This window comes from Pseudomonas sp. J452 (assembly GCF_024666525.1).
Lineage (GTDB): Bacteria > Pseudomonadota > Gammaproteobacteria > Pseudomonadales > Pseudomonadaceae > Aquipseudomonas.
Window position 1 is genome coordinate 3,854,932 of the sequence record NZ_CP088294.1, and the last position, 909,755, is coordinate 4,764,686.

Genomic DNA, 909,755 nt, shown 5'->3' on the forward strand with positions numbered 1-909,755 from the left:
CAAATGATCTCGACGCTTTTCTGCGCGGATTGGATGGCGTCATGCACGGCCCCGAAGGCAGCCTCGCCGTTGATCAGTGGAGTGATCTCGATGCCGGCGCGTGGCGGATAGAGTGCCTTGCGCGCGAACCAGTCCATGGTCGTGTTGCCGTCTTTGTATTGCTTGATATTGAGCTTCAGGGCCTGAGAGCTGTAGTCCGTGGTCATGTTGCTTCCTTGCGTGTACTCACGCCTTTGTTTCACCCGTAGGGTTCCAAGAGGCTAGGCGATAGTCTTCTGCCGACTGCAGCGGCTCCAGTTGTTCGACCTGGGCCTGATAGTCGCGGTAGCCGCGGCGGGCGAGATTTTCTCCCAGTGGTGCGTCGGTCTCTTCCGGCTCTTCGCTGACATCGACGTCGAAGCGGTGACCGTTGACCAGCTCGACCGAGTACTGGCGAGTACCTGGCAGGTGATCGAAGACCAGCAGGCCATCCTTGCCGGTCAAACCTTCCTGGATCTGGCGGCCATCGGCGTACAGGGTGTACGGCTCGTCTTTGTATCCCCGATATCCCGGTATGGGGCTGATCAGCAGGCTCAGTTTGTGGATGACCTCCGGGGCGGGTTGCGATAGGGCCTGCTTGAGCAACTGCCCGGCTTTGTCGGCTGCCGCTGGTAGCGGAATCATCGGCAGCATGCTGGTGTTTCCGCTACCTGATCCCGGCCCGCCACCAGAATTGATCTTCACGGTCGCCCCGCTCAGAGTCACGCCACTGGGATCGAGCTTGAGCCAGCTGCCGCCGCCCTTGGCGGTGAGCTCCATGCCGGCCTCGATCACCACTTTGCTGCCGGCGTGGTAGTGGATTTCGTTGCCGGTCTCGGTGAACTGGGCCGTGCCAAGTTTGATGTGCTGAGTGCTTGCTACTGTGAGGTGGTCATTGCTGCGTGCCTCGACCTTGCGGTCGGAGTGAGTGGTGCGGTGTTCCTCGGCTTTCAGCTCGGTGTAGCTGTTGGCCTCGACCGTGTCGTGACGTTCGTGGCCGATGCGGATCTTCTGGTCGTTTTCGACGTTTTCGTCCCAGTCTTTCTGGGCGTGCAGGTAGATCTGTTCCTGGCCTTTGCGGTCTTCGATGCGCAATTCGTTGTAGCCGCCACCACCAGGCGAGCTGAGGGTCTTGAACACGCTGCGGGTTTTGTTCGCGGGTAGGTCATAGGGCACCACGTGCTCGGCGTGGTACAGGCAGCCGGTGACCAGGGGTTGGTCGGGATCGCCTTCGAGGAAGCTGACCAGTACCTCCATGCCAACCCGCGGGATGGCGATGCCGCCGTAGCGGTCGCCGGCCCAGCTGCTGGCCACGCGCAGCCAGCAGCTGGTCTTGTCGTCGGCCTGTCCTTCGCGGTCCCAGTGGAACTGTACTTTCACCCGACCGTACTGGTCGCAGTGAATTTCCTCGCCTTTGGGACCGGTGACCACGGCCGTCTGGCTACCGAGGACTTTGGGCTTGGCATGTTGCAGGGCCGGGCGGAATGGATCGGCCCAGGGCGTGGCATGGAAGCGGTTGCGGTAGCCTTGGTGGAAGTCGGAGTCGCCTGACGAGCCCTCTCCCCCGGCCCCTCTCCCATGAATGGGAGAGGGGAGAAAGCCGGCGCCGAAGTCGGTGACGGACTCTTCCAGCACCTGGGGCTGCTTGCCTTCGTGCCAGACCTCGCGCAGCAGCCACAGGTCGTTCAAGGGTGCGCTGGGGTGCTGCTGCAGGCTGAGGAAGTGGCCGCAGGCCAGGGATGCATCGCTCTTGCCTTCGGCCTGGGTGTAGTCGCTGCGCAGGCGTTCCAGGGCGCGCTTGGCCAGGTGTTTGCCGCGTTCGCGCTCAGTGAAGCGGCCGGGAAAATCGTAGACCTCCAGGCTCGGCTGGAAAGCGCTGTTCTGCGTGGCTTGCAGGGTTAGGCGCGGCTTCTCGAAATCGTAATCGCGGTAGCTGGCCTGGGTGCTGCGCGTGGCCAATCGCACGTTGAACGCGCGTACCACTGCCTGCTCGGCGGCCAGGCCGCTGTCCTGCTGGTAGTTGAGCGCCAGCAGCTTGCGGAACACCGTCTGGTCGTCACCGAACACCAGCGCATGGGCATTTTCGCTGTGCTGGAAGTGAAAGCTGATGCCCTCCTCTTCGCACAGGCGCTGGATGAAATGCAGGTCGGATTCGTCGTACTGGGTGCAGTAGTCGCGCGGCGGATAGACGCTGCCAACCTGGAACTTGTAGGCGCCCTGTTGGATGCCGTGCTCCTCGAGCAGTTGCGCGATAATCTGCGGCACGCTCAGTTGCTGGAAGATGCGCTGGTTATGGCGGTGTTGCAGGTAGGCCAGCTGCGGTTGCAGGCTGATGCGGTAGCGGGTCAGGCGCTTGCCGGAGTCACCCTGTTCGATGGCGTAGACCAGCCCATGCACGCCGCCATCGGGGCCGAAGGCGAGAAAGGCCGGCTGATTGAGCAGCGCTTGCAGATCCAGCTGCGGGTCCTGGCTGACCAAGTCGATGCTGAACTCATACGGCTGGTTGAGCGCCTCGCGGCCCTCGAACGCCAGTACCTGCAGGTCGCTGGCGACACCCTGAATGCTCAGGGAAATATGCGTTTGATTGGCATCCCTCACGCCTTAACCTCCTTCCTGGAGTTTGCAGAAGGCGCAAGGGTGCCCAAGCGGATGCACAGCTTCAATCGCCGGATTGCCGAATCATGGCCCCGGTCAAAGAAATCGACTAATTAACTGTGCCAGACCCGCTGCAATGGGCGCGAGACAGCCGCGCGCATTGCAGCAGGACGCCCGCCGGCAGCTATTCCTGCCAGACCACCTCGCCGGAACGACTGCCCCAGGCGTGGAAATGCGGACTGTAAGCGCCCTCGACCGAGGCCCGCTTGATCTTCAGGGTCGGCGTCAGGAAGCCGTTCTCCACCGCCCAGACTTCCGGCACCAGCACCAGCACGTTGAGCTTCTCGTGCTTATCCAGCGCCTGGTTGGTTTCCTCCAGCAAGCGCTTGAGGCTGCCTTCCAGCTGCTCGCGCGGCTCCTTGCGCCCGGCCTCGGACAGCACGCACAGCGCCAGCGGCTGCGGCAGGCCATCGCCAACCACGCAGACCTGCTCGATATGCGAGTGCACCGCCAGGAGGTTCTCGATCGGCGCCGGGGCCACGTACTTGCCCTTGCTGGTCTTGAAGATTTCCTTGATCCGCCCGGTCAGGCGCAGGTTGCCATCGGCATCCTGCTCGCCCTTGTCGCCGGTACGCAGGAAGCCGTCCTCGGTCATGGCTTCGGCAGTCTTGCCTGGTTCCTTGAAATAGCCCTGCATGGTCGAGCCGCTGCGCACCAGCACTTCGCCCTCCTCGCTGATGCGCACTTCCACGCCAGGGTTGTTCTGGCCGATCCAGCCCTGCTTGAACTTGCCGGGACGGCAGACGTGCGAGTAACCGCAGTTTTCGGTCATGCCATAGACCTCCTGCAGCTCCAGGCCCAGGCGGCGGTACCAGTTGAGCAGCGCCTCGGGCACCGGCGCCGCGCCGGACAGGCCATAGCGCACGGCATCCAGGCCCAGGCCGCGCAGCACCTTGCGCCCGAACAAACGCCCGAGCAGCGGCAGGGACAAGAGGAAATCCAGCTTGCTGGCGGACATCTTCGAGTACACGCCCATCTGGAACTTGGTCCAGATCCGCGGCACGCCGAAGAACACCGTGGGCCTGGCGCGACGCAGGTCGGCGAGGAAGGTATCCAGGCTCTCGGCGAAGTACACCGTCAGGCCGCTGTACAGCGAATTGAGCTCGACGAACATGCGCTCGGCCACGTGGCACAGCGGCAGGTAGGAGAGCACCCGATCATTATCGGAAACACCGAACAACTCAGTGGCATGACTGGCGGTGAAACCGAAGTTGCCGAAGTTGTGCATCACGCCCTTGGGCATGCCGGTGGTGCCGGAGGTGTAGATGATGGTGGCCAACTGGTCGGCCGCAGGGCGCGGAGTGTCCTGGATCGGCGCGCTGGCCTGCAGATCCTGCCAGGTGCGGTCGAAGCGGCCGTGCGGGTGCAACGGCAGGCACACGGTGATGACGCCCTCGGGCACGCCGGGCGCCATGGCCGGCCAGTCATCCAGCTTGCCGATAAAGGCCACGCGGGCCTCGGCATGCTCCAGCACCTGGCGCACGGAGTCACCGGTGAGGTTGGGATACAGCGGCACCGAGACATGCCCGGCCATCCAGATCGCCAGGTCGGTGACGATCCAGTGTGCGCAGTTCTTCGAGATGATGGCGACCCGGCTGCCCGGCGCCAATTCCAGGCTGCGCAGCCAACTGGCGGCGCGCCGCGCCTGCTCGCCGACCTCGGACCAGATCAGCTCCTCGACCTGGCCATTGCCCTGGGGCTGGATCAGGTACGTCTTGTTCGGGTGACGCGACTCGCGCTCGAAAAATACCTCGAGCGGTAAACGGACTGCACTGGCCACGGGGCCTCCTTGTTTTTTCTTATTGTCACAGGGAGCAACCAAGCACTTGCTTGGTTGAATATTCCACGCGTCAGGAGGGGCGGCAAGTGAAGAAATGTTACAGGAGCGCAGAGCCGCTCTAGTGCGGGTGATGCAGCGACTCTAGAGTCAGCACGCCGGCCAGCAGGTGTTCGCCGGAGAGGCACACCAGACTGGCGGTATGCAGGATGACCGGCTGTTGCAGGTGGCCATGCACCAGCAATCCGGCCAGGGAGCCGAGCAAGGGGTTGTGGCTGACGATCAGGTATTCGTCGCCAGCGTCGGCATCCAGTTGCTGCAGCACGGCGCGTGGATCGTCGTCCGGCGTCAGCCAGTCGAGGGTGGTCAGCGGCAGTTGCAAGCCGAGGGTTTCACGTACCAGTTCGGCCGTCTGCTGGGCGCGCCGATACGGACTGACGAGGATTTTCGTCAGCGCCACGCCACGCAAATGTTTGGCCGCATGGCGGACTTCCTTGCGCCCGTGCTCGGTCAGGGCGCGCTCGGCATCGTTGCGCGCCCTGTGCTCGGCCTCACCGTGGCGCAACAGCCATAGCCTCACAGCTTGGGCTCTTCGTCCACCACAGGATGAGCGGCCGGCGGGATGCTGTGCGGCTCGTTGTCTTGCGGCGCGCGCGGGGTCGGCCAGTCGGCGAACGGCCAGGGTTTCTCTTCAGTATTGAAGGTGCCGAAGCGGCCGATCTGCTGCAGGTACTGGCTGAGGCTGTCGCCAAAACCCTGCAGGCCACCGTTGGGTGCGCCGTAGAACAGGCGGTAGCCCAGCTGCAGCAGCACCACCCCACCGAGGATGATTTCCGCCAGCTGCCAGACGATGGTAAAGATCACCATCCACAGAATGCGCAGCAGGATGGATTCACGCTCCAGTTCTTTGCTCGGTTCGCTCATGTCGCTCTCCCAATCTCGCTAGGTTTCAGAAACCACTGGTGGAAATGAAATCGACGTCGGTCTTCGGCTCTGCACGCATCAGCGCCTCGATCACCTGGGCCAGGGTACGCCCCTCGAAGAGGATGGCATGCAAACCCGTGACCAGGGGCATGTAAATCTGCAGTTCCTCGGCCTTGGCCTTGAGCACCTTGATGGTGTTGACCCCTTCCGCCACTTCGCCGAGCCGGGCCACGGCATCTTCCAGGCTGAGACCTTCGCCCAGGGCGAAACCGACCTGATAGTTGCGGCTCTTGGGCGATGAGCAGGTGACGATCAGGTCGCCGACCCCGGCCAGGCCGAGGAAGGTCATGGGGTTGGCGCCCAGCTTGACCGCGAAACGGGTCATTTCCGCCAGCGCGCGAGTGATCAGCATGCTCTTGGTGTTCTCGCCCATGCCCATCGCCACGGCCATGCCGGCGATGATCGCGTAAACGTTCTTCAGCGCCCCGCCCAGCTCCACGCCGAAACGGTCGCGGCTGGCGTAGACGCGGAAGGTGCGCCCGTGCAGAGCTTCCTGCACGCACAGGCAGAGTTGTTCGTCCTCACTGGCGATTACCGTGGCGGTCAGCGCCTGCTCGGCCACTTCGCGCGCCAGGTTGGGCCCGGACAGCACGCCAATGCGCGCCTGCGGGGCCACTTCCTCGAGGATCTGGCTCATCAGCTTGAAGCTCTGCGCCTCGATGCCCTTGGTGGTGCTGACCAGCAGCTTGCCAGCCAGCGCGCCCGCTACCGGCTGCAGGGCCTGGCGCAACGCCGAGGATGGCAAGGCGACGAATACCAGCTCGCAGGCGGCCAGGGTCTCGGCCAGGTCCGTTACCGGCTCGACGCCCGGGTGCAGCTTGATGCCCTTGAGGTAGCGCGGGTTCTCACGCTGGCTGCGCATTGCGGCGGCCTGCTCCGGATCACGCATCCACTGGCGGACGCGCTGGCCGTTCTGCGCCAGCAGGTTGGCGATGGCGGTGCCAAAGCTGCCGCCACCCAATACGGCGACTGGTTGTTGCTCGGTCATGATCGATCCAATCAGAGCCATCGAGATGGCGAATGGGCGGCATTATTGCGGAGCATCCGCCGACCGACCAGCCCTCAGAGCGCTTGCGCGCAGCGACAGACTGGCAAATACGCGTTTGTCGATTAACATGCGGGGCATTCCGCCCTATAGCAAGGCCGTTGCGTGCACCCGAACCTGTCCTTCCGCAGTCCACCCTACTCCCGCCAGCTGGCTCTGCCGCTGCAGGTCCTGCACCTGTTGGCCGGAGCTGGACGCCCATGATCTTCGGCCGTAACTGGACTATTCATAGTCGCACCCAGCTGATCAGCGTCGGCCCCGCCCTGCTGCTGACCGTGCTACTGATCAGCTTCTTCACCTATGAACGCTTGCAGGACCTGCGCCAGGAACTCAACCGCACTGGCCAGCTGATCGCCAACCAGCTGGCCCCAGCGGCCGAGTACGGGGTCATTTCCGGCAACCTGGAGGTGCTCGACAACCTGCTGAGTTCCACGCTGACGACCTCGCACGTACGCTTTCTCGAAGTGCGCGACCGTGAAGAGAACATCCTGGTCTATGTCGAGCAGCCGAATCACCCGGGCAGCACCTCGGTGGAGGTTTTCCATGCCCCCATCCACCTGCAGCAAGCCGGCCAGCCGGGTATTCGCGACAAACTCAGCGACGACTACCTGGGGCGTGTGGTGGTCGGCATGTCCGGCGAGGCATTCACCAGCCGTCAGCAGGCCATCCTGTTCAAGGCGGCCGTGCTGGGTCTGCTCGCCCTGCTCCTGACTTTCCTCCTGGCGCGCCAGCTGGCACGGCGTCTGGCCCAGCCGATCAGCGACATGGGGCAAGCCCTGCAAGCCCTGCAGAGCGGCAACTACCAGCCGCCGCTGGCGGAAACCGCCACCGGCGAGCTGGGCGATCTGGCCCGGCATATCAACAAGCTGGCGCTCAGCCTGGCCGACGCCAGCCATGAGCAGCAACTGGCCATGACCCAGCTGATCAAGACCCGCGAAGAGGCCGAGCAAGCCAACCGGGCCAAATCGGACTTCCTGGCCATGATGAGCCACGAGCTGCGTACCCCCATGAACGGTGTGCTGGGCATGCTGCAGCTGCTGGAAACCACCGAAATGACCCAGGAGCAGGACGAATACGCCGCCCTGGCCACCGAGTCGACCGAGCATCTGCTCAAGGTGATCAACGACATCCTCGACTTCTCCCGCATCGAGCGCGGTGCCCTGGAGCTGGAGCGTATTCCGTTCAACCTGCTGGAGCTGCTGCAGGGCTCGATCCAGGTGTTCCAGCACAGCGCGCAGCAACATGGTCTGCACCTGACCCTGGAGAACCAGCCGGGTCTGGAACAGTTCGAGGTGCAGGGCGACCCGACGCGGATCCGCCAGATCCTGGTCAACCTGCTGGGCAATGCGTTGAAGTTCACAGAAGACGGCGGCATTCGCATCGCAACCCACTGGCAGCCGCTGGATAACGAAGTGCTGTGGTTCACCTGTGCCGTGCATGACAGCGGCATCGGCATCGCACCGCAGCGTCTGGAACGCATGTTCGACGCCTTCCAGCAGGCCGACTCGTCGATTTCCCGGCGTTATGGCGGCACCGGCCTCGGCTTGTCGATCGCTCGCACCCTGGCCGAACGCATGGGGGGCACCCTGCATGCACGCAGCACGGAGGGCCAGGGTTCGGTGTTCACCCTGGAAATCCCCCTGCCGTTCAGCCTGCGTCTACACCCAGAGGAATCGGACAACCAGCCACTCAACCACTATGGCGAAGGCCAGGAAGTACTGCTGGTAGAGGACAACCCGGTCAACCAGACGGTGATCGAAGCCATGCTGCGCAGCCTCGGCTATCGGGTCAGCCTGGTCAGCGATGGCGTCCAGGCAGTGCACAGTGCCAGCCAGCATCACTATGCGGCCATCCTGATGGATTGCCGGTTGCCGGTCATGGATGGTTACGAAGCCACCCGCCAGATTCGCCAGCTACACACGTACAGTAAGACCCCGATCATCGCCCTCACGGCCAATGCCTTGCAGGGCGATCGCGAAGCCTGCCTGCAGGCCGGGATGAACGATTACCTGGCCAAACCGTTCAAGCGCGCCGATCTCGAGCGCATATTGCTGCGCTGGCTCAGTAAACGGGGCCACTGAGGGTGCTAAAGTCAGAGCTAGAGTGGTCTTGCACGGCTCGAGGATACAAGTGTTCACCGCGGACTGTGACTTTCACCACAACGCAACAGTCTATGACTACGCTGCCGCCAGACGGCAATCAGGATGTAACACATAGCCCCGTGCGGCGGGGCCATTGAGGAGCTCGCATGACCAAGCAAAACGCCTTTACCCGGGAAGATCTGCTGCGCTGCAGCCGCGGCGAGCTGTTCGGCCCGGGTAACGCGCAACTGCCCGCCCCGAACATGCTGATGATCGACCGCATCGCCCACATCAGCGAAACCGGCGGCAAGTATGGCAAAGGCGAAATCGTCGCCGAGCTCGATATCAATCCGGACCTGTGGTTCTTCGGTTGCCACTTCGAAGGTGACCCGGTGATGCCAGGTTGCCTGGGCCTCGACGCCATGTGGCAGCTGGTCGGCTTCTACCTCGGCTGGCAGGGCAACCCCGGCCGCGGCCGCGCCCTGGGTTCGGGTGAAGTGAAGTTCTTCGGCCAGGTGCTGCCCACCGCCAAGAAAGTCACCTACAACATCCATATCAAACGCACCATCAACCGCTCGCTGATCCTCGGCATCGCCGACGGCACCGTCAGCGTCGATGGCCGCGAGATCTACAGTGCCGAAGGCCTGCGTGTTGGCCTGTTCACCTCTACCGACAGTTTCTAAAGGATTTTTCGCATGCGCCGCGTCGTGATCACCGGTCTGGGCATCGTTTCCTGCCTGGGCAATGACAAAGACACCGTTTCCGCCAACCTGCGTGCCAGCAAGGCGGGCATCCGCTTCAATCCGGCCTACGCAGAAATGGGCCTGCGCAGCCAGGTATCGGGTTCGGTCGACCTCAACCTCGAAGAGCTGATCGACCGCAAGGTCCTGCGCTTCATGGGCGATGCTGCGGCGTATGCCTACCTGTCGATGGAACAGGCGATCAAGGACTCCGGCCTCACCCCCGAGCAGGTTTCCAACCCGCGTACCGGCCTGATTGCCGGCTCAGGCGGTGCCTCCACGCACAACCTCATGGAATCCTTCGATACCCTGCGCGAAAAAGGCGTCAAGCGCATTGGCCCATACCGTGTCACCCGCACCATGGGCAGCACCGTGTCGGCCTGCCTGGCCACGCCGTTCCAGATCAAGGGTGTGAACTTCTCCATTTCCTCGGCCTGCGCCACCAGCGCGCATTGCATCGGCCAAGCCATGGAACAGATCCAGCTGGGCAAGCAGGACATCGTGTTTGCCGGCGGTGGCGAGGAAGAACACTGGACCCAGAGCTGCCTGTTCGACGCCATGGGCGCCCTCTCCACCCAGTACAACGAAACCCCGGAGAAGGCCTCGCGCGCCTACGATGCCAAGCGTGACGGTTTCGTCATCGCCGGCGGTGGCGGCATGGTGGTGGTCGAGGAACTGGAACACGCACTCAAGCGCGGCGCCAAGATCTACGCCGAAATCGTCGGCTACGGCGCCACGTCCGATGGCTACGACATGGTCGCCCCGAGCGGCGAAGGCGCAATCCGCTGCATGCAGCAGGCGCTGGCCACCGTCGATGGCCCGATCGACTACCTGAACACCCACGGCACCTCCACCCCGGTGGGCGATGTCGCGGAAATCCGCGGCGTGCGTGAAGTGTTCGGTGACAAGGCACCGCCGATTAGCTCGACCAAGAGCCTGTCCGGTCACTCCCTGGGCGCTGCCGGCGTGCAGGAGGCGATCTACTGCATGCTGATGATGGAAGGCAAGTTCATCGCCGGCTCGGCCAACATCGACGAACTGGACCCGGAAGTGGCCGACCTGCCGATCCTGTGCCAGACCCGCGAGAATGCCGAACTGAACACCGTGATGAGCAACAGCTTCGGCTTCGGTGGCACCAACGCCACCCTGGTCCTGCAACGCTACAAGGGCTGATCACTCAGCCCCACGCAAAACGGCGCCTAAGGGCGCCGTTTTGTTTTCTGTCAGCCTTGCCAACCGCGCATAGAAAAACCCGACCGCGTAAACGATCGGGCTTTATCTACAACGCAGTGAATCAGCGCACCAGGAAGCCCTGCTCCAGCAGCTTGCGATCACCCTGGAACACCATGAAACGCCACTCCCCCGGCACCACTTCATGACGTTCGGTGAACTCGAAGGCCATCACGTCCTGCTCCGCACCGGGAGCCAGCTTCTGTAGCACCTCGATCTTGTCCTGGCGCCGGCCATCCGGCCCGACCAGCCCCGGAGTGAAGTACATCAGAGTCAGCGGCTCACCGCTTTCCGTTTTGCCGGCCAGGCGATAGCGCATGCCGAACTTGGTACCCAGCTGGGCCGGTACCTGTTCCGTCTGCTGGATCTGCTGGTTGGCGCGGGTCAACACCCGCTCACCCGGTTGCGGGTCCTTGAACTGGGTGGCGAACACGCCGTACTCGATCGGCCCCTCGACACGCACATCGGCCATCACCAGGCTGGATGCCAGGCTCAGGGCCAGGGCAGTCAGGCTCAACACTTTCATCTCGTACTCCTTGTTTGGGATGGCGCGAGCCTATGACCAAAGCATGACAGGCTGATGACAAGCCAACGTCCGTCGAACCTGCCCATGACATTCGCCGGCCAACTGGCCAGCAGCCCCGCGAGCAGCCATGCTGAGCAACAAAGCCACTGTCCATGAGTCATCCAATGCCTCGTCTGCTCGCGCTGCTTGCCCTGCTCTGCTGTGGCCCCTTGCTGGCCGGCGAGCGCCTGGTCTACCCGCTGCACTCCAGCGATGCCGACCCCGAGGCCTATGTGGTCGAACTGCTGCGCCAGGCCCTCGACAAGAGTGGCGCCGGCCACCAGTTGGTGCCCTCCAGCCTGGCCATGCCGCAGAGCCGCGCGCAGCAGTCGCTGGAGCAGAACGACAACAGCGTGCAGCTGATGTGGACCATGACCACCAAGGAGCGCGAGCAGGTCCTCCTGCCGATCCGCATCCCCATCTACAAGGGCCTGATCGGCTGGCGCGTGGCCCTGGTGCGCGAGGAAGACCGCCACTGGCTGAAGTCCGTACGCAGCCTGGCCGATCTCAAGCCCATGCGTTTCGGCCAGCGCAGCGACTGGCCGGACACCGCCATCCTGCGCAGCAATGGCCTGCAGGTGGTCACCAGCCAGAGCTACGCGAGCCTGTTCCGCATGCTCAATGCCGGGCGCTTCGACCTGTTCCCACGGGAAGTGGTGGTGGCCTGGGACGAGCAGGCCCGCGCCAATCAACAAGGGTTGCAGTTGGCGGTGGATGAACATGTGGTACTGCACTACCCCACCGCCTTCTACTTCTTCACCTCGCGGGCGCGGGCCGATCTGGCCGCGGATATCGAGCGCGGCCTGGAGCGGATGATCGCCGACGGCAGTTTCGACCAACTGTTCGACAGCCATCACGGTGCGACCATCCGCCGGGCGCAACTGGACAAGCGGCAGGTCATCGAACTGCAGAACCCCGACCTCCCGGAGTTGACCCCTTTCGCCCGCGAAGAGCTGTGGTATCAGCCCGACGCACCAAAGTAGAACGCGCAGCCAACCCGCCACTCGTGTCGCCCGGCGCACACGCAGCCTGTGAACCAGCGCACAGATGCTGGCACCCTGCTTGCACAGCTCCCTGCAGACCATTTAGGGAGATCCAGCATGCTGCAGTTACTGCGCAAACCCACCCAGCGCGCCCGGGACGAAGAAGCCCTCAGCGCCCTGTTCAACCAACACGACCTGACCAGCCGGCTGATCGAAAGCCAGGCCTGGATGGGCCGTCTCAACCGTTTCAGCGACGGCCTGCACCAGCGCATCCGCACCAGCCTCGGCGCCGCCGTCGGCATCGCCGCCCATGCCCCACAACTGGCCAGCATCGCCAGCGCCAACCAAGCCAGCGGGCAGAGCCTGGCGCAATCCTCGGAGCTGATCGCCAGCGCCAGCGAACAGGTGACCACCACCCTGGATGCCGAACTGGTGCCCGGCGCGGCCGAAGTCGCGCGGCTCTCCGGCGAAGTCGCCAGCACCCTGCGCCAGTGCCAGCAAAGTGGCCAGGACGTGCTGCGCCAGGTCGAAGCCATCGGCCAGTGCGAAACCGACCTGAGCCAGGTGATCGGCAACCTCGGCAGCCAGCTGGAAGAAGTCAGCAAGGTCATCGGCGTGATCGCCAGCATTTCCCAGCAGACCAATCTACTGGCCCTCAACGCCGCCATCGAAGCCGCCCGCGCCGGCGAACATGGCCGCGGCTTCGCCGTGGTCGCCGAGGAAGTGCGCCGCCTGGCCGGCCACACCACCGAAGCCACCGGCCAGGTCAGCAGCATCATCGAGCGCTTCCACGCCGGCATGCAGCAACTGGGCAATGCCGGCACGCGCATGCACCAGGCCGTCGGCGACGGCCGCCAGGGCATGCTGCAGGTCGGCGCCGGGCTGGACAGCACGCGCCAGGCCATGGACCGTCTCGACGAGCGCGTCGGCCATATCGCCACCGGCACCGAGCAGATCGGCCAGGCCGTGCGCTCGATCAACGGCGACGTACAGCAGATCGCCCAGGTCGCCGGCGACCTGCTCGGCAAGGCCGGCCAGGTGCTGCGCCACAGCCAGGCCGTGCGCGAAGATGGCGACCGCCTGCTGCAAGGCCTCGGCGGCTTTCGCCTGGAACTGCACCGGGTGATGCAATCGAGCGTCGAGCAACTGGCCAGCCACGCCCAGCTGCGTGGCGATGTGCCAACGGCCGAACACCTGCTCGGCGAAACCCTGCGCCGCGATCCGCGCTTCGAGCTGTTCTACCTGGTCGACAGCAATGGCGTGCAGCTCTCGGAAAACATCTTCGCCAGCGATGTGCCGCATCAAGACGCACCCAGCTGCCGCGGGCGCAACTGGAGCCAACGCCCCTGGTTCCGCACGGTGGCCGATGACCTGCGCAGCCACATCACCCCGGTCTACCGCTCCTCGGCCACCGATGACTTCTGCTTTACCGTCTCGGTGCCGATCCTCGATCAGAGCGGCCGTCTGCAGCGGGTGCTAGGTGCCGATGTGCGCCTATCCGTGCTGGTGTAATCACCTAGCCACCGACACTGTCGCCTCAGTCATTTCACGGGGCGACATATCGGCCATTTTCCGTTCCTTCCTTGCCAGAGATAGCCAAATGCCACCATAGTGATCAGTCACCGCCACATTAGTGACGCCATTAATTAGACGCTTCACAGGAGCACTTGGCATGTCAGGGACATTCACCACTGCACTCGCCAATCTCAAAACCCGCAACAAGCTAGCCCTCGGCTTCTCCCTGGTTTTGACCCTTACCCTGGCCATCGCCGCTCTCGGCTACCTGGCCCTCAACCGACTGCACGCAGGCTTCCTCGAAGCCAACGAGCTGGCCGCTATCAACCTGCATATATACGAGGCCCGGCGCAACGAGAAGGACTTCGCCCTGCGCAACGACGACGCCTATGTCGGCAAGGCGCACGCGGCCATCGCCAAGCTGGACGAGATCGCCAGCGCCAACCTGGACGACGAGACCGACCCGGCCCATATCCAGGTGCTGCAAGGTATACGCGACAACAGCCAGGCCTACGACCAGCACCTGGATGGCTTCGCCAGCGCCTACCGCCAACGCGATCAGGCGCAGAGCTCAATGAACCAGGCCGCGCTGCAGGCCAGCCAGGGGCTCGAAAAGCTGCGCACCACCCTCGACGAGGACACCCGTGGTCAGCTGGAATTCAGCGGTGACAGCCTGGCCCTGGAGGTGTTCAACCTGGCCAGCGGCGCCGGCGCGCTGAACCAACGCCTGATCGCCGCCCGCGACATCGAGCGCCGCCTGCTGCGCGGCGACGAGCAGGCTGGCGCCGCCCTGGAGCAGGAGCTGCAGGCACTGAGCCAGAGCGCCACGCAGCTGCGCGAGCAACTGGGTAACGAGCAGCAGCAACAGCTGATGGCCGCAACCGAACAGGCGCTGCAGCAGTATCAGCAGCAGTTGGCCGTCTACCACGCCAGCCGCGGCGCCTACGGCGAGGCCGAAGGCCTGATGCGCGACAGCGCCCGCGCGGTGATGGAAGCCGCCGACGGCAGCTATAACGAACACTTGGGCGCCCTGGAAGGACAAAGCAATACGGCCGAGCGGCTGATCCTGATCAGCGCCGCCGTGGCCTTCGTCATCGGCGTGCTGGCCACCTGGCTGATCAGCACCCTGATAGTGCAACCGCTGCGCCACGCGGTGAGCGCCGCCCAGCGCATCGCTTCCGGCGACCTCAGTGGCGAACTGGACGGCCGACGCAAGGACGAAATCGGCCAGCTGATGCTGGCCATGGGCGACATGACCCGCAGCCTGCGCCAGCTGCTGCAGCAAATGACCAGCGGCATCACCCAGATCGCCACCGCTGCCGAAGAGCTGTCTGCCGTTACCGAACAGAGCAACGTCGGCATTAACCAGCAGAAGCTGGAAACCGACCAGGTGGCCAGCGCCATGCAGCAGATGACGGCCACGGTGCAGGAAGTGGCACGCCACGCGGAAACCGCCTCCGATTCGGCGCAGCAGGCCGACCAGCGCGCCCGTCAGGGCGACGGCGTGATCGGCCAGACCATCGCCCACATCGAGAGCCTGACCCAGGAGGTACGCCAGTCGGCCGAGGCCATCGGCCAGCTGCAGGCGGAGACCCAGAACATAGGCGGCGTGCTTGACGTGATCAAAGCGGTGGCCGAACAGACCAACCTGCTGGCGCTCAACGCCGCCATCGAGGCCGCCCGCGCCGGCGAACAGGGCCGTGGCTTTGCCGTGGTCGCCGACGAAGTACGCGCCCTGGCCGTGCGCACACAGAGCTCTACCGCCGAGATCGAACAACTGATCGGGCGCCTGCAGAGCGGCGCCGAGCAGGCCGTGCAGCTGATGGACAAGAGCAGCAACCTCGCCGAGCAGTCCAGAAAGGACGTGCACCAGGCAGGTCAGGCGCTGCGTGCCATCACCGACGCGGTGTCAAACATCCAGCAGCTCAACCAGCAGATCGCCACCGCCGCCGAGCAGCAGAGCGCCGTGGCCATGGACATCAGCCGCAGTGTCACCAGCATCCGCGACGTGGCTGAGCAGTCCGCCTCCGCCAGCGAAGAGACCGCAGCCTCCAGCATCGACCTGGCGCGCCTGGGCGGCGAGCTGCAGGTGCTGGTGGGGCAGTTCCGTATCGCCTAAGGCGACTGGCGCGGATCGACGAGGCATGCAAGGCTCTTGGCATCATCCAAGAGCCAGGGAGCGCCCCATGATCCGCATCAGCACAGAGAACGGCCTGCGCCATAGCATCGAAATCGGTGAGCACCTGCTGCACACCGACGTCCCCGTCGAGTTCGGCGGCGAGGCCTCCGGCCCCGAGCCTCACGACCTGTTCGATGCCGCCATCGGTGCCTGCAAGGCGCTGACCCTGATGCTCTACGCCAAGCAGAAAGGCATGCCGCTGGAGAGCCTGGATGTGCACGTCAGCCGCGACGACAGCGAGGAGCGCCAGGGCATCTATCGCCTGGCCGTACAACTGGATCTGCACGGTGCGCTGGATGAAGCCCAGCGCCAGCAGCTGCTGCGCATCGCCGACAAGTGCCCGGTGCACAAACTGGTGACCAGCAGTGAGGTGCAGATCACCACCCAACTCGATGAGGCCTGAGATGGCTAGCCTGTTGCTGATCCAGCCGCGCGCGGAAGACATCGCCGGCCAGCCGATCCTGCGCCCGCTGCCTTCGGCCAAGTGCCGCAGCGTCGGCCCCTTCGTGTTCTTCGACCATATGCTGGAGCAGGCCTACCCGCCCGGCAGCGGGATGAACATCAACCCGCACCCGCATATCGGCCTATCCACCCTCACTTACCTGTTCGATGGCGAGCTGCAGCACAAGGACAGCCTCGGCTCGGATCAGCACGTGCGTCCCGGCGATGTCAGCTGGATGACCGCCGGCCGCGCCGTGGCTCATATCGAGCGCACGCCCGAGGCGCTGCGCCAAACCGGCTCACGCCTGCACGGCCTGCAAGTCTGGCTGGCCCTGCCGCAGGAACTTGAGCAGAGCGAGCCGAGCTACAGCCATCACCCGGCCGCCAGCCTGCCGCGCAGCGAAGCCATGGGCGTGCAGATCACCCTGATCGCCGGCGCAGGCTTCTGCCTCGAGTCGCCCGTGCCCATGCACTCGCCGACCCTCTACGCCGAGTTGAAGCTGCAGGCCGGCGCCAGCCTGCTGATCCCGGCCGAGCAGCGCGAGCGAGCGCTGTACCTGATCGACGGCGAAGCCCGACTGGAAGACGCCGAACTGCCCCGGCACTGCCTGGCCGTACTGCCCGAAGGCGAGGAACTGCTGCTCAGCGCCTGCGGCGAATGCCACCTGGCACTGATCGGTGGCGAGCCGCTGGGGCCACGGCGGATGTTCTGGAACTTCGTCGCCAGCGACCCGGCCCTGCTGGAGCAAGCCAAGCAGCGCTGGGCGGCCGGGGACTGGCCGCAGGTACCGGGCGAATCGCAACGCATCGAGTTGCCGAGCCCGTCGAAGGGAGCCACGCTTAGCTGAGCCAGCCTGGGCCCAGTAGATCTGCCCGGATTCAGTGCGCACCGCCCCCAAGAGAGCCTTATGACCATCACCAGAAAGCTGCTCGCCGCCATCCTTCTAACCCTGCAGATACCACTGTTCATACCGACAACCTGCCAAGCCGAGAGCAAGCCTTTCCGCGTTGGATACTTCGACCTGGCGCCACATACCGGGCTGGGCGCGAACGCCGCCAATCCGGGGATAGCGATCAGCTATTTCGAGCAGATTGCCGCGCGCATGGCCGTCGGCGAAGTCAGCTACAGCAAGATGCCGCTGCCACGCCTGCTGCGCATGCTCGAACGCGGCGAGCTGGACATGATCCTGCTACTGGCCAAGGACGCGGAGCGTGATGCGCGCTTTCTCTACCCGCATCAGGCCCTGCTCAGCACCTCAACGGTGCTGGCCGTACAGGCCGACAACCCCCTGACTGCCATCCACTCCGTAGAGGATTTGCTGCCGCTGCGCATTGGCGTCTGGCAGGCTGGCTATCGCTCGCCCCTGCTGAATGACCCGCGACTACAGCTGCAAACCCTGAGCGGCGATGGGGTGATGGGCAAGGGCCTGAAGATGGTCGCCGCCGGGCGCGTCGACGCCTTCTACTTCCCTGACGACTACGCCCTGCAATACGAAGCGAAAAAACTCGGCAACCAGGCCCAGATCAAAGTGCTGGCGATGCCCGAACAACAGCTGGAGCTGTACTCGGTGTTTTCCCGCCAGAACGGCAACCAGTACCTGGCCCGCTATGAGAAAGCCCTGCGGGACGTGCAGCTGCAGCAGTCCTATGCGGAGTTCTTCAATACGCTCATCGTGGACTGAACCCCGCGGTTCTCCCTGCAGCGCCAAGCCCTACTCGGACTGCGTCCCCGCCTCGTCCTGCTTGAGTGCCACGGCCGCAACCACCTAGCTGAAAACCTGCCAGTACACGAGCATGCTGAACCGCGTACAGAGCTGCTCTATATCCATATGCGGCTGCAAAACCAGCGCTGCCTCGCTGAAAGACCTGCGCTGCTGCAACTGCTCAAGCAGCTCTGCGCTGCTGTTATCCACCTGACGGGTCATCAGCTGCAGCCCCTGGCGCCAGACCAGGACATTTTCGCCCGGCCAGTTATCGTGCGGCAGCTCTGCACTGGACCACAGCGCCCAGAGCGGGTAAGTCGAGCGCAGCAAGGTGACGCTGGGGTGCCATTGCAGACGCAGATCCAGCAGGCGGTGCAGCGCCTCCTCGTCCAGGCCACCAAGTTGCAGGGGCAGCGCATCGGCAGCATGAAAGGCCTGCAAACGGGCCCACTCCAGGCGAGCAACGTCCGCCAGAAAAGGCCAGTCGGCCAAGGGTGGGAACTGTTCGATAAACACCGCCAGATGCGCACCGTACTCATGCAGAACCGCCGAGCAGGGCGGATGCTGACGGCTGAACAGTGCCGCCAACGCCGTGAAATAGTCCGCGCCCAGGAGCCGCTCCACGGCCGGGTAGACTTGGCGCAAGGCCTCGATACGCCCTGCATGCACGGTGTTGCGCAGAATGTTGAAGCGCTGAGCGAAACGCTGCTCTGGCAGGTTGCCCAGTTGCCAGGGGATGCTGGCCTCGGGCCTGTCCAGGGCCTGGGCAAATACGTCCTGATCCTTGGCATTCATAGCGGCACGTCCAGCGCGACCTCTGGCATGAAGGGCACACACTGCAACGAGCGCACACAGTCGGCCTCCGCTGCCAGTACCGGCCAGCTCGGCAGGTTGCGATCCCATTCGACCAGCGTCGGGCACTTGCCGGCGTGGCGCACCCATTCTGCATACAGCTGCCAGGTGGCATCGGCGACCGCACTGCCGTGCTCATCCACCAGCACAGACTCGCCATCGGGCAGCTCAACGCGAGTATGCCCGGCCAGATGCACCTCACCGACTCGCTCCACCGGTAACTGCCGCAGGTAGTCCCATGGCTCGCCGCCACAGTTGTGGCTACTGATCAGCAGGTTGTTCAGATCCAGCAGCAGTCCGCAGCCACTGCGCTGACTCAGGCTGCGCAGAAACTCGACTTCGCTCATCTCGCTGTGCGCCAGGCGCAGACAAGCGGCCGGGTTTTCGATCAGCACCTCGCGCTGCAACGCACACTGCAACTGATCGACATGCTCGACCAGGCGCTCCAGAGTCGCGCGGTCATAGGCAATCGGTAGCAAATCGCCGAGGTAGACGCCCGCATGACCGGACCACGCCAGGTGCTCGGACACCAACACCGGCTGATAGCGCCGGCACAGTTCGGCCAGCCGTTGCAGATGCCCGGCATCCAGCGCCTGGGCGCCGCCCAGGGACAAGCCGACACCGTGCACGGAAAGCGGCAGTTGTTCGCGCAAGGCGCCCATCTGCGCATGCAGCAAACCACCTGCGCCGAAGTAGTTCTCGGCATGGATCTCGATAAAGTCCAGCCGCTGTGGATCGGCCAGCAGAGCCTCGAAATACTGCGGCTTGAACGCCACACCGGCGCCCGCTTGCAGTGGTTTGCAGTTCATCGACGTTTCCTAGCTGCGCTTGAGCGGAGTCAACGAACCCGTGCCCTTGGGCGTCACGATGGTGGTGCAGGTGCCTGTGGGCACCAGCTTCCAGGCATCGCCCTGGTAGTCGACCTTGGACGTTCCGGCACAGGATGTTCCGGGGCCGGCGGCACAATCGTTCTGCCCGGCCAGGGAGATGCCGTAGCACTTTTCCTTACCGGCGTTGACCGCAGTTGACGCGGCACTGACGCTGGTGACGCTGGCCAGCAAGGCACTGGTCAGAGACAGCGCCAGCGTGGCGTTGAAGGTACGACGATCCATATGCAATTCCTCATGCAATCAAGGGTAACGCCAGGCTCACTGCAGCCTGGCAAACGCCCGCTGCACCGCCGGGCGAGCGCTGATACGCGCCACCCAGTCCTGCACCGCGGGAAAACGGGAAAGTTCGACACCGGCGTAATCCGCCACCCGCAACCAGCCGAAATGGCTGATGTCGGCCAGCGAATACTCGGCACCCGCCAACCAGGGTTGTTCGTTCAGACGTGCCTCGAGTACCTCGGTCAGGCGCACGGCCTCGCTGCGATAGCGCTCGATAGCCACAGCAATCGGTTGTGCAGCCGAACGCAGAAACCAGCCCGCCTGGCCGAACATCGGGCCAACGGCGGAGACCTGCAGAAACAGGTATTCCAGGGCACGCCAGCGGGCGAAGGCGTTCTCTGGCAGCAGCCCTGCGCCTTTCTGCGCCAGGTACAAGAGGATGGCCCCGGACTCGAACACCGAGATCGGTTGCCCGCCCGGCCCGTCGAGATCGACGATGACCGGAATGCGGCCATTCGGGTTAAGCGCCAGAAATGCCGGACGCTTCTGCTCACCGGCGGCCAGATCGAGCTTGATCAGCCGATAGTCGAGGCCAAGTTCCTCCAGAGCAATTGGCACCTTTACGCCGTTCGGCGTATTGGCGGTGTACAGCTCGATCATTGCCCCAGCCTCTGAATCTGCTCGGCAAATGCCTCACTCTCACCCGCCATGACCTGCTGGCAGGCACTGTGCGGATGCTGCCGACGCCGCCAGGCGCTGGCGATCAGGTGGTCGATGGAGAGTCGTCCGCCGCCGTGACGGATCAACAGCAGCAAAGCCACCGCCCAGGTGCCGTGGGTAGCCCAGGCATCGGGATAGACCAGGGTCTGAATCACCAGGGTCATACCCAGCAGACCGAGCGCCGCCAAGCGCGTGGCCAGGCCCAGCAGAAGCAGCAATGGCAACAGATGCTCGGCACCCACCGCCAACCAGGCCGCAGTACTGGGCGCCAACAGTGGCAAGCGATACTCCTCCTGAAACAGGTACAGCGCGTTATCACTCAGTTGCCAGCCATCGACCTTGGTACGGCCGGACTGCCAGAACAGCGCACCGGGAAACAGGCGCGCCAGCAACAGCGGAGCGCTGCTGAGCAAGCCAAGCAGACGGGATAGAAGCGGACGAGCACTCATGCTGCATTCCTCAAGCAAGTGAACCGGCCTGGCGCCCGATGGCGCCAGGCCGTTCAGGGGTTACAGGGTGTTGGCGGCCTTGTCCTTGATCAGCGGCCAGTTGACCTCGGCCTTCTGAATGTTGCCCGCCACGTCCTGCGACCACTTCTGGAACACATCGGCGTTGACGTTCAGATAGAGCTTGCCGTCGACCACTTTGAACTGGGTCGGATCCACGTCGAGCTTCTTGCCCAGCGCTGCGCCCATGGCGCAATAACCGCCGTACTGCGGGGCGTACTGGCTCGGATTGGCCTGGAATTTCTGCAGGTTTTCCGCGGAAGCGAAGTAGTAGGTGGCGCCGTCATGTTTGGCGGCGAAGCGCTTGTCACCGAGGGTCGGCATGCCTTTGCTGAAATAGGCCACGCTGTCATAGCCCTTGAGGATGACGGCCTGGGCATCGACGTTGATGGCAGAGGTAGAGGTCTCGTCGTAGGCGTAGCTGCTGGTGACGGTCAGCAGTGCACCGGCACCCAGGGTCAGTGCGGCGGCCAGGGAGCTGGCGATAACGGATTTTTTCAGGTTCATGGGGCGTTTCCTTAGGACTCTGATGAGGTGATCGGGTCGCCGTCGACGGTCATGCCGTCGACGTGGAATCACTCTAAGGAAACAAGAAACGGACAAGAACAGGCGCTTTTTGCAAGGAACAATTGCAGCCAGTGGAATTAATCGACCACACTTGCTGGCCTACAAGGAGCCGCCCATGGACAGATTCCAGGAAATGCAGGTGTTTCTCGCCGTCGCCGAGGAACAAAGTTTCGCCGCTGCGGCGCGCCGCCTGAACCTGTCGCCGCCCAGCGTGACCCGCGCCGTGGCGGCCCTGGAAGAACGCATCGGCACCCTGCTGCTGGCCCGCACCACGCGCAGCGTGCATATCACCGAAGCCGGTCAGCGCTACGTGGAAGATTGCCGGCGCATCCTCGCCGAACTGGAGGAAGCCGAAGAGTCGGCCGCCGGCAGCCATGCCGTGCCACGCGGGCAACTCACCCTCACCGCGCCGGTGCTGTTTGGCGAGCTCTATGTCACCCCGGTGATGGTCGATTACCTGAACGAATACCCGGCGGTGAACATCAAGGCTCTGCTGGTCGATCGGGTGGTCAGCATGGTCGACGATGGTATCGACGTGGCCATCCGCATCGGCAATCTGCCCGACAGCGGCCTGCACACCGTCAAGGTCGGTGAAGTGCGCCAGGTCATCTGCGCCTCACCTGCTTACCTGGCCGACCATGGCCACCCGCAGCATCCCGAGCAACTGCAGCAACACCGCATCGTCATGTCGTCTGCCAGTCACCTGCTCAGCGACTGGCACTTCGCCGGCGTCGATGGCCCCGTGAGCGTGCGTACCGAGCCGCGCCTGATCGTCACCGCCAACCAGGCCGCGATCAATGCGGCCTGCCTGGGCTGGGGATTGACCCGCGTACTCTCTTATCAGGTGGCCGGCAAAGTTGCCGCCGGCGAGCTGGAAGTCGTCCTGCAAGACTTCGAGCAGCCGCCGCTGCCCATCCACGTGGTCTATCAGGGCGGGCGCAAGATCAGCGCCAAGGTGCGCAGCTTCGTCGATTTCTGCGCCGCCCGCCTGAGCCAGGATCTCGCTCTCAACCCAGGGCGCAAGGGCTGACATGGATCGCCATCATGAGATGAGCGTATTTCTGGCGGTGGCCAGCGAGCTGAGCCTGGCAGCGGCAGCGCGCCGCCTGGAGATCTCCGCGCCGACCGTGACCCGCGCCCTGGCCTCACTGGAAAACCGTCTGGGCGTCACCTTGCTGCAACGCAGCACACGCGGCGTCAGCCTCAGCGCGGCTGGCGAGCGCTTTGCCCATGACTGTCGCCGCATCCTGCAGGATGTCAGCGACGCCGAAGCCTCCGCCTGCGGCCTGCATGCCCAGCCACGCGGCCATTTGCACCTGGCCTCGCCGTTGCTGTTTGGCCAGCAACTGCTGATGCCCATCGTGCTGGACTACTTGCACGACTATCCCGAGGTGCAGGTCTTTGCCCACTTTATGGACCGCTTTCCCAATCTGCACGAAGAAGGGATGGACGTGGCCATGCTGGCCGGCGAGCTGGCTGACTCCTCGCTGTTCGCCGTCAGGGTCGGCGACATCCGCCGGATTGTCTGCGCCAGCCCGGGCTACCTGGCTGCGCAGGGCACGCCGCAGCATCCCGAGGAGCTGCGCAGTCATGCGGTCGTTCACTCCAGCGCCGACGCCCGCCTGCCCGAGTGGCGCTTTCGCGAGGGCGCCACGCCTCTCAACATTGCCCTGCGCCCACGCCTGAGCTGTGCCACCAACCAGGCCGCCATCGCCGCCGCCTGCCGGCATGCCGGGCTGACCCGCTGCATGAACTATCAGGTGCATGAGCAGCTCGCCCAGGGCCATCTGGTGCGGGTGCTGCAAGCCTTCGAACCGGCCGCCGTGCCCGTGCACCTGGCCTATCGCGAAGGCCGCAAGGCTGCCGCGCGGGTGCGCAGCTTTGTCGACTTCGCCAGCCAGCAGCTGCGACAACACCCGGCGCTGCGCTGAGCACAGCAGCGCGGCCTGGCGCCGTGCCACATGGCTTTCTTGCAGTTACTGAAATAAAGGATTGTGATTTTTGGTGATTCTGCTGATTCACGCTTAGGTGGAGTATGGCTCCCATCAGCGCGGCCCACTCAGGTAACCCCGGCCCGCTGAACCCTCACTCACTCAAGCGCGGAGCCCAGCATGTCGCACAATCCGATCAAACTTTACCGTCACCCCCTCTCGGGCCATGCCCATCGCGTCGAGCTGCTGCTCTCGCTGCTCAACCTGCCCACCGAACTGGTCTTCGTCGACCTGGCCAAGGGCGCGCACAAGCAGGCGGAGTTCCTCGCCCTCAACTCCTTCGGCCAGGTGCCGGTGATCGACGATAACGGCACCGTGCTCAGCGACTCCAACGCCATCTTGGTCTACCTGGCGCAGAAATACGGCAACGGCCGCTGGCTGCCGAGCGAGCCGCTGGCCGCTGCCAAGGTACAGCGCTGGCTCTCGGTCGCCGCCGGGCAAATCGCCTCGGGGCCGGCCACTGCCCGCCTGATCACCGTATTTGGCGCGCCGTACAACGCCGAGGAAACCATTGCCCGCTCCCACGCCCTGCTCAAGGTCATGGATCAGGAGCTGAGCGCCAGCGCGTTCCTCGCCGGCGACCAGGCGACCCTGGCCGACGTGGCCGGCTATACCTATATCGCCCATGCCCCGGAAGGCAACGTGTCGCTGGCCGACTATCCGCATGTTCGTGCCTGGCTGGCGCGCATCGAAGCCCTGCCCGGTTTCGTACCGATGCAGCGTACGGCTATCGGCCTGCAGAGCGCCTGAGTCCATCGGGCCTGGCCAGCGCCGCGATAGCACGCTGGCCAGTTTCTCCCTGTTTATGGAGACCGCATATGAACCTGCCTCCCGAACCCAGCTCTTCGCCCTGGCATGCCGGGGAGCAGCAGCTGCAAGCCAGCCTTGGGGTCGCCGAGCGCATGGCGGTGTTCGGCAGCAAGGTGATCCGCGATTACATGCCGGATCAGCACCGCAATTTCTACCGACAACTGCCGTTCATTTTGCTGGGGACGGTGGATGCCGAAGGCCGCCCCTGGGCCAGTATTCTCGAAGGCGCAGCGGGCTTTGCCCACTCGCCTGATCCACGCCGGCTGCAGCTGGATACCTCGCCACAGCCCAGCGACCCCGCAGCCCGTGCCCTGCAGGCCGGTGCAGCGGTCGGCCTGCTCGGCATCGAGCTGCACACGCGGCGGCGCAACCGGGTCAATGGCACAGTCGAGCAGCATGGCGATAACGGCCTGAGCATCGCGGTCGAACATGCCTTCGGCAACTGCCCGCAATACATCCAGCTACGCCAGTTGCAGCTTCAACCCCAGGTACCGGCCGCTGCCAGCGCGCCGGCCGAACAGCGCGACACGCTGGATGACGCCGCCCGCGCAATGATCGGCCAAGCCGATACCTTCTTCGTCGCCAGCTATGTCGAACACGCCGACGGCAGCCGCTCGGTGGATGTTTCCCATCGCGGCGGGCAGAGCGGCTTCGTGCGCGTGCAGGGCAATCGTCTGACCATTCCCGACTTCGCCGGCAATCTGCACTTCAACACCCTCGGCAATCTGCTGATTAACCCACGTGCCGGACTGCTGTTCATCGACTTTGCCAGCGGCGATCTGCTGCAGCTCAGCGGGCGCACCGAACTGATTCTCGAAGTCCCGCAGATCACCGCCTTCCAGGGCGCGGAGCGGCTCTGGCAGCTGGATGTCGAGCAACTGGTACGGCGCCCCGCCGCACTCAGGCTGCGCTGGCAATTCGAGGGTTACTCGCCGAACAGCCTGATGACCGGCAGCTGGAGCGAGGCCGAAGCGCGCCTGGCTGCCGAAGCCTTGCGCGAGCAATGGCGCACGCTGCGGGTGGCACGCATCGTCGAGGAAAGCGCCAGCATCCGTTCCTTCTATCTGGAGCCGGACGATGGCGCCGGCTTGCCGATTTTCCAGGCCGGTCAGCATCTGCCGCTGCGCCTGCGCATCCCCGGCCAGGCGCAGCCGCTGATCCGCACCTACAGCCTGAGCAGCGCACCGTCCGACCACTTCCTGCGCATCAGCGTCAAGCGCGAGGGCCTGGTCTCGACCTACCTGCACGAGCAGATCGACGTCGGCAGCCTGCTCGAATGCCGCGCGCCGCAGGGCCGCTTCAGCCTCGACGCCGAGCAGCGCCGGCCTTTGGTGCTGCTGGCCGCCGGGGTTGGGGTCACGCCTCTGCTGGCGATGCTGCGCGAGGTGATCTACCAGAATCTGCGCCTGCGTCGCTCGCGACGGGTGTGGTTCGTCCAGAGCGCCCGGCAGCTGGCCGATCTGGCCTTTCGCGAGGAGCTGCAGACCTTGCTGCAGCGCGGCGGCGAGGCGATCCAGGCCGTGCGCCTGCTCAGCCAGCCGGAAGCGCACGCCAGCGAGGGCGAGGACTTCGAGCTGAGCGGACGCATCGATATCGACCTGCTCAGGCACCTGCTGCCTTTCGACGACTTCGACTTCTACCTGTGCGGGCCGAGTGCCTTCACCCAGGACCTGTACGACGGCCTGCGCGCGCTGAACATCGGCGATGAACGCATCCATGCGGAAACCTTCGGCCCGTCGAGCCTGCGCCGCCAGGTCAGCCAGGCAGCCCCGGCGCCGGAGCAACCGCCAGCCGCCACCACGCCGGTTGCCGTGCTGTTCCAGCACTCAGCCAAGGAAGCCCGCTGGACACCCGGCAGCGGCAGCCTGCTGGAGCTGGCCGAGAGCCGCGGCCTGAACCCGGAATTCAGTTGCCGCGGCGGCTCCTGCGGCACCTGCCGCACCCGCCTGCTCGGTGGCCAGGTGCACTACCCCATGCCACCCGCCGAAGCGCCCGCCGCCGGTGAGGTATTGATCTGCTGCGCCATACCGGCCGGCGACAAACCGCTGCTACTCGATCTCTAACCCACATCAGGACCGTGCCATGAGCCATGCCGAGCAACGCCCACCCCTGCCGCCCTTTACCCGCGACAGTGCCATGCAGAAAGTGCGCATGGCCGAAGACGGCTGGAACAGCCGCGACCCCGAGCGCGTGGCCCTGGCCTATACAGTCGACAGCCGCTGGCGCAACCGCAACGAGTTCCCGGTGGGCCGTGAACAGATCCGCGCGTTTCTCGCTGGTAAATGGCAACGCGAGCAGGAATACCGCCTGATCAAGGAGCTCTGGGCGTTCACCGACAACCGCATCGCCGTGCGCTTCGCCTACGAGTGGCATGACGCCAACGGCCAGTGGTTCCGCTCCTACGGCAACGAAAACTGGGAATTCGATGAACACGGCCTGATGCGCGAGCGCCACGCCAGCATCAACGATCTGGCCATCCGCGCCGAGGATCGGCTGTTCCACTGGCCGCTGGGCAGCCGCCCGGAAGACCATCCGAGCCTCAGCGCGCTCGGCCTGTAACCGTCTTATTGAGCTTCCGCCCAGCGCTCCTTGATTAGCAGGATCTGCGGCATGCAGCCGAGAAACAGCTCGACCAGCTGTGGATCGAAATGCTTGCCGCTCTCGCGCCGTAGCAGCTCCAGTGCCTCTTCCACCGACCAGGCCGCTTTGTAGGGCCGCACGCTGGTCAGTGCGTCGAACACGTCGGCGATGGCGACAATGCGTCCGGCAAGAGGAATGTCTTCGCCCTTGAGGCCATTGGGATAGCCGCTGCCATCCCATTTCTCATGGTGGGTCAGGGCGATGCTACGGGCCATCTGCAGCAGGCCGGAGGGGTGCTCGCCGATGATGTCGGCGCCGATCTGCGCGTGCTGGCGCATCACCTGCCACTCGGCATCGTCGAGCTTGCCGTTCTTCTGCAGGATGGCGTCGGGGATGCCGATCTTGCCCACGTCGTGCATGGGCGCGGCGTTGAGCAGGTCGTCGGCGGCCAGCTCGCTGAAGCCGGCGGCCAGGGCCAGTACGCGCGAGTAATGGCTCATGCGGATCACGTGCAGGCCGGTCTCGTTGTCCTTGTATTCGGCGGCCAGGCCGAGGCGCTGGACGATCTGCAGGCGGGTTTGCTTGAGTTCGTCGACCCGCACCAGCGACAGGTGGGTGCGCACGCGGGCGCGGACGATCGGTGGACTGATCGGCTTGGTGATGTAGTCCACCGCACCGACCTCGAAACCCCGCGCCTCGTCTTCAACATCGGCCAGGGCGGTAACGAAAATCACCGGAATGACCGCCGTCGCTTCACTCTGCTTGAGCCGGGTGCAGACCTCGTAACCGGTCATGCCGGGCATCATCACGTCGAGCAGAATCAGATCCGGGCTCTCACGCTCAGCCAATTCGAGGGCCTTGTCGCCGTCCTTGGCAAAGAACAGGCGATAGTCGTCCTGCAGGACTTGCCGCAACACCTGCAGGTTGGTCGGCTCGTCGTCGACCAGCAACAGCTTGGGACGGCTATCGACGGCTTCGTTCATGTTTGCGTACCTCCGGGCTGCTGCTCGAGCCAGCCGAGCAACTCGGCAAGCAAAACAGCAGCACGCTCAAAATCGAAATCGTTGATCGCTGCGTCGAGGGCCTGTGCCCGCTCAGCCGGCAGCGCGGCAAGCAACGGCTGCAGAGCCTGCTCGGCCAGCTCGCCATGCTGCAGAGCGGCACGGGCCTGCTCGATCAGCGGGCGCAGCTGCAACAGTTCTACTGCGCTGGCGACGGGCTTGTCTAGCGCCGCCGCCAGCTCCGGCAGCACCGCAGGCAGACTGGCCAGGGCCTGCTTCAGCTTGGCCAGCAGTTCCTCAGTCGAAGCCGGCACTGCGCCCTTGAGTGCATGCTCCAGCTGCCCGGCCAGGCGGCTCAGCGGCAGCAATGCCAGGTTGGCGGCAGCACCGCGCACGCGATGGGTCAGCTCGGTGGCTGCGACTTGCTCGCCACCCTGGAGCAAGGTGGCGATCTGCCTGGCCACGTTGGCATGCTCATCAAGAAAACGCCGGATGGCCGCCAGCAGCGCCGTGTCACTGCCCCACAGCTGCACCCCGCGCGGCCAGTCGATGGCGGTTTCCGGTACGTCCTCCGCCAGCGTCAGCGGCCGCAACGGGACTGCCGCCGCCAAGCCGGTGACGGCGGCGATCTCGGCCAGCAGCTTGTCCATCTCCAGCGGCTTGGAGGCGAATCCGTCCATGCCCGCCTCACGCGCGGCGCGCCGGTCCTGTTCCAGCACGCTGGCGGTCAGGGCGATGATCGGCGTCGGCTGAAGGCCATTGACCTGTTCGTGCCGGCGAATCCGCCGGGTGGCTTCCAGGCCATCCACGCGCGGCATCTGCACGTCCATCAGCAACAGATCGAAGCGACCGGCAAAGTACGCAGCCAGCGCCTCCTCGCCGTCATAGGCGGTGACCACCTGATGCCCCAGGCGCTCAAGAATCAGGCTGAGCAATTCGAGGTTCTGCGGCACGTCGTCGGCGGCGAGGATGCGCAGCGGCGGCAGGCCGAGGCCGCTGGCAGTCGGTTCGTGCGAGGTGGCGACACCGGCCGGCAGGCGCAGCCAGACATGGAAGCTGCTGCCCTCGCCCAGCTGGCTTTCGACCTCGATGCGCCCGCCCATCAGCTCGGTCAGCTGGCGGGCGATGGTGGTACCCAGGCCGGTGCCGCCAAAGCGCCGGCTCATGCTCGCATCGGCCTGGGCGAACGGGTCGAAGATGCGCTGCAAGCGATCGGCGGCGATGCCGATGCCGCTGTCGCGCACGGCGAAATGCACTTCGTCGTCCTGCCCGGCTCGCAGTTCCAGGCGCACCCAGCCGCGCTCGGTGAACTTCACCGCGTTGCCCACCAGATTGGTCAGCACCTGCTGGATGCGTAGCGGGTCGCCCTTGAAGTGCTCGCCCAGCTCGGCCGGATAATCCAGCTCCAGGGTCAGGCCCTTGGCCTCGGCGCTCAGGCGCAGGGAGTTGCAGATCTGCTGGCACAGCTCGAGCAGGGAAAAGTCCACGCACTCTAGCTCCACCGCGCCGCGCTCCAGCTTGGCGGTGTCGAGGATGTCGTTGAGCAACCCCAGCAACGAGCGCGCAGCCTGGCGTACGGTGCCCAGGTGGCGGCGCTGCAGGCTGTCCAGCGAACCGCCGAGCAGCAGTTCGGTAAAGCCGATGATGGCGTTCATCGGCGTGCGGATCTCGTGGCTCATGTTGGCCAGGAAGGTGGTCTTGGCCTCGGCGGCCTGCTCGGCGACGTTCTTGGCCTCGCGCAAGGCTTCTTCCATCTCGCGGCGCTGACTGAGGTCGGTAGCGAATTTGACCACCTTGAACGGCTTGCCGTCGGCATCGAAGATCGGGTTGTAGGAGGCCTGAATCCATACCTCGCGCCCACCCTTGCCCAGACGCAGATATTCGCCGGCGTCCAGCTCGCCACGCCCCAGGTGCGCCCAGAACGCCACGTACTGCGGGCTTTCGACATACGCCTGCTCACAGAACATGCGATGGTGCTGGCCCTGGATCTCGTCCAGCTGATAACCCATCAGATCGAGGAAGTTCTGGTTGGCGTCGAGGATGTGGCCCTGCAGATCGAACTCGATCACCGCCAGTGCACGGCGGATGGCGTTCACCGTGCTCTCGAATTCGGCGTTACGCAGCTTGCTTTCGGTGATGTCGAGCAGCACACCGTCGATCCATTTCGGCTCACCGCGCTCGTCGAGCACCGCGCTGCCACTTTCCCAGATCCAATGTTCCGTACCTTGGCGGTCGTAGAGGCGGTATTCGACGGTGTAGTTACGCCCCAGGGCGACCGCCGCCAGCACTTCATCCGCCACCCGCTGAAAATCCTCGGGGTGGTACAGCTCGTTGATCGACTTGTGCCGACTCATGAAGTCGGCCGCCGTCCAGCCCGTCAACTTCTCCACTGCATCACTGATGAACAGCATGCTCCAGTTATCGTCCAGCAAGCAGCGGAACGACACCCCGGGGATATTGCCGATCAGCGAGCGGTACTGCTGCTCGCTCTCGCGCAGGGCCTGCTCCATGGCCTTGCGTTCACTGATGTCACTGATGAACCCGACATACAGGGTCTTGCCCGGCAGGTTGGCCAGGCCAATGGCCAGGCGGATCGGCAACAGGCTGCCGTCCTTGAGCTGCGCCTCCACCTCGCGGCTGCCGCCGACGATGTCGCTCTGGCCCTCGCGCATCACCCTGGGCAGGTAGTCCAGGGCGCCCTGGTGGTAGCTCGCAGGAATCACCGTATTGATATGCCGGCCAACCAGTTCTGCTTTGCTCCAGCCATACAGGCGCTCGGCAGCCGTGTTGAGCCCCTCGATCAAGCCGCGCTCATCGATGATGACGATGCCGTCCACCGCGGTTTCCAGAATCGCCCGCAGGCGCGACTCACTGCCCTGCATCTGCCGGTACAACTGGCGATAACGCAGCAGGCCGTTGGCTGCCGCGACGAAGATGGTCAGCGACACGGTAGCCAGAGCCACGGCCAGGGCAATGAACACACTGTCTGCGTTGTTCTGCTGATCCAGCGGCTCGACGCTGCCGATGAAGCGCGCCGCCGCCATGCCGGTGTAGTGCATGCCGGCGATGGCCAGGCCCATGACCACGCCGCTGGCGAGAATCGCCTTGCCCCCGGAAATTCGCCCGCGCAGGCCGAAGCGCACCCACAGGGCGAGAATCGCCAACACCACCGCCACCACAATCGACAGGGCAAACCAGTAGGGGTCGTAGCGCAGCAGCGGCGCCATCTGCATGGCCGCCATGCCGCTGTAGTGCATGGCGCCGATACCGGCCCCCACCAGCACACCGCTGGTGATCAGCTGCGTGCTGCTGATGCTGCGCCGTGCCAGCAGCTGCAAGGCGATCCAGGAGGCAAACAGGCTGGGCAGCAGCGACAGCAGCGTCAGGCTCGGCGCGTAATCCACCCGCGCGCACAATTGGAAAGCCAGCATGCCGATAAAGTGCATCGACCAGACGCCGCCGCCCAGGGCCAGCGAGCCGGTGGTGATCGCCACCTGCCGATACAGGCGGTTGTCGCTGAGGCGCGCCATGCCCGCCACCTGCAGGGCCATGCCCGAGGCAAAAATCGCGATCAGCAGCGACAGCGCCACCAACCAAGGGTTGTAGCTGCCGTAGAGAAACAGATTGGGATCGCTGGCATCGAGAAACAGGCTGGTCAGATAAGACATGGCTGATCCATCAAGAAAACATCACGGATACGCCAGGCTGGGGCGTCCAGGGCAGACGATAGTAAAGAGCCAGCATTGCTGAATGCCAGTGAAATCCGCTGGCCGGAGCAGCAAAACTGGCTTACCGGTCAGTTATACGATGCAGAAACGACAAGGCCCGCAGCAGCGGGCCTTGTCGTTACGCAACAAGCGTCAGGCGGAGAGTTCCACCAGCAGCTTGTTCAGGCGCTGCACGTAGGCAGCCGGGTCTTTCAGGCTGTCGCCGGCGGCCAGGGCGGCCTGGTCGAAGAGGATGTGCGAGAGGTCGGCGAAGCGCGCTTCGTCCGGCTCGGCGTCCAGCTTCTCGATCAACGGGTGGGCCGGGTTGATCTCGAAGATTGGCTTGGAGTCCGGCACTTTCTGCCCGCTGGCTTCGAGGATCTGGCGCATCTGCAAGCCCAGGTCCTGCTCGCCGATGGCGAGGATCGCCGGCGAGTCGGTCAGCCGGTGCGACACGCGCACCTGGGCAACCTGCTCGCCCAGCGCGCCTTTCAGGCGCTCGACCAGGCCTTCCTTGGTCTTGGCGATTTCTTCCTGGGCTTTCTTGTCCTCTTCCGAGTCCAGCTTGCCGAGGTCGAGGTCGCCACGGGCCACGTCGACGAAGCTCTTGCCGTCGAATTCGCTCAGGTAGCTCATCAGCCACTCGTCGATACGGTCGGTGAGCAGCAGCACTTCGATGCCTTTCTTGCGGAAGACTTCCAGGTGCGGGCTGTTCTTCACCTGGGCGTAGGTTTCGCCGGTGAGGAAGTAGATCTTGTCCTGGCCTTCCTTGGCGCGGGCCAGGTAGTCGGCCAGGGCCACGGACTGCTCGCCATCATCGCCGGCGGTGGAGGCGAAGCGCAGCAGGCTGGCGATCTTCTCCTTGTTGGCGAAGTCTTCCGCCGGGCCTTCCTTGAGTACCTGACCGAAGTTTTTCCAGAAGGTCTTGTACTGCTCGGGTTCGTTCTTCGCCAGCTTCTCCAGCATGTCCAGCACGCGTTTGGTCAGCGCCGTCTTCATCGAGTCGATGACCGGGTCTTTCTGCAGGATCTCGCGGGAGACGTTGAGCGACAGGTCGTTGGAGTCGACCACGCCCTTGATGAAGCGCAGGTACAGCGGCAGGAACTCGTCGGCCTGGTCCATGATGAACACGCGCTGCACGTACAGCTTGAGGCCACGCGGCGCTTCGCGCTGGTACAGGTCGAACGGCGCACGGCCCGGCACGTAGAGCAAGGATGTGTATTCCAGCTTGCCTTCGACCTTGTTGTGGCTCCAGCTCAGCGGGTTCTCGTAGTCGTGGGCGACGTGCTTGTAGAACTCCTGGTATTCCTCGTCCTTGACCTCGGTGCGGCCACGGGTCCACAGCGCGCTGGCGCGGTTGACGGTTTCCCACTCCTGCTCGGCCGGTTTGTCGGCCTCTTCAGCGTGCTGCTCCTTGGGCAGCTCGATCGGCAGGGCGATGTGGTCGGAGTACTTCTTGACGATGTTGCGCAGGCGCCAGCCATCGGCGAACTCTTCTTCGCCGGCCTTCAGGTGCAGGACGATGCGGGTGCCGCGCTCGGCTTTCTCGACGGTAGCGACTTCGAAGTCGCCCTCGCCCTTGCTCGACCAGTGCACGCCTTCGCTGGCGGCCAGGCCGGCGCGACGGCTGAACACGTCGACTTTGTCGGCGACGATGAAGGCGCTGTAGAAGCCCACACCGAACTGACCGATCAGGTGCGAATCCTTCTTCTGGTCGCCGGTGAGGTTCTTCATGAAGTCGGCGGTGCCGGACTTGGCGATGGTGCCGAGGTGGGCAATCGCCTCCTCGCGGCTCAGACCAATGCCGTTGTCTTCGAGGGTGACGGTCTTGGCGTCCTTGTCGAAGTTCAGGCGGATCTTCAGTTCGGCGCCGCCTTCGAGCAGCTCCGGCTTGGCCAGCGCTTCGAAACGCAGCTTGTCGGCGGCATCCGAGGCGTTGGAAATCAACTCACGGAGGAAGATTTCCTTGTTCGAATACAGCGAATGGATCATCAGGTGCAGCAGTTGCTTCACCTCGGTCTGGAAGCCCAGGGTTTCTTTTTGAGTTTCCACACTCATGGTCGTCTAACTCCACATGCAGGACAGGCCGCAAACGCGGCGGATGTCATGCAGATGGGGACTTCAGAATGAATTTCAAGGGCTTGGCGCAAAAGCAGATCAGGGTTCGAGCAGCTCGACCCGGCTGATTTCATCCGGATGCAGGGTAAAGGTGGCCTGTCCGGCACCGCCATGCTGCTGGCTCAGACGAATGCTGCCGTCCGCGTCCAGGCCGGCGAAACGGCCTTCGGCCGTGCCGCCGTTGAGCTTGACCACGCGCATGCTGAGATTCTGGTACTGCTGCGGACTGCTCAACAGACGCAGCAGCGAGAAACGCTGGCGGCGATCCGGCTTCGCCCGCGCAGGCTCGTTGACGGCCACGCTCTCAGTCACCACCGGCTTGGCTACCACGGCACTCGGCAAGCTCAGCGCAGGGTAACGATCATCCTTGACCTGCCAGCCACGCGCGCCCTTCTCCAGCTGCAGATCCAGGCGCTGTTCCTGGCCATTGACCTTCGCCAGCACCGCCAGCGGCACACTGCTGGCCGGGAAGCTCACTGCTGGCAGTTCAAGCAACTGCACGACACGGCTGTTGAAGCGCCGCTGCAGGTAGTCCTCGACCACATGGGCCAGGGTTTCCTGAGAGTCGAATGCGGTATCCAGTTGCCCATCGCGGTAACGCAGGCGATCGGTGAACAACTCCAGGCGACCACTCAGGGTGGTGCCGTATTGTGGCGGCAACACCAGATGGAAATCGCCATTCAGCTTGTTCGGCGGCAGCGCCTGCAGATCCAGGTGCAGGGTGTAGCCCTTGCTCAGGCGGCGCGCCTCGGGCAGATCCTGCTCGGGCAGCAGCCAGCTGACTTCGACTTCGGGCAACTCACCCTGGTCTTCCGGCAGCACATCCAGGCGGATAGGCGCCTGGGTAACCTGCGGCAGGCGAATCTTCACCTCCCGACGGGCAAAGAAATCCTGCCCTTCGCGCAAGCTGAGCACGCCATCGATCAGCTCGGCATGCTGCGGCATAAACGGCTGGTTGTTCAATTCACCGCGCAATTGGATATCCAGCTCAGCAGGAGCCTGCGCGGCAGGTTTCAGCCAGTCCAGGCTGAGGATCGCCTGCAAGCGCTCGGCATCCTTGTTGGCCATCAGCACCAGTCCCACGATCAGCGGGATAAAACCCAGGGCCAGCAGGCCAACAGCACTGCGCGCGCGGCGCCAGTGGCGCAACACATAGATCAGCGTGAGCGGCGGCAGCAGGCTGCCCCAGCCCCACAGCAGACTGGTGGCGAAAGCCCGCATGACCAGCCAGACCAGCCCGCTCAGCATCAGCAGCAGGCCGCCAAGGATCAGCAACGCATCCATCCAGAATTCCTTATCTTTCTTGGTCGCCGCTACTCCACGCGCGGATCAGGGCTCGTCGACCTTGAAGTGTGCGCGGGCGGTGGCAATGGGTTCGGTTTGATTGGTTTGCCAGGCCGTGATGGCGACGTTGGCGACACGCCGCCCCTGACGCCAGACCTGGCACTGGGCATAGGTGTCACGATAATGGCCGGCGCGCAGGTAATCTATCGAGAAGTCGATGATTTTCGGCAAATGTGGGATGCCCATGAACATCAGCAGATGCAGCATGGCCGCATGCTCCATGAAGCCGGCGATTACCCCGCCATGCAGCGCAGGCAATATCGGGTTGCCGATGTTGTCCTTGCTCGCCGGCAGGCGAAACACCATGTCATCCCCCAGGCGCAGGCACTCGATGCCGATCAGCTTGGCATAGGGAATCAGGCTGATCAGGCTGTCGTAGTCATTCTGCTCGTGGGCCTGACGCACCAGGGTATTGAGGTTCAACGCGGCCATCAGGCACCTCCCTTGAGGACGCTATCGCCCTGCGCAGCCTTACCCATACGCATGAAGGCGCCTACCACGTGGGCAATCGGCTCGTCGGGGTTGTCCTGATAGGCATACCCACGGGTGAAGATGATGTTCTCGGTGACCCGGTAGCATTCGGCGAAACCAAACACATCTTTGTGCGGCTGAGCCGGGCGCATGTAGTCGATACGCAGGTCGAGGGTCGGGCAGATCTCGAACTCCGGCAGCACGCAGACCGTGGAAATGCCGCAAGTGGTGTCCATCAGGGTGGTGATGGCGCCGCCGTGGATCACGCCACTCTCCGGGTTGCCGATGATCTGCGTGCTATAGGGCAGACGCAGGGTCAGACCAGACGGCACCGCCTCATGAACGGCAATGCCCAATACCTGGCAATGGCGCAAGGCCGATAAAAAGCGCTCGGCGCGCTCTAGAACAGGGTTATCGCTCATGACTACTTTCCCAGGCGACGTTGCAAAAGGCGCGCATCATACCCGCTCGCCGTTACGGGCAGACAACCACTCCACAGCAATGAATCACCGGCTTGACCATATCCGGCGGAACTTTGGCCAGTCCACCGCCTCTTATCAGTCACGAGGATAGTCCTCGTCAGGAAAGCCACAGAAGGAGTGCTGCCCATGTCCAAGCCCTTTACCTACGCCCTGCTTCTCGCCGCCATGCTCGGCCTGGCCGCCTGCGAAAAAGCACCGGAAGACAAAGTGGAGTCCGCCAAGGAGTCCGCTTCCGAAGCCATGGAGTCACTGGGTGATGCCGCTAAAGATACCGGTGAGGCCATTGAGCAGAAAGCCGATCAGGTGTTGGGCACCGAGCCCACCACTGGCGAGAAAATCCAGGATGCGGCTGACGATGCCGCCGACGCCATCCAGGATGCCGGCGACGAAGCCAAGGACGCCATCGACGGCCAATAACCCATACCCAACAAAAAGCCCGCTCACGCGGGCTTTTTCGTTTCAGCCCAACGCTGGACTGATCATCAGCAGCAGGCTGCACAACAGCCCCACTACCCACACCAAACTGCGCTGCCAGTGCAGGTCCGCCCAATACAGCACCAGATAAAGCACTCGGGCGATGACAAAGGTGACCGCCAGGATATTCACCAGTTGCCCGTGGGTCTGGGTCACATGCGCCATCAACACACCGACGGCAAACAGCGGGAAAGCCTCGAAACTGTTCTGATGCGCGGCCAGCGCGCGCGCACCAAAGCCGGTAAGTCGCGCCTGCTGGGCCCGTGGATGACGGTTGTCGTAACCGCCATCGGCATTCATCGCCTTGGCCACGGGAATCTTCGACAGAAAAATCAGCACAGCACTGATAAAAACACACCAGAAAGGCAGGGTCATTCGGCTTCTCCTTGGCTGACTCCAGTAACAGGATCTAGGTGCAGGGCAGTACACGGAATAGAACTCGCCACGACACAGTACGCTGCTGGGGCACTCGAAGGAATGGATGACGGAGGAGGTTTACCGGCGGGTCGGCGAGATCGTGAACCCGACAAGTGGCAGAAGGTTGCGGAAACGATCTGGAAAGTTGCGGGAACGATACGACCGGCCAGAAACGAAAAAAGCCCCGTAGACGTTAATCTACGGGGCTTTAGTACTGGAGGCCGATACCGGAATCGAACCGATGTACGCGGATTTGCAATCCGCTGCATAACCACTCTGCTAATCGGCCTCAAACGAAGACGCCGCAAAAAGCGGCGTCAACGTCAACAAACTGGAGCGGGAAACGAGACTCGAACTCGCGACCCCGACCTTGGCAAGGTCGTGCTCTACCAACTGAGCTATTCCCGCGTCTTGGTGACGGGCGCCATTCTATACTTTCAGAACGAGCCGTCAACCCCTTGATTCAAAAAAGTTTATTTCTTTTCCGAGCTGCTGCTCAGATGCGGCCAAGCAGCCAGCAGGTACTGCACCATCGACCACAGGGTCAGGCCGGCAGCGATGATCAGCAGGGCGTAGCCGAGACCGACCCAGAAGGTCAGCAGCGGCGGATTGGCCAGCAGGATCACCAACGCCACCATCTGCGCGGCGGTTTTCCACTTGCCCAGCTGGGATACGGCGACATGCGCCCGCGCCCCCAGTTCGGCCATCCATTCACGCAGTGCCGAAACGACGATCTCGCGCCCGATGATGATGGCCGCCGGCAGCGTCAGCCACAGGTTGGCGTGTTCTTCGACCAGCAGCACCAGCGCCACGGCCACCATCAGCTTGTCTGCCACCGGATCGAGGAACGCGCCCAGCGGGGTGCTCTGCTCCCAGCGCCGCGCCAGGTAGCCATCGAACCAGTCGGTGATGGCCGCCAGAGAAAAAATCGCACTGGTTGCCAGATAGCTCCAGGAAAAGGGCAGATAGAAGAACAGGATGATGACGGGAATCAGGGCAACGCGCAGAACGGTGAGCAAATTCGGAATGTTCATCAGGACTACTGGCCAGCAAAGTGAGCGGGCATTCTACTCGCTGTGCAAGGCCGCATAAATCGACTCGGCGAGCTTTTTGCTAATACCTGGCGCCTTGGCGATTTCATCGATGCTGGCGCGGGTCAGCTCCTGCAAGCCGCCAAAATGCTTGAGCAGCTCGCGCCGGCGCTTGGGCCCTACACCCGCCACATCTTCCAGGCTGGAAGTACGCCGCGCCTTGCCACGCCGCGCGCGGTGCCCGGTGATGGCAAAACGGTGTGCTTCGTCGCGAATCTGCTGGATCAGGTGCAGTGCCGGCGAATCGGCCGGCAAGGTGAACTCGTGCTCGGCATCGTTCAGGTACAGGGTTTCCAGGCCCGGCTTGCGCGTCACGCCCTTGGCCACGCCAAGCAGGATCAGATCGGGTACGGCCAGTTCCTGCAGCACGTCGCGGGCCATGGCCATCTGCCCCTTGCCGCCGTCGACCAGCAGGATATCCGGCAGTTTGCCCTCGCCATCTTTCAGCCGACTGAAGCGCCGGGTCAGAGCCTGGTGCATGGCGGCATAGTCGTCACCGGCAGTCACGCCTTCGATATTGAAGCGCCGATAGTCGGATTTGAGCGGCCCTTCCGGGCCGAACACCACGCAGGAAGCCACGGTCGCCTCGCCACTGGAGTGACTGATGTCGTAGCACTCCAAGCGTTGCAGCGGTTCATCCAGGTCCAGCGCCTCGGCCAGTGCCTCGAAACGCGCCGCCACATGCTGCCGGTTGGCCAGGCGCGCGCTCAGGGCCTGCTCGGCATTGGTGATCGCCAGTTGCTGCCAGCGCGCCCGCGTACCACGTACCCGATGACTGATCGCCAGTTCCCGCCCGCGCAGCTCGGCCAGCGCCGCCGCCAGGGTGGGCAAGTCTTCATGCACGACGTTGACGATCAGTTCGCTGGGCAGGTCGCGCTCGTGACTGCTCAAGTAGTACTGCGCGAGGAACGCAGCCAAGACGGCGCCACCCTCCTCCTCGATACCCACCTGCGGGAAGAAGTTCTTGCTACCTAATACGCGACCGCCACGCACGCTGATCAAATGCACACAGGCGCCACCCGGATTGACCATGGCCGCCACCACGTCGACGTCACCGGTACCGCCTTCCATGCTCTGCTGATCCTGCACCCGGCGCAGCAGGCCGATCTGGTCGCGCAACTCGGCGGCCCGCTCGAACTCCAGGTTCATCGCCGCCTTTTCCATCGCTGCGGACAGTTCGTCGGTCAGTGCACTGCTGCGGCCATCGAGAAACATCACCGAGTGGCGAACGTCCTCAGCATATTCCTCCGGCTCGACCAGGCCGACGCAAGGCCCCTTGCAGCGCTTGATCTGGTATTGCAGGCAAGGCCGCGTGCGGTTCTTGAAATAGCTGTCTTCGCACTGGCGAACCAGAAAGGTCTTCTGCAGCAGGTTGAGGCTTTCACGGATCGCCCCGGCGCTCGGGTACGGGCCGAAATAGCGACCCTTCTCCTTCTTCGCTCCCCGATGAATGCCCAGGCGCGGGAACTCGCCATCGGAGAGCAGCACGTAGGGGTAGGATTTGTCGTCACGCAGCAGGATGTTGTACGGCGGCCGCCACTGTTTGATCAGCGTCTGCTCGAGCAGCAACGCTTCGGTCTCGTTGGCCGTGATGGTGGTTTCGACTTGCGCGATGCGCCCCACCAGCGCCGCAGTCTTCGGCGCCAGGCCGGTCTTGCGAAAGTAGCTGGCCAGGCGCTTCTTCAGGTTGGAGGCTTTGCCTACATAGAGCAGCTTGGCCTCGCCATCGAACATCCGGTACACGCCAGGGCGGCCGCTACAGGTGGCGAGGAAGGCACTCGAGTCGAACGGCGCGGACATCTCAGCTGATGGCATCGACCATGCCATGACGCACGGCCAGCAGAGCCAGTTCCACGTCACTGGTGATGGAGAGTTTCTCGTAGATGCGATAGCGGTAGGTGTTCACCGTCTTCGGCGACAGGCACAGCTTGTCGGAGATGGTTTGCACCTTGTGGCAGTTGGCGATCATCAGGGCAATCTGGATTTCCCGCTCGGACAACGAGTCAAACGGCGAACCGCTATTGTTCGGCTGGAAGGACTTCAGCGCCAATTGCTGGGCAATCTGCGAGCTGATGTAGCGCTGCCCGGCAAACGCCATGCGGATGGCCTGCACCATCTCCTCCAGCGCCGCGCCCTTGGTCAGGTAACCGGCGGCACCGGCCTGCAGCAAGCGGGTCGGAAACAGATCGTCCTCGCAGGCAGTGACGGCGATGACTTTCAGGTCGGGATAACTGCGCAGCAGTTTTCGCGTGGCTTCGAGACCGCCAATGCCTGGCATCTTGACGTCCATCAGGACGACATCCGGCTTGAGCTCGCGGGCTTTCTTCAGCGCCTCCTCACCGGAGTCCGCCTGCCCGATCACCTGCAAGCCATCGATATCGGCCAGCATGCGGGTAATGCCTGTTCGAACCAGATCGTGGTCGTCGACCACTAGCACCTTAATCAAGCGACACCTCGCTGCATCAAACACGCCGCTTTTGCGGTCTTTTGGGCATGCAGTCAAATCTGTGAAGACATTCACGAACCTAGCTTGGCGCAAATTCGTCAGAAAGCAAACGCCAAAAAAATGTTCCCGGCATCACTTCAAGGCTAACACCGAACGTGGCAGATACGGCGTTTCCACCGCGACAATCCGCCAAAGTCTACTGGACTGCAGGCTTGCTGTTCCAGTGCAGCATCGAAAGAAAACACCGCCCTCACCGCCGCCAGACCACTCTCCAGCAACAGAGCCAAACAGGCCGCACTGGCACGCACCTGCAGAGCAGCAGATCGGATCGGCTACGCTGAGTGGAAGCATTTTTCAGCTGCAGCGAGGCTCCCGACGTGAGTGCATTGTCCCTGGAACAGCTCGCCAGTTACTGGGCGCAGCCTGAGCTCGCCGTCAATCTCGTCATCATTTTCAATCTGGTCGGCGCTCTACTGCTCGGCCTGGTGGTTGGTTACGAGCGCTCCTATCACGGCCGCGCCGCCGGCATGCGCACCTATGGCATGGTGTGCATGGCATCTGCCGCACTCACGGTGTTTTGCGGCTATCCGGAATACTGGTACGGCGGACATTTCGCCAACAGCACCGGGATCGACCCGACCCGTGTCATTCAAGGGATAGTCACCGGTATTGGCTTTCTCGGTGCCGGCCTGATCATGAAAGACGGCGTAAGCATCAGCGGCCTAACCACTGCCGCCTCGATCTGGTCGTCTTCGGCGATTGGCGTGCTGGTCGGCGTCGGCTTCTATGGCGCAGCGATTCTGCTCACCCTGATATCCGCAGCGCTGATGATGTGGGGTGCCAAAATCGAGGCACGCCTGCCATCGAAACCGGCCATAGCCATCGTCCTGCGCTTCGCCGCTGGCTACGAGAAACCCTCAGCGGAAGTGCTGCGGCAGATCGCCCGTGACCGCGGCTATGTAATAGCCGCCAGCTCTTTCGTGATCAGCTACGAGCAACAGCAACTGGAGTGGCGCTTCGTCGCCGTCGCCATCGACGGGCACAAGAGTGCCCGTATCACCGACATGGCCGATGAACTGTCACGCTTCGAGGGAGTGTCGAAGTTCCAGATGTCCCATGCGCGTAACTGATGGCCGACCACTCGAATAGGCCAATTGGCAGCTACGCCACGCTCAGCGCGGAAAGACAGGACCAGAAACAACAAAGCCCTGGAGACCAGGGCTTTGTTGAGTAATTGGCGGAAGCGGTGAGATTCGAACTCACGGAAGAGTTTCCCCTTCGACGGTTTTCAAGACCGTTGCATTCAACCGCTCTGCCACGCTTCCGGCGCTTGCTGCGGGCGGCAATCTTACCGGAACGCAACACACTGTCAAACTCTCGTAATTGGCAGACTATCGCGGTCTGTTATGATCGACTTGACTGCGGTCACGGACCCAATTTGTCTTTACAGGAGTGTTGTCATGCACGAACAAGATTACGCGCTCAGCCATGCGCAGGTCGACCAGCAGGAAGTCAGCAAAGTCCTGCGTAATACCTATGGTTTGCTGGCCCTGACCCTGGCTTTCAGCGGCCTGGTGGCGTACTTTGCCCAGCAGATGAACCTGCCCTACCCCAACATTTTCGTGGTGCTGATCGGCTTCTACGGCCTGTTCTTCCTCACCATGAAGCTGCGCAACTCGGCCTGGGGCCTGCTGTCGACTTTCGCCCTGACCGGCTTCATGGGTTACACCCTGGGCCCGATCCTCAACCGTTATCTGGGCATGAGTGGCGGCGGTGAAGTCATCAGCTCGGCCTTCGCCATGACCGCTCTGGTGTTCTTCGGTCTGTCGGCCTATGTGCTGACCACCCGCAAGGACATGAGCTTCCTCGGCGGTTTCATCACCGCGGGCTTCTTCGTCCTGCTGGGCGCCACGCTGGCCAGCTTCTTCTTCCAGATCAGCGGGCTGCAACTGGCGATCAGCGCCGGCTTTGTGCTGTTCTCCTCGGCCTGCATCCTGTTCCAGACCAGCGCGATCATCCACGGCGGTGAGCGCAACTACATCATGGCCACCATCAGCCTGTATGTATCGATCTACAACCTGTTCGTCAGCCTGCTGCAGATCTTCGGCATCATGGGCAGCGACGACTGAGTGGTACCTGCTGCAAAGAAGCCCGCTTCGGCGGGCTTTTTCATGCCTGTGACAAGCATCTGCAGCGTTCTGCCTTTATCATGACGGCAGTGTGTTATCGCGGGATTGTCATGAAGTTCGCCATTGCCCTGTTCGCCCCGGCCCACCTGCCCTCCTCGCGCCGCGCCCTGCGCTTTGCCGAGGCAGCGCTTGCCGGCGGCCATGAGATCGTGCGCCTGTTCTTCTATCAGGACGGCGTGCACAGCGCCTCGGCCAATACGGTCAGCGCCCAGGACGAACTGGACCTGCCTGCCGAGTGGCGCGCCTTCGTCGAACAGCAGAAGCTGGATGCCGTGGTGTGCATTGCTGCCGCCCTGCGCCGTGGCGTGCTCAACGAGGAAGAAGCACAGCGCTACCAGAAGCCGGCCGCCAACCTCGGCGCGCCCTGGGAGCTGTCGGGACTGGGTCAGCTGCACGAAGCCAACCAGTTGGCTGACCGCCTGATCTGCTTCGGAGGCCACTGATGAGCAAATCCCTGTTGATCATCAGTCGCCAGGCGCCCTGGGCCGGTCCCAGCGCCCGCGAGGCCCTGGACATCGCCCTGGCCGGTGGCGCCTTCGACCTGCCACTGGGCCTGCTATTTCTCGATGACGGCGTGTTCCAGCTCCTGGCGCAGCAGCAACCCGCGGCTCTGCAGCAGAAGGACCTGACCGCTAACCTGCAGGCCCTGCCAATATTCGGCGTCGAATCGCTGTATGCCGCCAGCCGCAGCCTCAGCGAACGCGGCCTCAGCGAACAGCCCCTGGCGCTGCCGGTGGAGCAACTCGACGACAGCCAACTGACCCTGCTTATCGACCGCTACGACCAGGTGATCACGATCTGATGGCCACTCTGCACCTGCTTTCCCACTCCCCATTCAGCGACAGCCGTTTCGCCAGCTGCCTGCGCCTGCTCGGCCCGCAAGACGGCCTGCTGCTCAGCGGCGATGCGGTCTACGCCCTGCAACCGGGTACCGTTCAGCTGCAAGCCCTGCAGTTGATGCCGGCGGGCATCGCCCTGTTTGCCCTCGACGAAGACCTGCAAGCGCGCCATCTACAAGTGCCAGACCGCGCCCAGGCAGTCGATTACCCCGCCTTTGTCGAGCTGTGCGCCAGCTATGCCAAGGTCAACAGCTGGCTATGAGCAACCTGATAGTTGATGGCCGCAGCATCGCCCTGGACAAGGATGGCTATCTAGCCGAGCTGGCCGACTGGTCGCCAGCCACTGCCGAAGCCCTGGCTGCTAGTGAAGACCTGCAACTGGGTGCCGAACACTGGGAAATCCTCGAGCTGCTGCGCGCCTTCTACAGCGAGTTCCAGCTGTCGCCGGCTACCCGCCCGCTGATCAAATACGTGGCCCTCAAGCTCGGCCCGGAAAAAGGCAACAGCCTGCACCTCAACCGCCTGTTCAAGGGCACGCCCGCCAAGCTCGCCGCCAAACTGGCTGGCCTGCCGAAACCGACCAATTGCCTGTGAAAGTAGCGCCCATGATTCTCGTAGCTCCCCCGGAACATCCCTTCGCCCAGTTCGTGCGCATCCTTGGCAAGGGCAAGCGCGGCGCACGCAACATGAGCCGCGAGGAAGCCCGCGAAGCCATGGGCCTGCTGCTCGACGACAAGGTCGAAGACACCCAGCTGGGCGCCTTTCTCATGCTGTTGCGGCACAAGGAGGAAAGCGCCGAGGAGCTGGCCGGTTTCACCGAGGCCCTGCGTGAACGCCTGGTGACGCCGCCGATTGCCGTCGACCTGGACTGGCCCAGCTATGCCGGCAAGAAGCGTCACCTGCCCTGGTTCCTCCTGGCCGTCAAAGCCCTGGCCGCCAGCGGCGTGCGCATCCACCTGCACGGCGGCGGCGCGCATACCGCCGGACGCCTGTACAGCGAGCAACTGCTGGAACAGCTCGCCATCCCGATCTGCCAGTCGTGGACGGCAGTTGCCGAGAGCCTGGATCGCCACAACCTGGCCTTCACCCCGCTGGGCGCCTGGGCGCCACAGCTGCAACGGATGATCGACCTGCGCAACACCCTCGGCCTGCGTTCGCCGATCCACTCGCTGGCGCGCATCCTCAACCCGCTGGGCGCGCGCTGCGTGATGCAGAGCATCTTCCACCCCGGTTACCAGGCCACGCACCGCGAGGCCAGCCAGTTGCTCGGCGACACGGCCATCGTGATCAAGGGCGAAGGTGGCGAGATCGAGGTCAACCCGGACGGCCAGTGCCACTTGTATGGCACCGCCGGTGGCGAGAACTGGGACGAGGAATGGCCGGCACTGTCCGCCCAGCGCCACGTCAAGCCAGAGCAGCTGGACCCGACGCATCTGCTGGCCTTCTGGAATGGCGAAGCGGAAGACGCCTATGGCCGCCTGGCGGTGCTCAGCACCATCGCCCTGGGCCTGCGCGCCCTGGGTGAGCCGCGCGAAAGCGCCCTGGCCCGCGCCGAAACGATCTGGAACGCACGCGCTCAGTCGGCTGACTGAGCGCCTTCGAACCAGGCCAGTTTCTCGCGTAGCTGCACCACCTCACCGACTATCACCAGGGTCGGCGCATGCACCTCATGCTCGGCCACCAGCTGCGGCAAGTTGGCCAGGGTACCGGTGAACACGCGCTGATTTTGCGTGGTGCCCTGCTGCACCAGCGCCGCCGGCGTATCCGCCGCGCGGCCATGGCGGATCAGCTCGGCGCAGATGGCCGGCAGCCCGACCAGGCCCATGTAGAACACCAAGGTCTGCCCCGGCGCACTCAGTTCGCTCCAGGGCAGGTCGCTGCTGCCGTCCTTGAGATGACCGGTGACGAAACGCACCGACTGCGCATGGTCACGGTGGGTCAGCGGAATCCCGGCGTAGGCCGCACAGCCCGAGGCCGCAGTAATCCCCGGTACCACCTGAAACGGGATGCCGTGGGCCGCCAACTCCTCGATTTCCTCGCCGCCACGGCCGAAGATAAACGGGTCGCCGCCCTTGAGGCGCAACACCCGCTTACCCTGCTTGGCCAGGTCGACCAGGCGCTGGTTGATCTGCTCCTGCGGCACGGCATGCTTTGAGCGCTGTTTGCCGACGTAGATGCGGTCGGCATCACGGCGGCACAGGTCGACAATGGCCGGCGCCACCAGACGGTCATACAGCACCACATCGGCCTGCTGCATCAGGCGCAGGGCGCGGAAGGTCAGCAGATCCGGATCGCCCGGACCGGCACCGACCAGGTAAACCTCACCCAGGGCGCGCGGGGCAATGCCGGCGATTTTCGCTTCGAGCTGACGCTCGCCCTCGCCCAACTTGCCGGCGAACACGCTTTCGGCGATCTGGCCCTGGAACACGTCTTCCCAGAACACCCGGCGCTGCTGCACATCGGGAAACAGGCCACGCACCTGGGCGCGGAATTTCTTCGCCAGCCCGGCCAGTTGGCCATAGGTGGCGGGAATCCAGGTCTCGATCTTGGCGCGGATCAGCCGTGCCAGCACCGGCGCATCACCACCACTGGTGATGGCGACGATCAGCGGCGAGCGGTCGACGATGGCCGGGAAGATCACGCTGCACAGCTTGGGCGCGTCCACCACATTGACCGGAATGCCGCGCGCCTGGGCCTGGGCGGAAATCTGCGCATTCAGCGGCTCATTGTCGGTGGCGGCGATCACCAGGCACACCCCATCCAGATCATCCGCCTGGTAGCCACGCTGCAAAACCTGGGCGCTCGGCCCGGCCAGCTCGCGCAACTCGTCACGAATTTCCGGAGCCACCACGCGCAAGATCGCACCCGACTCGACCAGCAGGCGCGCCTTGCGCAGCGCCACTTCACCACCGCCGACGACCAGCACCAGGCGATCCTGCAGTTTGTGGAACAGGGGAAGAAAATCCATGGCGCACGCTCTCGATCAGGAAAAACAAAACGGGGCGGCTCTAGCCACCCCGTATTCTGCAACTGAAGCCCGGTTTACCCGATGACTTCGATACCGGCCATATAAGGCTTCAGCACGTCCGGCACACGGATGCTGCCGTCGGCCTGCTGGTAGTTCTCCAGCACCGCCACCAGGGTGCGGCCCACCGCCAGGCCGGAGCCATTGAGGGTGTGCACCAGCTCCGGCTTGCCGGTTTCCGGGTTGCGATAGCGCGCCTGCATGCGCCGGGCCTGGAAGTCGCCGCAGTTGGAGCAGGAGGAAATTTCGCGGTACTTGTCCTGGCTCGGCACCCAGACTTCCAAGTCATAGGTTTTTACCGCGCCGAAGCCCATGTCACCGGTGCATAGCGCCAGCTTGCGGTAAGGCAGCTCGAGCAGCTGCAGCACGCGTTCGGCGTTGGCGGTGAGGCTTTCCAGTGCCTCGAAGGACTTGGACGGCTCGACGATCTGCACCATCTCGACCTTGTCGAACTGGTGCTGGCGGATCATGCCGCGGGTATCGCGGCCCGAGGCGCCGGCTTCGCTGCGGAAGCACGGGGTGTGGGCGACGAACTTGAGCGGCAGCTGCTTGGCGTCGAGGATCGCGCCGGCAACGATGTTGGTCAGCGATACTTCGGCAGTCGGGATCAGGTACAGGTCGGCCTGCTCGTCGCGCTGGATCTTGAACAGGTCCTCTTCGAACTTCGGCAGCTGGCCGGTGCCCTGCAGCGCGGAGGCCTGCACCAGGTAAGGCGTATAGGCCTCCTCGTAGCCATGCTCGGCGGTATGCAGGTTGATCATGAACTGCGCCAGGGCACGGTGCAGACGCGCGATCGGCCCGCGCAGCAGGGCGAAACGGGCGCCGGACAGCTTGGCGGCGGTCTCGAAATCCAGCCAGCCATGCTGCTCGCCGAGGGCGACGTGATCCTGCACCGGGAAGTCGAAGCTGCGCGGCGTGCCCCAGCGCGACACCTCGACGTTGCCTTCTTCATCCTCGCCAACCGGCACCGACTCATCGGGCAGGTTGGGGATGTTCAGCAGCAGATTGTCCAGCTCGGCCTGGATGGACTCCAGCTCGCGCTTGCCCTCTTCCAGGTCGCTGCCCATCTTGTCGACTTCCGCCAGCAGCGGCGCAATGTCTTCGCCACGCTGTTTGGCCTGGCCGATGGCCTTGGAGCGGGTATTGCGCTCGTTCTGCAGCTGTTCGGTGCGGGTCTGCACGGTCTTGCGCTGGGCCTCGAGGGCCTCGAAGCGCGCCACGTCCAGCTGGAAGCCACGGGTAGCCAGGCGGTCCGCAATCTCCTGCAGTTGGGTACGAACCAGTTTGGAGTCGAGCATGGGATGTTCTCGTCTAGATCAGAGCTTGGTTAATGTCAGGCCGGCCCAGGTGGCGAGCAGACCGCCCAACACGCTGGCAGTCGCATAGCCGATGGCCAGCGGTGCCTGGCCGCTTTCCAGCAGGCGCAGCGTGTCGAGGGAGAAGGATGAAAAAGTGGTCAGGCCGCCGAGGAAGCCGACAATCAGCCCCGCGCGCAGCTCCAGCGGTACCTCGGGGCGCAGCAGAAACAGGCCGTACAGATAGCCGATCAGCAGGCAGCCGACAATATTGACCGCCAGGGTAGCGCCATAGAAGTGCTGCGGCCAGTTCGCGCTGACCCAGTTGCTGGTGAAGAAGCGCAGCAGGGTGCCGGCCATGCCGCCCAGGGCGACCGCGATAACCACGCCGATCATGACTTTCTCCGCCGGCGCGGGCTGGCGGCATCCAGCGCCGCCAGATGGGCCAGTTTGTCGCGAATCTTCAGCTCCAGGCCACGCGGCACCGGCTGGTAATACGGCTGCGGCGCAAGCTGCTCGGGGAAATAGTCTTCGCCGGCGGCATAGGCATCGGGCTCGTCGTGGGCGTAGCGGTATTCCTCGCCGTAGCCCAGTTCCTTCATCAGCTTGGTCGGCGCATTGCGCAGGTGCAGCGGCACTTCCAGCGAGCCGTGCTCGGCGGCATCGCGCATGGCGGCCTTGAAGCCCATGTACACCGCATTGCTCTTCGGCGCGCAGGCCAGGTAGACGATGGCCTGCGCCACGGCCAGCTCGCCCTCGGGGCTGCCCAGGCGTTCCTGTACGTCCCAGGCGTTGAGGCACAGGGTCAGGGCGCGCGGGTCGGCGTTACCGATGTCCTCGCTGGCCATGCGCACCACGCGCCGCGCCAGGTACAGCGGGTCGCAGCCACCATCGAGCATGCGCGCGTACCAGTACAGCGCGCCGTCCGGGTTGGAGCCGCGCACCGACTTGTGCAGCGCGGAAATCTGGTCGTAGAAGGCTTCTCCACCCTTGTCGAAACGACGGCGACTGTCGCCCAGCAGGTTCTGCAACAGTTCGGCGGCGATCTCGCTGCCGTCCTCGGCCAGGTCGGCGGCATTCTCCAGCAGGTTGAGCAGGCGCCGGCCATCGCCATCGGCGGCGGCCAAGAGTATCTGGAAGCTCTCTTCCGGCAGGCTCAGACGCTGCTTGCCCAGGCCCTTGTCTTCCGTCAGCGCGCGCTGCACCAGCTTGCGCATGGCCGCCTCGTCCAGGCTTTTCAGCACATAGACACGGGCTCGCGAGAGCAGCGCGTTGTTCAGCTCGAAGGACGGGTTCTCGGTGGTGGCACCGATGAAGATCAGCGTGCCGTCTTCCACATAGGGCAGAAAGGCGTCCTGCTGGCTTTTGTTGAAACGGTGCACTTCGTCGACGAAGAGGATGGTGCGGCGGCCGTACTGGGCGGCCTGCTGCTTGGCCACTTCCACCGACTGGCGGATTTCCTTGACCCCGGAGAGCACCGCGGAAATCGTCTCGAAGTGCGCCTCGGAGACCTGCGCCAGCAGCTTGGCCAGGGTGGTCTTGCCGACCCCAGGCGGGCCCCAGAAGATCATCGAGTGCAGCGCACCCTGCTCCAGCGCCTCGCGCAGCGGCTTGCCGTGCCCCAGCACATGCTCCTGACCGACGTACTCGTCCAAGCTGGTCGCGCGCAAACGCGCGGCCAGGGGCTGGGCGACGGGGGCGGAGCGAAACAGGTCCATACCGGGCGGCAGCGGCCTCTTATTCCTGGATGACGTCGGCGCCCTCAGGCACGTCGAAGGTGAACAGCGCGGGGTCGAGCTGCTCGTTCATCTTCACGCTGAGGAACAGGATATTGGTGCGCTGGCCGATGCTGTCGATCAGCTGCATGTCGTTGATCACGCCACGGCGGAACGACAGGCGCAGGTTGTCGAACAAGGTGTCCTGGGCCTTCGGCTTGAGCATGAAGTCGACCACTTCGCCGGCTTCCTTGAAGCTGATCTCGAAGTTCTCGCGGATCTTCGACACATCGCCGGAAAGCAGCAACGCCGGGGTGTGGGTCAGGCGCTGGTCGAGGCTCTGAATGGTCACCTGCATCAGATCCGGGTCGTACAGCCAGACTTTCTCGCCGTTGGAGACCAGCAGTTGCTCCTGCGGCGCATCGGTGTGCCAGCGGAACAGCCCCGGGCGCTTGAGTGCCAGTTGGCCGGCGGTTTCCTGCAGCTGGGTGCCGGTACCGTCCAGAGTCAGCTGGGAGAAACGGGCGCTGATGGTCTGCGCCTGGTTAAGCAGTTCGGTCAGACGTTTGACCGCCGCCTCGTCGTCCGCCTGGGCGGGGATGGCGACAACGGCCAGGGCGGACAGCAACAACATGCGCAGCAGTCGCATGGAAATCCTCTTCATAGACAAACTGGAAATTAGTCCCGCATCGGGCCCGGTGCGATCACTTCGCGCGAGCCATTGGTATTCATCGACGTAACCACGCCGGCCATCTCCATGGCTTCGATCATGCGGGCGGCACGGTTGTAGCCGATCTTCAGCTTGCGCTGCACGGCGGAGATGGAGGCGCGACGGCTCTCCAGCACGAAGTTGACCGCTTCGTCGTACAGCGGATCAGCCTCGCTGCCCTCACCGCCTTCGCTGCTGCTGCCGCCATCGAAGCCGCTACCGGCCTCCTCGACGCCAGCCAGGATATCTTCGATGTAGTCGGGCGAGCCGCGCTGCTTCCAGGCTTCGACCACGCGGTGCACTTCTTCGTCGGAAACGAAGGCGCCATGCACACGAATCGGCAGACCGGTGCCCGGCGGCAGGTAGAGCATGTCACCGTGGCCCAGCAGCTGTTCGGCGCCACCCTGGTCGAGGATGGTGCGCGAGTCGATCTTGCTGGAGACCTGGAAGGCCATGCGGGTCGGGATGTTGGCCTTGATCAGGCCGGTGATCACGTCGACCGACGGACGCTGGGTAGCGAGAATCAGATGGATACCGGCGGCACGCGCCTTCTGCGCGATACGCGCGATCAGCTCTTCAACCTTCTTGCCGACGATCATCATCATGTCGGCGAATTCGTCGACCACCACCACGATGGTCGGCAGGCTCTTCAGCAGCGGCGCTTCATCTTCCATGGACTCGCGGCGGTACAGCGGGTCGGTCAGCGGCGTACCGGCCTCCTCGGCATCCTTCACCTTGCGGTTGAAGCCGGCCAGGTTGCGCACGCCCATGGCAGCCATCAGCTTGTAGCGGCGCTCCATCTCGGCGACCGACCAGCGCAGGGCGTTGGCGGCCTCCTTCATGTCGGTCACCACCGGGCACAGCAAGTGCGGGATGCCTTCGTAGATCGACAGTTCGAGCATCTTCGGGTCGATCATGATCATCCGCGCCTCTTCCGGCGTGGATTTGAACAGGATCGACAGAATCATAGCGTTGACACCCACCGACTTACCGGAGCCGGTGGTACCGGCCACCAGCAGGTGCGGCATCTTGGCCAGGTCGGTGATCACCGGCTTGCCGCCGATATCGTGGCCCAGGGCCAGGGTTACCGGCGACTTGGCGTCGTCGTACTCGCTGGACGACAGCACCTCGGAGAACCGCACGATCTGCCGGTCTTCGTTGGGAATCTCGATGCCCACGGTGGTCTTGCCCGGAATCACCTCGACCACGCGCACGCTGATGATCGCCATCGAGCGCGCCAGGTCCTTGGCCAGGCCGGAAATACGGCTGACCTTGACCCCGGCAGCCAGCTGGATCTCGAAACGGGTGATCACCGGGCCCGGGTGCACGGATTCGACCATGACCTCGACGCCGAACTCCTTGAGCTTGATCTCCAGCAGGCGCGACATGGCCTCCAGAGATTCCGGCGAGTACTGCTTCTGCTTCTTCTCGGCGGCATCGAGAATCGAAATCGGCGGCAAGGTGCCAGCCACGGCGCTGTCTTCGAACAGCGAGACCTGTTTTTCCTTCAGCACACGCTTGCTCGGCTCCGGCGCTTTCGGCGCGGGCGGTGGCGCGATCACGGGCGCCGGTCGGCTCTCGCGCTCGCTCATATGCTTGCTCAGCGCTTCCTCGCGGGCGATCAGGCGCTCCTTGACCTTGGCCTGCTCGCGGCGATCGGGCACCACCGGTGCGGCCACTTCGCTGACGCGGTCGTCGACTTCACGCAGCTTGGCCACCAGTTGCTTGCGCTCGACCCGGGCACTCCACCAGCGGTTGATCAGGCTGTTGATCAGCTCGAACAGGTCCAGGGTGATCTTGCCGGTGACATCCATGACCTTGAACCAGGACAGGTCGGCAAATACGGTCAGGCCAAACAGGAACAACGAGATAAACAGCAGCGTGCTGCCCTGGATATTCAGGGCATTGACCGCCAGCACACTGAGGCTTTCACCCAGCGCACCACCCGCTGAAGCGGGCAAGCCGCTGCCATCCTGGAAGTGGATATCGGCCAATGCAGCGCCGGCCAGCACCAGGAAGACCAGGCCGATCAGGCGCCAGGAAAACAACCAGCCGCTCCACTGCCAGGGCAGATGGCGATTACGGAACACCTGCCAGGTCTTCACCGCCAACAGCAGCGGGAACAGGTAAGCAAAATAGCCGAGCACCATGAACAGGATGTCGGCGAACCAGGCGCCCGCGCGACCGGCGGCGTTCTGCACCTGTTCGACGTTGCTGGTATGGCTCCAGCCTGGGTCGTTCTGGTCGTAGGTCAGCAATGCCATCCACAGATAGAGGCAGAGCGCGCCAAGCGCGATAAGCGCACCTTCCTTGAGGCGGTAGTGCAACTGCTGGCGCCAGAGAGGGACCTGAGCTGTAGAGGTGGAATTCTTCAAAACGCTGCTATTCCTGCGCCCGGAGCGCGACCAACAATCAGTTGAAAACGTAAAGTCGGACCATTGTACGGATTTACAGGTCCGATGCCATGCCAGGCACTGGGCGCGTTTTGCCGCCTTTCCTGCTTCGGTGTAGCATACCGGCCAGCATCTTACGCACCGCTCAATTTGAGCATGCATTCTCTTTTGTGACAAAGGCTTATGAGGTCTTTTTATGAGCGAAGTCAAGCATTCACGCCTGATCATTCTGGGCTCCGGCCCTGCCGGCTACACCGCTGCCGTCTATGCCGCCCGCGCCAACCTCAAGCCCGTCATCATCACCGGCATCCAGCCCGGCGGCCAGCTGACCACCACCACCGAAGTCGACAACTGGCCAGGTGACGTGCACGGCCTGACCGGCCCGGCACTGATGCAGCGCATGCAGGAGCATGCCGAGCGTTTCGATACCGAGATCGTCTACGACCACATCCACACCGCCGAGTTGCAGCAGAAGCCCTTCACCCTCAAGGGCGACAGCGGCACCTACACCTGCGACGCCCTGATCATCGCCACCGGCGCCAGCGCCCAGTACCTCGGCCTGCCGTCGGAAGAAGCTTTCGCCGGCAAGGGCGTCTCCGCCTGCGCCACCTGCGACGGTTTCTTCTACCGCAACCAGGTGGTCTGCGTGATCGGCGGTGGCAACACGGCCGTGGAAGAAGCCCTGTACCTGTCCAACATCGCCAAGGAAGTGCACCTGATCCATCGCCGCGACAAGCTGCGCTCGGAGAAGATCCTGCAGGACAAGCTGTTCGAGAAGGCTGCCAACGGCAACATCCGCCTGCACTGGAACCACACCCTGGACGAAGTGCTGGGCGACGCCAGCGGCGTAACCGGCGTGCGCCTGATCAACACTGCCGACGGCAGCAAGAAGGAACTGCAACTGGCTGGCGTATTCATCGCCATCGGTCACAAGCCCAACACCGAGCTGTTCCAGGGCCAACTGGAAATGCGTGACGGCTACCTGCTGGTGCAGGGCGGCAACGAAGGCAATGCCACCCTGACCAGTATCGACGGCGTGTTTGCCGCCGGCGACGTGGCCGACCACGTCTACCGCCAGGCCATCACCTCGGCTGGCGCGGGCTGCATGGCCGCGCTCGACGCCGAAAAGTACCTCGACGTCTAAGCCGCAGCAGGCGGGCGCCCGGCGCCCGCCCTCCCCCGCATGCTGACCTGGCTGCAACGCGACACCCTCGACTTCCCGCCTCTGGATAAAGCCCTGCGCGAGCCCAATGGCCTGCTGGCAGCCGGTGGCGATCTGTCGCCTGCACGCCTGGTCGCCGCCTACCGGCATGGCTGCTTTCCCTGGTACTCACAAGGTCAACCGCTACTGTGGTGGTCGCCAGACCCACGCACGGTGTTGTTTCCCGATGAATTCCACCTGTCGCGCAGCCTGGCCAAGCTGATCCGCCAGCAGCGCTTCACGGTCAGCTTCGATCGCGATTTCGCCGCCGTCATCCAGGCCTGCGCCGAACCGCGTACCCATGCCGACGGCACCTGGATCACCACAAGCATGCAGAGCGCCTACCTGCACCTGCACCGCCAAGGCATCGCCCATTCGGTCGAAGTCTGGGAAAACGGACAGCTGGTCGGCGGACTCTACGGCCTGGCCATGGGTCAGCTGTTTTTCGGTGAGTCGATGTTCAGCCGCACGGACAACGCCTCGAAAGTCGGCTTCGCCACTCTGGTCGGCAAACTGCGTGAATGGGGCTTTGTCCTGATCGACTGCCAGATGCCCACTCAGCACCTGCACAGCTTTGGCGCCCGGGCGATACCACGCAGCGAGTTCGCGACTTACCTGCAGCGCCATCTCGACCAACCGAATAGCGCCGACTGGCTCGCCTAGGCGACTCCCGCAGCCTGGCATACACTTGTTCAAAGGTTTTCCCGAGGGTTGACCATGACCGAGCTGGCTCGCCTCAAGTTTTACGCCACCCAGCCACATCCTTGCAGCTACCTGCCCGAGGAACAGGCCACCACCCTGTTCCTCGACCCCAGCCAGCCCATGGATGTGCAGGTGTATGCCGAGCTCTCGGAAATGGGCTTTCGGCGTAGCGGTGACCATCTGTATCGCCCGCACTGCCAACGCTGCACCGCCTGCGTACCAGCCCGCATCCCTGCCGACCAGTTCCTGCCCAACCGCCAGCAGCGGCGCATCCTCAAACGCAACGCCGACATTCAGGTGCAAGCCGTACGCCCGGCGTTCAACGAGGAGTACTACGACCTCTACGTGCGCTACATCGAGCAGCGCCACGCAGATGGCGACATGTACCCACCCAGCCGTGACCAGTTCAGCACCTTCCTGGTTCGCGACCTGCCATTCGCGCGCTTCTACGAGTTCCGCCTGGAGGGCAAACTGCTGGCTATCGCCGTCACCGACATGCTGCCCAACGGCCTTTCGGCGGTTTATACCTTTTACGACCCTGATCAGGAACGGCGCAGCCTGGGCCGTTTCGCCATCCTCTGGCAGATCGGCGAAGCCGCACGCCTGGGCCTGCAAGCGGTCTACCTCGGCTACTGGATCAAGAACTGCCGCAAGATGAGCTACAAGACCCAGTACCGCCCCATTGAGCTGTTCGTCAATCAACGCTGGACAGTCCTCACCTGAATACCTTGGCGGCACACTGCATTTTCGGGCACAATGCACGCCGCTTTTGCCTGGGGCCAGTTGCGCCGGGCCATTCATTGGATACCGAGGGCTTTACTGCATGTCGAAAGAAGACAGCTTCGAAATGGAAGGCACTGTCGTCGACACCCTGCCCAACACCATGTTCCGTGTGGAGTTGGAAAATGGGCACGTCGTTACCGCGCATATCTCCGGAAAGATGCGCAAGAACTACATCCGCATTCTCACTGGCGACAAGGTCCGCGTCGAACTGACGCCATATGACCTGAGCAAGGGCCGCATCACCTACCGCGCCCGCTAAGAACCTGCTCAAAGCCTGCTGCGCGCTGGCCATGCCGTGTTGAAATCGGCCTGACTCTAGCTCACGAGCCATTGAACAAGCTCTAAGCCCAGTTGAAATGAAAACGCCCGGCACTGCCGGGCGTTTTCGTTTACCTGTTTTTCAGATCAAGCCGGCTCTGCCGTGGTCTCGAATTCGAAGCGCAGCTCATCGCCAACTAGCTCGATGTGCACTACGCCGCCATGCTCGGCCAGTTCACCGAAGAGGATTTCCTCGGCCAGCGGACGCTTGATCTTGTCCTGGATCAGGCGCGCCATCGGCCTTGCCCCCATCGCCACGTCATAGCCCTTCTCGGCCAGCCAGCCACGCGCCGCATCGCTGACTTCCAGCAGCACATGCTTGTCCTCGAGCTGCGCCTGCAGTTCGGTGAGGAACTTGTCGACGATGCTTTTGATCACTTCGTGACTCAGACGACCGAACTGGATGATGGTATCCAGGCGGTTGCGGAACTCCGGCGTGAAGCTTTTCTTGATCACTTCCATGGCATCGGTTGAGTGATCCTGGTAAGTGAAGCCGATCGACGCCCGTGCCGCGGTTTCCGCCCCGGCGTTGGTGGTCATGATCAGGATCACGTTACGGAAGTCGGCCTTGCGCCCGTTGTTGTCGGTCAGCGTGCCGTGATCCATCACCTGCAACAGCAGGTTGAAGACTTCCGGATGGGCCTTCTCGATTTCGTCGAGCAGCAACACGCAATGCGGCTGCTTGGTGATGGCCTCGGTGAGCAAGCCACCCTGATCGAAACCGACGTAGCCAGGAGGCGCACCGATCAGACGCGAAACAGTATGCCGCTCCATGTACTCGGACATGTCGAAACGTACCAGCTCGATACCCATGGCCTTGGCCAGCTGACGAGCGGCCTCGGTCTTGCCGACCCCGGTCGGCCCGGCGAACAGGAAAGAGCCCACCGGCTTGTCCGGCGCCTTCAGGCCTGCGCGTGACAGCTTGATCGCGGTCGCCAGCGAGTCGATCGCCGCATCCTGGCCGAATACGGTCAGCTTGAGGTCGCGCTCCAGATTGCGCAGCAGTTCCTTGTCGGAACTGGTGACGTGCTTCGGGGGAATCCGCGCGATCTTGGCGACAATGTCTTCGACCTGGGCGACTTCGATACGCTTGGCACGCTTGTCTTCCGGCTGCAGCCGCTGGTAGGCACCCGCCTCGTCGATCACATCGATGGCCTTGTCCGGCATGTGCCGGTCATTGATGTAGCGCGCCGCCAGCTCGGCCGCTGCGCGCAGGGCCTCGTCGCTGTACTCGATATGGTGATGCTGTTCGAAACGCGCCTTCAGCCCGCGCAGGATGCCAACGGTATCCTCGACCGACGGTTCGCTGACATCGACCTTCTGGAAGCGCCGCGCCAGAGCCCGGTCTTTCTCGAAGATGCCACGGAACTCCTGGAAGGTAGTAGAGCCAATGCAGCGGATCTCACCCGAGGACAGCAGCGGCTTGAGCAGGTTGGAGGCATCCATCACCCCGCCCGAAGCCGCGCCCGCGCCAATGATGGTGTGGATCTCGTCGATGAACAGGATCGCATGCGGGCGCTTGCGCAGCTCGTTGAGCAGCGCCTTGAAACGCTTCTCGAAATCGCCGCGGTATTTGGTACCGGCCAGCAAGGCACCGAGATCCAGGGAGTAGACCACGCTGTCAGCCAGCAGATCAGGCACCTGGCCGTCGACAATGCGCTTGGCCAGTCCTTCGGCGATGGCGGTCTTGCCGACACCGGCCTCACCCACCAGCAGCGGATTGTTCTTGCGCCGACGCGCGAGAATCTGCGCTACGCGCTCCACCTCGGGCTCGCGCCCGACCAACGGGTCGATACGGCCTTGGCGAGACAGTTCGTTCAGGTTGCTGGCATAAGCATCCAGCGGATTACCCGAGGAAGCGGACTCGCCCCCCTCGTCATCCTGCATTTCCTGCTCGCTGTCGGAATGATCGGCATGCCCCGGCACCTTGGAGATGCCATGGGCGATGTAATTGACCACATCGATGCGCGCGACGCTCTGCTGCTTGAGCAGGAATACCGCTTGGCTTTCCTGTTCGCTGAAGATTGCCACCAGCACGTTGGCGCCGGTAACTTCGCGCTTGCCCGAGCTCTGCACGTGAAACACCGCACGCTGCAGCACGCGCTGGAAGCCCAGGGTCGGCTGGGTTTCGCGGTCTTCATCGTGCTGCGGGATCAGTGGCGTGGTGGAGTCGATGAATTCCTGCAAATCATGACGAAGCTTGTCCAGATTGGCGCCGCAAGCGCGCAGGACGGTGGCTGCAGCCTCGTTATCCAGCAATGCCAGCAGCAGATGCTCGACCGTCATGAACTCATGCCGCTTGGAGCGTGCCTCCTTGAAGGCCAGATTGAGGGTGACTTCCAGCTCTCGATTCAACATAGCTTCACCTCTTACCCAAGCGTCCGGTATTAACCGTCCTTCTCTATTTCACAGAGTAGCGGATGCTGGCTTTCCCGGGCGTACTGGTTGACCTGCATGGCCTTGGTTTCTGCGATATCGCGGGTATACACACCGCAGATTGCCCGCCCCTCTGTATGGACGGTCAGCATGATCTTGGTTGCCAGCTCACGATTGTGGTTGAAGAACACCTCCAACACCTCGACCACGAAATCCATCGGCGTGTAGTCGTCGTTGAACAGCAGCACCTTGTACATCGGTGGCGCCTGCAACCGCGGCTTAGCTTCTTGGACAGCAAGACCCGAGGAATCATCCTCGTGCGTAGCTGGACGATCTTGATTGAATGTTAGACGAATCTGGCTGCTTGCATGCATGCGAAAGAGGATGCTTCGTGGCTGGGCGAATACAGATGCTAGACAGGTTTATGACTGGCTTCTCAGCCAGCTGCCGGAGCGCCTTGACTAACGGCAAAAGGGTGTTACAAACATTGAATACCCGTCTCGGGTATCGGGGTTCCGCGCCTTCGCCCAACCCGGCTGATTTCATGCGCGGAATTGAAGTGGATGATACTCCAGTGATGGAGTCCTTTGCAGAGGGATATCAGCATGCTTAGCGGTAAGGTCAAGTGGTTCAACAACGCCAAAGGCTACGGGTTCATCGTCGCCGACGGCCGAGATGAGGACCTATTCGCCCACTACTCGGCCATCCAGATGGACGGTTACAAGACTCTCAAGGCCGGCCAGCCGGTAAGCTTCGATATTCTGCAAGGTCCAAAGGGCCTGCATGCTGTGAATATCAGCGCCGCCCTGGCAACCAGTGAATCCCCGGCGACCATCAGTTCGCCACAAAGCACTCCGGTAGAAGCCTGATAAAGAGCTTGCAATAAAAAAGGCCGGTCAAATGACCGGCCTTTTTGTTACCACTCGTCGCTTAATTACATGTGCGCGATCATGGCATCGCCGAACTGCGAGCAGGACAGCAGCTTGGCGCCATCCATCAGACGCTCGAAGTCGTAAGTCACGGTCTTCGCACCGATGGCACCGTTGGTACCTTTGATGATCAGGTCCGCGGCTTCGGTCCAGCCCATGTGGCGCAGCATCATCTCGGCGGAGAGGATGACCGAACCCGGGTTGACCTTGTCCTGACCAGCGTACTTCGGCGCGGTGCCGTGGGTCGCTTCGAACATGGCGATGGTGTCGGACAGGTTGGCACCCGGCGCGATACCGATACCACCTACTTCGGCCGCCAGGGCATCGGACAGGTAGTCACCGTTCAGGTTCAGGGTAGCGATCACGTCATATTCGGCCGGACGCAGCAGGATCTGCTGCAGCATGGCGTCGGCGATGGCGTCCTTGACCACGATGTTCTTGCCGGTACGCGGGTTCTTGAACTGCATCCACGGACCGCCATCCAGCAGCTCGGCGCCGAACTCGTCACGCGCCACTTCGTAGCCCCAATCCTTGAAGGCACCTTCGGTGAACTTCATGATGTTGCCTTTGTGCACGATGGTCAGCGACTCGCGGTCGTTGTCGACGGTGTACTGCAGCGCCTTGCGCACCAGGCGCTTGGTGCCTTCCTTGGAAACCGGCTTGACGCCGATGCCGCAATCCTGGTCGAAACGGATCTTGGTGACGCCCATTTCTTCTTTCAGGAACTTGATGACCTTGGTCGCTTCAGGCGAACCGGCCTTCCACTCGATACCGGCATAAATATCTTCGGAGTTTTCGCGGAAGATGGTCATGTCGACGTCACCCGGACGCTTGACCGGGCTCGGCACGCCTTCGAACCAACGCACCGGGCGCAGGCAGACATACAGATCCAGTTCCTGGCGCAGGGCAACGTTCAGCGAACGGATGCCGCCACCGACCGGAGTGGTCAGCGGGCCTTTGATGGAAACAACGTAGTCGCGTACGGCTTCCAGGGTTTCTTTCGGCAGCCAGGTGTCCTGGTCGTAGACCTGGGTGGCTTTCTCGCCGGCGTAGACTTCCATCCAGGAAATCTTGCGCTCGCCGCCGTAGGCTTTCTCGACGGCCGCGTCGACGACCTTGATCATCACCGGGCTGATATCGACGCCGATGCCATCACCCTCGATGAACGGGATGATCGGGTTGTTCGGTACGTTCAGGGACATGTCGGCGTTGACGGTGATTTTGTCACCGGTCGCTGGCACCTGGATCTTCTGGTATCCCATGCTTGACTCCGTTGTTTTCGTGGTCTGACATTCCGCCGCGCGGATGGCGTGGCGAATGGAACTTTGGGTCTCGGAAAGGTGCCGCATTCTTGTAGTTTTTCTACAGAAAGTCACGCACTTTTCGACATTTCCTTACATCACTGGCGCCTCAAGAGCTGCACCGATACTGCCCTGCAGCCGTTCCTGTAGTCAAACTACAGGGAGCACTACACGGCGCCACAAACTGAACCGACTTTTATCCTAGCAGCTCAGCCCGAGAATGCGCTGATCTGGCCTCCGGCAGAATCTGCCACTAACATCCGCGACCTCATTTACGGAGGTTCCCATGCGCTTTACGCCCCATGTCACGGTAGCCACCGTGGTCGAAGACCAGGGACGCTTCCTGCTGGTCGAAGAGCTGGCTGGCGGCCAGGCGGTATTTAATCAGCCTGCCGGCCATCTGGAAGCAGACGAAAGTCTCATCGACGCCGCCTTGCGCGAAACCCTCGAGGAAACCGGCTGGCAGGTCGAGCTGACCGCCGTGACCGGCATCTACCTCTACACAGCCCCGAGCAATGGCGTCACCTACCAGCGCGTGTGCTTCGCCGCCAAGCCCCTGCTGCATCTGCCAGAGAGCCCGCTGGACGACGGCATCCTCGGCCCGCGCTGGCTGACCCGAGAGGAACTGGCGGCCCAGCCCGAACGCTGGCGCAGTGAACTGGTTATGCGCTGCATCGACGACTACCTGGCCGGCGAGCGCTTCCCGCTGAGCCTGATCCGCGACCCGGCCTGATTCGCCGCCGCACCGCAGCGCCTGTTAGAATCGCCGTCTTTATCGCAGTCACGCCCAGATCCCTATGCCCAGCAGCACCTCCCCCAGCACCCAGCGCGTCATCGTCGGCATGTCCGGCGGCGTGGACTCTTCCGTCTCGGCCCTGCTCCTGCTCGAACAGGGCTACCAGGTCGAAGGCCTGTTCATGAAGAACTGGGAAGAAGACGACGGCACCGAATACTGCACCGCCATGGATGATCTGGCCGACGCCCAAGCCGTGTGCGACAAGATCGGCATCAAGCTGCACACCGCCAACTTCGCCGCCGAATACTGGGACAACGTGTTCGAGCACTTCCTCGCCGAATACAAGGCCGGACGCACGCCGAACCCGGACATCCTGTGCAACCGCGAGATCAAGTTCAAAGCCTTCCTCGACTACGCCCTGAGCCTCGGCGCCGATCTGATCGCCACCGGCCACTACGTGCGCCGTCGCGACATCGACGGCCGCAGCGAGCTGCTCAAGGGGCTCGACCCGAACAAGGACCAGAGCTACTTCCTGCATGCCGTCGGCGGCGAGCAGATCGGCCGCACCCTGTTCCCGGTCGGCGAACTGGAAAAGCCCCAGGTGCGCGCCATCGCTGAGAAATACGAGCTGGCCACCGCCAAGAAGAAGGACTCCACCGGCATCTGCTTTATCGGCGAACGCCGCTTCAGCGACTTCCTCAAGCAGTACCTGCCGGCCCAGCCCGGCGATATCGAGACCATCGAGGGTGAAGTGATCGGCCGCCACCACGGCCTGATGTACCACACCATCGGCCAGCGCCAGGGCCTCGGCATCGGCGGCCTCAAGGATGCCGGCGACGAACCCTGGTACGTGCTAGCCAAGGACCTCAAACGCAACGTGCTGCTGGTCGGCCAGGGCAACGAACACCCCTGGCTGTTTAGCCGCGCCCTGCTCGCCTCGGAGATCTACTGGGTCAACCCCATCGACCTGAGCAGCCCGCGCCAACTGACCGCCAAGGTGCGCTACCGGCAGAGCGACCAGGCCTGCACCCTGGAACAGACCGCAGACGGCTACCGCGCCGTGTTCGCCGAGCCACAACGGGCCGTCACCCCCGGCCAGTCCGTGGTGTTCTACGACGGTGAGGTCTGCCTGGGTGGCGGCGTGATCGAGAGCGCCAAGCCTTGGTTTGCCGGAGCCGGCCTGGTATGAGCCCGATTCAGGAACAACTGACCGCACTGGCCGCCGTCTTCGAAGCCACCACCCTGGTCGACAAGATCGCCCGCACCGGCCAGGCCAGCGAAGCCGACATCACCTGCCTGCTCGGCAGCCTGCTGGTGCGTGAGCCGAAGAACACCCTGGACGTCTACGGCGGCGATGACCTCAACCTGCGCGAAGGTTACAAGGCCCTGGCCAGCGCCCTCGAACGCAACCCGGCGAGCCTGCAGCGCGAGCCGCTGCGCTACGCCCTGGCCCTGCTCGGCCTGGAGCGTCAGCTGGCCAAGCGCGACGACCTGCTGCAGGTGATCGGCAGTCGTCTGGACCAGATCCAGCAGCAGGTCGGCCACTTCGGCTTGACCCACGAGAACGTCATTTCTTCCTGCGGCGCGCTGTACCAGGACACCATCAGCACTTTCCGCCAACGCATCCAGGTGCAAGGCGACATGCGCTTCCTGCAGCAAGCCAACAACGCGGCAAAGATCCGTGCCCTGCTGCTGACCGGCATCCGCTCGGCGCGCCTGTGGCGCCAGCTCGGCGGCCATCGCTGGCAACTGGTGTTCAGCCGCGGCAAGCTGCTCAAGGAACTCTATCCGCTGCTGCGCAGCTGACATGAGCCTCCCGTCGCGCAGCGTAAAACCCCTGCAGGGCGCTCTGCTGCTGGCGTTCTCCGCCCTGCTGTTCTCGTTGATGGGCGTCGGCATCCGCGAAGTCTCGCTGAGCGTCAACAACGAGTCGGTGGTGTTCTTCCGCAACCTGGTTGGCGTGCTGTTCTTCCTGCCGCTGGTACTGCTCAAGGGCACCCAACCGCTGAAGACCGGGCGCCTGAAATCCCACCTGTGGCGCACCACCTATGGCCTGGCGGCCATGTATTGCTTCTTCTACGCCATCGCCCACCTGCCGTTGGCCGACGCCATGCTGTTTACCTACTCGGCACCGGTATTCACCCCCCTGATTGCCTGGTGGTGGCTGAAAGAACCACTGACCCGGCGCATGCTGCTGACCACCGGCATCGGCCTGATCGGTGTGCTGCTGGTGGCCAAACCCAGCCAGGCCCTGCTCGACAGCCAGGCGCTGGTCGGCCTGGCCGCCAGCATCCTGGCCGCCTTCGCCTTCGTCTCGATTCGCGAGATGAGCAATACCGAGCCGGCCTTTCGCATCGTCTTCTACTTCGCCCTGTTCAGCACCCTGATCTCCGCCATCCCGCTGACCTGGGCCTGGCAGGCACTGGATAGCCACGACCTGGGCCTGCTGCTGGTAATCGGTCTGCTCGCCACCGTCAGCCAGATCGTCATGTCCAAGGCCTACGCCCTGGCCCCACCCGGCATCATCGGACCGATCGCCTACCTGGCCATCGTCTTCGCCGGCCTGATCGCCTGGCTGCGCTGGGGTGAAACGCCCGATCTGACTTCACTGCTCGGCGCCGCGCTGATCTTCGCCGCCAGCCTGTTATCCATCAGCCGGCGCTGAACGGTCCATCGCCAATCGCGGCTGCCGTCACGTTTTCATGTATGATGTGCGCCCTTTTCGTTGACCGACAGTCCGAGAACGCCTCCATGCAGCTCTCCTCGCTCACCGCGGTTTCCCCCGTTGATGGCCGTTACGCCTCCAAAACCAGCGCCCTGCGCCCGATCTTCAGCGAATACGGCCTGATCCGTTTCCGCGTCATGGTCGAAGTCCGCTGGCTGCAGCGCCTGGCCGCCCATGAAGGCGTCGCCGAAGTCGCGCCCTTCTCCGCCGAAGCCCAGGCCATCCTCAACGAGCTGGCGGACAACTTCGCCATCGAGCACGCCGAGCGCGTGAAAGAGATCGAGCGCACCACCAACCACGACGTCAAAGCCGTGGAATACCTGCTCAAGGAACAGGCCGCCAAGCTGCCGGAACTGGCCGCGGTCAGCGAGTTCATCCACTTCGCCTGCACCAGCGAGGACATCAACAACCTGTCCCACGCCCTGATGCTGCGCGAAGGCCGCGACGGCGTGCTGCTGCCGCTGATGAAGCAGATCGCCGCCGCCATCCGCGAGCTGGCCGTCAAGTTCGCCGACGTACCGATGCTCTCGCGCACCCACGGCCAGCCGGCTTCGCCGACCACCCTGGGCAAGGAACTGGCCAACGTGGTCTACCGCCTGGAGCGCCAGATCGCTCAGGTTGCGGCCGTGCCGCTGCTGGGCAAGATCAACGGCGCCGTGGGCAACTACAACGCTCACCTGTCCGCCTACCCGCAGATCGACTGGGAAGCCAACGCCCGCCAGTTCATCGAAGGTGACCTGGGTCTGCAGTTCAACCCCTACACCACGCAGATCGAGCCGCACGACTACATCGCCGAGCTGTTCGACGCCATCGCCCGCTTCAACACCATCCTCATCGACTTCGACCGCGACGTCTGGGGCTACATCTCCCTCGGTTACTTCAAGCAGAAGACCGTGGCCGGTGAAATCGGCTCCTCGACCATGCCGCACAAGGTCAACCCGATTGACTTCGAAAACTCCGAAGGCAACCTGGGCATCGCTAACGCACTGTTCCAGCACCTGGCCAGCAAGCTGCCGATCTCCCGCTGGCAGCGCGACCTGACTGACTCCACCGTGCTGCGCAACCTTGGTGTCGGCTTCGCCCACAGCGTCATCGCCTACGAAGCCAGCCTCAAGGGCATCGGCAAGCTGGAGCTGAACGAAGCGCGCATCGCCGCCGACCTGGACGCCTGCTGGGAAGTCCTCGCCGAGCCGATCCAGACCGTGATGCGCCGCTATGCCATCGAGAACCCCTACGAGAAGCTCAAGGAGCTGACCCGCGGCAAAGGCATCAGCCCGGAGGCCCTGCTGACCTTCATCGACGGCCTGGACATGCCAGCCGCCGCCAAGGCAGAACTCAAGCAACTGACCCCGGCCAACTACATCGGCAACGCCGTAGCCCAGGCCAAGCGCGTCTGACCGACGCTTCTTACTTGCACGCCCGGCTGTGCCGGGCGTTTTTATTTCAAAGGCTTGAACATGACTACTGATGTACCTCTGCAACTGCTCGGCGGTCTTACAGCCCGTGAATTCCTGCGCGACTACTGGCAGAAGAAACCCCTGCTGATCCGCCAGGCCATCCCTGATTTCGAAAGCCCGATCAGCCCGGATGAACTGGCCGGTCTGGCCCTGGAAGAAGAAGTCGAATCGCGCCTGGTCGTCGAACACGGCGAGCGCCCCTGGGAACTGCGCCGAGGCCCGTTCGCCGAAGACGCCTTCAGCCAGCTACCAGAGCGCGACTGGACCCTGCTGGTGCAGGCCGTCGATCAGTTCGTCCCGGATGTCGCCGAGCTGCTCAAGCACTTCAACTTCCTGCCCAGCTGGCGCATCGACGACGTCATGGTCAGCTTCGCCGCACCGGGCGGCGGCGTCGGCCCGCACTACGACAACTATGACGTGTTCCTGCTCCAGGCCCACGGCCAGCGCCGCTGGAAGATTGGCCAGATGTGCGACGCCGACAGCGCCCTGCTGCCGCACGCCGACCTGCGCATCCTGGCCGACTTCGCGCAGACCGAAGAGTGGGTGCTGGAGCCCGGCGACATGCTCTACCTGCCGCCGCGCCTGGCCCACTTCGGCACCGCCGAGGATGACTGCATGACCTACTCGGTGGGCTTCCGCGCCCCCAGCGCCGCCGAGGTACTGACCCATTTCACCGACTTCCTCGCCCAGTTCCTGCCGGACGAAGAACGCTACAGCGACGCCGGCACCGCGCCGACCGACGACCCGCACCAGATCCAGCTGGACGCCCTCGACCGCCTCAAAGCCCTGTTGGCCGAGCACATGGGTGACGAGCGCCTGCTGCTGACCTGGTTCGGCCAGTTCATGACCGAGCCACGCTACCCCGAGCTGGTCGCCGGCACCGACGTCGAGGACGACGAATTCCTCGCCGCACTCAAGCAAGGTGCCGTACTGGTACGCAACCCCAGCGCACGCCTGGCCTGGAGCGAGCTGGATGTCGGCCTGGTGCTGTTCGCCAGCGGCCAGAGCCGCCTGCTGCCGAGCAGCCTGAAGGAACTGCTCAAGCTGATCTGCGCCGCCGACGCCCTGCACAGTGACAACCTCGGCCAATGGCTCGCCGACGAAGAGGGGCGTAAGCTGCTCTGTGAACTGGTCAAGCAAGGCAGCCTGGAGTTTGCTGATGAGTGAGATTCACGTCCGCCTAGCCCACTGGCAGAAGGACAATGCCGAGCTGCGGCGCATCCGCGAAGCCGTGTTCATCGCGGAACAAGCGGTGCCGGCAGAACTCGAATGGGATGACGAGGACATCGAGGCCGTGCACTTTCTCGCCCTCGAAGGCGACTACCCGATCGGCACCGCACGCCTGCTGGCCGACGGCCAGATCGGCCGGGTTTCGGTGCTCAAGGATTGGCGTGGCCTGAAAGTCGGCGACGCCCTGATGCATGCAGCCATCGCCGAAGCGGAAAACCGCGGCCAGCGTGAACAGAAGCTCAGCGCACAGGTGCATGCCACGGCCTTCTACGAGCGCCTGGGCTTTCACATCGAAGGTGCCGAGTACCTGGAAGCCGGCATCCCCCATGTGATGATGGTGCGCCATAGCGACTAGAACCCGTTTACGATCTTCTGGCCGTCGGCCATACGGCGTTAAAAACAGCCTCGGAATGCTCATTTACAGCTGCTTCCTCGGCTATTTTTGCCTTGTCTGGCTCTAGTCCAAAAGATCGCAAACGGATTCTTAGAGGTTCGGATGAACGACGAAAACGCCCCGCCCGACGAAATCCAGACCGAATTGCCGGCCATTGATTTTCAGTCGCCGGGGCGTTTTGCCGTGCACAATCCGGCCAGCCCTGGCGCCATCCCGGAACAGCGCGAACCCGCCCCCTTCCAGCTTGGCGAACACCAGGCCCTGCAGCGTTTCAGCAGCGCCGAAGAAGCCCAGGCCCATGCCCTGGCTCTGCTGCAACAGAGCCGCAGCAGCCTGTGTCTGTACACCCCTGACCTCGAACCCTGGCTGTACAACCACAGCAGCGTGCAGGACGCCTGTACCCGCTTCCTCCTGGCCAGCCCGAAGAACCGCCTGCGCATTCTCGTGCGCGATGTCTCGCGCCCGGTCAAGCAAGGCCATCGCCTGCTCAACCTGGCGCAGCGCATCAGCAGCAACCTGCATATCCGCCGCCTCAACCCGGACCACCCCAGCGAGGAAATCGCTTACCTGCTGGCCGACGCGCGCGGCCTGCTGCTGCGCTCGCACCCCGAGGACTACGCTGGCTATGCTTTGTATAACGACCCCGGCCGCTTTCGCCTGCAGCAGGCACTGTTCGACCAGGCCTGGGATATCAGCCTGCTAGACCCTGACCTACGGAGCTTCCTGCTATGACCTTGCGCGCCTGCCTGGCTGCCCTGCTGCTTGTCGTCAGCCTGCCATCACTGGCCGCCACCGAGCTGATTCAGCTGAACTACCGCACCGCCGACGAGGTGATCCCGGTGGTGCAGTCGGTGCTCGACGGCCAGGGCAAGGTCAGCCCCTACGGCAATCAACTGGTGGTCAACGCCTCGCCGGAAAAGATCCAGGAAATCCGCAACCTGCTCGGTCAGCTGGACACAGCGCCACGGCGCCTGCTGATCAGCGTCGATACCAGCGAATCGGGCTACCAGGACAACGAAGGCTATGCGGTCAATGGCTCGGCCAGCATCGGCGACGTCGACATAGAAGCCGGTCGCGGCGAAGTGCATGGGCGCGATCAGGTACGCATCATTCGCCGCAGCACCGACAGCCAGCGCGGTGGGGTGCAGCAGATCCAGACCACCGAAGGCTACCCGGCACTGATCCAGGTCGGCCAGAGCGTACCGCTGACCACCACCAGCACCGGCCCGTACGGCCAGGTCTACCAGAACACCCAGTACCGCAATGTCACTCAGGGCTACTACGTCACCGCCAGCCTGACGGGCGAAATCGTGCACATCAGCATCAGCAGCAACAACGACCGCATCAGCCGCAATCAGCCCGACGTAATCGACGTGCAGAGCACCGACACCCGGGTCAGTGGCAGACTGGGTGAATGGATCACCCTGGGTGGCGTCAGCGAACAGAGCCAGGGCAATAACGATGGCTTCCTGCGTCGCCACTCCACCCAGGGCGCCAACGACATGAGCATGCGCATCAAGGTTGACGCACTGGACTAGCCACAGCGGCCCTATCAGGGCATGTAGTGGCGACGCACGGCCACTACAAAATCGTTGACGAACACCCGTTTGAAGGGCATCATGACCCCGCTCCCGCTAGCCAGGGGCTCTGTAGAAGAGCCTCCAGATCGGCTCCGTACCACCATTCGGAACGATCCGTGTTTTAACAGCCCACAAGGCGTTTCGACGAGGTTGCGACTGGAACGAAAGTTGTCCTGAGGGACGGGGAAGCCTAAGCGTATAAGTAAGACCGCCAGACCAGTGCAGCGCACAGCCCAACGGTTTCCACGAACCGGCAAGCAGCGCCACCTGATCGACGGACTGCTTGCTCGTATCCCCCCTCCTCTCTGCTCCACTCTCGTCTCGGTCGATATTTCGACGTTCTGCTTTGTGTCGCCCGCAACACTGCAAGCTTTTTGCACGTTGGTTTTGGGTGGGAAGTCGGTGCTCAACCAAACTCACACTTTGAAGGATTGACCATGTCAGCTTATCAAAACGACATCAAAGCCGTTGCCGCACTCAAAGAAGCCGCCGGCAGCAGCTGGAGCGCTATTGACCCGGAGTCCGTGGCTCGCATGCGTGCCCAGAACCGCTTCAAAACCGGTCTGGAAATCGCTCAGTACACTGCCGACATCATGCGCAAAGACATGGCTGAGTACGATGCCGACTCCTCCGTCTACACCCAGTCGCTGGGTTGCTGGCACGGCTTCATCGGTCAGCAGAAGCTGATTTCGATCAAGAAGCACCTGAAGACCACCAACAAGCGCTACCTCTACCTGTCGGGCTGGATGGTTGCTGCTCTGCGTTCGGATTTCGGTCCGCTGCCGGATCAGTCCATGCACGAGAAAACTTCGGTTTCCGGCCTGATCGAAGAGCTGTACACCTTCCTGCGTCAAGCCGACGCCCGTGAACTGGACCTGCTGTTCACCGCCCTGGACACCGCTCGCGCTGCTGGCGACAAAGTCAAAGCAGACGAAATCCAGGCTCAGATCGACGGCTACGAAACTCACGTCGTACCGATCATCGCCGACATCGACGCTGGCTTCGGTAACCCGGAAGCCACCTACCTGCTGGCCAAGAAAATGATCGAAGCGGGTGCTTGCTGCATCCAGATCGAAAACCAGGTTTCCGACGAGAAGCAGTGCGGCCACCAGGACGGTAAAGTCACCGTTCCTCACGCCGACTTCCTGGCCAAGATCAACGCTGTTCGCTACGCATTCCTCGAGCTGGGCATCGACAACGGCGTGATCGTTGCTCGTACCGACTCCCTGGGTGCCGGCCTGACCAAGCAGATCGCTGTTACCAACCAGCCGGGCGACCTGGGCGACCAGTACAACTCCTTCCTGGATTGCGAAGAAGTCTCCCCTGCCGACCTGAAGAACGGCGACGTCGTTCTGAACCGTGAAGGCAAGCTGCTGCGTCCGAAGCGTCTGCCGTCCAACCTGTTCCAGTTCCGCGCTGGCACCGGTGAAGCACGCTGCGTACTGGACAGCATCACCTCGCTGCAGAACGGCGCTGACATGCTGTGGATCGAAACCGAGAAGCCGCACGTTGGCCAGATCGCTGCCATGGTTGACGAGATCCGCAAGGTCATCCCGAACGCCAAGCTGGTCTACAACAACAGCCCGTCCTTCAACTGGACCCTGAACTTCCGCCAGCAGGTATTCGACGCGTTCGCTGCCGAAGGCAAAGACGTTTCTGCCTACGACCGCGCCAAGCTGATGAGCGTCGACTACGACGAAACCGAGCTGGCCCAGGTTGCTGACGAGAAGATCCGTACCTTCCAGCGTGATGGCTCGGCTCGTGCCGGCATCTTCCACCACCTGATCACTCTGCCGACCTACCACACCGCCGCGCTGTCCACCGACAACCTGGCCAAAGGGTACTTCGCAGACCAGGGCATGCTGGCCTACGTGAAAGGCGTTCAGCGTCAGGAGATCCGTCAAGGTATCGCCTGCGTTAAGCACCAGAACATGTCCGGCTCCGACATCGGCGACGCTCACAAAGAGTACTTCGCTGGTGAAGCAGCTCTGAAAGCCGGCGGCAAAGACAACACCATGAACCAGTTCAGCTAAGAACCGGTTCATCGGCCAGGGCCACGCCCCGAACCGAATGTGTTGCCAGAAAAACCCCAGCAGCGATGCTGGGGTTTTTCGTTTCTGGCTCAATAACGCCGAATCCAACCAGAGAAAAAGCGCTAGAGAGCATGCAAAGCTCAGCCGAGAAGCGACTCGAACCGTAAAAATCAGTCATTTATCTGTTCTGCAAAAATTCAGAACACACTGATCACAGTCTGGAAAAACCAGCACCTGTAAACAATTACCGACAGATATCTTTCATAAAGGCGTCAAGCTGCTCCAGATAAACGCCAGAAAAGCCATCAGACCAAAGCATTAGAGCCCCTTCCAGCGACCACAGGCCAGGCGCCTCTAGGCCTGCACGACCTCTGCAAGAGCGCAGTCCGTTCATTTTTTTATTCAGAAAAATTTACTTACTACGCCATGCGCGCATAAAATTGCGCCCATACTTTGCAGGGCAACCCGAGCCGGGTTGTACCTCTCCATAATAGAAGGCCGTCCCTTACCCAAGGAGAACCGGCATGCCTGATGCGGTAACGACCATGTCCCACAACTGGGCTTTTGCCATTTTCCTGCTCGGCGTCTTCGGGCTCATCGGTTTCATGCTCGGTCTTTCCAGCCTGCTGGGGAGCAAAGCCTGGGGGCGCAGCAAGAACGAACCCTTCGAATCCGGCATGCTGCCCGTTGGCAGTGCACGCCTGCGCCTCTCGGCAAAGTTCTATCTGGTCGCGATGCTGTTCGTGATCTTCGACGTTGAAGCCCTCTTTCTCTTCGCTTGGGCAGTCTCGGTGCGCGAAAGCGGCTGGGCCGGCCTGATCGAAGCTACAGTTTTTATAGCAATTCTGTTGGCAGGTCTTGTCTATCTTTGGCGTATCGGTGCGCTCGACTGGGCACCCGAGGGTCGTCGTAATCGGCAGGCGAAGCTAAAACAATGAGGCTTTGGCGATGCAATACAAACTTACTCGGATCGATCCGGATGCGCCTAACGAGCAGTATCCGATCGGCGAGCGGGAGACTGTCTCCGACCCGCTGCTAGAAGACCAGGTCCACAAGAACATCTACATGGGCAAGCTCGAAGATGTTCTCAGCGGTGCGGTGAACTGGGGTCGCAAGAACTCCCTGTGGCCGTACAACTTCGGTCTGTCTTGCTGTTACGTGGAAATGACCACCGCCTTCACCGCGCCGCACGATATCGCGCGCTTCGGTGCGGAAGTCATTCGTGCGTCCCCGCGCCAGGCCGACTTCATGGTCATCGCCGGCACCTGCTTCATCAAGATGGCGCCGATCATCCAGCGCCTCTATGAGCAGATGCTGGAACCCAAGTGGGTGATTTCCATGGGCTCGTGCGCCAACTCCGGCGGCATGTACGACATCTACTCGGTAGTCCAGGGGGTCGACAAGTTCCTCCCGGTCGACGTCTATATTCCTGGCTGCCCGCCCCGCCCCGAAGCATTCCTGCAAGGCCTGATGCTGCTGCAGGAATCCATCGGCAAGGAGCGTCGCCCGCTGTCCTGGGTCGTTGGCGACCAAGGCGTTTACCGTGCCGACATGCCGTCGCAGAAAGAACAGCGCCGCGCAGAACGCATCGCTGTAACCAACCTGCGCAGCCCAGACGAAGTGTGATCCGGCTCTTCGAGCCTGCTCACTGACGCCGTACACCGATAGCGACCGAGACCATGACTGCAGACAGCATTCTGTCCATTCCGCCATACAAGGCCGACGACCAAGATGTGGTCATCGAGCTGAATTCCCGCTTTGGTGCCGAGACCTTTACCGTCCAGAGCACCCGCACCGGCATGCCGGTGCTGTGGGTTTCCCGCGACCGCCTGATCAATGTCCTGACCTTCCTGCGCAACCTGCCGCGCCCCTACGTCATGCTGTACGACCTGCATGGCGTCGACGAGCGCCTGCGCACCCAGCGCCGCGGCCTGCCGGGCGCCGACTTCACGGTGTTCTACCACCTGATGTCGGTCGAGCGTAACAGCGACATCATGATCAAGGTCGCCCTCAAGGAAGGTGACCTCAACGTCCCCACCGTCACCGGTATCTGGCCGAATGCCAACTGGTACGAACGCGAAGTCTGGGACCTCTACGGCATCACCTTCCAGGGCCACCCGCACCTGACCCGCATCATGATGCCGCCGACCTGGGAAGGTCACCCGCTGCGCAAGGACTACCCGGCGCGCGCCACCGAATTCGATCCGTTCAGCCTGACCCTGGCCAAGCAGCAGCTCGAGGAAGAGTCGGCGCGCTTCAAGCCGGAAGACTGGGGCATGAAGCGTGGCAGCGAGCACGAGGACTACATGTTCCTCAACCTCGGCCCCAACCACCCGTCTGCCCACGGTGCGTTCCGCATCATCCTGCAGCTGGACGGTGAAGAGATCGTCGACTGCGTACCGGACATTGGCTACCACCACCGTGGCGCCGAGAAGATGGCCGAGCGTCAGTCCTGGCACAGCTTTATTCCGTACACCGACCGCATCGACTACCTCGGCGGGGTGATGAACAACCTGCCGTACGTGCTCGCCGTGGAAAAACTGGCCGGCATCAAGGTGCCGCAGAAGGTCGACGTCATCCGCATCATGATGGCCGAGTTCTTCCGCATCACCAGCCACCTGCTGTTCCTCGGTACCTATATCCAGGACGTCGGGGCGATGACCCCGGTGTTCTTCACCTTCACCGACCGCCAGCGCGCCTACAAGGTGATCGAAGCCATCACCGGTTTCCGCCTGCACCCGGCCTGGTACCGCATCGGTGGCGTCGCCCACGACCTGCCGCGTGGCTGGCAGGGCCTGGTCAAGGAATTCGTCGACTGGCTGCCCAAGCGCCTCGACGAGTACACCAAGGCCGCCCTGAAAAACAGCATCCTGATTGGCCGTACCAAGGGCGTGGCCCAGTACAACACCAAGGAAGCGCTGGAATGGGGCGTCACCGGTGCCGGCCTGCGTTCCACCGGCCTCGATTTCGACCTGCGCAAGGCACGCCCGTACTCCGGCTACGAGAACTTCGAATTCGAAGTGCCGCTGGCCGTCAACGGCGATGCCTATGACCGCTGCATGGTTCGCGTGGAAGAGATGCGCCAAAGCATCAAGATCATCGACCAGTGCCTGCGCAACATGCCGGAAGGCCCGTACAAAGCGGATCACCCGCTGACCACGCCGCCGCCGAAAGAGCGCACCCTGCAACACATCGAGACCCTGATCACCCACTTCCTGCAAGTCTCCTGGGGCCCGGTGATGCCGGCCAACGAGAGCCTGCAGATGATCGAGGCGACCAAGGGCATCAACAGCTACTACCTGACGAGCGACGGCAGCACCATGAGCTACCGCACCCGGATTCGCACGCCCAGCTTCCCGCATCTGCAGCAGATCCCTTCGGTGATCCGCGGCAGCATGGTGGCGGACCTGATCGCGTACCTGGGCAGTATCGACTTCGTTATGGCCGACGTGGACCGCTGATTATGAGCACCCTGATCCAGACCGACCGTTTTGCCCTGAGCGAAACCGAGCGCTCGGCCATTGAGCACGAGATGCACCACTACGAGGACCCGCGCGCGGCGTCCATCGAAGCCCTGAAGATCGTGCAGAAAGAGCGCGGCTGGGTGCCGGACGGCGCCGCCGATGCCATCGGCGAAGTCCTCGGCATTCCGGCCAGCGACGTCGAAGGCGTGGCCACCTTCTATAGTCAGATTTTCCGCCAGCCGGTGGGGCGCCACATCATCCGCGTGTGCGACAGCATGACCTGCTTTGTCGGCGGCCACGAAAACCTGCTCGGCAGCCTCAAGGACAAGCTGGGCATCGTTCCCGGCCAGACCACCGCCGACGGCCGTTTCACCCTGCTGCCGGTGTGCTGCCTGGGCAACTGCGACAAGGCCCCGGCGGTGATGATCGACGACGATACCTACGGCAACCTCGACGCCAAGGGCATCACCCAACTGCTGGAGGGCTACGTATGAGCATCAAAACGCTGACCTCCATCGGCCCGGCCAACACCATCGCCCGCAACGAAGAAACCCACCCGCTGACCTGGCGCCTGCGTGACGACGCCCAGCCGGTATGGCTCGACGAGTACCAGGCAAAGAACGGCTACGCTGCCGCACGCAAGGCCCTGGGCGAAATGGCCCAGGCCGACATCGTGCAGACGGTCAAGGACTCCGGCCTCAAGGGCCGCGGCGGTGCGGGCTTCCCCACCGGCGTGAAGTGGGGCCTGATGCCCGCCGACGAATCCATGAATATCCGCTACCTGCTGTGCAATGCGGACGAGATGGAGCCGAACACCTGGAAAGACCGCATGCTCATGGAGCAGCTGCCGCACCTGCTGGTGGAAGGCATGCTGATCTCCGCGCGCGCGCTCAAGGCCTATCGCGGCTACATCTTCCTGCGCGGCGAGTACGTCGACGCGGCCACTAACCTCAACCGCGCCATCGAAGAAGCCAAGGCCGCCGGCCTGCTGGGCAAGAACATCCTCGGCAGCGGCTTCGATTTCGAGCTGTTCGTCCACACCGGTGCCGGCCGCTATATCTGCGGTGAAGAAACCGCGCTGATCAACTCCCTGGAAGGCCGCCGCGCCAACCCGCGTTCCAAGCCGCCCTTCCCCGCCGCCGTCGGCGTATGGGGCAAGCCGACCTGCGTGAACAACGTCGAGACCCTGTGCAACGTGCCGGCAATCGTCGCCAACGGCGTCGACTGGTACAAGACCCTGGCCCGCCCAGGCAGCGAAGACATGGGCACCAAGCTGATGGGCTTCTCCGGCAAGGTGAAGAACCCGGGCCTGTGGGAACTGCCTTTCGGCCTGCCCGCCCGTGAGCTGTTCGAGGACTACGCCGGCGGCATGCGCGACGGCTACAAGCTGAAATGCTGGCAGCCCGGTGGCGCCGGTACCGGCTTCCTGCTGCCCGAGCACCTAGATGCCTCGATGTACGCCGCCGGCATCGCCAAGGTCGGCACCCGCATGGGTACCGGCCTGGCCCTGGCCGTGGACGACAGCGTCAACATGGTCTCGCTGCTGCGCAACATGGAAGAGTTCTTCGCCCGCGAGTCGTGCGGCTGGTGCACCCCATGCCGCGACGGTCTGCCGTGGAGCGTGAAGATTCTGCGCGCCCTGGAGCGCGGCCAAGGCACCCAGCAGGACATCGACACCCTGCTCGGCCTGGTCAACTTCCTCGGCCCCGGCAAGACCTTCTGTGCTCATGCACCGGGTGCCGTCGAGCCATTGGGTAGCGCAATCAAGTATTTCCGTCCGGAGTTCGAGGCTGGCGTGGCCAGCAGTAGCGCCCCGGCAACGACGGGGCAATTCGCCCCCGCGTGAAGTTTTGCGTGACGGTGGCCACTCACCCGGCCCCGTGACACACCGTGATTCCATTAGCCAAGCCCGCTTCGGTGGGTAAAGAAGAAACCTGAACCATGGCCACTATCCACGTAGACGGCAAAGATTTCGAAGTCGACGGTGCGGACAACCTGCTGCAGGCCTGTCTGTCCCTCGGTCTCGACATCCCCTACTTCTGCTGGCACCCGGCGCTCGGTAGCGTCGGGGCCTGCCGCCAGTGCGCGGTAAAGCAGTACAGCGACGAGAACGACAAGCGCGGCCGCATCGTCATGTCGTGCATGACGCCTGCCACCGACAACACCTGGATCAGTATCGACGATGAGGAATCCAAGGCGTTCCGCGCCAGCGTCGTCGAATGGCTGATGACCAACCACCCGCACGACTGCCCGGTGTGCGAGGAAGGCGGTCACTGCCACCTGCAAGACATGACGGTGATGACCGGCCACAACGAGCGCCGCTATCGCTTCACCAAGCGCACCCACCAGAACCAGCAGCTCGGCCCGTTCATTTCCCACGAGATGAACCGCTGCATCGCCTGCTACCGCTGCGTGCGCTACTACAAGGACTATGCCGGCGGCACCGACCTGGGCGTCTATGGCGCGCATGACAACGTGTACTTCGGCCGTGTCGAAGACGGCGTGCTGGAAAGCGAGTTCTCCGGCAACCTGGTCGAGGTCTGCCCGACCGGCGTATTTACCGACAAGACTCACTCCGAGCGCTACAACCGCAAGTGGGACATGCAGTTCGCCCCGAGCATCTGCCACGGCTGCGCCAGCGGCTGCAACACCAGCCCGGGCGAGCGTTACGGCGAGATCCGCCGCATCGAGAACCGCTTCAACGGTGACGTGAACCAGTACTTCCTGTGTGACCGCGGCCGCTTCGGCTATGGCTACGTCAACCGTGAAGACCGTCCGCGTCAGCCGCTCTTCGGCGAAGCCAAACTGGGCATCGACGCCGCATTGGACAAAGCCGCCGAGCTGCTCAAGGGCAAACGCGTGATCGGCATTGGTTCGCCGCGCGCCAGCCTGGAAGGCAACTTCGCCCTGCGCGAACTGGTCGGCGAGGCCAACTACTACAGCGGCATCGCCGCTGCCGAACTGGACAACCTGCGCCTGATCCGCGACACCCTGCAGAACGGCCCGCTGCCGGTGCCGACCCTGCGCGAGGTGGAACTGCACGACGCGGTGTTCGTCCTCGGCGAAGACCTGACCCAGACCGCCGCGCGCCTGGCCCTGGCCCTGCGTCAGACGGTCAAGGGCAAGGCCACCGAAATCGCCGCCTCGATGAAGATCCAGGATTGGCACATGGCGGCCGTGCAGAACGTCGCCCAGGACGCGCTGCACCCGCTGTTCATCGCTAGCGTCACCCCAACTCGCCTCGACGACATCGCCGAAGCCTGCGTGCACGCTGCCCCGGCCGACCTGGCCCGTATCGGCTTCGCCGTGGCCCACGCCATCGACCCGAGCGCCCCGGCCGTGACCGGCCTGGATGCCGACGCCGCCGAGCTGGTGCAACTGATCGCCGACGCCCTGCTGAATGCCAAGCGCCCGCTGATCGTCTCCGGCGCCTCGCTGGGCAGCAAGGAACTGATTGAGGCCGCGGCCAACATCGCCAGCGCGCTGAAGAATCGCGAGAAGAACGGCTCGATCAGCCTGGTGGTGCCGGAAGCCAACAGCATGGGCCTGGCCCTGTTCCTGGGTGAAGAGATCGGTGGGAAATCCGTGGATGCCGCACTGGAGGCCCTGACCGCCGGCCAGGCCGACGCGCTGATCGTGCTGGAAAACGACCTGTACCACCGCGCCGATGCTGCCAAGGTCGACGCCGCCCTGGCCGCTGCCAAGGTGGTGATCGTTGCCGACCACCAGCAGACCGCGACCAGTGCCAAGGCCCACCTGGTGCTGCCGGCTGCCAGCTTCGCCGAAGGCGACGGCACCCTGGTCAGCCTGGAAGGCCGCGCCCAGCGCTTCTTCCAGGTGTTCGAGCCGAGTTACTACGACAGCAACATTCTGGTCCGTGAAGGCTGGCGCTGGCTGCATGCGCTGCACAGCACAATGCAGGGCAAAGCCGTGGACTGGAGCCAGCTTGATCAAGTGACGGCCGCCGTTGCCGCCAGCAGCAATGTGCTGGCCGGCATCACTGCTGCCGCGCCGAGCGCCTCGTTCCGCATCAAGGGCATGAAGCTGGCGCGCGAGCCGCTGCGCTACAGCGGTCGTACCGCCATGCGCGCCAATATCAGCGTGCACGAACCACGTCAGCCGCAGGACCAGGACTCGGCCTTCGCCTTCTCCATGGAAGGCTACTCGGGCAGCAAGGAAGACCGTCAGCAGATTCCGTTTGCCTGGTCGCCAGGCTGGAACTCGCCGCAGGCCTGGAACAAGTTCCAGGACGAAGTCGGCGGTCATCTGCGTGCCGGTGATCCGGGCGTACGCCTGATCGAAGCCAAGGGCGCCAGCCTGCCGTGGTTTGCCGTGACTGCCGCCTTCAACCCGGCCCAGGGCACCCTGCAGGCCGTACCGCTGCATCACCTGTTCGGTAGCGAGGAAACCTCGTCGCGCGCCGCGCCGATCCAGGAGCGCATCCCGCAGCCTTATGTGGCGCTGGCCAAGGCCGAAGCCGACCGCCTCGGTGTCAACCAAGGTGCCTGGCTCAGCCTGAGCGTTAACGGCCAGGCCCTGCGCCTGCCGCTGCAGATAAACGAAGACATGGCCATCGGCCTGGTCGGCCTGCCGGTCGGCTTGCCGGGCATTCCGGCAGCTATCGCCGGCGCCGTGGTGACTGGCGTTCAGGAGGCCGCGCAATGAGCTGGTTCACTCCTGAGGTGATTGATGTACTGATCGCCGTACTCAAGGCCATCGTCATCCTGCTGGTGGTGGTGATCAGTGGCGCGCTGCTGAGCTTCGTCGAACGCCGTCTGCTCGGCTGGTGGCAGGACCGCTACGGTCCGAACCGCGTCGGCCCGTTCGGCATGTTCCAGATCGTCGCCGACATGCTGAAGATGTTCTTCAAGGAAGACTGGACGCCACCGTTCGCCGACAAGGCGATCTTCATCCTGGCGCCGATGATCGCCTTCGCCGCCATGCTGATGGCCTTCGCGATCATCCCGGTCACCCCGACCTGGGGTGTGGCGGACCTGAACATCGGCATCCTGTTCTTCTTCGCCATGGCCGGTCTGTCGGTGTACGCCGTGCTGTTCGCCGGCTGGTCGAGCAACAACAAGTTCGCCCTGCTCGGTGCCCTGCGCGCCTCGGCCCAGACCGTGTCCTACGAGGTGTTCCTGGCCCTGGCGCTGATGGGTATCGTCGCCCAGGTTGGCTCGTTCAACATGCGCGACATCGTCGATTACCAGGCCGAGAACCTGTGGTTCATCATTCCGCAGTTCTTCGGTTTCTGTACCTTCTTTATCGCTGGCGTCGCCGTGACTCACCGTCACCCGTTCGACCAGCCGGAAGCGGAGCAGGAACTGGCCGACGGTTATCACATCGAATATGCCGGGATGAAATGGGGCATGTTCTTCGTCGGTGAATACATCGGCATCGTGACCATTTCGGCGCTGCTGGTGACCCTGTTCTTCGGCGGCTGGCACGGTCCGTTCGGCATCCTGCCGCAGATTCCGTTCATCTGGTTCGCCCTGAAAACCTGCTTCTTCATCATGATCTTCATCCTGCTGCGCGCCTCGATTCCGCGCCCACGGTATGACCAGGTCATGGCCTTCAGCTGGAAGTTCTGTCTGCCGCTGACCCTGATCAACCTGCTGGTGACCGGCGCAGTTGTGCTGGCTACGGCCCAGTAAGGAGTAATACGCGATGATCAAATACATCTGGGATGTGGTGCATGGCACCTGGACCCAACTGCGCAGCCTGGTGATGGTGTTCAGTCACGGCTTCCGCAAACGCGACACCCTGCAGTACCCGGAAGAAGCCGTGTACCTGCCGCCGCGCTACCGTGGCCGCATCGTGCTGACCCGCGACCCCGACGGCGAAGAACGCTGCGTAGCCTGCAACCTGTGCGCCGTGGCCTGCCCGGTCGGTTGCATCTCGCTGCAGAAGGCCGAGACCCCGGACGGCCGCTGGTACCCAGATTTCTTCCGCATCAACTTCTCGCGCTGCATCTTCTGCGGCCTGTGCGAAGAGGCCTGCCCGACCACCGCGATCCAGCTCACCCCGGATTTCGAAATGGGCGAGTTCAAGCGCCAGGACCTGGTGTACGAGAAGGAAGATCTGCTGATCAGCGGCCCGGGCAAGAACCCGGACTACAACTTCTACCGCGTTGCCGGTATGGCCATCGCCGGCAAGCCGAAAGGCGCCGCGCAGAATGAAGCCGAACCGATCAACGTCAAAAGCCTGCTGCCCTAAGGAGAGGACATGGAATTCGCTTTCTACCTCGCCGCGGGTGTTGCCGTGGCGTCCACCGTCAGGGTCATCACCGCGAGCAATCCGGTACACGCCCTGCTCTATCTGATCCTCTCGTTGCTGGCTGTGGCCATGACCTTCTTCGCCCTCGGCGCGCCGTTCGCCGGCGCCCTGGAGATCATCGTCTACGCCGGCGCGATCATGGTGCTGTTCGTCTTCGTGGTGATGATGCTCAACCTCGGCCCGGCTGCTGCCGAGCAGGAGAAGAAATGGCTGACGCCCGGCATCTGGACCGGGCCGGCGATTCTCTCCGCGATTCTCCTCGGCCAGCTGCTCTATGTGCTGTTCCAGGCTCCGAGCGGCGCGGCCATCGGTCTGGTGACCGTGGATGCCAAGGCCGTCGGCATTGCCCTGTACGGCCCCTACCTGCTGGCCGTCGAGCTGGCCTCGATGCTGCTGCTCGCCGCCCTGGTCGCCGCCTACCACCTGGGTCGCCACGAAGCTAAGGATGCAACGCCATGAATGCAATTCCCATGGAGCACGGCCTGGCCCTGGCCGGCGTGCTGTTCAGCCTGGGCCTGATCGGCCTGATGGTACGGCGTAACATCCTGTTCGTGCTGATGAGCCTGGAAGTGATGATGAACGCCACCGCCCTGGCCTTTGTGGTCGCCGGCAGCCGCTGGGTACAGGCTGACGGGCAGATCATGTTCATTCTGGTGATCACCCTGGCTGCTGCCGAGGCCAGTATCGGCCTGGCGATCCTGCTGCAGCTGTATCGCCGCTTCAACACCCTCGATATCGACGCTGCCAGCGAGATGCGCGGATGAATCTTCTATTCCTGACTTGCCTGTTCCCCCTGCTCGGCTGGTTCTTGCTGGCCTTCTCCCGTGGCCGCTTCTCCGAGAACCTCTCCGCCCTGATCGGCGTCGGCTCGGTCGGCCTGTCGGCGCTCACCGCCGGCTGGGTGATCCTGCAGTTCAACCTCAACCCGCCTGAGGGTGGCGTATTCACCCAGGTGCTCTGGCAGTGGATGAACGTCGCCGGCTTCGCGCCGAGCTTCACCCTGTATCTGGACGGTCTGTCGCTGACCATGCTCGGCGTGGTCACCGGCGTGGGCTTCCTCATCCACCTGTTCGCCAGCTGGTACATGCGCGGTGAAGAGGGCTATTCGCGCTTCTTCGCCTACACCAATCTGTTCATCTTCAGCATGCTGCTGCTGGTGCTCGGCGATAACCTGCTGGTGCTGTACTTCGGCTGGGAAGGCGTGGGCCTGTGTTCCTACCTGCTGATCGGCTTCTACTTCAAGCACACGCCGAATGGCAACGCGGCGCTGAAGGCCTTTATCGTCACCCGCGTCGGCGACGTGTTCATGGCCATCGGCCTGTTCATTCTGTTCCTGCATCTCGGCACCCTGAATATCCAGGAGCTGATGGTGCTGGCGCCGCAGAAGTACGTGGCCGGTGACAGCTGGCTGTGGATTGCCACCCTGATGCTGCTCGGCGGCGCGGTCGGCAAGTCTGCCCAGCTGCCGCTGCAGACCTGGCTGGCCGACGCCATGGCCGGCCCGACCCCGGTCTCGGCACTGATCCACGCGGCGACCATGGTCACCGCCGGCGTCTACCTGATCGCGCGGACCCACGGCCTGTTCCTGCTGACTCCGGACATCCTCGAGCTGGTCGGTATCGTTGGTGGCGTGACCCTGGTGCTGGCGGGCTTCGCCGCCCTGGTGCAGACCGACATCAAGCGCATCCTCGCCTACTCGACCATGAGCCAGATCGGCTACATGTTCCTCGCCCTCGGCGTGCAGGCCTGGGACGCGGCGATCTTCCACCTGATGACCCACGCCTTCTTCAAGGCCCTGCTGTTCCTCGCTTCGGGTGCGGTGATCAACGCCTGCCACCATGAGCAGAACATCTTCAAGATGGGCGGTCTGTGGAAGAAACTGCCGCTGGCCTACACCAGCTTCATCGTCGGTGGCGCCGCGCTGGCCGCCCTGCCGCTGATCACCGCCGGTTTCTACTCGAAGGACGAGATCCTCTGGGAGGCCTTCGCCAGTGGTCACAGCGAGCTGCTCTATGCCGGTCTGGTTGGTGCCTTCCTGACCTCGATCTACACCTTCCGCCTGATCTTCATCGCCTTCCACGGCGAGCAGCAGACCGAGGCCCATGCCGGTCATGGCGTGGCCCACTGGCTGCCGCTGGGTGTACTGATCGTGCTGTCGACCTTTATCGGCGCGCTGATCAGCCCGCCGCTGGCCGGTGTTCTGCCGCAGAGCCTCGGCCATGCCGGTGGCGAGGCCAAGCACAGCCTGGAGATCGCTTCCGGCGCTATCGCCCTGGCCGGTATCGTCCTGGCTGCCCTGCTGTTCCTCGGCAAGCGCAGCTTCGCCACGGCCGTGGCACAGAGCGGCCCGGGCCGTTTCCTGTCGGCCTGGTGGTTCGCTGCCTGGGGCTTCGACTGGCTCTACGACAAGCTGTTCGTGCGCCCCTACCTGCTGTTCTGCCGGCTGCTCGGGCGTGACCCGATCGATCGCAGCATCAGCCTGATCCCGCGTCTGGCCCGGGGCGGCAACGCCCTGCTGGCTCGCAGCGAGACCGGCCAGGTGCGCTGGTACGCCACGTCTATCGCCGGGGGCGCCGTTCTGGTGCTCGGCCTGCTGCTGATTCTGAATTAAGGAAATCCAACCGTCATGATTCTGCCCTGGCTAATCCTGATCCCCTTTATCGGCGGCCTGCTGTGCTGGCAGCTCGAGCGTTTCGGCAACACCCTGCCGCGCTGGATCGCCCTGCTGACCATGGGCCTGCTGTTCGGCCTGGGCCTGTGGCTGTGGGCCACCGGCGACTTCAGCCTGGCTCCCGCACCGGGCGCCGACCCAGTCTGGGCTGCCGAATTCCAGCTGCAGTGGATCGAACGACTCGGCATCAGCGTGCACCTGGCGCTGGACGGTCTGTCGGTGCTGATGATCAGCCTCACCGGCCTGCTCGGCGTACTGTCCGTACTCTGCTCGTGGAACGAGATCCAGAACCGCGTCGGCTTCTTCCACCTCAACCTGATGTGGATTCTCGGTGGCGTGGTCGGCGTGTTCCTCGCCGTCGACCTGTTCCTGTTCTTCTTCTTCTGGGAAATGATGCTGGTGCCGATGTTCTTCCTCATCGCGCTCTGGGGTCACAGCGGCAGCGACGGCAAGACGCGCATCTACGCCGCCACCAAGTTCTTCATCTTCACCCAGGCCAGCGGCCTGGTGATGCTGGTGGCGATCCTCGGCCTGGTATTCGTGCACTTCGACCAGACCGGCGTACTGACCTTCAACTACGCCGATCTGCTGAAGACCAAGATGGCCGCCGGCACCGAGTACATCCTGATGCTCGGCTTCTTCATCGCCTTCGCGGTGAAGTTCCCGGTGGTACCGCTCCACTCCTGGCTGCCGGATGCCCACGCCCAGGCGCCGACTGCCGGTTCCGTGGATCTGGCCGGCATCCTGCTGAAAACCGCTGCCTACGGCTTGATGCGCTTCGCCCTGCCGCTGTTCCCCAATGCCTCGGCCGAGTTCGCGCCGATCGCCCAGTGGCTCGGCGTGTTCGCCATCATCTATGGCGCCCTGCTGTCGTTCGCACAGACCGATATCAAGCGCCTGGTGGCCTTTTCCAGCGTATCGCACATGGGTTTTGTGCTGATCGCCATCTACTCCGCCAGTGAAATTGCCCTGCAGGGCGCGGTGGTGCAAATGATGGCCCACGGCCTGTCCGCTGCGGCACTGTTCATCCTCTGCGGCCAGCTCTACGAGCGTGTGCACACCCGTGACATGCGCGAAATGGGCGGGATCTGGGCGCGTATGCCCTGGTTGCCAGCGGTGAGCCTGTTCTTTGCCGCCGCCGCACTGGGTCTGCCGGGCACCGGCAACTTCGTCGGCGAGTTCCTGATCCTGGTCGGCAGCTTCCAGAGCGCGCCGTGGGTCACCGTGTTGGCCGCCACCGGCTTGGTGTTCGGTTCGGTCTACTCGCTGATCATGATTCATCGCGCCTACTTCGGCCCGGCCAAGGCGGACACCGCCCTACCTGGCCTGAAACCGCGCGAACTGAGCATGGTGCTGGGCCTGGCCATACTGCTGATCCTGCTGGGCGTCTACCCGCAACCGGTGCTCGACACCTCGGCCGCCAGTATGCAAGGCGTGCAGCAGTGGCTGGGTAGCGCTCTCATTCAACCTGTTTTGGCCCGGTAAGCTGCTCAATGGAAAGTCATGCTATGCAACTGACGACTCAACATTTCATCGCGCTGCTGCCGCTGCTGATCACCAGTGCCACTGCGGTGCTGGTGATGCTGGCAATCGCCTGGAAACGCAACCATGCGATGACCTTCGGCCTCTCGGTACTGGGCCTCAACCTGGCCTTGCTGTCGCTGATCCCGGCCCTGGGCGTGACGCCCATCGAGGTCACCCCACTGCTGCTGGTGGACAAGTTCGCCTGCTACTACATGGCCCTGGTGCTGGCTTCGACTTTGGCCTGCGTGACGCTGATCCACGCCTACCTGGGTGGCGAATCGGGCAAGGGCTATCCGGGCAACCGCGAAGAGCTGTATCTGCTGATGCTGTTGTCCGCCGCTGGCGGCCTGGTACTGGTCAGCGCGCAGCACCTGGCTGGCCTGTTCATCGGCCTGGAACTGCTGTCGGTGCCGACCTACGGTATGATCGCCTACGCCTTCTTCAACAAGCGCTCGCTGGAAGCCGGCATCAAGTACATGGTGCTGTCGGCCGCAGGTTCGGCTTTCCTACTGTTCGGCATGGCCCTGCTCTACGCCGAGTCCGGCAGCCTGAGCTTCGCCGGCATCGGCGCCAAGCTGGCTGCTGATGGCCTGCCGAGCATGCTGGCGCAGATCGGCCTCGGCATGATGCTGATCGGCCTGGCCTTCAAGCTGTCGCTGGTACCCTTCCACCTGTGGACCCCTGACGTCTACGAAGGCGCACCGGCTCCGGTGGCCGCCTTCCTGGCCACAGCCAGCAAGGTTGCGGTGTTCGCCGTGCTGCTGCGTCTGTATCAGATCTCGCCGGTGACCGCTGGCGGCTGGCTGAGCGAGCTGCTGACGATCATCGCCATCGCTTCGATCCTGTTCGGTAACCTGCTGGCTCTGCTGCAGAACAACCTCAAGCGCCTGCTCGGTTATTCCTCCATCGCCCACTTCGGCTACCTGCTGGTGGCGCTGATCGCCAGCAAGGGCCTGGCCGTGGAAGCGGTCGGCGTGTACCTGGCCACCTACGTGCTGACCAGTCTCGGTGCCTTCGGCGTGATCACCCTGATGTCGACGCCCTATAGCGGCCGCGATGCCGACGCCCTGTACGAGTACCGTGGCCTGTTCTGGCGCCGCCCGTACCTGACTGCCGTGCTGACCGTGATGATGCTGTCGCTGGCCGGCATCCCGCTGACCGCCGGTTTCATCGGCAAGTTCTACGTGGTCGCCGCCGGCGTGCAATCGCAGCAATGGTGGCTGCTCGGCGCCCTGGTACTGGGTAGCGCGATTGGCGTGTTCTACTACCTGCGCGTCATGGTTACCCTGTTCATGGTCGAGCCCAACCTGCGTCGCCACGATGCGGAGCTGCACTGGGCGCAACGCGCCGGCGGCATGATGCTGCTGTTCGTTGCCCTGCTGGCCTTCTTCCTCGGCGTCTACCCGCAGCCGCTGCTGGAGCTGGTGCAGCAGGCAGGCCTGGTGGCCATCGCCCAGTGAGGCGTTAGTCGCAACGAAGAACCCGGCCAAGGCCGGGTTTTTTGTCTCTGCCGAAAGGGATGCCCGGCCGGCTAACACAGCCCCTAGGCAATGCTCCCGTAGCCCGGATGAAATCCGGGAGCTCTCATCCCCGGATTTCATCCGGGCTACAAAGATTCGCGAGAATGAAAAAGGGCGCCCTGCGGCGCCCTTTTACTAACATCGACTACTCAGATACGGAACTGCCGCACCAGCACGCCCAGGCGCTCACCCAGGCCAGCCAGGCTGCGCGAGGTCGCGGCGCCATGGCGGGTTTCCTCGGCCACGCTGTCCACCGCCACGGCGATCTGGTGCACGCTGCGGTTGATCTCCTCGGCCACCGCCGTCTGCTCTTCGGCGGCACTGGCGATCTGCGCGTTCATCGCATTGATGGTGCCGATCAACTGGGCAATCGCGTCCAGCGAGGCACCGGCCTGGTTGGCCTGCTCGCTGGTAGCGTCACCGGCATCGCTGGAACGGCGCATGGCCGTGACCGCATCGCGAGTGCCGCCCTGCAGACGATCGATCATGCCCTGGATTTCCTGGGTGCTCTGCTGAGTCCGGCTGGCCAGGGCGCGAACCTCATCGGCAACCACGGCGAAACCACGCCCGGCCTCACCGGCACGGGCCGCTTCGATGGCCGCGTTGAGCGCCAGCAGGTTAGTCTGCTCGGCGATGGAGCGGATCACATCGAGCACGCTGACAATCGACTGCACATCCTGCTGCAGGGTGTCGAGGGACAGGCCGCTGCTGCGGATGTCGTCCACCAGGGCATGGATACGCTGGATGCTGCCATCCACCACGCGCTTGGCCGCCTGACCTTCACCATCGGTCTGCTGCGCCGCCTCGGCCGCGCCCTGGGCACTGCGGGCAACCTCATGGGCCGCGGCAGACATTTCGTTGATCGCCGTCGCCACCTGGTCGGTTTCATGGCGCTGACGCTCCATGGCCTGCTCCGAACGCTGCGCCTGAGTGGCGACCTCGCCGACCAGCACGGTCAGTTGGCCGGTCATCTCGGCGATCTGCCGCACCAGGCCGTGGATCTTCTCGACAAAGCGGTTGAACGAACCCGCCAGTTCACCCAGCTCATCCTGACTGGTAACCGGCAGACGACGAGTCAGGTCGCCCTCGCCTGCGGCAATATCATCGAGGTTGGCTTTGATCAATTGCAGCGGACGCAGGAACGCATTGCTCAATGCCAGACCGATAACGCCGAACAACGCCAGCATGATCAGGGCAATCACCAGGATGCTGGTAAGGATGGTGCCGACACGCTCGTCGATAGCCGCCTCCACCTCCGCCACCTGCGCCTCGACGCCATCCAGGTTGACCGCCGTGCCCAGAGCCAGATCCCACTTGGGCAGGTAATAGCTGTAGGCCAGCTTGGGTACCAGCACGCTGTCGTCGGTCGGCAACGGCGAGCTGTACTCGACGTAGTTGGAGCCATCCTTGGCCACGCGCACCAGCTCGCGGTTGACGTAAACGCCGTTGGGGTCCTTGCGGTCAGACAGGTTCTTGCCGACATCCACCGGGCTGGCGCCGCGGAACAAGCGCACGACCTGCGAGTCGTGGCCGAAGAAGTAGCCATCCTTGCCGTACTTGATCTGCGCCAGAATGGCGATAGCCTGCTCGCGGCTGGCCATATCGCCCTGGCTGGCCGCGTCATACAGGCTCTGCACCGAACCCAGGGCAATCTGCATGTAGTGCTGCAGTTCCTGGCGGCTCTCCAGCATCAGACGCTCACGCGTCTCCCTGACTTCATCCTCGGCCAGACCCAGCAGGATCTTGGCCGCCGCACCGCTGAGTACCACGGCGAACAGAATGACTGGCAGCAAGGCCAACAGCAGAACTTTGCTTTTCAGGGTCAGGCGCATCATCCATTCCTCTTATTTGAACCGTCCGAATGCAAAACGGGGTTGCCGACTTATCGGCAACCCCGTCGATAACTTGTGCGACCAGTCGGTCAGCACAGTCTAGCCGGCAATGGCTTTTCTTCCCTTACAGGACCATCGCCGCAACCCAGCCAAAGACCAGCAGTGGCAGGTTGTAGTGCAGGAAGGTCGGCACCACGCTGTCCCAGATATGGTTGTGCTGGCCGTCGACATTCAGGCCGGAGGTTGGCCCCAGGGTCGAGTCGGAAGCCGGCGAGCCGGCATCACCCAGCGCACCGGCGGTGCCGATGATGCTGACGATGGCCAGCGGGCTGAAGCCCAGCTGCACACCCAGCGGCACGAAAATCGCGGCGATGATCGGCACGGTGGAGAAGGACGAGCCGATGCCCATGGTCACCAGCAGGCCAACCAGCAACATCAGCAGTGCGCCGATGGCTTTGCTGTTGCCGATCCAGGCAGTGGAGGCATCGACCAGGGTCTTCACATCGCCGGTGGCGTTCATCACCTCGGCAAAGCCCTGGGCAGCGATCATGATGAAGCCGATCATGGCCATCATCTTCATGCCTTCGGTGAACAGGTCGTCCGCTTCCTTCCAGCGCACCACGCCGGACACCGAGAAAATCACGAAACCGACCAGCGCCCCGACAATCATCGAGTCCAGCCACAGCTGCACGAAAAAGGCCGCCGCCACCGCTACTGCGGCTACCAGCAGGCTCAGCGGGTTATAGGTGACGCTGACCTGCTCGGCCTGTTCGATCTTCGCCAGGTCGTAGACGCGCTTCTTGCGGTAGCTGAAGAACACCGCAATAAACAGCCCGACCAGCATGCCGATGGCCGGAATCAGCATGGCCTCGGTGACGTTGACGCCGGCGACATCCACGCCACCCTTGACCACGTTGGCCAGCAGGATGTCATTGAGGAAGATGCTGCCAAAACCCACCGGCAGGAACATGTAGGGGGTGATTAGGCCGAAGGTGATCACGCAGGCGATCAGTCGGCGGTCGATCTGCAACTTGGTCAGCACATATAACAGTGGCGGCACCAGCAGCGGGATAAAGGCGATGTGGATCGGCAGGATATTCTGCGACGACACCGAGACCGCCAGCAGCAGGCCGATCAGCAGCCACTTGACCTCGCTGGAGCCCTTCGCCTGATTGCGCCCGACCAGGGCCAAAGCCTTGTCGGCCAGGGCATGGGCCAGGCCCGACTTGGCGATGGCCACGGCGAAAGCCCCGAGCAGCGCATAGGACAGCGCCACTGTAGCGCCCGCCCCCAGGCCCTTGTTGAAGGCCGCCAGCGAACCCTCCACGCCCAGCCCACCAAACAGGCCACCGGCCAGGGCGCCGACGATCAGGGCCACCACCACGTGCACCCGGCACAGGCTGAGGATCAGCATGATGCCGACTGCGGCAACAACTGCGTTCATGACTCACTCCCATCAGGACAAGAAAGATCGAGCCCGAAAGCCCGAGAAAAATGCGCAGCACTCTGCCCGATGGGTCAGCTTCTGTCAAAAGCAAAGTCGTGCAGGATACTGAGCAAACTGTGCATAATTCTTGCCTTGGATTTCAGCAGCTCCACCTAAATGCTCATGTAGCTCTCTATTTCGCCATGGCAAGCATCAAGTCTGCTCTGCGCGCACCGATATAGGGCTTGTAGTCTGAACTGATAAGGACCCTGCCGATGCAGTCCCGTAGTCTGTCCATCCAGTGGAAAATCACCCTCCTCGCCGGGCTCTGTCTGCTGGCCATCGTCACGCTGCTGGTCGGCGCCTCGCTGTATCAATCCCGGCAAAGCGCCGAACTGGTCAAGACGTCCAGCTCCAGCATGCTCGAAGAGTCTGCCCGCCTGCGCATGGCTGCTCGCGGCGAGCTGCAGGGCATCCGCATCCAGCGCTACTTCATGGATGCCTACCAGTACGGCAAGGGTTTCTCGCGCCAGGTGCTGTTCCTCAAGGATCAGGCGGAAAAGCGCTTTCTCGATGCCTTCGACCTGCGCGAAGACCTGACCCGCCAGGTGCGCACCGCGCTGGATGCCAACCCCGATCTGCTCGGCCTCTACGTGGTCTTCGAAACCAACGGCCTGGATGGCAAGGACGAACTGTTTACCGGTCAGGCCGAACTGGGCAGCAACGACAGCGGACGCTTCTCCCTGTACTGGTCGCAGAGCACACCAGGCCAGCTGGAGTCCGAGGCAATGGACGAGGCGCAGCTCAACGACACCACTGCCGGTGCCAGCGGTACGGCCTACAACGCCTGGTACACCTGCCCGCGCGACACCCGCAAGGCCTGTGTGCTTGACCCCTATTACGACGACATCAATGGCAAACAGGTGTTGATGACCAGCATCGCCTTTCCCCTGATCCAGAATGACAAGGTCATCGGCGTGCTGGGCGTCGACATCAGCCTGGCAAGCCTGCAAGAGCTCAGCAGTAAAGCCAGCCAGGAGTTGTACGACGGTCAGGGCGAAGTCAGCATCCTCAGTCCGGCCGGCCTGCTGGCCGGGCATAGCCCTAATGCGGGCATCCTCGGCAAGCCTGCAGAAACAGCCTACCCGGGCGAAGGGGGCTCGCTGACCGCCTTGGTGGGTAGCGGCCAAGCGCAGTTCATCGAGCATGAAAGCATGCTGCGCGTACTGGAGCCGCTGCTGCCGATTCCGGAAGCAAAACCCTGGGCCGTGCTGCTCGAAGTACCGCTGACCACCCTGCTCGGTCCAGCCCAGCAACTGGAAGACCAGCTCGACCAACAACGCACCCGTGATACCGCAGTGGCCCTGGCTCTGGCCTTGATTGCCATCCTCCTCGGCGTGCTGCTGATGTGGCTGACGGCTCGTGGCGTGACCCGGCCGATTCTCGACGTGGCCGCCATGCTGCAGAACATTGCCAGTGGCGAAGGCGACCTGACCCGTCGTCTGGAATACGCCAAGGCCGACGAGTTGGGCACCCTGGCCGGCTGGTTCAACCGCTTCCTCGACAAGCTGCAACCGGTGATCGCCGACGTCAAACGCAGTGTGCAGGATGCCCGCAGCACGGCCGACCAGTCCGCCGCCATCGCCAGCCAGACCAGCGCCGGCATGCAACAGCAGTTCCGTGAAGTCGATCAGGTGGCCACCGCTTCCCAGGAAATGAGCGCCACCGCCCATGACATGGCCAACAACGCCGCCCAGGCCGCCGATGCGGCACGCGGCGCCGATGCGGCAACCCGCGAAGGCCTGGCGGTGATCGACCGCACCACGCTATCGATCGAACAACTGGCCGCCGAGCTGAATGCAGCCATGCAGGAGGTCGAAGGCCTGGCCAGCAGCAGCGAGAAGATCGGCTCGGTACTGGAAGTGATCCGCGCTATCGCCGAACAAACCAACCTGCTGGCGCTCAACGCCGCCATCGAAGCCGCCCGCGCCGGTGAGGCCGGGCGCGGCTTCGCCGTGGTCGCCGACGAAGTACGCAACCTGGCCAAGCGCACCCAGGACTCGGTAGAAGAAATCCGCCAGGTCATCGAGGGGCTGCAGAGTGGAACCCGCGAAGTGGTCAGCACCATGCACAGCAGCCACAAACAGGCCCAGGGCAGCGTCGAGCAGGTCGAACAGGCGGTGACTGCTCTGCGCAGCATCGGCGAGGCGGTCAGCGTGATCAACGACATGAACCTGCAGATCGCCAGTGCTGCCGAGGAACAGAGCGCGGTGGCCGAAGAGGTCAATCGCAACGTGGCCAACATCCGTGATGTCACCGAAACGCTCTCTGGCCAGGCCGAGGAATCGGCACAGGTCAGCCAGGCCCTGAACAAACTGGCCAACCACCAGCAGGGCCTGATGGACCAGTTCCGCGTCTAGCAGGTCGTTGAAAACGTAGGCGAGGCAGCCAGCGCAAGGCGCTACGCCAGTAACAGCCTCCGGCTGGTCAAAACGGCGAAAAAGCGCAGTTTACGATCTGTAAATGAGCATTTTGAGCCTGTTTTTAACGCCGCGATGGCAACGCAGGTAGTTTTCAACGGCCTGCTAATGCGCCATGCCTGGCACCGCCGAGGTGCCAGGCTGACGCATTCCGTCGGTGCGCCTGGCGTCATCCCCCTTGCCCCGTCCCAGAGTGCTCGCTAGCCTCTGCGCCCAGTTGTCCCTGATGAGAGTTGCGCATGTTGAATATCGTCCTGGTCGCCGGCTCCAGCCGTCGCGACAGTCAATCCGCCAAGGTTGCCCGCTTTCTCCAGCAACGCCTGATCGACCTGGATCTGGCCAGCGCATCCAGCGTCAGCGTGATCGACCTGGGCGAACAGCCCCTGCCGCTCTGGCCGAGTGATGATCAAGGCCCCTGGGACGCTTATCAGCGGCAACTGCTGGCGGCTGACGCGCTGGTGGTGATCGCTCCGGAGTGGAACGGCATGGCGGCGCCGGCGATCAAGAACTTCTTCCTCTACGCCAGCAAGTTCGAGCTGGCGCACAAACCGGCTCTGCTGGTCGGTGTGTCCTCGGGTATCGGTGGTGCCTACCCGATCAGCGAGCTGCGCGCTTCCGGCTACAAGAACTGCCGCCTGGGCTATCTGCCCGAGCACCTGATCGTGCGTCAGGTGGAAGCCGTGCTGAACGCTGGCCCGGCAGCCAACGAAGATGATCTGCGCATCCGCAAGCGCATCGATTACGCCCTGGATATCCTCAGCAAATACGCCGTGGCCCTGAAGCCGGTGCGCGAATCGATCGATCTGAACATTGCCGCATTCGCCAACGGCATGTGATCCAGCCCGATAATGAAAAAGCCCGGCAAATGCCGGGCTTGTTTATCCGCCTGACTTAGACAAGCCGCGCGCGGGCAGATGAATTGCCACGCGCAAGCCACCCAGGGCGCTGTCGTGCAGGGCGATGCTGCCGCCCCAGACCTCGACGATATCGCGCACTATGCCCAGCCCCAGGCCGTGGCCACTTACCTGCTCGTCGAGACGCACGCCTCGTTCGAGCACATCGCGGCGCAGCGCTTCGGCGATTCCAGGGCCATCGTCCTCGATATCCAGCGTATAACCACCGGCATCACTGGCAACGCGCAACTCGACCCTTGTCTGCGCCCACTTGCAGGCGTTGTCCAGCAGGTTGCCAAGCAGTTCGAGCATGTCTTCCCGATCCCAGGGCAGGCGCAGCCCCGGCGGCGCCTGCCAATCCAGCTGCAGGCCCTGCGGGTGAATCATCTGCAACGTGCTGAGCAATCCCGGCAACTCCTGCGTGCAATCGAAATGTGCACCAGGCAATACGTCGCCGGCCAGACGAGCGCGCCCCAACTCGCGCGCCAGGCGCTGTTCGATCTGCGTCAACTGTTCACGCAAGCCACTCTGCAGCTCCGGCTGCCCCTGCAGCTCTGCACGACTGCTCAGGCTGACCAGCACCGCCAATGGGGTTTTCAAGGCATGGCCGAGGTTGCCCAGGGCATTGCGCGAACGCTTGAGGGTGTCTTCGGTATGGGTCAGCAGGCGGTTGACCTGGGTGACCAGGGGCGCAAGCTCGACCGGTACGCTGGCATCCAGCTCGCTGCGCTGGCCATTCTGCAACTGGACGATCTGCTGACGCACCTGCTCCAACGGGCGCAACGCCGAGCGCACGGTGTAACGCTGTGCCAGCAGGATCAGCAGCAGAGCGCCGCCACCAAGGCCCAGGCCGAGCCACTCGATACGCCGAAAGCTCTGCAGAATCGGGGTGTAATCCTGGGCCACGACAATCGTGAAGCGCTCGCCATAGCGCTGGTAATCCCCGCGCCAGACCAGCAGTTGCTGACCGTGTGGCCCATCGCCCAGCTCCGACTGCAAACCGGCGCTCGGCACCTGGGGCAACTGGCGATCCCACAAGGAGCGCGAGCGCCAACTCTGCTCGGCAAAGTCGATGCGAAAGTACAACCCGGAGAAAGGCCGTTGATAGGCCGAGGTCAGCCGCCGCTCATCCAGCTGCACACCCTGCGGGCCACGCACGATGGCAATCAGCAGGGCTTCGGCTTCATCGCGCAAGCCGCTCTCCAGATAGCTGCGCAAGCTGTGATCGAACAACCAGAGGCTGGCCTGGGCCAGAGCCAGCCCCACCAACAGCAACGCCCCGGCCAGGCCGAGGCTGAGACGACGCTGGATCGACTTCACCCGCTCACTCCGCTGAAGCGGTAACCCTGGCCACGGCGAGTCTCGATCACCTCACGCCCGAGCTTGCCGCGCAGGCGGTTGACATGCACTTCGAGAACATTGGAGTCGCGCTCGGTCTCGCCATCGTAGAGGTGTTCAGCCAGATGGCTTTTCGACAGGAGCTGTCCCGGATGCAGCATGAAATAGCGCAACAGGCGGAACTCGGCGGCCGTCAGCTCGATCTCCTGGCCATTGCGCGTTACGCATTGGCGGCCCTCATCCAGTTGCAGCCCAGCAGCCTCCAGTTGCGGCTGGTTGGCCAGGCCATGGGCCCGACGCAGCAGCGCCTGGATACGCAGAGCCAGTTCTTCCGGATGAAACGGCTTGGTCAGGTAGTCATCGGCACCGGCCTTGAGGCCGTCGATGCGTTCAGCCCAGGAGCCACGCGCAGTCAGAATCAGCACCGGGGTGGCCAGGCCACCGGCGCGCCATTCGCGCAACACCTCAAGCCCGGGTTTACCCGGCAGCCCGAGATCCAGAATGATCAGGTCATAAGGTTCACTGGCGCCCTGGTAAACGGCGTCACGGCCATCGGCCAGCCAGTCCACCGCATAACCTTGGCGGCCCAGGCCGGCGACCAGCTCATCGGCCAGTGGCACATGGTCTTCAACCAGCAGCAGGCGCATCAGTCCTCCACCTCGTCCTTAAGAATGCGCCCATCACGGGCATCCAGTTCCAGCTCGCGCACCGTGCCGTCAGTGCTCAGCAACTCGACCTCATAAACCAGCACATCGTCCTCCTCCTCCAGCTCGGCCTCCAGCAAACGTGACCCCGGATAGCGATCCAGGGCCGTTTGCACCAGTTGCTCAAGAGAAAGGATGACGCCTTTCTGGTGCAGGCGCAGCGCATCGTCGTGCCCCAGGTCGCGGGCCTGTACCTCAAGGGCCAGTACCGCGAGAACCATGACGACAATGCCGCTATAACGTGCCACGAACTTCATTAGTCATCCCGATGATCTTGCAGGACTTGGCCGGTGGTGGCGTCCAGCTCCAGATCCCACTGCTGGTTCTGCGCATCACGCAACTCGACCTGATAGATATAGCGACCGTGCTCATGCTCCAGCTCGGTGTCTTCCACCGTCGCGCCCGGATGCTTGGCGATGGCCGCCGCATTGAGCTTTTCGAAGGATTGAATGGTACCTGCATCACGTAGTTTGAGCGCCTCATCCGGTCCCAGATCACGGGCCTGGGCCAGGCCAGCAGAGGTGACAAGAACAACGGTGGTAAACAGGGCAGTCAGTGTCTTCATGGTGATTCTCCTCGGTAAGCGGTATGTGCTTGCTACGAGAGCCAAGATACCCAAGGCGACTTAACTCAAACTGAATTGGCCCGAAGATGACTGCATCATTCATACGCTGAACCTGCTTGGCGTTGCGACCCAGGCCACTATAATCGCTCGCCTGTCCGTTGGAGACCCGTATGAGCGCCATCCATATCAAGTCACCCGCCCTCAGTTTGCGAGCCGGCAAGCGGGCCCTGGCGCGTATCCGTGAGCGTGGCCTGTTGCCCGCCGATGTCGCCATTCTGCCTGGCGCCGCTGGCGGACCGAAAGGCCTGGGTATTCAGGGACTCGATCTGGCCCTGTTTGGCGATTGGCTGCCACGTGCTCCGCGTGAGCGCACGCTGATCGGCGCCTCGATTGGTTCCTGGCGCTTCGCCAGTGCCTGCCTGCCTGATGCCAGTGCCGGTATTCGTCGCCTCGGCGAGCTGTACACCAGCCAGCGCTTCGCCAAAGGTGTGAGCATGGCCGAGGTCTCGCGCAGTTGCGTCAGACTGCTCGATGAACTGCTCGATGGGCAAGATGCTGCGGTCTTGAACAACCCGCTCTACCGCCTGAATATTGTCGTCGTGAAGAGCCATGGCCTGCTGCGCCATGACCACAGGGGCAAGCTCAGCCTGGGATTGTCCTCGGTGATTGGCAACAATCTGCTCGCCCGCCAGCGTTTGGCCCGCCATTTCGACCGGGTCATTCTCCACGATGTCCGTCAGGCACCACCGCTGGCCAAGCTTGAGGACTTTCGCTCGCACTTCCACACCCTCGACAGCAGCAACCTGCGCCAAGCACTCCTGGCATCCGGTTCAATTCCCATGGTGATGGAAGCCATTCGCGAAATTCCAGGACTGGAGCCGGGCGCCTACCGTGACGGCGGCCTGCTCGACTATCACCTGGACCTGCCCTATGCCAGCGACGGCGTTGTGCTCTATCCGCACTTCACCGACAAGGTCGTGCCAGGCTGGTTCGACAAGGGACTGCCCTGGCGCCGCGGTGACACGCAGCGCCTGCAGGATGTGTTGTTGCTCTCCCCCTCCCACGAGTACCTGGCCAGCCTGCCACACGGCAAGCTGCCGGATCGTAGCGACTTCAAACGCTATCTGGGCAATGACGTCGGGCGCGAGCGCTACTGGCGCCAGGCGATGGCCGAAAGCGAACGCCTCGGTGACGAGTTTCTCGAACTGGCCGATAGCGGTCGCCTCGCCGATCGTCTACAACCGCTCTAACGCGCAGCAGCGCTTCGCAAAGGAATGCCTCGCATGAAATATCTCAGAAGTCTCGGACTTGTCGGCAGCTGCCTGCTTGCTCTTGGTAATGCCGAAGCCGCCCTGAACGCTCAGGGTCAGCAGGAAGTCGTCGAGCTACTTGGCTTTGTCGAGAGCAGTGGCTGCACCTTCATTCGCAACGGCGACGCACACGCCCCCGCCGATGCTCGTGCCCATCTGCAGAAGAAACTCGACTATCTGAATGACAAAGGACTGGTGGACTCCGCGGAAGACTTCATTGCCCGCGCGGCAACCGAAAGCAGCTTCAGTGGCACGGCCTACCAAGTCGATTGCCAGGGCAAGAAACAGCCCTCGGCCGATTGGCTGAACAGTGAGCTACAGCGTTTGCGCAGCAAGCACTGAAGCGACTCTGCGGGGTAAGCTGTTAAACTATCCAACAGTTTTGGCCGCTCCTCGCGGCCACCCCGTCATAGAGCATCAAAGATTGGAACTGTTCAAAGAATTCATTTTCGAATCCGCCCACCGCCTTCCGCATGTGCCAGAAGGCCATAAGTGCGGTCGCCTGCATGGCCATTCATTCCGTGCGGCCATCTACATCGAGGGTGAAGTAGACCCTTACACCGGCTGGATTCGCGATTTCTCCGAGATCAAGGCGATCTTCAAGCCGATCTACGACCTGCTCGATCACAACTACCTGAACGACATCCCAGGGCTGGAAAACCCCACCAGCGAGAACCTCGCCAAGTGGATCTGGCAACAACTCAAGCCAGTTCTGCCAGAACTCTCGCGTGTCTGTATCAAGGAAACCTGTACCAGCGGCTGCGAATACCGCGGCGACTGATCCGGGACACTGCAACGAAAAAAGCCACCTCCGGGTGGCTTTTTTATGTCTTCAGCTCCGTGCTCACAGGAGCGTGTACCGTGTGTCGCCATCACGGTACGAGGCAAGAGCCGGCGCCTGCTCGCCCGCAAGAAAAGCCACGCTTCTTGCCCCGAACTTTTCTAGCGCGCAAAGCCAAACCCCCAACCCGTTTACACGGATTGGGGGTTTGGGGATAGGAGCTTGACGATGACCTACTCTCACATGGGGAAGCCCCACACTACCATCGGCGATGCGTCGTTTCACTACTGAGTTCGGGATGGGATCAGGTGGTTCCAACGCTCTATGGTCGTCAAGCAATTCGTTTGCTGTATCGGTGTTTAGTCGCTACAGCTAATTGGGTATGTGATGTCAGTTGGTAATGCGTGTTCAGGCAAACTTTCGGTCTTTGTCGACTTCTGTCGAGACACACAAACAGCAAATTGTTTGGGTGTTATATGGTCAAGCCTCACGGGCAATTAGTATTGGTTAGCTCAACGCCTCACAGCGCTTACACACCCAACCTATCAACGTCGTAGTCTTCGACGGCCCTTTAGGGAGCTCAAGGCTCCAGTGAGATCTCATCTTGAGGCAAGTTTCCCGCTTAGATGCTTTCAGCGGTTATCTTTTCCGAACATAGCTACCCGGCAATGCCACTGGCGTGACAACCGGAACACCAGAGGTTCGTCCACTCCGGTCCTCTCGTACTAGGAGCAGCCCCTCTCAAATCTCAAACGTCCACGGCAGATAGGGACCGAACTGTCTCACGACGTTCTAAACCCAGCTCGCGTACCACTTTAAATGGCGAACAGCCATACCCTTGGGACCGGCTTCAGCCCCAGGATGTGATGAGCCGACATCGAGGTGCCAAACACCGCCGTCGATATGAACTCTTGGGCGGTATCAGCCTGTTATCCCCGGAGTACCTTTTATCCGTTGAGCGATGGCCCTTCCATACAGAACCACCGGATCACTAAGACCTACTTTCGTACCTGCTCGACGTGTCTGTCTCGCAGTCAAGCGCGCTTTTGCCTTTATACTCTACGACCGATTTCCGACCGGTCTGAGCGCACCTTCGTACTCCTCCGTTACTCTTTAGGAGGAGACCGCCCCAGTCAAACTACCCACCATACACTGTCCTCGATCCGGATAACGGACCAGAGTTAGAACCTCAAAGTTGCCAGGGTGGTATTTCAAGATTGGCTCCACGCGAACTGGCGTCCACGCTTCAAAGCCTCCCACCTATCCTACACAAGCAAATTCAAAGTCCAGTGCAAAGCTATAGTAAAGGTTCACGGGGTCTTTCCGTCTAGCCGCGGATACACTGCATCTTCACAGCGATTTCAATTTCACTGAGTCTCGGGTGGAGACAGCGCCGCCATCGTTACGCCATTCGTGCAGGTCGGAACTTACCCGACAAGGAATTTCGCTACCTTAGGACCGTTATAGTTACGGCCGCCGTTTACCGGGGCTTCGATCAAGAGCTTCGCTTGCGCTAACCCCATCAATTAACCTTCCGGCACCGGGCAGGCGTCACACCCTATACGTCCACTTTCGTGTTTGCAGAGTGCTGTGTTTTTAATAAACAGTCGCAGCGGCCTGGTATCTTCGACCGGCATGAGCTTACGCAGTAAATGCTTCACCCTCACCGGCGCACCTTCTCCCGAAGTTACGGTGCCATTTTGCCTAGTTCCTTCACCCGAGTTCTCTCAAGCGCCTTGGTATTCTCTACCCAACCACCTGTGTCGGTTTGGGGTACGGTTCCTAGTTACCTGAAGCTTAGAAGCTTTTCCTGGAAGCATGGCATCAACCACTTCACGTTCTAAAAGAACGCTCGTCATCAGCTCTCAGCATTAAGCGCCCGGATTTACCTAAGCACTCTGCCTACCACCTTAAACTTGGACAACCAACGCCAAGCTGGCCTAGCCTTCTCCGTCCCTCCATCGCAGTAACTAGAAGTACAGGAATATTAACCTGTTTCCCATCGACTACGCATTTCTGCCTCGCCTTAGGGACCGACTAACCCTGCGTCGATTAACGTTGCGCAGGAAACCTTGGTCTTTCGGCGTGCGAGTTTTTCACTCGCATTGTCGTTACTCATGTCAGCATTCGCACTTCTGATACCTCCAGCAAGCTTCTCAACTCACCTTCACAGGCTTACAGAACGCTCCTCTACCGCATCACCTAAGTGATACCCGTAGCTTCGGTGTATGGTTTGAGCCCCGTTACATCTTCCGCGCAGGCCGACTCGACTAGTGAGCTATTACGCTTTCTTTAAAGGGTGGCTGCTTCTAAGCCAACCTCCTAGCTGTCTAAGCCTTCCCACATCGTTTCCCACTTAACCATAACTTTGGGACCTTAGCTGACGGTCTGGGTTGTTTCCCTTTTCACGACGGACGTTAGCACCCGCCGTGTGTCTCCCATGCTCGGCACTTGTAGGTATTCGGAGTTTGCATCGGTTTGGTAAGTCGGGATGACCCCCCTAGCCGAAACAGTGCTCTACCCCCTACAGTGATACATGAGGCGCTACCTAAATAGCTTTCGAGGAGAACCAGCTATCTCCGAGCTTGATTAGCCTTTCACTCCGATCCACAGGTCATCCGCTAACTTTTCAACGGTAGTCGGTTCGGTCCTCCAGTTAGTGTTACCCAACCTTCAACCTGCCCATGGATAGATCGCCCGGTTTCGGGTCTATACCCAGCGACTAAACGCCCTATTAAGACTCGCTTTCGCTACGCCTCCCCTATTCGGTTAAGCTTGCCACTGAATATAAGTCGCTGACCCATTATACAAAAGGTACGCAGTCACCCAACAAAGTGGGCTCCCACTGCTTGTACGCATACGGTTTCAGGATCTATTTCACTCCCCTCTCCGGGGTTCTTTTCGCCTTTCCCTCACGGTACTAGTTCACTATCGGTCAGTCAGTAGTATTTAGCCTTGGAGGATGGTCCCCCCATATTCAGACAAAGTTTCTCGTGCTCCGTCCTACTCGATTTCATGACTAAGAGATTTTCGCGTACAGGGCTATCACCCACTATGGCCGCACTTTCCAGAGCGTTCCGCTAATCTCAAAGCCACTTAAGGGCTAATCCCCGTTCGCTCGCCACTACTAAGGGAATCTCGGTTGATTTCTTTTCCTCAGGGTACTTAGATGTTTCAGTTCCCCTGGTTCGCCTCTTGCACCTATGTATTCAGTACAAGATAACCATCTTATGATGGCTGGGTTCCCCCATTCAGACATCTCCGGATCAAAGGTTGTTTGCCACCTCCCCGAAGCTTTTCGCAGGCTACCACGTCTTTCATCGCCTCTGACTGCCAAGGCATCCACCGTATGCGCTTCTTCACTTGACCATATAACCCCAAGCAATCTGGTTACTGTCTCAAACGTGAAGACGACATTCGCCGAAAATTTGCATAGAGAACACGCAAATTTTACCTTGACTCGATATGCTGCCAGTGAAAGCAACACATCGGTCTACTTCTATCACATACCCAAATTTTTAAAGAACAGTTCTGGCGCAAAGACCAGAATTCAATGCTTCATACATAAGCATTCAATTCTAAGCTTTCAGCGATTCAAGAGTTAATGGTGGAGCCAAGGAGGATCGAACTCCTGACCTCCTGCGTGCAAGGCAGGCGCTCTCCCAGCTGAGCTATGGCCCCATCTACGGACTGGCCACATCCCTTGACAATTGGTGGGTCTGGGCAGATTCGAACTGCCGACCTCACCCTTATCAGGGGTGCGCTCTAACCAACTGAGCTACAGACCCAATCGTCTTACTCTCGGGTAATAACCCAATCGCTTTTCGCAAGTGAATCAAGCAATTCGTGTGGGAACTTATGAAGAAGCTGAAGTCTTCGATTAAGGAGGTGATCCAGCCGCAGGTTCCCCTACGGCTACCTTGTTACGACTTCACCCCAGTCATGAATCACTCCGTGGTAACCGTCCCCCTTGCGGTTAGACTAGCTACTTCTGGAGCAACCCACTCCCATGGTGTGACGGGCGGTGTGTACAAGGCCCGGGAACGTATTCACCGTGACATTCTGATTCACGATTACTAGCGATTCCGACTTCACGCAGTCGAGTTGCAGACTGCGATCCGGACTACGATCGGTTTTATGGGATTAGCTCCACCTCGCGGCTTGGCAACCCTTTGTACCGACCATTGTAGCACGTGTGTAGCCCTGGCCGTAAGGGCCATGATGACTTGACGTCATCCCCACCTTCCTCCGGTTTGTCACCGGCAGTCTCCTTAGAGTGCCCACCATAACGTGCTGGTAACTAAGGACAAGGGTTGCGCTCGTTACGGGACTTAACCCAACATCTCACGACACGAGCTGACGACAGCCATGCAGCACCTGTGTCTGAGTTCCCGAAGGCACCAATCTATCTCTAGAAAGTTCTCAGCATGTCAAGGCCAGGTAAGGTTCTTCGCGTTGCTTCGAATTAAACCACATGCTCCACCGCTTGTGCGGGCCCCCGTCAATTCATTTGAGTTTTAACCTTGCGGCCGTACTCCCCAGGCGGTCGACTTAATGCGTTAGCTGCGCCACTAAGATCTCAAGGATCCCAACGGCTAGTCGACATCGTTTACGGCGTGGACTACCAGGGTATCTAATCCTGTTTGCTCCCCACGCTTTCGCACCTCAGTGTCAGTATCAGTCCAGGTAGTCGCCTTCGCCACTGGTGTTCCTTCCTATATCTACGCATTTCACCGCTACACAGGAAATTCCACTACCCTCTACCGTACTCTAGCTCAGTAGTTTTGGATGCAGTTCCCAGGTTGAGCCCAGGGCTTTCACATCCAACTTGCTGAACCACCTACGCGCGCTTTACGCCCAGTAATTCCGATTAACGCTTGCACCCTTCGTATTACCGCGGCTGCTGGCACGAAGTTAGCCGGTGCTTATTCTGTCGGTAACGTCAAAGTAGCAACGTATTAGGTTACTACCCTTCCTCCCAACTTAAAGTGCTTTACAATCCGAAGACCTTCTTCACACACGCGGCATGGCTGGATCAGGCTTTCGCCCATTGTCCAATATTCCCCACTGCTGCCTCCCGTAGGAGTCTGGACCGTGTCTCAGTTCCAGTGTGACTGATCATCCTCTCAGACCAGTTACGGATCGTCGCCTTGGTGAGCCTTTACCTCACCAACTAGCTAATCCGACCTAGGCTCATCTAATGGCGCGAGGTCCGAAGATCCCCCGCTTTCTCCCGTAGGACGTATGCGGTATTAGCGTCCGTTTCCGAACGTTATCCCCCACCACTAGGCAGATTCCTAGGCATTACTCACCCGTCCGCCGCTCTCAAGAGATGCAAGCACCTCTCTACCGCTCGACTTGCATGTGTTAGGCCTGCCGCCAGCGTTCAATCTGAGCCATGATCAAACTCTTCAGTTCAATACTGCTTGGGTTTTGAGAAAACCCTAAACTTGGCTCAGCAATCGCAAATAAACTCTTTGAATTCACGAAGAGTTACTTGTGTTGCTGATAATCTTGCGACTAACAGTCTTACTCCACAAGCACCCACACGAATTGCTTGATTCAAGTTGTTAAAGAGCGTTTCGATTAAGTCTTTCGTCTCAACCGAGGCCGCGCATTCTACAGCAGCCTTTCTTTCTGTCAACCAGTTTCGAAGAATTTTTCGTTTCTTCTCAACCGCTTGCGCTTCCGATCTGCTTTCGCTTCACATCAGCGGGAGGCGAATTCTACAGCGTTCAAACTCGCTGTCAACCACCTCCTTCAAGCTTCTTCAGCTCTTTCGAACCGAAGCACTAACAGGATCAAACCACCACCCTGTCAGCCCGGCGCATTCTACTCGAATCCGCCACCATCGCAACCTTTATTTTCATCTAACTTCTTGTTTAGCAAGGAGTTTTCAGATCAGGCTGCGCCGGAAGAGGTGCGCATTATAGGCCCGCAGATTTCGCCGTCAACGCCTTTCTGCTAATCATTTTCAAATTCAGCCAAATGGCCAGTTCAGGCCTGCATTATCCAGCCTTCAACCCCCATTGCCGCCTGACGCAACGCTTCGGATCGAGTGGGATGCGGATGACAGATCAGCGCAATGTCTTCGGCTGAGGCAGCGAACTCCATGGCGACGCAGTATTCGCCGATCATCTCGCTAACACTGGGCCCAACCATGTGTACACCGAGAATCTCATCGCTGCGCTCATCGGCCAGGACTTTGACGAAACCCTCGGTCTCATGATTGATCTTTGCCCGGCTATTGGCGGTGAACGGGAACTTGCCGACCTTATAGGCGCGCCCCTCGGCCTTGAGCTGCTCTTCAGTCTTGCCGACACAGGCCACTTCGGGACGGGTATAGATGACATTGGGGATAACGTCGTAGTTGACCTCGGCCGCCTTGCCCGCTATCTGCTCGATGCAGGCAATCGCCTCGTCCTCAGCTTTGTGCGCAAGCATCAGCCCGGAGGTCACATCACCTATCACCCAGACGCCAGGCGCGCTGCTGCGATGACGCTGATTCTCGAGCATGCCGCGCTTGTCGGCCTGGACACCCACACTGTCCAAACCCAGCCCCTGGGTATAAGGACGACGACCAATAGCGACCAGCACATAATCCACCTGCAGCAGCTGCGCCGCGCCTCCGCTGGCAGGCTCGATACTCAACTCAACACCCGCATCCGTGACGGCAGCAGCAGTCACCTTCGAGCCGAGCTTGAAACTCATCCCCTGCTTGGCCAGTGAGCGCTGCAGGGTCTTGCCCGTTTCTTCATCCAGCCCCGGGCAAATCCGCTCAAGAAATTCGACGACGGTGACCTGGCTCCCCAGACGTCGCCACACCGACCCCAACTCGAGGCCGATCACCCCGGCGCCGATCACCACCAGGTGCTTAGGCACCTCGGGCAACGACAACGCGCCCGTCGAGTCCAGAATACGTTGGTTATCGATGACCACTCCAGGCAGCGGCGTCGGCTCAGAGCCGGTGGCGATAACAATGTCCTTTGCCTGCAACTCGGTCTGGCTGCCGTCCGCCGCCGTGACCAGCACGCGCCCTGCACCATCGAGCCGTCCCCAGCCCTTGATCCAGTCGACCTTGTTCTTGCGAAAGAGAAATTCGACACCCTTGGTCAGGGCCGCCACGCTCTCGTCTTTCTGCTTCATCATCTGCGTCAGATTGAGCTGTGGCTTGACCTCGATACCAAGATTGGCGAACTCGCCGCCCATTGCCGCCTCGTAGAGCTCGGAAGCGTGCAGCAATGCCTTCGACGGCATGCAGCCTACATTCAGGCAGGTACCGCCGAGAGTCTCTCTCCCCTCGACACAGGCAACCTTCAAGCCCAACTGCCCCGCCCTGATCGCGGCGTTGTAGCCGCCCGGCCCACCACCGATCACCACCACGTCATACACGCTCATGGGACGCTCCGACCTTTTCAAGGTTGTTCATGCGCGACCTGCACACCAACCTGACGTGGATGGCGCAGCGCATGGAAGACAAAGAAAGCACACAGCGCAAACAGTACATGCAGGAGAACCATAGGCCAGGCCGTTCCATCCTGCATCGCACTCAGCAACAGACCGCTGCAGGTTGCGCCCAACATCTGGGCAAACCCCATCAGTCCGGCAGCCAGACCTGCGCGATGGGCATTGGGCATCACCGCGCCGGCGACTGCGGCAGGCAGAACCATCCCCCCGCCAAACGTCACCAGCACTTGCGGCAGAGACAAACCAAGGACGGACAGTCCCAGCAACTTATATATAGCTAGCGTAGCGACAGCGCCGACCGCGACAAAACTCACCCCGATGGCTACCAGCCGTTCAGGCCCGACCTGCAGAATCATCCGGCGCGTCAGCAATGCCCCACCAATCAGCCCGGAAACGATAAAACCAAAGGTCAGGCCATATTCGGCGGACGACAACCCGAGCAAACCTATATAGACACTCGAAGATCCTGCGATCACGGCGAACATCGCGCCGTAGGTAAATAGCAGAGCCAGCGCCAACACCCGGCAGGAGCGCCCCTTGAGTAAATCGAGATAGTTGCCCAGCAAACCACGCAACTGACCGGCCTGAGGGTCGAGCGCCTGATTGCTCTCCTTATAAATAGTCAGCACCGCCAGCAAAGCGCCCAGCCCCACTAGCAGCGCCGCAAACACCGGCATCTGCCAGCCGCCCTGGCTTGCCAGGAAGCCACCCAACATAGGTGAAACCACAATGGCGCAGAGCATGCCAATCACCGTCAGCGCCAATGCCGGAGCAGCCTGCGCCTGCCAGACATCGCGCACGATCGCACGCGCCAGCACCAGCGCCGCGCAAGCCCCCAAACCTTGCAGCAAGCGCGCCGCAATGAAGGTTTCCATGCTGCTGGCCAACAGCATTCCTGTGGTGGCCAACAGATAGAGCGATAAACCGCCCAGCAGAACCGGCCGGCGCCCGATCCGGTCGGATAACGGCCCCAGGATCAATTGGCCGACACCAAAGGCCCCCACAAAGACTGCGAGCGCCAGAACACCCGCCCCCGGACTGGCCAGCAGATCCCTTTCCAAGGCCCCCAGGCTGGGAATGATCAACTGCGTCGATATCTCGCCCAGAGCCGTCAAGACCACTAGCAGAATCAGTAAAACTCGCGAAGGAAGCGGATGAGTCGGCATGGCGGCACTCCTGAGCAATGATCCGCAACCGCCTTCCAGTGAAATCCGGTTGCCATTTTGGATTTCAACCATAATATAAAAATAGAATTACATCTATAATTCATCTGACAAACACCCGACGAGACCCGCCATGCCCGACTCATCTCACACTGAAAAACTGAACCAATGGATAGCTGCAGGAGAGGCCGCCCGCGCCCGCCTGGCATCTCCCGGCACCCTCAGCCTTGCTGAAGTCAGCGCCCTGCAGCCGCAGGAGTTCTTTGCACAGATCGGCAGCGGTGAACTGCCCTCCCCGCCGTTCGGCCACCTGGTGGACTTCGTGCCACTGGAATGGTCAAGCGGCTACTTCGTCTTCCAGGGCACTCCAGATACGCGCCACTACAATCCGCTGGGCAGCGTGCATGGCGGCTATGCGGCAACCCTGCTCGACTCCTGCATGGGTTGCGCCATCCACACCCTGCTCCAGCCGGGCCAGGGTTACACCACGACGGATTTGCGCGTCAGTTTTGTTCGTGCCCTGCGAGGCGATGTCGGCCCCGTCCGCGCCGAGGGGCGCATAGTGCATCTGGGGCGCTCGACCGCACTGGCCGAAGGACGCATTTACGATGTCGATGACCGCCTGTACGCAGTCGGTTCAACGACCTGCCTGATCCTCGATATGCGCCGATAGCCAACGGCCTGGTGCCCCTCAATCCGAACCCGATCGACATCGATCATTTTAAATTTCGATCATCATCTATCCGAAAAATAAAATTACACCTATCATTTTAATTATCCACGGTTCATCCCGAACCACGGAGTAGCCCTCCATAACCAAGGAGCATTGTCATGTCGTCCATCGTTATCGCAGGTTTTGCCCGCTCGCCTTTCCACTTCGCCAAGAAAGGCGGACTGATCAATATCCGTCCCGACGACCTGGCAGCCCAGGTTCTCCAGGGATTGATGGGCAAACTCGACCTGGATCCCGCACAAATCGAAGACGTGATCATGGGTTGTGCTTACCCCGAAGCCGAACAAGGCATGAACATCGCCCGCATCGCCAGCTTCCGCGCAGGCTTTCCGGAAACCCTGGGCGGCGCCACGGTCAACCGCTTCTGCGGCTCGTCGATGACTGCCGTGCACTTCGCCGCCGGCCAAATCATGCTGGGCGCCGGCGAGGCATTTATCTGCGCCGGGGTCGAATCCATGACCCGCGTGCCCATGGGCGGCTTCAACATCTCACCCAACCCGACGCTGATGGGCAGCTTCCCGCAGGTCTACATGGCCATGGGGCACACCGCCGAAGAAGTAGCCAAGCGCTTTGCCATCAGCCGCAGCGAGCAGGAAGCAATGGCCGTCGAGTCCCACGCCAAGGCCGCCAACGCCCGTGCGCTGGGCCTGCTGGCAGACGAGATCGTCACCATCGACACGCCAGACGGACAGGTCAGCGAAGATGGCTGTATTCGCCCAGGAACCAACCTCGAGTCCCTCGCCGGCCTCAAGCCGGCCTTCGGCGGCAGTGTCACCGCCGCCACCTCATCGCCACTGACCGATGGCAGCGCCGCCGTCCTGGTCTGCACCGAAGCATTCGCGCGCCAGCACAAGCTGGACATCCTGGCGCGAATCAAGGCCGTTGCCGTGGGCGGTTGCGCGCCCGAGATCATGGGCATGGGGCCGGTAGTGGCAACGCGCAAGGTATTGCAGCGCGCCGGCCTGAGCATCGCCGACATCGACCTGGTGGAAATCAACGAAGCCTTCGCCAGCCAATCGATTGCCTGCATCCGTGAACTCGGCCTGGATATGGCCAAGGTCAACCTGGATGGCGGCGCCCTCGCTCTTGGCCATCCGCTGGGTGCCACCGGAGCACGGATCACCGGCAAAGCCGCCGCCCTGCTCAAGCGCACCGGCGGGCGCTATGCCATTGCCACCCAGTGCATCGCCGGTGGCCAAGGCGTAGCCACCCTGCTCGAAGCGGTCGACAACTGAAGCGTATACGGGGAAGAGCGCGTCGCAGCCCTTCCCCGCCTGCAGACCACACCTACTCGCATCAGTCAGGCATCGACAAAAGAGGTAAGATGACAGGCAGCATCCTAAGAACCTGAAGAGACAAGGCCCACCATGCGCTACTCACAGGAACACAAAGCCCAAACCCATCAACGCATCATCGACGAAGCCGCCCGCCTGTTCCGGCGCGATGGCGTCGGCGCGACCGGCCTGCAGCCCTTGATGAAGACCCTGGGACTGACCCACGGCGGCTTCTATGCTCACTTCAAATCCAAGGATGAGCTGGTCGAAACCGCCCTGCAGCATGCCGTGGAACAGCTGCGAACCGACACCCAGGAAGACATGGCCGATGCTCAGCCGCTGAGTACCTTCATCGCGCGCTACCTGTCCAGCGCACACCGCGCCGACCCCGGCGCAGGCTGTCCACTGCCGACCATCTGCGCCGAACTGGGGCAGCGCGGCCAACCTAGCAGCACCACCGACCAACTCATCCTCGACCGCCTGACCATGATCGAGTCCAAGCTCGACGGCGAGGATGCCGCCGAGCAAAGCGTGCTGATGTTTTCTGCCATGGTGGGGGCCTTGCTGCTGTCACGCAGCGTCAGTGACCCACAACTGTCCGATCGCCTGCTGAAAACCACGCGCAAGTTGCTCATCGAGCAAACCGAAGCCCAGCCAGAGGCTTGAAATAGGCCCAAATGGAAAGCCCTTCCCGCTAACGGAAAGGGCTTCTCATTTTTCCCACGCTTATTTGTAGCGGGCCGCCGCACTGTTGCGCGACAGGTTAGGCCCGAGCTTGGCGCGCGCGCCGACAAATGCCTGCCAGTCAGCAGCATCCGGCAGCGAAGGAATAGTGATCAGCTCGCCCTGATCGAAACCGGCCAGCGCCGCATCGACCATTTCGCCGACCTCCATGATCATCTCTGCCGGCAAAGCCGCTTCATCAACACCCGAACGCTCCCAAATCTCCGTACGCGTCACGCCCGGCAACACGGCCTGAACCTGCACACCCAGCTTGCCGACTTCGCTGTGCAGAGTCTGAGTCAAGCTGAGCACATAGGCTTTGGAGGCGCTGTAAATGGCGTTGAACATTTCCGGGGCCAGCGCCACCACCGAGGCGATATTGATGATGCCCCCACGCCCGGCCGCACTGAAACTAGCCGCAGCTGCAGCAGCCAGGCGGGTCAGCGCAACCACGTTGAGCTGGATCAGGTCATCCGCACGGTCCAGATCGGCTTCGGCAAGGCTACCGTTCAGCGCCACCCCGGCATTGTTGACCAGCAGGCTGATACTGGCGTCACTGCGCAGGCGTTGCTCGACCAAACGCATGTCATCTTTGCGCGTGAGATCCGCCTTGAGCACTTCCACTGCCACGCCATATTCCTGAGCCAGACGCCCGGCCATGGCTTCAAGCCGCTGCAGATCACGCGCCACCAAGAGCAGGTCATAGCCACGCTGCGCCAGGCGCTCAGCATAGGTGGCGCCAATCCCCGACGAAGCACCGGTCACCAGTGCCAAGCCCATCGCATGTTGCTTGTTCATAACCCTTCTCCCGTGCGCAGACTGATCTGTGTGTGCGGCCCTAGCTACAGCCCGCCAGCGTTGGATTTCAATTACCAACCAAATATATGTTAGTCGTAATTTAAACGTAAGAACCGCTGGTCGAGGAACCCAAAGACAGAGATCAAATCTACCGTTTTAGGCTGCAATGGCGGAGACATGCATGCAGTGAAGCCTAGCTGCACTGCTGTGGAGGATCGACAGCCGTCGGCGCGCAACAAGCATTTATGAGAGAGGAACGTCAGAGAAGCACTAACCCCAGTACTGGAGCCACAGCATCTACGAAAAGCACTTAACGCAAATCCAGAAAACAAAAAAGCCCGGTCATTTCTGACCAGGCTTTGATGTTGGGATTATATGGTCGGGACGGAGTGATTCGAACACTCTACCCCTTGCACCCCATGCGAGTAGTCGACCATGTAACCCATTGATTTTAAAAGCACTACTCAGGACGCTCGCTGCAACCGATGTCCTACAGCTCCCCACGATTATTTACGGTTTCCCGCAAAAGTCCCTGGCGCCGCGAATGGCTGTGAGCCGAATACGCAGCACTTTCGGCTCACTTAATGAGCCGAATAAGCCCGGTAATCTACGCACATACGATCAATCACCACGGATGCCCTCTGTGGCTCAAATGATCGCGCGTCAATGGGCCTCCAACTCAGCGATCCGCCGAGATGCTTGGGCCGTAGCAAGTCCTTTGCCGGCTTGAGGGTTGAGCCGATACAAGGCCAGGGGGCAAAGCTCGACAAAAGGCTCGAGGCTGAGCACATGGTGAGCTATTCAGCTTTCTTGCCCGGAGATTCCGCAGGTGCCAAAGTTCGGGTTTTAAGCGCGTTCACTTTGGAATTGTTCGCCATCCCATGACCGAAATAGCCTGCCCCTTCTGCACCCTGCCCTCCTTTCGAGTCCTTGGGGAAAATCTCCACGCTTTCTGGATCCGGGACGGGTACCCAATATCACCTGGGCATAGCCTGATCATCCCCAAAAGGCATGTCGGATCCTTTTTTGAGGCAACGCCAGAGGAACGGGCTGCACTTCTGACGCTCTTGGACGAGGCCAGAAGCAATGTTGAGAAGGAATATCAGCCTGATGGCTACAACATCGGCATCAATGACAGCGCGGCTGCAGGCCAGACCGTTCCACACCTACATATCCATCTCATCCCACGCTTTCACGGCGACATGAAGGACCCCCGAGGTGGCGTACGCTGGATCATTCCGGCTAAAGCGGATTACTGGAGTCAGCGAGAGTGAGCCTGAATACTCCGCCGCCTTCAGCTGACGCACAGTTACTCTTCCTCACGAAGCTGCAAAGACTTTTTGCCGAGGGTGATTTCACCGCGACCTACAAATTCGCTCTTCTCATCGTGCTAGCTGACTTAGCGGTTGAGCTCGGTACTGATAACGGGGACTCACTTGATCTCACTACACGAGAGATTGGTGAACGCTTCATCCAGCTCTACTGGCACCAGACCTCCCCTTATTTGGCCTCGCAACCAGACGCCACGCCCAAAGTGCTCATCCAAAACAACGGAGCACAGGCTGCAGTTGTCTCAGCTATCGAGAGTTTTCGAGCTAGAACGCTTTGCTCAAGCCCTTTAGCTGCATCCAAACATCCGGAATACGCATCTCTACGGGCAACCGTGACTCAGACCGTGTCAGCGCAGCCGCTGACTTACCTCCAAAATTTTGCCGGCGGTACTGATGAATTCATCTATGAAAGGCCGGCACGCGGGCTCGTTCGGCTTAAGAGCGGTGTAGCGTTCTGCTTCCGACGTTTCCAACCCATACTGCAAGAGATTGCGCGCTCAAATTGGGTGAAGCACATCAAGAATAATCGTCTCAACCACATGATTCTGGGCGTAGCTGATGATCTTGAGCAGTTCCTGTTTGAGGCGTCCCGCCAGTCTCTAGCTTCGCTAGCCGTCGGACTCCGAAAGGTTGATGGCAACAACTGCTTCTATTGCGGCGCGCCCTTGAACAAGGTCGACGTTGACCACTTCATTCCCTTCTCACTTTACCCGCGGGACTTAGCCCACAACTTTCTTCTTGCACACCCTGCTTGCAACCGAAGCAAGTCGTCCATGTTGGCGGGCAGGCAGCACCTGGAGCGATGGCTCGAGCGTCTGGCCAAACGTGGCGACGACATTGCGGATATTGGCCTCCAAGCGGGCCTCGTTGTTGACGCTCAAGCATGTCGCCGAGTCGTCAACTGGGCTTACTCCAATGCCTATTCAAGCGGAGCTACCGCGTGGCTCAGGCCGGGCATTTTTGAAACAGTCGACAGGGATTTCTTAAGCTTGGCCGTACTGGGTTCTCCAGGATGACCCGCTTACCAAGCCCGGTCTAAGCCCGCTGAATACTCGACTTAATACGATAGGAATTCATAGTGACATCCCAAAGCACCCCAGCCCTGGTCGACGTAACGCATCTTGCGAAAGAGCTTGAGCAGTTTGCCAATGACCGTAACTGGGCTCAGTTCCACTCCCCCAAAAATCTGGCAATGGCCCTGAGCGGCGAGGTAGGTGAACTCGTGGAGATTTTCCAGTGGATGACTGAAGACGCCTCCAAGGCGGCAGCTGGCAACCCGGAGACATCCCAAGCTGTGAAGGATGAGCTTGCGGACGTGCTTATGTATGTGGTCCGGCTTGCCTCTGTACTCGGGGTAGACTTGAACGCTGCAGCCCAGCAGAAGCTGAAGCTCAACGCTGAAAAATATCCAGTCGCTAAAGCCTGGAACACAAGCAAGAAGTACGATCAGATCTAGACCTGACGTTTGCCAAGGAAGACTGAAGTTGATTGTCTACGAAGCCACGAAGAAGCAGTTCCTTCACGTACATGACAATGAAGACATCGAGGATGTAATCCTCGCCCACTACACCGCCAAAACAGGCAAGCGAGTTGGGCGCTCCGAAATGGAGTCCTGGAGGGGATCTCTCGGCTACATGGCCAAGGTCCTTCGCGATGAAGGGGTACCTGACGATGCAGGTCTCGCTATCGAGCTGCACCTTCCTCAATCGTCAAAACGAATCGACTTCACCCTAACCGGTCACGGCGAGGCCGGCCAAAAAAATGCCGTTCTCATCGAGCTCAAGCAATGGAGCTCATCGAGGCTGTCTGAGAAAGACGCCATCATCGTCACCGCGCTAGGTAAAGGCTTGAACGAGACCGTTCATCCCTCATACCAGGCTTGGTCTTATGCCTCCTTGCTCGAAGGCTTCAACGAGGCCGTATACGACCGCAGCATCGCTCTTCGACCATGCGCCTATCTGCACAACTATGTGCGCGACGGCGTCATTGATGCGCCTCACTACCAGCCTTACATCGAAAAGGCTCCGCTGTTTCTTAAGGGTAAGGACGAGCTCGAGCAGCTGCGGGCATTCATCCGAAAATACATACATTCTGGCGACAGCAAGACTGTTCTATACGAGCTGGTCAATGGCCGTATTCGCCCATCCAAAGCTCTTGCTGACTCGCTGACTGGCCTGCTCAAGGGTAAGCCCGAGTTCGTCCTGATTGACGACCAGAAAGAGGTCTACGAGGCCACGCTTGCCGCCGCAAAATCCTCCTCGAGCGATCAGCCCCGTGTTGTGATAATCGAAGGCGGCCCAGGAACAGGTAAAACCGTCCTTGCGCTGAACCTACTCGTCAAACTGACATCCTTGGGGCTTCTGGGGAAATACGTTTCTAAGAATGCGGCCCCTAGACGTGTTTACGAGACAAAACTGGTTGGGACGATCACTCGAACCAAGTTTTCCCACATGTTCACGGGCTCTGGCTCATTTGTCGATGCCGAGACCAACCTCTTCGACTTCCTGATCGTCGATGAAGCCCACCGGCTCAATGAGAAGAGTGGTCTCTACGCCAACTTGGGTGAGAACCAGATCAAGGAGCTCATCGAAGCCTCCAAGTGCACGGTCTTTTTCATCGACGAGGATCAACGTGTAACCCTGAGCGATATCGGCAGCAAGAAGGCAATACGTCACTTTGCCGAAGCTAAGGGCGCGATAGTCGAAGAGTACGACCTAGCATCGCAGTTCCGCTGCAGCGGCTCTGATGGTTATCTGGCCTGGCTCGATAACGCTTTAGATATCAGGCCAACGGCAAATGAGGTTCTAGATCGTCGCGATTATGACTTCCAGGTCTTCGACACCCCTCAAGCGCTTCATGAGGCCATCGAGGCCCACAACGCAGGCAACAAAGCCCGAGTCGTCGCCGGATACTGCTGGCCATGGCGGAGCAAGAAAGACCCTCTCGCAGACGACATCGTGATCGGCGACTACCGGCGGCAATGGAATCTAAGCGAAGACGGCAGCCTTTGGATCATTGCTGATCAGTCCATTAATCAGGTGGGATGCATCCATACCTGCCAGGGGCTTGAGGTTGACTATATCGGCGTAATCATCGGGCCAGATCTGGTCGTGAGAAATGGAGAGGTCGTCACCTGCCCTTCCGAGCGAGACAAACATGACAAATCGATTCGCGGCTACAAGAAGCTGAGCAAGGAGGACTCGGCCTTTGCTCAGCGGGAGACCGATCTGATCATCAAGAACACCTACAGAACCCTCATGACCCGAGGAATGAAAGGTTGCTATCTGTATTGCACTGATCCGGAGACGACTGAGTACTTTCGAAAGCTTCTTGCGCCGTGACCAATGTCCGGCGTGGCAGTGAAACGGGCCATCGTGGGCTTGGCCTAGATCGCGAGCCTGGCTACCTATTTCCATCACTTGATAAACCTTTACCATGAATTCGATCAGGGACGTCTAAATTGATCCTGCCAAACGCCACTGCTGCCAAGCTCGAACGAGCTATCAAACTGTTCGACCGCGATCTGCGCGACACCCAAGAATGGGATGGTTGGGAAGAAAACAGAGCTCATCGCTATGCGATCAAATGGCAAGACCGCCTCTACCCGGCGAAGAAAATCGTCTCCCTGGCAACAGGAACACCCGTTGGGCATTTTTCCGGAGGCATCCAAACCAACGGCTATCTTCGAGCGCGCGGATTCGAGGTCATTAACCTACGAGGGGCTGAGAACTCCCCGTTCAAGATTAGCTTTGAAGTGGGCGAGATTTACGATCGTAGAGAAGACATCCATGGTCCGTTCGGCGGTAGCAAACAAAGCGGCATTTCCCCCTCGAAAAAAGCGCCAGTCGTTTTTCTGTTTACCGGAGAAAGCGGTAAGCAGTACGGGTACCAGGACCATTTCGATGAAGCCGGCGTATACCATTACACGGGCGAAGGACAATCCGGAGACATGCGTCTTTCGGGTGGAAACAAAGCCGTCTTAAATCATGCACAAGAGGGCCGCTCCCTTCATCTATTCAAGTCTCTCGGCAAGAAGGCAGGCAAAAGCCTTGGCCAAAAATACTTGGGGGAGTTCGTCTGCGCAGACCACTACTGGGCGGAGGGAGAAGACCGCGAGGGGAATCGACGAGCGATTGTGATCTTCCAGCTTGTGCGCCTGAATAGCATGAACGAGGCAGGTATCGAGGATGACGTCGATGAACCTAAGCCTCCTACTCTCGATGACGCTCGCAAGCTGGCCCTGCAGGCAATCGAGTCTGGGGAGCAATCAGCTACAGGAAACGCGCTGCGCAACATCTACAAGCGAAGCGTCAAGGTCAAAAACTATGTACTGATGCGCGCCGCAGGTCTCTGTGAGTCGTGCGGCGAAGATGCTCCATTCAAACGAAAAGATGGTTCTCCCTACCTCGAACCACACCATATCAATCGCCTTTCGGATGGAGGTCTAGATCACCCACGTTTCATTGGTGCGGTATGTCCCGCATGCCATCGGGAGATCCACTATGGTCTTGATGGCGATGCCAAAAACGAAAGGCTGCGAATTTACGTCGATAGCGTTGAGCAAAGCCTTAACTAACACACTATAGATTTTTCTCAGTGTGAGCGAAGCACGTTAGGATACCTTCCATAAGGGAAATATCAAAGAGACACTGAAGACCCTTTGAGCTCATGAGCCGCCTCATCAAGGGCGCTGACTCTACCGCAATGACGGCATTACCATGGGACTTTCAGGAAGTGACTGATCTTTACAATAAGTGGAGATCAGATCTCCTCGATCAATTTTCGCAAAGACAAAATCTCCATCCAACCGTCCCAGCATGTGGCCAGGAGCTGCAATAACATAGGTGGCATTCATTGCATCCACGGTTAATATAAACACCGCTAGATGTTTAGCCTCAAGCCCTCTTACACACCAATTAACCCCTAAACCATTTAGCTCAACGTATCTCTCTGCTTGGTGCCTTGAATAAAACAGCAAAGCATATGAGTCTTCCCCCTGCCTCATTCCGAATGGTGCAAATGTTTTAATGTCATAGATCGTCCAAAATGGCTGCCCTAGCACGTGCGTACCCGGGATAGCGACACTCTCCAACCTCATTCCAAGGAGTCTTCCAATAGAGGGTAACTCGTTTAGTGTTATAGCGATAATCCCGTTATCATTCGCGTATTTTGTCGCACCCTCTTGAAAACCATTAGCAGCCACAATGATTCCCTGCAGGCCAAAGCAGTCCTCAACCTTTCCTTTGAATGTAATCACATCATTACGTTCAACTGCCCGCTTAGTGTTTTTGCACTCTATGGCCACTCTGTGCCGCACGCCGGCAAGCTCAAACTCATAGTACACATCTATTTGATATTCCGATCCATCCCTGCCGCGAACATGCACATTTCGCCCGACGACAGCTTTTTCACCATCTAGATCAATCAAGGTTTGATATACCGCCTGAACATGTTCTTCCAGACCGCTCCAATCTTTAGGGCCAGGGCGTTCTTCACTAGACTTAAGAACCTCTATGAGAGCGGCCATCGATGGACCGTTATCCATAAAAAACTCCACGATTGGAAAAGGAAAATTCAAACTTAGTAAAAAATCTTGAGCGAAGCCGAAGAGCGCTACAATCCCACAGAGCGACTGAGCTTTTCACTTACCCTTCTAAATACTTGCTCTGAAACAGACCCTACGGAATATAGAGGAACACTAAAGCTCCGCTCATAAAGGCCGACAGCTTCCTCCTTAGGATCCAAAACGGGAACCCGCCAATACAAAATTACTGAGACACAGTCCTCGCCGTACTTGCTAAAGAATTTTCTAACCTCTAAAGCTATCCGCTCATCGCCCGCTTTGAGCTGACTTGAAATATTTGAAAACCCATCAATTCTTGTGAACTCGTTATCCGGATTAATCAACGAGGACATATCAATTGCAGCAATGCCTTTCTGATTACGAAAATCACTTGAGCTAAACCTTCCAACCGCTTGCTTTAGAGCCTTCTCAACATTTTTACCAAAGGTATCTTCTTTAGAGGGTCGCTTACACTCTACAAATATCGAATCCTGCTCATCATGAGCATTAAAATCCGCGACCGTTTTAAAATCTATAGAATACCCTGCCCGCTTGAAGCATCTAGCCATATAAAGCTCAAACAAAAAATCCCTTGCAGAATTAGGCTTTGAACCCACCAACTCATCGCTATATCTCTCCTGCCCAGAAATAATCTTCCTTAAACCTTGATGTAGCTCCTCACAGTAAAGCTCAGACAGCTTATCTTTTATCTCTATAACTCCATGCACCTCATAAATAGAGCTCGCATAGTCACGATCGGCAGAAATCTGACTGAAACTCTCACTCCCCCAATTATCAATCAGTCTTTCGTAGTGGGCAGCATACCTACCGTATCTGCTAGCGCGAACATGAAGTCCTTTTGACTCTAGCCAATCCACCGCCTCGCTGTATTTTTCGAGCGTTTTGGACAATGACTCTTTTTTCAATTTTGAATTTACGATTGAAGGCATGCAGCTTTTGCACTCTGAGTAAAGTAACTATAAAAACAGATCCAGTGACACACCAGCCTAAGCCATCAAGCCGCATGTGAAAATCGTTTATTCCGCCTCACTCTTGACAATAAACAATTGGATGTATCCCAGCCTCTTTAGCCGCATGCACGAATGACGACAAAATCCAGTAGAGCTGGGTTATATTTCCAGCCACAGCCTTGCCCTTTTGGATTTTCACAAATTCTTTCTCTATCATTTTTTTAGAAATGAACGAGCAGCAGATAATGCACCTGCGATTGAATCGGTAATCCTGCCTTACTCTATAAAGATAGTCTTCGAACTTACCAGGAAGACTTTTTCTTGTGCGACTTATAAGTCCGCCACTATAGTTTTTTCGAAACTTCTCTTTATATTTCTTTAGAAAAATCTTTGGCTCAATATCCATATTGCCAATGTTTTTAATAGCCTGACCAACGACCTCATGAAGATTGCTTGCTGACCTGCTGGGCTTTCCGTGTTTGGAGTGTATGAAAGACACTGAGAAATCGGCCTGATTGAAGGTGATATGATCAGCCCACTCATTACCCAGGTCATCGCAAAAAATGTAGTCGTCGGCACCATGCGCTCTCTCGACGATGTCGAATATCGAGACGGAATCGAACTTGGTTATCTTCTTCGTGACCTCGCCTTTCTCCGAAGTAGCTAAAGAAAGTGTTGGTAGGACCTTCAGCGTTCGAAGCATTGCAGGAATTTCATTGATCCCTGCACCATCCTCGAAGCACTGTCCCATGAAGTACATGTACCTTGGATCGGAAAATGTGATGGTCGCGAGATTATGCTTCTTTATGTAGGCCTGAAGCGTCGTCTTCTTGCCGTTTTGCTCAAAATTGACACTTCGAAGTGCCAGACTATTTACAGCAATTGAATGCAAATTTTTTTTGAGTTCAGCCTGCCGGAAACTGCCTACGAGCTCATGGTCTGGCGCCGGCCCGATCTCGTAAACTTGCTCCATCTCCGCAATCAAAGATTTTATTTGCTTGGATGTCATCTCGATGACACGACCACTTCTGGCGGTGTAGAAAATTGGAACACCTTGGTTAACTACGTTCTCAACAAAAAAAGAATGCTCCAGCAAAACCGCGTTTGGTGTGCTTGATTTCCAGACCAGGTCTAGATCTATAAATTTGGCAAAATTGTTGAGAAAGTCTTTTTCAGTGGAAGGATTATGGATGTCGTGTAGCTGTGCCCTAGCCCACTCCACGGCGTGATGGATTGATTTACGCTCCGATGCCTCGACCACGCGACCACTTTGCGCGGATATAGTCTTGGTACGGCCTTTTAGTTTCAGCTTGAAGAAGTACGGGATTGACCGCCCTGCAGCATGTACAGACATAAGCCCTTTCAGATCAGAGGCTTCGAAGGCTCGACCACGCATAGCACGATCGGAAACGGTCATGTTGCGGGTTGCCATCTTTTGATACTGCGCATCGACGTCGCTAAATGCGGAGGTTAGCTCACTACTTCGAATCAGCTTCGCATGTTTATCCATGCTTTCCGCTATACTGGCACAAGACTTTTTAAAAATAGCAATACAGCCATCAACAACAACGATCAATATAAATGCATAAATTGTGTCTTTGATCGGCTGCTGCCAAAAATGTACATCGCGGTCTGTCTTGAAGACACGAAGGCTATAGGAAAACTTGCTGCCATCTGGAAGCGTATCCTCATGATCAATAATGTCCGCGATAAGCGCGCTGCCAATTGTCATATTGGAACTAGCAGCTTCGAGGATGACGGTAAGCGTAGCCTTCGTGAAAGGTGCAGTTGGGCGATAGAACTGGGCATTCTGCGTAAGTAGAAGATCTTGCGACATCACGGTCCTTCCTTGGAATTCTGGCAGTTAGTGGCATAACGCCACCTATATCTCTGATGTACGGCATACGCCCCCCCAGCGTCAAGTCAGGCAGCCCTTACCTGGCCAATTCTGGCCGTTCTTTGGACGCAACAGTGGCGCAAGCCCCCCCGTAATCAACCCCTATACAAATGAAACCAAGAGAACTGCACCGTTGACGCTGCAGCAGTAGAAGTGCAGTAGTGCATGAGCTGCCAATGGGCCCGGCCTCAAGCGGGTGCGTCGCAAAAATAGCGCTGTTACGAACACACTGCACCGGCATCCCTTTACCCCTTGCCGCGTGAATCGCGGGTAAGGCTTGGCAAATAGCGAAGAGGGCTGAAGAATGGCCTCGTCGATCACGGAAGGTCACTGAGGCAAAATTTGGTGATTCACGAATCATCCTGGCCGGAAGCTTCAGCGGACTTGTTCCGCCACGCCACGGCGGAAAAGGCAGCCCTCTATCGCGCCATCATGGAGGTGTTCGCGGCTGCCAAGCGCCAGTACCGCCTGCAATTACGGCCCGACGAAGTATTGTCCGAGGCGAAATGGGGTCAACGGACGCCACCGGCTCAGGAGGAGGTTGCCGCTGCATTAGCTCAGTTGGCGGCCTGGGGCAATCTCGAATCGCAGCCGGACATGACGCGTGTATCCACGCTCAATGACTATTACCGGGCACGTTTTCTCTATCGGCTATCGCGCGGCGGCGAGGCAGTAGAGGCAGGGCTGACCGCGTTCGCGCAGAGCCTCCGTCATAGAGCCGAGCTACAAACGGTCGCGCTGGAGGATATCGACAGCCGTCTACAGGCCTTGCAGCGACTAATGCGCGAAGCGCAATCCAGGGATGACTTGGATACTGCCAAGGCACATGAAATTCTGCGTGATCTGGTGCGAGTGTTTGAGGGCCTTGCTGAAAACGCCCAAGCGTTCATGGCTGGGGTGGCGCGTAGTTTGGAATTGCAGCAGGCCGACGCAACCACATTGGTCGCCTACAAGCGACGGTTGATCGACTATCTCGAACGCTTCATGGGCGATCTGATCCGTCGCTCCGACGCCATCGCTCGCACGTTGCATGACCTGTCCACCTCCATCGACTACGTCTTGCGCCAAGTCGCCACACGTGAAGCACGTGATACCGCCCCCGACGGCACTGGCGAACAGGCAGAGGAAGCACAACGCCGCCAGGATATCTGGCGCGAGCGCTGGAAAGGATTACGCGGTTGGTTCCTGGCAACCGGCAACGAACCACCTCAAGCAGAACTGCTGCGTGCAAGGGCACGCTCGGCGATTCCGCAACTGTTAAGTGCCATCGCGACGATCAATGAGCGCCGCAGTGGGCGCAGCGATCGGTCGGCCGATTTCCGAGTATTGGCGCAGTGGTTCGCTGCATGCGACACCGACAACGATGCTCACCGTCTTGCGCATGCAGCATTCGCGCTACAGCCAGCACGCCACTTCTCACTTGAGGTTGCTGACGCAGACGACGTGCCAGCGAGCACCTCTTGGCTGGATGCACCGCCGCTGATCATCAATCCTCGCCTGCGCGAGTACGGAGAAGCCGCACCGCGTGGCGCACTGGCGAAAGTGCGGGATCGTAGCCGGGATCGTGCGCTGATGGCTCAGCAATTAGCGGAGGAATCGCGTCAAGTCGAAGCTGCTCGACGGAGATTGGCGACCGGCAGCCCGACTCGCCTATCGGAGCTAGGTGAGCTCGATGTGCAAGCTTTCGGCCTCTTTCTAGGATTGCTTGGCGAGGCACTGGCTGAACAACAGGACCCGAACAGCCCTGTCGAGCGCCAAACGGGCGACGGTCTGCTGCATATTCGCCTGGAACCTCTGGCTGAAAACAGCCGCGCCCAAATCTGCACGGCCGCCGGCGTGTTCTCCGGCCGGGATCATCTGCTGACGATCCGGCTCACCGAGGACAGATCATGAGCATACCCTCGTCCCGCCGTGGCATCCGACATGTCGGAGAAACACAGAAGGCGCAGCAACAAGACGAATTCCGCCGGGCTCTGCGCAGCCTGCTGATGTGCCCGCTCATGCCGCCAGGGCACGCGGACTTCCCCGCAGTACGTCGCCAAGCCGAGCGCCTGCGCGAGTGGTTCGCCCGCGAGACCGGCTGGCCGCTGCATGTGGACCGCGAGGGTGCCCGCCTGTTCAAGCGCCCGGCCGACCTGTCCGCCCCGACCCGCGGCCTGCCGGACTATGACCGACGTCGCTATGTACTGCTGAGTCTGGCTGCTGCAGTGCTGGAGCGAGCCGACCCGCAGATCACCCTGCGACAGATCGGCGAACGGATCGTACAACAAGCCGCCGACCCGGCATTGCAGACATTGGGTTTCGCCTTCACCTTGCACGGCGCTGCCGAAAGGCGCGAGTTGGTCATGGTGTGCCGTACCCTCCTGGCTCATGGCGTTCTCGAACGTGTCGCTGGCGAGGAAGAGAGTTACGTACAGGACGGCAGCGGGCCACAGTCCGACGCGCTCTACGACATTCACCGGCGCTTGCTGGCCGGCCTGCTGGCGGCGGTGCGCGGGCCCTCGACCTGGAGCACAGAGGAGACTCCGGGAAATACCGAGGCGCGGCTGCATGCACTGGTGACCGGCTTTACAGCGGACAGCGAGCAAGGCAGGCGCGACGCCATACGCCACCACCTGGCGCGACGCCTGCTCGACGATCCGGTGCTGTATACCGACAGCCTGGATGAAGAGACGCGCAGCTATTTCCTCAATCAGCGGGGTGTTCTCGCCAACCGCCTGTGTGAAGCCACCGGACTGGTCGCCGAGCAACGTGCCGAAGGCCTGGCCCTGATCGATGAGAGCGGGCAACTGACGGATGTAGCCATGCCCGCCGAGGGCACTGAGGCTCATGTAACGCTGCTGGTAGCGGAGTACCTAGCTCGGCGTCTGCGGGATAAACGTGCCCCATTGCGAGCGACCGAAAGCGAGATTGCCCTGTTCCTGCGCGAGGCCGCTGGGCGATATGGCCGCTACTGGCGCAAATCGGCGCGCGCGCCAGGCGCCGAACACGAGCTGGCGGAAATCGCCATCGTTCGCCTATGTCGTCTGGGCCTAATGCTGCGTGATATGCATGGCGTACATCCGTTGCCCGCCATCGCCCGCTTCTCCCTCGGACAGACCGAGGTACGCAACGCCCTGGGGGCCGAAACCCTGTTTCTAACCGAGCCTGACGCATGACCAGCGACCTATTCATCACCTCCTCCCGCCCCGCACTGCCCAAACCTCTGCGCGAACGCTGGCAGCCCTTACGTCTTGGCCTCGTCGAACTGTTCCACTACGACAGCGAGGAGTTCTGGTTCCACGATGGTCATTTACTTCTACGCGGCAATAACGGCACCGGGAAATCCAAGGTGCTGTCGCTGACCTTACCGTTGCTGCTGGACGCACAATTGCGCTCGTCGCGCGTCGAGCCCGACGGTGATAGCGGCAAGAAGATGGCCTGGAACCTCCTGGTCGGCAACTATCCCCGCCGTATCGGCTACAGCTGGATCGAGTTCGGCCGACGCGAGCTCGATGGCCGCCCCCGCTACCTGACCCTGGGGGTCGGTTTGTCGGCAGTCGATGGCCGGGCTCAAGTGGACAGCTGGTTTTTCATCGTGGAAGGTGACGGCACGACACTAGACCCACGTATCGGCGAAGATCTCTGGCTTACCACTGCCGAGCGCCAGGTTCTTACTCGCGAGCGCTTGCGCGATGCACTTGGCGGACGCGGTCAGCTATTCGAAAACCATCAGCTGTATCGCCGTGCCGTGGACGAGCGCCTGTTCCAGCTAGGGACACGGCGCTATGACGCGCTGATGGATACGCTGATCCAGCTGCGCCAGCCACAACTGTCGAAGAAACCCGACGAAACCGGCCTTTCCAATGCCCTGAGCGAGTCGCTGCCACCGCTACCACCCGAGCTGCTGGGCGATGTGGCCGAAGCGCTCAACCAGTTGGAGGAAGACCGCACTCAATTGGAAGAAACGCGCCTTCTGGAGCAAACCGTCACCCAGTTTGAACGGCGCTACCGCATCTATACCGGTATGTTGGCGCGGCGCCAGGCACGCGAACTACGCCAGGCTCAAACCCATTTCGACAACGCCAGCGAGGCCCGCAATCAAGCGCAGGCTGAACTCGCCGGCGCACAGAGCGCGCAGGGTGAGGCTTTTGCGGAGCACGAAGCCGCGAAGCTGAAGTATTCGGCGGCCCGGGAGCTGGTAGATACGCTGCAGAGCGATCCCGCCAACCAGGACGCCAACCGTCTTGCCTTGGAAGAGCGCAATGCCACTGAACGGCAACATGCAGCTCACACGGCAGGCCGACAGCGCGATGAAGCACGTAGCAAACTCAATAGCGAAGTAGAACTGAGCCAGCGACGGATCGCTGCGGCCACTCAAGCTCGCGATGAGCTGGACAAGTCGCGTACTCGTACGCTGGACGCGGCCGAAGCACTCGCTATAACAGCAGACCTCGCAATCAACCCACTGCTTAGCCTTGAAGCCGAAGCGCTCGCGGCACATCCGCCCGAGTACAGGGCCGCTGAAGAAGCCCTGCGCGAGCTGGTGAGAAATCGGCGCCAGGACATCGCCCATCTACGTAAGCGTCATGCCGAAGTTAGCCAACACCAAGCGGTACTGGCGGACAAGCAAGAACACGTTCGAAGCATTCGCGGTGAAATGGACATAGCACTGGCGCAACGCGAGCGGGCCGATCAGCACGCCGAACAGGCAGGCAGCGTATTGCTCGGAGCCTGGTCCGAGCACTGCACAAGCCTCGTCCAGCTGCGCTTCGATGCTGAGCAGCCCTTGCTGCAACTGGCCGAGTGGGTGGCCCTTCCGGAAGGCGAAAACCCGGCGCAAGTGGCACTGGACAACGCCTGGCAGACGACGCTGCAACGACACGCCGCCCAACAGGCGGAGCTGGACAGTAACCTTACTAGCCTGGACAAGCAGCGCGCCGATATCGAGGACGAGTGCACCCGCCTGGCCGCTGGCGAAGATGCGCTGCCCGCCGAGCCGACCACCCGGGCCAGTGGTGTGCGCCTGCAACGGCATGGCGCGCCACTCTGGCACCTGGTGGATTTCCACCCGAGCCTGGATGCCGCGCAACGGGCCGGGCTGGAAGCCGCCCTGGAAGCCAGCGGCCTGCTTGACGCCTGGCTGTCGCCAAATGGGGTATTGAGCGATAACGACGGTACGCCGCTGCTGGATAGCAGCTGGCACCAGCGCGCGCCAGTGAACGGTGCCAACCTGAACGCTGCGCTGATTCCCGCATTGCCCGAGGCCTGCCCGATCACACTAGCTACGCTGACTGCGCTGTTGGCGGGCGTGGCTTACGGCACGCAGGAGCCGAGCGATGCCGAAGCCTGGCTGTCGCCTGATGGTCGCTATCGTCTGGGGCCGCTGGCAGGTGCCTGGCAAAAAACCGAGGCAGGCTACATCGGCCGTAGCGCACGGGAGCTGGCGCGACAACGACGGCTGGAAGCACTCGCCACCCTCCTCGCCGAACTCGACATGGCGCAAGCCAAGCTCGAACGACAATACGAAACCCTGGCCGCCGAGCGCAACCAAGCCGAACGGGAACGGAAAAGCGTACCCTCCGAGCGCCAACTGCACGATGCGATTGCTGCCGCGCTGCAGGCCGCCCGTGATGTTGATCGGACCCGGCAGCTGCTGGTGCTGGCCGAAACGCGCAGCCAGGAAGCCAAAGACGCATGGCAATCGGCACGCGAGCAGTTACACCACGACGCGACCGACCTGAGCTTGCCGGCTGACCCCGAGCTGCTACCGGCAACCGAAGAGGCCTTGGAACACTTCGCCAACGTCCAGGCGCATCTGGTCCAGGCGGCGCGCGACTGGCAGCGCGCATGGCCCGATCAGTGCCAGCAGCAACAGCGCGAAGGCGAAGCGCGCAGGGGGCTGGAACAGGCTGAGGAAACCCTGATGGTCGCCGACGAGCAGGCCGAACAGGCCCGGGTCCGCTTGGAGGCGCTACGCCAGTCCATCGGCCAGCAGGTGGAAGAATTGCTGGCAAAACTGGCCACCGCGCTCGCCGGACGTGCGCAGGCCGAGCAGGACGCCGAAACACGCCGCACAGCGCTGGGCGAAGCGGAAAAAAGGCTGGCCGTGACCGCAGCGCACGTCGAACGCACTGAGCAGACTCTGAGCGAGCGTAGCAACGAGCGCGCCATGGCCGTCGAACGCCTTCGCCATTTCAGCGCCAGCGGCCTGCTGGCCGCCGCATTGCCGGACCTGCAATTGCCTGAGCATTGGAGTATCGACCCGGCGCTGAACCTAGCCCGCCGCATCGAACAGGCGCTGGCTGACATCGCCGATGACGAGGTCACTTGGGCCCGCGTACAGAAACAGATCGCCGAAGACCTAAGTGAACTACAGCGCGGGCTGAGCGCCTTGAACCACCAGGCTATCTCAGAACCCAACGATTGGGGCATCACCGTCACAATCCAGTACCAGAACCGTGCCGAGCGCCCCGATACCCTCGCGCTACTGTTGGCCGAGGATATCGCCCAGCGCAGCGAACTGTTGTCTGCGCGCGAACGCGAGGTATTGGAAAATCACCTCCAGGCGGAAATCGCCGCCGAACTCCAGCGCCTGATGCGGGCTGCCGACGACCGAGTCAAGGCGATAAACCACGAACTGCACAAACGCCCAACCACCACAGGCGTACGCTACCGTCTTCTATGGGAGCCGCTATCCACCGAGGAAGGTGCGCCAGCCGGCCTGGAAGCTGCCCGCCAGAGCCTGCTCAATACCAGCGCAGACCTTTGGACGGCCGAGGACCGGCGCGCAGTAGGCATCATGCTGCAACAGCAGATCGCCACCGAACGCGCCCTGGCCGACGCCGACAGCGCCGGCAGTAGCCTGCTCGATCAACTCGCCCACGCGTTGGACTACCGCTATTGGCACCGTTTCCGCATCCAGCGCCAGCAGGATGGTCAATGGCGTAAGCTGTCCGGGCCGGCTTCCAGCGGCGAGCGCGCACTGGGCCTGACCGTACCACTATTCGCAGCCATCGCCAGCTTCTACGGCCACGGCGGCAGTCCCTTGGCGCCACGCTTGATGCTGCTCGACGAAGCCTTCGCCGGTATCGACGATACCGCCCGCGCCCACTGCATGGGCCTGGTGCGGGAATTCGACCTGGACTTCGTCATCACCAGCGAACGGGAGTGGGCCTGCTATGCGGAGCTACCTGGCGTGTCGATCTGCCAGTTACAGCGTCGTGAAGGTATCGATGCGGTGTTCGTCTCGCGCTGGACCTGGGATGGACGGGCTAAGCGACTCGAAGAAGATCCTGATCGCAGGTTCCCCTTGGCATGAAGACCATTCCCGATATACGCCTACAGCGTTTGCTCGGCGAGCTAACCCTGGCAGCCCTACGCCAGCGCTTACGCCGCCGTTTTGAGCTGCTCGATGAAGCGGAGACGCTATCATCGATCCACTTGAACAACCTTAACCCGGTCGAATACTCGGCTCTTTGCCAACTGACTGGTCGTCCCTCGCGTATAGCACGCTCAATGACGCTGGACATTACCGACCTCGATGCTCGGTTGCGTGCAGCCGGGCTCGCCACCTCGCTACAAGATGCCCTAGAGCAGCTGGATGGCCCAATTGTTGCGAAAGCCAGGCTCCGTAAAACGCTATCGGAACAATGGTCAGCCCTGACAACGTCGGCGTCGGCTGAAAGCAGCCCGATTCTCCGCGCCTGGCTGCAAAACTCAGCCACCTCCATGCCCCTGCTAAAGCGTCTTGGGAGCAATCCCGCGCGCGCTCAACAGCTACTGGTAGCAACTGATATTGTGCTCCGCCGCCTACCCGTGGAAGGACTGCCTCGCTCGCAACTTGCCGCCGAAACACTGGGTGATGCCCATGCGCTAGACACCGGCCGCCCTGTAGCGACTCTGGTACTGTCGGCGTGGCGCCTGCACGAGCGCAAGGATGGCCTACAGGAGGATGAAGCAGCAGCCGAGACTGGCGGTGGCGCGGAAGAGCGTCTGCGGGAGGTCTGGTCAAGGGCAGGAGTTCTCGTCAACGAGCTGGCCCGCCCTGCTCTCTTTCTTAACTTGCCTGTAGTTCCAGACGCCCCCCGCACCTGGTTGCCTGGAGAACCCGCCTACCTCTCACTGCGGCAATTGGTTCGCAAGCCATATTCCTGGCAAGTGGAGGGTCGGAATGTCTACGTATGTGAGAACCCGAACATAGTAGCCATTGTCGCCGACCGTCTGGGTGCTGACAGTGCTCCGTTGGTCTGCACCGATGGCATGCCCGCCGCTGCACAGCGAATTCTGCTCGATCAATTGACCTCGGCTGGCGCACGACTGCTCTATCACGGCGACTATGACTGGCCCGGGATCGGCATCGGCAATCACGTGATGCGTACTTGGCAGGCAGTCCCTTGGCGATTCGGTAGCAGAGACTACCTCGAAGCGGTGATGGTAGCGCCGACGCGACCGCGCGATTTGGACATCAACGGGGTCGAGGCTCTATGGGACAAAGAGCTGCATACAGCTATGGACACCCAAGGACTCGCCATTCCAGAGGAGGCGGTTTTCAGCACTCTCTTAGACGATCTGAGCCAAAGGTGAATTAACCCACTCAATCATCAATAGGTCGCCTTAACCCGCATAGTTAAAGGGATCGGCGGCGATCGATTCGGGGTTTACCGCCACTTTTACCGTCAACATCGCTGGAGGCGGCGGGAAAGCAGCGTGGGGAACACCAACACCCTCAACCCGATTGTCGATCTTAACTTGCCGCCAGCTTTCGGGGAGATCCACGACCATAGCCGGCGTTGGCTGAGTTCGAGGACGGGCATCTGCCTGAGGCTGACAGGTTCAATCAAACGAACACCATTACGGGACCCATAGGGCTCAGCCCTTTAAAAGCTCGTAACCAGTAATATCTGCCATATATAAAGAAGGCCCATCTGCTTCCTGTGCCTTTTCCGATGCACGTGAAACGGTGCAACACAAAAAGAGAGAGGACGATGAGCGACCTTTTTGACGTTGATGGTGCCAACCTTGATCGCGGGTTCGAGAACCTAAAAGCCGCCACGAGTACCATTGAGCAGCAACTACGCTTCACATTGCAGGAAATGTGGGAGTCCTACGAGCCTTATGCTGACCCAGATTTCCGGCAAGGCTTCGCACGTGATGTAGACGGCCGCTTCTGGGAAATGTATCTGGGCTGCACCCTACTAGAAGCGGGCCGAACATTACTCCCCGTAAACGAACGCCAGCGAGAAGGTGGACAACCGGATCTTTGCGTTCTCGAAGAGGGTCGCCGAATCTGGATCGAGGCCATCACGCCCGACGAAGGTGCGCCGGGCCCTGACCAGATCGTCCGCCCCATACCGATCAATAAGGGTGGCGGCATTGTCGCCGCGCCCATCCGCCAAGTACAGCTTCGGACCTCTGGAGCCTTTTGGACCAAGGCGCAGAAGATCGCACACTACCTTGAGCAAGACGTAATCGCGCCGGAAGACACCCGCATCATCGCAATTAGCGCGAGCCGCTTCGGTGTCTACGTCGCCGAACAGCCGTTGCCCCTCATCATGACGACACTGTTTCCGATCGGCGATGCCTACTTCTCCATCGACCGCAATACCGGCGATGTCCTTGAAGAAGGCTTCCACTCAGCACCCTTGATCTATCGCGAACGCAGCCCAATCCCGCGCACGGCCTTCCTAGACGAGCGTTTCGCCAACATTTCGGGTGTCATTTGGTCTCGAATCGGCATCGGCAACCTCTCGCGCCAGATCCGCCCGATTACCTATGTCCATAACCCATTGGCGCAGATTCCGCTGCCCACGAACTGGGGCATCTGGGATCGAGAGTTCGTGACGAGCCAGAGCGGCGACCAATGGGAGTTCACCGACATACTGGGCTCAGCAAGCTCGCCGGAAACGTCATGACAATAAAGTCTCGCGCGCATACCTGCAGCCCGCAGGCCCATGAGGTCGGCGATGCCCCTAGCCGATGAGAAGCACCTGATCACGCCAATTAGCCAACGGCAGTTTGAACTGTATGCGCTGTCGCTCGAACGCGGGCCCAATTTCGAGCCAGCACATATTTTCAGAGCCTATCAGGCAGAGCGCAGCAGCACGAGCGGCTGCATCCTACTCGACCCGAAGCTCGGAGTTTTCACCACCTTGGCACTGCGCCGACGCGTCGATCATCGCTGGACCGTCATTAATGAAAGCGGCCCCTACCCTACCCCCCAATCCGCGCTCAGCAGTCTCAGCATTAGCATGCGCGCCGGTGCCCCACCAGAACCCTTACCGCCAGGCTCCAAGCGCCGCCCTCTATTGATAAAACCTGGGCCGCGAGGGACATCCCCGGAGTTCGAGTTGCTGACGAGCACAAACAGCCATCTACCGGCGCTGATGGCGATAGGCGAATGTTATCTCGCGCTTCCTAACCCTGACGCCAACTTTGTTCCTGATTTTCAGACCAACAACTTCTCCTCTCGGCTCTTCGAACTCTACCTTCTCGCCAGCTTGCGCGAACAAGGCGTGAACGTCCTGCAAGACTACGTCTCGCCAGACTTCCTAATCGAGAAAGACAGTATCGAGTGCTGGATCGAGGCGGTAACAGCAAACTCCGAGACTCCACGAGCCGGCGGGATAGGCGAATGGGTACAAGCACCGGAGGATCGTAACGAACGTCTGACCGGAGATCCTGCCGAACGCTTCGCCAAGACGCTGCGGGGCAAGCTCCAACGCAACTATCATGAGCTGGAGCATGTGAAGGGCCGACCATTTGCCCTCGCGCTGGCGGATTTCCACCAATCCGGCTCGATGGTCTGGAGCCGAGAGGCGCTGCCCACCTATCTCTATGGGCTACGCGCCGATATCGAAGGAGAAGGAGCACAACGCAGGGCAGCCGGGACGCCGATAGCCAACCTCTCGGGCAAGCATGGCATCCCTGCAGGGCTCTTCCGTGATCCAGACTTCGCCCATCTTTCCGCCGTAATCTTCAGCAACGCAGCGACGCTCGCTAAGTTCAACCGCATGGGCTTTCTTGCAGGATGGCGACCTCCCGGCCTAACAATGATCCGACGCGGCATCCTCTTCGATCGAACCCCCGGCGCGTTGGAGCCGATCCCGTTCGAGCTGTCGGTCGACAGTCCTGAATATGAGGCGCTCTGGCCATGGGGCGAAGCGTGGTGCCAGGAGCTAGAAGTGTTTCACAATCCACTAGCCACCAACCCCCTATCGCTCCAACTCCTTCCAGGCGCCACTCACTGGTTCGAGCGTCACGGTCACATCGAATGCAGCACAATCTGGGAAAACACGGTTCTCTCCTCAGTAACCATACTTCACACAGCCCCTGGACGGAGCTAGCAAGGCATAAGGAAGTTCGTCCTGCTAGCAGTTGATCCCAGAACTGTTCTCTGACCAGAGGAATATCGCCAACTATGGCAACCACAGCATCCGACAACACAATTATCCTTAATCTTCTGCGTGGAGCCGTACCGGAACGTGCTGATGAGATCAGTGGCCTCTGGAGGAAGTACGGACACAGTGTGGAAATTGCAAAGGATGCGAAGGGCGTGACGATGAACGCCAACTCTAAACGCATAAAGTTCAACATCAAGACGATCGAGATTTATTGGCTACTCGGCTTTAGCGCATGGCGTGCAATCGAAGTTTACTCACCGGCCGTGGTCGTAGCGACAATGACTGGCGCATCGCTTGATGACGCACTTAATATGGACGAAGAACGAGGGCAATTCGAATTCGACTATAAACAGCGCATCGCCAGCGTCCATTCCCTTATCGCGGCCGAGCAACCAGCTGATATTTCTTGGCCAGCGGACATACCCAAACCGATTGATATTCGCGACGAACTTGAAGACGTCCAGCATAAAGCTGCTTTCGATCTGGCAGGGCTCGCGCTCGCATTTTCGATTCTTCACGAGTTTCAACATGTCATGTTTTGCGCCGACAAGAACGCACCTTCACTACGACCTGAAGAGGAAATCGCATGTGACACCTGGGCCCGTGACTTCATGATGAGTGGTCTCGCTGATTATGCAGAAAAGCACGGACACAGCTACACCGAAGTTCAATGGAAGAGAGCAGCCGGAATAACCCTGGCAGCAGTGATCATCCATGCGATAACACCAGGACATGCACGTTGGGGAGATCAAGAATACCCGCCAATTTCCGAACGATTATCGGCGATGATTCGTGGTTACAACCTCCCAAACTCCTCATCTTTCTGGATGTTCACCGCTTGCATGCTCATTGCACTCCTGCGACTGGAAAATAGACTATTAGACATAGTGGCGAAGTCCAACCGAGAAATGTGAATCGCCCCTAGTTTCGTAGACACCTCCGAGCCTCATAATACGGCCCATTAGGAGGTGCCATGAGCAACCCGCGTTATCCCGAAGAATTCAAAATCGAAGCAGTCAAACAGGTGACCGAGCGAGGTCTGCCGGTGGCTGAGGTAGCTGCTCGTTTGGGCATGTCGACACACAGCCTGTATGCCTGGGTGAAGCGCTACAGCAAGCCCCAAGAACAGCGGGCGCAAGAGGACGATCAACACGCTGAGCTACGTCGTCTGCGTGCGGAACTCAAGCGCGTGACCGAAGAGCGAGACATCCTAAAAAAGGCCGCCGCGTACTTTGCCAAGGAGTGCGGCTGAAGTACGCCTTCATTAGTCAGCTATCCGCAGACTATTCGGTTCGCCGCCTGTGCCTGACCCTGAAAGTTCATGCCAGTGGCTACTACGCCTGGCTGGCTGAGCCGAAGTCGGCACGAGCAAAGGATGATCAGCGGCTGCTGGGTTTGATCAAGCACTCCTGGTTAGAGAGCGGTGGCGTCTATGGTTACCGCAAAATCCATGACGACCTGCGTGAGCTGGGAGAACAGTGCGGCAGGCATCGCGTTGCTCGATTAATGCGCCAGGAAGGCCTGCGTTCGCAGACGGGGTATCGGCGACGTCCAGGACGTTATGGTGGCAAGCCTCCAGTGGCCTCACCGAATCATCTTGAGCGTCGATTCAATGTCACTGAACCGAACAAGGTCTGGGTTACGGACATAACCTACATCCGCACCTATGAGGGTTGGTTATTTTTGGCGGTGGTGCTCGATCTGTTTTCGCGGCAGGTAATCGGTTGGTCAATGAAGCCGCAGATGACTAGCGATCTGGCTATTGATGCATTGCTGATGGCGGTTTGGCGGCGTAAGCCAAAGCAGGAAGTGATGATTCATTCCGACCAAGGTAGCCAGTTCAGCAGCGGCGACTGGCAGAGCTTTCTGAAAGCCAACAACTTGCTTGGCAGCATGAGTCGGCGTGGCAACTGCCATGACAATGCGGTAGCGGAAAGCTTTTTCCAGCTGCTGAAGCGGGAGCGGATCAGGCGAAAGATCTATAGCACCAGGCAGGATGCCAGAGCCGATGTGTTCGATTACATCGAGATGTTCTACAACCCAAAACGCCGGCACGGTTTCAACAACCAGCTGTCGCCGGTAGAGTTTGAAAAGCGCTATTTCCAGAGACTGGAGAGTGTCTAGAAAACCAGGGGCGATTCAAACGTCAGCCCTGAGTGGTTTACCCGACCATTGCCAGCCAAGGTGTCTCTCCCTCTGTTCCGAAGCAACGCTTCGGCACATGTCGCCGCCCGGCAAATGCTGGAGGCGCGACTGGAGTGGGCCCAGGACATCTCGATTGCCCTAGAGGAGTTCGTAGACTTCCCTGAGGTCAAGCTGCCCGTGCGGCGGTACGAATCGCCAGAGCAAATCAGTGCTTCGGACATCGAGGAAGCTGCTTGTGAATGTCGAGATCTTTGGGGGCTAGGCCGGCGAGCAATTCCCGACCTTGCGCTAGCTGTTGAGAGTGCCGGGGTAATCCTCGTCCGCGAAGAGACCGGCATTGCGCCTATCGAAGGCTTATCGGCGTGGAGTGAGGCTCTGCAGAGGCCGATGATTCTGCTATCTGCAGACAAGGCAAACGGATTCCGCAGTCGATTCGACCTTGCCCATGAACTTGGTCATCTGGTGCTTCACAAAGGCATAGAGCGCCCTACCGATCCAGTTCGGTACAAGCAGATGGAAGATCAGGCGCATCGTTTCGCTGGAGCTTTCCTGCTGCCTGCTGAAACCTTTGCAGCTGAGGTAAAGACACCAGTTACCTTGGATAGCCTACTGCTGCTCAAACAGCGCTGGGGCGTCTCGGTGGCTGCTATAGTGATGCGCCTTCATGCCCTCGGAATTATCGATCAGGACGAGAAATCGCTCCTGTTCAAACGTCGCTCTGCTCGTTGGGGAGTGAAGTCCGAACCAGGTGACGAGGCTCGTTCTCCTGAGCAACCTCGGCTCCTCAAGAGAACCATCGAGCTTCTCGCTTCGTCAGGCGTTCTGCCTATCGAGGCTGTCCCGAATTACATTGGGCTGGGTGCATTTGATATCGAGCGTCTGACAGGCCTCTCAGAAGGCTATCTGTCCCAAAGTGGAGTTGTGCTGCCCCTGACAAAGCTGAAGGCCATCGTTGCCCGCGATGCGTCCCCTGCTGCGGTTGAAGGCAGCGCTACCGTTCTGCCTTTCAATCGGCGCTGATGTACAGATAGGCATCCGACGTTATGTGGATGCCTTTTTCTGCCATGCAGCAACTTCTCGAATGGCTTCGGCTGCCGAGAACGGTTTCTCAGATGCCTTCGCATCGTCGTATCTCACTACGAACCCTACCGTTGTCCCTCCTGATTTGCCTTGCCCTCGACGTATGTAGCGCGAGAAGAAGGCGACTGGTGCTCCAGGCGTCTTCCAGTTGGTGTAGTCGCAATACTTCGTGAACAACTCCATTAGGAATGCCAGGTCTGCTGGGTCAGTTACGCCGTCTTCGCTATGGGCGTACTTGTCTCGTAGCGAGTAGGTGTATTCCTCTGCGGCGTCTTGTGTCGGGAACACGTGCGAGCCGATGACCACCTGATTTCCCATGTTTAGGCCTCTTGGTTGGACTGATGTTGAAGCTGCAATTTCTGAGAATCAGAGCCGTGCTTCCGAATGAAGCCCTGCATCGCTTCTGATATCGGAGGCTCAATGTAGAAGTCCCCATATCGGCTCAGGAAATCATCCCAGCGAGCCTTCAAAATCCCACCGCGTCTGAACTTCGGAGCAAGCCAGATCCAGTGTAACCCCCACCGCCCAGCCTCCTGACCTGACTCTTCGTGGTAGAAGCCACATGCCCCGGCAATTGTGCCCTTGGAGTCTCCCGCAAAGAGATAGCCATGCCATTCTTTGCTTGCAGGTCTCTCAATGGATCCGTCCCACTGAACTCTGTCATACCGGAACTCGCGCCTGAAAGCCCTGGCACGCTGGAACACTGCTTCGTGCATCCACAGGGGACTGCTCGAATCAACCAGCACCGCCTGTGCGCCGGAAGCCAGTCTTTCGGCGAATCGCTCATCAGGCCCTGGATCAAACAGCTGCTTCGTCCACTCATGCTCAGATGCGTGAATTCGAGCCTCTATGGAGTTGTTCGAGAGGTACTCGTGTTTACAGTAGTCGCAGGTGACGAACTCCTGAGGCAGCGGTTCGACATAGTCCGGCCCCTTTACCTGAAGCTGGATCGCGACGTTTCCAGCCCACGTCATCGTGATCTCATAACCGTTGGCGTCCGTATGTTGGGTCGTCGAGACATCAGACCCGACAGTCTCTAAATCTGCACTCAGTGTAATCCGCTGCTTTCTACGATCTTGGCGGTACCTAACAATCGATAGCTCGCTGTGTGTGAGAAGCCGTTTTTTCTCGAGCTCACGTGCCAGCGCTGCTACCAGATTTTGAGGATGGACTTGGAGGCCAAGGTGCTCCAACTCGATGAGCAGCGCCACTGCATCAATCGCAATCAGCCCTGGATATCCGGAAACCTCATCTTCGGGAAACTCAGGTGAGACATAGACCCACTGCTTCGGAATTTCGAGAGGCTCAAGCATCTCTTCGAAAAGTCGCTCAATCGCATTGTATCCACGCCGCTCGGACAGAATGAGGTAGTCCCCCAGAGGGGTATTCGTGGTCATGCCATCTTCCAGCAGGCGCCGCTCAAAGGCGATCAGCTTGGTCGGCGGCCTGCTGGGCTGGACTGATTCCTTGAGTAGCGTGCAGAGCACTGTCAGCACTTTGCTCTTAACAACTGTAGCCATCGTTGAGCCCTTGCTTTCTCGAGGAGATGCGGCTCAAAGGGCCGCCGCTTGTTGAGCTGGATTCGGGGATTCTAGCGGTGGGAAACAGGGCTCAAACTCCTTGAACAGCTTGCCCATGATTTGTTGCTCAGGAGGTACGCCAGCAATGACCTGAAGCAAACTTCCTGCAAGGCCTAGCAGCCCATTGGAGTGCCACACCTGCATGCACACTAGCTCTAGCGGGAAACCTCGGCTATGGCGATTTACTGCGTGGTTCCCACCGCGCACGTATGAGCTTAGGGGCCGCCAAGAGTAGTGCTTAAACTCTTTCAGCTGCGCTATCGGGACATGAGGGGCATCCCGCTCAATCTCCTCAAGCATCTTGCTGAGCATGGGGATCTTGTCGGCCCGCTTAGCTGACTCTTGGGTGAGCTCCGAAATGATCAGCTCAGCGTCAGCATCTGTAGCGCAGTGCAAGACCCAGATTGCTCGGACTAACGACTCGTACTGAACACGGAGCAAGGCTGCAGATGAGGTGAGTAGCCCGGCTGCTACCAGGTACTTAAGGCTTCGCGCGTGCTCGAACCCCAGGCTCGTGATCGTCAATACAGCTCTTATCCGAGCAGAGGCGATGGGCATCGGCAGAGCAAAGAGCGACTCGATGCGCTCTTCAAGCACTGCTGAGCGCGAAAGTAGATTGTCGAGATCCATGACTCTCCTGTTCGGCAACTGGGTCGAGAGCTAGCCGCTGCGATTGCAGCGAATGGGCGAGCGCCGTATCAAAGCATTGGGCACGACTCACTTGCCTGATAAGTGTCTCTGAACTGTTGATTTTGAAACGCCCAACCTAGCTGCAATCTCAGCATTGTTGAGACCCTCGGCGCGCAACTGCTGCATCCTTTGAAGCCTTTGGCTCGAAGGTGCGACTGGTCGTCCCATGGTGGGTGCGTCCAACGCAGCAGACTTTGCAATCTCCTCGAATGCCCCTGAAGAGTGAAGCTCCACGAGCTGAGACAAGGTCTGCTCAACGTGGTCTTCCACAGGAGCACCATCAGCCGCTGCGGAGAACAGCAGCATCAATGTCGCTGGAGACACCTCCAGCACGGTGGCGATTTTCACAAGCACATCGATGGTAGGGTTTCCCTGCCCCTTTTCAAGATTGGATAGATAGCGCTCCGTGATGTCTGGGAGCTCGATTTGGGTCAGCCCCCTAGCTGTGCGTAGACCTCGAAGAACGGCTGCTAAAGCCTCTCGGTGCTGCATTCCATGCCCTCGAACAAATCGAGGATAAGGCCATATTGCAGCGACCCATAAAAGGAACTATAGTTCTGGTTTATGGGTCGCGAGATATTAACAATCTTTCCTTAGCCTCTTTCTCCGGGACTTTTAGCCCTCTTAGCCTCTGAACTCAATCTAATAATTAAGTAAATATTGACACTCGAAGCTACTGCGCATCGAGCGAACCAGCACGCCCGAAAAGTGCATGAGGAGATTTGTCATTGGCTCGAGAACTACCAGCCGATCTGTCTGCCGTTTGGTCACTGATACCCCTTACGCCGCACGATTTGCTTGGCCTAGAAAAGGCTGCACGTCATCCGTTCCGTGAGCCGGTTACTGCCTATCTAACCGCTGCGTATGGCACCGACGGCGTTTGCATAGGTGTCGTGTGGGGGCATGAGCTGGATGACCAAACTGGGCGTTTCGCAAACGGCCACAGAATCGTTACCTCGCGGATCGTCGCAATCGAGTGGGACGAGGACTTCGCCGTGATTAGAACCCTGAATAGCCGATACGTGGTGATCTCTTTGCATCCCAAATACATGTCGCTCGGAACGACTGTCCATTAACGACTGTTCATTAATACCAGGAGGGCTGCGGAATGGATGTGTTTGGTGGTCGCGACTACTACGAGCGCTTACTCAGGGTGACCCAGGAAGGAGAGTTGATCGATCTTGGGGAGGTGGTCACCTGCCTGCGAGAAGGGGTAACGGAATGGTCAAGGGAGGTCTTTGCGCGGGCATGCAAAATTCCACTAGAAACCCTGGAAGGGATCGAAAACGGCACCTCTGAACTCAGTGTTGATCACGTCAATGCGATCCTCATGCTGTTTGGGCTCCAGGTTGGAATCGCCCCCTATCGACCCGGTGAGTTTGCGACCCTGCCCCAGCGAGTCAAAAGCCGGCGCGAACAGATCTTCACCTTCAAGACTCCGCCTCAAGCGCCTCAAGAGACCGTGCATGAAGAGATCAATGTCGGTCAGTGAGCGTGGAGTTTTCCTTGGTGCGTTTGAAGCCGCGCTCGCCACCGGAGAGCTGACAGACTTTGGTGCTGCTGTCCGCTCTCTTCGGTCTTGCACTGGCTTCGGCCAGCGCAGATTCGCCGCGATGCTGAAGCTTCCCCTAGAGACGCTGCGAGCAATCGAAAGCAATCAATCCACCCCCGACGTTCTGACCCTCAACAGGATCCTCTTTCCCTTCGGTTTCCAAACTGGAATTACCCGCTTCATCAGGTCTACACACTCAAATCCCGAGGCTTACCTCGAGGCCGGCCTGATGGCTAATCATCGCGAGAAATACCCATGAAAACTCAGCCCTTAGATATCAGCGAAGACAAGCGAGTGAACGAAATCCTGGACTTTATTTATGGCGAAGCTCCTGTCATCCGTGGCACCAATCTGAACCGAGAGGAGATCCGTGAGGAGCTGCGGCGGCGGAATCCGAAGAAGCAGTATTGCCTCGTCAAAGATTGGATTTTGGTGGAGCTAGATATCTCCAATGAGGCCCGCAAACAGATCGAGGATGATGGCCTCATAGCCCAATTCATCCATGCCCACGAAATAATCGAAGACTCGTCAAATCGCTGGCCGGCTGGGTATTGGGTACGGACTTCATTGCAGCTGCGGTACGAAAACGACGGGTTCTTCGAAACCCGCTCAACGATATACGTGCTCCTGGGTGATGGCCGCCACAAGCGAGTTCCGGAAGACATCGCCTACAGCATTCGCCCCTAACTGCGTCCGCTGCATGGATACCCAAGAACTCAGAATAGCGATCTGTCATGACGCAGGAGATGGCAGTGGCGACCTGATCTTAGAGATCCCACCATCGATCATTCAGGCGATGGGATTGCGGATTGGGGACTCAGTAGAGCTGGAGATCGTCGACGGGCTGCTAGTGCTGACGCCACTCCGAGATGCCCAGCCGGATGCCTAGCTTCCACCACCAGATCAAATAACAGCCCGGCGATACGCCGGAAGAATCGAGCGCACGATGCACAATCCCGAACAGCTATGCAGTATTTGCGATAGTCCCGCCGTGAACTCTGGAGACATGCCGTCCGGAGCTCTGACGTCGAGCCCGAACTACCCAAAGGAGCGGTACAAGGTCGTCCTTTGCGGGGGATGCTTCATGCGCTGTTTTGCCAATCTGCGCCGCGACCGGCTGGTGCACACCATGTTTTACGAGGTCGCGGAGAACCTGGACAACTTCGCTCGGGTGCCCGCTAGAGAGCTATCCAGTGAAAATGAAGCAGCCCTTGAAGCGCTTTTGGAGGCATTGGCGCGAGACATAGAAGCCAACCCTGAGCGTCTCATGCCGGTTGCAACCGAGCTTGTCGCTCGTATCAAAGCGCTGGTCGATGGATGCGACGTAGACCTAAGCGCCCCACTTCCACCCGATCCCTAGCCACAGCTTTGACAGCCTGCTCTGCTTTCCACTCCACGGCCCACCTCACAGGAGCGACTAGATGCTCGATCCAGGAATCATCAACCACGTACTCGACCTGGTGCTTGAGGCAGGAACCCTAATTCGCGGAGAGCTCCAACGGCCAGGCGGCCCGCGAGGTTGCTGCGATAAAGCGGACGTCGATCTTGAGGTTGAGCTGATGCTCCGACATGGCCTCGAGCAAATCTTCTTCTGCGATTTCCTGGGGGAAGAGACTGGCCGCAAACTCAGCGGCCATAGCTACTGCTGGGTAGTCGACCCACACGATGGAACTGCAGACTTCCTGGCTGGCAGAATCGGATCGTCGGTCTCAGTTGGGCTTCTGCACAAAGGAGCGCCCGTCCTTGGAGTCGTCTATGCGCCAGTCACTTCGCGAGGGCCGGACTGCATAGCCTGGCAGCAAGGTATGAGGTCTCTCCTACGCAACGGCCAGAGTATTGCTCTATCTGCGACAGACCGCGGTCTTCATGGCTCGATAGTGTTTGTCAGTGCCGCCGCCGAATCGAAGCGCGCTGAGAACGATGTTCTGTGCGCCCCAGCTGTATGCGAGCCGATGCCAAGCATTGCCTATCGACTTGCTCGAGCCGCAGCTGGTGACGGCGTCGCGGGTGTTTCGTTGTATGGCGTTTCTCCCCATGATGTCGTAGCTGGCCACGCTCTGCTTCTGGCAGCTGGCGGCAATCTCTTTGACCAAGACGGTCAGCCCATTCGCTACACCACGCCCGCAGAGTTCAGCAGCCCCGTGACACGGTGTTTTGGAGGTGAGAGGGCTGCTTGCTTAACTCTATTGACGCGCCCGTGGAGCACCCTAGTGTCCCCTCCGCGTCCGGAATTGGGAACGGATGTTTAGATCTCGCTGCAGCAGCCTTAACTTGCTCCTAAGCCCAACCCCTCTAGATACGCTCCCATGTACTTTCGAACCAACATGCGCGTGAACGCTACATAGGCCTCCTGAGGTGAGAGTAAAGTCAGAAGATCGTCCAGATCGGCCCCCGGATCACGCCCTTCCTCAAGGGCTGCAACGGTGTGCCGAATCGCAGCCATGACAGTGCGCTGATGGCGAGCTCGCATCTGCAATAACTCGGCCCGTGCTAGACCAAGATAGTGGATGCTTATCTCTCCTTTTTTACTCGCCCGCCCATTCTTCACCGCTGGTTCAACCCTGCCATCCTCTAGGAAAACTAGATGGTCTTCTGGATCATCGATGCATGGATTGAGGAGTAAAGGCGCTTCATTGCGAAGACCCCGGGGGCCAATTGCTCGGGTCGCTTCATCCTCTAAGGGGAAGTAGCTTGCCTTTCCGATGACCCTGGCTCGAGCATCATAATCCAGCTGTGTTCGAGGGCGATTGCAGTCTGCACATGCGATGAGGAGGTTTGGCCAGCTGGCAGCCAGCCAGTAGTAGCCGTCCTTGCGGATCCTGGTTCTGCGTGGAGGAACAGGGTCAATTACTACTTTGCCTTTCGGCCTGAAATGCTCAATGTCTCCCGACTGAGTTCCCGCAAGCAGGGATTCGCAGAACACACATTTGCGGCCAAAGATGACCGTCAGATGAGCCCTCACGGCTGGAGATGAATAGGCAGTGAAGCTGAGCTTCGTTTTCGCGAGCCAAGCAAGGCGGTTGGCTCGGCGCTCGAGTAAGCCTTCTCTCACTAGCCCGTCCGGCGTGCTATCTCTTGGACGATCAATCTTGATCATGGCGCCCCACGTTCCCGATGGCAGGCCGAGGAGAAACCTGATCCATGACATATCGCAAACGGGATACGGTTCTATCTGACATCGCGCGCGCACTAACACTTGGTTGAGCGGGTATGTCATCAATCCCAGAGGAATCCAAGAGTTGCAACGCGAGTCGTTCGCGGCGCGTAGCGCCTAAATAGCGATCATCAGTTAAGCGCTGCACCAACTCTGTAAGCCTCGTCTCTTCATCTTCAGTCCGATCAGGAGTCTCAACCAGAGATTCATACTCACGAATTTCATCCTCCATTTGAGGATCAGCCGTGCTTCGCAATCCAAAATGCTCGGATGACAACAGCTGCTCCACTCGCAGCCTAGATACAGAAGGCAAGTCCTCCAAGGCATAAATATGTCCTAGCTTGTCCCGGCGTAGCACCGCAACCTCTCCTGAATATAGCCCTCTGAGACAGAGCGGGTCATGGGTGCTGTAGAGGAATTGCACGCGTGGAAAGGCTTTGCGGAGTGCGGAGAGACATTGGAGTCGCCATGCGGGATGGAAGTGGTTACCTAGCTCATCAATGATCACCACCCCTTCAGCCGACTCCAATGTTGAGCCTGACCAATAGAGTATCCGCATGATGTCCACCGCCATTCCGAGCATCGACTGATAGCCGTCGCTCAAATGCGAGAACTTCCTGCCAGCCACGCTACCAACCTGCAGAGTTACGGCGCCGGTCTCTGGATCTCGCCTAACCGAAAGCTGGTGCTCCTGAGGCATAAGGCTGGCCAGCACGCTGTTTACCTCTTCCAAGCGATCTACTTCTAGCGTGGATAGCCATTCGGCTGGGTCGCTTAGAGGAAGAAACGGATCGAACAAGTTGTCAATCTTCGCGTGTGCTTCGCCAGCTTTCGGCTTGTGTCGCCCCCTTGGCAGCAACCTAGTCGCTCCGTATGCCAAGACCAAAGAACGAGAGTGGCTAACGTTGAACTCAATCGGCTTGTTACGGTGCAGCTTCATGATTATGTCGTCTTCACCACCGACAATTGAAATTCTCACCTCGCCGTACAAGGCGCCTTCGGATAACAGCTTAGAGCTGCTTAGCTTCAGCTTTTTCGCGTACGCTTTGCCTGATAGCGCTAGTGCTAGAGCACGCAAAACGGTGCTCTTACCAACACCATTTTCCCCCAGCAGTGCGAAGCTGGGCGCCTGGGGAGACTCCGATAAGCTGAGGTCAAGATCGAGCACATTTATAGGCCCGAAGTTCTTGATTTTTACGCGACTGATGTACTGGGATTTGGCGCGATACTCGTCAAATCCAATACCCAACTCGGTATCAATGATTTTTTCAGCCCGCGCGGGTGCCGCCCGCCAATTGGCTCTATTAGCATCGGGTCGCCCAAGACGAACAAGCATTTGTCGCCAAACAGCACAGTGGGCTGTGTGACCTAAAGCTTTAGACGCTCGCTCATGATCGGGTGCGATTCCGAACAGTTTTACTTGTTCTGCACGCGAGACAACCAGTTGTGCCCGATTCAGATCAAGGAGGCCAATTGTTTCGTCCCCACGAACGGTCAACCCCACAACTCGGCCATCATCGAGAAATCGAAGGTGCTCATCGGGATTATCGCGGCATGGATCAAGCAGAGCCGGTTCTTCTAGGTTCAAGAGCTCGTCGTAGGTTGACCCATATGGCGCTGGGTTGCCTAAGAGAGGAAAGCGGTCGGCTTTGTATCTATTGCACGTAGCGCAAGCCCAGTAGAGATTCCTCCAGTCAGCATGGAGGTGCCAATACGAAGGGCCCCGGGCTGAACGCCTTGACTCAGGCCCTCGGGGCCTGAACCTTTCGATAACCCCAGAAGACGCTCGATCAGCGAAGATTTCGCAGTAGCAACAGCGCGCCTCAAACACATCACTAAGAATTGCCCGAAGCCTTTGGCTATCAGAAGCGGAAAATGGTTTGTAGTAACCTCCCCTTTGGGCTTCAGCTGATTGCTCGACGTAGGGCAAGTTGTACAAAGGCAACAAAAAATCAGGGCATTGCGGACGATGGATCGGGGTCATCCTTGCTTCCTTGAGTCCAAATCTACTGGCGCATCACTGTCGACTTCCACTAGACAGGTCTGACCGATTTCACCAGTGAAAGATGAATTTTTATGCGCTAGTAGGGTGAGATTTCAGTACTTGGCAGTAGTATCCCACTACTCCAGCCACGCTCACTAGACTTGGCGCAAAAGATCTATAGGAATCCCTGCCATTTGCATCTTTCGATGCTTATCCAATTATTTCTTGCGAGGTCGACTTGTGTTGGAAAAACGGTGAGAATGATGACTGGACACCCATCCCCCCCATGCCTTAAAACCCTGTGGTTACCTGTTAAATAAACCTTGACTGCTAACTCAGCGCGCAGTGGTCGGGTGATACATGCGGATTTCAGGTTGAACTCCAACCCATCCCCTATGTAGCGTAAAGCTACTCCATACCGACCAAGGAATTAGCATGTCGATTATTGCCGAATACAAAGCCCTCGAAGCCCAGATCGCCGAGCAGCAAAAGCGCCTCGAAGCCCTCAAAGGCGACGAAAAACTGAAGCGCGAGATCGAGTTTGAAACCAAACTGCGCGCTCTGCTCGCTGACTACAACTACTCCCTGCGTAACGTGATCGCTCTGCTCGATCCGAATGCTGCCAAGGGTTCCGTCGCGCCGGTGAAAGGTGCTCGTCGCGAGCGCGCACTCAAACGCTACAAAAACCCTAACAACGGCGAGATTGTGGAAACCAAAGGCGGCAACCACAAGGTGCTGAAGGCTTGGAAAGAGCAGTACGGCGCTGAAAAAGTTGAGAGCTGGCTGCAGTAAGTTGGTTCAGCCGTACCAGAGGGCCGCATTCGCGGCCCTTGTCGTTTTTGGATTAGACGTGACTCGCAATGAAGAGAAGGCGCTCTGGGCAATTGCGCTGACGGAGTACGGTGCCGAATCCCTGGAACGGAAAGTCCTCGGGTTCTTTGTTGTTGAGGCGCCGACCTGTATAAGGTTGAGTCGAAGTCCACTTCCCTTCTGGTGATCTAGATGAAGCAAGCACACGAAGAGGTGAAACGCCGCTCCCGCGTGGCTCATGTCGAGGCCACCAACAACCTTGCGGGCGCTCAGATGAGCCCTTTCATGTCCTCGAAAATGGCTGACTACGTGAAAGGCCGCCTTTCCTCTGCTGAGCTTGTGGCAGCCGCAAAGGCTCGCTACGGAGTCCATGACTGAGCCAGTCGACTGTTTGTAAGCCATGGCCTTTCTAGATGTGATCTCTCACCAGGCTAGGCTACCGACAATGTCTCTCCAGCAGCCACGTCTTTCTCCACGAGACTGACAGTCCAGTGACCACCCTCTTCTCGAACGGGATGAAGTAGGTCGTAGGTCTTTATCATGTCGAGCAAACCGGAATGGCCGTAGATGCTCGGCGAAAACGCAGGATCGGTGCGCTTAAGGTACCCGCCTAGTGAGCTAAGGGTGACCTTGCCTTCGCTGGCCCCACCTGCGAGTAGTGACACAGCCTCGACGACAAAACGAGGCCTACGTTTTACGGCTGGCTTGACCGGCTCTGGCTTGATTTCCGGTTTCGGTATGCAGCCGGTTCTCACTTGCTGCTTAGCGGGTGAGTCTCCAGCGTGTTGCGTTTCGACTTCTGGTCGAACCCACTCAAAGAACTCATCACTGGCATTCCGCAGAGCATCGGGTGTCTTGGGCTCGCCCACAATGCATACGGTTGCCCCCCGTTCGCGTAGTTTCCGGCAAAGGTAGGCGAAGTCTGAATCGCTGGTCACGAGGCAAAACGTATCCGCCCGCTGGTCAAACATTGCCTCCATGGCATCAAGGGCCAGGGCAATGTCAGCGGTGTTCTTGCCTGCAGCGTATTGGTATTGCAGACATGGCGTGAAGGCCTGTCGAACCAAAGCTTCCTGCCATTTGTTGGAAAGAGTGCTGTGATTGCCATACCCCCTGCGAAGGACGACACGCCCGAACTGCGCCACGACACGAAGCGCATGATCGAGAATATCGGGGGAGACGTTGTCGCAGTCCACGAGAACCGCTACGCGTGTTTCTCCACTGGGTAGAAAGCTCATCCATGCTCCTATCAAATCTAGTTACGCTACCGCTTAGGCTTTCTACGCGGCAAGCCGATCATACTGAATACCCTGCTGCATAGGTATCTGGGGTAGATACGACTTGGACTTCTCCGGAGCAGACGGGCATAGGCGAGCTCCTACTTTACCTGGGGCTAACGCAGGCACTTGGATCCAGACGGGTTTGCCCACAACGCCATAGAGTCCACCTTCGGCCAAAAGCGGACTACTCCACAGTGATAAACCAGACCTCTGCTGAGGCTTGGAAGGGCCGCATTCGCGGCTCTTGTTGTTTCGGGGGTAGACAGAATGCTCCCCAGCAGATCTTGGATTTCCTGATGTTTTCTTTTGGCTGCTCATAAAGACGGCTATTGATAGACTGGAAAAATTTAGCGCGCGAAACAAGCGCTAGCAGTAATCAAAAGGAATTCGTTATGTCCGCCCTTTCTGCCCTGCTCGACACCTACCGCTCCGCCTCTGTTACCGAACGCGAAAAAGGCACCTACTTCGAAGAGCTGATCTGCGCCTACCTGCGCAACGAAGCAACCTACCGCGATCTTTACGAAAAGGTATGGACGTATGCCGAATGGGCGAAGGAGCAAGGTCTTAGTGGTAAGGACGCAGGTATTGATCTGGTAGCGCGCACCCAAGGCACCGGTGAGTACCACGCTATCCAGTGCAAGCTTTACGCCGAAGACTACAAAGTCCAGAAAAAGGACATCGACAGCTTCTTCACCGCCTCGGGCAAAGCTCCGTTCACTCACAGGATCATCGTTGCAACCACCAACAACTGGAGCGAACACGCCGAGGACGCATTGCAGGGGCAACACCAGACGATCAATAAGATCGACCTGCAAGCTTTGGAAGAAAGCCAGATCGACTGGGCCAAATACCAGCCCAACCAAACCGTCGCGCTCAAGACCAAGAAGCAACTGCGCGAACATCAGCAAACCGCACTGAACGCCACCGCTGCAGGCCTCAAAGAGGCCGAGCGCGGCAAGCTGATCATGGCCTGTGGCACGGGCAAGACCTTCACCAGCCTGAAGATTGCCGAGCGTCTGGCCGGCAAAGGCAAGCGCGTGCTCTTCCTTGTGCCCAGCCTGTCTCTGCTGTCGCAGACCCTCACCGAATGGACGCAGGAAAGCGAAACCCCGCTGCACAGCTTCGCCGTCTGCTCGGACAGCGATGTAGGTAAGAAGCGCAAGGCCGATGAGGATACCCCGCAGGTCTTCGCTCACGAACTGCGCTACCCGGCCACTACCAAGGCAGATCGCCTAGCGGCGGAAATGCTTAAGCGCCACGATACCGAGCACATGAGCGTGGTGTTCTCCACCTACCACTCCATTGACGTGATCAGCCGTGCCCAGCATGAGCACGGCCTGGCAGCTTTTGATCTGATCATCTGTGACGAAGCCCACCGCACCACTGGCGCGACCTTTGACGATGATGATGAAAGCACCTTCGTGCGCGTTCACGACGCCGACTACATCCGCGCTACCAAGCGCCTTTACATGACCGCCACGCCGCGTATCTACGGTGACAGCGCCAAGGTTAAGGCCGAGTCCGGCGAAGTCACCCTCTGCTCGATGGATGACGAGGCGCTTTACGGCAAAGAGCTGTTCGTCATTAACTTCTCCGAGGCCGTACAGCGCGGCCTGCTCACCGACTACAAGGTTCTGGTACTCACCGTCGAAGAGAGCATTGTCAGTCGTCGACTTCAGGAACTCCTGAAAGACGAAGACAACCAGCTCAAGGTGGACGATGCCGCCAAAATCGTCGGCTGCTGGAAGGCGCTGGCCAAACAAGGGCTAGCTGAAAACTTGGTGGGTGATGATCAGCCTATGAAGCGCGCTGTAGCCTTCTGCCAGGTCATCTCGCCCAACTACAAGGGCACCAAGCACAAGGTCAGCTCGATCAACATCGCCAGCATGTTCCAGTCGGTGGTTGAGGCTTACCAGGAGTCAGAAGACATCGACGAGGCCTCGCGCATCATCTGCGAAGCTGCACACGTCGATGGCGGCATGAATGCCAGTCAGAAGGAAGCCAAGCTCAACTGGCTCAAGGAAGAACCCCCAACCAATACCTGCCGCATCCTCAGCAACGTGCGCTGCCTATCCGAGGGCGTGGATGTACCGGCGCTGGACGCAGTGCTCTTCCTCACCCCGCGTAATTCCCAGGTAGACGTGGTGCAGTCTGTAGGTAGGGTGATGCGCAACGCGCCGGGCAAGAAGCGCGGTTATGTCGTACTGCCCGTGGTCATCCCAGCCGGTATGGAGCCGCACGAAGCGCTCAACGACAACCAGACCTACAAGGTCGTTTGGCAGGTGCTCCAGGCCCTGCGCTCGCACGACGACAGCTTCGACGCCATGGTCAACAAACTCGACCTGATCGGGTCAGACCCGCGCAAGATGGAAGTCATTGCCATCACCGATAAGGCCGATAAGAAGGCGAAGAAAGCCAGCGGCACGAGCAACGGGCAGGCCGGCAAAGGCCAATACGGCATCGGCGAGAAGCGTCCTCGGCACGATGCCGAAGGCCAGATGACTAAGCAGGCCGAGCTGACCTATGAAGTAGGCGAAATCGAAAAGGCCATCTACGCCAAGATCGTCGATAAGTGTGGCAACCGCCACCACTGGGAAGACTGGGCAAACGACATCGCCAAGATCGCCCGCACCCACATAGACCGCATCCAGGGCATTTTGGAAACCCCGGCCAACACACAAGAGCAGGCAGCTTTCAATGCCTTCGCCGCCGAGTTGCGAGACGACCTCAACGACAGCATCAGTGACGGCGAGATTGTCGAAATGCTCGCCCAGCACCTGGTAACCAAGCCAGTGTTCGACGCTCTCTTCGAGGAATACAGCTTCGCCAGCCACAATCCCATGTCCATGGCCATGCAAGGTGTGCTTGACGCGCTCCACGAACACCGCCTGGATAAGGAAGCCGACACCCTAGAGAAGTTCTACACCAGCGTGCGCCAACGCGCTTCTGGCATCGACAGCGCCGCAGGTAAGCAGAAGATCATCGTCGAGTTATACGAAAAGTTTTTTGCTAATGCTTTTCCTCGGATGCGAGACAAGCTTGGCATCGTCTACACCCCAGTCGAGGTAGTGGACTTCATCCTGCACAGCGTCAACCATCTGCTGCAACAAGAGTTCGGCCAGACCCTGGGCAGCAAGGGCGTTCACATCATCGACCCGTTCACCGGCACCGGTACCTTCGTCACTCGCCTGATCCAATCGGGCTTGATCAAGCCGGAAGAGCTTCCTCACAAGTACAAGCACGAGATCCACGCCAACGAACTGGTGCTTCTGGCGTATTACATCGCCGCCATCAATATCGAAGCGGCTTACCACGGCGAAGTGATCGACGAATACACGCCGTTTGAAGGTATTTGCCTGACTGATACCTTCCAAATGTACGAGAAGGACGATTTGGTGGACGCGCTGTTAGAGGACAACAGCGCTCGCCGTAAGCGTCAGAAGGCACTGGATATTCGGGTGATTGTGGGTAATCCGCCGTATTCGGTTGGTCAGGGTGATGCCAACGCCAATAATCAGAATGTGGCTTACCCCCGTCTGGACGCATGCATCCGTTCCACTTATGCAATGCGCTCAACGGCCACACTCAAGAACGCCCTTTATGACAGCTATATTCGTGCCATTCGCTGGGCAAGCGACCGTATCGGTGATGCCGGAATCATCGGTTTTGTCACCAATGCGGGATTTCTGGAAGCCAACACCGCAGATGGTCTGCGCAAGTGTCTAGCCGATGAGTTCTCAAGCCTCTATGTGTTCCATCTGCGCGGCAACCAGCGCACCAGCGGCGAAACTTCGCGCAAGGAAGGCGGCAAGATTTTTGGCAGCGGCAGCCGCGCCCCCATCGCCATCTCCTTGCTGGTGAAAAATCCCAACGCGCAGTTTCGCGGCCAAATCCATTTCCATGATATTGGCGACTACCTCAGCCGTGAAGACAAGTTGGATAAGATCGCCGGCTATGCCAGCGTGGCCGGTATCGAGCATTGGCAAAAGATCACCCCGAACGAGCATGGGGACTGGCTCCAGCAACGTGATGAAGGTTTTTCTGAATTTATCGTGCTGGGAGAAAAGGGAAGCCAAACAACCGAGAAGATTTTCTCTCTACACTCCAGCGGGATAAAAACAAATAGAGATGCTTGGTGCTATAACTATTCTAAAAGAAAACTCTCCAGCAACATGCATGAAACAATTAACTTCTACAACTCAGAAGTCAGAAGGTTTCAAGGCGAGAAAACCACTCAAGGCAAGAGTATAGACTCTGCAAATTTCATAAATACAGATCCAACGAAAATGAGCTGGGATCACGCACAAAAAGTTGGAGTTGAAAAGGGGAGGATGGGCTCATACACCGAGAATGCAATATTTCCAGCAATCTATCGTCCCTTCACAAAATGCTGGTCATATGTGGACAGCTTTTTCAATAATCGCATATACCAGATGCCAAGCCTTTTTCCAGATCAGAATGCAGCGAACCTAGCAATATGTGTATCTGGAAAAGGAGGGAAAGTCGCATTCAGCTCGATGATTACTAGCGTGATCCCCAGTTTGCACATGGTGGACATTGACGGTTCCCAATGCTTTCCGCTGTACCTCTACGACGAAGCCGTTCAAGTCTCGAAAGACGATCTCTTTACCGAGCAGACTAAAGGCGGCTTGTGCCGTCGCGACGCCATAACTGATGCCGGCCTGGCTCATTTCCAGATGGTCTACCCAGGCGAGCAGATCAGTAAAGAAGACCTGTTCTACTACGTTTACGGCATCCTCCATTCCCCGGACTACCGCGAGCGCTTTGCCGACAACCTGAGCAAGGAGCTGCCGCGCATTCCTGCCGTGAAGAAGGCCGCCGACTTCTGGGCCTTTAGCAAGGCAGGCCGCGCCTTGGCAGACCTTCACCTCAACTACGAAACCGTCGAGCCGTATCCACTGACTATCGAGTCCAAGGGCCCGCTGACCAACGCCGATTACCGCGTGGAGAAGATGAAGTTCGCCAAGAAGGGCGACAAGACCACCGTCATCTACAACCACCGCATCACCCTTAAGGGTATCCCCGAGGCGGCCTGGGATTACGTGGTCAACGGTAAGGCCGCGCTGGACTGGGTGATGGAGCGCCAAGCAGTGCGCACCGACAAGGCCAGCGGCATCGTCAACGACGCCAACGACTGGGCTAACGAAACTATGGGCAACCCCAAGTACCCACTGGAGCTGTTCCAGCGCGTGGTCACCGTGAGCCTAGAAACCCAGAAAACTGTCCATAACCTGCCGGCGCTGGATATCTAGCAAACCAAGGGAGATTCAAGCTTTAGGTGCAGTGGTGGCAGTGGCTTCTCAGTTGGAGATCAACCTGACGCTGCTGGCTAAACCAAAAGCTGATCTTCTCCGCCAAGCCTCAGAGTCATAACCTGCAAAGCAGCTGGGCTTGGGGCTGCCCCCGAGACAGAGATCGCCGCCCAGTTCTTAGGCGGCGATCTTGCAATCGTGCCGCTAATCGATGTGAAGAGGCAGGTATAGAAGCTTTCGCATCCTATGCGCCCAAGTCTCTACGGACATTCCCGGCCCGACTCACCTTGCTTCTCGGTTAGAGATCGCACCTTCGTCACAATTTACCGCGCGAGTGCGCAAGACTTTGCACACCCCTCGCGAAGTAACATCGCCGCCGCATGCCTCTGCTTCGAAGGATCGATATGAGCGGCTACGTAGCGAACAACCGGGACGAGCGCCAAGCTCCCGAGATTCCTCAATACAGCGGTGCCTTTGACCAGCAGCCGCTCCGGCAAATGGATAGACCTAGTCCGCTTGCGCCGGAACCTCTTCCCTCTCCACCGGCACAATGTGTCTTTGCCAAACCCAGTTCACTGCCCCTCGGCGCCTTGGACTATCCATCAGTGGTGCCGGCGGAGTTAGCGAGTGCTTATGGCCAGACAGCGATCCTGGCAACCACGGATGTTCAGGCTGCTGGCGGCGGGTTGTTGCTTACGCGTGCAGCTGGCCAACTGTTAGGAGGCGGTACCTGGGCCATTCAGAGCGCTGGCGGTATCGCTACAGGTAGTGGAGCAGCGGGCGCTGCCGGGAGCGGTATTCTCGCAACCGCAGCTACCACCGCTATCGGCTTCGTTGCTTTGCTATGGCCGTCCCCCATGGGCGGAAGCGATCTGTACCGCAAGTCGGAACTTGAAGTTCTCAGTACGGCCAAGACTAGGTTGCGCTTCCACGTCGAGCATGACTGGACTAATGGTTCCATACGTACCTATGGCTTTCACACCAGTTCTCGTAGCGGTTTCGATTCCGTTCCGGTTGTGGCTGCCAGTGCCCAGGGCGATCAGGCTGTTGTGGATCTAGGGGATGGGGTCACCATCCTCTGGACACCTCAGGTAGATCCAACTGCAGGAACTCCACCGCTGCCGGAGCATATTCAGGGGCTGACGGAGACCATTTGGATCTACCCGGTCAGCGAAAACGCGGCTCAGGCTCTTGAAAACCCGATCTACCCTTCGGACTACAAAGACTTCATCATCACCTTCCCGGATCACCCCGGAGTGCAACCAGTTTATGTGGTGCTTAGCACTCAGCTGGATAAGAACAAGGCCAGGGGGCGTGAGTTTGAGGACGAGGTGTATGGCGATTACAGCTCGACTCGCTCGGAGACGGGGCGAGAGGTGACAGTGAAGACAAAGAGCGGCACTCGCACTCGCATCGACATGGTTGGCCGAGAGCCAGACGGCACAATCTCGTGTGTCGAATGCAAGTCCTCTGATACCGCGCCATTAACGCCTAATCAGAAGGTAGCGTTCCCGGAAATCGAGGAGAGCGGCGCGGTCGTGGTTGGAAAAGGGAAGCCTGGTTTCCCCGGGGGAACTGATATACCCCCAACGAAAGTTGACGTTGTGCGACCGAACTAAACGGAGATGACTGGATGTCTGTAGCAGAGGCCGGCGTAATCGACATGTGGGGCATCCCTGATTGGGATAGGAGCAAGATCGAGCTGGTCATCACCGATCACCTCGGCTGGGAACCAGAGGAAGAAATGGAGCACCTCATAATGCTTCAGGAAAAGGTTAACTCCTATATCTCCTTCATTGAGAGCGGGGAAATCAATACGGCAATCCCCTCAGCGGTAGGCAAGGTTCCCATTATCAGAGTGGTTGGAAAGTACGCGCTTTCCAAGCAGGCCGAGGCCTTCGCTGATCGCGTCACCGAGGTTCTGCGCGACGCTGATATCGAGTTCGAATTTGTGCTCAGACAGGGCTAGGGGCGCCTTGGTGTCGGTGCTTAAGGCTGGCAAGGAATGATCAATCTGAAATCCCGCATCACCGACTACAGCGAGGACGAATTCCTCCGACTGATTGAAGAGATCTGCAGCGCTACCGGAAGCGAGAAGTACCAAGATGAGTTGCTGGAGAACTTCATCCAGGTGAGTGAGCACCCCGCTGGCTCCGACCTCATTTACTACCCCGAGTCAGGCGACGCTTCGCCGAGAGAAATTCTTGAAACCGTCGTGGCGTGGCGGCGTGGCAATGGCTTATCGTCGTTTAGATAGCGGTCACTGGATACAAGTGCATCTGCCTTAAAGGGCTATTGAGTCCGCCTTTGGCCGGGCGCGGGAGTGCTGTTGCAGCCTTTTCTGAGGAGCCTCAAGATCCACGAAGAATGCGATCAGCCCAAGGATTGACTTGATGACTACCGAAACCAGTATTTCGCATCCTCTTCCCAAGACACCTGCACTCATCATTATCGATATGCAGCGCGGTATGGCTGATCCCTCAGCTGGTGTACGTAACAACCCCCAAGCAGAACAGACCATTGCTGGCGCTCTACAGGCATGGAGAGAGGTAAACGCCCCCATCGTGCACGTGCGCCACATCTCTAGAACCCCCCGGTTCCCCCTTTTGGCCCGGGCATCCCGGAGTAGAGTTCCAGCCAGAACTACAACCCCTGATTTCAGAGCACGTCGTTGAGAAGAATGTCCCCGACGCATTCATCAATTCGGGGCTTGAGCGGTGGCTACGGGTTAGGGGCATTGATGCTGTTGCTCTAGTAGGTGTCAGCACCAACAATTCGGTAGAGGCTACCGCTCGATCAGCAGGAAATTTGGGTTTCGAGACCTATGTAGTTGCTGATGCGACGTTCGCGTTTTCAAAAGCCGACTACAACGGCTTCATGCGCAGTGCTGACGATGTCCATGCGATGGCCTTAGCGAATCTCCATGGTGAGTACGCAACAGTGATTACCGCTATTGAGCTGCGTGAACTCCTCTGAGGGAACAAGCCTTTCAGTACCGCAGGCCCTGCAAGCTTGGCCCCAACCCTGTTGCCCTGGTAATCATCTGGATCGTCAGCATACCCGTAAGCACTTGCGTTCTTCAGTATCATCGCGACACCTCGCTGAATGGATGGCCTCATGCTCCTGCAAACCCGCAACCATATTCTCGAAGTTCTCGAAAGTCTCGCCATTGGCGACTTCGCTGCACGTCCGTTCGACTGTGCCTTCGAATTGCTCGCAGCCCCACCAAGCCGCAAGCGCCTGATCATGGTCGGCTTCAACGGCTCGCTGGCCGACGCCATCCACACCAATGCCGGTGCAATACGCGCAGGCTATGAACAGCCAATGTTCTCCAATGTTGCCCATGGCCTGGAGGGTGGCTGGGGCCCGAAGACCCTTGCCCGGCGACTTACAGATCTACCCACTGCACTGGGATTTGATTGGCGCGACACCGTCTATACCAATGCCTTGCTGCTTTGCTCACGGGACGCTGTGTCGATACGAAAAGTCGCGGAGCAATCTTCCGCAGCAGGGCTAGAAATGCTGACGCGCAAATCGATGGACTTCTTTAAGCGAGTGACCATGCCACTTGCGGAAGCGGAGCTGATCATTGCCTACAGCAATGGGTTAGGAAGCCCATCGGCTGCCAAGATTCTCTGGGAGGCATTTGGCGATGGGGAGGCCTTGGATCACGTTGACTCGTCCTCGTACCGGGCCACCTATGGCTTCACTGCGACCATTGCTAGGCGGAAGGTGCCGGTAGTCGGTATTCGGCACATGTCCAGATTTGCTCCGAATATTGAGGGGATAAAACTGGCTTGGAGACGGCAGATGGAGAGACTGGCGGAAGGTATTTGACCTGGGCGGATTGGTAGCTGAATTGCACAGAGGCAGCAGTCGGCCAAAGCGGTCATTCGTTGGCTACAAAATTCTGGCCGATTCACTCACAATTCTCTGGCACTGCTCCTGCTTTGGTTAACCGACTGAGTGCAGGAACGCTCACGATCAGGGAGTTTTAATGAGTAAGGTATTTCTGAGCCATAACCACGCAGATAAGCCATTTACAAGGCGCCTTGCCGGTGACTTGCGCCAGGCTGGGCATACTGTCTGGATCGACGAGGCTGAAATCAATATTGGTGACTCTCTGATCGATAAGATTCGAGCTGGTCTAGACGAAGTAGATTTCGTGGCTGCGGTGCTTAGTGAGAAGTCGATTGATAGCCCTTGGGTTCAGCGAGAGTTGGAGATAGCTTCCAACCGTGAAATCGAAGAGCGGCGCGTAGTGGTTCTGCCGTTGATGGTGCAGAAGGTGTCCCTACCGGGCTTCCTCAAAGGGAAGTTCTATGGGGACTTCACAGACCCTGATGCCTACCAGCAGATGTTTGAACTGCTGTTGCGCGCCCTGGGCCCAGCCACGGCACTGACAAAGCCACCTGCGCAGGAGATTGATGCGTTGCGACAAGAGTTGGCCGTTATGAAAGGCGCATTAGACGAGCTGGCGAAACAGAACAAAGCGCATGAACTCATATCGTTGAGGCACAAGAGCGCCAACCTTGCCGCCGCTATTGAGAAAGCCAACCAAAAGTACCCAAATCACGCACCGATCAACAATACATATGCGTTCGAGGTAGGGAGCACCCCCGTTACATTGGACTACTTGCTCTGGGGAATCGGCAAAGCCATGAGAACTGGCGCTCACATTCTCGAGTCACTTCTGTCGATACATGATAAGTGGCCCGATGCCCAGCGCATGATTGAAGCATACGACGACTTGCTGGCTAGTTATGACTGAATCCAATGGCCTTCGCTTCAACGGCCCAGAGGATATCGGGGTGCGCACAGGACTATCCTTTGCTTCAACTTCCCGATCGGCTATTTGGGGCCGGTAGTTGTCAAGAGAGCTTCTTGGCGGCTGATCCAAAGGTTTCAATACTCGACTGGCCCGAAGTGCCCACGATAGCCAACTTGGGTGAGGATAAGGCGATTGATGCACTCGACACTGACCAAGCCACTTTCCCTCGGCCTACCAAATAGGGCGAGATTGCGAATGGTAGTTGCCTCCACATATTTCTCCCGCTCTGGATGGAAGCGACGAAGTGATAGACCATAGGTCGTTTCGAAAGGATGGCTGCCGGTGCGAATCAGGCTGAAAAAGGACGGATAGATCACTCCGTCAAAACCAGCTTCTTTCGCAGCAAGAGCAAGGTCACGGGCGATGTCATATGAGTGAGAACGGGCGAGAAACAGCATATGAATTGCCATATCCAGGCTTTCGAACTCAGTCTCTGTTTCCTCCAAAGGGTGAGTCAGATCCAGTAGCCGGAGATCCTTCTGACTCTTTAAGGTTGCGACATAAAGTTCATCCTCCGTCGATGCCCTACATTCATGGATACAGACATCAAGGTCTTGCGATCCGTACATCACGGAGAAGCCTGGAGAATCCAAACGCCCTTTACCTGCGAACTCTAGAGGTGGACTGTCGTACTCGGACGGCTCTGCTGGATGTCCCGGGTTGACACGCAGACGGTAGAATTTGCTGCCTTTGCTGAGTGTTTTTTCGGGGTATTCCTTCAGGACACGTTCGATGAGCTGAGGGCGTGTCGTGGGATCCTGCAGCGCCTTTAGTGGCTCGACTTCGCCGATCATCCACAATCGTGGGCCGTAATGGAAAAATCCAACTTTAGCGGCCTCCTCAATAAACTTGATGTCGTTCTCAAGCCACGCTGACGGGGCTATGTCGCTCTGGCCATAATGGTACTCGTTGAACTGAATAACTGGCGCTGCGCCGTAGTCACACCGGACGGTAGTTCCGCTCACAAAGAAGCGCCACGCCAGATCTAGAATGTGATCTCGGGACAGCTTTTTCCCATCCGGACTCTGGCAATTCGGACATTCGCCTTGTTGTTCAAGGCCATGCTTTACGGCATCGATCCGCAGCCCTTCATCTGTGAAACAGTTTGAGCAGAGCAGAATCTCACTGGTTGGCTCGGTTATGTCGGACATACAGGCTCCCTGCGTTTTTGTTGCCGGACTTAGCGATTTAATAAGCGAAAATCCTAGACGCCAGATGACCGTTTTTGGCCGGTATCTGCCTGACGTGACAGGCAGATACCGGCCAGTAGCGTACGCTCATAGATATTTACGAAGAATGAGCGATCCAGTCAGCGGGCACCTAAATGATTTCGGAGTTCCCAGAGAGCAGATGTACTACAAACTCTGGTCGGAGCTATAGCTACACGATGTGGCGCCTGCCTTGCCGTTTGCAGATCTAAGCCTAGGCGCGCCACTCCTTAGTCAATCCTCGCGCATGAATTTTTCATAAGAATATGCGTGATAGGAACACAGCCCACCATTGTCCTGGTCGTCTTGCCGCAGGCTCTCCTCACAGATCTCACATTGCGTGTATTCGAGCTCAGCGGCACACCACAGGCAGGACTGCTCATGGATTAGGAACGTGCCCCTCCCGCATTCATTGCAGTCCTCAAGGCTTGGCTCATCACCGTTGCGTGGGTCGTAACTATGGGCTTGCTCCAGCGCGTCGATCATGAGCGGGGCTATCAAGGCTGATTGTCCGCAGGCGATACAGGTGGCCTCAAAACGGTCATCGTTGTATTCAACAGTATCGCCTGCGTCCAAGTTTTCTTGCGCCGGCGCTAACAATGTGGAGCCGCATTCGGGACACTTAGATTCTTTCAGCCAGGGCTCCATTCCTTCTGGCACGCAAGCCTCAGACCAAGCCTCTTCGCATCGTTTTGTGGTATCTACAAAGAAGTTGTGATGTAACAGCATGAGTTGCCAGGCATCCCCAAGGATTGCTGCTGGAGGCTCCTCCAGCTCCATCTGAATGAAATCCCGTAGCACGGGGAACAGCTCCGCCACGAAATCGGCGACCTCACCTAGAGTGTGAGCGGGATGCAGGTGCTCCAGATGGTTACGGCATGCCTGTAGTTTTTCAATCACAGACCAGTCGACATCAATCTCAAAAGATTCGAAACGCTTTTGGATCGTTCCCACATCGATTGTGGTGGGCTTGAACTTGCCCACCGGCACCCATTCGATGCCTCCATCGCCATCTGCATGGGGTAAAACCTCTGGTGGATTGAAAATTAGAGCCGCAGCATCAGCGTGATCATCGACACATGTAGCAATTTTGTACTTGAACAGGAGCAGTATGCCTGCGAAGAGATTACGGATAGCCGAGAGTGCCCGCGCGGGATCGCCCCCGGGATTTCTGCAGCGTTCGAAGTCCTCAACACCTAACCGAATAGAGGTAAGTGCGTTTTCACGAAGCTTGGTGGCATCAAGTCTCGGCATCGGGCGCTTGGGCGTCATATGATGATTATTCTTCACGGCCTTAGATAATTCGGCAGATATTATTTGGTGGGATACATGGATAGCACGCACAAGCTCGATTAGTTTCGTACGAAGCCCACGAGAAGGGGCGTGTTTCCGGCATCACCGACGTCTGCTTTTGGCTGTGGATTCAACCGGTGAACGCAGAAGTCCGGTTCGGCTCAATGAAAGTTTCTACTTCTCACATCCAACCCATCGAGCAGATCACTACGGTCTTCCAGATGCCCCGCAATCAAATGCCTAACCCCGGCCTGATCCTCCAAACTGCCTTTCACCTGGAGCAGCTTCGCCCCTATTAAAGCGGGCCGGTACCGCTCCGCAAGGTCTCGCCACACCACGACGTTAACCATGCCGTACTCGTCCTCAAGGGTGACAAAGGTGACGCCGGAAGCAGTCGAGGGACGTTGCCTGCCAGTGACGATGCCGATCACAGTGACATGCTTCCCGTCCTCTACATGCCCCAGGTCACGGGAGCTCTTGGCTCGCATCGCATGCAAGGTTTCCCGAAGGAGCGACATGGGATGTGGCCCGAGTGTAGTGCCGGTACGAGCGTAGTCAGCGTGCATGTCTTCGACCACCGTAGGGGCCGGAATCGCTATGGGGGATTCGTCGACGCTACAGCTGAAAAGCGGCAAGGGTTGTTGCACGGCAGCGATCTCCCAGCGTGCCTGGTGACGATTGCTCGCAAGCTTCTTCAGCGCATTGGAATCAGCCAGTAACTCGCGCGCCTTGGCATCCAGACTTGCTCTCAAACATAGATCGCTCACGTCCTCAAACGGCTTCTCCTCCCGCTTAACCTCAATCCGCCGGCCTACCTCCTCGGACAGGCCACGGATCATCCTGAGCCCCAGACGAATCGCTGGCAGTTGCCGGCCAGCGTCCTCCAAGGTGCAGTCCCAATCGCTCACTGAGACGTCGACCGGACGCACCTCAATGCCGTGCCGGCGCGCATCCTGAAGAACCTGATCCGGCGAGTAGAAACCCATCGGCCAACTGTTGATGAGCGCGCATGCATATGCGGAAGGCTCGTGGCACTTGAGCCAGCAGCTGGCGTAGGTGAGCAATGCGAAACTAGCGGCGTGCGACTCAGGAAATCCATAGCTGCCGAAGCCCTTGATCTGCTCGAAGATGCGCTCGGCAAATTCTAAGGAGTAGCCACGTTCAAGCATGCCCTCACGCAGGCGTTTCTGGTGGGGCTCCAGGCCACCATGGCGCTTCCATGCTGCCATTGAGCGGCGTAACTGATCGGCCTCCCCTGGGGTGTATCCGGCTGCGACGATGGCCAGGCGCATGACCTGTTCCTGGAACAAGGGCACACCGAGAGTGCGGGCAAACACCTCGCGCAGTTCATCACTCGGATAGGTCACTTCTTCTTCGCCATTGCGCCGGCGTAGATAGGGATGAACCATCTGACCCACGATGGGCCCTGGTCGCACGATGGCCACCTCAATGACCAGGTCGTAGAAGGTCTTGGGCTTTAACCGGGGGAGCATGGACATCTGCGCCCGCGACTCGATCTGGAACACGCCGATGGTGTCGGCCCGGCTGATCATCGCGTAGGTCTCAGGATCCTCTGCCGGGATGGTGGCTAGGGTCAGATAACGACGCTCGTAGGAGCGCAGCAGATCTAGACATCGGCGTATCGCGCTCAGCATGCCCAGGGCCAGGACATCGACTTTCATGAGCCCCAGGGCATCGATGTCATCTTTGTCCCACTGAATGATCGTCCTGTCCTTCATCGCCGCGTTCTCGACCGGCACCAGAGTCGACAGCGGGTGCTCGGAGATCACGAACCCACCGGGGTGTTGGGACAGATGACGAGGAAAACCAACCAGCTCGCCAGTGAGCACGAACACTCGCCTCAGCTCAGGACTTTCCGGATTGAAGCCAGCCTCCATTAGTCGCTCAGGGGTGGGCAGACAATCACTCCATCTGCCGCAGCAATTCGAGAGTGCAGTCAGCTGGTCTGGCGGCAGGCCAAGCGACTTGCCGACATCTCGGATGGCACCGGCAAAGTGGTAGGTGCTTGCAACGGCAGTCAGGGCTGCACGCTCACGACCGTACCGCTCGAAGATGTACTGGATCACCTCCTCGCGACGCTCATGTTCGAAGTCCACGTCGATGTCGGGCGGCTCGTTGCGCTCCTTCGAAATGAAGCGCTCGAACAGCATGCTCATCCTAGTGGGGTCGAGCTCGGTAATGCCTAGCGCGAAGCAGACCGCAGAATTCGCGGCTGAGCCGCGCCCCTGACAGAGGATCTCTTTGCTGCGGGCGAAACGGACGATATCGTGGACAGTGAGAAAATAGCTCTCGTACTTAAGCTCCTCGATCAAGCCCAGCTCCGCCTCGATCTGAGCCCGAGCTTTCTCCGACAAGCCCTCCGGCCAGCGCCATCTGGTGCCTTCGTAAGTGAGTTCTCTCAGCCAGGCCGCCGCTGTTTTCCCCGCCGGCACGACCTCGTGCGGGTACTCGTAGCGCAGCTCGCTCAAGTTGAAGGTGCAGCGCTCCGCGATCCTGACGGTCTCCTCTAGGAGCTGCGTCGGGTAGAGGTTGGCCAGAGAGGAGATCGACCTGAGATGGCGCTCGCCATTGGGAAACAGGTACTGCCCTGCCTCGGCGACGGTGCAGTGATGGCGGATCGCGGTGATGGTGTCCTGTAGAGCCCTCCTACCCCTGGCATGCATGTGCACGTCACCTGCAGCTACGAGCGGAATCTCCAAGCGCTTGCCCAGCTCATAAAGCCTAGCGAGCTTGGCTGCGTCATCGGGGCCACGATGCAGTTCGACGGCAATCCAGCAGCGGCCTGGGAACCTCGACGCAATCCAGCGACCGTGCTCCTCATCCATGCCTGAGCCAGGCACCCAGAGCGCGAATATGCCCTCAGTGGTGCCTGCAAGATCCGACTGATGAAGCTCATAGGTGCCCTTTGCAGAGCGTCTGCGGCCCTGAGTAATCAGCGCACAGATTCGCTGGTAGCCGGCAAGGCTGGAAGCCAGGAGAACCAGCTGAACTCCCTCGACTAGCCTGACCTCAGTACCAGTGATCAGAGCAACGCCGGCAGATTTTGAGGCCTGCCAGGCTCGAACGATTCCAGCGAGCGAACACTCATCTGTAATAGCCAACGCCCGGTATCCGAGACGGCGAGCCTTGAGGAAAAGCTCCTCCGCACTTGATGCGCCTCGCTGGAAGCTGAAATTGCTGAGGCAGTGGAGCTCCGCATACTGAGACGGTGACTGCTCGAGGTCTTTCATGATCGACAACAATAACTGTATGGATATACAGTTTTTGCTATAACCCCCACCAGGGTCAACGGCGAGCTGACAGGAGGAACAGGAGATGTGCGGACGACTTGCGCAGATCCGGGCAGAACAGAAGTACCTCGCCTCTCTGGCCATTCAGGGCCAGCTCCTGCTGCCGCCTTCGCCGGATCCGATCAACCGGTACAACGTAGCGCCTCACTCGCGAGTGGGCTTGCTTCGCAAGGTGGCTCAGGGGTATCTGTGGGCACCGGAACGATGGCGATGGCTGCCGGCCTGGGCAGAAAAGCCGGTGCGCAATGACTTCAACGCAACGCGCGAGAAAGTCGGCAGCAGTCCCTACTACCGAGAGGTTTGGCCACATCGAGCCCTTCTTTGCGTGGATGGTTGGTATGAGTGGTGCTCGGTGGCAGGCCAGAAGACGAAGCAGCCCTACTACATCCGTCGCCACGACAGCGAGCCGCTCTTCCTCCCTGCAATAGGCCAGTTCTCGGAGCCCGGTAACGAGCCCAAACCAGATGATGGGTTCCGAATCATCACCGCTGATTCAGAGGGCGGGATGCTCGATGTGCACGACCGTCGTCCGGTGGTGTTTGATCCGGAAAACGCGAGAGCGTGGATGACGGACATCAGTTCCGAGGAGGCTAGCCGCATGCTTCATGAACAGGCCCTGCCGGTGGACGCATTTCACTGGTATGCGGTGGGACGTGAGGTCGGCAACTATCGGAACGAAGGTGCGGGTTTGATTGAGCCGCTAACGCTGCCCTCCACCTGAGCCTAGGGCAGAACCCACTCATGAGAACCAGCCATGCAACATCAGCTTTCCACCGCCTACGGTGCGAAAGGCCCAGCCTTGTTGACCGAAGCGAGTCTCCACCACGTAGTAGTCGCGGCGCACGTCACCACCATCCCACCAGCCGGACTCAATGCGCTCTGGGCCGGAAAGAATGCGCAGCCCTGACTCAGACAACGGCTCAGGCTCAACCAGCAGCCAGCCTGGGCGTGGTGCGCAAGCTGGCAGAGGAGTCCTGATTTCATCCCGAACCCAGCTCCGCTCAGGGCGGTGATCTGCTCGATGGCTAAGTCCATACACGGCGGCGTCGCCCAGGCGGGCACGAAGACGCTCTCGTAGCTGCTCCCAAGGTTGCGACTGCTGCGGTCTCTCGTCGAAAAGCTGGTGGTGCTGTGGAACGAAAGGTGGCAGATCGCGCGCGACCAACCGTACCGCCAGTACAGGTGCTGGCAGCTGTTGGTGCTCCAGTCGACCACGGCTGAACTCAAACAACATTGCAGCATCACGCTCCGCACTGAGCAGCCCCACCACTACCAAACTGTCGGCTTGGTTGCGGTGCTCCAAGTGCAGAGTAAAACGCTGTACACCACTGTCACGCCCCGCGAGGTAAGCAGCTAAATCTGCCGTCACTCGGCGCAGAGGAAACAGTAACGCTTGGTGCGACTCGACCTCGAAGTTCAACTCAAGGCGTGTGTCGAAAACATCAGGTGGGGAGTAAAACTCCAAGGCAAGCGGGCGGCGACCGAACACAGTGTCGATATGCAGCAACACCTCAGCAGAGAAACGTTTAGCCAAGCTGTCACGAGGCAGATCCAGCAGTTGCTGCAACTGGCGTAGTCCCATCCGACTGAAGGCCGTCGCAGCAGCTTCAGGCAGGCCAAGGCGCCCCACCGGCAGAGGAAGAAGTGCTTGGCGAAGACCCTCGTCATCAAACACTGCCAAGCCGTCACGGGCATTCGCTAGCACTCGGGCTGCGGCAGGGTTGGGCGCTGCAGCGATGCGATGCTGAAAACCCAGGGCCGTGAGCTCTTCGCGCAAACGTGCTTCGAAAACTGGCCAGGGGCCAAACAGACCAAGGCTGGAGTGGACTTCCAGTAACAGACAGCGCGGATAGCGCAGACTGACCTGGGCGCTGAAGCCATAGGCCCAGGCAGCCAGAAACCGCTGCCAGCGATCAACTGCCGCCTGATCGTAATCAGCAGTAGCGAAGTCGTTCGACAGCGCTTGAGCCGCCGCGAACGACTGCCCAGGCCTCAAGCCAAGTGCTCTGGCTGCTGGATTGACGGCTTGCAGAATGCGGCGCTGCGGCGGGCCGTTAAGCAGCGCGAGCGGAGCCTGGCTGTCGGCACGGTGGCGAAGCACACCGTCCATAGCCAGTTGCGGCAGCAGAATGCAGGCCCAGAGCATGACCGACTCAATGCCAGGTGGCTGAGATTGGCCGTGCCGGAGGCAGACCGCCACGGCACTTGAGTATCCGCAGCTGGGCAGGCTTAGCATCGATGGCCAAGCGCAGTGCAGCAGGTGAGGCGTTCGCGGCTTCCTGTTGCGGGCGGTAGGCGAAGGCCAGTGTCTGCCCCGTTTCTGCGGCCACCTGCAGGCGACGCAGTGCCCGGTCATCGGCCTTCTGAGGCCAAAAGAGCACCGCCCCGCAACTGCCTGAGCGCAGGCATTGCTCGGTTGCCCATAAAGCATCACGGCCCTCTGCCTGGACGATGCTTAGATGACGCATATCGATACCGGCGCCGATCCATGCCTCGGGGTATGGCAAGTGAGGAGGACTAACCAGCACCACACGCTCCCCCGCCGAGGTGAGACGCGCCAAGGTAGGCCACAGCAATTGCAACTCACCGACACCTCTGCTGCCGACTAGGATCTCGCTCAGTGCAGCAGCTGGCCAGCCACCACCGGGAAGCGCTGCATCCAAGGCGTGGTGACCGGTAGGTGGGCAGCTCGTTGACGGTGAAGGGCCTGCATGACCGCGCCAAACGCGGCGGGCATCAAGCAGGCGGTCGAGGGAAACCACTGATGACATGCTGGCGAACCAAAAAATACTGTATATGAATACAGTATTTAGTTTGCCTCGGCATCGGTCAAGGAAAGTCGATGAGCTGTCTCAGGCTCACCGCCGCACGTAGCTCTATTCCCCAGCGCTACTCAGCAACCCCCTGACTTCCTGTGCCTCAGCACTCGTGACCTCAAATATGAATGCCGGGGCGCAAGGCGCCTGCAGCACAGTCAACGAGTTTGGCTCTGGAGAAGGAAGGGTCGTTGCGCTTGGCCCACGAAGCGGAGGAGTCTTGGATCCCGCCTCACGTAGCCCGATCAAGTACGGTACCGCCTTCACCGCCTCAGGTTCAGCGAACGTAGAGTTGTCCCAGGTTACCGGAATCACTTGGGACGGCTGCCCAACCAGAACCTGATCCACCACCACCTCAAAGCGCGCGTAGTCGCTTAGGATTTTCTTGCTCTTCGACTTCGCTCTCCAAAACTTAGATCGCTCGTCTGTGGCTTGAACGATCTCGTAATTCTGGATTCTGCCGACAACGACCACACTCGCATACTGGATGTCACCGAGCTCAAGGGCAGCTCGTGCCCTGCAGGCGCTCGCAGGTGAGGCCATCAATAGGACACCAAGGCTCACCACTATGGCTTGAAGACAACTCCGCATTGACCGTCCCCGTACAGCCAAGAGCCTTCGTCTCTGGGCAACTCTGTTCAGCACTGGTACATCATGCATCTCAGCCTCACTGCCTCACGTAGCTTTTCTTACCCGAAGGCGTCAGGCAGTAAACGCCCCCGCGTGGGCCCGTACAAAAGGTACTGGTGCCACACGCACACTCGCTGCTGTCGTGGAGAAACTGCTGCGGGGCGGCAGCCGGAGCGCTGCCCCTGCCCATGTAGGCTGAGCAGCTCTTCTTCGAGCCGCTGATCGAACCGTCATTGCATAGGAACAAGTCGCCATCGCAACCGGCAATCCCACCCTTCTTGCCAGAACACGGCGTATTGGCCGCAACGGCTTCGAGCGAAGACAGGGCAAGCGCCGCTGCAATGACCAAGCACAATCCGAAAGGTACTTTGCGTAACTGTGAGGGAAAGTTATTCATCGTGGCCTACAGAGGGTCGCCGACTAAAACCGCACGGCCTGTGTCGCCCTCGCACCCGGAGGGCGGAGACCAACTCAAAGCAGCGGATTTGTCAGGCATGTGGATTACCAGGCGACGCTCCAAGCACTCCCCCATTGCACGCTCCGCCACGGCCTCAAGCTTCGTCGCGTCCCAGTTGCTGACCTCGTAGTTGAAAACCTGCGCCTCAAGGTCTTCGCCCTCGGTGTGATGCAGAATCGAGGCGACCGCTTCGTGGCAGGTGTTGGTGGTGCGACTGCAGCGAATTTCGACGGCGTTCGTTCCTGGTGTTTGATATCCCTCTACGGTTTTCCAGCCGCCCCAGATTACGAGCTCGTCCTGCTCCTCCTTGAAAATCAGAGATGGGATGGTGGTGTTTTCGATTGGGGCGGGCTTCGCAAACCAGAGTACGACGTAGGTTGCACATAGAGCCGAAGCTAGCGCGATCAGCAGCATGTTGAGGTAACGCATGTAGAGTCCCTTCTGTGGCAGCCGTCCTGGCTGGACTCAATCTTAGAGCACCTCTAGCCATTGAGCTAATTGAAGGGCTGCTTCCGGCCAAAAGCGGTCATTGAGTGTTTATGAATTCAGCTGCAATTCAGGTGGCCGCTTGCGCATCTGGGATTGTGGCGATTCGAAGCTCACCAAGCAGGTGTTTATATCCGGTTAGAAAACGACTGAAACTATGTCCAGAACCGAGAGACCTACGTGACCAACGCAGAGCACTCCATCCGGCATCTATTAGATCGGATGCAGCAAAAACAAATTCAAGCGTATCTGTTAAAAAGGCCAGGAAAGGTTCAATTTTTTCGTATTCAAGCCCATCCAAACTACCATGCACAAAGTAATTTCGAAGTTTGACGGCAATACCAGCAGCGAACGCAAGATCGGGGACTTTATCCCCCAACTGACTCTCCACGATGGTTGCACGGTAAAACACTTTTTTGGGCAGCGATGGCTGCCCCATTCGGCCTAACGCTCCAAGCACGCTATCTCGATCAACACCTTGTGGAATTTTTCTGAGCAGTTCCCTACAAGCTCGCTTTGCCTCAGCAAGTTCTGGAGATAGTTGGTTTTTAGCTGGCGCTGCATCTGCGGGAAGAATGTCGAACATATTCGCAGCGGCCACAAGCCGGTCAAAATCGTAGTTATTTCCTTTTCGAAGGCAGCCTAGATATCGCGTTCGTGCTGTATGCCACGATTCGTGGCGTTCAACCCAGTTGGCCAAGACGGCACGGAACTCTTCTGGGGCATGAATCGGATCTAGTGGCACGTCTCCGGGATGAGGCTTGTAGTACTCGCTTTTCCGACCAGTTTTCCATGGGAAGCAAGGAAATACTGAAAGCACTACTGGAATGCCGTCAACGGACTGCGAAGTTTCTAGTTGAATGTGTTTTATACCTTGAGCGCGCCCTGCCACTACGGAAAGAAAGCAACCAATGTCATACATTCTCTGGAGACTTTCAGAGAATGTGGCTGGCTCGCTGGGCTCTATCGACACAACCATCCTGTTCTTGATGTAGACACCGGCAGGCCCTCCCATGCCATAGCTTGGCCGGTGATGGACTGAAATCTTGCCTATGGACGATGGAGCCTCAATCACACAACCCTTGCCCGTGTAGTAAGAAACTATTGGATGCTCGCCGGCTTGGACAGGACGCATCTTACGGCGCTCTTCGAGAACAGAATCGATAATTGGGAGGGCATTTATAACAGTGCTGAATGCATCAAAGTCATAGAACAGATCCTGCAAATCCGTAGCTGTAAAGTGAATTGCTTTGATGCATGACGCCTCTGGATCAAGATGTGAGGAGCCAATTGATACATAGTGTGGAAGGATGTCAGCGTGATACTGGCATGAGCCATCCGTTGAATAACGCGCCCCATGCCCCGAGCTAAGACAATCGATAAGAGTGATGTAGTCCCCTGTGTAAGCAATCCCTTTTACATGCTCAACGTTTCCCACATGAAGGGGCTCATTGGCATGAATCTTCAAGATTGTGCCTTCTCCATCGAGTGCTAACTCACCGACCAGGTTTTGATCACTGGATATCTGGTAAGTCCCGAGGTAGCGATTAGAAGAGCTTCCTTTCGTCTTTTTCATGGGCATCCTAGTATGGTTACCAAAACCGGTTACAGGCAACACTCAGTCAGAATATTTAGGGCTTACGACAAGCTCAAGTCACCGTTATTATGCCTGCCTTTAGCAGGATCTAACATGTCGCAATAGGCTAGACCCGGCCAGTAGACACAACTCGGACGCATCTAAAAATTTAGAAGTAATTCAGCGGGATAATCGCATGCGATTACATACACCTGTTTACCAGCTCAACTTTTATGTCGTCTTTTGTCTGCTCTTTTAGGAAATCAAGCAACTGCTCTCCAGTGTAAAGATGGAGGGAGATCACGCTTTTCGTCCAGCACAGAAGTTGTGATTCCATGTCAACTCCTCCCGAAGTGAAGTACTCGCGACCAAGATAGCGTATTGGCTGCCCATTTGCATTGCAATCGCGCCAGGGTACAAAAGCGTAGTGAAGCGGTAGCTCATTTATCTCCCCTGCCTGACAGCCAACATATATTTTTTCAAGCTCCAAGGCTGCGGTGCTGTGTACTAAGTCATGACGAAACTGAATTAATGAAGACGCTCCTGGCAAGTCTTCCCATTTGTTAATAATCGCTTTAAAGAAATCTTGAGGGAGAGTGTTTGCTTTTGTCTTATAGAGATCGGAAAAATGTTTTCCTTGGGTTGATTTAAATTTTTCAGCGGGGCGAGAGCTGGCATTAACAAAGTGAATTAGCTTGCTCATAATATCGAGAGATGTGCATAGAGAGATTACACATATCGTAGCAAGGCTTGCCGCTTGATAAGACTTTGGCCCAGAATGAACAATCTCTGAGACGTCCATATGTTCACGAGCCCAGTTTTCCTCAGCTATTGTCGCACGCTGGACTATAAGAAAATCAAGAAGCGACCGAACCGACCGATTAAGAAGAGCCATTAGATCGCTACACATGCGCTCAATTTGAATATGCGAAAGTCTAATGGCTATGCAGCTTGGGGTGAAAGGCACCGTGGAATTAATTGCAGCAGTAGAAATATGTTTATCAATGAACTCTAGGACGTCTTTGCTGCCGCTTCCAAAACCAGTTTCGAAATAAGCTATAGGGAGCATGGCTGATACGCCATCATAAGTCTCCACAAGATTTCTACCCACCTGCCAATATCTATAATGATCTGAAATCTTGGATACATAAAAGTTCTCTAGCTCAAACCAATTGGCGAACTCTGGCGAGGCCATCGGATTTAAGCACTCCTCACTACAGATGATGCTCACGCGCGCGAGAGCACTGATAGTCGCTGATAACTCTTCAATATCTTTGGCTAAGAAGGGGGTCGTGCACACGCCGAATACATCTTCCAATACATAACGTTCTCCCCCTACATTACGGGCGAACAATCCTTTGCTTGTGAGATACCGCATCGCTGATCTTTCTCTGGCTGCCTGGAAACATTAGCAGTATAACCAGGTCATTGCGTAAAAATGCTTCCATCTCTCCGAGGATCAATAAAGGCCACTGAGCTGTTGATCACCTCCACAATGCACTAGGCACGCTCAATAAAAGCTGCTTAGCACCAAGATTAGCATCGCTGACATCAGTTACAGCTTGAGCTCACTCAACGTCAGCAAACTTTGCATAATCATTTAAAGCTAGGACAGGAATGACGTCAGCCAATCCGGCAGGGTGAGGTGTAAATCAATCCCAGGTGCGAGCAAGTTTGTGGACAACCCCATTTCTACCCAATCTCAGTGACCGCTTGTGGCCGATAGGAGCCAGTCGAAGGCGTCCTGGAAATCAGGGGCGATTCATTCTGGTGAAGTCGTTGAGACCAAGGGCGGCAACCACAAAACACTAAAAGACTGGAAAGCCCAGTACAGCGCACAGGAAGTCGAGAGCTGGCTGGCTCAGTAAGACCTTCGAGTGCAAACGAAGGGCTCCTCACGGCGCCCTTTTTATGCAACGGTGACAGCAGGAAGCTGGAAAGTCGAAATGACACATAAAGTTTTGGATTGGCGCAACCGACGCGCCTGGTTACAACACGTCCGGTCATACGCAAAGCCTTTGCTGACGCCGAGTCTGGTAGAGGTATTGGAGCAGCGCAGGCCCCAATGCTGGTCGGACGTTATGGACTGGCTCCCGAATCACGATCACCTAGTACCAGAGTTCTGCGATCGGATGTCCTTGTTCTATACCCATTTCAAAGCATTTCACGGCTGTCGACCTGAGTCGCTTTCGAGCTACTACGAGCACGGGCTTCGGGGGCAGAACGCCGACTCGATCATCAAGAAATTTCGACAGCTTTTTGCAGATCTACCACCGAGCAGTCTCGAACAGGCCATCGAGAAGATGAAGCACCGTGAGTCAAGTGAACGGGGCAAGATTTGGCTGTCCGTGGATGACCACAAGATGGTTAGGGAATTCGGTCACTACATCATCAACGGCAGCGAGTACCTCCTGGCACTGGCAGCGAAACTAGGCGGGGGACGTTACGACGAGGATTATAGGCTCCGGCTGCGGACAATTGGCATTCCGACCGTACTGGAGGTGGACATTCCCATCAAGTTCATTACACCTGCGCAGAGGCTAGATGTAGCGAAAATTATCCTGTCGGAATGGGGGCAGCTTCGGACAAAACGCCCTTTGGGCATATCGTCGTCACCGAGCTACGTGGTGCGCTCAGACATTCCTGCAGAGTGCATCAAAGCACATTACCATCCGACAAAAATTCGGGACTTCCATCACGACATCCCTACCTACATTAACAAGGCTGTGCGATGTGATCACTGCCCACCAGACCCCGAGCCTGCTTAGACCGGAGCCCCAATCCGCTCACAGATCCTGGCCCCAGTACCCCGGCAGGACATTCAGGGCCTACTTGCCTGAGTAGGCCTGATCGTGAAGGAACACGATAGCTGAGGCCGTCAGGTTCATCGCATACCTAGCGATATGCTCAGGCACTACCTTCGCGTTTTCTCCCGCGCCATGGGCTGAGCTCAGCTTGTTGCGAAGCGTGCCCACAACCATCAGCGGTGTCTCCCAAAAGCCCTCCATCTGTGTCTGAGCCATGATGGTTCTCAAAAGCTTTGCAGTGCTATCACCCTCGCTGTAGCCGAAACGCTTCTGGCCACAGATCACTTTCATGACGCTCTCATAACTGGAGTTGCACTTGGCGACACAGTCACCGAATTTCCGATGCCTGTAGTCTTCAAGCGCGGCCATGAACTCGGTGTTGGCATAGCGAAATGCGGGTTGCCGGAGCAACTGAAGTGCCGGCTCAATTGCCGTTTCATGGATCACCTGACTGTCCTTAGGGATCACCTTCGATTCTTCGAGAAGCCTTATTCTCTGGCTACTGCGAAAATCCTCGCCCTGCCAAGGCTCCCAGACCTGCTTGGTGACAAAGTAAGGCAGGTCATCGACGCTCAAGAACTCGTTCAGTCGAGTCACGACGTCCTCTTGCCGCCCGCCCAGACACATATGTGCGTCTGACTGCAGGATGTACTCCACTGCATCGAGAAAGTGGGCATCGCTGCACGTGGTAAGGAACTGCAAAGTATCGTCCTGAGGAGACTGGCCCTGACGTTGGCTCAAAGAGACTCGGCCCACCAAGTAGGTCAGTTTTCCATGAAGGTGCTCAAGAGCCGGAAGAAGGCTCCCGTCACCAGCGTCGCGCAGCAGCAGGAGCGTCCGTTGCCTGAACCCTGGAGTCAGAGGTTTTCTGACTGCCGCCTGGTTTTCCTTCCTGCGGGAAAAAACGTTGAAAATATTCCCTATCACATCATCTTCCTGCTGCTAGTCAACTGAGGAACACATTTCTCACCCGGTAACCGTGCCTCCCAGGCAATTAGGTCAGTCAGGGATCGTTCAACGGGTGCAGTACCATATACCGACCGCCGCTACGCGACCGACTGAACTCCCCGTCTATCACGGCGGTCAGTTCACGATAAGCGTCTCCTTCCCTGTCTCAGGGTCACGAGACCACTTAATGTCGCAAGGGGCATCATTCCCGACCTGGCGAAATAACGAAATCACCTCATCGATACTGATGAAGTACAGGCATTTATCCTTGTCGAGATCTGAGCTGAAGAATGCACCATCCAGTCCGCCACCCTCCGACATACAGGGCGCAAAGACGAAGCTATGAATGATCCGCCCGCATAAAAACATAACATCCCTCCCTTCCTGACTGGCCTTGGAGAGGTCGTAGAGCTCATCTAAGCGGTGGTTGTTACGCCATGTCACGCGCTTCAGATTTGGATGCTTATGAAGAGGGATAGAACGGTGGTGGGTCTTGTCGGTGATCTTGGCAGGGGCCTCTAGGAGCTTCCTGACGGAGTAGAAGCCAATAAAGATGTCGCGTTCCACCTGGGCAAGTTCGTCATCAGACAGGGCACTGGCCGTTTTGAGGTGCTCAAGACGATCTGCCATCTCTAGCAGCGGTTGTTTCCAGTAGCAACTCTCCCAGATCATCTTGTGAGCCCTCTTAAGTCACTTCGATTTCTTGATCAAATAGTTGCTTACCGAGGCGCACAGGCCAACTACGAGCTCTGCGTCTTCGAAAGACGGCTCACGCCCTTCCTGGATGTGCCGCCCGAACTCCGAGGCATACGCCCAGGTTTTGATGACAGCCTGATCCAATGGCGCTGGAATCAGAGTTCGGGAATCATTCATGATCTTCCCGAGGGTCGCTTGTTGGTCGCCAGTGACCTGTCGAGCGACGCACTCCAGCGAAGCCATGGCATGCTGTATCGCCCCCGTTGGGTCTGGAGACGGTCGACGTGAAAGATCAGCAATCGCCTGGTGCAATTCCTTGCTGGCCGTGAAGTGCCCATGTTGATGCTCAGTTTCTTTCGCCGAGGTCAAAACCTGTTCAAAGGATTCAGAGCCACGGATTTCGATGCGACCATCTAGCAGCTTCCACCCTATGCCGTGCTCAATGAAGAACTCGTTCAGCTCTGCAGTGAAGTGCTCGTACACGGCAGAGTCATAGTTACGGTTGCCGAGGAAATCATCGAGCCGCTCAATGACGTCATACACCTTGAACCACTTGCACTGCTCAAGCCGCTGAACGTTTTCCTCATGGATATTGGGCCTCTCACCCCAGTTCTGCTTGTCGGGCAAGACCTTCAAGGTCTGGCAGATGATTTGGCGCAGGTCTGATGGCTTGAGACCACATTCGTAGCTCAATTGAATCAGATACTCCTGCAGCACTTGCGGTGCGTCTTCCCGGACAGTGATTTCGGCTTCATCGACCTGCGAGAAACCGTGACGCCTTGAAAATGAGTCCTTCATCCTTAACCTCCGCCTCACCTAGTCCACTGGCAAATCGCCATAGCGATCTGGATCGATAATGGGGTAGAGCCCCTTGGACAAGAACACTCCTTCGGCTCGATGTGAGCTTACTCGAAAGTGTCCGTGTTAACGGGGTAGAACCCGCCATGGGTTGCTATGCCCCGGACGAAATTGGATGATGAAGTATCAGATCGCCACCTCGGAATAGGTCGCACTGAATCGCCCCTGACTTCCTAGACACATCGCACTGGTTTCATTTTTCTTCATAGAAGATGGCATCCAGCATGGCTGCTCTTCCCTTCCAAGCCTTTAGGTCTTCAGGACTCTTGGGGGGGGGGGCAGACTTCCACCAAGGGGCATCCATGATTCTCAAGGCAACCTCGTTCCAGTACCGCTCATAGCCTAGGTTGCTTTTGATAAATCCAACATCCTTAGACAGCTTGTTGAGATTAGCGCTATCAACACAAAGGAACTGATCTGGCCTCTTCATCGAGAGAAGTCGTGTCGCAGTTCCTATGCCATCTCTTCCATCAGGAAAGGCAGTAATGAATTCAGAAATGTACGCATCGTACTGAGACTTAGTTACGGTGCCGGTGAGAGGAATTTCGTCTAAAGCACTAGAGATAGCCGGGTGATTACTGATAATCACATTTTTGAATTTTCCAGCTCCGATCATGGAGCCGAACCAAGCAGAGTTTTCTATAGCCGTATTATGTATACCCGCTATACCTCTTCTGACTTGCTCATCCATATCCTTGAAGTGTGGCGTGGTAGCAAACTCCCGCTGCATTCGATAAAGCAACTTGAGACGCTCGTTAAAGCCGTGGGTCTTGTCCTGCTTAATACGCTTTAGGAAGGTGGGCCAGTCCATCCCCATGACAACACTCTCAACTGCTGATTTCTTAGCGGGCTTGTCACCGTACTGATCCAACAATCGTTCTCGATCAGGTTTTTTGGCCACCCAGAGACTACGGTAGTTATTAGCATCATCTTGGGTAATAGATTTCGCTTGGCTCGAATAACATTCTAAGAGAGCCCGAATGTCTTGGAGGTGATCGCCATCTTCATGAGAGAGAAGAGTGCCAAGCTCGGTATTTGCGGTCATAGCACCATGGGTTAGATTGGCACTTCCAATGATGGCTTCCCAGCGGCTCTCATCCCAAAAGAGATAAATCTTTGGATGAAAGACCCCTTTAGGCTGGAGAACGAACTTGACGGCTTGAGAACCAATATAGACATCCAGTACATCGGGATGTGTCTGATAGAAATGGATTCCGATGACCCCAATCTTAACCTTGGATTTATGCTTGTTGAGAAGATCAAATGGTTCTGTTCCTGCTGACGCCCACGCCACCCCAAAGGCAATATTCGGGTAGTCCGATATGAGGCGCTTAAGATGTGCCTTGAATGCTGAACCGGCAGTTACGAGCTTCATAATATCCTCATATTTTTGGGGGTGTAGCCAGTTGATTCGTGGCGCAAGGATATTCCATGCGCTTCCCTAGAACATCCCCCCAAGCATAGACACGACCAAACGATTGGCGCTCTTCAGGTTCCCCAAGAGGCCCGCCGAATTTCGGGCCTCTCAAAGCAATCGTTAAACTGAAAGATTCAACTGTGACGGACTATTCTCGAGCGCTCTTTTATGTAGCTCCAGAGCTTGTCTTGCAATTGAATACTCTCGCGCCGCTACATAAGCGAGTAGCCCAATCATAGCCCAAATGAAAATGGCTAGAATTCTTTGTGAGAGCATGGCTTCTTTCAAGACGCTCTCGACACCATCCTCAGTGAGGATGTCGCATACGACCTTCTTGTCATGCTCATCCAAATGAACATTTCCACTTACGCAATCATCCGCAGTTACCCTCCAGCTGAGACCATCCCAGGATCTAACCTCCGAAGTCGATGCCCATATCACGGTACCTGTCTTTTTAATCGTGAGAAGGGCCGCAGGCGCTTGAGCTATTGCCGTTACTGCAGCGCCGAATAGGAACATGACTAACATCGCTCTGTTTAAAAGCTTGTGCGAAATGATCCTAGGGGCTCTGATTGAAACGTCGTTGCTATTGAAATAGCTCTTAACTCGAACGAGCTCTTCCATTCCAATGTCGCGCTCCTGGAGCCAGAGGCGAGCCTCTTCAATCTTTTTGTAGCTTTGGAAGCGAATTCCACGGCTATAGTTATACTTTTCAAAATCACTCAGCCTGTGGTGCTCATCTTGCAGTGAGGGATCATGAAAGTCTTTCTTTCCGCCAAGAACCCTCCAGAGCCTGTCTAATAAAAACACGGCAGAACCGGCCCTTCCCCTTACATAAAGAAATGCAAAAAGGAAGAAGATTACAGTGGAAACACCTGCTATCAGGTCTTTGGCTTGGGCAGCGGTAGAGAAAAAATCTTGGGTGTTCATTTACATCGCCAGGTTAGTTGGTGGGGACTGGCGCTGAATCTGTTGCTTGAAAAAACTTTCGTCAAGCCCCACCCCAGACCGACAAGCCTTCGAGAGAGGGAAAGTTATTGGATACAATATTACTGTATCAACTAAGCTCCCTTGGAACCCCCAATTTCACTGAGCTCTTTAGGGATACAAAAATTAACAATATAAACGCTATTTTCGGGGTGAGCGCACCTACTACTGCGCTGAGATCAGCCGACTATTTGCACTTTCGGCAGATGCGTGGATCCCGCTCAAAGCGCTCAGGGCGGTTCGAGCCTGCGGTCTTCTGCGGGGGATCGGTCATCCGCCAACGGCGGCTATCGCTGTTGGCGGGTAAAGCTGCACAGGGCCACCTAATGAATTGATTCCTCTGAGCCCCATGCTTTCCAGATCGTCTCGAAGTGTTTGGCATAACCCAACGTATCGGGGTAATAGCGGTGGCCGCTGACCCACTTGATCACCTCGAGGCTGTCTATGACCAGTTCATCATCAATATTCCAGAACGACGTGAGGTCGAACCCACCGCTCCCGCCGGCATCCCACCAAGCAAGGAGTAGCTTAGCGATGTGTCGGCTTTGACCTGTGTCGCTTTGAGCCACTTGTATCAGGCGCTCAAGCGCAACGCGTGTTTTGGTATCCATGGCCGGGGAGGTGTCTCGCTCCATTGCTGCGAATATCCGGTCAAGAGTGACATCAGGAAGTTTGCTCATATACACCTCGTCCACTGTAGAAAATCCCCATCCTGCGCAGTAACCGTAACAACAGAGAACACATAACGCAAAGGTGACCATTATTAGTCATACAACTTTCAAGACACCCGACAACACAATACCCGGTCACCCAGGAATGCCCCGTCAATTTCCATATAAATAATTATTGAAATATTGTCATCGCGACTAACGAACTTCGAAACACCTCAAAAAAACCATTAAACCGAGGCACAAAAAAACCGCCATCAGGCGGTTTCTCTGTTCGTCAGCGCAGCCTCTTCTACAGGTTGGTAACCGACGCAATGACGTGGCTTCTTAGAGTCAATGATGCTCAGACTTACGCAGTGTCCCAGGGGCAAAGCGGGATTCGTACTCAAGCGAGTCGGTGACCTGACGTTCGATGTCGTCGAACAGCGGTGCTAGCGAAGGTGTAGTCGCTCGGTGGAGCTCGAGGAACTTGAGCAGTTCCAAAGCGGTTTCCGTCTGCATCTCGAGATCACAGTAAACGGCCATTCCTATCCCCCTGTGCTAGTCCGCTTGCCTCTCAGATACTCGGCCTGAAGCAACAACATCTTTGCTCCCTGGATTACACCCTTCCTCTTCAGCGCAACCAACAGCCGTTCAACCTCATCAAACTCGACATCGTCGCCCGAAAGATTCGTAAGCACCTGCGCCAAGCGGCCATACACATCCCCTTGAGGCGTCACGCCGTGCTCTGCCGCGAGCGCTCGTACATACTCTTCGACGTCTCTCTTCTCGCCAGTCATCGCAGCCCCTCGGGAGATGTTCCCGGGTATCATCACAGTGATCGTCAACCGAGGATAGATCCCCGATGACCTACAAAACGGGTGCGCCCAACCAGAACGTGCACCTCATAGTGAGCGGAGACCTACTTGGTAGAACCAGCGAAGCAGGCATCAACCTTTCCCTCACTCTGGAGCAGGCGTTGGTTCAGGCCATCCAGGTTAGACGGGGCGAGATTTGGTTGGCTGAGAACCGAGAAACGCTCGTGGGGTACAACAAGCACACAGATGAGCACGGCGTGTTTAGCGATGGATTCCGCTGCTTCTGACAGCGCAGTGCACGCCTAGCGCACCAAAGAAAAGGGGCGCAACAGCGCCCCTAGCATATTCAAGCAACTGGCTAAGCTATTAGTCCCCAATGCTCCAGCCAGAAGTGATTGGGTAGCGACGGTCACGGCCAAAGCCACGCTCGGTCACCCGTGGGCCCACCGCAGCCTGGCGCCGTTTGTATTCATTCAGGTCGACTAAGCGAATCACCTTCCTCACAACCTCCTTGTCGAAGCCTTTCTCCGTGATGGCATCAGCAGACAAGTCCTGCTCGATGTACAGGCGAAGGATTTCATCAAGGACTGGGTATGGAGGCAGGGAATCCTCGTCCTTTTGATCAGGAGCGAGTTCAGCAGACGGTGGACGATCTATGACGCGTTGTGGAATGACATGGCCCAGGGTGTTGCGGTATTCGCAGAGTCGGAATACCAAGGTCTTGGGCACATCCTTCAGGACGTCGTAGCCACCCGCCATATCGCCGTACAAGGTCGCATATCCGACAGCCATTTCGCTCTTGTTGCCGGTGGTCAGGACGAGATACCGCTTCTTGTTGGAGATCGCCATCAGCATAGTGCCGCGACACCGGGCCTGAAGGTTCTCCTCGGTAGTGTCCTTACCAAAACCTTCGAACATTGGCGCAAGCGTGGTCAGGAACGCCTCTACCATGGACGCGATGGGCAGTACGCTGTACTTCACGCCCAGAATGTCGGCTTCTGCTTTCGCATCGTCCTGGCTCATCTGGGCAGTGTAGTGGTACGGCATCATCACGGCTTCAACGTTGTCTGCGCCCAAGGCATCCACAGCCACAGCAAGCACCAGCGCCGAATCGATACCACCCGAAAGGCCCAGCACAACGCCTTTGAAGCCATTGCGGTGCACATAGTCCTTAACCCCAGCTACCAGCGCCTGGTATACGCTGGCTTCAAGGCTGAGGAGCTCAGTGGTCTGAGCTGGCACCGGCACCAATGCGCCTTCCTTGATCTCAAAGTCCGAGATAAAGAGTCCCTCTTCAAAAGCAGGGGCACGCTGAGTGACCTTTCCGCCGCCATCCACCACAAAGCTATTGCCATCAAACACCAGCTCGTCTTGGCCACCAACCTGGTTGACGTAGACGATGGGGATGGAGCATTCGCTGGCGCGCTTCGCCAACAGTTCTTCACGCTCAGCCTGCTTACCACGATGGAAAGGCGAGGCGTTGAGGGTAAGCATGACCTGCGCACCGGCATCACAAGCCTGCTTGAGAGGCTCGGAGAACCAGATGTCCTCACAGATGGTGATGCCGACCGGCACGCCGAAGATGTTAACTACGCAGGGGCCGCTGCCCGGTTCAAAGTACCGTTTCTCATCGAAAACACGATAGTTGGGCAGGCGCTGTTTGTTGTAGCAGGCGAGTTCCTTGCCGTCCAAGATCACTGCACAGCTGTTGTAACGCGCGCCATGTTCGACCCAAGGGAAGCCGATTACAGTGACAATGCCTTGAACAGCGTCTTTGACATGCTGCAGCGCTTTTTCAATCCGGCTTTGCATGCTGGAGCGAAGGAGCAGATCCTCTGGTGGGTAACCGCAAAGGGTCAGCTCTGGAAAAACGATGACTTGGGCTTTTAGGTCGTCGCGAGCCTTATGGGCTGCTTCGATGACCTTCTCAACGTTGCCGTATACATCCCCGACGCGGATGTTCAGCTGTGCCATTGCCACTCTCAAACGTTGCTCCATGGTTTCTCCAGAAATGCCTATATCGAGATCATCAAAATGCGACGCTGTCCTGACATCTGCGGTCAAGGAAGCACCATCTGAAGCTCCATGCTAAGCAAGGGGGGGTGCGGATTACTGCTAGCCATTGCGGCGCATCGAACCTAAGTCAGGACTGCCCGGAGGATCGCGGGCATCGTGCGAACTAGGACATTATGCCCTATCCAATCTCAGCTCCCTCTCCCGAAATAGGGTGGTGCTCTGGAAGGTGGGGCACTCCCAATGTTTCGTATTGGGCAGGAGCAAATTCTGCACAAGAGCAAAATCAGCCACTCACTCAGGCAATGAGCTGGATTGGGCACTATTCTGGGGGGAGGAAGGTAATGGGCTTCTTCACCAAGTTCGGCGACGGCGCCTGCGACCTCGCGCCGCTGTCCGGCCTGGTCAAGGGCCAGGTGCGGGCCATCGCCAAGCACCTCGGCGCCCCGGAAAACCTGGTGTTCAAGGTGCCGACGGCCGACCTGGAAGAACTGCGCCCAGGCAAGCCGGACGAGGAAGCCCATGGCGTCAGCTATGCCGAAATCGACGCTTTCCTGCATGGCCAGGCGGTCAGCGAGCACGCCTACGCCACCATCGTGCGCACCTACGACAACACCCGGCACAAGCGCGAGCTGCCCCTGGTACCTTGATTGCATAAGTCGCGGGCTGAAATGCCCGCGGCAGGCTACGCTTCCAGTGTCACGGCCGCGCAGGCCCGGCTACTTAAGGAAGGAAAGCCTCATGTCGACCAATGCCACGCCAGATCAACTGCTCACCCGCACCCTGCTCGACACCCTGATCCGCGCGGGTCTGATCGCCGCCCTGGTGGTCGCCTGCTACCAAGTCTTCAGTCCCTTCCTCAGCCTGATGGTCTGGGCACTGATCCTCGCCGTCACCCTCTACCCACTGCATGGCATGCTCAAACGCCGGCTCGGCGGCGGTGAGGGCCGCGCCGCAACCCTGCTGGTGCTGATTGCCGTCGCCATCCTGCTGGTACCCGCCTACCTGCTCGGCGCCTCGCTGACCGAGTCCGTGCAGAGCGCCATCGGCGTGGTCAAGGAAGGCAACCTGCACCTGCCGGCACCACCCGACTCCGTGGCCCAGTGGCCACTGATCGGCAAGCCCCTACATGCCGTCTGGGCCCAGGCGGCCGCCGACATCAGCAGCGTGCTGCAGCAGATTGCCCCGCACGTCAAAGACACCGCGCTGGGGCTGCTGGGCAAGCTGGCCGGGGCCGGCCTCGGCCTGCTGGCCTTCATCGGCTCGCTGATCATCGCCGGCATCATCATGGCCTTCGGCGAGAGCGGCCACCACAGTGCCCAGCGCATCGCCTCGCGCATCGTCGACCCGAGCCGCAGCGACATGCTGGTCGAGCTGTGCACCGCCACCATCCGCGCAGTGGCCCAGGGGGTGATCGGTATTGCCTTCATCCAGATGATGCTGATCGCCGTCGCCTTCGTCCTCATGGGCGTGCCCGGCGCCGGCCTGCTGGCCCTGGCCGTCTTGCTGCTGGGGATCATGCAGTTGCCGGCCACCCTGATCACCGTGCCGGTGATCGCCTTCGTGTTCTTCAGCGAAGGCGTCAGCCTGCTCACGATCATCTTCGCCATCTACACCTTCGTCGCCGGCCTCGCCGACAACGTACTCAAACCGATGCTGCTGGGGCGTGGCGTGGATGTACCGATGCCGGTGGTGCTGATCGGTGCCTTGGGCGGCATGGTCAGCGGTGGCATCATCGGCCTGTTCATTGGCCCGGTCTTGCTGGCCGTGGGCTACAAGCTGTTCTGGCAGTGGGTCGAGACCCCGTCCTCCAGCAGCCTGGCCGGCTCGCAGGATGGCGAATAATCCAGGGCGCGCCTGGGCCTTGCTGGCCGCAGCCACCCTGGGTGGCTGCGTGCGCCTGGGCCCGGACTTCCAGTCGCCCCAACAGGACTGGATCGACCACTGGGACAGCACTGCCCTGGCAGCGGCCAGCGTGCAGCAACCGCAACCGGATCACCGCCAATGGTGGGCGCAGCTCGAGGATCCGCTGCTCGACCGCCTGATCAGCGCAGCCGATGTGAACAACCCCAGCCTGCGCATCGCCGCCCTGCGCATCCTCGAGGCCCGCGCCCAACTCGGTATCGCCAGCAGCGGGCGCTACCCGCAGGTGCAGCAGGGCAGCGCCGACAGCCTCTACCTCGACCGCAACCAGTACGACGGCGCCCCGGAGCTGGACAGCAACGCCTGGCAATACAGCACCGGTTTCGCTGCAGGCTGGGAGCTGGACTTCTGGGGCCGCTACAGCCGCGCCATCGAGTCAGCCGACGCCAACTACTTCGCCGCCCAGGCCAACTACGAGGATGTCCTGGTGCTGCTGCGCGCCCAGGTGGCACAGACTTACTACGCCTTGCGCACCGCCGAAGCCCGTCTGGGCATCGCCCGCGATAATGCCAAGCTGCAAAAGCGCAGCCTGGACATCACCGAGCGCCTGTTCAACAGCGGCAACAGCGATGAACTCGACCTGCAACAGGCCAAGACCCAGTACCTGGCTACCCTGAGCAGCATCCCCGATCTGGAGACCCAGGTCGCCCAGACCCGCAATGCCCTGGCCGTGCTGGTTGGCCAGCCGCCGGGCAGCCTGCCCGAGTTGAACGCCGAGACCGCCCTGGTGCCGCTGGTCGATCAGGCCCTGCTCGCTGACGTGCCAGCCAACCTGCTGCTGCGCCGCCCGGACGTACGCGCTGCCGAATTGCTGGTGGCCGCTCAGTCGGCACTGATCGGCGTGGCCGAAGCCGATCTCTACCCCTCGATCAGCCTGCTCGGTAGCATCGGCTGGTCCGCCAGCAGCCTGGATGGCAGCCCGCAGACGGTCAGTCTCGGCGGTGGCCCCAGCCTGACCTGGAACCTGTTCGACCACGGCCGCCTGCGCAACAACGTGCGCGTGCAGGACGCCCGCCTGCAGCAACTGATCGAGGCCTATCAAGACCGCGTGCGCCAGGCCGCGCGCGAGGCCGACGATGCCGCCACCGGCCTGAGCAAGGCCCTGGAGCGCGAACGCATCCTGCGCGAAGCCTCATTCTCGGCCAAACGCTCGCTGACCCTGGCCAACGCCCAGTACCGCGAAGGCTATTCCGACTTCCAGCGCGTACTGGACGCCCAGCGCGCCCTGTTCGCCCAGCAGGACGGCTACCTGCTGGCACGCAGTGCCGCGCTGAGCAACCTGATCAATCTCTATCGCGCCCTCGGTGGCGGCTGGTACACCAACCAGCCGCTACTCGACCAAGCCACCTACGAACAGATGAGCCAACGCACCGACTGGGGCGACCTGCTCGACGAGCCACCCGCCCGCCCAGGCCAACACAGCATGCCCGACCAGCCCGCGAACACCCCGGAACCCGCCGCCCAGGCAGATACGCCATGACCGACAAACCCAAGAACGCTCCACCGGCCCCGGCCAAGAGCCAGGATCCCAGCCGCCGCGGCGTGCAGATCACCCTGGCGGTAATCGGCCTGACCCTGATCTGGTACCTGCTGGCCGACCGCTTCACCCCCTACACCCAACAGGCGCGGGTGCAGGCCTATGTGGTGCCCGTGGCAGCGGAGGTGGCCGGCCGCGTGAGCCGGGTGCTGGTGGAAAACAACCAGATGGTCAAAGCCGGCCAGGTGCTGTTCGAGATCAACCCCGAGCCCTACGAGATTGCCGTGGCCAAGGCCCGTGCCGAGCTGCAGAACATGCGTGGCCAGGTCGGCGCCAGCACCGCCGGCATCGACTCCGCCCAGGCCTCGCTGCGCGTCGCCGAGGCTGGCGAACTCGAGGCCAGCCAGGACCGCGCCCGCCTCGAACGGCTGTATCGCGATGACCCCGGCACCATCTCCCTGCGCCGCCTGGAAATCTCCCGGGCCAATCAGGCCAAGGCCAGCAGCCAGGTGGCCGCGGCCCGGGCCGAGGTGCAACGGGCCCGCGAAACCGAAGGTGGCAGCGGCGAGGACAACGCCCGTCTGCGCAGCGCCACTGCGGCACTGGAGCAGGCCGAACTGGACCTGAGCAAGACTCAGGTAAAAGCCGCCTCCACCGGGCTGATTACCGATCTGCGCATCGAAGTGGGCCAGTACGCCGGGGCCGGCAGCCCGCAGATGACCCTGATCGCCCTCAACGACCTGTGGATCAGCGCCGAGATGAGCGAGAACAACCTCGGCCATCTGCAGCCGGGCACACCAGTATCCATAGTCCTCGATGCCCGCCCCGGGCATGTCTACCGCGGACGCATACGCAGCATCGGCTACGGCATCAGCGTCGGCCAGGCACCGCCTCCCGGCAGCCTGCCGACCGTGGAGAACAACCGCGACTGGTTGCGTGCGGCGCAGCGCTTCCCAGTGATAGTCGAGCTCGAGGCCAACGAGCTGGGCGACTACCGCGGCCTGCGTGTCGGCGGTCAGGCCGAGGTGATGGCCTTCCCCAGCGAGGGCAACCCGCTCAACCTGCTCGGCCGCGCCTTTCTGCGCGTGATGAGCTGGCTGTCGTTCGCCTACTGATGGACATGCCCGTGGCCGACCCCCGCCCCCAGCGTGCCCTGCGCCTGGCCTGCGGCGTGGCCTTGGGCACAGCACTGGGCTTCGGCCTGGCGCTGCCGCTGCCCTTCCTCACGCCGATGCTGGTCCTGGTGCTGCTGGTATCGAACAACCAGCCACTGAGCGCCAAGGCCGGCCTGAGCCTGGCCCTGGTGATCACCCTGACCTGCGGCAGCGGTCTGCTGCTCAGCCCGCTACTGCGCCACTCGCCGGTCAGCGGCGTGCTGCTGGTGGCACTCGGCCTGTTCCTGATCTTTCGCTTCAGCCTGCGCGGCGGCAACAGCCTGCTCTCGACCTTGCAGGTGGTCGGTCTGACCATGATCTCTGCCGCCGGCACAGCCTCCCTGGCACTGGGCCAGACGGTGGTCGAGGCGCTGGTCAAGGCGGTGCTGCTGACCACCCTGTGCGTGGCCTTCAGCCACCTGCTGTTCCCCGAGCCACCCGGCCAGGCCGCAGCCGCCAAGCCCGCGCCCATGGCCAACGCACGCTCCGCCTGGATCGCCCTGCGCGCCATGCTGGTGGTGATGCCGGCCTGGCTGCTGGCGCTGATCGATCCGGCCAGCTATATGCCGCTGGTGATGAAGTCGGTCAACCTCGGCCAGCAGGTCTGCAGCACCAATGCCCGCGACGCCGGCCGCGAGCTGCTCGGCTCGACCCTGCTCGGTGGTGCACTGGCGATCGTTTTCTGGACGCTGCTGAGCATCCTGCCGCACCTGTGGCTGTTCTTTCTGCTGATGCTGCTGTTCGTCCTGCTTATGGCTCGCCGCCTGTATCGGCTGAGCACTACGCGCTTCGGCGCCAGCTTCTGGCTGAACACCTGTGCCACCCTGATCATCCTGCTCGGCCAGTCGGTACAGGACAGCGCCTCCGGCAAGGATGTCCACACGGCCTTCGCCATCCGCATGGGCCTGTTCATCCTGGTCACCCTGTACGCCTGTGCGGCGGTCTACCTGATCGACCTGCGCAGCAAAGGCCCAAACGAGGAAATCCCATGTTCATGAATCTGTTGATCGGCCTGCCGGTGACCCTGCTGTGCCTGCTGTTGCAGGCCGTGGTGGTCGCCCTCAGCTTGCGCCGCTATGTCGAGTTCCGCCGCAACCTGCACACCCCCTCGCCAGGCAGCACCATCCTGATCCTGGGCCTGGTGATGCTGCTGATGCTGTTCGGCAACTTCCTGCAGATGGCCATCTGGGCCCAGTTGTTCGTCATGCTCGGCGAGTTCGAGAGCTTTACCCAGGCCCTGTATTTTTCCGGCGTGACCTTTTCCACCCTTGGTTACGGCGATCTGGTGCTGTCCAAGCCCCGGCAACTGCTGAGCGCCCTGGAGGCGGCCAACGGCATCTTGATGTTCGGCGTGTCCACCGCCGTGCTCACCGCCGCCCTGCATGATGTGATCAAGCACTACACCGAGAGAGCCAGTGACTCTTGAGGCGGGGCGCCTCAGTCGGCAGCGAAGCCCAGACTGATGGACACCAGCACCTGCTGCTCGGGATCGTCGCCCAGGTGGTAGTCCGGCGCCGGGCCGTAGCCCAACCAGAGCTGTTGGCCGTTCTTGATCCGCACATCGGAACGCTCGTCGCCATCGCCCTCCAGCCCAGCGAGCAAAGCGCTCACCTGCGCGCGCGGCATGCCCAGGCGCAGCCGGTCATCGACCACGAAGCCTTGCATGTCGGCCCTCGGCTCGACTTGCTGCAACCAGCCGAGGAACAGGTCTGAAGTGAACTGCTCCTGCTTCCAGCAGCGCACCTCGCGCAGCCTCTCACCCTCGAACGTCAGCAGCAGGGCATTGCCATAGAGCAGGCCGCGCCGGCCCTGGCGCAGCGGCAGTTCGGCCGTGGGCGGCCCCAGCCGCTCGACGAAAGCGGCCTTGGGTGCGCTGGGCGGCAGACCGAACACGGCCTTGCCGACATGCACCTGCAACTCGGCGCGAGCCACCCCGGCACCAGCCAACAGCAGCAGGATTGCCACCAGTTTCAGCATGTTCATCGCCATCTCCTTTGACTGTAGTGTTTAAGCAGACACAAAAAAGCCGGGCTAAAGACCCGGCCTTTCTATGCCACAAGCGTAATCAGGTTTTCGGCAGCGTCACGCCGGTCTGGCCCTGGTACTTGCCGCCACGGTCGGCGTAAGACACTTCGCACTCTTCGTCGGACTGCAGGAACAGCATCTGCGCCACACCCTCGTTGGCGTAGATCTTCGCCGGCAGGGTGGTGGTGTTGGAGAACTCCAGGGTCACGTGGCCTTCCCACTCGGGCTCCAGCGGAGTGACGTTGACGATGATGCCGCAGCGCGCGTAGGTGCTCTTGCCCAGGCAGATGGTCAGCACATCACGCGGGATGCGGAAGTACTCGACGGTACGGGCCAGGGCGAAGGAATTCGGCGGGATGATGCACACCGGGCCTTTGACATCGACAAAGCTCTTCTCATCGAAGTTCTTCGGATCGACGGTGGCCGAGTGGATGTTGGTGAAGACCTTGAACTCGTCGGCGCAGCGTACGTCGTAGCCGTAGCTGGAGACCCCGTAGGAAATCAGGCGCTCGGCGCCTTCGGTGCGCACCTGGCGCTCGACAAAGGGCTCGATCATCCCGTGCTCCTGGGCCATGCGGCGAATCCACTTGTCCGATTTGATGCTCATGGCGGGCGTCCTGACTCAAGGTGTGGTGAAAAACTGAGCGCGCATCTTACCGGGAGGCAAGGCGCGCTTCAAAGGCCCCTCGTCTGTAGGAGCCAGCTTGCTGGCGATCAGTGCTCGGTAAGCCCTGGGATCGCCAGCAAGCTGGCTCCTACAAAAGCGGCATCAATCGTCGCTGATCTCGATATTCGGCATCGCACTGGCCCCCAAGCCACTCTGGGCGATGCGCGCACCGACGCAGCGGGCCATTTCCTGGTAGATCATGGCGATCTGGCTTTCCGGGTCGGCGATGGTGGTCGGCTTGCCGCCGTCCGACTGCAGGCGAATAGCCATCGACAGCGGCAGCGAGGCCAACAGGTCGACGCCGTACTGGCTGGCCAGCTTCTCGCCACCACCTTCGCCGAACAGATGCTCGGCATGGCCGCAGTTGGAGCAGATATGCACGGCCATGTTCTCCACCACGCCGAGCACCGGGATATTGACCTTGCGGAACATCTCCACGCCCTTTTTGGCATCCAGCAGAGCCAAGTCCTGCGGGGTGGTGACGATCACCGCGCCGGCCACCGGTACCTTCTGCGCCAGGGTCAGCTGGATGTCGCCGGTGCCCGGCGGCATATCCACCACCAGGTAGTCGAGATTGTCCCAGGCGGTCTGGGTGATCAGCTGCAGCAGCGCGCCGGAGACCATCGGCCCGCGCCATACCACCGGAGTGTTCTCATCGGTGAGGAAGGCCATCGACATGACCTGCACACCGTGGGCTTCCAGCGGCACGAAGAACTTCTCGTCGCGCACCTTCGGCCGAGTGCCTTCGGCGATGCCGAACATGATGCCCTGACTCGGGCCGTAGATATCCGCGTCGAGGATGCCAACCCGCGCACCTTCGCGGGCCAGGGCCAGGGCCAGGTTGGCCGCGGTGGTCGACTTGCCCACCCCGCCCTTGCCGGAAGCCACGGCGATGATGTTCTTCACATTGGCCAGCGCCGGCACCTGGGCCTGCGCCTTGTGCGCCTCGATCACGCAGTCGACCTCGACCTTGGCGCTATCGATGCCTTCGACCCCTTCCAGAGCCATCTGCAGCATCTGCGCCCAGCCGCTCTTGAACAGCCCGGCGGCGTAACCCAGCTGCAGGCGTACCTGGACCTTGCCGCCGTCGATAGCGACATCGCGCAGGCAGCCGGCGCTGACCGGATCTTGATTGAGGTTGGGGTCGGTGAACTGGCGCAGGGTCGCTTCGACCACTTGGCGGGTAACGGCGCTCATGGGGCAACTCCGAAAGGCTGAGCAAAACAGGCCGGCATCTTACCCCAGCAAGGCTGTTGTAGGAGCCAGCTTGCTGGCGATGCTTCTGCACTGCCTGCGCTCGTCCCTACCGCTGAAGGCCGCCACGGGTGAAAAAAAACCGCCGCGCCTATATAGTTGCCGGCTTCCCTCGTAACACCAGTGCAGCCGATCATCATGTCCGAAGCCCGCAAGATTCTCGTTACCAGCGCCCTGCCCTACGCCAACGGCTCGATTCACCTTGGCCACATGCTCGAATACATCCAGACCGACATGTGGGTGCGCTTCCAGAAACTGCGTGGCAACCAATGCATCTACGTCTGCGCCGACGACGCCCACGGCTCGGCGATCATGCTGCGCGCCGAGAAGGAAGGCATCACTCCGGAACAGCTGATCGCCAACGTACAGGCCGAGCACAGCGCCGACTTCGCCGACTTCCTGGTCGACTTCGACAACTTCCACTCGACCCACGCCGAAGAAAACCGCGAGCTGGCCACCAGCATCTACCTCAAGCTGCGTGACGCCGGGCATATCGCCACCCGTTCGGTGACCCAGTACTTCGACCCCGAGAAGGGCATGTTCCTCGCCGACCGTTTCATCAAGGGCACCTGCCCGAAATGCGCGGCCGAGGACCAGTACGGCGACAACTGCGAGAAATGTGGCGCCACCTACGAGCCGACCGAGCTGAAGAACCCGCGTTCGGCCATCTCTGGCGCCGTGCCGGTGCTGCGCGACTCCAAACACTTCTTCTTCAAGCTGCCCGACTTCGAGGCCATGCTGAAGACCTGGACCCGCAGCGGCACCCTGCAGGACGCCGTCGCCAACAAGATCGCCGAATGGCTGGATGGCGGCCTGCAGGAGTGGGACATCAGCCGTGACGCGCCCTACTTCGGCTTCGAGATCCCCGACGAGCCGGGTAAATACTTCTACGTCTGGCTGGATGCGCCGATCGGCTACATGGCCAGCTTCAAGAACCTCTGCAGCAAACGCCCGGAGCTGGACTTCGACGCGTTCTGGAACAAGGACTCGACGGCCGAGCTGTATCACTTCATCGGCAAGGACATCGTCAACTTCCACGCCCTGTTCTGGCCGGCCATGCTCGAAGGCGCCGGCTACCGCAAGCCGACCGCAGTCAACGTGCACGGTTACCTGACGGTGAACGGGCAGAAGATGTCCAAGTCGCGCGGCACCTTTATCAAGGCGCGTACCTACCTGGATCACCTGAATCCGGAATACCTGCGCTACTACTACGCCAGCAAGCTGGGCCGCGGCGTCGACGACCTTGACCTGAACCTGGAAGACTTCGTGCAGAAGGTCAACTCGGACCTGGTCGGCAAGGTGGTCAACATCGCCAGCCGCTGCGCCGGCTTCATCCACAAGGGCAACGCCGGCGTGCTGGTCGATGCCAACCCCGAGCCGGAACTGTGGGCCGCCTTCCAGGCTGCCGCGCCGAGCATCGCCGACGCCTATGAAGCCCGCGATTTCTCCCGCGCCATGCGCGAGATCATGGCCCTGGCCGACCGCGCCAACGCCTGGATCGCCGACAAGGCGCCGTGGGCGCTGAACAAGGTCGAAGGCAAGCAGGCCGAGGTGCAGGAAATCTGCGCCCTGGGCGTCAACCTGTTCCGCCAGTTGGTGATCCTGCTCAAGCCGGTATTGCCGAAGCTGGCCGCCGACGCCGAGGCCTTCCTCAACGTCGCCCCGCTGAGCTGGAGCGATCTGGGCACACCGCTGGCCAACCACCAGCTGAACCCATTCAACCCGCTGCTGACCCGCATCGAACCAGCGAAGATCGAAGCCATGACCGCCGCCTCCAAGGAAGACCTCGCCTCTACCGAAGCCCCGGCCGCACCCTCCGGCAACGGTGAACTGGCGAAAGACCCGCTGGCTGCCGAGATCGCCTTCGACGCCTTCGCCGCCGTCGACCTGCGCATCGCCCTGATCGAGAAGTGCGAGTTCGTCGAAGGCGCCGACAAGCTGCTGCGCCTGACCCTGGATATCGGCGATGAGAAGCGCAACGTGTTCAGCGGCATCAAGAGCGCCTACCCGGACCCAAGCAAGCTGGAAGGCCGCCTGACCCTATACGTGGCCAACCTGGCCGCACGCAAGATGAAGTTCGGCATCAGCGAAGGCATGGTCCTGGCCGCCGGACCGGGTGGCGAAGAAATCTACCTGCTCAGCCCGGACAGCGGCGCCAAGCCGGGGCAGCGGGTCAAGTAAAGGAAAATCGCGTTGCCACCGAGAGCAGTGGCAACGCAATTAGTCAGCTTCCGGCCTAAGAGCAGGTACCGGTGTTGGTTGTATTCACACTGGTCCGCCCCATGGTGGAGACCGTCACCACGCGTTCCTGCGTGCCCACTGACGGGCTTGCCCGGCATACCGTTGCCGAGATTCCAGGCCCCAGGCCATTGGCTGCAAAAGTCAGGCTGGTTGCAGCAGAATTCACAAGATAGCCCGTGTTGACTGCCGGCCAGGCATGCACGACCACGTCGTCACCGCCACCCAGGGCTGCATCCGGCCCTAGACTAACCACCAACCACCCCTGCTCCCAGCTACCGGATGTCGTGCAGCTCACACCATCCGCAGACATGCACAAGCGCACCTGACCATTGCGCTTGAGCGCCTCGCTACGCGCCAAACGAGCCGCAGCAGCAAAATCATTGGAGTAGGTGCGCAAGCGGCTACCCAGGATAAAGCTGTCGAACGCCGGCAAGGCAATGGTTGCCAATATGCCCAGGATTGCCATCGCAATCAGTAGCTCCACCAAGGTAAAGCCACTGCTGCGCTTCAGAGCGGACCAGATACTCATCTGCATGCTCCTAGTGCTCGATGTTCCAGTACACCCGCGACGTCGGCTGAGTCAGCGACGGCGGTGTAACCGGTGGACTACCTTCCAGCGGAGAATCCGGATTGGCGCCAATCACGAAGGGCACGGTCGTGCCATCGTCCAGGGTCACCATACCGGCCACTGGCGAAGGCGGCAGACCATCACCCGCGAGATCCGCGAAGCGAATGCCATCTGGCCCCTCTGCATCCTCGTAGCCGATGTTGTAGACCCGCGACTCACCCAGACTCGAACAGGTTCCTGGCGTCGCCACGGCCGGCTGGTGGGTACTGAAGGTCACCAACCCGAACACGGTAATGGCCGAGGTCACCACCTGCTCGGTAGAGGTCATGCCCAGATACCAGCCCTTTTTAGCAGCCAGATCCGTAGCAGAGGGCGTAGCGTCCGTCAGGATTGGCAGAAGCGAGTCCCGGCAGATCACTGCACTGCCACAGGTGCCACTTTCCGAGGTCAGCCAGGTCGCATCGGCAGGCTGATCCTTAACCATGAAGAAGTAATTGCTCACGCTGGCGGCACCGGTATAGCTGAGCAGCGGTTTTTCACGATCGCCACTGCCCATCAGCACCAGATAACCACCAGCATCGGATACCACATCCGGAGCGAACATGAACTTGCGATTATTCGTGCAGCTGGCCGTGTCATTGCAGCCCAGCGAGGCCAGCTTGGTCATCGACCAGGATGCTGGCGCCAGGTTGCCAATGGTGATGCGATACAGGTTACCGCCCAGGTCTACGGCGTAGGCGTAGATCGCCTTGCCGGAGCTGTCCGGCACCACGGTGACATCGGCAATCACCCCACGGTCGGTGGTGAAGGTCTGCAGCAGGGCACCGCTATCGGCATCCAGCACATAGATCTTGTTGCCCTTGTTGGATGATGTGCAGGTATTGGGATCGCCATCCTCACAAGTGTCGTAGCCACCGCCCATGATCAGCATGTTGCTGGCACCCGCACCATAACCAGCAGACTTGAGTGCTTTCGGCGAAGACCAGGTCTGGCCGATGCCACTGAAACCGGTGGTACAGCCGGTATCATCGACAGTTCCGCTAGTCGGGAAATTACTCGGGCAGCCTTTCTTCCACTTCAGGCTCGGCGCGACCGGGTTGGTCACATCGAAGGCATACAGCACACGCCCGCCACGGCGCATGGTGGCGTACAGCCAGGCACTGCTGCTTTCCCTGATCGCCGTTACCGGGCCATCGAAGCCATAGGGCTTGGGTAATGGCGCCGGGCTGGTGATAGTGGTACCCGCGAAGCTGACGCTGACCGTGTTGTCGTACAGGCGCTTGATGCTGCTGTAGAACTCCGGCGCCATAAATGACCAGATCTCGCGGCCCGCGGCATAGCCGCTAAAACTGCTATCCCGATCGCCATTCACCGCACGTAGCAGGCCATCGTTGCCACCGTAGAACACCACTACATCGGGGCTGGCATCGGTGCCGTAGTTGATCGCCACCGGCCGTGAATGCACCACATCGCCGTGTGCAGAGGCGCGGATATCGGTGGTGATCGGACTTCCGCCACCATCCAGATTGCCATTCTCGTTTTGCAAGTCCTGACCCAGCGCCCAGTTAATCAGGCTGGTTCTTTCCGTGGTACTCGAAGCACCCAGAAGAGCCTGGGTAATGGCACTGTTGGCATCATTGAAGGTAGTCAATGAAGTACAGGAGGCGAAGGTCGGCGAGCAGGTATTGACCGTGCGCGCCGAGCCCTGTCGCAGGCTATAGGCCTGGGCGCCCTTCTCGACGATATTGCCGTCCGGATAGTTGGAGCTAGCCAGGGTAGCCGCGTCAGGCAGGCCCGCGCCCCCCAGGCACTCGCCGCGCGGTGAGAAGCCCCAGTAATTATCGGTCGTATTGGGTGTCCAGAAACTACGGGCGCACTCCAGGATAAAACCGGTACCGGAGTTGATCGCACTGTTGCTGTTGGCATCCAGCAGCCTCAGATCGGTATTGACCAAGCCCAGCTTGTACTGCTTGAGGTTGCCCAGCCAGCGCGGCATACCATCGGCGTCCGGGCGGAACATGCCTACATACACCTGGTTGAGGTAAGTACCCTGGGTATTGACGCTGACCGGCAAGCTGACCGAGGCAAACACGCTGTTGACCGACTGGATCTCGGAGAAGATGGAAGTCAAGGCATCGGCGATCTGCGTACCACTGCTGCTGACGCTAAAATATTTGCCGCTGCTGACCCGCGCCACGCTCTGCAACAACGCGGTCCAACCGGGACCCTGGCCAGTGGTGATCTTGTCGATGTCGACGGTGTAGCTGGTAATGCCCAGGCTGCTCTTCTTCATGAAGCGCGACCACTCGTCAGCCACGTTGTCCTGTGAACCACTGGGTGAAATGGCGATGGCGGTGGTCGCCCCACCCGCAGCAGCCAGCGCAGCGGTAGCCTGATTGATGTCCGAGGTGTTGTCCTGCGCCGCACCGTTGCTGATATAGATGATGAAGTTCTTGGCGCAGCCGGTCACGATCGGGTTGTTGTACGTGGTGGAGGTCTTGCTTGCCAGGGCATTGCCCGCCAGCGCATAGATGGCATTGGATTGTGCGGTGCCGCTGACGTTACCGGTGTAGTCGGTCTTGACCTTGTTGTTACCGGCATGCGGGGTGCCGGCGGAGAAATACAGATATGCCTCCTCCATCGCCTTGCTGATCTTGCCGCCGTTGGACTTGTCACCATTCTTGTTGAGGCTGCCGACCAGATCCTGGAACTTCAACTTGTTGGCCGCCGAAAAGGTACGGATTGCCGCACGCACATAGGCACCGTCATTGCCCGAGTTACCGGCGCCAGTCTCGGTAAACAGCATCAGGCCGATACGGAACTTGTCGGCAGGCAGGGCATTGACCACCGACGTCAATGCCGCCATCTCGTTGGTAAAGGGCGTGTTCCAATTCGCCGTGTTGTCCAGAATGATCAGCACATTGGGCGCATCGGCACCTGACGGCGGATTCGCAACGAACAGATCGATATCTTCGGCCAGCGCCGAGGTACCCGCCCCGAGACTTGCGAGGAGTAGCACCCAACCGAATATGGACTTCATGGCCAATACCTCGTACCAAAACGCATTAATCAGGACACAGGATTTGCTTTTGTGAATCACTGAGCAGCACCCGTACACCCGAGCGCACTTGCACCGCAGCCCCGGTAACTGGGTCATCCACATTCGCCTGCATGGCGAAAACGGTATTCCAGGTGTTGCTGGAAATCCCGATCAGGGTCACGCTGCTGGGAGCGGCGCTGGTCGCCATGGTGGCGCGCGCGCAAACCGGCTCAGAGACCGCAACCTGGTACTCGCTGACGTTGTCCCGGTTGATATCGACGGCCACGGTCTGGGCTTGCGGGGATGTGGTAAACGCCGAGCCAATCACCTGTTCCAGAGCCGTGTCCGCTGCGGCAACCGCCTCGCTACGCCACTGTTGGTTGCTGACCGCATCCAAGCTGCCTGAACTCAAGGTAAAGGCACTGGCCACCAGCAGGGTTACCAGCAGCAACATCACCAGGCCGACAACCAGAACCACGCCCTGTTGCGCACGCTGCAAGGTTTTCATGGCGTTTCCCTCCGGCCGGAGACATTGGTGAGGCGCACACTGGTCGTGTAGACATGGCGCTTGAAGCCATCGCTGAAGGGGCCGAACTCGGCATCACTGTCGCCTGGATCACCAACGAAGTAAGTCTTGTCGGAGGTGTAGCCCTGGGTTTCATTCAGGGTCCTGACCAGCAGGTAGGCCTTGACCATGACCGTATTGATCTGGTCCGCCTGGGTGCAGGGTGTGGCTGAACGGCACAGGGCATCGGCTGCCCCGTCGCCGCGATTGGTCGGCGAGGTACGTATTTCCGTATTGGCCCAGGCCACGGGATCGGTGAGCACCACCGCCAGGCCCGCATCGCTGACCTGATCAACGCCCAGCTCGAAGCGCATGGCTTCGACCCCTTCGATCAGGGCCACCGCCGGTTGCTGAACCCCAGCCGAGAAGCTGGAACGCATCAACGTGGGGATGCCATCTCCCGGCGTGGTCGAGTAAGTGCGCAGGTAATAGATGTTGTTCACCCACTGCCGACGTTCAACCAGGGTGCTGCAGTCCCGCTCAGTCAGCGTGCCGCCTGCCCCCAGTTCGATGGAATAGCGGGCTGCATCACTGTTGCATTGCGAAGCCTGGAAGTAAGCATCTGCCCCATTGAGTGCCGCACAGTTGGCCGCACCCGGTACGCAGGTCTGTGCATAGCGCACAACCAGTACATCGCTATCGGCCACGCGGTCGGGTAACTGGGTCGTGCACCCCGTCGGCACATCGTCGAAGAGCTGTACGGCCATGCCCAGCCGGTTAACCTTTTCGGTGGCTGTCCAACTGGTAAATGCCAGGCAAGGATCTGGCTCAACCGTCGGGTAATCGGTCGGTGCAGCGGAGAAGGTGAAGTCATCGAACTCGGGCACAAAACCGTTCCAGAAGCCGGCGTGCAGCAAGTCCTCACGCAGTACCTGGATGGCCATGCCACCGGCCTCTATCTGCTGATTGACCCGGGCCATGTCCTGATGACTGCGACTGAGGTCGAGGTACAGCTTCAGGGTCGCGCCCATCAGCAACAAGCCGATGGCCATCGCCACCAACAGTTCGATCAGACCGAAGCCTCTGGATTGCGGCCTGGCCGCCAGCATCAGGCTGCTCATAGGGTTGCCACCCGCACGACAGTGGTAACTACGCGGCGGCACAGATCACCAGTACATTCGCTGCCCGCCAGGTTGTAGCTGTTGGCCGCACAGGCAGCGCCACTCGGGGGTGCCGTCAATGCGCCAAGCCCCTGCCATGCCACAGTAATCAGGTATTGTCCCGAGCCCAGCGATTCGACGCAGCCGCGGCCGCCCAGCATGGCGCCGACATTGCCCGTCGTGTCCGTTTCCGCCGCGCCCTGCAGCGCGTTGCACCACTCTGCACGGTCGCGTTCGAGCTGCGTCGTCACCGCGGTCGGACAGGTCATGCCAGCCCCTAAAGGGCTGGTCGGGCCGGTGACATAACTGGCCGCCTGATTGCGATTTGCCGCCAGCCGACTGGCCATGTCCTGCAACAGAATCAGTGCCTGGGTACGCTGATAAACCTCGGCCTCCGACTGCTGCAAGCGCGCCTGCATGCCCATGATGCCGAGCATGCCCACCGCCAGAATGACCAGGGTGACCAGCACCTCGATCAGGCTGATACCGCATTCCTTACGTCTAATGGTCATCATGAGGATCACCATTTATCCGCAGGGGATTTGACGCCAGCGCTAGTCAGCGTGAGATCACCATCGGCCGCCTGCGAGCCAATGGCAGTAAAGGTAATGACGAAGGTAGGTAGAGTGCCGCTGCCAACCGTAATGGCGTAGCTGTAGCGAAAACTGAGGTCAGCCGGCAGCGCATACCCGGAAGCTTCCAGGTCGGTCTTGCTGATATAGGCGCGATTGGCGAGGAGAAACTGCTTCTGCCGATTGGCAATATCCATCATTTCCGCCTGGGCGGCCGCGCGATTGCTGCGCACGATGTACTGCTGATAGTTGGGGAGAGCGATGGCCGCCAGGACGCCGATGATCATGATGACGATCATCAGTTCGATAAGGCTAAAGCCACGTACCTGCTGGGATTCCAATTCTGGCCACTCCTGCGAACTTCGAATGCGCTAGCGCATTTGCTGGAGGCCTTCCTTAGCGATGTTGTTTTACAGCCCATCATTCCGTCGAATTTGAGCTTAGTTACAGCAATTGGCCAGCACACCCTCATACCGACAAATGGTATACCGATTGGAAAGGCGGGCGAATTTCACCCCTGAGCGGTAGTTCACGCCGCTCATTGCGACGGCAGAAGCTCTTCCCGATAATAGGCACCCTTTTCCTCCGGCCTTTCTGCCCGCAACGGTAACTCGATGACCGAACTCGCCTTGATCATGGTCAGTGCCATCCTGGTCAACAACTTCGTGCTGGTGCAGTTCCTCGGCCTGTGCCCGTTCATGGGCGTATCGAAGAAGATCGAGACCGCCATCGGCCTATCGCTGGCCACCACCTTCGTCCTCACCCTGGCCGCCATGTGCAGCTACCTGGTCCAGGAATACGTGCTGGAGCCGCTGGGCCTGGAGTTTTTGCGCACCATCAGCTTCATCCTGGTGATCGCCGTGGTGGTGCAGTTCACCGAGATGGTGGTGAACAAGACCAGTCCCCTGCTCTACCGCGTGCTCGGCATCTTTCTGCCGCTGATCACCACCAACTGCATCGTCCTCGGCGTGGCCCTGGTCAATGCCAACAAGGCCGAGTTCACCTTTATTACCGCCACCGCCAACGGCTTTGCCGCCGGCCTGGGCTTCTCCCTGGTGCTGGTGCTGTTCGCCGCCATGCGTGAGCGCATCGCCATCGCCGATGTGCCGCAGTCCTTTCAGGGAGCCGCCATCGGCATGATCACCGCCGGGCTGATGTCGCTGGCGTTCATGGGCTTTGCCGGGCTAATCAAGCTATGAGCCTGGTGCTGATCGCCGTGCTCGCCCTGCTTGCGCTGTGCCTGGTGTGCGGCGCGATTCTTGGTTATGCCGCCGTGCGCTTCAAGGTCGAGGGCGACCCAATCGCCGAGCAGATCAACGCCCTGCTGCCGCAGACCCAGTGCGGCCAGTGCGGCTACCCCGGCTGCAAGCCTTACGCCGAGGCGATTGCCGGTGGCGACAAGATCAACAAGTGCCCGCCCGGCGGCGAGGCGACGATCCAGGCCCTGGCCGACCTGCTGGATGTCGAGCCCGAGCCGCTGGACGCCGTCGAAGGCGAGAAGCCGCAGATGGTCGCCTTTATCCGCGAAGCCGAGTGCATCGGCTGCACCAAGTGCATCCAGGCCTGCCCGGTGGATGCCATCGTCGGTGCGGCCAAGCAGATGCACACGGTGATCGTCAGCGAATGCACCGGCTGTGACCTCTGCGTCGAGCCCTGCCCGGTCGACTGCATCGACATGATCCCGCTCGGCAGCACCGTGCAGACCTGGAAATGGCAGCTACCGCTGGCCCCCGGCCAATTGATCGCCAGCGACCGGGAGCACGCCGCATGACTGCTTTGATCGACCACGCCCAGCAGATCTGGGACATCCCCGGCGGCATCCACCCGCCGGAGCAGAAAACCCTCTCCAACCGCACGCCGATCCAGCCGGCGCCACTGCCCAGGCGCCTGATCCTGCCGCTGGGCCAGCATATCGGCGCCGCCGCCGAGCCCTGCGTGGCGGTGGGCGAGTACGTGCTCAAGGGCCAGAAGATCGCCGAGGCCAACGGTTTCGTCAGCGCCGCCCTGCACGCACCAACTTCCGGCACCGTCAGTTTCGTCGGCGCACAGCCCTACCCGCATGTCTCCGGTATGCCGGCAGCAGCCATCGTCATCGACAGCGACGGCCTGGAACAGTGGACCGACCTGCAGCCCTGCCCGGACTACCGGCACATGGAAGCCGCCGAGCTGCTGGAGAAGATTCGCCAGGCCGGCATCAACGGCCTGGGCGGCGCCGGCTTCCCCACGGCGGTCAAGCTTACCGCGCGGCCGACGCAGAAGATTCACACGCTGCTCATCAACGGCACCGAGTGCGAGCCGTACATCACCGCCGACGATGTGCTGATGCGCGAACGCGCTGCCGAGCTGATCTCCGGCATCGACATCTTGGTGCAGCTGATCCAGCCGGATCAGGTGCTGATCGGCATCGAGGACAACAAGCCCGAGGCTATCACCGCCGTGCGCGCCGCCCTGGCCGAGCGCAGCTACCGGCTCAAGGTGTTCCCCACCAAGTACCCGTCCGGTGGCGAGAAGCAGCTGATCCAGATCCTCACTGGTGTGGAAGTGCCCAGTGGTGGGCTGCCGGCCGATATCGGCATGCTCTGCCAGAACGTCGGCACCTGCGTCGCCATCCATGACGCCATCGTGCTGGGCAAGCCGCTGATCTCGCGCATCACTACTCTGACCGGCGAGGCGCTGAGCCGCCCCGGCAACGTCGAGGCGCTGCTCGGCACGCCGGTGGGCGAGTTGCTCGACTTCGCCGGGCTGGACAAAGCCAAGCTCAATCGCCTGGTGATGGGCGGGCCGATGATGGGTTTCAGCCTGCCCGACCTAAGCGTGCCGCTGATCAAGACCAGCAACTGCCTGCTGGCCTCGACCAGCGCCGAGCTGCCCGCCCCGCCACCCGCCATGCCCTGCATCCGCTGTGGCGAATGTGCCGAAGCCTGCCCGGCCAGCCTGCTGCCGCAACAGCTGCACTTCTTCGCCCTCGGCCAGCAGCACGAACAGCTCAAGGCACATAACCTGTTCGACTGCATCGAGTGCGGCGCCTGTGCCTATGTCTGCCCGTCGAGCATTCCGCTGGTGCAGTACTACCGCGCGGCCAAGGCCGACATCCGCGACCTGGAACAGAAGCAGCAGAAGGCCGAGCACTCCAAGCAACGCTTCGAACTGCGCCAGGAGCGCCTGCGCCGCGAGGAGGAACGCAAGGAAGCCGAACGCCTGGCCCGCGCAGAGCGTGCCGCCAAGGCCAAGGCGGCCCAGGCCGAAGCTGCCAGCGCCGCGCCGGTTGCCGCCGCACCTGCCGCCGACGACCAGCTCAAGCGCCTGAAGATCGAAGCCAGCATGGCCCAGGTCGCCCTGAAGAAGGCCGAGAAGCAGCTGGCCAGCCACGACACCCCAGAGCTGCAGGCCCAGGTCAGCAGCCTGCGCGCCGCCGCCGAAGCCGCGCAGAAAGCCCTGGAGGCCGCCCAACCCAGCGCCCCGCCAGTTACAGCCGCGCCGCCGGCTGACGAAGCGCTGAAGAAGGCCAAGATCGAAGCCGCCATGCTCAAGGCCCAGCTGCGCAAGCTGGAGAAACTGGAAAGCCCCACGACCGAACAGCAGGCCGAGCTGGCACAGGCCCGCCAGCAGCTGGCCGCCGCCGAGCAAGCCCTGGAAAGCCTGCAAAACGCAGCGCCGGCCCCAGCCACCAAACCGGCCGGCGACGATGCGCTGAAAAAAGCCAAGATCGAAGCCGCCATGCTCAAGGCCCAGCTGCGCAAGCTGGAGAAGCTGGAAAGCCCCACGGCCGAACAGCAGAGCGAACTGGCACAGGCTCGCCAGCAACTGGCCGCCGCCGAGCAGACCGTGGAAAGCCTGCAAAGCGCAGCGCCGGCTCCCGCCGCCAAACCGGCCGGCGACGAAGTGCTGAAGAAAGCCAAGATCGAAGCCGCCATGCTCAAGGCTCAGCTGCGCAAGCTGGAGAAGCTGGAAAGCCCCACGGCCGAACAGCAAGCCGAGCTAGAACAGGCCCGCCAGCAGCTGGCTGCCGCCGAGCAAACCGTGGAAAGCCTGCAAAGCGCAGCGCCGGCTCCAGCGACCAAACCGGCCGGAGACGAGGCGCTGAAAAAGGCCAAGATCGATCTGGCGATGAAACGCGCCGAACTGAAGAAGGCAGAAAAGGCCGCCGCCGGCGAAGCCGAGCTGGCGACCCTACGTGCCGCCCTGACCGCCGCCGAACAGGCCTTGCATGCCGCCGAGGCTGTCTCGAACAAGCCAGCTCCCGAGCTGGTGCGTACCGACAAGGCTCCGATTGATGAAGCCTTGCGCGCCCTGAAGACCGAACTCGCCTTCGCCCGCGCCGACCTGCGCAAGCTGGAACGCGATGAGCAGGCCGCCAGCGAGGCACTCGATGCCGCCCGCGCGCGCCTGACCGCCGCCGAGCAGAAACTGGTGGAGCAACAGAACCCGTAGCCCGGATGCAATCCGGGGCAGGCCACGCGATGCCATCAATGACCTGCACGGCCCGAAAACAAGATAACGCCCCTCTCACGTAATTCGCAGAGGGCCAGGATTAACCGAACGATCTGCGGATCACCCCCGGATTGCATCCGGGCTACAGAACAGCGCTGCGTCGCCCAATGGCTGCGCAACCAGACACGGAGCATCAATGGCCCTGCCCCGCATCACCTCGCCCCACGCCAAGGGCAGCAATCGCACCCAGAGCGTCATGCTGTTGGTGGCCGCCGCCTGCGCGCCCGGCGCCCTGGCCCTGACCTGGCTGTTCGGCATCGGCACCCTGGTCAACCTGGTCTGGGCCAGCGTCGTCGCCCTGGCCGTTGAAGCGGCGATCCTGGCCGCGCGCCAGCGCCCCGTCGCCTTCTTCCTCAAGGATGGCAGCGCCCTGGTCACCGCCGTGCTGCTGGCCCTGGCCCTGCCGCCTTATGCGCCCTGGTGGCTGACCCTGGTCGCGGTCGGCTTCGCCATCGTGTTCGGCAAGCAGCTGTATGGCGGCCTCGGCCAGAACCCGTTCAACCCGGCAATGATCGGCTACGTGGTGGTGCTGATTTCCTTCCCCATCGACATGACCAGCTGGCCCAAGCCGCACACGGTGGGCGCCTGGGACGGCATCCAGCAGATCTTCGGCCTCGCCGCCCTGCCCGACGGCTGGAGCCAGGCCACCGCCCTGGACAGCCTGAAGGTCAACAAGAGCCTGACCATGGACGAGCTGTGGGCGCAGAACCCGGCCTTCGGCGAGTTCGGCGGCAAGGCGGTGGAATGGGTCAACCTGGCCTTCCTGCTCGGCGGCCTGTTCCTCATCTACAAGAAAGTCATCAGCTGGCACGCGCCGCTGGGCATGCTCGGCGCACTGTTCGTCATCAGCCTGCTGTGCTGGAACGGTTCCGGCTCGGACTCCAACGGCTCGCCGCTATTCCACCTGCTGACCGGCGCGACCATGCTCGGCGCCTTCTTCATCGTCACCGACCCGGTGTCCGGCGCCACCAGCAACCTGGGACGAATCCTCTTCGGCGCAGGCACAGGCGTGCTGGTCTATATCATCCGCACCTGGGGCGGCTACCCGGATGGCGTGGCCTTCGCCGTGCTGCTGATGAACCTCTGCGCCCCGACCATCGACTACTACACCCGCCCGCGCACCTACGGCCATCGCAAGCCGGAGCGCGGCTTCAAACTGGGGGAATGACATGGCCCTGCCGGAAATTTCCCGTTCGATGCTGAAGAACAGCCTGGTGCTCGGCCTGTTCGCCGTGGTCACCGTCGGCGTGGTGGCGATCACCCAGCAAGGCACCGCCACGCGCATCGCCGCCGCCGAGCGCGAAGCCAAGGCCCAGGCGCTGGCGCAGATCCTCCCCGCCGGCAGCTATGACAACCACCTGCTGGACCAGCCGCGCCAGGTGTTCGACCCGCTGCTCGGCAACAAGACGCCGACCCCGGCCTACCTGGCCACCCTCCAGGGCGAGCCGGCGGCGGTGATCCTCCAGGCCACCGCGCCGGACGGCTACAGCGGCAGCATCTTCCTCCTGGTCGGCATCCTCGCCGATGGCCGCCTGGCTGGCGTGCGCGTGGTCGGGCACAAGGAAACCCCCGGCCTGGGCGACAAGATCGAGCTGGCCAAGAGCCCGTGGATCAACAGCTTCGTCGGCCAGTCGCTGCAAGCGCCGGACGCCGCAGGCTGGGCGGTGAAGAAAGACGGCGGCCAGTTCGACCAGTTCGCCGGCGCCACCATCACCCCACGCGCGGTGGTCAAGGCGGTGCACAAGGCGCTGCAATACTTCGACAAGCATCGGGACGAACTGCTGGCACCTGTGTCCAGCCAGAGCGGGGAAAACGACAATGGCTAGTTACCGCGAAATCGCCGTCAACGGCCTGTGGAAAAACAACCCGGGCCTGGTCCAGCTGCTCGGCCTGTGCCCGCTGCTGGGGGTGAGTAACTCGGTGGTCAACGCCCTCGGCATGGCCATCGCCACCGCCCTGGTGCTGGCCTGCTCGAACGCTGCCGTGGCACTGATCCGCGGCGCGGTGACCGATGCCGTGCGCCTGCCGGTGTTCGTCATGATCATCGCCGCGCTGACCACCTGCATCGAGCTGCTGATGCAAGCCTTCACCTACGAGCTGTACCAGATCCTCGGCATCTTCATCCCGCTGATCACCACCAACTGCATCATCCTCGGCCGCGCCGAGGCCTTCGCGGCGAAGAACAGCGTCGGCCACGCCGCCTTCGACGGCCTGCTGATGGGCACCGGCTTCGGCCTGGTGCTGCTGGCCATCGGCGCAGTGCGCGAGCTGCTCGGCACCGGCGCACTGCTGGCCAACATGCACCTGCTGTTCGGCCCGCTGGCCGCCAACTGGCAGCTGGTGCTGTTCGCCGACTACCAGGGCTTCCTGCTGGCCATCCTGCCGCCGGGTGCATTCCTCGTCCTCGGCCTGCTGATCGCCCTGAAGAACCGCATCGATGCCGTGGTCGCCGAGCGTGCCAAGGCTGCTCTGCCGGAAGCGGCGCCCGCCGCCAGCCGCCGCGTGCGGGTTACCGGAGTGATCGAGTGAACGCCGCCAAACGCTACGAGATCTTCCGCCGGCTGCACGAAGACAACCCCGAGCCGAAAACCGAACTGGCCTACAGCACGCCTTTCGAGCTGCTGATTGCGGTAATTCTCTCCGCCCAGGCCACCGACGTCGGGGTGAACAAGGCCACGGCCAGGCTGTACCCGGTGGCCAACACCCCGGAAGCGATCTACGCCCTGGGCTATGACGGCCTGTGCGATTACATCAAGACCATCGGCCTGTACCCGAGCAAGGCGAAGAACGTCATCGAGACCTGCCGCATCCTGGTGGAAAAGCACAACAGCCAGGTGCCGGACAACCGCGAAGACCTCGAAGCGCTGCCCGGCGTCGGCCGCAAGACCGCCAACGTGGTGCTCAACACGGCCTTCCGCCAGTTGGCCATGGCCGTGGACACGCACATCTTCCGCGTCAGCAACCGCACCGGCATCGCGCCGGGCAAAAACGTGCTGGAAGTGGAGAAGAAACTGCTCAAGTTCGTGCCCAAGGACTTCCTCCTCGATTCGCACCACTGGCTGATCCTGCATGGCCGCTATGTCTGCCAGGCGCGCAAGCCGCGTTGTGGCAGCTGCCGCATCGAGGACCTGTGCGAATACAAGGCAAAAACCTCCGACGATTGAGCGCCTATTGATTAATCCAATACGTCGATTGAAAAAATCTTTTTTACCCTGCCCCGCTTTGCCGCTATAAGGTCGCCAACATCGCCCCCTGAGTTGGAGTGAACCTGATGAGCACGGACAAAGAAGAACTCGTACTCGACGATGACTTTGTCGCCGAAGAGGCCGAAGAAACCACCGAACGTCCGGTGGTGGAAGTCGCCAAGACCAATCTGGCCAAACGCCGGGTCATCGACAACTACCTGGAAGAGCGACGCCTGCAGAAACAGCTCGGCGACTATGACTTCGATCTCTGAAGGTCAAACATGAAAAAGCCCCGCAAGTGCGGGGCTTTTTCATGTGAGCGAGAAAGCTCAGCTGGCGACCTGCAGGCCTCGCCGCGCACACTTGTTGGCATACATGGCTGCGTCCGCCTGGGTCAGCAAGTTATCCAGCCCAGCGCCGGGACTCAGCGAGGACTCGGCAACCCCGAGGCTGACCGACAACTGCCGCCCCGTTTGCCGCTGAAAGGCCTTAAGCGCCGCCGCCAGTCGCTGCAGAACTTCCTCGCTGCTGACATAGTCACTGGTCAATACCACGAACTCGTCACCGCCCAGTCGCGCCAATACATCGGTACTGCGAAACACCGAGCGCAACACCTGCGCCGCATCGATCAACATGACATCGCCGGCGGCATGGCCATAGCGATCGTTGGTCTGTTTAAGGTAATCCAGATCGGCGTACAGCAGCAGGCAACGACTACGCCGGCGCTGGGCCGCTTCCAACTCGCGCTCGGCCAGCAGGAGAAAGCCGCGACGGTTATGCAGCCCGGTCAGCTCGTCGGTCAACGACAGCTGGCGCACCTCGGCCGCCATCCGCTCACGCTCACGCACTTCGGCGTGCAGACGCCTGTTGGCTTCAGCCAGCTGCGCAGTGCGCTCTTCCACGCGCCGTTCCAGTTCGGCATAGACCTGCACATTCTCCATGGCTATCGATATGGAGTCAGCCAAGGCCTGCAGCAATTCGACCTGCTCCGCTGTTGCCCGGTAGCCACTGGCCCAATAGGCACCAATGGCACCAATCGGCTCGAGGGTACGGATAGGCACCATCACCAGGCTCTTGACGAAGGTCGGCCGATAAGCTGCGTGGGGTATGCGCTCATCCTGGTAGATATCAGGAATCACGGTGGCCTGGCGATTGAGCATGACCCAGCCACTGATGCATGCGCTCATGGGAAAGCGCTGCCCCTTCCACAGCGGCGAGATGGCGTCCTCGTCACGATAGAAACAGCGATCGCCATCACGCAACACGAATGTAGCGCCATCGGCACCACTCAGCTCGCGTGCAGCATGGCGGACGATCTCCGCCACGCTGTCCACATCCCTTGCCATCGACAGCTCCTGCACCACCCGGATCAGATGTAGAGCATGGTTGTCAGCGGCCATGGCACACCTCGTTGAAACTACTGAAATGACTACCTTCCTTGTAAGCGATTACTTACAAAAGCATAGCAGCAATCAATCGCTGCGTTTGGCCGACAACAGCTCGATCTTGTAGCCATCCGGGTCTTCGACAAAGGCCAGAATGCTGGTGCCGTGCTTCATCGGCCCCGGCTCACGGGTGATCTTGCCGCCACGCGAACGGATGTCCTCGCAGGCCTTGTACACATCAGCCACTTCCAGGGCGATATGGCCGTAGCCGGTGCCCAGCTCGTAGCTGTCCACGCCCCAGTTGTAGGTCAGCTCGATCACGCTGTTGTGCGCCTCGTCGCCATAGCCGACAAACGCCAGGGTGAACTGGCCGTCCGGGTAATCCTTGCGGCGCAGCAGAGTCATGCCCAGCACTTCGGTGTAGAAGGCGATGGACTTGTCCATGTCGCCGACGCGCAGCATGGTATGCAGCAGTCTCATTGAATATCTCCTCTTCGCAGCCCGTTGCTCAGGCCCTTGAATGCAAAACCCCGGCTCGTGGCCGGGGTCCTGTGGCTTGCCTGGCAGCTTATCAGAACAGCTTGCGGCCCTTGTTCGCAGCAATACGCATGCGCAGGGCGTTGAGCTTGATGAAGCCCGCAGCGTCGGCCTGGTTGTACGCACCGCCGTCTTCTTCGAAGGTGGCGATGTTGGCATCGAACAGCGAGTCGTCGGACTTGCGGCCGGTGACGATGACGTTGCCCTTGTACAGCTTCAGGCGCACTACGCCGTTCACGTTGATCTGCGAGGCGTCGATCATCTGCTGCAGCATCAGACGCTCCGGGCTCCACCAGTAGCCGGTGTAGATCAGGCTGGCGTACTTGGGCATCAGTTCGTCTTTCAGGTGGGCCACTTCGCGGTCCAGGGTGATCGACTCGATGGCGCGGTGGGCGCGCAGCATGATGGTGCCGCCGGGGGTCTCGTAGCAGCCACGGGACTTCATGCCGACGTAGCGGTTCTCGACGATGTCGAGGCGACCGATGCCGTTCTCGCCGCCGATGCGGTTCAGCTCGGCCAGCACAGTGGCCGGGGACATTTCGACGCCATCGATGGCAACGATGTCGCCCTTACGGTAGGTCAGCTCGATGTAGGTCGGGACGTTCGGCGCGGCTTCCGGCGACTTGGTCCAGCGCCACATGTCTTCTTCGTGCTCGGTCCAGGTGTCTTCCAGCACGCCGCCTTCATAGGAGATGTGCAGCAGGTTGGCATCCATGGAGTACGGCGACTTCTTCTTGCCGTGACGCTCAATCGGGATGGCGTGCTTCTCGGCGTAATCCATCAGCTTCTCGCGGGACAGCAGGTCCCACTCGCGCCATGGGGCGATGACTTTCACGCCTGGCTTGAGCGCATAGGCGCCCAGTTCGAAACGCACCTGGTCGTTGCCCTTGCCGGTGGCGCCGTGGGAGATGGCGTCGGCGCCGGTCTCGTTGGCGATCTCGATCAGGCGCTTGGCGATCAGCGGACGGGCGATAGAGGTACCCAGCAGGTACTCGCCTTCGTAGACGGTGTTGGCGCGGAACATCGGGTAGACGAAGTCGCGGACGAATTCTTCGCGCAGGTCGTCGATGTAGATTTCCTTGACGCCCATGGCCTGGGCCTTGGCACGAGCCGGCTCGACTTCTTCGCCTTGGCCGAGGTCAGCGGTGAAGGTCACCACTTCGCATTCATAGGTGTCCTGCAGCCACTTGAGGATTACCGAGGTATCCAGGCCACCGGAATAAGCCAGAACTACCTTCTTAACGTCCGCCATGCCAATCAACTCCACGGGGTTGTACGGAAAACCCGCGATTCTACCGGCCGCGACCGGCGATTTACAGGGGCGCGACAGGCACTGGCGACAAAGCGACAGATTTATTTAGGGTCTGCTCCTGTTTCGCAGCAGCCGCAACGCAGCCAGGCGACCTCAGGAAGTGGCCGCAGGCTCGGCTGGCGGGCTAGGTTCCGCCGGCGCTGGAGCCGCCTCTTCAGCAGGCTCGGCGACCGGCTCGCGGGACAGGGTCATGGTCACCCGGCGGTTCTTCGCCCGGTTGCTTTCGCTGCTGTTCGGCACCAGCGGGTAACGTTCGCCGTGGAAGCGCACGACGATCTGCTCGGCCGGCACGCCATTGGCCTTGAGGTACTCCTCCACGGCAATCGCCCTACGGCGCGAGGTATCGCGGTTGGTCAGGCGGTTACCGCTGTTGTCGGAGTGACCATCCAGCTCGATGCGATTGACACTGGGGTCGGCCTGGAGAAAGCCGAGGATGATCTCCAGCTTGGCCCGCCCCAGGTCATCGAGCACCGCACCGCCACCGGGGAAGCCGATCTGCGCCTTGCGAATCTGGTCGAAATTGACCGGCAGCAGGCCGGCGGTGCACTTGAGGTAGTCGTTGTAGGCCTGGTTGAACTTGACCGGCAGCAGGCGCACATCGAGGCTGTCGCCGCCCGTGGTGGTGCGGTGCTTGACCAGCGGGCTGCGGCCTTCCATCAAGCCAGTGAGCAGGCGCCCGGCCTGCTCCTGGGAACTGTTGAACGGCACTTCGCCGGCCACCACGCTGACCGGACCGAGGTTGATATCGCCGCGCCCCGGTTGCCAGGGCGCAGCCGCAGCCAGCAAGGTGGCCGAGCCTGCTCCCAGCCAGCGCTCGCGGGTCTTCAGGCGGAATGTTGCCTGCTCGCCAGCGCGGCGGACGAACTCGCCAGTGCCAAAATCCGCGATCGACTGCGACAGCCGGCATTCGAACTTGTCGCCCTCGACTTTCCACTCCACCTTTTCCATGCGCGTCTGGAAAGTGATGGCCGCAGCAGGCTGGCCCAAGGATAGGCAGGCCAGCACGCTCAGCAGGGTCAGATAGGGTTGGCGCACGACAGGCTCCACACGGAGAAACGGCATTCCCCTGAAGTATCGGTCAGCCTCGGGAAAACTTGATAGCCGTGCCGGCGAAGAGCATTTCCGGTAGCATGCCAGCACGTTTTACCCGCCTGGAAACCTCCATGTCCGACCGCATTACCCTGCTGCGCCCTGACGATTGGCACATTCACCTGCGCGACGGCGCTGTACTGCCGCACACCGTTGCCGACGTGGCGCGCACCTTTGCCCGCGCCATCATCATGCCCAACCTGGTACCCCCGGTACGCAACACCGCCGAGGCCGATGGCTACCGCCAGCGCATCCTCGCCGCCCGCCCCGCCGGCAGCCAGTTCCAGCCCTTGATGGTGCTCTACCTCACCGACAACACTTCAGCCGAAGACGTGCGCAGCGCCAAAGCCAGTGGCTTCGTGCATGCCGCCAAGCTCTACCCGGCCGGTGCCACCACCAACTCCGATTCCGGCGTAACCAGCATCGACAAGATCTTCCCGGCGCTGGAAGCCATGGCCGAAGTCGGCCTGCCGCTGCTGGTGCATGGCGAAGTGACCCGTGCCGAGGTCGACGTGTTCGACCGCGAAAAGCGCTTCATCGATGAGCACCTGGTGCGCGTGGTCGAGCGCTTCCCCAGCCTGAAAGTCGTCTTCGAGCACATCACCACCAGCGACGCCGTGCAGTTCGTCAACGCAGCGTCGAGCAAGGTCGGCGCGACTATCACCGCCCACCACCTGCTGTACAACCGCAACCACATGCTGGTCGGCGGCATCCGTCCGCACTTCTATTGCCTGCCGATTCTCAAGCGCAATACCCATCAGGAAGCCCTGCTGGATGCCGCCACCAGCGGCAGCGCCAAGTTCTTCCTCGGCACCGACTCGGCGCCGCACGCCAAGCATGCCAAGGAAGCCGCCTGCGGCTGTGCCGGCTGCTACACCGCCTACGCCGCCATCGAGCTGTATGCCGAGGCCTTCGAGCAGCGCAACGCGCTGGACAAGCTGGAGGGCTTCGCCAGCCACTTCGGCCCCGACTTCTACAACCTGCCGCGCAACACCGACCGCATCACCCTGGTGCGTGAAGAGTGGACCGCCCCGGCCAGCCTGCCGCTGGGCGAGCAAACCGTAATCCCCCTGCGCGCCGGTGAGAACCTGCGCTGGCGCCTGCTGGAGAACCCCGCGTGAGCGAAGAACATTTCGACGACGAACTCGACGGCAGCCTGCCCTCAGGCCCGCGCCACCCGATGGCGGCGCGCTTTCGCGGCTACCTGCCGGTAGTGGTGGATGTCGAGACCGGCGGCTTCAACTGTGCCACCGACGCCCTCTTGGAGATCGCTGCGACCACCATCGCCATGGATGAAGGTGGTTTCGTCTATCCGGACCACACCCACTTCTTCCGCATCGAGCCGTTCGCCGGCGCCAACATCGAGCAGGCGGCGCTGGAGTTCACCGGCATCAAGCTGGACCACCCGCTGCGCATGGCGGTGAGCGAAGAGCACGCGCTGGGTGAAATCTTCAAGGGCCTGCGCAAGTCGATCAAGGCCAATGGCTGCAAGCGCGCCATCCTGGTCGGCCACAACAGCAGCTTCGACCTCGGCTTCCTGAATGCCGCCGTGGCCCGTTGCGAGATCAAGCGCAACCCGTTCCACCCCTTCTCCAGCTTCGACACCGCCACCCTGGCTGGCCTCGCCTACGGCCAGACCGTGCTGGCCAAGGCCTGCCAGACTGCCGGCATAGCCTTCGACGGCAAGGAAGCGCACTCCGCGCGCTACGACACCGAGAAGACGGCCGAGCTGTTCTGCGGCATCGTCAACCGCTGGAAGGAAATGGGCGGCTGGGACGAATTCGACCACTAATCCCGTGCAGCCACAAAAGCAAAACCCGGCCCAGGCCGGGTTTTTTGTGCCTATTGCAAAGCTGGATTAAAGGTTCGCAGCACTCCAACCCTGGTCGGCATCGATCAGACGGGAAAAGCTAACGCAAAGTTTTGACAAGCATTCTCATTAACATTAGTATCCCCTGCCAACAGCAACCCATTCTCATCCGAGCCTGCCCATGTACGTTTGCCTCTGCCAAGGTGTTACCGACGGTCAAATCCGCGATGCCATCTATGAAGGCTGCTGCAGCTACCGCGACGTTCGCGAAACCCTGGGCGTTGCCAGCCAGTGCGGCAAATGTGCCTGCCTGGCCAAGCAGGTGGTGCGCGAGACCCTGAGCGAAGTGCAGAGCAGCCAGGCTGGCCTCGCCTACCCGGCCAGCTTCGTCGCCGCCTGAGTCCTTGCTCCCGGTCAAACAAAGGATGCTTCGGCATCCTTTTTTATTGCCTCCACTTGCAGCCAGCATTGCTCAGCCAGTAGCGTAAAGCCCGAGCCGTTATTGCGGTTTTACTGCTGACACACTGGGAGTTGTTCGATGAAACACTGGATTCTGATTCTGTTCTGCGCAGTTGGCCTGGCTGGTTGCTCCAGCGAATACATCATCACCACCACCGACGGACAGATGCTCACCAGCGATGGCAAACCGGAACTGGACCGCGACACCGGCATGCTCGAATTCGAAGACAGCGAAGGCCGCAAGCAGCAGATTCCGCAGGATCATGTGAAGCAGATGATGGAACGTTAAGAACCTGCCTACGATCTCTTGATCGTCGGCCATGCTGCGTTGCAACGCAGTAACAGCCGCAGGTTGGTCAATTGGGCTCGGAAAGCCGCTTGCGGCTAACGCGCTTCAGCGCGGCCCGAAGGGCGAGTGCAACGAGTACTGCTCATTTACAACTCGTAAACTCCGCGCCCTCGCCCAATTGATTCGCTGGCGCTTACCCTTCGGGCCAGCCTGCGGCTGTTACTCCCGGTGGTCGTTGCGCCTTGCCTGGCTCTAGCTCAAAAGATCTTAGGCAGCTTCTACCCCACCCCACTGCCCCACCAAACCCCGCTCCGGCGGGGTTTTGTTTTTCTGCCGCGCTACTGCTGGCATATCGCTTGCTAGAACGAAACCAGCAGAACTTTCTCCAACGGCGGAGTCAGTTCATAGACAATGGCGTCGTTTCTGGTTACCACCCCGTGGTAGCTGGGGCGACGCCTTTTTTGTTCAACGGCGGAACAACGTACATGAGCGAAATCGAAAGCACCCGTAACGACAGCCTGGCCTGGGTCGCAGGCTCCGATGCACCGGAAAAGAGCGTGCTGGATCTGGGCTTCATGGCCCTGACCGACTCCGCCTCGCTGATCGTCGCAGCCACTCAGGGCTTCGCCCAGCCTTATGGATTGACCCTCAACCTGCAGCGCCAGGCCTCCTGGGCCACCCTGCGCGACAAGCTGCTGTCCGGCGAACTGGACGCCGCTCAGGCGCTGTACGGCCAGGTCTACGGCATTCACCTGGGCCTCAGCGGCCCGGCCACCGACATGGCCATCCTCATGGGCCTGTGCCAGAACGGCCAGGCGATCAACCTCTCCGAACCGCTCAAGCAGGCCGGCGTGACCAGTGCCGAGGCGCTGGCTACACGCGTGCGTCAAAGCGGTGCAAAACTGACCTTCGCCCAGACCTTCCCCACCGGCACCCATGCCATGTGGCTGAACTACTGGCTCGCCAGCCAGGGCATCCACCCCCTGGAAGACGTCAACAGCGTGGTGGTGCCGCCTTCGCAAATGGTCACCCACCTCAAGGCGTCGCGTATCGATGGCTTCTGTGCCGGCGGCCCCTGGGGCGCCCTGGCCGTGGACGAAGACCAGGGCTTCACCCTGGCCACCAGCCAGATGATCTGGGCCAACCACCCGGAAAAAGTGCTAGGCGTCACCCGTGAGTTCGTCGAGCAGTACCCCAACACCGCCCGCGCCCTGACCATGGCGGTCCTGGAAGCCAGCCGTTTCATCGATGAGAATGAAGAGAACAAACGCAGCACCGCGCAACTGATCAGCAGCAGCGAATACGTCGACGCGCCGCTGTCGGCCATCGAGCCGCGCTTCCTTGGCCAGTATCAAGACGGTCTAGGTCATGCCTGGCTGGACGCCCATCCGCTGCGTTTCTTCGCCGAAGGTGAAGTGACCATGCCCTGGCTGTCCGATGGCATGTGGTTCATGACCCAGTTCCGCCGCTGGGGCCTGCTCAAGGACGACCCGGACTACCTGGGTGTCGCCCGACAGATCCACCAGCTCGATCTCTACCGCCAGGCTGCCGAAGCGCTGGGCATCGCCGTACCCAACAACCCGATGCGCAGGGCCACGCTGCTCGATGGCAAGGTCTGGGATGGCAGCGATCCGGCCGCCTACGCCAGCAGCTTTGCCATTCACGCGCGCAGCGGCCTTGCCGCGCCCATCGCCCTGTAACACTGCGAGACGAACGCCAACATGCTACGAATTCTGCTGATCAACGACACCCCGAAGAAGGTCGGACGCCTGAAGAGCGCACTGATCGAGGCGGGCTTCGAGGTCATCGACGAGTCGGGGCTGACCATCGACCTGCCCGAGCGCGTCGAGGCCGTACGCCCCGACGTGGTACTGATCGATACCGAGTCTCCCGGCCGCGACGTGATGGAACAGGTGGTTCTCGTCACCCGCGACCAGCCACGCCCGATCGTCATGTTCACCGACGAGCACGACCCCAGCGTGATGCGCCAGGCCATCCAGTCCGGCGTCAGCGCCTACATCGTCGAAGGCATCCATGCCCAGCGCCTGCAACCGATCCTCGACGTGGCCATGGCCCGCTTCGAGAGCGACCAGGCCCTGCGCGCGCAACTGGTGGCGCGTGACGAGCAACTGGCCGAACGCAAGCGCATCGAACTGGCCAAGGGCCTGCTGATGAAGATGAAGAGCTGCAACGAGGAAGACGCCTACACCCTGATGCGTCGCCAGGCCATGAGCCGTCAGCAGAAGCTGATCCAGGTGGCCGAACAGATCATCGCCATGCACGATATGCTGGGTAACTGACTCAAGCAGCGGCGCCCGGCCCACGGGCGCCATAACTGTACCGGTCAATCTTGCCCTGTTACCCCATCCGTACCGAAGCAGCCGTCAACTGTACGGCTCACTTCCCCTAACTGTGTATCTGCGCTGGCAAGCCGCGACTGGCTAAGGTGAAGGCATCCCCGCCCACCGCCGAGAACGCCATGCCCACCAGCCACGAAGAACGCCAGCTACTGGCCGAAGCGGATCGCCGCGCCCTCGACTATTTCGATGGCATCGACAACCGTCCGGTCTTCCCCTCGCCCGCCGCCATCGCTGCCCTGAAGGCCTTCGAGCAGCAGCTGCCCGAACAGGGCCTGAATGATCAGGAGGTGCTGCGCCAGCTGGACGAAATCGGCTCACCGGCCACCGTGGCCAGCAACGGCCCGCGCTACTTCGGCTTCGTCATCGGCGCCACCCTGCCCGCTGCCGCCGCCGCAGAACGCATGGTGCTGGCCTGGGACCAGTGCGCTTCCTCCTTCGACAATGCCCCGGTCGCCGATGTGCTGGAGCGCACCGCCGGACGCTGGGTGCTGGAAGCCCTCGACCTGCCCCGCAGCAGCGCCGTCGGTTTCGGCACCAGCGCCACCGCCTGCACCCTGGCCAGCCTGTCGGCCGCCCGCCGCGCGCTGCTGGCGCGCAAGGGCTGGGACTTCGATGGCGATGGCCTGATCGGTGCTCCGGAAGTGCGCGTAGTGGTCTCCGCCACTTGCCATATCACGGTGAAGAAGGCCCTGCGCATCCTCGGCTTCGGCATGAACCGGCTGATCGTCGCCCCCACCGACGCCCAGGGCCGCATCGACCCGGCGCAGCTGCCGGCCCTGGATGACCTGAGCATCCTCTGCCTGCAGGCCGGTGAGGTGAACACCGGCGAATTCGACCCCTTCGCCGAGCTGATCCCGCGGGCCAAAGCCGCCGGCGCCTGGGTGCATGTGGACGGCGCCTTCGGCCTGTGGGCCCGCGCCTCTTCATCCGCCCAGCTGAGCGCCGGCGTGGAACTGGCCGACAGCTGGACCTGCGACGGTCACAAGTGGCTGAATACCCCCTACGACGGCGCCATGGCCATCTGCCGCGATGCCGACGCCCTGGCCACGGCGATGAACAGCGACGCCGCCTATGCCAGTGCGAGTAAGGACGCGCAGAAAAACCTGACCCTGGAGTTCTCCCGTCGCGCCCGCGGCGTGCCGATCTGGGCAGCCCTGGCCAGCCTCGGCCGCGATGGCTTGCGCGCGCTGATCGACCGGCATATCCGCCAGGCCAGCCAGCTAGCCGAACGCCTGCGCGATGCCGGCTACCCCGTGCTCAACCGCGTGGTACTCAATCAGGTGCTGGTACGCGGCGATAGCGACGCGCAGACCGTGGCCATCCGCGAGGCGGCGCAGGCCAGCGGCGAGGTCTGGTTCGGCCCGACGATTTGGCAAGGCCGCCCGGCCTTTCGCCTCAGCGTCTCGTCATGGCGCACCACCGATGCCGATATCGAGCTGCTGGCCGACCTGCTGCTGCGCCTGAAGCGGCAGATTCCGGTGTGAACACCTGCGCTGCCAGGGGGCTCGACAAAGCCCCGCCGCAGCGCTTATCTTCGCCGCCTGGCCAGCACACTGGCCAACGTCGCTCGGACGGTTCCGGGCGCTTACGTCTTCGAGGAAAGCATGGCTGAACAAGCTAAGCGCCGTTTTGCGCGCATCGATCGTCTCCCCCCTACGTTTTCAACATCACCGCCGAACTGAAGATGGCCGCCCGCCGCCGCGGCGAGGACATCATCGACTTCAGCATGGGCAACCCCGATGGCGCCACGCCGCCGCATATCGTCGAGAAACTGGTGCAGGTCGCCCAGCGCGATGACACCCACGGCTACTCCACATCCCGTGGCATTCCGCGCCTGCGCCGCGCCATCTCGCGCTGGTACAAGGACCGCTACGACGTCGAGATCGACCCGGAAAGCGAAGCCATCGTCACCATCGGTTCCAAGGAAGGCCTGGCGCACCTGATGCTGGCTACCCTGGATCATGGCGACACCGTGCTGGTGCCCAACCCCAGCTACCCGATTCATATCTACGGCGCGGTGATCGCCGGCGCCCAGGTGCGTTCGGTACCACTAGTGCCCGGCGTGGACTTCTTCGCCGAGTTGGAGCGGGCGATTCGCGAGTCGATCCCCAAGCCGAAGATGATGATTCTCGGCTTCCCCTCCAACCCCACCGCGCAGTGCGTGGAGCTGGACTTCTTCGAGCGCGTGGTGGCCCTGGCCAAGCAGTACGACGTGCTGGTGATCCACGATCTGGCCTACGCCGACATCGTCTACGACGGCTGGAAGGCCCCGTCGATCATGCAGGTAGAAGGTGCCAAGGACATCGCCGTGGAGTTCTTCACCCTGTCCAAGAGCTACAACATGGCCGGCTGGCGCATCGGCTTTATGGTCGGCAATCCGGAGCTGGTCAGCGCTCTGGCGCGGATCAAAAGCTATCACGACTACGGCACCTTCACCCCGCTGCAGGTGGCGGCCATTGCCGCACTGGAAGGCGACCAGCAGTGCGTGCGCGATATCGCCGAGCAGTACCGCCAGCGCCGCAACATGCTGGTCAAGGGCCTGCACGAAGCTGGCTGGATGGTGGAGAACCCTAAGGCCTCGATGTACATCTGGGCCAAGATCCCCGAGCCCTATGCCCATCTCGGCTCGCTGGAATTCGCCAAGAAGCTCCTGCTCGAAGCCAAGGTCTGCGTTTCACCGGGTATCGGCTTCGGCGACTACGGCGACGACCATGTGCGCTTCGCCCTGATCGAGAATCAGGACCGCACCCGCCAGGCCATCCGCGGGATCAAGGCGATGTTCCGCGCCGATGGCCTGGTGCAGGCACCCGCCAGCAAATCGCGCAGCAAGGCTGATAGCTGAGTTAGCAACCGGTAATGCTGGCGAGTGTGCTGCACGCACCCGAGCAAGCGTGAGCAACGAGGCCCCGACAGAGCAATCTGTCGGGGCCTCGTCGTTTCAGCTGGAGTAATCCAGCGCCGTCCAGGCCCGGCTGAGGCCGTTGCCGATCATGCAGTCCGGGCGTGCCAGTTGCTCATTGCCGCTCGGTGCCAGGCGGGTGATCTCGCCGAAGTCGTCGCGTTCGGTGAGCCACTGCAGCTTGCCGCAGTTGGCCGTCTCGATCACATAGCTGGCGGCGATGCTGGAATGCTGGCCGGGCAGCTTGACCACATCGAGTACCCGCCCCGCTTCCTCGACCCGCTTGCCATCGGAAACCAGCACCGCCCAGGCGGCGCCGTCCTCGATTACCAGATAGGCGCCATTGGCCTTGGGCTGTTCCAGTTGTGGCTGCGCGCAGCCGGCCAGCAGGGCCAATAGCAGAAGTGTCATCAGCTTGTGGTGCATATAAGCGGCTCCTCTCTCGGTTGATCCCCTGCGGGGCTGATCCGTAGTGCGTGAGCCCACTATTATCGAATACTGTTTATTTGTACAGTACTTTCTATTACCCTATCCCCACCGCACACCCAGCACCGCGCCACAGGTGCATAGCAGAGGATCGCCACCATGCAGGACGTACTGCTGCTGAAGAAAAAAGTGAACCAGATGCCGCTGGAGAGCGTCCGCGCCATGGTCGAGGAACTGCACCTGGAGGGCCTGGTGACCGGCAGCAAGACCCCGTTCACGCGTGTGCACTTCAACACCTGCTTTGCCGAGATCGAAGCCTTGCTGCAACGCGCCGGCTATCACCGCCAACTGGACGTGGTCGGCTACCAGGGCCAGGCCTATGCCCTGTTCGACCCGACACGCTGGGAGGCAGTGGAAGTCCTGCGTTGGCTGCGCGATTACGTCGAAGCGCTCGCCAGCCAGCCGTTGGCGACCCTGCGCAGCTAGCGCGCACGCCGAACCAAAAGCGCACACGACAGCGCTCCCCAGCACCGCCGTGACTCGCGAAGCAGCCACAACAGCCATCTGCCGACACTCCGCTCAGCGTTTTTCGTAAATCCCCGCAACGCCTCTAACCAATTGATTAAGTTGCACTATTTCAACACCTGCCGAGCCTGTTGAGGCGCTTGGCGGGAACATCGCGCCTGCACCCAATGAAAGCTGGCAAGCCCCTTGCAATACCTCCAGCAGATTCCTGCGCAGCACACCAACGGCGGTGGGCCGCGGATCACGGACAACGGCGTCCGCCAGAGCACCCTCTCCCATCGGGCTCCTCTGGCGTACGCCGTTTTTGTTTGCCCATGAAAAAGGAAAACTCCATGAGTGATCGTGATTCCAAAGACCCGGTTAACAACAACCGCCGTAACTTCCTCAAGCAGTCCATCGCCATCGCCGGCACCGTCGGCGGCATTGCCGCCCTCGGCCTGTCCGCCCCAGGCTTCCTGCGCAGCGCGGCCTATGCCGCCGGCTCCGATGCCCCGGAAAAAGCCGTACTGAATATCGGCTTCATCCCGCTGACCGACTGCGCCTCGGTGGTGGTCGCCGCCACTCAGGGCTTCGCCGCCAAATACGGCCTGACCATCAACCCGAGCAAGGAAGCCTCCTGGGCCGGTGTACGCGACAAGCTGAACACCGGCGAACTGGATGCCTCCCACGTGCTGTACGGCATGATGTACGGCTCGCAGCTGGGCCTGGCCGGGCCGCAAAAGGACATGGCCGTACTCATGGGCCTGAACCAGAACGGCCAGGCCATCACCCTGTCCAAGCAGCTCAAGGAAGCCGGCGTCACCACCGGTGAACAACTGGCCGCACACATCAAGAAAGGCGGCAACCCGCTGACCTTCGCCCAGACCTTCCCCACCGGCACCCACGCCATGTGGCTGTACTACTGGTTGGCGAACTACGGCATCAACCCCTTCACCGACGTGAAGACCATCACCGTGCCGCCACCGCAGATGGTCGCCAACATGCGCGTCGGCAACATGGACGGTTTCTGCGTCGGTGAGCCGTGGGGCGCCCGTGCGGTGTTCGACAAGATCGGCTTCACCGCCACCACCACCCAGCAGATCTGGGCCGACCACCCGGAAAAAGTCCTCGGCTGCTCCCGCGAATTTGTCGAGCAGAACCCCAACACCGCTCGCGCCCTGGTCATGGCCATCCTCGACGCCAGCCGCTTCATCGACGCCAGCGAAGCGAACAAGAAGGCCACCGCCAAGCTCATCTCCGGCAAGGCCTACGTCAACGCGCCGACCGAAGTCATCGAACAGCGCTTCCTCGGCAACTACGAGGACGGCTTGGGCAACAGCTGGCAGGACAAGAACCCGATGGCCTTCTGCAAGAACGGCAGCGTGAACTTCCCCTACCACTCCGACGGCATGTGGTTCCTCACCCAGTTCAAGCGCTGGGGCCTGATCAAGGATGACCCGGACTACGCCGCCGTGGCTGCCGGTATCAACCAGACCAAGATCTACAGCGAAGCCGCCAGCGCCCTGGGCCTGGCCGTGCCGAGCAGTGTGATGCGCTCCAGCACCCTGATCGACGGCAAGGTGTGGGACGGTTCCAACCCGGCCGCCTACGCCAATTCCTTCGCGATTAAAGCCTGATTTTCGGAGGCACTTAGATGAACGCTCCAGTGAAAACACCACTGACAATGGCCACCCCGGTTGCCCCCAGCAGCACTCCGCGCCGGGCCCTGCCTGGCGCGGAGGCCTTCACCAACCTGATCAAGGCAGTTATTCCGCCGTTGCTCGGCATTGCCCTGTTCATCGGCGTCTGGGCCCTGATCGCAACCCGCAGCGAAGGTCTGCCGGGCCCCTTGTCGACCTGGTATTCGGCACTGGAGCTGTTCGCCGATCCGTTCTATGACAACGGCCCGAACGACATGGGCATCGGCTGGAACATCCTGCATTCCCTTGGCCGTGTCGGTCTGGGCTTCGGCCTGGCGGCGCTGATCGGTATTCCGCTCGGCTTCGCCATCGGCCGCTTTGCCTTCCTCGGCAGCATGCTCTCGCCCATCATCAGCCTGCTGCGTCCGGTTTCGCCGCTGGCCTGGCTGCCGATCGGCCTGCTGGTGTTCGAAGCTGCCGGTCCGGCGTCGATCTGGGTGATCTTCATCAGCTCGATCTGGCCGATCATTCTCAACACGGCCGCCGGCGTCGCCAGCGTGCCGCAGGACTACCTCAACGTGGCCCGCGTGCTCAAACTGTCGGAGTTCAAGGTGCTCACCCGCATCCTCTTCCCTGCCGTGCTGCCGCACCTGATGACCGGCATCCGCCTGGCCATCGGCGTGGCCTGGCTGGTGATCGTCGCCGCAGAGATGCTCACCGGCGGCACCGGCCTGGGCTTCTGGGTGTGGGACGAGTGGAACAACCTCAACGTCGAACACATCCTCATCGCCATCATCATCGTCGGCCTGGTCGGCCTGGCCCTGGAGCAAGCCCTGCTCCTGCTGGCCAAGCGCTTCGACTACGCCAGCTAATCAATTTCCGTAGGAGCCAGCTTGCTGGCGATCCACTGCAGCATCGAGTAGCTGATGATCGCCAGCAAGCTGGCTCCTACACCAGACAGGAGAGTTCGCCATGGACAAGTTCGTCGAGCTGACCAGCGTCAGCAAACACTTCGATACCAAGAAAGGCCGCTTCCAGGCGCTCAGTGACGTCAACCTGAGCATCGCCAAGGGCGAGTTCGTCTCGCTGATCGGCCACTCCGGCTGCGGCAAATCCACCGTGCTCAACCTGATCGCCGGCCTGCTGGAAGCCAGCGAGGGCGGGCTGATCTGCAACGGCCGCGAGATCGACGGCCCCGGCCCGGAGCGCGGCGTGGTGTTCCAGAACCACAGCCTGCTGCCCTGGATGACCTGCTTCGGCAACGTCTACCTGGCGGTGGAAAAAGTCTTCGCCGGCAAGGAAAGCAAAGCCCAGCTGAAGGCGCGCACCGAAGCGGCCCTGGCCATGGTTGGCCTCAGCCACGCCACCTACAAGCACCCCAACGAGATATCCGGCGGCATGAAACAGCGCGTCGGCATCGCCCGCGCCCTGGCCATGGAGCCCAAGGTACTGCTGATGGACGAGCCGTTCGGTGCACTGGACGCCCTGACCCGCGCCCACCTGCAGGACGAACTGCTGCGCATCGTCGGCGAGACCCACAGCACCGTGGTGATGGTCACTCATGACGTCGACGAAGCCGTACTGCTCTCGGACCGCATCGTGATGATGACCAACGGTCCGGCGGCGACCATCGGCGATATCGTCAAGGTCGACCTGCAGCGTCCGCGCAACCGCCTGGCCCTGGCCAACGACAGCCAGTACCACGCGTACCGTACGGCGGTGCTGGAGTTCCTCTACCAGCGCCAGCAGCGCCCCGCCGCCTAGTTTTCCGGCCTGCCGGCCCCCTCGAAAGCCCGACCTCGTGTCGGGCTTTCTTTTGCCCGCCATAACCCCAGGGAATCACCGCCATGAGCACTGACGCTTTTACATCGCCGGCGCCTGCCCCTAACCTCGGCGTTAACAAAAACAACTGAGGAAAACCCATGCCCTACAGCGTCTATGTCGCCGCGATCCTGTCCCTGTTGCTGATCGGCCTGTCACTCAACATCACCCGTCTACGCATGCGCCACCAGATCGCCTTTGGCGAGGGCGGCAAGAGCGATCTGCTCAAGGCCGTGCGCGCCCATGGCAACAGCCTGGAACAGTCGGTGCTGTTCATCGTCCTGCTCTACCTGGGCGAAACCAGCGGGCAGATCAGCCCGGCGCTGACCGCGGCCCTCGGCTTCGCCTTCATCATGCTGCGCCTGCTCTACTGCACCGGTCTGTTCGCCCGCCTGCTCCTGCTGCGCCAGGCCAGCCATGGCCTGACCGTGCTGGTACAACTGGCCGTCAGCGTGCTCCTGTTGCTGCCGTAATGAGCAGCGACGAACAGAAGATCGCCCTCTACCGTCGGGTCAACGGCTTCACCGGCCCGCTGGCGCGCAGCGCCTGGCACTGGCGCACGCGCTGGCTGGCGCGCCTGCTGGCGAGCTTCATCTGGCACAAGAATCGTGGTCGACCGCAGCAAGGCACCCTAGGGTCTGTTCCCGTTTCGTTCACGGCCGCGACGGAGCCTGTTTTTGCGCGGGGCTAGGCGCGAGACGCGAGGTTTGGTCGTCCAAATGAGCCGTCGAGTAACGACGTCCCGCGCAAAAACAGGCCCGTCCCTGCGGGTTGCGCGCAAAATCGCGCCATGCGTCGTTGCGGGACTTGGCAAGGGAATGCCATTGCCTGCGTCCCACGCCTAGCCTGGCGCGATTTTGCGCAGCAACGCGGTTCGCGAACGAAGCGGGAACAGACCCTAACCATCGCCGAAGAATGGCGCCGCCTGTTCGGCCTGCCGCAGTTTTGGCACATCCAGCGCCTGGAGGACGACACTGCCTACTGCGAGATCCGCTTCCCCTGCGCGCTGGAAGGCAGCGGTGACGTGGCCGCCTGCCAGCGCCTGATGGAGTACGACCGTGCCTTGCTGAAGAAAATCGGCGGGCAGCTGGTGGTGCTGCAATCGCGCGCCGACCCGCAGGTGCGCGGCGGCTGCCAGGTGGCCATCCGCCGGATCGATGACCTACGCAGCGACCTGATCCCGGCGCGCCTGCTCGACTGAGCGGGCTTGCCCGCGCCCCACACAGCGGAGAAGATGGCGCCGGCAGCCCTGCCAGGGAAATGGAGCCACTTACGTGCGCCTGGAAATGAAACACCTGCGCCTGGTGCGCAGCATCAGCCAGACCGGCAACCTGACCCGCGCCGCCGAGGCGCTGTTCATCTCGCAACCGGCGCTGAGCAAGCAACTGGCCGAACTGGAAGAACGCCTGGGCCTGGCGCTGTTCCAGCGTACGCAGAAGGCCATGCTGCCGACCGAGGCCGGCCTAGCCTTCGATGACCACGCCCAGCGCATCCTCGGCGACGTGGCGGTGCTGGAGGAGCATCTGGCGCGCTTTGCCCGTGGCGACTCCGGACGCCTGCGCCTGGCCATCGACCGCATGCACCTGAGCGACTGGCTGGCGAGCTTCCTACAAGAATTCCGCCGCCGCTTCCCGCAGATCGAGGTGCAGGTCAAACAGGTGCCCAACCTGCTCGACAGCCTGCTAGCCCACGACTGCGATATCGCCATCCTCGGCGAAACCAGCGCGGCCAGCGGAGTCGACTGGCTGGCACTCAACCGTGACGAGATAGTCGCCATCCTGCCGCCGGCCCATCCGCTGGGCGCCAAGCCCTGGCTGGAAGCCAGCGACCTGACTGGGGTCGACCTGCTTTATCACTTCAAGCTGGAGCAGTCCTTGCTCTACCGTCGCTACCTGCACCCGCAGCGCATTGAGCTGGGCTCGCTGCAGCATATCCAGGACATCGCCACGATCATCGCCCTGGTGCGCGCCGGCCTGGGCATCAGCCTGCTGCCCCGGCGCCAGTTACAGGGCGACGAGAGTGGCCTGCTGGTCAGGCCAGTGGGCACCGGCGGCATGGCCTTCCGCTGGCAGGCCGCAGTGGCCAGCGACGAACGCCGGCCCTTCGTGCAGGGCGCGCTGCAGTTGCTGCAGGCGCAGCTGTATCAATCCGCCAATCTCACTACACCGGCAGTTGCCCCAGCCAGCCCTTGATGCTGGCCACCACGCCCTGCGGCGCCTTCAGCCAAGCGCTGTGCGGGTTCTCATGGGGCGGGCGCGGTGACGCCAGCTGCTCGATACGCGGCTCGGCCTGAATCAGCTCGGCCAGGCCCCGGGTCGAGGCCAGCGGGGCGAAGTTGTCGTCAGCGATCTGGATATACAGCGAATTGACCCGACTGTGGCTGGCTGGCGCCAGTGACAGGCCGAGATGGCGATAGTTGCCACTGAACGCCACCCGCCCCCAGTCGCGCATCAGCCGCCGCGGCTCATGGCCGCCGAAGCCGATGCGCTTGCCCGGCAGGTGGCCCAGCGTACTGGCCAGCAGGTTGCACAGCAGTGCCACGCTGGGTGTGAGCAACCGCCCCAAACCTGTCCAGTGGCGGTAGTGGATATTACCGCAGGCCACGCCCACCACTGGCACCCGACTGGCCGGATTGGCCGCGGCATACAAAGTGGCGATATGCCCACCGAGGCTATGCCCCAGCAGCACCGGCTGGGTCTCGGGAAAATGCCGCTGGGCCACCAGCAGCAACTTGGGCAGGAACTCCTCGACCAGTTGCCGGTAGCCGTAATTGAAGCGCCAGCCAGGCCGCGGCAGGCTTTCCCCCTGCCCCGGCCAGTCGGTAGTCAGCACGTTGTAGCCGGCACCCACCAGCACCTGGGCCAGCATCGCGTATTTGCGTGCCGTGACCCCAAGGGCCGGCAGGACGATCACCGTGCGCTGGGCCTGCCGCGCGGGATAACAGGTGACCGGGCAGGTGAACTGGCTGTTGGAAAACTGCAGGGCATCGACCATGTCGCCTTCTCCTGAATACTGTTGGGCGGCTCTGGGCGAATCTAGAGCAACTGCTCTAGCAACTCCAGCACAATCCATGCGGCAACAGCCCAGCACGCGAAGCCAAATCGCAGGCAAAAAAAGCCGCGAAACGCGGCAGAGAAACAAGCACAGCAACTACTTAACTACGAAACATGTTCCACCTTCTGTGTGACAGCCTCATGACCGTCACTCGATGAAGTGCCCCCCTCAAGTGGCAACGGATGTGGCGCGCTGAGCCGCTGCTGCAGGCGCTCGACGAACTGGCCGGCCTCCTGATGCGAAGAAAAAGGCACCACACACAGACCAAGCCGGACGACCCAGCCACGCTCGGCGACTTCGCTCATGCTGATATCCATAGTTGAATCCCCCCTCAGTGAAGATGACGGCAATGCGAGATTAGGCCGCCAAGGTGATAGTTCAAAGCCTGATTTGTTCTAAGCCTATGCACCCAGGTAATGAGCAAAAAACAGGCACGCAGCGCTCTGCAATGCACCTTTTCAGCTCACGCACTGAGCCGCTCACGCAGGCGGCCGAGCATGCCCAGCAGGCTGCCGACCCGCTCCCGTTCGGGCTGCTCGCGCGGCACCTCGGCCAGACGCGTGACCACCTGCTGCGGCTGTGCGCGATAGATCAGCGCCTGTTCGGCAGCGGCACGCAGGCCCTTGTCGAACAGGCCGCGGCGGATCGGCTTGGGCAGGTAGCGAAAGATCTGCGCCTCGTTGATCAGCTTGAGTAGCGCCTGGGTATCGCAGAACGGCGTCACCACCAGGCTGAGCAACTTGGGATGGGCCTGGGCCAGGCTCTTGAGCAGCGGCGCAGTATCTTCACCGGCCAGGCGCAGGTCGCTGACCAGCAGATCGACCCGCTCGCTGTTGAGTACCTGTAGCGCCTCGCTCAGGCTGGCGGCGCGCAGCAGACGGTGGCCACCGGTCATGCAGAAGGCGCCTACACAGTCGAAGGTTTCCTCGGCGTCATCCAGCAGCAGCACGTTCAAGCCCTGCGGCGCGCTTGGCAATGTGGCACGCGCCGGCAGCTGTTGCTGACTCTGGGCAATCTGTGCGGCCTGGCGCAGGGTGAAGGCCATCTCCTGCGGGTCCCAGGGCTTGGTCAGGTAGCGAAAGATGCCGCCATCGTTCAACGCCTCAATCGCCGCCTCCAGGTCGGAATAGCCGGTGAGCAGGATGCGCATGGCGTCCGGCTGCAGCTCACGGGCCTGGGCCAGCAGCTCGGCGCCGCTCATCTGCGGCATGCGCTGGTCGCTGACGATCACCTGCACCTGCTCATGGCGCAGGCGTTCCAGGGCGCGGCGCGGATCGCTCTCGGTGAGCACCTCGTAGTCGCGGCGAAACTGCAGGGCCAGGCTGCGCAGGATGCGCTCCTCGTCGTCGACGAAAAGGATGCGAATCGGTTGGCTCATGGGTCATGCGCTCCGTTGCAGGGCAGCCGCCTGGCTGCACGGCAGGCTGATAAGGAAGCGCGTGCCGCGCCCCGGCTCGGATACCACGCGGATGCTGCCACCGTGGTCCTGGATGATCTTGAAGCTGATCGACAGGCCCAGGCCGGTGCCCTGGCCGACCGGTTTGGTGGTGAAGAACGGATCGAAGATGCGCTTGAGCACCTCGGGCGGCATACCGCGGCCGTTGTCCTGCACGGAAATCAGCACCTGCTGCGCCTGCGCCCAGCTCTTCACCTGGATGCAGCCGAAGCCGTCCATGGCCTGGGCCGCGTTGTTCAGCAGGTTGAGCAGCACCTGGTTGATCTGCGAGGGCGCGCAGGCAATGCGCGGCAGCTCGCCGAGCTGCTGCTGCACCTCGGCCTTGTCCTTGATGTTGTTGCGGGCGATCAGCAGGGCGCTGCGGATGCAGTCATTGAGATCGACCTCCTCGCTCATGGCGCGGTCCAGGCGGGCGAAATCCTTGAGGCCGACCACCAGTTCGCCGATCTGCTGCAGGCCATAGGTGGTGTCGTCGAACAGCTGCGCGAGGTCATCGGCCAGCAGCTCCGGGGCGGCCAGCTCGCGGGCGCGGGCGGCATCAGCGAAGGCCGCCGCCAGCTGCACCTCGTCACAGCCTGGGTCGCTCAGGCAGTCGCCGAGTCGGGCCTGGGCTGCGGCCAGTTCCAGCAGCGGGCTGGTCAGTTCGTGCAGCAGCTGCACATTGTTCTTCACATAGCCCAGCGGGGTGTTCAGCTCGTGGGCCACGCCGGCGACCATCTGCCCCAGCGAGGCCATCTTTTCCGACTGCACCAGCTGCGCCTGGGACTCCTTGAGGTCGATCAGCGCCTTGCGCAGCACCCGGTTGCGTTGCGCCACCCGGCTTTCCATGGCCTTGAGCAGGTCGAGCACGGTGCCCAGGCCGCGATACCGGCCTTGTTCATCGATCAGGATGAAGTCGTCGCGGATCGGCGACTGCAGCTGCGCGGTGATCTGCCGCGCCGCCTCCTCCAGGCTGGTGTGCAGGCTGACCACCAGCGGTGCCGGGTTCATCACCTCGCTTACCGGCTTGCGCCCCCACAGGTCGCGGCCGAAGCGCTGCATGAAGATGTCCTGCAGGGTCGAGCGACTGACCAGGCCCAGGGGCAGGCCCTGCTCATCCACCACCGGCAGCGAGAGGAAGGCCTGGTGCTCGGGCATCAGCAACTGGTCGGCCACATCACTGATGCTGATCGTGGCGAGCAAGGGAGAAATCGGCCGCAGCAAGTGCGTCAGGGCGGGAACAACATCCATGGAGCGAATCCCGAACAGTACGAATGGCCGGCATTGAAACAGCGCCAGGTTGCTGGCGTGTGACAGCCGTCACTACGGGTCGGGTCTCACCGCTCGGACAGGGGTCGCGAACGCACTGCGGCCCCCCCTGCTGCACCACAATGCATCATCGCCCGAGCACTGCCTGACAACGTTATGCTAGCCAGGCCCTGCACCACGCCTGGCCGCGCCGAACCGGCGAACTGGCATGCGCACTGCAGGCTCCACAGCACGTCATTCGCCACCGGGAAGCTCCCATGCCCTACCAGACCACCGTCGGCAGCCAGGTCTATCGCTTCGGCGACCTCAAGACCCTGCTGGCAAAGGCCAGCCCGGCGCGCTCCGGCGACTACCTGGCCGGCCTCGCCGCCGCCACCTACGAAGAACGCATGGCGGCCAAGCTGGCCCTGGCCGATGTGCCGCTGAAAACCTTCCTCAATGAGGCGCTGATTCCCTACGAGCAGGACGAAGTCACCCGCCTGATCATCGACCGCCACGACGCGCGCGCCTTCGCCCCGATCAGCCACCTCACCGTCGGCGACCTGCGCGACTGGTTGCTGCTCGACTCCACCGACAGCGCCACCCTGAGTGCCGTGGCCATGGGTCTGACCCCGGAGATGGTCGCTGCGACGAGCAAGCTGATGCGCAACCAGGACCTGATCCTGGTGGCCAGGAAGTGCCGGGTGATCACCCGTTTTCGCAACACCATCGGCCTGCCCGGCCACCTCTCGGTGCGCCTGCAGCCCAACCACCCGACTGACGATGTACGCGGCATCGCCGCCAGCCTGCTCGACGGCCTGCTGTATGGCTCCGGCGACGCCACCGTCGGCATCAACCCGGCCAGCGATTCGCTGCCGACCCTGATGCGCCTGTGGCAGATGATGGACGAGGTGCGCCAGCACTTCGACATCCCCATGCAGAGCTGCGTGCTCACCCACGTCACCACGCAGATCCAGGCCATCGAGGCCGGCGCGCCGATCGACCTGGTGTTCCAGTCGATCGCCGGCAGCGAGAAGACCAACGCCAGCTTCGGCGTGTCGCTGGCCATCCTCAAGGAAGCCCACGAGGCGGCGCTGAGCCTCAAACGCGGAACAATCGGCGACAATCTGATGTACTTCGAGACCGGCCAGGGCAGCGCGCTGTCGGCCGGCGGCCACCATGGCGTCGACCAGCAGACCTGCGAGACCCGCGCCTATGCAGTAGCCCGCGAGTTCAAGCCACTGCTGGTCAATACCGTGGTCGGTTTCATCGGCCCGGAGTATCTGTACGACGGCAAACAGATCATCCGCGCCGGCCTGGAAGACCACTTCTGCGCCAAGCTGCTCGGCCTGCCGATGGGCTGCGACGTGTGCTACACCAACCATGCCGAAGCCGACCAGGATGACATGGACAGCCTGCTGACCCTGCTCGGCGCGGCCGGCCTCAGCTTCATCATGGGCATCCCCGGCGCCGACGACATCATGCTCAACTACCAGAGCACCTCGTTCCACGACGCGCTGTACCTGCGCTCGGTGCTGGGCCTCAAGCGCGCCCCGGAATTCGATGCCTGGCTGACGCGCATGGCGATCACCGAGCCTTGCGGCGCGCTGCGCGAGATCGGCCGTGGCCACCACCTGCTCAAACAACTGCCCTTCGTTTCAGGAGCCGCCTGATGAGCGATAAGGACCTGACCCAACACAACCCCTGGGACGAACTGCGCGCACACACCTCGGCGCGCATCGCCCTGGGCCGGGTCGGCTGCAGCCTGCCGACCCGCGAAGTGCTCAAGTTCGGCCTGGCCCACGCCCAGGCCCGCGACGCCGTGCACCGCCCACTGGATTTCGCCGAACTCAAACAGCAGCTGCGCCACGCCGGCTTCCGCAGCCTGCAGGTACACAGCAGCGCCGCCGACCGGCAGACCTACCTGCTGCGCCCGGACTACGGCCGTCACCTCAGCGAGGAATGCCGCGTGCGCCTGCTGCACGAGCTGGCCGCACCGGAACTGGCCATCGTCCTCGCCGATGGCCTGTCCTCGGTGGCCATCCAGCGCCATGCCCTGCCCCTGCTCGAGCTGTTTCGCGAGCGCTTCGATACCGACTGGGCCAACACCCCGGTGGTGCTGGCCGAACAGGGCCGCGTGGCGATCGGCGATGGTATCGGCGAGGCCCTGCGTGCGCGCCTGGTCATCGTACTGATCGGCGAACGGCCTGGACTGAGCTCTCCGGACAGCCTGGGCATCTACCTCACCTATCAGCCCGGCGTGGGCAAGATGGACAGCCAGCGCAACTGCATCTCCAATGTGCGCCCCGAGGGCCTGCCCTATGCCCTGGCCGCGCACAAACTGGAGTTCCTCGCCCGCCAGGCCCTGCGCCTGCAACTGTCCGGAGTCGAGCTGAAAGACGACAGCAGCCTGCTCAGTGTGCTGGGCAACTGACAGGTCTGGCGTACGAGGTTATGGTGGGGCTGTAACGGAAGGAGAAACCTAATGCCCTGGTACGCCTGGTTAATCATGATCCTCGCCCTTGGCTCGATCCTCGGCAGCCTGATGCTGTTGCGCGACAGCGCCCGCAAGCTGCCGCTCAGCGAAGAACAGCTCAAGCGCATTCATGAGCGCAATGCCGAACAGGATGCCAAGGACGCCGCGAGCCGCTGAGCCCCTGCCACAGATTCCATCCGGGCTACGTCACAGGGATGGCGCATGCCGCTGCACCTGACCTGCTGCTAGCAGGCTGTTGAAAAACTACCTGCGTTGCCATCGCGGCGTTAAAAACAGGCTCAAAATGCTCATTTACAGCGCGTAAACTGCGCTTTTTCGCCTGTTTTTGCCTTGCGCTGGCTGCCCTGCTAGCGGTGATTGCCCTCACCCTGATTGCAGCCGAAATGGCCGCAGGGCTTGGGGCTATGACCGGCAGTCCACTACAGCGGGCGCCTGAGCCTGGCCATCGCCCTGCACGGCGCGGTCAATCTGTTGCACTGGTTGCTGTTGAGCTACCCACTACGCGAGGTCTGACGGCAATTCCGTAAGGACTGAATATCCGTTCCAGCTGGCCGTTCTCACGCAGCAGCTGCATCAGCTCACGGAAGCGCTCGGCACTGATCGGCGCCTCAGGGCGCAGAATCACATAGTGACGGTAGACCTGATCCACCCATTCCGAGACCAGCAACTGTGACCTCTGCTCAGGGTTGTCGCGCAGGTAGGCGCCGAGCCAGGAGCGGGTGATGGGCGCCACGTCGACACGCCCGCGCAAGACCATATTGAGGTTGCTTTCGTGGGAGTAGGTCACCTGTGCCTGGAAGTTTTCGGCCAGCCACAGCGGGTCGTTGTTGAAGCCGGCAAACCCATAGTGATAGCCGTTGAACAAGGCCATGCGCTTGTCCATCAGGTTGTCGAAATAGGCTTGGCTACGCCCTGGCAGGGCGCGGGCCACGAAAATCTCGGCATCTTCCAGGCCCATGTCGATGCGCGTACCGGCGATGCCCTGCCATTGCCAGTCCGGATTTTCGAAGATGGCCAGGTCGATACGACCCTGCTGGAGGTCATTGAAACGGCGATTGAGCGAAGTCGGCCGCAGGACGAACTGGTAGTCGCCCTGAACCTGGTTGAGCGCAGCGACCAATTCGACCAGCAATCCTTGCGGCACGCCGGTTTCGGGTTTGATCACATAGGGGGGAAGTGGACGGCGGCGACCTGTACTTTTTGTGCAGCGATAACGACATTACTGCCCAGTAGCAGGCAGACCACAAGCCCGACAAAGCAGAATCCCTGTCGCACAAAATCCATGTTGCCCCCACCGACAACTTAACTATTGCCGAGACTAGCCCAGTGCTTCACAGCTGCATAGGGTTGGCCTGTTCATGTTCTTCGCCCGTCGTAGGGCGCAGGTAGTAACGCGCCAGCAGCGCCGGCAGCTGGCCACTGTTCTGCAGCCCTTCGAGCAAGCGCGCCAAGGCATCAGGCCCGAGCGGGCCGCCACGGCGCAACAAGGCCTGATGGTGATAAACCTGATCGGCGCGCTCGGACACCAGCAACTGCTGGCTTTGCAGCGGCTGGCTCTGCTGGTAGAGGCGCAGGTAGGAGCGCGGCACCACGCTGAGTTCGGCCCGCCCATGCAGCAGCATGAGCAGGTTGCTGTCATGGGAATAGGTCAGCACGGCCTTGAAGGTACGGGTGAGGTAGTCCTGGTCGGCATTGAACCCGGCAAAACCATAGTGATAGCCGTTGTAGAGGGCCATCCGCTTGCCCTTGAGGTTATTGAAGTAGTCCTGCCCGCGGCCAGGTTCGGCACGGGCGACGTAGACCTCGGCATCGCTGACATGCAGGTCGAGCTTGTCCAGCTCGATATCCTGCCAGCCCCAGTCCGGCGACTCGAAGAGAATCAGGTCGTAACGCGCCTGGGTGAAGTCCCGATAGCGTCGGGTGACCGAAGTCGGCACCAGCGTGAAGCGATAATCCTGCTGCACCGCATTGAACTGCGCCAGCAGCTCGGGTAACAGCCCGCCAGGCTGCTCGCTCTCCGGTTTGCTCACATAAGGAGGGAAATGGTAGGCGCCGACCCGCACCAACTCTGCCGCCATGGCCAGCGGTTGCAGGCAGAGGCCCAGCGAGATCAACAACAGCCTGACAATCGAATGCAAGGCAAGGCACCTCGGCCAAGATGGAAGCAGGAAGGAACGCGTCACTTCGTCCGGACATCCCTGATCCAGTCACCGGTCGCTGACCAGCACCTGCAGCTTAGCCTATCTCGCTCAGGCTTCCTTGATCACCAGTTGCAAGGCCTCTTCGGCCAGCTGATCGAGGCTCATCTTGCCGTCCGGGCGGAACCAGGTGGTGGTCCAGCTCAGCGCGCCGGTGAGGAAGCGCCGCAGGATGAACGGATCGCCCTTGACGTAGCCGGCCGCGCGCGCCTCGCCGAGTACGTCCAGCCATATCTGCTCGTAGGTGTCGCGCAGGGCGAGGATGTGCGCGCGGCCCTCGTCCGACAGCGAGCGCCATTCATACACCAGCACGCCCATGGCCTCGCCAGTGCCGCCCATGATCGACTGCAGTTCGCAGCGGATCAGCGCCAGCACACGCTCGCGCAGATCGCTGGCATCGGCCAGGGCGGCGTGCATCAGCGCGGTGTTGTAGCGCACCGTTTCCTCCATCACCGAGCGGAGGATTTCGTCCTTGCTCTTGAAGTGGTGAAAGATGCTGCCGGACTGAATACCCACCGCGCCGGCCAGGTCACGCACCGTGGTGCGCTCGTAGCCCTTGCTGCGGAACAGGTGGGCGGCGGTCTGCAGCAGCTTGCCACGGGCGCTTTCCGGGTCGGTCACCTGGCCGCTGGCCACCAGTTGCTGCATCACGGCGCGAGCCTTGTGATCGTCCAAACGCGTTTCTCCGGCTAAAACAGGAAGGCAGGGTTGTGACAACCTGCAGGGATAAGGGCTTTATGGACGAAATTTACGGCTCCCCGGCCACCCAAGCAAGCGCTTGGCTGAAAAGTTACCGACAATGCTTTTCAACCAAGCGCTTGCTTGGTAATGTCTCTCCCATCTTCTGGCGTCGATGGAAATACCTATAAATGAGCAAGACCATCCGCATTGGCTGCGCCTCCGCCTTCTGGGGCGACACCTCTACCGCTGCCGCCCAGCTGGTGCGCGGCACCGAGCTGGACTACCTGGTGTTCGACTACCTGGCCGAAGTGACCATGTCGATCATGGCCGGGGCGCGGATGAAGAAGCCGGACGAAGGCTACGCCACCGACTTCGTCGAAGTGCTCGCCCCACTGCTCGGCGAGATCGCCGCGAAGAACATCCGCGTGATCAGCAACGCCGGCGGGGTCAACCCCAGCGCCTGCGCCGCGGCCCTGAGCGCCGCCTGCGCCAAGGCCGGGGTCGAGCTGAAGATTGCCGTACTGCACGGCGACAACCTGCAACCCAAGCTCGGCGAACTGGCCAAGGCCGGCACCGTGGAGATGTTCACGGGCGCCGCGCTGCCGCCGATGTGCGTGTCGGTCAACGCCTACCTCGGAGCGCCCGGCATAGTCGAAGCGCTGAAACTCGGTGCCGATATCGTCATCACCGGCCGCGTGGTCGACAGCGCCGTGGTCAGCGCGGCCCTGGTGCACGAGTTCGCTTGGGGCTGGAACGACTATGACAAGCTGGCCCAGGCCGCCCTGGCTGGGCACATCATCGAATGCGGCGCGCAGTGCACCGGCGGCAACTTCACCGACTGGCGCGACGTACCGGACTACGAACACATCGGCTTCCCGGTGGTGGAAGTCGCCGCCGACGGCAGCTTCGTGGTCAGCAAGCCGCAAGGCACTGGCGGCCTGATCTCCACCCTGTCGGTCGGCGAGCAGATGCTCTACGAGATCGGCGACCCGCGCGCCTATTACCTGCCCGATGTGGTCTGCGACTTCACCCAGGTCGAACTGACCCAGGTCGGCGCCAACCGCGTCGAGCTGAAAGGCGCCCGCGGCCTGCCGCCTTCCGATCAGTACAAGGTCAGCGCCACCCATCCGGACGGTTTCCGCTGCACCGCCAGCTGCCTGCTCGCCGGCATCGACGCGGTGGCCAAGGCCGAGCGGGTCAGCCAGGCAATCATCGGCAAGACCGAAGAGATGTTCGCCGCGCGCGGCTGGGGCCCGTACAAGGAAGTCTGCATCGAACTGCTCGGCTCCGAAGCCACATATGGCCCGCGCGGCCAGCGCCGCGACACCCGCGAAGTGGTGGTCAAGATCGGCGTACGCCATGCCAAGAAGGAAGCCCTGATCCTGTTCTCCCGCGAGATCGCCCAGGCCGCCACCGGCATGGCGCCCGGCCTGACCGGCATAGTCGGCGGGCGCCCGACCGTGTACCCGGTGATCCGCCTGTTCAGCTTCCTGGTCGACAAGAGCGCCTGCAGCCTGGAAGTGGAACTCGATGGCCAGCGCAGCCCGCTCGCCCTGCCCCAGCTGGATGCCTTCAGCCCGACGCAGATCGCCGCCGAAGTCGCCGTGCCGACCACCAGCGATCAGGCCGACAGCACAGTGCCGCTGGTCAAGCTGGCCGTGGCGCGCTCCGGCGACAAGGGCAACCACAGCAATATCGGCGTAATGGCCAGAAAGCCCGAATATCTGGCCTGGATCGCGGCTGCACTGAGTGAAGGTGCCGTGGCCGAATGGATGCAGCATGTGCTCGACGGCCAGACCGGCAAGGTCAGCCGCTGGTACCTGCCGGGCAGCCACAGCCTCAACTTCCTGCTGGAGAACGCCCTGGGCGGCGGCGGCGTGGCCAGCCTGCGCATCGACCCGCAAGGCAAGGCCTTCGCCCAGCAGTTGCTGGAATTCCCGGTGCCCGTGCCCAGCGCATTGGCCAAGACTTTGTAGGGCGGATGACGCAGCTGGCTCCTACATCAGACAAACAAATCAGGCATCCCGCCGCTGGCGGCACCCAAGCAGATAGAGCCGAAGGACAACAACAATGAGCTACGACTCGGTATTCAAACCTGATCTGTTCAGCGGCCAGACCATCCTGGTCACCGGCGGCGGCAGCGGCATCGGCCGCTGCACCGCCCACGAGCTGGCGGCCCTCGGCGCCCATGTGGTGCTGGTCGGGCGCAAGGCCGACAAGCTGGAAAAGACCGCTGGCGAGATCCGCGAAGACGGCGGTAGCGTCAGCTTCCAGGTTTGCGATATCCGCGATGAAGAACAGGTCAAGGCCATGATCGCAGCGGTGATCGCCGAGCGCGGACCGATCCATCACCTGGTCAATAACGCCGGCGGCCAGTACCCCTCGCCACTCGCCTCGATCAACCAGAAAGGCTTCGAGACCGTGGTACGCACCAACCTGGTGGGCGGCTTCCTGGTCGCCCGCGAGGTGTTCAACCAGAGCATGAGCAAGACCGGCGGCAGCATCGTCAACATGCTCGCCGACATGTGGGGCGGCATGCCCGGCATGGGCCACTCCGGCGCCGCCCGTGCCGGCATGGAGAACTTCACCAAGACCGCCGCCGTCGAGTGGGGCCATGCCGGGGTGCGGGTCAACGCCGTGGCCCCGGGCTGGGTCGCCTCCAGCGGCATGGACACCTACGAAGGCGCGTTCAAGGCGGTGATCCCCACCCTGCGCGAACACGTTCCGCTCAAGCGCATCGGCACCGAGTCGGAAGTCTCGGCAGCCATCGTCTTCCTGCTGTCGCCGGGCGCCGCCTTTATCAGCGGCAACACGGTGCGCATCGACGGCGCCGCCAGCCAGGGCAGCCGCGCCTTCCCGCTGTTCAAGGCCAAGCCGGGGCAGAGTCAGAGCTACAACGGCTTCCACCGGGCCTATCTGCCCGATGTACTGAAGGATCAGGAGTAGTGAGTCTCCCTCTTGGATAAATCACGCATGCGCCGGCGGCCATTTTACCGCATGGCAAGGCGCGAGGAGAGAAGTTTGGTCATTCCAAATAAACGACGAGTAACGCAGCCATGCGGAAAAATGGCCCCGTCCCTCCGGGTTGCGCTCGAAAGCGCGCCAGCCGGCGTTGCGGGATTTGCCAAGGGCGAACCATTGGCTGCATCCCGCGTCTTGCCTGGCGCACTTTCGAGCAGCAACGCAAGTGTGATTTATCCAAGAGGGAGACTCTGATGCCGGTGATCCAATCCGAACTCGACGTCCACGGCGACAGCTTCGCGCAGAACCGCGAGGCCATGCTGGCAACCATCGCCGGCTTCCGCGACGTCGAACAGAAGGTCCTCGACAAAGCCTTCGAGGCCAAGCCCAAGTTCATCAAGCGCGGCCAGCTGCTGCCGCGCGAGCGCATCAACCTGCTGCTCGATTCCGGCGCGCCGTTCCTCGAACTGGCCTCGCTGGCCGGTTACAAGCTGCACGACGACAAGGACGGCACCCAGGCCGGCGGCGGCATCATCGCCGGCATCGGCTACGTGGCTGGCGTGCGCTGCCTGGTGATCGCCAACAACAGCGCGATCAAGGGCGGCACCATCTCGCCCACCGGACTGAAGAAATCCCTGCGCCTGCAGCAGATCGCCGTGGAAAACAAACTGCCGGTGATCACCCTGGCCGAGAGCGGCGGCGCCAACCTCAACTACGCCGCCGACATCTTCGTCGAGGGCGCCCGTGGCTTCGCCAACCAGGCGCGCATGTCGGCCATGGGCCTGCCGCAGATCACCGTGGTGCACGGTTCCAGCACCGCCGGCGGGGCCTATCAGCCCGGCCTGTCGGACTACGTGGTGGTGGTGCGCGGCAAGGCCAAGCTGTTCCTCGCCGGTCCGCCGCTGCTGAAAGCCGCCACCGGTGAAGTGGCCACCGACGAGGAACTGGGCGGCGCCGAGATGCACGCCCAGGTCGCCGGCACCGCCGAATACCTGGCCGAGAACGACGCCGACGGCGTGCGCATCGCCCGTGAAATCGCCGGCCTGCTGCCGTGGAACGCGCAACTACCGGCACGCCCGGCCAAGACTTACAGCGAGCCGCTGTACCCGGCCGAAGAGCTGCTCGGCATCGTCCCGGCCGACGCCAAGAAGCCCTACGACGTGCGCGAGATCATCGCCCGCATCGCCGATGGCTCGGCCTTCCTCGACTTCAAGAACGAGTTCGACAGCCAGACCGTCTGCGGCCACCTGGCCATCGAAGGCCAGCCCTGCGGCTTTATCGGCAACAACGGGCCGATCACCCCGAGAGGGGCTGCGAAAGCGGCGCAATTTATCCAGCTGTGCGAGCAGAGCAACACGCCGATCCTGTTCTTCCACAACACCACCGGCTTCATGGTCGGCACCGAGTCCGAGCAGAACGGTGTGATCAAGCACGGCTCCAAGCTGATCCAGGCCGTGGCCAACTGCACGGTGCCGAAGCTGACCATCGTCGTTGGCGGCTCCTATGGCGCCGGCAACTACGCCATGTGCGGCCGCGGCCTCGACCCGCGCTTCATCTTCGCCTGGCCCAACAGCAAGACCGCCGTCATGGGCGGTGCCCAGGCCGGCAAGGTGCTGCGCATCGTCACCGAGGACAAGCACCTCAAGGCAGGCAACCCAGCCGACCCGAAGATGCTCGACATGCTGGAAATGGCCACCGCGCAGAAGCTCGACAGCCAGTCCACCGCGCTGTACGGCACCGCCAGCCTGTGGGACGACGGCCTGATCGACCCACGTGACACGCGCAAGCTGCTCGGCTTCCTGCTGGATATCTGCGCAGAAACCGCAGTCCGCCCCCTCAAATCCAACTCGTTCGGCGTCGCCCGCCTGTAACCCTTCGGAGAACAATAAAAATGATCTTTACCCAGGAACACGAAGAGCTTCGCCGCACCGTCCGCAACTTCGTCGACAAGGAAATCAACCCGCACGTTGACGAGTGGGAAAAGGCCGGCGGCTTCCCCATGCACGATATCTTCAAGAAAGCCGGCGACCTCGGCCTGCTGGGTATCTCCAAGCCGGAAAAATTCGGCGGCATGGGCCTCGACTACAGCTACTCGGTGGTCGCCGCCGAAGAGTTCGGCACCATCCACTGCGGCGGTATCCCCATGGCCATCGGCGTGCAGACCGACATGTGCACCCCGGCCCTGGCCCGCTTCGGCTCCGATGAGCTGCGCGAGGAGTTCCTCCGCCCCGCCATCGCCGGCGACATGGTCGGCTGCATCGGCGTCTCCGAAGTCGGCGCCGGCTCCGACGTGGCCGGCCTGAAAACCACCGCACGCAAGGACGGCGACGACTACGTGATCAACGGCGCGAAGATGTGGATCACCAACTCGCCGTCTGCCGATTTCATCTGCCTGCTGGCCAACACCAGCGACGACAAGCCCCACGTCAACAAGTCGCTGATCGTGGTGCCGATGAACACCCCGGGCATCAGCCTCAGCCCGCACCTGGACAAGCTCGGTATGCGCAGCTCGGAGACCGCCCAGGTGTTCTTCGACAACGTGCGCGTGCCGCAACGCAATCGCATCGGCCACGAAGGCGCCGGTTTCATGATGCAGATGCTGCAGTTCCAGGAAGAGCGCATGTTCGGCGCGGCCAACATGATCAAGGGCCTGGAGTACTGCGTCGACAGCACCATCGAGTACTGCAAACAGCGCCACACCTTCGGCCAGCCGCTGATCGACAACCAGGTCATCCACTTCCGCATGGCCGAGCTGCAGACCGAGATCGAAGCCCTGCGCGCCCTCGTCTATCACGCCACCGAGCTGTACGTGAAGGGCCGCGACGTGACCAAGCTGGCGTCGATGGCCAAGCTCAAGGCCGGCCGCCTGGGCCGTGAAGTCACCGACAGCTGCCTGCAGTACTGGGGCGGCATGGGCTTCATGTGGGACAACCCCGTTTCCCGTGCGTATCGCGATGTGCGCCTGGTCTCCATCGGCGGCGGCGCCGACGAAATCATGCTGGGCATCATCTGCAAACTGATGGGCACCCTGCCGGGTAAAAAGAAAGGCTGAGGCTGTCGATGGTTCCCACGCTCTGCGTGGGAACCCCTGACGGGACGCTCCGCGTCCCAGCGGCGCAGAGCACCGCACAGCGCATTCCCACGCAGAGCATGGGAACGATCACGAGGAGCCTGTAATGGCTGAACTACCGAATACGCAAACCCTGCTACTGGAGCTGGCTGATGGCGTGCTCTACGTCACCCTCAACCGCCCGGACAGCCGCAACGCCATGAGCCTGGCGATGGTCGAGGAACTGCGCGCCGTGCTGCGTGCAGTACGCGGCGACCAGGCCGTGCGCGCCCTGGTGCTACGCGGCGCCGCAGGCCACTTCTGCGCCGGCGGCGATATCAAGGACATGGCCGGTGCGCGTGCCAAAGGTGGCGACGCCTACCGCGAGCTGAACCGCGCCTTCGGCAGCCTGCTGGAGGAAGCCCAGTACGCGCCACAGGTGCTGGTCGCCGTGCTGGAAGGCGCGGTGCTCGGCGGCGGCTTCGGCCTGGCCTGCGTCTCCGATATCGCCATCGCCCACCAGGACGCCAAGTTCGGCCTGCCGGAAACCAGCCTGGGCATTCTGCCGGCGCAGATCGCGCCGTTCGTGGTCAAGCGCATCGGCCTGACCCAGGCCCGTCGCCTGGCCCTCACCGCCTCGCGCTTCGACGGCGCAGAAGCGCTGCGCCTGGGTCTGGTGCACTTCAGCGAGGCCGACGACCAGGCCGTGGTCGACCGCCTCGCCGAATGCTTGCAGCAGGTACGCCAATGCGCTCCCGGCGCCAACGCGGCGACCAAGGCGCTGCTGCTGGCCACCGAGACGGAAAACCTCGGCAGCCTGCTCGACCACGCCGCCGGCCAGTTCGCCGAAGCGGTGCTGGGTGGCGAAGGCGTGGAGGGCACCATGGCGTTCATGCAGAAACGCAAGCCGAAGTGGGCGCAATGATTCAAGCAAGCCCAGTACTGACCCCCCCTCTCCCATTCATGGGAGAAGGGCTGGGGGAGAGGGCGTGTTGCCTGCCCCCTCTCCCTAGCCCTCTCCCCGAGGGGAGAGGGAACCGATTGAAGTAGCCCGGATGCAATCCGGGAACCGACACCCCGGATTGCATCCGGGCTACGACTAGCAGGAGCACAACGATGCCCGCCTTCAACAAGATCCTTATCGCCAACCGTGGCGAGATCGCCTGCCGGGTGATGCGCACCGCGCAGGCCCTGGGCTACCGCACCGTGGCGGTGTACTCCGCCGCCGACGCCGGCGCGCGCCATGTGCAGCAGGCCGACGAGGCCGTGTGCATCGGCCCGGCGCAGGTCAACCAGTCGTACCTGGTGATCGACAACATCATCGCCGCCGCGCAGAAGACCGGCGCCGACGCCATCCACCCCGGCTACGGCTTCCTCTCCGAGAACGCCGACTTCGCTCGCGCCTGTGAGGCCGCCGGCATCGTGTTTATCGGCCCGACCGTGGAAGCCATCCACCTGATGGGCAGCAAGCGCCTGTCGAAGATCGCCATGCTCGAAGCCGGCGTGCCCTGCATTCCCGGCTACGAAGGCGCCGCCCAGGACGACGAGACCCTGAGCCGCGAGGCGGCGCGCATCGGCTACCCGCTGATGATCAAGGCCAGCGCCGGTGGCGGCGGCCGTGGCATGCGCCTGGTGCACGAGGCCGGCGAGCTGCTGGCGCAGATTCGTACCGCACGCTCCGAGGCGCAGAACGCCTTCGGCTCCGGCGAGCTGATTCTCGAACGCGCGGTGATCCGCCCGCGTCATGTGGAAATCCAGGTATTCGGCGACCAGCACGGCAACATCGTTTATCTGGGCGAACGCGACTGCTCGGTGCAGCGCCGCCACCAGAAAGTGGTCGAGGAAGCGCCCTGCCCGGTAATGACGCCGGAGCTGCGCCAGGCCATGGGCGAGGCCGCGGTGAAGGCCGCCGCATCCGTAAGTTACGTCGGCGCCGGCACCGTGGAATTCCTCCTCGATCAGAGCGGCGAATTCTTCTTCCTGGAAATGAACACCCGCCTGCAGGTCGAGCACCCGGTCACCGAGCTGATCACCGGCCAGGATCTGGTCGCCTGGCAGATCCGCGCCGCCGAAGGCCAGCCGCTGCCGCTCAAGCAGGACGAGATCCGCCTTACCGGCCACGCCATGGAAGTGCGCCTGTACGCCGAGGATTCCGCGCACAACTTCCTGCCGCAGACCGGTGAAGTGCTGCGCTGGGAGCCGGCGCTGCTCGATGGCATCCGCATCGACCACGGCCTGGTCGAGGGCCAGGCCGTCACCCCGTTCTACGACCCGATGCTGGCCAAGGTCATCGCCTACGGTGCCACCCGCGACGAGGCCCGACGCAAGCTGGCGCGCGCGGTCGAGGACTGCGTGTTGCTTGGCGTCAACGGCAACCAGCGCTTCCTCGCCAACCTGCTCAAGCACCCAGAATTCGCCGCCGGCAACGCGACGACCGCGTTTATCGGCGAGCACTTCGCCGACGACCCGAGTCTGACCCCGCAGGCACCGGCTGCCGCCGAGCTGGCTACTGCCTGCGCCCTGCTCTACCAGGCCTCGGCCAATGCCCGCGCACACCAGTCCGACCTGGCCGGCTGGCGCAACGCCGGCGGCGCGCCCTGGCACTTCGTGCTCAAGCAGGGCGAGCAGAAACATGTGGTCGAGCTTGAAGTGCTGCAGTCCGGCGCACAGCCGCTGCTGCGCGCCCAGGTCGGCGAAGTTCAGGTCGAACTGCGCCTGCTGGCCTGCGACGGCCGCTGGGCCAGCCTGGAGCTGGACGGCATTCGTCAGCGCCGTGCCTATCACCTGGCCGGCGAGCACCTGTGGCTGTATGGCCATGCCGGCAATCTGGAACTGACCGACGTCACCCACGAACCGGCCGGCGGGCAGAACGCCGCCAGCTCCGGCACGGTGAAAGCACCGATGGATGGCGCAATCGTCGAAGTGCTGGTCAGCGAAGGTCAGCAGGTCAGCAAAGGCCAACTGCTGGTGGTGCTGGAAGCGATGAAGATGGAGCACCCGCTCAAGGCCGGCATCGACGGCGTGATCCGCCGTGTGCAGGTCAGCCAGGGCGACCAGGTGAAGAATCGCCAGCTGCTGGTGGAAGTCGAGGCCGCCGAAGCCTGACCTGCGAACTTACCCTGTAGGAGCCAGCTTGCTGGCGATCTGGCCCCGCTGATCGCCAGCAAGCTGGCTCCTACAAATGATGCCCGCACACTCCACGTAAGGGTCTCAACAACAAACAACAAGCCACGGAGCATGAGCATGTCCCTGCAAGGCAAAACCCTGTTTATCACCGGTGCCAGCCGTGGCATCGGCCGCGAGATCGCCCTCAAGGCCGCCGCCCAGGGCGCCAATATCGTCATTGCCGCCAAAAGCGCCGAGGCCCACGCCAAGCTGCCGGGCACTATCCACTCGGTGGCCGCCGAGGTCGAGGCCGCCGGCAGCAAGGCCCTGGCCCTGCAACTGGACGTACGCGACGAGGAAGCGGTGAAAGCCGCCATGGCCCAGGCCGCCGCCCACTTCGGCGGCATCGACGCGCTGATCAACAACGCCGGCGCCATCCGCCTCAAGGGCGTCGAGCACCTGGAACCCAAGCGCTACGACCTGATGTTCCAGATCAACAGCCGCGCGGTGATGGTCTGCAGCCAGGCCGTACTGCCCTACCTCAAGCAGAGCAAGGGTCACATCCTCAGCCTGTCGCCACCGATCAACCTCGATCCCAAGTGGTTCGCCAGCTACGGCCCCTACACCACCACCAAGTACGGCATGAGCATGCTCACCCTGGGCATGCACGAGGAATTCAGGAAGTACGGCATCAGCGTCAACTCACTGTGGCCGAAGACGGTGATCGCCACCGCAGCCATCGAATTCGAAGCCGGCGGCCCGGCGGTGATGAAGGCCGCGCGCCTGCCGGCAATCATGGCTGACGCCGCGTGCGCCATCCTCGCCAGCAGCGAGCGCACGATCAGCGGCCGCCTGCTGATCGATGAGGAAATCCTGCGCGAACAGGGCCAGGAAGACTTCGAGCAGTACCGCTACGATCCAAGCGGCAAGCTGATGACCGACCTGTTCGTCGACTGAGGCTTATTCCCTTCGCCCGGCAGATCCTGCCGGGCTTGCTCACGCCCTTATCCATGGCCACGATAGAAAACCGCTGCTTGCCGTCCTCCCCCACCGCCTACCCCGAACACTCCAGAACGCCCTATCTGGCCCTCCGCCCGAATCGACACGCAGGCCATGCCAGCGCTTATTGGCTGCGCTGCACTAAAAAATAGTTCGCCCTCTTCTGGCGACGCAGCGAAGCACAATGCCATTATTCTCCCCTGCTGAACCAAGAGAGTCTGGCCGAACACGCTCGCACATATTCAAGCAGGCAAGTTTTCGCACCAGCACCGAGCCGTTTCGCTACACAACTAGCCATCCATAAAACCCAATAAACTTCGGCGGCAGGCCTATGTGCCAGCCAGCCTTTGGCCGCTTGGCCAGGTTCACGTGAGCCACCTGACAATCCTGAGGACGTCATGAACACAGCTTTTCGCATCGTATGGAGCCACGCACGCCAGGCATTCGTCGTGACTGATGAACACACCGCCGCGCGCGGTAAATGCAGTGGCACACGTCGGATCATTGCCGGACTGAGCCTCAGTCTGTTGGCCGGTGGCGCGCATGCAGTCCCTGGCACCTGCTCTGGAGCCAGCACAACGATCAGCACAGCCGTCACCCACCAGTGCTACCTGCCCAATGGCGGCAGCGTGGCCGTCACCAACAGCGGCAGCATCACTGAGTCAAGTGGCCCGGCCGTCTATGCCTACAACGATTTCGGCACCATCAGCAACGCCGGCAACATTGTCAGCACATACGGTATAAACAACCTCCTACCTCCCGGCGCAGCCATCCTGCTGCAAGCTGGCGCTGGTGCGACCAACGGCATCAGCATCACCAACCTGGCCGGTGCGACTATTCATGGCAAAGAAGCAGGTATTCACGCAGATGGGTGGCTTTATGACATAACCATCGGCCATATCGACAATGCCGGCACTATTGTCGGTGACATTGCCGGGCTGTCCCTGGTCGGAACCACCGTTATCAATGGCATAACCAACACCGGCTTAATTGGTGGTGATCTGTACGCTGTGATGTTGGCCTATGGCAGTACCAACCAAATCAACAACGACGGCATCATTAACGGCAATGAGCATGGCGTTGCGTTGTTCGGCGCAAACGCCGATATGATCAACAACAGTGGCACTATCAACGGCAATACCTACGGCCTCAGTCTGATAGGCGCCTCAAACGTCGGACTGCTCAACAATAGCGGGATCATCAGTGCCGGAATGGTTGCCGTTGAAGTCTGGCACAGCTCGCACATCGACCGGCTGATCAACAGCGGTACGATCAGCAGTGACTATCTCGCCATTGAAGTAGTCGACGACGGCTCCAGCCTCAGCAATATCGACATCACTGGAACCCAGGCGCGCGTGATTGGGGACGTGTTCGCCCCAGCTAGCGAATTTACGCTCAAGTCTGGCGCCTCGTTCAGCAATGAAAACGCCTACGAAGTAGGTAGTTTCATCATCGAGAACGGCGCAGTCCTCAACATGGATATTGGCTCCACCAGCACGGATGAACTCGCTTCAGGTATCACGGCCAGCAATGGCCTGAACAATATTGGTACCTTGCAGCTGGCGGCCGGTGTAACCGGTACCCTGTACGGCGACTACACCCAGGCCACCACTGGCACCCTGAAGATCGGCGTGGCCAGCGACACCAGCTACGGCAAGCTGGTGGTCGATGGCAGCGCCACCCTGGCCAGCAACGCCAAGATCGCGGTGGACGTGACCGAGCCCAACTACAGCTTCAGCGTCCAGAGCCTGCAGGACGTACTGAGCGCCACCACCCTGAATAGCGACGGCACCTTCGCCGTCAGCGACAACTCGCAGCTGTTCAACTTCGGCGCCATCAAGGATGGCAACACCGTCGACCTGACCCTGGCCAGAGCCGCCAGCGTACTGGACAGCGTCCAGAGCACCGGCAACAACCCGGCCGAAGGCGCAGCTCAGGTGCTGGATGAGGTGATCGCCAGCGACCCAACCGGCGAGCTGGCTTCCCAGTTCGTCGGCCTGAGCAGCGAGCAGGAAGTCTCCGACGCCGTCACTCAGACCCTGCCCCTGCTTACCGGCGGTACCAGCGGCGCTCTTAGCAGCACTCTGTCCGGCATCAACCGGGTGATTCAGGCCCGCCAGGCCCACAATGGCGGTCTGTCTTCCGGCGACGCGCCACTGTCCGAAGAAAACCTGTGGATCAAGACCTTCGGTTCCTGGGCCGACCAGGACGAGCGTAACAACGTCTCAGGCTACGATGCTGACAGCAAGGGCCTGGCCATCGGTGCCGATGCAGCGGTATCCGAGCAAACTCGCCTAGGCCTGGCCTTTGTCTATGCCCAGACCGACGTCGATAGCGACTCCAGCATCGCTGCGCAGAATGCGCAGATCGATACCTTCCAGCTGATCGGCTACGGCAGCTACGCCCTGGCCCCCGATACCGAGTTGAACTTCCAGGTCGATGTGGGACAGAACCGCAACGAAGGCACGCGCCACCTGCCGTTCGCCGACAGCATCGCCAAGGCCGACTACGACAGCTACAGCGCCCATGCCGGCCTGGGCCTGGAGCACAGCCTGCGCTTCAGCGAACAACTGACCTTCGTGCCATCGGTGCGTGCCGACTACACCTGGATCGGCGAGGAGTCGTACCAGGAGAAAGGCGCCGGCACGCTGAACCTCGACGTTGACAGTCGCGATGCCGAGGAGCTGATCCTCAGCCTCGATGGCAAGCTCGATTACCGCATCAGCGCCAGCACCGTGCTCAGCGCCAACCTGGGTGCAGGCTATGACCTGATCAACGAGCAAACCGCCATCACCTCTAGCTATGCTGGGGCAGCAGGTGCGGCCTTCACGACCCATGGTCTCGATCCGGAACCGTGGCGGGGCCATGCCGGCCTGGGTCTGAGCCACACCCTGGACAACGGCACCGAAGTCAGCCTGCGCTATGACGCCGAGTCGCGCAGCGACTTCCTCAACCAGGGCGCCTCGGTCAAGGCCCGCTGGGCGTTCTGACGTTCGACCGACTCATTCTTGCAGGATGAGTCGGTGCATTCACCTCTTTGGCCAGGGATCCCCCGCGACCTATGCTGGGTATCCCCTGGTCATGGCGACTCTGCCTGATGCCTAACCTGCGCATACCCACCCTATTCCTGGCGCTGCTACTCGGGGCTTGCACCTCGGTACCGACAGCGGACATGCGCAGGCAACAAGCCATGGGACTGGTTCGCCAGCACGGCTGGCAGAGTATCGAGATCGACACGCCGTCTTTTGCCCTGCAAGCCTTCACCCCTGCACACCTCACCCGCGAGCGACACCTGACGCTGTATCTCGAAGGCGATGGTTTTGCCTGGCTCAACCGTAGCCAACCCTCAAGCGATCCGACTCCGCTCAATCCGCTCGCCTTACACCTGGCGCTGGCTCAGCCGGCTGGCAATGCCGCCTACCTGGCACGCCCCTGTCAGTTTCTGGCAGCTGACCGTGGCACCTGTGCGCAACGTTACTGGACCGATGCGCGCTTCGCCGAAGAGGTGGTCGCCAGCCTAGACCTGGCCGTCAGCCAGCTGAAAGCCAGCGCCCATGCCAAGCAACTCACCCTGGTCGGCTACTCCGGCGGCGCGGCACTGGCCCTGTTGCTCGCCGCACGCCGCGACGATGTGCAACGAGTTATCAGCGTGAGTGGCAATCTCGACCATGCGGCCTGGACCCGTCACCACAAGGTCCAGCCATTGCGCAGCTCGCTCAATCCGGCAGACCTGCGAACCAGGCTGGTGGAAATCAAGCAGGTGCACCTGGTGGGCAGCGCCGACCTGGTTACCCCATCTGAACTGACCGAAGGCTTTGTCGCCGGCTATCCGAGCCGAGCCACGGCCAAGGTCTGGGTTCTGCCTGGCTACGATCACGCACACAACTGGGCTGAGAACTGGCCAGAGCTTTGGCGCCGCATAGAAACCAGTACGCCCTGAACAGGGATGGCGTTAGCCGAAAACACAGCTAGTTGCGGAACTCGAACTGCAGCTCGGCACCTTCCACCGAATCCCAGTAGTCCTCGCTCTGGTCATTGGTGATCAAGCGACCATTGAGCTGGAACGGCCCCGGTTCAGTTGGCTTTTCCACGAACAACGGTGGCAACAAAGGCTCTGCCGGTAATTCCTCTAGCGGCTCGAATTCCATCTGCTCGACCAGTTCGGCCGGCAGACGCAGATCGAGTTTGACCGGTGGTAACGGCTGGGGTTTGACCGGCGGCACCTTGGCGGGGGCGGGTTGGTTCTTGTGCGGCTGGCTCTGCGTTGCAGCAGGTTTGGCGCTGACGGCCGGCTTGCTGGCAGCCGCTGCGGTGATGGCTGGTTCTGCCGGCACACTGGCCGGCGGTTCGCTCGCCGGAGCGGGCACTGCCTCGGTGCGCGACGGGGTCGGCAGCGGCGCGGGGGGTTTGGGTGGTTCGTCGCAGGCCGCGAGCAGGCCCAGCGCCAGCACCAGAGCAGTTAAACGAAAAGCTGTCATGGAAGGCAGGATCGAAACAGGACGCCTTATGCTCACCCCTGCCCGGCGTTATGGCAAGCAGAGCGCCTTGCCCTGATATTGCTAGCTAAGGCGCCAGGGCTGCAGATGGCTGCTATCCAGGCGCTGCCACTGGCCGGCCCGCACGAGTTCCTCCGGTGGCAGCCACAGCGCACCACGGGCCTCGAACTCGACCGAGGACAACGCCAGCAGCTGGCTCAGCTCGATGCGCCGTGCCTGCCATTCGCCGGCCGAGTCCTCATGCTCCCAGTCGCTCGGCAGTACGCGCAATTCGATACCGCCGACGTCGAAACCGAGGAACTGTGGCATGCAGCCGATATGGCTGGCCGTATCGCGCAGGGTGCGCTGCTGTACATCGAGCAGCAGCAGGTGCCACTGATCGGTGTCGACCCGCTCGCTGGCTTCCATGCGCCGGATATAGCGAGTCAGGGCCAGGTAGCGGCCATCCTCCGACCAGATCAGCGACGGCCCCAGGTTGGCCAGGCCCAGGCCGGAAGCGGTCAGTAAACAGCCACCGCCGCGTGGATGACGCTCGCGCAGGTAATGATCGAAAAACTCGCTCTGCGCGCCGAACAGCCACAGTGCATCACGGCCGCCCGGCGCCGGCAGGACGAAGTCGCCATCGGCATTGGCCACCTGAGATCGCTCGACCAGGCGCCAGTTCGGCAGCGCCTGCAGATCCTGTTCAACGACGCGCAGATCCAGTGGCTGATAATAGGGCCGCGTGCTGGCATCCCCCTCGACAAAGCGCGTGGCGCGCTCGGCGGCCGGGGCGGCCTGGTCGAAACGGCGCAGCGGCGTATCGTGCTCATCCCGGCCGAAGCGCCCGAGCACCTCGGCCAGGCGCAGCACGCCGCCACGGAAATCCAGTAGACGCGCCACCAGCGGCTGCCCGGCGTAAGCCAGCAGGCGGCGCTGCTGCAGATCGGCCACATAGACCCGATGCGCCACCGCCGGCGCCTCGGCAAAGGCGACCAGAGCCAGGTAGCGGCCGCAGTCGGAAACCCGGTGATCGAGCAGCCACTCGCCCTCCAGCTGCCAGTCGCCGATACGGCAGGCATAGGCGCCCAGGCGACCGTCCTGGCTGTCGCGGCGCCAGTCGAAGCGTGCTGCGACCTCGCCGAGCAGCGGTTGGCTCAACAGCCCCGCTTCACCGCGTACGCCCTGCCCCGCCAGCGGCTGCAGCAGGGTCAGGCGGCTGCGGCGGTATTCGCCGAGCAGGATGCGCCCCTCGCCATCGTGGCCCACGCCAACCTCGTTATCGCTATAGGTACTGTGCAGGCTGTAACCAAAATGCAGGTGATCGAGATAGGGCGCGTTGAAGCTGCCGGCCAGTTGCAACTGCTCCTGATCCAGGCAAATCGGCGCCTCCCAGAACAGATCCGGCTCGTCTTCGGCCTGGACCCAGCCGGCGGGCAGTTGCTGCCAGCCCTGGTCGGCCTGCCATAGCCACAGCGCGCGCGGCCAACGCCGGGTGGCGGCCAGGGTGATGGCGTGGCAGATCAGGGCCTGACCGTCGGCACGCCACAGCGGCTGCTCGTCGGCATCGATCAGCAGTTCGCTCAACGCGCCATCGATCTCCAGGCGCAGGGCCGGGTAACGCAGCAGTTCGGTGGGGTCGTCCAGCTCACGCAGGTTGTCCGGCAGGTGGCTGATGCCACGCAGGCGATGCTCGCCGGCCGGCGCGGGGAATGCCTTGTCCGCCGACGCCTGGTGCCAGCCTGGTTCCAGCCACAGGTCGCGTACCGCCACCAGATCGACGCCCTCGCTTTGCGCCAGCAGGTCGGCCAGCTGCATGCGATAGCCCTGGTTGCCCACCAGCGGGCTGTGCCGACCGCTGATGGCCTGGTCGGTGAACTCGTCGATTTCCCAGAACTCGCCGATCTCGGCATTGCGGTACACCCGCCGTTCCTGCCGATCGAGGATCAGCAGACCCCAGCCCTCGCGGCTCGGCAAGGGCGCGGCAAAGTAGCGGCCGCTACTGGAAAAGCGCACAGAGGAACCCAGGCCGTCGAGCAGCACGCCATCGGGAAACAGGTAGGTGCCGTAGGTCGGCCCGCCCATGGCGATCTCGCCCATGGACAGACAACGCACCGGCTCGCCCTCAGGAGTCAGCAGATCATCGCCATGCCAGGCGCTGGCCCCGCGCTGCGCGGGCGCCTCGATCGGCTGCGGCTTGGCCTTGGCCAGCCCCAGGTAGCGCTCGTAGCTGCTCACACAAGCCATGCCGACCAGCAGCAGAATCACGCAGACCGGAATACCCCACCAACTGGACATCCAGTTGAACACGGAAAAGCTCAAGCCGATGACCGAGGCAGTCAGCAACCAACTCAGCGCATTGGCAGTTTTCAGCCAATTGAGCCGGGCGCACAGGCCGCTCAGCAGGCCGAACGACAGCACCACAGCCAGCGCCACCAGAGGATGCAGCAGGGCCACGGCTACAATCGGCACGATCAGCTTGGCCAGTTCCCAGAGCAACATCAGGACGATCTTGCTCAGCGATGCCTTGGCCTCTTCCGGGGTTTCTTCGTACGACACGGCGCGGCTCCTTGCGCGAGAAGGAGCCGCATTTTAGCCGTACGTCAGCGCCACTAGCGGGAACTGGCCGGCTTTTCCGTCTCGCCCTGCAGACGCTTGAGCTCGGCGTCCAGATCTCGCTGCGGGTATTCCTGCTTGAGCACCGCCAGCAGCCGATCAGCGTCGGCGTGCATACCCTCCTGACGCAGACGCAGCACATTGTGCAGTTGCAGCTCCAATGGCGGCGCCTCGTCAACAGATGAGTGCCCGAGGGTCTCCGCCAGTTGATCCTCGCTCAGTGAGTCGCTCAGCCCTCCACCTGCCTGCGCCTGTGCATGGTCCTTGTCTCGCGCCTCGGAAGCGGCCTTGGCCTTGGCAAACGCCTGGGCGGCGGCCTGGTCTCGAGCCTTTGCACGAGCCATATCCGCTTCGACTGGCGCCGCGGCGGAATCGGCCAGGGCCTCGGCCGGCGGCGCTGCGGCCGGCTTGGCCGGTGCTGCCTGAGGCTGCAGAGCTGTAACCGGCGGGGAGGCCCTGTAGGCCACGTTGGGGGCGACCGCTCCGGCCATGGACTCGGCGGCCTCGGCCTTCTTGCTCGCTGCCTCGGCTTTTTTGTACTCCACCTCGGCAGACGGCTGGTGAGCTTCGCGGGCCACCTGCGGCGCCATTTCACCCAGCATGGGTGCTGCCGGCGCCTCGGCAGCGACCGGCGCGGGTATATCGTAGGCAGTGGGCGCCTGTTCCTGGGTGCGCCAGGTCAGGCTCAGGCTGATGCCCAGCGTGGCCAGACCGGCAAACGCCACCGACCAGCGGGTACGGCTGCCGCGGCCGAACAGCCAGCCATGCAGGCGCTGGGCGGCGCTCGGCGTAGCCGGCACGACGGCCTGGCGGGCGGCGGCAAGGATCAGCGCATCCACGGCGGCAGACGGCTCACCCTGGCTGTGCTGGCGGTAATGCTGCAGCAGTTGCTGTTCCTGCTGCAGGTCTTTGTCTTGGGGGCTCATGCGGATACCTCCTCGGCCGAAGCCGGATCGGCCAGCAGCCGACGCAACTTGTTCAACGCGTAACGCAGACGACTCTTCACGGTTTCCGCCGGGGTCTGGGTGAGGTCGGCGATCTCGTGCAGTTCCAGATCACCATGGGCGCGTAGCAGGAACACCTCCCGCTGCTCCTCGGGCAGGTCGGCCAGGGCTGCCTGCAGGCGCTCCTGGTCACGACTGAGCAGCAGTTGCTGCTCGGGGCCGGGGCCCGGATCGGCGCTGGCGTGCTGCTGCTCGTCGTACTCATCGAGCTTTCCCTGGTGGCGACCGGACTTGCGCCAGTGGTCGATCAGGCGGTTACGCGCGATCTGGTACAGCCAGGTCTTGAACAACACCGCCTCGCGTTGCTCGCTGGCGCTGCGGATCAGGCTCATCCAGGTGTCCTGGAACACCTCCTCGGCCAGGGCATGGTCGCCACACAGGCCCAGCAGGAAACGAAACAGGCCGAGGCGATGGCGCTCGTACAGCTGCGCAAAGGCCCCGGCATCACCTTGGCGATAACGCCGCAGCAGCGCGGCGTCATCGTCCTTCATGGGTAGGTTCAAGCACGTATGCTCATACATGTGAATGGAGGCTCGGGCAAAACTGAGCGAAGCGCCCCTGACTAGGCGCTTCGCCGCAGGCAGTAGACCGACTACGACAAGGCGGAGCAACAACGTCAGGGCAGTTTTGCATGGGCCTCCGGAGTTTGCAGGCTTTGCGCCAGTTCGACCAGCTGTACGAACTCGGCACGCAGGCCGTAGCGGTCTTCACCCTTGGCTCCACGGGCCAGCTTAGCGCTATCCGCCAGGCCGAACTCGCCGGTGTACTTGCCCTCTTTTAGCTGCTGGGCGAAGGCGGCCACGGCGGCGGCGAAGCGCAGGTCCTCGCTGGCCTGGGCGATCGGGGTCACGCCCTCGCCCTTATCGATCGGCACCTCAACCAGTTTGCTGCTGCCGCCCTCTGGCGCCTTGTAGCGCAGGCGCAGCCAGGCGATCTCGCCGGGTTTGCCCGCGGCCTTGCCGGCCTCGGCGTAGCGCAGCGGCTCCAGCCAGCCCTTGGCGCCGACCGGAACGATTTCATACAGCGCGGTAACCGTATGCCCGGCACCGATCTCGCCGGCGTCGATCTTGTCGTTGCTGAAATCCTCGCGCTTCAGCGCGCGGTTCTCGTAGCCGAGCAGGCGGTATTCGCTGACTTCGGCCGGGTTGAATTCGACCTGGATCTTCACGTCCTTGGCCACCACGGCCAGGGTCGAGCTGAGCTGATCCACCAGCACCTTGCGTGCCTCGCGCAGGTTGTCGATGTAGGCGTAGTTGCCGTCGCCGGCGTCGGCCAGCTGCTCCATCAACTGCTCGTTATAGTTATCGGTGCCGAAGCCCAGGGTGGTCAGCGACACGCCGGTCTTGCGCTTGTCGGCGGCCAGCTGCTTGAGGGTTTCGAAGTCGCTGATGCCGACGTTGAAGTCGCCATCGGTAGCCAGCAGGATGCGGTTGATACCGTCCTTGAGCAGGCCCTTCTGCGCTTCCTGATAGGCCAGCTGGATACCCGATTCGCCAGCAGTGGAGCCGCCGGCGCTGAGCTGGTCGATGGCCGCGCGGATCTTGGCTTTCTCGCTGCCGGCAGTGGACTCCAGTACCACGCTGGAGGTGCCGGCATAGGTGACCAGGGCCACGCGGTCCTGCGGGCGCAACTGATCGACCAGCAGCTTGAGGGTGCTCTGCACCATCGGCAGGCCTTCGCGGCGATCCATGGAGCCGGACACGTCGACCAGGAACACCAGGTTGGCCGGCGGCAGGTCGGCGGCCTGCATATCGGAGGCCTTGATCGCCACCCGTAGCAGGCGGGTCTGCGGGTTCCACGGTGAGCTGGCTAGCTCGGTGCCAACGCCGAATGGGGTGTCGCCACTCGGTTGCGGGTAGGCATAGGGGAAGTAGTTGACCAGCTCCTCCAGGCGCACCGCCTCCTTGGGCGGCAGGCTGCCGTCGTTAAGGAAGCGCCGCACGTTGGCGTAGCTGCCGGTATCGACGTCGATGCTGAAGGTCGACACCGGCTGCTCGGCCACGGCATGCACCGGGTTGTCGGCGACTTTCTGGTACTGCTCGCGGTACACGTCCTGATAGCCAAACTGGGCGCTGTCGGCCAGCGGCGCCGGCGCGATCATCGGCATGCTCTGCGGCATCATCTTGCGCGCCTCCATGGCGCCGGCGACGCTGACCGCTTCGGCCTTGATCTTGGCCGGCGCGCGATAGGCTGCATTGGCGTCCACTTCTTCATGCAGCACGTGCTGCTGCACGACCGGTTCGATCGGTTTGGCCGCGGCTTTTTTCTCGGCGTCGCCAGGGGCGTCGTTATTGGCGGCACTGCAGGCGGCCAGCGCCAGAGCCAGGCCGGCGCTGAAACCGGCGAGCAGGGGTTGGCGGATCAGGGTGCTGAGGTCGGACATGATGGCGGTCTCCTGGGGCGAAAGGTTCATTCGCTCAGGTAGACGAAGCCATCAAATCATTCGGGTTAAGGCGGGTGAAGAATCAGTGGTTCGCCGCGGCCTCCTGGCACAGCTGCCCGGCGAGCATACCGAGGGTCATCATCGCCCGCTCGGCCTCGCGATTCCACGGCACGCCGCAGGTCAGGCGCAGGCAGTTGTTGAACTGCTCGGTGTTGCTGAAGATCAGCCCCGGCGCCACGCTGATGCCCTGCTGCAAGGCCCGCACATGCAATTCCTTGGCACTGACCCGCCCGGGCAGGCTGACCCAGAGGATGAAGCCGCCATGCGGGCGGGTCATCTGCGTGCCTTCCGGGAAGTACTGCTGCACCGCCAGCTGGTAGGCGGTCATGTTCTTGCGGTACTCCTGGCGGATATGACGCAGATGGCGGTCATAGCCACCATTCTCCAGGTAGGCGGCCACACCCATCTGGGTGACGCTGCAGGCCGAGTGGGTGCTGAAGGTCTGCAGGCGCTCGATCTCGTCCTGGTGACGCCCGGCGATGATCCAGCCGATGCGCACGCCCGGCGAGATGGTCTTGGAGAAGCTTGAGCAGTACACCACCTGATCCTCGCGATCGTAGGCCTTGAGCGCCTTGATCCGGCCAGGCTCGAACAGCAGCTCGCCGTAGATATCGTCCTCGATCACCTGGATGCCGTAGTCGGCGGTGAACTTGAGCAGCTGCTTCTGGCGCTCCTCGGGCATGCTGCCGCCCATGGGGTTGCTCAGCCGCGAAGTCAGCACCAGTGCCTTGATCGGCCACTGGTTGGCCGCCAGTTGCAGGGCTTCCAGGCTCATCCCGGTAGTCGGGTCGCAGGGAATCTCGATCACCTTGAGACCGAGCAACTCGGCCAGTTGCAGCAGGCCGTAGTAGGTCGGCGACTCGGCGGCAATCAGGTCACCGGGTTTGGTCAGCACGCGCAGGGCCATGTGGATGGCATCCACGCAACCATGGGTGATCACCACTTCCGACGGATCGACGACCACTCCGGCATCGCGCATGCGGATCGCCACCTGGCGACGCAGCGGCTCGAAGCCAGGGCTGAACATGTAACTGAAGGCACGCGGGCTGTGGAAACGGGTGACCTTGGCCAACTGCTGGTGCAGCGCCCGCGCCGGCAGGTAATCGACGTGCGGCACGGCGGCGCCCAGCGGAAACACGCCGTCCTGACGCGAGTCGGTGAGCACCTGGCTGATGATGCTGCTGCGGGTGACCAGACTCGGTAGCTCGACCCGCGCGATGTCCGGTGTCGAGGCGGTCAGCGCGGCACTCTGGTGCACGTAGAAGCCGGATTGCGGACGGGCGCGGATCAGCCCCTGGTCTTCCAGATTGGCGTAGGCCTGCAACACGGTGGCGTGGCTGACGCTGAGTTGCGAGCTCATCTTGCGTACCGAGGGCACGCGCTCGCCAGGCTGGTAGACGCCGCGGCGGATATCCTCGGCGAGCTGCTGGGCGATGCGTTGGTAAAGCAACAAACTGGTCATGGCGAACACTCACTGAGTTTCTGTACCAGAACAGTAGCCGAACATGGGCAATATCGATGGGTACAGTTAGCGCTTTTCTCGACCGTACAGCACAGTCGCGCTCGTATAGCGCAGGCAACTGTTCCGCCCGCCCCGCCCGCTGCGCGCAGACAGAAAAAACCCCGGTGCCTCGCGGCTACCGGGGTTGTGTCGAGTCTTGCGTGGCTCAGCGACCGGGTTGCAGCTGGCCGGTTTCATCAGAAAAGACGATCTCCACCCGGCGATTCTGCGCACGCCCACGGCTGGAGGCGTTATCCGCGACCGGATAGGCCTCGCCAAACCCCTTCACGCTGATGCGCTGGCTGTCGATGCCCAGGTCGACCAGCACATCGGCCACGGCTTGCGCGCGGGCACGGGACAACTCGAGGTTTTCCTTGGCATCGCCACGCCCGTCGGTGTAACCCTCGATGCGCACAATGCGCCGCGGGTTGAGCTGGAGGAACTGCACCAGCTTGAGCACCGTACGGTTGGCCGACGCCTTGAGCTCGGCCCGCCCGGCATCGAACAGGACATCGCCCAGAGTCATCACCAGACCACGATCGGTCTCGGTTGCCGCCAGGTTGTTGGCCATCTGCTCATCGAACCACTGGCCGTGTTGCTGCAGGCTGAGCAGCTTGGCTTCGCGCAGGGCCAGCTGCAGGCGCTGGCGCTCCAGCTCCAGTTGGACCGCACGTTCCTGGTTCAGGCTCAGCTCGCTGTGCTGGCTGGCGATAGCGCTGTAGCGCTGGCTGAGATAGGCGTAGTGCAGCACATCATCGTTGCTGCCCCAGTAGCTGGACAGGCGCTGCGCACGCGCCAGGGATTCGCCGGCGCGGATCACGTCCTTCGGCGCACTGCGCAGTACGTCCGGGTTTTCCTTGACCTTCTGGAAGCTCGCTTCGGCGGCAGTCAACGCTTCGACGCTGTCCTGGCTGGCACAGCCACCGAGCAGGGTCAGGGACAGCAACACGCTGGCCAGGCCATGAGTACGGGTCACTGCTGATCTCCCAGTTGCTTGCGCAGACGCGTGATGCGGGTATTCAACTCGTCCAGTTGCGCCTGACTCTTCTGCGTCAGCACCTTGGCCTCGGCCAGGCGCGCATCCAGTTCGGCCTGTTCGGCGAACACCCGGGCTCGCTTGAAATCTTCCTCGCCCATGTTCTTTTCCGCGCGGGCGAGTTTTTTCTCGGCCAGCTGCATTTCGACTATCTGCTCATCGGCACCTACCGCACGGGCCTGTTCCACAGCCTTGACGGTGAGTCCCATCTGGGCGGTCGGTGCAGGGTCGTTGGCACAGCCGACCAGAAGCAGCGAGGCCAGGGCGGCGCTTGCAATTAGCTTGTTCACTGAACGGTTCCTACTCACTCGGCGGGACACTGGCGGGTTGCAGCTGCTGGCTTTTCCAACGCTCAAGATTGCGTTGCAACAAGGTTTCCGGCAGCCCGGTGGCGGTCAATTCTGTCATTTTTTTCGCCAACTGTCCGCGCAGCCAGGGATCGTTGCAGGCGGAGTTGTGCGACAGGGTAAGGAACAGGCCCTCACTGGAAATTGGCGGTTCCAGCGCCTGCAGATCTTCCATCAGACCAAGGGTATTGGCCAAGGCCACTCCGGGGTAGCGTTCGTAGAGCACATATTCGGTGCGCCCGAGCAGCAGTTTCTGGAAGGCCTGGGTCAGGCTGGGCACGCTCTCCAGGGTCAGGTTGGCCTTGGCGAAGGCATCGAACTGCTGGCCGAAGCTGTTGTTGACCAGGGTCCCGCCAACGCGACCGCGCAGGTCCTCCCAGCCGCTGTAAGGAAACTCGTGACCCTTGCGCACCCAGACCATGCTCGGCGTGACATAGAAAGCCGGATGCACGTAATCCATGCTTTCCAGGCGTGGCAAGGTGAGGAAGGCGCCGGCCAACAGATCGACGCGACCGGTGCGCACTTCATCCTGGGCCCGCGACCAGGGACCGGTGTGCATGACCTCAATCTCGACGCCGATCTGCTCGCCGATCTGCTGCAACAGATCGGCATTGGCGCCGATCAGCTTCTGGGGGTTCTGTGGATCTCGCCAGAGGTAAGGCGGGTACTCCGGATTACCTGTCGCCACCAGGCGCTCGCACTTGCCTGCCGCCCCGGCCAGCATCGGGGCCAGCAGACTCAGCAGAAGCAGCGAAGACGTAACAAACGACGGAGCGCGCATGGGCAATGTCCCGGCTTGATGTTCAAAGAGGCATGCGTCATATCTGACAGCCCGGAAGCGTATTAACAGGCTGTTGAAAAACTACCTGCGTTGTCATCGCGGCGTTAAAAACAGGCTCAAAATGCTCATTTACAGCTCGTAAACTGCGCTTTTTCGCCTGTTTTTGCCTTGCGCTGGCTGCCTCGCCAACGTTTTTCAACAGCCTGTTAATGCTAGCCTAAAGCCAACCTAAATAATTATTAGCGATAAGGATTCGCCATGAAAAAACTCCTATTCGGTCTCATTTTACTGCTGGCTGCGGGTGCCGGGGCGCTTTACGTGTCGCCGAGCGCACTGATCGGTAGCGTGCAGCTGGTCGAACGTGGCCTGGCCGGCCTCTCCTCCAAACAAGTCCAGGTCGCTAACGGGCAGATCACCTACTACGAGGGTGGCCCGGCAGACGCGGAGACCATCGTGATGATCCATGGTTTCGGCGCCAATCGCGACAACTGGCTGCGCTTCGCCCGTCACTTCACTGACCGCTATCACGTCATCGCCCTCGACCTGCCCGGCTTCGGTGAAAGCAGCAAGCAGGATGCCAATTATGACGTCGGCTCTCAGACCGAACGCCTGCAGGCCTTTCTCAAGGCCCTGAACATCGAACAGGCCCACCTCATCGGCAACTCCATGGGCGGGCACATTGCGGCGCTCTACGCCGCGCGCCACCCGAAACAGGTTGTGACCCTGGCCCTGCTGGACAACTCCGGCGTGACCTCGCCGAAGAAAAGCGAGATGTTCGAGCGTATCGAGCGCGGCGAACCCAACCCGCTGGTGGTACGCAAAGCCGAGGACTTCGAGACGCTGATGAACTTCGTCTTCGTCAGCCCACCGCCCCTGCCCGACTCGCTGAAGCGCCACTTCGCCGAGCAGTCGATGGCCAATCAGGAGCACTACGACCGAATCTTCGCGCAGCTGCGTGAGCGCTATATCCCGCTGGAGCCGGAACTGCAGAAGATTTCAGCCCCAACCCTGCTGCTCTGGGGTGAGCAGGATCGTGTACTGGACGTGTCCAGCATCGCGGTGATGAAGCCACTGCTGCGCCAACCCAGCGTGGTAATCATGAAGGATTGCGGGCATGCGCCAATGATTGAGCGCCCCGAAGAGACGGCCCGGCACTATCAGGCCTTCCTCGAGAGCAAGCGCTACTAAAAGGCAACAAAAAACCCGCTCGATGAGCGGGTTTTTTGTGGGAGCGGGAAGCTGGCTTACACCAGTTTTTCCAGTTCCGGTACGGCTTCGAACAGGTCAGCGACCAGGCCGTAGTCAGCCACCTGGAAGATCGGGGCTTCTTCGTCCTTGTTGATCGCGACGATCACTTTGGAGTCTTTCATGCCCGCCAGGTGCTGGATGGCACCGGAGATGCCGACCGCGATGTACAGCTGCGGTGCGACGATCTTGCCGGTCTGGCCAACCTGCATGTCGTTCGGTACGAAACCGGCGTCGACAGCAGCGCGCGAGGCACCCACAGCAGCGCCCAGCTTGTCGGCCAGGGCATACAGGTGCTTGAAGTTGTCACCGTTCTGCATGCCACGACCGCCGGAAACGACGATCTTGGCAGCGGTCAGTTCCGGACGATCGGACTTGGCCAGCTCTTCGCCAACGAAGGCGGATTTGCCAGCGTCAGCCGCACCGCTCACTGCTTCAACAGCAGCAGAACCGCCTTCGGCGGCAACCGGGTCGAAACCGGTGGAGCGCACGGTGATCACTTTCACGGCAGCCGAAGACTGCACGGTAGCGATGGCGTTACCGGCATAGATCGGGCGCTTGAAGGTGTCGGCGCTTTCAACGGCGATGATCTCGGAGATCTGATCGACGTCCAGCTGGGCAGCAACGCGCGGCAGCACGTTCTTACCGTTGCTGGTGGCGGCAGCCAGGATGTGGCTGTAGCCCTTGCCCAGTTCGGCAACCAGCGGCGCAACGTTTTCCGGCAGCTGATGAGCGTAGGCAGCGTTGTCGGCAACCAGAACCTTGGCCACGCCAGCGATCTTGGCAGCGGCTTCGGCAGCAGCGCCGCAAGCGGCGCCAGCAACCAGAACGTGGATGTCGCCACCGATTTTCGCGGCAGCGGCAACGGTGTTCAGCGTGGCAGGCGCCAGGGCAGCATTGGTGTGTTCAGCGATAACCAGGATAGTCATTTAGATTACCTTCGCCTCGTTCTTCAGTTTCTCGACCAGTTCAGCCACGGACTTGACCTTGATGCCGGCGCTGCGGGCAGCAGGCGCTTCGACTTTCAGGGTCTTGACGGTGGAAGCGGTGGAAACACCCAGGGCGTCCGGGGTAACCACGTCCAGCGGCTTCTTCTTGGCTTTCATGATGTTCGGCAGCGATGCGTAGCGCGGTTCGTTCAGGCGCAGGTCAGTAGTGACGATTGCCGGCAGATTCAGCGCAACGGTCTGCAGACCGCCGTCGATTTCGCGAGTCACGTTGACTTTGTCACCAGCCACTTCGACTTTCGAAGCGAAGGTGCCTTGGCCGTAACCGGTCAGAGCGCCCAGCATCTGGCCGGTCTGGTTGTTGTCGCTGTCGATGGCTTGCTTGCCCAGGATGACCAGCTGCGGCTGCTCTTTATCAACCACGGCTTTCAGCAATTTGGCCACGGCCAGAGAGTTCAGCTCGTCGTTGGACTCGACCAGAATGGCACGATCAGCACCCAGAGCCAGTGCGGTACGCAGCTGCTCCTGAGCGGTGTTCGGGCCGATGGTGACGACGACGATTTCGCTCGCAACACCCTTTTCTTTCAGGCGTACGGCTTCTTCCACGGCGATTTCGCAGAAGGGGTTCATCGACATCTTGACGTTGGCGAGGTCGACGCCGGAGTTGTCCGCTTTGACGCGAACTTTGACGTTGTAGTCGACCACTCGTTTGACAGCTACAAGAACCTTCATGGATTCCTCGTTACTCTCCGGTGAATAAGAATGTCGCCAAGTCGAGCCTGGCCGGTGATGCAGGTCGGCCGGAACCGACGGTCAGCCCATACGGCGAACGCAAAACCGCCCGTATCTTGACCGCAACGCCTTTTTCGGTCAACACGAAAAACCGCCCTTCCATCCGCCGCCAAGCCTTGTCCTGCCGGGGTTTAACAAAATTCAAACAAACGTTTGTATTGGACGTGCCCGAGGCTGTAGATATAATGCCCACGCGCAGGCCAGAGAAAGCCTAGCCCCAAAGCAAAAATCAATAACACCGAAGAGCCTTGAGTAGGAGATTTCTGTGGAACGCGAATTTATGGAATTCGACGTCGTCATCGTCGGTGCCGGCCCGTCCGGTCTGTCCGCCGCCTGCCGACTGAAGCAGAAGGCCGCCGACGCCGGCAAAGAGATCAGCGTCTGCGTGGTCGAGAAGGGCTCCGAAGTCGGCGCTCACATCCTCTCCGGCGCGGTGTTCGAGCCGCGCGCGCTGAACGAGCTGTTCCCCAACTGGCAGGAGCTCGGCGCCCCGCTGAACACGCCGGTCAAGCGCGACGACATCTACATGCTGAAGAGCGCCGAAGGCGCTATCAAAGTCCCCGACCTGTTCGTGCCGAAGACCATGCACAACGAGGGCAACTACATCATCTCCCTGGGCAACCTGTGCCGCTGGCTGGCCCAGCAGGCCGAGGCCCTGGGCGTCGAGATCTACCCGGGCTTCGCCGCCCAGGAAGCGCTGATCGACGAAAATGGCGTGGTGCGCGGCATCGTCACCGGTGACCTGGGTGTCGACCGCGAAGGCCATCCGAAGGAAGGCTACTACACCCCCGGCATGGAACTGCGTGGCAAGTACACCCTGTTCGCCGAAGGCTGCCGTGGCCATATCGGCAAGCAACTGATCCAGAAGTACAACCTGGACAGCGAAGCCGATGCCCAGCACTACGGCATCGGCATCAAGGAAATCTGGGACATCGACCCGGCCAAACACGAGCAGGGCCTGGTGGTGCACACCGCCGGCTGGCCGCTGGACGTGGTCGGCACCGAGAACACCGGTGGCTCCTTCCTCTATCACCTGGAAAACAACCAGGTGGTGGTCGGCCTGATCGTCGACCTGTCCTACGGCAACCCTTACCTGTCGCCGTTCGACGAGTTCCAGCGTTACAAGCACCACCCGGTGATCAAGCAGTACCTGGAAGGCGGCAAGCGCGTGGCCTATGGCGCTCGCGCCATCTGCAAAGGCGGCCTGAACTCGCTGCCGAAGATGGTCTTCCCGGGCGGCGCCCTGATCGGTTGCGATCTCGGCACCCTGAACTTCGCCAAGATCAAGGGCAGCCACACCGCCATGAAGTCCGGCATGCTGGCTGCAGAAGCGGTAGCCGACGTGCTGCTGGCCGACGGTCAGGGCGGCGACCTGCTGAATGGCTACGTCGATGGCTTCAAGGCCAGCTGGCTGTACGACGAGCTGTTCCGCAGCCGTAACTTCGGCCCGGCCCTGCACAAGTTCGGCCCGCTGATCGGTGGTGGCATCAACTGGCTGGACCAGAACATCTTCGGTGGCAAGATCCCCTTCACCCTGCACGACACCAAGCCGGACTATGCCTGCCTGAAGCCCGCTGCAGAATCGAAGCGTATCGACTATCCGAAGCCGGACGGCAAGCTGAGCTTCGACAAACTTTCCTCGGTGTTCCTCTCCAACACCAACCACGAGGAAGAGCAGCCTTGCCACCTGAAACTGGCCGACGCCAGTATTCCGCTGAGCAAGAACCTGCCGCTGTACGACGAGCCGGCACAGCGTTACTGCCCGGCTGGCGTGTACGAGATCGTCACCCAGGAAGACGGCGAGAAGAAGTTCCAGATCAACGCGCAGAACTGTGTGCACTGCAAGACCTGTGACATCAAGGACCCGGCCCAGAACATCACCTGGATCGCTCCGGAAGGCACTGGCGGCCCGAACTACCCCAACATGTAATTCGAGCCGTAGTGAAAGAGCCGCCGCGAGGCGGCTTTTTCTTGCCTGCGATTTGGTGCGCACCGATATGCCCCTCGCCCGCCATCCGGCAGCGGCAAGCGTGCTGGATAGACGCATACCATCCATGGCGTTAGAGGGTGCGCCGTATGCATTTGATGGCTCCGAGGACACCCTGCCGAGCTGATTGCCGAGCGGGCTGATGGTTTGGGTTTCGCCCACCCGCACGAGTCACTTTCCCTTGCTCGCACAAGAGAAAGTAACCAAAGAGAAGTGCGCCCCGGCATCCGGCCCTGCGCTTCGCTCCAGGTTCCCTCCCTCCGGCGCTGCTCCGGGGGCCGGCTTACAAGGGCCATCCATGGCCCTTTAAGCCTCTCGCCGCATCCCTGCGCTGCGCTCGCCCTGCGGGCCAACCTACGGCTGTTACTCCGCTTCGCTACGTTTCGGCCTCCTGACGGGGACTCGGGCTCCGAGCTGCTTGATGGCTCTTTTTCTTGCCGCTACGCGGATTTGCTTTCCACCCTGCAAACCATGGAGCTGCACACCACACGCTAGTGGTACATCGCCAACAAAAAGGGCTCCCGAAGGAGCCCTCTTGTACAGCGCTACAAGATCAGTGCGCGAACAGCGAACCACCGACCTTGCCGGCGAGTTTCTCCGGTTTGATCAGGAAGCGCGCCAGGGCTGGCAGCAGCCACAGGGCACCGAACATGTTCCACAGCAGCATGAAGGTCAGCATCAGACCCATGTCGGCCTGGAACTTGATCGCCGAGAAGATCCAGGTCACCACACCGATGGCCAGGCACAGACCGGTGAACAGTACGGCCTTACCGGTGGACTTCAGGGTCTGGTAGTAGGCTTCCTGCAGGGTCATGCCGGCACGCAGGAAACTCTCCAGGCGGCTGTAGATGTAGATGCCGTAGTCGACACCGATACCCACACCCAGCGCGATCACCGGCAGGGTCGCCACCTTCACACCGATACCCAGCCAGGCCATCAGGGCGTTACCCAGGATGGAGGTGAGGATCAGCGGCAGGATGATGCACAGCATGGCGCCAAACGAACGGAAGGTGATCAGACACATCACCGCCACGCAGACGTACACCAGCACCAGGATGATCAGCTCGGACTTGGCGATGACCTCGTTGGTTGCCGCCTCGATACCGGCGTTACCGGCTGCCAGGATGAACTCCAGGCCGTCCTTGTTGTGCTCCTTGGCGAACTCCTGAGCCACGCCCACGGCGCGCTTGAGGGTTTCCGCCTTGTGGTCGTTGAGGAACACCAGCACCGGCGCCAGCGAGCAATCGGCGTTGTACAGGCCATCGGCACGCGCGATGGAGTTGTTCAGCACGTCCGGGTTGCGCGACAGGGTTTCCCATTTCAGGTTGCCCTCGTTCATGCCCTTGATCACCTGCTTGGACACGCTGACCATGGAAATGGCCGACTGCACGCCCTCGGTGTTCTCCATGCGCCACATCAGCTCATCCATCGGCGCCAGGGTGCCGTGGGTCGAGCAGCCTTCGTTCGGCGTCTTAACCATCACCACCAGTACGTCGGAACTGGTCGAATAGTTGCTGATGATGAAGTTGTTGTCCTGGTTGTAACGCGAGTCCGAACGCAGTTCCGGCGCACCCTGATCGAGGTCACCGATCTGCAGGTTGGCCTTCTGGTACCAGAAGCCACCAATACCCGCCGTCAGCGCGATGACTACCGAGATCGGCGCCACCACCGGATGGGCGAAGTTGGACAGCAGGCGCCAGAACGGATGCTCGCGGCAGGCGTCCTTCTTGCTGCGCTCGACCGCCTTCTTGCTGATACCGATGTAGGAAATCGCTACCGGCAGCAGAATCAGGTTGGTGAAGACGATCACGCCGACACCGATGGAAGCGCCAATGGCCAGCTCGCGGATTACGCCGATATCGATCACCAGCAGGGTGATGAAGCCGACGGCGTCCACCAGGATGGCAATCATCCCCGGCAGGAACAGCTGGCGGAACGTACGACGTGCGGCGGTCAGGGCGTTGTCCGCATCACTCGATTGCAGGGCGATACCGTTGATCTTCTGCACGCCATGGGAAATACCGATGGCGAAGATCAGGAACGGCACCAGCATCGAGTAGGGGTCGAGACCGAAGCCGACCAGGTGCATCAGGCCCAGCTGCCAGATCACCGCGATCAGGGTGGTCGAGACCACCGAGATGGTGGAACGGATACACCAGCTGAACCAGTACAGCAGGACCAGGGTGATGACCAGGGCGATACCGAAGAACGCCACGACCATGATCAGGCCATCGATCAGGTCACCGACCTTCTTGGCAAAACCGACAATGTGGATCTGCACATTGGGGTTCTGTGCCTGGAACTTGGTGCGGATCTTGTCTTCCAGCTCGTGGGAGAACTGGCGATAGTCGAGCTTGAGCAGCTCGCTCTGGTTTTCCGGGTTCGGGTAGGACTCCAGCAGCGGCACATCGACGATGCTGGACTTGAAGTTGTTCGCCACCAGGCGACCGACCTGACCGGACTTGAGCACGTTGCCGCGCAACTCTTCCAGGCTCTGCGGCGAACCGTCGTAGGTCTGCGGGATCACTTCGCCGCCATCGAAGCCCTCTTCGGTCACCTCGGTCCAGCGCACGCTGGGACTCCACAGCGACTTCAAGCCGGAACGATCGACGCCGGAGATGTAGAACACCTCGTCATGGATCTGCTTGAGCGTCTCCATGTATTCCTTGCTGAAGATGTCACCATCCTTGGCTTCCACGGAAATACGCACGGTATTACCGAGGTTGGCCAGGTCGTTGCGGTGCTCCATCATCTTCTGGATGAAGGGGTGATCCAGCGGAATCATCTTCTCGAAACTGGTCGAGGGACGAATCATCGAGGCCTGCCAGAGCAGGAGCGCAGTGACCAGCAGACAGAGCGTGATCACTATCGGCCGGTTGTTGAAAATCAGGCGTTCCAGAAAGGTTGCCTTGTCCTGGTGATGGTTACTCATCGTACTCATACCCTAAAAAGCCCGGCTTATTGTTGTTGGCCCGCTGTGGCGCCATTCTCTGTCGCGAGCAGCGCGCCACCTTGACCGACGAGGACCAGGTTGCCTGCCGCATCATCCGTCACACCGGCCAGCGAGGCACGATCGGAACGGTTGACCACGGAGAAGCTGCGCCCGGCATCCGTGCTCTTCAGCACGCTGCCACCATGCCCAACGATGACCACGGAGCCATCCTTGAGCAGGCTGCTGCCAGCCAGACCGAATTCCAGCACGCCGGAGTCGGAGCGCAGCTGCAGGGCTTGCCAGGTATTACCGAAGTCGGCCGAGCGGAACAGATTGCCACGCAGGCCATAGACCAGCAGGGTGTTCGGGCTGGTCGTGCCTTGCGCGCCAAACAGCGAACCTTCATACGGGCCGGTCACGCGTTCCCAGGTCTGCCCCCAGTCGGCGGAGCGGAACATGCTGCCCTGCTCGCCCACCACGAACAGGCCGGCATCCTTGACGGCGGCAATGCCGTTCAGGTGATAGCCGTCTTCGTTGTCCAGGCGATCACTGACATCGTTCCAGGTCTTGCCGGCATCGCTGGTTTCCAGCAACGCACCATAGGCACCCACGGCATAGCCACGGTTCTCATCCTGGAACCAGATATCCAGCAACGGCGCTTCACGCTCGAGGTCTTCGTGCTGCAGGGTCCAGTTGGCACCACCGTCGGTGGTCGCGAGGATCTGCGCATCGTGACCGACGGCCCAGCCTTTCTTGTCATCGACAAAGAACACACCGGTGAGCATCTGCCGGGACGGCACACGGGCCTGCACCCAGTTGCGTCCGGAGTCGTCGGAAAACAGGATATGACCACGATCACCTACCGCCACCAGACGCTTGCCGGCATGGGCGATGTCCAGCAGCAGGCTGCTGACAGCCTTGGGCGATTCGATGGAGAACACCGCCGAAGCTTCCGCTGCGACGGCCTGCATAGGTGCGGTCAACGCCAGAGCGGAGACGACACCGAGCAAAGACAAAGCCTTTGCCAGCGGTGATAGAAGACGGTTGGAAACCTGAACGGAGTGCAGGTTGCCGGAGCGGGTGGGCCGCAGAGCGGGCTCACGCATAAAACTTCCCCCTTTATTCTTATAGGTGGGTGCATGCCTTATTGGCAGACCCCGCATGCTATACGGCTTTGGAAAAATCTGACAATCGGCGTGACGTTATGTTTTGTTAAGCGCCCTGCCCCGCGCCTCTGCGCAGTTCCGCAGCTTATATGACAAAGGCCGCTACAACTGTAGCGGCCTTTGTGCCTGCCGTGGATGTTCAACGCGTACCGAGGCGCCGCAGGGTTGCCACCGAGAAGTGACTGGCTTGCGGCGTGGGCTGACTGAAGTCACTGGTGCCGCGCTCTTCGTTATCCAGGTTCTGCACGTAATAGCGCCCGGATTGCAGATCATGGAACACATCCAGCGCCGACCAGGTGGTCGGCAACTCGTAGTAGTTCTTCAGATAGGCCAGCGAGACGCGCCACAGTTCGCCGCGACTGTCGTACTGGTCGACGGCGGCGGCCTGCCAGCTGTCCTCGTCGAGGTACAGAGTCCGCTTGCCATACACATGGCGGGCGCCCGCCTTCAGCTTGCCCTCGACCACCCAGACCCGGTGCAACTCGTAACGGGTGTACTGCGGATTGAGATGACCCGGCTTGATCAGCTGCTCGTACTTCACCTGTGGGCTGGACAGTCGGTAGTTGTTGTACGGAATGTAGATCTCGCGCTTGCCCAGCAACTGCCAGTCGTAACGATCCGGCGAGCCGTTGAACATATCCTTGTCGTCGGCGGTCATCAGGTTGTCGGCGGTGGTCAGCGGGGTGTCATACGCCACGTTCGGCGCCCGCCGCACGCGCCGCTGACCGGCGGCATAGGCCCAGGCCTGACGCGCCTGAGTGACCTGATCCAGGGTCTCATGCACCAGCAAAGCGCCACCGGCCAGACGCGCCGGCGCCTTGGTCTCTGCCATGTAATAGAACAGCAGATTGTCCAGATCGGCGACCGAGCCGTTCTGCAGGTAGTAATTGAACAACGCCTCCTGGCGCACGGTCACCAGGCCGTAGCTGCCGTTGCGCTGCACGCTGGCATCCGAGGACTGACGCACCGCATAGGTGCCGCGATAACGCGCGATATGGTTCCACAGCGCTTCGACGCCATTCTGGGCAATCGGAAAGGGAATGCCGCCGTAAGCGCCGGAGAAACCGTTGCCGTCCTTCAACAGGGTGGCTGCGCTGGCGTTCTTGCGCGTGTTGTCATACACCCACTGCGGCGCCGACGCAGTGCGGCGGCTCGGGTAGACCGGAATCTGGAAGCTGTCCGGATAAGCCTTGAACAGGGCGATCTGGCCCGCGGTCAGATTAGCCTTGTACTGTTCCAGATTGGCCTGGGTGATGGTGAACAGCGGCTTATCGTCCGCAAACGGATCGACATGGTGCTGCCCGGCGCCGGCGTAACTGGCCGGCGGCTGGGTAATGCCACCGTTCCAGGCGGGGATGGTGCCTGCGGCATTCGCTGCCTTCTCGCCACCCAGCGGCATCAAGCTGACCCCAAGCTTGTCCGCTTCCTGCGGCGACACGGCCGCCATGACATTCGACAGGCACACCAGCAGGCCCGCCGCGAAAATTCCTTTCAACATTCCGTTGCTCCCTTCGTTCAGGCCAGCTGAGCCAGCCGCTTCTACTCATCACCGCCAGGCTGCGGCGGAAAAACCCATGCGTTCCGGAAAACCTGCCGCGCTACAAGGCGCGCGCATGGTACAGGGCATGGTCGGTGATGACCCAGTGACAAGCTGGCAACCTGCCAGCTCGACCGCGGCGCAGTTAAGCAGATTGGCAGCGGCAAAAGCGCCGAGCAGCGCACGCGCAAAGGCAGCGACCAGAAGGTCCGAAACAGGCTGTTAGGTCAGGAGGAAAAATGTCGGCACGGTCACAGACCGTGCCGCAAAGGGCCACTCGAACGAGCGGCCGGAGTAGCACGTGGACGCGACGCAGGCCAGGCCTGCGCCGGAGGGCAGGAAAACTCAGCGGGTACCGCGGCGACGCAGGGCGGAAGGCGTGAACTGACTGTCCTCGGGGACTTTCTGGAAGAAATCGACGGTGCCCGGCTCCTCGCTATCGAGGTTCTGCACGTGGTAACGGCGCCCCTGCAGGTCGTGGTAGGCCTCCATCGCCGACCAGGTGGTGGGCAGGTCGTAGTAGTTCTTCAGGTAGGCGATCGACACGCGCCACAGCTCGTTGCGCCCGTCGTACTGGTCGACCACCGCGGCCTGCCAGCTGTCCTCGTCGAGGTACAGGGTGCGCTTGGAGTAGATGTGCCGCGCACCGGGCTTCAGCGTGCCCTCGACCACCCAGACCCGGTGCAGCTCGTTGCGCGTCAGTGCCGGATTGACGTGACCGACCTGCAGCAGGTCGCTGTACTTCACCTCCGGGCTGGAGATCTTGTAGTTGTTGTAGGGAATGTAGATTTCCTTCTTGCCCAGCAGCTTCCAGTCGTAGCGATCCGGCGCACCGTTGAACATGTCGGTGTCATCGGCGGTACGCAGCCCCTCGGAGGCGGCAATCGGCGTGTCGTAGGCCAGGTTCGGCGCACGCCGCACACGGCGCTGACCGGCGCTGTAGGCCCAGGCCTGGCGCTGTTCCTTGACCTGATCGAGGGTCTCGTGGACCAGCGCCGCACCACCGGCCAGGCGCGCCGGGCTCTTGGTGAAGGACAGGTAATAGAACAGGATGTTGTCCAGCTCGGCGTAGGCGCTTTTCGGGTCGTAGTAGCGGAACAACGCCTCCTGCTCGGACACCACCGGCGAATAGGCGCCATTGCGCTGCACCGCCACTTCCGCCGAGCGACGCACGATATAGCTGCCGCGATAGCGCACGATATGGTTCCACAGCGCCTCGACGCCGCTCTGCGGAATCGGGAAGGGAATGCCACCGTAGGCATCGGCGAAACCGTTGCCACCCTCGACCAGCTTGGCAGTGGCGGCATTCTTGATGCTGTTGTCGTACACCCACTGCGGCGCCGAGCCCGAGCGCCGGGTCGGGTAGATCGGCATCTGGAAGCTGTCCGGATAGTTGTTGAACAGGGCGATCTGCCCCGCCGTCAGCTGGTCCTTGTACTGCTCCAGATTGGCCTTGGTGATGGTGAACAGCGGCTTATCGTCCGGGAACGGATCGACATGGTGCTTGCCCTTGCCCGCGTACCCAGCCGGGGCCTGGGTGATGCCGCCGGTCCATGCGGGAATGGTGCCGGCGGCGTTGCCGGCCTTCTCTGCCCCGAAGGGGGTCAGGCTGGAACCCAGCTTGGCGATATCCTGCGGTGCGACTGCAGCCAGCGCACCGCCTGCGTACAGGGTCAGGGCCACCGCCGCGCCGATCAGCGAGCGTTTCTTCAACATTGCAATTCTCCGTTAGCGTGCCAACGGCCAGGCCTCTGGAGCCTGACCGCTGCGAAAGGGGTTAGAAGGAATACTTGACGTTGATCCCGACGTTGTCGCGATCACGGCCACTGTTGTTCTGCCCGCCGCCGTAGAACTCGGTGTACTGCAGCTCTGCTTCCAGGCTGTTGAGGTAACTGGCACTCATGCCGACCGTGTAGGCCATGGCCCCTTCGACGAAGTTGCCGGTCTGGTGCGAGTTGCCCTGGAAGTTGTTCTTGAACACGGCGAAAGGCGACAGGTTGACCCCGGCATAGACGTCGTTCCAGGTGCCGTACAGGGCCATGGTGTAGCCATAGGCATCACGGCTGATCTGATCCGCGTCGTCGTAACCGGACACGTAGGCACCATTGGGCCGCCCGGCGAAACCACGTTCGGAGCCGTCGTAGGCGGTGTAGCTCAGGCTACTGGCACGCACATGCTCGGAGGCCAGTTCGGCCACGCCGAACAGCGAGTCGAAACTCAGCCCCGCGCCAAAGTTGTAGATGGTGCCCAGCGAAGCGTTGTAAGCCTCGACCCGTTCGTAGTTATGGAAGATCGGGCTGCGGCACAACTGTTTACCGGAGATAGCCGCACAGGCCTGGTCACCCGATACGCCGCCATCGTAGATGTTGGTCTGGCCGAAGAAGCCCTGCCCCAGCAGGTCACCCAGCAGGTCGTTGGTGGCGCTCAGGCCAACCGGCAGATTGGGCCGGTAAGCCAGCTCGCCGAATACCGACGCCTCGCCGATGGTGGTGTTGAAGCTGAAGCCGTAGACGCGGACGTCTTCGACATACTCGCGGCGGGCGATGGCATTGCTGGCGGCGTCGAGGGTGGCGACCGCCGGGGCGAACGGCCCCTGCGCGGCACCCAGGGCAGCCATGTCGACGCCCTGATAGTCGCCCATGTCCACCGCAATCTGCGGCTCCTTGGCGTGGTAATTGATGTAGTAGAAGCCGAACTCGGTCAGGTTCAGCTCCTCGGCCACATAGCGCAGGGCGAAGCCGTACTGGCCGTCATTCTTGGCGTTGATGTCGCCGCCGACATTGGCCACTTTGAACGTATTGGTAGTGGAATTCAGATAAGCATTCGGCCCGAAGGGTCCGTTGCCCACCAGGCCGGAGGCGGTCTCTGCCTGGTAAGCGGCCATCACTGTGCTGACCAGCGGGTTGTCATACACGGTGTAGGCGGTACTGCCGCCCGCGGCGAACAGATCGGTCTCGGAGAAGTAGGTACCGACCGGGTCGATCGCACTCTCCTTCCAGTTCCACTGGTAGAAGGACTCCAGCGACAGGTTGTCGGTCAGGCCGATATTGAAGTTGAAGGCCTCGACCGGCACCAGCACTTCTTTCAGCTCTGCGCCCGGCAGGCGGAACTTGGCCGCATCCACCGGGTTGGTGGTGTTGATCCCGCCACGGTAGAAGATGCCCTCGCCCCAGTTGAACACCTGGCTGCCGACCTTGACGGTCAGCGGCATATCACCCACATCCCAGTTGCCATACACATAGGCATCGAGGATCTGCGCATCGCGCCCGGCCTTGTGCCGGGTCTCATCGGTGAAGTGGTTGTTGTTCGGGTAACCCTGGCTGGGCCGGTAGTCGTCGTTGTCGTTGCGCTTGTCCATGATCTGCGTGTCATAGAACGCCGTGCCACGCACGAACAGACCGTAGTTCTGGTAGTTGGCTTCCAGCTCGGAGGTGAGCTTGAACACCTCGGAAACCAGACCGGTATCGAAGTTGCGGTTACCGTCGTTGCCGTTGGTGTCGTCGTTGCTCTTGTCCTGACCCTGCACCCGGTACAGCTGGCCATAGGAAACCGTGGTGTCCAGCGAACCGCTGATTTCGTCGTCGGCGACGCTGAATTCCACTGCCTGCGCCGGCACTGCCAGTAGAAAAGGTAAGAGTCCCGCCAGGGCGAAACCCGCACTGGCAGGCGCCAGGCTCAGTGAAGATTTGCGCAAAGGCATATCCATCTTCGGCTCCAATGGTGTGTTGTTCTTGTTATGGGCAGATGACGCCTGCAGCTAGTGCGCGATGAACACGTCGCGTGCAGGCAAGCGGAGTAGCCAATACAAGATCGATACCAGAAGCGCCGAAACCATCGGTGTTTTTTCCAGGCATGGCGAAGGCTGCAGAAGACCCGAAAAAGCCGATCAAAAAATGATCGCCGCCAAAAAATCAGGCGGCTTTGTCCCGATTCGCCCGTGCACTTGGCGCAATCGAACCTTGAGTAATCGAGGGCTTTTTAAGGCGGAGGAAAGCCAGTAAAACCGGGCTTCAGAGGGGATAAAACTGATCAGGCGGAAAGGAAACAGAATGGCGTGTAGCGGTAACAGATAGCGCTACCAAGCAAGCGCTAGGTAACACTCTTTGCGACCCTTCCCTGCCGGCAGGAAAGGGCCGCAAACAGCATCAGGCGAGGCTCTTGCTGACCACCTCGAAGACATCGCTGGACAGCTCGCCGGAGGCCAGGATGCGCTCCAGTTCAGCCTTCATCAGTGCCTGGCGCGAGGCGTCGTACTTGCGCCAGCGCGTCAGCGGGCCCAACTGACGCGAGGCGATCTGCGGGTTCGAGGCATTCAGGCTGATCACCTGGTCGGCCAGGAAGCGATAACCGCTGCCGTCGGCCGCATGGAAGTTGATCAGGTTCTGCCCGGCGAAGGCGCCGATCAGCGCACGCACCTTGTTCGGGTTCTTCATGGTGAAGGCCGGGTGCTGCATCAGCGCCTGCACCCGCGCCAGGCCACCCGGCAAGGTGCTGGCGGCTTGCACGCTGAACCACTGATCCATGACCAGGGCGTTGTCCTTGAAGTGCTCGGCGAAACTCTGCAGCGCCGCGTCACGCTCGCTGGTGAACGACGAGTTGACCAGCACGGCCAGGGCGGCAAGGCGCTCGGTCATGTTGTCGCAGACTTCGAACTGCTCCAGGCAGGCCGCCAGCACCTCGGCCTTGCCGGTCAGCATCAGGTAGGACAACGCGATGTTCTGCAGGCTGCGCCGGGCGAAATGGGTCGACTCGGCGACATAGGCGGTGCTGCGCGACAGCTCGCGGTTGGCCTGGTAGCGCGCCCATAGCGGCGCGAACAGTGCGCTAGCCAGCTCGCTACGAGCGAATTCGCGGGCGGCGTGGATGGCGTCGACATCGGCCACTTCGCTGATTTCGGTGAGGTAGCCCTCGCCCGGCAGCGAGAGCATTTCGGCGACCATGGCCTGATCCAGGCTGGCGTTCTCCAGCACGCTGCGCAGCGCCGTGACCAGGCGCTGATCCAGCACCAGTGCCTCGCCACGCTGATGCTGGCCGATCAGCTCCTGCAGCACCTGCACGGCCAGCTGTTGGCCGGCTTCCCAACGATTAAACCCATCCGAATCGTGCTGCATAAGGAACATCAGCTGATCGCGGCTGTAGGGGAAGCTCAGCTTGACCGGCGCACTGAAGCCGCGCAGCAGCGACGGCAGCGGCTTGTCGGCCAGGTTTACGAAGGTGAAGGCCTGCTCGGCCTGGGTCACCTGCAGCACGCGACTGCTGCCTACCGGCTGGTCCTCGCCTACAAGCTGCAGCGGCAGCTCGCGGCCCTCGGCATCCAGCAGCGACAGCTCGACCGGGATAACGAACGGCAGCTTCTCGGCTTGCCCCGGCGTGGCCGGGCAGCTCTGGCGGAATTGCAGGCGGTAAGTGTTGGCCGCCGCGTCGTAGCTTTCGCTGACTTCCAGGCGCGGCGTGCCGGCCTGGGTGTACCAACGCTTGAACTGGCTCAGATCGACGCCACTGGCGTCTTCCATGGCCTGGACGAAATCATCGCAGGTCACCGCCTGGCCGTCGTGGCGCTCGAAATACAGGTCCGAACCCTTGCGGAAGGTCTCCGCGCCGAGCAGGGTGTGGATCATGCGCAGCACTTCGGAACCCTTCTCGTAGATGGTCAGGGTGTAGAAGTTGGAGATCTCCATGTACGCATCCGGGCGCACCGGGTGGGCCATCGGGCCGGCGTCCTCGGCGAACTGGTGGGTACGCAGGTAGGCCACGTCCTCGATGCGCTTGACCGTGCGCGAGTTCATGTCGGCGCTGAATTCGCTGTCGCGGAACACGGTGAAGCCTTCCTTGAGCGACAGCTGGAACCAGTCGCGGCAGGTCACGCGGTTGCCCGACCAGTTGTGGAAGTATTCGTGGGCCACCACCGCTTCCACGCGCTGGTGCGCGGCATCGGTAGCGGTCTCGGCACGGGCCAGCACGCAGCTGGAGTTGAAGATGTTGAGGCCCTTGTTCTCCATGGCGCCCATGTTGAAGTCGTTGACCGCGACGATCATGAAGATGTCCAGGTCGTACTCGCGGCCGTACACCTGCTCGTCCCACTTCATCGACTTCTTCAGGCTGTCCATGGCGTGCTGCACCTTGTCGATGTTCTCCGGTTCGACATAGATGCGCAGGGTGACTTCACGACTGCTCATGGTGGTGAAGCGGTCTTCCACGCACCAGAGGTCGCCGGCGACCAGGGCGAACAGGTAGGCCGGTTTCATGAACGGGTCTTCCCAGGTCGCCCAGTGGCGGCCATCGCCTTCGCTGCCGGTGGCGATCGGGTTGCCGTTGGACAGCAGTACCGGGTAGCTGTGCTGCTCGGCGCTGACGGTCGTGGTGAACTTGCTCATCACGTCCGGGCGGTCGAGGTAATAGGTGATCTTGCGGAAACCTTCGGCCTCGCACTGGGTGCAGAACATGCCACTGGACTTGTACAGACCTTCCAGCGCGGTGTTGCTTTCCGGGTGGATGCGCACGCTGCTGTCGATGACGAAGCGTTCCTGGGTCGGCTGCAGGGTCAGGTGGCTGTCGTCCAGCTGGTAGTCGGCGGCCGTCAGCTCACGGTCATCCAGGGCCAGGCTCAGCAGCTCCAGCTGCTGACCATCCAGCACCAGCGGCGGCAGGCCGGCGCCGCAAGCCGGGTTGCGGCGCATCACCAACTGGGCATGCACCAGGGTGTGATCCTCGTACAGCTCGAAGGTCAGATGGGTCTCGTCGATCAGGTAGTCGGGGGCCTGATAGTCCTTGAGGTAGATCATTTTCGGCTGTTCGGTACGCATCGGCTTGTGGCCTCTTATTCGGTGAGTACGGCGACCTGGTAGGCCGTGTATTTGCGCAGGTTGATCACGCCCGTGTCGAGAATCAGGTACTGGCCCTTGATGCCCTTGAGGATACCCTCGACCACCGGGGTCTTTTCCAGATCATGGCTGGCGACTTTGCTCGGATAAGCATCGACCGGATAGCGAATTTCCAGCACCTCGACATCGCTGACCGGCTGAATGGCCTGCAAGCCGAAGCGCTGCTGCAGCGCAGCGATGCCTTCGGCGCAGCTGCTCATCAGCTGCTCGCGCACGCCGGCGAGGTCGACGGGCTCGGCATCACCCTTGAGCAAGGCGCGCCAGTTGGTCTTGTCCGCTACCTGGCTGCGTAGCAGGTCTTCGACGAAGCCGGACTGCTGGCGAGTGGCCACGCGGAAGATCGGCAGCGCCTGGCTGGCGCCCTGGTCCAGCCAGCGCGTGGGAATCTGGCTGGCGCGGGTGATGCCGACCTTGATCCCCGAGGAGTTGGCCAGGTACACCACATGGTCGGTCATGCAGAACTGCTCGCCCCACTGCGGCTCGCGACAGGTGCCGGCGTCGTAGTGGCAGCGCTCGGGGCTCATGATGCAGCTGTCGCACTGCGCCAGCTTGGTGAAGCACGGATAGCAGTAGCCCTGGGCGAAGCTCTTCTTGGTCTTGCGCCCGCAGTGGCTGCAATGGATCGCGCCGAGAAACTCCAGGCGGATGCGCTTGCCCAGCAGCGGATTGACCGGCACTTCCTGCTCATCCAGGCGGAAGGCGTACTGCGCCGTCTCGCCCAGGCGTATGGTCATCTTGCTCAGTGCGCCGCGGCCCAACTCGTTCATGGTCTGGGTCATCAGTGCAGGGTGTCGCTGGACTTGAACAACAGGTTCGGGATCGGTTCGGCATGCGACTGGCATTCCTGCGGGCCCATGTAGCCGGTGCGCTGCTCTTCGGGCAGGTTCTGCACTTCCCAGGCGATCATCGCCTGCAGCGACAGCTCCTTCTGTTCCTGGGTCAGCTTGCGGCCGTCCGGCCATTTGCCGATTTCCACCGCCAGTTTGAGGCTCTGGTAGATATCGGGGGTGATGTTTTCAATCATTTCGGCAAACGAGGACATCGCAAACTCCAACAGCAGGAGGCTAGAACAGGCAGGCAGTTTACCGACGCACGCGCGCCAGTGCACCGCCCAACAGGCCGGTGGCGCAGCCGGCGAGCAGGCCACCAACATGGGCGGCGTTGGCGATGGCGCCAAAACCGAGCAGGTCGACAGCGCCGCTCAGGCACACCAGCAGCCAGATCAGCATCATCACCAGCACACCGCGCGGCAATTGATAGGCGGCACTCGGCGCCAGCAGCTGGAAGATCCAGCAGTAGCCGAGCAAGCCGTAGAGCACGCCGGAAAGACCGCCAAACCTACCGGAACCTTCAAACCAGAATTGGGCCAAGTTGGATAGCAGACCAAATAGCAACGTAAGACCGAGCAGTCCCAAACGCCCTTGACGGTATTCGATACGCCTACCCAGCTCCCAGTACCACAATCCATTCATGGCAAGATGCAGCCAGTTCAAATGCAGCAACATGGGGCTAAACAAACGCCACCATTCACCTGCCTTAAGACTGTCGAGCCAGGGCACGAAATAGGCGTATTCGCCATGCACCTGATAGTCCACGAATGTGATCCAGTGAGTGACGGCATGGTTGTCACCAAACTGACTCAACAAGGTCACCACAAGAGTCAGGAGCAGCACCAGCGCGGTCATCCAGCTGACCCGCAGCTGCAAGAAAAAGCCCCGCTGCGTCGGTTGCTCGGGGATCGGAACATCATCCTCCGCGGCGCCCTGCGGATAGCTCAGGTACAGCGCACGCACCTGCTCGGCAAAGGACTCGGCCGGCACCCAAAGCACCTGGGTATCGCGCTCCTCGCTAACCCGGTGCGGTACCTGCAGGCGGCGCAGCAGGGCGACGAAGCCGCTGAGGTCTTCCTGCAACGGCAGGCGCAGCGCCTCCACCGGGCTCATCGTGGCGCCTCCGGTGGCTCGACCTCGACCCAGACGAACTTGTGCGGGTCGATCTGGGTTTCCTGATCCAGGCGGTAAGCCACCAGCTTGCCGGCCATCACCGCGCTGTAGTCCAGGCAGGCCAGGTTGGGGCGGATCGGCGCCGGCAGGCCACGCCGCCAGTAGTGGCCGACAAACAGCATCGGCTGATCCAGGCCGTATTGCAGCAGGCGGTTGCGATCATCCGGCGACAGCGGTGTGCGCGCTACCTCATCGGGCAGGGCATCGGGCTGGAACACCACATCGCCATAGGTTTGCGGGTTGTCTTCCCAGAATTTGGTACGGAAGAAGGCGCGGGTAAAACCTTCCTCGCTGGTCAGGGTCAGGCCCTGCGGCAGACGCATGTCGGTGCCGCGCAGCAGGCGTTCGAAGACCCGGTTGGCGAAGCTGCCGGGCACGCCCGAGGCCTTGACGAAGGCCTCGTCGATGCGGCCATCGCTATGTTCGGCGCGCAGGGCAGCAATCAGCCCGGCATCCCAGCAGGCGTGCACCATACGGAAACGTCCGGCATCGAGAAACAGCGGCAGCTGGTAGAACCAGCCGAGAAAATCCTGCCAGTCAGCCGGGTGGCCCTCGAACTGCAGCAGGGTCTGCTCCAGCAGGCGCTCGTGGCGCGGCGTGTGCTCACGGACGAACTGCTTGCCGCTACCTTCCAGCGCCGGGGTACACCAGCCCAGGGCGTTGTATTCGTGGTTGCCCATGATGCACAGCGCCTGGCCAGCGGCGACCATGTCGTGGACCAGGTGCAGGGTCTCGCGGATGCGCGGGCCACGGTCGATCAGGTCGCCAAGGAACAGCGCCATGCGCTGCGGATGACGCCAGACGCCAGCATGCCGCTGGTAGCCCAGCTGTTCGAGCAGGCGCGCCAGGCTATGGGCACAACCGTGCACATCGCCAATCAGGTCATAGCCGCGCGCGGGGTCGAGCATCTAGTCGTTGCCCCCCAGCCGGCTGCCCCAGCCCAGCTTGGTGCGGCAAGCCTCGTAGTAGTTATGGTCGAGCGGGTGGATCAGGCGCAGCTTGTGCGGCTTCTTGGCCACCGTGATGGTGTCGCCGGGGGCGCAGGTGAAGTGGTTCTGCCCATCGCAGGAAACCAGCGGGTAGATCGGCAGGTCATCCGCCACCACGACCTTCAACTCGCTGTTGCCATCGACCACGATCGGCCGGCTGGACAGGGTGTGCGGGTACATCGGCACGATGACCATGGCATCCAGCTTGGGGTGCATGATCGGCCCGCCGGCGGACAGCGAATAAGCGGTAGAGCCGGTCGGCGTGGCGATGATCAGGCCGTCGGCCTTCTGGCTGCAGACGAACTGGCCGTCGATATACAGCTCGAACTCGATCATCTTGGTCGACTTGCCCGGGTGCAGCACCACGTCGTTGAGCGCATCGCCCTGGCCGATGGCTTCGCCGTGGCGGCGTACCTCGGCTTCCAGAAGGAAGCGGCTCTCCTCGAGGAAATTGCCCTCAAGCACCTCGGCGACCTTCACTTCCAGCTCGTCCGGGCGGATATCGGTGAGAAAGCCCAGGCTGCCACGGTTGATGCCGAGCACCGGAATCTTGTGCCGGGCCAGGGCGCGGGCGGCGCCGAGCATACTGCCATCGCCACCGACCACGATGACCAGGTCGCAGACCTCGCCGAGGATCTTCCGCGAGCTGGTCTGCAGGCCGTGGCCCGGCAGCACTTCAGCGATGGTGTCTTCGAGAATCACATGCAGGTGACGCTCGATGAGGAATTTTTTCAGGCGGCGAATGGTATCCAGCACCTGCGCGCTACCCAGACGACCGATGATGCCGATATTGCGAAATTGCTCCATGGGGCGCTCTGCAACGGGAGGAATTGCCCGGATTATGGGCGAAAGGCCGGCACAGCGGCAAACCGGCCTCGGCTATGCTCGGCAAATGCACAGCCAACCCCACCTCGACGAGCTGCTCGACCAACTACGCCAACCCCAGGTACGCGACCTGGCCTGGGCCCTGCTCGCCCCGCCGTTGCTGCAGGACAGCGCCGCCTTGCCGCTGCGCCATCCGCTGACGGCCAGCCGCTGGCTGCGCGAGCCGCAGCGACTCAGTGACTGGCTGCAGGGCCTGGAACGCGACAGTCATGCCCTGCAACAGTTTCTCGCCAGCGGTTCCAGTCGCCTTGGCCGTTATTACGAGCGTCTCTGGCAATTCGCCCTACAGGCGGCGCCGGATGTGCAGGTGCTGGCGGCTAATCTGCCCATCCGCACCCAGGGCCGCACCCTCGGCGAACTGGACCTGCTGCTGCGTGATGCTGACGGTGTTCACCATCTGGAACTGGCAATCAAGCTCTACCTCGGCCCACGCCGCCATCCCGGCACCGATGCCGGGCACTGGCTGGGCCCGGCCAGCGACGACCGCCTGGGCCTCAAACTGCAGCACATGGCCGCGCACCAGTTGCCGCTATCGGCCACGCCGCAGGCGCGCAGCGCATTGGCCGGCATCTGCGAGCAACCTGCGCAGCCAGGCATGTGGCTAAGCGGCTACCTGTTCTATCCCCAGGCAACACCCTGCCATGCGCCAACCGGCGCCAATCCGCAGCACCTGCGCGGACGCTGGCTGCACCGGCGCGAGTGGGCGGACTTCACCGCGCAGGATCAAGAGGCGCACTGGCAGGTCTTGCCGCGCCAGGCCTGGTTGGCGCCGGCGCGCCTGGCCACAGATCAGCTCTGCTCATCCGAGCAACAGCGCAGTTGGCTGGAGAGCCTGGCGCCAACGGCAGCGGCGCAACTGCTGGTGCGCCTGCAGGCAGGTGCGGAGGGTGACTGGCACGAAGCCGAGCGGGTCTTTCTGGTCAGAGATGACTGGCCGAAGCCAGCCTCCCCGTAGGAGCGAGCTCTGCTCGCGAAGCAAGCCACGTCGCGGCCCTTCGCGAGCAGAGCTCGCTCATACGGGAAAACGCATCCCACGATAAGCGCCCGCCAAGGCGGGCACGCTTCAGTGACTGCGTTCGGTGCGTCCGCCGGAGCGGGCCAGGTAGCCGGGGCCGTTTTCGCAGAGCAGGGCATCACGCTGGATCGGCGGCAACGCATCCAGGCCATCGCGCAGGGCGTAGGCGCTGAAGCCCAGCTGGGAGAGGAGGAACACCGCACTGGCGCTGCGCTTGCCGCTGTCGCAGTAACACAGGTAGGTCTTGCCCTTGTCCAGCAGACGCGTCTTCAGGCGCAGCAGCTGCAACGGCATGTTCAGGGAGTGCTGGGCATGGGAGCGTTCGTACTCGTCCTGCAAACGCACATCCAGCCACTGCGCGCCATTACCCAGCAGACGCGCCGCCTCACCGAAGGAGACTTCGTCGACCACCGGCGCCTTGAGTAGGGAAAAGAAATCCTGGCGATCCAGACGCAGCACCACCCCGGCTTCGATCATGGTGACACTGGCATTGCGGGGCTGATCGGAAAGCAGCGCCTCCTCGCCAAAACAGGCCCCAATCTCCAGTTCGGCCAGTACCTGGCGCGCGCTGTCGGCACCGCGAATCACCTCGGCACGGCCACTCTTGAGGAAATAGCAGCAATCGCCACTCTCGCCCTCGACCAGCACACGACTGTCGGCCGGCAGATCGATCGGGTGCAGGCGTTCGAGCATGGCGCGCACGTTGGCCGGCGGCACCTTGGTGAACAACGGGTTTTCCAGCAGCCGCTCCAGCCATTCGGTGTCTTCACCGTTACCCGCCAGTTCCAGCAGCAGGTCCTGGTAGGCCAGACGCCAGGTCAGCAAGCGCCCGAGGGTCGCGCTATCCAGTGCCAGCACGCTGGCATCGCTGAGCGCACGCGCCTCATGCAGGCGCGGCAGGCTCGGTGAAAGCGGGTGACAGCTGGCTGCAGTGCCGGCCTGCAGGCGCTCTTCCTGGCCATCGGCGCCGCACAACAGCAGCTCGCCGGACAGCAGGTAGTAGGTGGTGCGGGCCTGGTCGCCCTGGCGAAACAGCAACTGCCCGGCCAGCAGGTGCTGCGGCACCAACTGGCTACGCAACTCCCGCCATTGCTGTTCGGACAGCACATTGAGCGGGGTGAAACTGCGCAACTGTTCGGGATTCAGGGGCTCACTCATCAGAACCTATCCTTTGATTATTCTTGCCGGCATCACTGCTCATGGCACAGCCAATTCCTGCATGCGACCCGCGTGAGCCCTGCGCCCCTGCAAACCACCGGTGTGCAGAAACAACAGGCGCGCGCCTCGCGCAAAGTAACCGGCCTCAACCTCGCTGCGCAATGCCAGCAATGCCTTGGCGGTATAGACCGGCTCCAGCGGCACGCCAGATTCGGCTTGCGCCTCGTCGATGAATATCGCCAAGTCGGCGTCCACACGGGCGAAACCGCCGCGACTGGCATCCAGCAGACGATAACCGCCAGCCGCCTGCCCGGCCTCAGCCAGCAGGCTGGCCACTGTATTTTCCACCCCCTGCCCCGGCGGCACGGCCAGCGCTCCATACACGGGATGCCGCCCCGCCTCAGCCAGCACCAGTCCGGCCAGGGTCGTCCCGGTACCGGCCGCCAACCACCAGCCCTGATAATCGTTCCAGCCCAGTTGCGCCAGCTGCGTTTGTGCCATCTCGACTATCGCGGCGCAGGCCCGCGCTGCCGGCAACCCGGCGCCACCTTCCGCCACGGGATACAGGTGTGGATAGCGAGCCAGCCAGGGCTCCCAAAAGCCCGCCTGATGGCGCGCGCGATAACCACCGTAACCCAGCCAGTGCAGGTGCATGCCCATGGCCTGCAAATCATCAGTGGTCGGGGTGTCCTGGGGCTCGCCACGCAGCAAGCCTACTGTCGGAAAAGCGAAGCGCTGCCCAGCCGCCGCCAGCGCATGCAAATGATTGGAGTGGGCGCCGCCCAGGCTGATCAGCCCATCGGCCCCGGCTGCTTCGGCAGCCGCCAGATGCGGGAGTAACTTGAACCACTTGTTGCCAGAAACCAGAGGGTCGAGCAGATCGAGACGCAGCACCGCCACCTCGACACCCGCAGTCACCAGCCAGCCCAGCGACAACCGCTGCAGGGGCGCACTCGGCGCCCAGTGCGGAACGCGCAGCGTCACTAGCTGACGGTACGCAAGCGGCTACCCGCCTTGTGCCGGGCGCAGCAGTTGGAATCGCCGATGACGAAGCGGCTGGGGGTTTCCACCCGGTCGATCGGCATCGCGCAGCGATCACCGGAGGGCAAGGTCGCCTCGCAGGTGGGCTGCTGGTAATGACTCAGCCACTGCCGATACTGCGCCTCGGAGACAAAGCACTTGGCCGCGGCATAGCTCATCGGGTTGTCCTGGTAACGGGCAATATCCTGCAGCGGGATGGTCAGGTGCCCGGCGCCCGGGTGATAGACCACGAACACCACACCGAGCTTGGAAAGGCGCTCGAGAATCTGCCCGCCGCCCTGGCTGGCGAACTCGTCGCGCTCGCGCTTGAGGCGCTCCAGTTCCTGTTGCAGCTGGGTGTCCTGCTCAGTGCGATAGGCCAGTTCGACATCACGAATGGCCACCTGCTCTTTATATTCGGCCACCGACGCCGCCACCTTGGCCTGCAACTCACTCTCGAACTGCGAGCGCAGGATATCCACTTCGGTTCGCCCGTGACGCTCCAGGGCACGCAGCTGCTGGGTCATTTCCTCGCGGCTTTTCTGCAGTGTCGCACCCTGCCCGTTCAGCTGCTCTTTCAGGCTGGCGTTCAACTCTTCCTGCTGACGCAGGGCCTGGTGCAGGTTGTGCACTTCGGTCTGCAGGCTGCGCAGACGCTCTTCGCCGGCCAGCTTGAGGCGGGCCACTTCTTCTTCGTACTGTTTGCCCAGGGTGGTGATGCGCAGCCGCTGCTGCTTGATCAGCTGGGCAGTCTTCAGGCGGTGCTCCTGATCCTTCTGCTCGACCTGTTGTTGCGCCGCCTCACGCACGGCATCAGGCGCCTGCCACTTGTCCTCGGCCACCATCTGCAGGCGCTCGGGCGATACCATCGCGGCGGAATCATCCTCCACCAGCAGGCCCAGGGCGTTGCGCTTGACCGCATCACGCAGCAGCACCAGATCATTCTTGCCCGGCGCCAGGCTCGGATCCCACAGGTGCATCTGGTGCCAAGACACCGGGCACTGGCTGCGACAGGCCAGGCGGATCGGACCGGCGCCCAGGTCGGGGCCGCGCCCGGCGTTGTCGGCCAGATGACGCAACGGCAGGTTCCAGCCCGTATCGGCAGCGCCTTTTTCGTCGAAATCCAGGTAGAAGAACACCACGGAGCGGATCAGCAGGCGCGGGTTAATCAGCAGGTAGGCCATGCGTACCTGCTCGTCGGCGAACTCCGGCATGTTGACCACGCCGTCGAGCAATGCCTCGAACTCGGGAAAGAACATTTCCTTGCAGATACCGCGTTGTTCATTGAAGAACATCACGGCTTCGACCATCTGCGGTTTGTTCTGCATGCTCATGACTTTCCTCGCGACACCTGGCTGACACGTGCTGTCTTGCGAGCCATCTTCCTGGGCACGCGAAACCGGTAAAACAGGCATCACTCCCTGCCTCAGGCAAGTCTAGGGGAAAATGCAAAGCGGGCAATGTGACTGGGTTGGCAGTCACCTGCCGCCAGCCGCAGATGCGCCGGTGGCAGGATCAAACTGTGATGGGGTTTTGCCCAATCAGGCCGGTTTGGCCGCCAGGAAAGGGGCCAGACGCCTGCCCATCTCCTCACCGAGGACCTGCAGGCCGCTCATCGGCCGAATCATCACCTCGAACTCGACAATCTTGCCGGCCTCGTCGAAGCGGATCATGTCGATGCCCTTGAGCTCGCGCTCACCGACCTTGGCGCTGAATTCCAGCACCACGTTGAGGCCATCTTCACTGGCCAGTTCGCGGTGGTAGACGAAGTCGACGAACACCTTGCTCACGGTATTGAGAATCAGCGAGACCATGGGCGCGCCGGCATAGGGCTTGTGCGCCATGGGCGAGCGGAATACCGCTTGCGGGTGCAGCAGAGCTGGCAGCTGACTGAGGTCATTGCGCTGCATCAGGCCATGCCACTGCGCGAGGGTGGTGGCGGCTGCCGGTTGTAGTTGAACGTTATCAGACACGGGCTTCTCCTTGTTGTTGTCAGCCAGATGCAAAACGCCCCGCACTAGGCGGGGCGTTTATCGGTCAGAGTTCGGCGGCGAGGCGCGAGCCCTGGTTGATCGCACGCTTGGCGTCCAGTTCGCTGGCGACATCGGCGCCACCGATCAGGTGCACGTTCTGCCCGGCGGCCACCAGGCCATCCTGCAGCTCGCGCAGCGGGTCCTGGCCGGCGCAGACGATCACGGTATCCACCGGCAGCACCTGCGGCTCGCCTTCAGCGATACGGATGTGCAGGCCGGCGTCGTCGACCTTGAGGTACTCGACCGAGTTGAGCATCTGCACATTCTTGTTCTTCAGGCCGGTGCGGTGGATCCAGCCGGTGGTCTTGCCCAGGCCGTCGCCGACCTTGGATTTCTTGCGCTGCAGCAGGAACACTTCACGCGCAGCCGGGTGCGGATGAGCCTGCACGCCCGCCACGCCGCCGCGGGCTTCCAGCGCGGTGTCGATACCCCACTCCTTCCAGAACTCCTCGCGGTTGAGGCTGGTGGCCTCGCCCTGGTGGGTGATGAACTCGGAGACGTCGAAGCCAATGCCGCCGGCGCCGATCACCGCAACCTTCTGGCCGACCGGTTTGCGCTGCAGGATGGCGTCCAGGTAGCTGATCACCTTGGCGTGCTCGATACCCGGAATGGCCGGGGTGCGCGGGGCGATACCGGTGGCCAGGATGACCTCGTCAAAGCCGCCCTTGGCCAGATCATCGGCCGACACGCGGGTATTCAGGCGCAGATCGACGCCGGTGGTTTCCAGCTTGCGCTTGAAGTAGCGCAGGGTCTCGAAGAACTCTTCCTTGCCCGGCACGCGCTTGGCCACGTTGAACTGGCCACCGATTTCGCTGGAGGAATCGAACAGGGTCACGCTGTGGCCCCGCTCGGCCGCCACGGTGGCAGCGGACAGCCCGGCCGGGCCGGCACCGACCACGGCGATCTTCTTCACGGTAGTGGTCGGAATGTAGTTCAGCTCGGTTTCGTGGCAGGCACGCGGGTTGACCAGGCAGCTGGTCAGCTTGCCGCCGAAGGTGTGGTCCAGGCAGGCCTGGTTGCAGCCGATGCAGGTGTTGATTTCGTCGGCGCGGCCGGCGGCGGCCTTGTTGACGAAATCCGGGTCGGCGAGGAAGGGGCGCGCCATGGACACCATGTCGGCGTCGCCTTCGGCCAGTACCTGCTCGGCGACTTCCGGGGTGTTGATGCGGTTGGTGGTGATCAGCGGGATGCTGACTTCGCCCTTGAGCTTGGCGGTGACCTTGGTGAACGCGGCGCGCGGCACCTTGGTGGCGATGGTCGGGATACGTGCTTCGTGCCAGCCGATACCGGTGTTGATGATGGTCGCGCCGGCCTTCTCGATGGCCTTGGCCAGCAGGACGATCTCGTCCCAGGTGCTGCCGCCTTCGACCAGGTCGAGCATCGACAGGCGGTAGATGATGATGAAGTTCGGGCCCACGGCCTCACGCACGCGGCGGACGATTTCCACTGCCAAGCGCATGCGGTTCTCGTAGCTGCCGCCCCAGCGGTCGGTGCGGTGGTTGGTGTGGGCGGCGAGGAACTGGTTAATGAAATAACCTTCCGAACCCATGATCTCGACGCCGTCGTACTCGGCCTGCTGGGCCAGCACGGAGCAATTGATGAAGTCCTGGATCTGCTTCTCGATGCCTTCCTCGTCCAGCTCTTTCGGCTTGAACGGGTTGATCGGCGCCTGGATCGCACTCGGCGCTACCGATTTCGGGCTGTAGGCATAACGGCCGGCATGCAGGATCTGCATGCAGATCTTGCCATCGGCCTCGTGCACGGCACGGGTGACGATCTTGTGCTTCTCGGCTTCTTCGACTGTGGTCAGCTTGGCCGCGCCGGAATACACGCCGCCCTCATCGTTCGGCCCGATACCGCCGGTGACCATCAGGCCGACGCCGCCACGGGCGCGCTCGGCGAAGTAGGCCGCCATGCGCTCGAAGCCACCCGGTTTCTCTTCCAGGCCGGTGTGCATGGAGCCCATCAGGGTGCGGTTCTTCAGGGTGGTGAAGCCGAGGTCGAGGGGGGCCAGCAGGTGCGGGTACTGAGCGGACATGGGTATCTCCAGAACAAGCATGCAATTCACGGGATGCCGCGATCTCAACAGGACCGCGATCAGTTATGGGGCAGACGATAAAGAGCAGCCACGCGCCGCTCAATGATCGAAACTAACAACTTATTGATCAAAGCTAGCAGCCCGACTTGGCTTTGTCGGCTCGCTCCCCTACCCTGATCGACGAATCCCTCACCAGCATAGCCATGCGTACCCAGCTCTCCCTGCTCCTCGTCGCCCTCCTGCTCGGCCTCGCCGGCAGCTACCTGTTCTGGCTGCGCGACGCGCCACCCGGCCACTACCTCACCGATCTGCGCACCGATATCGCAGAGCTGGGCGGGCCTGCGGACTGGCACGGCAACCTCCTGACCCTCAACCCCGCCCTGTACCCCAGCGACTACAGCAGCCCGCAACAGCTCAGCCGCAAGCTCGACAGCATCCTGCTACAGGCACGCGACAACGCCCTGCTGACGCCGGAGACGGTGGTGATCCTGCCCGCCCAGATCGGCACCTGGCTGTTGCTCAGCCACGAAAAACCGCAGGTCTACAGCGCCCGCAGCCTCGACGAGGTGAAACTGCAACTGGCGCTGAACAATCCGCTCAGCCTGCTGCGCACCTGGCTGTTCACCGATGGCGCCTCCTGGAACGAACTGCTGCTGCGCATGAAGGCGCAACAGGCGGCCGACGACTACCTCAAGGTCTTCGCCCACCTGGCGCGCAAGCACGCCGTGACCCTGCATGCCGGCAGCATCACCCTACCCTCACCGCAACTGCTCGATGGCCGCATCGTCACCGGCTATGGCGAGTTGCAGGCGTTCGGTCTGACCTTCGCCAGCGATGGCAGCATCCTCGGCCCGCCACGCAGCCAGAGCCTGCTGGCCAGCAGCGTTGCACCCCAGCTCATCGAGCAGACCCTGGGCGAGGATCTGCTCAGCACCCAGGGCAATGGCGGCAATGGCCCGCCGCTCGAAATCGTCACCTTGCGGCGTAACCAGAGTATTGCGACCAGCGTGACATTCCTGCGCGGCCGGCTCTGGCCGGTGCAAACCGATCAGCTCAACCTGCGGCTCACAGCAACGATGTCTGACAGCCCCAGCCAGCTGCAGAATTTCTGGATCACCCCATGAAAAGCCAGCGCGTGCGCCTGGGCGACCTGTCTGTGGGTTTCATTCACGGCCTGATCGCCGCCGTGCGCGAAGCCGGCCAGGACCCCGCCCCCCTGCTCGCCCAGTTCGGCCTGGATGCCGCACGCCTGGCCGAACCCCAGGGGCGCCTGTCGATTCCGCGCTACATGCGCTTGGGCCACGCCGCCATGCAGCTATGCAACGACCCGGCCCTGGGCCTGGCCATGGGCCGCCTGAGCCATCTCGGCCAGCTCGGCCTGGCCGGTGTCACCGCTGCCCAGGCACCGACCCTGCGCGAAGCAGCACGCACCCTGACCCGCTTCGAACCACTTTATGCGCACAACTACCGTGGCCAATCGAGCTTCCACGAAGACAATAAGGGCGCCTGGCTGCGCTTCTATTCGATCAGCCCGTACAACGCCTACAACCGCTTCGTGGTCGACTCGGTGCTGGCAGGCTGGCACAGCCACCTGAGCCAACTGGCCGGCGTGGCGTTGAAGGTGGAAAAGGTCGAGATCGAATTCGCCGCACCCAGCTATGCCGAACGCTACAGCGAGGCCTTCGGCTGCCCGGTGGAATTCTCCGCCAGCGCTAACCAGCTGCGCCTTGGCTTGCCGACCCTGGCCCTGCGCGGCCAGGCGCACTGCCCGAGCACCTGGCAGCAACTGCTGGCACTGGGCGAACGCGAACTGGAACAGCTGACCCGCACGCGCAGCCTGCGCGAGCGCATCACGCGCCTGCTAGGACCATTGCTGCATGGCCGGGAACCGGATCTGGAGGAAGTGGCGGCACGCCTGCAACTGCCGGTGTGGACACTGCGGCGCAAGCTGGCGGAAGAAGGAACGCAATACCGGGCGATTCTCAACGATACCCGGCGCGATCTGGCGATGGCTTACATCAGGGACACCGAACTGGCGTTCGGCGAAATTGCCTATCTGCTCGGCTTTGCCTCGGCAGAGGCTTTTCAGCGGGCCTTCAAGCGCTGGAGCGGGCAGACTCCGGGGGAGTTCCGCCGCCACCAGCGCCTACAGCCCTGAAAGCATTCACAGCTCGGTGGCGTCTTCGGCGGGTTCTGCCGGATCGCGCTCATCGGCGTGGCAGTCGAGCAGTTCTTCTACGTAATCATCCATTGGGCTTTCTCCTGTTGTGACGGCATGACCTAAACAAAGACCATGCCAACAGCCTGAAGATTCCCTGTGACAAAGACGTTACGTGAAAAATTTTTCCGCCAGATGCGAAAAACCCCCAGCTCTTGCGAGCTGAGGGCTTCTCTAATATGGCGCAGCGGACGGGACTCGAACCCGCGACCCCCGGCGTGACAGGCCGGTATTCTAACCGACTGAACTACCGCTGCGCGTCGGTTCTCGCAAGAGACTGGTGGGTGATGACGGGATCGAACCGCCGACCCTCTGCTTGTAAGGCAGATGCTCTCCCGGCTGAGCTAATCACCCGAGTAGCCTTGCGAGGTGGCGAAATTTACGCAGCTGGCTCACCTAAGTCAACACCCTGCTTGAAGTTTTTTTCTTGGAGGTGGTTTTAGCGAGCTTTTCCCCGCCCCGCCATCAGGCACGCAGTCGCTGCAGACGGGCGCTATAAGCCCGCCCATTTTTAGTGCAAAGACTGCTGGCAATGCCTCCTGACGGTGATCTTCAGGCGCCACTGCGCAGCAACAGCCGACTGCTCACCAGCTCCTTGTCGGCCCGCTCCAGGCCGGCCTCGTCGACCCGCACGCCCTGCTCTTCCAGGCTCACCAGCCAGCGCAGCAAACGACTGAATTCGGCAGGCTGCAGGCTGACCTGCACGGCACCGTCGCCCTGGCTGTCCAGGCGCTCGACATTCAGGCCATGGCTGCTGGCGCTGGCGGTGACCAGGCCCTGCAGCTGCGCCGGATCGACGCTGACCTGCGGTTTGCCGCTCTGCGCACGCAGCTGCGGCGCATGCTCCTGCAGGTACTGGTGCAAGGCACGCTGCTGCTGCAGGTAGGCACGCGCCTGCACCACCTGCTGCGCCGCCGGGCGCCAGAGCGCCAGGTAGAGCAATGCCAGCAGCAGAAACAGGCCGAGCAGGCCCAGGGCCAGGCGATCACGCGACGGCAGGCCGCGCCAGTACGGCAGCAGGCCAAGCTGCTCCAGACGTGTCCGCAGTGGCTCAGTCAGTCGATTGAAACGGCTCATCCATTACCCCCGATCACCAGGCGCGCACTGACGCCATTGTCCTCGCGACTGGCCGAGCCCATCTCGACCGCCAGTCCAGCCTGCTGCAGGCGCGTACGCAAACGCTCCAGCGCGGCGAAATCCTGGGCCTGCAGGTTCAACGCCAGGTCGCCACGCTGGGAATTGAAATCCAGCTGTTCGACGCGCACCTGTGCGCCCTCGGCGTTGATCGCCTGCGCCGCCTGATCGAGCAGGCCGAGCAACAGGTTCTGCCCACTGCCTTCGGCCTCGGCCAGGTGCTGATCGAACTGCGCACGCAGGTTGATCAGCTTGTTGTCATCCGGGAACAGCTCGCGGTACAGCGCCTCGCTGGCGCTGGCGTAGCCCTCGGCCTCGCGTTGCAACTGCCAGCCCTGCACCAGGTTGAAGCCCCACTGCAGCACCAGCCACAGGCCGAGCAGCGCCAGCAGCGGACGCCAGCGCCCCAGATCATTTGTCGCCTCGCGGCGGGCGAAGGCACCCTGAGCCAGGTTGCCGCCCGCTTTCTGCTGGGCCAGCCAGACATAGGGCTGAGTCAGCTCGTGGCACTCGTCGACCTGCGCCGGTACGGCCTGACCAACCGCCACATGTGCCACCCTTGGCGCCGGACAGAGTGCCTGCAGCTGCGGCCAATCCTGTGCCTGCAGGGCCAGGCGCGCCTCGCCGCTGCCGCCGAGCAGCCAACGTTCGCCCAGGCAGAGCAACTGACTGCCTTCACCACCGAGCAAGTCGGCATCCACCTCGATTCGCTGCGGCAGACAGGCACCGCAGAGCGCCAGCCAGGCGCCCAGCCAGTCGCGGCGCAGGGCATACACTCGCTGACGGCCATCGGCCAGGGTCTCGCCGACGCACAGATGGAACAGCTCGACATCCTCGGCCAGCAGCTCTTCCACGGCGAACGGCAGCGCCTTCTGCAGCCAGCGCGCCTTGGTGGTCGGCAACTGCACGACACACACGGTCACCGCCTCCACCGGCAGGATCAGGCGCCAGGCCTGGTCCGCCGCCGGTACGGCTTTGGCAAACGGCAACTGCTCGACCGCACCACTCTGCACGCGCCGCACCTGCAGCTCGGGGTCGACGGCAGAACAGGCCGTCGGCGGCAGAAACACACAAAGCGCACTCATTGCTTGGACTCCTTGGTGAGCTCAGGCGGCGCAATGCCGCTCTGCCCCAGATCACGCGCCAGCACACGCACGCGCCCATCATTGCCACGTTGCAGATAACTGACCAGCACCTGGCGGCGCTCGCCCAGGCTCGCCTCGCTGATCACCTGAAAATACTGACTGCCGATATCCAAACCCGCTGTCCCCGCTGTCCCCGCTGTATCCGCCGGCACGCCAAGCTGCTGGGCAAAACCGGCGAGGTCACGATAGCCACCGCGTTTCTGCATGGCCACCACCCCATCCAGCGCCGACGCTGAAATATTCTCGCCCAGGCTGGCCAGCACCTGGGCGCTGGCGGTATTCACATTCAGCTTGGCCTCGACCGGCAAGGCGCAGACGAAAGGCAGCAGACGCCGGTACTCGGCCTCCTTCATACCCAGCAGCAGGCGCAGCTCGGACACCTCGCGAATCAGCCCCGGCCCGGTGCGATAGGGCGGTTGCAGCAGCAGGTACTGGGCATCCTCGGCGCCATTGCCGCCTAGGTTTTCCTGGTCCTGATCCAGCCAGTCCTGCAGGCGCTCGGCATATTCGACCGGCATCTGCAGCTGCAGCAGCAGGCGACGCAAACGCTGCAGGGCAATGTCGGCGGTGGTACTGCCGTTGGCCAGGCTATTGAGATTGAAGCGCCCGGACAGGTCGACGATGCGCAGGCGCAGCTCGCCGCCTTCATCCAGGGGAAAACTCAGTTTCGGGTTGGCCCAGGGCTCGCCCAGATGATCCAGCGGCTGGCGCGGATCGCCCTCGCGCAGGTCGCGCTGCAGGATCGCCTTGGCCAGCAGCTCGCCGCCCTCGGCGTAGTACTGCGCCTGGCGCACCAGCAACTGGTTGCCGGTGCTGCGGATGGCCAGCTGCTGGCGCAGTACCAGGCCGGTGCAGACCACGCTGACCAGGGCCACCACCAGCAGCACGGTGATCAGTGCCACCCCACGCTGGCGACTCATGCTGACGGCTCCGGCGCGGGCTCTTCAGGCAGCAACTCGCCGCCGTCACCGCCGTCGCCACCGGGCACGCCCTGTTGCCCCTGTTCGGCGGTTTCCGGCAGACGCCAGAGGCGGCGCAGCTCGCCGTAATGACGCTGTTCGATAACCAGTTCGACAGCCTTGGGCAACAAGGTCAGTGACTCATCGCTGCTGCTATTGGCGGGCGGCCAGTTCTGCAACCAGCGCCCCTCATCATCGAGAAAGCGCAGTTCGAAACGCTGCACCCCGCCAAGCGCCTGCTGCACCCGCGGCTGGCTGTCCTGCGCCTGATCCAGCACCGCCCAGTAACTGCGCTGCCATTGCTCGCCCTGCAGCTGCCAGCGCACCCGCTGCAAGGTGGCGCGATTCAGGCCCAGCGGATTGCGCCAGCCATTGCGGGTGAACTCCAGGTTGCTGGCCGTGCCGCTGTCACCGAGCATGCTCGGCTGCACGTCGCCCAGCGGATCGCGCACCGGCCGCCGCCACACCTGCAGCAGGTCGCGCTCGAAAGCCGCCATGGCGCGGGTCAGTTCGCGCAGGCGCTGCTCCTGGGCACGCTGGCTGCGGTCGGCCTGCATCACGCTGTCGAACATGCGGTAGGTGGCCAGGCCGAGCAGCGCAAAAATGGCGATGGCGATCAGCAGTTCGAGCAGGGTGAAGCCGCCACTGCGCCTCATGGCTCGCTCCCGAGGAAGCCGCTGAGGGTCACCAGCGCCTGCTCCTCGACCTTGCCGCGCAAGCCACTCTCGGGGCGCAAGGCCACCCAGATGGTGACGCGGCGCATGCCCGGATCGCTGGTCGCCTGCACCTGGCTCTGCCACAGCCAGCGCCGCCCGGCGTAGGTTTCTTCGCCCTTCTCGCTGCCGTCGTCCGGCGGCGTCTCGGCCAGTTGCAGCTCCTGCAGGCGGTTGTCCGCCAGCCACAGGGCGAAGGTCTTGTCTTCCAGGCGCGCGGCGGTCTGCAATGAACGCGCAGTGGCGGTCAGCACGCTGGCGGCGACCAGGGCGAAGATGCCCAGGGCCACCAGCACTTCCAGCAGGGTAAAACCGCGCGCGCGCTTCATGGCGCCTTACCCGACGACTTTTCCGCCTCGATCAGCGGCTCGCTGAAGCCGTCGCTGGAAATCAGCAGCGCCGGCCCACCGCGCTCGTTCCCGGACAGGCGCAGGCGGAACGGGCTGAGCTCGCCGCTGGAGAGGATCAGCAATTGCGGCACCGGCATCTTCGCCGCGCCCTTGCCGGTAGGGCTGGGCAGGGTCAGGGCCTGTTCGTCCAGCTCGATGCTCAGCTCCACCCAGTCGGGCAGGCCGTGCACCCTGGCGTCGTCTTCCAGCGCCTGCCACTGACCACGCTGCGGCTCGTAACGCAGCACCTGGTAGGACTGGCGCTCGAAGCGCACACCGTATTCGCGGTTATCCAGCACGGCTTCGTCGAGCAACACGCGCAGCAGGCCGGCCAGGCGCTCGGCCTCGTCGTTCAGCTGGCGCGCCGGGCTGGCGGCCATGCCGCTGCCAAGCACGGCCATGCCGGTCAGGGCGCCGAGTATCACCAGCACCACCAGCAGCTCGACCAGGGTGAAGCCGTGCGCCCGGCGCATGGACGATCAGAGTTCCCAGTTGCCAATATCGGCGTCGCCGCCCTCGCCGCCTTCCTGGCCGTCGGCGCCCAGGGAGTAGAGGTCGATCTTGCCGTGGGTGCCCGGCGCCAAATACAGGTAGGTGTTGCCCCACGGGTCGACCGGCAGCTTCTTCAGGTAGCCCTCGGCGTTCCAGTTCTTCGCCGGCGGGTTGCCGGTGGGTTTCTTCACCAGTGCCTCGAGGCCCTGCTGGGTGCTCGGGTAGTTCTGGTTGTCCAGCTTGTACATGTCCAGCGCGGCGCCGATGGCACGGATATCGTTCTGCGCCACGGTGACCTTGGCCTGGTCCGGCCGACCCATCACCTGCGGCACCACCAGCGCGGCGAGGATGCCGAGGATCACCACCACCACCATGATCTCGATCAGGGTGAAGCCACCTTGTTTGCCCAGCTTGTTCATCGTTTTCAACCCACCAGTTGGTTCAAAGACAGAATCGGCAGGAGGATGGCCAGCACGATCACCAGCACCACCGCCCCCATAAAGACCAGCATGAACGGCTCGAACAACCCGACCAGCAGGCCGATGGTGGCCGCCAGGTCGTTTTCCTGATTGCGCGCGGTGCGCGCCAGCATCTGGTCCAGCTCGCCGGAGCGTTCGCCGCTGGCGATCATGTGCAGCATCATCGGCGGAAACTGCCGGCTGGCCTCCAGCGCCCGCGACAGGCTGCCGCCCTCGCGCACGCGCTGGGTGGCCTGGATCACGTCATGACGGATCACCCGGTTGACCACCACTTCGCTGCCAATCGCCAGCGCCTCGACCAGCGGCACACCGCTGCGTACCAGGATCGCCAGGGTCGAGGCGAAGCGCGCGGTCTCGGTGGCGCGGATCAGCCCGCCGACCAGCGGCACGCGCAGGACGAAGCCGTGCCAGCGCTGACGCATGCCCTCCTCGCGCACCGCGCGGCGAAAGCCCAGCACGCCGAGCACGATCAGGATCAGCGCCAGCCAGCCCCAGCCCTTGACCAGCTCGCTGACCAGGATCAGGCCACGGGTCAGCGCCGGCAGGGTCTGCCCGGAGTCGATGAACACCCGCACCACATCCGGCACTACGTAGCCGAGCAGGAAGCCGACGATGATCAGCGAGGTGATCATCAGGATCAGTGGATAGAGCAGCGCCAGCTGTACCTTCTGCCGCGACTGCTGGCGTTGCTCGGTGTAGTCGGCCAGCTGTTCCAGCACCGGACCCAGGTGCCCGGCATGCTCACCGGCGGCCACGGTGGCGCGGTACAGCTCGGGAAACGCCGCCGGAAACGCCGCCAGGCTGGCAGCCAGACCGTGGCCTTCGAGCACGCGGGCGCGCACGGCCAGCAGCATCGACTGGATCCGCGGCTGGCGCGACTGCGCGGCGGCGGCGCGCAAGGCTTCCTCGATCGGCAGCGCGGCGCTGATCAGGGTCGCCAGCTGGCGGGTGACCAGGGCCAGGTCGCGCGCGGCCAGGCCACGACGCAGGCTGAAGCCACTGCCCTGCGGCGCCTCGCGGCTGCGCATGGCTTCTACCTGCAGCGGTGCCAGTTGCTTCTCGCGCAGCAGCTGGCGCACCTGGCGGGCGCTATCGGCTTCCAGTACGCCTTTCTGCTGGCGGCCCTTGGCGTCGAGGGCGATGTATTCGAAGGCGGCCATCAGTCTGTCCTAGCCATCAGTCTTCTCGGGTGACGCGCAGCACTTCTTCCAGGGTGGTCACCCCTTCCAGCACCTTGCGCCGGCCATCTTCGCGGATGCCGGGGCCGAGGCTGCGCGCGTGGCGGGTCAGTTCCTGTTCGCCGGCGCCGTTGTGCACCAGGGTGCGCATCTGCTCGTCGAAGATCACCAGTTCATAGATACCGGTACGCCCGCGGTAGCCCTGTTGATGGCATTCGCTGCAACCCTGGGCGTGGTAGATGGTCGGTGCGGCCTGCGGCTCGAGGCCGAGCAGGCTGCATTCGGCCGCGTCGGCCGGACGCGCTTCGCGGCAGTGCGGGCAGAGCACGCGCACCAGGCGCTGGGCCAGCACGCCGAGCAGGGAGGAAGACAGCAGGAACGGCTCGACGCCCATATCGACCAGGCGGGTGACGGCGCCGACTGCGCTGTTGGTGTGCAGGGTCGAGAGCACCAGGTGACCGGTGAGCGAGGCCTGCACGGCGATGTCGGCGGTTTCCTGGTCGCGGATTTCGCCGACCATCACCACGTCCGGGTCCTGCCGGAGGATGGCGCGCAGGCCGCGGGCGAAGGTCATGTCGACGCGCGGGTTGACCTGGGTCTGGCCGATGCCTTCGAGGTAGTACTCGATCGGGTCTTCGACGGTGAGGATGTTGCGCGTGCGGTCATTCAGGGTGACCAGGCCGGCGTACAGCGTGGTGGTCTTGCCCGAGCCGGTGGGGCCGGTGACCAGCAGGATGCCGTGGGGCTTGCGCAGGTTTTCGTCGAGCAAGCGGCGGTCGCGCTCACTCATGCCCAGGTGGGTGAGCGACAGGCGCCCGGCCTGCTTGTCGAGCAGGCGCAGTACCACCCGCTCGCCGTTGGCCGAGGGCAAGGTGGAGACGCGGATGTCGACTTCACGGCCGCCGACCTTGAGCGAGATACGCCCGTCCTGCGGCACGCGCTTCTCGGCGATATCCAGCCGCGCCATGACCTTGACCCGCGAGACCAGCAATGCCGCCAGCTCGCGGCGTGGCTCGATCACTTCGCGGAGGATGCCGTCGACGCGAAAGCGTACGACCAGGCGTTTTTCGAAGGTTTCCAGGTGGATGTCGGAGGCGCCGGCCTTGATCGCCTCACCGAGGATGGCGTTGATCAGGCGGATGATCGGCGCGTCGTCTTCCTGCTCCAGCAGGTCGCCGGATTCCGGAGTCATTTCCGCCAGGCTGGCCAGGTCCAGCTCGGCGCCGAGGCCTTCGGCCATCAGGCGCACTTCCGAGGAGTCGCGCTGGTAGGCGGTGGTCAGTGCCTGTTCGAATTCGGCGGGGCTCAGCCAGTGCAGCGGCAGCACCTGGCGGGCAAAGCGCTGGGCTTCCTGCAGGGCGGCCAGGGTCGCGCCTTCGCGCAGACACAGGCTGACCTGGCCGGCGTCTTCGCGCAGCAGCACGCCGTGGCGTTTGGCAAAGGCGAAAGGCAGCGGGCGCAGGGGCACGACTGCCGGAGCCGCTAGTGCGGCGTGAATATCGCTGGACATGCGCGGGCCCGTTCCTGAATGGCGAATTGCATCGGTTCTTAGAACCTGTTTGGGGTCTTTTGAGCTAGAGCCAGGCAAGGCGAAATTGGCCGAGGACGCGGAATTTACAAGGTGTAAATGAGCAGTCCGAGGCCAATTTCAACGCAGCATGGCCGACGGTCAAGAGATCCGAGACAGGTTCTTATTGTTATATGGCGCAATGGAGCGGCCAAGTTAACGGATTCAGTGGAAAAATAAAGGCCCGTGATTACGCTTTGTCGCGACAGTGCGGGCAATCACAGAACGGCACTGGATAAAAAAGGCCCCGGCATAAGCCAGGGCCTGATTTTGCTGGGTAGCTTACGCCACCGGTTTACTTGTCTTCGTGGCGCTGGTGCTTGAAGAACACCCCGCTGTCACCGAACGCCGAGGCGATCAGCGGCGAGGTCAGCTCCAGCTCGCCCACTTTCACCGCACTGCTGCGGCGTTGCTGGGCGTAGGTGCGGCTGGTGGACGGGATGATGGAGGTCTTGATCTCCATCGAGGTGGCGTACACGTCATACAGCTTGGTACCGGCGGTCAGAGTCACCAGATCGTTGCGGAAGTCGTGAGCGGCCGTGGAGAAACGGCTGCGCAGCTCGCTTTTCGGCACGAAGTAGATCTGCGTCGGTGCCTTGGGCGTGGTCACGGCCTGACCGTTCTGCGCGACCTTGGCGAAGTCGTCAACGCGCAGCAGGGTCGGCTTCAGGCTCACCGCCGAGAACAGGATGGTGGTGCCCAGGGTGTCATTGACTTCCGGCACCACGTACTGCGAGAGCTCGTTGGCGAAGAAGTTGTAGTTGCTGCCCTGACCGCTGAGGCTGTACAGCGCGGAGACGTTCTGCGACGGCTTGCCGTTGACGAAGGCCTTCCACGCCAACCCCGGCTGGAAGCCGTTCTTGGCCGGATCACCGGCTACCGACAGGCGCAGCAGGCCGCTGTCGGCACCCTGGAACAGACCGGTGTAGGGGTTGCCCGCGACCGGAATGAACTTGACCTTGGCCATCACGCCATTCGGGTGCATGGCCTTCTCATGGCCCACCGGGGCGACGTCGGTGCGCTCCTGCACCTTTTTCCACAGCACCGAGCCAATCAGCCCACCGACATCCACCGGCGGGATCACCGGCAACTGGCCTTCGGCGTACTGGGTGCGCAGTGCACCGTTGACCCACAGGTTGTCCTGTTTGGCCTGGGCCGGCCAGTTTTCGTAGTCGGCCGGGATGTTCAGACCCCAGGGCTTGAAGGCGTTTTCCACGCCCAGCAGGCTGCTGTCCAGCTGCGGGTTGTGACGCTTGAGCACGTCGACCATGGTGGTGTTCTCCACCCAGGCCAGGCCTTCGGCGGTGTACACCTCGGGACGGTAGTCCTTGGTGAAGAAGCGGTCGGTCATCAGGCGGCGCGAGGCGTTCATGATGAAGATCTGGAACGCCGTTTCACCGAAGGCGAAGCCGTCCGGACGCACGGTTTCGGCGAGCATGCCGACCAGGGTGTCGATCTTCTCGATGTCGTTGCCGTAGACCCGCTTGAGGTTGGCCAGGGCCACCGGCTCAGTGGTCAGGTCCTCGAACTTGGTGATCGGGTTGAGGCCGATCTCGCGGCGGAACTCGTTGTAGCGCGGCACACCACGCTCACGATCACGCAGCACGTCGACGGTCGCCAGGTCGATGTTGCCGACCAGCGGGATCGACAGGTTGCGCAGGAAGTTCGGGTAGTTGTTGAGGGTCAGCGAACCCGGGTTGGTGATACCGAAGGAGTACCACAGGCGCTCCGGGCTTTCGCTGGACAGCAGGTCCTCGGCGTCACCGTCACGGGTATTGGGCAGCGGGATTGAGTTGGCGATCACGTTCGAGCCGATGTCGTAGACATCCACCTTGTCGCGCATCAGCGGGTGCATGCGGTACACGGCGACGAACTCTTCGGTGAGGGTGTACGGCACGCCGTAGTTGTTCGGATTGGTCGAACCGACGATACCGGCCAGGGCGTGGTCGATGGCCGAGCTGCCGGCCTGGCTGCCGTCGATGCCGAGGATGCGCAGGACGAAGGAGTTGGAGCTGGCCAGGTCCTCCTGCAGCATGCGCGCCTCATCCTGGTACTTGTCGCGGTTCGGCCCGGAACCCAGCAGGCCCCACCAGTTGGCGTACATGGCACGCTCGGTGACCGGGTTGGCGATCACCGCCGGGGTCCATTCCACGGTGTGGATCTTGGCCATCAGCGCCGAGTTGGCCAGGCGCGCGCGGTCATACAGCCACTGGTCGCTCTGGCTCGGGTACTTCTGCTTGAGCATGCTGGCGATGGCGTTGTGTTCCTTGGTGAACAGCTGGTGCAGCATGCTCAGACCGACCCACCAGTTCTCGTTGACGCCGGTGATCGGCTTGCCGCTGAGAAACTCGCTGGGCAGGGTGCCATCGGCGTTGATCTTCAGCTTGCCATCGACGAAGGAACGCACCTTGTCGTTGGTTTCCTTGCTGCTGCCGTACAGCTGCGAGCCGTCCCACCAGTGGGTGTTGTGGTTGCGGTAGGTCTGCGGCTTGCCGGCTTCGGCGGCGGTGCGGGTCGGATCGAGCTGGGTGCGGCGTACCGACAGCGCGCCGCTGCCGAAGGCGTCGCCGGCCGGCAGCGGAATCTGGATCGGGTTGTCTTCGGCGTTAGGGCCGTGGTCGACCCAGTCATGGACCATGAACTGGATCCACGAGGCGGCGATGAAGTTGAGGCTCGGCGCCGGCTTGAACTCGCCACGGGCCATCAGCAGGTTACTGACTTCACGCGGATTGGGGCTGAGCAGGGTGTCTGCTTCGGTTTCACCCTGGGTGACCGTCGGGTCGACGTTACGCCCGAAACGCCGGTAGACAGAGCCTTCGGCCGGGTTGGCGAGGATGTTACAGGTGCCATCCTCGGTGCGTGCGCCCTGACTGCGCGCATCGCAGGTGAGGTTGGCGTTGGCCGCCGGCAGGTTGTCGACGTCGAACAGGTTGTTCTTGAACAGCACATCGCGCTCGAGCGCGAGCGTGATCAGGCCGGCATAAATGCCCAGGGTGCCGAGTTTGACCAGACTCGGCCATGTGACCCAAACAGACATGGCTATATCTCCCGATTTTTATTGTATTAGCTACGGTAGGGGGCCGGATTTTCCGGCTGCCGGGAGAGTAGGGATTTGCGCCGCCCCCTCCCCCCCTCCGTGGGAGGGGAAAGTGGCGATTCGACTGCCGTTGGTCGCGGTGATCAGCTACGGGGATGCTGGCTGAGGATGGCTTCGGTGCGGCTGGAGAGGTTGAGCTTCGAGTAGATGTTCTTCAGGTGCCACTTGGTGGTGGACAGGGCGATGCCCATGCGTGCGCTGATTTCCGTGTTGGACAGGCCGCTGAGCAGGCAGTCGAAGATCTCCACCTCCTTGCCGGTCAGCAGACTGGTCAGATCCGGCGCGGGCGCCGGTGCGGTGCTCTCGGCCAGAAGGAACTCGGCATAGGTCTCGCGGTACTTTTCCGGCACGTCCAGCTGCCCCGACTGCAGCAGGCCGAGTACCGCTTCGGCGAAGCCGGGCGCCTCGTCGAACACCGAGCGGTTGATGTTGACGATGCCGTAGTGCTGCACCAGTTGCAGCAGCGCGCGCAGCTGCTCGTCCTTGCTCAGTTGCGGCGCGCTGAGGACCAGCAGGTTGGCCTCGACCACCAGGGTGCGCGCCTTCATCTCGCTGCGCCGCAATGACTCGGCGAGTACCTTGAGGATGCGACAGGCGCGCGGCTGGGCGCCACGCTGCACCAGCCAGTACACGGCGGCCAGGCCATAGCGTTCCCAGCATTCATCGTAGGACCGCGCCCGCTCCCACTCCCCCGCCGCCAGCCGCTCTTCGATGCCCAGGCGCTGGGCCAGGGCATCCAGCGCCGCCGGACGACCGCCGAGGAAGGCCTGACGCATGCTCTCCTGCGCCACCTGGCTGGCGAAGCGGGCGTAGTTGCCCAGCTGCAGAATGCGTGACAGCTGTTCCAGCAGGCGCCCGGCGCGGCCATCGGACTGGCGCCGATAGAGCAGGCGCGACAGGGTGATGTGCACGGTGGCGATGGTCTCGGTGGCCGAAGACGAGCTGACCACGGCCATCAGGTCCTCGCACAGCTGCTGGGCCGCGGCCAGCTGGTTCTGTTCATAGAGCGCCACCACCATGGCCGTGGCCCGGTTGACCCAGGCCGGCGAGGAGCGCTCGGTGCGCTGGTAGTCGTGGTAGACATCCTTGCGCGCGCTGGTGGCGCGACAGGCGTTGCGGTTGCACAGGGCGATGATCAGGTCGGCGTAGCTTTCCAGAAAGCTCTGTCCGGTCTGCTCCAGCAGCGCCTTGGCCTCCAGCGCCATGCTGATGGCCTGCTGCAGGCGGGCGTTGAGCAGGTGGTGATAAGACAGGATGGTCAGCGCCAGCGCGCGGATCTCCGGCGGCACCCCAGCGGCCAGCAGGTCGGACCAGCGTTCGCCGGGGGTGAAACCGAGATCGAACTGGAACAGCTCCAGATTGAGTGCCAGCAACTGCCGGGTCAGCACATCCACCGTCGGCTCGCGACTGGCGCGCGCGCCCAGCTCGTCCAGGCAATAGCGCGCCTGGTGGAAGCGCCGCGACAGGGTCAGCGCGTAGACCATCGGCACCAGCAGGCGTGGGCTGGCGAACAGTTCGCTTTCGCTGAGCGGCTCCAGCCACTTGAGCACCTCGGCGAAATGCCCGGAACGCACCCACTGCTCGCAAGCCTCCTCCAGCATGCGTCGAAACAGTTCCGCATCATTGCTGCGCTGGGCGTGCTGCAGGGCCTGCTCGAGATCGCCGCGCTGCTGGAAGCAGTGCGCCGCACGGCGGTTGAGCGCACCGATGCTCTGCGGCTGCTCGACTGCCAGGCGCGCGGCGAGGAAGTCATGCAGCAAGGCATGGTAGCGATACCAGCCCGGCTGATTGTCCACCGGCAGCATGAACAGCTCGCGCACGGCGATATCTTCCAGCAACAGCGCCGAGCCACTGCGCTCCAGCACGTGATCACACAGGTCGCCATCGAAGCGCTCGAAGATCGCGCTGCACAGGAAGAAGTCGCGCAGGTGCGGCGACAGGCGCTTGAGCACCACATGGCCGAAGTAGTCGACAATCTCCGGCTGGCTGCCATTGAAGCGTTCCAGGGCGATGGTGCCGAAGCGGGCATAGGCCAGCAGCGCCACCTTGACCCCGGCGACCCAGCCCTCGGTCATGGCCATCAGGCTGTCGACGTAGGTCGAGCTGAGGCTCGGCCCGCCGAGGTGGGCATTGAGCTGCTGGATCTGCGCCGCCGACATGCGCAGGTCGTGCTGGTCGATGCACAGCAGCTTGTTTTCCAGCTTCAGCCGGCTGAGGGAGAATCCCGGATGGTTGCGGCTGGAGAGGATCACCCGGGTATCGCCGGACAACCGTTCGAGCATCGCCGACAGCACGTCGAGAATGGTTGGCTGACTGATGTGTTGGAAGTCGTCGAGGACGATGTACAAGCCGCCGGCAATCCGCTCCAGGGCATCGGCCAGGTATTCACCGACTACTTCGGGCGCCTGGTGCATCTCGGCGGCGAAGGGGTTGAACCAGGAGATGTCGAAGTCCTCGACCTGGCCGCGAATGGTCTCCGCCAGGCGGCGAAAGAAACGCACGGGATCATTGTCACGCGCCTGCAGCGGGTAGTAGACCACCCTGCGCCGGGTATCCCCGGCCTGCCAGTGGGCCAGCAGGGTCGATTTGCCCGAGCCCGCAGGCGCCAGCAGCAGCGTCAGGGGGAAATGCTCGCAGTGGCTGAGCAGCTCCAGCAGTTCCTCGCGGGCGAATCCAGGAGGAATGACGGAGGAAGGCTTGCGGTCTTCCATGGCAGTGTCCCGTCGGGCTTATTTTTATTGTTGAACGGAAAGCGCTTGGCGGCCGATGATAACGGCCGGGGGGCGGGAAAATCCGAAGCAGATCACGCTTCTGGCAGCAAAACTGCCCAGTCGCTGACTGACGCAGCGGTACCTTTTATCGTGCCTGGCGGCGCGGACTGCGGAAAACGTCCGGCTGCGCGCTTGTTCACCGCACTGTCAGGGATTTCTGGCTGAATCCCCGAGTGCATGACGGAGCGCGCACAGCCCGAACAGTTGCGGTATGGTTGGCGCTGCTCCGCGCATGATGGGGCGAGCAGGCGCAGCGCGAATACGCCACCTGACTGCATAGAATAAGAAAATCATTGGGGGATGATGCATTGAGCGCAACAGGCACCCGCCTTCCTGGCTGGCTGCAACGCCATGGCGTGAGCGGCCTTTGCCTGCTCGTGGTGGCAGGCATGAGCCTGAGCCTCTCCTGGCAGATTGTCGATCTGCGGCGTCTGCTGCACAGCCCGGCGCCAGCGGCCGACAGCGCCCCCGCTGCCAACCAGAGCCAGCCCCTTGCGGTAGAACCCCTGCAGGGCCTGTTCGGTACGCCCGTACAGCAGAATGGTGATCAACCGGCGCCGCCTACCAACCTGCAGCTGACCCTGCTGGGCAGCTTCGTCAATCCGGACAGCAAACGCTCGACGGCGATTATCCTGGTGGCCGGTGGCAAACCCCGGCGCCTGACCGTCGGCGATGAAATCAATAGCGGCGTGCGCCTGCAGGCTGTGCACCAGGATCATGTGGTGCTGAGCCGCAACGGCCGTGAAGAAAGCCTGCACTTCCCTCGCCTGCGCACGGCGACAGCTGCAGCAGCCACCTACAGCGAACAGTACGATCCGCAGTATGACGCTGCGGAGCCGACCGCCGAACAGCTTGAGCACCTGCAGAGCGAAGACGTTCAGCAGTTGCAACAGCGCATGGAAGTTCTCCGTCAACAAATGGAAGGCGATGGCACCACGCCGCCGACCGAAGCGCCAGAAGCCGAAATCAGCCAATGACCCACTTCAGATCCGCATCGCCAAAACACCTACCTCTCGCCCTGCTCCTGGCCATGAGCTGCCTGGGCAATCCGCTGCCTGTCGCCCTGGCCAACCAGCCCGCTGGCATCACCAGCGAACAGGGGGAAACCTGGACGATCAACATGAAAGATGCGGACATCCGCGACTTCATCGAACAGGTCTCCAGCATCAGTGGCCAGACCTTCGTCGTCGACCCCCGCGTCAAGGGCCAGGTTACCGTGGTATCGCAGGCGCCACTGGGCCTCAGCGAGGTCTACCAGCTGTTCCTTTCGGTGATGAGCACCCATGGGTTCTCGGTGGTCGCCCAGGGTGATCAGGCGCGTATCGTGCCGAATACCGAAGCCCGCGCCGATGGTTCCCTGGAGGGCAGCGCCGCGAACACCCTGGAAACCCGGGTGATCCAGGTGCAGCAGAACGCCGTTAATGAACTGATCCCGCTGATTCGCCCGCTGGTCCCGCAGTATGGCCATCTGGCTGCCGTGGCCTCGGCCAATACGCTGATCATCAGCGACCGCCCGGCCAACATCACCCGCATCGAGCAGGTGGTGCGCCAGCTGGACCAGGCCAACCAGCAGGATTACACGGTCTACGACATGCGCCACGCCTGGGTCATGGATGCCGCCGAGGTACTCAACAGCACCCTCAATCGCGGCCAGGCCAAAGGCACCGGCGGCGCCACCCAGGTGGTTGCCGACAGCCGTACCAATCGCCTGATCCTGCTCGGCCCGCCGGAGGCCCGAGCGAAGATGCTGGCCCTGGCCAAGTCCATCGACACGCCCTCCTCGCGCTCGGCCAATACCCGCGTGATTCGCCTGCGCCACAACGACGCGAAAAGCATGGCGGAGACCCTCGGCGAGATCGGTGAAGGCCTAAAGTCGAGCGAAGGTGGCGGCGAAGCCGGCGCCGGCAAGCCCAAGCAGATGCTGATCCGCGCCGACGAGAGCCTCAACGCCCTGGTGATCCTCGCCGACCCGGACACCGTGAGCATGCTCGAAGACATCGTCCGTCAACTGGACGTGCCGCGCGCCCAGGTACTGGTCGAGGCGGCCATCGTCGAAATTTCCGGTGACATCCGTGATGCCCTCGGCGTGCAGTGGGCAGCCAGGGGCGGCGATGCCATCGGCGGGGTGAATTTCAACAACACCGGTTTTTCGATCGGCACCTTTCTCGGCGCACTGCAAGACCAGAAGATCCCGTCGCCGCTGCCCAGTGGCGCGATCATCGGCATCGGTAACAGCGACTTCGGCGCGCTGATCACCGCGCTGTCGTCCAACAGCAAGAGCAACCTGCTGTCCACCCCGACGCTGCTGACCCTGGACAACCAGGAGGCAGAAATCCTGGTGGGTCAGAACGTGCCGTTCCAGACCGGCTCCTACACCACCTCGACCGACGGGGCGAGCAACCCCTTCACCACCATCGAGCGCCAGGACATCGGTGTAACGCTCAAGGTCACGCCGCACATCAATGAAGGCAACACCCTGCGCCTGGAGATCGAACAGGAAATCTCCTCGCTGGTGCCGGCCCCGGCCAACGTCAACGTGTCCGATGTGATCACCAACAAGCGCTCGATCAAGAGCACCATCCTCGCCAGCGACGGCCAGGTCATCGTGCTCGGCGGGCTGATCCAGGACGACGTCACCCGTAGCGACTCCAAGGTGCCGATCCTCGGCGATATTCCGCTGCTGGGGCGGCTGTTCCGCTCTACCGAAGACACCCACGTCAAACGCAACCTGATGGTCTTCCTACGCCCGGCCGTGGTCCGCGATGCCAACGGCCTGGCCAGTCTGAGCAACAAGAAATACAGCGACATCCGCGTGCTCAGCCAGCCTATCGGCGACGAGCAGAGCCTGCTGCCAAGCGACCCGCAACGCCTGTTCGATCGCCAGGACAGCTACGAGTCGGCCATTGACCTGCGCCCGCAACAGTAAGCGCATAGCAACGCCCTGCTCTGCCCCTTTAGCCGGGCAGAGCAAGGCTGATCAGGCTTTCTTGATCAGGCCGACGATAAACAGCAGCACCAGAGCGCCGATCACCGCCGTCACCAGCGAACCGATCAGGCCGCCGCCCGCCGATACACCCAGATAACTGAACAGGTGACCACCGATCACCGCGCCGACTATGCCGACCACCAGGTTGCCGATCAGGCCGAAACCGCCGCCACGCAACAACTTGCCAGCGATCCAGCCGGCAATGGCGCCGATCAACAGAAAAAGTATGAGACTCATGGGGGCTCCTAGCCTGGGATTGTCATCCCAAGACTAGACCACCACAGGCAGGAGACATTCCCGGCGGCTTGCCCGCCGGGAGCAATGGCTCTTAGAGTGCGGCGAGACCGCGAGCCAGATCGGCTTTGAGGTCGGCAACATCTTCCAGGCCCACAGCCACCCGGATCAGGTTGTCGCGGATACCAGCATTGGCCCGCTCCTGCGGCGACAGGCGGCCGTGGGAGGTGGTCGCCGGGTGGGCGATGGTGGTCTTGGTATCGCCGAGGTTGGTGGTGATCGAAATGACTTTCGTCGCATCGATAAAGCGCCAGGCCGCCTCCTTGCCACCCTTCACTTCGAAACTGACTACCGCACCGAAACCGCTCTGCTGCCGCTTGGCCAGCTCATGTTGCGGGTGGCTGGGCAGGCCGGAGTAGTAGACATGCTCGATGCCCGACTGCTGCTCCAGCCATTCGGCCAGGTGCTGGGCGCTGGCGCAATGCGCCTGCATGCGTACGCGCAGGGTCTCCAGGCCCTTGAGGAACAGCCAGGCATTGAACGGACTGAGGGTCGGCCCGGCGGTGCGCAGGAAACCGACCACGCCTTCCATCTGCGCCTTGCGCCCGGCCACTACGCCACCCATGCCGCGACCCTGACCATCGATGAACTTGGTCGCCGAGTGCATGACGATGTCCGCGCCGAGCTTCAGCGGTTGCTGCAGCGCCGGGGTGCAGAAGCAGTTGTCCACCGCCAGCAGCGCGCCACGGGCATGGGCGATTTCCGCCAACGCGGCGATATCCACCAGCTCGGCCAGCGGGTTGGACGGTGACTCGACGAACAGCAGCTTGGTATTGGCCTTGAACGCCGCTTCCCAGCCAGCCAGATCGGCCAGCGGCGGGTAATCCACCTGGATACCGAAGCGCTTCAGGTACTTCTCGAACAGGCTGATGGTCGAGCCGAACACGCTGCGCGACACCAGCACATGGTCGCCGGCACTGCACAGGCTCATGACGATGGCCAGGATCGCCGACATGCCGGAGGCGGTCGCCACCGCCTGCTCGGCGCCTTCCAGGGCGGCCATGCGCTCCTCGAAGGCACGCACGGTCGGGTTGGTGTAGCGCGAGTAGACGTTGCCCGGCACTTCGCCGGCGAAGCGTGCGGCAGCATCGGCGGCGGTGCGGAACACGTAGCTGGAGGTGAGGAACAGCGCCTCACCATGCTCGCCTTCCGGCGTGCGGTGCTGCCCGGCGCGCACGGCCAGGGTGTCGAAGCCAACGCCCTCGAGGTCGCTGTCCAGCCGTCCTGCATCCCAATCCTGGCTCATCGGCAGCTCCTCGCTATCAGTCGTTGTGCAGATCGATGATCGCACTGACCGCTTCTGCAGTTGATTTGCTGGCGTCATTGCGCGCCTGCTCGATCTTGTTCAGGTAGACCTCGTTGACGTCACCGGTGACGTACTGGCCATCGAACACCGCACAGTCGAAATGCTCGATCTTGACCTTGCCGCCACCGACCGCGTCGATTAGGTCCGGCAGATCCTGGTAGATCAGCCAGTCGGCGCCGATCAGCTCGGCTACCTGCTCGGTGCTACGACCGTGGGCGATCAGCTCGTGCGGGCTGGGCATGTCGATGCCGTAGACATTCGGGTAGCGCACGGCCGGTGCGGCGGAGCAGAAATACACATTCTTCGCCCCGGCTTCGCGGGCCATCTGGATGATCTGCTTGCAGGTGGTGCCGCGCACGATGGAGTCGTCCACCAGCATCACGTTCTTGCCGCGGAACTCCAGCTCGATGGCGTTGAGCTTCTGCCGTACCGATTTCTTCCGCGCGGCCTGGCCGGGCATGATGAAGGTACGGCCGATGTAGCGGTTCTTGACGAAGCCTTCGCGGAACTTCACACCCAGGTGATTGGCCAGCTCCAGCGCCGAGGTACGGCTGGTGTCCGGAATCGGGATGACCACGTCGATGTCGTGATCCGGGCGCTCGCGCAGGATCTTCTCGGCCAGCTTCTCACCCATGCGCAGGCGCGCCTTGTACACCGACACGCCATCCATCAGCGAGTCCGGGCGGGCCAGGTAGACGTGTTCGAAGATGCACGGCGACAGCTGCGGGTTGGCCGCGCACTGGCGGGTGTGCAGGTTGCCGTCTTCGGTGATGTACACCGCTTCGCCCGGCGCCAGGTCGCGAATCAGGGTGAAACCGAGCACGTCGAGGGCAACGCTCTCGGAAGCGATCATGTACTCCACACCTTCATCGGTATGGCGATGACCGAAGACGATCGGACGAATTGCATAGGGGTCGCGGAACCCGACGACACCGTAACCGGTGATCATCGCCACTACCGCATAGCCGCCCTTGCAACGCGCATGCACACCGGCAACGGCGGCAAACACGTCTTCCTCGGTCGGCTGCAGCTTGCCGCGCACCGCCAGCTCATGGGCGAACACGTTGAGCAGCACTTCCGAGTCGGAGTTGGTATTGACGTGGCGCAGGTCGGATTCGTAGATCTCGCGCGACAGCTGCTCGACGTTGGTCAGGTTGCCATTGTGCGCCAGGGTGATGCCGTAGGGCGAGTTGACGTAGAACGGCTGCGCCTCGGCAGAGCTGGAGCTGCCTGCAGTCGGGTAACGCACATGGCCGATGCCGACCTGGCCGACCAGGCGCTGCATGTGGCGCTGCTGGAACACGTCCCGCACCAGGCCGTTGTCCTTGCGCAGAAACAACCGGCCGCCATGGCTGGTCACGATACCGGCAGCGTCCTGGCCGCGATGCTGGAGGACGGTCAGCGCGTCATACAGCGACTGGTTGACGTTGGACTTACCGACAATACCGACAATGCCACACATGTGACGCAACCCCTACGTTGTGAATCAGGCTAGATCTACAGGCTTTCAGGCAGTTTAGGCTGCGAGAAGGCCTCTTTGAACGGCAGATCGGCCGGCGCGCTGATACCGCTCGCCAACCACTGACTGGACAGACCGAGAATCAGGTTCTTCGACCAGTCCGCCACCATCAGAAAATGCGGCAGCAGACTCGACTGCTGCCACCATTTGTCCTGTTGCACCGGCGCCAGGCTGACCAGCCCGACCAGCACCACCACCAGCAAGGCACCACGCGCAGCGCCGAAGACCATGCCGAGAAAACGATCGGTGCCCGACAAACCGGTCACCCGGATCAGTTCACCAATAAGGAAATTGACCAGCGCACCGACCAGCAAGGTGGCGATGAACAAAATGGCGCAGGCGGCGATGACCCGCATCGACGGGGTTTCGATAAATTCAGTGAGGTGCTGTGACAGGGCGCCGCCGAACATCCAGGCCACGACGCCTGCGATGATCCAGGTCAGCAGCGACAGCGCTTCCTTGAAGAAGCCGCGTTTCAGGCTGATCAGACTGGAAATGGCGATGACGGCGATAATCGCCCAATCGACCCAAGTGAATGCCACGATGCTGCCTACAGACGGGAAAGGCGGCGGATTTTAACAGAGCCAGCCCCGCCGGGTAAGCCGGGGCTGCTATATGGTCGCGATAGAGATCAGCCGTTTTCCGGCTGGAAGCGCACCACGAAGCCATTGAGCTTCTGCTGGCGGTTCAGCTGGTCACGCAGGCGATCAGCCTCGGCGCGCTCGACCAGGGGGCCGACGAACACCCGATTCATGCCTTCGAAGGTGCGCACATAGGCGTTGTAGCCCTGGCTGCGCAGTTTTTTCTGCAGGTCCTCGGCGCCACTGCGACTGGACAGACTGGCCAGCTGCACCGACCAGCTAACTGGCAGGCTGCTGGCATCCAGACGCTCGGGCTTGCTCGGCTCGACTGCCGCTGGAGTAGCCGCAGCTGGCTCAGTCGGCGCATCGGCAACTTCCGGAACCTCCAGGGGCTCAACCGGCGGCACCTGCTCCGGCGCAATCGGCTGGGGCACCTCGACCGGATCCAGGGCAACCTCGGGCATGGCAGGCGCCTGCGGCATGGCAGGCGCATCGACTACCACCTGGCGCAGCTCATCCTCGCGGGAAAACAGCATCGGCAGAAAGATCACCGCCAGCGCAACCAGCACCAAGGCGCCGACTATCCGCTGCTTCAACCCTTTATCCAGCACTGCCATTCCCTGCCTCCGCCTGTTGCCCCAGCCATTCCAGGGCCTCGGCCACACAATAGAAAGAACCGAACACGAGGATTTCATCCTCGGCGGTCGCCTGTCGACATTGTGCCAACAATGCCTCGGCAACGCTGTCACAGGCAAGCACGTTGGCGCCGAGATTGCGCAAAGTCGCCTGCAACTCACCGACGGGCCGGCTGCGCGGACTCGGCAAAGGCGCCACCGCCCAGCCCTGCACTTCGCCCAGCAGAGGCGTCAGCACACCCGCCAGATCCTTGTCCTGCAACAGACCGAAAACCGCCAGGCGCCGCCCCACCGGTGGCGTTGCCGCCAAGCGGGTAGCCAGGTAATCGGCGGCATGCGGGTTATGCCCGACATCCAGCAGCAACTGCAGGGTCTTGCCCTGCCACTGCAGCTGGCGGCGATCCAGGCGCCCGGTCACTCGCGTAGCCAGCAGAGCCGCCTGAATCGCACTCGACTGCCAGGGCAGACCCAGCAAGGCGTAGGCCTGGAGGGCCAGGGCAGCATTTTCCATGGGCAGGTCGAGCAATGGCAGATCGTGCAATTCCAGCACGCTACCGGCGGCATTCAGCCCCCACCAGTGCCAGTTCTGCTCGGTAACGGCGAGGTCATAGTCGCGACCACGCAAGAAGAACGGGCAATCGAGCCTGGCCACCTGATCCAGCAGCGGCTGAGGCGGATCGAGATCGCCACACAGCGCCGGACGGCTCTGGCGGAAGATACCCGCCTTCTCGAAGGCCACCGACTCGCGCGTGTCGCCCAGCCAGTCGGCGTGGTCGATGCCGATGCTGGTCACCAGAGCGATATCCGCATCGATCAGATTGACCGCATCCAGACGCCCGCCCAGGCCGACCTCCAGCACTACCGCATCGAGACCGGCGCGCTCGAACAGCCAGAAGGCCGCCAGGGTGCCCATCTCGAAGTAGGTCAGGGAAATTTCGCCACGCGCCGCCTCTACTGCGGCAAACGCCATGCACAGGGACGCATCGTCGGCCTGCGCATCATCGATCAGCACGCGTTCGTTGTAGTGCAGCAGGTGGGGCGAACTGTAGACCCCGACCTTGAGTCCCTGACCACGCAACAGGGAAGCCAGGAAGGCGCAGGTGGAACCCTTGCCATTGGTGCCGGTGACCGTGACCACCCGCGGCGCGGGCTTACCCAGGCCGAGCCGCTCGGCGACCTGGCGGCTGCGCTCCAGGCCCATGTCGATGGCACTGGGGTGCAGCTGCTCCAGATAGACGAGCCAGTCGGCGAGGGTACGTTCAGTCATGCCGTGGCCGGAACCTGAGCAAGGGCAGGTGCCGGCAGGTGCTGCAGCTGCGCCAGCAGGCGGGCCAGGCGCGGACGCAGTTCCTGACGATGGATGATCATGTCGATGGCGCCATGCTCGAGCAGGAACTCGCTGCGCTGGAAGCCTTCCGGCAGTTTCTCGCGCACGGTCTGCTCGATCACCCGCGGGCCGGCGAAGCCGATCAGCGCGCGCGGCTCGGCAACAATCACGTCACCGAGCATGGCCAGGCTGGCGGAAACGCCGCCGTAAACCGGGTCAGTCAGTACGGAGATGAAGGGAATGCCCTCTTCGCGCAGGCGCGCCAGTACGGCGGAAGTCTTAGCCATCTGCATCAGAGAGATCAGCGCCTCCTGCATGCGCGCACCGCCGGAAGCGGCGAAGCACACCAGCGGGCAGCGCTTTTCCAGGGCCACGTTGGCGGCACGCACGAAGCGCTCACCGACGATGGCACCCATGGAGCCCCCCATGAAGCTGAACTCGAAGGCGCAGGTGACGATCGGCATGCCCAACAGGGTACCGCTCATGGAGATCAGCGCATCCTTCTCGCCGGTATCCTTCTGCGCGGCGGCCAGGCGGTCCTTGTACTTCTTGCTGTCACGGAATTTCAGGCGATCCACCGGCTCCAGCTCGGCGCCGATTTCCTCGCGCCCGTCCGGGTCGAGGAAGATGTCCAGACGGCTGCGCGCATCGATGCGCATGTGGTGGTTGCACTTGGGGCAGACATCTTCGGTCTTTTCCAGCTCGGGGCGATACAGCACGGCGTCGCAGGACGGGCACTTGTGCCACAACCCTTCCGGCACCGAGCTCTTCTTGACCTCGGAACGCATGATCGAAGGGATCAGCTTTTCTCTCAACCAGTTGCTCATGCTCACTCTCCGTAGCTGACCCGGTGCGACGCTACGCGCCGGTAAACTCATACTCATGGCCCATGCAGCCCAGCCAAACCGGCCTGCCTGGACGACTCAAAGACTGCTTATGGACGGCAGGCAGGCCCCGCCCGTCACATCAGGCGCCGCGTGCCGCACGAATAAAAGCCCGAACCTTGCCGGCATCCTTGATGCCCTTCGCCGACTCCACGCCACCACTGATATCCACCGCATAGGGACGTACCTGGGCGATGGCTGCCGCGACGTTATCCGGGGTCAACCCGCCAGCCAGGATCACCGGCTTGGGCAGCTCGGCCGGCACCAGCGACCAGTCGAAGGCCAAACCGGTACCACCGGGGACACCCTCGACGAAGGTGTCCAATAGAACGCCGGAAGCACTGGGGTAGCGCGCCATCTGCGCGGCAATATCATCGCCGGCCTTGACCCGCAGCGCCTTGATGTAAGGGCGACCGTAGCCCTCGCACTGCTCGACCGACTCATCACCATGGAACTGGAGGAGATCCAGTGGCACCTGCGTCAGGATCTGCTGCAACTCGGCCCGCGGCATATCCACGAACAGGCCAACCGTGGTCACGAACGGCGGCAACGCCGCAATGATCTGCTGCGCCTGCGCCACGCTGACCGCACGCGGACTCTTGGCATAGAACACCAAACCTATGGCATCGGCACCCGCAGCAGCGGCTGCAAGTGCATCCTCGACACGGGTAATACCGCAAATCTTGCTGCGAACGGCTGACAAGTACTGGCACCTTGTAGGAAAAAATCGATGATAGCAAAACTGCCGGAGTCTTTTCGCCGCAGCAGCCTAGCGCGCGGCCATCACATCCGGCAGGCCGGAGAGAAAATGCGGCCCCAGGTAACGCTGCGGCAATTCGAACTCTGCCGGGTATTCGACCTGCACCAGGTACAGGCCATAGGGGTGCGCAGTGACCCCACCGGTACGCCGCACCCGGCTTTCCAGCACCTCCTCCACCCACTCCACCGGCCGTTCGCCGGCACCGATGGTCATCAGCACCCCAGCGAAGTTACGCACCATGTGATGCAGGAAGGCATTGGCACGAATATCCAGCACGATGAAACGCCCGTGCTCGAGCAGCTCCAGGTGGTGCACGGTCTTGATCGGCGACTTGGCCTGACACTGGCGCGCGCGGAAGGCACTGAAGTCATGGGTACCCACCAGATAGCGGGCCGCCGCACGCATGCGCTCGATATCCAGCGGCCGGTGATTCCAGGTGACTTCCTCAGCCATGTGCGCCGGACGGATCTGATCGTTGTAGATCACGTAGCGATAACGCCGGGCCATGGCACTGAAGCGCGCATCGAACTCACGCGGCATGGCCTTGGCCCAGGTAACGCTGATATCGGCTGGCAGGTTGAGATTGGCGCCCATCGCCCATGAGTGCATGGTGCGCTCGACACTCGTATCGAAGTGCACCACCTGGCCACTGGCATGCACCAGCGCGTCGGTACGCCCGGCACAGCTCAAGATGACCGGCGCACCACCGGCGACCTTGGACAGCGCCTTTTCCAGGCTCTCCTGAATAGACGGAACGCCAGCCCGCTGACGCTGGAAGCCACGATAACGCGAACCCCGGTATTCGACGCCCAGGGCAATCCTGGAAACGCCAACGGCAGCCGAATCGGCTGCCGTTGATGGTATTGCTTCAGACATTTATCAAACCAGTTTGCTGATCAGCTCGCGCGCTTCCTGCTGCTGACCTTCGTTACCTTCGGCGACTACTTCGTCGAGGATGTCGCGAGCGCCTTCGGTGTCGCCCATATCGATGTAAGCACGCGCCAGATCCAGCTTGGTCGCGGTTTCATCGGTCCCTGAAAGGAAGTCAAAATCGTCGTCCATATCCAATCCTGTAGCAGCCGACTCCGGTGCTGCAGCCATCGGCAGTTCGTCAGCCAGCAGAGGCTCATCCAGACCGCCACTCAGCTGCTCCAGCTCGGCACTCACTTCATCCAGCTGAGCAGCGAAACTGTCGGCAGCCGGGGCGCTGGCAACTGGCTCATCGGCCAGCGACAGGTCGAAATCGGCCGACATATCCAGCTCGGCTTCCGCCGGAGCAGAACTCAGCGATACCGCCGGCTCATCTTCCAGGCTGAGCATGAAATCATCTTCGGCCAGCTCGGCAGGCTTGCTGTCGGCCTCCAGATCCAGGCTGAAATCCGCCAGATCATCACCCAACTCCAGAGCATCAGCAGTGTTGTCTGCACCCAGGTCCAGATCGAAATCCAGATCGGCGGCCGCACTGGTTTCAGTGGCTGGCAGATCAAGACTCAACTCATCCAGATCGGACGCGCTCGACGTGGCGGCTTCCTGCAGATCGCTATCCAGGTCATCCAGGCTCAGATCGAAAGCATCATCCAGGTCGGCGCCCTTGGACGGAGCAGCAGGCTCATCCAGGGTCAGGTCATCGAGACTGAAAGAGTCCAGATCATCCAACGCAGCCATGCCGGCGGCAGCACCGACCACCATGGCTGGGTATTTGGCCTTGAGCTGATCAACGGCAGCAGCGCCACCGCCGATTTCGCGCAGCTCCTGCTCCTGACGGGCGAAGCCATCACGATCACCCAGCTCGGCATAGACTTCCATCAGCTTCAGACGCAGATCACTGCGCTGCGGCTCATCATTGATGGCGTTCTGCAGCAGCTCGGCCGCCTGGCTGAATTTGCCGTAAGCAATATAGATATCCGCCTCACCCAGGGCATCGGCAGTCTGCGGAGCAACACGCTCCTGCTCGCGAACTTCGGTGTCCGAGGAAGCACTATCCAGACCGGCAAAGCTGTCTTCCGGCATATCCAGATCAGCTTCGAAAGGGCTAGCGGAGACATCATCACCGGCCAGGCTCTCTTGCAGCTCGGCCTCTTTCATCGCGTTGCGACGGGAAACCACCATCAGGCCAACCAGCAAGGCCAGCAGGGCACCGCCACCTAACGCACCTAGCAGCATCGGATTTGCCATCAGATCATCGATGAAGCTGGTCGGCGCAGGCTCCTGCACGACTACGGGTTTCTTGACCGGCGGCTTCTCCGGCTTGGCGACTTCTGCCGGCTTGGCCGGGGCCACAGCAACCGGCTTGACCGGCTCTACCTTGGGCGCCGGTTCTTCGCTGTAGTTGTAATCAGGTGTCGCCGGCTTGGGCGTCTCGACCTTGGGCTCGGTAACCGGAGCCTTGGCCTCAACCGGCTTGCTTGCGACTGGGGTCTTCGCTTCCACCGGAACCGGCGGCGCCACTGGAGCACTGGCAGCAGGAACGACCTTGCTCTGATTGGCCAGGTCACCCTGCAACTTGGCCAGCTGATTGTCCTTCAACTCGATCAGTTTCTGCAGCTTGTCCAACTGGCCCTGCAGATCACCCATACGATCCTTCAGCTCTTCGTTCTCACGACGCGTAGAATCCAGGCTCTCTTTGGTCACGGCCAACTGGTCATTCAGTGCTTTGCTGTCGCCAGCGCCTTTCTCGCTACCGCCAGCAGACTTGCCGCTTTCGGCAGCAACCAGCTTCAGGCTGTCCTTGCTCTCGGCCTTGGCCGGAGCAGCACCCACTTCGGAGCGTTTGGTCGCATCCAGTTGGCGTGTACCAGTAGCAGCCAGACTGCGACCTTCACGCCAGGCAGTGTTCTGCTCGGTAACCTGGGCAATCGCTTGCGCCTGGCTACGGCTCTTGACCTGTTGTTCATCGGGAAGACGCAACACCTGGCCGCTTTTCAGGCGATTGATATTGCCATCGACGAAGGCGTTCGGATTGAGTTCCTGGATCGCCAGCATGGCTTGATGTACGGAGCCGCTGTGGCGCGAACGCTGGGCAATTTCCCAGAGCGTGTCGTTGGATGTGGTCTTGTACTGATCACCGGAGATCTGCGCGGCGGTGCTGGCAGCAGGCGTCGGCCGCGGTGCAGCCGGAGCGGCCGGAGCAACCGGACGCGGCGTCGGCGCGACGCTCTGCGGACGCGGCGCAGGGGCAGAAACGGGCGCAGATACAGGCAGACGTGGCGCTGCGGCAACCACAGGCTGCGGCGAATACATGGGCGGATCGAGCAGCAGGGTGTACTCACGCAGCAGGCGCCCGTTGGGCCACAGCACTTCTACCAGGAAGTTCAGGTAGGGCTCGCGCACCGGCTTGCTGGAGGTGATGCGGATTACGCTCTTGCCGTTGGGCTTGATCACCGGGGTGAACTTGAGGTCGGTCAGGAAGTACTGGCGATCGACGCCAGCCTTGTTGAACTCCTCGGGGGACGCCAGGGCCGGAACCACTTCGGTAGTGCCGAGATCGCGCACCTCGAGCAATTCGATTTCCGCCACCAACGGCTGGCTCAGCGAAGACTTGAGGGTAACTTCCCCCAGCCCAAGCGCATGCGCCGCACCGGAAGTCATCGCCGAAGCAGCCGCGATTGCCAGCACTAGTTTGCGAACCCGAACCATAGCGTAATCCCTTGTTTTATCTTTTTTCTCGATAATCGAGAGGATCTTGAAGGTCACTGCCTGCACCCGCTTAAAGCGGTTCCCCGTCAGCGATCAGCCAAACCAGTATTGCCAAGCTAGAAAGATTCTTCAAATTTGGGGCTAAGTATCTTTTACAGATAGTGTTTTATCAACAACTCGGCAATTTGCACAGCATTTAGCGCCGAGCCTTTTCGCACATTATCAGACGCAATCCACAAATTGAGTTCTGCCGGGTCGTCCAGCCCCACGCGCAGACGCCCGACATAGACTTCATCCTGGCCCACCGCATCGCCCACCACGCTGGGGTAATCGCCCGCCTCGACCAGCTCGATACCGGCCTGCGCCTCCAGCCCTTGTGCAGCCTTGGCCACATCCACCGGTTGCGCGGCCTGCAGCGAGACCGTCAGGCTATCGCCGAAGAAAACCGGCGCCTGCACGCAGGTTGCCGAGACTCGTAACGCCGGCAGCGCCAGCACCTGCTTCAACTCCTCTGCCACACGCCGTTCGAGAACGGCATGGCCGCCCTCCTCCAGCGTCCCGACTCGAGCCAGCAGATTGAACGCGATCTGCTGATCGAACACCTTGGGCTCCAGCGGGCGCATATTGAGCAGCTCGGTAGTCTGCTTCGCCAGCTCGGCAATCCCTTCCCTACCCTGACTGGAGACCGCCAGCACTGCAGTAAGCGTGACTTTCTGCAGGTCGAGTCGTGCACGCAGCGGTGCCAGCACCAGCGCCAGCGCGGCTACCACCGGCACGGGGCTGGCCAATAGATAAGGCGCTTTGAGCGTAGCCAACAATTCTGCGTTCGCTTCCGGCACCAGGCGCGGCGCCTGCTGTAGCGACAGCCCGGCGCTCAGATCGATTACCGAACAGCCTGCCGCGTGGGCCTTGAGTGCCGACGCCCGACTGATCGCCTCACCCGCACAGAAGAAGGCCAGGCGCACCTGAGTAAAGTCGAAATCCGCCAGCTCGCGCACGCGCAGGTTCTTGCCGCGAAACGGCACGGACTGCCCAGCCGAAGCGCTGCCGGCCAGTAGATGCAGGGTACCGACAGGAAATTCGCGTTCTTCAAGCAGTTGCACGATGGCTTCGCCGACCGTACCGGTGGCGCCGACTACCGCGATATCAAAGGATTGGGACATGGGAACCTTGCACAAGAGAGCCGAATGGGCGGCACTCTACCTGCCGCCCGAAAGGCTGACCACAGAAACAAAAAAGGCCGGTGATCACCGGCCCTTTTCTGCTGCCTGCTGACGGATCAGCGCTCCAGGAGGATCCGCAGCATGCGCCGCAGCGGCTCGGCCGCACCCCACAGCAGTTGGTCGCCAACGGTGAAGGCACCGAGGTACTGCGAGCCCATGTTGAGCTTGCGCAGACGGCCAATCGGCACGCTCAGGGTACCAGTCACAGCAGTCGGGCCCAGATCGCGGATGCTGGCTTCACGCTGGTTCGGCACCAGCTTGACCCAGGGGTTGTGCTGGCTGATCAGGCCTTCGATGTCGGCCAGCGGCACATCCTTGTTCAGCTTGATGGTCAGCGCCTGGCTGTGGCAGCGCATGGCGCCGATGCGCACGCACAGGCCGTCGACCGGGATCGGGCTCTTGTTGCGACCGAGGATCTTGTTGGTCTCGGCCTGACCCTTCCACTCTTCGCGGCTCTGTCCGTTCGGCAGTTCCTTGTCGATGTAGGGAATCAGACTGCCGGCCAGCGGCATGCCGAAATTGTCCACCGGGAAGGCTTCACCGCGCATGGCCTCGGCGACCTTGCGATCGATATCGAGGATGGCGCTGGCCGGGTTGGCCAGATCGTCAGCCACGGCACCATGGATGGCGCCCATCTGCTTGATCAGCTCGCGCATGTTCTGCGCGCCGGCACCGCTCGCCGCCTGGTAGGTCATGGCGCTCATCCACTCGACCAGACCGGCCTCGTACAGGCCGCCCAGGGCCATCAGCATCAGGCTGACGGTGCAGTTGCCGCCGATGTAGTTCTTCACGCCGCCATCCAGCGACTGGTCGATGACCTTGCGGTTGACCGGATCCAGCACGATCACCGAGTCATCGGCCATGCGCAGGCTGGAGGCCGCGTCGATCCAGTAGCCGTTCCAGCCGGCTTCGCGCAGCTTGGGGAAGACTTCGCTGGTGTAGTCGCCGCCCTGGCAGGTCAGGATCACGTCCAGGCCCTTGAGTTCGTCGATGTTGTAGGCATCCTTCAGCGGGGCGACGTCCTTGCCCACGGCCGGGCCCTGGCCGCCGACGTTGGAGGTGGTGAAGAACACCGGCTCGATCAGGTCGAAGTCACGCTCTTCCAGCATGCGCTGCATGAGCACGGAACCGACCATACCGCGCCAACCGATCAGACCTACACGTTTCATAACCACTACACCCTAAAGAAGAAGCAGGCCGCTGCCGCGCAGCGGGCCGCAGAGATTACAGATTGCGCAGGGCCTCGACCACTGCATCGCCCATGCCGGCCGTACCGACCTTGGTCATGCCAGCGGAGAAGATGTCACCGGTACGCAGCCCCTGATCGAGCACCTTGCTCACCGCCAGCTCGATGGCATCGGCGGCCACAGCCTGGTTGAAGCTGTAGCGCAGCATCATCGACACCGAGAGGATGGTCGCCAGCGGGTTGGCGATACCCTGGCCGGCAATATCCGGCGCCGAGCCGTGGCACGGCTCGTACATGCCCTTGTTGTTGGCGTCCAGCGAGGCGGACGGCAGCATGCCGATGGAACCGGTGAGCATGGAAGCCTCATCCGACAGGATGTCGCCGAACATGTTGTCGGTGACCATCACGTCGAACTGCTTGGGCGCACGCACCAGCTGCATGGCCGCGTTGTCCACGTACATGTGAGACAGCTCGACGTCCGGGTAGCCCTTGGCCACTTCCTCGACCACGGCACGCCACAGCTGGCTGGACGCCAGCACGTTGGCCTTGTCCACCGAGCACAGCTTCTTTCCGCGCACGCGGGCCATGTCGAAACCGACCTGGGCGATGCGACGGATCTCGCTCTCGCTGTACGGCAGGGTGTCGTAGGCCATGCGCTCGCCGGTTTCCAGCACCTTGCTTTCGCGCGGCTGGCCGAAGTAGATGCCGCCGGTCAGCTCGCGGACGATGAGGATATCCAGACCCGCCACCACTTCCGGCTTCAGCGACGAGGCGTCGGCCAGCTGCGGATAGAGGATGGCCGGGCGCAGGTTGGCGAACAGGCCCAGCTGCGAACGGATTTTCAGCAGGCCGCGTTCCGGGCGGATGGCCGGGTCGATCTTGTCCCACTTCGGCCCACCGACGGCGCCGAGCAGGATGGCATCGGCAGCCCGCGCGCGCGCCAGGGTTTCGTCGGCCAGCGGCACGCCGTATTTGTCGACTGCAGCACCGCCCAGCTCATCGAAGCTCAGCTCGAAACCCAGGCTGTACTTGTCATTGGCCAGCTGCAGCACCTTGACCGCCTCGGCCATGATTTCCGGGCCGATGCCATCGCCAGGAAGAACCAGAATCTGCTTGCTCATGCTCAATCCTTAAATCACTTGATCGCGCCGAACAGCCAAGGGCTGCTCTGCTGGTGTTTGCCTTCGAAAGCCTTGATCGCCTCGGCGTCCTGCAGGGTCAGACCGATATCGTCCAGACCATTGAGCAGGCAATGCTTGCGGAAGGCGTCGACCTCGAAGCGGTACTGCACGCCATCCGGGCGGGTCACGGTCTGCGCCGCCAGGTCGACGGTCAGCTGGTAGCCCTCGGCGGCCTCAGCCTGCTGGAACAGCGCGTCGACTTCTTCATCCTTGAGGATGATCGGCAACAGGCCGTTCTTGAAGCTGTTGTTGAAGAAGATGTCGGCGAAGCTCGGCGCGATGATGGTACGGAAACCGTACTCTTCCAGCGCCCACGGCGCGTGCTCGCGGCTCGAACCACAACCGAAGTTCTCGCGGGCCAGCAGCACACTGGCGCCTTGATAGCGCGGGAAGTTCAGCACGAAGTCCTTATTGATCGGGCGACCCGAGCTGTCCTGGTTCGGCTGACCGACATCCAGGTAGCGCCACTCGTCGAACAGGTTGGGGCCGAAGCCGCTGCGCTTGATCGACTTCAAGAACTGCTTGGGGATGATCTGGTCGGTGTCGACGTTGGCGCGATCGAGCGGCGCGACGAGACCGGTGTGTTGGGTGAAAGCTTTCATATTCGGTCTCCTCAGGCCTGCATCAGTTCGCGTACATCGATGAAACGGCCGGTCACCGCGGCTGCTGCGGCCATCGCCGGGCTGACCAGGTGGGTACGCCCGCCGGCACCCTGACGGCCTTCGAAGTTGCGGTTGGAGGTGGACGCGCAATGCTCGCCGCTGCCGAGCTTGTCCGGGTTCATCGCCAGGCACATGGAGCAGCCCGGTTCACGCCATTCGAAACCGGCCTCGATGAAGATCTTGTCCAGCCCTTCGGCCTCGGCCTGCGCCTTGACCAGGCCGGAACCCGGCACCACCAGCGCCTGCTTGACGGTGCTGGCGACCTTGCGCCCCTTGGCCACTTCGGCGGCGGCGCGCAGGTCTTCGATCCGCGAGTTGGTGCAGGAACCGATGAACACGCGGTCCAACTGGATATCGGTGATCGCCTGGTTGGCGGTCAGGCCCATGTATTTCAGGGCACGCACAATCGAGTCGCGCTTGACCGGGTCGGCTTCGGCGGCCGGGTCCGGCACACGCTGATCGACGGCCAGGACCATTTCCGGCGAAGTGCCCCAGCTGACCTGCGGCTTGATCTCGGCGGCGTCCAGTTCGACCACGGTGTCAAACACCGCATCAGCATCGGACACCAGGTCGGCCCAGGCGGCCACGGCCTTGTCCCAATCTTCGCCCTTGGGTGAGAACGGACGACCCTCGACGTAGGCAATGGTCTTCTCGTCCACCGCCACCAGGCCGACGCGGGCGCCAGCCTCGATGGACATATTGCAGATGGTCATGCGCCCTTCCAGCGACAGCTCGCGAATCGCGCTGCCGGCGAATTCCAGGGCATGGCCGTTGCCGCCGGCGGTGCCGATCTTGCCGATCACCGCGAGGACGATGTCCTTGGCGGTGACGCCGGCCGGCAGCTGGCCTTCGACGCGCACCTGCATGTTCTTCATCTTCTTGGCCACCAAGCACTGGGTGGCGAGCACGTGCTCGACCTCGGAGGTGCCGATGCCGTGGGCCAGGGCACCGAAGGCGCCGTGAGTGGAGGTGTGCGAGTCACCGCAGACCACGGTCATGCCCGGCAGGGTGGCGCCCTGCTCCGGGCCGACCACGTGGACGATGCCCTGGCGGCTGTCGTTCATCTTGAATTCGAGGATGCCGAAATCGTCGCAGTTCTCGTCGAGGGTCTGCACCTGGATGCGCGACACTTCGTCGGCGATCGACTCCAGGCCGCCCTGGCGCTCGGCCTTGGTGGTCGGCACGTTGTGATCCGGGGTGGCGATGTTGGCATCGATGCGCCACGGCTTGCGCGCAGCCAGACGCAGCCCTTCGAAGGCCTGCGGCGAGGTCACTTCGTGGAGGATCTGCCGGTCGATGTAGATCAGCGACGAACCATCGTCACGGCGCTTCACCTCGTGCATTTCCCAGAGCTTGTCGTAGAGCGTTTTGCCGGCCATCGGAACAATCCTCATCAGCGGTTTGTGGGGCGCAGGGTCTATGGCCCTTTTACCTATGTGGCGATCCTAGGGGCTGGGATCAAATAACTCCAATTCATATTTTTTATTCAAAGCATTCCCAGCCGGAATACAGCAGCGCTAAGCTGCACGCCTGACGTTGCTAGCAGATGTTCGCCATCCTTTATATGGCTGCCGCCCGGAGCTATGCCCATGGATCTCGCCAACCTCAACGCCTTTCTCGCCATCGCCGAATCCGGCAGCTTCTCCGAAGCCGCAGAGCGCCTGCATTTGACCCAACCGGCCGTGAGCAAGCGCATCGCCGGCCTGGAACAGCAGCTCAACGTGCGTCTGTTCGACCGCCTGGGCCGCGAGGTCGGGCTAACCGAAGCCGGGCGCGCCCTGCTGCCGCGCGCCTACCAGATCCTCAATGTGCTGGATGACACACGCCGCGCGCTGACCAACCTGAATGGCGAAGTCACCGGTCGCCTGACCCTGGCCACCAGCCACCATATCGGCCTGCACCGCCTGCCGCCGCTGCTGCGCGCCTTTACCCGCGCCCACCCGCAGGTGGCCCTGGACATCCAATTCCTCGACTCGGAAGTGGCCTACGAGGAAATCCTGCATGGCCGCGCCGAGCTGGCAGTGATCACCCTGGCCCCGGAAACCCGCTCGCCGGTGCGTGCCATGCCGGTATGGGACGACCCGCTGGACTTCGTCGCCGCCCCCGAGCATCCGCTGGTGCGCGGCGCCATCAGCCTGGCCGATGTGGCCCGGCATCCGGCGGTGTTCCCCGGCGACAACACCTTCACCCACCACATCGTACGGCGCCTGTTCGAGGCCGAAGGGCTGACACCCAATATCGGCATGAGCACCAACTACCTGGAGACCATCAAGATGATGGTTTCCATCGGCCTGGCCTGGAGCGTACTGCCGCGCACCATGCTCGACGAACAGGTGGTGCGCCTGCCGCTACCCGGCATCCAGCTGACCCGCCAGCTCGGCTACATCCTGCATACCGATCGCACCCTGTCGAATGCGGCCAAGGCCTTTATGCGCCTGCTCGACGAACAGCGCACAGGCCTTGCCTAGAGGCCTCTCCTGCGGCTAACGTGGGGCCATAACGATAAAAAAGGCCCTGCATGCTCCGGTCCCATCCACTTCTGCGGGTGATGACTTGCCGTGCATAGAACGAGCCCGCGATGTCCAAACCGCCCAAACCGCTGCCCCCCCTGCCGTTCATCCCGGCCCTGGATCCCGCCGAGTTCGAGAAGACCTGGCATGACGCGCCGCGCCTGCTGGCCGCGCTGAACGGCGCTCACCTCGGCGCCTGGTACTGGGACATCGACAGTGGCAAGGTCAGCTGGTCGCGCGGCGCCCAAGCCCTGTTCGGTCTTGACCCCAAACACCCCCTGCAGCAGCGCGTCGACTATATCGAGCTGATCCCCGAGGAAGACCGCGCCGCCGTCCTGCAACTGTTCCAGCAAGTCCTCAGCGGCATTCCCAACCCCGAACCCCTGCGCCACCGCATCCGCTGGCCCGATGGCAGCCTGCACTGGCTGGAAATCAGCGGCCGCCCGCAGGTCGATAGCGACGGCCACAAACGCGTGTTCGGGGTGATCCGCGACATTACCGAACAGCAGGAGCGCGCCACCGCGCTAAGCCAATCGGAACGGCTCTTCTCCAGCCTGTTCCACATGAGCCCCGACGCCGCCCTGTTGATCCGCCTGGCTGACAGTTCGATCTTCGAAGCCAATCAGCACTTCGAAAACCTGTTCGGCTGGAAGCGGGCCGAAATCCAGGGCAAAACCACCCTGGAACTGCAGATCTGGGGCAACCTGCAGCAACGGGACGAACTGCGCTGCGCCGCGCAGCCGGATCAGGAACCGATCGTTCAGGAAGTCCAGCTCAATACCCGCGACGGCCGCCAACTGCATGGCGTGCTGCGCAGCCAGTACATCGAGATCGAGAACGAACCGTGCCTGTTCAGCACCTTCCTCGACACCACCGAGCGCAAGCAGGCCGAGGCGGCGTTGCGCGCCAGTGAGGAAAAATTCGCCAAGGCTTTCCGCCAGACCCCCGACGCCGTGGTGATCACCGACAAGAGCAACGGCGCCTTCGTCGAAATCAACCCGGCCTTCGAGCAGCGCTTTGGCTGGAGCAAGGACGAAGCCATTGGCCGCACCTCCCTGGAGCTGGGCATCTGGAAAAGCCCCGCCGATCGCCAACGGCTACTGGACGCCATGCAGCGTGACGGCAGCTGCCAGAACCTGCAGGCAGAACTGTTCAGCCGCAATGGCCAGCTCAGCCACAACCTGATCTTTGGTGGCGAAATCGAACTGGCGGGCAAGCCCTGCCTGGTTCTGACCGTGCGCGACGTCAGCCATGAGCGGGTGCAGGAACAGGCCCTGCGCGACAGCCAGGAACGCCTGAGCCTGGCCCTGGACTCCGCCAGCCTGGGCAACTGGGACTGGGATATCCCCAGCGACATCCTGTTCGGCTCGGAGCGCGCCGCCCTGCTGCATGGCCTGCCCGCCCAGCAGTACCACGGCAAGTTCCGCGAGTTCTTCAAGCATGTGCCGCTGGAAGATCGCCACAGCATGCGCGTGACCTATAACGAGCTGGTCGAGGGTCGGCGCGACAGCTATCAGGTGACCTACCGCACGCGTTTCAGCAACGGCGCCATCCACTACCTGGAAAGCACCGCCAAGCTCTATCGCGATGACGCTGGCCAGCCCATGCGCATGGCCGGCATTCTCGTCGACATCAGCGAGCGAGTGCAGCGCGAACAACGCCTGGCCGCCTCCGAAGAGAAATTCGTCACCCTGTTCCAGTCCAGCCCGGAACCGATCTGCGTGTCGCGTATTCGCGACGGCGAGTTCATCGAGATCAACCCCAGCTTCAGCGAGACCTTCGGCTGGCTACCCGCTGAAATCGTCGGCCAGAGCGCCCCGCAACTGGGCTTTTGGGTCGATGAAGAGCAGCGCAACCGGCTGTTCAAACAGCTCACCCGCGACCAGGGCCTGAGCAATGAGGTGGCGCGCTTCCACACCAAGGCGGGCAACGAGCTGACCTGCGTGGTCTCCAGCCGCTTCATCCGTGTCGAGCGCCAGCTGTGCATCACCACCACCTTCCGCGATATCAGCGAGAAGCAAAAGGCCGAAGCGGCGCTCAAGGCCAGCCAGGAGAAGTTCGCCAAGGCGTTCCACTCCAGCCCGGACGCCATCACCATCACCGAGCGCGACACGGGGCGCTATATCGAGGTCAACGAGGGCTTCACCCGCCTCACCGGCTACACGGCCGAGGAAGTCATCGGCCGCAGCTCGCTGGAGCTGGACGTCTGGGCCGACCCCAGCGAACGGGTGGCGATGATCGAGACCCTCCAGCGTGACGGACGTGTCTATCACCTGGAAATGCATGGCAAGAACCGCGACGGCAGCATCCGCCTGGTGGAAGTCTCGGTCGAACCGATCGAGCTGGATGGCATCGCCTGCCTGCTGCTCAACGCCCGCGACGTCAGCGAACTGAAGGATGCCCAGGCGCAGATCCAGCACCTGGCCTACCACGACCCACTGACCAACCTGCCCAACCGCGCGCTGCTGATGGACCGCCTGGTCCAGCAGATTGCCCTGCTCAAGCGCCATAACCTGCGCGGCGCCCTGATGTTTCTCGACCTCGACCACTTCAAGCACATCAACGACTCGCTCGGCCACCCGGTCGGCGATGCCGTGCTCAAGCTGGTCACCGCGCGCCTGGAGGCCAGCGTGCGCATGGAGGACACGGTCGCCCGCCTGGGTGGCGACGAGTTCGTCGTGCTGCTCTCCGGCCTGGAGGGCAGCCGCGCGGAGATCAGCCGCCAGGTGCGCCAGGTGGCAGAGAAACTGCGCCAGCTGCTGGCCGAGCCGATGCTGCTCGACGGCCACCACCTGCAGGTGACCCCGAGTATCGGCATCGCCCTGCTGCCCGACCACGGTGACAACCCGACCGACCTGCTCAAGCGTGCCGACATCGCCCTGTACCGGGCCAAGGACTCCGGGCGCAACACCGTGCAGATGTTCCGCAAGGCCATGCAGGACGAAGCCAGCGAGCGCCTGCGCCTGGAGAACGACCTGCGCCTGGCCCTGGCCCGCGGCGAGTTCGAGCTGCACTTCCAGCCCCAGGTGGATGCCCGTAACAACCGCATCATCGGCGCCGAAGCCCTGCTGCGCTGGACTCACCCGACACTCGGCCCGCAGTCGCCCGGGCAGTTCATCCAGGTCCTCGAAGAAAGCGGGCTGATCCTCGAAGCCGGCACCTGGGTACTCAGCGAAGCCTGCCACGCCTGCGCCAACCAGCTGCGCGAGGGCCTGGTGGATGCGCACAGCTTCCAGCTGTGCGTGAACATCAGCCCACGGCAGTTCCGCCAGAACGACCTGGTCGAACTGGTCGAACGCAGCCTGAAGGAAAGCGGCCTGCCGGCGCCTATGCTCAAGCTGGAGATCACCGAAGGCATCGTGATCCAGAACCTCGACGACACCATCGCCAAGATGCACCGTTTGAAGAAGCTTGGCGTCAGTTTCGCCATGGACGACTTCGGCACCGGCTATAGCTCGCTGACCTACCTCAAGCGCCTGCCGGTGGATGTGCTGAAGATCGACCAGTCGTTCGTACGCGACGCCACCAGCGACCCCAACGACGCCGAGATCATCCGCGCCATCGTCGCCATGGCCCGCAGCCTGAACCTGGAAATGATTGCCGAAGGTGTCGAGCAGAACGAACAGCTGGAGTTCCTGCTGCAGGAAGGCTGCCATCTGTACCAGGGTTATCTGTTCAGCAAGCCGCTGCCGCTCGACGACTTCCGTCAGCTGCTGGTGCTCAACCAGCACTAGCGCTCAAGTCATGACTGAGTAGAACACATGAAAAAGGGCGCCCGCAGGCGCCCTTTTTCGTTACTGCAGGAACTCAGCTGTTCAGTGCAGGCTGCCGGCCATTGATCGGGATGCGCTTGGCCTTGGCCTCTTCCGGCACGATACGCACCAGGTCGACATGCAGCAGGCCGTTGATCAGGCTGGCAGCCTTGACCTCGATATGGTCGGCCAGGCGGAACGACAGCTTGAAGCCGCGCTGGGCGATGCCCTGGTGCAGGTAGGTGACGTTCTCCGCGCTGCGCTCGCGCTTGCCGCCGACCACCGTCAGCACGCCGCGCTCGACCTGCAGTTCGAGGTCTTCCTCATGGAAACCGGCAGCCGCGATAACGATGCGGTACTGGTCGTCGCCGTGCTTCTCGACGTTGTACGGTGGGTAGGAGCTGCCGGCCTCATTGCTGCGCAGGGCCGACTCGAACAGGTCATTGAAACGGTCGAAGCCGATGGATTGGCGAAACAGCGGGGCTATGGAAAATGCAGTACTCATGGTATGTCTCCTGAATTTCAGCGAGTGGTTGATTCCGGGGCCCGACTTCGGCACCCCGTACTCAGCTAGATAGGGACAGGCCGAAAAATTTCAAGAGCACCCGCTACCGGCTACCCGGCTCTCGTGGGCAGGCCGTAGCCCGGATGCAATCCGGGAATTACTGCGGCCTGTTCACCCGGATTACATCCGGGCTACCCGAGCGCCATGAATCAACCCAGCAGCTTGCTGGCCTTCAACTCGGCGATCTGCGCCTCGCTGTAACCGATCTCGCGCAGCACCTCGGCGCTGTGCGCGCCCACCGCCGTGCCGGTATGCCGCGGCGGCTCCAGACCTGCGGAGAACTTGATCGGGCAGGCCAGCTGCGCCTGCGCCGGCTTGCCCGCGCGCGGCACGGCGGTGACCAGGCCACGCGCCTGCAGCTGCGGGTGTTCGACCGCCTCGGACAGGTTGAGCACCGGTTCGACGCAGGCATCCACCGCGGCAAAGCGCTGCTGCCACTCGGCCAGATCGTGCTTCTCGATCTCGATCTCGATCTCGCGCTTGAGCGCCTTCTGCTCCTCCGGTTTGGGCGACAGACCGCGCCCAGCCAGCTCCGGACGCCCGATAACCGCGCAGAACTGCTGCATGAACTGCGGTTCCAGGCTGCCCACCGACAGCCAGCGGCCATCGCGGGTGCGGTAGTAGTCGTAGAAGCTGCCGCCATTCAGCGCCTGGTTCTCCATCGCCGGCTCCACCCCGGCGCCGAGGTAGCCGGCGCCGGCCATGGCATGCAGGCTGAAGGCGCAGTCGGTCATGCTGATGTCCACGTGCTGGCCCTGCCCCGTGCTTTGCCGGGCAATCACCGCGGCGAGCAGGCCGATCACCCCATGCAGCGAGCCACCGGCGACATCCGCCACCTGCACCCCCAGCGGCAGCGGTCCCGTGTCGCGGCGCCCGGTGTAGCTGGCCAGGCCGCTCAGGGCCAGGTAGTTGAGGTCATGGCCGGCGCGGTCCTTGTACGGCCCGGTCTGGCCGTAGCCGGTGATGGACACATAGATCAGCCGCGGATTAATCGCCTTCAGCGCCTCGTAGCCGAGGCCGAGTTTTTCCATCACCCCGGGGCGGAACTGCTCCAGCACGATGTCGTACTCGGCCACCAGCTTGTGCACCACCGCCAGCGCCGCAGGATTTTTCAGGTCGAGGGCCAGCGAGCGCTTGTTGCGGTTGAGGTAGGCGTGGCTGGTGCTGCTATCGCCATCGAACGGCGGCAGCACACGCACCAGGTCAACCCGCGTCGGCGACTCGATGCGCAGCACCTCGGCGCCCATGTCAGCCAGCAGCAGCGAGGCGAACGGCCCCGGCAGCAGGGTGGAGAAATCGAGAACCTTCAGCGCAGCCAGCGGGCCCTTCATCAGCAATTTTCCCAATACAGTGGTGGTTTGCCCGGCAAGCTGCTGACCAGCGCGGCGTAGCGCGCCTCCAGCACATTGCGGCGGATTTTCATGGTCGGGGTCATGCAATCGTTGTCCACGGTCCAGGCCTCGCTGACCAGCACCAGATGGCTGAGCCGCTCATGGGGCTGCAACGCGGCGTTGAGCTGGCTCAGAGTCGCCTGCAGAGCGGCGCTGACCTGCTCGCGCGGCTGCTGGCGCGCCGCCGGCGACAGCTCGATCAGGGCCAGCGGCTGGTCGAGGTTGCTGCCCATCAGGCAGACCTGCTCGACCCAGGTGTTCTTGGCGATCTCGCCCTCGATCGGCGCCGGCGCCACGTACTTGCCCTTGCTGGTCTTGAAGATGTCCTTGACCCGCCCGGTGATGCGCAGGTAGCCGTCGCCATCCACCTCGCCCTTGTCGCCGGTGTGCAGCCAACCACCCTCCAGGGCCTTGGCGCTGAGTTCGGGCTCGCGGTAATAGCCCTGCATCAGGGTCGGCCCACGGAACAGCACTTCGCCGTTATCGGCGATACGCAGCTCCAGGTTCGGCATCGGCCGGCCGACGCTGCCGAAGCGCACCTGCCCGGGACGATTGAAGGTGCCATAGGCGAAGTTCTCGGTCATGCCGTAGCCCTCGCAGATCACCAGGCCCAGGCGCCGGTACCAGTCGAGCAGCCCCGGCGAGATCGCCGCCGCGCCGGAGACCAGGATGCGTGCGCGATCCAGGCCCAGGCCGCGCTTGATCTTGCGCGCCAGCAGACCGCCAAGCAGCGGAATGCGCAGCAGCAGATCGAGCTTGCGTTGCGCCAGGCGCTCCAGCACGCCTTGCTGGAAACGCGTCCACAGGCGCGGCACGGAGAAGAATACGGTCGGGCGGATATAGCGCAGGTCGCTGGCGAAGCTGTCCAGCGACTCGACGAAAGCCACTTGGGCGCCGCTGTACAGGCTGTTCATCTCCACCAGAAAGCGCTCCGCGGCGTGCGACAGCGGCAGGAAGGAAAAGAACTGGTCGCGCTCATCGATGCGCAGCTCGGCACAGGAGCTGGCGGCGGCACAAGCCATGGCCTGCGCCGAGAGCATCACACCCTTGGGCTGGCCGGTGGTGCCGGAGGTGTAGAGGATGCTCAGCAACTCGTCGGCCTGCTGCACAGGCGCCGCCTGCAACGGTGCATGGGCCTGCAACTCGTGCCACTGGTAGTCCGCACGCAGGGTTGGATAGGGCATGGCCAGACGCAGCACCTGCGGCCCGATGCCGCTCTCCAGCTTGTCCGGCTCGTCCAGCTTGCCGAGGATGATCGCCTTGCAGGCCGCATGCTCCAGCACATAGGCGATGCTCTCGGCAGACTGCAGCGGATACAGCGGCACGCTGACCAGCCCGGCCAGCTGAATGGCCAGGTCGCTGATAAACCACTCGGCGCAGTTCTTTGCCAGCAACGCCACCCGCTCACCCGGCGCGCAGCCCAGCGCCTGCAAGGCAGCCGCCAAACGCCGGGCCTGGTCGTCGACCTGGCGCCAGGTGAAATCGTGCCAGACCCCGGCAACCGGCTGGCGCAGCCAGATCCTGTCGGGACACTGGGCAACCCAGTACTGGAAACGTTGCAGCGGCAGTTGTTCGGTCATGCGGGGCTCTCTTGTTATTGTTTTGGGAGCAATTCTTTACAGCTTGAAGACGCGTCGGGCGTTACCGCTAAGGAACTTGGCCTCGACCTCCGGGCTCAGCCCCAGCTCCTTGACCTGGGCCATGCAGCGGCTCAGCGACAATTGCGGGAAGTTGCTGCCGAACAGCACCTTGTCCGCCCCGTAGCTCTGCATGAACTGCAGCAGCTGCGCCGGGTAGTAGCGCGGCAGGTAGGCCGAGGTATCGATATAGACGTTGTCGTGCTTCCAGGCCACGCCGATCATCTCGTCGGTCCAGGGATGGCCGATATGCCCGGCGACGATGCGCAGCTCGGGGAAATCCAGCGCCACTTCATCCAGGTAAGGCACCGGGCGCCCGGTTTCCGAAGGCATCAGCGGGCCGGTATGGCCAACCTGGGTGCAGAACGGGATATCCAGCTCGATGCACTTCACATAGAGCGGATAGTACAGACGATGGTTGGGTGGCAGTTGCCACAACCAGGGCACGATGCGCAGGGCCTTGCAGCCCAACTCCAGCACCGCCCGCTCCAGCTCGCGCACGGCGGCCACGGGCTTGCGCAGATCCACCGTGGCCACGCCGACGAAACGCTCGGGAAAGGCGCGGGTGAACTCGGCAATCTCGTCGTTGCTGAACACCCAGCCTTCGGGGCGGCACCAGGCGGCCAGCAGCAATTTGTCGACGCCCGCCTCGTCCATCTGTGCCACCGTTTCTGCGGGGCTCAGCGCCTGGTCGAGCAAATGCCCGGAGCCGGACTTCTCGAACAGCCGCGCCACTTCCGGCATGCGCTGGCGCAACAGGCCGTTGGCCGGCTGGGCCCAGGCATCAATGGCAAACATCGGCAAACTCCTCTGGCGAATGCGGTATCTGCCAAAGGTTAGGTGGCCAGCCCGGCCGCCTCAATGACCCCAGCGCTCGGCGGCATTGACCCAATCGCCCAGAGCGCCTCAGGCGATGCCGCGCGAGCCGAGAAACGCCTGCAGGTAATCGATAAAGGCCACCACCTTGCCGGTAGCCCGGCGGTGGCTCGGGTAGACCGCGAGAATCTGCGGACCGAAGGCATCCGGGTCGATTTCATAGTCTTCCATCAACCGCACCAGACGGCCATCGGCCAGGTAAGGCGCAGCGCTCCACAGCGGCGTGTGCAGCACACCACAACCGGCCAGGGCAGCGGCCAGCAGCAGGTCGTAGTTGTCGCTTTCCAGGCGTGCCTGGCGCGGCTGCGGCATACCGATGCGCTGGCCATCGCGCTCCACCCACCAGACACCACGCCCCAGCGCCGGGTGCTGGTACATCAACCAGTCATGTTCCTCGATACTGTCCGGCGTCAGCGGTTGCGGCTGACGCGCCAGGTACGCCGGGCTGGCGCAAATAGCGATACGGTTCTGCCCGACCACTCGGGCGATCAGCCCCGGCAGGTCGCTGCGGCCCTCGCGCAGGGCCAGGTCGTAGCCGCTTTCCACCAGATCGACGAAGGCATCGCACAGATCCACCTGCAGCCTGATTTGCGGGTACTGGGCGAGAAAGCCGGCACACACCTGATCGAGAAAAGCCCGGCCAAAGGCTAGCGGCGCGGTGATGCGCAGGTTGCCGTGCAGGCCGTGCTGCAGCTGGCCGATTTCCTCGCCCACCTCATGCAGACGCTGCAGCACCTGGCGCGCGGTTTCCAGGTAGAGCTTGCCCGCCTCGGTCAGCACCGTACGCCGGGTGCTGCGCTCGAACAGGCGCGCGCCGAGCTCGGCCTCCAGGTGGCTGACCGCTTTGGTCAGCGCCGAGGGCGTCTTGCCCAGCTGCTCGGCCGCGCGGCTGAAACTGCCGTGCTCGGCCGTGGCGACAAACATGTTCAGAGCACCGAGCTTGTCCATCAGACTCTTTCCAATCTGGCAAAAGGGTTTTGCACGATAGAGCCGTTCTGGCCCCTGGCAGCAATCGCTAGTCTCCGCTGCAACTCAATAAAAACAAGGGGGTTATCGTGAAAAGGTTCGTTCCGAGCTTGCTGGCCAGCGCTGTGGCTTTTTCCTCACTGGAAGCCATGGCGGCCGCCGACCTGGTGCTGTTCAACGCCAAGGTATTCACCGCCGAAGCCGGCCAGCCACGCGCCCAGGCGATTGCCGTGGAAGACGGCAAGATCCTCCAGGTCGGCTCCGACAGCGCCATCCTGGCCCTGGCCGATGCCGATACCCAGCGCGTCGACCTGGCCGGCAAGGTACTGATGCCCGGCATGATCGACACCCACAGCCACCCGGTGATGGGCGCCCTGGACAGCCTGCGCGCCAACCTCTACGACGAGGTCAAACCGCTGGCCGAGCTGGAGCAGTGGATCATCGAGCAGGACCAGGCCGGCACGGCACGCCTGGAAGACATCGTGGTGATCTCCGGGGTCAGCTCGGCCTACTGGCAGCACAGCCGTGAAATGGCCAAACGCTTCAACCAGGGCCGCTGGGCCAACCAGCCGCTGGTGCTGAGTGGCATCGACGGGCATACCGGCTGGGCCAACCAGGCCATGCTGCAGCGGGTCGGCATCGACGCCAAGCTGGTCAAGGGCCTGGACGCCAAAGAAGCCAGCTACATCGAGCATGAAAGCGACCTGACCCCCACCGGCTTCCTCAGCGAAACCGGCTGGGACCGGGTGCGCGGCCAGCTGCCCAAGCCCTCGGCGGAACTCATGCTGAAAGCCGCGCGCGAAGCCGTGCGGGTCAACCTGCAGGTGGGCGTGACCGCCTGGATGGATGCCGCGGCCAATGGCGGCGGCGAGCAGTCGCTGTTCGAAATGCGCCCTACCGCCCAGGACCTCGGCGTGCTGCCGCTGTACCGCCAGCTGGCCGAGAAAGGTGAGCTGAACGTGCACGTCGCCGCCCTGCTGCTCGCCCATCCGCAGAGCAAGCCGGACGACCTCAAGGTGCAGGCCGACGTCATGCAGCAGTTCGCTGGCGTGCCGAACCTGACCTTCCCTGGAATCAAGGTTTTCGCCGATGGCGTGCTCGAATTTCCAGGGCAGACCGCCGCGGTAATCGACCCGTACAACAACAGCCACCAGCAGGGTCAGCTACTGATCGACCCACATGGCTTCGGCAAGCTGATCGCCGCCACCGAGCAGCGCGGCTGGATCACCCATATCCATGCGGTCGGCGACCGCGCCGTGCGCGAGTCGCTAAATGCCGTGCAGTACGCCCGCTCGCTCAAGCCCGCGCCGGTGCCGCACAGCATCAGCCACCTGCAACTGGTCAACCCCAAGGAGTTCCCGCGCTTCAAGGAGCTCGGCGTGATCGCCTCCATGCAGCTGCTGTGGGCCACCGCGGAAAGCTACACCGAGGAGCTGGTCAAGCCGTATGTGAGCGCCTTCACCTACCGCTACCAGTACCCAGCCCGTTCGCTGCACAAGGCCGGCGCCACCATCGCCGGCGCCAGCGACTGGCCGGTGTCCAGCCCCAACCCGTGGAACGCCATCGCCCAGGCCAGCACCCGCAAGGGCCCGCTCGGCGTGCTCAACAGCGCCGAGAGTATCGACCGCGAAACCATGTTCCTGGCCTACACCATCAACGCCGCCAAGGCCCTGCGCCTGGAGCAGCAGATCGGCTCGCTGGCCCCCGGCAAGCAGGCCGACCTGATCGTCCTCGACCGCGACGTGTTCAAGGTCAGCGACGCCGAGCTGTTTGACACCCAGGTAGTGCAGACCTGGTTCGCCGGCAAGTCGGTGTACCAGGCACCCGCCAGTGCCGAAGTCGCCAAAGCTCAATAACAACAACCCTACCGCCCTGCCCTGCGCCTGAGCGCAGCGGCAGGCTGCGGTCTTGCATCAGCTGCCGAACAACAACCACAACAGGGCTCCTCCATGCACGCACGCAAAACCCTCACTCTGGCCATCGCCGCCCTGACCTGCAGCCTGCAGGCCGGCGCCATCGAACTGAACGAGCAGCTGTCGCTGATCGTCACTCCGGCCGTTTTCAGCGACTACCGTTCCAGCGGTATCTCGCAGACCCTCGGCGACCCGGCCGCCCAGCTCGACATCATGCTCAGCCATGCCAGCGGCCTGTATGCCGGGGTGTGGACCAGCAATGTCGAGTACGGCTACGACTGGGAGAACGACGATGACTACGGCACCCGCCAGGAAATCGACTATTACGCCGGTTACTACTGGCAGATCAGCGACGCCATCAGCCTGGACGGTTACTACAACAAGTACACCTACCCGGGTGAAAGCCAGTTCAACGGCGCCGATCTCTACCTGACCCTGGACGCCTACGGCTTCTTCATCGGTGGCAAGCACTCCTTCGACACCGAGGAGAGTTACTTCAACACCTATGTCGGCTACCGCACCCTGCTACCGCTGGAGATCGGCTTGGAGCTGCGCTACGAGAATGTCGACCAGAAAGACGATGTGTTCTTCAACGCCGACTACAGCAAGGCCGAGCAGGACTACAACAACTGGGAGATCAAGCTGACCCGAGACCTGTTCGGCGCCACCTGGGGCCTGAGCTATGTCGACACCGATCTTTCGGATGCCCAGTGCGCCAGCTTCAGCGGCTACGACGACCTCTGCTCCGCCGGGGCGGTGGCCAGCGTCAGCAAGGCGTTCTAGCAGGCTGTAGGGCGGGTGCCACCCGCGCAACCGGGCATCGCGGGTTGCACCCGCCCTACGCAGTAGCAACTGTATGGCTAATTTGAAAGTCAGCTGCGCATTGCACCAGACGGTGGCTGGCGTACCCTGAGCGGCTCTGCCCAAGCGTGCCGCCCGATGAAACCCGCCGACCTGTTCCGCCTCATGCTGCTCGCCGCCATCTGGGGCGCCAGCTTTCTGTTTATGCGCGTAGCCGTGCCGGTACTCGGCAGCATGCCCACCGCCTTCTTCCGCGCCTCTCTCGGCGCCATTGGCCTGCTGGTGTTCCTGCTGCTGGCACGTCCAGCCTGGGCATTTAGCGGCAAGTTCAAGACCTGTCTGGTGCTTGGGGTGATCAACGCCGGCTTGCCCTCGGCCATGTACTGCCTGGCCGCGCAGATCCTGCCGGCCGGTTACTCGGCGATCTTCAATGCCACCACGCCGCTGATGGGCGTGCTGATCGGCGCGCTGTTCTTCAGCGAAGCCATGACCCCGAGCAAGGCGGCTGGCGTGGCCCTCGGCCTGTTCGGCGTGGCGGTGCTGACCCGTACCGGCCCGGTAGCCTTCGACCTGGAGCTGCTGCTCGGCGCCGGCGCCTGCCTGGTGGCGACCACCTGCTATGGCTTCGCCGGCTTTCTCACACGCAAATGGATCGGCCAGCAGGGCGGCCTGGACAATCGCCTGACCGCCTTCGCCAGCCTGTGCGGTGCCAGCCTGTTCCTCCTGCCGCTGTTCGCCGGCAGCCTGGTGCTGCAGCCACCGGCCAGCTGGGGCGGTATCGAGGTGTGGCTGTCGCTGGCGGCGCTGGGTCTGGTCTGCACTGCCTTTGCCTACGTTCTGTACTTCCGCCTGCTCAGCGATATCGGCCCGATCAAGGCCAGCACCACCACCTTCCTGATCCCACCCTTTGGTGTGCTGTGGGGCGCCCTGTTGCTGGACGAGCCGCTAAGCTGGGCCTACCTGCCCGGTTGCCTGCTGATCGGCGTGGCGCTGTGGCTGGTGGTGCGGCCAAGCGCACCCCGCGCGGCACCCGCCAAGGCCTGATTCCCTCTCACGCCAGGAGAGGGTTAGGGTGAGGGGCTTGCGGGCAGTTTCGGTGTTACCTGGAGCCCTCTCCCAGCAAGGAGAGAGGTACAAAAAAGCCGCCAGAAGGCGGCTTTCGTACATCCGTAGCCCGGACTTCAGTCCGGGGGCATCTCCCCGGACTGAAGTCCGGGCTACGGCTAAAACCCTTCTATTGCTGCAATTCCTGCTCGGTGAATAGATCACTGAACAGCATGCTCGACAGGTAGCGCTCGCCGGAGTCCGGCAGGATCACCACGATGGTCTTGCCCTGCATCTCCGCGCGCTCGGCCAGGCGCACCGCCGCCGCCATTGCCGCGCCGCAGGAAATGCCGCAGAGGATGCCCTCCTCCTGCATCAGGCGCAGGGCCATGGCCTTGGACTCCTCGTCCGTGACCCGCTCGACCCGATCGACAATCGACAGGTCGAGGTTGTTCGGCACGAAACCGGCGCCGATGCCCTGGATCTTGTGCGGACTGGGCTTGATCTCCTCACCAGCCATGGCCTGAGTAATCACCGGCGAAGCGATCGGCTCAACCGCCACTGTGAGGATCGGTTTGTGCCGGCTGTGCTTGATGTAGCGCGATACACCGGTGATGGTGCCGCCGGTGCCGACGCCGGCCACCAGCACGTCGATGGCGCCATCGGTGTCGTTCCAGATTTCCGGACCGGTGGTCTTCTCGTGAATCGCCGGGTTGGCCGGGTTGTCGAACTGCCCAGGCTGGAAGTACTTGTTCGGGTCGGAGCTGGCGATCTCGTTGGCCTTCTCGATGGCGCCCTTCATGCCCTTGGCCGGCTCGGTCAGCACCAGCTCGGCGCCCAGGGCCTTGAGCACCTTGCGCCGTTCCAGGCTCATGGAAGCAGGCATGGTCAGCAGCAGCTTGTAGCCGCGTGCGGCGGCGACGAAGGCCAGGCCAATGCCGGTGTTGCCGGAGGTCGGCTCGACGATGGTCATCCCCGGCTTGAGCACGCCGCGCGCCTCGGCGTCCCAGATCATGCTGGCGCCGATCCGGCATTTGACCGAATAGCCCGGGTTTCGCCCCTCGATTTTCGCCAGAATGGTCACGCCCTTGGGGCCGAGGCGATTGATCTGGATCAGCGGCGTGTTGCCGATGGACTGGGCGTTGTCGGCGTAGATGCGGCTCATGGCAGGATCCTTGTGCAGGCTGAGGCAGGACTCTCAAGCCTATGCCGCCAGCTTGAGCACGTCCAGCCATGCAAACGTGGCCGCAGATCGGGTGACCCGCCATTCAGTGACTGAATGGCGCGTCTGCGTTCACAGCCTGCCAGGCAGCGCGGTATAGTCGGTTTTTGCGTTTCTACAGCGCCGGACAAGCAGTTCCGGGGCGTTACCGTTCGAGGATTACACGATGAAGTTCGAAGGCACTCAGTCCTACGTCGCCACCGACGACCTCAAGCTGGCGGTCAACGCCGCCATCACCCTGCAGCGTCCGCTGCTGGTCAAGGGCGAGCCGGGCACCGGCAAGACCATGCTGGCCGAGCAGCTGGCCGAGTCCTTCGGCGCCAAGCTGATCACCTGGCACATCAAGTCCACCACCAAGGCCCACCAGGGCCTGTACGAGTACGACGCGGTCAGCCGCCTGCGCGACTCGCAGCTGGACTCGGACAAGGTTCACGATGTGCGCAACTACATCAAGAAGGGCAAGCTGTGGGAGGCCTTCGAGGCCGAGGAGCGGGTGATCCTGCTGATCGACGAGATCGACAAGGCCGACATCGAGTTCCCCAACGACCTGCTGCAAGAACTCGACAAGATGGAGTTCTACGTTTACGAGACCAACGAGACGATCAAGGCCAAGCAGCGCCCGATCATCATCATCACCTCGAACAACGAGAAGGAACTGCCGGACGCCTTCCTGCGCCGCTGCTTCTTCCACTACATCGCCTTCCCCGATCGCAACACCCTGCAGAAGATCGTCGACGTGCACTACCCGAAGATCAGCGGTGAGCTGGTGGCCGAGGCGCTCGACGTATTCTTCGACGTGCGCAAGGTGCCGGGCCTGAAGAAGAAGCCGTCCACCAGCGAGCTGGTCGACTGGCTCAAGCTGCTGATGGCCGACAATATCGGCGAAGCGGTGCTGCGCGAACGCGATCCGACCAAGGCCATCCCGCCGCTGGCCGGCGCCCTGGTGAAGAACGAGCAGGATGTGCAGCTGCTCGAGCGCCTGGCGTTCATGAGCCGCCGCGCTTCGCGCTGATTGCCTCCCCTCTCCCATTCATGGGAGAGGGGCCGGGGGAGAGGGAACGTAGGCGACGCCGAGTTGCCCGTTCACCCTCTCCCTAGCCCTCTCCCTCAAGGGAGAGGGAATTGTCCGTACATGCCTAGAGGTCCGCAGCCATGCTGCTCAACCTGTTCAATGAAATGCGCGCAGCCAAGGTGCCGGTCTCGGTACGCGAGCTGCTCGACCTGATCAACGCGTTGAAACACAACGTGGTGTTCGCCGACATGGACGAGTTCTACTTCCTGTCGCGCACCATCCTGGTCAAGGACGAACGGCATTTCGACAAGTTCGACCGGGCCTTCGGCGCCTACTTCAAGGGCCTGGAGAACCTCAACCAGCACATCGAGGCACTGATCCCCGATGAATGGTTGCGCAAGGAATTCGAGAAGCACCTGACCGACGAGGAGAAGGCGCAGATCCAGACTCTCGGCGGCCTGGACAAGCTGATCGAGGAGTTCAAGAAACGCCTCGAGGAGCAGAAGGAACGTCACGAAGGCGGCAACAAGTGGATCGGCACCGGCGGCACCAGCCCGTTCGGCTCCGGCGGCTACAACCCGGAAGGCATTCGTGTCGGCGACGCCGGCAAGCGCCAGGGCAAGGCCGCCAAGGTGTGGGACCAGCGCGAGTACAAGAACCTCGACGACCAGGTCGAACTGGGTACGCGCAACATCAAGGTGGCCCTGCGCCGCCTGCGCAAGTTCGCCCGCGAGGGCGCGGCGGAAGAGTTCGACCTCGGCGGCACCATCGACCACACGGCGAAAGACGGCGGCCTGCTGAATATCCAGATGCGTCCGGAGCGGCGCAACACGGTGAAGCTGCTGTTGCTGTTCGACATCGGCGGTTCGATGGATGCCCACGTCAAGGTCTGCGAGGAGCTGTTCTCGGCGTGCAAGACCGAGTTCAAGCACCTCGAGTACTTCTACTTCCACAACTGCGTGTACGAGTCGGTGTGGAAGAACAACCTGCGCCGCACCTCCGAGCGTTTCTCCACCCTCGATCTGCTGCACAAGTACGGTGCGGACTACAAGGTGATCTTCGTCGGCGATGCGGCCATGGCGCCCTACGAAATCACCCAGCCCGGCGGCAGCGTCGAGCACTGGAACGAGGAAGCCGGCTACGTGTGGATCAAGCGCTTCATGGACAAGTACAAGAAGCTCATCTGGATCAACCCCTACCCCAAAGATGCGTGGAACTACACCGCTTCCACCAACATCGTCCGCGAGCTGATCAACGACCAGATGCACCCGCTGACGCTGCGCGGTCTGGAAGAAGGCATGCGCTTCCTGACCAAGTAGAAGCGCGCCGGCCTGGGCAAATTACCCCCGCCCGGATCAACCCGTAACAGCAGAACGCCGCTGCCCCGCAAGGGACAGCGGCGTTTTTGCTAGGGTCGGTGTTTTTACTGCACCGGCAGCTTCTCTCAAGGCGTCGCCAACACCTCGTTCTCGGCCTCCGCCGCCACCTCATGCCAACTGCTGTCCGGATCGAACAGGCGCAGGGCACTCGCCAGCTTGGCGCTGTCCGGGCCCAGGTCTTTCTCGAACACCTGGCCATCGTGACTAATCATGAAGCTCATCACGCCGCTGTCGGCATAGCGGGCCGGCCAGGCGATCAAGGCGAAGCCGCGGCTCATGTTGTCGCCAAGCTGGTAGCCGTAGGCACCGCCCGGCGCCGAAGGCCCCTGGGCGTCGAGGATGCGGTAGTGATAGCCATGCCACTCGCCATCGGGCAGTTCATCGCCGAACAGCGGGCCGAGCGGGCTTTCCTCGATACCCGGTTCCTCGGCCCAGTACAGCCCGTCGTACAGGCCATCGCTGCTGATGAACTGCTGTGCGTATTCGAGCACCCCGTCGCCATCGCGATCGACCTCGGCGTAATCCATCTGCGCATCGTGGTAGGCCAGCGCCGCCTGCACGGTGGCCAATTCGTTGCGGCCGATACGACGCACGCGGACCTCTTCGCCGCCAGCCTTGGTATCGAAGGTCCAACCGGCCTTGTTCTCGAGCAACGGCAAGGGGAAGGTCCAGGGCGTATTACCGACCACCAGGGAAGCCCGCCCTGGCGCAACGGGTTCGATCGCATGTTTCTCGCGGTAGAGGGCGAGAAAGGCCTCGACGTCTTCGCGCTCGACATCATCGGTTGGGATATAGCTTTGCCAATCAGCCCCCAGCAGGGCCGCCAGGCGCTCGGCATCAGCTTTTTCGCTGCCCAGTGCGACCACCAGTGCCTCGGCGGCGGCATCCGCACTGGGATAGGCCTGTTGCGCCTGCGTGACCGGGGCCAGAACGGCCAGCAAGAGGATCGAGAACAAACGGAATCCAGCAATCATGGTGATTCTCCTGTCAGCGCCGACGGCCGCCGCCGCTGCTGCGGGACGGTGCCCTGGCGGCACGTTGCACGGTCTGCCCGCTGCTGCGTGCCGTCTGCGGCCGACTGGCGGCGGCCCGGCTGGTTTGTCCGCGACTGGCTTGGGCGCGCGACTGCGAGGGGCTGCGAGCACCGCTGAAGGCGTTGTCGCGTGCGCGCGGGGTGCTGGCGTGCTGCTGGCGCACCTGCTGGCGGGCCTGCGGATTGCTCGCTGCACGCTGCTGGCGCGCCTGGGCATCACGGTTCGCTGCCTGGGCGCGCTCGCGGGCCTGATCACGACTGACATCACGGCTCGAACCCTGGAGCCGTTCGCGGGCCTGCGGATCGCGGTCAAGCTCGCGGGTCGCCGCCTGGGCGCGGTCGCGGGCCTCGCGGTTGCTGCTGGCCGGCGCTTCAATGCCACGCTCCTGCAGGGACTGGCGCGCCCGTTCACGGTCAGCGGCTTGCGCCGTATCGCGACCACGGAACGCATCGCGCTGCGCACTCCCCTCCAGGCGCCGGTTGTATTGCTCGCGATTGGCGTTGTCGCGGTAGGGCACGCCATCTCGGTTGATCGAGTTGTGCTGCCAGTTGTTCTGGTTGGCATTGATCTGCCGGTTGGAGTTGATGTTGTTGTAGCGATCGACGTCGATATCGATGTCGTCGTTGTCCCAATCGCAGTCACCCCACAGCGAATCGATGATCGCCACCCCCGCGCCGAAGGCCAGGCCCGTAGCCAGCGCACTGCCGAAGTAGTAGCCCGGTGGTGGCGGGTAATACGCCGGCGGCGAAGACGGGTAGGCCCAGGTGCCATAGACCTCGTTGCTGTTGTAGCTGGGCACATAAACGACTTGCGGCTGGGCCGGCTCGATGATGATGGTCGGCGGGACGGCCTCCTGCTGCACTATCACGGTCGACTCGGCCGAGGCCGGAGCCGGCGCAGGGGCAGGGGCAGCGGGTTGCGTGGTCACGCGCTGCTGCTCGTTGGACTCCAGGTTGCCGGCCGCTTGTGCCTGCCGCCGCAGACGCTGCACCGAGTCCATCACTGCGTTGGGGTCGGCGAGGAAGGCATCGCCGACCCGCTGCACCCAGGCCGGATCCTGACCCAGGGTGGCCAACGCCGCCGGGAAGGCCACCAGCGACTGCACGCTCGGGTCCCAGGGCTGCTGCGCGACCGCACGTACGGCCACATCGCCGCTGCTGTCCGGGTTGGCCTTGGACCAGGCCACGGCATCGGCGACATCGCCCGGATAGGTGGCGGCCATCAACACCTGGGCCAGCAGCGCGTCCGGATACAGGGCCAGCGGCGCCAGCATCTGGTCGAGTTGCTCCGGGCTGAAGATGGCATTGGCTGCAGCAACAGGCACTGGCGCAGGGGCCGGGCTGGGAACCGCCGTCGGGGCGGCGACTGCAGGAGCGGCAGCCGGGGCCTGCGCCTGGGCTGGCGTTTCCTCGTCCGAACAGGCGGACAAGGCCACCAGGGCAAGCAGAAGGGTGTAGCGATGAGAAACACGCATGACGCTTCTCCACAGGAAGAAAGCGGGTCTAGACACCGGGCCACGATGATCTCCATCAGCGTGGCCAGATCCGCGAGTCGCGCGCCGAACGGCATGAGGGCACAGCGATCTCACTCAGCCTAGTCAATCAGCACCACTTTGCTGCTTCTGCCTGTGGTTTGTGCCGATAGACCTGCAACAGCCTGGAAGAAGGCAGGGGCGTTCTGACCCAGTAGAAACAACGGGCCCACAGGGGGCCCGTTCTGTTTCATTGACTGCGCATTACTGGAAGTAAATGGTTCTGCTCGGCACTTCCGGCGGCGGGCAGCCCTCGGGACCGGGGCTGGTCTGTTTGCCATTCTCATCGAAGGATTTACGACAGCTGCGCTGCCCGTTCTCGGTGAGCATTTCCCACTGCAATTGGCCGCTCGGGTAATAACAGCGCGAGTCACCCACCTCATCGCTGGTGATGTTGTAGTAAGCAAGGCGCTTGTTATCCACGTCCTCAAACCCGGCAGGCTCAAGCTGCTTGCTGCAGTTCAACTGGCCATTGGGGTGATACGTCTGCACCTCTAGTGCACCGTTAACCTCCTTGCGCTGCTCCTTGAGCGTGCCGTCTTCGTAGTAATAGACGCCCACTTGAGCATCGCCATTTACATAGAAGACCTTGGAGCGCACCGTCCCATCTGCCCGGTACTGCGTCCACTCGCCGCAGTGATAGCGCGTGGCATAAGTACCCTGCAGCCGCTGACAGTAATTACTGTCTGAATACATGAAACCTTCAGCGACATATTGCTGCAGTCGTCCGAATAGCTCGTTGTGACGATAATTACCGATGTTCTCTGGCAAACTAGCCGAGTAATTGCTGCGGAAAGGGCCATGCTTGAGGCCTTCGCGATAGGAAATATCCTTCCTGATGAAGCTGCCATCGTCCGCATAGGTCAGCTGGCGACCATGCAAACGATTAGCCTTGTACTCTTCTTGCAACACCAGCTTGCCGGCATCGTTGTAGCGTTTGAGCAAGCCTTCCTTCATCCCTGCTGCATAGTGTTCCTCAAGCTGTAACTGCCCCTCGCGGTTGAAAACACGCGCCGGGCCCTCCAGCAGATTGAGCTTGTAGCTGCCTTCCCAGCGCGTACCGTCCGGCATGGACTTGTGCCAGGCCCCTTCCCTGAGTCCATTCTGGTACTGCCCTTCGGCGCCTTGGACGTTCCAGAGCCCCTCCGGCCGACCTTCCACATACTCACCACGCGACCTGAAGCGGCCATCTGTCTCGGCGTGCATCCACTGGCCTACCCGCTTACCTAGACGGTACTCGCCGCGCTCATGGATCAGGCCCCGGCTGCCTGAAATCACGAACTTCACCGAATCACCATCGAGCAGCCCTTCAAGCGTCTTAGGCTCTCGCTCCCAGGCGATCTGCTGCAGTACAAAGCGATAATCCTGTTCGTCCGCTCGAACATAGCGCGCAGTCAACCAGCGACCATCGCGCTGCAGAAAAGTCTTCTTGATCAGATGCCGGTCTGACGCATTGGCCTCAAGCGCCCGCCCCTGTTTGTCGAATACCGCTACCACTTCGCCCGCGCTGTGATTCAGCTGGTCGAACGCGGCAATCTCGGTAGAGGCGTAGGTCAGCGAATAGTCGAAAGGCAGCAGCTCGTAAATTGCATTCTTGATCTCCAGCGCCGTGCGCATGCCCCGCCCCAGCGTCAGGGAGTCCAGCAGCCGTTGCGCCGCCGGCATATAGCGCAAGCTGTCGCTAGTGGGGTCCCACAGATAAGCCCGCACACGGGTTTGGCCACGCTCACTGAACATCACCAGGGTGCCGTCGTGTTTGCCCGTCAGGTCGGCATAGAACACCGCATCAATGCGGGCATTGTCGAAACTGTCCAGGTCTTTTAGCAGGCGCTCGCCGGAGTCGTACTGGACTTCATAGCGGCCAACTACCTCGCCACTCTCGCTGAAGAACGCCAGTTTGCCCTCGGCATGTGGACTGGCCTTAACCAGTGGATGGAGTAGCGTCTTGCCGCTGTAGAAGGGGCTATCGGCCTGCGCCTGAGTCGCCGCCAAAATCATGAGGGCACAGCAGATCACCAATCGTTTCACGCAACGTCATCCTTGAAGTCATAAGCAAAAACGCCAAGAGCCGTTTCCGGCCCTTGTCGTACAACCTGGGTGATTAAAAATCTTGGGGGCACCAGCCGTCCTGTACAGATCCAGCGCGCTACTCGCGGTCGGCTGCACGGCCTCGGCAGCCACCGGCTCGGTTACATGCAATAACCTCGCGGAATGCGCTAACTCAGCGCCAGTGGCGTTTTTCCTGAGCGATGACCTTGTGCTTGCGCCCGACGCCGAGGGTCCAGCCGGCGCCCAGTACGAGCAGCTCCACCAGCCAGGCCAGCAGCAGCCCGCATGCCAGCGCCCAGGCAATCGCCTGCGGCGCCAGCAGCACCTGGTAGCTGTAGGCCGCGATGGTTTCGTCGAGCAGCTCGCGGTCCGCCGCACTGAGCAGATGTAAGGCCTGGGCATACCAGGGGCCCTGCATGGCCAGCCACTCGCTTTCCAGCAGTTCGGAGCGGCGCACCAGATGTTCGACACTCTGCGCGTCGCTGCGCATCACCTCATCGCTGCTGGCTCGATAGTGGGCGACCAGGGCGTTGAGGTCACCCTTGAAGAAGCGCGCGGCGGTCTCGCGGAAACCGGTCAGGCTCTCCTCGGATTCGGCGCGGTGCGCAGCCACACGCTTGCCGTAATCGTCGATAAAACCCGGCACCTGAACCCCGATCAGCAGACCCAGGCCGAACAGCACCAGACGCAGATAACCTCGAAACATTGCCCTACTCCCCCATCTGCCCGTGGGCCAGGCGCTCGCCGCGCCGCCACAGGCTCCATTCGCCTGGCTGGAACAGGTTCCAGCGCTCGTTATCGGTCAGCGGCTCGGTGGCAATCACCGTCACCACATCGTTGGGCGTGGTTTCCGCCTGGAAATCCACCAGCACTTCGGCATCCTTCAACCGCGCCGGGCCGAACGGTGCGCGGCGGGTGATCTGCGCCAGCTTGGTCGAGCAGAAGGCGAACAGCCAGTCGCCATTGCTCAGCAGGCAGTTGAACACGCCATGCCGGCGGTAATGCTGGGCCGCCTGGATCAGCACCGGCAGCAAGGCTTCGACCGGCACCGGCTCGGGACAGGCGCCGCGCACACGGTTGAGCAGGTCGCAGAAGGCCGCCTCGCTGTCGGTGTCACCCACCGGCCGGTAGAAGCTGGTCGAGGGGGCGAAGTCGGCCAGCTGGCCGTTATGCGCGAAGCACCAGTTGCGCCCCCACAGCTCGCGCACGAAGGGATGGGTGTTGGCCAGCGAAACCTGGCCGACGTTGGCCTGGCGGATATGGCCGATTACCGTTTCGCTCTTGATCGGGTAGCGCTGCACCAGCCGCGCCACCTCCGACTCGACGCTGGCCGCCGGGTCCTGGAACAGACGCAGGCCACGACCCTCATAGAAAGCGATGCCCCAGCCGTCGCGGTGCGGACCGGTGCCGCCGCCACGCTGCATCAGCCCGGTGAAGCTGAAGACGATATCGGTGGGGACGTTGGCACTCATGCCGAGCAGTTCACACATGCTTGCTAGCTCTCATTGCAGGGCGCTGCGCAGCAACTGTGCCTCACGCTGCAGACGCGCCTCGATGCGCTTGCGGCCCAGCGGCAGGAAGCGGGTAAGGATGCGCCAGCATAGCGCCGCCAGGTCGCCTGTGCGGCGCGGAATCAGGTGCAGATGCAGGTGCGGTACGTGCTGATTGGCGACCGGGCCGTCGTTGATCAGGAAGTTGATCCCCAACACGCTAGGATCGCTGCGATAGAGCGCTTGCCCCACTCGGTCGGCCAAGGCCAGCAGTGCCTCGCGGGCAACCATCGGCAGGTCGGCGAGGAGCGGTGCATGACCCTTGGCGACGATCAGCAGATGGGCCGGGCGCAACGGAAAGATATCCAACAGCACCAGAAAGTGTTCGTCCTCATGGACGATGTGAGCCGGCAGCTGGCCGTCGGCGATGGCGCAGAACACGCAGTTCATGGGCACTCCTTGTCTCTACCTGGCGTAGGTCGCGCAACAAGCCGCGTTACAAGCCGCGTTACAGACGCGGCTCGATGCGCAGGCGGCGGTCGCCGTTGGCATCCATGCGGGTATCGGCCGAGAAGCTGTCGTCGCGGGCCATCATTTCACGCAGGGTCGGCTCGTCTTCAGCCGCCGTGGTGGGCGCCGGCGCACGCCGCGCTTGCCACCAGCGTTCGAGCGGCCAGCGCAGGCCGGCGAAGGCCAGCCACACGGCGAAAGCGATCAGCCCGTACATGGCCAGATCGGCGACCGCACGCCAGGCGTTGTTGCCCACTTTGAGCAGCAGGTCCATGGCGGTGATGGCGATGGCCGGGGCGAACAGCTCTCGGGCCGGATCGACCGGAGTCGGGGTCAGCAACAGCACGGCCACCAGCAGGCGCAGCGGCTCGCGCAGCCAGCGCCAGATCCAGCCGGTCAGCTGGAACCAGACCAGCAGGCAACCGAGTGCGGAAATGGCGTAAATGGCCCAGGCAAGCAGATAGTCTTGTTCAGTCATGCGGGTTGATGGCTTGGCCGGCAAAGGGGCGCTTATGATAACGGCTTTTAAGCGCCCCGGCGCCCCTGCCGTCGCAGACACCACTCAGCCACTCTGGAACCCCCATGCCCAACGCCCCGATTGCCCGCCGCGCAGCCGCTACCGATCCTTACCATTGGTTGGAGCAGCGTGATGCCGCCGAGGTGCTCGACTACCTCAAGGCGGAGAACGCCTATTTGGAAGCCGAGCTGGCCGAACAGGCGCCGCTGCGCGAAGCGCTGTTCGAAGAAATCAAGGGCCGTATCCGCGAGACCGACCTGTCGCTGCCGACGCCCTGGGGCCCCTGGTTGTACTACCAGCGCACCACCGCTGGCGACGAATACCCGCGCCACTACCGCTGCCCATTGCCGGCCGATGGCAGCCTGAGGGTGGACGAGAGCGCCGAACAGCTGCTGCTCGACCCCAATGAACTGGCCGGCGACGGCTACCTGTCGCTGGGCGCCTTCACCACCAGCCCGGACCACCATCTGCTCGGCTACAGCCTGGATACCGCAGGCGACGAAATCTACCAACTATTCGTCAAAGACTTGCGCAGCGGCGCCATCACCGCCCTGCCCTTCGACGACTGCGATGGCAGCCTGACCTGGGCCAACGACAGCCAGACGCTGTTCTTCACTACCCTCGACGACACCCATCGCCCGCACCAGCTGCACCGTCACCGCCTGGGTGAAGCCAGCGCCGAGTTGGTGTTCGAGGAAAGCGACGGGCGCTTCTTCCTCAGCTGCTACCGCACCAGCTCCGAACGCCAGCTGGTGCTATTGCTCGGCAGCAAGACCACCAGCGAGAGCTGGGTGCTGGATGCCGACACGCCACAGGGCCAATTCGCTTGCCTGGCGCCGCGCGAGGAAGGCCACGAGTACTATGTTGATCACGGCAAGGTGGATCACGGCCAGCTGGACGGTGCCTGGGTCTGGCTGATCCGCAGCAACCAGAGCGGCATCAACTTCGCCCTGTACTTCGTCAAAGAGCGCGAAGCAGGCGAGCAACAGCCAACCCGCGTGCAGTGGCAGGAGCTGATTGGCCACGACCCGCAGCGCATGCTCGAAGGCGTCAGCCTGAATGCCGGCGCCTTTATTCTCAGCCTGCGCGAGGGCGGCCTGCCGATCATCGAAGTGCACCCTCAGGGCGCCGCGCCCTACCCGGTGCAACTACCGGACGCCGCCTACAGCCTGCATGTGCAGGACAGCCTGGAATTCGCCAGTCCGGTGATCCGCCTGCGTTACGAGGCGCTCAACCGCCCGGCACAGATCCGCCAGCTGGACCTGCGCAGCGCCGCACAGCAAGTCCTCAAGCAGACCCCGGTGGAAGGCCCGTTCGATGCCGACGCCTACGAGAGCCGCCGCCTGTGGGCCAGAGCTACCGATGGCACGCAGATACCGATCAGCCTGGTGGCGCGCCGCGAGGTGCTCGCTGCTGGCAAGCCCGCGCCGCTCTATCTGTATGGCTACGGCGCCTACGGCGAATGCCTCGACCCCTGGTTCTCCCACGCGCGCCTGTCCCTGCTGGAGCGCGGCTTCGTCTTCGCCATCGCCCATGTGCGCGGCGGCGGCGAGCTGGGCGAGGCCTGGTACCGCGCCGGCAAGCTGGAGCACAAGGAAAATACCTTCGGCGACTTTATCGCCTGCGCCGAGCACCTGATCGCTGCCGGCCTGACCTCGCCCGCGCAACTGGCCATCAGCGGCGGCAGTGCCGGCGGCCTGCTGATCGGCGCGGTGCTCAACCAGCGCCCCGAGCTGTTCGCCGCGGCCATCGCCGAAGTGCCCTTCGTCGACGTGCTCAACACCATGCAGAACCCCGACCTGCCGCTGACCGTCACCGAGTACGACGAATGGGGCGACCCCAACCAGGCCGAAGTCTACGAGCGCATCAAGGGCTACGCGCCCTACGAGAACGTGCGCGCCCAGGCCTACCCGGCGCTGCTTGCCGTGGCCGGCTACAACGACAGCCGCGTGCAGTACTGGGAAGCTGCCAAATGGGTGGCCAAGCTGCGCGCCACCCGTACCGACAACCACCTGTTACTGCTCAAGACCGACCTCGGCGCCGGCCACGGCGGCATGAGCGGGCGCTACCAGGGCTTGAAGGATGTGGCGCTGGAATATGCCTTTCTATTGAAAGTACTGGGGCTGATCTGAGCCCCTGCTCTGAGGACTTTCACGCACTGATCGCGAGGGATCGCCCATGCAAAATCTGCTCTATCGCTGGCTGCTCGCGGTTGGCCTCGGCCATGTGCTGCTTGGCGTCGTCCTGGCCTTCACCGCGCAGCTGCCCATCGCCGCGCCGTACTTCCACTATCTGTATGCCACCGCCGCTGCCAGCCAGGCACCGCCCGAGGAATACCACAACCTGCTGACCACCATGGTGCGCCTGTTCGGCCCCACGGTGGCCAGTTGGGGCTTGCTGTTCAGCCTGCTGGTGTACCTTTACCGCCAGCACGGCCACGCGCTGATCAAACCCGCACTGTTCACCGCCCTGCTGCTCTGGTGTGTACTGGACAGCGCGATTTCCGCCTATTACGGCATCCTTGCCCACACTTATCTGAACACCCTGGCGGCGCTGTCGATTGCCTTGCCATTGCTGCTACTGCGCCCGCTAAACAGGCCACAGCCAGGCTAGTCCAGCTGCTCCGCCGGATGCCGCGGATTGCTATTGCGCTGCGGTTCCAGCTGCGGCAATGGCCGATCCTTGGGCAAGGGTTGTGGCGGCGCCATTTGGCGGTGCTGCGCCGGGCTGTTGAGCAGCGGCGGATTGCGGTTGCTGTTACCCAGCGGGCGAACCTGCGGCTGGCTGTACGGCTGCGGTGTGGCCGTACCGGGTGACCCGGCAGCCGGACGGCCCAACAGATCTGCGGCCGACAGCGGCGCGATCTGCAGCAGCCCGACGCACAAGGCGAATACCAGAAAAAGACGCATGCGGGGACTCCAGCTTCGCGGACTTTGGCTTTATTCTGGCAGCATCGGAACGCCCGCGTTCGCCACCCGACCACAGGTCCTGTCATGAGCAGCAATCCCAGCTACACCCTATCGGCCAAAGCCGAAGCAGACTACCGGCAGAAAGCCCTGAAGATGTACCCGCACGTGTGCGGCCGTTGCGCCCGCGAGTTCAGCGGCAAGCGCCTGAGCGAACTGACCGTGCACCACCGTGACCACAACCACGACAACAACCCGGCGGATGGCTCCAACTGGGAGCTGCTGTGCCTGTTCTGCCATGACAACGAGCACTCGCGCTACACCGATCAGCAGTACTTCGCCGAAGGCTCCACCGCCAGCCCGCAAGCGGCGAAAACCACCTACAAGGCCTTCGGTGACCTGGCCAGCCTGCTGAAAAAGGACTAGCGGCCAGCACAACACTAGGCGCAGCCGTATAATCGCGTCTTTTTTGCGCGAGCCTCACCGTGGCCAACAAACGATACAGCTGCATCGGCCTGTTCAATCCCAAGTCACCGGAGAACGTCGGCTCGATCATGCGCGCCGCCGGCTGCTATGGCGTCAGCTCGGTGTTCTACACCGGCACCCGCTATGACCGCGCCAAGGACTTCGTCACCGACACCAAGAAGGTCCACCAGGACATTCCGCTGATCAACATCGACGACCTGCGCCGCATCGTGCCGCTCGGCTGCACGCCGGTGGCGGTGGAACTGGTGGAAGGCGCCCGCGCCCTGCCCGACTACACCCACCCGGACCGGGCGCTGTACATCTTCGGCCCGGAAGACGGCTCGCTGGACAAGGAAATCCGCGACTGGTGTGGCGACGAAGTGGTGTACATCCCCACCAATGGCTGCATGAACCTGGCAGCCACGGTCAACGTGGTGCTCTACGACCGCCTGGCCAAGGGCAATAACACCCGCTCGGGGCCGCTGTTCTAGAAGCGTGTTTACGATCTTTTGCGCCGCGCCTCCGGTAGGGCGGGTGAAACCCGCGCGGCCAGCGATGCGGGTTTCACCCGCCCTACCCCTGTTCACAATCTCGCCGGTGACCGTTAGCTGCCGGTGTGCGGTGCGCAGAAGCGCCCACCGCCGGACTAGGACCGGCCCGCGAAACGCCTATTTGCGCAACAGGTCGCTATCCAGCACCTCCGACGCGCGGCCCATGACGTTCTCGCTGATCTCGATCAGGTCCTTGGTGCTGGCCTTATCCAGACGCATCAAACCGCGGGTGACGTCGTCCAGCGAGCGCTGGTTGTTGGTGTTCTTGCGGATTTCCCGGTCCAGCTCCTGCAGCAGCAACACCGCGCGGGCGGTGATCGGCCCGCTGGACTCCTCGGTGCGCAAGGTATCGACCGGCTTGCTCCAGCCAATCAGCTTCTTGCGGATGGCCTGGTAGCGGTCTTCGCTCATGCCGCCGGCACGGCGCATCAGTTCGATGGCGTAGTACTCGGCGATGCCTTCGCTGATCCAGTCGCTCTTGTTGGTATCACGAATACGACTGAACACATGCACCAGCTCGTGCACCAGGGAGCTGGTGCCGTTCTCGCTGACCAGTGGGCGGTCGCTGTGCATGAACAGCGAGTTGGGTGCCGACAGGCCGCCGCGCCACATCGGGTCGCCGGCGCCGACGATCAGCAGCTTGGCCGGATCACGCGGAAATACCGCCTGGGCTTCCGGCCAGACAAAGGTCAGCAGGGTGATGATGTCCATCCGCCGCAGCCCTTCGCCTACTGGGGCGGCCACGGTCACGTCGGTATCGCCGAGCTGGGCGCGGCGGCTGCCGATCTTGCCGGCGAGGATCCAGCCGGTCGGGCGGTCCAACTTGCGCGCGGGGTTGTCGATGCGGAAACGGTTCTCGCCGATGCGCGGCCAGCCGGTCTCGACGCCCTTCCAGCCTTTCGGCAGTTCGAACTGCAGGCGCGCGACCAGCTCGATGCTGTCGTCCTTGATCAGGTGCGCGCTGGGCACCAGATTGTCGCCGCGCAGCAGCGCCCAGTCCTCGGTCATCCGCGCATCGAAACTGCCGGATTTGCGCGGATGGCTGATGCGCACCTTGTAGCTGAGTTTGCTCTGGCCCTTGCCCGGCTGCCAGACACCTTTCTCGGCGCCGTCCAGCTGCCAGCTGCCATCGGCCTGGAAGTCGCTGTAGTAGTCCTTGTCGCCCAGATCGAAGGTCAGGCTGCGCACCAGATCGGCCTGTTCCAGCGTCAGGCTGACTTCAGCCTGGTCGCTTTCCGGAAGAAAGCGCACGTGGTAGTCGAGGTCGACTTTCTTCGCCGCCCAGAGCGGTGCGCTCAGGCTCAGCAGGAGGGCGGCGGACAGCAGTTTGAGACGGGCGGGCATTGTGCAAGCTCCATGCGTGAGCAGGTATAGACCTATCGCCAGCGCGAAAGGCTCAACCGGCGCGGAAAATCAGATGATCTTCCCAGTCATCCTCGGCCACGCTGTTTTCGCTGAGCATGCGTCCGGACTGGGAAATGCGTTCGTGGTGCACCGCATCGCGGTCGCCGCAGACCAGATGGTGCCAGAGCGGCAGGTCCTTGCCCTCGCTGACCAGGCGGTAGCCACAGGTCGGCGGCAGCCACTGGAACTGATCGGCCTGCGCCGGCGTGAGCTGGATGCAGTCCGGCACCTGGGCGCGGCGATTGGCGTAGTCGCTGCAGCGGCAGGTCTGCATATCCAGCAGTTTGCAGGCGATACGCGTGTAGTAGACGCTGCCGTCATCCTCGTCTTCGAGTTTCTGCAGGCAGCACAGGCCGCAACCGTCGCACAGCGACTCCCACTCGTCCTGGTCGAGCTGAGCGAGAGTCTTGCGTTTCCAGAAGGGTTCGACTTTGGCGGCCATGACAGACTACGAGGGTGAAAAGGCCGGCAGTCTAGCCCGTGTGCGGGAACGGGCCAAGCGCGGGCGACTGATGGTTGAAAGATCATCCAGGCAAATCCGCAGCGGTTTTTATTCAGTTATTTTACTGACCGCGATTACAGCTTTTTACTGATATCAGGCAGATCTGGTCTAGGCTGAACCCAGCACTGGCCCTTCGCCACGTCTTTACGAAGACTGCCTTTCGTCAAGGAAGATAACCATGAAAAGCTGGAAGATCAGAACCCATCTGTTACTGCTGGTCGTAGCCCTGTTAGCGGGTCTGCTGCTGGTCGGCCTGCTCGGCATGCAGGGTCTCAAAACCACCGTACGCGGCCTGGAAACCGTCTATCTCGACCGCGTGGTGCCATTGCGCGATCTCAAGCTGATCGCCGACCTATATGCGGTAAACATCGTCGACGCCACCCACAAGGCACGCAGCGGCACCCTCACCCCGGCAGCGGCACAAGCGTTGATCGAGCAGGCCGAACAACGCATCGAAGACACCTGGCAGGCCTACCTGGCGACCCAACTGATCACCGAAGAGACGCGCCTGATCGACGAGATCAAACCGCTGATGGCCAACGCCGAGCAGCCGCTAGGCGAGCTGCAGCGCATGCTGCGGCAAAACGATCTCGTGGCTGTAGGGCAATTCGCCGACAGCCGCCTCTACCCGCTGATCGACCCGCTCTCGGCGAAATTCTCCGAACTGATCGAGGTGCAATTGCTGGAAGCCAAACACCAGTTCGAGCTGGGCCAGCGCACCTATAGCAACGACCTGCAGCTGAGCAGTGGCGTACTGCTGCTCGCTCTGCTTTTCGGTGCAGGCCAGGCGCTGTACTTTGCCCGCCTGCTGAAACGCCAGCTGGGTGCCGAGCCGGGCGAGCTGGAGGCCATCAGCGCACGCATCGCCCTGGGCCAACTGGCCACCCAGGCAGGCCTGGAACAGGCCAGCACCGGGGTGATGAAGTCGGTGCAAAGCATGCACCACGGCCTGCGCGACATGATCGGCAATATCGGCGAGGCTTCCGAGCAGATCGAATGCGCCTCGCTGCAACTGGCCGCCTCCTCCGAGCAGGTGCTCAACAGCGCCAATATCCAGAGCGATACCGCCTCGGCCATCGCCGCCACCATGGAAGAGATGGCGGTGAGCATCAGCCAGATCGCCGAGAACGCCCAGCAAACCCGCGACATGGCGCAGAAAGCCGGCAGCCTGAGTGACGATGGCCTGCAGGTGACCGCAGCGGCCATCGCGGAAATGCGTGGCATCGCCGAACTGGTGACGCAGAGCGCGGCGGATATCGAACACCTGGCCGACCAGTCGGCCAACATCAGCGCCATCGTCGACGTGATCAAGGGCATCGCCGAACAGACCAACCTACTGGCCCTGAATGCCGCCATCGAGGCCGCGCGGGCCGGCGAGCAGGGTCGTGGCTTCGCCGTGGTGGCCGATGAAGTGCGCGGCCTGGCCAGCCGTACGGCGCAGTCGACCACGGAGATCGTCGGCCTGGTCGACTCGATCCAGAGCGGCATGCACAAGGCCAAGAGCAGTATGAGCGCCGGACGCGAGCGCCTCAGCAGCGGCACGCAGCTGGTGGAACAGGCCGGCACGGCGATGCAGGACATCCGCACGGCGCTGAGCGAGTCGCTGCAGGCGGTCAACGTCATCTCCATGTCCCTGCAGGAGCAGCGCGCCGCCAGTGAACAGGTAGCGATGAACGTGGAGCGGGTGGCGCAGATAGTCGAGGAGAACTCGGCAGCCCAGGGCGGCATCGTTCAGGCCATCCAGGGCCTGCAGGCCATGTCCGGACGCTTGCAGGGCATGTTGCAGCGCTTCAGTTTCTGAAGTTACGGTACGTACCGCGCAGGCCCTCAGGCCTCCTGAGGGCGCTTGACCGGAAAAGACACGAAAGGCTTGATCTCCTTGAGCACGAACATGCTCTGCATCTCCTTGATGCCGGGCAATTGCCGGACCACCGACATGGCAAAGTCAGCAAACGAATCGAGGTCGCGCGCCACCACCTGTAACAGGAAGTCGGCGTCGCCACCGATGCTGTAGCACGCCACCACATCCTCCAGCTGCATCACTTCCTGCTCGAACTTCTTCGCTTCGGCTTCACTGTGGCGGTCAATGTTGATGCGGATGAACACCATGACCCCCAGCCCGATCTTGCGCCGGTCGAGCACCGCCCTATAACCCTGGATATAGCGATGCTCCTCGAGCTGGCGCACCCTCCGCCAGCAGGGCGAGGCAGACATGCCGATGTGGTCGGCCAAGGTCTGATTGGTGATCCTGCCGTCCTGTTGCAGGGCTGTAAGGATTTTGACATCTGTCAGATTTAGCGCCTGCTCGGTCATAAATTCCACCATCCATTGCGAAGTAGGTAGATTTTACCTATTTCGCTTTTACTGGCAATTGAAATAGAAATTTTTTTCCCGGCCAAAAAGCGTAGCATTTTTCCAACTTCAGAACTTATGAAGTTCATAACTTCGGACAGCCATAACTTCTTCAACCGGGATTACCGCGCCTTACTCTCCTGGGAAACCCTGAACAATATAGCTCCGTGAAATCGCCAGCCTGTACCCGCACGGCTACTCTGGCGCACTCTTCTCTGCGCTTATTTTTCAGATTATTTCCAGGCAAATCGATGCAGGACGCATCGCTAAATAAATAAACCAAAGTTGGTCGCAACCTTTTTGCGACCCCAGGGTGATCAATGATTCTTCATCTGGTTTTTTTCAAGTTCGATGAACCCTATCAATGGTGCGACGACGAAGTCATCGACGCCGAGACAGCAACACGCCAGCACCCAGTGCATATTAACGAGATAGCGGGCTGGGCTTGTGGAAGAAATATCAGCTTGCGCAAACAGGCCATGGACTTCGTGGTGATGGGCTTGTTCGAAAACCAGCAGGCGTTATCTGCGTTCCTCATTCACCCCAACCATCAGCTAGGGGTACAGAAGTGGCAAAAGATTGCCAGCTGGCAGGTGGTGGATATTGACATCGGCAGTGACACTACAAAATTTTTCGGGCTGTTCAATAGCTGGTCTGATTTCAGCCTGACAACGCTCGAAGAATTAAAGGCTTCTTGATAGTCGTGGAGGACTCAATGAATTTCGATGCTGCTGTTCACAAGTGCGTAATCGTAGTCGACAGCGCCCTGGGTCTAGGACATGCCGCCAATGCGGTCAGCGTCATTGGTGTCAGCCTGGGACGTTCGGTCTACGGCCTGGTCGGGCCTGACCTGCAGAGCCATGACAAGGTTAACTACCCCGGCGTTATCTACGCACCGCTGCCCATTCTGCTTGCCAGCAATGAACAGCTGCAGGCACTGCAAGAGAAAGCACTGGCAGACGAGGAAATCCATAGCATGCCATTCAGTGCCCTGGCGCAATCCTGCAAGACCTATCAGGAATATGAGGTGCGCATCTCCGAGGCCGACAGCTCGGCCATCGAATTGGTTGCGATTGGTTTGATTGGGCCACAGAAAAAAATCAGCAAGTTGACCGGTAATCTTCCACTGTTCAAATAGCAAGGAGGTTGTAGTGTACGCTTTATTCAAGCCGGAACTTCTGGAGTTGGCCCGTACGACTTACCAGCAACATGCACTGTTTGAGCGCGGCGGCATTTCTGCCGGGGAGTTGGTGCATATTCAACTTGAGCGCCTTAGACAGATAATCCGCCATGTAAAAACAGAGTCGCCGTTCTACCGAGACAGACTATCTTTTCTGTCCAAAAACGCCATCGACACATTGGACTGGCAGACGTTTCGCAAGTTGCCCTTCACCACCAAGAACGATTTACGCGACGCGGGCCACAACATGGCAGCCGCGTCATTGAAAAAAGCCTGGATCTATTACGAGACCACCGGCACCACGGGTGCAGCGACACCGTGCCCACGCAACGAACAGGATTCGATATTCAATAATACGCCGCTGATATTGCGTTACCGTGAGTTGTTTCGCGCCCACGCTCAGCAACATATTGTCGGCGTAATGGGCCCTACGGAATTGCACTCTACCGGCGACACTTTTGAAGATGTTTGTCGCAGCCTGGGCCACACCGTAGTGAAAATGTGGCCACGCTCACCCGTGGTTGGGCTGGATCGTGCGGTCACCTTGATCCGGGAGCTGAAGATCACCGCCCTGGTCTGTACACCGGCAGTCGCCATCAATCTGGCCAAGCATCTGCTCAAAAAGGGCCAGAAGCCCTCCGCGCTGGGGGTAAAACTGATTTTCACCCTGGGTGAGCTGACTACACCGGCGTTGCTGCGCAATATCGGCGATGTCTGGGGCAGTGCCGTGTACAACTGCATGTATGCCTCGCAAGAGTCGTCGATCCTGGCCGCCAGCGACAAGGACGGCAACCTCTGCACGGTTCCCTTGAACGTGGTCTATGAGGTGATCAACCCACTGACCGGCCAAGTGCTGGAGCCGGTGAACGCCAGAATGACCGGCGAACTGGTGATCACCCACCTTTACCCAGGGCAAAAACCGCTGATCCGCTATCGCACCGGGGATATGGTCAGGGCGCAGGTAATGGATAAGGGCAAGTGGCAGATCATTCCCATCGGGCGGGTCAGGGACACCTTGGTCATCAACGGCCACAACCACTGCGCCTACGACATCGAAGCCGCCCTGTTCGAACACCTTAAAGGCTGCCTGGATTACCACATTCAGGTGGAAACCGTGGCGGGTGTCGATCAGTTGAGCGTCACCTTGGAGCTGGAGCAGAACAGCACAGCCCACAACGACCTGGAGGCCGTTGCCCGCTCCATGCAAGCCAGGCTCGGTGCCCGTACCCAGATCACCCTAGGCTCCACCGATGCCGTAACCGGCACTGCGGCGATGGTCAGCTGGAAGGCTGCCAGGCTCCACGACAAGCGCAGCGGTAGTGACAACCGCGAGCGCGAAACCGCTTTGCAGATTGCGGCGCGGAGGGCCTGAGCATGGCAGACGAGCTCGGCAATAGCACAACGCCTCCGCGCGGCCCTCATCCCTGGGTGTACTTCGAGGGTCAGGTGGTAGCAGCTGCAGAAGCCCTGATACCCGTCACGACCCAAGCCTTCAATTACGGCACAGCGGTTTTCGAGGGCATCCGCGCCTATGTCGCGGACTGTGGAGAGCTGAATGTCTTCCGCTTGGATGACCACCTGAAACGGCTGGAGAATTCGGCCCGGCTGCTGCAACTGGAAAACCTGCCGCGACGCGCCGAGATGAGAGCAATCATCCTCGACTTGCTGCGACGCAACGAGGCGACCTCCGATAGCTATGTCAGGCCCCTGGCCTACAAGAAGGCACTGCTACCAGGCGTTGGTTTTGGCGTGAAGCTCACCGGCGTCAGCACCGGCCTGGTGATCAACACCCTGCCGATGGGCGCCTACATGCCCGCAGGCGGTATTCGCTGCACCATTTCGAGTTGGCGGCGCATACCCGATGTTTCGCTGCCGGCGCGAGCCAAGATCACCGGCAGTTATGCCAATTCGGCGCTGGCCATGGAGTCGGCGCAACGCAATGGATTCGACGATGCCTTGATGCTGAATGTGCACGGCAATCTCGCCGAGTCGACAACCTCCAATGTCTTCGTTGTAAAAGACGGCTGCCTTATCACCCCGCCTCTGAGCGCCCACATTCTTGAGGGCATTACCCGCGACACGGTGATGACCCTGGCTCGAGAAGAACTGGGCTTGAAAGTCATCGAGCGAGACATCTCCTTTTCCGAGCTGTTTTCAGTCGATGAATGTTTTCTGGCCGGTACTGGCGTCGAGATCGTACCCGTGACGCAAATCGACCACTACGTGTTGCAAGAGAGCGGAGTGGGCGAGATCAGCGCTGCGATCAGGAGCCTCTACCTGGAGACGGTAAAAGGCCTGAACAGTAAATACGCCCATTGGTTGAGCCCGGTATCCGATGATTGCTCTGGAGATTGATGACTATGGACAGCAAATTCTTGGATTTGGGTTTGGCCGATTGGCGCGAAGTGGTGATCCACACCTTGGGGCCCAACGGGACCAGCAGTGAAGCGGCCGCTGGCTTCTTCAGTGAATGGTTCGGGCATCGATATCCAGGTTCACGCTTACAGCTCAACCTCAGCGATTCCTACGAGCATGCCCGTACCAGCATGGACGAACACGCCCCAGTGGTGTTGATCGTGGCCAATGCCTATCCGCAGATTCATAACTTCTATATGGACCCGCGGTTAAGCCTGGTGGCGACATTCGTGTTCGACACGCCGTTGTACGGGTTGGCGAGCAAGGGCCCCTTGACCACCAGCAAGCTGACGGTGGCCACCCACCCTGCGCCGCTGCTCCTGATTGAGGAGCTATTGCCTCAGGGCCTGGAGATCAACTCCGTAATCCTCGCCCTGTCCACCAGCGCCGCTGCGGCGGCAGCGGCCAGGGGCGAGGTCGATGTGGCGCTGACCACGGAAGTGGCGGCGAACATCCACGGCCTGCATTTCATCTCGAGCACCCGCCCGATCCGCATGCTCTGGTCTGTCTTCGCGCTTACCCGCTGGAGCGCGCAGTCGGCCGAGGCCAGCTTGCGCTGCAGCTGATCGCTGTGCCCTGCCTGGTCCCGACCGAGGTTGGGCGACCACCTGACTACCACTGATTGAGGTCATGATGCCTGTCTTGAAGCTGCACACACTCGACTCGACCCCGGAAAAAAGCAAAGCGCTCCTGCAGAGCTCCATCGACAACTTTGGCTGGATCCCCAACCAGAGTGCCTACATGTCGGAATCCCCTTCGCTACTGGGCGCCTACCAGCGCGCACATGATCTGTTTATCGACAGCTCGTTGACCGAAGAAGAAAAAGCGGTGGTGTGGATGACCACCGGCGTGGCCAACCACTGCGCGTACACGATCCAGGCCCACGCTTTCATTGCTCTGGGCAAAGGCGTGGATGAGCGCGTGGTCGACGCCCTTGCCCATGCGCCCTCCCGCCTCGATGCGCGCCTGTTGGCGTTGCACGGTTTTACCCTGGAAGTGATTGATTGCCGCGGCAGCCTGAGCAAGCCGGCCATTGATGCATTCCTGCGCGCAGGCTTCAGCAAACAGAACATGCTGGATGTGATTCTCGGCGTGTCGCAGAAGAACATGTCGACCATTTTGAACAGCATTGCCGGCACCGAAATCGACGAGCGCTTCAAATGGCAGGCCTTTCAAGGGCTCAAGAAGACGGCCGAGGCTTGAACGATGCTTCATCTGGACGGCGACTCGGTCAAAAAACTGCTGAATTTCAAGCTCGGCCTGCGTCTCAGCGAGGAAGCTTTCAGGCTGCACTCCTCAGGCCAGGTAGAGCAGCCATTGCGCACCATCGTCCGCGGGCGCGCGAACGAGCTGATGGGGGTAATGCCTGCATACATCAAGTCGGGTCCCTATCAGGGGTTCGGCTTGAAGTCGGTGGTGGTCAGGCTCGACGCCGACGTCCGTGGCCCGTCCCATATGGGCAGCGTATTGATTTACGACGAGGTCGGCGTATCCCCGGTCGTCGCGGTAGACGCCGGGGCGATCACCGAGATCCGCACGGCCGCTGCCTCGGCACACGCGACCCGTATTCTTGCGGCACCCGATGCTCACCGCGTGGCGATTCTGGGCACCGGTTTGCAAGCTCGGGCCCACCTGCTGGCAATGCGGGCAGTGCGGCCCATCCGGCAAGTCTCCGTATGGGGGCGTAGCGAAGCCGCATGCCAGGAGTTTGCCGCCTGGAGCAAACGCACAGGTGATTTGCCGGTCTCGATTTGCGCCACGGCGGCCGAGGCCGTGCACGCCAGCGACATCATCTGTACCACCACGGCCACTCGCGCGCCGATTCTGTCCCGTGCCGATCTGCCGCAGCGTTGCCATGTCAACGCAATCGGCTCTTCGGCTCTCGGTTTCCAGGAACTGCATGAGGACATTTTCCAGGGCAGCGCCTTGTTCACTGACAGCAACCCAGCGGTGCTTGCCGCAGCCGAATGCGTGATCAAGGCCGTGGACAAAGGCCTGTTGCCCGGCCAGGAGCCGGGGATGGAGATCGGCACACTTTCGGCCGATGAGGTACGCGCCCAGGGACAGGGCGTGACGATCTTCAAATCGGTCGGATTGGCGGTGCAGGACCTGGTTTTTTCCCGTGAAGTCATCCGGCAGTGGCTCGCCGCGCCCCGTTGAAACTGCTGACAGTCTTACGTGCGCAGGCGTGAACCTTCGTACAAAACAATAAGAAATAACCTGAGGAGTACCCCATGCTCGACCTGACACAAGTACTTACCTACTCGCTAGCGCTGGGCATTGCTGCCGCCATTCCCGGCCCTGGCATGGCGGCGCTGGTCGCAAGAAGCGTCAGCGGTGGGGCATTATCGGGCTTTTGCCTGCTGTTCGGATTGATCCTTGGCGATCTGACCTACCTGTCCTTTGCCGTTTTTGGCCTGGCGATGATTGCCGAGCACTTCAATGCGTTGTTCCAGCTGGTGCGCTGGGGAGCGGCGCTGTACCTGTGCTACCTGGCCTGGCAATTCTGGTTCGCCAATCATCAGGCTATCGAAGTGGGCAAGCCGGCCAAGAAGAAGGAGCTGCTGTCGGCGGCGGTATCCGGGTTGACCATTACCCTGGGCAACCCAAAGACCATTGCCTTCTATCTGGCGCTTTTACCGCTGGTGATCAACCTGGAAATGGTCTCGCTACAGACCTGGGGGCTGATGCTGGTGCCACTGACCATCGTGGTGCTGCTGGGCGTCGGTGCGCTATTCATTATCGCCGCCGTGCGCATCCGGCACCTGCTGTCTAGCCAACGCGCGCAACAGCAGTTGTTCCGTGGCGCGGCGGCCATCATGGTAGCTGCTGCCGCGTCGATGCTGATTCGCTGAGACGCCGTAGACCTAGTAACCGCGGGAAAAATCCACCAAGCCCCGCAGCGCCTGGCCGGTCTGGAAGCGCTGCAGATTGTCGAGGAACAGGCTGATCATCGCCGCCGGCTCGGTCGGCGCCGAGCTGTGTCCGCTGAGCAGCAGACGCGGCGCGTTCCAGAACGGATGGCCTTGCGGCAAAGGCTCCTGACGGCAGACATCGAGTAACGCGCCTGCCAGCAGGCCGGCATTCAGGGCGGCCAGCAGATCCTCATCGACCACCGCTACGCCGCGCCCGGCATTGATGAACAGGGCCTGCGGCGCCATCCGCGCAAACAGTGCGGCATCATAGATATCACGGGTAGCCGGGGTGTCCGGCAGCAGGTTGATCAGCACCTCGGCCCAGCCGGCCAGCTCGGTCAATCCGTCCATGCCGCGTATCTCGGTGAACGGTTCGATGGCGCGTGGAATACGCGCAATGCCGCGCAGCTCGACGCCGAACGGTGCGAGGAAGCGTGCCACCGCGCAGCCAATATCGCCGGCACCGACGATCAGCACGCGCATGCCGCGCAGGCTGGGCGGCGGCAGAGGATCCCAGCGCTGCTCCACCTGACTGGCCAGGCGTGGCAGCAGACGGCGGCGATGGGCCAGCAGATAGGTCAGCACGTATTCGGCCATGACCTGGCCAAAGATGCCGACTGCCCGGCTCAGCCGGTAGTCGCGCGGCAGGTCGGGCGCCAGCAGTGGCGTGATACCGGCCCAGGTCGACTGCAGCCATTGCGGCCTGTGGCCCTGGCGCAGCAGGGGCACCAGCAGATCCGGCTGTCCCAGCCAGACCGGGCAACTGGCGGCCTGGCGGGCCAGCTCCTGCGCATCGCCACAGACCAGTTGCAGCTGCGGCGCGGCGGCCGTGAGCAGCTCGGCATAGTGCGCCTGGGCCTGTTCGGCGAGCAGGACGCGCATCAGACCGGGTCGTTGCGGCGCAGCAGCTCTTCCGGCAGGTGCTCGATGTAGTCGTCTTCCGGCGGCGGCATCTGCAGGTGATAGCCCTGGGTTTCGAGGTTCTCCAGAACTTTGTGGATATCCTCGCGGGCCAGCGGTTTCTCCGGCGTGAGGATCAGGCTGAAGGCCAGCTGTGGCGTACCGAAAGCGGCCAGCAGGCCTTCCGGCACGCGCTTCAGCGCATCGGCCTTGAGCACGTAGAGGTACATCTCGTTCTTGCGTGGGCTGCGGTAGATCGAACAGATTTTCTTCATTTCAGGCTTCCAGGGCGGCCAATAATGCGGCGCCCATCAATTCACGGCGCCAGCCACGCAGGTTGTCCGGCAGCTGGTAAGGGCCATTCGGGTAACCGCTTTTCAGCAGGGCTTCGAGGGATTTCTTGCGCAGCATCAGTTCCGGGGCGATCTGCAAGCGCTCGGCCTCGCGCTGGCCGACCGCACGCAGCTGCTTCAGCAGCGCGGTGGACTCCAGCGGCAGCGGCTGCGGCAAAGCCTCAGGCCACTGCTCGGGCGGCAACGCACCGGCTTCCTGGATCAGCTGTAGCAGGGTTTCGCCATCCCGGCGCACGGTTTTCGGGTGCATCTCTTCGATGCGCGCCAGGGCCACCAGGTTGTCCGGCTGGGTCTTGGCCAGCGGCCACAGCGAGTGCTCGCGGATGATGTGGTTGCGCGGCTGGTTGCGCACCCGCGCCTGGCGTTCGCGCCAGGCGCACAGGGCACGCATCACCGCCAGCTGCTGGCGCGACAGTTTCCAGGCCAGCTTGGCTTCGCGGTAGAGCTGGTCCGGGTCGACTTCGCGGCGCAGGTTGCTGACCAGCTCGGCGCCATCTTCCAGCACCCAGGCGTGTTTGTCGGCGGACAGTTTGGGCTGCAACACCAGGTACAACTCGGCCAGGTGCTGGGCATCCTCGGCGGCGTAGCTGATCTGGGTCGGCGACAGCGGACGCTGCAGCCAGTCGGAACGGGTTTCGCCCTTGGGCAGCTCGATGGCGAGCACCTCCTGCACCAGGCGCGAATAGCCCATGGAGAAGCCCAGATTGAGGTAGCCGGAGGCCAGCTGGGTATCGAACAGCGGGCTCGGCAGGCTGCCGGTCAGGCGCAGGAACACTTCCAGGTCTTCGCTGCAGGCATGCAGCACCTTGACCACGGCCTGATCTTCCAGCAATTCGGCGAAGGGCGACCAGTCGCTGATGCACAGCGGGTCGACAAGAAAGGCGTGCTGGCCATCGCCCACCTGCAGCAGGCCGGCGATCGGGTAGAAGGTGTCGACCCGCATGAACTCGGTGTCGAGGGCAACGAACGGCAAACGCCGCCAGTCGGCGCAGTGACGGGCCAGGCTGGCGTCGTCGAGGATCCACTGAATATCGATAGCCACGCGGCACTCCTTGGGCAATGCCGCGCAGTATATATGCCTGGCGCCTAGGCCGGGCATTTGCCACCGCAGAACGTCTGGCTTATACCCAGATATCTCAGTAACCCGCAGCGGCCCGCTACTCGGGTTACACTGCCGCCCCACCTCAGTACAGGGAAGAATAACGATGAAAAAACTCCTCGGCCTGCTGGCCCTACTGATCGCTGGCGCGGCGGGCTACCTGGCGCTCACCCCGAACACCATCGACCCGCTGGCCTGGCAACCACCAGTGGCACCGTTGATGACCGGTGCGCTGGAGCCCAACGACACCCTGATGAAGGCCGAGCTGCTGGCCAAGGGCGAGATCCATGGCCCGGAAGACACCGCCGTGGATGCTCAGGGCCGCGTCTATGCCGGCCTGCATGACGGACGCATCGTGCGCATTGCCGAAGATGGCAGCCTCGACGTGCTCACCGCCACCGGCGGCCGCCCGCTGGGCATGGACTTCGATGCCAAAGGCAACCTGATCGTCGCCGACGCTTACAAGGGCCTGCTGCGCATCAGCCCGGCCGGGCAGCTCGAAGTACTCAGCACCGAGGCCGACGGCGTGCCGTTCGTCTTCACCGACGATGTCGACATTGCCAGCGACGGGCGCATCTATTTCAGCGATGCCTCGAGCAAGTTCCAACAGCCGGATTACCTGCTCGACCTGCTCGAAGGCCGCCCCTACGGTCGCCTGTTGCGCTACGACCCAGCCACCGGCAAGACCGAGACCTTGCTCAAGGACCTTTACTTTGCCAACGGCGTAGCGCTGTCGCAGAACGAGGACTTCGTGCTGGTCAACGAAACCTACCGCTACCGCATCACCCGCTACTGGCTGAAGGGCGACAAGGCCGGCAGCCACGATGTATTCATCGACAACCTGCCGGGCATGCCGGACAACCTGCAGGGCGATCGCGCCGGCACCTTCTGGGTGGCCCTGCCCACGCCGCGCAAAGCCGACGCCGACTTCCTGCAGAACCAGCCCTGGCTCAAGGCCCAGCTGGCCAAGTTGCCGCGCTCGATGTGGCCCAAGCCGAAGGATTACGGCCTGGCCATCTCGCTCAACGAGAAAGGTGAGATCGTGCAGAGCCTGCACGACACCAGCGGCACCCACCTGCGTATGGTCACCTCGGTCAAGCCGGTAGGCGACTTCCTCTACTTCGGCAGCCTGGACAACGATCGCATCGGCAAACTGCAATATCGCTGAACTTAGCGAACGGGGCGACAGCAGGTCGCCCCGTGATAAATAGCCTCAAGCCCGCCAACGGAGTCCCCATGCCGCTCGCGCAACTGCTTAGCCCCAGCCAACTACAGGCCCGCCTGAACCAGTCGAGACTGGTGATCCTCGATTGCCGCTTCGCCCTCGACAACCCCGGTTATGGCGCACGCAGTTACGGCGAGGGGCATATCCCCGGCGCGCAGTTCGCCGATCTGGAACGCGATCTCTCCGGTCCGATACTCAAGGGCGTGACCGGGCGCCACCCGCTGCCGGAAGCGTCACAGCTGCTTGAACGCCTGCGTGCCTGGGGCATCAGTCAGGACAATGACGTGGTGCTGTACGACGACGGCCCCGGCGCCTTTGCCGCACGCGCCTGGTGGCTACTGGCCTGGCTGGGCAAGCGCGACGGCGTGTACCTCCTCGATGGCGGGCTGAAAGCCTGGAAAAACGCCGGCCTGCCCCTCGACAGCAACGTATCGAGCCTGCCGCGTGGCGACTTCAGCGGCCAACCGGACAATCGCCTGCTGCTGGATGCCCGGCAACTGCAGCAGCGTCTCGGCAACAGCGAACTGACCCTGCTCGACGCTCGCGCCCTGCCGCGTTTTCGTGGCGAGGTGGAGCCGTTGGACCCGGTCGCCGGGCATATCCCCGGCGCGCAGTGCGCGGTGTTCACCGACAACCTCGGCAGTGACGGGCGCTTCCTGCCGGCCGCCCAGCTGCAGCAGCGCTTCGCCGCCCTGCTCGGCGACAAGCCGGTGGAGGCACTGGTGGCCTACTGCGGTTCGGGGGTGACGGCCTGCCACAACCTGTTCGCCCTGAGCCTGGCCGGCTACCCGCTGGCGCCGCTGTATGCCGGTTCCTGGAGCGAGTGGATCACTGATCCGACGCGTCCGGTGGCCACCGGCGATTAAAGAGTCGGCTATGTAGGAGCGAGCACTTACTGGTTGCGCAGGCGCTTGGGCGTTAGGCCCAGGTAGCGGCGCATGGCCGTGGTCAGCGCGCTCTGGCTGGAGAACCCGCACTCCTCGGCAATCCGTACCAGCGGCAGCGGGCTCTCGCGCAGCAGGCGGGCAGCGCGGTCGAGGCGGGTCTTGAGCAGGTACTGGTGCGGCGTCAGACCAAGGCTGTCCTTGAACTGCGCATGGAAATGGCTCGGGCTGAGGCAGGCCACCTGGGCCAGCTCGATCACCGTGATGCGCCGCGCCAGGTGTTCGGCGATGTAGCGGTCGAGCCGCTCGACATCCAAGGCGCCTGCCGGCGCAGCGGCCTGCTTGCCGAACAGACGCAGGTGCAGGGCGCGTAGCAGTACGCCGCCGAGGGCACGGGCCAGATGCGGGTCGCTGCCATAACGGGCCAGCTCGGCACCGGCATAGCTCAGCAGGTTCTGGAAGTCGGCATCCAGCGCCGGGTAGCGCGGGCTTTCGAACAGTTGGGCCAGCAGCTGCAGGTCTTCCGCCGGGGTGTCCCGCTCATCGAGGTCGAGGATCAGCATGCGGTTCTCGCCCATGCCAGCGAACTGGTGCTCGGCATCGCCCGGCACCAGGCAGGCGCGCATGCGACAAACCTCGCCGCCACGGCCATTGACCTCGAATTCCGCGCGCCCGGAGAGCGACATCACCAGTTGGTGATAGTCGTGGGCATGTTCATGGGCCTGGTTGTCCAGACACAGCAGACGGGCGTTGAGCATTCTCTTCACCGACAAAGAGCAAAAGCGTACTTTATCGGGTTGCACCTAGTTGCAACAAGACATGAGCAGTGGTTGCGACGAATGGAGGCTGGCCAGCATCTTGCTTCGCCCTGAGCATTATTCTGCCCAGCTGGACAACTCTCATGCTCGAACTCGGTATCTATTGCCTGCAACGCTGCGGCCCCATGCGCGCCTTGCTGTTACTGGGGCTGGCACTGTTCAGCACCCTACTGGCGCTGCTCGACCAGAGCACCGCAGCCGTCTGCCTGCTGCTCATCCTGTTTTACCTGGGCAGCGCGCAAAGCCTCAGCTGGCGGCGTCAGCAGCAGGAACAACAGCACCTGCTGCAACAGCTGGCGCAGCTGTTTGGCGGGCAAGCCGAGCGCAGCCACCTGCTGGTCAAATGCGACGATGAACAGCGCGGTGCCGAGCGCCTGCGCAGCGAAGTGCAGTTCGCCGCCCAGTCGCTGGAACAGATGGCCGAACAGACCGAGCAACAGGGAGAGGCACAGAGCCTGCGGGTCAACATGATTGCCACCGCCAGCGAGGAAATCAGCCAGACCCTGCTACATATCGGCGACCTGGCCGAACAGGCACTGCAAGCCTTCGAGCGCATGCACCAAATGAGTGATAGCGGCCGCCAGGACGCCCAATCAGTGGGCAACGAGATGCAAAGCATCCAGCTCAGCCTGGGTCGCACTGCCGCGGCGGTGCGCCAGTTGCTGCAACACAGCGCCGCCGTCGAGCAGTCCGTGCAGCTGATTCAGGCACTGGCCAAGCAGACACAACTGCTCGCCCTCAACGCATCCATCGAAGCCGCTCGGGCCGGTGAGCAGGGCCGTGGTTTCGCCGTGGTCGCCGAGGAAGTGCGCAACCTGGCGCAATCCACCTCGGCCGCAGCCGTGGAGATCACCGGCGCAGTCGGCGCCATCGGCCAGGCCGTGCAGCATGTGCAACTGGAAGTCGACGAACACCAGCAGCTGCTCGCCAACGGCTGCCAGCAGAGCCTGGCACTGGCCAACCGGCTGCAGGAGCAAGCCGACTTCAGCACGCAGAACCTGCAGAGTTTCGGGGTAATGCGCCAGGCTCTCAGCGAACACACCCAGGCCAACCAGTCACTCAACCAGCAGTTGCACGAGATCGGTGCAGCGCTCAGCCAACAGAGCACACAAAACCGCGAGCTGCATGACCTAACCCACTACCTGACGCGCCTGACCCAGGGAGCCAAACCATGAGCCTGACCACCCTGGCCCTGACCGGCACCCTCGCCACCCTGCTGGCGCTGATACTGCTCCAACAATCCATCGCCCGCCGCCACACCCGGCAACGCCAGCAAGCCCTGCAGCAAGCGCTGGTACACAGCCTGGAACTGCTGCAGCGCCTGCAGAAACATCGCGGCCTCGGCGGCCAGAACAGCAACGATGCGCGCAACCAGTGCCGCAACCTGGCCCTGGAACTGGATGGCCTGTGGCGCAGCCTACCCGGCGCCGCTGGCGAACTGGTCGAGCTGCAGCCGGCCTGGCGGGCTCTGCAGCAGCAAACGGGCGACTTCGACGGCCACTGCCGCCTGATCGAGCGCCTGCTGACCCTGATCCAGCTGTTCGAACTGCGCCTGAGCGGCCCGCTGCAGAGCGATCTCGGCATCGCCCGCAGCTGCCGTGAGCTGGAAGAACTGGCGCGCCTGCGCGGCCTAGCCGTGCGTGGCGCCAGCGCCGAGCGCTGCCCATTGCCCCTGCAAGTGCAACTGCGCTACCTGAGCCTGCGCCTGCAGTCACGCGCCAGCCGCAATACGGCCCTAGCCCGGGCGCTGGACAGCCTGCGGCGGCAATTGATCGATCCGCCACGGGTCGCCATAGCGCCGGCGGAATGCTTCAGCCTGCTGACCCCACTGATCGACGAGCAGCTCGGCCAGTTGCGCCAGCGCCTGGCCTGAACGTCCCAATAGCCCCACCGATAAGGCTATGCTGTGCGGGCTTTCGATCGACAGGAGTCCACCATGAGCACCGCCTACCGCCTGCTGCTACCCGCCACCGTCATCCTCCTCGCGGCCTGCACCCATCAGCCGCAGACGAGCCTCAGCGTGCAGGAAAAACAGCTGGGTAACTGTCCGGTGGAACTGAGCAGCGGCCAGACCCTGGTGATATCCCTGCCCAGCAACCCGACCACCGGTTTCCGCTGGGTAGTGGCCGATGCCGCGCCGGGCGTGCTGCGCAGCCTCGGCCCGGAGGTATACACCACCCCGGAAGACGCCGGCCTGGTCGGCAGTGCTGGCCAGTCGACCTGGCGCTACCAGGCGCAACAGAGCGGCAACGGGCGCCTGCTGATGCACTACCAGCGGCCCTGGGAAGTCGACGTGGCACCGGCCAAGACCATCGACTGCCAGATCGCGGTGGACTGACGCCATTGGCCAGGCTCTCTGGCGTGTAGCGCCCTGCTCTGGCGCACCCCAGCAGCAATAATGGGGAAAACAAGAGAGCCTCCCACCATGCGCCCATTGCTTTGCCTGCTTGCCCTCGGCGGCGTCCTGCTGTTTCTCCTCGGCCTGCACCTCGAACTCAAGTGGCTATGCCTGCTGAGCAAACCCTTGCCGGTGATCGCCCTACTGCTGTGGCTGCGCACGACAGCCGCCTCGGCGTACCGACGCTGGATCAGCATCGGCCTGCTGTTCTCCCTGCTCGGTGATGTACTGCTGGAATGGCCAGCCGACCTGTTCGTCTTCGGCCTGGGGGCATTCCTGATCGCTCACCTGGTCTACCTGGTTGCCTACCTCGGCGATAGCAGGCGCCTGGTACCGCTGGCCCTGCTATTGGCGTTCGCGGTAGCCGGCAGCATGTTCATCCTGCTTGCCAACTCCGGCCTGGGTGACCTGCTGATTCCGGTGGCATTCTACAGCCTGGCCATCGGCTGCATGCTCTGGCGCGCCCTCGCCCGCCTGGGCAGCCGCAACATCGCAACGGGCTCGGCGTGGCTGGCAGCCGGGGGCGCGCTGTTGTTCGTGCTGTCGGACAGCCTGATTGGCATCAATCGCTTTGTTGCCCCGTTCGATGGCGCCCGCTACGCCATCATCCTCAGCTACTGGCTGGGCCAGTTGGGCATTGCCGCATCGGTAATTGCGCTGCACTCCGGCACGCCTCAGTCAGCCGATGCATCCTCGCTGGCTGCCAGCACGCACTCGTAGATGCCCAAGTACGGTCTGTTTAACGCCAGAACACACCCAGCCGTCGCCAACACCTACCATTTGTCTAGTTACTGAGACGGCAGGGATCCAGCAAATCGTCTATAGAGAGAAGGCAGGACTTATCAGGAGAGGAAAATGCGCGGCACTACATGGGTCATCGTGCTGTTCCCATTGGTATGTTTGTCGGGCTGCAGCAGTCTGCTGCCCAGCGAGCGCGCCGAGGTGCTTTCCCCCTTCAATGACTATCTCGATGCGGAGATCCGCTACGCCCAGGCGCAACCGGGCACAACCACCCGCTCGGAGCTGTTCTCACTAGGCTTCGACCCGCTGGCCCAGGGCAACGGCAAGATGCTCTCATTCATCGACCTGCGCCTGATGTTCGTGCAACCCAACGTGCCTATCAGCTATCTGCCCGACGGCCTGATCCAGTGCCTGGAAGCCAAGGACCGCTGCATCGGCTACGCCTTCGACTTCAACAAGACCGATACCCAGCGGGTCGGCAACTTCTGGGCCGACGTCCTCAACTTCCGCAAGAGGCGTGAGCTGCAGGGCTGGGCCTTCCGTGCCGTGTTCGTGCTGGTCGACGACACCCTGGTACACAAGGTCAGCAACGGCGAGCCGAACATTCGCCGCTATGAGGTCAAACGCAACCCGCTGGGCCCGCTGCAAGGCGCGGGTGAGTTCTTTTCCGACCAGTTGAAGTGATGGTGGTTGGGCCTGGGCCGGCACTTGGCTAAAATGCCGGCCTTTTCGCCAGAACCACCGGAATCGCCGTGACCACCCAGCCCGACCGCCTCTTCGCCCAGCCGCACTCCGAGTTGCAGGACTTCGCCTTCAACGAGGACGTGGTGCGCGTGTTCCCGGACATGATCAAGCGCTCGGTGCCCGGCTATCCGACCATTGTCGAGAACATCGGCGTGCTGGCCGCGCAGTTCGCCCAGCCCAACTCGCTGCTGTACGACCTGGGCAGCTCACTCGGCGCGGTGACCCAGGCCCTGCGCCGGCATGTGCGCACTGAAGGCTGCCGGGTGATCGCGGTGGACAACTCGCACGCCATGGTCGAGCGCTGCCGCGAGTACCTGCACGCCCAGGACTCGATGTTCCAGGAGCTGCTGCCGGTGGATGTGCAGGAAGGCGACATCCTCGCCCTGGACTTTGCCCCAGCGTCCCTGGTGGCACTGAACTTCACCCTGCAGTTCATCGAGCCCGAGCAACGCCTGCCACTGCTCACACGCATCCGCCAGGCCCTGCTGCCGGGTGGCGCCCTGATCCTCTCGGAGAAGCTGCGCTTCGAGGATGAGCAGCAGCATGCCCTGCTCAGCGACCTGCACATCGCCTTCAAGCGCGCCAACGGCTACAGCGAACTGGAAATCGCCCAGAAGCGCAGCGCCCTGGAAAACGTGATGAAGCCGGACAGCCTGGAGCAGCACCGCGAGCGCCTGCTCGCCGCCGGCTTCAGCCAGGTGGTGCCGTGGTTCCAGTGCCTCAACTTCGCCTCGCTGGTGGCTCTGCCATGATTGCCGCCCTCGACCTCGACACCTTGCAACAGACCCTGGCCGGCAGCCCGCTGCAAGACTGGGCCGCCGACCTGCCGGCACAGATCGACGCCAAGCTGGCGGTCGGCCACGGCGACCTACAACGCTGGTACGCCGCCGTGCAGAGCCTGCCGGCCTTGCCGGTCGAACGCCAGGAACTGCGCGATCGGCTGCTGCTCGACGGCCCCTGCGATGAAGCCACTCGCGCCCAGCTGCTCGGCGCCCTGCAGGGCCTGATCCCCTGGCGCAAGGGGCCGTTCGACCTGTTCGGCGTGCACATCGATACCGAATGGCGTTCGGACTGGAAATGGTCGCGGGTCGCCCCGCATCTGGATCTGAAGAACAAGCGCGTGCTGGATGTCGGCTGCGGCAACGGTTACTACCTGTGGCGCATGCTCGGTGCCGGCGCCGCCAGCGTGGTCGGTGTCGACCCCAACTGGCTATTCCTCAACCAGTTCCTCGCCGTCAAACGCTACCTGCCGGACCTGCCGGCCTGGCATCTGCCGCTGGCCCTGGAAGAACTGCCGGCCAAGCTGGAAGGTTTCGACACGGTGTTTTCCATGGGCGTGCTCTACCACCGCCGCTCGCCCATCGATCATCTGCTTGAGCTCAAAGACTGCCTGCGCAAGGGCGGTGAACTGGTGCTGGAGACCCTGGTGGTGGAAGGCGATGCCCAGCAGGTGCTGGTGCCGGAAGACCGCTACGCGATGATGCGCAACGTCTGGTTCCTGCCCTCGGTGCCGGCCCTGGAGCTGTGGCTGCGGCGCGCCGGTTTCGTCGATGTGCAGTGCGTGGACGTGTCGGTGACCAGCATCGAGGAACAGCGCGCTACCGACTGGATGCGCTTCCAGTCGCTGCCGGACTTCCTCGACCCGGCCGACCACGGCCGCACCCTCGAAGGCCTGCCAGCCCCGACCCGCGCCGTACTGGTGGCGCGCAAGCCCTGATTTAGGGGTTTACCTCAAAGCTCGGCGCCACCTATGAAGAGCCCCGCTGCGGGGTTCAGACCAGCTCGATGCGGTCGTCGTGAATGACGATCAGGCCCTGCTTGAACAGCCCACCGATGGCTCTCTTGAAGTTGCCCTTACTCACCCCGAACGCCTGGGTGATGGCTGCAGGCTCGCTCTTGTCACTCAGTGCCAGGCTGCCACCCTGCTCGCGCAAGCGCGTGAGAATCTGCTCAGCGAGACTGCCGGTCGCCTCCTGGCCAACCGGCTGCAGGCTCAGGCTGATCTTGCCGTCGGCGCGCAGCTCCTTGATGTAGCCCTTCTCCTGCATGCCATTGCGCAGGAACTTGAATACTTCATTCTTGTGGATCAGGCCCCAGTGCTGGTTGTTGATGATGGCCTTGAAGCCCATGTCGGTCTTCTCCACCACCAGCAGATCCACTGCATCGCCGACCTTGTAGCGCGGCGGCGTGTTGTCCAGGTAGCGATCCAAGCGGGCGGTGGCGGTGATGCGCTTGCTGCGTTTGTCGAGGTAGACATGCACCACGCAATAGTCGCCGACCTGCAGCGGGCGCTTCTCCTCCGAGTGCGGCAGCAACAGGTCCTTGGGCAGGCCCCAGTCGAGGAACAGGCCAACACTGTTGATCTCCGCCACTTTCAGGCTGGCGAAGCCGCCGACCTGAGCCTTGGGCTTTTCGGTGGTGGCAATCAGACGGTCCTCACTGTCCAGGTAGACGAACACGTTGAGCCAGTCGCCGATCTCGCTCGGCTCGCCCTTGGGTACGTAACGGTTGGGCAGCAGGATCTCGCCGTCGGCACCGCCGTCCAGATAGAGGCCGAAGTCGGTCTGCTTGACCACCTGAAGAGAGTTGTAGCGCCCGATCAGAGCCATGTTCATCACCTTGTCTGCAAGGTCGGCATTCTACCCGTTGCCACCTGCGCGCGCTGCACCTCGGGGCAAAAGGCGCACGGAAGGCACTAACCGATCATCGCCACGCACGACCATTCCTCGCCCTGAGCCCTTGGTTGCACATTCGCCACTGGCGGTTAGCACAGGCATGTTTCAGAATCATGGCAGGTCGCAACTTCGGCTCGCCGAACTTGTCCTAGCTGTACGGATTCCCGCTGTCCGATCTTGGAGTTCCTTTGCGTCCTTTTGGCCACTGGCTGCCCTACCCTGCCGCGTCGCTCACTGCCCTCGGCCTGCTGTTCATCCTGCTGCCCATTGCCAGTCGCTACTGGCTGGGCTGGTCGGATCTGGCCGGCTATATCTCGGACGTGGGCATTGGCAGCCTGCTCCTGCTGCTCAGTTATCGCCGCCCGCTGCTGGCCCTGCCGCTGATGCTGAGCTGGGGCCTGATGCTGCTCGGCAGCGCCGAACTGGTAAGCGCCGTTGGCCGCATGCCGGAGCCTGGCGATCTCAAATACCTTTCCGATCCGCAATTCGTCAGCCGCTCGACCCAGGGCAGCGGCATCAGCTATCCGCTGCTGGCCATCGCCCTGATCGCGGCTGCACTGGCCTGCCTGCTCACCGGGCGTAAACGCTGGCCAGCCCTGCCACGCTACAGCGCCGTGCTGCCAGCGGTACTGCTGCTGGGCCATGCGGCCGACCAATACCTCAATCCGAGCGAAGTGGACCAGTGGAAGCAGTTCAACCTGCCGCACAAGCTGCTGGCGGAAAGCATCAACAAAGCCCAGCTGGGTATCGAGGACTGGCTCGCCGGCGATAAGGCCAACAGCCCGCCGGATATCGCCGGCCTGGCCCGCCTCGACCTCAGCGGTACACCGCTGCTGGACGGCGCCGGCAAGGCCCGCAACGTGCTGATCATCACCCTGGAAGGCATCCCCGGCGCCTATATCGCGGCCAACCGCGCGGCGATCAACAGCAGCTATACGGAAGACCTGATGCCGCGCCTGAGCCAGTGGGCCGAGCGCAGCATGAACACACCGGACTACGTGCTGCACAGCCACCAGACCATTCGTGGCCTGTACGCCATGCTCTGCGGCGACTACAGCAAGCTCGACTCGGGCACGCCCAAAGGCGTCGAGCTACTGAACAACCCGGCGCGCAGCGAACAGTGCCTGCCGGCGCAGATGCGCTCCCAGGGCTTCAGCACTCACTTCCTGCAGGGCGCCGGGCTGCGCTTCATGGCCAAGGACCAGATCATGCCGCAGATGGGCTTCCAGCAGACCCATGGCCGCGAATGGTTCCGCAACAAGCCCTACCTGGAATTCCCCTGGGGCATGGATGACAAGGCTTATTTCGAAGGGGCGCTGAAGTACGTCGGCCAGCTGCGTCAGAAGAAGCAGCCCTGGATGCTTACCCTGCTCACCGTTGGCACCCACCAGCCCTACTCCGCCCCGCAGGAGTACCTGAGCCGTTACCCGACCGCCAAGCAGGCCGCCATCGGCTACCTGGACGACGCCGTCGCCGACTTCCTCGAAGGTCTGGAAAAACAGGGCGTACTCAAGAACACCCTGGTCATCGTCACCTCCGACGAATCCCACGGCCTGGAGAAGGTGCGCCTGGCCTCGGCCTGGGGCTTCAATCTGGTGCTGGCACCCGACCAGGCCGCCCTGCCCAAAACCAAACCGGGCGTCTATGGCCATGTCGACCTGACCGCCTCGGTACTCGACTACTTCGCCCTGCCGGTGCCGGACAACATCGCCGGGCGCTCACTGTTTCGCAGCTACAGCACGCCGCGCGAGATCATGTCCTACACCAACGGCATGCTGCGCCAGCATGACGGCAAGGTGTTCACCGAGTGCAACTTCCAGCAGGTCTGTCGGCGCTATGCCAGCAGCGGCTTCATTGCCGACAGCGCCGAGTACCTGGGCCGGGTCAGCGGCAAGCAGGCGCGCCTGGTCAGCCAGCGCGCCGCCCTGCTCGACCAGTCGATCAGCGGTGGGCAGATCGGCCAGCGCTATCAGTTCGCCAACCGCGAGCGCATCGACCTCAAGGCGGAGTCACGCGACGACTGGGCCGACAACCTGATCGGCGCGCAATACCTGGAAATGCCCGAAGGCACGCGCACCCGCGTGACCCTGAAGATCGAGGCCGTGCGCCTCGACCGCAACGGCGCCAACCTGCGCCTGAAAACCAAGGAATTCGACCGCGATGTGCAACTGGCCATTCCCGAGCTGCCGGCCCTGCAGCGCGGCAAGTCGGTCGTGTTGAGCTTCGACTTCGACAACCCAAAAACGCGCAAGGCGTTCTCCTTCCACCTGCTCGGCGAAGGCCGCGGCGCCATCCGTATCAGCGACTTCAGCGTGGTCACCGAACCATTGCCGCCGGAGCTGATCGCCGTGCAGGCCCCGGAAGATAGCGTGGAAAACCTGGCGCACTAAGCGCCATGGCACCATCACTAGCCCTCAAGGCGGGGGGCTTCACGCTGGTTTGAATCTTCTGCCCACCCCTAACGCAGCATCTGCATCCGGCGCCTATGCTCTAGGCAAAACAGCCTGTCGGAGACTGCCATGCTGCGTATTGCCCTGAATGGATATGGGCGTATTGGTCGCGCCCTGGTTCGTGCACTGTTCGAGCGCGGACTGGAAAACCAGCTGCACGTCGAAGCGATCAACGAACTCGGCGACTTCAAGACCCTTGCCCACCTGACCCGCTTCGATTCCACCTTCGGCCGCTTCAACGGCCATGTCGGCCTGCACGACGACATCTTGCAGGTGCACGGCCAGTCGATCCGCCTGCTCGGCGAAAAGGACATCACCCATCTGCCCTGGAAGCAGCTGGCCGTGGATGTGGTGGTGGACTGCACCGGGCGCCTGAAAAAGCGCGTGCTGGCCGAACAGCATCTGGCCGCCGGCGCCCCGCGGGTACTGCTCTCGCACCCGCTGGATACGGCCGACCTGACCGTAGTCTACGGCGTCAACCACCACCTGCTGGGCAACCAGCAGATCGTCTCCAACGCCTCCTGCACCACCAACTGCCTGGCGCCACTGGCCCAGGTGCTGCACACCGCGGTGGGCATCCGCCAGGGCCTGATGACCACGGTGCATGCCTACACCAATGACCAGAACCTGCTGGACAAGACCCACAACGATCTCTACCGCGCCCGCGCCGCGGCCCTGTCGATGATTCCCACCAGCACCGGCGCGGCCAAGGCGATCGGCCTGGTCATCCCGGAACTGGCCGGGCGCCTGGACGGCCTGGCGATTCGCGTGCCGACCGCCAACGTGTCGCTGCTCGACCTAACCTTCAACAGCCAGCACCCGACCAGCCGCGAGGCGATCAACGACACCCTGAGCAAAGCCGCCCGGCAATTCCCGCTCGGGGTGATGGAATGCAACGACCTGCCGCTGGTGTCCTGCGACTTCAATGGCTACCCGGTGTCCTGCGTGGTCGACCTCAATCACACCCGCGTGCAGGGCCATGACCTGGTCAAGGTGCTGGCCTGGTACGACAACGAATGGGCGTTCGCCAACCGTCTGCTGGATGTGCTGCTGGCCTGGCTCAAGCCGCAGGGGCCAAGCGTGTAGCACCCTGCGCCTTTACTCAACCTGCAGATAGCACAGCGTGGTGCGCCGCGAGCCATTGGCGCGGCGTTCGGGATCGGCGAAGGTGCGCACCTCGACGAAACCGGCCTTGCGCATCATCCCCGCCGAGCCGGGATTCTCCTCGTGGCGTTCGATGTAGATGTCATGCACGCCCTGCGTCACCAGCTGGCTCACCGCCTCCCCCAGCAGGCGCGAACCCAGGCCCTGGCCAGCCAGGTCACGATGCACCACCGCCTCGCCGATGTAGCCCTGGGGCAGATCACGCCGCTGTGCCGGCTGGTAATCGCGGCAGTTGCTGCTGTGCAGGAAAGTGACGAAACCGACCAGCTCACCCGCTTGCTCAGCCACCACGGCCTGCACACTGCCCTCGACTATGCCGTGCAGATGTCCCAGCACCGCCTCCTGTGGCAGGTAGTTCCAGGGGTTGGCGCCATGCTCGAAGATAAAGGCGGCTAGCGCTGGCACATCCGCAGGCCGTGCCAGCCTACTGGCAGGATTCACAGGCCAGCCCGGCGCAGATGGTCCGGCAAGGCGACACCCTGCTCGGCGCAGGCGGCGACGCAGTCGATCAGCGGCGCCAGTTCGAAGCCCTCGGCCTGCAGCCAGCTGGCAGCGTAGTAGCTGGTGGCGTAGCGCTCACCGCCATCACAGAGAATCGCCACCAGCGAGCCCTGTTCGCCGGCTGCACGCATCTGCTGCGCGGCCAGCAGCGCGCCGATCAGGTTGGTGCCACTGGAAGCGCCAACCCTGCGCCCCAGGCGCTGCGCCAGGTAACGCATGGCCGCCAGCGACAGGGCGTCAGGCACCTTGCACATGGCATCGATCACCTGTGGCAGGAATGACGGCTCGACCCGCGGCCGGCCGATGCCCTCGATGCGCGAGCCGCAGTCCAGGGTCAGGCTGCGGTCACCGCTGACGTAGCTGTCGAAGAACACCGAACGTTCGGCATCGGCGCACAGCACCCGGGTGGCGAGCTGGCGGTAGCGCACGTAGCGCCCGAGGGTCGCCAAGGTGCCGCCCGTGCCGGGGCTGGAGACCAGCCAGTTGGGCTCGGGGAAACGCTCGTGACGCATCTGCTGGAAGATCGACTCGGCGATATTGTTGTTGGCGCGCCAATCGGTGGCGCGCTCGGCGTAAGTGAACTGATCCATGAAGTGACCGCCGTGCTCGGCAGCCAGACGCACGGACTCGGCGTGGATCTGCGTCGGGTCGGCGACCAGATGGGTCTGGCCACCGTAGAAGGCGATCTGCGCCAGCTTCTCGCGGGCCGTGCTAGCCGGCACCACGGCGATAAAAGGCAGGCCGAGCAGACGGGCGAAGTAGGCCTCGGAGATCGCCGTGGAGCCGCTGGACGCCTCGATCACCGGCGCGCCCGGCTTGAGCCAGCCGTTGCACAGGGCATAGAGAAACAGCGAACGGGCCAGGCGATGCTTGAGGCTGCCGGTGGGGTGGCTGGATTCATCCTTGAAGTACAGTTCGATACCGGGAAAACCCGGCAGATCGAGGGGGATCAGGTGGGTGTCGGCGCTGCGCTGGAAGTCCGCCTCGATGATGCGTACGGCTTCACGGGTCCACTGACGGCTATCGCTCATGACTGTTCCTCAATCGAGAATCCCGGCTGGCGGCGGCACACTGCTGCGCCACTGGCTCAGCGCCACGCCGACGAACACCAGCGCCGCGGCCAGGTATTGCAGCGGACTCAGACTCTCACCCAGCAACAGCGCGGCGAAGATCAGGGTGAACACCGGGATCAGGTTGGTAAACCCGGATGCCTGGCTGGCCGGCAGGCTGCTCACTCCATAGTTATAGAGGCCATAGGCGCCCACCGTAACCACCAGGCCGAGGTACACCACCGAGCCGACGCCGAGGACGCTGAACTGACTGGGCAATGGCTCGGTCGCCAGCGCCAGCGGCAGGAAGAACAGCGAGCCGATAAAGGCCTGCATGGCGGTGAGGATGAACGGCGAGTAGCGCTGCGAGAGAAATTTCAGCAGCAGCGTGTAGCCCATGGCGCAGAGCATGGCGAGGAATTCGTAGAAGTTGCCCAGCAGCGGCGCCGGCGCACTGCTGCTGGCCTCGCCGGCCAGGCTCAGCCACACCGCGCCGACCACTGCCAGGAGAAAGCCGGCCAGGGTGGTGCGGGTGATACGTTCGCGCAGGAACACATAGGCGCCCATGGCCACCAGCAGCGGCAACAGCGCGGTGATCATCCCGGCCTGGGCAGCGCTGGTGTTCTGCAACGCCAGGGCTTCGAAGATGAAGTACAGGCAGGGCTCACAGGCCGTCAGGGCGAGCAGGTACTTCCAGTCGCCGGCGCGATAATCGAGCCGTCCACGCCAGCGCCAGGCCAGCAGGAACACCAGGCTGCCGAGGGCCATGCGGCCGAAGATCACCCACATCGGTGGCAGTTCGCTGAAGGCGAACTTGAGGGCGATGAACGAACTGCCCCACAGGGCCATCGCCACCACCAGACACGCCATTGCCACCCACCGTCCCTGCCGGCTCATCGTCCACCTCCGCCAAAGAGGCAAGTGTAGAGCGCCCGTGCAACTCGCCAACAGGCACAGCGGGGCAGCAAAACTGTTTAGAACCTGTTCAATGTCTGCTGCGCCTCGGCCATGCTACGTTGAAATCGGGCTCAGAATGCTCATTTACAACACGTAAACTGCGCTTCTTCGCCCGATTTCTCCTTGCCTGACTCTAGCTCGCGAGACTTTGAACAGGTTCTTACTGCTGCCAGGGTTTGCCGCGGGTCTTCTGTGCCAGCGGCAACTGGTGCAACACCGCGGCCTTGGCCAACATGTAGGCGCTGACCGGCGCGCTGATGAACAGGAACAGGCTGATCAGCAGCTCGTGGGAGCTCAGGGTCTGCTCACCGACGCTGAAGAAGATCAGCGAGGCCAGCACCAGGCCGCCCACCCCCAGGGTGGTGGCCTTGGTCGGGCCGTGCAGGCGCATGAAGAAGTCCGGCAGACGGTACAGGCCGATGGCGCCGATCAGCACGAAGGCGCTGCCGAGCAGCAACAACAGCGAGACGAGGATTTCCAGCCACAGGCTCATTCGATGATATCTCCGCGCAACATGTACTTGGCCAACGCCACGGTGCTGACAAAACCGAGCACGGCGATCAACAGCGCCACCTCGAAGAACAGCTCGCTGCCCTGCCAGATGCCGTAGAGGATGATCAGGGCGATGGCGTTGATGTACAGGGTGTCCAGCGCCAGTACCCGGTCCGGCAGGCTCGGGCCTTTGACCAGACGCGCCGCCGCCAGCAGCAGGGCCAGGCCGAGCATGGCCAGGCACAGCGGGATCACGTAGGCGAGCATGGGAATATCTCCTTGAGCGGCGCCTCGTAGCGCTGCTTGATCTCGTCGATCATGGCTTGCGGGTCCGGCACATCGAGGCCGTGGACCAGCAGGGTGCGCTTATTCAGGCTGAGGTCGGCGGCCAGCGAGCCGGGGGTCAGCGACACCACGCTGACCAGCACGCTGATGGCCAGTTCGTTATCCAACTCGATCGGCACCTCGACAAAGCCGGGACGCAGGGTCTTCATCCGGCCCAGGGTCAGGCGCGCGACATGGAAGTTGGCGACCAGGATGTCGCCCACCACCATCAGCAGGAAACGCAAAAATTTCAAAGGCTTCCAGCCCTTGGGATGCTCGATCAGCAGGCGCTTGAACAGCAGTGGAATGACGATCGCCAGTACGCTGCCGAGCAACCACTGGCCAAAGGCGAAGGTGTCCACCAGCAGCATCCAGGTCAGCAACAGCAGCAGGCTATGCGCCGGGTGCGGCAACCAGCGGCTCATGGCGCGCCCTCCGCGAGAATGGCCCGGTACTGGGCGATGTCATGCAGCTGGGCGGCGGCAGCCTTGGTGTAGTCGATCAGCGGCGCGGCCAGCGCGACCAGAAGCAGGCTGCAGGCCAGCAGCAACAGGGTCACGAGCAGGCGCCCGCGATCCAGCTCGGCGCTGTCCAGGGTACTGCGTCCGACCCGCCAGAACAGCGTGCTGCCGGCACGGCTGAGCGCCACCAGAATGCACAAGCCCGCCCCCAGCAACACGCTCCACAAGACCAGCGCCGGGCCACCGGGCGGCACCGCCTGGAGCAACAGCAGCTTGGCGAAGAAACCGGACAAGGGCGGCAGACCGACCACTGCAATCGCGCCGAAGAAGAACAGCGCGCCGAGCAGCATCGGATGTTCCAGCGCGGGGCCCTGCACCAGCTCGCCGGCCTGGTCGCCGCGCTGGCGAGCCAGCAGGTCGGCCAGCAGGAACAGGCCGCCAGCGACCCAGGTGCTGTGCAGCAGGTAATACAGCGCTGCCGCCTGCGCTTCGGCCGTACCGAGGGCGATCACCGCCAGCAGCGTGCCGGCGGATACCACCACCAGGTAGGCCAGCAGACTTTGCAGGGTACGCGCCGCCAGTGCGCCGCACGCACCCAGCAGCACGGTCGCCAGCGCCAGCGGCCACAGCCAGGCCTGAGCCAGATTGGCCAGCAGGCCGGCGCCTTCACCGAAAATCTGCGTGTACACGCGCAGGATGGCGTAGATGCCGACCTTGGTCATGATCGCGAACAGCGCCGCCACTGGCGCCCCGGCCACCGCATAGGCGCGTGGCAACCAGAAGTACAGCGGCAGCAGCGCCGCCTTGAGGGCGAACACCAGCAGCAGGAGCAGCCCTGCCGCCGCCAGCAGCGGCGCCGTATCGGCCGTCGCGGCAGCCACCTGCACGGACAGGTCAGCCATGTTCAGGGTGCCGGTCAGGCCATACAGCGTACCAACCGCGATCAGGAACAGCGCCGAACCACACAGGTTGAGCACCACGTAATGCAGCCCTGCCCTCACCCGCTGCGCGCCGCCGCCATGCAGGAGCAAGGCGTAGGAGGCGATCAGCAGGATTTCGAAAAACACGAACAGGTTGAACAGGTCGCCCGTCAGGAACGCGCCGTTGACCCCGAGCAGTTGGAACTGGAACAGCGCATGAAAGCGCGGCCCGGCGCGGTCATCGCCGCGCACCGCATAAAGCACCGCGGCGCTGGCCAGCACCGCCGTGGCCAACAGCATCAGCGCGGCCAGACGATCGAGCACCAGCACGATGCCGAACGGCGCACGCCAGTCGCCCAACGCATAGACCTGCAAGGGGCCGCTATCGGCCTGAACCAGCAGGGCCAAGCTCAACGGCAACAGAGCCAGGGTGGCGAGCACCGACAGGCCGCGCTTGAGCCGCTCGTGGGACGGCAGCACCAGCAGCACACCGCCACAAAACAGCGGCAGCAGGATGGGCAGGATCAGCCAATGACTCACGGCGCCGTCTCCTCATCCTGCTGCCCGTCGACATGGTCATTACCCAGGTCGGCAACGCCACGCAGGGCCAGCACCACCAGGAACGCGGTCATGGCGAAGCCGATGACGATGGCGGTGAGCACCAGCGCCTGCGGTACCGGATCGGCCGGAACCCCGCCCTGCCCCAGCACCGCCGGCGAGCCGCTCAGACGGCCCATGGCGAACAGGAACAGGTTGACCGCGTAGGACAACAGCGTCAGCCCCAGCACCACGGCAAAGGTGCGCGCGCGCAGCAACAGGTACACGCCGCTGGCGGTGAGCAGGCCCAGGGTCACGGCAAACAGCGCCTCCATCAGTGAATCTCCTCGCTGGCAGGCGGGGCCAGGCTGACCCGCCCCAGGTTGACCAGGATCAGCAGCGTGGCGCCCACCACCGTGAAAAACACGCCGAGATCGAACAGCATGGCCGTGGCCAGTTCGAACTCGCCCACCAGCGGCAGCTCGAAGTGGCCGAACGCCGTAGTCAGGAATGGCCGGCCGAAGGCCCAGCTGCCCAGCCCGGTGAGCCCGGCGAGCAACACACCGACGCCAGCCATGCGCTGGTAGTTCAGCGGCAGACGCTCCTCGACCCAGGCCACACCATTGGCAATGAATTGCAGGATCAGCGCCACCGCGGTGATCAACCCGGCGATGAAACCGCCACCCGGCAGGTTGTGCCCACGCAGGAAGATGAACACCGAGATCAGAATCGCCAGCGGCAACAGCAGGCGCGACAGGGTCTTGAGGATCAGCGGGTACTTGGCCCAGGCCCAGCGCCGCCCCTGCGGGTCGCAGGTCGGATTGCGCAGATGCAGGCCGTTGAGCATGGCGACGATGCCCACCGCGGCAATCGCCAGCACGGTGATCTCGCCCAGGGTATCGAAGCCGCGGAAGTCGACCAGGATCACGTTGACCACGTTGGTGCCACCGCCACCACTGACGCTATTGGCCAGGAAGAACTCGGCGATCCCGGCATAGGGCCGGGTCAGCACGCCGTAGGCCAGCAAGGCCACCATCACCCCGCAGCCGCCGGCCAGGATGAAGTCGCGCAGACCGCGCAGGCTGGAGCTTTCCTCCGGCGTGCGCGACGGCAGGTAATACAGTGCCAGCACCAGCAGCACCAGGGTTACCACCTCGACCACCAGCTGGGTCAGCGCCAGGTCCGGGGCGGAAAAACGGGCGAAGGCCAACGCCACCAGCATGCCGCCAACACCGAGGATCAGCAGTGCGACCAAACGCTGGCGATGGAAGATCGCGGTCAGCACGCCACTCACCGCCAGCAGCACCAGGCCCAGCGCGGTGATGCCATCCAGCGGCGTCAGCGCGCGTGTACCGCCCAGTTGCATCAGGGGCGCCAGAGCGACGCCGCTCACTACCAGGGCGCTGCCCAGCAGCAGCGCCAGGTAGCGCTGCTGCGAGCCATTTTCCAGCAAACCGGTCAGCCAACGGGCGAAGGCCGTGACCCGCTGCACCTGCTGCTCGAAAACCAGCTTGGCGTCCACTTCCGGCAGTCCGGCATACCAGCGGAACAACGGCTGGCGACAGACATACACGAGAATGCCACCGACCGTTGCCACAGCACTCATCAGCAGCGGCAGGTTGAAGCCATGCCAGACCGCCAGGTCATAGGCCGGCAACGTGCCGCCCAGGCTGGCCTGCGCCGCCACCGCCAGCAGCGGTGCCACGGTGTAGCCAGGCAACATGCCCACCAGCAGGCAGAGGAACACCAGGATCTCAACCGGCACCTTCATGTAACGCGGCGGCTCGTGGGGCGGGAACTTGGGCAGGTTGACCGGTTCGCCATTGAAGAACACGTCGTGCACGAAACGCAGCGAATAGGCCACCGAGAACACCCCGGCCAGCACCGCCGCTGCCGGGATCACCCAATTGAAGCTGCCCAGCTGGGCCTGCTGCAACGCCTCGCCGAAGAACATCTCCTTGCTCAGGAAACCGTTGAGCAGCGGCACCCCGGCCATCGCCGAGGACGCCACCATAGCCAGCACCGCGGTGTGCGGCAGGTACTTCCACATGCCGTTGATGCGGCGCATGTCGCGGCTGCCGGTCTCATGGTCGATGATCCCCGCCGCCATGAACAACGAAGCCTTGAAGGTCGCGTGGTTGATAATGTGGAACACCGCAGCGACGTTGGAAAGCGGCGAGTCGAGGCCGAACAGCAGGGTGATCAGGCCCAGGTGGCTGATGGTCGAGTACGCCAGCAAACCCTTGAGGTCGTGCTGGAACAGCGCCATGAATGCGCCCAGCAACAAGGTCGCCAAGCCAGCGAGGCTGACCAGGTAGAACCACAGGTCCGAGCCGGACAGCGCTGGATACAGCCGTGCGAGGAGGAATACCCCGGCCTTGACCATGGTCGCCGAGTGCAGATAGGCCGACACCGGCGTCGGCGCCGCCATCGCGTGCGGCAGCCAGAAGTGGAAGGGAAACTGCGCCGACTTGGTGAAGGCACCCAGCAGCACCAGCACCAGCGCCACGGGATAAAGGGCGTGGGCGCGGATCAGATCGCCGCTGGCGAGCACCGCGCTCAGCTCGAAGCTGCCGACCATGTGGCCGATCAGCAGGATACCGGCAAGCAAGGCCAAGCCACCGCCACCGGTCACCGCCAGGGCCATGCGCGCGCCCTTGCGGGCGTCGCTGCGCGCGCCCCAGAAGCCGATCAGGAGGAACGACGACAGGCTGGTCAGCTCCCAGAAGGTCAGCATCAGCAGCAGGTTTTCCGACAGCACCACGCCGAGCATGGCGCCCATGAACAGCAGCAGGTAACTGAAGAAGCGGCCGATCGGCTCGCGCTCGGAGAGGTAGTAGCGGGCGTAGAGGATCACCAGCAGGCCGATACCGAGGATCAGCAGGGCAAACAGCAAGGCCAGGCCATCCAGGCGCAGCGACAGATTGAAACCCAGCTGCGGCAGCCAGGGCTGGCTCACCAGCAGCACCTCGCCGGCGAATACCTGCGGAGTCAGCCACAGCAGCCAACCCAGGGCGAGCAGCGGTGCCAGGGCAGTGGCCAGGCTGCAGGCCAGACGGCCATGGCGCTCGAACAGGACGGGAAGCAAGGCGCCGAGAAACGGCAATCCGACGATGAGCAACAGCTCCATTGACTCTCCCCACAGCAGGCCTGCAGCGGCCCGCCGGGTGCCGGCGATGCCTGCGCAGAACCAATCGTCCTGAACGCCTCTGCGCCTTCAGCGCAAAACTAGTCGCCGATTATCCATAACCACAGGGGGCAAGTCATGGACGAATTATTACCAAAATTTATCCAACCACTAGAAGCTGATAGAGCCACTAGTGAAACGGCCCGGCAAATACCGGGCCATCTGGCTATCAGTGAGCGACGCGGCTGGTGCCGTCGACGGTCATGATGCGTACACGCTCACCGACGCGGAAAATCTCGTTCTCCTGCACTTGCTGCACGTAGGCGCGCAGGGTGCCGTCGTCTTCGCGCACGGTGATTTCCACGCCCTGGGTACGGGTCAGACCTTCCTCGGTCATGGAGCCGAGGAAACCACCCGCCAGGGCACCAATCACCGCCGCCACCGCAGCACCGCGACCGTCGCCGATGCCGCTTGCAGCCACACCACCGATGATCGCGCCGGCCCCTGTGCCGATGGGCGACTTGGTCCCCTCAATCTTCACCGGGCGCAGCATTTCGATAGTCCCCAGGCGAACCGTCTGCACCTTGCGCGCCTCGTCACGGCTGTAGCTATCGCCGCTCAGGTTGGAAACGCAACCACCGAGGGTCAGCGCCAGGGCAGCAAAAGCTGCAGTCAACAGCATGGATTTACGCATTTGGTTCTCTCCGTGTAAGACAGTGAACATTAGACCGCGCCCATTGCGCCCTGTCACCGCTGCTCCACTGTGAATTTAGAAGAGAACCGCGACAACAGGCCCGATTCCCGGCGCCACACGCTTTCGTTAGGGTAAGACCAGCAATAGCACAGGATCAGCCATGGATTATTTCATCGTCATCATTACCAGCGCCGCCGGCCTGTATTTTCACTGGTGGCTGTATGTGCGCATCAAGCGCTGGATGGACCGTGACCTGGCACTCTCACTGGCCAACGGCGATCCGGCCAAGCGCGCCTATATGCTCGAACGCCTGGCCGAAGCCAAGACCGCTGGCATCAAACGCCGTGATCTGCCGGCCTGGCTGCAACAAGCCGCCGAGTCCTACCGCGCCGCCTGAGCCAGACGCCACAGGCGAGCCAGGTCGACACTGCGCGCTTCTAGCTCGACAGCAGCGCTGGCGCAGGCCTGCTCCAGGCTGACTGGACCCGGCGTGAGGCTAAATGCCGCGGCAATACCGGCGCCATACAGCGCCTGGTAGTCCACCCCCAGGCTCCCCGCCAGGGCGATCACCGGCACCCCGGCAGCCTGGGCGATGCGGGCGACGCCGACCGGCGTCTTGCCATGCAGGCTCTGCGCATCCAGCCGCCCTTCTCCGGTAATCAGCAGGTCGGCTCCTTGCAGCGCTTGCGCCAGGCCGGACAGCTCGGCCACCAGTTCGATGCCGGGACGAAATCTCGCATGCAGGAACGCCTTGCAAGCAAAGCCCAGGCCGCCAGCCGCACCGACTCCGGGAAAGTCGCGGTGATCCTCCCCCAGGACGGCGGCGACACACTGCGCGTAGTGCGCCAGTGCGCTATCCAGTTGCTCGACCTGCGTCGGGCTGGCGCCCTTTTGCGGGCCGAATACAAAGGAGGCACCGCGCGGCCCGCACAGCGGGTTGTCGACATCGGCCGCGACCTCGACCCGCACCTGCTGCAAGCGTGGGTCCAATCCACTGATGTCCAGTCGTTCCAGCCCGGCCAACGCCGCGCCGCCGGGGGCCAGCTCGACGCCGTGACAATCGAGCAAGCGCACGCCCAGCGCCTGCAGCAGGCCGGCACCGCCATCGTTGCTGGCACTGCCGCCCAGGCCGAGAATGATCCGTGTGGCACCCGCTTCCAGCGCCTCGCGGATCAGTTCGCCGGTGCCGAAAGTGCTGCTAAGAGTGGCATCCCGCTCGGCGGGCGCGACCCAGTGCAGGCCACTGCCGGCGGCCATTTCGAGCACCGCCGTGGCGTTGCCCAGCCAGCCCCAATGCGCGCGCACCGGCGTGCCGAGCGGACCACGCACCTGGCACTCGCGACGTTCGCCACCGACTGCGGCGAGCAGCGCATCGACCGTGCCCTCGCCGCCATCGGCCATGGGTAGCAGGACAATCTCAGCCTGCGGAAACACCTGCCGCCAGCCGCGGCCAATGGCCTCGGCCACCGCGGCGGCGCAGAGACTCTCCTTGAAGGAGTCGGGAGCGATAACGATCTTCATGGCAGCAGGCGCTGACCGCGCGTCAGGGCGCCAGGCGCTCGCGCTGCCAGGCGTCATTCAGCAGGCGATAGTTGAGACGGTCGTGCAGGCGACTGGCGCGCCCCTGCCAGAACTCGATGCGCTCGGGCAGCAGGCGATAGCCGCCCCAGTGCGGCGGGCAATGCGGGGCGCTGTCGAGAAAGCGTCGCTCGGTTTCCGCGAGCAGGCCTTCCAGCTCGGCACGATCGGCGATCACCCGGCTCTGCGGCGAAGCCCAGGCCCCCAGGCGACTGCCCAGCGGGCGCACCTGGAAGTAGGCATCCGATTCCTCGGCACTGACCTTTTCCACCCGCCCCTCGATGCGCACCTGGCGCTCCAGGCTGGGCCAGAAGAAGGTCATGGCGGCAAAGGGGCGAGCCGCCAGCTGCTCGCCCTTGGCACTGTCGTAGTTGCTGAAGAAGGTGAAACCGTGCTCGTCCAGGCCCTTGAGCAGCAGCACCCGGCAATGCGGACGGCCATCGCCATCGACCGTGGCCAGGGTCATGGCATTCGGTTCAACCGGCAGTTGCTCGGTTTTCACCGCATCGGCAAACCACTGACGAAACAGGCTGAATGGCTCAGCCGGCGCCTGCGCTTCACTGAGGCCATCACGCGTGTAGTCGCGGCGCATATCGGCCAGGGACTGGGCCATAGGACTCTCCTTGGAATGATGGCTCAGTTTATTCCACGGCAACCTTCGGACCTTGATCTGCGACAGTCTTGCTCGGTGCGGCCGGCTGGTTGTACTTGGCCAGCAGCGCCACCAGGGTTTTCTGCGGAGTCAGGACAATTTCCACACGGCGGTTCAGGGCACGGCCTTCGTTGCTGTCGTTGGCGGCGCGCGGCATGTTCGAACCCACGCCCTTGAGCAACAGGCGATCACGCTGCAGGCCGCTGAGACGGAAGATCGAAGCGACGGCTTTGGCGCGGTCCTCGCTGAGCTTGCGGTTGTCTTCGACCTGGCCCTTGCTGTCGGCGTGACCAAGGATCAGCACCGCCGTGCGCGGGTCTTTCTCGAGGATCTTGGCTACCCGGGTGAAAGGACCGAGCACCGCCGGCATCAGCATGCTCGGGCGATCCGGGTTGAACGAACTGTCCACCGGGGCCGTAACCACCAGTACGTTCTGTTGGCGCTCCAGCTGCATCTTGCTGCCTTTCAGCGCTTCGCGCAGGCGCGGCTCGTACTCGTCCAGCCAGGCATCGGTGAGCTGGTGATCGACCTTGGGTACTGCCTTGGCTTCGGCTTTTGGCTTGCTCTTCTGCGCGCTGCCAAAGGACCACCAGTTGCTGTCGGCAGAAGCGGATTCATTCGCCTTGTCGGCAGAACCAGCACAGGCAGCGAGACTGAAGCAGAACAGTAGGGCCAGGGAATTTTTATGCATTTCGACCTTCCATAAAACAGGGTTCAAAGACACTGATCCAGCACACGCGCCAACTTCTGCGCACGCGGATCCATCAATACATAGGGGCCAAGGCTGTTGGTGACGAAACCAAAGGCAACTTCGCGCTGCGGGTCGGCAAAACCCACCGAGCCGCCTGCGCCCGGATGGCCAAACGCCTTGCGCCCCAGGCCATAGGTGGCGTTGGCCACATCTGGCTGATCGAGCATGCAACCCAAACCAAAACGGGTTTGGGTGAGCAAAGTCTTATCTTCGCCACAGGCATGCTCGCGGGTCATTTCATTCAGCTGTTCGGCTTCGAGCAGACGCCCATCGAGCAGGCCCGCATAGAAGCCGGCCAGCGCCCGGGCATTGCCGTGGCCATTGGCCGCCGGCTGCTGCATGCGCCGCCACTCCGGTTTGTTGGTGCTGGTGAGGATAGACGGCGGGTTGGCGAACGCGCGCGTACTCATGGCCGCCGGTTCGCTCATCATGCAACGCAGCAGGCGCTGCGCGGCGGCATCGCCCATGTCGCCCTTCTTGCGGGCGATATGCGCTACGCGCTCGAATTCGCTGTCGGCCAGGCCGACATGAAAGTCCAGACCCAGTGGCTTGGCGATGCGTGCCACGATCGATTCGCCCGGGCCACGTCCATCGATCCGCCGCAGCAGCTCGCCGATCAGCCAACCGTAGGTAATCGCGGCATAGCCGTGGCCCGTACCGGGCGTCCACCAAGGCTGCTCGCTGGCCAGGGCCGTGGTCATCTGCTGCCAGTCATACAGCGCCTCGGCCGGCAGCATCTCGCGCAGGGCCGGCAAACCCGCGGTGTGCGCCAGCAACTGGCGCGGGGTGATGCGTTCCTTGCCTGCGGCGGCAAACTCGGGCCAGTACTGCGCCACCGGCGCATCCAGGTCGAGCTTGCCCTCGCCGACCAGTTGCAGGGCTGCTACGGCGGCAAAGGGTTTGGTGCAGGAAAACAGATTGAGAATGGTGTCGCTGTGCCAGGCCTGCTCGCCGTCCTTGTCAGCCACACCGGCCCACAGGTCGACCACGGTTTCCCCGCCGATCTGCACGCAGAGCGCGGCGCCGCGCTCCTGGACATCACTGAATAGTTCGCCGAACGCCTCTTTCAGCGTTTCGAAACGCAGGTCGAAATAGCCCTGGACTTGCAACCTGATACTCCTCGGTCAACCTGGCCGGCATTGTTCCAGTACCAGGCGCTTCTGTGAATCCTGGCTATTTGCCCAAGACTGACTGTTAGACCAACGGTGCCCCCAGAACCTGTATAGGACTCTAAGAACCTGTTTACGATCTTCTGAATTAGAGCCAGACAAGGCAAAAACGGCGGAGGAAGCGCAGTTTACGAGCTGTAAATGAGCATTCCGAGGTCGTTTTTAACGCGGTATGGCCGCGAGTCAGGAGATCGTAAACAGGTTCTAAGGTTGCGTCGCGACCGGCTGCTGGGTCGACTTGAGCACCTTGCCCGGCACCTGCAGGTTGACCTTGCGCACCGCCTCGACGAAGCCCTGCCAAGGTCGATCGGTGATGCCGAGCAGGCCGAGATGGCCGTTCTCGCCATCGAGCAGACGGCCGCTGGCCGGCTGGTCGAGGTACTGGAACCAGTGCACGCCGACAATGCTCGGTTCTTGCAGGGCCTTGTCGAGGAAGTGGGCATAGGCCGGGCCACGCTCCTCTTCCTTGTACACCTCGCTCACTCCACCCCAGAACGGCCCACGATCACGCGAGCCGAAATGGAACTCGCTGATCAGCAGCGGTTTGTCCAGCGCGCGCAACACGGCGAAGTCATAACCATGCTGCGGCTCACGGGTGTAGAAGTTGAAGCTGACCACGTCGCAATACTGCGCGCAGGCGGCAATCGCCTCAGGCGTGGTGATGGCAAAACGGCCGCCGAGCAACAGGTGATTGGGCGCGTGCCACTTCAGCGAATCGGCGATGGTCTTGAAGTAGGTATCGGCCAGCAGGCGCTGGAAGCTCTGCAGATCGACCTCGATCTGCGGGTACTCCGCGCTTGGCAGCGGCGCCTCGAAACCCGGGTCCTCCATCAGCTCCCAGGCCCCCAACTGGATACCCCAGGCCTTGGACAAGCCATTGTGGTTACGGTACTTGTCACGCAGCTGCTTGAGGAACGCACGCTTGGCCGGCACATCGGTGGTCAGGCGCAGGGTGCTGTAGGCCAGCGCATAGCGCGCCTTGGGATCATCGCCCGGTGCGGCCCAGGCCAGTTCATTGTCGGCGAAGAAGCCGAGCAGCCAGGGGTCATCGCGGCGATCACGACTGGCGATCGCAATGGCCCGCTCGGCCGCCATGGCGAAGCGCGGATCGAAGGGATCGGGCATGCCACCCCACCAGTCGAGGCCGGTGCTGATGGTGGCGTAGTCACCGGAAATCGACAGTGGCACGGTGTAGGGCATGCGTTTGGCCACGCCGAGGGTGTCATCGCTCCAGTTGCCCAGGGTATTGAAACCCCAGGCCTGCAGACGGTCGAGGCTGTGTGCGGTCCAACGGGCGGCATCCAGGCCGGGGGGCGGGCACGGTGTGACGTCCTGTTCGACCGGCGCGGGCGAAGCCGCCAGCGGCGGGGCAACTGCCGGGCAAGGCTGCGCATAGCTGCGCTGCAAGTTGGCCCGGTAGAAGTCGAACCAGCGGCCCTGGTCAAACGCGCGGCCGCGATTCGCACCGGTGGCGCTGCGGCTGTTGCTCTTGCCGTAATAGATGGCCAGTTCTTCGCCTTCCTTGGGCAAGGCACTGAACATGCCCTCGCGACCCTCGACATAGGTACGGCTCTGCCAGGCGCTGACCGCATTGACCCCGAGGGAATAGAACGGATGCCCTTCTGGGGTCACCAGATACCAGCGCTCACCCTGCTTCTCGGTGCGGAAGAAGCCCTTGGCCTCGAAGCGCGGGCCGTTCAGCCAGCCGCCATAGCTATCCTGTTCAGTTTTCGGCTGCAGCCAGGTTTTCAGCTGCGCCTGCTCGCGGCCAGCCGCCTCCCGCAATTGCTGGTCACTGCTGATCTTTTCCGGCCACTGGCCGCGGTTGTACTGGCCCCAGGCATCGATGATGCTGCTGTAGGCGGCCTGCTGCACGGCAGCCAGCGGCTGCACACCGAAACGGCCCAGCAGGATGCTCTGCGGCGAATCCGGGTTAGCCAGCGACAGGCTGACCGAGCTGACCTGGGCCGCACTCAGCTCACCGGCCACGTTTTCCGCCAGCAACACCCGCTGCCCGGCGACGGTGATCGGCATCGGCGGGCCGGCACGCATGCCCTGGGCCAGCGGCGATGTGGCAGCCAGCGGCACCAGCAGGGTTTGCGCCGGCCCGGCGGGCAAGGCGATACGGCTGGTGAGCGACTTGCCATCGCGACTGGTGATGCTGACGTCGAGGGTGATTGCCCAGTCCATCGCATTCTGGATCCGCAGGCTCATGGCCTCGGTCTGCGACCAGTCCCAATCGCCACTCTGCGGCGTCAGCGTCAGGCTCGGCCGCTCGGCGGCGTTGAACACCACGCGGCGCAACACCTCGCCGTCCGCTGTGGGCTCGGCCGTCAGTTGCGGCAGGTTGGCCTGCTCGGTAGCGACCTGCACGGCATCCAGCGGACGGACGAAATTGAACAGGGTCTGTGGCTGCGCGGGCGCAGCAAACAGCGGGGCAGACAGCAACAGGGCAAAGGCGGCGGGCAACGAGCGGCGAATCATGTGACGGGCACTCCGGGACGACGCGCCAGTAGACAACAGGTCGGGCCGCTGATGCCAGTCCGAGTTTATTCCGACTAGCGCTCTACCCGGCCCTTTCCATCGCTCCCGGGCAACCCCAGCAGGCAATCGACCCAGAGATCCAGGCGGCGCTGGGCATGCACCTGCCCCGCACCTGGCGCTTCGTCGGCACTGGCTGCCGTCAGGCGCCGACTGGCCGCCGCCAGTTGCTCGGCGAAATGCGCTACATCCCCCCGCCAGACCAGTACCTCATGGCACAGCCCGAGTTCGGCGGCGCGCCGGGCATTGCTCAGTTGCTCTGGTTGATCGCTGACCAGCAGCAGGATCGGCCGCCGATAGACCTGCGCCACCGACAGCGCGGCCATGCCCGGCGCCGAGATGATCAGCGCGCTATGCGCCGCCGCATCGATCCAGCGCGGATCGCGGGCCAGCCAGCCGGCGCGCCCGGCATAGCCCTCGCCCACCCGCAGACTGGCCAGGCCTGCCTGCGCCAAGCCCTTCTCCAGGCCAGCAGCCAGGGCCGGATCACGGAAGTGCGGGTTGAGGTAGAGCGCCACGCACGACGCCGGCAACCCTGCCGGGCGTTCTGCCAGAGCGACCGGTGTCGGCAGATTGAAGCTGCCGGGCGCAGTTTCACTGGCGTCGAGATAGGCGAAGTCATGCTGCAGACGGGCACGCGCACGCCCCAGTTCGAAGGCGATGGCCGCGGCAAAGGCGCGCGCCAGCCAGGCGGGCAGGCGCCCGTGAAAGTTGCTCTGCAGCGCCTGGCGCAGGCTGGCGCCATACACATGGACGATCTTGCGCCGCCAGCCTGGCAGGCAACCCATCACCAGCAGTGCCGGATGGAAGGAGTCGTTGACCAGCAAGTCGACCCTGGCCAGGTAGCGGCGCAACCGCCAGATATCGCGCAGCATCTGGCGTGGATCGAACAGGTAGCGGGCCACGGTGCGGTCGGTCGCCGCACGCTGCATGTTCTGCTGTTCATCAAACTGCACGGCGTAGTGCCGCGACAGCACCTCGGCCGCGATACCGAACTCGGCGAGGAAAGCCACACCCTCGTCGGAGGTGGTCAGCACCGTCACGTCGGCGCCCTTCGCGCGCAAGGCATGGGTGAGCAGTTGCGCACGCATCAGGTGGCCACGGGCATCGGCGGTGGCCAGGTAGAGAATCCGCGCAGTCATCAGTGGCTCCGTCGCCACCCGCCAGCCCGCAAGCGCAGGGCGACTCCAGCCAGGTACATGGCCACGGCAGCGCTGACGCCCCAGGCGCGGTCCACCGCACGGGCCTCGGCCAGCAGCTGTTGCAGACGCGGCTGCTCATGCTCGGCCACGCTCAGGCCGAGGGTACGCATGCACAAGCGCACATGCTTGCGCTCATCGCTGAGCACCCGGCCGAGCAGGCCCTGCAACGGATGGTCGGCGGGCAGTACCGCGCAATGGCGACTCAGCACCCGTTCGGCCATCTGTTCGGCACACAGGCCGATGGCATAGGCCGGCACCAGCAGGCCCTGCTGGAAATGTGGGGCATGACGACGGGCAATGCGCTGCCAGCGGCGGATCTTGGCCTGACTCAGGCGATCGGGGCGCAACTCGCTGGGCGGCTGCATGCCGCGCTCACGCATGGCCGCGGCGAATAGCGCGCTGTGTTCCTGCTCTTCCAGCAGGTGCTGCTGCACCTGGCGCTCCAGCCAGGCCGGCGGGTTCGCCAGCATTTCATGCTGCAGGGTCTGCTCGGTCGCCTCTTCACCGATCAGGTAGATACGCAGCAACAGCAGCTCGCCGGCACGACTGGCATGCAGCTGGCGCAAGGCGGCGCGTTTGATGCGATCGACCAGAAAGGCCTGCAGACGTGGCCAGCCACCCAGCGGCGGCGCGGCGAACAGCGCCTGTTGCACAGCACTCATGGGGCCGTAACCGGCGCCACAGCATGCTGCTGACCACTGAGCACCAGGCCGATGAAGCTGTCCTGGAGGAATGCCTGGGCAGCCACGCCGGCCTGCGGGTAATCGATCTGCTGGCCGCGATAGCTCAGATAGCCTTTGCCATCGCGCGCACCGAGCAAGAGTTTTTCGTGCTTGGCGAAACCCTCGCTCTGCAGTGGCTGCAGCAGTTCGACCTGCTCCATACCGAAGAGGAACAAATCGCGCTGGATCACCGACAGTGGCAGGCGGCTGCGCAGGGCCTGCAGCTCCAGGCTCCAGCTACCGTTGTGCAGGGTCTTGGCCAGGTCAGCATGCCCTCCCGGCACATGCAGGCTGGCACGTAGCGCCGGCAGTGAGGCCTTGCCCAGGCCCAGCGCAATGGTGATGTCGGCATACTCGGCCTTGGCCGCCTCGACCCGGTTGTCACGCACCTGGACGAACTGCTTGGCCAGCCGCGCAGCGGTCGACGGAGAGGTCAGCACCTGCAGGGCATGATCCGGCTGCAGCAGGGATTGACGCTTGCCCGCCACGTCGGCCTGCACCTGATAGAGATCGACCTGCACCTCGCTCAGATCCCCGGTTACCGGTGCATGGGCGTGCAGGCTGGTGCTCCATTCCTGGCCGTCCTTGCTGATCAGCAGATGCAGGCTGACCGGCACCTGCTGGCCATTCTCTGCCCGCGCCCGGCCATGCAGCAGGACATCGCCGATGACCGTTTCATCGGCGTAATCCTGGTTGTTATGTAACACCAGGGTCTTGCTGGCGCTGTCCAGCTGCGCACGGCTATGGGCATCGTCGAGAGCGATGCGATTGCACTCGCTCAGCGGGGTATCCGCCGTGGCCAGGGGACAACCACTGGCGCTGGCGAACTGGAACACGCCGCGACCCTTGAATTCTTCGGCCAGCGTGATGCCACTGCCCAGGCTCAGGGCCAGCAGCATGGTCAAGCGGGGGAAAGCCAAGCGATGGTTAAACGATCTATTCACGGTAATCCCTTCCGTTAGCGAGGAGCACTCAGGCCCGGTGATAAGACAGCGCCTGGGCATCGGCTGCCGTGCGCCCCAGGGTATTGATGCCGACGCCGCGTGCCAGTGCGCCCGCCATGTCGACCAGCGAGAACGCCAGGATCAGGCCCCGCGCAACCAACCCACGCAGGCCACGCAACGGCGGCAGGTCCTGATGATTGAGTGCACGTTGGCTGAAGTACAGCCGCGCCAGAAGGATGGTCAGCGGCGCCAGCGGGCCGCTGCGAGCCAGCCACTGCAGGCGCTGCGGCAGATAGGCACGCAACAGATAGGGGGTCAGGCCGACCGAGTCCTGGCCACGCATCCAGCGTAGTTTGAGCGCCTCGCCCCGGGTATCCGGCAGGCGGTGCTCGGTATGCGCCGCCGCGGCATAGTGCAGGGCGATACCCGCGGCCTGCAGGTTGAGACCCAGCACCTGGCAATGGGCGCGATACACGCCATCCAGGGCCTGATAGGCGTGCTCGGCAAATACCTCACGGCGAAACACCACGTTGTTGGCGTAGAAGTTACGCGTGGCACCGGTGGCCAGCGGACTGGGGAAATACATGAAGTCGATGGTGGTCAGCGCCGTGCCAGCCAGGCTGTTGCTGTAGCTGGTACGCCCGGCCACCACGGCTGGCGGCTGCTCGGCGCACAAGGGCTGGAGCAGTTGTGCCAGCCAGTCAGCTGCCGGAATGCAGTCGGCGTCGGCGAACACCACGTGATCGCAGCGCTCGGCCTGCACGGCGGCAAAGCCCTGGTTCTTCGCCGCGTAGTAGCCGGTCTGCGCATCGATCAGGACGAACTGCAGAGACAGCCCGGCAGCCTGAACCAGCTCCTTGCACACAGTCTCCGGCAAACCGTCATGGGTCACTATCACCTGGGCCAGTTGCGTCAGCGGCAGGCTCTGCCCTTTCAGGTGTTCGAACAGGCGAGCGAGACTGCCGGCCACTCGCTGCAGGTCGGCGCCGCCGCGCAGGTTGTTGGTTTCCAGTACCAGGGCCGTGCGTGCGGCCAGATCGTGCAGGTTCATCCGTGCTCCCGGGCTGCCAGCGCAGCCAATAGATCAGTTACGTCGCGGCCAGCGTAGCAGCACCCGGCAAGCGCCGGCTTGCAGCAGATCACGCCTGGGGCATACCACGCGCTAGACGGTCGAGCGTTTCATGCGATCGAGCCAGCGGTCCGGTAGCAGGCGGTTGAGCACACGGAACAGCTTGGCCGGCACTGTCACCGGGTAGCGGGTACGCGGCACCCGGCGGTGCAAGGCGTGCAGCACCACCTCGGCCACCGCTTCGGCCGGCAGGGTGTATTTGACCGCCGCGCCCTCCTTGGCCAGGCGTTCCTCCATCTGCGCATAGACTGCCGCATGGGCGCCGCGACTAGTGTCGACATGCTTGCGCAGGGCCAGCAGGCTGTTGGCACGGAAGCGCGCGATGATTGGGCCCGGCTCGATCAGCACCGCCTCGATACCGCTGCCGGTCAGTTCCTGGCGCAGGGTATCGACCAGACCCTCGATGGCAAACTTGGAGGCGTTGTAGGCGCCACGCAGGGGCAGCGCGGCATAGCCAAGCACCGAGCTGTTAAACAGAATCCGCCCGTGACCCTGGCGCCGCATGACCGGCAACACGGCGGCTGTCAGCTCGGCGGGGCCGAACACATTGGTCTCGAACTGCTCGCGCCAGGCCGCGCGCGGCAGATCCTCAATAGCCCCGGGCTGGCCGTAGCCGCCGTTGTTGAACAGCGCATCCAGGGTGCCGCCGGTTTGTTCCAGCACCTGGGCCAGGGCGCTGTGGATGCTGGCCGACTCGTCGAGGTCGAGCTGCAGGGCGTGGAAACCTTCACGCTGCAACTGCGCCACGTCCTCGGCCTGGCGCGCCGAGGCAAACACCTGCCAGCCGGCCGCCCGACAGGCCACGGCCGTGGCGTAGCCAATGCCGGTCGAACAACCGGTGATCAGGATGGAACGGGAAGTCTGGGTCATGCGGCCATCTCCTTGGCGGTGGGTGAGTTGCCTTAGAGCCTGCTCACGATCTTTTGGACTAGAGCCAGGCCAGGCGAAATGGGGCGAGGACGCGGAGTTTACGAAATGTAAATGAGCAGTCCGAGCCCAATTTCAACGCAGCATGGCCGACGGACAAGAGATCGTGGACAGGCTCTCAGCTGATTTCGCGACGAAACGGCGGCAAGGCATTGAGAATCGCCTTGCCGTAGCGCTGGGTCACCACGCGACGATCGAGCAAAGTGATGGTGCCGCGATCTTCTTCGGTGCGCAGCAACCGGCCACAGGCCTGCACCAGCTTGAGCGAGGCATCCGGCACGGCGATTTCCATGAACGGATTGCCGCCGCGCGCCTCGATCCATTCGGCCAGCGCCGCCTCCACCGGGTCGTCCGGCACGGCGAAGGGAATTTTGGCGATCACCACGTGTTCGCAATAGGCGCCGGGCAGGTCGACGCCTTCGGCGAAGCTGGCCAGGCCGAACAGCACGCTCTCCTCACCACTGTCGACCCGTGCCTTGTGCTTGTTCAGGGTTTCCTGCTTGGACAGGTTGCCCTGGATGAACACGCGCTTGCGCCATTCACGGTCAACCCCGTCGAACACGTCCTGCATCTGCTTGCGCGAGGAGAACAGCACCAGGGTGCCGCGCGAACCTTCGACCAGGCTGGCCAGGTCACGGATGATCGCCGCCGTGTGCGCCGCCGCATCGCGCGGGTCGGCCTTGAGATCGGGCACCTTGAGCACCCCGGCATCGGCATGCAGGAAGGGGCTGGGCACTACCGCGGTAACTGCCGCTTTGGGCAGGCCGGCGCGCATGCGGAAGCGGTCGAAACTATTCAGCGCGGTCAGCGTGGCCGAGGTCACCAGGGCACCGTAGGCCACATTCCACAGATTGCGGCGCAGGGTCTCGGCGGCGAGGATCGGGCTGGCGTTGACCTCGATATCGAACAGCGCGCCGCTCTCGGCCAGGGTCAACCAGCGCGCCATCGGCGGGCTGTCTTCCGGGTCTTCAGTGGTGAAGGCGGTCCACAGCTCCCAGTTGCCCTGGGCGCGGGCCAGCAGGCTGCCAAACAGCGGGTACCACTCCTCGGCCTGGTGGCTGGCGATGCCAACGGCGCCCTCGCCGTCCATGGCTTCCTTGAGCAATTCGGTGAGGCGGGTGAACACATCGGTCAGCTGCGAGAAGCCTTTCTTCAGCTCGATGCCCAGCTCGCGCAGATGCTCGGGCACCAGGCCGCCAACAAAGCGGTGACGCGGGCGCTCGCGGCCTTCCATGTCCTCACCGGCCTTGAAGTCGGCCAGCTGCTCGCAGGCGCTGAACATAAATTGCTGCTGGGTGCGCAGATCGCGGGCCAGCTCCGGTACTTTCTCGATCAGCCGACCGAGATCACCGGGCAGCGGATTCTGCGCCAGCAGCTTGGTCAGGTTCTTCTCCACCTGGCCGAGCCAGTCGGCAGTGCTGCGCAGGCGGGTGAAGTGGGCGAAGTGGCCGATGGCCTTGTCCGGCAGGTGGTGGCCTTCGTCGAACACGTAGAGGGTTTCACGCGGGTCGGGCAGTACCGCACCGCCGCCCAGGGCCAGGTCAGCCAGGACCATGTCGTGGTTGGTGACGATCACGTCGACCTTGGTCATGCCCTCACGCGCCTTGTAGAAGGCGCACTGGCCGAAGTTCGGGCAATGGCGGTTGGTGCACTGGCTGTGGTCGGTGCTCAGGCGGCTCCACACCGCATCGTCGAGTTCCTCGCTCCAGCTGTCGCGGTCGCCGTCCCAGCGATTGCCGGCGAGTTTCTCGATCATCCCGGTAAACAGCTTCTGGCTGCTCTCGTCGACATCCAGGCGGAAACCTTCTTCAGCGAACATCTGCGCGGTGGCGCCCTGGGCCTCGCCGTCCTGCAGCAGCATGTCGAGCTTGGACAGGCACAGGTAGCGACCACGGCCCTTGGCCAGGGCGAAGCTGAAGTTGAGGCCGCTGTTGCGCAGCAGGTCCGGCAGATCCTTATGGACGATCTGCTCCTGCAGGGCCACGGTCGCGGTGGCGATCACCAGGCGCTTGCCGGCGGCCTTGGCGATGGGAATCGAAGCCAGAGCATAGGCCACGGTCTTGCCGGTACCGGTGCCCGCTTCCACTGCTACCACGGCAGCCTCGCCATCGCGCTGGCCTTCGTCATTGTGCTGGATGGCACCGAGCACCTTGGCGATCTCGGCGATCATCAGGCGCTGGCCATAGCGCGGCTTGAGGCTCTTGGCTTCGAGGAAACGGCTGTAGGCGCCCTGGATCTGGGACTTGAGTTCGGGACTGAGCATGGGCGCGCAATAGAGACTGGATAAATTCTCAGTAGTTTACCGGCAGGTTATGATGCCGCGCCATGCTTAACCGCCGCCTTTACGGAGAACCCGATGACTGCCTTCGCCGCTGTATACGCCCTGCACCTGCTGGCCGCCCTGATCTGGGTCGGCGGCATGTTCTTCGCCTGGATGATCCTCCGCCCCGCTGCCGTCAGCGTGCTGGAGGCGCCGGCGCGCCTGACCCTGTGGGCCGAGGTGTTCCGCCGTTTCTTCCAGTGGGTGTGGTTCGCCGTGCTGGTGTTGCCGGTATCCGGCATGGGCATGCTGCACCTGCGCTTCGCCGGCTTCGAGACCGCGCCGCGCTACGTGCACATCATGATCGGCCTGTATATCGTCATGCTCGCGCTGTTCCTGCGTATCCAGTTCCTGCAATTGCCGGAACTGCGCCGTGCCATCGCGGCACAGAACTGGCCAGCCGGTGGTGAGGCTCTAGGGCGTATGCGCAAGCTGGTGGGCATCAATCTGCTGATCGGCATGGCGCTGATGGCGATTGCCGCAGCACGACCGCTGTTCTGATGACCGGTTCGACTGGAACGAGATTTTGCGTGGGGAAGCCCCTGCGCTACCGGCATGCCGATAGCGCAGGAACAGACTGCAGTACAAACCGCTAGAACCTTTCTACGATCGGTTACACGCTGCCATACGAGTCAAACCGACCCTGCGCGTTCGATCGTAGCCAAGCTCTTAGAACCTGCCCACGAACTCCTGTCCGTCGGCCATACCGCGTTAAAAGCAGGCTCGGATGCTCATTTACAGCTCGTAAACTCCGCTTCCTCGCCTGCTTTTGCCTTGTCTGGCCCTAGTCCAAAAGATCGTGAACAGGTTCTTAGGGCTGTGCCTCGACCGCCGCTTCTACCCGACGGTTGACGGCTCGACCTTCATCGGTTTCGTTGTCGGCAACAGGTTGCGCTTCGCCATGGCCAACCGACGATACCCGGCCTGCTTCTACACCGTACTGGTTGACCAGTACGTCGCGTACGGCATTGGCACGGCGTTCGGACAAGCCCTGGTTATAGGCATCGGAGCCGACGGAGTCGGTATGACCCTCAACCACGGTGGAGGTCTGCGGGTACTGCTTCATGAAGTCAGCAAGGCTCTGGATATCGGCCATGCTGTCCTCCTTGACCACCGACTTGTCGAAGTCGAACTTCACGTCCAACTCGACACGCACCGCCTCGCTCACCTCGACAACCGGCGCAGCGGGTTCCTCGCCGCTCGGATAGACCGGCAGTGGGCAGCCATTATGGTGAACCGGAGTATTGGGTGGGGTATCGGGGCAACGGTCACGACGGTCGAATACACCATCGTCATCCTGATCGCCGTCCTGGGCATAACAAATCAAGGTTCCAATGACCGCACCGGCCACCGCACCTCCTGCTGCCCAAGCAGAACTTTCGATTGCGCCAAGACCGCCTCCGGCCAAGCCACCAATCGCTGTACAAATCGGCCAGTTCCCTTGGTTTAGCGGCGCATCTCCCGTACTGGAAGTAGTGACGCAACCAGAAAGAACACTGCTGACCAAGAGAAGGGGTACTGCAGCCCTTGAGAGTCTTGTTCTCATGGCGGTGATCTCCTGTGTCACCGGTTGATTACCGGTAACACAGGAGTAAAGACCCGTCCCCCTAAGTGTACAAGCCTGCAGTCGCCGAGATATCAGCTATGCAGGCTGGGGACCCGGCATTACGGACGGGCTTCGACCTCGGCCTCAACACGACGGTTGATGGCGCGACCATCGCTGGTAGCGTTGTCGGCAACCGGGCGGCTCTCGCCATAACCGGCAGCGTTGACGCGATCCGGCGACAGGCCGTACTGGTTGACCAGTACATCACGCACGGCATTGGCACGACGCTCGGACAGACCCTGGTTGTAGGCATCGGTGCCCACGGAGTCGGTGTGCCCTTCAACCACGGTAGTGGTTTGCGGGTACTGACTCATGAAGTCAGCCAGTGCCTTGATGTCGCCTTGGCTTTCGTCCTTGACCGCGGTCTTGTCGAAGTCGAACTTGACGTCCAGTTCAACACGAACCGGCTCGGCAGGCTCAGCAACCACTTCCTCGACAACCTCTTCGACAACGGCCACCTGCTCTTCAGCACCGTGGACCCAGCAATAAGCTGCGGCCATACCAGCGCCAAGCACAGCACCACCACCCGCCCAGCTCGAGCTTTCGATCGCGCCCAGAGCAGCGCCACCTACACCACCGACTGCAGCACAGGTGGGCCAATCGGTTTTCTGCAGGCCGGAGCAACCAGTCAACAGGCCGCTTACCAACAACAGGGGTACAGCTTTCCTTGTAATGCTCATCGTTTTTGCTCTCCTGTAAAAATCGGCACCAAACCGACACTCAAGTAGTAAAGACAGGTGTTTTACAATCCGCCAGCTATTAGGAACTTCACTGACCCACGTCATTACTAGGCCAAATCCTTCCAGCGAGTTAGTCTTTACCTACAAGTTTGGAATTTAGCAATGACTGGCAAACATTCTTCGCGCACCCCGCAACAGGCTCTTGCAGCCCTGCTCGACCACCATGTGCCACAACGCCTGCTTCTGGTAGGCGCCAGTGACCTACCCGCAGTACAAGCCTTCCAGGCTGCCCACCCCGAGATAGAGGTGCACAAGGCCGCTGCCGGAGAACTTCCGGCAGACTTGGCGATGCAGCGCTTCGATCTCGCCCTGGTGGTCGACTGCCTGGAGCACCTGCCCAAACGCACAGCCCTGCAGCTACTCGGTGGCATCCGCAACCTGAACGCCAGCCGCATTGCCGTACTGGTCGATATGCAGGCCTGTGACTGGCAGGAAACCGACTTCTTTGCCCTGGCCTTGCAGGCCAGCGAAAGCTTTCAGCGCGATCAGCAAACGCTCAACCTGTTCACGTACGACCTGCGCGATTACAAGCAGGTTCCGGACTGGCTCAATGCCAAGTTCTGGGCCAATCCGGAAAACTTTGGCAAGTACTGGTGGTAATGCCATGAGTCATGCCTGCCCCTGCGGTAGTGGCAACCTGCTGGAACAATGCTGTGGGCGCTATCACGCTGGCACCCCGGCGCCAAGCGCCGAACTGCTCATGCGCTCGCGCTACAGCGCCTATGTACTGGGCCTGACCGACTATCTGCTGGCGACCACCCTGCCCGCCCAGCAGGCAGACCTCGATCGTGCCGCCATCAGTGCCTGGAGCCTGGGCAGCACCTGGCTCGGTCTGGAGGTGGAAAGCGCCGAACTGCTCGGCGGCCAACCGGAGCATGCCTTCGTCACCTTTACCGCACGCTGGCACGATGACGGCGGCGAGCACAGCCATCGTGAACGCTCGGCCTTCGTCCAGTATCATGCCCGCTGGTACTTCATCGATCCAACCGCGCCACTCAAGGCCGGTCGCAATGATCCCTGCCCTTGCGCCAGTGGCCAGAAGTTCAAGAAGTGCTGCGCGCCCTATCTCTCCTGAACAGAAAAACTCGCCGCACAGGAAAACTCTGCTTCATTTGTTAGCGCAGAGCCCGACAGCAAAGGGCTCCCGCCAACAAGGAGAAGTACATGCACAAGCACAGTGGTTTAACCCTCGCCCTAGCGACGCTGCTATTCGCGAGCACGCTCCAGGCCGCCGATGTTCAGGTCAGCCTGGGCAGTGTGGAACGCGTCACTCGCCTGTTCGCCTACCCCAACAATTGCAGTGTGATCTGCTATCGCGACTGGACGCTGGAGCAGACCGTCGTGCACTACCTCGGACAAAGCCTGCAGCGCGACGGCTACGGCAGCGCCCAGGTCAACGTCAGCAGCGACAGCAATGGCCTCTATGCCAACTTCAGTGGTGTTCCTGCTGATTACGGCCAGCCACTGACCGAGCTGCTGGCCGCTGGAGACCTGGCCTACAGCGGCGCCAGCAAGTTGAATCAGGACGGCAAGTGGCAATTCAGCTGGTACCTGTTTCTGCCCCTGGGCATGGCTCTGGATAACCGGCAAAGCGTCGAGCTGCTGCACTTTCCACCGGATTACTCGCTGACCCAGGCGCAGGACTATTTGCAATCCAAGACCACTGACCGCTGGGCCACGCTGCTCACAGAAAACGGCGTGGCGGCAGAACAGACCCCGGCCTTCCAGACCATCATCGACATTGCCCCCATCGCCGCGCCGGCCAGCGCAGGCAGCGAGCTGGAGGGGGTTTACGACTATTTCACCGATTACCAGAAGCAGATGGTCACCCAACTCACCCGCGGCAAAACGGATAGCGCATTACCTATGGTCGCCTTTGGCGGGCCGGTGCGCGCCTGGGTGAAGGCACAGTACGGGGTCACTCTCGATGTCTTGGGCCTGGGCCAGATCAGTCCCGCGCCAGGGCAGACAGTACCGGTATTGGGCTCCAATCATCCCAGCTATATCTGGTACGCCGCCGACCCGGAAAACTACGACGGCGACGAGCAGAAAGCTGATGCGGCGGGCCTCGCGGTGATGGGCCAGGACATCAGTGCCGCCTGCTGGCAGGCCGACATGGGCCTCAAGCCGGACAACGACCCGAGCCAGACCCTCAGTGCCTGCACGCAGAAGTGGCAGGTCACGCAGAAGGTGCAAACCTGCGAGCTGTTCTACACCTCGATACGCAACCTCACGCCCGAGCAGGCGCAAGCCAAGTGCACGACCAGCGACAGCTGAATGAAAGGCCGCTCGGCACTCTCTGAAGAGCGTTAAGGTCTGCTGCCGTTTCGTTTATGGCCGCGACGGCAACAGACCCTAGCAGCTATTACTCCTGCAGTTTCAGATGGGACGTGTCCGGTGCTGGTGCAGCCGGGGAAGCCTTGGCCTGTCCCATATCACTGCCTACCGGTGCCAGGCTGAACTGCGACAAATCAACGGCCGGTGCCTGCGCATCCGGCTTGTGCTCCTGCAGATCGCTACCCACCGGGGCGATGTCGAAATCCGGCGCCTCGACATCGGCGAAGGCCGCCATGTATTCGTCACGCGGAATCACCCGGGCACCTGGGCGACTGCTGGTCGCCGCTGGTGCAGCTGGTGCAGGCGGTGGCGCCAGCTCGACTTCCTCGATCTGCGCATCGAGGGCCTGGACGATGGCGACAGCCCCGGCCCGTTCGAGGGTCGCCCGATATTTTTCCGCGCCGGCTGCATCCAGATTGCTCTTGATCACGATGCGTCGACCGGAAAACAGCAAGGCTATGCGCTGGGCATCGGCCTGAAACAGCCGCGCCAGATTCTCCTTGACCTGCTCCGCCTGGGCGCCCGGCATAATCTGCCCGGCAAAGGCGATCTCATAGAGGCTCATGGTCACACTCCTGTCTATTTATATGCTCAGTATGACCCAGGTTTTTTTAGCGCAACAACCGGTTGCTACCAAGCAGTCGCTTGGTAAACTTGGACGACATGCAGTATTCAAGATTTAATATCAGGCGCAAATGATAAGAATTACTAGCCTAGCATTACTAATTGCCGTGCTGACCAGTCTCTCGGGGTGCGCCTCCTGGTTCACCGGAGATCTGCAGAAGCCCGTTGTGCGCCTGGTCAAGGTCGACGTGGTCAAGGCCAAGCTGCTGGAACAACGCTTCCTTCTGCGCTTTCGCATCGACAACCCGAATGACTCGAGCCTGTCGGTGAGCAGTCTCGACTATCGCGTAACCCTGAATGATGTGGAGTTGGCTGATGGCGCGGCCAGCACCCGCTTCAGCGTGCCGGCGCACGGCAGCCACGAGTTCGAGATTCCCGTACGCACCAATCTCTGGCGCCACCTCAAAGGCATCGTGCGAGCCCTGGAGAAACTCGACCAGCCGATTCGCTACAGTTTCCAGGGCTCGGTCAAAACCGGCTGGCTGTTCGGTAGTCGCGTGCACCTTTCGCGCAATGGCGAGATAATCCCCGGCGATTACATTCCGGAGTGATTCACCGATGAACCAGCAACCCCATGTCCATGGCCCCGATTGCAACCACGACCATGACCACAGCCACGATCACGATGATCACGGCCATGTACACGGCCCGCATTGCGGTCATGCGCACCAGGAGCCCGTGCGTAACCCGCTGAAGGAAGTCGGGCGCAACGATCCCTGCCCGTGCGGCAGCCAAAAGAAGTTCAAGAAGTGCCACGGCGCCTGAACTGAATAACGGCAGGGCCATGGCGCAACGCCGGCCCTGCCTGCCCCACACAGCCCTACCGCCGCCCCCGCCAGCCCTCTACAATCCGCACCAGTATTCCCACCCCTTCTCGCGCCAGGAGCCAGTCCATGGGTTCGCGCCGTGTTTCTCATTCGCTGAAGCTGATCGCCGCTGCCACTGTAGCCAGCAGCCTGTTTCTCAGTGGCTGCCAGTCGTTTCTCAACAGCCGCTACAGCAGCAGCGTGCATCCGGATCAGGGCATCGTCCGCGTCCAGGGCCTGGCGCAGAGCGTGGTGATTCGACGCAACCCGCTGGGCATGCCGCTGATCGAGACCACCACCTTCCACGATGCGCTGTTCGCGATGGGCTACGTGCATGCCAGCGACCGTCTCAGCCAGATGGTCGGCATGCGCCTGCTGGCCGAGGGTCGCCTGGCCGAGATGAGCGGCCCCGGCGTGCTGGAAGTCGACCGTTTCATGCGTGCGGTCAACCTCAAGCGCAGCGCCGAAGTGCTGTACAAGAACGCTTCGCCGCGGATGAAGAAGCTCTTCGAGGTCTATGCCCGCGGCGTCAACGCTTACCTGTTCCGCTACCAGGACAAGTTGCCGATGGATCTGGCCGAATCCGGCTACCGTCCGGCCTACTGGAAACCGGAAGACTCGGTACTGGTTTTCACCCTGCTCAACTTCGGCCTGGCCGTTAACCTCAAGGAAGAAATCGCCGCCCTGACCCTGAATGGCAAGGTCGGTGCCGACAAGCTGGCCTGGCTGCTACCGACCTATCCGGACGAACCGCTGCCCTTCGAGGAAGCCGAGAAGCTGCGCAGCCTCAACCTAGGCGGGCAAATCCAGGGCCTGGCTGCCATCGACCAGGCCGCCGGCCAGGTGAGCGCGCTGAACATGCTCGGCGTCGCCGCCTCGAACAACTGGGCCATCGCGCCGCAACGCAGCACCAGTGGCAAGAGCCTGCTGGCCAACGACACCCACCTGCCGCTGTCCATGCCTTCGGTGTGGAACTATGTGCAGATCCGCTCGCCGAAATTCCAGGCCGCCGGGGTCTCGATTGCCGGCGTACCGGCGGTGGTCGCCGGCTTCAACGGCAAGCTGGCCTGGGGCATGACCATGGTCATGGGCGACAACCAGGACCTGTTCCTGGAGAAGGTCAAACGCCAAGGCAGCCGCCTCTACTACCTGGCCGACGGCAAGTGGCTGCCCGCCATCGAGCGCCAGGAAACCTTCTTCATCAAGGGACAGCGACCGATCCGCGAAACCGTTTTCGAAACCCGCCACGGCCCGCTGCTCAACTCGGTACTGGGTGAACGCAAGCACCCGCTGCAACCGCTGCAGCTGAACAGTGGCTATGGCCTGGCCCTGCGCACCGCGCAGTTCGAGGAGGATCATTCGCTGGATGCCTTCTTCGACCTGTCCCGCGCGCAATCGGTGGACCAGGCCTTCGAGGCCACCCGCGAAGTCCGCGCCATGGCCCTCAACCTGGTCTTCGCCGACGCCCAGCACATCGGCTGGCAGGTCACCGGCCGTTTCCCCAACCGCAAGCAGGGCCTGGGCCTGATGCCCTCTCCCGGCTGGGATGGTGCCTATGACTGGGACGGCTATGCCGACCCCATGCTCCACCCCTACGACCAGAACCCCATGCAGGGCTGGCTGGGTACCGCCAACCAGCGCACCGTGCCGCGCGGCTACGGCATGCAGCTGTCCAACTCCTGGTTCTACCCGGAGCGCGCCGAGCGCATCGCCCAGCTGGCTGGCGCCGGCAAGCACGACCAGCGCAGCATGATCGCCATGCAGTACGACCAGACCACACCGTTCGCCGGCAAACTGCAGGCAATGTTCGACGCGCCCGGCATGGCCCAGCCGCTGCAAAAAGCCATCGCTGCCCTGCCCGCCGCCGAACGCAGCAAGGCCGAGGAAGCCTACAAACGCCTGATGGCCTTCGACGGCCGCATGAGTGCGACCTCGGCGGACGCGGCCCTGTACGGCGCCTTCCTGCACGAAAGCGCACGGCAGACTTTCCTCGACGAACTGGGCCCGGACGGCAATCCGGCCTGGCAGGCGCTGGTGGAGACCGCCAACGACTCCTATTCGGCCCAGGCCGACCACCTGCTCAGCCGCGACGACAGCCCGTTCTGGGACGACGTCCGTACCACGCAGAAGGAAGACAAACCGGCGATCCTGGCCCGCACCCTGGCCGCCGCCGTGACCTTCGTCGAAGCCAAGCTGGGAACCAATCGCCAGGCCTGGCAGTGGGGCAAGCTGCACCAGTACAGCTGGACCAGCAACGCGACCAAGATGGCGCCCCATCTCGGCGCCAGCGAGCGCAGCAGCATCAATGCCCTCCAAGGCTACCTGGACCGCGGCCCCTACCCGGCCGGCGGCGATCACGGCACCCTCAATGTGGCGGCCTACCACTGGGGCCAGGACTTCGACACCTGGCTGATCCCGGCCATGCGCGTGGTGGTCGACTTTGGCCGCGAGGAGCCGATGATCGGCCTCAACAGCTCTGGCCAGTCCGGCAACCCAGCCAGCCCGCACTATGCCGATGGCATCGACGCCTGGCTCAAGGGCGGCTACATGAGCTTCCCGTTCCAGAGCCGCAACATCGACAAGGTCTACGGCAACAAGCGCCTGCTGTTGATGCCGGGGAAGTAGCGCACGCCGATAGCTTACAGGGCGCCTCAGGGCGCCCTTTTTCATGCAGCCCCGCAGCAGCGCGAGCCATACCGGCCATCATTTCGCTATGCGGCGCGGTGCTTTCGTTAATTGCCAGCAGATATATAGGCTTTCACGTAAATCCTTAAACAGTTTAAAAACAGCCCTTTACAGCTGACTTATCGCACTACACTTCACATTGAGCGGCTAACCCCGCTCCCGGCGGGGTCTTTATTAAAATCAAAAACAGCTGCCAAGCACCCGACCCCGCCGGCACCCTCCGCGAGGGCATCATGGGAATTGCCGCTAACGAACTGTGCCAACACGTCATCCGCCCTACCCTGCTCTATCTCGGGCGCCACTCAGCCACCGCCGAAGCCCTGCTCCTGGGCGCTGCCGCCAGCCAATCGGCACTCGGCGCCGCACTCGACGACCCGCATGGCCATGGCCTGTACCGCATCAGCGAACTGCGCCATCAACTGCTCTGGGACCAGCACCTGGCCCATGACCCGGACCTCGCCAGCCTGGTGCGCGGCCTGGCCAGCCAGCATGCCTTTCTCGGCGCCCCGCACCTGGAGCTGATCGTCAACCTGCGCTACGCCACCGCTATCGCCTGGCTGATGATCGAAGTCGAGCACCCGCAGCTGCCCGCCGCCGACGACCTGCACGGTCTGGCGCGCATCTGGCGGCGCGTGTTCCAGCCGCGCGGTCACCTGCGCGACTTCCTGCGCGCCTGGCACCACTGTGTGCCGGAGCAGCCGCGGGCTGCCTGAAGTCAGGCGATGACGCTCCGGTCACTCGGTCGAATACAGGTGCTTATCGATAACCGATCATCGCCCTGCTTTATTTTCTGACCCATCAGACAGCTACATATCCCTGATTTCATTAACGAATCTTCACGAAAAAGACAGACTTAAGCGGTTGGCAAGCCTTCGCAAAACGCGTAGTTTGCCGCCCTCATTTTTGCTGTTCGTGAGCTTGCTAATGAAACAACTCTGGTGCAAAACCACCCTCGCTCTGGCCATCGGCGCCATTTCCACTCACAGCCTGGGCAATGGAGTTGCCATCAACGAACAAAGCGTCAGCAGCATGGGCACCGCCTTTGCTGGACGTGCGTCGTCTGCGCAGGATGCCACTACCCTGTTCGGCAACCCTGCCGGTCTGAGCAAACTCAAGCGTGCCGAAGTGGTCGGCGGCGTCGGCGTGGTCAAGGCCGATGTCGACATCGACGACGCCAGCGCGTCAACCAGCGAAGGCGACATGGTGCCCACCGCAGCCGTGCCGTTCGCCTATTACGCCAGCCCGCTGAACGAAGACTGGCACTACGGTATCGGCCTGTACGTGCCGTTCGGCCTGATCAGCGACTATGAGAAAGGCTTCGGTGGCCGCTACAAGGGCCAGTACAGCAAGGTCGAAGTGGTCACCCTGCAACCGACCCTGAGCTACCGGATCAACGAGCGCGTTTCCGTCGGCTTAGGCCCGACCATCAACAAGATCAAGGGCAAACTGGTCAACCAGCTGGATAACAGCGCCGCATTCGGCAACGGCGAGACCAAGGTCGGCATCAAGGGCGACGACACCGCTCTGGGCTTCAATGCCGGCGTGCTGGTAGATGTCACCGAGCAACTGGCCTGGGGCCTGACCTACCACTCCAAGGTCGATTACACCCTGGAGGGCCGCACCCGCATCACCGGCGGCGACGGCCCGATCTTCGGCCAGTTCAACGGCGAGTACGACGCCCAGCTGGATTTCACCACCCCGGAAATGGTCGACAGCTCGCTGACCTACAAACTGGATGAGCAGTGGACCCTCTACGGGGGCGCCACCTGGACCCGCTGGAGTCGTCTGCAGGAAATCGTCGTGGAAAACCAGGGCACACCCAGCCTTGGCACGCTGCAGCCGATTGCCGAGGTCAGCGAGCAGCTCCAGTGGCAGGACACCTGGTCCTACGCCATCGGCGCCGCCTACCAGCTGAACCCGCAATGGGTACTGCGCACAGGCTTCGCCCTGGATGCCTCACCGGCCGCCAATGACAACCGTACCGTGCGCATCCCCGTGGGCAACCGCAAGGTGTTCTCCCTCGGTGCCGGCTGGTCGCCCACGGCCGACATGACCATCGACGTGGCCTACACCTACCTGCGCGAGAGCGAGGCCTCGGTCAATCAGCACTCCACCGAGCTGGCCGGTGCGGAAATTGCGCCTGGTTTCAGCGCCACCTACAACAACAGTGCTCATGGCCTGGGCGCACAGGTCACCTACCGTTTCTGACGACGGGAACTGCACATGAAAAAGCCGGGCAATTGCCCGGCTTTTGTATTCACGCTTCTCAGGGCTGGCTGGCAATCGCCTTATCCACCGCCTCGATCAGCGCCGCATCATCCGGCTTGGTCAGGCTGGAGAAGCTGGCAATCACCTTGCCATCGCGCCCCACCACGTACTTGTAGAAATTCCAGCGCGGCGCACTGGTCTGCGCGGCCAGCTCGCGGAACAGCGGAATGGCATCATCGCCGCTGATCACCTGCGGCTCGCTCATGGCGAAGGTCACGCCGTAGTTGACGAAGCACACCTTGGCGGTGTCCTCACTGTTGTCCGCTTCCTGCTTGAAGTCATCGGACGGCACGCCGAGCACCTCCAGGCCCTGCTCTTTGTAGCGCTGGTACAGCGCCTCCAGGCCCTTGAACTGCGGAGTGAAACCACAGTTGCTGGCGGTATTGACCACCACCAATGGCTTGCCGGCAAAACGCTGGCACAGATCGATACGCTCCTTGGAACGCAATTGCTGCAGCTCGCCCTGCAACAGCGGCGGGCATTCGGCCGCCAGCAGCGACCCGCTGAACAGCCCGACCAGCAATGCCAGGGCACTACGCGACATGCTCATGATGACAACCTCTGCACTGAATCCAGAGGCAACGCTACTCGCCTTGCCAGCCCGCGGCAACGCTTAGCACAGGCCCATGCCCAGCTGCAGCGCGGCCAGGCCGACCTGCTGCCAGCCCCACCAGGCCAACAGCAGTAAACCGGCAATCCCCAGCGCGCTGAGCAGCGCCGTGGCGCGCACACTCATGCAACGCCTCCCGCCGCCTGCAGACGGGCTACCGGCTGTTCGCGTACCGGCCAGTTGAGCGCCGCGGCGAGCAGGCCGAGGGCGATGGAGATCTGCCAGACCAGGTCGTAGCTGCCGGTGTGGTCGTACAGGTAGCCACCCAGCCAGCCACCGAGGAAGGCGCCGAGCTGGTGGAAGAGAAACACGATGCCGCCCAGCATCGACAGGTTGCGCACACCGAACAGGGTGGCCACGGTGCCATTGGTCAGCGGTACGGTGGACAGCCACAGCAAACCCATGGCGATACCGAAGGCATAGGCGCTCCAGGCGCTCAACGGGGTGTAGAAGAACGCCACGATCACCACCGTGCGCGCCAGGTACAGGGCGGTCAGCAGGCGCGGCTTGGACAGCCGGCCGCCAAGCCAGCCAGCGATATAGGTGCCGAACACATTGAACAGCCCGACCAGCGCCAGCACCGTGGTGCCGACCATGGCCGGCAGGTGCTGGTCGACCAGGTAGGCCGGCAGGTGTACGCCGATAAACACCACCTGGAAGCCGCAGACGAAGAAGCCCAGCGCCAGCAGCCAGAAGCCGGAGTGCGCGCAAGCCTCGCGCAGCGCCTCGCCCAGGCTCTGCTCGGCGCCCAGCGACGGCAGCGGCTCGTCACGCACCAGCAGCGCCAGCGGCACGATCAACGCCACCAGCAGGCCCAGCGCCAGCAGCGCGGCGGACCAACCCAGCCAGCCGATCAGACCGAGCGAGCCCGGCAACATGGCGAACTGACCGAAGGAGCCGGCCGCCGCCGCAATGCCCATGGCCATGCTGCGTTTCTCCACCGGCACGGCGCGGCCGACCACGCCGAGCAGCACCGAAAAAGACGTACCGGACAGGCCGATACCGATCAGCAGGCCGGCGCTCAGCGACAACGACGCGGCCGAGTCGGCATGGCCCATCAACAGCAAGCCGGCGGCATACAACAGGCCACCGACGGCGATCACCCGGCGCGCGCCGAAACGGTCGGCGATGGCCCCGGTCACCGGCTGCGCCAGACCCCAGATCAGGTTCTGCAGGGCGATGGCAAAGGCGAACACCTCACGGCCCCAGCCGAACTCGCTGCTCATTGGCGTGAGGAACAGGCCGAAGCCGTGACGGATTCCCAACGACAGCGCCAGGATCAGCGATGCCCCGAGCAACACCCAGCCACTGGTACGCCATACCGAAGTCATGCTTTATCCCTTATACAAACAGCCAGGCCGGTCGTGGATCAACAGCATCACTGTATATACCCGCATTAAGCCGAACACCCGCTACAGCTAGGCAGCAAGCAAGCGGAACAGTTACGTAGGGCGGGTGAAACCCGCGTCACGCTTACGCGGGTTTCACCCGCCCTAGGTGTAGCGGCTCAGATCAGCGCCAGGGTCAGCAACACCGCGCACTCGGCCAGCTCCAGCAGCGCCCCGGCGGTATCGCCGGTGGTGCCACCCAGGCGGGCGAGGAAGGCGCGGCGCAGCAGGAAGAAAGCCAGCAACGCGCTGCCGATGGCCAACAGCCCAGCCCAGCCAAACAGCAGCATGGCCAGCGCGTTGCCGGCCAGCACTAGCGGCAGTTGCTGACGCGGCAGGTGTTCGCTAAGCGCCTGGCCCAGGCCGCCGGCGCGCACATAGGGGGTGGTGAGGAACAGCAGCGGCAACAGCCAACGCCCCAGCCAGGGCGCCAGCAGCAGCGCGCTCCACTGCCCGGCCTGCAGCAGCGCGACCAGGGCAGCGAACTTGAGCAACAGCAGCAGCACCAGCACCACCACGGCGATCGGCCCGCTGCGCGGGTCTTTCATGATCGCCAGGGTGCGCTCGCGGTCGCCGTAGCCACCGACCCAGGCATCCGCCGTGTCGGCCAGGCCGTCCAGGTGCAGGCCGCCGCACAGGCCGACCCACAGCGTCAGCAGCAGCGCCGCCTGCAGCAACGCCGGCGCACCGTTGAGCAGCAGTTGCGCGAGCAACAACAGGCCGCCGAGCAGAACGCCGACCGCCGGGTACCACAGCAGCGAACGGCCCAGCTGCTGGGGTGCCGGCATGCCCGCCAGGCTCACCGGCAGGCGGGTGAGGAACTGCAGGGCGATCAGCAGCGGCTCGGCCAGGCGCATGCTCAGGCTTCGCGCAGGCTCAGGTCGGCCGCGACCTGCAGGCGATGCAGCGCGGCATGGCCGACCTCGACCTGCAGCATCTGCTGCTGCGGCAGGCCGCGGGCCTGGGCCAGCAGCAGGCGCATCACCCCGCCATGGGTCACCAGCAGCACGCGCTGGCCGGCCAGTTCCTGTTGCAGGCGCTCGATGGCGGCCATCACCCGTGCGGCGAAGTCGCGTACCGGCTCGGCATTCGGTGGGGTGAAGTTGAACGGATCGTTCCAGAAGCTGCCCAGTGCTTCGGTGTCCTCGAGGAGGATTTCCGCGGCATTGCGCCCTTCCCAGTCGCCGAAGTGCAGCTCGCGCAGATCGGCCTCGATGCGCAGTGGCAGGCCCTTGGCCTCGGCCAGCTGGCGGGCGAAGGCCTCGCAGCGCTGCAGCGGCGAGCTGATGATCAGGTCCCAGCCGCCCTGTTCGACCAGGGTCGCGTGCATCTGCTGCCAGCCGCGCTCGCTGAGGGCGTCGTCCAGGCTGCCACGAAAACCGTTGCCGCCGGTGGTCTCACCGTGGCGCAAAAGATCCAGCTGCAAACTCATCAACCTTGCTCCTGTACTGCTGCTTCAGAAAAAGTCGCCATCTGCCCGTGCAGCGCGCACGCCAGGCGCAACAACGGCACCGCCAGCGCCGCGCCGCTGCCCTCACCCAGGCGCAGGCCCAGTTGCAGCAACGGCGCGGCCTCGAGGGCGGCGAGCACGTGGCGATGGCCCGGCTCGGCGCCGCTGTGGCTGAACAACAGCCAGTCCGCCACGCCCGGATTCAGGCGCACCGCCAGCAGGGCCGCGACGCTGCAGATAAAGCCATCGACCAGCACGCTGACACCCTGCTGCGCGCAGGCCAGGTAGGCGCCGGTCAGCGCGGCGATCTCCAGACCGCCCAGGCGCTGCAGGCAATCCAGCGGCGCGCGGGCCTGACCGTGCAGGGCCAGGGCAGATTCGACGGCGCGGATCTTACGCGCCATACCGGCGCTGTCCAGCCCGGTACCGGGGCCGACCAGCTCGTTCAGTTGCTTGTCCAGCAGCACGCAGGCCAGCGCGCTGGCCGCCGTGGTGTTGCCGATGCCCATCTCGCCGCCGATAAACAGCTGACAGCCGGCAGCCGCGGCGCGCTCGGCCACCACGCGGCCGACCTGCAGCGCAGCCAGGCACAGTTCGCCGCTCATCGCCGGCACCTGGGTAAAATTCGCCGTGCCCGGCGCCAGTTGATGCTGGCAGACCCCGGCCATGGCCGGCGCCGGTTCGACCGTGCCGAGGTTGTGCACTTCCAGGGTCGCGCCCAGCTGGCGGGCCAGCACGCTGATGGCCGCGCCACCGCCGGCAAAGTTGCCGAGCATCTGCACGGTCACCGCCTGCGGATAGGCCGACACGCCTTCGGCGACCACGCCATGGTCGCCGGCGAAGATGCTGATCCACACCTGATCCAGCGCGGGACGCACGCGGCCCTGCTGGGCGGCCAGGCGCACCGCCAGCGGTTCCAGCTGGCCGAGTGCACCGGCCGGCTTGGTCAGCTCCGCCTGGCGCTGCAGGGCCTGGGCGGCCACCTGCTGGTCGAGCGGTCGGCAGCTCGCCTGCCACCAGAATGCACTCACAGGCGTTCTCCTTTCAGAAGCATGGGCAGGCCGGCGACGGTGAACACCACCCGCTGGCTGCGTTCGGCCAGGGCCTGGTGCAACCAGCCGGCCTCGTCGACATAACGGCGGGTCAGCTCGCCCAGCGGCACCACGCCGAGGCCGGTTTCGTTACTGACCAGAATGATCCGCCCCGGCAACCCGGCCAGGCCGTCCAGCAGCGCCGCACGCTCGGCCTGCAGACGTGTTTCGTCGTCCAGCATCAGCAGGTTGGTCAGCCACAGGGTCAGGCAGTCGACCAGCAGGCAGCGGCCCTCGCCCGCCTGCTCGCGCAGCACCCGGGCCAGCTCCAGCGGTTCCTCGACCAGCGCCCAGCCGGCCGGGCGCCGCGCCCGATGCTGGGCGATGCGCTCGCTCATCTCGCCGTCCAGCGCCTGGCTGGTGGCGATATAGGTCACCGCCAGGCCGCTTGCCTCGGCCATTTTCTCGGCCAGGCGGCTCTTGCCGGAACGGGCGCCGCCGAGGATCAATTCAACCATCTCTCACTTTCCTCGTGCACCGTGCGCACCGGCAGATGGCCATGGCGCACTGGAGACTATTTCGTCTCTCGAAAACTCCCCTCTCCCACTTGTGGGAGAGGGGCCGGGGGAGAGGGAGTTGACTAACACACCCTCTCCCCAACCCTCTCCCGTAAACGGGAGAGGGGGCCAAAGCAGTTCGCAGCTGTTCTACACACTCTTTGTACTGGTCAACCCATCCCACACAATTCACGCAGCCGGGCGGTATCCAGATGCGCCTCGACCAGATCGGCCAGGCGCTCGATGTCGCGTTCGCGCAGGGCATGGTAGTCCACCGTCTGCACGTCATGCAGGCCGGCCCAGCGCAGCAGCGCGCCACAGGCCTCGCTCGATTCGAACAGCCCGTGCAGGTAGGTGCCGAGCACCTGGCCATCGGCGCTCATGCCACCGTCCAGCCGACCGTCGTCGAGTTGCACCGCGCCATTCAGTCCGGCACCCGTGCTGACTCCAGCATGGATCTCGTAGCCGCTCACCGCCGCCTGTTCCAGGCACAGCCGGCCCTGCACATTGCGCAGCTGCTTCTCCGCCTCCAGCACGGTGGCGAAGTCCAGCAGGCCAAGGCCGGCGCTACTGCCGGGCGCGCCTTCCAGGCCGTGGGGATCGTCGATCTGCGTGCCGAGCATCTGCAGGCCGCCGCAGATGCCGAGCAGCTTGCCGCCGTAGCGCAGATGCTTGTCGATGGCCGCCGGCCAGCCCTGCTCACGCAGGAAGGCCAAGTCGGCGCGCACGCTTTTCGAGCCGGGCAGGATGATCAGGTCGGCCGGCGGGATGGCCTGGCCCGGGCCGATGAACTGCAGGTCGACCTGCGGGTGCAGGCGCAGCGGATCGAAATCGGTGTGGTTGCTGATGCGCGGCAGCACCGGCACCACGACCTTGAGCGATTGCCCGGCCTGGGTCACCTGGCGCGTGGCGATCGCGTCTTCGGCTTCCAGATGAAAGTCCATCAGGTACGGCAACACGCCGAGCACCGGCTTGCCGGTGCGCTGCTCCAGCCAGTCCAGGCCCGGTTGCAGCAGGCTGAGGTCGCCACGGAAGCGGTTGATCACGAAGCCCTGCACCCGCGCCTGCTCGCTCTCGGAAAGCAGTGCCAAGGTGCCGACCAGATGGGCGAACACGCCGCCCTTGTCGATATCGGCGATCAGGATCACCGGGCAATCCACCGCCTCGGCGAAGCCCATGTTGGCGATATCGCCGGCGCGCAGGTTGATCTCCGCCGGCGAGCCGGCGCCCTCGACCATCACCACCGGGTACTGCGCACTGAGGCGTTGGTGGGATTCGAGCACGGCGGCGCGCGCGGTCTGCTTGTAGTCGTGGTAGGCCACCGCGTGCATGTTGCCGATGGCGCGACCGTGGATGATCACCTGGGCGCCGGTGTCGCTGTTGGGCTTGAGCAACACCGGGTTCATATCGGTGTGCGGCGCCAGGCCGGCGGCCTGGGCCTGCACCGCCTGGGCGCGGCCGATCTCGCCGCCGTCGCTGGTGACCGCCGAGTTGAGCGCCATGTTCTGTGGTTTGAACGGCACTACCGCGACGCCCTGGCGCTTGAGCCAGCGGCACAGGGCCGTCACCAGGGTGCTCTTGCCGGCATCGGAGGTGGTGCCCTGCACCATCAAGGTGGCGCTCATCGCGGCATCTCCTGCAGGGCCTGCTCCAGCCGTTGCCAGCCGGCCTCGTCGGCGGGCAGGCCGAAGCGCAGGCAGCGGGTCTCGGCAAACAGACGTACGAGAATGCCACGCCGGGCGAAATAGCCATGCAGGCCGACTGCCTGCTGCTGCGCGACCAGCTGGAACAGCGCGGTGCCACCCGCCGGCGCCAGGCCATGGGCGCTGAGCAGCACGGCCAGGCGCAGACCGTCGGCCTGCAGGCGCTCGCGCTGGGCCTGCTGGCCGGCGCTGTCCTGCAGGATGGCGGTGGCGACCGCCCGCGTCGGGCCGCTGATGGTCCAGGGGCCGAGGCGCTCGTCCAGGCGCTCCAGCAGGGTCGGTTCGGCCAGGACGAAACCCAGACGGATGCCAGCCAGGCCGAAGAACTTGCCGAACGAGCGCAGCACGATCAGCCCCGGCAACTGGCTGAAGGCCGCCAGGCTGTGCTCGGGCGTGCAGTCGATGAACGCCTCGTCCACCACCAGCCAGCCGCCGCGCTCGGCCAGGCGGGCGTGCCAGTCGAGCAGCTGCTGCGGCGCGAGCAGCCGCCCGGTCGGGTTGTTGGGGTTGATCAGCAGCAGCACATCGAGGCGTTCCAGGGCGCGGCCCACCGCGCCTTCGCCGAGCTCGGTGACCTGATGGCCCTCGCGGCGCCAGGCCTCGGCATGTTCGGCGTAGGTCGGCGAAACGATCCCTACCCGCCCCGGCCGGCGCAACTGCGGCAGGGCCTGGATCGCCGCCTGGGAACCGGCCACCGGCAGCAAGGCAGGCACGCCGTAGTAGTCACGCGCCGCCGCTTCCAGGCCATCGTCAGGCTCGGGCAGACGACTCCAGGCCGTCGCCGGAATCGCCGGCAACGGCCAGCCATAGGGCGCGATGCCGGTGGACAGATCCAGCCAGTCGGCCAGGACGATGCCATAGCGCTGCGCCGCCGCACGCAGGCGGCCACCGTGTTCAAGCAAGGTAAAGACTCCCGATCAGTAACAGCGCCAGCCACAGCAGCACGCCGCCATTGACCAGATTGAGCGCCCGTTCGATATCCCGCGCCCGCGCCTGCGGCCCCGCACCCAGCACGGTGCGCACATGCAGCTCGCCATGATAGGTCGCCGCACCGCCCAGGCTCACGCCGAGGGCGCCGGCACCGGCGGCCATCACCGGCCCGGCATTCGGGCTGTCCCACTGCGGCGCTTGCTGCTGCCAGCAGCGCAGGGCCAGGGCGGTCTTGCCGAGCAGCGCATAGGTCAGCGCCACCAGGCGCGCGGGGAGGTAGTTGAGGCCATCGTCGATCTTCGCCGCGGCCCAGCCGAAGCGTTCGAAACGCGGGTTGCGGTAGCCCCACATGGCGTCCAGGGTGTTGCTCAGGCGATAGAGCACCACACCCGGCGCACCGGCGACGAGGAACCAGAACAGCGCGGCGAACACCGCGTCCGAGCCGTTCTCCAGTACCGACTCGGTGCCGGCGCGGGCCACGCCTTCGCTGTCCAGTTCGGCGGTCTGCCGGCTGACCATATAGCCGACGCGCTGGCGTGCCTCGGGCAGATCGCCCAGGCGCAGGGCCTGGGCCACCGGCAGCGCGTGCTCGCCGAGGCTGCGCAGGCCGAGGGCGGCGTACAGGGCCAGCACCTCCACCAGCCAGCCGAGATAGGGCAGGCGCGCCAGCAGCAGGCTGAGCAGGGTCAGCGGCAATACCGCCAGGCACCAGCCGGTGACGCCGTGACTGCGCCAGCCATGACCACCGCTGTTGAGGCGCCGTTCGATGCGCTGCGCCAGGCCGCCAAAGGCCACCAACGGGTGCCAGCGTTTGGGTTCGCCGAGCAGGCCATCCAGGGTCACTCCAGCCAGGGTGGCCAGCAGCAGGCTCATTCCTGTTGCCCCCAGCTGTCGGTGAACAGCAGCTCCTGCAGCGGTCGCGGTGTGGCCCAACCTTCCTGGACCAGCATCGGTTCGCGGTAGAAGGCGGTCACCGGGCCCAGGCAGAGAATAGCCAGCGGCTTGCTGCCGACCGGCATGTGCAGCAGCTCGGCCAGCGCCTGCGGCTCGAACAGCGACACCCAGCCCAGACCCAGGCCTTCGGCGCGCGAAGCCAGCCAGAGGTTCTGGATGGCGCAGGCCAGGGAGGCCAGATCCATTTCCGGCAGGGTGCGGCGGCCAAAGATGTGTTTCTCGCGCTCATCCATCAGCGCCACCACCAGCAGCTCGGCGCAATCGCGGATACCCTCGACCTTGAGCCGCATGAATTCGTCACTGCGCTCGCCCAGGGCCTCGGCGGTGCGCACCCGCTCGGCCTCGACCTGGGCATGGATGGCTTCGCGCAGCGCCGGGCGGGTGATGCGGATAAAGCGCCAGGGCTGCATCAGGCCGACGCTGGGCGCCTGGTGCGCCGCTTCGAGCAGGCGCGCGAGCAGCTCCGGGGCCACCGTGCCGCCGGCGAAGTGGCGCATGTCGCGGCGCTCGGCAATCGCCCGGTAGACCGCGGCACGCTCTGCAGGACTGAAGGCATGCTCGGTCATGGCAACAGCAGCCCGGCGGCGGCCTGCGGGTTGGACGGCAGGTAGAAGTGGATATAGGAGGCGGTCAGCCGACCCAGGCGATAGACCGCCTCGCTGGCCGGGCGCTGGTTCGGGCTGCTGCCACGTGCCAGCGGCTCGACGGGCGAGTCGAGCTGCGAATGGTGGTAGGTGTGGCCGCGCAGCAGGCCTTCCGGCAGCTCTACTTGCTGCAGACCGAGGGCGGCCATGCGCGGCTGCATCTGCGCGTGGCCGGGCAGCAGGCCGAGCAGTTCGGCGCTGTGGCCGACCTTGTCGGTCAGGCGGTCGAGCAGGTAGAGCATGCCGCCGCACTCGGCGAGGATCGGCTTGCCAGCGGCCTGATGCACATGGATCGCCTCGCGCATGGCCAGGTTCTGCGCCAGTTGCTGCAGGTGCAGCTCCGGGTAGCCGCCGGGCAGGTAGAGGCTGTCCACCTCGGGCAACTGGCGCTCGCGCAGCGGCGAGAAGAAGCACAACTCGGCGCCAAGCCGGCGCAGCAGGTCGAGGTTGGCCTGGTAGAGGAAGGCGAATGCGGTATCGCGGGCCACGCCGATGCGCACGCCGGCCAGCAGTGGCTCGAGCGACTGGTCAACCTGCGCGGCGAAGCGCACCGGGTCCGGCAGGGCATCGCCGGCGCTGGCCAGCAGCGCATCGGCCGCCGCATCCAGGCGCGCATCCAGGTCGGCCAGCTCCTCGGCCTGGACCAGGCCCAGGTGGCGGCTGGGCAGCTCCAGCGCGGCGCTGCGCGGCAAAGCGCCGTACCAGCGGATTGCCGGCGGCAGGCTGTCGCGCAGGATCTCGCCATGCCGTGCGCTGCCGGTGCGGTTGGCCAGCACCCCGGCGAACGGCAGATTGTGCTGGAAGTTGGCCAGGCCATAGGCCAGGGCGCCGAAGGTCTGCGCCATGGCGCTGCCATCGATCACCCCGAGTACCGGCACCTGGAAGCGCCGCGCCAGGTCGGCGGCCGAGGGGCTGCCGTCGAACAGGCCCATCACCCCTTCGATGAGGATCAGGTCGGCCTCCCCCGCCGCCTCCCAGAGCAGGCGCCGGCATTCGTCCTCGCCGACCATCCACAGGTCGAGCTGGTACACCGCCTGGCCCGAGGCACGGGCGAGGATCATCGGGTCGAGGAAATCCGGTCCGCACTTGAACACCCGCACACGCTTGCCGGCCCGCGTATGCAGGCGCGCCAGGGCGGCGGTGACGGTGGTCTTGCCCTGGCCGGAGGCCGGGGCGGCGATCAGCAGGGCCGGGCAGCTGCGTGCAGTCATTGCCCTCTCCCCGGCCCTCTCCCGCAAGCGGGAGAGGGGGCGTTAAGGGATAGATTTGCGTGCGCCGCTGCCCTCGCCCATTTATGGACGACGACTGCATGCAGGCGGATCGAGTAGCCCGGATGCAATCCGGGGTGGGCGGCTTCCCGGATTGCATCCGGGCCAGGGTAAACAGGGCTCAAAACTCGATCCCCTTCTGCGCCTTCACCCCGGCCTTGAAGGCATGCTTGACCAGGCTCATCTCGGTGACGGTGTCCGCTGCGTCGAGCATCCCCGGCAAGGCGCCGCGGCCGGTCACCACCACATGTTGCAGTAGCGGGCGCGCCTCGATGTCGGCGAGCACCGCGTCCAGCTCCAGGTAGCCGTGCTTGAGGGCGATATTCAGCTCGTCGAGTACCACCAGGCCGACCTGCGGGTCATTCAGCAGTTGCCTTGCCACCGCCCAGGCCGCGCCGGCCTTGTCGATGTCGCGCTGGCGGTCCTGGGTTTCCCAGGTGAAGCCCTCGCCCATCACGTGGTAGCTGACTTCCTCGGGGAAGCGGCGGAAGAAGCTTTCCTCGCCGGTGCTGGCGGCGCCCTTGATGAACTGCACCACGCCGACCTTGATGCCGTGGCCGAGGGCGCGAGCGACCATGCCGAAGGCCGAGCTGCTCTTGCCCTTGCCGTTGCCGCTGTGCACCAGCAGCAGGCCGTATTCGTTCTGGGCCTGGGCGATCTTTTCGTCGATCAGCGCTTTCTTGCGCTGCATGCGTGCCTTGTGGCGTTCGTCGCGCGCGGCGGACTCGCTCATCTACAACTCCTCGCGACCGGCTGCGGCGCGGCAAAGCAGCAGCACCGCGACCCTCGTCAGGCACGGTGCAGAAGCAGAATAGGGGCAGCAGCAGGACAAGACGCGGGCAGGCCGCACGGACCCACCCACCCGCAAAGCCCGCCGCAATGCCGTGGATCGCTACAGGCCGGTCTCCGGGCTTGTGAGCGGAATCTACAGACTCCCGGTCGCGCCTTCCCATGTCGAATGACACAGTGGCTGGATGCGACCGTTGACTCACCTACCGTTGCGGGGGCAGCGCCGGACTGTTCGACTGAATGAACCGGCTTCCCTGTTTCACCCCGTGGACGCGTCGCGACCGGGGCACCTGATGCTGGCGGCAGGGTAGAGGCTGGGCCGGGGCGCGTCAACGCCGAGCGCGGCCCCGAAGACCCTGTCGCGGATCTCGGATACTCCCCTCTACCACTTGTGGGAGAGGATTGCATGGAGGCCAGCCGAAAGGCTGAGAAGAGGAAGTGGGACTACTCACCCTCTCCCGTAAACGGGAGAGGGGGAAAATCGCATGGCCTAGGACAGGCCCTGCAACAACTCCAGGGCCCGGTCGAAGTCGAAGCTCTCGACCTGCTGTCCCACCTGACGCAGACGCTCGGCCAGCAGCGGATCGAGGGCCAGGCCCTGCAGTTCGTACAGGGCCTCCTGCGCCGCAGTGTCGCTCTCGCCCAGCAGGCGCCTGAGCTTGTCCAGCGACGCCTGCAGCTCGGCGCCAAGCGTGAGTGCCGGTGCCGCTGCGCCGCCCTGTTCCACCTCGACCAGCCCCACCAGGCCTGCCAGCAGCGGCTGCAACTGCCGTTCGACCTCGGCCACCAGCGGCTCCAGAACCGCCTCCGCCGCCCCCTCCTTGCAGGCCAGCTCCAGCGCCGTGGCGGCCTGCGCCAGGCCGCGGGCACCGATATTCCCCGCGCTGCCGCGCAGGCTATGGGCCAGGCGCGCCGCCGCCGAGGCATCGCTGTCCGCGCGGGCGGCGAGGAACTCGGCGCGGAAATCGCCCTGGCTGGAGCGGAACTTGCGCAGCAGGCGCAGGTAGAGATCAACCTTGCCCATGCTGGTGGCCAGGCCGGCTGCCAGGTCGATACCGGGCAGACTCTCGGGCAGGCCCGCCCCTGGTGCCACGCTGGCTGGCAAGTGCCGGGCCGCCTGGGCAACACGCCCGGGCTTGGGATGGATCCACTTGGCCAGGGTGGCGAACATGTTCTCGACGTTGAGCGGCTTGGAGATATGGTCGTTCATCCCGCAGGCCAGGGTTCGCTCGCGGTCCCCGGCCATGGCGTTGGCGGTCATGGCGATCACCGGCAGCTTGGCCAGCTGCGGCTGCTCGCGAATCTTGCGGGTGGCGGTGTAGCCGTCCATCACCGGCATCTGGCAATCCATCAGCACGCCATCGAAATCGGCATCCTCGGCCAGCCGATCGAGCGCCTGCTGACCATGTTCGGCCAGGCACAGCTCGACGCCGGCGCTCTCCAGCAGCTCGCGGGCCAGCTCCCGGTTCAGCTCGTTGTCCTCCACCAGCAACAACCGCGCCCCCTGCAGACTGGCCATGGCGCTGGCGCTCTGATCGGAGCGCGCAGTGGCACGGGTATCAATCTGCGAGGTCTTGCCGAGCATGTTGCCGATCGCTTCCAGCAGGGTCGACGGGGTCACCGGCTTGGTCAGCACCACCGGCAGCTGCAGACCATGCTTGCCAGCCTCCTCCTGAGCCTCCTCGCGGCCGAAGGCGGTGACCATGATCACCGACGGCGTGTGCGCCAGGCTGACGGCATGCATCTGCCGCACCGTCTCCACGCCATCCATGTTCGGCATGCGCCAGTCCATCAGCACCAGGTCGTAGGGCAGCGCCTTGCGCTCGGCCTCGACCAGCATGCTCAGTGCCGAGTCGCCGCTGTCCGCCACGTCGACCTCGACGCCGAAGCTGCGCGCCATGCCGGAGAGAATCTCACGCGCACTGGCGTTGTCGTCGACCACCAGCACGCGGGTGCCCAGCAACTCATCGGCGGTAAACATACGCCGCGGCTGGGTGTCGCGCTGCACGCCGAGACACACCTGGAAGTGGAAGGTGGAGCCGCGCCCAGGTTCGCTCTCGACCCAGATGCGCCCGCCCATCAGTTCCACCAGGTGCTTGGAAATGGCCAGGCCCAGGCCAGTGCCGCCGTACTTGCGGGTGGTCGAGCTGTCGGCCTGACTGAAGGACTGGAACAGCCGTCCGCACTGCTCGGCGCTCATGCCAATACCGCTGTCGTGCACCCAGAAGTGCAGCTGTATCTGCTCCGCGTCGCCACCCTCGCGCTCCACGCCCACCACTATCTCGCCCTGCTCGGTGAACTTGGCCGCGTTGTTGCCGAGGTTGATCAGCACCTGGCCCAGGCGCAGCGGATCGCCAACCAGCGCGGTCGGCAGCTCGGCCGCGACGTTGAACAGCAGCTCCAGGCCTTTGTCCTCGGCCTTCAGGCCGATCATGCTGGCGAAATTGTCGAGCACGTCCTCCAGGTAGAAGGGAATGCGCTCGAGTTCCATCTTGCCGGCCTCGATCTTGGAGAAGTCGAGGATGTCGTTGATGATCCCCAGCAGGTTCTCCGCCGAGCGATGCACTTTCTCGATGTAGTTGCGCTGTTTGTTGTCCAGCTCGGTGCGCAGCGCCAGGTAGCTCATGCCGATGATGGCGTTCATCGGCGTACGGATCTCGTGGCTCATGTTGGCGAGGAAATCGCTCTTGGCCCGCGTCGCCTCCTCGGCCACCGCACGGGCCTCGCTCAGCGCCGTGACATCGATATTCACCCCGGTGGCGCGCAGCGGCTTGCCGTCGGGGGAGCGAATGAAGCGGCTCAGCGATTTGAAGGTGCGCACCGCACCATCGCTTTGCCGCACGATGCGAAAATCGATCTCCTGGCGATCGAGACCGCTGTCGATCGCATGCTCGAACATGCCACTGGCATGCGCGGCGTCATCGGGATGCAGCAGCGCTTTCCAGTGCTCCAGAGTGCCCCCGAAGCCGCCCGGCTCGAGGCCGAACATCTTTTCCAGCTGCGGCGTCCAATAGTCGCGGCCGGAGACCAGATCAACGTCGAACAGGCCGATGTCGCCTGCTTCCTGCGCCAGATTGAGGCGTTCGCTGGCCGTGCGCAGCTTGGCCTCCATCGCCCTGCGCTCACTCACATCACGCACCGAGGCACAGACGCAGACGCCGTACCCCTCCAGAGCCGGCAAACGCGACAGGCCGATTTCCACCGAGAATAGGCTGCCGTCCTTGCGCACCCCCTGCAGGTCATCCAGGTTGGCGCCCATCTGCCGGGTGCTGCCGTGGGCGATGAAGTCGTTGCGCAAACCCACATGGCGCTCGCGAATTGCCGCTGGCACCAGGCGTTCGATGGGTTCGCCACCCAGCTCACCAGCACCGTAACCGAACAGCTGATCCAGTTGCGGGTTGCTCAGCAGGATGCGTCCGTCGGCACCGATCACCAGCATGCCGTCCGGCGCCGCTTCGATGATCCCGCGGAACCAGGCCTCGGTGGCGCGCAGTGCGTTTTGCTGGGCCTCCAGCTCCTCGGCCTGCTGTTCCAGCTGCTGCGCCTGGGCCTCCATCTCATCGGCTTGGCGACGCGTCTCCGTCAGCAGGGCCTGAACCGCCTGATTGCGCTCGAGGATGGCCATGGCCGCAGCCAACCGCGGCAGCGCCTCCTGAAACAGCAGGGCCTCGCGCTCGGCCAAGGGTTGCAGCCCGGCCAGTTCGAGCACGCCGAGCAGGCGCTCGCCGCGCTGCACCGGCTGCAGCAACAGGTAACTGGCCGGGGCTTCGCCCAGTTGCGAGCGCAGCCGCCAGAACTGCTCCGGCAGCCCCTGCAACTGGCGCGCCTGGCGGTCGACCGCGCACTGCCCGAGCAGGCCCGCGCCGAGCGCCACCTCGGCCTCCGGCGGCCGCTCGGGGTCGATGGCATAGCCGCCCATCAGCTGCAGAGTGGTCGCCCCCTCGTGCACGCTGTAGAGCAATCCCTGGCAGATGCCGAGCAGGCGCGCCATATGCTGCAGGAACACCTGCGCCAGCTCCTCGGGCGTCTCCGTCTGCTGCAGCTCGACCTGCAGCTGGCCGATCTGCGCCCTGATCCAGCGTTGCCGCTCCAGCTGCTGGGACTCGGTCTGCAACTGGGCGATGGCGCGGGCCAGGTCGCCGGTCTCGTTGCGCAGTTCGGTATGCGGAATCGGCTGATCCAGCTGCCCGGCGGCCAGCTGATCGACGGCGAAACGCACCCGATTGAGCGGATTGCGGATCGACTGGCTGACCAGCCATGCCAGCGCCAGCGCCAGTGTCAGTCCACCGAACAGGAGCGTATAGGTGAGCGTGGTGCTGTGCTCGGCGAACGCGGCAATCTGCGTGGTGGTGTCGCGGATGGAGGTTTCCTTGACCTCGGCGATGGCATTGAGCAAGGCGTCGGCCTGCTGATCCAGATGCTGGAACTCATCGCTGTCGAGCAGCTGCTGGGCCTGGCCCAGGCGCCCCTCGCCAGCCAGTTGCACGGCCTGCTCGGCATCGTTGCGCAGGCGTTCCAGCAGCAGCTCGAACTCGGTGAGACGGCCCAGGTTATCGCTGCGCTTGAGGGTCGGGCGGACCTGGGCCAACGCCTGATGCAGCCGTTGCTGGGCCTCCAGCAGCTGTTGCCGGGCCTCGCTGCGGACCCCTGCGTTGCTGGTGCTTACCACTCGCTGCAGCGCCTGCACCATATGCGGCAGTTGCACCCGCGCCTCGTGCAGGTGGGCGATGCCGATCAGCTCTTCGCGGTAGAGCTTCTGCATGTCGTGTTTCAGCGACGCTTGGGTACGCAGACTCTGCACCCCGAGCGCCAGCACCAGCACCAGCAGCGCAGAGAAGCCGAGGACCAGTTTGTGCAGCAGCGACAGACGCTCAAGCAGGGCGAGCAATCGGCTCATGGCAGATTCCCAGTAGACACAACAATGAAAGGCCGCAACGCGCTGCTCAGGACTTTTGCTCCATGCGCTCAAGCGCCGCCCTTTGTTTGGCCAGGTCCTGGTCGTTGTCGGCAAACCGTTCGGCGACGGCGCGGAACTGCTCGACGCAGGCCAGGAAGGCGTCGCAGATATCCGGATCGAAGTGCGAGCCGCGGCCCTGGCGAATGATCTCGACGGCCTGTTCGTGGGGCATCCCCGCCTTGTACACGCGCCGGCTGATCAGCGCGTCGTAGACATCCGCCACCGCCATCAGCCGGGCGCTGATGGGAATATCGTCGGCGGCCAGCCCCTCGGGGTAGCCGCTGCCGTCCCACTTCTCCTGATGGCCGTAGGCGATTTCCTTGGCCAGGCTGAGGAAGTCCACGCGGATGCCCAGCTGATCCTCGGCATGCTGGATGGCATCGCGACCCAGGGTGGTATGGGTCTTCATGATCTCGAACTCTTCCGCGGTGAAGCGGCCGGGCTTGAGCAGGATCGCGTCAGGGATGCCGATCTTGCCGATATCGTGCAGCGGCGCCGACTTGAACAGCAGCTGGATCGTCTCGGCGCTGAGGAAGTGGCGGAAACGCGGGTGCTCGCGCAGGTGCTCGGCCAGCACCTTCATGTAGTGCTGGGTACGACGGATATGGTTGCCGGTCTCGTTGTCACGGGTCTCCGCCAGCGAGGCCATGGCCTGGATGGTGACATCCTGAATGGCGACCACCTCGCGGGTGCGGCGCTGGACTTCCTGCTCCAGAAAGTCGTTCTGATCGCGCAGGAAGTCCGCCGCGGCCTTGAGCTTGAGCTGGGTCTCCACCCGCGCCAGGACCAGCGGTGGACTAATCGGCTTGGTGATGTAGTCGACCGCACCCAGCTCCAGGCCGTGGATCTCATCCTCGGTTGCGGACATGGCAGTGAGGAAGATGATCGGGATATGGCGGGTGCGCGGGTCCTGCTTGAGCTGCTCGGCCACCTCATAGCCGGACAGCCCGGGCATCATGATGTCGAGCAGGATCAGGTCCGGCAGCGGGTCGCCCTGCAGCACCCGCAGGGCCTTCTCGCCGCTATTGGCGGCCTTGACCCGGTAGCGATCCTTGAGCAGGTCGGTCATCAGCATCAGGTTGTCCGGCGTATCGTCGACCACCAGGACGGTGGCAGGCCGGTAGACTTCTTGTTCGACACTCATGGCGAGCAACTCCCTTGCCAGATGGAAGCATTGCCAGGGCGGCATAGCCCCAAGGAAGCTTAGCTAGGGTTTGCCGGAGCCGCCGCGCGACTAGCTCAGCGCTTGCGGCAGAGGGTCAGGCCGTCGCCCAGCGGCAGCAGCGACAGATCGACACGCCGGTCGCTCTTGAGGGTGCGGTTGAGCGCCTGGATCGCGCGGGTGTCGGCGCTGTCCGGGTTCTGCTCGAGCACCCGGCCGCTCCACAGCACGTTGTCGAACAGGATCAGCCCGCCCTGGCGCGCCAGGACCAGGGCGTGTTCCAGGTACACCGGGTAGTTGGCCTTGTCGGCGTCGATGAAGATCAGGTCGAAGCTCTCGCCCTGCCCGCCGCGCTCCAGCGCGTTGAGAGTTTCCAGGGCCGGTGCCAGGCGCAGCTCGATGCGTTCCGCCACCCCCGCCTCATACCAGTAGCGCCGGGCGATGGCGTTGTAATCGCCGGGCAGGTCGCAGCAAATCAGCTGGCCGTCGACCGGCATGGCAGCGGCCATGCACAGGGCGCTGTAGCCGGTGAAGGTGCCGATCTCGAGAATCCGTTTGGCGCCCGTCAGCTGCACCAGCAGGGCCATGAACTGGCCCTGTTCGGGGGCGATTTGCCAGTGCGCACTGGCCAGCTGCGCCGTTTCGTCGCGCAGGCGCTTGAGCAGCGGCGTCTCGCGTAGGGAGACATCCAGCAGGTACTGGTAGAGGTTGTCGTCGAGATTGAGGGTGCGCTGAGTCATGGCTGGCGCGCCAGCTGCGCCGGTGCCAGTACGCGCTTGGCGCTGAGGTAGGTCTTCTGCCAGTAGGCCGTGGACAGGGTGTCCAGGCGCACCGTGCCGCCGCTGGACGGCGCATGGACGAAGCGCCCTTCGCCGACATAGATGCCGGCATGGCTGACCTGGCCGCCGCCATTGGTGGCGAAGAACAGCAAGTCGCCGCTCTGCAGGGCATTGCGGCTGACCGTCGGCGCACGCAGGTTGATCATCTCGCGGGTCGAGCGCGGCAGCTGGATGCCGGCCGAGTTGCGGTACACATAGCCGATCAGGCCGCTGCAGTCGAAGCCGCTGTCCGGGGTGTTGCCACCATAGCGATAGGGTGTGCCAACCAGGCCGATGGCACTCATCAGCACATCATCAGCATTTTCGTTGCCAACGATGGGGAAAGGGTCGACGGGGTAATCAGGAGAGGGAGAGTTGCCGGCGCAGGCGGTAAGCAGCGCGGCGAGGGCTAGCAGGGCGAAGCGAGCCGTGAAATGCATGGGCGGGCGATCCTGGCCGGAATGCGCCCTACTCTGCCGCGTGCCGGACACAGGCGCAAGCCCTGTGCCCTCGCGCCCGCACGGGCTTAACGGTTAACCGAACGCTCGCTCTGCAGCTGCGGAGCCAGTGCCAGGGCGCGCTTGGCTTCCATGTAGCTACGGTTCCAGTAGCTGTCGTCCAGGCTGTCGATGCGCACGCCACCGCTGCGGCTGCTGCTGGAGTGGATGAACTGGTCATCGCCCAGGTAGATGCCGGCATGGCTGACACGGCCACGGCCACGGTTGTTGAAGAAGATGATGTCGCCCGGCTCCAGCTCTTCGCGAGCCACCAGCGGGGCATCCAGGTTGATCATTTCGCGGGTGGAGCGCGGCAGCTGCATGCCGGCTTCTTCACGGAACAGGTAACCGATGAAACCGCTGCAGTCGAAGCCGGATTTCACCGAGGTGCCGCCGAAACGGTACTTGGTGCCGACCAGAGACAGGCCCTGACTGAGGATGCTGTCTGCCAACTGGGGCAGCGCATAGGGTTTGTCGTCGGTGATGTCGGCCATCATCTGCTCGTCGCTGATGTACTCGACGGGTTCTGGCTCGACCGCTAGCTGCTCGATCGGCTGCTGCGGAACCTGGCCGGCACAAGCCGCCAGGAGACTAATCAGTGCAAGAGGCACGAGGGGTGCGAAGCGCTTTAGCATGGGCACGACCGTGTTTGTCTGGTTTTTATAAGGGGGCGACTATGCCGTCTGATGAGCGAGATTGCAAATTCAATGCCGAGAAATGTGACTTAGTAGTTTCGGAAAAACATCTAACGCTCTTCCTGACAGACGGACATCCACCCAGCCACTGAGGTCGGTTGTCGCAGGGTTCACTTCCACGGTGAAACCCCCATTCCTGCGGGCTTGCACCACAGGTTCGACGATATAGGGGAAGCTCGCCGTGGTGCCCACCGCCAGCACCACGTCGAAGCCCTTGTGCACCTGGTCATAAAGCCGACCAATGGCATCCTCCGGCAGCATTTCCTCGAACAGCACCACCGGTGGGCGCAGGATGCCCGCGCATTGGGCACAGCGCGGCGGCAAGGGTCGTTGCAGGTGCTCGGCCAGCTCGGGGTCTGCGGCGCCGCAGGACTGGCAATACAGCGGCGCCAGCTGGCCATGGATCTCGATCAGCCGCTCTGCCGGCGAGCCGGCCTGGCGGTGATAACCATCGATGTTCTGCGTCAGCACCCAGCAGCCGGGCTTACGCCGCTGCAGCTCGGCGATCGCCGCATGGCCGGCATTCGGTTGCGCGCCCAGACAGGCCTTGCCCAGCTCGGCCAGGTACTTCCAGCACAGCGCCGGGTCGCGTTGCAGCATCGGCCCGGACAGCGCCGCCTCGATCGGCAGGCCTTCCGGGGTGAGGCCGTTGTACAGGCCACCGAGGCCACGATAGGTCGGCAGCCCCGAGTCAGCAGACAGGCCGGCACCGGTGATGATCAGCATGCGCTCGGCCCGCTCGATGGCCTGGGCGACGCGGATGATGTCCTGTTCCATCGCACTCTCCTGATGAGCCTGTCGATCTCTTAGCGGGTGCGCCCGGCGAGTCCTGGTGCGTTTGGCGCAGCGAGTGGGTAGCCCGAACCACTCGCAATGAGCCCCCTGCTCCGCTCAGTGCGCGGACCAGACCGCCAGCTCGTTGCCATTCGGATCGGCGAACTGGAAGCGGCGGCCACCGGGGAAGCTGAAGATATCCTTGACGATGCACCCACCACCCTCGCGCACCCGCGCCAGCACGGCTTCCAGGTCATCGGCGTAGAGCACCACCAGCACCGAGCCATTGGCGGTGGTGGCGTTCAGGTTGGCCTGGTAGAAGCCACCATCCAGGCGCCCGTCATTGAAGGCGCAATACTCCGGCCCGTAATCGACGAACTGCCAGCCGAATACGCTGCTGTAGAACGTCTTGGCCAGCTGCAGATCCCTGGCGGGCAACTCGATGTAGTCGATCTTGCGGTCTGCGGGCATGACACTGTTCCTCAATGAAATGGATGACGGCCGGCCAATCGATCAGCGCATGGCTAAGCGCCGGCTCTGGCACAAGCTATTGAGCTGCTGCGCCAGCACCTCGGCGGGCAGACCATAGGTATCCGGCAAGGCACTGTGGTAGCCCGACAGCGCCTGCGAAATCGCCGCGCCACGACCGTGCGGCACATGGCCCTGGGCGAAATTCCAGGCCACCAGCGAGTTGCTGCTGATGCGCACCACCGCGAAACCGGTCACCGCGACCCAGGCAATACGGTGCGCACGAAACAGACTGCAGTAGGTGAAGCCCTGCTCATCCAGATGCAGATAAGCAGCACGCGGATGCAACTGCACGAGAAACACCAATGCGCCCAGGGCAAATAGCAGCGCACAGAAATAACCGAGCAGCACGCCGTCGAGCACCATCCATACACCCACCGCGCTGAACGACAGGCACCCCAGCAGCAGAAGCAGGGTTTTCCCGTGCGCGGGATAGAGCACCAGCGGCAAACGCAGCTCTGGCTGCAGAACGGCGTTCATTGACGATTGCCTCCATCCGGCCTGGACAGCACGCGCAGGCGCTCACTTCGCACCCAGACGCCGGCATCCTCCTCGTCGCCAGCCGGGTAAAGGATCTGCGACCAGGAGCCGTACTCAGAATAGATAGAAACCCCATCACCGGGAATGATGAACTTGCCGCGAATCGGGCAGGCCGCATCCGGCGCCGAATGAAACTGCGCGCGCCCCTGGCCGATCACCTCGCCGATATAGGGACGGTGCTCGGCCCCGGTCTTCACCGCAGCGTCCAGCGCCGCACAGTCGACCTGCTGCGCCGGTGCAGCTGAACTGAACAGACAGAGTGCTGCCAGCCACTTACCTTTGTGCATCCCTGCTCCTCCTGTGCCCTCTCAGCGCAGCAAGCCGCCTACCTTCTGCTCTAGCAGGCGCACCAACTCCGTTTGCATGTACTGGTAATCGTCGGGAATACCCAGACAGATCACCCGCTTGCCTTTCAGCGCAGCGGCGAAGCGTTGCTTGAGCCGGCGCCCGTGCACCGCTTCCATGACGAAGATCAGCTCAGCCCACTGCACCTGCTCCAGCGACAGAACCTGCTCGGCATCCGGACTGAGGCCCGCCGAGTCGCTTTGTACACCTGGCCAACTGGCGAACACCTGCTCCGCCGTCGGGCTGCGCAGGCGATTGCGACTGCAGATAAACAATACGCGCGGCAAGCGCTGCTCTCCGAGATCAGGCGCGCCGATGCGCGCGGGCCAGCAGGATAATCCCGAGCAGCGCCAGCGCGCCAATCGACAGGCCATAGCACCAGGGCGCCGGCCCGGAATGGCCGAGTGCCTCGATGCCGATGCTCGTATCCAGCCAGCCCCACAGCGGCAGCAACAGCAGCGTCAGCAAGACCCCGCCACACAAGGCGCCCAGGCCGATGGCCAGCAGCATAAAAAGCACACGCATCACCGACGTCCCAGTGGTTCACGTCAGGCCAGCCTAGCAAAACAGCGCGCATAAAAAAGGGCAGCCAACAGGCTGCCCGAAACACGCGGAGAATCTTGCTTGTTTAGTGTGCGACCGCACCGCTGGCGCCCAGGCCAGTCTGCGAGCGGACGAACTGCGAGTAGAAGCGTGCACGTTCCTCGCCGGCGGCAACGGACTTGTCGGTGATCGAGAAGAACCAGATACCGCTGAAGGCAATCGCCATGGAGAACAGTGCCGGGTACTCGTAGGGGAAGATCGCTTCGGCATTGCCGAGCACCTGCACCCACACGGTTGGGCCGAGAATCATCAGGGCCACGGCGGTGATCAGGCCCAGCCAGCCGCCAACCATGGCGCCACGGGTGGTCAGCTTCTTCCAGTACATGGAGAGAATCAGTACCGGGAAGTTGCAGCTGGCCGCGATGGAGAAGGCCAGACCGACCATGAAGGCAATGTTCTGCTTCTCGAACGCGATACCCAGGCCGATGGCCAGGATGCCGAGTGCCACGGTGGTGATTTTCGATACGCGCAGCTCATCTTTCTCGTTGGCTTTGCCTTTCTTGATCACGCTGGCATACAGATCATGGGATACCGCCGATGCACCGGCCAGGGTCAGACCAGCAACCACGGCGAGGATGGTGGCGAAGGCCACAGCCGAGATAAAGCCGAGGAACCAGCTACCGCCCACCGCGTTGGCCAGATGCACCGCCGCCATGTTGTTACCGCCGAGTAGGGCACCGGTGGCGTCTTTGAAGGCCGGGTTGGTGCTGACCAGCAGGATCGCGCCGAAGCCGATGATGAAGGTCAGGATGTAGAAGTAGCCGATAAAACCAGTGGCGTAGAACACCGACTTACGCGCTTCCTTGGCATCGCTCACGGTGAAGAAGCGCATCAGGATATGCGGCAGGCCAGCGGTACCGAACATCAGCGCCAGACCAAGGGAAATCGCCGAGATCGGGTCTTTCACCAGGCCGCCGGGGCTCATGATCGCCTCGCCTTTCGGGTGTACGGCAATGGCTTCGCTGAACAGCCGGGCGAAGTCGAAGTCGACGTGCTTCATCACCATCAGCGCCATGAACGAGGCACCAGAAAGCAGCAGCACGGCCTTAATGATCTGTACCCAGGTGGTCGCCAGCATGCCGCCGAACAGCACGTAGAGCACCATCAGGATGCCGACCAGGATCACCGCCACATGGTACTCGAGGCCGAACAGCAGCTGGATCAGCTTGCCGGCGCCGACCATCTGCGCGATCAGGTAGAACGCCACCACCACCAGCGAACCGCTGGCAGACAGGGTGCGGATCTGGGTCTGACCGAGGCGATAGGAGGCCACGTCGGCGAAGGTGTACTTGCCGAGGTTGCGCAGGCGTTCGGCGATCAGAAACAGGATCACCGGCCAGCCGACCAGGAAGCCGATCGAGTAGATCAGGCCGTCATAGCCAGAGGTGAACACCAGCGCGGAAATCCCCAGGAACGAGGCCGCCGACATATAGTCGCCGGCAATCGCCAGGCCGTTCTGGAAGCCGGTGATGCTGCCGCCGGCGGTGTAGAAGTCGGAGGTCGAGGTGTTACGCTTCGACGCCCAGTAGGTGATGTACAGCGTGGCGCCGACGAAGGCGAGGAACATGACGATGGCCGAAGTGTTCAGCGGCTGGCGCTGCACTTCACCTTCCAGTGCACCGGCGGCCCAGAGTGCTGGGGCCAGTGCCATCAGGCCGATGGCGGTAAGAAGACGCGCGATCATTTCTGCACCTCGTCGAGAATGGCCTGGTTCAGGCTGTCGAACTCACCGTTGGCGCGCTGCACATAGATACCGGTCAGCACGAAAGCCGAGATGATCAGGCCCACACCCATGGGAATGCCCCAGGTCACCGGCGAATCCGCACTGATGCGGGTACCGAGCAGCTGTGGCTCGAAGGCGATCAGCAGGATGAAGGCCACGTACAGGCCGAGCATGATGGCGGAAAGGATCCAGGCGAAGCGTTCGCGCTTGGCGACCAACTCCTGGAATTGCGGATTCTGTTCAATCCGCTTGTAGATGCTGTCGTTCATTGTTGTTGTCCTCCGCAGCACGGGTTGCTGGTGAGTCCACTCTAGAACGATGGCCAATCCACGACAGACGACCTTAGTCGTAGCCCAGGGGCATTCTCGACCAAAGTCTTAGAGCCCGTGAGATCCATTAGGCGAATCTATCCAACGGATACATAACTGCCATTTCACCGAGCTCCGGACGCCACCTAAGCTGCACACCAAGAAAGAACAATTCTTATTTGAGGTGCGCCATGCTCAAGACCGTCACCTTCACCCTCATGCACTTCTGCATCGCCTTCGGCGTGACCTACGCACTCACCGGCAGCGTGGCAGCCAGTGGCCTGGTGGCGGCGATCGAGCCGTTGTGCAACTCGGTAGGGTTCTATTTCCACGAAAAAGTCTGGCAGCGCTTCGAGCGGCGTGGCCCGCAGAAGGCAGCAATCCCCCAGCATGCCTGGTTGCACCATCAGGCATGAGCTGCCCGCCGGGGCTTCTGATCCGCTAAGATGCGCGGCTTTGTCGCCACGCATCCAGAACCATGAGCCAGCCCAATCGTTCCCCTGCACTGCCCTACCTGTTCGCCAGCCTGCTCGCCATGCTGGCACTTGCCGCCCTCTGGTACGCGATTGGCCGCCCCGTCGTGCTGGCCGATGCGGCCACGCCGACACACAAGTTGCAGTGCGCCTCCTATACGCCGTTCGGCAAGGACCAGTCGCCCTTCCAGCAGCCTTTCGTGCTGCGTCCGGAACTGGTGGATGCCGACTTGGCCCTGCTGGCCCAACGCTTCACCTGCATCCGGACCTACTCGCAGATCGGCCTGGAAGCCATTCCTGAACTGGCGCGCAAGCATGGTCTGAAGATGCTCGCCGGCGCCTGGATCAGCAGCAATCCGGTCGATAGCGCCAAGGAAGTCGCGGCACTCATCGACACCGCCAATCGCTACCCGGACGTGGTCGACGCGGTGATCGTCGGCAACGAAGTGCTGCTGCGCAAGGAAGCCACTCCCGAGCATCTGGTCGAGCTGATCGGCCAGGTCAAGGCCGCGGTCAAACAGCCCGTGACCTATGCCGATGTCTGGGAGTTCTGGCTGGAACACCCCGAGGTGGCGCCGGCGGTGGACTTCCTCACCATTCACCTGCTGCCCTACTGGGAAGATGACCCGAGCAGCATCGAGCGCGCCCTGCACAAGGTCAGCGAAGTGCGCCAGACCTTCGGCAACGCCTACGCGCCCAAGGACATCCTGATCGGCGAAACCGGTTGGCCAAGTGAAGGCCGCCAGCGCGAAACCGCCCTGCCGAGCCGGGTCAACGAAGCGCTGTTCATGCGTGGTTTCGTCAAACTGGCTGAGGAACATGGCTGGCGCTACAACCTGATCGAAGCTTTCGATCAACCCTGGAAGCGCGACAGCGAAGGTGCGGTGGGCGGTTACTGGGGCTTGTTCGATGCTGATCGCGGCGACAAGGGCATCCTCGCCGGCCCCGTCTCCAACCTGCCGCACTGGCCGCTGTGGCTGGCCCTCAATGGCGTGCTGCTGGCGGTGGCCCTGCTGTTCGCCGGGCGTCCGGCTTCGCGCCGCGCCGCCCTGCTGCTGCCGCTTACTGCCGCCCTGGGTGGAGCCTGTATCGCCGGCTGGAGCGAACTGGCCAGCATCACCAGCCGCAACACCGGCGAATGGCTGTGGGCGATCGCCCTGCTGCTGCTCAACCTGATCGTGCTGGCGCATATCAGCCTGGCCCTGTCTGCCCGTAACGGCTGGCGCGCCGGTCTGTTCGTCTGGCTGGAGGCCCGTGGCGGCTGGTGGCTGGCGGCCAGCGGTTTCGCGGGCGCGGTGTTGATGCTCGGGCTGGTGTTCGACGCGCGCTATCGCAGCTTCCCCAGCGTGGCCCTGCTGCTGCCGGCACTGGTCTACCTGTGCCGCCCGGTCCACGGCCCGCGCCGGGAAATCGCCCTGCTCGCCGTACTGATCGGCGCCGGCATCGCCCCGCAGCTGTACCAGGAAGGCACGCATAACCTGCAAGCCATCGGCTGGGCGATCACCGCGCTGCTGCTGGTCGCGGCACTGTGGCGCAGCCTGCGCCTCAAGCGCGGTTGAGAACCGCCTTAAAGACCCTGGCTCCCAAGGTGCGCACGGCGCACCCCGCCCCAGCCTGAGCCGTCCGCTTAGTGGTTGACCGTGTGCGCCAGCATCACTGACAGCTGGCACAGCGGCCGGCCGCTTTCGGCGTGCCACTGGTTGAAGGCTGCCTGCACGGCGGCCAGTTCTTTGAGGCTGGTTGGCACCTTGTCGACGATTTCCTGGGCCTTGAGCGCGGCGACCATGTCGTCGCTGGGGATGAAGGTGTCCTTGCCGATCATGCGCAGCAGACGCGGCGCCGACAGCCCGCCGAGCTGGCTGCCGTGCTTGGCCAGGTACTTCCACAGGCCGACGATATCGGTCACCGGCCAGTCGGCGATCAGCGCGCCGAAGCTGCCTTTTTCCTTCTGCACATCCAGCACGAACTGGGCGTTACGCGGCACGCTCTTGAGCTTGCCCAGGTGGCGGATGATGCGCGCATCCTGCATCAGCCGTTCCAGATGCTCGGCACTCATCAGCGCCACTTTTTCCGGGACGAAGCCGAAGAACACCTCCTCGAAGGCCGGCCACTTGGCGTCCACCAGGCTGTGCTTGAGGCCGGCGCGGAATACGCGCAGGGCGATCAGCGACAGGTAGCGGTCATCGCTGATCTGGCGCAGTTCAGTCGCGCTGCGCGGCTGCGGCAGCATGGCCTCCAGGGCCGCGGGCGAGCCGAAGCGGTTCAGGCAGTATTCGTGGAGCCATTGATAGTCGCGCATCAATCATCCTTAGCAAGTCTGGTGCGGGCGGACCCGACAGAGGCAACAGGGTGCCCGCCCAGCGCGGCATCCGGCAAGCCTGCCGACCCGAGGCGTGTGCCCGCGTCAGCTCCGGAACAGGTGCTGGGTATCGGCGTGGTACAGCGCCGAAGCGGCGAAGTCCTCGGCGCCCAGCACCCGGCCGACCAGGATCAGCGCGGTGCGGCGAAAACCCTTGGCGCGCACTTTGTCCTCGATATCCGCCAAGGTGCCGCGCACCCACTCCTGATCCGGCCAGCTGGCGCGATGGACCACGGCAATCGGGCAGTCGGCGCCGTAGTGCGGCAGCAGCTCGGCGACTATCGCCGCCAGGTGCTGCACGCCCAGATGGATGGCCATCGTCGTGCCGTGGCTGGCCAGGGCACCCAGCGCCTCCCCGGCTGGCATCGGCGAGTTGTGCCCGTAGCGGGTGAGAATCACCGTCTGCGCCACGTCTGGCAGGGTCAGTTCGACCTCCAGCAGCGCCGCGCAGGCGGCCGTGGCGGTGACGCCGGGAACGATCTCGAAGGGGATATCCAAGGCCCGCAGCTCGCGGATCTGCTCGCCGATGGCGCCGTACAGCGACGGGTCGCCGGAATGCACGCGGGCCACGTCCTGGCCGCGGGCGTGAGCCTCGGCCAGCAGGCGGACGATCTCGCCCAAATGCAGCTCAGCGGTATTCACCACCTGCTCGGCGCAATGACCTTCGAGCACCGCCGGCGGCACCAGCGAACCGGCGTAGAGCAGCACCGGGCAGTTGCGAATCAGGCGCTGGCCTTTGACGGTGATCAGTTCGGGGTCGCCGGGGCCGGCACCGATGAAATAGACGGTCATTGCGAGAGCTCTCTATCGATCCGCGCCAGGGCGCAGGTGGCATTGCTACTGTGCTGGCGCGGGCCAAGCAGCTGCGCCATACCCAGGCGCGCGGCGGTGACCAGGGCGCTGGGCTCGGCCACCGCCGTGCTGCCGGTCACGCGCAGGGTCAGCGGATTGGCCGCGGCCTGGCCGGCGACGCTCGCCAGCTCCTGCACCGAGCACCAGGTCATCGGCAGCGCCAGGCGCTCGACCAGCGCCTGCAGGCCCGGTTCGTCACGCTTGTGCGCACTGCTGGCCAGACCCACCAGAGCCTCCAGGCCCAGGCCATGCGCGGCCAGGCACTGCAGCAGCAGGGCTTGCAGCTCGTCCGGAGTACAGCCGCGACGGCAGCCGAGGCCGGCAATCAGGCGAATGGCGGGGCTGGACATGGCGCTCCTGCTGGCAGGCGGAAAAGGCCGCGTAGCTCAGCACGGGCGGCCACCCCGGTCAACCGCGGTTGACCTGCACCCGGTCGCTGCGTAGCCTTCCACCCTTTCGAGGTTCTGCACCCACGCGGGTGCAGCTAAGAGGGAACAGGGTCAACGCCCTGGCTGCCCCCGCAACTGTGAACGGTTCAAGCCCCTTCGATACACCACTGCCAACGGCGGGAAGGTGAAGGGAGCGTGCCCAGCGCACACCGTGAGCCAGGAGACCTGCCTCGACTAACCAGCTAACTGTCCGGGCGGGGTGATCCGGTGGTGCAAGGCCCGCGTCCGCCCGGACACCGGCCTGCCCCTGCCCGTCCGTCTCTTTTTCGACGCTCCGGGGCCCTCCATGAAAACGCTCGCCAAACTTCCCGTCACCATCGTCACCGGCTTCCTCGGCGCCGGCAAAACCACCCTGCTGCGTCACATGCTCGGCCATGCCGACGGCCGCCGCATCGCGGTGATCGTCAACGAGTTCGGCGAGCTGGGCATCGACGGCGAAATCCTCAAGCAGTGCTCGATCGGCTGCAGCGAAGAAGAAGCCAACGGCCGCATCTTCGAGCTGGCCAACGGCTGCCTGTGCTGCACCGTGCAGGAAGAGTTTTTTCCGGTGATGCGCGAACTGGTGGCACGCCGTGGCGAGCTCGACCATATCCTGATCGAGACCTCCGGCCTGGCCCTGCCCAAGCCGCTGGTGCAGGCCTTCAACTGGCCGGAAATCCGCACCGCCTGCACGGTGGACTCGGTGATCACCGTGGTCGACAGCCCGGCCGTGGCCGCCGGCACCTTCGCCGCCTTCCCGGATCAGGTCGATGAGCAACGCAAGCTCGATCCCAACCTGGACCACGAATCGCCGCTGCACGAGCTGTTCGCCGACCAGCTGGCCAGCGCCGACCTGGTCATCCTCAACAAGGCCGACCTGCTCGACGCCGCTGCCCTGGCCGCGGTACGCGCCGAAGTGGCCGAGGAGCTGCCGCCGGCGGTCAAGGTCATCGAAGCCCACGGCGGCGAGCTGCCGCTGGACGTGCTGCTGGGACTGAACTGCGCGACCGAGCTGCACATCGACCAGCGTCGCACCCATCACGACGAGGAAGGCGAGGATCACGACCACGACGAGTTCGACTCCTTCGCCGTCGAGCTGCCCGAGGTCGAGGAAGCGCGCCTGCTGCAGGCCCTGAAGGAGGCCGTGGCCAAGCACGGCATCCTGCGCATCAAGGGCTTCGCCGCCATCCCCGGCAAACCCATGCGCCTGCTGCTGCAGGGCGTCGGCCAGCGCTTCGACAAGCACTTCGACCGCGCCTGGCAAGCCGACGAAGCGCGCCTCACCCGTCTGGTGGTGATCGGCCAGGTGCTGCACCCGGCCGCCATCAGCAGCGAGCTGCAGGCGGCATTGGCGTGAAGCCGCTGATCGCCAGCAAGCTGGCTCCTACGGCGGCAGCGTGCTCGGGCTTGTGTGTAGGAGCCAGCTTGCTGGCAATCCCTTCCCCGGTAGGCGCCTGACATGCACCTGCTGCGCACCCAGCCCGGCAGCCAACTGCCGGTCGACAGCATCGCCGACCTCGGCCAGACCCCGGCCGAGCTGGTGATCCTCTGCACCGGCGACTCGCACCTGTCGTTGCTGGCCGAAGTGGCGCGCAGCCTGCCCGAGGACTTTCCCAGCCTGCGCCTGGCCAGCCCGGCGCAACTGGGCAACCACGCCTCGGTGGATTTCTACGTCGAGCAGGTGCTGCAGCACGCCAAGGTCATCCTGATCTCGGTGCATGGCGGGGTCAGCTATTGGCGCTACGGCATCGAGCGCCTGGTCGAGCTGGCCGGGCGCGGCGCCAAGCTGATCCTGGTGCCTGGCGATGACAGTCCCGACCCCGAGCTGAGCAGCCTGGGCAATGTCGCACCGGCCGACTGCGAACGCCTGTGGCAGTACCTGCGCCAGGGCGGAGTGGACAACGCCCGGCAGTTTTTCCACTGCCTCGCCAACCTCTACCTGCAGCGCGACTACCCCTGGCAGGAGCCGCGCGCCCTGCCCCGCGTCGCTATCTATCACCCGCAGCAGGCCGCAGCCAGCCTGGACCGCTGGCGCGCCGACTGGCAGCCGGGCTGGCCGGTGGCGGCGCTGCTGTTTTACCGCACCCATGTGCAGGCGGCGAACACCGCCTTCGTCGACACCTTTTGCGCGCGCCTGCAGGCCCAGGGCCTGAATCCCTTGCCGATCGCCGTGGCCAGCCTCAAGGAAGCGGCCTGCCTGACCCAGGTCGAGGACTGGCTGGACGCGGCCGAGGCCAGCGTGATCCTCAACACCACCGGTTTTGCCATGAGCAACCCGGAAGCGCCGGACCTGCGCCCTTTCAAACGCGACATCCCGGTGCTGCAGGCCATCTGCGCCCTGGCCAACCAGGAACAGTGGCAGGCCAGCGCCCAGGGGCTGGGCTCGCGCGACCTGGCCATGCACATCGCCCTGCCCGAGCTGGACGGCCGCCTGATCACCCAGCCGATCAGTTTCAAGGGCCTGGCCTGGCGCAGCGAGCGCAGCCAGAGCGACGTGGTCTGCTACCACGCGCACCTGCCGGGCATGGATTTCGTCGCCGAACTGGCGCGCCACTGGTGCGAGCTGGCGCGCCGGCCCAATGCCGACAAGCGCATCGCCCTGGTTCTGGCCAACTACCCGACCCGCGACGGCCGCATCGGCAACGGCGTCGGCCTGGACACCCCGGCGGCGGCGCTGAATATCCTTACCGCCCTGCAGGCCCAGGGTTACCCGGTCGAGGGGCTGCCGGCCAGCGGCACCGCGCTGATCCACCAGCTGCTCGGCGGGGTGACCAACGACCTGGATAACCTGGATGCGCGTCCCTGCGCGCAGAGCCTGGCGCTGGACGACTATCGACGCTGCTTCGCCGCCCTGCCCGAGACCAACCAGCAGGCGGTGCTGCAGCGCTGGGGCGAACCGGAAAGCGACCCGATGTACCGCAGCGGCCGTCTGATGATCGCAGGCCTGCGTTTTGGCCTGTGCTTCGTCGGCATCCAGCCGGCACGCGGCTACCAACTGGATGCCGCGGCGGTGTACCACGACCCCGACCTGGTGCCGCCGCACGGCTACCTGGCCTTCTACTTCTGGCTGCGCCAGACCTTCGCCGCCAACGCGCTGATCCATGTCGGCAAGCACGGCAACCTGGAGTGGCTGCCGGGCAAGAGCGTCGGCCTGTCCGAGCAGTGCTGGCCGAGCGCCCTGCTCGGCCCGCTGCCGAACGTCTACCCCTTTATCGTCAACGACCCCGGCGAAGGCGCCCAGGCCAAGCGGCGCACTCAGGCGGTGATCATCGACCACCTGATGCCGCCGCTGACCCGCGCCGAGAGCTACGGCCCGCTGCGCGACCTGGAGCGCCTGGCCGACGAGTACTACGAGGCCAGCCAGCTCGACCTGCGCCGCGCCGTCGAGCTGCGCGGCGAGATCCTGCAGAAAGTGCGCGAGGCCAGCCTGGATCGCGAACTGGGCCTGCAACTCAACGACGACCCGGACAGCTGGCTGCCACAGCTGGACGCCTACCTGTGCGACCTCAAGGAATCGCAGATCCGCGACGGCCTGCATGTGTTCGGCGAGTCGCCGGCCGGCCAATTGCGCCGCGACACCCTGCTGGCCCTGCTGCGCATCCCCCGCGGCGACGGCCAGAGCGGCAACGCCAGCCTGCTGCGTGCCCTGGCCCAGGACCTGCGCCTGGCCTTCGACCCGCTCGACTGCGCGATGGCCGACCCCTGGCACGAGCCCCGCCCCGCCGTGCTGGCCGAGCTGAGCGACGAGCCCTGGCGCAGCCTCGGCGATACCCGCGAGCGCCTGGAGCTGTTGGCCCTGCAGCTGATCGGCAACCCGGATATCCCGGCCATCGGCCCGGCCAGCACCTTGATTCTCATTGAGCTGCGCCAGCGCATTGCGCCGCTGCTGGATGCCTGCGGCCCGGCGGAAATGGCCGGCCTGCTCGCCGCCCTCGATGGCCACTTCGTCCCCGCCGGGCCCAGCGGCGCGCCGAGTCGCGGGCGCCTGGACGTGCTGCCAACCGGGCGCAACTTCTTCTCGGTGGACGTGCGCAACCTGCCCACGCCGACCGCCTGGCGCATCGGTGTGCAGAGCGCCGAGCGCCTGCTCGAACGCCACCTGCAGGACGAAGGCGACCACCTGCGCCAGCTCGGCCTGTCGGTGTGGGGCACGGCGACCATGCGCACCGGCGGCGACGACATCGCCCAGGCTCTGGTGCTGCTGGGCGTGCGCCCGGTGTGGCAGGCCGGCAGCCAGCGGGTCGAGCGTTTCGAGGTGCTGCCGCTGGAGCAGCTCGGCCGCCCGCGGGTGGACGTCACCCTGCGCGTGTCCGGCTTCTTCCGCGACGCCTTTAGCAACCTGATTCGCCTGTTCGATGACGCCGTGCAGGCGGTGGTTGATCTCGATGAGCCGGAAGACATGAATCCGCTGTCGGCGCGGGTCTGGCGCGAGTCCCTGGCCCTGCAGGACAGCGGCCTGGATGAACACGAGGCGCGCCAGCAAGCCGGCTGGCGGATCTTCGGCGCCAAGCCCGGTGCCTATGGCGCCGGGGTGCAGAACGCCATCGAAGAACGCCTGTGGCAAACCCGCGCGGACCTGGCCGAGGTGTACCTGAACTGGGGCGGCTATGCCTACGGCCAGGGCGCCGAGGGCACCCCGGCGCGCGCGCAGTTCGCCGAGCGTCTGCAGCAGCTGCAGGCGGTGCTGCACAACCAGGACAACCGCGAGCACGACATCCTCGATTCCAACGACTACTACCAGTTCCAGGGCGGCATGCTGGCGGCGGTGGAAACCCTGCGCGGCGCCAAGGTGGCCAGCTACCACGGCGACAACAGCCAGCCGGAGACCCCGCGCATCCGCAGCCTCAAGCAGGAATTGGCCCGCGTGGTGCGCGCCCGCGCGGCCAACCCCAAGTGGATCGAAGGGATGAAACGCCACGGCTACAAGGGCGCCTTCGAACTGGCGGCGACCATCGACTACCTATTTGCCTTCGACGCCACCAGCGAGCTGGTCGACGACCACCAGTACGCCCTGCTTACCGATGCCTACCTGCTGGATACGGACACCCGCGATTTCATCCAGCAACACAACCCCGGCGCCCTGCAGGACATCCTCGAACGCCTGCTCGAAGCCCAGCAACGCGGCCTCTGGGAAAACCCCGGCGACTACCGCGCGGCGCTGGAAAACCTGCTGCTGGATAGCGAGGAATCATGACCACCCCGCCAATCCCCGTAGCCCGGACGCACGCTCTTCTCCCCTCGCCCATTTATGGGAGAGGGGCCGGGGGAGAGGGTCGTCCGTGCGCGGGGGCAACCGAGTGGGCCGACAGCCCTTTTCACTCTCTCCCCAACCCTCTCCCGCAGGCGGGAGAGGGAGCACAGGCCCGTAGCCCGGATGCAATCCGGGGAGATGGCGATAGGCAACCCCGAATTGCATCCGGGCTACAAAGCGTTTCTCCCCTCTCCCATAAATGGGCGAGGGAGCAAAACACCCCGCACACGCAGGAATCGCCATGACCGACCACCACTTCCCCCTCGCTGCCGTCGTCGGCGCCGATGACCTCAAGCTGGCCCTGTGCCTGGTGGCCGTCGACCCGGCCATCGGCGGGGTGCTGATCGAAGGCCCGCGCGGCATGGCCAAGTCGACCCTGGCTCGCGGCCTGGCCGAGCTGCTGCCCAGCGGCCATTTCGTCACCCTGCCGCTGGGCGCCAGCGAGGAACGCATCGTCGGCACCCTCGACCTGGACGCCGCCCTCGGTGAAGGCCGCGCGCAGTTCTGCCCCGGTCTGCTGAGCAAGGCCGATGGCGGCGTGCTGTATGTCGACGAGGTCAATCTGCTGCCAGATCACCTGGTCGACCTGCTGCTGGATGCCGCCGCCAGCGGGGTCAACCATATCGAGCGCGACGGCATCTCCCATCGCCACAGCGCGCGCTTCGTGCTGATCGGTACGATGAACGGCGAGGAAGGCGAACTGCGCCCGCAACTGCTGGATCGCTTTGGCCTCAACCTGGCCCTGGACGGCCAGCCGCAACCGGCCCAGCGCGCCGAGATCATGCGCCGCCGGCTGGCCTTCGACAGCGACCCGCAGGCCTTCCTGCACAGCTGGGCCGCCGCCCAGGATGAGCTGCGCAGCCGCTGCCTGAACGCTCGCGAACGCCTGGCAGGGATTCCCCTGTCCGACGCCGCGCTGGAGGCCATCGCCCTGCGCTGCTTCGCCGCCGGCGTCGACGGCCTGCGCGCCGACCTGGTCTGGCTGCGCGCCGCCCGCGCCCATGCGGCCTGGCGCGGAGCCGAGCGCATCGACGATCAGGACATCGACGCGGTGGCCGACTTCGTCCTGCGCCATCGCCGCCGCCCTGCGCCGCCAGCCCAAACCCCACAGCAACAACAGCCACAACAGCAGCAACCCGCGCCAAGCCCGTCCACCGCCAACGCACCGCCCCAAGGCGAAGGCCAGTGGGGCGAACTGCCAGCGCAGGTCCAGGCCATGGGCGAACGGCGCGAACCGCCGCGCTGGGCAAAAAAGCCCTGAGCATCCGCCCGCGCCAGCCCCTCGGCGCGGATGCCAGAGCGAAACCGGGCAGCCTGAACGGCGGGCGCAATGGCGCCAGCCGCAGCGGCTTGCTGGGCGCCATCGACTGGCCGGCGACCTTGCTCAAGGGCCGCCCGCGCAGCCGTCAGGATCTGCTACGCCGCCCACGCAGCGCGCAGCCCAGCGAACTCTGGCTGGTAATAGTCGATGCCTCCGCCTCGACCCGCCGCCATGGCGCCCTGAGTCAGGCCAAGGGCCTGCTCGCCGAAGTGTTCGAGGCGGCCTACCGCCAACGCGCGCGCCTGGCCCTGCTGCACGCCACCGGCACACAACCGCGCTGGCTATGGCAGGGCCAAAAAACCTCGACCGCCCTGCGCGACTGGCTCGACCAGCTCGGCGCCGGCGGCGGCACCCCGCTGATCGAGGCCCTGCAGCAGGCCGCACGGTGGCAGACACGGCGCCAACGCCGACAACCAGGCGAACAGCAGCACCTGCTGATCCTCACCGACGGCCGCCTGCGCGACTGGCCCGCCCTGCCCGCCAGCCAGTGCCCGGCGCTGCTGGTGGATATCGAACGCACGCCCGTGCGCCTCGGCCGCGCCCACCTGCTGGCCGCGCAACTGGGCGCCGACTACCGCCATATCGACTCGCTGGCGCCCAGCGCCAAGTCCCCCACCTGGAACACACCATGAAAGAACTGCTGCTGGTCGGCATCGGCGCCGGCGACCCCGACTACATCACGATGCAGGCGCTCAAGGCGCTGCGCCGCGCCGACGTGATCTTCCTGCTCGACAAGGGCCCGGCCAAGCACAAGCTCAACGCCCTGCGCCGGGAAATCTGCACGCGCTACCTCGACGGCCACACGCCACGTTTTGCCGAAGGTGTACAACCGGAGCGCGAGCGCGAGGCCGCCGACTACCGCGCCAGCGTGGACGAGCTGAACCGCGACAAGCAGGCGGTGTTCGAGCAGCTGATCGACGCGCAGATGGCCGACGGCGAAGTGGCCGCCTTTATGGTCTGGGGCGACCCCTCGCTGTACGACAGCAGCATCCGCATCATCGAGGCCATCGCCGCCGCGCGCAGCGACCTGAGCTACGAAGTGATCCCCGGCATCACCAGCCTGCAGGCACTCACCGCCCGCCACCGCGTACCGCTCAACAGCATCGGCCGCGCCGTGGAAATCACCACCGGCCGCCTGCTCGCCGAGGGCTGGCCGCAAGGCGTGGACAGCGTGGCGGTGATGCTCGACGCCAAGGACAGCTACCTGCGTTTTGTTGGGCAGGGGCTGCATATCTATTGGGGGGCGTATGTGGGGACGGCGGACGAGATTTTGATTGCTGGAGCGTTGGACGAGGTGGCGGAGCGGATTGCCGCGACCCGCGCGCAGGCGCGGGAGAGGAATGGGTGGATTATGGATAGCTACCTGCTGCGCAAGAGCAGAACGGCGCGGGATTGAGATCGACGGTGGACAAGCAGAGCGTTGTCCTCCTACCCACGATCCAACCCGCGCAGGCTGGATGGCAACCCCGTGGAAAACTGCGCAGCGTTTTCCACCCTGGTTGCCTAGGCTACTTGCTGGTTACGACCCAATCGGCCTTTTAGAACTGGAAGAAACCGCCCCAAAGCGGCCGGGCGCGATAGGCGGGAATCGGCCAAAAGCAGGCCATGGACACGCGGCTAGCGACTTCGTAATCTCCGCGCAGACCATGTCGCTTTTTCTCCCCGCCTCATGTTGCGTTTCCAGCGCGTCTTGCAAGCTGCTGAAGGAGTTATCCATGTACAAGGAACGTCATACGCCACAAAGAGCGCACCGCATTACGCCACTTGTGGCGTCTACTTATAGTTAGGCTCACAGAGGCAGAGGTCATAGCAGGATGCATCCAGACCTAAAATCCCTAATAAGCAAGGGGCGATCCCAAGGCTTCCTACTGAAGTCTGAAGTCCTAGAAATATTGCCTGAAGACATCACACAAGAAGAGCTTATCAATGACATATTGCTGATGATCAGCGATATGGGTATCTCTATAGTCAATGATCAAGCGAGCGCTAACAATGGACACCCAGAAGCCTAACAAATGATTCAAGCCGTTCGCTTCTCTCACTCGGGGCTGGCTAAAGCCGGCCCCTTAGCCAAACGTTAGGCGTAAACAAATGAAATCGCCTTTTAAAGCCACTTTCTTTGCCTTTGCAGCGTGCATTTCTGCAGAAGCTATTCCCGCAAGCTCACTACCTGGGGTGGACAGCGTTCAAGAGCATGAAATTATCGGCCTTGGCACCGTGCGCATAGGGCAAGAGCTCACCCATGCAAAGTTCGGCGTTGGGAAAGTTGAAGAGATCCAACCAGGAGAAGAAGGCATCACGGTTATAAACATAACCTTCCCTTCTGTTGGCTCAAAATGGCTTATTGCAGAGCATGCGAATTTAAAGCAGGTCACCGAGTGAGCCGCCTAACAAATGGTTCAAGTCACTCGCTTCGCTCGTTCGGGACCGCGTTCCGCGGCCCCTTAACCAAACGTTAGGCCTTGTATAGCGCTTTGGACAAACATGGATCATCTACGTTTACGCTTGATGCATAGGGAAGCCATAAGAAGGCTTTCCGACGCGCAAATCTTAGTGGAAGCTGATCCACTTGGGTCTAGGCGCGCTGATTCAGACCATTTGCTCAAACTGCTCGGATTGGAGCTACTTCTCAAGTTTCTGTTTGAAATTGAGCAATCACGACAAGCAGATGAATTCGGCCATGACTACAAAGCCATCTTCTCCGCTCTTCAACCAGAAACCCAAGCGCGGCTGATATCGCTTTGCGGCGAGCGCATAGGGCCATCGGCCTTCACTGCAGAGTCAACAAAAACCCTTGCTGAATGGGGTCGGAATTTCGTTGGTTTGAGGTATCCGTTTGAGCGCTACAAGGGGTTGTCCGAGGAGCAGTACGCGGCAACATCCGCGCGCTGGCTTCAAAAGGGTGCAAAGCTGGAAAGCGCTACTTTTCGGTTCTACCCACAAGAGTTGACTGGAGCGCTGTATGCATTGCAAACCATCGCCAACGAACACGCTCTCCAAATCTTTGGCGAAGAGTTCATCCATGACATCATCTGATAAGCACACGGGATGGGCCAATTCCACCGAAAAGCCTAACTGGTCATTGCACACGGACGCCCATGCTTCGCATGGCGCTGGTGAACTTGGGCGTTAGGCTAAATAATCGGAGCCATGCATCGAAGATGGTAGTGCCACACACAATGCGGATAAGACACACCACACATCTAGACCAAACAACCATCAATCAAACAAGACACAACTGATGCGCCACTATATATTATTACTTCTTTTAATTCTTTGCTCGGGCTGCATTCCAACCAAACAAATAATACCCAGCGACGATGGAGGGCGATTCGTTTTAGAAGAGGATATTTTCGAATTTTATGAAGGACCATTCGGCGATCGATTTCTAGCAGGCCTTACCAAAGGCGAATATATAGCTATCGGCCATGACGAAGATGGCGTCTATTATCGCGGCCCACATAAATGTCTAGTATTTCTCAACGAGGAGCAAGGCTATCACTTTCTCGCCACTGGAGAGCGTCCAGGAACGCTGAGCAACCCCAGAGCAATTAATTTATTTACTGGGGATGAGGGCGGCGTCTTTGTTCCATATGATTTCGAGGATGATGACCCGTGGTACTTTCATTATGCTGATTATCGAAATGCCACAGGAGATGCTGACTCAAAAATCCCCCCGAGGCCCGCATCAAGTATAAATAAGCCAGAGCCGGAAACCACACCGGCCGCGGCAGTTTACATGCTACCCAATGTAAAAATAATTAACGGCGACGACCCCAATGCTCTGCCACCGGCTGAAGCTGTTGTCGGCGGAGCAATAGGAGTGGTAGCCGGACGACAATTGGGATTGGCTGGACTCCGAGATGCGCAAGGCGGAATACTGCCTGGTGTAATGGTTAAAAGTGTGAAAGTTTTGGCAATCATACGCAACCTAAAAACACGCTGATGTGGCGCGGCCTAACAAATGGTTCAAGCCGTTCGCTTCGCTCACTCGGGACCGGCTAAAGCCGGCCCCTTAACCAAACGTTAGGAGAAAGCCACATGCCTGAAAACGGTATTCGTAGCACATACTCTCAATCTCCATTTCAGATTTTTATGTGCGATGACGCTGGCGTCATATCAACAGGTAGTGCATTTTTCTATGAATATGGGGAAGAATGGTTCCTTATTACTAATTGGCATAATTTCAGTGGTCGGCACTTTTTGACGAGAGCTCCACTTAGCGATCCCTCAAGGTTTCCTACATATATTAAGGTGAAGTTATCCACCTACATTGACGGGGATAAATTCACAACTACTGCGCAACAGGTTGATATTTACAAAGATTACGAACCATGCTGGTATCAACACCCTAAGTTAGGCCATACATGTGATGTGGTTGCCCTTCCTTTAAATAGGCCGAAAAGCTGTCCAGAATTCATGCATAACGCGGCCAACTGCATCAGTAAAATAAAAATCCCTGTAAAACCTGGCTGTACAGCGTTCATTATTGGATTCCCTCACTCCTTAAGTGTTGGATTTGGTCTGCCGCTGTGGAAATCTGGTTATATTGCCTCAGAGCCACATTACGATATTGAAATAGGTGGAAGTCTTTCAGAAATTGCAGGGACTCAAGGCGGCACCAAATTGCCGGCGTTCTTTATCGACTCCCTAACTAGGTCGGGAATGTCTGGCTCCCCAGTTTTCGCTGCGTACACTGGAAACTGGGACTCATCAGATCCATACAAAGAATTGAATATGGATGACCCAAATTTTTGGAGTCGAGATGACGTCTTACTCGGTGAAAATCGGATGCAATTTATCGGCTGCTACAGCGGCAGAGTTGGAAGGGAAGAGGAAGGCGCGGCATTGGGCCTCTGTTGGCGAGAAGACGTTATTCAAGAGATATGTAAATCTCGCAATATTGGCGAGCATCCACAAATAACGTCTAGTAACTCCTAACAATTCGCTCAAAGCGCTCACTTCGCTCGCAGGGAGCGGCGAAGCCGGCCCCTTAGCTTAATCGTTAGCTTCTATGGACATACGTCATGTTATTTTCTAAGCGAAAAGGATTATCACCGGTTAAAGATAAAATCCAGAAAGATGGCATGGACGATGCACTAAGGCATGGACTCTGGAACGCATTACATCTGTGCATATGGGAAAAAATTGAATACAACCCTTACGACACTTCATTTCGCAACACCAATCTATATGAGCTATTCCAAAACTACTGGCATAATTTATTTAAGTTTCCACTAGACAACTTACCTAGCTATTTTGAGGAAGCGCATAAGCGAATTCGAAAGTATTTTTTCGAATGCCAGTGGCATGAAGCTTACGATCTCATTGAGTTTACAGCACAAGTGTCCCCCAAAGATCTCAAAGATCAGTACGTAAATTTTTGCAACCACATACTTGAAAAAGAGCTTTCTGCCTATAGATTTATTGACCTACAGCTTACAGATATTACCAGTGAGGAAGAGATTGAAAGCATAGAAACAGCCATCAACGCTACGACCAAGTACACCGGAGCCAATAAACACCTCCGAACATCCTTGAACTTCCTCTCCGATCGCAAGTCGCCCGACTTTAGGAACTCCATTAAAGAGTCAATAAGCGCAGTAGAGTCGCTGTGCGCCTCTATATCCGGCGACCCCAAAGCAACGCTTGGTGCTGCATTAAACACAATAGAACGCTCGCATCAGTTGCACCCTGCATTCAAGAAAGCGCTGTCTAGCTTGTATGGATACACAAGCGACTCCAATGGAATTCGCCATGCTCTGCTGGAAGAGAGCTCTATAAGCTATAGTGACGCAAAATTCATGCTTGTTGCGTGCAGTGCATTCGTAAACTATGTATTAGGCAAGGCCAGTGAAAAAAGCTAAAAAAGCGCTAACTTCGCTCACTGAGACCGGCGAAGCCTGCCCCTTAGCTTAATCGTTAGACGAAAACAGAACATACGGAGCTATACATGTTAACTGCGTATTCAGTGTTTATTGTCGCTATAATTTCTTATCCACTCTTTTGGCTGCATACCTTTAATCCTAATTATCGGGTAGGTATTTTTATCAAAAATAACCTCGATTCAAAGAACGAATTTGCGACTGACACCCCGCCGTCACTTCTCAGCGGTGCAGCAATTTTTTGGGCACTTTTATTTGGATTTGTCTACAGATATTTTCCAGAAAATTGGTCTACCAATGGGTCCAATCTAGGTGGCCTTAGTCTCATTCTCGGCTTGGCTTGTGTCGCGATCACTGGAAAAATATACGTTGGTGCGATAGCGGAAAACCATAAGAGAGTTCTGTTTGATGGAACAAAAATTACTCGCCCTATAAAATGGCGCATTGTCGACATACTTACTGCAATTCCAGTTAATCTTACGGTTACTCCACTTAACAAACTCTTATGGCTTCCTGTTTTTGGTTTGATTGCATGGCTGTTACACCCACTAAATATTCATGCATCCGTGATTGTTCCCGATTATGTATTTTTGGCCGGAGCAATGTTTGTCCTCGGGCGACTATCGAGCATGTACATTAACAGAAAAGCAATTCCACTAGACGTTTCGATGGGCCACTCAAGCAAACATCACTACCAGGGGCTTAAGCTCTTCTTAATTTCGGCATTCTGCATTTCCTCGTTCGTAGTTACCACTTCTTTAGTTGATGCAATACTTCAGAAAAGCGGATTCTCAACAGAGAATTTACCTTCATATTCGTTGCTGCTTGCAGGGCTGTCGGGAATTCCACTTATTACCGTGACTGGTGAATTTATATCAGCTATTTTTGCTGAAATATTTGAGCGAGTAGGTTTCGGATAATTGGCGGTGCGAATCACCAAAACATGCATTCTAACCAAATATATCGAGAGTGCGCAGACACGAAAGGAACTGTTCTTTCCACAAAAATGCGAGGCGCCGCCTAACAATGCGCTCAACTGTCGCTCACTTCGTTCGCTGGACAGCCAAAAGCTGCGCTTTTGCCTGCCCGTTAGCTTAATCGTTAGAGGAGACGCAGCATGGAGCGATTCACGGGCGGTTGCCTGTGCGGCAACGTTTGCATCGTCGCGTCGGGACGGCCCTACCGGGTCGGCCTGTGTCACTGCCTCGACTGCCGCAAGCATCACGGCAGCCTTTTTCACGCTTCCGCGATATTCCCTCAGGATGCGGTGACGATCGAGGGCGAAACACGCGACTACGCCGGGCGGTTTTTCTGTCCGCGCTGCGGCTCGTCCGTTTTCGCCCGCAGCGCCGACGAAATCGAAGTGAACCTGGGGGCCCTGGATACTCCCGACCAACTGATGCCCACCTACGAAAGCTGGATCATCCGGCGTGAGTCCTGGTTGCCGCCGTTTCCGCTCGCCAGACGATACGAGCGCGATCGTGACGCCAGCAGTCGCTTCGAGGAGTAGCGGGCAGGCGCCACGGCGCGGTTGTCCACCCACCCGGTTAGAGGCTAGCCGCGCCCCAACGGCGGAGTCCGCGGCGGCACCAGGCGCTTCGAACCCGTCGCTTCGAACGCCGCCGCCAAACGCAGCAACGCCGAATCGTCATAGGCACGCCCGGCGAAGGTCAGCCCCACCGGCATGCCGATGTCCGCCATCACGCCCATCGGCACGGTGACGGTCGGCACGCCCAGGTGACGGATGGCCAGATTGCCGTTGGCCACCCAGATGCCGTTGCTCCAGGCGATATCCGCCGAGGCCGGGTTCACATCGGCGTCCGCCGGGCCGACGTCGGCCACGGTGGGGAACAGCACCGCGTCGAGGCCGAGGTTGTCCATCCAGTCTTCGAGGTCGATCTTGCGGGTCTTTTCCAGGCCGCGCAGGCCGTCCGGCAGCGTAGCTATCTGATCCCACGACTTGATGCCGCGCTTGGCCATGTTCACGTATTCGTCCATGCCGGCGGCCAGGTCGTCTTCGCGATTCGGCAGCGTGCCCGGGTCGTGGGGGAAGATCAGCGGGCCGTCGACATCGGCGAGCTTGTTCAGCTTGGGATCGCCATTGGCCCGCAGGAAGTCGTCGAACGCCCAGCCTGACAGCTCCCACAGTTCATCATGGAGGAACTCCTTGGACACCAGGCCGCGGTTGTACACGGTCGGGGCGCCAGGGCGGTCGCCCTCGCAATTGGAGACCAGCGGGAAGTCCACTTCGATCACTTGCGCGCCGGCGGCTTCGAGGGCCTGGCGCGCCTGCTGCCACAGCTCGATCACCGTGGCGCGGGTATGAATCCGCTGCCCGGTCGGGCCGCCAATACCGGGCTTCTCGCTGGTGCCGGCCAGCTCATCCTGGTTGATAAACATGCGCGGCACGCCGAAGCGCTTGCCCTTGAGTGCATCACGCGGGGCGGCAAGTTCCAGGTAGGAAGCCGGGCGCACCGCCGAGGCCTTGGGGATCGGCACCCAGGGTTGCAGGCGCCAGAGGTCGCCACGGGTGTCGAGGTCGTCCGCCACCACCACGTCGAGCACTTCGAGCAGGTCGGCCATGGTTCGCGCGTAAGGCACCACCACGTCCATGGTCGGGGTCAGCGGCCAGTTGCCGCGCACCGAGATCACCCCTCGCGACGGGGTGTAGGCGCACAGACCATTATTCGAGGCCGGGCCACGGCCGCTCGACCAGGTTTCCTCGGCCAGGCCGAAGGCGGCATAGCTGGCGGCGGTGGCGGTGCCGGCACCGTTGGACGAGCCCGAGGCGAACGGCGCGGTGAGGTAGGCGGCGTTGTACGGGCTTTCCGCGCGGCCATACACGCCGCGCTGCATGCCGCCGTTGGCCATGGGCGGCATGTTGGTCTTGCCCAGGCAGATGGCGCCGCCAGCGCGCAGACGCTCGACGGTGAAGGCGTCGCGCTGGGCGACCAGGTCCTTGAACGCCGGGCTGCCGGAGGCGGCGGTGAGGCCTTTGACCAGGTAGCTGTCCTTGGCCGTGTAGGGGATGCCGTCGAGCGGGCTGAGGGTAGCGCCACGCGCGCGGCGCGCGTCGGAGGCATGTGCCTCGGCCAGAGCCTCGGGGTTACGCACCACCACGGCATTCAGCGCGGTGGATGTGGCGGGGCCATCGTAAGCATCAATCCGCGCCAGATAGGCCTGGACCAGCTCGACGGCGCTGGTGCGGCCGGCTTCGAGCGCGGCGCGCAGTTCGGCGATGGAAACCTCGGTGACTTCGATCATGCGCTCACCGCCGCCACAGGCTGGCTGACTGGATGTTTACGGCTGGTCTCAGAATGGCTGCTCATAGCGGTTCTCGTTGCACGGCATTACGCGATAGGGTTAGCCCTTCTATTTAGCACCAAGCGCGGCGCAGAGAAATCGCAACGGCGACAATCTGCCCCCGCGCCGGCGACCTGCAGGCCAACAAGCACAGCCTGAAGAATGCCCTGGACCAACAGGCCAGGGCCGCCATAGAACGGCTCGCACGACGCAGTCTCGATCGTGCCGAATCGGCGCCAGGCTCGGGCAAGCTCGCTGCACGAGCCTGCCCCTGAACCGCTAACGCACCCCGGCGTTGCGCAGCGCCGCAGGCGTGAACTCGGCTGCGGACAGGTCGATATCGAACTCGACCCCACGCTTCTCCTCGTTCTTCATGCCGATGGCCAGATAGCGCCCCGCCACCAGGTCATTGAGCGTCTCGAAGGCATACAGGGGAACCTGCGCCTTGTACTGGTGAATCAGCATGGCCTGGCCCACTCGCCACAATTGACCGCGCGTGTCGTACTGTTCGGATAACGCGATCTGCCACGAGTCTTCGTCCAGGAAGAAGCGGCGTTTGGCATAGATATGCCGCTCCCCCGGTTTCAGCACGGCCTCGACTTCCCAGACCCGGTGCAGTTCATAGCGGGCCAGGTCCTGGTTGGTATGCCCGGCTTTGACGATGTCGCTGTACTTGAGGCTGGGCGATTCGAGCTTGTAGTTGTTGTACGGGATATACAGCTCGCGCTTGCCCAGCAGGCGCCACTCGTAGCGATCCGGCGCGCCGTTGTACATGTCCAGATTGTCCATGGTGGCGAGGCCGTCCGCCGCCGTGCCGGGGCCGTCATAGGCGACCTGTGGCGCGCGGCGCACACGACGCTGGCCAGCGTTGTACAACCAGGCCATGCGCGGCTGGCTGATCTGGTCGATGGACTCATGCACCAGCAGCACGTTGCCGGCCAGGCGTGCCGGTGCCGTGACCCGCTGGGTGTAATAGAGCAAGGCATTGGCGGTTTTTTCCGCGTCGAGATCCTTCAAACCCTCGGGAAAGCCGACCTTGTCTTCGAAGCGGACAAGGGTGTAGTCCCCCGAGACCTGCGGCGTGACCTGGACGATGCTGCGGCGCAGGGTACGGCCGCGGTAACGGGTGATGTGGTTCCACACCACCTCAAGCCCATTTTGCGGCAGTGGAAAGGCGTAATAGCGGCTCGCGGAGAAACCTTTCAGGCCATTACCACTGGCGATCGCTTCGGTGTTCAGCGCGCTGGTCTTGATCGCGGCGTAGACAGCGTCGGGCAAGGCGACCGTGCGATGGCTCGGGTAGACCGGCATCCGGTAGCTGTCGGGGTAACGCTTGAACATCGCAATCTGGCCTGCGGACAGGTTCTCCTGGTATTGCGCAAGGTTCTCGGCGGTGATGGTGAACAGCGGTTGCTCATCGGCGAAGGGGTCGTCGAGAAAACCGTCCTGGTTCTCCTGCCCGGCATCCTTGGGCAAACCGCCGTTCCACGCGGGAATGGTGCCGGCACTGTTGCCGGCCCGTACGGCGCCAACCGGGGTCAGGTCCTGGCCCAGGCGCTGGGCTTCAGCGCTGGAAACGGCCGCCTGTGCGTTGAGGCCGCAGAGGCTGCATGCCAGGCCGAAAAGCAGATTGATCATGGCTTTCATGAAGAGGGTATCCGTAGTTCTGGTTTGTCGAGGTGCGGCCTGCCAGCGGGCAATGTGCCGGCGCTGGCGATCCGGCACGCGCCAGTCGTTGGTTGCCAGGGGCTTCAGGTTTCGCTAACGCGTTAGCCAGAGTGGCGATTGGCGGCCAGCAGTGCCTGGATGCCGCTGCGGGCGTTCGCCGCACGGGCCAGCTCGCGCTCTTCGGCACTGGCATAGTCGCGGTCCCAGGCCAGCACCTTGGGCGTCATCAAGTGGTGCCAGAGCGGCGGGATCATGGCCACGATGATGGTGGTCAGGTAGCCGCCGACCATCATCGGCGCATCCGGGAAGGGCTTGAGATCCTGGTAAGGCACTTCGCCCTGGGCGTGGTGATGGGAGTGGCGGGTCAGGTTGAACATGGCCCAGGAGCTGATGCGCTTGTTGGTGTTCCACGAATGCCGTGGCTGCACCGGCGTGGCCGGGTTGCGCACCATGCCGTAGTGCTCCATGTAGTTGACGATCTCCAGCAGCGCCTTGCCCGCCAGGGCACTCGCGACGAAGAACAGTGCGGCCCAGGCGCCGCCGATGGCGTAGGCGGCAACGACCAGCAGCAGGCTCATCAGGTAGCCGCGCAGCACTGCGTTGTGCCAGCCGAACAGGCTGTGGCCCTTGCGTGCCAGGCGCTTCTTCTCGATCGCCCAGGCGCTCAGGTTGCCCTTGAGGGTCGAGGCAAGCACGTGGAAGTAAACGTTGCGCCCGCGTGGCGCGGTGGCCGGGTCCTCGCTGGTGGAGACGTAGCGGTGGTGGCCGTAAACGTGCTCGATGGCGAACACCGTATCGAAGCTGAAGGCCAGCAGCCAGCGGCCGACCAGCATGGAGATCGGGTCCCAGGTGCGGTGGGTCAGCTCATGGGCCGGGATGGTGCCGGTCATGCCGATCATCAGCCAGGTGATGGCCCAGGTGGAGACGTGGTGGCCGGCATCGGTGGCATCGCGGGCGGCGAGCAGGTCATAGCCGCTGAGCCGGCTCAGCGCGGCGCCGAAACCGAGGAAATCCCCGCCGCTGACGCTCCACACCGCCGCGAACACGATAAAGGCCAGCAGCGGCAGAGCCAGCCACAGCTGCACAGTGAGAATGCCGGGATGCTTGAACTGCGGAGTGCTGGTGTCGTCGCCGCTGATGGCATCGCCGATCACGTAGAAGGCCACGATGGCGAGCAGGCCGAGGCTGATCCAGGCGCCACCGGCGAGGATGGCGGTGGCCGCGAGCAGGCCGACGGCGTGGAACAGGAAGTACTTGAGGTAGTGCAGAGCGTTCATGGTCGTCTCTCTTGTTGTGATGACGGGTTCAGGCCGGCACCGGCCGGGCGTCTTGGCAGGTGGTGAAGCGGTCGGCATGGATGTGCTCGCTGCTCACGCCCATTGCGCGCAGCAGGGGCACGGCGCTGTCGATCATGGCGGGCGGGCCGCACAGGTAGGCGTGGGCGCCAGGCTCGAGCAGGACGGCAATCTGCGTGGTGACCAGGCCTCTGGCGCCCTGCCAGGGCGCATCGACGGCCGCCGCAGACAGCACCGGCACGAAGCGGAACGGTGCGCGCCACTGCGCAGCGATCGCAGCGATGGCGTCCAGGGCGTAGAGGTCGCGCTCCTCGCGAGCGCCGAACAGCAGGGTGGCGGGCCGTTTGCAGCCATCTACCAGGGCGTCCTGCAGCATCGCCAGCAGCGGTGCCAGGCCGCTGCCGCCGGCGATCAGCAATAACGGCGCCGCGCCCGGGCGCAGATGAAAGTCGCCCAGCGGGCCGGCGACGGTCACGCCCTGGCCGAGCAGCGGCTGCTCATCGACCAGGCCGGTGAACAACCCGCCGGGCACCCGGCGGATAAAGAAACTGACTTGGCCATCGGCCTGCACCGGGCTGGCGAAGGAGAAGCTGCGTGGCTGCTGCGGCAGGCTGTCGAGCGTCAGCTCGGCATACTGGCCGGCCTGGTACGCCAGGCTGTCGTCGAGCTGGATGACCAGGCGGCTGATATCGTGGGTCAGGCGCTCCTGCGCCACCACCCGGCCGCGCACCTGACGGCGGGCCTGCTGGCGCGCCAGGTCGACCTCGATGCGCACGTCGCCCCTGGGCACGCTCTGGCAGGCGAGGATATAGCCGGCATCCAGTTCCGCGTCGGAGAGGATGTAGCCGCTCTCGGTCAGCTCACGGACCCGCCCCTCGACCAGCCGGCACTTGCAACTGGCACAGCCACCGACCCGGCAGCTGTGCGGGAAGTCGATGCCCTGGCGCAGTGCAGCCTGCAGCAGGGTCTCCCGGGGCTGCACCTCGACGTCGATACCGTTGATCGCGGCCCTGCTCGCGCGCGGCCTGGATAGGAAATAAAACATGCGTCCTCCGCTTCGGATTCCGCACCGAGCGGTGCGGGACGCCTGAATCCTAGGGAGGAACGAGGTGCTGCCGAGAGGTTACGGATTGACATTCAGGGGGTCATTAATTGACATTCGCTACACAAGAAAAATGACGAGACACACGCATGTCCGACTTCCTGCTTCCCGTGCTTTACCTGCGGCAATTCGCCGAACAGCTGCGCATCATGGGCAAGGCCCCCGGCGACTGGCTCGAACAGTGCGGGGTCGACGCGCAGCAGCTGGACGACCCCAGCTTCCAGCCAGGCTATGCCCTGTTCAGCCGGCTGATCGAGCGCGCCGTGCAGCTGTCGGACGACCCGGCGCTGGGCCTGCTGGTGGGCGAGCGGCTGCTGGTCAACACCCACGGCATCCTCGGCTTCGCCGCCCTGCAAAGCGAGTCCCTGCGCCAAACGATCAAACTGCTGGAGCGCTACCTGGCGGTACGCACCACCCTGGTGAGCCTGCAGCATGTGCATGATGCCGAGGCGCAGCAGGAACATATCCAGCTCATCCCTCGCTACCCGCTCGGCGCCATCGAACGCAGCGTGCTGGAGGCGGTGATGCTGGCGATCAAGAACATTCTGGACGCCGCCACCCTGGGCAACGTGCGCCTGCAACAGGTCAGCTTTCCGTTTCCCACGCCCGGCTATGCGCAACTGGCCCAGGCCATGTTCAACTGCCCGGTCGCCTACGCCCAGCCCTGGGCCGGTTTCACCTTCGCCAGCGCCCTGCTCGACCAGCCCCTGCGCATGGCGGACCCGGAGGCCTTTCGCGAAGCGGAGCTGATCTGCCAGCGCGAACTGCGCAAGCTCGGCGAGACCACCAGCCTGGGCGCACGCATCCGCCGCCTGATGCTGGAGAAACACAACGGCTTCCCCAGCCTGATCGTGACCGCCCGCCTGTTCCACCTGACCCCGCGCACCCTGCACCGCCGCCTGCTGGACGAAGGCACCAGCTTCAAGCAGCTACTCGAGGAAGTCCGCCACAGCCTGGCGGTGGAACACCTCAAGGCCGGCCACCTCAGCGTGGAGGAAATCGCCTACTCGCTCGGCTATAACGACGTGGCCAACTTCCGCCGGGCGTTCAAGCGCTGGGAGGGGGTGCCGCCGTCTGAATATGGAGTGGGTGGCGGCTAGAAAGCGGGGCGGATTCTACGGCTCCTGCCCTAGTGCCCTCTGATACCGTTAATTACAGATAGCTATTTTTTAGAAGGCAGCTAGCTGGGCACGCTTCAGACAGCTGATATCGACACAAAACGGGCAAAATAAGGGGATGACTTATATGAATAAATTTTCACCTTTTTATCGAAGCTAAGCACGCCAATGCTATCGCTATATTCCCGCACTTGGGATCAGGCCACTCACCCCATAGTAAAGCCCACCATGCTCTGCTAATTTCCACCTCTGCCTTCAGAGGACCCTGAATTGCCATCCTCCACTTGAGAGCCAACAGAGAGCTCCTCCTATTGGGCATGAGCAAAAAGACAAGTCAAATAACTTAAAACACCATAAAAATTATATTAACTTTTGACGCATAATTACTTAAGAAGTGGATATTTTTAAAGTTAAACCTTCTACCTTTAGACCTTTATTTAGGCAAGCAGGCGAATAGATATATGATTCAATCGAACCCGATTGATGTTTCTGACTGGGGTAGGCACGTGGAATTCTCCGAAGCTTATCCTGAAGGCGCTCGACCGAAACGAATTGTAATTTCCCCTGCTGAGCCAGTGCAGTCGGTTATAAAGCCTAGCTGGCAGTACATGTTTAAACTCTCCGACCCAAAGTATCCAGAACAATTCTGGGCGGAGCTAATTGCTTACCAGATTGGTTTATTACTAAACATTCCGGTTCCACCATCTCATGCCGCATTCGATTCAATGACTGGAGAATGCGGCTCGCTGAGTGAATGGTTCTATGAAGAAGGAGAAGATGTATTTTATGCGGCCGGCTATTTTTTTTATCGCGAAATAAGGGGATTCGACAAGGAGAAAGGCTCACAGCACAATCTATTAACAGCACAACAGCTGAATGTAGACTTCATTGGCAGCGACCAAATTTATGAATTTTGGTCGATGATGTTATTTGACTCCATTATTGGAAACACAGATCGACATCAAGAAAATTGGGGGTATCTACTAAATCTTTCACCAAACTCAAAGAGTGTCGCACGCCGCAAAAGAGAGAACTATAGTGTCAGGCTGCGATTTGCGCCTTGGTTCGACAACGGAACTAGTCTAGGCTATCAAATAATCCCAAGAAAATTTGAACAGTGGGACGATACACGCCTGGACAACTTTATTAAAAAGGGTTGTCATCACATAAGATTTTCCATGGATAATTTAACTCAAATTGGCCACTTGGAATCTATGGAGTTTATCGCCAAGCACAACACTGCTGTGAGATCCCTCCTCCTGAGGAAGCTCAAGGCCTTTGACATGGATAAATTCCGCCAAACAGTTCTGCAGCTTGTTGGCCTACCTATGCCAGCGCATGCTAGACTAACCCAAAGCAGAGCGGAATTTATAATTCGATTAACCTTAAGGCGTATCGAAATGATAACGGACAAATTACATGAACATAATTGATCATATATTTGAACCCAAACGCCTTCTCCTTGTGTGGCATAGTAGCAAAGACGGGACACCGCACCACCGGAGAGTTGTGGGCGAGCTATACAAAGACGCCGACTCTATATCATTTCAATATTTGAAGAACACAAATGATTACAAGGAAGCCGAGAAGGAAGGCTTTATAGGATTTCCGGCCTTTAGTAAAACTTCCAGTATTTTCAACAATGCTATAGATGCATTTATGAGCAGGCTTCCTCCTCGCAAGCGAGCTGACTTCAGTAAATATCTTGCACAATATGCATTGCCAAGTAATTTTTCCGGCTCTGATCTTTCTCTACTAGGGTATACAGGCGCCCGTCTTGCCAGTGATAACTTTGAACTATGCCCAGACTTCTCAGACGCAAATGAGCCTGTAGACTTAGTGCTCGAAGTAAGCGGAGTAAAATACAACATGAATGACACTAGCGCTCTCCTGGAGGGCACTCCCATTCATTTCGAACTTGAGCCGGAAAACAAGTTTGATCCAAGCGCGATAGCAATTCATGCAAAAATCGGAAAGCTGGGATATGTTAGCCGAGCAATAAATAAAGGCTTCAAAGATTTGCTAGACAGATGCCAAGTTCAAGGGAGTGTATTTAAGTCTAGTGTCCGCCAAGGAGGACTGCAGATTCTTATTCTAGTTACTTGCAGATAGCAGAACAATTCCCTCGCACCGGGGTGCCGGCGATTGAGCGAACGAAACCGGAGCGCAGGGCCGGATGGCGGGGCAAGCCCTTTTGGTTCTTTTTGGGGCAACTGCAACTGCCAAAAGGGACCCGCCCAGCAGGGCGGAACCACTGCCTGCGCCGAGAAAGAAATCGGCAAGCACAGATCACTTACTGCCAACACCAAACAGACTGAAAGCCTGTTGCCGAACCCCTGCCCCACAAGCGAGCATCGGTCCTAATCTCGCAGTAAGGAAACGCCCTCATGAATCCCCACCAAACCCAAGTAGACCTGGCCAAAGCCTACCGCCTGCTCAACCACGGCCCCACCGTGCTGGTCTCGGCCCGTCATGCCGGCGTGGACAACGTGATGGCGGCGGCCTGGGCCTGCGTGCTGGACTTCGCGCCGCCCAAGCTGACCGTGGTGCTGGACAAGGCCACCCGCACCCGCGAGCTGATCGAGCACAGTGGCCGTTTCGTGATCCAGGTGCCGACGGCGGCGCAGCTGCAGCTGACCGAGCAGGTCGGCAACCACAGCCTCAAGGATGAACCGGACAAACTGGCCAAGGCCGGCGTGCAGCTGTTCGAGCAGGACGGCCACGATCTGCCCTTCGTCGCCGGCTGTTCGGCCTGGCTGGCCTGCGAGCTGATCGCCGAGCCGCACAACCAGAACACCTACGACCTGTTCATCGGCGAAGTGGTCGGTGCCTGGGCGGATGAGCGGGTATTCAAGGACGGCCGCTGGCACTTCGAAGACGCCGACCCGGCCTGGCGCAGCCTGCACCATGTGGCCGGCGGGCACTTCTATGCCATCGGCGAGGCGCTCAAGGCCTAAGAGCCTGTTTAGGCGCCTCTCCATGAGAGCCAGACAAGACACCACTACCAACGGGAGTAACAGCCGCCAGGCTGGCCCGCAGGGCAAGCAAAGCGCGTTAGCCGCAGGCGGCTTGCCGAGGGCGTTTTTAACGCGCTATGGCCGCGAGTCAGGAGATCGTAAACAGGCTCCAAAGGTAGGCCCGCCCCTCTTTTCTCTCAACACAAAATGACGATAAACATCACTTTCCGTTGAGATAGCAGCTCGAACGGTCTGCCCAACAGCTAGGTTTGCGGATACCAGCGCGGCGTATACACCCACTCGCCGCCCTCGGCCCTCGGGAAGCGGCGGGTCTGGCTGGAGCCGATGATAACCAGAGTGCGCATGTCCACCAGCTCGGCGCTCAGTTCGCCGAGGGTCAGCACGCGCAGCGCCTCGGCCGGGCGGCCGATGTCGCGGCCGAGCACCACCAGGGTTTCTGGCGTGCGGTGCTGGCGGACGATGTCGAGGGCGCGGCCGAGCTGCCAGGGGCGCGTGCGGGAGATCGGGTTGTAGAAGGCCATGGCCAGGTCGGCGGCGGCGGCGTGATCCAGGCGCTTTTCGATCATGGCCCAGGGCTTGAGGTTGTCCGACAACGACAGCATGCAGAAGTCGTGGCCCAGCGGCGCGCCGGCCTTGGCCGCAGTGGCCAGGGCGGCGGAGATGCCCGGCAGCACCTCCAGCTCTACCGCCTGCCAGGCCGCATCGCTGGACGCCTCTAGCGCTTCCAGAACGGCGGCGGCCATGGCGAACACGCCGGGGTCGCCGGACGACACCATCACCACGCGCCGGCCCTGGGCGGCCAGCTCGAAAGCATGGGCGGCGCGCTGCAGTTCCTCGCGGTTGTCGCTGGCGTGCAGCAGCTGTTCGGCGCGGAACGGCCCGGCCATGTTGACGTAGGTTTCGTAGCCGAGCACATCCTCGGCCTGGTCCAGCGCCTGGCGCACGGCCGGAGCCATCAGCTCGGCGCAACCGGGACCGAGGCCGATCACACTGAGGCGACCGCGCGGCCGGCCGGTTTGCGCGGCGGCCTCTGGGCTGGTGGCCAGGTGCAGGCTGACGCCCGCTTGGTCATACACAGCGGCGGGCAAGCTGGTTGCCGTATCGATAAAGCGCAGCGGCACGCCCAGCTCGGCGGCTGCGGCGGCCAGCTGCGGTTGGGCCATCGCGGCGGCATCGACCAGCAACGCGGCCAGCGCCGCCTCGGCCAGACCGGCCTGCTGCAGGGCGGTGCGCACGGCTGTGGGCAGATCGCCGTCCAGCGCGCTGCAACGGGCCAGCACCAGGCGCGGGTGGATCAGCAGCGCACCGCCCTGCTCTGCCCGCTGCGGGCTGATGCGGACGCAGCGACTGGCCTGCGCGTCCAGCGGCAGGTTCGCCGCCTGCAGCCAGGGTGCCTTGCCATCGATGCGCAGCGACTCGCCGCCGAGCAGGTCGCTGACCAGGCGTTTGCCCTGCTCCAGGTCGGCCAGCACGTAGCCCTCCGGCGGGTTGAGCACGCAGGTGCCGAAGCGCAGCTCGCCGCTGGTGGTGATGGCCGGCGCCACGGCCAGCAGCGCGGCAATCTCGCGGGCCATAACATTGACCCCGCTCAGCCCGCCGAGCAGCGGCACCACGGCGCTGCCGTCCTCGGCCACGGCCAGCACTGCCGGCTCGGCGCCCTTCTCCGCCAGGAGCGGCGCCAGGCTGCGGATGACGATGCCAGCGGCGCACAGGGCGATGATCGGCGTACCGGCGCGGTACAGCCCGCGCAGGGTGGCGCCGAAGTCGTCATAGGGCTGCTCGACGCCCGTCACCCGCCCGCGCAGGCCGTGGATCGCGGCCTGCGGGTAGAGGCTCTGCAGGCGGCGGGCGGTGGCCAGGGCAGAGGCGCCGAGAATGACGATGGCCGGGGATGGGGGCATGGCTTGTTCCATTTTGCTGGCATTGCGTGGCGGGTAGCCCGGATGCAATCCGGGAGCGCGGTTGTCCCCGGATTGCATCCGGGCTACGACGAGGAGCGGCGGTTCAGCCGCGCCATTTCTCGCCGGGCACCAGGATCATCGAGAAATACGGCGAGGACATTGGCTCCACTTCATCCAGCGGCACGATGCGCTGGTTGCCCATGGTCGCCCGCTCGACGTAGTGCGCGCGCTGATCCAGGCCCAGCTCCTGCAGCACCCGACGGACCTTGTCGAAGTTGCGGCCGAGCTTCATCACCACGGCGGCTTCGGCGTCCTGCAGGCGGCGCTTGAGTTCGTCCTCGGGTAGCACACCGGAAAGCACGCTCAAGGACTGGTTGCGGTACACCAGCGGGGTGCCGAGCACCGAGGCGCAGCCGAGCATGGAGCACACGCCGGGCACCACCTCGACCTGGTAGTGCGCGCCCAGGCGGTCGTGCAGGTACATGTAGGAGCCGTAGAAAAACGGGTCGCCCTCGCAGATCACCGCCACGTCGCGGCCGGCGTCCAGGTGCCGGGCGATCTGCACCGCGCAGGTGTCGTAGAAATCGCTGATCACATCCTCGTAACTCAGCGGTGGTTCGAGCTTCTCGGTGGTCACCGGGTAGACCAGCGGCAGACGCTGTTGGGCCTCGCTCAGGTGCTGTTCGATGATGCCGAAGGCGTTGCCGCCCTGGCCTTTATTCGCCTTGGCCTTGGCCACGAAGTAGCCAACCACCGGCGCCGACTGCAACAGGCGCAGGGCCTTGAGGGTGATCAGTTCCGGGTCGCCGGGGCCGACACCGAGGCCGAGCAAACGTCCTTTACCCGTCATCACTCCACCTCCGTGGCCAGGGCGTTGACCGCCGCCGCGGCCATCGCGCTGCCGCCACGCCGACCGCGTACGATCACGTAGGGCACGCCTCGGCTGTCAGCGGCGAGCATGTCCTTGGACTCGGCGGCGCCGATAAAGCCCACCGGCATGCCGAGGATCAGCGCCGGTTTGGGCGCGCCGGCATCGAGCATTTCCAGCAGGTAGAACAGCGCGGTCGGCGCGTTGCCGATCACCACCACGCTGCCTTCGAGGTGCTCGCGCCAGCGTTCCAGGGCCACCGCCGAGCGGGTATTGCCCAGTTCGCGGGCCAGCTCCGGCACGCCGGCATCGTGCAGGGTGCAGATCACCGGGTTGTTCGCCGGCAGGCGCGCACGGGTGATGCCTTCGGCAACCATCCGCGCATCGCAGAGGATCGGCGCGCCCTTGGCCAGGGCTGCGCGGCCGGCGGCACCGGCACCCGGCGAGAAGCGCAGGTCCTGCACCACGTCGACCATGCCGCAGGCATGGATCAGGCGCACAGCGAGCTTTTCCAGGTCGGCCGGGATGGCTGACAGGTCGGCCTCGGCACGGATGGTGGCGAAGGACTGGCGGTAGATTTCCTGGCCGTCGCGGATGTAATCGATCATGCAGAAGTTCCTGATGCGGGCTGCGCGGCGAACCAGGCGCCGGCTTCTTCGATACTGAGGGAAGGCGCCAGCAGGCGGCCGAAACCGGCCACGCCCGCGGTGCGCTGATAGAGCTGGTAACGCCCGCCGGGCTGCGCCAACAGGGTGAACGGAGCGGTATGCGCGGCGGCGCAGGAGCGCGGGCAGCCGCTGAGGTGCACCTGCGGCTGAACGCCGCCGGCGCGCAGCAGTGCAGCCAAGTGCAGGGCATCGGCCTTGGTGTCAGCCAGGCCCTTGGCGCAGGCGGTGGAGCCACTGCAGGCGAGTAGTTGGCTCAGCGGCTCGCGGGCATCCAGCAGCAGGCCGATCTCGCCCAGCGCGGCCATCACCGCAGCCTGGCGGGCGGCGGGAATATCCGGCAGCAGCACGCCCTGCCAGGGCGTCAGGCACAGTTCGCCGCTGCCCTCGGCCTCGGCCAGATCGGCCAGGGCCCACAGCTGCACGGCCTCCAGCCGACCCAGTGGCGCAGCGGCCAGCAGCATGACCAAGCCGGTCTGGGCCTGAGGGTGCATGCCGAGCGCTATGGCTGCTGTTTGGGCGCGCGCTGGCAGCGGCATATCGCGCTCCAGAGGCATTGGCAGACGGGCGAGAAAATCCGCCACCGGCAGTTCGGCGAGCAACTGGCGCATCCGGCTGTGCGTGCCGGCCAGCTCAAGGAACAGCTCCAACACGGCCTGCACCAGATGCGGCGCCTGCCCCAGCTCGACCACGCCCAGGACCGCATCACGCGGGCAGCCGGCCAGGCCGAAAGCCAGCTGGGTGCCACCGGGCAAGGCACTGAGCCAGAGGTCGTGGGGGTGGTCGAGCATGGCCAGCACTTCGCCGCCGTCCAGCTGCAGGGCGAACTTGGCGGAAAGGCCGTGGAAGGCGGGCGTGTCCTGCAGCAACGCCAGCAGTTGCTCGGCCAGCGGGCGGGTATCGAGAAAAGCTGCCGGATCGCGGCCGGCGGCAGGGCTGAGCAGCAGGTTGCGCACATCGTCGGCGGCGGCAACGCGCGGGCCGAGGCCGGCGGCCAGCAAGTGCTGCACCAGGGCGGCGTGCTCGCTGTCGCGCACACCGCGAATCTGCAGGTTGCTGCGGTTGGTCAGCTCCAGCACACCGCTGCCGCACAGCCGCGCAGCCCCGGCCACGGCGCGGGCCTGGGCGCTGGAGAGGCGGCCACCCGGCAGCTTGACCCGGCAGATACCGCCGTCCAGCGCGGACACAATGCGCCACAGTCCCGGACAGGCAGACGGCCTGGGAGTGGATGCGACGCAAACGCAGGAATCAGACTTCAAGCGGTCACCGACAAACAACGACGCGGCGACCGAACCAGCGGAATCCACAGACAGGGATTCCTTGGCATCGGTACACCCCGCCCGATGTTGGCACTCGCGACTAGCGTCGTCGGCAGGTCTCCTGGCTGGCAGGTCGGCATCGGTCGCGGCCTTCCCGGTTTCCCAGTGGCATTCAGGCGACAGACTCGCTGCTTACAGTTGCGGGGGCAGCCACGGTTGAATCGCTTCTCCGTGTTCCCTCTTAGGCCCTTGGTGACGTCCGTGAGAACGCCGGGCACCGACGAAGGCGCTATTATGCCCGCTTTTTCCGGCGCCAGGCCAAGCCCACGCGTCGCCCGCAACAGATCAAGGAAACACGCATGACAGCCTGGCTGACGGTGGTGGGAATCGGCGAAGACGGCTACGCCGGCCTGGGCAAGGCTGCGCGCCGGGCGCTGCTGGCTGCCGAGCAGATCGTCGGGGCGCCGCGCCAGCTGGAGCTGCTGCCGCCGTGCATCCGCTCGCCGCGGCAGAGCTGGCCGAGCCCATTCAGCCTGGCGCCGGTACTGGAACGGCGCGGCACGCCGGTGTGCGTGCTGGCCAGCGGCGACCCCATGCTGTTCGGCGTCGGCGCCAGCCTGGCGCGGCAATTAGCCGAAGGAGAAATGCGCGTGCTGTCGGCGCCCTCCTCCTACTCGCTGGCCGCCGCCCGCCTGGGCTGGCCGCTGCAGGAGGTGACACTGCTCTCGGTGGTGGCGCGGCCGCTGGCGGCGCTAAACGCGCAGATCCATGCCGGCCAGCGCCTGCTGATCCTCTGCAACGACGGCTGCAGCCCGGCCGCCATCGCCGCCCTGCTGCGCGAGCGCGGCTTCGGTTCCAGCCGGCTGACGGTTTTGGAACACCTCGGCGGCCCGCTGGAACGACGTATCGACGGTCTGGCCGACAGCTGGAGCATCGACGAGGTCGCCGCCCTCAACCTGCTGGCGGTGGAATGCCTGGCCGACGCGAACGCCGTACGCCTGCCACTGACCTGCGGTCTGCCGGACGAGGCCTACCGCCACGACGGCCAGCTGACCAAGCGTGACGTGCGCGCCATCACCCTGGCTCGCCTGGCGCCGACTCCCGGCGAACTGCTGTGGGACGTGGGCGCCGGTTGCGGCTCGATCGGCATCGAGTGGATGCGCGCCCACCCCAGTTGCCGGGCTATCGCCATCGAGACCGACGGCAGCCGCCAGCAGCTGATCCAGCACAACCGCGACGCCCTCGGCGTGCCGGCCCTGCAGCTGGTGGCCGGCGCCGCACCGCAGGCGCTGGCGGGACTGGAGCAACCCGAGGCGATCTTTATCGGTGGCGGCGTCACCCTGCCCGGCGTGCTGGAGCAGTGCTGGCAGGCGCTCAAGCCCGGCGGCCGGCTGATCGCCAACGCGGTGACCCTGCAAAGCGAGGCCATGCTGGTGGCCTTCCGCGAACAGCACGGCGGCGAGCTGACCCGCATCAGCGTGGCCCAGGCCCAACCGCTGGGCGACTTCGACACCTGGCGCAGCGCCCTGCCGATCACCCTGCTGCAGGTGCGCAAGCCTTGAGCCCACGCATCCTCCTGCTCGGCGGGGTCGGCGACGCCCTGAGCATTGCCCGCCGCCTCGGCCCCAGGCATATCTACAGCCTGGCCGGGCTGGGCAAGGTGCCGCAGGATCTGACCTGCCAGGTGCGGGTGGGCGGCTTCGGCGGCAGCGAGGGCCTGGCACAGTTCATCCGCAGTGAAGGCATCGATCTGCTGCTGGACGTCACCCATCCCTATGCCGCGCAGATCAGCGCCAACGCCGCCCAGGCCGCGCAACTTGCCGGCATTCCCTGCTGGGCCCTGCGCCGCCCCGGCTGGCAGGCCGGCAGCGGCGACGACTGGCGCGAAGTAGCCGACTGGGCCGAGCTGCGCAGCGCCCTGGCGCCCTTTCGCCGGCCCTTCTTCACCCTCGGCCGCGAGCCGCTGGAACACCTTGAGGCGATCCCCGCCGAGCAGTTCTGGACCCTGCGCCTGCTCGACGCCCATCCTGGCAATGCGCGTGCACGGATCATCGCCAACCGCGGCCCGTTCGATCTGCAGGGCGAGCGTGAGCTGTTCGCCGCCGAGAGCTTCGATGTGCTGATCAGCAAGAACAGTGGCGGCGCGGCCACCGAGGCCAAGCTGCAGGTGGCCCGTGAACGCGGCTTGCCGGTGTTGCTGCTGGCGCGCCCGGAACTGCCCGCGGTGGCGCGCGCCTTCACCGATCCCGAATCCCTATGGCAGGCCCTACAGGAACTCCCTGGCGGCCTGGCCTGAGTAACGAGCAATGCAGACCAATACCTACGCCCGCGTGCTGTTCGCCGGGCCAGACCTGAACCAAGGCAGCTTTGCCGAGCTGCTGCGCCGCCAGTTGGCCGAGCACCTTGGCGTCGCCGTGCTAGACGACCTGTGCGATACCGGCGCTGGCTACGACGCGCTGTGGGCACGGGTGCGCAGTTGCCTGGAAGCCGGCGAACTGCCGCTGCTGCTGGTCGATCTCGACCCGCTGGGCGGCAGTCAGCAGCTGGACTGGTTGCGCGATCAACTCAACACCCTGGCTGGCGCGCACGCCGAGCAGGTCTTCGTCTGCGCCGGTGACGTCGAGAAGGTGGCGGCGCTGGCCGCACTGATCCAGCAGCCCGAGCGCCACCTGGGCTGCGTGGAAGTGCCGCAACTGCCGCAGAGCCATGCCTGGTCGTGCATTCCTCCCCACCAGTATCGCGTGCTGCTGTGCAACGGCCCACGCTGCACCCGGCGTGGCGCCCTGCCCCTGTGGAAGCTGTTGCGCGAGGAGTTGAAGGCGGCCGGCAAGCTGGAATGCGCGGGCGGCGTGCATCTCACCCGCACCCAGTGCCAGTTCCCCTGCGACCAGGGGCCGACGCTCAGCGTCTATCCGCCCGGCGCCTGGTATCAGGTACGCAGCGAGGCCGATGTGCAGCGCCTGGTGCAGGAACAGTTCGTCGAGGGCCGCGAAGTGGCCGAGCTGATCATGCGCCAGGCCTAGACTCCCCTCTCCCACTTGTGGGAGAGGGGCCGGGGGAGAGGGTATTGGCAGCCAACGCCCTCTCCCCAACCCTCTCCCATGAATGGGAGAGGGAGCGAAGCGCGCGAGTGGTAACTCAGAGGCTCATCACATCAAGAAAGCGCGGCGTGGCGCTGTCGTCGATCTTCAGGCTCTGGAAATCGAACAGGTTGCGGTCGGCCAGCTGTGACGGCACCACGTTCTGCAGGGCGCGGAACATGATCTCGGTACGTCCCGGCGACTTGCGCTCCCACTCGGTGAGCATCTCCTTGACCACCTGGCGTTGCAGGTTCTCCTGCGAGCCGCACAGGTTGCACGGGATGATCGGGAACTCCTTGAGCACCGAGTAAGCCTCGATGTCCTTCTCGTTGCAGTAGGCCAGCGGGCGGATCACCACGTTGCGGCCGTCGTCGGACAGCAGCTTGGGCGGCATGGCCTTGAGGGTGCCGCCGTAGAACATGTTGAGGAAGAAGGTTTCCAGGATGTCGTCACGGTGGTGACCGAGGGCCATCTTGGTCGCGCCGATTTCGTCGGCGTAGGTATAGAGGGTGCCGCGGCGCAGGCGCGAGCACAGCGAGCAGGTGGTCTTGCCTTCCGGGATCTTGTCCTTGACCACCGAGTAGGTGTCCTTCTCGATGATGTGGTACGGCACACCGACGGACTCCAGGTAGGCCGGCAACACATGCTCGGGGAAGCCCGGCTGCTTCTGGTCCATGTTCACCGCAACGATCTCGAACTGGATCGGCGCCACCTTCTGCAGATAGAGCAGGATGTCGAGCATGGTGTAGCTGTCCTTGCCGCCGGACAGGCAGACCATCACCTTGTCGCCATCCTCGATCATGTTGAAGTCGGTGACGGCTTCGCCGGCCAGGCGGCGCAGGCGTTTCTGCAGTTTGTTCTGGTTGACCGAAAGGCTGGTGGACATGGCGCTGAAGAATCCGGGGGAAGGCGAAAAGCTGGCTATTTTACGCACAAAGCCGCATCACAGCAGCCCATGTTAGGCTCAAACGATGAATAGCGAACTCAACCCCGCCCTCGACCTGGCCGAGCAACTGCACGAACTGCTGCGCGCCGCGCCGGCCGGGATCAGCGAGTACCAGCTGATCCAGCAGCTCAAGCAACAGCATTCCACGCATATTCCCCACCTCGAGCTGACCGACAAGCTGGTGCTATTCCGCACCCACTTCCTGCTGTTCAACGCCCTCTACCTACTGCGTGACCGTCTGTGGCAGAGCCAGGCCGCGCATCTACAGATCAATCCGCTGTGCGTGCAATTGCTGCCCTGGCAACCGGGCAGCCGCGAGTTGGCCGAACACGACCCGTTGCGTGACTACTATCTCAATCTGCAGCATCTGCGCGACACCGCCGAAGCCGATGTGGAAAAGCTGCTGGCCAGCTTCTGGACCCGCATGCAGGGCGGCGACGAGAAGCGCGCGGCACTCGAATTGTTCGAGCTGGACAGCGAGCAAACGCTCAATCTCGCCACTATCAAGCTGCGCTACCGGCAACTGGTGAGCCAGCACCATCCGGATCGCGGCGGTAGCACCAGCCGCCTGCAGTCGATCAACCTGGCGATGGAAATACTGCAGCGCTATTACGGCTGACCTGTAGAGAGCGATTCGCTCTAAAGCCACGACTCACGCGGCCTCCGGCGTTTGCCTATACTGCGTCATACGGTCGCAGTGATTCGGCCTGCACCCGCTGGCGCTGCATACGCGCAGCGGGCGTTGCGTTGGGGGCGATCGACAATAACAAGAGGAGGTGTCTGCATGATCCACCATGTTTGGGGGCTCTTCACCCATCCCGACCAAGAGTGGCAGGAAATCCGTGGCGAGGAAGAATCCATCAGCCACATGTACCTGACCCACGTCCTGATTCTCGCGGCCATTCCGGCTCTTTGCGCCTACTTCGGCACCACCCAGGTGGGTTGGACCGTGGGCGATGGGGCGCCGGTGAAACTGACGGAAGCCAGTGCACTGCAAATGACCATCATGTCCTACCTGGCGATGCTCGCCGGGATCGCCGTGATGGGTGCTTTCATCCACTGGATGGCACGGACCTATGACTCCAACCCCAGCCTGACCCAATGCGTGGTGTTCGCCGCCTACACGGCTACTCCCCTGTTCATTGGCGGCCTTGCGGCGCTCTATCCGAGCCTGTGGCTGGCGATGTTCATCGGTACAGCGGCCATCTGCTACACGGTCTACCTGCTGTACGCGGGACTGCCGACCTTCATGAATATCCCCGAGGACGAAGGCTTCATGTTCTCCAGCTCGATCCTGGCCGTCGGCCTGGTGGTGCTGGTGGCGATGATCGCCTGCTCGGTGATTCTCTGGGGCTTCGGCGTGGGTCCGGTGTACACCAGCTAAAGCCGCTACTTAGAAACCCCGGCCTGCCGCCGACAAAGCCGCCTTCTGGCGGCTTTGTGCTGTCTGGGATACGCACGCACGGGCATAATCGGCATATGCCCGAACTCCTCCACGCCCGCGTCGAAGCCTGCTACCTGCTGGCCGAAGACTTCTTCAAGCGCCGTTTCCGCCGCCCCGAGGTCAGCTTCAAGCTGCGTGGGCAGAAGGCCGGCGTTGCGCACCTGACGGAAAATCTGCTGCGTTTCAATCCCAAGCTGTATGCGGAAAACCGCGAGCACTTCCTCAAGCAGACGGTGGCCCATGAAGTGGCACACCTGATCGCCCATGAAATGTTCGGTGGGCGCATCCAGCCCCATGGCGAGGAATGGCAACTGATCATGCGCGGGGTCTACGAACTGCCGCCGGATCGCTGCCACACCTATGCCGTGGGCCGGCGCAAGAGCACGCGCTACCTCTACCTGTGCCAATGCCCGAACGGTGAGTTTCCCTTCTCCGGCCAGCGTCACAGCCTGGTGCGCCAGGGCCGCCGCTACTTCTGCCGACGCTGCCGGGCAACCCTGGTATTCAGCGGCGAGCAGCGCGTGGAGTGACAGGCTTCGGTGTCGGACGCTTTGTAAGGTGCGCTACTGCTGATGCTCAGGACAGCTCGACATCGGCGACCCGAGCTGTGCTCTGGCAACCGAGCAAGGCATCCAGTCGGTCACAGTCGGTCTCGCGGCGCATGGCAGCGAACAGCGTCTGCGCTTCCGGATAACTGCGGGTGAGCATGGCCAGCCACTGCTTGAGCCGGCCCGGCGCATAACGCGGGGCGATCTTGCGCCGCGCCTGCTGCCAGAAGTCCTGCAGCAGCGGTTGCAGATCGATCCAGCTCAGCGGTGCCAGCTCCTGGCCGGCGCGGGCCGCGGCGATCTGCCGGGCCAGGTCGGGCCGTGAGACCAGGCCGCGACCGAGCATGATGTCCTCGACACCGCTGACTTCGCGGCAGCGCCGCCAGTCTTCGAGGTTCCAGATCTCGCCATTGGCGAACACCGGTACGGCCACCGCCTCCTGCACCCGCGCCACCCATTCCCAGTGCGCGGGCGGCTTGTAGCCATCGGTTTTGGTCCGCGCGTGCACCACGATCTGTCCGGCACCGCCATCGGCCAGCGCCCGTGCGCAATCCAGGGCGCCATCCGGGCTGTCGAAGCCCAGGCGCATCTTCGCCGTTACCGGGATATGCCGCGGCACGGCGCGGCGCACTTCGCTGAGGATCGCGTGCAGCAGTTCCGGCTCCTTGAGCAGCACGGCGCCGCCGCGCGACTTGTTCACCGTCTTGGCCGGGCAACCGAAGTTCAGGTCGATGACCGGCGCGCCCAGTTCGCAGGCATAGGCGGCGTTCTCCGCCAGGCATACGGGATCGGAGCCGAGCAATTGCACCCGCAACGGTGTGCCGCTGCGCGTACGCGCGCCCGTACCCAGCTCCGGGGCCAGCTTGCGAAAATGCGAGGCCGGCAGCAGACGGTCGCTGACCCGGATGAACTCGGTCACGCACCAATCGATGCCGCCGACCCGGGTCAGCACATCGCGGAGGATTTCATCGACCAGGCCTTCCATGGGTGCCAGGGCTATTTGCACGGCGGGAGTCTCGCGAAACGGGGCGGCGATTGTAACGGCCGCCGCCCCGGCTTTACAGGCTGGCCGGGCTTTTGCGCCGAGCGGTAAGCGGGCCGCTCGGCCACACAACCAATCTAGTAAATTGATTGTTTATCCGGATTTTTTGCGCTTTTTATCCATATCAAACAGATAGATCATGCGCCCATCACCTCTGCACGGCACTTGCGCCGCGCAGCAACAGGAGCCTGAACATGATCGAACTGCGCCCCTTCAACTCCCTCGGCCATGCCCAGCACGGCTGGCTGAACGCTCGCCACCACTTTTCCTTCGCCGAGTACCACGATCCGCAGCGGGTCAACTGGGGCACGCTGCGGGTCTGGAACGACGACGAGATCGCCGCCCACAGTGGCTTCCCGCCGCACCCGCACCACGACATGGAAATCATCACCTATGTCCGCGAGGGTGCCATCACCCACCGCGACAACCTGGGTAACCAGGGTCGCACCGAGGCCGGTGATGTGCAGGTGATGAGCGCCGGCACCGGTATCGCCCACTCCGAGTACAACCTGGAGGATGTCACCACCAAGATCTTCCAGATCTGGATCATCCCCAACCAGGTCGGCACTGCGCCGTCCTGGGGTGCCAAGCCTTTCCCCAAGGGTGAGCGCGCCGGCCAGTTCGTGGTGCTGGCCAGTGGTCACGAGAGCGATACCGACGCCCTGCCGATCCGTGCCGACGCCCGCCTGGTGGCCGCCACCCTGGCCGCCGGACAGAGCGCCGAATACCCGCTGGGCCGCCTGCGCAAGGGTTACCTGGTGGCGGCCAAGGGCCTGATCGAGGTCAACGGCATCAGCGCTGGCGAACGCGACGGCGTAGCCATCGCCGGCGAGGAAGTGGTGCGGGTTACAGCGGTCGAAGACAGCGAAGTGATTCTGGTCGACGTGGCCTGAGAACCTGCTCACGATCTCCTGACTGTCGGCCATCCGGCGTTAAAAACGGCCTCGGAATGCTCATTTACAGCCCGGAAACTGCGCTTCCTCAGCCGTTTTTGCCTTGTCTGGCTCTAATTCAGAAGATCGTGAACAGGTTCTGAGCCGCAACGTAGCCCGGACTTCAGTCCGGGGATCATCAGCGCCCCGGCTTGCCCGGGGCCGGCACCCTACTCGCCGGCTTCGTCCAGCAACGGTACGCCAGCAGCGCGTTCGAGCAGTTCGGTCGGCAAGCTCTTGCTGGCGCGGGCGCCGAGCAGCTTGAGGTTCTCGACGCGGTTGATCAGGTTGCCACGGCCTTCGCAGAGCTTGTTGCGCGCCGCCGCGTAGGCCTTGTCCAGCTGCTGCAGACGGCTGCCGACTTCGTCCAGATCACCGATGAAGGCGACAAACTTGTCATACAGGTCGCCGGCACGCTTGGCGATCTCGATGGCGTTCTGGCTCTGTCGCTCCTGGCGCCAGAGGCTGTCGATCACCCGCAGGGTGGCCAGCAGCGTGGTCGGGCTGACGATCACAATGTGCTGCTCGTAGGCCTCCTGGAACAGACCGGGATCGGCCTGCAAGGCCGCGGCAAAAGCCGCTTCGATCGGCACGAAGAGCAGAACGAAGTCCAGACTGTGCAGGCCTTCCAGACGCTGATAGTCCTTCACCGAGAGGCCCTTGAGGTGGCTGCGCAGGGACAGCACATGCTGCTTCAGCGCCGTGGCGCGGCTGTCCTCGTCCTCGGCGGCGACCAGCGCCTGGTAGGCGGTCAGACTGACCTTGGCGTCGACCACCACCTGCTTGTCGCCCGGCAGCTGGATCAGCACGTCCGGCTGGAAACGCTCGCCATCGGCACCCTTGAGGCTGACCTGGGTCTGGTACTCGCGGCCCTTCTCCAGGCCGGCGTGCTCCAGCACCCGCTCCAGCACCAGTTCGCCCCAGTTGCCCTGGGTCTTCTGGCCTTTCAGGGCGCGGGTCAGGTTGGTGGCTTCGTCGCTCAGGCGCTGGTTGAGCTGCTGCAGGCGCTCCAGCTCCTTGCCCAGGGAGAAGCGCTCACGGGCTTCCTGCTGGTAGCTCTCCTCGACGCGCTTCTCGAAGGCCTGGATGCGCTCCTTGAGCGGGTCGAGCAACTGGCCCAGGCGCTGCTGGCTGGTTTCGGCGAAGCGCTGCTCGCGCTCGTCGAAGATCTTCCCGGCCAGCTCGGCGAACTGCGCGCGCAGTTCGTCGCGGGCGGCCTGCAGGTCGCTCAGGCGTTGCTGATGGTGTTCCTGTTGCTCGCGCAGTTCGGCCGCCAGGCCGGCACGCTGGCTTTCCAGCTGACGCAGCTCGCTTTCCTTCTGTTCGCGTTCGCGGCTCCAGCCCTGCGCTGCCTCGCGCGCCGTTTCACGCTCGACCCCGAGCAGTTCGGTCTCACGGCGCAAGGCCGCCAGATCGGCTTGCTGGCGCGCGCCTTCCTGCTGCAGGTGGCGCAGTTCGTCGAGAGTGCTGTCGAGCTGGGCAGACAAACCGTCCTGGGCCAGGCGCGCGGTATTCAGGCGCTCTTCCAGCAACTGCCGCTCGCCACTGTCGAGTGCCTGCTGGCGCTGCAGGCGCCAGGCCAGCAGCGCCAGCGGTGCGGCACCGAGCAGCAGGCCGAGCAACAGGTTGGAAAGGTCGAGGGTAAAGGGCAAAGGCACGGGCGGGCTCGCTGTCTGGTTCGCGGTGCCCGGCAGTATACCTAGGGTCTGTTGGCGTTTTGTCGCGACCGCGACGGAACCGCTCGATCAGGCGCTTTTGGGCAGCCGGCCAAGCAGCCGAGCGGCTTCGTGGGAGCCCTGTGCGGCAGCCAGCTCCAGCCAGTGACGGGCCTGCTGCGGCTCGCGTTGGCGCGGCTGGCTATACAGGCGCCCGAGTTCCAGCTGCGCTCGCGCATCACCAGAACGTGCGGCCTGACGCAGCAGTTCCAGACCGATGCGGCGGTCACGGGTATTGCCGCAATCACGGCAGAGCAACTGGCCCAGGCGGCTTTGTGCCACCACCACCCCCTGGCGCGCCGGCTGCTTGAGCAGACGCCCGGCCAGACGCTTGATGCTGGCACTGTGTCCCAGGCGCGGGCTCTCGAGTAGCCACAAGGCCAGGCGCATCGACAGACGCGGATGTTCACTAGGTAGATTGTGGGCAGTAACGGGCAGTACGCGGGATTTCATGGAAACACGAGCTGGCTGCGGGGCGCGCCACTCTACTCTCTTTTTTCTGCCGGTAAAGACTTGCAAAAAGCCGAGAAAGCCGTGCTAGAGCAAGCGCTCGGGACAATCCACAGAAGCTGTGGATAACTCCGTGGACAACTTGCTGAAAACTCCTCTCAACTCCGATGCCATGGGCCTTCCGCTCAAACTGGTGCTTTTTTCACCAACTAAAAAAGTCTTTATTTTTCATTGACTTAAAAAATCATCATGGATAATCAAGCGGTTACGCTGATTTATGACAGCAGGTTGACAAGCTGCTTCGCAATTGTGCACAAGTGCGCCCGCCTGGGCGGGGCGGCGCCCCGTTTGAGGGCGATTTCCCGGCACCGCAGAGCTCCCGCGGGCTGCAGGCCAGTGGCCCGGCAGAATGCTGGTCAGCCCAGCGCCAGCAGGCTATAAAGCAGCCCTTCACGCACTCCTCGGCAGCCGCCTAGCCATGCCCCACCCCTCTCTTATCGCCGCCTATCAGCAGGCCCTCGACCAGCAGGGTTTCCAGGCAGACGAGGCCCAGTGGCAAACCGTCCACGCACTGCAGAACTGTCAGGATGACCTGCATGCGGGCAACCCTCAGGTCAGCGGGGTGTACCTGTGGGGCCCGGTCGGGCGTGGCAAGACCTGGCTGATGGATCATTTCCACCAGGGCCTGCGCGTGCCGGCACGCCGCCAGCACTTCCACCACTTCATGCAGTGGGTGCACCGCCGCCTGTTCCAGCTCACCGGCACCGCCGATCCGCTGCTGGCCCTGGCCCGCGAGCTGGGCGACGAGGTACGCGTGCTGTGCTTCGATGAACTGTTCGTCAGCGACATCGGCGACGCCATCCTTCTCGGCCGCCTGTTGCAGGCGCTGTTCGAACAGGGCGTGACCCTGGTCGCCACCTCCAACCAGCCACCGCAGCAGCTGTATGCCGATGGTTTCAACCGCGAGCGCTTCCTGCCGGCCGTGACCGCTATCGAGCAGCATATGCAGGTGGTGGGCGTGGACGGCGGCCAGGATCATCGCCTGCACCCGGGCCAGCACCTGCAACGCTACTGGGTAGGTAAAGCGGATCAGGCCAGCGCTCTTGCCGAGGTGTTCCAGCACCTGAGTCGTGGCCAGGCCAGCAGCACGCAGCCGATCATCCTGGCGCACCGCCCGATCCCGGTGCAGCAACGTGCGCCCGGCTTGGTCTGGCTGAACTATGCCGATCTCTGCGAGCAGCCCCTGGCGGCCCTGGATTTCATCGCCCTGTGCGACCAGTTTGCACTGATCCTGCTCGGCGCCGTGCCCAACCTGAGCGCCGCCACCCGAGCGGCGAAGATCGCCCGCGGCACCGAAGATGGCGTCGAGCAGGTGCAGGCCGGTGACCGCCAGTTGCCGGCGCTGTCGGCACGCGACGATGGCGTGCGCCGTTTCATCGCCCTGGTCGACGAATGCTACGACCGCAAGGTGCCGCTCTATATCGAAGCCGAGGTGGCGCTGCAGCAGCTGTACACTGAGGGCCACCTGGCCTTCCCCTTCCGCCGTACCCTCAGCCGCCTGCAGGAGATGCAGCTACGGCGCTTCGCCGACAGTGCCGATGTGGCGCCGCAACAGCCAGCGGCGGAACTCGTCAGCGCCGACTGAAAGATCTGCCCTCGTCACCACGCGCCTATTCGAAACAAGCGCAGCCTAAGTAGAACGCTAACAGCGCTCTCAGGCTGGCAGCGGCAAGTACCCGTCGACCAGGAACAGCTGTAGCGGAAAGATCCGCGGCGTATCCGGGGCCTGGGCATTCTTGAAGGCCACGTAGCCCGGCGTGGTTTCGCACAGCCAGGGCAGCAGGTTGCGCGGGCGCCGCTCGCTGAAGGCCTGCGGCGCATAGAGTGCGACATTGTTGCCCTGCAGCGGGCAACGGGCCGAAGGGAACTCGAACGCTTCCACCCCGGCCTCGCGCATGGCGCTGCCCAGTGCGTGGGTGGCGCGGTAGTCGCTGCGATGGGTCAGCAGCTCGCGGTGCTGATCGAACGGCGGCTGGTGCAGGCGGATGCCGCGCTGCACCTGGTAGCGCGCCTCGAAGGAGGAATGTTCGGAAAGAATCCGTCCGCTCGGTGGCGGCTCGGCCATGCCGTGCCACAACACAAAACGGTAGAAGGCGGTTTCCGCCATCGCCGTTTCCAGCCGGCAGGCGGCATAGAACAGGCTCGGCTCGTGGCGCCGACCGAAGCGCGAACCCCAGCGCAGTGGCGGATAGCGGAATGGCGTGTGTAGCAGGTAATGCAGCGGCTCGTCACTGCGCGGTAGCGGCGGCTTGCTGCTTTCCAGCAGCTGTTCGAGCAGGGCCTGCTCTTCCAGGGTATCGACCAGTTGCAGGGTGGCCACCTGCTCCTGGCTTTCCACCAGGCGCACCAGGCGCCCACGCAACGGGGTGATCTGCTCTGCACCGGCACAGGCCTGCCAGATATCCATATCAATGCTCACTTAGACCAGCTGCTGCAGGTCAGCAAAACGTAGCCCGGATGCAATCCGGGGAACCCTGTGTCACCGCTCCCGGATTGCATCCGGGCTACGCCGGCAGGCAATGCCCCTCTCCCCAGCCCTCGGCTTCGGCTTCCTGCGTCGCTCTACCTCCTGCATCCATGCAGTCGTCTCCCGTGAACGGGAGAGGGGGCAAAAGCGCACCGCACCTACCCTGCATGCCGTTATGGCAATACAGAAAATCGTGGTTCTCAGAGGCTGTTTACAATCTTCTGGATTAGAGCCAGACAAGGCGCAACGACCAGCGGGAGTAACAGCCAAAGGCTGGCCCGAAGGGTGAGCGCCAGCGAATCAATTGGGCGAGGGCGCGGAGTTTACAACTGTAAATGAGCAGCCCGAGCCCAATTTCAACGCGGCATGGCCGACGATCAAGAGATCCTAGATAGGTTCTCAGACTTTGCCGCGAATGGCGTCTAGATACTCCACCACCCGCACCAGCCCCTGTACCTGATTCATCTGCTGCAGCGGCACGCCGGCCAGGTGGCGGTTGTCGGTGCGCAGGAAGTGGCGCATGTCTTCGAGGTTGCCGCCGAACAGGGCGAACAAGGCGCGGTAGGCGCGGATCAGCAGCAGCGCCAGCTCGCCGGTCTTGCTCTGCGGGCGCAAGCCACCGCTATCGCCCCAGCGGCTGATGGCGGAACGGTTGACTCCGACAATGCCGGCCAGCTCGGCCTGGGTCAGGCCCAGTTGCTCACGGGTGCTGAGCAGGGCCTTGAGCAGAACCGCATCGGCGTCGACACCAGGCTTGTTGAGCGCACTCATGGCTGCCTCCTGATTCCTGTTTGAAACAAATCTAGCAAACAATGCAGCAAACAGACACCACAATATGCAGTCACCCGCTCAGCGGCGCACAGGTCGCGCCCATGCGTACAACCTAGCCAGCCATGCGCGCCAGCAAACGTGCCTGCAGCTGCTCCAGCTCTGCCGGGTCGGCCTTGGCGCTGGCATGCACGCCCAGCTTCTCGCCCTCGAAGCGCGGCACGATGTGCATGTGAATATGGAACACCGTCTGCCCGGCCGGCGCGCCGTTGAACTGCGCCACCTGCACACCGGCCGGCTGCAGTTCGTCCACCAGCACGCGGGTCAGGCGCTGCACCACGGCCATCACCTTGGCCAGGCTGGCGCTATCGATATCCAGGATGTTGCGTGCTTGCGCCTTTTTCGGGATCACCAGCGTGTGGCCGTAGGACTGCGGAAACACATCGAGGAAGGCCAGCACGTCGTCATCCTCGTACAGTTTGTAGCAAGGTGCCTCGCCGCGAATAATCTTGGCAAAGATGTTCTGTTCATCGTAATCGCCGTGCAGGCTCATCAGGGGTCTCCAGTAGCAGTGTGCGAAGGGACGAACCATACCGGTTTCAGCACGCCGGGAAAAACCCGAGGCCTGACCGAACAGACATTCGCCGCTATCCTGCCCTTATCCACCACCGCAACCGGAGCGCACATGCCAGACCTGTCCGCCTTCCCCATCACGCGCAAATGGCCTGCCGCCCAGCCTGATCGCCTGCAGCTCTATTCGCTGCCCACGCCCAACGGGGTCAAGGTGTCGATCATGCTCGAAGAGATCGGTCTGCCCTACGAGCCGCACCTGGTCAGTTTCGACAGCAACGACCAGCTCAGCGCGGAGTTCCTCTCGCTCAGCCCGAATAACAAGATCCCCGCCATCCTCGACCCCAACGGCCCGGACGGTCAGGTGCTGGAGCTGTTCGAGTCCGGTGCGATCCTGCTCTACCTCGCCGATAAAACCGGCCAACTGCTGCCCCAGGACCCCGCCGCGCGCTACCAGACCATCCAGTGGCTGATGTGGCAGATGGGTGGGGTCGGCCCGATGTTCGGCCAGGTCGGTTTCTTCCATAAGTTCGCCGGCAAGGACTACGAGGACAAGCGCCCGCGCGACCGCTATATCGAGGAAGCCAAACGCCTGCTCGGCGTGCTCGACCAGCGCCTGCAAGGCCGCGAGTGGGTGATGGGCGATGCCTACAGCATTGCCGATATAGCCATCTTCCCCTGGGTACGCAATTTGATCGGCTTCTATGGCGCGGGCGTATTGGTCGAGTTCGAGCGTTTTGCCAATGTGCAGCGGGTTCTAGAGCGTTTCCTCGCGCGGCCGGCAGTGGTGCGGGGGCTGGCGATTCCGCAACGGGCTTGAGCAAACGACCGCCTGCGGCCAGCTCCATTGACCACCGCCTCTTCAATCACTACGCACCAGCCACTCGACCACGCGCCGAGTCAGTGGACTGATCAGCAGCACCAGCGGCAAGGCCAGCACCCAGGCCGTCAGCCAGGCGCTGAGCCACAGGCTGGCAAAGCCGGGGATCGGGCCCGTGGCGCGGAAGGTGGACAGTCCCGACACCAGCAGAGACATCACCCCTGAGAACCTGCTTACGATCTCCTGGCCGTCGGCCATACGGCGTTAAAAACAGCCTCGGAATGCTCATTTACAGCTCGTAAACTCCGCTTCCTCGGCTGCTTTTGCCTTGTCTGGCTCTAGTCCAAAAGATCGTAAACAGGTTCTGAGAGAATCAGGGCGAACAGCAGCGGGCTGTATTTGCGCGGGATCATCCGACCACCTCCAGGCTCTGCGTCAGCGGGCTGCTGGGTTGCAGGCGCCGCAGGGTGGCGGCGAAGTTCTGCCCGAACAGCCGCGCGGTCTTGATGTCGCCCGGCACAAACGAATCGGCCGACGAGGCCTTTTCCGCCTGGGCCATCAGCCCCGACCAGGAACCCAGACGGTTCGCCGCTTCGTCGTAGGCAACGCCCAGGTGCTGCTCCGGCAGAATCGGATTGCCGACCCACAGCATGCCGTGCTGCATGCAGAAGACGAACATCGACAGCAGCGTCGACTGCTTGTCGCCGGCCGGCAGCGCCGACACCGTGAAACCCGCCGCCAGGCGCCCGCGCAGCTGCTGGCTGCGCCACAGCCCGCCGGTTGCGTCCATGAAGGCCTTGACCTGGGCCGACACCCCGCCGAGGTACGTCGGCGAGCCAAGGATGTAGGCATCGAAGCCGAGCAAGGCCTGCGGCGCCGTGGCCAGGTCTTGCGCCTGCAACAGCTCGACTTCGATCCCCGGCACGCTGCGCACCCCCTCGGCAACGAGGCGGGCGATGTGCTCGGTGTGCCCATGGGCACTGTGGTAAATCACCGCGACTTTGTTCATGACTGGTACTCCAGGTTGGACGTGATGCGTGTCTGCACTCAGCGCAGCAGTGCGCCGATCAATAAGGCGGCCAGGTAAAGGCCCAGGCCAAACACGCTGTGATTGGCCAGGCTCTTGAGGCAGTTACGCAGCGGGGTTGGCGTCTTGGCGGCGGCGAAGCCGGAGCCCATGGCCGGCTGGATCACCAACAAGGGGATGCTGACCGTGGCGACGCCCACCAGCAGCGCGGGGAGCAGCGTCGGCTGCCAGGCCCAGTCCAGGCCGACGATGGCCAGCAGCAGCCCGGCAAAGGCGATGCCGGTGGCGTAATGCATGAGCCAGCCCAGGGCCAGTTCGCCACGGATCGGCGGCGCCTTGGCGATGGCCGCATGGGCCAGCCTGCCGCGCAGCAGATGCCCGACCCAACGGCCGATGAAGGCAAAGTTCAGGGTCGGCACGCCGGCGTATTTCAACAGCATCAGCCAGGCATCCATCAGCGCCGTCGCCAGGATGCCGATGCCGGCCGCCAGGGTTATGAATTGCAGTAAGTTCGTCATAAAGACCTCTTCAAGGTTGACCCGCCAGGGGTTCTGCTCGAATCTACAAGTTCAAGTGAACTTGAGGTCAAGGGGTATCTGATGGATATCGCTGAAGTCGCCAGACGATCCGGCGTACCGGCATCGGCGCTGCGTTTTTACGAAGAAAAGGGACTGATCGCTTCGCTCGGCCGCCAGGGGCAACGGCGCAGCTTTGCGCCGCAGATCCTGGATCAGCTGGCGCTGATCTCGCTCGGCCAGTCGGCCGGCTTCACCCTGGAGGAAATCCGCTCGATGTTCGCACCCGGCGGCGCGCCGGCCATCGACCGGCAGATGCTCGCGGCCAAGGCCGATGAGCTCGATGCCACCATCCAGCGCCTGCAGGCCATGAGCAATGGCTTACGCCATGCGGCGGCCTGCCCGGCACCGAGCCACGCCGAGTGCCCGACCTTCCAGCGCCTGGTGCAAGCGGCAGCCGCCAGCGCCCATGCACGCAAGCACAGCAAGGGCCTGCGCAAGGGCACGCCGCCGACCCGCTAGCCATGATTGCGCCAGTGGACAGCCAAGCCGCGCCGCATGGCGACCTCAGTCGTGCGCTACGCCATAGCGCTTGAGCAGTTGCTTGCAACGCGCGGACAGGTGCAGCACGCGCAGCTGCTTGCCGGCCTTGGCGTAACGCTCGCGCAATGTCTTCAACGCGGCGATGGCCGAGTAGTCGACAAAGCTCAGGTGGCGGCAGTCGAGCACGACCTGCTGCGGATCGTTGGCCGGGTCGAACTGGTTGAGGAAAGGCGTGGTCGAGGCGAAGAACAGCGTGCCGTGCAGACTGTAGAGCTTGCTGCCATCGGCCTGCAGATGGCTGTCGGCATACAGCTCGCGGGCGTGCTGCCAGGCGAAGTTGAGCGCGGCGATGACGATGCCGCAGAGCACCGCAGTGGCCAGGTCGGTGAACACGGTGATGCTGGTCACCGCGATGATCACCAGCACATCGTTGAGCGGCACCCGGTTGAGCACCCGCAGCGAGGCCCAGGCGAAGGTCTGCTGCGCCACCACGAACATCACCCCGACCAGTGCGGCCAGCGGAATGCGCTCGATCAGCGGCGAGAGAAACAGCACGAACAGCAGGATCATCACCCCGGCGACCACGCCGGAGAGCCGGCCGCGACCACCGGAGCTGAGGTTGATCACGGTCTGCCCAATCATCGCGCAACCACCCATGCCACCAAACACCCCGGAAACCATGTTGGCCGCCCCCAGGGTCACGCACTCGCGGTCCGGGTAGCCGCGGCTCTCGGTGATCTCGTCGGTCAGGTTCAGCGTCAGCAGGGTTTCCAGCAGGCCGACCAGGCCCATCAAGATCGCGTAGGGCGCCACGATGCGCAGGGTTTCCAGGGTCCAGGGCACCTGCGGCAGGGCGAACTCCGGCAGACCACCGGCGATATGCGCCATGTCGCCCAGGGTGTGGGTCGGCAGGCCGAGCAGGTACACCGCCAGGCCCACGCCGAGGATTGCCACCAGCGCCGGCGGCACGCTGCGGGTCAGGCGCGGCAGCAGGTAGACGATGGCCATGGTCAGCGCCACCAGGCCCAGCATCAGGTACAGCGCGTTGCCGCTGAGCCAGGCCTCGCCCTGCTTGAAGTGCTCCAGCTGAGCCAGGGCGATGATGATCGCCAGGCCATTGACGAAGCCGATCATCACCGAGTGCGGCACCATGCGAATCAGCTTGCCCAGGCGCAGCACCCCGAACAGGATCATCAGCAAACCGCCGAGCAGCACGGTGGCGAGCAGGTACTGCACGCCATACTCGACCACCAGCGCGACTATCACCACGGCCATCGAACCGGCGGCACCGGAAACCATGCCCGGCCGGCCGCCGAACAACGCAGTCAGGGTGCAGATGATGAAAGCGCCGTACAGCCCCATCAGCGGATTGAGGTGCGCCACCAGGGCGAAGGCGATGCACTCCGGCACCAGCGCGAAGGAGGTAGTGAGTCCGGCCAGGACGTCGGCGCGCAGACGTTTTACTTTCATGCAATGACCCAAGGGCGGACGGGCAAGGCCGGGCCGCGGAGCGTGTGGGGAATGAGGGTCGCGGATGTTACGGAAATGCCGGCGGGCAGGCCAGTGATTGGCCGGGTACCTGAACGGAACGCAAAACCTGAGCCGTACCTCGTAACTCCCCTCTCCCACTTGTGGGAGAGGGGCTGGGGGAGAGGGAATTGGCCCACTCACCTCCTCCCTTCTCCACCATCACCTCGCCGACTGCTCGCCAGCCTCGGCCGCCGGATTAGCCCGCTGCATCTGCTCATGCACCGTGCGCTCCTCCACCCGCGGGTCGAGGGCCGCCGAGAGCGGTGAACTGGTCATGTTGTCCGGCACGGCCACGTGCTGCAGCGGCGCATTCTCCACCGGCTGCATGTGCTTGATGGTGTCCGGACGCACGCGAAAGATCAGCACGAAGGCGCAGAAGCAGACAAAGGCGTAGAGCATGTTCGGCCCCAGCTCGCGCATCAGCAGCCCCGCCGTCAGTGGTCCCAGGCAGGCACCGATACCGAAGGTCACCAGCAGCATGGCCGTCAGCGAAACCCGGTGCTCGGCCTCGATGTAGTCGTTGGAGAACGCCACGGCCAGCGGATACAGGCTGAACTGCAGCAGGCAGAAGACAAAGCCCAGGGGGAACAGCAGCACCAGCGGCAGCTCGGTCAGGATCGCCATAGGCAGGCTGGCCAGGGTCAGCAACACCGCGCAGTTGCGGATCAGCGCGCCGCGATCGTAACGGTCCGACAGCCAGCCCAGCGGCCACTGCACCAGCAGGCCGGCGAGGATGCAGCTGGCCATAAACAGGCCGACCTGCAGGGTACTCAGGCCCATGAGCGAGGCATGCAGCGGCGCCAGACCATAGAAGGAGCCAATCGCCAGGCCCGAGACCAGAATGGTGGTCAGCGACTGCGGCACCCGCCTGATGAAGAACATCGGCTCCAGCGCCACCGGCTGCATCGGCGCCGGGTGGCTACGACGAGTCATGGCCACCGGCACCAGACACAGGGTGAAGCACAGCGCCACCAGCATCAGCAGCTCCAGGCCCAGCGCCGGATGCAGCACCAGCGTGAGCTGGCCGAGCATCAGGCCGAGGTAGCAGGCAATCATGTAGCCGGAGAACACCCGGCCGCGCTGACTGGCATCGGCCTGCTCGTTGAGCCAGCTCTCGATCACCATGTACTGGCACATCATGCCCAGGCCCACTAGCGCGCGCAGCACCAGCCAGGCCGGCAGCCAATCAATCAGGCCGTGGCCGAGCACGGCGGCGCCGACCACGCCGGAGCTGGAAACGAAGGCGCGCATATGGCCGACCCGGGCAATCAGCCGATGGCCGACCTTGCCACCCAGCACCAGGCCGAGATAGTTGGCCGCCATCAGCGCACCGATCCACGCGGTATCGACCTTATCCGCGGCCAGACGCAGGCCCAGGTAGGTACTCAACAGGCCGGAGCCGATCAGCATCAGCAGGGTGGCGAAATACAGTGAGCGAAACGACTTCCAAATACTGGTCATGGACAGCTCGGGGGTTCGATCTGGGAAGCCTGCGCACAGGCTTATCGGGGATGGACTGGAGTATGGTTCAGCCAAGCAGAAGACAGGGGCTGTTCATTGCCGAAACCGACGGTCCATGAACTGAGACCGCCAGGGGCACGCGTAGCGTCACAGCGGCGCGAGGGGAAAGCCGGTACAGCCCCTGGAAGCATTAGCGATATCGCCAGTTTCCCCAGAGTGCGCGACCTGATCAGCCCCTTATAGCGTGGAGGTTTAAACAGTGGGAGTGAAGGCAAGGCTGGCCACGACGGTTAGTTGAGCGGCTGCAATCGGCCAAAGCAGCCCTTCGAGCCAAGCAGCGGTTGACAGAAAAATTTATCCAAAACAGAAGGATTCCTCTTTTATTCACAACCAGATATAGCATTAAGCCATTATCGACCGAGTGCCTTTATGGCAAAATTCCGAAGCACATCTCTGAACAGCAGCAAATTTCTAGCAAAGTAAATTTTTGACAACAAATTTATACTAAAGTCCGCACGAATAGGACTCGTCGTTAAATCGAAGAGGATTTCGAAATATGAAAACCGGCTCTGACAGCACAACTCAAAATATTGTACGTTTCGCCCACTTCACGGATTTGCATGTAGGAATGAATGCACAGCAATGGATGTGGCCTTCGTTCAAGAGAGCATTCCTTGAAGATCTTGAGAGGATGTGCTTTAAGCTAGGCGCTTTGGACTTCGTTATATTCTCCGGTGATCTGACACAAAAATCCAGCAAGACCGAATACGCCAAGCTAACAGAGGTATTGGGTGAAATATGGGGCGTATTTAGCAAATTTGGAAAATCTCCCGCATTGATTCCCGTACCGGGAAATCATGATCTAGCACGCCCACCAGCTCTAAACCCTACTGCGAAAGTATTATCTCAATGATGGGAAATACCAGAACTTCCGCACGCTTTCTGGAAGTCCGAACCTGCCGACTATAGAGCCCTTATAAAGAGCTCTTTCGCAGAATATATGGAATGGCTAGAAACTTTGAGAGAAACCTCCATCCCCCTTCCGAGCCTCACCCACGGGGAGATTCCAGGAGATATTTCTACAGAGATTAATTTTCAAGGAAGGTCAGTAGGGATTGTCGGATTAAACTCTGCATGGCTACAGCTTTGTGATGGGGACTATAAGGAGCGACTCCATGTAGACCCTAGACAACTAATGGCGGTCACTTCGGGAGCTCCTGATGAATGGTGCTCGAACCATGACTTCAACCTACTTGTAACTCATCACCCGCAAGAATGGCTCCACCCATCAAGCCTCTCTTCATGGCGTAGTGAAATATATATACCCTCTCGCTTTGACAGCCACCTCTTTGGCCACATGCATGAGTCAAACAGTACATCTATTTCTGAGGGAGGAGCAGTAAGAAGAAGGCATATGCAGGGAGCATCGCTATTCGGTCTTGAGTTTATCGAGAGAAAGGGGCTAGAAAGAATTCACGGATATTCAATATATGAACTTGAAAACCTAGGCCCTTCTAGAAAAATCAAACATTGGCCTCGAAAATCCCACAGAACAAATGCAGGACACTTTAAATTAATCCAAAACCCTGAATTTGATTGCAATGATGACGGCTACGCAGAGGAGGAATACAAACCATGTTCGGAAACAACGCCTTCACGAACCAAAGCACCAGAGGGATCGACAATTCTGCTCAAACCAGAACTTCAAAAAGAAGCATTGCGCCCCCCTACGAAAAACCCTGCCTAAAGGCATTAATTTCTCCGAAACACGGAATATAGATCGAGCGGAAAGCATTGAAGCACTCAAGGAAAATAGAGCGCTATGGATTGTTTCCGACTGGGGCCTGGGAACGCACGAATTCATTGGAGCGCTACATGAAACCTTGGATACCGGAACGGATCATGTATATCAAATCGACTGCCAAAATTATTTCTCCAAATCAGAGATATGCAATGGCATAGAAGCACAACTGGGAGTTAGCTTTGAACAGCTACTAGATACTTTAGCTTCAGAATCAGCTTGCACTTTAATTTTTGAGGACGCCCCAATATTTGAAGGCAAGGATAAATCTGCACGAGTGCTTCAACAAGAAATTGAGACACTAATCAGTATCGCACTAGATTTTTGTGACAACGCCAGAATAGTTGTTATCTCTAGACTCCCCCCTACTTCTGGAGCCATAAAGTCTGTTGAACTCAAGCCGCTCGACGAGCTTGACACTAAAACTTACGTATCCAACCACGAAAAGGGAGGTGCTGACCTTGCAACTGCGCAGTTCATTTCACGACTACATCGTCATACAGATGGCATTCCATCTCGAATTGACATGGTGCTTCGAGATATACAAATTGTAGGCGCTGCCCAGCTACATAGCCTTAATGCGGACGTGGCCGGGAAGCATGCAGCTACAGAAACAGCTCCCTCGGGTCTAGCTTCGACACTAGATGAGATCAAGAACTCCTCAAATCCCAACATATCAAGGGCCTTCAAGCTCCTAAAGGCTTTAGCAATGTTCCCCAGAGGAGAGCAGCTTGAAACAGTAAAGCGATTCAATCAAACAAATTTGTTCTACCCGCAAGATGCAAGCTATCTGAAAGACTTTGCACTCATTGATTTTGTTGAAATCCCAAGCATTAGCTCTACAAATAGTGAATCAGCAAGAGCAATTGTTGTACGAAGAGCGGTTAGAGAATACCTATACGCAACCCTATCTACTTCAGAGCTTGATAGCTTAGGACGACGCGCGCTCGAAATTTATTTCGGCACAAACTGGGACACAAGAGGAATCAAACTACCCAAAGGAATAAAGTTTAATGATAGAGACTGCAGAGCGTGGAAAATTGGAAATGCTAGCTTACTTATTCTGCGCGCGATTCGAGACTCGGTAGAACACTACACCGCACAAAAATGTCAATCTTCAATTTCTTTGACAACGTCATTTGCCAAGAAACTTTATGAAGGCAATCATTTCCGAGCAGTGATATCTCTTTGCGACGACATACTTCCACTAGTCAAGCTACTAGACACGCCACCAAACACCTCTCAACTGACCCTTGAACTCGCCGAATCTCTACGCATGACAGGAGAGTATGAAAAATCTATAACTCTCTGCTCGGGCTTGATCACACTGTCATGTGATAAAAATTTCTTGCAACGCATTTATCTCTGTTTAACCAAGTCTTACGAGGCACTAAAAAAATCCGACCTCGTAATAGAAGCAGCAAATGAATGCATTAAAATTGACAACAGAAATCACCGTGCATTATCCGCACGCTCTGTGCTAGTTCGGATTGGAAGCAAAACCCCCAGTAAATTTGAAAAGCTTGCACAATTAGAAAAACAAGCCCGGCGGAAAAAATTATTTATTACAGCGAACAACATAAAACTATCCATGGCTGATCGCTGCAATGATCCAGAGCAGAGAGAGTCACTAATTTTACAGGTATCAAAGCATGCCAATTTAGAAGGTGATCTTTACAATGCCATGAGAGCAAACATATCGCTCGCCGAAATATACATAGAAGAGTCAAGAAACATTGAAAGAAATCATCTATTAAAACTCATTGAAATATATCACTACCTATATGGCGAAGGATTAAACTCTTTATTCAACACATGCCACAAGGTTCTTTGGCACGCGTTTACCACAAATAATGATAGCGCCAACTTGCTTCGCCTCTTCAGATGCAGCTCGCTCAGGTGGCGACTAAGTGGGGCGGAGCGTCTAGAGATTGCGCACATCAAGAAACTGAACAGTCACTTAACAACACGCACAGTCACTCAGCCTTTAGAGTCAAGTCGAGAGTTGATTTACCTCATATCAAGAAGCAATCAAACCAATAAATTACTGGCAGACAAAAGCAGCTAGTGATCACCTGAAGAGACCATTATCATAATTAAGCAGGCCTGCAATCGTGCAGCTGTAGGCCTGCAGCTTCGCAAGAGTGATAGCCGAAAAAACCCTCGATAATCTTCCTGTGCTATTTGCAAAAAAATAAACCTTCATCGCGCACCTAGACCTTCAAAGATCACCCAAAATTACCTCTTCAGGTATCCGAGAAAAAGACTCAAATCAGGTTCCTATTTGAGCCAGAAAATTCTCCATTCCCGTAAAGCGGCTAATAGAAAAAAGAAACCACTCTGCATCAATACCAGCGTTCGCGACATCAACGTCGTTAGATAAAATTTACTGGGTAGTCAAAGACACAGAGCCTTGCAGGACTTTGTTGACCAACAATTGATTCAGCTTCAAATTTTACGATACTCGATGACCGCTTCGGGTCGATATATACCCCACACACAGCGCCGCGCTCTTCAGCAACTACGAAGCACTAGCCAGAGCTTCGCGGCCAAAGTCACGCCCACAGAAGTGCCGACGGCAAGCACCGCCACCCTCAGATCGGCGGCGCCGAGCGCAGCATCACCGACTTCAGGGCGAAGGCCGATTTGATCCCGGCGACGCCGGGGATGCAGGTCAGGGTGTGGGTGAGGAAGGCCTGGTAGGCGGCCAGGTCCTTGACCACCACGCGCAGCATGTAATCGGCGTCGCCGGTCATCTGGAAGCAGCTCATCACCTGCGGCGCCTCGACGATGCGCTCCTCGAAACGGGCGAGGTAGTCGCCGGTCTGCTTTTCTAAGGAGACCGAGACGAACACGCTCATCGCCCCGGACAGGCGCTCCTCGTCGAGGCGCGCAAAATAGCCCTGGATGTAGTGTTCGTCTTCCAGACGCCTCACCCGGCGCAGGGTCGGGGTCATCGACAGGCCGACTTTCAGGGCCAGGTCGCGCCAGCTCATGCGGCCATCTTCGGCCAGGGCGCGGAGGATTTTCAGGTCGATGCGGTCAAGTTCGGACATGGCGGCAGGCTTCTACGATTATTGATTTTATTAGTTCAAACATACTAATACAGCCGGGCAAACCTAGTGACTTTGGAGCAAAAAACTAGCAGTCGAAGCATATACTGAAATCACAAGAACAACGACGAGGGCCTCACCATGAGTGATGTCACGCACACCCGCCTCCCCTGCCGCACCCGCCGCGCGCACACCCTTTGCGCCTCCGTTCAGCCTGCCCGGCTGCATCCGCCCAGCCCGCCGTCCGCCCTGCTCATTCGCTGCTGATCCGTTCCCGATCCGAGTTTTTTGGCTGGAGGCAACATGACTGACTACGCACCCTTGCGCCTGCACGTACCGGAGCCCACCGGGCGACCGGGCTGCAAGACCGATTTTTCCTACCTGCACCTGTCCGCCGCTGGCACGGTGCGCAAACCGGCCATCGACGTGGAACCGGCCGCCACCAGCGACCTGGCCTACAGCCTGGTGCGCGTGCTCGACGAGCAGGGCAACGCCGTCGGCCCGTGGGACCCGCAGCTGAGCAGCGAACAGTTGCTGCGCGGCCTGCGCGCGATGCTCAAGACCCGTATCTTCGACGCGCGCATGACCACCGCGCAGCGGCAGAAGAAGATGTCCTTCTATATGCAGTGTCTGGGCGAGGAAGCCATCGCCACCGCGCACACCCTGGCCCTGCAAGACGGCGACATGTGTTTCCCGACCTATCGCCAGCAGGGCATCCTGATCGCCCGCGACTACCCGCTGAAAGAGATGATCTGCCAGCTGCTGTCCAACGAGGCCGATCCGCTCAAGGGCCGCCAGCTGCCGATCATGTATTCCAGCCGCGAGTACGGCTTCTTCTCGATTTCCGGCAACCTGGCCACCCAGTTCATCCAGGCGGTGGGCTGGGCCATGGCCTCGGCGATCAAGGGCGATACCAAGATCGCCTCGGCCTGGATCGGCGACGGCGCCACCGCCGAATCGGACTTCCACACCGCCCTCACCTTCGCCCATGTCTACCGCGCGCCGGTGATCCTCAACGTGGTCAACAACCAGTGGGCGATCTCAACCTTCCAGGCCATCGCCGGCGGTGAAGGCACCACCTTCGCCAACCGCGGCGTGGGTTGCGGCATCGCCTCGCTGCGGGTCGACGGCAACGATTTTCTCGCCGTCTACGCCGCCTCGCAGTGGGCCGCCGAACGCGCCCGGCGCAACCTCGGGCCGAGCCTGATCGAGTGGGTGACCTACCGCGCCGGCCCGCACTCGACCTCGGACGATCCGTCGAAATACCGCCCGGCCGACGACTACAGCCACTTCCCGCTGGGCGACCCAATCGCCCGCCTCAAGCAGCACATGGTTGGCCTGGGCATCTGGTCCGAAGAACAGCACGAAGCACTGCACAAGAAGCTGGAGACCGAAGTGCTGACCGCGCAGAAGGAAGCGGAAAGCCACGGCTCGCTGGTCGACGGCCACGTTTTCAGCGCCGCCAACATGTTCGAGGATGTCTACAAGGAGCTGCCGGAGCATCTGCGCCGCCAGCGCCAGGAGCTGGGGGTATGACCGCCATGACGACGCAACACGAGAACACCCAGGCCGTCACCAGCATGACCATGATCCAGGCGCTGCGCTCGGCGATGGACGTGATGCTGGAACGCGATAGCAACGTGGTGGTGTTCGGCCAGGACGTCGGCTACTTCGGCGGCGTGTTCCGCTGCACCGAAGGCCTGCAGAACAAGTACGGCACCTCGCGGGTGTTCGACGCGCCGATCTCCGAGAGCGGCATCATCGGCGCCGCCGTCGGCATGTGCGCCTACGGCCTGCGCCCGGTGGTGGAGATCCAGTTCGCCGACTATGTGTACCCGGCCTCCGACCAACTGATTTCCGAGGCGGCGCGCATCCGCTATCGCTCGGTCGGCGACTTCAGCGCGGCGATGACCGTGCGCATGCCCTGCGGCGGCGGCATCTACGGCGGGCAGACGCACAGCCAGAGCCCGGAGGCGATGTTCACCCAGGTCTGCGGCCTGCGCACGGTGATGCCGTCCAACCCCTACGACGCCAAGGGCCTGCTGATCGCCTGCATCGAGAACGACGACCCGGTGATCTTCCTCGAACCCAAGCGCCTGTATAACGGCCCGTTCGACGGCCATCACGACCGCCCGGTGACGCCCTGGTCCAAGCACGCGGCCAGCCAGGTGCCGGAGGGTTACTACAAGGTGCCGCTGGACAAGGCCGCCATCGCCCGCCCCGGCAACGCGCTGACCGTGCTGACCTACGGCACCATGGTCTATGTGGCGCAGGCCGCCGCCGAGGAGACCGGCCTGGATGCCGAGATCATCGACCTGCGCAGCATCTGGCCGCTGGACCTGGAGGCCATCGTCACCTCGGTGAAGAAGACCGGGCGCTGCGTGATCGCCCACGAGGCCACCCGTACCTGCGGCTTCGGCGCCGAGCTGATGTCGCTGGTGCAGGAGCACTGCTTCCACCATCTGGAAGCGCCCATCGAGCGGATCACCGGCTGGGACACGCCCTACCCGCACGCCCAGGAGTGGGACTACTTCCCAGGGCCGGCGCGGGTCGGCGCGGCATTCAAGCGCGTCATGGAGGTCTGAATGGGTACGCATGTGATCAAGATGCCGGACATCGGTGAAGGCATCGCCGAAGTCGAGCTGGTGAAGTGGTATGTGCAGGTCGGTGAGACCGTCGCCGAGGATCAGACCCTGGCCGACGTGATGACCGACAAGGCCATGGTGGAGATCCCCTCGCCGGTGGCCGGCACCGTGCTGGCCCTGGGCGGCACGCCGGGCCAGGTGCTGGCCGTCGGCAGCGAACTGATCCGCCTGGAAGTGGCCGGTGCCGGCAATGCCAAGGCCAGCGAGCCGGCACCCAGCGTGGCGCCGCGAGTAGAGCAGCCGGCAGTTACTGAGACGCCCAAGGCCGTGGCCCCGCCGCCAGCCCCCGCTGCCCCGACGCGCCCCGCCGCCAGCCCTGCGCCCGTTCCGAGCGTGCGCCGCGAGCCGGGTGAGAAGCCGCTAGCCTCGCCGGCCGTGCGCCAGCGCGCCCGCGAGCTGGGCATCGAATTGCAGTTCGTCAGCGGCAGCGGGCCAATCGGGCAAATCCGCCATGAAGACCTCGACGCCTATCTGACTCGCGGTCAGAGCAGCGCGCCCCACACCAGCGGCTATGCCGCGCGCCACGACGAGCAGGCCATCCCGGTGATCGGCCTGCGCCGCAAGATCGCGCAGAAGATGGCCGAGGCCAAGCGACGCATCCCGCACTTCAGCTACGTCGAGGAAATCGACGTGACCGATCTGGAGGCCCTGCGCGTGCACCTGAATGGCAAACACGCGCAGCAGCGCGGCAAGCTGACCCTGCTGCCGTTGCTGATCCGTGCCCTGGTGGTGGCGCTGCGCGAGCATCCGCAGCTCAACGCCCGCTATGACGACGAGGCCGAGGTGGTCACCCGTTACGGTGCGGTGCATGTGGGCGTCGCCACCCAGAGCGACAATGGCCTGATGGTGCCAGTGCTGCGCCATGCAGAGTCCCGCGACCTGTGGGGCAACGCCGCGGAGATCGCGCGCCTGGCCGACGCCGCGCGCAGCGGCAAGGCACAGCGCGACGAGCTGTCCGGCTCGACCATCACCCTGAGCAGCCTCGGCGCCCTTGGCGGTATCGTCAGCACGCCGGTGATCAACGCCCCGGAAGTGGCCATAGTCGGGGTCAACCGCATGGTCGAACGTCCGGTGGTGATCAACGGCCAGATCGTCGTGCGCAAGATGATGAACCTGTCCTCCTCCTTCGATCACCGGGTGGTCGACGGCATGGACGCGGCCGCCTTTATCCAGTCGGTGCGCGGCCTGCTCGAACACCCCGCCAGCCTGTTCCTGGAGTGAGCCTGTGAAGCACAACCAGACCCTCGAAACCACCCTGCTGATCATCGGCGGCGGCCCCGGCGGCTATGTCGCCGCCATCCGCGCCGGCCAGCTGGGCATCCGCACCGTGCTGGTGGAAGGCGCCGCCCTGGGCGGCACCTGCCTGAACATCGGCTGCATCCCGTCCAAGGCGCTGATCCATGCCGCCGAGGAATACCTCAAGGCGCGTGAATTCGCCGGCCATTCGGCGCTTGGCATCAGCGTGCAGGCACCGAGCATCGACATCCAGCGCACCGTGGCGTGGAAGGACGGCATCGTCGACCGCCTCACCAGCGGCGTCGGCGCGCTGCTGAAGAAGCATGGCGTCACCGTCGTGCAGGGCTGGGCGAAGATCGTCGACGGCAAGACGGTGGAAGTCGATATCCCCGGCGGCAACAGTCAGCAGATCCATTGCGAGCACATGCTGCTGGCCGCCGGCTCGAAGTCGGTGGAACTACCGTTCCTGCCGCTGGGCGGCAACGTCATCTCCTCCACCGAGGCCCTGGCGCCGCAGACGCTGCCCCAGCGCCTGGTGGTGGTCGGCGGCGGCTATATCGGCCTGGAGCTGGGCACCGCCTACCGCAAACTGGGCGTCGAGGTGACGGTGGTGGAAGCGCAGCCGCGCATCCTGCCGAGCTACGACGAGGAACTTACCAAGCCCGTCGCGGCCGCACTGCGCAAGCTGGGTGTGGAGCTGTACCTCGGCCACAGCGTGCTGGGCCTGGAACCCGGCGGCCACGGCCTGCGCGTGCGCGACGATCAGGGCGCGCAGCGGGTGATCGAGGCCGATCAGGTACTGGTCGCCGTCGGCCGCCACCCCAACACGGCCGGCTGGAACCTGGAAAGCCTGGGCCTGGACATGAACGGCCGCGCGCTGCGCATCGACGAGCAGTGCCATACCTCGATGCGCAACGTCTGGGCCATCGGCGATATCGCCGGCGAACCGATGCTGGCGCACCGCGCCATGGCCCAGGGCGAAATGGTCGCGGAAATCATTGCCGGCAAACGCCGCGCCTTCACCCCCACGGCCATCCCGGCGGTGTGCTTCACCGACCCGGAAGTGGTGGTGGTCAGCCAGTCACCGGAACAGGCCAAGGCCGCCGGGCTGGACTGCATCGTGGCGAGCTTCCCCTTCGCCGCCAACGGCAGGGCAATGACTCTGGAGTCCAGCGACGGCTTCGTCCGTGTGGTGGCGCGCCGCGACAATCACCTGATCCTCGGCTGGCAGGCCGTGGGCAAGGCGGTGTCGGAGCTGTCCACGGCCTTCGTCCAGTCGATCGAAATGGGCGCGCGCCTGGAAGACATCGCCGGCACCATCCACGCCCACCCGACCCTCGGCGAAGCGGTGCAGGAGGCGGCGTTAAGGGCGCTGGGGCATGCGTTGCATATCTGACCGCCGCGGGGCGCAATTCGTAGAAACTGTTATTCAGCACAAACTTTTGTAGGAGCCAGGGGGACGCCTAGTCCTTGCTGGCGATACGCAGACAGTGTCCCGCTGATCGCCAGCAAGCTGGCTCCTACAGAATCAGACCGTGGATGACGCTGTTCTCATCCGCCACGGCCACACTCGGTGGATCGATGAAGCGCGATCCACCCTACGACTCAATCAATCGAGAGCCCTACCAGTCGAGATACGGCTTCTACCTCGACTACCCCTTCATCCGCTCCCTCGGCAAACACCGCGCAGCTTGCCGTGTTACGACCCCGCACACAGTGATAGACCGCGACCACACTGCCCGGCCCAGCGCCACTGTGTCCCGACAACAGCTGGCCGCCCTGCACCGTGCCCTGCATCAGGCCGAGCGCATAACCAGGAGCAATCCAGGGTCGTCCGCCAATCGGTCCGCCGAGAGCTCGCGCAGTGCGCATCTCCCGCAGCAGCCAATCCGGCAGCAGACCCCCGCTCAGCAGGCGATCCAGGCACAACGCCGCCTCGCCAAGCGGCCCAACCAGCAGGCCGTGATAGACCCAGCCCGGGTCATAGGCAGAAGCGGCGCCCATGTGCACGTCATGCAGATCGGCACGCGTACGGGCCAGGCGCACGCGTGACAAACCGAGCGGGGCAAACACCCGCTGCTGCAGCGCCTGTTCCAATGCCAAGCCGGTCACCCGTTCGATAAGCCTGCTGACGAACAGGTAGCCGACATTCGAATAGCGCCAGCCAGCCCCCGGTGCGTAGCGCAGCCGCTGGGCATCGAGGCGCTGCAGCATCTCCTCTACCGACCAGGGCGCGGCATGGGCGGCAACGGCGGTGTGGTAGTCAGCGAGCTCGCCGTAATCGGCCAGCCCGGCCTCATGGCGTAGCAACTGACGCAGGGTGAACGGCCCTTCGAGTAGCTGATCGTCGAGCCCGAGCAGGCCATCGCGCACCAAGGTCAGGGCTGCGGCAGCCAGCACCGTTTTGCTGAAACTCCACCAGGGCACCAACCCCGCGGCCTGTTCGGACGGGCTTGGGGCACCGTTCACGACAAGAGAGAAATGCATGGTCGAAGGCTCTGCGTGAATGGAAGATATGAACGGAGCGGCCGGCCGTTCAGGCACCCGCCTTTTTCACAGCCTCCAGCCACTGAAGATCGAGCCGGTTCTGCTCAGTCTCCAGACCCTGCGCCTGCATCGCCTCGCGATGGACGTCGATCTCGCGCGTCATCTGGCTGATCTCGCTGGTGTTGCCGTCCAGCTGGTGCATCTGGGTGACGCCCAGGTGGTAGAAGCGCAGCAGCTTCATCGCCGCCGGGTCGCCGGCCGCCACTCCAGTTTTTACGTGGTGCATGACGTTGGTCACGCGCATCAGATTGCGCTTGAGCTGCCAGCCATACACCGCCGGCGCCATCCACGGCAGCGCCCACAGCTTGAAGCGCACCAGGGCGATGGTCAGCCCCAGCCCGAGCAGCACACCGATCAGGTTCCAGCGGAAATTGTCGCCGCCTGCGGTGCCGAACACCTGCACCAGCACGGTGGACAGCAGCAGGGCCAGCACGACGAAAGTGGCCGCAATCACCAGGGTGATGCGCCGGGTTTGCCGACGGTAGTCTTCGGGGTTGTGCGGTTTGATCTCGAACATGGGGACTGCGCGACTCCGGGATTGAATGGATGGCGATGCGTGCATTATCAGGTTCTTGCTAGCGGTTGCCGAGCCATTTGCACGGCGCAGTGCGCAACTGGGCTAGTCTAGGACGGACATTGAGCTCCCCCGGAGTAACCCTCTGCAATGAAACGCATCCTGGTCGCCAATGCCAAGGGCGGTTGTGGCAAGACCACGCTGGCCACGCAGATAGCCGGCCACTTTGCCAGCCAGGGCCGGTCTGTGCTGCTGGCCGACTATGACCGGCAGCGTTCGGCCAGCGACTGGCTGGGTTGCCGGCCAGCCAGTTGCGCGCCGCTGACCCTGCATGCGGCCTGGCGCGATCCGTTACCGGAGCAGGGCTACGAGATACTGGTCTGCGATATGCCGGCGGCCATTACCGCGCAGGCGCTGTGGCAGGTGCTGCGCGCCGGCGACAAGTTGCTGATTCCGGTCATGCCCTCGCCCAGCGATATGCTCGCCAGCCTGCGCTTCATGATGGCACTGAACATGGCCGACCTGGCCAAAGCGGGGGTCGAGGTCGGCCTGGTGGCCAACCGTGTGCGCAGCAACACCGAATACACCCGCTCGCTCTACGAGCTGCTGGCCAGGATGGAGCTGCCGTTGGTGGCCAGTATCCGCGACACGCAGAACTACGTGCGCGCGCTGGATCATGGCATCAGCCTGTTCGACCTGCCTCTGCAGCGGGTGCGCAATGACCTTGAACAGTGGCAGGTGCTGCTGCAGTGGCTGGATGGGGACGCCAAGCCGGGGCACAGCATCAACAGCCCTGCCGGTGCAGAAAAGCAGTCCGCCGATAGCGTTTTCTAAGAGCCTCTTCCGGATCACGGAAACTCCCCTCTCCCACTTGTGGGAGAGGGGCTGGGGGAGAGGGGCTTGGTTAAAACGCCCCTCTCCCCAACCCTCGGCTTTAGCTTCCTGCGTCGCTCTACCTCCTGCATCCATGCAGTCGTCTCCCGTGAACGGGAGAGGGGGCAAAAGCGATCCGCATCTATCTCTACGCACCGTTAAATCGATGCAAAGAAGATCGTAAAGAGGTTCTCAAGCTTCGACAGCCGCCCACTGCTTGCTCAAGCGTTTGTCCGACACCGCCATCTTGGTCCCGAGTTGCTGGGCGAACAGCGACACGCGGTATTCCTCCAGCATCCAGCGATACAGCAGCAGGTTGGCGTCATGCTTGCCTTCCTGGCCGTGTTTGCCCAGGCGCGCCTGGTACTGTTCCCAGTAGCCAGCCAGCTCGCCGGCCCAGACGCGGTCGCGCTGCACCTGGCTGCCGATCTTGTCCAGGCGCTGTTCGATGGCCTTGAGGTAGCGCGGTACTTCCTTGAGCCACTCGGCCGGGGTTTCGCGGACGAAGCCCGGGTACACCAGGTTGCTCAGTTGCAGCTTGATGTCGTTGAGGGCCATGGCCTGGGCCAGGTCGATCTTGCCCTTGAAGCGCTTCTGCAGGCCGTGCCACAGCTTGAGGATGTCCAGGGTCAGCTTGGCCAGGCGTTCGGCGTGGTCGGCCCAGGCACCTCGTTTCTTCTCGGCCAGGGCAGCCAGCGCCGCACCATCGCGTGGCAGGGTGGCTTCGCCGTCGAGGATGCAGCTGTCCAGGCTGGCCAGGAGGATGTCCTCGACCAGTGCCTCGACGCGGCCCATGTCGCGATAGAGCAGGCCCAGGTCGGTCAGGCCCGGCAGCTTGTTACGGAGGAACTTGGCGGGCTCGTTGAGCTGTTGCAGCAGCAGGCGTTGCAGGGCGCGACGATGTTGGTACTCGGCCTCGGCCTGGGTCGGGAAGCGTCCTTCCTTGACCACCCCGCCCTCTTCCACCAGCGCCGGGAATACGGTCATGGAGAGCCCGGCGATCTTCTGTTGGGTCTTCTCGGCGACTTCGGCGAAGGCCTTGGCCTGCACCGGCTGCTGCGCCTTGTCGCTCTGCGGAATGGCCAGGGCGGCCTGGCTGGCTTCGGCAAAGCGCGCGCACAGTTCGGCCAGGTCGCGGCCTTCGCCGAGGAACTTGCCCTTGGCGTCGACCACTTCCAGGTTCATCTTCAGGTGGCTGTCGAGCTGCGCTGCAGCCTCGATCCAGGCGTCCTCGGCAACCCGCGCGCCGGTCATGCGCGTCAGTTCGCGACCGAGGTTTTCCGCCAGGCTGCCCTGAGCGAAACTCAGCTTGCTCAGCGCCGCGCCGACGAAGTCCGGCACCGGCACGAAGTTCTTGCGCAGCGCCTTGGGCAGATTGCGCACCAGGGCGATGGCCTTGGCTTCCAGCAGGCCCGGCACCAGCCATTCCAGGCGCTCGGGCGGCAGTTGCGGCAGCAGCGGCGCCGGTACGCGCAGGGTCACCCCGTCGCGCGGGTGATTGGGTTCGAAGTGGTAGGTCAGCGGCAGTTGCAGCTCGCCGATGTGCAGGATGTCCGGGTACTGCTGGGCGGTGACTTCCTTGGCCTCGCGCGCCAGCACGTCTTCCTCGCGCATGATCAGCAGCTGCGGGTGCTTCGCGCTCTCGCTCTTATACCAGTGCTCGAAGGTGGCGGCCTGGTTGATCTCCGCCGGGATGCGCGCCTCGTAGTAGGCGAACAGGGTTTCCTCGTCGGCGAGAATGTCGCGGCGGCGCGCTTTGGCTTCCAGCTCGTCGAGTTTTTCCAGCAGCAGGCGGTTGGCATTCAGGCACTTGGCGCGGCTATTGATCTCGCCGCGCACCAGGCCTTCGCGGATGAACAGCTCGCGCGAAGCCACCGGATCGACCGGGCCGTAGTGCACCGGGCGGCGGCCGACGACAATCAGGCCGTACAGGGTGACCTGCTCGAAGGCCACCACCTGGCCGCGCTTCTTCTCCCAGTGCGGCTCGAAGTGGTTCTTCTTGATCAGGTGGCCGGCCAGCGGCTCGATCCAGTCCGGCTCGATCTTGGCGACCTGGCGGGCGAACAGCTTGGTGGTTTCCACCAGCTCGGCGGCCATCACCCAGGTCGGCTTCTTGCGTCCGATCACTGACGACGGGTGAATCCAGAAACGCCGCTGGCGCGCGCCGAGGTAGTCGCCGTCCTCGGTCTTTTGGCCAATCTGGCTGAGCAGGCCGCTGAGGATCGCCTTGTGCACGGCGGCGTAGCCCTTGGCGCGCTGCGCCGCTTCGCTGGCTTCGGCCTGCTCACGGGCGATGACGTTGACCTTGGTGTCCTTGGTCGGTTGCGGACGGGCGGCTTTGCCGGCATCGCCCTTCTGCCCAGCGTCCGCTGCGGCGCGGGGATTGCCGGCCAGTTGCAGCTCGCGGGCGATCAGCACCAGCTGGCGATGCGAGTCACGCCACTCGCGCAGGCGCATGTAGTTGAGGAAGTTCTTCTTGCACCAGTTGCGCAGCGGACTGCTGCCCAGTTCTTGGCGCTTCTCCTCGAAGCCGCGCCACAGGTTGATCAGCGCGGCGAAGTCGGAATCGACATCCTTCCACTGCGCGTGGGCCTGGTCGGCGGCCTGCTGGCGGTCCATCGGCCGCTCGCGCGGGTCCTGCACGGACAGCGCACTGGCGACTATCAGGATCTCGTCCAGGCTGCCGAGCTTGGCCGCTTCCAGCACCATGCGGCCCAGGCGCGGGTCGATGGGCAGACGCGCCAGCTGGCGGCCAAGCGGCGTCAGCTGGCCCTCGCGGTTGACCGCCGAGAGCTCCTGCAACAGGTTGAAGCCGTCGCTGATGGCCTTGCCATCCGGCGGCTCGATAAAGGGGAAATCCTCGATGGTGCCCAGGCGCAGATGGAGCATCTGCAGGATCACCGCGGCCAGATTGGTACGCAGGATTTCCGGATCGGTGAAGGCCGGGCGGCCGAGGAAATCTTCCTCGCTGTACAGGCGCACGCAGATGCCCGGCTCTACCCGCCCGCAACGGCCCTTGCGCTGGTTGGCACTGGCCTGGGAAATGGCTTCGATAGGCAGGCGCTGAACCTTGGCGCGGTAGCTGTAGCGACTGATACGCGCCGTGCCGCTGTCGATCACGTAGCGGATGCCCGGCACGGTCAGCGAGGTCTCGGCGACGTTGGTGGCGAGGACGATCTTGCGCCCGCTCATGGGCGCGAAGATCTTCTGCTGCTCGGCCGGAGTCAGCCGCGCGTACAGCGGCAGCACTTCGGTGAAACGCAGGTTGGCCTTGCGCAGCACATCGGCTGCGTCGCGGATTTCGCGCTCGCCAGGGAGGAAGATCAGCACGTCGCCGGGGCGCTTGCCCTCGGCCTTTTCATGGGCGGCGATCTCGTCCAGCGCGGCGAGGATGCCCTGGTCAACGGTAAGGTCGTCGAGCAGGCTCTCACCCTCCTCGTCCACCTCAGCCGCCAGCGGGCGGTACCAGGTGTCCACCGGGTAGGTGCGCCCGGAGACCTCGACGATCGGCGCGTCGTTGAAGTGCTTGGAGAAGCGCTCCAGGTCGATGGTCGCCGAGGTGATGATCACCTTGAGATCCGGGCGGCGCGGCAGCAGGGTTTTCAGGTAGCCGAGGAGGAAGTCGATGTTGAGGCTTCGTTCATGCGCCTCGTCGACAATGATGGTGTCGTACTTTTCCAGGTAGCGGTCGTGCTGGGTCTCGGCCAGCAGGATGCCGTCGGTCATCAGCTTGATCAGGCTGCTGTCCTTGCTCTGGTCCTCGAAGCGCACCTGGTAGCCGACCAGCTCGCCGAGCGGCGTACCGATTTCCTCGGCCACGCGGGTGGCGACACTGCGCGCGGCCAGACGGCGCGGCTGGGTGTGGCCAATCAGGCCGTGCACGCCACGGCCGATCTCCAGGCAGATCTTCGGCAGCTGGGTGGTCTTGCCCGAGCCGGTTTCGCCGGCGATCACCAGCACCTGGTGCTTCTCCAGCGCGGCCTTGATCTCGTCGCGCTTGGCGGCGATCGGCAGATTGTCGTCGTAGCGCATCGCCGGCACGCTGCGTTTGCGTGCCTCGACCTTGGCCACCGAGGCCTGGAAGCGCTCCAGCCACTGCGCCTGCTTGGCCTCGTCCGGGTGCTTCTGCAGCTCGTGCAGCTGACGGCGCAGGCGATGACGGTCGGCCAGCAGGGCCTGGTCGAGGTTGTTCAGCAGCGGATCACGGGCGGGAATGGCGTCGGTCATAGAAAACTTTCAGAGGCAAGCAGGGCTCGCGAAACGGCGTGGCTGCACGGATAGCAGACGGGAATCCAGGGACGGGATTGTCGCAGCCCACCGGGGGCTTGCCCAGCCCGCGCAACAACCTTGACCGGGATCAACGGATGCCGGGCACGCCTGCGGCAAGCTGCATGGCCAAATGCCAGCCAAGCTGCAGTAGAAGGTCATCATGGGCGCGCTGATCCGCAATCTCTCGCTGAAATACAAATTCTGGGCGGTCAACCTGGTCGCCTTCGCCACCACCCTGCTGCTGGTGCTGTTCGCCCTGCATCAGGAACAGGCCGGGCGCATCGACGCTGCTCGCGAAGCCGCCCAGGCCCGCGCCGCGCTGTTGGCGCAATGGCCGGGCGCAGCGGCGCCAACCGCCAAGGATGCGCTGCACTTCGCGGCCGGCAGCCGGCCGAGCCTGCCTGGCGTGGACAGCACCGCCCTGCTCGGCGCGCGGGGCTGGGTCGAGCTGGACGGCGACCGTCTGTGGGGCGAGCAGCCCCTGGTCGGCGCCTGGGTGGCGGATGTCGGCACCGGCCAGCGCCTGGCCGTGCTGGCCCAGGCACCGAGCCTGTGGCAACTGTTCGAGCTGCGCGCCGGCAGCTATGCCCTGGCAGTCGCCGGGCTGATGTTCCTGCTGCTCGGCGCCTCGCAACTGCTGATCCGCTTTATCCTCGGCCACCTCAACCAGTTGAAGGACGTGATGCTGCATGTCGAGCACAGCGGCGACCTGTCCGCACGGGCGCCGAGCGACAGCCTCGACGAGGTCGGGCAGATGGCCGGCGCCTTCAACGCCATGCAGAGCGGCTACCAACGCGTGGTCGGCACCGTGGCCCAGGCCGCCGCACGCCTGGACGAAGGCGCCAAGCGCCTGGCCGGGAGCATGGCCGAGGTACGCCAGGGCATGCTCGGCCAACAGAGCGAGACCGACCAGGCGGCCACGGCGATCAACGAGATGTCCGCCACTGTGTTCCACATCGCCCAGCACGCCGCCGACACCCGCGACCAGGCCGCCGAGGCGGATCGCCTCAGTGGCGCCGGCCAGGCAGTGGTGGCCCGCGCCGGCACGGCCATCGCCAGCCTGTCGCAAGGCGTGCAGCAGACCGCCGAGATGGTCGAACGCCTGGCCGAGGACAGCCAGACCATCGGCGGCATGGTCAACGTGATCCACAGCATCGCCGAACAGACCAACCTGCTCGCGCTCAACGCGGCCATCGAGGCGGCACGCGCCGGCGACATGGGCCGTGGTTTCGCCGTGGTGGCCGACGAAGTACGCAACCTGGCCAAGCGCGTGCAGGACTCCACTGACGAGATCACCCGCATGATCGGCAACCTGCAGGCCGGCACCCGCGACGCCCTGGACTTCATGCGCGAGAGTTCGCTCAAGGCCGACCACTGCGTGGAGGAAGCCGGTGCCACCGGCGAGGCCCTGGCCACCATCGCCCAGGCCGTGGCGCTAATGCGCCAGAGCAACACGCAGATCGCCGTGGCCGCCGAGCAGCAGAGCCAGGTGGCCGAGGAAATGACCCGCTCGGTGGTGGGCATCCGCGATGTCACCGAGCAGACCGTGCAGCAGACCATCGGCTCGGCCAGCACCAGTGCCGAGCTGGTGGAGCTGGCGGGTGAGCTGAACCAGGCGATTGGCCGGCTCAAGCTGGGTTAGGCGCTGGATACTCGCTGGGTACACGGGTTGCACCCGCCCTACACCTGTAGTGGCTCAGACGACGGAGGGGGCCGTATGCTTTTGTAGGAACCAGCTTGCTGGCGATCAGGGGCCTGCAAGGGCATCGCCAGCAAGCTGGTTCCTACAGGGGGGGCTCGTGACCTGACGCGGTTTAGAAGCCCTTGCCCCGATAAACCTCTTCGCCGCCCAGCAATGTCCACAGCACCTTGGCCTGGCCAATCTGGTTGCTCGGCAGTTTGAAGATGTCGCGGTCCAGCACCAGCAGGTCGGCCTGCTTGCCCACTTCCAGCGAGCCGGTGTCCTGTTCCTGGCGCAGGGTGTAGGCCGCGCCCAGGGTGTAGGCGCGGATAGCCGCCTCCAGGTTGGGCAGGCCGCGCGCGCCCAGGCCCAGGGCGTTCTGCATGATGCCCAGCGGCGACAGCGGGTTCACGTCCCAGTCGGAACTCAGGGTGACCCGCGCGCCGCTGTCGTACAGCGCGCGCATGGGCAGCATCTGGTAGGCGCGCTGGCCGATCAGCGGCTGGTTGTCCTTGAGGAAGGACGGGGTGAAGTAGCGGCTGGGCTGGAAGTCGGCGATCACGTCCAGCTGGCGGAAGCGTGGCAGGTCGGCCGCATCGACCAGCTCGACATGGGTCAGGCGATGGCGCCCCGGTGTGGCCTGGGCGATGGCATCCAGGGCATCGCGCACCGCCTGGTCGCCGATAGTGTGGATATGCAGGTCGAAGCCGGCCGCCGACAGCTCGCGGGCATAGCGCTGCAGGCGCTCGGGGCTGAAGTAGTAGAGGCCGCGCGGATCGACGCCGGCCAGGCTGTGCTGATAGGGCTGGCGCAGGCGCGCGGTGGTGTTGTGCACGATGCCGTCGACATACAGCTTGATCTGGCTGACGTGCAGCAGGCTGTCGGCGCCGCCGGGGGCGTACAGGGCCTTGAGGTCGGCCAGCTGCTCGTCGTCATCCAGCTGCGGGTAGGCCCACAGGCCGAGGGTGGTACGCGCTTTGAGCTGGTCCTCGCGAGCGGCGCGCTGCCAGGCTTCGAGATGGCCCCGGCGCCAGAACACCCGGGCGTCGGCCACCGAGGTGATGCCGTTGCGCGCCAGCTCGTCCTGGCCGTAGAGCACGGCCTGGTAATACACCTCCTGCAGCGCCTTGGAGGGCGGCAGGGCTTTGTCCATCACCAGGTCGCCGGCGTTGTCGAGCACGATGCCGGTTGGTTTGCCCTGCTGGTCGCGCAGGATCACCCCGCCCTCGGGGTTGCCCTTGGCCGCCTCGATGCCGGCCAGTTGCAGCGCCTTGCTGTTGAGCCAATAGGAATGCGAGGTCTCCTCCATGATGGCGATGGGGCGATCCGCCGCCACCTCGTCGAGCAGCGCGCGCAGGCTGCCGCCGGCCTCCAGCAGGGTATGCAGGGCGAAGCCGCTGCCCAGCAGCCACTCGCCCGACGCCGCCTCGGCGCACTCGCCGATGGCGTCCAGCCACTGCGCCACCCCATCCTCGGTGTCCAGCGGGCAATCGCCCTGGGCCTCGGACGAGGCGTCCAGCACATGTGCGTGGCTGTCCTGGAAACCCGGCAGCACCAGGCGCCCTTCGAGGTCGACGAACTCGGTGTGGTCATCGGCATATTCCTCGACCTGGGCCGCGCTGCCGACGGCGAGGATGGTGCCCTCCTCGTCGATGGCCAGGGCCTCGGCCCAGGGCTGGGCAGCGTTCACCGTGTAGATGCGGGCGTTGTGCAGCACCAGGCTGGCAACGGCTTCGTCAGCCTGGGCCAGGGGAGCCAGGAGTGCCGCGCAGAGCGGCAGACAGCGGAACATGGGTTGATCCTCAAGCAAAAAACCATGCCTGGCATGGGTAGCCAGGCATGGCGTAAAGGAAGGAGGTTGGTCAGCTCCTTCAATGGAGTCCGTAAAGGCTAGACCAGCCGCGGCATGTTCTTGGTCACGCAATGGATACCCCCGCCGCCACCGGCGATCGGGTCGATATTCACCTGCACCACCACGCGCCCCGGATACAGCTTGGCCAGCAGGTCCTTGGCGAACTTGTCGGCAGCGGTGTCGCCGAACTGCGGCACGATCACCGCGCCGTTGATCGGCAGGTAGTTGATGTAGCCCGGGGCGAAGTCCGGATTGTTCTGGGTGTAGACGTTGCTGCGTTTCTTCAGGGGTGGCGGCAGGGTGTGCACCACCAGCTTGCGCCCGTCGGCGTCGGTGGCGGCCTTGAGGATGTTCAGGTGGGTGCGTGTCACCGCGTAGTCGTAGGACTTGGGGTCGTTGTCCAGGTTGGCGATGACCACGCCCGGTTTGACGAAGCGTGCGTAGAAATCCACGTGGGCGTCGGTGATGTCCTTGCCCTTGATGCCCGGCAGCCAGATGATCTTGCGCAGGCCGAGGTTGGCCTTCAGCTCTGCCTCGATCTGCGCCTTGCTCATGCCCGGGTTGCGGTTGCTGTTGATCCAGCAGCTCTCGGTGATGATCGCCGTGCCGTGGCCGTCGACCTCGATGCCACCGCCCTCGCCCACCAGTTGGCTGGAGATATAGCTGGCGTCCAGCTCGTAGCTCAGCGTATCGGCCACCATGGTGTCGTTACCGGCCTGCTGCTTGCCGCCCCAGCCATTGAAGTTGAAGTCGACCAGGCCACGCCCACCCTGCCCATCAACCACGAAGCAGCCGCCGTAGTCGCGCACCCAGATGTCGTCCAGCGGCATGCTGATGAACTTGATATTAGTGGTGCCGCACTTGCTCTTGGCCTGGCTCAGCTGGTTGGCACGACATAACACGGTCACCGGCTGGTACTTGGCGATGGTCTTGGCCAGCAGGGCGATGCAATTGTTGACTGGCGTAGCCCAGTCTTCCCAGACCGAACTGGAGGCGGCGAAGGCGAGTATCACCCGCTCCTGCGGCGCGTGCTCGTCAGGCATGTACCAGCTGCCTGCAAGGGCCGCGCGCACCCGCGGCGCGCTGAGCCCCAGGCCCAGGGAAGCGACGGCACCGAGGCCGGCGGCCAGGCTCAGATGTTTGATGAAATCACGACGTGTAGACATGCTGTGTCCCTCTGTTGTGGTGGATACGGCCTGGCGCAAGCGCCCGTGAAGCGGCTGCCAGCGCGCATGCAGTGCGTAGAACCTCAACGCCCCTCACCCACTTGTGGGAGAGGAGCCGGGGAAGAGGGAATTGGCCCAAGGCCCCTCTCCCCAGCCCTCTCCCGTGAACGGGAGAGGGAGCAAAACTTAAAAGCTGCGATTGACGCCCAACACCAGGGTCGCCGCGCAGACGTCGTCGAAGCCCATGTAGTTGCTGCACTCGCTGTCGCCGAGGTCGGTGTCGACGTAGCTGGCCGACCAGTTCAGGCCGAGCAGTTCCTTGCTCAGCTTGATCTGCCATTCGTCGTAGCTGTCGCGGGTGTCGCCGCTGCCGTCGAGCAGCAGTGGGTCCTTGAGGTCGACCTGGCCGTAGCGCAGGTCCAGCGTCACGTCCGCCGGCAGCTGGGTGCCGTAGCCGACGTAGCTGTACAGGTAGCTCTGGTCGCCGCCGAGGTTGTCCGAGTAGTAGGCGCCCAGCTTGGCGCCATAGGCGCTCAGCTGGCTGAAGTACTCGCCGTAGTTGAGGGCGCTCTGCCGTGGGTATTCGTACTGGAAGTAGGCCGTGTCGAGGCTGATGTCGTCGTTGATCTGCCAGTTGTAACCGGCGTAGTAATCGATCTCCTGGCGGGTCTTGCTGCCCAGGCCGAAGTCGACGTTGGAACTCCACACCCCGGCATACAGGCCGCTGCTGTGGCTGAGGGTGGCCGAGCCCTGCAGGGCCGGGTCGTTCTGTGTCTGCGAGATGCCACGGGTGCGGTAGTCGCTGTAGACGCCGGCATCCAGGTACAGGCTGAGGTCGCGGCTCAGTTCGATGGCCTGGCTCAGGCCCCAGGGGGCGAGCAGGACGGTGGCCAGGGCGGCCGTGGGCAAGTACTTCATCGGGGGTTCCTTTCTTGTTGTTTTCGGGTGAACGGGCATGGCTACGCCGCAACGCCCGGCCGCTCGACGCGGCCGGGACGCCAGTGGCGGGTGCGGCTCAGTTGTGGTTGGCGGTCTTGAAAGTGGTCCAGGCGCGCATGCGCGAGCGCATGTCGCGCTGGGGGATGTCCTTGCCGGGAATCAGCCGCGCGTAGGTGGCGTCATCCACGTAGATATCCGGGTTGTTGCGCATGTCGGCATCGACCATCGGTTTGGCCTTGGCGCTGGCCGTCGGGTAACCGGTGAAATTGCTGATCGCCGCCATGTTCTGCGCGCGCATGACGAAGTTGATGAAGGCGTAGGCGTACTCCGGGTGCTTGGCGTCCACCGGGATGGCCATGTTGTCCATCCACACCGTGGTGCCTTCACGCGGGATGCGGTACTGGAAGTCCACGGCCTTGCCCGCCTCGTCGGCCGCCCGCTGCGCCTGGGTCATGTCGCCGCTGTAGCCGAGCGACAGGCACAGGTCGCCATTCACCAATTGGGTGACCGGCTGCGACTGGAACTTGCGGATATAGGGTTTGATGCCCATCAGCAGCGCCACGGCGGCATCCAGGTCCTCCGGATTGCCGCTGCGCGGCGGACGGCCGAGGTAGTTGAGAACCACGGCCAGCACTTCGTCCGGCGAGTCGATCATGGAGATGCCGCAGTCGGCGAACTTGGCCGCGTTCTCCGGCTTGAACAGCAGGTCGAGGCTGTTCACCGGCGCACCCGGCAGGCGTTTGTTGATCGCTTCGGCGTTGTAGGTGATGCCGATGCTGCCCCAGGTGTAGGGCACAGTGGCATGCCGCGAGTAGGGATACTTGGTCTGCAGGCGCTGCAGGCCGGGCTCGATCTCGTCGAGATGCTCGAACCTGGACTTGTCCAGCTTCTGCAGCGCGCCGGCGCGCATCAGCCGCTCGGCCACGGTATCGCCGGGGAAGATCAGGTCGTAGCCACTATTGCCGGCCATCAACTTGGCTTCCAGGGTCTCGCTGCTGTCCATCACGTCGTAGATCACCTGGATGCCGGTTTCCTTGGTGAAACTGGCCAGGGTGTCTTCGGCGAAATAGTCGGCCCAGTTGAACAGGCGCAGGGTCTTGGTTTCGTCCTCGGCCAACGCCTGGGTGCAGCCCAGGGCGAGGCTCAGAGAAGCGATCAACAGCGGTTTGCCACGGTTCATAGCCGAACTCCTCGATCATTCCAGTGCAGATGGGTGTGCCGACCGTCCAGGCCCAGCAGCGGGCCGTACATTTCCGGACGGCGGTCGCGGTAGATGCCCCACGTCAGGCGTTCCTCACGCATGGTGGCCAGGTCCAGCTCGCGCACCAGCACGCCGCTGCTGTCACGGTCGGCCTCGGCGAGCAGCTTGCCCTTGTGGTCGGTGATGAAGGACGAGCCGTAGAAGCTCATCTGCAACTCCGGATCGCTGGTCGCCATTTCGCGGCCGATACGGTTGGCGGCCACCACCGGGATGATGTTAGCGGCGGCGTGACCGCGCTGGGTGAGCTGCCAGTGGTCACGCGAGTCCAGCGCCGCGGCGCCCGGCTCGGAGCCGATGGCGGTGGGGAACAACAGCACCTCGGCGCCCTGCAGGGCCAGGCAGCGGGCGGTTTCCGGGAACCACTGGTCCCAGCAGATGGCCACGCCGATGCGGCCGAAGGCGGTATCCCAGACGCGGAAGCCCGTGTCGCCGGGGCTGAAGTATTCCTTCTCCTGGTAGCCGATTGCGTTGGGGATATGGGTCTTGCGGTACACCCCAAGCAGGCGGCCATCGGCATCGGCCACGCTCAGCGAGTTGAAGTAGGCGTTGCCGGCCTTCTCGAACCAGCTCAGCGGCAGCACTACGCCCAATTCCTTGGCCAGGGCGGCGAAGCGCTTGAGTACGCGGCTCTGGCCGTACTCCTCGGCCAACGCCAGGTGTTTATGGTTCTGCTCGATGCAGAAATACGGGGTGGCGAACAGCTCCTGCAACAGAATCAGTTGGGCACCCTGGGCCGCAGCCTGGCGCACCAGACGCTCGGCCTGGTCGAGGTTGTCGTCGAGGTTCCAGCTACAGGCGAACTGGGTGGTGGCGACCTTGAGCATGCTCATCAGCTCCACACCGGCCAGGCTGGCTGTTGCTGGGTAATGCAGTGCACCCCACCGCCGCCGTGAGCCAGGCTGTTGATCTGCACCGGCACCACTTCACGGCCGGGGAAGGCCATGCGCAGAGTCGCCGCCGCCTCCTGGTCGGCAGCAATGCCGTAGGCCGGCATGATGATTGCGCCATTGCAGATGTAGAAGTTGGTGTAGGAAGCGCAGAACACCTCGGCCTCGCTATCCACCGCGTCGGTCGCCTCGAACAGCTCGAGCATCTCGAACTGGCGGCCGCGGGCGTCGGTGGCCAGCTCCAGGGCGCGGCGGTTCTCGCGCACCACTTCGGCATACACCGAGGACTGGTCGCGGGTGGCATCCACCAGCAACGCGCCAGGGTGGGCGAAGGCACACACACCATCGACGTGGCCGTCGGTCATGTCGCCGGTCACGTACTGCGGATCACCCGGCAGCCAGATGGTCTTCTTCACCCCGAGCAGGCGAGCGAAGATTTCTTCCATCTCGGCCTTGTTCATCCCCGGATTGCGGTTGGGGTTGAGCAGCACCGATTCGGTGGTGATCAGCGTGCCGTCGCCATCCACATGGATCGCGCCACCCTCGTTGCTCAGCGGCGTGCCGAAGCACTCCAGACCCAGACCATTAAGGACGCGCCGGGCCAGACCCTCGTCGAGATCATGGGTCGACTTGCCGCCCCAAGCATTGAAGCGCCAGCTGACCCCGGCCACGCCCAGTTTCGGGTGGCAGACGAAGCTCGGTCCGGAGTCGCGGCACCAACTGTCGTTGACTGGCAGTTCGATCAGCTCGATGTTGGCCCCGCACAGTTCACGGGCGCGGAACACCGCCGAGGGATCGACCACCATCTTCACTGGCTCGAAGCGGGCGATGGCATTGGCCACGCGGGCGAAGTCGACCTGCACCTCGGCCAGGGTCACGCCCCAGCCGGCTTCCCACAACGGCTGATTGTGCGGCCAGACCATCCAGGTAGCGGCGTGCGGAGCCCATTCGGCGGGCATGAACCAAGCGTTTTCTGCGACTGCGTTATGCTGCATACAAGTGCCTTCAGTTAAGTCTTTGTTATCACTGAAAACCGCGAATGCGGTGATGACTTGCATGCTAGGCCTGTAAAAACGGCGCAACAAACGATAGATTTTGTGTAATTTTGATTAGCAGGACTTATCAGCAATGCTTAAACACTGGCCACCCCTGAACGCCCTGCGCGGCTTCGAAGCCGCCGCCCGCCTGGGCAGCTTCCACAAGGCGGCCGAGGAACTGCACCTCACTCAGTCGGCGATCAGCCAGCAGATCCGCAGCCTGGAGGGCTTCCTCGAACAGCCGCTGTTCTTCCGCAGCGGGCGTAGCGTCAGCCTGACCGATGCCGGCCATGACCTGCTCAGCACCACCCAGTCGCTGCTGCAGCAACTGGCGGTTGGCATCCGCCGCCTGGAGCAGTACCGCAAGCCCAACCAGTTGGTGCTCAACACCACGCCAGCCTTCGCCCGCCACTGGCTGCTGCCGCGCCTGGGCGAATTCCATCACCTGCACCCGGAGATCGACCTGTGGCTGTTCACCAGCGATGAAGTACCAGACATGGCCACCCAGACCATCGACATTGCCGTGCGCGACGACCTTACGGCGCAGGCCGAATGCAGCTTCCGCGTACTGCTGGAAGACCGCCTCTACCCGGCCTGCCACCCTCGCCTGCTGGACACAGCGGCGAGCGAGCGCACTACCCTGCATGGTGAGCGGGAAATGGACTGGAGCCACTGGCAGGTACAAGGCGGCGCGGCCATCGGTCAGCACAGCCACGGCCTGAACTTCTCCGACCCCGGCCTGTTGCTGGATGCGGCCAGTCAGGGCCTGGGCATTGCCCTGGTCAGCCAGCTGCTGGCTGACCAGGCGCGGCGCAACGGCCTGTTGCAACCCCTGGTGGAACAGAGCGTGCGCGGCCCCAACTGGGCCTGGCTGATCCACCGCGACAGCGAGAACGACCCGCTGACCCGCAGCTTCAGCAGCTGGCTGGCACAGGCCCTGCAGGCCAGCAGCACGCCCGACAGGGTTGCCAGCACGTCTTCCAGCTCGTTCGGGTAGACGTTGAAGCCAGACAGCAGAATCATGTCCTTCTTGCGCTCGACGATACGCATGAAGCCGTCTTCCTGGATGATCGCGATGTCGCCGGTCTTCAGCCAGCCGCCGGTATCGAGGATCTCGTCAGTGGTTTCCTGGCGCGGCCAGTAACCCTTCATCACCTGCAGACCCTTGGCGCACAGTTCGCCACGCTCACCAAGCGGCAGGTCGTTGCCGGCGGCGTCGATGACCTTGCACAGGGTCGATGGCACCGGGATGCCGATGGTGCCGATCTAGATGCTCAGGAATGGCTTGACTGATAACGCCGGGCTGGTGCGCCAGGACACCTCGACGATGGGCTCGTCGTTGAAGTGTTTGGGGAAGCGCGCCTTGATTGTCCGGCAAAGTCTCAGTTGCTGACTGGCGTCTTGCGCACCAGGCGCAGCCCCGCCAGTACCACAGCGAACACCGCCAGGCTGGCGCTGTACAGCACCAGGGCCGGCAAACCCAGTAGCAGGGCCAGCACCGCCAGGGCTCGACCACTACGGGCCGGGATGACAAAGGCCAGCAGCGCCACCGCCAGGGCCGACCAGGCGATGACCCGGAAATGGATCAGCCAGCCCAAGCCGGCACGGGCCTGGCATTCCCAGCGCGCCGCTTCGTCGACGCACAGGCCGACCCACTGGCCGTCCTCCATCAGGGCGAAACGTACGCCGTAGCTGGCCGCCAGCCACAAGGGCAGAACCAGCAACAGGACGAGCAAGGACAGATGGCGGGACATGGGCGAACTCCGGTGGTCGAAAAACGGCGCCCAGCTTAATCGGCCTGCTCATTTGTGCAACAACGGCGTTATAGGGTCTGTTCCCGTTTCGTTCACGAACCGCGTTGCTGCGCAAAATCACGCCAGGCTAGGCGTGGGACGCAGGCAATGGTCATTCCCTTGCCAAGTCCCGCAACGACGCATGGCGCGATTTTGCGCGCAACCCGAAGGGACGGGCCTGTTTTTGCGCGGGACGTCGTTACTCGACGGCTCATTTGGACGACCAAACCTCGCGTCTCGCGCGATCCACATGGATGTGGTGAATGCAGCAAGCCCGCCGGGAGCGGGCGCTGCCTAGCCCCGCGCAAAAACAGGCTCCGTCGCGGCCGTGAACGAAACGGGAACAGACCCTAGAATGTTTGGCATGAATAGCCGTCGCCTGGTCTATGCCCTCGCCATCCTGGCCGCGCTCTGGCTCGTCCGGAATTGGCTGCAACCGTCACCGCCGCCGGATTTCGGCCAGCCGAACGGGGCCAGCTATCGCCTGCCCGGCCACACCATCACCCCGCTCCAGCCCTTCCAGCTTGAGGCCCGCGTGCTGGCCCGCGAGGACTACCGCTTCGATCGCGGCGCCAAGGTCGCGCCCATCGACCTGGCGCTGGGCTGGGGCCCGATGGCCGACCCGCAGATCCTCGAACGGATCGAGATCAGCCAGGGCAACCGCTGGTATCGCTGGCATGTGGACGAGTTCCCCATCCCGCGCCGCGAGATCGAAACCCATAGCGCCAACATGCACATGATTCCGGCCAACGCGGAAATCGCCGAGCAACTGGCCGAGATCGAACCCGGCCAGCGCATTGCCCTCAGCGGCCAGCTGGTCGAAGTGGTCGGCGACGATGGCTTCCGCTGGCTCAGCTCGCTGACCCGCGAGGACACCGGCGACGGTGCCTGTGAACTGATCTGGGTAGAGCAACTGACGCGCCTCGACTAGGGCGTATGGCACTCTTTATCCTTGCGCTTGTCCCACCCCTACTATTCACTGCCTCTACTATCTACTGCCCCTACGCCTTCCACAAAGGGACTTGGCCATGTTGCGCTTGCCCATCCTTGCCGTACTCCTCGGCAACCTGCTTTCCATTACTGCAGTGCAGGCTGCCGATATCGATGCCGCCAGCTACGGCTACCCCCTGAGCAACCCGTTCGAGGCGACCATCGCCAGCACGCCGCCGGCCCTGCGCCCCGAGCTGCCTCGCGATGAGGACATCGACCAGGCCGACTACGACCTCAAGCTGCGCCCCGAGCGCGAGTTCGAGTTGCCGGAAAACTTCTGGCCCGTGACCAAGCTGCGCTACCGCATGGCCCGCCAGGATGGTCGCGCCCCGCTGATCTTCATCATCGCCGGCACCGGCGCCAACTATGCCAGTGGCAAGACCGAAGACCTCAAGCGCCTGTTCTATGGCGCCGGCTACCACGTGGTGCAGCTGTCCTCGCCGACCAGCTACGACTTCATGAGTTCTGCCTCACGCAGCGCTACACCGGGTATCTCCCGCGACGATGCGGAAGACCTGTACCGGGTGATGATGGCGGTGCGCGCCCAGCATCCCAAGCTCGAAGTCAGCGACTACCACCTCACCGGCTACAGCCTGGGCGGGCTGCAGGCGGCCTTCGTCAGCGAGCTGGACGAGCGCATGCGCAGCTTCAACTTCAAGCGCGTGCTGCTGCTCAACCCACCGGTCAACCTGTACACCTCGGTGAGCAATCTCGATCGCCTGGTCCAGACCCGTGTCGAGGGCATCGACAGCGGCACCACCTATTTCGAGCAGGTGCTGGAGAAACTTGCCCGCTACTTCGAGAAAGAAGGCCGTATCGACCTCAACGACGCCATGCTGCGCGATTTCCTGCAGTCGGACGAACAGTTGAGCAACGAGCAACTGGCCATGCTGATCGGCAGTTCGTTCCGTTTCTCCTCGGCCGATATCGCCTTCACCTCGGACCTGATCAATCGCCGTGGCCTGATCACCCCGCCGCAGTATCCGATCAGCGACCGCACCAGCCTGACCCCCTTCTTCAAGCGCGCCCTGCAGTGCGACTTCGACTGCTACATGGCCGAACAGCTGATTCCCTTCTGGCGCGCCAAAAACGAAGGCGGCAGCCTGCCGCAACTGATCGACCAGGTCAGCCTGTATGCCCTGGAGGACTACCTGAAAAGCAGCAGCAAGGTGGCGGTGATGCACAACGCCGACGACGTCATTCTCGGCCCCGGTGATCTCGGTTTCCTGCGCCGCACCTTCGGCGAACGCCTGACCCTCTACCCGCTCGGCGGGCACTGCGGCAACCTCAATTACCGCGTCAACAGCGACGCCATGCTGGAGTTCTTCCGTGGCTAAGCACTCTTTCGTACAACCGGCCCTGCTGCTCACCCTGGCGCTGACTGGCGCTGCCGCCCAGGCTGAAACCGATGCCGACGGCTTCACCAACCCGCTGGACCAGCTGCAGTTCAACCCCAGCCTCGACCAGCGTGAGTTCGAACGTTCGACCCTCAGCGCGCTGAACGTCTACGACCCCTGGGAGTCGTGGAATCGCCGGGTCTACCACTTCAATTACCGCTTCGACGAATGGGTATTCCTGCCCGTGGTGGACGGCTACCGCTACGTCACCCCACGGGTGGTGCGCAGCGGTGTGAGCAACTTCTTCAGCAACCTGGGCGATGTGCCCAACCTGCTCAACAGCCTGCTGCAGCTCAAGGGCAAGCGCTCACTGCAGACCACCGGGCGCCTGCTGCTCAACACCACGGTCGGCGTGGCCGGGCTGTGGGACCCGGCCAGCCATGTCGGCCTGCCCAAGCAGAGCGAGGACTTCGGCCAGACCCTGGGCTTCTACGGCGTGCCCGACGGCCCCTACGTGATGCTGCCGCTGCTCGGCCCCTCCAACTTGCGTGACACCGGCGGGCGCGTGGTCGACTTCGCCACGGAAAGCCAGATCAACTACCTGAATGTCAGCGAAGTCAGCAGCGACCACCCGGAAATCACCGGCCTGCGGGTAGTCGACCTGCGCCACACCACCAACCTGCGCTACGGCCAGCTCAATACGCCGTTCGAGTACGAGAAGATCCGCTACGTCTACCGCGAGGCGCGCAAGCTGCAGATCGCCGAGTAACCGCAACACATCAATAAAATCGATTTAATTGTCGCGAATTTCGCGACCATCCATTCAATCGACAGGCATAGCATGGGCACATTCCCACTTCGGAGGTGCCCCATGAGCCAGTTCCGCCAAGTCCTCTCCCAGCATATCGGCCAAGCCACCGCGGACGGCGCCGGCGTGCGCCTGACCCGCGTCTTCGGCGGGGCCGGCATCGAGCGTTTCGATCCGTTCCTGATGCTCGACGAGTTCGGCTCGGATAACCCCGACGACTACATCGCCGGCTTCCCGCCGCACCCGCACCGTGGCTTCGAAACCATCACCTACATGCTTGAAGGGCGCATGCGCCACGAAGACCATCTGGGCAATGTCGGCCTGCTGCAAAGCGGCGGCGTGCAGTGGATGACCGCCGCGCGCGGCATCATCCACAGCGAGATGCCCGAGCAGCAGGCCGGCGTGATGCGCGGCTTCCAGCTATGGCTCAACCTGCCGGCCAAGGACAAGCTCGGCGACGCCGACTACCGCGACTATGCCCCCGAGGAAATCCCGCGCCTGGTCACCCAGGATGGCGTGGCCGTCACGGTGATTGCCGGACAGTTCGACGACGGCCAGGTGCAACAGACCGGCGCCGTGCAGCGCCCACACACCCTGCCGCAGCTGTTCGACCTGCAGCTGCCGCCGGGCGCGCGGATTGACCCGCGCCTGGCCGATGGCCAGCGGGTACTGCTGTATGTGTATGAGGGCGAGCTGGGCGTCAACTGCCATGCCATCGGCAAGAGCCGCCTGGTGCGCCTGTCCGAGCAGGGGGCGCTCGAGCTGGCCAGCGCGTCGGGGGCACGCGTACTGCTGATTGCCGGCACGCCGCTGGGCGAGCCGATCGTGCAGTACGGGCCGTTCGTGATGAATAGCCGCGAGGAGATCGAGCAGGCCCTGCGGGATTTTCGTGACGATAAGCTGACAGCCTAAAGCCTGTCGGACAGGCTCAGAGCCTGCCGCGGATCTTTTGAGCTAGAGCCAGGCAAGGCGCAACGACCAACGGGAGTAACAGCCATAGGCTGGCCCGAAGGGTAAGCGCCAGCGAATCAATTGGGCGAGGACGCGGAGTTTACGAGGTGTAAATGAGCAGTCCGAGCCCAATTTCAACGCAGCATGGCCGACGATCAAGAGATCCGCGGCAGGCTCTCAGCGCGGCGACGGCACCGGCAGCACATCGGCCATGCTTGCTGCCGGCACGGCCACGGCCAGGCCGAGGAAGCTGGCCAGGGCCTCCTTCTGCGCCATGGCGTCCTGGTAGCCCAGTTCGATCAGCTCGTTGCAGTAGCCGGGCTCGAACAGCAGGTAGCTAAGTACCCCGGCACCGCTGGCCTTGGTCGCCCCGGAACCGCGCAGGAAGAAGCGCATCGACTTGGCCAGCTCATGCCGGTGGCGGGCAGCAATCTGGTCCAGCGGCTGGCTCGGCGCGATCACCAGCACCTCCACCGGTTTCAGGCCCAGCCCGCGCGGATGCAGGCCGGAAGGCACCAGGCGACTCATGTGGTTGAGTCGTTCGAGCAGTTCGATATCGCCTTCCAGGCTGTCGATAAAGGTGCTGTTGAGCATATGCCCGCTGATCTGTGCCAGGGTCGGTGGCTTGCCAGTCTGCGGCCGCGGCACCAGCTGGTTGGCCCCACGCCCCAGCGGATTGCCGCTGACCCCGACCACCAGTACGCGCGTGGCCCCCAGGTGCAGGGCCGGACTGATCGGCGCCGACTGGCGCACCGCACCATCGCCGAAATACTCGCGATTGACCTTCACCGGCGGGAAGATCAGCGGAATCGAGGCGCTGGCCAGCAGATGATCGAGGCTCAGGCGGGTCGGCACGCCCACCCGACGGTGGCGGAACCAGGGATCGATGGCGGCACGGCCCTGGTAGAAGGTCACCGCCTGGCCACTCTCGTAACCAAAGGCGGTCACCGCCACCGCACGCAGCTGACGCATGCGCACCGCGGCGGCGATCCCGGAAAAATCCAGTTCACGTTCGAGCATGGCGCGCAGCGGCGAGCTGTCGAGCAGCGCCACCGGCACATCGCCGCCGATGCCCAGCAGACTGTGGCCGATAAAGCGACTGGCCTGGCGCAACACGCCGGGCCAATCGGTACGGTAAACCTGATCGGAGTGGAAGTTCTGCCAGACCTGGGTCAGGCGGCGGATCGCCTCGGTGAAGTGCAGCGCCCCGCAGGCCAGGCCGACCGCGTTGATCGCCCCGGCCGAGGTGCCGACGATGACCGGGAAAGGATTGTGCGCCGCATTCGGCAGCAGGTCGGCAATCGCGCTGAGCACGCCCACCTGATAAGCCGCCCGTGCCCCGCCACCGGAAAGAATCAGCCCTGTCAGCGGGGTGTCGGAATGTACGGCCTGATTCATGGACAATTCCCGTGGGTCTTTTTTGCCAGTATAGGGCGCCGCTATCGACGGCGCTTTTTGTACAGCTTGGGCTCGCCCGGCGGACGGGTCTTGAAGCGCCGGTGGGCCCACAGATACTGCTCCGGGTGCCGGCGAATGGCCTGCTCGATCCACTGGTTGATGCGCAGGCAGTCGGCCTCCTCGCTCTCACCGGGGAAATCGGCCAGCGGCGGATGCACGACCACCCGGTATCCAGAGCCATCGGCCAGGCGCTCCTGGGTAAAGGGGATCACCCGCGCCTTGCCCAGACGGGCGAACTTGCTGGTGGCCGTCACCGTGGCCGCCGGTACGCCAAACAGCGGTACGAAGATGCTGCGCTGGGCGCCGTAGTCCTGATCCGGCGCATACCAGACCACCCCGCCGGCGCGCAGCAGCTTGAGCATGCCACGCACATCGTCACGGCCGATGACCCCCAGCAGGCGCTGCTCGCGCCCGCTGCGCTGGACAAAGTCGAACAGCGGATTCTTGTGCGGACGGTACATGCCGTACATGCCCTGGGCCATGCCGAGCAGGCCGCCGCCCATTTCCAGGGTGGTGAAGTGCAGGGCCATGAGAATCACGCCCTGCCCTTCCGTCTCGGCCTGGCGGATGTGTTCGATGCCCTCGATAGTGCCCAACCGACGCAGGCGCGCCGCCGGCCACCACCAACTGATCGCCATCTCGAAGAAGGTCATGCCGGTGGAGGCAAAGTTCTCCCGCAACAGGTGCTCACGCTCGGCGGCGGACAGCTCGGGGAAGCACAATTCCAGGTTGCAAGCAGCAATCTTGCGCCGCGAGCCGGCCAGGCGGTACATCAGGGCGCCCAGACCACGGCCCAGCAGCATCAGCACCCGGTAAGGCAACAGCGAGACCAGCCAGAGCAGGCCCAGGCCCAGCCACAGCAGCCAAAAGCGCGGATGCAGAAAATAGGCACGAAAATGCGGGCGATCCATGAATCATTCCGGACAAACAACAGGGCCGCGCATTCTACAGGACTCGCCGCGGCTTGCGGCCATGCGGGCTAATCGCTATAAGTCGTGCCCATTCAGTGTGATGGGTAGACCATGAGCCAAGCCGACCTCCTCGACCAAGACCCCGTGTTCCAGCTCAAGGGCAGCATGCTCGCCATCACCATTCTGGAACTGGCGCACAACGACCTGGAACGCCTGGACCGCCAGTTGGCCGACAAAGTCGCCCAGGCCCCCAATTTCTTCCAGAACATCCCCCTGGTGCTGGCCCTGGACAAGCTGCCGGAGGGCGAAGGCAGCCTCGATCTGGTCAAGCTGATGGAGCTGTGCCGCACCCACGGCCTGCGCACCCTGGCGATTCGCGCCAACCGCGAGGACGACATCGCCGCCGCCAATGCCCTGGATCTGCCGGTACTGCCGCCGTCCGGTGCACGCGAGAAGCTGGTCGAACCGGTGGAAACCCGCAAAAAGCCGGAAAAACCCGCCGAACCGCCGCTCAAACCGAGCAAGATCGTCACCACCCCGGTGCGTGGTGGCCAGCAGATCTATGCCCAGGGCGGTGACCTGGTCGTGCTGGCACCGGTCAGTGCCGGGGCGGAACTTCTCGCCGACGGCAATATCCATGTTTACGGTCCGATGCGCGGTCGTGCCCTGGCCGGGGTCAAAGGCAATGCCGAGGCACGGATTTTCTGCCAGCAGATGGGCGCCGAAATGCTCTCCGTGGCCGGCCAGTACAAGACGGCCGAGGATCTGCGCCGTGATCCGTTGTGGGGGCAGTCGGTACAGGTCAGCCTGTCGGGTGACGTGTTGAACATCACCCGCCTTTAACGGATACTGCGGCCACATTTCAGGGACCTAAAAAAGGCATCGGGAAGCCCGTTTTATCGGCTCTTGATTGCCTTATTTTTCATATATTTGGGGTAAATCACCGTGGCCAAGATCCTCGTAGTCACTTCCGGCAAGGGTGGCGTGGGTAAAACCACCACCAGCGCCGCCATCGGTACCGGCCTCGCCCTGCGCGGCCACAAAACCGTGATCGTCGACTTCGACGTCGGCCTGCGCAACCTCGACCTGATCATGGGTTGCGAGCGCCGTGTGGTGTACGACTTCGTCAACGTGATCAACGGCGAAGCGACCCTGACCCAGGCCCTGATCAAGGACAAACGCCTGGAAAACCTCTACGTACTGGCCGCTAGCCAGACCCGTGACAAGGACGCGCTGACCAAAGAAGGCGTCGGCAAGGTCATCGAGGAGCTGTCGAAGAACTTCGAATACGTCATCTGCGACTCGCCGGCTGGTATCGAAACCGGTGCCCACCTGGCCATGTACTTCGCCGACGAAGCCATTGTCGTGACCAACCCGGAAGTCTCCTCGGTACGCGACTCCGACCGCATGCTCGGCCTGCTGGCGAGCAAGTCGCGCCGCGCCGAACAGGGCCTGGAGCCGATCAAGGAGCGTCTGCTGCTGACCCGCTACAACCCGGAGCGCGTGACCAAGGGCGAAATGCTCGGCGTGGAAGACGTCGAGGAAATCCTCGCCATCAACCTGCTCGGCGTGATTCCGGAGTCCCAGGCCGTGCTGAAGGCCTCCAACCAGGGCGTACCGGTGATCCTCGACGAAGAGAGCGATGCCGGCCAGGCCTACGGCGATGCCGTCGACCGTCTGCTGGGCAAGGAAGTGCCCCATCGCTTCCTCGATGTGCAGAAGAAGGGAATCATGCAACGCCTGTTTGGAGCGCGCTAATGAACATTTTCGACTTCTTTCGTGAACGCAAGAAGGAAACCCCTGCGTCGATTGCGAAAGAGCGTCTGTCGATCATCGTCGCCCACGAGCGCGGCCAGCGCAGCCAGCCGGACTACCTGCCGGCCCTGCAGAAAGAACTGGTCGAGGTGATCCGCAAGTACGTCAACATCGAGCAGGATCAGGTGCAGGTTGCGCTGGAAAACCAGGGCAGCTGCTCCATTCTGGAACTCAATATCACGCTCCCCGATCGTTGATTGGTTGAGCGCATGCAACGGCGGCCCAGGCCGCCGTTGTCATTTGTGGAACGCCCATGCCGCTGTCGAATGTCGAAATCCTCCACCAGGACGCTGCCCTGCTGGTGATCAACAAGCCCACCCTGCTGCTCTCGGTGCCCGGCCGTGCCGAGGACAACCGCGACTGCCTGGTGACCCGCCTGCAGGAAAACGGCTACCCGGAAGCGCGCATCGTCCACCGCCTGGACTGGGAAACCTCGGGCATCATCGTCCTGGCCCGCGACGCCGACAGCCACCGCGAGCTGTCCCGCCAGTTCCACGACCGCGAAACCGAGAAGGCCTATACCGCCCTGTGTTGGGGCCAGCCGGAACTGGACAGCGGCAGCATCGACCTGCCACTGCGCTACGACCCGCCAACCAAGCCGCGCCATGTGGTCGACCACGAACAGGGCAAACACGCGCTGACCTACTGGCGCATGCTGGAGCGCTGCGGTGACTGGACCCGCGTCGAGCTGACACCAATCACCGGCCGCTCGCACCAGCTGCGCGTGCATATGTTGTCGATCGGCCACCCGCTGCTGGGCGACGGCCTGTACGCCCACGAACAGGCCCTGGCCGCCTGGCCACGCCTGTGCCTGCACGCCAGCATGCTCAGCCTGACCCACCCGCAGACCGGCGAGCGTATGCGCTTCGAGTGCCCGGCACCGTTCTGATGGCTTTCTCCCCTCTCCCACCTGTGGGAGAGGGGCCGGGGGAGAGGGACTAACCCGCAACCCCCTCCCTCAACCCTCCCCGCCCTTTAGTTGCGTAGCCCAGATGCAATCCGGGGCAATACCGCACAGCCCTTCCCGGATTGCATCCGGGCTACGCCGTACACGGCACACGAGACGCCACGCGCCTGCCAAACGCGCCACGGAATCCGATAAACTCGGGGCATTGCTGTCCGGAGCTGTGTATGCGCAAAGAACTGAACCAGGGCCTGATCGACTTTCTCAAGGCCTCGCCCACCCCCTTCCATGCCACCCGTAGCTTGGCCCAGCGCCTGCAAGCCGCCGGTTACCGAGCCCTGGACGAGCGCGAGCCCTGGCACACCGAAGCCGGTGGACGCTACTACGTGACCCGCAACGATTCCTCGCTCATCGCCTTCAAGCTGGGCAAGCGCAGCGCCCTGGAAGGCGGCCTGCGCCTGGTCGGCGCGCATACCGACAGCCCCTGCCTGCGCGTCAAGCCGCAGCCGGAACTGCAGCGCCAGGGCTTCTTCCAGCTCGGCGTGGAAGTCTACGGCGGCGCCCTGCTCGCCCCCTGGTTCGACCGCGACCTGTCACTGGCCGGTCGGGTGACCTTCCGCGAAGGCGGCAAGGTGCAGAGCCAACTGATCGATTTCGAGTTGCCGATCGCCACCATTCCCAACCTGGCCATCCACCTCAACCGCGAAGCCAACCAGGGCTGGCCGATCAACCAGCAGAACGAACTGCCGCCGATCCTGGCGCAGATCGCCGGCGAAGAGCCGGCCGACTTCCGTGCCCTGCTCGCCGATCGCCTGGCCAGCGAGCACGGCCTCAGCGCCGATGCGGTGCTCGACTACGAACTGAGCTTCTACGACACCCAGAGCGCCGCGGTAATCGGCCTCAACCAGGACTTCATCGCCGGCGCCCGCCTGGACAACCTGCTGTCCTGCTACGCCGGCCTGCAGGCCCTGCTCGCCGCCGAAGGCGACGAGACCTGCGTGCTGGTGTGCACCGACCACGAGGAGATCGGCTCCTGCTCGGCCTGCGGCGCCGACGGCCCGTTCCTTGAACAGGTGCTGCGCCGCGTGCTGCCGGAAGGCGATGGCTTCGTGCGCAGCATCCAGAAGTCCCTGCTGGTGTCGGCCGACAACGCCCACGGTGTGCACCCCAACTACGCCGACAAGCACGACGCCAACCACGGCCCCAAGCTCAACGCCGGCCCGGTGATCAAGGTCAACAGCAACCAGCGCTACGCCACCAACAGCGAGACCGCCGGTTTCTTCCGCCATCTGTGCCTGGCCGAGGAAGTACCGGTGCAAAGCTTCGTGGTGCGCAGCGACATGGGCTGCGGTTCGACCATCGGCCCGATCACCGCCAGCCAGCTGGGCGTGCGCACCGTGGATATCGGCCTGCCGACCTTCGCCATGCACTCGATCCGCGAACTGGCCGGCAGCCACGACCTGGCCCACCTGGTGAAAGTGCTGGCAGCCTTCTACGCCAGCCCTGAATTGGCCTGATGGACTCCCAGCAGCTCGCCAGCCCGCGCCAGCGCCATCCCGCCCTGCCTTGGTCGGAAAAGACCGGCGTTATTACTGCCGGCGCTGCAAGGCGACTTTGAGCTTTACCGGGGAACAGCGACTGGAGTAATCCAGCCGCTGTTTAGCGTTTTACCACCAACTGATACTCGGTGCGCTCGCTGCCGTTGCCGTTGCCGTTGCCGTGGATTACCACATAGCCTTGGTTGCTTGGGGTCAAACCCTGGGCAGCAGCAGCGTCGGCCAACAGGCGCCAGGTGCCTTCGACATCGTTACGCTGCTGATCGAAGTCGGTGCTCAACACCAGGCTCGGCTCGCTGCGAATCACTTTGTGGTTGCTCACCACCGCCGCACCGGCCGACACCGGCAAGCCCAGATCGAACGTCACGCGCTGTGGGCCGTTCGCGGCAAGGTCAGGGAACACCAGGGTCAAGGGGCCGGTGATTTTGACCTTGCCGCGGCGTACCGCCGTCAGACCCAGATTGAGGGCCATCTGGCGAATCTCCACGCCGAAGACCTGCGGCGACATATCGAAATGGCGGACAAACAGGCTCATGGCCGGACGTTCTATTAGTTGTACGGACTGCTGCAACGCCTGCTTGGGCGCTGGGCTGTAAGTCCCGCATAGCGGCGCTCTGAGTTGCTCGCGCGCGCTGCCCTCGAGCCGCGGATTAGTGTCGAGGGCCGCGCAGACTTGTTGCGCATAACCCGGCCACTCCTCACGCAGGGCTCCGCCATCGCGCAAGGCACCTAGCACTTGCGCATCCGCCTGCCTGGCCGCAACCAGCAAGGCGGTTTGCCGCGACTGCATGGCTTCGCTGCGCTCCACGCCGCCGACACCCGCACCGGGAAGCGAGCGGGTCTGACTGTGCACATCGGCGCCGTTGCCGAGCAACAGGCGCACGCTGCCCGCCTGATTGAGCTGCGCTGCGCTCATCAAGGCGGTTTTGCCCCAGGCATTGCTCTGATTGACGTCGAAATCGCTGCGCAACAACAGCTCGAGGCTCTGCGGATTCTGCACCGCTGCCATGGCCGCCGGGCTGCCGTCCAGACTAAGCCCGCGATCCTCGCCGAGGTTCTCGCTTTCGTAGGCGATGAAGTCATTCACCACATGGGCTGGCGCGTTATTCAGCAATACGCTGTGCAAGGTGGCGAAATTGCGTCCCTGCTCCAGCTCACCCGGCGTCGGCGCGACGGCATAGCGCGGGCGATAGTCGGCATGCGGCGGCAGCGGAAGGTCCGGGACTGGGGCCGGCATGACCAGGTACTCGCTGGCCCTGGCCAGACTCTCATACAGCAGCAGATCGGCGGCGCTGCTGGCCTGGGCTGGATCGAGGCCCTGGTCTCTGAATGACTGCTGCAGCTCGCTGTGAGCCGGTTGTAGCATCGGCAGCAAGCGGCGGTAGAAGAGCTTGTTGTCCAGGTTGCGCTCCGACCAGTCGAACAGCCGATTCAAGCTGTCGTCATGACGTTGACGGATCGCCCCTTCGCGCCCAAACGCCTGCAGTTCCTCAACGCCCACCAGCGGCATATTGAGCAGCGTCCATAGCCTTTCCTTCTGGCTCTGGGCTTTGTCGAGGCGCTCATGCTGGGCCACCTCGGCCGGCGGATCGCCGGCCAGGGTGGTCAGCTCGGCTTGCAACGCCGCGAACGCGGGCAAGCCGTCCACCGAACTGCTGCGCGACGGGGTCAGGTAGGCCTGGTACAGGCACAAGGGTTTCAGGCCCAAACCGTCCAGGGCATAGAGCCCTGCATAAGCCGATTCGCCGCGGGCCGCCGGCGAGTAGAAGCCCCAGGTTTCATTGACCAGCACCAGCTCCCGGCCACCCAGGCGGAAGATATCGATAGCGCCGTAGTCGCGGGTCTGCGACGAGGAGACATGGGCACGCCCTCCATAGTTGGGTAGCTCCGCCACCCAGCGCGGCAGAGTGCTGTCGTCGAGGATCCGCTGGCCGTTGCGGCTGAGCCCGCGCGCGCGCAGCTGATAGCTGGCGTAGGGGCCGGCGTCATACAGTTCGACACTGAAGCGCTGACCGGCAAGCTCGACGCTGGCGGCCGGGCCATGGCTGCCGGCTAGCGCCGTGGCGCCCGGCAGGCGCGCCGGCACGGGAAAGCCGTTGCGTTGCAAATCCTGATTCAGCGCCGTTTTCATCGACTCGCACAGGTTGGCATCGCGGCTCTCCGCCAACCTGAATTCGGCGTAGGCGGATAGGCCGTGGGCATCTTGAGGATTCGTCTGCCGGGCTTCGGGCCAGTTGGCCAGGTCGGCGGCGCGCTGGCGGTACAGGGCAGTCAGACAGTCCTGCGCCTGGGCGGCATCGGTCAGCGGGCATTGCCCCGCCCGGCTCAGCAGCCATTGGCGCTGATTGGCCTCCAGCAGCAAGGCGCCAGGCAGATCCAGGCCGCGCAGGCGGCTGCGGTACTGCTCAATCACCTGTTTGTCCAGGCGAGCCAACGCCTCGCTGGCGCAGATCTGCCGATGCAGCACAGGCAATCCGTCGACACAGTCGAAACTGGCCAGGCTCACCGCCTGCGGCTGAACCGGCTGCGCCACGGGCTTGGCGATTGGCTCCGGCGTGGTACAGGCCACAAGCGCGGCGCCCAGGGCAGCCAGCGCGGCCATTCGCGAATACAAGGAAACCGACATGGATCACTGACTCCGGGTCATTTGATGAAGATTGCCGTGCCGTACACGGTGTAGCGCGCAGCACCCTGGTTGGGCGGCGGCGGAAATGGCCCCGCCTTGAGCACGGCCTGCTCGGCAGCTGCATCCAATAGGGGGTCGCCGCAGGGGTCGATCTCGTAGGAGAGCATCTTGCCGCTGCTATCCAGGGTGATCTCATAAGAGATAAGACACTTCCTCTTGAGATCGGCGGGATCGCCCTTGTAGCCGGGTGGCGGCTTGTAAACCGCGCCTTCTGGACGTTTGAGATTGGCGATCACCCGATTCTTCACCGTGTCGGCATAGTCCGACGGGACTTGCCGGCTACGGCTGGCGCTTGGCGCTGGAGTGGGTGGCGCGGCCCAATCGTTATTGGCACCAAACGCATGCACCGGTGGGCCGGCGGACTTGCTTGGCGCGCGCGGTGGCGGTGCAGTTTTTTTCACCACGGGCGCTTTCACCGGGGGCGGCGGCGCAGGCTCCGGTTCAGGAATGGGTTCGGGTTCAGGCGGTTCTGGTTCGGGCTCCGGCTCTGGTTCCGGCACTGGCACAGGCAGCTCAACCATCTGCACGGCAATCGCTTGCGGCTGCTCAGGCAGCGGCTGACGCAGATCAGCGCTTAACAACCAGACCAGCAACGCGCCGTGCAGTGCCAGGGAAACCAGAATAACCAGCAGGCGGATCGGCCAGTGAACTTCGATCCTGGGGCCAGCCATCAGGGCGTCAGCTCTTGCGCTGCCACCAGGCTGATCTGGCTGTAACCGGCTTTTTGCAGGTTATTCATCACCCGCATCAGGGTGCCGTAATCCACCGCCTGATCGCCGCGAAGAAACAGACGGGTATCCAGCCGATTGCCGGTGGCGCCGCGCACCACGCCAGCCAGTTCGGCCAGCGCCACGCCTTGTTCCTGGACGAACAACAGGCCATCGGCCTGCACGCTGATATACAGCGGATCGGTCGGCGGCGGGGTCGGCGCCGCGGCATTGCTCGGCAGATCCACCGGCACATCAACGGTGGCCAGCGGCGCGGCGACCATAAAGATGATCAACAGCACCAGCATCACATCGACGAAGGGCGTGATGTTCATCTCGGCGTTCTGTTGATAGTTGTGGCGTTTGACCATGGGCCCGGAATTGAACTGGATGCTCATGCTCAGTGCACCTCATCCAGCTTGCGCGACATGGCCGCGATCATCTCCGCCGAGAAGTTATCCAGGGCGCCGACGAAGCCGTTAATGTCCCTGGCGAACTTGTTGAAGATCATCACCGCGGGGATAGCCGCAAACAGCCCCAGCGCAGTGGCCAGCAAGGCCTCGGCGATACCCGGCGCGACAATCGCCAGACTGGAGGATTTCATCGTGGCGATATTGGCGAAGCTGTTGAGGATGCCCCAAACGGTACCGAACAGGCCGATAAAGGGTGCCGTGGCGCCTATGGTCGCCAGCACCCCCATCAGGCTGCCCAAGCGCGCCAGATCGCGCTCCTGAACGATGCTCGAAGTCAGCGAGATACGCTGCAACAGGCGGTTGATCTGATCGGCGCTGGCGTCCTTGTTGCACTTGCGGCCGAAGTGTTTGAGTTCGGCCTGGCCGACCTGCCACATACGCGCCATGGCGCTGTTGCTGGCCACGGGACTCAGGTGCTCCAGCTCACCCTTGCGGAAGGCCTCGAGAAAGCGATTGTTGGCGCGCCGGGCACGGGCGAAGACAAACAGCTTCTCGAACAGCACCGCCCAGGTCAGCAACGAGCAAAAGGCCAGGAAGATCATCACCGACTTAACCACCCAGTCGGCTTGCCCGAACATCTCGCGCACGCCGAAGGGTTGCGTCTCGGCAACGGCGCCAGCCAGGCTCGGCGTTGCTGCGGAGGTGGCCGGGGTAGTGGGTACGGGAGTGGCAACGGCGCCAGGCTGCTGCATGCCTGCGGGCGCATCGGCCTGGGCCAATACAGCGTTGGCGGTTACCCCGCTCAGGCCAACAAGCACCAAGAGTGCCGCCAGACGCACTCGCGCCTGCCAGCGCGCCATCGAGAAACCAATAGAACCGAGTTGCATACAACCTCCCTGTCTTTTTATTAGAGCGACCTGCGTGGTTGATCAGGCCGTTGAAAAACCACCCACGCTGCCATAAAAACAGGCTCGGTAAGCCGCTTGCGGCTTAGAACCTGTTCACGATCTTTTGGACTAGAGCCAGACAAGGCGCCACGTCAGTAACAGCCACAGGCTGTTACTAACCTAGCCCCTTGCCTAGGCTGCCTCGCCTATGTTTCAACGGCCGGCTAACAGCGCGGCGACTCATAGTGCCTATGCCGGCAAGCTCAGAAAAGAGGCAAACTCCCTAACTTTCAGCAGATGCAGGCGGGAACATGCTGTCTTGTTAGGCGCAAGGAACGAGCCGCGCCCCCTTCTGAGAACCTGTCCACGATCTCCTGGCCGTCGGCCATACCGCGTTAAAAACAGGCTCGGAATGCTCATTTACAGCTCGTAAACTCCGCTTCCTCGCCTGTTTTTGCCTTGTCTGGCTCTAGTCCAAAAGATCGTGAACAGGTTCTGAGTAAACCATTGTTTGAACTCAGCGATCGGCTTGGGCTTGCACTAAAACGTCAAATTGCAGAGCGGTTCTAGACTTTGTACTGCTGCCGATAGGCGGCGGGGGTCAGCCCGGTGACGTGCTTGAAGGTGCGCCGAAAACTGGACTCATCGCCGTAGCCCAGGGCGGAGCTGATCCGGCTGATCGAATCAGCCGTGAGGATCAGCCGTTCGCTGGCCTGGTTGAGCTTGATCAGGCGCACCTGATCCGCCACTGCCAGCCCTGTCAGCGCCCGCACCTTGCGCGCCAGGGTGCGGGCGGAAACGGCCAGCTCATCGGCGAGCCGCTGCACACCGAGCTGCTGGGCCGGCAGGCGCTCCACCAACAGGTGCAAGCGGCGCAGCAGCGGATCCGTCTGCTGCATCAGGCCGACGGAGCGAAACACCGGCGTCGCCGGCTCCGGGCGCGGCAGCACCATCAGCGTGGCGATCTCGCGATAGACCAGCGCGCCCAGCTGCTCCTCGATCAACGCCCGGGCGATCGGCAGGTAACCGCTGACGCCGGAGGCCGTGGCAGTCAGGCGATTGCTCACCTGGGTCTGCTCGAACTGCCACTCCACCTGGGGAAAGCTCTGCTGCAGGCTGGACGCCAGCCACCAGGTGGCCGTCGCGCGTTCCCCCTGCAAACGCCCGCTCTGCGCCAGCAGACACACACCGGTGCAGTAGCTCCACAGCCGCGTGCTGCGCGGCAACTGGCTCAGCGCCCGAATCAGGCCGCGATTGGCCTCCAGCGCCCGGGCGATCATCGCCTGCGAATCCGCCCACAGTCCGGGAATCAGTACGGCGCTGCACGCGGCCTGGGCCAGGCTGCTCTGCGGTTGCAAGCGCAAGCCCTGGGCACAGTCGACCGGATCCTTGTCCAGCCCCACCCAGCACAGCTCGAAACGCTGTTCACCCGCGCGCCGATTGGCCGCCGTCAGCAGGTCGGCGAAGGCGAACAGGCCCGCGGGCATGCAACCGGGGTACAGCAGCAGGCCGATCTTCTGCATAGGCATGAAATGTCCTATTTATGGCAATTCCTGCCATCTTTATCCCGCAGACGGATTTTTACAATGAGCCCTCCTATCCCGGAGGTCGCCATGCAAATCACCCAACTGCGCAATGCCACCCTGATCGTCGAGTTCGGCGAAGTTCGCCTGCTGGTCGACCCCATGCTGGCCGCCCAGGGCCAGCTGCCCGCGCTCAAGTACCTCGCCCGGCGCCGGCGCAATCCGCTGGTCGAGCTGCCGGACAACTCCAGCGCACAGCTGCAGCGCGTCACCCATTGCCTGATCACCCATTGCCAGAAAGGCCATTTCGACCATCTCGACCGCACCGCCATCCGCTGGCTGCGCGAACGCAATATCCCGGTGCTGTGCATGGCGGAGGACGCGGACTACCTGCGCAAACGCCGGCTCAACGTGCAGGAACTGCCCAGCCAGGCAGGCGGGGCGTTCTTCAACGGCACGATCCAGGCGATCCCCTGCCTACACGGCGAGGGCTTTATCGGCAGCCTGATGGCCCACGGCTATGGCTACTTCATCCAGATCCCCCACGAACCCAGCCTCTATATCGCCGGTGACACCCTGCTCACTGCAGACGTGCGCCAGTGCCTGACACAACTGGCGCCGGCGGTCAGCGTGCTGCCGGCCGGTGGCGCGCGCTTCGATCTGGGCGGCGATATCATCATGGGCCAGGCCGACATTCTCGCAGCGCTCCAGCTCAGCAGCGGCCTCATCGTCGCCAACCACCTGGAAGCCCTCGATCATTGCCCGGTGACCCGCGCCGGCTTGCTGCAGGAGGCCACGCGCCGGGGACTCGGCGAGCGCCTACGCGTACCGCTGGATGGCGAGACCCTGCAGTTCTCGACGGAGAAGCAAAAGCTGGTCGCCATCTAGCTCTCAGAACCTGTTTACGATCTTCTGAATTAGAGCCAGACAAGGCAAAAACAGCCGAGGAAGCGCAGTTTACGAGCTGTAAATGAGCATTCCGAGGCTGTTTTTAACGCGGTATGGCCGACAGTCAGGAGATCGTAAACAGGTTCTCACTCCGGCACTTCGACGCTGACGTGAATGGCGTCATGGCGCCAGAACTCCAGGTCGCAATCGATCAGCCGCCCGTGCTGGTCACGGTTCACCCGGGTGATGCGCAGTGCCGGGCTGCCCAGGGTGGTCTTCAGGCTGTTCGCCGCCTCGGCCGGCAAGGCGGTGGGCAGGATGTCGAAACGCACCCGCCCGTAGTGAATGGCGTACTCGCTGGCATACAGCTCAGTCAGCGAGCAGGTCAGGTCGAACTGCAGGATGCCGGGGAAGTAAGCCGGATTCAGGTAGTGCTCGACGTACAGCACCAGGCGCCCGTCGATACGCCGCGCGCGGCGGATCTGCAATACCGCCGACAGCGCCGGCAACTCCAGCAGCGCGCAGATATCCACCGGCGCCGGGATCAGCCTGGCACTGAGCAGCTCGGTGGACGACTGCCGCCCCTGCTCGCGCACCATCGCATGGAAGTGGCTGCGCACCAGCGGGTTGTAGGCCAGGCGCGGTGGCGAAACGAACCAGCCGCGACGCTCCTCGCGGTAGATCAGGCCTTCGGCTTCCAGCTGCCCCAGCGCCTCGCGCAGGGTAATGCGGGTGGTCTCGAACAGCTCGCTGAGCTTGCGCTCGGCCGGCAGCTGGCTGCCCTGCGTCAGCAGGCCATGTTCGATCTGCTCCTGCAAGGCTCGGCAGATGGCGGTAACGGTACGGGGCGCTTCATCGCGCATGCAAAAACTCCACTCTGGAATAGACCAGCACCAACAAGGGGCACAACCGGTCAAAGATGCGGCCATGCTAGGCAAGCTGGATGACTGCGGGATGACAGTCACAAGCCGCGCCTTTGTGCCTGCATGCGGCATGCCATCTGCCCCTGCAGTCTTTTGGTAAATCAGTTACTTAGCCATGGTCTACGCTTCCAGGCGCAGCGCGCCCCTGGGGAGCAGGGCAATGCGTTGCCATAAAAACGTCATAGAAAGCCTCTAGATTGGCCTGGGTCTTGCTGATCTAGACCAATCTTTCACCCTGCTAAGGAGCTTCACCATGAAACGCCTGCTGCTGGCTTCACTGATGGGATCGGCCATTATTCTGGGTAACCAGGCCATGGCCAACGAGGATGTAAAGAGCCTGGAAAAAGCCGCCCGCGCAGAGGGCGAGGTCAACAGCGTCGGCATGCCGGACAGCTGGGCCAACTGGAAGGACACCTGGGTCGACCTGAACAAACTCTACGGCCTCAAGCACATGGATACCGACATGAGCTCGGCCCAGGAAATCGCCAAATTCGCCGCCGAGAAAGACAACGCCACCGCCGATATCGGCGACGTCGGTGCGGCCTTCGGCCCCATTGCCGTGCAGCAGGGTGTTACCCAAGCCTACAAACCGAGCACCTGGGAACAGATTCCGACCTGGGCCAAGGACGCGGACGGCCACTGGATGCTGGCCTACACCGGCTCCATCGCCTTTATCGTCAACAAGCAGCTGGTCAAGGACGTACCCAAGTCCTGGGCCGACCTGAAACAGGGCAAGTACAAGGTCGCCATCGGTGACGTCAGCGCCGCCGCCCAAGCCGTCAACGGCGTACTGGCCGCGTCCATCGCCAACGGTGGCGACGAGAAGAACATCCAGCCGGGCCTGGACTTCTTCGCCGAGATCGCCAAACAGGGCCGCCTGGGCCTGTCCAACCCGACCATCCAGACCCTGGAAAAAGGTGAAGTGGAAGTCGGCATCGTCTGGGACTTCAACGGCCTGTCCTACCGCGACCAGATCGACCCGAGCCGCTTCGAAGTGCTGATTCCGTCCGATGGTTCGGTGATCTCCGGCTACACCACGGTGATCAACAAGTACGCCAAGCACCCCAACGCGGCCAAGCTGGCGCGTGAGTACATCCTGAGCGACGCCGGGCAGATCAACCTGGCCAAGGGCAACGCCCGGCCGATCCGCGCCGAGCACCTGACCCTGCCAGCAGAGGTACAGGCCAAGCTGCTGCCCAACGAGCAGTACGCCAAGGTCCAGCCGATCAAGGACCCGGCAGCCTGGGAAGCCACTTCGAAAGCACTGCCGCAGCTGTGGCAGGAAAATGTGATCATCGAAATGCAGTAAGCGTTCGCCCACGGCCCGGCACTCGCCGGGCCGTGCTTTTGCTCAAGGAAATCGCTCGATGAAACACAACGTCATCCTGGTGGTACTGGATGGCCTGAATTACGAGGTTGCCCGCCATGCGCTGGGCCATCTGCAGGCCTACTGCGGCGCTGGCCGCGCAGCGCTGTACAAGCTCGAGTGCGAGCTGCCCGCGCTGTCCCGCCCGCTCTACGAATGCCTGATGACCGGCGTGGCGCCGATCGACAGCGGCATCGTGCACAACGACGTGGTGCGCCTGTCCAACCAGCGCAGCATCTTCCACTACGCCCGTGACGCTGGCCTGTCCACCGCCGCCGCGGCCTATCACTGGATGAGCGAGCTGTATAACCGCGCGCCCTTCGATGCCGCCCGCGACCGCCACACCAGCGACACCAGCCTGCCGATCCAGCAGGGCCACTTCTATTACGCCGACCACTACCCGGACTCACACCTGTTCGCCGATGCCGAGCACCTGCGCGTGCAGCACCAGCCGAACTTCCTCCTGGTGCACCCGATGAACATCGACGACGCCGGCCACAAGCATGGCCTCGACTCGGCGCAATATCGCAACAGCGCGCGCCGCGCCGACCTGTTGCTGGCCGAATACCTGCAGCGCTGGCTGGATGCCGGTTATCAAGTGTTGGTCACCGCCGACCACGGCATGAACAACGACCGCTCGCACAACGGCCTGCTGCCTGAGGAGCGCGAAGTGCCGTTGTTCGTCGCGGGCAGCGCCTTCAGCCTGGATGGCAACGCGCAGCCACGGCAAACCGAACTGTGCGGCACCATCTGCACCCTGCTCGGTGCCAGCCACGACAAACCGCTGTGCAAGGAATTGCTCAAGTGACAGCAAGCAAACCCCGCGGTAAATGGCTGGCCCTGCTGTGCCTACTGCCCTTCGCGATCTTCTTTATCGCCTTCCAGATCGCCCCACTGGCGTGGGTCGCGGTGCACAGCCTGAGCGTCGGCGACGCCTGGGGTCTGGGTAATTTCGAGAAGATCTTCAGCTCCAAGTTCTACCTGCAGGCGATCAAGCACAGCCTGCAGATCGCCTTCTGGTCCAGCCTGTTCGGCATCCTCATCGCAGTGCTCGGCAGCTACTCGCTGCGCCAGGTCGACTCCAAGCTGCGCGACTTCGTCATGGCCTTCTCCAACATGACCAGCAACTTCGCCGGGGTGCCGCTGGCTTTCGCCTTCATCATCATCCTCGGCTTCAACGGTGCGCTGACCCTACTGCTCAAGCAGGCCGGGATCATCGAAGACTTCAACCTGTACTCGAAAACCGGGCTGATTGTGCTCTACACCTACTTCCAGATTCCCCTCGGCGTGCTGCTGCTCTACCCGGCCTTCGACGCCCTGCGTGAAGACTGGCGCGAATCCGCGGCGCTGCTCGGTGCCGGCACCTGGGACTTCTGGCGGCATATCGGCATTCCGGTACTGACCCCGGCGCTACTCGGCACCTTCGTCATCCTCCTGGCCAATGCCCTCGGCGCCTACGCCACGGTGTATGCGCTGACCACCGGCAACTTCAACGTCCTGCCAATCCGCATCGCCGCCATGGTCGCCGGCGATATCAGCCTCAACCCGGACATGGCCAGCGCCCTGGCGATGGTACTGGTGGGCCTGATGGTGGTGATCACCGCCGCACACCAGTGGCTGCTGAAGAGGAGCTACCATGTCGCACGCTGATGCCAAACCGGCCGCGCTGTACCACCGTGTGGTGGTCTGGCTGCTGTTCCTGACCCTGCTGTTGCCGCTGGCCGGCACCCTGCTCTACTCGCTATCCACCAGTTGGTCGGCGACCATCCTGCCGTCCGGCCTGACCTTCAAGTGGTATGTGGCGCTGTGGAGTGATCCGCGCTTCCTTGCCGCTTTCGGCCAGTCACTGCTGGTGTGCTTCGGCTCCCTGCTGCTGGCCACCGTATTGATACTGCCGCTGCTGTTTGTGGTGCACTACCACTTCCCCAAGCTCGACGGCCTGATGAACATCCTGATTCTGCTGCCGTTCGCCGTGCCGCCAGTGGTGTCCTCGGTGGGCCTGCTGCAGGTTTACGGTTCCGGGCCACTGGCGATGGTCGGCACGCCGTGGATTCTGATCGGCTGCTACTTCACCGTGGCCCTGCCGTTTATGTACCGGGCGATCACCAACAACCTGCAGGCGATCAACCTGCGCGACCTGATGGATGCCGCCCAGCTGCTCGGTGCCAGCACCTGGCAGGCCGCCTTTCTGGTGATCCTGCCCAACCTGCGCAAGGGCCTGATGGTCTCGCTGTTTCTCTCCTTCAGCTTCCTGTTCGGTGAGTTCGTGTTTGCCAACCTGCTGGTCGGCACGCGCTACGAAACCCTGCAGGTGTACCTGAACAACATGAAAAACAGCAGCGGCCACTTCAACAGCGCGCTGGTGATTTCCTACTTCTTCTTCGTGCTGATCTTCACCTGGGCAGCCACTCGCCTGAACAAGGACAGACCATGAGTTACCTGAGCATCCGCGGCCTGCATAAAAGCTACGGCGCCACCTCGATCTTCAGTGACATCAACTGCGAAATCGCCCAGGGCGAGTTCGTCACCCTGCTCGGCCCGTCCGGTTGCGGCAAATCCACCCTGCTGCGCTGCATCGCCGGCCTCACCGAGGTGGGCGGTGGGCAGATCCTCCTCGCCGGCCAGGACCTGGTGCCACTGTCGCCGCAAAAGCGCGATATCGGCATGGTGTTCCAGAGCTACGCGCTGTTCCCCAACATGAGCGTGGCGCAGAACGTCGCCTTCGGTCTGCGCATGCACAAGGTCGGCAAGGAAGAGAGCGCCCAGCGCGTGCAGGAAGCCCTGGCCATGGTCGAGCTGGGCGATTTCGCCAGCCGTTACCCGCACCAGCTGTCCGGCGGCCAGTGCCAACGGGTGGCCCTGGCCCGCTCGCTGGTCACCCGCCCGCGCCTGCTGCTGCTCGACGAGCCGCTGTCGGCGCTGGATGCGCGCATCCGCAAGCACCTGCGCGAGCAGATCCGCAGCATCCAGCAAGACCTCGGCCTGACCACCATCTTCGTCACCCACGACCAGGAGGAGGCGCTGACCATGAGCGACCGCATCTTCCTGATGAACGCCGGCAAGATCGTCCAGAGCGGCGACGCCGAGACCCTCTACACCGCGCCGGTGGATGCCTTCGCCGCCGGTTTCATCGGCAACTACAACCTGCTCGACGCGCAAACCGCCAGTCGCTTGCTGCTGCGCCCGGTCAGCAGCCGCATCGCCATCCGCCCAGAGGCCATCCAACTGCACCACAGCGGCGCCATCGCCGCGGAAATCCTTGGCCACAGCCTGCTCGGCAACGTCATCCGCTACCGCGTCGAAGCCAATGGCGTGCAACTGGTGGTGGATGTACTCAACCGCCGTGAAGGCGACCTGATCGGCAAGGGCCAGTGCATCGGCCTGACCATCGACGAACAGGCAATCCGGGAGGTGGCATGATGGCCCTGGCAATCTTTGATCTCGACGAAACCTTGATCGACGGCGACTGCGCCTCGCTGTGGGCCACCCATATGGCCGACATCCAGTGGGTCGACCGCGACAGCTTCCTGGCCCGCGAGCAGGAGCTGATGGCGCTCTACTCACAGGGCAAGCTGGCCATGGAGGACTACATGGCCTACACCCTGTCGCCGCTGGTGGGCCGCACCGAGGAGGAAGTCGAGTTCGTCGTCGGCCCCTTCGTCGAGGACGTCATCGAGCCGATCATTTACAGCGATGCCATGCGCTGCCTGGCCCAGCACCGCGCCGCCGGCGACCGCCTGCTGGTGATCTCCGCTTCGGCGCATTTCCTGGTCAGCGCCATCGCCGAGCGCCTGGGCATCGAGGAAGTGCTGGCCATCGATCTGGAGCAGCAGCACGGCCACTACAGTGGCAAGACCCAAGGCGTGCTGACCTACCGCGAAGGCAAGGTCGTCCGCCTGCAAGACTGGTTGGCCGAGCAAGACGAGAGCCTGGTCGACGCACACTTCTACTCCGACTCGCGCAACGACCTGCCACTGCTCTCGCTGGTGGAATACCCCCATGCGGTCAACCCGGACTCGACCCTGCGCGCACATGCCGAGCAGGCGGGCTGGGAAATCCTCAGCTGGAAGTGAGCACGGTATAACGCACAAGGCCCGCTTTTGCGGGCCTTGTGCATGACAGCGCCGGCTACACCAGGCTCTCATCGATCAGCAGCACCACCTTGCCGGCCACCTGATTGCTCGCCAGCGCGGCAAAGGCGGCCTGCACATCCTTGGCCGGGAAGCTCTGCTCCAGTTGTGGCTTCAAGCGGCCCTCGGCAAACAATGGCCAGACATGCTGACCCAGATCGCTGAGCAGCGCCGCCTTGAACTCATCATCGCGATTGCGCAGGGTCGAACCAGTCAGTTGAATGCGTTTGCCGAGCAACAGGGCCATATCCAGCTGCGCCTTACTTCCGCCCATCAGGCCGATATTCACCCAGCGCCCGTCACGCGCCAGCAGCTCGAGGTTGAGCTCGGCGTAGGTCGCACCCACCGGATCGAGAATCACGTCGAACGGCGCGAAGTCGCGCAGGCTGGCCAGGTTCTCGCCGCGTAGCGCGCCGCCCTGGGCACCGAGGCCGGTGCAATAGGCCAGGCGCTCGGTCGAGCCGACACTGACCCAGCACGGGCTGCCGAAGGCCTTGCACAGCTGGATCGCCGCCGAGCCGACGCCACTGGCCCCGGCATGCAGCAGCACCTTCTCACCCGGTTTCAGCCCGGCCAGCTGGAACAGGTTGAGCCAGGCAGTGGCATACACCTCCGGCAGCGCCGCCGCTTCGGCCAGCGACAGGCCTGGCGGCACCGACAGTGCATGACGGGCATCGACCACCACCTCCTCGGCCATGCCGCCACCGGCCAGCAGGCAGCAGACCCGGTCGCCGACTTGCCAGGCACTGCCGGCGCCGACCTCGCTGACCACCCCGGAACACTCCAGGCCGAGCACGTCGCTGCTACCCGCTGGCGGCGGGTACAGACCGGCGCGCTGCAGCAGATCGGCACGGTTGAGCCCGGCCGCCGCCACGCGCACGCGAATCTGCCCTACATCGCAGGCTGGAGCGGGCCGCTCGCACCATTCCACCTGCCCTTCGACGCCTTGCAATGCCTTCATGCTGCCTCCATAGTGAACAAGCCCCCCCGGCGTTGTGTGCCGGGCTTTCTGCATTCTGCCGCCCGGCTCAATGGAACCTGGCGCTCACATGACGGCCTAATATGCGTTATCAATTGCCCTCGCGTCGAATCACCATGCTGCGCTTCTCTTCTACCGCCCTGGCTCTCGTGCTGGGCCTGCAAGCCTTGCCCGCAGCCGCCAAGACCGGCCCGGAGAACTGGGAATACCTGCAGCCCGACCGTGAGCAGGTGATTGCCAGCCTCAATGTAGTGGAGCTGCTCAAGCGCCATCACTACAACAAGCCGCCGCTCGACGATGCACGCTCGCAGAAGATCTACGACGGCTACCTGAAGACCCTCGATCCGGCGCGCAGCTACTTCACCGCCGCCGATATCGGCGAATTCGACCAGTGGCGCAACAAGTTCGACGACCTGCTGAAAAGCGGCGACCTAGAGCCCGGCTTCCTCATGTACAAGCGCCAGCTGGTGCGCGTGCAGGAGCGTCTGGACTACGCCATTCAGTTGCTGCAGGACACCTCCAAACTCGATTTCAGCGTCGAGGAAAGCCTGCTGGTGGAGCGTGAGAACGCGCCCTGGGCCAAAGACCGCGCCGAACTCGATGACCTCTGGCGCAAACGCGTCAAGGATGAAGTGCTGCGCCTGAAACTGGCCGGCAAGGAACCCAAGGCCATCGAAGAACTGCTGAGCAAACGTTACAAGAGACAGCTCAAGCGCCTCGACCAGACCAGCGGCGAGGACGTGTTCCAGACCTACATCAACGCTTTCGCGCAGACCTACGACCCGCACACCAACTACCTCTCCCCGGACAACGCGGAGAACTTCGACATCAACATGAGCCTGTCGCTGGAAGGCATCGGCGCCGTGTTGCAGTCCGACAATGAGCACGTCAAGGTGGTACGCCTGGTGCCGGCCGGTCCGGCGGAGAAGAGCAAGCAGATCGTTCCGGCCGACAAGATCATCGGCGTGGCGCAGGGCGACAAGGACATGGTCGATGTGATCGGCTGGCGCCTGGACGAAGTGGTCAAGCTGATTCGCGGACCGAAAGGTTCCAAGGTGCGTCTGGAAGTGATCCCGGCCAGCAATGCGCCGAGCGACCAGACCAGCAAGGTCGTCAGCATCATCCGCGAAGCGGTCAAGCTGGAAGAGCAGGCCGCCCAGAAGTCGGTGCTCAAGCTCAACCATGACGGCCGCGACTACAAGCTCGGGGTGATCAAGGTGCCAGCCTTCTACCTGGACTTCAAAGCCTTCCGCGCCGGTGATCCGAACTACAAGAGCACCACCCGCGACGTCAAACGCCTGCTCACCGAGCTGGAAAAAGACAAGGTCGACGGTGTCGTCCTCGATCTGCGCGACAACGGCGGCGGCTCGCTGCAGGAAGCTACCGAGCTGACCGGCCTGTTCATCGACCAAGGCCCGACCGTGCTGGTGCGCAACAGCGACGGCCGCGTCGACGTACTGGCCGACGAGGAACCCGGGGTGTTCTACAGCGGCCCGCTGGCTGTGCTGGTCGACCGCCTCTCGGCCTCCGCCTCGGAAATCTTCGCCGGCGCCATGCAGGACTACCACCGCGGCCTGATTCTCGGCGGCCAGACCTTCGGCAAGGGCACGGTGCAGACCATCCAGGAGCTCAACCACGGCGAGCTGAAACTGACCCTGGCCAAGTTCTACCGGGTTTCCGGGCAGAGCACCCAGCACCAGGGCGTGCTGCCAGATATCGCCTACCCGGACATCGTCGACACCAAGGAAATCGGTGAAAGCGCCCTACCCGAAGCCATGCCCTGGGACAGCATCCGCCCGGCGATCAAGCCGGAAAGCGATCCGTTCAAGCCATTCCTGGCCGAACTGAAAGCCCGCCACGAAGCGCGCACGGCAGAAAACCCCGACTTCGTCTTCACCCGCGAGCGCCTGGCCCTGGCCCAGGAACTGATGCAGCAGACCAGCATCAGCCTCAACGAGCAGACCCGCCGCAGCCAGCGTGCCGATATCGAAGCGCGTCAGCTGGCCCTGGAAAACGCCAAGCGCAAGGCCAAGGGCGAGGAGCTGCTCAAGGAAATCAAGGAAGAGGATGAAGACAGCCTTCCCGTCGAACCGGAAAAGACCAAACCGGAAGACGATGCCTACCTGAGCGAGAGCGGACGCATCCTGCTCGACTACCTCGGTATGGATACCCAGGTGGCCAAGCACTGAAGCGGCGTCATCAAAGCGTCATCGTTCTGTCGTGAAATAAAGGGGCCGGTAGCGATACCGGCCCTTTTCTTTTCCGCCCTGCGAGACCCGCCATGACCGTCACCGAGCAGTTGAGCGCGCTGGATCAGATCCTCGCTCACGGCGACCTGCACAGCCTGTTCCAGCCCATTATCGCCCTGGCCGACCGCCGTATCCTCGGCTACGAAGCCCTGACCCGCGGCCCGTCCAACAGCCCGCTGCACTCGCCCATCGCCCTGTTCAGCGTGGCCCGCAACTGCGGACGCCTGAGCGAACTGGAACTGGCCAGCCGGCGCAGCGCCTGCCGTCGTTTCCGTGACCTGCAGCTGGACGGCAAGCTGTTCCTCAACGTCTCGCCAGAGTCCCTGCTGGAACCGACCCACCAGCCTGGGCGCACCCTCAAGCTGCTGCAGGAATTCGGCATAACCCCGGATCGAGTAGTGATCGAGCTGACCGAACAGGCGCCGATCGACGACTTCAGCCTGCTCGACACCGCCCTGCACCACTACCGTGCCATGGGCTTCTCCATCGCCCTCGACGACCTCGGCGCCGGCTATTCCAGCCTACGCCTGTGGTCCGAGCTGCGCCCCGATTACGTGAAGATCGACCGCCACTTCATCGACGGCATCCACAAGGATGCGGTGAAGCGCGAATTCGTCGGTTCCATCCTGAAGATGGCCAAGGCCTCACGCGCCCAGGTGATCGCCGAAGGCATCGAACTGGCAGAAGAACTGGCCGTGCTCAGCGAAATGGGCGTCGACCTGCTGCAGGGCTATCTGCTCGGCCGGCCACAGGAACAACCGCCGCGCGACGCCCGCAAGCTGCTGCCGCAACTGGACAGCAGCGTCACTAGCATTCACGAGGAGAGCACCGATCTTGGTGCCCTGCTCAATGAACAGCAGGCGGTCAGCCACAGCACAGCCACCGCCGAGGTGCTGGAGGCCTTCCGCGCCCAGGCCAACCTCAACTCGCTGGCCGTGCTCGACGAACAACAGCAACCGGTCGGCATCATCCATCGCCACTCCTTGTCCGAGGCCCTACTCAAGCCCTTCGCCACCGACCTGTTCGCGCGCAAGCCGATCAGCCGCCTGATGAGCACGGACTTTCTCGCCGTCGACCTCGGCCAGTCACTGCAACAAGTCAGCCGCCTGCTCACCAGCCGTGCCCGGCAACGCATCGAAGAGGATTTCATCATCACCCAGCAGGGCCGTTACCGTGGCCTGGGACGAGTGATCGACGTGCTCAAGCTGATCACCGAGGTGAAGATCCAGCAGGCCCGTCATGCCAATCCGCTGACCCTGTTACCGGGCAACGTGCCGATTCAGCAATGCCTGAGTCGCCTGCTACAGCAGGGCCGCGACGCGGCGGTATGCTACGTGGATATCGACAGTTTCAAGCCGTTCAACGACCTCTATGGCTATGCCAAGGGCGACGAGGTGCTGCTGTGCCTGGCGCAGTGCCTGAACGAGCGGGTCGACCCGAGCCGCGACTTCGTCGGCCATATCGGTGGCGATGACTTCATGCTGGTACTCGGCTCAGCCGACTGGCGCAAACGCATCCAGCTGCTGCTGGAAGATTTCCAGGGCCAGTGCCGGCGCTTCTACCGCGACGAACACCTACAGGCTGGCTGCTTCGTCGCTCACAACCGCCAGGGCCAGCGCGAGGAGTTTCCGCTGTTGTCTTTGTCCGTGGGGGTCGTGCAACTGCAGTCCGCAGCCTGCGCCAAGCTGGACGCCGGACAATTGGCCAGCCTGGCGTCGGAAGCCAAGCGCCACGCCAAGGCGATTCCAGGCTACAGCCTGCATGTGCTGGACAGCCTATCCGCCTAGGCCAAGTTCGCTGGCGCGCTGCTCGAACTGCTGTGCCAGCGTGGCATCCACTTCTAGGCCCGGCGCACCCTCGCGGTACAGCCGGGCCAGTCGATGGGCTGCCAGCGGGTGACCAGCCTGCGCCGCCTGGGTCCACCAGCGCGCCGCTGCGGCGCCATCCGGAGCCTGGCGAGTATTACCGCTGAGGCTGATCAAGCCCAATTGATAGGCAGCCTTGTCATCCCCGGCAGTCGCCGCCAGACGCAACAGGCGCAGGCCTTCCTCGCGCGCGCCAAAACCCTGGCCGCGAAACAGTAAAAGATGACCGTAGAAACTCTGCGCCGACACATCGCCTTGCGCCGCCATGCGGGCGAACTGGCCCTGCATCCAGGCCCAGGCTCGCGGCTGCTGCATCAGCCAGCGCCAATGGAACAGCTGGCGCGCCACCTGGTACCCCAGGCGGGCGCGCAGGCGCCAGAACACTCAGGCGTCCTCGGCGGGATAACTGAACTCGAAGACGCGGGCAACTTCAGCCGCATGCCAGGATGCCGCGGCGATGCCATCGGAAGGCCCGGAGAAACGCCCGAGGCGGTTCACGCACTCGAAGAATCCGGTGCGCGGCAAACGGCTGGCACCCTGACTGATCACCAGGGCACTGCGCAACGGGCGCTCGGCACGGGCATCCATTGCCGCCAGATGTTCCAGCGCGGCGGTCAGGGTCTGCATCGCCGGGGTCGGCAGCTGCAGGCGCTCGACCAGTGCCCGGTAGGTCAGCAGATGCCGCTGGCGGCGGGCATCCTCAAGCTCGGTGAGCAGGGCCTGCCAATGCTGGCGGTGGATGCGTACGCTCAAGAACCCTGCTCCCAGGCGCTCACACCGAGCACACGGCCCAGCGCACGGAGGATCGCACCATCGGGCTGGCGCTCACCGCTCTCGAACAGATTCAGGTAGTGCGGGCTGATACCCACCGCGCGGGCCAGATCGGCCTGCGACAGGCCTTGCGCCTCACGCAGGGCAACCAGCTCACTTAAGGCTACGGCATTCCCCTGCGGCTCTTGCGGCGCGGCTGCCGCAGTGCGTCCGGCAGCCTGCAGCAACGCCTGGTACTCGGCCCAGGGCAGCACCGCATATTCGGCCTCACCGTCACGCGTGATCACTTGCACACTCATCAACACTCTCCGTGGACTGCAGCGCCGACTGACCCGGCGCCCTCCTTGCAGGCCGCTATCTTAACAACTGGGCCATGGGCAGAGGGTGACCCATAGCGCCCCGCCGTTACAAGTGTTTCGCAACACGCCAGGCAAAAAGCTGTTCAACCGCCCAGGATCATTCCGGCAGACGCTCCTGCGCCGGCACTTGTTCGATCAGCAACAGCTGCGCGGGCGCCTGCACCTCACGCCAAGCGCGATAGGCGTCCAGCTCGCCGCGCCAGGTGCGCAGCACCCAGGCCAGCACTGCCAGATCGTCCAGCAGACCGATGCCCAGCAACCAGTCCGGCAGCGCATCCAGGGGGGTGAGGAAATACAGCAAGGCAGCCACCACACTCAGGAACGCCTGGGTGCCGATAGCCCGGTACTCACCCCGCCACCAGGCCATGCACAAGCCGACCAGGAGTTGCAGGTCTTCGCGCACAGCCCCCAGGCGACCACCCTTGCTGGCACTCTTTTGCAGCACCGCAGCCAACATGCCGGGCAGCTTGCCGCGAGCAAGAAGCGCCTGTGCCGCCTGCAAGTAACGCTTCAAATGAGCGGGAACATTCATCGTCTTTCTCCACAACCCGCATGCCTGCTGGGCTTGTCAGGGTTATCCACCAAAGCTGTGGATAACCTTGTGCACAATTATCCGATAGACCAGGCAAACGCCCGCGCCATGCGGCCTACGTACAGATCGGGCACTTTTTGTTCAGAGCATAAAGTCATTAAAAATCATATAGTTAGCAGCCGAGCAATGCTCAGGAAAAACGTAACAGTCAGCGCCGCACGGGTAACTCGGCGAATGTGCATAACCGTAACACCCGCACCTCGCATCCCCTCCTTTCAGACCAGCAAGTCAGCCCACCGTTCTTCTGTAACCTACAGAAACAACAACGCCCCGACTAGGCGGGGCGTTGGGTGTACCAGCAGGTATTACTGCTGAGCAGCGGGATCCTTGATCGCCAGCAGCTCCAGCTCGAATACCAGCACCGAGTTGGCCGGAATGGCCGGGCTCGGGCTCTGCTCGCCATAGGCCAGCGCGCTCGGGATGTACAGTTTGTACTTCTCGCCGACGTGCATCAGTTGCAGGCCTTCGACCCAACCCGGGATCACGCCGTTGACCGGCAGATCAATCGGGCTGCCGCGCTCGACGGAGCTGTCGAACACGCTGCCATCGGTCAGTTTGCCTTCGTAGTGAACGGTCACCACGTCGGTGGCCTTCGGCTGAGCGCCATCGGCTTTCTTCAGCACTTCGTACTGCAGGCCGGAAGCGGTGGTGACCACGCCTTCTTTCTTGGCATTTTCTTCGAGGAACTTCTTGCCGGCCTTGGCCGACTCTTCGTTCAGCGCCAGCATGCGCTGTTCGGCACGCTGCTGCAGGAAGGTGAAGGCCTCAACCAGCTCTTCGTCCTTCAGCTGCTGCTCTTTCTTGCCCAGGGCGTCGGCGATGCCGGCGGAGATGGCTTTCTGGTCCAGGTCGTCGATACCTTGCTGGGCCAGGCTCTTGCCCATGTTCAGGCCGATGCCGTAAGAAGCCTTCTGCGCCGGAGTTTTCAGTTCGACTTCGCTGGTCTGCGAATCGCAACCGGCCAGTACCAGGCCTACCAGGGCAACTGCCGCGGCTAAACGATGTTGTTTCATGCTTGATCCTTGTTGGAGCGCCCTGAAGCAGGCTATCGGTGAGTGCGCGAGCTTAGCAGCCTGCGCCAATTACTGGCTACGGCAGTAGGAACCGCAGCGCCTGGAATAGTTCAGCCTGTGCGAAAAACCGCACTATCTGTGGCTGCCATATCCGCTGCAGTAAATCGCAGGCAAAAAAAAACGACCTTTCGGTCGTTTCTTCCAGTCTTGGTCTTCAGTCTAACCAAGGCTTATGTATGGCGCAGCGGACGGGACTCGAACCCGCGACCCCCGGCGTGACAGGCCGGTATTCTAACCGACTGAACTACCGCTGCGCGTAACCTCGTGAGCGAGATGGTGGGTGATGACGGGATCGAACCGCCGACCCTCTGCTTGTAAGGCAGATGCTCTCCCGGCTGAGCTAATCACCCTTCACTCTCGAAGTGGGCCGCATTCTAGACAGCGCCCCGAACCTTGGCAAGCTCTTTTTTTAAAAAATTTTGCAGGCGTTCCAAAGGCTTAGCGACAGCTTGGCCAATCGGTCCCGGCAGAGAATAATGCGCGCTTTGCGCAATTGGAGTGTCACCCCCATGTGGTTCCGCAACCTGCTTGTCTATCGCCTGACCCAGGATCTGCCTTTCGATGCCGAGGCACTGGAGGCTGCACTGGCCACCAAGCTGGCACGTTCCTGCGCCAGCCAGGAGCTGACCACCTACGGTTTCATCGCGCCCTTCGGCAAAGGCGAAGACGCCCCACTGGTGCACGTCAGCGGTGACTTCCTGCTGGTCGCCGCGCGCAAGGAAGAACGCATCCTGCCGGGCAGCGTGGTGCGCGACGCCCTGAAGGAAAAGGTCGACCAGATCGAAGCCGAACAGATGCGCAAGGTCTACAAGAAGGAGCGCGACCAGCTCAAGGACGAGATCATCCTGTCCTTCCTGCCGCGCGCCTTCGTCCGTCGCTCGGCCACCTTCGCCGCCATCGCGCCCAAGCTCGGCCTGATCCTGGTCGACTCGGCCAGCGCCAAGCGTGCCGAGGATCTGCTCTCGACCCTGCGTGAAGTGCTGGGTTCGCTGCCGGTGCGCCCGCTGTCGGTGAAGATGGCGCCAACCGCGACCATGACCGACTGGGTCAAGTCGCAACAAGCCGCGCCGGACTTCTTCGTCCTCGACGAGTGCGAACTGCGCGACACCGCCGAAGATGGCGGCGTGGTGCGCTGCAAGCGCCAGGACCTGACCAGCGAGGAAATCCAGCTGCACCTGTCCACCGGTAAGCTGGTTACCCAGCTGTCCCTGGCCTGGCAGGACAAGCTGTCGTTCATGCTCGACGACAAGCTGGTGGTCAAGCGCCTGCGCTTCGAAGACCTGCTGCAGGACCAGGCTGCACAGGATGGCGGCGACGACAATCTCGGCCAGCTGGATGCCAGCTTCACCCTGATGATGCTGACCTTCTGCAACTTCCTGCCAGCACTGTTCGAAGCCCTCGGCGGCGAAGAGGTGCCCGAGGGAATCTGACCTACCTGACAACTTCTGCAACACCTGCCAGGGCTCGTTCGTCCCCGCGAGCTTGCCCTGCGCAGGGCGATGTGCAAAATAACGCACAGCGCAAGGACGACCTTGCCACTCCTCGCGAGTGATCACCTGGGACGGCCCGCACTTATAGTTTTAGAACCTGTTCACGATCTTCTGGACTAGAGCCAGACAAGGCAAAAGCAGGCGAGGAAGCGGAGTTTACGAGCTGTAAATGAGCATTCCGAGCCTGCTTTTAACGCAGTATGGCCGACGGCCAGGAGATCGTGGACAGGTTCTTAATGCGGAGTAATCCATGTCCTGGCTCATCCTGTTGCTCGCCGGTCTGTTCGAAGTAGGCTGGGCCGTCGGCCTGAAATATACCGACGGCTTCACCCGCCCCCTCCCTACCCTGCTTACCGTTGGCGCGATGATCGCCAGCCTGGCCCTGCTCGGTCTGGCGATGAAAGAGTTGCCGCTGGGCACCGCCTACGCCATCTGGACCGGAGTCGGTGCAGTCGGCACGGTGATCGCCGGGGTCATCCTGTTCGGCGAGTCGATGGCCCTGCTGCGCCTGCTCAGCGTCGGGCTGATCGTCGCCGGCTTGCTGGGGCTGAAGCTCAGTCATTGAGACACAGAAAAAAGCCCGCCAATTGGCGGGCTTTTTCATGGCGCTGAAACCTAGCGCACGTCACCCCGCAACTGCGCCACCTGCTCTTGCAGCACCAGGCGCCCGGTATCGGCCGGCATCGGCTGCCCGGCGACCAGAGTGATGCGCGACCAGAAGCGCCTGAACAGGCCCTTGTGCGGCGCGCGACTGAAGAAGCTGCCCCACAGGCCCTGCAGCGCCATGGGGATCACCGGCACCGGGTTGGCGGCCAGGATGCGCTCCACCCCGGCCTTGAACTCGTCGATCTCGCCGCTGGTGGTCAGCTTGCCCTCGGGGAAGATACACACCACCTCGCCATCCGCCAGGTACTGGGCGATGCGCTGGAAAGCCTGCTCGTAGGTTTTCTCGTCTTCGCTGCGCCCGGCGATCGGCACGGTGCCGGCGGTGCGGAAGATGAAGTTGAGCACCGGCAACTGGTAGATCTTGTAGTACATGACGAAGCGCACCGGCCGGCGCACCGCGCCGCCGATCAGCAGCGCATCGACGAAGGACACGTGGTTGCACACCAGCACCGCCGCGCCCTCGTCCGGAATCGCCTCCAGCCCCTGGTGCTTGACCCGGTACATCGAGTGGCTGAGCAGCCAGATAAGGAAGCGCATGGTGAATTCGGGAACGATCTTGAAGATGTAGGCGTTGACCGCGATGTTCATCAGCGACACCACCAGGAACAGCTGCGGGATCGACAACCCGGCGACGTTCAGCAACAGCATCGCCACCAGCGCCGAAACCACCATGAACAGGGCGTTGAGGATGTTGTTGGCGGCGATCACCCGCGCCCGCTCGTTTTCCACGGTGCGCGACTGGATCAGCGCATACAGCGGCACGATGTAGAAGCCGCCGAAGATGCCGATGCCAAGGATATCCGCCAGCAGCCACCAGGCCTGGCCTTGCCCCAGCAGGGTCAGCCAGGTGTAGGGCTCGGCCGCCGTCGGGAAGCCTGCCGAGTGCCACCACAGGAGGATGCCGAAGATCGTCATGCCCATCGAGCCGAACGGCACCAGACCGATCTCCACCTTGCGCCCGGACAGGCGCTCGCAGAGCACCGAACCCAGCGCGATGCCCACCGAGAACACGGTGAGAATCAGGGTGATGACGGTCTTGTCACCATGCAGCAGGTCCTTGGCGAAGGCCGGAATCTGCGCCAGGTAGATCGAGCCGATAAACCAGAACCAGGAGTTGCCGAGCAGCGAGCGTGATACCGCCGGCCGCTGGCCGAGGCCTAGACGCACGGTGGCCCAGGTCTGGCGGAAGATATTCCAGTCCAGCACCAGCTCCGGCAGCGCCGCATGGGAGCGTGGGATGTTGCGGCTGGCCAGGTAGCCGAGACAGGCGACCAGCACGATGGCAGTCGACACCAGCCCGGCGGAATGACTACCGGACATGATCACCCCGGCGCCGATGGTGCCGGCGAGGATGGCCAGGAAAGTGCCCATCTCCACCAGGGCGTTGCCGCCGACCAGCTCCTCCTCGCGCAGGGTGGCCGGCAGGATCGAATACTTCACCGGGCCGAACAGCGCCGAGTGGGTGCCCATGCCAAACAGCGCGAGCAACAGCAACGGCAGGCTGTTGAGAAAGAAACCGGCGGCACCGACCAGCATGATGACGATCTCGGCCAGCTTGATCACCCGGATCAGCGCGTCCTTGGCGAACTTCTCGCCAAACTGTCCGCCGAGGGCGGAGAACAGGAAGAACGGCAGAATGAACAGCATGTGGCAGAAGTTGACCAGCAGGTTGCCGGTCTTGTCCGAGAACGCCATGTTGAACAGGATGACGAAGATCAGCCCCTGCTTGAACACGTTGTCGTTGAAGGCGCCAAGCAGCTGCGTGATGAAGAACGGCAGGAAGCGCCGGGTGCCGAGCAGGGCGAATTGCGAGTGTTGGGTCATCGTCCATGTACCTGGCGGCGGGCCGCCTGCGAGTAGTAATCCAAGAGCTGGCGAGGAATGTGACCTCTCTCCTATTGGATTGCAAGACTGGCCGGGGAGCCACATCCATGCGACTCCACCAAGGCATAACCCAGGCCTCAGTACCGTAGCCCGGACTTCAGTCCGGGGCTGGCTGAGGCGCCCCGGACTGAAGTCCGGGCTACCGGCAGATAGCAAGCCTCGCAGCGACTAGATAGGCAATTGCCCCAACGCCCAACGCAGCAGGAAGAACACCAGCAACCCGCCACCGATAGTCGCCAGCAGATTGCGCGTCAGTGCGGCGACGCCGATGGTCACCAGCCCGGCCAACAGATAGGCGTTGTCCAGGCTCAGGGCCAGATGCTGGCCATCGGGCAACAGCATGCCGGGCACGACGATGGCAGTGAGCACCGCCGTCGGCACGTAATGCAGACCCTGGCGCACCAGCGGTGGGAAGCGCAAGTCGGGGAAGGCGAACAGGCTGTAGCGGGTGGTGAAGGTGATCGCCAGCATGCCGAGAATCAGTAGCCAGTTATCCATCAGAACACCTCATCCTGCAGCAGGCGGTAACGCCGTTCGAGCAACACGCCGACCACAATCCCGGCGCCGGCCGCGGCCATCAGGCCGAGCTGGTAGGGCAACCCGTGGCCGACCAGGGCCACGGCGCCGGCGACCAATGCCGCCGCCACCTGCGGGCGATTGCGCAGCACCGGCACGACGATGCCGATGAAGGTGGCGAGCATGGCGAAGTCCAGCCCCCAGGCGGCGATGTTCGGCACGGCCTGGCCGAACACCAGGCCGATCAGGGTGCACAGCTGCCAGTTCAGGTACATCGCCAGCGCCGCACCGAGGAAATACCAGTGCTTGTACGGCGAGCTATCCGTCTCGGCATAGCGATGCTGGACCACGGCGAAGGCCTCGTCGGTCAGCCAAAAGGCCAGCGGCATGCGCCAGCGCTTGGGCAGATGGCGGACGAAGGGCTGCAGGCTGGCGCTATACAGGGCATGGCGCAGATTGACCACCAGGGTGGTGAGCAGCAGCACGGCCAGGGTCGCGCCACCGCCGAGCAGGCTGAGGGCGATGAACTGTGCCGAGCCGGCGAACACCAGCACGGACATGCCGATGGTCTGCCAGGGGGTGAGGCCGGCGGCGCTGGCCAGGCTGCCGAAGATGATGCCGAACGGCATGGCGCCGAGCAGCATCGGCAGCATGTCGCGGGCGCCCTGCAGGAATTCGTGATGACGGGACATGGAACCTCCTTGAGAGAGCGAGGCTAGCCGGTCGTCCACAGATCGTCTTGAACAATCTTGCGCAATCGGTCAAATGCGCCGCGCCTACAAGAGCACGCAGAGCAAATGACTACGAGAGGGAAACGCCTCAGCCGGCGCAGGCGCTGCGGTATTCGCCGGGGCCGACCCCATAGACCTGCTTGAACTGCCGGGTCAGATGGCTCTGGTCGGCGAAGCCCAGCTGCATGGCCACCGCCAGCGGCATGCAGCCGCTCTTCAGCAATGCGCGCGCCTGCTCCAGGCGCCGCTGCTTGAGCCAGGCATGCGGCGGCAAGCCGGTGGCGCGGCGGAACACCCGGGCGAAGTGGAACGGTGACAGGTTGACGGCCGCCGCCAGTTGCTCCAGCGACGGCGGTTCGGCCAGCTGGCTGCCGAGCAGTTCCTTGGCCCGCGCCACTGCCTGCGGCTCGCGACCGGGCGGCGCAGCCTGGGGAAGCCGCGCGTGACGCTGAAACAGCAACAGAATCGCCTCGCGCCAGGCGGTCTGCTGCTGAAGGGTGTCGGCGCCGCTCTCCAGCAACAGGTGCAGCTCGCCAAACAGCCGATGCAGCTGCGGGTCCTGCAGCACGCTGCTGGCAAACGACGGCATGCCGCCACTGGCCAGGCCCAGCTCAGCCAGCACCCCGCTGACCTGGGCGTTGTCCGGGTAGAACGCGCGGTAACGCCAGCCTTCCTCGTGAGCCTTGGAGCCGGTGTGCAACTCGTCCGGATTGATCAGCACCATGCTGCCGACCGGCGCCAGATGATCGCTGCCACGATGGCGAAAACGCTGGGCGCCGTGCTCGATCACGGTGAAGACGAAGCCTTCATGCACATGCGGGGCGAAGCGCTGCTCGATATAGCGCGCATGCAGCAATTCGACCCCGGCCAGGGCTTCGGCCTGCCAGAAACGGGTCTGCTCGCGCTTGGCCGCCATCGCTGATCAGGCGCCGAAGCGCGCTTCCAGCTGCTGCTTGACCTGCGGCCACTCGCTGTCGGTGATGCTGAACATCACCGTGTCGTCGAGGCGGCCGTCGGCCAGGCGGCGGTGATTGCGCAGCAGGCCTTCACGCACCGCACCGAGCTTCTCGATGGCGCGTTGCGAGCGCAGGTTGCTCGCGGCGGTCTTCAATTGGACGCGCACCAGGCCCCAGTCCTCGAAGGCATGGCGCAGCATCAGGTACTTGATCATGCTGTTCAGCCCGCTGCCGTGCTGACGCGCATCCAGCCAGGTGGAACCGATCTCGGCGGCCGGCAGGGCCGGATTGAAGTCGAAGAAGCGCGTGGTGCCGACCAGCTCGCCAGCCAGGCGGATGGCAAACACCACGGCCTGCGCGGCCTTGTGCTCGGCCAGGGCGTTGCGGTACCAGTCCGGGCGGGTGGTGCCGTTCATGAATTGTTGCGACTCGCGATTGGCCTCGGCCAACTCCAGCAGGCCAGGCAGATCGGCCTCGCTCAGCGGGTCCAGGCGCAGCGCTCCCTGCTGCAAAACGGTGGGTAGTGGCTCGAACATCGCCAGGCTCCAGAAAACTCCACGGCCGGCAACGCTAACAGGGCTCCGGCGGCGGCTCAAGGCGCTTGCGACCATCGTCTGCCTGACGGACGGCAGAACCCATGCGAGACTACAGACTACCCGGAGCGCTGGCGCGCCCTTGTCCCCGTGGAGTCTGCATGTCGTTGTCCGGCGGATTGATCGCCCTGGTCGCTCTGGTCTACATGGCCATCCTGTTCGCCATCGCCTTCTATGGCGACCGCCGCCGCACGCCACTGTCGCCGCGCGTGCGGGCCTGGGTCTACAGCCTGTCGCTGGCGGTGTACTGCACCAGCTGGACCTTCTTCGGCGCGGTCGGCCAGGCCGCCGGCCAGTTGTGGTCGTTCTTGCCGATCTACCTGGGGCCGATCATCGTCCTGCTGTTCGCGCCCTGGGTGCTGCAGAAGATGGTGATGATCAGCAAGCAGGAGAACATCACCTCGATCGCCGACTTTATCGCCGCCAGATACGGTAAATCCCAGAGCCTGGCGGTGGTGGTGGCGCTGATCTGCCTGGTCGGCGTGCTGCCCTATATCGCCCTGCAGCTGAAAGGCATCGTGCTTGGCGTCAACCTGCTGATCGGCGCCACCCCCAGCCCGACCCGCGGCCAGGACACGGCACTGATCGTGTCACTGATTCTCGCCCTGTTCACCGTGCTGTTCGGCACGCGCAACCTGGATGTCACCGAGCACCACCGTGGCATGGTCATGGCGATCGCCTTCGAGTCGCTGGTCAAGCTGCTGGCCTTCATGGCCGTGGGTGTGTTCGTCACCTGGGGTCTGTTCGATGGCTTCGCCGACCTGTCCCGCCAGGCGATCCAGGCCCCCGAGCTGCAGGCGTTCTGGGCGGAAACGGTGAACTGGCCGGCGATGCTGGTGCAGACCGGCCTGGCCATGGCCGCCATCGTCTGCCTGCCACGCCAGTTCCATGTCACCGTGGTGGAAAACATAGAACCCAAGGACCTGCGCCTAGCGCGTTGGGTGTTCCCGGCCTATCTGCTGCTGGCTGCGCTGTTCGTCATCCCTATCGCCCTGGCCGGCCAGTTGCTGCTGCCGGCCGGCGTGCAGCCGGACTCCTTCGTCATCAGCCTGCCGCTGGCCGAGGCGCATCCGGCCCTGGCCCTGCTGGCCTTTATCGGCGGCGCCTCGGCGGCCACCGGCATGGTCATCGTCGCCTCGGTGGCGCTGTCGACCATGATCTCCAACGACATGCTGCTGCCGGTGTTGCTGCGCCGGCAGAACACCGAGCGGCCGTTCGAGGCCTTCCGCCACTGGATGCTCAGCGCGCGGCGCCTGAGCATCCTGATCATCCTGCTGCTGGCCTATGTCTGCTACCGCCTGCTCGGTACCAACGCCAGCCTGGCCACCATCGGTCAGCTGTCATTCGCCGCCATCGGCCAATTGATACCGGCCATGTTTGGCGCCCTGGTGTGGAAACAGGCCAACCGCCGCGGCGTGTTCGCCGGCCTCGCTGCCGGTTGCGCCCTGTGGTTCTACACCCTGGTCCTGCCCTTGGTGGCCGGCGGCCTGCGCTGGTCGCTGGACAGCTTCCCGCTGCTGCCGGAGCTGCTGTATTACCCGGTCGGCTTCGACATCGACCCGCTGACCCGCGGCGTGGTGCTGTCCCTGGCCGGCAACTGGCTGCTGTTCGGCGGCGTTTCCTGGTTCTCGCGCACGCGGGTTTCCGAGCACTGGCAGGCTGGGCGTTTCATCGGCCAGGAACTGAGTGCCAGGGCCGGCTCACGCAACCTGCTGGCGGTGCAGGTGGCCGACCTGCAAGAACTGGCCGCCCGTTTCGTCGGTGAAGAACGCGCACGGCAGAGCTTCCTGCGCTTCGCCTACACCCAGAGTAAGCCGTTCAACCCCACGCAGAACGCCGACAGCGAATGGATCGCCCACACCGAACGCCTGCTCGCCGGCGTGCTCGGCGCCTCCTCGACCCGCGCCGTGGTGCGTGCGGCCATCGAAGGGCGGGAGATGCAGGTCGAGGATGTGGTGCGCATCGTCGACGAAGCCTCGGAAGTGCTGCAGTTCAACCGCGCATTGCTGCAGGGCGCGATCGAGAACATCACCCAGGGCATCAGCGTGGTCGACCAGTCCCTGCGCCTGGTGGCCTGGAACCATCGTTACCTGGAGCTGTTCGACTACCCGGAAGGGCTGATCAGCATTGGTCGGCCGATTGCCGAGATCATCCGCTTCAACGCCGAACGCGGCCTGTGCGGCCCGGGCGAGGTCGACGAACATGTGGCCAAGCGCCTGTACTGGATGCGCCAAGGCAAGCAGCACACCTCGGAACGACTGTTCCCCAACGGCCGGGTCATCGAGCTGATCGGCAACCCCATGCCCGGCGGCGGCTTCGTCATGAGTTTCACCGACATCACCGAATTCCGCGAAGCCGAACAGGCGCTCAAGGAAGCCAATGAAGGCCTGGAGCAACGCGTGGCGACGCGCACCCAGGAACTCTCCCGGCTCAACCAGGCGCTCACCGAAGCCAAAGGCGTGGCCGAGGCTGCCAACCAGTCGAAGACTCGCTTCCTCGCCGCGGTCAGCCACGACCTGATGCAGCCGCTGAACGCCGCCCGGTTGTTCTCCGCCGCCCTCTCCCACCAGCAGGAAATTCTGCCGCGCGATGCCCAGGAGCTGGTGCGCCACCTGGACAGCTCGCTGCGTTCGGCGGAAGACCTGATCAGCGACCTGCTGGATATCTCGCGCCTGGAAAACGGCCGCATCACCCCCTACCTCAGCGCCTTTCCACTGAGTCAGCTGTTCGATGCACTGGGCACCGAGTTCAAGGTACTGGCCCAGGAACAGGGCGTGGACTTCCGCCTGTGCCCGAGCAAACTGCGCATCGAAAGCGACCCGCGCCTGTTGCGCCGGGTGCTGCAGAACTTCCTGACCAACGCCTTCCGCTATGCCAAGGGCCATGTGCTGCTCGGTGTGCGCCGCGAGGGGCAGAACCTGCGCCTGGAAGTCTGGGACCGCGGCCCCGGCATTCCCGAGGACAAGCGCAAGGTGATCTTCGAGGAATTCAAGCGCCTGGACAGTCACCAGACCCGTGCCGAGAAAGGCCTGGGCCTGGGCCTGGCGATTGCCGACGGTCTGTGCCGGGTGCTTGGCCATCGCCTGGAAGTACGCTCCTGGCCGGGCAAGGGCAGCGTGTTCAGCGTCAGCGTGCCGCTGGCCAGCACCGCCCTCGCCCTGCCCGCCAGCGGTCCAGTGCAGGCGCTCGGCGAGCTCAACGGCAAAGCCCTCGGCGGCGCCCAGGTGCTGTGCATCGACAACGAGGACAGCATCCTCACCGGCATGCACAGCCTGCTGTCACGCTGGGGCTGCCAGGTGTGGACGGCGCGCAATCGCCTGGAGTGCGAGCACCTGCTGGACGAGGATGTGCGCCCGCAGCTGGCGCTGGTCGACTACCACCTGGATGAGGGCGATACCGGCACCGAATTAATGGCCTGGCTACGCACCCGCCTGGGCGAACCGCTGCCGGGGGTGGTGATCAGTGCCGACGGCCGCCCGGAACTGATCGCCGCCGTGCATGCCGCAGGCCTCGACTACCTGGCCAAGCCGGTCAAACCGGCCGCCCTGCGCGCCCTGCTCAGCCGGCATCTGAAGCTGGACTGAGCAGCTTGGCTTACAGCGGCAGCGCAGCAGGCTCCAACAACGCCCGGCCATAGCCTTCGACAAATTCCACCGGCATGCGCTTGGGCTTGCCGCTGGACAGCTCGATGCAGACGAAGGTGGTCTGCGCGCGCAGCAGGGTGCTGGCATCGGCCGGGCGCCACAGCTGGAAGTGTCGGGTCATCTTCAGGCGCTGGTCGGACTCGACGATCCAGGTGGCCATCTGCAGCTCTTCGCCTTCGTAGGCGCTGGCCAGGTAATCGATCTCGTGGCGCAACACGGCCATGGCGCGGTCCAGGCGACGATACTCGCTCAGGTCCAGGCCCAGGCTCTGCGAGTGGCGCCAGGCGCAGCGTTCCAGCCAGCTGACGTAGACCGCGTTGTTGGCGTGGCCGAGGCCATCGATGTCCTCGGCCAGCACCTGCAGGTCGATGACGAAAGGGTTTGGCAGATCCCAGCTCATGCCTTGCTCTCCACGCTGGCGGCCAGGGCGCAGGCTTCGCTGGCCAGCAGCGTGATCTGGTCCCAGGCGCGGGCGCGGATCAGGTTGTCCGGGGCGATCCAGGTGCCACCGACGCAGGCCACGTTGGGCAGGCGCAGGAAGCTCAGCAGGTTGTCCACGGTGATGCCGCCAGTGGGGCAGAAACGGATGCCGGTGAACGGCCCCTTGAAGCTTTTCAGCATCTTCACGCTGGCCGCGCCATTGGCCGGGAACAGCTTGAGCGAGCGATAACCGTATTCCAGCGCCAGCAGCACTTCGGACGGGGTCATCACCGCCGGCAGGTACGGCAGGCCGGAATCTTCCGCCGCTGCCGCCAGGCGCTCGGTGCAGCCAGGGCTGACGGTGAACTGCGCGCCGGCATCGCGGGCTTCCTGGAACTGCTCGGCATGGATCACCGTGCCCGCGCCCACCAGCAACTCCGGCAGGGCCTGGCGGATCGCCGCCAGGGCATCCAGGGCACGCGGGGTGCGCAGGGTCACTTCCAGCACGCTGATGCCGCCGGCGTGCAGCGCGCGCGCCAAATCCACCGCCAGCTCGACATCCTCGATCACCAGCACCGGCAATACCGGGCGTGCCTGCTGCAGCACCTTGTCCATTGTCAGGTTCATGTCAGTCCCCTTCATCGAAAATACTTGCGCCCCGGTCTGCCGGGCCGACCAGGCGGCGCTGGCTGGCGAACAGTTCCAGGCCAAAACCGGCCGCCAGCCCAGGCGGCACCTCGGCCAGCGGGCGCGCTGCCAGTTGTGACGGCGACAACTCGACGCGCAGCACACCGGCCGGTGCATCCACTTCGAGCAGATCGCCGTCCTGCAGGCGCGCCAGGGCGCCGCCGGCCGCCGCCTCGGGCGTGACATGCAGCGCCGCCGGCACCTGCCCCGAGGCGCCGGACAGGCGCCCATCGGTGACCAGCGCCACCCGCTGCCCAGCCGCCTGCAGGTTGGCCAGCAGCGGCATCAGCTTGTGCAGTTCGGGCATGCCATTGGCCCGTGGCCCCTGGAAGCGCACCACCAGCACCAGGTCGCCGGTCAGATCGCCGGCCTGGTAGGCGGCCTGCACCGCGGCTTCGCTATCGAACACCCGTGCCGGTGCGCGCACCCGCCAATGGGAAGGCTCGACCGCCGAAGTCTTGAGCATGGCGCACCCGAGATTGCCTGCGAGCAGGCTGAAGCCCCCCTCGCGACTGAACGGTTCGGCCACGGGACGGACGATATCCAGTGCCGGGCTCTGCGCCGGCAATTCGCGCCAGGCCAGGCGACCCTGATCCAGCCAGGGCTCGCGGGCATAGTCGGCCAGGCTGTCACCGGCCGCGGTGGCCACATCGCCATGCATCAGCCCGGCCGCGAGCAGCTCGCGGATGATCCAGGCCGGCCCACCGGCAGCCTGGAACTGGTTCACGTCGGCTGCGCCATTCGGGTAGACCCGCGCCAGCAACGGCACCACCCTGGACAGCGCGGCGAAGTCTTCCCAGGTCAGCTCGTAACCGGCGGCCCGAGCAATCGCCGGCAGGTGCAGGCCGTGGTTGGTCGAACCGCCGCTGGCCAGCAGGGCAATCACCGCATTGACCAGCGCCCGCGCATCGATCTGCCGGCCGACGGGCAGGAAGCGCTCGCCCCTGGCACTGTTGCGCGCGACCAGGCGTGCCGCCTCGTCGTTGAGCGCATCGCGCAGCGGCGTATAGGGGTGGACGAAGGCGCTGCCCGGCACATGCAGGCCCATGGCCTCCATCAGCAGCTGGTTGGTGTTGGCCGTGCCATAGAAGGTGCAGGTGCCGGCCTCGTGATAGGCAGCCAGTTCGGCGCTCAGCAATTCGTCGCGGCTAACCTCGCCGCGCACATAGCGCTGGCGCACGGCGGCCTTGTCCTTGTTGGCTAGCCCGGAGTGCATGGGCCCGGCCGGGACGAACACGGCCGGTAGATGGCCGAACTGCAGGGCGCCGATCAGCAGGCCCGGAACAATCTTGTCGCACACCCCCAGATACAGAGCGCCGTCGAAGATGCCGTGGCACAGGCCGATGGCCGTGGCCTGGGCGATCAGGTCGCGGGAGAACAGCGACAGCTGCATGCCCGCCTCGCCCTGGGTGATGCCGTCGCACATGGCCGGCACCCCGGCGGCGAACTGCGCGGTGGCGCCCTGCCGGGCCAGGGCCTGTTTGAGGCGCTCGGGATAGTCGCGCAGCGGCGCATGGGCGGAGAGCAGGTCGTTGTAGCTGGAGACGATGGCGATATGCGCCGAACCGCCCTGCTTCATGATCAGCCGCGCATCGCTGTCCTGCGCGGCCAGGGCATGGGCCAGGTTGGAGCAACTCAGGGCCTGGCGCGGCGGGCGCTGCAGAGCCTCGTCCAGGCGCGCCAGGTAGCGCGCACGGCGCATAGTGGAACGCTGTTCCAGGGCGGCGGTGACCTGTTCGACAACGGGGTTGAGCATCACGGCATCCGTTTTCACGCTGATAAGCCAGAGTGTAACGGCTTAGCCCCTGCTCGGGGGTTCCCACGCCAGAGCCATTTTCGCTCGTGACCAGTGGAGGCTCAGGGCGCCCAATAGATATTCACGGGCACGTGACCATTGCCTAACAGCGCCTGCACCGGCAATTGCGTGGTACCGGCCAGCGCGGCTTCGATCAAGCTGCGCTTGGTTGTGCCGAAAGCCAACAGGCCCAGCCAGCCTGCCTGACAGAGCAGGCTCAGATTAAGTGACAGACGCTGGCACGGCTCGACCGGGGCCAGCGCCGGCAACGCGGCCGGCTCAGCCGTTTCATCGAGGGCCGCTGTCAACCCGGTCATGCCCGGAAACAGCGAGGCGAAATGGCCATCCTCGCCCATGCCCAGCAACACCGCGGCAAACGGCAGCCAGGGCGTCAACTGCGCCTGCCATTGGCTGGCCGCCCGTTGCGGGCTATCGCCCTGGCGCGGATCTAGGCAATTCGCCTGGGGCAAGGCGGCATGCAGCAGGCGGTAGTTGCTGTGCGGATCATCGCTCGCCACCCAGCGTTCATCGGTCGGCGACAGGTCGATACGTGCCCAGTCCAGCGCCTGCGCGGCCAATTGCGGCAACAGCACCTGCGGACTACTGCCACCCGGCAACAACAAGCCGGCACGTGCCTGCTGGGCCAGAGTCTGATTCAGCACCTGCGCCAGATCGCTGGCCAACTGCTCGACACAACGCTGACGGTCGGCAAATTCGAGAAAAACGGCTGGTTTCATGCTGCGCTGCAAGGCTACGGACAGGCCGCCATCATGCGCCAAGTTGGCCATAGGCCCAAGCAGCGCGACCTGACGACGGACAGGGCCCGCCGTCAGGTTTGGCAACACTCAAGAAGCCAGTGCCGGCCGATGCCCCACACCAGTGACAGCACGACGCGAAGCCGCGGCGGACAGATCGGCGCTGCCGAGCAGCTCCAGCACCGCCTCGGCCAGCTGCGGGTCGGCCAGCAACTTGCTGTGACCACCACTGGACAAATGCAGCAGGCGGCTACCGGACCAGGCGGCATGAATGCTCTGTGCTTCAGTACTGGGCACCATCTGGTCATCGGCGGCATGCACCACCAGACCGGGGAAGTCCAACTGGTAGCGCGCCGCATCCAGTTGCGCCGCCGGCATGCCGGCACTGGTCTCGACCATCCGTACGAACTGCGCCCGCGCCTGCTTGGGCAGCCCGACGAAGTGGGCAAAGCGACGCAGGGCGCCGATGATTCGCGCCGGCGCCGAGATGGTCACCAGGGCTTCGGTGCGCAGTCCCAGTTGAGTGGCCAGCATGGCACTGGCACCGCCCATGGAGTGGCCGATCACCGCCTTCAGCGGCGGCAGCTCGCTGGCAGCCTCCAGCAAGGCACGGGCGAACAGCACCACGTTGGCCTCATGCCCGGGCGAGCGACCATGGGCCGGCGCATCCAGCGCCACCACGCCATAGCCGGCGCGTACCAGCGCCTGGATCAGGTGGGCGAACTGAGTCGGCCGCCCTTCCCAACCATGCATCAACAGCACCGCCGGCCCTTGCCCCCAGCGCAGGGCCGATAGACCGAAGCGCAAGGTGATGCGCTCGGCGGAAGCCAGTAACGGCAACTCCCAGTCGCGCGGCGGCAAGTCGCGCGGGGTGAGGAACGCTCGGTGCATCTTGCTGGCAACCAGTTCAGGCGCCAAACGACCCACAGTGGCGTTGAAGCCACGAACCCAGCTCAGGCTGCTCATTTCGCTTCTCCTCACTCTCAAGCCCGATGATGTCGGGCGCTTCGTCAAATGACCGCCGACTTGGCGGCCCGTAGAACTCGGTCAGACAACTCCCCTTCCCCCAGCGCCCGCGCAATCGCCAGGCCGCCGACCATCAGCGCCAGATCGGCCAGCGCCTTGTCGGCCTCATCGGGACTGCCGGCCATTTCGGCAACCATCAGCTCGATATGCTCGGCCAGGCTGGCGCGAAAGCTCTCCGGCAGGCGCGTCAGCTCACCCAGCGAGCTGGGCAGCGGGCAGCCATCGTCCTGGCTGTCACGGTGCTTGCGCGACAGGTAGAAGGCCGCCACCAGTGCGCGGCGTTCCTGGGCCGGGAGATCGTTATCCAGTTGTTTGAGCAGGCTGCGGCGACGGCCGAGCAACTGGCGGAAGGCTTCCAGCATCAGCGCATCCTTGCTCTCGAAGTGCGCGTAGAAACCACCCACCGTCAGCCCCGCCGCCCCCATTACCTCGCCCACACTGGGCTCCGCCGGACCACGCTGGATCAGCGCGGCAGTGGCGGCGGCAAGGATGCGTTCGCGGGTCTGGGCCTTCTTGTCGCTCATGGCTGCCTCCAAAAATATTATGGTTGAAATATTATGCTCATAATAAATTTGCGCAAGCGCCAAACGCGACCGCTGGTCGGGAGGGTTTTCAAGGGAGAAGAGATTTTTCGCAGGCAGAAAAACAAAAGGGCCATTCCTAAGAATGACCCTTCAAGCCCGCAAAACGCGGAAGAAAAATGGCGTCCCCTAGGGGACTCGAACCCCTGTTACCGCCGTGAAAGGGCGGTGTCCTAGGCCACTAGACGAAGGGGACAAAACCTTCGAAGAACAAGGCCAGCCCTTAGGCTGGCCTGTCAGTGTTTGGTGGAGCTAGACGGGATCGAACCGTCGACCTCTTGCATGCCATGCAAGCGCTCTCCCAGCTGAGCTATAGCCCCAGATTTTGCGTCTCTCGACGTGCAGTGCAAGCACTGCGTTGAATGGCGTCCCCTAGGGGACTCGAACCCCTGTTACCGCCGTGAAAGGGCGGTGTCCTAGGCCACTAGACGAAGGGGACAAAACCTTCATTCACTCGAACGGCTGGAATTCGTTCGGTGGCAATTTGGTGGAGCTAAACGGGATCGAACCGTTGACCTCTTGCATGCCATGCAAGCGCTCTCCCAGCTGAGCTATAGCCCCGTCTTAACGACGGGGCGCATATTAGGTTCGAGGGCCCTGGCTGTCAACACAATTTCTCTCTCGGCCTTAAACTTTTTTGCCGACAGAACAGCCACTTACCCTCGATCCCGCTCAGCGAAAGCTTTCCAGCAGCTTCTTCCACTCCTTGCTTTCACCGTTGCTGACGCCACCCAGCAGCTCGATGGCCTGACGCAGGCGGAAGCGCGACAGGTCGGCGCCGAGGATCTCCATGGCGTCCAGCACCGACACCGAGCTGGCCTTGCCGGTGATGGCCGGGAAGATCAGCGGCATCAGGTCGCGCAGCTTGAGGCCGAGGCCCTCGCAGACGAACTGAATGCTCGCGGTGATCTTCTCCTTGTCCCACTGACGCAGGGCTTCCAGCTCCCACAGCAGCAGCTGCAGGGCCTGGCGCACCTGATCCGGAGAAAGCTTCTTGTGCTCCAGCAGCTTGGCGTCCAGTTGCACGCCACCGCTGAAGAAGAAGCTAGCCAGCGGCGCGATATCGCCGAAGGTTTCCACCCGCCCTTGCACGTGCGGGGCAATCTGCATCAGGTACTGGGAGTTGAACGCCCAGTCCTGCACGCGCTTGGCAAAGTCTTCCACCGGCAGCTCGCGCAGCCACTGGCCATTGAGCCAGGACAGCTTCTCCACGTCGAAGATCGGCCCGCCAAGGGACACGCGCGACAGATCGAAGTGCTCGATCATCTCGGCCAGGGAGAACTTCTCGCGCTCGTCCGGCATCGACCAGCCCATGCGCCCCAGGTAGTTGAGCAGCGCCTCGGGCATGTAGCCCATGCGCTCGTAGAAGGTGATGCAGGTGGGATTCTTGCGCTTGGACAGCTTGGACTTGTCCGGGTTGCGCAGCAGCGGCATGTAGCACAGCTTGGGCTGCTCCCAGCCGAAGTACTCGTACAGCTTGATCAGCTTGGGCGCCGACGGCAGCCACTCCTCGCCGCGCAGGACGTGGCTGATTTCCATCAGGTGGTCGTCGACCACGTTGGCCAGGAAGTAGGTGGGCAGGCCGTCGGCCTTCATCAGCACCTGCATGTCCATGCGATCCCACGGGATCTCCACGTCGCCACGCAGCATGTCCGGCACCACGCAGACGCCTTCGCTCGGCACCTTCATGCGCACCACATGGGACTCGCCGGCGGCAATGCGCTGCTGCGCCACGTCGGGGGCGAGGTGGATGCAGTGACCGTCGTAGCGCGGGGTTTCCTTCTTCGCCATCTGCTCGGCGCGCACCTGATCCAGGCGCTCGGCGGAGCAGAAGCACGGGAAGGCATGGCCCTTGCTGACTAGCTCGTCCGAGTACTTCTTGTAGATCGCGCCGCGCTCGCTCTGCCGGTACGGGCCGTGCGGGCCGCCGACATCCGGGCCTTCGTTCCACTCGATGCCCAGCCAGCGCAAGGCGTCGAAAATTTGCTGTTCGGACTCGCGGGTCGAACGCAGCTGGTCGGTGTCCTCGATGCGCAGGATGAACTCGCCGCCGTGCTGGCGGGCGAAGCACAGGTTGAACAGGGCGATGTAGGCGGTACCGACGTGCGGATCACCGGTGGGCGACGGCGCAATACGGGTGCGGACTTTGGTCATGGCGGGTCTCGAACAAAAAAGCGAAACGGAAGGACTGAATCAGGGGTGCGATGTTAACAGGCCGGCCCCTGGCGGCTCCAGCAGACCGGTATGCGGCAAGCTGGCCATAAGGAAATCGAGGAAAGTCTTGACCTTCATCGCCTGGAAGCGTCGCGAGGGATAGATCGCATACAACTCGCCAACGGGCAGACGGGCATCCGGCAACAATTCGATGAGACGGCCACTCTGCACCGCCTCTTCGGAAATCATCAGCGGCAAACCGGCGATCCCGGCACCCGCCACGGCGGCTTCGCGGGCAAGAGTGATGTTGTTGCACGACAGCACGCGCTGACAGGCAATGTGCTCACCGAGCAGCGGCCAGTAGCGTGGCGAATCCTGCGGCAAGAGGATGGCCCGATGCCCACACAGCTCATCGATGCTCTGCGGCGTACCGTGCTGCGCCAGATAATCCGGGCTGGCGCACAGGCGCCGACCACTCTCGAACAGCTTGCGCGCAATCAAGGTGGAGTCATGCGGCTGGCCGACCTGGATGGCGATATCGACGCCCTCCTCGACCGGGTCGACATCGCGCGATGTCAGCTCCACTTCCGCGCTGATCTGTGGATATTGGCGCATGAACTGCCCCAGCACCCCCCCGAGGAACAGCTGGCCAAACTCGATGGGCGCGGTGATCCGCAGCAGCCCAGACGGCTCCTGCTGCAGCTGCATCACCGCCTGCTCGGCCTCGGCGAAGTCAAGCATGATCTGCCGGCAACGCTCGTAGTAGGCCTGCCCCACTTCGGTCAGGCGCAGCTTGCGTGTGGTGCGATTAAGCAGGCGTACACCGAGGCGCTCCTCGAGCAGGGCGATGCGCCGGCTGACCGTGGACTTCTGCATGCCCAGGATCTGCGCCGCCTGGGTAAAACTGTGGCACTCCACCACGCGAGTGAAGATCAAGGCATCATCGAGCCCCATTATTGTTCCCCATAAGCAACAAAGCATGCCGATTCTAACGGCTACATCACTGCAAGCAACACTGATAGATTTGCTTACACTTACGCCAGCTGTCTGAGCGCCTGTCATGTCCGCAAAATTGCAACGCCGCCTGTCCGTGTTTCTTGCCCTCCTCACCCTGATTGTCCTGGCCCTGCTTGGTCACTGGCTTTTGATCGGACGTTTCCACGAGAGCACCGACAACGCCTATGTGCAGGGCGAGATCACCCGCATCTCCAGCCAGCTCGGCGCACGCATCGAACAGGTGCTGGTCAGTGATAACCAGCACGTGGAACAGGGGCAGCTGCTCGCCACCCTGGAAAGTGCCGACTTCCAGCTGGCCCTCGATCGCGCCCGCGCCACCCTGGCCACCCGCGAGGCGGAGCTGGCCCAGGCGCAGAGCCGCCTGACCCAGCAGGCCAGCCTGATTGCCGCCAGCCGTGCTGACGTCGGCGCCAGCCAGGCCACCCTGAGCCGCACGCAGATCGATCTGTCCCGCGCGCAAACCCTGCGCAAGCCCGGCTATGTTTCCGAGGAGCGGGTCACCACCCTGGCCGCCGACAGCCGCGTCGCCCTCTCCCAGGTCGCCAAGGCCGAGGCTGACCTCAGCGCCCAGCGTCAGCAAGTCGACGCCCTGAGCGCCGAGATCAAACGCCTCGAAGCACAGATCGCCAACGCCCGCGCCGATATCGCCCAAGCCGAGCTGAACCTGGCCCGCACACAGATCCACGCCCCGATCAGTGGCATCGTCGGTCAGCGCTCGGCGCGCAATGGCCAGGTGGTGCAGGCCGGCGCCTACCTGCTGTCGATCGTGCCGAACGACGACATCTGGGTGCAGGCCAACTTCAAGGAAACCCAGATCGGCCGCATGCAGCCCGGGCAAACGGCTGAGCTGACCTTCGACGCCTACCCCGATACGCCGATCGAAGCGCGCATCGACAGCCTGTTCGCCGCCTCCGGCGCGCAGTTCAGCCTGCTGCCGCCGGACAACGCCACCGGCAACTTCACCAAGGTGGTGCAGCGTATTCCGGTGAAACTGACCTTTGCCGCGAACAACCCGCTCAAGGGTAAGATCCGTCCGGGCATGTCGGTCGAGGTCAAGGTCGATATCCGCGGCGCCCAGCACCATGGCGGCTGATGAGCTGATCCGCCCGCTCGGCGAACCCAGCCGACGCGACTGGATCGCGGTGATGAGCGCCATGCTCGGCGCCTTCATGGCAGTGCTGGATATCCAGATCACCAACTCCTCGCTGAAGGACATCCAGGGCGCGCTATCCGCCACCCTGGAGGAAGGCTCGTGGATTTCCACCTCCTACCTGGTCGCGGAGATCATCATGATCCCGCTCACCGCCTGGCTGGTGCAGCTGCTCTCGGCACGGCGCCTGGCGATATGGGTGTCACTGGGTTTTCTCGCCTCCTCCCTGCTCTGCTCGATGGCCTGGAACCTGGAGAGCATGATCGTGTTTCGTGCCCTGCAGGGCTTTACCGGCGGCGCGCTGATTCCGCTGGCCTTCACCCTGACCCTGATCAAGCTGCCGGAACACCACCGCGCCAAGGGCATGGCGCTGTTCGCCATCACCGCCACCTTCGCCCCCTCCATCGGCCCGACCCTGGGCGGCTGGTTGACGGAAAACTGGGGCTGGGAATACATCTTCTATATCAACATCCCGCCGGGCCTGCTGATGATCGCCGGGCTGATGTACGGCCTGGAGAAGAAGGCGCCGCATTGGCAGCTGCTGAAAAGCACCGACTACGGCGGCATCGTCACCCTGGGCCTGGGTCTGGGCTGCCTGCAGGTATTTCTCGAGGAAGGCCACCGCAAGGACTGGCTGGAGTCCAACCTGATCGTCGGCCTCGGTTCGATCGCCGTGATCAGTCTGTGCCTGTTCGTCATCCTGCAGTTCTCCCGCGACAACCCGCTGATCAACCTGCGCATCCTCCGCGAGCGCAACTTCGGCCTGACCAGCATCGCCAGCCTGGGCATGGGTCTGGGCCTGTACGGTTCGATCTACCTGCTGCCGCTGTACCTGGCGCAGATCCAGAATTACAGCGCCCTGCAGATTGGCGAAGTAATCATGTGGATGGGCCTGCCGCAGCTGCTGATCATCCCGCTGGTGCCGCTGCTGATGAAGGTGGTTCCGCCCAAACTGCTGTGCGCCCTGGGGTTCGGCCTGTTCGGCTTTTCCAGCTTCGCTTCCGGGGTGCTCAATCCGGACTTTGCCGGCGAACAGTTCAACCATATCCAGATCATTCGCGCCCTCGGCCAGCCACTGATCATGGTCACCATCTCGCTGATCGCCACCGCCTATATCCAGGCCCAGGACGCCGGCTCGGCCTCCAGTCTGTTCAACATCCTGCGCAACCTGGGTGGCGCCATCGGCATCGCCCTGCTCGCCACCCTGCTCGACAGCCGCGCCAAAACCTATTTCGACTACCTGCGCGAATCGCTGGTACCGAGCAACCCGCAGGTCAGCGAGCGCCTCGCCCTGCTCACCGACAAGCTCGGTAGCGAGCAGGCGGCACTGGCCAAGCTGAGCGAAATCGCCCACCAGCAGGCCAGCATCATGGCCTACAATGACGCCTTCCATTTCGTCGGCCTGGCGCTCGGCATCAGCATGATCGCCGTGCTCCTGACCCGCGCACTGCCACCGGGAACCACCGGCGGCGCTGCCCACTGACAAACCGACACGCTGCCACAAGCGGCGTGTCGACGCTCAAGGTTCCGCAATGCTCTCCTCCACCACCCGCTCGCGCTCGCTGCTGTTGATCAGCGCTTTTCTGGTCATCTATATCGGCTGGGGCACCACCTACCTGGCCAACCACTTCCTCCTGCGCGAGCTGCCGCCCTTCGTCATCGGCACCCTGCGCTTCCTCTGTGCCGGCGTGCTGGCCCTGCTCTGGGCGCTGAGCCGGGGTGAAACGCAGATGCAGCCAGGCAACTGGGGCAGCGCCCTGATCGGCGGCCTGCTGCTGATCGCCTTCGGCCAGGGCGCACTGATCTACGCCAACCAGCACCTGCCCACCGGCCTGCTGGCGATGCTCTACACCAGCCTGCCGCTGTGGAGCGTGGCCCTGGAGTGGCTGCTCGGCGAACGCCCGCCGTTCTGGGTGCTGCTGGGCCTAGCCCTGGCCAGCGGCGGCATCGTGCTACTGATGGGCAATGGCCTGGGCGCCGAGACGGGTCTGCTGCAATGGTTTTCCGGTGGCCTGACGCTGCTCGCCACCCTGCTCTGGGCCATCGGCGCCTGGTGGATGCGCCAGCGCCCGCCGTTCCGCTCCAGCTGGCTGGGACTGAGCCTGCAGATGCTGATCGGCGCGCTGATTCTCACCGGCCTGGGCCTGCTCGACGGCGACTGGCAGGCGCTGCATCTCGACCGACTGAGCGCTAGCGGTTGGCTTTGGTTGGCTTATCTGGTGCTGCCGGTCAGCCTGGGCGTTTACCCGGCGTATTTCTGGCTGTTGCGCGAAGTGCGGCCGAGCCTGGTGTCGACCTTCGCCTTCGTCAACCCGGTGGTGGCCCTGCTGCTGGGCTACCTGATCCTCGGCGAACAGCTCAGCCTCACCGCCGGCCTGGCCTGCCTGGCGACCCTGACCGGGGTGTCGCTGATCATTCTGGGGCGGCGCTAAGTTTCTCTTCTGTGGGAGCGGCCTTGGCCGCGAAATACCCCACTCAGAGCCACACCGCATCCCAGAGCGAGTAGTCGCTCAGCGACTGAACCAATCCCGCCCGGAGCGGGTTGCTTACTACATAGCGAGCAACCAATCGAATATCCTCATCGCGCCGCAAAGCACGGTCGTGGTAACCAGACTGCCAAACCGGCTCTTTCAACAGGGTTGTCCGCTTAATTGCACGAGAGCTGCTGGACTTCAACCTGCGCATCAGCTCACTCAACTCCACATCCTGCAATTGCACGAGCCAATGCAAGTGATCCGGCATCAACACCCACGCCAGTGTTTCGGCCATTCCCCGCGCCTGCAGCTCGCGCATTTCCCGAACGACTAGTCTCCCCAACTGCAAATCGGAAAACAGCGAACGCCGCTCATGGGTATTACTAGTCAGCAGATAAATGCGACCAGACTCGGAGTAACGTCCAATACGCAGGCGGTAGCTGGAAGGGTTTCTCTCAACAGGCATCCTTGCCCTCCTGCTTGATCGCGACCAAGGTCGCTCCCACAAGTGCGATTCACACCTGCAACAACCGCTCGCGCAGCTTGTGGATTTCGTCGCGCAGCTGTGCGGCGGCCTCGAACTCCAGGTCGCGGGCCAGCTGGTACATCTTCTCCTCCAGCTGGCGAATGCGCTTGGTGATCTCGCTCGGCGAGCGCAGTTCGGCCTCGTAGCGCGCACTCTCCTCCGCCGCCTTGGCCATGCCCTTGCGCTTGTTGCTGCGCGAGCCGGGCACAGTGGCGCCTTCGAGGATGTCCTGGATGTCCTTCTTCACGCCCTTGGGCACGATGCCATTGGCTTCGTTGAAGGCGATCTGCTTGTTGCGCCGCCGCTCGGTCTCGCCGATGGCGCGCTCCATCGAACCTGTCATGCGGTCGGCATACAGGATCGCCCGGCCATTGAGGTTGCGCGCGGCGCGGCCGATGGTCTGGATCAGCGAGCGCTCGCTGCGCAGGAAGCCTTCCTTGTCCGCATCGAGAATCGCCACCAGCGACACCTCGGGCATGTCCAGGCCTTCGCGCAGCAGGTTGATCCCCACCAGCACGTCGAACGCCCCGGTACGCAGGTCGCGGATGATCTCCACCCGTTCCACCGTGTCGATGTCCGAGTGCAGGTAGCGCACCTTGACCCCGTGGTCGCCCAGGTAATCGGTGAGGTCTTCGGCCATGCGCTTGGTCAGCGTGGTGACCAGCACGCGCTCCTCGACCGCGACGCGCTTGGTGATCTCCGAGAGCAGGTCGTCGACCTGGGTGCGCGCCGGGCGCACCTCGATTTGCGGGTCGACCAGGCCAGTCGGCCGCACCACCTGCTCGACCACCCGCCCGGCATGCTCGCCCTCGTAGTTGCCCGGCGTAGCGGAAACGAAGATGGTCTGCGGACTGGCCGCCTCCCACTCCTCGAAACGCATGGGCCGGTTGTCCAGCGCCGAGGGCAGGCGGAAGCCGTACTCGACCAGGGTTTCCTTGCGCGAACGGTCGCCCTTGTACATGGCGCCAACCTGCGGCACCGACACGTGGGACTCGTCGATCACCAACAGCGCCTGGTCCGGCAGGTAGTCGTACAGGGTCGGCGGCGGCTCGCCCGGGCCGCGCCCGGACAGGTAGCGCGAGTAGTTTTCGATGCCGTTGCAGTAGCCCAGCTCGAGGATCATCTCCAGGTCGAAGCGGGTACGCTGCTCAAGGCGCTGCGCCTCGACCAGCTTGTTGTTGGCGCGCAGGTAGTCCAGGCGCTCCTTGAGCTCGACCTTGATGTGTTCCACCGCCTCCAGCAGCACCTCACGCGGGGTGACGTAGTGGCTCTTGGGGTAGAAGGTAAAGCGCGGCAACTTGCGGATCACCTCGCCGGTCAGTGGATCGAAGGCCGAGATGCTTTCCACTTCGTCATCGAACAGCTCGATGCGGATGGCTTCCAGGTCGGATTCGGCCGGGAAGATATCAATCACATCACCGCGTACACGGAAGGTGGCGCGGGCAAAGTCCATGTCGTTGCGGGTGTACTGCAGGTCGGCCAGGCGGCGCAGCAGCGCGCGCTGATCCAGTTTGTCGCCACGATCGACGTGCAGCACCATTTTCAGGTAGCTCTCGGGGCTACCCAGGCCGTAGATGCACGACACGGTGGTGACGATGATCGCATCCGGCCGTTCGAGCAGGGCCTTGGTCGCCGACAGGCGCATCTGCTCGATATGGTCGTTGATCGAGGCGTCCTTCTCGATAAAGGTATCGGACGAAGGAACGTAGGCCTCGGGCTGGTAGTAGTCGTAGTAGGAGACGAAATACTCCACCGCGTTGTTCGGGAAGAAGCTCTTGAACTCGCCATACAGCTGCGCGGCCAGGGTCTTGTTCGGTGCCAGCACCAGGGTCGGGCGCTGGATCTGGGCGATCACGTTGGCGATGCTGAAGGTCTTGCCCGAACCGGTCACGCCGAGCAGGGTCTGGTGCGACAGACCCGCCTCAAGCCCCTCGACCAGCTGGCGAATGGCCTCCGGCTGGTCGCCGGCCGGCTGGAAGCGGGTGACGAGCTGAAACTGCGACATGAACAGACCTCGACGAACTACTGTGACGCGGCGCAACGGCGGGCGTCATAGCTAGCGTGAAAGCGTGCCGACGCTGTCGCCGCGCACACCCTGGGTGGCTATAATAGCGGCCCGTTTATGCAAGCCCTAGCCTCTATTACATCAGGGCCTTGCCGACCCCCCACTTAACTTCCCTCCGAGCTGCCGCATCATGAGTCTGTTCTCTGCCGTCGAAATGGCGCCGCGCGATCCGATCCTGGGCCTGAACGAAGCCTTCAACGCCGACACCCGTAGCAACAAGGTCAACCTTGGCGTGGGCGTCTACTTTACCGAGGAAGGCCGAATTCCCCTTCTGCGTGCCGTTGCCGAGGCCGAAAAAGCCCGCATCGAAGCCCACGCACCGCGCGGCTACCTGCCGATCGAAGGCATCGCCGCCTATGACAGCGCCGTACAGAAGCTGCTGTTCGGCGCTGATTCCGCCCTGCTGGCCGAAGGTCGCGTGGTCACCACCCAGGCCGTCGGCGGTACCGGCGCGCTGAAGACCGGCGCCGACTTCCTCAAGCGCCTGCTGCCGAATGCCGTGGTCGCCATCAGTGACCCAAGCTGGGAAAACCATCGCGCGCTGTTCGAATCCGCCGGCTTCCCGGTACACAACTATCGCTACTACGATGCTGCGACCAACGGCGTGAACCGCGCCGGCCTGCTGGAAGACCTGCAGAACCTGCCAGCCCGCTCGGTGGTCGTACTGCACGCCTGCTGCCACAACCCGACCGGCGTCGACCTGTCGCTGGACGACTGGAAAGCCGTGCTGGAAGTGCTGCGCGAGCGCGAGCACGTGCCCTTCCTCGACATCGCCTACCAGGGCTTCGGCGAGGGCATCGAACAGGACGCTTTCGCCGTGCGCCTGTTCGCCGAGTCCGGCCTGCCATTCTTGGTTTCCAGCTCCTTCTCCAAGTCCTTCTCGCTGTATGGCGAGCGGGTCGGCGCACTGTCCATCGTCACCGCGTCGAAGGAAGAAGCCGGCCGCGTGCTGTCGCAAGCCAAGCGCGTGATCCGCACCAACTACTCCAACCCACCGACCCACGGCGCCACCGTGGTCGCCAATGTGCTCAACAGCCCCGAGCTGCGCGCACTGTGGGAAGAAGAACTGGGCGAGATGCGCCAGCGCATCCGTGACATGCGCCTGGCCATGGTCGAGCAACTGGCGGCCCAGGGCGCCAAGCGCGACTTCAGCTTCGTCGCCCGTCAGCGCGGCATGTTCTCCTACTCTGGTCTGACCGCCGAGCAGGTGGAACGCCTGAAGAACGAGTTCGCCATCTACGCCGTCGGCACTGGTCGCATCTGCGTCGCAGCACTCAACCGCAGCAACCTGGATGCCGTCACCAAGGCCATCGTCCAGGTCCTCTGATGGAAGCCGGGAAGCCCCCACAGGGTGTTGACTTCCCCTTTTTAATCAGTAGGATACGCACCGCTGTTCCGCGATAGCTCAGTCGGTAGAGCAAATGACTGTTAATCATTGGGTCCCTGGTTCGAGTCCAGGTCGCGGAGCCAAATGCAAAAGCCCCAGGTGAAAACCTGGGGCTTTTTTATTGCTTGTCGGACTCTCACCAGGGACTATGTCCCCCGGTTATTCGCTTCGCTCACCCCTTCGGGGTCGCGCTAAAGCGCGCTCAGCTGCGCTGTCGAGTCCAGGTCGCGGAGCCAAATTCGAAAGCCTCAGGTGAAAACCTGGGGCTTTTTTATTGCTCGCAAACCCAGTACCCCAGAAGCAAGAAGACCGGCCAAAGGCCGGTCTTTATTACACCGCACTACGACGCGTCAGTTAATACTCAACTTGTCGCGGTTCTTTTCCAGCGTTGCAGCACCAATACCTTTCACCTCAAGCAACTCATCGACCGAAGCAAACGGCCCGTTAGCCGTACGGTGATCGACAATGGCCTGGGCCTTCACCTTGCCAATACCGATCAGACCACTCTCAAGAGTGGCGGCGTCAGCGGTATTGAGGTTGACCACCTGCACTTCGGCAGTAACCGGGGCCTGGCTGGCAGTAACAGGAGCAGCTTCGCTTTTGGCGGGCTCTGCCGCGAAAACTCCGGCGGACAGACTGGTAAGGCAGGAAAACAGCAGTACAGACAGACTCTTTCTAAGCATGGCAACTCTCCGTGTCGACATGTGGCGTGGCACATCCAGCCACGCATTCAAGCTAGTTGCTGCCAGCAACCCGTCAAACCACGACCCCAGCATTTTGTGCGCTGCCGCACATCAGCCCATGTCGGCACACGTCACCGCCCAGCTCTGGTTAGTCAGTCCCGCATACCGACTTCACGGCAGCCTTAGTCTGCAAGCCCCGCCTTGAACCGCACTGCCAACCCAACCAGCGGGACATACGCCAGCAAGACGCCAACCAGCCCCTCACCACCTAGCGCCACCCAGCTGGCAATGGGCAGCAGCCAGAATAGATTGATAAGCGCAATCGCCACGGTCACGGGCAAGTGGCGACCGTAATGACGCGAGGCAACCTGATAGGCATGACTGCGGTGCGCCTGGTAGACCTTTTCACCACGACAAAGACGACGGCCCAAGGTCAGCGTGGCATCGACGACGAAGACGCCCAGCAGGATCAGCCAAGCCCAGAACAAGCGCGGCTCAATCCAGGCAGCCTGCAGCGACAGCAACCCGAGGATCAGGCCCAGATAGCCACTCCCCGCATCGCCCATGAAGATGCGCGCGGGCGGGAAGTTCCAGAACAGAAATCCCGCACTCGCCGCAGCAAGCAACGCCGGCAGAAGCATGGCATCGAGATGCCCCGACAAGGCATACAGCAGCGCACCCGCCAGACCGACAGTGACCGCCTCAACGCCGGCGATACCATCTATGCCATCCATGAAATTGTACAAATTGAGCATCCAGACCAGGTAGAACACCGCCAAAGCCGCGCCCAGCCAACCCAGATTGATCCTGGCCCCGAAAATCTCCAGGTCCGGTGCCCCGCCCAACCAGACAACGCCCCAGATTGCCGCGGCAAAATGCGCAACCAGACGCCAACGCGCAGCAAGCGGGCGGTGGTCGTCGATGAAACCGACAAGGGCAACCAGGCCACCCGCCCCCCACAGTGCCCACAGATGCTGCACAGTCAGGCCTTCCCACAGGAACAACCCAGGCAAAGCCAGGCTGACGCCCAAGACAATGGCCAAGCCGCCACCGCGCGGAGTCGGCAAGGTATGCGAACTGCGCTGATTAGGGATATCCAGAACATTACGCAGCAAGGCATAACGGCGCAGCAGCCAGGTCATCAACAGAGATGCCAGAAACACCAGCAGCAGGAAACCTAACGCCATCATCGTGCCTCCTGCCCAAGGAAATCCAAGGCCGTCAGGCGCAAGACCTGATCACTGGAGAACGGTGGCGTCCAACCCAGGAGCGCATGATTCTTGCCAATATCGACACTCAACGACCCACACAAACGCTGCCCCACGCTGCGCCGCCCCAGCAATACAGCGCCAGCCTGCAACCAGCCTTGTGGCACCGGCAGCAGGCGCGCAGGCCGGCGCAGAGCAGACGCCAGCTTGCGCAGCAACTCGGTGGTAGACAGTGATTCACCATCACTGACCAGGAAAACCTGGTTGCTCGCCGCCGGGTGATCCAGGCAGCACACCAGAAAATCCACCAGGTTTGGCAAACCAACCAGGCTGCGCCGGTTATGGATCGCCCCCAGCGGTAGCGGCAGGCCCTTGTTTAACCAGCGCATCATGCTAAGGAAATTGGCCTTTACCCCCGGCCCATACACCAGAGGCGGCCGAATAATCACCACTTCCATAGCCCCCTCTGCCGCCAACTGCAGCAAAGCCTGTTCCGCTTCAAACTTGGAAACTGCGTAAGGATCGGTGGGCGCAGGGCAATCATCTGCCGTGAAACTGGCATCAGACACAGTCTGCTCGCCATTGACCTTGATCGTGCTGAGGAAAATAAACCGCTTCACCCCCGCCTGAGCCGCAGCCTGCGCCAACTTGAGGGTGCCTTGCAGATTGACCCGGCGAAAATCCGCCAGTGGGTCATCACTGCGCTCCTGCATCACATGTACACGGGCTGCACAGTGCACAACCACGGCGATACCCTGCAACGCTGTTGGATCGATAGCGGCCGTCGCCAAATCACCCAGTATCAACCGATCAACATTGGCTGCAGTAGGAAGACTGTCAGCATCACGCAAGCCCACCACCACCCGCGCCCCTGGAACAGCCTGCAGGCGCTCGCTCAGGGCACGCCCAACAAAGCCAGTGGCTCCGGTCACCAAAATACGCATGTGCAAATAGCCCCATCAGGCAACAAATAAACAAGTCGGGAGAAAACCATAACGCGGGCTGCAGCGGTAGCTACGGGAATTAGGCCAGGAAGGCGTTCACCATAGGAAACGACGCTCCAGATTGCCCCTTATGGAGCGGACTGGACTTCATGTCCCTTGCGCAACGAGAGTAACTCTCGCTGCTGACGTGCAATACGTGCATGCAAGCGGCCAAGCAGCCAGAGGTTAAGCAGAAGGGAAAACACCGCACCCACGATAAAAGCCAGCGACATCAGCACCGAAACCGGCAACGCGGGAGTCAACCAGCCCAGGAATACCAGATGACTTGCCTGACGGTTCTCCAGGATAAATACCAGCACCGCCAGAGCAACCAGCAGCAATCCCAGAATCAGCAAGAAACGCTTGAAACCCGTCAGCATGCTCGGACTTCCCGCAAGAGAAGATCACTCATCTTCGTTGACCCGATCACGCAGCTCCTTACCCGGCTTGAAGTGCGGTACGAACTTGCCATCCAGGCGTACCGATTCACCGGTTTTCGGGTTGCGACCGACACGCGGCGCGCGATAGTGCAGGGAAAAGCTGCCAAATCCACGGATCTCAATGCGATCCCCGGTGGCCAACGCCTGCGACATCTGCTCCAGCATGGTCTTGATCGCCAGCTCGACATCCTTGGAGGACAGCAACCCCTGGTGGGTGACAATGCGATCGATCAACTCCGACTTGGTCATGGTTTTCCCTTCTTTTTCAAGCGGCTAGATCACTAGATAGGAAGGTTTTAGCATGCTGGTCAGCTTTTGAACAGCCTATAAAACAAGGTGTTAGCGCAATTCGTGACTCGCCGGCAGGATTCTGCGCATCCCTGCAACTCGGCACGACAGGCGATTCAGACGAGCCGAGTCAGCCGCCCCACCTCGCGCAATTGCAGATAAAACACACAGGCACAAAAAAGGGCGACCGAAGTCGCCCTTTTTCTGATCAACCTGAACTTAGTTCTGGTTCATCTGCGCGCGGATCAGATCACCAATGGTGGTCGGACCGGTGCTTTCAACTTCTTGCTTGGTACGCAGCTCTTTCATCGCGTCCTTTTCGTCTTCGACGTCTTTGGACTTGATGGACAGGCTGATTACGCGGCTCTTGCGGTCGATGCTGATGATCTTGGCTTCGACTTCGTCGCCTTCTTTCAGCACGTTACGGGCGTCTTCAACGCGGTCACGGCTGATTTCGGAGGCTTTCAGGGTCGCTTCGATATCGTTGCCCAGATCGATGATGGCGCCCTTGGCGTCAACTTCTTTCACGGTGCCACGAACGATGGTGCCCTTCTCGTTGATCGAGGCGTAGTTGGAGAACGGATCGTCTTCCAGCTGCTTGATGCCCAGGGAGATGCGCTCGCGCTCCGGATCAACCGAGAGGATGACAGTTTCCAGCTCGTCGCCCTTCTTGAAACGACGTACGGCTTCTTCGCCCACTTCGTTCCAGGAGATGTCGGACAGGTGAACCAGACCGTCGATGCCGCCGTCCAGACCAATGAAGATACCGAAATCGGTGATCGACTTGATGGTGCCGGAGATCTTGTCGCCCTTGTTGAACTGGCCAGAGAAGTCTTCCCATGGGTTCGACTTGCACTGCTTGATGCCCAGGGAGATACGACGACGCTCTTCGTCGATGTCGAGAACCTGAACTTCCACTTCGTCGCCGACGTTAACGACTTTGGACGGGTGGATGTTCTTGTTGGTCCAATCCATCTCGGACACGTGCACCAGGCCTTCAACGCCTTCTTCCAGCTCAGCGAAGCAGCCGTAGTCGGTCAGGTTGGTGACCTTGGCGGTAACACGGGTACCCTCTGGGTAACGTGCCTTGATGGCAACCCATGGGTCTTCGCCCAGTTGCTTCAGGCCCAGGGAGACGCGGTTGCGCTCGCGATCGTACTTGAGGATCTTGACGTCGATCTCGTCGCCAACGTTGACGATCTCGGACGGGTGCTTGATACGCTTCCAGGCCATGTCGGTGATGTGCAGCAGACCATCGACGCCGCCCAGGTCAACGAACGCACCGTAGTCGGTGAGGTTCTTGACGATACCTTTGACCTGCTGGCCTTCCTGCAGGGATTCCAGCAGAGCTTCGCGCTCGGCACTGTTTTCCGCTTCCAGGACGCTGCGACGGGAAACGACAACGTTGTTGCGCTTCTGGTCCAGCTTGATGACCTTGAACTCGAGTTCTTTGCCTTCCAAGTGAGTGGTATCACGCACCGGACGAACATCGACCAGGGAGCCCGGCAGGAACGCACGGATGCCGTTAACGTCGACAGTGAAGCCGCCTTTAACCTTACCGTTGATAACGCCCTTGACCACTTCTTCAGCGGCGAAAGCTGCTTCCAGAACGATCCAGCACTCGGCACGCTTGGCTTTTTCGCGGGACAGCTTGGTTTCACCAAAGCCATCTTCAACCGCGTCCAGCGCTACGTGTACTTCATCACCGACGTTGATGGCCAGTTCGCCAGCATCGTTGTAGAACTGCTCAAGCGGGATCAGGCCTTCGGATTTCAGACCAGCGTGGACAGTTACCCAGCCAGCTTGATAGTCGATATCGACGATGATCGCGGTGATGATCGCGCCAGCCTGAAGATTGAGGGTCTTTAGGCTTTCTTCAAATAGTTCTGCAAAGCTTTCGCTCATGTTGATTCCTGTTGATCAAGGGCAGGGAATCTGCCCAAACCACACTCCAGACAATGTGGGTTCGTGATGTAAAAAGAGGCTTGCAGGACGTTGACTGGTCTCCTGCATGCCTCCTTGTCGACCGCGAAGTGCGGTCTTTTACTACCCGGCGAGATCGCGGCTGGCGACCTCGCTGAGAATTCTTTCCATGACTTGTTCGATGGACAGCTCGGTGGAATCCAGCTGGATGGCATCGGGTGCCGGCTTCAGCGGAGCCACTGCGCGCTGCATGTCGCGCTCATCGCGCGCACGAATCTCGTCTAGGAGACTCGGCAGGCTAACACCTTCGACCTTGCCTTTCAACTGCAGATAGCGGCGACGGGCGCGCTCCTCGGCACTGGCGGTCAGGTAAACCTTCAGCGGCGCCTCGGGGAACACCACGGTGCCCATGTCACGGCCATCGGCCACCAGGCCCGGCGCCTCGCGGAAAGCGCGCTGACGCTGCAGCAAGGCTTCGCGCACCGCCGGCAGGGAAGCGACCATGGAAGCACCGGCGCCCACCTGTTCGTTGCGGATATCGTCGGTGACTTCGTCGCCTTCGAGAATAATGCGCTTGCCGATGAACTGTACGTCCAGATGGGCGGCCAGGGTTTTCAGCGCTTCCTCGTTGGTCAGGTCGATGCCGTGATTGCCCGCGGCAAAGGCCAGCAGGCGATACAGGGCACCGGAGTCCAGCAGGTTCCAGCCCAGCTTGGCGGCCAGCAGACCGGCAATGGTGCCTTTGCCCGAGCCGCTCGGCCCGTCGATGGTAATGACGACAGCAGTCATGCCTGCTTCTCCTCGGCAACGCGGATACCGGTCTGCGCAGCCAGGCCGAGGAAATTGGGGAAGGAGGTCGCGACGTTGGCGCAGTCGTGAATGCGGATCGGCGCCGTGGCGCGCAGCGAGGCGACACTGAAGGACATGGCGATACGGTGATCACCGTGACTCCACACCTCTCCCCCGCCGATCAGGCCACCTTCGATGATGATGCCGTCCGGGGTCGGCTCGGCCTTCACACCCAGGGCGATCAGACCGTCGGCCATGACCTGGATACGGTCGGACTCCTTGACCCGCAGCTCCTCGGCGCCGCGCAGCACGGTGCGCCCTTCGGCGCAGGCGGCGGCGACGAACAGCACCGGGAACTCGTCGATGGCCAGCGGTACTAGGTCTTCCGGGATATCGATGCCCTTGAGCTTGGCCGCACGCACACGGATATCGGCCACCGGCTCGCCACCCACTTCGCGCTGGTTTTCCAGAGTCAGGTCGGCGCCCATCAGCTTGAGGATATCGATCACCCCGGTGCGGGTCGGGTTGATGCCGACGTGCTCCAGCACCAGCTCGGAACCTTCGGCGATGCTCGCCGCCACCAGGAAGAAGGCCGCGGAGGAGATATCCGCCGGCACCTCGATATGGGTGGCAGTGAGCTTGTGCCCGGACTCGACCCTGGCGACGTTGCCGTCGACCGCCACCGGATAGCCGAAGCCACGCAGCATACGCTCGGTATGGTCGCGAGTCGGTGCCGGCTCGGTCACCGCGGTCTCGCCCGCGGCATACAGGCCGGCCAGCAGCAGGCAGGACTTGACCTGGGCGCTGGCCATCGGCATTTCGTAGCTCATGCCGGTCAGGCGCTGGCCGCCTTTGATCTGCATCGGCGGACGGCCTTCGGCGGCCGTCTCGATCACCGCGCCCATCTCGCGCAGCGGCTTGGCCACGCGATTCATCGGGCGTTTGGACAGCGAAGCGTCGCCGGTCAACACGGTATCGAACGGCTGTGCAGCCAGCAGGCCGGACAGCAAGCGCATCGAGGTGCCCGAGTTGCCCAGGTACAGCGGGCCGGGTGGCGGCTTGAGGCCATGCAGGCCAACGCCATGCACGGTCACCTTGCCATGGTGCGGGCCTTCGATGACCACACCCATGTCACGGAATGCCTGCAGGGTCGCCAGGGCGTCTTCACCCTCGAGGAAACCTTCCACTTCGGTGGTGCCTTCGGCCAGCGAGCCGAGCATGATCGAGCGGTGCGAGATGGACTTGTCGCCCGGTACGCGGATGCGACCGGAGAGGGAGCCACCGGGATTGGCGAGGTAGATCAGGTCATTCGAGTGCATGGCGTCCACATAGGCCCTGCGGGCCAGGATTTTGCTGAAATGCTCGCGGGCAAAGCGGGCGCGGGTGAACACGCCCAGCAACTGATGCCCGTCCCCTGCGTCAACCGCGCCGCGCAAGGCGTCGAGGTCGTCGCGAAATGCGTCCAGCGTGCGCAGCACCGCCTCGCGATTGGCGAGGAAGATGTCGTGCCACATCACCGGATCACTGCCGGCGATCCGCGTGAAATCGCGGAAACCGCCAGCGGCGTAACGAAAAATCTCCAGGTTCTCGCTGCGCTTGGCCAGCGAGTCGACCAGGGTAAAAGCCAGCAGGTGCGGCAGATGACTGGTAGCAGCCAGCACCTGATCGTGGTGTTCCACGTCCATATGCTCGACATCCGCACCCAGCTCGCGCCACAGCCCGTCGACCAGCGCCAGCGCAGCAGCATCGGTCGAGTTCTGCGGCGTCAGAATCACCTTGTGACGACGGAACAGCTGGGCATTAGAGGCTTCCACCCCGCTCTGCTCGGAGCCAGCAATCGGGTGACCGGGCACGAAGCGCGGGTTGTCGCCAGCAAAGGCCAGACGCGCCGCGCGCACCACATTGCCCTTGGCGCTGCCGACATCGGTGAGCACTGCATCGCCCAGATCGAGCGTGGCCAGCTTCGCCAGCAGCTTCTCCATGGCCAGGATAGGCACCGCCAGCTGGATCACCGCAGCCCCCTGACAGGCGGCCGCCAACTCGGTTTCGCAGCGATCGACCACGCCCAGCTCGACCGCCAGGCGACGCGACTCGGCATCCAGATCGACCCCGACCACCTCAGTGAACAGGCCTTTCTCGCGAATGCCCTTGGCAAAGGAGCCGCCGATCAGGCCCAAGCCGACCACCACCAGGCGCCCGAGCTTGCCAGTTACAGATGGCACCGGCATGACATCAACCACGCGCGAGCACCTGCCCCAGCACGTCGAGGAAACGGGCGTTTTCCGCCTGAGTACCGATGGACACGCGCAGGAAGGTCGGCATGCCGTAGCCGGCCACCGGACGCACGATCACACCCTCCTGCAACAGCGCCTGATTGATCGGCCCAGCATCGCGGGCGAAGTCGACGGCGATGAAATTGCCCTTGGAGGGAATCCAGCTCAGCCCCAGCGCAGCGAAACCCGCTTCCAGCTGAGCCATGCCGGCATCGTTGACCCGGCGGCTCTCGGCCAGGTAGTCGGCGTCATCCAGGGCGGCGCAGGCAGCGCTCAGAGCCAGGCTGTTGACGTTGAACGGCTGGCGCACGCGGTTCAGCACATCGGCGACCTGCGGCGAGGACAGTGCATAGCCGACTCGCAACGAGGCTAAGCCATAGGCCTTGGAGAAGGTGCGCGAGACGATCAGGTTGGGGTAGCGCGCCAGGTAGTCGAGACCATCCGGCAGCTCGTCGCCCTCGGCATATTCGATGTAGGCCTCGTCAAGCACCACCAGCACGTCCTGCGGTACGCGGGCGAGGAATGATTCCAGCGCATCCGGGCCGAACCAGGTGCCAGTCGGGTTGTTCGGGTTGGCGATGAATACCACGCGGGTGTTGCCGTCGATGGCCGCCAGCATGGCTTGCAGATCGTGACCATGATCCTTGGCCGGCACCGCCTTGCCCTGCGCACCGACCGCCTGGGTGGCGATCGGGTACACGGCGAAGGCGTACTGGCTGAACACTGCGTTCAGCCCCGGCGCCAGCCAGGCACGGGCGACCAGATCGAGGATGTCGTTGGAGCCGTTGCCAAGGGTCACCTGGGCCACACTCACACCGCAGCGCGCCGCCAGCCTGGACTTCAGCTCGAAACCGTTGCCGTCGGGGTAGCGGGTCAGCTCGGCCAGCTCGGCACGAATCGCCTCTAGCGCCTTCGGCGACGGCCCCAGCGGGTTCTCGTTGCTGGCCAGCTTGACGATGCCGGCCGGGTCGAGGTTCAGCTCACGGGCCAGCTCGTCGACCGGTTTACCCGGCACGTAGGGCGAGAGTTTCTGCACGCCCGGTACGGCGCGGGCGAGGAAATCGCAACTCATAAAAAAGCCTCAAGCTTTTAGCCTCAAGCAGCAAGTCGAGCCAAGCACGGTGCTGCTTGAGGCTTACGACGTGCGGCTTGCCGCTGTTTTTAAAGTACCGCTTTCGGGTAGGAACCCAGCACCTTGAGCGCCACGGCTTCCTGATTAATCTTCTCCAGGACGTCCTTGATCAGCGGGTCCTGGTGGTGACCGACGAAGTCGATGAAGAACACGTAGGTCCACTTGCCGCTACGCGACGGGCGGGTCTCGATGCGGGTCAGGTCGATGCCGTTGTTGTGGAACGGCACCAGCAGCTCGTGCAGTGTGCCCGGCTTGTTGCGCATGGAAACGATCACCGAGGTCTTGTCGTCGCCGGTCGGCGGTACTTCCTGACTGCCGATGATGAGGAAGCGCGTGGAGTTGTCCGGGCGGTCCTCGATCTTCTCGGCCAGCTTGCTCAAGCCATACAGGCTCGCCGCCATATCGCCGGCGATGGCCGCCGAATTCCACTCGCTTTTTACCCGTTTGGCCGCTTCGGCGTTGCTGGAAACCGCCACGCGCTCGACATTCGGGTAGTGCGCGTCGAGCCACTTGCGGCACTGAGCCAGGGACTGGGCGTGCGAATAGATGCGGGTGATCTTGTCGGTCTTGGTGGTTTCACCGACCAGCAGGTGGTGGTGGATACGCAACTCCACCTCACCGCAGATGACCATGTCGTGTTCGAGGAAGCTGTCGAGGGTGTGGTTGACCGCACCCTCGGTGGAGTTCTCCACCGGCACCACGCCGAAGTTGACCGCACCGGCGGCCACTTCGCGGAACACTTCGTCGATTGCTGCCATCGGCTGACTGATCACCGCGTGACCGAAATGCTTGAGCGCCGCGGCCTGGGAGAAGGTGCCTTCCGGACCGAGGTAGGCGATCTTCAGCGGCTGCTCGAGGGCCAGGCAGGAGGACATGATTTCGCGGAACAGCCGCGCCACTTCCTCGTTGTCCAGCGGCCCCTTGTTCAGCTCCATGATGTGCTTGAGCACCCAGGCCTCACGCTCGGGGCGGTAGAACACCGGCGCTTCGCCGGCCGGCAGCGAGAGCATCTTCACCCGCGCCACTTCCTGGGCACAGCGCGCGCGATCACTGATCAGCTCGAGAATCTTCTCATCGAGGCTGTCGATGCGCACGCGCAGCGCCTTGAGCTGATCAACGTCGCTCATCAGGCGTGCTCCTTCTCGAACTCCGCCATGTAGGCCACCAGGGCCTCGACGGCGTCCAGGCCGGTAGCGTTATAGATGGAGGCACGCATGCCGCCCACCGAACGGTGACCTTTCAGGTTGAGCAGGCCACGAGCATCGGCGCCGGCCAGGAAGGCCTTATCCAGCTTCTCGTCGGCCAGGCGGAACGGCACGTTCATCCAGGAACGGGCATTCTTGGCGATCGGGTTGCTGTAGAAGTCGCTGGCGTCAATGGCCTTGTACAGCAGGTCCTTCTTCGCCTTGTTGCGCTGCTCCATCGCCGCCACGCCGCCCTGCTCCTTGAGCCACTCGAAGACCAGGCCGGAGAGGTACCAGGAATAGGTGGCAGGGGTGTTGTACATGGAGCCGTTGTCGGCCGCGACCTTGTAGTTGAGCATGGTCGGGCAGAAGCTGCGGGCACGGCCGAGCAGGTCTTCACGGACGATGGTCACTACCAGACCACTGGGGCCGATGTTCTTCTGCGCGCCGGCGTAGATCAGGCCGAACTTGGACACGTCGATCTCGCGCGAGAGGATGTCCGAAGACATGTCCACCACCAGCGGCGTATCGCCCACTTCCGGCACCCAGTCGAACTGCAGACCACCAATGGTCTCGTTGCTGGCGTAGTGCACATAGGCGGCGTCTTTCGACAGCTGCCACTCGTTCTGCCCGGGAATGGCGAAGTAGTCGTAGGCCTTGGCGCTGGCGGCGACATTGACGTTACCGTAGCGACTGGCTTCCTCGATGCTCTTCTTCGACCAGATACCGGTGTCGATGTAGTCGGCGACGCCATCTTCCGGCAGCAGGTTGAGGGCGATCTCGGCGAACTGCTGGCTGGCGCCGCCCTGCAGGAACAGCACCTTGTAGTCCGACGGGATGGCCAGCAGGTCACGCAGGTCCTGCTCGGCCTTCTCGGCGATGGCCACATACTCGTCGCTGCGATGGCTCATCTCCATCACGGAGACGCCCAGCCCCTGCCAGTCGAGCATCTCGGCCTGGGCACGTTGCAATACAGCGGTTGGCAGCGCGGCCGGGCCGGCGCAGAAGTTATGGGCTCGCTTGCTCACGTCACTCTCACTCTTCGTCGCTTGGGGCATCTACCGAGGTCTCGCCCTCGTCCGCCGCTTCCACTGATTCGGCATCAGCGCCTTCGGCAAGCACTTCGCCGTCCAGCTCTTCGCCTTCGATCTCGTCGTCATCCACGCCGGAGGGCTCCTGCACGCGTTCCAGACCCACCAGCGTCTCGTCGGCAGCCAGCTTGATCAGGATCACGCCCTGGGTGTTACGACCCAGGCAGCGCAGCTCGTCGACGCGGGTCCGTACCAGGGTGCCCTGGTCGGAAATCATCATGATCTCCTCGCCGTTCTGCACCTGGATGGCACCGATCAGGTTGCCATTGCGCTCGTTGATGACCATGGCGATCACGCCCTGGCCACCACGACCGCGGCGCGGGAACTCGGCCATCTCGGTGCGCTTGCCATAACCACGGGCAGAGGCGGTGAGGATCTGCGCACCGGCTTCCGGGATCAGCATGGAGATGATGCGCTGGCCTTCCGGCAGGCGCATGCCGCGCACACCGCGGGCGGTACGGCCCATGGTGCGCACCTTGCTTTCCTTGAAGCGGATGACCTTGCCGCCATCGGAGAACATCATCACTTCACGGGCACCGTCGGTAACGGCGGCAGCGATCAGGGTGTCGCCCTCTTCCAGGCGCAGGGCGATCAGGCCCGAGCTGCGCGGCTTGCTGAACTGCACCAGCGGAGTCTTCTTCACGGTGCCGTTGGCGGTGGCCATGAACACGTAGGTACCGGTCGGCTCGTCGGCGCTGTCGTCATCGGCGTCTTCGTCGTCGCCGACTTCTTCGATGACTTCTTCCGCCTCGACCAGCACGCCTTCGATCACGTCGTCGCCATCTTCACCTTCCGGCGCTTGCTGGCGTACGGCTTCCAGGTCGACCTGGAGCATCGCGGTGATGCGCTCGCCCTCATCCAGCGGCAGCAGGTTGACCAGCGGACGGCCACGGGCGGTACGCGAGGCTTCCGGGATCTCGAAGGTGCGCAGCCAGTAGACCTTGCCCTTGCTGGAGAACAGCAGCAGGGTGGCGTGGCTGTTGGCGACCAGCAGGTGTTCGATGTAGTCCTCGTCCTTCACCCCGGTAGCCGACTTGCCTTTGCCGCCGCGACGCTGGGCCTGGTAGGCATGCAGCGGCTGGGACTTGGCGTAGCCGCCGTGGGAGATGGTCACCACGCGCTCTTCTTCGGTGATCAGGTCGGCGATGGTCAGGTCGGTCTGCGAGGCCATGATCTCGGTACGACGGGCGTCGCCGAACTCGGCCTTGACCTTCTCCAGCTCCTCGCGAATCACTTCCATCAGGCGCGTGGCGCTGGTCAGGATGCGGATCAGCTCGCCGATCTGGGTGAGGATCTCCTGGTACTCGGCCAGCAGCTTCTCGTGTTCCAGGCCGGTCAGGCGGTGCAGGCGCAGCTCGAGGATGGCCTGGGCCTGCTCGGGCGACAGGTAGTACTTGCCTTCGCGCAGACCGTATTGCGGATCCAGATCGTCCGGACGGCAAGAATCGGCACCGGCGCGCTCGACCATGGCCTCCACGGCGCTGGATTCCCAGGCGGCGGCGATCAGGCGTTCCTTGGCGTCGGCCGGAGTCGGCGAGGTCTTGATCAGCTCGATCACCGGGTCGATGTTGGACAGGGCAACTGCCTGACCTTCAAGGATGTGGCCACGCTCACGGGCCTTGCGCAGCTCGTAGACGGTCCGCCGAGTCACCACTTCGCGGCGGTGACGAATGAACACCTCGAGCATGTCCTTGAGGTTCATCGTGCGCGGCCGGCCATCGACCAGGGCCACCACGTTGATGCCAAACACGCTCTGCATCTGGGTCTGGGCGTAGAGGTTGTTGAGGATCACCTCGGGCACTTCACCGCGACGCAGCTCGATGACCACGCGCATGCCGTCCTTGTCGGACTCGTCGCGCAGTTCGGTGATGCCTTCGAGCTTCTTCTCTTTGACCAGCTCAGCGATCTTCTCGATCAAGCGCGCCTTGTTCAGCTGGTACGGCAGCTCGGTGACGATGATCTGCTGACGGCCACCGACCTTGTCGATATCCTCGATCTCGGTCCGGGCCCGCATATAAATGCGGCCACGGCCGGTACGGTAGGCCTCGATGATGCCGGCACGACCGTTGATGATGCCCGCGGTGGGGAAGTCCGGGCCGGGGATGTACTGCATCAGCTCGTCGACGGTGAGCTCGCCGTTGTCCATCAGCGCCAGGCAACCGTCGATCACTTCGGAGAGGTTGTGCGGCGGGATGTTGGTCGCCATGCCCACGGCGATACCGCTGGAACCGTTGACCAGCAGGTTGGGGATCTTGGTCGGCATGACCGCCGGGATCTGCTCGGTGCCGTCGTAGTTGGGCACCCAGTCGACGGTTTCCTTGTCCAGGTCGGCCAGCAGCTCATGGGCCAGCTTGGCCATGCGCACTTCGGTGTAGCGCATGGCTGCGGCGTTGTCGCCGTCCACCGAACCGAAGTTGCCCTGGCCATCGACCAGCATGTAGCGCAGCGAGAACGGCTGGGCCATGCGCACGATGGTGTCGTACACCGCCGTGTCACCGTGGGGGTGGTACTTACCGATGACGTCACCGACCACACGGGCAGATTTCTTGTACGCCTTGTTCCAGTCGTTACCCAGCTCGCTCATCGCAAACAGCACGCGACGGTGCACGGGCTTCAAGCCATCACGCGCATCCGGCAGGGCGCGACCAACGATTACGCTCATCGCGTAGTCGAGGTAGGACTGTTTCAGCTCGTCTTCGATATTGACCGGGAGGATTTCTTTGGCCAGTTCGCCCATGAGAAGCCTGGTTCCTTTTTCTGGTGAAACCCCGTCACACCCATCCTGGGCGGGACCGGAGTCCGCCGTTGTCACTCTTGTTCAGCAGCGACTCACGGCAAATCAACGAGTTAAGCTAACAATTCGCGCGAATGAACGGCCATCTACAGGCCGTCCGGAAAACTGCCGGAGGTTACCACAATAGGCGCCGCAGACCTACCCCAGCGGGCAGGCCTGACAATGCGGGGGACGAGCTGTCAGTGCAGGCGCTTGCGGCACATCAGTTGCGCCATTTTCGCCGCATCGGGCCGCTCGACTATGCCTTTTTCGGTGACAATCACATCGATCAGGTCGGCCGGGGTGACATCGAACACCGGGTTGTAGGCATCGACATTGGCGGCAATCCGCTGACCGCCGACATCCAGCAGCTCGCGGCCGTCGCGCTCCTCGATGGGAATGTCCTCACCATCTTCCAGACCCATGTCGATGGTCGAACTGGGCGCCACCACCATGAAGCGCACGCCGTGGTGCATGGCGCAGACGGCCAGCTGGTAGGTGCCGATCTTGTTGGCCACATCACCATTGGCGGTAATGCGGTCGGCGCCGACTATGACCCAGGTGATGCCACGGGTCTTCATCAGATGCGCCGCAGCGGAATCCACATTCAGGGTGACCGGTACGCCCTCACCCTCCAACTCCCAGGCGGTCAGGCGCGAACCTTGCAGCCAGGGCCGGGTTTCGTCGGCATACACGCGCTCGACCAGACCATCCAGGTACGCGGCGCGAATCACCCCCAGCGCGGTACCGAAACCGCCGGTGGCCAGGGCGCCGGTATTGCAGTGGGTGAGAATACTCTGCGGGCTGCCCTGGTGCTTGCGAATCAGCTCCATGCCGAGCTGGGCCATGGTCAGATTGGCTTCGCGGTCGCTTTCCAGGATACCCAGCGCCTCCACCTCCAGCGCCAGCAGCGGGTCTTCCCCGGCTTTCAGGCGCTGCAGGCGTTCACGCATGCGCTCCAGAGCCCAGAACAGGTTGACCGCCGTCGGCCGGGAGTCGGCCAGCACGGTGAAATCCCCTTCCAGCTCCACCTGCCAGTCGGCATCGCCTTCGGCCAGACGCGCCCGCGCACCCAACACCAGGCCGAACGCTGCGGCAATACCGATGGCTGGCGCACCCCGCACCACCATCTGGCGAATGGCCTCGGCCACCCCGGCAGCGGAGTCATACACCAGCCAGGTTTCCTCGCGCGGCAGCAGACGCTGGTCGAGCAAGTGCAGCTTGCCATCTCGCCACTCAATGGCCTTTACCTTCTCAGCCGCCAGCAATTGCTCACGCATGGCCCACCCCACTTGCAGAAACGAAAAGCGGCGGATTATAGCGAGCCGCCGCCGGTATCGCTCAGTTATACTGCCGCCACCTTTTTAATGCCCGGATATCACACCATGCCCGACCAGCGCGCGCCGCTCGACCTGCTGCTCCTGCCCACCTGGCTGGTGCCGGTCGAGCCTGCCGGGGTGGTGTTGCGCGAGCATGGGCTGGGCATCCGCGATGGCCGCATCGCCCTGATCGCGCCACACGCCGAAGCGCTCAAGCATCCGGCCAAGGAAGTGCGCGAGCTGCCGGGGCATCTGCTCACTCCCGGCCTGATCAACGCCCACGGCCATGCGGCGATGACCCTGTTCCGCGGCCTGGCCGATGACCTGCCGCTGATGAGCTGGCTGCAGGACCATATCTGGCCAGCCGAAGCCAAGTGGGTCGACGAGGAGTTCGTGCGCGATGGCACCGAACTGGCCATCGCCGAACAGCTCAAGGGCGGCATCACCTGCTTCTCCGACATGTACTTCTTCCCGGAAGTGGCCAGCGAGCTGGTGCACAAGAGCGGCATCCGCGCGCAGATGACCATTCCCGTGCTGGACTTCCCCACCCCTGGCGCACGCGACGCCGACGAGGCGCTGCGCAAGGGCCTCAAGCTGTTCGATGAACTCAAGCTGCACCCGCGGATCAAGATCGCCTTCGGCCCGCACGCGCCCTACTCGGTGAGCGACGACAAGCTGGAAAACGTACGCATGCTGGCCGAGGAGCTGGACGCCGGCATTCATATGCACGTGCATGAGACCGCCTTCGAGGTGCAACAGAGCCTGGAGCTGCATGGCGTGCGCCCGCTGCAGCGGCTGGCCAACCTCGGCCTGCTCGGCCCGCGATTCCAGGCCGTGCACATGACCCAGATCAGCGACGAAGACATCGCCCTGCTGGTAGAAAGTAACAGCAGCGTGATCCATTGCCCGGAGTCCAACCTCAAGCTGGCCAGCGGCTTCTGCCCGGTGGAAAAGCTCTGGCAAGCTGGCGTCAACGTCGCCATCGGCACCGACGGCGCGGCCAGCAACAACAACCTCGACCTGCTCGGCGAAACCCGTACCGCCGCCCTGCTGGCCAAGGCCGTGGCCGGCAGCGCCACCGCCCTGGATGCCCACAGCGCGCTGCGCATGGCCACCCTCAACGGTGCGCGCGCCCTCGGCCTGGATGAGCAGACCGGCTCACTGGAGCTGGGCAAACTGGCCGACCTGGTCGCCTTCGACCTCTCCGGCCTGGCCCAGCAACCGGTCTATGACCCGGTGTCGCAACTGATTTACGCCGGCAGCCGCAGCTGCGTGCAGCACCTGTGGGTCGGCGGCAAACAACTGCTCGACCAGGGCCGCCTGAGCCGCCTGGACGAAGACCGCATCATCGCCAATGCCCGCGCCTGGGGCGCGCGCATTGCTGACAAGCATTCGATTTGAAGGAAAGCCCCATGAGCAACGTCGACCACGCCGAAATCGCCAAATTCGAAGCCCTCGCCCACCGCTGGTGGGACCGCGAGAGCGAGTTCAAGCCACTGCACGATATCAACCCATTGCGGGTCAACTGGATCGACGAGCGTGTCGGCCTGGCTGGCAAGAAGGTGCTCGACGTCGGCTGCGGCGGCGGCATCCTCAGCGAATCCATGGCCCAGCGGGGAGCAACGGTCATGGGCATCGATATGGGCGAAGCGCCGCTGGCCGTGGCCCAGCTGCACCAGCTGGAGTCCGGGGTGAACGTCGAATACCGGCAGATCACCGCCGAAGCCCTGGCCGAGGAAATGCCCGGTCAATTCGATGTGGTCACCTGCCTGGAAATGCTCGAGCACGTACCGGACCCGTCCTCGGTGATCCGCGCCTGCTACCGCATGGTCAAGCCCGGCGGCCAGGTGTTCTTCTCCACCATCAACCGCAACCCCAAGGCCTACCTGTTCGCCGTGGTCGGCGCCGAATACCTGCTGCGCCTGCTGCCACGCGGCACCCATGACTTCAAGAAGTTCATCCGCCCCTCCGAACTGGGCGCCTGGAGCCGCGCCGCCGGCCTGACCGTCAAGGACATCATCGGCCTGACCTACAACCCGCTGACCAAGCACTACAAGCTGGCCAGCGACGTGGACGTCAACTACATGATCCAGACCCTGCGCGAGGAGTAAGGCGCATGCGCTTGCGAGCCGTACTCTTCGACATGGACGGAACCCTGCTGGACACCGCCCCGGACTTCATCGCCGCGTGCCAGGCCATGCTCAAGGCGCGCGACCTGCCGGCCGTGGACGACCAATTGATCCGCGACCAGATCTCCGGCGGCGCCCGCGCCATGGTGGCCGCCACCTTTGCCATGGACATCCAGGCCGAAGGTTTCGAGGCCCTGCGCCTGGAGTTCCTCGAACGCTACCAGCAGCACTGCGCCGTACTCAGCCGGCCGTTCGCCGGCATGCCCGAACTGCTTGCCGATATCGAGCAGGCCAAGCTGATCTGGGGCGTGGCGACCAACAAGCCCGTGTGCTTCGCCGAACCGATCATGCAGCAGCTGGGCCTGGCCGAGCGCTCGGCAGTGCTGGTCTGCCCGGATCACGTCAGCCGCAGCAAGCCGGACCCGGAAATGCTCCTGCTGGCCTGCCAGAAGATCGGCGTACAGCCCGGTGAAGTGCTGTTCGTCGGTGACGACGCGCGCGACATCGAAGCCGGCCGCGCCGCTGGCTGCAAGACCGCCGCAGTCACCTATGGCTACATCCACCCGGACGACAACCCGCGCCACTGGGGGGCCGACGTGGTAGTGGAGCATCCCCTGGAATTGCGCGGCGTGCTCGACCGCGCCCTGTGCAGCTGCTGAACGTCGCATCCACGACCGTTCGGCCACACTTATTTAGAGAGACTTCCGCATGTTTGACTACCAAGCCCGCCCCGACCTGCTGCAAGGCCGGGTGATTCTGGTCACCGGTGCCGGCCGCGGTATCGGCGCCGCTGCCGCCAAGACCTTCGCCGCCCATGGCGCCACCGTATTGCTGCTGGGCAAGACCGAAGCCAACCTGACCGCGGTGTACGACGAGATCGAAGCCGCCGGCCACCCGCAACCGGCGGTGATCCCGTTCAACCTGGAAACCGCCCTGCCGCACCAGTACGACGAACTGGCCGCGATGCTGGAAAGCGAGTTCGGCAAGATCGACGGCCTGCTGCACAACGCCGCCATCATCGGCCCACGCACGCCGCTGGAGCAGCTATCCGGTGACAACTTCATGCGCGTCATGCAGGTCAACGTCAACGCCATGTTCATGCTCACCAGCACCCTGCTGCCGTTGCTCAAACTGTCGGATGACGCCTCGGTGCTGTTCACCTCCAGCAGCGTCGGACGCAAGGGCCGCGCTTACTGGGGCGCCTATGCGGTGTCCAAATTCGCCACCGAAGGCCTGATGCAGACCCTGGCTGACGAAGTCGACGGCATCAGCAACGTGCGCGCCAACAGCATCAACCCCGGCGCCACCCGCACCAGCATGCGCGCCCAGGCCTACCCGGGGGAAAACCCGGCGAACAACCCCGAGCCTGAAGCCATCATGCCGGCCTATCTGTACCTGATGGGCCCGGACAGCAAAGGCGTCAATGGTCAGGCTTTCGACGCGCAGTAACACTGCAACAGTGCCGCCGGTTTTCCGGCGGCAACCTTCCGTGACCGGCATCACATTGCCACCATCACCGCCAAACAACCGGCAACGGCTTGCCGCAAGACCGCAAATAATTCAGCTAAACCAATGAAATAAAACAACTTTATTGAATTGGCATGGAACTCGCTATAGCTCACCCATCACAGCGCCCAGCGCCAGAGGTTGAGTTCCATGGCTCCGCACAATCAGTCCAACACCATCGATTTCGACGCCGCCAAGCTGCAACGCCTCGGCTATGCCCGTGCGGCACAGCAGGTTCTGAAGCCGGTCAGCCTGGCGCAACTGCGCCAGCAACTGGGCATGCAGCTGCAGACCTCGCTGGAAGTCGACCGCATCCTCGAACTGTTCTTCCGTGAAGTGCAGCGCCTGGTGCCGCTGGGCGCACTGAGCTACCAACTGGCCTCCTGCGACCTGCGCCTGGAACTGGGCGAACGCGCCAACCACTCGGCCGGCTACCGCCTCAGCCACGAGGGCGAGTACCTCGGTGAACTGGTATTCCGCCGCAACCAGCGCTTCAGCGAAGACGAGCTGGGCCAGCTGGAATCGCTGCTGGCCAGCCTGCTGTTCCCGCTGCGCAACGCCCTGCTCTACCGCGCCGCCCTGCAGACCGCCTTGCGCGACCCGTTGACCGACACCGGCAACCGCATCGCCATGAACCAGGCCCTGCAACGCGAGATCGACCTGGCGCGACGCAACCTGCAACCGCTGTCGGTACTGATGCTGGACATCGACCACTTCAAGCGGATCAACGACAGCCACGGCCACATCACCGGCGACGAAGTGCTCAAGGCCGTGGCCGGCGCCCTGAAGAACAGCCTGCGCAACATCGACATGGTGTTCCGCTACGGCGGCGAGGAATTCATGGTGCTGCTCTCCAACACCAACCGCGAAGCCGCCGCCATGGTCGGCGAGCGCCTGCGCATGGCGATACTGGAGCTGCAATACCTGGTGGAAAACCGCGCCATCGACCTGACCATCAGTATCGGCTGCGCCACCCTGCTGGCAGGTGAGTCGGTCGACAGCCTGCAACGCCGCGCCGACAACGCGCTGTATGTGTCCAAGCGCGAGGGGCGTAATCGCCTGTCCATGGCAGGATAATGCCTACTGCGCTTGCTCATGCTGCGCTCGCTACGGCTTTCCGACACCGCATAAAAAAGGGGCTCCGCAGAGCCCCTTTTTTATTTGCCTAGATTCAGCGCTTGCGGCCAAAACCCGGACGCTGCCCATCGCCACTCGGGCGTGGCTTGCGTGCCGGACGCTCGCTCGACTCGTTGGCCGGGCGCGGCGTGCGCTTCTTGTTCACGTCTGCCGGACGCTCGGCCACCGCCGAACCACGCCCACCTTCACGCCGCTCACCGGAGTCCTTGCGTGGCGCACGTGGCGCGCGCGACTGCTCGCCACCCTCTTTGCGCGGGCCGCGCGGAGCACGTTCAGCACTTTCGCCACGCGGTGCGCGGGCCGGGCGCGGAGCATCGGCGCCGGCACTGAGATCCAGCGACGGACGCAGCACGCGCTTGGGCCGCTCGCCCTTGCCCAGCGGACGGGCCGATTTGCGCTGCAGGCGGTCGAGCTTGTCGCGCATCTTCTCTTTCATGGCGGGCAGCGCCACCGATTGCAGGCCGACTTCCTCGCTGAGGATGTCGATCTCGCGCTGGGTCAGTTCGCGCCAGCGGCCCATGGGCAGGTCGGAGGTCATGAACACCGGGCCGAAACGCACGCGTTTCAGGCGGCTGACCACCAGGCCCTGGGACTCCCACAGGCGGCGCACTTCACGGTTGCGCCCTTCCATCACCACGCAGTGATACCAGTGGTTGAAACCGTCGCCGCGCGGCGCTTCCTTGATGTCGGTGAACTTGGCCGGGCCGTCTTCCAGCATCACGCCGGCCTTGAGCTGTTCGATCATCTCGTCGGTGACTTCGCCACGCACACGCACCGCGTATTCGCGGTCCATCTCGTAGGAGGGGTGCATCAGGCGGTTGGCCAGCTCACCGTCGGTGGTGAACATCAGCAGGCCGGTGGTATTGATGTCGAGACGACCGATATTGATCCAGCGCCCTTCTTTCGGTCGTGGCAGGCGATCAAATACGGTGGGGCGGCCTTCCGGGTCGTCGCGGGTGCAGATCTCGCCTTCCGGCTTGTTGTAGATCAGCACGCGGCGCACGCTTTCCGCCATTTCTTCGCGTTTCAGCAGATGGCCGTCAACGCTGATGGCGTCGTGCAGATCGACGCGCGCACCGAGGGTGGCGATCACGCCATTGACCTTGACCCGGCCCTGGCTGATCCACTGCTCGATATCGCGACGGGAACCTTGACCCATGCGGGCCAGGACTTTCTGCAGCTTCTCGCCGCTGGGGCGGACTTGTTCGCTGTCGACTTCGTGTTCACTCATGCTCGGCACCTCCCGGTGTATTCAGTGATGAGGACGACGCCCGCTCGAATCGAGCCAGCGCCAAAAGGGGTCGCGCATCATACGCGGATAGTTACCCGGACGCACGGGCAGACTATAGACCGCCTAGCGGGATTTGCCCCGCCCCTTGGTCTTGAGCACCCGCAGGCGCTGGGCGGCTTCTACCAACACGACCCTGCGTTCAGCCTTGTCGAGCTTCTTCCAGGCCTTGATCTCGCGCTTGCTGCGCCCGCAACCGAGACAAATCTCATCGGCGAACTTGCAGATATCGATGCAGGGATTCTTGCTCATGCCGGCAACCTGTATAGGGAAAGCCCGGCCAGCATAAAGGCGTGGATCACAGCGGCAGGATTGAACGTCTCAATCCTGCCGATGGAGTATTTCAATGCAGGGGATCCTTGGCATCCAGGTCGACCAGCGACTCGTCGGCAGTCTCGGATTCAGCTTCGATCTCATCGTCCAGGGCCAGGTCGTCGAAGTCGGTCTTCAACCCCTGCTCCATGGTATCCAGCTCGGCCAGCAGGCTACGGAAGCTGGTTTCGTCGCGCGGCTCGGCCGCTTCTTCTGCGCCAGCGGCATCGGCACGCGCCTGCAGACCAGCCGGCACCGGCAAGTCGTCTTCCAGCGCCAGCATCGGCTCAGGCTCCAGCTCGCGCAGCTCGGCCAGGGTCGGCAATTCGTCGAGGTTCTTCAGGTTGAAGTGGTCGAGGAACTGCCGGGTGGTGGCCAGCATCGCCGGCTTGCCGGGCACGTCACGATGGCCGACCACGCGAATCCACTCGCGCTCCAGCAGGGTTTTGACGATCTGGCTGTTGACCGCCACGCCACGGATATCCTCGATCTCGCCACGGGTGATCGGCTGGCGGTAGGCGATCAGCGCCAGGGTTTCGAGCATGGCCCGCGAATAGCGCTGCGGCCGCTCTTCCCACAGACGGCCGACCCAGGGCGCAAACTTCTCGCGCACCTGCAGGCGATAGCCGGAGGCGACTTCCTTCAGCTCGAAGGCCCGCCCCTGGCAGGAGGCGGCGAGAATGCTCAGGGCATCGCGGATGGTCGCCAGCTCCGGGCGCTCGGCTTCGTCGAACAGCTCGCAGATGCGCTCCAGCGATTGCGGTTTGCCGGAGGCCAGGAGAAATGCTTCCAGCAGGCTGGCCAGCTCTTGGGGGTCGCTCAGATTCATCTATTCGGCTCGGGCACGCACGTGGATGGGCGCAAAGGCTTCATTCTGCACCAGCTCTACCAATTGCTCCTTGATCAGTTCCAGCACCGCCATAAAGGTCACCACCACGCCGAGGCGCCCCTCCTCCACCGCAAACAGCTCGACGAACGGCACAAAAGCGCCGCCCTTGAGGCGCTCCAGCACCTCGCTCATGCGTTCGCGGGTGGACAGCACCTCACGGGTGATCTGGTGGCTCTCGAACATGTCGCCCCGCCGTAGCACTTCGGCCATGGACAGCAGCAGCTCTTCCAGGCTGACGTCCGGCAACAGCTTGCGCGCCCGCGCCTCGGGGGCGTCGAGCTTGGGCACGGTGAGGTCGCGACCGACCCGCGGCAACTCGTCCAGACCTTCGGCAGCGGCCTTGTAGCGTTCGTATTCCTGCAGGCGACGGATCAGTTCGGCGCGTGGGTCGTCTTCCTCGTCTTCGACTTCGCTGGAGCGCGGCAGCAGCATGCGCGACTTGATCTCGGCGAGCATGGCAGCCATCACCAGGTACTCGGCGGCCAGTTCCAGGCGCACCGACTGCATCAGCTCGACATAGCCCATGTACTGCTTGGTGATCTCGGCCACCGGGATATCGAGGATGTCGATGTTCTGTTTGCGGATCAGGTACAGCAGCAGGTCGAGCGGGCCTTCGAAAGCCTCAAGGAAGACTTCCAGGGCATCCGGTGGGATATACAGATCGAGCGGCAGCTCGGTAACGGCCTGGCCGTAGACCAGTGCAAACGGTAGTTCCTGCTGGGCGCCGGCCTGCACATCGACGGCCTCACTCACGCCTCGGCCTCCTGGAAGGGGCTGGGATCGCCGCAACCGACACGGAATACTTCCGGCTCGCCATCGGCCAGGTTGACCACGGTGGAGGCCTCCAGGCCGCCGTAGCCGCCATCGATGACCAGGTCGACATGGTGTTCGAGCACCTGGCGCATCTCGTAGGGATCGCTCATCGGCAGCTCTTCGCCAGGCAAAATCAGGCTCACGCTCATCAGCGGCTCACCCAGCTGCTCGGCCAGCGCCTGGGCGATCGGATGGCCCGGCACGCGCAGACCAATGGTGCGGCGCTTGGGGTGCAGGAGCATGCGCGGCACTTCACGGGTGGCATTCAGGATAAAGGTGTAAGGCCCCGGGGTATGCGCCTTGAGTACGCGGAAGGCAGCGGTATCGACCTTGGCGAACAGGCCGATCTGCGACAGGTCGCTGCATACCAGGGTGAAGTTGTGCTTGTCGTCCAGCTGGCGCAGACGGCGGATGCGCTCGACCGCGCCCTTGTCACCGATCAGGCAACCGATGGCGTAGGAAGAGTCGGTCGGATAGACCACCACGCCACCACCGCGGATGATTTCCACGGCCTGCTTGATCAGGCGCGCCTGCGGGTTTTCCGGGTGCACCTGGAAGAACTGACTCATGACCTCTCCCTGTTCAGAGGGCAGTAATATTCGGGCTGTGGACATCACTGAAGCGCTCCCACAAAGGTGGCAGATCTTCGGGTAACGGACGGTACATGCCCAACTCCGACCAGTCGCCCGGTGCATGGAAATCACTGCCGACGCTGGCCAGCATGCCGAATTCTCGCGCCAGAATGGCCAGACCGCCAACCTGTTCGGCCGGTTGCAGGCCATTGACCACTTCCAGCGCATGACCGCCGGCGGCGATGAAGTCGGCGACCAGACGGCGCCGCTTGCTACGGGTGAAATCATACTGCCAGGGGTGCGCCAGGCTGATCCAGGCGCGCGCCTCGCGCAGCGTGCCAACCGCCTGCTCCAGGGTCGGCCAGTGCTGTTTCACATCGCCCAGTTTGCCGGAGCCGAGCCACTTGCGGAATGCCTCGGCATGATCACGCACATGCCCGGCACGCACCAGGAACTCGGCAAAGTGCGGCCGCGCTGGTGCGTTGCCGCTATCACCCAGGGCCTGCTGCACGGCGCGCGCGCCCTCCAGCGCACCGGGCATGCCCTTGGCTTCCAGACGCCGGGAGATTTCCTCGGCGCGCAGCCAGCGGCCCTGGTGCAGTTCGCCGATGGCCTGCTGCAAAGCCGGGGCGTCGGCGGCGAAGGCATACCCCAATACATGAATAGTAGCGCCGCCCCAGGTACAGGACAGTTCGATGCCGTTGACCAGCTGCAGCCCCAGCTGAACCGCGGTCTGACGCGCCTCATCGAGACCTTCGAGGGTGTCGTGATCGGTCAGCGCCAGCAACTGCACACCCCGCTCATGGGCGCGCGCAACCACCACGGACGGGGCAAGAACGCCGTCCGAGGCGGTGCTGTGGCAGTGCAGATCTACTTTCATGGGGCCGCTTTCAGGGTCAATGATGTTTGTTATTATGCCGCCACATCCCGCTTCTGGCTGCCGCCGTGAAACAATTCATCGATTTCATCCCGCTTATCCTGTTTTTCATCGTCTACAAACTCGACCCACGCACCCTCGACCTGGCTGGTCACAGCTTCGAGCTGGGCGGTATCTTCAGCGCCACGGCGGTGCTGATCGCCAGCTCGGTGCTGGTCTACGGCACCCTGCTGGCCGTGCAGCGCAAGCTGGAGAAGGGTCAATGGCTGACCCTGGTGGCCTGCCTGCTGTTCGGCGGCATGACCCTGGCCTTCCACAGTGAAACCTTCCTCAAGTGGAAAGCCCCGGTGGTCAACTGGCTGTTCGCCGCCGGCTTCGCCGCCAGCCACTTCATCGGTAACAAGGTGCTGATCCAGCGCATGATGGGCCACGCAATCAGCCTGCCGCAGCCGATCTGGACCCGCCTGAACATCGCCTGGATCGCCTTTTTCATCTTCAGCGGCTGCGCCAACCTGTTCGTCGCCTTCACCTTCCACGACATCTGGGTCGACTTCAAAGTGTTCGGCAGCCTGGGCATGACCGTGCTGTTCCTGGTCGCCCAGGGCGTCTACCTGGCGCGCCACATGCACGACGAAGCCCCCCAGCAAAGTAAGGACTGACATGCTCTACGCCATCATCGCCAGCGACGTAGCCAATTCCCTGGAACAACGCCTGGCTGCCCGCCCAGCGCACCTGGCGCGCCTGGAACAGCTGAAAAGCGAAGGCCGCCTGGTGCTGGCCGGCCCGCACCCGGCGGTGGACAGCGTTGACCCGGGCCCGGCCGGCTTCTCCGGCAGCCTGATCGTCGCCGAATTCGAATCCCTGGTCGCCGCACAGAACTGGGCGGATGCCGACCCCTACCGCGCCGCCGGCGTGTATGCCAGTGTGCTGGTCAAGCCCTTCAAACTGGTACTCCCCTGAAATTTTTCTGATTCATCCGCAAGCCATCGCCACGCATAACCCATAACAACAAACGGGAAACTGGAGTTCCTCATGCGCACAGGTCCGCTGTCATTGCTTCTCACTACATTGCTGTTCGCGCCCTTGCTGGCCGCCGAAGAAGCGCCCGCAGCCCCCACCAGTGTCACCAGCAGCGTGGAACCCACGACCAACAGCAGCGACAGCCCGGCCGCCGCAGCGCAAGCAACCCCGGCAGAAAGCCCGGCAAGCAATAGCGCCGCGGCAACCGATGGCGAGCGCGACAGCGCCCTGCTCAGCCGCCTGCGCCAGGAAAACCAGCGCCTCAAACTGAAACTCAAGGAAGCCCAGGCACAGCGGCCGAATCAGCTGCTCAGCGAACAGCAGATGTGGTTCGCCGTCGGCGCCGGTACCGCCCTGCTGGCCTTCATCGTCGGCCGCCTGAGTGGCGGACGGCGTAACAAACGCCAGAGCCAGTGGGTCTGAAGCACAGCCCATGAACGAACTGCTGCTGATCGACGACGACCAGGAACTCTGCGAACTGCTGGCCAGCTGGCTGCAGCAGGAGGGTTTTCAGGTGCGCGCCAGCCATGATGGCAGCAGTGCCCGAGCGGCCCTGGCACAAGCCACGCCGGCCGCGGTGATCCTCGACGTGATGCTGCCCGACGGCAGTGGCCTGGAACTGCTCAAGCAACTGCGCAGCGAGCACCCGGAGCTGCCGGTACTGATGCTCTCGGCCCGCGGCGAACCACTGGACCGCATCCTCGGCCTGGAACTGGGCGCCGACGACTACCTGGCCAAACCCTGCGACCCGCGTGAGCTCACCGCCCGCCTGCGCGCCGTGCTGCGCCGCACAACGCCGGTAGCCAGTAGCTCACGCCTGGAGCTGGGCGACCTCAGCTACAGCCAGGTCCGTGGTGCAGCCAGCATCGGCGAACAGGAAATCAGCCTGACCCTTTCCGAAAGCCGGGTACTGGAAGCCCTGCTGCAACAGCCAGGCGAACCGGTGGACAAACAGACCCTGGCGCAACTGGCCCTCGGCCGCAAGCTGACCCTCTACGACCGCAGCCTGGACATGCATGTCAGCAACCTGCGCAAGAAGCTCGGCCCGCATGCCGATGGTCGCCCGCGCATCGTTGCCCTGCGTAGTCGCGGCTATTACTACAACGCCTAACCCTGACAGCCTGTCTTTACCGAGCCTTTACCCTTGCCTGACTGCGCTTGACCTTGCCGTCCCTAGACTGGGCTCATCCGGTAATCCACCGGCATCGAGACAAGGAGACACACCATGCGCAAGACCCTGATCGCCCTGCTGCTTGCAGGCGCCCTGCCGACCCTGGCGCTGGCCATGCCCGAAGGCGGCCCCCGCGATAACCAACACTGCGGCCAAGACGGCATGCGTGGCGAACACCGAGGCCCGGGCATGCGCATGTTCAAGGACCTCGACCTCAGCGCCGAACAGCGCGCGCAGATGGGCGAACTGATGCGCGAGCGCAAGAACGGCCCGCAGGAGATCACCCAGAAGTACCTGGACAAGCTGTCGGAAACCGACAAGCAGGCCCTGCACAAAGAACTGGAAAACGCGCGCCTGGAACACGATAAGGCGATCCGCGCCATCCTCACCCCGGAGCAGCAGAAGACTTTCGACGCGCACAAGGCGGAAATGGACAAGCGCCGCGCCGAGCGTGAAGAATTCGCCGCCTGGAAAGCCGAGAAAGACAGCGAGGCCGAGTGACGGGGCGGCAGCACGCTGCAGCGACCGGCCAAACCCTACCGCCCGACCTGCCCCACGGCAGGCCGGGCCTTTTGCTTGAGGAACGCCCGTGTCTTCACTGTTCTGGCGCATCTTTGCCAGCTTCTGGCTGGCCATCGTCCTGGTTGCCGGGCTCTCCATCCTGCTCGGCCGAACGCTCAACCAGGATAGCTGGATCATCAACCAGCACCCGGCCCTGGACAACCTGCCCGAGCGCTGGAGCCAGCGCTTCGAAGAACAGGGCGCGCAAGCCGCACAGGACTTTCTCGAGCGGCGCAAGCGGCGCTTCCACATCGACATCCAGGTGCTAGACGACAATGGCGAGCCCCTGGTACGCGGCACCTTCCCGCCCCGTGCCGCCGCGTACGAGGCCCGCCAGCACAATGAACGACGCCTGCCCTGGCGGCGCCTGACGGCCGAATACACCAGCCCGAGCAGCGGTAATACCTACCTGTTCATCTACCGTATCCCGCATCCAGAACTGGAAGCCTGGCACCGCGGCAGCCTGCTTCTACCCCTCAGTGCCCTGGGCATAGCCCTGGTGGTGCTGACCGCGCTCAGCCTGCTGCTGACCCTGTCCATCACCCGTCCGCTCGGGCGCCTGCGCGGCGCCGTGCACGACCTCGGCCAGACCGTCTACCAGCAGCACAGCCTGGCGCGCCTGGCCGGCCGGCGCGACGAGTTCGGCGTGCTGGCGCGCGACTTCAACCGCATGGGCGCCCGTCTGCAAGGGCTGATCGGCAGCCAGCGCCAGTTGCTGCGTGATGTGTCCCACGAACTGCGCTCACCGCTGGCGCGCCTGCGCATCGCCCTGGCCCTGGCCGAACGGGCCGAACCGGCGGAACGCGAAAAACTCTGGCCGCGCCTGGGCCAGGAGTGCGACCGCCTGGAAGACCTGATCAGCGAGATTCTCGCCCTCGCCCGCCTGGATGCCGAGCCGGGCACCGCGCAAGCGATCGACCTGGACAAGCTGCTCGACGCCCTCAGGGAGGACACGCGCCTGAGCGCTCCCGAGCAACAACTGCAGATCCACATGGACAGCCGTCCGCTGCCCTTGCAGGGCTGGCCGGACATGCTCGGACGGGCACTGGACAATCTGCTGCGCAATGCCCTGCGTTTCAATCCGCTCGGGCAGCCGATCGAAATCAGCGTACAGCGCCAGCCGCAGCAGTTACTGATCAGCGTGCGCGATCACGGCCCCGGAGTGCCTGCGGATTTACTGGACAAGCTCGGCGAACCCTTCTTCCGCGCACCCGGCCAAAGCGCCGCCGGCCACGGCCTGGGCCTGGCCATCGCGCGGCGGGCAGCGGAACGGCATGGTGGGCAGTTGACGCTGGCCAATCATGCGCAGGGCGGCTTTATCGCCACCCTGGTATTGCCGCTGGTGGCACAGCAAGCATAGGCCTGGATGGCGCTGGCTCGGGAATACGGCCACACCGTCGCCACCGAGCACCGACTACGCCCCGTATCTGGCCGGGGGTGGTCCTTCAGGTTTAGAGTGCTGACCTTGAGGAAGTCGCCCCAGCTTGCCGGGGCCCAACATACACAGGGAACCGTATGCCAACCCTCACCCGCGACCAGGCCCAGCAGCGCGCCGACGATATCCAGGCGTTCTACCGCGAGGTGCAGCGCCTGCATGAAGAGCAGGCGCTGACGCTCGGCAACGAGCAGCTGCAGCATCTGCAGGTGCATCATCAGGACTTGCTGGCGCAGTACCGCAGTCGTTTCGACATCGACCACACCCAGCAGAGCAAGCGCCTGTCGCTGAGCATGCGCATCGTCTCGCTGCTCGGCGCCCTGGCCCTGGCGGCCAGCCTGTTGTTCTTCTTCTACCAGTTCTGGGGCCTGTTCAGCGAGACGGCGCAGGTCGCCATCCTCATCGGTTTCTCCCTCGCCAGCCTGCTGCTGACCTTCATCATCCGCCAGCGCGACCCTTCCGGCTATTTCAGCAAGCTAGCCGCCCTGCTCGCCTTCGCCTGCTTCGTGCTCAACATCAGTCTGCTCGGGCAGATCTTCAATATCACTCCTTCGGACAAGGCCCTGCTGCCCTGGGCCGCCCTCGCCCTGCTGCTGGCCTACAGCTGCAACGCCCGTCTGCTGCTGATCGCCGGGCTGGCCTGCCTGCTGGCCTACAGCGCCACCCTGCTGTGCACCTGGAGCGGTCTCTACTGGCTGGAAGCAGGCGAGCACCCGGAAAACTTCCTGCCATGCGGATTGCTGTTCGTCCTGCTGCCGCAGTTCCTCAGCCAGGCACGCTTCAGCGGTTTCGCCGCCATCTACCGGGTCATGGGTCTGCTGGCCCTGTTCGTGCCCATGCTGGTGCTGGCCAACTGGGGACATGGCAGCTACCTGCCGTTTTCCGCCGACAGCATCGAAGTCGGCTACCAACTGCTCGGCTTTGTCGCCGCGGCCCTGGCCATCTGGCTTGGCACGCGCCGCGACTGGATAGAGGTGGCGCTGACCGGCCAGCTGTTCTTCATCCTGTTCCTCGGCATCAAGATGGTCGACTGGTGGTGGGACGTGCTGCCCAAGTACCTGTTCTTCCTCCTGCTCGGTCTGATGGCTGTGCTCAGCCTGCTGGTGCTCGGGCGCTTGCGCCGCAGCCACAAGGAGGCAGACGCATGATCACGCTCACCAACCGCCACGCCCTGCTGGCCGGCCTCACCCTGGTTCTCCTGAGCAATGTCGTGGCGCTGGGCGGTGTCTGGTACAACCGCCAGGGCCAGCCAGACAGCAGCCTGCTGCTCTCGGAGCGCGAACTGCTGCGCGACCATGAGGGGCCGCGCCGAGAAAACAGCGGCCTGGCCCTGCGCATGGACTGGCGTAGCCCACGCTCAGACGATGCCAATAACCGCTACACACGCCAGCCCCTGCAACAGGAACAACTGCTGGCCCTGGGCTTCGCGCCGCTCGACGAACAGAGTCCGGACTATTACCCGCGCGACGACAGGCGCGAGGTGCTGGTGGTGCTGGAGTTCGATGGCCCGGCCTACCAGGCCGAGCTACAGCGTGCGGCCGCCGAGCTGCAGCAGGCCAGCAAACGGCTGGCCAAACTGCCGCACGATAAAGAGCTGCAGGCGGCGGAAAAAACGGCACGCGAGTATCTGGCCAACCAACGCCAGCGCGACAGTCGCCTGTTCGCCGTCGATGTCGGCCTGGATGCCGTCAGCCTGCGCCAGCGCTATGCCGATCGCCGCCGCTACGCCCTGGTGCCCGGTACAGTCAGCGTCTGGTGCGATTGCAGCGGCAACGTGCGCCGCCTGACCGGGCAGATCAACCAGCTGCACAGCAGCAGTATCAACGTGCCGCATAGCTGGCGCAGTACCCTGGCCAAACATCTGCCCGCCGCCTATTCGCGCGATGAGCGTCCAGCCTTCCAGGCCCAGGTCAATTTCGGTCAGCGTCTGGAGCCCTGGATTGAGACAGTTAGCGGGCTGCCCGACTAGGCTCAAAACCCTAGCCCTGCACTGCCGGGCGGTGACGCCAACCCGCCCGGCGCGCTAGCATGGCGCACTTCTTCAGGTTTCCCGACATGTCGCTCAGCCACTCCCGCAAAGCCCAGAGCATCCTGCTTCTGCTGCTGCTCGCCCTGCTGCTCAGTGGCTTCGCCGCCACCTCGGTGATCGGTTACTACGCCTCGCGCGACAGCATCCGCCACAACATCGTCAACACCGAGCTGCCGCTGACCTCCGACAACATCTATTCGGAGATCCAGAAGGACCTGGTACGCCCGATCCTGATCTCCTCGATGATGTCGCGCGATACCTTCCTACGTGACTGGGTACTGGCCGGCGAACAGGATCCCGCACCCATAACCCGCTACCTGCTGGAAGTGCAGGAGCATTACGGTGCCTACACCAGCTTCTTCATCTCCGAGAAAACCCACACCTACTACCAGGCCAAAGGCGTGCTCAAGCAGGTGCGCGAAGACGAGCCGCGCGATGTCTGGTACTTCCGCGTGCGCGACATGCAGGATGCCTACGAAATCAATGTCGACCCGGACATGGCCAACCGCGACCAGTTGACCATCTTCATCAACTACAAGGTGTTCGACTACAGCGGCAACTTCATCGGCGTTACCGGCGTCGGCCTCACCGTCGATGCCGTGGTCAAGCTGATTGACGACTACCAGCAGCGCTACGAGCGCAGCGTGTACTTCGTCGACAGCGACGGTCGCCTGATGCTCACCGGCGCCGAAGGCGGACCGCTGGGTGCCAAGGCCGGACAGTTGCTCAGCAGCGTGGCCGGGCTGGAAGCACTGATGGCCAAACTGCCACAGCCGCAGAGTGGCAACTTCAAGTACCAGGAGCACGGCCGCGGCCACTTCCTCAATGTGCGCTTAATCCCCGAACTGGACTGGTACCTGTTCGTCGACAAGCACGAGGAAGGCGCCCTCGCCGGCATTCGCCACACCCTCTACCTGAACCTGCTGATCTGCGCACTGATCAGCGGCCTGGTGCTGTTGCTGGTGTACCTGGCCATGCGCCGCTACCAGCGTTTCATCACCACCCTGGCCACCACCGACGTGCTCACCGACCTGCCCAACCGCCGCGGCTTCAACCTGCTGGCCGGCCAGGCGCTGCAGGAGGCCAAGCGCAACCAGAGTCCGCTGAGCGCCCTGCTGATCGACCTCGACCACTTCAAGCAGCTCAACGACACCCACGGTCACCTGGCCGGCGACGAGGTGCTGCGGGGCTTCGCACAGAACCTGCAAAGCAACCTGCGTCAGTCCGACATCATCTGCCGCTGGGGTGGCGAGGAGTTCATCCTGCTGCTCAAGGACACCGGCAGCAGCACGGCGCGCCTGCTGGCTGAGAAGATCCGCGAGCAGAGCGACGCCAGCAGCTTCCCCTTCAACGGCGTCAACCTGAGGGTCAGCACCAGCATCGGCATCACCGAACTGCATGACGAAGACACCCTCGACCGCCTGATCGCCCGGGCCGACCGCGCGCTGTACCGGGCCAAGCAGTCCGGGCGCAATCGCGTCTGCGAAGAAACCTTCGAGCCGCAGGTATGAGCGACACCAACCGCTGCCCACGCTGCGGCCAGCTCAACCGCTGCGCCCAGGCCGGCCAGTCCCAGGCAGTAGAGGACTGCTGGTGCTTCCACACCGCCGTCGCCCCAGCCGCGCTCGACAGCCTGCCGGCCGCGCAGCGTAACCAGGCCTGCCTCTGCCCACGCTGCGCTCAGGGCCTGCCCGCCGAGCCCAAGCAAGCGGACTGAGCCGTGCGCCTCGACCGCTTCCTCAGCAACCTGCCGCAGTTCAGCCGCGCCGACGCGCGCCTGCTGTTGGCCGGCGGGCGCATTCGGGTCGATGGGCAAACAATCAGTGATGGCCGCTGCGAGGTGCGCGAGTTCAGCCGCATCGAACTGGATGATCAGTTGCTGCAGGCCGGCAAGCCGGCGCGCTACTTCATGCTGCACAAGCCGGTTGGTGTGGTCAGCGCCACCGAGCATCCGCAGCACCGTACCGTGCTCGACCTGCTCAACGAGCCGGACAAGCACGAGCTGCATATCGGCGGGCGCCTCGACCTGAGCACCAGCGGCCTGCTGCTGATCACCAACGACGGCCTGTGGTCGCGCCGCCTCACCGAGCCCCGCAGCCGCCTGGGCAAGGTCTACCGGGTGCAGACCGAACAGCCGATCACGCCCGAGTACATCGAGGTGTTCGCCCAGGGCCTGTACTTCGCCTACGAGAACCTCACCACCCTGCCCGCCGAACTGCAGATTCTCGACAGCCACTGCGCCCTGCTGACCCTGCATGAAGGCCGCTACCACCAGGTCAAGCGCATGTTCGGCCACTTCCAGAACAAGGTCATCGGCCTGCACCGCGAACGCATGGGCCCGCTGCTGCTAGACCCTGAGCTGGCACCCGGTGAATACCGGCCGCTGAGTGCCGAAGAAGCCGCTCTGGTCTAGGCCTGCGACCGTCCGGCAGAAGTTGCTAAATCAGCCATTGGAGTGACTTGCTTCGGTCACACAAGCCTGCTTGAATCAAATCCAAGGTCCGTAAGTGACCAGCAAGTCATAAGCAGAGTCTAAGAAAACTTTTTTGGTTGAGGGTGCTACGGCACCTGTAACGGGACTGCCCCCAATCGCACCGCCGCGGAGTGCTCGCATTCCACTCGGTCGATTCCCGAACCGAGAAATAGCCCGTCAATAACAATACCTGTCGGCAGACTGTAGCCGTCGACAAGGGCCCCACTTTCCAGGCGCATGCCTACCTGTCCTGAAGCTCGCGCAGCTCGCGTTTTTTGCTGCGCGTCCGTAATTGCACGTCAGGGGCATGCATCATGAAACCAGAAACTGCTGTGCTGGATATCCAGGGGCAATACCGGGTTTACACGGAGTTCTACCGCGCGGACAGCGCCGAGCACACCATCATTCTGGTCAACGGTTCACTGTCGACAACGGCGTCCTTCGCCCAGACCGTTCGCTATCTCTACCCGCATTTCAACGTGGTGCTGTTCGACCTGCCCTACGCCGGGCAGTCGCGCGAACACAACGAGCACTCGCGCCTGATGAGCCGCGAAGAGGAAGCCGACATCCTCCTCGAACTGGTCGAACACTTCGCTTGCGACCACGTGCTGTCCTTCTCCTGGGGCGGCATTGCCACCCTGCAGGCTCTGGCGCGGCGGCCGCGGCGCATCATGCGGGCGGTGATCAACTCGTTCTCGCCGATCACCAACCAGGCCATGCTCGGCTACCTCGAACGTGGCGTGGAAGTGATGAAGGCCTGCGACCGCGAAAATGCCGGGCTACTGCTCAACGGCACCATCGGCAAGCACCTGCCCTCGCTGTACAAGCGCTACAACCATCGCCACGTGACCAGCCTGGAAATCTACGAGTACCAACAGATGTGCTTCCACGTGGAAAACGTGCTGAACATGGAAGGCCGCTCCTGCATCAGCTTCGCCGCGGAAATCGAGATTCCCATGTTGTTCGTCAACGGCGAGTGGGACGAATACACCACGGTCGAGGATGCCCGCCTGTTCGCCCAGTACGTGCCCCACAGCGAGTTCCGCAGCATCGACCAGGCCGGTCACTTTCTCGACATGGAACACAAGGCCGCCTGGCTGCAGACCCGCGACACGCTGATGAGCTACCTGCAACAGCCGCTCAGCAACCGCCAGCGCAGCCTGGTCATGCAGGAAAGCGCCGCACTCGTCGGCTGAACCGGCACTGGAAGCAAGGCCCGCCCCGCCTCTGCTTCCGGCCACCGGGAGAGGCACGACACGAGTATTTCTCGCGCCGTGGCTTCACCTGCGCAGGGGATTCTGGTACAAAGTCACCCGCAAAAGCGGGTGTCGTATAATGGCATTACTCCAGCTTCCCAAGCTGATAACGAGGGTTCGATTCCCTTCACCCGCTCCAGATCAAAACGAAAAAGCCCTGCATAAGCAGGGCTTTTTCGTTTGAGCGTCCAATGGTGTCTAAGAAGTATCGAAAGAGGCTAAGGAAAGCTCTCCCATGCTGAGAAACTACGACCTGCCAAAAATCGGTAGATATCTACTGGTAGCGCTGTTTTTGCCCATGCTTTACAGCATATATCTTGCTGGCAACGGCCCTTTCGATCTGAGCCTGATAGGGTTACCTGCTTCCTTGCCGGTGGCGATCCTGCTCTACAGGCTAGACACCAAAGTAGGATTTCTCACAATTGATCGCCGCGGAAAGCACCTTGCAGTGCTAGCAGTTATCAGCTTCTGCTGTTACTTCAGTTTTTCCAGCTACATCGTAACCCGAGGCGTTCACGAGCTGATTGCCGAACCAAATCGGCACGCGGTGCGTATTGGCCCTGGCAGTTCAAGCCGCCGAGAACTCTGCAGATACTCGATAGAAATTTCCACACCGGTAAAAAAGTACTACTGCGCCAGTAGAGACGAGTATCAACAGTTCAAGGTTGATCCGATTACGTGGAGAACAAACGCCTGGCTTGTAACAAGCGACTCCCCCTTGGGCAGCACGATTGCTTTCTTAACGGTTCGCTAGCCACCAGACAGGCTGCTTAGGGTCTTTATAAATGGCACGCTGCAGCGCTTTTTCGGTACTGGCAGGCTCATGCCACTAATCTTCCTGTTTCTTCCAGGGATTGAGGGTGACTGTCGAGCAAACCAGCACAGGTAAACAAGAGTGCTATCGCTCTAGTCCGAGCCCTCGACAAACGCTGCGGCCCAGAAAAAAGAAAACCCCGCACGAGGGCGGGGCCAAAGGAGCATTACGTCATGGAGATTCAACGCCTTCAGATTATGTGGGCAAAGGTGAAAACTTCGTGAAGTGCGCCGGCTGATTATCCGAGCCGACCAACGGTCACTCAGTCCGATCCCCGTAGCCACTGCGCCAGGCTGCCGCCGAACAAGGCGGCCTGTTCCTCATTGAGCAGTTCCAGGGCACGGCGCAGACCGGGGTACCAGACCTCATCGGCCAGCTTTTCCGGCAACTGCCCGGGCCGCGGCAAGGGCCAGGGGCTTCGATTGAGCAACTGGTGCAGGGTGTAATGCTCCAGGTCACGACTGAGCACCCAGCCATTGCCACCGCTGACCCGGCAGACCAGGTGTTCGCGCTCGAGGAAGTCGATGACCTCCTCCCACTCATCCTCCGGCAGCAGCCAGCCTTCGCGCTGCACATCGGCATGGCGCAGCGGCACACCCTGCAGCTGACGTTCGTGAAACACCCGCAAAATCCCCAGCAGCACCAGCAGCCGCGGCAGCGCGCGGCGGCGCCAATGGCGCGAGGACGACAGGTTGCACACCAGCTCGGCGCCGAACAGCACGATCAGCCAGGACACATAGATCCACAGCAGGAACAGCGGCACCGTGGCGAAGGCGCCGTAGATCAACTGATAACCGGGGAACAGGCTGACGAACAGGCCGAACAGCGCCTTGGCCACCTCGAACAGCACGGCGGTGAACAGGCCGCCGAGCAGCGCATTGCGCAGCGGCACCCGGGCATTCGGCACGGTCGCATAGATCAGGGTAAAGGCGGCAACGCTGGACAGCAGTGGAGCGAAGCCGAGCAGGGTCTTGGCGCCAAGCATCGCATCCGGCCCGGACAGCAACGACAGCGAAGTGACATAGGTGCTGATCGCAAAGCCGGCGCCGAGTAGCAACGGGCCCAGGCTGAGGATCGCCCAGTACAGCAGGAAACTGGATACGCCACGGCGCGGCTGACGCACCCGCCAGATGGTGTTGAAGGCCTTCTCGATGGTCACCAGCATCATGAACGCGGTGATCGCCAGCAGCACCACACCGATCCACGTCAGCTTGCGCGCCTGGACGGTGAACTCGCGCAGGTACTCCTGCACCGTGGCCCCGGAAGAGGGTACGAAGTTACGGAAAATGAAGCTCTGGATATCCTCGCCCATGTCCTGGAAGGCCGGAATCGCCGAAAGCATGGCGAAGGTCACAGTCATCATCGGCACCACCGCAAACAGGGTGGTGTAGGTCAGCGCCGCCGCGCTCTGCGTGGCACGGTCGGCAAAGAAGCGCTGAACCAGGAAACGCCAGAACTCCGTGACATCCTCTAAGCGCTGACGCATTCCCTCTCCTTAGCATGCCGAACTGCGCTGATCCGCGCCGAGGCAGGTAGAATAGCGCCCACCCCAGTCCTGATGCGACCCATCCATGACCGACTTGACTCTCTATCACAACCCGCGCTGCTCGAAATCCCGTGGCGCGCTGGAGCTTCTCGAAGCCCGCGGCCTGACGCCGAACATCCTGCGCTACCTGGAAACTCCGCCCACCACGGCCGAGCTACAGAGCCTGCTGAACAAGCTAGGCATCAGTGCGCGCCAGTTGCTGCGCACCGGCGAGGACGAATACAAGGCCCTCAACCTGGCCGACGGCAGCCTCAGCGAGGCACAGTTGATCGCCGCCATGGTTGCCCACCCCAAGCTGATCGAACGACCGATCCTGATCGCCGGGGACAAGGCGGTGATTGGCCGGCCGCCGGAGAAAGTCCTGGAGTTGCTGGCATGAGCGCGCCCTACATCCTGGTGCTGTATTACAGCCGCCACGGCGCCACCGCCGAGATGGCCAAGCAGATCGCCCGCGGCGTCGAACAGGCGGGCCTGGAAGCGCGCCTGCGCACGGTGCCGGCGGTATCCACCGAGTGCGAAGCTACGGCGCCGGCGATTCCCGCCGAAGGTGCGCTGTACGTCAGTCTCGACGACCTGAAGAACTGCGCAGGCCTGGCCCTGGGCAGCCCGACCCGCTTCGGCAACATGGCCGCGCCCATGAAGTTTTTCCTCGACGGCACCAGCAGCCTGTGGCTGACCGGCGAACTGGTCGGCAAGCCGGCCGGGGTATTCACCTCCACCTCCAGCCTGCATGGCGGCCAGGAAAGCACTCTGCTGTCGATGATGCTGCCCCTGCTGCACCACGGCATGCTGCTCTGCGGTCTGCCCTACAGCGAAGGCGCCCTGCTCGACACCCGCGGCGGCGGCACGCCCTATGGCCCCAGCCACCACGCCGGTGCCGACGGCAAGCGGGCCCTCGACGAACACGAAATCGCCCTGTGCCGCGCCCTCGGGCTACGCCTGGGTAAAACCGCCCAGCAGCTGGAGACCCCGCGTGGCTAAGCAAGCGAAACCCCTTCCCGCCCTCGACTGGCTGCAGCCCCGGCTGAAACTCACGCGCGCCTTGAGCCTGTTCAGCTTCATCGCCCTGTTCGTCCTGCTACTGGTATGGAACCTCGGTTTCGCCGACCTGCACGGCGCGCGCACCTGGGTGGTACTGAGCATCCAGCTGGTACCGTTGCTGCTGCTTGCACCCGGTCTGTTCCTCGGCAGCGCCCGCGCCCACGCCTGGACCTGCTTCGTGGTCAACATCTACTTCATCCAGGGCGTACTGGCGGCCATCGACCCGGCGCGCGCGCTGTTCGGCATGCTGGAAGCGGTGATCAGCTTCGGCCTGTTCTGCTGCGCCCTGCTCTACACCCGCTGGCGCTTCCAGTACGACCGCAAGCTGGCCGGCGAGGCCTGATGCGTCTGCTGTTGCTGCCAGGCCTGAATGGCAGCAACCGCCTGTTCGCCCCGCTGCTGCCCTGGCTGGATGACGTGCCGGTTGTAGCTCTGCAGCTGCCAGCGCAGGGCCCGCAGGACAGCGACAGCCTGGTCACCACTCTGCTGCCGCAGCTGGGCGACAGCCCCTTCATCCTGCTCGGGGAGTCCTTCTCCGGGCATCTGGCCTACCAGCTAGCCCTGCGCCAGCCGCCCGGCCTGCGCGGGGTGATCTTCGCCGCCGCATTCCTCCGCCGCCCGCACCCGCTGCTAGCCCTCAGCCGCTACCTACCATTGCCCAAGCGCCTGCTCAGCAACGATCAGCTGTTGCAGCTGTTCTGTGTCGGCCGAAAAGCCAATCCGGCGCTGCTCACCCTGCTGCGCGAAGAAATCCGCCAGTTGCCCGACACCCTGCTGCGGGCGCGCCTGCATAGCCTGGCGTGCTTGCAGGAGCCCGGCCAGCCGCTCGCTGTGCCCGCCCTGCACCTGTGGCCGCAGCAGGATCGCCTGGTCTCGCGCAACGCCGCAGCCAGTCTCAGCCGGCATTGCAGTGATCTGCGCCAGATCGCGCTGGAAGGGCCGCACTTCATCCTGCAAAGCCGCGCAGAAGCCTGCGCGCAAGCGATCAAGGAATTTGTCGCGGAACTGGATGCCTCACCCACGTAGCAGCAGCTACCAGCCGAGGACTTCTTTCAGGAAGGGAATGGTCAGCTTGCGCTGGGCCTGCAGCGAGGCCTGGTCGAGGCGTTCGAGCAGCTCGAACAGCGCACTCATGCTGCGCTCGCCACGATTGAGGATGAAGCGCCCGACTTCATCGGTCAGGTGCAGGCCGCGGCGCGAGGCACGCAGTTGCAGGGCACGCAGCTTGTCCTCGTCGGACAGCGCATGCAGCTGGAACACCAGCGCCAGGGTCAGGCGCGACTGCAGGTCGGCCAAACCGATCGGCAACTCGCGTGGCGCGGCGGCGGCGGCGATCAGCAGACGCCGACCACTGTCGCGCAGGCGGTTGAACAGGTGGAACAGCGCCTCTTCCCAGTCGGGCCGACCAGCCACCGCTTCCAGATCATCCAGGCAGACCAGCTCGCACTGCTCCAGGTTGTCGAGCAGCTCCGGGCCATAGTCGGCCACTTCGGCCAGCGGCAGATAGACCACCGATTCGCCACGCTGCTCGAAGCGCAGACAGGCCGCCTGCAGCAGATGACTGCGCCCCACGCCCTCGCTACCCCAGAGGTAGATCAGGCTTTCGGTCCAGCCGGCATCGGCCTCGCACAGGCGCTCGGCATAGCCGAGAGCCGCAGCGTTGGCGCCGGGGTAATAGTTGGCGAAGGTGGCGTCATCACGCAGACGCACCCCCAGGGGCAGCTGAATCGGGATCATGCAGGGTTGGGCGGTTCGTCAGAACCTGCTCCGGGCTCACCATAGAGGGCGGAAAGTTTATAGCCTTCTGCGTGGAGTGTCATTGCATGGCTTTGCATTCCAATTCAGGCACTTAGCTTTCCCATACGCTCCTTGAGGCGCTATTTGCCTCAGTGGGTTCGAGGCTGGCGAGGTAGGGTTAGGGGTGTATACTTTGGCAAATTTTGCCAAAAGGGGATTTTCCATGAGTACGATGAACATTTCCCTGCCCGACGCGCTCAAGACCTTTGTCGACGATCAGGTCAGTCTGCGCGGCTACAGCACCAGCAGCGAATACGTCCGCGAGCTGATTCGCAAGGATCAGGATCGGCAGCATCTGCGTGGCCTGCTCATGGCTGGGGCTGAATCGGCTCCCACTGCCCCGGTAGATGGTGACTACTTCGAATCTCTGCGCGCCAGGGTTCGGAAAGCTCAGGAATGAGGGCCAAACCTGTCATTCCGAGGGCGTTGGCCAATCAGGATATAGAAGATGCTATTAGCTACTACCTGGGCGAACAGGCCGAGCAGGCTGCTTTAGGCTTTATCGACGATCTGGAAGCGGCTTACGCGCATATTGCCCGACACCCTACTGCCGGTCTTACTCGCTACGCGCATGAACTCGATCTGCCGGGACTTTTCTACTGGCCGCTAAAGCGCTATCCGCATCTGGTGTTCTACATCCTGCGTGATGACCACATTGATGTGTGGCGTGTCCTGCACGGGATGCGGGACATTCCGGCAGGGCTGACCGAATAAAATCAGTCAGCTGTATTGCTGGCGCCATAGGTATCTGACTGCTTGTAAAAATCATGCGCATGGCGCAGCAAAACCATGATGATCGCCGCCACCGGCAGGGCCAGCAGCACGCCAGTGAAGCCGAACAGCTGTCCGCCGGCGAGGATGGCGAAGATCACCGCCACCGGATGCAGGCCAATGCGATCACCGACCAGCCAGGGCGTCAGCAGCATGCCTTCGAGCAGCTGGCCGATGCCGAACACCACGGCGATGCCGATCAGCGGGTACAGCTCGAAACCGCCGAACTGGAACAGCGCCGCCACCAGTGCCGCGCCGAAGCCGACGATAAAGCCCATGTACGGCACGATGCTGGCCAACCCGGCCAGCACGCCGATCAGCAGGCCAAGCTCCAGGCCGACCAACATCAGGCCTCCGGAGTAGATGCCGGCCAGCGCCAGCATCACCATCAGTTGGCCGCGAATAAAAGCGCCCAGCACTTCATGGCACTCGCCAACCAGCTGCACCACGAAACTCTCGCGAGCCCGCGGCAACAGGCCCTGCAGCTTGGCCAGCATCACATCCCAGTCACGCAGCAAGTAGAAGGCCACCACCGGAATCAGTAGCAGATTGCCGAGCCAGCCAAGCAGCGCCAGGCTGGAGGCCGTCGCCCGGGCCAGAACCAGGCCGACGATATCGCTAGTCTTGCCCAGGTGTTCGCTGAGCGCGCCCTTGATCTGCTCGAAGCGCCAGAAGTCCTCGGCCAGGCCAAGCTGCGCCTGCGTCCAGGGCAGTGCCTGGTGCTGCAGCCAGTCGAGCATCTGCGGCACCAGCTCATACAGGCGCATCAGCTGGCGACCGAGCATGGGGATCAGCACCAGTAGCAGGATCAGCAACAGCAGGCTGAACAGGCCGAACACCAGCACCACGGCCCAGGTGCGCGACAGTTTGCGCCGCTCCAGGCGATCAACCAGCGGGTCGCCCAGGTAGGCCAGCAGCATGGCCACCAGGAACGGCGAGAGAATCGGTGTCAGCAGATACAGCAGCCAGCAAAACAGCACCAGCCCAGCCAGCCACATCCAGCGGCGTGAATCGGTCATATCAGGCTCTCCGCCTTGATCTAGCAGTTATCTGGGGCCGCTCTGGCTCTGAATCCCTAGCGACGGACTACCAGCGAAAGCGCAGCAGGTTTGCAGGCGCCGGTGCCGGAGCAGGTGCAGCCCCAGCTGCAGCAGTGGCATCCAGCGGCACGGCATCTGCCGGAACTTCCTGCAAGCCGGCCAGGCCCAGTTGGGTACGCAGTTGTTCGGCGCTGGCGTTGACCTGCCAGGTCAGTTGATCGCCCTTGACCTTGCTCAGGCGTGCGGCGAAGGGTTCGAGCAGGCGTGCCAGCTCGGCATAGCGGGCCAGGTCGGCGCCCTGTACCTCGACCAGCATGGCGCCTGAGGCACCCGGCTTGACCACGAAACGCGGTGCCAGGCGCTCGCTGACGGCCAGCAGCACGGCATCGGCCAGCTCTTGCGGACTTCCGCCTTTAACAGTCCCCTGCTCACGGGTATCCCCAAGCCATAGACGCCACTCAGCTGCCATTCCAGCGTACTCTTCACGAGCAAGCACGGTCAGCAGAGCATCGGCGTCATAACGCTTCGATGCCTCGCGCAGGGCATCGGGTTGATTGGCACTCAGATTCTCCGATGTAGCAACTAGCTGCTCCTGCAGGTCGGCCAACGGCAAACGCAGTGGCAAACCGCGATTCTGTGCGGCCTGGCGCAAGGGGGCGGCTGAGCTCTGGCCATCGCCAACCAGGCTGGCTTCCTCTCGCGAAGTCACTATCCACCAAGTCAAGATGGATGGACGATTGGCGCCCCACAGTGCCAGTCCGGCCTGGCGCAACTTGTTGTCGGTGGTCACTGGATCGAAGTCCACCACCAGGGTTTCACCTTCGTAGACATAGCGGCTGACCAGTTGCTGCGGGTCCTTGCGCACCCCATCCAGGGCTGGCGATTGCAGCGCCTTGGCATCGCCGGTCAGGCGCAGCACCAGGGTTCCCAGGGCTTTGCCCAGCGCCAGCGTGCGTTCTTCCGGCTGCTGGCTGGTGACCGGCTCGCGTACCTGATAGAGGCCGCTGACCGGCTCGGCGAAGGACGGCAGGCTGAGCAGCGCGCAGCACAGGGCAAACAGACGAACGAACAGGCGCATGGTGAGTCTCGAAGGCTGGGGGTTGTGCGACAGGTGCACGTGAAGGGCTATACCTTAAACAGCCGCCGGCCACCCGGCAACCGTCGGGGCCGGTGGCCGCTGGCGGGCAAGCCTGATAAAATCGCGCGCCTTCGCAGACCGGCATGCCTGTGGACACCACCCAGGGCCGGTCGCCACTCGAATTTCCCCCTTTAAAGGCCTGAACCCATGAGCAAGCAACCCTCCATCAGCTACAAGGACGCCGGTGTAGACATCGACGCCGGTGAAGCCCTGGTCGAACGCATCAAAGGCGTCGCCAAGCGCACCGCGCGCCCGGAAGTCATGGGTGGCCTGGGTGGTTTCGGCGCCCTGTGTGAAATTCCCGCCGGCTACAAGCAGCCGGTACTGGTCAGCGGCACCGACGGCGTCGGCACCAAGCTGCGCCTGGCGCTGAACCTGAACAAACACGACAGCATCGGCCAGGACCTGGTCGCCATGTGCGTCAACGACCTGGTGGTGTGCGGCGCCGAGCCGCTGTTCTTCCTTGACTACTACGCCACCGGCAAGCTCAACGTCGACGTGGCCGCCACCGTAGTCACCGGCATCGGCGCCGGTTGCGAACTGGCCGGCTGCTCCCTGGTGGGTGGTGAAACCGCCGAGATGCCGGGCATGTACGAAGGCGAAGACTACGACCTGGCCGGCTTCTGCGTCGGCGTGGTGGAAAAGGCCGAGATCATCGACGGCTCGAAAGTCGCCACCGGTGACGCCCTGATCGCCCTGCCCTCCTCCGGCCCGCATTCCAACGGCTACTCGCTGATCCGCAAAATCATCGAAGTGGCTGGCGTCGATATCGCAACCACCGAGGTGGCTGGCAAGCCGCTGACCGACCTGCTGATGGCGCCGACCCGCATCTACGTCAAGCCGCTGCTCAAGCTGATCAAGGAAACCGGTGCGGTCAAAGCCATGGCCCACATCACCGGTGGCGGCCTGCTCGACAACATCCCGCGCGTGCTGCCGCAAGGCGCCCAGGCAGTGGTCGACGTGGCCAGCTGGACCCGCCCGGCGGTGTTCGACTGGCTGCAGGAGCAAGGTAACGTCGACGAACATGAGATGCACCGCGTGCTCAACTGCGGCGTCGGCATGGTCATCTGCGTCGCCCAGGACCAGGTCGAAGCGACCCTGGCCAGCCTGCGCGCTTCCGGCGAAGCGCCGTGGGTGATCGGCCAGATCGGCGTAGCCGCCGAAGGTGCTGCCCAGGTCGTGCTGAACAACCTGAAAGCCCACTGATGGCCGACTGCAATGTCGTGGTGCTGATTTCCGGGTCTGGCAGCAACCTGCAGGCCCTGATCGACAGCATCGCCACCGGTGACAGCCCGGCACGCATCCGCGCGGTGATATCCAACCGCGCCGATGCCTACGGTCTGGAACGCGCCAGGCTAGCCGGCATCGACACCCTGGTCCTCGACCACAAGCAGTTCGACGGCCGCGAAGCCTTCGACGCCGCGCTGGTCGAGGCCATCGACGGCTTCGATCCGCAGCTGGTGGTGCTGGCCGGTTTCATGCGCATCCTCAGTGGCGGCTTCGTCCGTCACTACGAAGGCCGCCTGCTGAATATCCACCCCTCGCTGCTGCCCAAATACAAGGGCCTGCACACCCACCAGCGCGCGCTGGAAGCCGGTGATCGCGAGCATGGCTGCAGCGTGCACTTCGTGACCGAGGAACTCGATGGCGGCCCACTGGTCGTACAAGCGGTAGTCCCGGTACAGGCTGACGACACGCCAGAGAGCCTGGCGCAACGCGTGCATGCCGAAGAACACCGCATTTATCCTTTGGCGGTCAGCTGGTTTGCCAGTGGTCGTCTGCGCCATGCCGATGCTGGCGCCCTGCTCGATGGCCAGGCCCTGCCGGCCAGTGGTCATATCATTCGCAACTAGGAGACTCCATGCCCCGCGTCCTGTTGTTGCTGCTCGCCGTACTGGCCCTGCCGGTGCAGGCCCTCGAACTGAAACCGTTTTCCGCCAGCTATACCGCCGACTGGAAACAGGTGCCGATCAGTGGCACTGCCGGGCGCAGCCTGAAGGCCCTGGACAACGGGCGCTGGGAGCTGACCTTCGAAGCCGCAATGCTGGTCGCCAGCCTCAGCGAAGTCAGCACCTTTCGCGTCGAGAGCGACACCTTCCTGCCACTGACCTATCGCTTCGAGCGCAGCGGCCTGGGCAAGTCCAAGCAGGTCGAGCATGACTTCGACTGGACCGAGAAGCAGGTGCTCGGCAGCGACCGTGGCGAGCCGGTGCGCTTCGCCCTCAACCGCGGCATGCAGGACAAGTCGACCTACCAGCTGGTGCTGCAGGAAGACGTCGCCGCCGGCAAGCAGAGCATGAGCTACCAGGTGGTCGACGGCGACGAGATCGAGGTCTACGACTTCCGCGTGCTTGGCGAGGAGCGCGTGCGCACCCAGGCCGGGCTGATCGACGCGATCAAGGTCGAGCGCGTGCGCGACCCGACCCAGAGCAGCCGCAAGACCGTGCTGTGGTTCGCCAAGGACTGGGACTACCTGCTGGTGCGCCTGCACCAGGTGGAAAAGGACGGCAAGGAATACCAGATCATGCTCAAGGACGGGAAGGTTGATGGGCGCGAGGTCAAGGGCGCGCCCAACTGAGAGACCGACAGCCTCTCCCCCGAAAGCCGGACCCTGTGTCCGGCTTTTTGCTGTTCAAGCCGGAGCCGGCAACTTGCCGAGCCGCTGCAGACGCTTCTGGTTGGCCCGCCACCAGGCTGGCAGCGCCTCGCCCTCCATCGGCTTGGCAATGAAATAACCCTGCGCCTCGGCGCAGTCCAACTCGCGCAGCAATTGCCAGTCCTCCAGGGTTTCCACCCCCTCCGCGACCACGCACAGCCCGAGCCGCTCGCCGAGGCCCAGGGCGCTCTCCAGCAGCACGCGCAAATGCTGGTTGGCGCTCGCCCCGTGGACAAAAGCGCGATCGACCTTGAGCTCGCTGAACGGCGCACGCAACAGCCGCAGCATGCTGGAGTAGCCGGTACCGTAGTCGTCCACCGACAGCCGCAAGCCATGCAGGCGCAGGCGCGCCAGCGTCGCCAGGCCGCTATCGGGGTCGCTGACGATGGCACTCTCGGTGACTTCCAGGATCACCCTGTACGGCGCGATGCCGCTGGCCGAGACCCGCGAAATGATGGCATCGGCCAGGCACTCATCGCCCAGTGAACGGGGCGACAGGTTGACCGAGACGCTCGGCTTGAGCCCCTCCAACTGCCAGCTGCGGCAGTGCTGCAGAGCCTTGTCGAGCATCTGCAGGGTCACCGCGCCGAGGTGCGGCCCCTGCTCCAACGGGGTGAGGAAGGCAGCGGGAGCCAGCAGGCCGTGCTGCGGATGCTGCCAGCGAATCAGCGCCTCCACTCCGCTCAAACTGCCATCGGCCAGCGCCACCTTGGGCTGCACGAAACACTTGAACTCGTCGTGCTGCAGGGCATGCAGGATGTCGTCCTGGGTCGGCGTCGGAATACTGGAGCGCACCACAACAGGCGGCGCCTCACGCCCGACGAAGCGCCCCAGGCTGGTAGCCAACTGATCATAGTTGAGGGGTTTCTGCAGCACGCCGAGCAGGTTCACCCCCAGGTTCTGGGTCATGCGCTCGACCGTCGCCAGCAACACGCTTTCCCGCCCACTGACCACCACCACGGCCGGGTTCAGCCCCAGGCGCACGATTTCCTGCAGGACCTGGACACCGTCGAACTCCGGCATCTCCAGATCGAGCAGGATCGCCTCGATGGCAGCATCCTCGCGCAGCAGCGCCATGGCCTGCAGCCCGTCGACCGCCTGCAGGCGCTGTTCGATACCCAGCTCGTGACACAGCTCGTCGGCAAACTGCCGCTGCGGGGTGCTGTCATCGACGATCAACACCCGCCGCGGCAGACGCTTGCTACTCATCGCTGCTTCCCTTATCAGGCCCATTTCATAGCCCTGCCTGTTCCAGACTGCCAACCAGCTCGCCCAACTCATCCAGCGACAACACCTGGGAAACGTCCAGCACGATAATGAATTGCTCGTCCTGCTTGAGGATGCCGGCGATGAAGTCGGCACGGATGCGCGCGCCGAAGGTTGGCCGGCTCTCCAGCTGGCCGGGCTCCACCGCCAGCACGGCATTGACTGCATCGACGATGATGCCGAGCAGTTGCAGGCCATCCTCCTGGGGCACTTCGAGAATGACGATGCAGGTGCGCTTGTCGATCGTCCGGCGCTCACGACCGAAGCGCACGGAAAGATCGACCACCGGCACCACCGCCCCGCGCAGGTTGATCACCCCACGCAGAAAGCCCGGCATCAGGGGTATTTCAGTTAGCCCGCCGAACTCGATGATCTCGCGGATATGCTCGATCGGCAGGGCGAACAACTCGCCGCCCAGGGTCAGGGTGAGAAACTGCCGGGGCGGCGGCGCTTCCGCCGTTGCCAGCATGCGGCCCGGGCTTTGCACCGGTAGATAGCTCATGGCCCAGCTCCTAGTAGCGACCGAAGGCAGATTCGTCGACCGCCTCGCCATGCGCCACCGGACGCGGCGAGCCCAGCGATTTAGCTTTTTTGCCAGGCTGCACAGACGCGCGGGCGAGATGCCGGTTGCCATGCTCGCCGGCCAGGCGGAAGAACTGGATCATGTCCTGCAGTTGCACCGCCTGGATGCTCATCTCCTCGGAGGTGGACGACAGCTCCTCGGAAGCCGAGGCGTTGACCTGGGTGGTCTCTGCTAGTTGGGTTACGGCCAGGTTGATCTGCTCCAGGCCGGTGTTCTGCTCGCGCGAGGCGGAGGAGATCTCCTGCACCAGATCGGCGGTCTTGCGGATCGACGGCACCATCTGCTCCAGCAATTGCCCGGCACGCTCGGCCAGGGTCACGCTGCTGCCGGCCACGCCGCCGATTTCCTGGGCCGCCACCTGACTGCGCTCGGCCAGCTTGCGTACTTCGGCCGCGACCACGGCAAAGCCCTTGCCGTGATCGCCGGCACGCGCCGCCTCGATCGCCGCGTTGAGCGCCAGCAGATTGGTCTGGTAGGCGATGTCGTCGATGATGCCGATCTTGTTGGCGATCTGGCGCATGGCCTGGACCATCTCGCGCACCGCCTCACCGCCTTCGGCTGCGTCCTTGGCCGACTGGCTGGCCATGCCATCGGTAACCTTGGCGTTCTCGCTGTTCAGCGCCACCGTGGCGGCAATCTGCTCCACCGAGGCACTGGTCTGCTCGACGTTGGCGGCCTGCTCGGAAGCGTTCTGGCTGAGCGCCTGGGCCGAAGCGGCCACCTGCTCGGAGGCCGAAGCCAGCGAATCGGCAGTGGTGTTCACCTCCCCCATGATCGAACGCAGTTTGCTGACCATCTGCTGCAGGCTGGCCAGCAGGCTGCTCTGGTCACCCGCGCGCAGCTCAATGTCCGTAGTCAGATCACCGGCAGCAACCCGCTGCAGGTTGCTCACCGCGTCCCGCGGCTCGCCGCCCAGCTGTTTGATCAGCACGCGGTAGCCGAACAGCAACGCCAGGCAGAGCACCACGAAGATGGCGACCAGGCAGGAGCTGACCAGTGTGGCCAGCCACTCGCTCTGCTCGCGCGCGGCATGGACGGCACCCGAAGTGCGCTGATCGAGCAGCACGAAGAAATCGTCGATCGGCCGCATGATCTTGGCCTTCTCGCGGTGATAGGCCGTGTCGTGCATCATGCGCTTGGCCGCTTCGAGATCGGCCGCGCCGGGTACAAAATGGCCGCTACCGTCATCCACCAGGCCTTTCACCGCATTCATGGCGATGGTTTCGGTCTTCACCAGGGCATCTGAATTGGCGCCGGCCTCGGCCAGCTTGGCCAGTTCGGCCTCGGTGAAACCGCTGCGCTTCATCAGTTCCAGCAGCGAGACCTGCTCCGTGCTGTCCGCACGCGGCGCACGACCGTCGGCCGCGACGAAGTCCCAATAGATCCGCTCGTACGCTTCGGGACGCGGCTTCTTGCCATTGCGGATATCCAGGATGTCCAGGTACTGGCGCTCGTACTGCTCATCACCGGACATCACATAGGTCCGTGCCAAGCGGGTGAGATCGTCCGAGCTCTGGCGCAGCTCATCGGCCAGCAGGTAGGAGCTGTAACGCGTCTTCTGGGCTTCGGCCAGCATCAGGTTGCTGGCGGCCAGGCGCGTCTGCAGCAGCATCAGCAACCCCAGCAGCAGGGCGACGTACAACACCAGCCCACTGAAGAGTTGCTTGATGGTCAGACGATGAATCATTCCATTAGGCATGAGCGCCTCCCGTATCAGAAAAATCCTGCCGCCTGCCAACTGGCAAACGACCGCACTGCACTGCAACCTGCGGCAAGCAGAGCAGCACCTTCCACACTAGACGCAGGCTCGCTCCAGCCCATGCCGCGGCAACTACCATGCTGGCGCACTCCAAGGTCTAGGGCAGGATCAGTTTGGCTACGGCAGCCAGCAGCACCGGCGGCTGGAACGGTTTGACCACCCAGGCGCGCACACCGGCGGCCTTGCCCTCGGCCTTCTTCGCCTCGCCGGCCTCGGTGGTGAGCATGATCACCGGGGTGAACTTGTAGGCCGGCAGCTGCTTGGCCGACTTGACGAAGGTGATGCCGTCCATGTTCGGCATGTTCACGTCGGAGACGATCAGGTTGATCTTTCGTCCATCCAGCTTGCCCAGCGCATCCTTGCCATCACAGGCTTCCAGCACGTTGTAGCCAGCGCCCTTGAGGGCAATGCTGACGACCTGGCGGAAGCTGCTGGAGTCATCGACTATCAGTACCGACTTGCTCATAGGGGTGCCTCTTGTTTTTACTCTGGGGCTATCGAGCCTGCGCCAATTGCGCCCGAGTCTAGGTGGAAGCACTGGGCCACCACTCGCATCTCACGACAAAGACGTTCCATTTCATGACAAAGCACATGAAATACAGATTAATGGCGCCATTCAAATGACATAAAGGCTATGTGCCATCATAGCCCTACCCACCCGCCAACTGACAAGGGGCTGACAGGCAATATCGACGCACGGCAGGCTAGGCATGCCCCAGAAAGCAGAAGGCCCCGCTTAGCGGGGCCTTCTGGCTGTTACCACATCAGGTCATCAGGGACCTGGTAGGCGGCGTACGGATCGTCGGCATCCGGCGCCTCGGTCTGGGTGTTGAGCAGCAGCACCCGCTGCGGGTCGCGCTCCTGGATCTTCAGCGCGGCTTCGCGCGGGATGATCTCGTAGCCGCCGGCATGCCGGACGATGGCCAGCGAGCCACGGCTGAGTTTGTCGCGCAGCATGGCGTTGACCGCGATGCGCTTGACCTTCTTGTCGTCGACGAAGTTGTAGTAGTCCTCGCTGGTCATCTTTGGCAGGCGCGAGGTCTCGATCAGCTGCTTGATCTGCGCGGCGAGGGCCTTCTGCGCGGCCTTCTCCTGCAGCTGGCGATTCAGTTCCTGGTCGCGCGCGACCTTCTCAGCCATGGCCTGCAGGGCGGCCTGCTTCTGCGAGTCGTCGACTTCGACCTGGTTCTTCTTCTCCAGGCGCTGCTGCTTCTGTTTCTGCTTGCCGGCCTGCTTGACCTGCTTTTCATTGACCAGACCGGCTTTCAGCAGCTGATCGCGGAGGGAAATACTCATAAGGCCTTCAATCTCGACAGTTAACAGCCAGGCAGCAGTTTTTCCTGCTTCTTGGCTTCGCCCCACAGGGCATCCAGTTGTTCCAGGCTGCAATTCTCAATGGGCTGGCCGGCTGCGCGCAAGGTTTGTTCGATAAAGCGGAAGCGCCGCTCGAACTTGCCGTTGGCGCTGCGCAGGGCAGTTTCCGGATCGACCTTGAGATGACGGGCCAGGTTGGTGACCACGAACAGCAGGTCGCCGATTTCCTCGGCGATGGCCTGCGGGTCGTTCTCGCTCATGGCCTCCAATACTTCGTCCAGCTCTTCGCGCACCTTGTCCACCACCGGCAGGGCTTCCGGCCAGTCGAAACCGACCTGGGCCGCGCGCTTCTGCAGCTTGACCGCGCGGCTTAGGGCCGGCAGCGCGTTGGGCACATCATCCAGCAGCGACAGCTGCTCGGGGACGGCGGCTTTCTCGGCACGCTCCTCGGCCTTGAGTTCTTCCCAGCGCTGCTTGACCGCGGCTTCCTCAAGCCTGGCCGCATCCGGCGCGCCATACAGATCGCCATCGACGAACACGTGGGGATGACGGCGAATCAGTTTGCGGGTGATGCCGTCGACCACCTGAGCGAACTCGAAACGCCCCTCCTCGCGAGCCAGCTGGCTGTAGTAGACCACCTGGAACAGCAGGTCGCCGAGTTCACCCGGCAGGTGCTCGAAGTCGCTGCGCTCAATTGCGTCGGCCACCTCGTAAGCTTCCTCGATGGTATGCGGCACGATGGTCGCGTAGCTCTGCTTGAGATCCCACGGGCAGCCGTGCTGCGGGTCACGCAGGCGGGCCATCAAGTGCAGCAGGTCGTCGAGGGAATAGGTGTCTTTCATAAGCCTGTTTCGCACAGTCGGTGGATGGATTGCGCCGCGCGGATTACCCCGCCCTACTCAACCGTAGCCCGGATGTAATCCGGGGGCCTTGGCGCCGGCCACCCCGGATTGCATCCGGGCTACGGACTGGAATTATTCATTCGGGTTGAGCGTCGCGAGCGAAGGGCTGGCTAGGCGAAGTGGCGTCGGAAAAGCGGAGTTGGCTCTAGCCAATGAGCATTTTCCGGCGCCACTTCAACAACGCCAGACCGAGCGCAGCAGCTCAACTGCTGCGGCTGCGGCGGGCCTCGATAATATTGGGCAGCTGCGAGATGCGCCCGAGCAGGCGCGCCAGCGCATCCAGCCCAGGGATCTCCACGGTGATCGACATCGACGCGGTGTTGTCTTCCTTGTTCGAGCGGGTATTCACCGCCAGCACGTTGAGGCGTTCGTTGAGCAGCAGCTGCGAGACGTCGCGCAGCAGGCCGGAACGGTCGTAGGCCTTGATCACGATATCCACCGGGTAGGTCTGCACTGGCACCGGGCCCCAGCTGACCTGGATGATCCGCTCCGGCTCGCGCCCGGCCAGTTGCAGCACCGAGGCGCAGTCCTGGCGGTGGATGCTGACCCCGCGGCCAACGGTGATATAGCCGACGATCGGGTCGCCCGGTAGCGGCTGGCAGCAGCCGGCCATCTGCGTGAGCAGGTTGCCGACGCCCTGGATCTGGATATCGCCGCGCTTGCCCGGCTTGTAGCCGGTGCTGGCGCGCCGCGGGATCAGTTCCAGCTGCTCGTTGCCACGTTCCGGCTCGACCAGCTGCTGGGCCATGTTGACCGCATGGGCCAGGCGCAGGTCACCGGCCCCGAGGGCGGCGTGCATGTCCTCGGCGGTCTTCATGTTGCACTTGTCGGCCAGTTTGTCGAAGTCCACGTGCGGCAGCGCCAGGCGCGCCAATTCGCGTTCGAGCATGACCTTGCCGGCGGCGACGTTCTGGTCGCGGTCCTGCAACTTGAACCAGTGGACGATCTTCGCCCGCGCCCGCGAGGTGGTGATGTAGCCAAGGTTGGAGTTCAGCCAGTCGCGGCTCGGCGAGCCGTGCTTGCCGGTGATGATCTCCACCTGTTCGCCGGTCTGCAGGCTGTAGCTGAGCGGCACGATACGCCCGTTGATCTTGGCGCCACGGCAGTTGTGACCGATCTCGGTGTGCACACGGTAGGCGAAGTCCAACGGCGTGGCGCCCTTGGGCAGGTCGATGGCGTGGCCGTCCGGGGTGAACACGTAGACCCGGTCCGGCTCGATATCCACACGCAGCTGTTCGGCCAGCCCACCGATGTCGCCGAGCTCCTCGTGCCACTCGAGCACCTGACGCAACCAGGAGATCTTCTCCTCGTAGTGGTCGGAGTTGCCCTTGACGTCGGTGCCCTTGTACTTCCAGTGCGCACACACACCCAGCTCGGCTTCCTCGTGCATGGCCGAGGTACGGATCTGTACTTCCAGCACCTTGCCGTCCGGGCCGATCACCGCGGTGTGCAGGGAGCGGTAGCCGTTCTCCTTGGGGTTGGCGATGTAGTCGTCGAACTCCTTGGGGATGTGCCGCCACAGGCTGTGCACGATGCCCAGCGCGGTGTAGCAGTCGCGCATCTCCGGCACCAGCACGCGCACCGCGCGCACGTCGTAGATCTGGCTGAACTGCAGGCCCTTGCGCTGCATTTTTCGCCAGATCGAATAGATGTGCTTGGCCCGCCCGCTGATGTCCGGCTTGATCCCGGCGGCGGTCAGTTCTTCGCGCAGCTGCTTCATCACATCGTTGATGTACTGCTCGCGATCGAGGCGACGCTCGTGCAGCAGCTTGGCGATCTGCTTGTACTGCTCGGGCTCCAGGTAGCGGAAGGACAGGTCCTCCAGCTCCCACTTGATATGGCCGATACCCAGGCGATGGGCCAGCGGCGCGTAGATGTCGAACACCTCGCGGGCCACGCGGTGGCGCTTCTCGTCGTCGGCATGCTTGACCGCACGGATCGCGCAGGTGCGCTCGGCCAGTTTGATCAGGGCCACGCGCACGTCGTCGACCATGGCCACCAGCATCTTGCGCAGGTTTTCCACCTGCGCCTGAGAGCCGAGTACCAGGGAGTCGCGCGGGTTCAGCGAGGCGCTGATCGCCGCCATGCGCAGCACGCCCTCGACCAGCTTGGCCACCACCGGGCCGAATTTTTCCTGCACGGTCTTGAGGGTGATCTTGCCTTCGCGCACGGCACGGTAGATCACCGCTGCGACCAGCGAGTCCTGGTCGAGCTTGAGGTCGGCGAGGATCTCGGCGATCTCCAGGCCGGTACGGAAACTGGAGTTGCCCTCGGCCCACAGGTTCTGTGCGGCATTGGCCTGCTGCTCGGCATCGCGGGCGAACTCGCAGGCGACTTGCAGCGCCGCGCGGTCCAGCGCCGGATCGGCCTTCAGGGTGTGGTCCAGCCACGCCTGCAGGTTGATGCTGCCGTCATCGTTGATCGGCTGATGAGCCCTGACCTGTACCATCTCTTACCTTCCCTACGGCGAGCGTTCGACTCGCAGAAATATCGCCAGCCTCTCTGGACTGGTCAGACTACGCGAGCATCCTAGCCCGCCTCGAATAACGCCATTGCCTCGACATGCGCCGTCTGCGGAAACATGTCGAGAATGCCGGCCCGTTTCAGCCGATAACCCTGGCGCACCAGCTCGGCCGCATCGCGGGCCAGGGTCGCCGGATTGCACGATACATAGACCAGGCGCCGGGCACCCAGCGTACCAATCTGCTTGACCACCTCGAACGCGCCGTCACGTGGCGGATCGAGCAATACCGCGTCGAACGCCTGCAGGGCCCAGCCGGCCTCGGCCAGCGGCTTCGACAGGTCTGCCCGGAAAAAGTGCAGATTGCCCAGACCGTTTGCCGCGGCATTTTCACGCGCGCGCTCGACCATCGCCTGCACCCCTTCCACCGCTACAACCTCGGCGACCTGCTGGGCCAGCGGCAGGGCAAAGTTGCCCAGGCCGCAGAACAGATCCAGCACGCGCTCGCCAGTCTGCGGTGCCAACCAGTCTAGTGCCTGTTCGACCATCGCCTGATTGACCGGCGCGTTGACCTGGACGAAATCGCCCGGGCGGTACTGCAGCTCCAGGTTCCAGGGTTCCAAACGGTAACCCAGGCTCAGTCCGGGCTGATCGGCCTCGGGCTCGCCGGCACCGTGCAGCCACAGCTGCGCCTGGTGCTCGCTACAGAAGCTGCGCAGGCGCGCCAGGTCGGCCTCGCCCAGCGGCGCCGTGTGGCGCAGCAGCAGGGCCGCCTGGGTGCCGTGGAACAGCTCGACGTGACCGAGTGCCTGGGGTTTTTCCAGGCTGCGCAGTAACAGCGGTAACGCGCGCAGCAAAGGCTGCAAGGGCTGTACCAGTACTGGGCAGTCGGCGATGGCGACGATGTCCTGGCTGGCCGCGGCGCGGAAACCCACCTCCAACTGCTTGGCCTTGACGTCCCAACGCACGGCGATACGCGCGCGGCGGCGGTAGGCAAACTCGGGGCCGACCAGCGGCGCGGCCCACTGCTCGGGCTCAATGCCGCCCACACGCTGCAGCTGCTCGCTCAGGCTGCGCTGTTTCAGGGCAAGCTGTTCGGCGTGCGGCAGGTGCTGCAGAGTGCAGCCGCCGCAGCTGCCGGCATGCGCGCAAGGCGGCTGACGACGCAGCTCCACGGCCTGCAGGATGCGCTCGGCGCGGGCCTCGACCACCTGGCTGCGGGCCGCCAGCACGCGCGCTTCGACCTCCTCGCCCGGCAGCGCGCCGGCGACGAACCAGCTGCGCCCTTCGAGGAAAGCGATACCGCGCCCATCGTTGGCCAGTCGCTCGATGCTGAGCTTCTGCTTCTTGCCCACCGGCACTTGCGCCTTGCGCTCGCCGCCACTGGGTTGGAAACGCAAGCCACCGCTGCGCTTGGCCATCTGGATTACCTGCTGATCGATACGCTGAACGTGGGCCGCAGCCTGGCTACGGCCGTGGAAATTACTGCGGGTCGTCGTAGACGCCGGTGGACAGGTAGCGATCGCCGCGGTCGCAGATGATCGCCACCATCACCGCGTTCTCCACTTCCTGCGACAGGCGCAGCATGGCCGCCACCGAACCGCCGGACGACACGCCACAGAAGATGCCCTCCTCGCGCGCCAGGCGGCGCATCACCTGCTCGGCTTCCAGCTGGCTCATGTCGATCACCCGATCCACTCGCGTGGCGTCGAAGATCTTCGGCAGGTATTCCTCGGGCCAGCGACGGATGCCGGGGATCGCCGAACCTTCCTGGGGCTGCAGGCCGACGATCTGCACCGCCGGGTTCTGTTCCTTGAGGTAACGCGACACGCCCATGATGGTGCCGGTGGTGCCCATGGAACTGATGAAGTGGGTGATGCTGCCCTGGGTCTGCTGCCAGATCTCCGGGCCGGTGCCGCTGTAGTGGGCGACCGGGTTGTCGCCGTTGGCGAACTGGTCAAGCACCTTGCCACGGCCATCGGCCTGCATCTGCAGGGCCAGGTCGCGGGCGCCTTCCATGCTGTCGACCAGGATCAGCTCGGCACCGTAGGCAGTCATCGCCGCCTTGCGCTCGGCGGTAGAGTTGTCCGGCATGATCAACACCATCTGGTAACCCTTGATCGCCGCGGCCATGGCCAGGGCGATGCCGGTGTTGCCGCTGGTGGCCTCGATCAGCACGTCGCCGGGCTGGATATCGCCGCGCTGCTCGGCGCGGCTGATCATCGACAGCGCCGGACGGTCCTTCACCGAGCCGGCCGGGTTGTTACCTTCCAGCTTCACCAGCAAGGTGTTGGAGGTGTTGCCGGGCAGGCGTTGCAGGCGAACCAGCGGGGTGTTGCCGATGCAATCGGCGATGGTGGGAAACTGCAGGCTCATGGCGAACTGAATGATCCGAATACAGAAAGGCGTCCATGATAACGGCAAACCGCCGCCCGCCATATCGCAGGAACCGCCCAGCTTGTTACCAATGCTTATATAGAGAGCCAAGCCGCTGTCAGCCATCCCGGTCAGCCGCTAAACTCCACCGACACTTACCTGCTGGAGAACCCCGTGTTCAAGGAACTCGGCATCAAGGGCCGCGTGTTGCTGCTCACCCTGCTGCCCACCAGCTTGCTGGCCCTGGTCCTGGGCGGCTACTTCACCTGGATGCAGCTGGCCGAACTGCGCGCCCAGCTGCAGCAACGCGGCGAACTGGTAGTACAGCAGCTCGCCCCTCTGGCCGCGCCGGCGCTGGCTAGCAACGACGCCAAGCTGCTCGAACGGCTGGCCCAGGAAACGCTCAACCAGGCCGATGTGCGCGCCGTCAGCTTCCTCTCCAGCGAACGCCAACCCCTAGCCCAGGCCGGCCCGAGCATGCTCAGCCCGCCGCCGCAGAGCGACGGCAGCCCGCTGGTGCAGAGCGGCGGCCAGGATGCCACGCGCTTCCTGCTGCCGGTCTACGGCCGCCACCGCAGTCTGGTCAGCGAGCAGAGCGATGCAGAGGCCAACCGCCTGATCGGCTGGGTCGAGCTGGAGCTGTCGCACCACCGCACCCTGTTGCAGGGCTATCGCAGCCTGTTCGCCAGCCTGCTGCTGATCGTCACCGGGCTGACCGTCACCGCCCTGCTCGCCCTGCGCATGAGCCGCACCATCAACGAACCGCTGCGCAGCATCAAGCAGGGTGTGGCCCAGCTCAAGGACGGCAACCTGCAGACGCGTCTGCCGGCCCTCGGCAACCATGAACTGGACGAACTGGCCTCGGGCATCAACCGCATGGCCGAGTCGCTGCAGAATGCCCAGGAAGAACTGCAGCACAGCATCGACCAGGCCACCGAGGACGTGCGACAGAACCTGGAGACCATCGAGATCCAGAACATCGAGCTGGACTTCGCGCGCAAGGAGGCCCTGGAGGCCAGCCGGATCAAGTCCGAGTTCCTCGCCAACATGAGCCACGAGATTCGCACCCCGCTCAACGGCATCCTCGGCTTCACCAACCTGCTGCAGAAAAGCGACCTGACCCCGCGCCAGCAGGACTACCTAGGCACCATCGAGAAGTCCGCCGAAAGCCTGCTGGGGATCATCAACGAGATCCTCGATTTCTCCAAGATCGAGGCCGGCAAGCTGGTGCTGGAAAGCATTCCGTTCAACCTGCGCGACCTGCTGCAGGACACCCTGACCCTGCTCGCCCCGGCCGCCCACGAGAAGCAGCTGGAGCTGGTCAGCCTGGTCTACCGCGACACCCCACTGTCGCTGCAGGGCGACCCGCAACGGCTCAAGCAGGTGCTGACCAACCTGGTCAGCAACGCGATCAAGTTCACCCGCGAAGGCACCATCGCCCTGCGCGCCATGGTCGAGGACGAGAGCGACGACCGCGCGCAGCTGCGCATCAGCGTGCAGGACACCGGCGTCGGCCTCTCCGACGAGGATCAACGCGCGCTGTTCCAGGCCTTCAGCCAGGCCGACAACTCGCTGTCGCGCCAGGCCGGCGGCACCGGCCTGGGCCTGGTGATTTCCAAGCGCCTGATCGAGCAGATGGGCGGCGAGATCGGCGTCGACAGCACGCCCGAGGAAGGTTCCGAGTTCTGGATCAGCCTGAGCCTGCCCAAGGCCCGCGATGACAGCGAAGACCTGCCGCGCGCGCCACTCAGCGGCCGGCGCGTGGCCATGCTGGAATCCCACGCGCTGGTCCATCAGGCCCTGATTCATCAGCTGGAAGATTGCGGCCTGCAGGTCCTGCCGTTCGCCAGTCTCGACGCCCTGCTCGAAAGCGTGGCCCAGCACCAGCAAAGCAAGCAGCCGATCGAACTGGCCGTGCTCGGCGTGCGCGTGCAGGAGCTGCCCCCGGAGCAGCTCAGCCAGCGCGTCTGGGACCTCGACCGCCTCGGCTGCAAGAGCCTGGTGCTGTGCCCGACCACCGAGCAGGCGCTGTACCACGAGAGCCTGCCGGACGCACACAGCCAGCTGCAGGCCAAGCCCGCCTGCACGCGCAAACTGCAACGCGCCCTCTCCGACCTGATCCATCCGCGCCAGCACAGAAGCGAAAGCCGCCAGCCGCTGACCAGCCGCGCACCGCGCCTGCTGTGCGTCGACGACAACCCGGCCAACCTGCTGCTGGTGCAGACCCTGCTCGGCGACATGGGCGCCGAGGTGGTCGCCGTGGACAGCGGCTACGCCGCCCTGGAAAGCGTGCAGCAGCACAGCTTCGACCTGGTCTTCATGGATGTGCAGATGCCCGGCATGGACGGCCGCCAGGCCACCGAGGCGATTCGCCAGTGGGAACAGGAGCGCGAGCGCAGCCCGATGCCGATCGTCGCCCTCACCGCCCACGCCCTCGCCAACGAGAAGCGTGCCCTGCTGCAGAGCGGCATGGACGACTACCTGACCAAGCCGATCAACGAGCGCCAGCTGGCCCAGGTGGTACTCAAGTGGACCGGCCTCGACCTGCGTGGCCAGGTGGTCACCAGTGCCGCCGACAGCGTGCCGGCCAGCAGTTCGCTGCAGGTACTGGATGCCGAGGAAGGCCTGCGCCTGGCCGCCGGCAAGGCCGACCTGGCCGCCGACATGCTGAGCATGCTGCTGGCCTCGCTGGCCGCCGACCGCCAGACCATCCGCCAGGCCCGCGACAGCGGTGACCGCAACGCCCTGCTCGAACGGGTGCACCGCCTGCACGGCGCCACCCGCTACTGCGGCGTGCCGCAATTGCGCGCCGCCTGCCAACGCAGCGAAACCTTGCTCAAACAAGAGAGCCCAGCCGCCCAGGGCGCCCTCGACGAACTCGACGCGGCCATCGCCCGCCTGGCCGAGGAGGCCGCCGTCAGCGCCTGAAGCCAGCCCACACCGGGCCTCTCCATTCATCGATTGGATGCAGACTGGCAACCTGCATCCCGCCTCAGGAAACCGCCATGCGCATCATCCTGTTCAGCAGCAAGCCCTACGACCGCGACAGTTTCCTCGCCGCCAGCGCGCCCGCCGACTGGCAACTGCAATTCCAGGAAGCCCACCTCAACCAGCACACCGCCGCACTGGCCGCTGGCTACCCGGTGGTCTGCGCCTTTATCAACGACGACCTGTCCGCCGCCGTGCTAGAGCGCCTGGCCGCCGGCGGTACACGCCTGATCGCCCTGCGCTCGGCCGGCTACAACCATGTCGACCTCGACGCCGCGCAGCAGCTCGGCCTGACCGTAGTGCGCGTGCCGGCCTACTCGCCCTTTGCCGTGGCCGAGCATGCGATCGCGCTGATCATGGCGCTCAACCGGCGCATCCACCGCGCCTTCAACCGCACCCGTGAAGGCGACTTCAGCCTGCACGGGCTGACCGGCTTCGACCTGCACGGCAAATGCGTCGGCGTGATCGGCGCCGGCAAGATCGGCCAGGCCTTTGCCCGCATCATGCGTGGCTTCGGCTGCACGGTGCAGCTGTATGACCCCTACCCGGTGAGCAACCTGAGCGAACTTGGCGCCCAGCAGGTCGGCCTCGACGAACTGATCGCCAGCAGCGACATCATCAGCCTGCACTGCCCGCTCAACGACGGCAGCCGCCACCTGATCGATGGCCCGCGCCTGGCGCAGATGAAACGCGGCGCCATGCTGATCAATACCGGCCGCGGCGCGCTGGTCGACACCCCGGCGCTGATCGGCGCGCTGAAAAGCGGCCAGCTCGGCTATCTCGGCATCGACGTCTATGAAGAGGAAGCCGAGCTGTTCTTCGAGGATCGCTCCGACCAGCCGCTGCAGGACGACGTACTGGCGCGCCTGCTGACCTTCCCCAACGTCATCGTCACCGCCCACCAGGCTTTCCTCACCCGCGAGGCGCTGGCGGCAATTGCCCGCGCCACTCTGGACAACATTGCCGCCTGGAGCGCGGGCCAGCCGGTCAATCGGGTAAGCGCCAGCGCGTGATAGCATTCGCGCTGATCTGGAGGACTCATGGCTCTACACGACTTTCGCTACACCCTGCTCAGCCCGCAACACACCCTGACCGAATGCCGCGCCCTGGTGCCCGGCCGTTACCAGGTCACCGGCAATGGCGGTGCCATCCAGAATGGCGACACCCTGCTGGTGACCCTCAAGGGCAGCCGCGAACTGACCCTGCGCCTGGAAGTGGAAAAGGTTCGTCGCCTGATCAATCCGCCAGGCCAGTGGGTCGCCGTAGCTACCGGCCCGGTGTTCCGCGAACTGGCTATCCTCAACTGGCAGGTGACCTGCGACAGCTGCGCCGCCCAGCTGGACTTCGAATTCGCGGTAGACGCCGCACTCGGCGAGAAGGCCCGCCCGGCCGCCGCCGATGCCCGCCTCCAGGAACTCGGCTGGCACGGCCGCAATGGCCAGCACCTTTGCCCCCGCTGCATGGAGAAAAGCGCATGAAGCCCACTCTAGCCCTGCTCGCCGCCAGCCTGGTCGGCTGCGCCGCCGACCCGGTGCAACTGGAAAGCGACAAGACCTATCGGGTCGAGTGGATCGGCGAGCGTCCGCTGATCGACCGCAGCCACCTGACCGTAACCCTCGGCGAAGACGGCCGCGCCTACGGCACCGCCGGCTGCAACCACTGGTTTGCCGCCTACACCCGTGAGGGCGACAAGCTGAGCTTTGAAACCGCCGGCAGCACCCGCAAGATGTGCGCCCCGGCGCTGATGGAGCAGGAACAGCGCTTCCTCGAAGCCTTGGGCCAGGTGCAGCGCTGGGATGTCTCGGGTATTGGCCAATTACGCCTGTGGCCGGCCGCGGGCAAGCCTATCCGCCTGTGGCCGGATGAAGGCTAAGTTTAGGCTGCTGTGGGTTGAGATCTTACTGACGACCACACGCCTATCCTGCCGAGGCACACCGCACAATCTGTCGTAGGGTGCGCCGTGCGCTTAATCCTGACGCGACTGGTTGCGCTGCTCCGCCAGGCGCTTGGCCAGCGCGTCCAGCTCGGGAATGGCCGTGTCCGGCAGCTTGCGCAGCACACCCTGAGTCACCTTCATCTGGCGAATGAAGCGCCGGCAATGGCGACACATGGCCAGGTGCGCACGCACACCCAGGCGCTCGCGCAGGTTCAACTGGCCATCGAGATAATCGCTGGAGTGGGCTACCAGTTCCTTACAGCTCAGCATTGGCCGGTCTCCTCGAAATGCTCCAGGGTGGCGAACACCTTGAGCCGCGCGCGGTGCAGCAGCACCCGCACATTGGAGAGGGAAAGCTCCAAAAGATTACAGATCTCTTCCAATTCCAGGCCCTGACGCTCGCGCAGCAGCAATACGCTGGACTGCATCTCGGAGAGGCTGGCCAGGGTCTTTTCCAGGCACTGGCGCAACTCTTCCTCGCTCAGCAGGGCTTCGGGCGAGTCCTCGTGCCAGGCATTGGGCGGCGTCTGCCAGTGGCCATCGGCGGCGAAACGCTCGCCACCGACACTGCCGTGGGGCCCGGGCAGGTCATCCAGCAGCACTTCGCGGCGATTTTGCTTGAGGCGGGTCTTGGCCGTGTTGGCGGTGATGGTCAGCAGCCAGGTCTTCAGGCTGGAGCGCTGCTGGAAACCCTCCAGGTTGCGCACCACGGCCAGCCAGGCGTCCTGCACCACTTCGTCGGCATTGCGACTGCCAACGATGGCGTAGGCCACCGCGCGCATGGCGCCCTGGTAGGTGGCGACCAGCTCGCGGAAAGCCAGTTGCTCACCGGCCAGCAGGCGGGCCAATAGCTGCTGTTCATCCATAGCAAGTTCCAAGAAGGGTTTAGGTCGTCGCGAGCGCAGGCCAGGTGGCGAAACGTAGTAACAGCCGCAGGCTGGTCAAACAGGTGAGGACGCGCAGCTTACGAGTTGTAAATGAGCAGTCCGAACCTGTTTTCAACGACGCATGGCCAAGCGCAGCAGACATTAACCCTTCTTGCGCAGGATCACGCTGCCGATGGAATACCCCGCACCGAAGGAGCTGAGCACGCCCAGCGCGCCACTCGGCAGGTCGTCCTGGTGCTTGTGGAAGGCAATCACCGAACCGGCCGAACTGGTGTTGGCGTAGGTGTCGAGAATCACCGGCGCCTCGCCTTCCTCGGCATCACGGCCGAGCAGCTTGCGGGCGATCAGCAGGTTCATGTTGAGGTTGGCCTGGTGCAGCCAGAAGCGCTTCACGTCGCTGACGTTGAGCTGGTTCTCGTCGAGGTGGGCGGCGATCAGCTCGGCGACCATCGGGCAGACTTCCTTGAACACCTTGCGGCCTTCCTGGACGAACAGCTTGTCCGGCGCGCCGATGCCCTCTTCCGCCGCGCGGTTGAGGAAACCGAAGTTGTTGCGGATGTTGTTGGAGAACTGGGTCAGCAGCTTGGTGCCGACGATGTCCCACTGGTATTGCGAGGTGGCCAGATCGGCACGTTCGACGATCACCGCGGTGGCCGCGTCGCCGAAGATGAAGTGGCTGTCGCGATCGCGGAAGTTCAGGTGGCCGGTGCAGATTTCCGGGTTGACCATCAGCACCGCGCGGGCCTGGCCAGTCTGGATTGCAGTGGTGGCGGCCTGGATGCCAAAGGTGGCCGAGGAGCAGGCCACGTTCATGTCATAGCCCCAGCCGTTGATGCCGAGGGCGGCCTGCACTTCGATGGCCACGGCCGGGTAGGCGCGCTGCAGGTTCGAGCAGGCGACTATGACGCCGTCGATATCGGCGACGGTCTTGCCGGCGCGCTGCAGGGCTTCCTTGGCGGCGCCCACGGCCATCTCGCAGAGAATGCCCCACTCCTCGTTGCTGCGTTCGGCAATGCGCGGAGTCATGCGCTGCGGGTCGAGAATGCCGGCCTTGTCGATCACGAAGCGGCTCTTGATGCCCGACGCCTTCTCGATGAAGGCAGCATTGGACTCGGTCAGCGCCGCCATTTCGCCGCGCTCGATGGCCTCAGCGTTGTCGGCGTTGAACTGCTGTACATAGGCATTGAAGGATTCGACCAGCTCGTCGTTGGAGATGCTGTTCGCCGGGGTATACAGGCCAGTGCCACTGATTACGGCTTTGTGCACGGGGCGTTCCTCTTGTTCTGGGTCGTCGGCGCGACCAGTTGTGCGATAAGCCTGCAGCCAGCCGCAGGCAGAAATTCTTGGTCAAGCGAGGCGTCAGCGCCAGGCAGTGGCACGTCCCGCTTGAAAACGTCGAGTTTGCCACAGCCGGGGCCGCACCGCTGCTTCGGCAGACTGTCGGCGGGCTACCCCGGTGTAACTGGAGATGCTTGCCACAGCGAGTGAGACACAGCAAAGAAGCAGGTATTTTCGCCAATCATGCGGCCAAATGGCGCGTAGCTCAGCACCACGACGACAGGCCTACCGCGCACAGGCATGCCCGCACTGGGCCCCGTGCGGCCCACCCGCTCGCCTTGCACGAGCGGGTGGGCGACTGATCAATTGCAGTTGGCGTTCGGGGTAGCCGCGACCACGGTACTGAAATGGTAGCTGTAGTCGCCGCCGACCGCCTGGGTACCACTGCTGCCGGCATGCTCGCCGATGATCCAGGTCTGCGCCTTGGGAATGCCGCCGTCGGCATAGGCGGCGATGTCGGTGGTGGCGTTGCCGTAGGCGCGCACGATGTTCAGGCCGACCTGCTCGCGCAGGTACTTCACATAATTGGTCTTGTGCGCCTGGGTGTCCGGCGGGATCGGGCCGTCGCCGTAGGGGTTGGAGCGGTAGTGCCACTGCGGGATGCCCTGATAGTCGAACCACTGGCGGGCATCCTTGGTCACCCAGTAGGGCCGGGCGGTGAGAAACACCAGTTGGTAGCCCTTGTCGCGATAGGCCTTCACCGTCTGCGGCGCGTAGTAGTAGGCCTGCGCGGTCTTGACCCCGACATAGTCGGCATAGGCCTCGAAGTCGTTGATGGTCAGGGTGCCGTCGATGTCGAACAGCACGGCCGGGCGGTTCGGGTCGACCACGCTGAGGTAGCCGTCGACCTGGCTGAGGTCGCCCTCAACCACGAAGCGCAGGCGGTACTCGCCCACCGCGCGGGTGCCGGTATTGACGTTGATCTTGCCGTCGCTGTCGGTGGTGTAGCGGCCCAGGTAGCTCCAGCCGCTCATGCCGGTACCGTACAGGTAGGCGTGCACGTACTCGCCTTCCAGATCCTTGTGCAGCACGGCGTCGTAGTCGAACTTGGCGGTAACGGTGGCGGCCTGGCCGCTACGCACCATCTGGTCGTGGACCATATGCCAGGGCTTGTACAGGCCGGCCAGCACCGTGCTGCCGAAGTTGCGAAAGCTCTTCTTCGCCGGCTTGGTGAAACTCGGCGGGTTGGCGGGGCTTTGGAAGTCGGGGCACTGGGCGCTGACCTGGGCACTCAGGGCCAGCAGGGTGAGAGCTGCGAGAACACGCATCGCTACATTTCCTTATGGTTCGTTGTTGTTATGGCGCATCCCCAAAGCGGGGAGCGCTAGAAGTTAAGCAGCGATTGTTAAGCCGACATGAATACCCAGAGCGCCACCACGCACGGCCGAGCGTGCCACGCCCGCCGACAGGCTCTGGCGTGAGGCTGGCAATCCCTTGATCGGCGCCTCGACTTTGCCGACGTGTGATCGACATCACCTATCGTCCACCACCGATCGGGCGCTGCCGAGCCGGCGCGCAGCGGATCTGAGGTTGCGGGTCGGAATCGCCCCGCAGGACGTCGCAGCAAATCTGATCCAGACTGGGTTGAGCCTGCGTCACGCAGGCAGTGCGCCACCGGGAGATGGCCGGGCCACACCGCGAGGAAGCCCACTGCAGTACGCCCCTCTGCCGCCATAGCCCACGCACATACCGCCCTTCCACCATCGAGGATGCTGACGTGTTCGCCGCAAATACCATTTTCCTGGTGGTCGACGATGTCGAGTCCATGCGCAAGATCAACGCCGCCCAGCTACGCACCCTCGGCGCCCACAATATTCTCCTGGCCAACAATGGGGCCGACGCCCTGCGCATCCTCACCCGCCAGCCGGTCAACGTGATCCTCTCGGACTGGAACATGCCGGTGATGGACGGCCTGGAGTTGCTGCAGACGGTGCGTGCGCACCCGCGCCTGGCGCACCTGCCGTTCATCATGATCACCGCCGAATCGGACCGCGCGCAGATCCTCCAGGCGGCAGAAGCCGGGGTCAGCGACATTCTGCTCAAGCCCTATACCAGCCAGGAAATGGGCCAGCGGGTCGAGCGCGCCATGCAGCGGCAACCGCGCGAGCCCGTTGCGCACCGCACCACCGCAGCGGCCAGCCCCGAGGCGCCCGGCGCCGCAGCCGAGCGCTCGGAGCAACCGCGCGAGAAGCAGCGCCCCACCCTGCTGGTGGTGGACGACATACCGGACAACCTGATGCTGATCTCCGGCCTGTTCAAGGACGAGTTCCGCGTGCGCATCGCCCACAACGGCCAGAAGGCACTGGATATCTGCACCTCGGATGACCCGCCGGACCTGCTGCTGCTCGACATCATGATGCCCGACATGGACGGCTTCCAGGTGGCCGAGCAGTTGCGCGAACACCCCACGGCCTGCAACCTGCCGCTGATCTTCATCACCGCCATGACCGATGCCGAGTCCCGCCAGAAAGGCCTGGAGCTGGGCGCCGTGGACTTCGTGACCAAGCCGATCGACCCCGCGCTGCTGCAACTGCGGGTACGCAACCTGCTGCGCTATGTGGCGCTGCACAAGAACCTGCAGACCGACTACGACAACATGCTGGAGCTCAGCCGCCTGCGCGAGGATGTCGAACGCATCACCCGTCACGACCTCAAGGGCCCGCTGGCCGGGATCATCGGCCTGGTGCAGAACCTGGCCAACGAATGCAAGCTGAAACCGCAGCAGGCCGAAATGCTCCATCTGGTGGAAGAAAGCAGCCTGCAGCTGATGCAGATGGTCAACCTGTCCAACGAGCTGTACAAGATCGAAACCGGCCGCTTCCAGCTGGACGCCAAGCCGATCGACCTGGCCCTGATGCTCCGCCGCCTGCTGGGCACCAGCGGAGCGGCCTTCGCCGAAAAGGAGCTGCAGCTGGATCTGCAACTAGCGAAAGGCGGCAACCCTCAGGGCCTGGGCGACGCCATGCTGTGCTACTCGCTGCTGCAAAACCTGCTGAAGAATGCCTGCGAGGCCGCCCCACCACAGAGCCAGGTGAACCTGCGCCTAAGCCAGGAGGATGGGCGGGTACAGCTGTGCATGGAGAACCATCCGGCCGTGCCGCTGGAAATCCGCGAACGCTTCTTCGACAAGTTCGCCACCTACGGCAAGCAGGGTGGCACCGGCCTCGGCACCTACTCGGCGAAGCTGCTCAGCGAGGCGCAGCACGGCCAGCTAGAGCTGCAGGTCGATGATGACGCGGATCTGACCCGGCTGCTCTTCTCCCTGCCCAGTGCAGCTGCCCAGCCGCCGGTTTGAACAGCCCGCCGCAGCCAAACGCCAACCTGCCGTGATGCCGCTGGCGTAATGGCGGTCAACGCGGCAACCTTGGGCCAGCTGCCACCGAGAGACGGACATGCACCTGCACACCTGGCTGATCTACCTGATCGCGATTACCGGCCTGGCCCTGACGCCCGGCCCCAACGGCCTGCTCGCCCTCACCCACGGCGCGCTCTACGGCCACCGGCGCACGCTGTGGACGATTGCCGGCGGCGTGCTCGGTTTCGTGCTGCTGATGGCCCTGTCGATGTTCGGTCTCGCCGCCCTGCTGCAGGCCTCGGCCAATGCCTTGAGCCTGCTCAAGTGGCTGGGCGGCGCCTACCTGATCTGGCTCGGCATCCAGCTCTGGCGCGCACCGCCGGTGCAGCTCACGGCGGTCGCACCCGGCGCCTTGAAAGCCGGCCCGGTATTGTTCCGCCAGGGCCTGCTATCGGCCATGTCCAACCCCAAGGTGATTCTGTTCTACGGCGCCTTCCTGCCGCAGTTCCTCGATCCGGCTGGTAACCTCTGGCTGCAATTTGCCGTGATGGCACTGACCTTCGCCCTGGTCGAGGGCCTGGTGGAATACCTCCTGGCGCGTCTTGCCCAGCGCATCCGGCCGTGGCTGGAGCGCAGCGGCAAGACCTTCAACCGCTGCTGCGGCGGCATGTTCGCGGCGATGGGCACGGCCCTGCCACTGACGCGCTGAAACCGCCAGCGAAAGGGTTTGCGCCCACGCTTGTGGTTAAACTATGCACTGCGCCAGTCACCTGGCAGTCCCTCGCCAACCCGGTACCGCCATGCGCTTGTTGCCACTTGCCCTGCTGCTATTGAGCGCAGCCCTCGGCGCCGAAGAGCGGCCCTTGCGCTTCTCCGTGACCGAGAGCTGGGCCATGCCGATGATGCAGATCGACAACGGCAAGGCCTCCGCCGGCATCCTTTACGACCTGCAGATGCGCCTGGCGCAAAAGGTCGGCCGGCGCGCCGAACTGATGGTGATGCCACGCCTGCGGGTGCAGCAGATGCTGGTGCGCGGCGAGATCGACGTGCGCTGCTACGTCAACCCGGCCTGGCTGCACGAGTCGCACTACCAGTACATCTGGAGCGTGCCGTTCATGGTCCAGCGCGATGTGCTGGTGAGCCGCGTGCACGACCAGCCACCGCCCCCCGCCCAAGCCCAGGGCGAGCTGGTCGGCACCGTGCTGGGTTTCATCTATCCCAGACTGGAACCGCTGTTCGCCAGTGGCCACCTGCGCCGCGACGACGCGCGCACCCAGGAGCTGGCCCTGGAAAAACTGGAAGCCCATCGCTACCGCTATGCGGTGAGCAACGACATGGCGCTGCAGTGGTACAACCGTCGCCAGCCGCCGGCGCGCCAGCTGCAAGCAATCAGCGAACTGAGCGCCGACCTGGTCGCCTGCATTGTCCGTGACGCACCGGATGTGCCGACCATGCCCCTGCTGCGCGCCCTGGTACAGATGAGTAACGACGGCGAGTTCGAGGCCATCCTCGCCAAGTACCGTTAGGCATCTGCCGCTGATCAGCGCGGGCCCGCTCTGGCAGCCACTCGGCTAGCCTTGCAAGAGGGGGATCACTCATTCCGTCAGCGACGGGAAGGAGGAGCCATGAGCATGGCCAACTGGCGCATGCAGGGTGACGAGTTCGCCACCTGCAACTGCAACTGGGGCTGTCCCTGCCAATTCAGCGCGCTGCCTAGCCACGGCAAGTGCGAAGCCGTGGTGGCGATGCGCATCGACCACGGTTACCTCAATGAGACGATCCTCGACGGCCTGGTCTGGGTCGCCACCTTCGCCTGGCCTGGCGCCATTCATGAAGGCAACGGACGTTGCCAGGTGTTCATCGAACAAAGTGCCAGCGCCGCCCAGCGCCAGGCCCTGCTGACCATCCTCAGCGGCGCCGAGACCGACCCCGGGGCGACCGTGTTCCAGGTCTTCGCCAGCACCATCAGCGAGATGTTCGAGCCACAATTCGTCGCTATCGAATTGCAGGTGGATGTCGCCGCCCGCCAGGCCAAGGTCAGCATCCCCGGCGTGCTGGAGGCGACCGGCGAGCCGATCCGCAACCCGGTCAGCGGCGAAGCCCAGCGCGTACGCCTGGTGCTGCCCGACGGTTTCGAGTTCACCGAGGCGGAAATGGCCAGCGGCAGCTACGTCACCCACAACCAGGTACGTATCCAGTCGCAGAACAGCCACGGTCACTTCGCCCACCTGCACTTCACCGGGCGCGGCGTCGTGCGCTAAGCGATGCAGCCCGCACCGGCCGCGAGCAAGCGCCTGCTCGATCATGGGCAATGGCGCCTGCTCGGCTGCCTGCTGGCGCTGATCGCCCTGGCCTGGTTCGAACTCTGGCGCATGAGCCAGGCCATGGTCGCGCCTGGCGGCATGCTGGACATGGCCATGGCTGGCATGCCGATGCCCTGGAGCCTGACCGACGCCGCGCTGATGCTGGCCATGTGGCTGCTGATGATGCTGGCGATGATGCTGCCCAGCGCCCTGCCCATGCTGCTGCTCTACCAGCAATTGCTCAAGCGGCGCCTGCCGACCGGCCAGCACCTGCTGGCCATGAGCCTGTTCATCGCCGCCTACTTGCTGGTCTGGGGCGGTTTCTCGCTGCTCGCCACTCTGTTGCAGTGGTGGCTCGATCACCTGAGCCTGCTTAGCCCCGAACTGCGCAGCACCAGCATCTGGCTGGCGGCCGCCCTGCTGTTCGGCGCCGGGCTGTATCAGTGGCTGCCGCTGAAACAGGCCTGCCTGCGGCACTGCCAGGGCCCGGTGCTGTTCCTCGCCGGGCACTGGCGCCCCGGCGTCAGTGGCGGCTGGTCCATGGGCCTGCGCCACGGCCTGTATTGCCTGGGTTGCTGCTGGGCGCTGATGGGCCTGCTGTTCGTGGTCGGGGCGATGAACCTGCTGTGGGTAGCGCTGATCGCCGCCTATGTGCTGCTGGAAAAACTGCTGGCCAGCGGCCCCTGGCTGGCCCGTGGCGCCGGCCTGCTGCTGATGGGCTGGGCACTGCACCTGCTGTTGCCGGCCTGGATATAGACGAACGGGCTGTGGCTCAGGACAGTTTTCGTGCCGCGCGGATCGGCTAGCAGGCCGCTGAAAAATGTTGACGAGGCAGCCGAGACAAGGCGAAAACGGCCGAAAAATCGCAGTTTACGCGTTGTAAATGAGCATTTTGAGGCAGTTTTCAACGCAGTATCGGCAACGCAGGTAGTTTTTCAACGGCCTGCTAGACTGCCGCCTCCCATCCTCGTAAGGACACGCCATGGACAACGTCTACAAAGCCCCCGAAGCCGCCCTCATCGACCCCGCCACGACAGCTGGCGGCACCGCCTTCTTCGTCACCTCGATCCGCAAGATGGCCATCCTCTATATCGCCACCCTGGGCATGTACGTCCTCTACTGGGGCTACAAGCAGTGGGACAGTCAGCGCCACAGCATGCCCAAGCGGATCATGCCGGTGTGGCGCTCAATCTTTATCATCTTCTTCATGCACAGCCTGGCGCGCCGGATTGGCGAGCGCCTGCAGGCCCAGGGCCAGCCACTGGGGAAACCCAGCGGCGCCGCGACCCTGTTCGTGGTGTTGGTGGTGCTGGGCGGCGTGCTCGGCAGCGTCACCTCGCGCAACGATGTGCCGGTCATCCTCGATATCCTGGCGCTGCTCCTGCAACTCGCCTCGTTGCTGCCGATGATCAGCATCCAGCGCCAGGCCAACCTGGCCAGCGGCGACCCGGAAGGTGCCAGCAACAGCAGCATGTCCGGCAGCAACATCGCCTTCCTGATCCTTGGTGGCCTGCTCTGGCTGCTCTATCTGGCCGGTCTGGTGATGATCATCCTACTCGGCGGCGCCTGATTCACTTCGCCAGAGCCAAACCCGGCTCTGGCCCCTCCTCACAACCCCGACTTCAACTTGCTGAACGCCCGCGTCAGCGCCCGGTTGAAGGCGGGACTGTTGTCGTTCTTGGTGTACAGCTTGGCGCGCAGCTCCTGCGGCGGATAAGTGCCCGGATCGGCGAGGATCGTCGGATCGACCGTGGCATTCGCCGCCGGCACCGCGTTGGCGTAGTAGATGCTGTTGCTGATGGCGCCGATCACTTCGGGGGTCATCAGGTGATCCATCAGCGCCAGCGCTTCTTGCGGGTGCGGCGCATCCTTGGGGATGACCATCGCATCGAACCAGATCAGCGTGCCTTCGCGCGGGATGCTGTAGTGCAGGCTGTAGGGCTTGCCCGCCTGCTGCGCCTGGCCGGCGGCGATCGACACGTTGCCGTTCCACGACATCGCCAGGCAGGTATCGCCATTGGCCAGGTCGGCGATATTGCGGTCATTGTCGAAGTAGCGGATCGACGGCCGTACCTTGGCCAGGTGCGCTTCGGCCAGCTTGAGGTCGTCGAGGCTCTGCTTGTTGATGTCCAGCCCCAGGTAGCGGAAGGTCGCGGCGAACACCTCGTTGGGATCATTGAGGAAGCTCACCCCGCAGTCGGCGAACTTGGCCACCACCTGCGGATCGAGCAGCATCGCCCAACTGTCGGTCGGCGCCTCGGCCATGCGCTTGGCAATGGCCTCCTTCTGGTAGCCGACACCGGTGGTACCCCACACATACAGCCCGGCATAGCGGTTGCCCGGATCGAAGGCGGCCATATGCCCGGTGAACTCAGCATCCAGCCCGGCGAAGTGCGGCAACGCAGCCTTGTCCAGCGGCTGCAACGCGCCACTGCTGATCGCCCGCTGCAGGTGCTGGCCGGCGGTCAGCACCAGGTCATAGCCACTGCGCCCGGTGAGCAGCTTGGTCTCCACGGTTTCCAGCGAGTCGAAGTGATCGGCCACCACCTTGATCCCGGTCTTCTTTTCGAAGGAAGACAGGGTGTCCGGCGCCAGGTATTCGTTCCAGATGTACAGGTTGACCTGTTTCGCGGCCTCGGCCGCCTGCGCATTCGCGCAGGCGGCCAGCCCCAGAGCCAGCAGGGTTGCGTGCAGTCTCATGAGCATCTCCTAGGCGCGCTTGGGCGCGGCGTATTGCGGCATGGTGATGCAGGCGACGTTGCCGCCACCGAGGAGGATCTCCCGCGAGTTCTCGATGCCAAGGATGCGGTGCTTGGGGAACAGCTCGGCCAGGGTGGCCTGGGCGACACGGTCGCAGGGGTCGTTGAACAGCGGCACGACGATGGCCGAGTTGCCGGCGTAGTAGTTGATGTACGAGGCGCAGATCTGCGTGCCGGCCTGGCGCGTATGGGTGGCGTCGTCCTGGTCCAGACCATCGGCCTCTTCCGCCGTCCACTCCAGCACGCGCGGTTGCGGCAGCTTGTGCACTTCCAGCGCGCGGCCCTGGGCGTCGCGGGTGCTGCGCAGGATGTCGTAGGCCTCCTGGTAGATTTCCCACTGCGGGTCGTTGCGGTCGTCGGTCCACTGCTGCACCACCACGCCGGGGCGCACGAAGCAGGCCAGGTCGTCGATATGGCCGTCGGTTTCGTCGAACTTGCAGCCGCGCGGCAGCCAGATCACCTGCTCGGCACCGAGGTAATCCTGCAGGCGACGGGTCATCTCGTCCTTGCCCAGATGGGCGTTGCGGTTGCGGTTGAGCAGGCACTGCTCGGTGGTCAGCAGGGTGCGCTGACCATCAGTCTGGATGCCACCCATCTCGGCGATGAAGGGCGCGCGGTAGCGGTCGTAGCCTTCGATCTCGAGGATCTTCTGCGCGATCTGGTCGTCCTTGTCCCAGGGGTAGTAGAGGCCGCCGTCGAGGCCGCCGTAGGCGTTGAACTCGAAGTCCACGCCGCGCACCTCGCCGCTGTCGTCATTGACCAGAAAGGCCGGGCCGCTGTCGCGGAACCAGGTGTCGTTGCAGGTCATTTCCACCACCCGCACATGGGCCGGTAGCTGGCGGCGGGCGTTGGCGTACTGGCTGGCCGAAGCGCACACGGTGACCGGCTCGCTGGTCGCGATGGCGCTGACGATATCGACCCAGACCTTTTGCGCCGGCTTGGCACCGTTGCGCCACACGTCGGTGCGCTCCGGCCAGCCGAGCCAGCAGCGGGCCTTGGGTTCGAATTCACCGGGCAGGCGGAAGCCGTCGGTTTTCGGGAGAGAGGTCAGGGAACGGGCCATTGCTAGGTACTCGTCGGTGGCTGTTGGATAGCTCGACAGTACCCGTGGCAGAGCGCCCGCGACCAATGACCATTATCGCGGGATAGATGAATCTAATTCAGATATTGGCCAGCTGATCAGTGAACCATTCGACGAACTGCGCCACCGCTGGCTTATCCAGGCGCAACCGTTCGCAGACCAGCGCGTACTGCCCGAGCGAAGCCACGCTGGCGGCAAACGGGCGCACCAGGCGGCCACTGGCCAGGTCCTCGGCGCTGGTCAGGTTGTCGCCGATGGCCACGCCCTGGCCGCGCGCGGCGGCTTCCATGGTCAGCCCGGCATGGCCGAGGTAGAGATGGCGCTGCGGCTGGATATCGCCGGCGTGGGTGGTCAGCCAGGCGGTCCAGGTCTTGCCGTCCTGGTCGTCGTGCAGCAGGCAGTGGCGGGCCAGGTCGCGCGGGTGTTTGAGTGGCAACTGGTTGAACAGGCCGGGGCTACATACCGGGAAAAACAGCAGAGTCGGCAATGGCCGCACGAAGTAGGTGCTGCCATCGGTCGGGCCGGTGCCGTAGGTAATCGCCAGGTCGATTTCCTCGCCCGGCTGGGTCGCTTCCAGCGGTTGCTCATAGAGGTGCAGGGTGATCTGCGGATAGCGCTCGCTGAAATCCGCCAGGCGCCCGATCAGCCACTTCTGCGCCAGCTCGGCGGTCACCGCGATGCGCAGTTGCGCCTGGGAACCGGGGTCACGCAATTCATCACAGGCCTCGCCGATCAGCTCGAAGGCCTGCTGCAGGCTGCGCAACAGGCGCTTGGCCTGCGGCGTGGGGCGCACTTGGCGGCCGTCGCGCTGGAATAACTGCGTGCCGAGTTGCTCTTCGAGCTGGCGAATCTGGTGGCTGACCGCGCTATCGGTGACGCACAGCTCGGCAGCCGCGCGGCCGAAATGGGCATGCCGCGCGGCACACTCGAAGGTGCGCAGGGCGGTGAGAGAGGGCAGGCGACGCATGGCAACTGGCTTCCCGGCAAAAGCCGGCATGCTTGCTCAGCAGGCACGCCGGCATCCAGTGGGGTGACGCTGGCGGCTCTTCAGAGCCTACCGGGGTCACTCAGAGCCTTTTCACGATTTTCTGAATTAGAGCCAGGCAAGGCGAAAATGACCGAGGGAGCGGAGTTTACGAGCTGTAAATGAGCATCCCGAGGTCATTTTTAACGCGGCATGGCCGACAGTCAGGAGATCGTGAACAGGCTCTCAGGGCTTGGGCATATCCGGGCGAATATCGAAACCACCCTTGTTCTCGCTGACGATGCGGAAGGCGTAGGTCTCACCGGCCGTCACCGGCACCGCCAGCTCGCGCAACAGGCGGCCCATGCTGCACAGGGTGTCGTCCTGCTTGTCCAGGGTGATACCCACCACCCGCGTGCCCGCCGGCACCTGGAAGGTCGCCACCTCACCGATGCCGATACGCGCCGCTACCTGGCGATCCACTTCGATGGCCACATAGCAGCCGCCGCCCATCATGCCCAGGTCACGGTTGACCACGATCTGCCCAGCCCCTTCACGCACTTCCTGGAAAGCCAGCAGGCGGTCGGCCGGCACCGGTTGCACATGCTCCGGATCGGCACGAAAGGACGAACAACCGGCCAGCAACAGCAACGGCAGAACTGCAGAGATCAAGCGCATGGAAGCCCTCCTTGGGCGATCTGGGATGCACCCCAGTATTGGCGCTTTCGGCGCTACGACTCAAGTAGTGCCCGGTCAGTCTGCTGCGGAGTCGATGGGCCAGGGCGGAAAACCTGGCGTTGCTCAGTGTTCCAGCCAGGTCCGACGCAACTGCGCCATGCTGCCATCCGCCTTGAGCCGCAGCAGCTCGGCCTGCCAGCGCGCGACCAGCTCGTCCGGCAAGGCCCGGGAAAAGCTCAGGTAGCTGATCGCCGGGGCCACACGATAGACCTGCTCCACCGCATCGGCCTCGACCTTGGCACGCGCCAGCAGATCGGGCACTTGCAGCTCATCCATCGCCAGCAGCGGTTGCCGGCCGGCCAGCAGCATGAGCATGGCCGTCAGTGAGGTCTCGGACAGCACCAGATTGCTGAAGCCTTCACCCTGCAGGAAGGTGTGGGTGTAGAAGGCCCGCGGCAGCAGGATTCCGGAAAATTGCTTGGCTTCAGCCAGGCTGGCAATCCGGATGCCCGAGCCGGCGCGCGCATAGAAGCTGGTCCGCGACTCCAGCAACGGCCCCACCCACTTGAACAGGCTCTCGCGCTCGACCGTGCGCTTGGGGCAGACCAGCACGATGTTGGGCTCGGCCAGACCGATCTGGTAGGCACGCGACCAGGGCAACACCTCGATCGGCGTGGTGTCTCCCAGGCGCTGCTGGATCGCCTTGACCACCTCGACACAGAAACCGGTCACCTGGCCGTCACGCGTGAACGCCAGTGGCGGCACCTCGGTCGTGAGGATGCGCAGCTCAGCCGCCACGCCGACCGTGCTGCCAACCAGCAGAAGCAGAACCAGCATCCCTGCCCAGCGAACCGCTGCAGCCCTCATCGCCTGACTCCATGGGTGTCGAGTTCTAGGTATAGGCCCACGGTCGACCACATACCAGCCAGCTCGGCATGACGCGCCAGTCAGTTGTTTGTGTGAGCTGCAAAAAACTGGCTAAGGCCGGCGAGCGTTGCACGGGCGCACAGTGGCCGCGCCGACGAAAAGGCCCGCTGCCCAGCGGAGTCACTGCAGCTGGAGTCCTGAGCCAAGGTCGCAACCGGCCTGACATCGGCTTTAGCCGACTGGGATCTGCCGGCCAGGTATACTCCTGCCCCTTCCCCTCTGGCTCGCCGTGAACCGTCATGACTTCCAAAACCTCGCCTGACCAAGCCACCGCTGCCACTCAGAGCGAAGTAACGCTCGACGCCGATGGCGCAGCCAGCCCAGCCGAACCATCCGGCAAGCCGGTGATTCCTGCCTTCAGCTTCCCCTTTGCGCCAGCCACCTTCGCGCCGGGCAAGGGCGACAATCAGCCCTGGCACCAGAAGGGCAACAAATCCGCGCACGAGAAGAAGATCGGCGCCGCCCCACCCGGGACTCGCCGCTCGATGGGCAAACGTTAAGCGCCTCTGTTTGGGATCTTTTTTGCAGTGCCATAGCGGCGTGTGAAGGGGGTCCGGAGCACCTCCCCTGTCTCGTTCATAGGAGCAGGAGGTAGAACGAGGCAGTCAGCCGAAGCCAGGGGACAGAGACCGCGGGCCAATGCCCTCTCCCCCAGCCCCTCTCCCACAAGTGGGAGAGGGGAGTTTCCGAGATCAGCCAAAGGTTCTACGCGCCGGCTGATGCCTGCGTGACTGCCGGCCAAAGCGGGTAGGCAGCGCCCAGGCTTTGCACTAGCCTTGGCGCCGCCATTCGATGCCAGCCCAGCGGACGCTCCCATGTTCAAACGCAGCTTCAATTCGCTTCTCACCACCTGGCTGGCCGGCCTGCTGGCGCTGTTGCCGCTAGCCCTGAGCCTGGCCCTGCTGGGCTGGCTGGTGAGCCTGCTCAACCAGCTGATCGGCCCCACCAGCTTTGTCGGCAAACTGTTCGCTGAGCTGGGCCAGCCCTTCGTCAGCAGCCCATTGCTGGCCTGGTTGCTCGGCACCCTGGCGCTGCTGGTGGCGCTCTATCCGCTCGGCCTGGCCGTGCAGCTCGGCCTCAAAGGCCCGCTGCGCCGCCTGTTCGACCGCACCCTGCGGCGCATCCCGCTGCTCGGCAACCTGTATGGCCTGGCCGATCGCTTCGTCGGCCTGCTCGACCAGCAGGAAGGCGCCGACCTGGCAGCCATGCGTCCGGTCTGGTGCTTCTTCGGCGGTGACGGCACGGCGGTGCTGGCCCTGCTGCCCAACCCGCAGCCCATCGAGATCGACGGCCGCGCCTACCACGCCATTCTGGTGCCGACCGCGCCCGTACCGGTCGGTGGCGGCCTGCTGTATGTGCCGGTGGAGTGGGTCAAGCCGGCGGAGATGGGCATGGACCGCTTCACCAGCATCTATGTATCGATGGGCATCACCCCGCCCTGATCGCCTTCACAGTTCCCCGCCGGCAGCCTAGGCTTGGGGCTCTCGCCCACTGACGGAGAAGCCCCATGCGCAACCTGCTACTCGGCCTACTGCTTTGCGGCAGCACCTTTGCCCAAGCCGCCATCCAGACCCGCGAGATGCTCTATACCGGCCCCGATGGCACCCAGCTGATCGGCTACCTGGCCTGGGACGATGCCATCGCCGGTGCCCGCCCCGGGGTGGTCGTGGTGCATGAGTGGTGGGGCCTGAACGACTACGCCAAGCGCCGCGCCCGTGACCTCGCTGCCCTCGGCTACAGCGCCCTGGCCATCGACATGTACGGCGGCGGCAAGAACACCCAGCACCCGGACGATGCCAAGGCCTTCATGAGCGCCGCCATGGCCAGTAGCGAGGCGGCCAAGGCCCGTTTCAATGCAGGCCTCGAACTGCTCAAGGCGCAGCCGCAGACCGACCCGGCTCGCCTGGCCGCGATCGGCTACTGCTTCGGCGGCAAGGTGGTGCTGGACATGGCCCGCCAGGGCGTGCCGCTGGCCGCCGTGGTCAGCTTCCACGGCGCACTGGCCACCGCCACCCCAGCCACGCCAGGCAGCGTCAAGGCCAAGGTGCTGGTCGAACATGGTGCAGACGACAGTTTCATCACGCCGCAGCAGATCAGTGACTTCAAGACGGAAATGGACAAGGCAGGTGCCGACTACCGCTTCGTCGAACTGCCCGGAGCCAAGCACGGCTTCAGCAACCCGGATGCCGATGCGCACAAGGGCCACGGCCTCGACCTCGGCTACCAGAAAGCAGCTGACGAGCGTTCCTGGGCCGATATGCAGGCGCTGTTCAAGGATGTGTTGGCCAAATAGCGGGCAAAAAAAACGGGAGCCCTGCCGGGCTCCCGCACTCACTCAGTAGAGTAAATCCACAGCGGCAAATTGCCGGATGTGGCTACAACCTCACCAGCGCTCACTTGGAACGCATGTCCCATATTGGCAAAAAACAAGCGCTTGCTCTGTATCGCTTCGTTACGTCTGTGCAAAGAAGTGTAAACGGCTAGCCCGTCCCTGCGCTGCACGGCAGAATGCCGGCATGAATCACTTCCCCCCTTTCTGCAGCCTGCTGCCCTGTGCCTGGCCTGCGCCCCTGGACTTGCCGGGGGCGCAACTGGTGCGCGCCCAGTTCGACCCCGCGCAACTGCACGCCGAGGACTTTCAGCGCTGCGGCATTGCCGCGGTCAACGGGGTGGCCAAGCGCCAGGGCGAATACCTGGCCGGCCGTCTGTGTGCCCGCGAGGCGCTACGCCAGCTGCACGGCAAACCCAGCGTGCCGGAGCGCGGTGAGGATGGCGCCCCGCAGTGGCCGCTCGGCGTGGTCGGCTCCATCACCCACGGCGCCGGCCAGGCCGCCGCACTGGTGGCCCACGCCCGCGACTGGCAAGGCCTGGGCCTGGATGTGGAGCAGCAACTCAGCGCCACCCGCGCCGCCAAGCTGGCCGGCGAGATTCTCACCCCGGCCGAGCTGGAGCGTGCCAGCGGACTGCAACCCGAGGCCTTCGCCCGCCTGGTGACCCTGACCTTCTCCCTCAAGGAAAGTCTGTTCAAGGCGCTCTACCCCCTGGTGCGCCAGCGCTTCTACTTCCACGATGCCGAGCTGTTGCGCTGGAGCGAGGATGGCCGCGCGCGGCTACGCCTGCTGATCGACCTGGGTAGCGGCTGGTCGAGTGGCAGCGAGCTGGATGGCCAGTTCGCCGAATTCGATGGCTATTTGCTGAGTTTGCTTGGGGTAGCGGCGTAGCCCGTCAAAAGCGCCCTCTCCCCAACCCTCGGCTTTGGCTTCCTGCGTCGCTCTAACTCCTGCATCCATGCAGTCGTCTCCCATAAATGGGAGAGGGAGCAGTCCGTGGCCCGGATAAAATCCGCTGGGACCTGATAGGCCGCTCCCGGATTACATCCGGGCTACCCAGAACCAGGGCCCCTCAAGCCAGCTCCGCCCGCAACTGCCGCGCCGCCGCCACCATGTTCACCAGCGCCGCTTCGGTCTCCGGCCAGGCGCGGGTTTTCAGGCCGCAGTCCGGGTTGACCCACAGCCGCTCGGCCGGCACCCGCTGCGCGGCTTTTCTCATCAGACGCAGAATTTCGCCGGTGTCCGGCACCCGTGGCGAGTGGATGTCGTACACCCCCGGGCCGATATCGTTGGGGTAGTCGAAGACCTCGAACGCCTGCAGCAATTCCATGTCCGAGCGCGAAGTCTCGATGGTGATCACGTCGGCATCCATCGCCGCGATGGACTCGATCACGTCATTGAACTCGCTGTAGCACATGTGCGTGTGGATCTGCGTTGCGTTGCGCACGCCACTGGCGCACAGGCGGAAGGCCTCGGTGGCCCAGTCCAGATAACCCTGCCAGTGCGCCCTGCGCAGCGGCAGTCCCTCGCGGAAGGCGGCCTCGTCGATCTGGATGACCTTGATTCCGGCAGCCTCCAGGTCCACCACTTCGTCACGGATGGCCAGGGCCAACTGCCGCGCCTGCTGCTCGCGGGAAATATCGTCGCGCGGGAAGGACCACATCAGCATGGTCACCGGGCCGGTGAGCATGCCCTTCATCAGCTTGTCGGTCAGGCTTTGCGCATAGCTGCTCCACGCCACCGTCATCGGCTGCGGACGACTCAGGTCGCCATAGATGATCGCCGGCTTCACACAACGCGAACCGTAGCTCTGCACCCAGCCAAAGCGGGTGAAGGCGTAGCCATCCAGCTGCTCGGCGAAGTACTCGACCATGTCGTTGCGCTCGGCCTCGCCATGCACCAGCACATCCAGGCCGAGCTGCTCTTGCACGCTGACGGCATGGCGGATTTCGCTGTGCATGGCCTCGGTGTACTCGACCGCCGACAGCTTGCCGGCCTTGAACGCCTGGCGTGCCAGACGGATCGCCGAGGTCTGCGGAAAGGAACCGATGGTGGTGGTGGGAAACGCCGGCAGTTGCAGACGCGCACGCTGCTGCTCGATGCGCACGGCGAACGGCGACTGGCGCTGGCTGTCGGCCGCCGTGACAGCGGCCAACCGCGCCTGCACCGCCGGTTGGTGGATGCGCGACGACTGCGCCCGACTGCGCTGCACCGCCTGACTGGCCGCCAAGGCCGCTTGCACGCGGGCAGCCTGCGGATCATTCAGCGCCGCGACCAGCACGCCGACTTCCGCACACTTCTGCACGGCAAACGCCAGCCAGCTGCGCAGCTCTGCATCCAGCTGGTCCTCACGCGCCAGGTCGACCGGACTGTGCAACAGCGAGCAGCTCGGCGCCACCCACAGACGGCTGCCCAGGCGCTCATGGGCCTGCTGCAACACCTCCAAGGCCTGCTGCAGATCCGTGTGCCAGACATTGCGCCCATTGACCACGCCGAGCGACAGCACCTTGTAGGCCGGCAGGCGGTCGAGGATCGCCGGGAATTGCTCCGGCGCGCGCACCAGGTCGATATGCAGGCCATCCACCGGCAAACCGGCGGCCAGGCCGAGGTTGTCTTCCAGGCCGGCGAAATAGGTGGCGATCAGCTTCTTGCCCGGCTCGCGCTGGAGGATGTTGTAGGCGCGCTCGAAGGCATTCTTCCACTCCGGCGGCAGGTCGAGGGCGAGGATCGGCTCGTCGATCTGCACCCACTCCACGCCTTGCGCCGCCAGGCGCTGGAGGATTTCACCGTAGACCGGCAGCAGGCGCTCGAGCAGGTCGAGTTTGTTGAACTCGCTGCCCTTGGCTTTGCCCAGCCACAGGTAGGTCAGCGGGCCGATCAGCACCGGCTTTAGCTGGTAACCGAGAGCGTGGCCCTCCTCCACTTCCTCGAACAGTTGCTCCCAGCTCAGCTCGAACTGCTGGTCGGCACTGAACTCCGGAACCAGGTAGTGGTAGTTGGTATCGAACCACTTGGTCAGTTCCTGGGCAGACGCGGGCTGGGCATGCGCACCGCCGCAGCAGGCGTTCGGGCTGCGCGGGTTCGCGGAAACACCCCGCGCCATGGCGAACAGAGTCTCCAGGGTCGGCTTGCCGCCGTGCGGGCGGAAGCGCTCGGGAATCACGCCGAAGGCCAGCGAGTGGCCCAGCACCTGGTCGTACCAGGCGAAGTCGCCGACCGGCAGCAGCTCGATGCCGGCGTCTTTCTGCAGCTGCCAGTGGCTGGCACGCAGCTGGCGGCCAACGGCGCGCAGGCCGGCTTCATCCAGCTCGCCCTGCCAGTAGGCTTCGAGGGCTTTCTTCAGTTCGCGGTCGCGACCGATGCGGGGGAAGCCGAGGTTATGGGCCAATGCCATGGGTCTATCTCCTTGTTCGTCTATGGCGCCATTCTCGACACCCGACCACACATGAGACAAACTCAACATATTCTCGATGAACTACAGTTTTACTCACGATTATCGTAGGGCGGGTGAAACCCGCGCATCCCGCCGCGGGTTTCACCCGCCCTACCCATGCCCATCAACAGCGAGGCCACCATGCTGGAAATCCGCCACCTGAAAACCCTGCACGCCCTGCGCGAGGCCGACAGCCTGGTGGAAGCCGCCGAGCGCCTGCACCTGACCCAGTCGGCGCTGTCGCACCAGTTCAAGGAGCTGGAAAGCCAGCTCGGCCTGTCGCTGTTCATCCGCAAGACCAAGCCGGTGCGCTTCACCAGCGCCGGTCTGCGCCTGCTGCAACTGGCCGACAGCCTGCTGCCGCAGATGCGCGCCGCCGAACGCGACCTCACGCGCCTGGCCGGTGGCACTGCCGGGCGCCTGCACATGGCCATCGAATGCCACAGCTGCTTCCAGTGGCTGATGCCGACCATCGACCAGTTCCGCGACGCCTGGCCGGAAGTCGAGCTGGATCTGGCCTCCGGCTTCTCCTTCGCCCCGCTGCCGGCCCTGGCCCGTGGCGACCTCGACCTGGTGGTGACCTCCGACCCGGTGGAACTGGCCGGCATCACCTACGTACCGCTGTTCACCTACGAAGCCATGCTCGCCGTGGGCAACCAGCACCCGCTGGCCGGCAAGCCCTACATAGTTCCCGAAGACCTAACCAAGGAAATCCTCATCACCTACCCGGTGGAGCGCGACCGCCTGGACATTTTCACCCGCTTCTTAGAGCCGGCCGACGTCGAGCCGGCGCAGGTGCGTACCTCGGAGCTCACGGTGATGATGATGCAGCTGGTGGCCAGCGGCCGTGGCGTGTGCGGCCTGCCCAACTGGGCGCTGCACGAATACAGCTCGCGCGGCTACGTCACGGCCAAGCGCCTGGGCGACAAGGGCCTGTTCGCCACCCTCTACGCCGGCATCCGCGCCGACATGCTCGACGCCCCCTTCATGCGCGACTTCCTGCTCACGGCCAAGGACACCTCCTTCTCCACCCTGGAAGGCGTCAGCGCCGCGCGCAACTGACCCCGCGCCGCAACGGACGGCACGACATGGACAGCGCCAAGACAAAACGGTAGCGTCCGAACCCAGCCAGCCTGTTGCATGATTCAGCGAGCGCATTACCGCGCTCGCTCCCCAAGCAGACCAGGCCGTGGCGGATAACAAGGAAGTGCCATCTAGCCGTCACGCTTAAAGACGAGCGCTAGGTGGCAGGGCAATTAGTAGGGAACGCCGCGGTGAAAATAAGCGCATTGCACATGACCAGCTGCTTGCTGGCGACATGCTTGTCCTGCAGTTCTTTCAGCCAGGAAATGTACAAGTACCGAGACAGCAACGGTAAATGGGTGTTTAGCGACAAGCGCCCGGCAGGCACAGAAGACGTAGAAAGCCTTAACTACCAAGCCCCGCAAAAAACGGCGCCCAAGCCGGCGGTATACAGGCAGCAACAGGATGGTTGGCATTATCTGATCGCCAATAATCCCTATCACGCCCCCGTTGAATTCAGGGTTCTTTCTGCCGCCTTTGCAGCCGGCTCGCACACCCATATCGCGGCTGGGGCGAAACAGGAAGTCCTGTACAAAAGTCGAACCCCGACTCCCGCCTATCGTTATGGCTGGCAACTAGGTGATCCTGCTACCCAGGAAGTCGATTACCTGTATCAGTCCCCGGTCTCTTCCAGGGCGCAGCACACCATCACCCAATCATTCAACGGTACGTTTTCCCACACCGATGCCGCCAATAAGCATGCTGTCGATATCGCGATGCCGGTGGGCACCCACATCAGTGCTGCCCGCGAGGGCACCGTCATCTGGACCAAGGACGACTACCACATGAGCGGAAAGACCGAGTACTTTCTGGACAAGGCGAACTATATAAAAGTCCTCCATGACGACGGCACCTATGCCGTCTATGCGCACATCCTGATGGGCAGCGCCATGGTTCAGCCGGGGGACAGGATCAAAGCGGGGGACGTGCTGGCGCGCTCTGGTTCGTCGGGGTATTCCACGGGGCCTCACTTGCACTTTGTGATCCGTAAAAATGCCGGTTTGAAGACCACCTCCATACCCTTCAAATTTGTCGATCTGGGCGGCACGCCTTTTGTGCCAACAAGGGGCATGAAAATACAAGGGGTGGGCACAGCCCCCTGACTCACCCTCGCGGCGTCTCGGGGTCGTCTAGCGCCTCCTCACTTAATCACCACGCAGCAATGCCATGTACACACTGCTCGACTTCACCGACAAACACCTCGCCGACTACCTGAATTCAGCACTGAGAAGGCACGGCCTGGATTCCTATGTGTTCAGCAGCGGGAAAGGCCACGACGGCGCAGACATCTTCTCTATCAGCTGCCTGCAGCCAGGCGAACTCAAGCTGGGCAGACACCTCATCTACAGCAGCCGCTATTTTCTGAACGACCTAGCGCCGGAGGCCGCCAGTGAACTGCGGTTAATACGCGACACACATAATCAGGGAATTTTAAAACTGCTCACCTCGAAACCGGCGCTCATCGCTTCGGCCCTGGCACTGACCACCGCCGCCCTGGGCTATCTCTTTGAGCTGTGGCGTATCGAGTGGGCTCAGCCCTAACGCTTGATACAGACAAATATCGCGTTGCCGGATTCGCCATCCCAAGACGCGATCCGCACGTAGTCATGCTCAAACACATGCACTGCAAAATAGGGTTCCAGCAACTTTTGCAGCTCAGCAAAACTCACCGCCACCATGGGATGTTCGTCCTGCCAGGACTGCGTCACGCCCTGCGTGGTCTTCTCGATACTGAGCCGCAGCGATTGTTGCTCGCCATGGCCGCCGTAGTGCCAGCCGGAGCTGAAGGTAAAGTGGCTGCCGTCATGCTCCACCGTATGCCGTGCGCATGACTGGTTGTTGATCTGGCCCTTGTCGACTGCATTGAAGCAGAACACTCCATTCTCACTGAGTGCGCCATGCACACGGGCAATGCACTGTTGCAGCCGCTCAACTGTGCCGCTGTAGTGGATGGAGTAAAGGAAGCAGGTAATCAGATCCAGTGGCTCGTCGACCTTGAAAGCACACATATCCTGCAAGCTGAAGTGCGCTTCGGGACAGCGCCGCTGGGCAATATCCAGCATGGGTTGGTTGATATCCAGCCCCGCACTGTTGAACCCCGCATCGATGAAGTGCCGCACATGCGGCCCGGTGCCGCAGGCCAGATCGAGGTGATCGCTGCCGTTATTGCCGAACAACTGATTAAGCCGGTGCACGCCGTTGCTTTGTGCCGGGTAGTCAATGTCGGCACACATCAGGTCGTAATAGCCGGACAGATCGGTATACAAAGCAGTGGAAGACATGATGAGCCGGCCATTCGAGCGAAAAATTCAGAGCGCGCATGGTATAGACAAGCAGCCATCCGCGCATGCAGAGCACTCAAGGTAGATTCAAGGCCACTGATTCAAGCCACGATCGGTACGCCAGTCGAAAGGCCCGCAATGAGCTGAAGCCTGGTGCGCAAGGTGCTTGAATCACGCCTGCCAGATATCTCGCTCGGATAAACTCAACCGCCAGACAACAAGGACGTGAACATCTCGTGACTGCCCCGTGGCTGTGTAGATACCTGTTGTGGATCGATGGGCTGGCGGCCGCCAGCGCCGGGGTGCTGATGCTCGCCATCGGTGACCGCTTGAGCGGTTGGTATCAGCTCCCCCCAGCGCTGCTGCACCTCATCGGCCTGGTGAGCCTGGGCTACGCCACCTATTCCCTCTCGCTGGCCCTGCGGGCCAGGCGCCCACGCACACTCATCGTGCTGCTGGTGATAGCCAACTCGTTGTGGGCGGCGGCGTGCTTACGCTGGGCAGTGGTTTTCGCCCCCACGGCCAGCCCCTGGGGGCTGGCCCATTTACTCGGTGAGAGCGCTTTTGTCGGTGGCCTGGCGTTGCTGGAGTGGCGCTGGCGGGCACGCTTGGCCACGCCTGCGGAAGCAACAGCGTGAACGGGCCAGACAGCATCTATCGCGCAGGCCGCAGCCTCCAGAGCCTGGGCCTGCCTGCAGCCCTGCCCGTAGCGCCATTACTGATGCTGCTGGCCAGCGAGGCGCACGCCTTCCAGCCCTGCCCTGGCGCTAGCCAACCCTGCGCCTCGCCCGAACAGCTGTTGCTGCTGGTGATACTGCCCTGCCTGGTGCTGAGCGGGCTGGCGCTGCTGGCCAAAAAACTTCAGCGGCGCTGGCTCCGAATCAGCAGCTGGCTGCTGCTGGGCAGCCTAGGGCTGCTCTGGTTGCTCGCCATCAATGCCGCCTTCAACGCCTACCTCGCACCCTGTGCGACAGGCTGCTGGTATGGCATTGCCAATTGAACGACGCGACTTCTGCCAGGCTTCCAATCGAGATGAACATACGCACGCCACTGATCGCTGTAACGCTGCTCATTTGTGCCAATTCAGGGGCTCAGGCCACGGAGAAAATCTGGCCTCTGCTGTTACCCGGCCAGTACCACGTCGACGAGGCTCCAACACAGCCGGGCCCCGGCTGGTTGGCCCTGACGGCCCGTAACGCCGTCTGGCGCCTAGAACCAACACACCTGCAGGCCAATCGCGTATATGACCCGGTGCTTGACCCTGATGAACAGAGCAAAACCGGTATCGAACTGACCTCTGCCGATAGCACAGCTATTGCCTATCTGCGCCTGCCAGGCCTAGTGCCTGGCCAACTAACCACGGCCAGACTGCTACGCGGCGAACTGGAGCAACCGATCACCGACGAGTCACCGGCTCCGCGTCTCTTGTTTGGCGGACGCGAGTACGACTTCGTCCGCGCTGGCGAGACCATTTCGCTGCGCAGCGGTACACAGAGCAGCGTACTGGAGGGCCTGGTAGTAGGTGATGCGAACAGCGACAACAGCGTGTCGTTACGATGGGCCGGCGACCTTGATGGCGACGGTGAACTGGACCTGCTGATGAGCTACACCCGGTACAACCAGTCGGGAGCTTGTTTGTTCCTGACCCAGGGCACACCCGACAAGGTTCTGATACGCCCCACGGCTTGCCATGGTGGAGTGGGCTGCTAATGCCATGTTAACTGTAAAGAGTACGGATAAATGTTACTGCTGATTGAATATCTAATTTTATTTGGCCCTGCTTTAATGTTTGCTGGTATCGGCATAGCGATATTACCTCTAGGCTTACTAATGGGCGGTCACGGCATGTTCATTAGCGGAATATCTATCATCGTGCTCATCGAGCTGTTTTCTTTGTTAGGGCTATACGGCTGTTTTCAGCTGCTTCGCAAACGTCTAGACCCAACTATTTCCGTAGCAAAACCAGCGGCCTTACTTATTCAAGTTTTACTTGGTGGCGTTGCTGTAATTGCTTTTGGTCTAATGGGCGCGTTTTACGAAATTGGCTGGCATCTTTATATACTCGGCGCACCAGTTATAGGTGCACTACATTTAATTTATTTAAATCGGGAGTATCTGTTTGGCAATCACAGCTAACAAGTCGATCAAGGCCACTCACATTCGTTCGCTGGATAACTGCAGTCTGCGCATTTTATGCCCAGCCTTACACTGCCCCTTAGTTCTGCGCTACAGGCCACGGAATTTGACCGCACGCTGATCCAACCGATAAACCCACCGCCCCGACCAGCTGATTGGATTGGCACTTCGCTCCTGTTGCTGGAGCGGCACGACAAGGACTCCGTGATGCGGCTACTCGCTGTCAAACTCTTGCTGACCCTGCTGGTTGCCGGTGCGCTGGCCTACCCCCTGCTGCAGCCCGAGACCAACGCCGGTATTTTCCGGGAACTCGAGATGCTTGGGCCGCTTGGCGCCATCAGCCTCACGCTGCTGTTCCTGCTGGCGGTGTTTCTCTACTGCCGGGATCTGCAACGTGCGCTGTCACTGGTTCAACCCGCGTGTCGTGCCGCCGCGCCACGCAGCGTATGGCTGATGTTCCTGCTGCCGTACAACTTCATCGAAGACTTCTTCATCGTCGCCCATGTCGCCCAGTCACTGCGCCGGGAAGCCCGGACCAATGACGCGCTGCGCCCCTTCTCGCGCTTCGGCATGCTGTCTGGCATCGGCTGGTGCAGCGCACAGATCGTCTCGCTGATCCCCCACGCCATCGGCTCGCTGGCGGGCCTACTGGCCGTGCCGTTGTGGCTGGCGCACTGGCACCTGATCCGCAGGATCAACCGCGCCCTGGACGCAGCGCCGCCCGCTATAGTTGAACCAGGCAACGCCGGATGAACGAATCTAAAGCATGCCCAGGCGTTAGCCCATACGGTGGGCAATGCCAGCGCTCTGCTCCCCTCTCCCACTTGTGGGAGAGGGGCGGGGGGCCGGGGGGAGAGGAAACGCAAATCCACCCTCTCCCCAGCCCTCTCCCGTAAACGGGAGAGGGGGCGAAAAACCTACCTGATCTACATTACGTACCGCAGGTACTGTTCAGCACCGATCAACCGTCAGCTCCCCCTCACCGGCAAGGAATCCCCATGAGCCTGTCGCTGCTCAATCGCTATGCCTTCTTCGCCTTCTGCGTGCTGTTTACCCTACTCAGCCTGCCGTTTCTCGGGGCTCATGAATGGTTGTGGGCGCTGACCCTGCTCACCGGCGTGCTCAGTCTGGTCGGCCTCAACGATCTGCTGCAGACGCGCCAGGCGGTGCGACGCAACTACCCGATCCTGGGCAATATCCGCTACCTGGTGGAGGGCCTGCGCCCGGAGATCCGCCAGTACCTGCTGGAGGCCGATGGCGACAAGCTGCCGTTCTCCCGCGCGCAGCGTTCGCTGGTGTATGCGCGGGCGAAGAACCAGAGCGCCGACAAGGCCTTCGGCACCCTCAGCGATGTGTACCAGAGCGGCTTCGAGTTCATCGGCCACTCCATGCTGCCGGCCGAACACTGCGACCCCAGCAGCTTCCGCGTCACGGTCGGCGGGCCGCAGTGCACCCAGCCCTACTCGGCCTCGGTGTTCAATATCTCGGCGATGAGCTTCGGCTCGCTCAGCGCCAACGCCATCCGCGCGCTGAACCAGGGCGCCCAGCGCGGCGGTTTCTACCACGACACCGGCGAGGGCAGCATCAGTCCCTACCACCGCGAGCATGGCGGCGATCTGGTGTGGGAGCTGGGCAGCGGCTACTTCGGCTGCCGCACGGAGGATGGCCGCTTCGACCCGGCCCGCTTCGCCGAGCAGGCACGCAACCCGCAAGTGAAGATGATCGAGATCAAGCTGAGCCAGGGCGCCAAGCCGGGTCATGGCGGCATCCTGCCCAAGCACAAGGTCACCGCGGAAATCTCCCTCACCCGTGGCGTGCCGATGGGCCAGGACTGCATCTCGCCGGCGCGCCACAGTGCCTTCGCCACGCCGCTGCAGCTGCTGCAGTTCATCGCGCAGCTGCGTCAGCTGGCGGATGGCAAACCGATCGGCTTCAAGTTCTGCCTGGGCCATCCGTGGGAGTTCATGGGCATCGCCAAGGCCATGCTGGAAAGCGGCATCCTCCCCGACTTCATCGTGGTCGATGGCAAGGAAGGTGGCACCGGCGCGGCGCCGCTGGAGTTCACCGACCATATCGGCGTGCCGCTGCGCGAAGGCCTGCTGTTCGTGCACAACACCCTGGTCGGCTGCGGCCTGCGCGACAAGATCAAGCTCGGCGCCAGCGGCAAGATCGTCAGCGCCTTCGACATCGCCAGCGTCATGGCCCTCGGTGCCGACTGGGCCAACTCGGCGCGCGGCTTCATGTTCGCCATTGGCTGCATCCAGTCGCAGAGCTGCCACACCAATAAGTGCCCGACCGGCGTGGCCACCCAGGACCCACTGCGCCAGCGCGCCCTAGTGGTGCCGGACAAGGCCGAGCGGGTGCACAGCTTTCACCGCAACACCCTCAAGGCCCTGGCCGAGATGCTCGCCGCCGCTGGCCTCAGCCACCCGTCGCAGGTCGAGGCCAGGCACCTGGTGCGGCGCATGTCGGCCAGCGAGATCAAGCTGTACTCGCAGCTGCATGTATTCCTCAAACCGGGCGAGCTGCTCAGCGGCGAGGTGTCCGGCGAGTTCTACCCGCGCATGTGGAGCATGGCGCGAGCCGACAGCTTCGAGGCGGCGGAGGTCTAACCCTACGCGCTGTGGCACTAGGTAGCCCGGATGTAATCCGGGAGTGGTCTGAGGGCCTACCGAGATTCCCCGGATTTCATCCGGGCTACGGACTGGGGAAATAGTGAGTTGGCAAATTCCCTCTCCCCCAGCCCCTCTCCCACAAGTGGGAGAGGGGAGCTTCCCGCGCTGCGCAAGTTTTCAGAGAACGCGGGTTGCACCCGCCCTACGCGAAACGGCAATCAGCTACCGGTCTTGATCTTGTTCCAAGTCCGCGTGCGTACGCGCTCGACCTTCAGCGGCAGCGGTTCGAGGGTGAACAGCGTGGCCATCACTTCGGCCGACGGGTAGACGCCGGGATTGTTGCGGATCTCGGCATCGACTAGCGGGCTGGCATCCAGGTTGGCATTCGGGTAGCCAACGTGGTTGCTGGTGGCAGCCATAGGTAGCGCCCGCATCAGGTAGTCGATCAGCGCCAGGCCTTGCTGCGGATGCGGTGCATCCTTGAGCAGCACCAGGCTCTCCATCCACACCGGTGCGCCTTCACGCGGGATGCTGTAGCGGATGTCGCGGCCGTTGTTGGCGGCCTTGGCGTTCTTCTGCGCCTCGAACACTCCGCCACCCCAGCCGAGCACCACGCAGATATCGCCGTTGGACAGGTCGGTGATGAACTTGGACGAGTCGAAGTAGCGGATATGCGGGCGCACCTTGGCCAGCAGCGCTTCGGCCTGCTTGTAGTCCGCGGGATTGCGGCTGTTCGGCGGCAGTCCCAGGTAATGCAGGGCGATGGGGATGATCTCGCCCGGCGCATCGAGCATGGCCACGCCACACTGGCTGAGCTTGGCCAGGTTGTCTTCCTTGAAGATCAGTTCCCAGGAATCCACCGGGGCGCTGTCGCCCAGCGCGGCTTTGACCTTGGCCTGGTCGTAGCCGATGCCGGTGGTGCCCCACAGGTAAGGCACGGCATGCCGGTTGTCCGGATCATTGCTCTGCAGCTTGTCGAGAATGGCGCCGTCGAGGCGCTGCCAGTTGGGCAACTGTTCGCGTGGCAGTTCCGCCAGCACGCCGGCCTTGATCAGGTTCGGCAACAGGCTGTCGGTGACCACCACCACGTCATAGCCGCTGCGCCCGGTGAGCAGCTTGCTGGTCAGCACCTCGCCGCTGTCGAAGGTATCGAGCAGCGTCTGGATGCCGCTGTCGCGGGCGAAGTCCTTGGTCACTTCGGGGCCGATGAAGTCGTACCAGTTGTACAGGTGCACCACCGGTTCGGCGGCCTGCACGGGGCCGAGCGCCAGGCCGCACAGGGCGACCAGGCTCAGTTGCAGGGAGCGGGGAAAATTCATGGGGTAACTCCTGGGGAAATCGGGGCGCAGGGCGGGTTCAGGGCAGCAGCAGCTCGCGGCGGCCGTCGGCATGTTCGCGGCGCTCGCCCTGCAGCGGCAGGCGGCGGTCGGCCAGGTAGTGGTAATAGCTGCGGGCCGCGCCGACGCGGGCCAGATCCAGCGTCAGGCTCAGCCGGCACTCGTCGCGGCCGCTCTCGCAGAGCAGTTGGCCGAAGGGATCGACCACCGCGCTGCCACCGGCGAACACCAGGCCGTCATCGCCGGCGCCGACCCGGTTGACCATCAGCGCGTAGAGCTGGTTTTCCTGGGCACGCGCCAGCAGTGCGGTGCGGTGCACCGGGCCGTAGGGGTCCATGTTGCCGTTGCACACCACGATCAGCTCGGCACCCAACTCGCCGAGGGCGCGGGCGTTTTCCGGGAACTCGATGTCGTAGCAGATCAGCAGACCGATGCGCACACCGCGCCAGACCACCGTGGCATGGCGGTCACCGGGCACTACCAGGCTGCGCTCGTCGGGCCACAGGTGGGTCTTGCGGTAGCGCAGGGCAATGCCTTCGGGGGTGATCAGCAGGCTGGTGTTGTAGAAGGTGCCGGCGTCGTTCTCGATCAGGCCGACCACCACCGCCACATCGCGCTCGCGGGCGGCACGCTGTACGGCCTGCACGCTGGGGCCATCCAGCGGCTCGGCGATGCGGGCGACGCTGCTGGCGGAGGGAAAACCGCACAGCCCGGTCTCGGGAAACACCAGCAGATCGCTGTCGGCGGCGCAGCTGGCGATGGTCTGCAGGGTGCGTTCGAGGTTGTAGGGGGTGTCGCCATCGCGACCGGCCAGTTGGAAGAGTTCGACCTTCATGCAGACTCCTGGGGTTGTTCAACGGGGCCGCAAGCGGGCACCCTGTATGTGCAATCGAGTATGCCGGGGCTGCACACTGCCGGTAATCACGTGGATGGAGTAACCCTGCGGGGGTAGGAGCATGGGCTTGCAGTTGCAGGATATCGCCTGGCACCAGTCGGTCGGCCGGCTGATCGAGACGCTGGACAAGCCGCTGTTCTGGGTCGCCCTGGCGCGCCTGCTGCAGCAGTACGTACCGTCCGATAGCTGGGTGGTGCTGCTGTTCAGCCGCGATCGGCCGCAGGTGTTCGCCGAGTGCCCCGGCGACGGCGGCCCCGACCCGCTGTTCCAGGACTACCTGCAGGGCCTCTACCTGCTCGACCCCTTCTACATCGCCAGCCGCGAGCAGCAGTTCGCCGGCCTGCTGCGCCTGGCCGACGTGGCCCCGGAATGCTTCGAGCAGACCGACTACTACCAGCGCTATTTCCGCCTCAACGTGGTGGCCGACGAGATCCAGTTCAACGTGCCGCTGGAGGGCGAACGCACCTTGTGTCTGTCGCTGGGTGCATGCCAGCCGTTCAGCCCGGAACAGATCGCCCTGCTCGGCCTAATCCAGCCCTGGGTCATGGCCCTGATGCGCCAGCGCCTGGCCTTCGAGCAGGAACTGCTGGCCCGCCCGGCAGCACCGGCCCCAGCCTGGCAGCACCGCCTGGAAAGCGCCGGCGAGCTCACCGCCCGCGAACTGGAAATCGCCCGGCTGATGCTCAGCGGCGGCTCGGGCAAGGAAATCGCCCGGCGCCTGGGCATCTCCGCGGAAACCGTCAAGGTCCACCGCAAGCACATCTACGCCAAGCTCGGCATCAAGTCGCAGTCCGAGCTGTTTGCCCTGTTCCTGCAAGCGCAGCAGAGCTGAAAGCTGGAACTGATCGCGCGACTAGGTAGTCAGCTAAGTGTCCTTTACACTTCGCCCAAAGTTTATGGCACAAGGCCACCACCCCGATGCGCACCCTGTACCAGTTCCCGATTTCCCACTACTGCGAAAAGACCCGCTGGCACCTTGAGCACAAGGGCCTCGACTACCAGGTCGCCAACCTGTTTCCCGGCCTGCACCGTTTCACGAGCAAGCGCCTGGCCGGCATTGTCACCCTGCCGATCCTGCAGGATGGCGCCACCCGCATCGGCGACTCCACCGCCATCGCCCTGCACCTGGAACAGGCCTACCCGGATCTACCACTGCTGCCGGAAGATGCCGCCCAGCGCGCGGCCGTGCTCGAACTGGAGGAGCGCTTCGACCGCCTCGGCGTGCATGTGCGGCGCTGGCTGTATGGCCAGATCAAGGACTGGAGCTCGGTGATGCACGCCATGCTCAAGGTCTACCGGCCCTGGTTCGGCCTGCGTGATCTGCTGCAGCCGCTGCTGATCAATGGCGTGCAGAAGCTCTACGGGGTGACCCCCGAGCGCGTGGCCAAATCCCGGATCGAACTGCTGGCAGGCCTCGACCTGATCGAACAGCAAATCGGCGGTGACCCGGCGCGCTACCTGGTCGGTGAGCGCCTGAGCCTGGCCGATGTCAGCGCCGCGGCCCTCTATGCCCCGCTGTTCACCCCGACCGGCACGCCCTGGGACGGCATTGCCGGGCATGACGCCGAGACCCAGCGCTTCCTCGACCAGCTCTACGCCCGTCCGGCCGGGCAGTGGGTGCTGCGCCGCTATGCCGAGGATCGCCCGCGCGCCGAGTGATGGCGCGTTAGCAGGCTGTTGAAAAACGTTGGCGAGGTAGCCAGCGCAAGGCAAAAACAGGCGAAAAAGCGCAGTTTACGAGCTGTAAATGAGCATTTTGAGCCTGTTTTTAACGCCGCGAGGCAACGCAGGTAGTTTTTCAACAGCCTGTTACTCGCTCCAGGGGTCGTAGCTGCCCACGCTCCACAGGTGGCCTTCCGCATCCTTGCAGGTGAAGCCGCGGCCGCCGTATTCCTCGTCCTTGATCGGCATCAGCACCTCGAACCCGGCCTGCTGCACGCGGGCATACACGGCATCGGCATCCTCGACCTGCAGGTACATAGCCTGCGTGTTGCCGCCGACCTGCTGCGGCTCGCGCATATGCTGGCCGAAGCCGCTGTCCTTGAGCGAGCCGAGCATCAGCATGCCGCTGCCGTGCAGCAGCTGGGCATGCTCGATCTGGCCGTTGCCGGCCGATACGCGCAGCTGTTCGCGAAAGCCGAAGACCTGGCACAGCCAGGTGATGGCTGCCGGCGCATCGCGATAGAGGATGACGGGGATCAGGCTGGAGCCCTTGTCCATGGGTATTCTCCTTGAGACTGAAAAATGATCGGTGCTGCTTCGGCCTGGCAGGCCTGGCGCAGGTCAGACTCGCCGCCACCCGCAAAAGCAGTAGTCGCTAGATCAGATGAAATCCAGTGATCGCCCGGCCGCTGGTCGCCGACGATAAAAGGCCACTGGCCCGGCGGCCTGCGACTAAGCTTTGAGCAAGAGCAAGCATCGCGTGAGGCCAAGCCGATCCCTATGGGCGTTTTATGGCAATCAGACGCACCGCAAACAGCGCTCCCCGCGAGCGGCCCAGAGCCGCTTTTGTTGCCCGAAAAACCGCCCCCTCGCCGCCGCCTGAAAAACCTGTTCTGGCTGGGCCTGCTGGCCGCACTAATCGCCCTCGGCCTGGGCATTGCCCATGAGCTGAAAACCGCCCGTCTGCAGGCCCGCGAATTCAGCCGCTACGCCGCCAGCCTGAGCTACACGGTGCAACCGGGGCCGAGCCAGGCCATCCAGTTTCCCGCCGACGGCCCGTTCGACAAACGTCTCGGCTACGCGCACCTGCCGCTGTTGCTGGAGCGCCTGCAACAGCGCAATTTCCTCATCAGCGAGCAGGCGCAGTTCTCCCCCGCGCTGCTCGACTACAGCCAGCGCGGCTACTTCCCCCCCTTCGCGGAAAAACTGCAGACCGGCCTGACCATCAGCGACTGCCGCGGCCTGCCGCTCTACCAGTTCCGCTACCCGCAGCAGCTCTATGCGCGTTTCGAGGACATCCCGCCGCTGGTGGCCGGCAGCCTGCTGTTCATCGAGAACCGCCACTTGCTCGACAGCGAGCAGGCCCAGGCCAACCCGGCGGTGGACTGGCCGCGTTTCGCCAAGGCGGCGCTGTCGCAGCTGGGCAAGAATTTCGCCATCCAGGAACAGTCGGCCGGTGGCAGCACCCTGGCCACCCAGCTGGAGAAATACCGCCACTCGCCGGACGGCCTGACCCTGTCGGCCATGGAGAAACTGCGGCAGATGGTTTCCGCCAGCGTGCGCGCCTACCAGCAGGGCCCGGACAGCTTCGCCGCGCGCCAGGCCATCGTGCGTGACTACCTCAACAGCGTGCCGCTCTCCGCCGCCCCCGGGCATGGCGAGGTGCATGGCCTAGCCGATGGTTTGCGGGTGTGGTTCGGTGCCGACTTCGCGCGGGTCAACGCTCTCCTCGACCCCGTGCGCACGCCCATGGCTAGCAGCGCCGAGCGCGGCCTGGCGCTGCGTCAGGTGCTGGCCCTGATGATCGCCCAGCGGCGCCCCTCCTATTACCTGGCCCAGGGCCGCAAGGAGCTGGAAGCACTGACTGACAGCCACATCCGCGTGCTGGCCAGCGGCGGCGTGATCGGCTGGACTTTGCGCGATGCGGCGCTGGCGCAGAAGCTGCAATTCCGCGATCTGGCCCAGCACCCGGCCATCCAACCGGTGCAGAGCAACAAGGGCATCAGCGTGGCCCGCACGCGGCTGTCCAACCTGCTCAACCAGTCGCTGTACGACCTCGACCGTCTCGACCTGTCCGCCAGCAGCACGCTCAACGCCGAGCTGCAGCAACAGGTCAGTGCCTACCTGCACCAGCTGGCCGACCCCGAGTTCGCCGGGCAGATCGGCCTGTATGGCGAGCGCCTGTTGTCACCGGAGAAAACTGCTGACGTGCGCTACAGCTTCACCCTGTTTGAACGCACCCCGGCCGGCGCGCGCGTGCGGGTGCAGACCGACAACACCGACCAGCCCTTCGACATCAACGAAGGCAGCAAGCTGGAACTGGGCTCCACCGCCAAGCTGCGCGTACTCACCACCTACCTGGAAGTGATAGCCGAGCTGCACAATCGCCACGCCGGACAGAGCCCCGAAGCGCTGCGCAAAATCGAAGTGGCGGCGCAGGATCACCTGACCCGCTGGGCCATCGACCAGCTGATCGCCCAGCCCGGCCTGCCACTGCGCGATCTACTCGCCGCCGCCCTGGAGCGCAAGTATTCGGCCAGCCCCTACGAGGGCTTCTTCACCGGCGGCGGGCGGCACACTTTCAGCAACTTCAAGCGCGAGGACAACGGCCGCATTCCCTCCCTGCGCGAGGCCCTGCGCGAGTCGATCAATCTGCCGTTCATTCGCCTGCTGCGCGACCTGGTGCGCTACAGCACCTACCACGGCGCCAACAACAGCGCCGAGCTGCTCAAGGACGACCAGCACCCGCAACGCGCCGACTACCTCAAACGCTTCGCCGACCGCGAAGGCACCACCTTCCTCCTGCGTTTCTGGCGCAAGTACGAGGGCAAGAATGCCCAGCAACGCCTGGACACTTTCCTCGACGGCCTGCGCCATACCTCGACGCGCCTGGCGGCCGTACACCGCTACCTGATGCCGGAAGTGGACGAGGCGACCTTCGCCGCCTTCCTGCGCGCCCACCTGCCGCATGAAAAGAGCAAGCTCACCGACAAGCGCATCCACAGCCTCTACCTGGACTACGGCCCGGGCGCCTGGAGCCTGCCGGACCAGGGCTACATCGCCCGTGTACACCCGCTGGAACTGTGGCTGCTGGGTTACCTGATCGAACAGCCGCAAGCCACGTTCAAGGATGCCGTGGCCGCCAGCGCCGAGGAGCGTCAGGTGGTCTATGGCTGGCTGTTCAAGTCGCGGCACAAGAGTGCCCGCGACAGCCGCATCCGCACCATGCTGGAGGTGGAAGCCTTCCTCGATATCCACCAGCGCTGGCAGCGCGTGGGTTATCCGTTCGACCACCTGGTGCCGTCGCTGGCCACCGCCATCGGCAGCTCCGGCGACCGCCCGGCGGCGCTGGCCGAGCTGATGGGCATCATCCAGAACGACGGCATCCGCCAGCCCAGCGTGCGTATCGACAGCCTGCACTTCGCCGCCGCCACGCCCTATGACACCGAACTGGTCTACGACGTACGCCGTGGTGAACGGGTGCTGCCGACGGAGGTCGCCGCGGCCCTGCGCGAAGCGCTGTCACAGGTGGTGGAAGCCGGCACCGCACGACGCCTGCAGGGCAGCTTCAGCCTGGCCGACGGCACGCCGCTGGTACTTGGCGGCAAGACCGGCACCGGCGACAACCGGGTGGAAAACGTCACCCGGGGCGGCCATGTGCTCAGCTCACGGGCCATCAACCGCACCGCCACCTTTGTCTTCTATCTCGGCCCGCGCCACTTCGGCACCCTCACCGCCTTCGTGCCGGGCGAGGCTGCGGATAAATTCCGCTTCACCTCGGCGCTACCGGTGCAGGTGCTCAAGGGCATGGCACCGATTCTCACCCCGCACCTGCAGCCAGACAGCCAGACTGGCTGCGGCCTGCCGGCCAGTGCCGCGCAGGTGCGCAATCGCTGAGCGTTGGTGTAGTTCGGCGCACCCTATGGGATCGAGGGCAGGCACTGCTCGTTGAGTGGGAGTACCTGGCGCTGCGCACAACTGCTCAGCTCGCCCGCGCTGCATTGGCGACCCAGCACCAGGCTGTCGCCCTCCAGCGCCCAGCTGGCTTCTGGCAACTCCAGGCGCGCCAGTTCGGTACAGGTGCGGGTGTCGTAGACCAGCAGTTCGCTACTGGAACCACTAAACGACTGCACCAGCAGGCGCTGCTCACGGCGATCGAGAAACACTGCGCGGCGCAGCCAGATGCCGCCCTCCACGCTGCAACTGGCCGGGCCCTGGCGCAGGACCATGGGCGGCTCGGGGAAACTGTCGACCTCACCTTCCCGTTTGAAGTTGTGGAACTCCACCTGCACCCGCTCGCCGGCGCCACCATACAGCGCCGCGTACTCGGCACCGCGCGGTTCGATGGCCAGCGGCTGGTAGGCACAATCGGCCAGTGCCAGCGGCGCCGCCAGCCACAACAGGGGTAACCACAGAGCTTTGTTCATCCATGAAGCCTCGTTGAAGAGTTAGCCTTTGCTGCGCATCTGTACGAACAGCGCTTCGACCTTCTCGCGCGCCCAGGGCGTCTTGCGCAGGAAGGTCAGGCTCGACTTGATGCTCGGATCGACCTTGAAGCAGCGGATATCGATGCGTTTGGCCAGGCCATCCCAGCCGTACTTGGCGACCAGCTCGCCAAGCAGTTTTTCCAGGGTGATGCCATGCAGGGGGTTATTCGCTTGTTCGCTCACGATGGGCCTGTGTGAAGTGCAATTGCCGGGCGCCAAGTTAACCACAACTCGGCGTTGCTTCAGCAGGCGGCCATCGTCAGCCTCACGCCAGCAGCGACTCTAATAACTCCCGACCCTCAGCCCAGTCACCCAGGCCGCTGTCGCCGTTGATATGCCCAGCCGCGCCGATATTGGCCCAGCGACTACCCCAGCGGATGGCCGAGCTGTGCGCATGTTCCAGGCTGGAGAACGGGTCGTTGCTGCTGGCCACCAGCAGGCTGGGGAAGGCCAGTGGCAGTTCCGGTACCGGCACGAAACCTTCGATGCCCAGCTCGGCAGCCGGGCCTTCCGGGTCCGGCGGGGCTACCAGCATGGCGGCACGCACCGACAGGCGGGTCTGCGCCGCCCAATGCGCCACCAGGCCGCAACCCAGGCTGTGGGCAACCAAGACGGTGTGCGGGCCGCTGGCGGCCACCGCCTGCTCCAGCTGCGCCACCCACTCGCTGCAGACCGGACGCCACCAGTCACGCTGTTCGACCCGGCGAAAACGCGGATCGGTCTGCTGCCACAGACTCTGCCAATGCTCGGGACCGGAGCCGCCGTAGCCGGGGATAATCAAAAAAGGCGTACTCATGGGCCATGACCTCCATGTCTGCATGCTGTCGATAAGCGCGGTCTACATAGACCGCCGCCGCTCATGATGCCCGCGAGCCGCGCCAGGAACTAGCCGGCAGTGCTCTGGAAGTTGAACACGCGCCACTGGCCCTGGCCATCGCGGCGCAGCTCGATGCTGTACGGACAGGGATTGGGCGCGAAGTCGTAACGCACCGTGATCGATGGCATCTCCACTTGCCGACCGCTCAGCCAGCGACGCAGACGGTTGCCACGAGATTGCGGCGGCGACAACGCATACACCTGCCAGGTGCCACGAGCACAACGCTGGCGCGCCGCGATCTGGCGAAACTGCAGCAGATCACGGCCAGCCAGGCCGTCGCCCTTGAGCGTCAGCGCGTAGGCTTCGGCCAGGCGATCATCGTGCAGCAGGACGATAAAGCGTGTCGCCACGGCAATGGCCGGCTCGTTGCGATAGTCGGCTTTCAGCCACAGCCAGGCGCCACCACCCACGGCGGCGGCCAGCAACAGCAGCGGCACGATTATCCAGCGGCGCATGGGTTCTCCTCCCACTCCGGGTCGGCTCAGATATCCAGATCGACACCATCACGAAATGGTCGGGCGAGCTGGCGCAGCAACCAGAACAGCAGGTTCACCGGCAGTTCGATGACGACTTCCAGCAGATCCAGCCAGGAGTGTTCCTCCTGGCGCTGGCCCCTGCGCCGACTTGGCCACAGCCAATAGGCCAGGCCGAAGCACAATGCTGCCAGGCCCAGACAAGGCCACAGCGGCCCGCCACTGAGGCCATGCACCATGCTGGCAACGGCCGCCAAAAACAGCAGCACGGCGCCACACTCACGCAGAGCATTCACAGGCAGCCCTCCCGGCGCGCCAGCCTCACTCGCGAATGATGAACAGCTTGGTCACGAACCACGCGGTGCCCTTGTACAGGTAACCCAGCGGGCCGTAGATGGTGGCCGGCTTTTCCGCTTCCTGCTGGCGCAGTTCGACGCGCAGGGTGGACATCTGGATCTGGTCCTTGAGGATGCGCATGCGCGCTTCCATGGAGTCGATTTCGGACTGGATGCGGTTCAGCTCGCTCTCGATCTGCAGGATGTCCTTGATGTCCTTGGCCTTGCCGAGCAGGTCGCGGAGGCGGTCGCGCAGGGCGATGTTATTGCGCAGGCGGGTTTCCACGTCGACGTACTGCTCGGTGACATCCTCACCCTTGACGTGGCGCGACAGCACTTTGCCGCTCTGCTCGACATCGCCCAGGGCCGTGGCGAAGGCATCCTTGGGCACGCGATAGACCAGGCTCTGGCTGTAGCTGCCGTAGTCGCTCTTTTCCTCGACATAGCCACCCAGCGCCAGCATGCGTTCGGTGAGCTGGGCCTGGGCCTTGGCCAGGTCGACCACTTCCAGAGAGAAGCTGGCGGTCCACACCAGCAGGCGCCCGGAGGCCTTGCCCTGCTCCGCTGAACTGTACCCCGCAGAGGCAGGCGCAGCCGCTTCACCCGCCATGTCCCCGCCTTTGGAAGAACAACCGGCAACCCCGGCCAGGGTGAAGAACAAGGCCAGCACGGCCCATTGACGCAGGTAGTTTTTCATCCGTTGACGCCCTCTATGGCTTGTCCCTGTTGAACAGGCGCGGATCATACGGGGTTTACCGGCCCTCTTTCACCCGCTGCGTCAGACCACTGCGCTGCAGTTCACGACAGCCGCAGAACAAGGGCGGCGAGCGGGGTTATCCAGGCAACCCACAGAGCGTCATCATTTCGTCACCTGTCGCAGCGAGACTCTCCAGCCATTCGTCCTGGGGAGGTAATTTGATGTCCGTACAATCCATGTTCAAACCTGTATCCATCGCTCTGCTGGCTGCGGCCATGGCCGCCTGCAGCAACCACGCGCCGGCGCCGAAGGCAGAAAGCCTGAACAACGAAGACTGGTACCAGGTGCGCACCGAAGAGAACCTGTACCTGTTCGACGATGCCACGGTTTACCGGGACTTCCTCGTCAGCGGCAAGGCGCCCTACCTGAAAGACCTGCAAGAGCAGGACAAGTACGGCCAGGCCATCGTGCTGGCGCTGCGCGCCGAGGATCAGGGCAAGGATCTCAAGCAGATCGCCGCCTACCAGTTCCTCAAACAGAGCCTGCCGCCGGCCAGCAACTTCTACGGCGAAATCCGCCAGGAAGGCATCATCTTCGTCAGCCGGCGCTACGGCGACATGGTCGACGTGAACAACCTCGGCGAGCCGATCTTCCGCCACACCGAAATCGCCAGCGGGCCGAACGGCGAGCGCGTGGTCTATCTGCTGCAGAAAGAAGAGAAGAAGCCGGAAAAGCTGATCAAGCAGTTCCAGGTCAACAACGGCATCACCCCCACCAAGGGCTGATCGCAAGCGCTGCACAACCCGGCCCGGGGCAATCCCTGGCCGGGTTTCAGGCGTTTGCGGCGGCACTCATCAAGCACACCGATACGGCAAGGCGGCCTGCGCCTGCGCCAGGTAGGCGTGGATATGCCCGCGTTCCTCCTGCAGGAACTCCATCACCGCCGCCCGCAGACCGGGATGACACAAGTAGTGCCAGGACTGCGTCAGCACCGGTTCGAAACCCCGCACCAGCTTGTGCTCGCCCTGGGCACCGGCATCGAAACGCCGCAGCCCCTGGGCAATGCTGTAGTCGAGGCCCTGGTAGAAGCAGGTCTCAAAGTGCAGGCGGTCGAAGTCGCCCAGGCAACCCCAGTAACGACCGTAGAAGGTATCGCCATCCACCAGGCTGAAGGCCATGGCGACCGGTCGCGCGCCCTGGCGGGCGATAACCACGCGGATGGCGGCCGGCATGCGCTCGGCCAGCAGGCTGAAGAAGCTGCGCGTCAGGTAGGGCGCACGGCCGCGCACATGGTAGGTATTGGCGTAACAGGCATAAACGAAATCCCACTCGACCTCACTCAGTTCGTGCCCAGCACGCCAGTCGAAGGCAATGCCCTGCGCCACCACCTGCTCACGCTCCTTGCGCATCTGCTTGCGCTTGCGCGACGTCAGCGCATCGAGGAAATCCTGGAAGTCGCGATAGTCACGGTTGAACCAGTGGTACTGGCAACCGATGCGTGACAACCAGCCCTCGCGCCCGGCGAGCAGCGCATCGGCATCGGCCTGGGTGAAATTGATATGCAGGCTGGACAGCCCCTGGCGCGGCAGGTCGCGCTCCAGCTCGTCGAGCAGTTGCACCGCGGCCGACGCATCGCCGAGCAGGCGCTGGCCACTCACCGGGCTGAACGGCACGGCGCCGAGCAGCTTGGGGTAATAGGCAATGCCGGCGCGCTGGCAGGCATCGGCCCAGCCCATGTCGAACACGTACTCGCCATAGGAATGCGCCTTCACATAGGCCGGCAGCGCCGCCAGCGGCTGGCCGGCCGCATCGCAAAGCAGCCGGTGAGCGGCTTGCCAGCCGCTGCGCCCACCGACGCTGCCGCTGTCTTCCAGGGCCGAGAGAAAAGCGTGGCGCAGGAAAGGCTGCGGCCCGCACAGCAAGGCATCCCAGGCGGCGGGCTGGAGGTCGTTGAGGCTGGCGAGGGTACGGATCGGCATGGGCGCAGTCTGGCCTGTCGTCCGGGCAAAAAAAAGCCCTGCACAAGCAGGGCTTAGGAGAGTAACTCCAGCGTCATACTGTAGAGCCAGTACACAACCTGACAGCGGAAGAGGGCCCGCCGCCAGGCTAGCGAACCGTCTTAGAACACGTACTGCGCGCGCATCACGAAGCCGTCGCCATCGTCGTCGCCCACGGAGTTCTTGGCGTTGTCGACCGAGGAGGTGACGTACACGCCGCTGATCTTCACGGACTCGTTGGCGTACCAGTTCAGACCGACGTTGTGTACGGTGCCTTCGATATCGTCGACATCGCTGAAGTCCTTGCCAGCCTTGCCGTCGCCATTGATGAAGGCCGCGTAGTCGTTGTTGTCGTCGGCGCTGATGTGGTCGTAGCGGTAGAACACTTCCCAGGCACCGATCTGCTTGTTCGCCGGCTTGATCGCGTCGAACTTGCCCAGCTTGTAGCCGCGTGCCTCGCCGGTCAGGGTGTAGGCGAGTTGCACGTAGTAGCCGTCGGAATCGACATCGTCGAAGGCGTTGTCGTCAGCCTTCAGGGTGCGCGACACATACTCGCCCTGTACCGAGAACGGGCCGGTGGCCCAGGCTGCTTCCAGACCCCAGGCGGCGTCATCATCGAAGGTGCCGACGCTGGTGGCTTCGGCGCCGCCCAGTTGCAGACGGTTGCCGTTGTCGCCGGCATCCTGGCCACCGTCGGTGCTCACACCACGGATACCCAGGCGGCTGCGGATGCGGCTGTCGAACTCGCCGTCAGACACGTCGCGCTGGGCAAAGTTGACGCCCAGGTGCAGGACGTTGCCGGCATCGTGCATCGGTGCGAATACGCCGCGCAGGTTGAACTGCTTGGAGCTGTTGCCGTCTTCGTCGGAGTTGCTGGCGTCCTTAGCGAACAGGCCGGCCGAACCGTACAGGGAAGCGCCAGCGGTGCCGGATGCCTGGATGCCCATGCCGCCGTTGTGACCGTTGGCCCAGTCGACCAGATCATAGGCAGCGTTACGCTCCTGGGCAGTCACCCACTTGGAGCTGGTGGCTTTTTCCAGGCCGAATTCCGGGTCGAAACGACCAGCCTTGATCGATACCGGGGCGAAGCCGTTGTAGGACAGCGAGGCCTCGTCGAAGTAGCCGTCTTCATCGCGGTTGTCGCCGCCGGCGTTGTGCGAGAAGTCGTAGTTGAGCTGGTAGGCCCAGTCGCTGTACATCACGCCGCCCAGTTCGAGGAAGGCACGACGGAAGTAACCGGCGTCGGCGTTGTCGCCATCCTTGGTGTAGAAGCCGTCGAAGGTGCTGTAGTCAGCCTGTACGCGGCCACCCAGCTTGAAGCTGAATTCTTTGTCGGTGGTGCCGACTTCCAGGCCACCTTTGGTCTTGATGACGATGTCAGTGCCATCGGTGGTGACGGTACCGGCGAAAGCCTGGGCGGAAATGGCCAGAGCCAGGGCGCTGGCTGCAAAACCGGCGAAGTGCTTACGGATCATCGATGAATTCCCCTAATGGTCTTTGCGTTGAAAAACACGCGGGCGGGTGCCCTTGGTGCTGGAGGGGAATCTTGGCGGGGGGTTATTTCAGCCCAGTTGCTGATAGATGAAAGTTCTATTACAGAGGAACTTTTTACTTCTTTTGATAATAACCAGCGAATAGCCGGCCCCAACCCTCTGTTCCGCGGCTTGCAGCGCCCGGCTCTAGGGTCGAGCGCTGCAAGCCGGGCAGGTCGGTTCAGCTCGCGTTGCGGCGCAGCGCGCGGGCCAGCCAGTAATCGACGCTGAGCCAGCGCCCGGCACCAGTGAAAAACAGCGCCACCAGCATCAGCAGATAAGTGACGGCGAACTCGATGCCGTTGTTCAGCACCACCAGCTTGCCGCTGCTGGTCAGCCAGTCGTAGTTGCCGTGCTCCTTGAGCAGCGCGCGCGCGCGCTCGAGCTTCTCGGCCGCGGCCAGCACCCGCTCATTGGCGAACGGCGCAGAAGGATCGGCAATCGCCTGCCAACCATAGGGCCAGTGCACACTGACGATCGCCACCAGCATGGTCACCATCAGCGGGATGCTGATCCAGCGCAGGGCCAGGCCAAACAACAGCAAGATCGCCCCGCCCGCCTCGGTCAGCGCCGCCAGCCAGGCCAGCAGTTCGGGAAATGGCAGGCCCAGGCCCCAGTCGGGGTTGCCGAACCAGGCGATGGTCGCGGGCATGTCCGCCAGCTTGTGCGTACCGGCCATCCAGAAGATCGGCACCAGGTACAGGCGCAGCAGCAGCGGTCCGAGAAAGTCGAGACGACGAGTAGCGTCCAGGGCATCCTGGAGGCGGTTGAGCAGGGTCAGCATGAGTGTCTCCGGGGCCGGGCAGCGCGCCGCCTGGCCGGTCAGATGGTCGGGGAAAACCAGATGTCCTGGCGCTGCCAGTCGTCCAGCAACGCGCGGGCATGGGTGAAGTAGCTTTCGTCGGCGGCAAGACCACTGGTCTCGGCCAGGGCCAGCAACGCCGCCGCGCTGGCCTCGCCCGCCTGCAGACGCATAGCCAGGTGATAGGCGAACGGCGACAGCTGCTGGAAGCGCACCTTGTCCGCCGCGTCGCGCCAAGCCAGCAGGCAGGTCGGCTCGGCCGGCGCGTGTGATGGTCGGTACTCGGCACTCAGGCGTTGCACCGGCCAGACATAGGCCAGCGGCCAGGCCAGGGGCGACCAGCCCTGCGCGGGCAATTCGACCGTCGCCACATCCAGCTCCAGCTCGACCCGCTCGTAATGCGCCAGTTCGAGAAGGAACGGCGGATCATCCGCCTCGGCGACAAATCCCTGCTGCAACCAGCCGACAAACTCCGCGCCGATCTCGAGGAAATACGGAGTTGCGCAGCGGTGCCCGGCGATGAAACTGCGCACCAGGCGCTGCCAGCGCGCGTCATCGAACAGCCGGCGCAGCACCGGAAAACCGCTGCTGAGAAAGCTCTCGATATTGCTGAAGAACAGGCCTTCGTACACCGCCATGCGCTCGGCGGTGATGCCCGGCAGCAACGCCTGCGCCTCGGGCTGGCGAATGCGCGCGGCGAAGGCCAGCTGGTCGCGCTCGCTCATCGTCCAGCCTCCTGCTGCAAGGCGCGGATCTGCGCCACCTCGGCATACAGCTCGGTCACCGGCGGGAAGTTGAAGTCACGTTCCAGCAGGGTCGGCCGCACGCCATGCAGCGCATAGGCCTGCTGGAGCAACGTCCATACCGGATCGCACACCGGCGCGCCGTGGGTGTCGATCTTCAGGTCAACGGCCTCGTCGTAATGCCCGGCCATGTGCAGGTAGGCGATGCGCTCGCCCGGCATGGCCTGGATATAGGCCAGCGGGTCGAAGCTGAAATTGGTCGCGTTGACGTAGACGTTGTTGATATCCAGTAACAGCTGGCAATCCGCTTCGTCCAGCACCGCGCGAATGAAGGCGATCTCGTCCAGTTCGCCGGGCAGGCGCGCATAGGCCGAGACGTTTTCGATGATCAATGGTCGCTCCAGCACATCCTGCACGGTGCGAATGCGCTCGGCGACCCGTTGCACGGTGTGCGCCGTGAACGGCAACGGCATCAGGTCGTACAGCTGACCCTCGTCGGCACAGGCCGACAGGTGCTCGCTGTAACCGCGGATGCCGTGTTCGTCGAGAAAACCCTTGATGGCCTTGAGCAGCTCGATATCGAGCGGCGCCACGCCACCGAGGTTGAGGGACAGACCATGGCAGAGGAACGGCACGCGCTCGCTGAGGCCGCGCAGCTGGCGGGCAAAACGCCCGCCTACACCGATCCAGTTTTCCGGGGCGACTTCGAGGAAATCCACCTGGCCAACGGCGCTGTCCGCCAGCGCCGTCAGCAGGCCGCGACGCAGGCCGAGGCCGGCGCCGCTGACGAAAGGCTGCATGGTCATGTCCGTGGCAACCTTACTCGGCCTTCTCGGCGCCGCACTTGCCTTCGCCACACTTGCCTTCTTTGGCAGCCTTGCCTTCCTCACCGCAGCTGCCTTCTTTGGCCGCCTTGTCGCCGCCACACTTGCCCTCTTCGGCTTTCATCTCGGCGCCGCACTTGCCCTCGCCACAGGAACCTTCGTGGCCTTTCTCATGGGCAGCCAGGCTGTAGCCGCTGCTCAGTTCCTGGGCAGCAAACGGGTTGCCGGCAGCCTGGGCAGTCACAGCAACAGTGCTCAGCAGAGCGGCACCCAGGGTGGCGACAACGGTATTCAGCTGTTTCATGGAATCTCTCCGGTGGTGGTTGATTCTGGGAGGCCGGCATGGCCCCCTCGCAACACTAGACGCAGGTGCACTGCCAGCGTTACAGGCGGCGTGCATTTTTTCTGCGATTGTTTGGGCGGCGCCGTATTCAGGGCGCAAACAGCTCCAGCTGCTCATGCCGGCCACGCATGTCCAGCAGTCGCACGCCAACCCCGAGCAGGCGCACCGGCTTGTTGCCACGGGCAAAGGCGGCAGACAGCAGCTGCTGGTAGCTGTGCAGGTCACGTCGCGCACCGGCCTGCTCCAGGGTGGTCTGGCTGAAGTCGTGGAACTTGATCTTGACGAAGGGCTTGTCCGGCTTATAGCTGCTGTCGAGGCGCGCCATGCGCGTTTCCAGCTGTTCCAGCAGCTCGGGCAAACGCTTGAGGCACATCGCCAGGTTGGGGATGTCCTCGTCGTAGGTGTTTTCCACACTCACCGACTGGCGTCGGCTATCGGTCTGCAGGGCGCGCTCGTCGATGCCACGGGCCAGGCTCCACAAGCGCTCGCCAAAACTGCCGAACTCGCGCACCAGGGCCAGCTTGTTCCATTCGCGCAGATCGGCGCAGGTGCCGATGCCCAGACGGCCGAGCTTGTCCGCGGTGACCTTGCCCACCCCATGCAGCTTGCTCACCGGCAGCGCGGCGACGAACTCGTCGACCTGGTCCGGGGTGATGACGAACAGGCCATCGGGCTTGCGCCAGTCGCTGGCGATCTTGGCCAGGAACTTGTTCGGCGCCACCCCGGCCGACACGGTGATATGCAGCTCCTGCGACACCCGCCGGCGGATCTCCTTGGCGATGCGCGTGGCGCTGCCAGCGAAATGCGCGCTGTCGGTCACGTCCAGGTAGGCCTCATCGAGCGACAGCGGCTCGATGATTTCGGTGAATTCGCGAAAGATGCCGTGGATTTCCCGGGAAACCGCCTTGTAGGCATCCATCCGCGGCTTGACCACCTTCAGCTCCGGACACAGCTTGAGCGCCTGGCCCATGGGCATGGCCGAGCGAATGCCCCAGGCCCGCGCCTCGTAGTTGCAGGTGGCAACCACGCCCCGCCGATCGGCTGCGCCACCCACCGCCAACGGCTTGCCGGCCAGCTGCGGGTCATCCCGCATCTCGATCGCTGCATAAAAGCAGTCGCAATCCACATGAATAATCTTGCGCACGAAAGTCCGGAAAGCCCCAGCAGGCAAGCCCTGAAGCCCTCGAGTCTACCACTCGCCCAGCGCTAAGCAGCTGATCGATCAGGATTTTTTCCACGTTAAAGGTTGACAGCCGAGGATTTGACGATAGAATTGGCGCCGCGGGATGGAGCAGTCTGGTAGCTCGTCGGGCTCATAACCCGAAGGTCGTAGGTTCAAATCCTGCTCCCGCAACCAGTTTCGAAGAAAGGCCACTCAAACGAGTGGCCTTTTTCGTTTCCGCCTTTTTATTTAAGTAATTGATTAAAAAGCAGAAATCGATTGACAGAAACTTCTCCCGCAGTAGAATTGGCGCCGCGGGATGGAGCAGTCTGGTAGCTCGTCGGGCTCATAACCCGAAGGTCGTAGGTTCAAATCCTGCTCCCGCAACCAGTTTCGAAGAAAGGCCACTCAAACGAGTGGCCTTTTTCGTTTCCGCCTTCCATTGATCTCCCTCAGCCTCTCTTAAGGTTCACGGCGCTATGCTGTGCAGCAACCTGCTAAGCGAGGACACACAATGAGCTGGAAGAACTCCGAACAGCGCTATGGCAGCCTCTCCATTGGCCTGCACTGGCTAATGCTGATCCTGATTGCCGGCGTGTATGCCTGCATCGAACTCAAGGGCAACTTCCCCAAGGGCAGCGACACCCGCGAACTGCTCAAGCAATGGCACTTCATGCTCGGCCTGGCGGTATTTGCCCTGGTCTGGCTGCGCCTGTTGGCACGGCTGATCGCCCCCGCACCGAAAATCGTCCCGGCCCTACCCGCCTGGCAAGCCATCCCGGCCAAGCTCATGCACCTGGCGCTGTACCTGCTGATGATCGGCGCACCACTGGCCGGCTGGCTGATCCTCAGCGCCGCAGGCAAGCCGATCCCGTTCTTCGGCCTGGAGCTGCCGCCACTGGTCGGCGAGGACAAACAATTGGCCGGACAGATCAAGGAACTGCACGAGCTGGCCGGCACCGCCGGTTACTGGCTGATCGGCCTGCATGCCGTCGCCGGGCTGTTCCACCATTTCGTCAGCCGCGACAACACCCTGACCCGCATGCTGCCGGGGCGCGGCTGATCCAACCGCTGCGCCCCTCCCGTCGGAGCAGCTGCAGCCGCGAAGCGATGCCTGAGTACAGTGCCATCTCGCGAATAGAGCCGCCCCCACCCAAACGGGATAGCCGGTGCAGCCCTGGGATCGGCGCCCACCTTTATATAAAGGTGGCAAACGGCACCTCGTAACGCTGGTCAAGCCTCGCCTGCGCCGCTAGAATTGCGCACTTTTTGATCAGCGGCGCCACCCAGAGCGCCCGATGAGGTTAGCCCCGATGTCCACCGCCACCCCGAAAGTCGGCTTCGTCAGCCTTGGTTGCCCTAAAGCCACTGTCGACTCCGAACGCATCCTCACTCAGCTGCGCATGGAGGGCTATGAGATCGTGCCCACCTATGAGGATGCCGACGTGGTGGTGGTCAACACCTGCGGCTTCATCGACAGCGCCAAGGCCGAATCGCTGGAAGTGATCGGCGAAGCCATCGCCGAGAACGGCAAGGTCATCGTCACCGGCTGCATGGGCGTGGACGCCAACAGCATCCGCAACGTGCACCCCAGCGTGCTTTCGGTGACCGGCCCGCAGCAGTACGAGCAAGTGGTCAACGCCGTGCATGAGGTGATCCCACCGAAGGCCGAGCACAACCCGCTGATCGACCTGGTGCCGCCGCAAGGCATCAAGCTGACCCCACGCCACTACGCCTACCTGAAGATTTCCGAAGGCTGCAATCATCGCTGCAGCTTCTGCATCATCCCCTCCATGCGCGGTGACCTGGTTAGCCGCCCGGTCGGTGACGTACTCAGCGAAGCCGAGCGTCTGGTCAAGGCCGGGGTCAAAGAGCTGCTGGTGATCTCCCAGGACACCAGCGCCTACGGCGTCGACCTCAAGTACAAGATGGACTTCTGGAACGGCCAGCCGGTGAAGACCCGCATGCTGGAACTGTGCGAAGCGCTGTCGTCGATGGGCGTGTGGGTGCGCCTGCACTACGTCTACCCCTACCCCAACGTCGACCACGTCATCCCGCTGATGGCTGCCGGCAAGCTGCTGCCGTACCTGGACATCCCCTTCCAGCACGCCAGCCCGAAAGTGCTCAAGGCCATGAAACGCCCAGCCTTCGAAGACAAGACCCAGGCGCGCATCAAGCAATGGCGCGAGATCTGCCCCGAGCTGACCATCCGCTCCACCTTCATCGTCGGCTTCCCCGGCGAAACCGAAGAAGACTTCCAGTACCTGCTCGACTGGCTGACCGAAGCCCAGCTCGATCGCGTCGGCTGCTTCCAGTACTCGCCGGTGGAAGGCGCCCCGGCCAACGACATGGACCTGGAAGTCGTCCCGGACGACGTCAAGCAGGAGCGCTGGGAGCGCTTCATGGCCCACCAGCAGGCCATCAGCGCCGCCCGCCTGCAGCTGAAGATCGGCCAGGAAATCGAAGTGCTGATCGACGAAGTGGACGACCAGGGCGCCGTCGGCCGCTCCTACGCCGACGCCCCGGAAATCGACGGCAGCGTGTTTATCGACTCCACCAGCGTGAAGCCCGGTGACAAGGTGCGCGTACGCGTGGTCGACGCCGACGAGTACGACCTCTGGGCCGAAATGGCCTGATACCCACACCGAAAAGCCCCGCCCCACAGCGGGGCTTTTCATTTCAAGTGGGCTGAGTTTTGTAGGAGCGAATTCATTCGCGATCAGAGCCCACTCCCCCGGTACCTGCCCGTCACGCGCCCCACCAAACCCTCCCTACACCCGATCCAGCGGACTGATCACCCCCAGTCCGCCACGATTGAGCACATGGGTATAGATCTGCGTGGTCTTCACATCCGCGTGCCCTAACAGCTCCTGCACGGTGCGGATATCCTGACCACTCTCCAGCAGATGAGTGGCAAAGGAATGGCGAAAGGTATGCGGCGTGGCCGGTTTGTTCAGCCCCACGCGACGCACTGCATTACGGATCGCACGCTGGATAGTCTTCTCGTGCAGATGGTGGCGGAAGATGCCACCTGAACGCGGGTCCGCGGAGCGATTGATCGAAGGGAACACGAACTGCCAGCCCCACTCCGCCGCCGCATTCGGATACTTGCGCGCCAATGCATGCGGCAAATTTGCCCGCCCGAAACCCTCCAGCAGATCCTGCTCGTGCAGTGCGCGAACCCGCTGCAGATGCAACTCCAAAGGGGCCGCCAACTTGCGTGGCAGCATGGTCACCCGATCCTTCTGCCCCTTACCGTCGCGAATCAGAATCTCTAAACGGGAAAACTCCACATCCTTTACCCGCAGGCGCAGCACTTCCATTAAGCGCATGCCCGAGCCATACAGCAGATTGGCCACCAGCCACAGCGTGCCATCCAACTGCGCCAACACACTCGCCACCTCCTCCCGAGTCAGCACCACCGGCAAACGCTGCGGCCGCCGCGCCCTAATCACCCCATCCATCCACGGCAACTCGATCCGCAACACCTGCTTATAGAGAAACAAAATCGCCGACAGCGCCTGATTCTGGGTGGACGCCGCCACATCCCGTCGCACCGCCAGATCACTCAGAAAAGCCTCAACTTCTGCGGCACCCATCTCCTGCGGATGGCGATACTTGTGGAAGCGGATAAAGCGCTTCACCCACTCCAGATAGACAGTTTCGGTGCGAATCGAATAGTGTCGCAGGCGAATCTGCTCGCGAACCTGATCGAGCAGCTTGGGTTTGTCATCCATGTCGCTGTTACTCCCTGACTGATGTCGCATCTCCTGATGCGATTTGCAGGCTAAACAAGGACTTGCCGGACGACAAGGAACGTTATGCGACAAAAATGGCGCAAAGCATTACGCCACTTGTGTCGTCTACTTATAGTTAGCGGTATATATGAATTTCTACGTATCCGAAAAATACAAACGTAGCGGCAAACGAAAAACCATACTTGCCGCATTACTGGTGGTCGGCATAATTGCAGTTGCCGCCTGGATGTTTATTGCCAGCGACAGCTTTTATCACAAAATATTAGCTGCAACTATCACCTTACTACTCATAAAGCATTTGCCCGGCGCATATAAAAGCATAAAAAACAATGACTCATCCTACCCGATCGTAGCCATCATTGAATCTGAAAACAAAATCGATATATCGCACAAAGGCGCCGTTGTAAGCATGCCGTTATCGGATATAGAAAGCCTGAGAATTCAGAGCGCGAAAGGAAATATAAAATCTCTTCTGCTAACCACTAAATCTTTCAGCAATTTACGCTTTGAAGGGTACGAAAATTTAGCAGAAATGGCTGAGCTTCTTAAAAAATACACACCGGCAGGAAAAATCAAAAATGCCACGTGGTATCACCGCTAACAAATGGTTCAAGTCGCTCGCTTCGCTCACTCGGGACCGGCTAAAGCCGGCCCCTTAACCAAACGTTATGCTCAGGATCAGTAAGCCCCATGTTGATATGGAAGTTTATATTTTGGATAACCACAGCATTTATACTTCTCGCAATCCTCACACTTCCCTTCGCCTACATTTTTCCTGAGGCAGAAGACATAATTGCACTTACCATACAAATTTTGGGGCAATTTTGCTTATACGGCTATGCTTACCAGAAAGCTATCGGAACAAAAAATATAGCAATTGCTGCATTTGTGCTGAATCTCGCCCTCAGCATTTATACGCTAACTGATATCGCGCCGCTGTTATTAGAGGCCAGGGAGTTTTGGGAAATCATGATTGCTGTCGCAGCTTTAATCATAATGGCAGTATTACTGGTACCTCTCTACCGCTACTCTTTCAAATCCGAGCACATATGGAAGCGCGCAGCATAACAATTGGTTCAATTCGTTCGCTGCGCTCACTGGGACCGGCGAAGCCGGCCCCTTAACCAAACGTTAGGCGCAAGGGCAAACTTGGTTATTCAGCACCGAGCCAGGAAACACAATCACCGCATCTGCGCGGTGTTCCTGAATCGAATGGTTGCTTGGGAGTTGAGGCCGTCATTTGTGGTCAGCAAAGGAGTTGCTTTCAAAGAATGCGCACATCACAAATAACTTTCCGGGCCAAAACCGACACGCCGTGCACACCGCCGGTTAAGCTCGGCGCTGGCACCATTTCCGGTGTTCGGCTGGGCAATCTAACAATTGGCTCAAGTCGTTCGCTTCGCTCACTCGGGACCGGCGAAGCCGGCCCCTTAGCCAAACGTTAGGAAACCAGCATGGATGCACCGAGTAAAACAAACTTAGAACTTATATTTTCCATTGCATGCATTGGCTTCGGGATACTCGTAGCATGCTTCCTTTCACCTAAGGATCGATATTTTCTTGGGAATATGGCAATTTTTTGGTTACCGCAAGCTGCAATATTATTGTGCATGTGGCTGTTAGGCTCACGTCCATCTGTCATATCTGGTGTAGCACTGATTCTTTCTTTATACCTAGCAGCATTTGGAGTGTTCACATTCTACAACTCAGGCCCTGACGCCTCCATGGCCTGGCTCGGCTACCTATTTTCTCTCCCCGGTGCAGGTATTGGCGCTCTAATCGGAATAGCCATAATAAAACTCCGTAAAATTCATGCTGCAGCCGTCGCAGGTGTAGTTTCTGCAATTTGCACATTTGTTGGCTTGGCTATAAATCAAGCCGCACTATGCAATACCGTTTTGTATTGCGGGCTATAGTTACAGTCTCCTAACAAATGGTTCAAGTCGCTCGCTTCGCTCACTCGGGACCGGCTAAAGCCGGCCCCTTAACCAAACGTTAGGCTGCTGATTTAAATCGTCGTCACGGAGGGCCACCACATTGAATCCGCTCATACTTCCTATGGCAGCTCATATAGCTCTCACCTCTTTTCTTTACGTGCTATTAACTATCGCACGCGCACCTAAGGTGTGGGGCATAGGCAAAAAAACAGATGGAAGCAATCCTTGGGCAGTAGTAGAACCTCGAATTAGCGCGAATCTTTCAAACCAGTTCGAGTGGCCCGTATTTTTCTATGCTGCGTGCATTCTACTAATTCAAAACCAATCAGCTTTAGCTGCTGCTGCCTGGCTAGCGTGGATATTCATTTTGGGGCGTGTGGTTCATAGCTGCGTACAAATACTCACCACAAACGTACGGTTGCGCGGCTTAGTTTTCACAATAAACTTTCTAGCCACTCTTGGATTATGGGTTGTTGTAATTTTTACTTTAGAACCGAGTGCAACAGCCTAACAAATGGTTCAAGCCGTTCGCTCCGCTCACTCGGGACCGGCTAAAGCCGGCCCCTTAACCAAACGTTAGGCGGCAAGAGCAAAGCCATGCTCGATGTCCGTGCCCAAGAACAAAACAGCCGCATCGCGGCGCCAGCACAGAATCGAGTGGCCGGATGAAGATAGAGGCCGTTATTTGTGCTTAGCAAAGGAGTTGCTTTCAGGAAATGCGCACATCACAAATAACTTTCCGGGCCAAAATCGTCACACCGTGCGCTCCGCCGGTTAAGCTCAGCCGCAGTGCGGTATTCATTACCTGCGTCCGACTCGATGTCCGCTGCCTAACAAACGGTTCAAGTCGCTCGCTCCGCTCGCTCGGGACCGCGTTCCGCGGCCCCTTAACCTGAACGTTAGCAGCCATAAACAATAAATTTGACCTCCTCAGCCTTATCGAGTTTTTAAGTCCGAGCCTGAGTGGATACATCACATGGGCTGACTTTATGGTGCACGCTTTATGACAACGCGGGGCCCAGATACCGTCATAGCTACAGGTGCACCAGATGCCCCCATCGCCCCCCTCCAATCACGCAGAACAGCTGTCTTACGACTAGGTTTACCTCGGACACTAAAGCCTTCGTCCACACTGCAAACAGGTAAAGGTTCGTTATGACTAAAAAAATCGACCTGACGATCACGCACGATTACCTCAATCCATTTGCCTCGCCGGACGCCCCCAGGCTGGCCCCCGAGCTGGTGGACTACCTGTCCGACAGCGCCTGGTACCACCCCGAGCTGAGCCTGCAGATCCGCTGCCCGGAAGATGAGCAGGAACGCCTGCAACAAGCCATCGGCAATACCTTTGCGGAAAAGAGCGAACAACTCAGAGGGGATATCAGCACCCAACGGATGGTGGCGCTTATCCTGCTGGGGTTGGCGCTCACCCTGGTGCTGGCAGGCACGGCGCTGGGCATTGAAGGCACCATCCCCGTGGGAGTCGTTACCGTCACCGCGTGGATGCTGCTCTGGCGCAGCGCAGAGATCTTCTTTCTGGATATCCGCAGCAGTAACCGCGAGCTGCGTAAGTATCAGCGTATTGCCAGCGCCCCCAAGCACTTCATCTAAGCCAGTAGCCGGATATCCACGCTGGGAAACGCTTCGCGGTCTTCCACCCCGCGCACTGATCGCTATCGTGGATACTCCGCCTCCACAGAAAGCAGTCCTGGCAGCAGGACTGCTAGGCTCGAGCGGCGGGATTCGTGACGCAAAGCGTGGGAGCGATAATGGATGGGGTAAGCAGACGCAGAGCGGCGAAGGCGATATCAACACGGCCTTGCCCGCCTTGTGACGGGTTCCTATGCTCTGTAGCAATCCTTCCAGCCGCACATCCCGAATCCCCGGCAGGCCGACACTGTGAAAACACTGATGCGCTGCCTGCTGCTGCTCACTTGGCTTCACTCCGCCGAGAGCACAGCTGAAACCTATCAGATCGTCACCGAGGAATGGGCGCCCTACAACTACAGCGAGCAAGGCCAGATACGGGGGATGGCGACAGACATCGTGAGAGCCATCATGAGCCTCACCGGTGATGATTTCGAAATACTGATGCAGCCAAGCATGCGCACCACCCATGCGCTGCAAACGCGCCCCAAAACCATCATGTACTCGTTGTTCCGCACACCCGAGCGCGAGCCTCTGTACAAATGGGTGGGGCCCATCGTGGAGGAATCCATTCACCCCTATCAGCTGCGCAGCGCGACGTTCCGGATCGAGACGCTGGCCGAACTGCAACGGGCCAAACGTATTACCACCCGCGTTGACGGTCTGATACCTAAAGTGCTGCAGGCGGCCGGCTTCACTAACCTGGATCGCTCGGCAAACACCAGCCACCAGTTGTACCGCATGCTGCTCGCCGGGCGCACCGAGATCATCGTCGGCGACACCGATGCTGGCGTGCACTATTACAGCCAGCAACTGGGCATCCCCGCCAATGCGCTGCAACAGATTCCACTCGAAATCTACAAGTCGTCGCTGTACATCGCCTTCAGCCGCGATTGCGACGACGCCCTGATCGAACGCTGGTCCAACGCGCTGACACAACTCCGCCGCACGGGAATCATGCAGCGCATTCAACGGCGCTATGAACACCCGGACTAGCCAAACCTGCTGACCTGAGCCATCCAGCACGGGCCATTGCCCAGCTCCACGGCGTAGCAGCGGACTGCTGCATAACCGCCATTGAGGGCAGCGCATGCGAACGCTCAAACCGCGCGAACGTTACAATGCCGCCCCTACCGATCCCAACGGGCCCGCCCCGGAGCCGAACCGCCGATGTTCACCCTCGTACAGCTGGACAACCCACCGCCCGAATCCCTGAAAAGCCAGGTGCTGCAGATGGTGGTGGACTACTTCAGCGACATCAGCCCGGTGTCGCTGACGCCCAGCAATCCGCTCTACCAGCTGTACCAGTACGTGATCGGCTACGAGGTGCACCTGTATCTACAGGCCATGGACGCGGCGCTGGATAGCAGCGCGCGGCTGATCCTGGCCCTGGATGATCAGGACCCTTCCCTGGTGCTCGGCTTCGCCCTGTACCTGCCGGCCAAGGATGATCCCGAGGCCTGCACCCTGACCTACCTGGCCGTACAGGCCAGCCACCGTCGCCGCGGTATGGCCCGCGCCATGCTGCAGCAAATGATCACCCGCCACCCGCATGCCGAACTGGCCTGCGTGGCGAGCAAGGTGCCGACCTTCGAGGCCATGGGCTTTCAAGTGCTGGCGGCGCGTGGCCCGCAGGTGCTGATGAACACCTGGGCGCACAGCTCGGATGGCATGGTGGCGGTGCAGGACTTGGCACCGATATTCCAGTCCAAGGAAGTCCGGCAGATCCACGCCTATCTGCTGCAGCAACACGGCAAGAAGGCCATGAGCGAGGCGGAAAAGCAGCGTGACCGCCAGCTCGACCAGCTGGCCCGCCAGGCTCAGGCGCTGGTAGACGAACGCCGCGCCTAGCGCCTGAACCCTTCCACGCGCCATCCGCGAGGGAACAGACCCTAGAGACTCCCGCCTCCACTCGGGGTCGCGCTCGCGAAGTTTGCAAGTTCGATATGGTTTGGCTCTATCGGCAACCTTATCTAGGTCTATTCAGACTTTGCCGGGCCACCCATGGAAGCCTACCGTTACAGGCGCTGTCCTTCGGTGTGTCTTTGTGGGTTGTGAGCGAAAGCCCTGGGCTGAGTATTTCTGGAGCATCCCCGGTTAGGGAGCGGTCAGGGGCCGCGTGCGGTTCATGATTGAGCAACGAAGTCATTTCGTACTCTTGAGTGGAGACAAATCATGATTGCCAAAAACCTCTTAACCGCCCTCGCGACGCTGGTCATCGTTGGCGGCGCGCCGTGGCTATCGACGCCGAGCCATGCAACCGAGCAGGCCGATGAGCGGCAGGAGTCACGCGACACCAAGCAGGAAGGACGCGACGCCGCCAGAGAAACCAAGGAAGAATGCAAGGAGGGCGATGAATCGAGCCGCGCAGAATGCCGCCAGGACAAGCGCGACACCAAGCAGGACACGCGCGACACCGCTCGCGAAATCAAGTACTGATAGCCAGCAGCCTGGATATCCAGGGTGGGCAACCTGCTCGCGGTTTCCCACCCCACAACAAACCGACACACTCCAGCCCTCAAGGCGCGCCGAACAGCGCCGTCCAGTAGATCCCTGCATCACTCTTCGGGTCGACCGCATAGGCCGCGCCCAGCTCGCTGAACTGCGCGGCCATCAGGTTGGCGCAGTGGCCGGGGCTGGCCAGCCAGCCGTCGACCACCTTACGCGCACCGTCCAGCCCGGCGGCGATGTTCTCACCGACCTGCTGGCCGCCGTAGCCGGCCAGTTCGGCGCGGTCGCCAGGCGTGCGGCCGTCGCGGTCGCGGTGGTCGAAGAAGTTGCCGTTGGCCATCGCCCGGCTATGGCTCTCGGCCGTGCTCGCCAGCGTGGCGTTCCAGGCCAGGGGCGCGGCAGCGGCGAAGGGTTGACCGCCACACTGGCGCGCCTGGGCGCGGGCGGCGTTGATCTGTTCCAGCAGTTTCTGCCCTTCCGCCTGCCAGTCGCCCAGGCGCCCGCCCAGCAGTGGCCGCGCCAGGACGATGCGCCAGTCGCGGTCCAGGCGGCTGACGCCGATATCGACGAACTGCGGATCGAGCACCACCTGGCAGAAGCTCTCGCGCAACGCCTGCATGGCCGCTTGCGCATCACGCGGGCCGGACAGGCTGATCGCCTGCACGTTGACCATCGGATAGCTGGCGCGGGCCAGCGCGCCCTGCAGGTCGGCGCTGCCGGTGGCCGGCAGCACCAGACGCGGATCGGCGGCCAGTGGCGGCAGCTCCGCCGAGGCCTGGCCGGCGCAGCGCTGCACCTGGCTGCGGTAGGCATTGATCGACTCGACCAGTTGCGCCTCTTCGGCCGCTCCGGCGGTGGCGGCTATCAGCAGGCCCAGCGACAGGACGACGAGACGCGGAATGAATGACGTGACGCGCATGAACAGCTCCCTCGACATGACTGCGCACATGATGCGCGATTACGCGCATTTGCGAACCCCATGCGCGAGCAGATCGCGCGATAGCGTGGCGGGGCAGCAGCCTGGAGGCTCAGGCGTAGACGCTGAGCCCGCCCTTGGCTTGCAGCCAGTCGCGGTAGGTCTTCAGCGAGCTGGTCTGCTCATCGCCGTTGTAGCCGACGAAGGTGTCACTCTCGCCGAAGCCCCGGTCGACCAGTTTCTGTACCTGGGCCAGCAGCTTGGCGGCGTCTTCGCGGTCCAGCTCGGCGACATCGGGCAGCTCGATTTTCTCCCGCGCGCCACTGGCCTCGCTGTTGAGCGCGGCACGCTCGCTGGCCACCAGGCCACCGGCGTTGCTCTGCATGGCCCGCAGCAGGCCGCCGCGGCTGTGCGCCACCAGGTCGGCGGCGTAGCGGCGCAGTTCGGTGACCGGATCGCTGCTTGCCGACGGTTGCTCCTGCGCCGTGCCGGTGGTGGCGGCACTGCTTTTGCCGATGCTGGTGACATAGTTCGCCACTGGCGAATGACTGGCGATGGTGTTCATGGCCGCGCCCTGCGTCTGTTCACAGGACGTGCTTAGCAGAATGCGGGCCAGGTGGCGCAAGCCCCGCCACGCCTGGCTTGGCGCGCTATCGACGGGAGCTGCGCAGGCCATCTCTTGCCAGGTTGGGCAAACCTTTGCCGCCGGTTACACGGCACGCGGCGGCAAAATGATTAGAAGCGCTTTTCCCGCCGACCGACTAAGGTGTCGACGTCACGGGCTGGCATGCCCCAGCCCATCCCGCCACCTGCCCCGCCAAGGAAGCTTGCCATGCACCTGATCACCGCCCAGCTGAAACTCATCATGCTGATCACCGGCGCCCTCACCTGCACCATGGTCTACGCCCTTATCGCGCCGCAGGCCGCGTTGCTGTCGATGTTCGGTGAAACCCTGCCGGACAGCCCGCTGATGCACATCGTGGTGCGCAGCTGGGGCATGCTGATCACCCTGCTCGGCGCGGCGCTGATCTACGGCGCCTTCAACCCGGCCGTGCGCCCGCTGGTGCTGAGCCTCGCCGGCCTGAGCAAGCTGGTGTTTGTCGGCCTGCTAATCCTGCTGGGCGGCCAGTACCTGCCGCAGACCCTCACGCCGATCCTGATCGATGGCCTGGTCGTGATCCTCTATGCCATCTGCCTGCCGCGCGCGCGCCGCGAAGCTGCCGCGGTTTAGGCCTGCCTCGAATGGTGAAGGCCATCGATCAGTCGTGCAGATAGCTCTGCACGATACGGTCGTGGCTGCCATCCTCGATCAGCTGCCGCAACACCTGCGCATAGCTCTCCACGAACTCCACCGAATTGCTCTTCTTGCTGAAGGCCACTTCGGCGGCATCGGTTGAAACCACCACGGCCGTCGGCCGGATGCTGTCGTCGAGGCCCAGCTGCCGGGTCTCGTAGAGGCCCGTGCTTTCATCGGCAATCACGCCGTCGATGCGCCTTTTCTTGACCATCTGCCACAGGTTGGCGCGGCTGGTGGTGAACGACACGCGCGAGGCGAAGTCGGCATCGGCCATCAACTGCTGATAGACCGGCCCGTAGGCAACATCGATCTGCGCGCCGAGGCGAAACGGGGTTTTCTGCAGTTCGCGCAGGTCGCTGACGGGCCAGCGCGCCAGGGCGTCCTGGTGCATGAAAAGGATATTGCGCGAGGGCTCCAGCACCGCGCCGGAGAAGTGCGCATATACCTCGCGCTCGGGCTTGCGGAAAGCGCCGGGGAGGATATCCAGGCGCCCCAGCTCAAGCTCCTTGAGCGCCCGTGCCCAGGGCAGCTTGACCAGCTTCACCGTGCAACCCAGCCGCGCCAGCACCGCCCGATTGAGATCGATGTCGATACCGCCGACCTCGCCATTCGCCTGCTGCATGCTGAAGGGCGGGTCGTCGTCCCAGCGCAGGGTCTTCTGGCAGGCTTGCGCCACGCCCGCGAGACTGATGAGCAGAAGCAGCAAGCTGCTTGTGCAGAAACGGCGTAGCGGGCTCGAAGCGTCGACGACAACTCTATTCAAGATCAGCGCTCACAGGGACTCGTCCGATGGGTTTGAGTCTAGAGAAGCGCGCGGGCGGCGGCCACGATTTCCTGCGGCGGCCAAAAACCACTACAGCTATACAACTAGCGTGCTTTGGAGCGTCGATAATGTGCCCTAACAATGCCCTAAGCCGATACATTACCCAGGGCTCTAAGCCCGTAGTTACTGAAGCTTGCAAGACGTCTCTACGCAGTGGTTTCCCGGTAATAAGCTGAGTAGCCATTCAGGGACGCGCCAACAAGCCCTGGCATTCGACGTCTTCGGTACTCGCATCGGCTGAAACAATGTTCGCGCCCCATAGCATAAGCCAGGGATGTCCACCAGAGCGGCGGTAGTCCATAGAGCCCTACGTTAAGCCGGCGCCAACCTCTCGGAGATTTACATGATTCAGCAGCCATCACCTATCCCGCTGCTCACCCTGATCACAGCCGCCTGTTTCGCCATGCTAGGCGGTGCCTTGTTGATGCAGCATCAATTCGGCTGGGAACCTTGCACGCTATGCGTGCAGATCCGCCTATGGCTGCTCTGTGCCGGGGTTATCAGCCTGCTGATCATGACAGCCGAGGCAATCGGCCAACGCTGGTTGAGCCTACTGTTCTGGCCGACTCTGCTGGCGGCAGGGGGGATGGCGCTGTACGACAATACTCACCTGGTGCTGATCGAGAGCGGCGTGCTGGAAAGCTTTAGCTGCTCGCCCTTCCCTTTCTATACCGTCTACCTGCCCTTGCACGAGCACCTGCCCGATGTGTTCATGAGTGCCGGTGTCTGTGGGCAGAACAACTATCGCGTCCTGGGTCTGCCCTTTACCAGCTGGACCCTACTCAGCGTCGCGCTACTGTTCGCTTTGATCCTGCTCAGTGCCTGGCGCGCCCTGCGCTTTCGGCGCTAATCAGTCGGAGATCCATACTCTGGATCACTCCGGGCTTCGTTGGCACCTAATATCGAAAATGATCGGGGTTGATCGGGAAGAAGCGGACTAGAGCGGCATGGAACGTCGCTGGTTTGCCCTAAAAATGCCCAAAACCCTTTCCTCCCCAAACGAAAAAGCCCCTGATCCATTAATGAATTCAGGGGCTTAGTCAGTATCGAGTATGGCGGGAAGATAGGGATTCGAACCCTAGGTGCACTTGCGTACACAACGGATTTCGAATCCGTCCCGTTCGGCCACTCCGGCATCTTCCCACGGCGGCGCGCATGATATCAGTTCAAGTCGTTTTGGCGAACCCCGTTCGGCATTTTTTTCGCGTGGATTCAGGTGCTTGCGCACTCGCAGCGCGAGGCGGGCTTTCCCCGGGCAGAAAAAAGAGGAGCCTAGGCTCCTCTCTTTGCTAACGCCGGCAGAAACGTCGGTCAGTTGGTCAAGCGGGTCAGCGCCTCGCGGTACTTGTCCGCGGTCTTCTGCGCTACGTCGGCCGGTACGGCAGGGGCCGGCGGCTCCTTGTTCCAGCCGGTGGATTCCAGCCAGTCACGCACGAACTGCTTGTCGAAGCTCGGCGGGTTGCTGCCTTCGGCGTAGCTGTCGGCAGGCCAGAAGCGGCTGGAGTCGGGGGTCAGCGCCTCGTCCATCAGGGTCAGGGTGCCGTCTTCGTCCAGGCCGAATTCGAACTTGGTGTCGGCGATGATGATGCCGCGGGTGGCAGCGTACTCGACCGCTGCGCTGTACAGGGCGATGGCGGTGTCGCGCACCTTGGCCGCCAGTTCGGCACCGATGATCGCCTCGCACTGGGCGAAGCTGATGTTCTCGTCATGGTCGCCGACGGCGGCCTTGGTCGAGGGGGTGAAGATCGGTTGCGGCAGCTTGGCCGCCTCTTTCAGCCCGGCTGGCAGCTGGATGCCGCAGACGGTGCCGCTCTTCTGGTATTCCTTCCAGCCGGAGCCGACGATGTAGCCACGCACGATGGCTTCCACCGCCACCGGCTGCAGACGCTTGGCCACAACCGCACGACCTTCCACCAGCGGCAGCTCGGCAGCCGGCACCACGTCTTCGACCCGGTCGCCGGTGAAGTGGTTGGGCACCACGTCCTTGAGCTTGTCGAACCAGAAGTTGGAGATGGCGGTGAGGATCTTGCCCTTGTCCGGGATCGGCTCGTTGAGGATCACGTCGAAGGCCGACAGGCGATCGGTAGCGACCATCAGCATGCGCTTGGCGTCGATTTCGTAGAGGTCGCGGACTTTGCCCGAATAGATTTTCTTCAGGCTCAGGGTGCTGGGAGTGGTCATGTCGGAATTTCCGCCTTGATCAAACGAAACAGGCGAAACCCACCGGGTTTCGCCTATCGAGTTACTGCTCGGCCGGCACCGAAGTGCCGACACGTTACAACTTAGCCGAGGTTTTCCTGGATCAGTTGCAACACACGGCGCGCCACGTCTTCCGGCGCCACGGTGTTGAGGTCTTTCTCCACAGAAACCTGCACGTCGCCATCGGCTGAGCGGGTCAGGCGGACCTGATAGCGCTCGGCACGGGCGTCGATTTCTTCCTGGCTCGGCTCGCTGCCGAACAGGCCGCTGATGAAGCCTTTCTCTTCTTCCGGCTTCTTCGCGCCTTCGGCCAGGTTGACGTAGTACACGCCCAGGCTGCGGTTGATGTCGTCGATGCGCACGTTGGCCAGTTCCAGGGAACGGCCGACGCTGGACCAGGCACGATCGAAGTCGGTGCTGAGGTTGAGTACCGGGTTGCCGTTGCCGTCCTGGGTCAGGCTGACGCGGCTCGGGGCATCATAGTCGCGGGCGGCCAGCAGGGACACGGAACCGTGCTCGGCGGTGCTGCTCAGGTCCGCCAGCATGCCATCGAGCAGCGAGGCCTCCAGCGAGGCATTGCCGGTGCGCGCCGGAAAGGCCACGTCGGCAGTACTGCCCTCGTCGCGCTCGGCGCTGACGATGAACACTTCGCTGGTGTTGCGCACCACGCCCGGCTCGATGCGCACGCGCACGCGCACTTCATTGTCGCTGTCGGTCAGCAGGCTATCCAGACGACGGGCCATGGACGGCGCCAGTTCTTCAGCCGGCTGCCAGGCACTGCTGAACTCGCCAGTCTGCGGACGCTCTTCGGCGATGCGGAAGCCGTTGTTCTCGAAATACTGGCGTGCCACCGGCCAGACTTCCGCCGGGCTGCGCTGAGCCACCAGCCAGCGCGAGTCACCGCTCTTCTGCAGGCTGAACTCGCTGGCATCGCCGACCGGCATGGCCTGCGGACGCGGCACTTCGAATTTTTCCGGAGTATCGGTGCTGGTGGCCACATTCATCGGCACCGGCAGCAGAGGGTCGATACGCTTGGCATCGACGTTCGCCGGCATCTGCATCGGCGCGGTCTGGCGCGAGTCCAGGTAATCGGTGCTGCGGTCACGGAAATAGCCTTCGTCACCCCACAGCCACCCGCAACCGCTGGTGCTGGAGATAATCACGGCAAGGGCGGAAAGTCCGGCCAATCGCTTCATGCGTAATGCTTCCTCGGTTAAACCAGTACGCCGGACTGGCGCAGGGCCTGACGCAGCGGTTCGTGACAACGCGGGCTGAGCCAGGTCAGGGGCAGGCGGATGCCATCCGGCATCATGCCCATTTCATGCAGGGCCCACTTCACCGGAATCGGGTTGGATTCGATGAACAGGGTTTTGTGCAGCGGCATCAGGCGCTCGTTGATGGCGCGGGCAGTGGCAGCATCGCCAGCCATCGCGGCGGCGCACAGTTCGGCCATGGCGCGCGGTGCGACGTTGGCGGTCACCGAGATGTTGCCCTTGCCGCCCATCAGCATCAGTTCGACGGCAGTGGCGTCGTCACCGGAATAGACCAGGAAGTCCTTGCTCACGCGATCCAGTACTTCCTGGCCGCGCTGCAGGTCGCCGGTGGCTTCCTTGATACCGATGATGTTGGCGATCTTGGACAGGCGCTCGACGGTCTCCGGCAGCATGTCGCAGACGGTACGGCCCGGCACGTTGTAGAGAATCTGCGGAATCGCCACGGCTTCGGCGATGTGGCGGAAGTGCTGGTACAGGCCTTCCTGGGTCGGCTTGTTGTAGTAGGGGGTTACCAGCAGGCAGGCATCGGCGCCGACGCTCTTGGCGTTCTGGGTCAGCTCGACTGCTTCGCGGGTGCTGTTGGCGCCGGTACCGGCGATCACCGGGATGCGCCCGTTGACCTGATCGACCACGCGACGGATGACCTCGACATGCTCGTGGACATCCAGGGTGGCGGACTCACCCGTGGTGCCGACGGCAACGATGGCGTTGGTGCCCTCTTGCAGGTGGAAGTCCACCAGCTTGCTCAGGCTGTCCCAATCCAGACCACCCTGTGCGTCCATGGGCGTGACCAGTGCCACCATACTGCCCGAAATCATGCAACCGCTCCTGCCGGAAAAAGAGAGCCGTAATGGTACTGACGCCACCAGGGTTGTACAAGCAAAGGACTGCACCAGCCGACCGTTAAACAGAATGTGCTGTCAGCCACGCCGTACGCCGCACCGGCATTCCCCTGAGCGGTGCTTTTCGCTACCCTTCCTGCTTTGTTCGCCACGTCATGTGCCGATCACTCTTCGTTTTAGGAATGCTGCATGTCCACCCCCCAGGTTCGCGAACAATTCCTCGTTATCAGCGCCCTCGGCGCCAACCCCATGGAGCTGACCAGCGTGCTGTGCCGGACCAGCCAGGAGAACCGCTGCGCCATCGTCAGCACTCGCCTGACCCGCCACGGCGAGTTCAGCGCGCTGATCCTGCAGGTCAGCGGCAGCTGGGATGCCCTCGCCCGCCTGGAAGCGGCCCTGCCGGTACTGGCCAAGAAGCACAGCTTCAGCGTCAACATGACCCGCAGCGGCGCCCAGGAAAGTCGCCCCCAGGCCCTGCCTTACGTGGCCTACGTCAGCTGCGTGTACCGTCCGGATATCCTCAACGAGCTGTGCCAGTTCTTCAGTGATCACCGTGTCGAGCTGGAAAACATCACCTGTGACACCTACCAGGCCCCGCAGACTGGCGGCACCCTGCTGAATGCCACGCTGACCGTGACCCTGCCGGCCGGTACGCAGATCAGCTGGCTGCGCGACCAGTTCCTCGATTTCGCCGACTCGCTCAACCTCGATGCGCTGATCGAACCCTGGCGCCCGCAGAATCCTTAGGGTCTGTTCCCGTTTCGTTCACGGCCGCGACGGAGCCCGTTTTTGCGCGGAACTAGGCACGAGACGCGAGGTTTGGTCGCCCAAATGAGCCGTCGAGTAACGACGCTCCGCGCAAAAACGAGCCCGTCCCTGCGGGTTGCGCGTAAAATCGCGCCATGCGTCGTTGCGGGACTTGCCAAGGGAATGACCATTGCCTGCGTCCCGCGCCTAGCCTGGCGCGATTTTGCGCAGCAACGCGACTCGCGAACGAAACGGGAACAGACCCTTAGGAGCCACACATGGCCGTGACCCTCGACCAGCCGGTCGCCGACTTCAACGCCGCCGCCACCAGCGGCGTACAGGTATCCCTGAGCGCCCTCAAGGGTCAGCAACTGGTGATCTACTTCTACCCGAAGGACAGCACCCCGGGCTGCACCACCGAAGGCCAGGGCTTTCGCGACCACTATCCGGCCTTCCAGGCAGCCAACACCCTGGTGTTCGGCGTATCGCGCGACGGCATGAAGTCCCACGAGAACTTCAAGTGCAAGCAGGAGTTCCCCTTCGAGCTGATCTCGGACAAGGACGAGGCGCTCTGCCAGCTGTTCGACGTGATCAAGCTGAAGAAGCTCTACGGCAAGGAATACCTGGGCGTCGACCGCAGCACCTTCCTCATCGACAAAGATGGTGTGCTGCGCCAGGAGTGGCGTGGGGTGAAGGTGCCGGGGCATGTCGAGGCCGTGCTGGCCGCCGCCCAGGCGCTGAGCAAGCGTTAAAACACCGAACATGAAAAAGGGCCGCATCGCGGCCCTTTTTTATTGCGCACCCCTTAAACCTTGCGCAACCAGTAACGGAATACGCCGCCCGCTTCTTCCTCGCGCAACAGCTCATGCCCGGCCAAACGCGCAAACGCTCGAAAATCGCGCTGCGAGCCGGCATCGGTGGCGATCACCTTGAGTACCGCACCACTGGGCAAGCGGTTCAGCTCCAGCTTGGCCTTGAGCAGCGGCAGCGGGCAGTTCAGGCCGCTGGCATCCAGCTCGGCATCGCAGGCAACAGGATCGGTCATCGAGGGCTCTCCACAGGGGCGGCAAGCATACCCAAGGCCGCACAACCCTGGCCAGCCGACCACCCAGACGGCTACAGTAAGGCCTTTGTTTGCCATGAGCCCCGTGCATGAAGCTTCTGCGCCCTTCCCTGCTCGCCCTCGCCTGCCTGCTCGCCTATCCCGTCACAGCCGATGACCTGCCGTCGCTGGGCGATGCCAGCTCATCGATCGTCTCGCCGGAACAGGAACACCAGCTCGGCCGCGCCTGGCTGAGCATCCTGCGCGGTCAGGTCGACCAGCTGTCCGACCCGCAGCTCAAGGACTATGTGGAGAGCAGCGTCTATCGCCTGGCCGAAACCAGCCAGGTGCAGGATCGGCGCCTGGAGTTCGTCCTGCTCAACAGCCCGCAGCTCAACGCCTTCGCCGCGCCAGGCGGAATCATCGGGGTCAACGGCGGCCTGCTCCTCTCGGCGCAGACCGAAGGCGAATACGCCTCGGTGATGGCCCACGAACTGGCGCACCTGTCGCAACGCCACTTCGCCCGCGGCATCGAAGCCCAGCAGCGCATGCAGGTGCCGGTGATGGCCGCCATGCTCGCCGGTATCGTCGCCGCAGCGGCTGGCGCCGGTGATGCCGGCATCGCCACCATCATGGGCGCCCAGGCCGCAGCCATCCAGGAACAGCGGCGCTTCTCGCGGCAGAACGAACAGGAAGCCGACCGCATCGGCCTGCTCAACCTGGAAAAGGCCGGCTATGACCCGCGCGCCATGCCGAGCATGTTCGAGCGCCTGCTGCGCCAGTATCGCTACGATCGCAAACCACCGGAATTCCTCCTCACCCACCCGGTATCCGAGTCGCGCATCGCCGACACCCGCAACCGCGCCGAACAATTTCAGCCAGGCGGCATCAACGACAGCCTGCGCTACCAGTTGATGCGCGCCCGCGTGCAGCTGATCTTCGAGGAGACACCGGGGATCGCTGCCAAGCGCTTTCGCGCCATGCTCGAGGAAAACCCCAAGTTGGACGCTGCGCGTTATGGCCTGGCCATCGCCAAGATCAAGGGTGGCCAGCTCAACGAAGCACGCACGACCTTGCAGGAGCTGCTGGCCAAGGCGCCGGAGGACATCACCTACAACCTGGCCATGGTCGATCTGGATATCACCAGCAATCGCCTGAACGATGCCCGCCAGCGGGTCGAACGGCTGCGCAACCTGTATCCGAACAACTACCCGCTGGATCAGGCGCGCATCGACCTGATGTTCAAGCAGAGCCAGGGCAAGGAGGCTGAGGTAGCACTCAACGAACTGCTCAAGAACCGCCCGCATGACCCGGACGTCTGGTATCAGGTGGCCGAGGCCCGCGGCCTGGCCGGCAACATCATCGGCCTGCACCAGGCCCGCGCCGAGTTCTTCGCCCTGGTCGGCGACTACGACCAGGCCCTGTCGCAACTGGACCTGGCCAAGCGCCGCGCCAGCAGCAACTTCCCTCTGGCTTCCCGCATCGATGCACGCCAACTGGAGCTGATGGAAGAAAAACGCGCGATCGACAAGATGCTGCGCTGATCAGCTGTCCATGAAAAAGCCCGGCATTGCCGGGCTTTTTTGTATCTGCACTCACCTCAGGCGTTGCCGCTCAATTTCAGCCGGGCTGCCTGGGTGAAATCCAGCATGCGCTTGAGCGGCTTGATTGCCCGTGGAATCAGCGCCGGCTCAACCAGGATCTCGTTACTGCCCTCCCGCAGGCACTGCAGGGTGCGCTGCAGGGTGTTCATGGCCATCCACGGGCAATGCGCGCAACTGCGGCAGGCGGCGCCATTGCCGGCGGTCGGCGCCTCGATGAAGACCTTGTCCGGGCATAGCTGCTGCATCTTGTAGAAGATGCCGCGGTCGGTGGCGACGATAAAGGTCTGGTTCGGCAGGGTCTGCGCCGCCTTGATCAGCTGGCTGGTGGAACCCACCGCATCGGCCAGCTCGATCACCGCTTCCGGCGACTCCGGGTGAACCAGCACGGCGGCGTCCGGATACAGCGCCTTCATGTCGTGCAGTTGCTTGGCTTTGAACTCCTCGTGGACGATGCAGGCGCCATCCCACAGCAGCATGTCGGCGCCGGTCTGACGCTGGATGTAGCGGCCCAGGTGCTGGTCCGGTGCCCAGAGAATGGTTTCACCGTTGTCCATCAGGCTCTCGACGATTTCCAGCGCACAACTGGAGGTCACCACCCAGTCGGCCCGCGCCTTCACCGCCGCCGAGGTGTTGGCATACACCACCACGGTACGCTCCGGGTGCTGGTCGCAGAACGCCGAAAACTCGTCAACCGGGCAACCCAGATCGAGCGAGCAGGTGGCTTCCAGGGTCGGCATCAGCACGCGCTTTTCCGGGTTGAGGATCTTTGCCGTCTCGCCCATGAACTTGACCCCGGCTACCACCACGGTCTGCGCCGCGTGCTGGTTGCCGAAGCGGGCCATTTCCAGGGAGTCGGAGACGCAGCCGCCGGTTTCCTCGGCCAACGCCTGGATCACCGGATCACAGTAGTAGTGCGCGACCAGCACGGCATTCTGCTTCTTCAGCTCGGCGGCTATTTCGCTACGGTAGAAGGCCTCCTGCTCGGGCGTCAGCGGCACGGGCTGCTTGGCATCGAGATGGGCTTGAACCAGAAGGCGTTCGGAAATATGCGTCATGTTGATCAGACCTGCAGGCGCGGGTTGGCAAGTGGCGAGTATACCATTGGCCCCTGCCGCCTCAGGGCGGCAGAGCTAACGCAGCAATGCCAGGCACAGTATCGCCGGGCTTTTTTCGAGGCATAAAAAAAGCCAGTCTTGCGACTGGCTTTTGCGATTTGGTGGGTCGTGTAGGATTCGAACCTACGACCAATTGGTTAAAAGCCAACTGCTCTACCAACTGAGCTAACGACCCGACGCGGTGCGCATAATACTGATTTAATTCAGAAAATCAACACCCCGCGGAAAAACTTCAGCTATAGCGAGTCGGATCCACTACTCCCGCGGCGATAAAACCGGCCGCACGCAGCCGGCAGCTATCGCACTTGCCACAAGCCCGACCATCCGCATCGGCCTGGTAGCAGGACACGGTCAAAGCATAGTCGACGCCATGCCGCATGCCGATCTGCACGATCTGCGCCTTGCTCAGGTTCTGCAGCGGCGCTTGAATGCGAAAGCCCTCCCCTTCCACACCCTCACGAGTCGCCAGATTGGCCAGCCGCTCGAACGCGGCAATGAAGTCGGGACGGCAATCCGGATAACCGGAATAGTCCACGGCATTGACCCCGATAAAGATATCGTGGGCGCCCAGCACCTCCGCCCAGCCCAGGGCCAGTGCGAGGAATACCGTGTTGCGTGCCGGCACATAGGTCACCGGAATGCCTTCGGTCGGGCTCTCCGGCACGGCAATCGAACTGTCGGTCAGGGCCGAACCACCGATACCGTTGAGATTGAGGCCGACCACCTTGTGCTCGACCACGCCCAGTTGTGCCGCCACCCGCTCGGCCGCCTGCAACTCAACGCGATGGCGCTGGCCGTAATCAAAACTCATGCTGTAGCAGGCGAAGCCCACGGCCTTGGCCTGAGCCAGGATGGTGGCGGAGTCGAGGCCACCGGAAAGCAGCACCACGGCTTTCTTGTCTGTCATCTCAGTACCCTCGAATCAGTGGCCAGGCTCATCGTTCCACAGCAGCTTGTGCAGCTGCAGCTGGAAGCGCACGGGCAGATTGTCGGCGATGATCCACTCGGCCAGGGCCTGGGCACTGACCTGCTTATGGCTGGGCGAGAACAGCACCTCGCCGGCGCGCTGGTCGAGGCGGTACTCGATCAGCTTGGAGACGGCCCAGTCGTAGTCCTCGCGCGAGCAGATGACGAACTTGACCTGATCGTTGCGGGTCAGCAGATCCAGGTTGCTGTACAGATTGCGCGAGACTTCCGCCGAACCCGGGGTTTTCAGGTCAACCACGCGGCTGACGCGGGGATCGGTGGCCGCGATATCGAGGGCACCGCTGGTCTCCAAGGACACCTCGTAGCCGGCATCGCACAGGCGCTTGAGCAGCGCAATGCAATTGGGCTGGGCCAGTGGCTCGCCACCGGTCACGCAAATGTAGCGTGGCTTGTAGCTGGCGATCTGTGTGCAGATGGCGTCCAGGCTCATGAGCTCGCCGCCGCTAAAGGCGTAGGCGGTGTCGCAGTACTGGCAGCGCAGCGGGCAGCCAGTCAGGCGAACGAACACAGTGGGTAAACCACTGCTGCGCGTTTCGCCCTGCAGCGAGTAGAAAATCTCGGTAATGCGCAGGGTTTCTTGCATATCGGCACCGGGCGTGACGGCGAAACAGGCCATCCGCCTCCGTTGCGGGAAAGGGGGCCGCGATTCTAAACGAAAATATTAAGGGAGACATTTTTAACGTCGCCCAGGCGACGGAGCGGAGGGTGACCACCACGGAAGATAAGCCATAAAAAACCCGCGCCAGGCGCGGGTTTTCTGATCAGAACAGACCGATCAGGGCAGACGTTGCAGGTCGCGCTGGGCCAACTGGGCGGCGGAGGAGCCTGGGAACTGGGCAATCAGCTGACGCAGGATGCCCTTAGCCTTGTCGGTATTGCCCAGGCGCTGCTCGACATCGGCCAGCTTGAACAGCGAATCCGGCACCTTGGCATGGGTCGGGTAGGTCACGCTGACCTGGGCAAAGGCCTTACCGGCCTCTTGCAGGTTGCCATTGGCCAGGTTGACCTCACCGAGCCAGTACTGGGCATTGCCGGCGTACTGGCTGCTCGGGTATTTGCGCAGGAAGGCGCCGAAGGCCTGGCTGGCCTTGTCGAAATCCTTGGCTTTGATCAGGTCGAAGGCAGCGTCGTAATACAGCTTTTCCTTCGCCGGGTCGGCCGGCTCATTGCTCGCAGGCTGTGCTGGAGCTTGCTGGGCCGGAGCCGTTGGAGCACCGCCGGCGTTGATCGCGCCGTCGGCAGGGGAATTTTGGGTAGGAGCTGCGGCGCCAGCGGCACCACCAGCCAGACGGCTGTCCATATCTTGGTAACGCGCCAAGCTTTCTTGCTTGAGACGCTCAATCTCGTTCTGCTGTTCTTCAACCATGCCACGCAGCGAAGCAATTTCTTGCTGCATCTGCTGCAACTGCATGAACAGCTCACCCTGCGCCGAGGCCGGGGCCGTAGCCCCGCCCCCAGCGTAGGCGCCATTCGTGCCGTAACCCACCGGCGGATAACTGCTAGCACCGTAACCGGCACTACTATCCACCACGGGAACCTCGGCCACTGCCGCAAGCGGCAGGGCGAGAACCAGAGAGGCTACGACACGAAGGCACTTTTGCATGGCGAATTACTTACGCAGTTCGACGCGACGGTTCTGAGCCCAGGACTGCTCTTCGGTGCCAGTGGCAACCGGACGCTCTTCGCCGTAGGAAACCAGTTCCAGCTGAGCCGGGGAAACGCCCTGCAGAACCAGGTAGCGCTGTACGGCCTGAGCACGACGCTCGCCCAGAGCCATGTTGTACTCGCGGGTGCCGCGCTCGTCGGTGTGGCCTTCCAGAACGACGCGAGCGCCGTTGCCTTTCAGGTCCTTGGCGTGTACGTCCAGAGCGCGCATGGCTTCCGGCTTCAGGTCGGAGCTGTCGTATTCGAAGTAGAAGGTGGTGATGGCGCGCAGAGCAGCTTCTTCGCTCAGAGCGCTGTCCATGCCATTGGCGTTGGCGTCGTAGCCAGCGTTCGGGTCGGTGGCGCCTTCGCCAGCGTTGTCGCCGCCTTTGGACGAGCAACCAACGGTAACGGCCAGAGCCAGGCCCAGTGCAGCAAATTTCAGCATTTCCATGGTGTAACTCCTAATGGTTTCTAGGTGTGTTTAAAGCAAAGTTTTGTTACCGCATCAGTTCAGGTAGGGGGACCAGGACGGTTCCCTCACATCACCTTGCGCGGTGGGAATCGGGAGTCTGGCGCGCCCGTTGGTAGACACGAGCATCAGCACTCCGCGGCCCTGCTGGCGGGTGGCGTAGATTAACATGGTGCCATTGGGCGCGACAGTAGGAGAGTCGTCCAGACTGGTCTCGGAGAGGATGCGCGGAGCGGAGCCGGCACGGGTCAGATCCTGCGCCGCCACTTTGAAGTTGGTGAAGCCATCCTGACGATGGATCATCACCAGCATCTTCTCGTCAGCCGAGAGTTTCGGGTTGGCGTTGTAGTTACCGATGAAGGTCACGCGCTGCGCCTCGCCACCGGCGATGTTCTGCTTGTAGATCTGCGGCTTGCCGGCACGGTCCGAGGTGAAGTACAGGGTCTGGCCATCCTTGCCCCAGAAGGGCTCGGTATCGATGGCGTAGTGATTGGTCACGCGCTGCAGCTGACGGCTGCCGAGGTTCATCACGTAGATTTCCGGGTTGCCGTCCTTGGACAGCACGAACGCCAGGCGATTGCCATCCGGCGACCAGGCCGGTGCGCCGTTAAGGCCCTGGAAGTTGGTGATCTGCTCGCGGCGACCGGTGTCGATGTGCTGCACGAAGATGCGCGGGCGGCGCTGCTCGAACGACACATAGGCAATACGACGGCCATCCGGCGCATAGCGCGGCGAGAGAATCGGCTCGCGCGACTGCAGCAGGGTCACACCACGGGCACCGTCATAGTCGGAGCGCTGCAGGGTGTAACGGGTGTTGTTGACCGAAAAACGCTCGGCGGTGACGTAGAGCATCTTGGTGGAGAAAGCGCCCTTGATGCCGGTCAGTTTTTCGAACGACTGGTCGGCCACATGGTGGGCCATGTCGCGCAGCTGATCCGGCGTACCGGTCACATTGCCGGCCGCGACCTGTTGCTGACTGGCCACGTTGAACAGGGCGAACTGCACCTGCAGGCGGCCACCGGTCGGCGCGATGCTGCCGACCAGTACGTACTGGGCGCCCAGGGCCTGCCAATCGCGGTAGATGATCTCGCCGGCCTGGGTCGGCAGGCTGATCATGTTCTGCCGGGGAATCGGCTCGTACATACCGGAGTTGCGCAGGTCATTACCGATGATATCGGCCATGTCCTCGGGCAGCACGGTGCCGCCCTGCCAGCCAAACGGCACTACGGCAATCGGGATGGCCCGGTTGACCCCATCGGTTACGGAGATGTTCTTTTCATCGGCGACAGCCAGGCCGGCTACGCAGCAGAGAACAACAAGCAACCCTCGAAGAATATTGATCACAGGTCCAGATCCTCTGGTGTAAACGTCATTTTGAACGAGCGATAGGGTGCGAAGTCGGCAGGGCTGATGCCCTGCATCTCAGGAATCTGACCCACGTTACGCACTGCAGTTACCGCCGAACTATCGAAGGCAGCATCACCACTGGAGCGCAATACCGAAGCATTGCTGATGATGCCACCAGGCAGCATATTTACTTGTACGGTCACACTCATGCCATTTCGGGCAGAGGGCGGACGACTCCAACGGCCAGACACTTCTTTGCGAATCAGATCATCGAAGTTACCCGCCACCTGATCACCAACTTCATCGGCCAGCGCCTGCTGACGCTCGGTGGTATCGGACAGCAACTCGGCCAATGCCTGTGCTTTCTTGTCCTCTGCCGCCTTGCGTGCCGCTTCCTGAGCCTTTTTCTTGGCATCAGCGGCAGCCGCCTTTTTCTTGGCGTCTTCCGCGGCTTTCTTCTTCGCTGCTTCGGCCGCCTTTTTCTTGGCTTCCTCGGCGGCTTTCTTCTTCTCTTCCTCGGACTTTTTCTTGGCGATATCGGCGAGCTTCTTCTGCTCGGCCTTCTTGGCTTCTTCCGCCTTCTGCGCCTCGGCCTTCTTATCGGCCACTTCCGCCTGTTTGGCTGCCTCGGCTTGCTTTTGTTCCGCAGCCTCCTGCTTCTTCTGCTCTTCCTTCTTCGCCTCGAGCTGCTCCTGCTCATACTGACGCGCCGCGGTTTTCTTGGCTTCGCCGGCAACCTTCTGATTGGTCTGGGTGGTGGCCTGACTCTGCGATTTCAGCTGATACAGGGTTGCCTGGACGATCGGTTTGGCCGGCGGCAGCTCAGGAGCAAACTGAAAGCTGACGAACAGCATGGCAAACATCAGGGCGTGCAGAGCCACGGCCCAGATGGTTGGCCAGAAATAGCTTTCCGAGGAGGAGCGAGCGCTCTGCTGCATCAGGGGGCCTCGGTGATCAGCCCGACGTTACCCACGCCAGCCTGCTGCAAACCGCCCATCACCGCCATTACCGAGCCGTAATCGACCGCCTTGTCACCGCGCACGAAGACCTGCACCTTTTTACCCTGGCTGGCGTTCTGGCTCATGATCGCGGTGACTGCCTGCACCAGCGCGGGCAGTTCGAGCGCGGTCTCGCTCTGCTTACCCTGATCCGGATCAACTTCCTCGCCCATGTTCCAGTAGTAGGTCTTGTCGGCCTTGATGGAAACGGTCAGCACGCGGGAGTTGTTGTCCTGCGGCAAGGCCTCGCTGGAGACCTTGGGCAAGTCAACCTTGACGCCCTGGTTGAGCATCGGCGCGGTCACCATGAAGATCACCAGCAGCACCAGCATCACGTCGATATAAGGCACGACGTTCATCTCGGCGACTGGCTTGCGTCTATTGCGAATTCTGGCCATGGGCAGCCTCAGTCCTCGCTGGTGTGCACTTTGCGGTGCAGGATCGCCTGGAACTCGTCAGCGAAGGTGTAGTAACGACTGATCAGACGCTCGCCTTGCGCGGAGAAACGGTTGTAGGCGATAACCGCCGGGATGGCGGCGAACAGGCCGATGGCGGTGGCGATCAGCGCTTCGGCAATGCCCGGGGCCACGGTGGCCAGGGTGGCCTGCTGCACCTGAGCCAGACCGCGGAAGGAGTTCATGATGCCCCACACGGTACCGAACAGGCCGATGTACGGGCTGGTCGAGCCGACGGTGGCGAGGAATGGCAGGCTCTGCTCGAGCTTCTCTTCCTCACGCGAGATGGCCACGCGCATGGCCCGTGCCACGCCATCCATCACCGCATCCGGATCGACGCCAGACTGCTGGCGCAGGCGGGAGAATTCCTTGAAGCCGGCACGAAAGATCTGCTCCACGCCGCAGTCCGGGTCCGGGTTGCTGCCGGCCTGGCGATACAGCTTGGACAGGTCGATACCCGACCAGAAGCGCTCCTCGAACATTTCCAGCGACTTCTTGGCGGCACGCAGCATGGTGCTGCGCTGGAAGATCATCACCCATGACGTGACCGAGGCGGCCACCAGAATGAGCATGACCAGCTGCACCACGAAACTGGCGTTGCTGATCAGGCTCCACATGGACATATGGTCTACGGCGGCGTTAGCTTCCACGCTTACTCTCCTGCAGGGGGTAGACCCGCGACACTGGCGAAGGCTGCACGCAGCGCTTCGGGAATGGCCCGGGGTTTCAAACTGTCGGCGCGCACACAGGCCACCACGAACTGCCCTTCACAGAGCAGCGCCTTGTCCGTGACCCGCCTTACCTGTTGACGAAAGCGCAGGCTGGCACGGTTTAACTCGATTACATCGGCCGTCACAAAAAGTTCGTCGTCCAGCTTGGCGGGCGCGTGATAGCGCGCTTCGGCCGAATGCACGACGAACAGCAGGTCTTCCGCCACCAGCGCAGACTGGGCAAAACCCAGTTCACGCAGGCGCTCGGTACGAGCCCGCTCCATGAATTTGAGGTAGTTGACGTAATAAACGATGCCGCCGGCATCGGTATCTTCGTAATACACCCGACAACGGTGGGCAAAAGGCTGGGCCTCGATTTGCGCGCGCATACTCTAGTGCTTACTCCCGGCCTTGCCAATTGGCCAAGCCCCTGTTTTTAAACTATTCGTCGCTTCCCGCGAAGAGATCGGCAACCGGCGCCTCGACCATGCGCCCCGGCAGATTGAGGCCGAAGTGCAGGTAGGCATGCCGCGTCACCACCCGCCCGCGCGGCGTGCGCATGATATACCCCTGCTGGATCAGATAGGGCTCCAGCACGTCTTCGATGGTCCCGCGCTCCTCGCCAATGGCTGCAGCCAGGTTGTCGAGGCCGACCGGCCCGCCGTCGAACTTGTCGATCATCGCCAGCAGTAGACGCCGGTCCTGGTGATCGAAGCCACGTTCATCGACATCCAGCATGTTCAGCGCCTGATCGGCCACGCTACGACTGATCTGCCCACCCGCCCGCACCTCGGCGAAATCGCGCACCCGGCGCAGCAGGCGATTGGCAATACGCGGCGTACCCCGGGCGCGCCGAGCAATCTCGAACGCGCCGTCGGCATCCAGGGCCAGGCCGAGAATACTGGCGGAGCGACTGACAATGGTCGCCAGATCGGCACTGGAATAGAACTCCAGGCGCTGGACGATGCCGAAACGGTCGCGCAGCGGATTGGTCAGCATGCCGGCCCGGGTGGTTGCACCGACCAGGGTGAACGGCGGGAGGTCCAGCTTGATCGAACGGGCGGCCGGACCTTCACCGATCATGATGTCGAGCTGGAAGTCCTCCATCGCCGGGTACAGCACTTCCTCGATGATCGGCGACAGACGATGAATCTCGTCGATAAACAGCACGTCACCGGCTTCCAGATTGGTCAGCAGCGCGGCCAGATCGCCCGGACGCTCCAGCACCGGGCCAGACGTACTCTTGATCGACACGCCCATTTCCTGGGCGATGATATTGGCCAGAGTGGTCTTGCCCAGCCCTGGCGGGCCGAAGATCAAGGTGTGATCGAGGGCTTCCGAGCGGCCCTTGGCGGCCTGGATGAACAGCTCCATCTGCTCGCGGACAATCGGCTGGCCAATATAGTCGGCCAGCGACAGCGGACGAATGGCGCGATCCAGCTGCTCGTCACGCTCGCGGCCACTGGCGGTTATCAGGCGGTCGGCTTCAATCACGGGTTAAACCATCCCCTTCAATGAGCGGCGAATCAACTCTTCACTGGAGAGGCCGTCTTCCTGCACCGCAGCCACGGCCTTGCTGGCCTCCTGCGGCTTGAAGCCGAGGGATATCAGCGCGCTCACGGCGTCGCTCTCCGCGCTTGAGACTGCCACGCCGGCGCGGGGTTCCACCACCAGGGTGGCGATGGACGGCACGCTTTCCCAGGCCTTGAAGCGATCTTTCAGCTCGACCAGCAAGCGCTCGGCGGTTTTCTTGCCGACGCCGGGGACTTTCACCAGGGTCGAGGTATCTCCGGCCTGCACGCAGCGCACCAGCTCGTCCACTTCCAGGCCGGACATCAGCGCCAGCGCCAGCTTGGGGCCGACGCCATTCAAGCGGATCAGCTCGCGAAACAGTTCGCGCTCGCGCTTCTCGGCGAAGCCGTAGAGCAGATGGGCATCCTCGCGCACCACCAGATGGGTGTGCAGGGTCACCGGCTCGCCCAGCGACGGCAGGCGATACAGCGTGGTCATCGGCACTTCCAGCTCGTAGCCGACGCCATTCACATCGACCAGCAGGTGCGGCGGCTGTTTTTCCGCCAGGGTGCCTTTCAGGCGTCCGATCACGACTTATCTTCCTTCTATCTATTACAGGCGCAGACGGCCGCCGCGCCGCTTGGCGCCGACCAGGCCATGGGGAATCAGACTTTGCCGATGGTGGGCATGACACAAGGCAATAGCCAGGGCATCGGAGGCATCGATCTGCGGCTTCTGCACCAGCTTGAGCAGGTGCATGACCATCATCTGCACCTGCTGCTTGTCCGCCCCGCCGGTGCCGGCAATCGCCTGCTTGACCTGGGTAGCGGTGTACTCGCTGATCTCCAGCCCCGCCTCGACCCCGGCGACTATCGCCGCGCCGCGGGCCTGACCGAGCTTGAGCGCCGAGTCGGCGTTCTTCGCCATGAACACCTGTTCGATGCCCATGGTCACCGGCCCGTGCAGGCGGATCACCTCGCTGACGCCGCGAAAGACGATCTGCAGGCGCTCGGGCAACGGGCCGTTGCCGGTACGAATGCAGCCCGAAGCGACATACTCGCAGCCACGACCGGTATCGCGCACCACACCGTAACCGGTGATACGAGAACCGGGGTCGATACCCAAAATCAGCGTCATGCCCTGCCGTTCGCTCCGGGTGCCGGCAAACGCCGCCACACTGTCTATTTATCCAGCTCAGGAGTATACGGGTCGACTACCAGCGGCGTCACCCGGCCCGCACAGATAAAAAAGCCGGAAGCGCCTGGGGCGACTTCCGGCTTGTTACCCGCAGACAGGATCAGTCCAGCTGCTCCATGATCTCGTCGGGGATTTCCGCGTTGTGGTAGACCTCCTGCACATCATCGAGGTCTTCCAGCATGTCGATCAGCTTCATGACCTTCTTTGCGGTTTCCAGGTCAGCCACCGGCGCACTGATCGAGGGGATCATGGCGACTTCCGCCTCCTCGCCCTTGAAACCGGCTGCCGTCAGCGCCTCGTTGACCGACAGGAACTCGGCAAAACTGGTCGACACCAACGCCGAACCATCTTCACCCATCTCCACGTCATCGGCACCGGCTTCCAACGCCGCTTCCATCAAGGCATCTTCGCTGACGCCCGGAGCGAAGCTGATCTGCCCCTTGCGCTCGAACATATAGGCCACCGAGCCATCGGTACCAAGGTTGCCGCCACACTTGGTGAAGGCATGGCGCACTTCGGCGGCGGTGCGGTTGCGATTGTCGGTCATGACCTCGACGATGATGGCCACGCCGCTGGGCGCATAGCCTTCGTAGCTGAACTCGACGACGTTGTCGGCTTCGTTATTGCCGGCGCCGCGGGCAATCGCCCGGTCGATCACGTCACGTGACATGTTGGCGGTCAGCGCCTTGTCCACAGCCAGGCGCAGCCGCGGGTTGTCCGCCGGCAACGGGCCGCCATGTTTAGCCGCGACGGTCAGCTCACGAATCAGCTTGGTGAAGATCTTGCCGCGCTTGGCGTCCTGACGCCCTTTGCGGTGCTTGATGTTGGCCCACTTGGAATGACCAGCCATAACTCACTCCGTATTTCTCACTGAAGATTGCACGGGTATAAAAATTCGCACCCCATAACGAAGAAGCCTGGAAATCCAGGCTTCTCGTAGCGGCTTATTCGGCCTTGGCTTGCTCGCGCAGGCGAATGTGCAGCTCGCGCAGCGCCTTGTTATCCACCACACCCGGCGCCTGGGTCATGACGCAGGCCGCGCTCTGGGTTTTCGGGAAGGCGATCACTTCGCGGATCGAGCTGGCGCCGGTCATCAGCATGACCAGGCGATCCAGGCCGAAGGCCAGGCCACCGTGGGGCGGCGCACCGAATTTCAGCGCATCGAGGAGGAAGCCGAACTTCTCCTGCTGCTCTTCTTCGCTGATGCCCAGCACGCGGAACACGGTCTGCTGCATGGCCTTGTCGTGGATACGGATCGAACCGCCACCCAGTTCGGTGCCGTTCAGGACCATGTCGTAGGCACGCGACAGCGCGGTCGCCGGGTCGGCTTCCAGCTCTTGCGGGCTGCAGCTTGGCGCGGTGAACGGGTGGTGCATGGCGGTCAGGCTGCCATCGTCGTTTTCCTCGAACATCGGGAAGTCGACCACCCACAGCGGCGCCCACTCGCAGGTCAGCAGATTCAGGTCATGACCGAGCTTGATGCGCAGGGCACCGAGGGCTTCGCTGACGATCTTGGCCTTGTCGGCGCCGAAGAACACGATATCGCCGTCAACCGCACCGACGCGATCGAGGATCACGTTGATGTTGTCCAGCGGGATGTTCTTGACGATCGGCGACTGCAGACCGTCGACGCCCTGAGCACGCTCGTTGACCTTGATGTAGGCCAGGCCCTTGGCGCCGTAGATACCGACGAACTTGGTGTAGTCGTCGATCTGCTTGCGCGGCATGCTCGCCCCGCCCGGTACGCGCAGCGCGGTCACGCGGCATTTCGGATCGTTGGCCGGGCCGGCAAACACCTTGAAGTCGACGTCCTTGAGCTGGTCTTCCACATCCACCAGCTCCAGCGGAATGCGCAGGTCCGGCTTGTCCGAACCGAAGCGACGCATGGCTTCGGCCAGGGTCATGTGCGGCAGCTCGCCGAACTCGACGTCCAGCACTTCCTTGAACAGGTTGCGGATCATGGTCTCGGTGATGCCCATGATGTCTTTTTCATCGAGGAAGCTGGTCTCGATGTCGATCTGGGTGAATTCCGGCTGACGGTCGGCGCGCAGGTCTTCGTCACGGAAGCACTTGGCGATCTGGTAGTAGCGGTCGAAGCCGGCCACCATCAGCAGCTGCTTGAACAGCTGCGGCGACTGCGGCAGGGCGAAGAAGCTACCAGCGTGGGTGCGGCTCGGCACCAGGTAGTCGCGCGCGCCTTCCGGAGTAGCGCGAGTGAGGATCGGCGTCTCGACGTCGAGGAAGCCATTCTCGTCCAGGTAGCGGCGGATGCTCGAGGTGATGCGCGAGCGCAGCTTGAGCTTCTCGGCCATTTCCGGGCGACGCAGGTCGATGAAGCGGTAGCGCAGACGGGTCTCTTCGCCAACGTCGGTGTATTCGTTGAGCGGGAACGGTGGAGTTTCCGCTTCGTTGAGCACTTCCAGCTCGTAACCCAGCACTTCGATGGCGCCGGAGGCCATGTTGGCGTTACGCGCGCCTTCCGGACGCAGGCGAACCTTGCCGGTGATCTTGACCACGTACTCGCTGCGCACGCGGTCGGCCTTGGCGAAGGTCTCGGCGCGATCCGGATCGAACACCACCTGAGCCAGACCTTCACGGTCACGGATATCGAGGAAGATCACGCCACCGTGGTCACGACGACGATGGACCCAACCGCAAAGGGTGATTTCCTGACCGTCCAGGCTCTCGTTCAACTGGCCGCAATAGTGGCTGCGCATCATGATGGTGGTTCGCTTCTCTAATCAGTCTTGAATTCGTCGGGGCGGCCAACTGGCGGCGCCGGGGCCGTTTACACAGCACTCGTAAGCCGCGCGGGGCTTGCCACAAGGGCCAGGACGAGCATTTTCTTCAATTCGGACGCGGAGCAGGTCAAGCAATCGACCAGCGGTGCAGCAGGCAGGCGCATGCCCGCATCCGGGGCAAGGGGCGGGATTATATATGGTTAATTGCCACCGCGCAGCCGCCCGCCCCGCCGCTTTCGCCACTGCTTTCTATACTGTCGATTCAGCCCCTGCGGAGACCTGACATGGCCACGCCACGCCCTGCCGACCTTTCCAGCGACCTGCTGGATGATTTTCGCCTCGACACGGCCGAGCAATTGCCCCGCTGCGAGCAACTGCTCATCGAACTGGAGCGCCATCCGCAGGACAACGCCCGGCTGCGCGAGCTGTTTCGGGTGGTGCATACGCTCAAGGGCAACCTCGGCTACGTCGAGCTGAACAGCTTGCTGCCCCTCCCCCAAGCCATGGAAGACGTACTGGCACGACTGCGCGAGGGCGAACTGGAGTTCGACAGCCTGCTGGGCGATATCCTCCTGCTCAGTCTCGACCACCTGCGCAGCCTGATCGACGAAGCCCTCGGCGGTGCACAGGCCGCGCTCGACCCACGCGCCTTCAACAGCCTGTGCCAAGCCCTGCAAGCACTGGCTGCAGCCCCAGCAGCACGGCAAACGGAAATCCGCCGCACCCTTCTGCAACACCTGGATCCCGCCACCCGCCTGCAGCCCGTCGAACTGCCCAGTCAATCGCACACCCACAAGCTGCTCGCCGAGCACGGCATCCAAGCCGATGCGGACCTGCTGTTCTTCAGCGAACTGATGGAAGCCGGCGAACACCGCTCGCACTACTGGCATGGTCGCGGTCAGCGCCTGCTCAGCCTAGCCCTGAGCATGAATGCGGCGGCAGGCGCACCGGTAGAACCGGCACAACTGGCGGCAGCGGTCTGCCTGCACGACCTGGGCATGGCCTTTCTGCCGCTCGATCTGCTGCACAAGGAAGAGCACCTGAGCCGCGAGGAGCGCAGACAGATGCAGGCCCACCCACGCCAGGCCTTCGAGCTACTAAAGCGCATGCCGGACTGGGCCAGCGCGGCAGAAATCATCCTGCAACATCAGGAACACGCCGACGGCAGCGGCTATCCGAAAGGTCTGCGCGAGAGTGAAATCCACCCCGGCGCGCTGATCCTCAATATCGCCGACACCTTCGACGCCCGCACCCATGAGCGCGCCCACCAGACCCTGAGCAAACGCCCGCGCCTGCGTGCCATCCTGGAAATCAACAATCATTCCGCCCGGCAGTTCAGCGCTTACTGGGTCGAGATATTCAACCGCACATTGCAACAGAACCCGGAACTGACGCGCCTCTGAAACCCAAAGAATGCAGCGTTATAGGCCCAGAACATCGCATCTATTGATATAAGCCAAGGTCGCACCTGGGGTGCCCCGTGATAGGCTCGAACCATTACGGGGAGCGTCTACCCCGGCCACCTGAGAGGAGAAGCAAGACATGGAAATCAACATCGGCATCGCCGAACAGGACCGCGCTGCCATCGCCGAAGGGCTGTCCCGCCTGCTGGCGGACACCTACACCCTGTACCTGAAGACCCACAACTTTCACTGGAACGTTACCGGCCCGATGTTCAACACCCTGCACCTGATGTTCGAGGCGCAGTACACCGAACTTTCACTGGCTGTCGACATGATTGCCGAGCGCATCCGCGCCCTCGGCTTTCCGGCACCAGGCACCTACGCCGCCTACTCGCGCCTGTCGTCGATCAAGGAAGAGGAAGGCGTGCCGGCTGCCCAGGAGATGATCAAGCTGCTGGTACAGGGCCAGGAGGCTGTAGTGCGCACTGCGCGCGGCATCTTCCCGCTGCTGGAAAAAGTCAGTGACGAACCAACCGCCGACCTGCTCACCCAGCGCATGCAAGTGCACGAAAAGACCGCCTGGATGCTGCGCAGCCTGCTGGCCGCCTGATACTCTTCAAAAATGAGAGCAAAGGCCCGGTCAGACCGGGCCTTTTGCCAGGCGCAACCGCGCTGTCTAATCTAATCTTTGCCTATTCGCCCACCTCGCCACAGTGACGTGCATGAGCCAGCCGCCAAAAGCTCCTTCCATTCTCGAACTATTCCCGGAAGAGACCCGCGAAGCTGCGGCGCTGCTCAAACAAGCCGTGCCGCACATGATGCGCCACGATATTCCGCCGAACCCCATGCACTACGCGCTCTGGTACACCTACAGCAGGGGCCTGGAGCCGGATCTAAATCGTCGCCTGGACAAGATCGTCAAGGACTTCGACAGCTTCCCCCCGGAAAGCGCACTGAAATTGTTCCGCGATTTCATCATCCGCGGCGAAATCGAAGATGCCCGCGCCGGACAGCAACAAGTAATGGACCTGGTCGATGACATCGAAGTCGATGTGTCGCACAGCGTGACTGGCAGCCAGCATTACCAGAACAGCCTGACTCTAGGCCTGGCCGCACTGCAGGAGCCCGTCACCGAAGACCTGCCCAACGTGCTCAGCGATCTGCAGCAAAGCACCCAGGAAATGCAGGAGCAGCAGGAAAAATTCCTCTACCGCCTGCGCGCCGCCCAAGCCGAGATCCAGCATCTGCGCAGCCAGCTGGAGCGAGCCCACATGGCCGCGACTCTGGACAGCCTGACCAACGTCTTCAACCGCCACGCTTTCAGCCGCCTGCTCGAACAGGCGCTGAGCACAGACCAACACGGCCTGGCTTTGGTCATGCTCGACATCGACCACTTCAAGCTGTTCAACGACCAGTACGGCCACCCTCTTGGTGACCGAGTCCTGCAGCATGTCGGCCAGCTACTGCGCGACCTGCTGCCACCTCGCGGGGTAGCCGCTCGCTACGGCGGCGAAGAATTTTGCGTCATCCTGCGCGATTGTTTCGACCTGCACAGCGCCCATGCCTTCGCCGAACAACTGCGCCTGAAAATTCAGGCACTACGTATCAAGGTACGCAGCACCGACAAGATTCTCGACACGGTCACCGCCTCCTTTGGCCTGGCCCTGGCGAACAACAGCGACACCTTCGAAAGCCTGCTGACCAGAGCCGACGACGCCCTCTACCAGGCCAAACGCAATGGCCGCAACCAGATCCACCCCGCCACCCCGGAAACTGCGCTAAGCGCATGATTTGAGTAGCCATCCGCTTTGCGGTTAAATACGCCCGTGTTGCACGGCCCTGAGCGGTCGCAACATAGGCGGGACACCCCCGCTTCACCCCTGCCCACTCAATACCCGGGCACCGCGCAACACTTCGCTCGTCCTTTTTTGCCAGCGTTTAACAGTGAGTTCATTGAACATGTTGAAGATTGTCCACCTGTTTACGGGCGTCACCGCCCTGCTGCTCTCCTTCATTCCCAGCCTGCACCCTGAAGCCCTACCCTATCTGCAACAAGCTGACGCGCTGTACCTCGCCCTTCTCGGCCTGAGCAACCTGCTTGTCGCTCCCCTGCTGACAATCCGCCAACCCGGCATTCGCAATCAGCTGCAGACTCTGGTTTCCGTCCTGCTGGTACTCGCCGTACTGCTTCAAGCCCTGGTTCTGCTGGCTCCACTGCCACTGGTAAGCGGTCAACCGGCAATCCTGCTCAGCCTGATCGCCGCCGCCCTGGCCGCGGCGCTGAACCTTGGCATCCACTGCAAGCTGCGCCAGAAGCGCTCGGCAGCCATTCCCCAGGACCTGGGTAACCGCGAAACCGGCACCGTAAAGTGGTTCAACACCTCCAAAGGCTTCGGCTTCATTTCCCGCGACATGGGCGAAGATATCTTCGTGCACTTCCGCGCCATCCGTGGCGAAGGTCACCGCATCCTGGTCGAAGGCCAGCGCGTGGAGTTCTCGGTCATGCAGCGTGACAAGGGACTGCAAGCAGAAGACGTTATTGCCGCGCTGCCCAGCCGCCGCTGAAGACAACAGCCATAAAAAAGCCCGCATTGCGCGGGCTTTTTTATGGGCATCAGTAATGCGGTGGCGGCGCCTCGCCTTCATCGAGGCCGAACTGGCCCTGCATTTCCTCCTGGCGCCGGGCCAGAGCCGCCAACTGCAATTGCAGGCGCTCGACAATTCGTTGCTGCTCAACCAGAACATCATTGAGTGCGGCAATGGTGTCATCCTGAAAAGCCTGGCGGCTTTCCAACTCGACAATGCGCTGTTCCAGATTCATGCATCAACCCTCGGCAAAGCAGAAGTCTTCCGTCAAAACCAGACGCAGGCGCTCACGTACAGCAGCGATCTGCTCAGGCTCGTAAGCCTTGGCGGGATGCTTGCCCCAGACCGGCGCAGGCCAGGCAGCATCCTCTCGCCGGCGCACAATCACATGCATATGCAGCTGACTGACCACATTACCCAATGTCGCGACATTCATCTTGTCGGCGACAAAGGCATCCTTGAGCGTTTCTGCCAGGCGCGTGGTTTCCAGCCAGAGCGCCTGTTGATCGGCGTTATCGAGCTGGAACAGCTCGCTCACGGCCTCACGCCGCGGCACCAGGATGAACCAGGGGTAACTGGCATCATTCATCAGCAGCAGGCGACAAAGGGGGAAATCTCCAATCAGCAATGTGTCCTGCTGCAAGCGTGAATCCAGGGTAAACATCAGACCTTTCCTCAAATTCAAAAAACCATCACTACAGACACAAAGGATAACGGCAGGTCACCCCAGTTAACCAACCCAATCCTGCGCTCCACGCCAAGCAGCCCCCAGCACTTGCACAAGAACAGGTCACCAAGCCTTCGCCGCGCTCCAGAGCTGAGCGCGACTAGCTCCGGTGAGCGAGCATCATGCGCCACACGAGCCAGGTTGAGTGGCCCGCCGCCAGCCGACCTCGAGCGCACCCCGCACTCATGCTCCAGCGAAACGCACCAACGCACCACTACCGTGCACAACCGCAACGCAAATTCGACCCAGCGTTACCTGCGGGTAGTTTTTTCCTTGCAGAATCAAGCGGTGGTAACGAATTTCTCGACACGGCAGCCAGCGCAACACCCTAGCGCAACAGCTGCCGCACATCCGCGAAGGCCCGAAACAGAAGCCGGGCGCCGCTAAAACATGCCACTCAGGCAAGTTTTTTCCAGCACCGCGCATTTTGTGCACGGATGTTGCTATACATCCTGCATTCGGCAAAACTCGATGCCTATCGGACTGCCAAACCACTTCGCAATGTCTCGAAGAAGAGCCCTAAGCGATTGGATTTGCAGACCTTTCAGGAGCCGAAAAGCTGATGACCGAAGCGACTGAAACCTACAAAATTGCGACACGGCGCATATGATTTTGCGACACCATCGTAAATAAAGCGTAGGGAATAAGTGGCAACTGTCGCCAACTAATTCGTCGTGCTATAAGTTAGCGCCGACACAAAAAGAAAGAGCCGCCCATATACCTATATATGGGTAGCAGCACTCTTCAAAACCAAAGGAGCAATCACAATGCAAGTGATGAAGTGGAGCGCACTGGCCCTGGCCGTAACCGCCGGTACCACCCAACTGGCTTTCGCCAGCGCACAATCCGAGTCCAAGGGCTTCGTCGAAGACAGCGACCTTGTGCTGAGCAACCGCAACTACTTCTTCCAGCGCGACTTCAAGAACAACGCGCCTGGCCAGAACATGAGAGAAGAATGGGCCCATGGCTTCATGTCCGAGTTCGCCTCGGGCTTCACTCAGGGCACCGTTGGCGTGGGCGTTGACGCTTACGGCTACATGGGCATCAAGCTGGACAGCGGCAGGGGCCGTGACGGTACTGGTCTGCTGCCGGCAAACTCCGAAGGCGGCTCCCAGGACAACTACGGCGAAGCCGGCGGTTCGGTCAAAGCACGCATTTCCAATTCGGTACTGAAGTACGGTGAAATGCGCACTGGCGCTCCGGTCTTCGCTACTTCCCACAGCCGCCTGCTGCCGGAAACCGCTACCGGTTTCAACGTAACCAGCGAAGAGATCGAAAACCTCTCCCTGGAGGGTGGCTACTTCACCGCTTACAACAACCGTGCCTCGACCAACAGCGACGATGAGCTGCTGATCAACTACGGTGCTGGTGAAATCGGCGACAGCATCGGCTACCTGGGTGGTAGCTACAGCTTCACCGACAATCTGAGCGTCACCCTGTACGGCTCCAAGTTCGAAGAAACCTGGAACCAGTACTACGTGAACACCAACTGGGCCCTGCCGATCAGCGAAGGCCAGAGCCTGACCTTCGACCTGAACATTTATGACACCAGCGATACCGGCGACTCCCTGCAGGGTGAAGTCGACAACACCACTTTCAGCCTGGCAGCCGTATACGCCCTGGGCGGCCACAGCTTCCTCGCTGCTTACCAGGAAGTGGATGGCGACACCCCGTTCGACTACGTTGGTGGCGACTCGATCTTCCTGTCCAACTCCATGCAATACTCCGACTTCAACGGCGCCAACGAGAAGTCCTGGCGTGTAGGTTACACCTATGACTGGTCTGACCTGGGCGTTCCTGGCCTGACCACAATGGTAACTTACGTTGAAGGCTACGACATCGACGGCACCGATGCCGATGTCAATGGCGGTTATGCTGGCCTGCAAGGCGAGGACGGTGAGCACCAAGAAACCGACCTGGACATCAAATATGTTATCCAGGAAGGCGCGGCCAAGGATCTGTCCATCCGCCTCCGTCAGGCGTTCCACTACGCCAACGACGATCAGGCAGAAGGCGATCTGCACGAGTTCCGCGTGATCATGGACTACCCGCTGGATGTCCTGTAAGCGCTAGCGCCTACAGCACCAACGCAAGAAACCCCGGCTTAGGCCGGGGTTTTTTATTGCAGCGGTAATGCATAAGTCCCAGTGACATGCGCCACCAACTCCTCCTCCGCGCCTAGCGAATACAACTGCACCTCGCACACCGCCTGACGCTTTGACAGCCGCAGGATTCGCGCCTCGGCCAGCAGATCCACCGGTTTCGGCTTGGCCAGAAAGTTGATGTTCAGATTGGCCGTTACCGCCATTTCCACCCGCCCCAGACGCCCCAGCACCACCGCATACATGGCCGCATCGGCCAGCGACATGATGGTCGGCCCGGACAGCGTGCCTCCTGGACGCACCAGCTTGCCGTGGAACGGCACCCTGGCCACCGCCCGCCCCGTATCCAGGTGATCAATCCGCAGATCGATATCCTCAGCCATCGGTACCCCGGCGCGAATCAGCGCTTGCACCTGCTCAGCGGTCAACTCTGCCACCTTCAACTCCCGGTCTGATCCTGTACGCCACAGGACTGTCCCCGTACAATGCCGAGTCATTCTTTGCCCTCGCAACCGACAGAACGGCCAAACATGCGTACCAGTCAGTACCTGCTCTCGACCCTCAAAGAAACCCCTTCCGACGCCGTGGTGATCAGCCACCAGCTGATGCTGCGCGCGGGCATGATCCGCAAGCTGGCATCCGGTCTCTACACCTGGCTGCCGATGGGGTTGCGCGTGCTGCGCAAGGCCGAGGCCATCGTGCGCGAAGAAATGAACGCCGCCGGTGCCCTGGAAGTGCTGATGCCAGCCATCCAGCCCGCCGAGCTGTGGCAGGAGTCGGGGCGCTGGGAACAGTATGGTCCCGAGTTGCTGCGCATCAAGGACCGCCATGGCCGCGAGTTCTGTGTCGGCCCGACCCATGAAGAAGTGATCACCGACCTGGCGCGCAATGAGCTGAACAGCTACAAGCAGCTGCCGATCAACCTGTACCAGATCCAGACCAAATTCCGCGACGAAATCCGTCCGCGCTTCGGTCTGATGCGTGGCCGCGAGTTCCTGATGAAGGACGCCTACTCCTTCCACCTCGACCAAGCCTCGCTGCAGCAGACCTACGACCGCATGCACCAGGCGTACTGCAACGTATTCAGCCGCCTGGGCCTGAACTTCCGCCCAGTACAGGCCGATACCGGCTCGATCGGCGGCACCGGCTCCCACGAATTCCATGTGCTGGCCGAGTCCGGTGAAGACGATATCGCCTTCAGCGATGTTTCCGATTACGCCGCCAACATCGAAAAGGCCGAAGCTGTCCCGCGCGAAACCAGTCGTGCCGCCGCCAGCGAAGAGCTGCGCCTGGTCGATACGCCGAACGCCAAGACCATCGAAGAACTGGTCAACCAGTTCAGCCTGGCCATCGACAAGACCGTCAAGACCCTGGTCGTGCATGCTGCCGAAGAAGGCAAGCTGGTCGCCCTGATCGTCCGTGGCGACCATGAACTGAACGAGATCAAGGCTGCCAACCACGAACTGGTCGCCAGCCCGCTGGTATTCGCCTCGGAAGCCGAACTGCGCGCCGCCATCGGTGCCGGCGCCGGCTCCCTCGGCCCGCTGAACCTGGCGCTACCGTGCATCATCGACCGTTCCGTAGCGCTGATGAGCGATTTCGTGATCGGTGCCAACATCGACGACAAGCACTACTTCGGCGTCAACTGGGAACGCGACCTGCCGCTGCCAGCCATCGCCGACCTGCGCAACGTGGTGGCCGGCGACCCGAGCCCGGATGGCCAAGGCACTCTGGTGATCAAGCGCGGCATCGAAGTCGGGCACATCTTCCAGCTCGGCACCAAGTACAGCGAAGCCCTGGGTTGCAAGGTACTGGGTGAAGGCGGCAAGCCGATCACCCTGACCATGGGTTGCTACGGCATCGGCGTCTCGCGCGTGGTGGCGGCCGCCATCGAGCAGAACTGGGACGAGCGCGGCATCCTCTGGAGCGACGCCCTCGCGCCGTTCCAGATTGCCCTGGTACCGATGAAGTACGATAACGAAGCCGTGCGCGAAGCCACCGACAAGCTATACGCCGAACTGACGGCAGCCGGCTATGAAGTGCTGCTGGATGACCGCGACAAGAAGACCAGCCCCGGGGTGAAGTTCGCCGACATGGAGCTGATCGGCATCCCGCATCGCATCGTGGTCAGCGATCGCGGTCTGGCCGAAGGCAACCTCGAGTACAAAAACCGTCGCGATGCCGAAGCGCAGCCCGTCTCCGCCGCAGACATCCTGTCGTTCATCAAGGCCCGTACCGGTCGTTAATCCAGGCAGTCAACAAGAGCCATCATGTTCAAGCGAAGCACCCTGCGCCTCGGCGCCTCCCTGGCTGGCGCCCTCCTCCTGGTGGGCTGCGCCAACCATCTGCCACAACGCAGTGAGCAGGAGGAACGCTTCGAGCGCAGACTGCTCGACCACAGCCTGCAGATCGAGGTCGGCGAGCCGCGCGTACTCGAGCTGCCACAGCGGCGGGTACGCGTGCAGGAGCAGAAGACCTTCGAAGTCACCGAATTCGAAGTCACCCGCCGCTATGACCGCTATACCCCCTACCAGCCCTGGCGCGAACTCTATGAAGTGCCACTGGGGGCAGTCGCGGTAGTCGCCGGCGTCGGCGCCAACGTGCTCAACGTGATCATGCTCGGTCGCCTGCCCGACAGCGCGACCAAGGACTGGATCAGCTACGGCTTTGCCGGCCTCAACCCGGCGCTGAACGTCGAGTCCAATGGCCGTTCGCAACAGAATCTGGCCAGCCTCGACGAGCGCCAGCTGGACAAGCGCATGGACTACTCGAGCCTGCCCTGGATCGAGCGCCCGGTGCTGGTCAAGGCCGGTGAAACCACCCATGAGCTGAGCACCGACCGCAATGGTGTGCTGCGCCTCAACCTGCTCGACGACCCGTTTGCCGAAGAAGACGCGAGCCGCATCGGTACCCTGCTGCTGAGCGTGGAAGACCCACTGGATAACACCCGTGCCGATGCCAGCCTGCTGGTCAGCCGTACCCTGCGCGGCAAGCTGCAGGAAGCCCACCATCTGATCTACGACGACCTGGAAGACGACGAAGTGGCGCAGTGGGTGCACCGGGTCAAGCGCCTGTCCGACCTGGGCCTGGAAGAAGAAGCCAGCGAACTGGAGCAGAGCCTGATCGAGCTGACCCGCAACGATCCGGAGCTGCAGCAGGAGTTTCTCGGCAAGCTGATGAAAGACGCCGGGCGCTTGGTTGCCGACCCCGGCAGCGACTGAGAACCTGCCTCGGATCTCTTGATCGTCGGCCATGCTGCGTTGCAACGCAGTAACAGCCGAAGGCTGGTCAAGTGGGCTCGGCAAGTCGCTTTCGACTAACGCGCTTCAGCGCGGCCCGCAGGGCGAGTGCAACGAGTACTGCTCATTTACGGCTTGTAAACTCCGCGCCCTCGCCCCATCTCGCCTTGCCTGGCTCTAGCTCAAAAGATCCGAAACAGGCTCTGAAGCTCAAGCCAAGCGCAGCAAACTGCGCTCAGCGGCGCGCGATGAAACCGGCAACCCCCTGCAGGGCATGTTCCTGCAGCTCGACCTCACTGACCTGCGCTTGCTCCGGCCCCTGTTCGAGCCAGCCGGCCAACTCGCGCACCGCGCCTTCCTCACCTTCAACGAGTACCTCGACCCGACCATCGTCCAGGTTGCGCACCCAGCCATCCAGATCGAGGCGCTCGGCCTCGGCGCAAGTGGACTGGCGAAAATACACACCCTGCACCTTGCCACTGACATAGCCATGCATGCAGATACGCGCCATCGTGCTACTCCTTGCCTTGCAGTTCAGTGAGTCGCGCCAGCAGCCCGGCGGCGCTCTGCTCACCGAGCAGGCGTTCGCGCACACGACCTTGGTCATCGACAATATAAGTTACTGGCAGCACATCGTTTCGCGGCAACTGATAACGTGCTGCCGGGTCCTGCGCCAACACCGTGAAACGAATACCCAGCCCAGCCACTGCCTTGTTCAAGGCATCGCCTTGCAGGGCATCGAAGTTAACCCCCAGCACCCGCACAGCACGCCCCTGCGTCTGTTCGGCAAGGCGGTTCAACTGCGGGATCTCGGTACGACAAGGCCCGCACCACTCGGCCCAGTAATTAATCACTAACCACTGGCCATCCAGTTGTTCAGCCGTTACCTTTCGTCCATGCTGATCGACGCCCAAGTCCTCGGCGCAGCCGGCCAACAGAAGACCGGTCAGAATTCCCACCATAAACTGGAGCCGCATTCCCATGCATTCGATCCTCGTGCACACAGGGTTGATATGACACTGGACGCCTTGCGCCTCGAAGTACCGGAGATCCGCGAAGAGGATGTCCTGCCGCTGGCCGACCTCGGCGAGCAATTGGCGGCAGCCCGCCAGCAGTCTGCGGAAAACGCCTTGCAGCAGGCGCTGACCCTGCTGTTCCAGCTCAATCGCAGCGCCATGACCTTACTTGAAAGGCAGCGCGCCCTGCAAAGCTTCAGCGAAGAATACCGCCACTACGCCGCCCGCTATGCCGGCAGCAGCGCACCATCGACGTTGTTCGTGCGCCTATGCAACGAGCTGGCAATCGGCTTCAAACGCCTGCTGCTGCAGATCCTCCAGGGGCGCCATCCTTCGCGCCCGCACCTGGCCTGGTGCCTGTACATGGCCGAGCACTTCATTGCCCAGACCCTGATGCGCCATTACCAGTTGTATCAGGAGCCACCAGAAGGGCTGTGGCGTGACAGCCACCTGCTCTACTGGATCGGAGAGCATCAGGGCTGCCTCGACGAGCATGTCGCCGCCGCCTTCCAGCCGACACCCGCCGCTACGCTACGCGGGCTCTACCAGCAGACCCTGCTGCTAGCCATGAGCAACCCCTTTCATCTGGCCGAAGGCGAATGCCCCACCCTGTTCGGTGCGCTGACGCCCCTGGCAGGCCTGGCCAGCCTGCTGCCCTGGGAAGAGGATGAGGACAGCGAGGCAGCAACTGTCGACCTGAGCCTGGCGCAACCCTGCCTGACGCTGGAGCAGCCGCAGGACAGCGATCCGCGCAACCTGCGCCGCCTCGAGTTGGGCGCCTTGCTGGTTGCCCTGCACGAACCGGCTCCGCTGCAGACTGCAGCCGAGCGTGAACTGCTCGAACGGGTGCAGCAGCACTGGCTCGGCCGCCAACAGCGGCGCCACCCGCGTGCCGATTTCAGTGCCGATTGCAGCCTGGTCATCGGCTTGCTCAATATTCATGCGCAACTGCTGGAAAAACGCCCTCAGGCCTGCCCGGCGCAAATGCTCGACGCCAGCCCGGGCGGCGCACGCCTGCACTGCAATGCCGACCAGGGCGGACAGCTGCCCGTCGGGCAACTGGTGCTGGTATTGGCCAGCAAGGGCACGCCCAGCCTGGCGGTGGTGCGCTGGCGCCACCTCAACAGCGAGGGCCTGCACCTGGGCCTGCGCTACCTGAAGGGCCTGCCGCGCCCGGTCTGGCTACGCCGCACGCCCAGCGCGCAGACCCATCCCGGCGTCCTGCAAAGCACCCCGGCGCCCGGCAATGGCTGGCACCATGGCCTGTGGTTGCCCGGCGGGCAGTTCGTCGAAGGCGAGAATCTCTGGCTGCAGCTGGCCAATGTAAACAATCAGGCCGTGGTGCAATTGCCGGCAGCGAACCTGACTACTCCGTCAGTGGTACGCCACCCGCTGCGCCTGGCCTGAAACTGCGAGCAAGGTCACAGCCATCGGCGCCAGAGCGCACAGTTTCACGGTTCCGCACGCCCCTATAATCGCTCCACTCCAACACCTAAAAGAGCAAAGCGGAGCCCGCCTAATGTCCCAAGCCCACGACAAGCTGATCGGCCCAGTACCTTCCAGCATCGTCAACAGCGCCCGTACCAGTGTCACCCCGTACGAAGGCCGCGTGGCAGAGTTCAACGTGGCCGTGTGGCTGCAACTGCCAGGGCTGGCCAACCTGCCGGTATCGCTGATCGTCAGCTACCACGATGGCAGCCAGCAGCGCGAGGTCGCGGTAGACCATGGCAAGGTCAATGTGCACAACAAGGTCATGCTGTCCGGCGTGGCTCGTCTGCCGGTGAAACAGAAGATCGAGAACATGCAGGTACGCCTGCGCTCTGCCGTAACGGCCAAGACCCTGGTGGTCGAAGAACTGTTCGTGCAGGCGGTTGAACTGCTCAACAGCGATACCCGCCAAGCCACCGCCTGAACCGCCCTAGCTGCCCACTCCGCCCCCGCGCCCAGACGCGGGGTTTTCATTTTGCGGGTCAGGCACTCTCCACATTGCGTTCGACGGCTTCGAGCTCCTGGCCTGCCGCTTCCTCGGCAGCAACCTGGCGGGCCAAGGGCGCCAGCGATTGTGGCCAACGCGCAAAGCGCAAGCCGGTGATGCGGTTGAGGCGCTCCAATGCCCCTTCCGCATCGCGCTCGCGCAGATGAATCACTTTAGGTTCAGCACTGTTCATGACATCCGATTTCCCTGAGCAGCCAGAAGTTACTGGCAGTCTGCCAGCAAGTACCTGATAGATAGCCAGAAGCATGCCAGCGCTGCAAGCCCGCAGAATGCGGGCTTGCGAAGAAATACTGCCAATACCGAAACCAGCACTACGCCCTAAACTGACTTTTTTTGTCACCTGAAGAACAAGGCTTCTGGCCCGCCCCGGACTGAGCGAACGCAGTACGGCCATGACCCGCCCCTCCGTAAGCGCCCCGACACCTTTTTTATCTCGCCAGTTCCCCTGGCTTTGTGATATTTCTCAATCGTTTAGCTGACCTGGCCAACCAGGGTGCAACGCAGTCACCACACACAACGAACTGCGCCACGGCTGAACCATTGCAAAAGGGGATGGCGGGCCACGGCACGCCAGAAACAGACAAGCCAACCGGGGACCCTCATGAACAGGCTTGTGCTGCTAATCGTTGTGCTGGCGCTTGCCGGCTGCTCTGCCACTGCCAAGACCTATGAGAAGAAGGGACGCAAAGGCCTGCATATCAATTGCTCCGGACTGACCTCAGACTGGGAGCAGTGCGAGAAGAAAGCCACCATCGCCTGCGGCCGCAAAGGCTACAAGGTCATGGCCAAAGCCGGCAGTGAAAGCGGTGAAGATGATCCTGCGGATTTCGTCTTCGGCCTCAACCCGGCCGGGTTCTCCAGTCGCACCATGATCGTGCTGTGCAAGTAGCCGATCACTGAGTATCACCGCCCCACGCACCCACCTGCTCTGCCCCTGTGGCTAGCCGCAGGACTGTCTACGCCGACCTGCCCTTGAACCCGGCACAGGCTGCTGGAGCATGACAGGCACGCCACCCACCCGCGCCTCGCAACGCCCATATCCAGATCGAGCGCCGTCGCTGCGGCTACCAAACGACTGCAACTAGCGCCCCCTGCTCTCTGCGAAGGCCCCCTCCTCATCCCCCTTCGAGAAGCAGACGGCTATCCGACCCAATATCTGGCGTGCGCCGCAGATGCTGAACAGAAACGGGGCGAATTTCTCGCCAACGCGTCATAAGAATCGCGAAAGCACCGGACTAGAGCCTTGCAAGACGAGTGGCACAAGCCTTGCTCTTTGGTCAAAGGCGCTTATTCATAACCCACGATAACTATACGAACCGCCTGGCTACGCCCTACCTCTCGATCTGCCGAACAGAACCTACTTCTAAAAATTGCAGCGAGGATTCAGCACATGGAACAGGCCACCCCAACCCTGGAGGAGCTGCACCAGCTCATCCGGATGTCCGACACCATCAATATGGAAATCTTCTATTGGTGGTGTATCGCCCTGATGGTCGTCATCCACGCCGGCTTCCTCTCCTACGAAATCGGCGCCTCGCGCCTGAAGAACGTGCTGACCGCCGGGGTGAAGAACATCCTCGCCTTCGCCTTCATCGTGCCGACCTTTTTCTTCTTCGGCTGGTGGATCTACAACGGCTTCGCCACCGGCATCGTGCCGAATCTGGAAGGCGCCGCCGCCAGCCTGCCGTGGAGCGGCAGCATGGGGCCGAACATCAAGGACAACGCCACCGGCATCTTCTGGGCGGCCTTCGCCCTGTTCGCTGCCACCACGGCCTCGATCATGTCCGGCGCGCTGATCGAGCGCACCCGCATGAGCGCCTTCATCATCCTCGCCATTATCCTCGGCTCCGGCGTGTGGATTCTCGGCGCGGCCTGGAGCTGGCACCCGGCCGGCTGGCTGACCACCGAGTGGGGTTTCCATGACGTTGGTGCGGCCGGTTGCGTGCACACCATCGCCGGCTTCTTCACCCTCGGCGTGCTGATCAACGTCGGCGCCCGTATCGGTCGCTTCAATGCCGATGGCAGCGCCAACGAAATCGTCGGCCACAGCATGCCGATGAGCGTGATCGGCCTGATGCTGGTGATCGTCGGTTTCTTCGGCTTCCTCGGCGGCTGCATCATCTACAACATCGGCGGCCAGTGGACCAACATCTACGGCCAGCCGACCACCCTCTCCGCCTTCGCCTTCAACACCCTGATGGGTTTTGCCGGCGGCCTGATCGGTGCCTACCTGACTACCCGCGAGCCGTTCTGGATGATGTCCGGCGGGCTGATCGGCATCATCTCCGTGGCCCCTGGCCTGGACGTCTACTACCCACCGTTCGCCTACGTGATCGGCATGGGCGTGGCCGCTGCCGCGCCGCTGGTGCAGAAGTTCCTGGTCAAGCGCGGCATCGATGACGCCGTGGGTGCCTTCGCCGTACACGGCTTCGGTGGTTTCGCCGGCATCGTGATCAGCGGCATCTTCATCGCCGGCTACCCGAACATGGGGGAAGGCGTACCACCGGTGAACTTCCTCGGTCAGGCCGGTGGCGCCGTGGTGCTGGCCCTGCTGGGCTTCATCCCGGGCTACCTGATCTCTCTGCTGCTGAAGAAGCTGGGGGTCCTGCGCGTTCCGGCACATGCAGAAGAACGCGGCCTGGATCTGGTCGAAGTACCGGCCAAGGCCTACCCGGAATGGGCGCTGACCGGCGCCAGTGTCACCGTCACCAGCGCGCCTGTAGCCAGCGAAGTCGCTGTCGGTGAAGCCAAAACCGCCTAGGACCTTTTGATCGTCGGCCATGCTGCGTTGAAGTTGGGCTCGGCAAGCCGCTTGCGGCTAACGCGCTTTAGCGCGGCCCGAAGGGCGAGTGAAACGAGTACTGCTCATTTACAGCTCGTAAACTCCGCGCCCTCGCCCAACTTCGCCTTGCCTGGCTCTAGCTCAAAAAGATCCTGAACAAGCATCAAGCAACAACGCCGCGCGCGGCATAAGCCGCGCGCTCTACCTGGGAGAAACACCATGAGCAGTCCGATTAGCAGCTGGGAAGGTGCCAGCAGCGTTTTCACCTATGCCGACAAACCCGCCGTGATGGGCTTCATCCTGGCGGTAGCGGCGGCCCTGACGGTCTTCGCCATCTGGGCCACCGTGCGCCACGAGAAGCACAGCTATAACAACCCGATGACCAAATGAAGGGGGCGGGCCGCCACCTGCGGGTGACGGCCCGGCAGCCCTGCTGATCATCCAGGCCCATCCGCACAGCACTGGCGACTAGCTGCAACAGCTCGCCGAAAGCCTCAAGACCGCCTTGCAGCACTAATGCAGCGACCTGCCATACGTCGCGGCAACCTGCCTCATAGCCTGCTGCGCTGCCACGGGATAACAAACGAGCCAAAGCCGGCGTTTCGACCTATCGTTGCTCTATCTTCAACGGATCGAAGTCATTGCGCCCATGCAGTACCGTCCCTGGCCCCTTCTTCTGCTTATTTGTAGCGTTTTGCTTGCCAGCCCCGCGGTGGCGGAGCAGCGCAACATCAAGGTCGGCGTGTATGCCAACGAGCCGAAGATCATGCTCGGCCGAGATGGCCAGCTGTCCGGCATCTTCGGTGATCTGCTAGGCGAGATCGCCCGCCACGAAGACTGGCAGCTGCAACCGGTTGCCTGCGAGTGGCAGCAGTGCCTGGAGCTGACCCGCAGCGGGCAGATCGACCTGATGCCGGATGTTGCCTGGAACGATGAGCGCGCGCAGATCTTCGACTTCCACAAACTACCGGCCCTCTTCAGTTGGTCGCAGATTTACAGCCAGCAGGACCTGCGCCTGAATTCCCAACTCGACCTCAATGGCCGGCGCATCGCGGTGCTGGCCGGTTCGGTACAGGAAACCTATCTGCACACGCTGCTCGACAGCTTTGGCCTGCGTGCCGAACTGCTGCCCGTGCAGAGCCTGCAGCAAGGCTTCGAACTGGTCGCCAGAGGCAACGCCGATGCCGCGGTCGCCAACCAGCGCTTCGGTGACTACAACGCCGAGCGCTTCGGCCTGCACAGCACGCCGATCATGTTCCAGCCGGCGCGCCTGTTCTTTGCCACCCGCAAAGGCCAGAACGCCGACCTGCTGACAGTCATCGACGGCCACCTGCAGACCTGGCAGGAGCAGACCGACTCACCCTACTACCAGATCATCCAGCGCTGGGGCAGCGAACCGCCACAGCTGAACATTCCAGCGAGTTTGTGGTGGGCCCTGGTCACCCTGGCCAGCCTGCTGCTGCTGACCCTCGGCGGAGCCATTGTGCTGCGCCGCCAGGTGGCCCGGCAGACCCGCGACCTGAGTGCCAACGAATTACGCCTGAACACCATCCTCGACAGCGTCGAGGCCTACATCTACATCAAGGACCCGCAACTGCGTTACCAGTACGTCAACCAGAAGATCTGCGAGCTGTTCGGCCAACCGCGTGAGCAGGTGCTGGGGCAGACCGACAGCAGTTTTTTCGATGAAGCCACCGTCAACAACCTGCGCAACAACGACCTGCGCGTCCTGCAGCAGGGCGAGCGGGTGCAGCTCGAAGAGATCAATCGCAGTCTCGACGGCCATTGCGAGAATGCCTACCTCTCGGTGAAACTCCCGCTGCGCCGCCCGGACGGCAGCATCTATGCGCTCTGCGGCATCTCCACCGACATCACCGAGCACAAGCGCAACCTCGAACAGATCCACCAGTTGGCCTTCTTCGACTCGCTCACCGGCCTGCCCAATCGGCGCCTGCTACAAGACCGCCTGCAGCACGCCCTGGCCTACCACGCCCGCACCGGCCAGGAAGGCGCCCTGCTGTTCATCGACCTGGACAACTTCAAGACCCTCAACGACACCCTCGGCCACGCCATGGGCGATTTGCTTCTGCAACAGGTGGCCCTGCGCCTGCGCAGCCAGATCCGCGAAGAGGACAGCCTGGCGCGCCTGGGTGGCGATGAATTCGTGCTGATGCTGGAGCGACTGTCGACCGATTCGGCGCAAGCCCTGATAGAGATCGAAGCCGTCGGCAGCAAGCTGTTGACCAGCCTGGCCGTGCCCTATGACCTGCAGGGCCACCAACACACCAGCACGGCGAGCATCGGCGTCGCGCTGTTCTCCGACACCCACAGTACGGTGGAAGAACTGCTCAAGCGCGCCGACCTGGCCATGTACGAAGCCAAGGCCGCCGGGCGCAATGCGCTGCGTTTCTTCAACCAGCAGATGCAGATCGCGGCCATGGCGCGCATTCGCCTGGAAACCGACATGCGCCACGGCATTGCCGAACAGCAGTTCCTGCTGCACTACCAACCCCAGGTCGACCAGCACGGTCAGCTGATCGGCGCCGAGGCCCTGGTGCGCTGGCAGCATCCGCAACACGGGCTGATTCCACCGGGCGAGTTCATCCCGGTGGCCGAAAGTACCGACCTGATCCTCCCCCTGGGACGCTGGATCCTGCAGACCGCCTGCCGTCAGCTGGTGGCCTGGAGCAACGACCCGGCGCTGGCCGAGCTGCCCCTGGCGGTCAACGTCAGCGCCCGCCAGTTGCACCACCCCGGCTTCGTCGCCGACGTGCTGGCCATCCTCGCGGAAACCGGGGCCAACCCCGAGCGCCTGGAGCTGGAGCTGACCGAGAGCCATCTGGCCGCCGACATCGAGGAAATGATCCGCCGCATGCTGCAGTTGCAAAGCCACGGCGTACGCTTCTCCCTCGACGACTTCGGCACCGGTTACTCCTCGCTCGGCTACCTCAAGCGCCTGCCCCTCAGCCGCCTGAAGATTGACCGCTGCTTCGTCCGCGATCTGCTCAGCGATGCCAACGACGCCGCCATCGTGCGCACCATCGTCGCCCTGGGGCAGAGCCTGGATCTGCAAGTGATCGCCGAGGGCGTGGAAACCGTCGAGCAGCGGGATACTTTGCTGCAGTCGGGTTGCTCGCTGTACCAGGGCTACCTGTTCGCCAAACCCGGTCCGGCCGCCGACCTGCAAGGCTGGGTAGCAGGCGCCAGGCACGCCAGCAACAGCTGAGCGGCGGTCGGGACGGTTACCGCAGCAATTCGGAGTACAGCCGTACACTTGAATTCCGTATAGTGCCGCGGCTGGCCCTGCCTGCCAGCCCACAGTCACCGCGGTTCGAGGTCGCAACACATGTATCACGGGGAAAAATTCAACGCCTGGACTCACCTGATCGGCGCGCTGCTGGCCGCCTTCGGCGCCATCTGGCTGCTGGTGCTGGCGAGCCTGGACGGTGAGCCACGCAAGATCCTCAGCGTGGCCATCTACGGCCTGGCCCTGGTCCTGCTGTACAGCATCTCCACGCTCTACCACAGCCTGCGCGGGCCGAAAAAGCTGGTGATGCGCAAGCTCGACCACCTGTCCATCTACCTGCTGATCGCCGGCAGCTACACGCCTTTCTGCCTGGTCACCCTGCACGGCCCCTGGGGCTGGTGGCTGTTCGGCATCGTCTGGGGTCTGGCCGTAATCGGCATGCTGCAGGAGATCAAGCCGCGTTCGGAGGCACGCGTGCTGTCCCTCGTCATCTACGCGGTGATGGGCTGGATCGTGCTGGTGGCCATCGACCCGCTGCTCGCCGCCCTCGGCCGCAACGGCTTCATCTGGCTGGCCAGCGGCGGCGTGCTGTACACGGTGGGCATCATCTTCTTCGCCTACGACAGCCGCTTTCGCCACTGGCACGGCATCTGGCACCTGTTCGTCATGGCCGGCAGCCTGCTGCATTACGTGGCGATACTGCGTTACGTGCTCTGAGAACCTGTTTACCATCTTCGCCCACCCTCGCCACTGGCGAACAAGGCGATTGCCAGCACGGGCCGGTAGCCCGGACTTCAGTCCGGGGCACGCCTACCGGCTCCTGGACTGAAATCCGGGCTACAGCGCTGAGCCGTCAACCGCGCCAGGCAGCACCATCGGTCAGCAGCCCTGGCAATTCCGTTCTTATGTGCGATACCGAACAGAGCGCAGCCCACAGGCGCGTATGCTGGGTCAGTTGTACCGCTCACTTCTAGGATGGAGATCGTCATGGCCGCAGCCACAACGCCCCAGCAGAACCACCTGCTGGCGGCCCTCTCGGGCGAAGTGCAGCAGCGTCTGTTCAGCCATCTGGAACGGGTCGAGATGCCCCTGGGCAAGGTGCTCTACGAGTCGGGCGACACCATGCGCCACGTGTACTTCCCCACCGACTCGATCATTTCCCTGCTGTATGTCATGGAAAGTGGCGCGTCCGCAGAGATTTCCGTGGTCGGCAACGAGGGCCTGGTCGGCGTCGCCCTGTTCATGGGCGGTGAAAGCACGCCGAGCCGCGCCATCGTGCAGAGCGGCGGCCATGCCTACCGCCTGCAGGGCCAGCGCCTGAAGGACGAGTTCAACCGCCATGGCGAACTGCTGGTGCTGATGCTGCGCTACACCCAGGCGCTGATCACCCAGATGGCGCAGACCGCCGTGTGCAACCGCCACCACTCGATCGACCAGCAGCTCTGTCGCTGGCTGCTGCTGTCACTGGACCGCCTGCCGAGCAATCACCTGACCATGACCCAGGAACTGATCGCCAATATGCTCGGCGTGCGCCGCGAAGGCGTCACCGAGGCGGCCGGCAAGCTGCAGCGCCAGGGCGTGATCGAATACAGCCGCGGGCATATCACCGTGATCGACCGGCACAAGCTCGAACAACTGAGCTGCGAGTGCTACGAGGTGGTCAAGCGCGAAACCGACCGCCTGCTGCCCTATATCCCCCAACGCAAGCCCGTCGGCGCCCCGACCACGGCCTAGCAGCGAAACCCGCGACTAATGGCCTGTGCGGCTAATTCGTGCATTCAAGTTTGAGTGCCAGGGTTTGCCAGACAAAGCGCCGCGACGAGTCGTAGCAGGGCTACGGTGAGGAGCGGCAACGCCGTATGGCGAAGTCTGGCGCCGAAATTGAATAGTTGAATTAGCCAAACAGGCCACTAGGTGCAGTAACGTACAGATCGCCTGCCGCCCGTCGCGCAGACTGCGGAAACGGGACTGCCAAGCACCCTTCCCGCGCCACACTCGGCTCGCCCGGTGCTGCAGGACGCCCCCATGCTCATCGCTCAGCCACCACCCATCACCAACCTGCTGCTCGACGGTTTGCCACGCAAGGAACGCAACAAAATCCTGCAGGACTGCGAACAGGTCGAACTGGTATTCGGCAAGATCCTCTGCGAGGCCGACCAGCCTTTTCGCTACCTGTACTTTCCCCTTAGCGGCTTCATCTCCCTGGTCACCGCCCTGGGCGAACACCCACCGCTGGAACTGGGCCTGATCGGCAACGAAGGCATGCTCGGCGCCACCCTGGCCCTGGGCGTCAACGCCGCGCCCTGCCGCGCCGTGGCGCAGGGCCACGGCAGCGCCTGGCGCATCGGTGCCACGCGGTTGCGCCAGCTATTGCCGGAGTGTCCGCACCTGCTGCGTACCCTCAAACGCTATATCTATGTACTGCTCACGCAGCTGTCGCAGAACGCCGCCTGCGGGCACTTCCACGAGGTCGAGCCGCGCCTGGCGCGCTGGCTGCTGATGACCCACGACCGTGCCCATGCGGACAACTTCCACCTGACCCACGAATACCTCGCCGAAATGCTTGGCGTGCGCCGCAGCGGCGTGACCATCGCCGCCGGTGCCCTGCAGTTGCGCCAGTTGATCCACTACAGCCGTGGGCAGATCACCATCCTCGACCGCCTGGGCCTGGAGGCCGCCGCCTGCGAGTGCTACAACGCGCTCAGCGCCGACTATGCGCGGCTGTTCAGCGCACCGGTCGCGGCGCCCGCCTGAGTGGCAGGCAAACGCCCCGGACTGCATGGATGCAGGCGATAGGGTGACGCAGGAACAACAATCTAGAACAGGGGAAACAAGAGTTGGCCCACTCACCCTCTCCCCAACCCTCTCCCGTGAACGGGAGAGGGGGCAAAAGCGCAGTGCACCAGGGTAGGGATATTGCTCAGACTCTCAGTCCACCGGCGCCAGTGCAGCAGCCGATACGCTGGCCTCGCTGGCCAACAGCAGGGTGGCGAACTGCATGGCGACCAGGCCCTGACCGAACAGGAAGCCCTGCCCTTCGCCACACTGTTCGGTCTTGAGAAAGAGCAGCTGCGCCTGGTCTTCCACGCCCTCGGCGACCACCTGGTAGTGCAGGCTGGCGCCCATGGCGATTACCGCGCGGACGATGATGCCGTTGCCGTGGGCCGCACTGATGGCATGCACGAAGGACTTGTCGATCTTCAGCACATCGATGGGAAACTTCAGCAGGTAGCTCAGGCTGGAATAGCCGGTACCGAAATCGTCGATGGCCAGTTGCACACCCATGGCCTTGAGCTGATGCAGCACCGTGGCACTGGCATCAGCATCGCGCATCAGCACGCTCTCGGTGATCTCCAGCTGCAGCCGATTCGGCTCCAGTCCAGTTTCCTCGAGAATGCTGCGCACCCCGTCGACAAAGCCCGGATGGCGAAATTCCAGGGCCGATACATTCACCGCGATCGAAGGCAGCACTATCCCCTCAGCCTCCCACTGGCAGGTCTGCAGGCAGGCCTCGCGCAGCACCCATTGGCCAATCTGCACGATCAACCCGCACTCCTCGGCCACCGTCATGAAGCGCTCGGGAAAGGTCATGCCCCACTGCGGATGCACCCAGCGCAGCAAGGCTTCGGCACCGGTGATGCTGCCCGTCTGCAGGTTGACCTTGGGCTGGTAGTGCAGCACCAGCTCATGCCGTTCCAGGGCACGCCACAGGCTGTGCTCGATGACCTGGCGCTCGACCGCGCGCACGTTCATGTCGTGCTTGAAGAACTGGTAGTTGTTTCGCCCCGCTTCCTTGGCGTGGTACATGGCCGTGTCCGCGTTCTTCAACAGGGCTTCGGCGCTGCCGGCATCGGCGGGGTACACGCTGATGCCGATGCTGCTGGTCACCCGCAGTTCGTGCTGGTCGATGCGATGGGGAATGGCCAGCGCGGCGAGGATCTTCTGCGCGGTGAGGCTGGCATCCTGCATGTTGCGCCCCTCGGCCAGCAGCACGACGAACTCGTCGCCACCATTGCGGCTCACCGTGTCCGAGCTGCGCACGCACTTGGCCAGGCGCAGCGCCACCGACTGCAGCAGCTTGTCGCCGGCGCCATGGCCGAGCGAGTCGTTGATGTGCTTGAAGTTGTCCAGGTCGAGAAACATCAGGGCAATGGAGTTGCCACTGCGCTCGGCCAGGCTGATCGCCTGGGCGATGCGGTCGTTGAGCAGCACCCGATTAGGCAGTTTGGTGAGGAAGTCGTGCTGGGCCAGGTAGGCCATCTTCATGGCCATGGCGCGCGCCGCGGTGACATCGTGGAACACCACCACCGCCCCGCTGATCTGGCCATCGGAATCATGGATCGGCGCGGCCGAGTCCTCGATCGCCACATTGCTGCCATCGCGACGAATCAGGATGGTGCCGGCGGCCATGCCAACCTCGGCGTCCTCCTGCAGAACCTGGTCGACCGGGCTGGGTACGACAGCAGCGCTGGCCCCGCTGATCAGCTGCAGGATCTGCGCAATCGGTTGCCCGCGCGCCTCCTCGCGCGTCCAGCCGGTCATACGCTCGGCCGCCAGGTTGAGGTAGTCGATGCGGCCTTGCAGGTCAGTGCCGATCACCGCATCGCTGATCGAGTTGAGGGTGGTTTCGGCACGCGCCTGCTCCACCAGCAGGCGCGCCTCGACCGTCTTGCGCTGGATGATATTGCTCAGCGACTGCGCCACCAGGTAGCTGGCGAAACGCCCCTTGAGCAGATAGCCCTGGGCCCCACAACGCAGTGATTCCAGCGCCAGCGGTTCGTCCTCCGGCGCACACAGGGTGAGAATGGGCAGGTGCGGCACGGCGGCGAAGACCGCCAGAAAGGTAGCGATACCCTGGCTATCGGGCAGCGCCAGATCGAGCAGCACGGCGTCGATGCCGCTGCCCTGCAGGCGGGTCATCGCCCTATCCAGACGGGTGACCCGTTCGCTGACGAAAGAGCCGTCCGCCGCATCGAACAGCATGTCCTGCAGCCCGCTGCAGTCGGTGGCATCCGCAGTCACAATCAGCACTCTGTAGCTCATAACCACACTCCTTTGCCGGAAATATTGCTCCACGCCACAATCGACTGCATGAGTGCCACGGACGCTGCGTCTTAACGCAGGGAGCTGAGGGTATTGCTGATGATCACTTCCACACGCCGATTCAACTGGCGGCCGGAGGCCGATTCATTGCCCGCCACGGGGGAGTTCTCACCCTTGCCGGAGGCATCCAGGCGGCTGGAAGCCACGCCCTGCCGCAGCAGGTAGGCCTTGACCGACTCGGCGCGGCGCTGCGACAGGCTGAAATTGGCGGCGTCGCTGCCGACATTGTCGGTGTGCCCCTCGATCAGCACGTCGCGCTCCGGGTGCTGCTGGAGAAACTGCGCCAGCCGGCCCAGATCGTTGGCGCCGGCACTGCGCAACTCCGCACCGCCGGTGGCGAACAGCAGGTCACCAATGGTCATGACCATGCCGCGTTCGGTCTGCTTGGCATTCAGCGCATTGAGTTGACGCTGCAGCTCATCGGCCTCCGCGGTGCGCGAATCCAGACGGGCTCCCTCGCGCTGCTGGCTAAGCGACTGGCGCTGGTCTTCATAAAAGCGCGCCTGCGCCACGGCACGGGCAATTTCCACCTTGCGGTCGGCCATCACCACCAGGTGCTGGCCCAGCTCCTGCTCCGCAGCATTGCCTTTGCGCGGCTGCTCGGCGGCGATCACCGCGACTTCCGCGTCCTTGATGGCCACCGGGGCACGGTTGGCCAGTTCGGCATCGCCTTGCAGCAGGGTCAGCTTGTCACGGGTGGCGGCAGCGCCTGGTGGGGTGCTCGGTGCGGCACAACCGGCGAGCGCTACACAGATGGCCAGCGCACTGAAGAGATGGAGGTTCTGCACAGTGTTCATTGTTGTACTCCCGTGTTGCGTTGCATTTCCTGTTTCAGGCTGTCGGTACTTTTGCGCATCTCGTCATTCACCACCTTGGCTTTGGCGGCCTGGGACTTGGCCAGGGCTAACTCGGCCTCGGCGCGCGACTGCTGGGCCAGGCGTTCGGCCAGCAGCATCTCGTCCAGCTTCACCGCGTTATTGGCGGCCAGCAGCTTGTCGCGGGCCACGCCCAGTTCCGGCGCGGCGTAATCGGCAACGCGGGCGCGCTCGGCATTGCTGATCGCCGATTCGGCGGCCTGCAGGGCCTGGCTGGGTGGCTCAGGTGAGGCACAGGCGCCAAGCAACAGCAGGCCGGCACAACCGCCGAGCAGGCGTAACGCGGTAGTGCGGCGGGTGGGTTGCGGGGTCAGGTTCATGGTGTTGTCCTCGAAGACAACAGCGCTGCAACGGGGCAGACGCTGTGCGGGTGGGTGTGCCAAGTGCGCAGCCTCAGAAACTGAAGCCGCGCACCAGCAAACGGTCGCTGGCGGTGATGGCCGCCTGCAGTTCGAAACCTTCCAGCTCCACGGCATGCAATGGCTCGTGCGCGGGCAACCACTCGACGGGGTGCTCGACAGCCGCCACGCAACAGGGTGAATCGCTGCAGCCCTGACCATCGTCGTGGGCCGCCAGCAGGCCCTGGCTATGTACGGCCAGGGCATAGGTTTTCCACACCAGCGCCTGCTGGCGTGCCGCCGCAGCGTCCTGGGACAGGCTCAGGGCAACGGCCAGGCTGCCGATCGCCAACATCGCCAGGGCCAGGCCGAAGGCGAGCATCAGGGTGCGCGAATAGGTGCTCATGCTGTTTCTCCAACGGGCGTGACGGCTGCTTGAGGCACCACGCCGAAAAAGTGAAAACCCCACTGAAAGCTCCAGGGGCCAAGATCCACTGCGATGGACGAAGCGTCAGGCAACCTGGCTCAGCTCAGCTCAACACTTGCTCTTCTCGATGAACGCCTTGACCTGGGCATCGGCTTCGTCACGCGAGAAGGCGTAGCGCGCCTGCAACAGCCCCGCCAGACGCAGCGCCTGGCCCCGCTTGATCAACCGCTGGTTGTCGGTGAAATGGCCCCAGGCCCGCGTGACAACCCCAATCTGCTGCTTGCATTGGCCGCACAACTGGGCGGCACTGAGCAGGCCGCTCACTGATACGGCTCGATGCTGGCAAACCGCTCATCGTCCTCTGCCGGGCCCGAGTAGCCATCCAGCAGCTCTTCTCGCTCGCTACGCCTGGGCTCCTTGAGCTCCGGCCAGGGATTGAGCAACGGGTCGTGCTGTTCACCCGGCAGCGGCTGCTGCCGCGGATCACCAATTGGCGGCGGGGCGACATCCGGATTCGGCCGCTCGGCAGGCGGAGCAGGTATTACCGGCAGCTGCGGAGCAATCGGCGTGGGCATGATGACCTCCTGTAGAACCTCCGGCAGCGAACAAAGGACGCAACTCGGGATGAAGACGATGGCAGCCCGTCCAGGGCCCGTCCGTACGCTGGCGCGCATAGGCGCAGGTAATTTCGCTCAGGCAAGCAAATACCGGGCTGCGTTCGCTGACGCACAGACACCACGACAGCCAGCGCCCAGGCTTGCCAATCACCGCGTCAGCCGACTCGCCTTACCAGCGGTTGCGCACCCGCCGCCTTGCGGCGATGCCACCCAGAAGGAGCCAACCATGCAGAATCCGACGAACATCAACGAGCCAGGCAACCTCGGCCAAGGCGCCAACAGCGCCAAAAGCAACCATGCCGGCACGCAGTCCAACGTCTCCCGCGAGTTTCACAACTTCCTCGCGGACATCGAGGACCTGATCAAGGAAACCACCTCGCTGACCGGCGATGACCTGGCCCGTGCGCGGGTCAAGCTCAATGCCCGGATCGCCAGCGCCAAGGCCTCCGCCGAGGGCATGGGAGAAACGGTGGTGCAACGTGCCCGACAGACCGCCAACGTGACCAATGCCTACGTCCACGAGCAACCCTGGAAAGCCGTCGGCGCCAGCGCCGCCATTGCCTTCCTGTTCGGTCTCGTGATCGCGCGGCGCAGCTAGCCATAGCCTGCCTGCACAATGACCCATCAACCTGAGGAGCAAGCGGCGTCCGTCGATCAGACGCGCGCCGATGCGCAGGCCCACCTGGGCCCGCCGCCTAACGACCTGAGTTTGTTCGCGCTGCTGCGTCTGCTGCGCTCGGCAGGCCGTGCGCTGCTGGCGCAAACGGCCCTGCATGGGCAACTGGCGCGGGTGGAGTGGGCGGAAGAACGCAATCGCCTGCTGCACATGCTGCTGGCCACCCTGTTCGGCTTTGCCTGTGGCCTGACCCTGCTGCTGCTCTGCAGCGCCCTGGTACTGCTGCTGAGCTGGGCCACCCCCTACCGGATTCCCGTATTGCTCGGCCTGCTGCTGGTGCATGGGCTCGGCTGCGCCGGCGCCTGGTACCGCTTCCGGCTGCTGGCGGCACGCAGCAGCGCAAGCTTTGCCGCCACCCGCGCAGAGCTGGCCGCGGATCTCGCCCTACTCAAGAGCAGGTTATGAGCACAGACCCCGTCATTCCCCTCAGCGAACAACGCCTGGCCTTGCGCCGTCGCTTGTTCCTGCAACGCCAACGCATCCGTCATCTGCTCGCGCCCAGTGGCCCGCTGAACGATGTCTTTCCACGCAGCCTGACCATGCGCCTGATCACCCAGCGCCCGGCCGTGGCCTTGCGCCTGGCCTCGCAAGTGGCCATGGTGCTGCTCGGCCCGCGCCTGGTGCGCGGCCTGGGCGGTGCGCTGTTGCTGGCCAGGCTGCTGCATTCGGCAACGCACAACCCACCGCTGCTGCCAGCGCCCGACGACGAGCGCCAGGGTCGCTTGCCGCTTGATTGACCACCACCACGGCAACCGATCCTAGGTAGCTTCACTCAAGGAGCGCGGCGTGCGGCGTCCAGGGTTTGACCGGCAGGGTTTCCAGCAGGTCGGCCAGTTCGTCGGCGTGCTCCTCTTCCACCGCGAGAATGCCCTTGAGCAACTGGCTGGTGGTCGGGTCCTGGTCGCCGAGGTACTGGATCAGCTCGCGGTAGCTGTCGATGGCGATGCGCTCGGCCACCAGATTTTCCCGAATCATCTCCAGCAGCGAAGCGCCCGCCACGTACTCCGCATGGCTGCGGCGGCTCAGGCTGTCCGGGGCGAAATCCGGCTCGCCGCCGAGCTGCACGATGCGCCCGGCCAGCAGGTCGGCATGGCCCTGCTCCTCGTTGGAATGCCGGAGGAACTCATCGGCGATGCTTTTGCCGTGAATACCGCGCGCCATGAAATGGTGGCGCCGGTAGCGCAGCACGCAGACGATTTCCGTGGCCAGGGCTTCGTTGAGCAGCCGCAGCACCTCGCTGCGATCGGCGTTGTAGCCGGCGGTCACGGCACCTTGTTCGATATGTTCACGGGCCTGCTGGCGCAGGGTTGCGACACTGCTTAAAAGCACTTTGCTCTGCATGACGGTCACCTTGTCTGTGGGCTGTCCAGCTTGCCCGCGGCGCCTGGCCGGGTCGGTGCGCCGGCGTACAGAGTTCGGCGTTTTGCCACGGCGCCGGCGCGCGCAACATCTGCTGCGGCTAGCAGGGCCGGCTCGGTGCTTGGCGGACTCAGTTCGATGGCGTACAGACCTTGCCCCAAGCGGCGCGCAGGATGAAACAAACCACAGCAGCACGCGCTGCAGCAGGCCACGCAATGAACGGCATGATCGAATCCCATCGGGTCCAGCACATCAACGCGCAGTGCCACCCACTGCAGCTCTACCTGCACAAACTCAGCGGCATCCGCTACGCGGCCACCTATGAGTCGACCTGCAGCTACGAGCTCAGCCCGATCCACGGCGAGCCGCAACACGCCAGCATCCAGGAGCTGGCCAATGCCGAGGTCTGGCAGTTGCTGCCCTAACCCCTCTCCGGCAAGGCACTCCAGTGCCCTGCCCCTACAGCATGAGGTATGACCATGAGCAGCTTCAGTATCGAAGGCTGGTACAAGCCCAGTGGCGCAGCGCAATCCACGCCGATCGAGCACATCGAGTTCTATCTGAGCGGCGACGACCACCAGCACCTTGAACAGGCTCAGGAACAGCTGCAGCAGGGCCACGCCAAGGAAGTCATGGTCGAGGTCGACCTGCACACGCTGGACCTGCACCTGCCCGTGGGCTACGGCCCGCTGACCGACTGCAAGCTGCGCGTCTACCTGCGCGAGGATGACCAGCGTGGCCAGTTCCACCTGGTCGGCCACCGCCTCAACGATGGCAGCCTGATCTACAGCAACGCGGTGCTCATCGATCAATTGATGTAAGAGCCTGTTCACCATCGCCCAGGGCCGGCGCGGGGTTGCAGAAAGCGTAGGGTGGATGACGCTCTGTTCATCCACCACAGGCTCCCCCGTCAGTCGGGCAAACGCTGCAGTTCGTAGGGCGGGTGAAACCCGCGGGTTTCACCCGCCCTACGAACTGATCCTGTGGGAGCCAGCTTGCTGGCGATACGCAAACAGCGTCCCGCTGATCGCCAGCAAGCTGGCTCCCACAAAAGCTTGTGCTGATAACAGTATCTACGCGGCTACCTGCTCGCGCTCAGCCTGGCAAACGCTGCAGCCAGGTCTCTAGGGCACGCGTGACCGCCTGCGGCTGCTCCAGGCAGGACAGGTGGCCGCATTCCTTGATCATCACCAGTTGCGCACCGACGATGGCCGTGGCCAGTTCCTGGTGCAGGGTCAGCGGCGTGATGACATCTTCCCAGCCGCACAGCACCAGGGTCGGACAGCGGATCTGTACCAGCCCCGGGCGGCTGTCGATGCGCCCGAGCATGGCCCGCTGCTGGCGCAGGAACACCTCCCGACCGAGGCTGTGGGCCATGGCTGTGATCACCACGATCAACGCCGGATCACGCAGATGCGCAGGGTGCACGAACTTCGGCAGCAGGCTGACCACCAGCGCGGCAAAGTCCTCTTCGGCCTGCCCCATCAGGTCGATGCGGGTCCGCTTGGCTGCGTCGCTATCGGCCTGCGCACTGGTATCCAGCAAGGCCAGGCCGAGCACGCGTTGCGGGGCGCGGCGCATGATCTCCAGGGCGACATAGCCGCCCATGGACAAGCCCGCCAGGGCAAAGCATTGGTCAGGCGCCTGGGCCAGCACCTGGTCGGCCAGCCCGGCAATGGAGTCGGCCTGGCTCAGGTCGGCGACCGTTATATGGGCCAGGTCGGCCAAGTCCGTTGCCTGCTGTTGCCAGAGCCGCGCATCGCAGAGCAGGCCCGGCAACAGGAGAAGATGTGGCTTGTGCATGGGCATACCCCGCGAAGGTGGTGCTGCCGGGAACCCCGTGGCCCCCGTTCGATACCCATCAGCATGCCTCGGCACAGCCCGGCGCCACCGTGCGCCAACGCACCCAGACCAGCAGTCTCGCCTGCGTTCGCGGGCGCACAGACGGCAAGAGCCCACGCGCCCAGGCTCGGGGCTCAACCGTCGCGTACGGTTCCCGCTCTGGAGTACCACCATGGATCGTTATTGCCACAACGTCTCGGGCTTCTTCGCCCAGCGCGCGCCGGCCGAAAGCACCCTGGCGCAACTGATTCAACGTGGTTTGCACAACGAAGACCTGCAGATCTTCAGCGGCGACGGCAATGCCCCGCCCGCCCCCACACCCCAGCGCCGCAGCAATGGCGTACTCAAGGACATGCTGGTGGTGGGCGCCATCGGCGCCGGCATCGGTATCGGCCTGGGCGCCGCAGTGGAGGTCTTCCTGATCGCCAACGACATCAGCCTGTTCACCGCCAGCCCGCTGCTGGCACCGCTGATGCTGCTGGGCTGGGGCGCGTTCATCGGCGCTTTCGTCGGCAGCGCGATTGCTGCGGCACGAGGCTCGGGCGAGCATGGCGGGCGTTTCGCCGAACTGATCAGCACGGCAATTACTCATGGTGATGTGGTGCTGGTGGCGAAAACCCACAACGAGCAGGAAACCAGCATCGCCCGCGAGGTGATCAAGGCATCGGCAGGCGAATTCAAGGACATCGACATGGTCATCACACCGCGCGAAGTCCGCCTCGAATAGTGGGGTAACGTCCCATGCCTGCGCGTATGCGCAGGCATGGGCAGCGTTCAGATGCGTCCGAGCAACACCAGAATGATCAGGATGATGACCACCAGGCCCAGGCCGCCGCTGGGCGCGTAGCCCCAGCTGCGACTGTGTGGCCAGGCCGGGATTGCGCCGATCAACAGCAGGATCAGGACGATCAGCAGTATGGTACCCAAGCTCATGGGATTCCCCTTGCAGCGTGAAGGAATGGACGGGTTTAGCAGGCGTTGCAGCAGTGCTCTACATGCCCACAGCATGGGCGCAAGCCGCCCGATTGATCTGTACGCCGTCGCACACACAGGCACTCTTTCACTCGCCTGCAGAGCCCTGTTGCAGTGCCTGCTGGCGGGCGATCTCCTGCTGTTTCATGGCCAGGTAGTCCGCCCGCTCCAGCTCGTGCAACTGGCGTGGATAACGTTCGACCCCGCTGTGCCAGTCGTTCAGCCGCTGCTCCTGGCGTGCCGTGGCCGGTAGCGCCAAAGCGCCCAGGTAGGCATCCACCGCTAGGTAGTAGCGCATGGTGTTGCGCTCGACCACGCCGCGCATGTCGCCCTGGTAGATCGGCTGGCCGCTGGCGGTCTGGCCGATGATGCTGAAGCCGACCTTGTCGCGCCCGCTGGTGGCCAGGTAGCCCTGCATGGCCAGGTTGGCCGCCGTGCCGTAGCGGTAGGCATAGGACAGGTGCAGGAAGCTGCGCTGTTCATCCAGCGCCAGCACTTCGAGGACGATGCGGTAGTCGCTGGTGCTCAGCGGCCCTTCTGCGGCCTGCAGCGCCACGCGCAGGTAGTCGGCCGTCGCGGCCTGGACCTGGTAGCGAAACTCGAAGGGGTAGGCATCGGCCAGCGGTTGATCGAACTTGCGCCCGACATGCAGCTTGAGCATGGCCTGCGCGTCCGCCGCCGAGGCGTGGCAGGCCTTGACGTTGAGGTGCAGGATCAGCAGCTCGCACCACTGCGCGATGCCTTGCAGCGCCGGGCCGGCCTGGGCGAAGGGCTGGGCCACTTCGGCGTAGATATCGCCCTGCAGCTGGTTGTCGGCCTGGCTCGATTCCAGGTACAGCGGGCGCTGGAACTGGTTGCTCGCCAGTTGCGCCGCCAGCGCCTGGTGGCGCGCACGCAGGCTCGGCGCATCGGCCGCCTGCAACAGACTGGTCGGGGCACACAGCAGCATCAGGCACAGCAGGCGGATCGGTTTCATAACCAGTACTCCCAGAGGCGGGCGAACAGTTCCTGGGCGCGCACCGGATAGGCCCGCGCCTGCCAGGTCGCCAGGGTGATTTCACGCGACTGGGCCAGATCGGCGCGAAAGGCCGCGCGCATCTTTTCGCCGAAGTCGCTGCCCAGCACCACGGCGTTGACTTCCTGGTTGTGCAGGAAGCTGCGCCAGTCGAGGTTGGTCGAGCCGACGGTCGACCAGACTCCATCGATCACCGCAGTCTTCACATGCAGCAGTGCATCGTGGCGCTCGTACAGGCGCACACCGGCCTGCAGCAGCTCGTCGTAGTAGGCCCGACCGGCGTGGAACACCAGCCAGGAGTCGGTGCTGCTGGGCAGTACCAGGCGCACGTCGACGCCGCGCGCCACCGCCTCCTTGAGGGTGGCGAGCAGCTGCGGGTCGGGCACGAAGTAGGCGTTGGTCAGCCAGATCTCGCTCTGCGCACTGCGCAGGGCAGAGATCAGGGTGACGTAGATCAGGCTGTAGGGATCGTCCGGCGAGCTGCCGATGGCGCGCACTACTTCCTTGCCGCGCGGCTCCGTCGGCGGGAAGTAATGCCGCGCCAGCAGCGGCGGGCCGCGCTGCTTGGCCCAGGTGATGATGAACAGTTTCTGCAGTTCACTGACCACCGGCCCCTCCAGGCGCAGGTGGGTGTCGCGCCAGGGCAACCCTTGCTCGGGGTCGGCCTGGCTGCCCAGGCGCAGCGAGCTGCCGGAGTACACGCTGCTGATATTGATGCCGCCGAGAAAGGCGATGCGCCCGTCGACGATCAGCAGTTTGCGGTGGTCGCGCTGGTTCATCTGCCAGCCGGCCTTGGCGGTCAGCGGATTGACCGGGTTGAACTCGACGATCTGCACGCCAGCCGCGCCCAGTTCGCTGAAGAACGCCTGCGGCGTGCCCAGGGTGCCGACGCTGTCGTGGATCAGGTTGACCTGCACGCCCGCGCGCTGCCGGGCGATCAGCGCCTGGGCAAAACGCTGGCCGACTTCGTCGCCGTCGAAGATGTAGCTTTCCATATTGATATGGTCACGAGCAGCGTCGATCGCCGCGAGCATCGCCTGGTAGGTGTTCGGCCCGTCCTGCAGCAAGTCGACCCGGTTGCCGGTCAGCAGCGGGCTGCCGCTAATCGATTCCTCGATGGCCAGGTGCAGGTCGAAGATATGGGTCGGCGCGCCGCTGGCCTGCAGGCGCTCGATGATGGCCTTGCTGCGCGCGGCCGACAGCGGCCCGTCGCTGCCATCCAGGGCCACGGGCGACGGGCTGTGCGCCATGTCCGGCACCAGGGTCGGCAATACGCTGCACGCCGCCAGCTGCGCCAGGCAAAACAGTACGGGCAGCAGCTTCAAATAGCCGGGGCTGAACATAAAAAACCCTCCGAACAATGGAGGGGGATGGAGTTAGCGCGGCCCGGCCAGCCAGGCCCGGTGCGTGACAGCAGCCTCTCCCGGGCATCGCTGCAAACGGATCGCCACGCCGGCGCTGATGCGCCGGCGTGATGACCCCGCAGCAAGATGCGCTGCGTTAAAAGATCAGTTCTTTGGACTGCACGCTTTTCACCCCACGCACGTTCTGCGCGAGTTCGATGGCCAGGGCCTGTTCGGCGCCGTTATTGACCCGGCCGCTGAGGCTGACCACGCCCTTGTTGGTGGTCACATCGATGGCCGAACCGGCCACATTGCTGGAGTAGAGCAGGGTCGACTTGACCTTGGTGGTGATCCAGCTGTCGGACATATCATCGCCCGCTTCATCGGCCATGTTCTTGCTGCTTTCGGCCATGGTCGGCTTGAGGGCATTGACCTTGATCTGGTTATCCACCGCGACCACCCCTTGGGTATTCATCGCGATGCGCCCGGCCAGATCGCGCTCGGCGGCGCTCTGCGCGGTACCACGCAGGGTTACCCGGCCGTACTTGGTATCGACATTGGTGGACATGCCATCGGTGCTCTTGCCCCACATCAGTTTCGACTTGATGGTCGCGGTGATGCCGGCGTCATCGATGGTATCGCCGAAGCTGCGCTCGCTGCCGGGCTTGGGCGGCTGGTAGTCGGCATTGACGACAATCTGGTTGTCGACCTCGGTGATGCCCTTGACGCCCAGGGCGATCTCGTTGGCCAGGTCCTTGTTGACGTCTTCAGCGACATTGCCGGTGAGCGTGGCCTTGCCGTTGTCCACCGTGACCTTGAGGTCATTGGCGCGCAGGTAAGGACTCAGCGCGTAGGTGGTCCAGATCTGGGTTTCCTGGCGGGCATTGGTGACTTCTTGGGAAGCCGAGGCCGCGATGGCCGCAACGCTGGTAGTGCCTAGCGCCATGGCAATGGCGGCGGCGAGCAATAGTTGGCGCGGTTGCTTGATCATGTTCATGGTGTTTCTCCACTCGGGAAAAGACGTGATGCCTTGAGAGCAGTCAGGTGACTGTTCCCGACGAACCCGCGGGCCACCGCTGCACCTGGGCGCAACGGTGAAACGGGCTTACTTCAGCATTTGCATTTCTTGATGAAGCTCTTGACCTGCTCGTCCGCCTCTTCACGGGTGATGGCGTAACGCTCCTGCACCAGGCCGGCGAGTTTCTGTGCATGGCCTTCGGATTTCAGCAGCTCATCCTCGGTCAACTTGCCCCAGGCGATCTTGGCGGCACCCACCTGCTGCTGCCATTTGCCCTTGAGTTCGTCCGCGCTGGGCAGGCTCATGATTTTTTCGGCTCGTCAGCAGCCTTGGCCGCACGCGCCGGCGCACTGAGCGGGTCCTTGGCGAGAGGCTGCTGAGCCTGGCGGTTGTCCTTGACGGGGCCTTGATTGCCGTCCTGCTTGTTCAGCGTATTGGCCCTGTAGAACGGCTGGGTGCTGCTGTTGCCGCCCTTCTGGGTCGGCGCAGCCGCTTTGCTCGGGCTGCCGGGAGTGCGTTGATCGATAGGCTTGTTCATGGTGACCTCTAGATTCCTGAGCGCCGCGAAAATGCGGCGATCCGGGTAGAGGACAATGGCAGGCGGCAGGAAGGCTGTCGGTGCGCTAGCGAGCTTAGAGCGGGTTCAACGCGAGGCACGGCTCACGCAGTGAGGGTCAGCAGAATATCGGCATACCAGGTGCAGTTGAGGCCCAGTGCTTCATCCAGGGCGAGGTCGCGTGTGCCCAGATCGAGGCGTGCCGAATGCACGCCGAGCAGCAGCCAGGGCAACTCGGCCGGCCCCGGCATGCGCATCACCACCGGCGCACCGCTGGTGCCACGGTGGGTGCGCGCATCGGTGAGGAAATAGCCCTGGCCCTGGAAGCGCAGACCGAATGAAGACGCCACCACGGCATGGCGTACTACCGGCATATGGTGCAGGGTGTCGTGAAAGCCCAGGGGGAAACCCACCACCAGCAGCGAGGTGCCCACCTCGACGGGCTGCTCGGCACGCGGCAAATGCTCGGGGGTAAAGGCGTAATAGATCATCGCCGCCGGCAGCGCCGCGCGCTCGATCTCGATCACCGCCACATCGATTTCGCCGGCGCCATCCTCGCCCTGACGCCACAGGCTCTTGCCGTCGCGATACAGCGGAATGGAGAAGCCGGTGGACTGCGCCACGTTGTGCAGGTCGGTATGCACTTCGATCTCGATGCGATCGGGAAAATGCTGGCTCGGCTCATCGATCATCACGTGCCGGCTGGTCACCAGGAACAGGCGCTCGTCACGGGCGAAGAAGAAGCCGCTGGCACTGGTCAGCAGGTAACTGCCGTCGAAGGTGCTGATGCGCGCGGCGGTCAGCAGCAGGGATTCAATCTTTGCCATCAGGCCATACGCTCCAAGTCACTCATGTTTTATCGCGGCGCTGATACCAGCGCATCAGCGGCCCTACCGAAATCCCGTGCAGCACAATCGAGGCCGCCACCGTCAGCAGCGTCAGGCTGACCAGCTGCTCGGCCAGCGCCCCGCTCACCCCCTGCTGCAGGGCAAACATCAGGTAGAACAGCGAACCAATACCACGAATCCCGAACCAGCAGGTCATGCCGCGTTGGCGCGGCAGCATGGGCTCGCCCAGGGTCCCGAGCAGCACCGCCACGCTGCGCAGTACCAGCAGCAACAGCGGAATGAACCAGAGCATGTTCAAGGTGGGCTGGGTGTAGGCCAGCATCGCCCCCACCAACAGCACCAGGGCCAGCTCGGCGAGGCTTTCCAGCTGCTCATTGAACCCGTGCACTGCATGGCTCATGGCCTCGCTGGCATGGTGCGAATGAGCCGCCAGTTCAACCTCGCTGTGCCCGCTCTGCCGCGGCGCCGCACCGAGGGAGGCGGTGCCGCGCTGCGGCTGCTCCTTGACCCGCTGCAAGGCCAGGCCGGCGGCGAACACCGCGAGGAAGCCGTAGGCCAGGCACAGTTGCGCGGCACCATACGCCACGGCGATCAGGCCCAGCGAGAGAAATTCGTCGAGGCCCAACGCCAGGTGGTGCCGGGTACGCAGGTAGACCACCAGCTTGCCGATCAGCGCCCCGGCCAGGGCGCCGATCAGCAGACCGGCGAAAGTGGCCCAGAGCAGGTCGATCAGCCACCAGCGCCAGCCGCCGGCCCCCAGTTCATGCAGCCCGAGCAGGCCAAGACCGAGCATGACGAAGGGAAAGGCCGTGCCATCGTTGAGGCCGCCCTCGCCCGACAGGCTGAACCGCAGACGATCCGGATGGGCACTGAGTTGGGTCTGCACTCCGGAAGCCAGCACCGGATCGGTCGGCGCCAGGATCGCCCCGAGCAGCACCGCGCCGCCCAGCGACAGGCCCAGGCCCCAGACGCCGACCAGGGTGATCAGGCCGACGGTGAGCGCCATGGAGACAAAGGCCAGGCGCAGCGGCAGCAACCAACGGCGGTTGCGCAAGGGCACCGCGCCCATGTTCAGGCCGACATTGAACAGGGAAATCAGCACCGCCAGCTCGGCAGCCCAGAGCAGCAGCGTGACATGCGCAGCCGGGTCCAGGCGCAGCACCGCCAGCCCCAGCGGCCCCAGCGCCACCCCCACCGCCAGGTAGACCATGGCACTGCTGAGCAGCAGGCGGGCCAGCAGCGTGCGCACCAGCACCATGCTGATCAGCAGTACGCCCAGCAGGAAGAACCAGAAGGCGACGGACATGGCGCAAGGCTCTGGAAAAAGGGGAACAGCTGTCCCGAGCATCCGCCTAGTGGGCGCGCTTTGCTATCGATGCTTTACCGACGGCGGTCGAACAGATTGACCACCAGGCGATCCAGCCAGCCCCACAGGCGCTGGCGGAGACGACTGAGCAACGGACGCTGGTGCCAGTCCTGCAGGGTGATTTCCTGGCTGACGGCGAAATCGCTGACAAAGCACTCGGCGACCTCGCCACTGAACGCCGGGTCGAAGGCCTCCAGGTTGGCGTCCAGGTTGAAGCGCAGGTTCCAGTGGTCGAAGTTGCACGAACCGACGCTGACCCAGTCGTCCACCAGCACCATCTTCAAGTGCAGGAAGCGCGGCTGGTACTCGAAGATGCGCACCCCAGCCTTGAGCAGACGCGGGTAGTAGCGCTGGCCGGCATAGCGGATCGGCGGATGGTCGGTATGCCGCCCGGTGAGCAGCAGGCGCACCTCCACGCCACGGCTGGCGGCCTTGACCAGGTAACGCCGGACCTTCCAGCTGGGCAGGAAATACGGGGTGGCCAGCCAGATGCGCTGCTTGGCACGGCTCACGCTGCGCAACAGCGAGTGGGCGATATCGCGGTGCTGGCGGGCGTTGGCATAGGCCACCCGACCCATGCCCTGCCCCGCCTGCGGGCTGGGCGGCAAGCGCGGCAGCCCGGAGTTGCCGTCGGCGCGCCACGGCTGGCGGCCCTCGCAGGCCAGCCACTGGAAATCGAACAGCAGCAGCCAATGCGCCACTAGCGGCCCCTCGATTTGCACCATCACTTCATGCCAGGCACTGCTGCTGGCGTGCGGATCCCAGAACTCATCGGTGGCGCCGGTGCCGCCGACAAAGGCGACGCGCTCGTCCACCACTAGGATCTTGCGGTGGTCGCGGTACAGGTTGCGCACCCCACGCCGCCAGCGCAGCGGGTTGTACAGACGCAGCTCGACGCCGGCGCTGGCCAGGCGCTGGCGCAGCGCCTTGCCAAAGCCCAGGCAACCGAAATCGTCGAACAGGCAATGCACCGCCACGCCGCGCCGCGCCGCATCGACCAGGGCGCTGACCAGGGCTTCGCTGCAGCGGCCGTCTTCGGCCAGATACAGCTCCAGCGCCACCCGCCGTTCGGCCAGCGCAATGGCCGCCAGCATGGCGGGAAAGAACGCCGGCCCGTCGACCAACAACTGAAAGTGGTTACCGCCCTTCCAGGGGAAGATGCTGCCCGTCATCGCGAGGTGAAAATCAGCACGGCTCCCACCGGCACCGACAGACTGATGGCTGACAGCCGCGCCGTCTTGCGCAGGGCCTCGACGCCATCGGCCAGGCCGAATTCATCGGCATGCAGCACCAGCGGCGCCAGGGTCACCACCTGAAAGCGTCGGTCATCCAGGCGGGTGGCCAGCAGTTCGACCATGTAGCCGCGCTTGCGCCCGCTGATTTCCACCTGGATCGGCAGGCTCAGCTCCAGCTGCGCGCCGGGCGCCAGGTCGGTGATCGGCGCCAGGCCGAGCTGGGCCATGATCTTCGCCTCGGGGAAGCTGTCGACCTGGAACAGCAGATTACGCAGACGTTCGTCGCGCACCGGGATGCCGGTGCTCACCGACTCCAGTTCCACGCGCATCCGCACCGCGCCCTTGGCATCGACCTTGCCGTGCAGGGTGAGGAAACGGTGCACCTCGGAGAGGTTGCCGGCCTTGGTGGAAATGAACGACAGGCGCGAGGACTCGTTATCCAGGTACCAGTCGGCCTGCACCGGCAGGGCCAGGCAGGCGGCAATCAGAAAGGCATAGAGCTTGGGCATGGGCTCACTGGGCTTGGCTGTTTCAGCGCAACGATAGCGGCCCGGGCCGGCAATGCAAAGCCTGCCGGCCAGGCATTCCGTAATGCTGTTCACTTAAGCGCTTTGCTCCCCTCTCCCGTTCACGGGAGAGGGGCCGGGGGAGAGGGTTGGGCAGACCATTCGTCGTGGTCAAGTGCGCCCCTCTCCCTAACCCTCTCCCACACGTGGGAGAGGGGACTGTCCGTGTTGCCAGAAAGTTATTATCCCGTTGCATGGCCGACGCGCAGCAGCCTTTGCACAGGCTCAAGGCAGCGCAGCGGCCTGGGGCTGCAGCTGACAGCCCTCGCGCACGCCAAGCCACAGCGCTGTGTGGCTGCTGCCCAGGCTACTGGCGGTTACCTGCTTGCCGGCGGCATCGTCGAGGAAGTCGCTGAGCGGCAGGTACTGTTTGATGTAGCCAGCGCAATAGTCGGCCGGGTTGCCAACCACGTAGCGGCAGGAGCAGTACTCCTTGGCCGAATAGGCACCGATGATGCCGGGGAAAGCCGCCAGATGAACGCGGTTACTCCAGCCGAGCAGCACCAGGGTCACTAGCAACAGCAGCACAGCGGCGAGAAACGGATGGCGCTTGATCATGGCTGTTCTCCGGCGAAGGCGGCCAGGGCCCGCTTGAGCAATTCGTTGTGCTGGTAGCTGCCGTCACGGTCATCGGCGAAACGCACGATCACCAGCTTCTGCTCGGGCAGCACATACAGCCCCTGGCCCCAGTGGCCGAGGGCGGCGAAGGTGGTTTCCGGCGCGTCCGGCCAGGGCTGCGCGCTCTGCGGCAAGGCTGCGTTGAGCCACCACTGGCCACCGGGCACGGCGCCATTGGGCTTCTGCGGATCGGGCTGATAGTTGGCGAACGGCGTGCGGTTGAACGCCACCCAGGACGCCGGCAGCAGCTGGCGCTCGCCCCAGCGGCCGTCGCGCTGCATGAGCAGGCCGACACGGGCCAGGTCGCGGGCACTCAGGTAGGCGTAGGAGGAAGCAACCAAGGTGCCACTGGCGTCGCGCTCCCAGGTCGCCGAGGTGATGCCCAGCGGCTCGAACAGCGCGGTCCAGGGATAGTCGCGGTAGGCCGGCTCACCGAGCATCTGCTTGAGGGCCGCGGATAGCACATTGCTGTCGCCACTGGAGTAGCGAAATTGCGTGCCGGGCACGCTATCCAGCTCATGGGTGGCCGCGAAGGCGGCGCTGTCACCCCGGCCACGGGTGTAGAGCATGGCCACCACCGAGGAGGTCAGCGGCGCGTATTCGTAGCCTTCCTGCCAGTCCAGCCCCGAAGCCCAGTTGAGCAGGTGGCCCATTTTCACCGCCGGATGCTTGGCGAACGGTGGATAGTACTGCGCCACCGGGTCATCCAGTTTGAAGCGGCCTTCGCCGTAGGCCACGCCGAGCACGCTGGCGAACAGGCTCTTGCTGATCGACCAGGCCAGGTGCGGGGTCTGCGCGTTGTTGGGCCCGGCATAACGTTCGTAGACCAGCACACCATCCTTGATCACCAGCAGCGCATCGGTGCGCACACCCAGGCGGCTGCTGTCATCACGGGCGGGAAAGGCGTAAGCCTCCAGGGCGTCGAGCGCGGGGCTCGGGGTGACTGGCTGGCTGGACCACTCGGCAGCCGGCCAGCTTTCGGCCAGCGCCTGGCTGGCAGCCAGCACACAGAGGCCGGCCAGGCTCAGGCGACGCATCAGGGCAAGGGACATCGGACGTTCTCGCGGCAATCGAAAGCCGCGACCCTAGCACGGGTCAGGTGACAGATAACATGGCCGCCGCGACCGAAATGGCCTCAATCGGGCAAGCGATAGTCTTCCTGGGTCATCAGATCCAGGCCACACTCCAAGCGCTCGATCCAATCGAGGAAGGCATTGATCATCGCCTCGCCGACAAAGGGCCGGCCGTGCTGGGGCACGATCATCGCCACGTTCATCTCACGCACCATCTGCGCCCAGAAGCGGCAGGCCTTGTTGCTGGCCATGTAGCGGCGGTGGAAGCCGGCCATGTTGGGGATGTGGTTGACGAAGTCGTTGACCGGGCTGGCGTCGTCGACTATCGAGGCGCCCATGTCGCCAGAGAAGAGAATACGGCTGACCGGGTCATACAGCTGGAAGTTGCCCACCGAGTGCAGAAAATGCGCCGGCACAGCCTGCAGCTTGCACTTGCCGAGCGTGAACGACTGGCCGCGATCCGGCAGGGCGATGATGCGGTCGTAGGTGTTGATGCCGTGGCTCAGCGCCAGGTAGTTGGCCGTCAGGTGCGGCAGGAAGCGCGCCCACAGCTTGGAGCAGATCACCCGCGCCTTGGTGTGCAGCAGCCACTTGTCCAGCGAGGCGATGATGTCCGGGTCCTGGTGCGAGGCGAAGATATAGGTCAGCGACTGCACCGGAATGTGCTTGGACAGCTCCAGCGACAGCGGCGTATAGGTCAGGTCGCCGCCCGGATCGAGCAGCAGGTACTGCTCGTGGTCGGTGATCAGGAACTGGTTGGATTGCACACCTTCGCCGCTGACCAGGTCATCGAACATCAGGCATTGGTGAGTGCCGTTATCAAACAGCACGATGGGCTCGCGGCGCATGGAAACCTCACAGGAAAAACGCGAGGCGACCATAGTCGAAAGCCATGTGGCGCTTACTGACCTGGATCAAGCAGGGGGCTTCACGCAGGGCTCCGGTAGCCCGCCCCAGACCCGGTCAAGCCCTTTGCGGCGAAGCATCAGCAGCCGCAGACTAGGTGCTGTTATTCAGCACAACCTTGTGTAGGAGCCAGCTTGCTGGCGATCAGCGGGACGCTGTCTGCCTATCGCCAGCAAGGACTAGGTGTCCCCCTGGCTCCTACAGGATCAGGCCAAGGGTGATGACGCTTTCCTCATCCACCACCACCGCACGGTGGATCGGTGCAGCGCGATCCACCTACAACTGCAGTGCCGCCAACGCCTTCTCCAGGCGCTTCGCGCGGGCAGTGCGGGCGATTTCCAGCAGGTTGCAATCACGCTGCCACAGCGTCGCCCACTCGGCAGGACCGCTGGCCATGGCGGCATCCACTTCGCCGCGCAGGGCGGCGAACTGAGCGAACAGCCCGGCCAGCAGCACATGGCTGGCCGGCGTGCTCGGGCACTGTCGCGCCACCTCGGCACAACCACCGAGCAGGCCCAGCAGGCGCAGCTGCAGGGCCTGCGGCCAGGCGCAGTCCTGGCCCACGCCGTACAGCCAGGCAGTCACGGCAGTCAGCACGTGCACGTCTTCGATGCTGCGAAAGGGTTTCACGTAGGCATCCCAGCCATCGCCGGGCAGCAGCTCGCACAGCGCATGGTCCAAGTGCAGGCGGGCGTGGCCGATATCCGGCATCAGCGGCAATGCCGGCAGCGGTTCGATGCGTACCCCTGGAGCACCGTTGCGGGCCACCCCCAGAGCCAGGCGCACGGGGCTGCCCGCCTCCTCGCAGCGCGCTGCCACCAGCAACCAGTCGGCGGCCTCGGCGGCAGTGACGAAATCCTTGCGCCCGCTCAGGTGCAGGTCCTGCAGGCGGGTGCTCATGTCCGCCGGGCGGGTGCTCTTGTTCTCGGTCACGCACAGCGCGCCCAACGACCAGGGCGCCGCCGGCCACAGGGCGCGCAACGCCGCCTGGTAGCCGGCCAGAAAAGCCAGCCCCGGCGTCGCCGCCAGGCGCCCGCCGAGCACGGCCAGGGCGAATGGGGTGACCTCGCCGACCCGTTCCAGCAGCGCGGCGTACCAGCTCTCCAGATCACTGACTGGCAGGCGATCGCGGGTTTGCAGCAAGGGTTGCCAGGGCATGAGGGACTCCTAGTTATCGAATCGACGCTGAGCGGCGGGCATCACTGAAACGGCTGTCACGCAAGCATCACCAAAGCTTCACGGAGGTGACACCGGCGCTTCCTAGCCTGAGCTTGCCCAACAAAGTCGACTGGCCGCAACTCTTTGAAGGCCGGCTTACGGAGGCTACATGATGACCGAGAGCGCCCGCACCCGCGACACCACTGCCGAACGCCGTCTGCACGCCGAACGCCTGCTCGGGGCCGCTGCCCTGCGTGAGGCCCAGGCCCTGCGCTACAGCGTCTTCAGCAGCGAATTCGACGCCAAGCTGAATGGCGCCGAGCTCGGCCTGGACATGGATGACTATGACCCGCACTGCCAGCACATCGGCGTGCGCGACCTCAACAGCGGCCGCCTGGTCGCCACCACCCGCCTGCTCGACCACCACGCCGCGGCCAGCCTGGGCCGCTTCTACAGCGAGGAGGAGTTCTGCCTGCACGGCCTGGCCCATCTCGAAGGGCCGGTGCTGGAACTGGGGCGCACCTGCGTCGACCCGGCCTACCGCAACGGCGGCACCATCGCCGTATTGTGGAGCGAGCTGGCCGAAGTGCTCAACGAAGGTGGCTACCGCTACCTGATGGGCTGCGCCAGCATCCCCATGCAGGACGGCGGCATCCAGGCCCAGGCGATCATGCAACGCCTGCGCGAGCGCTACCTGTGCAACGAGCACCTGCGCGCCGAGCCGAAGAAACCGCTGCCGAGCCTGGATGTGCCGAGCAACGTCATCGCCGAAATGCCGCCGCTGCTCAAGGCCTACATGCGCCTGGGCGCGAAGATCTGCGGCGAACCGTGCTGGGACGAGGATTTCCAGGTGGCCGACGTGTTCATCCTGCTCAAGCGTGACGAGCTGTGTCCGCGCTATGCAAGGCACTTCAAGGCCGCGGTGTAACGCTCCCCTCGCCCACTTGTGGGAGAGGGGGAGAGGGAATTGGTCCACTAACCCTCTCCCCAGCCCTCTCCCGTGAACGGGAGAGGGAGCAAAAGCGATCCGCACCTGCCCTACACGCCGTGTAGGAATCGGCAAAAAAGATCGTTAACAGGCTCTAAACCCTCGCACACGCCTCTCCTCCGTCGCCCGAGTGCCACGATGAACAAACTCCGCCTCTATCTGCGCCTAACCCGTCTGGCCGCCGTGCTGCTACTCGGCCTGCTACTGGCCAGCAGCGTCGCCCTGGCCGAACGCCTGCGCCGCCACGACCTGCTCGGCCTGCGCCAACGCCTGACCTGCTGGTTCCTGCGCCGCCTGAGCAACGCCCTGCCCTTCGATGTCGAGGTGCAGGGCACGCTGCCCGGCGAGCCGATGCTGTGGCTCAGCAACCATGTGTCGTGGACCGATATCCCGCTGCTCGGCCAACTGCTGCCGCTGTCGTTTCTGTCCAAGGCCGAGGTGCGCACCTGGCCGCTGGCCGGCTGGCTGGCGCACAAGGCCGGTACGCTGTTTATCCGCAGAGGCTCAGGAGATAGCGCCCTGCTCGCCCGCCAGCTGCAGCGCTACCTGCAGGGCGGCCATGCGCTGCTGATCTTCCCCGAGGGCACCACCACCGACGGCCAGCAGGTGCGCACCTTCCACGGCCGCCTGCTGACCGGCGCCATCGAGGCCGGCATGCCCGTGCAACCGGTGGCGATCCGTTACTTGCGCAATGGTCAGACCGACCCGATCGCGCCTTTTATCGGCGACGACGATTTGCCCTCGCACCTGCTGCGCCTGTTCGCCAGCGAGCGCAGCACGGTGCAGATCCAGCTGCTCGAACCGATCGCCAGCCACGGCCTGGAGCGCAACGCCCTGGCCCGCCAGGCGCAACGTGCGGTGCACGTGGCGTTGTTCGGCGAGGCCAGCGAGCCAGCCCAGCAAGCCGCCTGAAGCCACCGCACCCGTGTAGGAGCCAGCTTGCTGGCGATGCTTTACCGCACGGACTACCAGCAGATCGCCAGCAAGCTGGCTCCTACAAGGGCAGGACTGGATCGCGGTTTATTGCTTGGCCGGCAAAGCGCCGCAACTCGGGATAGAAGGCGCGAAAGTCCTCCTGCAACGGCTGATACAGGCGCTCCAGCTCGGCCATGGCGCCGTCCAGCAGTTGCGGGCGTGACAGGCGCCGGCTCATGCCCCACAGCACCTGTTCCAGCACGGCAAAATCGCGGTAGCTGCCCAGCCAGTCCTGCTGCGCCATGCGCGGGGCAATATGCGCCAGACGCGCGGGCAACTCAGGCTGTTCGGCCAACACGGCATAGACCCGCGCGGTGAACTGCGGCAGCGGTTCGCTGGCGTAGTCCTGCCAGTGCCGGGCCAGGCAGTGATCGAAGAACAGATCAAGGAGAATCCCCGCCGTCCGCCGCCGCTCGGCCGGAAAGCGCGCGCGAGCCTGCTCGGTCAACGGGTGGCTGTCGGTGAAGACGTCGATGCGCCGATGCAGGCGGATGGCAGCCTCGATCTCTGGCGGGAAGCGCCCTTCCAGCCGACCTTTGACGAAGTCGCCATACAGGCTGCCCAGCAGTTGTTCGGGCTGGTCGCCGCCCAGATGCAGATGGGCCAGGTAGTTCATGGCGCGGGCACGGCGAGCTGGCCATTGCGCCAGGCATTGGGCGTCATCCCCAACCAGCGACGGAAGGTACGGCTGAAGTTGCTGGTGTCCTGGTAGCCCAGGCGCTCGGCCACCGCTTCGACGCTCAGCGGGGTGTTCAGCAACAGCCAGCAGGCCAGTTCCTGGCGCACCTCGTCGAGCAGTTGCTGGTAGTTGCCGCCTTCATCGCGCAGGCGGCGGATCAGCGTGCGCTCAGACAGGTGATATTCGTCGGCCAGCTGACCCAGGGTCGGATAGCGCCCCTCGCAGGCCAGCAGGCGCAGTTGCACGCGGGTGGTCCAGTCCCCGCCCTCGCGCACGCCGAGCAACTGGTGTTCACAATCGCGCAGGGCAATCCGCGCGGCCTGCGGGTCGGCACTCAGGCTCGGCCGATCCAGCCACGCCAGCGGCAGGCTGACGCTGTAGCAGTCGGCCGAAAACTCCACGCCCGGACCGAGCAGCTCGCGGTAGCGCGCACCCCAGGCTGGCTCGGCGAAGGGAAAGGTGAAACGCAGCTCGCCCACCGGCAGCGCGCCGCAGACCGCCTCGAGCAGACGCAGAAAGGTGCCGGCGATGGTCGCCAGGATGTGTTCGCGCACATCGCCCAGATCGAATTCCTCGTCGGCGCGCACGCAATAGCGCTCGCCTTCCAGGTAACCGGTCAGACGCAGGCTGCTCAGGCGCAACACGCTGAAGCGTTCGAGCACCTGCAGCACGCCACGCAGGTCGGCGCAGGCCAGGGCCGCATAGCCGACCGGGCCATGGGCGGAAACCTGGGTCGCACAGCCGACCTGCAGGCCGAGCCAGGGGCAGTCGGTGAGCTGCACGGCACGCCGCACCAGGCGCTGCACCTGGGCGAAGTTGAGGGAGCGGTTGTCGCTGTGCAGCTGCGCCCAGTCCAGCCCGGTGCCGAGCAGGATCTGCGCCTCGTCGAAGCCACGCTGGCGCAACGCGGCGCACAGCAGCCGCGCGTAGATCGGGTGCAGGCAGGGTTGCAGTGGCGAGACGGTCGAGCTCATGGGGCGATCCAGCAGCAGCCAGTCGAGCTGTCACCATATGACGATTTATTGCCCGGCACAACGGTAGGCCATCTTCCCCGACAGGCGCAGTCTGGCCACAGGTCAAAGAACCTCTGGAGAGAACAAGATGACGACCCTCGCTCCCACCCCGGCCATGGCTCAGCCCTACCGCGACCGCAAGCGCCATCTGTGGCTGATCTCGCTGTTCATCCCCACCCTCGGCCTGCTCGGCCCGGCGCTGTACCTGCTGGTTTCGGCCAACGTGTTCTGGCTGTGGCTGTCGCCGCTGTTCTTCTATTTCGGCATACCGCTGCTCGATGCGCTGATCGGCGAGGACCAGAGCAACCCGCCGGAAGAGGCGGTGCCGGGCCTGGAAGCCGACGCCTACTACCGCTGGATCACCTACCTGCTGGTACCGCTGCTGTGGCTGAGTTTCATCCTCAACGCGATGTTCGTCGCCACCCAGGCACTGCCCTGGTACGGCGTGCTGGCGATGATCATCTCCACCGGCGGCGGCCTCGGTTTCGCCATCAACCTGGGCCACGAGATGGGCCACAAGAAGAGCGAACTGGAGCGCTGGCTGGGTAAGCTGGCACTGGCGCTGTGCTGCTACGGACACTTCTTCGTCGAGCACAACCGCGGCCATCACCGCGACGTGGCCACTCCAGCGGACCCGGCGTCCTCGCGCATGGGCGAACACATCTACCGCTTCCTCCTGCGCGAGATGCCCGGTGGCTACCGCCGCGCCTGGCAACTGGAGCAGGAGCGCCTGGCGCGCTGCAACAAATCGGTGTGGAGCCTGGACAACGAAGTGCTGCAACCGGCGCTGATCAGCCTGGTGCTGTATGGAGGCCTGCTCGCCGTATTCGGCCTGATGCTGCTGCCCTACCTGCTGCTCACCGCCTTCTGGGGTGGTTTCCAGCTGACCTCGGCCAACTACCTGGAACACTACGGCCTGCTGCGGCGCAAGCTGGACAACGGCCGCTACGAGATCTGCCAGCCCTACCACTCATGGAACAGCAATCACCTGTTCTCCAACTGGGCGCTGTTCCACCTGCAGCGGCATTCCGACCACCACGCCCACCCGACCCGGCGCTACCAGTCGCTGCGCAACTTCGCCGATCTGCCGCGTCTGCCCAGCGGCTACTTCGGCATGTACCTGCTGGCCTACTGCCCGCCGCTGTGGTTCCGCGTGATGAACCCGCGCCTGCTGGCGGCGGTGAACAACGATGCCGCGCGGATCAACTTCCAGCCCGGCCTGCGTGAGCAGCTGATGCAGCGTTATGGCCTGCAGGAGCCCGCGGCATGAGCCAGTACCAGTGCCCGGAATGCGGCTACCGCTACGACGAGCGCCACGGCGAACCCCATGAGGGCTACGCGCCTGGAACCACCTGGGAGGAACTGCCAGACACCTTCACCTGCCCGGACTGCGCGGTGCGGGTGAAGGCGGACTTTGCCAAGCTGGAGGACTAGCGCGCGCAGTGCTTCTGCCCTCTTCTGCGGCAGCGAATTTATTTGCCCCCACAACAGCAGCATCCGCTGCAAACACCTGTGCCGCGTTTGGCAGAAAAGGCGCCGAACCGGAAGGCCACTCTGCTCCTGTAGGAGCGAATTCATTCGCGATCAGGGCCGCTCGGTGTTGCTGGCTATCGCGAATAAATTCGCTCCCACAAAATGCATGTGCCACGCCTGGCGTATAAGACGCAGCGTCCGCAGTCCGCTCTGCTCCAACCCTGCCCTTCCTGCAGCCCCCACGCCGAACGCATCAGCCCGGTCGATAATCAGTATCGGCGCAAACGATCTCCATATCGGACTGAGCCGATATAGAGTTCGTCCCATCTCGATATACCGGTAACCCGCGCCATGGATACCCCGCTCGACCTCGACGAAATCATCAAGGCCCTGGCCCATCCCGTACGCCGGGAGATCCTGCAGTGGCTGAAGGAGCCGCACAAGCATTTCGCCGACCAGGAACACCCGCTGGAATTCGGCGTATGCGCCGGCAAGTTCGAACGCTGCGGCCTGTCGCAGTCGAGCGTGTCGGCCCACCTCGCCACCCTGCAGCGGGCCAACCTGGTGACCAGTCGCAAGGTCGGCCAGTGGAGTTTCTTCAAGCGCAACGAGGAGGTCATTCAGGCCTTTCTGAAAGACTTCAGCAACCAACTCTAAGCAAGCCTGCCCCTCGGCAGACCAATCCGTTCATCCCGTTTCAGGAGCCGGCCCATGCCGCTTTCGCTTCTCGTCCTCGCTTTGTCCGCGTTTGCCATCGGCACCACGGAATTCGTCATCATGGGTCTGCTGCCAGACGTCGCCGCCGACCTCGGCGTGAGCATTCCCGGCGCCGGCTGGCTGGTCACCGGCTACGCCCTGGGCGTGGCCATCGGCGCGCCGTTCATGGCCATGGTTACCTCGAACTGGCCGCGCAAGGCCGCCCTGCTGGCGCTGATGGGCATCTTCATCCTCGGCAACCTGCTCTGCGCCACGGCCGGCGACTACGAACTGCTGATGATTGCCCGGGTGGTCACCGCCCTCTGCCACGGCGCCTTCTTCGGTATCGGCTCGGTGGTCGCCGCCAGCCTGGTACCGGAAAACCGCAAGGCTTCGGCGGTGGCGCTGATGTTCACCGGCCTGACCCTGGCCAACGTGCTCGGCGTACCGCTGGGCACCGCCCTCGGTCAATACGCCGGCTGGCGCTCGACCTTCTGGGCGGTGACGGCCATCGGCGTGCTGGCCCTGATCGGCCTGTGGCGCGTGCTGCCGGCCAAGCGCGACGAACAGCCGGCCGACCTGCGCAGCGAGCTGGCGGCCCTGCGTGGCCTCGGTTTCTGGCTGGCGCTGTCCACCACCGTACTGTTCTCCGCCGCAGTATTCGCCCTGTTCACCTACATCGCCCCATTGCTAGGCGAAGTCACCGGCGTGTCGCCCAGCGGCATCACCTGGAGCCTGTTGCTGATCGGTCTCGGCCTGACTCTGGGCAACCTGCTCGGCGGCAAGCTGGCCGACTGGCGCCTGGCGACCACCCTGTGTGGCGTGTTCATCGCCCTAGCGCTGCTCTCCAGCCTGTTCAGCTGGACCAGCCAGGCGCTGATCCCGGCCGAGATCACCCTGTTCCTCTGGGCCACCGCCGCCTTCGCCGCCGTGCCGGCGCTGCAGATCAACGTGATGACCTTCGGCCAGGCCGCGCCCAACCTGGTCTCGACCCTGAATATCGGCGCCTTCAACCTGGGCAACGCCCTCGGCGCCTGGATCGGTGGCCTGGTCATCAGCCAGGGCCTGGGCCTGAGCAGCGTGCCACTGGCCGCCGCGGTGCTGGCTGGCCTGGCCCTGCTCGCCACCCTGCTGACCTTCTCTGTCGGCAACGCCTCTGGCGCTGCCATCGCCGTCCCCAACTGACCCACCTGCGGAGATCCATCCCATGCCCACACTCTTCGACCCCATCCAGATCGGCGATCTCGAACTGCCGAACCGCATCATCATGGCCCCGCTGACCCGTTGCCGCGCCGACGCCGGCCGCGTGCCCAACGCGCTGATGGCCGAGTACTACGTGCAGCGCGCCTCGGCCGGGCTGATCATCAGCGAGGCCACCTCGGTCATGCCGATGGGCGTCGGCTACCCGGACACCCCCGGCATCTGGTCGGACGCTCAGGTGCGTGGCTGGCACAACGTGACCAGCGCCGTGCATGCCCACGGCGGGCGCATCGTCCTGCAGCTGTGGCACGTCGGGCGCATCTCCGACCCGCTGTACCTGGACGGCGAGCTGCCGGTGGCGCCGAGCGCGATCAAACCGGCCGGGCATGTCAGCCTGGTGCGACCGATCAAGGACTTTGTCACCCCGCGCGCCCTGGAAACCGAGGAAATCGCCGAGATCGTCGAGGCCTATCGCAGCGCGGCGGAAAACGCCAAGGCCGCCGGTTTCGACGGGGTGGAAATCCACGCGGCCAACGGCTACCTGCTCGACCAGTTCCTCCAGGACAGCACCAACCAGCGCAGCGACCAGTACGGTGGCAGCCTGGAGAACCGCGCGCGTCTGCTGCTGGAAGTCACCGACGCAATACTCAGCGTCTGGGAGCCCGGCCGTGTCGGCGTGCACCTGTCACCGCGTGCAGACCTGCACGACATGGGCGACGGCAACCGTGCCGAGACCTTCGGCTATGTCGCGCGCGAACTGGGCAAACGCCAGATCGCCTTTATCTGCGCCCGCGAACGGATCGACGACGACAGCCTGACCCCGCAGCTCAAGGAGGCTTTCGGCGGCGTGTTCATCGCCAACGAGCGCTTCACCAAGGCCCAGGCCAACAGCTGGTTGGCCGAGGGCAAGGCCGATGCGGTGGCGTTTGGCGTGCCCTATATCGCCAACCCGGACCTGGTCGAGCGCCTGGCCAGCGACGCGCCACTGAACGAGGCGCGTCCGGAGCTGTTCTACGCCCAGGGCCCGGCGGGCTATATCGACTACCCGCGGCTGTGATGGCCGACTGAAACGGAGGAGCCCGTCGATGCGGTAATGCTGTTCACTTAAGGAGAACGCCGCCTTCCTCCTGGAAAGCGGCGTTTTTCTTTGCGACAAATGCAACGGCCATGCAACGAGATAATGACTGTCTGGCAACACGGACAGTCCCCTCTCCCACTTGTGGGAGAGGGTTAGGGAGAGGGGCGCACTTGACCACTACAAGTGGCCTGCCCAACCCTCTCCCCCGGCCCCTCTCCCGTGAACGGGAGAGGGGAGCAAAGAGCTTAAGTCGTAGCCCGGATGCAATCCGGGAAGCAGGCCGCTCCGCTCCCGGATTGCATCCGGGCTACCACGGTGATCTCCGACTGAAACGAAAAACCCCGCAATCGCGGGGCTTTTTCATGCAGCGAACATTCAGCGGGCATTGATCTGCTGCTGCAGATTCTGCACCTGAGACTGCAGGGTGCTGATGTTGCGGGTCATCTGCGCGCGGAAGGCATCGAACTCAGCGGTGTTCTGAGTCGGCGCCGGGCGGTTGTCCAGCTCGCTGCGCAGCACCAGCAGATCCTGCTCCAGACGGCCGATGGCCTGGCTCGGGTTGCCCTGTTTCTTCAGTGCCTCGATATCGCCACTCAGGCTCTTCAGCTGGCCTTCCAGCTTGCCAACACCGGCCAGGCCGCTCTTCTGTTCGCTGGCCAGCTTGTCCAGCTGACTGTTGAACTGACCGGTAACCGTCTTCTGGCTCTTCAGCTCAGTGGCCAGTTGCTCGATGCGCTTGCCCTGCCCTGTCTGCTGGACAGCGACGTTCTGCTGCGACTTGCCCAGCTCGGCCAGCTTGTTCTCCAGCTGTTTGACCCGCAGCTTGAGCTGCTCGCTATCGGTGGTGACGCTGGACTCGGTGGCCACCACCTTGCCGGAGATATCCTGGATACGCCCGGCGGCATCTTCGCTGATCTTGACGAAGCTCTCCTGGGTCGCCACCAGTTGCTGCTCCATCAGCGAGATCTGCTGCAGGCTCCACCAACTGAGCGCACCGAGGGCGATGGCCAGGGCGCCGACCAGCGCCCACAACGCGCCGGTGCCGCCGGAAGACTTGGCCGGCGCAGGCTGGGCGCGCCCCTGGTGGGGCTGGGCATGATCGGCTGGCGCCGCATGCACCGGTGCGAAATCGTCCTGGTGACGTCCTCCGGTGGTCAGGCTGGGGATATGGTCGAGTTCGTCGCGAGCATCGTTGCGCATGGGTAAACCTTCAGGGAAAAGCACGGCGGCAAGAAAACACAGCCGGCAGTATACCGGTTACTCGACCCGCCTTCAGCGTCGCGCCAGACGAGTGCAACCTGCACCAGCCACGGGCAGTTGCAAGCACCAGACAACGTGACAAGCCGCACAGTTCGTGGCGTTGCGCAGCTGGTACGGCCCTTGCTAATGCTTCAAGCGTGATGGGGGAAAACAGCCACCGGCTAACCGACTGGCAAGGTTCAACTGTTTGGGGGAAGTGCCATGGAACTCAACAAGGCCGTACTGGACTGCATGCAGGCGCTACGCCGCCGCATACGCGACGAACTCTCTGTAGATATCCGTCTTAGCCAGCCGGACGCGGTGGAAGCCATGCTGATGGCCTGCCTACGCTCCTCCGATCAGGAAACCCGCAACCTGGGCATCCGCCTGGCGGAAATGAGCGACTTCCAGAGCCAGGCCAAAGCCAGCGAACCGAGCGTTCCGGCCCAGCAATACCGAGGCCATGTGCGCTCCATCGACAGCGTCGCGCCCGTCGCCGCCGCAGCCCCGGTGGCGCGCGAAGAAGAAGCGTCACGTGGCTCGGTGCGCATGTATCGCGGCCAGCGCGTCTACGCCTGAGAACCTGCTTAGGTCCTGATGACTGGACGAGCCTGACGCCACGCGCTACAAGCTAGGCAGACAGCTCCCCGTCACAGGAGACCGCAATGAATTCACACCCGGCCTGGCTCGACTGCCTCGATGCACAGCCGCCCGCCTTGTTCGAAGCCGCCCTGTGCATCGCCGCCGAACACGATGCACAGCTGCAGCCTGCCGCGATCCTGCGTGACTTCGCCAATCTGCGCCAACAGGTGCAGGCCGGGCTGCCCAACCTGCCCGCCGGCGAGCTGGCCCAGCCGCTGCTGCGGCGCCTCAACGAGCTGGATTTCCACGAAGACGATGACCTGCCCACTCGCCCCCATGCCGCCCTGCTGCACCGGGTGTTGCAGCGCCGCCGTGGGCAACCGCTGTCGCTGGCGCTGATCGCCCTGGAGCTGGCCCGGCAACTGGAGATTCCGCTGCAGGCGGTGAATTTCCCCGGCCACCTGCTGCTGCGCGTGCCCGGCGCCGACCACCTACTCGACCCCTGCAGCGGACGCCGTCTGTACCCGCGGGACTGCCGTGAACTGCTGCAGCGCGTGGCTGGCCCAGCCGCCGAACTGAATGCCGGCCATCTGCTGACCTGTGACGCCCGCGGCCTGCTGCTGCGCCTGTCGCGCAACCTGTGCCATCTGCATGGCGCCGCCGGCGAGCCCCTGGCTGCGCTCAAGGATGCCGAACGGGTGCTGCAACTGGCGCCACCGAATGTCGCCGACCACCTGGTACGAGCGATGATCTACCGCGAACTGGACTGCCCGCAGGCCGAGCGTTTCGACCTGGAACGCGCCCTGCTGCTATGCGACGACGCCCAGGAAAGCCTGCGCCTGAGCCAGCGCCTGCACGAGCTAGAGCGCGCGCCGGCCTTGCACTGAAGAGGGTCTGGACAACCCGAAAAACTCTCGGCTTAATCGGCACGCCCCCAACACAATAACAACATTAGGGACGTCCACGATGCGCAAGCTCATATTGCTGTGCCTGCTATGTTTTTCATCGCTGCTAAACGCCGCCCCCGGCGTCTTCCCCGACTCCACCTTCAACAACCTCGACTACGGTCTGTACTGGTTCGGCTATGGCGACACCTGGCAGAAAGCCGTGCCAGGGCAGAGCAACGCCTACTACGGCGCCAGCAAACCCACGGTGATCTACATCCATGGTTGGCAAAACGGTACGACCGCACGCAAGGACCGCGAAACCTTCAACCGTGAGGGTGCCGGTGGCCCGGCGCTGGACCTGGCCGACTCCTGGCTGCGAGCGGGCTACAACGTCGGCGTGCTGTACTGGAACCAGTTCGCCGACGAGGGCGAAGTCACCGATGCCGAAGCCAAGATCTGGAGCGCCACTGGCCCGCGCGCCATGCGCTGGCGCAACAGCAGCGGGGTGTATGCCAGCGGCCCGACCCAGTCAGTCGGCGACCTGCTGTTCAAGAGCTACAAGGACAATCTGGCCGGCTACAGCGGCAGCAACATCCGCATCCTTGGCCACTCCCTGGGTAACCAGGTGGCCATCGTCCTGAGCAAGAAGATCAGCGATGCGGTCACGGCCGGCACCGTCAACAGCAAGCTGCTGCCCAAGCGGGTCGCGCTGCTCGACCCCTTCTACTCCAATAACGCCAAGAGCTGGCTCGGCAACCAGTGGACCGGCGCGGTCAGCCGCAGCTATGTCAGCGCGCTGAAGGGCAAGGGCGTGATTTTCGAGGCCTACCGTACCTCGGCCGTTACCAGCACCATCTTCGTCGGCGATGCCAACGCCGGGCTGATGAACATGACTGCCTTCAGCGAGCTCAAGCCCTGGTACTTCAACTCCGTACAGATCACCGAGAAGCACAATGCCGCGGTCTGGCATTACCTCTGGTCCTTCAGCTTCAATCCACCCCTGGTGACCGGCACCAGTAACCAGGCCGCATCGGCCAAGACCTCTGACAGCCGCATCACCACCCTGATGAATGGCACGCAGAAGCTGGTGCATGACCAGGGCGCCTACACCAAGGAACCCTCGGACGATAACTTCAAGCTGCAAGCACGCTAGGTTCTGCTGCCGCTTCGTTCGCGAGCCGTGAACGAAGCGGCAACAAACCCAGGGAGTTGACCGCAGCCCGATCCAGGGCAATCAGGTCTGCGGTTTGCCGAAATCCCCGTGCCGGCCCGCTCCCGCGCTGAAGCGCTGGGCACCGGCACGGGTCTCGCCACTCGCCACCACCGCCATGCCGCCACGAAACTCCGCATGCAGCGCCGCATCCAGCGGCAGTTGCCACTGGCCATAGACACTGGCGCGGTCGGCGAGCATGCACAGCTGGGGAAACTCTGCGATCTGTGCGGCCAGCTGCTCGGCCACGGCACGCGCACTGCCACTCGACACCACGCGATTGACCAGGCCCATCTGCAAGGCCTCCTCGGCCATCACGGCACGTCCGGTAAGGATCAGGTCGAGCGCCCGGCCCTGACCGACGATGCGCGGCAGGCGCACCGTGCCGCCATCGATCAAGGGCACGCCGAAGCGCCGGCAGAACACGCCGAGCACGGCATCCTCCGCCATCACCCGCAGGTCGGCGAGCAGCGCCAACTCCAGGCCGCCGGCTACCGCATGGCCCTCGATGGCGGCGATCAGCGGTTTGCTCAGCAGCATGCGACTCGGCCCCATGGGCCCGTCGCCCTCCTCCTGCAGTCGATTGCTCCGCTCGTCCCCTGCCGCCACCGCAGCCAGGTCGGCGCCGGCGCAGAAGGTGCCGCCAGCGCCGGTGAGCACCGCCACCCGCGCCGAGTCGTCGCGCTCAAACTCACGCAGCGCGGCGGTCAGGGCATCGGCAGTCGGCCGGTCGACGGCGTTGCGCACTTCGGGGCGATTGAGGATCAGGCTGGTGACCGGGCCGTGCTTCTCGACCAGAACATTCATGGCGACGTCGCTCCTGCAGGACTCGCAGCACCATAAAACAAAAAGCAGCCGAGGAAGCGGAGTTTACGAGCTGTAAATGAGCATGACTCGTTTCACTCGCCCTTCGGGTCGCGCTAAAGCGCGTTAGCGGCAAGCCGCTTTCCGAGGCTGCTTTTAACGCGGTATGGCCGACGGCCAGGAGGTCGTAAACAGGTTCTTAACCCAGCTTCATGTACTTCTGCAAATTGGCCATCATCTCGCGCAGCGCGGTGACGTTGTCATCCGGATGCACGGCCCCCTCGAAGTCGCCAATCTGTTTCCAGTGACCGACCACGTCTTCCGGGCTGAAACCCGCCTTGGGATCGAAACCGGCGCCCAGGCTGCGCTCCCAGCGCACCTTGCCGATCCAGCCGCCGCCAACTTCGTAGAGGCCGCCGCTGTCCTGGCACTGCTCGCTGCCGAGGAACACCACCAGCGGGCTGACCAGTTCCGGCCTGAGCTGGTCGAATACCTGCGGCGGGATCAGGCCTTCGGTCATGCGCGTACCGCCGGTAGGGGCGATGGCGTTGACCAGCACGTTGTTCTTGCGCCCTTCGATGGCCAGGGTGCGGGTCAGGCCATACAGGCCGAGCTTGGCCATGCCGTAGTTGGACTGGCCGAAGTTGCCGTAGATGCCTGAGGTGGACGCGGTGAAGATCACCCGGCCGAAGTTCTGCTCGCGCAGGTGCGGCCAGGCGGCGTGGGTGACCTTGTAGGCGCCCTCGACGTGGACCTTGTAGACCAGGTCCCAGTCGGCGTCTTCCATCTTGACGAAAGACTTGTCGCGCAGGATGCCGGCGTTGTTGACCACCACGTCGATGCGCCCGAAGGCATCCAGGGCGTTCTGCACGATCTTGCCGCCATCCGTCACCGAGTCATGGTTGGCCACGGCGGTGCCGCCGGCCGCGCGGATCTCGGCCACCACCTTGTCCGCCGCCGAGGCATTGGCGCCTTCGCCGTGGGCGCTGCCGCCCAGGTCGTTGACCACCACGCGCGCGCCATGCTTGGCGAACAGCAGGGCGTGGGCCCGACCGAGGCCACCACCGGCGCCAGTGACGATCACGACCTTGTCTTCGAAACGGATGGCTTCGCTCATGAAACAGCTACCTCGGCAGGTGGAAAAGACTTCGAGTGTCCAGCAGGTGCTGGCACTCGGCAATCATCTGCGGTGCGACTGAATGGTGGGCGATAAGGCAGCAGGATAATCACAACCCACAAAGATCAGGCAGATTGATCCACCACGCGAATCAGGCTCAGGTGGTTATACAGGTGCAGCACATGGGCCTGGGTGTACTCGGCATGGCTGAGCGCACCGTAGGCGAAGTGCGGCTGCAGTTCGCCACTGTGGGCGGCAAAGCGCACCAGTGCCGCCTGCAGGCGGGCGATGGCAGCCACGCTGCTGGCCGGTTCGAGTAGCGGGGCGGCGCCGGGAATCACTTCATCGAGCGGGTGGCGCATGGCGCCACGGGCGCTGAACACGCTGAAGGCCAGCGGCCCGACGCTGTGGCGGAACCAGGCCGGTTTGAGCTGCGGGTAACCATCCATGGAGTACTCGACACTCTGTGCACAGTGGTTGAACACCTCGTTCGGACTCCAGCCCTTGAGGCTGCTCAGTTCGCGGCTGGCCAGCCCGACCAGCGCCTGCTGCGCGCCCTCCAGCGTCAGTGCGGCCGGCGCCACGCCGGTGGGCAACGCCCAGAATCCCGCCCCCAGAACCGCCGCACCGCCCACGGCGGCCCCCTTCAAGACAGTACGTCGCTGCATGTTTTGGCCTCCAGCCAGTCACGGAACTGCAGATAGTGAGCGAGCACCTCTGCGGGTGCCTCGGTCTGCGGATAGTGGCCGATCTGCTCCAGCAACACGGTGTCGGCGTTCGCAATCAGCTCGCGGTAGCGCGCCACCATGTGCGCTCCGGAAATCGGGTCGAGTGCGCCATCGATCACCCGCAGCGGCACCCCACCCTTTTGCATGGCCGCCACCCAGCGTTCGCGCTGCTGGCGGCGCTCGGGCATGTAGCGGATCAGCCGGTGCATCACCGCCGGGCCGTCGTTGTGCGCGATCAGGTTCCAGAAAGCATCCAACTCCCGCTCGCTGGGCGGGGTGTGCGGGCCGAACACCTTGTTCAGGTTGGCCTTCAGCTTGCTGCGCGAGAACAGCTTGCCGAGCAGCGGCCCCAGCGGGCTGAGCAGCAACTTCTGCATCAGCACCGGACGGTGGGTTTCCGGAAACAGCCCGCCATTGAGGAACACACAGCTGGCCAGCTGGATGCGCCCCTCGTGGTGCCGTGCCAGCAGCTCCTGAGCCACGCTGTCGCCGTAATCGTGGGCCAGCACATGCACGGGGCCGGCGATGCCCAGTTGGGCCAGCAGCGCCTGCTGCAGGTCGGCCTGCTCCAGCAGGCTGTAGGCATGCCCGCGCGGCTTGGCCGAGTAGCCGAAGCCGAGCATATCGCAGGCGATCACCCGGTAACGCTGCGCCAGCGCCTGCCACAGGTAGTGCCAGTCCCAACTGGCGGTGGGGAAACCATGAATCAGCAGCAGCGGTTCGGCATCCACTGCCCCCGCCACCCAGTAGCGAATGGAGTGGCCCTTGAAGGTGAAACCCTGCCCCTGCGCCCGCCATTCATCCAGGGCGATGCCTGGCAGCGCCATCACGCGGCGTAGCCCGGCATCTGCGCATCGAGCTTGCGCAGCAAGGCCGGCCAGGCCAGCTGGCCACCCATTCCCTGCGGAGTCTTCATCACCCCGGCGACCATGGCCTTGGCGCCCGCGAGGATCTGCTGCGGAATATGGATCAGCTCGGCACCGCCGCTCTGCGCCATGATCTGCGCCTCGCAGGCGCGCTGCAGGGTGAACATCATCAGGAAGGTGTCAGCGATGCTGCCGCCGGCGGTGAGCAGGCCGTGGTTGGGCAGGATCATGAAGTTCTTGTCGCCCAGGTCGGCCTGCAGGCGGGCCTTCTCGTCATGGTTCAGGGCCACGCCCTCATAGCCGTGATAAGCCAGGCTGGAGAGGACGAACAGCGACTGCTGCGACAGCGGCAGCAGGCCCTGCTTCTGCGCGGACACGGCGATGCCCGCCGGGGTGTGGATATGCAGCACGCAGGCGACGTCGTGACGCACCTCATGCACCGCACTGTGGATGGTGTAACCGGCCGGATTGATATCGAACGGGCTGTCCATCAGCTTGTGGCCAGCCAGGTCGATCTTCACCAGGCTGGACGCGCTGATTTCGTGGAACATCAGGCCGAAAGGGTTGATCAGGAACTCTTCGGTGCCGGGAATCTTCGCCGAGATATGGGTGAAAATCAGGTCATCCCAGCCATACAGGGCGATCAGCCGGTAGCAGGCAGCCAGGTCGACGCGGGTCTGCCACTCGGCGGCGGAAACCTGGTCGCGCACATTCAGTTGGGGCAGGGCTTGGGCAGCGGTCATCGGGCAATCCTCGGCGAGTTGTTGTGCCGAGGAGTCTAGCGCTCACCGAGTGGCCGGCTAGTCGCCTTGTAGGCCAGCTTAGTGGCCTTAGCGGTCAGAGCAGTTCGGGGTAGTCCCGCGCCAGCAGCGGCCAGTCCTGCTGCGCCTGCACATCATCGGCGAGCAGGCGGAACCCCTCGAAACGGAACTCCGGCGCCACCGTGCAGCCGACCAGGCTGAAGGCGCCGAGGCTGCGCGCCGCCTGCCAGGCATGCGCAGGCACTACCCGTTGCGGCAACTGCCCCGCCGCCACCGGGCCCAGGCGCTCGACCTGTACCTGCTGCGGGGTTGCGGCGCTCAACAGCTGCAGCGGCTCGCCCTCGTGGAAGTGCCATAACTCGTCGGCATCCACCCGGTGCCAGCGGCTGACCGCGCCGGCCGGCAGCAGGAAGAGGATCGCGCTGGACGCCGCGCGGCCATCGGCCGACTGCTGCGCCGAGGTGAACAGGCGGCGGTAATAGCCGCCCTCCGGGTGGGCGACCAGCTGCAGCTCGCGGATCAGCTCGGCGGCGCGCGGGTGCATCAGGCGCGCAGGGCCGCGATCAGCTCGCCCAGCCAGGGCTCGGCGTCGTCTTCCGGGGTCACGCTCTCGCTGGCATCCAGGCGCAGCATCGGCAGCGCCTCGCGCATGCCCAGCTCGGCGAACAGCTCGCGCATCAGCTCGCCGCCACCGCAGAAGGTGTCGTAGCTGGAATCACCGAGGGCCAGCACGGCGAAGGGTTTGCCACTCCAGGCCGGAAAAACGTCACGGGTCTCGTAATAGAAGCCCTGCAGGTTACCCGGCAACTCGCCCATGCCGGTGGTCGAGGTCACCGCCAGCAACGCCTCGGGGGCACAGGCCTGCACCTCCGCCAGACTGGCTCCAGCCTTGTGCCAGGCCTCGAAACCAGCAGCATTGAGCAACTCGACGGCGCGACGGGCAACTTCTTCGGCGGCGCCGTAGACCGAGCCGGACAGAATGGCGATTTTCATGCAGAACTCCGAAACATGCTGATAAACGCCGGGCATTATGCCGCAAGTAGACAGCTCATCGGGATGGCATAGAATGCAGCCAATAGCGCACCCAGAGCCCATTCCATGATCAATGCCAAGCTGCTGCAACTGGTGATCGATGCCTCCAACGACGGCATCGTGGTCGCCGAACAGGAAGGCGACGACAACATCCTGATCTACGCCAACCCGGCCTTCGAGCGCCTGACCGGCTATGGCAGCGACGACATCCTCTATCAGGATTGCCGCTTCCTGCAGGGCAGCGACCGTGGCCAGCCTGGCCTGCAAGCCATTCGCGAGGCGATCCGCAGCCAGAAACCGTGCCGGCAGATCATCCGCAACTACCGCCGCGATGGCAGTGCCTTCTGGAACGAACTGTCGATTACCCCGGTGTTCAACGAAGGCGACCAGCTGACCTACTACATCGGCATCCAGAAGGATGTCAGTGAAGAAGTGGAAGCCAAGGAGCGGGTTCGGGAACTTGAGGCCGAAATCAGCCGTCTGAAGGACGAACTCGCGGCACTCAAGGCCTCCCACTGAGTCCAGTCCGGGCGCACGGCAGCGCCCTCTGAACCCAGCAGATCGACAGCCGGCAAGGCCCGAGCGGTCGGGGGCGCATTTTTTGCTTGCGATCAGCTAACTCATGCCCCATGGAGGGCAGCATGTCCGAGCAAAGCGCACTGTCCAGCGAAGAGCTGGATTTCCTCCGCCAGCTATTCAGCAGCCAGCTGATTGGTAAGCCCCTGCACATTCCCAGCTTCAAGGTCGATGGTGGGGCACTGGCCAATGCCCTGCTCAGCCGCCTGGGACGGCATGCGCAGCTGAGTCTGCAAGCGCGCATGGACAATTACAGCATGTCTTTCCCCCTGCAACTGGTGGAAGACGAAATGCACAGTCTGCAGCTGGAGATGGGCGCACCGAGCATCTACGAAGAGGGCGCCATCCGCCGACCATGGCGCTTGGTGCTGGACACGCCATGGGTTCTGCAGGACCAGGATGGTGCAGAAACTGGCCTGCTGGTGCACGAAGTGGCGCCTGACAGCCTGCTGATCGGGTCGCACGCTGATGCAGCCCTACCCGACAATTTCAGCCTCTGGCTGCCCCTGCCGGGGCTGGAGCCAATGCCAGTCAAGGCCCGGCGCATCCGTGCCAGCACCGGACAACGAGCGGCCTACAGCCTGCTGCTGCGCCATAGCGAACATAGCGAACGCATCCGCCAGTTCATCTTCGAGCAGTATCGCCAGCAGAACCCGCAATTGCAGGCAGTCAGCTGATACCCTGCACCACGCTTTCGATGAACTGCCATGACTGCCGGTCAAACTGCCAGTCGCCCTAGGCTGCAGCACGCTGACGATGAACTGCCATGACTGCCGGTCAAACTGCCAGTCGCCCTAGGCTGCACAGCAGGTTTCCGGTGCTGCCATAGGCCGAAGCAATCGATATCATGCTTTCAATCAATTATCAGATTGGCGCCACCGCCGTTAGGATGGCGCCATCAAATTACCAACCCCCCTAAGGAGTTCACTGATGAACCTCATCAACACCCAAGTTCAGCCTTTCAAAGCCAACGCTTTCCACAACGGCGAATTCATCGAAGTGACCGAGCAATCGCTGAAGGGCAAGTGGTCGGTGCTGATCTTCATGCCGGCAGCCTTCACCTTCAACTGCCCGACCGAAATCGAAGACGCCGCCAACAACTACGCCGAGTTCCAGAAGGCCGGTACCGAGGTGTACATCGTCACCACCGACACCCACTTCTCGCACAAGGTCTGGCACGAAACCTCCCCGGCCGTTGGCAAGGCTCAGTTCCCGCTGATCGGTGACCCGACCCACGCCCTGACCAACGCTTTCGGCGTGCACATCCCGGAAGAAGGCCTGGCCCTGCGTGGCACCTTCGTGATCAACCCGGAAGGCATGATCAAGACCGTGGAAATCCACTCCAACGAAATCGCTCGTGACGTATCGGAAACCCTGCGCAAGCTGAAAGCTGCCCAGTACACCGCCGCCAACCCGGGTCAGGTTTGCCCGGCCAAGTGGAAAGAAGGCGCAGCCACTCTGGCTCCGTCCCTGGACCTCGTAGGCAAGATCTAAGCCTCGACTCCAGCCATCTGCTTCGCCCTCTCGCGAGGGTGGAGTAGACGGTCAGTATCCGCGCTTCGCCGCTGCAACCCAGCCGCAAGTGCCCGAACGCCCGGGCGCGATCCGCCCGGGCGTTTGTTTGTCCGCAATTTGTATAAAAGGAACTTCGTCATGTTGGATGCCACGCTTAAAACCCAGTTGAAGGCCTACCTCGAAAAGGTCACCCAGCCGTTCGAAATCGTCGCTTCCCTCGATGACGGCGAAAAGTCCCAGGAACTGCTCGGACTGCTGCAAGACATCGTCGGCCTGACCGACAAGATCACCCTTAAGACCGACGGCAGCGATGCCCGCCGTCCGTCTTTCGCCCTGGTTCGCCCGGGCGCCGATATCGGCGTCAGCTTCGCCGGCATCCCCATGGGTCACGAGTTCACCTCGCTGGTGCTAGCCCTGCTGCAGGTCGGCGGCCACCCGTCCAAGCTGGACGCGGACACCATCGCCCAGATCCAGGCCATCGAAGGCAAATTCGAGTTCGAGACTTACTTCTCGCTGTCCTGCCAGAACTGCCCGGACGTGGTCCAGGCGCTGAACCTGATGGCCGTGCTCAACCCCAACATCCGCAACGTGTCGATCGACGGTGCGCTGTTCCAGGAAGAAGTCGAGCGCCGCCAGATCATGGCCGTGCCGAGCATCTACCTGAACGGTGAAGTGTTCGCCTCGGGCCGCATGGAAGTGAAGGAAATCCTCGCCAAGATCGACACCGGCGCCGCTAACCGCGACGCCGAGAAGATGAGTGCCAAGGCCGCCTTCGACGTGCTGGTCATCGGCGGCGGCCCGGCCGGCGCCGCGGCGGCCATCTATGCCGCACGCAAAGGCATCCGCACCGGTGTAGCGGCCGAGCGCTTTGGTGGCCAGGTGCTGGACACCATGGCCATCGAGAACTTCATCTCCGTTCAGGAGACCGAAGGGCCGAAGCTGGCCCGTGCCCTGGAAGAGCACGTCAAACAGTACGAAGTCGACATCATCAACCTGCAGCGCGCCACTGCCCTGATTCCGGCCAGCAGCGAGGGCGGTCTGCACGAGGTCAAGTTCGCCAGCGGTGCCAGCCTCAAGGCCAAGACCGTGATTCTCTCCACCGGCGCACGCTGGCGGGAGATGAACGTGCCGGGCGAACAGGATTACCGCAACAAGGGCGTGGCCTACTGCCCGCACTGCGACGGCCCGCTGTTCAAGGGCAAGCGCGTGGCGGTGATCGGCGGCGGCAACTCCGGTGTCGAGGCGGCCATCGACCTGGCCGGCATCGTCGCCCAGGTCACCCTGATCGAGTTCGACAGCCAGCTGCGTGCCGACGCCGTGCTGCAGAAGAAGCTGCACAGCCTGCCCAACGTCAAGGTGATCACCAGCGCCCTGACCACCGAGGTCAAAGGTGACGGGCAGAAGGTCAGTGGCCTGGTGTACAAGGATCGCAACAGCGATGAACTGCACACCGTCGAGCTGGAAGGCATCTTCGTGCAGATCGGCCTGCTGCCTAACTCCGACTGGCTGAAAGGCGTGGTGGAGCTGACCCCGCGTGGCGAGATCATCGTCGACGCCAAGGGTGGCACCAACATCCCCGGCGTGTTCGCTGCCGGCGACGTGACCACCGTGCCCTACAAGCAGATCGTCATCGCCGTGGGCGAAGGGGCCAAGGCCTCGCTGAGCGCCTTCGACCACCTGATCCGCAACAGCTGATCGCCGTAGCGCACAGACAGAGGGCCCTCCGGGGCCCTTTTTCATGGGCGCCGCAACAGGCAAACTGTCGCCCTCCCCCGCATCCGGTCCGCCCATGAATCCCGAAGACCTCCTCCTGCTGGTCACCCGCACCATGCCCTTCGGCAAGTACAAGGACCGCCTGCTCGCCGACCTGCCCGGCCACTACCTCAACTGGTTCGCCCGCGAAGGCTTCCCCAAGGGCGAGATCGGCCGCCTGCTGGCCTTGATGCAGGAGATCGACCACAACGGCCTCAAGCCACTGCTCGACCCGCTGCGCCAGCGCCGGGGCTGATCCAGCAATACCTCGGCATTTCCAGGCGCTATAACAGCGCGTCAGGCTTCATCCACAGTCACCTGGGGATTAGGGTTGGGCCTTTGCCAACCTGCCCGAGGACTTTCCCATGCACTCCTACTTCAGCCTGCAAGGCCGCACCGCCCTGGTTACCGGCGGCACCCGTGGCATCGGCCGGATGATCGCCCAGGGCTTCCTCGAAGCCGGCGCGCGAGTGTTCATCTGCGCCCGCGATGGCGCCGCCTGCATCCAGACAGCCGAGGAGCTTTCGGTGCATGGCGAATGCATCGGCCTGGCTGCCGACCTGTCCAGCGAGGAAGGCGCCAAGGCCCTGGCTGCCGAGCTGAGTGGCCGCCTCAGCCAACTTGATATCCTGGTCAACAACGCCGGCACCACCTGGGGCGGGCCGCTGGAAACCTACCCGGTGAAAGGCTGGGAGAAAGTCATGCAGCTCAACGTGACCTCGGTATTCAGCTGCATCCAGCAACTGCTGCCGCTGCTACGCAAGGCCGGCAACGCGCAGAGCCCGGCGCGGGTGATCAACATCGGCTCGGTGGCCGGCATCAGCTCATTCGGCGAACAGGCCTACGCCTACGGCCCGAGCAAGGCCGCGCTGCACCAGCTGTCGCGCATCCTGGCCAAGGAGCTGGTCAGCCAGCACATCAACGTCAACGTGATCGCCCCCGGGCGCTTCCCGAGCAAGATGACCAGACACATCGCCCAGGACGAAGCGGCCATGGCCGAAGACGTCGCCCATATCCCCATGCAGCGCTGGGGCCGCGAAGAGGAAATGGCCGCGCTGGCCATCAGCCTGGCCAGCGCGGCAGGCGCCTACATGACCGGCAACATCATTCCCATCGACGGCGGTTTCAGCCTGTGACGGCAGTAACCTGAGAGCCTGTCCCGGATCTCGCCCCCCTCTCCCACAAGTGGGAGAGGGGGGCGAGAGGGCATTGGTCCACTAACCCTCTCCCGTGAACAGTAGAGGGAGCAACAGCGATCCGCACCTGCCCCACACGCCGTGTCGGCATTGGCAAAAAGGATCGTGCACAGGTCCTGAGGCAATATGCCACGCGGCGCAGTGCGCTCCCGGCTCTTAGAGTTAGATCAGTAGCTTTTCTCCGGGAGCCAAGGAAATGGACGATGAAGACTCTGCACTCGCACGCGACTACCAGCTGATTCACCGGGAGGCGACGCTGCTGGCCGGCGGGCTCAGCGACCTGGCCCAGCGTGCCGCGGTCTACCACCACCTGTACGAGGACTCCGGCGGGCGCAATGTCTTCCCGCTGATCGCCGCCCACGGCGCGCTGTGGGGCGCCGGCTACTTCGCCCTGGGCATGCAGGTCGGCGCCCTGCTCTCCGCCCAGTACCTGCTCCAACCCACCGTGCGCCGCGACAAACTACGCCAGCTGCAGGCCTTCGCCGATGCCTTTCGCGACATCAACCGGCGGGTGTGCATCGAAGCCTACTGCGCCTATCACTTCAGCAAGCGGCATGGCCACACCCCGGGCGTCGAGGACTATATCCAGCCGGGCCTGCTGGCCGCGCTGAATCGCTGCCACCGGGCCCAGGCGCGGCACGAGCCGCTGCCACGGCCGGCACGCCGCGAACTGTTCGAGGCGTTCTTCCTCTGGGAACAGGCGTGCATAGTCGGGCCGGCCGTGGAGCAGGCGCTGGCCGCACTGGACTGGCCACTGATCCGCCAGGTGGCGCTGCGCCCACGCATCGAGTTCGCCTACTTCGCCAGCAGCCGGCAGATGAAGTTCGCCGATTTCGCCTCGACCCACGAACGCATCGAGAAAGGCCTGCGCGCCTACGAGCTGGCCGAGCGGGCCGGGCTGAACGAAGTGGAGGGAGCGCTACAGCGCTACGGCATCCTGCCGAGGGCCTTCTTCCGCGACTCGGCGCGCCATTTCAGCGAGCTGAAGCAGCACCTGGCGAGCAGCGCACTGGTCGGCACGAGTGCTCATGCCGGGTAGGCGAGTCCCTGGGCTCTAGCGAGCCGCGATGGAAGACGGGGTGAAAGCCTGGGACCAGCGGCCGCTCAGGCGTTCGCGCTGCCCTGGCGCCGCCTGCACCTGGAGCAGGCCGGCCTGCAGCGCCTGCTCGGCGCTCAGCTTGCCTTGCACCAGGGCCTGCAGCACGCCTTCGCCGGTGATGATGGCGTTGTCGTCGGCACCAGGGGCGGCGACGTGCAGGGTCACCCGCAGCTGCGCGCCGCTGCCGTCGAAATGCGCCCACAGCCCCGGTTCGACCAGCAGCAGGCTGAAGCTCTCGCCTGCGACTACGGGCGCGAGGGCGACGCGCAGCTTCTCCAGCATGCTCAGCGTACGGCGCATGCCGAAGCCGCCCGGCAGCAGCAACGGCGTGGCCAGCCGTTTGCTCTGGTAGGCCTGGTGCAGGGCCAGCGAAACGTCCAGCGACGCCGGATGGGCCAGCGCCAGGTCGAGCGCCAGCCCGTCATAGCTGCACGCCTGGGCCTCGCCGCACAACAGGAGCAGGCCCAGGCTCAGAGCCAGACGCTTGCGCCGCCGACCGGTTGCCATCGCTAGCGGCCCACCCAATGTGGCTCGCGCAGGTCGCGCTTGAGGATCTTGCCGGCCGCCGAGAGCGGCATCGCCTCGCGGAACTCCACGCTCTTCGGGCACTTGTAGCCGGCGATCTGCGCGCGGCAGTGCGCCTGCAGTTCCGCTGCGCCGACCTCGGCGCCCGGCTTGAGCACGACCGCCGCATGCACCGCCTCGCCCCAGGTGTCGTGGGGAATGCCGATCACCGCGCAGAGGGCGACCGCCGGATGGGTGGCCAGCACGTTCTCGACCTCGGCGGAGTACACGTTCTCGCCGCCGCTGATGATCATGTCCTTGACCCGGTCGACGATGAACAGGTGACCATCCTCGTCCATGTAGGCAGCATCGCCGGTGCACAGCCAGCCGTCCTTGAGCACCTTGGCGGTCTCCTCCGGCTTGTTCCAATAGCCCTGCATGACCGTCGGGCCGCTGACCAGCAGCTCGCCGATAGCACGGCGCGGCACCTGCTCACCCTGGCTGTCGACCACCTTCACCCACTGGCCGCACACAGGCCGGCCCACTGAGCGGTGCAGCCCGGCGGCACGCGCCTCGGCGCCGTGGTTGGCCGGCGGATTGAAGGACACCAGGCCGGTATTCTCAGTGAGGCCGTAGACCTGCATGAAATCGGCCTGTGGCAGCTGCGCCATGGCCTTGTCCAGCAGCGCCGAGCTGATCGGCGAGGCGCCGTAGAGAATGTGCCGCAGGCAACCGAGATCGAACTCGGCGAAGCGCGGGTGGACCAACAGCGCCTGCAGCATGGTCGGTACCAGCAGAGTCTCGTTGACCTGCTCGCGGCACAGCGTCTCCAGCAGTTCCACGGGCTCGAAGCCGGGGATGTAAACATTAGTGTCGCCGCTCACCACCCGCGCGTAGGCAACGGCCAGGCCGGCGATGTGGAACATCGGGGCGACGTTGAGGCCGACCAGCTTGGCCAGCGGCGCCTGTTCGGCCAGACGCAGCAGCACCGTGATCAGCAGCGCCGCATGCGACAGCATCACGCCCTTGGGCCGCCCGGTGGTACCGCCGGTGTACATGATCACCGCCAGATCATCGCCGCCGCTGCGGCTGTCCGCGATGGGTTCGGCGGACGCGAGCAGACGCTCCATACACAGGGCACCGGAAGGCGTCTGCGCCATGCCAGCGTGCAGCAGCATGGGCCGCCGCTCGACCCCGGCCAGAATGCCCGGCAGCAGCGGCAGATGCTGGTCATCGACCACTAGCAGCGTGGCGCCGCAATCGTCCAGGGAATAGGCGATCTCGGCGGCACTCCAGCGGGTGTTCACCGGATTGAGCACCGCGCCCAGCCACCAGCAGGCCAGCATGGCCTCCTGATAGTGGTCGGAGTTGACGGCCAGCACGGACACGCGCTCGCCCTTGGTGATGCCCAGGTTGTGCAGGCCGCCGGCCAGACGGGCGACGCGCTCGGCGGACTCCCGATACGTGCGCCGGCGCTCGCGAAAGACGGTGGCGGTGCGCTCGGGGTAGAGCTGCGCCGCGCGATGAAGTGCTTGAGTCAACTGCATAGGAAAATACCTTTAGCAAAGCGCCACCCGCTAACGGGCGGCGCACGCCTGTGTCAGGGAGTGACGATGTCGAACCAGAACTCGAACTTGTCGAGCAGGCCCATGAACTCGCCGAAAGCGGCGGGCCGGCCGTCGAACGTCAGTTCGCCGGAGGCGACCTTCTGCTCCAGGGTGGTGCGGCCCAGCTGGATGGCTTCCAGGGTGGTCTTGCTCATGGTCAGGCCGACATCGGCCTGGTCGCTGGCCTTGGGCTCGTAGGTCAGCACGCCGTTCTCCACGGTCAGCGCGTAGCTCTTGCCCAGGTCGCTGAAGTTGTAGTTGAGCACCAGCTTCTTGCCCGCGGCGCGTTCGCCGTTGAGGCGCACGGCCAGGTAGTCGAAGAGCATTTCCGGGGTCATGGCGCGGATCATGTCCGGGCTGGCGGTGACGGTGGCGACGCCCTGTGGCACGCCATTGCGCAGCTCGTAGGCACCCTGCAGGTACACCGAGCGCCACGGGCCGGATTCGGCCTGGTAGCCCAGCTGTTCCAGGCAGTCGGCCAGCAGGTTCTTGGCTTCGGCATTGTCCGGCTCGGCGAACACCACCTGCTTGGCGGCCTCGGCCACCCAGCGGTACTCACCCTTGGCGAAGTCGACCTTGGCCTTCTCCAACACCGCTGCCGCGCCGCCCATATATTCGACGTACTTCTTCGCCGCCGGCTGCGGCGGCAAGTTGTCCAGGTTGACCGGGTTGCCGTCGTACCAGCCCATGTAGCGCTGATAGACCGCCTTGGCGTTGTGCTTGAGGGTGCCGTAGTAGCCACGGGTCGGCCAGTTGCGCTGCAGTTCCGGCGGCAGCTTGATCGCCTCGGCGATCTCCTCGCCGGTCATGCCCTGGTTCATCATGCGCACGGTCTGGTCGTGGATGTACTTGTAGATGGCCTGCTGCTTCTTCAGGTAGTCGTCGACCTGCACCTGGCCCCAGACCGGCCAGTGGTGGCTCTGGAACTTGACCTCGACTGCGTCGCCGTACAGATCGCGGGTCTCGCCGATGAACTTCGACCACTGCAGCGCATCGCGCACCTGGGCACCGCGCAGGGTGAGGATGTTGTGCATCACGGCGGTGGTGTTCTCGGCCATCCACATGGCCTTGAACTGCGGCAGGTAGGTGTTCATCTCCGCCGGCGCCTCGGTGCCGGGGGTCATCTGGAACACCAGTTTGACGCCGTCGACCTCCAGCTCCTGGCCGGTGCTCCGGACGTGCTCGGTGGGCATGATCAGGGTGGTGGTGCCGGTCGAGACGGTCGGTGCCAGGCCGGCGTTGACGCCGCCCTGGGCATTGCGCGGCAACAGCGCGCCGAACATGTACACGCCGCGGCGGGCCATGGCGTTGCCGGCGATGACGTTTTCGCTGATGGCGTGTTCGTCGAAGCCCTCGGGGGCGATGATGCGCACCTTGCCGGCTTTCACGTCGGCCTCGTCGAGCATGCCGCGCACGCCGCCGAAGTGATCGATATGCGAGTGGCTGTAGACCACCGCCACCACCGGCTTGTTGCCCAGGTGCTGGCTGACCAGCTCATAGGCGGCCTTGGCGGTTTCCGTGGACAGCGCCGGATCGAAGACGATCCAGCCACTCTGGCCCTCGACGAAGGTGATGTTGGTGATGTCGTAGCCGCGCACCTGGTAGATGCCGTCGACGACCTTGAACAGACCGTACTCCATGTTCAGCTGGGCATGCCGCCACAGGCTCGGGTTGACGCTGGCCGGTGCCGGCAGGTCGTTCTGGATGAACGCCTTGTAGCTCTCCAGATCCCATACCACCTTGCCGTTGGCGTCCTTGATGGTCAGGGTTTCCGGCTTGGCGATGAAGCCGCGCTGGGCATTCTCGAAGTCCTGGCGGTCGGCGAACGGCAGGCGTTCCAGCACGGCCTGGTTGGCCGCGGCGGTGAACTCGGTGGCGGGCTTGGTCGGTTGCGGCGCGGCCTGGGCCACGGCAGCCACCAGCATCGCGCCAGCCACGCTGGCCGACAGCAGGCATTTCAATGGGTGCAGCATGTAGTGGGTCCTCATTGTTGTTATGGGTGTTCAGCAGCAAGGCCTCAGGCCTGGGCAATCCACTCGGCGGCGCGTTCGGCCAGCATGATGGTCGGTGCGTTGGTGTTGCCGCCGACCAGGGTCGGCATGATCGAGGCATCCACCACGCGCAGCCTGTCGATGCCGTGCACGCGCAGCTGGCCGTCGACCACCGCCATCTCGTCGCTGCCCATCTTGCAGGTGCCGATCGGGTGATAAATGGTGTCGGTGCGCTTGCGCAGCACCTCGATCAGCTGCTCGTCCTGGTACAGGCCTTCGCTGTACATGTCGCGCAGGCCGTAGCGCGCCAGCGGCTGCTGGGCGGCGATCTCCTGGGTCATGCGGTAGCCCTTGAGCAGGGTCTGCACGTCGTCGTCATGGCTCAGCAGGTTCGGGTCGATACGCGGCGCGCTGCTCGGGTCGGCGCTCGTCAGGCCCACGCTGCCCACGCTCTTGGGCCGCAGCACGCAGACGTGGCAGCTGTAGCCATGCCCCCAGTGCAGGGTGCGGTTGTGGTTGTCGACGATGGTGAACACCGAGTGCAGCTGGATGTCCGGCCGCGCCAGGCTCGGGTCGGTCTTGAGAAACGCCCCGCCCTCGCCGATGTTGCTGGCCAGCGGGCCGCTGCGCTTGGCCAGGTACTGCACCAGTGCCGAGCCCATCTTCACGCTGCCGCGCACGGAGTAGCCCATGAACGAGGTGTCGTCGCTCTTGTAGCAGAGCACTACGTCCGGGTGATCCTGCAGGTTCTGGCCGACCCCTGGCAGCTCGTGCTGTACGGCGATGCCCTGCGGCTTGAGTTCGGCCTCCGGGCCGATGCCGGAGAGCATCAGCAGCTGCGGGCTGCCGAACGTCCCGGCGCACAGCAGCACCTCCTTGTGCGCCAGAATCGCGGTGGACTGGTCCTTGATGCGCACCTGCACACCGCTGGCCTGCTTGCCCTGCAGCAGAATGCGCTCGACCAGGGCCCCAGTAATGACCGTGAGATTCTTGCGGCTCTGGCGGATCGGCTTGAGGAAGGCGGTCGCGGTGCTCCAGCGGCGGCCGTCGCGGATGGTCACGTCGTACTGGCCGACGCCCTGCTGCTCGGCGCCGTTGAAGTCCGTGTTCAGGCTGTGCCCGGCTTTGCGCCCGGCCTCGATAAAGGCCTCGGTCGCCACATGGGCCTCGGGGCGGCCGACATACAATTCGCCGTCGCCGCCATGGAAGTCGCAGGCGCCGCGGTGGTGCATCTCGCTCTTGCGGAAATACGGCAGCACATCGTTGAAGCCCCAGCCCTGGTTGCCCAGCTTGGCCCAGTCGTCGTAGTCGCTGTGGTGGCCGCGGATATAGATCATGCCGTTGATCGAGCTGCTGCCGCCGAGCACCTTGCCGCGCGGCTGGTAGCCCCGCCGCCCATCCAGGCCGGCCTGCGGCACGGTGTCGAAGGCCCAGTTGACGTGACGGGTGGGCAGAATGGCGGCCACACCTGCGGGGGCATGAATCAGCGGCGAGCGATCTTCCGGCCCGGCTTCCAGCAGGCACACGGAAACCGTCGGGTCGGCGCTCAGGCGGTTGGCCAGCACGCAGCCAGCCGAACCGGCGCCAACGATGATGTAGTCGAATTCCATGGGGGCTCCGGATGGGGGGGAAACCCTGGCATTCTTCGCCGGCCCGGGCGACATGGATTGATCTTTGCCGACAGATATTTGATTCTTGACGACATGGAGCCCTTAATCCGTACCACCTCCTTCGGCGGCTTCCGCGAGCTGCTCGCTCAGCTGGGGCAGGACCCGCTGCCCTTCCTGGCGCGTTTTCGCGTGCGCCCCGAGCTGCTCGACGACGAGGACGCGCGGGTGCCGTTCCGCGCGCTGGTGGGCCTGCTGGAGTGCGTGGCCGAGGAGCTGGACTGCCCCGACTTCGGTCTGCGCATGGCCGAGTACCAGAACCTCCATGTGCTCGGCCCGATCGCCCTGATCGCGCGTAACGCGACCAGCGCCGGCCATGCCCTGACCGAGATAGTGCGTTTCATCGGCTATCACAGCTCCGGTATCCACCTCGACCTGGATCGCAGCGATCCGCAGGCGCCGCGCCTGGTCATCGAGCTGCGCCTGCCCGGGGCGCAACGGCAGATGACCGAGCTGGCCCTGGGCGTGGCGCACAACACCATGCGGCTGCTCTGCGGCCCGGGTTTCGTCGCCCAGGCGGTGCAGCTGGCGGGCGCCAGCCCGCTGCCGGCGGCGCGCTACCGCCGCTACTTCGGCTGCGAGCTGTATAGCGGCCAGGCGTGCAATGCCCTGGTGGTCAGCGAGCAGCAGCTGAGCCAGCGCATCGAACGCCAGGACCCGGCCCTGCACCGTGCCCTGGTGCAGTACCTCAGCCAGGTTCACCAGCAGGGCCCCGCCGACCTGCCGGAGCGGGTGCGCCGCCTGGTGCTGCGCCTGTTGCCGACCCAGCAATGCCGCCTGCCGCTGATCGCCGAGCAGCTCGGCCTGCACGAACGGGCGCTACAGCGCCAGCTGGCCGAGCAGGGCCAGCGCTTCGATGAGCTGCTGGAGAGCATTCGCCGCGAACGCGCCGACTTCTACCTGGCCGAGCGCGACATCCCCCTGGCGCAGATCGCCGGCATGCTCGGCTACAGCGAGCAGAGCGTATTCAACCGCGCCTGCCGGCGCTGGTTTGCCATGACGCCCGGTGAGCGGCGGCGGCAGTTGCTGGAACAGCGGGCCAACCGCCGCGATTAGCGCGCAGCGGCTTTAGCAGCGCCGCCGCTGACCAGCCGCAACACCTGCCAGTAGCTCGGTGGCGGCGGTACATGGCCGCGTTCGCGCAGCATGCGGTGCATCAGCGGCAGGCGGAAGTACGGCACCGAGGCCATCAGGTGATGCTCGATATGGTAGTTGACCCGAATCGGCGCCACGCAGGCCCGGGCCAGCCAGCCGGCATGGGTGCTGCGGGTGTTGCGCAGCACATTGCGGCTGTCTTCCAGGGCGGCGTGTTCGGCCATCGAGCGGATGCGGATAAACAGCGGGAAGGGGGTGATGTAGGCCAGCACCCAGACGCCATACAACCAGGCCTCGCCGCAGGCCCAGAACAGGCCCAGCAGCACGCTGTTGCTGATCAGCATGCCGGCGGCATTGCGCAGCAGGTCCCGCGGATAGTCCCACCAGCGGCGGCCATCCTGCGGCAGGCGGCGAATGTCGCTGGTCAGCGACCAGCCGAGCACCCCGGCATCCATCAGCAGGCGGCCGATCAGAAACTTCAGCCCGGTGATGCCGGACAAATCGCGCAGGAACTTGCGCGCCAGCGAGGCGCGGGTGGTGGGCAAGCCGGCCACCAGACAGAGGTCCGGGTCCGCCTCGGTGGCGGTCTTGGCATGGTGCGTCAGGTGATAGGGGCGGTACTTGTGCAGCTCGTTCCAGATCGGCCGCGAGCACAGCCAGTCCACCAGCACGTCGTTGGCCCACTTGTTTTTGAACAGGGTGCCGTGGGCCGCATCGTGCTGCAGGATGCCCAGGCACAGCTGACGCCCGGCGATGATCACCAGGCCGACCAGCAGCGCCAGCAGGAAAGCCCACAGCGGCAGATGGTCACGGGCCGCAGCCAGGGCGGCGAAGGTCAGGGCCAGCACTGCCCAGGTCGAACCCACCGCCCAGGCACCCCAGGCGTCGGAGCGCGCGGCGAGCATCTTGATCTCGTCGCGGCTGAAGATGTCGCTGATCTTGGTTTTCTCGTTCATGTCGATGGCCCGTGAAGCGTTAAAAGGACAGGTGCAACCCTAATCAAGCTTCGGGCTATAAACTTGACTAATCACGAACGTAATTTGACTATTCGCGAACAACTACGCCGCACAGGCAATAGAGCAGCATGTTTCTGATCCGCAGCGGTGCCTTGGATGGCTTCGAGCGATTGCTCGGCCAACTGGGCCAGAATCCCGCCCAACTGCTGCGCCAGCACGGCCTCAGCAGCGCCCAGTTGCGCGAACCCAACAGCTACCTCTCCTACCTGAAACTGGCCGACCTGCTGGACGACTGCGCGCTGCTCTGTCACGAACCGCTGTTCGGTCTGCGCCTGGCGGCCGGGCAGAGCCTGCTGGCCATCGGCGAGATGGCGCTGCCAGGCAGCCAGCAACCGAGCCTCGGCGAGGCCCTGGAGTTCGCCAAGCGCTACCTGCACCTGCACGCCCAGGGGGTCAATCTGCAGGGCACTCTGGCCGCGGATGACTATGAGCTGAGCCTGAGCTTCGCCTTTAGCAACGCCAGCGGCCTGTGGCAGCTCAACCAGCTGGGCGTGGGTCAGCTGTTCAACGCCCTGGGCTTTCTCACCGGCAGTACCAGCCGCCAGCTGCGCCTGCATTTGCAGCAGGCGCGCCCGCCCGACTGCGCCTGGCTGGCGGATTGGCAGCCGGGCCGGCTGGTCTTCGACAGCCCTATCAATGGCGTGAGTTTCCCGGCCGACTGGCGCGAGCGCCCGCCGAGTCGCGACGAAGCCCTGACTCGCCAGTATTTCCAGCAGCGCATGCAGATGCTCGCAGCCCGCTACCCGGACAAGCTGCAGGACCAGGTCTGTCACATCATCAGCAGCCTGCTGCCGGCCGGCGAAGGCAGTGTCGAACGGGTCGGCGCGGCCCTCGGCCTGCACCCGCGCACCCTGCAGAAACGCCTGCAGCAGGAGGGCAGCAGCTTTAGCCAACTGCTGCAGGAGACCCGTCTGGGTATTGCCCGCCAGCACCTGCAACAACAGAAGATGAGCATCACCGACCTGGCCCTCAACCTGGGCTATGCGGATGTCGCCGTGTTCAGCCGTCACTTCAAGCGCTGGACCGGCCTGTCGCCACGGCAGTGGCGCGCCCAGCAGGGGCTGCGTGCTGAACGCTGAGGCGGCTAAAGGAAGAGTCGCCGCGCCTTGCTATCTCACCGCTACCGCCACTCCATCGGCGGTATGGATCACCGCTCGGGCCTCGGCCAATTCCGCCGCTGAGCTCGGCGTCAGCGCTGGTGCGACGGCACGCTGGGTCTGTTTCTCGCGCAGCAGCGGCCAGAACAATTGCACGGCCCAGGATTCCACCTTCACCCCAACCGGCAGGCCATAAGCGTCCTGGGGCCGGCGGGGGTGGCCGCTGTTGGTGCCATGCAAATCATCCCAAATATTCAGCACATTGCCGTAGTTGGACGAGGCATTGCCATAGCGACCGATGCCGTGGTGCACATGGTGGAAGTCCTGCAGGGCGAACAGGTTTTCCAGGCCGTCGAGCAGCACGCCTCCCAGCCAGGAGCGGCGCAGCCAGAGGTCCCAGCGGTAACTGGCATGCTGCAGGTACACCACCGTCAACTTGAGTGCCAGCATCAGCGCTCCGGCCTCTTCCGCCCCCATAAACACCAGCAACGGAGCCATGATGTTGACCGGCAGGAGGAAGTAGTAGAACAGGTTCTCGCGCACGCCCATCAGCACATTCATCTGCGTCGGAATGTGGTGCGGTTTGTGCAGACGCCACAGCCACGGCACCTTGTGCGCGCTGCGGTGTAGCCAGTAGTTGCCGTAGTCGTCGACCAGCAGGATCACCAGGAAGACCAGCCAGACGTTGCTCTCGGCCAGCACACCTTTCAGACCGGGCAGGCCATGCACCAGCACGAACATGATGGCGGCAAACGGGATGGCGCGGATCGTGAAGGCGATGGCGGTGCTGATCAGGTTGACGCCCAACTCGTTCATGCTCAGGGCATGGGGTTTGCGGAATTCACCGGCAAAGAAGTCGAGCAGCAGCAACAGCATGAAGACGCTCAGGCCGATCTCCATGCTCAATCCTCCTTGGAATCGGCTGGCTGGAGTGTCTCCAGGAAAAACACCAACTTGCCGACCAGCAGCGGATTGACCGTCACTTGAACTGGCAGGCTGCCGGAGAAGGTCGCGAATTCGCGGGTGCCGCCGCTGAACGTCAGATGACCGCGATCACCGGTGCCGGGTAAGGTCTGAAAGCGCGCATACAGCTTGGCGCCGCCAAGCGAAGTGAGTTCGCAGTCACCGCTGCCCGCGGTGATCTTCTTTCCTTCCTGGGTATCGACGATGGCGCACATTGCATGGAAGCGCACGGTTTCGCCCGCGGTGCTGATCTTGCCGGCGCCTTCGGCAACGATGCTCAGGCTGGATCTGCCGGGGGCAATTTCCAGTGCAGACATGGTCTTCACGGCCGCGCCGATATCCAGGACATAGTCCACTACGTCGGTCGAGCCTTGGGCATGGGCTTGAGGGTTAACCAGCAGTGCCGCGAGAGCAGCGATCAATACCGCTTTCATACAGTCATCTCCGTGAGGGATTGGGTGTTGGTCTGGGTGTCGGCAGCCGGCAGGTTGCTGCGATCGAGGAAGCGGTCGTAGTGCACATGCTCGGCGGCGACCACGCCCTGCAATTGCCGCAGGGTGGCGTCGATCATCGCGGGCGGGCCGCAGAGGTAGAAACTGCTGTCCGCGGGGCTGCAGAAGCGGCTCAAGTGCTCCCCGCAATAGCCGGTAAGGCCATCCCAGCCGGAATCTTGCGGCTCGTTCGACAGTACCGGCACCAGCAGCAGGCGCCCGGGCCAGCGGCCCTGCAGATCCGCCAGTTCACGCTGGCAATACAGGTCGCGCTGGCTGCGCGCGGCCAGGAACAGGGTGAGATCCGGGGTACGTTCGCGGCTGCACAGTTCCTCCAGCATGGCCTTGATGGGGGCCAGACCGCTGCCTCCGGCGATGCAGACCATGGGACGCTCGTCGTCGCGCACGCGGAAGTCACCCAGCGGGCCCATCAGCTCGACAGATTCCCCCGTGCGATCCTGGGCAAACAGCCACTCGGTAAACAGGCCACCGGGTACGTGGCGCATATGGAACGCCACTTGCATGCACCCGTGCGCCGAGGGCGCGGAGCTAAAGGAGTAGCAACGCGGTGCGCTGGCGAGTTCGGCATGGCCAGGCACGCTCAGTTGCGCGTATTGACCGGCGTCGTAATGCAGCGGCGAATCGAGTTCGACGACCAGTTGGCGGATATCGTGGCTCAGGGCAGTAACCGACCTGATCTGCCCGTGCAGAGCCTTGACCCCAGCGCCATCTGAGCAGGGTGATTGCCCCGGAATCTCCAGGGTCAGGTCGCTCAGCGCCTCGCTCTGGCAAGCCAGCAGGTAGCCTTGGCGCAGCGCCTGGTGGTCGACGTGCTGGGAGATGTCGCGCTTGAGCCGCACCTGGCCAGTCACCAAGCGGCAGCGACAGGAGCCACATTCGCCGACCCGGCACAGATGGGGAATCCGTACGCCGCCCCGCAGAGCTGCGCTTAGCAACGAGTCGCCGGCCTCGGCCACGGCCAGCAGGTCGGTGCCGGCAACATTCAGGGTAAAGCCCGTGGCAACGGGAAGTTCAGAAAAATCGGTAAGCATGGCGGCCCCATCGAGGATGGTTTGGTAGGTAGCCGCGAGTCTATGCAGTCACTTTTAATGCATCCAATGCATTATTATCATCATGATAATGACGCTATGACATTAGTAGGAGCGCCACGCCCATGGATATCAAACACCTGCGCTATGCCACTGCCCTCGCCCAGGAGCTCAACTTCGCCCGGGCCGCGGAAAAGCTGCACCTGAGCCAGCCGGCCTTGAGCCGGGCGATCCAGAGTCTGGAGGCGCAACTGGGTTTTCTGCTATTCGATCGGGACAAGCGCAATGTCGCCACGACCACGGCGGGCGAGGCGTTCTTGCAGCAGGCCAAGGGCATTCTGTTCCAGATGCGCACGCTGGAACTGAACATGGCCCAGCTGCGCGACGGCAGTGGCGGGCATGTCGCCTTCGGTGCCGGCCCCTCACCCACCAACAGCCTGCTGCAGGCAACCTTGGCTAGATTGCGTCGACAGCACCCGGGCATAGCGCTAAGGGTGGACAGCAACAACTGGCGTTATCTGCTGCTGCATCTGCGTGCGGAGGACATCGAGTTCTTCGTTGCCGACACCCGGGAAATCGGTGCCCAGCATGACCTGGTCATCATGCCGCTGTGTCGGCAACCGGGCGGCTTCTTCTGCCGTGCGCAACACCCGCTGCTCGAGCGTGCCCACTACAGCCCTGCAGATCTTCTCGAGTACGGCTTCGTCGGCAATTCCATGCCGGCACCGGTGCAGGCCGGCCTCAAGACATTCCTGGGCCTGAGCACGGCGCAACCGCTGCCTATTGCCCTGGAGTGCGACAACTTCACCGTGTTGAAGGAGCAGACCCTGAGCGATGACCTGATTCTGCTGGCGCCCCGGGCATCGCTCGTGCATGAGCTAAATGCGGGCCAGCTCAGGGAACTGAGGTTCGGCGGAACCGAGTCACTCTTCACCGATATCGATATCGTGTACTTACAAGGACGGACGCTCTCGCCGAGCGCCAGAATCGTGGTGGATGTCTTGCGTGAGACCGTTGCCAATCAAGCGCCGGAGTTTATCCAGAGCAGGTTCTGAGCCGTGGGGTGGTGCGCCGATGCGCTAGCCGAACTGGGTCTGCGTTTCGACGAACGGGTGGAAGACATTCGCCACGACCGCGCGGTTTTCTACCTGACCGAACGCAATATCCCGCTGGCGCAGATCGCCGGCATGCTCGGCTATAGCGAGCAGAGCATATTCAACCGTGCTTGCCGGCGCTGGTTTGCCCTGACGCCCGGCGTGCGGCCGTGGCAATTCGGAACTATAAATCTATAGGTGCAACCTGCCCGCCGGCGGCGGCGCGGTATCTACTAGGCGGCGGACTTGAAGCGCCTGCGGCCCTGGCAACTGGATCTCTCGCATGAACAATCTTCCCCGGTGGCGGGGCAATATCCTGCTTGGCGCCGTATTCCTGTGTCTGCTGCAGCCGCAACCGGCATCTGCCGAGCAAACGCTACAGCTGGCGACCGGCGAGTTCCCGCCCTATGTCAGTGAAGCTCTGCCCGGCCATGGGTTGAGCAGCCAGATAGTCCGGGCGGCCTTCCAGGCGGCGGGCTATCGGACCACGCTGCTCTTCATGCCCTGGCGCCGTGCCGCCGCGCAGACTGCGACGGGGCACTATGCCGCCTCCTTTCCCTGGGCCATGAATAGCGAACGTCAGCAGCAGTTTCTCTACTCGCAGCCGCTCTACCAGGATCAGATCCGCTTCTTCGCCCGGCTCGACGGCAACAGCGTGGATGAGCGCAATTGGCAGGGCATGCGCCTGTGTATCCCCGATGGCTGGGATATCGGCCAACTGCAACAGCAGATCGAGCGCTTCCGGCTGCGACTGGAACGACCCTCGGACATGCTCAACTGCTTGCGCATGATCGACGCCGGCCGGGTAGAACTGACGGCAGTCAACCGCATGGTGGGGCAGGATCTGCTACACGGACTGCAACTGCAGCACCCGATCGGCCCGGTAGGCAGTGTGATAGCAACCGACCTAAACTTTCTCATCGTTTCGCGCAAACACCCTCAGGCCCGTGAGCTGATTGCCGACTTCGACGAAGGTCTGCGGCTGATTCACAGCAACGGGCTTTACAGCCAGATACTGCAACAGACGGCCAGTCAGAGCCCTGACTCGCGCCCTGCCGCCCCCTTGCTCGACTGCGATTCAATCGGTCAGGCCCAGCTCCTTGGCCCGCACCACGGCCTGGGTGCGGCGCTCCACGCCGAGCTTGAAGTTGATGCGCTGGGCGTGGGTTTTCACCGTGTGCAGGGAGATGAACAGGCTCTCGGCGATCTGCTGGTTGGACAGACCCTGGGCGATCAGCCGCAACACATCCAGTTCGCGACGGCTGAGCAGGGCCGCCGGCTCGCTCTCCTCGCCCGCGCTGCCGGCCTTGCCGGCCCAGCGCATCAGAGCCGGGCTGCGCTGGCTGAAGGCCCGCTCGACGCTGGCCAGGCCCATCTGCCGGGCCATGGCCAGGGCATCCAGCAGCGCCTGCTTGGCCTGCGCCGGCTTGTTCCAGGCATACAACCCTTCGGCCAGGCTGAAACCGATCTCACAGGTCAGTGGCCGGCGCCCCTCGGCCAACGCCTGGGCGTGCATGGTCGTCAGGCTGTCCAATGCTTCGCCCACCTCGCCGCTGGCCAGTTGCGCCTGAGCCAGTAACAGGCGCAGGCGCACGTTCAGCTCAGGCGCGCCAAACGGCGGCAGCGCCGGCAATCCTGCCAGCAACGCACGCAGCGCTTTCTCGGCCTGGGCGTGGCGGCCCTGGGCCAGCCACAGGCGCGCTCGGGTCGCCAGCAGCAGGCCCTGATACAGCTGCGCATTGATATGGCCGTACTGCATCAGACGCTCGACATCGGCGATACGGGCGAAGGCGCCGGCGCTGTCGCCATGCAACGCATCCAGCTCGGCCAGGCCGAGCAGGCCCCAGACCGCCGCCGGGTCGGCGCAGACCTGGCACTCCTGCACGCCCGCCTTGAACACGGCCTCGGCCTCCTGATAGCTGCCGCGTTGCAACAGCAGGCCGGCGCGCAACAGCTGTCCGCGCCCGCGCATGGGGCTGGGCTCTTCGCCCCAGGCCTGGCTCAGCTCGGTGTGCAGGCGGCTCAGCAGGCTTTCCGCGCGCAGCAGCTCGCCACGGATCTCCAGCAACTTGGCATGTTCTAGGGCCATCAGGCTCTCGAAAGCCAGGCTGGCGTGCTCACGGGCCTGCTTGGTGGCCGCCCGGTTGAGCACCTGGGCCTGCTCCAAGTCGCCATCGATCAGGGCCTGTTCGATCTGCAGCAGGTGGCACAGCAGGCGCTGGCTCCAGGCCCGCTCGGGTAACTCGACGCTGGCCTCGGCCACCAACGTTCGTGCCCGCTCGGCGTCGCCACGATGGAAGGCAAGCTTGCCGGACAGAGCCTTCCACTGCGCGATCAGCTCCTGCTGGCGACTCGCGCTGGGCTGCGGCAGGAAGCGCTCCAGCGCCGCGATGTACAGCTCGCCTTCGTCGAGATGACCGCTGAGCAGCAGGGCCCAGGCATTCAGCAGGGCCAGGCGCGGCGTGCTGCTGCGTAGCGCTGGCGGCAGTTCGCGGCACCACTCCAGCAGCAGGGCCAAGTCGCGGCCGCGCAACAGGCGGTCTTCGGTGTAGTGCTGCATCAGGCTGGCCGCCACTTCCTGCTGGTCGGCCTTGAGCGCGTATTCCAGGGCCGGACGGATCTCCTCGCGGCTCGCGTACCACTGGCAGGCCTTGCGAAACAGGGCCTTGCTCATGCTGCCGGGCAGTTGTCCGGCAAGCAGCGGCGCCAGCGTCGGTTGTACGCGCAGCAGGCGTTCGTCCGCAGCAACCGTCTCGATGAACAGACCACAGTCGCGCAGCTGGGCCAGCAGCTGCATGCCTTCGCCAACGCCGAGCAGTTGCTCGCACAGCTCGCGGTCGAAGCTGGGAAACTGGGCCAGGGTGAAGAGCGCCAGTTGCCAATCACTGGGCAGCTCGTCCAGCACCTCACGTTTCAGGTAGTCCAGCTGCAAGCCTATTCCAGCTTCGGCCTGCAGCCCTTGACCCGGCTTGCAGCCGAGCAGGCGCAGGCGCAGGCCGGCGCACCAGCCACGCGTCTGCTCCAGCAACTGGCGCGCCTGCGGCCGCGGCCACTGATGGCCGAGCAGCTGCAGCAACTCACTCACTTCGGCCTCACTGAAGGCCAGCTCAGCGCTGCCCAGCTCGAACAGCTCGCCGTCCAGCAGCAGTCGGGCTAACTGCACCTTCGGCCGGCGCCGGCTGGCGACCCACCAGAGCACTCGCGCTGGCGCTTCGAGAATCAGCTGGTTCAACGCCTGGTCCAGCGCCGCATCGGGGAAGCGCGGGTAATCGTCGAGCATCAGCCACAGCGGCTGCTGCAGTTCCTGCAGGTGCTGGTCAATGCTTTCCGCATCGGCGAACGGCAGACCGAGGGCGTCGCCCAGACGCTGCAAAAAAGTGGCTGCACCTATGGCCTGGCCGCGCAAGTCGAGGTGGACGAGACGGGCATCGGCCGGACACTGCAGGGCACATTCGCCGAGCAGCACGCTCTTGCCGCTGCCGGCCGGCGCACAGAGCAGGCGCAGGCGGCAATCGGCCTGCAGCAGGGCGTCACGCAGGCGCGTACGCGGCAGGTGGACGGGGGGTAGCCGGGGCAGATCGGCTGCCCTGGTTGCAGGGCGTGATCCTGGTGCCATGAGTGCACTCGACTTTATTGTTCTAGGGTGATTCATCCTTGCAGAGCCTGGCGCAACTGCGCAAATGCGCCGGCATAAAAAAAGCGGCCCGGGAGGGCCGCCAAATCATGGAGTTGTGGAAAGTCGAGGGATCAGCGCACGCCAGCCTGACGCAGGGCCGCCGGAGTGTAGGCAGAGGCGGTGGTCTTGGCGCCGAACTCGTAGGACTGCTTCTCCTCGTTCTTCAGACCGAGCACCGAGTAACGACCGGCGATCACGTCATACAGCGCTTCGGCGGTATAGCCGGGCACCTGCTTGTGGTAGTACTGCTGGGCATGCGCCTCGGCGACGCGCCACAGCTGACCGCGACCGTCGTAGTGATCGATCAGGGCGGCTTGCCAGGTGTCCTCGTCGAAGTACATGTGGCGGGTGGCGTAGATATGCCGTTCGCCGTCCTTCAGCTTGGCCACCACTTCCCACACGCGGTGCAGCTCGTAGCGGGTCAGATCCTGGTTGATATGGCCAACCTTGAGGATGTCCTCGTACTTCAGGTTCGGCGAGTCCAGCTTGTAGCTGTTGTAGGGGATGTACATCTCCTTCTTGCCGACCAGCTCCCAGGTGTAGCGATCCGGGGAACCGTTGAACATGTCGTAGTTGTCCGAGGTGGCCAGGCCGTCGGCGGCGGTGGCCGGGCCGTCATAGGCCACCTGCGGGGCGCGGCGCACGCGGCGCTGGCCGGCGTTGTAGAGCCAGGCCATGCGCGGTTCCTTGACCTGGTCGATGGTCTCGTGGACTAGCAGCACGTTACCGGCCAGGCGCGACGGAGCCGTCACGTTCTGGATGAAGTAGAACAGGATGTTCTGCGCCTTGGCCTTATCCAGATCCGGCAGGTTGCCCGGATAGGAGATCTCGTCGGTGAACTGCACCATGTTGAAGGCGCCGTTGGTCTGCGGCTGCACGCGGGTCATGTAACGCTTGACGTTGCCGCCGCGGTAACGGGTGCTGTGGTTCCACGCTACCTCGACGCCGCTCTTGGGCAGCGGGAAGGCGTAGTAGCGGCTGTCGCCGAAACCGGACAGGCCATTGCCACCGTCGAGACCTTCGGTATTGAGGGCACTGGTCTTGATCGCCGCGTAGATATCGTCCGGCAGCGCCGCGCTGCGGTGGGTCGGGTACACCGGGATCTTGTAGGTGTCTGGGTAGCGCTTGAACATCGCCAGCTGGCCGGCGGACAGTTTGTCCTTGTACTGCTCGGCATTGGCCGCGGTGATGGTGAACAGCGGCTGCTCGCTGGCGAACGGGTCGGCGAGGAAACCCTTGGCGTCCACTGCACCGGCGTTGGTCGGTAGGCCGCCGGTCCACGCGGGGATGCTGCCGTCGGCATTGCCGGCCTTCTCGGCGCCGATCGGGGTCAGGCTGGCGCCCAACTTGGCCGCTTCGTCCGGGCTGACCTTGGCCATCACGCTGGTAGCCAGCAGGGACAGAGCCAGGACACCGGATTGCAGCAGGAATTTTGTTGTTTTCATTTGCATGTCTTTCCTCAAAGGTCCTGAGCGCTTAGAAATTCGCGCCGAAGCTGAGTGCTACGAAGTCACGGTCGATCGAAGTGTTGTAGTCGCCACCGAAGAAGTCGGTGTAAGACAGGTTAGCCGTGTAGGTGTTCTGGTACTCAGCTTCCACAGCCAGACTCACAGCCTTACGGCCTTCTTCGAAGTTGGCACCTGGGCCAGGCGAATAACCGTCAACGTCATGCGACCAGGCCACGCTCGGGCGCAGGTTCACACCGGCGAACACGTCCGGGTAATCCCAGATCGCACGGGTGCGATAGCCCCAGGAGCTGTGGGTAGTGAAGCCGTCGTCGTTGCAGTCTTTAGTGGCGTTGCTGAAATCAGCATTGCCTTCGGCACCAGCAACGGTGACATTGTTCAGTGCTTCGCATGTGCCATTCGGCAGCTCACCTGGCCCGAAGATCGGATCACGGCCATAGCGCGCCTCACTGGAGTGCTCCAGACCACCCACAAAGGTCGCCCCAACTTCGCCCACCAGAGTCAGACGGCTGGCGCCCATCACCTGATCCACGAAGTGGGTGAAGGTGGTTTGAATCTGGGTCACTTCTTTACGCTTGTAGCCGTGCTGAACAGCACCGGGGGTAAGTACAGATGCATCCGCGAAGGGGTTACTGAACGCAGGGTCCGAACTCTCAATCGGGCGAACTGCTGAGTACAGGACGTCAGTAGTGTTGAGCGCCACTGGAGCATTGGGGCGATAACTGACTTCCCCGCTCCAGGCAGTACCTGTAGGCAGAGTGGTAGAGAAACTCAAACCATAAAGGCGAATATCCTCAGGGTATTCCATGAAATAACTAGAGTTACCTGCAATCGCAAGAGCGGCTGCCGGCCCAGCCAATCCCACAGCATTTAACCCAGGACTACCTAAAATCTGACCTGCGGCATCGTATGTTGCTTGATCAGGCGCCACGCCACTAAGAATCGGAGCGCGACTGTGGTAGTTCATGGCGTAGGCGCCGAACTCGGTGTCCAGAGGCTCGTAGAAGTAACGGAATGCAAGCCCCCACTGACCATCATCACGAGCATCTTTATCGTCACTGCGGCGAACAAGATTGCCCTCAACGTTTGAGTCCAACGGATCGATACCATTGGCAGCCAGAATGCCACCAAGTGCGGCGAGTCGTGCCCGGTTATTAGTCAACAGACGCAGATTGTCATCGCAACCATCTGCCGCCACGTCCACCTGGGAGAAGAAGGTGCCGCAGTTGTCGACTACGGTCTGATCCCACTCCAGCTGATAGAAAGCTTCCATCGACAGGTTGTCGGTCAGGCTCTGCGAGACGTAGAACATGTTGACCGGGATCAGGCCTTCCTTGACCTCGGCACCCGGACGGCGGAACGCAGAAACGTCGACCGGGTTGATGGCGTTGATACTGTTCTGGATGAAAGTACTTTCACCCCAGCTCACCACCTGTTTGCCCAGACGTACAGAGCCCGGCTGATCGCCAATCGAGTAGTTGTGGTAGACGAAGGCGTCGAGGATTTCGGCGCCGGATGCCTGGGCACCCTCTTTACGGTTGCTGTCGTCGATATCCTTGAACAGGCGGCTCTCGTCTTTCAGTTCGAAGTCGTACCAGTACTTGCCGCGAACGAACACACCGGTGTCGCCGTACTTCAACTCGAGGTCGTGAATACCCTTGAAGATCTTCGAGAAGGTCTCGCCCTTCTTGAAGTTCAGGCGACCATCGTCGGTGGTCTGCGACAGGCCTTGGCCGCCGTTGTTGACACCGATCAGATCAGGATCGGCACCGCGCGCGGACCAGCTGGCACCTACGGAGAGAGAGGAATCGAGCTGCCCTTCGATCTCGCCGATGTTGAAGGTCACGGCCTGCGCCGGGACAGCACAGCTCAAGGCGATGGCGGCGGCCAAGGCATGGGGTTGGAAACGGATGATTGTTGTTTTTATGGTCATGCAGCTATCCCCTGCGGGTATTTGATCGGCGAGCAAAGCTAATCAATCCCTCCTGCCGGGGTAACGGACAAAGTAGTGATATTGAAAGTCATCCCAAAGAGTGAGTTTTTCCGCCGCAACCGCCGATCAGCACGGCACTCGAGCACCTTTCAGCCGGCCGTGCTGGTGCCGAGCGACCTCCAGGTCAGCGGGCAGGCACAAATCCCCCTTGTCAGGGTTGGTCGTCGCGGACAGAGAACCTAAGACCCTGTTCACGATCTTTTGGACTAGAGCCAGACAAGGCGCCACGCACTCATGCTGGCGTTCAGCGCGGCAGCACGCACTCGGTTTACCATGTGCCCCCGCGTCTGTTGATCGATTAGCCATGCACACCGAAGCCCTGCACACCCTGCACCAGCATCTGAACGCCGCCTTGGCCTGCGCCCCCGATGAGGCCCGCCGCCTGTTCCACGGTCGTGGCCGCTGCTGGCCGGGGCTGGAGCATGTGACGGTGGACTGGTTGCAAGGCGTGGTGCTGGTGGCGCTGTTCCGTGAGCCGGCTACCGATGAGCTGAACGCCCTGAACAGCATGCTGCTAAGCCTCAGCGCATCGCCGCAATGGCTGGCCAGTGGCGCCCAGGCCCTGCTGCTGCAACACCGCTACCGGCCGGACAGCGCCAGCGAGTGGCTATGCGGCGAGCCGGTCGAGCACTGGCTGGTCAGCGAGAATGGCCTGCAGTTCAAGCTGGACCTGGGCCGCAAGCAGAATACCGGGCTGTTTCTCGACATGCGCCACGGCCGGCGCTGGGTGCAGCAACAGGCGCACGGCCAGCGCGTGCTGAACCTGTTCGCCTACACCTGCGGTTTTTCGGTGGCGGCCATCGCCGGGGGCGCCGAGCATGTGGTCAACCTGGACATGGCCAAGGCCGCCCTGAGCCGCGGTCGCGAGAATCACCGTTTGAATCAGCATGACCTGAGCCGGGTCAGCTTCCTCGGCCATGACCTGTTCAAGTCCTGGGGCAAGCTCAAGCGCGAAGGGCCCTACGACCTGATCATCATCGACCCGCCATCGTTCCAGAAAGGCAGCTTCGTGCTGACCCAGGACTACCAGAAAGTCCTGCGCCGTCTGCCCGACCTGCTCACCGAGCAAGGCACGGTGCTGGCCTGCATGAACGACCCCGCGATTGGCGTGGACTTCCTGCTTGCGGGCTTCGCCAGCGAGGCGCCCGACCTGCTGTTCGTGCAGCGCCTGGACAATCCGCCGGAGTTCGCCGACAGCCAGCCAGAAGGTGGCCTGAAGGCGCTGGTGTTCAAGCAGCGCCAGGCCTCCTCATCCGTGTAGGAACCTGACTAGGATCTCGCAACGCCCTTCTCCCCAACCCTCGGCTTTAGCTTCCTGCATCACTCTACCTCCGCCTCCATGCAGTCGTCTCCCGCGAGCGGGAGAGGGGCACCTGACCGGCGGACTTCCGCGCCTATGAGTTCGGGCTAGACCGGCACGGGGCCTCTATGGTGTGCTGCCCAGGGCCTTCTTCACTGCTCGCCAGTTATTTCCAGGACCTCCGACAGCGCCTGGCTAACCCAGGCGCCGGGGCTGCGTCAGAGTGCGCCTTCAGAGCCGGTGTAGCTGGCCCCTTGCACCTTGCCATCCGGGCTCGACAGGCACGACCAGGGCGCGTCTGCGCCCGGCACCTCGATGGTGACACCAACACCGGCCTCGGCAGTGAGTACGTCAGTCACCTTCAATTTGGCCTGTGCGACGTTGGTGCTCTTGGCCACTGCAGCCAGGCAGGCCGCCTCAGCCTTGGCCGTCGGCGAAGCAGCAGTTTCCGCGCCAGCCTTGGTCTCGGCACAGACACCATTGGCACCGTGTTTGCCGGTGTAGGACAGCGACGGCGAACCGTCGGGATTGATGCTCAGGGAGAGAATCACTCCCTCGCCCTTGGCCTCGAAGTAGTTGTCGTTGAACTTCTTCAGCTGGGTTTCCTTGCCGTTGATATAGACAGGACCGCCCTCATCGGCGTGCACGTCTAGATTGCCCGGGCAGGTGGCATTGAGTTGTGGGATACCCGCCTGGGCGGCACCCGCCAGGAGCAGCATAGTGATGGCAGTCAGGGTTCTGTTCATCTGCATTCCCTCGTCGATGGAGTGGTCGCCGCCTGCTGGGTAACCGACGCTTGAAACACTCAACCCAACACGGCCCATGCAGCTTAGCTGAGCCGCCCGCAAACGCTGGAGGCTAGTTCGGTTGCTCCATCTCGGCCTTCAGCGCCTCATAGGCCGGCGCCGCGTAGATGCCCACGGCCACTGCCAACTCCATGACCCGCGGCAGGTCGCTGGTGTAGACGAGCACGCACTGCAACTCATCGTCCAGCGGCTCGCTGAGATCGACCAGCACATAACCGCCCTTCTCCTTGTACATGCTGGAGAGCTGCACCTGGATGCGGTTGAGGGCTTTCAGCGGCTCGATCTTTGTCAGTTGCTTAGGCTTGATGTTGAAGGGTACGTCCGGGCCAAAGGACTCGATGATGTGCTGCAGCAGCTCCTCGTAGCTGTCGGCCTGGAACAGCACGGTTTCCGGCAGGCTGCCGATCACCACCCATTCGCCCAGCGGGATGGGGAAACTGTCGTCGTAGTTGATGTCCGGGTTGGCGGCGAGGAAGGCCTGCGGGTCGGCATAGGCCTGGGCAGCCTCGTCGGCGATACGGGCGATCTCCTCGTCGGTCATGCAGCCGGAGCTGATCAGAGTGATAAGTTCGAGGAGTTGGGCTTGCATGGGGAGAGTCCTGGCGCCTGGATTGGGCGCCTAGGATACAGGGGCAACGCCGGACGGGTGAAACCCTAACGCGGGTTCACCGGCCCTACTCACCTTGCACTTAGCGCAGCTTTTCCAGCAGCCCGTAGTACCACATGCCCACGGCCAGCATCGGGTTGCCGAACACGTCACCGAGCGGCACCTTGATGTGCTTGCAGCTGGCGAAGGTGTCGAACTGGCCGAGGCTGCCGGTCAGGGCCTTGGCCATGATCTCGCCCATGATGTGGGTGGTGGCGATGCCGTGGCCGGAGTAGCCCTGGCAGTACCAGACGTTGTCCGACAGCTTGCCCAGCTGCGGGATGCGGTTCATCACGATGCCCATAGCGCAGCTCCACTGGAACTCGATGTCGACGCCCTTGAGCTGCGGGAAGGTCCGCTCGATGCACGGGCGCAGCTCGCCGGCGATATCGCGTGAGTCGCGCCCGGAATAGTTGGCGCCACCGCCGAACAGCAGGCGGCCGTCGGCGGTCATGCGGTAGTAATCCAGCACGAAGCGGCAGTCGTACACGGCCAGGTTCTGCGGGTTGAGCTGCTTGGCCAGCTCGCCCAGCGGCTTGGTGGTGACGATGCCGCCCATGGCCGGGAAGATCTTGCCCTTGAGCTGTTTGGGTTCCAGCTTGTGGTACACGTCGCCGGCCAGCAGCACCTGCTTGGCGTCGATGCGGCCCTGGGCGGTGATCACCGCCGGATTGGCGCCGTGGACGATTTCCAGCACCTCGGAATGTTCGAAGATCAGCGCGCCCAGGCTGGCGGCAGCCTTGGCCTCACCGATGCACAGATTCAAGGGGTGCAGGTGCATGTTGCGGGTGTTCTTCAGTGCGCCCATATAGAGATCGCTGCCCAAGTGGGAACGCACGCCCTCGCGATCCAGCAGGGTCACTTCATCACCCATGCCGCGGCGCTGGGCCTCGGCGTAGGTGCTTTCCAGCTCGCTCATGTGCACCGGCTTCATCGCCGCATGCAGGTGACCGTGGCGCAGGTCGCACTGGATGCCGTACTTCTCGACCCGGCTCTTGATGATTTCGTGACCGCGCCAGCGCAGGTGCCAGATGAAGTCGTCGACTTCGTCGCCGAGCTTATTGCGCATCTGCTTGGTCATCGCCGCATCGCCTGACAGGCTGCCGGTGACCTGGCCGCCATTGCGTCCGGTGGCGCCCCAGCCGATCTTGTGCGACTCGACGATGGCCACCTTGAGGCCGCGCTCGGCCAGCTCCACCGCACTGGCCACACCGGTGAAGCCGCCGCCGATGATCACCACGTCGACGCTGACCTGGCCCTGCAGGGTCGGATAGTCGGTCTCCTCGTTGAGGGTGGCGGTGTAGTACGACTTGCAGCGCTCGGCGGCGGGGATCACGGGCTGGGTGGCGGCGTTCATGCGGTGTTCCTTGTTGATAGGGCGTGGCAAGGCGCGAAACCATTTTCCACGGGATAGCGTGTAAGTAGCCCGGATGCAATCCGGGAACGGCCAGGTATTGGCAGGCAAGCGAATCGGCAATGGCACTGCGGACATGGCGCAGCCGCCTGGTTCAGGATGCTGAGTACAGACCATCCGGTGGACGCGCGTGGCGGCAATGCCAGAGCGCCCAGAAGGCGAGAATTTCAGGCAGCAGCGGATCGCCGCGCCGGACCCCGGCCTGGAATAGGCCCAAACGAGGTGCATGGCGGGAAAGACAGATCGGGGAAATCATGGACAAGGAGACTCGCACGCCGGCGAGCGTTGGTTAAATCGGATTTTTTACACATTCAGGTTCGGTATCACTAAACAAACATACCTGTATCGCTAACGCGGCGGCTGGTAGCGGAACGGTACCGCCAGCCCGCTATCGATCTGCCAGGAAAGTTGATGCACCCCGGCCAGCACGCCGCGATCGGTATTGCGCATCAGCTCCTGCCATTCCGCTTCGAAGGCGCTCTGGAGATTGCGGCGTAGTTGCGCCTCGGTTTCAGGGCGCTCGTTCGCGCGGGCAATGGCCGTGAAAATCGCCACGCCCAGGGACAGCGTAGTGCCGGCCACCCGCCCGACCATGGCGCCGACGGCGCTGGCCGCGCTGCTGGTGGTCAGCTCATCCACCAGTCGCTCACTGGTGCGCTGCGCCACCGAGGCAATGCCGGGGTCCGTCGACCAGTCCGCCAAACCGCCGGGAGTCGCACGAATGCGCTCGATCAGGCCGACATAGGCGGGCAGCCGTTTCAGCGGGTCGGCCTGCAGCAGCTCATAGAGCGACGCGCCGGGCGCCTGGGTGATGGCGGGAACCGCCTGCAAGCGCTGGTCGAACTGCTCCTGCGGCACCGCATGGCGCTGCGCCAGGCCCTGCAACCGCTGGTCGAGTTCCTGCACATAGAGCCGGGTGCTGCGCTCCATGATCTGATCGGGGTCATCCTCTTCGGCCACCGGCTCCAGCACGCGTTCCTGGTACTGCTCCTGCAGGTACAGCGCCAGGCGGCTGACCGTCGGGTCCTTGTCGCCACCCGCGCTGAGCTTGTACCAGGACACCTTCATGCTCAGCCATTGCTGGGTCCAATAGCCGGAAAACCAGGGAATGAACTCATCGTCGGTCTGCTGGTAGACCCGCTCCATCCAGTGCTGCATGGACAGCAGGGCATGCTCCCTGGCCTGCTCGGCTGCGGCCTGCGATGCTCGGGCGATGTCGCGGTCGACCTGGCGCCAGGTGCTGGCGGAAACCGCCACCGGTGGATCGCTGGCGCAACCGCCCAGCGCCACCAGCCAGGCGACGAGCAGGGCCTGCAGCGTCGGCCTGCATAGCCACCGTCCAAGCGTTTGGGCACGGCTGACGGCCGAGTCCCTTGCACTGCACATACCGCGCAACCGCCTCGCAGCCCGCTACGGGCCACGCCTCTCCTCCGGCAAGCTGCAGAACACCTGCGCAGCCTTGCCCGCCCCCGCTCCAACGGAACGTCCAGCACGTCCGACCCTGGTGTGTTGAGTATAGGGCTCGCCCGCCTACCGACCGTCAGCCCAGCCAGCCCTGGGTGGCCAGCAGCAAAACCAGATAACGGCCGACCTTGGCCAGCGTGACGATCAGCAGAAAACGCCACCAGGGCTCACGCATGACACCCGCGACCACGGTGAGCGGATCGCCGATGATCGGCACCCAGCTCAGCAGTAGCGACCAGCGGCCATAGCGCTGGTAAGCCTGCTGGGCTTTCTCCAGCTGACTGGCACTGACCGGGAACCAGCGCCGCTGGCGAAAACGTTCGACGCAGCGGCCCAGCCACCAGTTCAACAGCGAACCCAGCACATTGCCGCTGCTCGCCACCGCCAGCAGCAACCAGGCCGGGTACTGCTCACTGAGCAGCAACGCGACCAACAACGCCTCCGACTGCGCCGGCAACAGCGTGGCCGCGGCGAATGCCGCAAAAAACAGACCGAAGTAAGCAGACAGTTCCAGCACGCGTGGTGGCTCAGCAAGGGCAAGGCAGGTCGCTGTCAGCCTGACAGCCAACCCGTGGGCGGCGGATGATAACCAGGATAGGCAGACCCAGGGGCTGTTCCCGCGGCGTTGACGGCCGCGACGAAACGGGAATAGACGGGGTAAAACGAGTTTGAGGCCGTGCAACTGAGCAAATGACGGGAGTAACGCCTTTACTTACCAGGCGACACTATTGCGCGGCCGCATCGGCAAGCTGTGCGCAAGGGATATGACGGCAGCTGGCCAGTATGGTTAGACTGCAACTATGTAGGGCCGAACCTGCTGGGCGGCGTCTTTCAATCCTGGCGAAGCAGAGTCCCAATGCAGCCATTGAGTTCTATCAGGGCGTCAGAAAGCGCCAACGATGAGCTGTTCGATGGCCTGGTCCGTCTGGCCAGGCAACATGTCGGTGTGCTGTCGGCGCTGGTGATTGCAGGCGCCGAGGATCAGCCACGGATACGCACCTGCGCGGGTGCTGCTCTCGGCAATGCCGTCAGTCATTTCGAAGCCCCCTGGCGCTGCGCCGATGCGCTGTTGGTGGTAGCCGATATCCAGTGCGATGAACGCTTGCGCGATCTCGACCTGCTCGCCGCGGCACCCCATGTACGTTTTCTGGCGGCCTGCCCACTGCGGGCACCGGCCGGTGAAGTGCTCGGCATCCTCTATCTGCTGCACGACCAACCCCGCGAGCTGGACACCGCCCAGCAACAGGTGCTGCACCAGCTTGCCCAGCTGGCCGCGCAGCTGCTCACCCGCGAGGCTGCCGATGCGCAGCGGCAACGGGAGCTGGACCTGCTGCACGAGAACGAACGACGCATGGCGCTGGCCATTGCCGGCAGCGGCACCGGGATCTGGGACCGCAATGTGGCCAGCGGGGAGATTCACTACTCCACCGGCTGGAAAGCCTTGCTGGGGTATGCCGAGCACGAAGTCGGCAACCGCATCGAGGAAAGCTACACACGCGTCCACCCCGCCGACCTGGCCTATGTCCAGGCGAGCATCCAGGCGCATTTCGAACAGCACACCGAGACCTACGAAGTCGAGCATCGCCTGCTGTGCCGTAACGGCAGCTACAAATGGGTCTGCAGCCGCGGCAAGGTGGTCGAGCGCGATAGTGCCGGCCAACCATTGCGCATGATCGGCACGACCACGGACATCAGCGCCATGCGCACCCTGTCGGAACAGGTGCAGCAGACCGCCACACTGATGACCGACCTGACCAACGAAATCCCCGGCATGGCCTTCCAGTATCAGCGCCAGGCGGACGGCAGGTCCTTCTTTACCTATGCCAGCGGCGGGGTGCGCGCGATCTACGGGCTCACGGCCGAACAACTGCTGGAAAACCCGGACCTGCTGCACGAGATCATTCACCCGGACGATCGGGCCGTTTACCTCTCCTCCCTCGCCATATCCGCAACAGACCTGACGCCCTGGCACCTGGAGTACCGGGTGCAGTTGCCGCAACAAGGCACCTACTGGCGCCAGGGCGATGCCTGCCCCAGGCAGTTGGAAGATGGCAGCGTGCTGTGGCATGGCTTCATTGCCGATATCACCGCGCACAAGCTGATCGAAGCCGAGCTGCAGGAGTTCGCCACCACGGACTTCCTGACCCAGCTGCGCAACCGCCGCAGCTTCATGCTGCAACTCGAAACCGAGCTGTCGCGGGTGCAGCGAACCGCCGGACACTGCGCCACGCTGCTGATGTTCGACCTCGATCACTTCAAGGACATCAATGATCGCTGGGGCCACTTCGTCGGCGACCAGGCCCTGCGCCATTTCGCGGCAATCCTCGGCGCGCAGCTGCGCAAGACCGATGCCGCCGGACGGATGGGCGGCGAAGAGTTCGCCGTGCTGCTGAGCGATACCGATATCGCCCAGGCCATGAATTTCGGCGAGCGTATTCGCAACGAATTAACCAGAACACCCCTGGTTCATGACGGTGAACAGATCCCCCTGGCGGTCAGCGTCGGCATTGCCGCCATTCACGCCGGCGACCTGAGCCCCGAGGCCGTGCTGTCGCGTAGTGACATAGCGCTTTACCGCGCCAAGCGCAGCGGCCGCAACCGCATCGAATGCCACTCGGAAGTGGCGCACTAGCAACGATCGTGAACAGGCTCTAAGTCGCAGACCTGTCATTCCTTTGTCGAATACCGACTCCTGTCCATGGGTTCGTATTCCCTGACTACTATCAGTGCCATACCCAAAACCTATTTGATAGCTCGGTAGGCAGGGTCAAGACTGATTCGGGTAGTTAGGTGTAAACAACAAAAGGAACGATTCCATGTCGAACGATGCAAAGTGCCCATTCTCCGGCGGTGCTGGCAGCCCCACCGTCGCTGGCGCCCAGTCGAACGCAGACTGGTGGCCCAACCAACTCAACCTGAAGATCCTGCACCAGCATTCCTCGCTGTCCGACCCGATGGATGCGGACTTCAACTACGCCGAGGAATTCAAGAGCCTCGACCTGGACGCTGTGGTCAAGGACCTCACCGCCCTGATGACCGACTCCCAGGACTGGTGGCCCGCCGACTGGGGCCACTACGGCGGCCTGATGATCCGCATGGCTTGGCACGCTGCCGGCACCTATCGCATCGCCGACGGCCGTGGTGGCGCCGGCACCGGCAACCAGCGTTTCGCCCCGCTGAACAGCTGGCCGGACAACGGCAACCTGGACAAGGCCCGCCGCCTGCTGTGGCCGATCAAGCAGAAGTACGGCCGCAAGCTGTCCTGGGCCGACCTGTTCATCCTCGCCGGCAACGTCGCCCTGGAATCCATGGGCTTCAAGACCTTCGGTTTCGGCGGCGGGCGCAACGACATCTGGGCGCCGGAAGAAGACGTCTACTGGGGCGCCGAAAAACAGTGGCTGGCCACCAGCGACAAACCCAACAGCCGCTACTCCGGTGATCGCAATCTGGCCAACCCGCTGGCAGCCGTGCAGATGGGCCTGATCTACGTCAACCCCGAAGGCCCGGACGGCAATCCCGACCCGCTGGCGTCTGGCCGCGATGTGCGCGAGACCTTTGCGCGCATGGCCATGAACGACGAGGAAACCGTGGCGCTGGTCGCCGGCGGCCACACCTTCGGCAAGGCCCATGGCGCCGGTGACCCGGCGCTGGTCGGCGCCGAGCCGGAAGCGGCGGGCATTGAGGAACAGGGCCTGGGCTGGATCAACAAGCTGGGCAGCGGCAAAGGCGTGCACGCCACCACCAGCGGTATCGAAGGCGCGTGGAAACCCAACCCGACGAAATGGGACATGGGCTACTTCGACATGCTGTTCGGCTACGAGTGGGAGCTGACCAAGAGCCCCGCCGGCGCGCAGCAGTGGGTGGCCAAGAACGTCAAACCGGAACACATGATTCCCGACGCCCATGACCCGTCGAAGAAGCACCCACCGATGATGACCACCGCAGACATGTCGCTGCGCATGGACCCGGCCTACGAGAAGATCTCGCGGCGCTTCCACCAGAACCCGCAGGAGTTCGCCGACGCCTTCGCCCGCGCCTGGTTCAAGCTGACCCACCGCGACATGGGCCCGCGTGCCCGCTACCTGGGCAAGCTGGTACCCAAGGAAGTGCTGATCTGGCAGGACCCGGTGCCCGCCGTCGATCATCCGCTGGTCGATGCGCAGGACATCGCCGCCCTGAAGGCCAAGATCCTCGCCAGCGGCCTATCCATCGCCCAACTGGTCAGCACCGCCTGGGCCTCGGCCGCCACCTTCCGCGGCAGCGACAAGCGCGGCGGCGCCAACGGCGCACGTATTCGCCTGGCACCACAGAAGGACTGGCCGGCCAACCAGCCGGCGCAGCTGGCCAAGGTTCTCGCTGCATTGGAAAGCGTGCAGAAGGACTTCAATGCCTCGGCCGCCGGCGGCAAGAAAGTCTCACTGGCCGACCTGATCGTGCTGGGCGGTTGCGCCGCCGTCGAAGCCGCGGCGAAGAAGGCCGGGGTCAACGTCACGGTGCCCTTCGCTGCGGGCCGCACGGACGCTACCCAGGCGCAGACCGACGCCGACTCGTTCGCCGTACTGGAGCCGAAGGCCGATGGCTTCCGCAACTATGCCCAGCCAGGGCTGGAAGGCGCAGCAGCCGAGCTGCTGATCGACAAGGCCCAGCTGCTGACGCTGACCGCGCCGGAAATGACCGTACTGATCGGCGGTCTGCGCGCCCTCAACGCCAACGTCGGCCAGGCCCAACATGGTGTGTTCAGCAAGCGTCCGGAAACCCTGAGCAACGACTTCTTCATCAACCTGCTCGACATGAGCACCAAGTGGCAGAAGTCGGCCAGCGAGGGCGTACTGGAAGGGCGTGATCGCAAGAGCGGTGATCTGAAGTGGACCGGCACGGTGGTCGACCTGGTCTTCGGCTCGAACTCGCAGTTGCGTGCGCTTGCCGAGGTCTATGCCACTAGCGATGCCTCGGCGAAGTTCGTCAATGACTTCGTCGCCGCCTGGGACAAGGTGATGAACCTCGATCGCTTCGACCTGGCGTGATGCTGCACACCAGGCCTTGACAGGCCTGGCACACCTGGCCAAGACCTGACCCGGGGCAATCCCGGGCCAGGTCGCGGCTGCACCAGCCCGCAGCGTTTGTACCACGCCTGCCCCGTAATCCTCCCCGCCTTCTCTGCCCCGCTGTGGCGCTTGAAAACGCTTACAACACTGAGCGTGCTTGCTGCTTGCCCTGATCCTCGGCAACCGTTTCCGGTCGCCTGAACCAGCGCCTGCGACTGACTAGCAACACCCCCGCCAGCACCAGGCCAGCCCCCAGCAGCTGCGCCAGGGACACCGGCTCGCGCAACAGCAGCCAGCCGAAGAAGATCGTCAGGATCGGCCCCAGCGTGCCAATCAGCACCGTGCGCGCCGCACCGATACGGTGGATCGCCGCCGACTGCCAGAACACCGGCAATACCGTGGAGAAGATCGCCATCGCCGCCGCATAGGCATACACCGGCATGGGCTGGTTCAGCGCGGCAAAGGGTTGGCTGGCGACGAAGTGCAGCTGCGTGGCCAGGGTCGAGACGATGATCGCCAGGGCGGCAAAACGGAGGGTGCCCAGGCGCTGGATAGCCACCTCGGCGCCAGCGCTGTACAGCGCGTAGGACAGCGCCGAGGCGAAGACGAAGGCGCTGCCGATCAGCACCGCACGGATGTCACCGGCCACCTCGAGATCATGCGCAAACGCCAGGCCAATGCCGGCATAGGACAGCAGCAGGGCCGCCACCTGACGCCTCTGCAAACGCTTGCCCAGCGCGAGGACACCGATCAGCACGGTCAGGGTCGGGTAGATGAACAGGATCAGGCGTTCGAGCGCGGCGGAGATGTACTGCAGACCGACGAAGTCGAGGATGCTCGCCCCGTAGTAGCCCAGCAGGCCGAGCGCGAGCAACAGCGCGTAATCCTTGCGGGTCAGCGGCGTGGCGGCGCGGCACAGCCACAGCACGGCCCAGAGGGCGATCGGCAAGGCGAAGGTCATGCGCAGGGTCAGCAGCGTGAGCGCGTCGACGGGGGCTGCGGCATAGGCCAGCTTGACGAAAATCGCCTTGAAGGAAAAACCAAACGCGGCCAGCACGGCCAGCATGATACCGAGGCGTTCGGCGGACCAGATATTCCAGGGCATGGCGGATAGAGTCCTGTAGAGTTTTATCTGGACGAATGATCACGGCAATGGAATCCAGGTTAAATTGGGTTTTACCCAACGCATCGTTCGGATATGACCAACGCTATGCACTATGACCTCACAGACCTGCGTCTCTTCGTGGCGATTGCCGAAGCCCGCAACCTGACCCGTGGCGCCGAGCGCGTGCACCTGGCAGCCTCCTCGGCCAGTCATCGCATGCGCATGCTGGAACAGTCGATCGGTACGCCGCTGTTGGTTCGCGAGCCGCGCGGGGTGCGCCTGACTCGCGCCGGCGATGCGCTGCTGCGCCATGCGCGCCAGGTGTTCGCCCAACTCGAACAGATGCATGCCGACCTCACGCCCTACGCCAAAGGGGTGCGCGGGCATGTCAGCCTGTGGGCCAACACCCACGCCACCCATGCTTTCCTGCCTGACAGCCTGGCAGCCTTCTTGAAACGCCATCCGCAGGTGAGCATTTCCCTGGAGGAACACACCAGCCCGGAAGTGGTCATGGCCGTAGCTCGCGGAGAAGTGGAGGTCGGCGTGGTGGCCGAATCGATAGAAGGCGCGGAAGTCGAACTGCTGCCCTACCGGGCCGACCGCCTAGTGCTGATCGCGCCCGCCGACCACCCGATTGCCCAACGCACCAGCACGCCCTTCGCCGCAGTGCTGGACTACCCCTTCGTGATGCTGCATTCCGGCTCGGCCATTCACACCTTCACCATGAACGCCGCCGCCGCACTGGGCCGGCACCTCGAAGTGCGCATCCAGGTACGCAGCTTCGAGGCAGTGTGCCGCATGGTCAGCGCCGGGGTTGGCCTGGGCCTGGTACCGCGCAGCGCCCTGGCCGATGGCCCGCCCCGCGAGCCGCTGGCCGTGATCGAACTGGAAGAGCCCTGGGCCCAGCGCGACCTGAAAGTCTGCGTGCGCAAACGCGAGCAACTGTCGCGCTTTGCCGCCGAGCTGGTGGCCTGCCTGACCGACAGCGAGGTGGAGCGGCCCCTCCGCCCCTCGCCCTATTGATCCGGCCTGTATTAAGGGATTACACAGCACGATTCTTGTAGGAGCCAGCTTGCTGGCGATTCGGGCGTGAAGAGCATCGCCAGCAAGCTGGCTCCTACACCAACCAATCTATTTGCAGGCCGAATCTGTAACCCTCTTACACAAGAGGGAGAGGGGACTGTCCGTGTTGCCAGAAAGTCCTTATTCCGCTGCATTCAGCGCAAAGAAAACGCCGCCTGCCAGCGTTGTAGCCCGGATGAAATCCGGGAGCGGAGTTGCCTGTTCCCTCCAACTGCGGTGCCATACAGGCACACCAGACAATAAAAAACCGCCCCGAAGGGCGGTTCTTTTATTGCGGATTAAACCTTTGCCAGGGAGGCAATTCGCCGCCTAGCCGCGATCCAGCTCTTCCTGCTTGGCCAGAAACTCTTCCTCGAGCAAGGCATCGGTGAGGATCACTTCGCCGGGTTCGCCGATGCGCCCGGTGGAGACCACCTTGGTTTCCAGACGACCGGACAGGTGTTCCAGGGCGTGACGCATTTTCTCGACGGCACCATCCACGGCGATGCCCATTTCATCGGACTTGTGGGTGACGGAGATAGGTTGATGGCCTTTCGGGCGGGCCTCGATGTGGCAGCGCTTGTCGTCGGCGCCGGCCTTGTGTGCGTTTTCATCGCTGATATGGACGACCACTCGGGTGAGGAACTCGTCGAAGTGATCGAGTTTGTCCAAGACGGCGGAGCTGACCCACTCCTGAAGCCGAGCACTGCCTTCAATCTGGTTCGTATGAACTTGAACTTGCATAGGGCTTCCTCGTTTTACTGGGGTGTTGTATCGAGGTACTGCGACTGCAAAGGTTCAGGCTGTGTGACACATCTCCCGTGGTGGCGCCTGCTGCTGCAAGGGCTTGCAGCGAAAAGGTCTGCGCGTTAGCGAACGGCTCGACCGCCCATCTCCCCCTGCTCTGCCACAACACATCGAAGCAACCCTGGCACTTGGGCCAAGGCTGGTTGAATTCAGTCCTTAGCTAAGTCTTACTACAGTCGTGGCGGTCAGGCAAACGCGGCGTATTCATAAAGCCCCCGAGACTGTGTCGACAGTTTGCCGACGGCCTACTCCTCCTGCCGTGCATCGCGCAGGTTGGCCAGCACCCGCTCGGCGTTTTCCGTGCACTGCATGCCCTCCGGCTTGCTCTCGATGCTGGCGATGATGCCCAGCAGCTGCGCCTTGTTCTGTGCCAGGCGCTGCTGCATGACTTCGATCTCGCCGACCTTGCGCTGCAGGCTGGCCAGCAGTTCGTCGTGGGCCCAGCCTTGCTGCTCGCTGCCCGGCAGCAGGCGGCGGATCTCCTCCAGGCTGAAACCGGACTGCTGGGCGCAGGCGATAAGGCCGAGGGTCTGTACCGTCTGCTCCGGATAGCTGCGGTAACCGTTGGCCTGGCGCTGGACGGCGATCAGCCCGCTGGCCTCGTAGAAACGGATACGCGAGGGCGCGAGCCCTGTGCGAGTGGCCAGTTCACCGATTTTCATTTTGTCTACTCCGGGCTATTGACCTTAAAGTTGACTTTAACCTTAGGCTTGCTCCACCTGCTACCCCGGAGTACGCCATGACTGCCTTCCACGCCCTGCAACTGCCCAACGGTACCGCCATCCCCAACCGCATCGCCAAGGCGGCGATGGAAGAGAACCTGGCCGACGCCAGCCAGGGCCCCTCCGCCGAGCTGTTGCGCCTGTACCAGGCCTGGGCCGCAGGCGGCGCCGGGCTGCTGCTGACCGGCAACGTGATGGTCGACCGCCGCGCCATGACCGGCCCCGGCGGCGTAGTACTGGAAGACGAACGCCAGCTGGACAAGTTTCGCGAGTGGGCACGCATCGGCCGCGCCCAGGGCGCGCAGTTCTGGATGCAGATCAACCACCCCGGCCGGCAGATGCAGGCCAACCTCGGCCAGCAGACAGTTGCGCCCTCGGCCGTGGCCCTGGAGCTGGGTGGCCTGTCGAAGCTGTTTCCGCTGCCCAAGGCGCTCGGCGACGAGGAGATCGGCGCGCTGATCCAGCGCTTCGCGCGCACCGCGCAACTGGCCGAACAGGCCGGCTTCAGCGGTGTGCAGATCCATGCCGCGCACGGCTACCTGCTCAGCCAGTTCCTCTCGCCCATCAGCAACAAGCGCACCGACAGCTGGGGCGGCCCGCTGGAGAACCGCGCGCGTCTGCTGCTGGAAGTGGTCAAGGCGGTGCGCGCCGTGGTGGCGCCAAGCTTCTGCGTGGCGGTCAAGCTCAACTCGGCGGACTTCCAGCGTGGCGGCTTCGACGGCGCCGACGCCAAGCGCGTGGTGCAGATGCTCAATGAGCTTTCGGTCGACCTGGTCGAGCTGTCCGGCGGCAGCTACGAGGCGCCGGCCATGCAGGGCGACGCGCGCGACGGTCGCACCCTGGCGCGCGAGGCCTACTTCCTCGAATTCGCCGGCGAGATCGCCGCAGCGGCCAAGATGCCCGTGATGGTCACCGGCGGTATCCGCCGCCTGCCGGTGGTCGAGCAGGTGCTGGACAGCGGCGTGGCCATGGCCGGCATCGCCACCGCCCTGGCCATCGAACCGAACCTGCCGCGCCGCTGGCAGGCCGGCGAGCGGCAAATCAGCGCCGAGTTGGCGCCGATCCGCTGGAAGCACAAGGTCCTGGCCTCGCTGGCCTACATGGCCACAGTGAAGTTCCAGATGCAGCGCCTCAGCCGTGGCGGCCAGCCCAAGCCGAACGTATCGCCGCTGCGCGCCTTGCTCGCGGAACAGCTGAAAACCGCGCGCCGTACCCGCCTGTACAAGCGCCTGATGGCTGCCGGCTAACAGGCCGTTGAAAAATGTTGGCGAGGCAGCCGAGACAAGGCGAAAACGGCCGAAAAAGCGCAGTTTACGTGTTGTAAATGAGCATTTTGAGGTCGTTTTCAACGCAGTATCGGCAACGCAGGTAGTTTTTCAACGGCCTGCTAAGCCGGCAGATGCCCGGTCTTCACCCAGATCAGGCAGCCCGCATCGCTGAACGGCATGTGTTCGGACAGATGCGGATTACGCAGCCAACTGCCGGCCGGGTAGTCGCCGAATTCGTCCTGGAAGGTGCCTTCGAGCACCAGAATTTCCTCGCCACCCCAGTGCCGATGGCGGTTGAAACGCGTGCCCGGCGCCCAGCGCACCAGCGCCACATGCTCAGTACCATGCTGATGCAGCGGCAGCACCTGCAGGCCCGGTACCAGCCCCGGTAGCCAGACGGCCGTGCGGCTGTCGATCACCACCGCCTGCTGATCATCAACGGCGAACTGCATGAGTTTGACGAAGATCGTGCAGCCTTCCCGACTGAACGGTGCGTGCTGGCTGCCGATCGGGTTGCGCACATAGGTTCCGGCCGGGTAGTCGCCACGTTCGTCGGAGAACACCCCGTCCAGCACCAGGAATTTCTCGCCCCCCGGATGCGAGTGCGCACTGAACTGCGAGCCGGCGGCATAGCGCACGATGGACGTGGCGCGCGCCAGCTCCGCACCGATGCGGTCGAGCATGATGCGCTCCACCCCGGCCATCGGCGATGGCACCCAGGGGCTGTCGCCGGGGCGAATCACCACTCGTTGGCGGAAATCGGCGTTGAGTTGCATGGGCTTGGCACCTTGCTCCGGTGTGATGAATTAGAACCCATCCAGCCGGTTTGTCACACCTGGGCCAAGGCGACTTAGTAGCCAGTCATCTCCAGATAGCCACGCCCACCGACGCTGCCGCGCAGGTGCACCGGGCCTTCCCAGTAGGGGAAGGTGGTGCCCATCCAGGCCTGCGGCTGCAGCGCCTCGACCTCGATATCCACGCCATGGCCCGCCACCTGCACGCGCCAGCGAGTCGGCAGCCGACGACCGTTATCCAGCTCGGTAGTGGCCAGCGGGCTGAGCTGGATCTGCTCACCGCGCAGCGCTTGGTTGCGGCCGTCGGCGCCGATCCAGGTGCCGGCGCGATAGGGTTGGCCATTGGCCTGGCGCACCTGGAACAGCATCAGCTTGGCGCCGCCGTCCAGGTGCAGGGAGAACCAGTCCCAGCCCTGCTGCTCGGCGGCCAGCGGCTGGCTGCTCCATTCGCGGTCGAGCCAGGCCTGGCCGCTGACCCGATGGCGCTGGCCGCCCTGCTCGATCGTGCCGCTGACCCGGTAGAACGGCTGGCTGTAGTAGTAGGAGGCCTGGCCCTGGCCGGACTTCTCGCTGTAGCCCTGCGCGCCGTGCAGCACCAGCGGGCCGTCGGCGCGCAGTTGCAGGTCGTAGCCAAAGTCCGCGCCGGCGGCCTGCATCTGCAGCTGCTGCAGGCCCTCGCCAGCCGTGCTGTGCAGCGACCAGTCGTCGATCCAGGCGCGGAACGGTTGCGCCGCCACCCCGGCCTGGCCGATGCCGCCACGGCCCAGGCGCTCGGCGAACTGGTGGCCGAACGGCCCGCTCTGGCCGGCGTGGCCCAGCCACAGGTTGGGGCTGTCCCAACCCGCCTGCTCGGCACCCGGGCGCAGCGCCGAGCGGAACAGCGTCCACTGCACGCCCCAGTCGCGGCCCTGCTCGTCAGTCAGGTTGGCGGTGACGTACCACCATTCGATGCGGTAGCCGTGGTGGGCGCCATGATCGAGCGGGAACTGCAGCGGCCGACCCGGCTCGACCGGGACGAAGCCTTCCACCGCCTGGCCAAGGCCAGCGAAACCGGCGCTCGGCGCGGGCGCGTCGTCACAGCCGCCGAGCAACGTGGCAGCCAGTAGAAGTAGAGCCCTAGCGTTCATCAGCGAATTGCCTCAACAGGTCGGCCGGCTGGCGGCGCGCCAGTTGCCACAGCGGCCCGGCGGCGGCCAGCAGGCTGGTGCACAGGCCGAGCAGGCCCAACTGCAGCAACTGGGTGGGGAACACATGCAGCGGCAGGCGCCAGCCGAAGGCCTGCACATTGACCACCGCCACCAGGCACCAGGCCAGCAGCAGGCCCAGGGGCATGGCCAGCAGCACGGTGAGGCTGGCCAGCAGCAGCGTCTGCCCCAGGCTCAGCCAGGCCAGGCGCACCCGCCCCAAACCCAGCGCCCAGAGCGGCGCCAGCTGGCCCAGGCGACTCTGGCCAAGGGTCAGCAGGCTGATGAACAGCGCCACGCCGGCCACACCGAGGGTCAGGCTGTTGAGCGCGGCGGTGGCGGCGAAGGTGCGCTCGAACACCCGAGTCGACCAGCGCTTGAGCGAGGCCTGGTCGATCAGCCGAGTGCCATCCAGGGCGTAGCGTTGCTCCAGCTCGGCCTTGAGCAGTGCGACCCGCGCGGCCGGCAGGCGCAGGCTGAGGTTGCTCAGGCTGGCGTCCGGCCAGTGCCGGCGCAGCCAGGCGGCGTTCAGCAACAGATGGCCCTTGGGGTTGCCGTAGTCGGCATACAGGCCGAGTACCGGCAGGCGTTGTTCACCACCAGCCGCCGGTAACGTCAGCGCATCGCCCAGGCGCAGCTTGAGCCGGCGCGCCAGTTGCTCGCTGAGCAGCACGCCCTGCCCCGCCGCCAGCTGCGTCCAGGCGTCGTCCTGCTGCTCCAGCAGCGGCCAGTGCTGGCGGTAGCTGGGGTGATCGACGATGCCCTGCAGCTGCGCCGGCCAGCCCTGCAGGCGCAGGTCGACCCGCCAGTGCGGCAGGATCGTGATGCCCGGCTGTGCCTCGAGCCAGGCGCTGATCTGCTCGGCCTGCTCGGTGTCGCGCGGGGCCAGGTACAGCTCGGCGGACAGGCGCTGGTCGAGCCAGCCGCTGAAGGTCTGGCGAAAGCCCTCGGTCATGCTGCCGACGCCGACGCTGGCGGCCAACGCCAGCAGCAGGGCCATCAATGCCAGGGCCAGGGCCGGCAGCTGCTGGCGGCTGTCGGCGACGAACCATTCGCTCAGCGGCCCGCGACAACGCCGGGCGAGCAGCGCCAGGGCACCATCCAGCAAGGCCGGCAACAGCAGCGCCGCGGCCAGGAGCAAGACGGCGAGCAGGACGAAGGCCGTCAGCAGGCTGTCGCCGAACCGCCAGCAGGCTAGCGCCAGCACCAGCAGCCCGGCCGCCAGCCAAGCCTGGCGCCGTAACCACAGGCCCTGAGCCAGGCGCCAGGCCTGCGGCTGGGCCAGCGCCAGCAACGGCAGGTTGGCCGCACGCAGCAGGCTGCTGGCGCCGGCGAGCAAGGCACCAAGCAAACTGATGGCCAGCCCGGCCAGCCACCACTGCGGCGCCAGGCTGAGCTGGCCGGCCACCTCGGCGCCATACAGGCCGCGCAGGCTGGCGGCGACATCGGCCAGCAACAGGCTGGCCAGCCCGTAGCCGCTGGCCACCCCGGCCAGGCCGCTGAGCAGGGCGAACAGGCCCAGTTCGATGGCCAGCGCGCCGAGCAGCCCGCCCAGGCTGACGCCGCAGGCACGCAGGGTGCGCAGCAGGCCACGGCGCTGCTCCAGGGCCAGGCCGATGGCGGCATGCACGATAAACAGGCCGACGATAAAGGCCAGCAGGCCGAGGGCCGTGAGGTTGAGGTGGAAGCTTTCGGTGAGGCGCTGCAGGTCGTCGCCGTCCGCGGCCGGTTGCAGCTGCAGCACGGCCTGCAGTTCGCCCGGCAGCACGCGCGTAGCGAAATCCGCTGGCAGCAGCAGGCGCGACAGTTGCCCCGGCGCCTGCAACAGGCGCTGGGCCTGGCCGATATCGACCACGATCACCCCCGGTGCCAGTTGCTCCTGCACCTGCAGCGGCGGCAGACGCTGGCCGTCTGCCGTGAGCGCCTGTTCGCCCACGCGCAAACCTAGGCGTTGCAGGGTGTCGGCGGCAATCCAGGCCTGACCCGGACTGCCGAGGAAGCTGGCGATATCCAAGCCATCGGCTGGGCGCCCGGCCACCGCGCTGCCGTGCGGCAGGCTCAGCGGCTCGATGCCAAGCAGTTGCACGCTCAGCGGTTCCTCGCCGGCGAAGCGCAGGCGCCCTTCCAGCAGCGGCGACACCGGCCAGCCGCTGCGGCGCAGCTGCACATAGGCGGCCTGGGCAAAGCGTGGGCCCTGACGCGCCACCAGCTGCGCCTGCGCCGGGCCGGCCAGCACCGCACTGGCGCGGGCATAGTCGGCGCGCGCCTGGCTGTTCAGCGCCTGTACCCCGGTCCATAACGCGGTGGCCAGCCACAGGCCGGTGAGGATGCTGAAGAACTGCAGCGGATGACGGCGCCAGTGGCTGAGCAGTGCCTGCAGGCTGATGCGCAGCATGCCCATCAGGCCCGCGCCGCCGCGACCCGGCCCAGGTGCAGGTACAGGCTGTGTTCCAGGCGGGCGGCCAGACGGGCGCTGTGGGTGACCATCAGCAGACTGCTGCCGGCCTCGTCGACCAATTGCAGGAGCAGGTCGAGCACCGCCTCGCTGCTCGCCTCGTCCAGGCTGCCGGTGGGTTCGTCGGCCAGCACCAGCGCCGGTCGCGCAGCCAGGGCCCGGCCGATGGCCACCCGTTGCTGCTGGCCACCGGAGAGCTGTTCCGGGTAGCGCTGCAACAGCGGGCTCAGGCCCAGGCGCTCGGCCAGGTAGGCGACCCAGGCCGGATCATGGCGGCCGGCCAGGCGCGCCTGGAAGGCCAAGTTAGCCGCCACGCTGAGGCTGCTGATCAGGTTGTACTGCTGGAACACCAGGCCGATGCCTTCGCGGCGCCAGCGCGCCAGTTCGGCCTCACGGCGCCCGTCCAGCGGCACGCCGTCGACCAGGATGCGTCCGCTGTCAGCCCGTTCCAGGCCGGCGACCAGGTGCAGCAACGTGCTCTTGCCGCTGCCGGACTCGCCCATCAGCGCCAGGCTGCTGCCGCCGGGCAACTGCAGATCGACCCCACGCAGCACCGCCAGGTTGCCCTGGGCGGTGGCGAACGACTTGTGCAGATTCTCGACGATCAGCATTGGCAGCTTTGCCCCCACGCAATAGCGGTCAACCCCAGCATAGGGTGCGCCGTGTGTTCACCGGAAGATGCGTACCGACCGCTGCTGAACACGGCGCCCCCTACTGACAGCAACAGCCGGCAAGCATTCTCACCTTGGCGGCACCAGCCAGTCGGCCCATGATCAGCCTTTGCCTTGCCACAGGCCAGCCGCATGCCGCGTTCATCGCCACCGAATGTTTCCGCCCTGGGCCGCTTCCTGCGCCTCGGCAGCACCGGTGCGCGCATCGCCGGCAACCTCATGCTGCAGGGCCTGACGCCTGGCAAGGCGGGTCTGGACTGGCAACCGGTGGGCGATCTGCTCGGCGATGTGCTGGGGCAGATGAAAGGCCCGGTGCTCAAGCTCGGCCAGCAGGCCTCGCAGTGGCAGGGCGTGCTGCCCGAGCCGATCAGCCAGGCTCTGACGCGCCTGCAGAACCGCGTGCCAGCCCTGCCCTTCAGCGCCCTGGAAGACCATCTACAGCAGCTCTACGACGGCCAGCTGCACCAGCTGTTCCAGCCCATCGACACCGAGCCATGCGCCGCCGCGTCGCTGGGCCAGGTGCACCGCGCCCGCGATGCCCAGGGCCAGGCCCTGGTGCTGAAGATCCAGTACCCCGGCATCCGCGAGATCTGCGCCGCCGACCTGCAGCAGTTGCGCCGCCTACTGCCGCTCGGCCGCCTGTTCCGCGCCCCGGCCGAACAGCTGGAAGCGCTGTACAGCGAATTGCACGGCAGCATCCACGCCGAGCTGGATTACCAGGCCGAGCAGGTCAGCCTGCAGCGCTTCTGCACGCACTTCGCCGACTGGCCGGGCCTGCGCCTGCCGCAGCCGCTGCCCGAGCTATGCCGTCCCGGCGTGTTGGTGCTGCACGAAGTGGCCGGACACTCGATGGCCGAAGTCGGCGGCGCTTCGGCTGAGGTGCGGGAACGCCTGGCCCTGAGCCTGTGCGACTGGCTGGGCGAGCAGGTGTTCGGCCTCGGCTTGCTGCATGCCGATCCGCACCCCGGCAACCTGGCCTGGACCGATGCCGGCGAGCTGGTGGTGTATGACTTCGGCAGCGTGCAGCCACTCGAGCCGGCGCTGCTCGATGCCTATGTGCAGCTGTTCGCCGCCCTGCGCGGGCCGAGCAGCGACGCCCTGGAGCCGGCCTTCCAGGCCCTCGGCGGGCGCCAGGCCGACAGCCCGGCGCCGCATGGCCTGTACAAGCGCATCCACAAGTTGCTTCACCCGCTGCTGCAACCCGGCGCGCAATGGGACTTCCACGGCGCAGCCCTGCACCAGCAACTGCTGGAACTGTTCCCGCTGCTGATGGCCGCCCTCGGCAGCCTGCAACCAGCCTCCGGCACCCTGCTGGTCAACCGTACCCTGGAAGGCCACTACTGGAACCTCTACCGCCTCGGCGCCTGCCTGCCGCTGGCCGACCTGCTGGAGCGGCATATCAGCCGCTGGGCCGCGCGCAGATCGGCCTAGCCCGGCTGCGCACAGGGTTGCGCCAGGCGTCGTTGAACGCGGCGGTCATAGCGATCCGATTGCCGTCGATCTTCAACTGTCTATCTTCAACTAGGCCGACAAATACTCCAGAATCGCTGGGCCCGCCGGGGCCGAACCGCCCCACGCAATTGCCACCGCACTACAAGGACGACGCCATGACCGGCACATTGAAACTCCCAGCCCTGTTCGCCATCGCCCTGCTCGCCGCCTGCAGCAGCAACCCGGAAAAGCCGCAGAACCAGGCCCCGGACAGCAGCAAGGCGCTGCTCAGCGAACCCACCGCCGACTTCGACAGCCGCTGCGACGCCGACCCGGTGCATGACCTGATTGGCGAGCAACTCGACGACGAGATGGCAGTAGAAGCGCGCGACAAGGCCGATGCACGCTTCCTGCGCATCACCCGGCCGAACCAGCCGGTGACCATGGACTACAACGCGCAGCGCCTGAACATCGACATCGACGATGCCGGCGTGGTGCTGCAGGTCAGCTGCGGTTAAGCCGGTGCGCTGGCTGTGCGGCGCCCTCGCCGCCTGCCTGGTCGAACCCGTTCTGGGCCTGGGCCGCGAGGTCGGCTACGCGGAAGCGGCCGGCCACTTCGCCAGCCTGCAGGAGCTGCAGCACTGCGGCGAATGGCAGCTAGGCGAACGTGCCGTAGCGCTACGCCTGCTGCGCTTTAGCCTGTATGGCCAGGACCTGCTGTTCGTCGATCTGCTGCAGCCCGCTGCCGACGGCACCCACCTGCAGGTTGAGCGCGGCTTCGGCTTCATCGAGTTCAACAACGACCACGCCGAGATGAGCCTCGCCCAGCTGCGCTGCAGCAGCGACGGCAAGACCGGCGTGCACATCAGTGGCATCGCCGAAAACGGCCACGATGGCTCGCGCCAGCGCTTTCAGATCAATCTGGATGGCCGTAGCGGCGCCTACCGTTACCAGGCCAGCCCCAGCGAGTAGGCCTTCCCGGCGAACGCGGCGCCCGGTTCATCTGACCGTCAAACCAGCCACCACCGGGCTAATATTGACTTGGCCATCTTCTTGCCTGTAGATGCTTGGCCGACTGGCGACCTATCCACGCGCGCCGACACGTCGAACCGCCATTGCGAGCAAGACCACAGAGAGACCGAGTCGTGAAGGTCAGCCTGATCGCCCTGCTGTTGCTACTGTCGCCTGGCTACGCCAGTGCCGAACCCTGGCTGGTCTATACCCATAGCCTGGGCGAGCAAGGCGTAATCATCGATGGCACCCTGCGCGGCAAGGAGCATGGCGGCAAACGCGCCTTCTATCTAGAGCTGGTGCATGCCCTGCTGGCTGAACTGGGCAGCCCCACGCCGATCAGCGAAGTCCCTCTGGCACGCGGGCTGAAACTGGTTACCGAACAACCGCACGTGGTGCTGTTCAATCTCAGCCGCACGCCGGAGCGCGAGGGCCTGGTGCACTGGGTCGGCCCGACCCTGCAGGAAACCGACTACCTCTACGAGAGCAGCGACGCGCCCACCGGCATCCGCAGCCTGAACGATGCCCGCGACCTGCCGGTGTGCATCCTCAACGGTAGCGCTCATGACGAGCTGCTGGGCAAACAGGGCTTCACCCAGTTGAAGCGTCACAACTCCTACAGCGGCTGCTTCCGCATGCTGGCTGCCGGCCGGGTGCAACTGGTGGCCTCGGCCGATGGCGGTCTGCAGCAGAAGCTGGCCGAAGCCCAGGTCGACCCCACCCGTATCCGGGCCACTCCGGTGGTGCTTGGCCATGACCGGGGCTTTATCGCCCTGTCGAAAGACACCTCGCCGAACGACGTGGCGCGCTGGCAGGCGGCCCTCGACAAGGTGCGCGGCAACGGCCAGTACCAGGCGCTGTACCAGCGCTACGGGCAATAGCCGGACACGCTGGCGACAGGCCGTTACCAGTCCAGTTTTAGCCGACTCTCGAAAGCGCGCTCGACACCGCTGAGCGGGTCGACGAAGCGCAGGGCCTGGGCCAGCAGCTTGAGCGGGCGGCTGTAGTCGTCCGGCGCATCGCGCGCATCGAGCAGCTCGGGGTAGAAGCTGTCGTTGCAGATCCCCGCCCCCAACGCCGCCATATGCACGCGCAGCTGGTGCTTCTTGCCGGTCACCGGGAACAGGCGGTAGCGCCACAGTTCGCCATTGCGCTCGATGACCTCGATATGGGTCTCGGTATTCGCCTCGCCCGCGCCTTCCTGCATGCGGAAAAACGGCTCGCTGGCGACCAGACGGGTAGCCCGTTGCAGGGGGAACTGCAGTTCGGGCAAGGCCGCGGCGATGGCCTCGTAGCGCTTGTCGATGCGCCGCTCGCGAAACAGCGCCTGGTAGGCGCCTCGGCTTTGCGGGTTGGCGGAGAACAGCACCAGGCCGGCGGTGTGCCGGTCGATGCGGTGCAGCGGCACCAGGTGCGGATTGCCCAGACGCCGGGTCAGGCGCGCCTGCAGGGTTTCCTCGACGTATTCGCCGGCCGGCATCACCGAGAGAAAATGCGGTTTGTCCGCCACCACCAGATGCTCATCCACATGCAGCACGCTTTCCTCGAAGGGAATGCGCGTTTCCGCCAGCACTTCGCGGTAGTACTGCACGCGCAGGCCTTCGCGGTAGGGATGCGCGGGGACGATCGGCTGGTGCTCGGCATCCAGCACGCGGCCGCGGGCCATGCGATCCAGCCAGGTGTCGCGACTGATCGCCGGGAAATGCCCGCACAGGCAGTCAAGCACGGTCGCCCAGGGACCGGCCGGCAGGTGCAGGATGCTTGGGCGAATGCTGGGGGCGGTGGCGGACATGGACGGGCTCGGCTAACAACACGACGGCGCGCATTATTCCGCAATGCGGCGGCAAATGCCCGGCCACCCGTCATTCACTGCCGGCCCGGTACAGCCAGTACAGCCAGTACAGCCAGTACAGCCAGTACAGCCAGGCTGGCAAACGCCACGCTACTGTGACTACAGCAGTCGCGGCGTTTGCCGCAGCATGGCCTGACCTGCACGTAACGGGAGCACACTCAGGATGAAAACCATTGGCCTGATCGGCGGCATGAGCTGGGAGTCGACCATCCCCTACTACCGCCACCTCAACGAGGCGGTGAAGGCACGCCTGGGCGGACTGCATTCGGCCAAACTGGTGCTCTTCAGCGTCGACTTCCACGAGATCGAGCGCCTGCAGCAGAGCGGCGACTGGGACCAGGCCGGGCGCCTGCTGGCCGACGCGGCGCAGGCCCTGGAACGCGCCGGCGCCGAGCTGCTGGTGCTGTGTACCAACACCATGCACAAGGTGGCGCCGGCCATCGAGCAGGCGGTGGGCATTCCCCTGCTGCATATTGCCGACCCGACCGCGACGGCGATCAAGGCCACCGGGCTGAGCACGGCCGGCCTGCTCGGCACCCGCTTCACCATGGAGCAGGATTTTTACCGCGAGCGCCTGGAGCAGCGCCACGGCATCCGCGTGCTGATCCCCGACGCGCCGCAGCGCCAGGACGTGCACCGGATCATCTACGAGGAGCTGTGCCTGGGCCAGGTGCGCGAAGAGTCGCGGGAGATCTACCGTCGCATCATCGCCAGCCTGGTGGCACAGGGTGCGCAGGCGGTGATCCTCGGCTGCACCGAAATCGGCCTGCTGGTCGGCGCCGGGGATGCTAGCGTGCCGCTGTTCGACACCACCAGCCTGCATGCGCAGCAGGCCGCCGAGTGGGCGCTGGCCGGGCACGGGGCAAGCGCAGGCTAGCTGGTCAGCTGCTCGACGCCCTGATCAAACAGCATCACGCGGTCGCGCCCGGCGGCCTTGGCGGCATACAGGGCCTGGTCGGCGCCTTTGACCAGCATCTCGGGGCCATCGCCCACTTGCGGCGTCAGTACATGCACACCAGCGCTCAGGCTCAGGCGCAGCCATGGGCAGCCGGCATGCACGATGGCCTGCGCCTCCAACGCGGCACGCACCTGTTCGGCCACCTGCAACGCCCCTTCGGCGTCGGTTTCCGGCAACAGCAGGCAAAACTCCTCGCCGCCATAGCGCACCGCCAGGTCCGCCGGGCGCTTCTGCCCGCCGCGAATGGCCTTGGCCACGGCACGCAGGCAGGCATCGCCGGCGGAATGGCCGTAGATGTCGTTGTACTGTTTGAAGTAGTCGACATCGAACAGCACCAGCGCCAGTGGCCGCTGGTAGCGCGAGGCACGGGCGAACTCGTCGTCCAGGGCGCGAATGAAACGCCGGCGATTGCCCAACTGGGTTAGCTCGTCTTCCAGTGCCTGCTTTTCCAGACGCAGGTTGAAGGCACGCAAGGCATCGCGGGTGGCCAGCAGCTCGGCTGCGGTCTTCTGTCCCTGTTTGATCAGGCGGATCAGGTAAAAACCCAGCAGCAATAACAGACCGGCCAGCAGACTGATCACCACTAGCTGGCGGGCGGTGTCTGCGCGCCAGTCGGCGAGGATGTCCTGTTTGGCCAGGGCGGCCACCACCACCAGCGGATAGCCCTGAACCTGGCGGTAGCTGAACAGCCGCTCGACGCCATCGAGCAGCGACGGCAGCATCGCCGTACCGGCCGGACTCTGCGGCAGCAGACGGCTGAAGATCTGGCCCTGGCTGATATCCGTGCCGATCGTCGATTCGCGGTAGGGGCTGCGCACCAGCACGATGCCGCTGTTCAGCACCAGGTTGATGGTGCCGTTTTCGCGGATATCGAAGGTGGCATAGAACTGGCGCAGGTACTCGACGGAGATGGTCGCCAGCGCCACCCCGGCGAAATTGCCCTGGGCATCCTCCAGGCGCCGCGAGACCGGGATGATCCACTGGTTGTTGGTGCGACTGCGGATCGGCGGACCAATATGCGGGCCGTGATCATCCGGGTGGTCACGGTGAAAGATGAAGTACTCGCGGTCGGCATTGTTGGCCCCTTCAGGGATAGCGCCGAAGGAACTCACCAGCCAGTTGCCATCGCGGTCATAGGCGAACAGGCCGTGCAGCTCGGCCTGGCCGAAGACATGCTGGCGCATCAGGCCACCGAGGCGCTGCAGCTGCGCCGGACCGGTGCCATCCACCTGCAGGCGCTCGACCAGATCGAGCAGCACGGTGTCGGCCTTCTTCAGGCTATCGGCAGCCTGCCGCGCCAGCGCCGAGGCCAGGTTGGAGGTCTCGATCTGCGCATCGCGCATCTGGATGCTGCGGGCCTTCCAGATCAACCAGGCATCGGTGGCCACCAGCGACAGACAAACCAGCACCACGAAAGCCCGCGCCAGCGGCAACACGGCCGGCTTGAGCAGCCAGCGGCGCCAAGGGTGGATATCGCGCGGTTCATCGCTCATGGGTTGCTGCTAGCCGCTCCTGTTTGTAAAACGCTACTGTTTGAATAGAGGAAAGGTCGCCCCGGGTCAACCGAACGACCGCAGCACATGCACCAGCAGACCGGCAGCGGCGCAGGCCAGCAGCACTTCGATCACCCCGCGTTTGAAGGCGAACAGCGCCACCCCGGCCGCCACCGCGAGTAGCGCCGATAGCCAGTCGAAGACCCCGGCAAAGCCCTGCGGCCACAGCACATGGTAGGCAAAGAACAGCGCCAGATTGAGGATCACCCCGACCACCGCGACGGTGATCGCGGTCAGCGGTGCGGTGAACTTCAGCTCGTTGTGGGTCGACTCCAGCAACGGCCCGCCGATCAAAATGAACAGGAAAGACGGCAGGAAGGTGAACCAGGTCACCAGGCCCGCCGCCACTGCACCGCTGACCAACGCCGAGTCGGCGCCGAACACCGGCTGCAGGTAGGCGCCGACGAAGGCCACCACCATGATCAGCGGCCCCGCCGATCACCCTTGCCCCAGATATGCATTGCCAAAAATGCTCGCAAAAAGCCGTGACAGCTGCTCGACGCGGCAGGCGCGGACGGGAAAATGGCATGTTCGGCAAGGACGCCGGCGCCGCGGATGCATAAACTAGCGGCTATCTGCTTACCCTGCTGCCCGAGGTTCTCCATGACAGACGTTGCTGCATCCTCCACCGCCATCATCATCGGCGCCGGCCACGCCGGCGGCGAACTGGCCGTCAGCCTGCGCAACGAAGGCTGGAGCGGACGCATCCTGCTGATCGGCGAGGAAGCGCACCTGCCCTACCACCGCCCACCGCTGTCCAAGGCCTACCTGGCCGGCACTGTCGAGAAGAACAGCCTGTCGATCCGCCCGCAAGCGGCCTATGACAAGGCCAATGTGGAAATCCTCAGTGGCGTGCGCGTCGATTCCATCGACCGGGCTAACAAGAACGTACAACTGGCCGATGGCCGCAGCCTGGCCTACAGCAAGCTGGTCATCGCCACCGGCGGCCGCCCACGCCCGCTGGCCGTACCTCAGGCCAAAGCCGCCGAGGCCTGCAGCAACTTCCACTACCTGCGCACCCTCGACGATGTCGAGCTGATTCGCAGCCAGCTGGCTCCGGGCAAGCGCCTGGTGATAGTCGGCGGCGGCTATATCGGCCTGGAAGTGGCCGCCAGCGCCGTGCAGCAGGGTCTGCAGGTGCAGATCCTGGAAGCCATGCCGCGGGTGCTGCAGCGGGTCACCGCCGCCGAGCTGTCGGCCTACTACGAGCGCAAGCACCGTGAAGCCGGGGTGCAGATCCGCACCAATGTGCAGGTCAGTGACCTGGAGCTGGACGCCAGCGGCCAGGCCGTCAGCGCCGTGCTGTGCAGCGACGGCACGCGCATCGCCGCTGACCTGGTGGTGGTCGGCATCGGCCTGCTCGCCAACACCGAGCTGGCCGCCGCCGCGGGTCTTGCGGTGGACAACGGCATTCTGGTCAACGAGTACGCGCAGACCTCGGACCCGGACATCTACGCCGCCGGCGACTGCACCAACCATCCCAACGCCCTGCTCGGCCGCCGCCTGCGCCTGGAGTCGGTGCCCAACGCCTTGGAGCAGTCGCGCTGCGCCGCCGCCGCGATCAACGGCAAGCTCAAGGCCTATGCTTCGGTGCCCTGGTTCTGGTCCGACCAGTTTGAGCTGAAACTGAAGATGGTCGGCCTGTCCCAGGATTATCAGCAACTGGTGCTGCGCGGCACGCCGGACAGCGACAGCTTCTCGGCTTTCTACCTGAAGGACGGCAAGGTCATCGCCGCCGACACGGTCAACCGCCCGCAGGACTTCATGGCCGCCAAGCGTCTGATCGCCGAAGGCATCGTCCTCAGCGCCGCGCAGCTGGCCGATGACAGCAAACCGCTGAAGGAGCTGCTGCCGCCCCCAGCGGCCTGAGCCAGGCAAGAAAAACCGGCCAATAGGCCGGTTTTGTAGCCCGGATGCAATCCGGGGACGGAGCTGCGGGCTGCCCCGGATTGCATCCGGGCTACGCGGCGCTGGCGGCGGGTGAAGCCCCTCTCCCCAGCCCTCTCCCGTAAAGGTAGAGGGGGTCAACCAGCCACTACGTACACCAACGCTTATCGCGCGGCGCCTGGCAGCGTCACGGAATCCACGACCACAGCTCGACATCGATAAAGCGGAAGATCGCCCGGGTAAAGGCCTTCCATACCGGCAACTCCTCACTGCCGACCTTGGCGTAGCCGGTCATGCCGGACTTCAGCTCGCCCTTGGGATTCTCGATCACGGTCAGCACCTTGACGTACTTGCCGCCGGTCTTCTCGATCACGTTGGCGTCGATCTGCGTGACCTTGCCGTCGAAATAGCGATCGGAATAGGCCAGCGGCTTGACCTTGAGCATCGCGCCTTCCTGCACGTAGCCGATCTCGGTTTCCGGCACCTCGATCTCGGCAAACACCTGCTCGGACTTCTCGATCACCGCGAAGGTCTCGCCGGGGCCGAGGTACTTGCCGGTCTTCTGCTTGAGCAGCAGGGTAATCAGCTTGCCGGACATCGGTGCGCGCAGTTGCGAGCGCTCGATCTTCGCCTGGTACATCTCGCGCTCGCTGCGCCAGCGCTGCACCTGGGCCTCGGCGGCGGCAATCGAGTCTGGCGTGGCGCCGGTCTTGACCAGGGCCAGGTTGGCCTCGGAGACGCGGATCGCCATCATGTCCACTTCGTACTGGCGCTGCGCCTGCTCGGCCTGCTGCGCGGACACTCCGCCCTTGGCCAGCAGGGTGGCGTGGCGCTTGTGATTGGACAGGCTGAACTGCGCCTGGGTCCGCGCCATCTGCAAGCTCTGCTCGGCGACGGCCACTTCCTCGGCACGCGGGCGCGCCTTCAGTTCGGCGACCATGGCCTGTTCTTCGGCAATCCGCGCCTCGGCAATGCGCATCTGGCTTTCATAGTCGCCGGTGGCCAGACGGGCCAGCACCTGGCCGGCCTGGACTTCCTCACCGCCGTTGAACAGCACTTCAGTGACGATGCCATCGATGTCGGTGGCGACCTGCTGCTGCTCCACCGGCAGGATCACGAAGGAGCCGCCCGGTTCGTAGGGATAGGGCAGGAACAGACAAATCAGCAGCGACAGCAGCAACATCCGGCGGGTGTAGCGCACCAGCTTGTTAGCCGGCTTGAGGTTGATCTTGTTCTCCACGTCTTCCGGCAGGCGGCGGCGCTTCCAGCGCTCGTACTGCAGGGCACGCTCGTACATGGCGTTGGCCGAGCTGAACTTGCGGTAGGTCAGCACGCTCAGGTAGCCAACCAGCAGCACGCAGACCAGCACCCCGGTGCCATTGAAATTCAGCTTCATCCAGCTGCCAACCATCAGCAGGGCCACCACGAACAGCAGGGTGGAATAGAGCAGCGAGGCCAGGCCGTAAGCCATCAGCGCGGTGTCGTTGGCCTCGCGGTAGGCATTGCCCTTGATCCGCCCGAACAGCGCCTTGAACGCCTTGCCGCGCAGTTGCGGCTCGTCCAGCAGCACGGCGATCAGGTGGTAACCACTGCTTTTCGACAGCGGGTTGAGGGTCAACAGCAGGGCCACCGCACTGACCACCGCCAGCGCCAGGCCGATGGTTGGCAACGAGCCCGTGGAAGAGCGGGTCAGGTACCAGATGAAAGTGCCGAGGCTGAACAGGGTCGCGCGCATCAGCACCGGGCCGGCATGCAGCCACAGGCGCTCGCGCCGCGTCAGGCCGATCAGGTTGCTGATCTTCGGCATGAAGCGTGGCAGGAAGCCGAGCATCAGCGCCACGGACAGACTGTTGACCGTGCCGCGGTACTTCTGCGCGGTCAGGGCCAGGGTCAGGGTACACAGCAGGTTGACGGTGAACAGACTGAACAGCAGTTGGGCGATCGGCCCCAAGCCGGAGAGCCTGGTGAGCGCATCGCTCTGCACCAGGCTGAAGTTGCTGATGACGATGCCCAGGGCCATCACCAGCAGCAGCGGCAGGACGAAGACCATGTACTTCAGCGGCTCGACCCACTCCAGCAGCGTCTTGAGCATGGCGCGCGGATTGAACAGGTGGAACACCGGGATCTGCAGGGTGTCATCCATGCCGGCGAAGCCGCGCACACCGGCCTGCAGCTTGTCGGCATCGCCCCCCCTTGCCATCATTCGAGGCGCCCGCCCGTGCGGCGGGCGCGGGTGCGGCAACCGCTGCCTTGGCCGCGTGCGAGGCCCCCGGCGCCTGGGTCTTGTCGCGGAACTTGGCGACTTTCTCCTCGAGCAGGCGCTGCAGGTCGGCCTGCAGCCGCTCGCGGTAGGGCTCGATCAGCGGATGAGAGGCCGCCGCCAGCCCCAGCAGACGCTGGTCGACCAGGTTGACCAGCAGCGCTTGCAGGTCATCGCGGCTGAACGGCTTGGAGAAGCGCCGCTCGTAGCTGGCCGCCAAGGCGTCGAATTCCTCGTCGACCTGGAGCATCTCGAGAACGAAGAACTGCCGGGTCTCGAACTCCCAGTGCAGCTCGCTGGCCGGGTCGCGCACCACATACAACGGCTCGTGCTTGCCGTTGCGCAGGTACACCGTAAGGCCCTTGCGCAGCAGCTGCGGCGTGGCGATCTTGCGCGCGTCGCCGAGGTCGGATTGTTGCTTGGCCGAAATAGTGCCATTCATAGCGCAGGGCTTCCTTTTGACCGATCACGGATCCCGGCGCTGGGCGCGGCGGAGGTCATGGCTTTGCGCGGGGCGAAGAACACTTCGCAGCCGCCGCGCGGGTTGTCGATATAACGGTCGCCACCCAGTGGCCAGACTTTCGGGCCGAACGGGTTGGCAGCGCCAAGGAACAGGCCGTAGGGCGAGGAAACGATGGTGCGCATGCCGATGTTGTAGGGGTTGCCCATGCCATCGTTGGTCACCGGCACCCAGTTCTCGCCGTCGTAGCTGCGGTACAGGTCGAAGCCCGACTGGCGATTGAAGATGAACTCCTCGCCGACGCTGTTGACGATATTGAGGAACGGCGCCGGCCAGCTTTCGCGCCGCGCGTAGCCGAGCAGGCCACTCCAGTCGAAGGTCGACAAGTACAGCCAGCCCTCGTGCTCGGCCATACGCCAGAAGTAGCCGTTGAAGAAGTTGTCGAAGCCGGGCATATAGCCGGACAGCGGTTCCTTCCAGCCGTCGCTGGTCATCCGCGCGTCGCCGACCAGCAGGTCCCAGCTGTTGTCCGGGTGGATGCGGATCAGCTCCGGCGCAGCCGGGCCGACCCCGTTCTGCCGGTCGATACCGCCGCCCTGGATCGCACTGCCGACATACAGTGCGCCCTTGAACGCGTACATGCTCAGCACCGACTGGTTGAGCGGGCCGCGGTCGGCGCCGTCGGCTATCACTCGCTCCCAGTGGTAAGGCTTGCTCTCGCAGGTACTGCGCCAGACCTGGAAGCCCTTGAGGTTGAAGGTACCGACGTACAGGTGATCATTGAAGGCGCACATCTCGAAGATGGTCTTGTTGCCATCGTCGCCGAAGCCGAAGTCGCTCGCTGCCTGCCACTGACCATCCTCCGGCGCCTCGCTCTCATAGACGATGGAGTGCGAGGAGACGTTGGGGTTGCCACCGCGCGAGCCGGCCGGCGTGGTGTACATACGACCCTTGAAGGCCACCATGGTACGGATGGTGGTCACCGGCAGGCCCATCAGGCCCGGTTCGCAGGTCGGCGTGAAGTTCAGTCCGTCTTCCGTGCGCAGCAGCAGCGGGCCGGGGCCCTTGGCCGGCGACCAGGTACTGACGAACAGGCCCGGCGGCCGGCCCTTGCTGCCCGGGTATACGCACATGCCGCGAAAGCCCAGCTCACGGGGAATCTTCGAACCGTCGCTGCCGATGATGGTCGGCGCCTTGAACACCCGTTTCCATTCGTCCTTGCGCGGGTTGTAGCGCCAGATCTCGGCGTGCAGGTCGAGGTCGAAGGGGTTGGCCGGACACTCCACCGGCCAGGGATCCATGCTGATCGGCAGGCGCGCCTTCATCAGCGGGAAGTTGCCGCGGGTGGTGCCGATATACAGGTAATCGTTGAACCAGGCCATGGCATGGGCGTAGGCATTGACCCCGTCGCCGAAGCCGTTGCGGGCAATCAGCTGGAAATCGTCCTCACTGAGACCGGCTGGCACCCGCACCTTGCTCGGCAGGTTGAACATCGAGCCAGCCTGGACCTTGCGCGCCAGCACCTCGGCGATGAAGGCATTGAGGTGGTCGAGGGCATCGTCGAAGGCGGGGAATGGCCCCTGCTCCTTGCCCTCGCGGGTGGCATAGAACCACTGCTCCTCACGGTTGTAGATGCGGTCACTGCGGAAGAATGGCTTGGCGTCATCGTCCTCGGCACGGCCCTCGCGCTTACTGCTGACGCGACGCAGGAAGAACTCGAAAGAGCGGATCAGCTTCTGCGGCCGTGACGCCGGAAAAAAATGCCCGGCACCACGCACCAGGCGAAAATCCGCCCGCGGCCAGACGCTAAGCAACAGCTCGCCGGTGGTCACCGCCTGGGAGCGCTCGCCGTAGATGGCCAGCAGCGGGAAATGCAGCTGGTGCAGGCGCTCCACCACCAGACCGTCGTCGCCCATCAATTCATCCTGGGCAGAGGTGGTTTCCAGCAGTTTCACCCACTGGTCGGCGGTGCGTTTTCCGGAGCTGCCCATCAGCGGGTTGATCAGTTCGCGCAGGGCCTCCGGCAGCTCGCGCTGGTTCAGCTGCAGGGTCGCCGCCTCCTTGAGCAGGCGGTAACCGAAATAGGGTTCGCGGGTATTCAGCGGTATTCCGTTGTCGTCGAGGATGCGCTGGATATGCTCGGCATAGCGCCAGTCGCTGCCCACATTGCGAATGGCGGCGATGTGGGTGTCGGCGATGGTCAGGCTGAGAAAGCGTTGCGGCTGCTCGCAGGCCAGGTTCAGCGCGATGGTGCCGCCAAAACTGTGGGCGATGAAGTGCGCCCGTTCGATGCCCAGGTGTTCCAGCAGCAGGCGCAGGTCCTCGGCCTGTTCGGCCGGGGTGTAGCCCGTTGCGCTCATGCTGGAACGGCCGTGGCCGCGCAGGTCATACATGGTCACCCGGTAGTTGCGGGCCAGCGCATGGCCGACCTGCATGTACCAGAAGGCCAAATTGGCGGCGAGGCCGTGGATCAGCACCACATCCTCGACCTTGCCGCCTTCACGCTCGCATGCCAGCTGCTGGTAGTGCAGCTTGATGCCATTGACCTCCGCCATCGCCATAGCGTTATTCCATGTACCCGAGCATCTGCAACTGGGCCATGATCTTTTCCTTCTCGTCGTCGGCCATGTCTTCGGCGTTTTCGTCCTTGTTCACCCCGCGGGTCGACTCGCCGATACGGATCGGGTTCTGGTTCAGCCAGGGCTTGATGAACATGTCGGCCGGCACCTTGCCCTCGAAGTCGCCGGGCACTTCCAGGCCCTGGCTGTAGAGCAGGGTCGCGCCGACGTCGCAGATGTGCCGACGGTCGATCTTCACACCCTTGCGGATGCCTGGGCCGCAGGCGATGAAGATGCCATCCGGGTGGTGGGTACCGGCCGGTTCTTCACGCGGCTCTACGATCGGCAGCTTGTTCTTGATCGAGACGAAGCCGAAGTCGCGCAGCACCAGCAGCAGGTCCGGCGCGTCCATCATCGCCGGGCCGGCGAAGACTTCTTCGCGCAGGTGGATTTCGCTGACGATGCTTTCGCCTGTAACCGGATCCTTGAGCGCCTTGATGTCGAGGATCAGTTGTTCACGGAACGCCTCGTAGTCTTCCGGCTTGATCCCGGTCTCGCCCGGATTGCGCGCCACGCGGATATTGATGCCGTTGCTCGACGGCGTGCGGCAGTAGGCGGTGGTCTTGGTCCAGTCGAGGTTGGCGAACATGCTGTCCTCACGACGCTTGGCGGCCTCGGAGTCCGGATCGAGCACTTCCTTCCAGTGCAGGTAGCCCTTCTCGAACAGCCAGGCATTGATCCGCACCACTTCGGTGGTGGCGGTGAAACCGTGGTCGGAGGCCATGAACACCTGCACATCCGGGCCGGCCATGGTCACCAGCTCTTCGATGAAACCATCGAGTTGGCGGAAATAGTCCAGGCACAGGGCGCGCATGCGCTTGTGGTAGTCGCTGACGCCGTCGTGCTGCAGGGCCGGGTCGAGGAACAGCCAGGCCTGGTGCTGCAGCTTGTCGACGCCGTCGAACATCACGGCCATCAGCTCCGGGGCTTCTTCCTTGAGCAGGAACTTGGCGATCTCGAACCACTGCTTTTCGCGCGGCAGGTGGTAACGCACCCAGTTCTCGCGGTCTTCGTCGGTCAGGTGGTCGACTGCCTGCTTCTCCTGCTCGAAGTCCCAGGCCAGCTCCTTGGGATTGAAGTCCGGCAGCTCTTCCTTGAGGCGATCATAGAAGTTGGCCGGCACGGTGTTGCGGCGCAGGTGTCGCCACGGGATGAAGCCCGGCACCATGAAACCATTGAGGTCCTTGGGTGGCGGCGCGGTGAATGGCAGGTTGAGCACCGCGACACGGCGTTCCTGACGGCTGGCGATCGACCAGATGGTTTCCGCCAGGTTGTCGCGCGAATCATAGAGGGTGAAGAACACGTCTTCGCCACGTTCCTCGGCGCGGATGAAATCCAGCAGGCCGTGGTTGCCCGGGCTGCGCCCGGTCATCAGCGAAACCCAGGCCGGCGGAGTCAGCGGGTTGGGGGTGGAGCGCAGCTCGCTGCGCGTGCCGCGGGCCATCAGGCCGCCGAGGAACGGCATGACCGCAGGACGCCCGTCCTTCTCTACCGTGAGGTCGTCGAGGATGGTGAAGGTGCACCCATCCATCCCGATGAACAATGTACGTGTGGTCATGCCGGCACTCCTGTGAGTTTTGCGTGAACGAAGTCGATCACCTGGCCAATGGAAAGATCATCGACGTAACTGCCGTCGTTCATCAGCAGGTCCTGGAAGCCCATTTTCGGGCGGTTGTAGTGCTCTTCGATGGCCACCATCAGCTGAATGATGTCGACCGAGGCGAACTCCATGTCGGCAACCAGACGGGTCTGGCTGCTGACAGCCTCATCCAGCTCGATGCCCCAGTCCTGGGTCAGGTCCTCGACGATGTGGATCAGGGTCTTCTCGATACTGCTTTTATCCAGACCCATTGCGACAGCTTCAGCCATTGGTTACTCCAAATTCCTGATAATCCAACTCGGCCCCGGCCAGGGCGATCAGCAGATCGCCTTGCACTTCCAGGGCCACACTTATTTGTGCGGACGCCTGCTCGGCAGACCCCGCGACATTCACCGTGGCGAACGTCCAGTCGTCGCCGAACAGCACCTCGAAACGCTCCGGCGCGCCCTGCAGGCCACAACCCAGGTACTTGGCGGCGGCTTCCTTGGCGCACCAGGTGCGCAGGATCAGCTCGCCGCGCTGTTCACCCGGTACGCCATCCAACGCCTGCTGCTCGTAAGCGGTAAAGGAGCCGGCCACCAGCTCCGGCCGTTGCAGACGGTCCAGCCGTTCGGCATCCACACCGACGCGTCCGGCCGGCACCAGCGCCGCCAGGCAGCCGTGACGGTCATGGGTCAGCGACACGCTCGGTGCATCCAGCCACTGACCGCTCCACCAGCCGTCGACATAGGGCGCGCCGAGCTCGTCGTGCCACACCGAGATATCCGCCGGGCAGAGCAGCTCGCCGGTCTGCTGGTAGAGGTAGTAACGCGTCGCTTCCTTCAGGCACAGGCGGCCGTGCAGCCACTCGCGAGCCTGGCGCGTGTGGCGCACGGTTTCCCATTCGGGACGCTCATCCTCGGCGAGGATGGCGTGGGCGAGGATGCGCAGGAAGATCGCTGCCGACTGCTTGCAGAAGTCATCCGCCAGGTAGTTGAGCTGCCACAGCAGCACCTCTTCGGCACTGACCAGGGTCGCCGCGCCACTCGCCAGCGGCGCGCCGAGCCAACCGTTCATGGGCTCGCGGCGCAGCTGGTAGAAGGCGTTGGGCACCGGGAAGAAGATGTTGGAGAAACCGCTGGCCCGCAGCAGCAGGCGCCCCTCGTGCAGGCAGTCGAAATCCCACACCCGTGGCGTGCCCAGGCCCTGCTCGGCACCGCCCTGCGGCTGCTGGCGACCGCGCAGCTGGGCGCCGGCGATGTCCGCCGGCACCTGGCCATGCAGTTCAATGCGGGCGATGTGCGAGGGGAAACTGTTGAAGTCGGTGCCAACCTGCTGTGCCAGCCAGAAGGCGGCGAGCTGACCGAGGGCATCCAGCAGCACCGGGTTGAGCACCAGGTCGCAGGGCTCGCCGTCCTGGATGAAGCCTTCCAGGCTGCAGGAAGCCAGCGCCGCGTCGATGCCTTCGCCCGACCAGCCGTGGATGCCGGCGATGCTCTGGAACAACGGGCCATGGAACATGCCGGTGGTGTACAGCTCGGCATCCGCCCAGCGGTAGGCGTCGGCCGCCGCCAAGGGCGCCAGCGGCGTGCCGGTCAGGGGCGCGGCAATCCGGAACTCGGCGCTCATCACCTTGCTGCCGGCGTTGAACAGGCTGGCGCCGTACAGGCGCGCCTGGGCGTCCAGGCACTCGGCCTCGACCTGCAGGGTCAGCTCGCCACGATCCAGCGCCACCCAGTCGAAGGCACGGACATTCTCGATCAGGTTGATCGCCCGGCTACCGGCCAGCACGGCGCAGGCCTCGGCCATGATCTCCAGGCTGGCCATCATCGCCACGCAGGCCAGGCCTTGCAGCTCGGGCTGGTGATAGGAGGACGGACCCGACAGCACATGGTCGGCGAGGAAACGGTCGGTCGACCACAGCGGGCATTGCGCACTAAGTTTGTCCGCGCCCAGTTGCTGGATCTCGCCGAGCAGCGGCGTAGCGATCGGCGCCCCCGCCATGGCTACAGGCGCCATAGCGGGCTGAGCTGCTGCGGGTGGCATGATTTCGCGCAGCAGCTGGGCGATCTCGGCATCGACATGGACGAAAGGCATGGTGTTCTTGATCAGCAGACCGCGCTTGGCTTCGATCAGCGGCTGCTCGAGGTCGAGCACCCGGCAGTTGCTGCCGCGGAACAGCTTGCCCAGATCGACCGTCTTGCCGTTGACGAACAGCGCGCCGAGCACACTGAACAACTGCTCGATGCCGCTGCGCTTGCGCGCGTTGGAGGCCAGCGCCACGTACTCGCTGCCGCCGAGGATGTCGTTGACGAAACCGGTGAGGTTGCCCGACGGGCCGACCTCGATGAAGTAGCGCACGCCGTCGCGGTGCATGTTGGCGATGGTTTCGCGAAAACGCACGGTACTCGACCACTGCGCCGCCGCCAGCTCGCAGACCTGCTCGGCCGCTGCCGGAAACAGGTCGGCGCTGGCGCAGGAATACAGCGGGGTTTTCGGCGTCTGCAGGCCAACCGCCTGGTAGTACTGGAGGAAGGCCGCGCTGACCGGGGCGAACAGCGGCGTGTGATAGGCACGATCGAATGGCAGCAGGGCGCAGATGCCGCCCTCCTCGCTCAAGGTCTTGAGCAGGCCGGCAATCGTTTCCTGGCTGCCGAACAGCACCAGCTGGTTCTGGCAATTGTCCATCGCCACCACCACCGCCTCGCCGCTGGCGGCAATGTGCTGCTCGACCTGCGCGCGGCTCATGGCACCGACGGTGAGCAGCGCGCCGGTGGCGATATCGCCAGCCTCCAGCACGCCACGGTAGACCTTGTTCAGCTCGCGGATGAAATCGGCCAACTGCTGGCGGTCGCTGAAAGCCATGGTGCCGGAGGCGGCCAGCGCCGAGGACTCGCCGGTGCTGTGGCCGAGCATCACGTCCGGCTCCACGGCCAGGGCACGCAGCAGGCTGAACATGGCCTGGCTGGCGACGAAGATGGCTTCCGAGCCGACATCCATATCAAACAGCCGCGCCTCCAGCTGGCCGCGCAGCGCATCGTTCAGCTCGCTCTGCGGCGGGAACAGGATGTCGCTGCGCCCCGAGCCGGCCTGTTCGTCGTAGAGGCCCTGCCAGAAATCGAACCACTCGCGCACTTCGCCGAACTGCTGGGCCAGGTCGCTGAACATGTTCAGGTACTGCGAGCCCTCGCCGGGGAAGATGAAGGCCAGCTTGCCGTCCAGCGGCTGGCTGCAGAAGGACAGACCGGTACGGGTCATCCAGCGCGGCGACTTGCCTTCGGCAACCTTCTTCGCCGCCTGTTGCAGCTTCTTGTCCAGCTCGGCCAGGTCGGCGACCAGCACGGCCAGGCGCACCGGCTTGCCACTGCAGTCGCGGGCGGCCAGGGTGGCGGCCAGGTCGGCCAGGCGCAGGCTCGGGTTGCCGGCGATATAGCCCAGCACCTGCTGGATATCCTGCAGCAGCGCCGCCGTGGAATCGGCGGCGAACACGCACAGTTCGCAGTCGCGCTGACCCAGGCTCGGTGGGCGCAGGGCCGCGCTCGGCGCCTCTTCGAGAATGGCGTGGGTGTTGATCCCGCCGAAGCCGAAGGAGTTGATCCCGGCGCGCCGCGGCGCATCCGGCTTGGCGATCCAAGGTTTGCTGGCGGTGTTGACGTAGAGCGGCGTCTGCTCGATCTGCAGCTCGGGGTTGACCGTGCCACACAGGGTCGGCGGCAGGATCTTGTGGTGCAGGGCCAGGCTGGTCTTGATCAGCCCGGCGATGCCGGCGGCCGGGATGCAGTGGCTGATCATCGACTTGACCGAACCGATCGCCACGCTGCCGAGCAGGCCCTGGCGCGCGCCGAGCACGCTGCGCAGGGCGGCGATCTCGGTCTTGTCGCCCAGCGGGATGCCGGTGCCGTGGGCCTCGATCAGCGAGATGCTGGCCGGTTCCACGCCGCTGCCTTCATAGGCACGGCGGATCGACAGGGCTTCGCCCTCCTCGCTCGGCGCCAGCAGGCCGGTGCCGCGGCCATCGCTGGCCTGGCCGATGCCACGAATCACCGAATAGATGCGGTCGCCATCGGCCAGGGCGTCGTCGAGGCGCTTGAGCACCACCATGCCCAGGCCTTCGCCGAGCAAGGTGCCGTCGCTGCCCTGCTCGAACGGGCGGACTTTCTTGCGCCCGCTGAGGGCGCCGAGCTGGGTGAAGATCACCGAGACTTCGGCCGGCAGCGAGGCATTCACCCCACCGGCGATCATCAGCTTGCTGCGGCCGTTGCGCAGTTCGTCCATGGCCGCGTTGACCGCCAGCAGCGAGGAGGAACAGGCGGCGTCGACTATGTAGTTCGGCCCCTTGAGGTTGAGGCGGTTGGCGATGCGCCCGGTCATCACGTTGGGCACCAGGCCCGGGGCGATGTCGGTGTTGGACGGCGGCAGCTTCTTCTGCAGCGCCGCGCGCAGGCGCGCCAGGTCGTCGTCGCTCAGGCTCGGCTGGGCCGCCTTGAGCAGCTCCAGGGTCTGGTCGAGGACGATGTGATTCTGGATATGGCTGACCTGGCCACGATGCAGGTAGGTGCTGTGGCCGAGGATGATGCCGGTGTCGCGGTGATCGTGTTCGTCACTCAGGTATCCGGCATCGAGCAGCGCATCGCGCGCCACCTTGAGGGCGAGGAACTGATCCGGCTCACCGCCGTCCACCGAGTTTGGCATGATGCCGAACTCGCGCGGATCGAAGCGGTAGAGGTCATTGAGAAAGCCGCCAAACTGGGTTTCGATGCGTCCGGAATCCAGGTAACGCGCGGCTTCCCACTCGGCCAGCGGTTCGCTCACGGCATCCGTGGCGGCGAGAATATTGCGCCAAAAGCTGGCGATATCCGGGGCCTGCGGAAAGATGCAGGCCATGCCGATGATGGCGATCGGCTGGTTGGCTGGCTGGCTCATGCGGCTCACTCGGTTTCCTTGCGCAGGTGGGTGCCACCGAGGCGATTGAGGCGGGCATCGACGATGCACTCCATCTCCTCGATCAGCAGCAGCAACTTGCCGTCGTCATCGCTGAAAAACACGTTGGCGCGCACCTGCTGGGCCTCGCCGGGCAGGCACTGGAAGTCCATGTGGAAACGCTCCGGCAACTGCTCGACGTAGCGGATCACCCGACCGAACTGCGCCGGCAGCGCCGAGCCGTCGTGGAAGGTGCGCGCCCACAGCAGGGCCATCTGCGGCGCCGCATCGAGCACCGCCGGGTCGACGATCCACTGCTGCTGGGCCGGCATGCCGCTCAGCCACTGTTGCGGCGAGCTGGGGCACATCAGCGCCGTTGCGCCCTGGCTGGACAGACCGTTGATGGCGCGGATCACCTGGAAGCGCGGACCGTGGAACAGCCATTCCTGGTAGGCCTTGGCCACCGGCAGCTGACGCTCACGGTATTCGCCGGGACGATGCAGCGGCGCTTCCGGCAGTTGCTGGGCCATCTTCACCGCGGCGCGGTAGTGGATGCGCTGGGTCTTGCCGCTGCCCGAGCGGATGGTCAGGCTGGCGTCGAAACCTTCGCTGCTGGCGTAGGTCGGCGGGTTGATCACCACGGCCAGGGTCTGGGTCGGTTCGTTCAGTTGCACGCCCTTGAGCAGGCGGAACTCGGCCACCTCGGCGACCACCCAGTCCGGCCACATGACGCTGGCGGCTTCGGCGACGATTTCCAGGGCCACTGCCGCCGGCAACACCGGAATACCATCGATGCAGTGTTCCTGCAGATAGGCGTGGGCGGTGTCGATGGTGAAGGTGAGCACCTCGGTGCCCTTGTCACCATGTTCGATGCGGCCGTGGGTCAGCAGCGGCTGGTTGATACCCCCCTGTGCCGCGCCAGCTTCGGCCTCGACCAGGCGGCCGATGTCGGCCTCGTGCTGCTCCCAGGGGCCGCCGCCGGCGATCACTTCCACCGCATGCGCGCCGCGCAGGCGCAGGGCCTCGCTGAACAGCTGGCGACCCTGGGCGGCAGTGACCAGGGCCACGCCCTTGTCGGCAAATTTCTTCTCGGTGTCGGCGGTGACCATGCCGGCGCCGAACTTGGTCGCACCCCAGGGGCCCCAGTTCAGCGACACCACGTTGACCTGATCGCCCCACTGGCGTTGCAGCTGGCAGCACAGGCGGTTCATCAGTTCGTTGGCGGTGGCGTAGTCCAGTTGGCCGCTGTTGCCATAACGGCCGGCCACCGAGCTGAACACGGCGAAAAATTCCAGCTCGGCCACGTCCACATACTTCTGCAGCAGCAGCATGCCGTTGACCTTGGTGCCGACCACGCGCATCCAGCTTTCCGCGCTCTTGTCTTCCAGCAGTTTGTCTTCGATCACCCCGGCGCCATGCACCACGCCGCTGATCTTGCCATAGCGCTCGCGCAGGCCGATCAACAGGGCCTGCACGGCCGGCTCATGGGTGACATCGACGGCGATGTACTCGACCGTGGCACCAGCCTGGCGCAGGTCGGCGACATTGCTGTGCATCTCGCGCAGGGCGACGATAGCCGCCACCTTGCGCTGCACCTCCGCCGGGCTGAGCCGCAGGCGACCGGCACGCACTTCACCGATGAAGTACTGGCGCAGGGCGTTCTGGCTGTCGAGGCCGGAGGTGGCCGGATCTTCCTCGTGCAACTCGCTGCGCCCGGTGAGAACCAGCACATTGCCCGGCCGGGCCAGGTCGCGCAGCACCTCGGCGGTGATGCCGCGGGCGCCGCCAGTGGCCAGGACCACGGCATTGTTCAGCGGCGGCTGCAGATCGCTGGCGGCAATTGCATGGGCCTGGGTGCGGAACAGCGTGCGCTGCCCAGCCGGATAGCCGACTTCCTGGCGCCCGCCGACCAGCTGCAGCTCGGCGCTGATGATGGCCAGCTGCTCGGCAGCCGCCAGCGCCGGATCGAGGTCGATGGCGCGGGTACGCAGAGTCGGGCGTTCTTCACGGATGGACTTGATCAAGCCGCTGCTGCCGCCCTGCAAGCTGAGGCTGGCCTCTGCCGGCGCATCACCGCGGCCGAACAGGCCTCCCAGACCACTGACCGCCATCACATGGGCATCGCTGCGCAGCTGCGCGGCCAGGGCATGCAGAATCAGGAACAGCGACTTCTCGTTGACCAGCAGCTCTCGCTGCCAGCTGCCCAGCTGCGCATCGCGCGGCAAAGCATGGGCGCCCAGCGCCGCCAGGTGGATCACCCCGGCGACCACCTTGTCCGGATTGGCGGCGGTCTCCCGGCACCAGGTCAGCAGCGCTGCCTCATCGGCCAGCAGGCTCGGTGCCAGCAACGACACCGTGCAGCCGCGCTGTTCCAGCCACTCCTGCAGTCGCAGGGCCAGACCGTGGTTGTCCGCCGTGATGACGAAGTAACCGGGCTCGAACTGGCGCAGGGCGTTGGACGGAATTTCTTCTGCTTCGGCAATCACGACATGCCGGGGCGAATGGCTGACCACGGGGGTGGCAGCTATCGGGTTCGCCCCGGCCAAATCAAAAGGGACTGCCGCCTCGCCGACCTCCAGGCCTTGCAGCAACTTGAGCATGTCAGCCAGCGTCGCTCGCGTGTTCAGCTCGCTACGCGCCTCGCCCAGGGCACTGCCGTAGGCCGGCGGCAGGGTCTGCAGCAGGGCGCCGACGATTTCCACGCGCTTGATCGAGTCGATGCCGAGGTCGGCTTCGAGGTTCTGATCCAGGCCGACCATGTCGCTCGGATAGCCGGTGCGTTCCTCGACGATGGACAGCAGGATGTCCTTCATCTTGGCGCCTGCCACCTGCGCCGGCGCGGCGGCTGGCGCCGCTGCAACGGGAGCCGGAGCCGGCGCCACCACGACCGGTGCCACAGCAACCGGGGCAGGAGCAGCAACCACGGGGGCAGCAACCGGCATCGCCACAAGAGCCGGTGCAGCCGCGACACGCGCCGGAGCCACAGCAGCTGCCGGGCGACGCGCCGGAGCCGCCGCTGCCGGCATGGCACGCGGCTGGCTGGCCACGGCACCACCGGCCATGAAGGTGTTGAGCACTCGTTCCTGGGTTTCCAGGAACTGGCGCATGGTGGCGAAATACTCCGCCATCACCGATGACATTTCGTCACCGTTGGGAGCCGTTGTTTCAGACATGACCAGCCTCTCCTTGACTCGGGGTGCAGCCTGCGCTGCGCGTTGGGGGACGGGAATTGAAAGGGGTTGGGCGACCGGCGCGACCAGGGTGCGCGGCTCGCTGGGTGCTGCAGGCATTACTTCGCCCTGGCGTACGCCGATCTGCCGCTGCGCGGCGCTGGCGCGACGGGCGCCGCTGCCGTTGAGCAGCCAGGCCTGCTTGGGCAGGCTGGCGTCCTGCCACAGGCCGTCGAGACGACCATTGCTGCTGCGCAGGCAATCGCGGCGGGCGAACAGCGCCGTCGGCTGGAAGCTGACACCCAGGCAGAACAACCGGGCCAAGGCGGTCAACAGGCTGGTGATGCCCGCGCCACGCTCATCCAGGGCGATGGCCTGGTGCGCGCGGCCATCGAGGATGCGCCCGACCAGTCGACTGAGTACGGCCTTGGGCCCAACCTCGATGAAGACGCGGGCGCCGGCGGCATACATGGCTTCGACCTGGGCGACGAACTCGACCGGCTTGACCAGGTGTTCGGCCATGCTCGCCTTGAGTTGCGCCGTCTCGCTGCTATGCAGCGCGGCCGTGGTGTTGGAGTACACCGGCATGCTGCCTGGCCGCCAGTTGGCCGCCTCGATGGCCGCGGCGAGCAGCGACTGCGCCGGGGCGACGAAAGGCGAATGGAAGGCCGCTGCCACCGGGATGGCGCTGGCATTCAGCCCGGCCGCCTGGAAGGCCTGCAGGGCGCTGGCGATACCGGCCTGGGAGCCAGAAATGATGCTCTGCTCCGGCGCATTGTGGTTGGCCACCAGCACGTCCGGCAGATGGCCGATGCTGGCCTCTACCAGCGCCCGCGGCGCCTGCACCATGGCCATGCTGCCGAGCTCGCTGCCAGCGCTGGCAGCGGCCTCGACGATGAAGCGACCGCGCGCCTCGGACAGGCTGATCAGGGTGGGCAAATCGATGTGCCCGGCGGCGAACAGGGCGACGAACTCGCCATAGCTGTGCCCGGCGGCCATGTCGGCGCTGACGCCCAGTTCCTGCAGCAGACGCCACAGACCGGCCTCGACCACGCCGAGGGCCGGCTGGGCGATATCGGTGCTGGTCAGCGCCGCACTGGCAGCCTGGCGCGCCGCCTCGTCATAGCAGCTGCGCGGGTAGATGAACTGGCTCAGCGGCTTGTCGGCAAAGCGCTCAGTGGAGTCCTGCAATTGCTGGTCGGCGGCGGCCAGGGTCTCGGCCACGGCCGGGAACAGCACGGCGATTTCGCGCAGCATGTGGATGTTCTGCGACCCCTGGCCGGGGAACAGCACGGCGACCTGACCGGCCTCGACCAGGCTGTCGCCCAGCTGAATGCTCGGGTCGATCAACGCCTCACCGGCCAGACGCCGCTGGGCCTTGTCCAGTTTGTCGGCCAACTGGTCCAAGCTGGCGACCACCAGGGCCAGGCTGTGCGTACCGCTGCCGAGGTTCGCCGCCAGGTGGCAGGCGATATCGGCCAACGCCACCTTGCCCGGCGCCGCCAGTTGCTGCTGCAGCGCGCTGACCTGAGTCTGCAGCTGTTCGCGGCTGGCGGCGCGCCACAGCAGCAACTCGGCCGCCCAGGCGTCGCTGACGCTGGGCTGCAGCCAGGGGCGGTATTCGCCCGCGTACTCTTCCAGCACCGCGTGGAAGTTGGTGCCACCAAAACCGAAGGCACTGACCGCGGCGCGGCGCGGCTGCTCGCCATTGACCAACCAGGGCTGCGCCTCGTCCAGCACGCAGAGCGGGCTGTCGGCCGCCTTCAATACCGCGTTCGGCGATTGCACGCCGAGGTGCGGCGGCAGGGTCTTGTGATGCAGGGCCAGGGCCGCCTTGATCATCCCGGCCACGCCGGCGGTGGCCTTGGTGTGACCGATCATGGTCTTCACCGAGCCGACCACGGCTTGCGCCGGACGGCTGCCGGCTTCGCGCAACAGCGAAGTGGTGCTGTCCAGTTCGGCGGTGTCGCCGGCCACGGTGCCGGTGCCGTGGGCCTCGAACAGGCCGACGCTTTCCGGGCCGAAACCGGCCTGCTGGTAGGCCCGGCGCATGGCGCGCAACTGCCCGGCAGGCAACGGCGCGGTGAGGCCCTTGGCCTTGCCGTCACTGCTGCCGGCCATGCCCTTGATCACCGCGTAAACGCGGTCGCCGTCGCGCTCGGCATCGCTCAGGCGCTTGAGCGCGAGCATGGCGATGCCTTCGGAAATCACGATGCCGTCGGCCGATTCGTCGAAGGTGCGGCAACGGCCGCGCGGCGACAGGGCCTGAGTCTTGCTGAAACACAGGTAGCCGAACGGGCCCTGCACGGTGTCCACGCCGCCGGCGATAACCAGATCGCTACGGCCGGAGAGCAGTTCGTTGATACCCTGGTAAATCGCCGCCAGGGACGAGGCGCAGGCGGCGTCGGTGGCGAAGTTGACCCCGCCGAAGTCCAGGCGGTTGGCGATACGCCCGGCCATCACGTTAATCAGGATGCCGGCGAAGGTGTCTTCGGTCCATTCCGGCAGGCGCTCGGCGATCGCGCTCGGCAGCTCGCCGGAAAAACGCGGCAGCTCGGAGCGCAGGCCGTACTGCATGCCGACGTCACCGGCGCCACCGCTGGCGCCGATGATCACCGAGGCCTTCTCGCGGTTGAAGCCGCGCTGCTCATAGCCGGCGTCGCTCAAGGTCTGGCGGGCGATATCCAGAGCCATCAGCTGCATCGGGTCGACCGACTCGATGGACTTGGGCGGCATGCCGTAACGGGTCGGATCGAAGACCATGTCGTCGAGGAAGCCGCCCCAGCGCGAGTAGATCTTGTCCGGAGTGCTGCGGTTCTCGTCGAAGTACAGGCGCCAGTCCCAGCGATGGGCCGGGATCTCGGTGATCGCGTCGACCTTGTTGAGGATGTTGTGCCAGTACTCACGCGGGGTCTTCGAGCCCGGCAGCACCGAGCCCATGCCGATGATGGCGATATCCGCCGGATCGCCGCTCAGCGGCGCCAGCTCATCCTGGGCCTGCACATGCGCGTCGAGCAGGGCCAGCGCCTCGTCGGTGACGCTGTGGTGCAGGCTGGCGATATCGGTGACGGCGGCGCGCAGGGTGGCGACCTGGCCGATCATGTACATGCCGTCCGCGACCTGCTCGTCCTCGCTGAAGACCTTGAGCTTGGCCTCTTCGCCAATGCGCATGCTGCCCTTGGAAGCCAGGCGCAGGCGGCCGAGGATCAGGTCGTCGAGCTGCTCACGGGCCTCGTCGGCGGGCACGGCCTGCTGCTTGAGCTCGTTGCGGCGGGCGAAGAACGCGGCGGCGAACGGAGTGTAGGCACAGCGGCTGGCATGTCCGGTGCCGGACTCCAGGTTGACCGTGCGCGCACAGTCGATGGCCTGCTGCTGGAAGGTCTCGACGATGGCGCCGGAGCCGACGATTTCACGGGTGAACAGGTAGGCACTGCCCATCAGCATGCCGACCTTGACGCCCAGCGCCAGCAAGGGCGCGGCCATGGTCTGAACCATGGCAGAGGAACGGGCATCGTGGATGCCACCGGCGAACAGCACCTGGATCTCGGCCGCCGGTACGCCGTTTTTGATCTCGTCGAGCAGGCGATCAATCATGCTGCTCCACAGCACGAAGCTACTCAGCGGGCCGACATGCCCGCCGCACTCGCGGCCCTCGAAGATGAAGCGCCGCGCCCCTTCCTTGAGGAACATCGGGATCAGGTTGGCCGACGGCACATGCAGGAAGGACGGGATGCCCGACTGTTCCAGGCGCACCGCCTGGTCCGGGCGACCGCCGGCGATGATGGCGTAGCTGGGCTGATAGGGCTTGGCGGCGGCAATCTGCTCGTCGAGCAGGCTCTGCGGGGCGAAGCCGAGCAGGCCAATACCCCAGGGTCGGCCGTCGAGGAGTTGGTGGGTCTTGTTCAGCAATTCATCCAGCGGCTTGCCCTTGAGCAGGGCCAGGGCCAGCATCGGCAGCGCCCCGCCGCTGGCGACGGCCTCGGCGAATTCGGCCTTGTCCGAGACCCGACTCATCGGCCCCTGCACCAGCGGCAACGGCAGGCCCAGGGCCTGCGCCAGCGGTGCATCGGCCTGGATCGCCCGGGCTTTCAGAGCAGCCTGCGGGTTGTTCTGCACCGCGTTGTCGATGGCCTGGAGCAGTTGCGCCAGGCTGCCGTACTGCTTCTGCCAGGCAGCCGCGAACGCCACATCCTGGCCCAGCGGCAGCAGCCCGGCGGCTGGATCGCGCCAGCTGATTTCGGCCAGCACCCGCGCGCGCAATTCGGCAGGCGTGAGGCTTTCCGCGGCGGCGACAAAGGCCTTGGCCGTGGCGAAACCGGGACGCAGCAGCACCCGGCAGTAACAGCCGAACTCGCCGTTGCCGGCGGCGACTGTTTCGCTGCCGGACAGGCTGCGCAGATGGGGGAACAGCTCACTGGCGACCGGCGACTCCTGCAGCAGCAGGACCTGACTGTCCAGCACTACGCCGGCACATCCGGCAACGGCGGCGGCAGCAGCGGTATGCGGGGTGATGCCACCGCGCAGGTAGAGCGGCAGGTCGCTGTGTTGACGCCAGTGCTGGGCGAGGATGAAGCAGCTGCTTTCACCAACGAAACCGGCGGCTTCGTGGCCCTTGAGGATCAGGCCGTCGACGGCGGCGAGCAGACTTGGCTCAAGCGCCTCGCTGCTCGACAACTCGAGCAGCACGCGCACACCACGGGCACGCAGGGTTGGCAGGCTATCGCGCCACAGGCTGAACTGCTCGCGACCGACCACCAGCAGGCACAACCCCTTGCCCGCCTGGCTCAGCAGGGCATCGTGCAGCGCGCGATCAAAATCGCCCAGACGCACGCCAAAACCGTGCTGCCCGGCATGCTGGGCGAGCACAGCCAACTGCTCGACGCCCTGCGCCGCACAGCTCGCGAGCTCCAGATCGAGGACGCCAAGCCCCCCAGCCCGGGAGGCAGCGATTGCCAGAGCTGGATGCGCCAAACCGCTGGGAGAAAACACCAACGTCTGAAAGCCAGAAGCGTTTCGAGAGCCATTCATGCATGCAGCCTCATTCCTTAGGCAAACAACCCCGTGTGGCGGATATCCGCACTCACTCGGGGGCCAATTCCAGCTGCAACCACCTGAAGAGCATCCAATGCAAGAAACGGGCAGAAACCCGAAACAGCATGAAGCCCGCGCGTCGCCCTAGAAACGTTCTAACCCACCCCACGCTGCGCAAACGCTCGCCAGAGCCAGCGGCACAACCAAAGCAAAGCCGCATCACATGACAGAAAAGTGACGCAGCAGTGAATTTATGCGGGATTTATTTCACGATCATTTTTTTGTCCGAACCATTGCGGCGCAATCTGCACCGCAAGGAGGCATTTTTTGTAGTGGCTTTTTACCAGCAACCACCTAATAATGTCAAAATTACAACGAAAATCAGAAGCATCTGATCAATAAGTCAAAATTACAACACACCCCAAACCCCCAGCTGACAGCCTCGGCGCCAAAGACCCATGCGCCAGGGAGGGTTGCTGTCGGCACGAGGGAACCGCTGGTGGCATGATCGGTAATACGCCAGCAACATGGGGAGCGGCATGCTTGATGCACAATTCGCCCAGTACGCCAATGACCATTGCGGCGAAGGCATGCCCAGTGATCGACAAGGCGCGGGTGAAACGCAGGCAATCAGGGAACAACGAGACGGCCATGGACAGACCCACTACGCAGCGACAAACCGCCCGCCGACCAAGCAAGCGCGCCTTGCCAGCCGGTACAGCCAACCAACTCGCCCGCACAGTGCATCAGCCATACCCGCGCGATAGACATAGCAGCCATGCCAGGCGCCGCCATCCGGCGATACAGGACCATCCACGCTCGATTCCAGCCAGCCCAGAGAGGACAACCCCATGAGTGCACCTATCAACCACATCGTGTTCATCATCATGGACAGCTGCCGCTATGACTCCTGCGTGGCGGCCAAGACACCGAATATCGAGCGCGTTGGCGAGATCGAAAAGCGTTACAGCTATGCCTCCTGGACCGCGCCATCGCACTACGCCTTCACCATGGGCATGTTGCCGCACAACACCCCGCGCGAGGTCTATGCCTCCGAGGTGTACAAAGAAGAGTTCGTGCAGTGGGTGACCCGCACCGGGATCACCGATGTGTCGTTCCGCAACTTCATCCCGGAACTGTCGCTGCCCAAGGTGCTGGGCCAACTCGGCTACCGCACGGTGGCGCGCGTATCGATGCCGGTGCTCAACCAGCAGACCGCCATCAACCAGCACTTCGATGACTACAAGCTGATGAGCAACCACAACGACTTCGCCGGCATGGTCGAGGAAATGACCTTCCCCGAAGACGAACCGCACTACTACTTCCTCAACCTGGGCGAAACCCACTACCCCTACATGCTCACGGACGAAAACCTGCCGCGCATCTCCGGGGTACATGGCGTATTCAAGACCCTAGGCGGCGAAGCCCAGCACAACGCGGCAGACAGCGAGGCGTTCTTCGATCAGGAGCAGATGGAAATGCTCCGTCAGCAGCAGATCCGCTGCGTCGAGTATGTCGATGGACTGATTGGCAAGCTGATGGAGAAAGCGCCGGAAAATACCTGGTTCATCATCACCGCCGACCATGGCGAACTGTTCGGTGAAGATGGCTATTTCGGCCACGGCCCGATCATGCACGAGAAGTGCTTTGAAGTGCCGTTCGTCGAAGGCTTCGCAGGCAAGGCCTGATGACTCAGCCGCTGTTCATCCTGGCACTGCCGCGATCCTATACCTCATTGATCGCCGGCATGCTGGGCCAGCATCCGCAGGCATTCGGGCTGCCCGAGTTGAACCTGTTCACCGTCGATCGTCTGATGGAAATGTGGGACGGCAAGAGCGACGCTGGTTTCAGCAAGTTCCAGCGCCACGGCATCCTGCGGGCGGTCGCCGAGATCTATGCCGGTGAACAGACCAGCAATACCGTGGAAATGGCCAACCACTGGCTGGCCGCGCGGCAGAGCCGTAGCGGCACCGAGGTTTTCCAGGAAATCTGCCAGGCGATTGCGCCACTGATGGCCATCGAGAAAAGCCCGGCGCATGTCACCAACTCGATCTATCTGGAGCGCCTCTACGCCGCCTATCCCGATGCCTTTTATATGCACCTGACCCGCCACCCGACCAATCAGGGCAACTCGGTGATGAAGATGCAGGAGGGCGGCTATGCCTTGTCGGTGAACTCAATCGATTACACCGACAACCAGGCGATCATCGATCCGCAACTCGCCTGGCATGACACCAACCTGAACATCATGGAACTGCTGGACAAGATCCCCGACCGGCAGAAGATGCATGTACGCGGCGAAGACGTGATGGCTGACCCACTGGGCAGCCTGGCGAACATCTGCCGCTGGCTGGGCCTGCGCGATGATATCGAGGCCCTGGAAGACATGCTGCATCCCGAACTGTCGCCCTTTGCCTGCGTTGGCCCGATCAATGCGCTGTTCGGTAACGACCCCAACTTTCTGCGCGATCCGGTATTCCAGCCCCATGTACCCAAACAGCCGCCCTTGCGTGCGCCCCTGCCGTGGCGCATGGATGGCGCCGGCCTGAAGGCAGAGGTACAGAAAATGGCCCTGGAATTCGGCTATCAATACTGACTGAGAAGCCCAGCATGCCCACACGCCCGCGCATCGGAAACATCTCCCCCCCCGGCCCTCTCGAGGAGCTGCCGTCGCTGCCGCCACACCTGCAGGTATTGCGCGACGACCTGCAAAAACGCGTACAGGCACGCCGGGTACGTAGCCATCTGGAGCGGGAGCTGTCACACCTCAACGGCAGTCGCGAGATCGCCGGCAGCGTACGCCTGCTGTTCGACGGCCAAGGCCGCCCTTCGGAAAACCTCAGCCTCAAGGAAATCGTCAAATACCGGCAGAAGATCGAAACCGATATCCAGTGGCTGGAGGCCATCCTCACCGAACTGCGCAGCGATCTCTCGGTCGTACGTGAACTGGAAGATGCAGCTCTGGACGTAGCCAGTGTGCAGCAAGCCGAAGAAGACTACTGAACCGACATTGACCAAGGAGCTGGCACATGCGCACCACGCTGATCAAAACCCTGCTGTCGAGCCTGTTGCTGCTGGCACCTCTGCTGGCCAAAGCCGCCGGCAATGAAGGCCAGCTGTTTGAAATGCAGGTCAATGGCGCCACCCGTAGCTACAAGCTCTACACCCCGAGCAATGCACAGGGCCCACTACCTCTGATGATCGTCATGCATGGTGGGCTCGGCAATGCCGACGAAACCGAGCGCACTACCGGCATGAACCGCATCGCCGCCAGCAACCAGTTCATGGTGGCCTACCCCAACGGCACAGGCACCCGGCTGATGAAGAAGCGCCGCACCTGGAATGCCGGCAAATGCTGCGGCCAGGCCGCCGAGCAGAATGTCGACGATGTGCAATTCATCCACAGCATGCTCGCGGACATCGCCAATCATCACCCCCTGGACCGTTCGCGGGTCTACGCCACCGGCATTTCCAACGGCGCGATGATGGCCTACCGCCTGGCCTGTGAAATCCCCCCAGGACATCGCAGCAATTATTCCGGTTTCCGGCACGCTGGCGCTCAATAGCTGCGCCGGGGCAAAGAGCGTAGCGGTACTGCATATCCATGGCGCGAAGGACAGCAACGTACCCTATGCCGGCGGCATGGGTGAAAACGCCATCGCCGGCGTGGCCCACCGCTCCGTACCGGAGACCCTGCAGATCATGGCCAAGGCGCATAATTGTGCCGGCTCCAGGGAACAGAACCTGCCTGACGGCTCGCAACTGACCAGTTGGAGCTGCCCGAGCCAGACGCAAGTGCAACTACGCCTGATCCCCAATGGCGAGCACGTATGGCCCGGCGGTGACAGTCGACGCAACCGCAAGCTGTTTGCCGGCAACTTCTCCGCCAGCCAGGCGGCCTGGGACTTTGCCAAACAGTTCCAGAAGAACCGCTGAGCAGCGCCAGACAAAGACAACCATGCCCGTTATAGTCCGTCGTGGCGAAGGCCTTGCACCGGCCATCGCGGACTTGCAACGCACGGGCGCCAGCAGCCGCAGTTATCCGTTATGCACGAGAATGCCACTATGTCGCAGTTGACCCACCTCGAACGTCTGGAAGCGGAAAGCATCGATATTTTCCGCGAAGCGGTTGCCGAAGCGGAAAACCCGGTGATGCTCTATTCCATCGGCAAGGACAGCGCGGTAATGCTGCACCTGGCGCGCAAGGCATTCTTTCCCTCTCCCCCGCCCTTCCCTCTGCTGCATGTCGACACCACCTGGAAATTCCAGGCGATGTACGAGATGCGTGAACGCATGGCCAAGGAGTCGGGCATGCAGCTGCTGATCCACCATAACCCGGAGGCGCAGGCCCAGGGGATCAATCCGTTCAGCCACGGCTCCTCGATGCATACCGACATGTGGAAGACCGAAGGCCTGAAACAGGCTCTGACTGCCCACAAGTTCGACCTGGCCTTCGGCGGTGCGCGGCGTGACGAAGAGAAATCGCGAGCCAAGGAACGCGTGTTCTCCTTCCGCTCCGCCCAGCATCGCTGGGACCCCAAGGCCCAGCGTCCGGAACTGTGGCGCTTGTACAACGCGCGCAAGCAACAAGGCGAAAGCATCCGCGCCTTCCCGATTTCCAACTGGACCGAGCTGGATATCTGGCAGTACATCTACCTGGAAGGCATTCCGATCGTGCCGCTGTACTTCGCCGCCAAGCGCCCGGTGGTCGAGCGCGATGGCACGCTGATCATGGTTGACGATGAACGCATGCCGCTGCGCGAAGGCGAGGTGCCGCAACTGAAGAGCGTGCGTTTCCGTACGCTGGGCTGCTACCCACTGACCGGCGCGGTGGAGTCGGAAGCCGACACACTGCCCGGCATCATTCAGGAAATGCTCCTGGCCACTACCAGCGAACGCCAGGGACGGATGATCGACCACGACAGCAGTGGCTCGATGGAAAAGAAAAAGGTCGAGGGCTACTTCTGATGAACGCACATACCCACCTCATCGAAGAGGACATCGAGCAGTACCTCAAGGTGCACCAGCACAAGAGCCTGCTGCGCTTCATCACCTGCGGCAGTGTCGATGACGGCAAGAGCACGCTGATCGGTCGCCTGTTGTACGACGCCAAGGCACTCTTGGAGGATCAGATGAGCGCCCTGGAAAGCGACTCGAAGAAAGTTGGCACCCAGGGCGGCGAGCTGGACTTCGCCCTGCTGGTCGACGGGCTTTCCGCCGAGCGCGAACAGGGCATCACCATCGATGTGGCCTATCGCTTCTTCGCCACCGAGAAACGCAAGTTCATCGTTGCCGACACCCCCGGCCACGAGCAATACACCCGCAACATGATCACCGGCGCCTCGACCGCCGACCTCGCGGTGATCCTGATCGATGCACGCAAAGGCGTGCTGACCCAGACCCGCCGCCACAGCTACCTGGTCTCACTGATCGGCATCAAGCGCGTGGTGCTGGCGATCAACAAGCTGGACATGGTCGCTTACTCGCAGGAAGTCTTCGAGCAGATCGACGCCGACTACCGCGCCTTCGCCAGCAAGCTCGGTATCGAGCATATCCAGAGCATCCCGCTGTCGGCCCTGCGCGGCGACAACATGACCGGTCCCAGCAGCAACACCCCCTGGTATCAGGGCCCGAGTCTGATGCAGCACCTAGAGAACGTACCCATCGACGGCGCCCAGGATGATGCGCCGCTGCGCATGCCGGTGCAGTGGGTGAACCGCCCCAACCTCGATTTCCGCGGTTTTTCCGGGCGCATCCTCGGCGGCAGCGTCCGCCCTGGCGACGCCATCCGCGTACTACCCTCGGGCAAGATCAGCACCGTAGAGCGCATCGTCACCCTCGGCGGCGACCTGGCCGTAGCCACTACCGGCCAGTCCGTCACCCTGACCCTGAACGACGAGATCGACATCAGCCGCGGCGATGTGATCGCCAGCGCCGATGCACCTCCGGCAGTCGCCGATCAGTTCGAAGCCACGGTAGTGTGGATGACAGAACAGGTCATGCTGCCGGGCCGCAGCTATCTGGTGAAGATGGGCGCCAGCACAGTCGGCGCGACGCTCAGCCCGCCGAAATACCAGATCGACGTCAACAGCCTCGACCAGCTACCCGCCAGAACCCTGGAGCTGAACGAGATCGGCGTCTGCACCCTGAGCCTGGATCGCGCCACCGCATTCGACCCCTACGCGGAAAACCGCGACATGGGCAGCTTCATCATCATCGACCGCTACAGCAACCAGACGGTTGGCGCCGGCATGCTGCACTTTGCCCTGCGCCGCTCGCAGAACATCCACTGGCAGGCCCTGGAAGTCGACAAGCAGGCCCGCAGCCGGCTCAACGACCACAAACCCTGCGTGCTGTGGCTGACCGGCCTGTCCGGCGCCGGCAAATCGACCATCGCCAACCTGCTGGAACGCCGCCTGCACGCCATGGGCGTGCACACCTACCTGCTCGATGGCGACAACGTGCGCCACGGACTGAACAAGGACCTGGGCTTCACCGCGGCAGATCGAGTGGAGAATATTCGTCGTGTCGGCGAAGTGTCCAAACTGATGGTCGATGCCGGGCTGATCGTTATCAGTGCCTTTATCTCGCCCTTCCGCTCCGAGCGCGAGCTGGCCCGCAACTTGGTTGCGCAAGGGGAGTTCATCGAGGTATTCGTTGATACTTCATTGAGCGAAGTGGAGAAACGCGACCCCAAAGGCCTGTACAAGAAAGCGCGACGGGGTGAGCTGAAGAACTTCACCGGTATCGATTCCCCCTACGAGGCCCCGGAAGCGGCGGAAATTCACATCGAAACCAGCCGCCAAAGCGCCGAGCAGGCAGCCGATCATATCGTTGAACAACTGCGCGCCCGCGGCCTGGTGCACTGAAAGTTTGCCGGGCCAATATGCCCGGCAACCCTTTCAGCAATAATCGGGACGGCACCAGCAAACCGGTGCTTGACCCGCCTGTTGCTGTCGAAAAGATCAACTTATGTTGAACTGTTACACACTCAATACACTCCAACGAGTGCAATTGATAAGCGACAGACCGTTGTAATAGCGCGCAATTACAGGCACGCCCGTTATAATCACCCCATCAACTTCACCAGTTGATCACCTGCTGAAGTTGCCCGGTTCAACCCGAACCTTGTTCGCCGGCCCTCGCCTCATTGTCGCAAGCACTGACGATTGGCGAGCCCGACGCATACGCCCCCTGCAACAACCTTGGATACTCACGTGACGAAAGATGAACTGCGCGTTGAACTAGAACGCCAGGCACAACGTTACAAGGATGTATACGGCGGAGAAGTCATTACCTACGCCGCTCAACCGGATCCCGAGCGCAAACCCTGGCGCAAGAAACCCAGCCTCCTCGATCAGGCGTTCCAGCAAGAACTGCACAAGATCGAACAGGCACGGGAAAGCGATTGAAGCGTCTTTGCTAGTGCGGCCCTAAACTATAAAGGCGCCTATTGGCGCCTTTATACTCAGCTCAAAGCAGCTTTAGCGACGCTTGCCGCCCAGCAGAGAGCCCATCAACCCCCGCACCAGCTGGCGACCAATCTGGTTGGCAGCCTGGCGTACAGCCGTCTTCATCACCTGGCTGGCAAGACTGCCCAGCAACTCACCAGCCATTCCCCCCAGCCCGCCCTCCTCCGCTGCCTTGCCGGCTGCATTCGGCTTGGCCACAGGAGCCTCGTCCGCTTGCTGCTGTGCACGCGCCATGAGCATTTCGTAGGCGGACTCGCGATCAAACGGTTTGTCGTAGCGTCCGGCTTGCGGCGAACTGCGCAGCAGTGCAGCGCGCTCGGCCTCGCTCAACGGGCCGATACGCGATTGCGGCGGGGCAATGGCCACGCGCTGGACCATGGCCGGCGTGCCCTTCTCCTCCAGGGTGCCGACCAGCGCTTCGCCAATGCCCAGTTCGGTGAGCACACTGAGACTGTCGAACTCGGGATTGGGACGGAAACCATCGGCCACCGCGCGCAGGGACTTCTGCTCCTTGGCGGTGAAAGCACGCAAACCGTGTTGAATACGCAAGCCCAGCTGGGCCAGCACATCATCCGGCAGATCACTCGGCGACTGGGTCACGAAATAGACCCCCACGCCCTTGGAACGGATCAGCCGCACCACTTGCTCCAGACGCTCCTGCAGGGCCTTGGGGGTATCAGCAAAGAGCAGGTGGGCTTCATCGAAGAATAACGCCAGCACTGGCTTGTCCGCATCGCCACGCTCGGGGAGTTGTTCGAACAGCTCGGCCAGCAACCAGAGCAGGAAGGTGGCGTAAACCTTGGGCGCTTCATGAACCAACTGGCTGGCATCGAGCAGATGGATGCGTCCGCGCCCGTCACCATCGGGACGCAGGATATCCTCCAGTTGCAACGCCGGTTCGCCGAACAGGGCATCGCCACCCTGTTGCTCCAGGGTCGCCAGGCGCCGCTGCAAGGCCTGCGCAGAAGCACCGGCAAACAGCGCACGATCCTCACCGAGCAGCTCGGGATGCTCCTTGAGGTGGTTGAGCAGCGCCTTGAGGTCTTTCAGATCGAGCAGCAGCAAGCCTTCGCGATCGGCGACCTGAAAGGCGGCATAGAGTGCCGCCTGCTGGCTATCCGTGAGTTCCAGCAGGTTGGCCAGCAGTAGCGGCCCCATTTCGCTGAGCGTGGTGCGCAGCGGGTGGCCACTCTTGCCGGCCACATCCCAGAGTGTCACCGGATAGGCCTGCGGACTGTGTTGCAGCCAGGGCATGCCGGCTATGCGCTCGGCCACCTTGCCCTGTGGATTACCCGCAGCCCCCAGGCCACAGAGGTCGCCCTTGATATCGGCGGCGAACACCGCCACCCCGGCATCGCTGAACAACTCGGCCAGGCGCTGCAGGGTCACCGTCTTGCCGGTACCGGTGGCTCCGGCCACCAGGCCATGACGGTTAGTCAGGCGCAATGCCTGGGCAACGGGCTGACCCAGCGGATCGGAACCCAATACGAACGAATCGGTTACAGGCATCTTGCCTTCCCTCGGGCTAAAGCTTTACTGCAGTTATGTCGTTATAGGTGTTGTTACCTATAAAGCCGGCGCTTCGTCAAACGGCCACTTACAAGACTGCTGCCAGACCTTACCGGACGCAAGCAACCATGACCCAGAACCTGAAGTTCAGCCACAAGATACTGCTAGCCGCCTCTCTGGTGGTAATCGCCGCCTTCTCCCTGTTCACCCTGTACAACGACTACCTGCAACGCAATGCGATCCGTACTGATCTGGAGCATGAGCTGGAGAGCCTGGGTCAGGTCACCGCCAGCAATATCCAGAACTGGCTGTCCGGGCGCATCCTACTGGTGGAAAACGTGGCCCAGTCTATCGACGACACCAGCACACCCGACTCGCTAACCAAGACCCTGGAAAGCAAGGTGCTGGCTTCAACGTTCGCCTACACCTATCTGGGGTCTGTAGATGGTGTTATGACCATGCGTCCCGCAGACGATCTAGGTCCCGATTACGACCCACGTATCCGCCCTTGGTACAAGGATGCCATGGCCGCTGGTGGCTCGACGCTTACCGAACCCTATATCGATGCCAGTACCAGCCAGTTGATCATCACCATCGCAACCCCCGCTGGCAGCAACGGGGTGGTAGGCGGCGACCTCAGCCTGGAAACCCTGGTACAGATCGTCAACTCGCTGGACTTCGGCGGCATGGGCTATGCCTTCCTGGTCAGCTCGGATGGCAAGATCCTGGTACACCCGGACAAGGATCTGGTGATGAAGTCGCTGAAGGAGGTCTACCCCCAGGACACCCCTCAAGTCAGCAGTGGTTTCAGTGAAGCGGACCTGGATGGCGTCCCTCGCCTGCTCACCTTCACCGCAGTCAAGGGCCTGCCCTCGGTGAACTGGTACGTCGGCCTGTCCATCGACAAGGACAAGGCCTATGCCACCCTCAGCGAGTTCCGCGCCTCGGCCATCGTTGCCACGGTGATCGCCGTCGTGTTGATCATGTTCCTGCTGAGCATGCTGATCAGCGTGCTGATGAAACCGCTGCGGGTGATGGGCAAGGCCATGCAGAACATCGCCCAGGGCGAAGGCGACCTGACCAAGCGCCTGCACATCCAGAATCAGGATGAGTTCGGCGAGCTGGCCAAGTCCTTCAATCAGTTCGTCGAGCGCATCCACACCTCGATCCGCGAAGTGTCCTCGGCCACCCAGCAGGTCAACGAAGTGGCCAAGCTGGTGGTCAACGCCTCCAACTCCTCGATGGTCAACTCAGACGAGCAAGCCAACCGCACCACCAGCGTGGCAGCGGCGATCAACGAACTGGGCGCGGCCGCGCAGGAGATTGCGCGCAATGCGGCACAGGCTTCCCATGAGGCGTCCGATGCGCGCCGCCTCGCCGAAGACGGCAGTCAGGTGCTGAAGAAGACCATTTCGGCGATGAACGAACTGTCGAGCAAGATCAGTGCATCCAGTACCAGTATCGAGGCACTCAACAGCAAGACGGTGAACATCGGGCAGATCCTCGAAGTGATCAAGAGCATTTCCGAGCAAACCAACTTGCTGGCCCTCAACGCCGCCATTGAGGCGGCACGCGCAGGTGAAGCCGGCCGTGGTTTCGCCGTGGTCGCCGACGAGGTCCGCAACCTGGCACACCGCACCCAGGAGTCGGCTCAGGAAATCCAGAAGATGATCGAGGAGCTGCAGGTAGACGCGCGCGAGTCGGTCACCACCATGACCGAAAGCCAGCGCTACAGCAGCGAGAGCGTGACCATTGCCAACCAGGCCGGTGAGCGCCTGGGTAGCGTCACTCAACGCATCGGTGAAATCGACGGGATGAACCAGTCAGTCGCTACCGCTACCGAGGAGCAAACCTCGGTGGTCGAAGCCCTGAACATGGACATCACCGAGATCAACACCCTCAACCAAGAAGGCGTGGAGAACCTGCATGCCACGCTGCGCGCCTGTGGCGACCTCGAGCAGCAGGCCAGCCGCCTGAAGCAGCTGGTGGATAGCTTCCGTATCTGAGAGTCTGTTTACGATCTCTTGGCTGTCGGCCATCCTGCGTTAAAAGTGGCCTCAAAATGCTCATTTACAACTTGTAAACTGCGCTTTTTCGGCCACTTTCGCCTTGCCTGGCTCTAATCCAAAAGATCGTAAACAGGCTCTAAGCGGCTATTCGGGCTCGGGCGGATCTTCAGCCTGCTCTGCAGACACCTGCAGATCCGCCCACAGCTCTGCGGCACCGGGAAACTCGGTGCCATCCTCTTCACTCAGCGCATCCGGGTCATAGCGGCTGGTGCAGCCCTCACCGAGAGTCGGTGGCGGGCTGGCCGTTCCGGGCTTGCGCGGGTTGTGCATAGAAACCTCGACGGGCTGATTGCAGCCCTCAGTCAGCGTGGCAGCCCACGTTCGTGCTGGGCGAATTCCTTGACCGCACGCAACACATCATGACAGCTGATCTGCCCCAGCAGACGCCCCTCCTCAACCACTGGCAAGCGCCGATGACCGCCATGCAGCAAGCGTTCGGCCACTTCGATCACGCTCATTTCCGCGGAAATCGTTTCAACCTGCGGGTTCATGCAGGCGCTGACCGTACCGCCGGTTTCCTCGAAATAGGCACCGGAGAGTATCCCGCGCAAGCAGTCAGTCTCACCCAGCAGGCCGATCAGGCTGCCCTGATCGTCAATCACCGGTGCCCCGGAAATGCGATGTTCGAGCAGCAGGCCGATGGCGCTATAGAGATCGGTGTCGCCGTGGAAAGTCACCAGGTGCGTGGTCATGTAGTCGCGCACCTTGATTGATTTGAGCATCGCTGAGCTCCTTTGCCGTGAGTCCTAATACGGCCACGGCAACCAGACTCAGTCGAACACCACCGTCTTGTTGTCGTGTACCAGTACGCGATCTTCCAAGTGATAGCGTAGCCCACGGGCAAGAGTCATCTTCTCCACGTCGCGCCCCAGGCGCACCATGGTCTCGATACTGTCGCGATGGCTGACCCGCACCACATCCTGCTCGATGATCGGACCGGCATCCAGCTCCTCGGTGACATAGTGGCAGGTGGCACCGATCAGTTTGACCCCACGCAGCGAGGCCTGGTGATAGGGTTTGGCACCGGCGAAAGACGGCAGGAAGCTGTGGTGGATATTGATGACGCGACCGGCAAAGTCCTCGCACAGTTGCGGCGGCAGGATTTGCATGTAGCGCGCCAGCACCACGGCATCGGCCTGGCAGTCGCCGATCAGCCCGGCCACCTGGGCGAAGGCAGGCGCCTTGTCCTGCGGGTTGACCGGCACATGGTGGAAAGGAATGCCATGCCACTCGACCATACTGCGCAAGTCATCATGGTTGGAGATGACGCAGGGAATATCGCAATCCAACTCGTCGCTGTGCCAGCGGTGCAGCAAGTCGGCCAGACAATGCGACTCGCGACTGGCCATCAGCACCACGCGCTTCTTCTGCGCCGAGTCGGTGACCCGCCACTCCATGGCGAACTCGCGGGCAATCGGGGCGAACGCCTGACGGAAGCCGGCAAGATCAAAGGGCAGTGAATCCGCACGAATCTCATGACGCATGAAGAACCAGCCACTCTGGTTATCCGAGTGATGACTGGCTTCCGTGATCCAGCCGTTATAGGTGGCGAGGAAATTACTGACTTTGGCGACAATGCCAACGCGGTCCGGGCAGGCAATGACCAGCCGAAAAGTGCGCATGGGAAAACTCCAGAAACTTTGCAAGGGCGCCATTCTAGCCAGTGTCCGCGAAAACTTCAGTACTCACGCCAACCCGCCAGACCTAACCCGCACACGCACTGCACCCGAGCAACGCCATGACTCGCCAACAAAAAGATAATTGACGACCTCAATGCAGCCGTGACCTGCAGGCCGTAAAGAGCTACGGCACAAACGGAATACAAGCTAGACAATCTGGGCATTACGACATTCGAGTTACAAGCAGAATGAGCGCATAGAGATATATTGTCTGAAATAACTCGCACAAAACTTTACCCGCGTATTTACTTGATCCAAGTGCCTGTCTATTATTGCTTTCACTTCATCATCGCCACCCGCCACCTTACAAGGTAGAAGCACATGTCCCTGATCAACGAATACCGCGCCACCGAAGAAGCCATCAAAGAACTGCAAGAGCGCCTGAAGAATCTGTCGCAAGACGACAAGCTGAAAAAAGAGCTGGAATTCGAAGGCAAACTGCGTACCCTGATGGGCGAATATCAGAAATCCCTGCGTGACATCATTGCCCTGCTCGACCCGGAAGCCAAAATGAGCAAGGCTCCGCGCACTGCCAAAGCCACTGGCAGCAAACGCGCCCGCAAGGTCAAGCAGTACAAGAACCCGAACACTGGCGAAGTTATCGAAACCAAAGGCGGCAACCACAAGACTCTGAAAGAGTGGAAAGCCAAGTGGGGCGCTGCTGTTGTTGAAGGCTGGGCCACCCTGCTCGGCTAAGGTCGCACAGAACAATAAAAATGCCGGCAGATTGCCGGCATTTTTTATTCCCCGCTTAATTGCCGACGCTACACACGCCTCAGCCCCGCGATTCAACCGGCAACATTTGTACGTAATCCTGCCACTGCTGCAGCACCTGCTGCTCTGCCGCACTCGCCCGCGGCAACTCTTGCGCCAATGCGTCAGCAAATTGCGCCAGTGTGTTGGGCGCACCGGCCGCACTATTACTCAAGCGCTCCTGACAAAAACTTTCCCAGCGTGCAACTTCATTGCTATCGAGCGACTCCGGGAAATTGCGCGCCCGATAACGAAACAACAGCTCGGGCAAGCGCTCATCACTAAAGCCCCAATTACCCTGTGCCAATTGCTGCGCACTCGCCTGGCGTACCTGCTCGCATAAGCGCCGGTCACGCTCACCCAGAAACCCTGCATACAATTGCTGTTCGGGATCGGCCACTGCGGCAAACTCTTCCTCAGCATAAATATCGGCCAATTTGGGCTGCCATTGTGCTGATGCATCGTTCAACAACTTCGCGCGCGCCTGGCACTCCTGCAGATTCAATTGCAAACGGGCAATATCCTGCACACGCAATACATTCAGCGGCGCCACCACCGGACACCTATTGATATGCAGCAGCTTCAGCGGCACCGGTAACTCACCCTCACCCAAATGTTCGCGGCGGGTATAGAGACGCTCGCGCAGGGTCTGCGCATCCAGCTCCAACAGCGGCTGCACCTGCGCCTGCAGATCACACACGATCAGCGCATTGCGATTGCGTGGGTGCCAGGCCAGCGGCAGAACCACGCCCAGGTAGTTGCGCTGACCGGCAAAACGCCCGGAAACATGCACCAGCGGCTGCAGCAAACGAATCTGCTCCATTACCTTGTGCTTGCTGCGCAGCTGAAACAGGTAGTCGTACAGCTTGGGTTGGCGCTCGCGCACCAGCCGCGCCAGGGCAATGGTTGCGCGAACATCCGCAAGCGCATCGTGGGCCTGCCCATGCTCGATACCATTGGCCACGGTCAACTTCTCCAGCTTCAGCGACACCCGCCCTTCTTCGTCACGCGGCCATTCGATACCTTCCGGCCGCAGGGCATAGGCGGTACGCAGCAGATCGATCAGATCCCAACGGCTATTACCGTTCTGCCACTCGCGGGCATAAGGGTCATAAAAGTTACGATAGAGGCTGTAACGCGTCATCTCGTCATCGAAGCGCAAGCTGTTGTAACCCGCACCACAGGTGCCCGGCAGGGCCAGCTCAGCATGGATCCGCACCATGAACTCGGCCTCGCTGAGGCCCTTCTCTTGCAACACCTGTGGCGTAATGCCGGTGATCCGGCAAGCTGCCGGGTGCGGCAGGATGTCGACGGACAGGCGGCTGTACAGGTTTAGGGGCTCCCCGATCTCATTCAGTTCTTCATCGGTACGAATACCCGCCACCTGCAGCGGACGATCATTGCGCGGGTTGATACCGGTGCTTTCGTAGTCGTACCAGAAGATGCTTGAGCTCACGGGCGTATTCCATAAATAAGGTCGACTGCAGTCTAACAGGCGCCTATAGCCGATAAAAAACGCGATAAAGCATGATTTCGCTCACGTCGAAGTTCACCGCCGCTTGCTGCATTCCTGACTCTATCGCTAGGATGCGCAACTGGAATTTCCCCACACCACAAGGACAGTACCCATGAGCGACGTTATCGCCCAGAACCCCTATGCCATGCCAGGCAGTCAATTGCAGGAAGTTTCTGCGCCAGGGCAGGCTCCATCGATTGCCGAAGCACTCAACCGCGGCTACGACTTCTCCATCGGCGATCTGCTGAGTGAAGCCTGGCAGAAAACCAAAGGCACCAAAGGCATCATTTGGGGCGGTTTTCTGGTGTTCTACGCGGCACTGTTTGTCGCTTCCTTCGTCATGATCATGGTGATGTCGCTGTTTGGCGCCATCGGTGCCGTGGGCATAGCCGGTCTCGCAGATGGCTCTGGTGATGGCCTGTTGGCTGCCGGAGTATTCGGCTTCGTCCTGATGGGCCTGGCCTTCCTGCTGGTCATGCTGGCCGTGGTTTACCCCTTCGTCGCCGGCATCAATATGGTCGGCATCCGTCAGGCCGCCGGCCAGCCGGTACGCTTCGGCGAAGTATTCAGCCACTTCGGCCGCACCCTGCCGCTGCTGCTTGCCGCGATTCTGATGGGCATCCTGGTCAATCTCGGCTTCATGCTGTTCATCCTGCCCGGCATTTACCTGGCCGTTGCCTTCATCCTCACCATTCCACTGATCGTCGAACGCAAGCTGTCGGCATGGGACGCCATGATGACCTCCTGCAAGGCCATCAATCAGCACTGGTTCAAGGTGTTCTTTCTCTACATCGTGCTCGGCATCATCCTGACCATCAGCATGATTCCGCTGATGATCGGCCTGATCTGGACCTTCCCGCTGTTCATCGTTGCGCAGGGCGTGCTCTACCGCACCATCTTCGGTGTACTGCCAGCGCCAGCCAACTGAGTCATCCTGCTGCGCTCGGGCTGCCCAGGCGGCCCGATTGCCTTCCCTCCTGCTGCTGGCTAGCATCAGGCTTTCTTCGACGCAGTTGACCGATGCAGCCTACCCCGCCCAGCGACGCCCATGAGCCATCCCGTATCCGCCAACGGCTACTGGATACCCGTCACCATGTGGAAACCCCCGAAGGCATCGATCTGGTTCTGCGCCCGGCCGGCGCCTTGCCGCGCATCCTGGCGTTTGCCATCGACCTGCTGATCCGCGGCGCCATCCTGCTGCTGCTGTTCATCATCCTCGGCTTTCTCGGTCAGTTCGGCGTGGGCCTGGGCAGCATCCTGTTTTTCCTGGTCAACTGGTGGTACATGGTGCTGTTCGAAGTACTGCGCCAGGGCCGTTCGCCAGGCAAGCAGCTCATGGGCCTGCGTGTGGTGCACGACGATGGCACCCCGGTCGGTTGGGGCGCCTCGCTGACCCGCAACCTGTTGCGCTTCGTCGATATGCTGCCCTTCGGCTACTGCCTGGGCCTGATCAGTTGCCTGAGTCATCCGTCCTTCAAGCGCCTCGGCGACCTGGCGGCCGGCACCCTGGTGGTCTATCGGGAGGAAAGCACCAGCCGCCCACTGATTCCCGAGGGCGACAGCGAACGTGCGCCGTTCCGCCTGAGTCTTAACGAGCAACGCGCCCTGCAAGGTTTCGCCGAACGCCAGAGTGGCCTATCGGCGGCTCGCCGCACCGAGCTGGCGGGCATTCTGGCCGAGCCCCTGGACGTGCCGGAAGAGCAGGCCGAGGCCCGCCTCAACAGCATCGCCCGCGGCCTGTTGGGGGCAACATGAAACAGCACCTGTTCGAACAACGGCACAGCGCCGACTGGCAGCGCTTCTCTGCCCTGCTGGAGCAACTGGAGCGCGGCAAGGCCGAAGCCAAGGCCTGCGAAAACTTCGCCGCCGATTATCGCCACCTCTGCCAGCACCTGGCCCTGGCCGAAGAGCGTGGCTACAGCAGTCACCTGATCGATCAGCTGCAGCACCTGGCGATGCGCGGCCACCAGCAGTTCTACCGCCACCGCAGCCATCTCGGCGCACAACTGATCGGTTTCATCCTGGCCGGTTTCCCCCAGCTGGTTCGCCGCGAATGGCGAAGCGTGCTGGCCGCCTGCCTGTTGTTCTTCGGCAGCCTGATCGGCATGGGCCTGCTCACCTGGCAGTTCCCCGAGCTGATCTACGGCCTGCTCGACCCGGCCCAGGTCAGCGACATGGAACGCATGTACGACCCGGACGCCCGGCGCATCGGCCGCTTCAGCGAGCGCGACGCCGCCGATGACTGGATGATGTTCGGCTTCTACATCATGAACAACATCGGCATCGCCTTTCAGACCTTTGCCAGCGGCCTGCTGTTCGGTCTGGGCAGTCTGTTCTTCCTGTTTTTCAACGGCCTGATGATCGGTGCCGTCGCCGGCCACCTGACGCGGATCGGCTACAGCGAAACCTTCTGGTCATTCGTCATCGGTCACGGCGCCTTCGAACTGACCGCTATTGCCTTTGCCGGTGCCGCCGGCCTCAAACTCGGCTGGGCACTGCTCGCCCCGGGTCGACTGCGCCGCAGCGAAGCCCTGCGCCAGGCCTCCAAACACAGCATCCAGCTGGTGGCCGGGGTGATCTTTTTCCTGATCATCGCCGCCTTTATCGAAGCTTTCTGGTCGTCGATGACCTACACCACGCCGACCATCAAATTCATCGTTGGCGCCGCCCTGTGGCTGCTGGTCATCGCCTATTTCGTTTTTGCCGGACGCCATCGCCATGCGCCTGACTGACGCCAGCGTCGCCATCCGCCCCCGCAACACCTGGGAAGCGCTCGATCTCGGCGTGCTCCTGGCGCAACGCCATGCCGGCCTGCTGATGGCCAGCTGGGCCCTGGTAACCCTGCCGATATTCGCCGTGCTCAGTCTGCTGCTGTGGCAGTACCCGAGCCTCGCCGTATTCATCTTCTGGTGGCTAAAGCCGGCCTGGGAACGCCTGCCGCTGTATATCCTCGCGCACGCGCTGTTCGGCGACACCCCCAGCCTCAAGCAGGCACTCAAGGCCCTGCCCGGCCTGCTGCGCCCGCAATTGCTGGCCAGCCTGACCTGGCGGCGCTTCAGCCCGACGCGCAGCTTCGACCTGCCGGTGCTGCAACTTGAAGGCCTGTCAGGCGCCGAACGCAGCAAGCGCCTGGTCGTGCTCGGCCAGGGCAACAGCGGCAGCGCCACCTGGTTGACCGTGCTCGGCATGCTTCTGGAAGGCGTGCTCTGTCTGGGCCTGGCCGGCCTGTTCTATCTGCTGCTGCCACAGCAGGTAGCGATCGACTGGGACTGGCAAAGCATGCTGCAGAACAGCAGCCCCGAGTGGCTATGGCTGGAGCATCTGTCCAACCTGCTCTACGCCCTGATACTGGTGTTCTGGGAGCCGATCTACGTGGCCTGCGGCTTCACCCTCTACCTTAACCGGCGTACCGCCCTGGAAGCCTGGGACATCGAACTGGTGTTCCGCCGCCTGCGCCAGCGCCTGACCGGCAGCGCCTATGCACTGGCTCTACTGTGCAGCCTGCTGCTCTTCACCCCGGGTCAGGAGGCCTGGGCCGAAAGCCGCAGCGGCAGTTGCCCGATTCCCGTCGAAGATCCCATCGGCCCCGATGCAGAACGCCTGCTCAAGCAACCGCTGACCAGCCAGGCCGCCCAGGACAGCATCGACAAGCTGCTCGACAACCCGCCATTCGAGAACCGCGAGACGGTCACCCGCTGGCGGATCGGCGACGAACCCAAGAAAGAAGCCGAGGAACTGAACAAGGAAGACCTCGAGGGGCTGGCCAAGATCTTCAAAGGTCTCGGCAAGCTGTTCGACTATTTCAAGACCGTGAGCATAGTCGCGACCATCTTCGAGGTGCTGCTGTGGACGCTGCTGATCAGCCTGATCGTCCTCCTGCTGTGGCGCTACCGCGAATGGCTGAGCACCTTTGCCAGCCGCCTCGGCCTGCCGCAGCGACGCATTCGCGAAATGCCGAGCCAGCTGTTCGGCCTGGAGCTGGCTCCGGAAAGCCTGCCGGACGATGTCGCCAGCGTCGCCGAACGCCTCTGGGCCGAACAACCACGCGAAGCCCTCGGCCTGCTCTACCGCGCCCTGCTCAGCCGCCTCCTGCATGACTACCGCCTACCGCTGAAAGGCTCGCACACCGAAGGCGAAGTCCTGCAACTGGTGCAACGCCTCGAACAAAGCGAGCTGCATCGCTTCAGCGCCGTACTGACCGGCCACTGGCAGAACCTCGCCTATGGTCATCGCCTGCCTCCGCAAGCGCTCAAGCAGAGCCTGTGTGACGCCTGGCGCCGGCTGTTCCCGGCAGGAGCCACGGCATGAACCGCACCACTCGCTTTGCCATGGGCAGCCTGGTGGCACTGGTGATCGGCCTGCTGGCCATCTACGTCCTGAGCCAGCTGCAACCCTACGACGAAACGCTCGAACACGGCCCCGCCCCGGAAGTCGAAGCCGATCCGTTCCTCGCTGCAGAAATGTTCCTGCGCCAACGCAAGCTGAGCGTCAGCCGTGCCGACGGCATTTCCGTACTGCGTCAGCTGCCGGCGGCCGGGCAAACCCTGATGTTGCTCAGCGGCCGTGAAGACATGACCCCGCGCCAGGCCCGTCAGGTGCTGGAGTGGACGGCCAAAGGCGGCCACCTGGTGATCGTCGCGGAAAGCATCTGGGACGAAGAGGAAGGCAAGAGCGACGACCTGCTGCTCGACAGCCTGGGTATCCAGCAGCACCTCACCGAAGACCTCGACGCCGAAGAAGCAGGTGACAGCGAAGCCAGCGACGAGCAAAACAGCGACGAGCAGGTCGAGGAAGACCAACTCGACGACGAAGACAGCGCCGTGGAAGAAGAGCTCGCCGATGCCGTCGCCGCCCAGGTCGAAGCCGAGGATGCAGACCGTTATCCGGAGCTGACCAAGCTCTACCTGGAAAACGAGGACGCACCGGCCTACGTCGACTTCGATACCGAATACCACCTGTACGACGCCAGGAACCGCGCCCATGCCTGGGCCAACAGCGGCGACGCCACGCACATGCTGCAGCTGTACCACGGCGATGGTCTGGTGACAGTGCTCACCGATGCCTGGATCTGGCAGAACGAGAATATCGACCAATACGACAATGCTTGGCTGCTCTGGTACCTGAGCCAGGACAGCAGCGTCACCCTGATCTACAACGCCGTGCGCGACAATCTGCTCAGCCAGCTGCTCGATCACTACCCCGCCGCCCTGACCGCCCTGGCCCTGCTGATCGCCCTGCTGCTGTGGCATGTCGGCCTGCGCCACGGTCCCTTGCAGGGTCAACCCAGCCATGCCCGCCGGCAACTGGAAGAGCACCTGCGCGGCGGTGCCGACTTTCTCCTCCGGCGCAGCGGCCAGACGCATCTGCTGCACAGCCTGCAGCGCGATATCCAGCGCCGCGCCCGCCACCGTCACCCGGGCTTCGAACGCCTGCCCGTGGCCGATCAGTGGCAAGTACTCGGGCGCCTTACCCGTATCCCCACCAGCGCCATCAGCCAAGCCATGCGCCCCGCGCCTGCGCAGAAGCTGTCTGCTGCCGACTTCACCCGTCAGGTCGCCAACCTGCAAACCCTCAGGAATGCCCTATGATCTGGCACCTTGCAAAAGTTAGATTCCCAATCTATCAAGAAATAGCCCCTGGCTAACTCGTAGTCTTGAGATTGTGCTTGAGGGTCGGCAAATGGCCCTAACTCTGCACGAGCAGACACAGGGATTGGGTGTCTGGTCAATGTAGGCGATGGCACATGGAGCTTTTGTGGGCTACTGAGGACTTGGTGATTGCGGGGCAACCCTATCCGGGATTCCCAATTCTGCTTTGGGACTCAATGGAGAGTTGCATCCCAGCCAATCGGTTCTTTCGTCACTACCTACTCCGCGGAATAATTGGCTCTAGGCGATCTTGGCCCAGTACAGGACGCTCTCTGTACGACTTCTTCAGCTTCCTTCAGGCCCATGAACTGGACTGGCGCGACGTTGATCGGGGCGAGGCCAAGAGCCTTGTGGCAGCCTATCGGGACTACTGCCTGGTGGCGTGCGAATTGGCACGGAACACCACTCGCCAACGCCTGCACTACATTTGCAAGTTCTACGAGTTCGCCCAGACGGAAAGGTGGGTGGAGCGCCTACCCTTCGGCTACGAAGAACGCAGAGTGAGGCGAGAAAAAGGATTCCTTGCGCATATCGATGCCTGTGGCGGCGCCACCATGGCAAACGATGTGATGCCGCGTAGACACAAAGCCCTGCCCAAGTTTCTGAGTATGGCCGAGATCAAGGCACTCCTTGCTGCGGTGGATAACCCTCATCATCGGATGATGATCCGCTTGGCGCTGCACACAGGCCTACGCCGCGAGGAAATCGCCACTTTCCCGCTGTTCTATGTATTCGACCCCGACAAAGGAGGACGAAACGAGCGAAACCTCCGCATTCAGCTGGACCCTTACGACGGTAGCGGAATGGCAACCAAGGGCAGCAAGCCGCGAGATATCTACGTCAGCCGCCGGTTCATGGCCGACCTCTATCGCTACACAACAAAAGTGCGTGGCGAGCGTGCCTCGCTGAGCAATATCCCGCAAGAGGCGCTGTTCCCCAATCAACTCGGTGAGCCCTATGGCTCAGACGGCAAGAGCATCAACCGGATCATCAGCGGTGCTGGCAAGCAGGCGGGAATCAAGGTTCATACGCACATGCTCCGGCATACTTACGCCACCTATACCCTAGCCAGCCTGCAGCGCAACCGTGTGAACGGGATAGACCCTCTGGTGTTCCTCCAGCGGCAACTTGGCCACGCCTCGATTCAAACGACCATGGTGTACCTGCATGTGGTCAATGAAATGGCCGACGAGGTGGTGCTGGCCTACGACGACGAGTTGAACGCACTGGCGGGAGAGGAGTGATGGGCAAACGCAAGGTTTTTGACAAGACCGACCTCAGCATCCCGCAAATCGAGCACAGTCACGACGCGCTCGGCAATGTAGTAATTCTGCCCGAGGTAATCCCGCCGACAAACACTACGGTCGAGTTCGGGCGGATCACCACCGCTAACAGCCGGCGCATCCACTTTGCCCGCTGGTATGGCGCTGGCATTGACTCCATCACTTACGCCTGTCAGCGCCAGATCGAACGCTTCCTAGCCGGCCAGGATGGTGGCATCGAGGTTAGCACTGTGGCTAGCTACTGCGTTAACGGGTTGCCCCAATTCCTCGATTACGCCTTACTGCGGGCGACGGCCTTTGGCCGTGTCTTATCCCTGGCCGATGTGAACCGGGACTTTATCGACGGTTATCTCAGCCATCTGGCCGGAACGGGGGTCGCTACTATCAGTCAGAAGTCCCGCTATTCGCATGCCAAGGCTGTGCTGCTGGCCTTGGGGCGGCGTGGACTGTTTTCGCTGGTTACCAACGGCGATGCGGCCACCTTCCCACGGAACCCCTTCCCGAACTGCAGCCGCAAGATCAAGGGCGAGACATCGCTATCCAGACGCGAGAGGCAAGCGCTCACTTTGGCGCTGCGGCAGGCGATCAAGCCGATCTGGGTCGATGATACGCCGGTGACCGTCGAACTGCTGGCCCCCGCCCTGCTGGTCGTGGCACTGCACACCGGACGCAATACCTCACCGCTGCTGGAAATGGGCCGCGACTGCCTGCGCCGACACCCCAAAGACGATACTGAGTTTCTGGTGCTGTGGAAGCGGCGCGGTTACAGCTCCAACAAGGTGGCCGTGCGCGCCGAGTCGAAGGTCGAGCGTCTGATGGAATCCACACCGACCGTGAGAACCAACGTGGCGCGCCTGGTCCGCCGCGTGATGGCTCTGACCGAACCCCTGGATGCTGAGGCCCCAGCAGAATTCAAGGGCCGCATATGGCTGTATCGCGCTCGCGCCAATCGGTTGGCTGGTCAAGTTACGGCGTTAACTCCAAGTATGTTGTCTAGGGCGACAGAATGCCTCGTCGCCAAGCATGGTCTGACTGACAGCGACGGAAAACCGCTACGCATCAACGTCTCGCGCCTTCGCAAGACCTGAATCGCCCCTAGTTTCGTAGACACCTCCGAGCCTCATAATACGGCCCATTAGGAGGTGCCATGAGCAACCCGCGTTATCCCGAAGAATTCAAAATCGAAGCAGTCAAACAGGTGACCGAGCGAGGTCTGCCGGTGGCTGAGGTAGCTGCTCGTTTGGGCATGTCGACACACAGCCTGTATGCCTGGGTGAAGCGCTACAGCAAGCCCCAAGAACAGCGGGCGCAAGAGGACGATCAACACGCTGAGCTACGTCGTCTGCGTGCGGAACTCAAGCGCGTGACCGAAGAGCGAGACATCCTAAAAAAGGCCGCCGCGTACTTTGCCAAGGAGTGCGGCTGAAGTACGCCTTCATTAGTCAGCTATCCGCAGACTATTCGGTTCGCCGCCTGTGCCTGACCCTGAAAGTTCATGCCAGTGGCTACTACGCCTGGCTGGCTGAGCCGAAGTCGGCACGAGCAAAGGATGATCAGCGGCTGCTGGGTTTGATCAAGCACTCCTGGTTAGAGAGCGGTGGCGTCTATGGTTACCGCAAAATCCATGACGACCTGCGTGAGCTGGGAGAACAGTGCGGCAGGCATCGCGTTGCTCGATTAATGCGCCAGGAAGGCCTGCGTTCGCAGACGGGGTATCGGCGACGTCCAGGACGTTATGGTGGCAAGCCTCCAGTGGCCTCACCGAATCATCTTGAGCGTCGATTCAATGTCACTGAACCGAACAAGGTCTGGGTTACGGACATAACCTACATCCGCACCTATGAGGGTTGGTTATTTTTGGCGGTGGTGCTCGATCTGTTTTCGCGGCAGGTAATCGGTTGGTCAATGAAGCCGCAGATGACTAGCGATCTGGCTATTGATGCATTGCTGATGGCGGTTTGGCGGCGTAAGCCAAAGCAGGAAGTGATGATTCATTCCGACCAAGGTAGCCAGTTCAGCAGCGGCGACTGGCAGAGCTTTCTGAAAGCCAACAACTTGCTTGGCAGCATGAGTCGGCGTCGCAACTGCCATGACAATGCGGTAGCGGAAAGCTTTTTCCAGCTGCTGAAGCGGGAGCGGATCAGGCGAAAGATCTATAGCACCAGGCAGGATGCCAGAGCCGATGTGTTCGATTACATCGAGATGTTCTACAACCCAAAACGCCGGCACGGTTTCAACAACCAGCTGTCGCCGGTAGAGTTTGAAAAGCGCTATTTCCAGAGACTGGAGAGTGTCTAGAAAACCAGGGGCGATTCACTACGAGCTCATCCAGGACCTCCTAGAGGCCTCGAGTCTGAACTTCCCATGAAAACTCGTGATCATAGCGAAGTTCTTCTATGTCGAGCAGGTTTTCTATAGCCGAGCTCGTTGAGCTGAAGTACATGGAGGCTTTGCCATCAAAGATATCAGCGTGAGGTTCTCTGTGATCTGTCCCTGAAAAATCGTTAACGTTGTGCGTCACGAACCTAAAGCTTTCGAAGCTTCCGTGGTGCTCCGTCCGATATTCTTGGAACGCTTCTGCTAGTACAGCATCGACAACGCTATTCTTCTATTTGTGGAATGGTGCACGCTTGGCTATTGCTCGCTCGGCAGCTTTGACTTTGGCTGAGTCCGAAATTGGGGTTTGAATTGCCGACTCAAAGACCTTCATAACGCGACTGACGGTAGCTTGATTTGCTTCGGATAGGATCGGCAGTCAATGGTTTACATCATCAATAGCGGCTAGCGCAACCTGCTTTCCTTCGCTTCCAAAGTCTTCGATTATTCCTTTGACTAACTTGCACTCAGCAGACAGCTGCTTACGTGTTGCTTCGATAACCCTGTCTTCGTTTCGTTCGTATTCTGTGCGCACCAGATCTGGCAGCAGGATTCCAATGACCCTACCTTCGACGAGATGCTCCAGCGCTGTGAGCATTGGAAGCTCAGCCTTCTTGGAAGAAATATCCAGCCTAATGCAGGTATCGAGCATTACTAGATGCATTGAAGCTCCATTTTTGAGTCTGTTCGCTAGACTTGGCCTTGGCCAGCGTCCGATAATGGCCTATCAACATAAAGGAGACAACGATGTCGAAGCTCGCCGAATTCCGCCAACTCGAACAACAGCTCGCTGCTCAGCTCGCCGAGCTGGAAGCCATGAAAAACGACAGCTCCCTTAAAAAGGAAATCGAATTTGAGAAGAAACTGCGGGCTTTGATGGCTGAATATGGCGTGAGCCTCGGGGGCGTTATCAATCTTCTCGATCCTCAAGGTGGTCGTCGTGCTCCTGTTGTTGTGAGTTCTGGTCAGCGCAAGGCTCGTGCTTTGAAGATTTACGTCAACCCTCAGAACGGCGAGCGTGTTGAGACCAAAGGCGGTAACCACAAAACACTGAAAGCTTGGAAAGAAGAATTCGGTGCTGATGTGGTTGAAAGCTGGCTGCAGAAGTAAAAATTCGCTCAGCGAGATTGTTGAGTACAAAAAGGGCTCCGTGGGGCCCTTTTTTGTGGAGATGGGTATGGTGGATCTTCATTCACTCGCACATAAATTTCGATCAATTATTGACCTTTTGGCTAGTAATGGTGAAGTGCATTATATTATGAAGGGCTTTCCATCTGGATGCTGTGGCATTACTTCCGAGCTGCTTGGGGATTATTTGAATAGCATGGTCGTTGGCACCTTCGAATATGTCTGGGGTGAGCTCGAGGGGCGAGTCATGCTTGGCTTGAGTGCGATGGCGTCATAATTGATATTACTTCTGATCAGTTTGAAGGTCGACCATCTATCTATATCGGAACACCTGACGCCTGGTATCTGGAGTGGGAAGAGAGCAGTCGCCATATTGCTGAGCATGCATCTAGTGCTCCTACATACCGAGATGAGCGTGCTTTTTATGAGCGAGTCTTGGCTGATATTGAATAGCCCTGGGTTTCGTAGGCACTTGCGAGCCTAGGCAATGGGGCGCCCCGGCCCTTCGCGACGGGCAGCGCCCGGCCGATTCTGTTGAAAAAGTGCCGTCGCGATTTTTGCCCATGAAAGAACGTGAGCGACGTTGAAATCTGATTCGCTCAGAAGGTGAAGTTGTCTTGGTTTTTACGTGGCAACACCAAAATTGAGCGATTTTTGAGCTGCTGAAAAGCAGCTCTCCCAGAGGCCGACTTTTTCAACAGAATCGGCCAAAAGCAGTCCCTCGGGGACGATGGTTAATGCCTCGATACGAGCAACAGTAGCCGGCCAGAATCAGGTCATGGACACGCTGCTAGCGGCTTCGTAATCTCCGTGCAGGCCATATCGCTTTTTCTCCCCGCCTCATGTCGCGTTCCACCGCCTCTTGCAGGCGGCTGAAGGAGTTATCCATCTACAAGGAACTTTTTTGCGAAACAAGAGGCGCAACGCATTAAGCCACTTATGTCGTCTACTTATAGTTAGGCAACCATGAATTATCTCAGTTTCTCAATACAAATATTCTTGCTTCTCATCGGCTACATCATTGCAGCCTTCATAACAAAATTTATTATCATGCTTCCTCTCGCAAATGCACTACAGGGCGGAATGAAAAGTGTTTATCTTTCCCTGGCAATCTCCATTGCTGTCGCCGGACTTTGCCTTGGAGCCATCTGCACAATAGCAGTAAAGAATATTCCCCTTTATGGCGCGCTCGGGCTGGCAATATTAGCAACCACGTATAAATTCTTTAGGCCGGATTTTTCTCCGCTCCCGCAAACCTGGTTCTCAACGACCTTAATAGTTACCTTTACTTCCATTACGATTGGTTCATATGCAGCCAAGCGGAAAGCCTAACAATTGGTTCAAAGCCGTTCGCCCCGCTCACTCGGGACCGGCGAAGCCGGCCCCTTAACCAAACGTTAGGCCATCACCACAATCGAGAAATTATCATGAACGAAAATCCCTACGCGGCCCCACAGTCAGAATTAATTGGCGCTGACAACTTAAATCGAAATATTGCTTGGGAAATATATTTCTATTCCATGCTAGCACTAACACTAGTAGGAGTCGCCGGACTTTTACCGGTTAATGGATCCGGGGCGGCAGAATTCATATCTTTAATCCTCGCAACACCTTCATTAACGGGTTTCTTTGGTTATGTTTGCAGTAAAAAAATCTTAACCCGCAAATTCTGGGTCATTAATTTTTACATTCAAATAATATGGATCGCACTTTATTACTTCGTAACAACAGCTGACCAGTCCGCGGGAATGAACCAGCAAATGTTTATAATAAGCACTGCTGTCATGTGGGCATTATCTATTCCCTATTACATTGCGCTTTTTCTATACTCCAATAAAAACTATCCAATTGGGCTTGAAAAAGCCTAACAACTGGTTCAAATCGCTCGCTCCACTCGCTGGGACCGGCTAAAGCCGGCCCCTTAACCAAACGTTAGGCCTCACAAGGACACTTCACCTCATGGCCACATCCCTTGTAGCAACGTGCACTTGCGGCGGCTTCCGATTCGAATCGGAACGGGAGCCGATCTTCCAGCTCACCTGTCACTGCCTTCACTGCAGGCAAGTGTCCCAAGCGCCTTCAACGAACTTCGCGTTCTTCAAGTTGGCCGAGTCCGAGGTGAAGGGCAAAACAGTCGTTCACAGCTTCACTACCGACTCCGGAACAAAAACTATTCGAGAAACCTGCGCAACGTGCGGCGAGATGCTTCTGGACCGAACCGAAGGGTTTCCGCAGATCATAGGCGTCGTTGCGGACAGGATTCAACCGCCGTATGAATTTCAGGCACGGTGCCATGTCTGGGTTGCAAGCAAGTGCAATGAAGTCGCAGTACCGGAGGGTGTCAAGATGTTCGCAGGGAACATGCACTGAGGCCTAACCCCTCGGTCAATCGGACGCGCTACGGCAAGCCACCTTGCCTCCGCGCGCCGGTTACCTCGAACGTTAGGCACTGACACTATATGCTCCAGACCTCCGCACTATATGGTTTCGAACTTACCAGATGCATTTCGGCAGCAGGTCTTGTATTTCAGCCAGTCGAATTCGACCACGCCACCGCGAAAAAATTAGCGCGCACCCTTAATGCGCACAAGCTCACTGGAACTGTGTCGGCGCAAAAACTCACAAAAGAAACGCTATTTCAACTTTAAGGCGTGCTGTCATTTATCGAGCATCTTGATTTGATACTCTGGTATCAGAGCACTGAAAGTGCAGAAGATGCCACTGACAACCCAAGGAGCTACTTTGAATCAAAGTTCACCACGAAGCCACGCAACAACGGTGAAGGAGCTGTACTTGGTTCAGACGCAGTCAATCCATGGCGAGACTCACGCCAATTATTTATAGAACTTACCTTGAATCACTTGACTGACGAGAAATCCTGCCAGAACACGCGCTTCAAATCCCTACTATTCAAGTGTGTCGAGACATTTAGGCAACGACAACCCTTTCTAGAATTTTCATATTTTCTCTTGACTTCCGGATTTGAGGCGTTCGCACGGACAACACAGAACGACTATCAGAAAAATGCAGCCGTACCAATAACCAAGACTCTTCAAAGTTACGATTTTACAATCCATCAAGACAATCCAAAGTATCTAGCTCGTTCAGTATCAACCTATCTCCACATCCGGAACGCCCTGTTCCACCAAGGTGGCTTTTAGAAAACAGTTAAAATAAAAAAATGACACGGTAACTTTGAATTGCTCCGAATATCTATTTAGCCTTTCAATGCTGGTGTCACTTACAATCATGAAGGCTATTGGCTTCGATGACGGACATACAAATTGGGACTGCTGGATTGATCGCCAATTACATAAGTAGAGCGGCGATGCCTAACAACTGGATCAATCCGTTCGCTTCCCTCATTCGGGACCAGCTAAAGCCGACCCCTTAACCAAACGTTAGGGCCGTTTGGAATCGAAGCTTATGTGCGCGAACGACGGCCTCTGGCCGTTTCCGACGAGTTACGACGCGAAGCAGTTGATCAGTTCAACTTTAGTGAGTAGCTCAACGCCTGCCTCTCGATTCAAAAAGATCTCGGTCCTACATCATCGCAATGACAACATTCCAATGGAGCGTCAAACCATGTCATTGCAGTGTCCCCGCTGTAACTCACCTCGTGTGACCTCTCGTCATCACGCCATGAAAGTCGGCGCAGCCATCGGCACAGCTGGTGGTGTTGCCCGCGGTGTCAGGCTGGCCCTGATGGGCGGCCAAGCGGGTGCCATCCTCGGAGCTGTGGTCGCCCAATTGGTATTACGTTGGGCTCCCTCTCGGGAGCAGTTTTGGGTGGACTGGTAGGCGGGGCTGGCGGCTACTTATTGGGCGCTCGACTCGGTAACCAGCTGGATCACTACGTCCTCACCAACAACCTCTGCCTCGCCTGCTGGCATCGCGTCAACCTGCCGATCTAACGCCCCTCCTCAACTCAGAACTCAATCAGTGCTGCGCCATGCGCAGCGCTTTATGCCGCAACTCATCCAAAGGAAAACCCTCATGGCTCACCAAATCGAACGTATGGCCTATGTCGGCGACACTGCCTAGCACGGTCTGGGCAGTCGCCTTTCCCCCAAACAACCCATCGACATCTGGCAGCACGAAGCCGGTATGAACTGGCAGATCCAGGAAAGCCCGGCGCACTTCAAGTCGGATGCCGTGGGGCACTTAGGCTCTACCCACTCCTTCCCGGAACAGAAGGTGCTCTACCGCTCCGACCCCAAGGCACCGCTGTAGGTGGTCTCCAACCGCTACCAGGTGGTGCAGCCGCGCGAAGTGCTGTAGTTCTACCGTGACCTCACCGAAGTGTCCGGCTATGAGTTTGAGACTGCCGGGGTACTCAAAGGTGGGCGAAAGTTCTGGGCGCTAGCTCGCACCGGGCAGAATTCCATGCTGAAGGGCAACGACCAGGTCAACGGCTACCTGCTACTGGCCACCTCCTGCGACGGCACCCTGGCCACCACGGCAACGCTCACCACAGTGCGCGTGGCGTGCAACAACACGCTGGTCAACACCAAGGCCAAACGAACGAGTAAGGACGGCATACAGTCGCTACCCTGCCCTTCACCGGATAACTGCCCCTTGGCTCAAGTCGGTGCCTGCAAACCCTCCGGATGGCTCTGCTCGCAGCCAATCAACTGAATGAAACCCGCCAAGCTGCCGGCATCGACCAACTCGCTCTGGATGCGGCCGCTCGGCTGGGCTTTGATAATGGCGCCTTCGAGGACAGCGAAGAGGACGACGGCGCTGTAGTCGAGGAGTTCTACCCAGCCGAAGACAGTGGCTCCCTCAAAACCGAGTCCACACCCGTTGAACGAACCTCGTTGGCTGAACGCCTAGAGGCGCAGATCGCCCAACTCCCAGCAAGCCAGCCGTCATGAGACTGCTGCGCTTTCTGCGCTACCCGTCGCTGCTCTTAGTCGCGCTGTTAACCGGTTTGCACTTTGAGGAAGAGCTCAGCTGGAGCGCTTGAACCCTACCCAGTCAGGGCTGGTCGTGTACCCGCCCTAAGGAGTCGTCTATGTCCAGTCGCTGTTTAGTCTGCAACTCCTCGGCGATGATCTCCAAGGATGCCACCAAGGCCATCGCCCTGCTTATCTGCACGCTGAATGGCTTTGTCCAGGCAGCACAACAAGCTCGTGCGCAGGGGCAAAAAAGGTGCTGAGGAACGCCATAACCCCATGGAGTACGCATTCAGTTTAATGATCGATGGCGTAGCTGGTGCGGTGACCAGTTGACGGAACAGCCAAGCGTTCATCCACGATGTCCAGCGCTACCAGTTCATGGAGTACGACTGCTTGTGCCTGCGTTGCAGGGCCAAGTTCGATGAGCTGGCGGATCCGTAGAAGAACCTAACGCCGATCTTCAGCCCAGCATCGACAGATTTTAAACAAAATGGCGACCGCGGCCGCCATTTTTCATCACTACAGGAGCTGCTCAGAGCACCTCGAACAACCCCGCAGCGCCCATGCCACCGCCGACGCACATGGTGATTACCACGTACTTCACGCCACGGCGCTTACCTTCCAGCAGGGCGTGGCCAACCATGCGTGCGCCGCTCATGCCGTAGGGGTGGCCGATGGAGATGGCACCGCCGTTGACGTTGAGCTTGGCCGGATCGATGCCGAGCTTTTGCGCGCTGTACAGCACCTGGCAGGCGAAGGCTTCGTTGAGCTCCCACAGGCCGATGTCGTCGACGCTCAGGCCGTGCTGCTTGAGCAGCTTGGGTACGGCGAACACCGGGCCGATGCCCATCTCTTCCGGTGCCAGGCCGGCCACGGCGATGCCGCGGTACAGGCCCAGCGGCTGGATGCCGCGCTGGGCGGCCAGGGCGCCGCTCATCAGCACGCTGGCGCTGGCGCCGTCGGACAGCTGGCTGGCGTTGCCGGCGGTGATGCAGCCGCCTTCGATCACCGGCTTGAGCTTGGTCAGGTCGTCCAGCACGGTCTGCGGGCGGTTGCCTTCGTCGAGGCTGAGGGTGACTTCTTCGAAGCTGACCGCGCCGGTTTCCTTGTCGACCAGCTTCTTGCGCGCAGTGACCGGGACGATCTCGTTGGCGAACAGGCCGGCAGCCTGGGCCGCGGCGGTACGCTGCTGCGATTGCAGGGAGTAGGCGTCCTGGGCTTCGCGGCTGATGTTGTAGCGCTTGGCGACGATCTCGGCGGTCTGCAGCATCGGCATGTAGGCGTTCTCGGCCATCTTCACCACGGCCGGGTCGTAGTCGGCGGCGGTCCACTTCATGTGGGTGTTCTGCACCAGGCTGATCTGCTCCTGGCCGGCGCCGACGGTGACGGCCATGCCGTCGACCATGATCTGCTTGGCGGCGATGGAGATGGCCATCAGGCCGGAGGCGCACTGGCGGTCGATGGTCTGCCCGCTGACCGACAGCGGCAGGCCGGCGGCCAGCAGCGACAGGCGGCCGAGGTTGGTCGAGGCGGTGCCGCCCTGCATGGCGGTACCCATCACCAGGTCTTCGATCTCGCCCGGCTCGATGCCGGAGCGCTCGACCGCGGCGCGGATGGCGACGGCGGCCATGGACGGCGACTTGAGGTCGTTGAAGGCGCCGCGGAAGGCCTTGGCGATCGGCGTGCGGGCGGTGGAGACGATGACGGCGTCTTGCATGGTGGAATCCTCTGTTGGGGTTGTTTTAATCAGTCGCGCAGCAGGCGGGCGAGTGCCTGGCGCAGGGTTTCGGGAATGCTCACCGAGCGATTACTGGCCCGCTCAACGAACACGTGGGCGAAGCGCCCGGCAGCGCAGGCCTGCTCCTCGCCGGCCTTGAAGATAGCCAGCTCGTACTGCACCCAGCTGTTGCCCAGCGCGCCGACCCGCAAGCCGACCTCGATGCGCTCGGGGAAGGCGATGGAGGTGAAGTAGTCGCACACCGAGTTGACCACGAAGCCGGCCACCGCGCCGTCGTGTATATCCAGGCCGCCGATCTCCATCAGATAGGTGTTCACCGCGCTGTCGAAGTAATCGTAGTAGACGACGTTGTTGACTTGGCCATAGAGGTCGTTGTCATACCCGCGCGTGGTGATCGCCTGGAAGTGGATGTAGTCGCTGCGCAGGTGTTCGGGTTGGCTCATACTCTGTTCTGGTCTTGTTTGCGCATAACCCTAAGGCCTGGGCGGTGTAGTGGTCTAGGCCCGACTCTGCGTCCACGCCGGTGTGGGTCTTCATTCCGAAGTAACACTGCTGGCCTATCTTGGTTTGGTGCATCTCAGGATCGCGCTTACCGTCCTTGCTCTTGGTCGAACTCGGTGCATTGATCAGCGTGGCATCAAGAATGGTGCCTTGGCGCAGGGGCATCAATTAGCCATCAATTGCGGCCAGGATGCCGGTAGCCAGCTCGTGTTTTTCCAGCAGACGAGGGAAGTTGAGGATGATGGTTTCGTCGGGGATGCGCTCCAGACTCAACCCTGCGAACAGCCGCAGAATGGTGGTCTCGTATAGAGCATCTTCAATCGCCGGGGCGCTATAACCAGACCAGTTCTGCATCAGATGTACCCGCAGCATTGCCATCAGCGGGTAGGACAGCTGACCGCCGTCACCCTTGGGGTAATGCGGTTCGATCAATAGAATCAAGCCCTTCTACGGCACCAGCCGATCCATCTCGATCAGGAACAGTTCTTTGCGGGTCTGCTTGCGCTTACCAGCGTACTCGGCGCCGACGAAGGTCACCTGCTTCATCGGAAAACTCGGCGGGTGGCGTCCGGGTATTTGGCCAAAATCAGGGAGTCTTCTTCAGAGTTTCTTGGAATTATCGCCCGCGCCAGGCGCCCCGACCACGCGGACGGCGGCGCCTCGGTAATGGGCCGTAACGCCGAGCTTCAGCGTGCTCGCTCAAGACTTGACTGGGTGAACTCGCTCTGGGAAATTTGAGTGGTAAAGCGGATGTTGCGCCATTCCAACAGAGTGCTTTTATCCGTTTGATGGTTTTCCATCAGGCTTTGGGTCGGCCGCCAATAGTGCTCGTTATATTGCATGTAGCCGGTATTGCTCAAAGTCTTCAACAGAGAGTTCTTGCGGTCGTAGTAGTCGACCTTGTAAATGCGATACTCCCGCTGATCGAGCCAAACCACCTGTTTGGTGTAGCCGGAATAGCTATCCACGGGATAACGCTCGATCACAAAGCATGTCTCGTCGGCGACAGTGGGGCAGGCTTCTTCTGTCACATAGGCATAACGGTACTTTTCTACTTCCTGGGAGCTGAAATCCTCGAAGGCGAACTCGCTGCCCATAAACGGACCACTTTTGTTTTGAGAGGCGATCCGTTTGACCCGCTTCAAGGCCGGCAAGTAAAGCCATTGATCGTCTGCTTCCACGGTGTGCGAGTGGGTCAGCAGGGCGGTGCCACGCACATCCTTGGGCTGGTCGAAGGCCACGAGGTTCTTGTTACCGTCATTTTCCACTTCCAGAGACTTGATGCGCAGCACCCGGATGCTTTCCTCCCCTTGCTTGTTACGCAGTGTCATGGTCATGTCCGCCGTCAGACCGACCCAGCCACTGTCGTGCCGATCCGCCTGGCGGGCAATCTCCAGTCCTTGGTCCTCGGTGCTGCCGGCCCATGCCGTCATGGAAGCGGCCATCCCGAATATGAAGGTGCAAATGGATTTTTTTCATGGCGATATCATTTCCGTTTCTATTGTTAACTTATCCGAAGTTCAAGAAAAACCTTCGTGACACCCAGGATGGCAATACATCACCGGAATGGATTGATCATGTATTTACCTTCCGTCATGCACTTCAAATAACCATCAATCGAGGCCGGAACCTGTTCGAGCGATATCCTTTCCTTTACCGTAATCGCCATGCCCCGATGCAAATCGTTCTGCAGGCACAGGGCTATCTTGGCCATCCGCAGCTTGTTTTGCGCCATGGCCCATGGTGTCACCCAAAACCCCGATACCTTTTTGTTTCTGAAAATGATCGAGGACAGATCAATCGGTGGCGCTTCCTCCGACAGCCCACCGTAAATCAGCAGCTCGCCGCCCTCCGGCATGGCCGCCAGCATTTCGTTGGAGGCGGATCCGGCGAGAGTATCTAGCGCCAGGGTGACCCGATGACGCTGGAACAGGCTGTTCATCGCATCCTGATAATCGCTCTGGCTGCGGTCTATCACCCACTCCGCACCGAGTTCTCGGAGCAGTCGTGCCTGCTCCGGCCGGTCCACGATATTGATCAGGGTCATGCCAGCTTTTCTCGCCAGATGAAGCAAGCAACGCCCTAGGGCACTAGCGGCGCCGTTGTTGGCCAGAGCACGCGCCTTGCGAGTACGAGCCATATCGAGCAGCTTCCAGGCCGAAAGCGGATTGGCCATCAGCATGGCGCCCTGCTCGATATCGAGCCAAGGCAGCAGCGGAATGCACATGTCGGCTTTAGTGACCATGTACTGCGCCCAGGTGCCGGTATAGCCCTGAGCCGATCCGCACGATACCTTCTGGCCCAGTAGCATCCGCGGCATCACGCCGGATCCGGCGGCCACCACCGTACCAGCGCCTTCAATACCCGGCACCATCGGCGGCCGATCAACCTTGCCGTAACGCCCCTGCATGTACCAAAAATCGGCGGGCTGAATGGGCGCCGCTTCGATCTTGATCAGTACTTCACCCGCCTTGGGCCGGGGCACTGGCATCTCCGTCACCACCAGGTTTTTCATAAGATCGGTCTGGTCGCGGGGGAAGCGAGCACTAGGGTCAAAAAACTCCTTCAACTGCACCACTTTCATGGCTGCAGGGAGCACGTTCGCGGATACGTCGAATAGCCTCATGTTGCGTCCTTTACCGGTAACAAACTGCCTCTGGTCTTCCTAAGCGGCCCGAACGGATATCACACTGCTTGACTGAACTTCATCCGATAGTCACTAACGGTCAACCCGGTGATCTTTTTGAATAAGCGACTGAAGGAGCTGATATCGTCGTAGCCCACTTTCTCGATAATGTTGGACAGTGTTTCGCTAGTCATCTGCAAACGATTTTTAGCCGCTTCCACACGAACCTTCTGCAGATAGGAATTGGGCGCCTCCCCCGTTGCTAAGCGAAAACGGCGCTGAAAGTTGCGCATTTGCATGCCAAACCGAGAGGCGAGTTCATCAATAGTGAAACGGCTGTGGTAATTGAACTCCAGCCAATCCTGAACACGCTGGATCTGCTGGTCATTATGGTCCCTGACTGGGGTAAAAACTTCGTAGGGCGACTGAGTCTCCTCCTGCCGATTGAATATCATCAGTCGAGTGCAGGCATTCATCACTTCGTTATTACTCATCTGCTTGATAAGGCTCAGGCAGAGGTCGAAATAGGCTGTCGATCCACCTGCGCTGATAACGGGGCCATCCTTGACCACCAGCAGGTTCTTCTTCAATTCCACGCCGGGATAAAGTTGATGGAAGATCGGGGCTATTTTCCAGTGCGTTGTCGCGGAGCGACCCTGCAGCAGACCGGCCTCGGCCAACAGAAGGCTACCCGTACAGACACTGCCAATATAACAACCCTTCTGCGCTTGAGACTTCAACCAAACCGCCTGAGCCTGCAGTTTCGTCAACCGCTGTTTCACTTGCTTAAGGTCGTAGATTGCCGGCATCACCGGCGCAACGATGACGATATCGGTGTCGTCCAGTTCGGAACAGGCACCATCGGGCGTGATGCGCTGACCATTGTAGGCCACCACCGGCTCGCCCTTTTCAGTAATCACCTTGACGGAAAAGAAATGGTCGACCTCATCCCTATATAACTGATCTATGCAGTAGTTGGCGGTGGAAAAAATGTCCAACATGCCGCTGATACTGGAAGCCATACACTCGTGAGTGGCAAGAATCGCTAAATTTGGCATTTTTCATCTCTTACTTGCGATCGGATAGGTAGCACTATTCCGTTATACCCATCCCGTCGGCGGCATTCGAGAATCCGCCGGCGGCATCTACCACCGCCCTGCGGACTAGGCGAAAAACGCCTTCACCTGTTGCACGACTTCGCCATCGCGCAGGATCTTGCGATGTCCCAAGGACTGCGTGGTAATCAGCGTGCTGTTGTGCCAGTGCTTGCCGATGGCGAGGGATTGGCCATGGGCGATTTCACGGTCACCTTGGTCGTGGATGAGTAGCCCTTCCGCCTTCACCCGCTTTGCCAGTGAATCGATGGAATATTCCATCCATACATCTTGGCCAAACCGCGCCTCCAACAGCCGGCGATGTTCTTTCTCCACCTTGGTCGGCAGATCCAGCAGGGCGGAAAAATTCTTCACCGCGTTGTTGAGATTGGCCATGGGGCTGATGCACACAATCTTCTTGGCGTTGACGCCTAGTGCCGCTGCTCGCACCGCGCCAGTACAGCCCAACGAATGGGCGACGATGCCGTGCAGCTTGCAAATCTTGCTATCGACCAAGCTGATGATATCCGCGAATTCTCCAATGTGGGTTTGCTTGCCCGGCATACGGCCATGAGCTGGGCCGTCGAAGCACAGCACACGCAAGCCCAAAGAGGTGAGTGGCGCAACGAACTCGGACAACTGGGCGCTCCGACCTTCCCAGCCATGCACCAACAGCACGCTCTTTTCACCCATCCCCCAGGAATAGACCGGTACAGTCAGGTGTCCGGACTTCAGTTCGATCACCTCATCGGCATCGGCCAGAAACATCGCTGCCTGCGACGACTCTTTCGAGCGTCGCGGAGAAAACCACATGCTGTTAGCCCACTTGCCGGCACCTTTGGCGGACACCATCCCATAGGCTTTGAAAGCGGTACGCATCACCTGCAAAGCCAGCGGCACTTGCGCCGACTTCTTGGGTTTCTGGCTATCGGTGGAGGCTTGCATTGCATTGGACTTCACGGTCATGACACCTACCTTCTATTCTTGGGGTTGTAGAGCCGATCGCAGACCGGCTCGGTTCTCCATTTTCGCGCTCAGCGATTGGCTTCCAGAGCTTGCTCGCTAGCACGGGCCGAACTGGTCTCGGGCTTCAGCATCAAAAGCAACGGCGGTAACAACAGCAGCTCGGTGATCAAGCCTAAGAACAGCGCTATGGCAGACAACAGGCCCAGGTCGGCGTTGCGTGCGAAGCCGGACAGGCCCAGCACCAGGAAACCGATTATCAGGGCGAGCGATGAGACCCACAGCGCCACGCCCACAGTGCTGAATGCGTAGCGCACCGCTCCTTCCTGGGAATACCCCAGCTCGCGGATCGCGTACTGATACTTATGGAGGAAATGAATCGTGTCATCGACCACGATGCCGAGAACCACTACGACAGTAATGGTAAAGGACATACCCACCTCGCCATTCAGTACCGCCCAGAGTGCCAGCGCGACGACCATTGGCACGATATTGGGAATCAGGCTGAGCAAACCTAAGCGCAGCGAGCCCAATGCGGCGATCAGCAAGATGGCGATCAGGGCGAAACCAATCAACGTGCCCCAGATCATGCTGTCGACGGAACGCTGGGTGATGTGGGTGAACATCAGAGTCGTGCTGGCACCGGTGACGTCGTACTCGGGGCCATGACTATCCCACCAGGTAGCGATCTTCTGCTCCAGCTTGATGACATCCGAAGACATCATGTTGTCGAACCGAACGACCACCCGCGTGGCGTCCTTTCTCAGCGTGAGCTGATTGTTCAGATCCTGACCATAGGGCAAGGAGTTCTCGTACAGCAGGACATACTGCGCGGTCAGTTCCTTGTTATCCGGCAGGCGATACCACTCGCTGTCATCGCCGTGCATGTTCTTGTTGATGCGCTTGAGAGTGTCGGAGAAGGTCAGAACATGGCGGATTTCCGGCAGGCTGCGCAGCCACTGCGAGAATTCATCGACCTTGGCATTGAAATCCGGGCTGTAGATATCGTTTTCGCTGGCGTTTCTTCGCTTGATCGAATATTCGATGGAGTAGATGCCGCCGATGTTATCGGTGAAATAATCGCTGTCCTTGCGAAACTGGAAGCGCTCATCAAACTGCTCGACAAACTTCTCATTCAGGGTGTTCTTCGGAATGAGTAGGATGCTGCCGACAAGGACAACGGCGGTGACGATGAGAATGCCATTGCGTTTCGCGATGACGAAATTCGCCAGCCCCCTCATGAGATTCGTCATGCGGTCGTGCTTGCCGATGTCCTTCACCTGCCTGACCGGCAGGATCAAAATCAGCGCCGGCAAGAAGAACAGCGACAGGTAGAATCCGATGGTCACCGCGATGGCCATTATGTTCCCTAGCTCGCGATAAGGTGGCACGTCGTTGAAGTTCATCACCAGAAAGCCAATGATCGTGGTCAGGCTGGTAAATACAAACGGGCTCACGTTGCCCTTCACCGCCTCGATCACCGCGTTGCGTTTCGGCATTCCCTTGCGGTAGTCCTGCATGAAGCTGACCAGCATGTGCACGCAGTAGACCACGATCAAGGCCGCAACCACCGTCGGCACCACTGCGCTGACGGAATTGATCTTGTATCCCAGCCAGCCGACACAGCCAAGGGTGCTCAACATGCTCATGAGAACCACCAGCAAGGTGGTGGCGAGGGACATGAAGGACTTAAGGGAAAACGCCACCACCACAAGAATCAGCAGAAGCATCAAGGGCGTCAGTGTACCCATGTCGATCTTCGCCGCTTGACCGTAGGTGTAGCTCAGCATCGTCAGGCCGATCGGCTTAATCTCGATATCGCTATAGCGCGCCTGGATGGGTTTCATTATCTCCTGGGCCGCCGCCGCCACTTCCTTCACTTCATCGGGATGTTCGTTCTTGAGGTTGAAGGTGACGTAAATGGCCGCCGTATGCCCGCTAGTGGATACCAGATTGTTGACCAGGCTCGGCTCGTGCAGGGCGACCTGCTTGATTGCTTCGATCGATTGCGGGGTGAGGGCGGCGGGATCCTTCACCAAATTCTCGACCTTGAGGTCGTCACCATTCGCTTCGGTGTGCTGGAAGTTGGTGATCGAATCGACGCGATTGGAATACGGCAGCTGCCCTGCAGCTTCCGTCAGCTCATGCATCATGGCCAGCGCTCGCTGGGAGAACACCGTGCCATCCTTAGGAACGACGACGAACACCAAGTTATCCGTATCGGTGTAGCTGCTCTTGAGCTTTTCGTAGGCCAGCAACTCCGCATTGTCCTGGCCGAAAAAGATCTCATAGGACGACGTCACACCAATCTTCTTCGCGCCGTAGGCAGCGAGGAAAAACAGAGCGAAAGTCATTATGACGATCTGCCAACGCCATCTGGCGACCGCTAGTGCGATTTTCTCATTCACCGAACCTACTCCTTGAGTAATTTATATTGAATACGATCCAGATTTAATTACAGACACGCTTCAGAATGATCGGAAGTCCTTCCATGGGCTTCGAGAAGGGCAATATGCGATGCTTCGCCTCATAGCCATCGAATAACTGCGTGGCGAACTTCTGATAAAGCTGATGGCCGATCAGTTTGGCCTGCATTACCGAGAAATGTTGGCCGAGACAGATGTGCACGCCATGCCCATAAGGAATATAAAGATATTTGTGTTGCTTATCCTCGGCCCGCTCGGGCGAGAAACGCATAGGATCGAAGGAATCGGGATTGCTCCAGTATTCCGGCATGCGATGATTGAATTCCGGACTCACCCAGATTTGGGTATTGGCCGGGACCCTATGACCCATGATTTCGCATTCTCGCACCGTCCGCCGTGGAATCATGCGCACGGGAGGGAACAAACGCAGTGACTCCTTCAAGGAATAATCGATGAGTTCATGTCGATCCAGCTGGTCGTATTCACAAACATCGGCACCGATACTCTGTGCCTGCTGACGAATTTTGTCCTGCCATAATGGCTCTCGCGAGAGATAGTACCCCATGTTGACTATCGCCGAAGTAGAGGTATCGTGGGCCGCCACCAAAAGAAACATCATATGATCGACGATCTGCTGGTCGCTGAAATACTCCCCCTCCTCGGTTCTCGCCCGCGAGAATATACTGAGCATATCCTTGCCTTCAGCACGACGCTTCGCCGGAATAAGGGATTTGATATACGCAGAGAGATATCGGTGTGCCTTATCCCCTTTCCAGGTGGCGTTCTTATAGAAGGGGAAACGCACTAAAGCGACCGTTGCCTTGGTCATGTCGATAAAGGCATCGTTCAGTTTTTGGGATTCATGGTTCAACTCAACCCCAACAAAAGCGACGAGCGCGACATCCAAGGTAAGCTGCTTGATGACATCGTAGAAGCGAACGATCTGATTGTCCTGAAAGGCATTGATCCAATTCTGAATGATTGGATTCATTAACTCCGCGTAACCGAGCATGGCCTCCTTTTTAAAGGCCTCATTCATAATCTTGCGATGTAGTCGATGCTCGTCGAAGTCCCTCAGCATTAAGCCGTTGAATAAATAGCGACCAGCGATATTGGACCAACCCAGCTTGCTAGAGAAATTCTTCCCCGTGTCCTTAAAGATGATCTCGGCGGCTTCAGCTCCATGGAAACTGATGAAGTTCTCGAAAATCACATTACCCCGGTGCACAGGACCATAACGCTTGTCCAAACGCAAAAAATAATTGCGCGGCGAATTGAGAAACTCGATCGAGCTGCCAATCATCGGCCAGCCACGCTCTCCGGGGATATGGCTGATACTCTTCGTTGCTTTCAGCGTAGAGCCGATAGCGTGGCGCATATCCTGTGCCCGCTGCCTGACATCCACGATGTTTGCACTATTGCTTTCCATGTACTTTCTCCACGCGTACGCGCAAATGTTCCATTCTCTGCTGTCGCAGAAACCTCAACCGAAGGCGTGACAGGCGCCCCTAATGCGAGGAACACCATGCAGGCATGACTAGAGCGCGTTTATTAAATTCAGTCTATGAGATGGTCCGGGCGAACAACATGGTCGTATTTGACTTTCTTATGGCCAAATGCGAAACACCGAGACTGCCCGCGTGCCTTCCGCCTTATCCTGTGACCTAGTTAACGATTTGTTCCTCGAGGGCCATGAGCTCCTGCAGGATGAGGTCCACCAGCTCCCTGGGCCTTGCGATTTTGTCCTTGTTGATCGCCACGCCGAACTTCACCTGCTGGTGATAGGAGATGGTGCTGATCCCCATGCCCATCTCGCCGTGCGGCACCAGGAAGGACAGTTCCGCCACGCCATAGCCGGCATAGCGCAACTGTTGGGCGGGCCCGACGACATTGCTCATCACCGCGGTGGTGCTGTTGGCTGATATCGCGAGCATGGTTTGCTGCACCGCCCGCGGCAACCAACCCAGCACCCCCAGAAAGTCATAGACGACTAGGGGATGCAGGCGGTCCTTTAGGGCCTGCATGCGCTGCTTGGTGCTGCGCAGCCGTTTGACGGGCGACGCCTCGTCGATCGGCAGGTTCAGGAAGTAATGTCCAAAGACATTGCCGATCCGGTCCTGCTCCGTGCGGGTACGCAGATTAGCGGGCACCGTGACCCTGAGGGTCGACTTGTCGGGATTGCCGCCGTGCTGCTGCATGTAGCGTCGCAGCCCCCCGCTGATGCAGGCGCTGGCCACATCATTGATGGTGCAGTCGAAGTGCTTGCCGACCGCTTTCAGACGCGCCAAGGGGACGCTGTCGGACACAACCGTCTGCTTGTCAGGCGTTGCCCGCCCCTTGTACAAGGTACGGCTATCGGGCAGGAGCGTGAGTATTTTCAATAGGTCGAACATGTACTTGAGCCATTTCAGCTCGCTTAATCGCGCGTGCTTCGACCCGGCGCCGGACAGGGCCAGGGTTGCCGGCAAGGGCTCATCGTTCAGTACCTGCAATACGCCCACCAGGGCGGCGCCATCGGCATAGCCATGATGCGTTCTCATCAACAGAACCGAGCAGCCGTCGACATCCTTGAGCACATGAAACTGCCAAAGGGGCTGACTCTCGTCCAACGGCTGGCTCACCAGGCTGCCCATCAACTGATCGAAAGCCTGCTGTGAGCGCACCTCTTGGGCATGCACCGTGAAGTGCCGTGACGTCTTGATGACGGACTGCTCCTGCCATGTCCGCTGTCGCGGAACACAGCGAAAACGCTCGATCGATGTCATTTTTCGATAAAGATGATCGATGAGCCGCTGCGGCTCAACGACCTCGTCAAAATGGAACAAGGTATTGATGACCATGCCTGGATTGCCCATACGCAGCCAGGCATTATCGATCGCTGAAATGCTCTCAGGGCCCAAGCGGAACAATCGCGCCACGTGCTGCCCCATACGGCCAATGCTAGCGTTCAAATTCACGACGTCTTAACTCCATCAGATGAAAATAGACTTGCTCAGGTTATGACTCATATTGTCGAGTGACCGCGGCGCGTAAATGCTCACCATCCAGACGCTGACGCCGAGCCGCAGGCGGTGGAACTTGTCGTCTTTCGATAATCCAACATGGTCACCCCCGTGCTGCGTTTGAATAGACGACTAAAGGAACTGAAGTCGTCATAACCGATTTTTTCAGTTATTTTAGTGACTGGAAAATTAGTCATCTTCAACCAGTTTTTTGCCGATTCAATGCGTAGTTCTTGCACATAAGCAATGGGAGTTACTCCCGTGGCCAGTTTGAAGCGACGCTTGAAATTCCGTGGCCCCATGCCGAAAAGTTCCGCCACTTTCTCTAAATTGAACTTGGTGCGGTGATGCCTAGCTAGCCAATCCTGTATCTGTTTTACCTTAAAATCGCTGTGATTATCGGCAAATGCCTTCACGCCATGCGTTGAACTCTTGCTCGCTTCACGACCATTCTCGTATCGCCGACTCAACGCCATGCGCTGCTCGCACTCGAAGGCGATATCGGAATTGCCCAATTTTTCGATAATGTAAAACGAAAGATCTATGTAAGACAGCGACTCACCCGCACTAATGATGAAGTTGTCCGACATGTTCAGTTCGGTATTGACGACGTTGATCGCAGGGTATCTATCCTGAAGACAAGGAAACATTCGCGAGTGAGTGGTGGCCGTCATTCCATTGAGAAGCCCCGTCTCGGCAAGAATAAAAGTACCCGTACTGAGGCTTGCCAAACGACATCCCTGATCGTGCTGCTTGCGAACCCACTGCGCACAACTTGCGAACGCGTCCGCATCCAATTGACCTTTGTCGATGGTCTGGAAAATTTCTGGAATGATAATGTAGTCCAATCGACCAGCGTTATTGAAAGACGCATCTGGAAAAATGGGCTGATTATTGGAGGCCACCAACGGCCGGCCATCCTCGCTAACGATTTGTATATTGAAATTGAACACTGCGCTATCTCCGTAGAGATCGACAACGCAATGATTTGCTGTTGAAAAAATATCCAGCACTCCACTTATCACCGACGCCGTGCATCGAGGATAAGCAACCAATGCAATGTTTGCCACGACAATATCGTCCATAAAGACATCACCACAAGACAGACTACAGCAAGTTTTTATTCAAATTACAATAACAGGAGATACAGGACCATTAACAATACAGCCCCATTCAAAATAGCTATTGCATGAACGCCAGAAATCAAACGACATTTGTTTATTCATGACTTAGGCCTTCATAAGGCAGTGCTTTATTAGGTCTGCCACCTTCTCCGGCCTTTCTTCATGCACCAGCAGTTTCGCCTTATCCAATGAATAAAAGCCGCCCCTCCTCTTGAATTGATGAGCCATGTCGCGCGCCAAGGGCTCTGGGAAAGTCGGATCATCGGAACCCCAGATTAAATGGACCTTAGCGTCGATGGCGCCGTGCGCACCGGCAAGATCATCGATCTGCTTCCAGTCTAGGCCGGTCAAATATCGACGCTGACCATTCAATTTACGGTGGTCATTAAGCAAGGGGCGGATCATGTGCTGATAGAAGCTTCCATCAATTAAGCACTTATCGTAGAAGCATCCATTGAAGCCCATGGACGATCTTCGATACCATTTGCTTTTTAGGAGAATGTTCAAACTAGTTTCCACACCGGGCACATGCATCAGCCACCGATACAAGGGAATCCACGGTGGGCGATGACCAGGGATCTCCGTGTTCATCAGGATGAGATGTTGCAAGTGTGGGGTGAGATCGCCCGCCATCAGGCGAGCGATGCTTCCCCCTGTATCGTGTGCAACGATTGAAAAGTTCGGTAGGTCGAGCTGCCTGATCGCCTGCACAAGCGTCGCGGCCTGATTGGTGAAGGAAAAGTCGGCACGACTTTCCCAGCGCGATTCGCCACAACCCAGCGAATCCAGCACCCAGCAAGTGAAGTGGCTTTGTAAGTGCGGTACCAGTTTCCTATAGGTCAGACCGCTCAAAGGCCAACCATGCAGAAATATCAGGTGGGGTCCGTCACCTACGCGACGAAAAGCGATTTTGCCGGCGTCTGTAGAGGCAAAATGAATCGGGGCATCTATGAAGGCCTGTGCGACTGGAGATGTTTCCATAGCTCGATGATTTCCTTATCGGCACGATGGCATCCAGGTACGCATTCGCGCACGCCCCTGAAGGCAATTGCGAACGCGGTCCAATTGACGTGTGAACTTAAGAGAGGGAAGGGCTAAACATCTGCTCTCACGCCCTGACAGGGCGCTTGCTCAGATTGGCTACGACGTTGTAGCCGAGAGGGTGTTTCTCAGATTGGCTACGACGATGTAGCCTGCTGCGGACAAGTGAAATGGTCTGCCTGGCGTTCGCACTTCATCACCCAGCAGCGCATGGGAAGAAGTTAAAAGAACGAAGCGCGCCATCAAATGGTTGATTTTGCAATTCCATGGTCGTTTGCGAAATCAATCATGAAAACTTTGATCCAGTTTACAGTAGTCATCAGCTTTCATTGACGCCAGGAGCCGAATGTCGAACGCAGCTCTCATCACCCACCTGGGGTGGCGCGCGAACGAGAGGCTCACCTCTCTAAGAGCGCAGGACGAATAGAACCGCCATACCCTGGACAATGAGCATGGCGGAGGGCGGAATCAGGCGGCGGCTTGCAGCCTGACGACGATTTCGGCGAGTTCCTTGATGTTCTTGACATCCCAGAACAGCGACGGCTCTAAGACAACATTATCCATACGTTCACTCAGTTCGCCCGCCAGCATAGCGGCTTCGACGGAGTCGAACCCATAATCGGCGAAGGACCTTTCGATATCGATTTTTCCTTCGTCGATATCGGTTTCCGCGCTGATCCAGCGGATGATCCATTGCGCAACCTCTTCGACGCGATCAAGGCTCAGCGTGCTATTCATGACTTCTCGGTACCTCCTGTCGGTGAGCGATTTAAAAATGCGGCCATGCCATCGTCAAAGCGCGAGTTGACGACTTCGAGCGCCCCATCCAGCCACAATTGCTTGCAGCGACGGCGCTGGATCTTGCCACTGGAGGTCTTGGGCATGCCGCCCTTGCGCACTAGGATCAACCCATTCAATCTCACACTGTGCTGGCGCGAAAGAGTGGACAGCAGTTGATCGAAAATAGCGCCGGCCTGCTCGTCGGTGAGGCTCATGTCATCCACTTCCGCCACCAGAACGACCTTTTCCATTCGGCCGTCATCGAACGAGAAGGCCGCCGTGCAACCGCGTCTGAGGCGGGCGTTAGCGGTTTCGGCGGATAGCTCCAGATCCTGCGGGTAATGATTGGCTCCATTGAGGATGATCACGTCCTTCTTGCGGCCGACGACATAGAGATTCCCCGCGTGGACGAAGCCCAAATCGCCGGTGCGCAGGAACGGCCCCGCCCCTTGCGTATAGGCCTGAAAATCCATTCGGGTGGCCTCCTCGGCCTGCCAGTAGCCCTTGGCCACGCTATCCCCCTTGACCCAGATCTCGCCGACGACCTCCTCGCCCAGAGTTTGCAGGGAATCGCCATCGACGATGCGGATATCCTGATGCTCGGTGACCACCCCGGAACTGACCAGCTCCTGTCGCCTGCCCACAAACGCCTCATCGACCAGCACCACCCGTGCGTTAGCCAACTCGTCGGCATCGACATTAATGCAGATGAGCTCCTCGAACTTGGTTACGCCAGTCACCATCAAGGTGCCCTCCGCCAGTCCATAGCAGGGAGAGAAGCTATGGATATCGAACCCACAGGATTTGAAGGCCTCGGCGAATTTGACCAGTGTCGAGTAACGGATCGGTTCTGCGCCATTGTAGGCAACTTTCCACGACGAGAGATCCAGCTGCTTCTTCTGCTCCTCGGTGATCTTGCGCACACAGAGTTCGTAGGCGAAGTTGGGGGCCCCGGAGGTGGTCGCCTGATAATCCGAAATCGCCTTCAGCCAGGCGAAGGGGTTCTGCAGAAAGGTCAAGGGCGACATCAGGACGCAGGGACGGCCAATGTACAAAGGCTGGAACACATTGCCGATCAGTCCCATGTCGTGATACATCGGCAGCCAGCCACAGACCAGCAGGGAACCATGACGCGTCTTGAACGCGTCCTGGATCACCTCCATGTTATGCAACAAGTTGCGATGGGTGACCATGACACCCTTCGGGTCGCCCGTCGATCCCGACGTATACTGCAAAAAAGCCACATCGTCCGCGGCCAAGTCCGGTCTTCTCCAAGCATCCAGCGGCGCGTCCGCTCGGTCGGAGGCGATGCAAACGATCTGCTGGGCCAGTCCCAGCTGCTGCAACCAGGCCTGGATCATGGGCAAGAGCGCGGAGGTGGTCAGTACCGCCTTGGCCGCGGAATTCAGCAATATCTTGTGAACCTTGTCCTTTTCCCTTTGCGCCAGAGGCGGGAACACAGGCACGGCGGTAACACCGGCGTAGACACAGCCGAAAAACGCCTCAATGAACTCCAGGCTCGGTGGATACAGCAATAGTACATTGCCCGCTAGGTGTTGCTGCTGCAATTGCGTAGCGATGCTTATCGCCTGCTGCTTCAGCCTGGCATAGCTGATCGAGCGATTATCCCTGGCCGCCGAACCAATGAAGGCCAGCGCGGTTTCCTCTCCCTGCAGCTGGACGCGCTGATCGATCATGTCCATGAACGTTGCAGCTTCAACGATTTCAGGACAGTGATATTTAGACGGTGTCTCTAAATTGAACGTCATGATTTTATCCTTGTGCCCTTGGTCCCTAGCCTGCCTTATGCCGCCGACTGGATCGTCGTGTCGACGCGCGGATCAGTATTAATCATGTCCACCCCATCGCTCAGAAACTTCCGAATCAGGGAAGTCACGATCTGATGCTGTTCCTTGTGGATGTAGTGACTACCGCCTTCGATCTGAAAGCCAATGGCGTTCCTGAATTGCCGAGTCACTTCGATACCCAGTACCGGCGAGGCAATTTCGTCATGGCTGCCAGTTAGTAGCATCACCGGTTGATGAATCTTGGGTACATAATCAATGACATCATGCTTCCAGAACTGCAGCAGCTGACGGCTGTAGTTTAGGATGCTGGTTTCCGATACGAATGGCGCCATCAGCAATGGCCGCAGGTTGCGATCAACCATGCCCAGCACGTTCTTGATGCTCTCATGGGCGCCCGTTTCCGACACACCGAAACGCTCGGACTCATCACTGCGATCGGCGAAATAGGCATTCATCGATTTGATCAGGGAGCCGGCGGCTTCTGGTTTACGGTCGACCAGCTTGCACAGAGGTTCCATGTTGCGCTCGTAGCGGGTATCGCCACTAAAGCCGGAAACGCCCTTGAACGCCGGGGTAATGAAGGTCAGTGAACGTATAACCTGGGGATAGCGATCAGCCAGCTGAATTGACAGCTTCGGCCCCGTGCACCAGCCGATGGTATGGCAATGGGATAAGCGCTCGGCTTCGATGATCGCGCAGGCGTCCCGGATGTGGTCCTCGGTGGTATAGAAGCTGCTCATACCGCCATCGCTCACCGAGGTGCCACGAATCTCCCACACCAGCACACGATAATTCGCCAGCAGATCGCCCAGCACGTCGTTCCAGAAGTGCAGGCTTTGGCCATAGGCATTGATCACTAGAAGGCTTTCTGTGCCATGGCCTCCTCGATAATAGGTAAGATCTCCATTATCTGCGGCAATAGATACCTTTTCCATTTTGTTGACCACGCTTTCATGCAGGGCGCCGCGGGCGTCGTTCCTGGAAAACTCGTCATAGTAAGTCTCCGCCAAAACCGCCAGCCGCTCTTTATCTATCGCATACCACGCCCTGGCCGGTTGGAAGAATTGGCTGGATTCAGACCGGTCGAATTGGTATTCCGTATTGAAATAATGCTCGAAGCCGCCAACTTGTTTGCGCACCAGATGATCGAGCGGTTCAAGCTGCATTTCGTCGCTCACCGTTTCGATGCAAATGCCAACGGTTTCCCCTAGCTGACACACCAGATCCTTCACCGGTATCTGGCTGTCGTTCACAATATGGAAGGTCTTGTTCAAGGACGTCGGCGCGGCCTGGATGCGGTTGATCTGATCCACCACGTCGTCGATGTACACCAGGTTAAGCTTGGCATCGGGATTGCCGATCAGCAGTTTCACCGGAAACTTGGTCAAATAGCCGGGGATCTTGCTTTCGATCTCGTTCTTCATACGCCCGCAGATGGTGAGCAGACCATAGAAGCCAGTGTCCGTGTTGCCACGGGCCGTTTTGGAGTTAGCCACCACCATCGACGGGCGAAAGATCCGGTAGGCCAAGCCCTGTTCGTCTCCCGCCTGTCGCACCATCGCCTCGCTGGCGCGCTTGGCATCCTCGTAGGCGTTGTTGGTTTCGAAAGCAGTATCCGTCGGACCTTCCACGATGAAGCCGCTGCGTTTGCCCGCCACGTAGGCGGTGCTGATGTAATTCAGCTCGCAGCCCGGCCAACGCTCGGCCAGCGCGATGATCTGCCGTGTTCCCTCCTGGGTGGTCTTGATGATGTGCTTGCGCAGCTTGTCGGTGAAGCGCAGCATGGCTGCGAAATGCCAGATCTCGTCGATGACGACCTCATCGACGAACGACGCCTCCAGGCCCAGCTGCTGCTGTGTCACATCGCCCTTGACCACGCGTACTCGTTGTTCGAGCGCGCGGCAAAAATTTTCGTCGCTCACCTCGCCGCCCGCATCGACACAGGCCCTTTGCAGCGCCCGTTGCACGCGCTCCTCTGCCGAGGCGTTGTGTGTCGCCCGAGCGATGCAATAGATCACGGCATCACTATTCATTAGCCTGTCAAAGACATAGTGACTTCCAATGTAACCAGTGCTTCCGGTAATCAACAGCTTCTTCATTGCAGTTGTCCTTAATCGCAACTCATCATGTTATGGAAGAGCGTTTTTCCTGCCCGTCGCGGGCGTGATCAGCCAAGCATCTTCTTGAAGTGGTAAAACACTATGTCCATGCGTTCGCGCAGGTAGAAACGGTGCGCGCCATGCCGTTGCACGCCTGAGTCCAGATGCAGCTCGCTGCACCCCTGTTCCTTGCCGATGCCCTCAACCCACTCCAGCATCATCTTGCCGTAACCATGGGATCGGGTATCGGTCCGCGTCACCAGATCATCGATATAAATGAACTTGCCCCAGGCCAGCGACGCCGCGATGCGAAAGCCCACCACGCACTGAATAACGCCGTCGTTAATCAGATAGGCGATTTGCAGCCCCGACGGCATCGCCTCGGCTTTCAAGAATGCCAGATAGGATTCCGGCGTATGTTTGTCGCGCAAGACCGACATGACCTCATAGGTCGCCAACAGCTGTTCGTCGGTCTTGGCCAGTAGAATTTGCATATAAAGCCTCGTATTTCATTTAATCAATCGTTATGCAGCCATTGCGATCAGATCGCCGACGCTACGCACCTGGGAAATCGAGCCGACATTGAAGCCGCTTTGACCCAGCAGCTCTTCCAACGCCAGGACCAACAGCATGAAGCGAAGGGAGTCGATTCCGATTTCCTGCAAGGACAAATCTTCCGCAATCTGGTCGACCGGCAGGCTTGGCTCGGTATGCTCGCTGATGAGCGCCAAAATCTGTTGTTTGATATTCATTTATCGCCTCGTCATGATCTAATTGAGGTTCAGCAATGCCTTGCTGTTCTTATAAAAAATCCAATCCAGCTCTTCCGTGGTGAGAATCTTGTCTTCCACGGCCTTATGGAAAGCATTAACCCAATCGGTCTGATTGCCATAGAAGCGGTGGATGGGCCAGTCGGTGCCAAAGAGGATCTTGCGCAACAAGCCCTTGCTTTTGTGCCACTGCAAGATGTCGGTGAAACGCTTGCGTCGGAGCTCTGACTGAAAGCCCGACATGTCCAGGAACACGTTGGGGCGATACTCCGCCAGGACCGAGGCTTCCTCGTACAGCACGGAGCCCGCATGTCCCAGGATGAAGTTCACCTTGGGAAATAGTCGGGCGGCATCATCGACTTCGATCGGCCAGGAGTATTTGAAACTCAGGGCCGGCGTGGTCGGCCCGACGTGCGTCAAAACCGGCAACTGATAGTGGGAACAAATTTCGTAATAGTCGAACAGCCGCGGGTCGCTGGGCGAGAAGCCGCATGGCGGATAGATCTTCAGCCCAGCGAAGCCATAGTCGCGGATGGACTTCTCGAAGAGATCGAGTCCAGCGCGACCCCGGTTAGGATCTATGCCGGCAAACACGATGAAACGACCGGGATGCCGCGCTGCCACCTCGGCATGATGCTGATAGACGCTTTCCAGATCGTCGAACTCATCCTGGTAGCTGTAGGCGAAATCGATGATCAACAACACTGCCTTGTCGATGCCGGCGGCGTTCATTTCATCTATGTACTGATCGCACAGCGGATCGTTATTGAGCCGCTGGAACAACAGCTGCAGTCCCTTGGACTGAGGCGGCGTGAGTTCCCGCGGCGCATTGCTTTCGATGTTGCGAATCCAGCCATCGAAGAAACTCATGGGCACCGCTTTGCTGCACGCGATGTGTGAATGGCAATCGATAATCACGAATCGTTCCTTATACCAATGCGGCGAGCCGGGCGCGCACGATCTTTCCGGTTGGTGTCAGCGGAATCTCCTCAATCATGCGGATTTCGTCCGGCAGATGCTTGCTGCCCAGCGCCAGCTTGATCCTTCTCACGATCTCGTCGTTGTCGGGGGCGTCTGGCGTTTTGAACAGCACGATCCGATCGGGCACCGCCGGGCTGACGATCGATACCGCCGCACAGGACATTCCCGCCAGGCAGCTCTCAATGTCCTCCAGATGCACCTTCTCGCCACCACGGATCACCATGTTCTTTTTGCGACCAGCGATGAACAGGTAGCCATCCTCGTCCAGGTAAGCTACGTCCCCAGTTCTGAACCAGCCGTATTTGTCGAAGAGATCGCTGAACTGACCCGCATCCTTGAAGTAACCCAGCTTGATGACACTACGACCGGTTATTTCGATTTCACCCGCGACATTGGGACCGGTTTGATTGCCATGGTCATCGATGATGCGCAGCGGCAGTATCGGCTTGCCACAGGAACCGGGGCGAATGGCATGACGGGGCGAGATGGCGATGAAGCAACAGGCTTCGGTCATGCCATAGCAGGGAATCAGGACATGCCCTGTCGTCGACTCGTAGGCCGTTCGGACCTCATTCGCCAAAGGCGCCGCGCCGCTGATCGCGAACGCGACTTGCGACCGGGTAAAATCGATGCGGAGCCGGCTGATGATGTTGAAAATGAGAGGAACGGCACTGTAGGAGCGGATGGGATAGGCCGTCAGCTGCTCCTGCAGCAGAGCCATGTGGCGCATTTCGAAGTTCGGAAACACCACGCAATAGGCACCGCTGAGCAAGGCAGGAAAGACATCGCTCACCAGCGTAAAGGTGTGATAGGGCGGCAGTACGCTAGCCGTCACATTCTGCCGGCTATCATCGCCTGTGCAGTAGGGCAGCTCCCGCAGGCCGCTCTCCGCATTGATGAGTAACTGCTCCGCCGCCAGCAGCACGCCCTTGGGCTTGCCGGTGGTACCGGAGGTATAGATCAGCAGTGATCCCGTGATCGAGCGGAAATCATAGCCTTCGTCCGCCTCGACCAGGGCGTCGAAGAAGGCTTGAATGGGTAGCGCGGCATAGTCCGCGGGAATTTCGATCTCCGCGTCTTTGATAACAAGCAGCGGCGCCGAGTGCGCCAGCACCACGTCCAGCTCCGTCGCCGTCAGCTCCGGATTGAGCGGATTGACTACGACACCGCAGGCCAGGGATGCCAGAATCACAGCAATGGTCTGGCATTTGTTTCGGCTGATGATCGTTACCACGAGAGGCTCGTGCGCCTCCTTCCCGACACGGCCATTCGCCGCATCACCGAGCCGTGCTGGCGCCAAGTCTTCTGCTTTCTCCGCCAATAATTGGCGCAGATTCAGCTCCAGTCCTCTCAAGTTACCATAGCTGATCTGGGCATCGGTCAGCGCATCGACTAAGGCCATTGTTCTATTGAATGACATTTATCCAATCCTTAACTAGCAATTCGCCTTGTACCAATCCTTGGAAAAAGATTGAACGGCCAACGCACAATTCTTTGCCAAGGCAATATCCATCATGCTCTGGTAGATGGACCGCAGATACGCGGTATATTCCCTGGCGCGCATCAGTTCTTTATCGTTGTAAGGCGCCCCGTCCATGCGCATCAGGCGCAAATCGACAACACCGTACTGCTTCCTGCCATTCACCATCAGGCCCGCCGGCGAGCGGATGCTATATCGCACCCGAGCCATGCGATGACCGCTGTGATGCTGATCCGACCATTGCGCCGTATCGGACATTCGGGGTGGCAGATAGAAGTGACGGCCTTCCGGCACACGCTCCAAGGGGCAATGGCCAGGCGTGTAGTGCCAGCTGTTGAAGGTCATGCGCCCCGCGATGGCATAGACGATGCGAAACAGCAGGTCACCGTCACTGGACAGCTGCTGACGCACCTGCGGGCTGGGGAATACAGCGCAAAAGTAGTCGGTCGTGGGCAGATCGCAGATGGCCTCGTAATGTTCCTGCGCGAACATTTGACTCCAAGCCATCAGGTCGCGTGGCGAGCGCGTCATGCCGATATCGGATGCCAGTTCCTCGACGGCGGATAACACCACCATCTTGAGCAGTTGCTCGACGGCACTGAGATCGTGTTCCGGCGCGTACCGCTCGGGATGGTCGGCGATGGCCTGGATCACCGAGGCAAACAGCTCATCGATGTCAGCGAACCGGGCCACATGGATGCCATAGCGGTCTTCGATGTAACTCCGCACCTTGTCGGGCATGTTACCGACGCTCAGGTCGAGCGCCGCACGCGTGGCATAGCGCTCCGTTTTGTGGAAATTGAGACCGTTGACATTCCGATAGATGAAATGCTCCTGGCGTACCCACGCCTTCAGCTCCTTCAAATACTCGGCCTTGCGCTCGAGACTGAACAGGGAGAAGACCGTTTTTTTCTGCAGCAGCGCTTCATACTCATGGATTTTTTCGTTGAAGTGCTTATCCAGGATCAGTGGTGTTAGCTGCCGGCCGTTGAATTCCTCGACCCGCTGATTCGCCTTGGCGATGAGATATATGCAGAAAACAGCAAATTTTTGCTGAACGCTCCATTGCTCGGGCGCCAGAGAGCGCAGATCCGTCAACAGGTGTCCAGGAAGATGTTTGCCACCCTTGGCAAGCAAATTGTTGTATTTGTCGAAATTGGTGAAGGTGTGATCCGAGATGTATAAAAGAACGGGATCTATGTGATCTATCGCATGATAGACCCGTTCGAACATGATCAAGATATCCACACCGGACATTGTGGCGAAGAACTCTTCTACGATCTTTTTCTCGCTATCCAAAACGCTGGCATGATCGATGATTGCCTGCTCGACCAGCTCCACCTGTTCATCGACCAGAGTGACCCTTGCGAATACACGACAGCAAGCCGACTCGGGGAGCTTATTGTCCAAATAAATTCGGCCATAGTCCCATACGCCCAAATACCAAGCGCTTCTATCGCCTTCATCCGCATCATCCGCCGAACAGGCGCTGAGTCTGTTCGCGCCGGCAAGATTCAAAACCGTCTGTTGAATGGGAGACAGGCTTTGCAGGCCAAACTCTACAAGCTGACGACCATCCAATGAGACCAGATTGTCGATAGCCTCGCTCAAGCATAATCCTGTGGCATTGGCCGCGCGGATCTTGCTTATTATTTTCGCGAAATCAGGGCTGTCCAACAATTGCGAGGCGACGTTCTCTTTGGATTCAACACTGGATGCCAGCACTTGAAATATCCTTATTTTCAAATTATCTGTTTGACTACCATCTGTCGTAGTGAAGCTGACGGGCCTTCACGCCGGACTGAAGCAGCATGTCGACAACGGATTCAACGGATTGCTTGCCGCCGGCCACATATATATCGCAGGAATCCACGCGATGACCGATGATGTCCGGAAGAATGTCCTGAACATACCCCACCTGCCCCCACCAATCGGGTGTCTCTGGTCGGGATAACACAGGCACATATTCGAAGTTTGGATGGATGGATTGCAAATCTCGCCAATAATCATCCAGATAGAGACCGTGCTCCGAACGCGCGCTCCAGAGCAAATAGCACTTCCCAGAACCGTTCAAACGCAGCGCGTATTCGAGCAACCCTTTGATCTGACTGATGCCGAGCCCAATGGCGACAAAGATGGGCGTGCGTTGTGATTCGACATTGAGCACGCAGCTTCCGAAAGGACCCTGGATGCTAATTTTATCCCGATTCGTCAGCAGCTCATGTAGCTGTCTATTGCGAAAACTTAATTTATCTATCTTTATATGAAATTCAAGAATGTTTTCTTCGTTAGGAATTGAAGCGATCGACAGCGGATAACTATCCTGGTCATTGAGAAGAATGGCGTACTGACCCGGTTGATATTGAAAATTATCGCCTGCATGCAATTGCATCTTAACCGTCACAATGGAGTCATTTACAGCCGTCCGCTCAACTAGGCTCGCCTGCACACAGTCAACCTGAGCTGGCCGGATCACGTCCTTCATATTGACAGAACTCCATTCCTTAGAGATGGCAAAATTTCGTCTTTATATTATCGCAACATTAGCGACGCGCCATCTTATATATGCCGCCCCTCATTCGCCAACATGAATTTTCATAATTGCTGTTTGCTTAACACAAATTTTTCATATCACCAGTCTAATGCGATAATTGCTTCGCCTAATTGTCACTTTCAACCAGTTCGCAACGCTCATCTGAATATTGAAAAGTCGTAAACGCTCACATCCAGGACTCCGCGATGGGGTCGCGTCCCGGCTCATGCAGCACCTGCAGGTGGGTTTCATCGCAGTGCAGCACCGGGTGTTCCCGCAGCGTGTCGCGCATGAACCTGAGCAGCGGTTGCAGTTGCTCGCCGAACTGGATCATCCAACGCGCCGGGGGTCTGGCGAGGGGTGCCGATGCAGTGGCGGCTACCACGCGCAGCAGATTGATCGGGGGCGGCTTACGTTTGCCACGACGCTTGATTGGTACAGCGATTTCTTTGGCTTCGGCGCCGCTTGGCGTGGCGCCCGACTCTTCGATCAGCTCTTCGGCCTCGTTGAACATCGCCAATTGTGGTGATGTCGACATCTTCAGGACTGCGCTCGGGCTTGGGGGAGAACAGCTTGTGGTGTGCAGGGCGACCTGCTCTTGAAGTTGCTCTATGTGAGCACCTTTGCCGCCGCCTGATCACTGACCAGTAGCAGTAAATGCTTGAGCAGGATTGGGTGGTTTCGGGCACGGAAATCATGCCATGGACTACATCGGTTCAGGTCGCGAACCGCGGGGGGGGGGGGGGGGGGGGGGGGGGGGGCAAAATTGGTGCGGACGGTTGCGCCACAGGTTAACGCCATCGGGTAGCCAGTTCAGTGCGTCGACCACCAGCTTGATGGCCTCGTCGCCGATATCGGGCTTGCCCCTTTGAGCCACTGGCAGAAGCTATTGCGCTCCCAGTAGAGGATCTTGACCTGACTGCGGGTGCGATTGGGGAACACGAACAGCACTGGGTTGAACACTTCCACTTTGATATCCAGCCCGATCAGAGAGGCCAGGCCGTTAATGGACTTACCGAAGTCGACGAGCTCTGGGTAGGGGTAGACCTTCTACACCTTGGTGCTGGGACGCATCATGATGATGCCCCACAGGGGAAAGCAGGGAACTCAGCATCCGGAAACAGACAGCTCAGCTGAAGGCGAGGCTTATGGAATGGCTACGAAAAGTACCCCGCCAGACAATAACAAAAACAGCACAAGACTGCCCGTATCTGACAAATTCATTCGAATTTTAAATTCTGCGATCTATTTAACAATGATATGGGCATTGGCTGTTTAAACGTGAAATATTCCGTTTGCACCTGTCATTTTTCACCAACATATTACACTGACCACCGCGCGCGCCGGAGAAACATGCTGCGCCCGCCGCCGCCTTATCAGTGCCTGTATCAATAATTAAAAAAACCGTTTTATTTCAATGAGATACAAAAAACAATCGTAGGCTCGATGCGCTTTTTTTCAACGCCGTAGGTCGCTTCGGCATCCTGCCGACGCGCACCCCTGCAATTTGGAAAGCGCGGAGTTAATGATTAAAGTCCGCGACCGTGTAGAAGTAAACGCGCACCAACAGGTTGAATTCAATGTCGCCTGTTATTGCCTGACTTATTAGTCAAGATCATACCATCAATAAGGAAGGGGTCATGGAGCAACAAGCAGGAAAGCAACCTATCGACTGCGTCAAAATCGCCAAGGACATGTTCGATCTGGTGCGAAAAAATGCCGCTGAGATAGAGGAGAAAAGACGGCTGACCGACGCGGTTCTCGACGCCCTACAGCAATCCGGTATGTACTCCGTCAACGTCCCCGATGAGTTCGGCGGCACCTCGCCCAGCCCCCGCGCACAATGCGAGGCCATCGAGGAACTGTCCCGGGCTGATGGTTCGGTGGGCTGGTGCTTCATGGTGTCCACCGGCTTCAACTGGCAGGTGGGGCACGACTTCGGCAGTCAAGCCATGGATGAGGCGTTTGCCGATATCTCTAAGCACGTCGCCGGCTCGTTCATGCCGTCGGTCATGGCCAAGCCGGTGGATGGTGGCTACATCATCAACGGCCAGAGCAAATACAACAGTAACGTGTATGGCTCCGGTTTCAAGTTCGTCAACGCAATGATCCAGGATCCGTCCAAACCGGCCAATATCAAGGCAGGTGAAATGCCGGAGATTCGCGCCATGCTGGTCCCCGACGCAGACTGCGAAATCGTGGATATATGGAATGTGCTGGGTTTGCGGGGATCGGGCTCCAACGATGTGCGCATCGTCAACAAATTTGTGCCGGCCCATCGCACCATCAACGTGACTGAGTCGATTCACAAGCCGGAAAGCGCCCTGAACAGCCCCATCTACCGACTGCCCTATATTCCCTGGACCGCGTTCCACACCGCGGCGGTGGCGGTTGGGATTGCCCAGGCGGCTTATGAGCACTTCGTCAGGCACGTGAAATCCAAGGTTATGCTCAGTAACAAACTGCAATCCCAGGCGGCCTTCCCCTCCACCAAGTTCGCCATTGCCGACGTGGCGACCAGCATTCGCGCGGCTCGTACTCACCTGTTGATGACGGCGGACGAGTGCTGGGAGATCGCTCAGTCGGGGCGGGCCTTCACGCTGGAAGAACAGGCGCACATGCAAATGGCCGCCTATCACGCCACGGATGTCTCGGTGAGAGCCGTGCAACAGATCTTCACTGTCTGCGGCGGCGGCGCCATCTTCGACAGCAACCCGATTCAGAAATGCCTGCGTGACGTCCTGTGCGTGCGCCAGCATCTGTCGGTCTCGCCCGACCGCTCCCTGGCTTCGATAAGTCGCCGGCTACTGGAGCTGCCGCTGGAACCGCATCAGCCTTTCGATTGATGCGACCAGATCTGGGTGAAGCCAGGGCTTCATCCAGTGCACCACCAATTCCCATCTTTTCCTATTAAGGGCTTCAGCCATGCCTTTCGTAGTCACCGAAAGCTGTATCAATTGTAAATATACGGACTGTGTTTCCGTCTGCCCTGTCGATTGCTTCTATGAAGGCCCCAACTTTCTGGTCATAGATCCCAACGAATGCATCGACTGTGCCCTGTGCGAAACGGAATGTCCTGCCGATGCCATCTACGCGGCGCAATCGGTGCCCGCCGACCAGGCGCATTTCATCGAGCTCAACGCGGAATTGAGCCGTAGCTGGAAGCGCATCTCTAGCCGCCGGCCGCCGCTGCCGGGCGCCGACGATTGGAAGAGTGCGTCCAACAAGCTGGCGTTGCTGGAGCGCAGTGTCTGATCTACCTCTGGACTGCTCCCTTTGCCGCCAGCAAGCCCCGCGGCCTTTTTCAGCCAAACTTTTTTGCAGAAAATTGCCCCATGCCAGCCCGAATCGACCATATCTATGTCCACCCCGCCAGAGCAGTGTTCATGGCGATGGTCGATCTCGACCTGATCGTCATGAAATATGCCCAGTTGGGCGCGCGGAAGATCGCGGTCAAAGAGCATGCAACACGCTCCGATCAGGTCCACCTCAAAGTGTCTCGCCTACATCCCGCGCCCAGCGATCTGCCCTCTATGTTCAGCAAGCTGGCCAATGAATGGAATCATATTACTTATACCGAAACCTGGGATTTGACCCGGAACGACCAGTGGTGCGCCGCATTCTCCCTCGACATTCGCGGGCTACCGATAAAAATCGCCGGGACCCTGGCACTGATGGATGTCAGAGGAGGCTGCCGTCACCAGATCGACTTGACGGTGAGTTGTTCCATTCCGTTCATCGGCAAGGCCATAACCCAATATTTGCAGATGGATGCCGAGCGGCATCTAGCCAGAGAACACCAGATCATCGCTCAGCAATTGGCAGGCGAGGTCGCATAACATTGCCAGGGAGCCCGACGCATGAAGAGCATTTTCCCAAAAACACCGGCTACCCGCCTAAGCCAGCGACAACAGAAGATCCTGAGATTACTGGGATACATATTTGTGATCGCCACCGCCAGCATAGGGATTTCTTCCGGTTTCTCCGGGTACTTTTTATCCACTGAAAATTACGCCGAGCTAACCTCTGCCTTTTATGGCGAGGTATATGCTCTCTCGTTAATATCGAAAAAAATTCCGCATAGCCTTGGATTATTTTTTCATATTTCCATTGGCACAATCTATATGCTCATGGCGATCTACCAATTCAACACCCAAGCACGCCGCCGCTCACCGCAGGCGCACCGTGCGATAGGCAAAGTTTTTGTTATTACCGGCGCCCTTACCGGAATCACCGGCCTCTATATTGCTATTGTCATGCCCTTTGCTGGACAGGTGGAGCGGGCCTTCGCCACTGTCACCGCCCTTTGGTTCCTTTACGCCCTTTACATGGGCTATGGCCATGCTAAACAGCGCAAGTATCTATTGCACCGGGAATGGATGATACGCAGTTTCGCAGTTGCACTGGCGGCGGTCGCCATGCGCTTCCCTCTGATAATTATGAACAGGCTCTTGTCTCTAGACTCGATGGTGCTCTTCATCCTAGCAGCTGGCAGTGCGCATCTGGTGGTGTTGACGGTGGCGGAATGGTGGATTCGTTCAACTCGCCAAGGAAGGGCGGAGACTACGGGGAAAAAGCATGTTGTCGCACAACAGGCGACTTCGGTATAGCGAAAAGCGCGTGGGGTATCGGCAGGTGGAACGGTCGATGGATGGACGACGGGATAGTTGTTTCAGGATATTCGAATGAAAAAAAGGACTTTCTACAGCGTAGGCCCACTAACACTGCTACTAGTGCTGCCCGCCTGGGGCGCGAACTGGCAGGGTGAGGTTGCCTTGGAAGGGCGTACATTTCAACAAAAGGGCCCGGCGGGCCAAGCCGACAGCAATCTCTCTCTACGTCTACAGCTGGAGTATGCGCAGGATTTCAATAATGATCAGGACCGCATCGAGTTCATTGGCTTCGCGCGCGGTGACCAGCACGACGCCGATCGCTCCCACGGCGATATCCGAGAGTTGAGCTGGCAGCGCATCGGCTCCGACTGGGAGTTGCGGGCGGGCATCAGCAAGGTGTTCTGGGGCGTGACCGAGTCCCGGCACCTGGTGGATATCATCAACCAGACCGACCAGGTCGAGAACATCGACGGAGAGGACAAGCTCGGCCAGCCCATGCTAAGGCTGTCTCTTCTGCGAGCCTGGGGTACGCTGGAGCTGTTCGCCCTACCCTACTTTCGCGAGCGTACCTTTCCCGGCACGGATGGCCGCTTCACCGCCCCCTTGCCCATAGATAGTGATGCCACGACTTATGAATCGGGTGCCCGCCGCAACCGATTCGACGGCGCTATACGCTACAGCCATTCGTTCGCCGACATCGACATCAGCCTGGCGCATTTTTCCGGCACCAGCCGCGATCCCAGCTTGAGCTACAACGGCGATCTCGCCGACCCGCGACTGGCCCCTCATTACGCCGTGATCGACCAGACCAGTCTGACAGCCCAGTACATCTACGAGGGCTGGCTGTGGAAGCTGGAGGGCCTGACCCGCGCCGGCGAGGGCGACCGCTATGGCGCGGTGGTCGGCGGTTTGGAATACACCCAAGTGGGGCTGTGGGCATCCGGTACCGACTTGGGCTGGGTGCTAGAATACCTGTTCGACGAACGCAAGGATCAGGCGCCAGGCTTCCTGGAGCAGGATCTGTTCGCCGCCTGGCGCCTGACCCTCAATGACGCCCACTCCACGGAACTGCTGGCAGGACTGACCTGGGACCCGCAAAGCGAGGAAAAGATCTATTCGATCAAAGCCTCACGCCGACTAGCCAGCGCCTACAAGATCAGTCTGGAAGGACGCGTCTTCAGTGGCGGCCAGCCTCTGCCGACCAACAAGCCGGCCCTGTTGCGCCAGCTCGCCAGCGCGGACGCGAACAACAAGCTGGGACAGTTACAGACGGAAGATTATCTCCAGCTTGAACTAACGCACTATTTTTAACCGCTGCGACGGAGCGCGCTCACCCGGGCGCACTATGGCTGCCTGCAATCAATTCCCGGAGCTCAAAGCCATGTAGTGGTCAACCTATCCCGGACAGTGGATTACGTTTCTTTCGGCCACCACAAATTGCAGCCCGTCGTTGTATTGATGCAACCTGATCCAGTTGTAACTAGTACATCAGGTAATGATTGACACTGAGCTTCCTAAGCTGTGATGTAACCGGTCGCAGAAATCCACTCCAACTTTAGACTGCAGAATATGCGCTCCATG

Annotated in this window: 846 protein-coding genes, 19 tRNA genes, 3 rRNA genes, 29 pseudogenes and 3 riboswitches (2 of these 900 only partly in view); of the genes and pseudogenes, 413 read left to right on the forward strand and 484 right to left on the reverse strand. The window is 62.7% G+C overall.

Annotated elements, in window-relative coordinates; translation table 11 throughout:
• The 6 genes from LRS11_RS17425 to LRS11_RS17450 form a co-directional block, all read right to left on the reverse strand.
• On the reverse strand, positions 1-206 hold the 5' portion of the coding sequence (locus LRS11_RS17425; RefSeq protein WP_260494145.1) for a phospholipase D-like domain-containing protein. The gene continues 2,014 nt to the left of window position 1, outside the view; 206 of the gene's 2,220 nt are visible here — the first part of the coding sequence; it begins with the start codon at positions 204-206; its stop codon lies beyond the left edge, outside the window.
• 19 nt (positions 207-225) lie between these two features.
• The gene (locus LRS11_RS17430) at positions 226-2,616 is read right to left on the reverse strand and encodes a type VI secretion system tip protein VgrG (protein ID WP_260494146.1); all 2,391 of its coding nucleotides are present in this window, start codon (positions 2,614-2,616) and stop codon (positions 226-228) included.
• 181 nt (positions 2,617-2,797) lie between these two features.
• Positions 2,798-4,453 carry an AMP-binding protein gene (locus LRS11_RS17435; protein ID WP_260494147.1) on the reverse strand — a complete coding sequence of 552 codons (1,656 nt, stop codon included), beginning with the start codon at positions 4,451-4,453 and terminating at the stop codon, positions 2,798-2,800.
• Positions 4,454-4,571: 118 nt separating this feature from the next.
• Positions 4,572-5,030, reverse strand: a complete 459-nt coding sequence (gene sixA / locus LRS11_RS17440) for a phosphohistidine phosphatase SixA (RefSeq protein ID WP_260494148.1) — start codon at positions 5,028-5,030, stop codon at positions 4,572-4,574.
• Positions 5,027-5,374, reverse strand: coding sequence for a DUF4389 domain-containing protein (locus LRS11_RS17445; protein ID WP_182835360.1), 348 nt, complete (start codon positions 5,372-5,374; stop codon positions 5,027-5,029). Before LRS11_RS17445 ends, sixA begins: the two co-directional genes overlap by 4 nt.
• Before the next feature lie 25 nt (positions 5,375-5,399).
• The gene (locus LRS11_RS17450; protein WP_260494149.1) at positions 5,400-6,422 is read right to left on the reverse strand and encodes an NAD(P)H-dependent glycerol-3-phosphate dehydrogenase; all 1,023 of its coding nucleotides are present in this window, start codon (positions 6,420-6,422) and stop codon (positions 5,400-5,402) included.
• Positions 6,423-6,679: 257 nt separating this feature from the next.
• On the opposite strand from LRS11_RS17450, the gene LRS11_RS17455 reads away from it, so the two are divergent.
• From LRS11_RS17455 to fabB, 3 genes are all read left to right on the forward strand, one after another.
• The gene (locus LRS11_RS17455) at positions 6,680-8,560 is read left to right on the forward strand and encodes an ATP-binding protein (protein ID WP_260494150.1); all 1,881 of its coding nucleotides are present in this window, start codon (positions 6,680-6,682) and stop codon (positions 8,558-8,560) included.
• Positions 8,561-8,727: 167 nt separating this feature from the next.
• Entirely contained in the window at positions 8,728-9,243 is a 516-nt protein-coding gene (fabA, locus tag LRS11_RS17460; protein ID WP_260494151.1) for a 3-hydroxyacyl-[acyl-carrier-protein] dehydratase FabA, read from the forward strand.
• A 12-nt stretch (positions 9,244-9,255) separates the two neighbouring features.
• Positions 9,256-10,473, forward strand: a complete 1,218-nt coding sequence (fabB, locus tag LRS11_RS17465) for a beta-ketoacyl-ACP synthase I (RefSeq protein WP_260494152.1) — start codon at positions 9,256-9,258, stop codon at positions 10,471-10,473.
• 121 nt (positions 10,474-10,594) lie between these two features.
• On the opposite strand, the gene LRS11_RS17470 is transcribed toward fabB, so the two are convergent.
• Positions 10,595-11,056 carry a DUF3859 domain-containing protein gene (locus LRS11_RS17470; protein ID WP_260494153.1) on the reverse strand — a complete coding sequence of 154 codons (462 nt, stop codon included), beginning with the start codon at positions 11,054-11,056 and terminating at the stop codon, positions 10,595-10,597.
• 164 nt (positions 11,057-11,220) lie between these two features.
• Here LRS11_RS17470 and LRS11_RS17475 point away from each other — a divergent pair, with 164 nt between their 5' ends.
• From LRS11_RS17475 to LRS11_RS17500, 7 genes and pseudogenes are all read left to right on the forward strand, one after another.
• Positions 11,221-12,078: an ABC transporter substrate-binding protein gene (locus LRS11_RS17475; protein ID WP_260494154.1), complete on the forward strand. Its 858-nt coding sequence runs from the start codon at positions 11,221-11,223 to the stop codon at positions 12,076-12,078.
• 624 nt (positions 12,079-12,702) lie between these two features.
• Positions 12,703-13,590, forward strand: a pseudogene (locus LRS11_RS22545) (methyl-accepting chemotaxis protein); the annotation flags it as partial.
• A 991-nt stretch (positions 13,591-14,581) separates the two neighbouring features.
• Positions 14,582-14,854, forward strand: a pseudogene (locus LRS11_RS22550) (HAMP domain-containing protein); the annotation flags it as partial.
• 141 nt (positions 14,855-14,995) lie between these two features.
• Positions 14,996-15,712: a methyl-accepting chemotaxis protein gene (locus tag LRS11_RS22555; RefSeq protein ID WP_409519821.1), complete on the forward strand. Its 717-nt coding sequence runs from the start codon at positions 14,996-14,998 to the stop codon at positions 15,710-15,712.
• Between the two features lie 67 nt (positions 15,713-15,779).
• Complete coding sequence (locus tag LRS11_RS17490; protein WP_260494157.1) at positions 15,780-16,175, forward strand: OsmC family protein; 396 nt, start codon at positions 15,780-15,782, stop codon at positions 16,173-16,175.
• A gap of 1 nt (position 16,176) precedes the next feature.
• Positions 16,177-17,061 (forward strand): pirin family protein, encoded by an 885-nt coding sequence (locus LRS11_RS17495; protein WP_260494158.1) that lies wholly within the window; start codon positions 16,177-16,179, stop codon positions 17,059-17,061.
• A gap of 60 nt (positions 17,062-17,121) precedes the next feature.
• Positions 17,122-17,895, forward strand: coding sequence for an ABC transporter substrate-binding protein (locus LRS11_RS17500; RefSeq protein WP_260494159.1), 774 nt, complete (start codon positions 17,122-17,124; stop codon positions 17,893-17,895).
• A gap of 84 nt (positions 17,896-17,979) precedes the next feature.
• On the opposite strand, the gene LRS11_RS17505 is transcribed toward LRS11_RS17500, so the two are convergent.
• The 6 genes and pseudogenes from LRS11_RS17505 to LRS11_RS17530 form a co-directional block, all read right to left on the reverse strand.
• The gene (locus LRS11_RS17505; RefSeq protein ID WP_260494160.1) at positions 17,980-18,711 is read right to left on the reverse strand and encodes a DNA-binding domain-containing protein; all 732 of its coding nucleotides are present in this window, start codon (positions 18,709-18,711) and stop codon (positions 17,980-17,982) included.
• Entirely contained in the window at positions 18,708-19,577 is an 870-nt protein-coding gene (locus tag LRS11_RS17510) for a DUF692 domain-containing protein (protein WP_260494161.1), read from the reverse strand. The genes LRS11_RS17505 and LRS11_RS17510 overlap by 4 nt, the downstream gene beginning before the upstream one ends.
• 9 nt (positions 19,578-19,586) lie before the next feature.
• Complete coding sequence (locus LRS11_RS17515) at positions 19,587-19,880, reverse strand: DUF2282 domain-containing protein (RefSeq protein ID WP_260494162.1); 294 nt, start codon at positions 19,878-19,880, stop codon at positions 19,587-19,589.
• 36 nt (positions 19,881-19,916) lie between these two features.
• On the reverse strand, positions 19,917-20,537 hold the full coding sequence (locus tag LRS11_RS17520) for a glutathione S-transferase family protein (RefSeq protein WP_260494163.1): 621 nt from the start codon (positions 20,535-20,537) through the stop codon (positions 19,917-19,919).
• An 86-nt stretch (positions 20,538-20,623) separates the two neighbouring features.
• A pseudogene (locus LRS11_RS17525) lies at positions 20,624-21,046 on the reverse strand (DoxX family protein); the annotation flags it as partial.
• 60 nt (positions 21,047-21,106) lie between these two features.
• Positions 21,107-21,610: a YHS domain-containing (seleno)protein gene (locus LRS11_RS17530; RefSeq protein ID WP_260494165.1), complete on the reverse strand. Its 504-nt coding sequence runs from the start codon at positions 21,608-21,610 to the stop codon at positions 21,107-21,109.
• 175 nt (positions 21,611-21,785) lie between these two features.
• Between LRS11_RS17530 and LRS11_RS17535 the strand changes: the two genes are divergently transcribed.
• From LRS11_RS17535 to LRS11_RS17555, 5 genes are all read left to right on the forward strand, one after another.
• Positions 21,786-22,700, forward strand: a complete 915-nt coding sequence (locus LRS11_RS17535) for a LysR family transcriptional regulator (RefSeq protein ID WP_260494166.1) — start codon at positions 21,786-21,788, stop codon at positions 22,698-22,700.
• 1 nt (position 22,701) lies between these two features.
• Positions 22,702-23,601 carry a LysR substrate-binding domain-containing protein gene (locus tag LRS11_RS17540; RefSeq protein ID WP_260494167.1) on the forward strand — a complete coding sequence of 300 codons (900 nt, stop codon included), beginning with the start codon at positions 22,702-22,704 and terminating at the stop codon, positions 23,599-23,601.
• 180 nt (positions 23,602-23,781) lie between these two features.
• A complete protein-coding gene (locus LRS11_RS17545; protein WP_260494168.1) occupies positions 23,782-24,411 on the forward strand; it encodes a glutathione S-transferase in 630 nt (209 codons plus the stop codon).
• A gap of 68 nt (positions 24,412-24,479) precedes the next feature.
• The gene (locus LRS11_RS17550) at positions 24,480-26,534 is read left to right on the forward strand and encodes a pyridoxamine 5'-phosphate oxidase family protein (RefSeq protein ID WP_260494169.1); all 2,055 of its coding nucleotides are present in this window, start codon (positions 24,480-24,482) and stop codon (positions 26,532-26,534) included.
• A gap of 19 nt (positions 26,535-26,553) precedes the next feature.
• A complete protein-coding gene (locus LRS11_RS17555; protein WP_260494170.1) occupies positions 26,554-27,030 on the forward strand; it encodes a nuclear transport factor 2 family protein in 477 nt (158 codons plus the stop codon).
• A gap of 5 nt (positions 27,031-27,035) precedes the next feature.
• Here the strand turns inward: LRS11_RS17555 and LRS11_RS17560 are convergent, their stop codons facing one another.
• From LRS11_RS17560 to LRS11_RS17585, 6 genes are all read right to left on the reverse strand, one after another.
• Positions 27,036-28,034, reverse strand: a complete 999-nt coding sequence (locus LRS11_RS17560) for a two-component system response regulator (protein ID WP_260494171.1) — start codon at positions 28,032-28,034, stop codon at positions 27,036-27,038.
• On the reverse strand, positions 28,031-31,720 hold the full coding sequence (locus LRS11_RS17565; protein ID WP_260494172.1) for a PAS domain S-box protein: 3,690 nt from the start codon (positions 31,718-31,720) through the stop codon (positions 28,031-28,033). Before LRS11_RS17565 ends, LRS11_RS17560 begins: the two co-directional genes overlap by 4 nt.
• A gap of 192 nt (positions 31,721-31,912) precedes the next feature.
• Positions 31,913-33,817 (reverse strand): molecular chaperone HtpG, encoded by a 1,905-nt coding sequence (gene htpG / locus LRS11_RS17570; RefSeq protein ID WP_260494173.1) that lies wholly within the window; start codon positions 33,815-33,817, stop codon positions 31,913-31,915.
• Positions 33,818-33,916: 99 nt separating this feature from the next.
• Positions 33,917-35,161 (reverse strand): MFS transporter, encoded by a 1,245-nt coding sequence (locus LRS11_RS17575; protein WP_260494174.1) that lies wholly within the window; start codon positions 35,159-35,161, stop codon positions 33,917-33,919.
• A gap of 45 nt (positions 35,162-35,206) precedes the next feature.
• Positions 35,207-35,653, reverse strand: coding sequence for a PaaI family thioesterase (locus tag LRS11_RS17580; protein ID WP_182835384.1), 447 nt, complete (start codon positions 35,651-35,653; stop codon positions 35,207-35,209).
• Positions 35,653-36,114, reverse strand: a complete 462-nt coding sequence (locus LRS11_RS17585) for a PaaI family thioesterase (RefSeq protein WP_260494175.1) — start codon at positions 36,112-36,114, stop codon at positions 35,653-35,655. Before LRS11_RS17585 ends, LRS11_RS17580 begins: the two co-directional genes overlap by 1 nt.
• Positions 36,115-36,300: 186 nt before the next feature.
• Here LRS11_RS17585 and LRS11_RS17590 point away from each other — a divergent pair, with 186 nt between their 5' ends.
• Entirely contained in the window at positions 36,301-36,591 is a 291-nt protein-coding gene (locus tag LRS11_RS17590) for a hypothetical protein (protein WP_260494176.1), read from the forward strand.
• Between the two features lie 42 nt (positions 36,592-36,633).
• On the opposite strand, the gene LRS11_RS17595 is transcribed toward LRS11_RS17590, so the two are convergent.
• The 6 genes from LRS11_RS17595 to uvrY all read right to left on the reverse strand — a co-directional run bounded on the left by LRS11_RS17595 (position 36,634) and on the right by uvrY (position 40,602).
• Positions 36,634-37,023 (reverse strand): MAPEG family protein, encoded by a 390-nt coding sequence (locus tag LRS11_RS17595; RefSeq protein WP_260494177.1) that lies wholly within the window; start codon positions 37,021-37,023, stop codon positions 36,634-36,636.
• 257 nt (positions 37,024-37,280) lie between these two features.
• Positions 37,281-37,354: transfer RNA gene (locus tag LRS11_RS17600), tRNA-Cys, on the reverse strand.
• Positions 37,355-37,397: 43 nt separating this feature from the next.
• Positions 37,398-37,473, reverse strand: a tRNA-Gly gene (locus LRS11_RS17605).
• Positions 37,474-37,538: 65 nt separating this feature from the next.
• On the reverse strand, positions 37,539-38,099 hold the full coding sequence (gene pgsA, locus LRS11_RS17610) for a CDP-diacylglycerol--glycerol-3-phosphate 3-phosphatidyltransferase (protein WP_182835388.1): 561 nt from the start codon (positions 38,097-38,099) through the stop codon (positions 37,539-37,541).
• A gap of 33 nt (positions 38,100-38,132) precedes the next feature.
• Positions 38,133-39,956 (reverse strand): excinuclease ABC subunit UvrC, encoded by a 1,824-nt coding sequence (gene uvrC / locus LRS11_RS17615; protein ID WP_260496946.1) that lies wholly within the window; start codon positions 39,954-39,956, stop codon positions 38,133-38,135.
• 1 nt (position 39,957) lies between these two features.
• A complete protein-coding gene (gene uvrY, locus LRS11_RS17620) occupies positions 39,958-40,602 on the reverse strand; it encodes a UvrY/SirA/GacA family response regulator transcription factor (RefSeq protein WP_260494178.1) in 645 nt (214 codons plus the stop codon).
• 377 nt (positions 40,603-40,979) lie between these two features.
• On the opposite strand from uvrY, the gene LRS11_RS17625 reads away from it, so the two are divergent.
• Positions 40,980-41,732, forward strand: a complete 753-nt coding sequence (locus LRS11_RS17625) for an MgtC/SapB family protein (RefSeq protein WP_260494179.1) — start codon at positions 40,980-40,982, stop codon at positions 41,730-41,732.
• A gap of 105 nt (positions 41,733-41,837) precedes the next feature.
• On the opposite strand, the gene LRS11_RS17630 is transcribed toward LRS11_RS17625, so the two are convergent.
• Positions 41,838-41,927 (reverse strand) — tRNA-Ser (locus LRS11_RS17630).
• 135 nt (positions 41,928-42,062) lie between these two features.
• Here LRS11_RS17630 and LRS11_RS17635 point away from each other — a divergent pair.
• The 6 genes from LRS11_RS17635 (at position 42,063) to LRS11_RS17660 (ending at position 45,222) form a co-directional block, all read left to right on the forward strand.
• Entirely contained in the window at positions 42,063-42,731 is a 669-nt protein-coding gene (locus tag LRS11_RS17635; RefSeq protein WP_173206977.1) for a Bax inhibitor-1/YccA family protein, read from the forward strand.
• A 110-nt stretch (positions 42,732-42,841) separates the two neighbouring features.
• Complete coding sequence (gene tusD, locus LRS11_RS17640) at positions 42,842-43,234, forward strand: sulfurtransferase complex subunit TusD (protein ID WP_260494180.1); 393 nt, start codon at positions 42,842-42,844, stop codon at positions 43,232-43,234.
• Complete coding sequence (gene tusC / locus LRS11_RS17645) at positions 43,234-43,593, forward strand: sulfurtransferase complex subunit TusC (RefSeq protein ID WP_260494181.1); 360 nt, start codon at positions 43,234-43,236, stop codon at positions 43,591-43,593. Before tusD ends, tusC begins: the two co-directional genes overlap by 1 nt.
• On the forward strand, positions 43,593-43,892 hold the full coding sequence (tusB, locus tag LRS11_RS17650; protein ID WP_260494182.1) for a sulfurtransferase complex subunit TusB: 300 nt from the start codon (positions 43,593-43,595) through the stop codon (positions 43,890-43,892). The genes tusC and tusB overlap by 1 nt, the downstream gene beginning before the upstream one ends.
• Entirely contained in the window at positions 43,889-44,224 is a 336-nt protein-coding gene (locus LRS11_RS17655; RefSeq protein WP_260494183.1) for a TusE/DsrC/DsvC family sulfur relay protein, read from the forward strand. Before tusB ends, LRS11_RS17655 begins: the two co-directional genes overlap by 4 nt.
• An 11-nt stretch (positions 44,225-44,235) precedes the next feature.
• A complete protein-coding gene (locus LRS11_RS17660; RefSeq protein ID WP_260494184.1) occupies positions 44,236-45,222 on the forward strand; it encodes a glycosyl transferase family protein in 987 nt (328 codons plus the stop codon).
• Here the strand turns inward: LRS11_RS17660 and cysG are convergent.
• The 6 genes from cysG to ftsK all read right to left on the reverse strand — a co-directional run bounded on the left by cysG (position 45,207) and on the right by ftsK (position 52,749).
• A complete protein-coding gene (cysG, locus tag LRS11_RS17665; RefSeq protein WP_260494185.1) occupies positions 45,207-46,598 on the reverse strand; it encodes a siroheme synthase CysG in 1,392 nt (463 codons plus the stop codon). The two genes, LRS11_RS17660 and cysG, sit on opposite strands and share 16 nt — an antisense overlap.
• 74 nt (positions 46,599-46,672) lie before the next feature.
• Positions 46,673-47,953, reverse strand: coding sequence for a serine--tRNA ligase (gene serS / locus LRS11_RS17670; RefSeq protein ID WP_260494186.1), 1,281 nt, complete (start codon positions 47,951-47,953; stop codon positions 46,673-46,675).
• A gap of 18 nt (positions 47,954-47,971) precedes the next feature.
• Positions 47,972-48,346: a fluoride efflux transporter CrcB gene (gene crcB, locus LRS11_RS17675; RefSeq protein WP_173206998.1), complete on the reverse strand. Its 375-nt coding sequence runs from the start codon at positions 48,344-48,346 to the stop codon at positions 47,972-47,974.
• Positions 48,343-49,668 (reverse strand): replication-associated recombination protein A, encoded by a 1,326-nt coding sequence (locus tag LRS11_RS17680; protein ID WP_260494187.1) that lies wholly within the window; start codon positions 49,666-49,668, stop codon positions 48,343-48,345. The genes crcB and LRS11_RS17680 overlap by 4 nt, the downstream gene beginning before the upstream one ends.
• 19 nt (positions 49,669-49,687) lie before the next feature.
• The gene (lolA, locus tag LRS11_RS17685) at positions 49,688-50,314 is read right to left on the reverse strand and encodes an outer membrane lipoprotein chaperone LolA (RefSeq protein ID WP_260494188.1); all 627 of its coding nucleotides are present in this window, start codon (positions 50,312-50,314) and stop codon (positions 49,688-49,690) included.
• A gap of 29 nt (positions 50,315-50,343) precedes the next feature.
• Entirely contained in the window at positions 50,344-52,749 is a 2,406-nt protein-coding gene (gene ftsK, locus LRS11_RS17690) for a DNA translocase FtsK (RefSeq protein ID WP_260494189.1), read from the reverse strand.
• A gap of 214 nt (positions 52,750-52,963) precedes the next feature.
• Here ftsK and trxB point away from each other — a divergent pair, with 214 nt between their 5' ends.
• The 4 genes from trxB to infA all read left to right on the forward strand — a co-directional run bounded on the left by trxB (position 52,964) and on the right by infA (position 55,712).
• Complete coding sequence (trxB, locus tag LRS11_RS17695) at positions 52,964-53,911, forward strand: thioredoxin-disulfide reductase (RefSeq protein ID WP_260494190.1); 948 nt, start codon at positions 52,964-52,966, stop codon at positions 53,909-53,911.
• A gap of 39 nt (positions 53,912-53,950) precedes the next feature.
• Complete coding sequence (gene aat, locus LRS11_RS17700) at positions 53,951-54,631, forward strand: leucyl/phenylalanyl-tRNA--protein transferase (protein WP_260494191.1); 681 nt, start codon at positions 53,951-53,953, stop codon at positions 54,629-54,631.
• Between the two features lie 54 nt (positions 54,632-54,685).
• Positions 54,686-55,393, forward strand: a complete 708-nt coding sequence (locus LRS11_RS17705) for an arginyltransferase (protein WP_260494192.1) — start codon at positions 54,686-54,688, stop codon at positions 55,391-55,393.
• A 100-nt stretch (positions 55,394-55,493) separates the two neighbouring features.
• Entirely contained in the window at positions 55,494-55,712 is a 219-nt protein-coding gene (gene infA / locus LRS11_RS17710) for a translation initiation factor IF-1 (RefSeq protein WP_002553999.1), read from the forward strand.
• Positions 55,713-55,858: 146 nt separating this feature from the next.
• Here infA and clpA read toward each other — a convergent pair whose 3' ends face one another.
• Both clpA and clpS read right to left on the reverse strand, forming a co-directional pair.
• Positions 55,859-58,129, reverse strand: a complete 2,271-nt coding sequence (clpA, locus tag LRS11_RS17715) for an ATP-dependent Clp protease ATP-binding subunit ClpA (protein WP_260494193.1) — start codon at positions 58,127-58,129, stop codon at positions 55,859-55,861.
• Positions 58,130-58,158: 29 nt separating this feature from the next.
• Complete coding sequence (gene clpS / locus LRS11_RS17720) at positions 58,159-58,521, reverse strand: ATP-dependent Clp protease adapter ClpS (RefSeq protein ID WP_173207021.1); 363 nt, start codon at positions 58,519-58,521, stop codon at positions 58,159-58,161.
• Positions 58,522-58,752: 231 nt separating this feature from the next.
• Between clpS and cspD the strand changes: the two genes are divergently transcribed.
• Complete coding sequence (gene cspD, locus LRS11_RS17725; RefSeq protein ID WP_182835411.1) at positions 58,753-59,016, forward strand: cold shock domain-containing protein CspD; 264 nt, start codon at positions 58,753-58,755, stop codon at positions 59,014-59,016.
• A 65-nt stretch (positions 59,017-59,081) separates the two neighbouring features.
• Here the strand turns inward: cspD and icd are convergent, their stop codons facing one another.
• On the reverse strand, positions 59,082-60,338 hold the full coding sequence (icd, locus tag LRS11_RS17730; protein WP_260494194.1) for an NADP-dependent isocitrate dehydrogenase: 1,257 nt from the start codon (positions 60,336-60,338) through the stop codon (positions 59,082-59,084).
• A 325-nt stretch (positions 60,339-60,663) separates the two neighbouring features.
• Here icd and LRS11_RS17735 point away from each other — a divergent pair, with 325 nt between their 5' ends.
• From LRS11_RS17735 to LRS11_RS17780, 10 genes are all read left to right on the forward strand, one after another.
• Positions 60,664-61,110 carry an NUDIX hydrolase gene (locus tag LRS11_RS17735; protein WP_260494195.1) on the forward strand — a complete coding sequence of 149 codons (447 nt, stop codon included), beginning with the start codon at positions 60,664-60,666 and terminating at the stop codon, positions 61,108-61,110.
• Between the two features lie 64 nt (positions 61,111-61,174).
• Entirely contained in the window at positions 61,175-62,302 is a 1,128-nt protein-coding gene (gene mnmA, locus LRS11_RS17740) for a tRNA 2-thiouridine(34) synthase MnmA (RefSeq protein WP_260494196.1), read from the forward strand.
• Positions 62,299-62,919: a high frequency lysogenization protein HflD gene (gene hflD, locus LRS11_RS17745; protein ID WP_260494197.1), complete on the forward strand. Its 621-nt coding sequence runs from the start codon at positions 62,299-62,301 to the stop codon at positions 62,917-62,919. Before mnmA ends, hflD begins: the two co-directional genes overlap by 4 nt.
• 1 nt (position 62,920) lies before the next feature.
• The gene (locus LRS11_RS17750; protein WP_260494198.1) at positions 62,921-63,778 is read left to right on the forward strand and encodes a DMT family transporter; all 858 of its coding nucleotides are present in this window, start codon (positions 62,921-62,923) and stop codon (positions 63,776-63,778) included.
• Positions 63,779-63,864: 86 nt separating this feature from the next.
• The gene (gene purB / locus LRS11_RS17755) at positions 63,865-65,235 is read left to right on the forward strand and encodes an adenylosuccinate lyase (protein WP_260494199.1); all 1,371 of its coding nucleotides are present in this window, start codon (positions 63,865-63,867) and stop codon (positions 65,233-65,235) included.
• 60 nt (positions 65,236-65,295) lie between these two features.
• On the forward strand, positions 65,296-66,462 hold the full coding sequence (locus LRS11_RS17760) for a cupin domain-containing protein (RefSeq protein ID WP_260494200.1): 1,167 nt from the start codon (positions 65,296-65,298) through the stop codon (positions 66,460-66,462).
• Positions 66,455-66,880, forward strand: a complete 426-nt coding sequence (locus LRS11_RS17765) for a GNAT family N-acetyltransferase (RefSeq protein WP_260494201.1) — start codon at positions 66,455-66,457, stop codon at positions 66,878-66,880. The genes LRS11_RS17760 and LRS11_RS17765 overlap by 8 nt, the downstream gene beginning before the upstream one ends.
• A gap of 141 nt (positions 66,881-67,021) precedes the next feature.
• On the forward strand, positions 67,022-67,651 hold the full coding sequence (locus LRS11_RS17770; RefSeq protein WP_260494202.1) for a histone acetyltransferase HPA2: 630 nt from the start codon (positions 67,022-67,024) through the stop codon (positions 67,649-67,651).
• A complete protein-coding gene (locus tag LRS11_RS17775; RefSeq protein ID WP_173207038.1) occupies positions 67,648-68,457 on the forward strand; it encodes a secretin N-terminal domain-containing protein in 810 nt (269 codons plus the stop codon). The genes LRS11_RS17770 and LRS11_RS17775 overlap by 4 nt, the downstream gene beginning before the upstream one ends.
• 479 nt (positions 68,458-68,936) lie before the next feature.
• The gene (locus LRS11_RS17780; RefSeq protein WP_260494203.1) at positions 68,937-70,532 is read left to right on the forward strand and encodes an isocitrate lyase; all 1,596 of its coding nucleotides are present in this window, start codon (positions 68,937-68,939) and stop codon (positions 70,530-70,532) included.
• Here LRS11_RS17780 and LRS11_RS17785 read toward each other — a convergent pair.
• On the reverse strand, positions 70,525-70,710 hold the full coding sequence (locus tag LRS11_RS17785) for a hypothetical protein (RefSeq protein WP_260494204.1): 186 nt from the start codon (positions 70,708-70,710) through the stop codon (positions 70,525-70,527). The genes LRS11_RS17780 and LRS11_RS17785 overlap by 8 nt on opposite strands.
• A gap of 346 nt (positions 70,711-71,056) precedes the next feature.
• Here LRS11_RS17785 and LRS11_RS17790 point away from each other — a divergent pair, with 346 nt between their 5' ends.
• The 13 genes from LRS11_RS17790 to nuoN all read left to right on the forward strand — a co-directional run bounded on the left by LRS11_RS17790 (position 71,057) and on the right by nuoN (position 85,927).
• Positions 71,057-71,470 (forward strand): NADH-quinone oxidoreductase subunit A, encoded by a 414-nt coding sequence (locus LRS11_RS17790; protein ID WP_260494205.1) that lies wholly within the window; start codon positions 71,057-71,059, stop codon positions 71,468-71,470.
• 10 nt (positions 71,471-71,480) lie between these two features.
• The gene (locus LRS11_RS17795) at positions 71,481-72,158 is read left to right on the forward strand and encodes a NuoB/complex I 20 kDa subunit family protein (RefSeq protein ID WP_260494206.1); all 678 of its coding nucleotides are present in this window, start codon (positions 71,481-71,483) and stop codon (positions 72,156-72,158) included.
• A 53-nt stretch (positions 72,159-72,211) separates the two neighbouring features.
• A complete protein-coding gene (nuoC, locus tag LRS11_RS17800) occupies positions 72,212-73,993 on the forward strand; it encodes an NADH-quinone oxidoreductase subunit C/D (RefSeq protein WP_260494207.1) in 1,782 nt (593 codons plus the stop codon).
• The gene (nuoE, locus tag LRS11_RS17805; protein ID WP_260496947.1) at positions 73,990-74,490 is read left to right on the forward strand and encodes an NADH-quinone oxidoreductase subunit NuoE; all 501 of its coding nucleotides are present in this window, start codon (positions 73,990-73,992) and stop codon (positions 74,488-74,490) included. Before nuoC ends, nuoE begins: the two co-directional genes overlap by 4 nt.
• Positions 74,487-75,842 (forward strand): NADH-quinone oxidoreductase subunit NuoF, encoded by a 1,356-nt coding sequence (gene nuoF / locus LRS11_RS17810; RefSeq protein ID WP_260494208.1) that lies wholly within the window; start codon positions 74,487-74,489, stop codon positions 75,840-75,842. Before nuoE ends, nuoF begins: the two co-directional genes overlap by 4 nt.
• Before the next feature lie 95 nt (positions 75,843-75,937).
• Positions 75,938-78,661: an NADH-quinone oxidoreductase subunit NuoG gene (gene nuoG / locus LRS11_RS17815; RefSeq protein ID WP_260494209.1), complete on the forward strand. Its 2,724-nt coding sequence runs from the start codon at positions 75,938-75,940 to the stop codon at positions 78,659-78,661.
• Entirely contained in the window at positions 78,658-79,650 is a 993-nt protein-coding gene (gene nuoH / locus LRS11_RS17820) for an NADH-quinone oxidoreductase subunit NuoH (protein WP_173207050.1), read from the forward strand. The genes nuoG and nuoH overlap by 4 nt, the downstream gene beginning before the upstream one ends.
• Before the next feature lie 13 nt (positions 79,651-79,663).
• Positions 79,664-80,212 carry an NADH-quinone oxidoreductase subunit NuoI gene (gene nuoI, locus LRS11_RS17825; RefSeq protein ID WP_260494210.1) on the forward strand — a complete coding sequence of 183 codons (549 nt, stop codon included), beginning with the start codon at positions 79,664-79,666 and terminating at the stop codon, positions 80,210-80,212.
• Between the two features lie 9 nt (positions 80,213-80,221).
• Positions 80,222-80,731, forward strand: a complete 510-nt coding sequence (nuoJ, locus tag LRS11_RS17830; RefSeq protein ID WP_260494211.1) for an NADH-quinone oxidoreductase subunit J — start codon at positions 80,222-80,224, stop codon at positions 80,729-80,731.
• Complete coding sequence (gene nuoK / locus LRS11_RS17835; protein WP_260494212.1) at positions 80,728-81,036, forward strand: NADH-quinone oxidoreductase subunit NuoK; 309 nt, start codon at positions 80,728-80,730, stop codon at positions 81,034-81,036. Before nuoJ ends, nuoK begins: the two co-directional genes overlap by 4 nt.
• Complete coding sequence (gene nuoL / locus LRS11_RS17840) at positions 81,033-82,883, forward strand: NADH-quinone oxidoreductase subunit L (protein WP_260494213.1); 1,851 nt, start codon at positions 81,033-81,035, stop codon at positions 82,881-82,883. The genes nuoK and nuoL overlap by 4 nt, the downstream gene beginning before the upstream one ends.
• A gap of 15 nt (positions 82,884-82,898) precedes the next feature.
• Positions 82,899-84,428 carry an NADH-quinone oxidoreductase subunit M gene (nuoM, locus tag LRS11_RS17845; RefSeq protein ID WP_260494214.1) on the forward strand — a complete coding sequence of 510 codons (1,530 nt, stop codon included), beginning with the start codon at positions 82,899-82,901 and terminating at the stop codon, positions 84,426-84,428.
• 23 nt (positions 84,429-84,451) lie between these two features.
• Positions 84,452-85,927 (forward strand): NADH-quinone oxidoreductase subunit NuoN, encoded by a 1,476-nt coding sequence (gene nuoN, locus LRS11_RS17850; protein ID WP_260494215.1) that lies wholly within the window; start codon positions 84,452-84,454, stop codon positions 85,925-85,927.
• 209 nt (positions 85,928-86,136) lie between these two features.
• On the opposite strand, the gene LRS11_RS22560 is transcribed toward nuoN, so the two are convergent.
• The 3 genes and pseudogenes from LRS11_RS22560 to LRS11_RS17860 form a co-directional block, all read right to left on the reverse strand.
• Positions 86,137-86,958, reverse strand: a complete 822-nt coding sequence (locus LRS11_RS22560; RefSeq protein WP_409519822.1) for a methyl-accepting chemotaxis protein — start codon at positions 86,956-86,958, stop codon at positions 86,137-86,139.
• 36 nt (positions 86,959-86,994) lie between these two features.
• A pseudogene (locus LRS11_RS22565) lies at positions 86,995-87,822 on the reverse strand (cache domain-containing protein); the annotation flags it as partial.
• Positions 87,823-87,943: 121 nt separating this feature from the next.
• A complete protein-coding gene (locus LRS11_RS17860; protein WP_260494217.1) occupies positions 87,944-89,263 on the reverse strand; it encodes a Na+/H+ antiporter family protein in 1,320 nt (439 codons plus the stop codon).
• A 476-nt stretch (positions 89,264-89,739) separates the two neighbouring features.
• Here LRS11_RS17860 and LRS11_RS22570 point away from each other — a divergent pair.
• From LRS11_RS22570 to LRS11_RS17870, 3 genes and pseudogenes are all read left to right on the forward strand, one after another.
• A pseudogene (locus LRS11_RS22570) lies at positions 89,740-90,807 on the forward strand (HAMP domain-containing protein); the annotation flags it as partial.
• A 345-nt stretch (positions 90,808-91,152) separates the two neighbouring features.
• Positions 91,153-91,665 (forward strand): annotated as a pseudogene (locus tag LRS11_RS22575) (methyl-accepting chemotaxis protein); the annotation flags it as partial.
• 299 nt (positions 91,666-91,964) lie between these two features.
• Positions 91,965-92,561 (forward strand): NADPH-dependent FMN reductase, encoded by a 597-nt coding sequence (locus tag LRS11_RS17870; RefSeq protein WP_260494219.1) that lies wholly within the window; start codon positions 91,965-91,967, stop codon positions 92,559-92,561.
• A 42-nt stretch (positions 92,562-92,603) separates the two neighbouring features.
• On the opposite strand, the gene LRS11_RS17875 is transcribed toward LRS11_RS17870, so the two are convergent.
• The 4 genes from LRS11_RS17875 to LRS11_RS17890 are packed head-to-tail and all read right to left on the reverse strand — an operon-like array spanning position 92,604 to position 95,225.
• Positions 92,604-93,938, reverse strand: a complete 1,335-nt coding sequence (locus LRS11_RS17875; RefSeq protein WP_260494220.1) for a sensor histidine kinase — start codon at positions 93,936-93,938, stop codon at positions 92,604-92,606.
• Entirely contained in the window at positions 93,935-94,603 is a 669-nt protein-coding gene (locus LRS11_RS17880) for a response regulator transcription factor (RefSeq protein ID WP_260494221.1), read from the reverse strand. The genes LRS11_RS17875 and LRS11_RS17880 overlap by 4 nt, the downstream gene beginning before the upstream one ends.
• Positions 94,603-94,917 carry a PepSY domain-containing protein gene (locus tag LRS11_RS17885; protein WP_260494222.1) on the reverse strand — a complete coding sequence of 105 codons (315 nt, stop codon included), beginning with the start codon at positions 94,915-94,917 and terminating at the stop codon, positions 94,603-94,605. Before LRS11_RS17885 ends, LRS11_RS17880 begins: the two co-directional genes overlap by 1 nt.
• Complete coding sequence (locus LRS11_RS17890; protein WP_260494223.1) at positions 94,917-95,225, reverse strand: PepSY domain-containing protein; 309 nt, start codon at positions 95,223-95,225, stop codon at positions 94,917-94,919. The genes LRS11_RS17885 and LRS11_RS17890 overlap by 1 nt, the downstream gene beginning before the upstream one ends.
• A gap of 170 nt (positions 95,226-95,395) precedes the next feature.
• On the opposite strand from LRS11_RS17890, the gene LRS11_RS17895 reads away from it, so the two are divergent.
• The 3 genes from LRS11_RS17895 to queD all read left to right on the forward strand — a co-directional run bounded on the left by LRS11_RS17895 (position 95,396) and on the right by queD (position 97,316).
• A complete protein-coding gene (locus tag LRS11_RS17895) occupies positions 95,396-96,475 on the forward strand; it encodes a patatin-like phospholipase family protein (protein ID WP_260494224.1) in 1,080 nt (359 codons plus the stop codon).
• 33 nt (positions 96,476-96,508) lie between these two features.
• A complete protein-coding gene (locus LRS11_RS17900) occupies positions 96,509-96,877 on the forward strand; it encodes a DUF5329 domain-containing protein (RefSeq protein WP_260494225.1) in 369 nt (122 codons plus the stop codon).
• Positions 96,878-96,959: 82 nt separating this feature from the next.
• Positions 96,960-97,316: a 6-carboxytetrahydropterin synthase QueD gene (gene queD / locus LRS11_RS17905; protein ID WP_260494226.1), complete on the forward strand. Its 357-nt coding sequence runs from the start codon at positions 96,960-96,962 to the stop codon at positions 97,314-97,316.
• A gap of 220 nt (positions 97,317-97,536) precedes the next feature.
• Here queD and rrf read toward each other — a convergent pair.
• The 7 genes from rrf to LRS11_RS17940 form a co-directional block, all read right to left on the reverse strand.
• Positions 97,537-97,652 (reverse strand): 5S ribosomal RNA (gene rrf, locus LRS11_RS17910).
• A gap of 140 nt (positions 97,653-97,792) precedes the next feature.
• Positions 97,793-100,685 (reverse strand): 23S ribosomal RNA (locus LRS11_RS17915).
• A gap of 236 nt (positions 100,686-100,921) precedes the next feature.
• Positions 100,922-100,997 (reverse strand) — tRNA-Ala (locus LRS11_RS17920).
• Between the two features lie 30 nt (positions 100,998-101,027).
• Positions 101,028-101,104 (reverse strand) — tRNA-Ile (locus LRS11_RS17925).
• Between the two features lie 93 nt (positions 101,105-101,197).
• Positions 101,198-102,734 (reverse strand): 16S ribosomal RNA (locus LRS11_RS17930).
• The 16S, 23S and 5S rRNA genes sit together here with 2 tRNA genes alongside, the layout of an rRNA operon.
• 579 nt (positions 102,735-103,313) lie before the next feature.
• A complete protein-coding gene (gene lpdA / locus LRS11_RS17935; RefSeq protein ID WP_260494227.1) occupies positions 103,314-104,714 on the reverse strand; it encodes a dihydrolipoyl dehydrogenase in 1,401 nt (466 codons plus the stop codon).
• 17 nt (positions 104,715-104,731) lie between these two features.
• Entirely contained in the window at positions 104,732-105,949 is a 1,218-nt protein-coding gene (locus LRS11_RS17940) for an MFS transporter (protein WP_260494228.1), read from the reverse strand.
• A 130-nt stretch (positions 105,950-106,079) separates the two neighbouring features.
• Between LRS11_RS17940 and LRS11_RS17945 the strand changes: the two genes are divergently transcribed.
• From LRS11_RS17945 to LRS11_RS17955, 3 genes are all read left to right on the forward strand, one after another.
• On the forward strand, positions 106,080-106,619 hold the full coding sequence (locus LRS11_RS17945; RefSeq protein WP_260494229.1) for a PaaI family thioesterase: 540 nt from the start codon (positions 106,080-106,082) through the stop codon (positions 106,617-106,619).
• A gap of 158 nt (positions 106,620-106,777) precedes the next feature.
• Complete coding sequence (locus LRS11_RS17950; RefSeq protein ID WP_260494230.1) at positions 106,778-107,914, forward strand: thiolase family protein; 1,137 nt, start codon at positions 106,778-106,780, stop codon at positions 107,912-107,914.
• A 132-nt stretch (positions 107,915-108,046) separates the two neighbouring features.
• Positions 108,047-108,619, forward strand: a complete 573-nt coding sequence (locus LRS11_RS17955; protein ID WP_260494231.1) for a TetR/AcrR family transcriptional regulator — start codon at positions 108,047-108,049, stop codon at positions 108,617-108,619.
• Between the two features lie 60 nt (positions 108,620-108,679).
• On the opposite strand, the gene LRS11_RS17960 is transcribed toward LRS11_RS17955, so the two are convergent.
• Positions 108,680-109,474, reverse strand: coding sequence for an SDR family oxidoreductase (locus LRS11_RS17960; protein ID WP_260494232.1), 795 nt, complete (start codon positions 109,472-109,474; stop codon positions 108,680-108,682).
• A gap of 881 nt (positions 109,475-110,355) precedes the next feature.
• Here LRS11_RS17960 and LRS11_RS17965 point away from each other — a divergent pair.
• From LRS11_RS17965 to LRS11_RS17985, 5 genes are all read left to right on the forward strand, one after another.
• Positions 110,356-110,748 (forward strand): HIT family protein, encoded by a 393-nt coding sequence (locus tag LRS11_RS17965; RefSeq protein ID WP_260494233.1) that lies wholly within the window; start codon positions 110,356-110,358, stop codon positions 110,746-110,748.
• Entirely contained in the window at positions 110,745-111,821 is a 1,077-nt protein-coding gene (locus tag LRS11_RS17970) for an HNH endonuclease (RefSeq protein ID WP_196426231.1), read from the forward strand. Before LRS11_RS17965 ends, LRS11_RS17970 begins: the two co-directional genes overlap by 4 nt.
• Positions 111,822-111,907: 86 nt before the next feature.
• A complete protein-coding gene (locus LRS11_RS17975; protein WP_225594814.1) occupies positions 111,908-112,261 on the forward strand; it encodes a nucleotide pyrophosphohydrolase in 354 nt (117 codons plus the stop codon).
• A 28-nt stretch (positions 112,262-112,289) separates the two neighbouring features.
• Positions 112,290-114,146: a DUF2075 domain-containing protein gene (locus LRS11_RS17980; protein WP_260494234.1), complete on the forward strand. Its 1,857-nt coding sequence runs from the start codon at positions 112,290-112,292 to the stop codon at positions 114,144-114,146.
• Positions 114,147-114,265: 119 nt separating this feature from the next.
• Positions 114,266-115,381 (forward strand): HNH endonuclease, encoded by a 1,116-nt coding sequence (locus tag LRS11_RS17985; RefSeq protein ID WP_260494235.1) that lies wholly within the window; start codon positions 114,266-114,268, stop codon positions 115,379-115,381.
• A 120-nt stretch (positions 115,382-115,501) separates the two neighbouring features.
• On the opposite strand, the gene LRS11_RS17990 is transcribed toward LRS11_RS17985, so the two are convergent.
• The 3 genes from LRS11_RS17990 to LRS11_RS18000 form a co-directional block, all read right to left on the reverse strand.
• Complete coding sequence (locus LRS11_RS17990; RefSeq protein WP_260494236.1) at positions 115,502-116,350, reverse strand: restriction endonuclease; 849 nt, start codon at positions 116,348-116,350, stop codon at positions 115,502-115,504.
• A 68-nt stretch (positions 116,351-116,418) separates the two neighbouring features.
• Complete coding sequence (locus LRS11_RS17995) at positions 116,419-117,318, reverse strand: hypothetical protein (protein WP_260494237.1); 900 nt, start codon at positions 117,316-117,318, stop codon at positions 116,419-116,421.
• A gap of 97 nt (positions 117,319-117,415) precedes the next feature.
• Positions 117,416-119,176, reverse strand: a complete 1,761-nt coding sequence (locus LRS11_RS18000; RefSeq protein WP_260494238.1) for a hypothetical protein — start codon at positions 119,174-119,176, stop codon at positions 117,416-117,418.
• Between the two features lie 444 nt (positions 119,177-119,620).
• On the opposite strand from LRS11_RS18000, the gene LRS11_RS18005 reads away from it, so the two are divergent.
• From LRS11_RS18005 to LRS11_RS18020, 4 genes are read left to right on the forward strand one after another with little or no spacing between them, the layout of a single operon-like run.
• A complete protein-coding gene (locus LRS11_RS18005; protein ID WP_260494239.1) occupies positions 119,621-121,129 on the forward strand; it encodes a TIGR02677 family protein in 1,509 nt (502 codons plus the stop codon).
• Positions 121,126-122,394: a TIGR02678 family protein gene (locus tag LRS11_RS18010; protein WP_260494240.1), complete on the forward strand. Its 1,269-nt coding sequence runs from the start codon at positions 121,126-121,128 to the stop codon at positions 122,392-122,394. Before LRS11_RS18005 ends, LRS11_RS18010 begins: the two co-directional genes overlap by 4 nt.
• A complete protein-coding gene (locus LRS11_RS18015; RefSeq protein ID WP_260494241.1) occupies positions 122,391-126,536 on the forward strand; it encodes a TIGR02680 family protein in 4,146 nt (1,381 codons plus the stop codon). Before LRS11_RS18010 ends, LRS11_RS18015 begins: the two co-directional genes overlap by 4 nt.
• Entirely contained in the window at positions 126,533-127,801 is a 1,269-nt protein-coding gene (locus LRS11_RS18020) for a TIGR02679 family protein (protein ID WP_260494242.1), read from the forward strand. The genes LRS11_RS18015 and LRS11_RS18020 overlap by 4 nt, the downstream gene beginning before the upstream one ends.
• Positions 127,802-127,831: 30 nt before the next feature.
• On the opposite strand, the gene LRS11_RS18025 is transcribed toward LRS11_RS18020, so the two are convergent.
• The gene (locus tag LRS11_RS18025; protein WP_260494243.1) at positions 127,832-127,993 is read right to left on the reverse strand and encodes a hypothetical protein; all 162 of its coding nucleotides are present in this window, start codon (positions 127,991-127,993) and stop codon (positions 127,832-127,834) included.
• Between the two features lie 209 nt (positions 127,994-128,202).
• Here LRS11_RS18025 and LRS11_RS18030 point away from each other — a divergent pair, with 209 nt between their 5' ends.
• From LRS11_RS18030 to LRS11_RS18050, 5 genes are all read left to right on the forward strand, one after another.
• Positions 128,203-129,129, forward strand: a complete 927-nt coding sequence (locus LRS11_RS18030; RefSeq protein ID WP_260494244.1) for a hypothetical protein — start codon at positions 128,203-128,205, stop codon at positions 129,127-129,129.
• Between the two features lie 51 nt (positions 129,130-129,180).
• Complete coding sequence (locus tag LRS11_RS18035; protein ID WP_260494245.1) at positions 129,181-130,560, forward strand: hypothetical protein; 1,380 nt, start codon at positions 129,181-129,183, stop codon at positions 130,558-130,560.
• A gap of 74 nt (positions 130,561-130,634) precedes the next feature.
• The gene (locus LRS11_RS18040) at positions 130,635-131,531 is read left to right on the forward strand and encodes a phage exclusion protein Lit family protein (RefSeq protein ID WP_260494246.1); all 897 of its coding nucleotides are present in this window, start codon (positions 130,635-130,637) and stop codon (positions 131,529-131,531) included.
• Between the two features lie 59 nt (positions 131,532-131,590).
• Positions 131,591-132,741 (forward strand): IS3 family transposase gene (locus LRS11_RS18045; RefSeq protein ID WP_260493668.1). Its coding sequence is split into 2 segments (ribosomal slippage): positions 131,591-131,834 and positions 131,834-132,741, totalling 1,152 coding nucleotides; the frame shifts between segments, so codons are not numbered across the junction.
• Positions 132,742-132,855: 114 nt separating this feature from the next.
• The gene (locus LRS11_RS18050) at positions 132,856-133,782 is read left to right on the forward strand and encodes an ImmA/IrrE family metallo-endopeptidase (RefSeq protein ID WP_260494247.1); all 927 of its coding nucleotides are present in this window, start codon (positions 132,856-132,858) and stop codon (positions 133,780-133,782) included.
• A 21-nt stretch (positions 133,783-133,803) separates the two neighbouring features.
• Here the strand turns inward: LRS11_RS18050 and LRS11_RS18055 are convergent, their stop codons facing one another.
• The 4 genes from LRS11_RS18055 to LRS11_RS18070 all read right to left on the reverse strand — a co-directional run bounded on the left by LRS11_RS18055 (position 133,804) and on the right by LRS11_RS18070 (position 136,604).
• Entirely contained in the window at positions 133,804-134,160 is a 357-nt protein-coding gene (locus tag LRS11_RS18055) for a hypothetical protein (protein WP_260494248.1), read from the reverse strand.
• Between the two features lie 2 nt (positions 134,161-134,162).
• The gene (locus tag LRS11_RS18060) at positions 134,163-135,362 is read right to left on the reverse strand and encodes a hypothetical protein (RefSeq protein ID WP_260494249.1); all 1,200 of its coding nucleotides are present in this window, start codon (positions 135,360-135,362) and stop codon (positions 134,163-134,165) included.
• 33 nt (positions 135,363-135,395) lie between these two features.
• Positions 135,396-136,052, reverse strand: a complete 657-nt coding sequence (locus tag LRS11_RS18065; RefSeq protein ID WP_260494250.1) for a DUF6988 family protein — start codon at positions 136,050-136,052, stop codon at positions 135,396-135,398.
• 87 nt (positions 136,053-136,139) lie between these two features.
• On the reverse strand, positions 136,140-136,604 hold the full coding sequence (locus LRS11_RS18070; RefSeq protein WP_260494251.1) for a transcriptional regulator: 465 nt from the start codon (positions 136,602-136,604) through the stop codon (positions 136,140-136,142).
• A 616-nt stretch (positions 136,605-137,220) separates the two neighbouring features.
• Between LRS11_RS18070 and LRS11_RS18075 the strand changes: the two genes are divergently transcribed.
• The 5 genes from LRS11_RS18075 to LRS11_RS18095 all read left to right on the forward strand — a co-directional run bounded on the left by LRS11_RS18075 (position 137,221) and on the right by LRS11_RS18095 (position 139,024).
• Complete coding sequence (locus LRS11_RS18075; protein WP_260494252.1) at positions 137,221-137,604, forward strand: hypothetical protein; 384 nt, start codon at positions 137,221-137,223, stop codon at positions 137,602-137,604.
• Entirely contained in the window at positions 137,591-137,923 is a 333-nt protein-coding gene (locus tag LRS11_RS18080) for a helix-turn-helix transcriptional regulator (RefSeq protein WP_260494253.1), read from the forward strand. Before LRS11_RS18075 ends, LRS11_RS18080 begins: the two co-directional genes overlap by 14 nt.
• Positions 137,920-138,351 (forward strand): DUF6957 family protein, encoded by a 432-nt coding sequence (locus tag LRS11_RS18085; RefSeq protein ID WP_260494254.1) that lies wholly within the window; start codon positions 137,920-137,922, stop codon positions 138,349-138,351. The genes LRS11_RS18080 and LRS11_RS18085 overlap by 4 nt, the downstream gene beginning before the upstream one ends.
• Positions 138,352-138,364: 13 nt before the next feature.
• On the forward strand, positions 138,365-138,553 hold the full coding sequence (locus LRS11_RS18090; RefSeq protein ID WP_260494255.1) for an AbrB/MazE/SpoVT family DNA-binding domain-containing protein: 189 nt from the start codon (positions 138,365-138,367) through the stop codon (positions 138,551-138,553).
• 195 nt (positions 138,554-138,748) lie between these two features.
• Positions 138,749-139,024, forward strand: a complete 276-nt coding sequence (locus LRS11_RS18095; protein WP_260494256.1) for a type II toxin-antitoxin system PrlF family antitoxin — start codon at positions 138,749-138,751, stop codon at positions 139,022-139,024.
• Between the two features lie 118 nt (positions 139,025-139,142).
• On the opposite strand, the gene LRS11_RS18100 is transcribed toward LRS11_RS18095, so the two are convergent.
• Positions 139,143-139,301, reverse strand: a complete 159-nt coding sequence (locus tag LRS11_RS18100; RefSeq protein ID WP_260496989.1) for a hypothetical protein — start codon at positions 139,299-139,301, stop codon at positions 139,143-139,145.
• Here LRS11_RS18100 and LRS11_RS18105 point away from each other — a divergent pair.
• Positions 139,248-139,913, forward strand: coding sequence for an inositol monophosphatase family protein (locus LRS11_RS18105; RefSeq protein WP_260496948.1), 666 nt, complete (start codon positions 139,248-139,250; stop codon positions 139,911-139,913). The two genes, LRS11_RS18100 and LRS11_RS18105, sit on opposite strands and share 54 nt — an antisense overlap.
• A 17-nt stretch (positions 139,914-139,930) precedes the next feature.
• On the opposite strand, the gene LRS11_RS18110 is transcribed toward LRS11_RS18105, so the two are convergent.
• Both LRS11_RS18110 and LRS11_RS18115 read right to left on the reverse strand, forming a co-directional pair.
• Positions 139,931-140,761: a hypothetical protein gene (locus tag LRS11_RS18110; RefSeq protein WP_260494257.1), complete on the reverse strand. Its 831-nt coding sequence runs from the start codon at positions 140,759-140,761 to the stop codon at positions 139,931-139,933.
• On the reverse strand, positions 140,748-142,406 hold the full coding sequence (locus tag LRS11_RS18115; protein ID WP_260494258.1) for an AAA family ATPase: 1,659 nt from the start codon (positions 142,404-142,406) through the stop codon (positions 140,748-140,750). Before LRS11_RS18115 ends, LRS11_RS18110 begins: the two co-directional genes overlap by 14 nt.
• 831 nt (positions 142,407-143,237) lie before the next feature.
• Here LRS11_RS18115 and LRS11_RS18120 point away from each other — a divergent pair.
• Both LRS11_RS18120 and LRS11_RS18125 read left to right on the forward strand, forming a co-directional pair.
• Positions 143,238-143,594 (forward strand): histone-like nucleoid-structuring protein, MvaT/MvaU family, encoded by a 357-nt coding sequence (locus tag LRS11_RS18120; RefSeq protein WP_260494259.1) that lies wholly within the window; start codon positions 143,238-143,240, stop codon positions 143,592-143,594.
• Between the two features lie 210 nt (positions 143,595-143,804).
• Positions 143,805-143,990: an antitoxin VbhA family protein gene (locus LRS11_RS18125; protein ID WP_260494260.1), complete on the forward strand. Its 186-nt coding sequence runs from the start codon at positions 143,805-143,807 to the stop codon at positions 143,988-143,990.
• Positions 143,991-144,043: 53 nt separating this feature from the next.
• On the opposite strand, the gene LRS11_RS18130 is transcribed toward LRS11_RS18125, so the two are convergent.
• A complete protein-coding gene (locus LRS11_RS18130; RefSeq protein WP_260494261.1) occupies positions 144,044-144,850 on the reverse strand; it encodes an NYN domain-containing protein in 807 nt (268 codons plus the stop codon).
• Between the two features lie 434 nt (positions 144,851-145,284).
• Between LRS11_RS18130 and LRS11_RS18135 the strand changes: the two genes are divergently transcribed.
• The 7 genes and pseudogenes from LRS11_RS18135 (at position 145,285) to LRS11_RS18165 (ending at position 154,936) form a co-directional block, all read left to right on the forward strand.
• Positions 145,285-150,165, forward strand: a complete 4,881-nt coding sequence (locus LRS11_RS18135; protein WP_260494262.1) for a type ISP restriction/modification enzyme — start codon at positions 145,285-145,287, stop codon at positions 150,163-150,165.
• A 404-nt stretch (positions 150,166-150,569) separates the two neighbouring features.
• Entirely contained in the window at positions 150,570-151,784 is a 1,215-nt protein-coding gene (locus LRS11_RS18140; RefSeq protein WP_260494263.1) for an S-type pyocin domain-containing protein, read from the forward strand.
• Positions 151,785-151,798: 14 nt separating this feature from the next.
• Positions 151,799-152,134 (forward strand): DUF6572 domain-containing protein, encoded by a 336-nt coding sequence (locus LRS11_RS18145; protein WP_260494264.1) that lies wholly within the window; start codon positions 151,799-151,801, stop codon positions 152,132-152,134.
• Positions 152,135-152,170: 36 nt separating this feature from the next.
• Positions 152,171-152,422, forward strand: coding sequence for a bacteriocin immunity protein (locus LRS11_RS18150; RefSeq protein WP_260494265.1), 252 nt, complete (start codon positions 152,171-152,173; stop codon positions 152,420-152,422).
• A gap of 136 nt (positions 152,423-152,558) precedes the next feature.
• Positions 152,559-153,141: pseudogene (locus LRS11_RS18155) on the forward strand (cysteine hydrolase family protein).
• 141 nt (positions 153,142-153,282) lie between these two features.
• The gene (locus LRS11_RS18160) at positions 153,283-154,002 is read left to right on the forward strand and encodes a hypothetical protein (protein ID WP_260494266.1); all 720 of its coding nucleotides are present in this window, start codon (positions 153,283-153,285) and stop codon (positions 154,000-154,002) included.
• Between the two features lie 160 nt (positions 154,003-154,162).
• A complete protein-coding gene (locus LRS11_RS18165; protein ID WP_260494267.1) occupies positions 154,163-154,936 on the forward strand; it encodes a toll/interleukin-1 receptor domain-containing protein in 774 nt (257 codons plus the stop codon).
• A 134-nt stretch (positions 154,937-155,070) separates the two neighbouring features.
• Here LRS11_RS18165 and LRS11_RS18170 read toward each other — a convergent pair whose 3' ends face one another.
• The 3 genes from LRS11_RS18170 to LRS11_RS18180 form a co-directional block, all read right to left on the reverse strand.
• Positions 155,071-156,147 carry an RES family NAD+ phosphorylase gene (locus LRS11_RS18170; protein ID WP_260494268.1) on the reverse strand — a complete coding sequence of 359 codons (1,077 nt, stop codon included), beginning with the start codon at positions 156,145-156,147 and terminating at the stop codon, positions 155,071-155,073.
• A 291-nt stretch (positions 156,148-156,438) separates the two neighbouring features.
• Positions 156,439-157,494 carry a hypothetical protein gene (locus LRS11_RS18175; RefSeq protein WP_260494269.1) on the reverse strand — a complete coding sequence of 352 codons (1,056 nt, stop codon included), beginning with the start codon at positions 157,492-157,494 and terminating at the stop codon, positions 156,439-156,441.
• 164 nt (positions 157,495-157,658) lie between these two features.
• Entirely contained in the window at positions 157,659-160,748 is a 3,090-nt protein-coding gene (locus tag LRS11_RS18180; RefSeq protein ID WP_260494270.1) for an error-prone DNA polymerase, read from the reverse strand.
• 85 nt (positions 160,749-160,833) lie between these two features.
• On the opposite strand from LRS11_RS18180, the gene LRS11_RS18185 reads away from it, so the two are divergent.
• A complete protein-coding gene (locus LRS11_RS18185) occupies positions 160,834-161,529 on the forward strand; it encodes an SOS response-associated peptidase family protein (protein ID WP_260494271.1) in 696 nt (231 codons plus the stop codon).
• 18 nt (positions 161,530-161,547) lie between these two features.
• Here LRS11_RS18185 and LRS11_RS18190 read toward each other — a convergent pair whose 3' ends face one another.
• The 6 genes from LRS11_RS18190 to LRS11_RS18215 form a co-directional block, all read right to left on the reverse strand.
• On the reverse strand, positions 161,548-162,954 hold the full coding sequence (locus LRS11_RS18190; RefSeq protein ID WP_260494272.1) for a DNA polymerase Y family protein: 1,407 nt from the start codon (positions 162,952-162,954) through the stop codon (positions 161,548-161,550).
• A 7-nt stretch (positions 162,955-162,961) separates the two neighbouring features.
• Positions 162,962-163,579 (reverse strand): translesion DNA synthesis-associated protein ImuA, encoded by a 618-nt coding sequence (imuA, locus tag LRS11_RS18195; protein ID WP_260494273.1) that lies wholly within the window; start codon positions 163,577-163,579, stop codon positions 162,962-162,964.
• A gap of 712 nt (positions 163,580-164,291) precedes the next feature.
• Positions 164,292-164,651, reverse strand: coding sequence for a hypothetical protein (locus LRS11_RS18200; RefSeq protein ID WP_260494274.1), 360 nt, complete (start codon positions 164,649-164,651; stop codon positions 164,292-164,294).
• Between the two features lie 6 nt (positions 164,652-164,657).
• Positions 164,658-165,140: a hypothetical protein gene (locus LRS11_RS18205; RefSeq protein ID WP_260494275.1), complete on the reverse strand. Its 483-nt coding sequence runs from the start codon at positions 165,138-165,140 to the stop codon at positions 164,658-164,660.
• A 127-nt stretch (positions 165,141-165,267) separates the two neighbouring features.
• Positions 165,268-166,773, reverse strand: a complete 1,506-nt coding sequence (locus LRS11_RS18210; RefSeq protein WP_260494276.1) for a HEPN domain-containing protein — start codon at positions 166,771-166,773, stop codon at positions 165,268-165,270.
• Positions 166,774-166,975: 202 nt separating this feature from the next.
• Entirely contained in the window at positions 166,976-168,151 is a 1,176-nt protein-coding gene (locus tag LRS11_RS18215; RefSeq protein WP_260494277.1) for a hypothetical protein, read from the reverse strand.
• A 385-nt stretch (positions 168,152-168,536) separates the two neighbouring features.
• Between LRS11_RS18215 and LRS11_RS18220 the strand changes: the two are divergent.
• Both LRS11_RS18220 and LRS11_RS18225 read left to right on the forward strand, forming a co-directional pair.
• Positions 168,537-168,641, forward strand: a pseudogene (locus LRS11_RS18220) (transcriptional regulator); the annotation flags it as partial.
• A gap of 264 nt (positions 168,642-168,905) precedes the next feature.
• Positions 168,906-169,541 carry a hypothetical protein gene (locus LRS11_RS18225; RefSeq protein ID WP_260494278.1) on the forward strand — a complete coding sequence of 212 codons (636 nt, stop codon included), beginning with the start codon at positions 168,906-168,908 and terminating at the stop codon, positions 169,539-169,541.
• 60 nt (positions 169,542-169,601) lie between these two features.
• Here the strand turns inward: LRS11_RS18225 and LRS11_RS18230 are convergent, their stop codons facing one another.
• The gene (locus tag LRS11_RS18230; RefSeq protein WP_260494279.1) at positions 169,602-170,177 is read right to left on the reverse strand and encodes an abortive infection family protein; all 576 of its coding nucleotides are present in this window, start codon (positions 170,175-170,177) and stop codon (positions 169,602-169,604) included.
• Positions 170,178-170,354: 177 nt separating this feature from the next.
• On the opposite strand from LRS11_RS18230, the gene LRS11_RS18235 reads away from it, so the two are divergent.
• The gene (locus tag LRS11_RS18235; RefSeq protein WP_260494280.1) at positions 170,355-170,534 is read left to right on the forward strand and encodes a hypothetical protein; all 180 of its coding nucleotides are present in this window, start codon (positions 170,355-170,357) and stop codon (positions 170,532-170,534) included.
• A 129-nt stretch (positions 170,535-170,663) separates the two neighbouring features.
• On the opposite strand, the gene LRS11_RS18240 is transcribed toward LRS11_RS18235, so the two are convergent.
• From LRS11_RS18240 to LRS11_RS18265, 6 genes are all read right to left on the reverse strand, one after another.
• Positions 170,664-171,158, reverse strand: coding sequence for a hypothetical protein (locus LRS11_RS18240; RefSeq protein ID WP_260494281.1), 495 nt, complete (start codon positions 171,156-171,158; stop codon positions 170,664-170,666).
• A 60-nt stretch (positions 171,159-171,218) separates the two neighbouring features.
• On the reverse strand, positions 171,219-172,022 hold the full coding sequence (locus LRS11_RS18245) for an AbiJ-NTD4 domain-containing protein (protein WP_260494282.1): 804 nt from the start codon (positions 172,020-172,022) through the stop codon (positions 171,219-171,221).
• 253 nt (positions 172,023-172,275) lie between these two features.
• Positions 172,276-173,457: a phospholipase D family protein gene (locus LRS11_RS18250; protein WP_260494283.1), complete on the reverse strand. Its 1,182-nt coding sequence runs from the start codon at positions 173,455-173,457 to the stop codon at positions 172,276-172,278.
• Between the two features lie 162 nt (positions 173,458-173,619).
• Complete coding sequence (locus tag LRS11_RS18255; protein ID WP_260494284.1) at positions 173,620-174,429, reverse strand: DUF6216 family protein; 810 nt, start codon at positions 174,427-174,429, stop codon at positions 173,620-173,622.
• A gap of 380 nt (positions 174,430-174,809) precedes the next feature.
• Positions 174,810-175,166 carry a hypothetical protein gene (locus tag LRS11_RS18260; RefSeq protein WP_260494285.1) on the reverse strand — a complete coding sequence of 119 codons (357 nt, stop codon included), beginning with the start codon at positions 175,164-175,166 and terminating at the stop codon, positions 174,810-174,812.
• Positions 175,167-175,681: 515 nt separating this feature from the next.
• Positions 175,682-175,933: a hypothetical protein gene (locus LRS11_RS18265; protein ID WP_260494286.1), complete on the reverse strand. Its 252-nt coding sequence runs from the start codon at positions 175,931-175,933 to the stop codon at positions 175,682-175,684.
• Positions 175,934-175,998: 65 nt separating this feature from the next.
• On the opposite strand from LRS11_RS18265, the gene LRS11_RS18270 reads away from it, so the two are divergent.
• Positions 175,999-176,238, forward strand: a complete 240-nt coding sequence (locus LRS11_RS18270) for a type II toxin-antitoxin system CcdA family antitoxin (protein ID WP_260494287.1) — start codon at positions 175,999-176,001, stop codon at positions 176,236-176,238.
• A gap of 79 nt (positions 176,239-176,317) precedes the next feature.
• Here the strand turns inward: LRS11_RS18270 and LRS11_RS18275 are convergent, their stop codons facing one another.
• On the reverse strand, positions 176,318-177,949 hold the full coding sequence (locus LRS11_RS18275; protein WP_260496949.1) for an NAD+ synthase: 1,632 nt from the start codon (positions 177,947-177,949) through the stop codon (positions 176,318-176,320).
• A 353-nt stretch (positions 177,950-178,302) separates the two neighbouring features.
• Here LRS11_RS18275 and nadE point away from each other — a divergent pair.
• The 6 genes and pseudogenes from nadE to LRS11_RS18305 all read left to right on the forward strand — a co-directional run.
• Positions 178,303-178,614: pseudogene (gene nadE / locus LRS11_RS18280) on the forward strand (NAD(+) synthase); the annotation flags it as partial.
• Positions 178,615-178,705: 91 nt separating this feature from the next.
• On the forward strand, positions 178,706-179,809 hold the full coding sequence (locus LRS11_RS18285) for an AI-2E family transporter (protein WP_260494288.1): 1,104 nt from the start codon (positions 178,706-178,708) through the stop codon (positions 179,807-179,809).
• Positions 179,799-181,367, forward strand: a complete 1,569-nt coding sequence (locus tag LRS11_RS18290) for a TolC family protein (protein WP_260494289.1) — start codon at positions 179,799-179,801, stop codon at positions 181,365-181,367. The genes LRS11_RS18285 and LRS11_RS18290 overlap by 11 nt, the downstream gene beginning before the upstream one ends.
• Positions 181,364-182,479 carry an HlyD family secretion protein gene (locus tag LRS11_RS18295; RefSeq protein WP_260494290.1) on the forward strand — a complete coding sequence of 372 codons (1,116 nt, stop codon included), beginning with the start codon at positions 181,364-181,366 and terminating at the stop codon, positions 182,477-182,479. Before LRS11_RS18290 ends, LRS11_RS18295 begins: the two co-directional genes overlap by 4 nt.
• Positions 182,480-182,490: 11 nt before the next feature.
• Positions 182,491-183,516 (forward strand): DUF2955 domain-containing protein, encoded by a 1,026-nt coding sequence (locus LRS11_RS18300; protein ID WP_409519744.1) that lies wholly within the window; start codon positions 182,491-182,493, stop codon positions 183,514-183,516.
• The gene (locus LRS11_RS18305) at positions 183,507-183,944 is read left to right on the forward strand and encodes a potassium channel family protein (protein ID WP_260494291.1); all 438 of its coding nucleotides are present in this window, start codon (positions 183,507-183,509) and stop codon (positions 183,942-183,944) included. Before LRS11_RS18300 ends, LRS11_RS18305 begins: the two co-directional genes overlap by 10 nt.
• 11 nt (positions 183,945-183,955) lie before the next feature.
• On the opposite strand, the gene LRS11_RS18310 is transcribed toward LRS11_RS18305, so the two are convergent.
• From LRS11_RS18310 to apbC, 3 genes are all read right to left on the reverse strand, one after another.
• Positions 183,956-184,501 carry a hypothetical protein gene (locus tag LRS11_RS18310; protein WP_260494292.1) on the reverse strand — a complete coding sequence of 182 codons (546 nt, stop codon included), beginning with the start codon at positions 184,499-184,501 and terminating at the stop codon, positions 183,956-183,958.
• Positions 184,502-184,583: 82 nt separating this feature from the next.
• A complete protein-coding gene (dcd, locus tag LRS11_RS18315) occupies positions 184,584-185,150 on the reverse strand; it encodes a dCTP deaminase (RefSeq protein WP_260494293.1) in 567 nt (188 codons plus the stop codon).
• Between the two features lie 162 nt (positions 185,151-185,312).
• Positions 185,313-186,407 (reverse strand): iron-sulfur cluster carrier protein ApbC, encoded by a 1,095-nt coding sequence (apbC, locus tag LRS11_RS18320; protein ID WP_260494294.1) that lies wholly within the window; start codon positions 186,405-186,407, stop codon positions 185,313-185,315.
• A 195-nt stretch (positions 186,408-186,602) separates the two neighbouring features.
• On the opposite strand from apbC, the gene metG reads away from it, so the two are divergent.
• Positions 186,603-188,645, forward strand: a complete 2,043-nt coding sequence (gene metG, locus LRS11_RS18325; protein WP_260494295.1) for a methionine--tRNA ligase — start codon at positions 186,603-186,605, stop codon at positions 188,643-188,645.
• 55 nt (positions 188,646-188,700) lie between these two features.
• Here the strand turns inward: metG and LRS11_RS18330 are convergent, their stop codons facing one another.
• Genes LRS11_RS18330 through LRS11_RS18360 form a run of 6 tightly spaced genes read right to left on the reverse strand, consistent with a single transcriptional unit; the run spans position 188,701 to position 194,891 of the window.
• Positions 188,701-189,234 (reverse strand): GspH/FimT family pseudopilin, encoded by a 534-nt coding sequence (locus LRS11_RS18330; protein ID WP_312026980.1) that lies wholly within the window; start codon positions 189,232-189,234, stop codon positions 188,701-188,703.
• 10 nt (positions 189,235-189,244) lie between these two features.
• Entirely contained in the window at positions 189,245-192,313 is a 3,069-nt protein-coding gene (locus LRS11_RS18340) for a pilus assembly protein (protein WP_260494296.1), read from the reverse strand.
• A gap of 25 nt (positions 192,314-192,338) precedes the next feature.
• On the reverse strand, positions 192,339-192,821 hold the full coding sequence (locus LRS11_RS18345) for a PilX N-terminal domain-containing pilus assembly protein (RefSeq protein ID WP_260494297.1): 483 nt from the start codon (positions 192,819-192,821) through the stop codon (positions 192,339-192,341).
• Complete coding sequence (locus LRS11_RS18350) at positions 192,818-193,939, reverse strand: PilW family protein (protein ID WP_260494298.1); 1,122 nt, start codon at positions 193,937-193,939, stop codon at positions 192,818-192,820. The genes LRS11_RS18345 and LRS11_RS18350 overlap by 4 nt, the downstream gene beginning before the upstream one ends.
• Positions 193,936-194,493, reverse strand: coding sequence for a prepilin-type N-terminal cleavage/methylation domain-containing protein (locus LRS11_RS18355; protein ID WP_260494299.1), 558 nt, complete (start codon positions 194,491-194,493; stop codon positions 193,936-193,938). Before LRS11_RS18355 ends, LRS11_RS18350 begins: the two co-directional genes overlap by 4 nt.
• A 5-nt stretch (positions 194,494-194,498) precedes the next feature.
• Complete coding sequence (locus LRS11_RS18360; RefSeq protein WP_312026981.1) at positions 194,499-194,891, reverse strand: type IV pilin protein; 393 nt, start codon at positions 194,889-194,891, stop codon at positions 194,499-194,501.
• A gap of 273 nt (positions 194,892-195,164) precedes the next feature.
• Between LRS11_RS18360 and rsxA the strand changes: the two genes are divergently transcribed.
• The 8 genes from rsxA (at position 195,165) to LRS11_RS18400 (ending at position 202,498) form a co-directional block, all read left to right on the forward strand.
• Complete coding sequence (gene rsxA, locus LRS11_RS18365; protein WP_173207495.1) at positions 195,165-195,749, forward strand: electron transport complex subunit RsxA; 585 nt, start codon at positions 195,165-195,167, stop codon at positions 195,747-195,749.
• Positions 195,746-196,321 (forward strand): electron transport complex subunit RsxB, encoded by a 576-nt coding sequence (gene rsxB / locus LRS11_RS18370; RefSeq protein WP_260494300.1) that lies wholly within the window; start codon positions 195,746-195,748, stop codon positions 196,319-196,321. The genes rsxA and rsxB overlap by 4 nt, the downstream gene beginning before the upstream one ends.
• Positions 196,318-198,981 carry an electron transport complex subunit RsxC gene (gene rsxC, locus LRS11_RS18375; RefSeq protein ID WP_260494301.1) on the forward strand — a complete coding sequence of 888 codons (2,664 nt, stop codon included), beginning with the start codon at positions 196,318-196,320 and terminating at the stop codon, positions 198,979-198,981. The genes rsxB and rsxC overlap by 4 nt, the downstream gene beginning before the upstream one ends.
• Before the next feature lie 196 nt (positions 198,982-199,177).
• Positions 199,178-200,209 (forward strand): RnfABCDGE type electron transport complex subunit D, encoded by a 1,032-nt coding sequence (locus LRS11_RS18380; RefSeq protein WP_260494302.1) that lies wholly within the window; start codon positions 199,178-199,180, stop codon positions 200,207-200,209.
• A 1-nt stretch (position 200,210) separates the two neighbouring features.
• Complete coding sequence (rsxG, locus tag LRS11_RS18385) at positions 200,211-200,867, forward strand: electron transport complex subunit RsxG (RefSeq protein WP_260494303.1); 657 nt, start codon at positions 200,211-200,213, stop codon at positions 200,865-200,867.
• The gene (locus tag LRS11_RS18390; RefSeq protein ID WP_260494304.1) at positions 200,860-201,570 is read left to right on the forward strand and encodes an electron transport complex subunit E; all 711 of its coding nucleotides are present in this window, start codon (positions 200,860-200,862) and stop codon (positions 201,568-201,570) included. Before rsxG ends, LRS11_RS18390 begins: the two co-directional genes overlap by 8 nt.
• Positions 201,567-202,205, forward strand: coding sequence for an endonuclease III (gene nth, locus LRS11_RS18395; RefSeq protein ID WP_260494305.1), 639 nt, complete (start codon positions 201,567-201,569; stop codon positions 202,203-202,205). Before LRS11_RS18390 ends, nth begins: the two co-directional genes overlap by 4 nt.
• Positions 202,206-202,312: 107 nt before the next feature.
• Entirely contained in the window at positions 202,313-202,498 is a 186-nt protein-coding gene (locus LRS11_RS18400) for a PA3496 family putative envelope integrity protein (RefSeq protein ID WP_160493299.1), read from the forward strand.
• A 57-nt stretch (positions 202,499-202,555) separates the two neighbouring features.
• Here LRS11_RS18400 and LRS11_RS18405 read toward each other — a convergent pair whose 3' ends face one another.
• The 4 genes from LRS11_RS18405 to LRS11_RS18420 form a co-directional block, all read right to left on the reverse strand.
• On the reverse strand, positions 202,556-203,626 hold the full coding sequence (locus LRS11_RS18405) for a GGDEF domain-containing protein (RefSeq protein WP_260494306.1): 1,071 nt from the start codon (positions 203,624-203,626) through the stop codon (positions 202,556-202,558).
• Positions 203,627-203,698: 72 nt separating this feature from the next.
• Positions 203,699-204,091, reverse strand: a complete 393-nt coding sequence (gene gloA / locus LRS11_RS18410) for a lactoylglutathione lyase (protein WP_260494307.1) — start codon at positions 204,089-204,091, stop codon at positions 203,699-203,701.
• Positions 204,092-204,182: 91 nt separating this feature from the next.
• Complete coding sequence (locus LRS11_RS18415) at positions 204,183-205,400, reverse strand: argininosuccinate synthase (protein WP_260494308.1); 1,218 nt, start codon at positions 205,398-205,400, stop codon at positions 204,183-204,185.
• A gap of 153 nt (positions 205,401-205,553) precedes the next feature.
• Entirely contained in the window at positions 205,554-206,495 is a 942-nt protein-coding gene (locus LRS11_RS18420) for a flagellar protein MotY (RefSeq protein WP_409519746.1), read from the reverse strand.
• Positions 206,496-206,623: 128 nt separating this feature from the next.
• On the opposite strand from LRS11_RS18420, the gene pyrC reads away from it, so the two are divergent.
• From pyrC to alaC, 8 genes and pseudogenes are all read left to right on the forward strand, one after another.
• Positions 206,624-207,670 (forward strand): dihydroorotase, encoded by a 1,047-nt coding sequence (gene pyrC / locus LRS11_RS18425; RefSeq protein ID WP_260494309.1) that lies wholly within the window; start codon positions 206,624-206,626, stop codon positions 207,668-207,670.
• On the forward strand, positions 207,667-208,341 hold the full coding sequence (gene rnt, locus LRS11_RS18430) for a ribonuclease T (RefSeq protein ID WP_260494310.1): 675 nt from the start codon (positions 207,667-207,669) through the stop codon (positions 208,339-208,341). The genes pyrC and rnt overlap by 4 nt, the downstream gene beginning before the upstream one ends.
• 199 nt (positions 208,342-208,540) lie before the next feature.
• On the forward strand, positions 208,541-208,759 hold the full coding sequence (locus LRS11_RS18435; RefSeq protein ID WP_173207526.1) for a bacterioferritin-associated ferredoxin: 219 nt from the start codon (positions 208,541-208,543) through the stop codon (positions 208,757-208,759).
• A gap of 138 nt (positions 208,760-208,897) precedes the next feature.
• Positions 208,898-209,107, forward strand: coding sequence for a YgdI/YgdR family lipoprotein (locus tag LRS11_RS18440; RefSeq protein ID WP_260494311.1), 210 nt, complete (start codon positions 208,898-208,900; stop codon positions 209,105-209,107).
• 485 nt (positions 209,108-209,592) lie between these two features.
• The gene (locus tag LRS11_RS18445; RefSeq protein ID WP_260494312.1) at positions 209,593-210,807 is read left to right on the forward strand and encodes a CmpA/NrtA family ABC transporter substrate-binding protein; all 1,215 of its coding nucleotides are present in this window, start codon (positions 209,593-209,595) and stop codon (positions 210,805-210,807) included.
• A 21-nt stretch (positions 210,808-210,828) separates the two neighbouring features.
• Positions 210,829-211,407 carry an ANTAR domain-containing response regulator gene (locus tag LRS11_RS18450; RefSeq protein WP_260494313.1) on the forward strand — a complete coding sequence of 193 codons (579 nt, stop codon included), beginning with the start codon at positions 210,829-210,831 and terminating at the stop codon, positions 211,405-211,407.
• A 179-nt stretch (positions 211,408-211,586) separates the two neighbouring features.
• The gene (locus tag LRS11_RS18455) at positions 211,587-212,951 is read left to right on the forward strand and encodes a pyridoxal-dependent decarboxylase (RefSeq protein ID WP_312027009.1); all 1,365 of its coding nucleotides are present in this window, start codon (positions 211,587-211,589) and stop codon (positions 212,949-212,951) included.
• Between the two features lie 120 nt (positions 212,952-213,071).
• Positions 213,072-214,309: pseudogene (gene alaC, locus LRS11_RS18460) on the forward strand (alanine transaminase).
• Between the two features lie 96 nt (positions 214,310-214,405).
• Here the strand turns inward: alaC and LRS11_RS18465 are convergent.
• Positions 214,406-214,792 carry a hypothetical protein gene (locus tag LRS11_RS18465; RefSeq protein WP_260494315.1) on the reverse strand — a complete coding sequence of 129 codons (387 nt, stop codon included), beginning with the start codon at positions 214,790-214,792 and terminating at the stop codon, positions 214,406-214,408.
• A gap of 159 nt (positions 214,793-214,951) precedes the next feature.
• Here LRS11_RS18465 and LRS11_RS18470 point away from each other — a divergent pair, with 159 nt between their 5' ends.
• The 8 genes from LRS11_RS18470 to LRS11_RS18505 all read left to right on the forward strand — a co-directional run bounded on the left by LRS11_RS18470 (position 214,952) and on the right by LRS11_RS18505 (position 220,949).
• Positions 214,952-215,278 carry a transcriptional regulator gene (locus LRS11_RS18470; protein WP_260494316.1) on the forward strand — a complete coding sequence of 109 codons (327 nt, stop codon included), beginning with the start codon at positions 214,952-214,954 and terminating at the stop codon, positions 215,276-215,278.
• Between the two features lie 371 nt (positions 215,279-215,649).
• Positions 215,650-216,933 carry a CmpA/NrtA family ABC transporter substrate-binding protein gene (locus tag LRS11_RS18475; RefSeq protein WP_260494317.1) on the forward strand — a complete coding sequence of 428 codons (1,284 nt, stop codon included), beginning with the start codon at positions 215,650-215,652 and terminating at the stop codon, positions 216,931-216,933.
• Positions 216,934-216,950: 17 nt separating this feature from the next.
• Positions 216,951-217,808 (forward strand): nitrate ABC transporter permease, encoded by an 858-nt coding sequence (ntrB, locus tag LRS11_RS18480; RefSeq protein WP_312026982.1) that lies wholly within the window; start codon positions 216,951-216,953, stop codon positions 217,806-217,808.
• A gap of 100 nt (positions 217,809-217,908) precedes the next feature.
• Positions 217,909-218,700 carry an ABC transporter ATP-binding protein gene (locus LRS11_RS18485; protein WP_260494319.1) on the forward strand — a complete coding sequence of 264 codons (792 nt, stop codon included), beginning with the start codon at positions 217,909-217,911 and terminating at the stop codon, positions 218,698-218,700.
• A 158-nt stretch (positions 218,701-218,858) separates the two neighbouring features.
• Positions 218,859-219,230, forward strand: coding sequence for an MAPEG family protein (locus tag LRS11_RS18490; RefSeq protein WP_260494320.1), 372 nt, complete (start codon positions 218,859-218,861; stop codon positions 219,228-219,230).
• On the forward strand, positions 219,230-219,448 hold the full coding sequence (locus LRS11_RS18495; protein WP_260494321.1) for a hypothetical protein: 219 nt from the start codon (positions 219,230-219,232) through the stop codon (positions 219,446-219,448). Before LRS11_RS18490 ends, LRS11_RS18495 begins: the two co-directional genes overlap by 1 nt.
• Before the next feature lie 99 nt (positions 219,449-219,547).
• Positions 219,548-219,958 (forward strand): hypothetical protein, encoded by a 411-nt coding sequence (locus LRS11_RS18500; protein ID WP_260494322.1) that lies wholly within the window; start codon positions 219,548-219,550, stop codon positions 219,956-219,958.
• Positions 219,959-220,031: 73 nt separating this feature from the next.
• Positions 220,032-220,949, forward strand: coding sequence for a LysR family transcriptional regulator (locus LRS11_RS18505; RefSeq protein ID WP_260494323.1), 918 nt, complete (start codon positions 220,032-220,034; stop codon positions 220,947-220,949).
• Here the strand turns inward: LRS11_RS18505 and LRS11_RS18510 are convergent.
• From LRS11_RS18510 to LRS11_RS18525, 4 genes are all read right to left on the reverse strand, one after another.
• The gene (locus LRS11_RS18510; protein ID WP_260494324.1) at positions 220,918-221,751 is read right to left on the reverse strand and encodes an alpha/beta fold hydrolase; all 834 of its coding nucleotides are present in this window, start codon (positions 221,749-221,751) and stop codon (positions 220,918-220,920) included. The genes LRS11_RS18505 and LRS11_RS18510 overlap by 32 nt on opposite strands.
• A 164-nt stretch (positions 221,752-221,915) precedes the next feature.
• Entirely contained in the window at positions 221,916-222,116 is a 201-nt protein-coding gene (locus tag LRS11_RS18515) for a hypothetical protein (RefSeq protein WP_260494325.1), read from the reverse strand.
• A gap of 158 nt (positions 222,117-222,274) precedes the next feature.
• Entirely contained in the window at positions 222,275-223,189 is a 915-nt protein-coding gene (locus LRS11_RS18520) for a response regulator (protein WP_260494326.1), read from the reverse strand.
• A gap of 3 nt (positions 223,190-223,192) precedes the next feature.
• Positions 223,193-224,308, reverse strand: a complete 1,116-nt coding sequence (locus LRS11_RS18525; RefSeq protein ID WP_409519823.1) for a sensor histidine kinase — start codon at positions 224,306-224,308, stop codon at positions 223,193-223,195.
• A 464-nt stretch (positions 224,309-224,772) separates the two neighbouring features.
• Here LRS11_RS18525 and LRS11_RS18530 point away from each other — a divergent pair, with 464 nt between their 5' ends.
• The 4 genes and pseudogenes from LRS11_RS18530 to LRS11_RS18545 all read left to right on the forward strand — a co-directional run.
• Positions 224,773-226,167 (forward strand): ethanolamine ammonia-lyase subunit EutB, encoded by a 1,395-nt coding sequence (locus LRS11_RS18530; protein WP_260494328.1) that lies wholly within the window; start codon positions 224,773-224,775, stop codon positions 226,165-226,167.
• The gene (gene eutC, locus LRS11_RS18535; protein ID WP_260494329.1) at positions 226,167-226,928 is read left to right on the forward strand and encodes an ethanolamine ammonia-lyase subunit EutC; all 762 of its coding nucleotides are present in this window, start codon (positions 226,167-226,169) and stop codon (positions 226,926-226,928) included. Before LRS11_RS18530 ends, eutC begins: the two co-directional genes overlap by 1 nt.
• Positions 226,929-226,979: 51 nt before the next feature.
• Complete coding sequence (locus LRS11_RS18540; protein ID WP_260494330.1) at positions 226,980-227,147, forward strand: DUF2897 family protein; 168 nt, start codon at positions 226,980-226,982, stop codon at positions 227,145-227,147.
• 255 nt (positions 227,148-227,402) lie between these two features.
• A pseudogene (locus LRS11_RS18545) lies at positions 227,403-227,504 on the forward strand (CPBP family intramembrane glutamate endopeptidase); the annotation flags it as partial.
• Here LRS11_RS18545 and LRS11_RS18550 read toward each other — a convergent pair.
• The 3 genes and pseudogenes from LRS11_RS18550 to LRS11_RS18560 all read right to left on the reverse strand — a co-directional run.
• Positions 227,497-228,275, reverse strand: a pseudogene (locus LRS11_RS18550) (substrate-binding periplasmic protein); the annotation flags it as partial. The pseudogenes LRS11_RS18545 and LRS11_RS18550 overlap by 8 nt on opposite strands.
• 47 nt (positions 228,276-228,322) lie before the next feature.
• Positions 228,323-229,129 carry an amino acid ABC transporter substrate-binding protein gene (locus LRS11_RS18555; RefSeq protein WP_409519748.1) on the reverse strand — a complete coding sequence of 269 codons (807 nt, stop codon included), beginning with the start codon at positions 229,127-229,129 and terminating at the stop codon, positions 228,323-228,325.
• Positions 229,130-229,240: 111 nt separating this feature from the next.
• Positions 229,241-229,864, reverse strand: coding sequence for a TetR/AcrR family transcriptional regulator (locus LRS11_RS18560; RefSeq protein WP_260494331.1), 624 nt, complete (start codon positions 229,862-229,864; stop codon positions 229,241-229,243).
• Positions 229,865-230,058: 194 nt separating this feature from the next.
• On the opposite strand from LRS11_RS18560, the gene LRS11_RS18565 reads away from it, so the two are divergent.
• From LRS11_RS18565 to LRS11_RS18605, 9 genes are all read left to right on the forward strand, one after another.
• Positions 230,059-231,846 (forward strand): acyclic terpene utilization AtuA family protein, encoded by a 1,788-nt coding sequence (locus LRS11_RS18565; RefSeq protein ID WP_260494332.1) that lies wholly within the window; start codon positions 230,059-230,061, stop codon positions 231,844-231,846.
• 94 nt (positions 231,847-231,940) lie between these two features.
• Positions 231,941-232,816, forward strand: coding sequence for an SDR family oxidoreductase (locus LRS11_RS18570; RefSeq protein ID WP_260494333.1), 876 nt, complete (start codon positions 231,941-231,943; stop codon positions 232,814-232,816).
• Positions 232,817-233,085: 269 nt separating this feature from the next.
• Positions 233,086-234,702 (forward strand): geranyl-CoA carboxylase subunit beta, encoded by a 1,617-nt coding sequence (atuC, locus tag LRS11_RS18575; RefSeq protein ID WP_260494334.1) that lies wholly within the window; start codon positions 233,086-233,088, stop codon positions 234,700-234,702.
• A 20-nt stretch (positions 234,703-234,722) separates the two neighbouring features.
• Positions 234,723-235,883, forward strand: coding sequence for a citronellyl-CoA dehydrogenase (atuD, locus tag LRS11_RS18580; protein WP_260494335.1), 1,161 nt, complete (start codon positions 234,723-234,725; stop codon positions 235,881-235,883).
• A gap of 124 nt (positions 235,884-236,007) precedes the next feature.
• Entirely contained in the window at positions 236,008-236,805 is a 798-nt protein-coding gene (locus tag LRS11_RS18585; RefSeq protein ID WP_260494336.1) for an enoyl-CoA hydratase/isomerase family protein, read from the forward strand.
• Between the two features lie 191 nt (positions 236,806-236,996).
• Positions 236,997-238,985 (forward strand): geranyl-CoA carboxylase subunit apha, encoded by a 1,989-nt coding sequence (gene atuF / locus LRS11_RS18590; protein WP_260494337.1) that lies wholly within the window; start codon positions 236,997-236,999, stop codon positions 238,983-238,985.
• Positions 238,986-239,123: 138 nt separating this feature from the next.
• Positions 239,124-239,942, forward strand: coding sequence for an NAD(P)-dependent oxidoreductase (locus LRS11_RS18595; RefSeq protein WP_260494338.1), 819 nt, complete (start codon positions 239,124-239,126; stop codon positions 239,940-239,942).
• Positions 239,943-240,382: 440 nt separating this feature from the next.
• On the forward strand, positions 240,383-242,974 hold the full coding sequence (locus LRS11_RS18600; protein ID WP_260494339.1) for an autotransporter domain-containing protein: 2,592 nt from the start codon (positions 240,383-240,385) through the stop codon (positions 242,972-242,974).
• A 182-nt stretch (positions 242,975-243,156) separates the two neighbouring features.
• Positions 243,157-243,924 (forward strand): dienelactone hydrolase family protein, encoded by a 768-nt coding sequence (locus LRS11_RS18605; RefSeq protein ID WP_260494340.1) that lies wholly within the window; start codon positions 243,157-243,159, stop codon positions 243,922-243,924.
• A 28-nt stretch (positions 243,925-243,952) separates the two neighbouring features.
• Here LRS11_RS18605 and LRS11_RS18610 read toward each other — a convergent pair whose 3' ends face one another.
• The 9 genes from LRS11_RS18610 to LRS11_RS18650 all read right to left on the reverse strand — a co-directional run bounded on the left by LRS11_RS18610 (position 243,953) and on the right by LRS11_RS18650 (position 254,187).
• Entirely contained in the window at positions 243,953-244,462 is a 510-nt protein-coding gene (locus LRS11_RS18610) for a hypothetical protein (protein WP_260494341.1), read from the reverse strand.
• Between the two features lie 81 nt (positions 244,463-244,543).
• Positions 244,544-247,018 carry a hypothetical protein gene (locus LRS11_RS18615; RefSeq protein WP_260494342.1) on the reverse strand — a complete coding sequence of 825 codons (2,475 nt, stop codon included), beginning with the start codon at positions 247,016-247,018 and terminating at the stop codon, positions 244,544-244,546.
• Between the two features lie 53 nt (positions 247,019-247,071).
• Entirely contained in the window at positions 247,072-248,001 is a 930-nt protein-coding gene (locus LRS11_RS18620; protein WP_260494343.1) for a hypothetical protein, read from the reverse strand.
• Entirely contained in the window at positions 247,998-248,582 is a 585-nt protein-coding gene (locus LRS11_RS18625; protein ID WP_312026983.1) for an RNA polymerase sigma factor, read from the reverse strand. The genes LRS11_RS18620 and LRS11_RS18625 overlap by 4 nt, the downstream gene beginning before the upstream one ends.
• A 113-nt stretch (positions 248,583-248,695) precedes the next feature.
• Entirely contained in the window at positions 248,696-250,462 is a 1,767-nt protein-coding gene (locus LRS11_RS18630; RefSeq protein WP_260494345.1) for a vWA domain-containing protein, read from the reverse strand.
• An 82-nt stretch (positions 250,463-250,544) separates the two neighbouring features.
• On the reverse strand, positions 250,545-251,984 hold the full coding sequence (locus tag LRS11_RS18635) for a PLP-dependent aminotransferase family protein (RefSeq protein ID WP_260494346.1): 1,440 nt from the start codon (positions 251,982-251,984) through the stop codon (positions 250,545-250,547).
• A 205-nt stretch (positions 251,985-252,189) separates the two neighbouring features.
• Positions 252,190-252,999, reverse strand: coding sequence for an OmpA family protein (locus LRS11_RS18640; protein ID WP_260494347.1), 810 nt, complete (start codon positions 252,997-252,999; stop codon positions 252,190-252,192).
• Complete coding sequence (locus tag LRS11_RS18645; RefSeq protein WP_173211667.1) at positions 252,996-253,268, reverse strand: DUF4398 domain-containing protein; 273 nt, start codon at positions 253,266-253,268, stop codon at positions 252,996-252,998. The genes LRS11_RS18640 and LRS11_RS18645 overlap by 4 nt, the downstream gene beginning before the upstream one ends.
• Before the next feature lie 91 nt (positions 253,269-253,359).
• The gene (locus tag LRS11_RS18650) at positions 253,360-254,187 is read right to left on the reverse strand and encodes a substrate-binding periplasmic protein (protein WP_260494348.1); all 828 of its coding nucleotides are present in this window, start codon (positions 254,185-254,187) and stop codon (positions 253,360-253,362) included.
• 258 nt (positions 254,188-254,445) lie between these two features.
• Here LRS11_RS18650 and LRS11_RS18655 point away from each other — a divergent pair, with 258 nt between their 5' ends.
• On the forward strand, positions 254,446-255,375 hold the full coding sequence (locus tag LRS11_RS18655) for an alpha/beta fold hydrolase (protein ID WP_260494349.1): 930 nt from the start codon (positions 254,446-254,448) through the stop codon (positions 255,373-255,375).
• Between the two features lie 56 nt (positions 255,376-255,431).
• On the opposite strand, the gene LRS11_RS18660 is transcribed toward LRS11_RS18655, so the two are convergent.
• A complete protein-coding gene (locus LRS11_RS18660) occupies positions 255,432-256,361 on the reverse strand; it encodes an electron transfer flavoprotein subunit alpha/FixB family protein (protein WP_182833477.1) in 930 nt (309 codons plus the stop codon).
• Positions 256,362-257,111 carry an electron transfer flavoprotein subunit beta/FixA family protein gene (locus tag LRS11_RS18665; protein WP_160490859.1) on the reverse strand — a complete coding sequence of 250 codons (750 nt, stop codon included), beginning with the start codon at positions 257,109-257,111 and terminating at the stop codon, positions 256,362-256,364. It lies immediately after the preceding gene.
• A 325-nt stretch (positions 257,112-257,436) separates the two neighbouring features.
• Between LRS11_RS18665 and LRS11_RS18670 the strand changes: the two genes are divergently transcribed.
• Entirely contained in the window at positions 257,437-259,101 is a 1,665-nt protein-coding gene (locus tag LRS11_RS18670) for an electron transfer flavoprotein-ubiquinone oxidoreductase (protein ID WP_260494350.1), read from the forward strand.
• A 610-nt stretch (positions 259,102-259,711) separates the two neighbouring features.
• Here LRS11_RS18670 and LRS11_RS18675 read toward each other — a convergent pair.
• The 5 genes from LRS11_RS18675 to LRS11_RS18695 all read right to left on the reverse strand — a co-directional run bounded on the left by LRS11_RS18675 (position 259,712) and on the right by LRS11_RS18695 (position 268,499).
• Positions 259,712-262,099, reverse strand: a complete 2,388-nt coding sequence (locus LRS11_RS18675; protein ID WP_260494351.1) for an RND family transporter — start codon at positions 262,097-262,099, stop codon at positions 259,712-259,714.
• A 17-nt stretch (positions 262,100-262,116) separates the two neighbouring features.
• Complete coding sequence (locus tag LRS11_RS18680; protein ID WP_260494352.1) at positions 262,117-263,196, reverse strand: YCF48-related protein; 1,080 nt, start codon at positions 263,194-263,196, stop codon at positions 262,117-262,119.
• A 199-nt stretch (positions 263,197-263,395) separates the two neighbouring features.
• Positions 263,396-264,754 carry a DUF1329 domain-containing protein gene (locus tag LRS11_RS18685; protein ID WP_260494353.1) on the reverse strand — a complete coding sequence of 453 codons (1,359 nt, stop codon included), beginning with the start codon at positions 264,752-264,754 and terminating at the stop codon, positions 263,396-263,398.
• 384 nt (positions 264,755-265,138) lie between these two features.
• On the reverse strand, positions 265,139-266,509 hold the full coding sequence (locus LRS11_RS18690) for a DUF1329 domain-containing protein (protein WP_260494354.1): 1,371 nt from the start codon (positions 266,507-266,509) through the stop codon (positions 265,139-265,141).
• Positions 266,510-266,570: 61 nt separating this feature from the next.
• Positions 266,571-268,499, reverse strand: a complete 1,929-nt coding sequence (locus tag LRS11_RS18695) for a DUF1302 domain-containing protein (protein ID WP_260494355.1) — start codon at positions 268,497-268,499, stop codon at positions 266,571-266,573.
• A 61-nt stretch (positions 268,500-268,560) separates the two neighbouring features.
• Between LRS11_RS18695 and LRS11_RS18700 the strand changes: the two genes are divergently transcribed.
• Complete coding sequence (locus LRS11_RS18700; RefSeq protein WP_260494356.1) at positions 268,561-268,794, forward strand: hypothetical protein; 234 nt, start codon at positions 268,561-268,563, stop codon at positions 268,792-268,794.
• Positions 268,795-268,938: 144 nt separating this feature from the next.
• On the opposite strand, the gene pepN is transcribed toward LRS11_RS18700, so the two are convergent.
• Genes pepN through LRS11_RS18730 form a run of 6 tightly spaced genes read right to left on the reverse strand, consistent with a single transcriptional unit; the run spans position 268,939 to position 275,473 of the window.
• Positions 268,939-271,596, reverse strand: a complete 2,658-nt coding sequence (gene pepN, locus LRS11_RS18705; RefSeq protein ID WP_260494357.1) for an aminopeptidase N — start codon at positions 271,594-271,596, stop codon at positions 268,939-268,941.
• Positions 271,597-271,610: 14 nt separating this feature from the next.
• Positions 271,611-272,441: a DUF2797 domain-containing protein gene (locus LRS11_RS18710; protein ID WP_260496955.1), complete on the reverse strand. Its 831-nt coding sequence runs from the start codon at positions 272,439-272,441 to the stop codon at positions 271,611-271,613.
• Between the two features lie 11 nt (positions 272,442-272,452).
• Positions 272,453-272,716, reverse strand: a complete 264-nt coding sequence (locus tag LRS11_RS18715; RefSeq protein ID WP_260494358.1) for a YeaC family protein — start codon at positions 272,714-272,716, stop codon at positions 272,453-272,455.
• 40 nt (positions 272,717-272,756) lie between these two features.
• Complete coding sequence (locus LRS11_RS18720) at positions 272,757-273,617, reverse strand: rhomboid family intramembrane serine protease (protein WP_260494359.1); 861 nt, start codon at positions 273,615-273,617, stop codon at positions 272,757-272,759.
• Positions 273,614-274,585 (reverse strand): metallophosphoesterase, encoded by a 972-nt coding sequence (locus LRS11_RS18725; protein ID WP_260494360.1) that lies wholly within the window; start codon positions 274,583-274,585, stop codon positions 273,614-273,616. Before LRS11_RS18725 ends, LRS11_RS18720 begins: the two co-directional genes overlap by 4 nt.
• The gene (locus tag LRS11_RS18730) at positions 274,586-275,473 is read right to left on the reverse strand and encodes an NAD(+) kinase (RefSeq protein ID WP_260494361.1); all 888 of its coding nucleotides are present in this window, start codon (positions 275,471-275,473) and stop codon (positions 274,586-274,588) included.
• 34 nt (positions 275,474-275,507) lie between these two features.
• Between LRS11_RS18730 and LRS11_RS18735 the strand changes: the two genes are divergently transcribed.
• Positions 275,508-276,506: a DUF1853 family protein gene (locus LRS11_RS18735; protein WP_260494362.1), complete on the forward strand. Its 999-nt coding sequence runs from the start codon at positions 275,508-275,510 to the stop codon at positions 276,504-276,506.
• A gap of 108 nt (positions 276,507-276,614) precedes the next feature.
• Here LRS11_RS18735 and LRS11_RS18740 read toward each other — a convergent pair whose 3' ends face one another.
• The 5 genes from LRS11_RS18740 to LRS11_RS18760 all read right to left on the reverse strand — a co-directional run bounded on the left by LRS11_RS18740 (position 276,615) and on the right by LRS11_RS18760 (position 282,815).
• Entirely contained in the window at positions 276,615-277,724 is a 1,110-nt protein-coding gene (locus tag LRS11_RS18740) for a cyclic nucleotide-binding domain-containing protein (RefSeq protein ID WP_260494363.1), read from the reverse strand.
• A 39-nt stretch (positions 277,725-277,763) separates the two neighbouring features.
• On the reverse strand, positions 277,764-278,708 hold the full coding sequence (locus LRS11_RS18745) for a 1-aminocyclopropane-1-carboxylate deaminase/D-cysteine desulfhydrase (RefSeq protein ID WP_260494364.1): 945 nt from the start codon (positions 278,706-278,708) through the stop codon (positions 277,764-277,766).
• Positions 278,708-280,078, reverse strand: coding sequence for a chromosome partitioning protein ParA (locus tag LRS11_RS18750; protein ID WP_260494365.1), 1,371 nt, complete (start codon positions 280,076-280,078; stop codon positions 278,708-278,710). The genes LRS11_RS18745 and LRS11_RS18750 overlap by 1 nt, the downstream gene beginning before the upstream one ends.
• A 207-nt stretch (positions 280,079-280,285) precedes the next feature.
• Positions 280,286-280,717, reverse strand: coding sequence for a nuclear transport factor 2 family protein (locus LRS11_RS18755; protein WP_409519749.1), 432 nt, complete (start codon positions 280,715-280,717; stop codon positions 280,286-280,288).
• Positions 280,718-280,781: 64 nt separating this feature from the next.
• On the reverse strand, positions 280,782-282,815 hold the full coding sequence (locus tag LRS11_RS18760) for an NADPH-dependent 2,4-dienoyl-CoA reductase (protein ID WP_260494366.1): 2,034 nt from the start codon (positions 282,813-282,815) through the stop codon (positions 280,782-280,784).
• A 203-nt stretch (positions 282,816-283,018) separates the two neighbouring features.
• Here LRS11_RS18760 and LRS11_RS18765 point away from each other — a divergent pair, with 203 nt between their 5' ends.
• On the forward strand, positions 283,019-283,939 hold the full coding sequence (locus tag LRS11_RS18765) for a hydrolase (RefSeq protein ID WP_260494367.1): 921 nt from the start codon (positions 283,019-283,021) through the stop codon (positions 283,937-283,939).
• Positions 283,936-284,973, forward strand: coding sequence for an AraC family transcriptional regulator (locus tag LRS11_RS18770; protein ID WP_260494368.1), 1,038 nt, complete (start codon positions 283,936-283,938; stop codon positions 284,971-284,973). The genes LRS11_RS18765 and LRS11_RS18770 overlap by 4 nt, the downstream gene beginning before the upstream one ends.
• A 240-nt stretch (positions 284,974-285,213) precedes the next feature.
• Here LRS11_RS18770 and LRS11_RS18775 read toward each other — a convergent pair.
• The 13 genes from LRS11_RS18775 to LRS11_RS18835 form a co-directional block, all read right to left on the reverse strand.
• Positions 285,214-285,290 (reverse strand) — tRNA-Asp (locus LRS11_RS18775).
• 21 nt (positions 285,291-285,311) lie between these two features.
• Positions 285,312-285,387, reverse strand: a tRNA-Val gene (locus LRS11_RS18780).
• Between the two features lie 198 nt (positions 285,388-285,585).
• Entirely contained in the window at positions 285,586-286,110 is a 525-nt protein-coding gene (locus tag LRS11_RS18785) for a type II secretion system protein M (protein ID WP_312026984.1), read from the reverse strand.
• Entirely contained in the window at positions 286,107-287,252 is a 1,146-nt protein-coding gene (gene gspL, locus LRS11_RS18790; protein WP_260494369.1) for a type II secretion system protein GspL, read from the reverse strand. The genes LRS11_RS18785 and gspL overlap by 4 nt, the downstream gene beginning before the upstream one ends.
• Positions 287,249-288,232, reverse strand: a complete 984-nt coding sequence (gene gspK / locus LRS11_RS18795) for a type II secretion system minor pseudopilin GspK (RefSeq protein WP_260494370.1) — start codon at positions 288,230-288,232, stop codon at positions 287,249-287,251. Before gspK ends, gspL begins: the two co-directional genes overlap by 4 nt.
• Complete coding sequence (gene gspJ, locus LRS11_RS18800) at positions 288,229-288,927, reverse strand: type II secretion system minor pseudopilin GspJ (RefSeq protein WP_260494371.1); 699 nt, start codon at positions 288,925-288,927, stop codon at positions 288,229-288,231. The genes gspK and gspJ overlap by 4 nt, the downstream gene beginning before the upstream one ends.
• Positions 288,924-289,313, reverse strand: a complete 390-nt coding sequence (gene gspI, locus LRS11_RS18805; protein ID WP_260494372.1) for a type II secretion system minor pseudopilin GspI — start codon at positions 289,311-289,313, stop codon at positions 288,924-288,926. Before gspI ends, gspJ begins: the two co-directional genes overlap by 4 nt.
• Positions 289,310-289,846, reverse strand: coding sequence for a type II secretion system minor pseudopilin GspH (gene gspH / locus LRS11_RS18810; protein WP_260494373.1), 537 nt, complete (start codon positions 289,844-289,846; stop codon positions 289,310-289,312). The genes gspI and gspH overlap by 4 nt, the downstream gene beginning before the upstream one ends.
• A gap of 6 nt (positions 289,847-289,852) precedes the next feature.
• Entirely contained in the window at positions 289,853-290,284 is a 432-nt protein-coding gene (gspG, locus tag LRS11_RS18815; protein WP_260494374.1) for a type II secretion system major pseudopilin GspG, read from the reverse strand.
• A gap of 5 nt (positions 290,285-290,289) precedes the next feature.
• On the reverse strand, positions 290,290-291,504 hold the full coding sequence (xcpS, locus tag LRS11_RS18820) for a GspF family T2SS innner membrane protein variant XcpS (protein ID WP_260494375.1): 1,215 nt from the start codon (positions 291,502-291,504) through the stop codon (positions 290,290-290,292).
• Positions 291,505-291,520: 16 nt separating this feature from the next.
• Positions 291,521-293,032 carry a type II secretion system ATPase GspE gene (gspE, locus tag LRS11_RS18825; protein ID WP_260494376.1) on the reverse strand — a complete coding sequence of 504 codons (1,512 nt, stop codon included), beginning with the start codon at positions 293,030-293,032 and terminating at the stop codon, positions 291,521-291,523.
• 352 nt (positions 293,033-293,384) lie between these two features.
• A complete protein-coding gene (locus LRS11_RS18830) occupies positions 293,385-296,126 on the reverse strand; it encodes a peroxidase family protein (protein ID WP_260494377.1) in 2,742 nt (913 codons plus the stop codon).
• Between the two features lie 143 nt (positions 296,127-296,269).
• Positions 296,270-298,897: a LuxR C-terminal-related transcriptional regulator gene (locus LRS11_RS18835; protein WP_260494378.1), complete on the reverse strand. Its 2,628-nt coding sequence runs from the start codon at positions 298,895-298,897 to the stop codon at positions 296,270-296,272.
• Positions 298,898-299,337: 440 nt separating this feature from the next.
• Between LRS11_RS18835 and LRS11_RS18840 the strand changes: the two genes are divergently transcribed.
• Complete coding sequence (locus LRS11_RS18840) at positions 299,338-299,934, forward strand: type II secretion system protein N (RefSeq protein ID WP_260496957.1); 597 nt, start codon at positions 299,338-299,340, stop codon at positions 299,932-299,934.
• A 53-nt stretch (positions 299,935-299,987) separates the two neighbouring features.
• The gene (gspD, locus tag LRS11_RS18845; RefSeq protein ID WP_312026985.1) at positions 299,988-301,883 is read left to right on the forward strand and encodes a type II secretion system secretin GspD; all 1,896 of its coding nucleotides are present in this window, start codon (positions 299,988-299,990) and stop codon (positions 301,881-301,883) included.
• A gap of 51 nt (positions 301,884-301,934) precedes the next feature.
• Here the strand turns inward: gspD and LRS11_RS18850 are convergent, their stop codons facing one another.
• The 15 genes from LRS11_RS18850 to leuC form a co-directional block, all read right to left on the reverse strand.
• The gene (locus LRS11_RS18850; RefSeq protein ID WP_182833445.1) at positions 301,935-302,180 is read right to left on the reverse strand and encodes a GlsB/YeaQ/YmgE family stress response membrane protein; all 246 of its coding nucleotides are present in this window, start codon (positions 302,178-302,180) and stop codon (positions 301,935-301,937) included.
• Positions 302,181-302,271: 91 nt separating this feature from the next.
• Positions 302,272-303,483: an O-succinylhomoserine sulfhydrylase gene (locus LRS11_RS18855; RefSeq protein WP_260494380.1), complete on the reverse strand. Its 1,212-nt coding sequence runs from the start codon at positions 303,481-303,483 to the stop codon at positions 302,272-302,274.
• Between the two features lie 16 nt (positions 303,484-303,499).
• The gene (gene purF, locus LRS11_RS18860; protein WP_260494381.1) at positions 303,500-305,005 is read right to left on the reverse strand and encodes an amidophosphoribosyltransferase; all 1,506 of its coding nucleotides are present in this window, start codon (positions 305,003-305,005) and stop codon (positions 303,500-303,502) included.
• A 35-nt stretch (positions 305,006-305,040) separates the two neighbouring features.
• Positions 305,041-305,604 (reverse strand): CvpA family protein, encoded by a 564-nt coding sequence (locus LRS11_RS18865; RefSeq protein ID WP_260494382.1) that lies wholly within the window; start codon positions 305,602-305,604, stop codon positions 305,041-305,043.
• Between the two features lie 89 nt (positions 305,605-305,693).
• A complete protein-coding gene (locus LRS11_RS18870) occupies positions 305,694-306,260 on the reverse strand; it encodes an SPOR domain-containing protein (RefSeq protein ID WP_260494383.1) in 567 nt (188 codons plus the stop codon).
• Entirely contained in the window at positions 306,244-307,545 is a 1,302-nt protein-coding gene (gene folC, locus LRS11_RS18875; protein WP_260494384.1) for a bifunctional tetrahydrofolate synthase/dihydrofolate synthase, read from the reverse strand. Before folC ends, LRS11_RS18870 begins: the two co-directional genes overlap by 17 nt.
• Complete coding sequence (gene accD, locus LRS11_RS18880) at positions 307,542-308,432, reverse strand: acetyl-CoA carboxylase, carboxyltransferase subunit beta (protein WP_260494385.1); 891 nt, start codon at positions 308,430-308,432, stop codon at positions 307,542-307,544. The genes folC and accD overlap by 4 nt, the downstream gene beginning before the upstream one ends.
• Before the next feature lie 139 nt (positions 308,433-308,571).
• The gene (locus tag LRS11_RS18885) at positions 308,572-309,192 is read right to left on the reverse strand and encodes a phosphoribosylanthranilate isomerase (protein ID WP_260494386.1); all 621 of its coding nucleotides are present in this window, start codon (positions 309,190-309,192) and stop codon (positions 308,572-308,574) included.
• 66 nt (positions 309,193-309,258) lie between these two features.
• Entirely contained in the window at positions 309,259-310,125 is an 867-nt protein-coding gene (gene truA / locus LRS11_RS18890; protein WP_260494387.1) for a tRNA pseudouridine(38-40) synthase TruA, read from the reverse strand.
• A 3-nt stretch (positions 310,126-310,128) separates the two neighbouring features.
• Entirely contained in the window at positions 310,129-312,885 is a 2,757-nt protein-coding gene (locus LRS11_RS18895) for a FimV/HubP family polar landmark protein (RefSeq protein WP_260494388.1), read from the reverse strand.
• A 152-nt stretch (positions 312,886-313,037) separates the two neighbouring features.
• On the reverse strand, positions 313,038-314,048 hold the full coding sequence (locus LRS11_RS18900; protein ID WP_260494389.1) for an aspartate-semialdehyde dehydrogenase: 1,011 nt from the start codon (positions 314,046-314,048) through the stop codon (positions 313,038-313,040).
• A gap of 116 nt (positions 314,049-314,164) precedes the next feature.
• The gene (gene asd / locus LRS11_RS18905) at positions 314,165-315,277 is read right to left on the reverse strand and encodes an aspartate-semialdehyde dehydrogenase (RefSeq protein ID WP_260494390.1); all 1,113 of its coding nucleotides are present in this window, start codon (positions 315,275-315,277) and stop codon (positions 314,165-314,167) included.
• A 55-nt stretch (positions 315,278-315,332) separates the two neighbouring features.
• Positions 315,333-316,415 carry a 3-isopropylmalate dehydrogenase gene (leuB, locus tag LRS11_RS18910; RefSeq protein WP_260494391.1) on the reverse strand — a complete coding sequence of 361 codons (1,083 nt, stop codon included), beginning with the start codon at positions 316,413-316,415 and terminating at the stop codon, positions 315,333-315,335.
• A gap of 14 nt (positions 316,416-316,429) precedes the next feature.
• Complete coding sequence (gene leuD, locus LRS11_RS18915) at positions 316,430-317,077, reverse strand: 3-isopropylmalate dehydratase small subunit (RefSeq protein ID WP_260494392.1); 648 nt, start codon at positions 317,075-317,077, stop codon at positions 316,430-316,432.
• Between the two features lie 11 nt (positions 317,078-317,088).
• On the reverse strand, positions 317,089-318,516 hold the full coding sequence (gene leuC, locus LRS11_RS18920) for a 3-isopropylmalate dehydratase large subunit (RefSeq protein ID WP_260494393.1): 1,428 nt from the start codon (positions 318,514-318,516) through the stop codon (positions 317,089-317,091).
• Between the two features lie 210 nt (positions 318,517-318,726).
• Here leuC and LRS11_RS18925 point away from each other — a divergent pair, with 210 nt between their 5' ends.
• Both LRS11_RS18925 and LRS11_RS18930 read left to right on the forward strand, forming a co-directional pair.
• On the forward strand, positions 318,727-319,605 hold the full coding sequence (locus LRS11_RS18925; RefSeq protein WP_260494394.1) for a LysR family transcriptional regulator: 879 nt from the start codon (positions 318,727-318,729) through the stop codon (positions 319,603-319,605).
• Between the two features lie 110 nt (positions 319,606-319,715).
• The gene (locus LRS11_RS18930) at positions 319,716-323,381 is read left to right on the forward strand and encodes a PAS domain S-box protein (protein WP_260494395.1); all 3,666 of its coding nucleotides are present in this window, start codon (positions 319,716-319,718) and stop codon (positions 323,379-323,381) included.
• 73 nt (positions 323,382-323,454) lie between these two features.
• On the opposite strand, the gene LRS11_RS18935 is transcribed toward LRS11_RS18930, so the two are convergent.
• The 5 genes from LRS11_RS18935 to LRS11_RS18955 all read right to left on the reverse strand — a co-directional run bounded on the left by LRS11_RS18935 (position 323,455) and on the right by LRS11_RS18955 (position 328,816).
• Positions 323,455-323,904 carry an Hsp20 family protein gene (locus LRS11_RS18935; RefSeq protein WP_260494396.1) on the reverse strand — a complete coding sequence of 150 codons (450 nt, stop codon included), beginning with the start codon at positions 323,902-323,904 and terminating at the stop codon, positions 323,455-323,457.
• A gap of 209 nt (positions 323,905-324,113) precedes the next feature.
• Entirely contained in the window at positions 324,114-325,295 is a 1,182-nt protein-coding gene (locus tag LRS11_RS18940) for a CaiB/BaiF CoA transferase family protein (protein ID WP_260494397.1), read from the reverse strand.
• A complete protein-coding gene (locus LRS11_RS18945) occupies positions 325,295-326,935 on the reverse strand; it encodes an AMP-binding protein (RefSeq protein WP_260494398.1) in 1,641 nt (546 codons plus the stop codon). Before LRS11_RS18945 ends, LRS11_RS18940 begins: the two co-directional genes overlap by 1 nt.
• A 36-nt stretch (positions 326,936-326,971) precedes the next feature.
• The gene (locus LRS11_RS18950; RefSeq protein ID WP_260494399.1) at positions 326,972-327,790 is read right to left on the reverse strand and encodes an amidohydrolase family protein; all 819 of its coding nucleotides are present in this window, start codon (positions 327,788-327,790) and stop codon (positions 326,972-326,974) included.
• 108 nt (positions 327,791-327,898) lie between these two features.
• Entirely contained in the window at positions 327,899-328,816 is a 918-nt protein-coding gene (locus LRS11_RS18955; protein WP_260494400.1) for a LysR family transcriptional regulator, read from the reverse strand.
• A gap of 107 nt (positions 328,817-328,923) precedes the next feature.
• Between LRS11_RS18955 and LRS11_RS18960 the strand changes: the two genes are divergently transcribed.
• From LRS11_RS18960 to LRS11_RS18970, 3 genes are all read left to right on the forward strand, one after another.
• Positions 328,924-330,690, forward strand: coding sequence for an amidohydrolase (locus LRS11_RS18960; RefSeq protein WP_260494401.1), 1,767 nt, complete (start codon positions 328,924-328,926; stop codon positions 330,688-330,690).
• A 93-nt stretch (positions 330,691-330,783) separates the two neighbouring features.
• Positions 330,784-331,530 (forward strand): TorF family putative porin, encoded by a 747-nt coding sequence (locus LRS11_RS18965; RefSeq protein WP_260494402.1) that lies wholly within the window; start codon positions 330,784-330,786, stop codon positions 331,528-331,530.
• A 156-nt stretch (positions 331,531-331,686) separates the two neighbouring features.
• Entirely contained in the window at positions 331,687-332,592 is a 906-nt protein-coding gene (locus LRS11_RS18970; RefSeq protein WP_260494403.1) for a DMT family transporter, read from the forward strand.
• A gap of 190 nt (positions 332,593-332,782) precedes the next feature.
• On the opposite strand, the gene cysK is transcribed toward LRS11_RS18970, so the two are convergent.
• Positions 332,783-333,757 carry a cysteine synthase A gene (gene cysK / locus LRS11_RS18975; protein ID WP_260494404.1) on the reverse strand — a complete coding sequence of 325 codons (975 nt, stop codon included), beginning with the start codon at positions 333,755-333,757 and terminating at the stop codon, positions 332,783-332,785.
• Positions 333,758-333,980: 223 nt separating this feature from the next.
• On the opposite strand from cysK, the gene LRS11_RS18980 reads away from it, so the two are divergent.
• Together LRS11_RS18980 and LRS11_RS18985 are read left to right on the forward strand one after the other, a co-directional pair.
• Positions 333,981-334,826 carry a MoxR family ATPase gene (locus LRS11_RS18980; protein ID WP_260494405.1) on the forward strand — a complete coding sequence of 282 codons (846 nt, stop codon included), beginning with the start codon at positions 333,981-333,983 and terminating at the stop codon, positions 334,824-334,826.
• 140 nt (positions 334,827-334,966) lie between these two features.
• On the forward strand, positions 334,967-336,145 hold the full coding sequence (locus LRS11_RS18985) for a vWA domain-containing protein (RefSeq protein WP_260494406.1): 1,179 nt from the start codon (positions 334,967-334,969) through the stop codon (positions 336,143-336,145).
• Between the two features lie 125 nt (positions 336,146-336,270).
• Here the strand turns inward: LRS11_RS18985 and LRS11_RS18990 are convergent, their stop codons facing one another.
• The 7 genes from LRS11_RS18990 to LRS11_RS19020 form a co-directional block, all read right to left on the reverse strand.
• Positions 336,271-337,179 (reverse strand): DUF2950 domain-containing protein, encoded by a 909-nt coding sequence (locus LRS11_RS18990; RefSeq protein WP_260494407.1) that lies wholly within the window; start codon positions 337,177-337,179, stop codon positions 336,271-336,273.
• Between the two features lie 13 nt (positions 337,180-337,192).
• Complete coding sequence (locus LRS11_RS18995) at positions 337,193-338,713, reverse strand: DUF3300 domain-containing protein (RefSeq protein ID WP_260494408.1); 1,521 nt, start codon at positions 338,711-338,713, stop codon at positions 337,193-337,195.
• A 261-nt stretch (positions 338,714-338,974) separates the two neighbouring features.
• On the reverse strand, positions 338,975-340,798 hold the full coding sequence (locus LRS11_RS19000) for a toxin-antitoxin system YwqK family antitoxin (RefSeq protein ID WP_260494409.1): 1,824 nt from the start codon (positions 340,796-340,798) through the stop codon (positions 338,975-338,977).
• A gap of 193 nt (positions 340,799-340,991) precedes the next feature.
• Positions 340,992-341,525 carry a DUF2937 family protein gene (locus LRS11_RS19005; RefSeq protein ID WP_260494410.1) on the reverse strand — a complete coding sequence of 178 codons (534 nt, stop codon included), beginning with the start codon at positions 341,523-341,525 and terminating at the stop codon, positions 340,992-340,994.
• A 4-nt stretch (positions 341,526-341,529) separates the two neighbouring features.
• Positions 341,530-342,309: a class II glutamine amidotransferase gene (locus LRS11_RS19010; protein WP_260494411.1), complete on the reverse strand. Its 780-nt coding sequence runs from the start codon at positions 342,307-342,309 to the stop codon at positions 341,530-341,532.
• A gap of 12 nt (positions 342,310-342,321) precedes the next feature.
• Positions 342,322-342,759 (reverse strand): HIT family protein, encoded by a 438-nt coding sequence (locus LRS11_RS19015; RefSeq protein ID WP_260494412.1) that lies wholly within the window; start codon positions 342,757-342,759, stop codon positions 342,322-342,324.
• A 58-nt stretch (positions 342,760-342,817) separates the two neighbouring features.
• Positions 342,818-343,297 carry an MFS transporter gene (locus LRS11_RS19020; RefSeq protein WP_260494413.1) on the reverse strand — a complete coding sequence of 160 codons (480 nt, stop codon included), beginning with the start codon at positions 343,295-343,297 and terminating at the stop codon, positions 342,818-342,820.
• A 104-nt stretch (positions 343,298-343,401) separates the two neighbouring features.
• On the opposite strand from LRS11_RS19020, the gene LRS11_RS19025 reads away from it, so the two are divergent.
• Entirely contained in the window at positions 343,402-345,468 is a 2,067-nt protein-coding gene (locus LRS11_RS19025; RefSeq protein WP_260494414.1) for a S9 family peptidase, read from the forward strand.
• Between the two features lie 46 nt (positions 345,469-345,514).
• Positions 345,515-345,949, forward strand: coding sequence for a hypothetical protein (locus LRS11_RS19030; protein WP_260494415.1), 435 nt, complete (start codon positions 345,515-345,517; stop codon positions 345,947-345,949).
• On the opposite strand, the gene LRS11_RS19035 is transcribed toward LRS11_RS19030, so the two are convergent.
• Positions 345,946-346,245 carry a hypothetical protein gene (locus tag LRS11_RS19035; RefSeq protein ID WP_260494416.1) on the reverse strand — a complete coding sequence of 100 codons (300 nt, stop codon included), beginning with the start codon at positions 346,243-346,245 and terminating at the stop codon, positions 345,946-345,948. The genes LRS11_RS19030 and LRS11_RS19035 overlap by 4 nt on opposite strands.
• 123 nt (positions 346,246-346,368) lie before the next feature.
• Between LRS11_RS19035 and LRS11_RS19040 the strand changes: the two are divergent.
• Positions 346,369-346,668: pseudogene (locus tag LRS11_RS19040) on the forward strand (YajD family HNH nuclease); the annotation flags it as partial.
• A gap of 59 nt (positions 346,669-346,727) precedes the next feature.
• Positions 346,728-347,198, forward strand: a complete 471-nt coding sequence (locus tag LRS11_RS19045) for an RNA methyltransferase (RefSeq protein ID WP_173204940.1) — start codon at positions 346,728-346,730, stop codon at positions 347,196-347,198.
• 177 nt (positions 347,199-347,375) lie between these two features.
• Here the strand turns inward: LRS11_RS19045 and LRS11_RS19050 are convergent, their stop codons facing one another.
• Together LRS11_RS19050 and LRS11_RS19055 are read right to left on the reverse strand one after the other, a co-directional pair.
• Positions 347,376-348,602: a hypothetical protein gene (locus tag LRS11_RS19050; protein WP_260494418.1), complete on the reverse strand. Its 1,227-nt coding sequence runs from the start codon at positions 348,600-348,602 to the stop codon at positions 347,376-347,378.
• 52 nt (positions 348,603-348,654) lie between these two features.
• On the reverse strand, positions 348,655-349,104 hold the full coding sequence (locus tag LRS11_RS19055; protein WP_260494419.1) for a YcgN family cysteine cluster protein: 450 nt from the start codon (positions 349,102-349,104) through the stop codon (positions 348,655-348,657).
• 238 nt (positions 349,105-349,342) lie between these two features.
• On the opposite strand from LRS11_RS19055, the pseudogene LRS11_RS22580 reads away from it, so the two are divergent.
• Positions 349,343-349,849 (forward strand): annotated as a pseudogene (locus LRS11_RS22580) (Tar ligand binding domain-containing protein); the annotation flags it as partial.
• A 600-nt stretch (positions 349,850-350,449) separates the two neighbouring features.
• Positions 350,450-350,965: pseudogene (locus LRS11_RS22585) on the forward strand (methyl-accepting chemotaxis protein); the annotation flags it as partial.
• A gap of 26 nt (positions 350,966-350,991) precedes the next feature.
• On the opposite strand, the gene LRS11_RS19065 reads toward LRS11_RS22585, so the two are convergent.
• Positions 350,992-351,477 (reverse strand): Lrp/AsnC family transcriptional regulator, encoded by a 486-nt coding sequence (locus LRS11_RS19065; protein WP_173204927.1) that lies wholly within the window; start codon positions 351,475-351,477, stop codon positions 350,992-350,994.
• 359 nt (positions 351,478-351,836) lie between these two features.
• Between LRS11_RS19065 and LRS11_RS19070 the strand changes: the two genes are divergently transcribed.
• The 8 genes from LRS11_RS19070 to LRS11_RS19105 all read left to right on the forward strand — a co-directional run bounded on the left by LRS11_RS19070 (position 351,837) and on the right by LRS11_RS19105 (position 357,966).
• Positions 351,837-352,214, forward strand: coding sequence for a Dabb family protein (locus LRS11_RS19070; protein WP_260494421.1), 378 nt, complete (start codon positions 351,837-351,839; stop codon positions 352,212-352,214).
• Positions 352,215-352,231: 17 nt separating this feature from the next.
• Positions 352,232-352,654 (forward strand): DUF2000 domain-containing protein, encoded by a 423-nt coding sequence (locus LRS11_RS19075; RefSeq protein ID WP_260494422.1) that lies wholly within the window; start codon positions 352,232-352,234, stop codon positions 352,652-352,654.
• Positions 352,655-352,667: 13 nt separating this feature from the next.
• On the forward strand, positions 352,668-354,068 hold the full coding sequence (locus LRS11_RS19080) for a phenylacetate--CoA ligase family protein (protein WP_260494423.1): 1,401 nt from the start codon (positions 352,668-352,670) through the stop codon (positions 354,066-354,068).
• A 2-nt stretch (positions 354,069-354,070) separates the two neighbouring features.
• A complete protein-coding gene (locus LRS11_RS19085; protein ID WP_260494424.1) occupies positions 354,071-355,051 on the forward strand; it encodes a branched-chain amino acid transaminase in 981 nt (326 codons plus the stop codon).
• A gap of 5 nt (positions 355,052-355,056) precedes the next feature.
• Positions 355,057-355,677, forward strand: coding sequence for a bacilysin biosynthesis protein BacA (locus LRS11_RS19090; protein ID WP_260494425.1), 621 nt, complete (start codon positions 355,057-355,059; stop codon positions 355,675-355,677).
• A gap of 64 nt (positions 355,678-355,741) precedes the next feature.
• Entirely contained in the window at positions 355,742-356,314 is a 573-nt protein-coding gene (locus tag LRS11_RS19095; RefSeq protein WP_260494426.1) for a carboxymuconolactone decarboxylase family protein, read from the forward strand.
• 3 nt (positions 356,315-356,317) lie between these two features.
• A complete protein-coding gene (locus LRS11_RS19100; protein WP_260494427.1) occupies positions 356,318-357,271 on the forward strand; it encodes an ornithine cyclodeaminase family protein in 954 nt (317 codons plus the stop codon).
• A 74-nt stretch (positions 357,272-357,345) separates the two neighbouring features.
• Positions 357,346-357,966: a LysE family translocator gene (locus LRS11_RS19105; RefSeq protein WP_260494428.1), complete on the forward strand. Its 621-nt coding sequence runs from the start codon at positions 357,346-357,348 to the stop codon at positions 357,964-357,966.
• Between the two features lie 12 nt (positions 357,967-357,978).
• On the opposite strand, the gene LRS11_RS19110 is transcribed toward LRS11_RS19105, so the two are convergent.
• Genes LRS11_RS19110 through rnd form a run of 3 tightly spaced genes read right to left on the reverse strand, consistent with a single transcriptional unit; the run spans position 357,979 to position 360,321 of the window.
• Complete coding sequence (locus LRS11_RS19110) at positions 357,979-358,908, reverse strand: D-2-hydroxyacid dehydrogenase (RefSeq protein ID WP_260494429.1); 930 nt, start codon at positions 358,906-358,908, stop codon at positions 357,979-357,981.
• The gene (locus tag LRS11_RS19115; RefSeq protein WP_173204907.1) at positions 358,908-359,201 is read right to left on the reverse strand and encodes a YcgL domain-containing protein; all 294 of its coding nucleotides are present in this window, start codon (positions 359,199-359,201) and stop codon (positions 358,908-358,910) included. The genes LRS11_RS19110 and LRS11_RS19115 overlap by 1 nt, the downstream gene beginning before the upstream one ends.
• 1 nt (position 359,202) lies before the next feature.
• Positions 359,203-360,321 carry a ribonuclease D gene (gene rnd / locus LRS11_RS19120; RefSeq protein ID WP_260494430.1) on the reverse strand — a complete coding sequence of 373 codons (1,119 nt, stop codon included), beginning with the start codon at positions 360,319-360,321 and terminating at the stop codon, positions 359,203-359,205.
• A 163-nt stretch (positions 360,322-360,484) separates the two neighbouring features.
• Here rnd and LRS11_RS19125 point away from each other — a divergent pair, with 163 nt between their 5' ends.
• Together LRS11_RS19125 and LRS11_RS19130 are read left to right on the forward strand one after the other, a co-directional pair.
• Positions 360,485-361,546 carry an SMP-30/gluconolactonase/LRE family protein gene (locus LRS11_RS19125; RefSeq protein WP_260494431.1) on the forward strand — a complete coding sequence of 354 codons (1,062 nt, stop codon included), beginning with the start codon at positions 360,485-360,487 and terminating at the stop codon, positions 361,544-361,546.
• 68 nt (positions 361,547-361,614) lie between these two features.
• A complete protein-coding gene (locus tag LRS11_RS19130) occupies positions 361,615-362,469 on the forward strand; it encodes a sulfurtransferase (RefSeq protein ID WP_260494432.1) in 855 nt (284 codons plus the stop codon).
• 26 nt (positions 362,470-362,495) lie between these two features.
• Here LRS11_RS19130 and LRS11_RS19135 read toward each other — a convergent pair whose 3' ends face one another.
• Positions 362,496-363,245, reverse strand: a complete 750-nt coding sequence (locus LRS11_RS19135) for an AraC family transcriptional regulator (protein WP_260494433.1) — start codon at positions 363,243-363,245, stop codon at positions 362,496-362,498.
• Between the two features lie 668 nt (positions 363,246-363,913).
• On the opposite strand from LRS11_RS19135, the gene LRS11_RS22590 reads away from it, so the two are divergent.
• The 7 genes from LRS11_RS22590 (at position 363,914) to cmoB (ending at position 368,905) form a co-directional block, all read left to right on the forward strand.
• A complete protein-coding gene (locus LRS11_RS22590; RefSeq protein ID WP_409519824.1) occupies positions 363,914-364,480 on the forward strand; it encodes a methyl-accepting chemotaxis protein in 567 nt (188 codons plus the stop codon).
• Positions 364,477-365,178: a hypothetical protein gene (locus tag LRS11_RS19145; RefSeq protein WP_260494435.1), complete on the forward strand. Its 702-nt coding sequence runs from the start codon at positions 364,477-364,479 to the stop codon at positions 365,176-365,178. Before LRS11_RS22590 ends, LRS11_RS19145 begins: the two co-directional genes overlap by 4 nt.
• A 63-nt stretch (positions 365,179-365,241) precedes the next feature.
• Entirely contained in the window at positions 365,242-365,643 is a 402-nt protein-coding gene (locus tag LRS11_RS19150) for a protease inhibitor I42 family protein (protein WP_260494436.1), read from the forward strand.
• Between the two features lie 87 nt (positions 365,644-365,730).
• Positions 365,731-366,423 (forward strand): lysoplasmalogenase, encoded by a 693-nt coding sequence (locus LRS11_RS19155; RefSeq protein ID WP_260494437.1) that lies wholly within the window; start codon positions 365,731-365,733, stop codon positions 366,421-366,423.
• Positions 366,424-366,558: 135 nt separating this feature from the next.
• Positions 366,559-367,128, forward strand: coding sequence for a hypothetical protein (locus LRS11_RS19160; RefSeq protein ID WP_260494439.1), 570 nt, complete (start codon positions 366,559-366,561; stop codon positions 367,126-367,128).
• 68 nt (positions 367,129-367,196) lie between these two features.
• Positions 367,197-367,940 carry a carboxy-S-adenosyl-L-methionine synthase CmoA gene (gene cmoA, locus LRS11_RS19165; RefSeq protein WP_260494440.1) on the forward strand — a complete coding sequence of 248 codons (744 nt, stop codon included), beginning with the start codon at positions 367,197-367,199 and terminating at the stop codon, positions 367,938-367,940.
• The gene (cmoB, locus tag LRS11_RS19170; protein WP_260494441.1) at positions 367,937-368,905 is read left to right on the forward strand and encodes a tRNA 5-methoxyuridine(34)/uridine 5-oxyacetic acid(34) synthase CmoB; all 969 of its coding nucleotides are present in this window, start codon (positions 367,937-367,939) and stop codon (positions 368,903-368,905) included. Before cmoA ends, cmoB begins: the two co-directional genes overlap by 4 nt.
• A gap of 55 nt (positions 368,906-368,960) precedes the next feature.
• Here cmoB and LRS11_RS19175 read toward each other — a convergent pair whose 3' ends face one another.
• Positions 368,961-369,797 (reverse strand): S1 RNA-binding domain-containing protein, encoded by an 837-nt coding sequence (locus LRS11_RS19175; RefSeq protein WP_260494442.1) that lies wholly within the window; start codon positions 369,795-369,797, stop codon positions 368,961-368,963.
• A 254-nt stretch (positions 369,798-370,051) separates the two neighbouring features.
• Here LRS11_RS19175 and LRS11_RS19180 point away from each other — a divergent pair, with 254 nt between their 5' ends.
• Both LRS11_RS19180 and gap read left to right on the forward strand, forming a co-directional pair.
• Complete coding sequence (locus tag LRS11_RS19180; RefSeq protein ID WP_260494443.1) at positions 370,052-372,253, forward strand: LTA synthase family protein; 2,202 nt, start codon at positions 370,052-370,054, stop codon at positions 372,251-372,253.
• Positions 372,254-372,382: 129 nt separating this feature from the next.
• Positions 372,383-373,399, forward strand: a complete 1,017-nt coding sequence (gap, locus tag LRS11_RS19185) for a type I glyceraldehyde-3-phosphate dehydrogenase (RefSeq protein ID WP_260494444.1) — start codon at positions 372,383-372,385, stop codon at positions 373,397-373,399.
• A 12-nt stretch (positions 373,400-373,411) separates the two neighbouring features.
• Here gap and LRS11_RS19190 read toward each other — a convergent pair whose 3' ends face one another.
• The 10 genes from LRS11_RS19190 to LRS11_RS19235 all read right to left on the reverse strand — a co-directional run bounded on the left by LRS11_RS19190 (position 373,412) and on the right by LRS11_RS19235 (position 382,539).
• On the reverse strand, positions 373,412-373,882 hold the full coding sequence (locus tag LRS11_RS19190; protein WP_260494445.1) for a GNAT family N-acetyltransferase: 471 nt from the start codon (positions 373,880-373,882) through the stop codon (positions 373,412-373,414).
• 32 nt (positions 373,883-373,914) lie between these two features.
• Entirely contained in the window at positions 373,915-375,009 is a 1,095-nt protein-coding gene (locus LRS11_RS19195) for a PLP-dependent cysteine synthase family protein (RefSeq protein WP_260494446.1), read from the reverse strand.
• Positions 375,010-375,018: 9 nt separating this feature from the next.
• Positions 375,019-375,924 carry a DMT family transporter gene (locus tag LRS11_RS19200; protein WP_260494447.1) on the reverse strand — a complete coding sequence of 302 codons (906 nt, stop codon included), beginning with the start codon at positions 375,922-375,924 and terminating at the stop codon, positions 375,019-375,021.
• 220 nt (positions 375,925-376,144) lie between these two features.
• Positions 376,145-376,477 carry a Na+/H+ antiporter subunit G gene (locus LRS11_RS19205; RefSeq protein WP_260494448.1) on the reverse strand — a complete coding sequence of 111 codons (333 nt, stop codon included), beginning with the start codon at positions 376,475-376,477 and terminating at the stop codon, positions 376,145-376,147.
• Positions 376,474-376,743, reverse strand: coding sequence for a K+/H+ antiporter subunit F (locus tag LRS11_RS19210; RefSeq protein ID WP_182833385.1), 270 nt, complete (start codon positions 376,741-376,743; stop codon positions 376,474-376,476). The genes LRS11_RS19205 and LRS11_RS19210 overlap by 4 nt, the downstream gene beginning before the upstream one ends.
• Positions 376,728-377,225 (reverse strand): Na+/H+ antiporter subunit E, encoded by a 498-nt coding sequence (locus tag LRS11_RS19215; protein WP_260494449.1) that lies wholly within the window; start codon positions 377,223-377,225, stop codon positions 376,728-376,730. The genes LRS11_RS19210 and LRS11_RS19215 overlap by 16 nt, the downstream gene beginning before the upstream one ends.
• Positions 377,222-378,721 (reverse strand): monovalent cation/H+ antiporter subunit D, encoded by a 1,500-nt coding sequence (locus tag LRS11_RS19220; protein ID WP_260494450.1) that lies wholly within the window; start codon positions 378,719-378,721, stop codon positions 377,222-377,224. Before LRS11_RS19220 ends, LRS11_RS19215 begins: the two co-directional genes overlap by 4 nt.
• On the reverse strand, positions 378,718-379,053 hold the full coding sequence (locus LRS11_RS19225; RefSeq protein ID WP_260494451.1) for a Na+/H+ antiporter subunit C: 336 nt from the start codon (positions 379,051-379,053) through the stop codon (positions 378,718-378,720). Before LRS11_RS19225 ends, LRS11_RS19220 begins: the two co-directional genes overlap by 4 nt.
• Positions 379,053-381,848, reverse strand: a complete 2,796-nt coding sequence (locus tag LRS11_RS19230; protein ID WP_260494452.1) for a monovalent cation/H+ antiporter subunit A — start codon at positions 381,846-381,848, stop codon at positions 379,053-379,055. The genes LRS11_RS19225 and LRS11_RS19230 overlap by 1 nt, the downstream gene beginning before the upstream one ends.
• A gap of 226 nt (positions 381,849-382,074) precedes the next feature.
• On the reverse strand, positions 382,075-382,539 hold the full coding sequence (locus LRS11_RS19235; protein ID WP_260494453.1) for a glycine zipper 2TM domain-containing protein: 465 nt from the start codon (positions 382,537-382,539) through the stop codon (positions 382,075-382,077).
• Positions 382,540-382,699: 160 nt separating this feature from the next.
• Here LRS11_RS19235 and LRS11_RS19240 point away from each other — a divergent pair, with 160 nt between their 5' ends.
• The gene (locus tag LRS11_RS19240; RefSeq protein ID WP_260494454.1) at positions 382,700-382,936 is read left to right on the forward strand and encodes a hypothetical protein; all 237 of its coding nucleotides are present in this window, start codon (positions 382,700-382,702) and stop codon (positions 382,934-382,936) included.
• Here LRS11_RS19240 and LRS11_RS19245 read toward each other — a convergent pair.
• The 11 genes and pseudogenes from LRS11_RS19245 to dinG all read right to left on the reverse strand — a co-directional run bounded on the left by LRS11_RS19245 (position 382,921) and on the right by dinG (position 396,417).
• Positions 382,921-384,060 carry a glycerate kinase gene (locus tag LRS11_RS19245; RefSeq protein ID WP_260494455.1) on the reverse strand — a complete coding sequence of 380 codons (1,140 nt, stop codon included), beginning with the start codon at positions 384,058-384,060 and terminating at the stop codon, positions 382,921-382,923. The genes LRS11_RS19240 and LRS11_RS19245 overlap by 16 nt on opposite strands.
• Positions 384,061-384,082: 22 nt before the next feature.
• The gene (pdxH, locus tag LRS11_RS19250) at positions 384,083-384,730 is read right to left on the reverse strand and encodes a pyridoxamine 5'-phosphate oxidase (RefSeq protein ID WP_260494456.1); all 648 of its coding nucleotides are present in this window, start codon (positions 384,728-384,730) and stop codon (positions 384,083-384,085) included.
• 43 nt (positions 384,731-384,773) lie between these two features.
• Positions 384,774-385,460 (reverse strand): annotated as a pseudogene (locus LRS11_RS19255) (OmpA family protein); the annotation flags it as partial.
• Positions 385,461-385,483: 23 nt separating this feature from the next.
• On the reverse strand, positions 385,484-386,629 hold the full coding sequence (locus LRS11_RS19260) for a serine hydrolase domain-containing protein (protein WP_260494458.1): 1,146 nt from the start codon (positions 386,627-386,629) through the stop codon (positions 385,484-385,486).
• 264 nt (positions 386,630-386,893) lie between these two features.
• The gene (locus LRS11_RS19265; RefSeq protein ID WP_260494459.1) at positions 386,894-389,173 is read right to left on the reverse strand and encodes a beta-agarase; all 2,280 of its coding nucleotides are present in this window, start codon (positions 389,171-389,173) and stop codon (positions 386,894-386,896) included.
• Between the two features lie 74 nt (positions 389,174-389,247).
• On the reverse strand, positions 389,248-390,372 hold the full coding sequence (locus LRS11_RS19270; RefSeq protein WP_260494460.1) for a hypothetical protein: 1,125 nt from the start codon (positions 390,370-390,372) through the stop codon (positions 389,248-389,250).
• A complete protein-coding gene (locus LRS11_RS19275; protein ID WP_260494461.1) occupies positions 390,372-391,094 on the reverse strand; it encodes a hypothetical protein in 723 nt (240 codons plus the stop codon). Before LRS11_RS19275 ends, LRS11_RS19270 begins: the two co-directional genes overlap by 1 nt.
• The gene (locus tag LRS11_RS19280) at positions 391,091-392,053 is read right to left on the reverse strand and encodes a hypothetical protein (protein WP_260494462.1); all 963 of its coding nucleotides are present in this window, start codon (positions 392,051-392,053) and stop codon (positions 391,091-391,093) included. The genes LRS11_RS19275 and LRS11_RS19280 overlap by 4 nt, the downstream gene beginning before the upstream one ends.
• 73 nt (positions 392,054-392,126) lie before the next feature.
• Positions 392,127-393,149: a glycosyltransferase family 2 protein gene (locus LRS11_RS19285; RefSeq protein ID WP_260494463.1), complete on the reverse strand. Its 1,023-nt coding sequence runs from the start codon at positions 393,147-393,149 to the stop codon at positions 392,127-392,129.
• 111 nt (positions 393,150-393,260) lie between these two features.
• Positions 393,261-394,097 carry an SDR family NAD(P)-dependent oxidoreductase gene (locus tag LRS11_RS19290; RefSeq protein ID WP_260494464.1) on the reverse strand — a complete coding sequence of 279 codons (837 nt, stop codon included), beginning with the start codon at positions 394,095-394,097 and terminating at the stop codon, positions 393,261-393,263.
• Between the two features lie 175 nt (positions 394,098-394,272).
• Positions 394,273-396,417 carry an ATP-dependent DNA helicase DinG gene (gene dinG, locus LRS11_RS19295; protein ID WP_260494465.1) on the reverse strand — a complete coding sequence of 715 codons (2,145 nt, stop codon included), beginning with the start codon at positions 396,415-396,417 and terminating at the stop codon, positions 394,273-394,275.
• 93 nt (positions 396,418-396,510) lie between these two features.
• Here dinG and LRS11_RS19300 point away from each other — a divergent pair, with 93 nt between their 5' ends.
• Complete coding sequence (locus LRS11_RS19300; protein WP_260494466.1) at positions 396,511-396,975, forward strand: CopD family protein; 465 nt, start codon at positions 396,511-396,513, stop codon at positions 396,973-396,975.
• Between the two features lie 310 nt (positions 396,976-397,285).
• Here the strand turns inward: LRS11_RS19300 and LRS11_RS19305 are convergent, their stop codons facing one another.
• Both LRS11_RS19305 and LRS11_RS19310 read right to left on the reverse strand, forming a co-directional pair.
• Complete coding sequence (locus tag LRS11_RS19305) at positions 397,286-398,020, reverse strand: OmpA family protein (RefSeq protein WP_409519751.1); 735 nt, start codon at positions 398,018-398,020, stop codon at positions 397,286-397,288.
• Positions 398,021-398,139: 119 nt separating this feature from the next.
• Positions 398,140-398,493 (reverse strand): annotated as a pseudogene (locus LRS11_RS19310) (OmpA family protein); the annotation flags it as partial.
• A 429-nt stretch (positions 398,494-398,922) separates the two neighbouring features.
• Here LRS11_RS19310 and LRS11_RS19315 point away from each other — a divergent pair.
• The 3 genes from LRS11_RS19315 (at position 398,923) to LRS11_RS19325 (ending at position 401,097) form a co-directional block, all read left to right on the forward strand.
• The gene (locus LRS11_RS19315; protein WP_260494467.1) at positions 398,923-399,420 is read left to right on the forward strand and encodes a DUF6231 family protein; all 498 of its coding nucleotides are present in this window, start codon (positions 398,923-398,925) and stop codon (positions 399,418-399,420) included.
• Positions 399,421-399,424: 4 nt separating this feature from the next.
• A complete protein-coding gene (locus tag LRS11_RS19320; RefSeq protein WP_260494468.1) occupies positions 399,425-399,895 on the forward strand; it encodes a YchJ family protein in 471 nt (156 codons plus the stop codon).
• Between the two features lie 89 nt (positions 399,896-399,984).
• The gene (locus LRS11_RS19325) at positions 399,985-401,097 is read left to right on the forward strand and encodes a hypothetical protein (protein WP_260494469.1); all 1,113 of its coding nucleotides are present in this window, start codon (positions 399,985-399,987) and stop codon (positions 401,095-401,097) included.
• An 88-nt stretch (positions 401,098-401,185) separates the two neighbouring features.
• Here the strand turns inward: LRS11_RS19325 and LRS11_RS19330 are convergent, their stop codons facing one another.
• Positions 401,186-401,722: a hypothetical protein gene (locus tag LRS11_RS19330; protein ID WP_260494470.1), complete on the reverse strand. Its 537-nt coding sequence runs from the start codon at positions 401,720-401,722 to the stop codon at positions 401,186-401,188.
• Positions 401,723-401,852: 130 nt separating this feature from the next.
• Here LRS11_RS19330 and LRS11_RS19335 point away from each other — a divergent pair, with 130 nt between their 5' ends.
• From LRS11_RS19335 to LRS11_RS19355, 5 genes are all read left to right on the forward strand, one after another.
• A complete protein-coding gene (locus LRS11_RS19335) occupies positions 401,853-402,332 on the forward strand; it encodes an LEA type 2 family protein (RefSeq protein WP_260494471.1) in 480 nt (159 codons plus the stop codon).
• Positions 402,333-402,339: 7 nt separating this feature from the next.
• Positions 402,340-402,546 (forward strand): SEC-C metal-binding domain-containing protein, encoded by a 207-nt coding sequence (locus LRS11_RS19340; RefSeq protein WP_173204997.1) that lies wholly within the window; start codon positions 402,340-402,342, stop codon positions 402,544-402,546.
• A gap of 128 nt (positions 402,547-402,674) precedes the next feature.
• Positions 402,675-405,212: a penicillin acylase family protein gene (locus LRS11_RS19345; RefSeq protein WP_260494472.1), complete on the forward strand. Its 2,538-nt coding sequence runs from the start codon at positions 402,675-402,677 to the stop codon at positions 405,210-405,212.
• Between the two features lie 293 nt (positions 405,213-405,505).
• Positions 405,506-405,985 (forward strand): hypothetical protein, encoded by a 480-nt coding sequence (locus tag LRS11_RS19350; protein WP_260494473.1) that lies wholly within the window; start codon positions 405,506-405,508, stop codon positions 405,983-405,985.
• 211 nt (positions 405,986-406,196) lie between these two features.
• A complete protein-coding gene (locus LRS11_RS19355) occupies positions 406,197-407,480 on the forward strand; it encodes an outer membrane protein transport protein (RefSeq protein ID WP_260494474.1) in 1,284 nt (427 codons plus the stop codon).
• Between the two features lie 58 nt (positions 407,481-407,538).
• Here the strand turns inward: LRS11_RS19355 and LRS11_RS19360 are convergent, their stop codons facing one another.
• The 26 genes from LRS11_RS19360 to LRS11_RS19485 all read right to left on the reverse strand — a co-directional run bounded on the left by LRS11_RS19360 (position 407,539) and on the right by LRS11_RS19485 (position 431,775).
• Positions 407,539-408,090, reverse strand: a complete 552-nt coding sequence (locus LRS11_RS19360; RefSeq protein WP_260494475.1) for a glutathione peroxidase — start codon at positions 408,088-408,090, stop codon at positions 407,539-407,541.
• A gap of 63 nt (positions 408,091-408,153) precedes the next feature.
• Positions 408,154-408,276, reverse strand: a complete 123-nt coding sequence (locus tag LRS11_RS19365; protein ID WP_260494476.1) for a hypothetical protein — start codon at positions 408,274-408,276, stop codon at positions 408,154-408,156.
• Positions 408,273-409,481: an MFS transporter gene (locus LRS11_RS19370; RefSeq protein WP_260494477.1), complete on the reverse strand. Its 1,209-nt coding sequence runs from the start codon at positions 409,479-409,481 to the stop codon at positions 408,273-408,275. Before LRS11_RS19370 ends, LRS11_RS19365 begins: the two co-directional genes overlap by 4 nt.
• Positions 409,482-409,657: 176 nt before the next feature.
• Positions 409,658-410,395 (reverse strand): adenosylcobinamide-GDP ribazoletransferase, encoded by a 738-nt coding sequence (locus LRS11_RS19375; protein ID WP_260494478.1) that lies wholly within the window; start codon positions 410,393-410,395, stop codon positions 409,658-409,660.
• Positions 410,396-410,397: 2 nt separating this feature from the next.
• Positions 410,398-410,970 carry an alpha-ribazole phosphatase family protein gene (cobC, locus tag LRS11_RS19380; protein ID WP_260494479.1) on the reverse strand — a complete coding sequence of 191 codons (573 nt, stop codon included), beginning with the start codon at positions 410,968-410,970 and terminating at the stop codon, positions 410,398-410,400.
• Positions 410,970-412,019: a nicotinate-nucleotide--dimethylbenzimidazole phosphoribosyltransferase gene (gene cobT / locus LRS11_RS19385; protein ID WP_260494480.1), complete on the reverse strand. Its 1,050-nt coding sequence runs from the start codon at positions 412,017-412,019 to the stop codon at positions 410,970-410,972. The genes cobC and cobT overlap by 1 nt, the downstream gene beginning before the upstream one ends.
• Positions 412,016-412,537: a bifunctional adenosylcobinamide kinase/adenosylcobinamide-phosphate guanylyltransferase gene (cobU, locus tag LRS11_RS19390; protein WP_260494481.1), complete on the reverse strand. Its 522-nt coding sequence runs from the start codon at positions 412,535-412,537 to the stop codon at positions 412,016-412,018. The genes cobT and cobU overlap by 4 nt, the downstream gene beginning before the upstream one ends.
• A gap of 209 nt (positions 412,538-412,746) precedes the next feature.
• Positions 412,747-414,201, reverse strand: a complete 1,455-nt coding sequence (locus tag LRS11_RS19395; RefSeq protein ID WP_260494482.1) for a cobyric acid synthase — start codon at positions 414,199-414,201, stop codon at positions 412,747-412,749.
• Entirely contained in the window at positions 414,198-415,181 is a 984-nt protein-coding gene (gene cobD, locus LRS11_RS19400; protein WP_260494483.1) for a threonine-phosphate decarboxylase CobD, read from the reverse strand. The genes LRS11_RS19395 and cobD overlap by 4 nt, the downstream gene beginning before the upstream one ends.
• Positions 415,174-416,082, reverse strand: coding sequence for an adenosylcobinamide-phosphate synthase CbiB (gene cbiB, locus LRS11_RS19405; RefSeq protein ID WP_260494484.1), 909 nt, complete (start codon positions 416,080-416,082; stop codon positions 415,174-415,176). Before cbiB ends, cobD begins: the two co-directional genes overlap by 8 nt.
• Complete coding sequence (bluB, locus tag LRS11_RS19410; protein ID WP_260494485.1) at positions 416,079-416,729, reverse strand: 5,6-dimethylbenzimidazole synthase; 651 nt, start codon at positions 416,727-416,729, stop codon at positions 416,079-416,081. Before bluB ends, cbiB begins: the two co-directional genes overlap by 4 nt.
• Positions 416,726-418,018: a cobyrinate a,c-diamide synthase gene (locus LRS11_RS19415; protein WP_260494486.1), complete on the reverse strand. Its 1,293-nt coding sequence runs from the start codon at positions 418,016-418,018 to the stop codon at positions 416,726-416,728. The genes bluB and LRS11_RS19415 overlap by 4 nt, the downstream gene beginning before the upstream one ends.
• 178 nt (positions 418,019-418,196) lie before the next feature.
• Positions 418,197-418,808: a cob(I)yrinic acid a,c-diamide adenosyltransferase gene (gene cobO / locus LRS11_RS19420; RefSeq protein WP_260494487.1), complete on the reverse strand. Its 612-nt coding sequence runs from the start codon at positions 418,806-418,808 to the stop codon at positions 418,197-418,199.
• A 146-nt stretch (positions 418,809-418,954) separates the two neighbouring features.
• Positions 418,955-419,173, reverse strand: a riboswitch (cobalamin riboswitch).
• 181 nt (positions 419,174-419,354) lie between these two features.
• Complete coding sequence (locus tag LRS11_RS19425; RefSeq protein ID WP_260494488.1) at positions 419,355-423,761, reverse strand: response regulator; 4,407 nt, start codon at positions 423,759-423,761, stop codon at positions 419,355-419,357.
• Positions 423,762-423,807: 46 nt separating this feature from the next.
• Entirely contained in the window at positions 423,808-424,965 is a 1,158-nt protein-coding gene (locus LRS11_RS19430) for a two-component system response regulator (protein WP_260494489.1), read from the reverse strand.
• A gap of 95 nt (positions 424,966-425,060) precedes the next feature.
• Positions 425,061-425,723: an O-methyltransferase gene (locus LRS11_RS19435; RefSeq protein WP_260494490.1), complete on the reverse strand. Its 663-nt coding sequence runs from the start codon at positions 425,721-425,723 to the stop codon at positions 425,061-425,063.
• Complete coding sequence (locus LRS11_RS19440; protein ID WP_260494491.1) at positions 425,720-426,241, reverse strand: C40 family peptidase; 522 nt, start codon at positions 426,239-426,241, stop codon at positions 425,720-425,722. The genes LRS11_RS19435 and LRS11_RS19440 overlap by 4 nt, the downstream gene beginning before the upstream one ends.
• 86 nt (positions 426,242-426,327) lie before the next feature.
• The gene (locus LRS11_RS19445) at positions 426,328-426,933 is read right to left on the reverse strand and encodes a C40 family peptidase (protein WP_260494492.1); all 606 of its coding nucleotides are present in this window, start codon (positions 426,931-426,933) and stop codon (positions 426,328-426,330) included.
• Between the two features lie 69 nt (positions 426,934-427,002).
• A complete protein-coding gene (locus LRS11_RS19450; RefSeq protein WP_260494493.1) occupies positions 427,003-427,770 on the reverse strand; it encodes an NAD-dependent deacylase in 768 nt (255 codons plus the stop codon).
• A gap of 114 nt (positions 427,771-427,884) precedes the next feature.
• Complete coding sequence (locus LRS11_RS19455) at positions 427,885-428,238, reverse strand: VOC family protein (protein ID WP_260494494.1); 354 nt, start codon at positions 428,236-428,238, stop codon at positions 427,885-427,887.
• 42 nt (positions 428,239-428,280) lie between these two features.
• Complete coding sequence (locus LRS11_RS19460; RefSeq protein WP_260494495.1) at positions 428,281-428,775, reverse strand: STM3941 family protein; 495 nt, start codon at positions 428,773-428,775, stop codon at positions 428,281-428,283.
• The gene (locus tag LRS11_RS19465; RefSeq protein ID WP_260494496.1) at positions 428,772-429,122 is read right to left on the reverse strand and encodes a hypothetical protein; all 351 of its coding nucleotides are present in this window, start codon (positions 429,120-429,122) and stop codon (positions 428,772-428,774) included. The genes LRS11_RS19460 and LRS11_RS19465 overlap by 4 nt, the downstream gene beginning before the upstream one ends.
• Positions 429,123-429,143: 21 nt before the next feature.
• Entirely contained in the window at positions 429,144-429,467 is a 324-nt protein-coding gene (locus tag LRS11_RS19470) for a low molecular weight protein tyrosine phosphatase family protein (protein WP_260494497.1), read from the reverse strand.
• 16 nt (positions 429,468-429,483) lie between these two features.
• On the reverse strand, positions 429,484-429,705 hold the full coding sequence (locus LRS11_RS19475; RefSeq protein WP_260494498.1) for a hypothetical protein: 222 nt from the start codon (positions 429,703-429,705) through the stop codon (positions 429,484-429,486).
• A gap of 103 nt (positions 429,706-429,808) precedes the next feature.
• Positions 429,809-431,467 carry a cation acetate symporter gene (locus LRS11_RS19480; protein WP_260494499.1) on the reverse strand — a complete coding sequence of 553 codons (1,659 nt, stop codon included), beginning with the start codon at positions 431,465-431,467 and terminating at the stop codon, positions 429,809-429,811.
• Positions 431,464-431,775: a DUF485 domain-containing protein gene (locus LRS11_RS19485; protein ID WP_260494500.1), complete on the reverse strand. Its 312-nt coding sequence runs from the start codon at positions 431,773-431,775 to the stop codon at positions 431,464-431,466. Before LRS11_RS19485 ends, LRS11_RS19480 begins: the two co-directional genes overlap by 4 nt.
• 230 nt (positions 431,776-432,005) lie before the next feature.
• Here LRS11_RS19485 and LRS11_RS19490 point away from each other — a divergent pair, with 230 nt between their 5' ends.
• The gene (locus tag LRS11_RS19490; RefSeq protein WP_260494501.1) at positions 432,006-432,230 is read left to right on the forward strand and encodes a DUF2061 domain-containing protein; all 225 of its coding nucleotides are present in this window, start codon (positions 432,006-432,008) and stop codon (positions 432,228-432,230) included.
• A 62-nt stretch (positions 432,231-432,292) separates the two neighbouring features.
• Positions 432,293-433,846 carry a beta (1-6) glucans synthase gene (locus tag LRS11_RS19495; RefSeq protein WP_260494502.1) on the forward strand — a complete coding sequence of 518 codons (1,554 nt, stop codon included), beginning with the start codon at positions 432,293-432,295 and terminating at the stop codon, positions 433,844-433,846.
• A gap of 68 nt (positions 433,847-433,914) precedes the next feature.
• Here LRS11_RS19495 and LRS11_RS19500 read toward each other — a convergent pair whose 3' ends face one another.
• The 3 genes from LRS11_RS19500 to LRS11_RS19510 all read right to left on the reverse strand — a co-directional run bounded on the left by LRS11_RS19500 (position 433,915) and on the right by LRS11_RS19510 (position 435,848).
• Positions 433,915-434,586 (reverse strand): DNA-3-methyladenine glycosylase I, encoded by a 672-nt coding sequence (locus tag LRS11_RS19500; protein WP_260494503.1) that lies wholly within the window; start codon positions 434,584-434,586, stop codon positions 433,915-433,917.
• Positions 434,587-434,691: 105 nt separating this feature from the next.
• On the reverse strand, positions 434,692-435,438 hold the full coding sequence (gene cobM, locus LRS11_RS19505; RefSeq protein WP_260494504.1) for a precorrin-4 C(11)-methyltransferase: 747 nt from the start codon (positions 435,436-435,438) through the stop codon (positions 434,692-434,694).
• Entirely contained in the window at positions 435,435-435,848 is a 414-nt protein-coding gene (locus LRS11_RS19510; protein ID WP_260494505.1) for a cobalamin biosynthesis protein, read from the reverse strand. Before LRS11_RS19510 ends, cobM begins: the two co-directional genes overlap by 4 nt.
• 92 nt (positions 435,849-435,940) lie before the next feature.
• Positions 435,941-436,135, forward strand: a riboswitch (cobalamin riboswitch).
• A gap of 98 nt (positions 436,136-436,233) precedes the next feature.
• Between LRS11_RS19510 and cobW the strand changes: the two genes are divergently transcribed.
• The 13 genes from cobW to LRS11_RS19570 all read left to right on the forward strand — a co-directional run bounded on the left by cobW (position 436,234) and on the right by LRS11_RS19570 (position 449,893).
• Positions 436,234-437,283: a cobalamin biosynthesis protein CobW gene (gene cobW / locus LRS11_RS19515; protein WP_260494506.1), complete on the forward strand. Its 1,050-nt coding sequence runs from the start codon at positions 436,234-436,236 to the stop codon at positions 437,281-437,283.
• Positions 437,284-437,385: 102 nt separating this feature from the next.
• On the forward strand, positions 437,386-441,120 hold the full coding sequence (gene cobN / locus LRS11_RS19520) for a cobaltochelatase subunit CobN (RefSeq protein ID WP_260494507.1): 3,735 nt from the start codon (positions 437,386-437,388) through the stop codon (positions 441,118-441,120).
• A gap of 298 nt (positions 441,121-441,418) precedes the next feature.
• Positions 441,419-442,438, forward strand: coding sequence for an ATP-binding protein (locus LRS11_RS19525; protein WP_260494508.1), 1,020 nt, complete (start codon positions 441,419-441,421; stop codon positions 442,436-442,438).
• Positions 442,420-443,130, forward strand: coding sequence for a VWA domain-containing protein (locus LRS11_RS19530; protein ID WP_260496958.1), 711 nt, complete (start codon positions 442,420-442,422; stop codon positions 443,128-443,130). The genes LRS11_RS19525 and LRS11_RS19530 overlap by 19 nt, the downstream gene beginning before the upstream one ends.
• Positions 443,127-443,894, forward strand: a complete 768-nt coding sequence (cobF, locus tag LRS11_RS19535; protein WP_260494509.1) for a precorrin-6A synthase (deacetylating) — start codon at positions 443,127-443,129, stop codon at positions 443,892-443,894. The genes LRS11_RS19530 and cobF overlap by 4 nt, the downstream gene beginning before the upstream one ends.
• A gap of 418 nt (positions 443,895-444,312) precedes the next feature.
• Complete coding sequence (locus LRS11_RS22595) at positions 444,313-444,510, forward strand: RNA polymerase sigma factor region1.1 domain-containing protein (protein WP_182833917.1); 198 nt, start codon at positions 444,313-444,315, stop codon at positions 444,508-444,510.
• A 79-nt stretch (positions 444,511-444,589) separates the two neighbouring features.
• Positions 444,590-444,880 carry a hypothetical protein gene (locus tag LRS11_RS19540; protein WP_260494510.1) on the forward strand — a complete coding sequence of 97 codons (291 nt, stop codon included), beginning with the start codon at positions 444,590-444,592 and terminating at the stop codon, positions 444,878-444,880.
• A gap of 102 nt (positions 444,881-444,982) precedes the next feature.
• On the forward strand, positions 444,983-445,534 hold the full coding sequence (locus LRS11_RS19545) for a hypothetical protein (RefSeq protein ID WP_260494511.1): 552 nt from the start codon (positions 444,983-444,985) through the stop codon (positions 445,532-445,534).
• 205 nt (positions 445,535-445,739) lie between these two features.
• Entirely contained in the window at positions 445,740-446,444 is a 705-nt protein-coding gene (locus LRS11_RS19550; RefSeq protein ID WP_260494512.1) for a hypothetical protein, read from the forward strand.
• A 95-nt stretch (positions 446,445-446,539) separates the two neighbouring features.
• The gene (locus LRS11_RS19555) at positions 446,540-447,439 is read left to right on the forward strand and encodes a hypothetical protein (protein ID WP_260494513.1); all 900 of its coding nucleotides are present in this window, start codon (positions 446,540-446,542) and stop codon (positions 447,437-447,439) included.
• Between the two features lie 86 nt (positions 447,440-447,525).
• Positions 447,526-448,365 (forward strand): AbiJ-NTD4 domain-containing protein, encoded by an 840-nt coding sequence (locus LRS11_RS19560; protein WP_260494514.1) that lies wholly within the window; start codon positions 447,526-447,528, stop codon positions 448,363-448,365.
• 86 nt (positions 448,366-448,451) lie between these two features.
• The gene (locus LRS11_RS19565; RefSeq protein WP_260494515.1) at positions 448,452-449,303 is read left to right on the forward strand and encodes a hypothetical protein; all 852 of its coding nucleotides are present in this window, start codon (positions 448,452-448,454) and stop codon (positions 449,301-449,303) included.
• 197 nt (positions 449,304-449,500) lie between these two features.
• Positions 449,501-449,893, forward strand: a complete 393-nt coding sequence (locus LRS11_RS19570) for a GFA family protein (protein WP_260494516.1) — start codon at positions 449,501-449,503, stop codon at positions 449,891-449,893.
• A gap of 44 nt (positions 449,894-449,937) precedes the next feature.
• On the opposite strand, the gene LRS11_RS19575 is transcribed toward LRS11_RS19570, so the two are convergent.
• The 4 genes from LRS11_RS19575 to LRS11_RS19590 all read right to left on the reverse strand — a co-directional run bounded on the left by LRS11_RS19575 (position 449,938) and on the right by LRS11_RS19590 (position 455,694).
• Positions 449,938-451,647 (reverse strand): amidase, encoded by a 1,710-nt coding sequence (locus tag LRS11_RS19575; RefSeq protein ID WP_260494517.1) that lies wholly within the window; start codon positions 451,645-451,647, stop codon positions 449,938-449,940.
• Between the two features lie 318 nt (positions 451,648-451,965).
• Complete coding sequence (locus LRS11_RS19580; protein WP_260494518.1) at positions 451,966-453,333, reverse strand: DUF1329 domain-containing protein; 1,368 nt, start codon at positions 453,331-453,333, stop codon at positions 451,966-451,968.
• Between the two features lie 122 nt (positions 453,334-453,455).
• Positions 453,456-454,631, reverse strand: coding sequence for an alkane 1-monooxygenase (locus tag LRS11_RS19585; protein ID WP_260494519.1), 1,176 nt, complete (start codon positions 454,629-454,631; stop codon positions 453,456-453,458).
• Between the two features lie 28 nt (positions 454,632-454,659).
• Positions 454,660-455,694: a 2Fe-2S iron-sulfur cluster binding domain-containing protein gene (locus LRS11_RS19590; RefSeq protein WP_260494520.1), complete on the reverse strand. Its 1,035-nt coding sequence runs from the start codon at positions 455,692-455,694 to the stop codon at positions 454,660-454,662.
• Positions 455,695-455,840: 146 nt separating this feature from the next.
• Between LRS11_RS19590 and LRS11_RS19595 the strand changes: the two genes are divergently transcribed.
• The 4 genes from LRS11_RS19595 (at position 455,841) to LRS11_RS19610 (ending at position 459,826) form a co-directional block, all read left to right on the forward strand.
• On the forward strand, positions 455,841-456,851 hold the full coding sequence (locus LRS11_RS19595) for an AraC family transcriptional regulator (RefSeq protein WP_260494521.1): 1,011 nt from the start codon (positions 455,841-455,843) through the stop codon (positions 456,849-456,851).
• Positions 456,852-457,375: 524 nt separating this feature from the next.
• Positions 457,376-458,302 (forward strand): hypothetical protein, encoded by a 927-nt coding sequence (locus LRS11_RS19600; RefSeq protein WP_260494522.1) that lies wholly within the window; start codon positions 457,376-457,378, stop codon positions 458,300-458,302.
• Entirely contained in the window at positions 458,289-458,981 is a 693-nt protein-coding gene (locus LRS11_RS19605) for an HIRAN domain-containing protein (RefSeq protein ID WP_260494523.1), read from the forward strand. The genes LRS11_RS19600 and LRS11_RS19605 overlap by 14 nt, the downstream gene beginning before the upstream one ends.
• Positions 458,982-459,256: 275 nt before the next feature.
• Positions 459,257-459,826 carry a flavin reductase family protein gene (locus tag LRS11_RS19610; RefSeq protein WP_260494524.1) on the forward strand — a complete coding sequence of 190 codons (570 nt, stop codon included), beginning with the start codon at positions 459,257-459,259 and terminating at the stop codon, positions 459,824-459,826.
• A gap of 263 nt (positions 459,827-460,089) precedes the next feature.
• Here the strand turns inward: LRS11_RS19610 and cobJ are convergent, their stop codons facing one another.
• From cobJ to cobG, 4 genes are all read right to left on the reverse strand, one after another.
• The gene (gene cobJ, locus LRS11_RS19615; protein WP_260494525.1) at positions 460,090-461,748 is read right to left on the reverse strand and encodes a precorrin-3B C(17)-methyltransferase; all 1,659 of its coding nucleotides are present in this window, start codon (positions 461,746-461,748) and stop codon (positions 460,090-460,092) included.
• A 103-nt stretch (positions 461,749-461,851) separates the two neighbouring features.
• Positions 461,852-462,598 (reverse strand): precorrin-2 C(20)-methyltransferase, encoded by a 747-nt coding sequence (locus LRS11_RS19620; protein WP_260494526.1) that lies wholly within the window; start codon positions 462,596-462,598, stop codon positions 461,852-461,854.
• A complete protein-coding gene (locus LRS11_RS19625; protein ID WP_260494527.1) occupies positions 462,598-463,224 on the reverse strand; it encodes a precorrin-8X methylmutase in 627 nt (208 codons plus the stop codon). The genes LRS11_RS19620 and LRS11_RS19625 overlap by 1 nt, the downstream gene beginning before the upstream one ends.
• On the reverse strand, positions 463,221-464,540 hold the full coding sequence (gene cobG, locus LRS11_RS19630) for a precorrin-3B synthase (protein ID WP_409519825.1): 1,320 nt from the start codon (positions 464,538-464,540) through the stop codon (positions 463,221-463,223). Before cobG ends, LRS11_RS19625 begins: the two co-directional genes overlap by 4 nt.
• 93 nt (positions 464,541-464,633) lie before the next feature.
• Positions 464,634-464,837, reverse strand: a riboswitch (cobalamin riboswitch).
• A 62-nt stretch (positions 464,838-464,899) separates the two neighbouring features.
• On the opposite strand from cobG, the gene cbiE reads away from it, so the two are divergent.
• Genes cbiE through LRS11_RS19645 form a run of 3 tightly spaced genes read left to right on the forward strand, consistent with a single transcriptional unit; the run spans position 464,900 to position 467,563 of the window.
• Positions 464,900-466,102 (forward strand): precorrin-6y C5,15-methyltransferase (decarboxylating) subunit CbiE, encoded by a 1,203-nt coding sequence (gene cbiE / locus LRS11_RS19635; RefSeq protein ID WP_260494529.1) that lies wholly within the window; start codon positions 464,900-464,902, stop codon positions 466,100-466,102.
• Positions 466,099-466,836, forward strand: a complete 738-nt coding sequence (locus tag LRS11_RS19640) for a cobalt-precorrin-6A reductase (RefSeq protein WP_260494530.1) — start codon at positions 466,099-466,101, stop codon at positions 466,834-466,836. Before cbiE ends, LRS11_RS19640 begins: the two co-directional genes overlap by 4 nt.
• A gap of 10 nt (positions 466,837-466,846) precedes the next feature.
• Positions 466,847-467,563 (forward strand): (2Fe-2S) ferredoxin domain-containing protein, encoded by a 717-nt coding sequence (locus tag LRS11_RS19645; RefSeq protein WP_260494531.1) that lies wholly within the window; start codon positions 466,847-466,849, stop codon positions 467,561-467,563.
• Between the two features lie 115 nt (positions 467,564-467,678).
• Here LRS11_RS19645 and ttcA read toward each other — a convergent pair whose 3' ends face one another.
• Positions 467,679-468,506, reverse strand: a complete 828-nt coding sequence (ttcA, locus tag LRS11_RS19650) for a tRNA 2-thiocytidine(32) synthetase TtcA (protein WP_260494532.1) — start codon at positions 468,504-468,506, stop codon at positions 467,679-467,681.
• Positions 468,507-468,591: 85 nt separating this feature from the next.
• Between ttcA and LRS11_RS19655 the strand changes: the two genes are divergently transcribed.
• The 3 genes from LRS11_RS19655 (at position 468,592) to LRS11_RS19665 (ending at position 470,540) form a co-directional block, all read left to right on the forward strand.
• Positions 468,592-469,185: a DNA-J related domain-containing protein gene (locus LRS11_RS19655; protein ID WP_260494534.1), complete on the forward strand. Its 594-nt coding sequence runs from the start codon at positions 468,592-468,594 to the stop codon at positions 469,183-469,185.
• A gap of 165 nt (positions 469,186-469,350) precedes the next feature.
• Positions 469,351-469,950 (forward strand): Yip1 family protein, encoded by a 600-nt coding sequence (locus tag LRS11_RS19660; protein WP_260494535.1) that lies wholly within the window; start codon positions 469,351-469,353, stop codon positions 469,948-469,950.
• 95 nt (positions 469,951-470,045) lie between these two features.
• Positions 470,046-470,540 (forward strand): SprT family zinc-dependent metalloprotease, encoded by a 495-nt coding sequence (locus LRS11_RS19665; protein WP_260494536.1) that lies wholly within the window; start codon positions 470,046-470,048, stop codon positions 470,538-470,540.
• A gap of 46 nt (positions 470,541-470,586) precedes the next feature.
• On the opposite strand, the gene LRS11_RS19670 is transcribed toward LRS11_RS19665, so the two are convergent.
• A complete protein-coding gene (locus tag LRS11_RS19670) occupies positions 470,587-471,564 on the reverse strand; it encodes a tRNA dihydrouridine synthase (protein WP_260494537.1) in 978 nt (325 codons plus the stop codon).
• A 230-nt stretch (positions 471,565-471,794) separates the two neighbouring features.
• Between LRS11_RS19670 and LRS11_RS19675 the strand changes: the two genes are divergently transcribed.
• Positions 471,795-472,493, forward strand: a complete 699-nt coding sequence (locus LRS11_RS19675) for a pirin family protein (protein ID WP_260494538.1) — start codon at positions 471,795-471,797, stop codon at positions 472,491-472,493.
• Positions 472,494-472,702: 209 nt separating this feature from the next.
• Here LRS11_RS19675 and rmuC read toward each other — a convergent pair whose 3' ends face one another.
• Both rmuC and LRS11_RS19685 read right to left on the reverse strand, forming a co-directional pair.
• A complete protein-coding gene (rmuC, locus tag LRS11_RS19680; protein WP_260496959.1) occupies positions 472,703-474,064 on the reverse strand; it encodes a DNA recombination protein RmuC in 1,362 nt (453 codons plus the stop codon).
• 213 nt (positions 474,065-474,277) lie between these two features.
• Positions 474,278-474,700, reverse strand: a complete 423-nt coding sequence (locus tag LRS11_RS19685; RefSeq protein ID WP_260494539.1) for a tetratricopeptide repeat protein — start codon at positions 474,698-474,700, stop codon at positions 474,278-474,280.
• Positions 474,701-475,175: 475 nt separating this feature from the next.
• On the opposite strand from LRS11_RS19685, the gene zapE reads away from it, so the two are divergent.
• Entirely contained in the window at positions 475,176-476,342 is a 1,167-nt protein-coding gene (gene zapE, locus LRS11_RS19690) for a cell division protein ZapE (protein WP_260494540.1), read from the forward strand.
• A gap of 69 nt (positions 476,343-476,411) precedes the next feature.
• Here the strand turns inward: zapE and LRS11_RS19695 are convergent, their stop codons facing one another.
• The 3 genes from LRS11_RS19695 to LRS11_RS19705 all read right to left on the reverse strand — a co-directional run bounded on the left by LRS11_RS19695 (position 476,412) and on the right by LRS11_RS19705 (position 478,545).
• On the reverse strand, positions 476,412-477,164 hold the full coding sequence (locus LRS11_RS19695; RefSeq protein WP_260494541.1) for an RES family NAD+ phosphorylase: 753 nt from the start codon (positions 477,162-477,164) through the stop codon (positions 476,412-476,414).
• Between the two features lie 459 nt (positions 477,165-477,623).
• Positions 477,624-477,995, reverse strand: a complete 372-nt coding sequence (locus tag LRS11_RS19700) for an antitoxin Xre/MbcA/ParS toxin-binding domain-containing protein (RefSeq protein ID WP_260494542.1) — start codon at positions 477,993-477,995, stop codon at positions 477,624-477,626.
• 112 nt (positions 477,996-478,107) lie between these two features.
• A complete protein-coding gene (locus LRS11_RS19705) occupies positions 478,108-478,545 on the reverse strand; it encodes an HIT family protein (protein WP_260494543.1) in 438 nt (145 codons plus the stop codon).
• 132 nt (positions 478,546-478,677) lie between these two features.
• On the opposite strand from LRS11_RS19705, the gene LRS11_RS19710 reads away from it, so the two are divergent.
• Entirely contained in the window at positions 478,678-479,382 is a 705-nt protein-coding gene (locus tag LRS11_RS19710; protein WP_260494544.1) for a glutathione binding-like protein, read from the forward strand.
• Positions 479,383-479,424: 42 nt separating this feature from the next.
• Here the strand turns inward: LRS11_RS19710 and LRS11_RS19715 are convergent, their stop codons facing one another.
• The 3 genes from LRS11_RS19715 to LRS11_RS19725 form a co-directional block, all read right to left on the reverse strand.
• Positions 479,425-479,598 carry a DUF2798 domain-containing protein gene (locus LRS11_RS19715; protein WP_260494545.1) on the reverse strand — a complete coding sequence of 58 codons (174 nt, stop codon included), beginning with the start codon at positions 479,596-479,598 and terminating at the stop codon, positions 479,425-479,427.
• A gap of 193 nt (positions 479,599-479,791) precedes the next feature.
• Positions 479,792-480,391 carry a flavodoxin family protein gene (locus LRS11_RS19720; RefSeq protein WP_260494546.1) on the reverse strand — a complete coding sequence of 200 codons (600 nt, stop codon included), beginning with the start codon at positions 480,389-480,391 and terminating at the stop codon, positions 479,792-479,794.
• Positions 480,392-480,429: 38 nt separating this feature from the next.
• The gene (locus LRS11_RS19725) at positions 480,430-480,927 is read right to left on the reverse strand and encodes a DUF2938 domain-containing protein (protein ID WP_260494547.1); all 498 of its coding nucleotides are present in this window, start codon (positions 480,925-480,927) and stop codon (positions 480,430-480,432) included.
• A gap of 81 nt (positions 480,928-481,008) precedes the next feature.
• Between LRS11_RS19725 and LRS11_RS19730 the strand changes: the two genes are divergently transcribed.
• Complete coding sequence (locus tag LRS11_RS19730; protein WP_260494548.1) at positions 481,009-481,446, forward strand: helix-turn-helix domain-containing protein; 438 nt, start codon at positions 481,009-481,011, stop codon at positions 481,444-481,446.
• Between the two features lie 45 nt (positions 481,447-481,491).
• Here LRS11_RS19730 and LRS11_RS19735 read toward each other — a convergent pair whose 3' ends face one another.
• Complete coding sequence (locus LRS11_RS19735; RefSeq protein WP_260494549.1) at positions 481,492-482,937, reverse strand: SulP family inorganic anion transporter; 1,446 nt, start codon at positions 482,935-482,937, stop codon at positions 481,492-481,494.
• Between the two features lie 219 nt (positions 482,938-483,156).
• Positions 483,157-484,458 carry an MFS transporter gene (locus tag LRS11_RS19740; RefSeq protein WP_260494550.1) on the reverse strand — a complete coding sequence of 434 codons (1,302 nt, stop codon included), beginning with the start codon at positions 484,456-484,458 and terminating at the stop codon, positions 483,157-483,159.
• Positions 484,459-485,014: 556 nt separating this feature from the next.
• Here LRS11_RS19740 and LRS11_RS19745 point away from each other — a divergent pair.
• The 3 genes from LRS11_RS19745 to LRS11_RS19755 all read left to right on the forward strand — a co-directional run bounded on the left by LRS11_RS19745 (position 485,015) and on the right by LRS11_RS19755 (position 488,327).
• Complete coding sequence (locus tag LRS11_RS19745; protein ID WP_260494551.1) at positions 485,015-485,371, forward strand: metallophosphoesterase; 357 nt, start codon at positions 485,015-485,017, stop codon at positions 485,369-485,371.
• 87 nt (positions 485,372-485,458) lie between these two features.
• The gene (locus tag LRS11_RS19750; protein WP_260494552.1) at positions 485,459-486,205 is read left to right on the forward strand and encodes a hypothetical protein; all 747 of its coding nucleotides are present in this window, start codon (positions 485,459-485,461) and stop codon (positions 486,203-486,205) included.
• 136 nt (positions 486,206-486,341) lie between these two features.
• On the forward strand, positions 486,342-488,327 hold the full coding sequence (locus LRS11_RS19755) for a lipopolysaccharide assembly protein LapB (protein WP_260494553.1): 1,986 nt from the start codon (positions 486,342-486,344) through the stop codon (positions 488,325-488,327).
• 526 nt (positions 488,328-488,853) lie between these two features.
• Here the strand turns inward: LRS11_RS19755 and LRS11_RS19760 are convergent.
• Complete coding sequence (locus tag LRS11_RS19760) at positions 488,854-489,315, reverse strand: Lrp/AsnC family transcriptional regulator (protein WP_160081822.1); 462 nt, start codon at positions 489,313-489,315, stop codon at positions 488,854-488,856.
• Between the two features lie 300 nt (positions 489,316-489,615).
• Between LRS11_RS19760 and LRS11_RS19765 the strand changes: the two genes are divergently transcribed.
• From LRS11_RS19765 to lpdA (LRS11_RS19780), 4 genes are read left to right on the forward strand one after another with little or no spacing between them, the layout of a single operon-like run.
• The gene (locus LRS11_RS19765) at positions 489,616-490,848 is read left to right on the forward strand and encodes a 3-methyl-2-oxobutanoate dehydrogenase (2-methylpropanoyl-transferring) subunit alpha (RefSeq protein ID WP_260494554.1); all 1,233 of its coding nucleotides are present in this window, start codon (positions 489,616-489,618) and stop codon (positions 490,846-490,848) included.
• On the forward strand, positions 490,845-491,897 hold the full coding sequence (locus tag LRS11_RS19770; RefSeq protein ID WP_260494555.1) for an alpha-ketoacid dehydrogenase subunit beta: 1,053 nt from the start codon (positions 490,845-490,847) through the stop codon (positions 491,895-491,897). The genes LRS11_RS19765 and LRS11_RS19770 overlap by 4 nt, the downstream gene beginning before the upstream one ends.
• Entirely contained in the window at positions 491,898-493,178 is a 1,281-nt protein-coding gene (locus LRS11_RS19775; RefSeq protein WP_260494556.1) for a dihydrolipoamide acetyltransferase family protein, read from the forward strand.
• 4 nt (positions 493,179-493,182) lie between these two features.
• A complete protein-coding gene (lpdA, locus tag LRS11_RS19780; protein ID WP_260494557.1) occupies positions 493,183-494,589 on the forward strand; it encodes a dihydrolipoyl dehydrogenase in 1,407 nt (468 codons plus the stop codon).
• A 209-nt stretch (positions 494,590-494,798) separates the two neighbouring features.
• Here lpdA (LRS11_RS19780) and LRS11_RS19785 read toward each other — a convergent pair whose 3' ends face one another.
• Positions 494,799-495,680, reverse strand: coding sequence for a serine hydrolase (locus LRS11_RS19785; RefSeq protein WP_260494558.1), 882 nt, complete (start codon positions 495,678-495,680; stop codon positions 494,799-494,801).
• A gap of 49 nt (positions 495,681-495,729) precedes the next feature.
• A complete protein-coding gene (locus LRS11_RS19790; RefSeq protein WP_260494559.1) occupies positions 495,730-496,257 on the reverse strand; it encodes a DUF3087 domain-containing protein in 528 nt (175 codons plus the stop codon).
• 147 nt (positions 496,258-496,404) lie between these two features.
• Between LRS11_RS19790 and LRS11_RS19795 the strand changes: the two genes are divergently transcribed.
• Positions 496,405-497,088 (forward strand): ParA family protein, encoded by a 684-nt coding sequence (locus tag LRS11_RS19795; protein WP_260494560.1) that lies wholly within the window; start codon positions 496,405-496,407, stop codon positions 497,086-497,088.
• A gap of 231 nt (positions 497,089-497,319) precedes the next feature.
• On the opposite strand, the gene hrpA is transcribed toward LRS11_RS19795, so the two are convergent.
• On the reverse strand, positions 497,320-501,354 hold the full coding sequence (gene hrpA, locus LRS11_RS19800; RefSeq protein ID WP_260494561.1) for an ATP-dependent RNA helicase HrpA: 4,035 nt from the start codon (positions 501,352-501,354) through the stop codon (positions 497,320-497,322).
• Positions 501,355-501,556: 202 nt separating this feature from the next.
• On the opposite strand from hrpA, the gene LRS11_RS19805 reads away from it, so the two are divergent.
• Entirely contained in the window at positions 501,557-503,038 is a 1,482-nt protein-coding gene (locus LRS11_RS19805; protein ID WP_260494562.1) for a methyl-accepting chemotaxis protein, read from the forward strand.
• Between the two features lie 172 nt (positions 503,039-503,210).
• Here LRS11_RS19805 and LRS11_RS19810 read toward each other — a convergent pair whose 3' ends face one another.
• From LRS11_RS19810 to LRS11_RS19835, 6 genes are all read right to left on the reverse strand, one after another.
• Positions 503,211-504,869: an amidohydrolase gene (locus tag LRS11_RS19810; RefSeq protein ID WP_260494563.1), complete on the reverse strand. Its 1,659-nt coding sequence runs from the start codon at positions 504,867-504,869 to the stop codon at positions 503,211-503,213.
• A 98-nt stretch (positions 504,870-504,967) separates the two neighbouring features.
• A complete protein-coding gene (locus LRS11_RS19815; protein WP_260494564.1) occupies positions 504,968-506,095 on the reverse strand; it encodes an agmatine/peptidylarginine deiminase in 1,128 nt (375 codons plus the stop codon).
• Positions 506,096-506,281: 186 nt separating this feature from the next.
• Positions 506,282-507,013, reverse strand: coding sequence for a TorF family putative porin (locus LRS11_RS19820; RefSeq protein WP_260494565.1), 732 nt, complete (start codon positions 507,011-507,013; stop codon positions 506,282-506,284).
• Positions 507,014-507,110: 97 nt separating this feature from the next.
• Positions 507,111-508,214: an extracellular solute-binding protein gene (locus LRS11_RS19825; RefSeq protein WP_260494566.1), complete on the reverse strand. Its 1,104-nt coding sequence runs from the start codon at positions 508,212-508,214 to the stop codon at positions 507,111-507,113.
• Positions 508,211-509,125, reverse strand: a complete 915-nt coding sequence (gene aguB / locus LRS11_RS19830; RefSeq protein ID WP_260494567.1) for an N-carbamoylputrescine amidase — start codon at positions 509,123-509,125, stop codon at positions 508,211-508,213. The genes LRS11_RS19825 and aguB overlap by 4 nt, the downstream gene beginning before the upstream one ends.
• A complete protein-coding gene (locus LRS11_RS19835) occupies positions 509,125-510,177 on the reverse strand; it encodes an agmatine/peptidylarginine deiminase (protein WP_260494568.1) in 1,053 nt (350 codons plus the stop codon). Before LRS11_RS19835 ends, aguB begins: the two co-directional genes overlap by 1 nt.
• Before the next feature lie 133 nt (positions 510,178-510,310).
• Between LRS11_RS19835 and LRS11_RS19840 the strand changes: the two genes are divergently transcribed.
• Complete coding sequence (locus tag LRS11_RS19840; protein ID WP_260494569.1) at positions 510,311-511,216, forward strand: LysR substrate-binding domain-containing protein; 906 nt, start codon at positions 510,311-510,313, stop codon at positions 511,214-511,216.
• Here the strand turns inward: LRS11_RS19840 and LRS11_RS19845 are convergent.
• Positions 511,168-511,527: pseudogene (locus tag LRS11_RS19845) on the reverse strand (AMP-binding protein); the annotation flags it as partial. The gene LRS11_RS19840 and the pseudogene LRS11_RS19845 overlap by 49 nt on opposite strands.
• 74 nt (positions 511,528-511,601) lie before the next feature.
• A complete protein-coding gene (locus tag LRS11_RS19850) occupies positions 511,602-511,973 on the reverse strand; it encodes a hypothetical protein (protein WP_260494570.1) in 372 nt (123 codons plus the stop codon).
• A gap of 403 nt (positions 511,974-512,376) precedes the next feature.
• On the opposite strand from LRS11_RS19850, the gene LRS11_RS19855 reads away from it, so the two are divergent.
• From LRS11_RS19855 to LRS11_RS19870, 4 genes and pseudogenes are all read left to right on the forward strand, one after another.
• Positions 512,377-512,943 carry a hypothetical protein gene (locus tag LRS11_RS19855; RefSeq protein ID WP_260494571.1) on the forward strand — a complete coding sequence of 189 codons (567 nt, stop codon included), beginning with the start codon at positions 512,377-512,379 and terminating at the stop codon, positions 512,941-512,943.
• A gap of 97 nt (positions 512,944-513,040) precedes the next feature.
• A complete protein-coding gene (locus LRS11_RS19860; protein ID WP_260494572.1) occupies positions 513,041-514,339 on the forward strand; it encodes a serine/threonine protein kinase in 1,299 nt (432 codons plus the stop codon).
• 73 nt (positions 514,340-514,412) lie between these two features.
• Positions 514,413-515,108, forward strand: a pseudogene (locus tag LRS11_RS19865) (VacJ family lipoprotein); the annotation flags it as partial.
• A gap of 102 nt (positions 515,109-515,210) precedes the next feature.
• On the forward strand, positions 515,211-516,059 hold the full coding sequence (locus LRS11_RS19870) for a pirin family protein (protein ID WP_260494573.1): 849 nt from the start codon (positions 515,211-515,213) through the stop codon (positions 516,057-516,059).
• A gap of 216 nt (positions 516,060-516,275) precedes the next feature.
• Here the strand turns inward: LRS11_RS19870 and LRS11_RS19875 are convergent, their stop codons facing one another.
• Complete coding sequence (locus LRS11_RS19875; RefSeq protein WP_260494574.1) at positions 516,276-517,496, reverse strand: patatin-like phospholipase family protein; 1,221 nt, start codon at positions 517,494-517,496, stop codon at positions 516,276-516,278.
• 41 nt (positions 517,497-517,537) lie between these two features.
• Positions 517,538-518,467 carry a lipid A biosynthesis lauroyl acyltransferase gene (locus LRS11_RS19880; protein WP_260494575.1) on the reverse strand — a complete coding sequence of 310 codons (930 nt, stop codon included), beginning with the start codon at positions 518,465-518,467 and terminating at the stop codon, positions 517,538-517,540.
• Between the two features lie 111 nt (positions 518,468-518,578).
• Between LRS11_RS19880 and minC the strand changes: the two genes are divergently transcribed.
• The 5 genes from minC to LRS11_RS19905 all read left to right on the forward strand — a co-directional run bounded on the left by minC (position 518,579) and on the right by LRS11_RS19905 (position 522,703).
• Positions 518,579-519,310, forward strand: a complete 732-nt coding sequence (gene minC / locus LRS11_RS19885) for a septum site-determining protein MinC (protein WP_260494576.1) — start codon at positions 518,579-518,581, stop codon at positions 519,308-519,310.
• Between the two features lie 102 nt (positions 519,311-519,412).
• Positions 519,413-520,225, forward strand: coding sequence for a septum site-determining protein MinD (gene minD, locus LRS11_RS19890; RefSeq protein ID WP_173207973.1), 813 nt, complete (start codon positions 519,413-519,415; stop codon positions 520,223-520,225).
• Positions 520,225-520,479: a cell division topological specificity factor MinE gene (gene minE, locus LRS11_RS19895; protein WP_021701941.1), complete on the forward strand. Its 255-nt coding sequence runs from the start codon at positions 520,225-520,227 to the stop codon at positions 520,477-520,479. Before minD ends, minE begins: the two co-directional genes overlap by 1 nt.
• A gap of 56 nt (positions 520,480-520,535) precedes the next feature.
• On the forward strand, positions 520,536-521,171 hold the full coding sequence (locus tag LRS11_RS19900) for an RluA family pseudouridine synthase (RefSeq protein ID WP_260494577.1): 636 nt from the start codon (positions 520,536-520,538) through the stop codon (positions 521,169-521,171).
• A gap of 242 nt (positions 521,172-521,413) precedes the next feature.
• Positions 521,414-522,703, forward strand: a complete 1,290-nt coding sequence (locus LRS11_RS19905; RefSeq protein ID WP_260494578.1) for a M18 family aminopeptidase — start codon at positions 521,414-521,416, stop codon at positions 522,701-522,703.
• A gap of 142 nt (positions 522,704-522,845) precedes the next feature.
• Here the strand turns inward: LRS11_RS19905 and LRS11_RS19915 are convergent, their stop codons facing one another.
• The 5 genes from LRS11_RS19915 to LRS11_RS19935 all read right to left on the reverse strand — a co-directional run bounded on the left by LRS11_RS19915 (position 522,846) and on the right by LRS11_RS19935 (position 528,964).
• Positions 522,846-525,368 carry an ankyrin repeat domain-containing protein gene (locus LRS11_RS19915; protein ID WP_260494579.1) on the reverse strand — a complete coding sequence of 841 codons (2,523 nt, stop codon included), beginning with the start codon at positions 525,366-525,368 and terminating at the stop codon, positions 522,846-522,848.
• Between the two features lie 17 nt (positions 525,369-525,385).
• On the reverse strand, positions 525,386-526,099 hold the full coding sequence (locus tag LRS11_RS19920) for a TonB C-terminal domain-containing protein (RefSeq protein ID WP_260494580.1): 714 nt from the start codon (positions 526,097-526,099) through the stop codon (positions 525,386-525,388).
• Positions 526,099-526,533 (reverse strand): TonB system transport protein ExbD, encoded by a 435-nt coding sequence (exbD, locus tag LRS11_RS19925; protein WP_173207991.1) that lies wholly within the window; start codon positions 526,531-526,533, stop codon positions 526,099-526,101. The genes LRS11_RS19920 and exbD overlap by 1 nt, the downstream gene beginning before the upstream one ends.
• A 2-nt stretch (positions 526,534-526,535) precedes the next feature.
• Complete coding sequence (locus LRS11_RS19930) at positions 526,536-527,435, reverse strand: MotA/TolQ/ExbB proton channel family protein (RefSeq protein ID WP_260494581.1); 900 nt, start codon at positions 527,433-527,435, stop codon at positions 526,536-526,538.
• 566 nt (positions 527,436-528,001) lie between these two features.
• Positions 528,002-528,964, reverse strand: a complete 963-nt coding sequence (locus tag LRS11_RS19935) for a GlxA family transcriptional regulator (RefSeq protein ID WP_260494582.1) — start codon at positions 528,962-528,964, stop codon at positions 528,002-528,004.
• Between the two features lie 84 nt (positions 528,965-529,048).
• On the opposite strand from LRS11_RS19935, the gene LRS11_RS19940 reads away from it, so the two are divergent.
• Positions 529,049-529,846 carry an MBL fold metallo-hydrolase gene (locus LRS11_RS19940; protein ID WP_260494583.1) on the forward strand — a complete coding sequence of 266 codons (798 nt, stop codon included), beginning with the start codon at positions 529,049-529,051 and terminating at the stop codon, positions 529,844-529,846.
• Positions 529,847-529,992: 146 nt separating this feature from the next.
• Here the strand turns inward: LRS11_RS19940 and LRS11_RS19945 are convergent, their stop codons facing one another.
• The gene (locus tag LRS11_RS19945; protein WP_173207999.1) at positions 529,993-530,709 is read right to left on the reverse strand and encodes a UTRA domain-containing protein; all 717 of its coding nucleotides are present in this window, start codon (positions 530,707-530,709) and stop codon (positions 529,993-529,995) included.
• Positions 530,710-531,022: 313 nt separating this feature from the next.
• Here LRS11_RS19945 and LRS11_RS19950 point away from each other — a divergent pair, with 313 nt between their 5' ends.
• The 6 genes from LRS11_RS19950 to LRS11_RS19975 are packed head-to-tail and all read left to right on the forward strand — an operon-like array spanning position 531,023 to position 536,208.
• Complete coding sequence (locus LRS11_RS19950) at positions 531,023-532,078, forward strand: ABC transporter substrate-binding protein (protein WP_260494584.1); 1,056 nt, start codon at positions 531,023-531,025, stop codon at positions 532,076-532,078.
• A 58-nt stretch (positions 532,079-532,136) separates the two neighbouring features.
• Complete coding sequence (locus LRS11_RS19955; protein ID WP_260494585.1) at positions 532,137-532,943, forward strand: alkaline phosphatase family protein; 807 nt, start codon at positions 532,137-532,139, stop codon at positions 532,941-532,943.
• Positions 532,940-533,785: an ABC transporter permease gene (locus tag LRS11_RS19960; protein WP_260494586.1), complete on the forward strand. Its 846-nt coding sequence runs from the start codon at positions 532,940-532,942 to the stop codon at positions 533,783-533,785. Before LRS11_RS19955 ends, LRS11_RS19960 begins: the two co-directional genes overlap by 4 nt.
• The gene (locus tag LRS11_RS19965; protein ID WP_260494587.1) at positions 533,772-534,569 is read left to right on the forward strand and encodes an ABC transporter permease; all 798 of its coding nucleotides are present in this window, start codon (positions 533,772-533,774) and stop codon (positions 534,567-534,569) included. The genes LRS11_RS19960 and LRS11_RS19965 overlap by 14 nt, the downstream gene beginning before the upstream one ends.
• Entirely contained in the window at positions 534,566-535,555 is a 990-nt protein-coding gene (locus tag LRS11_RS19970) for an ABC transporter ATP-binding protein (protein ID WP_260494588.1), read from the forward strand. The genes LRS11_RS19965 and LRS11_RS19970 overlap by 4 nt, the downstream gene beginning before the upstream one ends.
• Positions 535,555-536,208, forward strand: coding sequence for an HAD family phosphatase (locus LRS11_RS19975; protein WP_260496961.1), 654 nt, complete (start codon positions 535,555-535,557; stop codon positions 536,206-536,208). The genes LRS11_RS19970 and LRS11_RS19975 overlap by 1 nt, the downstream gene beginning before the upstream one ends.
• Positions 536,209-536,263: 55 nt before the next feature.
• Here LRS11_RS19975 and LRS11_RS19980 read toward each other — a convergent pair whose 3' ends face one another.
• Positions 536,264-537,226 (reverse strand): NAD(P)H-quinone oxidoreductase, encoded by a 963-nt coding sequence (locus LRS11_RS19980; RefSeq protein WP_260494589.1) that lies wholly within the window; start codon positions 537,224-537,226, stop codon positions 536,264-536,266.
• Between the two features lie 134 nt (positions 537,227-537,360).
• Here LRS11_RS19980 and LRS11_RS19985 point away from each other — a divergent pair, with 134 nt between their 5' ends.
• Both LRS11_RS19985 and LRS11_RS19990 read left to right on the forward strand, forming a co-directional pair.
• Complete coding sequence (locus LRS11_RS19985) at positions 537,361-539,433, forward strand: carboxy terminal-processing peptidase (RefSeq protein WP_260496962.1); 2,073 nt, start codon at positions 537,361-537,363, stop codon at positions 539,431-539,433.
• Positions 539,434-539,525: 92 nt separating this feature from the next.
• Positions 539,526-541,280, forward strand: coding sequence for a bifunctional diguanylate cyclase/phosphodiesterase (locus tag LRS11_RS19990; RefSeq protein WP_260494590.1), 1,755 nt, complete (start codon positions 539,526-539,528; stop codon positions 541,278-541,280).
• Here LRS11_RS19990 and LRS11_RS19995 read toward each other — a convergent pair.
• From LRS11_RS19995 to LRS11_RS20025, 7 genes are all read right to left on the reverse strand, one after another.
• On the reverse strand, positions 541,269-541,742 hold the full coding sequence (locus LRS11_RS19995; protein ID WP_260494591.1) for a tetratricopeptide repeat protein: 474 nt from the start codon (positions 541,740-541,742) through the stop codon (positions 541,269-541,271). The genes LRS11_RS19990 and LRS11_RS19995 overlap by 12 nt on opposite strands.
• A complete protein-coding gene (locus LRS11_RS20000; protein ID WP_260494592.1) occupies positions 541,743-542,111 on the reverse strand; it encodes a hypothetical protein in 369 nt (122 codons plus the stop codon). It lies immediately after the preceding gene.
• Complete coding sequence (locus LRS11_RS20005; protein ID WP_260494593.1) at positions 542,108-542,428, reverse strand: helix-turn-helix domain-containing protein; 321 nt, start codon at positions 542,426-542,428, stop codon at positions 542,108-542,110. Before LRS11_RS20005 ends, LRS11_RS20000 begins: the two co-directional genes overlap by 4 nt.
• 157 nt (positions 542,429-542,585) lie before the next feature.
• Entirely contained in the window at positions 542,586-543,020 is a 435-nt protein-coding gene (locus tag LRS11_RS20010; protein WP_260494594.1) for a YkvA family protein, read from the reverse strand.
• 365 nt (positions 543,021-543,385) lie between these two features.
• Positions 543,386-544,093, reverse strand: coding sequence for an FKBP-type peptidyl-prolyl cis-trans isomerase (locus tag LRS11_RS20015; RefSeq protein ID WP_260494595.1), 708 nt, complete (start codon positions 544,091-544,093; stop codon positions 543,386-543,388).
• A gap of 237 nt (positions 544,094-544,330) precedes the next feature.
• Positions 544,331-544,407: transfer RNA gene (locus LRS11_RS20020), tRNA-Asp, on the reverse strand.
• A gap of 20 nt (positions 544,408-544,427) precedes the next feature.
• Positions 544,428-544,503: transfer RNA gene (locus LRS11_RS20025), tRNA-Val, on the reverse strand.
• 159 nt (positions 544,504-544,662) lie between these two features.
• Between LRS11_RS20025 and rdgC the strand changes: the two genes are divergently transcribed.
• Positions 544,663-545,583, forward strand: a complete 921-nt coding sequence (gene rdgC, locus LRS11_RS20030) for a recombination-associated protein RdgC (protein WP_260494596.1) — start codon at positions 544,663-544,665, stop codon at positions 545,581-545,583.
• A 310-nt stretch (positions 545,584-545,893) separates the two neighbouring features.
• Entirely contained in the window at positions 545,894-546,208 is a 315-nt protein-coding gene (gene sugE, locus LRS11_RS20035; RefSeq protein ID WP_260494597.1) for a quaternary ammonium compound efflux SMR transporter SugE, read from the forward strand.
• Between the two features lie 50 nt (positions 546,209-546,258).
• Here sugE and LRS11_RS20040 read toward each other — a convergent pair whose 3' ends face one another.
• From LRS11_RS20040 to LRS11_RS20060, 5 genes are all read right to left on the reverse strand, one after another.
• Entirely contained in the window at positions 546,259-548,133 is a 1,875-nt protein-coding gene (locus LRS11_RS20040; RefSeq protein ID WP_260494598.1) for an MFS transporter, read from the reverse strand.
• Positions 548,134-548,361: 228 nt separating this feature from the next.
• Entirely contained in the window at positions 548,362-548,691 is a 330-nt protein-coding gene (locus LRS11_RS20045; RefSeq protein ID WP_260494599.1) for an AzlD domain-containing protein, read from the reverse strand.
• Positions 548,691-549,401, reverse strand: a complete 711-nt coding sequence (locus LRS11_RS20050) for an AzlC family ABC transporter permease (protein WP_260494600.1) — start codon at positions 549,399-549,401, stop codon at positions 548,691-548,693. The genes LRS11_RS20045 and LRS11_RS20050 overlap by 1 nt, the downstream gene beginning before the upstream one ends.
• 127 nt (positions 549,402-549,528) lie before the next feature.
• A complete protein-coding gene (locus LRS11_RS20055; RefSeq protein WP_260494601.1) occupies positions 549,529-550,356 on the reverse strand; it encodes an AraC family transcriptional regulator in 828 nt (275 codons plus the stop codon).
• Between the two features lie 6 nt (positions 550,357-550,362).
• Positions 550,363-550,932, reverse strand: a complete 570-nt coding sequence (locus tag LRS11_RS20060) for a GNAT family N-acetyltransferase (protein WP_260494602.1) — start codon at positions 550,930-550,932, stop codon at positions 550,363-550,365.
• 158 nt (positions 550,933-551,090) lie between these two features.
• On the opposite strand from LRS11_RS20060, the gene LRS11_RS20065 reads away from it, so the two are divergent.
• Positions 551,091-554,573: a PAS domain-containing hybrid sensor histidine kinase/response regulator gene (locus LRS11_RS20065; protein ID WP_260494603.1), complete on the forward strand. Its 3,483-nt coding sequence runs from the start codon at positions 551,091-551,093 to the stop codon at positions 554,571-554,573.
• Positions 554,574-554,583: 10 nt separating this feature from the next.
• Here LRS11_RS20065 and LRS11_RS20070 read toward each other — a convergent pair whose 3' ends face one another.
• From LRS11_RS20070 to LRS11_RS20125, 12 genes are all read right to left on the reverse strand, one after another.
• Positions 554,584-555,033 carry an acyl-CoA thioesterase gene (locus LRS11_RS20070; RefSeq protein ID WP_260494604.1) on the reverse strand — a complete coding sequence of 150 codons (450 nt, stop codon included), beginning with the start codon at positions 555,031-555,033 and terminating at the stop codon, positions 554,584-554,586.
• Complete coding sequence (locus LRS11_RS20075; protein ID WP_260494605.1) at positions 555,030-555,680, reverse strand: bifunctional 4-hydroxy-2-oxoglutarate aldolase/2-dehydro-3-deoxy-phosphogluconate aldolase; 651 nt, start codon at positions 555,678-555,680, stop codon at positions 555,030-555,032. The genes LRS11_RS20070 and LRS11_RS20075 overlap by 4 nt, the downstream gene beginning before the upstream one ends.
• A gap of 1 nt (position 555,681) precedes the next feature.
• Positions 555,682-557,496, reverse strand: coding sequence for a phosphogluconate dehydratase (gene edd / locus LRS11_RS20080; RefSeq protein WP_260494606.1), 1,815 nt, complete (start codon positions 557,494-557,496; stop codon positions 555,682-555,684).
• A 101-nt stretch (positions 557,497-557,597) separates the two neighbouring features.
• On the reverse strand, positions 557,598-558,272 hold the full coding sequence (gene pgl, locus LRS11_RS20085; protein ID WP_260494607.1) for a 6-phosphogluconolactonase: 675 nt from the start codon (positions 558,270-558,272) through the stop codon (positions 557,598-557,600).
• Between the two features lie 108 nt (positions 558,273-558,380).
• The gene (locus LRS11_RS20090; protein WP_260494608.1) at positions 558,381-559,256 is read right to left on the reverse strand and encodes an alpha/beta fold hydrolase; all 876 of its coding nucleotides are present in this window, start codon (positions 559,254-559,256) and stop codon (positions 558,381-558,383) included.
• Between the two features lie 44 nt (positions 559,257-559,300).
• Entirely contained in the window at positions 559,301-559,840 is a 540-nt protein-coding gene (locus LRS11_RS20095) for a TetR/AcrR family transcriptional regulator (RefSeq protein ID WP_260494609.1), read from the reverse strand.
• 177 nt (positions 559,841-560,017) lie between these two features.
• A tRNA-Glu gene (locus LRS11_RS20100) sits at positions 560,018-560,093 on the reverse strand.
• A 48-nt stretch (positions 560,094-560,141) separates the two neighbouring features.
• A tRNA-Ala gene (locus LRS11_RS20105) sits at positions 560,142-560,217 on the reverse strand.
• 43 nt (positions 560,218-560,260) lie between these two features.
• Positions 560,261-560,336, reverse strand: a tRNA-Glu gene (locus LRS11_RS20110).
• A gap of 46 nt (positions 560,337-560,382) precedes the next feature.
• Positions 560,383-560,458 (reverse strand) — tRNA-Ala (locus LRS11_RS20115).
• Between the two features lie 111 nt (positions 560,459-560,569).
• Positions 560,570-562,051, reverse strand: coding sequence for a glutamate--tRNA ligase (gene gltX / locus LRS11_RS20120; RefSeq protein WP_260494610.1), 1,482 nt, complete (start codon positions 562,049-562,051; stop codon positions 560,570-560,572).
• A gap of 39 nt (positions 562,052-562,090) precedes the next feature.
• On the reverse strand, positions 562,091-563,005 hold the full coding sequence (locus LRS11_RS20125) for a LysR family transcriptional regulator (RefSeq protein WP_260494611.1): 915 nt from the start codon (positions 563,003-563,005) through the stop codon (positions 562,091-562,093).
• A gap of 106 nt (positions 563,006-563,111) precedes the next feature.
• On the opposite strand from LRS11_RS20125, the gene LRS11_RS20130 reads away from it, so the two are divergent.
• The 3 genes from LRS11_RS20130 to LRS11_RS20140 are packed head-to-tail and all read left to right on the forward strand — an operon-like array spanning position 563,112 to position 566,650.
• Positions 563,112-564,161, forward strand: a complete 1,050-nt coding sequence (locus LRS11_RS20130) for an HlyD family secretion protein (RefSeq protein ID WP_260494612.1) — start codon at positions 563,112-563,114, stop codon at positions 564,159-564,161.
• A 49-nt stretch (positions 564,162-564,210) separates the two neighbouring features.
• Positions 564,211-565,701: an MDR family MFS transporter gene (locus tag LRS11_RS20135; protein WP_260496963.1), complete on the forward strand. Its 1,491-nt coding sequence runs from the start codon at positions 564,211-564,213 to the stop codon at positions 565,699-565,701.
• A gap of 49 nt (positions 565,702-565,750) precedes the next feature.
• Positions 565,751-566,650, forward strand: a complete 900-nt coding sequence (locus LRS11_RS20140; RefSeq protein ID WP_260494613.1) for an EamA family transporter — start codon at positions 565,751-565,753, stop codon at positions 566,648-566,650.
• 43 nt (positions 566,651-566,693) lie between these two features.
• Here the strand turns inward: LRS11_RS20140 and LRS11_RS20145 are convergent, their stop codons facing one another.
• Complete coding sequence (locus tag LRS11_RS20145) at positions 566,694-567,158, reverse strand: REP-associated tyrosine transposase (RefSeq protein ID WP_260494614.1); 465 nt, start codon at positions 567,156-567,158, stop codon at positions 566,694-566,696.
• A gap of 49 nt (positions 567,159-567,207) precedes the next feature.
• Positions 567,208-569,223 carry an excinuclease ABC subunit UvrB gene (gene uvrB, locus LRS11_RS20150; protein ID WP_260494615.1) on the reverse strand — a complete coding sequence of 672 codons (2,016 nt, stop codon included), beginning with the start codon at positions 569,221-569,223 and terminating at the stop codon, positions 567,208-567,210.
• A gap of 190 nt (positions 569,224-569,413) precedes the next feature.
• Between uvrB and LRS11_RS20155 the strand changes: the two genes are divergently transcribed.
• Positions 569,414-570,610 (forward strand): amino acid aminotransferase, encoded by a 1,197-nt coding sequence (locus tag LRS11_RS20155; protein ID WP_260494616.1) that lies wholly within the window; start codon positions 569,414-569,416, stop codon positions 570,608-570,610.
• A 67-nt stretch (positions 570,611-570,677) separates the two neighbouring features.
• Positions 570,678-570,753: transfer RNA gene (locus LRS11_RS20160), tRNA-Asn, on the forward strand.
• A 267-nt stretch (positions 570,754-571,020) separates the two neighbouring features.
• Here the strand turns inward: LRS11_RS20160 and LRS11_RS20165 are convergent.
• From LRS11_RS20165 to mtnA, 13 genes are all read right to left on the reverse strand, one after another.
• A complete protein-coding gene (locus tag LRS11_RS20165; RefSeq protein ID WP_260494617.1) occupies positions 571,021-571,353 on the reverse strand; it encodes a ComEA family DNA-binding protein in 333 nt (110 codons plus the stop codon).
• Between the two features lie 182 nt (positions 571,354-571,535).
• Complete coding sequence (locus LRS11_RS20170) at positions 571,536-572,543, reverse strand: glycosyltransferase family 4 protein (protein WP_260494618.1); 1,008 nt, start codon at positions 572,541-572,543, stop codon at positions 571,536-571,538.
• Positions 572,540-573,505 (reverse strand): SDR family oxidoreductase, encoded by a 966-nt coding sequence (locus LRS11_RS20175; protein ID WP_260494619.1) that lies wholly within the window; start codon positions 573,503-573,505, stop codon positions 572,540-572,542. Before LRS11_RS20175 ends, LRS11_RS20170 begins: the two co-directional genes overlap by 4 nt.
• Before the next feature lie 128 nt (positions 573,506-573,633).
• On the reverse strand, positions 573,634-573,924 hold the full coding sequence (locus LRS11_RS20180; protein WP_260494620.1) for a lipopolysaccharide assembly protein LapA domain-containing protein: 291 nt from the start codon (positions 573,922-573,924) through the stop codon (positions 573,634-573,636).
• A gap of 24 nt (positions 573,925-573,948) precedes the next feature.
• A complete protein-coding gene (gene ihfB / locus LRS11_RS20185; RefSeq protein ID WP_173208103.1) occupies positions 573,949-574,233 on the reverse strand; it encodes an integration host factor subunit beta in 285 nt (94 codons plus the stop codon).
• Between the two features lie 258 nt (positions 574,234-574,491).
• A complete protein-coding gene (gene rpsA / locus LRS11_RS20190; RefSeq protein ID WP_173208106.1) occupies positions 574,492-576,177 on the reverse strand; it encodes a 30S ribosomal protein S1 in 1,686 nt (561 codons plus the stop codon).
• Between the two features lie 141 nt (positions 576,178-576,318).
• Positions 576,319-576,984 carry a (d)CMP kinase gene (cmk, locus tag LRS11_RS20195; protein WP_260494621.1) on the reverse strand — a complete coding sequence of 222 codons (666 nt, stop codon included), beginning with the start codon at positions 576,982-576,984 and terminating at the stop codon, positions 576,319-576,321.
• On the reverse strand, positions 576,981-579,212 hold the full coding sequence (locus LRS11_RS20200) for a bifunctional prephenate dehydrogenase/3-phosphoshikimate 1-carboxyvinyltransferase (protein ID WP_409519755.1): 2,232 nt from the start codon (positions 579,210-579,212) through the stop codon (positions 576,981-576,983). The genes cmk and LRS11_RS20200 overlap by 4 nt, the downstream gene beginning before the upstream one ends.
• A gap of 4 nt (positions 579,213-579,216) precedes the next feature.
• Positions 579,217-580,329: a histidinol-phosphate transaminase gene (gene hisC / locus LRS11_RS20205; RefSeq protein ID WP_260494623.1), complete on the reverse strand. Its 1,113-nt coding sequence runs from the start codon at positions 580,327-580,329 to the stop codon at positions 579,217-579,219.
• 89 nt (positions 580,330-580,418) lie between these two features.
• Positions 580,419-581,516 (reverse strand): prephenate dehydratase, encoded by a 1,098-nt coding sequence (gene pheA, locus LRS11_RS20210; protein ID WP_173208117.1) that lies wholly within the window; start codon positions 581,514-581,516, stop codon positions 580,419-580,421.
• Positions 581,516-582,601, reverse strand: a complete 1,086-nt coding sequence (serC, locus tag LRS11_RS20215; protein WP_260494624.1) for a 3-phosphoserine/phosphohydroxythreonine transaminase — start codon at positions 582,599-582,601, stop codon at positions 581,516-581,518. Before serC ends, pheA begins: the two co-directional genes overlap by 1 nt.
• A 7-nt stretch (positions 582,602-582,608) precedes the next feature.
• Positions 582,609-585,401, reverse strand: a complete 2,793-nt coding sequence (gene gyrA / locus LRS11_RS20220) for a DNA gyrase subunit A (RefSeq protein WP_260494625.1) — start codon at positions 585,399-585,401, stop codon at positions 582,609-582,611.
• 236 nt (positions 585,402-585,637) lie between these two features.
• Complete coding sequence (gene mtnA, locus LRS11_RS20225; RefSeq protein ID WP_260494626.1) at positions 585,638-586,717, reverse strand: S-methyl-5-thioribose-1-phosphate isomerase; 1,080 nt, start codon at positions 586,715-586,717, stop codon at positions 585,638-585,640.
• 105 nt (positions 586,718-586,822) lie between these two features.
• On the opposite strand from mtnA, the gene LRS11_RS20230 reads away from it, so the two are divergent.
• The 5 genes from LRS11_RS20230 to LRS11_RS20250 all read left to right on the forward strand — a co-directional run bounded on the left by LRS11_RS20230 (position 586,823) and on the right by LRS11_RS20250 (position 591,468).
• Entirely contained in the window at positions 586,823-588,157 is a 1,335-nt protein-coding gene (locus tag LRS11_RS20230) for a TRZ/ATZ family hydrolase (RefSeq protein ID WP_260494627.1), read from the forward strand.
• A gap of 11 nt (positions 588,158-588,168) precedes the next feature.
• Entirely contained in the window at positions 588,169-588,867 is a 699-nt protein-coding gene (gene ubiG, locus LRS11_RS20235) for a bifunctional 2-polyprenyl-6-hydroxyphenol methylase/3-demethylubiquinol 3-O-methyltransferase UbiG (RefSeq protein ID WP_260494628.1), read from the forward strand.
• A 5-nt stretch (positions 588,868-588,872) separates the two neighbouring features.
• Positions 588,873-589,544, forward strand: a complete 672-nt coding sequence (gene mupP / locus LRS11_RS20240; RefSeq protein ID WP_260494629.1) for an N-acetylmuramic acid 6-phosphate phosphatase MupP — start codon at positions 588,873-588,875, stop codon at positions 589,542-589,544.
• A 49-nt stretch (positions 589,545-589,593) separates the two neighbouring features.
• Positions 589,594-590,334, forward strand: coding sequence for a YciK family oxidoreductase (locus LRS11_RS20245; RefSeq protein WP_260494630.1), 741 nt, complete (start codon positions 589,594-589,596; stop codon positions 590,332-590,334).
• Positions 590,335-590,541: 207 nt separating this feature from the next.
• A complete protein-coding gene (locus LRS11_RS20250) occupies positions 590,542-591,468 on the forward strand; it encodes a GGDEF domain-containing protein (RefSeq protein ID WP_260494631.1) in 927 nt (308 codons plus the stop codon).
• 94 nt (positions 591,469-591,562) lie between these two features.
• On the opposite strand, the gene rluB is transcribed toward LRS11_RS20250, so the two are convergent.
• The 6 genes from rluB to LRS11_RS20280 all read right to left on the reverse strand — a co-directional run bounded on the left by rluB (position 591,563) and on the right by LRS11_RS20280 (position 596,282).
• The gene (gene rluB / locus LRS11_RS20255) at positions 591,563-592,759 is read right to left on the reverse strand and encodes a 23S rRNA pseudouridine(2605) synthase RluB (protein WP_260494632.1); all 1,197 of its coding nucleotides are present in this window, start codon (positions 592,757-592,759) and stop codon (positions 591,563-591,565) included.
• Between the two features lie 123 nt (positions 592,760-592,882).
• Positions 592,883-593,068 (reverse strand): DUF1289 domain-containing protein, encoded by a 186-nt coding sequence (locus LRS11_RS20260; RefSeq protein ID WP_260494633.1) that lies wholly within the window; start codon positions 593,066-593,068, stop codon positions 592,883-592,885.
• Positions 593,069-593,159: 91 nt separating this feature from the next.
• The gene (scpB, locus tag LRS11_RS20265; protein WP_260494634.1) at positions 593,160-593,957 is read right to left on the reverse strand and encodes an SMC-Scp complex subunit ScpB; all 798 of its coding nucleotides are present in this window, start codon (positions 593,955-593,957) and stop codon (positions 593,160-593,162) included.
• Positions 593,958-594,656 (reverse strand): segregation and condensation protein A, encoded by a 699-nt coding sequence (locus LRS11_RS20270; protein WP_260496964.1) that lies wholly within the window; start codon positions 594,654-594,656, stop codon positions 593,958-593,960. It abuts the gene before it with no gap.
• A gap of 110 nt (positions 594,657-594,766) precedes the next feature.
• Complete coding sequence (locus LRS11_RS20275; protein ID WP_260494635.1) at positions 594,767-595,399, reverse strand: L-threonylcarbamoyladenylate synthase; 633 nt, start codon at positions 595,397-595,399, stop codon at positions 594,767-594,769.
• Positions 595,400-595,412: 13 nt separating this feature from the next.
• Complete coding sequence (locus tag LRS11_RS20280) at positions 595,413-596,282, reverse strand: PHP domain-containing protein (RefSeq protein ID WP_260494636.1); 870 nt, start codon at positions 596,280-596,282, stop codon at positions 595,413-595,415.
• Positions 596,283-596,347: 65 nt separating this feature from the next.
• On the opposite strand from LRS11_RS20280, the gene LRS11_RS20285 reads away from it, so the two are divergent.
• The 14 genes from LRS11_RS20285 (at position 596,348) to LRS11_RS20350 (ending at position 606,978) form a co-directional block, all read left to right on the forward strand.
• Complete coding sequence (locus LRS11_RS20285) at positions 596,348-596,938, forward strand: septation protein A (protein ID WP_260494637.1); 591 nt, start codon at positions 596,348-596,350, stop codon at positions 596,936-596,938.
• A 1-nt stretch (position 596,939) separates the two neighbouring features.
• Positions 596,940-597,239: a YciI family protein gene (locus LRS11_RS20290; protein WP_182833222.1), complete on the forward strand. Its 300-nt coding sequence runs from the start codon at positions 596,940-596,942 to the stop codon at positions 597,237-597,239.
• 72 nt (positions 597,240-597,311) lie between these two features.
• Complete coding sequence (locus LRS11_RS20295; RefSeq protein ID WP_260494638.1) at positions 597,312-597,722, forward strand: hypothetical protein; 411 nt, start codon at positions 597,312-597,314, stop codon at positions 597,720-597,722.
• Positions 597,723-597,732: 10 nt separating this feature from the next.
• Complete coding sequence (locus LRS11_RS20300; RefSeq protein WP_260494639.1) at positions 597,733-598,410, forward strand: response regulator transcription factor; 678 nt, start codon at positions 597,733-597,735, stop codon at positions 598,408-598,410.
• Between the two features lie 114 nt (positions 598,411-598,524).
• Positions 598,525-598,971: a Spy/CpxP family protein refolding chaperone gene (locus LRS11_RS20305; protein ID WP_260494640.1), complete on the forward strand. Its 447-nt coding sequence runs from the start codon at positions 598,525-598,527 to the stop codon at positions 598,969-598,971.
• A gap of 88 nt (positions 598,972-599,059) precedes the next feature.
• Entirely contained in the window at positions 599,060-600,391 is a 1,332-nt protein-coding gene (locus LRS11_RS20310; RefSeq protein ID WP_260494641.1) for a HAMP domain-containing sensor histidine kinase, read from the forward strand.
• A 155-nt stretch (positions 600,392-600,546) separates the two neighbouring features.
• A complete protein-coding gene (locus LRS11_RS20315) occupies positions 600,547-601,614 on the forward strand; it encodes a DUF2157 domain-containing protein (RefSeq protein ID WP_260494642.1) in 1,068 nt (355 codons plus the stop codon).
• Positions 601,611-602,435 carry a DUF4824 family protein gene (locus LRS11_RS20320; protein WP_260494643.1) on the forward strand — a complete coding sequence of 275 codons (825 nt, stop codon included), beginning with the start codon at positions 601,611-601,613 and terminating at the stop codon, positions 602,433-602,435. Before LRS11_RS20315 ends, LRS11_RS20320 begins: the two co-directional genes overlap by 4 nt.
• Positions 602,436-602,521: 86 nt before the next feature.
• Positions 602,522-604,006 (forward strand): sensor domain-containing diguanylate cyclase, encoded by a 1,485-nt coding sequence (locus tag LRS11_RS20325; RefSeq protein ID WP_260494644.1) that lies wholly within the window; start codon positions 602,522-602,524, stop codon positions 604,004-604,006.
• On the forward strand, positions 604,003-604,212 hold the full coding sequence (locus tag LRS11_RS20330; protein WP_260494645.1) for a cysteine-rich CWC family protein: 210 nt from the start codon (positions 604,003-604,005) through the stop codon (positions 604,210-604,212). The genes LRS11_RS20325 and LRS11_RS20330 overlap by 4 nt, the downstream gene beginning before the upstream one ends.
• A gap of 3 nt (positions 604,213-604,215) precedes the next feature.
• Positions 604,216-604,908, forward strand: coding sequence for a pseudouridine synthase (locus LRS11_RS20335; RefSeq protein ID WP_260494646.1), 693 nt, complete (start codon positions 604,216-604,218; stop codon positions 604,906-604,908).
• A gap of 374 nt (positions 604,909-605,282) precedes the next feature.
• The gene (locus LRS11_RS20340; protein WP_260494647.1) at positions 605,283-606,164 is read left to right on the forward strand and encodes an alpha/beta fold hydrolase; all 882 of its coding nucleotides are present in this window, start codon (positions 605,283-605,285) and stop codon (positions 606,162-606,164) included.
• Between the two features lie 125 nt (positions 606,165-606,289).
• Positions 606,290-606,363 (forward strand) — tRNA-Gly (locus tag LRS11_RS20345).
• Positions 606,364-606,459: 96 nt separating this feature from the next.
• On the forward strand, positions 606,460-606,978 hold the full coding sequence (locus LRS11_RS20350) for a hypothetical protein (protein WP_260494648.1): 519 nt from the start codon (positions 606,460-606,462) through the stop codon (positions 606,976-606,978).
• 322 nt (positions 606,979-607,300) lie between these two features.
• Here the strand turns inward: LRS11_RS20350 and LRS11_RS20355 are convergent, their stop codons facing one another.
• Positions 607,301-608,524, reverse strand: a complete 1,224-nt coding sequence (locus LRS11_RS20355; protein ID WP_260494649.1) for a virulence factor BrkB family protein — start codon at positions 608,522-608,524, stop codon at positions 607,301-607,303.
• A gap of 85 nt (positions 608,525-608,609) precedes the next feature.
• On the opposite strand from LRS11_RS20355, the gene arsC reads away from it, so the two are divergent.
• From arsC to LRS11_RS20375, 4 genes are read left to right on the forward strand one after another with little or no spacing between them, the layout of a single operon-like run.
• Positions 608,610-608,963 carry an arsenate reductase (glutaredoxin) gene (gene arsC, locus LRS11_RS20360; RefSeq protein ID WP_260494650.1) on the forward strand — a complete coding sequence of 118 codons (354 nt, stop codon included), beginning with the start codon at positions 608,610-608,612 and terminating at the stop codon, positions 608,961-608,963.
• Complete coding sequence (gene wrbA, locus LRS11_RS20365; RefSeq protein WP_260494651.1) at positions 608,960-609,565, forward strand: NAD(P)H:quinone oxidoreductase; 606 nt, start codon at positions 608,960-608,962, stop codon at positions 609,563-609,565. Before arsC ends, wrbA begins: the two co-directional genes overlap by 4 nt.
• Positions 609,558-609,968, forward strand: a complete 411-nt coding sequence (locus tag LRS11_RS20370; protein WP_260494652.1) for a DUF2069 domain-containing protein — start codon at positions 609,558-609,560, stop codon at positions 609,966-609,968. Before wrbA ends, LRS11_RS20370 begins: the two co-directional genes overlap by 8 nt.
• Positions 609,968-610,651 (forward strand): alpha/beta fold hydrolase, encoded by a 684-nt coding sequence (locus tag LRS11_RS20375; RefSeq protein WP_260494653.1) that lies wholly within the window; start codon positions 609,968-609,970, stop codon positions 610,649-610,651. The genes LRS11_RS20370 and LRS11_RS20375 overlap by 1 nt, the downstream gene beginning before the upstream one ends.
• 6 nt (positions 610,652-610,657) lie before the next feature.
• Here LRS11_RS20375 and hda read toward each other — a convergent pair whose 3' ends face one another.
• Complete coding sequence (hda, locus tag LRS11_RS20380) at positions 610,658-611,362, reverse strand: DnaA regulatory inactivator Hda (RefSeq protein ID WP_182833207.1); 705 nt, start codon at positions 611,360-611,362, stop codon at positions 610,658-610,660.
• Between the two features lie 223 nt (positions 611,363-611,585).
• On the opposite strand from hda, the gene LRS11_RS20385 reads away from it, so the two are divergent.
• Positions 611,586-611,822, forward strand: coding sequence for a type II toxin-antitoxin system ParD family antitoxin (locus tag LRS11_RS20385; protein WP_260494654.1), 237 nt, complete (start codon positions 611,586-611,588; stop codon positions 611,820-611,822).
• Entirely contained in the window at positions 611,819-612,136 is a 318-nt protein-coding gene (locus tag LRS11_RS20390; RefSeq protein ID WP_260494655.1) for a type II toxin-antitoxin system RelE/ParE family toxin, read from the forward strand. Before LRS11_RS20385 ends, LRS11_RS20390 begins: the two co-directional genes overlap by 4 nt.
• Before the next feature lie 2 nt (positions 612,137-612,138).
• On the opposite strand, the gene LRS11_RS20395 is transcribed toward LRS11_RS20390, so the two are convergent.
• Both LRS11_RS20395 and LRS11_RS20400 read right to left on the reverse strand, forming a co-directional pair.
• On the reverse strand, positions 612,139-613,212 hold the full coding sequence (locus LRS11_RS20395; RefSeq protein WP_260494656.1) for an AI-2E family transporter: 1,074 nt from the start codon (positions 613,210-613,212) through the stop codon (positions 612,139-612,141).
• A 67-nt stretch (positions 613,213-613,279) separates the two neighbouring features.
• Positions 613,280-614,311, reverse strand: coding sequence for a DUF2066 domain-containing protein (locus LRS11_RS20400; RefSeq protein ID WP_260494657.1), 1,032 nt, complete (start codon positions 614,309-614,311; stop codon positions 613,280-613,282).
• Positions 614,312-614,518: 207 nt separating this feature from the next.
• Here LRS11_RS20400 and purM point away from each other — a divergent pair, with 207 nt between their 5' ends.
• From purM to LRS11_RS20415, 3 genes are read left to right on the forward strand one after another with little or no spacing between them, the layout of a single operon-like run.
• Positions 614,519-615,577 (forward strand): phosphoribosylformylglycinamidine cyclo-ligase, encoded by a 1,059-nt coding sequence (gene purM, locus LRS11_RS20405; protein WP_260494658.1) that lies wholly within the window; start codon positions 614,519-614,521, stop codon positions 615,575-615,577.
• Positions 615,577-616,224: a phosphoribosylglycinamide formyltransferase gene (gene purN / locus LRS11_RS20410; RefSeq protein WP_409519756.1), complete on the forward strand. Its 648-nt coding sequence runs from the start codon at positions 615,577-615,579 to the stop codon at positions 616,222-616,224. Before purM ends, purN begins: the two co-directional genes overlap by 1 nt.
• An 8-nt stretch (positions 616,225-616,232) precedes the next feature.
• On the forward strand, positions 616,233-616,949 hold the full coding sequence (locus LRS11_RS20415) for a DUF3108 domain-containing protein (RefSeq protein ID WP_260494659.1): 717 nt from the start codon (positions 616,233-616,235) through the stop codon (positions 616,947-616,949).
• Positions 616,950-617,003: 54 nt separating this feature from the next.
• Here LRS11_RS20415 and LRS11_RS20420 read toward each other — a convergent pair whose 3' ends face one another.
• From LRS11_RS20420 to cysM, 9 genes are all read right to left on the reverse strand, one after another.
• Entirely contained in the window at positions 617,004-618,236 is a 1,233-nt protein-coding gene (locus tag LRS11_RS20420) for an EAL domain-containing protein (RefSeq protein ID WP_260494660.1), read from the reverse strand.
• Between the two features lie 25 nt (positions 618,237-618,261).
• The gene (locus LRS11_RS20425; protein ID WP_260496966.1) at positions 618,262-618,762 is read right to left on the reverse strand and encodes a chemotaxis protein CheW; all 501 of its coding nucleotides are present in this window, start codon (positions 618,760-618,762) and stop codon (positions 618,262-618,264) included.
• A 43-nt stretch (positions 618,763-618,805) separates the two neighbouring features.
• Complete coding sequence (locus LRS11_RS20430; protein ID WP_409519827.1) at positions 618,806-619,966, reverse strand: methyl-accepting chemotaxis protein; 1,161 nt, start codon at positions 619,964-619,966, stop codon at positions 618,806-618,808.
• A gap of 766 nt (positions 619,967-620,732) precedes the next feature.
• Positions 620,733-621,101 (reverse strand): response regulator, encoded by a 369-nt coding sequence (locus LRS11_RS20435; RefSeq protein WP_260494662.1) that lies wholly within the window; start codon positions 621,099-621,101, stop codon positions 620,733-620,735.
• Positions 621,102-621,391: 290 nt separating this feature from the next.
• A complete protein-coding gene (locus LRS11_RS20440; protein ID WP_260494663.1) occupies positions 621,392-621,931 on the reverse strand; it encodes a DUF2058 domain-containing protein in 540 nt (179 codons plus the stop codon).
• A 20-nt stretch (positions 621,932-621,951) separates the two neighbouring features.
• Positions 621,952-622,791 (reverse strand): nucleoside triphosphate pyrophosphohydrolase, encoded by an 840-nt coding sequence (gene mazG, locus LRS11_RS20445; RefSeq protein WP_260494664.1) that lies wholly within the window; start codon positions 622,789-622,791, stop codon positions 621,952-621,954.
• Between the two features lie 262 nt (positions 622,792-623,053).
• Positions 623,054-625,300, reverse strand: coding sequence for a GTP diphosphokinase (gene relA, locus LRS11_RS20450; RefSeq protein WP_260494665.1), 2,247 nt, complete (start codon positions 625,298-625,300; stop codon positions 623,054-623,056).
• Positions 625,301-625,380: 80 nt separating this feature from the next.
• Positions 625,381-626,733: a 23S rRNA (uracil(1939)-C(5))-methyltransferase RlmD gene (gene rlmD, locus LRS11_RS20455; protein ID WP_260494666.1), complete on the reverse strand. Its 1,353-nt coding sequence runs from the start codon at positions 626,731-626,733 to the stop codon at positions 625,381-625,383.
• A 61-nt stretch (positions 626,734-626,794) separates the two neighbouring features.
• A complete protein-coding gene (gene cysM, locus LRS11_RS20460) occupies positions 626,795-627,688 on the reverse strand; it encodes a cysteine synthase CysM (RefSeq protein WP_260494667.1) in 894 nt (297 codons plus the stop codon).
• A gap of 174 nt (positions 627,689-627,862) precedes the next feature.
• Between cysM and LRS11_RS20465 the strand changes: the two genes are divergently transcribed.
• From LRS11_RS20465 to LRS11_RS20480, 4 genes are all read left to right on the forward strand, one after another.
• Positions 627,863-630,616 carry a response regulator gene (locus LRS11_RS20465; RefSeq protein ID WP_260494668.1) on the forward strand — a complete coding sequence of 918 codons (2,754 nt, stop codon included), beginning with the start codon at positions 627,863-627,865 and terminating at the stop codon, positions 630,614-630,616.
• A 77-nt stretch (positions 630,617-630,693) separates the two neighbouring features.
• The gene (locus LRS11_RS20470) at positions 630,694-631,689 is read left to right on the forward strand and encodes a 2-hydroxyacid dehydrogenase (RefSeq protein ID WP_260494669.1); all 996 of its coding nucleotides are present in this window, start codon (positions 630,694-630,696) and stop codon (positions 631,687-631,689) included.
• Between the two features lie 27 nt (positions 631,690-631,716).
• A complete protein-coding gene (locus LRS11_RS20475) occupies positions 631,717-632,154 on the forward strand; it encodes a hypothetical protein (RefSeq protein WP_260494670.1) in 438 nt (145 codons plus the stop codon).
• On the forward strand, positions 632,151-632,549 hold the full coding sequence (locus LRS11_RS20480) for an META domain-containing protein (protein ID WP_260494671.1): 399 nt from the start codon (positions 632,151-632,153) through the stop codon (positions 632,547-632,549). Before LRS11_RS20475 ends, LRS11_RS20480 begins: the two co-directional genes overlap by 4 nt.
• Before the next feature lie 93 nt (positions 632,550-632,642).
• Here LRS11_RS20480 and LRS11_RS20485 read toward each other — a convergent pair whose 3' ends face one another.
• From LRS11_RS20485 to LRS11_RS20500, 4 genes are all read right to left on the reverse strand, one after another.
• Complete coding sequence (locus LRS11_RS20485) at positions 632,643-632,882, reverse strand: anti-sigma factor family protein (RefSeq protein WP_260494672.1); 240 nt, start codon at positions 632,880-632,882, stop codon at positions 632,643-632,645.
• Positions 632,876-633,478, reverse strand: a complete 603-nt coding sequence (locus LRS11_RS20490; protein ID WP_260494673.1) for an RNA polymerase sigma factor — start codon at positions 633,476-633,478, stop codon at positions 632,876-632,878. The genes LRS11_RS20485 and LRS11_RS20490 overlap by 7 nt, the downstream gene beginning before the upstream one ends.
• A 162-nt stretch (positions 633,479-633,640) precedes the next feature.
• On the reverse strand, positions 633,641-634,765 hold the full coding sequence (locus tag LRS11_RS20495; protein WP_260494674.1) for a beta-ketoacyl-ACP synthase III: 1,125 nt from the start codon (positions 634,763-634,765) through the stop codon (positions 633,641-633,643).
• A 374-nt stretch (positions 634,766-635,139) separates the two neighbouring features.
• Positions 635,140-636,105, reverse strand: a complete 966-nt coding sequence (locus tag LRS11_RS20500) for a lipin/Ned1/Smp2 family protein (RefSeq protein ID WP_260494675.1) — start codon at positions 636,103-636,105, stop codon at positions 635,140-635,142.
• A 449-nt stretch (positions 636,106-636,554) separates the two neighbouring features.
• Here LRS11_RS20500 and LRS11_RS20505 point away from each other — a divergent pair, with 449 nt between their 5' ends.
• The 6 genes from LRS11_RS20505 to LRS11_RS20530 all read left to right on the forward strand — a co-directional run bounded on the left by LRS11_RS20505 (position 636,555) and on the right by LRS11_RS20530 (position 642,005).
• A complete protein-coding gene (locus LRS11_RS20505) occupies positions 636,555-638,132 on the forward strand; it encodes a hybrid sensor histidine kinase/response regulator (protein ID WP_260494676.1) in 1,578 nt (525 codons plus the stop codon).
• A gap of 97 nt (positions 638,133-638,229) precedes the next feature.
• Complete coding sequence (locus tag LRS11_RS20510) at positions 638,230-638,841, forward strand: LysE family translocator (protein WP_260494677.1); 612 nt, start codon at positions 638,230-638,232, stop codon at positions 638,839-638,841.
• A 91-nt stretch (positions 638,842-638,932) separates the two neighbouring features.
• Positions 638,933-639,658, forward strand: a complete 726-nt coding sequence (locus tag LRS11_RS20515; protein WP_260494678.1) for a substrate-binding periplasmic protein — start codon at positions 638,933-638,935, stop codon at positions 639,656-639,658.
• Positions 639,659-639,757: 99 nt separating this feature from the next.
• On the forward strand, positions 639,758-640,393 hold the full coding sequence (locus LRS11_RS20520; protein WP_260494679.1) for a DUF1326 domain-containing protein: 636 nt from the start codon (positions 639,758-639,760) through the stop codon (positions 640,391-640,393).
• Between the two features lie 3 nt (positions 640,394-640,396).
• Positions 640,397-641,191, forward strand: coding sequence for a DUF2182 domain-containing protein (locus LRS11_RS20525; RefSeq protein ID WP_260494680.1), 795 nt, complete (start codon positions 640,397-640,399; stop codon positions 641,189-641,191).
• Between the two features lie 226 nt (positions 641,192-641,417).
• Complete coding sequence (locus LRS11_RS20530; protein ID WP_260494681.1) at positions 641,418-642,005, forward strand: MFS transporter permease; 588 nt, start codon at positions 641,418-641,420, stop codon at positions 642,003-642,005.
• 38 nt (positions 642,006-642,043) lie between these two features.
• On the opposite strand, the gene LRS11_RS20535 is transcribed toward LRS11_RS20530, so the two are convergent.
• From LRS11_RS20535 to LRS11_RS20555, 5 genes are all read right to left on the reverse strand, one after another.
• The gene (locus LRS11_RS20535) at positions 642,044-643,135 is read right to left on the reverse strand and encodes an extracellular solute-binding protein (protein WP_260494682.1); all 1,092 of its coding nucleotides are present in this window, start codon (positions 643,133-643,135) and stop codon (positions 642,044-642,046) included.
• Between the two features lie 9 nt (positions 643,136-643,144).
• Positions 643,145-644,257 carry an agmatine deiminase gene (gene aguA / locus LRS11_RS20540; RefSeq protein ID WP_260494683.1) on the reverse strand — a complete coding sequence of 371 codons (1,113 nt, stop codon included), beginning with the start codon at positions 644,255-644,257 and terminating at the stop codon, positions 643,145-643,147.
• A gap of 97 nt (positions 644,258-644,354) precedes the next feature.
• Entirely contained in the window at positions 644,355-645,242 is an 888-nt protein-coding gene (locus tag LRS11_RS20545) for a LysR substrate-binding domain-containing protein (RefSeq protein ID WP_260494684.1), read from the reverse strand.
• Between the two features lie 243 nt (positions 645,243-645,485).
• The gene (locus LRS11_RS20550) at positions 645,486-645,917 is read right to left on the reverse strand and encodes a 3-isopropylmalate dehydratase (protein WP_260494685.1); all 432 of its coding nucleotides are present in this window, start codon (positions 645,915-645,917) and stop codon (positions 645,486-645,488) included.
• A 123-nt stretch (positions 645,918-646,040) separates the two neighbouring features.
• The gene (locus tag LRS11_RS20555) at positions 646,041-646,754 is read right to left on the reverse strand and encodes an ABC transporter substrate-binding protein (RefSeq protein ID WP_260494686.1); all 714 of its coding nucleotides are present in this window, start codon (positions 646,752-646,754) and stop codon (positions 646,041-646,043) included.
• A gap of 329 nt (positions 646,755-647,083) precedes the next feature.
• On the opposite strand from LRS11_RS20555, the gene LRS11_RS20560 reads away from it, so the two are divergent.
• The 4 genes from LRS11_RS20560 (at position 647,084) to LRS11_RS20575 (ending at position 650,065) form a co-directional block, all read left to right on the forward strand.
• Positions 647,084-647,344, forward strand: coding sequence for a hypothetical protein (locus tag LRS11_RS20560; protein WP_260494687.1), 261 nt, complete (start codon positions 647,084-647,086; stop codon positions 647,342-647,344).
• Positions 647,345-647,659: 315 nt separating this feature from the next.
• Positions 647,660-648,286 carry a DUF502 domain-containing protein gene (locus LRS11_RS20565; protein WP_260494688.1) on the forward strand — a complete coding sequence of 209 codons (627 nt, stop codon included), beginning with the start codon at positions 647,660-647,662 and terminating at the stop codon, positions 648,284-648,286.
• 65 nt (positions 648,287-648,351) lie between these two features.
• Positions 648,352-649,137, forward strand: a complete 786-nt coding sequence (locus LRS11_RS20570; protein ID WP_260494689.1) for a dienelactone hydrolase family protein — start codon at positions 648,352-648,354, stop codon at positions 649,135-649,137.
• Between the two features lie 223 nt (positions 649,138-649,360).
• The gene (locus tag LRS11_RS20575; RefSeq protein ID WP_260494690.1) at positions 649,361-650,065 is read left to right on the forward strand and encodes a 4'-phosphopantetheinyl transferase; all 705 of its coding nucleotides are present in this window, start codon (positions 649,361-649,363) and stop codon (positions 650,063-650,065) included.
• A 181-nt stretch (positions 650,066-650,246) separates the two neighbouring features.
• Here the strand turns inward: LRS11_RS20575 and metE are convergent, their stop codons facing one another.
• Entirely contained in the window at positions 650,247-652,568 is a 2,322-nt protein-coding gene (gene metE, locus LRS11_RS20580) for a 5-methyltetrahydropteroyltriglutamate--homocysteine S-methyltransferase (RefSeq protein WP_260494691.1), read from the reverse strand.
• Between the two features lie 180 nt (positions 652,569-652,748).
• On the opposite strand from metE, the gene metR reads away from it, so the two are divergent.
• From metR to LRS11_RS20595, 3 genes are all read left to right on the forward strand, one after another.
• Entirely contained in the window at positions 652,749-653,669 is a 921-nt protein-coding gene (gene metR, locus LRS11_RS20585; RefSeq protein WP_260496967.1) for a transcriptional regulator MetR, read from the forward strand.
• Positions 653,670-653,902: 233 nt separating this feature from the next.
• Positions 653,903-654,793 (forward strand): M23 family metallopeptidase, encoded by an 891-nt coding sequence (locus LRS11_RS20590; RefSeq protein ID WP_260494692.1) that lies wholly within the window; start codon positions 653,903-653,905, stop codon positions 654,791-654,793.
• A gap of 64 nt (positions 654,794-654,857) precedes the next feature.
• Positions 654,858-655,232: a hypothetical protein gene (locus tag LRS11_RS20595; RefSeq protein WP_260494693.1), complete on the forward strand. Its 375-nt coding sequence runs from the start codon at positions 654,858-654,860 to the stop codon at positions 655,230-655,232.
• On the opposite strand, the gene LRS11_RS20600 is transcribed toward LRS11_RS20595, so the two are convergent.
• Positions 655,229-655,972, reverse strand: coding sequence for a class I SAM-dependent DNA methyltransferase (locus LRS11_RS20600; RefSeq protein ID WP_260494694.1), 744 nt, complete (start codon positions 655,970-655,972; stop codon positions 655,229-655,231). The genes LRS11_RS20595 and LRS11_RS20600 overlap by 4 nt on opposite strands.
• Before the next feature lie 266 nt (positions 655,973-656,238).
• Here LRS11_RS20600 and LRS11_RS20605 point away from each other — a divergent pair, with 266 nt between their 5' ends.
• The 6 genes from LRS11_RS20605 (at position 656,239) to LRS11_RS20630 (ending at position 660,720) form a co-directional block, all read left to right on the forward strand.
• Positions 656,239-656,610: a hypothetical protein gene (locus LRS11_RS20605; protein WP_260494695.1), complete on the forward strand. Its 372-nt coding sequence runs from the start codon at positions 656,239-656,241 to the stop codon at positions 656,608-656,610.
• Positions 656,607-656,972, forward strand: coding sequence for a hypothetical protein (locus tag LRS11_RS20610; RefSeq protein WP_260494696.1), 366 nt, complete (start codon positions 656,607-656,609; stop codon positions 656,970-656,972). The genes LRS11_RS20605 and LRS11_RS20610 overlap by 4 nt, the downstream gene beginning before the upstream one ends.
• The gene (locus LRS11_RS20615; protein ID WP_260494697.1) at positions 656,969-657,682 is read left to right on the forward strand and encodes a hypothetical protein; all 714 of its coding nucleotides are present in this window, start codon (positions 656,969-656,971) and stop codon (positions 657,680-657,682) included. Before LRS11_RS20610 ends, LRS11_RS20615 begins: the two co-directional genes overlap by 4 nt.
• Before the next feature lie 30 nt (positions 657,683-657,712).
• Entirely contained in the window at positions 657,713-658,108 is a 396-nt protein-coding gene (locus LRS11_RS20620; RefSeq protein WP_260494698.1) for a hypothetical protein, read from the forward strand.
• Between the two features lie 207 nt (positions 658,109-658,315).
• Positions 658,316-658,861, forward strand: a complete 546-nt coding sequence (locus LRS11_RS20625; RefSeq protein WP_260494699.1) for a hypothetical protein — start codon at positions 658,316-658,318, stop codon at positions 658,859-658,861.
• Between the two features lie 245 nt (positions 658,862-659,106).
• Positions 659,107-660,720: an FMN-binding glutamate synthase family protein gene (locus tag LRS11_RS20630; protein ID WP_260494700.1), complete on the forward strand. Its 1,614-nt coding sequence runs from the start codon at positions 659,107-659,109 to the stop codon at positions 660,718-660,720.
• 221 nt (positions 660,721-660,941) lie between these two features.
• On the opposite strand, the gene LRS11_RS20635 is transcribed toward LRS11_RS20630, so the two are convergent.
• A complete protein-coding gene (locus tag LRS11_RS20635; RefSeq protein ID WP_260494701.1) occupies positions 660,942-662,042 on the reverse strand; it encodes a polyamine ABC transporter substrate-binding protein in 1,101 nt (366 codons plus the stop codon).
• 37 nt (positions 662,043-662,079) lie between these two features.
• Entirely contained in the window at positions 662,080-662,895 is an 816-nt protein-coding gene (locus tag LRS11_RS20640; protein ID WP_260494702.1) for a carbon-nitrogen hydrolase family protein, read from the reverse strand.
• Between the two features lie 121 nt (positions 662,896-663,016).
• On the opposite strand from LRS11_RS20640, the gene LRS11_RS20645 reads away from it, so the two are divergent.
• Positions 663,017-663,787 (forward strand): helix-turn-helix transcriptional regulator, encoded by a 771-nt coding sequence (locus tag LRS11_RS20645; RefSeq protein WP_260494703.1) that lies wholly within the window; start codon positions 663,017-663,019, stop codon positions 663,785-663,787.
• Positions 663,788-663,873: 86 nt separating this feature from the next.
• Complete coding sequence (locus LRS11_RS20650) at positions 663,874-664,614, forward strand: glutathione S-transferase family protein (RefSeq protein ID WP_260494704.1); 741 nt, start codon at positions 663,874-663,876, stop codon at positions 664,612-664,614.
• Between the two features lie 150 nt (positions 664,615-664,764).
• Here the strand turns inward: LRS11_RS20650 and LRS11_RS20655 are convergent, their stop codons facing one another.
• Positions 664,765-665,175 (reverse strand): VOC family protein, encoded by a 411-nt coding sequence (locus tag LRS11_RS20655; protein WP_260494705.1) that lies wholly within the window; start codon positions 665,173-665,175, stop codon positions 664,765-664,767.
• 222 nt (positions 665,176-665,397) lie between these two features.
• On the opposite strand from LRS11_RS20655, the gene LRS11_RS20660 reads away from it, so the two are divergent.
• Positions 665,398-668,514: a transglycosylase domain-containing protein gene (locus tag LRS11_RS20660; protein WP_260494706.1), complete on the forward strand. Its 3,117-nt coding sequence runs from the start codon at positions 665,398-665,400 to the stop codon at positions 668,512-668,514.
• Between the two features lie 23 nt (positions 668,515-668,537).
• On the opposite strand, the gene LRS11_RS20665 is transcribed toward LRS11_RS20660, so the two are convergent.
• The 6 genes from LRS11_RS20665 to LRS11_RS20690 form a co-directional block, all read right to left on the reverse strand.
• Positions 668,538-669,044: a hypothetical protein gene (locus LRS11_RS20665; protein ID WP_260494707.1), complete on the reverse strand. Its 507-nt coding sequence runs from the start codon at positions 669,042-669,044 to the stop codon at positions 668,538-668,540.
• Positions 669,045-669,065: 21 nt separating this feature from the next.
• On the reverse strand, positions 669,066-669,287 hold the full coding sequence (locus LRS11_RS20670) for a VF530 family protein (RefSeq protein ID WP_260494708.1): 222 nt from the start codon (positions 669,285-669,287) through the stop codon (positions 669,066-669,068).
• Positions 669,288-669,369: 82 nt separating this feature from the next.
• Positions 669,370-669,900: an alpha/beta hydrolase gene (locus LRS11_RS20675; RefSeq protein WP_260494709.1), complete on the reverse strand. Its 531-nt coding sequence runs from the start codon at positions 669,898-669,900 to the stop codon at positions 669,370-669,372.
• A gap of 89 nt (positions 669,901-669,989) precedes the next feature.
• Positions 669,990-670,436 carry a hypothetical protein gene (locus LRS11_RS20680; RefSeq protein ID WP_260494710.1) on the reverse strand — a complete coding sequence of 149 codons (447 nt, stop codon included), beginning with the start codon at positions 670,434-670,436 and terminating at the stop codon, positions 669,990-669,992.
• Positions 670,437-670,462: 26 nt separating this feature from the next.
• Positions 670,463-670,750, reverse strand: a complete 288-nt coding sequence (locus tag LRS11_RS20685; protein WP_260494711.1) for a hypothetical protein — start codon at positions 670,748-670,750, stop codon at positions 670,463-670,465.
• A 25-nt stretch (positions 670,751-670,775) separates the two neighbouring features.
• Positions 670,776-671,486, reverse strand: a complete 711-nt coding sequence (locus tag LRS11_RS20690; protein WP_260494712.1) for a DUF4349 domain-containing protein — start codon at positions 671,484-671,486, stop codon at positions 670,776-670,778.
• A gap of 221 nt (positions 671,487-671,707) precedes the next feature.
• Here LRS11_RS20690 and LRS11_RS20695 point away from each other — a divergent pair, with 221 nt between their 5' ends.
• Positions 671,708-672,271 carry a hypothetical protein gene (locus LRS11_RS20695; RefSeq protein WP_260494713.1) on the forward strand — a complete coding sequence of 188 codons (564 nt, stop codon included), beginning with the start codon at positions 671,708-671,710 and terminating at the stop codon, positions 672,269-672,271.
• A 69-nt stretch (positions 672,272-672,340) separates the two neighbouring features.
• On the opposite strand, the gene LRS11_RS20700 is transcribed toward LRS11_RS20695, so the two are convergent.
• From LRS11_RS20700 to dinB, 7 genes are all read right to left on the reverse strand, one after another.
• Entirely contained in the window at positions 672,341-673,465 is a 1,125-nt protein-coding gene (locus LRS11_RS20700) for a GNAT family N-acetyltransferase (RefSeq protein WP_260494714.1), read from the reverse strand.
• Between the two features lie 140 nt (positions 673,466-673,605).
• On the reverse strand, positions 673,606-674,958 hold the full coding sequence (locus LRS11_RS20705) for an OprO/OprP family phosphate-selective porin (RefSeq protein WP_260494715.1): 1,353 nt from the start codon (positions 674,956-674,958) through the stop codon (positions 673,606-673,608).
• Between the two features lie 238 nt (positions 674,959-675,196).
• The gene (locus tag LRS11_RS20710) at positions 675,197-675,799 is read right to left on the reverse strand and encodes a DoxX family protein (RefSeq protein WP_260494716.1); all 603 of its coding nucleotides are present in this window, start codon (positions 675,797-675,799) and stop codon (positions 675,197-675,199) included.
• Positions 675,800-675,837: 38 nt separating this feature from the next.
• Complete coding sequence (locus LRS11_RS20715) at positions 675,838-676,542, reverse strand: DUF2063 domain-containing protein (RefSeq protein ID WP_260494717.1); 705 nt, start codon at positions 676,540-676,542, stop codon at positions 675,838-675,840.
• Positions 676,539-677,366 (reverse strand): DUF692 domain-containing protein, encoded by an 828-nt coding sequence (locus tag LRS11_RS20720; protein WP_260494718.1) that lies wholly within the window; start codon positions 677,364-677,366, stop codon positions 676,539-676,541. Before LRS11_RS20720 ends, LRS11_RS20715 begins: the two co-directional genes overlap by 4 nt.
• A 13-nt stretch (positions 677,367-677,379) precedes the next feature.
• Positions 677,380-677,688 carry a hypothetical protein gene (locus LRS11_RS20725; RefSeq protein ID WP_260494719.1) on the reverse strand — a complete coding sequence of 103 codons (309 nt, stop codon included), beginning with the start codon at positions 677,686-677,688 and terminating at the stop codon, positions 677,380-677,382.
• A gap of 127 nt (positions 677,689-677,815) precedes the next feature.
• Positions 677,816-678,871, reverse strand: a complete 1,056-nt coding sequence (dinB, locus tag LRS11_RS20730; protein ID WP_260494720.1) for a DNA polymerase IV — start codon at positions 678,869-678,871, stop codon at positions 677,816-677,818.
• A gap of 136 nt (positions 678,872-679,007) precedes the next feature.
• Between dinB and LRS11_RS20735 the strand changes: the two genes are divergently transcribed.
• The 4 genes from LRS11_RS20735 to rimO all read left to right on the forward strand — a co-directional run bounded on the left by LRS11_RS20735 (position 679,008) and on the right by rimO (position 681,525).
• A tRNA-Met gene (locus LRS11_RS20735) sits at positions 679,008-679,084 on the forward strand.
• A 118-nt stretch (positions 679,085-679,202) separates the two neighbouring features.
• Positions 679,203-679,279 (forward strand) — tRNA-Met (locus LRS11_RS20740).
• 124 nt (positions 679,280-679,403) lie between these two features.
• Positions 679,404-679,952 (forward strand): cytochrome b, encoded by a 549-nt coding sequence (locus LRS11_RS20745; protein ID WP_260494721.1) that lies wholly within the window; start codon positions 679,404-679,406, stop codon positions 679,950-679,952.
• Positions 679,953-680,202: 250 nt separating this feature from the next.
• Entirely contained in the window at positions 680,203-681,525 is a 1,323-nt protein-coding gene (rimO, locus tag LRS11_RS20750) for a 30S ribosomal protein S12 methylthiotransferase RimO (RefSeq protein ID WP_260494722.1), read from the forward strand.
• 135 nt (positions 681,526-681,660) lie between these two features.
• Here rimO and LRS11_RS20755 read toward each other — a convergent pair whose 3' ends face one another.
• Complete coding sequence (locus LRS11_RS20755) at positions 681,661-682,626, reverse strand: integron integrase (protein ID WP_260494723.1); 966 nt, start codon at positions 682,624-682,626, stop codon at positions 681,661-681,663.
• Between the two features lie 148 nt (positions 682,627-682,774).
• Here LRS11_RS20755 and LRS11_RS20760 point away from each other — a divergent pair, with 148 nt between their 5' ends.
• From LRS11_RS20760 to LRS11_RS20790, 8 genes are all read left to right on the forward strand, one after another.
• Positions 682,775-683,248: a hypothetical protein gene (locus LRS11_RS20760; RefSeq protein ID WP_260493947.1), complete on the forward strand. Its 474-nt coding sequence runs from the start codon at positions 682,775-682,777 to the stop codon at positions 683,246-683,248.
• Positions 683,249-683,337: 89 nt separating this feature from the next.
• Positions 683,338-683,715: a hypothetical protein gene (locus tag LRS11_RS20765; protein ID WP_260494724.1), complete on the forward strand. Its 378-nt coding sequence runs from the start codon at positions 683,338-683,340 to the stop codon at positions 683,713-683,715.
• A gap of 386 nt (positions 683,716-684,101) precedes the next feature.
• A complete protein-coding gene (locus tag LRS11_RS20770) occupies positions 684,102-684,563 on the forward strand; it encodes a hypothetical protein (protein WP_260494725.1) in 462 nt (153 codons plus the stop codon).
• 142 nt (positions 684,564-684,705) lie between these two features.
• A complete protein-coding gene (locus tag LRS11_RS22600; protein ID WP_409519828.1) occupies positions 684,706-685,095 on the forward strand; it encodes an MAPEG family protein in 390 nt (129 codons plus the stop codon).
• A 644-nt stretch (positions 685,096-685,739) separates the two neighbouring features.
• Positions 685,740-686,195, forward strand: coding sequence for a hypothetical protein (locus tag LRS11_RS20775; RefSeq protein WP_260494726.1), 456 nt, complete (start codon positions 685,740-685,742; stop codon positions 686,193-686,195).
• Positions 686,196-686,495: 300 nt separating this feature from the next.
• Positions 686,496-687,227 carry an ABC transporter substrate-binding protein gene (locus LRS11_RS20780; RefSeq protein WP_260496968.1) on the forward strand — a complete coding sequence of 244 codons (732 nt, stop codon included), beginning with the start codon at positions 686,496-686,498 and terminating at the stop codon, positions 687,225-687,227.
• Between the two features lie 174 nt (positions 687,228-687,401).
• On the forward strand, positions 687,402-688,082 hold the full coding sequence (locus tag LRS11_RS20785) for a GNAT family N-acetyltransferase (protein WP_260494727.1): 681 nt from the start codon (positions 687,402-687,404) through the stop codon (positions 688,080-688,082).
• 324 nt (positions 688,083-688,406) lie between these two features.
• Positions 688,407-688,670 (forward strand): hypothetical protein, encoded by a 264-nt coding sequence (locus LRS11_RS20790; protein ID WP_260494728.1) that lies wholly within the window; start codon positions 688,407-688,409, stop codon positions 688,668-688,670.
• A 79-nt stretch (positions 688,671-688,749) separates the two neighbouring features.
• On the opposite strand, the gene LRS11_RS20795 is transcribed toward LRS11_RS20790, so the two are convergent.
• On the reverse strand, positions 688,750-689,601 hold the full coding sequence (locus LRS11_RS20795; RefSeq protein WP_260494729.1) for a CAP domain-containing protein: 852 nt from the start codon (positions 689,599-689,601) through the stop codon (positions 688,750-688,752).
• A gap of 109 nt (positions 689,602-689,710) precedes the next feature.
• Positions 689,711-690,163, reverse strand: a complete 453-nt coding sequence (locus LRS11_RS20800; RefSeq protein ID WP_260494730.1) for a hypothetical protein — start codon at positions 690,161-690,163, stop codon at positions 689,711-689,713.
• A gap of 267 nt (positions 690,164-690,430) precedes the next feature.
• On the opposite strand from LRS11_RS20800, the gene LRS11_RS20805 reads away from it, so the two are divergent.
• A complete protein-coding gene (locus LRS11_RS20805) occupies positions 690,431-690,829 on the forward strand; it encodes a hypothetical protein (protein ID WP_260494731.1) in 399 nt (132 codons plus the stop codon).
• A 28-nt stretch (positions 690,830-690,857) separates the two neighbouring features.
• On the opposite strand, the gene LRS11_RS20810 is transcribed toward LRS11_RS20805, so the two are convergent.
• Positions 690,858-691,601 (reverse strand): substrate-binding periplasmic protein, encoded by a 744-nt coding sequence (locus LRS11_RS20810; RefSeq protein ID WP_260494732.1) that lies wholly within the window; start codon positions 691,599-691,601, stop codon positions 690,858-690,860.
• A 460-nt stretch (positions 691,602-692,061) separates the two neighbouring features.
• Between LRS11_RS20810 and LRS11_RS20815 the strand changes: the two genes are divergently transcribed.
• On the forward strand, positions 692,062-692,568 hold the full coding sequence (locus LRS11_RS20815; RefSeq protein ID WP_260494733.1) for a disulfide bond formation protein B: 507 nt from the start codon (positions 692,062-692,064) through the stop codon (positions 692,566-692,568).
• Between the two features lie 203 nt (positions 692,569-692,771).
• On the opposite strand, the gene LRS11_RS20820 is transcribed toward LRS11_RS20815, so the two are convergent.
• From LRS11_RS20820 to dapA, 4 genes are all read right to left on the reverse strand, one after another.
• Positions 692,772-692,861: transfer RNA gene (locus LRS11_RS20820), tRNA-Ser, on the reverse strand.
• A 168-nt stretch (positions 692,862-693,029) separates the two neighbouring features.
• Complete coding sequence (locus tag LRS11_RS20825) at positions 693,030-693,899, reverse strand: phosphoribosylaminoimidazolesuccinocarboxamide synthase (RefSeq protein ID WP_260494734.1); 870 nt, start codon at positions 693,897-693,899, stop codon at positions 693,030-693,032.
• A 101-nt stretch (positions 693,900-694,000) separates the two neighbouring features.
• Positions 694,001-695,113: an outer membrane protein assembly factor BamC gene (gene bamC, locus LRS11_RS20830; protein WP_260494735.1), complete on the reverse strand. Its 1,113-nt coding sequence runs from the start codon at positions 695,111-695,113 to the stop codon at positions 694,001-694,003.
• A 17-nt stretch (positions 695,114-695,130) separates the two neighbouring features.
• Entirely contained in the window at positions 695,131-696,009 is an 879-nt protein-coding gene (gene dapA / locus LRS11_RS20835; protein WP_173208529.1) for a 4-hydroxy-tetrahydrodipicolinate synthase, read from the reverse strand.
• A gap of 213 nt (positions 696,010-696,222) precedes the next feature.
• On the opposite strand from dapA, the gene LRS11_RS20840 reads away from it, so the two are divergent.
• Both LRS11_RS20840 and LRS11_RS20845 read left to right on the forward strand, forming a co-directional pair.
• The gene (locus tag LRS11_RS20840) at positions 696,223-696,780 is read left to right on the forward strand and encodes a glycine cleavage system protein R (protein ID WP_173208531.1); all 558 of its coding nucleotides are present in this window, start codon (positions 696,223-696,225) and stop codon (positions 696,778-696,780) included.
• Between the two features lie 278 nt (positions 696,781-697,058).
• Positions 697,059-697,532, forward strand: coding sequence for a peroxiredoxin (locus LRS11_RS20845; RefSeq protein ID WP_260494736.1), 474 nt, complete (start codon positions 697,059-697,061; stop codon positions 697,530-697,532).
• Positions 697,533-697,585: 53 nt separating this feature from the next.
• Here the strand turns inward: LRS11_RS20845 and LRS11_RS20850 are convergent, their stop codons facing one another.
• Entirely contained in the window at positions 697,586-697,825 is a 240-nt protein-coding gene (locus LRS11_RS20850; RefSeq protein WP_260494737.1) for a sulfurtransferase TusA family protein, read from the reverse strand.
• 107 nt (positions 697,826-697,932) lie between these two features.
• On the opposite strand from LRS11_RS20850, the gene LRS11_RS20855 reads away from it, so the two are divergent.
• Positions 697,933-699,366: a M48 family metalloprotease gene (locus tag LRS11_RS20855; RefSeq protein WP_260494738.1), complete on the forward strand. Its 1,434-nt coding sequence runs from the start codon at positions 697,933-697,935 to the stop codon at positions 699,364-699,366.
• Between the two features lie 56 nt (positions 699,367-699,422).
• Here the strand turns inward: LRS11_RS20855 and nadA are convergent, their stop codons facing one another.
• From nadA to aspS, 16 genes are all read right to left on the reverse strand, one after another.
• Complete coding sequence (gene nadA / locus LRS11_RS20860) at positions 699,423-700,481, reverse strand: quinolinate synthase NadA (RefSeq protein WP_260494739.1); 1,059 nt, start codon at positions 700,479-700,481, stop codon at positions 699,423-699,425.
• 159 nt (positions 700,482-700,640) lie between these two features.
• Positions 700,641-700,716, reverse strand: a tRNA-Lys gene (locus LRS11_RS20865).
• Positions 700,717-700,773: 57 nt separating this feature from the next.
• Positions 700,774-701,448, reverse strand: a complete 675-nt coding sequence (queC, locus tag LRS11_RS20870) for a 7-cyano-7-deazaguanine synthase QueC (protein ID WP_260494740.1) — start codon at positions 701,446-701,448, stop codon at positions 700,774-700,776.
• Positions 701,449-701,463: 15 nt separating this feature from the next.
• Positions 701,464-702,111 (reverse strand): 7-carboxy-7-deazaguanine synthase QueE, encoded by a 648-nt coding sequence (gene queE, locus LRS11_RS20875; RefSeq protein ID WP_260496969.1) that lies wholly within the window; start codon positions 702,109-702,111, stop codon positions 701,464-701,466.
• Between the two features lie 192 nt (positions 702,112-702,303).
• Positions 702,304-703,131, reverse strand: coding sequence for a tol-pal system protein YbgF (ybgF, locus tag LRS11_RS20880; RefSeq protein WP_260494741.1), 828 nt, complete (start codon positions 703,129-703,131; stop codon positions 702,304-702,306).
• A gap of 6 nt (positions 703,132-703,137) precedes the next feature.
• Positions 703,138-703,626 (reverse strand): peptidoglycan-associated lipoprotein Pal, encoded by a 489-nt coding sequence (pal, locus tag LRS11_RS20885; protein ID WP_260494742.1) that lies wholly within the window; start codon positions 703,624-703,626, stop codon positions 703,138-703,140.
• 54 nt (positions 703,627-703,680) lie between these two features.
• Entirely contained in the window at positions 703,681-704,988 is a 1,308-nt protein-coding gene (tolB, locus tag LRS11_RS20890) for a Tol-Pal system beta propeller repeat protein TolB (RefSeq protein WP_260494743.1), read from the reverse strand.
• The gene (gene tolA, locus LRS11_RS20895; protein ID WP_260494744.1) at positions 704,985-705,929 is read right to left on the reverse strand and encodes a cell envelope integrity protein TolA; all 945 of its coding nucleotides are present in this window, start codon (positions 705,927-705,929) and stop codon (positions 704,985-704,987) included. The genes tolB and tolA overlap by 4 nt, the downstream gene beginning before the upstream one ends.
• Positions 705,929-706,387 (reverse strand): protein TolR, encoded by a 459-nt coding sequence (gene tolR / locus LRS11_RS20900; protein ID WP_260494745.1) that lies wholly within the window; start codon positions 706,385-706,387, stop codon positions 705,929-705,931. Before tolR ends, tolA begins: the two co-directional genes overlap by 1 nt.
• An 8-nt stretch (positions 706,388-706,395) precedes the next feature.
• Positions 706,396-707,094: a protein TolQ gene (gene tolQ / locus LRS11_RS20905; RefSeq protein WP_173208551.1), complete on the reverse strand. Its 699-nt coding sequence runs from the start codon at positions 707,092-707,094 to the stop codon at positions 706,396-706,398.
• A 2-nt stretch (positions 707,095-707,096) separates the two neighbouring features.
• Positions 707,097-707,543: a tol-pal system-associated acyl-CoA thioesterase gene (gene ybgC, locus LRS11_RS20910; protein ID WP_260494746.1), complete on the reverse strand. Its 447-nt coding sequence runs from the start codon at positions 707,541-707,543 to the stop codon at positions 707,097-707,099.
• A gap of 52 nt (positions 707,544-707,595) precedes the next feature.
• Positions 707,596-708,648: a Holliday junction branch migration DNA helicase RuvB gene (gene ruvB / locus LRS11_RS20915; protein WP_260494747.1), complete on the reverse strand. Its 1,053-nt coding sequence runs from the start codon at positions 708,646-708,648 to the stop codon at positions 707,596-707,598.
• Positions 708,649-708,651: 3 nt separating this feature from the next.
• Positions 708,652-709,257, reverse strand: coding sequence for a Holliday junction branch migration protein RuvA (gene ruvA, locus LRS11_RS20920; protein ID WP_260494748.1), 606 nt, complete (start codon positions 709,255-709,257; stop codon positions 708,652-708,654).
• A gap of 21 nt (positions 709,258-709,278) precedes the next feature.
• Positions 709,279-709,803, reverse strand: a complete 525-nt coding sequence (ruvC, locus tag LRS11_RS20925) for a crossover junction endodeoxyribonuclease RuvC (protein WP_260494749.1) — start codon at positions 709,801-709,803, stop codon at positions 709,279-709,281.
• Positions 709,804-709,963: 160 nt separating this feature from the next.
• Positions 709,964-710,713: a YebC/PmpR family DNA-binding transcriptional regulator gene (locus LRS11_RS20930; RefSeq protein WP_260494750.1), complete on the reverse strand. Its 750-nt coding sequence runs from the start codon at positions 710,711-710,713 to the stop codon at positions 709,964-709,966.
• Positions 710,714-710,807: 94 nt separating this feature from the next.
• Complete coding sequence (aspS, locus tag LRS11_RS20935) at positions 710,808-712,583, reverse strand: aspartate--tRNA ligase (protein WP_260494751.1); 1,776 nt, start codon at positions 712,581-712,583, stop codon at positions 710,808-710,810.
• 305 nt (positions 712,584-712,888) lie between these two features.
• On the opposite strand from aspS, the gene LRS11_RS20940 reads away from it, so the two are divergent.
• The 5 genes and pseudogenes from LRS11_RS20940 to LRS11_RS22610 all read left to right on the forward strand — a co-directional run bounded on the left by LRS11_RS20940 (position 712,889) and on the right by LRS11_RS22610 (position 716,572).
• Positions 712,889-714,007 (forward strand): HD domain-containing phosphohydrolase, encoded by a 1,119-nt coding sequence (locus LRS11_RS20940; protein WP_260494752.1) that lies wholly within the window; start codon positions 712,889-712,891, stop codon positions 714,005-714,007.
• 139 nt (positions 714,008-714,146) lie between these two features.
• On the forward strand, positions 714,147-714,617 hold the full coding sequence (locus tag LRS11_RS20945; RefSeq protein ID WP_260494753.1) for a Dps family protein: 471 nt from the start codon (positions 714,147-714,149) through the stop codon (positions 714,615-714,617).
• 112 nt (positions 714,618-714,729) lie between these two features.
• Complete coding sequence (locus LRS11_RS20950) at positions 714,730-715,797, forward strand: GGDEF domain-containing protein (protein WP_260494754.1); 1,068 nt, start codon at positions 714,730-714,732, stop codon at positions 715,795-715,797.
• A 169-nt stretch (positions 715,798-715,966) separates the two neighbouring features.
• Positions 715,967-716,239: pseudogene (locus tag LRS11_RS22605) on the forward strand (cold shock domain-containing protein membrane protein); the annotation flags it as partial.
• A gap of 108 nt (positions 716,240-716,347) precedes the next feature.
• Entirely contained in the window at positions 716,348-716,572 is a 225-nt protein-coding gene (locus LRS11_RS22610; protein ID WP_235983827.1) for a cold-shock protein, read from the forward strand.
• A 49-nt stretch (positions 716,573-716,621) separates the two neighbouring features.
• On the opposite strand, the gene LRS11_RS20960 is transcribed toward LRS11_RS22610, so the two are convergent.
• Complete coding sequence (locus LRS11_RS20960; protein ID WP_173208600.1) at positions 716,622-716,828, reverse strand: SlyX family protein; 207 nt, start codon at positions 716,826-716,828, stop codon at positions 716,622-716,624.
• A gap of 3 nt (positions 716,829-716,831) precedes the next feature.
• Entirely contained in the window at positions 716,832-717,257 is a 426-nt protein-coding gene (locus LRS11_RS20965; protein ID WP_173208601.1) for an HIT family protein, read from the reverse strand.
• An 830-nt stretch (positions 717,258-718,087) separates the two neighbouring features.
• On the opposite strand from LRS11_RS20965, the gene LRS11_RS20970 reads away from it, so the two are divergent.
• The gene (locus tag LRS11_RS20970; protein ID WP_260494756.1) at positions 718,088-719,386 is read left to right on the forward strand and encodes an OprD family porin; all 1,299 of its coding nucleotides are present in this window, start codon (positions 718,088-718,090) and stop codon (positions 719,384-719,386) included.
• A 53-nt stretch (positions 719,387-719,439) separates the two neighbouring features.
• On the opposite strand, the gene LRS11_RS20975 is transcribed toward LRS11_RS20970, so the two are convergent.
• The gene (locus LRS11_RS20975) at positions 719,440-719,850 is read right to left on the reverse strand and encodes a PaaI family thioesterase (protein ID WP_260496970.1); all 411 of its coding nucleotides are present in this window, start codon (positions 719,848-719,850) and stop codon (positions 719,440-719,442) included.
• 102 nt (positions 719,851-719,952) lie between these two features.
• Between LRS11_RS20975 and LRS11_RS20980 the strand changes: the two genes are divergently transcribed.
• Together LRS11_RS20980 and LRS11_RS20985 are read left to right on the forward strand one after the other, a co-directional pair.
• Entirely contained in the window at positions 719,953-721,668 is a 1,716-nt protein-coding gene (locus LRS11_RS20980; RefSeq protein WP_260494757.1) for a proline--tRNA ligase, read from the forward strand.
• A 24-nt stretch (positions 721,669-721,692) separates the two neighbouring features.
• Positions 721,693-722,643 carry a hypothetical protein gene (locus LRS11_RS20985; RefSeq protein ID WP_260494758.1) on the forward strand — a complete coding sequence of 317 codons (951 nt, stop codon included), beginning with the start codon at positions 721,693-721,695 and terminating at the stop codon, positions 722,641-722,643.
• Between the two features lie 253 nt (positions 722,644-722,896).
• On the opposite strand, the gene LRS11_RS20990 is transcribed toward LRS11_RS20985, so the two are convergent.
• Both LRS11_RS20990 and LRS11_RS20995 read right to left on the reverse strand, forming a co-directional pair.
• Positions 722,897-723,172: an acylphosphatase gene (locus LRS11_RS20990; RefSeq protein WP_260494759.1), complete on the reverse strand. Its 276-nt coding sequence runs from the start codon at positions 723,170-723,172 to the stop codon at positions 722,897-722,899.
• 4 nt (positions 723,173-723,176) lie between these two features.
• Positions 723,177-723,644, reverse strand: a complete 468-nt coding sequence (locus tag LRS11_RS20995) for a TlpA disulfide reductase family protein (protein ID WP_409519760.1) — start codon at positions 723,642-723,644, stop codon at positions 723,177-723,179.
• 30 nt (positions 723,645-723,674) lie between these two features.
• Between LRS11_RS20995 and LRS11_RS21000 the strand changes: the two genes are divergently transcribed.
• A complete protein-coding gene (locus LRS11_RS21000; RefSeq protein WP_260494760.1) occupies positions 723,675-725,084 on the forward strand; it encodes a PilZ domain-containing protein in 1,410 nt (469 codons plus the stop codon).
• 112 nt (positions 725,085-725,196) lie between these two features.
• Positions 725,197-725,589, forward strand: a complete 393-nt coding sequence (locus LRS11_RS21005; RefSeq protein ID WP_260494761.1) for a hypothetical protein — start codon at positions 725,197-725,199, stop codon at positions 725,587-725,589.
• Positions 725,590-725,647: 58 nt separating this feature from the next.
• On the opposite strand, the gene LRS11_RS21010 is transcribed toward LRS11_RS21005, so the two are convergent.
• Positions 725,648-725,845, reverse strand: a complete 198-nt coding sequence (locus LRS11_RS21010; RefSeq protein WP_260496972.1) for a hypothetical protein — start codon at positions 725,843-725,845, stop codon at positions 725,648-725,650.
• A gap of 429 nt (positions 725,846-726,274) precedes the next feature.
• Here LRS11_RS21010 and LRS11_RS21015 point away from each other — a divergent pair, with 429 nt between their 5' ends.
• The 7 genes from LRS11_RS21015 to LRS11_RS21045 all read left to right on the forward strand — a co-directional run bounded on the left by LRS11_RS21015 (position 726,275) and on the right by LRS11_RS21045 (position 734,456).
• Entirely contained in the window at positions 726,275-726,562 is a 288-nt protein-coding gene (locus LRS11_RS21015) for a hypothetical protein (protein WP_260494762.1), read from the forward strand.
• 501 nt (positions 726,563-727,063) lie between these two features.
• Positions 727,064-728,434, forward strand: a complete 1,371-nt coding sequence (locus tag LRS11_RS21020) for an ammonium transporter (protein WP_260494763.1) — start codon at positions 727,064-727,066, stop codon at positions 728,432-728,434.
• 240 nt (positions 728,435-728,674) lie between these two features.
• Entirely contained in the window at positions 728,675-728,845 is a 171-nt protein-coding gene (locus LRS11_RS21025) for a hypothetical protein (RefSeq protein ID WP_260494764.1), read from the forward strand.
• Between the two features lie 322 nt (positions 728,846-729,167).
• A complete protein-coding gene (locus tag LRS11_RS21030; RefSeq protein ID WP_260494765.1) occupies positions 729,168-731,681 on the forward strand; it encodes an EAL domain-containing protein in 2,514 nt (837 codons plus the stop codon).
• 120 nt (positions 731,682-731,801) lie between these two features.
• Complete coding sequence (gene trhA / locus LRS11_RS21035; protein WP_260494766.1) at positions 731,802-732,419, forward strand: PAQR family membrane homeostasis protein TrhA; 618 nt, start codon at positions 731,802-731,804, stop codon at positions 732,417-732,419.
• Positions 732,420-732,689: 270 nt separating this feature from the next.
• Entirely contained in the window at positions 732,690-733,436 is a 747-nt protein-coding gene (locus LRS11_RS21040; protein WP_260494767.1) for a Crp/Fnr family transcriptional regulator, read from the forward strand.
• 291 nt (positions 733,437-733,727) lie between these two features.
• Complete coding sequence (locus tag LRS11_RS21045) at positions 733,728-734,456, forward strand: Crp/Fnr family transcriptional regulator (protein WP_260494768.1); 729 nt, start codon at positions 733,728-733,730, stop codon at positions 734,454-734,456.
• Positions 734,457-734,630: 174 nt separating this feature from the next.
• On the opposite strand, the gene LRS11_RS21050 is transcribed toward LRS11_RS21045, so the two are convergent.
• From LRS11_RS21050 to LRS11_RS21075, 6 genes are all read right to left on the reverse strand, one after another.
• A complete protein-coding gene (locus LRS11_RS21050) occupies positions 734,631-736,745 on the reverse strand; it encodes a putative bifunctional diguanylate cyclase/phosphodiesterase (protein ID WP_260494769.1) in 2,115 nt (704 codons plus the stop codon).
• Between the two features lie 71 nt (positions 736,746-736,816).
• Positions 736,817-737,602, reverse strand: coding sequence for an OmpA family protein (locus tag LRS11_RS21055; protein WP_260494770.1), 786 nt, complete (start codon positions 737,600-737,602; stop codon positions 736,817-736,819).
• Positions 737,599-738,000 carry a DUF4398 domain-containing protein gene (locus tag LRS11_RS21060; RefSeq protein ID WP_260494771.1) on the reverse strand — a complete coding sequence of 134 codons (402 nt, stop codon included), beginning with the start codon at positions 737,998-738,000 and terminating at the stop codon, positions 737,599-737,601. Before LRS11_RS21060 ends, LRS11_RS21055 begins: the two co-directional genes overlap by 4 nt.
• Positions 738,001-738,073: 73 nt before the next feature.
• Entirely contained in the window at positions 738,074-738,424 is a 351-nt protein-coding gene (locus tag LRS11_RS21065; protein WP_260494772.1) for a hypothetical protein, read from the reverse strand.
• A 129-nt stretch (positions 738,425-738,553) separates the two neighbouring features.
• Positions 738,554-738,769, reverse strand: a complete 216-nt coding sequence (locus LRS11_RS21070) for a general stress protein CsbD (protein WP_260494773.1) — start codon at positions 738,767-738,769, stop codon at positions 738,554-738,556.
• On the reverse strand, positions 738,766-739,020 hold the full coding sequence (locus LRS11_RS21075) for a hypothetical protein (RefSeq protein WP_260494774.1): 255 nt from the start codon (positions 739,018-739,020) through the stop codon (positions 738,766-738,768). Before LRS11_RS21075 ends, LRS11_RS21070 begins: the two co-directional genes overlap by 4 nt.
• A 268-nt stretch (positions 739,021-739,288) precedes the next feature.
• Here LRS11_RS21075 and LRS11_RS21080 point away from each other — a divergent pair, with 268 nt between their 5' ends.
• Genes LRS11_RS21080 through LRS11_RS21090 form a run of 3 tightly spaced genes read left to right on the forward strand, consistent with a single transcriptional unit; the run spans position 739,289 to position 740,475 of the window.
• On the forward strand, positions 739,289-739,660 hold the full coding sequence (locus LRS11_RS21080) for a YqjD family protein (protein ID WP_260494775.1): 372 nt from the start codon (positions 739,289-739,291) through the stop codon (positions 739,658-739,660).
• A gap of 18 nt (positions 739,661-739,678) precedes the next feature.
• A complete protein-coding gene (locus LRS11_RS21085) occupies positions 739,679-740,143 on the forward strand; it encodes a hypothetical protein (protein WP_260494776.1) in 465 nt (154 codons plus the stop codon).
• Positions 740,140-740,475 (forward strand): hypothetical protein, encoded by a 336-nt coding sequence (locus LRS11_RS21090; RefSeq protein ID WP_260494777.1) that lies wholly within the window; start codon positions 740,140-740,142, stop codon positions 740,473-740,475. Before LRS11_RS21085 ends, LRS11_RS21090 begins: the two co-directional genes overlap by 4 nt.
• A 31-nt stretch (positions 740,476-740,506) precedes the next feature.
• Here LRS11_RS21090 and LRS11_RS21095 read toward each other — a convergent pair whose 3' ends face one another.
• Positions 740,507-741,079, reverse strand: a complete 573-nt coding sequence (locus tag LRS11_RS21095; RefSeq protein WP_260494778.1) for a bacterioferritin — start codon at positions 741,077-741,079, stop codon at positions 740,507-740,509.
• A gap of 233 nt (positions 741,080-741,312) precedes the next feature.
• Here LRS11_RS21095 and LRS11_RS21100 point away from each other — a divergent pair, with 233 nt between their 5' ends.
• Positions 741,313-741,522: a hypothetical protein gene (locus tag LRS11_RS21100; RefSeq protein WP_260494779.1), complete on the forward strand. Its 210-nt coding sequence runs from the start codon at positions 741,313-741,315 to the stop codon at positions 741,520-741,522.
• A gap of 54 nt (positions 741,523-741,576) precedes the next feature.
• Positions 741,577-741,918, forward strand: coding sequence for a hypothetical protein (locus tag LRS11_RS21105; RefSeq protein ID WP_260494780.1), 342 nt, complete (start codon positions 741,577-741,579; stop codon positions 741,916-741,918).
• Positions 741,919-742,192: 274 nt separating this feature from the next.
• On the opposite strand, the gene LRS11_RS21110 is transcribed toward LRS11_RS21105, so the two are convergent.
• Positions 742,193-742,900: an alpha/beta fold hydrolase gene (locus LRS11_RS21110; RefSeq protein WP_260494781.1), complete on the reverse strand. Its 708-nt coding sequence runs from the start codon at positions 742,898-742,900 to the stop codon at positions 742,193-742,195.
• A 211-nt stretch (positions 742,901-743,111) separates the two neighbouring features.
• On the opposite strand from LRS11_RS21110, the gene LRS11_RS21115 reads away from it, so the two are divergent.
• Positions 743,112-743,666, forward strand: a complete 555-nt coding sequence (locus LRS11_RS21115) for a hypothetical protein (protein ID WP_260494782.1) — start codon at positions 743,112-743,114, stop codon at positions 743,664-743,666.
• 47 nt (positions 743,667-743,713) lie between these two features.
• Here LRS11_RS21115 and LRS11_RS21120 read toward each other — a convergent pair whose 3' ends face one another.
• The 14 genes from LRS11_RS21120 to LRS11_RS21185 form a co-directional block, all read right to left on the reverse strand.
• Entirely contained in the window at positions 743,714-743,872 is a 159-nt protein-coding gene (locus tag LRS11_RS21120; RefSeq protein ID WP_173208644.1) for a DUF3309 family protein, read from the reverse strand.
• Between the two features lie 127 nt (positions 743,873-743,999).
• Complete coding sequence (locus LRS11_RS21125; protein WP_260494783.1) at positions 744,000-744,887, reverse strand: hypothetical protein; 888 nt, start codon at positions 744,885-744,887, stop codon at positions 744,000-744,002.
• Positions 744,884-746,269 (reverse strand): cardiolipin synthase, encoded by a 1,386-nt coding sequence (cls, locus tag LRS11_RS21130; RefSeq protein ID WP_260494784.1) that lies wholly within the window; start codon positions 746,267-746,269, stop codon positions 744,884-744,886. The genes LRS11_RS21125 and cls overlap by 4 nt, the downstream gene beginning before the upstream one ends.
• Positions 746,270-746,426: 157 nt before the next feature.
• Complete coding sequence (locus tag LRS11_RS21135) at positions 746,427-747,266, reverse strand: BON domain-containing protein (protein WP_260494785.1); 840 nt, start codon at positions 747,264-747,266, stop codon at positions 746,427-746,429.
• A gap of 113 nt (positions 747,267-747,379) precedes the next feature.
• On the reverse strand, positions 747,380-747,592 hold the full coding sequence (locus LRS11_RS21140; RefSeq protein WP_173208650.1) for a CsbD family protein: 213 nt from the start codon (positions 747,590-747,592) through the stop codon (positions 747,380-747,382).
• The gene (locus tag LRS11_RS21145) at positions 747,589-747,825 is read right to left on the reverse strand and encodes a hypothetical protein (protein ID WP_260494786.1); all 237 of its coding nucleotides are present in this window, start codon (positions 747,823-747,825) and stop codon (positions 747,589-747,591) included. The genes LRS11_RS21140 and LRS11_RS21145 overlap by 4 nt, the downstream gene beginning before the upstream one ends.
• A gap of 122 nt (positions 747,826-747,947) precedes the next feature.
• On the reverse strand, positions 747,948-748,670 hold the full coding sequence (locus LRS11_RS21150) for a serine protease (protein WP_260494787.1): 723 nt from the start codon (positions 748,668-748,670) through the stop codon (positions 747,948-747,950).
• 22 nt (positions 748,671-748,692) lie between these two features.
• Complete coding sequence (locus tag LRS11_RS21155; RefSeq protein WP_260494788.1) at positions 748,693-749,997, reverse strand: cation:proton antiporter; 1,305 nt, start codon at positions 749,995-749,997, stop codon at positions 748,693-748,695.
• 74 nt (positions 749,998-750,071) lie between these two features.
• On the reverse strand, positions 750,072-751,229 hold the full coding sequence (locus LRS11_RS21160; RefSeq protein ID WP_260494789.1) for a phosphatidylserine/phosphatidylglycerophosphate/cardiolipin synthase family protein: 1,158 nt from the start codon (positions 751,227-751,229) through the stop codon (positions 750,072-750,074).
• The gene (locus LRS11_RS21165; RefSeq protein WP_260494790.1) at positions 751,226-751,801 is read right to left on the reverse strand and encodes a YceI family protein; all 576 of its coding nucleotides are present in this window, start codon (positions 751,799-751,801) and stop codon (positions 751,226-751,228) included. The genes LRS11_RS21160 and LRS11_RS21165 overlap by 4 nt, the downstream gene beginning before the upstream one ends.
• A gap of 282 nt (positions 751,802-752,083) precedes the next feature.
• On the reverse strand, positions 752,084-752,416 hold the full coding sequence (locus tag LRS11_RS21170) for an amidase (RefSeq protein WP_260494791.1): 333 nt from the start codon (positions 752,414-752,416) through the stop codon (positions 752,084-752,086).
• Positions 752,413-753,528 (reverse strand): serine hydrolase domain-containing protein, encoded by a 1,116-nt coding sequence (locus LRS11_RS21175; RefSeq protein WP_260494792.1) that lies wholly within the window; start codon positions 753,526-753,528, stop codon positions 752,413-752,415. Before LRS11_RS21175 ends, LRS11_RS21170 begins: the two co-directional genes overlap by 4 nt.
• A gap of 83 nt (positions 753,529-753,611) precedes the next feature.
• Positions 753,612-754,397: an MBL fold metallo-hydrolase gene (locus LRS11_RS21180; protein WP_260494793.1), complete on the reverse strand. Its 786-nt coding sequence runs from the start codon at positions 754,395-754,397 to the stop codon at positions 753,612-753,614.
• Positions 754,398-754,731: 334 nt separating this feature from the next.
• The gene (locus tag LRS11_RS21185) at positions 754,732-755,613 is read right to left on the reverse strand and encodes an acyl-CoA dehydrogenase family protein (RefSeq protein ID WP_260494794.1); all 882 of its coding nucleotides are present in this window, start codon (positions 755,611-755,613) and stop codon (positions 754,732-754,734) included.
• A 172-nt stretch (positions 755,614-755,785) separates the two neighbouring features.
• Between LRS11_RS21185 and olsB the strand changes: the two genes are divergently transcribed.
• A complete protein-coding gene (olsB, locus tag LRS11_RS21190; protein ID WP_260496973.1) occupies positions 755,786-756,541 on the forward strand; it encodes an L-ornithine N(alpha)-acyltransferase in 756 nt (251 codons plus the stop codon).
• A 198-nt stretch (positions 756,542-756,739) separates the two neighbouring features.
• Entirely contained in the window at positions 756,740-757,513 is a 774-nt protein-coding gene (locus tag LRS11_RS21195) for a lysophospholipid acyltransferase family protein (RefSeq protein ID WP_260494795.1), read from the forward strand.
• 82 nt (positions 757,514-757,595) lie between these two features.
• Here the strand turns inward: LRS11_RS21195 and LRS11_RS21200 are convergent, their stop codons facing one another.
• Both LRS11_RS21200 and LRS11_RS21205 read right to left on the reverse strand, forming a co-directional pair.
• Positions 757,596-758,192: an ACP phosphodiesterase gene (locus tag LRS11_RS21200; protein WP_260494796.1), complete on the reverse strand. Its 597-nt coding sequence runs from the start codon at positions 758,190-758,192 to the stop codon at positions 757,596-757,598.
• Complete coding sequence (locus tag LRS11_RS21205) at positions 758,189-759,229, reverse strand: AraC family transcriptional regulator (protein WP_260494797.1); 1,041 nt, start codon at positions 759,227-759,229, stop codon at positions 758,189-758,191. Before LRS11_RS21205 ends, LRS11_RS21200 begins: the two co-directional genes overlap by 4 nt.
• 127 nt (positions 759,230-759,356) lie before the next feature.
• Here LRS11_RS21205 and LRS11_RS21210 point away from each other — a divergent pair, with 127 nt between their 5' ends.
• The 5 genes from LRS11_RS21210 to LRS11_RS21230 all read left to right on the forward strand — a co-directional run bounded on the left by LRS11_RS21210 (position 759,357) and on the right by LRS11_RS21230 (position 763,694).
• Positions 759,357-760,538 (forward strand): alkane 1-monooxygenase, encoded by a 1,182-nt coding sequence (locus tag LRS11_RS21210; protein WP_260494798.1) that lies wholly within the window; start codon positions 759,357-759,359, stop codon positions 760,536-760,538.
• On the forward strand, positions 760,535-760,702 hold the full coding sequence (locus tag LRS11_RS21215; protein ID WP_260494799.1) for a rubredoxin: 168 nt from the start codon (positions 760,535-760,537) through the stop codon (positions 760,700-760,702). The genes LRS11_RS21210 and LRS11_RS21215 overlap by 4 nt, the downstream gene beginning before the upstream one ends.
• 390 nt (positions 760,703-761,092) lie before the next feature.
• A complete protein-coding gene (locus tag LRS11_RS21220) occupies positions 761,093-761,398 on the forward strand; it encodes an ArsR/SmtB family transcription factor (RefSeq protein ID WP_260494800.1) in 306 nt (101 codons plus the stop codon).
• A 54-nt stretch (positions 761,399-761,452) separates the two neighbouring features.
• Positions 761,453-762,622 (forward strand): MFS transporter, encoded by a 1,170-nt coding sequence (locus LRS11_RS21225; RefSeq protein WP_260494801.1) that lies wholly within the window; start codon positions 761,453-761,455, stop codon positions 762,620-762,622.
• Between the two features lie 22 nt (positions 762,623-762,644).
• A complete protein-coding gene (locus LRS11_RS21230; protein WP_260494802.1) occupies positions 762,645-763,694 on the forward strand; it encodes an alkene reductase in 1,050 nt (349 codons plus the stop codon).
• Positions 763,695-764,090: 396 nt separating this feature from the next.
• Here the strand turns inward: LRS11_RS21230 and LRS11_RS21235 are convergent, their stop codons facing one another.
• Positions 764,091-764,915: an ATPase gene (locus tag LRS11_RS21235; protein WP_260494803.1), complete on the reverse strand. Its 825-nt coding sequence runs from the start codon at positions 764,913-764,915 to the stop codon at positions 764,091-764,093.
• Positions 764,916-765,176: 261 nt separating this feature from the next.
• Between LRS11_RS21235 and LRS11_RS21240 the strand changes: the two genes are divergently transcribed.
• The 3 genes from LRS11_RS21240 to LRS11_RS21250 all read left to right on the forward strand — a co-directional run bounded on the left by LRS11_RS21240 (position 765,177) and on the right by LRS11_RS21250 (position 767,576).
• Positions 765,177-765,533 (forward strand): hypothetical protein, encoded by a 357-nt coding sequence (locus tag LRS11_RS21240; RefSeq protein WP_260494804.1) that lies wholly within the window; start codon positions 765,177-765,179, stop codon positions 765,531-765,533.
• 86 nt (positions 765,534-765,619) lie between these two features.
• Positions 765,620-766,423, forward strand: coding sequence for a SirB1 family protein (locus LRS11_RS21245; protein ID WP_260494805.1), 804 nt, complete (start codon positions 765,620-765,622; stop codon positions 766,421-766,423).
• Positions 766,424-766,502: 79 nt separating this feature from the next.
• Positions 766,503-767,576, forward strand: a complete 1,074-nt coding sequence (locus tag LRS11_RS21250; protein ID WP_260494806.1) for a hypothetical protein — start codon at positions 766,503-766,505, stop codon at positions 767,574-767,576.
• Positions 767,577-767,657: 81 nt separating this feature from the next.
• Here LRS11_RS21250 and LRS11_RS21255 read toward each other — a convergent pair whose 3' ends face one another.
• The 7 genes from LRS11_RS21255 to LRS11_RS21285 all read right to left on the reverse strand — a co-directional run bounded on the left by LRS11_RS21255 (position 767,658) and on the right by LRS11_RS21285 (position 772,902).
• The gene (locus tag LRS11_RS21255) at positions 767,658-768,440 is read right to left on the reverse strand and encodes a crotonase/enoyl-CoA hydratase family protein (RefSeq protein ID WP_260494807.1); all 783 of its coding nucleotides are present in this window, start codon (positions 768,438-768,440) and stop codon (positions 767,658-767,660) included.
• A 196-nt stretch (positions 768,441-768,636) separates the two neighbouring features.
• Positions 768,637-769,554, reverse strand: a complete 918-nt coding sequence (locus LRS11_RS21260) for an SDR family oxidoreductase (RefSeq protein WP_260494808.1) — start codon at positions 769,552-769,554, stop codon at positions 768,637-768,639.
• A gap of 125 nt (positions 769,555-769,679) precedes the next feature.
• Entirely contained in the window at positions 769,680-770,222 is a 543-nt protein-coding gene (locus LRS11_RS21265) for a DUF1569 domain-containing protein (RefSeq protein ID WP_260494809.1), read from the reverse strand.
• A complete protein-coding gene (locus LRS11_RS21270) occupies positions 770,201-771,109 on the reverse strand; it encodes an alpha/beta fold hydrolase (protein ID WP_260496974.1) in 909 nt (302 codons plus the stop codon). Before LRS11_RS21270 ends, LRS11_RS21265 begins: the two co-directional genes overlap by 22 nt.
• Positions 771,109-771,891: a class II aldolase/adducin family protein gene (locus LRS11_RS21275; RefSeq protein WP_260494810.1), complete on the reverse strand. Its 783-nt coding sequence runs from the start codon at positions 771,889-771,891 to the stop codon at positions 771,109-771,111. The genes LRS11_RS21270 and LRS11_RS21275 overlap by 1 nt, the downstream gene beginning before the upstream one ends.
• 94 nt (positions 771,892-771,985) lie before the next feature.
• Entirely contained in the window at positions 771,986-772,453 is a 468-nt protein-coding gene (locus tag LRS11_RS21280; protein WP_260494811.1) for a cupin domain-containing protein, read from the reverse strand.
• On the reverse strand, positions 772,453-772,902 hold the full coding sequence (locus tag LRS11_RS21285; RefSeq protein WP_260494812.1) for a flavodoxin: 450 nt from the start codon (positions 772,900-772,902) through the stop codon (positions 772,453-772,455). Before LRS11_RS21285 ends, LRS11_RS21280 begins: the two co-directional genes overlap by 1 nt.
• Before the next feature lie 105 nt (positions 772,903-773,007).
• Here LRS11_RS21285 and LRS11_RS21290 point away from each other — a divergent pair, with 105 nt between their 5' ends.
• The 7 genes from LRS11_RS21290 to LRS11_RS21320 all read left to right on the forward strand — a co-directional run bounded on the left by LRS11_RS21290 (position 773,008) and on the right by LRS11_RS21320 (position 779,019).
• A complete protein-coding gene (locus LRS11_RS21290) occupies positions 773,008-773,460 on the forward strand; it encodes a PAS domain-containing protein (RefSeq protein WP_260494813.1) in 453 nt (150 codons plus the stop codon).
• A gap of 122 nt (positions 773,461-773,582) precedes the next feature.
• On the forward strand, positions 773,583-774,194 hold the full coding sequence (locus tag LRS11_RS21295; RefSeq protein WP_260494814.1) for a PilZ domain-containing protein: 612 nt from the start codon (positions 773,583-773,585) through the stop codon (positions 774,192-774,194).
• 253 nt (positions 774,195-774,447) lie between these two features.
• Positions 774,448-775,011: an alkyl hydroperoxide reductase subunit C gene (ahpC, locus tag LRS11_RS21300; protein ID WP_260494815.1), complete on the forward strand. Its 564-nt coding sequence runs from the start codon at positions 774,448-774,450 to the stop codon at positions 775,009-775,011.
• A gap of 159 nt (positions 775,012-775,170) precedes the next feature.
• Positions 775,171-776,727 carry an alkyl hydroperoxide reductase subunit F gene (gene ahpF / locus LRS11_RS21305; RefSeq protein WP_260494816.1) on the forward strand — a complete coding sequence of 519 codons (1,557 nt, stop codon included), beginning with the start codon at positions 775,171-775,173 and terminating at the stop codon, positions 776,725-776,727.
• 94 nt (positions 776,728-776,821) lie between these two features.
• A complete protein-coding gene (locus tag LRS11_RS21310) occupies positions 776,822-777,040 on the forward strand; it encodes a DUF3820 family protein (RefSeq protein WP_260494817.1) in 219 nt (72 codons plus the stop codon).
• Positions 777,041-777,149: 109 nt separating this feature from the next.
• A complete protein-coding gene (locus LRS11_RS21315) occupies positions 777,150-777,920 on the forward strand; it encodes an SDR family oxidoreductase (protein ID WP_260494818.1) in 771 nt (256 codons plus the stop codon).
• A gap of 256 nt (positions 777,921-778,176) precedes the next feature.
• Positions 778,177-779,019 (forward strand): hypothetical protein, encoded by an 843-nt coding sequence (locus LRS11_RS21320; protein WP_260494819.1) that lies wholly within the window; start codon positions 778,177-778,179, stop codon positions 779,017-779,019.
• Between the two features lie 15 nt (positions 779,020-779,034).
• On the opposite strand, the gene LRS11_RS21325 is transcribed toward LRS11_RS21320, so the two are convergent.
• From LRS11_RS21325 to LRS11_RS21340, 4 genes are read right to left on the reverse strand one after another with little or no spacing between them, the layout of a single operon-like run.
• Complete coding sequence (locus tag LRS11_RS21325) at positions 779,035-779,586, reverse strand: hypothetical protein (protein WP_260494820.1); 552 nt, start codon at positions 779,584-779,586, stop codon at positions 779,035-779,037.
• A gap of 2 nt (positions 779,587-779,588) precedes the next feature.
• Entirely contained in the window at positions 779,589-781,130 is a 1,542-nt protein-coding gene (locus tag LRS11_RS21330; RefSeq protein WP_260494821.1) for a long-chain-fatty-acid--CoA ligase, read from the reverse strand.
• Positions 781,131-781,183: 53 nt separating this feature from the next.
• Positions 781,184-783,163 carry an alkyl/aryl-sulfatase gene (locus LRS11_RS21335; RefSeq protein WP_260494822.1) on the reverse strand — a complete coding sequence of 660 codons (1,980 nt, stop codon included), beginning with the start codon at positions 783,161-783,163 and terminating at the stop codon, positions 781,184-781,186.
• A 44-nt stretch (positions 783,164-783,207) separates the two neighbouring features.
• Positions 783,208-784,791 (reverse strand): GMC family oxidoreductase, encoded by a 1,584-nt coding sequence (locus tag LRS11_RS21340; RefSeq protein WP_260494823.1) that lies wholly within the window; start codon positions 784,789-784,791, stop codon positions 783,208-783,210.
• A 93-nt stretch (positions 784,792-784,884) separates the two neighbouring features.
• Here LRS11_RS21340 and LRS11_RS21345 point away from each other — a divergent pair, with 93 nt between their 5' ends.
• Positions 784,885-785,904, forward strand: coding sequence for an AraC family transcriptional regulator (locus tag LRS11_RS21345; RefSeq protein WP_260494824.1), 1,020 nt, complete (start codon positions 784,885-784,887; stop codon positions 785,902-785,904).
• On the opposite strand, the gene LRS11_RS21350 is transcribed toward LRS11_RS21345, so the two are convergent.
• Positions 785,901-786,899, reverse strand: a complete 999-nt coding sequence (locus LRS11_RS21350; RefSeq protein WP_260494825.1) for a fatty acid desaturase family protein — start codon at positions 786,897-786,899, stop codon at positions 785,901-785,903. The genes LRS11_RS21345 and LRS11_RS21350 overlap by 4 nt on opposite strands.
• Positions 786,900-787,027: 128 nt before the next feature.
• On the opposite strand from LRS11_RS21350, the gene LRS11_RS21355 reads away from it, so the two are divergent.
• Positions 787,028-788,038: an AraC family transcriptional regulator gene (locus LRS11_RS21355; RefSeq protein ID WP_260494826.1), complete on the forward strand. Its 1,011-nt coding sequence runs from the start codon at positions 787,028-787,030 to the stop codon at positions 788,036-788,038.
• A 30-nt stretch (positions 788,039-788,068) separates the two neighbouring features.
• Here LRS11_RS21355 and LRS11_RS21360 read toward each other — a convergent pair whose 3' ends face one another.
• Genes LRS11_RS21360 through LRS11_RS21370 form a run of 3 tightly spaced genes read right to left on the reverse strand, consistent with a single transcriptional unit; the run spans position 788,069 to position 790,562 of the window.
• Complete coding sequence (locus LRS11_RS21360) at positions 788,069-788,956, reverse strand: sterol desaturase family protein (RefSeq protein ID WP_260494827.1); 888 nt, start codon at positions 788,954-788,956, stop codon at positions 788,069-788,071.
• Positions 788,957-788,958: 2 nt separating this feature from the next.
• Positions 788,959-789,453 carry a hypothetical protein gene (locus tag LRS11_RS21365; protein WP_260494828.1) on the reverse strand — a complete coding sequence of 165 codons (495 nt, stop codon included), beginning with the start codon at positions 789,451-789,453 and terminating at the stop codon, positions 788,959-788,961.
• Entirely contained in the window at positions 789,450-790,562 is a 1,113-nt protein-coding gene (locus tag LRS11_RS21370; protein WP_260494829.1) for a 2Fe-2S iron-sulfur cluster binding domain-containing protein, read from the reverse strand. Before LRS11_RS21370 ends, LRS11_RS21365 begins: the two co-directional genes overlap by 4 nt.
• 122 nt (positions 790,563-790,684) lie before the next feature.
• Here LRS11_RS21370 and LRS11_RS21375 point away from each other — a divergent pair, with 122 nt between their 5' ends.
• The 3 genes and pseudogenes from LRS11_RS21375 to LRS11_RS22615 all read left to right on the forward strand — a co-directional run.
• Entirely contained in the window at positions 790,685-791,614 is a 930-nt protein-coding gene (locus LRS11_RS21375; protein WP_260494830.1) for a LysR family transcriptional regulator, read from the forward strand.
• 3 nt (positions 791,615-791,617) lie between these two features.
• Positions 791,618-791,851: a helix-turn-helix domain-containing protein gene (locus LRS11_RS21380; protein ID WP_260494831.1), complete on the forward strand. Its 234-nt coding sequence runs from the start codon at positions 791,618-791,620 to the stop codon at positions 791,849-791,851.
• A gap of 85 nt (positions 791,852-791,936) precedes the next feature.
• Positions 791,937-792,617, forward strand: a pseudogene (locus LRS11_RS22615) (substrate-binding periplasmic protein); the annotation flags it as partial.
• 114 nt (positions 792,618-792,731) lie between these two features.
• On the opposite strand, the gene LRS11_RS21390 reads toward LRS11_RS22615, so the two are convergent.
• The 3 genes from LRS11_RS21390 to LRS11_RS21400 all read right to left on the reverse strand — a co-directional run bounded on the left by LRS11_RS21390 (position 792,732) and on the right by LRS11_RS21400 (position 798,728).
• Complete coding sequence (locus tag LRS11_RS21390) at positions 792,732-795,269, reverse strand: LuxR C-terminal-related transcriptional regulator (protein WP_260494833.1); 2,538 nt, start codon at positions 795,267-795,269, stop codon at positions 792,732-792,734.
• A gap of 131 nt (positions 795,270-795,400) precedes the next feature.
• Positions 795,401-796,774 (reverse strand): DUF1329 domain-containing protein, encoded by a 1,374-nt coding sequence (locus tag LRS11_RS21395; RefSeq protein WP_260494834.1) that lies wholly within the window; start codon positions 796,772-796,774, stop codon positions 795,401-795,403.
• A gap of 31 nt (positions 796,775-796,805) precedes the next feature.
• The gene (locus tag LRS11_RS21400) at positions 796,806-798,728 is read right to left on the reverse strand and encodes a DUF1302 domain-containing protein (RefSeq protein ID WP_260494835.1); all 1,923 of its coding nucleotides are present in this window, start codon (positions 798,726-798,728) and stop codon (positions 796,806-796,808) included.
• A 364-nt stretch (positions 798,729-799,092) separates the two neighbouring features.
• Between LRS11_RS21400 and LRS11_RS21405 the strand changes: the two genes are divergently transcribed.
• Positions 799,093-800,049 (forward strand): class I SAM-dependent methyltransferase, encoded by a 957-nt coding sequence (locus LRS11_RS21405; RefSeq protein WP_260494836.1) that lies wholly within the window; start codon positions 799,093-799,095, stop codon positions 800,047-800,049.
• Positions 800,050-800,558: 509 nt separating this feature from the next.
• Here LRS11_RS21405 and LRS11_RS21410 read toward each other — a convergent pair.
• The 5 genes and pseudogenes from LRS11_RS21410 to LRS11_RS21430 form a co-directional block, all read right to left on the reverse strand.
• A pseudogene (locus LRS11_RS21410) lies at positions 800,559-800,834 on the reverse strand (hypothetical protein); the annotation flags it as partial.
• A gap of 112 nt (positions 800,835-800,946) precedes the next feature.
• Positions 800,947-801,483: a hypothetical protein gene (locus LRS11_RS21415; protein WP_260494837.1), complete on the reverse strand. Its 537-nt coding sequence runs from the start codon at positions 801,481-801,483 to the stop codon at positions 800,947-800,949.
• 100 nt (positions 801,484-801,583) lie between these two features.
• Entirely contained in the window at positions 801,584-802,897 is a 1,314-nt protein-coding gene (locus LRS11_RS21420) for an FAD-binding oxidoreductase (protein WP_260494838.1), read from the reverse strand.
• Positions 802,898-803,302: 405 nt separating this feature from the next.
• Positions 803,303-804,340, reverse strand: a complete 1,038-nt coding sequence (locus LRS11_RS21425; protein WP_260494839.1) for a hypothetical protein — start codon at positions 804,338-804,340, stop codon at positions 803,303-803,305.
• 154 nt (positions 804,341-804,494) lie between these two features.
• Positions 804,495-804,935, reverse strand: a complete 441-nt coding sequence (locus tag LRS11_RS21430; RefSeq protein ID WP_260494840.1) for a YqaA family protein — start codon at positions 804,933-804,935, stop codon at positions 804,495-804,497.
• A 339-nt stretch (positions 804,936-805,274) separates the two neighbouring features.
• Here LRS11_RS21430 and LRS11_RS21435 point away from each other — a divergent pair, with 339 nt between their 5' ends.
• Positions 805,275-807,050, forward strand: a complete 1,776-nt coding sequence (locus tag LRS11_RS21435; RefSeq protein WP_260494841.1) for a diguanylate cyclase — start codon at positions 805,275-805,277, stop codon at positions 807,048-807,050.
• A gap of 184 nt (positions 807,051-807,234) precedes the next feature.
• Positions 807,235-809,442 carry a catalase/peroxidase HPI gene (katG, locus tag LRS11_RS21440; RefSeq protein ID WP_260494842.1) on the forward strand — a complete coding sequence of 736 codons (2,208 nt, stop codon included), beginning with the start codon at positions 807,235-807,237 and terminating at the stop codon, positions 809,440-809,442.
• A gap of 160 nt (positions 809,443-809,602) precedes the next feature.
• Here the strand turns inward: katG and LRS11_RS21445 are convergent, their stop codons facing one another.
• Complete coding sequence (locus LRS11_RS21445; RefSeq protein ID WP_260494843.1) at positions 809,603-810,568, reverse strand: DMT family transporter; 966 nt, start codon at positions 810,566-810,568, stop codon at positions 809,603-809,605.
• Between the two features lie 93 nt (positions 810,569-810,661).
• On the opposite strand from LRS11_RS21445, the gene LRS11_RS21450 reads away from it, so the two are divergent.
• A complete protein-coding gene (locus LRS11_RS21450) occupies positions 810,662-811,591 on the forward strand; it encodes a LysR family transcriptional regulator (RefSeq protein WP_260494844.1) in 930 nt (309 codons plus the stop codon).
• A 369-nt stretch (positions 811,592-811,960) separates the two neighbouring features.
• On the opposite strand, the gene LRS11_RS21455 is transcribed toward LRS11_RS21450, so the two are convergent.
• A complete protein-coding gene (locus LRS11_RS21455) occupies positions 811,961-812,374 on the reverse strand; it encodes an HPF/RaiA family ribosome-associated protein (RefSeq protein ID WP_260494845.1) in 414 nt (137 codons plus the stop codon).
• A gap of 308 nt (positions 812,375-812,682) precedes the next feature.
• Positions 812,683-813,099 carry a MerR family transcriptional regulator gene (locus LRS11_RS21460; protein ID WP_260494846.1) on the reverse strand — a complete coding sequence of 139 codons (417 nt, stop codon included), beginning with the start codon at positions 813,097-813,099 and terminating at the stop codon, positions 812,683-812,685.
• Between the two features lie 77 nt (positions 813,100-813,176).
• On the opposite strand from LRS11_RS21460, the gene LRS11_RS21465 reads away from it, so the two are divergent.
• On the forward strand, positions 813,177-814,406 hold the full coding sequence (locus tag LRS11_RS21465; protein ID WP_260494847.1) for an NADH:flavin oxidoreductase/NADH oxidase family protein: 1,230 nt from the start codon (positions 813,177-813,179) through the stop codon (positions 814,404-814,406).
• A gap of 140 nt (positions 814,407-814,546) precedes the next feature.
• Here LRS11_RS21465 and LRS11_RS21470 read toward each other — a convergent pair whose 3' ends face one another.
• The 4 genes from LRS11_RS21470 to LRS11_RS21485 form a co-directional block, all read right to left on the reverse strand.
• Entirely contained in the window at positions 814,547-815,203 is a 657-nt protein-coding gene (locus LRS11_RS21470; RefSeq protein ID WP_260494848.1) for a cupin domain-containing protein, read from the reverse strand.
• Between the two features lie 74 nt (positions 815,204-815,277).
• Positions 815,278-816,348, reverse strand: coding sequence for a lipocalin-like domain-containing protein (locus LRS11_RS21475; RefSeq protein ID WP_260494849.1), 1,071 nt, complete (start codon positions 816,346-816,348; stop codon positions 815,278-815,280).
• The gene (locus tag LRS11_RS21480) at positions 816,338-818,806 is read right to left on the reverse strand and encodes an ABC transporter permease (RefSeq protein WP_260494850.1); all 2,469 of its coding nucleotides are present in this window, start codon (positions 818,804-818,806) and stop codon (positions 816,338-816,340) included. The genes LRS11_RS21475 and LRS11_RS21480 overlap by 11 nt, the downstream gene beginning before the upstream one ends.
• On the reverse strand, positions 818,806-819,471 hold the full coding sequence (locus LRS11_RS21485; RefSeq protein ID WP_260494851.1) for an ABC transporter ATP-binding protein: 666 nt from the start codon (positions 819,469-819,471) through the stop codon (positions 818,806-818,808). The genes LRS11_RS21480 and LRS11_RS21485 overlap by 1 nt, the downstream gene beginning before the upstream one ends.
• A 192-nt stretch (positions 819,472-819,663) precedes the next feature.
• Here LRS11_RS21485 and LRS11_RS21490 point away from each other — a divergent pair, with 192 nt between their 5' ends.
• The 4 genes from LRS11_RS21490 to LRS11_RS21505 all read left to right on the forward strand — a co-directional run bounded on the left by LRS11_RS21490 (position 819,664) and on the right by LRS11_RS21505 (position 822,854).
• On the forward strand, positions 819,664-820,962 hold the full coding sequence (locus LRS11_RS21490) for an ABC1 kinase family protein (RefSeq protein ID WP_260494852.1): 1,299 nt from the start codon (positions 819,664-819,666) through the stop codon (positions 820,960-820,962).
• Positions 820,963-821,138: 176 nt separating this feature from the next.
• Complete coding sequence (locus LRS11_RS21495; RefSeq protein WP_260494853.1) at positions 821,139-821,480, forward strand: I78 family peptidase inhibitor; 342 nt, start codon at positions 821,139-821,141, stop codon at positions 821,478-821,480.
• A gap of 4 nt (positions 821,481-821,484) precedes the next feature.
• Positions 821,485-821,934, forward strand: coding sequence for a hypothetical protein (locus LRS11_RS21500; protein ID WP_260494854.1), 450 nt, complete (start codon positions 821,485-821,487; stop codon positions 821,932-821,934).
• Positions 821,935-822,107: 173 nt separating this feature from the next.
• Entirely contained in the window at positions 822,108-822,854 is a 747-nt protein-coding gene (locus tag LRS11_RS21505; protein ID WP_260494855.1) for an ABC transporter substrate-binding protein, read from the forward strand.
• A 23-nt stretch (positions 822,855-822,877) separates the two neighbouring features.
• On the opposite strand, the gene LRS11_RS21510 is transcribed toward LRS11_RS21505, so the two are convergent.
• Positions 822,878-823,765: a pseudouridine synthase gene (locus LRS11_RS21510; protein WP_260494856.1), complete on the reverse strand. Its 888-nt coding sequence runs from the start codon at positions 823,763-823,765 to the stop codon at positions 822,878-822,880.
• A 223-nt stretch (positions 823,766-823,988) separates the two neighbouring features.
• Between LRS11_RS21510 and LRS11_RS21515 the strand changes: the two genes are divergently transcribed.
• Entirely contained in the window at positions 823,989-824,702 is a 714-nt protein-coding gene (locus LRS11_RS21515) for an aspartate/glutamate racemase family protein (RefSeq protein WP_260494857.1), read from the forward strand.
• On the opposite strand, the gene LRS11_RS21520 is transcribed toward LRS11_RS21515, so the two are convergent.
• Together LRS11_RS21520 and LRS11_RS21525 are read right to left on the reverse strand one after the other, a co-directional pair.
• On the reverse strand, positions 824,699-826,276 hold the full coding sequence (locus tag LRS11_RS21520) for a sensor domain-containing diguanylate cyclase (protein ID WP_260494858.1): 1,578 nt from the start codon (positions 826,274-826,276) through the stop codon (positions 824,699-824,701). The two genes, LRS11_RS21515 and LRS11_RS21520, sit on opposite strands and share 4 nt — an antisense overlap.
• A gap of 66 nt (positions 826,277-826,342) precedes the next feature.
• Positions 826,343-826,768: pseudogene (locus LRS11_RS21525) on the reverse strand (chromate transporter); the annotation flags it as partial.
• Between the two features lie 171 nt (positions 826,769-826,939).
• Here LRS11_RS21525 and LRS11_RS21530 point away from each other — a divergent pair.
• Positions 826,940-828,205, forward strand: coding sequence for an NAD(P)/FAD-dependent oxidoreductase (locus LRS11_RS21530; RefSeq protein ID WP_260494860.1), 1,266 nt, complete (start codon positions 826,940-826,942; stop codon positions 828,203-828,205).
• 205 nt (positions 828,206-828,410) lie between these two features.
• Here the strand turns inward: LRS11_RS21530 and LRS11_RS21535 are convergent, their stop codons facing one another.
• Genes LRS11_RS21535 through LRS11_RS21565 form a run of 7 tightly spaced genes read right to left on the reverse strand, consistent with a single transcriptional unit; the run spans position 828,411 to position 848,096 of the window.
• Positions 828,411-830,426, reverse strand: coding sequence for an HlyD family secretion protein (locus LRS11_RS21535; RefSeq protein ID WP_260494861.1), 2,016 nt, complete (start codon positions 830,424-830,426; stop codon positions 828,411-828,413).
• On the reverse strand, positions 830,359-830,925 hold the full coding sequence (locus LRS11_RS21540; RefSeq protein ID WP_260494862.1) for a hypothetical protein: 567 nt from the start codon (positions 830,923-830,925) through the stop codon (positions 830,359-830,361). The genes LRS11_RS21535 and LRS11_RS21540 overlap by 68 nt, the downstream gene beginning before the upstream one ends.
• Entirely contained in the window at positions 830,922-833,504 is a 2,583-nt protein-coding gene (locus LRS11_RS21545; RefSeq protein WP_260494863.1) for an alpha/beta hydrolase, read from the reverse strand. The genes LRS11_RS21540 and LRS11_RS21545 overlap by 4 nt, the downstream gene beginning before the upstream one ends.
• A 4-nt stretch (positions 833,505-833,508) precedes the next feature.
• Positions 833,509-835,119, reverse strand: a complete 1,611-nt coding sequence (locus LRS11_RS21550) for an alkaline phosphatase family protein (protein ID WP_260494864.1) — start codon at positions 835,117-835,119, stop codon at positions 833,509-833,511.
• On the reverse strand, positions 835,116-835,430 hold the full coding sequence (locus tag LRS11_RS21555; RefSeq protein ID WP_260494865.1) for a hypothetical protein: 315 nt from the start codon (positions 835,428-835,430) through the stop codon (positions 835,116-835,118). Before LRS11_RS21555 ends, LRS11_RS21550 begins: the two co-directional genes overlap by 4 nt.
• Entirely contained in the window at positions 835,423-840,063 is a 4,641-nt protein-coding gene (locus LRS11_RS21560; protein WP_260494866.1) for a type I polyketide synthase, read from the reverse strand. The genes LRS11_RS21555 and LRS11_RS21560 overlap by 8 nt, the downstream gene beginning before the upstream one ends.
• A gap of 5 nt (positions 840,064-840,068) precedes the next feature.
• Positions 840,069-848,096 carry a type I polyketide synthase gene (locus LRS11_RS21565; protein WP_260494867.1) on the reverse strand — a complete coding sequence of 2,676 codons (8,028 nt, stop codon included), beginning with the start codon at positions 848,094-848,096 and terminating at the stop codon, positions 840,069-840,071.
• Positions 848,097-849,112: 1,016 nt separating this feature from the next.
• Between LRS11_RS21565 and LRS11_RS21570 the strand changes: the two genes are divergently transcribed.
• The 8 genes from LRS11_RS21570 to LRS11_RS21605 all read left to right on the forward strand — a co-directional run bounded on the left by LRS11_RS21570 (position 849,113) and on the right by LRS11_RS21605 (position 855,673).
• Positions 849,113-849,949 (forward strand): sulfatase-like hydrolase/transferase, encoded by an 837-nt coding sequence (locus tag LRS11_RS21570; protein WP_173208823.1) that lies wholly within the window; start codon positions 849,113-849,115, stop codon positions 849,947-849,949.
• On the forward strand, positions 849,949-850,857 hold the full coding sequence (locus LRS11_RS21575; protein ID WP_260494868.1) for a sulfotransferase family protein: 909 nt from the start codon (positions 849,949-849,951) through the stop codon (positions 850,855-850,857). The genes LRS11_RS21570 and LRS11_RS21575 overlap by 1 nt, the downstream gene beginning before the upstream one ends.
• A gap of 14 nt (positions 850,858-850,871) precedes the next feature.
• Complete coding sequence (locus tag LRS11_RS21580) at positions 850,872-851,264, forward strand: hypothetical protein (RefSeq protein WP_260494869.1); 393 nt, start codon at positions 850,872-850,874, stop codon at positions 851,262-851,264.
• A gap of 26 nt (positions 851,265-851,290) precedes the next feature.
• Entirely contained in the window at positions 851,291-851,827 is a 537-nt protein-coding gene (locus tag LRS11_RS21585) for an alpha/beta hydrolase family esterase (RefSeq protein WP_260494870.1), read from the forward strand.
• Positions 851,766-852,197, forward strand: coding sequence for a hypothetical protein (locus tag LRS11_RS21590; RefSeq protein WP_260494871.1), 432 nt, complete (start codon positions 851,766-851,768; stop codon positions 852,195-852,197). Before LRS11_RS21585 ends, LRS11_RS21590 begins: the two co-directional genes overlap by 62 nt.
• A 111-nt stretch (positions 852,198-852,308) precedes the next feature.
• On the forward strand, positions 852,309-853,229 hold the full coding sequence (gene cysD / locus LRS11_RS21595) for a sulfate adenylyltransferase subunit CysD (protein ID WP_260494872.1): 921 nt from the start codon (positions 852,309-852,311) through the stop codon (positions 853,227-853,229).
• Positions 853,229-855,130, forward strand: coding sequence for a sulfate adenylyltransferase subunit CysN (gene cysN, locus LRS11_RS21600; protein WP_260494873.1), 1,902 nt, complete (start codon positions 853,229-853,231; stop codon positions 855,128-855,130). The genes cysD and cysN overlap by 1 nt, the downstream gene beginning before the upstream one ends.
• 348 nt (positions 855,131-855,478) lie before the next feature.
• Complete coding sequence (locus tag LRS11_RS21605; RefSeq protein WP_173208836.1) at positions 855,479-855,673, forward strand: hypothetical protein; 195 nt, start codon at positions 855,479-855,481, stop codon at positions 855,671-855,673.
• Between the two features lie 72 nt (positions 855,674-855,745).
• Here LRS11_RS21605 and LRS11_RS21610 read toward each other — a convergent pair whose 3' ends face one another.
• Positions 855,746-857,242 (reverse strand): DUF853 domain-containing protein, encoded by a 1,497-nt coding sequence (locus tag LRS11_RS21610; RefSeq protein ID WP_260494874.1) that lies wholly within the window; start codon positions 857,240-857,242, stop codon positions 855,746-855,748.
• Between the two features lie 128 nt (positions 857,243-857,370).
• Between LRS11_RS21610 and LRS11_RS22620 the strand changes: the two are divergent.
• Together LRS11_RS22620 and LRS11_RS22625 are read left to right on the forward strand one after the other, a co-directional pair.
• A pseudogene (locus LRS11_RS22620) lies at positions 857,371-858,390 on the forward strand (cache domain-containing protein); the annotation flags it as partial.
• Positions 858,391-858,483: 93 nt separating this feature from the next.
• On the forward strand, positions 858,484-859,248 hold the full coding sequence (locus LRS11_RS22625; RefSeq protein ID WP_409519829.1) for a methyl-accepting chemotaxis protein: 765 nt from the start codon (positions 858,484-858,486) through the stop codon (positions 859,246-859,248).
• A 147-nt stretch (positions 859,249-859,395) separates the two neighbouring features.
• On the opposite strand, the gene LRS11_RS21620 is transcribed toward LRS11_RS22625, so the two are convergent.
• Genes LRS11_RS21620 through purU form a run of 3 tightly spaced genes read right to left on the reverse strand, consistent with a single transcriptional unit; the run spans position 859,396 to position 860,933 of the window.
• On the reverse strand, positions 859,396-859,581 hold the full coding sequence (locus tag LRS11_RS21620; protein ID WP_260494876.1) for a hypothetical protein: 186 nt from the start codon (positions 859,579-859,581) through the stop codon (positions 859,396-859,398).
• Positions 859,582-859,613: 32 nt separating this feature from the next.
• Positions 859,614-860,033, reverse strand: coding sequence for a CBS domain-containing protein (locus tag LRS11_RS21625; protein WP_260494877.1), 420 nt, complete (start codon positions 860,031-860,033; stop codon positions 859,614-859,616).
• A gap of 48 nt (positions 860,034-860,081) precedes the next feature.
• Positions 860,082-860,933, reverse strand: coding sequence for a formyltetrahydrofolate deformylase (gene purU, locus LRS11_RS21630; protein ID WP_260494878.1), 852 nt, complete (start codon positions 860,931-860,933; stop codon positions 860,082-860,084).
• Between the two features lie 378 nt (positions 860,934-861,311).
• On the opposite strand from purU, the gene mvaT reads away from it, so the two are divergent.
• Entirely contained in the window at positions 861,312-861,686 is a 375-nt protein-coding gene (gene mvaT / locus LRS11_RS21635; protein WP_182834140.1) for a histone-like nucleoid-structuring protein MvaT, read from the forward strand.
• A 79-nt stretch (positions 861,687-861,765) separates the two neighbouring features.
• On the opposite strand, the gene sbcB is transcribed toward mvaT, so the two are convergent.
• Positions 861,766-863,199: an exodeoxyribonuclease I gene (gene sbcB, locus LRS11_RS21640; protein WP_260494879.1), complete on the reverse strand. Its 1,434-nt coding sequence runs from the start codon at positions 863,197-863,199 to the stop codon at positions 861,766-861,768.
• A gap of 172 nt (positions 863,200-863,371) precedes the next feature.
• On the opposite strand from sbcB, the gene LRS11_RS21645 reads away from it, so the two are divergent.
• From LRS11_RS21645 to LRS11_RS21680, 8 genes are all read left to right on the forward strand, one after another.
• Positions 863,372-864,187: a hypothetical protein gene (locus LRS11_RS21645; protein ID WP_260494880.1), complete on the forward strand. Its 816-nt coding sequence runs from the start codon at positions 863,372-863,374 to the stop codon at positions 864,185-864,187.
• A 92-nt stretch (positions 864,188-864,279) separates the two neighbouring features.
• A complete protein-coding gene (locus tag LRS11_RS21650) occupies positions 864,280-865,014 on the forward strand; it encodes an RDD family protein (RefSeq protein ID WP_260494881.1) in 735 nt (244 codons plus the stop codon).
• Entirely contained in the window at positions 865,011-865,991 is a 981-nt protein-coding gene (locus LRS11_RS21655) for a stage II sporulation protein M (RefSeq protein ID WP_260494882.1), read from the forward strand. The genes LRS11_RS21650 and LRS11_RS21655 overlap by 4 nt, the downstream gene beginning before the upstream one ends.
• On the forward strand, positions 865,978-867,567 hold the full coding sequence (locus tag LRS11_RS21660) for a DUF4129 domain-containing protein (RefSeq protein WP_260494883.1): 1,590 nt from the start codon (positions 865,978-865,980) through the stop codon (positions 867,565-867,567). The genes LRS11_RS21655 and LRS11_RS21660 overlap by 14 nt, the downstream gene beginning before the upstream one ends.
• Positions 867,564-868,847, forward strand: coding sequence for a DUF4350 domain-containing protein (locus tag LRS11_RS21665; RefSeq protein WP_260494884.1), 1,284 nt, complete (start codon positions 867,564-867,566; stop codon positions 868,845-868,847). Before LRS11_RS21660 ends, LRS11_RS21665 begins: the two co-directional genes overlap by 4 nt.
• 524 nt (positions 868,848-869,371) lie before the next feature.
• Complete coding sequence (locus LRS11_RS21670) at positions 869,372-870,151, forward strand: tyrosine-type recombinase/integrase (protein ID WP_260494885.1); 780 nt, start codon at positions 869,372-869,374, stop codon at positions 870,149-870,151.
• Entirely contained in the window at positions 870,151-871,278 is a 1,128-nt protein-coding gene (locus LRS11_RS21675; protein WP_312026987.1) for a hypothetical protein, read from the forward strand. The genes LRS11_RS21670 and LRS11_RS21675 overlap by 1 nt, the downstream gene beginning before the upstream one ends.
• A 59-nt stretch (positions 871,279-871,337) precedes the next feature.
• A protein-coding gene (locus LRS11_RS21680; RefSeq protein WP_260494886.1) for an IS3 family transposase occupies positions 871,338-872,488 on the forward strand; the annotation gives its coding sequence in 2 pieces (ribosomal slippage) (positions 871,338-871,581 and positions 871,581-872,488; 1,152 coding nt in all).
• A gap of 457 nt (positions 872,489-872,945) precedes the next feature.
• On the opposite strand, the gene LRS11_RS21685 is transcribed toward LRS11_RS21680, so the two are convergent.
• Positions 872,946-873,230, reverse strand: coding sequence for a PIN domain-containing protein (locus LRS11_RS21685; protein ID WP_260494887.1), 285 nt, complete (start codon positions 873,228-873,230; stop codon positions 872,946-872,948).
• Between the two features lie 83 nt (positions 873,231-873,313).
• Between LRS11_RS21685 and LRS11_RS21690 the strand changes: the two genes are divergently transcribed.
• From LRS11_RS21690 to LRS11_RS21720, 8 genes and pseudogenes are all read left to right on the forward strand, one after another.
• The gene (locus LRS11_RS21690; protein ID WP_260494888.1) at positions 873,314-873,676 is read left to right on the forward strand and encodes a histone-like nucleoid-structuring protein, MvaT/MvaU family; all 363 of its coding nucleotides are present in this window, start codon (positions 873,314-873,316) and stop codon (positions 873,674-873,676) included.
• Entirely contained in the window at positions 873,642-873,971 is a 330-nt protein-coding gene (locus LRS11_RS21695; protein WP_260494889.1) for a hypothetical protein, read from the forward strand. The genes LRS11_RS21690 and LRS11_RS21695 overlap by 35 nt, the downstream gene beginning before the upstream one ends.
• 689 nt (positions 873,972-874,660) lie before the next feature.
• Positions 874,661-875,026, forward strand: coding sequence for a hypothetical protein (locus LRS11_RS21700; RefSeq protein WP_260494890.1), 366 nt, complete (start codon positions 874,661-874,663; stop codon positions 875,024-875,026).
• Between the two features lie 95 nt (positions 875,027-875,121).
• The gene (locus LRS11_RS21705; protein WP_260494891.1) at positions 875,122-875,562 is read left to right on the forward strand and encodes a hypothetical protein; all 441 of its coding nucleotides are present in this window, start codon (positions 875,122-875,124) and stop codon (positions 875,560-875,562) included.
• Positions 875,563-875,653: 91 nt separating this feature from the next.
• Positions 875,654-876,064 (forward strand): GFA family protein, encoded by a 411-nt coding sequence (locus LRS11_RS22630; protein ID WP_409519767.1) that lies wholly within the window; start codon positions 875,654-875,656, stop codon positions 876,062-876,064.
• Positions 876,065-877,279: 1,215 nt separating this feature from the next.
• Positions 877,280-877,608 (forward strand): annotated as a pseudogene (locus LRS11_RS21710) (hypothetical protein).
• A gap of 136 nt (positions 877,609-877,744) precedes the next feature.
• Positions 877,745-878,197: pseudogene (locus tag LRS11_RS21715) on the forward strand (DUF932 domain-containing protein); the annotation flags it as partial.
• A 15-nt stretch (positions 878,198-878,212) separates the two neighbouring features.
• Positions 878,213-878,571 (forward strand): annotated as a pseudogene (locus LRS11_RS21720) (hypothetical protein); the annotation flags it as partial.
• Between the two features lie 155 nt (positions 878,572-878,726).
• Here the strand turns inward: LRS11_RS21720 and LRS11_RS21725 are convergent.
• From LRS11_RS21725 to tnpB, 24 genes and pseudogenes are all read right to left on the reverse strand, one after another.
• On the reverse strand, positions 878,727-878,948 hold the full coding sequence (locus LRS11_RS21725) for a hypothetical protein (RefSeq protein ID WP_260494892.1): 222 nt from the start codon (positions 878,946-878,948) through the stop codon (positions 878,727-878,729).
• Positions 878,949-879,127: 179 nt separating this feature from the next.
• Positions 879,128-880,312: an acetyl-CoA C-acyltransferase gene (locus LRS11_RS21730; RefSeq protein WP_260494893.1), complete on the reverse strand. Its 1,185-nt coding sequence runs from the start codon at positions 880,310-880,312 to the stop codon at positions 879,128-879,130.
• 29 nt (positions 880,313-880,341) lie between these two features.
• Positions 880,342-880,776: an acyl-CoA thioesterase gene (locus LRS11_RS21735; RefSeq protein WP_260494894.1), complete on the reverse strand. Its 435-nt coding sequence runs from the start codon at positions 880,774-880,776 to the stop codon at positions 880,342-880,344.
• A gap of 16 nt (positions 880,777-880,792) precedes the next feature.
• Positions 880,793-881,380 (reverse strand): annotated as a pseudogene (locus LRS11_RS21740) (IS5 family transposase); the annotation flags it as partial.
• A gap of 140 nt (positions 881,381-881,520) precedes the next feature.
• A complete protein-coding gene (locus tag LRS11_RS21745) occupies positions 881,521-882,267 on the reverse strand; it encodes an outer membrane lipoprotein-sorting protein (RefSeq protein WP_260494895.1) in 747 nt (248 codons plus the stop codon).
• 125 nt (positions 882,268-882,392) lie between these two features.
• A complete protein-coding gene (locus tag LRS11_RS21750) occupies positions 882,393-883,460 on the reverse strand; it encodes a zinc-binding dehydrogenase (RefSeq protein WP_260494896.1) in 1,068 nt (355 codons plus the stop codon).
• A 59-nt stretch (positions 883,461-883,519) separates the two neighbouring features.
• Positions 883,520-884,461 (reverse strand): GlxA family transcriptional regulator, encoded by a 942-nt coding sequence (locus LRS11_RS21755; RefSeq protein WP_260494897.1) that lies wholly within the window; start codon positions 884,459-884,461, stop codon positions 883,520-883,522.
• A gap of 162 nt (positions 884,462-884,623) precedes the next feature.
• Positions 884,624-885,520: an alpha/beta hydrolase gene (locus LRS11_RS21760; protein ID WP_260494898.1), complete on the reverse strand. Its 897-nt coding sequence runs from the start codon at positions 885,518-885,520 to the stop codon at positions 884,624-884,626.
• Positions 885,521-885,588: 68 nt separating this feature from the next.
• On the reverse strand, positions 885,589-887,925 hold the full coding sequence (locus LRS11_RS21765) for an efflux RND transporter permease subunit (protein WP_260494899.1): 2,337 nt from the start codon (positions 887,923-887,925) through the stop codon (positions 885,589-885,591).
• A gap of 43 nt (positions 887,926-887,968) precedes the next feature.
• The gene (locus tag LRS11_RS21770) at positions 887,969-889,372 is read right to left on the reverse strand and encodes a cytochrome P450 (protein ID WP_260494900.1); all 1,404 of its coding nucleotides are present in this window, start codon (positions 889,370-889,372) and stop codon (positions 887,969-887,971) included.
• Positions 889,373-889,607: 235 nt separating this feature from the next.
• Positions 889,608-890,873, reverse strand: coding sequence for a WS/DGAT domain-containing protein (locus LRS11_RS21775; protein WP_260494901.1), 1,266 nt, complete (start codon positions 890,871-890,873; stop codon positions 889,608-889,610).
• A 107-nt stretch (positions 890,874-890,980) separates the two neighbouring features.
• Positions 890,981-892,030: a GlxA family transcriptional regulator gene (locus LRS11_RS21780; RefSeq protein WP_260494903.1), complete on the reverse strand. Its 1,050-nt coding sequence runs from the start codon at positions 892,028-892,030 to the stop codon at positions 890,981-890,983.
• Positions 892,031-892,174: 144 nt separating this feature from the next.
• Positions 892,175-893,050, reverse strand: coding sequence for an alpha/beta fold hydrolase (locus LRS11_RS21785; protein WP_260494904.1), 876 nt, complete (start codon positions 893,048-893,050; stop codon positions 892,175-892,177).
• Positions 893,051-893,578: 528 nt separating this feature from the next.
• Positions 893,579-893,848 carry an acyl carrier protein gene (locus LRS11_RS21790; RefSeq protein WP_260494905.1) on the reverse strand — a complete coding sequence of 90 codons (270 nt, stop codon included), beginning with the start codon at positions 893,846-893,848 and terminating at the stop codon, positions 893,579-893,581.
• Positions 893,845-895,659: a fatty acyl-AMP ligase gene (locus LRS11_RS21795; protein WP_260494906.1), complete on the reverse strand. Its 1,815-nt coding sequence runs from the start codon at positions 895,657-895,659 to the stop codon at positions 893,845-893,847. Before LRS11_RS21795 ends, LRS11_RS21790 begins: the two co-directional genes overlap by 4 nt.
• Before the next feature lie 35 nt (positions 895,660-895,694).
• Positions 895,695-897,797 (reverse strand): alpha/beta fold hydrolase, encoded by a 2,103-nt coding sequence (locus tag LRS11_RS21800; RefSeq protein WP_260494907.1) that lies wholly within the window; start codon positions 897,795-897,797, stop codon positions 895,695-895,697.
• 68 nt (positions 897,798-897,865) lie between these two features.
• Complete coding sequence (locus tag LRS11_RS21805; RefSeq protein ID WP_260494909.1) at positions 897,866-898,291, reverse strand: GNAT family N-acetyltransferase; 426 nt, start codon at positions 898,289-898,291, stop codon at positions 897,866-897,868.
• A gap of 30 nt (positions 898,292-898,321) precedes the next feature.
• On the reverse strand, positions 898,322-898,549 hold the full coding sequence (locus LRS11_RS21810; RefSeq protein ID WP_260494910.1) for a phosphopantetheine-binding protein: 228 nt from the start codon (positions 898,547-898,549) through the stop codon (positions 898,322-898,324).
• Positions 898,550-898,567: 18 nt separating this feature from the next.
• Positions 898,568-899,485, reverse strand: a complete 918-nt coding sequence (locus LRS11_RS21815) for an amidohydrolase family protein (protein WP_260494911.1) — start codon at positions 899,483-899,485, stop codon at positions 898,568-898,570.
• A gap of 10 nt (positions 899,486-899,495) precedes the next feature.
• Positions 899,496-900,968, reverse strand: a complete 1,473-nt coding sequence (locus LRS11_RS21820) for a class I adenylate-forming enzyme family protein (RefSeq protein ID WP_260494912.1) — start codon at positions 900,966-900,968, stop codon at positions 899,496-899,498.
• Between the two features lie 15 nt (positions 900,969-900,983).
• A complete protein-coding gene (locus tag LRS11_RS21825; RefSeq protein WP_260494913.1) occupies positions 900,984-902,753 on the reverse strand; it encodes a hypothetical protein in 1,770 nt (589 codons plus the stop codon).
• A 34-nt stretch (positions 902,754-902,787) separates the two neighbouring features.
• The gene (locus tag LRS11_RS21830; protein ID WP_260494914.1) at positions 902,788-903,513 is read right to left on the reverse strand and encodes an FAD-binding oxidoreductase; all 726 of its coding nucleotides are present in this window, start codon (positions 903,511-903,513) and stop codon (positions 902,788-902,790) included.
• Between the two features lie 235 nt (positions 903,514-903,748).
• Complete coding sequence (locus tag LRS11_RS21835; protein WP_409519768.1) at positions 903,749-904,099, reverse strand: transposase; 351 nt, start codon at positions 904,097-904,099, stop codon at positions 903,749-903,751.
• A gap of 275 nt (positions 904,100-904,374) precedes the next feature.
• Complete coding sequence (gene tnpB / locus LRS11_RS21840; RefSeq protein ID WP_312027010.1) at positions 904,375-904,569, reverse strand: IS66 family insertion sequence element accessory protein TnpB; 195 nt, start codon at positions 904,567-904,569, stop codon at positions 904,375-904,377.
• A gap of 632 nt (positions 904,570-905,201) precedes the next feature.
• On the opposite strand from tnpB, the gene LRS11_RS21845 reads away from it, so the two are divergent.
• The 5 genes from LRS11_RS21845 (at position 905,202) to LRS11_RS21865 (ending at position 909,485) form a co-directional block, all read left to right on the forward strand.
• Positions 905,202-906,407: an acyl-CoA dehydrogenase family protein gene (locus LRS11_RS21845; RefSeq protein WP_260494915.1), complete on the forward strand. Its 1,206-nt coding sequence runs from the start codon at positions 905,202-905,204 to the stop codon at positions 906,405-906,407.
• Positions 906,408-906,486: 79 nt separating this feature from the next.
• On the forward strand, positions 906,487-906,816 hold the full coding sequence (fdxA, locus tag LRS11_RS21850) for a ferredoxin FdxA (protein WP_260494916.1): 330 nt from the start codon (positions 906,487-906,489) through the stop codon (positions 906,814-906,816).
• 80 nt (positions 906,817-906,896) lie between these two features.
• Entirely contained in the window at positions 906,897-907,400 is a 504-nt protein-coding gene (locus LRS11_RS21855; RefSeq protein WP_260494917.1) for a DUF2505 domain-containing protein, read from the forward strand.
• A 21-nt stretch (positions 907,401-907,421) separates the two neighbouring features.
• Positions 907,422-908,171 carry a DUF2306 domain-containing protein gene (locus tag LRS11_RS21860; RefSeq protein WP_260494918.1) on the forward strand — a complete coding sequence of 250 codons (750 nt, stop codon included), beginning with the start codon at positions 907,422-907,424 and terminating at the stop codon, positions 908,169-908,171.
• Between the two features lie 75 nt (positions 908,172-908,246).
• Positions 908,247-909,485 carry a hypothetical protein gene (locus LRS11_RS21865; RefSeq protein ID WP_260494919.1) on the forward strand — a complete coding sequence of 413 codons (1,239 nt, stop codon included), beginning with the start codon at positions 908,247-908,249 and terminating at the stop codon, positions 909,483-909,485.
• Positions 909,486-909,564: 79 nt separating this feature from the next.
• On the opposite strand, the pseudogene LRS11_RS21870 reads toward LRS11_RS21865, so the two are convergent.
• Positions 909,565-909,755: pseudogene (locus tag LRS11_RS21870) on the reverse strand (IS3 family transposase); its annotated part runs 533 nt beyond the window's last position; the annotation flags it as partial.

Bases quoted from the DNA above. Each gene is read 5' to 3' on its own strand.
- LRS11_RS18525 (WP_409519823.1), bottom strand. From the start codon at position 224,308: ATGCAGCGCTTCGGCCGCGACCTGTGGGGGCGCAAGCCGGTAAGCGAG.
- LRS11_RS18470 (WP_260494316.1), top strand. From the start codon at position 214,952: ATGCAGGACGTACTGCTGCTGAAGAAAAAAGTGAACCAGATGCCGCTG.
- LRS11_RS20845 (WP_260494736.1), top strand. From the start codon at position 697,059: ATGGCCGTGACCCTCGACCAGCCGGTCGCCGACTTCAACGCCGCCGCC.
- LRS11_RS20485 (WP_260494672.1), bottom strand. From the start codon at position 632,882: ATGCTGAGCTGTAAGGAACTGGTAGCCCACTCCAGCGATTATCTCGAT.
- edd (WP_260494606.1), bottom strand. From the start codon at position 557,496: ATGCTCAACCCCGTTGTCGAACAGGTCACCGCCGCCCTGGAACAGCGT.
- uvrB (WP_260494615.1), bottom strand. From the start codon at position 569,223: ATGTCGCAGTTTCAGCTCGTCACCCGCTTCCAGCCGGCCGGCGACCAG.
- LRS11_RS18760 (WP_260494366.1), bottom strand. From the start codon at position 282,815: ATGTCCGCTCAGTACCCGCACCTGCTGGCCCCCCTCGACCTCGGCTTC.
- LRS11_RS21185 (WP_260494794.1), bottom strand. From the start codon at position 755,613: ATGCCCTGGCAACCCTTGCTGCAAACCCGCGATCGCCTGCCAGTCAGT.
- infA (WP_002553999.1), top strand. From the start codon at position 55,494: ATGTCGAAAGAAGACAGCTTCGAAATGGAAGGCACTGTCGTCGACACC.
- LRS11_RS18310 (WP_260494292.1), bottom strand. From the start codon at position 184,501: ATGAACATGCTGAAACTGGTGGCAATCCTGCTGCTGTTGGCTGGTGCC.
- LRS11_RS21100 (WP_260494779.1), top strand. From the start codon at position 741,313: ATGAACGGCATGATCGAATCCCATCGGGTCCAGCACATCAACGCGCAG.
- LRS11_RS20050 (WP_260494600.1), bottom strand. From the start codon at position 549,401: ATGTCCCGTCATCACGAATTCCTGCAGGGCGCCCGCGACATGCTGCCG.
- LRS11_RS19135 (WP_260494433.1), bottom strand. From the start codon at position 363,245: ATGCTCAACGCCCGTCTGCTGTGTCTGGACAACCAGGCCCATGAACAT.
- LRS11_RS18850 (WP_182833445.1), bottom strand. From the start codon at position 302,180: ATGAGTCTCATACTTTTTCTGTTGATCGGCGCCATTGCCGGCTGGATC.
- LRS11_RS19720 (WP_260494546.1), bottom strand. From the start codon at position 480,391: ATGAACAAAGTCGCGGTGATTTACCACAGTGCCCATGGGCACACCGAG.
- LRS11_RS21760 (WP_260494898.1), bottom strand. From the start codon at position 885,520: ATGACCGTGAAGTCCAATGCAATGCAAGCCTCCACCGATAGCCAGAAA.
- LRS11_RS19545 (WP_260494511.1), top strand. From the start codon at position 444,983: ATGGATCATCTACGTTTACGCTTGATGCATAGGGAAGCCATAAGAAGG.
- LRS11_RS19145 (WP_260494435.1), top strand. From the start codon at position 364,477: ATGAGCCTGACCACCCTGGCCCTGACCGGCACCCTCGCCACCCTGCTG.
- LRS11_RS20520 (WP_260494679.1), top strand. From the start codon at position 639,758: ATGAGCATGGCCAACTGGCGCATGCAGGGTGACGAGTTCGCCACCTGC.
- LRS11_RS19360 (WP_260494475.1), bottom strand. From the start codon at position 408,090: ATGAGCATGTCGCGTAGTGCCCTGGCATTGCTGGTCGGGCTGTTCAGC.
- LRS11_RS21690 (WP_260494888.1), top strand. From the start codon at position 873,314: ATGTCGAAGCTCGCCGAATTCCGCCAACTCGAACAACAGCTCGCTGCT.
- LRS11_RS21855 (WP_260494917.1), top strand. From the start codon at position 906,897: ATGCCAGCCCGAATCGACCATATCTATGTCCACCCCGCCAGAGCAGTG.
- LRS11_RS21755 (WP_260494897.1), bottom strand. From the start codon at position 884,461: ATGTTGGACATTTTTTCCACCGCCAACTACTGCATAGATCAGTTATAT.
- LRS11_RS21115 (WP_260494782.1), top strand. From the start codon at position 743,112: ATGGATCGTTATTGCCACAACGTCTCGGGCTTCTTCGCCCAGCGCGCG.
- rdgC (WP_260494596.1), top strand. From the start codon at position 544,663: ATGTGGTTCCGCAACCTGCTTGTCTATCGCCTGACCCAGGATCTGCCT.
- xcpS (WP_260494375.1), bottom strand. From the start codon at position 291,504: ATGGCCGCCTTCGAATACATCGCCCTCGACGCCAAGGGCCGCCAGCAG.
- LRS11_RS18305 (WP_260494291.1), top strand. From the start codon at position 183,507: ATGTTCATGAATCTGTTGATCGGCCTGCCGGTGACCCTGCTGTGCCTG.
- LRS11_RS18740 (WP_260494363.1), bottom strand. From the start codon at position 277,724: ATGAGTGAGCCCCTGAATCCCGAACAGTTGCGCAGTTTCACCCCGCTC.
- LRS11_RS18900 (WP_260494389.1), bottom strand. From the start codon at position 314,048: ATGTCCCAATCCTTTGATATCGCGGTAGTCGGCGCCACCGGTACGGTC.
- LRS11_RS21165 (WP_260494790.1), bottom strand. From the start codon at position 751,801: ATGCCCAAGCTCTATGCCTTTCTGATTGCCGCCTGCCTGGCCCTGCCG.
- LRS11_RS19460 (WP_260494495.1), bottom strand. From the start codon at position 428,775: ATGAACGCCGTTCTGCAGCCAGAGCTGCGTTTGCCGCTGGTGCTCTAT.
- LRS11_RS19270 (WP_260494460.1), bottom strand. From the start codon at position 390,372: ATGACTGCGCGGATTCTCTACCTGGCCACCGCCGATGCCCGTGGCCAC.
- LRS11_RS20385 (WP_260494654.1), top strand. From the start codon at position 611,586: ATGAGTACGATGAACATTTCCCTGCCCGACGCGCTCAAGACCTTTGTC.
- LRS11_RS20600 (WP_260494694.1), bottom strand. From the start codon at position 655,972: ATGTCTTCCACTGCTTTGTATACCGATCTGTCCGGCTATTACGACCTG.
- LRS11_RS17950 (WP_260494230.1), top strand. From the start codon at position 106,778: ATGTCGTCCATCGTTATCGCAGGTTTTGCCCGCTCGCCTTTCCACTTC.
- LRS11_RS21655 (WP_260494882.1), top strand. From the start codon at position 865,011: ATGAAACAGCACCTGTTCGAACAACGGCACAGCGCCGACTGGCAGCGC.
- LRS11_RS19090 (WP_260494425.1), top strand. From the start codon at position 355,057: ATGGACAGCAAATTCTTGGATTTGGGTTTGGCCGATTGGCGCGAAGTG.
- LRS11_RS19225 (WP_260494451.1), bottom strand. From the start codon at position 379,053: ATGGAGGCGCTGTTTGCCGTGACCCTGGGCCTGCTCACCGCCAGCGGC.
- LRS11_RS18000 (WP_260494238.1), bottom strand. From the start codon at position 119,176: ATGTCGCAAGATCTTCTACTTACGCAGAATGCCCAGTTCTATCGCCCA.
- LRS11_RS20435 (WP_260494662.1), bottom strand. From the start codon at position 621,101: ATGAGCAAGTCGGTACTGATAGTCGATGACTCCAGCAGCTTCCGCCAG.
- LRS11_RS18630 (WP_260494345.1), bottom strand. From the start codon at position 250,462: ATGTCCGACCTCAGCACCCTGATCCGCCAACCCCTGCTCGCCGGTTTC.
- LRS11_RS18765 (WP_260494367.1), top strand. From the start codon at position 283,019: ATGCGTACCCAGCTCTCCCTGCTCCTCGTCGCCCTCCTGCTCGGCCTC.
- LRS11_RS21460 (WP_260494846.1), bottom strand. From the start codon at position 813,099: ATGAAAATCGGTGAACTGGCCACTCGCACAGGGCTCGCGCCCTCGCGT.
- LRS11_RS17470 (WP_260494153.1), bottom strand. From the start codon at position 11,056: ATGAAAGTGTTGAGCCTGACTGCCCTGGCCCTGAGCCTGGCATCCAGC.
- LRS11_RS17960 (WP_260494232.1), bottom strand. From the start codon at position 109,474: ATGAACAAGCAACATGCGATGGGCTTGGCACTGGTGACCGGTGCTTCG.
- icd (WP_260494194.1), bottom strand. From the start codon at position 60,338: ATGGGATACCAGAAGATCCAGGTGCCAGCGACCGGTGACAAAATCACC.
- LRS11_RS20675 (WP_260494709.1), bottom strand. From the start codon at position 669,900: ATGAGTACGCCTTTTTTGATTATCCCCGGCTACGGCGGCTCCGGTCCC.
- LRS11_RS21495 (WP_260494853.1), top strand. From the start codon at position 821,139: ATGACCGGCACATTGAAACTCCCAGCCCTGTTCGCCATCGCCCTGCTC.
- LRS11_RS21320 (WP_260494819.1), top strand. From the start codon at position 778,177: ATGGACGATGAAGACTCTGCACTCGCACGCGACTACCAGCTGATTCAC.
- LRS11_RS19005 (WP_260494410.1), bottom strand. From the start codon at position 341,525: ATGTTTCGAGGTTATCTGCGTCTGGTGCTGTTCGGCCTGGGTCTGCTG.
- LRS11_RS22625 (WP_409519829.1), top strand. From the start codon at position 858,484: ATGGTCAACTCAGACGAGCAAGCCAACCGCACCACCAGCGTGGCAGCG.
- LRS11_RS17545 (WP_260494168.1), top strand. From the start codon at position 23,782: ATGTCGCACAATCCGATCAAACTTTACCGTCACCCCCTCTCGGGCCAT.
- LRS11_RS19370 (WP_260494477.1), bottom strand. From the start codon at position 409,481: ATGACTTCGGTATGGCGTACCAGTGGCTGGGTGTTGCTCGGGGCATCG.
- LRS11_RS21535 (WP_260494861.1), bottom strand. From the start codon at position 830,426: ATGATGGCAAGGGGGGGCGATGCCGACAAGCTGCAGGCCGGTGTGCGC.
- LRS11_RS21285 (WP_260494812.1), bottom strand. From the start codon at position 772,902: ATGAAAATCGCCATTCTGTCCGGCTCGGTCTACGGCGCCGCCGAAGAA.
- LRS11_RS20595 (WP_260494693.1), top strand. From the start codon at position 654,858: ATGTACACACTGCTCGACTTCACCGACAAACACCTCGCCGACTACCTG.
- LRS11_RS20245 (WP_260494630.1), top strand. From the start codon at position 589,594: ATGTTTGACTACCAAGCCCGCCCCGACCTGCTGCAAGGCCGGGTGATT.
- LRS11_RS20555 (WP_260494686.1), bottom strand. From the start codon at position 646,754: ATGCTGGTTCTGCTTCTGCTGGTTGGCAGCACGGTCGGCGTGGCGGCT.
- LRS11_RS19025 (WP_260494414.1), top strand. From the start codon at position 343,402: ATGCCCAACGCCCCGATTGCCCGCCGCGCAGCCGCTACCGATCCTTAC.
- LRS11_RS19490 (WP_260494501.1), top strand. From the start codon at position 432,006: ATGCTCAAGACCGTCACCTTCACCCTCATGCACTTCTGCATCGCCTTC.
- LRS11_RS18725 (WP_260494360.1), bottom strand. From the start codon at position 274,585: ATGCTCGACCCCGCGCGCGGCTATGACCTGATTGGCGATGTGCACGGT.
- LRS11_RS21250 (WP_260494806.1), top strand. From the start codon at position 766,503: ATGCGCAAGCTCATATTGCTGTGCCTGCTATGTTTTTCATCGCTGCTA.
- LRS11_RS17705 (WP_260494192.1), top strand. From the start codon at position 54,686: ATGACCGAGCTGGCTCGCCTCAAGTTTTACGCCACCCAGCCACATCCT.
- LRS11_RS20570 (WP_260494689.1), top strand. From the start codon at position 648,352: ATGCGCAACCTGCTACTCGGCCTACTGCTTTGCGGCAGCACCTTTGCC.
- gspL (WP_260494369.1), bottom strand. From the start codon at position 287,252: ATGAGTGCGCTTTGTGTGTTTCTGCCGCCGACGGCCTGTTCTGCCGTC.
- LRS11_RS18245 (WP_260494282.1), bottom strand. From the start codon at position 172,022: ATGAAGGACTCATTTTCAAGGCGTCACGGTTTCTCGCAGGTCGATGAA.
- LRS11_RS19595 (WP_260494521.1), top strand. From the start codon at position 455,841: ATGTCCGACTTCCTGCTTCCCGTGCTTTACCTGCGGCAATTCGCCGAA.
- LRS11_RS19655 (WP_260494534.1), top strand. From the start codon at position 468,592: ATGAATAGCGAACTCAACCCCGCCCTCGACCTGGCCGAGCAACTGCAC.
- LRS11_RS18450 (WP_260494313.1), top strand. From the start codon at position 210,829: ATGCTACGAATTCTGCTGATCAACGACACCCCGAAGAAGGTCGGACGC.
- ntrB (WP_312026982.1), top strand. From the start codon at position 216,951: ATGAACGCTCCAGTGAAAACACCACTGACAATGGCCACCCCGGTTGCC.
- LRS11_RS21415 (WP_260494837.1), bottom strand. From the start codon at position 801,483: ATGCAAGCCCAACTCCTCGAACTTATCACTCTGATCAGCTCCGGCTGC.
- LRS11_RS18295 (WP_260494290.1), top strand. From the start codon at position 181,364: ATGACCGACAAACCCAAGAACGCTCCACCGGCCCCGGCCAAGAGCCAG.
- trxB (WP_260494190.1), top strand. From the start codon at position 52,964: ATGAGCGAAGTCAAGCATTCACGCCTGATCATTCTGGGCTCCGGCCCT.
- LRS11_RS21210 (WP_260494798.1), top strand. From the start codon at position 759,357: ATGACGACCCTCGCTCCCACCCCGGCCATGGCTCAGCCCTACCGCGAC.
- LRS11_RS21290 (WP_260494813.1), top strand. From the start codon at position 773,008: ATGATCAATGCCAAGCTGCTGCAACTGGTGATCGATGCCTCCAACGAC.
- LRS11_RS18235 (WP_260494280.1), top strand. From the start codon at position 170,355: ATGAAGGTGCTCAAGAGCCGGAAGAAGGCTCCCGTCACCAGCGTCGCG.
- LRS11_RS19345 (WP_260494472.1), top strand. From the start codon at position 402,675: ATGGGTTCGCGCCGTGTTTCTCATTCGCTGAAGCTGATCGCCGCTGCC.
- LRS11_RS18390 (WP_260494304.1), top strand. From the start codon at position 200,860: ATGGCTAGTTACCGCGAAATCGCCGTCAACGGCCTGTGGAAAAACAAC.
- LRS11_RS18085 (WP_260494254.1), top strand. From the start codon at position 137,920: ATGAAAACTCAGCCCTTAGATATCAGCGAAGACAAGCGAGTGAACGAA.
- LRS11_RS20320 (WP_260494643.1), top strand. From the start codon at position 601,611: ATGATCACGCTCACCAACCGCCACGCCCTGCTGGCCGGCCTCACCCTG.
- LRS11_RS18595 (WP_260494338.1), top strand. From the start codon at position 239,124: ATGTCCCTGCAAGGCAAAACCCTGTTTATCACCGGTGCCAGCCGTGGC.
- LRS11_RS21425 (WP_260494839.1), bottom strand. From the start codon at position 804,340: ATGTGCAGTGCAAGGGACTCGGCCGTCAGCCGTGCCCAAACGCTTGGA.
- nuoG (WP_260494209.1), top strand. From the start codon at position 75,938: ATGGCCACTATCCACGTAGACGGCAAAGATTTCGAAGTCGACGGTGCG.
- clpS (WP_173207021.1), bottom strand. From the start codon at position 58,521: ATGCATGCAAGCAGCCAGATTCGTCTAACATTCAATCAAGATCGTCCA.
- LRS11_RS20530 (WP_260494681.1), top strand. From the start codon at position 641,418: ATGGACAACGTCTACAAAGCCCCCGAAGCCGCCCTCATCGACCCCGCC.
- LRS11_RS19770 (WP_260494555.1), top strand. From the start codon at position 490,845: ATGACCGCCATGACGACGCAACACGAGAACACCCAGGCCGTCACCAGC.
- LRS11_RS19245 (WP_260494455.1), bottom strand. From the start codon at position 384,060: ATGAAGATCGTTATCGCTCCCGACTCCTTCAAGGAGAGTCTCTGCGCC.
- LRS11_RS19455 (WP_260494494.1), bottom strand. From the start codon at position 428,238: ATGCCCGCAGACCGCAAGATCGACTACATCGAGTTGCCCGCCAGGGAT.
- LRS11_RS17660 (WP_260494184.1), top strand. From the start codon at position 44,236: ATGATTCTCGTAGCTCCCCCGGAACATCCCTTCGCCCAGTTCGTGCGC.
- nuoL (WP_260494213.1), top strand. From the start codon at position 81,033: ATGAATCTTCTATTCCTGACTTGCCTGTTCCCCCTGCTCGGCTGGTTC.
- LRS11_RS22600 (WP_409519828.1), top strand. From the start codon at position 684,706: ATGGCAGCTCATATAGCTCTCACCTCTTTTCTTTACGTGCTATTAACT.
- LRS11_RS19965 (WP_260494587.1), top strand. From the start codon at position 533,772: ATGTCGCACGCTGATGCCAAACCGGCCGCGCTGTACCACCGTGTGGTG.
- LRS11_RS19580 (WP_260494518.1), bottom strand. From the start codon at position 453,333: ATGAAAGCCATGATCAATCTGCTTTTCGGCCTGGCATGCAGCCTCTGC.
- LRS11_RS19110 (WP_260494429.1), bottom strand. From the start codon at position 358,908: ATGCGCGTCCTGCTCGCCGAACAGGCCCAGGCGCACTATGCCGAGCTG.
- LRS11_RS19510 (WP_260494505.1), bottom strand. From the start codon at position 435,848: ATGTCCAGCCCCGCCATTCGCCTGATTGCCGGCCTCGGCTGCCGTCGC.
- LRS11_RS19855 (WP_260494571.1), top strand. From the start codon at position 512,377: ATGAATAGCCGTCGCCTGGTCTATGCCCTCGCCATCCTGGCCGCGCTC.
- LRS11_RS19205 (WP_260494448.1), bottom strand. From the start codon at position 376,477: ATGAGCCTGTGGCTGGAAATCCTCGTCTCGCTGTTGTTGCTGCTCGGC.
- LRS11_RS21090 (WP_260494777.1), top strand. From the start codon at position 740,140: ATGAGCACAGACCCCGTCATTCCCCTCAGCGAACAACGCCTGGCCTTG.
- LRS11_RS19415 (WP_260494486.1), bottom strand. From the start codon at position 418,018: ATGACTGCACGCAGCTGCCCGGCCCTGCTGATCGCCGCCCCGGCCTCC.
- LRS11_RS19820 (WP_260494565.1), bottom strand. From the start codon at position 507,013: ATGAAGTACTTGCCCACGGCCGCCCTGGCCACCGTCCTGCTCGCCCCC.
- LRS11_RS19935 (WP_260494582.1), bottom strand. From the start codon at position 528,964: ATGCCTATGCAGAAGATCGGCCTGCTGCTGTACCCCGGTTGCATGCCC.
- LRS11_RS19395 (WP_260494482.1), bottom strand. From the start codon at position 414,201: ATGAGCGCCACCTTGATGGTGCAGGGCACCACCTCCGATGCCGGCAAG.
- LRS11_RS21470 (WP_260494848.1), bottom strand. From the start codon at position 815,203: ATGCAACTCAACGCCGATTTCCGCCAACGAGTGGTGATTCGCCCCGGC.
- katG (WP_260494842.1), top strand. From the start codon at position 807,235: ATGTCGAACGATGCAAAGTGCCCATTCTCCGGCGGTGCTGGCAGCCCC.
- htpG (WP_260494173.1), bottom strand. From the start codon at position 33,817: ATGAGTGTGGAAACTCAAAAAGAAACCCTGGGCTTCCAGACCGAGGTG.
- LRS11_RS19235 (WP_260494453.1), bottom strand. From the start codon at position 382,539: ATGCGTAAATCCATGCTGTTGACTGCAGCTTTTGCTGCCCTGGCGCTG.
- LRS11_RS19590 (WP_260494520.1), bottom strand. From the start codon at position 455,694: ATGTTTTATTTCCTATCCAGGCCGCGCGCGAGCAGGGCCGCGATCAAC.
- fdxA (WP_260494916.1), top strand. From the start codon at position 906,487: ATGCCTTTCGTAGTCACCGAAAGCTGTATCAATTGTAAATATACGGAC.
- nadA (WP_260494739.1), bottom strand. From the start codon at position 700,481: ATGACGCATATTTCCGAACGCCTTCTGGTTCAAGCCCATCTCGATGCC.
- LRS11_RS20950 (WP_260494754.1), top strand. From the start codon at position 714,730: ATGAGCCAGCCGCCAAAAGCTCCTTCCATTCTCGAACTATTCCCGGAA.
- LRS11_RS20825 (WP_260494734.1), bottom strand. From the start codon at position 693,899: ATGACCACTCCCAGCACCCTGAGCCTGAAGAAAATCTATTCGGGCAAA.
- LRS11_RS19325 (WP_260494469.1), top strand. From the start codon at position 399,985: ATGCACAAGCACAGTGGTTTAACCCTCGCCCTAGCGACGCTGCTATTC.
- cspD (WP_182835411.1), top strand. From the start codon at position 58,753: ATGCTTAGCGGTAAGGTCAAGTGGTTCAACAACGCCAAAGGCTACGGG.
- LRS11_RS20005 (WP_260494593.1), bottom strand. From the start codon at position 542,428: ATGAGTGTGCAAGTGATCACGCGTGACGGTGAGGCCGAATATGCGGTG.
- LRS11_RS18020 (WP_260494242.1), top strand. From the start codon at position 126,533: ATGAAGACCATTCCCGATATACGCCTACAGCGTTTGCTCGGCGAGCTA.
- LRS11_RS18690 (WP_260494354.1), bottom strand. From the start codon at position 266,509: ATGTTGAAGAAACGCTCGCTGATCGGCGCGGCGGTGGCCCTGACCCTG.
- cysD (WP_260494872.1), top strand. From the start codon at position 852,309: ATGCACGAGAATGCCACTATGTCGCAGTTGACCCACCTCGAACGTCTG.
- LRS11_RS21390 (WP_260494833.1), bottom strand. From the start codon at position 795,269: ATGGCACCAGGATCACGCCCTGCAACCAGGGCAGCCGATCTGCCCCGG.
- LRS11_RS18645 (WP_173211667.1), bottom strand. From the start codon at position 253,268: ATGGGACTCACCGTCAAGGCTGTGGAACAGGCCCGTGCGGTAGGTGCC.
- tusC (WP_260494181.1), top strand. From the start codon at position 43,234: ATGAGCAAATCCCTGTTGATCATCAGTCGCCAGGCGCCCTGGGCCGGT.
- LRS11_RS18135 (WP_260494262.1), top strand. From the start codon at position 145,285: ATGTCCGCCCTTTCTGCCCTGCTCGACACCTACCGCTCCGCCTCTGTT.
- LRS11_RS20230 (WP_260494627.1), top strand. From the start codon at position 586,823: ATGCCCGACCAGCGCGCGCCGCTCGACCTGCTGCTCCTGCCCACCTGG.
- LRS11_RS20390 (WP_260494655.1), top strand. From the start codon at position 611,819: ATGAGGGCCAAACCTGTCATTCCGAGGGCGTTGGCCAATCAGGATATA.
- LRS11_RS19095 (WP_260494426.1), top strand. From the start codon at position 355,742: ATGATGCCTGTCTTGAAGCTGCACACACTCGACTCGACCCCGGAAAAA.
- LRS11_RS19900 (WP_260494577.1), top strand. From the start codon at position 520,536: ATGCCGCTGTCGAATGTCGAAATCCTCCACCAGGACGCTGCCCTGCTG.
- LRS11_RS19685 (WP_260494539.1), bottom strand. From the start codon at position 474,700: ATGAAATCCCGCGTACTGCCCGTTACTGCCCACAATCTACCTAGTGAA.
- LRS11_RS18770 (WP_260494368.1), top strand. From the start codon at position 283,936: ATGAAAAGCCAGCGCGTGCGCCTGGGCGACCTGTCTGTGGGTTTCATT.
- scpB (WP_260494634.1), bottom strand. From the start codon at position 593,957: ATGAATCTGAGCGACCCCCAAGAGCTGGCCAGCCTGCTGGAAGCATTT.
- LRS11_RS20480 (WP_260494671.1), top strand. From the start codon at position 632,151: ATGAAGCCCACTCTAGCCCTGCTCGCCGCCAGCCTGGTCGGCTGCGCC.
- LRS11_RS21005 (WP_260494761.1), top strand. From the start codon at position 725,197: ATGTCCCAAGCCCACGACAAGCTGATCGGCCCAGTACCTTCCAGCATC.
- gspH (WP_260494373.1), bottom strand. From the start codon at position 289,846: ATGCGCCGGGCGCACGGCTTCACCCTGGTCGAGCTGCTGGTGGTGCTG.
- LRS11_RS21650 (WP_260494881.1), top strand. From the start codon at position 864,280: ATGCAGCCTACCCCGCCCAGCGACGCCCATGAGCCATCCCGTATCCGC.
- rlmD (WP_260494666.1), bottom strand. From the start codon at position 626,733: ATGGCCAAGCGCAGCGGTGGCTTGCGTTTCCAACCCAGTGGCGGCGAG.
- trhA (WP_260494766.1), top strand. From the start codon at position 731,802: ATGTATCACGGGGAAAAATTCAACGCCTGGACTCACCTGATCGGCGCG.
- LRS11_RS20705 (WP_260494715.1), bottom strand. From the start codon at position 674,958: ATGATCCGTAAGCACTTCGCCGGTTTTGCAGCCAGCGCCCTGGCTCTG.
- LRS11_RS21085 (WP_260494776.1), top strand. From the start codon at position 739,679: ATGACCCATCAACCTGAGGAGCAAGCGGCGTCCGTCGATCAGACGCGC.
- LRS11_RS21795 (WP_260494906.1), bottom strand. From the start codon at position 895,659: ATGACGTTCAATTTAGAGACACCGTCTAAATATCACTGTCCTGAAATC.
- LRS11_RS18340 (WP_260494296.1), bottom strand. From the start codon at position 192,313: ATGAAGTCCATATTCGGTTGGGTGCTACTCCTCGCAAGTCTCGGGGCG.
- LRS11_RS21060 (WP_260494771.1), bottom strand. From the start codon at position 738,000: ATGAACCTGACCCCGCAACCCACCCGCCGCACTACCGCGTTACGCCTG.
- LRS11_RS21175 (WP_260494792.1), bottom strand. From the start codon at position 753,528: ATGTCCCTTGCCCTGATGCGTCGCCTGAGCCTGGCCGGCCTCTGTGTG.
- LRS11_RS18290 (WP_260494289.1), top strand. From the start codon at position 179,799: ATGGCGAATAATCCAGGGCGCGCCTGGGCCTTGCTGGCCGCAGCCACC.
- LRS11_RS20850 (WP_260494737.1), bottom strand. From the start codon at position 697,825: ATGACCGATCCTGTTGCCTGCGATGCCGAGCTGGATGCCAGCGGCCTG.
- LRS11_RS18730 (WP_260494361.1), bottom strand. From the start codon at position 275,473: ATGGAGCAATTTCGCAATATCGGCATCATCGGTCGTCTGGGTAGCGCG.
- purU (WP_260494878.1), bottom strand. From the start codon at position 860,933: ATGCGCACTTTTCGGCTGGTCATTGCCTGCCCGGACCGCGTTGGCATT.
- LRS11_RS19315 (WP_260494467.1), top strand. From the start codon at position 398,923: ATGACTGGCAAACATTCTTCGCGCACCCCGCAACAGGCTCTTGCAGCC.
- LRS11_RS17860 (WP_260494217.1), bottom strand. From the start codon at position 89,263: ATGAACGCAGTTGTTGCCGCAGTCGGCATCATGCTGATCCTCAGCCTG.
- LRS11_RS17560 (WP_260494171.1), bottom strand. From the start codon at position 28,034: ATGAACGAAGCCGTCGATAGCCGTCCCAAGCTGTTGCTGGTCGACGAC.
- LRS11_RS19480 (WP_260494499.1), bottom strand. From the start codon at position 431,467: ATGATCGCGCGTCTTCTTACCGCCATCGGCCTGATGGCACTGGCCCCA.
- LRS11_RS21345 (WP_260494824.1), top strand. From the start codon at position 784,885: ATGGAGCCCTTAATCCGTACCACCTCCTTCGGCGGCTTCCGCGAGCTG.
- LRS11_RS21730 (WP_260494893.1), bottom strand. From the start codon at position 880,312: ATGCAAGACGCCGTCATCGTCTCCACCGCCCGCACGCCGATCGCCAAG.
- LRS11_RS20680 (WP_260494710.1), bottom strand. From the start codon at position 670,436: ATGCGCCGCTGGATAATCGTGCCGCTGCTGTTGCTGGCCGCCGCCGTG.
- LRS11_RS19810 (WP_260494563.1), bottom strand. From the start codon at position 504,869: ATGTTCCGCTGTCTGCCGCTCTGCGCGGCACTCCTGGCTCCCCTGGCC.
- LRS11_RS19070 (WP_260494421.1), top strand. From the start codon at position 351,837: ATGATTCTTCATCTGGTTTTTTTCAAGTTCGATGAACCCTATCAATGG.
- LRS11_RS21660 (WP_260494883.1), top strand. From the start codon at position 865,978: ATGCGCCTGACTGACGCCAGCGTCGCCATCCGCCCCCGCAACACCTGG.
- zapE (WP_260494540.1), top strand. From the start codon at position 475,176: ATGCCCCACCCCTCTCTTATCGCCGCCTATCAGCAGGCCCTCGACCAG.
- LRS11_RS18990 (WP_260494407.1), bottom strand. From the start codon at position 337,179: ATGATTGCTGGATTCCGTTTGTTCTCGATCCTCTTGCTGGCCGTTCTG.
- cobJ (WP_260494525.1), bottom strand. From the start codon at position 461,748: ATGCCCCCATCCCCGGCCATCGTCATTCTCGGCGCCTCTGCCCTGGCC.
- LRS11_RS17895 (WP_260494224.1), top strand. From the start codon at position 95,396: ATGAGCGCCATCCATATCAAGTCACCCGCCCTCAGTTTGCGAGCCGGC.
- LRS11_RS19160 (WP_260494439.1), top strand. From the start codon at position 366,559: ATGCGCGGCACTACATGGGTCATCGTGCTGTTCCCATTGGTATGTTTG.
- LRS11_RS20415 (WP_260494659.1), top strand. From the start codon at position 616,233: ATGCCCCGCGTCCTGTTGTTGCTGCTCGCCGTACTGGCCCTGCCGGTG.
- LRS11_RS21510 (WP_260494856.1), bottom strand. From the start codon at position 823,765: ATGTCCGCCACCGCCCCCAGCATTCGCCCAAGCATCCTGCACCTGCCG.
- LRS11_RS18275 (WP_260496949.1), bottom strand. From the start codon at position 177,949: ATGGAGCAACGTTTGAGAGTGGCAATGGCACAGCTGAACATCCGCGTC.
- gltX (WP_260494610.1), bottom strand. From the start codon at position 562,051: ATGACCAAAGTCCGCACCCGTATTGCGCCGTCGCCCACCGGTGATCCG.
- LRS11_RS20090 (WP_260494608.1), bottom strand. From the start codon at position 559,256: ATGAGCAGCCTGAGCTGGGTTCGTGGCTTCAACGCCACTGTGGGTCGT.
- LRS11_RS18930 (WP_260494395.1), top strand. From the start codon at position 319,716: ATGTCCAAACCGCCCAAACCGCTGCCCCCCCTGCCGTTCATCCCGGCC.
- LRS11_RS19175 (WP_260494442.1), bottom strand. From the start codon at position 369,797: ATGGCTCTGATCGGGCGCTACAACTCTCTTCAGGTGGTCAAGCAGACC.
- LRS11_RS20525 (WP_260494680.1), top strand. From the start codon at position 640,397: ATGCAGCCCGCACCGGCCGCGAGCAAGCGCCTGCTCGATCATGGGCAA.
- LRS11_RS21215 (WP_260494799.1), top strand. From the start codon at position 760,535: ATGAGCCAGTACCAGTGCCCGGAATGCGGCTACCGCTACGACGAGCGC.
- LRS11_RS19445 (WP_260494492.1), bottom strand. From the start codon at position 426,933: ATGCTAAAGCGCTTCGCACCCCTCGTGCCTCTTGCACTGATTAGTCTC.
- ahpC (WP_260494815.1), top strand. From the start codon at position 774,448: ATGAACCTCATCAACACCCAAGTTCAGCCTTTCAAAGCCAACGCTTTC.
- metG (WP_260494295.1), top strand. From the start codon at position 186,603: ATGTCCGAAGCCCGCAAGATTCTCGTTACCAGCGCCCTGCCCTACGCC.
- gspE (WP_260494376.1), bottom strand. From the start codon at position 293,032: ATGTCCAGCGATATTCACGCCGCACTAGCGGCTCCGGCAGTCGTGCCC.
- LRS11_RS17995 (WP_260494237.1), bottom strand. From the start codon at position 117,318: ATGCCTTCAATCGTAAATTCAAAATTGAAAAAAGAGTCATTGTCCAAA.
- LRS11_RS18620 (WP_260494343.1), bottom strand. From the start codon at position 248,001: ATGAGCCCCCAAGACAAAGACCTGCAGCAGGAACAGCAACTGCTGCAG.
- LRS11_RS20805 (WP_260494731.1), top strand. From the start codon at position 690,431: ATGCACCTGATCACCGCCCAGCTGAAACTCATCATGCTGATCACCGGC.
- LRS11_RS18330 (WP_312026980.1), bottom strand. From the start codon at position 189,234: ATGAGTATCTGGTCCGCTCTGAAGCGCAGCAGTGGCTTTACCTTGGTG.
- LRS11_RS18950 (WP_260494399.1), bottom strand. From the start codon at position 327,790: ATGTTTGCCATTGATGCCTGGGCCCAGCCGGCCAACGGCCTGTTGCGC.
- LRS11_RS18265 (WP_260494286.1), bottom strand. From the start codon at position 175,933: ATGACTGGCGAGAAGAGAGACGTCGAAGAGTATGTACGAGCGCTCGCG.
- LRS11_RS20290 (WP_182833222.1), top strand. From the start codon at position 596,940: ATGCTCTACGCCATCATCGCCAGCGACGTAGCCAATTCCCTGGAACAA.
- LRS11_RS20340 (WP_260494647.1), top strand. From the start codon at position 605,283: ATGAAACCAGAAACTGCTGTGCTGGATATCCAGGGGCAATACCGGGTT.
- LRS11_RS20620 (WP_260494698.1), top strand. From the start codon at position 657,713: ATGTTACTGCTGATTGAATATCTAATTTTATTTGGCCCTGCTTTAATG.
- aguA (WP_260494683.1), bottom strand. From the start codon at position 644,257: ATGGCCCGTTCCCTGACCTCTCTCCCGAAAACCGACGGCTTCCGCCTG.
- LRS11_RS18680 (WP_260494352.1), bottom strand. From the start codon at position 263,196: ATGCGTGAGCCCGCTCTGCGGCCCACCCGCTCCGGCAACCTGCACTCC.
- LRS11_RS19475 (WP_260494498.1), bottom strand. From the start codon at position 429,705: ATGCGTGTGCTTTTTATGCTGCTGGCCATCGGCCTGGGCGCCTTGTGT.
- LRS11_RS20015 (WP_260494595.1), bottom strand. From the start codon at position 544,093: ATGAAACAACATCGTTTAGCCGCGGCAGTTGCCCTGGTAGGCCTGGTA.
- LRS11_RS19305 (WP_409519751.1), bottom strand. From the start codon at position 398,020: ATGAGAACAAGACTCTCAAGGGCTGCAGTACCCCTTCTCTTGGTCAGC.
- LRS11_RS18240 (WP_260494281.1), bottom strand. From the start codon at position 171,158: ATGGCAGATCGTCTTGAGCACCTCAAAACGGCCAGTGCCCTGTCTGAT.
- LRS11_RS20655 (WP_260494705.1), bottom strand. From the start codon at position 665,175: ATGGACAAGGGCTCCAGCCTGATCCCCGTCATCCTCTATCGCGATGCG.
- LRS11_RS18030 (WP_260494244.1), top strand. From the start codon at position 128,203: ATGAGCGACCTTTTTGACGTTGATGGTGCCAACCTTGATCGCGGGTTC.
- LRS11_RS21180 (WP_260494793.1), bottom strand. From the start codon at position 754,397: ATGCGCCGCGAGCCCATCGTGCTGTTTGATAACGGCACTCACCAATGC.
- LRS11_RS20170 (WP_260494618.1), bottom strand. From the start codon at position 572,543: ATGATGGCGTTAGGTTTCCTGCTGCTGGTGTTTCTGGCATCTCTGTTG.
- olsB (WP_260496973.1), top strand. From the start codon at position 755,786: ATGACCGAGAGCGCCCGCACCCGCGACACCACTGCCGAACGCCGTCTG.
- pgl (WP_260494607.1), bottom strand. From the start codon at position 558,272: ATGAAACCAGCCGTTTTTCTCGAATTTGCCGACCGTCAGCGTTGTGTC.
- LRS11_RS18160 (WP_260494266.1), top strand. From the start codon at position 153,283: ATGCTCCTGCAAACCCGCAACCATATTCTCGAAGTTCTCGAAAGTCTC.
- LRS11_RS19775 (WP_260494556.1), top strand. From the start codon at position 491,898: ATGGGTACGCATGTGATCAAGATGCCGGACATCGGTGAAGGCATCGCC.
- rsxA (WP_173207495.1), top strand. From the start codon at position 195,165: ATGACCGAACTCGCCTTGATCATGGTCAGTGCCATCCTGGTCAACAAC.
- nuoJ (WP_260494211.1), top strand. From the start codon at position 80,222: ATGGAATTCGCTTTCTACCTCGCCGCGGGTGTTGCCGTGGCGTCCACC.
- LRS11_RS19840 (WP_260494569.1), top strand. From the start codon at position 510,311: ATGCTTAAACACTGGCCACCCCTGAACGCCCTGCGCGGCTTCGAAGCC.
- LRS11_RS21205 (WP_260494797.1), bottom strand. From the start codon at position 759,229: ATGAGCTCGACCGTCTCGCCACTGCAACCCTGCCTGCACCCGATCTAC.
- LRS11_RS21245 (WP_260494805.1), top strand. From the start codon at position 765,620: ATGAATTCACACCCGGCCTGGCTCGACTGCCTCGATGCACAGCCGCCC.
- LRS11_RS21160 (WP_260494789.1), bottom strand. From the start codon at position 751,229: ATGACGGGCAGCATCTTCCCCTGGAAGGGCGGTAACCACTTTCAGTTG.
- LRS11_RS21260 (WP_260494808.1), bottom strand. From the start codon at position 769,554: ATGAGCGAAGCCATCCGTTTCGAAGACAAGGTCGTGATCGTCACTGGC.
- pgsA (WP_182835388.1), bottom strand. From the start codon at position 38,099: ATGAACATTCCGAATTTGCTCACCGTTCTGCGCGTTGCCCTGATTCCC.
- LRS11_RS17955 (WP_260494231.1), top strand. From the start codon at position 108,047: ATGCGCTACTCACAGGAACACAAAGCCCAAACCCATCAACGCATCATC.
- LRS11_RS17500 (WP_260494159.1), top strand. From the start codon at position 17,122: ATGACCATCACCAGAAAGCTGCTCGCCGCCATCCTTCTAACCCTGCAG.
- LRS11_RS17655 (WP_260494183.1), top strand. From the start codon at position 43,889: ATGAGCAACCTGATAGTTGATGGCCGCAGCATCGCCCTGGACAAGGAT.
- asd (WP_260494390.1), bottom strand. From the start codon at position 315,277: ATGAAACGTGTAGGTCTGATCGGTTGGCGCGGTATGGTCGGTTCCGTG.
- LRS11_RS20400 (WP_260494657.1), bottom strand. From the start codon at position 614,311: ATGCGCCTGTTCGTTCGTCTGTTTGCCCTGTGCTGCGCGCTGCTCAGC.
- LRS11_RS19825 (WP_260494566.1), bottom strand. From the start codon at position 508,214: ATGAACCGTGGCAAACCGCTGTTGATCGCTTCTCTGAGCCTCGCCCTG.
- LRS11_RS18650 (WP_260494348.1), bottom strand. From the start codon at position 254,187: ATGCGCGCTCCGTCGTTTGTTACGTCTTCGCTGCTTCTGCTGAGTCTG.
- LRS11_RS18435 (WP_173207526.1), top strand. From the start codon at position 208,541: ATGTACGTTTGCCTCTGCCAAGGTGTTACCGACGGTCAAATCCGCGAT.
- LRS11_RS20930 (WP_260494750.1), bottom strand. From the start codon at position 710,713: ATGGCTGGTCATTCCAAGTGGGCCAACATCAAGCACCGCAAAGGGCGT.
- LRS11_RS18655 (WP_260494349.1), top strand. From the start codon at position 254,446: ATGAAAAAACTCCTATTCGGTCTCATTTTACTGCTGGCTGCGGGTGCC.
- ubiG (WP_260494628.1), top strand. From the start codon at position 588,169: ATGAGCAACGTCGACCACGCCGAAATCGCCAAATTCGAAGCCCTCGCC.
- LRS11_RS21140 (WP_173208650.1), bottom strand. From the start codon at position 747,592: ATGAGCCTGCCCAGCGCGGACGAACTCAAGGGCAAATGGCAGCAGCAG.
- LRS11_RS20260 (WP_260494633.1), bottom strand. From the start codon at position 593,068: ATGAGCAAGAATCCCTGCATCGATATCTGCAAGTTCGCCGATGAGATT.
- hda (WP_182833207.1), bottom strand. From the start codon at position 611,362: ATGATCCCGATTCAGCTGCCCCTGGGGGTGCGTCTGCGTGATGACGCC.
- LRS11_RS19115 (WP_173204907.1), bottom strand. From the start codon at position 359,201: ATGAAGAAAATCTGTTCGATCTACCGCAGCCCACGCAAGAACGAGATG.
- LRS11_RS18400 (WP_160493299.1), top strand. From the start codon at position 202,313: ATGAGCACGGACAAAGAAGAACTCGTACTCGACGATGACTTTGTCGCC.
- LRS11_RS21750 (WP_260494896.1), bottom strand. From the start codon at position 883,460: ATGAGGCTATTCGACGTATCCGCGAACGTGCTCCCTGCAGCCATGAAA.
- LRS11_RS18345 (WP_260494297.1), bottom strand. From the start codon at position 192,821: ATGAAAACCTTGCAGCGTGCGCAACAGGGCGTGGTTCTGGTTGTCGGC.
- LRS11_RS21465 (WP_260494847.1), top strand. From the start codon at position 813,177: ATGACTGCCTTCCACGCCCTGCAACTGCCCAACGGTACCGCCATCCCC.
- LRS11_RS20305 (WP_260494640.1), top strand. From the start codon at position 598,525: ATGCGCAAGACCCTGATCGCCCTGCTGCTTGCAGGCGCCCTGCCGACC.
- LRS11_RS19735 (WP_260494549.1), bottom strand. From the start codon at position 482,937: ATGAAAGTAAAACGTCTGCGCGCCGACGTCCTGGCCGGACTCACTACC.
- LRS11_RS21240 (WP_260494804.1), top strand. From the start codon at position 765,177: ATGGAACTCAACAAGGCCGTACTGGACTGCATGCAGGCGCTACGCCGC.
- LRS11_RS20790 (WP_260494728.1), top strand. From the start codon at position 688,407: ATGATTGCCAAAAACCTCTTAACCGCCCTCGCGACGCTGGTCATCGTT.
- LRS11_RS19375 (WP_260494478.1), bottom strand. From the start codon at position 410,395: ATGCGCCTGGCCGAGCCGCTGCTGATCGCCCTGCAGTTCCTCACCCGC.
- LRS11_RS20535 (WP_260494682.1), bottom strand. From the start codon at position 643,135: ATGAGACTGCACGCAACCCTGCTGGCTCTGGGGCTGGCCGCCTGCGCG.
- LRS11_RS21685 (WP_260494887.1), bottom strand. From the start codon at position 873,230: ATGCATCTAGTAATGCTCGATACCTGCATTAGGCTGGATATTTCTTCC.
- LRS11_RS19985 (WP_260496962.1), top strand. From the start codon at position 537,361: ATGCTGCGCTTCTCTTCTACCGCCCTGGCTCTCGTGCTGGGCCTGCAA.
- LRS11_RS18895 (WP_260494388.1), bottom strand. From the start codon at position 312,885: ATGGTTCGGGTTCGCAAACTAGTGCTGGCAATCGCGGCTGCTTCGGCG.
- LRS11_RS17885 (WP_260494222.1), bottom strand. From the start codon at position 94,917: ATGAAGTTCGTGGCACGTTATAGCGGCATTGTCGTCATGGTTCTCGCG.
- LRS11_RS19795 (WP_260494560.1), top strand. From the start codon at position 496,405: ATGAAACGCATCCTGGTCGCCAATGCCAAGGGCGGTTGTGGCAAGACC.
- nuoI (WP_260494210.1), top strand. From the start codon at position 79,664: ATGATCAAATACATCTGGGATGTGGTGCATGGCACCTGGACCCAACTG.
- LRS11_RS19835 (WP_260494568.1), bottom strand. From the start codon at position 510,177: ATGCAGCATAACGCAGTCGCAGAAAACGCTTGGTTCATGCCCGCCGAA.
- aguB (WP_260494567.1), bottom strand. From the start codon at position 509,125: ATGAGCATGCTCAAGGTCGCCACCACCCAGTTCGCCTGTAGCTGGAAC.
- LRS11_RS20780 (WP_260496968.1), top strand. From the start codon at position 686,496: ATGCGCTGCCTGCTGCTGCTCACTTGGCTTCACTCCGCCGAGAGCACA.
- LRS11_RS21545 (WP_260494863.1), bottom strand. From the start codon at position 833,504: ATGGCGATGGCGGAGGTCAATGGCATCAAGCTGCACTACCAGCAGCTG.
- purM (WP_260494658.1), top strand. From the start codon at position 614,519: ATGAGCAAGCAACCCTCCATCAGCTACAAGGACGCCGGTGTAGACATC.
- LRS11_RS20815 (WP_260494733.1), top strand. From the start codon at position 692,062: ATGATTCAGCAGCCATCACCTATCCCGCTGCTCACCCTGATCACAGCC.
- LRS11_RS20665 (WP_260494707.1), bottom strand. From the start codon at position 669,044: ATGAACAAAGCTCTGTGGTTACCCCTGTTGTGGCTGGCGGCGCCGCTG.
- LRS11_RS19725 (WP_260494547.1), bottom strand. From the start codon at position 480,927: ATGACGAACTTACTGCAATTCATAACCCTGGCGGCCGGCATCGGCATC.
- bamC (WP_260494735.1), bottom strand. From the start codon at position 695,113: ATGAAGCGATTGGCCGGACTTTCCGCCCTTGCCGTGATTATCTCCAGC.
- LRS11_RS21560 (WP_260494866.1), bottom strand. From the start codon at position 840,063: ATGAGCCAGCCAGCCAACCAGCCGATCGCCATCATCGGCATGGCCTGC.
- LRS11_RS21700 (WP_260494890.1), top strand. From the start codon at position 874,661: ATGAATTATCTCAGTTTCTCAATACAAATATTCTTGCTTCTCATCGGC.
- LRS11_RS19645 (WP_260494531.1), top strand. From the start codon at position 466,847: ATGCAGACCAATACCTACGCCCGCGTGCTGTTCGCCGGGCCAGACCTG.
- LRS11_RS19815 (WP_260494564.1), bottom strand. From the start codon at position 506,095: ATGTCTACACGTCGTGATTTCATCAAACATCTGAGCCTGGCCGCCGGC.
- LRS11_RS19970 (WP_260494588.1), top strand. From the start codon at position 534,566: ATGAGTTACCTGAGCATCCGCGGCCTGCATAAAAGCTACGGCGCCACC.
- cbiB (WP_260494484.1), bottom strand. From the start codon at position 416,082: ATGAGCCTGCTGCTGGCCACCCTGGCTGGAGTGACCCTGGATGGCCTG.
- LRS11_RS17785 (WP_260494204.1), bottom strand. From the start codon at position 70,710: ATGACTGATTTTTACGGTTCGAGTCGCTTCTCGGCTGAGCTTTGCATG.
- pyrC (WP_260494309.1), top strand. From the start codon at position 206,624: ATGTCCGACCGCATTACCCTGCTGCGCCCTGACGATTGGCACATTCAC.
- fabA (WP_260494151.1), top strand. From the start codon at position 8,728: ATGACCAAGCAAAACGCCTTTACCCGGGAAGATCTGCTGCGCTGCAGC.
- LRS11_RS18495 (WP_260494321.1), top strand. From the start codon at position 219,230: ATGAGCAGCGACGAACAGAAGATCGCCCTCTACCGTCGGGTCAACGGC.
- LRS11_RS20725 (WP_260494719.1), bottom strand. From the start codon at position 677,688: ATGAAACAGCTGAATACCGTTGTCGCCACCCTGGGTGCCGCTCTGCTG.
- LRS11_RS20940 (WP_260494752.1), top strand. From the start codon at position 712,889: ATGGCCACGCCACGCCCTGCCGACCTTTCCAGCGACCTGCTGGATGAT.
- LRS11_RS21105 (WP_260494780.1), top strand. From the start codon at position 741,577: ATGAGCAGCTTCAGTATCGAAGGCTGGTACAAGCCCAGTGGCGCAGCG.
- LRS11_RS20470 (WP_260494669.1), top strand. From the start codon at position 630,694: ATGCGCATCATCCTGTTCAGCAGCAAGCCCTACGACCGCGACAGTTTC.
- LRS11_RS18350 (WP_260494298.1), bottom strand. From the start codon at position 193,939: ATGAGCAGCCTGATGCTGGCGGCCAGGCCGCAATCCAGAGGCTTCGGT.
- LRS11_RS19105 (WP_260494428.1), top strand. From the start codon at position 357,346: ATGCTCGACCTGACACAAGTACTTACCTACTCGCTAGCGCTGGGCATT.
- LRS11_RS17530 (WP_260494165.1), bottom strand. From the start codon at position 21,610: ATGAACCTGAAAAAATCCGTTATCGCCAGCTCCCTGGCCGCCGCACTG.
- LRS11_RS19920 (WP_260494580.1), bottom strand. From the start codon at position 526,099: ATGGCTGGCCCCAGGATCGAAGTTCACTGGCCGATCCGCCTGCTGGTT.
- LRS11_RS20055 (WP_260494601.1), bottom strand. From the start codon at position 550,356: ATGGCGGCCAAGCGCGAGCAGACCCGTTTCTGGCAGGCCGAAGCCCTG.
- LRS11_RS20250 (WP_260494631.1), top strand. From the start codon at position 590,542: ATGGCTCCGCACAATCAGTCCAACACCATCGATTTCGACGCCGCCAAG.
- LRS11_RS19940 (WP_260494583.1), top strand. From the start codon at position 529,049: ATGCAAATCACCCAACTGCGCAATGCCACCCTGATCGTCGAGTTCGGC.
- LRS11_RS18925 (WP_260494394.1), top strand. From the start codon at position 318,727: ATGGATCTCGCCAACCTCAACGCCTTTCTCGCCATCGCCGAATCCGGC.
- LRS11_RS18035 (WP_260494245.1), top strand. From the start codon at position 129,181: ATGCCCCTAGCCGATGAGAAGCACCTGATCACGCCAATTAGCCAACGG.
- LRS11_RS17945 (WP_260494229.1), top strand. From the start codon at position 106,080: ATGCCCGACTCATCTCACACTGAAAAACTGAACCAATGGATAGCTGCA.
- LRS11_RS21255 (WP_260494807.1), bottom strand. From the start codon at position 768,440: ATGAATGTTCTGGTCGAGAAGCACGGCCCGGTCACCAGCCTGATCCTC.
- LRS11_RS19915 (WP_260494579.1), bottom strand. From the start codon at position 525,368: ATGTCGGTTTCCTTGTATTCGCGAATGGCCGCGCTGGCTGCCCTGGGC.
- LRS11_RS21580 (WP_260494869.1), top strand. From the start codon at position 850,872: ATGCCCACACGCCCGCGCATCGGAAACATCTCCCCCCCCGGCCCTCTC.
- LRS11_RS20300 (WP_260494639.1), top strand. From the start codon at position 597,733: ATGAACGAACTGCTGCTGATCGACGACGACCAGGAACTCTGCGAACTG.
- LRS11_RS17510 (WP_260494161.1), bottom strand. From the start codon at position 19,577: ATGAACTGCAAACCACTGCAAGCGGGCGCCGGTGTGGCGTTCAAGCCG.
- metE (WP_260494691.1), bottom strand. From the start codon at position 652,568: ATGGCATTGGCCCATAACCTCGGCTTCCCCCGCATCGGTCGCGACCGC.
- LRS11_RS20965 (WP_173208601.1), bottom strand. From the start codon at position 717,257: ATGTTTACCCTGGATTCACGCTTGCAGCAGGACACATTGCTGATTGGA.
- LRS11_RS21575 (WP_260494868.1), top strand. From the start codon at position 849,949: ATGACTCAGCCGCTGTTCATCCTGGCACTGCCGCGATCCTATACCTCA.
- LRS11_RS20690 (WP_260494712.1), bottom strand. From the start codon at position 671,486: ATGAAAAACTACCTGCGTCAATGGGCCGTGCTGGCCTTGTTCTTCACC.
- LRS11_RS18675 (WP_260494351.1), bottom strand. From the start codon at position 262,099: ATGAGTACGATGAGTAACCATCACCAGGACAAGGCAACCTTTCTGGAA.
- LRS11_RS17505 (WP_260494160.1), bottom strand. From the start codon at position 18,711: ATGAATGCCAAGGATCAGGACGTATTTGCCCAGGCCCTGGACAGGCCC.
- LRS11_RS19980 (WP_260494589.1), bottom strand. From the start codon at position 537,226: ATGAAGGCATTGCAAGGCGTCGAAGGGCAGGTGGAATGGTGCGAGCGG.
- LRS11_RS20175 (WP_260494619.1), bottom strand. From the start codon at position 573,505: ATGCGTATTTTGGTGACCGGAGCCACTGGCTTTGTTGGGCGTGCCCTG.
- LRS11_RS18475 (WP_260494317.1), top strand. From the start codon at position 215,650: ATGAGTGATCGTGATTCCAAAGACCCGGTTAACAACAACCGCCGTAAC.
- LRS11_RS20295 (WP_260494638.1), top strand. From the start codon at position 597,312: ATGCGCACAGGTCCGCTGTCATTGCTTCTCACTACATTGCTGTTCGCG.
- LRS11_RS19575 (WP_260494517.1), bottom strand. From the start codon at position 451,647: ATGATCGAAGTCACCGAGGTTTCCATCGCCGAACTGCGCGCCGCGCTC.
- LRS11_RS21395 (WP_260494834.1), bottom strand. From the start codon at position 796,774: ATGAAAACAACAAAATTCCTGCTGCAATCCGGTGTCCTGGCTCTGTCC.
- LRS11_RS18565 (WP_260494332.1), top strand. From the start codon at position 230,059: ATGAGCAAGACCATCCGCATTGGCTGCGCCTCCGCCTTCTGGGGCGAC.
- minC (WP_260494576.1), top strand. From the start codon at position 518,579: ATGAGCCAAGCCGACCTCCTCGACCAAGACCCCGTGTTCCAGCTCAAG.
- LRS11_RS18130 (WP_260494261.1), bottom strand. From the start codon at position 144,850: ATGAGCTTTCTACCCAGTGGAGAAACACGCGTAGCGGTTCTCGTGGAC.
- ybgC (WP_260494746.1), bottom strand. From the start codon at position 707,543: ATGCGCGCGCAAATCGAGGCCCAGCCTTTTGCCCACCGTTGTCGGGTG.
- LRS11_RS19730 (WP_260494548.1), top strand. From the start codon at position 481,009: ATGGATATCGCTGAAGTCGCCAGACGATCCGGCGTACCGGCATCGGCG.
- LRS11_RS19290 (WP_260494464.1), bottom strand. From the start codon at position 394,097: ATGACCCAGACTTCCCGTTCCATCCTGATCACCGGTTGTTCGACCGGC.
- LRS11_RS17495 (WP_260494158.1), top strand. From the start codon at position 16,177: ATGGCTAGCCTGTTGCTGATCCAGCCGCGCGCGGAAGACATCGCCGGC.
- LRS11_RS20490 (WP_260494673.1), bottom strand. From the start codon at position 633,478: ATGGATGAACAGCAGCTATTGGCCCGCCTGCTGGCCGGTGAGCAACTG.
- gspD (WP_312026985.1), top strand. From the start codon at position 299,988: ATGAGCTGCCTGGGCAATCCGCTGCCTGTCGCCCTGGCCAACCAGCCC.
- LRS11_RS18090 (WP_260494255.1), top strand. From the start codon at position 138,365: ATGGATACCCAAGAACTCAGAATAGCGATCTGTCATGACGCAGGAGAT.
- exbD (WP_173207991.1), bottom strand. From the start codon at position 526,533: ATGAGCATCCAGTTCAATTCCGGGCCCATGGTCAAACGCCACAACTAT.
- LRS11_RS19605 (WP_260494523.1), top strand. From the start codon at position 458,289: ATGAACATAATTGATCATATATTTGAACCCAAACGCCTTCTCCTTGTG.
- atuC (WP_260494334.1), top strand. From the start codon at position 233,086: ATGCCGGTGATCCAATCCGAACTCGACGTCCACGGCGACAGCTTCGCG.
- LRS11_RS19425 (WP_260494488.1), bottom strand. From the start codon at position 423,761: ATGAGCCGATTGCTCGCCCTGCTTGAGCGTCTGTCGCTGCTGCACAAA.
- LRS11_RS17450 (WP_260494149.1), bottom strand. From the start codon at position 6,422: ATGACCGAGCAACAACCAGTCGCCGTATTGGGTGGCGGCAGCTTTGGC.
- tolR (WP_260494745.1), bottom strand. From the start codon at position 706,387: ATGGCCAGAATTCGCAATAGACGCAAGCCAGTCGCCGAGATGAACGTC.
- LRS11_RS19620 (WP_260494526.1), bottom strand. From the start codon at position 462,598: ATGACGGGTAAAGGACGTTTGCTCGGCCTCGGTGTCGGCCCCGGCGAC.
- LRS11_RS19975 (WP_260496961.1), top strand. From the start codon at position 535,555: ATGGCCCTGGCAATCTTTGATCTCGACGAAACCTTGATCGACGGCGAC.
- tolA (WP_260494744.1), bottom strand. From the start codon at position 705,929: ATGCAGCAGAGCGCTCGCTCCTCCTCGGAAAGCTATTTCTGGCCAACC.
- accD (WP_260494385.1), bottom strand. From the start codon at position 308,432: ATGAGCAACTGGTTGAGAGAAAAGCTGATCCCTTCGATCATGCGTTCC.
- LRS11_RS17575 (WP_260494174.1), bottom strand. From the start codon at position 35,161: ATGGATGCGTTGCTGATCCTTGGCGGCCTGCTGCTGATGCTGAGCGGG.
- LRS11_RS21045 (WP_260494768.1), top strand. From the start codon at position 733,728: ATGCTCATCGCTCAGCCACCACCCATCACCAACCTGCTGCTCGACGGT.
- LRS11_RS19320 (WP_260494468.1), top strand. From the start codon at position 399,425: ATGAGTCATGCCTGCCCCTGCGGTAGTGGCAACCTGCTGGAACAATGC.
- LRS11_RS17735 (WP_260494195.1), top strand. From the start codon at position 60,664: ATGCGCTTTACGCCCCATGTCACGGTAGCCACCGTGGTCGAAGACCAG.
- LRS11_RS19880 (WP_260494575.1), bottom strand. From the start codon at position 518,467: ATGGATCGCCCGCATTTTCGTGCCTATTTTCTGCATCCGCGCTTTTGG.
- LRS11_RS20660 (WP_260494706.1), top strand. From the start codon at position 665,398: ATGGGCGTTTTATGGCAATCAGACGCACCGCAAACAGCGCTCCCCGCG.
- cobF (WP_260494509.1), top strand. From the start codon at position 443,127: ATGAAAGAACTGCTGCTGGTCGGCATCGGCGCCGGCGACCCCGACTAC.
- truA (WP_260494387.1), bottom strand. From the start codon at position 310,125: ATGTCTGAAGCAATACCATCAACGGCAGCCGATTCGGCTGCCGTTGGC.
- LRS11_RS18945 (WP_260494398.1), bottom strand. From the start codon at position 326,935: ATGACCGAACAACTGCCGCTGCAACGTTTCCAGTACTGGGTTGCCCAG.
- LRS11_RS19335 (WP_260494471.1), top strand. From the start codon at position 401,853: ATGATAAGAATTACTAGCCTAGCATTACTAATTGCCGTGCTGACCAGT.
- gyrA (WP_260494625.1), bottom strand. From the start codon at position 585,401: ATGGGCGAACTGGCCAAAGAAATCCTCCCGGTCAATATCGAAGACGAG.
- LRS11_RS19015 (WP_260494412.1), bottom strand. From the start codon at position 342,759: ATGAACTGCGTGTTCTGCGCCATCGCCGACGGCCAGCTGCCGGCTCAC.
- LRS11_RS17890 (WP_260494223.1), bottom strand. From the start codon at position 95,225: ATGAAGACACTGACTGCCCTGTTTACCACCGTTGTTCTTGTCACCTCT.
- LRS11_RS18140 (WP_260494263.1), top strand. From the start codon at position 150,570: ATGAGCGGCTACGTAGCGAACAACCGGGACGAGCGCCAAGCTCCCGAG.
- LRS11_RS20645 (WP_260494703.1), top strand. From the start codon at position 663,017: ATGGGCTTGCAGTTGCAGGATATCGCCTGGCACCAGTCGGTCGGCCGG.
- LRS11_RS21570 (WP_173208823.1), top strand. From the start codon at position 849,113: ATGAGTGCACCTATCAACCACATCGTGTTCATCATCATGGACAGCTGC.
- LRS11_RS18685 (WP_260494353.1), bottom strand. From the start codon at position 264,754: ATGTTGAAAGGAATTTTCGCGGCGGGCCTGCTGGTGTGCCTGTCGAAT.
- LRS11_RS20275 (WP_260494635.1), bottom strand. From the start codon at position 595,399: ATGAGTCAGTTCTTCCAGGTGCACCCGGAAAACCCGCAGGCGCGCCTG.
- LRS11_RS21370 (WP_260494829.1), bottom strand. From the start codon at position 790,562: ATGCTTACCGATTTTTCTGAACTTCCCGTTGCCACGGGCTTTACCCTG.
- LRS11_RS21310 (WP_260494817.1), top strand. From the start codon at position 776,822: ATGAATCCCGAAGACCTCCTCCTGCTGGTCACCCGCACCATGCCCTTC.
- LRS11_RS19055 (WP_260494419.1), bottom strand. From the start codon at position 349,104: ATGGCCGCCAAAGTCGAACCCTTCTGGAAACGCAAGACTCTCGCTCAG.
- LRS11_RS21780 (WP_260494903.1), bottom strand. From the start codon at position 892,030: ATGGACGATATTGTCGTGGCAAACATTGCATTGGTTGCTTATCCTCGA.
- LRS11_RS21625 (WP_260494877.1), bottom strand. From the start codon at position 860,033: ATGCTCAAATCAATCAAGGTGCGCGACTACATGACCACGCACCTGGTG.
- lolA (WP_260494188.1), bottom strand. From the start codon at position 50,314: ATGCGACTGCTGCGCATGTTGTTGCTGTCCGCCCTGGCCGTTGTCGCC.
- LRS11_RS18695 (WP_260494355.1), bottom strand. From the start codon at position 268,499: ATGGATATGCCTTTGCGCAAATCTTCACTGAGCCTGGCGCCTGCCAGT.
- leuB (WP_260494391.1), bottom strand. From the start codon at position 316,415: ATGAGCAAGCAGATTCTGGTTCTTCCTGGCGATGGCATCGGCCCGGAA.
- LRS11_RS21745 (WP_260494895.1), bottom strand. From the start codon at position 882,267: ATGACGGCATGGGCCGGCAGCACCGAGGACCAAGGACTGGAGATTGCC.
- pepN (WP_260494357.1), bottom strand. From the start codon at position 271,596: ATGCGTACCGAACAGCCGAAAATGATCTACCTCAAGGACTATCAGGCC.
- eutC (WP_260494329.1), top strand. From the start codon at position 226,167: ATGAGCGATAAGGACCTGACCCAACACAACCCCTGGGACGAACTGCGC.
- LRS11_RS21015 (WP_260494762.1), top strand. From the start codon at position 726,275: ATGAACAGGCTTGTGCTGCTAATCGTTGTGCTGGCGCTTGCCGGCTGC.
- LRS11_RS21025 (WP_260494764.1), top strand. From the start codon at position 728,675: ATGAGCAGTCCGATTAGCAGCTGGGAAGGTGCCAGCAGCGTTTTCACC.
- LRS11_RS17680 (WP_260494187.1), bottom strand. From the start codon at position 49,668: ATGGACCTGTTTCGCTCCGCCCCCGTCGCCCAGCCCCTGGCCGCGCGT.
- LRS11_RS20395 (WP_260494656.1), bottom strand. From the start codon at position 613,212: ATGACCGATTCACGCCGCTGGATGTGGCTGGCTGGGCTGGTGCTGTTT.
- LRS11_RS22630 (WP_409519767.1), top strand. From the start codon at position 875,654: ATGGCCACATCCCTTGTAGCAACGTGCACTTGCGGCGGCTTCCGATTC.
- LRS11_RS21585 (WP_260494870.1), top strand. From the start codon at position 851,291: ATGCGCACCACGCTGATCAAAACCCTGCTGTCGAGCCTGTTGCTGCTG.
- LRS11_RS18015 (WP_260494241.1), top strand. From the start codon at position 122,391: ATGACCAGCGACCTATTCATCACCTCCTCCCGCCCCGCACTGCCCAAA.
- cysM (WP_260494667.1), bottom strand. From the start codon at position 627,688: ATGAGCCTGCAGTTTCCCACCATCGCCGATTGCATCGGCAACACCCCG.
- LRS11_RS21805 (WP_260494909.1), bottom strand. From the start codon at position 898,291: ATGCAAATTCTACTGGCCAAGACCGACGAACAGCTGTTGGCGACCTAT.
- LRS11_RS18225 (WP_260494278.1), top strand. From the start codon at position 168,906: ATGTCCTTGTTCTATACCCATTTCAAAGCATTTCACGGCTGTCGACCT.
- LRS11_RS18075 (WP_260494252.1), top strand. From the start codon at position 137,221: ATGGATGTGTTTGGTGGTCGCGACTACTACGAGCGCTTACTCAGGGTG.
- metR (WP_260496967.1), top strand. From the start codon at position 652,749: ATGCTGGAAATCCGCCACCTGAAAACCCTGCACGCCCTGCGCGAGGCC.
- cobN (WP_260494507.1), top strand. From the start codon at position 437,386: ATGCACCTGCTGCGCACCCAGCCCGGCAGCCAACTGCCGGTCGACAGC.
- mazG (WP_260494664.1), bottom strand. From the start codon at position 622,791: ATGAAAGACACCTATTCCCTCGACGACCTGCTGCACTTGATGGCCCGC.
- LRS11_RS17870 (WP_260494219.1), top strand. From the start codon at position 91,965: ATGTTGAATATCGTCCTGGTCGCCGGCTCCAGCCGTCGCGACAGTCAA.
- LRS11_RS19850 (WP_260494570.1), bottom strand. From the start codon at position 511,973: ATGTCCCGCCATCTGTCCTTGCTCGTCCTGTTGCTGGTTCTGCCCTTG.
- LRS11_RS20065 (WP_260494603.1), top strand. From the start codon at position 551,091: ATGTCGTTGTCCGGCGGATTGATCGCCCTGGTCGCTCTGGTCTACATG.
- LRS11_RS20550 (WP_260494685.1), bottom strand. From the start codon at position 645,917: ATGCGCTTGATCTCTGCAGTTCTGCCGTTGCTGTTGCTGGCCGGTTGT.
- hrpA (WP_260494561.1), bottom strand. From the start codon at position 501,354: ATGACCGACGCCATTCCCGCCCGTGATCCGCTGCTGAACAACCTCGAC.
- LRS11_RS17445 (WP_182835360.1), bottom strand. From the start codon at position 5,374: ATGAGCGAACCGAGCAAAGAACTGGAGCGTGAATCCATCCTGCTGCGC.
- LRS11_RS18205 (WP_260494275.1), bottom strand. From the start codon at position 165,140: ATGCGTTACCTCAACATGCTGCTGATCGCGCTAGCTTCGGCTCTATGT.
- LRS11_RS18060 (WP_260494249.1), bottom strand. From the start codon at position 135,362: ATGGCTACAGTTGTTAAGAGCAAAGTGCTGACAGTGCTCTGCACGCTA.
- LRS11_RS19330 (WP_260494470.1), bottom strand. From the start codon at position 401,722: ATGAGCCTCTATGAGATCGCCTTTGCCGGGCAGATTATGCCGGGCGCC.
- cmk (WP_260494621.1), bottom strand. From the start codon at position 576,984: ATGACTGCTGTCGTCATTACCATCGACGGGCCGAGCGGCTCGGGCAAA.
- LRS11_RS20970 (WP_260494756.1), top strand. From the start codon at position 718,088: ATGCAAGTGATGAAGTGGAGCGCACTGGCCCTGGCCGTAACCGCCGGT.
- LRS11_RS18150 (WP_260494265.1), top strand. From the start codon at position 152,171: ATGATCAATCTGAAATCCCGCATCACCGACTACAGCGAGGACGAATTC.
- LRS11_RS20630 (WP_260494700.1), top strand. From the start codon at position 659,107: ATGAGCCTGTCGCTGCTCAATCGCTATGCCTTCTTCGCCTTCTGCGTG.
- LRS11_RS21280 (WP_260494811.1), bottom strand. From the start codon at position 772,453: ATGCACCCGCGCGCCGCCGAGCTGATCCGCGAGCTGCAGCTGGTCGCC.
- LRS11_RS18490 (WP_260494320.1), top strand. From the start codon at position 218,859: ATGCCCTACAGCGTCTATGTCGCCGCGATCCTGTCCCTGTTGCTGATC.
- LRS11_RS21405 (WP_260494836.1), top strand. From the start codon at position 799,093: ATGCACACCGAAGCCCTGCACACCCTGCACCAGCATCTGAACGCCGCC.
- LRS11_RS20770 (WP_260494725.1), top strand. From the start codon at position 684,102: ATGGATGCACCGAGTAAAACAAACTTAGAACTTATATTTTCCATTGCA.
- LRS11_RS21705 (WP_260494891.1), top strand. From the start codon at position 875,122: ATGAACGAAAATCCCTACGCGGCCCCACAGTCAGAATTAATTGGCGCT.
- LRS11_RS21055 (WP_260494770.1), bottom strand. From the start codon at position 737,602: ATGAACACTGTGCAGAACCTCCATCTCTTCAGTGCGCTGGCCATCTGT.
- mvaT (WP_182834140.1), top strand. From the start codon at position 861,312: ATGTCCCTGATCAACGAATACCGCGCCACCGAAGAAGCCATCAAAGAA.
- LRS11_RS21455 (WP_260494845.1), bottom strand. From the start codon at position 812,374: ATGCAAGTTCAAGTTCATACGAACCAGATTGAAGGCAGTGCTCGGCTT.
- LRS11_RS17900 (WP_260494225.1), top strand. From the start codon at position 96,509: ATGAAATATCTCAGAAGTCTCGGACTTGTCGGCAGCTGCCTGCTTGCT.
- atuD (WP_260494335.1), top strand. From the start codon at position 234,723: ATGATCTTTACCCAGGAACACGAAGAGCTTCGCCGCACCGTCCGCAAC.
- apbC (WP_260494294.1), bottom strand. From the start codon at position 186,407: ATGAGCGCCGTTACCCGCCAAGTGGTCGAAGCGACCCTGCGCCAGTTC.
- LRS11_RS17940 (WP_260494228.1), bottom strand. From the start codon at position 105,949: ATGCCGACTCATCCGCTTCCTTCGCGAGTTTTACTGATTCTGCTAGTG.
- LRS11_RS19740 (WP_260494550.1), bottom strand. From the start codon at position 484,458: ATGACCAGTATTTGGAAGTCGTTTCGCTCACTGTATTTCGCCACCCTG.
- LRS11_RS21550 (WP_260494864.1), bottom strand. From the start codon at position 835,119: ATGACCACACGTACATTGTTCATCGGGATGGATGGGTGCACCTTCACC.
- cysK (WP_260494404.1), bottom strand. From the start codon at position 333,757: ATGAGCCGCATCTACGCCGACAACGCCCAGTCCATCGGCAACACGCCG.
- LRS11_RS20800 (WP_260494730.1), bottom strand. From the start codon at position 690,163: ATGAACACCATCGCCAGTCATTCGCCAGTGGCGAACTATGTCACCAGC.
- LRS11_RS19950 (WP_260494584.1), top strand. From the start codon at position 531,023: ATGAAACGCCTGCTGCTGGCTTCACTGATGGGATCGGCCATTATTCTG.
- LRS11_RS18855 (WP_260494380.1), bottom strand. From the start codon at position 303,483: ATGAGCCAGGATTGGGATGCAGGACGGCTGGACAGCGACCTCGAGGGC.
- LRS11_RS19610 (WP_260494524.1), top strand. From the start codon at position 459,257: ATGAATCCCCACCAAACCCAAGTAGACCTGGCCAAAGCCTACCGCCTG.
- LRS11_RS18405 (WP_260494306.1), bottom strand. From the start codon at position 203,626: ATGGCCGCTGACAACCATGCTCTACATCTGATCCGGGTGGTGCAGGAG.
- LRS11_RS18735 (WP_260494362.1), top strand. From the start codon at position 275,508: ATGGGCGAAAGGCCGGCACAGCGGCAAACCGGCCTCGGCTATGCTCGG.
- hflD (WP_260494197.1), top strand. From the start codon at position 62,299: ATGAGCCCGATTCAGGAACAACTGACCGCACTGGCCGCCGTCTTCGAA.
- LRS11_RS21095 (WP_260494778.1), bottom strand. From the start codon at position 741,079: ATGCAGAGCAAAGTGCTTTTAAGCAGTGTCGCAACCCTGCGCCAGCAG.
- aat (WP_260494191.1), top strand. From the start codon at position 53,951: ATGCTGACCTGGCTGCAACGCGACACCCTCGACTTCCCGCCTCTGGAT.
- LRS11_RS19525 (WP_260494508.1), top strand. From the start codon at position 441,419: ATGACCGACCACCACTTCCCCCTCGCTGCCGTCGTCGGCGCCGATGAC.
- LRS11_RS19075 (WP_260494422.1), top strand. From the start codon at position 352,232: ATGAATTTCGATGCTGCTGTTCACAAGTGCGTAATCGTAGTCGACAGC.
- LRS11_RS21620 (WP_260494876.1), bottom strand. From the start codon at position 859,581: ATGCACAACCCGCGCAAGCCCGGAACGGCCAGCCCGCCACCGACTCTC.
- queE (WP_260496969.1), bottom strand. From the start codon at position 702,111: ATGCAAGAAACCCTGCGCATTACCGAGATTTTCTACTCGCTGCAGGGC.
- fabB (WP_260494152.1), top strand. From the start codon at position 9,256: ATGCGCCGCGTCGTGATCACCGGTCTGGGCATCGTTTCCTGCCTGGGC.
- LRS11_RS18190 (WP_260494272.1), bottom strand. From the start codon at position 162,954: ATGCTCTGGGCCTGCATTCTGCTGCCGCAACTGGCTATGGACGGTGTG.
- LRS11_RS21135 (WP_260494785.1), bottom strand. From the start codon at position 747,266: ATGAACATGATCAAGCAACCGCGCCAACTATTGCTCGCCGCCGCCATT.
- LRS11_RS19300 (WP_260494466.1), top strand. From the start codon at position 396,511: ATGACTGCCTTCGCCGCTGTATACGCCCTGCACCTGCTGGCCGCCCTG.
- LRS11_RS17490 (WP_260494157.1), top strand. From the start codon at position 15,780: ATGATCCGCATCAGCACAGAGAACGGCCTGCGCCATAGCATCGAAATC.
- LRS11_RS17535 (WP_260494166.1), top strand. From the start codon at position 21,786: ATGGACAGATTCCAGGAAATGCAGGTGTTTCTCGCCGTCGCCGAGGAA.
- LRS11_RS18080 (WP_260494253.1), top strand. From the start codon at position 137,591: ATGTCGGTCAGTGAGCGTGGAGTTTTCCTTGGTGCGTTTGAAGCCGCG.
- LRS11_RS19565 (WP_260494515.1), top strand. From the start codon at position 448,452: ATGTTAACTGCGTATTCAGTGTTTATTGTCGCTATAATTTCTTATCCA.
- LRS11_RS21295 (WP_260494814.1), top strand. From the start codon at position 773,583: ATGTCCGAGCAAAGCGCACTGTCCAGCGAAGAGCTGGATTTCCTCCGC.
- LRS11_RS18355 (WP_260494299.1), bottom strand. From the start codon at position 194,493: ATGATGACCATTAGACGTAAGGAATGCGGTATCAGCCTGATCGAGGTG.
- LRS11_RS20350 (WP_260494648.1), top strand. From the start codon at position 606,460: ATGCTGAGAAACTACGACCTGCCAAAAATCGGTAGATATCTACTGGTA.
- LRS11_RS17880 (WP_260494221.1), bottom strand. From the start codon at position 94,603: ATGCGCCTGCTGCTGGTTGAAGACCATGTGCCACTGGCCGATGAGCTG.
- LRS11_RS18050 (WP_260494247.1), top strand. From the start codon at position 132,856: ATGCTGGAGGCGCGACTGGAGTGGGCCCAGGACATCTCGATTGCCCTA.
- LRS11_RS17770 (WP_260494202.1), top strand. From the start codon at position 67,022: ATGAACGACGAAAACGCCCCGCCCGACGAAATCCAGACCGAATTGCCG.
- purB (WP_260494199.1), top strand. From the start codon at position 63,865: ATGCAGCTCTCCTCGCTCACCGCGGTTTCCCCCGTTGATGGCCGTTAC.
- cobM (WP_260494504.1), bottom strand. From the start codon at position 435,438: ATGACCGTCTATTTCATCGGTGCCGGCCCCGGCGACCCCGAACTGATC.
- uvrC (WP_260496946.1), bottom strand. From the start codon at position 39,956: ATGTCCGCGCCGTTCGACTCGAGTGCCTTCCTCGCCACCTGTAGCGGC.
- LRS11_RS21725 (WP_260494892.1), bottom strand. From the start codon at position 878,948: ATGAACGCTTGGCTGTTCCGTCAACTGGTCACCGCACCAGCTACGCCA.
- LRS11_RS21120 (WP_173208644.1), bottom strand. From the start codon at position 743,872: ATGAGCTTGGGTACCATACTGCTGATCGTCCTGATCCTGCTGTTGATC.
- LRS11_RS18010 (WP_260494240.1), top strand. From the start codon at position 121,126: ATGAGCATACCCTCGTCCCGCCGTGGCATCCGACATGTCGGAGAAACA.
- LRS11_RS21150 (WP_260494787.1), bottom strand. From the start codon at position 748,670: ATGGCAAAGATTGAATCCCTGCTGCTGACCGCCGCGCGCATCAGCACC.
- LRS11_RS19010 (WP_260494411.1), bottom strand. From the start codon at position 342,309: ATGTGTGAACTGCTCGGCATGAGTGCCAACGTCCCCACCGATATCGTC.
- LRS11_RS21110 (WP_260494781.1), bottom strand. From the start codon at position 742,900: ATGCACAAGCCACATCTTCTCCTGTTGCCGGGCCTGCTCTGCGATGCG.
- LRS11_RS21445 (WP_260494843.1), bottom strand. From the start codon at position 810,568: ATGCCCTGGAATATCTGGTCCGCCGAACGCCTCGGTATCATGCTGGCC.
- LRS11_RS19100 (WP_260494427.1), top strand. From the start codon at position 356,318: ATGCTTCATCTGGACGGCGACTCGGTCAAAAAACTGCTGAATTTCAAG.
- LRS11_RS17585 (WP_260494175.1), bottom strand. From the start codon at position 36,114: ATGAGCGATAACCCTGTTCTAGAGCGCGCCGAGCGCTTTTTATCGGCC.
- LRS11_RS19990 (WP_260494590.1), top strand. From the start codon at position 539,526: ATGACCGTCACCGAGCAGTTGAGCGCGCTGGATCAGATCCTCGCTCAC.
- LRS11_RS20140 (WP_260494613.1), top strand. From the start codon at position 565,751: ATGCTCTCCTCCACCACCCGCTCGCGCTCGCTGCTGTTGATCAGCGCT.
- LRS11_RS21530 (WP_260494860.1), top strand. From the start codon at position 826,940: ATGACAGACGTTGCTGCATCCTCCACCGCCATCATCATCGGCGCCGGC.
- LRS11_RS18255 (WP_260494284.1), bottom strand. From the start codon at position 174,429: ATGAACACCCAAGATTTTTTCTCTACCGCTGCCCAAGCCAAAGACCTG.
- LRS11_RS19945 (WP_173207999.1), bottom strand. From the start codon at position 530,709: ATGCGCGATGAAGCGCCCCGTACCGTTACCGCCATCTGCCGAGCCTTG.
- LRS11_RS18055 (WP_260494248.1), bottom strand. From the start codon at position 134,160: ATGGGAAATCAGGTGGTCATCGGCTCGCACGTGTTCCCGACACAAGAC.
- ttcA (WP_260494532.1), bottom strand. From the start codon at position 468,506: ATGTCCACCAGCCTTTCGGTCAACCAGAACAAACTGCAGAAACGCCTG.
- LRS11_RS19195 (WP_260494446.1), bottom strand. From the start codon at position 375,009: ATGAGCGATAGCCGTCAGTGGACCCGTGAAGCCGTACGCATCATCGAG.
- LRS11_RS18715 (WP_260494358.1), bottom strand. From the start codon at position 272,716: ATGTCCTCGTTTGCCGAAATGATTGAAAACATCACCCCCGATATCTAC.
- LRS11_RS18485 (WP_260494319.1), top strand. From the start codon at position 217,909: ATGGACAAGTTCGTCGAGCTGACCAGCGTCAGCAAACACTTCGATACC.
- LRS11_RS18500 (WP_260494322.1), top strand. From the start codon at position 219,548: ATGCGTCGTTGCGGGACTTGGCAAGGGAATGCCATTGCCTGCGTCCCA.
- LRS11_RS19200 (WP_260494447.1), bottom strand. From the start codon at position 375,924: ATGAGCCGGCAGGGACGGTGGGTGGCAATGGCGTGTCTGGTGGTGGCG.
- gspK (WP_260494370.1), bottom strand. From the start codon at position 288,232: ATGAGTCGCCAGCGTGGGGTGGCACTGATCACCGTGCTGCTGGTGGTG.
- LRS11_RS18070 (WP_260494251.1), bottom strand. From the start codon at position 136,604: ATGCAGCACCGAGAGGCTTTAGCAGCCGTTCTTCGAGGTCTACGCACA.
- LRS11_RS19765 (WP_260494554.1), top strand. From the start codon at position 489,616: ATGACTGACTACGCACCCTTGCGCCTGCACGTACCGGAGCCCACCGGG.
- cysG (WP_260494185.1), bottom strand. From the start codon at position 46,598: ATGGATTTTCTTCCCCTGTTCCACAAACTGCAGGATCGCCTGGTGCTG.
- LRS11_RS17540 (WP_260494167.1), top strand. From the start codon at position 22,702: ATGGATCGCCATCATGAGATGAGCGTATTTCTGGCGGTGGCCAGCGAG.
- LRS11_RS19495 (WP_260494502.1), top strand. From the start codon at position 432,293: ATGAGCCAGCCCAATCGTTCCCCTGCACTGCCCTACCTGTTCGCCAGC.
- LRS11_RS18665 (WP_160490859.1), bottom strand. From the start codon at position 257,111: ATGAAGGTTCTTGTAGCTGTCAAACGAGTGGTCGACTACAACGTCAAA.
- LRS11_RS19955 (WP_260494585.1), top strand. From the start codon at position 532,137: ATGAAACACAACGTCATCCTGGTGGTACTGGATGGCCTGAATTACGAG.
- LRS11_RS17635 (WP_173206977.1), top strand. From the start codon at position 42,063: ATGCACGAACAAGATTACGCGCTCAGCCATGCGCAGGTCGACCAGCAG.
- folC (WP_260494384.1), bottom strand. From the start codon at position 307,545: ATGACTGAACGTACCCTCGCCGACTGGCTCGTCTATCTGGAGCAGCTG.
- LRS11_RS18285 (WP_260494288.1), top strand. From the start codon at position 178,706: ATGTCGACCAATGCCACGCCAGATCAACTGCTCACCCGCACCCTGCTC.
- LRS11_RS20070 (WP_260494604.1), bottom strand. From the start codon at position 555,033: ATGAGCTGGGATCTGCCAAACCCTTTCGTCATCGACCTGCAGGTGCTG.
- LRS11_RS17780 (WP_260494203.1), top strand. From the start codon at position 68,937: ATGTCAGCTTATCAAAACGACATCAAAGCCGTTGCCGCACTCAAAGAA.
- dinG (WP_260494465.1), bottom strand. From the start codon at position 396,417: ATGCTCAGTCCCGAACTCAAGTCCCAGATCCAGGGCGCCTACAGCCGT.
- LRS11_RS18445 (WP_260494312.1), top strand. From the start codon at position 209,593: ATGAGCGAAATCGAAAGCACCCGTAACGACAGCCTGGCCTGGGTCGCA.
- LRS11_RS19875 (WP_260494574.1), bottom strand. From the start codon at position 517,496: ATGAATCAGGCCGTACATTCCGACACCCCGCTGACAGGGCTGATTCTT.
- ihfB (WP_173208103.1), bottom strand. From the start codon at position 574,233: ATGACCAAGTCGGAGTTGATCGATCGCATTGTCACCCACCAGGGGTTG.
- LRS11_RS18585 (WP_260494336.1), top strand. From the start codon at position 236,008: ATGGCTGAACTACCGAATACGCAAACCCTGCTACTGGAGCTGGCTGAT.
- aspS (WP_260494751.1), bottom strand. From the start codon at position 712,583: ATGATGCGCAGCCACTATTGCGGCCAGTTGAACGAGAGCCTGGACGGT.
- LRS11_RS19540 (WP_260494510.1), top strand. From the start codon at position 444,590: ATGAAATCGCCTTTTAAAGCCACTTTCTTTGCCTTTGCAGCGTGCATT.
- LRS11_RS17750 (WP_260494198.1), top strand. From the start codon at position 62,921: ATGAGCCTCCCGTCGCGCAGCGTAAAACCCCTGCAGGGCGCTCTGCTG.
- LRS11_RS20095 (WP_260494609.1), bottom strand. From the start codon at position 559,840: ATGAGCGACAAGAAGGCCCAGACCCGCGAACGCATCCTTGCCGCCGCC.
- LRS11_RS21325 (WP_260494820.1), bottom strand. From the start codon at position 779,586: ATGGCAACCGGTCGGCGGCGCAAGCGTCTGGCTCTGAGCCTGGGCCTG.
- LRS11_RS19930 (WP_260494581.1), bottom strand. From the start codon at position 527,435: ATGCAACTCGGTTCTATTGGTTTCTCGATGGCGCGCTGGCAGGCGCGA.
- LRS11_RS18510 (WP_260494324.1), bottom strand. From the start codon at position 221,751: ATGGTCGATGCCCTGCAGTTTTCCAACAGCCAGTTCACCTGCCCGGTC.
- LRS11_RS18110 (WP_260494257.1), bottom strand. From the start codon at position 140,761: ATGATCAAGATTGATCGTCCAAGAGATAGCACGCCGGACGGGCTAGTG.
- LRS11_RS21050 (WP_260494769.1), bottom strand. From the start codon at position 736,745: ATGAGCTACAGAGTGCTGATTGTGACTGCGGATGCCACCGACTGCAGC.
- LRS11_RS21230 (WP_260494802.1), top strand. From the start codon at position 762,645: ATGCCCACACTCTTCGACCCCATCCAGATCGGCGATCTCGAACTGCCG.
- wrbA (WP_260494651.1), top strand. From the start codon at position 608,960: ATGAGCGCGCCCTACATCCTGGTGCTGTATTACAGCCGCCACGGCGCC.
- LRS11_RS21775 (WP_260494901.1), bottom strand. From the start codon at position 890,873: ATGGGGCAGCACGTGGCGCGATTGTTCCGCTTGGGCCCTGAGAGCATT.
- imuA (WP_260494273.1), bottom strand. From the start codon at position 163,579: ATGTCATCAGTGGTTTCCCTCGACCGCCTGCTTGATGCCCGCCGCGTT.
- LRS11_RS20710 (WP_260494716.1), bottom strand. From the start codon at position 675,799: ATGCTGACCCTGCTCAACCGCCTCCAGGATGCCCTGGACGCTACTCGT.
- LRS11_RS21065 (WP_260494772.1), bottom strand. From the start codon at position 738,424: ATGAGCACCTATTCGCGCACCCTGATGCTCGCCTTCGGCCTGGCCCTG.
- gspI (WP_260494372.1), bottom strand. From the start codon at position 289,313: ATGAAGCGCGCGCGCGGTTTTACCCTGCTGGAAGTGCTGGTGGCCCTG.
- purF (WP_260494381.1), bottom strand. From the start codon at position 305,005: ATGTGTGGCATTGTCGGTATTGTCGGTAAGTCCAACGTCAACCAGTCG.
- LRS11_RS17580 (WP_182835384.1), bottom strand. From the start codon at position 35,653: ATGGCCGCGTTGAACCTCAATACCCTGGTGCGTCAGGCCCACGAGCAG.
- LRS11_RS22555 (WP_409519821.1), top strand. From the start codon at position 14,996: ATGCAGCAGATGACGGCCACGGTGCAGGAAGTGGCACGCCACGCGGAA.
- LRS11_RS19675 (WP_260494538.1), top strand. From the start codon at position 471,795: ATGATCGAACTGCGCCCCTTCAACTCCCTCGGCCATGCCCAGCACGGC.
- LRS11_RS20990 (WP_260494759.1), bottom strand. From the start codon at position 723,172: ATGGCGCGTATCTGCATGCATGGCTATGTCAGTGGCAAGGTGCAGGGT.
- LRS11_RS20375 (WP_260494653.1), top strand. From the start codon at position 609,968: ATGCGTCTGCTGTTGCTGCCAGGCCTGAATGGCAGCAACCGCCTGTTC.
- LRS11_RS19020 (WP_260494413.1), bottom strand. From the start codon at position 343,297: ATGACTGAACAAGACTATCTGCTTGCCTGGGCCATTTACGCCATTTCC.
- LRS11_RS21040 (WP_260494767.1), top strand. From the start codon at position 732,690: ATGGCCGCAGCCACAACGCCCCAGCAGAACCACCTGCTGGCGGCCCTC.
- minE (WP_021701941.1), top strand. From the start codon at position 520,225: ATGAACATTTTCGACTTCTTTCGTGAACGCAAGAAGGAAACCCCTGCG.
- bluB (WP_260494485.1), bottom strand. From the start codon at position 416,729: ATGACCGAGCATGCCTTCAGTCCTGCAGAGCGTGCCGCGGTCTACCGG.
- LRS11_RS21365 (WP_260494828.1), bottom strand. From the start codon at position 789,453: ATGAAAGCGGTATTGATCGCTGCTCTCGCGGCACTGCTGGTTAACCCT.
- LRS11_RS18995 (WP_260494408.1), bottom strand. From the start codon at position 338,713: ATGCGTGTTTCTCATCGCTACACCCTTCTGCTTGCCCTGGTGGCCTTG.
- LRS11_RS20420 (WP_260494660.1), bottom strand. From the start codon at position 618,236: ATGAGTAGCAAGCGTCTGCCGCGGCGGGTGTTGATCGTCGATGACAGC.
- LRS11_RS20425 (WP_260496966.1), bottom strand. From the start codon at position 618,762: ATGCTGGCAACGGCGGAAGCGCCGCCGCCCCGGCAGTTTCTCACCCTG.
- LRS11_RS19050 (WP_260494418.1), bottom strand. From the start codon at position 348,602: ATGCCCGCCCGTCTCAAACTGCTGTCCGCCGCCCTCCTGCTGAGCCTG.
- LRS11_RS20145 (WP_260494614.1), bottom strand. From the start codon at position 567,158: ATGCCTGTTGAGAGAAACCCTTCCAGCTACCGCCTGCGTATTGGACGT.
- LRS11_RS18700 (WP_260494356.1), top strand. From the start codon at position 268,561: ATGAACACGTCGCGTGCAGGCAAGCGGAGTAGCCAATACAAGATCGAT.
- LRS11_RS20720 (WP_260494718.1), bottom strand. From the start codon at position 677,366: ATGACCATGCAGCCTTTCGTCAGCGGCGCCGGCCTCGGCCTGCGTCGC.
- LRS11_RS21315 (WP_260494818.1), top strand. From the start codon at position 777,150: ATGCACTCCTACTTCAGCCTGCAAGGCCGCACCGCCCTGGTTACCGGC.
- LRS11_RS20330 (WP_260494645.1), top strand. From the start codon at position 604,003: ATGAGCGACACCAACCGCTGCCCACGCTGCGGCCAGCTCAACCGCTGC.
- sugE (WP_260494597.1), top strand. From the start codon at position 545,894: ATGTCCTGGCTCATCCTGTTGCTCGCCGGTCTGTTCGAAGTAGGCTGG.
- LRS11_RS21735 (WP_260494894.1), bottom strand. From the start codon at position 880,776: ATGAGCCAACCCGAACACCTGCGCAGCGACTACATCCACTTCCAGGCG.
- LRS11_RS21645 (WP_260494880.1), top strand. From the start codon at position 863,372: ATGAGCGACGTTATCGCCCAGAACCCCTATGCCATGCCAGGCAGTCAA.
- LRS11_RS18095 (WP_260494256.1), top strand. From the start codon at position 138,749: ATGCGCTGTTTTGCCAATCTGCGCCGCGACCGGCTGGTGCACACCATG.
- LRS11_RS19210 (WP_182833385.1), bottom strand. From the start codon at position 376,743: ATGCTCGCCTACGTGATCCCGCTGTGCCTGGCCATGCTCGGCCTGGCC.
- LRS11_RS21125 (WP_260494783.1), bottom strand. From the start codon at position 744,887: ATGAAACCGATCCGCCTGCTGTGCCTGATGCTGCTGTGTGCCCCGACC.
- LRS11_RS20040 (WP_260494598.1), bottom strand. From the start codon at position 548,133: ATGACCCAACACTCGCAATTCGCCCTGCTCGGCACCCGGCGCTTCCTG.
- LRS11_RS19715 (WP_260494545.1), bottom strand. From the start codon at position 479,598: ATGTCTCTGCTGGTGTCGGGACTGTCCACCTTCCGCGCCACGGGCCCG.
- gap (WP_260494444.1), top strand. From the start codon at position 372,383: ATGCTGCGTATTGCCCTGAATGGATATGGGCGTATTGGTCGCGCCCTG.
- LRS11_RS20960 (WP_173208600.1), bottom strand. From the start codon at position 716,828: ATGAATCTGGAACAGCGCATTGTCGAGTTGGAAAGCCGCCAGGCTTTT.
- LRS11_RS17775 (WP_173207038.1), top strand. From the start codon at position 67,648: ATGACCTTGCGCGCCTGCCTGGCTGCCCTGCTGCTTGTCGTCAGCCTG.
- LRS11_RS21170 (WP_260494791.1), bottom strand. From the start codon at position 752,416: ATGATCAAGCGCCATCCGTTTCTCGCCGCTGTGCTGCTGTTGCTAGTG.
- LRS11_RS22595 (WP_182833917.1), top strand. From the start codon at position 444,313: ATGCATCCAGACCTAAAATCCCTAATAAGCAAGGGGCGATCCCAAGGC.
- LRS11_RS18785 (WP_312026984.1), bottom strand. From the start codon at position 286,110: ATGAGCCGTTTCAATCGACTGACTGAGCCACTGCGGACACGTCTGGAG.
- LRS11_RS19365 (WP_260494476.1), bottom strand. From the start codon at position 408,276: ATGAGTGTGCGCGCCACGGCGCTGCTCAGCGCGCTGGGGATTGCCGGT.
- ruvC (WP_260494749.1), bottom strand. From the start codon at position 709,803: ATGACGCTGATTTTGGGTATCGACCCCGGTTCTCGTATCACCGGTTAC.
- LRS11_RS19625 (WP_260494527.1), bottom strand. From the start codon at position 463,224: ATGATCGATTACATCCGCGACGGCCAGGAAATCTACCGCCAGTCCTTC.
- LRS11_RS19230 (WP_260494452.1), bottom strand. From the start codon at position 381,848: ATGGAGCTGTTGCTCATCGTCGGATTGCCGTTTCTCGGCGCCTTGCTT.
- LRS11_RS21860 (WP_260494918.1), top strand. From the start codon at position 907,422: ATGAAGAGCATTTTCCCAAAAACACCGGCTACCCGCCTAAGCCAGCGA.
- LRS11_RS20795 (WP_260494729.1), bottom strand. From the start codon at position 689,601: ATGCGCGTCACGTCATTCATTCCGCGTCTCGTCGTCCTGTCGCTGGGC.
- LRS11_RS19560 (WP_260494514.1), top strand. From the start codon at position 447,526: ATGTTATTTTCTAAGCGAAAAGGATTATCACCGGTTAAAGATAAAATC.
- LRS11_RS20590 (WP_260494692.1), top strand. From the start codon at position 653,903: ATGACCAGCTGCTTGCTGGCGACATGCTTGTCCTGCAGTTCTTTCAGC.
- LRS11_RS19805 (WP_260494562.1), top strand. From the start codon at position 501,557: ATGGGCGCGCTGATCCGCAATCTCTCGCTGAAATACAAATTCTGGGCG.
- nuoK (WP_260494212.1), top strand. From the start codon at position 80,728: ATGAATGCAATTCCCATGGAGCACGGCCTGGCCCTGGCCGGCGTGCTG.
- nuoH (WP_173207050.1), top strand. From the start codon at position 78,658: ATGAGCTGGTTCACTCCTGAGGTGATTGATGTACTGATCGCCGTACTC.
- clpA (WP_260494193.1), bottom strand. From the start codon at position 58,129: ATGTTGAATCGAGAGCTGGAAGTCACCCTCAATCTGGCCTTCAAGGAG.
- leuC (WP_260494393.1), bottom strand. From the start codon at position 318,516: ATGGCCGGCAAAACGCTCTACGACAAGCTCTGGGAAATGCACGAGGTG.
- LRS11_RS20130 (WP_260494612.1), top strand. From the start codon at position 563,112: ATGTCCGCAAAATTGCAACGCCGCCTGTCCGTGTTTCTTGCCCTCCTC.
- LRS11_RS19790 (WP_260494559.1), bottom strand. From the start codon at position 496,257: ATGTTCGAGATCAAACCGCACAACCCCGAAGACTACCGTCGGCAAACC.
- LRS11_RS19150 (WP_260494436.1), top strand. From the start codon at position 365,242: ATGAGCACCGCCTACCGCCTGCTGCTACCCGCCACCGTCATCCTCCTC.
- LRS11_RS17475 (WP_260494154.1), top strand. From the start codon at position 11,221: ATGCCTCGTCTGCTCGCGCTGCTTGCCCTGCTCTGCTGTGGCCCCTTG.
- LRS11_RS21335 (WP_260494822.1), bottom strand. From the start codon at position 783,163: ATGCTGCACCCATTGAAATGCCTGCTGTCGGCCAGCGTGGCTGGCGCG.
- LRS11_RS17550 (WP_260494169.1), top strand. From the start codon at position 24,480: ATGAACCTGCCTCCCGAACCCAGCTCTTCGCCCTGGCATGCCGGGGAG.
- LRS11_RS20695 (WP_260494713.1), top strand. From the start codon at position 671,708: ATGTCCGTACAATCCATGTTCAAACCTGTATCCATCGCTCTGCTGGCT.
- LRS11_RS18835 (WP_260494378.1), bottom strand. From the start codon at position 298,897: ATGGAAGACCGCAAGCCTTCCTCCGTCATTCCTCCTGGATTCGCCCGC.
- LRS11_RS19265 (WP_260494459.1), bottom strand. From the start codon at position 389,173: ATGATTCGCCGCTCGTTGCCCGCCGCCTTTGCCCTGTTGCTGTCTGCC.
- crcB (WP_173206998.1), bottom strand. From the start codon at position 48,346: ATGATCGGCGTGGTTATCGCGGTCGCCCTGGGCGGCATGGCCGGCACC.
- LRS11_RS22590 (WP_409519824.1), top strand. From the start codon at position 363,914: ATGCAAAGCATCCAGCTCAGCCTGGGTCGCACTGCCGCGGCGGTGCGC.
- LRS11_RS20985 (WP_260494758.1), top strand. From the start codon at position 721,693: ATGTTCAAGCGAAGCACCCTGCGCCTCGGCGCCTCCCTGGCTGGCGCC.
- rsxG (WP_260494303.1), top strand. From the start codon at position 200,211: ATGGCCCTGCCGGAAATTTCCCGTTCGATGCTGAAGAACAGCCTGGTG.
- leuD (WP_260494392.1), bottom strand. From the start codon at position 317,077: ATGAAAGCTTTCACCCAACACACCGGTCTCGTCGCGCCGCTCGATCGC.
- LRS11_RS17455 (WP_260494150.1), top strand. From the start codon at position 6,680: ATGATCTTCGGCCGTAACTGGACTATTCATAGTCGCACCCAGCTGATC.
- rsxB (WP_260494300.1), top strand. From the start codon at position 195,746: ATGAGCCTGGTGCTGATCGCCGTGCTCGCCCTGCTTGCGCTGTGCCTG.
- LRS11_RS20560 (WP_260494687.1), top strand. From the start codon at position 647,084: ATGACTTCCAAAACCTCGCCTGACCAAGCCACCGCTGCCACTCAGAGC.
- LRS11_RS18965 (WP_260494402.1), top strand. From the start codon at position 330,784: ATGCACGCACGCAAAACCCTCACTCTGGCCATCGCCGCCCTGACCTGC.
- LRS11_RS20755 (WP_260494723.1), bottom strand. From the start codon at position 682,626: ATGGATGACAAACCCAAGCTGCTCGATCAGGTTCGCGAGCAGATTCGC.
- LRS11_RS19700 (WP_260494542.1), bottom strand. From the start codon at position 477,995: ATGAGTGCGCTCAACAAGCCTGGTGTCGACGCCGATGCGGTTCTGCTC.
- LRS11_RS19280 (WP_260494462.1), bottom strand. From the start codon at position 392,053: ATGCTGCTGGCCCTGAGCCTGGGCAGTGGCATCACGCTGGCCGAAGAA.
- LRS11_RS20500 (WP_260494675.1), bottom strand. From the start codon at position 636,105: ATGCGTGTTCTCGCAGCTCTCACCCTGCTGGCCCTGAGTGCCCAGGTC.
- cobO (WP_260494487.1), bottom strand. From the start codon at position 418,808: ATGAGCGAGTCCGCCGCGCGCGACGAACGCCACAAGGCACGCATGCAG.
- purN (WP_409519756.1), top strand. From the start codon at position 615,577: ATGGCCGACTGCAATGTCGTGGTGCTGATTTCCGGGTCTGGCAGCAAC.
- rsxC (WP_260494301.1), top strand. From the start codon at position 196,318: ATGACTGCTTTGATCGACCACGCCCAGCAGATCTGGGACATCCCCGGC.
- LRS11_RS21515 (WP_260494857.1), top strand. From the start codon at position 823,989: ATGAAAACCATTGGCCTGATCGGCGGCATGAGCTGGGAGTCGACCATC.
- LRS11_RS21675 (WP_312026987.1), top strand. From the start codon at position 870,151: ATGGGCAAACGCAAGGTTTTTGACAAGACCGACCTCAGCATCCCGCAA.
- LRS11_RS21790 (WP_260494905.1), bottom strand. From the start codon at position 893,848: ATGAATAGCACGCTGAGCCTTGATCGCGTCGAAGAGGTTGCGCAATGG.
- pal (WP_260494742.1), bottom strand. From the start codon at position 703,626: ATGGAAATGCTGAAATTTGCTGCACTGGGCCTGGCTCTGGCCGTTACC.
- cls (WP_260494784.1), bottom strand. From the start codon at position 746,269: ATGTTCAGCCCCGGCTATTTGAAGCTGCTGCCCGTACTGTTTTGCCTG.
- LRS11_RS18750 (WP_260494365.1), bottom strand. From the start codon at position 280,078: ATGAGCATGCAGAACAAACCGCAGATGGTCGAAGCCGTGATGTTCTTC.
- LRS11_RS20440 (WP_260494663.1), bottom strand. From the start codon at position 621,931: ATGAGTATTTCCCTCCGCGATCAGCTGCTGAAAGCCGGTCTGGTCAAT.
- LRS11_RS20280 (WP_260494636.1), bottom strand. From the start codon at position 596,282: ATGAAAGTAGATCTGCACTGCCACAGCACCGCCTCGGACGGCGTTCTT.
- LRS11_RS18515 (WP_260494325.1), bottom strand. From the start codon at position 222,116: ATGAGCGAAGTCGCCGAGCGTGGCTGGGTCGTCCGGCTTGGTCTGTGT.
- cobW (WP_260494506.1), top strand. From the start codon at position 436,234: ATGAAAACGCTCGCCAAACTTCCCGTCACCATCGTCACCGGCTTCCTC.
- LRS11_RS18180 (WP_260494270.1), bottom strand. From the start codon at position 160,748: ATGAAAGACCTCGAGCAGTCACCGTCTCAGTATGCGGAGCTCCACTGC.
- LRS11_RS18940 (WP_260494397.1), bottom strand. From the start codon at position 325,295: ATGAAGGGCCCGCTGGCTGCGCTGAAGGTTCTCGATTTCTCCACCCTG.
- LRS11_RS20075 (WP_260494605.1), bottom strand. From the start codon at position 555,680: ATGAACCTGACAATGGACAAGGTGCTGCAGCAGGCACGCCCGGTATTG.
- queC (WP_260494740.1), bottom strand. From the start codon at position 701,448: ATGACAGACAAGAAAGCCGTGGTGCTGCTTTCCGGTGGCCTCGACTCC.
- LRS11_RS18270 (WP_260494287.1), top strand. From the start codon at position 175,999: ATGACCTACAAAACGGGTGCGCCCAACCAGAACGTGCACCTCATAGTG.
- LRS11_RS18165 (WP_260494267.1), top strand. From the start codon at position 154,163: ATGAGTAAGGTATTTCTGAGCCATAACCACGCAGATAAGCCATTTACA.
- LRS11_RS21355 (WP_260494826.1), top strand. From the start codon at position 787,028: ATGTTTCTGATCCGCAGCGGTGCCTTGGATGGCTTCGAGCGATTGCTC.
- LRS11_RS20010 (WP_260494594.1), bottom strand. From the start codon at position 543,020: ATGAATGTTCCCGCTCATTTGAAGCGTTACTTGCAGGCGGCACAGGCG.
- LRS11_RS17555 (WP_260494170.1), top strand. From the start codon at position 26,554: ATGAGCCATGCCGAGCAACGCCCACCCCTGCCGCCCTTTACCCGCGAC.
- serS (WP_260494186.1), bottom strand. From the start codon at position 47,953: ATGCTCGACTCCAAACTGGTTCGTACCCAACTGCAGGAGATTGCGGAC.
- LRS11_RS18040 (WP_260494246.1), top strand. From the start codon at position 130,635: ATGGCAACCACAGCATCCGACAACACAATTATCCTTAATCTTCTGCGT.
- gspG (WP_260494374.1), bottom strand. From the start codon at position 290,284: ATGAACAAGCTGGGCAAACAAGGTGGCTTCACCCTGATCGAGATCATG.
- rimO (WP_260494722.1), top strand. From the start codon at position 680,203: ATGTCCACCGCCACCCCGAAAGTCGGCTTCGTCAGCCTTGGTTGCCCT.
- LRS11_RS21845 (WP_260494915.1), top strand. From the start codon at position 905,202: ATGGAGCAACAAGCAGGAAAGCAACCTATCGACTGCGTCAAAATCGCC.
- lpdA (WP_260494227.1), bottom strand. From the start codon at position 104,714: ATGAGCGTGTATGACGTGGTGGTGATCGGTGGTGGGCCGGGCGGCTAC.
- LRS11_RS21330 (WP_260494821.1), bottom strand. From the start codon at position 781,130: ATGCAGTTGACTCAAGCACTTCATCGCGCGGCGCAGCTCTACCCCGAG.
- LRS11_RS19570 (WP_260494516.1), top strand. From the start codon at position 449,501: ATGGAGCGATTCACGGGCGGTTGCCTGTGCGGCAACGTTTGCATCGTC.
- LRS11_RS17595 (WP_260494177.1), bottom strand. From the start codon at position 37,023: ATGACCCTGCCTTTCTGGTGTGTTTTTATCAGTGCTGTGCTGATTTTT.
- LRS11_RS19710 (WP_260494544.1), top strand. From the start codon at position 478,678: ATGCCAGACCTGTCCGCCTTCCCCATCACGCGCAAATGGCCTGCCGCC.
- LRS11_RS22560 (WP_409519822.1), bottom strand. From the start codon at position 86,958: ATGACCGGCCAACTGACCGTGCTGGTCGGCGAGGTCGCCACTCAGGCG.
- LRS11_RS21785 (WP_260494904.1), bottom strand. From the start codon at position 893,050: ATGGAAACATCTCCAGTCGCACAGGCCTTCATAGATGCCCCGATTCAT.
- LRS11_RS19030 (WP_260494415.1), top strand. From the start codon at position 345,515: ATGCAAAATCTGCTCTATCGCTGGCTGCTCGCGGTTGGCCTCGGCCAT.
- LRS11_RS21340 (WP_260494823.1), bottom strand. From the start codon at position 784,791: ATGGAATTCGACTACATCATCGTTGGCGCCGGTTCGGCTGGCTGCGTG.
- LRS11_RS20785 (WP_260494727.1), top strand. From the start codon at position 687,402: ATGTTCACCCTCGTACAGCTGGACAACCCACCGCCCGAATCCCTGAAA.
- LRS11_RS20760 (WP_260493947.1), top strand. From the start codon at position 682,775: ATGAATTTCTACGTATCCGAAAAATACAAACGTAGCGGCAAACGAAAA.
- LRS11_RS19085 (WP_260494424.1), top strand. From the start codon at position 354,071: ATGGCAGACGAGCTCGGCAATAGCACAACGCCTCCGCGCGGCCCTCAT.
- arsC (WP_260494650.1), top strand. From the start codon at position 608,610: ATGACCGACTTGACTCTCTATCACAACCCGCGCTGCTCGAAATCCCGT.
- LRS11_RS19065 (WP_173204927.1), bottom strand. From the start codon at position 351,477: ATGACCGAGCAGGCGCTAAATCTGACAGATGTCAAAATCCTTACAGCC.
- pdxH (WP_260494456.1), bottom strand. From the start codon at position 384,730: ATGGCCCAGTCCCTGGCCGATATGCGCCGCGACTACACGCGTGATGGC.
- LRS11_RS20995 (WP_409519760.1), bottom strand. From the start codon at position 723,644: ATGGGAATGCGGCTCCAGTTTATGGTGGGAATTCTGACCGGTCTTCTG.
- LRS11_RS18440 (WP_260494311.1), top strand. From the start codon at position 208,898: ATGAAACACTGGATTCTGATTCTGTTCTGCGCAGTTGGCCTGGCTGGT.
- LRS11_RS21420 (WP_260494838.1), bottom strand. From the start codon at position 802,897: ATGAACGCCGCCACCCAGCCCGTGATCCCCGCCGCCGAGCGCTGCAAG.
- LRS11_RS19860 (WP_260494572.1), top strand. From the start codon at position 513,041: ATGTTGCGCTTGCCCATCCTTGCCGTACTCCTCGGCAACCTGCTTTCC.
- LRS11_RS17795 (WP_260494206.1), top strand. From the start codon at position 71,481: ATGCAATACAAACTTACTCGGATCGATCCGGATGCGCCTAACGAGCAG.
- LRS11_RS21350 (WP_260494825.1), bottom strand. From the start codon at position 786,899: ATGAACGAGAAAACCAAGATCAGCGACATCTTCAGCCGCGACGAGATC.
- gspJ (WP_260494371.1), bottom strand. From the start codon at position 288,927: ATGAGGCGCAGTGGCGGCTTCACCCTGCTCGAACTGCTGATCGCCATC.
- LRS11_RS20180 (WP_260494620.1), bottom strand. From the start codon at position 573,924: ATGCTGACGGGTTTCAAGCGTTTCTTGCTGATTCTGGGATTGCTGCTG.
- LRS11_RS19430 (WP_260494489.1), bottom strand. From the start codon at position 424,965: ATGAGTGTCGAACAAGAAGTCTACCGGCCTGCCACCGTCCTGGTGGTC.
- LRS11_RS21540 (WP_260494862.1), bottom strand. From the start codon at position 830,925: ATGAATGGCACTATTTCGGCCAAGCAACAATCCGACCTCGGCGACGCG.
- LRS11_RS19240 (WP_260494454.1), top strand. From the start codon at position 382,700: ATGGATTATTTCATCGTCATCATTACCAGCGCCGCCGGCCTGTATTTT.
- LRS11_RS19125 (WP_260494431.1), top strand. From the start codon at position 360,485: ATGAAAAAACTCCTCGGCCTGCTGGCCCTACTGATCGCTGGCGCGGCG.
- LRS11_RS19555 (WP_260494513.1), top strand. From the start codon at position 446,540: ATGCCTGAAAACGGTATTCGTAGCACATACTCTCAATCTCCATTTCAG.
- LRS11_RS21075 (WP_260494774.1), bottom strand. From the start codon at position 739,020: ATGCCCACGCCGATTGCTCCGCAGCTGCCGGTAATACCTGCTCCGCCT.
- LRS11_RS18185 (WP_260494271.1), top strand. From the start codon at position 160,834: ATGTGCGGACGACTTGCGCAGATCCGGGCAGAACAGAAGTACCTCGCC.
- LRS11_RS17520 (WP_260494163.1), bottom strand. From the start codon at position 20,537: ATGATCGAGCTGTACACCGCCAATACGCCGAACGGCGTAAAGGTGCCA.
- tusD (WP_260494180.1), top strand. From the start codon at position 42,842: ATGAAGTTCGCCATTGCCCTGTTCGCCCCGGCCCACCTGCCCTCCTCG.
- LRS11_RS19695 (WP_260494541.1), bottom strand. From the start codon at position 477,164: ATGGATATCTGGCAGGCCTGTGCCGGTGCAGAGCAGATCACCCCGTTG.
- LRS11_RS17565 (WP_260494172.1), bottom strand. From the start codon at position 31,720: ATGTCTTATCTGACCAGCCTGTTTCTCGATGCCAGCGATCCCAATCTG.
- LRS11_RS21555 (WP_260494865.1), bottom strand. From the start codon at position 835,430: ATGGCTGAAGCTGTCGCAATGGGTCTGGATAAAAGCAGTATCGAGAAG.
- LRS11_RS21010 (WP_260496972.1), bottom strand. From the start codon at position 725,845: ATGAACAGTGCTGAACCTAAAGTGATTCATCTGCGCGAGCGCGATGCG.
- LRS11_RS20980 (WP_260494757.1), top strand. From the start codon at position 719,953: ATGCGTACCAGTCAGTACCTGCTCTCGACCCTCAAAGAAACCCCTTCC.
- LRS11_RS19155 (WP_260494437.1), top strand. From the start codon at position 365,731: ATGCGCCCATTGCTTTGCCTGCTTGCCCTCGGCGGCGTCCTGCTGTTT.
- LRS11_RS20125 (WP_260494611.1), bottom strand. From the start codon at position 563,005: ATGGGGCTCGATGATGCCTTGATCTTCACTCGCGTGGTGGAGTGCCAC.
- LRS11_RS18260 (WP_260494285.1), bottom strand. From the start codon at position 175,166: ATGAGCAAACTTCCTGATGTCACTCTTGACCGGATATTCGCAGCAATG.
- LRS11_RS20515 (WP_260494678.1), top strand. From the start codon at position 638,933: ATGCGCTTGTTGCCACTTGCCCTGCTGCTATTGAGCGCAGCCCTCGGC.
- LRS11_RS19750 (WP_260494552.1), top strand. From the start codon at position 485,459: ATGGAATGGCTAGAAACTTTGAGAGAAACCTCCATCCCCCTTCCGAGC.
- LRS11_RS19355 (WP_260494474.1), top strand. From the start codon at position 406,197: ATGAAACAACTCTGGTGCAAAACCACCCTCGCTCTGGCCATCGGCGCC.
- LRS11_RS19285 (WP_260494463.1), bottom strand. From the start codon at position 393,149: ATGAACCTGCACGATCTGGCCGCACGCACGGCCCTGGTACTGGAAACC.
- LRS11_RS20325 (WP_260494644.1), top strand. From the start codon at position 602,522: ATGTCGCTCAGCCACTCCCGCAAAGCCCAGAGCATCCTGCTTCTGCTG.
- cobU (WP_260494481.1), bottom strand. From the start codon at position 412,537: ATGGTTGAATTGATCCTCGGCGGCGCCCGTTCCGGCAAGAGCCGCCTG.
- nuoF (WP_260494208.1), top strand. From the start codon at position 74,487: ATGAGCATCAAAACGCTGACCTCCATCGGCCCGGCCAACACCATCGCC.
- LRS11_RS21450 (WP_260494844.1), top strand. From the start codon at position 810,662: ATGACCAACGCTATGCACTATGACCTCACAGACCTGCGTCTCTTCGTG.
- LRS11_RS20315 (WP_260494642.1), top strand. From the start codon at position 600,547: ATGCCAACCCTCACCCGCGACCAGGCCCAGCAGCGCGCCGACGATATC.
- relA (WP_260494665.1), bottom strand. From the start codon at position 625,300: ATGGTACAGGTCAGGGCTCATCAGCCGATCAACGATGACGGCAGCATC.
- LRS11_RS18605 (WP_260494340.1), top strand. From the start codon at position 243,157: ATGCGCAGGCAACAAGCCATGGGACTGGTTCGCCAGCACGGCTGGCAG.
- mnmA (WP_260494196.1), top strand. From the start codon at position 61,175: ATGCCCAGCAGCACCTCCCCCAGCACCCAGCGCGTCATCGTCGGCATG.
- hisC (WP_260494623.1), bottom strand. From the start codon at position 580,329: ATGAGTTGCGATTTCCTCGCCCGCGCCGTACCGGGCGTGCAGAAACTC.
- mtnA (WP_260494626.1), bottom strand. From the start codon at position 586,717: ATGCGTGAGCAATTGCTGGCGGCTGAGAAGGTAAAGGCCATTGAGTGG.
- LRS11_RS18830 (WP_260494377.1), bottom strand. From the start codon at position 296,126: ATGTCTGTTTGGGTCACATGGCCGAGTCTGGTCAAACTCGGCACCCTG.
- LRS11_RS20640 (WP_260494702.1), bottom strand. From the start codon at position 662,895: ATGAAGGTCGAACTCTTCCAACTGGCCGGTCGCGATGGCGACACCCCC.
- LRS11_RS20155 (WP_260494616.1), top strand. From the start codon at position 569,414: ATGAGTCTGTTCTCTGCCGTCGAAATGGCGCCGCGCGATCCGATCCTG.
- LRS11_RS21270 (WP_260496974.1), bottom strand. From the start codon at position 771,109: ATGGCGCTGCCAGGCATCGCCCTGGATGAATGGCGGGCGCAGGGGCAG.
- LRS11_RS18465 (WP_260494315.1), bottom strand. From the start codon at position 214,792: ATGCACCACAAGCTGATGACACTTCTGCTATTGGCCCTGCTGGCCGGC.
- LRS11_RS21835 (WP_409519768.1), bottom strand. From the start codon at position 904,099: ATGTCGACATCACCACAATTGGCGATGTTCAACGAGGCCGAAGAGCTG.
- LRS11_RS21475 (WP_260494849.1), bottom strand. From the start codon at position 816,348: ATGAACGCTAGGGCTCTACTTCTACTGGCTGCCACGTTGCTCGGCGGC.
- LRS11_RS19665 (WP_260494536.1), top strand. From the start codon at position 470,046: ATGCCCGAACTCCTCCACGCCCGCGTCGAAGCCTGCTACCTGCTGGCC.
- LRS11_RS20060 (WP_260494602.1), bottom strand. From the start codon at position 550,932: ATGTTCGAGCCACTACCCACCGTTTTGCAGCAGGGAGCGCTGCGCCTG.
- LRS11_RS21375 (WP_260494830.1), top strand. From the start codon at position 790,685: ATGGATATCAAACACCTGCGCTATGCCACTGCCCTCGCCCAGGAGCTC.
- LRS11_RS18970 (WP_260494403.1), top strand. From the start codon at position 331,687: ATGAAACCCGCCGACCTGTTCCGCCTCATGCTGCTCGCCGCCATCTGG.
- LRS11_RS17790 (WP_260494205.1), top strand. From the start codon at position 71,057: ATGCCTGATGCGGTAACGACCATGTCCCACAACTGGGCTTTTGCCATT.
- LRS11_RS19035 (WP_260494416.1), bottom strand. From the start codon at position 346,245: ATGCGTCTTTTTCTGGTATTCGCCTTGTGCGTCGGGCTGCTGCAGATC.
- LRS11_RS19500 (WP_260494503.1), bottom strand. From the start codon at position 434,586: ATGCGCGACTATCAATGGCTCCACGAATACTGCCTGAACCGCTTCGGC.
- LRS11_RS18380 (WP_260494302.1), top strand. From the start codon at position 199,178: ATGGCCCTGCCCCGCATCACCTCGCCCCACGCCAAGGGCAGCAATCGC.
- LRS11_RS18250 (WP_260494283.1), bottom strand. From the start codon at position 173,457: ATGAAGCTCGTAACTGCCGGTTCAGCATTCAAGGCACATCTTAAGCGC.
- LRS11_RS21865 (WP_260494919.1), top strand. From the start codon at position 908,247: ATGAAAAAAAGGACTTTCTACAGCGTAGGCCCACTAACACTGCTACTA.
- LRS11_RS18600 (WP_260494339.1), top strand. From the start codon at position 240,383: ATGAACACAGCTTTTCGCATCGTATGGAGCCACGCACGCCAGGCATTC.
- LRS11_RS20355 (WP_260494649.1), bottom strand. From the start codon at position 608,524: ATGCGTCAGCGCTTAGAGGATGTCACGGAGTTCTGGCGTTTCCTGGTT.
- LRS11_RS18720 (WP_260494359.1), bottom strand. From the start codon at position 273,617: ATGAGCCCGGTGGAGGCGCTGCGCCTGCCGTTGCAGGAAGACCTCAGC.
- LRS11_RS21610 (WP_260494874.1), bottom strand. From the start codon at position 857,242: ATGCCTGTAACCGATTCGTTCGTATTGGGTTCCGATCCGCTGGGTCAG.
- LRS11_RS18120 (WP_260494259.1), top strand. From the start codon at position 143,238: ATGTCGATTATTGCCGAATACAAAGCCCTCGAAGCCCAGATCGCCGAG.
- LRS11_RS18660 (WP_182833477.1), bottom strand. From the start codon at position 256,361: ATGACTATCCTGGTTATCGCTGAACACACCAATGCTGCCCTGGCGCCT.
- LRS11_RS18955 (WP_260494400.1), bottom strand. From the start codon at position 328,816: ATGGACAAGCTCGGTGCTCTGAACATGTTTGTCGCCACGGCCGAGCAC.
- LRS11_RS19450 (WP_260494493.1), bottom strand. From the start codon at position 427,770: ATGGAACAGGACATCATCCGCGTCGCCCAGGCCATCGAGCGGGCCGAG.
- LRS11_RS17590 (WP_260494176.1), top strand. From the start codon at position 36,301: ATGTCCAAGCCCTTTACCTACGCCCTGCTTCTCGCCGCCATGCTCGGC.
- LRS11_RS21400 (WP_260494835.1), bottom strand. From the start codon at position 798,728: ATGACCATAAAAACAACAATCATCCGTTTCCAACCCCATGCCTTGGCC.
- LRS11_RS18540 (WP_260494330.1), top strand. From the start codon at position 226,980: ATGCCCTGGTACGCCTGGTTAATCATGATCCTCGCCCTTGGCTCGATC.
- LRS11_RS18210 (WP_260494276.1), bottom strand. From the start codon at position 166,773: ATGAAAAAGACGAAAGGAAGCTCTTCTAATCGCTACCTCGGGACTTAC.
- nuoN (WP_260494215.1), top strand. From the start codon at position 84,452: ATGCAACTGACGACTCAACATTTCATCGCGCTGCTGCCGCTGCTGATC.
- LRS11_RS18215 (WP_260494277.1), bottom strand. From the start codon at position 168,151: ATGCGGTATCTCACAAGCAAAGGATTGTTCGCCCGTAATGTAGGGGGA.
- LRS11_RS21830 (WP_260494914.1), bottom strand. From the start codon at position 903,513: ATGAAGGACGTGATCCGGCCAGCTCAGGTTGACTGTGTGCAGGCGAGC.
- LRS11_RS19440 (WP_260494491.1), bottom strand. From the start codon at position 426,241: ATGCATTTCACGGCTCGCTTCGCCCTGCTAGCCCTCGCCGCGCTGCTT.
- LRS11_RS18100 (WP_260496989.1), bottom strand. From the start codon at position 139,301: ATGGCCGCTGAGTTTGCGGCCAGTCTCTTCCCCCAGGAAATCGCAGAA.
- gloA (WP_260494307.1), bottom strand. From the start codon at position 204,091: ATGAGACTGCTGCATACCATGCTGCGCGTCGGCGACATGGACAAGTCC.
- LRS11_RS18710 (WP_260496955.1), bottom strand. From the start codon at position 272,441: ATGAACGAGTTGGGCCGCGGCGCACTGAGCAAGATGACCATACGCCTG.
- LRS11_RS21220 (WP_260494800.1), top strand. From the start codon at position 761,093: ATGGATACCCCGCTCGACCTCGACGAAATCATCAAGGCCCTGGCCCAT.
- LRS11_RS20745 (WP_260494721.1), top strand. From the start codon at position 679,404: ATGAGCTGGAAGAACTCCGAACAGCGCTATGGCAGCCTCTCCATTGGC.
- LRS11_RS21155 (WP_260494788.1), bottom strand. From the start codon at position 749,997: ATGTCCGTCGCCTTCTGGTTCTTCCTGCTGGGCGTACTGCTGATCAGC.
- LRS11_RS18980 (WP_260494405.1), top strand. From the start codon at position 333,981: ATGAAGTTCGAAGGCACTCAGTCCTACGTCGCCACCGACGACCTCAAG.
- LRS11_RS20700 (WP_260494714.1), bottom strand. From the start codon at position 673,465: ATGCCGATCCGTACCCTCGCCAGCCTCAACGACCTCCAGCCCGCCGCC.
- LRS11_RS20715 (WP_260494717.1), bottom strand. From the start codon at position 676,542: ATGAGCGAGCGCGACCAGCTGGCCTTCGCCGCGCGCATTCGCCAGCCC.
- mupP (WP_260494629.1), top strand. From the start codon at position 588,873: ATGCGCTTGCGAGCCGTACTCTTCGACATGGACGGAACCCTGCTGGAC.
- LRS11_RS18170 (WP_260494268.1), bottom strand. From the start codon at position 156,147: ATGTCCGACATAACCGAGCCAACCAGTGAGATTCTGCTCTGCTCAAAC.
- LRS11_RS20775 (WP_260494726.1), top strand. From the start codon at position 685,740: ATGACTAAAAAAATCGACCTGACGATCACGCACGATTACCTCAATCCA.
- LRS11_RS20840 (WP_173208531.1), top strand. From the start codon at position 696,223: ATGTCCACCCCCCAGGTTCGCGAACAATTCCTCGTTATCAGCGCCCTC.
- LRS11_RS21520 (WP_260494858.1), bottom strand. From the start codon at position 826,276: ATGAGCGATGAACCGCGCGATATCCACCCTTGGCGCCGCTGGCTGCTC.
- LRS11_RS21145 (WP_260494786.1), bottom strand. From the start codon at position 747,825: ATGAACAAGCCTATCGATCAACGCACTCCCGGCAGCCCGAGCAAAGCG.
- LRS11_RS21200 (WP_260494796.1), bottom strand. From the start codon at position 758,192: ATGAACTACCTGGCCCATCTGCATCTGGGCGGCGACCAGCCCGAACAA.
- LRS11_RS21800 (WP_260494907.1), bottom strand. From the start codon at position 897,797: ATGAAGAAGCTGTTGATTACCGGAAGCACTGGTTACATTGGAAGTCAC.
- LRS11_RS19130 (WP_260494432.1), top strand. From the start codon at position 361,615: ATGCCGCTCGCGCAACTGCTTAGCCCCAGCCAACTACAGGCCCGCCTG.
- LRS11_RS18145 (WP_260494264.1), top strand. From the start codon at position 151,799: ATGTCTGTAGCAGAGGCCGGCGTAATCGACATGTGGGGCATCCCTGAT.
- LRS11_RS19705 (WP_260494543.1), bottom strand. From the start codon at position 478,545: ATGAGCCTGCACGGCGATTACGATGAACAGAACATCTTTGCCAAGATT.
- LRS11_RS18870 (WP_260494383.1), bottom strand. From the start codon at position 306,260: ATGGCAGTGCTGGATAAAGGGTTGAAGCAGCGGATAGTCGGCGCCTTG.
- LRS11_RS19465 (WP_260494496.1), bottom strand. From the start codon at position 429,122: ATGCACAAAGGTAAGTGGCTGGCAGCACTCTGTCTGTTCAGTTCAGCT.
- ahpF (WP_260494816.1), top strand. From the start codon at position 775,171: ATGTTGGATGCCACGCTTAAAACCCAGTTGAAGGCCTACCTCGAAAAG.
- rpsA (WP_173208106.1), bottom strand. From the start codon at position 576,177: ATGAGCGAAAGCTTTGCAGAACTATTTGAAGAAAGCCTAAAGACCCTC.
- LRS11_RS20510 (WP_260494677.1), top strand. From the start codon at position 638,230: ATGCACCTGCACACCTGGCTGATCTACCTGATCGCGATTACCGGCCTG.
- LRS11_RS19275 (WP_260494461.1), bottom strand. From the start codon at position 391,094: ATGAGTGCTGTGCAACAGGCGCTGTTCGCCGCGCCGCCGCTGGGTGGC.
- LRS11_RS21265 (WP_260494809.1), bottom strand. From the start codon at position 770,222: ATGCAGCGACGTACTGTCTTGAAGGGGGCCGCCGTGGGCGGTGCGGCG.
- LRS11_RS21435 (WP_260494841.1), top strand. From the start codon at position 805,275: ATGCAGCCATTGAGTTCTATCAGGGCGTCAGAAAGCGCCAACGATGAG.
- LRS11_RS19550 (WP_260494512.1), top strand. From the start codon at position 445,740: ATGCGCCACTATATATTATTACTTCTTTTAATTCTTTGCTCGGGCTGC.
- LRS11_RS19785 (WP_260494558.1), bottom strand. From the start codon at position 495,680: ATGCATTTCTCTCTTGTCGTGAACGGTGCCCCAAGCCCGTCCGAACAG.
- LRS11_RS21485 (WP_260494851.1), bottom strand. From the start codon at position 819,471: ATGCTGATCGTCGAGAATCTGCACAAGTCGTTCGCCACCGCCCAGGGC.
- LRS11_RS19745 (WP_260494551.1), top strand. From the start codon at position 485,015: ATGAAAACCGGCTCTGACAGCACAACTCAAAATATTGTACGTTTCGCC.
- LRS11_RS21810 (WP_260494910.1), bottom strand. From the start codon at position 898,549: ATGAATATCAAACAACAGATTTTGGCGCTCATCAGCGAGCATACCGAG.
- LRS11_RS20200 (WP_409519755.1), bottom strand. From the start codon at position 579,212: ATGCCGGTGCCATCTGTAACTGGCAAGCTCGGGCGCCTGGTGGTGGTC.
- LRS11_RS21770 (WP_260494900.1), bottom strand. From the start codon at position 889,372: ATGGAAAGCAATAGTGCAAACATCGTGGATGTCAGGCAGCGGGCACAG.
- LRS11_RS20545 (WP_260494684.1), bottom strand. From the start codon at position 645,242: ATGCGTCGCCTGCCCTCTCTCACCGCCCTGCGCACCTTCGAGTGTGCC.
- LRS11_RS18570 (WP_260494333.1), top strand. From the start codon at position 231,941: ATGAGCTACGACTCGGTATTCAAACCTGATCTGTTCAGCGGCCAGACC.
- LRS11_RS18200 (WP_260494274.1), bottom strand. From the start codon at position 164,651: ATGAATAACTTTCCCTCACAGTTACGCAAAGTACCTTTCGGATTGTGC.
- LRS11_RS17760 (WP_260494200.1), top strand. From the start codon at position 65,296: ATGACTACTGATGTACCTCTGCAACTGCTCGGCGGTCTTACAGCCCGT.
- LRS11_RS20765 (WP_260494724.1), top strand. From the start codon at position 683,338: ATGTTGATATGGAAGTTTATATTTTGGATAACCACAGCATTTATACTT.
- LRS11_RS18635 (WP_260494346.1), bottom strand. From the start codon at position 251,984: ATGACCAGTTTGTTGCTTTACCAACGCATCGCCCAGCAGCTCGCCGAG.
- ybgF (WP_260494741.1), bottom strand. From the start codon at position 703,131: ATGCAAAAGTGCCTTCGTGTCGTAGCCTCTCTGGTTCTCGCCCTGCCG.
- LRS11_RS21360 (WP_260494827.1), bottom strand. From the start codon at position 788,956: ATGGAGATCGGCCTGAGCGTCTTCATGCTGTTGCTGCTGCTCGACTTC.
- LRS11_RS20635 (WP_260494701.1), bottom strand. From the start codon at position 662,042: ATGAATTTTCCCCGCTCCCTGCAACTGAGCCTGGTCGCCCTGTGCGGC.
- cbiE (WP_260494529.1), top strand. From the start codon at position 464,900: ATGACAGCCTGGCTGACGGTGGTGGGAATCGGCGAAGACGGCTACGCC.
- cmoB (WP_260494441.1), top strand. From the start codon at position 367,937: ATGATTGCCGCCCTCGACCTCGACACCTTGCAACAGACCCTGGCCGGC.
- LRS11_RS19585 (WP_260494519.1), bottom strand. From the start codon at position 454,631: ATGAACGCTCTGCACTACCTCAAGTACTTCCTGTTCCACGCCGTCGGC.
- LRS11_RS21195 (WP_260494795.1), top strand. From the start codon at position 756,740: ATGAACAAACTCCGCCTCTATCTGCGCCTAACCCGTCTGGCCGCCGTG.
- LRS11_RS19435 (WP_260494490.1), bottom strand. From the start codon at position 425,723: ATGACTCAGCGCACCCTCAATCTCGACGACAACCTCTACCAGTACCTG.
- LRS11_RS20565 (WP_260494688.1), top strand. From the start codon at position 647,660: ATGTTCAAACGCAGCTTCAATTCGCTTCTCACCACCTGGCTGGCCGGC.
- LRS11_RS21275 (WP_260494810.1), bottom strand. From the start codon at position 771,891: ATGACCGCTGCCCAAGCCCTGCCCCAACTGAATGTGCGCGACCAGGTT.
- LRS11_RS21820 (WP_260494912.1), bottom strand. From the start codon at position 900,968: ATGTCATTCAATAGAACAATGGCCTTAGTCGATGCGCTGACCGATGCC.
- dcd (WP_260494293.1), bottom strand. From the start codon at position 185,150: ATGAGCATCAAATCGGACAAGTGGATTCGCCGCATGGCCCAGGAGCAC.
- LRS11_RS20625 (WP_260494699.1), top strand. From the start codon at position 658,316: ATGCGGCTACTCGCTGTCAAACTCTTGCTGACCCTGCTGGTTGCCGGT.
- dapA (WP_173208529.1), bottom strand. From the start codon at position 696,009: ATGATTTCGGGCAGTATGGTGGCACTGGTCACGCCCATGGACGCACAG.
- LRS11_RS19350 (WP_260494473.1), top strand. From the start codon at position 405,506: ATGGGAATTGCCGCTAACGAACTGTGCCAACACGTCATCCGCCCTACC.
- LRS11_RS18065 (WP_260494250.1), bottom strand. From the start codon at position 136,052: ATGGATCTCGACAATCTACTTTCGCGCTCAGCAGTGCTTGAAGAGCGC.
- LRS11_RS19660 (WP_260494535.1), top strand. From the start codon at position 469,351: ATGATCCACCATGTTTGGGGGCTCTTCACCCATCCCGACCAAGAGTGG.
- LRS11_RS19340 (WP_173204997.1), top strand. From the start codon at position 402,340: ATGAACCAGCAACCCCATGTCCATGGCCCCGATTGCAACCACGACCAT.
- LRS11_RS21080 (WP_260494775.1), top strand. From the start codon at position 739,289: ATGCAGAATCCGACGAACATCAACGAGCCAGGCAACCTCGGCCAAGGC.
- LRS11_RS21235 (WP_260494803.1), bottom strand. From the start codon at position 764,915: ATGCGCAACGATGCTCGCGACGAACTCGACCATATCCCCAGCCTGACC.
- LRS11_RS20855 (WP_260494738.1), top strand. From the start codon at position 697,933: ATGAAGCTTCTGCGCCCTTCCCTGCTCGCCCTCGCCTGCCTGCTCGCC.
- LRS11_RS17515 (WP_260494162.1), bottom strand. From the start codon at position 19,880: ATGGATCGTCGTACCTTCAACGCCACGCTGGCGCTGTCTCTGACCAGT.
- atuF (WP_260494337.1), top strand. From the start codon at position 236,997: ATGCCCGCCTTCAACAAGATCCTTATCGCCAACCGTGGCGAGATCGCC.
- LRS11_RS17965 (WP_260494233.1), top strand. From the start codon at position 110,356: ATGACCGAAATAGCCTGCCCCTTCTGCACCCTGCCCTCCTTTCGAGTC.
- LRS11_RS20165 (WP_260494617.1), bottom strand. From the start codon at position 571,353: ATGCTTAGAAAGAGTCTGTCTGTACTGCTGTTTTCCTGCCTTACCAGT.
- LRS11_RS20650 (WP_260494704.1), top strand. From the start codon at position 663,874: ATGCGCACCCTGTACCAGTTCCCGATTTCCCACTACTGCGAAAAGACC.
- LRS11_RS18935 (WP_260494396.1), bottom strand. From the start codon at position 323,904: ATGAGTACTGCATTTTCCATAGCCCCGCTGTTTCGCCAATCCATCGGC.
- LRS11_RS20475 (WP_260494670.1), top strand. From the start codon at position 631,717: ATGGCTCTACACGACTTTCGCTACACCCTGCTCAGCCCGCAACACACC.
- LRS11_RS17990 (WP_260494236.1), bottom strand. From the start codon at position 116,350: ATGGATAACGGTCCATCGATGGCCGCTCTCATAGAGGTTCTTAAGTCT.
- LRS11_RS21020 (WP_260494763.1), top strand. From the start codon at position 727,064: ATGGAACAGGCCACCCCAACCCTGGAGGAGCTGCACCAGCTCATCCGG.
- LRS11_RS21490 (WP_260494852.1), top strand. From the start codon at position 819,664: ATGCCGCGTTCATCGCCACCGAATGTTTCCGCCCTGGGCCGCTTCCTG.
- LRS11_RS20045 (WP_260494599.1), bottom strand. From the start codon at position 548,691: ATGGATAACTGGCTACTGATTCTCGGCATGCTGGCGATCACCTTCACC.
- LRS11_RS18415 (WP_260494308.1), bottom strand. From the start codon at position 205,400: ATGGCGGACGTTAAGAAGGTAGTTCTGGCTTATTCCGGTGGCCTGGAT.
- LRS11_RS19870 (WP_260494573.1), top strand. From the start codon at position 515,211: ATGAGCCAGTTCCGCCAAGTCCTCTCCCAGCATATCGGCCAAGCCACC.
- cysN (WP_260494873.1), top strand. From the start codon at position 853,229: ATGAACGCACATACCCACCTCATCGAAGAGGACATCGAGCAGTACCTC.
- LRS11_RS18985 (WP_260494406.1), top strand. From the start codon at position 334,967: ATGCTGCTCAACCTGTTCAATGAAATGCGCGCAGCCAAGGTGCCGGTC.
- LRS11_RS18125 (WP_260494260.1), top strand. From the start codon at position 143,805: ATGAAGCAAGCACACGAAGAGGTGAAACGCCGCTCCCGCGTGGCTCAT.
- LRS11_RS21000 (WP_260494760.1), top strand. From the start codon at position 723,675: ATGACACTGGACGCCTTGCGCCTCGAAGTACCGGAGATCCGCGAAGAG.
- LRS11_RS19760 (WP_160081822.1), bottom strand. From the start codon at position 489,315: ATGTCCGAACTTGACCGCATCGACCTGAAAATCCTCCGCGCCCTGGCC.
- LRS11_RS20575 (WP_260494690.1), top strand. From the start codon at position 649,361: ATGAATCACTTCCCCCCTTTCTGCAGCCTGCTGCCCTGTGCCTGGCCT.
- LRS11_RS21225 (WP_260494801.1), top strand. From the start codon at position 761,453: ATGCCGCTTTCGCTTCTCGTCCTCGCTTTGTCCGCGTTTGCCATCGGC.
- cobC (WP_260494479.1), bottom strand. From the start codon at position 410,970: ATGAGTTTGCAGCTGGATCTTTTGCGCCACGGTGAGACCACCGGCGGC.
- nuoM (WP_260494214.1), top strand. From the start codon at position 82,899: ATGATTCTGCCCTGGCTAATCCTGATCCCCTTTATCGGCGGCCTGCTG.
- LRS11_RS17765 (WP_260494201.1), top strand. From the start codon at position 66,455: ATGAGTGAGATTCACGTCCGCCTAGCCCACTGGCAGAAGGACAATGCC.
- LRS11_RS19215 (WP_260494449.1), bottom strand. From the start codon at position 377,225: ATGAGCCGCTGGTTGCCGCACCCGGCGCATAGCCTGCTGCTGTTGCTG.
- LRS11_RS18455 (WP_312027009.1), top strand. From the start codon at position 211,587: ATGCCCACCAGCCACGAAGAACGCCAGCTACTGGCCGAAGCGGATCGC.
- LRS11_RS18520 (WP_260494326.1), bottom strand. From the start codon at position 223,189: ATGAGCCAACCGATTCGCATCCTTTTCGTCGACGACGAGGAGCGCATC.
- rluB (WP_260494632.1), bottom strand. From the start codon at position 592,759: ATGAGTGAACACGAAGTCGACAGCGAACAAGTCCGCCCCAGCGGCGAG.
- pheA (WP_173208117.1), bottom strand. From the start codon at position 581,516: ATGAGCGACGTTGATCAGCTCAAGGCGCTGCGCGTGCGCATCGACAGC.
- LRS11_RS19485 (WP_260494500.1), bottom strand. From the start codon at position 431,775: ATGAACGACAGCATCTACAAGCGGATTGAACAGAATCCGCAATTCCAG.
- nuoC (WP_260494207.1), top strand. From the start codon at position 72,212: ATGACTGCAGACAGCATTCTGTCCATTCCGCCATACAAGGCCGACGAC.
- LRS11_RS21665 (WP_260494884.1), top strand. From the start codon at position 867,564: ATGAACCGCACCACTCGCTTTGCCATGGGCAGCCTGGTGGCACTGGTG.
- tusB (WP_260494182.1), top strand. From the start codon at position 43,593: ATGGCCACTCTGCACCTGCTTTCCCACTCCCCATTCAGCGACAGCCGT.
- LRS11_RS21480 (WP_260494850.1), bottom strand. From the start codon at position 818,806: ATGGGCATGCTGCGCATCAGCCTGCAGGCACTGCTCAGCCACTGGCGC.
- LRS11_RS18530 (WP_260494328.1), top strand. From the start codon at position 224,773: ATGCCCTACCAGACCACCGTCGGCAGCCAGGTCTATCGCTTCGGCGAC.
- LRS11_RS20945 (WP_260494753.1), top strand. From the start codon at position 714,147: ATGGAAATCAACATCGGCATCGCCGAACAGGACCGCGCTGCCATCGCC.
- LRS11_RS19905 (WP_260494578.1), top strand. From the start codon at position 521,414: ATGCGCAAAGAACTGAACCAGGGCCTGATCGACTTTCTCAAGGCCTCG.
- LRS11_RS18610 (WP_260494341.1), bottom strand. From the start codon at position 244,462: ATGACAGCTTTTCGTTTAACTGCTCTGGTGCTGGCGCTGGGCCTGCTC.
- LRS11_RS20430 (WP_409519827.1), bottom strand. From the start codon at position 619,966: ATGCGGCCGATCGACGATTTCTTCGTGCTGCTCGATCAGCGCACTTCG.